Annotated in this window: 839 protein-coding genes, 20 tRNA genes, 2 other RNA genes, 5 pseudogenes and 3 riboswitches (2 of these 869 only partly in view); of the genes and pseudogenes, 410 read left to right on the plus strand and 456 right to left on the minus strand. The window is 68.0% G+C overall.

Going from position 1 to position 905564, the window contains the following annotated elements:
* Positions 1–181, plus strand: the 3' portion of a protein-coding gene (locus tag V3391_RS01555) for a hypothetical protein (RefSeq protein WP_332076672.1). Its footprint begins 35 nt before the window's first position; the window shows 181 of its 216 coding nt (coding positions 36–216); its start codon lies beyond the left edge, outside the window; it ends in the stop codon at positions 179–181.
* A 184-nt stretch (positions 182–365) separates the two neighbouring features.
* On the opposite strand, the pseudogene V3391_RS01560 reads toward V3391_RS01555, so the two are convergent.
* From V3391_RS01560 to trxA, 7 genes and pseudogenes are all read right to left on the minus strand, one after another.
* Positions 366–2265, minus strand: a pseudogene (locus V3391_RS01560) (DUF885 domain-containing protein).
* Positions 2266–2321: 56 nt separating this feature from the next.
* Positions 2322–3023, minus strand: a complete 702-nt coding sequence (locus tag V3391_RS01565) for a DUF502 domain-containing protein (RefSeq protein WP_332076674.1) — start codon at positions 3021–3023, stop codon at positions 2322–2324.
* Positions 3024–3119: 96 nt separating this feature from the next.
* Positions 3120–5204, minus strand: coding sequence for a protein kinase domain-containing protein (locus V3391_RS01570; RefSeq protein ID WP_332076675.1), 2085 nt, complete (start codon positions 5202–5204; stop codon positions 3120–3122).
* Between the two features lie 103 nt (positions 5205–5307).
* Positions 5308–7011, minus strand: coding sequence for an NAD(P)/FAD-dependent oxidoreductase (locus V3391_RS01575; RefSeq protein WP_332076676.1), 1704 nt, complete (start codon positions 7009–7011; stop codon positions 5308–5310).
* 723 nt (positions 7012–7734) lie between these two features.
* Positions 7735–8106, minus strand: coding sequence for a hypothetical protein (locus V3391_RS01580; RefSeq protein ID WP_332076677.1), 372 nt, complete (start codon positions 8104–8106; stop codon positions 7735–7737).
* A gap of 396 nt (positions 8107–8502) precedes the next feature.
* Entirely contained in the window at positions 8503–8985 is a 483-nt protein-coding gene (locus V3391_RS01585) for a DUF4442 domain-containing protein (protein WP_332076678.1), read from the minus strand.
* A 71-nt stretch (positions 8986–9056) separates the two neighbouring features.
* On the minus strand, positions 9057–9941 hold the full coding sequence (gene trxA / locus V3391_RS01590) for a thioredoxin (protein WP_332076679.1): 885 nt from the start codon (positions 9939–9941) through the stop codon (positions 9057–9059).
* A 147-nt stretch (positions 9942–10088) separates the two neighbouring features.
* On the opposite strand from trxA, the gene V3391_RS01595 reads away from it, so the two are divergent.
* From V3391_RS01595 to V3391_RS01605, 3 genes are read left to right on the plus strand one after another with little or no spacing between them, the layout of a single operon-like run.
* Positions 10089–10748, plus strand: a complete 660-nt coding sequence (locus tag V3391_RS01595; protein WP_332076680.1) for a hypothetical protein — start codon at positions 10089–10091, stop codon at positions 10746–10748.
* Between the two features lie 10 nt (positions 10749–10758).
* Entirely contained in the window at positions 10759–10971 is a 213-nt protein-coding gene (locus V3391_RS01600) for a helix-turn-helix transcriptional regulator (RefSeq protein WP_232114982.1), read from the plus strand.
* Positions 10968–11537: a hypothetical protein gene (locus tag V3391_RS01605; protein WP_332076681.1), complete on the plus strand. Its 570-nt coding sequence runs from the start codon at positions 10968–10970 to the stop codon at positions 11535–11537. Before V3391_RS01600 ends, V3391_RS01605 begins: the two co-directional genes overlap by 4 nt.
* A gap of 21 nt (positions 11538–11558) precedes the next feature.
* Here the strand turns inward: V3391_RS01605 and V3391_RS01610 are convergent, their stop codons facing one another.
* Both V3391_RS01610 and V3391_RS01615 read right to left on the minus strand, forming a co-directional pair.
* Positions 11559–12902, minus strand: a complete 1344-nt coding sequence (locus tag V3391_RS01610; protein WP_332076682.1) for a metal-dependent hydrolase family protein — start codon at positions 12900–12902, stop codon at positions 11559–11561.
* Positions 12903–12964: 62 nt separating this feature from the next.
* Positions 12965–14659 carry a sensor domain-containing diguanylate cyclase gene (locus V3391_RS01615; protein WP_332076683.1) on the minus strand — a complete coding sequence of 565 codons (1695 nt, stop codon included), beginning with the start codon at positions 14657–14659 and terminating at the stop codon, positions 12965–12967.
* Between the two features lie 165 nt (positions 14660–14824).
* On the opposite strand from V3391_RS01615, the gene leuS reads away from it, so the two are divergent.
* From leuS to rlmH, 6 genes are all read left to right on the plus strand, one after another.
* A complete protein-coding gene (gene leuS, locus V3391_RS01620) occupies positions 14825–17581 on the plus strand; it encodes a leucine--tRNA ligase (RefSeq protein WP_332076684.1) in 2757 nt (918 codons plus the stop codon).
* Between the two features lie 66 nt (positions 17582–17647).
* Positions 17648–18178, plus strand: a complete 531-nt coding sequence (locus V3391_RS01625; protein WP_332076685.1) for an LPS-assembly lipoprotein LptE — start codon at positions 17648–17650, stop codon at positions 18176–18178.
* Positions 18179–18206: 28 nt separating this feature from the next.
* The gene (holA, locus tag V3391_RS01630; RefSeq protein ID WP_332076686.1) at positions 18207–19253 is read left to right on the plus strand and encodes a DNA polymerase III subunit delta; all 1047 of its coding nucleotides are present in this window, start codon (positions 18207–18209) and stop codon (positions 19251–19253) included.
* 9 nt (positions 19254–19262) lie between these two features.
* Positions 19263–19922, plus strand: coding sequence for a nicotinate-nucleotide adenylyltransferase (gene nadD / locus V3391_RS01635; protein ID WP_332076687.1), 660 nt, complete (start codon positions 19263–19265; stop codon positions 19920–19922).
* A 28-nt stretch (positions 19923–19950) separates the two neighbouring features.
* Positions 19951–20364 carry a ribosome silencing factor gene (gene rsfS / locus V3391_RS01640; protein WP_332076688.1) on the plus strand — a complete coding sequence of 138 codons (414 nt, stop codon included), beginning with the start codon at positions 19951–19953 and terminating at the stop codon, positions 20362–20364.
* 50 nt (positions 20365–20414) lie between these two features.
* Positions 20415–20885 (plus strand): 23S rRNA (pseudouridine(1915)-N(3))-methyltransferase RlmH, encoded by a 471-nt coding sequence (rlmH, locus tag V3391_RS01645; RefSeq protein WP_332076689.1) that lies wholly within the window; start codon positions 20415–20417, stop codon positions 20883–20885.
* A 363-nt stretch (positions 20886–21248) separates the two neighbouring features.
* On the opposite strand, the gene V3391_RS01650 is transcribed toward rlmH, so the two are convergent.
* The 3 genes from V3391_RS01650 to V3391_RS01660 form a co-directional block, all read right to left on the minus strand.
* On the minus strand, positions 21249–21914 hold the full coding sequence (locus V3391_RS01650; RefSeq protein ID WP_332076690.1) for an energy transducer TonB: 666 nt from the start codon (positions 21912–21914) through the stop codon (positions 21249–21251).
* Positions 21915–22257: 343 nt separating this feature from the next.
* Entirely contained in the window at positions 22258–22431 is a 174-nt protein-coding gene (locus tag V3391_RS01655; RefSeq protein WP_332076691.1) for a hypothetical protein, read from the minus strand.
* A 1-nt stretch (position 22432) separates the two neighbouring features.
* On the minus strand, positions 22433–23164 hold the full coding sequence (locus V3391_RS01660) for an SIMPL domain-containing protein (protein WP_332076692.1): 732 nt from the start codon (positions 23162–23164) through the stop codon (positions 22433–22435).
* Between the two features lie 119 nt (positions 23165–23283).
* On the opposite strand from V3391_RS01660, the gene V3391_RS01665 reads away from it, so the two are divergent.
* The 4 genes from V3391_RS01665 to tldD all read left to right on the plus strand — a co-directional run bounded on the left by V3391_RS01665 (position 23284) and on the right by tldD (position 30895).
* On the plus strand, positions 23284–23892 hold the full coding sequence (locus V3391_RS01665) for a Maf family protein (protein ID WP_332076693.1): 609 nt from the start codon (positions 23284–23286) through the stop codon (positions 23890–23892).
* 7 nt (positions 23893–23899) lie between these two features.
* A complete protein-coding gene (gene rng / locus V3391_RS01670; protein WP_332076694.1) occupies positions 23900–25420 on the plus strand; it encodes a ribonuclease G in 1521 nt (506 codons plus the stop codon).
* A gap of 39 nt (positions 25421–25459) precedes the next feature.
* Positions 25460–29353, plus strand: a complete 3894-nt coding sequence (locus V3391_RS01675) for a YhdP family protein (RefSeq protein ID WP_332076695.1) — start codon at positions 25460–25462, stop codon at positions 29351–29353.
* Positions 29354–29431: 78 nt separating this feature from the next.
* Positions 29432–30895: a metalloprotease TldD gene (gene tldD, locus V3391_RS01680; protein ID WP_332076696.1), complete on the plus strand. Its 1464-nt coding sequence runs from the start codon at positions 29432–29434 to the stop codon at positions 30893–30895.
* A 103-nt stretch (positions 30896–30998) separates the two neighbouring features.
* Here the strand turns inward: tldD and yjgA are convergent, their stop codons facing one another.
* Positions 30999–31607 (minus strand): ribosome biogenesis factor YjgA, encoded by a 609-nt coding sequence (gene yjgA / locus V3391_RS01685; protein ID WP_332076697.1) that lies wholly within the window; start codon positions 31605–31607, stop codon positions 30999–31001.
* A gap of 23 nt (positions 31608–31630) precedes the next feature.
* Between yjgA and pmbA the strand changes: the two genes are divergently transcribed.
* From pmbA to V3391_RS01700, 3 genes are all read left to right on the plus strand, one after another.
* Positions 31631–33013, plus strand: a complete 1383-nt coding sequence (gene pmbA, locus V3391_RS01690) for a metalloprotease PmbA (protein WP_332076698.1) — start codon at positions 31631–31633, stop codon at positions 33011–33013.
* Positions 33014–33105: 92 nt separating this feature from the next.
* Positions 33106–33516: a DUF4870 domain-containing protein gene (locus V3391_RS01695; RefSeq protein ID WP_332076699.1), complete on the plus strand. Its 411-nt coding sequence runs from the start codon at positions 33106–33108 to the stop codon at positions 33514–33516.
* Positions 33517–33668: 152 nt separating this feature from the next.
* Entirely contained in the window at positions 33669–34115 is a 447-nt protein-coding gene (locus V3391_RS01700) for a DUF4870 domain-containing protein (protein WP_332076700.1), read from the plus strand.
* A 36-nt stretch (positions 34116–34151) separates the two neighbouring features.
* Here the strand turns inward: V3391_RS01700 and V3391_RS01705 are convergent, their stop codons facing one another.
* From V3391_RS01705 to tilS, 3 genes are read right to left on the minus strand one after another with little or no spacing between them, the layout of a single operon-like run.
* Positions 34152–35051, minus strand: a complete 900-nt coding sequence (locus V3391_RS01705; RefSeq protein WP_332076701.1) for a polyprenyl synthetase family protein — start codon at positions 35049–35051, stop codon at positions 34152–34154.
* Positions 35044–35316: an exodeoxyribonuclease VII small subunit gene (locus V3391_RS01710; protein ID WP_332076702.1), complete on the minus strand. Its 273-nt coding sequence runs from the start codon at positions 35314–35316 to the stop codon at positions 35044–35046. The genes V3391_RS01705 and V3391_RS01710 overlap by 8 nt, the downstream gene beginning before the upstream one ends.
* 9 nt (positions 35317–35325) lie before the next feature.
* Positions 35326–36654, minus strand: coding sequence for a tRNA lysidine(34) synthetase TilS (tilS, locus tag V3391_RS01715; protein ID WP_332076703.1), 1329 nt, complete (start codon positions 36652–36654; stop codon positions 35326–35328).
* Between the two features lie 150 nt (positions 36655–36804).
* Between tilS and V3391_RS01720 the strand changes: the two genes are divergently transcribed.
* The gene (locus tag V3391_RS01720; RefSeq protein WP_332076704.1) at positions 36805–37866 is read left to right on the plus strand and encodes an NADH:flavin oxidoreductase/NADH oxidase; all 1062 of its coding nucleotides are present in this window, start codon (positions 36805–36807) and stop codon (positions 37864–37866) included.
* Positions 37867–37872: 6 nt separating this feature from the next.
* Here V3391_RS01720 and V3391_RS01725 read toward each other — a convergent pair whose 3' ends face one another.
* The 16 genes from V3391_RS01725 to V3391_RS01800 form a co-directional block, all read right to left on the minus strand.
* Positions 37873–38541, minus strand: a complete 669-nt coding sequence (locus V3391_RS01725) for a hypothetical protein (RefSeq protein ID WP_332076705.1) — start codon at positions 38539–38541, stop codon at positions 37873–37875.
* 93 nt (positions 38542–38634) lie between these two features.
* Complete coding sequence (locus tag V3391_RS01730; RefSeq protein ID WP_232137718.1) at positions 38635–39594, minus strand: acetyl-CoA carboxylase carboxyltransferase subunit alpha; 960 nt, start codon at positions 39592–39594, stop codon at positions 38635–38637.
* Between the two features lie 336 nt (positions 39595–39930).
* Positions 39931–43461 carry a DNA polymerase III subunit alpha gene (dnaE, locus tag V3391_RS01735; protein WP_332076706.1) on the minus strand — a complete coding sequence of 1177 codons (3531 nt, stop codon included), beginning with the start codon at positions 43459–43461 and terminating at the stop codon, positions 39931–39933.
* 146 nt (positions 43462–43607) lie between these two features.
* On the minus strand, positions 43608–44249 hold the full coding sequence (gene rnhB, locus V3391_RS01740) for a ribonuclease HII (RefSeq protein WP_332076707.1): 642 nt from the start codon (positions 44247–44249) through the stop codon (positions 43608–43610).
* Complete coding sequence (lpxB, locus tag V3391_RS01745; protein ID WP_425497185.1) at positions 44246–45493, minus strand: lipid-A-disaccharide synthase; 1248 nt, start codon at positions 45491–45493, stop codon at positions 44246–44248. The genes rnhB and lpxB overlap by 4 nt, the downstream gene beginning before the upstream one ends.
* A gap of 27 nt (positions 45494–45520) precedes the next feature.
* Positions 45521–46306 (minus strand): acyl-ACP--UDP-N-acetylglucosamine O-acyltransferase, encoded by a 786-nt coding sequence (lpxA, locus tag V3391_RS01750; RefSeq protein ID WP_332076709.1) that lies wholly within the window; start codon positions 46304–46306, stop codon positions 45521–45523.
* Position 46307: 1 nt separating this feature from the next.
* Positions 46308–46763, minus strand: a complete 456-nt coding sequence (gene fabZ, locus V3391_RS01755) for a 3-hydroxyacyl-ACP dehydratase FabZ (RefSeq protein ID WP_332076710.1) — start codon at positions 46761–46763, stop codon at positions 46308–46310.
* The gene (gene lpxD / locus V3391_RS01760) at positions 46760–47788 is read right to left on the minus strand and encodes a UDP-3-O-(3-hydroxymyristoyl)glucosamine N-acyltransferase (protein WP_332076711.1); all 1029 of its coding nucleotides are present in this window, start codon (positions 47786–47788) and stop codon (positions 46760–46762) included. Before lpxD ends, fabZ begins: the two co-directional genes overlap by 4 nt.
* A 13-nt stretch (positions 47789–47801) precedes the next feature.
* A complete protein-coding gene (gene bamA, locus V3391_RS01765) occupies positions 47802–50360 on the minus strand; it encodes an outer membrane protein assembly factor BamA (RefSeq protein WP_332076712.1) in 2559 nt (852 codons plus the stop codon).
* Between the two features lie 67 nt (positions 50361–50427).
* Positions 50428–51792, minus strand: coding sequence for an RIP metalloprotease RseP (gene rseP, locus V3391_RS01770; RefSeq protein ID WP_332076713.1), 1365 nt, complete (start codon positions 51790–51792; stop codon positions 50428–50430).
* A gap of 9 nt (positions 51793–51801) precedes the next feature.
* Entirely contained in the window at positions 51802–52980 is a 1179-nt protein-coding gene (gene dxr / locus V3391_RS01775) for a 1-deoxy-D-xylulose-5-phosphate reductoisomerase (RefSeq protein ID WP_332076714.1), read from the minus strand.
* Positions 52981–53023: 43 nt separating this feature from the next.
* The gene (locus V3391_RS01780; protein WP_332076715.1) at positions 53024–53863 is read right to left on the minus strand and encodes a phosphatidate cytidylyltransferase; all 840 of its coding nucleotides are present in this window, start codon (positions 53861–53863) and stop codon (positions 53024–53026) included.
* Positions 53860–54627: a polyprenyl diphosphate synthase gene (gene uppS, locus V3391_RS01785; protein ID WP_332076716.1), complete on the minus strand. Its 768-nt coding sequence runs from the start codon at positions 54625–54627 to the stop codon at positions 53860–53862. Before uppS ends, V3391_RS01780 begins: the two co-directional genes overlap by 4 nt.
* 19 nt (positions 54628–54646) lie before the next feature.
* Positions 54647–55204 (minus strand): ribosome recycling factor, encoded by a 558-nt coding sequence (frr, locus tag V3391_RS01790; protein ID WP_332076717.1) that lies wholly within the window; start codon positions 55202–55204, stop codon positions 54647–54649.
* Between the two features lie 103 nt (positions 55205–55307).
* Positions 55308–56036 carry a UMP kinase gene (pyrH, locus tag V3391_RS01795; RefSeq protein WP_332076718.1) on the minus strand — a complete coding sequence of 243 codons (729 nt, stop codon included), beginning with the start codon at positions 56034–56036 and terminating at the stop codon, positions 55308–55310.
* 227 nt (positions 56037–56263) lie between these two features.
* Positions 56264–56566: a hypothetical protein gene (locus V3391_RS01800; RefSeq protein ID WP_332076720.1), complete on the minus strand. Its 303-nt coding sequence runs from the start codon at positions 56564–56566 to the stop codon at positions 56264–56266.
* A 236-nt stretch (positions 56567–56802) separates the two neighbouring features.
* Here V3391_RS01800 and V3391_RS01805 point away from each other — a divergent pair, with 236 nt between their 5' ends.
* Positions 56803–59748, plus strand: coding sequence for a bifunctional diguanylate cyclase/phosphodiesterase (locus V3391_RS01805; RefSeq protein ID WP_332076721.1), 2946 nt, complete (start codon positions 56803–56805; stop codon positions 59746–59748).
* Positions 59749–59843: 95 nt separating this feature from the next.
* Here the strand turns inward: V3391_RS01805 and V3391_RS01810 are convergent, their stop codons facing one another.
* The gene (locus V3391_RS01810; RefSeq protein ID WP_332076722.1) at positions 59844–61901 is read right to left on the minus strand and encodes a putative bifunctional diguanylate cyclase/phosphodiesterase; all 2058 of its coding nucleotides are present in this window, start codon (positions 61899–61901) and stop codon (positions 59844–59846) included.
* Between the two features lie 194 nt (positions 61902–62095).
* On the minus strand, positions 62096–64984 hold the full coding sequence (gcvP, locus tag V3391_RS01815; RefSeq protein WP_332076723.1) for an aminomethyl-transferring glycine dehydrogenase: 2889 nt from the start codon (positions 64982–64984) through the stop codon (positions 62096–62098).
* Between the two features lie 85 nt (positions 64985–65069).
* Positions 65070–65176: riboswitch (glycine riboswitch) on the minus strand.
* A gap of 354 nt (positions 65177–65530) precedes the next feature.
* Here gcvP and V3391_RS01820 point away from each other — a divergent pair.
* On the plus strand, positions 65531–66766 hold the full coding sequence (locus V3391_RS01820; RefSeq protein ID WP_332076724.1) for a multidrug effflux MFS transporter: 1236 nt from the start codon (positions 65531–65533) through the stop codon (positions 66764–66766).
* A 72-nt stretch (positions 66767–66838) separates the two neighbouring features.
* Here the strand turns inward: V3391_RS01820 and V3391_RS01825 are convergent, their stop codons facing one another.
* The 6 genes from V3391_RS01825 to V3391_RS01850 all read right to left on the minus strand — a co-directional run bounded on the left by V3391_RS01825 (position 66839) and on the right by V3391_RS01850 (position 72047).
* Positions 66839–68875 (minus strand): M2 family metallopeptidase, encoded by a 2037-nt coding sequence (locus V3391_RS01825; RefSeq protein ID WP_332076725.1) that lies wholly within the window; start codon positions 68873–68875, stop codon positions 66839–66841.
* A 163-nt stretch (positions 68876–69038) separates the two neighbouring features.
* Positions 69039–69545 carry a hypothetical protein gene (locus V3391_RS01830; protein ID WP_332077684.1) on the minus strand — a complete coding sequence of 169 codons (507 nt, stop codon included), beginning with the start codon at positions 69543–69545 and terminating at the stop codon, positions 69039–69041.
* 26 nt (positions 69546–69571) lie between these two features.
* Positions 69572–69835, minus strand: a complete 264-nt coding sequence (minE, locus tag V3391_RS01835; RefSeq protein ID WP_055248846.1) for a cell division topological specificity factor MinE — start codon at positions 69833–69835, stop codon at positions 69572–69574.
* Between the two features lie 2 nt (positions 69836–69837).
* On the minus strand, positions 69838–70647 hold the full coding sequence (minD, locus tag V3391_RS01840) for a septum site-determining protein MinD (protein WP_332076726.1): 810 nt from the start codon (positions 70645–70647) through the stop codon (positions 69838–69840).
* 24 nt (positions 70648–70671) lie between these two features.
* Complete coding sequence (gene minC, locus V3391_RS01845) at positions 70672–71454, minus strand: septum site-determining protein MinC (protein ID WP_332076727.1); 783 nt, start codon at positions 71452–71454, stop codon at positions 70672–70674.
* Entirely contained in the window at positions 71454–72047 is a 594-nt protein-coding gene (locus V3391_RS01850) for a GNAT family N-acetyltransferase (protein WP_332076728.1), read from the minus strand. The genes minC and V3391_RS01850 overlap by 1 nt, the downstream gene beginning before the upstream one ends.
* Positions 72048–72226: 179 nt before the next feature.
* Between V3391_RS01850 and V3391_RS01855 the strand changes: the two genes are divergently transcribed.
* The 4 genes and pseudogenes from V3391_RS01855 (at position 72227) to V3391_RS01870 (ending at position 76154) form a co-directional block, all read left to right on the plus strand.
* Positions 72227–73441, plus strand: a complete 1215-nt coding sequence (locus tag V3391_RS01855; protein WP_332076729.1) for a sensor histidine kinase — start codon at positions 72227–72229, stop codon at positions 73439–73441.
* 19 nt (positions 73442–73460) lie between these two features.
* Positions 73461–74102: a response regulator transcription factor gene (locus V3391_RS01860; RefSeq protein WP_332076730.1), complete on the plus strand. Its 642-nt coding sequence runs from the start codon at positions 73461–73463 to the stop codon at positions 74100–74102.
* Positions 74103–74389: 287 nt separating this feature from the next.
* A pseudogene (locus V3391_RS01865) lies at positions 74390–75544 on the plus strand (polyketide cyclase); the annotation flags it as partial.
* A 238-nt stretch (positions 75545–75782) separates the two neighbouring features.
* Positions 75783–76154: a DUF423 domain-containing protein gene (locus V3391_RS01870; protein WP_332076731.1), complete on the plus strand. Its 372-nt coding sequence runs from the start codon at positions 75783–75785 to the stop codon at positions 76152–76154.
* A gap of 18 nt (positions 76155–76172) precedes the next feature.
* On the opposite strand, the gene V3391_RS01875 is transcribed toward V3391_RS01870, so the two are convergent.
* The 6 genes from V3391_RS01875 to V3391_RS01900 are packed head-to-tail and all read right to left on the minus strand — an operon-like array spanning position 76173 to position 79413.
* Complete coding sequence (locus V3391_RS01875) at positions 76173–76982, minus strand: M15 family metallopeptidase (RefSeq protein ID WP_332076732.1); 810 nt, start codon at positions 76980–76982, stop codon at positions 76173–76175.
* Between the two features lie 54 nt (positions 76983–77036).
* Complete coding sequence (locus V3391_RS01880) at positions 77037–77864, minus strand: CPBP family glutamic-type intramembrane protease (protein ID WP_332076733.1); 828 nt, start codon at positions 77862–77864, stop codon at positions 77037–77039.
* Positions 77861–78040, minus strand: a complete 180-nt coding sequence (locus tag V3391_RS01885) for a DUF4177 domain-containing protein (protein ID WP_332076734.1) — start codon at positions 78038–78040, stop codon at positions 77861–77863. Before V3391_RS01885 ends, V3391_RS01880 begins: the two co-directional genes overlap by 4 nt.
* Positions 78033–78224 carry a type II toxin-antitoxin system antitoxin gene (locus tag V3391_RS01890; protein ID WP_332076735.1) on the minus strand — a complete coding sequence of 64 codons (192 nt, stop codon included), beginning with the start codon at positions 78222–78224 and terminating at the stop codon, positions 78033–78035. Before V3391_RS01890 ends, V3391_RS01885 begins: the two co-directional genes overlap by 8 nt.
* Positions 78221–78562 (minus strand): hypothetical protein, encoded by a 342-nt coding sequence (locus V3391_RS01895; RefSeq protein ID WP_332076736.1) that lies wholly within the window; start codon positions 78560–78562, stop codon positions 78221–78223. Before V3391_RS01895 ends, V3391_RS01890 begins: the two co-directional genes overlap by 4 nt.
* A complete protein-coding gene (locus tag V3391_RS01900; protein ID WP_332076737.1) occupies positions 78562–79413 on the minus strand; it encodes an SPFH domain-containing protein in 852 nt (283 codons plus the stop codon). The genes V3391_RS01895 and V3391_RS01900 overlap by 1 nt, the downstream gene beginning before the upstream one ends.
* Positions 79414–79531: 118 nt before the next feature.
* On the opposite strand from V3391_RS01900, the gene V3391_RS01905 reads away from it, so the two are divergent.
* The 6 genes from V3391_RS01905 (at position 79532) to V3391_RS01930 (ending at position 84185) form a co-directional block, all read left to right on the plus strand.
* Positions 79532–80152: a CDP-alcohol phosphatidyltransferase family protein gene (locus tag V3391_RS01905; RefSeq protein ID WP_232137681.1), complete on the plus strand. Its 621-nt coding sequence runs from the start codon at positions 79532–79534 to the stop codon at positions 80150–80152.
* 55 nt (positions 80153–80207) lie between these two features.
* The gene (gene phaE, locus V3391_RS01910; RefSeq protein WP_332076738.1) at positions 80208–81743 is read left to right on the plus strand and encodes a class III poly(R)-hydroxyalkanoic acid synthase subunit PhaE; all 1536 of its coding nucleotides are present in this window, start codon (positions 80208–80210) and stop codon (positions 81741–81743) included.
* Positions 81744–81745: 2 nt separating this feature from the next.
* Positions 81746–82813 (plus strand): class III poly(R)-hydroxyalkanoic acid synthase subunit PhaC, encoded by a 1068-nt coding sequence (gene phaC / locus V3391_RS01915; RefSeq protein WP_332076739.1) that lies wholly within the window; start codon positions 81746–81748, stop codon positions 82811–82813.
* 28 nt (positions 82814–82841) lie between these two features.
* Complete coding sequence (locus V3391_RS01920; protein ID WP_332076740.1) at positions 82842–83039, plus strand: PspC domain-containing protein; 198 nt, start codon at positions 82842–82844, stop codon at positions 83037–83039.
* A gap of 14 nt (positions 83040–83053) precedes the next feature.
* Entirely contained in the window at positions 83054–83488 is a 435-nt protein-coding gene (locus V3391_RS01925) for a hypothetical protein (RefSeq protein ID WP_332076741.1), read from the plus strand.
* Positions 83489–83699: 211 nt separating this feature from the next.
* Positions 83700–84185 (plus strand): hypothetical protein, encoded by a 486-nt coding sequence (locus V3391_RS01930; protein ID WP_332076742.1) that lies wholly within the window; start codon positions 83700–83702, stop codon positions 84183–84185.
* A 51-nt stretch (positions 84186–84236) separates the two neighbouring features.
* Here the strand turns inward: V3391_RS01930 and V3391_RS01935 are convergent, their stop codons facing one another.
* Together V3391_RS01935 and V3391_RS01940 are read right to left on the minus strand one after the other, a co-directional pair.
* Complete coding sequence (locus V3391_RS01935) at positions 84237–85037, minus strand: NRDE family protein (RefSeq protein WP_332076743.1); 801 nt, start codon at positions 85035–85037, stop codon at positions 84237–84239.
* Between the two features lie 109 nt (positions 85038–85146).
* Positions 85147–85232 (minus strand) — tRNA-Leu (locus V3391_RS01940).
* 160 nt (positions 85233–85392) lie between these two features.
* Here V3391_RS01940 and V3391_RS01945 point away from each other — a divergent pair.
* Entirely contained in the window at positions 85393–85896 is a 504-nt protein-coding gene (locus V3391_RS01945; RefSeq protein ID WP_332076744.1) for a hypothetical protein, read from the plus strand.
* Positions 85897–85917: 21 nt separating this feature from the next.
* Here the strand turns inward: V3391_RS01945 and V3391_RS01950 are convergent, their stop codons facing one another.
* From V3391_RS01950 to V3391_RS02010, 13 genes are all read right to left on the minus strand, one after another.
* Complete coding sequence (locus tag V3391_RS01950; protein WP_332076745.1) at positions 85918–87771, minus strand: DUF885 domain-containing protein; 1854 nt, start codon at positions 87769–87771, stop codon at positions 85918–85920.
* A gap of 103 nt (positions 87772–87874) precedes the next feature.
* A complete protein-coding gene (locus V3391_RS01955; RefSeq protein ID WP_332076746.1) occupies positions 87875–88480 on the minus strand; it encodes a cysteine dioxygenase family protein in 606 nt (201 codons plus the stop codon).
* 9 nt (positions 88481–88489) lie between these two features.
* On the minus strand, positions 88490–89632 hold the full coding sequence (gene metX / locus V3391_RS01960) for a homoserine O-acetyltransferase MetX (RefSeq protein ID WP_332076747.1): 1143 nt from the start codon (positions 89630–89632) through the stop codon (positions 88490–88492).
* A 34-nt stretch (positions 89633–89666) separates the two neighbouring features.
* Positions 89667–90680: a tetratricopeptide repeat protein gene (locus tag V3391_RS01965; RefSeq protein ID WP_332076748.1), complete on the minus strand. Its 1014-nt coding sequence runs from the start codon at positions 90678–90680 to the stop codon at positions 89667–89669.
* The gene (locus V3391_RS01970; protein WP_425497186.1) at positions 90680–91123 is read right to left on the minus strand and encodes a cytochrome c-type biogenesis protein; all 444 of its coding nucleotides are present in this window, start codon (positions 91121–91123) and stop codon (positions 90680–90682) included. Before V3391_RS01970 ends, V3391_RS01965 begins: the two co-directional genes overlap by 1 nt.
* Complete coding sequence (locus tag V3391_RS01975; protein ID WP_332076749.1) at positions 91120–91668, minus strand: DsbE family thiol:disulfide interchange protein; 549 nt, start codon at positions 91666–91668, stop codon at positions 91120–91122. The genes V3391_RS01970 and V3391_RS01975 overlap by 4 nt, the downstream gene beginning before the upstream one ends.
* Positions 91665–93590, minus strand: coding sequence for a heme lyase CcmF/NrfE family subunit (locus tag V3391_RS01980; RefSeq protein ID WP_332076750.1), 1926 nt, complete (start codon positions 93588–93590; stop codon positions 91665–91667). Before V3391_RS01980 ends, V3391_RS01975 begins: the two co-directional genes overlap by 4 nt.
* Positions 93591–93626: 36 nt before the next feature.
* The gene (gene ccmE, locus V3391_RS01985) at positions 93627–94109 is read right to left on the minus strand and encodes a cytochrome c maturation protein CcmE (protein ID WP_332076751.1); all 483 of its coding nucleotides are present in this window, start codon (positions 94107–94109) and stop codon (positions 93627–93629) included.
* Positions 94106–94285, minus strand: a complete 180-nt coding sequence (ccmD, locus tag V3391_RS01990; RefSeq protein ID WP_332076752.1) for a heme exporter protein CcmD — start codon at positions 94283–94285, stop codon at positions 94106–94108. Before ccmD ends, ccmE begins: the two co-directional genes overlap by 4 nt.
* Positions 94282–95040, minus strand: a complete 759-nt coding sequence (ccmC, locus tag V3391_RS01995; RefSeq protein WP_332076753.1) for a heme ABC transporter permease CcmC — start codon at positions 95038–95040, stop codon at positions 94282–94284. Before ccmC ends, ccmD begins: the two co-directional genes overlap by 4 nt.
* Positions 95041–95170: 130 nt before the next feature.
* Positions 95171–95857, minus strand: a complete 687-nt coding sequence (ccmB, locus tag V3391_RS02000) for a heme exporter protein CcmB (RefSeq protein WP_332076754.1) — start codon at positions 95855–95857, stop codon at positions 95171–95173.
* Positions 95854–96495: a heme ABC exporter ATP-binding protein CcmA gene (ccmA, locus tag V3391_RS02005; RefSeq protein WP_332076755.1), complete on the minus strand. Its 642-nt coding sequence runs from the start codon at positions 96493–96495 to the stop codon at positions 95854–95856. Before ccmA ends, ccmB begins: the two co-directional genes overlap by 4 nt.
* A gap of 72 nt (positions 96496–96567) precedes the next feature.
* Positions 96568–97050 carry a DUF3293 domain-containing protein gene (locus V3391_RS02010; RefSeq protein WP_332076756.1) on the minus strand — a complete coding sequence of 161 codons (483 nt, stop codon included), beginning with the start codon at positions 97048–97050 and terminating at the stop codon, positions 96568–96570.
* Positions 97051–97121: 71 nt separating this feature from the next.
* Between V3391_RS02010 and V3391_RS02015 the strand changes: the two genes are divergently transcribed.
* From V3391_RS02015 to V3391_RS02025, 3 genes are all read left to right on the plus strand, one after another.
* A complete protein-coding gene (locus V3391_RS02015) occupies positions 97122–98267 on the plus strand; it encodes a pyridoxal phosphate-dependent aminotransferase (RefSeq protein ID WP_332077686.1) in 1146 nt (381 codons plus the stop codon).
* 99 nt (positions 98268–98366) lie between these two features.
* Complete coding sequence (locus V3391_RS02020) at positions 98367–98960, plus strand: SCO family protein (protein ID WP_332076757.1); 594 nt, start codon at positions 98367–98369, stop codon at positions 98958–98960.
* 89 nt (positions 98961–99049) lie between these two features.
* Positions 99050–99697 (plus strand): response regulator, encoded by a 648-nt coding sequence (locus tag V3391_RS02025; RefSeq protein ID WP_332076758.1) that lies wholly within the window; start codon positions 99050–99052, stop codon positions 99695–99697.
* A gap of 111 nt (positions 99698–99808) precedes the next feature.
* On the opposite strand, the gene V3391_RS02030 is transcribed toward V3391_RS02025, so the two are convergent.
* On the minus strand, positions 99809–103078 hold the full coding sequence (locus V3391_RS02030) for a ribonuclease E/G (protein ID WP_332077687.1): 3270 nt from the start codon (positions 103076–103078) through the stop codon (positions 99809–99811).
* A 409-nt stretch (positions 103079–103487) separates the two neighbouring features.
* Here V3391_RS02030 and V3391_RS02035 point away from each other — a divergent pair, with 409 nt between their 5' ends.
* A complete protein-coding gene (locus V3391_RS02035; protein WP_332076759.1) occupies positions 103488–104453 on the plus strand; it encodes an RluA family pseudouridine synthase in 966 nt (321 codons plus the stop codon).
* Positions 104454–104490: 37 nt separating this feature from the next.
* On the opposite strand, the gene V3391_RS02040 is transcribed toward V3391_RS02035, so the two are convergent.
* The gene (locus V3391_RS02040) at positions 104491–104832 is read right to left on the minus strand and encodes a 4a-hydroxytetrahydrobiopterin dehydratase (protein ID WP_332076760.1); all 342 of its coding nucleotides are present in this window, start codon (positions 104830–104832) and stop codon (positions 104491–104493) included.
* Between the two features lie 83 nt (positions 104833–104915).
* Here V3391_RS02040 and V3391_RS02045 point away from each other — a divergent pair, with 83 nt between their 5' ends.
* Entirely contained in the window at positions 104916–105509 is a 594-nt protein-coding gene (locus V3391_RS02045) for an NfuA family Fe-S biogenesis protein (RefSeq protein WP_332076761.1), read from the plus strand.
* 28 nt (positions 105510–105537) lie between these two features.
* Positions 105538–107142 carry a hypothetical protein gene (locus V3391_RS02050; protein WP_332076762.1) on the plus strand — a complete coding sequence of 535 codons (1605 nt, stop codon included), beginning with the start codon at positions 105538–105540 and terminating at the stop codon, positions 107140–107142.
* 902 nt (positions 107143–108044) lie between these two features.
* Here the strand turns inward: V3391_RS02050 and V3391_RS02055 are convergent.
* Positions 108045–108470 (minus strand): c-type cytochrome, encoded by a 426-nt coding sequence (locus tag V3391_RS02055; RefSeq protein ID WP_332076763.1) that lies wholly within the window; start codon positions 108468–108470, stop codon positions 108045–108047.
* Positions 108471–108478: 8 nt separating this feature from the next.
* Positions 108479–108853, minus strand: a complete 375-nt coding sequence (locus V3391_RS02060; protein WP_332077688.1) for a c-type cytochrome — start codon at positions 108851–108853, stop codon at positions 108479–108481.
* A gap of 263 nt (positions 108854–109116) precedes the next feature.
* Here V3391_RS02060 and V3391_RS02065 point away from each other — a divergent pair, with 263 nt between their 5' ends.
* From V3391_RS02065 to V3391_RS02075, 3 genes are read left to right on the plus strand one after another with little or no spacing between them, the layout of a single operon-like run.
* Positions 109117–110238 (plus strand): efflux RND transporter periplasmic adaptor subunit, encoded by a 1122-nt coding sequence (locus V3391_RS02065; RefSeq protein WP_332076764.1) that lies wholly within the window; start codon positions 109117–109119, stop codon positions 110236–110238.
* Positions 110238–113744 carry an efflux RND transporter permease subunit gene (locus V3391_RS02070; RefSeq protein WP_332076765.1) on the plus strand — a complete coding sequence of 1169 codons (3507 nt, stop codon included), beginning with the start codon at positions 110238–110240 and terminating at the stop codon, positions 113742–113744. The genes V3391_RS02065 and V3391_RS02070 overlap by 1 nt, the downstream gene beginning before the upstream one ends.
* Positions 113741–116827 carry an efflux RND transporter permease subunit gene (locus V3391_RS02075; protein WP_332076766.1) on the plus strand — a complete coding sequence of 1029 codons (3087 nt, stop codon included), beginning with the start codon at positions 113741–113743 and terminating at the stop codon, positions 116825–116827. The genes V3391_RS02070 and V3391_RS02075 overlap by 4 nt, the downstream gene beginning before the upstream one ends.
* A 771-nt stretch (positions 116828–117598) precedes the next feature.
* Here the strand turns inward: V3391_RS02075 and V3391_RS02080 are convergent.
* The 3 genes from V3391_RS02080 to V3391_RS02090 form a co-directional block, all read right to left on the minus strand.
* Positions 117599–117925, minus strand: coding sequence for a DUF6966 domain-containing protein (locus tag V3391_RS02080; RefSeq protein WP_332076767.1), 327 nt, complete (start codon positions 117923–117925; stop codon positions 117599–117601).
* Positions 117926–117974: 49 nt separating this feature from the next.
* Positions 117975–120557: a penicillin acylase family protein gene (locus tag V3391_RS02085; RefSeq protein WP_332076768.1), complete on the minus strand. Its 2583-nt coding sequence runs from the start codon at positions 120555–120557 to the stop codon at positions 117975–117977.
* A gap of 85 nt (positions 120558–120642) precedes the next feature.
* A complete protein-coding gene (locus V3391_RS02090) occupies positions 120643–122001 on the minus strand; it encodes an Hsp70 family protein (RefSeq protein ID WP_332076769.1) in 1359 nt (452 codons plus the stop codon).
* A gap of 188 nt (positions 122002–122189) precedes the next feature.
* Here V3391_RS02090 and bfr point away from each other — a divergent pair, with 188 nt between their 5' ends.
* Positions 122190–122687 carry a bacterioferritin gene (gene bfr / locus V3391_RS02095; RefSeq protein ID WP_332076770.1) on the plus strand — a complete coding sequence of 166 codons (498 nt, stop codon included), beginning with the start codon at positions 122190–122192 and terminating at the stop codon, positions 122685–122687.
* 266 nt (positions 122688–122953) lie between these two features.
* Here the strand turns inward: bfr and V3391_RS02100 are convergent, their stop codons facing one another.
* Positions 122954–123613, minus strand: a complete 660-nt coding sequence (locus V3391_RS02100; RefSeq protein ID WP_332076771.1) for a thiopurine S-methyltransferase — start codon at positions 123611–123613, stop codon at positions 122954–122956.
* Positions 123614–123697: 84 nt separating this feature from the next.
* On the minus strand, positions 123698–125941 hold the full coding sequence (gene parC, locus V3391_RS02105; RefSeq protein ID WP_332076772.1) for a DNA topoisomerase IV subunit A: 2244 nt from the start codon (positions 125939–125941) through the stop codon (positions 123698–123700).
* 207 nt (positions 125942–126148) lie between these two features.
* Between parC and V3391_RS02110 the strand changes: the two genes are divergently transcribed.
* The gene (locus V3391_RS02110; RefSeq protein WP_332076773.1) at positions 126149–126361 is read left to right on the plus strand and encodes a hypothetical protein; all 213 of its coding nucleotides are present in this window, start codon (positions 126149–126151) and stop codon (positions 126359–126361) included.
* Between the two features lie 138 nt (positions 126362–126499).
* Here V3391_RS02110 and V3391_RS02115 read toward each other — a convergent pair.
* The 3 genes from V3391_RS02115 to V3391_RS02125 all read right to left on the minus strand — a co-directional run bounded on the left by V3391_RS02115 (position 126500) and on the right by V3391_RS02125 (position 127355).
* Positions 126500–126586, minus strand: a tRNA-Leu gene (locus V3391_RS02115).
* Positions 126587–126668: 82 nt separating this feature from the next.
* A complete protein-coding gene (locus V3391_RS02120) occupies positions 126669–127091 on the minus strand; it encodes a CopD family protein (RefSeq protein ID WP_332076774.1) in 423 nt (140 codons plus the stop codon).
* Positions 127092–127268: 177 nt separating this feature from the next.
* Positions 127269–127355 (minus strand) — tRNA-Leu (locus V3391_RS02125).
* A 112-nt stretch (positions 127356–127467) separates the two neighbouring features.
* Here V3391_RS02125 and rnr point away from each other — a divergent pair.
* From rnr to V3391_RS02140, 3 genes are all read left to right on the plus strand, one after another.
* Positions 127468–129933, plus strand: a complete 2466-nt coding sequence (rnr, locus tag V3391_RS02130; RefSeq protein ID WP_332076775.1) for a ribonuclease R — start codon at positions 127468–127470, stop codon at positions 129931–129933.
* 107 nt (positions 129934–130040) lie between these two features.
* On the plus strand, positions 130041–130805 hold the full coding sequence (gene rlmB, locus V3391_RS02135) for a 23S rRNA (guanosine(2251)-2'-O)-methyltransferase RlmB (protein ID WP_332076776.1): 765 nt from the start codon (positions 130041–130043) through the stop codon (positions 130803–130805).
* 67 nt (positions 130806–130872) lie between these two features.
* Entirely contained in the window at positions 130873–131148 is a 276-nt protein-coding gene (locus tag V3391_RS02140) for a CBU_0592 family membrane protein (RefSeq protein ID WP_332076777.1), read from the plus strand.
* Between the two features lie 287 nt (positions 131149–131435).
* On the opposite strand, the gene V3391_RS02145 is transcribed toward V3391_RS02140, so the two are convergent.
* A complete protein-coding gene (locus V3391_RS02145) occupies positions 131436–131810 on the minus strand; it encodes a hypothetical protein (RefSeq protein ID WP_332076778.1) in 375 nt (124 codons plus the stop codon).
* 387 nt (positions 131811–132197) lie between these two features.
* Between V3391_RS02145 and sugE the strand changes: the two genes are divergently transcribed.
* Together sugE and V3391_RS02155 are read left to right on the plus strand one after the other, a co-directional pair.
* Positions 132198–132512: a quaternary ammonium compound efflux SMR transporter SugE gene (sugE, locus tag V3391_RS02150; RefSeq protein ID WP_332076779.1), complete on the plus strand. Its 315-nt coding sequence runs from the start codon at positions 132198–132200 to the stop codon at positions 132510–132512.
* 204 nt (positions 132513–132716) lie between these two features.
* Positions 132717–133847, plus strand: coding sequence for a metallophosphoesterase (locus V3391_RS02155; RefSeq protein WP_332076780.1), 1131 nt, complete (start codon positions 132717–132719; stop codon positions 133845–133847).
* Between the two features lie 13 nt (positions 133848–133860).
* Here V3391_RS02155 and rnt read toward each other — a convergent pair whose 3' ends face one another.
* From rnt to pstS (V3391_RS02190), 7 genes are all read right to left on the minus strand, one after another.
* Complete coding sequence (gene rnt / locus V3391_RS02160; protein WP_332076781.1) at positions 133861–134535, minus strand: ribonuclease T; 675 nt, start codon at positions 134533–134535, stop codon at positions 133861–133863.
* 283 nt (positions 134536–134818) lie between these two features.
* A complete protein-coding gene (gene phoU / locus V3391_RS02165) occupies positions 134819–135523 on the minus strand; it encodes a phosphate signaling complex protein PhoU (protein WP_332076782.1) in 705 nt (234 codons plus the stop codon).
* Between the two features lie 112 nt (positions 135524–135635).
* Positions 135636–136490, minus strand: coding sequence for a phosphate ABC transporter ATP-binding protein PstB (gene pstB, locus V3391_RS02170; protein WP_232136124.1), 855 nt, complete (start codon positions 136488–136490; stop codon positions 135636–135638).
* A complete protein-coding gene (gene pstA / locus V3391_RS02175) occupies positions 136483–137373 on the minus strand; it encodes a phosphate ABC transporter permease PstA (RefSeq protein WP_332076783.1) in 891 nt (296 codons plus the stop codon). Before pstA ends, pstB begins: the two co-directional genes overlap by 8 nt.
* Positions 137373–138347 (minus strand): phosphate ABC transporter permease subunit PstC, encoded by a 975-nt coding sequence (gene pstC / locus V3391_RS02180; RefSeq protein WP_332076784.1) that lies wholly within the window; start codon positions 138345–138347, stop codon positions 137373–137375. The genes pstA and pstC overlap by 1 nt, the downstream gene beginning before the upstream one ends.
* Before the next feature lie 168 nt (positions 138348–138515).
* Positions 138516–139610 (minus strand): phosphate ABC transporter substrate-binding protein PstS, encoded by a 1095-nt coding sequence (pstS, locus tag V3391_RS02185; RefSeq protein WP_332076785.1) that lies wholly within the window; start codon positions 139608–139610, stop codon positions 138516–138518.
* Positions 139611–140404: 794 nt separating this feature from the next.
* A complete protein-coding gene (gene pstS / locus V3391_RS02190; RefSeq protein ID WP_332076786.1) occupies positions 140405–141439 on the minus strand; it encodes a phosphate ABC transporter substrate-binding protein PstS in 1035 nt (344 codons plus the stop codon).
* Between the two features lie 291 nt (positions 141440–141730).
* Here pstS (V3391_RS02190) and V3391_RS02195 point away from each other — a divergent pair, with 291 nt between their 5' ends.
* Entirely contained in the window at positions 141731–143035 is a 1305-nt protein-coding gene (locus V3391_RS02195) for a porin (protein WP_332076788.1), read from the plus strand.
* A gap of 271 nt (positions 143036–143306) precedes the next feature.
* Here V3391_RS02195 and V3391_RS02200 read toward each other — a convergent pair whose 3' ends face one another.
* The gene (locus V3391_RS02200) at positions 143307–144539 is read right to left on the minus strand and encodes a dipeptidase (RefSeq protein WP_332076789.1); all 1233 of its coding nucleotides are present in this window, start codon (positions 144537–144539) and stop codon (positions 143307–143309) included.
* Between the two features lie 260 nt (positions 144540–144799).
* On the opposite strand from V3391_RS02200, the gene V3391_RS02205 reads away from it, so the two are divergent.
* Complete coding sequence (locus tag V3391_RS02205; RefSeq protein ID WP_332077689.1) at positions 144800–146386, plus strand: M28 family metallopeptidase; 1587 nt, start codon at positions 144800–144802, stop codon at positions 146384–146386.
* Positions 146387–146532: 146 nt separating this feature from the next.
* Here the strand turns inward: V3391_RS02205 and nth are convergent, their stop codons facing one another.
* From nth to V3391_RS02220, 3 genes are read right to left on the minus strand one after another with little or no spacing between them, the layout of a single operon-like run.
* Entirely contained in the window at positions 146533–147222 is a 690-nt protein-coding gene (gene nth, locus V3391_RS02210) for an endonuclease III (protein WP_332076790.1), read from the minus strand.
* Positions 147219–147611 (minus strand): hypothetical protein, encoded by a 393-nt coding sequence (locus tag V3391_RS02215; protein WP_332076791.1) that lies wholly within the window; start codon positions 147609–147611, stop codon positions 147219–147221. The genes nth and V3391_RS02215 overlap by 4 nt, the downstream gene beginning before the upstream one ends.
* Positions 147612–147625: 14 nt before the next feature.
* On the minus strand, positions 147626–148408 hold the full coding sequence (locus tag V3391_RS02220; protein WP_332076792.1) for an enoyl-CoA hydratase-related protein: 783 nt from the start codon (positions 148406–148408) through the stop codon (positions 147626–147628).
* Between the two features lie 181 nt (positions 148409–148589).
* Here V3391_RS02220 and V3391_RS02225 point away from each other — a divergent pair, with 181 nt between their 5' ends.
* From V3391_RS02225 to V3391_RS02235, 3 genes and pseudogenes are all read left to right on the plus strand, one after another.
* Positions 148590–149282, plus strand: coding sequence for an FKBP-type peptidyl-prolyl cis-trans isomerase N-terminal domain-containing protein (locus V3391_RS02225; RefSeq protein WP_332076793.1), 693 nt, complete (start codon positions 148590–148592; stop codon positions 149280–149282).
* A gap of 131 nt (positions 149283–149413) precedes the next feature.
* Positions 149414–150234, plus strand: a pseudogene (locus V3391_RS02230) (NUDIX hydrolase).
* The gene (locus tag V3391_RS02235; protein ID WP_332076794.1) at positions 150231–151100 is read left to right on the plus strand and encodes a sulfurtransferase; all 870 of its coding nucleotides are present in this window, start codon (positions 150231–150233) and stop codon (positions 151098–151100) included. Before V3391_RS02230 ends, V3391_RS02235 begins: the two are co-directional and overlap by 4 nt.
* A gap of 168 nt (positions 151101–151268) precedes the next feature.
* On the opposite strand, the gene V3391_RS02240 is transcribed toward V3391_RS02235, so the two are convergent.
* From V3391_RS02240 to uvrA, 3 genes and pseudogenes are all read right to left on the minus strand, one after another.
* Positions 151269–152027, minus strand: a complete 759-nt coding sequence (locus V3391_RS02240; RefSeq protein ID WP_332076795.1) for an enoyl-CoA hydratase/isomerase family protein — start codon at positions 152025–152027, stop codon at positions 151269–151271.
* A gap of 109 nt (positions 152028–152136) precedes the next feature.
* Positions 152137–152547 carry an acyl-CoA thioesterase gene (locus V3391_RS02245; protein WP_332076796.1) on the minus strand — a complete coding sequence of 137 codons (411 nt, stop codon included), beginning with the start codon at positions 152545–152547 and terminating at the stop codon, positions 152137–152139.
* Positions 152548–152738: 191 nt separating this feature from the next.
* Positions 152739–155621: pseudogene (gene uvrA / locus V3391_RS02250) on the minus strand (excinuclease ABC subunit UvrA); the annotation flags it as partial.
* Positions 155622–155973: 352 nt separating this feature from the next.
* On the opposite strand from uvrA, the gene rplU reads away from it, so the two are divergent.
* The 3 genes from rplU to cgtA all read left to right on the plus strand — a co-directional run bounded on the left by rplU (position 155974) and on the right by cgtA (position 157825).
* A complete protein-coding gene (rplU, locus tag V3391_RS02255) occupies positions 155974–156294 on the plus strand; it encodes a 50S ribosomal protein L21 (protein WP_332076797.1) in 321 nt (106 codons plus the stop codon).
* 12 nt (positions 156295–156306) lie between these two features.
* Positions 156307–156567, plus strand: coding sequence for a 50S ribosomal protein L27 (gene rpmA / locus V3391_RS02260; protein WP_332076798.1), 261 nt, complete (start codon positions 156307–156309; stop codon positions 156565–156567).
* 217 nt (positions 156568–156784) lie between these two features.
* A complete protein-coding gene (gene cgtA / locus V3391_RS02265) occupies positions 156785–157825 on the plus strand; it encodes an Obg family GTPase CgtA (RefSeq protein WP_332076799.1) in 1041 nt (346 codons plus the stop codon).
* A gap of 541 nt (positions 157826–158366) precedes the next feature.
* Here cgtA and rpsT read toward each other — a convergent pair.
* Positions 158367–158639, minus strand: a complete 273-nt coding sequence (gene rpsT / locus V3391_RS02270; protein ID WP_232136107.1) for a 30S ribosomal protein S20 — start codon at positions 158637–158639, stop codon at positions 158367–158369.
* Positions 158640–158818: 179 nt separating this feature from the next.
* Between rpsT and murJ the strand changes: the two genes are divergently transcribed.
* The 6 genes from murJ (at position 158819) to V3391_RS02300 (ending at position 166225) form a co-directional block, all read left to right on the plus strand.
* Positions 158819–160363, plus strand: coding sequence for a murein biosynthesis integral membrane protein MurJ (murJ, locus tag V3391_RS02275; RefSeq protein ID WP_332077690.1), 1545 nt, complete (start codon positions 158819–158821; stop codon positions 160361–160363).
* A 105-nt stretch (positions 160364–160468) separates the two neighbouring features.
* Positions 160469–161440 carry a bifunctional riboflavin kinase/FAD synthetase gene (locus V3391_RS02280; RefSeq protein WP_332076800.1) on the plus strand — a complete coding sequence of 324 codons (972 nt, stop codon included), beginning with the start codon at positions 160469–160471 and terminating at the stop codon, positions 161438–161440.
* A 65-nt stretch (positions 161441–161505) separates the two neighbouring features.
* Positions 161506–164322: an isoleucine--tRNA ligase gene (gene ileS / locus V3391_RS02285; RefSeq protein WP_332077691.1), complete on the plus strand. Its 2817-nt coding sequence runs from the start codon at positions 161506–161508 to the stop codon at positions 164320–164322.
* On the plus strand, positions 164322–164813 hold the full coding sequence (gene lspA / locus V3391_RS02290; RefSeq protein ID WP_332076801.1) for a signal peptidase II: 492 nt from the start codon (positions 164322–164324) through the stop codon (positions 164811–164813). Before ileS ends, lspA begins: the two co-directional genes overlap by 1 nt.
* A 349-nt stretch (positions 164814–165162) precedes the next feature.
* Positions 165163–166113, plus strand: coding sequence for a 4-hydroxy-3-methylbut-2-enyl diphosphate reductase (gene ispH, locus V3391_RS02295; protein ID WP_332076802.1), 951 nt, complete (start codon positions 165163–165165; stop codon positions 166111–166113).
* Positions 166114–166149: 36 nt separating this feature from the next.
* Positions 166150–166225 (plus strand) — tRNA-Thr (locus tag V3391_RS02300).
* A gap of 63 nt (positions 166226–166288) precedes the next feature.
* Here V3391_RS02300 and V3391_RS02305 read toward each other — a convergent pair.
* Positions 166289–167344 (minus strand): diguanylate cyclase, encoded by a 1056-nt coding sequence (locus V3391_RS02305; protein WP_332076803.1) that lies wholly within the window; start codon positions 167342–167344, stop codon positions 166289–166291.
* A gap of 213 nt (positions 167345–167557) precedes the next feature.
* Between V3391_RS02305 and radA the strand changes: the two genes are divergently transcribed.
* Together radA and V3391_RS02315 are read left to right on the plus strand one after the other, a co-directional pair.
* A complete protein-coding gene (gene radA / locus V3391_RS02310) occupies positions 167558–168946 on the plus strand; it encodes a DNA repair protein RadA (RefSeq protein WP_332076804.1) in 1389 nt (462 codons plus the stop codon).
* Between the two features lie 26 nt (positions 168947–168972).
* Positions 168973–169566, plus strand: a complete 594-nt coding sequence (locus V3391_RS02315) for a hypothetical protein (RefSeq protein ID WP_332076805.1) — start codon at positions 168973–168975, stop codon at positions 169564–169566.
* An 86-nt stretch (positions 169567–169652) separates the two neighbouring features.
* Here the strand turns inward: V3391_RS02315 and V3391_RS02320 are convergent, their stop codons facing one another.
* From V3391_RS02320 to V3391_RS02340, 5 genes are all read right to left on the minus strand, one after another.
* Entirely contained in the window at positions 169653–171227 is a 1575-nt protein-coding gene (locus V3391_RS02320) for a DHA2 family efflux MFS transporter permease subunit (protein WP_332076806.1), read from the minus strand.
* A 22-nt stretch (positions 171228–171249) separates the two neighbouring features.
* On the minus strand, positions 171250–172449 hold the full coding sequence (locus V3391_RS02325; RefSeq protein WP_332076807.1) for an HlyD family secretion protein: 1200 nt from the start codon (positions 172447–172449) through the stop codon (positions 171250–171252).
* Positions 172446–173948, minus strand: a complete 1503-nt coding sequence (locus tag V3391_RS02330; protein ID WP_332076808.1) for an efflux transporter outer membrane subunit — start codon at positions 173946–173948, stop codon at positions 172446–172448. The genes V3391_RS02325 and V3391_RS02330 overlap by 4 nt, the downstream gene beginning before the upstream one ends.
* A 2-nt stretch (positions 173949–173950) precedes the next feature.
* Positions 173951–174409: a MarR family winged helix-turn-helix transcriptional regulator gene (locus V3391_RS02335; protein WP_332076809.1), complete on the minus strand. Its 459-nt coding sequence runs from the start codon at positions 174407–174409 to the stop codon at positions 173951–173953.
* A 220-nt stretch (positions 174410–174629) separates the two neighbouring features.
* Complete coding sequence (locus tag V3391_RS02340; protein WP_332076810.1) at positions 174630–175418, minus strand: cytochrome C assembly family protein; 789 nt, start codon at positions 175416–175418, stop codon at positions 174630–174632.
* A gap of 116 nt (positions 175419–175534) precedes the next feature.
* On the opposite strand from V3391_RS02340, the gene ffh reads away from it, so the two are divergent.
* The 7 genes from ffh to rplS all read left to right on the plus strand — a co-directional run bounded on the left by ffh (position 175535) and on the right by rplS (position 181261).
* Positions 175535–176905 carry a signal recognition particle protein gene (gene ffh, locus V3391_RS02345; RefSeq protein ID WP_332076811.1) on the plus strand — a complete coding sequence of 457 codons (1371 nt, stop codon included), beginning with the start codon at positions 175535–175537 and terminating at the stop codon, positions 176903–176905.
* A gap of 4 nt (positions 176906–176909) precedes the next feature.
* The gene (locus V3391_RS02350; RefSeq protein ID WP_332076812.1) at positions 176910–177980 is read left to right on the plus strand and encodes an NAD(P)H-dependent flavin oxidoreductase; all 1071 of its coding nucleotides are present in this window, start codon (positions 176910–176912) and stop codon (positions 177978–177980) included.
* A complete protein-coding gene (locus tag V3391_RS02355) occupies positions 177977–178798 on the plus strand; it encodes an aminotransferase class IV (RefSeq protein WP_332076813.1) in 822 nt (273 codons plus the stop codon). The genes V3391_RS02350 and V3391_RS02355 overlap by 4 nt, the downstream gene beginning before the upstream one ends.
* 93 nt (positions 178799–178891) lie before the next feature.
* A complete protein-coding gene (rpsP, locus tag V3391_RS02360) occupies positions 178892–179158 on the plus strand; it encodes a 30S ribosomal protein S16 (protein ID WP_232116211.1) in 267 nt (88 codons plus the stop codon).
* Between the two features lie 37 nt (positions 179159–179195).
* On the plus strand, positions 179196–179723 hold the full coding sequence (gene rimM / locus V3391_RS02365) for a ribosome maturation factor RimM (protein ID WP_332076814.1): 528 nt from the start codon (positions 179196–179198) through the stop codon (positions 179721–179723).
* Positions 179724–179903: 180 nt separating this feature from the next.
* Positions 179904–180671, plus strand: a complete 768-nt coding sequence (gene trmD, locus V3391_RS02370; RefSeq protein WP_332077692.1) for a tRNA (guanosine(37)-N1)-methyltransferase TrmD — start codon at positions 179904–179906, stop codon at positions 180669–180671.
* Positions 180672–180817: 146 nt separating this feature from the next.
* Positions 180818–181261, plus strand: coding sequence for a 50S ribosomal protein L19 (gene rplS / locus V3391_RS02375; RefSeq protein ID WP_232136089.1), 444 nt, complete (start codon positions 180818–180820; stop codon positions 181259–181261).
* Positions 181262–181469: 208 nt separating this feature from the next.
* Here the strand turns inward: rplS and V3391_RS02380 are convergent, their stop codons facing one another.
* Positions 181470–181802: a PepSY domain-containing protein gene (locus tag V3391_RS02380; protein WP_332076815.1), complete on the minus strand. Its 333-nt coding sequence runs from the start codon at positions 181800–181802 to the stop codon at positions 181470–181472.
* Between the two features lie 129 nt (positions 181803–181931).
* On the opposite strand from V3391_RS02380, the gene V3391_RS02385 reads away from it, so the two are divergent.
* Genes V3391_RS02385 through V3391_RS02400 form a run of 4 tightly spaced genes read left to right on the plus strand, consistent with a single transcriptional unit; the run spans position 181932 to position 184661 of the window.
* The gene (locus tag V3391_RS02385) at positions 181932–182252 is read left to right on the plus strand and encodes a PepSY domain-containing protein (protein WP_332076816.1); all 321 of its coding nucleotides are present in this window, start codon (positions 181932–181934) and stop codon (positions 182250–182252) included.
* Positions 182252–182914 (plus strand): response regulator transcription factor, encoded by a 663-nt coding sequence (locus V3391_RS02390; RefSeq protein WP_332076817.1) that lies wholly within the window; start codon positions 182252–182254, stop codon positions 182912–182914. Before V3391_RS02385 ends, V3391_RS02390 begins: the two co-directional genes overlap by 1 nt.
* Entirely contained in the window at positions 182911–184251 is a 1341-nt protein-coding gene (locus V3391_RS02395) for a sensor histidine kinase (RefSeq protein ID WP_332076818.1), read from the plus strand. Before V3391_RS02390 ends, V3391_RS02395 begins: the two co-directional genes overlap by 4 nt.
* Complete coding sequence (locus V3391_RS02400) at positions 184248–184661, plus strand: RNA-binding S4 domain-containing protein (RefSeq protein WP_332076819.1); 414 nt, start codon at positions 184248–184250, stop codon at positions 184659–184661. Before V3391_RS02395 ends, V3391_RS02400 begins: the two co-directional genes overlap by 4 nt.
* Before the next feature lie 7 nt (positions 184662–184668).
* Here the strand turns inward: V3391_RS02400 and V3391_RS02405 are convergent, their stop codons facing one another.
* From V3391_RS02405 to mutS, 3 genes are all read right to left on the minus strand, one after another.
* Positions 184669–185616 (minus strand): SDR family NAD(P)-dependent oxidoreductase, encoded by a 948-nt coding sequence (locus V3391_RS02405; protein WP_332076820.1) that lies wholly within the window; start codon positions 185614–185616, stop codon positions 184669–184671.
* A 149-nt stretch (positions 185617–185765) separates the two neighbouring features.
* On the minus strand, positions 185766–188012 hold the full coding sequence (katG, locus tag V3391_RS02410; RefSeq protein ID WP_332076821.1) for a catalase/peroxidase HPI: 2247 nt from the start codon (positions 188010–188012) through the stop codon (positions 185766–185768).
* Between the two features lie 506 nt (positions 188013–188518).
* Positions 188519–191119 carry a DNA mismatch repair protein MutS gene (gene mutS / locus V3391_RS02415; protein ID WP_425497187.1) on the minus strand — a complete coding sequence of 867 codons (2601 nt, stop codon included), beginning with the start codon at positions 191117–191119 and terminating at the stop codon, positions 188519–188521.
* A 266-nt stretch (positions 191120–191385) separates the two neighbouring features.
* On the opposite strand from mutS, the gene V3391_RS02420 reads away from it, so the two are divergent.
* Positions 191386–193941: a TonB-dependent receptor gene (locus V3391_RS02420; RefSeq protein ID WP_332076822.1), complete on the plus strand. Its 2556-nt coding sequence runs from the start codon at positions 191386–191388 to the stop codon at positions 193939–193941.
* A 140-nt stretch (positions 193942–194081) separates the two neighbouring features.
* Positions 194082–194582: a CinA family protein gene (locus tag V3391_RS02425; protein ID WP_332076823.1), complete on the plus strand. Its 501-nt coding sequence runs from the start codon at positions 194082–194084 to the stop codon at positions 194580–194582.
* Between the two features lie 106 nt (positions 194583–194688).
* Here the strand turns inward: V3391_RS02425 and V3391_RS02430 are convergent, their stop codons facing one another.
* Positions 194689–195915 carry an endonuclease/exonuclease/phosphatase family protein gene (locus V3391_RS02430; RefSeq protein WP_332076824.1) on the minus strand — a complete coding sequence of 409 codons (1227 nt, stop codon included), beginning with the start codon at positions 195913–195915 and terminating at the stop codon, positions 194689–194691.
* A complete protein-coding gene (locus V3391_RS02435) occupies positions 195912–196814 on the minus strand; it encodes an arginyltransferase (RefSeq protein ID WP_425497209.1) in 903 nt (300 codons plus the stop codon). Before V3391_RS02435 ends, V3391_RS02430 begins: the two co-directional genes overlap by 4 nt.
* Between V3391_RS02435 and V3391_RS02440 the strand changes: the two genes are divergently transcribed.
* Positions 196813–197478, plus strand: coding sequence for an EF-hand domain-containing protein (locus V3391_RS02440; RefSeq protein ID WP_332076826.1), 666 nt, complete (start codon positions 196813–196815; stop codon positions 197476–197478). The genes V3391_RS02435 and V3391_RS02440 overlap by 2 nt on opposite strands.
* A gap of 170 nt (positions 197479–197648) precedes the next feature.
* On the opposite strand, the gene V3391_RS02445 is transcribed toward V3391_RS02440, so the two are convergent.
* From V3391_RS02445 to V3391_RS02460, 4 genes are all read right to left on the minus strand, one after another.
* Positions 197649–198821 carry an RNA polymerase sigma factor gene (locus tag V3391_RS02445; protein WP_332076827.1) on the minus strand — a complete coding sequence of 391 codons (1173 nt, stop codon included), beginning with the start codon at positions 198819–198821 and terminating at the stop codon, positions 197649–197651.
* Between the two features lie 97 nt (positions 198822–198918).
* Positions 198919–199737 (minus strand): hypothetical protein, encoded by an 819-nt coding sequence (locus V3391_RS02450; protein ID WP_332076828.1) that lies wholly within the window; start codon positions 199735–199737, stop codon positions 198919–198921.
* A 1-nt stretch (position 199738) separates the two neighbouring features.
* The gene (gene tesB, locus V3391_RS02455; protein WP_332076829.1) at positions 199739–200626 is read right to left on the minus strand and encodes an acyl-CoA thioesterase II; all 888 of its coding nucleotides are present in this window, start codon (positions 200624–200626) and stop codon (positions 199739–199741) included.
* 89 nt (positions 200627–200715) lie between these two features.
* Positions 200716–201288 (minus strand): N-acetylmuramoyl-L-alanine amidase, encoded by a 573-nt coding sequence (locus V3391_RS02460; protein WP_332076830.1) that lies wholly within the window; start codon positions 201286–201288, stop codon positions 200716–200718.
* A 23-nt stretch (positions 201289–201311) separates the two neighbouring features.
* Between V3391_RS02460 and V3391_RS02465 the strand changes: the two genes are divergently transcribed.
* The 4 genes from V3391_RS02465 to V3391_RS02480 all read left to right on the plus strand — a co-directional run bounded on the left by V3391_RS02465 (position 201312) and on the right by V3391_RS02480 (position 205881).
* The gene (locus V3391_RS02465) at positions 201312–201812 is read left to right on the plus strand and encodes an MOSC domain-containing protein (protein ID WP_332076831.1); all 501 of its coding nucleotides are present in this window, start codon (positions 201312–201314) and stop codon (positions 201810–201812) included.
* Positions 201809–202339 carry an alpha/beta hydrolase gene (locus tag V3391_RS02470; RefSeq protein WP_332076832.1) on the plus strand — a complete coding sequence of 177 codons (531 nt, stop codon included), beginning with the start codon at positions 201809–201811 and terminating at the stop codon, positions 202337–202339. Before V3391_RS02465 ends, V3391_RS02470 begins: the two co-directional genes overlap by 4 nt.
* A gap of 181 nt (positions 202340–202520) precedes the next feature.
* Positions 202521–204728, plus strand: a complete 2208-nt coding sequence (gene rlmKL / locus V3391_RS02475) for a bifunctional 23S rRNA (guanine(2069)-N(7))-methyltransferase RlmK/23S rRNA (guanine(2445)-N(2))-methyltransferase RlmL (RefSeq protein WP_332076833.1) — start codon at positions 202521–202523, stop codon at positions 204726–204728.
* Positions 204729–205029: 301 nt separating this feature from the next.
* Positions 205030–205881: a pirin family protein gene (locus tag V3391_RS02480; protein WP_332076834.1), complete on the plus strand. Its 852-nt coding sequence runs from the start codon at positions 205030–205032 to the stop codon at positions 205879–205881.
* A 264-nt stretch (positions 205882–206145) separates the two neighbouring features.
* Here the strand turns inward: V3391_RS02480 and V3391_RS02485 are convergent, their stop codons facing one another.
* The 23 genes from V3391_RS02485 to V3391_RS02595 form a co-directional block, all read right to left on the minus strand.
* Positions 206146–206595: a hypothetical protein gene (locus V3391_RS02485; RefSeq protein ID WP_332076835.1), complete on the minus strand. Its 450-nt coding sequence runs from the start codon at positions 206593–206595 to the stop codon at positions 206146–206148.
* A 78-nt stretch (positions 206596–206673) separates the two neighbouring features.
* A complete protein-coding gene (locus V3391_RS02490) occupies positions 206674–207534 on the minus strand; it encodes a pirin family protein (RefSeq protein WP_332076836.1) in 861 nt (286 codons plus the stop codon).
* A 274-nt stretch (positions 207535–207808) separates the two neighbouring features.
* Positions 207809–208315, minus strand: a complete 507-nt coding sequence (locus tag V3391_RS02495) for a DNA-deoxyinosine glycosylase (protein ID WP_425497210.1) — start codon at positions 208313–208315, stop codon at positions 207809–207811.
* A gap of 320 nt (positions 208316–208635) precedes the next feature.
* Positions 208636–208884: a hypothetical protein gene (locus V3391_RS02500; protein WP_332076838.1), complete on the minus strand. Its 249-nt coding sequence runs from the start codon at positions 208882–208884 to the stop codon at positions 208636–208638.
* 272 nt (positions 208885–209156) lie between these two features.
* The gene (locus tag V3391_RS02505; protein WP_332076839.1) at positions 209157–209522 is read right to left on the minus strand and encodes a hypothetical protein; all 366 of its coding nucleotides are present in this window, start codon (positions 209520–209522) and stop codon (positions 209157–209159) included.
* A gap of 579 nt (positions 209523–210101) precedes the next feature.
* Entirely contained in the window at positions 210102–210599 is a 498-nt protein-coding gene (locus V3391_RS02510) for a hypothetical protein (RefSeq protein ID WP_332076840.1), read from the minus strand.
* Positions 210600–211450: 851 nt separating this feature from the next.
* A complete protein-coding gene (locus tag V3391_RS02515; protein ID WP_332076841.1) occupies positions 211451–211996 on the minus strand; it encodes a hypothetical protein in 546 nt (181 codons plus the stop codon).
* A gap of 256 nt (positions 211997–212252) precedes the next feature.
* The gene (locus V3391_RS02520; protein ID WP_332076842.1) at positions 212253–212423 is read right to left on the minus strand and encodes a hypothetical protein; all 171 of its coding nucleotides are present in this window, start codon (positions 212421–212423) and stop codon (positions 212253–212255) included.
* Positions 212424–212682: 259 nt separating this feature from the next.
* Positions 212683–212823, minus strand: a complete 141-nt coding sequence (locus tag V3391_RS02525; RefSeq protein WP_332076843.1) for a hypothetical protein — start codon at positions 212821–212823, stop codon at positions 212683–212685.
* 914 nt (positions 212824–213737) lie between these two features.
* Positions 213738–214277, minus strand: coding sequence for a demethoxyubiquinone hydroxylase family protein (locus V3391_RS02530; RefSeq protein ID WP_332076844.1), 540 nt, complete (start codon positions 214275–214277; stop codon positions 213738–213740).
* A gap of 66 nt (positions 214278–214343) precedes the next feature.
* The gene (locus V3391_RS02535) at positions 214344–214679 is read right to left on the minus strand and encodes a hypothetical protein (RefSeq protein WP_332076845.1); all 336 of its coding nucleotides are present in this window, start codon (positions 214677–214679) and stop codon (positions 214344–214346) included.
* A 902-nt stretch (positions 214680–215581) separates the two neighbouring features.
* On the minus strand, positions 215582–215902 hold the full coding sequence (locus V3391_RS02540) for a hypothetical protein (protein ID WP_332076846.1): 321 nt from the start codon (positions 215900–215902) through the stop codon (positions 215582–215584).
* 19 nt (positions 215903–215921) lie between these two features.
* The gene (locus V3391_RS02545) at positions 215922–216371 is read right to left on the minus strand and encodes a DUF6794 domain-containing protein (RefSeq protein ID WP_332076847.1); all 450 of its coding nucleotides are present in this window, start codon (positions 216369–216371) and stop codon (positions 215922–215924) included.
* Positions 216372–216429: 58 nt separating this feature from the next.
* Positions 216430–216795, minus strand: coding sequence for a hypothetical protein (locus tag V3391_RS02550; protein ID WP_332076848.1), 366 nt, complete (start codon positions 216793–216795; stop codon positions 216430–216432).
* 70 nt (positions 216796–216865) lie between these two features.
* Positions 216866–217336 (minus strand): hypothetical protein, encoded by a 471-nt coding sequence (locus tag V3391_RS02555; RefSeq protein ID WP_332076849.1) that lies wholly within the window; start codon positions 217334–217336, stop codon positions 216866–216868.
* A 23-nt stretch (positions 217337–217359) separates the two neighbouring features.
* Complete coding sequence (locus V3391_RS02560; protein ID WP_332076850.1) at positions 217360–217791, minus strand: DUF4136 domain-containing protein; 432 nt, start codon at positions 217789–217791, stop codon at positions 217360–217362.
* Between the two features lie 82 nt (positions 217792–217873).
* The gene (locus V3391_RS02565; RefSeq protein WP_332076851.1) at positions 217874–218302 is read right to left on the minus strand and encodes a hypothetical protein; all 429 of its coding nucleotides are present in this window, start codon (positions 218300–218302) and stop codon (positions 217874–217876) included.
* 433 nt (positions 218303–218735) lie between these two features.
* Positions 218736–219104 carry a hypothetical protein gene (locus V3391_RS02570; RefSeq protein ID WP_332076852.1) on the minus strand — a complete coding sequence of 123 codons (369 nt, stop codon included), beginning with the start codon at positions 219102–219104 and terminating at the stop codon, positions 218736–218738.
* A 519-nt stretch (positions 219105–219623) separates the two neighbouring features.
* On the minus strand, positions 219624–220640 hold the full coding sequence (locus V3391_RS02575) for a hypothetical protein (RefSeq protein WP_332076853.1): 1017 nt from the start codon (positions 220638–220640) through the stop codon (positions 219624–219626).
* Positions 220641–220736: 96 nt separating this feature from the next.
* Positions 220737–221156: a hypothetical protein gene (locus tag V3391_RS02580; RefSeq protein WP_332076854.1), complete on the minus strand. Its 420-nt coding sequence runs from the start codon at positions 221154–221156 to the stop codon at positions 220737–220739.
* A gap of 57 nt (positions 221157–221213) precedes the next feature.
* Positions 221214–221663, minus strand: coding sequence for a DUF6794 domain-containing protein (locus V3391_RS02585; protein WP_332076855.1), 450 nt, complete (start codon positions 221661–221663; stop codon positions 221214–221216).
* Between the two features lie 424 nt (positions 221664–222087).
* Positions 222088–222435 carry a hypothetical protein gene (locus tag V3391_RS02590; protein WP_332076856.1) on the minus strand — a complete coding sequence of 116 codons (348 nt, stop codon included), beginning with the start codon at positions 222433–222435 and terminating at the stop codon, positions 222088–222090.
* Between the two features lie 70 nt (positions 222436–222505).
* Entirely contained in the window at positions 222506–222814 is a 309-nt protein-coding gene (locus tag V3391_RS02595) for a hypothetical protein (protein WP_332076857.1), read from the minus strand.
* Positions 222815–223035: 221 nt separating this feature from the next.
* Here V3391_RS02595 and V3391_RS02600 point away from each other — a divergent pair, with 221 nt between their 5' ends.
* From V3391_RS02600 to V3391_RS02675, 16 genes and pseudogenes are all read left to right on the plus strand, one after another.
* The gene (locus tag V3391_RS02600; RefSeq protein WP_332076858.1) at positions 223036–223992 is read left to right on the plus strand and encodes an integron integrase; all 957 of its coding nucleotides are present in this window, start codon (positions 223036–223038) and stop codon (positions 223990–223992) included.
* Positions 223989–226512 (plus strand): annotated as a pseudogene (locus V3391_RS02605) (DNA internalization-related competence protein ComEC/Rec2); the annotation flags it as partial. The gene V3391_RS02600 and the pseudogene V3391_RS02605, both read left to right, overlap by 4 nt.
* A complete protein-coding gene (locus tag V3391_RS02610; protein WP_332077694.1) occupies positions 226406–227047 on the plus strand; it encodes a MotA/TolQ/ExbB proton channel family protein in 642 nt (213 codons plus the stop codon). The pseudogene V3391_RS02605 and the gene V3391_RS02610, both read left to right, overlap by 107 nt.
* 3 nt (positions 227048–227050) lie before the next feature.
* The gene (locus tag V3391_RS02615; protein WP_332076860.1) at positions 227051–227500 is read left to right on the plus strand and encodes an ExbD/TolR family protein; all 450 of its coding nucleotides are present in this window, start codon (positions 227051–227053) and stop codon (positions 227498–227500) included.
* Between the two features lies 1 nt (position 227501).
* On the plus strand, positions 227502–229304 hold the full coding sequence (gene msbA / locus V3391_RS02620) for a lipid A export permease/ATP-binding protein MsbA (RefSeq protein WP_332076861.1): 1803 nt from the start codon (positions 227502–227504) through the stop codon (positions 229302–229304).
* Positions 229301–230272 (plus strand): tetraacyldisaccharide 4'-kinase, encoded by a 972-nt coding sequence (lpxK, locus tag V3391_RS02625; protein WP_332076862.1) that lies wholly within the window; start codon positions 229301–229303, stop codon positions 230270–230272. Before msbA ends, lpxK begins: the two co-directional genes overlap by 4 nt.
* A gap of 97 nt (positions 230273–230369) precedes the next feature.
* The gene (gene kdsB / locus V3391_RS02630; RefSeq protein ID WP_332076863.1) at positions 230370–231140 is read left to right on the plus strand and encodes a 3-deoxy-manno-octulosonate cytidylyltransferase; all 771 of its coding nucleotides are present in this window, start codon (positions 230370–230372) and stop codon (positions 231138–231140) included.
* A complete protein-coding gene (locus tag V3391_RS02635) occupies positions 231137–231619 on the plus strand; it encodes a low molecular weight protein-tyrosine-phosphatase (protein ID WP_332076864.1) in 483 nt (160 codons plus the stop codon). Before kdsB ends, V3391_RS02635 begins: the two co-directional genes overlap by 4 nt.
* Positions 231620–231626: 7 nt before the next feature.
* Entirely contained in the window at positions 231627–233054 is a 1428-nt protein-coding gene (locus tag V3391_RS02640; RefSeq protein WP_332076865.1) for a thioredoxin-like domain-containing protein, read from the plus strand.
* Between the two features lie 32 nt (positions 233055–233086).
* Positions 233087–234976, plus strand: a complete 1890-nt coding sequence (gene uvrC / locus V3391_RS02645) for an excinuclease ABC subunit UvrC (RefSeq protein ID WP_332076866.1) — start codon at positions 233087–233089, stop codon at positions 234974–234976.
* An 18-nt stretch (positions 234977–234994) separates the two neighbouring features.
* Positions 234995–235594 (plus strand): CDP-diacylglycerol--glycerol-3-phosphate 3-phosphatidyltransferase, encoded by a 600-nt coding sequence (pgsA, locus tag V3391_RS02650; protein WP_159679254.1) that lies wholly within the window; start codon positions 234995–234997, stop codon positions 235592–235594.
* A 36-nt stretch (positions 235595–235630) separates the two neighbouring features.
* Positions 235631–235706, plus strand: a tRNA-Gly gene (locus V3391_RS02655).
* A 76-nt stretch (positions 235707–235782) separates the two neighbouring features.
* A tRNA-Cys gene (locus V3391_RS02660) sits at positions 235783–235856 on the plus strand.
* A 46-nt stretch (positions 235857–235902) separates the two neighbouring features.
* A tRNA-Gly gene (locus tag V3391_RS02665) sits at positions 235903–235978 on the plus strand.
* A 103-nt stretch (positions 235979–236081) separates the two neighbouring features.
* Positions 236082–236168: transfer RNA gene (locus V3391_RS02670), tRNA-Leu, on the plus strand.
* Between the two features lie 180 nt (positions 236169–236348).
* Positions 236349–237323, plus strand: a complete 975-nt coding sequence (locus V3391_RS02675; RefSeq protein WP_332076867.1) for a GGDEF domain-containing protein — start codon at positions 236349–236351, stop codon at positions 237321–237323.
* Between the two features lie 10 nt (positions 237324–237333).
* Here the strand turns inward: V3391_RS02675 and V3391_RS02680 are convergent, their stop codons facing one another.
* Positions 237334–237645, minus strand: coding sequence for a hypothetical protein (locus tag V3391_RS02680; RefSeq protein ID WP_332076868.1), 312 nt, complete (start codon positions 237643–237645; stop codon positions 237334–237336).
* A complete protein-coding gene (locus V3391_RS02685) occupies positions 237642–237890 on the minus strand; it encodes a hypothetical protein (protein WP_332076869.1) in 249 nt (82 codons plus the stop codon). Before V3391_RS02685 ends, V3391_RS02680 begins: the two co-directional genes overlap by 4 nt.
* A 238-nt stretch (positions 237891–238128) precedes the next feature.
* Here V3391_RS02685 and V3391_RS02690 point away from each other — a divergent pair, with 238 nt between their 5' ends.
* On the plus strand, positions 238129–239760 hold the full coding sequence (locus V3391_RS02690; protein WP_332076870.1) for an FMN-binding glutamate synthase family protein: 1632 nt from the start codon (positions 238129–238131) through the stop codon (positions 239758–239760).
* A gap of 168 nt (positions 239761–239928) precedes the next feature.
* Here the strand turns inward: V3391_RS02690 and arsC are convergent, their stop codons facing one another.
* The 7 genes from arsC to V3391_RS02725 all read right to left on the minus strand — a co-directional run bounded on the left by arsC (position 239929) and on the right by V3391_RS02725 (position 246277).
* The gene (arsC, locus tag V3391_RS02695) at positions 239929–240285 is read right to left on the minus strand and encodes an arsenate reductase (glutaredoxin) (protein WP_332076871.1); all 357 of its coding nucleotides are present in this window, start codon (positions 240283–240285) and stop codon (positions 239929–239931) included.
* A complete protein-coding gene (locus V3391_RS02700) occupies positions 240282–241568 on the minus strand; it encodes a dicarboxylate/amino acid:cation symporter (protein WP_332076872.1) in 1287 nt (428 codons plus the stop codon). The genes arsC and V3391_RS02700 overlap by 4 nt, the downstream gene beginning before the upstream one ends.
* Positions 241569–241638: 70 nt before the next feature.
* Positions 241639–242106, minus strand: coding sequence for a GNAT family N-acetyltransferase (locus V3391_RS02705; protein WP_332076873.1), 468 nt, complete (start codon positions 242104–242106; stop codon positions 241639–241641).
* Positions 242103–242888 (minus strand): L,D-transpeptidase family protein, encoded by a 786-nt coding sequence (locus V3391_RS02710; RefSeq protein WP_332076874.1) that lies wholly within the window; start codon positions 242886–242888, stop codon positions 242103–242105. The genes V3391_RS02705 and V3391_RS02710 overlap by 4 nt, the downstream gene beginning before the upstream one ends.
* 17 nt (positions 242889–242905) lie before the next feature.
* Positions 242906–243745, minus strand: a complete 840-nt coding sequence (locus V3391_RS02715; protein ID WP_332076875.1) for a MurR/RpiR family transcriptional regulator — start codon at positions 243743–243745, stop codon at positions 242906–242908.
* Positions 243746–243752: 7 nt separating this feature from the next.
* Positions 243753–244850 (minus strand): dipeptide epimerase, encoded by a 1098-nt coding sequence (locus V3391_RS02720; protein ID WP_332076876.1) that lies wholly within the window; start codon positions 244848–244850, stop codon positions 243753–243755.
* Positions 244851–244873: 23 nt separating this feature from the next.
* Positions 244874–246277, minus strand: coding sequence for a C40 family peptidase (locus V3391_RS02725; RefSeq protein WP_332076877.1), 1404 nt, complete (start codon positions 246275–246277; stop codon positions 244874–244876).
* Between the two features lie 255 nt (positions 246278–246532).
* Here V3391_RS02725 and V3391_RS02730 point away from each other — a divergent pair, with 255 nt between their 5' ends.
* Positions 246533–249328, plus strand: a complete 2796-nt coding sequence (locus tag V3391_RS02730) for a TonB-dependent receptor plug domain-containing protein (RefSeq protein ID WP_332076878.1) — start codon at positions 246533–246535, stop codon at positions 249326–249328.
* A 5-nt stretch (positions 249329–249333) separates the two neighbouring features.
* Positions 249334–250905 (plus strand): serine hydrolase domain-containing protein, encoded by a 1572-nt coding sequence (locus tag V3391_RS02735; protein ID WP_332076879.1) that lies wholly within the window; start codon positions 249334–249336, stop codon positions 250903–250905.
* A gap of 74 nt (positions 250906–250979) precedes the next feature.
* On the opposite strand, the gene V3391_RS02740 is transcribed toward V3391_RS02735, so the two are convergent.
* From V3391_RS02740 to V3391_RS02755, 4 genes are all read right to left on the minus strand, one after another.
* Positions 250980–251056 (minus strand) — tRNA-Asp (locus V3391_RS02740).
* A gap of 505 nt (positions 251057–251561) precedes the next feature.
* A tRNA-Asp gene (locus V3391_RS02745) sits at positions 251562–251638 on the minus strand.
* A 15-nt stretch (positions 251639–251653) separates the two neighbouring features.
* Positions 251654–251728, minus strand: a tRNA-Val gene (locus V3391_RS02750).
* A 20-nt stretch (positions 251729–251748) separates the two neighbouring features.
* Complete coding sequence (locus tag V3391_RS02755; protein ID WP_159679230.1) at positions 251749–252030, minus strand: HU family DNA-binding protein; 282 nt, start codon at positions 252028–252030, stop codon at positions 251749–251751.
* Between the two features lie 261 nt (positions 252031–252291).
* Between V3391_RS02755 and V3391_RS02760 the strand changes: the two genes are divergently transcribed.
* A complete protein-coding gene (locus tag V3391_RS02760) occupies positions 252292–254277 on the plus strand; it encodes a peptidyl-prolyl cis-trans isomerase (protein ID WP_332076880.1) in 1986 nt (661 codons plus the stop codon).
* Positions 254278–254370: 93 nt separating this feature from the next.
* Here V3391_RS02760 and V3391_RS02765 read toward each other — a convergent pair whose 3' ends face one another.
* Together V3391_RS02765 and gloB are read right to left on the minus strand one after the other, a co-directional pair.
* On the minus strand, positions 254371–255528 hold the full coding sequence (locus tag V3391_RS02765) for a lytic transglycosylase domain-containing protein (RefSeq protein WP_332076881.1): 1158 nt from the start codon (positions 255526–255528) through the stop codon (positions 254371–254373).
* Between the two features lie 11 nt (positions 255529–255539).
* Complete coding sequence (gene gloB, locus V3391_RS02770) at positions 255540–256304, minus strand: hydroxyacylglutathione hydrolase (RefSeq protein ID WP_332076882.1); 765 nt, start codon at positions 256302–256304, stop codon at positions 255540–255542.
* Positions 256305–256347: 43 nt separating this feature from the next.
* On the opposite strand from gloB, the gene V3391_RS02775 reads away from it, so the two are divergent.
* From V3391_RS02775 to dnaQ, 3 genes are read left to right on the plus strand one after another with little or no spacing between them, the layout of a single operon-like run.
* Entirely contained in the window at positions 256348–257001 is a 654-nt protein-coding gene (locus V3391_RS02775; protein WP_332076883.1) for a class I SAM-dependent methyltransferase, read from the plus strand.
* 23 nt (positions 257002–257024) lie between these two features.
* Positions 257025–257471 carry a ribonuclease HI gene (rnhA, locus tag V3391_RS02780; protein ID WP_332076884.1) on the plus strand — a complete coding sequence of 149 codons (447 nt, stop codon included), beginning with the start codon at positions 257025–257027 and terminating at the stop codon, positions 257469–257471.
* Positions 257472–257484: 13 nt separating this feature from the next.
* Positions 257485–258210 (plus strand): DNA polymerase III subunit epsilon, encoded by a 726-nt coding sequence (gene dnaQ / locus V3391_RS02785; RefSeq protein WP_332076885.1) that lies wholly within the window; start codon positions 257485–257487, stop codon positions 258208–258210.
* A gap of 15 nt (positions 258211–258225) precedes the next feature.
* Here dnaQ and V3391_RS02790 read toward each other — a convergent pair whose 3' ends face one another.
* Positions 258226–258930, minus strand: a complete 705-nt coding sequence (locus tag V3391_RS02790; RefSeq protein ID WP_332076886.1) for a PP2C family protein-serine/threonine phosphatase — start codon at positions 258928–258930, stop codon at positions 258226–258228.
* Between the two features lie 549 nt (positions 258931–259479).
* Positions 259480–259570, minus strand: a tRNA-Ser gene (locus V3391_RS02795).
* A gap of 113 nt (positions 259571–259683) precedes the next feature.
* Here V3391_RS02795 and V3391_RS02800 point away from each other — a divergent pair.
* Complete coding sequence (locus V3391_RS02800) at positions 259684–260094, plus strand: DUF6165 family protein (RefSeq protein WP_332077695.1); 411 nt, start codon at positions 259684–259686, stop codon at positions 260092–260094.
* Positions 260095–260097: 3 nt separating this feature from the next.
* On the opposite strand, the gene V3391_RS02805 is transcribed toward V3391_RS02800, so the two are convergent.
* Positions 260098–260472, minus strand: coding sequence for a hypothetical protein (locus tag V3391_RS02805; protein ID WP_332076887.1), 375 nt, complete (start codon positions 260470–260472; stop codon positions 260098–260100).
* Complete coding sequence (locus V3391_RS02810) at positions 260472–261575, minus strand: glycosyltransferase family 9 protein (protein ID WP_332077696.1); 1104 nt, start codon at positions 261573–261575, stop codon at positions 260472–260474. Before V3391_RS02810 ends, V3391_RS02805 begins: the two co-directional genes overlap by 1 nt.
* 32 nt (positions 261576–261607) lie before the next feature.
* On the opposite strand from V3391_RS02810, the gene V3391_RS02815 reads away from it, so the two are divergent.
* From V3391_RS02815 to ffs, 10 genes are all read left to right on the plus strand, one after another.
* Positions 261608–262378, plus strand: coding sequence for a 3-deoxy-D-manno-octulosonic acid kinase (locus tag V3391_RS02815; protein ID WP_332076888.1), 771 nt, complete (start codon positions 261608–261610; stop codon positions 262376–262378).
* Positions 262378–263148: an MBL fold metallo-hydrolase gene (locus V3391_RS02820; RefSeq protein ID WP_332076889.1), complete on the plus strand. Its 771-nt coding sequence runs from the start codon at positions 262378–262380 to the stop codon at positions 263146–263148. The genes V3391_RS02815 and V3391_RS02820 overlap by 1 nt, the downstream gene beginning before the upstream one ends.
* Complete coding sequence (moaA, locus tag V3391_RS02825; protein WP_332076890.1) at positions 263145–264167, plus strand: GTP 3',8-cyclase MoaA; 1023 nt, start codon at positions 263145–263147, stop codon at positions 264165–264167. Before V3391_RS02820 ends, moaA begins: the two co-directional genes overlap by 4 nt.
* 3 nt (positions 264168–264170) lie before the next feature.
* Positions 264171–264551: a nuclear transport factor 2 family protein gene (locus tag V3391_RS02830; protein WP_332076891.1), complete on the plus strand. Its 381-nt coding sequence runs from the start codon at positions 264171–264173 to the stop codon at positions 264549–264551.
* Positions 264552–264576: 25 nt separating this feature from the next.
* Positions 264577–265092, plus strand: a complete 516-nt coding sequence (moaC, locus tag V3391_RS02835; protein WP_332076892.1) for a cyclic pyranopterin monophosphate synthase MoaC — start codon at positions 264577–264579, stop codon at positions 265090–265092.
* Positions 265089–265331 (plus strand): MoaD/ThiS family protein, encoded by a 243-nt coding sequence (locus V3391_RS02840; RefSeq protein ID WP_232135930.1) that lies wholly within the window; start codon positions 265089–265091, stop codon positions 265329–265331. The genes moaC and V3391_RS02840 overlap by 4 nt, the downstream gene beginning before the upstream one ends.
* A gap of 2 nt (positions 265332–265333) precedes the next feature.
* Positions 265334–265777, plus strand: a complete 444-nt coding sequence (locus V3391_RS02845) for a molybdenum cofactor biosynthesis protein MoaE (RefSeq protein WP_332076893.1) — start codon at positions 265334–265336, stop codon at positions 265775–265777.
* Entirely contained in the window at positions 265774–266781 is a 1008-nt protein-coding gene (locus tag V3391_RS02850) for a YncE family protein (protein ID WP_332076894.1), read from the plus strand. The genes V3391_RS02845 and V3391_RS02850 overlap by 4 nt, the downstream gene beginning before the upstream one ends.
* Positions 266782–266792: 11 nt before the next feature.
* The gene (locus V3391_RS02855) at positions 266793–267341 is read left to right on the plus strand and encodes an energy transducer TonB (RefSeq protein ID WP_332076895.1); all 549 of its coding nucleotides are present in this window, start codon (positions 266793–266795) and stop codon (positions 267339–267341) included.
* Positions 267342–267445: 104 nt separating this feature from the next.
* Positions 267446–267542: signal recognition particle sRNA small type (gene ffs, locus V3391_RS02860), an RNA gene on the plus strand.
* A gap of 97 nt (positions 267543–267639) precedes the next feature.
* Here ffs and V3391_RS02865 read toward each other — a convergent pair.
* Both V3391_RS02865 and V3391_RS02870 read right to left on the minus strand, forming a co-directional pair.
* Positions 267640–268188, minus strand: a complete 549-nt coding sequence (locus tag V3391_RS02865) for a lipocalin-like domain-containing protein (RefSeq protein ID WP_332076896.1) — start codon at positions 268186–268188, stop codon at positions 267640–267642.
* Positions 268189–268639: 451 nt separating this feature from the next.
* A tRNA-Ser gene (locus tag V3391_RS02870) sits at positions 268640–268732 on the minus strand.
* A gap of 124 nt (positions 268733–268856) precedes the next feature.
* Here V3391_RS02870 and dnaX point away from each other — a divergent pair.
* The 4 genes from dnaX (at position 268857) to V3391_RS02890 (ending at position 272114) form a co-directional block, all read left to right on the plus strand.
* Positions 268857–270641 (plus strand): DNA polymerase III subunit gamma/tau, encoded by a 1785-nt coding sequence (dnaX, locus tag V3391_RS02875; protein WP_332076897.1) that lies wholly within the window; start codon positions 268857–268859, stop codon positions 270639–270641.
* A complete protein-coding gene (locus V3391_RS02880; protein WP_232135921.1) occupies positions 270641–270961 on the plus strand; it encodes a YbaB/EbfC family nucleoid-associated protein in 321 nt (106 codons plus the stop codon). The genes dnaX and V3391_RS02880 overlap by 1 nt, the downstream gene beginning before the upstream one ends.
* Before the next feature lie 89 nt (positions 270962–271050).
* Positions 271051–271644, plus strand: a complete 594-nt coding sequence (recR, locus tag V3391_RS02885) for a recombination mediator RecR (RefSeq protein WP_332076898.1) — start codon at positions 271051–271053, stop codon at positions 271642–271644.
* Positions 271645–271766: 122 nt separating this feature from the next.
* Positions 271767–272114: a histidine triad nucleotide-binding protein gene (locus V3391_RS02890; protein WP_332076899.1), complete on the plus strand. Its 348-nt coding sequence runs from the start codon at positions 271767–271769 to the stop codon at positions 272112–272114.
* A gap of 31 nt (positions 272115–272145) precedes the next feature.
* Here the strand turns inward: V3391_RS02890 and V3391_RS02895 are convergent, their stop codons facing one another.
* Genes V3391_RS02895 through V3391_RS02910 form a run of 4 tightly spaced genes read right to left on the minus strand, consistent with a single transcriptional unit; the run spans position 272146 to position 276477 of the window.
* Positions 272146–272637, minus strand: a complete 492-nt coding sequence (locus tag V3391_RS02895) for a Slp family lipoprotein (protein WP_332076900.1) — start codon at positions 272635–272637, stop codon at positions 272146–272148.
* Positions 272634–274577, minus strand: coding sequence for a transglutaminase TgpA family protein (locus V3391_RS02900; protein ID WP_332076901.1), 1944 nt, complete (start codon positions 274575–274577; stop codon positions 272634–272636). Before V3391_RS02900 ends, V3391_RS02895 begins: the two co-directional genes overlap by 4 nt.
* Positions 274577–275530: a DUF58 domain-containing protein gene (locus V3391_RS02905; RefSeq protein WP_332076902.1), complete on the minus strand. Its 954-nt coding sequence runs from the start codon at positions 275528–275530 to the stop codon at positions 274577–274579. The genes V3391_RS02900 and V3391_RS02905 overlap by 1 nt, the downstream gene beginning before the upstream one ends.
* Positions 275530–276477: an AAA family ATPase gene (locus tag V3391_RS02910; RefSeq protein ID WP_332076903.1), complete on the minus strand. Its 948-nt coding sequence runs from the start codon at positions 276475–276477 to the stop codon at positions 275530–275532. Before V3391_RS02910 ends, V3391_RS02905 begins: the two co-directional genes overlap by 1 nt.
* 48 nt (positions 276478–276525) lie before the next feature.
* Here V3391_RS02910 and V3391_RS02915 point away from each other — a divergent pair, with 48 nt between their 5' ends.
* Positions 276526–278382: an ArnT family glycosyltransferase gene (locus tag V3391_RS02915; protein ID WP_332076904.1), complete on the plus strand. Its 1857-nt coding sequence runs from the start codon at positions 276526–276528 to the stop codon at positions 278380–278382.
* Positions 278383–278393: 11 nt separating this feature from the next.
* On the opposite strand, the gene V3391_RS02920 is transcribed toward V3391_RS02915, so the two are convergent.
* Positions 278394–278972: a Maf family protein gene (locus V3391_RS02920; protein WP_332076905.1), complete on the minus strand. Its 579-nt coding sequence runs from the start codon at positions 278970–278972 to the stop codon at positions 278394–278396.
* Complete coding sequence (locus V3391_RS02925; RefSeq protein ID WP_332076906.1) at positions 278969–279322, minus strand: hypothetical protein; 354 nt, start codon at positions 279320–279322, stop codon at positions 278969–278971. Before V3391_RS02925 ends, V3391_RS02920 begins: the two co-directional genes overlap by 4 nt.
* A 134-nt stretch (positions 279323–279456) precedes the next feature.
* Between V3391_RS02925 and V3391_RS02930 the strand changes: the two genes are divergently transcribed.
* From V3391_RS02930 to fabF, 8 genes are all read left to right on the plus strand, one after another.
* Complete coding sequence (locus V3391_RS02930) at positions 279457–279975, plus strand: YceD family protein (RefSeq protein ID WP_332076907.1); 519 nt, start codon at positions 279457–279459, stop codon at positions 279973–279975.
* 20 nt (positions 279976–279995) lie between these two features.
* Entirely contained in the window at positions 279996–280190 is a 195-nt protein-coding gene (gene rpmF / locus V3391_RS02935) for a 50S ribosomal protein L32 (protein ID WP_159679179.1), read from the plus strand.
* Positions 280191–280327: 137 nt separating this feature from the next.
* Positions 280328–281311, plus strand: coding sequence for a beta-ketoacyl-ACP synthase III (locus V3391_RS02940; RefSeq protein ID WP_332076908.1), 984 nt, complete (start codon positions 280328–280330; stop codon positions 281309–281311).
* 80 nt (positions 281312–281391) lie between these two features.
* Positions 281392–282183, plus strand: a complete 792-nt coding sequence (locus V3391_RS02945) for a BUD32 family EKC/KEOPS complex subunit (RefSeq protein WP_332076909.1) — start codon at positions 281392–281394, stop codon at positions 282181–282183.
* A gap of 94 nt (positions 282184–282277) precedes the next feature.
* On the plus strand, positions 282278–283225 hold the full coding sequence (gene fabD, locus V3391_RS02950; protein ID WP_332076910.1) for an ACP S-malonyltransferase: 948 nt from the start codon (positions 282278–282280) through the stop codon (positions 283223–283225).
* A gap of 103 nt (positions 283226–283328) precedes the next feature.
* A complete protein-coding gene (fabG, locus tag V3391_RS02955) occupies positions 283329–284072 on the plus strand; it encodes a 3-oxoacyl-ACP reductase FabG (protein WP_332076911.1) in 744 nt (247 codons plus the stop codon).
* A gap of 131 nt (positions 284073–284203) precedes the next feature.
* Entirely contained in the window at positions 284204–284443 is a 240-nt protein-coding gene (acpP, locus tag V3391_RS02960) for an acyl carrier protein (RefSeq protein WP_096297753.1), read from the plus strand.
* 157 nt (positions 284444–284600) lie between these two features.
* Entirely contained in the window at positions 284601–285839 is a 1239-nt protein-coding gene (gene fabF / locus V3391_RS02965) for a beta-ketoacyl-ACP synthase II (protein ID WP_332076912.1), read from the plus strand.
* A gap of 279 nt (positions 285840–286118) precedes the next feature.
* Here the strand turns inward: fabF and cysS are convergent, their stop codons facing one another.
* Entirely contained in the window at positions 286119–287486 is a 1368-nt protein-coding gene (cysS, locus tag V3391_RS02970) for a cysteine--tRNA ligase (protein ID WP_332076913.1), read from the minus strand.
* Between the two features lie 165 nt (positions 287487–287651).
* Here cysS and V3391_RS02975 point away from each other — a divergent pair, with 165 nt between their 5' ends.
* From V3391_RS02975 to V3391_RS03025, 11 genes are all read left to right on the plus strand, one after another.
* Positions 287652–288137, plus strand: a complete 486-nt coding sequence (locus V3391_RS02975; RefSeq protein ID WP_425497211.1) for a hypothetical protein — start codon at positions 287652–287654, stop codon at positions 288135–288137.
* Between the two features lie 292 nt (positions 288138–288429).
* A complete protein-coding gene (locus tag V3391_RS02980; protein WP_332076915.1) occupies positions 288430–289440 on the plus strand; it encodes an N-acetylornithine carbamoyltransferase in 1011 nt (336 codons plus the stop codon).
* A gap of 51 nt (positions 289441–289491) precedes the next feature.
* Positions 289492–290697: an argininosuccinate synthase gene (locus tag V3391_RS02985; RefSeq protein ID WP_332076917.1), complete on the plus strand. Its 1206-nt coding sequence runs from the start codon at positions 289492–289494 to the stop codon at positions 290695–290697.
* Between the two features lie 129 nt (positions 290698–290826).
* Entirely contained in the window at positions 290827–291927 is a 1101-nt protein-coding gene (locus V3391_RS02990) for an acetylornithine deacetylase (protein ID WP_332076919.1), read from the plus strand.
* 58 nt (positions 291928–291985) lie between these two features.
* Positions 291986–293311: an acetylglutamate kinase gene (locus tag V3391_RS02995; protein ID WP_332076921.1), complete on the plus strand. Its 1326-nt coding sequence runs from the start codon at positions 291986–291988 to the stop codon at positions 293309–293311.
* Complete coding sequence (locus V3391_RS03000; protein WP_332076922.1) at positions 293312–293923, plus strand: GNAT family N-acetyltransferase; 612 nt, start codon at positions 293312–293314, stop codon at positions 293921–293923.
* On the plus strand, positions 293920–294873 hold the full coding sequence (gene argC, locus V3391_RS03005; RefSeq protein WP_332076924.1) for an N-acetyl-gamma-glutamyl-phosphate reductase: 954 nt from the start codon (positions 293920–293922) through the stop codon (positions 294871–294873). Before V3391_RS03000 ends, argC begins: the two co-directional genes overlap by 4 nt.
* 97 nt (positions 294874–294970) lie before the next feature.
* Positions 294971–296266: an argininosuccinate lyase gene (gene argH, locus V3391_RS03010; protein ID WP_332076925.1), complete on the plus strand. Its 1296-nt coding sequence runs from the start codon at positions 294971–294973 to the stop codon at positions 296264–296266.
* A gap of 30 nt (positions 296267–296296) precedes the next feature.
* Positions 296297–296554 (plus strand): YciI family protein, encoded by a 258-nt coding sequence (locus V3391_RS03015; protein ID WP_332076926.1) that lies wholly within the window; start codon positions 296297–296299, stop codon positions 296552–296554.
* Positions 296555–296567: 13 nt separating this feature from the next.
* The gene (gene proB, locus V3391_RS03020) at positions 296568–297716 is read left to right on the plus strand and encodes a glutamate 5-kinase (RefSeq protein ID WP_332076927.1); all 1149 of its coding nucleotides are present in this window, start codon (positions 296568–296570) and stop codon (positions 297714–297716) included.
* A 268-nt stretch (positions 297717–297984) separates the two neighbouring features.
* A complete protein-coding gene (locus V3391_RS03025) occupies positions 297985–299253 on the plus strand; it encodes a glutamate-5-semialdehyde dehydrogenase (RefSeq protein WP_332076928.1) in 1269 nt (422 codons plus the stop codon).
* Here V3391_RS03025 and pgaD read toward each other — a convergent pair whose 3' ends face one another.
* From pgaD to V3391_RS03055, 6 genes are all read right to left on the minus strand, one after another.
* A complete protein-coding gene (pgaD, locus tag V3391_RS03030; RefSeq protein WP_332076929.1) occupies positions 299254–299694 on the minus strand; it encodes a poly-beta-1,6-N-acetyl-D-glucosamine biosynthesis protein PgaD in 441 nt (146 codons plus the stop codon).
* On the minus strand, positions 299691–300950 hold the full coding sequence (gene pgaC, locus V3391_RS03035) for a poly-beta-1,6-N-acetyl-D-glucosamine synthase (RefSeq protein ID WP_332076930.1): 1260 nt from the start codon (positions 300948–300950) through the stop codon (positions 299691–299693). The genes pgaD and pgaC overlap by 4 nt, the downstream gene beginning before the upstream one ends.
* A 4-nt stretch (positions 300951–300954) precedes the next feature.
* Positions 300955–302847, minus strand: a complete 1893-nt coding sequence (gene pgaB, locus V3391_RS03040) for a poly-beta-1,6-N-acetyl-D-glucosamine N-deacetylase PgaB (RefSeq protein ID WP_332076931.1) — start codon at positions 302845–302847, stop codon at positions 300955–300957.
* On the minus strand, positions 302844–304772 hold the full coding sequence (pgaA, locus tag V3391_RS03045) for a poly-beta-1,6 N-acetyl-D-glucosamine export porin PgaA (protein ID WP_332076932.1): 1929 nt from the start codon (positions 304770–304772) through the stop codon (positions 302844–302846). Before pgaA ends, pgaB begins: the two co-directional genes overlap by 4 nt.
* A gap of 409 nt (positions 304773–305181) precedes the next feature.
* Positions 305182–306402, minus strand: a complete 1221-nt coding sequence (locus V3391_RS03050) for a CynX/NimT family MFS transporter (protein ID WP_332076933.1) — start codon at positions 306400–306402, stop codon at positions 305182–305184.
* Between the two features lie 104 nt (positions 306403–306506).
* Positions 306507–306583, minus strand: a tRNA-Pro gene (locus V3391_RS03055).
* A gap of 197 nt (positions 306584–306780) precedes the next feature.
* On the opposite strand from V3391_RS03055, the gene cydD reads away from it, so the two are divergent.
* From cydD to V3391_RS03080, 5 genes are read left to right on the plus strand one after another with little or no spacing between them, the layout of a single operon-like run.
* Positions 306781–308598: a thiol reductant ABC exporter subunit CydD gene (gene cydD, locus V3391_RS03060; RefSeq protein ID WP_332076934.1), complete on the plus strand. Its 1818-nt coding sequence runs from the start codon at positions 306781–306783 to the stop codon at positions 308596–308598.
* A complete protein-coding gene (gene cydC, locus V3391_RS03065) occupies positions 308595–310289 on the plus strand; it encodes a thiol reductant ABC exporter subunit CydC (RefSeq protein ID WP_425497188.1) in 1695 nt (564 codons plus the stop codon). The genes cydD and cydC overlap by 4 nt, the downstream gene beginning before the upstream one ends.
* Before the next feature lie 39 nt (positions 310290–310328).
* Entirely contained in the window at positions 310329–311699 is a 1371-nt protein-coding gene (gene hisS / locus V3391_RS03070; protein WP_332076935.1) for a histidine--tRNA ligase, read from the plus strand.
* Positions 311700–311751: 52 nt separating this feature from the next.
* Positions 311752–313668: an HAL/PAL/TAL family ammonia-lyase gene (locus V3391_RS03075; protein WP_332076936.1), complete on the plus strand. Its 1917-nt coding sequence runs from the start codon at positions 311752–311754 to the stop codon at positions 313666–313668.
* Positions 313665–314027 carry a hypothetical protein gene (locus V3391_RS03080; protein ID WP_332076937.1) on the plus strand — a complete coding sequence of 121 codons (363 nt, stop codon included), beginning with the start codon at positions 313665–313667 and terminating at the stop codon, positions 314025–314027. Before V3391_RS03075 ends, V3391_RS03080 begins: the two co-directional genes overlap by 4 nt.
* A 160-nt stretch (positions 314028–314187) precedes the next feature.
* Here V3391_RS03080 and V3391_RS03085 read toward each other — a convergent pair whose 3' ends face one another.
* Together V3391_RS03085 and V3391_RS03090 are read right to left on the minus strand one after the other, a co-directional pair.
* Positions 314188–314511: a tetratricopeptide repeat protein gene (locus V3391_RS03085; RefSeq protein ID WP_332076938.1), complete on the minus strand. Its 324-nt coding sequence runs from the start codon at positions 314509–314511 to the stop codon at positions 314188–314190.
* A gap of 3 nt (positions 314512–314514) precedes the next feature.
* Complete coding sequence (locus tag V3391_RS03090) at positions 314515–315750, minus strand: hypothetical protein (RefSeq protein WP_332076939.1); 1236 nt, start codon at positions 315748–315750, stop codon at positions 314515–314517.
* A gap of 131 nt (positions 315751–315881) precedes the next feature.
* Between V3391_RS03090 and V3391_RS03095 the strand changes: the two genes are divergently transcribed.
* From V3391_RS03095 to V3391_RS03155, 13 genes are all read left to right on the plus strand, one after another.
* Positions 315882–316205, plus strand: coding sequence for a YerC/YecD family TrpR-related protein (locus V3391_RS03095; RefSeq protein ID WP_332076940.1), 324 nt, complete (start codon positions 315882–315884; stop codon positions 316203–316205).
* 10 nt (positions 316206–316215) lie between these two features.
* Entirely contained in the window at positions 316216–317130 is a 915-nt protein-coding gene (gene hisG / locus V3391_RS03100) for an ATP phosphoribosyltransferase (protein ID WP_332076941.1), read from the plus strand.
* Positions 317127–318464, plus strand: coding sequence for a histidinol dehydrogenase (gene hisD, locus V3391_RS03105; RefSeq protein WP_332076942.1), 1338 nt, complete (start codon positions 317127–317129; stop codon positions 318462–318464). Before hisG ends, hisD begins: the two co-directional genes overlap by 4 nt.
* Positions 318461–319543, plus strand: a complete 1083-nt coding sequence (gene hisC, locus V3391_RS03110; protein WP_332076943.1) for a histidinol-phosphate transaminase — start codon at positions 318461–318463, stop codon at positions 319541–319543. Before hisD ends, hisC begins: the two co-directional genes overlap by 4 nt.
* Positions 319540–320625 carry a bifunctional histidinol-phosphatase/imidazoleglycerol-phosphate dehydratase HisB gene (hisB, locus tag V3391_RS03115; RefSeq protein WP_332076944.1) on the plus strand — a complete coding sequence of 362 codons (1086 nt, stop codon included), beginning with the start codon at positions 319540–319542 and terminating at the stop codon, positions 320623–320625. The genes hisC and hisB overlap by 4 nt, the downstream gene beginning before the upstream one ends.
* Positions 320622–321224, plus strand: a complete 603-nt coding sequence (gene hisH / locus V3391_RS03120; protein WP_332076945.1) for an imidazole glycerol phosphate synthase subunit HisH — start codon at positions 320622–320624, stop codon at positions 321222–321224. The genes hisB and hisH overlap by 4 nt, the downstream gene beginning before the upstream one ends.
* A gap of 3 nt (positions 321225–321227) precedes the next feature.
* Entirely contained in the window at positions 321228–321962 is a 735-nt protein-coding gene (gene hisA / locus V3391_RS03125) for a 1-(5-phosphoribosyl)-5-[(5-phosphoribosylamino)methylideneamino]imidazole-4-carboxamide isomerase (RefSeq protein WP_332076946.1), read from the plus strand.
* Positions 321956–322729, plus strand: a complete 774-nt coding sequence (hisF, locus tag V3391_RS03130; protein ID WP_332076947.1) for an imidazole glycerol phosphate synthase subunit HisF — start codon at positions 321956–321958, stop codon at positions 322727–322729. The genes hisA and hisF overlap by 7 nt, the downstream gene beginning before the upstream one ends.
* Entirely contained in the window at positions 322726–323361 is a 636-nt protein-coding gene (hisIE, locus tag V3391_RS03135) for a bifunctional phosphoribosyl-AMP cyclohydrolase/phosphoribosyl-ATP diphosphatase HisIE (protein ID WP_332076948.1), read from the plus strand. The genes hisF and hisIE overlap by 4 nt, the downstream gene beginning before the upstream one ends.
* 152 nt (positions 323362–323513) lie before the next feature.
* Positions 323514–324077 carry a GNAT family N-acetyltransferase gene (locus V3391_RS03140; protein ID WP_332076949.1) on the plus strand — a complete coding sequence of 188 codons (564 nt, stop codon included), beginning with the start codon at positions 323514–323516 and terminating at the stop codon, positions 324075–324077.
* 29 nt (positions 324078–324106) lie between these two features.
* The gene (locus V3391_RS03145; RefSeq protein ID WP_332076951.1) at positions 324107–324865 is read left to right on the plus strand and encodes an SAM-dependent methyltransferase; all 759 of its coding nucleotides are present in this window, start codon (positions 324107–324109) and stop codon (positions 324863–324865) included.
* Between the two features lie 58 nt (positions 324866–324923).
* The gene (locus V3391_RS03150; protein ID WP_332076952.1) at positions 324924–325160 is read left to right on the plus strand and encodes a hypothetical protein; all 237 of its coding nucleotides are present in this window, start codon (positions 324924–324926) and stop codon (positions 325158–325160) included.
* A gap of 46 nt (positions 325161–325206) precedes the next feature.
* A complete protein-coding gene (locus V3391_RS03155) occupies positions 325207–327012 on the plus strand; it encodes a GGDEF domain-containing protein (RefSeq protein WP_332076953.1) in 1806 nt (601 codons plus the stop codon).
* A 21-nt stretch (positions 327013–327033) separates the two neighbouring features.
* Here the strand turns inward: V3391_RS03155 and V3391_RS03160 are convergent, their stop codons facing one another.
* From V3391_RS03160 to xseA, 3 genes are all read right to left on the minus strand, one after another.
* On the minus strand, positions 327034–328500 hold the full coding sequence (locus V3391_RS03160; protein ID WP_332076954.1) for an aldehyde dehydrogenase family protein: 1467 nt from the start codon (positions 328498–328500) through the stop codon (positions 327034–327036).
* A gap of 42 nt (positions 328501–328542) precedes the next feature.
* Positions 328543–330192 carry an acetolactate synthase large subunit gene (locus V3391_RS03165; RefSeq protein ID WP_332076955.1) on the minus strand — a complete coding sequence of 550 codons (1650 nt, stop codon included), beginning with the start codon at positions 330190–330192 and terminating at the stop codon, positions 328543–328545.
* Positions 330193–330343: 151 nt separating this feature from the next.
* Entirely contained in the window at positions 330344–331687 is a 1344-nt protein-coding gene (gene xseA / locus V3391_RS03170; RefSeq protein WP_332076956.1) for an exodeoxyribonuclease VII large subunit, read from the minus strand.
* Between the two features lie 497 nt (positions 331688–332184).
* On the opposite strand from xseA, the gene V3391_RS03175 reads away from it, so the two are divergent.
* Positions 332185–332724, plus strand: a complete 540-nt coding sequence (locus V3391_RS03175; protein ID WP_332076957.1) for a copper chaperone PCu(A)C — start codon at positions 332185–332187, stop codon at positions 332722–332724.
* A 28-nt stretch (positions 332725–332752) separates the two neighbouring features.
* Here V3391_RS03175 and V3391_RS03180 read toward each other — a convergent pair whose 3' ends face one another.
* Positions 332753–333334 carry a response regulator transcription factor gene (locus V3391_RS03180; RefSeq protein ID WP_332076958.1) on the minus strand — a complete coding sequence of 194 codons (582 nt, stop codon included), beginning with the start codon at positions 333332–333334 and terminating at the stop codon, positions 332753–332755.
* Positions 333331–334572: an ATP-binding protein gene (locus tag V3391_RS03185; protein WP_332076959.1), complete on the minus strand. Its 1242-nt coding sequence runs from the start codon at positions 334570–334572 to the stop codon at positions 333331–333333. Before V3391_RS03185 ends, V3391_RS03180 begins: the two co-directional genes overlap by 4 nt.
* A gap of 187 nt (positions 334573–334759) precedes the next feature.
* Here V3391_RS03185 and ispG point away from each other — a divergent pair, with 187 nt between their 5' ends.
* On the plus strand, positions 334760–336019 hold the full coding sequence (gene ispG / locus V3391_RS03190; RefSeq protein WP_425497212.1) for a flavodoxin-dependent (E)-4-hydroxy-3-methylbut-2-enyl-diphosphate synthase: 1260 nt from the start codon (positions 334760–334762) through the stop codon (positions 336017–336019).
* Complete coding sequence (locus V3391_RS03195) at positions 336009–336716, plus strand: phosphatase PAP2 family protein (protein ID WP_332076961.1); 708 nt, start codon at positions 336009–336011, stop codon at positions 336714–336716. The genes ispG and V3391_RS03195 overlap by 11 nt, the downstream gene beginning before the upstream one ends.
* A gap of 303 nt (positions 336717–337019) precedes the next feature.
* On the opposite strand, the gene V3391_RS03200 is transcribed toward V3391_RS03195, so the two are convergent.
* The 17 genes from V3391_RS03200 to asnS all read right to left on the minus strand — a co-directional run bounded on the left by V3391_RS03200 (position 337020) and on the right by asnS (position 351733).
* On the minus strand, positions 337020–337553 hold the full coding sequence (locus tag V3391_RS03200) for a DUF2939 domain-containing protein (RefSeq protein ID WP_332076962.1): 534 nt from the start codon (positions 337551–337553) through the stop codon (positions 337020–337022).
* A 94-nt stretch (positions 337554–337647) separates the two neighbouring features.
* Complete coding sequence (locus V3391_RS03205; protein ID WP_332076963.1) at positions 337648–338334, minus strand: DUF2461 domain-containing protein; 687 nt, start codon at positions 338332–338334, stop codon at positions 337648–337650.
* On the minus strand, positions 338331–339803 hold the full coding sequence (gene sbcB, locus V3391_RS03210; RefSeq protein ID WP_332076964.1) for an exodeoxyribonuclease I: 1473 nt from the start codon (positions 339801–339803) through the stop codon (positions 338331–338333). The genes V3391_RS03205 and sbcB overlap by 4 nt, the downstream gene beginning before the upstream one ends.
* Positions 339800–341179 carry an FAD-dependent oxidoreductase gene (locus V3391_RS03215; RefSeq protein ID WP_332076965.1) on the minus strand — a complete coding sequence of 460 codons (1380 nt, stop codon included), beginning with the start codon at positions 341177–341179 and terminating at the stop codon, positions 339800–339802. The genes sbcB and V3391_RS03215 overlap by 4 nt, the downstream gene beginning before the upstream one ends.
* Positions 341176–342453 carry a kynureninase gene (kynU, locus tag V3391_RS03220; protein WP_332076967.1) on the minus strand — a complete coding sequence of 426 codons (1278 nt, stop codon included), beginning with the start codon at positions 342451–342453 and terminating at the stop codon, positions 341176–341178. The genes V3391_RS03215 and kynU overlap by 4 nt, the downstream gene beginning before the upstream one ends.
* Before the next feature lie 72 nt (positions 342454–342525).
* Positions 342526–343536, minus strand: a complete 1011-nt coding sequence (locus tag V3391_RS03225) for an amidohydrolase family protein (protein ID WP_332076968.1) — start codon at positions 343534–343536, stop codon at positions 342526–342528.
* Positions 343537–343592: 56 nt separating this feature from the next.
* On the minus strand, positions 343593–344222 hold the full coding sequence (locus V3391_RS03230; protein ID WP_332076969.1) for a hypothetical protein: 630 nt from the start codon (positions 344220–344222) through the stop codon (positions 343593–343595).
* 32 nt (positions 344223–344254) lie between these two features.
* On the minus strand, positions 344255–344803 hold the full coding sequence (locus tag V3391_RS03235; protein ID WP_332076970.1) for a 3-hydroxyanthranilate 3,4-dioxygenase: 549 nt from the start codon (positions 344801–344803) through the stop codon (positions 344255–344257).
* A 4-nt stretch (positions 344804–344807) separates the two neighbouring features.
* Complete coding sequence (locus V3391_RS03240; protein WP_332076971.1) at positions 344808–345233, minus strand: RidA family protein; 426 nt, start codon at positions 345231–345233, stop codon at positions 344808–344810.
* Positions 345226–345900 (minus strand): carbonate dehydratase, encoded by a 675-nt coding sequence (gene can / locus V3391_RS03245; RefSeq protein WP_332076972.1) that lies wholly within the window; start codon positions 345898–345900, stop codon positions 345226–345228. Before can ends, V3391_RS03240 begins: the two co-directional genes overlap by 8 nt.
* A 7-nt stretch (positions 345901–345907) precedes the next feature.
* Positions 345908–347335, minus strand: coding sequence for an aldehyde dehydrogenase family protein (locus V3391_RS03250; RefSeq protein ID WP_332076973.1), 1428 nt, complete (start codon positions 347333–347335; stop codon positions 345908–345910).
* A 31-nt stretch (positions 347336–347366) separates the two neighbouring features.
* Positions 347367–348176 (minus strand): DNA-formamidopyrimidine glycosylase family protein, encoded by an 810-nt coding sequence (locus V3391_RS03255; RefSeq protein WP_332076974.1) that lies wholly within the window; start codon positions 348174–348176, stop codon positions 347367–347369.
* A gap of 61 nt (positions 348177–348237) precedes the next feature.
* Positions 348238–349023, minus strand: a complete 786-nt coding sequence (locus tag V3391_RS03260; RefSeq protein ID WP_332076975.1) for an SDR family NAD(P)-dependent oxidoreductase — start codon at positions 349021–349023, stop codon at positions 348238–348240.
* Between the two features lie 19 nt (positions 349024–349042).
* Positions 349043–349660, minus strand: coding sequence for an FMN-binding negative transcriptional regulator (locus V3391_RS03265; protein ID WP_332076976.1), 618 nt, complete (start codon positions 349658–349660; stop codon positions 349043–349045).
* Between the two features lie 27 nt (positions 349661–349687).
* Complete coding sequence (locus V3391_RS03270) at positions 349688–350002, minus strand: hypothetical protein (protein WP_332076977.1); 315 nt, start codon at positions 350000–350002, stop codon at positions 349688–349690.
* 16 nt (positions 350003–350018) lie between these two features.
* Positions 350019–350321 (minus strand): hypothetical protein, encoded by a 303-nt coding sequence (locus tag V3391_RS03275; protein WP_332076978.1) that lies wholly within the window; start codon positions 350319–350321, stop codon positions 350019–350021.
* 14 nt (positions 350322–350335) lie between these two features.
* Complete coding sequence (gene asnS, locus V3391_RS03280) at positions 350336–351733, minus strand: asparagine--tRNA ligase (protein WP_332076979.1); 1398 nt, start codon at positions 351731–351733, stop codon at positions 350336–350338.
* A gap of 121 nt (positions 351734–351854) precedes the next feature.
* Here asnS and V3391_RS03285 point away from each other — a divergent pair, with 121 nt between their 5' ends.
* A complete protein-coding gene (locus V3391_RS03285) occupies positions 351855–352190 on the plus strand; it encodes a HesB/IscA family protein (RefSeq protein ID WP_332076980.1) in 336 nt (111 codons plus the stop codon).
* Positions 352191–352564: 374 nt separating this feature from the next.
* Here V3391_RS03285 and V3391_RS03290 read toward each other — a convergent pair whose 3' ends face one another.
* From V3391_RS03290 to cyoA, 5 genes are read right to left on the minus strand one after another with little or no spacing between them, the layout of a single operon-like run.
* Positions 352565–353305 carry an SURF1 family protein gene (locus V3391_RS03290; RefSeq protein WP_332076981.1) on the minus strand — a complete coding sequence of 247 codons (741 nt, stop codon included), beginning with the start codon at positions 353303–353305 and terminating at the stop codon, positions 352565–352567.
* A gap of 13 nt (positions 353306–353318) precedes the next feature.
* Positions 353319–353702, minus strand: a complete 384-nt coding sequence (gene cyoD, locus V3391_RS03295; protein WP_332076982.1) for a cytochrome o ubiquinol oxidase subunit IV — start codon at positions 353700–353702, stop codon at positions 353319–353321.
* Positions 353699–354352, minus strand: coding sequence for a cytochrome o ubiquinol oxidase subunit III (gene cyoC / locus V3391_RS03300; RefSeq protein ID WP_332076983.1), 654 nt, complete (start codon positions 354350–354352; stop codon positions 353699–353701). Before cyoC ends, cyoD begins: the two co-directional genes overlap by 4 nt.
* Before the next feature lie 2 nt (positions 354353–354354).
* The gene (cyoB, locus tag V3391_RS03305) at positions 354355–356367 is read right to left on the minus strand and encodes a cytochrome o ubiquinol oxidase subunit I (RefSeq protein WP_332076984.1); all 2013 of its coding nucleotides are present in this window, start codon (positions 356365–356367) and stop codon (positions 354355–354357) included.
* A gap of 45 nt (positions 356368–356412) precedes the next feature.
* Positions 356413–357612, minus strand: a complete 1200-nt coding sequence (cyoA, locus tag V3391_RS03310; RefSeq protein WP_332076985.1) for a ubiquinol oxidase subunit II — start codon at positions 357610–357612, stop codon at positions 356413–356415.
* 179 nt (positions 357613–357791) lie between these two features.
* Between cyoA and V3391_RS03315 the strand changes: the two genes are divergently transcribed.
* The 6 genes from V3391_RS03315 to alr all read left to right on the plus strand — a co-directional run bounded on the left by V3391_RS03315 (position 357792) and on the right by alr (position 363725).
* Complete coding sequence (locus tag V3391_RS03315; RefSeq protein WP_332076986.1) at positions 357792–359111, plus strand: MFS transporter; 1320 nt, start codon at positions 357792–357794, stop codon at positions 359109–359111.
* 408 nt (positions 359112–359519) lie between these two features.
* A complete protein-coding gene (rpsF, locus tag V3391_RS03320) occupies positions 359520–359957 on the plus strand; it encodes a 30S ribosomal protein S6 (protein WP_232135821.1) in 438 nt (145 codons plus the stop codon).
* Between the two features lie 11 nt (positions 359958–359968).
* Entirely contained in the window at positions 359969–360199 is a 231-nt protein-coding gene (gene rpsR / locus V3391_RS03325) for a 30S ribosomal protein S18 (RefSeq protein ID WP_096208774.1), read from the plus strand.
* An 86-nt stretch (positions 360200–360285) separates the two neighbouring features.
* Positions 360286–360738, plus strand: a complete 453-nt coding sequence (gene rplI, locus V3391_RS03330; protein ID WP_159679047.1) for a 50S ribosomal protein L9 — start codon at positions 360286–360288, stop codon at positions 360736–360738.
* A 397-nt stretch (positions 360739–361135) separates the two neighbouring features.
* Positions 361136–362557, plus strand: coding sequence for a replicative DNA helicase (locus V3391_RS03335; RefSeq protein ID WP_332076987.1), 1422 nt, complete (start codon positions 361136–361138; stop codon positions 362555–362557).
* Positions 362558–362636: 79 nt separating this feature from the next.
* Complete coding sequence (alr, locus tag V3391_RS03340; RefSeq protein WP_332076988.1) at positions 362637–363725, plus strand: alanine racemase; 1089 nt, start codon at positions 362637–362639, stop codon at positions 363723–363725.
* Positions 363726–363734: 9 nt separating this feature from the next.
* Here the strand turns inward: alr and V3391_RS03345 are convergent, their stop codons facing one another.
* The 3 genes from V3391_RS03345 to V3391_RS03355 form a co-directional block, all read right to left on the minus strand.
* Positions 363735–364196, minus strand: coding sequence for a YbaY family lipoprotein (locus V3391_RS03345; RefSeq protein ID WP_332076989.1), 462 nt, complete (start codon positions 364194–364196; stop codon positions 363735–363737).
* A 61-nt stretch (positions 364197–364257) separates the two neighbouring features.
* The gene (locus tag V3391_RS03350) at positions 364258–365079 is read right to left on the minus strand and encodes an endonuclease/exonuclease/phosphatase family protein (RefSeq protein ID WP_332076990.1); all 822 of its coding nucleotides are present in this window, start codon (positions 365077–365079) and stop codon (positions 364258–364260) included.
* Entirely contained in the window at positions 365076–366899 is a 1824-nt protein-coding gene (locus V3391_RS03355) for a M14 family metallopeptidase (RefSeq protein ID WP_332076991.1), read from the minus strand. The genes V3391_RS03350 and V3391_RS03355 overlap by 4 nt, the downstream gene beginning before the upstream one ends.
* Positions 366900–367063: 164 nt before the next feature.
* On the opposite strand from V3391_RS03355, the gene V3391_RS03360 reads away from it, so the two are divergent.
* The 3 genes from V3391_RS03360 to V3391_RS03370 all read left to right on the plus strand — a co-directional run bounded on the left by V3391_RS03360 (position 367064) and on the right by V3391_RS03370 (position 370396).
* Positions 367064–368686, plus strand: a complete 1623-nt coding sequence (locus V3391_RS03360) for a POT-type proton-dependent oligopeptide transporter (protein ID WP_332076992.1) — start codon at positions 367064–367066, stop codon at positions 368684–368686.
* 15 nt (positions 368687–368701) lie between these two features.
* Positions 368702–369316, plus strand: a complete 615-nt coding sequence (locus V3391_RS03365) for a rhomboid family intramembrane serine protease (protein ID WP_332076993.1) — start codon at positions 368702–368704, stop codon at positions 369314–369316.
* 87 nt (positions 369317–369403) lie between these two features.
* The gene (locus V3391_RS03370) at positions 369404–370396 is read left to right on the plus strand and encodes a hypothetical protein (protein ID WP_332076994.1); all 993 of its coding nucleotides are present in this window, start codon (positions 369404–369406) and stop codon (positions 370394–370396) included.
* Positions 370397–370447: 51 nt separating this feature from the next.
* Here the strand turns inward: V3391_RS03370 and V3391_RS03375 are convergent, their stop codons facing one another.
* On the minus strand, positions 370448–370618 hold the full coding sequence (locus tag V3391_RS03375; protein WP_332076995.1) for a hypothetical protein: 171 nt from the start codon (positions 370616–370618) through the stop codon (positions 370448–370450).
* A gap of 225 nt (positions 370619–370843) precedes the next feature.
* Here V3391_RS03375 and V3391_RS03380 point away from each other — a divergent pair, with 225 nt between their 5' ends.
* The 3 genes from V3391_RS03380 (at position 370844) to V3391_RS03390 (ending at position 372556) form a co-directional block, all read left to right on the plus strand.
* Positions 370844–371131 carry a GNAT family N-acetyltransferase gene (locus tag V3391_RS03380; protein WP_332076996.1) on the plus strand — a complete coding sequence of 96 codons (288 nt, stop codon included), beginning with the start codon at positions 370844–370846 and terminating at the stop codon, positions 371129–371131.
* A gap of 239 nt (positions 371132–371370) precedes the next feature.
* Positions 371371–371580, plus strand: a complete 210-nt coding sequence (locus V3391_RS03385; protein WP_096006981.1) for a cold-shock protein — start codon at positions 371371–371373, stop codon at positions 371578–371580.
* Positions 371581–371722: 142 nt separating this feature from the next.
* Positions 371723–372556, plus strand: coding sequence for an RsiV family protein (locus V3391_RS03390; protein ID WP_332076997.1), 834 nt, complete (start codon positions 371723–371725; stop codon positions 372554–372556).
* Positions 372557–372559: 3 nt separating this feature from the next.
* On the opposite strand, the gene V3391_RS03395 is transcribed toward V3391_RS03390, so the two are convergent.
* Positions 372560–373396, minus strand: a complete 837-nt coding sequence (locus tag V3391_RS03395) for an NAD-dependent protein deacetylase (RefSeq protein ID WP_332076998.1) — start codon at positions 373394–373396, stop codon at positions 372560–372562.
* Positions 373397–373521: 125 nt separating this feature from the next.
* Positions 373522–375717, minus strand: a complete 2196-nt coding sequence (locus V3391_RS03400) for a M3 family metallopeptidase (RefSeq protein ID WP_332077698.1) — start codon at positions 375715–375717, stop codon at positions 373522–373524.
* Between the two features lie 198 nt (positions 375718–375915).
* Here V3391_RS03400 and V3391_RS03405 point away from each other — a divergent pair, with 198 nt between their 5' ends.
* Positions 375916–376398 carry a glutathione peroxidase gene (locus tag V3391_RS03405; protein ID WP_332076999.1) on the plus strand — a complete coding sequence of 161 codons (483 nt, stop codon included), beginning with the start codon at positions 375916–375918 and terminating at the stop codon, positions 376396–376398.
* Between the two features lie 146 nt (positions 376399–376544).
* On the opposite strand, the gene V3391_RS03410 is transcribed toward V3391_RS03405, so the two are convergent.
* From V3391_RS03410 to V3391_RS03425, 4 genes are all read right to left on the minus strand, one after another.
* Positions 376545–377339 carry a ferredoxin--NADP reductase gene (locus tag V3391_RS03410; RefSeq protein ID WP_332077000.1) on the minus strand — a complete coding sequence of 265 codons (795 nt, stop codon included), beginning with the start codon at positions 377337–377339 and terminating at the stop codon, positions 376545–376547.
* Between the two features lie 134 nt (positions 377340–377473).
* Positions 377474–379150, minus strand: coding sequence for an ABC1 kinase family protein (locus V3391_RS03415; protein ID WP_332077001.1), 1677 nt, complete (start codon positions 379148–379150; stop codon positions 377474–377476).
* 143 nt (positions 379151–379293) lie between these two features.
* A complete protein-coding gene (locus V3391_RS03420; RefSeq protein ID WP_332077002.1) occupies positions 379294–381168 on the minus strand; it encodes an ABC transporter ATP-binding protein in 1875 nt (624 codons plus the stop codon).
* A gap of 42 nt (positions 381169–381210) precedes the next feature.
* Positions 381211–381855, minus strand: coding sequence for a trimeric intracellular cation channel family protein (locus V3391_RS03425; protein ID WP_332077003.1), 645 nt, complete (start codon positions 381853–381855; stop codon positions 381211–381213).
* Positions 381856–382003: 148 nt separating this feature from the next.
* Here V3391_RS03425 and V3391_RS03430 point away from each other — a divergent pair, with 148 nt between their 5' ends.
* Complete coding sequence (locus V3391_RS03430) at positions 382004–383521, plus strand: fumarate hydratase (RefSeq protein WP_332077699.1); 1518 nt, start codon at positions 382004–382006, stop codon at positions 383519–383521.
* Positions 383522–383576: 55 nt separating this feature from the next.
* Here V3391_RS03430 and V3391_RS03435 read toward each other — a convergent pair whose 3' ends face one another.
* From V3391_RS03435 to V3391_RS03455, 5 genes are all read right to left on the minus strand, one after another.
* Complete coding sequence (locus tag V3391_RS03435; protein WP_332077004.1) at positions 383577–383957, minus strand: hypothetical protein; 381 nt, start codon at positions 383955–383957, stop codon at positions 383577–383579.
* Between the two features lie 11 nt (positions 383958–383968).
* Complete coding sequence (locus tag V3391_RS03440; protein WP_332077005.1) at positions 383969–385090, minus strand: sterol desaturase family protein; 1122 nt, start codon at positions 385088–385090, stop codon at positions 383969–383971.
* A gap of 101 nt (positions 385091–385191) precedes the next feature.
* Positions 385192–386346 (minus strand): phospholipase A, encoded by a 1155-nt coding sequence (locus V3391_RS03445; RefSeq protein WP_332077006.1) that lies wholly within the window; start codon positions 386344–386346, stop codon positions 385192–385194.
* A 2-nt stretch (positions 386347–386348) separates the two neighbouring features.
* Positions 386349–387542: a mechanosensitive ion channel family protein gene (locus V3391_RS03450; RefSeq protein ID WP_332077007.1), complete on the minus strand. Its 1194-nt coding sequence runs from the start codon at positions 387540–387542 to the stop codon at positions 386349–386351.
* Positions 387543–387585: 43 nt separating this feature from the next.
* Entirely contained in the window at positions 387586–388086 is a 501-nt protein-coding gene (locus V3391_RS03455) for a DUF456 domain-containing protein (protein ID WP_232580283.1), read from the minus strand.
* Positions 388087–388359: 273 nt separating this feature from the next.
* Here V3391_RS03455 and V3391_RS03460 point away from each other — a divergent pair, with 273 nt between their 5' ends.
* Positions 388360–388569, plus strand: coding sequence for a cold-shock protein (locus V3391_RS03460; protein WP_332077008.1), 210 nt, complete (start codon positions 388360–388362; stop codon positions 388567–388569).
* Positions 388570–388637: 68 nt separating this feature from the next.
* On the opposite strand, the gene V3391_RS03465 is transcribed toward V3391_RS03460, so the two are convergent.
* Positions 388638–389123: a peptidoglycan-associated outer membrane lipoprotein precursor gene (locus tag V3391_RS03465; RefSeq protein WP_332077009.1), complete on the minus strand. Its 486-nt coding sequence runs from the start codon at positions 389121–389123 to the stop codon at positions 388638–388640.
* A 157-nt stretch (positions 389124–389280) separates the two neighbouring features.
* Positions 389281–389742, minus strand: coding sequence for a hypothetical protein (locus V3391_RS03470; protein ID WP_332077010.1), 462 nt, complete (start codon positions 389740–389742; stop codon positions 389281–389283).
* 79 nt (positions 389743–389821) lie between these two features.
* Between V3391_RS03470 and V3391_RS03475 the strand changes: the two genes are divergently transcribed.
* Positions 389822–390625, plus strand: a complete 804-nt coding sequence (locus V3391_RS03475) for a tRNA threonylcarbamoyladenosine dehydratase (protein ID WP_332077011.1) — start codon at positions 389822–389824, stop codon at positions 390623–390625.
* A 9-nt stretch (positions 390626–390634) separates the two neighbouring features.
* On the opposite strand, the gene V3391_RS03480 is transcribed toward V3391_RS03475, so the two are convergent.
* Both V3391_RS03480 and V3391_RS03485 read right to left on the minus strand, forming a co-directional pair.
* Entirely contained in the window at positions 390635–391402 is a 768-nt protein-coding gene (locus V3391_RS03480) for a TatD family hydrolase (RefSeq protein WP_332077012.1), read from the minus strand.
* 8 nt (positions 391403–391410) lie between these two features.
* Positions 391411–391650 carry a DUF6116 family protein gene (locus V3391_RS03485; protein WP_332077013.1) on the minus strand — a complete coding sequence of 80 codons (240 nt, stop codon included), beginning with the start codon at positions 391648–391650 and terminating at the stop codon, positions 391411–391413.
* 173 nt (positions 391651–391823) lie between these two features.
* On the opposite strand from V3391_RS03485, the gene V3391_RS03490 reads away from it, so the two are divergent.
* The 5 genes from V3391_RS03490 (at position 391824) to V3391_RS03510 (ending at position 397469) form a co-directional block, all read left to right on the plus strand.
* Entirely contained in the window at positions 391824–392630 is an 807-nt protein-coding gene (locus V3391_RS03490; RefSeq protein WP_332077014.1) for a glycine zipper 2TM domain-containing protein, read from the plus strand.
* Between the two features lie 129 nt (positions 392631–392759).
* On the plus strand, positions 392760–393923 hold the full coding sequence (locus V3391_RS03495) for an acyl-CoA dehydrogenase family protein (protein ID WP_332077015.1): 1164 nt from the start codon (positions 392760–392762) through the stop codon (positions 393921–393923).
* A gap of 39 nt (positions 393924–393962) precedes the next feature.
* Positions 393963–394547: a GNAT family N-acetyltransferase gene (locus tag V3391_RS03500; protein WP_425497190.1), complete on the plus strand. Its 585-nt coding sequence runs from the start codon at positions 393963–393965 to the stop codon at positions 394545–394547.
* Positions 394544–395188: a glutathione S-transferase family protein gene (locus tag V3391_RS03505; protein WP_332077017.1), complete on the plus strand. Its 645-nt coding sequence runs from the start codon at positions 394544–394546 to the stop codon at positions 395186–395188. The genes V3391_RS03500 and V3391_RS03505 overlap by 4 nt, the downstream gene beginning before the upstream one ends.
* 10 nt (positions 395189–395198) lie before the next feature.
* Positions 395199–397469: a thiamine pyrophosphate-dependent enzyme gene (locus tag V3391_RS03510; protein WP_332077018.1), complete on the plus strand. Its 2271-nt coding sequence runs from the start codon at positions 395199–395201 to the stop codon at positions 397467–397469.
* 83 nt (positions 397470–397552) lie between these two features.
* Here V3391_RS03510 and V3391_RS03515 read toward each other — a convergent pair whose 3' ends face one another.
* Positions 397553–398053, minus strand: a complete 501-nt coding sequence (locus V3391_RS03515; RefSeq protein WP_332077019.1) for an OmpA family protein — start codon at positions 398051–398053, stop codon at positions 397553–397555.
* A gap of 171 nt (positions 398054–398224) precedes the next feature.
* Positions 398225–399085, minus strand: coding sequence for a CAF17-like 4Fe-4S cluster assembly/insertion protein YgfZ (gene ygfZ, locus V3391_RS03520; RefSeq protein ID WP_332077020.1), 861 nt, complete (start codon positions 399083–399085; stop codon positions 398225–398227).
* Positions 399086–399110: 25 nt separating this feature from the next.
* Here ygfZ and V3391_RS03525 point away from each other — a divergent pair, with 25 nt between their 5' ends.
* The 9 genes from V3391_RS03525 (at position 399111) to lolD (ending at position 405685) form a co-directional block, all read left to right on the plus strand.
* On the plus strand, positions 399111–399278 hold the full coding sequence (locus tag V3391_RS03525; RefSeq protein WP_332077021.1) for a DUF1674 domain-containing protein: 168 nt from the start codon (positions 399111–399113) through the stop codon (positions 399276–399278).
* A gap of 81 nt (positions 399279–399359) precedes the next feature.
* Positions 399360–399755, plus strand: coding sequence for a succinate dehydrogenase, cytochrome b556 subunit (gene sdhC, locus V3391_RS03530; protein WP_332077022.1), 396 nt, complete (start codon positions 399360–399362; stop codon positions 399753–399755).
* Complete coding sequence (sdhD, locus tag V3391_RS03535) at positions 399752–400171, plus strand: succinate dehydrogenase, hydrophobic membrane anchor protein (protein WP_232135772.1); 420 nt, start codon at positions 399752–399754, stop codon at positions 400169–400171. The genes sdhC and sdhD overlap by 4 nt, the downstream gene beginning before the upstream one ends.
* A gap of 7 nt (positions 400172–400178) precedes the next feature.
* On the plus strand, positions 400179–401969 hold the full coding sequence (sdhA, locus tag V3391_RS03540) for a succinate dehydrogenase flavoprotein subunit (RefSeq protein WP_332077023.1): 1791 nt from the start codon (positions 400179–400181) through the stop codon (positions 401967–401969).
* Between the two features lie 14 nt (positions 401970–401983).
* Positions 401984–402766 (plus strand): succinate dehydrogenase iron-sulfur subunit, encoded by a 783-nt coding sequence (locus tag V3391_RS03545; RefSeq protein WP_332077024.1) that lies wholly within the window; start codon positions 401984–401986, stop codon positions 402764–402766.
* A gap of 208 nt (positions 402767–402974) precedes the next feature.
* The gene (locus V3391_RS03550) at positions 402975–403232 is read left to right on the plus strand and encodes an FAD assembly factor SdhE (protein ID WP_332077025.1); all 258 of its coding nucleotides are present in this window, start codon (positions 402975–402977) and stop codon (positions 403230–403232) included.
* A 4-nt stretch (positions 403233–403236) separates the two neighbouring features.
* Entirely contained in the window at positions 403237–403650 is a 414-nt protein-coding gene (locus V3391_RS03555; RefSeq protein ID WP_332077026.1) for a hypothetical protein, read from the plus strand.
* A gap of 69 nt (positions 403651–403719) precedes the next feature.
* Complete coding sequence (locus tag V3391_RS03560; RefSeq protein WP_232150128.1) at positions 403720–404961, plus strand: lipoprotein-releasing ABC transporter permease subunit; 1242 nt, start codon at positions 403720–403722, stop codon at positions 404959–404961.
* Entirely contained in the window at positions 404954–405685 is a 732-nt protein-coding gene (gene lolD / locus V3391_RS03565; protein WP_332077027.1) for a lipoprotein-releasing ABC transporter ATP-binding protein LolD, read from the plus strand. The genes V3391_RS03560 and lolD overlap by 8 nt, the downstream gene beginning before the upstream one ends.
* Before the next feature lie 113 nt (positions 405686–405798).
* Here the strand turns inward: lolD and V3391_RS03570 are convergent, their stop codons facing one another.
* The 7 genes from V3391_RS03570 to V3391_RS03600 all read right to left on the minus strand — a co-directional run bounded on the left by V3391_RS03570 (position 405799) and on the right by V3391_RS03600 (position 412935).
* Positions 405799–406665, minus strand: coding sequence for a DMT family transporter (locus V3391_RS03570; RefSeq protein ID WP_332077700.1), 867 nt, complete (start codon positions 406663–406665; stop codon positions 405799–405801).
* A gap of 59 nt (positions 406666–406724) precedes the next feature.
* Positions 406725–407756 (minus strand): UDP-N-acetylmuramate dehydrogenase, encoded by a 1032-nt coding sequence (gene murB / locus V3391_RS03575; protein ID WP_332077028.1) that lies wholly within the window; start codon positions 407754–407756, stop codon positions 406725–406727.
* 8 nt (positions 407757–407764) lie between these two features.
* On the minus strand, positions 407765–408817 hold the full coding sequence (locus tag V3391_RS03580) for a quinone-dependent dihydroorotate dehydrogenase (RefSeq protein ID WP_332077029.1): 1053 nt from the start codon (positions 408815–408817) through the stop codon (positions 407765–407767).
* The gene (locus V3391_RS03585; RefSeq protein WP_332077030.1) at positions 408817–409107 is read right to left on the minus strand and encodes a DUF4190 domain-containing protein; all 291 of its coding nucleotides are present in this window, start codon (positions 409105–409107) and stop codon (positions 408817–408819) included. The genes V3391_RS03580 and V3391_RS03585 overlap by 1 nt, the downstream gene beginning before the upstream one ends.
* 201 nt (positions 409108–409308) lie before the next feature.
* Positions 409309–410844: an L-piperidine-6-carboxylate dehydrogenase gene (gene amaB / locus V3391_RS03590; protein ID WP_332077031.1), complete on the minus strand. Its 1536-nt coding sequence runs from the start codon at positions 410842–410844 to the stop codon at positions 409309–409311.
* Between the two features lie 102 nt (positions 410845–410946).
* Positions 410947–411023 (minus strand) — tRNA-Arg (locus V3391_RS03595).
* 73 nt (positions 411024–411096) lie between these two features.
* Positions 411097–412935 carry a sensor domain-containing diguanylate cyclase gene (locus V3391_RS03600; RefSeq protein ID WP_332077032.1) on the minus strand — a complete coding sequence of 613 codons (1839 nt, stop codon included), beginning with the start codon at positions 412933–412935 and terminating at the stop codon, positions 411097–411099.
* 178 nt (positions 412936–413113) lie between these two features.
* Between V3391_RS03600 and V3391_RS03605 the strand changes: the two genes are divergently transcribed.
* Positions 413114–414634, plus strand: a complete 1521-nt coding sequence (locus V3391_RS03605; protein WP_332077033.1) for a calcineurin-like phosphoesterase family protein — start codon at positions 413114–413116, stop codon at positions 414632–414634.
* On the plus strand, positions 414631–415215 hold the full coding sequence (locus tag V3391_RS03610) for a YdeI/OmpD-associated family protein (protein ID WP_332077034.1): 585 nt from the start codon (positions 414631–414633) through the stop codon (positions 415213–415215). The genes V3391_RS03605 and V3391_RS03610 overlap by 4 nt, the downstream gene beginning before the upstream one ends.
* Before the next feature lie 400 nt (positions 415216–415615).
* Here the strand turns inward: V3391_RS03610 and V3391_RS03615 are convergent, their stop codons facing one another.
* From V3391_RS03615 to V3391_RS03645, 7 genes are all read right to left on the minus strand, one after another.
* The gene (locus V3391_RS03615) at positions 415616–416485 is read right to left on the minus strand and encodes a C13 family peptidase (RefSeq protein WP_332077035.1); all 870 of its coding nucleotides are present in this window, start codon (positions 416483–416485) and stop codon (positions 415616–415618) included.
* A 25-nt stretch (positions 416486–416510) separates the two neighbouring features.
* Positions 416511–417200 (minus strand): acireductone synthase, encoded by a 690-nt coding sequence (mtnC, locus tag V3391_RS03620; RefSeq protein ID WP_332077036.1) that lies wholly within the window; start codon positions 417198–417200, stop codon positions 416511–416513.
* Positions 417201–417290: 90 nt separating this feature from the next.
* Positions 417291–417845: a 1,2-dihydroxy-3-keto-5-methylthiopentene dioxygenase gene (locus tag V3391_RS03625; protein ID WP_332077037.1), complete on the minus strand. Its 555-nt coding sequence runs from the start codon at positions 417843–417845 to the stop codon at positions 417291–417293.
* Between the two features lie 109 nt (positions 417846–417954).
* Positions 417955–418602 (minus strand): methylthioribulose 1-phosphate dehydratase, encoded by a 648-nt coding sequence (locus V3391_RS03630; RefSeq protein ID WP_332077038.1) that lies wholly within the window; start codon positions 418600–418602, stop codon positions 417955–417957.
* A 29-nt stretch (positions 418603–418631) separates the two neighbouring features.
* A complete protein-coding gene (locus tag V3391_RS03635) occupies positions 418632–418880 on the minus strand; it encodes a hypothetical protein (RefSeq protein ID WP_332077039.1) in 249 nt (82 codons plus the stop codon).
* Positions 418877–420187, minus strand: a complete 1311-nt coding sequence (locus V3391_RS03640) for an amino acid permease (protein ID WP_332077040.1) — start codon at positions 420185–420187, stop codon at positions 418877–418879. The genes V3391_RS03635 and V3391_RS03640 overlap by 4 nt, the downstream gene beginning before the upstream one ends.
* Before the next feature lie 96 nt (positions 420188–420283).
* Entirely contained in the window at positions 420284–421795 is a 1512-nt protein-coding gene (locus tag V3391_RS03645) for an amino acid permease (RefSeq protein ID WP_332077041.1), read from the minus strand.
* A 199-nt stretch (positions 421796–421994) separates the two neighbouring features.
* Between V3391_RS03645 and V3391_RS03650 the strand changes: the two genes are divergently transcribed.
* The gene (locus V3391_RS03650) at positions 421995–422591 is read left to right on the plus strand and encodes an NUDIX hydrolase (protein WP_332077042.1); all 597 of its coding nucleotides are present in this window, start codon (positions 421995–421997) and stop codon (positions 422589–422591) included.
* 59 nt (positions 422592–422650) lie between these two features.
* Here the strand turns inward: V3391_RS03650 and serA are convergent, their stop codons facing one another.
* Positions 422651–423883, minus strand: a complete 1233-nt coding sequence (gene serA, locus V3391_RS03655; protein ID WP_332077043.1) for a phosphoglycerate dehydrogenase — start codon at positions 423881–423883, stop codon at positions 422651–422653.
* A gap of 131 nt (positions 423884–424014) precedes the next feature.
* Here serA and V3391_RS03660 point away from each other — a divergent pair, with 131 nt between their 5' ends.
* The 3 genes from V3391_RS03660 to V3391_RS03670 all read left to right on the plus strand — a co-directional run bounded on the left by V3391_RS03660 (position 424015) and on the right by V3391_RS03670 (position 427582).
* Positions 424015–425400, plus strand: a complete 1386-nt coding sequence (locus tag V3391_RS03660; RefSeq protein ID WP_332077044.1) for an FAD-binding oxidoreductase — start codon at positions 424015–424017, stop codon at positions 425398–425400.
* Positions 425401–425474: 74 nt separating this feature from the next.
* On the plus strand, positions 425475–425774 hold the full coding sequence (locus V3391_RS03665; RefSeq protein WP_332077701.1) for a DUF2388 domain-containing protein: 300 nt from the start codon (positions 425475–425477) through the stop codon (positions 425772–425774).
* Positions 425774–427582 (plus strand): DUF7844 domain-containing protein, encoded by a 1809-nt coding sequence (locus V3391_RS03670; RefSeq protein ID WP_484498429.1) that lies wholly within the window; start codon positions 425774–425776, stop codon positions 427580–427582. The genes V3391_RS03665 and V3391_RS03670 overlap by 1 nt, the downstream gene beginning before the upstream one ends.
* 167 nt (positions 427583–427749) lie before the next feature.
* Here the strand turns inward: V3391_RS03670 and efpL are convergent, their stop codons facing one another.
* From efpL to V3391_RS03690, 4 genes are all read right to left on the minus strand, one after another.
* Entirely contained in the window at positions 427750–428316 is a 567-nt protein-coding gene (efpL, locus tag V3391_RS03675) for an elongation factor P-like protein EfpL (RefSeq protein WP_332077046.1), read from the minus strand.
* Complete coding sequence (locus V3391_RS03680) at positions 428313–428864, minus strand: retropepsin-like aspartic protease (RefSeq protein ID WP_332077702.1); 552 nt, start codon at positions 428862–428864, stop codon at positions 428313–428315. Before V3391_RS03680 ends, efpL begins: the two co-directional genes overlap by 4 nt.
* A 29-nt stretch (positions 428865–428893) precedes the next feature.
* Positions 428894–429664 (minus strand): SDR family oxidoreductase, encoded by a 771-nt coding sequence (locus V3391_RS03685; protein WP_332077047.1) that lies wholly within the window; start codon positions 429662–429664, stop codon positions 428894–428896.
* A 79-nt stretch (positions 429665–429743) separates the two neighbouring features.
* Positions 429744–432257, minus strand: coding sequence for a sensor domain-containing protein (locus V3391_RS03690; protein WP_332077048.1), 2514 nt, complete (start codon positions 432255–432257; stop codon positions 429744–429746).
* Positions 432258–432651: 394 nt separating this feature from the next.
* Between V3391_RS03690 and V3391_RS03695 the strand changes: the two genes are divergently transcribed.
* From V3391_RS03695 to V3391_RS03705, 3 genes are read left to right on the plus strand one after another with little or no spacing between them, the layout of a single operon-like run.
* Positions 432652–432897: a FeoA family protein gene (locus V3391_RS03695; RefSeq protein WP_332077049.1), complete on the plus strand. Its 246-nt coding sequence runs from the start codon at positions 432652–432654 to the stop codon at positions 432895–432897.
* The gene (gene feoB, locus V3391_RS03700; RefSeq protein ID WP_332077050.1) at positions 432894–434750 is read left to right on the plus strand and encodes a ferrous iron transporter B; all 1857 of its coding nucleotides are present in this window, start codon (positions 432894–432896) and stop codon (positions 434748–434750) included. The genes V3391_RS03695 and feoB overlap by 4 nt, the downstream gene beginning before the upstream one ends.
* Positions 434751–434761: 11 nt before the next feature.
* Positions 434762–435004 (plus strand): DUF6587 family protein, encoded by a 243-nt coding sequence (locus tag V3391_RS03705; protein WP_332077051.1) that lies wholly within the window; start codon positions 434762–434764, stop codon positions 435002–435004.
* A gap of 116 nt (positions 435005–435120) precedes the next feature.
* On the opposite strand, the gene V3391_RS03710 is transcribed toward V3391_RS03705, so the two are convergent.
* From V3391_RS03710 to V3391_RS03730, 5 genes are all read right to left on the minus strand, one after another.
* A complete protein-coding gene (locus tag V3391_RS03710; RefSeq protein ID WP_425497191.1) occupies positions 435121–435525 on the minus strand; it encodes a hypothetical protein in 405 nt (134 codons plus the stop codon).
* 2 nt (positions 435526–435527) lie between these two features.
* The gene (locus V3391_RS03715) at positions 435528–436121 is read right to left on the minus strand and encodes a bactofilin family protein (protein ID WP_332077052.1); all 594 of its coding nucleotides are present in this window, start codon (positions 436119–436121) and stop codon (positions 435528–435530) included.
* A gap of 349 nt (positions 436122–436470) precedes the next feature.
* Complete coding sequence (locus V3391_RS03720; protein WP_332077053.1) at positions 436471–436833, minus strand: hypothetical protein; 363 nt, start codon at positions 436831–436833, stop codon at positions 436471–436473.
* Between the two features lie 205 nt (positions 436834–437038).
* Complete coding sequence (locus tag V3391_RS03725) at positions 437039–437374, minus strand: hypothetical protein (protein WP_332077054.1); 336 nt, start codon at positions 437372–437374, stop codon at positions 437039–437041.
* A 126-nt stretch (positions 437375–437500) separates the two neighbouring features.
* Positions 437501–438676, minus strand: coding sequence for a thiolase family protein (locus tag V3391_RS03730; protein WP_332077055.1), 1176 nt, complete (start codon positions 438674–438676; stop codon positions 437501–437503).
* 174 nt (positions 438677–438850) lie between these two features.
* Here V3391_RS03730 and V3391_RS03735 point away from each other — a divergent pair, with 174 nt between their 5' ends.
* Positions 438851–441691 carry a S8 family serine peptidase gene (locus tag V3391_RS03735; RefSeq protein WP_332077056.1) on the plus strand — a complete coding sequence of 947 codons (2841 nt, stop codon included), beginning with the start codon at positions 438851–438853 and terminating at the stop codon, positions 441689–441691.
* A 430-nt stretch (positions 441692–442121) separates the two neighbouring features.
* Here the strand turns inward: V3391_RS03735 and V3391_RS03740 are convergent, their stop codons facing one another.
* From V3391_RS03740 to V3391_RS03750, 3 genes are all read right to left on the minus strand, one after another.
* Positions 442122–442844: a carbonic anhydrase gene (locus V3391_RS03740; protein WP_332077058.1), complete on the minus strand. Its 723-nt coding sequence runs from the start codon at positions 442842–442844 to the stop codon at positions 442122–442124.
* A 173-nt stretch (positions 442845–443017) separates the two neighbouring features.
* Complete coding sequence (locus V3391_RS03745; RefSeq protein ID WP_232135726.1) at positions 443018–444118, minus strand: Glu/Leu/Phe/Val dehydrogenase dimerization domain-containing protein; 1101 nt, start codon at positions 444116–444118, stop codon at positions 443018–443020.
* 564 nt (positions 444119–444682) lie between these two features.
* Complete coding sequence (locus V3391_RS03750) at positions 444683–446245, minus strand: phospholipase D family protein (RefSeq protein WP_332077059.1); 1563 nt, start codon at positions 446243–446245, stop codon at positions 444683–444685.
* A 209-nt stretch (positions 446246–446454) separates the two neighbouring features.
* On the opposite strand from V3391_RS03750, the gene V3391_RS03755 reads away from it, so the two are divergent.
* Both V3391_RS03755 and V3391_RS03760 read left to right on the plus strand, forming a co-directional pair.
* Positions 446455–448524 (plus strand): C1 family peptidase, encoded by a 2070-nt coding sequence (locus tag V3391_RS03755; protein ID WP_332077060.1) that lies wholly within the window; start codon positions 446455–446457, stop codon positions 448522–448524.
* Between the two features lie 455 nt (positions 448525–448979).
* On the plus strand, positions 448980–449570 hold the full coding sequence (locus V3391_RS03760; RefSeq protein WP_332077061.1) for a DUF488 domain-containing protein: 591 nt from the start codon (positions 448980–448982) through the stop codon (positions 449568–449570).
* Between the two features lie 9 nt (positions 449571–449579).
* On the opposite strand, the gene V3391_RS03765 is transcribed toward V3391_RS03760, so the two are convergent.
* On the minus strand, positions 449580–449774 hold the full coding sequence (locus tag V3391_RS03765; RefSeq protein ID WP_232135723.1) for a hypothetical protein: 195 nt from the start codon (positions 449772–449774) through the stop codon (positions 449580–449582).
* 549 nt (positions 449775–450323) lie between these two features.
* Here V3391_RS03765 and V3391_RS03770 point away from each other — a divergent pair.
* From V3391_RS03770 to V3391_RS03825, 12 genes are all read left to right on the plus strand, one after another.
* A complete protein-coding gene (locus tag V3391_RS03770) occupies positions 450324–454055 on the plus strand; it encodes a methylmalonyl-CoA mutase family protein (protein WP_332077062.1) in 3732 nt (1243 codons plus the stop codon).
* Positions 454056–454098: 43 nt separating this feature from the next.
* Positions 454099–455814: an ATP-dependent nuclease gene (locus V3391_RS03775; RefSeq protein ID WP_332077063.1), complete on the plus strand. Its 1716-nt coding sequence runs from the start codon at positions 454099–454101 to the stop codon at positions 455812–455814.
* Between the two features lie 128 nt (positions 455815–455942).
* Positions 455943–456572: a hypothetical protein gene (locus V3391_RS03780; RefSeq protein WP_332077064.1), complete on the plus strand. Its 630-nt coding sequence runs from the start codon at positions 455943–455945 to the stop codon at positions 456570–456572.
* A gap of 78 nt (positions 456573–456650) precedes the next feature.
* Positions 456651–456821, plus strand: coding sequence for a hypothetical protein (locus V3391_RS03785; protein ID WP_332077065.1), 171 nt, complete (start codon positions 456651–456653; stop codon positions 456819–456821).
* Positions 456822–456844: 23 nt separating this feature from the next.
* Complete coding sequence (locus tag V3391_RS03790) at positions 456845–457147, plus strand: restriction endonuclease (RefSeq protein WP_332077066.1); 303 nt, start codon at positions 456845–456847, stop codon at positions 457145–457147.
* Between the two features lie 24 nt (positions 457148–457171).
* Positions 457172–458287 (plus strand): hypothetical protein, encoded by a 1116-nt coding sequence (locus V3391_RS03795; RefSeq protein ID WP_332077068.1) that lies wholly within the window; start codon positions 457172–457174, stop codon positions 458285–458287.
* A 111-nt stretch (positions 458288–458398) separates the two neighbouring features.
* The gene (locus V3391_RS03800) at positions 458399–458758 is read left to right on the plus strand and encodes a restriction endonuclease (protein WP_332077069.1); all 360 of its coding nucleotides are present in this window, start codon (positions 458399–458401) and stop codon (positions 458756–458758) included.
* Positions 458749–460392, plus strand: coding sequence for a DUF4034 domain-containing protein (locus V3391_RS03805; protein WP_332077070.1), 1644 nt, complete (start codon positions 458749–458751; stop codon positions 460390–460392). The genes V3391_RS03800 and V3391_RS03805 overlap by 10 nt, the downstream gene beginning before the upstream one ends.
* A 90-nt stretch (positions 460393–460482) precedes the next feature.
* Positions 460483–461379 (plus strand): restriction endonuclease, encoded by an 897-nt coding sequence (locus V3391_RS03810; RefSeq protein WP_332077071.1) that lies wholly within the window; start codon positions 460483–460485, stop codon positions 461377–461379.
* A 60-nt stretch (positions 461380–461439) separates the two neighbouring features.
* Positions 461440–461766: a hypothetical protein gene (locus V3391_RS03815; protein WP_332077072.1), complete on the plus strand. Its 327-nt coding sequence runs from the start codon at positions 461440–461442 to the stop codon at positions 461764–461766.
* On the plus strand, positions 461763–462566 hold the full coding sequence (locus V3391_RS03820) for a hypothetical protein (protein WP_332077073.1): 804 nt from the start codon (positions 461763–461765) through the stop codon (positions 462564–462566). Before V3391_RS03815 ends, V3391_RS03820 begins: the two co-directional genes overlap by 4 nt.
* Before the next feature lie 233 nt (positions 462567–462799).
* Positions 462800–463333 carry a hypothetical protein gene (locus tag V3391_RS03825; RefSeq protein WP_332077074.1) on the plus strand — a complete coding sequence of 178 codons (534 nt, stop codon included), beginning with the start codon at positions 462800–462802 and terminating at the stop codon, positions 463331–463333.
* Positions 463334–463351: 18 nt separating this feature from the next.
* Here the strand turns inward: V3391_RS03825 and V3391_RS03830 are convergent, their stop codons facing one another.
* Positions 463352–463507 carry a hypothetical protein gene (locus tag V3391_RS03830; RefSeq protein ID WP_332077075.1) on the minus strand — a complete coding sequence of 52 codons (156 nt, stop codon included), beginning with the start codon at positions 463505–463507 and terminating at the stop codon, positions 463352–463354.
* 116 nt (positions 463508–463623) lie between these two features.
* Here V3391_RS03830 and V3391_RS03835 point away from each other — a divergent pair, with 116 nt between their 5' ends.
* Positions 463624–464238 (plus strand): restriction endonuclease, encoded by a 615-nt coding sequence (locus V3391_RS03835; protein ID WP_332077076.1) that lies wholly within the window; start codon positions 463624–463626, stop codon positions 464236–464238.
* Positions 464239–464269: 31 nt separating this feature from the next.
* On the opposite strand, the gene V3391_RS03840 is transcribed toward V3391_RS03835, so the two are convergent.
* Positions 464270–464962: a transposase gene (locus tag V3391_RS03840; RefSeq protein ID WP_332077077.1), complete on the minus strand. Its 693-nt coding sequence runs from the start codon at positions 464960–464962 to the stop codon at positions 464270–464272.
* 228 nt (positions 464963–465190) lie between these two features.
* Here V3391_RS03840 and V3391_RS17790 point away from each other — a divergent pair, with 228 nt between their 5' ends.
* The gene (locus tag V3391_RS17790; protein ID WP_425497192.1) at positions 465191–465391 is read left to right on the plus strand and encodes a hypothetical protein; all 201 of its coding nucleotides are present in this window, start codon (positions 465191–465193) and stop codon (positions 465389–465391) included.
* 202 nt (positions 465392–465593) lie between these two features.
* Entirely contained in the window at positions 465594–465899 is a 306-nt protein-coding gene (locus V3391_RS03850; RefSeq protein WP_332077078.1) for a putative quinol monooxygenase, read from the plus strand.
* Positions 465900–466185: 286 nt separating this feature from the next.
* On the opposite strand, the gene V3391_RS03855 is transcribed toward V3391_RS03850, so the two are convergent.
* Complete coding sequence (locus tag V3391_RS03855; RefSeq protein WP_332077079.1) at positions 466186–468717, minus strand: hypothetical protein; 2532 nt, start codon at positions 468715–468717, stop codon at positions 466186–466188.
* Positions 468718–469229: 512 nt separating this feature from the next.
* Between V3391_RS03855 and V3391_RS03860 the strand changes: the two genes are divergently transcribed.
* Positions 469230–469499, plus strand: coding sequence for a hemolysin XhlA family protein (locus V3391_RS03860; protein ID WP_232135700.1), 270 nt, complete (start codon positions 469230–469232; stop codon positions 469497–469499).
* A 100-nt stretch (positions 469500–469599) separates the two neighbouring features.
* On the plus strand, positions 469600–470280 hold the full coding sequence (locus V3391_RS03865; protein ID WP_332077080.1) for a hypothetical protein: 681 nt from the start codon (positions 469600–469602) through the stop codon (positions 470278–470280).
* A gap of 291 nt (positions 470281–470571) precedes the next feature.
* Here the strand turns inward: V3391_RS03865 and V3391_RS03870 are convergent, their stop codons facing one another.
* Together V3391_RS03870 and V3391_RS03875 are read right to left on the minus strand one after the other, a co-directional pair.
* Positions 470572–472731 carry a putative bifunctional diguanylate cyclase/phosphodiesterase gene (locus V3391_RS03870; RefSeq protein ID WP_332077081.1) on the minus strand — a complete coding sequence of 720 codons (2160 nt, stop codon included), beginning with the start codon at positions 472729–472731 and terminating at the stop codon, positions 470572–470574.
* 63 nt (positions 472732–472794) lie between these two features.
* Entirely contained in the window at positions 472795–474210 is a 1416-nt protein-coding gene (locus V3391_RS03875) for an aminotransferase-like domain-containing protein (RefSeq protein WP_332077082.1), read from the minus strand.
* 397 nt (positions 474211–474607) lie between these two features.
* Between V3391_RS03875 and V3391_RS03880 the strand changes: the two genes are divergently transcribed.
* From V3391_RS03880 to V3391_RS03890, 3 genes are all read left to right on the plus strand, one after another.
* Positions 474608–474979 carry a YajD family HNH nuclease gene (locus tag V3391_RS03880; RefSeq protein ID WP_332077083.1) on the plus strand — a complete coding sequence of 124 codons (372 nt, stop codon included), beginning with the start codon at positions 474608–474610 and terminating at the stop codon, positions 474977–474979.
* Between the two features lie 138 nt (positions 474980–475117).
* A complete protein-coding gene (locus V3391_RS03885) occupies positions 475118–476749 on the plus strand; it encodes a diguanylate cyclase domain-containing protein (protein ID WP_332077084.1) in 1632 nt (543 codons plus the stop codon).
* Positions 476750–476790: 41 nt separating this feature from the next.
* Positions 476791–477804, plus strand: a complete 1014-nt coding sequence (locus tag V3391_RS03890) for an alpha/beta hydrolase (protein WP_332077085.1) — start codon at positions 476791–476793, stop codon at positions 477802–477804.
* A gap of 73 nt (positions 477805–477877) precedes the next feature.
* On the opposite strand, the gene V3391_RS03895 is transcribed toward V3391_RS03890, so the two are convergent.
* The gene (locus tag V3391_RS03895; RefSeq protein WP_332077086.1) at positions 477878–478441 is read right to left on the minus strand and encodes an FMN-dependent NADH-azoreductase; all 564 of its coding nucleotides are present in this window, start codon (positions 478439–478441) and stop codon (positions 477878–477880) included.
* Positions 478442–478531: 90 nt separating this feature from the next.
* On the opposite strand from V3391_RS03895, the gene V3391_RS03900 reads away from it, so the two are divergent.
* The 5 genes from V3391_RS03900 (at position 478532) to V3391_RS03920 (ending at position 483261) form a co-directional block, all read left to right on the plus strand.
* Positions 478532–478924 carry a winged helix-turn-helix transcriptional regulator gene (locus V3391_RS03900; protein WP_332077087.1) on the plus strand — a complete coding sequence of 131 codons (393 nt, stop codon included), beginning with the start codon at positions 478532–478534 and terminating at the stop codon, positions 478922–478924.
* Positions 478925–479230: 306 nt separating this feature from the next.
* Complete coding sequence (locus tag V3391_RS03905; protein WP_332077088.1) at positions 479231–479596, plus strand: FecR family protein; 366 nt, start codon at positions 479231–479233, stop codon at positions 479594–479596.
* Positions 479597–479598: 2 nt separating this feature from the next.
* Complete coding sequence (locus tag V3391_RS03910) at positions 479599–480210, plus strand: OmpA family protein (RefSeq protein WP_332077089.1); 612 nt, start codon at positions 479599–479601, stop codon at positions 480208–480210.
* Between the two features lie 43 nt (positions 480211–480253).
* The gene (locus V3391_RS03915) at positions 480254–482362 is read left to right on the plus strand and encodes a CHASE2 domain-containing protein (protein ID WP_332077090.1); all 2109 of its coding nucleotides are present in this window, start codon (positions 480254–480256) and stop codon (positions 482360–482362) included.
* A gap of 137 nt (positions 482363–482499) precedes the next feature.
* The gene (locus tag V3391_RS03920; RefSeq protein ID WP_332077091.1) at positions 482500–483261 is read left to right on the plus strand and encodes a class I SAM-dependent methyltransferase; all 762 of its coding nucleotides are present in this window, start codon (positions 482500–482502) and stop codon (positions 483259–483261) included.
* 39 nt (positions 483262–483300) lie between these two features.
* Here the strand turns inward: V3391_RS03920 and V3391_RS03925 are convergent, their stop codons facing one another.
* From V3391_RS03925 to V3391_RS03935, 3 genes are all read right to left on the minus strand, one after another.
* Entirely contained in the window at positions 483301–483741 is a 441-nt protein-coding gene (locus V3391_RS03925) for an FKBP-type peptidyl-prolyl cis-trans isomerase (protein ID WP_332077092.1), read from the minus strand.
* Between the two features lie 101 nt (positions 483742–483842).
* A complete protein-coding gene (locus V3391_RS03930) occupies positions 483843–484691 on the minus strand; it encodes an ion transporter (RefSeq protein ID WP_332077093.1) in 849 nt (282 codons plus the stop codon).
* A gap of 140 nt (positions 484692–484831) precedes the next feature.
* Complete coding sequence (locus tag V3391_RS03935) at positions 484832–486157, minus strand: hypothetical protein (RefSeq protein WP_332077094.1); 1326 nt, start codon at positions 486155–486157, stop codon at positions 484832–484834.
* Positions 486158–486469: 312 nt separating this feature from the next.
* Between V3391_RS03935 and V3391_RS03940 the strand changes: the two genes are divergently transcribed.
* From V3391_RS03940 to V3391_RS03955, 4 genes are all read left to right on the plus strand, one after another.
* Positions 486470–488803 (plus strand): S9 family peptidase, encoded by a 2334-nt coding sequence (locus V3391_RS03940; RefSeq protein ID WP_332077095.1) that lies wholly within the window; start codon positions 486470–486472, stop codon positions 488801–488803.
* Positions 488804–488922: 119 nt separating this feature from the next.
* Positions 488923–490032 (plus strand): DUF4474 domain-containing protein, encoded by a 1110-nt coding sequence (locus tag V3391_RS03945; RefSeq protein WP_332077096.1) that lies wholly within the window; start codon positions 488923–488925, stop codon positions 490030–490032.
* A gap of 340 nt (positions 490033–490372) precedes the next feature.
* A complete protein-coding gene (locus V3391_RS03950) occupies positions 490373–491290 on the plus strand; it encodes an ATP-binding cassette domain-containing protein (RefSeq protein ID WP_332077097.1) in 918 nt (305 codons plus the stop codon).
* A complete protein-coding gene (locus V3391_RS03955; protein ID WP_332077098.1) occupies positions 491287–492024 on the plus strand; it encodes an ABC transporter permease in 738 nt (245 codons plus the stop codon). Before V3391_RS03950 ends, V3391_RS03955 begins: the two co-directional genes overlap by 4 nt.
* Positions 492025–492069: 45 nt before the next feature.
* Here the strand turns inward: V3391_RS03955 and V3391_RS03960 are convergent, their stop codons facing one another.
* Complete coding sequence (locus V3391_RS03960) at positions 492070–492501, minus strand: VOC family protein (protein ID WP_332077099.1); 432 nt, start codon at positions 492499–492501, stop codon at positions 492070–492072.
* A gap of 269 nt (positions 492502–492770) precedes the next feature.
* Between V3391_RS03960 and V3391_RS03965 the strand changes: the two genes are divergently transcribed.
* The 7 genes from V3391_RS03965 to V3391_RS03995 all read left to right on the plus strand — a co-directional run bounded on the left by V3391_RS03965 (position 492771) and on the right by V3391_RS03995 (position 499368).
* Positions 492771–493502 (plus strand): 2OG-Fe(II) oxygenase, encoded by a 732-nt coding sequence (locus V3391_RS03965; RefSeq protein WP_332077100.1) that lies wholly within the window; start codon positions 492771–492773, stop codon positions 493500–493502.
* A 258-nt stretch (positions 493503–493760) separates the two neighbouring features.
* Positions 493761–494579 (plus strand): DUF5694 domain-containing protein, encoded by an 819-nt coding sequence (locus tag V3391_RS03970; protein WP_332077101.1) that lies wholly within the window; start codon positions 493761–493763, stop codon positions 494577–494579.
* 227 nt (positions 494580–494806) lie between these two features.
* Entirely contained in the window at positions 494807–495007 is a 201-nt protein-coding gene (locus V3391_RS03975; protein ID WP_332077102.1) for a hypothetical protein, read from the plus strand.
* Positions 495008–495088: 81 nt separating this feature from the next.
* On the plus strand, positions 495089–495967 hold the full coding sequence (locus V3391_RS03980; RefSeq protein ID WP_332077103.1) for an acyltransferase: 879 nt from the start codon (positions 495089–495091) through the stop codon (positions 495965–495967).
* Positions 495968–496098: 131 nt separating this feature from the next.
* Positions 496099–497421, plus strand: coding sequence for a PQQ-dependent sugar dehydrogenase (locus V3391_RS03985; protein ID WP_332077104.1), 1323 nt, complete (start codon positions 496099–496101; stop codon positions 497419–497421).
* Between the two features lie 74 nt (positions 497422–497495).
* Positions 497496–498371 (plus strand): ABC transporter substrate-binding protein, encoded by an 876-nt coding sequence (locus V3391_RS03990; protein WP_332077105.1) that lies wholly within the window; start codon positions 497496–497498, stop codon positions 498369–498371.
* Positions 498372–498414: 43 nt separating this feature from the next.
* Positions 498415–499368, plus strand: a complete 954-nt coding sequence (locus V3391_RS03995) for a D-2-hydroxyacid dehydrogenase family protein (RefSeq protein WP_332077106.1) — start codon at positions 498415–498417, stop codon at positions 499366–499368.
* A 70-nt stretch (positions 499369–499438) separates the two neighbouring features.
* Here the strand turns inward: V3391_RS03995 and V3391_RS04000 are convergent, their stop codons facing one another.
* The 9 genes from V3391_RS04000 to V3391_RS04040 all read right to left on the minus strand — a co-directional run bounded on the left by V3391_RS04000 (position 499439) and on the right by V3391_RS04040 (position 506170).
* Positions 499439–499720: a hypothetical protein gene (locus V3391_RS04000; RefSeq protein WP_332077107.1), complete on the minus strand. Its 282-nt coding sequence runs from the start codon at positions 499718–499720 to the stop codon at positions 499439–499441.
* A 150-nt stretch (positions 499721–499870) separates the two neighbouring features.
* On the minus strand, positions 499871–500764 hold the full coding sequence (locus V3391_RS04005) for a CHAD domain-containing protein (protein WP_332077108.1): 894 nt from the start codon (positions 500762–500764) through the stop codon (positions 499871–499873).
* A 62-nt stretch (positions 500765–500826) separates the two neighbouring features.
* Positions 500827–501114 carry a hypothetical protein gene (locus V3391_RS04010; RefSeq protein WP_332077109.1) on the minus strand — a complete coding sequence of 96 codons (288 nt, stop codon included), beginning with the start codon at positions 501112–501114 and terminating at the stop codon, positions 500827–500829.
* Positions 501111–502427 carry a TFIIB-type zinc ribbon-containing protein gene (locus V3391_RS04015; RefSeq protein ID WP_332077110.1) on the minus strand — a complete coding sequence of 439 codons (1317 nt, stop codon included), beginning with the start codon at positions 502425–502427 and terminating at the stop codon, positions 501111–501113. The genes V3391_RS04010 and V3391_RS04015 overlap by 4 nt, the downstream gene beginning before the upstream one ends.
* A gap of 21 nt (positions 502428–502448) precedes the next feature.
* A complete protein-coding gene (locus V3391_RS04020; RefSeq protein WP_332077111.1) occupies positions 502449–503600 on the minus strand; it encodes an SPFH domain-containing protein in 1152 nt (383 codons plus the stop codon).
* Positions 503601–503716: 116 nt separating this feature from the next.
* Complete coding sequence (locus tag V3391_RS04025) at positions 503717–504016, minus strand: hypothetical protein (RefSeq protein ID WP_332077112.1); 300 nt, start codon at positions 504014–504016, stop codon at positions 503717–503719.
* Positions 504016–504438 (minus strand): phage baseplate assembly protein V, encoded by a 423-nt coding sequence (locus tag V3391_RS04030; protein ID WP_332077113.1) that lies wholly within the window; start codon positions 504436–504438, stop codon positions 504016–504018. Before V3391_RS04030 ends, V3391_RS04025 begins: the two co-directional genes overlap by 1 nt.
* A gap of 80 nt (positions 504439–504518) precedes the next feature.
* Complete coding sequence (locus V3391_RS04035) at positions 504519–505283, minus strand: hypothetical protein (protein WP_332077115.1); 765 nt, start codon at positions 505281–505283, stop codon at positions 504519–504521.
* A 137-nt stretch (positions 505284–505420) separates the two neighbouring features.
* Positions 505421–506170 carry a CPBP family intramembrane glutamic endopeptidase gene (locus tag V3391_RS04040; RefSeq protein ID WP_332077117.1) on the minus strand — a complete coding sequence of 250 codons (750 nt, stop codon included), beginning with the start codon at positions 506168–506170 and terminating at the stop codon, positions 505421–505423.
* 313 nt (positions 506171–506483) lie between these two features.
* Between V3391_RS04040 and V3391_RS04045 the strand changes: the two genes are divergently transcribed.
* The gene (locus V3391_RS04045; RefSeq protein WP_332077118.1) at positions 506484–506900 is read left to right on the plus strand and encodes a hypothetical protein; all 417 of its coding nucleotides are present in this window, start codon (positions 506484–506486) and stop codon (positions 506898–506900) included.
* A gap of 212 nt (positions 506901–507112) precedes the next feature.
* Entirely contained in the window at positions 507113–509227 is a 2115-nt protein-coding gene (locus V3391_RS04050) for a prolyl oligopeptidase family serine peptidase (RefSeq protein WP_332077119.1), read from the plus strand.
* A 61-nt stretch (positions 509228–509288) separates the two neighbouring features.
* On the opposite strand, the gene V3391_RS04055 is transcribed toward V3391_RS04050, so the two are convergent.
* The 5 genes from V3391_RS04055 to V3391_RS04075 form a co-directional block, all read right to left on the minus strand.
* Positions 509289–509768: a VOC family protein gene (locus tag V3391_RS04055; protein ID WP_332077120.1), complete on the minus strand. Its 480-nt coding sequence runs from the start codon at positions 509766–509768 to the stop codon at positions 509289–509291.
* A gap of 66 nt (positions 509769–509834) precedes the next feature.
* Positions 509835–510182: a DUF3325 domain-containing protein gene (locus V3391_RS04060; RefSeq protein ID WP_332077121.1), complete on the minus strand. Its 348-nt coding sequence runs from the start codon at positions 510180–510182 to the stop codon at positions 509835–509837.
* The gene (locus tag V3391_RS04065; protein ID WP_332077123.1) at positions 510175–511863 is read right to left on the minus strand and encodes a PepSY-associated TM helix domain-containing protein; all 1689 of its coding nucleotides are present in this window, start codon (positions 511861–511863) and stop codon (positions 510175–510177) included. Before V3391_RS04065 ends, V3391_RS04060 begins: the two co-directional genes overlap by 8 nt.
* Positions 511863–512159, minus strand: coding sequence for an iron uptake protein (locus V3391_RS04070; protein ID WP_332077124.1), 297 nt, complete (start codon positions 512157–512159; stop codon positions 511863–511865). Before V3391_RS04070 ends, V3391_RS04065 begins: the two co-directional genes overlap by 1 nt.
* Positions 512160–512223: 64 nt before the next feature.
* A complete protein-coding gene (locus tag V3391_RS04075) occupies positions 512224–514392 on the minus strand; it encodes a TonB-dependent siderophore receptor (RefSeq protein ID WP_332077125.1) in 2169 nt (722 codons plus the stop codon).
* Between the two features lie 338 nt (positions 514393–514730).
* Between V3391_RS04075 and V3391_RS04080 the strand changes: the two genes are divergently transcribed.
* From V3391_RS04080 to V3391_RS04090, 3 genes are all read left to right on the plus strand, one after another.
* A complete protein-coding gene (locus tag V3391_RS04080; protein WP_332077126.1) occupies positions 514731–515309 on the plus strand; it encodes a lipocalin family protein in 579 nt (192 codons plus the stop codon).
* 96 nt (positions 515310–515405) lie between these two features.
* Positions 515406–515999 (plus strand): hypothetical protein, encoded by a 594-nt coding sequence (locus V3391_RS04085; RefSeq protein WP_332077127.1) that lies wholly within the window; start codon positions 515406–515408, stop codon positions 515997–515999.
* Between the two features lie 158 nt (positions 516000–516157).
* The gene (locus V3391_RS04090; protein ID WP_332077128.1) at positions 516158–516433 is read left to right on the plus strand and encodes a hypothetical protein; all 276 of its coding nucleotides are present in this window, start codon (positions 516158–516160) and stop codon (positions 516431–516433) included.
* A 110-nt stretch (positions 516434–516543) separates the two neighbouring features.
* On the opposite strand, the gene V3391_RS04095 is transcribed toward V3391_RS04090, so the two are convergent.
* Together V3391_RS04095 and V3391_RS04100 are read right to left on the minus strand one after the other, a co-directional pair.
* The gene (locus tag V3391_RS04095) at positions 516544–516885 is read right to left on the minus strand and encodes a nuclear transport factor 2 family protein (RefSeq protein WP_332077129.1); all 342 of its coding nucleotides are present in this window, start codon (positions 516883–516885) and stop codon (positions 516544–516546) included.
* 223 nt (positions 516886–517108) lie between these two features.
* Positions 517109–517831 carry an rRNA pseudouridine synthase gene (locus V3391_RS04100; protein WP_332077130.1) on the minus strand — a complete coding sequence of 241 codons (723 nt, stop codon included), beginning with the start codon at positions 517829–517831 and terminating at the stop codon, positions 517109–517111.
* Between the two features lie 168 nt (positions 517832–517999).
* Between V3391_RS04100 and V3391_RS04105 the strand changes: the two genes are divergently transcribed.
* Positions 518000–518488, plus strand: a complete 489-nt coding sequence (locus V3391_RS04105) for a hypothetical protein (protein WP_332077131.1) — start codon at positions 518000–518002, stop codon at positions 518486–518488.
* Positions 518489–518627: 139 nt separating this feature from the next.
* Positions 518628–519098, plus strand: a complete 471-nt coding sequence (locus V3391_RS04110) for a YehS family protein (protein ID WP_332077132.1) — start codon at positions 518628–518630, stop codon at positions 519096–519098.
* A gap of 244 nt (positions 519099–519342) precedes the next feature.
* Here V3391_RS04110 and trmY read toward each other — a convergent pair whose 3' ends face one another.
* From trmY to V3391_RS04140, 6 genes are all read right to left on the minus strand, one after another.
* Entirely contained in the window at positions 519343–519936 is a 594-nt protein-coding gene (gene trmY, locus V3391_RS04115) for a tRNA (pseudouridine(54)-N(1))-methyltransferase TrmY (RefSeq protein WP_332077133.1), read from the minus strand.
* Between the two features lie 152 nt (positions 519937–520088).
* The gene (locus V3391_RS04120) at positions 520089–520241 is read right to left on the minus strand and encodes a hypothetical protein (RefSeq protein ID WP_332077134.1); all 153 of its coding nucleotides are present in this window, start codon (positions 520239–520241) and stop codon (positions 520089–520091) included.
* A gap of 133 nt (positions 520242–520374) precedes the next feature.
* Positions 520375–521202, minus strand: coding sequence for a plasmid replication/partition related protein (locus tag V3391_RS04125; RefSeq protein WP_332077136.1), 828 nt, complete (start codon positions 521200–521202; stop codon positions 520375–520377).
* Positions 521203–521371: 169 nt separating this feature from the next.
* The gene (locus V3391_RS04130; RefSeq protein ID WP_332077137.1) at positions 521372–521857 is read right to left on the minus strand and encodes a DUF4126 family protein; all 486 of its coding nucleotides are present in this window, start codon (positions 521855–521857) and stop codon (positions 521372–521374) included.
* 85 nt (positions 521858–521942) lie between these two features.
* Entirely contained in the window at positions 521943–522899 is a 957-nt protein-coding gene (locus V3391_RS04135; RefSeq protein ID WP_332077138.1) for a DMT family transporter, read from the minus strand.
* Positions 522900–522969: 70 nt separating this feature from the next.
* Positions 522970–523713 carry an AraC family transcriptional regulator gene (locus V3391_RS04140; protein ID WP_332077139.1) on the minus strand — a complete coding sequence of 248 codons (744 nt, stop codon included), beginning with the start codon at positions 523711–523713 and terminating at the stop codon, positions 522970–522972.
* A gap of 149 nt (positions 523714–523862) precedes the next feature.
* Here V3391_RS04140 and V3391_RS04145 point away from each other — a divergent pair, with 149 nt between their 5' ends.
* Positions 523863–524084 carry a hypervirulence associated TUDOR domain-containing protein gene (locus V3391_RS04145; RefSeq protein ID WP_332077140.1) on the plus strand — a complete coding sequence of 74 codons (222 nt, stop codon included), beginning with the start codon at positions 523863–523865 and terminating at the stop codon, positions 524082–524084.
* Positions 524081–524410, plus strand: a complete 330-nt coding sequence (locus V3391_RS04150) for a DUF3140 domain-containing protein (protein WP_332077141.1) — start codon at positions 524081–524083, stop codon at positions 524408–524410. The genes V3391_RS04145 and V3391_RS04150 overlap by 4 nt, the downstream gene beginning before the upstream one ends.
* A 38-nt stretch (positions 524411–524448) precedes the next feature.
* Here V3391_RS04150 and V3391_RS04155 read toward each other — a convergent pair whose 3' ends face one another.
* The 3 genes from V3391_RS04155 to V3391_RS04165 form a co-directional block, all read right to left on the minus strand.
* A complete protein-coding gene (locus V3391_RS04155; RefSeq protein WP_332077142.1) occupies positions 524449–524820 on the minus strand; it encodes a hypothetical protein in 372 nt (123 codons plus the stop codon).
* An 81-nt stretch (positions 524821–524901) separates the two neighbouring features.
* Positions 524902–525900: a 23S rRNA (adenine(1618)-N(6))-methyltransferase RlmF gene (gene rlmF, locus V3391_RS04160; protein WP_332077143.1), complete on the minus strand. Its 999-nt coding sequence runs from the start codon at positions 525898–525900 to the stop codon at positions 524902–524904.
* A 59-nt stretch (positions 525901–525959) separates the two neighbouring features.
* A complete protein-coding gene (locus tag V3391_RS04165) occupies positions 525960–526448 on the minus strand; it encodes a YaiI/YqxD family protein (protein ID WP_332077144.1) in 489 nt (162 codons plus the stop codon).
* A 216-nt stretch (positions 526449–526664) separates the two neighbouring features.
* Here V3391_RS04165 and V3391_RS04170 point away from each other — a divergent pair, with 216 nt between their 5' ends.
* The 3 genes from V3391_RS04170 to V3391_RS04180 all read left to right on the plus strand — a co-directional run bounded on the left by V3391_RS04170 (position 526665) and on the right by V3391_RS04180 (position 529460).
* Positions 526665–527138, plus strand: coding sequence for an FKBP-type peptidyl-prolyl cis-trans isomerase (locus V3391_RS04170; RefSeq protein ID WP_332077145.1), 474 nt, complete (start codon positions 526665–526667; stop codon positions 527136–527138).
* A 208-nt stretch (positions 527139–527346) separates the two neighbouring features.
* Positions 527347–528717, plus strand: coding sequence for a putative bifunctional diguanylate cyclase/phosphodiesterase (locus V3391_RS04175; protein ID WP_332077146.1), 1371 nt, complete (start codon positions 527347–527349; stop codon positions 528715–528717).
* A gap of 53 nt (positions 528718–528770) precedes the next feature.
* The gene (locus V3391_RS04180; RefSeq protein WP_332077147.1) at positions 528771–529460 is read left to right on the plus strand and encodes a glutathione S-transferase family protein; all 690 of its coding nucleotides are present in this window, start codon (positions 528771–528773) and stop codon (positions 529458–529460) included.
* A 29-nt stretch (positions 529461–529489) separates the two neighbouring features.
* Here V3391_RS04180 and V3391_RS04185 read toward each other — a convergent pair whose 3' ends face one another.
* The 8 genes from V3391_RS04185 to V3391_RS04220 all read right to left on the minus strand — a co-directional run bounded on the left by V3391_RS04185 (position 529490) and on the right by V3391_RS04220 (position 535322).
* The gene (locus V3391_RS04185; protein WP_332077148.1) at positions 529490–530158 is read right to left on the minus strand and encodes a TenA family protein; all 669 of its coding nucleotides are present in this window, start codon (positions 530156–530158) and stop codon (positions 529490–529492) included.
* Entirely contained in the window at positions 530158–530808 is a 651-nt protein-coding gene (locus V3391_RS04190) for a TenA family protein (protein WP_332077149.1), read from the minus strand. The genes V3391_RS04185 and V3391_RS04190 overlap by 1 nt, the downstream gene beginning before the upstream one ends.
* A 155-nt stretch (positions 530809–530963) precedes the next feature.
* The gene (locus V3391_RS04195; protein WP_332077151.1) at positions 530964–532061 is read right to left on the minus strand and encodes a zinc-binding metallopeptidase family protein; all 1098 of its coding nucleotides are present in this window, start codon (positions 532059–532061) and stop codon (positions 530964–530966) included.
* Positions 532062–532079: 18 nt separating this feature from the next.
* Positions 532080–532910, minus strand: a complete 831-nt coding sequence (locus V3391_RS04200; RefSeq protein WP_332077152.1) for a transglutaminase family protein — start codon at positions 532908–532910, stop codon at positions 532080–532082.
* A 210-nt stretch (positions 532911–533120) separates the two neighbouring features.
* Positions 533121–533195: transfer RNA gene (locus tag V3391_RS04205), tRNA-Val, on the minus strand.
* Positions 533196–533542: 347 nt separating this feature from the next.
* The gene (locus tag V3391_RS04210) at positions 533543–534394 is read right to left on the minus strand and encodes a tetratricopeptide repeat protein (protein ID WP_332077153.1); all 852 of its coding nucleotides are present in this window, start codon (positions 534392–534394) and stop codon (positions 533543–533545) included.
* A 32-nt stretch (positions 534395–534426) separates the two neighbouring features.
* Positions 534427–535053, minus strand: coding sequence for a TetR/AcrR family transcriptional regulator (locus V3391_RS04215; protein WP_332077154.1), 627 nt, complete (start codon positions 535051–535053; stop codon positions 534427–534429).
* Between the two features lie 11 nt (positions 535054–535064).
* Positions 535065–535322 carry an acyl-CoA-binding protein gene (locus V3391_RS04220; protein ID WP_332077155.1) on the minus strand — a complete coding sequence of 86 codons (258 nt, stop codon included), beginning with the start codon at positions 535320–535322 and terminating at the stop codon, positions 535065–535067.
* A 141-nt stretch (positions 535323–535463) separates the two neighbouring features.
* Between V3391_RS04220 and V3391_RS04225 the strand changes: the two genes are divergently transcribed.
* On the plus strand, positions 535464–537452 hold the full coding sequence (locus V3391_RS04225) for an SDR family oxidoreductase (protein WP_332077156.1): 1989 nt from the start codon (positions 535464–535466) through the stop codon (positions 537450–537452).
* Between the two features lie 22 nt (positions 537453–537474).
* Here V3391_RS04225 and V3391_RS04230 read toward each other — a convergent pair whose 3' ends face one another.
* The 3 genes from V3391_RS04230 to V3391_RS04240 all read right to left on the minus strand — a co-directional run bounded on the left by V3391_RS04230 (position 537475) and on the right by V3391_RS04240 (position 540490).
* Complete coding sequence (locus V3391_RS04230; protein ID WP_332077157.1) at positions 537475–538392, minus strand: restriction endonuclease; 918 nt, start codon at positions 538390–538392, stop codon at positions 537475–537477.
* 194 nt (positions 538393–538586) lie between these two features.
* Positions 538587–539189, minus strand: coding sequence for a phasin family protein (locus tag V3391_RS04235; protein WP_332077158.1), 603 nt, complete (start codon positions 539187–539189; stop codon positions 538587–538589).
* 71 nt (positions 539190–539260) lie between these two features.
* Complete coding sequence (locus V3391_RS04240) at positions 539261–540490, minus strand: patatin-like phospholipase family protein (protein WP_332077159.1); 1230 nt, start codon at positions 540488–540490, stop codon at positions 539261–539263.
* An 87-nt stretch (positions 540491–540577) separates the two neighbouring features.
* On the opposite strand from V3391_RS04240, the gene V3391_RS04245 reads away from it, so the two are divergent.
* Positions 540578–541297: a DUF8198 family protein gene (locus tag V3391_RS04245; RefSeq protein WP_332077160.1), complete on the plus strand. Its 720-nt coding sequence runs from the start codon at positions 540578–540580 to the stop codon at positions 541295–541297.
* Between the two features lies 1 nt (position 541298).
* On the opposite strand, the gene V3391_RS04250 is transcribed toward V3391_RS04245, so the two are convergent.
* On the minus strand, positions 541299–541571 hold the full coding sequence (locus tag V3391_RS04250; RefSeq protein WP_332077161.1) for a polyhydroxyalkanoic acid system family protein: 273 nt from the start codon (positions 541569–541571) through the stop codon (positions 541299–541301).
* 105 nt (positions 541572–541676) lie between these two features.
* On the opposite strand from V3391_RS04250, the gene V3391_RS04255 reads away from it, so the two are divergent.
* On the plus strand, positions 541677–542480 hold the full coding sequence (locus tag V3391_RS04255; RefSeq protein WP_332077163.1) for an FHA domain-containing protein: 804 nt from the start codon (positions 541677–541679) through the stop codon (positions 542478–542480).
* Positions 542481–542576: 96 nt separating this feature from the next.
* Here the strand turns inward: V3391_RS04255 and V3391_RS04260 are convergent, their stop codons facing one another.
* Positions 542577–543266, minus strand: coding sequence for a protein-methionine-sulfoxide reductase heme-binding subunit MsrQ (locus V3391_RS04260; protein ID WP_332077704.1), 690 nt, complete (start codon positions 543264–543266; stop codon positions 542577–542579).
* Positions 543263–544231, minus strand: coding sequence for a protein-methionine-sulfoxide reductase catalytic subunit MsrP (gene msrP / locus V3391_RS04265; protein ID WP_332077164.1), 969 nt, complete (start codon positions 544229–544231; stop codon positions 543263–543265). The genes V3391_RS04260 and msrP overlap by 4 nt, the downstream gene beginning before the upstream one ends.
* Before the next feature lie 132 nt (positions 544232–544363).
* Here msrP and serC point away from each other — a divergent pair, with 132 nt between their 5' ends.
* Genes serC through aroA form a run of 3 tightly spaced genes read left to right on the plus strand, consistent with a single transcriptional unit; the run spans position 544364 to position 547945 of the window.
* The gene (gene serC, locus V3391_RS04270; RefSeq protein WP_332077166.1) at positions 544364–545464 is read left to right on the plus strand and encodes a phosphoserine transaminase; all 1101 of its coding nucleotides are present in this window, start codon (positions 544364–544366) and stop codon (positions 545462–545464) included.
* The gene (gene pheA / locus V3391_RS04275; RefSeq protein WP_332077168.1) at positions 545457–546635 is read left to right on the plus strand and encodes a prephenate dehydratase; all 1179 of its coding nucleotides are present in this window, start codon (positions 545457–545459) and stop codon (positions 546633–546635) included. Before serC ends, pheA begins: the two co-directional genes overlap by 8 nt.
* Positions 546632–547945 carry a 3-phosphoshikimate 1-carboxyvinyltransferase gene (gene aroA, locus V3391_RS04280; protein WP_332077170.1) on the plus strand — a complete coding sequence of 438 codons (1314 nt, stop codon included), beginning with the start codon at positions 546632–546634 and terminating at the stop codon, positions 547943–547945. The genes pheA and aroA overlap by 4 nt, the downstream gene beginning before the upstream one ends.
* 169 nt (positions 547946–548114) lie before the next feature.
* Here aroA and V3391_RS04285 read toward each other — a convergent pair whose 3' ends face one another.
* Complete coding sequence (locus V3391_RS04285; RefSeq protein WP_332077172.1) at positions 548115–548651, minus strand: energy transducer TonB; 537 nt, start codon at positions 548649–548651, stop codon at positions 548115–548117.
* Positions 548652–548733: 82 nt separating this feature from the next.
* Positions 548734–549408, minus strand: coding sequence for an energy transducer TonB (locus V3391_RS04290; RefSeq protein ID WP_332077173.1), 675 nt, complete (start codon positions 549406–549408; stop codon positions 548734–548736).
* Positions 549409–549545: 137 nt separating this feature from the next.
* Between V3391_RS04290 and serS the strand changes: the two genes are divergently transcribed.
* From serS to V3391_RS04310, 4 genes are all read left to right on the plus strand, one after another.
* Positions 549546–550826 carry a serine--tRNA ligase gene (gene serS, locus V3391_RS04295; RefSeq protein ID WP_332077174.1) on the plus strand — a complete coding sequence of 427 codons (1281 nt, stop codon included), beginning with the start codon at positions 549546–549548 and terminating at the stop codon, positions 550824–550826.
* Between the two features lie 123 nt (positions 550827–550949).
* The gene (locus V3391_RS04300) at positions 550950–551951 is read left to right on the plus strand and encodes a LysR family transcriptional regulator (protein WP_232135567.1); all 1002 of its coding nucleotides are present in this window, start codon (positions 550950–550952) and stop codon (positions 551949–551951) included.
* Positions 551952–552048: 97 nt separating this feature from the next.
* Positions 552049–552138 (plus strand) — tRNA-Ser (locus V3391_RS04305).
* Positions 552139–552320: 182 nt separating this feature from the next.
* Entirely contained in the window at positions 552321–552830 is a 510-nt protein-coding gene (locus V3391_RS04310) for a hypothetical protein (RefSeq protein WP_332077175.1), read from the plus strand.
* Between the two features lie 55 nt (positions 552831–552885).
* Here the strand turns inward: V3391_RS04310 and V3391_RS04315 are convergent, their stop codons facing one another.
* Positions 552886–553383 carry a hypothetical protein gene (locus tag V3391_RS04315; protein WP_332077176.1) on the minus strand — a complete coding sequence of 166 codons (498 nt, stop codon included), beginning with the start codon at positions 553381–553383 and terminating at the stop codon, positions 552886–552888.
* Positions 553384–553457: 74 nt separating this feature from the next.
* Positions 553458–554051: a manganese efflux pump MntP gene (mntP, locus tag V3391_RS04320; protein ID WP_332077177.1), complete on the minus strand. Its 594-nt coding sequence runs from the start codon at positions 554049–554051 to the stop codon at positions 553458–553460.
* A gap of 16 nt (positions 554052–554067) precedes the next feature.
* Positions 554068–554232: riboswitch (yybP-ykoY riboswitch) on the minus strand.
* 200 nt (positions 554233–554432) lie between these two features.
* On the opposite strand from mntP, the gene ssrA reads away from it, so the two are divergent.
* Both ssrA and V3391_RS04330 read left to right on the plus strand, forming a co-directional pair.
* Positions 554433–554786, plus strand: a transfer-messenger RNA (tmRNA) gene (gene ssrA, locus V3391_RS04325).
* A gap of 113 nt (positions 554787–554899) precedes the next feature.
* The gene (locus tag V3391_RS04330) at positions 554900–557059 is read left to right on the plus strand and encodes a CHASE domain-containing protein (protein WP_332077178.1); all 2160 of its coding nucleotides are present in this window, start codon (positions 554900–554902) and stop codon (positions 557057–557059) included.
* A gap of 36 nt (positions 557060–557095) precedes the next feature.
* Here the strand turns inward: V3391_RS04330 and smpB are convergent, their stop codons facing one another.
* On the minus strand, positions 557096–557596 hold the full coding sequence (gene smpB, locus V3391_RS04335) for an SsrA-binding protein SmpB (protein ID WP_159681861.1): 501 nt from the start codon (positions 557594–557596) through the stop codon (positions 557096–557098).
* Positions 557597–557634: 38 nt separating this feature from the next.
* Between smpB and V3391_RS04340 the strand changes: the two genes are divergently transcribed.
* Both V3391_RS04340 and V3391_RS04345 read left to right on the plus strand, forming a co-directional pair.
* Positions 557635–558069 carry a type II toxin-antitoxin system RatA family toxin gene (locus V3391_RS04340; protein WP_332077179.1) on the plus strand — a complete coding sequence of 145 codons (435 nt, stop codon included), beginning with the start codon at positions 557635–557637 and terminating at the stop codon, positions 558067–558069.
* On the plus strand, positions 558066–558344 hold the full coding sequence (locus V3391_RS04345) for an RnfH family protein (RefSeq protein WP_332077181.1): 279 nt from the start codon (positions 558066–558068) through the stop codon (positions 558342–558344). The genes V3391_RS04340 and V3391_RS04345 overlap by 4 nt, the downstream gene beginning before the upstream one ends.
* A gap of 20 nt (positions 558345–558364) precedes the next feature.
* Here V3391_RS04345 and V3391_RS04350 read toward each other — a convergent pair whose 3' ends face one another.
* Entirely contained in the window at positions 558365–558751 is a 387-nt protein-coding gene (locus V3391_RS04350; RefSeq protein ID WP_332077182.1) for an outer membrane protein assembly factor BamE, read from the minus strand.
* A gap of 133 nt (positions 558752–558884) precedes the next feature.
* Between V3391_RS04350 and fur the strand changes: the two genes are divergently transcribed.
* A complete protein-coding gene (gene fur / locus V3391_RS04355) occupies positions 558885–559289 on the plus strand; it encodes a ferric iron uptake transcriptional regulator (protein ID WP_232115395.1) in 405 nt (134 codons plus the stop codon).
* Positions 559290–559325: 36 nt separating this feature from the next.
* Here the strand turns inward: fur and V3391_RS04360 are convergent, their stop codons facing one another.
* On the minus strand, positions 559326–559721 hold the full coding sequence (locus tag V3391_RS04360; protein WP_332077183.1) for a GFA family protein: 396 nt from the start codon (positions 559719–559721) through the stop codon (positions 559326–559328).
* Between the two features lie 4 nt (positions 559722–559725).
* Entirely contained in the window at positions 559726–561393 is a 1668-nt protein-coding gene (gene recN / locus V3391_RS04365) for a DNA repair protein RecN (protein ID WP_332077184.1), read from the minus strand.
* A gap of 146 nt (positions 561394–561539) precedes the next feature.
* On the opposite strand from recN, the gene hrcA reads away from it, so the two are divergent.
* The 4 genes from hrcA to dnaJ all read left to right on the plus strand — a co-directional run bounded on the left by hrcA (position 561540) and on the right by dnaJ (position 566501).
* On the plus strand, positions 561540–562580 hold the full coding sequence (gene hrcA, locus V3391_RS04370; RefSeq protein WP_332077185.1) for a heat-inducible transcriptional repressor HrcA: 1041 nt from the start codon (positions 561540–561542) through the stop codon (positions 562578–562580).
* Between the two features lie 64 nt (positions 562581–562644).
* Positions 562645–563175 (plus strand): nucleotide exchange factor GrpE, encoded by a 531-nt coding sequence (gene grpE, locus V3391_RS04375; RefSeq protein ID WP_332077186.1) that lies wholly within the window; start codon positions 562645–562647, stop codon positions 563173–563175.
* Between the two features lie 133 nt (positions 563176–563308).
* A complete protein-coding gene (dnaK, locus tag V3391_RS04380; RefSeq protein WP_332077187.1) occupies positions 563309–565225 on the plus strand; it encodes a molecular chaperone DnaK in 1917 nt (638 codons plus the stop codon).
* A 139-nt stretch (positions 565226–565364) separates the two neighbouring features.
* Positions 565365–566501: a molecular chaperone DnaJ gene (dnaJ, locus tag V3391_RS04385; RefSeq protein ID WP_332077188.1), complete on the plus strand. Its 1137-nt coding sequence runs from the start codon at positions 565365–565367 to the stop codon at positions 566499–566501.
* A gap of 1124 nt (positions 566502–567625) precedes the next feature.
* On the opposite strand, the gene V3391_RS04390 is transcribed toward dnaJ, so the two are convergent.
* Entirely contained in the window at positions 567626–568387 is a 762-nt protein-coding gene (locus tag V3391_RS04390) for a 3-oxoacyl-ACP reductase (protein ID WP_332077189.1), read from the minus strand.
* 189 nt (positions 568388–568576) lie between these two features.
* Here V3391_RS04390 and dapB point away from each other — a divergent pair, with 189 nt between their 5' ends.
* The 7 genes from dapB to V3391_RS04425 all read left to right on the plus strand — a co-directional run bounded on the left by dapB (position 568577) and on the right by V3391_RS04425 (position 578503).
* On the plus strand, positions 568577–569302 hold the full coding sequence (gene dapB / locus V3391_RS04395; RefSeq protein WP_332077190.1) for a 4-hydroxy-tetrahydrodipicolinate reductase: 726 nt from the start codon (positions 568577–568579) through the stop codon (positions 569300–569302).
* 151 nt (positions 569303–569453) lie between these two features.
* Positions 569454–570590 carry a glutamine-hydrolyzing carbamoyl-phosphate synthase small subunit gene (gene carA / locus V3391_RS04400; RefSeq protein WP_332077191.1) on the plus strand — a complete coding sequence of 379 codons (1137 nt, stop codon included), beginning with the start codon at positions 569454–569456 and terminating at the stop codon, positions 570588–570590.
* A gap of 1 nt (position 570591) precedes the next feature.
* Positions 570592–573861 (plus strand): carbamoyl-phosphate synthase large subunit, encoded by a 3270-nt coding sequence (carB, locus tag V3391_RS04405; protein ID WP_332077192.1) that lies wholly within the window; start codon positions 570592–570594, stop codon positions 573859–573861.
* A 25-nt stretch (positions 573862–573886) separates the two neighbouring features.
* Complete coding sequence (greA, locus tag V3391_RS04410) at positions 573887–574351, plus strand: transcription elongation factor GreA (RefSeq protein WP_465074692.1); 465 nt, start codon at positions 573887–573889, stop codon at positions 574349–574351.
* Positions 574352–574355: 4 nt separating this feature from the next.
* Positions 574356–575315, plus strand: coding sequence for a phosphoglycerate mutase (locus tag V3391_RS04415; protein ID WP_332077193.1), 960 nt, complete (start codon positions 574356–574358; stop codon positions 575313–575315).
* On the plus strand, positions 575312–577042 hold the full coding sequence (gene recJ / locus V3391_RS04420; protein ID WP_425497193.1) for a single-stranded-DNA-specific exonuclease RecJ: 1731 nt from the start codon (positions 575312–575314) through the stop codon (positions 577040–577042). Before V3391_RS04415 ends, recJ begins: the two co-directional genes overlap by 4 nt.
* A 120-nt stretch (positions 577043–577162) precedes the next feature.
* Positions 577163–578503, plus strand: coding sequence for a hypothetical protein (locus V3391_RS04425; RefSeq protein ID WP_332077194.1), 1341 nt, complete (start codon positions 577163–577165; stop codon positions 578501–578503).
* Positions 578504–578523: 20 nt separating this feature from the next.
* On the opposite strand, the gene V3391_RS04430 is transcribed toward V3391_RS04425, so the two are convergent.
* A complete protein-coding gene (locus V3391_RS04430; RefSeq protein ID WP_332077195.1) occupies positions 578524–580476 on the minus strand; it encodes a GGDEF domain-containing protein in 1953 nt (650 codons plus the stop codon).
* Positions 580477–580618: 142 nt separating this feature from the next.
* On the opposite strand from V3391_RS04430, the gene prfB reads away from it, so the two are divergent.
* From prfB to V3391_RS04450, 4 genes are all read left to right on the plus strand, one after another.
* Positions 580619–581747, plus strand: a protein-coding gene (prfB, locus tag V3391_RS04435) for a peptide chain release factor 2 (RefSeq protein ID WP_332077196.1) whose coding sequence is annotated in 2 segments (ribosomal slippage) — positions 580619–580693 and positions 580695–581747 — 1128 coding nt in all. Because the reading frame shifts where the segments join, the coding sequence is not laid out codon by codon here.
* 93 nt (positions 581748–581840) lie between these two features.
* Positions 581841–583361, plus strand: a complete 1521-nt coding sequence (lysS, locus tag V3391_RS04440; RefSeq protein WP_332077197.1) for a lysine--tRNA ligase — start codon at positions 581841–581843, stop codon at positions 583359–583361.
* A gap of 163 nt (positions 583362–583524) precedes the next feature.
* Positions 583525–584580 carry a response regulator gene (locus tag V3391_RS04445; RefSeq protein ID WP_232135414.1) on the plus strand — a complete coding sequence of 352 codons (1056 nt, stop codon included), beginning with the start codon at positions 583525–583527 and terminating at the stop codon, positions 584578–584580.
* 10 nt (positions 584581–584590) lie between these two features.
* Positions 584591–586741 (plus strand): ATP-binding protein, encoded by a 2151-nt coding sequence (locus V3391_RS04450; protein ID WP_332077198.1) that lies wholly within the window; start codon positions 584591–584593, stop codon positions 586739–586741.
* Positions 586742–586762: 21 nt separating this feature from the next.
* Here the strand turns inward: V3391_RS04450 and V3391_RS04455 are convergent, their stop codons facing one another.
* Positions 586763–587677: a crotonase/enoyl-CoA hydratase family protein gene (locus V3391_RS04455; RefSeq protein ID WP_332077199.1), complete on the minus strand. Its 915-nt coding sequence runs from the start codon at positions 587675–587677 to the stop codon at positions 586763–586765.
* Positions 587678–587845: 168 nt separating this feature from the next.
* Positions 587846–589525 (minus strand): long-chain fatty acid--CoA ligase, encoded by a 1680-nt coding sequence (locus V3391_RS04460; RefSeq protein ID WP_332077200.1) that lies wholly within the window; start codon positions 589523–589525, stop codon positions 587846–587848.
* A gap of 236 nt (positions 589526–589761) precedes the next feature.
* On the opposite strand from V3391_RS04460, the gene V3391_RS04465 reads away from it, so the two are divergent.
* Complete coding sequence (locus V3391_RS04465; protein ID WP_332077201.1) at positions 589762–590163, plus strand: nuclear transport factor 2 family protein; 402 nt, start codon at positions 589762–589764, stop codon at positions 590161–590163.
* A gap of 30 nt (positions 590164–590193) precedes the next feature.
* Here V3391_RS04465 and V3391_RS04470 read toward each other — a convergent pair whose 3' ends face one another.
* Complete coding sequence (locus V3391_RS04470) at positions 590194–592275, minus strand: GGDEF/EAL domain-containing response regulator (RefSeq protein WP_332077202.1); 2082 nt, start codon at positions 592273–592275, stop codon at positions 590194–590196.
* A 23-nt stretch (positions 592276–592298) separates the two neighbouring features.
* Positions 592299–593342 carry an EF-P beta-lysylation protein EpmB gene (gene epmB / locus V3391_RS04475; RefSeq protein ID WP_332077203.1) on the minus strand — a complete coding sequence of 348 codons (1044 nt, stop codon included), beginning with the start codon at positions 593340–593342 and terminating at the stop codon, positions 592299–592301.
* A 93-nt stretch (positions 593343–593435) separates the two neighbouring features.
* On the opposite strand from epmB, the gene efp reads away from it, so the two are divergent.
* From efp to folE2, 7 genes are all read left to right on the plus strand, one after another.
* A complete protein-coding gene (gene efp, locus V3391_RS04480; protein ID WP_332077204.1) occupies positions 593436–594002 on the plus strand; it encodes an elongation factor P in 567 nt (188 codons plus the stop codon).
* Between the two features lie 105 nt (positions 594003–594107).
* The gene (locus tag V3391_RS04485) at positions 594108–594914 is read left to right on the plus strand and encodes a PA3715 family protein (RefSeq protein WP_332077205.1); all 807 of its coding nucleotides are present in this window, start codon (positions 594108–594110) and stop codon (positions 594912–594914) included.
* A gap of 2 nt (positions 594915–594916) precedes the next feature.
* Positions 594917–596260 carry a TRZ/ATZ family hydrolase gene (locus V3391_RS04490; protein WP_332077206.1) on the plus strand — a complete coding sequence of 448 codons (1344 nt, stop codon included), beginning with the start codon at positions 594917–594919 and terminating at the stop codon, positions 596258–596260.
* A 10-nt stretch (positions 596261–596270) separates the two neighbouring features.
* Positions 596271–596981 (plus strand): bifunctional 2-polyprenyl-6-hydroxyphenol methylase/3-demethylubiquinol 3-O-methyltransferase UbiG, encoded by a 711-nt coding sequence (ubiG, locus tag V3391_RS04495; protein WP_332077207.1) that lies wholly within the window; start codon positions 596271–596273, stop codon positions 596979–596981.
* Positions 596978–597664, plus strand: a complete 687-nt coding sequence (locus tag V3391_RS04500; RefSeq protein WP_332077208.1) for a phosphoglycolate phosphatase — start codon at positions 596978–596980, stop codon at positions 597662–597664. Before ubiG ends, V3391_RS04500 begins: the two co-directional genes overlap by 4 nt.
* A complete protein-coding gene (locus V3391_RS04505; RefSeq protein WP_332077209.1) occupies positions 597661–598335 on the plus strand; it encodes a phytoene/squalene synthase family protein in 675 nt (224 codons plus the stop codon). Before V3391_RS04500 ends, V3391_RS04505 begins: the two co-directional genes overlap by 4 nt.
* Before the next feature lie 138 nt (positions 598336–598473).
* Complete coding sequence (gene folE2, locus V3391_RS04510; RefSeq protein WP_332077210.1) at positions 598474–599388, plus strand: GTP cyclohydrolase FolE2; 915 nt, start codon at positions 598474–598476, stop codon at positions 599386–599388.
* Between the two features lie 237 nt (positions 599389–599625).
* Here folE2 and V3391_RS04515 read toward each other — a convergent pair whose 3' ends face one another.
* The 3 genes from V3391_RS04515 to yidD all read right to left on the minus strand — a co-directional run bounded on the left by V3391_RS04515 (position 599626) and on the right by yidD (position 602129).
* Positions 599626–600465, minus strand: coding sequence for a M23 family metallopeptidase (locus V3391_RS04515; RefSeq protein WP_332077211.1), 840 nt, complete (start codon positions 600463–600465; stop codon positions 599626–599628).
* 78 nt (positions 600466–600543) lie between these two features.
* Positions 600544–601896, minus strand: coding sequence for a dihydroorotase (locus tag V3391_RS04520; RefSeq protein WP_332077212.1), 1353 nt, complete (start codon positions 601894–601896; stop codon positions 600544–600546).
* Complete coding sequence (yidD, locus tag V3391_RS04525; RefSeq protein ID WP_232149548.1) at positions 601893–602129, minus strand: membrane protein insertion efficiency factor YidD; 237 nt, start codon at positions 602127–602129, stop codon at positions 601893–601895. Before yidD ends, V3391_RS04520 begins: the two co-directional genes overlap by 4 nt.
* Before the next feature lie 112 nt (positions 602130–602241).
* On the opposite strand from yidD, the gene dksA reads away from it, so the two are divergent.
* Positions 602242–603273, plus strand: coding sequence for an RNA polymerase-binding protein DksA (dksA, locus tag V3391_RS04530; protein ID WP_332077213.1), 1032 nt, complete (start codon positions 602242–602244; stop codon positions 603271–603273).
* Between the two features lie 75 nt (positions 603274–603348).
* Here the strand turns inward: dksA and V3391_RS04535 are convergent, their stop codons facing one another.
* On the minus strand, positions 603349–604617 hold the full coding sequence (locus tag V3391_RS04535; RefSeq protein ID WP_425497194.1) for an MFS transporter: 1269 nt from the start codon (positions 604615–604617) through the stop codon (positions 603349–603351).
* The gene (locus V3391_RS04540) at positions 604614–605054 is read right to left on the minus strand and encodes a SufE family protein (protein ID WP_332077214.1); all 441 of its coding nucleotides are present in this window, start codon (positions 605052–605054) and stop codon (positions 604614–604616) included. The genes V3391_RS04535 and V3391_RS04540 overlap by 4 nt, the downstream gene beginning before the upstream one ends.
* 197 nt (positions 605055–605251) lie before the next feature.
* On the opposite strand from V3391_RS04540, the gene V3391_RS04545 reads away from it, so the two are divergent.
* From V3391_RS04545 to V3391_RS04555, 3 genes are all read left to right on the plus strand, one after another.
* Positions 605252–606667, plus strand: coding sequence for a cryptochrome/photolyase family protein (locus V3391_RS04545; protein WP_332077215.1), 1416 nt, complete (start codon positions 605252–605254; stop codon positions 606665–606667).
* Between the two features lie 62 nt (positions 606668–606729).
* A complete protein-coding gene (locus tag V3391_RS04550; RefSeq protein WP_332077216.1) occupies positions 606730–608208 on the plus strand; it encodes a WS/DGAT/MGAT family O-acyltransferase in 1479 nt (492 codons plus the stop codon).
* A 148-nt stretch (positions 608209–608356) separates the two neighbouring features.
* A complete protein-coding gene (locus tag V3391_RS04555; protein WP_332077217.1) occupies positions 608357–609034 on the plus strand; it encodes a YiaD family glycine zipper/OmpA-like lipoprotein in 678 nt (225 codons plus the stop codon).
* 175 nt (positions 609035–609209) lie between these two features.
* Here V3391_RS04555 and V3391_RS04560 read toward each other — a convergent pair whose 3' ends face one another.
* The 3 genes from V3391_RS04560 to V3391_RS04570 form a co-directional block, all read right to left on the minus strand.
* On the minus strand, positions 609210–610415 hold the full coding sequence (locus V3391_RS04560; protein WP_332077218.1) for an acetyl-CoA C-acyltransferase: 1206 nt from the start codon (positions 610413–610415) through the stop codon (positions 609210–609212).
* A 91-nt stretch (positions 610416–610506) separates the two neighbouring features.
* Positions 610507–612879, minus strand: coding sequence for a 3-hydroxyacyl-CoA dehydrogenase/enoyl-CoA hydratase family protein (locus tag V3391_RS04565; RefSeq protein WP_332077219.1), 2373 nt, complete (start codon positions 612877–612879; stop codon positions 610507–610509).
* A 51-nt stretch (positions 612880–612930) separates the two neighbouring features.
* Complete coding sequence (locus V3391_RS04570; protein WP_332077220.1) at positions 612931–613551, minus strand: TetR/AcrR family transcriptional regulator; 621 nt, start codon at positions 613549–613551, stop codon at positions 612931–612933.
* A 216-nt stretch (positions 613552–613767) separates the two neighbouring features.
* Between V3391_RS04570 and ndk the strand changes: the two genes are divergently transcribed.
* From ndk to V3391_RS04625, 11 genes are all read left to right on the plus strand, one after another.
* Entirely contained in the window at positions 613768–614193 is a 426-nt protein-coding gene (ndk, locus tag V3391_RS04575) for a nucleoside-diphosphate kinase (protein ID WP_133392641.1), read from the plus strand.
* 8 nt (positions 614194–614201) lie between these two features.
* Positions 614202–615377, plus strand: coding sequence for a dual-specificity RNA methyltransferase RlmN (gene rlmN, locus V3391_RS04580; RefSeq protein ID WP_484498430.1), 1176 nt, complete (start codon positions 614202–614204; stop codon positions 615375–615377).
* Positions 615364–616176, plus strand: coding sequence for a type IV pilus biogenesis/stability protein PilW (pilW, locus tag V3391_RS04585; RefSeq protein WP_332077221.1), 813 nt, complete (start codon positions 615364–615366; stop codon positions 616174–616176). The genes rlmN and pilW overlap by 14 nt, the downstream gene beginning before the upstream one ends.
* On the plus strand, positions 616173–617006 hold the full coding sequence (locus V3391_RS04590) for a RodZ domain-containing protein (RefSeq protein WP_332077222.1): 834 nt from the start codon (positions 616173–616175) through the stop codon (positions 617004–617006). Before pilW ends, V3391_RS04590 begins: the two co-directional genes overlap by 4 nt.
* Before the next feature lie 104 nt (positions 617007–617110).
* Entirely contained in the window at positions 617111–617743 is a 633-nt protein-coding gene (locus V3391_RS04595) for a YfgM family protein (protein ID WP_332077223.1), read from the plus strand.
* Positions 617743–618963 carry an outer membrane protein assembly factor BamB gene (bamB, locus tag V3391_RS04600; protein WP_332077224.1) on the plus strand — a complete coding sequence of 407 codons (1221 nt, stop codon included), beginning with the start codon at positions 617743–617745 and terminating at the stop codon, positions 618961–618963. The genes V3391_RS04595 and bamB overlap by 1 nt, the downstream gene beginning before the upstream one ends.
* 111 nt (positions 618964–619074) lie before the next feature.
* Positions 619075–620487: a ribosome biogenesis GTPase Der gene (der, locus tag V3391_RS04605; protein WP_332077225.1), complete on the plus strand. Its 1413-nt coding sequence runs from the start codon at positions 619075–619077 to the stop codon at positions 620485–620487.
* Positions 620484–621071 carry a molybdenum cofactor guanylyltransferase gene (mobA, locus tag V3391_RS04610; protein WP_332077226.1) on the plus strand — a complete coding sequence of 196 codons (588 nt, stop codon included), beginning with the start codon at positions 620484–620486 and terminating at the stop codon, positions 621069–621071. Before der ends, mobA begins: the two co-directional genes overlap by 4 nt.
* Positions 621064–622296 carry a molybdopterin molybdotransferase MoeA gene (locus V3391_RS04615; protein ID WP_332077227.1) on the plus strand — a complete coding sequence of 411 codons (1233 nt, stop codon included), beginning with the start codon at positions 621064–621066 and terminating at the stop codon, positions 622294–622296. The genes mobA and V3391_RS04615 overlap by 8 nt, the downstream gene beginning before the upstream one ends.
* A gap of 253 nt (positions 622297–622549) precedes the next feature.
* The gene (gene moeB / locus V3391_RS04620; RefSeq protein WP_332077228.1) at positions 622550–623680 is read left to right on the plus strand and encodes a molybdopterin-synthase adenylyltransferase MoeB; all 1131 of its coding nucleotides are present in this window, start codon (positions 622550–622552) and stop codon (positions 623678–623680) included.
* Between the two features lie 81 nt (positions 623681–623761).
* Complete coding sequence (locus tag V3391_RS04625; RefSeq protein ID WP_332077229.1) at positions 623762–624799, plus strand: DUF2272 domain-containing protein; 1038 nt, start codon at positions 623762–623764, stop codon at positions 624797–624799.
* 174 nt (positions 624800–624973) lie between these two features.
* Here the strand turns inward: V3391_RS04625 and acnA are convergent, their stop codons facing one another.
* Both acnA and V3391_RS04635 read right to left on the minus strand, forming a co-directional pair.
* The gene (acnA, locus tag V3391_RS04630; protein WP_332077231.1) at positions 624974–627739 is read right to left on the minus strand and encodes an aconitate hydratase AcnA; all 2766 of its coding nucleotides are present in this window, start codon (positions 627737–627739) and stop codon (positions 624974–624976) included.
* Between the two features lie 190 nt (positions 627740–627929).
* Positions 627930–628829 carry a LysR family transcriptional regulator gene (locus V3391_RS04635; RefSeq protein WP_232135346.1) on the minus strand — a complete coding sequence of 300 codons (900 nt, stop codon included), beginning with the start codon at positions 628827–628829 and terminating at the stop codon, positions 627930–627932.
* Between the two features lie 108 nt (positions 628830–628937).
* Here V3391_RS04635 and V3391_RS04640 point away from each other — a divergent pair, with 108 nt between their 5' ends.
* The 8 genes from V3391_RS04640 to V3391_RS04675 all read left to right on the plus strand — a co-directional run bounded on the left by V3391_RS04640 (position 628938) and on the right by V3391_RS04675 (position 637781).
* Entirely contained in the window at positions 628938–630047 is a 1110-nt protein-coding gene (locus V3391_RS04640; protein ID WP_332077232.1) for a 4-oxalomesaconate tautomerase, read from the plus strand.
* A gap of 58 nt (positions 630048–630105) precedes the next feature.
* A complete protein-coding gene (locus tag V3391_RS04645) occupies positions 630106–631134 on the plus strand; it encodes an ABC transporter substrate-binding protein (protein ID WP_332077233.1) in 1029 nt (342 codons plus the stop codon).
* 51 nt (positions 631135–631185) lie between these two features.
* Positions 631186–631977, plus strand: a complete 792-nt coding sequence (locus V3391_RS04650; RefSeq protein WP_425497213.1) for an ABC transporter ATP-binding protein — start codon at positions 631186–631188, stop codon at positions 631975–631977.
* A complete protein-coding gene (locus V3391_RS04655) occupies positions 631961–632737 on the plus strand; it encodes an ABC transporter permease (RefSeq protein ID WP_332077235.1) in 777 nt (258 codons plus the stop codon). Before V3391_RS04650 ends, V3391_RS04655 begins: the two co-directional genes overlap by 17 nt.
* Before the next feature lie 194 nt (positions 632738–632931).
* Entirely contained in the window at positions 632932–634338 is a 1407-nt protein-coding gene (locus V3391_RS04660) for an OprO/OprP family phosphate-selective porin (protein ID WP_332077236.1), read from the plus strand.
* A gap of 133 nt (positions 634339–634471) precedes the next feature.
* Positions 634472–634744, plus strand: coding sequence for an AbrB/MazE/SpoVT family DNA-binding domain-containing protein (locus V3391_RS04665; RefSeq protein ID WP_332077237.1), 273 nt, complete (start codon positions 634472–634474; stop codon positions 634742–634744).
* Positions 634741–635142, plus strand: a complete 402-nt coding sequence (locus V3391_RS04670) for a type II toxin-antitoxin system VapC family toxin (RefSeq protein WP_332077238.1) — start codon at positions 634741–634743, stop codon at positions 635140–635142. The genes V3391_RS04665 and V3391_RS04670 overlap by 4 nt, the downstream gene beginning before the upstream one ends.
* Before the next feature lie 47 nt (positions 635143–635189).
* A complete protein-coding gene (locus tag V3391_RS04675; protein ID WP_332077239.1) occupies positions 635190–637781 on the plus strand; it encodes a bifunctional aconitate hydratase 2/2-methylisocitrate dehydratase in 2592 nt (863 codons plus the stop codon).
* A gap of 213 nt (positions 637782–637994) precedes the next feature.
* Here the strand turns inward: V3391_RS04675 and V3391_RS04680 are convergent, their stop codons facing one another.
* Genes V3391_RS04680 through V3391_RS04700 form a run of 5 tightly spaced genes read right to left on the minus strand, consistent with a single transcriptional unit; the run spans position 637995 to position 641345 of the window.
* On the minus strand, positions 637995–638636 hold the full coding sequence (locus V3391_RS04680) for a histidine phosphatase family protein (protein WP_332077240.1): 642 nt from the start codon (positions 638634–638636) through the stop codon (positions 637995–637997).
* Between the two features lie 6 nt (positions 638637–638642).
* Complete coding sequence (gene hflD / locus V3391_RS04685; protein ID WP_332077708.1) at positions 638643–639227, minus strand: high frequency lysogenization protein HflD; 585 nt, start codon at positions 639225–639227, stop codon at positions 638643–638645.
* A complete protein-coding gene (gene mnmA, locus V3391_RS04690) occupies positions 639227–640348 on the minus strand; it encodes a tRNA 2-thiouridine(34) synthase MnmA (RefSeq protein ID WP_332077241.1) in 1122 nt (373 codons plus the stop codon). The genes hflD and mnmA overlap by 1 nt, the downstream gene beginning before the upstream one ends.
* Positions 640345–640827: an NUDIX hydrolase gene (locus tag V3391_RS04695; protein WP_232149524.1), complete on the minus strand. Its 483-nt coding sequence runs from the start codon at positions 640825–640827 to the stop codon at positions 640345–640347. The genes mnmA and V3391_RS04695 overlap by 4 nt, the downstream gene beginning before the upstream one ends.
* Positions 640827–641345 (minus strand): hypothetical protein, encoded by a 519-nt coding sequence (locus V3391_RS04700; protein WP_332077242.1) that lies wholly within the window; start codon positions 641343–641345, stop codon positions 640827–640829. The genes V3391_RS04695 and V3391_RS04700 overlap by 1 nt, the downstream gene beginning before the upstream one ends.
* A gap of 85 nt (positions 641346–641430) precedes the next feature.
* Between V3391_RS04700 and clpS the strand changes: the two genes are divergently transcribed.
* Together clpS and clpA are read left to right on the plus strand one after the other, a co-directional pair.
* Entirely contained in the window at positions 641431–641751 is a 321-nt protein-coding gene (gene clpS / locus V3391_RS04705; RefSeq protein ID WP_232135322.1) for an ATP-dependent Clp protease adapter ClpS, read from the plus strand.
* A gap of 78 nt (positions 641752–641829) precedes the next feature.
* A complete protein-coding gene (gene clpA / locus V3391_RS04710; RefSeq protein ID WP_332077243.1) occupies positions 641830–644115 on the plus strand; it encodes an ATP-dependent Clp protease ATP-binding subunit ClpA in 2286 nt (761 codons plus the stop codon).
* Between the two features lie 153 nt (positions 644116–644268).
* On the opposite strand, the gene V3391_RS04715 is transcribed toward clpA, so the two are convergent.
* From V3391_RS04715 to trxB, 6 genes are all read right to left on the minus strand, one after another.
* Positions 644269–646134: a DUF885 domain-containing protein gene (locus tag V3391_RS04715; protein ID WP_332077244.1), complete on the minus strand. Its 1866-nt coding sequence runs from the start codon at positions 646132–646134 to the stop codon at positions 644269–644271.
* A gap of 142 nt (positions 646135–646276) precedes the next feature.
* Positions 646277–646495, minus strand: a complete 219-nt coding sequence (infA, locus tag V3391_RS04720) for a translation initiation factor IF-1 (protein WP_055248081.1) — start codon at positions 646493–646495, stop codon at positions 646277–646279.
* A gap of 121 nt (positions 646496–646616) precedes the next feature.
* The gene (gene aat / locus V3391_RS04725) at positions 646617–647360 is read right to left on the minus strand and encodes a leucyl/phenylalanyl-tRNA--protein transferase (RefSeq protein WP_332077245.1); all 744 of its coding nucleotides are present in this window, start codon (positions 647358–647360) and stop codon (positions 646617–646619) included.
* Positions 647357–648484 carry a GNAT family N-acetyltransferase gene (locus tag V3391_RS04730; protein WP_332077246.1) on the minus strand — a complete coding sequence of 376 codons (1128 nt, stop codon included), beginning with the start codon at positions 648482–648484 and terminating at the stop codon, positions 647357–647359. The genes aat and V3391_RS04730 overlap by 4 nt, the downstream gene beginning before the upstream one ends.
* Positions 648481–649791 carry a DUF2254 domain-containing protein gene (locus V3391_RS04735; protein ID WP_332077248.1) on the minus strand — a complete coding sequence of 437 codons (1311 nt, stop codon included), beginning with the start codon at positions 649789–649791 and terminating at the stop codon, positions 648481–648483. Before V3391_RS04735 ends, V3391_RS04730 begins: the two co-directional genes overlap by 4 nt.
* Before the next feature lie 17 nt (positions 649792–649808).
* Positions 649809–650774 carry a thioredoxin-disulfide reductase gene (gene trxB / locus V3391_RS04740; protein ID WP_310149579.1) on the minus strand — a complete coding sequence of 322 codons (966 nt, stop codon included), beginning with the start codon at positions 650772–650774 and terminating at the stop codon, positions 649809–649811.
* A 154-nt stretch (positions 650775–650928) separates the two neighbouring features.
* Between trxB and V3391_RS04745 the strand changes: the two genes are divergently transcribed.
* The 3 genes from V3391_RS04745 to lolA all read left to right on the plus strand — a co-directional run bounded on the left by V3391_RS04745 (position 650929) and on the right by lolA (position 655200).
* Positions 650929–651996 carry an alanine dehydrogenase gene (locus V3391_RS04745; RefSeq protein ID WP_332077249.1) on the plus strand — a complete coding sequence of 356 codons (1068 nt, stop codon included), beginning with the start codon at positions 650929–650931 and terminating at the stop codon, positions 651994–651996.
* Between the two features lie 46 nt (positions 651997–652042).
* On the plus strand, positions 652043–654424 hold the full coding sequence (locus V3391_RS04750; protein ID WP_332077250.1) for a DNA translocase FtsK: 2382 nt from the start codon (positions 652043–652045) through the stop codon (positions 654422–654424).
* A gap of 143 nt (positions 654425–654567) precedes the next feature.
* Complete coding sequence (gene lolA, locus V3391_RS04755; RefSeq protein WP_332077251.1) at positions 654568–655200, plus strand: outer membrane lipoprotein periplasmic chaperone LolA; 633 nt, start codon at positions 654568–654570, stop codon at positions 655198–655200.
* Positions 655201–655550: 350 nt separating this feature from the next.
* Here the strand turns inward: lolA and V3391_RS04760 are convergent, their stop codons facing one another.
* Both V3391_RS04760 and V3391_RS04765 read right to left on the minus strand, forming a co-directional pair.
* A complete protein-coding gene (locus V3391_RS04760; protein ID WP_332077252.1) occupies positions 655551–655886 on the minus strand; it encodes a TraB/GumN family protein in 336 nt (111 codons plus the stop codon).
* Complete coding sequence (locus V3391_RS04765) at positions 655847–656236, minus strand: hypothetical protein (RefSeq protein ID WP_332077253.1); 390 nt, start codon at positions 656234–656236, stop codon at positions 655847–655849. Before V3391_RS04765 ends, V3391_RS04760 begins: the two co-directional genes overlap by 40 nt.
* A gap of 102 nt (positions 656237–656338) precedes the next feature.
* Here V3391_RS04765 and V3391_RS04770 point away from each other — a divergent pair, with 102 nt between their 5' ends.
* Entirely contained in the window at positions 656339–657646 is a 1308-nt protein-coding gene (locus V3391_RS04770) for a replication-associated recombination protein A (protein WP_425497214.1), read from the plus strand.
* Positions 657647–657770: 124 nt separating this feature from the next.
* Positions 657771–658175, plus strand: coding sequence for a hypothetical protein (locus V3391_RS04775; RefSeq protein ID WP_332077255.1), 405 nt, complete (start codon positions 657771–657773; stop codon positions 658173–658175).
* A 12-nt stretch (positions 658176–658187) separates the two neighbouring features.
* Here the strand turns inward: V3391_RS04775 and V3391_RS04780 are convergent, their stop codons facing one another.
* On the minus strand, positions 658188–658535 hold the full coding sequence (locus V3391_RS04780; RefSeq protein ID WP_332077256.1) for a hypothetical protein: 348 nt from the start codon (positions 658533–658535) through the stop codon (positions 658188–658190).
* 249 nt (positions 658536–658784) lie between these two features.
* Here V3391_RS04780 and lexA point away from each other — a divergent pair, with 249 nt between their 5' ends.
* The 5 genes from lexA to V3391_RS04805 all read left to right on the plus strand — a co-directional run bounded on the left by lexA (position 658785) and on the right by V3391_RS04805 (position 665521).
* On the plus strand, positions 658785–659384 hold the full coding sequence (gene lexA / locus V3391_RS04785) for a transcriptional repressor LexA (protein WP_332077257.1): 600 nt from the start codon (positions 658785–658787) through the stop codon (positions 659382–659384).
* A gap of 1 nt (position 659385) precedes the next feature.
* Positions 659386–660003: a translesion DNA synthesis-associated protein ImuA gene (gene imuA / locus V3391_RS04790; RefSeq protein ID WP_332077258.1), complete on the plus strand. Its 618-nt coding sequence runs from the start codon at positions 659386–659388 to the stop codon at positions 660001–660003.
* 11 nt (positions 660004–660014) lie between these two features.
* On the plus strand, positions 660015–661433 hold the full coding sequence (locus V3391_RS04795) for a Y-family DNA polymerase (RefSeq protein WP_332077259.1): 1419 nt from the start codon (positions 660015–660017) through the stop codon (positions 661431–661433).
* Positions 661430–664678, plus strand: a complete 3249-nt coding sequence (locus V3391_RS04800) for an error-prone DNA polymerase (RefSeq protein WP_332077260.1) — start codon at positions 661430–661432, stop codon at positions 664676–664678. Before V3391_RS04795 ends, V3391_RS04800 begins: the two co-directional genes overlap by 4 nt.
* Positions 664679–664759: 81 nt before the next feature.
* Positions 664760–665521, plus strand: coding sequence for a class I SAM-dependent methyltransferase (locus V3391_RS04805; RefSeq protein ID WP_332077261.1), 762 nt, complete (start codon positions 664760–664762; stop codon positions 665519–665521).
* Between the two features lie 175 nt (positions 665522–665696).
* Here V3391_RS04805 and V3391_RS04810 read toward each other — a convergent pair whose 3' ends face one another.
* The 11 genes from V3391_RS04810 to V3391_RS04860 form a co-directional block, all read right to left on the minus strand.
* Positions 665697–666476, minus strand: a complete 780-nt coding sequence (locus V3391_RS04810; RefSeq protein WP_332077262.1) for a TerC family protein — start codon at positions 666474–666476, stop codon at positions 665697–665699.
* Positions 666477–666564: 88 nt separating this feature from the next.
* Positions 666565–667278: a GntR family transcriptional regulator gene (locus V3391_RS04815; RefSeq protein WP_332077263.1), complete on the minus strand. Its 714-nt coding sequence runs from the start codon at positions 667276–667278 to the stop codon at positions 666565–666567.
* Positions 667279–667379: 101 nt separating this feature from the next.
* Positions 667380–668747: an SLC13 family permease gene (locus V3391_RS04820; protein ID WP_332077264.1), complete on the minus strand. Its 1368-nt coding sequence runs from the start codon at positions 668745–668747 to the stop codon at positions 667380–667382.
* Positions 668748–668833: 86 nt separating this feature from the next.
* Positions 668834–669754, minus strand: coding sequence for a malonate decarboxylase subunit epsilon (gene mdcH, locus V3391_RS04825; protein WP_332077265.1), 921 nt, complete (start codon positions 669752–669754; stop codon positions 668834–668836).
* Entirely contained in the window at positions 669751–670608 is an 858-nt protein-coding gene (gene mdcB / locus V3391_RS04830) for a triphosphoribosyl-dephospho-CoA synthase MdcB (RefSeq protein WP_332077266.1), read from the minus strand. The genes mdcH and mdcB overlap by 4 nt, the downstream gene beginning before the upstream one ends.
* Entirely contained in the window at positions 670605–671255 is a 651-nt protein-coding gene (gene mdcG, locus V3391_RS04835) for a malonate decarboxylase holo-[acyl-carrier-protein] synthase (protein ID WP_332077267.1), read from the minus strand. The genes mdcB and mdcG overlap by 4 nt, the downstream gene beginning before the upstream one ends.
* The gene (mdcE, locus tag V3391_RS04840; protein WP_332077268.1) at positions 671248–671958 is read right to left on the minus strand and encodes a biotin-independent malonate decarboxylase subunit gamma; all 711 of its coding nucleotides are present in this window, start codon (positions 671956–671958) and stop codon (positions 671248–671250) included. Before mdcE ends, mdcG begins: the two co-directional genes overlap by 8 nt.
* Positions 671955–672863: a biotin-independent malonate decarboxylase subunit beta gene (locus V3391_RS04845; RefSeq protein ID WP_332077269.1), complete on the minus strand. Its 909-nt coding sequence runs from the start codon at positions 672861–672863 to the stop codon at positions 671955–671957. Before V3391_RS04845 ends, mdcE begins: the two co-directional genes overlap by 4 nt.
* Positions 672860–673180: a malonate decarboxylase acyl carrier protein gene (mdcC, locus tag V3391_RS04850; RefSeq protein ID WP_332077270.1), complete on the minus strand. Its 321-nt coding sequence runs from the start codon at positions 673178–673180 to the stop codon at positions 672860–672862. Before mdcC ends, V3391_RS04845 begins: the two co-directional genes overlap by 4 nt.
* Before the next feature lie 9 nt (positions 673181–673189).
* Entirely contained in the window at positions 673190–674836 is a 1647-nt protein-coding gene (gene mdcA / locus V3391_RS04855; protein WP_332077271.1) for a malonate decarboxylase subunit alpha, read from the minus strand.
* Between the two features lie 211 nt (positions 674837–675047).
* Positions 675048–676280: an MFS transporter gene (locus V3391_RS04860; RefSeq protein ID WP_332077272.1), complete on the minus strand. Its 1233-nt coding sequence runs from the start codon at positions 676278–676280 to the stop codon at positions 675048–675050.
* 334 nt (positions 676281–676614) lie between these two features.
* Here V3391_RS04860 and V3391_RS04865 point away from each other — a divergent pair, with 334 nt between their 5' ends.
* Positions 676615–677022: a DUF4124 domain-containing protein gene (locus tag V3391_RS04865; protein ID WP_332077273.1), complete on the plus strand. Its 408-nt coding sequence runs from the start codon at positions 676615–676617 to the stop codon at positions 677020–677022.
* A gap of 169 nt (positions 677023–677191) precedes the next feature.
* On the opposite strand, the gene V3391_RS04870 is transcribed toward V3391_RS04865, so the two are convergent.
* Positions 677192–678199 carry an NADP-dependent oxidoreductase gene (locus tag V3391_RS04870; RefSeq protein ID WP_332077274.1) on the minus strand — a complete coding sequence of 336 codons (1008 nt, stop codon included), beginning with the start codon at positions 678197–678199 and terminating at the stop codon, positions 677192–677194.
* Between the two features lie 67 nt (positions 678200–678266).
* Entirely contained in the window at positions 678267–679055 is a 789-nt protein-coding gene (locus V3391_RS04875; RefSeq protein ID WP_332077275.1) for an SDR family NAD(P)-dependent oxidoreductase, read from the minus strand.
* A gap of 171 nt (positions 679056–679226) precedes the next feature.
* Here V3391_RS04875 and V3391_RS04880 point away from each other — a divergent pair, with 171 nt between their 5' ends.
* Positions 679227–679817 (plus strand): TetR/AcrR family transcriptional regulator, encoded by a 591-nt coding sequence (locus tag V3391_RS04880; RefSeq protein ID WP_332077709.1) that lies wholly within the window; start codon positions 679227–679229, stop codon positions 679815–679817.
* Positions 679818–679940: 123 nt separating this feature from the next.
* Here V3391_RS04880 and V3391_RS04885 read toward each other — a convergent pair whose 3' ends face one another.
* The 7 genes from V3391_RS04885 to ppsR all read right to left on the minus strand — a co-directional run bounded on the left by V3391_RS04885 (position 679941) and on the right by ppsR (position 685311).
* Entirely contained in the window at positions 679941–680738 is a 798-nt protein-coding gene (locus V3391_RS04885; protein WP_425497195.1) for a copper resistance protein B, read from the minus strand.
* A 425-nt stretch (positions 680739–681163) separates the two neighbouring features.
* Positions 681164–683017, minus strand: a complete 1854-nt coding sequence (locus V3391_RS04890) for a copper resistance system multicopper oxidase (protein WP_332077277.1) — start codon at positions 683015–683017, stop codon at positions 681164–681166.
* Positions 683018–683087: 70 nt separating this feature from the next.
* Positions 683088–683474: a CopL family metal-binding regulatory protein gene (locus V3391_RS04895; protein ID WP_332077278.1), complete on the minus strand. Its 387-nt coding sequence runs from the start codon at positions 683472–683474 to the stop codon at positions 683088–683090.
* 108 nt (positions 683475–683582) lie between these two features.
* A tRNA-Glu gene (locus V3391_RS04900) sits at positions 683583–683658 on the minus strand.
* Positions 683659–683709: 51 nt separating this feature from the next.
* Positions 683710–683785, minus strand: a tRNA-Ala gene (locus V3391_RS04905).
* A gap of 95 nt (positions 683786–683880) precedes the next feature.
* Positions 683881–684390 carry a DUF1249 domain-containing protein gene (locus tag V3391_RS04910; protein WP_332077279.1) on the minus strand — a complete coding sequence of 170 codons (510 nt, stop codon included), beginning with the start codon at positions 684388–684390 and terminating at the stop codon, positions 683881–683883.
* 99 nt (positions 684391–684489) lie between these two features.
* Positions 684490–685311, minus strand: coding sequence for a posphoenolpyruvate synthetase regulatory kinase/phosphorylase PpsR (gene ppsR / locus V3391_RS04915; RefSeq protein ID WP_332077280.1), 822 nt, complete (start codon positions 685309–685311; stop codon positions 684490–684492).
* 113 nt (positions 685312–685424) lie between these two features.
* Here ppsR and ppsA point away from each other — a divergent pair, with 113 nt between their 5' ends.
* On the plus strand, positions 685425–687803 hold the full coding sequence (ppsA, locus tag V3391_RS04920; protein WP_332077281.1) for a phosphoenolpyruvate synthase: 2379 nt from the start codon (positions 685425–685427) through the stop codon (positions 687801–687803).
* A gap of 104 nt (positions 687804–687907) precedes the next feature.
* Here ppsA and orn read toward each other — a convergent pair whose 3' ends face one another.
* On the minus strand, positions 687908–688471 hold the full coding sequence (orn, locus tag V3391_RS04925; RefSeq protein ID WP_332077283.1) for an oligoribonuclease: 564 nt from the start codon (positions 688469–688471) through the stop codon (positions 687908–687910).
* A gap of 100 nt (positions 688472–688571) precedes the next feature.
* Between orn and V3391_RS04930 the strand changes: the two genes are divergently transcribed.
* The gene (locus V3391_RS04930; RefSeq protein WP_332077285.1) at positions 688572–689039 is read left to right on the plus strand and encodes a DUF2721 domain-containing protein; all 468 of its coding nucleotides are present in this window, start codon (positions 688572–688574) and stop codon (positions 689037–689039) included.
* Between the two features lie 74 nt (positions 689040–689113).
* Here V3391_RS04930 and tadA read toward each other — a convergent pair whose 3' ends face one another.
* From tadA to V3391_RS04955, 5 genes are all read right to left on the minus strand, one after another.
* Positions 689114–689611, minus strand: coding sequence for a tRNA adenosine(34) deaminase TadA (tadA, locus tag V3391_RS04935; protein WP_332077286.1), 498 nt, complete (start codon positions 689609–689611; stop codon positions 689114–689116).
* A gap of 7 nt (positions 689612–689618) precedes the next feature.
* The gene (locus V3391_RS04940) at positions 689619–690176 is read right to left on the minus strand and encodes an NADPH-dependent FMN reductase (RefSeq protein ID WP_332077288.1); all 558 of its coding nucleotides are present in this window, start codon (positions 690174–690176) and stop codon (positions 689619–689621) included.
* 80 nt (positions 690177–690256) lie between these two features.
* Positions 690257–691804: a cryptochrome/photolyase family protein gene (locus V3391_RS04945; RefSeq protein ID WP_332077289.1), complete on the minus strand. Its 1548-nt coding sequence runs from the start codon at positions 691802–691804 to the stop codon at positions 690257–690259.
* Positions 691797–692222, minus strand: a complete 426-nt coding sequence (locus V3391_RS17795; RefSeq protein ID WP_425497196.1) for a DUF2256 domain-containing protein — start codon at positions 692220–692222, stop codon at positions 691797–691799. Before V3391_RS17795 ends, V3391_RS04945 begins: the two co-directional genes overlap by 8 nt.
* Positions 692116–693027: a LysR family transcriptional regulator gene (locus tag V3391_RS04955; RefSeq protein ID WP_332077290.1), complete on the minus strand. Its 912-nt coding sequence runs from the start codon at positions 693025–693027 to the stop codon at positions 692116–692118. Before V3391_RS04955 ends, V3391_RS17795 begins: the two co-directional genes overlap by 107 nt.
* Positions 693028–693375: 348 nt before the next feature.
* On the opposite strand from V3391_RS04955, the gene V3391_RS04960 reads away from it, so the two are divergent.
* The 5 genes from V3391_RS04960 to V3391_RS04980 are packed head-to-tail and all read left to right on the plus strand — an operon-like array spanning position 693376 to position 699533.
* Entirely contained in the window at positions 693376–694626 is a 1251-nt protein-coding gene (locus V3391_RS04960) for a thiamine pyrophosphate-dependent enzyme (RefSeq protein WP_332077291.1), read from the plus strand.
* Between the two features lie 2 nt (positions 694627–694628).
* Positions 694629–695666 (plus strand): alpha-ketoacid dehydrogenase subunit beta, encoded by a 1038-nt coding sequence (locus tag V3391_RS04965; RefSeq protein ID WP_332077292.1) that lies wholly within the window; start codon positions 694629–694631, stop codon positions 695664–695666.
* Between the two features lie 3 nt (positions 695667–695669).
* Positions 695670–697016, plus strand: coding sequence for a dihydrolipoamide acetyltransferase family protein (locus V3391_RS04970; protein WP_332077293.1), 1347 nt, complete (start codon positions 695670–695672; stop codon positions 697014–697016).
* A 3-nt stretch (positions 697017–697019) separates the two neighbouring features.
* The gene (lpdA, locus tag V3391_RS04975; RefSeq protein ID WP_332077294.1) at positions 697020–698426 is read left to right on the plus strand and encodes a dihydrolipoyl dehydrogenase; all 1407 of its coding nucleotides are present in this window, start codon (positions 697020–697022) and stop codon (positions 698424–698426) included.
* Positions 698427–698435: 9 nt separating this feature from the next.
* A complete protein-coding gene (locus V3391_RS04980) occupies positions 698436–699533 on the plus strand; it encodes a branched-chain amino acid aminotransferase (protein ID WP_332077295.1) in 1098 nt (365 codons plus the stop codon).
* A 148-nt stretch (positions 699534–699681) separates the two neighbouring features.
* On the opposite strand, the gene V3391_RS04985 is transcribed toward V3391_RS04980, so the two are convergent.
* The 3 genes from V3391_RS04985 to V3391_RS04995 all read right to left on the minus strand — a co-directional run bounded on the left by V3391_RS04985 (position 699682) and on the right by V3391_RS04995 (position 703140).
* Positions 699682–700896, minus strand: coding sequence for an MFS transporter (locus V3391_RS04985; protein ID WP_332077296.1), 1215 nt, complete (start codon positions 700894–700896; stop codon positions 699682–699684).
* A gap of 119 nt (positions 700897–701015) precedes the next feature.
* Positions 701016–702065, minus strand: coding sequence for an alpha/beta hydrolase (locus V3391_RS04990; RefSeq protein WP_332077297.1), 1050 nt, complete (start codon positions 702063–702065; stop codon positions 701016–701018).
* 25 nt (positions 702066–702090) lie between these two features.
* On the minus strand, positions 702091–703140 hold the full coding sequence (locus tag V3391_RS04995) for an NAD(P)-dependent alcohol dehydrogenase (RefSeq protein ID WP_332077299.1): 1050 nt from the start codon (positions 703138–703140) through the stop codon (positions 702091–702093).
* A gap of 162 nt (positions 703141–703302) precedes the next feature.
* Here V3391_RS04995 and V3391_RS05000 point away from each other — a divergent pair, with 162 nt between their 5' ends.
* Positions 703303–704226 carry an AraC family transcriptional regulator gene (locus tag V3391_RS05000; RefSeq protein WP_332077300.1) on the plus strand — a complete coding sequence of 308 codons (924 nt, stop codon included), beginning with the start codon at positions 703303–703305 and terminating at the stop codon, positions 704224–704226.
* 68 nt (positions 704227–704294) lie between these two features.
* Here the strand turns inward: V3391_RS05000 and V3391_RS05005 are convergent, their stop codons facing one another.
* The 5 genes from V3391_RS05005 to V3391_RS05025 form a co-directional block, all read right to left on the minus strand.
* Complete coding sequence (locus tag V3391_RS05005; RefSeq protein ID WP_332077302.1) at positions 704295–706433, minus strand: prolyl oligopeptidase family serine peptidase; 2139 nt, start codon at positions 706431–706433, stop codon at positions 704295–704297.
* Between the two features lie 17 nt (positions 706434–706450).
* Complete coding sequence (locus V3391_RS05010) at positions 706451–708565, minus strand: TonB-dependent receptor (RefSeq protein WP_332077303.1); 2115 nt, start codon at positions 708563–708565, stop codon at positions 706451–706453.
* A gap of 118 nt (positions 708566–708683) precedes the next feature.
* Positions 708684–710954 carry a TonB-dependent receptor gene (locus V3391_RS05015; RefSeq protein ID WP_332077304.1) on the minus strand — a complete coding sequence of 757 codons (2271 nt, stop codon included), beginning with the start codon at positions 710952–710954 and terminating at the stop codon, positions 708684–708686.
* Positions 710955–711069: 115 nt separating this feature from the next.
* Positions 711070–712140: a FecR family protein gene (locus V3391_RS05020; protein ID WP_332077305.1), complete on the minus strand. Its 1071-nt coding sequence runs from the start codon at positions 712138–712140 to the stop codon at positions 711070–711072.
* Positions 712133–712822 carry an RNA polymerase sigma factor gene (locus V3391_RS05025; protein WP_332077306.1) on the minus strand — a complete coding sequence of 230 codons (690 nt, stop codon included), beginning with the start codon at positions 712820–712822 and terminating at the stop codon, positions 712133–712135. Before V3391_RS05025 ends, V3391_RS05020 begins: the two co-directional genes overlap by 8 nt.
* A gap of 160 nt (positions 712823–712982) precedes the next feature.
* On the opposite strand from V3391_RS05025, the gene V3391_RS05030 reads away from it, so the two are divergent.
* On the plus strand, positions 712983–713354 hold the full coding sequence (locus V3391_RS05030) for an H-NS histone family protein (protein WP_332077307.1): 372 nt from the start codon (positions 712983–712985) through the stop codon (positions 713352–713354).
* Between the two features lie 32 nt (positions 713355–713386).
* Here V3391_RS05030 and V3391_RS05035 read toward each other — a convergent pair whose 3' ends face one another.
* From V3391_RS05035 to V3391_RS05055, 5 genes are read right to left on the minus strand one after another with little or no spacing between them, the layout of a single operon-like run.
* Positions 713387–714289: a hydroxymethylglutaryl-CoA lyase gene (locus V3391_RS05035; RefSeq protein WP_332077308.1), complete on the minus strand. Its 903-nt coding sequence runs from the start codon at positions 714287–714289 to the stop codon at positions 713387–713389.
* A complete protein-coding gene (locus tag V3391_RS05040; RefSeq protein ID WP_332077309.1) occupies positions 714286–716352 on the minus strand; it encodes an acetyl/propionyl/methylcrotonyl-CoA carboxylase subunit alpha in 2067 nt (688 codons plus the stop codon). The genes V3391_RS05035 and V3391_RS05040 overlap by 4 nt, the downstream gene beginning before the upstream one ends.
* Positions 716349–717137, minus strand: coding sequence for an enoyl-CoA hydratase-related protein (locus V3391_RS05045; RefSeq protein WP_332077310.1), 789 nt, complete (start codon positions 717135–717137; stop codon positions 716349–716351). Before V3391_RS05045 ends, V3391_RS05040 begins: the two co-directional genes overlap by 4 nt.
* 22 nt (positions 717138–717159) lie before the next feature.
* On the minus strand, positions 717160–718767 hold the full coding sequence (locus V3391_RS05050) for a carboxyl transferase domain-containing protein (protein WP_332077311.1): 1608 nt from the start codon (positions 718765–718767) through the stop codon (positions 717160–717162).
* A gap of 10 nt (positions 718768–718777) precedes the next feature.
* Positions 718778–719941, minus strand: coding sequence for an isovaleryl-CoA dehydrogenase (locus V3391_RS05055; RefSeq protein ID WP_232135147.1), 1164 nt, complete (start codon positions 719939–719941; stop codon positions 718778–718780).
* Positions 719942–720073: 132 nt separating this feature from the next.
* On the opposite strand from V3391_RS05055, the gene V3391_RS05060 reads away from it, so the two are divergent.
* Both V3391_RS05060 and V3391_RS05065 read left to right on the plus strand, forming a co-directional pair.
* Positions 720074–720688, plus strand: coding sequence for a TetR/AcrR family transcriptional regulator (locus V3391_RS05060; RefSeq protein WP_332077312.1), 615 nt, complete (start codon positions 720074–720076; stop codon positions 720686–720688).
* A gap of 239 nt (positions 720689–720927) precedes the next feature.
* The gene (locus tag V3391_RS05065) at positions 720928–721560 is read left to right on the plus strand and encodes a rhomboid family intramembrane serine protease (protein ID WP_332077313.1); all 633 of its coding nucleotides are present in this window, start codon (positions 720928–720930) and stop codon (positions 721558–721560) included.
* Between the two features lie 87 nt (positions 721561–721647).
* On the opposite strand, the gene V3391_RS05070 is transcribed toward V3391_RS05065, so the two are convergent.
* From V3391_RS05070 to V3391_RS05085, 4 genes are all read right to left on the minus strand, one after another.
* Complete coding sequence (locus tag V3391_RS05070) at positions 721648–722415, minus strand: hypothetical protein (RefSeq protein ID WP_332077314.1); 768 nt, start codon at positions 722413–722415, stop codon at positions 721648–721650.
* 596 nt (positions 722416–723011) lie between these two features.
* Entirely contained in the window at positions 723012–723647 is a 636-nt protein-coding gene (locus V3391_RS05075; protein WP_332077315.1) for a hypothetical protein, read from the minus strand.
* A gap of 171 nt (positions 723648–723818) precedes the next feature.
* Positions 723819–723968 (minus strand): hypothetical protein, encoded by a 150-nt coding sequence (locus V3391_RS05080; protein WP_332077316.1) that lies wholly within the window; start codon positions 723966–723968, stop codon positions 723819–723821.
* Between the two features lie 128 nt (positions 723969–724096).
* Positions 724097–725536: an amidohydrolase family protein gene (locus tag V3391_RS05085; protein ID WP_332077317.1), complete on the minus strand. Its 1440-nt coding sequence runs from the start codon at positions 725534–725536 to the stop codon at positions 724097–724099.
* 138 nt (positions 725537–725674) lie between these two features.
* Between V3391_RS05085 and V3391_RS05090 the strand changes: the two genes are divergently transcribed.
* Genes V3391_RS05090 through V3391_RS05100 form a run of 3 tightly spaced genes read left to right on the plus strand, consistent with a single transcriptional unit; the run spans position 725675 to position 727076 of the window.
* Complete coding sequence (locus V3391_RS05090) at positions 725675–726169, plus strand: RNA polymerase sigma factor (protein WP_332077318.1); 495 nt, start codon at positions 725675–725677, stop codon at positions 726167–726169.
* The gene (locus V3391_RS05095) at positions 726166–726726 is read left to right on the plus strand and encodes a hypothetical protein (protein ID WP_332077319.1); all 561 of its coding nucleotides are present in this window, start codon (positions 726166–726168) and stop codon (positions 726724–726726) included. Before V3391_RS05090 ends, V3391_RS05095 begins: the two co-directional genes overlap by 4 nt.
* 32 nt (positions 726727–726758) lie before the next feature.
* Positions 726759–727076, plus strand: a complete 318-nt coding sequence (locus V3391_RS05100) for a hypothetical protein (protein WP_332077321.1) — start codon at positions 726759–726761, stop codon at positions 727074–727076.
* Here V3391_RS05100 and V3391_RS05105 read toward each other — a convergent pair.
* Positions 727017–729611 (minus strand): DUF6493 family protein, encoded by a 2595-nt coding sequence (locus tag V3391_RS05105; protein WP_484498375.1) that lies wholly within the window; start codon positions 729609–729611, stop codon positions 727017–727019. The genes V3391_RS05100 and V3391_RS05105 overlap by 60 nt on opposite strands.
* A 146-nt stretch (positions 729612–729757) precedes the next feature.
* The gene (locus V3391_RS05110; protein WP_332077323.1) at positions 729758–731107 is read right to left on the minus strand and encodes an SWIM zinc finger family protein; all 1350 of its coding nucleotides are present in this window, start codon (positions 731105–731107) and stop codon (positions 729758–729760) included.
* Between V3391_RS05110 and V3391_RS17800 the strand changes: the two genes are divergently transcribed.
* Complete coding sequence (locus tag V3391_RS17800; RefSeq protein ID WP_425497197.1) at positions 731106–731330, plus strand: peptidoglycan-binding domain-containing protein; 225 nt, start codon at positions 731106–731108, stop codon at positions 731328–731330. The two genes, V3391_RS05110 and V3391_RS17800, sit on opposite strands and share 2 nt — an antisense overlap.
* On the opposite strand, the gene V3391_RS17805 is transcribed toward V3391_RS17800, so the two are convergent.
* Positions 731255–731485 (minus strand): helix-turn-helix domain-containing protein, encoded by a 231-nt coding sequence (locus tag V3391_RS17805; protein WP_425497198.1) that lies wholly within the window; start codon positions 731483–731485, stop codon positions 731255–731257. The two genes, V3391_RS17800 and V3391_RS17805, sit on opposite strands and share 76 nt — an antisense overlap.
* A 357-nt stretch (positions 731486–731842) precedes the next feature.
* Here V3391_RS17805 and V3391_RS05115 point away from each other — a divergent pair, with 357 nt between their 5' ends.
* Both V3391_RS05115 and V3391_RS05120 read left to right on the plus strand, forming a co-directional pair.
* A complete protein-coding gene (locus V3391_RS05115) occupies positions 731843–732913 on the plus strand; it encodes an AAA family ATPase (RefSeq protein ID WP_332077325.1) in 1071 nt (356 codons plus the stop codon).
* A 1-nt stretch (position 732914) separates the two neighbouring features.
* Complete coding sequence (locus V3391_RS05120) at positions 732915–735164, plus strand: S8 family peptidase (RefSeq protein ID WP_332077326.1); 2250 nt, start codon at positions 732915–732917, stop codon at positions 735162–735164.
* Between the two features lie 146 nt (positions 735165–735310).
* Here V3391_RS05120 and guaA read toward each other — a convergent pair whose 3' ends face one another.
* The 3 genes from guaA to folD form a co-directional block, all read right to left on the minus strand.
* Positions 735311–736891 (minus strand): glutamine-hydrolyzing GMP synthase, encoded by a 1581-nt coding sequence (gene guaA / locus V3391_RS05125; protein ID WP_332077327.1) that lies wholly within the window; start codon positions 736889–736891, stop codon positions 735311–735313.
* Positions 736892–737009: 118 nt separating this feature from the next.
* The gene (gene guaB, locus V3391_RS05130; RefSeq protein WP_332077328.1) at positions 737010–738467 is read right to left on the minus strand and encodes an IMP dehydrogenase; all 1458 of its coding nucleotides are present in this window, start codon (positions 738465–738467) and stop codon (positions 737010–737012) included.
* A gap of 118 nt (positions 738468–738585) precedes the next feature.
* The gene (gene folD / locus V3391_RS05135; protein ID WP_332077329.1) at positions 738586–739461 is read right to left on the minus strand and encodes a bifunctional methylenetetrahydrofolate dehydrogenase/methenyltetrahydrofolate cyclohydrolase FolD; all 876 of its coding nucleotides are present in this window, start codon (positions 739459–739461) and stop codon (positions 738586–738588) included.
* Positions 739462–739696: 235 nt separating this feature from the next.
* Between folD and V3391_RS05140 the strand changes: the two genes are divergently transcribed.
* Complete coding sequence (locus V3391_RS05140) at positions 739697–740023, plus strand: DUF1244 domain-containing protein (RefSeq protein ID WP_332077330.1); 327 nt, start codon at positions 739697–739699, stop codon at positions 740021–740023.
* Between the two features lie 161 nt (positions 740024–740184).
* Here V3391_RS05140 and htpX read toward each other — a convergent pair whose 3' ends face one another.
* A complete protein-coding gene (gene htpX / locus V3391_RS05145) occupies positions 740185–741090 on the minus strand; it encodes a protease HtpX (RefSeq protein ID WP_332077331.1) in 906 nt (301 codons plus the stop codon).
* Positions 741091–741236: 146 nt separating this feature from the next.
* Between htpX and gluQRS the strand changes: the two genes are divergently transcribed.
* The 4 genes from gluQRS to V3391_RS05165 all read left to right on the plus strand — a co-directional run bounded on the left by gluQRS (position 741237) and on the right by V3391_RS05165 (position 744400).
* The gene (gene gluQRS / locus V3391_RS05150) at positions 741237–742145 is read left to right on the plus strand and encodes a tRNA glutamyl-Q(34) synthetase GluQRS (RefSeq protein WP_332077332.1); all 909 of its coding nucleotides are present in this window, start codon (positions 741237–741239) and stop codon (positions 742143–742145) included.
* A 51-nt stretch (positions 742146–742196) separates the two neighbouring features.
* Entirely contained in the window at positions 742197–742937 is a 741-nt protein-coding gene (phbB, locus tag V3391_RS05155) for an acetoacetyl-CoA reductase (RefSeq protein WP_332077333.1), read from the plus strand.
* 157 nt (positions 742938–743094) lie between these two features.
* Complete coding sequence (gene phaR / locus V3391_RS05160) at positions 743095–743586, plus strand: polyhydroxyalkanoate synthesis repressor PhaR (protein WP_332077334.1); 492 nt, start codon at positions 743095–743097, stop codon at positions 743584–743586.
* Positions 743587–743653: 67 nt separating this feature from the next.
* Complete coding sequence (locus tag V3391_RS05165; RefSeq protein ID WP_332077335.1) at positions 743654–744400, plus strand: beta-ketoacyl-ACP reductase; 747 nt, start codon at positions 743654–743656, stop codon at positions 744398–744400.
* Between the two features lie 81 nt (positions 744401–744481).
* Here the strand turns inward: V3391_RS05165 and V3391_RS05170 are convergent, their stop codons facing one another.
* Together V3391_RS05170 and V3391_RS05175 are read right to left on the minus strand one after the other, a co-directional pair.
* Positions 744482–745408, minus strand: a complete 927-nt coding sequence (locus V3391_RS05170) for a M48 family metallopeptidase (protein WP_425497199.1) — start codon at positions 745406–745408, stop codon at positions 744482–744484.
* 33 nt (positions 745409–745441) lie between these two features.
* Positions 745442–747265: a formylglycine-generating enzyme family protein gene (locus tag V3391_RS05175; protein WP_332077336.1), complete on the minus strand. Its 1824-nt coding sequence runs from the start codon at positions 747263–747265 to the stop codon at positions 745442–745444.
* A gap of 109 nt (positions 747266–747374) precedes the next feature.
* On the opposite strand from V3391_RS05175, the gene rnd reads away from it, so the two are divergent.
* On the plus strand, positions 747375–748502 hold the full coding sequence (gene rnd / locus V3391_RS05180) for a ribonuclease D (RefSeq protein WP_332077337.1): 1128 nt from the start codon (positions 747375–747377) through the stop codon (positions 748500–748502).
* A gap of 16 nt (positions 748503–748518) precedes the next feature.
* Positions 748519–748594: transfer RNA gene (locus V3391_RS05185), tRNA-Ala, on the plus strand.
* Between the two features lie 73 nt (positions 748595–748667).
* On the opposite strand, the gene V3391_RS05190 is transcribed toward V3391_RS05185, so the two are convergent.
* Positions 748668–749054: a DUF6165 family protein gene (locus V3391_RS05190; protein WP_332077338.1), complete on the minus strand. Its 387-nt coding sequence runs from the start codon at positions 749052–749054 to the stop codon at positions 748668–748670.
* A 160-nt stretch (positions 749055–749214) separates the two neighbouring features.
* Here V3391_RS05190 and V3391_RS05195 point away from each other — a divergent pair, with 160 nt between their 5' ends.
* Positions 749215–749823: a mechanosensitive ion channel domain-containing protein gene (locus V3391_RS05195; protein ID WP_425497200.1), complete on the plus strand. Its 609-nt coding sequence runs from the start codon at positions 749215–749217 to the stop codon at positions 749821–749823.
* Positions 749824–749835: 12 nt separating this feature from the next.
* On the opposite strand, the gene V3391_RS05200 is transcribed toward V3391_RS05195, so the two are convergent.
* The 3 genes from V3391_RS05200 to V3391_RS05210 form a co-directional block, all read right to left on the minus strand.
* The gene (locus V3391_RS05200; protein ID WP_332077339.1) at positions 749836–750180 is read right to left on the minus strand and encodes a RidA family protein; all 345 of its coding nucleotides are present in this window, start codon (positions 750178–750180) and stop codon (positions 749836–749838) included.
* Between the two features lie 70 nt (positions 750181–750250).
* The gene (locus V3391_RS05205) at positions 750251–751294 is read right to left on the minus strand and encodes an AI-2E family transporter (RefSeq protein ID WP_332077340.1); all 1044 of its coding nucleotides are present in this window, start codon (positions 751292–751294) and stop codon (positions 750251–750253) included.
* Positions 751295–751374: 80 nt separating this feature from the next.
* Entirely contained in the window at positions 751375–751638 is a 264-nt protein-coding gene (locus V3391_RS05210; RefSeq protein ID WP_332077341.1) for a DksA/TraR family C4-type zinc finger protein, read from the minus strand.
* 114 nt (positions 751639–751752) lie between these two features.
* On the opposite strand from V3391_RS05210, the gene V3391_RS05215 reads away from it, so the two are divergent.
* Both V3391_RS05215 and V3391_RS05220 read left to right on the plus strand, forming a co-directional pair.
* On the plus strand, positions 751753–752091 hold the full coding sequence (locus V3391_RS05215; protein ID WP_332077342.1) for a VOC family protein: 339 nt from the start codon (positions 751753–751755) through the stop codon (positions 752089–752091).
* 1 nt (position 752092) lies between these two features.
* The gene (locus V3391_RS05220; RefSeq protein ID WP_332077343.1) at positions 752093–753343 is read left to right on the plus strand and encodes a TIGR03862 family flavoprotein; all 1251 of its coding nucleotides are present in this window, start codon (positions 752093–752095) and stop codon (positions 753341–753343) included.
* Positions 753344–753359: 16 nt separating this feature from the next.
* Here the strand turns inward: V3391_RS05220 and V3391_RS05225 are convergent, their stop codons facing one another.
* From V3391_RS05225 to V3391_RS05240, 4 genes are all read right to left on the minus strand, one after another.
* A complete protein-coding gene (locus tag V3391_RS05225; protein WP_332077345.1) occupies positions 753360–754259 on the minus strand; it encodes a pseudouridine synthase in 900 nt (299 codons plus the stop codon).
* 15 nt (positions 754260–754274) lie between these two features.
* Positions 754275–755132, minus strand: coding sequence for a PA4780 family RIO1-like protein kinase (locus V3391_RS05230; protein WP_332077346.1), 858 nt, complete (start codon positions 755130–755132; stop codon positions 754275–754277).
* Positions 755133–755217: 85 nt separating this feature from the next.
* Entirely contained in the window at positions 755218–757371 is a 2154-nt protein-coding gene (locus tag V3391_RS05235) for a S46 family peptidase (protein ID WP_332077347.1), read from the minus strand.
* Positions 757372–757531: 160 nt separating this feature from the next.
* Positions 757532–757924 carry a hypothetical protein gene (locus tag V3391_RS05240; protein ID WP_332077348.1) on the minus strand — a complete coding sequence of 131 codons (393 nt, stop codon included), beginning with the start codon at positions 757922–757924 and terminating at the stop codon, positions 757532–757534.
* A 268-nt stretch (positions 757925–758192) separates the two neighbouring features.
* Here V3391_RS05240 and V3391_RS05245 point away from each other — a divergent pair, with 268 nt between their 5' ends.
* Both V3391_RS05245 and V3391_RS05250 read left to right on the plus strand, forming a co-directional pair.
* Positions 758193–759392: a sensor histidine kinase gene (locus V3391_RS05245; RefSeq protein WP_332077349.1), complete on the plus strand. Its 1200-nt coding sequence runs from the start codon at positions 758193–758195 to the stop codon at positions 759390–759392.
* Complete coding sequence (locus V3391_RS05250; RefSeq protein WP_332077350.1) at positions 759389–760192, plus strand: LytR/AlgR family response regulator transcription factor; 804 nt, start codon at positions 759389–759391, stop codon at positions 760190–760192. The genes V3391_RS05245 and V3391_RS05250 overlap by 4 nt, the downstream gene beginning before the upstream one ends.
* Before the next feature lie 70 nt (positions 760193–760262).
* Here the strand turns inward: V3391_RS05250 and V3391_RS05255 are convergent, their stop codons facing one another.
* Positions 760263–760817, minus strand: a complete 555-nt coding sequence (locus V3391_RS05255) for a YaeQ family protein (RefSeq protein WP_332077351.1) — start codon at positions 760815–760817, stop codon at positions 760263–760265.
* Between the two features lie 108 nt (positions 760818–760925).
* On the opposite strand from V3391_RS05255, the gene V3391_RS05260 reads away from it, so the two are divergent.
* From V3391_RS05260 to V3391_RS05270, 3 genes are read left to right on the plus strand one after another with little or no spacing between them, the layout of a single operon-like run.
* Positions 760926–761774, plus strand: coding sequence for an N-formylglutamate amidohydrolase (locus tag V3391_RS05260; protein ID WP_332077352.1), 849 nt, complete (start codon positions 760926–760928; stop codon positions 761772–761774).
* Positions 761771–762985: a peptidase MATCAP family protein gene (locus V3391_RS05265; protein WP_332077353.1), complete on the plus strand. Its 1215-nt coding sequence runs from the start codon at positions 761771–761773 to the stop codon at positions 762983–762985. The genes V3391_RS05260 and V3391_RS05265 overlap by 4 nt, the downstream gene beginning before the upstream one ends.
* Positions 762982–764046, plus strand: a complete 1065-nt coding sequence (locus V3391_RS05270; RefSeq protein WP_332077354.1) for an ATP-grasp domain-containing protein — start codon at positions 762982–762984, stop codon at positions 764044–764046. The genes V3391_RS05265 and V3391_RS05270 overlap by 4 nt, the downstream gene beginning before the upstream one ends.
* A gap of 12 nt (positions 764047–764058) precedes the next feature.
* Here V3391_RS05270 and V3391_RS05275 read toward each other — a convergent pair whose 3' ends face one another.
* From V3391_RS05275 to V3391_RS05285, 3 genes are all read right to left on the minus strand, one after another.
* Complete coding sequence (locus V3391_RS05275; RefSeq protein ID WP_332077355.1) at positions 764059–764439, minus strand: VOC family protein; 381 nt, start codon at positions 764437–764439, stop codon at positions 764059–764061.
* A gap of 4 nt (positions 764440–764443) precedes the next feature.
* Positions 764444–765673 carry an MFS transporter gene (locus V3391_RS05280; protein WP_332077356.1) on the minus strand — a complete coding sequence of 410 codons (1230 nt, stop codon included), beginning with the start codon at positions 765671–765673 and terminating at the stop codon, positions 764444–764446.
* A gap of 107 nt (positions 765674–765780) precedes the next feature.
* Positions 765781–768111 (minus strand): FdhF/YdeP family oxidoreductase, encoded by a 2331-nt coding sequence (locus V3391_RS05285; RefSeq protein ID WP_332077357.1) that lies wholly within the window; start codon positions 768109–768111, stop codon positions 765781–765783.
* A 107-nt stretch (positions 768112–768218) separates the two neighbouring features.
* On the opposite strand from V3391_RS05285, the gene V3391_RS05290 reads away from it, so the two are divergent.
* Complete coding sequence (locus V3391_RS05290; protein ID WP_159681730.1) at positions 768219–768398, plus strand: CPXCG motif-containing cysteine-rich protein; 180 nt, start codon at positions 768219–768221, stop codon at positions 768396–768398.
* Between the two features lie 7 nt (positions 768399–768405).
* Here V3391_RS05290 and V3391_RS05295 read toward each other — a convergent pair whose 3' ends face one another.
* Positions 768406–768606 (minus strand): hypothetical protein, encoded by a 201-nt coding sequence (locus V3391_RS05295; RefSeq protein WP_332077358.1) that lies wholly within the window; start codon positions 768604–768606, stop codon positions 768406–768408.
* Between the two features lie 176 nt (positions 768607–768782).
* Here V3391_RS05295 and V3391_RS05300 point away from each other — a divergent pair, with 176 nt between their 5' ends.
* Together V3391_RS05300 and V3391_RS05305 are read left to right on the plus strand one after the other, a co-directional pair.
* Positions 768783–769523 carry a Crp/Fnr family transcriptional regulator gene (locus tag V3391_RS05300; protein WP_332077359.1) on the plus strand — a complete coding sequence of 247 codons (741 nt, stop codon included), beginning with the start codon at positions 768783–768785 and terminating at the stop codon, positions 769521–769523.
* 104 nt (positions 769524–769627) lie between these two features.
* Positions 769628–769915, plus strand: coding sequence for a DUF3247 family protein (locus V3391_RS05305; protein ID WP_332077360.1), 288 nt, complete (start codon positions 769628–769630; stop codon positions 769913–769915).
* Between the two features lie 56 nt (positions 769916–769971).
* Here V3391_RS05305 and V3391_RS05310 read toward each other — a convergent pair whose 3' ends face one another.
* Positions 769972–770742 carry a hypothetical protein gene (locus V3391_RS05310; protein ID WP_332077361.1) on the minus strand — a complete coding sequence of 257 codons (771 nt, stop codon included), beginning with the start codon at positions 770740–770742 and terminating at the stop codon, positions 769972–769974.
* Positions 770743–770956: 214 nt separating this feature from the next.
* Here V3391_RS05310 and V3391_RS05315 point away from each other — a divergent pair, with 214 nt between their 5' ends.
* From V3391_RS05315 to V3391_RS05335, 5 genes are all read left to right on the plus strand, one after another.
* Positions 770957–772225, plus strand: a complete 1269-nt coding sequence (locus tag V3391_RS05315; protein ID WP_332077713.1) for an MFS transporter — start codon at positions 770957–770959, stop codon at positions 772223–772225.
* Entirely contained in the window at positions 772222–774564 is a 2343-nt protein-coding gene (gene ggpS / locus V3391_RS05320; RefSeq protein ID WP_332077362.1) for a glucosylglycerol-phosphate synthase, read from the plus strand. Before V3391_RS05315 ends, ggpS begins: the two co-directional genes overlap by 4 nt.
* Positions 774565–774964: 400 nt before the next feature.
* On the plus strand, positions 774965–775387 hold the full coding sequence (locus V3391_RS05325) for an MliC family protein (RefSeq protein WP_332077363.1): 423 nt from the start codon (positions 774965–774967) through the stop codon (positions 775385–775387).
* Positions 775388–775492: 105 nt separating this feature from the next.
* Positions 775493–775906, plus strand: a complete 414-nt coding sequence (locus tag V3391_RS05330; RefSeq protein WP_332077364.1) for an MliC family protein — start codon at positions 775493–775495, stop codon at positions 775904–775906.
* 167 nt (positions 775907–776073) lie between these two features.
* Entirely contained in the window at positions 776074–777378 is a 1305-nt protein-coding gene (locus V3391_RS05335) for a short-chain fatty acid transporter (RefSeq protein ID WP_332077365.1), read from the plus strand.
* A 47-nt stretch (positions 777379–777425) separates the two neighbouring features.
* Here the strand turns inward: V3391_RS05335 and V3391_RS05340 are convergent, their stop codons facing one another.
* The 4 genes from V3391_RS05340 to V3391_RS05355 all read right to left on the minus strand — a co-directional run bounded on the left by V3391_RS05340 (position 777426) and on the right by V3391_RS05355 (position 780084).
* Positions 777426–778796 (minus strand): amidohydrolase family protein, encoded by a 1371-nt coding sequence (locus V3391_RS05340; protein ID WP_332077366.1) that lies wholly within the window; start codon positions 778794–778796, stop codon positions 777426–777428.
* Entirely contained in the window at positions 778793–779038 is a 246-nt protein-coding gene (locus V3391_RS05345; protein WP_332077367.1) for a DUF2789 domain-containing protein, read from the minus strand. Before V3391_RS05345 ends, V3391_RS05340 begins: the two co-directional genes overlap by 4 nt.
* A gap of 142 nt (positions 779039–779180) precedes the next feature.
* On the minus strand, positions 779181–779357 hold the full coding sequence (locus V3391_RS05350; RefSeq protein WP_159681721.1) for a DUF1328 domain-containing protein: 177 nt from the start codon (positions 779355–779357) through the stop codon (positions 779181–779183).
* A gap of 100 nt (positions 779358–779457) precedes the next feature.
* The gene (locus V3391_RS05355; protein WP_332077368.1) at positions 779458–780084 is read right to left on the minus strand and encodes a DUF998 domain-containing protein; all 627 of its coding nucleotides are present in this window, start codon (positions 780082–780084) and stop codon (positions 779458–779460) included.
* Positions 780085–780189: 105 nt separating this feature from the next.
* Between V3391_RS05355 and V3391_RS05360 the strand changes: the two genes are divergently transcribed.
* From V3391_RS05360 to V3391_RS05385, 6 genes are all read left to right on the plus strand, one after another.
* Positions 780190–781236, plus strand: coding sequence for an ROK family protein (locus V3391_RS05360; protein WP_332077369.1), 1047 nt, complete (start codon positions 780190–780192; stop codon positions 781234–781236).
* A gap of 160 nt (positions 781237–781396) precedes the next feature.
* Positions 781397–782065, plus strand: coding sequence for a class I SAM-dependent methyltransferase (locus tag V3391_RS05365; RefSeq protein WP_332077370.1), 669 nt, complete (start codon positions 781397–781399; stop codon positions 782063–782065).
* Positions 782062–782364 (plus strand): YkgJ family cysteine cluster protein, encoded by a 303-nt coding sequence (locus V3391_RS05370; protein WP_332077371.1) that lies wholly within the window; start codon positions 782062–782064, stop codon positions 782362–782364. The genes V3391_RS05365 and V3391_RS05370 overlap by 4 nt, the downstream gene beginning before the upstream one ends.
* 13 nt (positions 782365–782377) lie before the next feature.
* Positions 782378–782620 carry a hypothetical protein gene (locus tag V3391_RS05375; protein ID WP_332077372.1) on the plus strand — a complete coding sequence of 81 codons (243 nt, stop codon included), beginning with the start codon at positions 782378–782380 and terminating at the stop codon, positions 782618–782620.
* Positions 782621–782701: 81 nt separating this feature from the next.
* Complete coding sequence (locus V3391_RS05380; protein WP_332077373.1) at positions 782702–783502, plus strand: SDR family oxidoreductase; 801 nt, start codon at positions 782702–782704, stop codon at positions 783500–783502.
* A gap of 119 nt (positions 783503–783621) precedes the next feature.
* A complete protein-coding gene (locus V3391_RS05385) occupies positions 783622–783987 on the plus strand; it encodes a glycine zipper 2TM domain-containing protein (protein WP_332077374.1) in 366 nt (121 codons plus the stop codon).
* A 76-nt stretch (positions 783988–784063) separates the two neighbouring features.
* Here V3391_RS05385 and V3391_RS05390 read toward each other — a convergent pair whose 3' ends face one another.
* Complete coding sequence (locus V3391_RS05390; RefSeq protein WP_332077376.1) at positions 784064–784600, minus strand: DUF2058 domain-containing protein; 537 nt, start codon at positions 784598–784600, stop codon at positions 784064–784066.
* 74 nt (positions 784601–784674) lie between these two features.
* On the opposite strand from V3391_RS05390, the gene V3391_RS05395 reads away from it, so the two are divergent.
* From V3391_RS05395 to V3391_RS05420, 6 genes are all read left to right on the plus strand, one after another.
* Complete coding sequence (locus V3391_RS05395) at positions 784675–785181, plus strand: M48 metallopeptidase family protein (protein WP_332077377.1); 507 nt, start codon at positions 784675–784677, stop codon at positions 785179–785181.
* Between the two features lie 137 nt (positions 785182–785318).
* Positions 785319–785918, plus strand: a complete 600-nt coding sequence (locus tag V3391_RS05400) for a nitroreductase family protein (protein WP_332077378.1) — start codon at positions 785319–785321, stop codon at positions 785916–785918.
* A gap of 72 nt (positions 785919–785990) precedes the next feature.
* Positions 785991–787808: a DUF885 domain-containing protein gene (locus V3391_RS05405; protein WP_332077379.1), complete on the plus strand. Its 1818-nt coding sequence runs from the start codon at positions 785991–785993 to the stop codon at positions 787806–787808.
* Entirely contained in the window at positions 787805–788701 is an 897-nt protein-coding gene (locus V3391_RS05410) for a hypothetical protein (RefSeq protein WP_332077380.1), read from the plus strand. The genes V3391_RS05405 and V3391_RS05410 overlap by 4 nt, the downstream gene beginning before the upstream one ends.
* Positions 788691–789737: a hypothetical protein gene (locus tag V3391_RS05415; protein WP_332077381.1), complete on the plus strand. Its 1047-nt coding sequence runs from the start codon at positions 788691–788693 to the stop codon at positions 789735–789737. The genes V3391_RS05410 and V3391_RS05415 overlap by 11 nt, the downstream gene beginning before the upstream one ends.
* A gap of 69 nt (positions 789738–789806) precedes the next feature.
* Entirely contained in the window at positions 789807–790217 is a 411-nt protein-coding gene (locus V3391_RS05420) for an OsmC family protein (protein WP_332077382.1), read from the plus strand.
* A gap of 94 nt (positions 790218–790311) precedes the next feature.
* Here V3391_RS05420 and V3391_RS05425 read toward each other — a convergent pair whose 3' ends face one another.
* From V3391_RS05425 to V3391_RS05435, 3 genes are all read right to left on the minus strand, one after another.
* Positions 790312–792441: a M13 family metallopeptidase gene (locus tag V3391_RS05425; RefSeq protein ID WP_332077383.1), complete on the minus strand. Its 2130-nt coding sequence runs from the start codon at positions 792439–792441 to the stop codon at positions 790312–790314.
* 180 nt (positions 792442–792621) lie between these two features.
* Positions 792622–793689 (minus strand): D-hexose-6-phosphate mutarotase, encoded by a 1068-nt coding sequence (locus tag V3391_RS05430; RefSeq protein ID WP_332077384.1) that lies wholly within the window; start codon positions 793687–793689, stop codon positions 792622–792624.
* A 119-nt stretch (positions 793690–793808) separates the two neighbouring features.
* Positions 793809–794723, minus strand: a complete 915-nt coding sequence (locus tag V3391_RS05435; protein WP_332077385.1) for a LysR family transcriptional regulator — start codon at positions 794721–794723, stop codon at positions 793809–793811.
* A gap of 100 nt (positions 794724–794823) precedes the next feature.
* Here V3391_RS05435 and V3391_RS05440 point away from each other — a divergent pair, with 100 nt between their 5' ends.
* Together V3391_RS05440 and V3391_RS05445 are read left to right on the plus strand one after the other, a co-directional pair.
* Positions 794824–795525 (plus strand): pirin family protein, encoded by a 702-nt coding sequence (locus V3391_RS05440; RefSeq protein WP_332077386.1) that lies wholly within the window; start codon positions 794824–794826, stop codon positions 795523–795525.
* A gap of 247 nt (positions 795526–795772) precedes the next feature.
* Positions 795773–797134 (plus strand): glycoside hydrolase family 16 protein, encoded by a 1362-nt coding sequence (locus V3391_RS05445; protein ID WP_332077388.1) that lies wholly within the window; start codon positions 795773–795775, stop codon positions 797132–797134.
* 35 nt (positions 797135–797169) lie between these two features.
* On the opposite strand, the gene V3391_RS05450 is transcribed toward V3391_RS05445, so the two are convergent.
* A complete protein-coding gene (locus tag V3391_RS05450) occupies positions 797170–798129 on the minus strand; it encodes a glutaminase (RefSeq protein WP_332077389.1) in 960 nt (319 codons plus the stop codon).
* Positions 798130–798213: 84 nt separating this feature from the next.
* Complete coding sequence (locus V3391_RS05455) at positions 798214–801333, minus strand: discoidin domain-containing protein (RefSeq protein WP_332077390.1); 3120 nt, start codon at positions 801331–801333, stop codon at positions 798214–798216.
* 253 nt (positions 801334–801586) lie between these two features.
* Between V3391_RS05455 and V3391_RS05460 the strand changes: the two genes are divergently transcribed.
* On the plus strand, positions 801587–802549 hold the full coding sequence (locus V3391_RS05460) for a glutathione S-transferase family protein (protein WP_332077391.1): 963 nt from the start codon (positions 801587–801589) through the stop codon (positions 802547–802549).
* 1 nt (position 802550) lies between these two features.
* On the opposite strand, the gene V3391_RS05465 is transcribed toward V3391_RS05460, so the two are convergent.
* From V3391_RS05465 to V3391_RS05475, 3 genes are all read right to left on the minus strand, one after another.
* Positions 802551–803114: a DUF6151 family protein gene (locus V3391_RS05465; protein ID WP_332077392.1), complete on the minus strand. Its 564-nt coding sequence runs from the start codon at positions 803112–803114 to the stop codon at positions 802551–802553.
* Between the two features lie 64 nt (positions 803115–803178).
* The gene (gene gloA2 / locus V3391_RS05470; protein ID WP_332077393.1) at positions 803179–803574 is read right to left on the minus strand and encodes an SMU1112c/YaeR family gloxylase I-like metalloprotein; all 396 of its coding nucleotides are present in this window, start codon (positions 803572–803574) and stop codon (positions 803179–803181) included.
* A gap of 2 nt (positions 803575–803576) precedes the next feature.
* Positions 803577–804479 carry a dienelactone hydrolase family protein gene (locus tag V3391_RS05475; RefSeq protein ID WP_332077395.1) on the minus strand — a complete coding sequence of 301 codons (903 nt, stop codon included), beginning with the start codon at positions 804477–804479 and terminating at the stop codon, positions 803577–803579.
* Positions 804480–804681: 202 nt separating this feature from the next.
* Here V3391_RS05475 and V3391_RS05480 point away from each other — a divergent pair, with 202 nt between their 5' ends.
* Positions 804682–807477, plus strand: a complete 2796-nt coding sequence (locus tag V3391_RS05480) for a TonB-dependent receptor (protein WP_332077396.1) — start codon at positions 804682–804684, stop codon at positions 807475–807477.
* A 76-nt stretch (positions 807478–807553) separates the two neighbouring features.
* Here V3391_RS05480 and V3391_RS05485 read toward each other — a convergent pair whose 3' ends face one another.
* Together V3391_RS05485 and V3391_RS05490 are read right to left on the minus strand one after the other, a co-directional pair.
* Positions 807554–808486: a M14 family metallopeptidase gene (locus V3391_RS05485; protein WP_332077397.1), complete on the minus strand. Its 933-nt coding sequence runs from the start codon at positions 808484–808486 to the stop codon at positions 807554–807556.
* A 59-nt stretch (positions 808487–808545) separates the two neighbouring features.
* Positions 808546–811398 carry an EAL domain-containing protein gene (locus V3391_RS05490; RefSeq protein ID WP_332077398.1) on the minus strand — a complete coding sequence of 951 codons (2853 nt, stop codon included), beginning with the start codon at positions 811396–811398 and terminating at the stop codon, positions 808546–808548.
* A gap of 176 nt (positions 811399–811574) precedes the next feature.
* Here V3391_RS05490 and V3391_RS05495 point away from each other — a divergent pair, with 176 nt between their 5' ends.
* The 4 genes from V3391_RS05495 to V3391_RS05510 are packed head-to-tail and all read left to right on the plus strand — an operon-like array spanning position 811575 to position 815519.
* Complete coding sequence (locus V3391_RS05495; protein ID WP_332077714.1) at positions 811575–812141, plus strand: RNA polymerase sigma factor; 567 nt, start codon at positions 811575–811577, stop codon at positions 812139–812141.
* Complete coding sequence (locus tag V3391_RS05500; RefSeq protein ID WP_332077399.1) at positions 812138–813151, plus strand: hypothetical protein; 1014 nt, start codon at positions 812138–812140, stop codon at positions 813149–813151. The genes V3391_RS05495 and V3391_RS05500 overlap by 4 nt, the downstream gene beginning before the upstream one ends.
* Positions 813151–813741 (plus strand): IMPACT family protein, encoded by a 591-nt coding sequence (locus V3391_RS05505; RefSeq protein ID WP_332077400.1) that lies wholly within the window; start codon positions 813151–813153, stop codon positions 813739–813741. Before V3391_RS05500 ends, V3391_RS05505 begins: the two co-directional genes overlap by 1 nt.
* Positions 813741–815519 (plus strand): ABC transporter transmembrane domain-containing protein, encoded by a 1779-nt coding sequence (locus tag V3391_RS05510; protein WP_332077401.1) that lies wholly within the window; start codon positions 813741–813743, stop codon positions 815517–815519. Before V3391_RS05505 ends, V3391_RS05510 begins: the two co-directional genes overlap by 1 nt.
* A 46-nt stretch (positions 815520–815565) precedes the next feature.
* Here V3391_RS05510 and V3391_RS05515 read toward each other — a convergent pair whose 3' ends face one another.
* The 5 genes from V3391_RS05515 to V3391_RS05535 form a co-directional block, all read right to left on the minus strand.
* Positions 815566–817008: a DUF2867 domain-containing protein gene (locus V3391_RS05515; protein ID WP_332077715.1), complete on the minus strand. Its 1443-nt coding sequence runs from the start codon at positions 817006–817008 to the stop codon at positions 815566–815568.
* Between the two features lie 5 nt (positions 817009–817013).
* Positions 817014–817316 carry a metalloregulator ArsR/SmtB family transcription factor gene (locus V3391_RS05520; RefSeq protein ID WP_332077402.1) on the minus strand — a complete coding sequence of 101 codons (303 nt, stop codon included), beginning with the start codon at positions 817314–817316 and terminating at the stop codon, positions 817014–817016.
* A 926-nt stretch (positions 817317–818242) separates the two neighbouring features.
* On the minus strand, positions 818243–819490 hold the full coding sequence (locus tag V3391_RS05525; RefSeq protein ID WP_332077403.1) for an FAD-dependent oxidoreductase: 1248 nt from the start codon (positions 819488–819490) through the stop codon (positions 818243–818245).
* A gap of 132 nt (positions 819491–819622) precedes the next feature.
* Positions 819623–822823 (minus strand): multidrug efflux RND transporter permease subunit, encoded by a 3201-nt coding sequence (locus V3391_RS05530; protein WP_425497201.1) that lies wholly within the window; start codon positions 822821–822823, stop codon positions 819623–819625.
* Between the two features lie 6 nt (positions 822824–822829).
* Positions 822830–824092: an efflux RND transporter periplasmic adaptor subunit gene (locus V3391_RS05535; protein WP_332077404.1), complete on the minus strand. Its 1263-nt coding sequence runs from the start codon at positions 824090–824092 to the stop codon at positions 822830–822832.
* A 210-nt stretch (positions 824093–824302) separates the two neighbouring features.
* Here V3391_RS05535 and V3391_RS05540 point away from each other — a divergent pair, with 210 nt between their 5' ends.
* The 3 genes from V3391_RS05540 (at position 824303) to V3391_RS05550 (ending at position 829575) form a co-directional block, all read left to right on the plus strand.
* Positions 824303–825076, plus strand: coding sequence for a TetR/AcrR family transcriptional regulator (locus tag V3391_RS05540; RefSeq protein ID WP_332077405.1), 774 nt, complete (start codon positions 824303–824305; stop codon positions 825074–825076).
* 12 nt (positions 825077–825088) lie between these two features.
* Entirely contained in the window at positions 825089–826291 is a 1203-nt protein-coding gene (locus V3391_RS05545) for an efflux RND transporter periplasmic adaptor subunit (RefSeq protein ID WP_332077406.1), read from the plus strand.
* A gap of 104 nt (positions 826292–826395) precedes the next feature.
* Positions 826396–829575 (plus strand): efflux RND transporter permease subunit, encoded by a 3180-nt coding sequence (locus tag V3391_RS05550; protein WP_332077407.1) that lies wholly within the window; start codon positions 826396–826398, stop codon positions 829573–829575.
* Positions 829576–829756: 181 nt separating this feature from the next.
* On the opposite strand, the gene bioD is transcribed toward V3391_RS05550, so the two are convergent.
* Entirely contained in the window at positions 829757–830443 is a 687-nt protein-coding gene (bioD, locus tag V3391_RS05555; RefSeq protein WP_332077409.1) for a dethiobiotin synthase, read from the minus strand.
* A gap of 135 nt (positions 830444–830578) precedes the next feature.
* Here bioD and V3391_RS05560 point away from each other — a divergent pair, with 135 nt between their 5' ends.
* The 9 genes from V3391_RS05560 to V3391_RS05600 all read left to right on the plus strand — a co-directional run bounded on the left by V3391_RS05560 (position 830579) and on the right by V3391_RS05600 (position 842497).
* Positions 830579–831061 (plus strand): GAF domain-containing protein, encoded by a 483-nt coding sequence (locus tag V3391_RS05560; protein WP_332077410.1) that lies wholly within the window; start codon positions 830579–830581, stop codon positions 831059–831061.
* Positions 831058–831432: a TfoX/Sxy family protein gene (locus tag V3391_RS05565; RefSeq protein ID WP_332077411.1), complete on the plus strand. Its 375-nt coding sequence runs from the start codon at positions 831058–831060 to the stop codon at positions 831430–831432. The genes V3391_RS05560 and V3391_RS05565 overlap by 4 nt, the downstream gene beginning before the upstream one ends.
* A gap of 50 nt (positions 831433–831482) precedes the next feature.
* Positions 831483–831699, plus strand: a riboswitch (cobalamin riboswitch).
* A 124-nt stretch (positions 831700–831823) separates the two neighbouring features.
* Positions 831824–833707, plus strand: coding sequence for a TonB-dependent vitamin B12 receptor (btuB, locus tag V3391_RS05570; RefSeq protein ID WP_332077412.1), 1884 nt, complete (start codon positions 831824–831826; stop codon positions 833705–833707).
* A 186-nt stretch (positions 833708–833893) separates the two neighbouring features.
* The gene (locus tag V3391_RS05575; RefSeq protein WP_332077413.1) at positions 833894–834601 is read left to right on the plus strand and encodes a TorF family putative porin; all 708 of its coding nucleotides are present in this window, start codon (positions 833894–833896) and stop codon (positions 834599–834601) included.
* Between the two features lie 37 nt (positions 834602–834638).
* Complete coding sequence (gene kdpA / locus V3391_RS05580; protein WP_332077414.1) at positions 834639–836387, plus strand: potassium-transporting ATPase subunit KdpA; 1749 nt, start codon at positions 834639–834641, stop codon at positions 836385–836387.
* Positions 836384–838450 carry a potassium-transporting ATPase subunit KdpB gene (gene kdpB, locus V3391_RS05585; protein WP_332077415.1) on the plus strand — a complete coding sequence of 689 codons (2067 nt, stop codon included), beginning with the start codon at positions 836384–836386 and terminating at the stop codon, positions 838448–838450. The genes kdpA and kdpB overlap by 4 nt, the downstream gene beginning before the upstream one ends.
* A gap of 10 nt (positions 838451–838460) precedes the next feature.
* Positions 838461–839084, plus strand: a complete 624-nt coding sequence (gene kdpC / locus V3391_RS05590; protein ID WP_332077416.1) for a potassium-transporting ATPase subunit KdpC — start codon at positions 838461–838463, stop codon at positions 839082–839084.
* Positions 839085–839088: 4 nt separating this feature from the next.
* On the plus strand, positions 839089–841788 hold the full coding sequence (locus V3391_RS05595; protein ID WP_332077417.1) for a sensor histidine kinase KdpD: 2700 nt from the start codon (positions 839089–839091) through the stop codon (positions 841786–841788).
* A complete protein-coding gene (locus V3391_RS05600) occupies positions 841781–842497 on the plus strand; it encodes a response regulator transcription factor (protein ID WP_332077418.1) in 717 nt (238 codons plus the stop codon). Before V3391_RS05595 ends, V3391_RS05600 begins: the two co-directional genes overlap by 8 nt.
* Before the next feature lie 56 nt (positions 842498–842553).
* Here V3391_RS05600 and V3391_RS05605 read toward each other — a convergent pair whose 3' ends face one another.
* Positions 842554–843309 (minus strand): S-methyl-5'-thioinosine phosphorylase, encoded by a 756-nt coding sequence (locus V3391_RS05605; protein WP_332077419.1) that lies wholly within the window; start codon positions 843307–843309, stop codon positions 842554–842556.
* 455 nt (positions 843310–843764) lie between these two features.
* On the opposite strand from V3391_RS05605, the gene V3391_RS05610 reads away from it, so the two are divergent.
* Entirely contained in the window at positions 843765–846737 is a 2973-nt protein-coding gene (locus V3391_RS05610; RefSeq protein WP_332077716.1) for a TonB-dependent receptor, read from the plus strand.
* A gap of 329 nt (positions 846738–847066) precedes the next feature.
* Here the strand turns inward: V3391_RS05610 and V3391_RS05615 are convergent, their stop codons facing one another.
* The 7 genes from V3391_RS05615 to V3391_RS05645 all read right to left on the minus strand — a co-directional run bounded on the left by V3391_RS05615 (position 847067) and on the right by V3391_RS05645 (position 853494).
* On the minus strand, positions 847067–847627 hold the full coding sequence (locus tag V3391_RS05615) for a hypoxanthine-guanine phosphoribosyltransferase (RefSeq protein WP_332077420.1): 561 nt from the start codon (positions 847625–847627) through the stop codon (positions 847067–847069).
* Positions 847624–848610 carry a beta-N-acetylhexosaminidase gene (gene nagZ / locus V3391_RS05620; protein WP_332077717.1) on the minus strand — a complete coding sequence of 329 codons (987 nt, stop codon included), beginning with the start codon at positions 848608–848610 and terminating at the stop codon, positions 847624–847626. Before nagZ ends, V3391_RS05615 begins: the two co-directional genes overlap by 4 nt.
* Positions 848611–848698: 88 nt before the next feature.
* Positions 848699–848845: a hypothetical protein gene (locus tag V3391_RS05625; RefSeq protein ID WP_332077421.1), complete on the minus strand. Its 147-nt coding sequence runs from the start codon at positions 848843–848845 to the stop codon at positions 848699–848701.
* Between the two features lie 22 nt (positions 848846–848867).
* Positions 848868–849371, minus strand: a complete 504-nt coding sequence (locus V3391_RS05630) for a CYTH domain-containing protein (RefSeq protein ID WP_332077422.1) — start codon at positions 849369–849371, stop codon at positions 848868–848870.
* Positions 849372–849378: 7 nt separating this feature from the next.
* On the minus strand, positions 849379–850716 hold the full coding sequence (gene rlmD / locus V3391_RS05635) for a 23S rRNA (uracil(1939)-C(5))-methyltransferase RlmD (RefSeq protein WP_332077423.1): 1338 nt from the start codon (positions 850714–850716) through the stop codon (positions 849379–849381).
* 118 nt (positions 850717–850834) lie between these two features.
* Positions 850835–851434 (minus strand): YdbL family probable chaperone protein, encoded by a 600-nt coding sequence (locus V3391_RS05640; protein ID WP_332077424.1) that lies wholly within the window; start codon positions 851432–851434, stop codon positions 850835–850837.
* Positions 851435–851466: 32 nt separating this feature from the next.
* The gene (locus tag V3391_RS05645; RefSeq protein WP_332077425.1) at positions 851467–853494 is read right to left on the minus strand and encodes an AsmA family protein; all 2028 of its coding nucleotides are present in this window, start codon (positions 853492–853494) and stop codon (positions 851467–851469) included.
* A gap of 32 nt (positions 853495–853526) precedes the next feature.
* Between V3391_RS05645 and V3391_RS05650 the strand changes: the two genes are divergently transcribed.
* A complete protein-coding gene (locus tag V3391_RS05650; RefSeq protein ID WP_332077426.1) occupies positions 853527–854267 on the plus strand; it encodes a response regulator transcription factor in 741 nt (246 codons plus the stop codon).
* Between the two features lie 3 nt (positions 854268–854270).
* Here V3391_RS05650 and recO read toward each other — a convergent pair whose 3' ends face one another.
* The 10 genes from recO to rpoE all read right to left on the minus strand — a co-directional run bounded on the left by recO (position 854271) and on the right by rpoE (position 863552).
* A complete protein-coding gene (recO, locus tag V3391_RS05655; protein WP_332077427.1) occupies positions 854271–854987 on the minus strand; it encodes a DNA repair protein RecO in 717 nt (238 codons plus the stop codon).
* A 15-nt stretch (positions 854988–855002) separates the two neighbouring features.
* A complete protein-coding gene (locus tag V3391_RS05660; RefSeq protein ID WP_332077428.1) occupies positions 855003–855440 on the minus strand; it encodes a GFA family protein in 438 nt (145 codons plus the stop codon).
* Between the two features lie 13 nt (positions 855441–855453).
* Positions 855454–856359 carry a GTPase Era gene (gene era / locus V3391_RS05665; protein WP_332077430.1) on the minus strand — a complete coding sequence of 302 codons (906 nt, stop codon included), beginning with the start codon at positions 856357–856359 and terminating at the stop codon, positions 855454–855456.
* A gap of 66 nt (positions 856360–856425) precedes the next feature.
* A complete protein-coding gene (gene rnc / locus V3391_RS05670; protein ID WP_332077718.1) occupies positions 856426–857109 on the minus strand; it encodes a ribonuclease III in 684 nt (227 codons plus the stop codon).
* Entirely contained in the window at positions 857093–857473 is a 381-nt protein-coding gene (locus V3391_RS05675) for a DUF4845 domain-containing protein (RefSeq protein WP_332077431.1), read from the minus strand. Before V3391_RS05675 ends, rnc begins: the two co-directional genes overlap by 17 nt.
* Positions 857474–857501: 28 nt before the next feature.
* The gene (gene lepB / locus V3391_RS05680; RefSeq protein WP_332077432.1) at positions 857502–858296 is read right to left on the minus strand and encodes a signal peptidase I; all 795 of its coding nucleotides are present in this window, start codon (positions 858294–858296) and stop codon (positions 857502–857504) included.
* 60 nt (positions 858297–858356) lie between these two features.
* Positions 858357–860153, minus strand: a complete 1797-nt coding sequence (lepA, locus tag V3391_RS05685) for a translation elongation factor 4 (protein ID WP_332077719.1) — start codon at positions 860151–860153, stop codon at positions 858357–858359.
* Positions 860154–860342: 189 nt separating this feature from the next.
* Positions 860343–861881, minus strand: a complete 1539-nt coding sequence (locus V3391_RS05690) for a DegQ family serine endoprotease (protein ID WP_425497215.1) — start codon at positions 861879–861881, stop codon at positions 860343–860345.
* A 97-nt stretch (positions 861882–861978) separates the two neighbouring features.
* Positions 861979–862929 (minus strand): sigma-E factor negative regulatory protein, encoded by a 951-nt coding sequence (locus tag V3391_RS05695; RefSeq protein WP_332077434.1) that lies wholly within the window; start codon positions 862927–862929, stop codon positions 861979–861981.
* On the minus strand, positions 862926–863552 hold the full coding sequence (rpoE, locus tag V3391_RS05700; protein WP_332077435.1) for an RNA polymerase sigma factor RpoE: 627 nt from the start codon (positions 863550–863552) through the stop codon (positions 862926–862928). Before rpoE ends, V3391_RS05695 begins: the two co-directional genes overlap by 4 nt.
* 276 nt (positions 863553–863828) lie before the next feature.
* Between rpoE and V3391_RS05705 the strand changes: the two genes are divergently transcribed.
* Positions 863829–865910, plus strand: a complete 2082-nt coding sequence (locus V3391_RS05705) for a 3-hydroxyacyl-CoA dehydrogenase NAD-binding domain-containing protein (protein WP_332077436.1) — start codon at positions 863829–863831, stop codon at positions 865908–865910.
* Between the two features lie 160 nt (positions 865911–866070).
* On the opposite strand, the gene V3391_RS05710 is transcribed toward V3391_RS05705, so the two are convergent.
* On the minus strand, positions 866071–866652 hold the full coding sequence (locus tag V3391_RS05710) for a TetR/AcrR family transcriptional regulator (RefSeq protein ID WP_332077437.1): 582 nt from the start codon (positions 866650–866652) through the stop codon (positions 866071–866073).
* Positions 866653–866730: 78 nt separating this feature from the next.
* Here V3391_RS05710 and V3391_RS05715 point away from each other — a divergent pair, with 78 nt between their 5' ends.
* Positions 866731–866994, plus strand: a complete 264-nt coding sequence (locus V3391_RS05715) for a hypothetical protein (RefSeq protein WP_332077439.1) — start codon at positions 866731–866733, stop codon at positions 866992–866994.
* Positions 866995–867039: 45 nt separating this feature from the next.
* Here the strand turns inward: V3391_RS05715 and V3391_RS05720 are convergent, their stop codons facing one another.
* From V3391_RS05720 to mltG, 4 genes are read right to left on the minus strand one after another with little or no spacing between them, the layout of a single operon-like run.
* Positions 867040–867399, minus strand: a complete 360-nt coding sequence (locus V3391_RS05720; protein WP_332077440.1) for a PilZ domain-containing protein — start codon at positions 867397–867399, stop codon at positions 867040–867042.
* A 22-nt stretch (positions 867400–867421) separates the two neighbouring features.
* Entirely contained in the window at positions 867422–868348 is a 927-nt protein-coding gene (locus tag V3391_RS05725) for a DNA polymerase III subunit delta' (protein ID WP_332077720.1), read from the minus strand.
* Between the two features lie 2 nt (positions 868349–868350).
* Positions 868351–868992, minus strand: a complete 642-nt coding sequence (gene tmk / locus V3391_RS05730; RefSeq protein ID WP_332077441.1) for a dTMP kinase — start codon at positions 868990–868992, stop codon at positions 868351–868353.
* The gene (gene mltG, locus V3391_RS05735; RefSeq protein WP_332077442.1) at positions 868989–870167 is read right to left on the minus strand and encodes an endolytic transglycosylase MltG; all 1179 of its coding nucleotides are present in this window, start codon (positions 870165–870167) and stop codon (positions 868989–868991) included. Before mltG ends, tmk begins: the two co-directional genes overlap by 4 nt.
* A 130-nt stretch (positions 870168–870297) precedes the next feature.
* Between mltG and V3391_RS05740 the strand changes: the two genes are divergently transcribed.
* Positions 870298–870633: a hypothetical protein gene (locus V3391_RS05740; protein WP_332077443.1), complete on the plus strand. Its 336-nt coding sequence runs from the start codon at positions 870298–870300 to the stop codon at positions 870631–870633.
* A 15-nt stretch (positions 870634–870648) separates the two neighbouring features.
* Here the strand turns inward: V3391_RS05740 and V3391_RS05745 are convergent, their stop codons facing one another.
* The 4 genes from V3391_RS05745 to V3391_RS05760 form a co-directional block, all read right to left on the minus strand.
* Positions 870649–871998, minus strand: coding sequence for an aminodeoxychorismate synthase component I (locus V3391_RS05745; protein ID WP_332077445.1), 1350 nt, complete (start codon positions 871996–871998; stop codon positions 870649–870651).
* Positions 871999–872037: 39 nt separating this feature from the next.
* Positions 872038–873924: an ATP-binding cassette domain-containing protein gene (locus tag V3391_RS05750; RefSeq protein ID WP_332077446.1), complete on the minus strand. Its 1887-nt coding sequence runs from the start codon at positions 873922–873924 to the stop codon at positions 872038–872040.
* 277 nt (positions 873925–874201) lie between these two features.
* Positions 874202–875794 carry a protein adenylyltransferase SelO gene (locus V3391_RS05755; RefSeq protein WP_332077447.1) on the minus strand — a complete coding sequence of 531 codons (1593 nt, stop codon included), beginning with the start codon at positions 875792–875794 and terminating at the stop codon, positions 874202–874204.
* The gene (locus V3391_RS05760; protein WP_332077448.1) at positions 875791–876465 is read right to left on the minus strand and encodes a glutathione S-transferase; all 675 of its coding nucleotides are present in this window, start codon (positions 876463–876465) and stop codon (positions 875791–875793) included. Before V3391_RS05760 ends, V3391_RS05755 begins: the two co-directional genes overlap by 4 nt.
* A gap of 211 nt (positions 876466–876676) precedes the next feature.
* Between V3391_RS05760 and V3391_RS05765 the strand changes: the two genes are divergently transcribed.
* Both V3391_RS05765 and V3391_RS05770 read left to right on the plus strand, forming a co-directional pair.
* Positions 876677–878530, plus strand: a complete 1854-nt coding sequence (locus V3391_RS05765; protein WP_332077449.1) for a DEAD/DEAH box helicase — start codon at positions 876677–876679, stop codon at positions 878528–878530.
* Positions 878531–878750: 220 nt separating this feature from the next.
* Entirely contained in the window at positions 878751–879506 is a 756-nt protein-coding gene (locus V3391_RS05770; protein WP_332077450.1) for a type 1 glutamine amidotransferase, read from the plus strand.
* 52 nt (positions 879507–879558) lie between these two features.
* Here the strand turns inward: V3391_RS05770 and V3391_RS05775 are convergent, their stop codons facing one another.
* The 12 genes from V3391_RS05775 to V3391_RS05830 form a co-directional block, all read right to left on the minus strand.
* Positions 879559–879780 (minus strand): hypothetical protein, encoded by a 222-nt coding sequence (locus tag V3391_RS05775; RefSeq protein WP_332077451.1) that lies wholly within the window; start codon positions 879778–879780, stop codon positions 879559–879561.
* Positions 879777–880526 (minus strand): sulfurtransferase, encoded by a 750-nt coding sequence (locus V3391_RS05780; RefSeq protein WP_332077452.1) that lies wholly within the window; start codon positions 880524–880526, stop codon positions 879777–879779. Before V3391_RS05780 ends, V3391_RS05775 begins: the two co-directional genes overlap by 4 nt.
* Positions 880527–880758: 232 nt before the next feature.
* Positions 880759–882333: a leucyl aminopeptidase gene (locus V3391_RS05785; RefSeq protein ID WP_332077453.1), complete on the minus strand. Its 1575-nt coding sequence runs from the start codon at positions 882331–882333 to the stop codon at positions 880759–880761.
* Positions 882334–882592: 259 nt separating this feature from the next.
* Positions 882593–882808 carry a hypothetical protein gene (locus V3391_RS05790; RefSeq protein WP_332077454.1) on the minus strand — a complete coding sequence of 72 codons (216 nt, stop codon included), beginning with the start codon at positions 882806–882808 and terminating at the stop codon, positions 882593–882595.
* A 128-nt stretch (positions 882809–882936) separates the two neighbouring features.
* Entirely contained in the window at positions 882937–883302 is a 366-nt protein-coding gene (locus V3391_RS05795) for a DUF6164 family protein (RefSeq protein WP_332077455.1), read from the minus strand.
* A gap of 36 nt (positions 883303–883338) precedes the next feature.
* Positions 883339–883968 (minus strand): HD domain-containing protein, encoded by a 630-nt coding sequence (locus V3391_RS05800; protein ID WP_332077456.1) that lies wholly within the window; start codon positions 883966–883968, stop codon positions 883339–883341.
* Between the two features lie 3 nt (positions 883969–883971).
* Entirely contained in the window at positions 883972–884433 is a 462-nt protein-coding gene (locus V3391_RS05805; protein WP_332077457.1) for a DMT family transporter, read from the minus strand.
* A gap of 31 nt (positions 884434–884464) precedes the next feature.
* The gene (locus tag V3391_RS05810; protein WP_332077458.1) at positions 884465–885760 is read right to left on the minus strand and encodes an MFS transporter; all 1296 of its coding nucleotides are present in this window, start codon (positions 885758–885760) and stop codon (positions 884465–884467) included.
* 215 nt (positions 885761–885975) lie between these two features.
* A complete protein-coding gene (locus V3391_RS05815; protein WP_232134830.1) occupies positions 885976–886425 on the minus strand; it encodes a PA2169 family four-helix-bundle protein in 450 nt (149 codons plus the stop codon).
* A 511-nt stretch (positions 886426–886936) separates the two neighbouring features.
* Positions 886937–888985, minus strand: a complete 2049-nt coding sequence (locus tag V3391_RS05820; RefSeq protein WP_332077459.1) for a S9 family peptidase — start codon at positions 888983–888985, stop codon at positions 886937–886939.
* Positions 888986–889256: 271 nt separating this feature from the next.
* Positions 889257–890054 carry a spermine/spermidine synthase domain-containing protein gene (locus V3391_RS05825; RefSeq protein WP_332077460.1) on the minus strand — a complete coding sequence of 266 codons (798 nt, stop codon included), beginning with the start codon at positions 890052–890054 and terminating at the stop codon, positions 889257–889259.
* A gap of 5 nt (positions 890055–890059) precedes the next feature.
* Positions 890060–890965: a 5'-nucleotidase gene (locus V3391_RS05830; RefSeq protein ID WP_332077461.1), complete on the minus strand. Its 906-nt coding sequence runs from the start codon at positions 890963–890965 to the stop codon at positions 890060–890062.
* 189 nt (positions 890966–891154) lie between these two features.
* Here V3391_RS05830 and V3391_RS05835 point away from each other — a divergent pair, with 189 nt between their 5' ends.
* Positions 891155–892270, plus strand: coding sequence for an alpha/beta fold hydrolase (locus tag V3391_RS05835; RefSeq protein WP_332077462.1), 1116 nt, complete (start codon positions 891155–891157; stop codon positions 892268–892270).
* A 6-nt stretch (positions 892271–892276) separates the two neighbouring features.
* Here the strand turns inward: V3391_RS05835 and V3391_RS05840 are convergent, their stop codons facing one another.
* The 3 genes from V3391_RS05840 to V3391_RS05850 form a co-directional block, all read right to left on the minus strand.
* A complete protein-coding gene (locus tag V3391_RS05840) occupies positions 892277–893065 on the minus strand; it encodes an NAD kinase (protein ID WP_332077463.1) in 789 nt (262 codons plus the stop codon).
* A gap of 142 nt (positions 893066–893207) precedes the next feature.
* Complete coding sequence (locus tag V3391_RS05845; RefSeq protein ID WP_332077464.1) at positions 893208–898244, minus strand: NAD-glutamate dehydrogenase; 5037 nt, start codon at positions 898242–898244, stop codon at positions 893208–893210.
* A gap of 179 nt (positions 898245–898423) precedes the next feature.
* Complete coding sequence (locus V3391_RS05850) at positions 898424–899599, minus strand: acyl-CoA dehydrogenase family protein (protein WP_425497216.1); 1176 nt, start codon at positions 899597–899599, stop codon at positions 898424–898426.
* Between the two features lie 227 nt (positions 899600–899826).
* On the opposite strand from V3391_RS05850, the gene V3391_RS05855 reads away from it, so the two are divergent.
* The 4 genes from V3391_RS05855 to V3391_RS05870 form a co-directional block, all read left to right on the plus strand.
* Complete coding sequence (locus V3391_RS05855) at positions 899827–900756, plus strand: ArsR/SmtB family transcription factor (protein WP_232134822.1); 930 nt, start codon at positions 899827–899829, stop codon at positions 900754–900756.
* Positions 900753–901850, plus strand: a complete 1098-nt coding sequence (locus tag V3391_RS05860) for a homocysteine S-methyltransferase family protein (protein WP_332077466.1) — start codon at positions 900753–900755, stop codon at positions 901848–901850. Before V3391_RS05855 ends, V3391_RS05860 begins: the two co-directional genes overlap by 4 nt.
* A complete protein-coding gene (gene metH, locus V3391_RS05865) occupies positions 901847–904531 on the plus strand; it encodes a methionine synthase (protein WP_332077467.1) in 2685 nt (894 codons plus the stop codon). Before V3391_RS05860 ends, metH begins: the two co-directional genes overlap by 4 nt.
* Before the next feature lie 82 nt (positions 904532–904613).
* Positions 904614–905564: the 5' portion of an amidohydrolase family protein gene (locus V3391_RS05870; protein ID WP_332077468.1), read on the plus strand. 474 nt of this gene lie beyond the right edge of the window; only the first 951 of its 1425 coding nucleotides appear in the window; its start codon is at positions 904614–904616; the stop codon falls past the right edge of the window.

Below are 905564 nucleotides of genomic sequence, written 5' to 3' on the forward strand. Positions count from 1 at the left end.
GGCGCCTCCCCAGCGCGAACCGGGCTGCAGCATCGCGCGGCGGGTGGAGGAGGGCAAGCGGCGGTGCGGCAATCGCGGCATGCGCCGCGCGTTGCTTGATTCCCCGGAGCGGGTCGCTGGACGACTACCGCTGCGCGCTGTTGACGAGCGCTTCCTGCTTGACCAGACATTCATCTGTTGAAAGCCGCCGGGATGACGAGGGAGATCGCCACCACATGATGCGCGTGGTTCAGTCCGATTCCGTCATTCCGGCAAAAGCCGGTGTTCAACAGCCGAACGGCTGGTCATCCAGCGCCTTCCATTTGAACAGCGAACAGGGTCGATGCGCTCGCGATTTCCGGTCGGATGGCTCCGCGCGAAATTCCTTACGACTCGACGCCCGCCGGCGCCATCGTGATCGGCTGGTCGTCCGCCCGCCCACGCTGCGCCGCGATCCACGCGTCGATCTTCGCGTCCAGCAACGGCAACGGCAGCGCGCCGTCCTTCAGCACTTCCGCATGGAAGGCGCGGATGTCGAACGCCTCGCCCAGCGCCGCCTCGCTGCGCTTGCGCAGTTCCTGGATCTTGAGTTCGCCGATCTTGTAAGCCAGTGCCTGGCCGGGCCATGCGATGTAACGCTCGGCCTCGGCGATCGCATCGGGTTCGCTGACCGAAGAGTTCTCGAACATGTAGTCGAGCACCTGCTGGCGCGTCCAGCCCTTGCTGTGCAGGCCGGTGTCGACGACCAGGCGCACCGCCCGCCACAGCTCGCCCTGCAGGCGGCCGAAGTAATCGTAGGGATCGGTGTAGAGGCCGAGCTCCTTGCCCAGGCTTTCGGCGTACAGACCCCAGCCTTCGATGTACGCCGTCTCGCCGCCGAAGCGGCGGAACGCGGGCAGGTCGGTCAGTTCCTGCTGCAGCGCCAGCTGGAAGTGGTGGCCGGGGATCGCCTCGTGCAGGAACAGATCTTCGGCATCCCAACGCTTGCGCGTGGGCAGGTCGAAGGTATTGACGTAGAAGATGCCCGGGCGCGTGCCGTCCTCGCTGGGGCTCATGTACTCGCCGCCTGCGGCCGACGCGGCGCGGAAGGCCTCGATCGGACGGATCTCGAAGCCGGCCTTGGGCGTCAGCGAGAACAGGTCGGGCACCCTGGCTTCGATCTTCTCCTCGATCGCGCGGTAGTGCGCGAGCAACTGGTCTTCGGAGCGGAACTCGAAACGCCGATCGGTCTGCATGAAGCGGAAGAAATCCTGCAGCGATCCTTCGAACTTCGTTTCCTCCATCACGCCGCGGATCTGCTCGTGGATGCGCGCGACTTCATCCAGGCCGATCTGGTGGATCGCATCGGGCGTGAGGTCGGACGTGGTCTGGTTCTTGGCCGAGAACGCATACCAGGCCATGCCGTCGGGCAGCGCGTCGAGGCCGACACTGTCGCGCGTGTGCGGCATGTAGTCGTTGGCGATGAAGTCACGCTGGCGTTGGATCGCGGGATTGAGCTGGTCGGCGATCAGCGTGCGGAACGCGGCCGTCAGACGTTCGCGATCGGCCTGCGGAATGTCATCCGGAAACGTGTCGACCGGCCCCCAGAACGGACTCTTCTCCACGTCGTCGACGAGGATCGCGTCGAACTGCGGCAGCACTTTCTCCATCACCACGCGTGGCTGCACGACATTGGCATCGATGCCGGCGCGCATGTTCGCGATCTCGGTGTCGAGCAGCACCGGAATGCGCGCGGCGCGGCGCAACCAGGCGTCGTAATCGGCGACGGTCGCGAACGGCTGGGCATTCGTGCCCGAGCCCAGCAGCACGGAGTAGCTGACGATGCTGCCCATCTGGTTGACCGGCATCATCCAGCCCGGAAACCGCTCGCCGTCGAGCGCGTTGCGGCGGTCGTCGACGAAGATGCGATAGCTCAGCAGGTCCTGCCCCTGCAGACCTTCGCTGCCGACCGCCTCGACGGTCTTGAGCCAGCGCTCGTTGAAGCTGCGCACCTGCTCGCGGTATTCGGCGCTGCCGAAATCCGGTAGCTGGTCGTTGTAGCGCGCATCGCCCTGGAACGTCGCCTGCACCGGATTGAGCTTGAGCACGTCTTCCCAGTATTCGGCATACAGCGTGGTCAACCTGGCGGCGCGCGCTGCGGCATCTTCGACCGGCGCTTCGGCGACGGGGGCGGCCGCGGTCTGCGCGGGCGCATCGCGATTGCAGCCGACGAGTGCGCCACCGGCGGCGATTGCGATGGCGATGGCGAGAACGAGCGGCTGCTGCATGTCGGGCTCCAGAGGCGATTCGGGTCGATGCTGTCGAACGCGACGCAAGGCCGGCAAGGGCCGGAGGTCACGGACTCAGGGCGCGGGCGGCGCCGAGGTGGCTGGCGTCACGGGCGGCGCCGGCGGCGGATCGAACGGGATCGTATCCGGCGCGACGGCGCCACCGGAGATGATGAAGCTCATCGCCTGGTCGACGGTCCAGTCGGTCGGCGTGATCTTCTCCAGCGGCACGATTTCCAGATAGCCCGACGTCGGATTCGGCGTGGTCGGCACGTAGACTGCGGCCAGTTCGCGGCCGGTGCCCTGTTCGCGGATCACCCGGGTCACGAAGCCGACCGATTTCATCTCCGCGTGCGGAAAGTCGATCAGGACCACGCGCTGGGTACCGTCGGGCTTGGTCTGCAGGATGTCGAGCAGTTTGCGCGCGCTGGAATAGATCACGTTCGCCAGCGGAATGCGGCGCACCAGTGCGTCCACCCACGACAGCATGCGCTGGCCGATCACGCGACGTGCGAGCCAGCCCACGCCGAGGATCAACGCGATGGTCGCGAGCATCGCGATCGTGGCCTGGACCGAGACCGCGTTGATCCAGCCCATCGAATTCGGAAAGCCCGCGGCGATCCGGTGCGCCAGCGGCGCGACCCACGGCGTGCTGATGTTGGACAGCAGCACGAAGACGAACTTGACGACGATCCAGGTCAGCCAGATCGGCAGCAGGGTCAACAGGCCGGTGAGGAACAGACGCTGCAGGCGTCCGCCCAGGGTGTGGGCACTCATTGGAATCCGCGGGTGGGGTGGGGAACGCAACATGATGCGCCCCGCGACTGCACCGCGGAAGCGTGGCGCACGGCCACCGTCGCCCGACCGCTCGAATCAGGGCAGATGCGCGAGGCGGAAGCCGACGTCGTCGTATCCGCGGCGCGGGTCCAGCGCACGGCTGGCGAGTTCGTCGCGCTGGCTGCGGCCGGCGGCGATGCGGTCCTTGCACGCGGCCGCGCAGTCGCTGCGCCATTCGGCCGGACCGACCGCGCGCGTGGCGACGCTGGCGCCCTGGGCGGTGGAGGCGACGACGATGCTGCGGCCCTCGCGTTCGCTGCGCCAGCGCGCATAGTCCACCGCATCGTGCCAGGACACGCAGACCACGGGATCGGACGGGGACTGCTCGAATCCGGGGTTCTCCCAGTCTTTCGGCGACAGCGCACGCAAAACGGAACCGCGCGCGCGGCACGCCGCGGACTTGTGGCCGGTCGCCGCGACGAAGGCGGCGTAGTCCGCCCGCGTGACCGGCGCATTGGAGATCGCGTACACGCCGTCGCTGCTGCGGATCACGCGGGCGCCACCGGCGACGCTGGCGGCCAGCGCGGCGACATCGGGAATGGTCATGGCCTGGCGACGCAGTCGCGAGGTCGCAGCGGCGTCGAGGCCCACGGCTTCGGCCGAGGCCAGACTCGCGACCGCTTCGCCGCGATCGACATCGGTGACCGCCTGGCCGATACGCGCTTCGAGCGCGTCGTCGACACGGGTGCGCAGGCGGCGCATCGCGTCGCCGTCGGCCTGCCCGGTGGCGGCCGCATGCTGGCGCGCAGCGGCGAGGAGCGCGCTCGCATCGCCGTGCTCGCCCTTGGCGATCAGTGCCGTGGCAAGTGCGCCGGCTGCATCGAACGCGCGGCCGGACAGCGGCGCGAAGCGCAGGTGTTCGCGATCGGCCTGCCAGGCGCGGGTCAGCGATTCGAACGCGTTCGCGCCGGCGGGCGCGGCCAGATAGCCGGCACGCAACTGGCGCTCCGCATCGCCGAGGTGGCGATCGGACGCCGAGACCGGCGCAGCCTTCGGTGCCGCGGATGCGTCTGCCTCGGCCACGGTGGTGGAGGTGCGCGCGTCGTCATGGGCGAGGCCCTCGGCATCGACGGGCGCCGTGGCGCCATCGGCGGCGACCACCTGGCCGGGCGCCGCGGCCGCGACGTCCGGCGCGCCGGACGGACGCAGCAGAAAGCCGATGCCGGCCGCGACCACCAGCACCGCCGGAATCCACAGCATCGGCGAGACATGCCGCGCACCGGTACCGAGGCGACGTGCGCCTTCGCCGATGCGCCGGAACGTACCGGTGACGACCGGTTCGCGCTTGCCGTCGCGCTGCGGCACCTGCCCCAGCGCCTGCAGCATCTGGTTGGCGTCGGCGAAGCGGCGGCCGGGCGATTTGGCCAGGGCGCGGTCGATGAAACGCTGCCAGTGCCGCAGCGGCGGCGACAGGCGCGGGATCGGATTCTGAGTGTGGGCGATCGCCATCGACAGCGCGTCCTCGCCCTGGTACGGCAGGCTGCCGTTGAGCATCTCCCAGGCCAGCACGCCGACGCTGTAGAGATCGGCGCGGAAGTCGACCTGCTGGCCGCGCGCCTGCTCGGGCGCCATGTAGGCGGTGCTGCCGACGGCCAGCCCGACCATCGTGACCCGCGTGCCGTACCCGCGACGCAGGGCGATGCCGAAATCCGCCAGCAGCGGCCGGTCGGCTTCGTCGAACAGCACGTTCTCGGCCTTGACGTCGCGATGGATCACGCCACGCGCATGCGCGTACGCCAGCGCCGAGAGCAGGGCGCGCAGCACTTCCCGCACGCGGGCGTGGTCGCCGGTGAGATCGCGGCTGCCCAGATGGCCGTGCGGCAGGTACGGCATCGCGTACCACGGCAGTCCGGCATCGGTGCGCCCGACCTCGTGGATGCCGACGATATTGGGATGCTCGAGCCGGGCGATCGTGCGCGCTTCGTTCTCGAAGCGGCGCCGGCTCACTTCATCGGCCAGCGCCTCGGGCAGCATGACCTTGATCGCCACGTCGCGGCCCAGCGAGAGCTGCGTGCCGAGATAGACCGTGGCCATGCCGCCGTGTCCGACGATGCGCAGCAGACGGTAACCGGCGATGTCCGGAAAGACCGTCGAATCGGGCCCGGCTGACGTGTACGACATGGTTCCCCCTGTGCGCCGCACAGCATACCGAGGGCGCGCCGGAAAACGGTGTGATGCGTTTCCGGGTCCGACGCGCGCGTCGCGCCGTGCGCAGCGCGGGGCCTCAAGCCGCGCGCGCGTGCCCGGCGGCGACCATGGCCATCGCCACCGACTCGGCGGCCTTGATGCCGTCCACGCCCGCCGACAGGATGCCGCCGGCGTAGCCAGCACCTTCGCCCGCCGGAAACAGGCCGCGCGTGTTCAAGCTCTGGCCGTCGGCATGACGTGTGATGCGCAGCGGCGAGGACGTGCGCGTTTCCACGCCGGTCAGCAGCGCATCGTGCATCGCGAAGCCGCGCAGCTGGCGGTCGAAGGCCGGCAGCGCTTCGCGGATCGCGGTGATCGCATACTCGGGCAACGCGCCCGACAGATCGCCCAGACGCACGCCGGGCGTATACGACGGCACGACGCTGCCGAACGCGCTCGATGCACGCCCGGCGAGCAGGTCGCCGACCAGCTGGCCCGGTGCTTCGTACTCGCCACCGCCGAGCGCGAACGCGTTCGACTCCCAGTGGCGCTGCAGCGCGATACCGGCCAGCGGTCCGCCTTCAGGCGCGTAGGGCTGGAAATCCTCGGGCGTGATGCCGACGACGATCGCCGCATTCGCATTGCGCTCGTTGCGCGAGTACTGGCTCATGCCGTTGGTCACCACGCGGCCCGGTTCGCTGGCCGCCGCCACCACGGTGCCGCCGGGGCACATGCAGAAGCTGTAGACCGAGCGGCCGTTGCGCGCGTGGTGCACCAGCTTGTAGTCGGCGGCGCCGAGCAGCGGATGACCGGCCTGCGGGCCGAAGCGCGCGGCGTCGACCAGCGACTGCGGGTGCTCGATGCGGAAGCCGATCGAGAACGGCTTGGCTTCCAGGAATACGCCCCGCGTGTGCAGCATCGCGAAGGTGTCGCGCGCGCTGTGCCCCAGCGCCATGACCACGTGATCGCTGCGGATCTCGCCGCCGCCGGCCAGGGTCACGCCGCGGATGTGGCGCACGCCGTCGGCATCGGTGTCGATCAGCAGGTCGTCGACGCGGCTGGAGAAGCGGATCTCGCCGCCCAGCGATTCGATCGTCGCGCGCATGTGTTCGACCATCGACACCAGCCGGAACGTGCCGATGTGCGGCTTGCTGACGTAGAGAATCTCATCGGGCGCACCGGCGGCGACGAATTCGGTCAGCACCTTGCGGCCGTGGTGGCGCTTGTCGGAGATCTGGCTGTAGAGCTTGCCGTCAGAGAACGTGCCCGCGCCGCCTTCGCCGAACTGCACGTTGGATTCGGGATTCAGCACCTTCTTGCGCCACAGGCCGAAGGTGTCGACGGTGCGTTCGCGCACCGCCTTGCCGCGCTCGAGCACGATCGGCCGGAAGCCCATCTGCGCGAGCACGAGCGCGGCGAACAGGCCGCAGGGCCCGGTGCCGATCACCAGCGGGCGCAGCGGCATCGCATCGCGGGCGCGCGCGACGAAGCGGTACGAGGTGTCCGGCGATGCGCCGACCTTGCCGCTGCCACTGGCCGCGGCGCCGTCGCCTTGCTCGCCCGCAGCCGCGGCTTCGGGATCGAGTTCCAGCCGCTGCAGGATGTCGGCCTCGCGCGGCGTCTCCACGTCGACCGAATAGATCAGCACGATCGCCCCGCGCCGGCGCGCGTCGTAGCTGCGCTTGGCCACGGTGAACCCGGTGAGCTCGTCGGCGTGGATGCCCAGCCGCGCGATGATCGCCGCGGGCAGTGCGGCATCGTCGTGGTCGAGGGGCAGTTTGAGGTCGGTGAGTCGGAGCATCGGGATTCAGGGCGGTGGAGGCGGGCGCGGGTCTGCCGGCGTGACGCATCGCACGCACGCGATGGGAGACGTCGATGCATCCGGCGCAGGGGCCGGCGCGGCGGACAGGATACCCGGCGCGCCTCCGGGCACGATGCAGGCGGGGCCCTCGAGCGATCGCAGACAGGCCGCCGCAATGGCAGACTGCCGGTCCGCAGGACGCGGATCAGGGGAGCGTGCATGCGCTGGTTGAAACGGTTGGGCTTGGGGTTATTGGTCTTCGTGCTCGTGCTCGCGGCGCTGTGGACGTGGTCGCGGCTGCGTGGGCCGACGCCGGAACAGCAGGCTGCGTTGCAGCGCATGCAGATGCCGAACGCGGTCGCAGGGCGCAACGCCTTTGATGCGGTCTGGCTGCTGCGCTACGACGTGCCGGAAGCGGAGATCGCTTCGGTAGCGGATGCCGACATGGCGGCACTTTCCTCGGCGCCGGCGTTGCGGTCCTTGGAACCTCAAAGCAGTGCGAATACGCGCTATGCCGACCTGCAACCCGACAGGAACACTCCGCTCACGCATTGTCAGATCGCCGGTGAGCCGTGTCTGGCGCTTGTGCGTAGCGACACTGACGGCTACGCAGCGCTGGTGGAGGCCAACCGCAAGTTGATCGCGCGGGTGGAAGCGCTCGCGCAATACGACCATCTTGCATCGCGCTTACCTGTCCGCGTGGATGCGCCGATTCCGCCTTTTTCACTGTTGGCGTGGCCGCTGACCGCACATGCTGTGGCATTCGGCCAAGGGGATCGACTGGCAGCGGTCGATGCGACCTGCATGGCTTTGTCCACGACGCGACGGCTCGGCGCGAACAGCGATCTCCTGATTTCCCGCATGTACTTCACCCGGCTCGTGACCGAAGGCTACGGACGCTTGCTCGCCGACATGCTGGTAGAACTGCCTGCGGACATTGCGCTGCCCGACAGCTGCGCGGCTGCGGTGTCCGCACCAACGGAGATCGAAGCAAGCGTCTGCCCGGCATTGCGCGGAGAGTTCGCCTTGGGACAGCGTGTGGCGCAGCAGATGACGTCTGACGAAGTCGGCGAGTGGCTGGTGTTCGACCAGCATGGCTATGCAGCGATGGCCGCGGATCGAGTCGGTCAGGGATGCACGGATGCCGCCGCTGAGGCGCTGCGTCTCGACCGGCGTTTCGTGTCGGAAGACGCGCGTCCGTTCTTCAGCCGTTTCGAATGCATCGCCAACAGCGCAGGCTGCATTCTGAGCGATATCGCTGGGCCGGCGTACGACGCTTACGTTCGTGCGGGCCCGCCTGCAGCTGGTCGGAACGCTCGCCTGGTTGCGCGCGCAGCCTGCAGAGGGTGCACTGTCCGAACGGCTCGCGCGTCGACCGGACGGGCTGCGAAGCCCCGCTCGCGATATCACCGTCTCCGCGGACGGTCGCGCATTGCAGATCGCCCAGTACGACACCCGTCAACAAGAGAGCTGGTCGCTGCCCCTGCCGGCCTACCTCGTGGAATCGACAGCGGCCTCGGATTGACCGCTGCGCCGCTTGCGGCGCACATAGACCTGCTTGCGCACGCGGGCAACCAGTTCGCCCGAGGCGTCGACGACGTCGGTGGTGAACCAATGCAGATGCTTGCTGCCGTCGGCGGTGACGGCGCGGATTGCCTCGACCGTCGCGGTGTCGAGATCGAAGGCCGCGTGCACGGTGCCGCGGCCCGGGCGGATGAACTCGATTTCGCCGGCCTTGTCCCAGACCACGTGGTCGTTGCCGAGCGCGCGCAGGGTCATGATCATCCAGAACGGATCGGTCATCGCGAACAGGCTGCCGCCGAAGTGCGTGCCGACGTAGTTGCGGTTGAACCAGCGCCGGCGCAGTTCGACGCGCGCATGCCGGAAACCGTCGTCGATCCGGGTCACGCGGATGCCCGAAAACAGGAACGGCGGCCACAGGTTCATCAGCAGGCGGAAGCGGCGTGGCGTCATGGGCAGGCGATCGGCGGGGGGACGCCGATCTTGCCATACGCCGCTGTACGGAAGCGCCCGGAGGCGCTGGATCAGAACAGCAGCGACGCCATCTTGCGGCGATAGCGGCCCACGAGTTCGGCGTCCTCGATGATGCGGAACGCATCGATCAGGGCCTTGCGCGGCAGGCCGTCGTCGAAATCGCGGTCGCGGCGCAGCAGTTCGATGAACTGTTCGAGGCCGGCCTCGGTGTTGCCGGCGACGATGTGCTGCACACCGAGCAGATGGCGCGCGCGCAGATCACCTTCATCGGCCGCGATCGCCGCCTGCAGCGCATCGGTCGACGGCGCGCCGGCCAGCACGGCGGCGAAGCCCAGACGCGCGCGGGCTTTCACTGCACGGTCGTCGGTGGACAGGTTTGCCGGCAGACCGTCGAGTAGCGCTTCGGCCTCCTGCGTAGCGCCGGTCTGCAGCAGGGCAAGCGCGAGGTCGAGTTTGAGTTCGGACTTGTCCGGCTCGGCGACGACCGCGTCACGCAGACGCGCGACTTCGGCAGCCGGGTCCAGTGGCGCGGCTTCGGCCGCGTCAACAGCCTCGCCCGCGGCCGGCTCGATACCGTGCTTCTTCAGGAATTCGCGGATCTCGCCTTCGGGCAGCGCGCCCGGGAACCCGTCGACCGGCTGGCCGCCGACCAGCAGGAACACGGTCGGTACCGAGCGGATCTGGAACGCGGCCGCGATCTGCTGCTCCTTGTCGACATCGACCTTGGCCAGCACGAACGCACCGTTGTACTCGCCCGCCAGCTTTTCCAGCACCGGTCCCAGCGACTTGCAGGGGCCGCACCATTCGGCCCAGAAATCGATCAGGACCGGGGTCTGCAACGACGCCTGCAACACCTCGGTCTCGAAGGTCGCGGTGGTCGCGTCGAAGACGTGGGGCAGGGCGGCGGGAGCGGGGGCGTTGCCGTCGAGAAGCATGCGGAAATCCATTGAAGAGAGAATGCGCCGGGCGCGATCCCGAAGGATGGCGACGGATGCGCAGGATACAACCATGTCAAAAATAGTTGACATGGCAGAGCTGGGATGTAAATTCTGTTTTACCTGAGGTCTGGTGGAGGAGACATCATGCCCATGCAAGAGCGGTTCGCGTTGGCGCGCGGGCAAGCGCGGATTGCACAGCCGCCGGTCTGGTCGGTGATCTGGCCGGCAGCCGTGTTCACCGGATTCGGCCTGCTGTTCGTGTCGAAGGACCCTCTGCTGCGCGGGCTCACGCTTGGACCGGTGCTGCTCCTGCTGATCGCCGTTGCGGGCCTGGCGTGGCGCAGTACGCGACCGTCTACAGAAGGGAGCGGCCAGTCTCCTGGTGAAGCCGATGCATGGAATACCGCCCAGATATTGCTGGCCGCAGTGATCTTCCTGCAGATGATTGCCGCGGGCCGGCTGGGAGAGGGTTGGATCACGTGGTGCGTGCTGTTCGCTTACGCCGGTCTGGTGATGCTGGGGCCGGAGATCCGCGCACGCCGCATGGCGACGCAAGCGCGGCAACGCGGTGTGGTCGAGGACGAGCGCGATGCTGCGATCCAGGCGGCCGCCACACGCTGGTCGAAACGCACACTGGAGGCACTGCTTGTCGCGGGCGCGGTCGTGTACGCGCTCCACGCCAACCGCCTCGGCGCCGCGCCCAGTGCGCGAACGACGATCGTGGCGGTGTTCGCTGCGATGTTCGTGGCCAACGGGATCGGCCAGTGGCGCGCGGCAATGCTGTATTGGCGGGATCGTCGATGAGTCGCGTCCGATGACCGGCACGCCCATCGCCAACGAGATCCGCCGCCTGCGCTTCGAGCATGGCGAGATGACCCAGCAGGCGCTGGCCGATGCCTGCCAGGTCACGCGACAGACGATCATCGCGCTGGAAGCGGGGCGCTATGCGCCGTCGCTGGAACTCGCGTTCCGGATCGCGCGGACGTTCGGCGTCGGTGTCGAAGGCGTCTTCCGGTGGGCGGCGTGAGCAGCGTGCGGCTGCGATCGCTGGTCGCCGGTGCGCATGTCTGCACCTTGCTGACGCTGCTGGTGTTCGCAGTGCTGACCGGTGTGCCCGCGGGCGCGCCGCTGGCCTGGTCCGGCGCACGCGGGATGCCGCTGGCGTGGCTGTTCAATGCGCTGGCGTGGATCGGGCCGGGTCTCGTCGTCGCGTTCGCCGCATTGCGCCTGCGCGCAACGCTGCCGGACGCGAGGCTCGGTGCCGGCGTCGCGCTGCGCCTGGTGCTGCTGGCCGCACTGGCCTTCGCCGCGCAGGGCGTCTGGACGCTGGACCCGAACGAACTCGATGCCGGCGCCAGCCGCTGGCATGCCACGGCGTGGATGGTCTGGAACCTGGCCTTCGGTGCGGGCGCACTGATGGCTGGCATTGCGCTGCGCGCGGTGCGATGGCCGTCGCTAGTGATCTGCGTTCTGGTGGCGTTGTGCCTGCTGGTGCCGTCGCTGTTCGGCGATCAGCTCGGCGCGCGCGTGGTGCTGGTGTGCTGGTGGGGCTGGACGCTGCTGCTCGCATGGCGCCTGCCGCGCCCGCACTGAGGCGGGCGCAGGCAGACACCGTCAGTCGATGACGGGCGGCGCGACGTCCGGGCTGCGATGCACGCGGCCCGCCGTCATGACGAAGTCGACGTTCATCACCGCATGGATGTCGGCCACCGGATCGCCCGGCATCGCGATGATGTCGGCGCGCTTGCCGGGCTCGATGACGCCCTGGTCGTCGACGCCGAGCACGGTAGCCGCATGTAGCGTGGCCGACTGCAGCGCGTATGCGGCCGGAATGCCGGCCTCGACCATGTAGAGGAACTCGCGCGCGTTGTCGCCGTGCGGGCCGACGCCCTGGTCGGTGCCGAACGCGATCGGCACGCCGGCGCGGTACGCGCGCGCCGCGGTGTCCTGGATCTGCGCGCCGATCGTCGCCGCCTTCGGCCGCACGACTTCCGGAAAATAGCCCGGCTCCTTCGCCTTGTCGGCGACGAAGCGGCCGGCGTAGATCGTCGGCACGTACCAGGTGCCGCGCTGCTTCATCAGCCGCATGACTTCGTCGTCCATGTGCGTACCGTGCTCGATGCTGGTCACGCCGGCGAGCACCGCGCGCTTCATGCCTTCGGTGCCGTGCGCATGCGCGGCGACGCGGTAGCCGTAGTCCTTGGCCGTGTCGACGATCGCCTGGACCTCGTCGACCGTGAACTGCGGCGCATCGCCGCTGCGCGCATAGCTCAGCACGCCGCCGGTCGCGGTGATCTTGATGACGTCGCTGCCTTCCTTGTAGCGCTGGCGTACGGCCTGGCGCGCGTCGTCGATCGAATTGATCACGCCTTCGGTCGGGCCGGGCGGGCCGAGCAGATGCGAGAGCATCGAGTTGTAGCCGTTGCTCGGATCGGCATGACCGCCGGTGGTCGCGATCGACTTGCCGGCCGCGAAGATGCGCGGCCCCGGCACCAGGCCCTGGTTGATCGCATCGCGCAGATGCGGACTGACCTCGCCGCCGAGATCGCGCACGGTGGTGAAGCCCGCCGACAGCGTCTTCTCGGCGTAGCCGACGGCGCGGAACGCGTAGTCCACCGGATCGAGGCGGAAGCCTTCCGAGTAGCTCGCCGGGCTGGATTGCGAGCCCAGGTGCACGTGCAGATCGGTCCAGCCGGGCGAACAGGTGCGGTCGCCGAGCACGATCGATTCCACGCCGTCCTGCAGCTTCGCGCGGCCCGGAATCACTTCGCGGATCGTGCCGTTCTCGACCAGGATCGTGTGCTCGCCGAGCACGCGGCCGCTGCGCGCATCGAACAGGCGTTCGCAGTGCACGGCGGTCTGGCTGGCGGCAGCCGCCGCGGCGGGCAGCAGCAGCGCGATCGCGAGCAGGCCCAGCGACGGACGGGCGAACGGGCGGGTGAGGGGACGACGGGCCATGCGGCACTCCGGAGCGGCGGCGGTCCCGGATTGAAGCACGCGGACGCGCCGCGCGGGCGCACTCAATCGTCGTAGGAGACGTGCAGCACGCGATTGCGACCTTCGGCCTTGGCGCGATACAGCGTGGCGTCGGCCAGTTGCAGCAGGACCTCGGGCGTCAGCCCGTCGCCGGGGAAGGTCGCGATGCCGATCGACATCGTGACCGGGCCCAGCTGCTGCCCCAGATGCTGGACGGTCGCGATCTCGACCGCTCGGCGGATCTGCTCGGCACGCACGAGGGCGCCCGCGGCGTCCAGCTCGGGCAACACCACGGTGAACTCCTCGCCGCCATAGCGGCAGGCGATGTCCTCGGCGCGCACGCCGGCCTGGATCTGGCGGCCGACCTGACCCAGCAGCGCATCGCCCGCGGCGTGGCCGTGGGTGTCGTTGAAGCGCTTGAAGTGGTCGACGTCGAGCATCAGCACCGACAGCGGCAGGCCGCGTCGCTCGCAGCGCTGCAGCTCGCGGGCCAGGCTTTCCTCGAGATAGCGGCGGTTGAACAGGCCGGTCAGCGGATCGCGCAGCGACTGCGTGCGCAGCGTCTCTCGCAGTTGCAGGTTGGCGATCGCCAGTCCCAGCTGCTCGGCGAGCTGGCCGATGAGTTCGTCGACCGCCGAACCGTGGTCCATCGCCTCGGCGGACGCGCTGACCTGCAGCAGGCCGATCGAGGTGCCCTGCGCACTGAGCGGCAGGCACAGCGACGTGATGCCGGGCGCCGGCGTGCCGGCATCCAGATGGGCGCAGGTCAGCTGGCGCGATTCCTCGCCGGAGACCATGTGCGCCTGGCCGCGACGCAGCGCCCAGCAGTCGGACGGCATCAGCGAATCGGTGCTGCTGATCAGGTGATCGCCGAAGCTGGCGACGCTGTCGTGGAAATTCTGCGAGGCGCGGATCAGGTAGAAACGTCCGCTGGCGTCGGGCACCAGGCGCCGGATGGTGTCGATCGACAGCTGCACGATCTCCTCCAGCGTCTGGCAGCTCTGCAGCAGGCCGGAGTAGCGGGCGAGATCGTGGCGCTGCTTCGACAACTGGTCGACCTGCGCCATGCTCAGCGCCATCTCGTGGGCCGCGCTGCGCGCTTCGAATTCGAGCCGCCGGGCGCGTTTGTTCTCGCGGGTCACGCTGACCATCAGCGAGATCATCAGACCGCCCGACAACAGCATGCCCAGCACGACGATGGCGATCAGCAGATTCGCGTAGCGGTCGCTGCGCGCCTTGCGCTGGTCGAGCAGGCGCAGTTCCTCGCGCCGCATTTCGGACGCCGCCTCGTCGAACTCGTTCCACTGGCGCAGGGTCAGCGTCGAATTCGTGGCCTGGCGGGCCACGTCGGCACCCTGCAGCTCCTGCAGGTCGAACAGCCGCCGCAGTTCGGACAGATGCGCCTGCGCCGCTTCGCGCATCCGCTTCACCCGGGCGTGCTGGCCGGGGTTGTCGCGGATCGCCGACGCCAGCGCCTCGTGGGCGGTGTCCACCTGGTGGGTCGCGATCAGGTACTGGCTGCGGAATTCGGGGTGGCCGGTCAGCCGGTAGGCGCGCGCATTGGCCTCGGTGCTGCGGATCGCGCGCTCGGCGACCTCGATCCGGTTGATCACCTCGTAGGTGTGTCCGATCCACTCGTTGCTCGTGCGCAGGCTCGACACGCCCCAGACGCTGGCGATCCCGACGCCCAGCAACAGCAGCAGCGCCAGCGCGAACGCGGGCAGGCGGTAGGACGACAACCGGGAAGACGATGCAGGCAAGGCGGGGGAACCTGACGGCGCTGGCGCGATTCTAGCGCCAGTGACGCGCATCACGTCTGCGGTGACCGGCCCGGCACGCTCCGAATGGCGGCCGCATCGGCGCTGCGGTAGGCTGCCCGGCCGTTTCCGCAGCAGCAGCGTCCCGTGTCCAGCGAACCCGTCGTCGTCGATCCCAACGCCTACCAGCCCACTCCGGTGGAATCCGATGCCCAGACCTTCTGGACGTCGACCCGTGCGTTCGAGGTCACGGAACGGGCGGACAAGCCCAAGTACTACTGCCTGTCGATGCTGCCGTATCCATCCGGCGCGCTGCACATGGGCCACGTGCGCAACTACACGCTCAGCGACGTCATCAGCCGCTACCAGCGGATGATCGGCAAGAATGTGCTGCAGCCGATGGGCTGGGATGCCTTCGGTCTGCCGGCCGAGAACGCCGCGATCAAGAACGCGACCGCTCCGGCCAAGTGGACCTACGCCAACATCGCCCACATGCGCAGCCAGCTGCAGTCGCTGGGCTATGCGATCGACTGGAGCCGCGAGTTCGCGACCTGCGCGCCGGACTACTACGTCCACGAGCAGCGCATGTTCGTGCGCCTGATGAAGAAGGGCCTGGCCTACCGCCGCAACTCGGTCGTCAACTGGGATCCGGTCGACCAGACCGTGCTCGCCAACGAGCAGGTCATCGACGGCCGCGGCTGGCGCTCGGGCGCGCTGGTCGAGAAGCGCGAGATTCCGCAGTGGTTCCTCAAGATCACCGCCTACGCGCAGGAACTGCTCGACGGCCTGGACACGCTGGGCGGCTGGCCGGACTCGGTCAAGACCATGCAGCGCAACTGGATCGGGCGCAGCGAAGGTCTGGAGTTCGCTTTCGACGTGGCCGGCAGTGACGACACACTCGCCGTCTACACCACGCGCCCTGACACGCTGATGGGCGTGACCTTCGTGTCCGTCGCCGCCGAGCATCCGCTGGCGATGCGCGCGGCCGAAACCAATCCGGATCTGGCGGAATTCATCGCCGACCTGCGCCAGGGCGGCGTGTCCGAGGCCGAGCTGGAAACCCAGGTCAAGCGCGGCATGGACACCGGCCTGCGCGCGATCCACCCGGTCACCGGCGACGAGATCCCGGTCTGGGTCGCCAACTTCGTGCTGATGGGCTACGGCACCGGCGCGGTCATGGCCGTGCCCGCCCACGACCAGCGCGACTGGGAATTCGCCAGGGCCTACGGCCTGCCGATCCGGATGGTGGTCGTGCCGACCGACGTGCGCGATGCGCTCGAGGAAATCGGCCGCGACCGCGCCACGCACACCGATCCGATGCAGTCCGCGCTGGGCGGTGGCGCGTCGCTGGACGTCTACGACACCGGCGCAGCCGTGCAGGTGGTCGAGTCCTTCGAGCGCCGCATCGCCGAAGAGGGCGCCTACACCGATCGCGGCTGGCTGGTGAATTCCGGCGAGCTCGACGGTCTCGACTTCCAGCAGGCGCTCGATGCACTGGCGTCGCGCTTCGAGGCTGAAAGCCGCGGCGCGCGCAAGGTCAACTTCCGTCTGCGCGACTGGGGCGTCAGCCGCCAGCGCTACTGGGGCTGCCCGATTCCGGTGATCTACTGCGACGCCTGCGGCGCGGTGCCGGTGCCCGAGGACCAGCTGCCCGTGCTGCTGCCCGAGGACGTCGAAGACGCGTTCGCCAATCCGGGCGTCGTGCAGTCGCCGATCAAGTCCGACCCCGAGTGGCGCAAGACCACGTGCCCGACCTGCGGCGGCGCTGCCGAACGCGAGACCGACACCTTCGACACCTTCATGGAGTCGAGCTGGTACACCGCGCGCTACACCTCGCCCGGTGCGGCCGACATGGTCGACGACCGTGCCGACTACTGGACGCCGGTCGACCAGTACATCGGCGGCATCGAGCACGCGATCCTGCACCTGCTGTATTTCCGCTTCTATCACCGCCTGATGCGCGATGAAGGTCTGGTGCGCAGCGACGAGCCGGTGATCAACCTGCTGACCCAGGGCATGGTCATCGCCGATACGTTCTATCGGGAGCAGGGCAACGGCGGCAAGGACTGGATCAACCCGGCCGATGTCGAGATCGTCCGCGACGACAAGGGCCGGATCACCGGCGCGACCTCGAAGCTCGACGGCCAGCCGGTCTCGATCGGCGGCACCGAGAAGATGTCCAAGTCGAAGAACAACGGCGTGGATCCGCAGTCGATGATCGGCAAGTACGGTGCCGATACCGTGCGCCTGTTCTCGATGTTCGCGGCCCCGCCCGAGCAGTCGCTGGAGTGGAACGAGGCCGGCGTCGAAGGCATGTCGCGCTTCCTGCGCCGGCTGTGGAACCAGGTGCAGAAGCACGTGCAGGGCGGGGCGGTCGGCACGTTCGACGTCGCGGCCGCTACGCCCGCGCAGAAGACCCTGCGTCGCCAGCTGCACGAAGCGATCCAGAAGGTCGGCGACGACTACGGCCGTCGCCACAGCTTCAACACCGCGATCGCCGCGGTGATGGAACTGCTCAACCACGTCGGCAAGTTCGACGAGGCCGACGCGAACGCGCGTGCGCTGCGTCAGGAAAGCTTCGAGACCATCACGCTGCTGCTCAACCCGATCACCCCGCACATCAGCCACACGCTGTGGCAGCTGCTGGGCCATGCCGAGACGCTGCTCGAGGACGTGCCGTTCCCGCAGGCCGACGCCGCCGCGCTGGAACGCGACGCGCTGACGCTGGCAGTGCAGGTCAACGGCAAGTTGCGCGGCACCATCGAGGTCGCGGTCGATCTGCCGAAGGATGCGGTCGAGGCGATGGCGCTGGCCGAGCCCAATGTCGTCAAGTTCCTGAGCGGGCTGACGGTGCGCAAGGTCATCGTGGTGCCGGGCAAGATCGTCAACATCGTCGCCGGCTGAACCCGGCGTCGCCGCGCTTCGCGCGCGGCGCTTGCCGGCCCTGTCCCCCTCGTCCAGACTCCGCCCATGCGCATCCTCCGACCGGTTTTCCTGCCTCTGGCCCTCGTCGCCCTCGTGCTGACGCTCTCCGCCTGCGGCTTCCATCTGCGCAACGCGCTGACGCTGCCGCCGAATCTCGGCCCGGTCGACATCGTGTCCAGCGATCCGTACAGCCGCCTGGCCCGCTCGGTCGAGCGCGCGCTGGCCGCCGCCGGTGCCGAGATCGCCGAGCCCCGCGCGACCGATGTCGCGACGCTCAACATCCAGTCCGAACGCTGGGCCGCGCTGCCGGCCAGCCTCGACGCGCAGGGCCGCGCGCAGGAATACACGCTGCGCTACGCGGTGGTGTTCTCGATGCGCGATGCCGACGGCCGCGACATCGTGCCGCAGCAGGCGATCGAACTCGCCCGCGACTACCTCGCGCCGCCGACCGATTCGATCGGCGCCGACTCCGAACGCGAGCTGCTGTCGCGCGAACTCGAGCGCGAGATGACCGCCTCGATCATCCGTCGCATCGACGCGGTGTTCCGCAATCCCCAGGAACGCACCCGCAGGTGAGCCCGGCCGTGCACGGTATGCGCCCGTCGTGGAACTGAGCCCCGAACGCCTGCCCGCGCAGCTCGCGCGTGAGCCGCTGCGTCCGGCGTATCTGATCGCCGGCCCCGAGCCGCTGCGCGTGCTCGAAGCTGCCGATGCCGTGCGCGCCGCCGCGCGCGAGCAGGGCGTCGCCGAGCGCGAGGTGTTCGAACCCGAAGGCCGCGACATCGACTGGAATGCGGTCGAAGCCACGTTCCGCGCGCCCAGCCTGTTCGCATCGAAGCGTCTGGTCGAACTCCGTCTGCCGACGACCAAGCCCGGCAAGGACGGCGCCGCGGTCATCAGCGGCTTCTGCGCCGACCCGCCATCGGACGTCACCCTGCTGGTCACCGGCGGCGAATGGAGCCGGCAGCACGGCGGCAAGTGGAGCGAAGCGATCACCGGCATCGGTCATCTCGTCGTCGCCTGGCAGGTCAAGCCGCACGAACTCGAAGGCTGGATCGACGCGCGCCTGCGCAGCCGCAACGTGCTGGCCGATCGCGCCGCCGTGCAGCAACTGGCCGAGCGCGTCGACGGCAATCTGCTGGCCGCCGCGCAGGAGGTCGACAAGCTCGCGCTGCTGGCCGACGGCAGCACGCTCGATGGGCCGCGCATGCAGGCACTGGTCGCCGACGCCGCGCGCTTCGACGTGTTCCGCCTGCTCGATGCCACGCTCAACGGTCAACCGGCGCAGGTCGTGCGCATGCTCGCGGGCCTGCGCGCCGAGGGCGCGGCGATTCCGGCGCTGATGGGCATGGTGGTCATGGAACTTGCACGTGCCGCGCAACTGGCGCAGGTGCAGGCGCGCGGCGGCAACATGGCCAACGAATTCAAGGCGCAGCGCATCTGGGATGCCCGCCAGGCGGGGTACCGGCGCGCGCTGCAGCGGCATCCCGAAACGCGCTGGGTGCGTTTCGTCGCCGAGGCCGGACGTGTCGATCGCATCGCCAAGGGCCGTGGCCGCTGGGGCGTGGATCCCGTCGACGGCTGGCTCGCGCTGGAGCGTCTGCTGGTCGCGGTGGCCGACGCGCGCGCGGGCGCCCTGCTGGCCGCCTGAGCGGCTGCGATGGCGCTGCACCTCGTCTACGGCGGCACCTTCGATCCGATCCACAACGGGCATCTGGCGATCGCCTGCGCCGCGCGCGACGCGCTGGCGTGCACGGTCCATCTGATGCCGGCAGGCGATCCGCCGCATCGCGCACCGCCCGGCGCCGACGGCGCGACGCGTGCGGCGATGGTCGCACTGGCGATCGAAGGCGTGCCGGGCCTCGTACTCGATCGCCGCGAACTCGAACGCGTCGGCCGCAGCTACACCGTCGACACGCTGGCCGAGCTGCGCGGAACGCTGGGAGCCTCGGCGCCGCTGGCCTGGCTGGTCGGCGCCGACAGCCTGCTCGGCCTGCCGAGCTGGCATCGCTGGCGCGATCTGTTCGCGCTCGCGCACCTGGTGGTCGCCGAGCGGCCGGGCAGTGCGCTCGATGCGGCCCTGCCGGCCGGACTCGCCGAGGCACTGCAGGATCGCTGGACGCGCGCGCCCGCAGACCTCCAATCGCAGCCCGCTGGCAGGGTGCTGCGTCTGCATCAGCCACTGTCGGCGGTGTCCGCGACCGCGATCCGCGCGCGTCTTGCGGCGGGCGCGTCGACCTCCGGTTGGCTGCCGCCCGCGGTTGCCGCATTCATCCAGGAGAAGGGGTTGTACGGGGCGGCCGCCCCCGCTCCGCTATAATTTCCGCCGCACTTTCAGAGCCAGACCTTTGTCCAATCCCGCACACGTCATCAAGACCCGCCTGCCAGAGCCCCCGCCGTCCCCGGATGCGCTGCTCGAAGTGGCCCGCGCGGCCGTCGCAGAACTCAAGGCCGTCGACGTCGTCGACATCGACGTGCGCGGCCGCAGCAGCGTCTGCGATTTCATGGTCATCGCGTCGGGCACGTCCAGCCGTCACGTCAAGTCGATCGCCGACGAAGTCGTCAAGCACGCCAAGAAGCTGGGTTGCCAGCCGCTGGGTGTCGAAGGCGAGCGCGAGGCCGAATGGGTGCTCGTCGACCTGGGTGACGTCATCGTCCACGTCATGCTGCCGCGCGTGCGCGAGTTCTATGCGCTCGAGCGTCTGTGGACCGTCGGCGACCAGCCGCCGGAAGACGAGCGCGGCCCGCGTCGCGATGCCTGATCGCGCCGTCCCGGCACGTCCGGGACGCACATCGGGATGAGCGCGGCACGATGAAAGCGAAACTGATCGCCGTCGGCGAACGCGCCCCCGCCTGGGTGGCCGAGGGCTTCGCCGAATACCGCAAGCGGCTGTCGCACTGGCTGCCGCTGGATCTGGTCGAAGTCGAGCCCGGCCTGCGCGGCAAGGGCCGCGACACCGTACGCGCCATGTCCGACGAAGGTGCGCGCGTCCTCGCTGCCATCCCGCGCGACGCGCTGGTGATCGCGCTCGACGGCCGCGGCCGCCTGCATTCCTCGGAAGATCTCGCCCAACGCCTCGAACACTGGCGCATGCAGGGCCGTGATCTCGCGTTCCTGATCGGCGGGCCGGAGGGCCATGCGCCGGATGTCCTTGCCCGCGCCGACGAGCGCTGGTCGCTCGGTCCGTTGACGCTGCCGCACATGCTGGTGCGCCTGGTGCTGGCCGAGCAGGTCTACCGCGCCGCGGCGATGCTGGCGAATCATCCGTACCACCGGGCCTAGGGCAGGGCGGTTGTCGATTGATCGAGCTTCGAGCGCGTCGACACGCGCGATGTCTTGATCGGTTCTGCTGATCCGTGCGACGCGTCGGCGCCCCAGAAAAGTGCTCCCGTCATTCCGGCGAAAGCCGGAATCCAGTGCCTTCTGCACTGGCGGCAGAAAAACGAAGCTGCTTCACCGATCATTCCGGCTGGCGTGAGGCGCTTTCGAGTGTGCTCGGCAGCCGGCGAATCGCCAGGACGCTGGACTCCGGCGTCCGCCGGCATGACGGGGAGGAATTTCAAGCCTCTGTTGACCAGGTCGGCTGTGCGAAGAACAACGCCGCCCGTCATCCAATCCACCGGATGACGGGACAGCCGCAATCCATCACCCCCGCGACAGATTGAACGCGATCGGCACCAATCCGATTGCCTCCACCGGCACGCCATCACGCATCGCCGGCTGGAAGGTCCACATCCGCTGCACGTGACGAAGGGCAGCGCGATCGAGGTCGCGGTTGCCGCTGCTGCGGTGGATGCGCACGTCCATCGGGCGACCGTCGGTGCCGACGTGGACTTCCAGCAACACCACGCCCTCGGCGCCTGCGGTCAGTGCGGCACGCGGATAGTCGGGCGCGGGTGCGCTCGCGTACTGCAGGGCGATGCCGGACATCGGCGTGGTGTCGATCACGATCGGCGCGACGTCGACCGGCGGGCCGTCGATCGCCGGCAGCGCCGGCAAGGTGCCGGCATCGACGACGACCGCGGCATCGACCGGCGCGATCCGCGGCAGCGTCTGTTGCGGCACGACCGGCGATGGCGTGCTGCGCGGCTGCACCACCTCGACACGTTCCGGCGGCAGCTCCGGCTTCGGCGGAGGCGGCGTGATCCACTGGAACTCCTGCTTGCGTTCCGGCAGGGCGTACTCGAGCGCGTCGCGACTGGCCGGCACCAGCAGCGCCATGAACAGCATCGCGTTAAGGGCGAGGGTGCCGCTGAGTCCGACGATGCGCACGGCATCGGGACGCGACGGTTCGTGGACCGGTCCGCGCATGCGGGGACCAATGGGCTGAAGCACCATGCACCACCTCCTGTGTGCGGGCCGGATGGCCCGTGGAAGCGTCAACGTGGCAGCGGTGGCAATGGGGTCGAAGGCCGGCCGCGCCGTCGCATCGTTCGCCCCGAACCTGCGCCGATCGCGGCAGGTCGACAAGACCGGCCCGACGAACGGATGCGGGCGCGGGACCGGCGGTCCGACGCGGCTGACGGGGCGCGCGCACCGAAGCCCGCCTGCCCAGCAGCTGTGGCGCGACACTGCGCAATCGCGCCCCGTCCGCACCCGCACACGACAGGGCCCGCGCATGGCGGGCCCTGTCGATGCAGCGGATCTCGCTGGATCAGTCCTCCGGCATGCTCTCCGGCTCGCGGTCGAGGCCGCCTTCGTCCGGATTGTGCTCGCCGGTATCGGCCGGCTGCTGGGCGTCACCCTTGTCGTTCGGGTTCTTCTCCGGATAGCCGGGATTCTGGCCGGGCTTGACCGGCGGTTCGGGCGTGGTCCTGTTCTGGCTCATGTCAGCGTCCCAGTTCGAAAACGACGTCGAGATTGGCGGACAGCGTGGTTTCGCCGGGTGAAACCGACGTGGCCGGCGCGCTGTCGGCCATCGCGCGCATGGCCATCATCGGACGCGGCGGCTGGAAGCCACCACCCTCGCTGATGCTGACGATGCGGCGCACGCGCATGCCCAGCGACGCCGCATAGACCTCGGCGCGCGCCTGCGCCTTCTTCAGTGCATCGGCCCGTGCCAGGTCCTGCACGCCTTCGGCGTCCTCGATCTCGAACGTCGGGCCGTTGATCTGGTTGGCGCCGCTGGCGACCAGCGCGTCGAGCACCTGGCCCAGCTTGCCGATGTCGCGCACCTTGAGGTTGACCGTGTTGCTGGCCTGGTAGCCGGTGATCACCGGCGGCTGGTTGTCGGCGTAGCGGTACTGCGGGCTGAGGTTGATGCCCGAGGTCTGCACGTCGCGCTCGGCGATGCCGGCGGTCTTGATCGCGCCCATCAGCTTGGACATCTGTTCGGCGTTGGCACGCATCGCGGCGTTGGCGTCGGCGGCCTGGGTCACGACGCCGGTCGACAGCGTCGCGATGTCGGGCGCACGGCTGGCTTCGGCCTGCGCGGAGATCGACAGCAGCGTGCCGTCACTCGGCGCGGCGTGGTGCGTGGCGGGCTGGGCGCTGGCGGTCATCGTCAGGGTTCCGAGGGCGAGGCCGCAGGCGAGCAGCAGGGGGCGGGGGATCAGGTGCATTCGAGGCTCCGTTGAGATGAACAAGGGTCGTCACGCACCGGTGAACGGCCCGTGAGCCAGGCCGGGGTTACGCAGGTTCAGCCGGCGGTCGGACACCGCCCGCACGGTATCCTTCCCGGATGCTGCATCTGGCTTCGCAATCCCCCCGCCGCCGCGATCTTCTGGCCCGTCTCGGACTGCCCTTCGGGCGGGTCGACGTCGACGTGCCCGAGGTCCAGATCCCCGGTGAATCCGCCGCCGATTACGTGCTGCGCGTCGCGGCCGACAAGGCGCGGGCCGGGCTGCAGGCGCTCGCCGAATCCGGTGAGCCGGGCGATGCCGTCGTGCTCGGCGCCGACACCGAAGTCGTGCTCGACGGGGTGGTGTTCGGCAAGCCGCGCGACGCCGCCGATGCGATCCGCATGCTGCAGGCGCTGTCGGGCCGCACGCACCAGGTGATCTCGGCCGTGGTGCTGGCCGCCGCGGACCGGCAGGCCGAGGCGACCGTCGTCACCGAGGTCACCTTCGATGCGCTCGACGCCGACACCATCGCGGCCTACGTCGCCAGCGGCGAACCACACGGCAAGGCCGGCGCGTACGCGATCCAGGGCGGCGCGGAACTGTTCGTCGCGCGCATGGCCGGCAGCCATTCGGGCGTGATCGGACTGCCGCTGCAGCAGACCGCGGCGCTGTTGCGGCGCTTCGGCCTGCAACCGCAGCCCTTCGCCACCCACGACCACAAGGCGTGACACGGACATGTCGGAAGAGATCCTGATCAACGTGACCCCACGCGAGACCCGCGTGGCGGTGGTCGAGAACGGCATGCTGCAGGAGCTGCACATCGAACGCGGCTGGCGTCGCGGCGTGGTCGGCAACATCTACAAGGGCAAGGTCCAGCGCGTCATGCCGGGCATGCAGGCGGCGTTCGTCGACATCGGCCTGGAGCGCGCGGCGTTCCTGCACGCCAACGACGTCATGCGGCCGCCGCAGACCGGCAACGATGGCGAGGGCGGTGGCGACAGCCTGTTCCCGTCGACCGCGCCGACGCTGCCGGTCACCGAACTGCTGCGCGACGGGCAGGACATCGTGGTGCAGGTGGTCAAGGATCCGATCGGCACCAAGGGCGCGCGCCTGACCACGCAGATCAGCATTCCCTCGCGCTATCTCGTGCTGCTGCCGCAGTCGCGGGTGGTCGGCGTGTCGGCGCGGATCGAGGACGACGTCGAACGCACGCGGCTGAAGACACTGGTCTCCGAACTCGCCGCGGCGACCGGCGGGCACGGTTACATCGTGCGCACGAACGCCGAAGGCCAGAGTGCCGAGGCGCTGGCCGAGGACATCGCCTACCTGCAGCGCGCCTGGGCGCTGATCGAACACACCACCGGCGATTCGCGCGTGGGCGCGCGGGTCTACGAGGATCTGACGCTGCCGATGCGCGCGGTCCGCGACCTGATGCGCCGCGATGTCGACAAGGTCAAGGTCGATTCGCGCGATACCTACGAAAAGCTGTGCATCTTCGCCGCGCAGTACCTGCCCGCGCCCGGCCCGGCCGAGCAGGCGCGACTGGTCGACCGCATCGAGTCCTACACCGGCACGCGGCCGATCTTCGACCTGTACGGCGTCGAGGACGAGATCCAGCGCGCGCTCAAGAAGGACGTGCCGCTGAAATCGGGCGGCTATCTGGTGATCGACCAGACAGAGGCGATGACCACGGTCGACGTCAACACCGGCTCGTTCCTGGGCCAGCGCAATCTCGAGGAAACGGTGTTCCGCACCAATCTGGAAGCTGCGCAGGCGGTCGCGCGCCAGCTGCGGCTCCGCAATCTGGGCGGCATCATCATCATCGACTTCATCGACATGGTGGATGCGGAGCACAAGCGCCAGGTGCTGCGCACGCTGGAGAAGTCGCTGTCGAAGGACCACGCCAAGACCACGGTCTACGACTTCTCGCCGCTGGGTCTGGTCGAGATGACGCGCAAGCGCACGGTCGAGAGTCTGGAGCGCCAGCTCGGCGAGGCCTGCACGGCCTGCAACGGCCGCGGCATCGTCAAGACCATCGAGACCGTGACCTACGAGATCTTCCGCGAGATCGTGCGCGCGGTACGCCAGTTCGAGGCCGATCGCCTGCTGGTGATCGCCTCGCCCAAGGTCGTGTCGACGATCACCGACGAGGAATCGGCGGCGGTCGTCGAGCTGGAGGAATTCCTCGGCAAGTCGATCCGCTTCCAGTCCGACGACCAGTACCTGCAGGAACAGTTCGACGTTGTGCTGCTCTGAGATCCACCGCAGGCGGACCGCGCTTCCCGCGCACGCCGGGTGGGCACCCGCGTGACCGGCTGGGCGACGCGCCTGCACCGCCTGCGGCGCAGCGCGTGGTATCTCGTCGCCGCGGTGCTGGTGACGATGGCGCTGGTCGCGGTCGTAGCCGCGCAGGTCGCACTGCCGTGGCTGGAGCGCAATCCGCGCACAGTCGCGTCGTGGCTCAGCGAGCGCGCCGGTCGCCCGGTCGCCTTCGACACGCTCGATGCGACGTGGACGCGTCGCGGCCCGCTGCTGCGCGTGACCGGCCTGCGCATCGGCGATCCCGCTGCCGCGGTGCCGATCGGTACCGCCGAAATCCAGGTCGCGCAGTATTCGGGCCTGCTGCCCGGGCGCTCGCTGACCGAGCTGCGGCTGCACGGCATCGCACTGACGCTGCAGCGCAATGACGACGGCAGCTGGCAGGTGCGCGGCCTGCCGGGCGCCGCCCACGCCGAAGAGGATCCGCTCGACGCGCTGCAGGGCCTGGGCGAACTGCAGGTCGTCGATGCGCGGCTGACGATCGATGCGCCGTCGCTGTCGATCGCGCACACGCTGCCGCGCGTGGATCTGCGCATGCAGGTCGATCGCCGCCGCGTGCGCGCCGCCGCGCGCGCGTGGGTCGAGGCCGGGGGCGCGCCGCTGGATCTGCGTCTGGAACTGCTGCGCGCGCCGGGCGACGGCCGCGCCTACGTCGCGATGCCGCGCAATGCGCTGCAGCTGTGGTCGCCGTTGCTCGCGCCCAGCGGCGTGGCGATCCGCGAAGGCCATGGCCGCGTGACCGCCTGGATCGACCTGCGCGGGCGCAAGGTCGAGGCGATCACCGGCGACGTGGCCCTCGATGCACTGACGCTGCAACGCGCCGGCGATGTGGCGCGCGCCGCCGGCGATGCGCCGACCGTCGTCTTCGACGGTGCGACCGCGCGCCTGCACTGGACGCATGCGGACGGCGACTGGCGTCTCGATGCGCCGACGCTGCGGGTAACGCAGCAGGGGCGTGAGCAGGTGCTCGATGGTCTCGTGCTCGCCGGCGGCCAGCACTGGGCCATGCACGCGGAACGCGTCGAGGTGGCGCCGCTGATCGCGCTGGCCGCGCTCGGCGACGGCGTGTCGCCGACGCTGCGCACCTGGCTGCAGGCCGCCGCGCCGCATGCGGTGCTGTCGGACGTCGACTTCGCCGCGCGCGCGGGCGGGCCGGTGCGGGTGTCGGCGCGGATCGAGGATTTCGGATTCTCGCCGGTCGCCGACCGCCCCGGTCTGCACGGCCTTGGCGGCACGCTGGTCGGGGACGGGCAGGGCGTGGTGTTCCGCCCCGATCCCGATGCGCGCCTGGTGTTCGACTGGCCATCCGGTTTCGGCGTGCCGCATCCGCTGCGGCTCACGGGCGAGATCGCAGGTTGGCGCGACGGCGACGCGTGGCGCGTCCAGACGCCGGGCCTGCGTGTGGAAGGCGACGGCTATGCCGCCGATGCGCGCGGTGGCTTGTCGTTCGACGGCGACGGCACGCGGCCACGGCTCGATCTGGCCGCGGATGTCGACGCAGCGCAGATTCCGGTCGCGAAGAAATTCTGGGTGCGCCACACGATGCCGGTTGCCGCGCGCGAATGGCTGGACATGGCGCTGGTCGCAGGCACCGTGCGCAACGGCCGCGGCATCGTCGCCGGCGATCTCGACGACTGGCCGTTCGGGGTCGAGGACGGCAAGGACCGTCGCGGCGTGTTCTTCGCCGAAGGCGACATCGCCGATGCGACGATCCGCTTCCAGGACGACTGGCCGGCGATGACGAAGCTCGGCGGACACGTGCGTTTCATCAACGACGGGTTCCGGCTCGATCCCTCGACCGGCGAACTGGTCGGCGTGCCGCTGCGCGATGTCGTCGCCGGCATCCGCAACTACGGCGAGACGCCGGTCGAAGTCGCCGCGACCGCGCAGGCCGATGCGAAGCAGCTGCTCGCGCTGATGCGGCAGAGTCCGTTCCAGACCCTGCACGGCGAGACCCTGGATGCGCTGGACGTTGTGGGGCCCGCGCATGTGGCGGTGTCGGTCGCGGCCGGACATGGCGAACCGATGCGGCTCGACGGCGAAGTGAAGCTCGAAGGCGTGGCGATGCGCGAATCGCGTTTCGACCTCGCATTCGAGCACGTGCGCGGCCCGGTCGCGTTCGACCAGACGGGGTTCCATGCCGATGCACTGGATGCGCACCAGGACGGGCAGGCCGGCACGCTCGCCTTGCGCGCCGGCGTGGGGCACGTGCGCCAGCGCAGCAACGCGTTCGAGGGCGAACTCGACATGCCGCTCGATGCGAACGCGCTGCTGGCGCGTGCGCCCGATCTGGCGTGGCTGCGTCCGCACGTCCGGGGTCGCGCCCCGTGGCAGGTGCAGGTGGCCGTGCCCGACGCCCCCGCAGGCGAGGGCGCCCCGGCCGCGCGCCTGCTGCTGCGCTCCGATCTCGTCGGCACGACACTGCGACTGCCGGCGCCACTCGACAAACCGGCCGGACGCGCGCTGCGCACGACGATCGAAGCGCCGCTGCCGTTCGGCACCGGCGATGTGCTGGTCGGCTTCGGCAACCGGCTCGCGTTGCGTGCGCGCACCAGCGGCGCACGTGCGGGCATCCGCGTGGACATGGGGCAGGCGCGCGTCGACGACGCGGCGCCCGCGGCCGGCATCGCCGTCTTCGGCCGCACGCCGGTGGTCGATGTGTTCGACTGGATCGGCCTGATGGGCGCGGGCGACGACGGCGACGGGTTGGCGTTGCAGCAGGTGGACGTGACCACGGCCGACCTGCGGCTCGCCGGCGGTCGTCTCGGCCAGACCCGCATCACCGCTGCGCGTCGCGATGCCGGTACCGATCTGCGCCTCGACGGCGCCGCGCTGGCCGGCGACGTGCGCATTCCCGATGCCGACGGCGCCCCGCTCGCGATCGCGCTGCAGCGCCTGCACTGGCCCGCGCCTGCGCCAAAGCCCGATGCCGTGGCGATCGCAGCGCCGACCGCGCCGGCGATCGCGCGCGTTCCCGCAGCGACGCCGGTCGACGACACGCTCGATCCCGCATCGGTGCCGCCGATCCAGCTCGCGATCGACGATCTGCGCTACGGCGACGTGGCGCTGGGCCGCGTGGACGCGTCTTCGCGTCGCATCCCCGGCGGCCTGGCGGTCGATCGCCTGCAGGTCCGCGCGCCGGACCATCGCATCGACGTGACCGGACGCTGGACCGGACGCGGCGCGGCGGCGCGCACTGCGCTGCAGGCCGACGTGGAAAGCGAGAATTTCGGCCGGCTCGCGTCGGGCCTCGGCTTCGCGGGGAGCATCGTCGGCGGGCAGGGACGCGTGGACTTCGACGCGGCCTGGCCGGGCGCGCCGAATGCATTCCAGGTCGCGCAGCTCGAAGGCGCGATGAAGATCGCGCTGCGCGACGGGCAGCTGGTCGAAGTGGAGCCGGGTGCAGGGCGTGTGCTGGGCCTGCTCAGCGTGGCCGAGCTGCCGCGCCGGCTGATGCTCGATTTCCGCGACTTCTTCAGCAAGGGCTTCGGCTTCAACCGCATCGCCGGCGATATCCGCTTCGGCAACGGCACCGCGCGCGGCGACAACCTCGTCATCGACGGGCCGGCGGCGGAAATCCGCATCCGCGGCAGCGCCGATCTCGCTGCGCGCACGCACGACCAGGACATCGAAGTGCTGCCCAAGACCGGCAACCTGCTGCCGGCGGTCGGTGCGCTGACGCTGGGCCCCGTGGGCGCGGCGGTGGGCGCGGTTGCGAACGCGGTGCTGCGCAAGCCGCTGGCCGAGATGGGCGCACGCAACTATCACGTCAGCGGCCCGTGGCAGGATCCGAAGGTAGACGTGGTCGAGCGTCGCGACGCGGCGCAACCGGCGACCGCTCCGTCGACGCGGCCGCAATCGGCCAACTGACGCGTTTTCGCCGGCGATTGCGGGCCTGCAGGTTCAGTTTCGGCTTGCCATCGACGGCTTTGCCCCCACACTTGGCGGATGTCCGAATCTCCTGCTTCCTCCGGCGGCGCGCTCGCGCTGGCCGAATCCCGCCTGCTGTTGCCCGCCGGTCTTGATACCTCCGGTCTCGACCGCGCGTTCTCCGCCCTGCTCGGTCCCGGCATCGATTTCGGTGACCTGTATTTCCAGCACTCGCGTCGCGAGAGCTGGGCGGTCGAGGACGGCATCGTCAAGAGTGGCTCGCATGCGATCGAGCAGGGCGTGGGCGTCCGCGCGATCAGCGGCGAGAAGACCGGCTTCGCCTACTCCGACGACATCGATGCGGTCGCGCTGCTCGGCGCAGCGCAGTCGGCGCGTGCGATCGCCCGCGATGGCCGCGCGCACGCACCGCTCGCGTTGGCACGCACCCGCGCCCACGATCTGTATCCCGCGCAGGATCCGATCGACGCGCTCGGCAGCGAGGCGAAGGTCGAAGCCTTGCGCCGTGTCGACCGCCTGCTGCGCGCCGCCGATCCGCGCGTGCAGCAGGTGATGGTCAGCCTGTCGGGTGGCGTCGACACCGTGCTGGTGGCACGCAGCGACGGCGTGCTCGCCGGCGACGTGCGTCCGCTGGTGCGGCTCAACATCCAGGTGCTGGTGGAACACAACGGCCGCCGCGAATCCGGCTATTCGGGCTACGGCGGGCGCTATTCGTACGAAGAACTGCTGGGCGACGGCAAGCCGGAACGCTTCGCGCGCGAAGCGCTGCGCCAGGCACTGGTGAACCTCGAAGCGATCGACGCGCCGGCCGGCACCATGCCGGTCGTGCTCGGCGCGGGCTGGCCCGGCGTGCTGCTGCATGAAGCGGTCGGCCATGGCCTCGAAGGCGATTTCGCGCGCAAGGGCACCAGCACCTATGCGGGCCGCATCGGTCAGCGCGTCGCCTCGAAGGGTGTGACCATCGTCGACGACGGCACGCTCGACGGTCGCCGCGGTTCGCTCAACATCGACGACGAAGGCACGCCGACGCACTGCACGACGCTGATCGAGGACGGCGTGCTGACCGGCTACATGCAGGACACGCTCAACGCGCGCCTGATGGGTGTCGCGCCGACCGGCAACGGCCGCCGCGAATCCTTCGCGCATCTGGTGATGCCGCGCATGACCAACACCTACATGCTGGCCGGGCAGGACGATCCGCAGGACATGATCCGCTCGGTCAAGAAGGGCCTGTACGCGGTGAACTTCGGCGGCGGCCAGGTCGACATCACCAACGGCAAGTACGTGTTCTCGGCGACCGAGGCCTATCTGATCGAAGACGGGAAGATCACCGCGCCGGTCAAGGGCGCGACGCTGATCGGCAACGGTCCTGAGACGATGCAGCGCGTGCGCATGATCGGCCACGACATGGCGCTCGACGAAGGCGTCGGCGTCTGCGGCAAGGACGGGCAGAGCGTCCCGGTCGGCGTGGGCCAGCCGCATCTGCTGATCGACCAGCTGACCGTCGGCGGCACGCAGGCTTGAGAGCCGCCGTGCAGGACTTGGGTTGCGTTAGTCGGAGCGGCTTTGGGCTGCGCTCCAATAAATCCGTCATTCCCGCTTCCGCGGGAATGACGGCATATGAAACTCAGCGTGCGTCGTCGCCGTCGCCGGGTTCGTCGGCTTCGTCTTCCAGACGCGCTTCCTCGGCCGCGGCGTCTTCGCCTGCCGCCAGCGACGCGGCCGCGAACACCCCGCGCAGTTCGCGGAACAGCTCGCGGAACGCGGCGGGCGGTTTGTTCTTCGCGCGCTCGGCCAGTGCGTTGCGCACCAGCTGGCGCAGGCGCTGGCGGTCGGCCTCCGGGTACGCATCGAGCAGTTCGGCCAGGGCCGCATCGCCGTCGTCGAGCAGGCGCGTGCGCCACGCTTCGGCGCGGTGCAGCTGGGCGGTCTCGACGCGCGCGGCGGCGCCACCGGCGTCCATCGCGTCGCGGATCGCTTCCAGTGTCTCGTCGCTCTCGCGGCGCATCTGCTTGGCGAGGAACGCCAACTGCCGTTTGCGCGCGATGTGCGAGGTGATGCGCCGCGCATCGGCGATGTGCGGCAGCAGGGTGTCGGGAACGGGCAGTTTGCCCAGCTGGTTTTCGGACAGTGCGACCAGGGCGTCCGCCAGCGACAGCACTTCCAGCGCTTCTCGCCGGTTCTGCTTGCGGCTGGGGCCCAGGTACTCGCCCGATTCTTCGTTGATGCCTCTCATTGCAACAGGATAAGTCATTGCCCATGTCCCACGCCTTGATCGACGTTCATCCGGCCGACGATTCGGCCGTCCGTCTCGACGCACTGGCCGCGCTGTCGCAGCGCCTGCTCGACCGGTGCCGCGCCGCCGGCGCCACCCAGGCCGAGGTGTCGTGCTCGGAAGACGCGGGCCTGAGCGTCAACGTGCGCATGGGCGAGGTCGAAACCGTCGAGTCCACGCGCGACCGCGGCATCGGCGTCACCGTCTATTTCGGCAAGCGCAAGGGCACCGCCAGCACCGCCGACCTGCGCGAGGACAGCCTCGCCGCGACGGTCGACCAGGCCTGCGCGATTGCGCGCTTCACCGAGGACGATGAAGCCTCGGGCCTCGCAGATGCCGAGCTGATGGCGCGCCCCGGTGCCGATGGCCGCTTCGACGAGTACGACGCCTGGCATCCCTGGGCGCTGGATGCGGACGCCGCGGTGGATCTGGCACTGGCCTGCGAGGCCGCCGGTCGCGATGCCGATCCGCGCATCGCCAATTCCGATGGCGCCTCGGTCAGCACGTCGAAGGGCCTGAGCGTCTACGCCAACAGCCATGGCTTCGTCGGCGCCGAGCGGGGCAGTCACCACAGCATCGGCTGTGCGCTGATCGCGGGCGAGGGCGAGCACATGCAGCGCGAGGGCTGGTACAGCGTGGCGCTCGCCGAGTCCGATCTCGATGCGCCGGCTGCGATCGGCCGACGCGCCGCGGAGCGCACGCTCGCGCGACTGGATCCGCGGCCGCTGGCGACGGGCAGCTATCCGGTGCTGTTCCAGGCCGAGGTCGCGCGCTCGCTGATCGGTCATCTGCTGGGCGCGGTGTCCGGCGGCGCGCTGTACCGCCGCGCGAGCTTCCTGCTCGACAGTGTCGGCACGCAGCTGTTTCCCGAGTGGTTCGACATCTTCGAGCGCCCGTTCCTCCAGCGCGGGTTCCAGTCGTCGGCCTACGACGCCGAAGGCGTGGCCACACGCGAATCCCCGCTGATCCAAGGCGGGGTACTGCAACGCTACGTGCTCGGCAGCTATTCGGCGCGCAAGCTGGGGCTGCAGACCACCGGCAATGCCGGCGGCGTGCACAACCTCGAGATTCCCGCCAACGCCGGCGGTCTGCAGGATCTGCTGCGTGGCATGGATCGAGGCCTGCTGGTCACCGGCCTGATGGGGCAGGGCGTCAATGCGGTGACCGGCGATTACTCGCGCGGCGCGTCGGGCTTCTGGGTCGAGGGCGGCGAGATCCGCCACGCGGTCGACGGCATCACCATCGCCGGCAATCTGAAACAGATGTTCGCCACCATCGAAGCCGTGGGCAGCGACGTCGACCCGCGTTCGCACGTGCGCACGGGCTCGATCCTGCTCGGGCGCATGACCGTTGCCGGTGGCGAGTGACGTTGCCGCACTTGACGGCTGTGCGCCTTCCCTGAACAGTGCGCCGCAAGGCCACGGCCTGTGATCCTTCCACCCAACCCGAGGCGTCCCGCATGAGCGAGTTCGACAAGTACACCACCGCATCGCCTCCCCCCGCCGGCGTCGCGTCCGCGGAAGAACGCCAGTGGGGCCTGTTCGGCCACCTGTCCGCGCTGACCGGTCTGTTCACCGGCGGCATCGGCAACATCGTCGGGCCGCTGGTGATCTGGCTGATCAAGAAGGACACCATGCCCTTCGCCGCCGACCAGGCGCGCGAGGCGCTCAACTTCAACATCACCCTGGCGCTGGTCGGCGTGGTGCTGTTCCTGATCACCCTGGTGACCTTCGGCCTCGGCGCGGTGCTGACGATGCCGGTCGGCCTGCTGCTGGGCATCGCGTGGTTGGTGCTGACCATCATCGGCGCGATGAAGGCGAACGACGGGGTGGCCTACCGCTATCCCTTCGCGCTGCGCCTGGTCAAGTAAGCGATCGATCCGGCTGCACCGCACAGGCCCCGGCGTCCGCGCCGGGGCCTGTCGCGTTGCGGGGGTGCCGGAAGTCCGGGTGACGTCCGCGTCTGGCGCCGCGCGCGACGCGCGGGCAGGCTGGCGCCACGATCCACGACCGGAGGTGTCCCATGCAGACCGCATCCTTTCCGCAGACCCTGCCCGCCGATGACAGCCGCCACTGGGCGGCGGCGATGCACATCGGGGCACTGGTGCTCGCGCTGCTGACGAGCTGGATGTCCGGCGTCGCGGGCGCGCTCGCGGCCGGCGTGGTCTATCTGGCCAGGCGCGACGACGATGCGTTCGTCGCCGCGCACGCGCGCGATGCGCTGAACTTCCACCTGAGCATGTGCCTCTACGCCTGCGCGATCTTCGTCGCGGCCATCGGCCTGCTCGGTGCCACGGTGCTGACGCTCGGCATCGGCGCGATCGTGACGCTGCCGGCCGGTCTGATGCTGGTGGCCGCAGCGTGCGGCCTCGCGATGCTGTGGCTGATCAGCAGCATCGTCGCCGCGGTGCGTGCCTTGAACGGCGAGCACTACCGGCATCCGCTGACGATCCGGTTCTTCGGCAGCTGAGTCTGATGAGGGCCGGGCGCTGATCGCGTCCCGGCTTCAGTAATCGCGTTCGATCGCGCGGCGGCCGAGCGCGGCCAGCGGGGCGACGGTCTCGCCGAACGGAACCAGCGCGTCCTGCATGCGCGTCGCGAGCGCATCGAGGCGCGCGCGCGAAGCATCGACGCCGATCAACGCCGGGAACGTCGCCTTGTCCTGCGCAACGTCCTTGCCGGCGGTCTTGCCGAGCGTCGCGCTGTCGCCTTCGATGTCGAGCAGGTCGTCGCGGATCTGGAATGCGAGGCCCAGCGCATCGGCGAAATCATCCAGGCGCGCGCGTGTGCCTGCATCCACGCCTGCAGCGAGTGCGCCCAGCGCGACGGCGGCCCGCAACAACGCACCGGTCTTCATCGCATGCAGGCGTTCGAGTGCGTCCACACCGATCGAGCCCCCATCGCCGGTCGCCGCCAGATCGAGCGCCTGGCCGCCGCACATGCCGTTCGCGCCCGACGCGCGCGCGAGCGTCGCGACCATCGCCAGCCGGACCTCGGCAGCGAGTGGCGCTTCGGCCAGCAGCGAGAACGCGAGCGTCTGCAATGCGTCACCGGCCAGGATCGCAGTGGCTTCGTCGAAGGCGACGTGCACGGTCGGCTGGCCGCGACGCAGGGCGTCGTCGTCCATTGCCGGCAGGTCGTCGTGCACCAGCGAGTAGGCATGCACCAGCTCGACCGCCGCGGCCGCGGCATCGGCAGCACCCGTGGGCGCACCGAAAGCGTAGGCGGTGGCGTGGGCCAGCAACGGACGCATGCGCTTGCCGCCCAGCAGCACCGCATGGGCCATCGCGGCATGCAGGCGCGGCTCGCCGTCGGCGACGGTGTCGAGCGCCTGCTGCAAGGTGGCGTCGGTGCGTGCGCGCCAGTGCTCGATCAGCGTGGCGGTGTCGTCTGCCGCGTCAGGCATCGGGATCGTCGAGTCCGGCATCGCCGAACGGCTGCGCGCGTTCGGGCGCTGCGGGATCGCTGAGCAGCTTCACGCGCAGCTCGGCGTCTTCGAGCGCCTGCTGGCAGCGCCGGTACAGACCGACACCGCGCTCGTAGGCGCCCAGCGATTCTTCCAGACTCAGTTCGCCGCCTTCCATGCGTTCGACGAGCGTCTCGAGCTGGGTCAGAGCGTTTTCGAAATCGGCGACGGGACTGGCTTCGGTGGCAGCGGGTTTCTTCGGCATGCGCGGATTTTAAGCGATCCGCGCGTCCGGCACCGTGTAAATGTCGCCGGGCGGCGACCAGTGCAGGCGGCGGTTGCCGTCGCGCAGCCAGGCGTCGAAGCCGGCGTCGAAGGCGAGATCACCAGCCGCCAGTACGCGGCCGTCGCCGTCGACCAGCGCCGGCAGATGTGCGCGGATCCAAGGGGGCACGTCGAGCGACTGCAACACGTGTTTGAGCGCGTGCGTGTGGGCACGGCCGGGCAGGCGGATGCGCTCGCCGCCCTGACGGGCGCGGACGGTCCACACACGGCCAGCCGGCGTGCCGTCGAGCCACAGCCGGCCGCCATCAGGCAGTTGCAGCGGTGCACTGCCGTCCCAGGTCGCGGTGAAGCCGGCATCCAGCGGCGCCCGGATCGGCCCGGCCTGCAGCAGTCCTCGCCAGCGTTGCAGGCGATGGCCGGCCCAGTCGAAGCGGGGCACGCGATCCATGCGGCCCATCTCGAGGTCGGCGTTGCACCAGTCGATGGCACGCGCCGGAAGGGGCGGCCCCTGGAGCGCCGCGATCCAGCGACGCAGGACGCGCGCGCGGCGTGCGTCCGGGAGTGCACGCAACGCGTCGAGGCGCAGCACGGCGGGATCGGGCGTCCGCGCCGTTGCCAGCGCATCGTCGTCCCCCACGTCGAGCAACGCGCCCGTCTCGGCCTGCAGCGCCGCGACCACCGACAGCACGGTGTCCGCGTGCGGCCAGCGCGTGCGCAGCAGCGGCAACACGCGATTGCGCAGGAAGTTGCGGTCGGCATCGTCCACTGCGTTGCTCGGATCCTCGATCCATTCGAGACCGTGCGCCTGCGCATACGCGACCAGCTGCGCACGCGGCAGCGCGAGCAGGGGCCGCCACAGCCACCCGTTCGCGAACCGGCGCAGCGGACGCATTCCGGCGAGCCCATCCGGCCCCGACGCGCGCAGCGCACGCAGCAGCACGGTTTCGGCCTGGTCGTCGCGGTGGTGGGCGAGGGCGAGCACATCGCCCGGCTCCAGTTGCGCGGCGAACGCGGCATGCCGCGCGGCACGCGCAGCCGCTTCTGGACCTTCGCCGCTGTCACGCGCCACGTTGACCCGGACCACACTGCACGGCACCTCGAGACGGGCGCACGTCTCGACGCAGTGGGCGGCCCATTCGTCCGCGCCCGCCTGCAGGCCGTGATGGACATGCACCGCGCGCAATCTTCGCGCGCGCAGCGCAGGCGTCTGGGCGAGTGCGTGCAGGAGCACGCCGGAATCCAGTCCGCCGCTGTAGCCCACAACGAGACGGCCACGTGTATCGGGCGGCAGGTCCTGCAGCGGCAGATCGATCGGCATGTGGACATGGTAGCGAGACCTGCCGCTTGCGCGATTCGCGCGTGGCGACACGGCCATCGGGCACGAACGCGATGCAGCGATCCGGTGATGCGGTCGCCCCGCGGTGCGATGCGGCCTACAGTCGCGGATCGCATCTGCAGGAAGTGCCGCATGTCCGTCCTGTTCTCCCCGATCCGCCAGCGCGCGTTGACGCTGCGCAACCGCATCGCAGTCTCGCCGATGTGCCAGTACGCGTCTGTCGATGGCCTGCCTGACGACTGGCATCGCGTGCATCTGGGCAGCCGCGCGGTGGGTGGTGCGGGCCTGGTGATGACCGAGGCCTGCGCGGTCTCGCCCGAAGGCCGGATCTCGCCGCAGGACGCCGGCATCTGGAACGACGCGCAGGTGCAGGCCTGGGCGCCGATCGCGCACTTCATCCGCGCGCAGGGCGCGGCGCCGGCGATCCAGCTGGCGCATGCCGGGCGCAAGGCCAGCACGTTCGCGCCGTGGCGCGGTCGCGGCGCGGTGCCGGTCGCCGAGGGCGGCTGGCAGGTCGTGGCGCCTTCGGCGCTGGCCTACAACGCGGAATACCCGGCGCCGCGGGCGCTCGACGCCGCCGGCATCGCGCAGGTCGTCGACGATTTCCGCGCGAGCGCGTTGCGCGCATTGGACGCGGGTTTCGAGGTCGCCGAGCTCCATGCGGCGCACGGCTATCTCCTGCACCAGTTCCTGTCACCGTTGTCGAACACGCGCGACGACGCCTGGGGCGGCGCTTTCGACAATCGCGTCCGCGTGGTGCTCGATGTCGTCGATGCGGTGCGCGGCGTCTGGCCCGAACGCCTGCCGCTGTGGGTGCGCATTTCGGCGAGCGACTGGGTCGAGGGCGGTTGGGATGTCGAACAGAGCGTCGAACTCGCGCGCCTGCTGAAAGCGCGTGGCGTAGATCTGGTCGACGCCTCCAGCGGCGGCCTCTCGCCGCTGCAGTCGATCGAGGCGGTGCCGGACTACCAGGTGCCGTTCGCGCGTCGCATCCGCGATGAGGTCGGCATCGCGACCGGTGCAGTCGGTCTGATCACGACGCCGGCGCAGGCCGAGCGCATCGTCGCCGACGGCGATGCCGACATCGTGCTGATGGCACGCGAGCTGCTGCGCGATCCCTACTTCCCGCGTCGCGCGGCGCGCGAACTGGGCGTCGAGATCGAGACGCCGGACCAGTACTTGCGCGCGTGGTGAGACCGCTCAGCGCGTCAGCGCCTCCGCGTTGCGCGTATAGAGATCGGTGATGTCGAAGAACACCTCGCGCGTGCTGCCATCGCCCATCGTCAGGGTCAGCTTGTCGTAGTGCCGACCGCCTTCGTGCAGCAGAGCCTGCTGGGTGACATCGCGCGCCCGCAGGACCTGCTCCACGAAATCGTATTCGTTGCTCACCAAGCACGGGTGCCAGGCGGTCGCCGGTGTCGTGCCGTCGCCACTGCCGTCGATGTGGCGCAGCAGTGCATTGGTCAATGCCCGGCCTTCGATCAGGCGTTCGCGGTCACCGGCGCTGTTGGCGAGCGCGTTGCGCAGCATCTGCAACTGGATCGATGGCACCTGGTCCAGATCGCCGATGCGCTCGGCCAACCCCGCGAGGATGGGCGCGGCAGCCGGCACGGTCGCCTCTGAAGTCACCGCTGCGCTGACTGCGGCGCGCGCGTCGCGGATCGCGCTTTCGACCTCGAGCGGTGACCGGGCGGAGGCACTGGTGATCGCAGTGCAGGCTGCCTGCGCGGCATCCGCCAGCGCGGGCGCCCGGGTCGCGACTTCAAGCGCGGTGTCGTCGGCCGCCGCACTCGTTGTCGCGGTGAAGGCGACGAGTGCCAGAGTCAGGGCAGACAGTCGGCCACGGGGGGCAAATAGGCGCGTTTTCATCGAGGCATCCATTCGTCGAGTGAGCGACGAGTCTGCCACGCGTCCCGGAAGAACCGCTGAAGGCCGTGCAGGCGCCGACGGGTCGCGCGCGGATCAGGCCGCCTCGTACGCCCCGTAACTGCGCAGACGCTCGTACCGGCGCTGCAGCAGCGTCTCGACCGGCAGTTGTTCAAGCTGGTCGAGTTCGTTCATCAGCACGGCCTTGAGGCGCGTCGCGGTCTGGCGCGGATTGCGGTGTGCGCCGCCGATCGGCTCGCGCACCACCTTGTCGACCAGGCCCAGCGACTTGAGCCGCTTGGCGGTGAGGCCGAGCTGCTCGGCGGCGTCGCGCGCCTTGCCCGCGTCCTTCCACAGGATCGAGGCGCAGCCTTCGGGCGAGATCACCGAGTAGGTGCTGTATTCGAGCATCAGCGTGCGATCGCCGACGCCGATCGCCAGCGCGCCGCCCGAACCGCCTTCGCCGATCACGGTGCAGATGATCGGCGTCTTGAGTTCCGCCATTTCCAGCAGGTTGCGGGCGATGGCCTCGGACTGGCCGCGTTCTTCGGCGCCGATGCCGGGGTAGGCGCCGGGCGTGTCGATGAAGGTCAGCAGCGGCAGCTTGAAGCGCTCGGCCATCTTCATCAGACGCAGCGCCTTGCGGTAGCCCTCGGGGCGCGGCATGCCGAAGTTGCGACGCACCTTGGTCTTGGTGTCGCGGCCCTTCTGATGGCCGATGATGACCACGCTGCGGCCATCGATGCGGCCCAGGCCGCCGACGATCGCGGCGTCGTCGGCATAGGCGCGGTCGCCGGCCAACTCTTCGAACTCGTCGCAGATGCTGCGGATGTAGTCGTTGGTGTAGGGGCGCTGCGGGTGGCGCGCCAGCTGCGACACCTGCCACGGGGTGAGGTCACGGAAGATGTGCGCGGTGCGCTTGCGCAGCTTGTCGCGCAGCGTGGCGAGTTCGGCGTCGATGTTGACCGCCGGGCCGTCGCTGGCCTGGCGCAGTTCCTGGATCTTCGCTTCGAGATCGGCGATGGGCTGTTCGAAGTCGAGGTAGTTCGGATTCATTCGGGAAAGCCGTCCGTTGGGAGGCGGCCGCGGTGCGGACCCGGGCGCGGTGCGCCACGCGGGCCCGGCCGGAGCCGGAAAGGGCGACAGTCTAGCGGAGAGCGCCCGATGAGGCCGTACGAGGGCGTCTGGATCGCAGATCGCCGCATGTTGGCGGATGTTGCGAAGCCGGATGCGGCGCTGTTTGCGCGCGAGGAACCTGTTCAAGGTCCGTCGCGAGCGCAGCCGGATGGTGTGAGGCGGCGCGCAGAAAGCGCAGCGTACACACGGTACGTGAGCATTCCGAGCACCGCACGCGCGCCCGCCGGCAAGCGCAGCAGGACATTGAACAGGTTCTCAGTTGGCCCAGGGCTTGGCGATGTCCAGTCGTGCGATGCGCACGCCGGCCTGGGCCCGCAGGGTCCCGGGCAGTTCGGCATCCACGCGCACCGAGTGCGAGCCGTTCACGTCCAGCGTGCCGGCGCTGCCCGCTTCCAGCAGCAGGTCCAGACGCAGCGGCGTCTTGCCGGGGCGATGCTGGGCCAGCACCTGTTCCACGCGTGCCAGCGTGCCGGGCACGCGCAGGTCCAGGCGCAGCGACAGCCGGCGCGCATGCTCCGGGCACACGGTGTGGAAATCCCAGCAGCGCTTCACCCGCAGCGCGAAGCCGCCGCTGAACTCGTCCTCGCGCAGGCCGCCTTCGACGATCAGGATGCGGTCGCGCGTCAGCAGATGCGCGTACTCGCTGCTGGCATCGGCGAAGAAACCGCACTCGATCCGGCCGCGGCCGTCTTCCAGCAGCACAAAGGCCTGCGAGTCGCCGCGCTTGCGCATCGCGCCGACCTGGCCGGCGATGATCACCTGGGTTTCCGGGCGCCAGCTGTTGCCGCCGCCCTTCTGGTCGCGCGCCGCCCACAGGCTGTCGAGCTGGCCCAGATCCGTACCGACCAGCGCCTGCAGCTCGTCGCGATACGGATCGAGCGGATGGCCGCTGAGGTAATGGCCCAGCGTGTCGCGTTCGCCGTCGAGTTTCTGCTTGAGCGGCCATTCCTCGCACTCGGGCAGATCGATGTGCAGCGCATCGCTGTCGCCGACGCTGCTGCCGAACATGTCGACGATGCCGGCGCTGCGGTTGCGCGCGAGCTGGTCGGTTGCCTTCAGCGCCTCGGGCAGCTGCAGCATCAGCGACGCGCGGTTCTTGCCGAGCGCGTCGAGCGCGCCTGCATTGATCAACGCTTCGAGCGTGCGCTTGTTGAGGCGCGAGGAGTCGACGCGGCGGCAGAAGTCCAGCAGGTCAGGGAACACGCCCGCATGCACGCGCGCCTCGACGATGTTCTCGCACGCGCCACGGCCCACGCCCTTCACCGCGCCGAGGCCGTAACGGATGGTCTGCGGATCGATCGCCTCGAACATGTAGGCCGATGCGTTGACGTCGGGTGGCAGCACGTCCAGGCCCATCGTCCGCGCTTCGGTCAGGAAGCCGGTGACCTTGTCGGTGTTGTCCATGTCCGACGACAGCACCGCGGCCATGAACTCGGCCGGGTAGTGCACCTTCAGCCACGCGGTCTGGTAGGCGACCAGCGCGTAGGCGGCCGAGTGCGACTTGTTGAAGCCGTACTCGGCGAACTTCTCCATCAGGTCGAAGATCTGCGTGGCCTGGACCGGATCCACCGCGTTCGCCGCCGCGCCGGCTTCGAACTTGGCGCGCTCCTTGGCCATCTCCTCGGGCTTTTTCTTGCCCATCGCGCGACGCAGCATGTCCGCGCCGCCCAGCGAATAGCCGGCCAGGACCTGGGCGATCTGCATCACCTGTTCCTGGTAGACGATGACGCCGTAGGTCGGCGAGAGCACCGGCTCCAGCGACGGATGCGGATAGCTCACGTCCGTGCGGCCGTGCTTGCGGTCGACCCATTCCTTGTCCATCCCCGAACCCAGCGGGCCGGGACGGAACAGCGCGGCGAGCGCGATGATGTCCTCGAACGTGTCGGGCTGCGCGCGCTTGAGCAGCTCGCGCATGCCACGCGATTCGAACTGGAACACCGCGACCGTGTCGCCACGCGCGAAGAGCTTGTAGCTCTCGATGTCGTCGAGCGGCAGCGCGGCGATGTCGAGCGGATCCTCGCCCGCGGTCGCGCGGCGCGCGTTGATCGCCTTGACCGCCCAGTCGATGATCGTGAGCGTGCGCAGGCCGAGGAAGTCGAACTTCACCAGGCCGATCGTCTCGACGTCGTCCTTGTCGAACTGGGTGACCGGATTACGGCCGCGGCCGCCTTCGTCGTGTTCGGCGAACAGCGGGCAGAAATCGCTGAGCGGCGACGGCGCGATCACCACGCCACCGGCGTGCTTGCCGGCGTTGCGGGTCAGGTCCTCGAGCTGCAGGGCGAGATCGAGCAGGTCGTGGACGTCGTCCTCGTCGTTGTAGCGCGCGATCAGTTCATCGGAGCGCCAGGCATCGTCGCTGCGCGACTTGTCGGTGCGTCCGAGCGCGTCCTCCAGGCCGATGCCCAGCGTCGGCGGCACCAGCTTGGAGATGCCGTCGACCATGCCGTAGGGATAGCCGAGCACGCGGCCGGTATCGCGCACCACGGCCTTCGCGGCCATGGTGCCGTAGGTGATGATCTGGCTGACGCGGTCGCGACCGTACTTCGCGGCGACGTAGTCGATGACCTCGTCGCGGCGGTCCATGCAGAAGTCGATGTCGAAGTCGGGCATCGACACGCGTTCGGGATTGAGGAAGCGCTCGAACAGCAGGTCGTAGGGCAGCGGATCGATGTCGGTGATCTTCAGCGCCCACGCGACCAGCGAGCCTGCGCCCGAACCACGGCCGGGACCGACCGGGATGTCGTGTTCCTTGGCCCACTTGATAAAGTCCGAGACGATCAGGAAGTAGCCCGGGAACCCCATCTTGCAGATCACGTCGAGCTCGACGTTCAACCGTTCGACGTAACTTTCGCGCGTGTGGCCGGCCGCGACCGGATACTTTTCCAGACGCTCGACCAGGCCCTCGTGCGACTGCGCGCGGATCCAGGTATCGAGCGTGTGTTCGCTGGGCACCGGGTAGGCGGGCAGGTAATAGGTGCCCAGGCGCAGTTCGAGATTGCAGCGCTGCGCGAGCGCGAGCGTGTTGTCGATCGCATCGGGCACGTCGGAGAACAGCGCGGCCATCTCGTCGGCCGACTTCAGGTACTGCTCGCGCGTGTAGAGCTTCGGGCGACGCGGATCGTCGAGCACGCGGCCGGTCGAGATGCACACGCGCGCCTCGTGCGCATCGAAACCGTCGGCATCGAGGAAGCGCACGTCGTTGCCGGCGACCACCGGCAGAGAGAGATCGGACGAGACCTGCAGCGCGAGCGCGTTGTGCACGGCTTCGTCGTCGAAGCCGCAGCGGGTGAGCTGCAGGAACAGGCGATCGTCGAAGACGTCGCGCCACTGCGCGTACCACTGCCGCGCGAGATCGTCGCGGCCACCGGCCAGCAGCTTCGCTGCCGGGCCGTGTCGGCCGGCGATCGCGAACAGGCCGGTGTTCGCCTCGCGCAGCCACTCAGGGCGCACGACGACACCATCGGTGCGATGGCCTTCCATCCACGCACGCGTGAGCAGGCGCGACAGAGACAGATAGCCGTCGTGGTCGCGGCACAGCAGGGTCAGCGTCGAAGCCGGTTCATCGCCTTCGGCGAGCGAGATGTCCGCGCCCATCACCGGCTTGATCCCGGCGCCCTCGGCCGCCTTGTAGAACTTGACCAGCGCGAACAGGTTGTTGCGGTCGGTCAGCGCGACCGACGGCTGGTCGAGCGCGGCGCAGCGTTTGACCAGCTCCTTGATCCGGATCGTCGAATCGGAGAGCGAATATTCGCTGTGGACGTGGAGGTGGGCGAAGCGCGCGGACATTGCAGGGGCGTGGCGACCGGAGGGTCAGGTTAGGGCCGGGGCGGGGGCCGGACAAGGCTTGACACGGCGGGGGTCGCGCTCTGGTGCGGCGGGGGTGTGCCGGCCCACCGGGAACGGTTCAGTCGTGGGCGTCCGGCACGGGTAGATCAGGCCGGTAATGGCTCGGCGAACAGGTCCGCGGTCGCGGGTTCGGCGATGGCCTCCGACACGGCGTCGGGCAGCAGGCGCGACACCGGCGCGAAGCTGCGGCGGTGATGCACGCAGGGGCCGTGCGCCTGCAGCGCGGCGAGATGCGTCGGTGCGCTGTAGCCCTTGTGCCGGTCAAAGCCGTAATCGGGAAACTGCGCATGCAGTTCGACCATCGCGCGATCGCGCGCGACCTTGGCGAGGATCGAGGCCGCCATGATCGACTGCTCGATCGCATCGCCGCCGACGATCGCGCGTGCGGGGCAGGGCAGACCGCGCGGCAGACGGTTGCCGTCGATCAGCACGCGCTCGGCCGCGGGCGCCAGCGCCTGGACCGCACGCGCCATGCCGACCATCGTCGCCTGGAAGATGTTGATGCGATCGATCTCTTCGACATCGACGAACTCGACCCGCCACGCGAGTGCGCGCTCGACGATCTGCGGATAAAGCGCCTCGCGGCGTTTCTCCGTCAACTTCTTCGAATCATCGAGACCGTCGATCGGGCGTTTCGGATGCAGGATCACCGCCGCGACCACAACCGGTCCGGCCAGCGGGCCACGTCCGGCCTCATCGACACCGGCGATGCGCAGGCGGCGGGTCATGGCGTCCGTGCCGGTGCAGGCAGCGCGGGCGCTGCGAGACGCGCGACGGCGTCGGCTGCGGTCGCCGACGCGCCCTGGCGCAGCTGCAGATGCAGATCGCGATACACCGGCTGCAGCGCATCCGCGGCGGCCGGATCGCGGAACCAGTGCAGCACGGCGGCGGACAGGTGTTCGGGCGTGCAGTCTTCCTGCATGAACTCCGGCGCGATCGTGCGGCCGGCGAGCACGTTGGGCAGCGAGAAGCGATCGACCTGCATCAGCTTGAAGAGACGCACGAGGAACGCCGTGCTCGGCGCGATGCGGTAGCCGACGACCATCGGGCGCTTGGCCAGCAAGGCTTCGAGCGTCGCCGTGCCGGAGGCGAGCAGCACGACGTCGCTGGCGACCATCGCGGCGCGCGCCTGGCCGTCGAGCACGCGCACATCGAGCGTGGAAAAGCGGGGGTGTGCGAGCAGTGCATCGATCGCAGCGCGGCAGCCGGCGTTCGCAGCCGGCACGACGATCCGCAGACCGGGCAGGGCGGCGGCGACACGCGCGGCGGCATCGAGAAACACCTCGCCGAGCCGGCCGATCTCGCCCAGGCGCGAGCCCGGCAACACCGCCAGCACGGGCGCGTCCTGCGGCAGCCCGAGCGCATCGCGCGCGGCCGCACGATCGGGCTCCAGCGCCACCATCTCCGCCAGCGGATGACCGACGAAGCGCGCGTCGACACCATGCGTCGCATAGATCGGCGGCTCCATCGGGAACAGGCACAGCACGAGATCCGCGCTGCGACCGATCTTCGCCGCACGCCCCTGCCGCCAGGCCCAGATCGACGGGCTGACGTAATGCACGGTGCGGATGCCGCGGTCCTTGAGCGCGCGCTCCAGTCCGAGATTGAAATCGGGTGCATCGATGCCGATGAACACATCCGGGCGCCAGTCGATCAGGCGCGCGCGCACCGTCCTGCGCAGCTTGAGCAGGCGCGGCAGATGGCGCAGCACTTCCGACAGTCCCATGACCGCGAGTTCGGACGCGTCGTGCCAGGTCTCCATGCCGGCCGCGCGCATCGCATCGCCGCCGACGCCTGCGAATGTCGCCTGCGGGTAGCGCGCGCGCAGCTGTTCGATCAGGCCGGCGCCGAGCAGATCGCCGGACGCTTCGCCCGCGACGAGCGCGATGCGCAGCGGCGCGCCGGATGTGCGGTCGTCGATCAGGGCTACGGATGCGGGTGTGGGACTGGACACGGTGGCATTGTGCGGCATCGACGGCGCGTCGTGCCGCAGCAGCGGTCAACGCAGCAGCGGACGATCGCCTGCGTCGATGAAGTCGAGGAACGCGCGCACGTCTTCGCTGTCCTGCGCCATTTCTTCCAGCCGCACGCGCGCATCGGCCAGCGAATCTCCCGAAACGTACAGGGCGCGGTAGGCACGCTTGATCGCCGACGTGCGCGCACTGTCGAAGCCACGACGCTTCAGGCCTTCGGCATTGATGCCGCGCGGCCGGCCGTAGCCGTCCTGCGCCACCATCACGAACGGCGGCACGTCGCCATTGACGAACGCGCCCATGCCGATGAACGCATGCGCGCCGATCCGGCAGAACTGGTGGATGCCGACGAAGCCGCTGAGGATCACGTGGTCGTCGACAGTGACGTGGCCGGCCAGCGTGGCGTTGTTCGAGAACACGCAACGGTTGCCGACGACGCAATCGTGCGCGACGTGCGTGTAGGCGAGGAACCAGTTGTCGTCGCCGACGCGGGTGATGCCGCCGCCGTCGCCGGTGCCGCGGTTGATGGTGACGAATTCGCGGATCGTGTTGCGGTCGCCGATCACCAGTTCCACGCGCTCGCCGGCGAACTTCTTGTCCTGCGGCTCGCCGCCGATCGCGGCATGGCCGTGGATGTGGTTCTCGCGGCCGATACGCGTCGGGCCATGGATGCTGGAATGCGGGCCGACGATGGTGCCGGCGCCGATCTCGACATCCGGGCCGATCAGCGTGAACGCACCGATGCGCACGTCCTCGCCCAGCGTCGCGCCGGGATCGACGACCGCGCTGGGATGGACCTGCGCGGCGCCCATGTCAGCGCGGGACCTCGGCGCAGAGGATCTCCGCGCAGGCCGCCTGTTCGCCGTCGACGCGAGCGATGCCGCTGTACATGGTCATGTTGCGGATCTCGCGCTTGATCGTGACTTCGAGCTCGAGACGGTCGCCCGGCACCACCATGCGCGAGAACTTCGCCGCGTCGACCTTGACCAGATACGACAGATTGCCTTCGCAGTCCTTGCCCTTGGTCAGATGGGTCAGGATGCCGCCGGCCTGCGCCATCGCCTCGACGACGAGCACGCCCGGCATTACCGGCTGGCCGGGGAAATGGCCCTGGAAGAACTCCTCGTTGGCCGAGACGTTCTTGTAGCAGAGCACGCGCTTGCCGTGCTCGAACTCGACGACACGGTCGACGAGCAGGAACGGATAGCGGTGCGGCAGCAGCTTGTGGACGCCGTCGATGTAGATCGGCAGCGTGATCGCGTCTGTCATGGTTCCCCCTTCCCGAGCGCCGTGACGCGACGCGCGAGCGAATCGAGCTGACGGATCCGGACGGCATTCTTCCGCCACTCGCGCGTGGGCTGGGCGGGAATGCCGGCGGAATACTCGCCGGGCTCGGTGATGGATGCGGACACCATCGTCATCGCGTGGACGACGACGTGATCGCAGATGTCGAGATGGCCGGCGACGCCGACCTTGCCGGCGAGCAGGCAGTAACTGCCGATCCTGGTGCTGCCGGCAATGCCGACGCAGCCCGCGATCGCGGTGTGCGCACCGATGCGCACGTTGTGTCCGATCTGGATCAGATTGTCGAGGCGCACGCCTTCGGCGAGCGTGGTGTCGTCGAGCGCGCCGCGGTCGATGGTCGTGTTGGCGCCGATGTCGCAATCGTCGCCGACGACCACGCCGCCGAGCTGCGGCACGTTGATCCAGCGTCCGGCGTCCATCGCCAGGCCGAAGCCCTCCGATCCCAGCACGGCGCCCGGATGGATGGTGACGCGGGCGCCCAGGCGCACTCGCTTGACCAGGGTCACGCGGGCGATCAGACGGCTGCCGTCGCCGACGATGCAGTCCTCGCCGATCACGCAACCGGGCCCGATGGTCGCACCCGCGCCGATCACGCTGCGCGCGCCGATGCTGACGTGCGGGCCGATCGACGCCGACGCATCGACCTGCGCACTCGGATCGACGACCGAGAGGGCGTGGACGCCCGCGGGCGCATCGCTGGCCGGATCGAACAGCGCCGCGATCTTCGCGTAGGCGACGTAGGGATCCTTTGCGATCAGCGCGGTGCCGGCATACCCGTCCGCATCCGCCTCGCGCAGCACGACGATGCCGGCGCCGGTTTCGGCGAGCTGCGGGCGGTAGCGCGGATTGGACAGGAACGCGAGCTGCCCACTGGTGGCCGTGGCGAGCGTCGCGACGCCCGACACCGAAGTGTCCGGCGCGCCGTGGACGACGAGACCGAAGCGCTGCGCGAGCGCTTCGGCGGTATGGCGGGTCTGCGTGTCGGTCATCGGTCGCGCTGGATCAGAACGCGCCGCCGAAGGTGAACTGCAGACGTTCGACTTCGTCGCCCTGCTTGATCAGATCGCCGGCGCCACCACGGACTTCCTTCTGCTGGCGCAGCGGGTACGAATAGCTGATCGAGATCGGGCCGACCGGTGCGCGCCACATCAGCGCCACACCGGCCGACGCGCGCAGTTCCTTCGCGTCCCAGCTGTCGACGTCCTTGTAGACGTTGCCGAAGTCGACGAAGGCCGAGATACGCGCGGCGGGCGACTTGATCAGTTGCGGGAAGAACATCTCCAGCGAACCGATCGTCTTCACCGCGCCGCCGATCGGCTGCAGGAACGAGCTGTTGAGCGCGGTCTCGCGCGGGCCGAGCGTGTTGTCGCGGAAGCCGCGCACCGAGCGCGGACCACCGGCGTAGAAGTTCTCGTAGAACGGCAGGCCGCTGGCGGTGAGCGTGCGGATGTAGTCGGGCGACGACGGATCGCAGGGATCGCTCGGCGCGGCGCCGGGTACCTGCGTGTCGACCACGCCGTCACCGTTGCTGTCCACGAAGGTCGGCGCGGTGTAGCAGACGTTGCGCACGACGTCGCTGCCGTAGCTGTCGCCGTAGCCGAGCTCGGCGCGGGTATTGAGGATCAGGTGCCGGTTGATCGGCCAGTACTTCGAGATCTCGTAGTTGAGCTTGTAGTACTCGGCGGACGAGCCGGGCAGGGTGCTCTCCAGCGAAACGCGCTGCATCATGCCGCGGGTCGGCTGCAGATAGTCGTTGCGGGTGTCGCGCGCCCAGGCGAGTTCGCTGCGCCAGGCATGGAAAGTGCGCGAGCCGAACGCATCGACGTAATCGACGATCGATTCCGGCGAGGAGCCGCGGAAGGTGAAGATCTGGTTGCGGTCGACGCCGAGCAGCAGCGAGATCGAGTCGTTCTCGGTCAGCGGAATGCCCAGGATCGTCTGGCCGGCGGCGCTGGTCGACGAATACTGCGCGGTGTTGAACTCGGAGTTGTCGAACTCGCGCCACCACAGGTTGTAGCCCAGCGACATGCCACCGTCGGTGAAGTACGGGTTCATGAAGGAGAACGAGTAGCGCTGCAGGTAGACGTTGCGCTGCGCTTCCACCGACACGCGGTTGCCGCTGCCGAGGAAGTTGTTCTGCGACAGCTGCACCGACGTGGTCACGCCGGCGAGCTGCGAGTAGCCGAGGCCGAACACGAAGCTGCCCGACGTGGTTTCGGTGACGCTGAACACCACGTCGACCTGATCGTTGCTGCCCGGCACCGGCTGGCTTTCGACGTTGACGCTGCCCGATTCGAAATAACCAAGGCGCTGCAGACGGACCTTGGAGCGGTCGACCGCGGCCTGCGAGTACCAGGCGCCTTCGAACTGGCGCATCTCGCGGCGCATCACTTCGTCGGACGTGCGGCTGTTGCCCTTGAACTGGACGCGGCGCACCTGGACGCGCGGGCCCGGCACGACCTGCAGATTGATCGCGACCGTGCGGTTCTCGCGGTCGACTTCCGGAATCGGGTTCACCTGTGCGAACGCATAGCCGATGTTGCCGAGCGTCGCGATGATCGCGTCCGAACTCAGCTCCAGCAGCGCGCGCGAGAACACCTGGTCCTTCTGCACGAAGACGCGGCTTTCGATCTCTTCCTTCGGCAGCACCGTGTTGCCGGTGATCTGCACGTCCGACACCTTGTAGATCTCGCCTTCGGTGACGCCGGCGGTGATGAACATGTCGGCCTTGTCGGGACTGATCGAGACCTGGACGCTGTCTTCGCTGAAGTCGATGTAGCCGCGGTCGAGATAGAAGTTGTGCAGCTTTTCGCGATCGCCCTCGAGCTTCTCGCGCGAATACTGGTCGTCGCGGCGGTACCAGCTGAGCCAGTTCGACTCGCCCGATTCCCAGTTGTCGGTCAGCGTGTCGAGATCATAGGTCTCGTTGCCGATGATGTTGATGTGGCGGATCTTCGCCGCCTTGCCTTCCTCGACGTTGATCGCGATGTCGACGCGGTTGCGGTCGAGGCGCGAAACGGTCGGGGTGATCTTGACGTTGTACTTGCCGCGGTTGTTGTACTGGCGCACCAGTTCCTGGGTCACGCGGTCGAGGTCGAGGCGGTCGAAGGTCTCGCCTTCGGACAGGCCGATCTCGTTGAGACCCTTGGTCAGGTCTTCGGTCTTGATGTCCTTGTTGCCGGTCAGCGTGAGGCGGTTGATCGCCGGGCGCTCGCTCACCGTGAACACGAGGATGTCGCCCTGGCGCGCGACCTGGATGTCCTCGAAGAAGCCCGTGCGGTAGAGCGCGCGGACCGCATCGCTGATGCGCGTCGAATTGACGGTGTCGCCGCGCTCGACCGGCAAGTAGGTGAACACAGTGCCGGCGCCGATGCGCTGCAGGCCGTCGACACGGATGTCGCTGACCGTGAAGCTGCTGGCGCTCGAAGGTGCCAGCGGGGGCAGGGCGGCGGGCGCAGGCGCGGCAACAGGTGCGTTCGCGGCCGTCTGGGCCCAGGCCGGCGCGGCGATCACCGTGGCGAGGGCGAGGGCAAGCAGTCGGCGGTCAGGCATTCGCGTCATCTTTGAATCCGGGTAGGGGAGTGGTTCCGGCGCGGTGTGTGCGGCGGAATCCGGGTCGAGGCAGGTGTCAGCGCACGAGTTGGAGGATGTCGTTGTAGAACGCCAGGCCCATCAGGCTGGCCAGCAGCGCCAGGCCGACGTATTGCCCGGCCACCATCGCGCGCTCGCTGACCGGGCTGCCTTTGACCAACTCGATAAGGTAATACAAGAGGTGTCCCCCATCCAGCAGCGGGATGGGGAGGAGGTTCAGGATCGCCAGGCTCAGCGACAGCAACGCGAGGATCGTCAGGTACCACGCAGGCCCCTGGCCGGCATAGGTATTGGCCGCGCGCGCGATCGTGATCGGGCCGGCCACGGTGTTCTCGATCGCCACCCGGCCGCTGAAGGCGCGCCCGATCATGCCGACCAGCTGGCCGGTCAAATGACCGACTTCATGGAACGCCGCCGGCACCGACGCGAGCACGCCGTACTGCTGGATCGCGTCCTTCTCCGGCATCGGCAGGTCGCGCGGCGGCGCGATGCCGAAGGCCCAGTACTCGCCGCGCCCGTCGGGCAGCTCCATGCGCCTGGGTATCATCTCCAGAGCGAGGCGCTCGCCGTCGCGTTCCACTTCGACCATCGCCTGGCCGCCGCGGTCGCCCAGCGTCTGCACCAGCGGGCCGATGTCCTCGAACACGCGCACCGGGCTGCCGTCGATGGCGGTGAGGCGGTCGCCTTCGGCCAGCACGCCCCAGGCCGCGGATCCGGGCTCGACGCGGCCCACGACCGCCGGCAGCAGCAGATGCCGCGGCCACAGGCCGATCGCCGACGCGATGCGCCGCTGGTCGAAATCCTCGGGCAGCTGCGACAGGCGCAGTTCGCGGACCACGTCGCGGTCGCGTTCGTCGGTGACGTGCAGCGCGATGTCCCGGCGATCCAGCGCGGCGGGCAGCAGCGCGAGCTGCACCTCCATCCACGTCGGCGTCTCGCGGTCACCGACGGCATCGATGTGGTCGCCCGCGCGCAGGCCCGAAGTTTCGGCGATGCCGCTGGACTGGCCGACGACGGGCGCGTAATCGGGGCGGCCGATGACGAACATCGCCCACAGCAGCACCACGCACAGGATCAGGTTGGCGATCGGCCCGGCGGCGACGATCGCGATGCGCTTCCACACCGATGCGCGGTTGAAGGCTTCGTGCGCTTCGGCCTCCGGCACCGGGCTTTCGCGCTCGTCGAGCATCTTGACGTAGCCGCCCAGCGGGATCATCGCGACCTGGTAGACCGTGCCGTCCTTGCCGCGGCGCGACCACAGCGCGCGACCGAAGCCGATCGAGAAGCGCAGCACGCGCACGCCGCACCGGCGCGCGACCCAGTAATGGCCGAACTCGTGGAAGGTGACCAGCACGCCGAGGCTGACGATCAGCCACCACACCGAGCCGAAGAATTCAGACATCACGCTTGCTCAATGGACGGCACCGGTTTCGATCGCCTGCGTGGCGACGCTGCGCGCGCGCGCGTCGGCATCGCGCAGCACGGCCAGCGACGCCGCGTCAGCGGCGGGAAGCGTGTCGAGCACGTGCTCGACCAGCGTGGGAATGGCTAGAAAACGCAGGTGCCCCTGAAGAAAGGCTGAAACCGCCACTTCGTTCGCCGCGTTCAGCAGCGCGGGCGCGGTACCGCCCGCCGCCAGTGCGCCGCGGGCGAGCGCCAGGCAGGGGAATGCGTCGAGGTCAGGCGCTTCGAAATCGAGACGGCCGTGCTGCAGCAGATCCAGACCCGACACGCCGGACGCGATCCGATCGGGATAGCCCAGGCCCACCGCGAGCGCGGTGCGCATGTCGGGCAGCCCGAGCTGGGCGAGGGTGGAACCGTCGATGAACTCGACGAAGGAGTGCACCAGGCTCTGCGGATGCACCAGCACGTCGAGACGTTCGACCGGCATCGCGAACAGGTGATGCGCCTCGATCAGTTCCAGCCCCTTGTTCATCAGCGTCGCCGAGTCGACCGAGATCTTCGGCCCCATCGACCACTTGGGATGCGCGACGGCCTGTGCCGGCGTCACCTCCGCGAGCGATGCGCGGCTGCGCCCGCGGAACGGGCCGCCGGACGCGGTCAGGATGATGCGCGCGACGCCGCTGCAGTCGCCATCGGCGGGCAGGCACTGGTGGATCGCATTGTGTTCGCTGTCGATCGGCACGATGGTCGCGCCTGCGTCGCGCGCGGCCTGCATCATCAGCGCACCGGCCAGCACCAGCGATTCCTTGTTGGCCAGCAGCACACGCTTGCCGGCGCGCAGCGCAGCCAGCGTGGAATCGAGCCCGGCCGCGCCGACGATCGCGGCGACGACGGTGTCGCAGGCCTCCGCATCGCGCGCGAGCGCATCGAGTGCGGGCATGCCGGCATGCGGCGTGCTGTCGAGGCCCGCGTCGCGCAGCGCCGACGCCAGTGCGTCGAGCAACGCCGCATCGGCGATCACTGCATGATCCGGCCGGTGCGTGACGCACAGCGCGACCAGTGCGGGTACGTTGCTGCCCGCCGCCAGCACGCTGGCGCGCAGGCGATCGGGATGCCGGGCGATGACGTCCAGCGCCGAGGTGCCGATCGAACCGGTGGCGCCGAAGACCGCGACCTTGCGGATCATGCGCGGCACGTCCGGCCGCGGCACGCGAAGACGGACTGCATCGTCAGAAACCGAGCCAGATCTGGCCGAACGCGAACACCGGCAGCGCCGCCAGCACGCTGTCGAGGCGATCGAGCACGCCGCCGTGACCGGGAATCAACGTGCCCGAGTCCTTGGCGCCCACGTGGCGCTTGAGCAGGCTTTCGAACAGATCGCCGACCACCGATGCCAGCACGGTCAGCACCGCGACCAGCGCGACCAGCGGCAACTGCGCGACGGTCGCGCCGGCGAGCGGCGCGAATGCGACCGCGACCAGCACGCCCGCGACGACGCCGCCGGCCAGGCCTTCGACGGTCTTGTTCGGGCTGATGCGTGGCGCGAGCTTGCGCTTGCCGAACTTGCGGCCGGCGAAATACGCCCCGGTATCGGTGGCCCAGACGATCGCCAGCGCCAGCAGCAGCCAGCGGTTGCCGTGTCCGCCGTTCTCGCCGGCGTGGATCACGCACAGCGCGGCCCAGGCCGGAATCACCGCCAGCGTGCCGGCCGCGAGCTTGAACACACGCGCCCGGGTGTCGTGATCGGAGGCGAAGTCGTAATGGCGCAGCCACAACGTCGCCAGCAGCCACCAGACGACACCGATCATCGCCAAGATCTTCAGCAGCACCAGCGAGCCGCCGCCGGTCGCCGATGCCCAGACGATGGCCACCATCAGCAGCAGGTTCAGCGCCAGCAGCGCGGTGCGCGCCAGCGTGTCGTCGATGTCGGTCAGCCGCAGCCATTCCCACAGCGCGGCGAGGAAGATGATCGCCGAGACGGCGGCCATCCATGGCGTATTGAGCAGCAGCACGGCGGCGATGGCGACGGGCGCCATCAGCAGGGCCGCGAGGATGCGGGTGGATGTCATGGGTGGCCCTCCCCGGGCGCGTCCTGTGCGGTGGCGATCTGCTCGCCCGTCAGCCCGAAGCGTCGCTCGCGCGAGGCATAGACCTGTAGCGCCTGCTCGAGTTCCTGCGCGCCGAACTCGGGCCACAGGGTCTCGGTGAACCACAGCTCGGTGTAGGCGAGCTGCCACAACAGGAAATTGCTGACGCGCAGATCGCCGCCGGTGCGGATGAAGAGATCCGGCGCCGGCAGGTCGGCCAGCGCGACCCGTGCGCCGAGCGCGGCTTCGTCGATCTGGTCCGGACGCAGACGGCCCGCCGCGACATCCTGGGCCAGCGAACGCGCGGCCGAGGCGATGTCCTGGCGTCCGCCGTAACTGGCAGCCACCGCCAGCGTCAGCCGCGTGTTGCCGGCAGTCAGCGTTTCCGCCGCTGCCATGCGGCCGCGGATGCCGTCGCTGAAACGGCCACGCTCGCCGATGAAACGCAGGCGAACGCCGCGACGATGCAGCTCGCCGACTTCACGGTCGAGCGCACCGAGGAACAGCTTCATCAGCGCGCCGACTTCCTCGTCGGGACGGCCCCAGTTCTCGCTGGAGAACGCGAACAGGGTCAACGCGTCGACGCCGCGTTCGAGGCAGAAATCGATGCAGAGGTTGACGGTGCGCGCGCCGGCCCGGTGGCCGATCGCACGCGGACGCTTGCGACGCGCCGCCCAGCGCCCGTTGCCGTCCATGATGACGGCGATGTGGCGCGGGACGGGCCCGGTCGGAATCGGTGCGTTCATGCGGACTGCGGACGGACCGTCAGACCGACATCAGTTCCTGTTCCTTGGCCTTGACGACCTCGTCGACATCCTTGATCGCCGAGTCGGTGATCTTCTGGATCTCGTCCTCGCTGCGGCGCTCGTCGTCCTCGGAGATCAGCTTCTCCTTGAGGAGTTCCTTGATCTGCTGGTTGGCATCGCGGCGGATATTGCGGATGGCGACCTTGCTGTCCTCGCCTTCGCTGTGCACGACCTTGGACAGGTCGCGGCGGCGCTCTTCGGTCAGCGCGGGCAGGTTGAGGCGGATCGTGGTGCCGGCGGTGTTCGGGGTCAGGCCGAGGTCGGAGCCGAGAATCGCCTTCTCGATCGCGCCGACGATCTGCTTCTCCCACGGCGTGATCGTCAGCGAGCGGGCATCGGACACCACCACGCTGGCGACCTGGTTCAGCGGCATGTCCGAACCGTGGTAGTTGACCTTGATGTGGTCGACCAGCGCGCTGGACGCGCGGCCGGTACGCACCTTGACCAGCGTGTGCTTGAGCGCTTCGACGCTCTTGGCCATGCGGGTCTGGGTGTCTTTCTTGATGTCGTTGAGCATGGGCAGCCCCGGTCCGTGTGCGAATCGGACGATTATAAGCGTCCGGGACCGACCACGGGGCCGGGTGATGCCGCAGCGCAGCGCGAGGCCGCGCGGAATAGGCTCAGCTGCGGCCCTGGACCAGCGTGCCGATCGGTTCGCCGCGCAGGATGCGCAGCAGCACGCCGGCCTGGCTCATGTCGAAGATGCGCAGGGGCAGGTCGGAATCGCGCGCGAGCGCGAAGGCCGCGGTGTCCATGACCTCGAGACCCTGGCTCAGCACCTCGTCGTAGGTCAGGCGGTCGTAACGCTTGGCGTCGGGCACCTTCTTCGGATCGGCGTCGTAGACGCCGTCGACCTTGGTCGCCTTGAGCAGCAGATCCGCGCCGATTTCGATGCCGCGCAGCGCGGCGCCCGAATCGGTGGTGAAGAACGGGCTGCCGACGCCGGCGGCGAAGATCGCGATGCGGCCCTTTTCCAGGTGGCGGATCGCGCGGCGGCGGATGTAGTCCTCGCAGACGTCGTTGATCTTGATCGCGCTCATCACGCGCGCACGTGCGCCGCGCTTCTCGAGCGCGTCCTGCATCGCCAGCGCGTTGATGACGGTCGCCAGCATGCCCATCTGGTCGCCGGTGACGCGGTCCATGCCGGCCGCAGCCAGGCCCGCACCGCGGAAGATGTTGCCGCCGCCGATGACCAAGCCGACCTCGGCACCGGCTTTCTGCGCCTCGATGACTTCGTCGGCCAAGCGCCCGATGACCTTGGGGTCGATACCGTAATCCTCGTCGCCCATCAGGGCCTCGCCGGACAACTTGAGCAGGACGCGGCGGTAGGCGAGCGGGGCAGACGACATACGGTGACTCCGGGGGCGAGGACGGTGCGGATTCTAGGGGATCGACGCGCCCCGTGCGCGAAGCATCCATCAGCATTCCGTTATGTCGCATACCCCTGCGATCCGCGATCGCAACGGAGTCTCGCCCGCTGGCGTTGCGATGCATCGCGACGTCACGCACGCCCGATGACGGATGCATCCGCGGGCTGCGCCGACGATGCGTCCATCAGCGCGCGTCCTTGTCGAACTCAATCCTGCGTGTGTTCGCGCCCGTCGCGTGTGCGGTCGGACGCGTCGTGTGCACCCGCTTTGTCCTCGCTGTCGTCTCCGGTCACGACGGGCGGCGGAACGCCTTCGACATGGCCGTCGGCATGGACGCGCCGTTCGAACGAGGGGCCGGCCGTGAGCGATGTGTCGTTGCCCTCGGCCGAGGGGTTGTCGTCGTGGGCGTAAGCGTCGCCGCGCGCCGCCTTGCGGTCGTTGACCGCCACGTGGTCGCGCTGTTGCGGCTGGTCGGGATTGGACGCCGAGCGGGTGTCTTTGCTGGACATGGGCGGGTTCGCGAGCGGGGAAGCGACCACCGTGGGTGGAGCAGCGGCCACGCACCGTGAAAAGTGCGCGCGTTTCACCGGGTCGACGGGCCGCTTTCGTGCGGCTTTCAGATTTTTCTCAGAGCCGGGCGCGGCCCCTTTCCCGGCATGCTTGGTCCTCCAGTGCAGGAGTTCAGGGTCCCCCGTGGGCGGGCCCGCCAGACGACACGATGCTTACGGACGTGACGACAAGACGGTTGCGGCGACTCCGTTCGGCCCGCTCGATCCGCAACACCGGCATTCTGCTCGGCGTGGTGCTCACGGCGGGCCTCGCCACGCTCGTCCTGCTCGATCGCGACGCGCGGCTGGACGCGGCGTCTCGGCAGAGCATGGCGCTGGCCACCGGCACTGACCGTCTGCTGCACTACGAACTGCGCAACATCGAACGCGCGTTGCGGGGCATCGCCGCGGAGCGGAGGGCCGACGCCGCGCTGCCGCCGGCGCTGGCGGGCGACAGGCTGGATGTCTGGATCGCCGGCGTCATCGACCGCCACGAAGAACTGGAATCGATCGCCGTGTTCGGCCGGTCCGGTCGCGCGCGAGAAGGCGCCGTTGCGGATGCGCGGATCAGCGACTGGCTGGCCACGCTCGATCACCGGGCGGGCCCGCTGGTCGCAGGCCCTCTGCTGCCGCAGGGCAAGGGCGGCACCCTGCCACTGGCGCTCGCGGCGGACGATGCGTGGATCGTCGCCCTGTTCCGGACGCGCGAACTCGAGGACATGGTCGATTCGCTCGACGTCGGCGCCGAAGGCAGCGCCACCATCTACACCCAGGCCGGCGTCGTGGTCGCGCGCTTCGGCCGCACGGGTACGCACGTCGGCAAACACGTCGATCTGCCGCCGGAAGTGCGGGTGGAGGGCGGGCGCTTCAGCGGCGATCTGGTCAGCCAGCTCGACGGTGTCGAGCGCAAGGTCGCCTTCAGCAACACCAGCGATTACCCCTTCGTCGTCAGCGCCGGCATCGGCTTGCACGAAGCACTGGCGCCCTGGCGCCGGTATGCCGTGTCCGCGTGCGTGCTCGCCTTGCTGTACTGGCTGGTGTTCGGCCTGGTGGTGCGACGCGCCCGCAAGGACGAGGTTGCGCGTGAGGCGCTGATGGCCGAAGTGGAGGCGCAGGCCGAGTGGCTCCAGCAGGCCCAGCTCGCGTCCGGGACCGGCGTATGGCGCATGTATCCCGCCGCGGGCTACGTCCGCGCCACCGAGGAGATGGCGGCGCTCTACGGACTGGACAGCGTCGACGGCCAGATCCCGGTGCAGGCGTTCATCGATCGCATCCACGACGACGACCGGCCGCGCATCCAGACCGAGCTCGCCGCATCGCAGATCGACCAGCTGCCCTTCGTGCAGGAATACCGGGTGGTGCTCGACGACGGCGCGTCGCGCTGGCTGAAGATCCGCGGCGCGACCATCCGTGATGGCGCGCACCCGGTGATGACCGGCACCGCGCAGGACGTCACCGAACGCCGCGATGCGCAACAGCGCATGGAACGCGCCGAACTGCAGTTCCGGCACATCTTCGAGCGCAATCCTCTGCCGGCCTGGGTCTACGACCTGGAGGATCTGCGCTTCCTCGCGGTCAACGAGGCGGCCGTGGACACCTACGGCTACAACCGCGAAGACCTGCTGCATATGGCGGTCACCGATCTGCTGGCGCCCGAGGACCAGGCCGCCGGCCGTGAAGCGCTGGCACCGGGGGGCGGCCACGATGCGCAGGACCGGCCGTGGATGCTGATGACGCGCGATGCGCGGCATGTCGAAGTCCGCGTGCACGCGCGCACGATCGAACTCGACGGACGGCCGGCGCGACTGGTGCTGGCCGAGGACGTCAGCGTCCGCATGAGCTACGAGCGCGATCTGGCCTGGCGCGCCAACCACGACCCGACCACGGGCATGCTGACGCTCGCCGCACTGGCGGACCAGCTCGATTCGCACTGCGCAGCCGACGGCGGGAGCGGTTTCGCCATCGCCTATGTGCAGCTGCGCGATCTGGAACTGATCGCGCCGACGCTGGGCCGCCGCGCGGGCGAGAATATCCTGTGCGAGGCCGCCGCACGCTTCAACCAGGTCGCCGAGCGCTACGGCGCCTGTGGCTACATGCCGTCGGAGACGTTCGTCATCGCCGCGCTCGATCCGCGCGAGCGCGACGCCATGGTCGCCGCGCTGCTCGCGGCGATCGGCATTCCGGTCGAGGCCGAAGGCGGCACGTTTCCGCTGGAAGCCTGGATCGGACTGGCCAGCGGCCCGTGCGAGGACGGCGGGGCCGAGAAGGTCATCGGCCATGCGGCGCTGGCGTCGCTGCATGCGCGCCGGGAGAACCTGCAGGTGGTGCACTACAGCGCGGCGATGGCCGAGCACGCCTCGAGCCGGCTGGCGATGGTGCGGCAGCTGCGCCAGGCGCATGAACGCGGCGAGTTCGAGCTGCATTTCCAGCCCATCCATCGTCTGCACGACGGCAGCCTCGCCGCGATCGAAGCCCTGCTGCGCTGGCGCCAGCCCGATGGCAGCTACGTCTCGCCGGCGCAGTTCATTCCGCTGTGCGAGGAATCCGGGCTGATCGTGCCGATCGGCGGCTGGGTGCTGGAGGAGTCGGCGCGCATGCACGCGCGTCTGGCCGCCGCGGGCCACGGTGACGTGGCGATCGCGGTGAACGTGTCCGCGGTGCAGTTCGAGGCCGACATGACGCCGGAATCGATCCGGCATCTGTTCGAACGCCACGCATTGCCGCCGCGCGCGCTGCATCTGGAGCTGACCGAAAGCGTGCTGCTGCGGCATCCCGACGATGCGCGATCGCTGATGGGCACGCTGCGCAACGAAGGCCTGTGCCTGTCGATCGACGACTTCGGCACCGGCTTTTCGAGCATGGCCTATCTGCGCGAACTGCCGCTCGACCATCTGAAGATCGACCGTGCCTTCGTGCGTGACGTGACGGAGGATCCGCGCAGCGCCGCGATCTGCCGTGCGTTGATCGCGCTCGGCCATGGCCTGGGGCTCGCGATCATCGCCGAAGGCGTCGAAGAGGCCGAGCAGCTCGAATGGCTGCGCGCGCACGGCTGCGACCAGGCGCAGGGCTACCACCTCGGTCGTCCGATGCCGATCGACGCGCTGCTGGAAAGCCTGGCCGAGGAGACCAGCGAGATCGATTGACGCCACGCATCCGCGCCGCCGGTCTCGGCGCGCAGCGCACGCGCCGTCGGCGGCGGATCACCGGATCCGACACCTCCCGCGAACCCGGTGCGACGTCAGAGCCGCGCGCCGATCGCCGCGGCGTCGCCGGGCATGCCGAAGTGGAAGCCCTGCAGCGAGGTGCAACCCAGTTCGGTCAGCAGCCGCTGCTGCGCCTCGGTCTCCACGCCTTCGGCGATCACCGACAGGTTCAGCGTGCGGCCGAGCGCGATGATCGCCGAGACAATCGCGGCATCCTCGCTGCCGGCGACGAGATCCTTGACGAAGGCGCGGTCGATCTTGAGTTCGCTGGCCGGCAGCCGCTTGAGATACAGCAGGCTCGAATAGCCGGTGCCGAAATCGTCGATCGAGATCTGCACGCCCAGCGCCGACAGTCGTTGCAGGATCGCCAGACTCGCTTCCGGGTCGTGCATCGCCGTCGATTCGGTGATCTCCAGGATCAGCGACGAGGGCGGCATGCCGTGGCGGGCAAGCGCTTCCTTGATCTTGCCCAGCAGGCCGGGCGAGCGGAACTGGGTCGCCGACAGGTTCACCGACACCGAGGGGACATCGCGACCGAGCGCGCGCCATTCCATCAGCTGGCGGCAGGCCTCGTTGATGACCCAGCGGCCGATCTCCAGGATCAGACCGGTCTTCTCGGCCAGCGGAATGAAGGTGTCCGGCATCACCAGCCCGCGCTCGGGATGGTGCCAGCGCAGCAGCGCTTCGAGGCCGACCAGCGGGCCGTCGGGCGCGCGCAGCTTGGGCTGGTAATTGAGCGTGAACTGGTCCAGCGCCAGCGCGCGTCGCAGATCCTGGATCAGGGCGAGCTCGGCGTGCGCGCCGCGATTCATCGACGGCTCGAAGAAACAGTAGGCGTTGCGGCCCTGGTCCTTGGCCGAGTACATCGCCGCATCGGCATTGGTCATCAGTTCGCGCGCGCTGGTGCCGTCGGCGCCGAAGATCGCGATGCCGATGCTGCCGGTCACGTTGAGTTCGCCGCCTTCGATCTGCACCGGCATCGACACGGTCTGAAGCAGCTTGTCGGCCAGCGTCGCGGCATCGCCCGGCTCCTTGATGTCGGCGAGCACGACGAACTCGTCGCCGCCCAGCCGCGCCAGCGTGTCCTCGGCGCGGATCTCGGCAGCCAGATGACGCGCCACCTGCAGCAGCAGACGGTCGCCGACCGGATGGCCGTAGGCATCGTTGACCGCCTTGAAGCCGTCGAGATCGACGAACAGCAGCGCGAAGCGGTTGCCGTTGCGCACCGCGCGGCGGATCGCGTGTTCGAGGCGGTCCTCCAGCAGCAGACGGTTCGGCAGCTTGGTCAGGTTGTCGTGCAGGGCGAGATAGGTCAGTTCCTGGTTCGCCTTCTTGAGCGAATCGCTGAGCAGGGTGGTGCGCTCCTGCAGGCGCCGGTCGAGAATCGACGTGGTCAGCGCCAGTCCGAGGATCGCGAACGTCGTCGCGCCGACCAGGCTGGCCAGCCACTGCGGCGAGATGCCGCCGGCGATCGCGGCACCGCAGATGCTGCCTTCCGGGAAGCCGGCCGCGGCCATGCCGGTGTAGTGCATGCCGACGACCGCCACGCCCATCACCAGCGCGGCCAGACTGCGCGCGCGCACCACGCCTGCGCCTTCGCGGCGCAGCGAGAACGCGATCCACAGCGCCGCGCCGGCTGCGGCGATCGCGATCACGATCGACAGCGCGAACCAGCCCGGGTGGTAGTCGATGCCCGGCTGCATGTGCATGGCTTCCATGCCGACGTAATGCATGGCCGCGATGCCGGCGCCGAGGATCAGCGCCGCGACGCCGAGCTTGCGCATGGGCAGGTCGCGGCCGGAGACCACGTGCAGGGCATAGGCCGAGCTGCAGATCGCGATCAGCAGCGAGTACAGCGTCACCGCGAGGTCGTAGCCCTGCGGGATCGGCAACTGGAAGGCCAGCATGCCGAGGAAGTGCATCGACCAGATGCCGAAGCCCATCGCCACTGCGCCGCCGATCAGCCAGCTGCGCGAGGCCCAGCCGTCGCTGGCCGCGATCCGGCCGGCCATGTCGAGCGCGACGTAGGACGCGAAGGCGGCGACCACATACGAGATGGCGACGAGCAGCGGGTTGTAGGTGCCGACGAGCATGGGACTGACCGGAACGGGAGGCTGAGCCTGTGTAGCAACCCGCGTGCCAATGTCGAGATCCGGTGAAGACCGTTGCGACGCGGCGCGAATCCGCGCGGGGCCCGGACACAACAAACCCGACCGTACGGTCGGGTCAGGTTGTGACGCAATGCGCAGATCGACCGGCGTGACGCCGGCCGCTCAGACGCTGCGGATCAGACGACGTCGGGTTCGCTGAAGGCTTCCGGCTCGTCCTCGGCCGACCCGACGGGGATGCAGCTGCAGAACACGTTCTTGTCGCCGTGCACGTTGTCGACGCGCGCGACCGGCGGCCAGTACTTGGTGTGGCGCAGCGTCGCCAGCGGGAACGCGGCCAGTTCGCGCGGGTAGGCGTGGGTCCACTCGCTGGCGGTGACCTGCATCGCCGTGTGCGGCGCGTGCTTGAGCGGGTTGTCCTCGCGATCCAAGCGGCCGTCCTCGATCGCGCGGATCTCGTCGCGGATCTGGATCATCGCGTCGATGAAGCGGTCGAGTTCGTGCAGCGATTCGCTTTCGGTCGGCTCGACCATCAGCGTGCCGGTAACCGGGAAGCTCAGCGTCGGCGCGTGGAAGCCGAAGTCGATCAGGCGCTTGGCGACGTCCTCGGCGCTGATGCCGGTCGCGTCCTTGATCGGGCGCAGATCGAGGATGCACTCGTGCGCGACCAGATCGTTGCGGCCGGTGTAGAGCGTCGGGTAATGCGGTGCGAGGCGCCTGGCGACGTAGTTGGCATTGAGCAGCGCGACCTGGGTGGCGCGGCGCAGACCGTCGGCGCCCATCATCGCGATGTACATCCAGCTGATCGGCAGGATCGACGCCGAACCGTGCGTCGCCGCCGAGACCATGCCCACGTCGCCATCGCCGCCGAGCGCGCGCGGCAGGTAGGGCGCGAGATGCGACTTGACCGCGCACGGGCCGACGCCCGGGCCGCCGCCGCCGTGCGGAATGCAGAAGGTCTTGTGCAGGTTCAGATGGCTGACGTCCGAGCCCCATTTGCCGGGCCTGGCCACGCCAACGAGGGCGTTCATGTTGGCGCCGTCGGTGTACACCTGGCCGCCGTGCCGGTGGACGATGTCGCAGATCGCGACCACGTCTTCCTCGAACACGCCGTGCGTGGACGGGTAGGTGATCATGATCGCGGCCAAGCGATCCGAGTACTTCTCGGCCTTGGCGCGGATGTCGTCGACGTCGACGTTGCCGTCCTTGTCGCAGCGGGTCACGACGACGGTCATGCCGACCATCTGCGCCGACGCGGGATTGGTGCCGTGCGCGGATTCGGGGATCAGGCAGATGTCGCGATGGCCCTGGCCCTGCGCCTGCTGGTAGGCGCGGATCGCGAGCAGGCCGGCGAACTCGCCCTGCGCGCCGGAGTTGGGCTGGAAGCTCACCGCGTCGTAGCCGGTGATTTCGACCAGCATCGCTTCCAGGCCGTCGATCAGCTCGGTGTAGCCGACGGTCTGGTCTGCCGGTGCCAGCGGGTGGATGTTGCCGAATTCGGGCCACGTGACCGGGATCATTTCGGCGGTCGCGTTGAGCTTCATCGTGCACGAGCCCAGCGGGATCATCGTGCGGTCCATCGCCAGATCGCGATCGGCCAGGGTGCGCATGTAGCGCAGCAGTTCGTGCTCGCTGTGATGCGTGTTGAACACCGGGTGGGTCAGGAACTTCGTGTCGCGCGCGAGTGCCTTCGGCAGCGCGTCGGCGGTCGCGGTATCGAGTGCTTCGATGTCGATCCCGGCGCCGAAGAGCTTGGCCAGCGCGACGACTTCATCGCGGGTCGTGGTCTCGTCGAGGCTGATGCCCACCGAAGATGCATCGATCGCGCGCAGGTTGAAGCCGGCTGCACGCGCCTTGCCGTGCAACGCTTCGGCATCGACGCCGGTCACATGCAGCGTGTCGAAGAACGCGTCGCCGACGCTGACGCCGGCCTGCCCGAGTGCGGCGGACAGGATCGACGCGAAGCGGTGCGTGCGGCGGGCGATGCGGGTCAGGCCGTCGGGGCCGTGGTAGACGGCGTACATCGACGCCATTACCGCCAGCAGCACCTGCGCGGTACAGATGTTCGACGTCGCCTTCTCGCGGCGGATGTGCTGCTCGCGGGTCTGCAGCGTCAGGCGGTAGGCCTGGTTGCCGGCGGCATCGACCGACACGCCGATCAGGCGGCCCGGCATCGAGCGCTTGTAGGCATCGCGGCAGGCCATGAAGCCGGCATGCGGGCCACCGAAGCCAAACGGCACGCCGAAGCGCTGCGAGTTGCCGACGACGATGTCGGCGCCCCAGCGGCCCGGCGCCTGGATCAGGGTCAGCGCCAGCAGATCGGTCGCGACCGCGACGATGCCGCCGCGCGCGTGCACTCTATCGGCGACTTCGGCGTGATCACCGATGCGGCCGAAGGTGTTCGGGTACTGCAGCAGCACGCCGTAGGTGTCGGCGTCCTTGGCGTCCGCAGCGGGGCCGATCTGCAGTTCGATGCCGAGGCCGTCGGCGCGCGTGCGCAGCACGTCGAGCGTCTGCGGATGCACATCGTCGGCAACGAAGAACACGTTGGACTTCGACTTCGCCGACCGCTTGGCCAGCGTCATCGCTTCGGCGGCAGCGGTCGCCTCGTCGAGCAGCGAGGCGTTCGCGATGTCCATGCCGGTCAGGTCGGTGACCATCGTCTGGAAGTTGATCAGCGCTTCCATGCGGCCCTGCGAAATCTCCGCCTGATAGGGCGTGTAGGCCGTGTACCAGGCCGGGTTCTCGAGGATGTTGCGCAGGATGACGTTCGGCGTGTGCGTGCCGTAGTAGCCCTGGCCGATGACGCTGCGCAGCACGGTGTTCCGTTCCGCGACCTTGCGGATCTTCGCCAGCGCGTCGACTTCGGTCATCGCGTCGGGCAGGGCGAGCGGCGCGCGGGAGGCGATCTTGCCCGGCACGATCGCATCGGTCATCGCGTCGAGCGAGTCGTGGCCGACCACGCCGAGCATGTGGGCGATCTCGGCATCGTTCGGGCCGATGTGGCGTTCGACGAAGGCCGAGTGGTGTTCGAGGTCGCGCAGGGTCGAAGCGGTCATGGCAGGCATCCGTCAAAAGGGGCTCTGGAGTGCCGGCGTCCGCCACTGTCGATCCGCGTCGCGGAGGACGATGGCCGAAGACCGCCGGTCTTCCGCGTGCCCCTCTGTCCTTTTGCCTGAGAGTTTGGAAGCGGTGCGCTTCGTGCCCCTTCGGCGCCGGGTGCGCCATGCAGGCGTTCCGGTCTCTCCAGAGTGTTGCCGTTGCAGCGGTACGGGGCCTGAGCGATTCCGGGCGGTTGCGCCTACGGCAGGGACGCTCTCGAGGAGCGCCCGCTTCTCCCACTGCATACGCGACGCAGTATACCGGCCACGTTGCGCGCCCGCGCGTGTCGCGGCGGCCCGACGGAACGCGCCGTTGCCGGGGCGTCGGCATCGACCGGCCTATGATGTCGCGCTTCCAGGCGGCCGCCGCGCCGCGCCCGGTCCGTGAATGCGGACGACTTCCGGTGTCCCGATGTCCGAATGCCCGTGTCCTGTCGTCGCCCGTGCGCCGGCGTCTTCCGATGTGCCCGTCGTCGCACGCACGTGGCGGGTGGCCGCGTGAGACAGCCACGCATGCCGTCGATCCGCACGCTGGCCCTGCTGCTGGCGGGACTGGCGATGTTCGGCCCGTTCTCGATCGACACGATCTTCCCGGCGTTCCCGGCGATGGGCGGCGATCTGGATGCCGACCCGGCGGCGATGCAGCAGACGATCGCGGTGTATCTGATCGCCTACGCCCTGATGAGCATCGTGCACGGGCCGTTGTCGGATGCGATCGGCCGGCGTGCGGTGATCCTCGGTGGCCTGGCGATCTTCGTGGTCGCGTCGGTGGGCTGCGCGCTGTCGACCGATCTGAGCACGCTGCTGGGCTTCCGCGCGTTGCAGGGCCTGTCGGCCGGCGTGGGCCTGATCGTCGGCCGCGCGGTGATCCGCGACGTGCTGCAGGGCGACGATGCGCAGCGGCTGATGAGCCAGGTCATGATGATCTTCAGCATCGCGCCGGCGATCGCGCCGATCATCGGCGGCTGGTTGCTGGGCTGGGGGCGCTGGCCGCTGATCTTCTGGTTCCTGGTCGCGTTCTCGCTGGTGCTGCTGGTGGTGGTGTGGCGGTGGTTGCCGGAAACCCATCCGCGCGAGCACCGGATCTCGCTCGCGCCGCGGCGTTTGCTGCGCGACTACGTGTCGATCGTCGCTAACCGGCGTTTCCAGCGCATCGCCGCGGCGGGTGCGTTCAACTTCTCGGCGCTGTTCCTGTACATCGCGTCGACGCCGGTGTTCGTCGTCGACGTGCTGGGCCTCAACGAGCGCCAGTTCGGCTGGTTCTTCGTGCCGATGATCAGCGGCATGATGCTCGGCTCCTGGGTGTCGGGGCGCGCGGCGGGTCGCATCACCGGCACGCGGCTGGCCAACATCGGCTTCGCCTGCAGCGGCGTCGCGGTTGCGCTCAACGTCGCCTACAACCTGCTGGTCGACCAGCCCGCGATTCCGTGGGCGGTGATGCCGGCGATGCTCAATTCGTTCGGCATCGCGCTGACGTTCCCGATCCTGACGCTCGCGATCCTCGACATGTATCCGCGCCAGCGCGGCTCGGCGTCTTCGCTGCAGGCCTTCACCGGCTTGGTGCTCAACGCCGCGGTCGCCGGTCTGCTGTCGCCGCTGGTCAGCCACCAGCCGTTGCTGCTGGCGGTGACCTCGGCGGCCTTCATGCTGGTCGGCTGGATGTTCTGGCGCTGGGAACTCGCGCGCGGCGCACGACCGCCGGGCTGTCCGCGCGATCCCGCATCGCTGGAGCCGACCGACCAGATGTGAGTCCGGTGGTCGGCGGAAACGAAGCAGGGCCGGCGAATGCCGGCCCTGCTTCGTGATTCACGTGACGCTGGATCAACCCTGCGTGGGCGCCGGTGCGGCCGGCTGCGCGGCCGGTGCAGGTGCAGGCGACTGCGCCGTGGCCGGCGCGGTCCAACCGCAGGTCTTGCCTTCGTTCTGCTGGGTCAGCCAGTCCTGCAGCGGTGCGAAGTATTCGAGTACCGGCGCGGCGTCCATCTGCTCGCCGCCGGTCAGTTCCTTCAGCGTCTGCTGCCAGGGCTGGCTGTTGCCCTTCTCCAGCATCGCCCAGAACTTCTCGCCGGCGGCCTTGTTGCCGTAGAAGCTGCACTCGTTCAACGGGCCGGTGTGGCCGGACGCGTCGCACAGCGCCTTGTAGAACTGGAACTGCAGCACGTGCGACAGGAAGTAGCGCGTGTACGGCGTGTTGCCCGGCACGTGGTACTTGGCGCCGGCGTCGAAGAATTCCTCGCCGCGTGCGGTGGCCGGCGCGACGCCCTGATACTGCGCCTTCAGTGCCCACCACGCGCTGTTGTAGTTCTCCGGGGTGATCGAGCCGTCGAACACGCCCCAGCGCCAGCGGTCGATCATCAGGCCGAACGGCAGGAACGACACCTTCGCCAGCGCCATGCGCATCTGCGAATTGACCAGCGATTCCTGCGTCTGCTGCTGCTCGCCGACCAGGCCGATCGACTGCAGGTACTGCGGCGTCATCGACAGCACGATCGTGTCGCCGATCGCCTCGTGGAAGCCGTCGTGCGCACCGGTCTGGAACAGCGGCGGACGGCCGTTGTAGGCGAGGTAGTAATAGACGTGGCCGAGCTCGTGGTAGATCGTCGTGAAGTCTTCCTCGTTCGGCTTGGTGCACATCTTGGTGCGCACGTCCGGCTGGGCATCGGCACCCTCACCGATCTTGACGCCCATGTCCCAGGCGCTGGCGTGGCAGACCACGTCGCGGTCGCGCGGCTTCACGAACTGCGTCTTCGTCCAGAAGCTCTCCGGCAGCTTGGGCATGCCCAGCGAGGTGTAGAAATCCTCGGCGCGCTGGTTCATGCGCTTGGCGTTTTCGGTCAGCGCGGCCTGGGCGATGTCGGCGCGGCGATCCGAGTCGATCAGCGCGTTCTCCTTGACCATGCGTTCGTTGAGCAGCGCCTGGTAGTCCCGCTCCAGCGTGCCGGTGATGTCGAGGTCGCCGGCATTGGGGTAGGGCTGCAGCACGTCCCAGAGGTTGCCCCAGTCCTGCTGCCACATGTTGCCCATCAGATGCGCCGGCAGCAGGCCGCCTTCGACGGTGCCGCGGCCGGGATAGCGCGCTTCCAGGCGCGTGCGCGTGTAGCAGTGCAGCTGCTCGTACAGCGGCTTGACCTGGTTCCACAAACGGTCGGTCTCGGCGGCGAGCTCGGCCGGCGGCATGTCGTAGCCCGAGCGCCAGGCCTCACCCGCATCGGCGAAGCCGAGGTCGCGCGACCCTTCGTTCACGAGTTCGACGAATCGCGTGTAGTCCGCGCGCATCGGCTGGGCGATCGTGTGCCAGCCCTGCCAGGCGTCGAGTTGCGCGTCGTAGTCGCGGCTGCTGCGCAGCACGTCTTCGAGCTGGCCCAGCTGGCGACAGCTGCGCGCTTCGCCTTCGCCGGTGCAGTACTGGCCTGCACCGTAGGTGCCCTCCATCCTCGACGCGATCCGGGTCAGTTCGGCAAGGTGCTCGGGATTGCGCGGCGGCGGCATCGATGCGCCGAGCTTGAGCAGGTTGATCGCGCGCGCGGTCTCGGGCGACATCTGCTGGCCTTCGAACTTGCGCGACTGTTCGATCCAGCTGTTGAGCTGGGCGAGGTAGCGCTCGTTGTACTTGGCGGCCAGCAACTGGCTGTCGTCGTTGATGTAGGTCGCCGACAGCCACTGCGAGGCGGTCAGCTCCGGCATCAGGGCACGCACTTCCTCATTGACGCGGGCGATGAACTGGTCGGCGGTCTCGCCGGCCGGCGCGGCGGCAGTGCCGGTCGGCGTCGCGGCATCGGGCGATTCGGAGCGGTTGCAGCCGGCGAGCGTCAGGCTCGCGGCCACGGCGAGGGCGAGCAGGGCGTGGCGTTGTTTCACGGACAGCTTCCGGTCAGCGAGGGAACGGGGAGGCTAGTGCGCCGCCCACGGGGCTGCAAGTGTCGATGCGCGGGGTGCGGGGCGTCGAATGGCCGCGCTGCGGATGCGCGCACGCGATGCGGATTCGAATCGCACGCGTGTGCGTCGTGCCGCGTCCACGCGTCTACCGAGGGTTGGCGTCCCGCCGATCGAGCGCCGGCAGCAGATCGCGCGCGACCAGCCAGCTGCGCGCATCCTCCGCATCCTGTTCGAACCACGCACGCGCCGAGCCGAGGCGGAATGTGTAGCCCCAGGTGTCCATGTCCGCCATCAGGCGTTCGCGGCCGACGCCCGGCAGTGCGTCGGCGAGCACGATCTGCAGGTAGCAGGTCGCGTCTTCTTCCTCGACCGAATCGGTCGCATCGGTGTGCACCGCGGCGCGGCGCTCGGCCGGCAGCACGATCAAATGGCCGGCCTCGTGAAGCAGCGAATGCACCGGCGTATCGCCGCGCGCGTGCACGTCGGTGCCGATGATCCCGGCCTCCGGCGCGCCCCAGTAGCTGCCCGGAATCGGCGCGCCGTCGGGCACGCGATGCAGGGTCAGGCCGTAACCGGCGAGCAGGGCGGCGGGCGCGTCGAAGCCGATGTCGGCCAGACACAGCACGTGCCCGGCCGCGTCGGCCGTGTCGATGTCGCGTGGCGCGTCCACCCCTGCGCTCAGGCGGTGGCCTGACGCTCTTCGGGCAGGGCGACCGAGATGTCGAGCACGTCGTGGTCGCCATCCTTGACCAGGTCCACCTTCACCGCCTCGACGTCGATGCTGACGTACTTGCGGATCACTTCGAGCAGCTCGCGCTGCAGCAGCGGCAGGTAATCTGGCGCGCCACGATTGGTCCGCTCCTGCGCGACGATGATGCGCAACCGGTCCTTCGCGATCGAGGCGGTGTTCTTCTTCGGCTTGAGGAAATCGAACATACCCATGATCAGCCTCCGAACAGCTTGCTGAAGAAGCCCTTCTTGTCGGTGGCCGTGAAACGCATCGGGCGCTCCTGGCCCAGCAGGCGTGCAACCGCGTCGTCGTAGGCCTGGCCGGCATTCGACTCGGCCGACAGGATCACCGGCTCACCCTTGTTGGAGGCGTTGAGCACGTCGCCCGATTCGGGAATCACGCCGATCGTCTTCAGGCCCAGCACTTCCTCGACGTCGGTGATCGACAGCATTTCGCCGGTCTCCACGCGCGCGGGGCTGTAGCGGGTCAGCAGCAGGTGTTCCTGCACGCGCTCGCCGTTCTCGGCGCGGCGGGTCTTGGACTGCAGCAGGCCGATGACGCGGTCGGAGTCGCGCACCGACGACACTTCCGGATTCACGACCACGACGGCGCGGTCGGCGAAGTACATCGCCAGAAACGCGCCCTTCTCGATGCCGGCCGGGGAATCGCAGACGATGTACTCGAAACCGTCGTCGGCCAGTTCCTTGAGCACGCGTTCCACGCCTTCGGTGGTCAGCGCGTCCTTGTCGCGGGTCTGCGACGCGGCCAGCACGTACAGGTTGTCGAACCGCTTGTCCTTGATCAGTGCCTGCTTGAGCGAGGCTTCGCCCTGCACCACGTTGACCAGGTCGTACACCACGCGGCGCTCGCAGCCCATGATCAGGTCGAGGTTGCGCAGACCCACGTCGAAGTCCACGACCGCCGTGCGCTTCCCCTGGCGGGCGAGGCCGATGGCGATGCTCGCGCTGCTGGTGGTCTTGCCGACGCCGCCCTTGCCCGAGGTGACTACGATGATTTCAGCCAAAACACATCTCCTGGTGTGTCGCCGTCACTCGAGTGCGGCGATCTTCAATTCGTCATGCTCCAGCCAGACCTGGACGGCCTTGCCATGGAGTTCGCGGGGAATATCGTCCAACACCTTGTAGTGGCCCGCTACTGCGACCAGCTCGGCGTGGAAACTGCGGCAGAAGATACGCGCAGTCGCGCTGCCCTGTGCGCCTGCCAGTGCACGGCCGCGCAACGGGCCGTAAATGTGGATGGAACCGTCGGCGATGACCTCGGCGCCGGCGCCGACCGAGGACAGCACGGTCAGGTCGCGATTCTGGGCGTAGAGCTGCTGGCCCGAGCGCACCGAACCCGCCTGCATCAGGCCCGGCTCGACCGCCGCGGCGGCCGGGGCGGCCTTCGCGGCTGGCGGCGGCGCGGCAGCAGGCTCCGGCGCTGCGCGCGGGGGCGCCGGTGCGGGCGCGGCGTCGGCGTTCTCGTACTGGGCACGGAACTTCGACAGCACCGGCAGATCCAGCGATTCGGCGAGCGCGGCATTGGCGGGGCTGCCCCAGGCCAGCGCGACCGGCAATGCGCCGGCATCGCGCAGCGCGTCGATCAGCGCCCGCGCGGTGGTCGTGTCGGGCAGCTCGGCCAGACCGCCGAAATCCAGGATCACCGCAGCGCGGTCGAAGAGCTTGGGCGCGCGCGTGACGCGACTGCGCATTTCCTCGGCCAGGCGCGCGACGTCGAGCGTGCGCACGCGCAGGTTGGCGATGCCGACCTGGCCGATCTTCAGTTCGCCGGCCGGTTCGAAATCGGCGGCGGGGGCGGGGCGGGACGCCATCAGGCTTTCGTCTCCTCGGTGGTGCGGGCAGGCACGCGGGGGCGGCCCAGCCAGGGTTCGTCGGGCAGCGCGCCGCCGTAGGTCTCGCGCACCCATGCATAGCTGCACAGGTCCTTGACCAGCATCGACGCGCGGATGTCGGTGCCCGGCATCACGTGCTGGCCCACCTCGCGGAATCCGAAGCTGCCGTGGAACAGGCGCACCGGATCGTTGTCGTGTTCGAGGAACACTTCGCAGGTCAGCAGCGGGTGGCGGACTTCGGAATAGCTCTGCACATCGGCGTAGAACGCGCGGCCCACGCCGCCGCCGCGACGGCGGCTGGCGACCACGACGCGGTCGATGTAGAAGAAATCGGGGTAGTGCGATTCGAACCAGCGGAAGTTGCTGCTGTCGTGACCGCTGCCGGCGCCGAAGCCGATCAGGAAGCCGACCATCCCGCCATCGCGTTCGGCGACCCGAAAATACTCCGCGGTGTCGTGCAGATGGCGGAGACGGGCCGCATCCAGCGGCAGGATCGAGGGACCGGCGGCGTTGTTGAGTTCGAGGATGGAATCCAGCTCGTGCGCATGCACGTCGCGGACGACGATCGACATTCCAGACTCCAGAGACTACCGATGGACGCGCGAGACGACCGGTCTGCGGCGCTCCTGCCGCTGCGCGTCGCACAGGGCCGGATTATTGCATGCCGGGGACCACCGGGCGACCGGCCGCGACACCGGCGGCATGACTTCAGGCCCGTCCGGACGCGCCGACATGTGCCTAACATGCCGGCATGCTCCATGATCTGAACCACAATCGTCTGCTCCGCATCGCCGGCCTGTTCACCTGGGCGTTGACCGGCCTGCCGTTGCTGATGCTGTCGCTGGCGCCGGTGGAGCAGCTGACCGCCGGCGATGTGCGCGTGACCCTCGACAGCTGGCCCAGCTGGGCGGCGTGGGCGGTGTTCGGCCTGAGCTACGCCTGGCTCACCCGCGGACTCGGCGAGCGCCGGATCCGCGCATTCGATCATCTGTTGGTGTTGCTGCTGGCCGGCAGCGCGATCGGCATCAGCTACTACAGCCAGAGCGGCCTGGGCAGCATCCTGCTGATGGTCGTGGCCTGCGTGCTGCCGTGGCTGCTGCCGCTGTGGGTGGGCGTGGCGCTGTTGGTGGCCTGCGAATTCGTCATCGTGCCGGTCTACGTGCGCGGCCTGGATTTCACCTGGCCCGAGGCCGTGCTGCAGGCGGCGCTGTACGTCGGCTTCACCGGCTTCGCCTTCGTCACCGGCTTCGTCGCGCACCAGCAGGCCCAGGCGCGAGAAGAGCAGCGCCGGCTCAACGCCGAACTGCGCGCGACCCGCGCGCTGCTGGCCGAAAGCGTGCGCGTCAACGAACGCACCCGCATCTCCCGCGAGCTGCATGATCTGCTCGGCCACCATCTCACCGCGCTGAGCCTCAATCTCGAGATCGCCAGCCACCTCGCCAGCGGGCAGGCGCAGGACCACGTGGGGCAGGCGCAGACGCTGGCCAAGCTGTTGCTCAGCGACGTGCGCGAGGCGGTGAGCCAGTTGCGCGACGACGATGCGATCGACATGCGCGCGACCCTGCTGCCGCTGGCCGAGCACGTGCCGAGCCTGCAGGTCGACATGCAGTTGCCGGTGCAGTTCGTCGTCGACGATCCCGAACGTGCGCACGTCCTGCTGCGCTGCACGCAGGAGATCATCACCAACGCCGTGCGCCACTCCGGCGCCAGCCTGCTCCGCCTGCGCTACAGCCAGGACCGCGACACGATCCGCGTCGATGCGCGCGACGACGGCCGCGGCGCCGAGGCCGCGCGTATCGGCAACGGCCTGACCGGCATGCGTGAGCGCCTCGCGGCCTACGGCGGCACCCTGCACGTGGAAACCGCGCCCGATCGCGGGTTCGTGCTGAAACTGGAACTGCCGCTGGCGGATGCGACCGGCCTGCGCGATGCTGCGCGGCGGGGCGAAGCGCAGTCGCCGGCATGAATCCGCAATGGGAGGCACCATGATCCGAGTCTGCCTGGTCGACGACCAGACCCTGGTGCGCCAGGGCATCCGTTCGCTGCTCGCGCTCGATGGCGGCATCGAAGTGATCGCCGAGGCTTCCGACGGCCGTCAGGCGGTCGAGACGATTCCCGAGGTCAGGCCCGATGTCGTGCTGATGGATATGCGCATGCCGGCGATGTCCGGGCTCGAAGCCATCCAGGCCCTGTCGCGCGCGGGCACGCTGCCGCCGACGATCATCCTGACCACCTTCGACGACGACCAGCTGGTGCTGGCCGGACTCAAGGCCGGCGCCAAGGGCTATCTGCTCAAGGACGTGTCGCTGGACCAGCTCGTCGGCGCGATCCGCACCGTCGCCGGTGGCGGCTCGCTGGTGCAGCCGGCGGTGACCCAGCGCCTGCTGACGGGTCTGGAGCAGATGCGCAACGAGTTCGTCAGTCTCGACAAGCCGGACCCGCTCACCGATCGCGAGACCGAGATCCTGCGCCTGATGGCCGGCGGCTTTTCCAACAAGGAAATCGCCAACTCGCTGGGCGTGGCCGAAGGGACCATCAAGAACCACGTCTCCAACATTCTCTCCAAGCTCGGCGTGCGCGACCGCACCCGCGCCGTGCTCAAGGCCTTCGAGCTGCAACTGGTCTGAGTGACCCCGCGCGCCCGCCGACGGGTGCGCGGCAACGCCGGCGTTGCGTCCCGTTCGCAGCGGCGCATCCGCTCGCCAGGCCGCGCCGTGCGGCCGTTTCACCATGCGCCGACACCGGCTTGCTGAATGTGCCGTCGCCCGGCGCGACGGGCGGTGCGCGGCCGCGCATCGTGCGAGTGGGGGCGCCTGCGCATCGATGCTTGATTGGACTCGCCCGGTTACACGCAACTTGATACGATTGCCGGTCTGTGCCGCCTCAGGCCGGATTTGGTCCTGGAGAACTCTGAATGACCCGTCTGCTCGAACTGCTGATTTCATGCGTCATCGTCGCCGTGCTGTTTCTCGTGGTGGCCGTCCTGCTTCCCTCCAGCCGCACCCTGACCGAATCAGCGGAAACCAACCGTCGTCAGACGATCGTGTTCGACACGCTCAACAGCGTGCTCCGCTTCAAGGACTGGTCGCCGGTCACCGCGTATGACCCGAACGCCGAACTGAAGATCTCCGGCCCCGAAGCCGGTGTCGGTGCGCGCATCGACTACAGCTCGACCCTCAAGCGCGTCGGCGACGGCAGCTGGGAAATCACCGAGTCCGAGCCGGGCACCCGCGTGGTGTACGCGGTCGAGAACCCGACCCGCGGCAACAACAAGACGACCACCTTCACCCTGAAGCCGACCGGTCGCAACAACCGCAACATCGAAATCACCCAGACCTACAGCGTCGATTACGGCTGGGATCTGCTGGGCCGTTTCGCCGGCCTGTACGTCAGCCGCAACATCGGTGACGGCATCAAGCTGGGCCTGGGTCGTCTGACCAACATGCTGGCCGCGGTGCCGAACGTCGACTACCGCGCCGAAGGCAGCACGCTGGCCAACCTGGCCGCCGCCGACCGTCCGGCCGAGAACCTGCTGGTCGTCGCCGCCGGTGCCGTCGAGCGCAACAACCAGGTCATCCAGGACTCGATGAAGGCCAACGTGGAGTGGATCAACCGCACCATGGCCGCGAACAACCTGGAAGCCGCCGGTCCGCTGCGCATCATCACCACCGAACTGGGTCGCGAGACCTACACGTTCGACATCGGCATGCCGGTCCGCAAGAAGGGCACCGGTCCGGCCGCGCCTGCTGCGCCGGCTGCTGCCGAGGGCGAGGGTGAAGAGGCCGCCGCCGCCGCGCCGCCGGTTGCCGCATCGACCACCGACGCCGTCGAACTGACCGGTCTGCAGCTGCTGGGCCCGGTGAAGGCCGTGTTCGTGCCGCGCGCCCGCGTCGCCAAGGCGAACTACAAGGGCTTCATGGCCGAGCTGGACAACGTCCGCAACGCCGTGCGCGCCTGGGCGCTGACGCAGGGTTACGAGGTCACCGACCGTCCGTACGAGAACTACGTCAACGGCATCGATACCGCGTTCACCGAGAACGGCGAGTTCGAGGTGTTCTGGACGCTGCGCGATCCGAATGCGGCACCCGCCGCAGCGGCGCCGGCGGCAGCGCCGGCACCGGCGGAAACTCCGGCGCCGGCCGAGGCGGCCGAGGCACCTGCAGCGGCTCCGGCCGAGTAAGCAGGCGCACCCGCACGGGTTGTGCATCGCACGCCGCATCCTCCGGGATGCGGCGTGTGTCGTTTCAGGGCCGCCGTTTTTTACGCGTGGTCCGCATCGCGCCACTCGCGCAGCAATGGAGCAGGCAATGGGAATCGGATCCGGACGCACCGCGCGGCACATCGGTGGCCTGGTGGCGGCCGGCGCGCTGCTGGCGGGCGTGTCGGTCGGGCTGTCGGCCTACGCCGCGCATGCCGTCGACGGCGATGCGCGCGCCGCATTGCAGACCGCGGCGGTGTTCGCCTTCGGCCACGGCATCGCGCTCGTGCTGATGGGGCGCGCGGTGCGCGGCACGATCGAGCTGGCCTCTCTCGTCGCAATGCTGCTCGGTACGCTGCTGTTCGCCGGCGCGCTGGTGTCACGCCATCTGTTCGGCGGACCGTCGTTCTTCGCGCCCTGGGGCGGCATGCTGACGATGTTCGGCTGGCTGCTGCAGGCCGTGGCCGCGCTGCGGCGCTGATCGCGGCGCAGCAGCTGCTCAGTCGGTGGCGGGCCGGTACCGCCAGTGCCAGGGCTCGTAGACGATGCCGTGCGGGTTGTCGCGCGGGTAGCTCATCGTGAACCCGTGGTCGGCGGCGTGGCGCGTCAGCCACTCGAATGCCGCGGTGTCCTCGAAAGATTCTTCTGCGGGCGGCTCACCCGGCGCGCTGATGTCGAGCGCGCTGCCGGCGTGGTGCTCGCTGTAACCGGGCGCGGCGTTGACCGCGAGGATGGCATCGAGCGACAGGCCGCGCGCGCGTTTGCGATCGAAGATGCCCAGCTGGTATTCGTGGCTGCGATAGCCGGAGACGGCATCGAGTACGACGCCGTCGCGCGCGGCCGCCGCGTGGAGTCCTTGCCATGCACGGGCGGTCTCCGACGTCAGCCACAAGGGGCGGCGGTAGCGGTCGAGTCCGGCGAAGGCCAGCCATGCGGGTTCGGCGACGAGCGCAAGGCCGGTGCGCGCGGCGTAGTCGTCGGCGTCGAGACCCAGCGCGGCGAGTCGGGCTTCGACCTGCGACAGCGGCAGATCGGGCGCCGCCGCGTGCGTCGCATGCGGCGCGCCGGCATCGAGCAGATCCAATGCATCGTCGATGCCGGGCTCACGCTGCCACCGCGGCATCAGCCCGATCACACCTTCGGGCAGCGCCGCCGCGAGATACGCACCGTCGCGCTTGCGCCGGAGCACCTGCGTCGCACGCGACAGCACCCGCGCGTCGCGATTGCTGCGCGCGCGCAGCAGGCGCGCGGGCCAGAGTTCGACATCGGGCGTGTTGAGCAGGAAGCGGGACGATGGATGGGCGTGCATGCGTGCAGCTTAGCGGCGCCGCTACGCTTCGTCAGGAAAGCCGGAGGCGGGTCACTAGAGCACGCCCTGCGGCAGCAGCAGCGGCACCAGCGCATGCAGCACCAGATCGGCGGCGAAATGCGACAGCACGGCCATTTCGAAGCCGCGCTTCCAGTACAGCCAGCCGAACACGACACCACCGATGCCGTTGAGCAGCAGCGTGCGCACGACGACGCCCGCGTCGAGGCCCCAGACCATCGATGCCGCCGGCAGATGTCCGAGTCCGAACAAGAGTGCGGCGATCAGGATCGCGGCCCATGCCACGCGCGGCGACAATGTGCCGTCGAAGCCGGCGCGCCTGCGCAGCAGCCAGGTCACGGCCCACGCGATCAGCGTCATCAGGAACAGGCGCAGCTGCAGCTCTTCGACGATGCCGCCGTAGAACGAGGCCATCAGCCCGTAGAGCGCGCTGCGCGCGCCGATGATGTCGGTCATCTGGACGTCCGTGTCCGGCAACAGCAGCGGATCGAGCACGCGCGACAGCACGAGAATCGCGATCGCGACCGCGACGCCCAGCCCGATCGACTGCCAGGGTGTGCGATCGCGGATCCGCGCATCGCCATGCCGGCTGACCCAATGCTGCAGCAGCGGCGCGCCGAGACCGACGCGGTGGCCCATGCGCAGGCCGCCCCAGGCGAGCAGGGCGCAGAGGATGAACATCGACATCGCCTGGATCGCGATCAGCGCCGGCAGCGGGATCGCGCCCCCGCCGGTCATGCGTGCAGGATCGATCTGCAGCAGATAGGGGATGACCGCGAGCGTGGCGACTGCGGCAGCGGCGGCGAGCAGGACCGCAATGCGCAGATCCTGCCGCGGACGCGGCGCGTTCAAGGTCGCGCTCATGCGCGTTTCTTGAGAAACAGCAGCGTGGGGCCGACCGGGGCGGCGTACACGGCGTTGACCAGTTCCCAGCCCTGCAGGCCCAACGATTGCAGGCGCGCCTCGATGTCCGTCGGCTTGATCCCGCCCAGCAGGCTCACCTTGATCTCCTCGACCTTGTACTGCCAACGCTCACTCATGCTCTGTGTCCTTCGGTCCTTCGGGTTCGGATGCCGGCGCGATACGGCCCGCGCGTCGCAGCGCCTCGCGCAGCAGGAATTCGATCTGCGCGTTCGCACTGCGCAGATCGTCGTCGGCCCAGCGCTGCACGGCCGCGAGGATCGCGGCGTTGATGCGCAGCGGATAGGCCTTCTTGTCGCTCACCCGCGACCGCCTCGCGCGCGGCGCTTGGCGCTGGCGACGGTGAAGATGCACGCGGCCGCCAGGCCATTGACCGCGATGAACATCACCACGATCAGCACGAGCAGGCGCCGCTCCTGATCGCCCCACAGCGCAAGGCCGAGCGCCGTGGCCAGCATCGCCAGGCCGATCATGCGCAGCAGCCGTGCGAGTTTGTTGTCCAGGACGGCCTTGTCGCGCACCGTCATGCCACCGCTGCCGCTCGACAACGGCAGGCGCCCCTGCACGAGCCAGCGCGCCGACACGAACGCTGGCACCGCCATCAGCGCGAACACGATCGCGGCGAGGTGATGCGGCGCCATCAGTACAGCGAGCCCGTGTTGATGATCGGCTGGGTGCCGCGATCGCCGCACAGCACGACCAGCAGGTTGCTGACCATCGCCGCCTTGCGCTCCTCGTCCAGCGTGACGACGCCGCTCTTCTGCAACTCCATCAGCGCCATTTCGACCATCCCGACCGCGCCGGCCACGATGCGCGTGCGCGCGGCGATCACCGCGTTCGCCTGCTGGCGCTGCAGCATCGCGTGGGCGATTTCCGGTGCGTATGCGAGGTGGCTGATGCGTGCGTCGAGCACGTCGACGCCGGCCGCGGTCAGGCGCTCGTCGAGATGCTCCTTCAGACGATCGGAGATCTCGGTGGGATGGCTGCGCAGCGAGATCTGGTCGTCCTCGTGCTGGTCGTAGGGATAGCTGGTCGCCATCGCGCGCAACGCCGCTTCGGACTGGATGTGCACGAAGCTCTCGTAGTCGTCGACGTTGAACACGGCTTCGGCCGAATCGACGACGCGCCAGACGATGACCGCGGCGATTTCGATCGGGCTGCCTTCGAGCTCGTTGACCTTGAGCCGGCCGCTCTCGAAGTTGCGCACGCGCAGCGAGACTTTCTTCTTGGTCAGGAACGGGTTGTTCCAGCGCAGACCGGCGTCCTTGACCGTGCCGACGTAGTTGCCGAACAGGCTCAGCACCGCGGCCTGGTTGGGTTCGATCATGTAGTGGCCGATCAGGGTGAACGCGGTCGCAAGGGCGACGACGATCGCGACGACCGGCAGGACGCCGCCGCTGCCCGTCAGCGTCCACGCGCACAGGGCGAGGACCGCCAGCTGGACCAGCAGGACCGGGATGCCGGGCAGGGAGCGGATCGGGTTTTCTTGCATCGCGGCGTCCTCGGATGGGTTTCGGATGTGATATCCAATTGATATCGTTCTGTCAATACTCACGCGGCCGCATGGGCCATCCCGTCACCATCGCCCGACGCCGTCCTCTGGAGCCCCGATGTCCCGCCCCCGCCATTTCTCGATGCTCCGCGACTTCCAGCTGGCCGACTGGTTCACGCTGGGCAACGCCTTCTGCGGCACCGGCGCAGTGTTCGCGGCGATGCGCTATCTGCAGGACGGCAGCGTGCGCGATCTGCTGGTCGGCATGGCATTGATCCCGCTGGCCTTCATCTTCGACGCGCTTGACGGCCGCATCGCACGCTGGCGCAAGGTCGCTTCGACGCTGGGCCGCGAACTCGATTCGCTGGCGGACGTCATCTCCTTCGGCGTCGCGCCGGCCGCGCTGGCCTATGCCTGCGGCATGCAGGGCGGCTGGGACGTGCTCGTGCTGGCCGGCTTCGTCTGCTGCGGCGTCAGCCGCCTCGCTCGCTACAACGTCACCGCCGAAACGCTGTCGCAAGGCAGCGACAAGGTGAAGTTCTTCGAGGGCACGCCGATTCCGTCGAGCCTGCTGCTGGTGGTGCTGCTCGCGGTCGCCGCGTGGCAGGGCAGCATCGGCGAGGCGCTGTGGCTGGGCGAAGTACGTCTTGGACCGTGGCTGCTGCATCCGCTGGTGCTGGTCTTCGCCGCCTCTGGCGCGATGATGGTCAGCAAGACGCTGCGCATTCCCAAGTTCTGACCCGTCGGCGCCGCGCGGCGTTGCTATGATCGAACGCGGTTCGCAGGAGTCGACGATGTTCAACATGGGACAGGGACCGGACGCGCAGGTCGCGGATCTGGAGCGCCTCGCGCGCCGCTACTGGGATGCGTGGCGCGACGCCTTGCAACGCACGATGCCGGGCAACGACTGGAACCCGATGGGCGCCGCGCCGTCGAGCGCAGGCGCCATGCCGTGGGGCGATCCCACGCAGTGGTTCAAGGGCGCCGCACCGCCGCCCGATGCCGGCACCGATGCATTGCGGCAGCTGCAGTCGATGGCGGGCCCCTGGCTCGAACAGATGCAGCGTGTCGCGGCGGGATTCGTGGGCCGCGAGGCCTCGCCCGAGGCGATTACCGCCGCCTGGCGCGAGGCGATGGGTGGCAATCCGGTCGGCACCATGTTCGGCGGCCTGCAGGGACCGGGCATCGAAGGCTGGGACACGTGGCTGCAGCGGCTCAAGCCCTGGCTCGACGCCGCCGGCGCGAGCCAGGCAATGGGTGGCGGACGCGATGCGTTCTCGCTGCCGACCTTCGGCCTGACCCGCGAGCATCAGGAGCGCTGGCAGCAGCTCGGCCGTGCGTTCGCCGACCACCAGCGCAGCCAGCAGGATTACCAGACGCTGTTGACGCAGGCCTCGACGGCCGCGTTCGGCATCTTCGAACGCAAGCTCGCCACGCGAGATCCGGCGACGCCGATCGAAACGCCGCGCGCGCTGTTCGATCTGTGGATCGACGCCGCTGAAGAGGCCTACGCGGATGTCGCCCTGTCGCCCCCGTTCCGCAAGGCCTACGCCGATATGGTCGCGGGCCAGATGCGTCTGCGGCAGGCCGTGCAGCGCGAGGTCGAACAGGCCTGCCGCGTGCTCGACCTGCCGACGCGGACCGAGCTCGATGGCGCGCATCGCAAGATCGCCGATCTCGAACGTGCACTGCGCCGCATGCGGGATCGTCTCGATGCCGTCGATGGTGCGGGCGCGCATGCAACCGCCTCGTCGACCGCGCCGCCGCGTCGCCCTGCGGGGCCGACGCGTGTCGTGACGCCGGCGCCCGATCCGGCAGCGTCCAGGTCGCGTGTTACGGCAGAGGACGCAGCGCCGGCACAACCGGTTGCGAAGCGGGCAACCGCGAAACGGGCGCCTGCGAAGAAGCCGGCGAAGAAGGTTGCGGTCAAGAAGACTGCAGCCAGGAAAGTGGCCGCGAAGAAAACCACGGCCAAGCGCGCCGTCACGAAAGCGTCTGCCAAGAAAGTCGCACCGGCGAAGAAGGCCGTCGCGAAGAAAACACCTGCGAAAACGGCCGTCTCGAAGCCCGCGCCGGCAGCGAAGTCGCGATCCGCAGCCAGCACCCGCGGTCGCAGTTCTGCCTCGGCCACGAAAAAGTCCACGCGCAGCACGCGATCCGCCCGTCGCACGACGCCGGCACCTGCCGCGCCGGCGCGCGCGTCGCGCAAGACAGCACGGTCGCCGACACGCGTCGCCAGCCTGCCCAACCTCGGCTTCATCTCGCCGATTCCAATCGCACCCGAGCCGCTGCAGGACAAGGGCGGCAAGCCGCGTAAAGGGAAGCGCTGACCATGGCCGGACCACTGCACATCACGCCCGATCGCATCGCGGACGAAGCCGCGCGCGTCCAGCAGAAACTGGGCGCCAGCCTGCGCACGTTGCGCGAGGTCGGTGACTTCGACTACGGCGCGACCACAAAGCAGGAAGTCTGGCGCGACGGCAAGGTCGTGCTGTACCGATTCATCGGCGAAAAGGCGCCGACCGCGCGCGTGCCGCTGCTGATCGCCTACGCACTGGTCAACCGGCCGTACATGGTCGATCTGCAGCACAACCGTTCGATCGTGAAAGGTCTGCTCGAGCGCGGCGAGGATGTCTACATCCTCGACTGGGGCTATCCGGATCGCTCCGACAGGTTCCTGATGCTCGAGGACTACATCGAGCGCTTCCTCGGCGGTGCGGTGGATCACCTGCGTCGCAGCGCAGGGCTCGATGCGATCAACCTGCTCGGCATCTGCCAAGGCGGCACGTTTGCACTGAGCTACGCCGCGCTGCATCCCGAGCGCGTGCGCAATCTGATCACGATGGTCACGCCGGTGGATTTCCACACCGACGACAACATGCTCGCGCACTGGACGCGCGATCTCGACGTCGACCTGTTCGTCGACACGCTCGGCAACGTGCCGGCCGACATGATGAACGCGTGTTACCTCACGCTGAAGCCGTGGCGGCTGCTGGTGCAGAAGTACGTGGGCGTGGTCGACATCCTCGACGACGCACCGGCGCTGGAGGATTTCCTGCGCATGGAGAAGTGGATCTTCGATTCGCCCGACCAGGCCGGCGAAACCTTCCGCCAGTACATCAAGCAGTTCTACCAGGGCAACGGCTTCGTCAATGGCGGCATCGTCATCGGCGATCGCGAAGTGCATCTGGGGCTGGTCGAGATGCCGGTGCTCAACATCTTCGCCGAGCAGGACCATCTGGTGCCGCCGGATGCGTCGCGCGCGCTGCGCGGGCTCGTCGGCACGCAGGACTATTCGGAACTGTCGTTCCGTGGCGGGCATATCGGCATCTACGTGTCGGGTCGCGCGCAGACGCAGGTGCCGTCGGCGATCCACGACTGGCTGGTACAGCGCGCATGATCCGCCTGCGATCCGGGGGCGCGCGCTGATGTCGACGCCCACATTGAGCCGCACACGCGAGGATCGCGTGATCGCTGGCGTCGTCGGCGGCATTGCCCGGCGCTACGGGTGGAATCCGACGATCGTGCGCGCGCTGTTCGTCATCGTGTCGGTGGTGTCGGCCGCGTTCCCAGGCCTGCTCGCCTACCTGCTGCTGTGGATGCTGATGCCGGAAGGCGAGGGCTGAGCGTGCATCCGGTGGTGCGCGTCGCGGCCCTGGCGCTCGGCGCGGTGTGGACGGTGCCCAACACGCTGATCGGCCTCGTCGGCGGGCTCGCGGGCCTGCCCTTCGGTGCGCACTGCCGCTGGCGTCGCGACGATCTCGCACTGGTGTTCGACCGCTGGCCCTGGGGCCCGGGCGGGGCGATCACGTTCGGCAACGTGATCCTGCATACCGGTGACTCGCTGGACGTGCGCTGCACGACCTACGCGCACCGCGCCGCGTGGTGCGAGGACGCGCCGATCCAGCTGGCCGACCACGAACGCGCACACGTCTACCAGTACATGGTGCTCGGACCGCTGTTCCTGCCGATGTATCTGGTCTTCGGCGGGGTCAGCGTGCGCAACCGCTTCGAGCGGGCCGCCGACCGTTACGCCCTGACCGGCCGCGGCTGGTGGCCCTGGCCGCGCCCCTGAGCCTGCCGACGGACGGTCGAAGGTGTTGACGGCTCGATAACGGATCCGACGCTAGCTTCGTGGCGTCGAAGCAGACCCCGGACGGCAAGGCCGACCGCAGACGCTGCGGCACTGGAAGGCCCGGCCGGCCGGAGACATCCGGCAGACTGGGCCTTTCGCACATCCGGCACTCCGAGAGGCCGGTGTGTTCCCGAGGTCACTGGAGCCGTCGATGCGCTACGACCGTGATGCCGTATCCCCCTGGGCCTTCTTCCTGCCGATCGCGCTTGCCGTGCTGGTGGGCAGCCTCGTCGCCGATGCGATCGGCGGCATGCTGCGCGACCGCTTCGACGATGCGCCGCCGGCGGTGGTCGCACAGACGCCCGCGCCGGTCGACACGCCACCGGTCGAGACCACTGCGCCGGTCGAGACGGCGCCGGCACTGTACGCACCCCTCGCACAGCCCGAGCCGGTGGTCGAAGCTCCGAATCCAGACGCTGCCCAGCTCGCGCAGCCCGACACTGCGGGCGAGGCACCGTCGGCAGCGGCGACGCCGGTGAATGATGGCGCACGTCGCCTGTCGGGACCGATGACCGCACGCCAGGCGGGCGAGAGCGAGAGCTGCATCAACAACACCGTCGCCACGCGCAGTCCGAACGGCTGGGAACAGGCACTGGAAAACGATGCGCCGGTGCGCTGCGAGGCGACCTCGAACTGAGGGTGCCGGCAAGGGTCGTCGCAGCCGGACGCGTACGAAGCGGTGCGTGCGCTAGCGCGCTGGCAACGTCAACCGCTGCTGCGTCGTGCCGATCGCCGCGCCATCGGCAGCGAAACGCCGTTCGCAGAACATCACGTGTTCCGTATCCACCAGCACGACGCTGCTGCACCGGGTGCCGTACTGCGGATCTTCGATGAAGGCGGGCGAGAGACGTCGCTCCAGCGCGCGCCCGACACCGGTGTCCGGAAGCGCCGCGTCCGGCGCCGTGCGCGTATCCCGCAGCCCGGCGAACACCGGTGCCAGCGCCGCAACGTCGATCGACGCGAGCGGAGCGCCGGGCACGGTCGTCTCCAGCCAGTCGGCCAGCGTCCGCGTCGCCGCGGTGCTCTTCGGCCAAGGCGCATCGAAGGCGCCGTTGGACATCGCATGCAGGCCCGGCGCAACCGGCGCGGCATCGAAACGCGGGTGGTTGCTGGCGAACCACAGCGCATCGCCATCCCAGAGCAGCAGATTGAAGCGGCCGTAGTCCCGCGCCGTCCTCGACAGGCCCTGCGCGAAGTCGGCGGCCGATGCCTCGCCCTGCGCGAAGTCGCGCACCAGCCAGCCACGCGACAGCGCAGCCGCTTCCGGCGCGCTGCCGGCGCGCACGTTCGTCACTGCGGCGAGCCGCCCGCGCGACGAGGCGAGCAGCCAACTGCCGCCCTGCACCAGATCACGGCCGCCGTAGACGTCCGGATGCTGCGGATCGAACGCAGCGGCCGCGGTCGGGCGCGCGTGGAATTCGTCGCGGTTGGCGATCAGCGCGAGCGGCAGATCGGGGCGGGTGTTCCAGGCGATGGCGATCAGGCACATGCCCGCATGCTAGCCGAGCATCCGGGTGCGCGATGCGAGACTCGATGCGGCACACGACGACGTTCGCGACGGCCCCAACGGCAACGGCCCGCATGCGCGGGCCCTCGACTGGTACCGGAGGCGGGACTCGAACCCGCACGCTTTTAAGGGCGGCGGATTTTGAGTCCGCTGCGTCTACCATTCCGCCACTCCGGCACGGACGCGGGAGTATAGCGGAAGCGCGCGGCGGCCTGAATCCCGGCGTCTTTGCGTTCTCCAAACATGTGGGGCGGCATCATGCGCAAGCCGGCGCAGGGCCGGGAGCCCGGGAGGCCACATGCACGATCGAATCAAGCCGCACGGGATGGCGGCCTGGATGTCTGCGCGAACGCGCCTGTCGGCGGCGCGCGCGCGCCGTATGCGGATCCTGTTCGCGGTGCTGCTGCCGTTGACCGTTGCTGCCTGCGCGAGCCAGCCGGCCCAGCGCGTCGTCGACGCCGAGCCGGTCGCCGAACGCGAGATCGTGCTGCCGGCGGGCAGCCGCACCGTGCCCTCGCAGCCCAACGGCGAGGTGCGCCTCGCCGAAGGCGTGTTCCGCGTGCACCTGAGCAACATCCGCTGCGTGCGCGCGCCGTGTCCCAACGGCTACATGGTGTCCAACGTTGAAGGCCAGCCGGATGCGTTGCGTCCCGACGTACCGCAGCCGGTGTCGCGCATGCCCGAACAGGTCCGCTTCGATGCAGCCTCCGGTGGCGCGGTCGAGGACGGTCTGGTGGAGAAAGCGCACATCGGTGACGGCATCGTGATCGACGGCCGTGCCTGGCTGATCGAAGGTGGCCGCACGCTGCGGGTCGAAGTCAGGCAGCTGCTGTCCGACTGACCTCGGTGCCGGGGCGCCGGCTCAGCCGGCGCCGCCTTCGTCCTCGATCTTCGACGCGGCGATCCACGCATCGACCGCGCGCGACACCACGTCCAGCGGCAACGCGCCGTTTTCCAGCAGCACGCCGTGGAAGGCGCGCAGGTCGAAGCGCTTCTTCAGCGACTGCCGCGCATGTCCGCGCAGCGCGAGCAGCGTGTGCAGGCCGACCGTATGCGCGCACGCGCGCCCCGGACGCACCAGCTGGCGCTGGGCCTCGGTGCGCGCCTGTGCCTCGCTCATCCCGGCGACGTCGCGCAGATAGGTCTGCGCCTGCGCGAGCGTCCAGCGTTCGGCATGCAGACCGGTGTCGACGACCAGTCGCGCCGCGTGCACCAGTTCCGCGCGCAGGCGGCCGAGATCGCCCTGCGGATCGTCGTCGTAGACCCCCATCTCGACCGCGAGCCGCTCGGCATACATCGCCCAGCCTTCGGTGAACGCGGTCGGCGCCAGACTGCGCCGCAGCCGCGGCAACGCGAGCTGCGACTGGGCGAGGCCGACCTGCAGGTGATGGCCAGGCAGTCCGTTGTGATAGACCAGCGTCGGCAGCCCGCCTTCGGGCAGGGCACGCACCTGCGCGACATCGATCACCAGGGCGCCGGGCCGCACGTCGCCGCCGGGCGGCACGTAGTAGACCGCGGCGTTGCCGGTCGCATCGGCCGGCGCCAGCTGGACTTCGAGCGGTTGCGTCGGCAGCGCGCTGAAGTAACCGGGCAGCGCGTCCTCGATCGCATCCAGGCGCGCCTGCACCGATGCGCGCAAGGCCTCGCGGTCCGCATCGGAGATGGGCGGGACGCCGTCTTCGGGCGCACCGTCCGCGCGTTCCGTGGCGACAGGCGCTTCGACCCCGGCCAACGGCAGGCGGTCGCGGACGATCGCCGCCATCTCGCCGCGGATGCGGCTGACTTCGTCGTGTCCGAGGGCATGCAACTGGGCCGCGTCGATGCCGACGCCGGTGTTCCAGCGCAGCGCCGCGGCGTAGTAGTCGTCGCCGTCGGGCAAGGCCCACACGCCGTTGTCGGCATCCTGCGTGGCGATGGCGGCTTCGATACGCGCGAGCAGACGCGTGTAGGCCGGCAGCGTGGCGTCCTCGATTGCCGCACGCGCATCGCGCAACAGTTCCTCGCGCAGCGCGGCGTCGATGCCCTGCGCGCCATCGAGCTTGCGCGCAAACGCCTGCACGAACGGACTGCTGTCCACGCCGACGCGGACCAGATCGCGGATCTGCAGCGCGGCGCCTTCGAGTGCGATGCGCGGCGGCACGACACCGTGGCTCGCCTGCAGATCGAGGTTGTCTCGCACCTGGTCGAGCTTGGTCGCCACCGCATGCAGTCGCGCAACGTAATTGCGCGCCTCGGCCGCACCGGTCACCGGCTGCGCGCTTTCGAAGAAGCCCGGCAACGACATCGGAATGCTCGACAGCTGGTCGACGGCGTAGAGATTCGTGCCCAGCGGCAACCACGCCGGCGACCAGTCGAAGCCGAGCAGATCGGCCTGGCTGCGGTAGAACCAGCGCGCCATTTCCAGCGTGCGTTGCTGCTGCGGCGCGAAGGCATCGTCGTCGATGTCGTCGAGCGCGGCGAGATTCGCGGCCAGCGTGTCGCGCAGTTCGGCGCGGTGCACCAGAGATGCGTCGGTCAGGCGACCGGCGGCGATGCGCGAATCCGGACTGTCGATGCCGAGCACGGTCATCGCTTCGGGATCGTTGGCGAGAAACGCATCGAACTGCGCGTCGACCAGCGCATCGACAGCGCGGCCATCGGCATCGGGCACGGTAGGGGACTGGCCGCAGGCGGCAAGCAACATCGCCAAGGAGGCGGTCAGCAGCGATCGGGTCATCGGCCTCGACGGAGAGCGGCGGGGGAGCCGGTCCACTGTAGCGGCTGGGGTCGCGGGATGCGCCCCCCTGTTCACCTTCGAAGGGCGACCTTGCAGCCGTCGATCAGTCGACGGTGTCGACGGCCAGCGAGGCGTCGTAGCGCAGATACCAGTCGTCCGCCTCGGGACGGAAGCGCGCGCAATGTTCGATCGGCGCCTGGTAGACGTGCAACGACACCGCGATCGCATCGGCACTGGCGTTGCGGATCGTGTGGTACTCGTGCGGCGGAATCAGGCTGCCGGCGCTGCCGACGCCGGCCTGCATGCCCGAGGCCGCGCGGAAACGGAATCGCTCGCCGTCGGATTCGAGCAGTTCGTACTGGGCGATTTCCAGCGTGCCGCGCCAGATGCCTTCCACGCACCACAGGCCGTCGTGGTCGTGGATCGGCGTGCCCTGGCCGGGCGCCCAGGTCATCGCGACGATGCTGTAGCCGTGCGCAGGACTGCGATACAGCTCGCGACGCGCGTAGTGGCCGTCGACCGGCAACTGCGTGCAGGCCGGCAGTTCGACCCCGGGATCGCGGATCAGCGCACACATGGCGCCGCGCAGCGCGCTGGTGACGGCGTGGTGGTCGCCGGCCGCGATGGCCGCATCGATCGCTGCGATCATCCGGTCGCGGCCCTGGAAGGCGATGTCGGGGATGTCGGTGGCGGTGGACTCGAAACGCATCGCTGCAGTCTAGCCCGCGACCTGCGCACGTGCAGGCGGCAGCGCAGCAAGAAAATCCGCGACCGCCGGTCCGAAGCGCGCGATGTCGACGAGAAACGCGTCGTGCCCCTGCGGCGATTCCAGCGGCAGGAAGGTCGCGTCGATACCGCCGGCGCGCAGGCCGTCGGCGATCTGCTGTTGCTGCTGCAGCGGGAACAGGATGTCGGTGTGCACGCCGATCGCGAGCGCGCGTTCGACACGCAGTGTCGCCAGGCCGTCGTCGGTGCTGCCGCCGCAGCTTTCGCCGATGTCGAACCAGTCCATCGAGCGGCTGAGGTAGAGATAGCAGTTGGGATCGAAGCGGCGCACGAAACGGCGGGCGTGACCTTCGAGATAGCTCTCGACTTCGAATTCGAGGCCGAACGGTTCCTCGTCGTCGCGGCGGTCGGATTCCAGCCGCACGCGGCCGAAGCGGCCGTCCCATTCCAGCGCCGAGCGATAGGTGATCACGCCGAGCTTGCGCGCCATGCGCATGCCGCTCTCGGGATAGGCGCTGTCGGTGTAGGCGCCGTTCTGCCACATCGGATCGAGGCGGATCGCCTCGCGCTGCAGCGAGCGGATCGCGATCGAGAACGGCAATGCGCGCGCCGCGCCGCAGATGTTGATGTGCGTGCGCGCGAGCCCCGGAAACCGGGCGAGCAATGCGAGCGCGGTCATGCCGCCCATCGAATTGCCGATCACGCAGGCCAGGCGCTCGATGCCCAGCGCCGCGACGACGTGCGCAGCGGCGTCGGCGCCGTCTTCGACCGACAGTTCCGGAAATGCGAGCCGGTACGGCGCGCCGGTGTCGGGATTGTTCGAAGCCGGGCCGGTGGAGCCCTTGCAGCTGCCGAGCGAGTTCACGCAGATCACGAACCAGCGGTCGGTATCGATCGGCTTGCCGGGGCCGAGCATCGGCTCCCACCAGCCGGGCGTGGTGTCGTCGGCGTGGCTGGCAGCGTGCGCGTCGGGCGACAGGCCGGTGACGATCAGGATCGCGTTGCCGCGTTCGGCGTCGAGCGTGCCCCAGGTCTCGTAGGCCATGCGGGCGCCGCGGAGCGCGCCGCCGCGCTTCATCGGGAACGGCGAGGGCAGGTCGATGAAGCGGCTGCCCGGCGGGATGAATTCGGTCATCGCGCCAGTGTAGCGACTCGGGGTGTGGCGCCGGTCAGGGCGTCGCGGCGACGGGCACGACGAGCTCGACCGGATCGCGCGCTGGCAGCGTCACCCGTACCGGTGTGGATTCAAGGTCGCCGTCGCTGCGCGATGCGTCACCACTGCGCGAGATGCGCGCGACGATTTCGACCGAATCGAGCGCCGACAGCGGCTGGGTCGGCATCGGGCTGTCGCCGTCGCCCAGCACGATGTCCAGCGGCAACGCCGACACCGGATGCCGCTGCACCGCGACCGGCATCGGCGGACCGCCGGGCTGGCGGGCGATGACGAACACCGTTGCGTCGCCGGGCAGCGGGGCGCCGGCAGGATCGAGTCGTACGCGGACGCGTAACGCATGCGTGCCAGGCGTGGGGGCTGCGGTGGTCGCCGATGCGTCGTCCGCAGGCATGCCGGCGGCGGTGCGCGCGATGGCGATCTGGGTGCGCAGCGCGTCGGCAGCGGCACCATCGAGCAGCGGCAGCAACGGCGTCCACGTCGCGACCGCGCCCGCATCGTCGCCGGCCTGACGCTGCGCGATGCCCAGATACCAGCGTGCATGCTGATGGTCGGGATTGCGCGCGAGCACATCGCGCAATGTCCGTACCGCCGCCGCATCGAAGCGCCGGTCCGGCGCTGCGCGCGCGCTGGCCTGCGCGGCTTCGACCTGCGCCGCGTCGTCCTCGGGCAGCAGCTTCGCCGCGCGTGCGATCGCGTCGCGCGCGTCGGCGTGCCGGTCCAGTCCGGCGTAGGCGCGGCCCAGCAGCAGCCAGCCTTCGGGCTGTCGCGGATCGCGCTGCAGATCGGCTTCCAGACGCGCGATCGCATCGTCGAGCGAGTCGGGCGCGGCGAGTTCTTCTGGATCGAGCGCCTGCGGCGTGCCGACCAGCATGTACATGCCGGCCACCAGCACCGGCACCAGCAGGGTCACCGCGATCGCCACCCGCGACGCGCCGCGGCGCAGCCCCCAGGTCAACGCGACCACGGTCGCCAGCGTCAGCACGATCGCGAGCACGACGAAGAGCAGCATCACCAGGTCTCCGTGTCGTCGGGCGGCAGCGGTGCGGCCTCCTTGCGCGAGGCGACGACGCGCCAGATCACCACGCCGCCGGCGCCGAGCAGCAGCAGCGGGCCGAACCACAGCAGCCACGTCGACGGGCCGACCTGCGGGCGGTACAGCACGAACTCGCCATAGCGCGCGACCAGATGCGCCTTGATCGCCGGGTCGTCCAGTCCTTCGCGCATCAGCGTCAGCACTTCGCGGCGCAGGTCGTGGGCGATCTGCGCGTTGGAATCGGCCAGCGACTGGTTCTGGCACATCACGCAGCGCAGTTCGGCGACGAGGCTGTGGAAGCGGCGCTCTTCGGCCGTGTCCTCGAAACGCAACGGCGCGGCGTCGACGGCGACTTGCGCGCGTGCGGCCTGCGGCCAGGTCAGGCACAACAGCAATGCGAGCAACGCGGCGCGGATCACGGCGCCTCCAGCCGTTCGACGAGGGGCATCAATTGCTCACGGATGGTCGCATCGGTCATCGGGCCGACGTGCTTCCACAGGATCGTGCCGTCGCGATCGACGAGAAAGGTTTCCGGCGCGCCGTAGATGCCCCATTCGATCGCGGCCTTGCCGTCGTAGTCGGCGAGCACGAGATCGTAGGGATTGCCGAACTGCGTGAGCCAGCGCGTCGCGTCTTCGGGCTCGTCCTTCCAGTTGAAGCCGATCACGCGCACGCGGCCGGTTTCGGCGAAGGCGTTGACCACCGCATGTTCCTCGCGGCAACCCGGGCACCAGCTGCCCCAGACGTTGAGCAGATACGGCGCGCCGCGCAGATCGGCCTGCGTGACCAGGCGCTTCGGCGCGCCGAGCACCGGCAAGCGGAATGCCGGCGCCGGCTTGCCGATCAGAGGCGAGGGCAGGGCGTCGCGATCCGGACTGCGGCTCAGCCACACGCCTGCAGCCAGCAGCGCGAGGATCACGCCGAAGACGGCCAGCGGCAGCCAGCGGGCGCGCGAGGCACTCATGCGGTTTTCTCACGACGCGGCCGGCGGAAGCGGCGATCGGCCGCGGTGACGAAACCGCCCAGCGCCATCAGGAACGCGCCCGCCCAGACCCAGCGCACGAAGGGTTTGATGTGCACGCGCAAAGCCCAGGCGTCGCCGCCGAGTGGTTCACCGAGCGCGACGTAGACGTCGCGCGACACGCCGGGACGGATCGCCGTCTCGGTCATCACCTGGCCGCCGCTGGCGTAGGTGCGTTTCTCGGGATGCAGCGTGGTGACCAGCCGGTCGTCGCGCAGCATCCGCACCGTGCCGCGGTCGGATTCGTAGTTCGGGCCGACGTGATGCGCGACGCTGTCGAGCACGAAGGCATCGCGGCCGATCTCCAGCGACTGTCCCGGCAGCAGCGCGACCTCGCGCTGCACGTTGAGGCCTTCGACCAGCAGCGCGCCGATCAGGAACACCGAAATGCCCAGATGCCCGAGCACCATGCCGGTCATCTCCGCGCCCATGCGGCCGCCCGGCGCGCGCAGACGCGTCCACACGAACCGCGCCGTGCCGCCGGCCACCCAGACCGCACCGGCCACACCCATCGCCACCTTCCACGGCCCCTGCGGCGCGGTGAAGAACGCAAGCGTCGCGGCGATCAGCGCGAGCGCCGCCCAGGGCAGCAGCATGCGCAGCGGCCGCGACATGTCTTCGTTCTGCCATCGCGTCAGCGGACCGAACGGCAGCAGCAGCACCAGCGGCGCCATCAGCAGCAGGAACAACAGGCCAAAGTAGGGCGGCCCCACCGAAATCTTGCCGAGATTCAGCGCATCGGCCAGCAGCGGATACAGCGTGCCCAGCAGCACCATCGCGCAGGCCGCGACCAGCAGCAGATTGTTCGCCAGCAGCAGGGTTTCGCGCGAGGTCGCCGCGAACGGTTTGCCGTCGCGGCCATCAGGTGCGCGCAGCGCGTACAGCAGCAGCGAACCGCCGACGACGAGGCCGAGGAACACCAGGATGAAGAGACCGCGCGTGGGATCGGCAGCGAAGCTGTGCACGCTGGTCAGCACGCCGGAGCGCACGAGAAACGCGCCGAGCAGCGACAGCGAGAACGTCGCGATCGCCAGAAGCAGCGTCCAGCCATGGAAACTGCCGCGTTTTTCGGTCACCGCCTGCGAGTGGATCAACGCCGCGCCGGCCAGCCACGGCATGAAGCTCGCGTTCTCGACCGGATCCCAGAACCACCAGCCGCCCCAGCCGAGTTCGTAATACGCCCACCACGAGCCAAGCGCGATGCCGATCGTCAGGAACGCCCACGACACGTTCGTCCACGGCCGCGTCCAGCGCAGCCAGTGCGCGTCGACCTTGCCGTCGAGCAGCGCGGCGATCGCGAAGGCGAACGGCACCATGAAACCCGAGTAGCCGATGTAGAGCATCGGCGGGTGCACGATCATCCCCGGATCCTGCAGCAGCGGATTCAGATCGCGACCTTCGAGCGGCATCGGCAGGATGCGTTCGAACGGGTTGCTGGTGAAGATCAGGAATGCGAGAAAGCCCAGGCAGACCGCGCCCATGATCGCGAGCACGCGCGCCAGCACCACGTCCGGCAACGAGCGCGAGAACCACGCCACCGCCGCGTTCCAGCACGCGAGCACGAACACCCACAGCAGCAGCGAACCCTCGTGGCCGCCCCAGACCGCGGTGAAGCGGTAGACCATCGGCAGCAGCGAGTTCGAGTTCTCGGCGACGTAGCGCACCGAAAAATCCTGTTGCACGAAGGCGGTGGTCAGGATCGCCCAAGCGACGAACGTCAGCGCCCACTGCGCATAGGCTGCAGGACGCGCGGTCGCCATCCACGGCGCGAGACCGCGCTGCGCGCCGAGCAGCGGCAGCACCGTCTGCAGGGTCGCGGCGACCAGCGCCAGCAACAGCGCGATCTGGCCGAGCTCAGGCAGCATCGGCGACTCCGGTATCTGCGCCACGCACCCCTTCGATCACTGCGTGGCGTCCGCGTCGGCCGGCGTCACGATGCCGTGCTTGTCGTGCGCGAGGCCCATCTTGTCGGCGACCTCCTTCGGCACGTAGGTCTCGTCGTGGCGCGCCAGCACCTGCTCGGCGACGAAGGTGTCGCCGTCCATGCGTCCGGTCGCGATCACCGCCTGGTGTTCGCGGAACAGGTCGGGCAGCAGGCCGGTGTAGCGCACCGGCAGCTCGGCATCGCCGTCGGTCACGCGGAAGCGCGCTTCCATCGAGCCTTGCGCGCGCGAGAACGAACCGCCGGCGACCATGCCGCCGAGGCGGAACCGCGCTTCGCCCGACGACACCGCGGCGCCCGCGATCCCGCCCAGCACTTCATGAGGCGTGTACAGATAGGAGACGTTGCGCTGCAGGGCGAACGCGATCAGCGTCATCGACAGCGCGCTGGCCGCGACGATCGCGACGACGAACAGCAGACGGCGGCGGCGGACCGGATTCATCGGGTCAGCTCGGCGGTGTCGTCCGCGGCCACGGTCGTCGCCGCAGCCCGGCGCGATGCCAGCAGGCGCACCGCGCGCAGCAGCTGCGCGGTGCGGATGCGCGGCGCGACGAAATCCCAGGCCAGCACGGCGGCGAACACCGCGTAGGCGGCAACGACGTATTCGATGTAGGTCATGCGCGATCTCCGGTCGGCGCGGCCAGCGCCCGGACCCAGTCCTTGCCGGCTTCGCGGCGCAGATTGTCGGCGCGCGCGCGCGCCAGCAGCGACCCGACGAACCAGAACTTGGTGCCGACCACCATCCACAACAGCGGCCACAGCATGCTGCCGTCGATGCTCGACTCGCCGAATACGCGGATCGTCTGGCCCTGGTGCAGCGAATCCCACCACACCACCGAATAGCGGATCACCGGCAGCAGCACGACGCCGACGATCGCCAGCAGTCCGGCCGCGCGCGCGGCGGTGCGCTTGTCCTCGATCGCGCCGTACAGGCCGATCACGCCCAGATACAGGAACAGCAGAATCAGCTCGGTGGTCAGGCGCGGATCCCAGTCCCACCAGGTGCCCCACATCGGCCGGCCCCAGATCGAACCGGTGGCGAGCGTGATCACGGTGAACGCGGCGCCGATCGGCGCGCAGGCCATCGCGAGGATCTCGCAGAGCTTGATCCGCCACACGAGTGCGATCGCGGCGTAGATCGCCATGGCCGCGAACACGGCCAGGCTCATCCACGCGCTCGGCACGTGGATGTAGAGGATGCGGAAGCTGTCGCCCTGCTGGTAATCGGCGGGCACCACGTACAGCGCGCCGTACAGACCGACGGCCATGGTCGCCAGGCCGAGGCCGAAGCCCCACGGCGCCCAGCGCCGCGCGAAGCGGTCGAAGGTGGAGGGCGAGCCGAGTTGATGGAACCAGAGCAGGACAGGATTCATGTAGGCGTGCGGGTCGCTGGCTTGCGGTCTCGGAGCGCGCATGGCGGGCATGCGGTCGCGGGCGTGGCGCGGCGTTGCGGGACGGATTGCACGTCGGCGACGGGACCCTCCAGACCCGTCGCGGGGCCGGTCAATTGAGTGCGATGCGGATGGCGGTCGCCGCAGCGACGGGTGCCAGCACGAGCGCGGCGGCAAGGCCCGCGGCGAGCAGCAACAGCCCGCCGGATGGATCATGCCCCTGCGCCGCGATCGCGACGCTGCCGGCACCGAACACCAGCACCGGAACGTACAGGGGCAGGGCAAGCAGTGCCAGCAGGATACCGGAACGGCGCATGCCGATGGTCAGCGCGGCGACCACCGCGCCCAGCAGGCTCAGCAGCGGCGTGCCCAGCGCGAGACCGGCCAGCAGCACCGGCAACTGCGCGCGCGGCAGGCCCAGCAGTTCGGCCAGCAAGGGCGTTGCGACCAGCAGCGGCAGCGTCGTCGTCGCCCAGTGCACCGCGGTGCGTACCAGCACCAGCCAGGCCAGCGGCACGGGGCTGAGCATCCACTGTTCGAGCGAGCCGTCCTCGGCATCGCCGCGGAACAGGGTGTCGAGCGCGAGCAGGCCTGCGAGCACCGCCGCGACCCACAGCACGCCGGGTGCCACGGCGCGCAGCGTCGCGGGTTCGTTGCCCAGCGCCAGCGCGAACAGCACCACGACCAGTAGTGCGAACAGCGCCGGTTGCAGCGCATCGCCGCGACGCCGCCACAGCAGACGCAGGTCGCGGGCGATCAGCGCGGCCGCGCTGCCGGGCAGGGTCGGGTGTGCGCTCATGCGGCGGCGTCCAGCACCAGTTCCCGGGTGCGCACCGGCGGCGCGGCGTAGGCGCCGTGCGTGGTCACCAGTGCCGCGCCGCCGTCTTCGAGCTGGGCGCGCACCATGCGGTTGACCAGTTCGATGCCCTGCAGATCGAGATTGGCGTAAGGCTCGTCAAGCAGCCACAACGGCGCCGGCGACATCCACAGCCGCGCCAGCGAGAGCCGCTTCTTCTGCCCGGCCGACATCTGCCGCACCAGCAGATGCGCGTGCGCGGCCAGTCCGACCAGGGCGAGCGCGCGCTCGGCGGTCTGGCTCGCGCGGCAGCCCTGCAGGCGGGCGAGGAAGTCGAGGTTTTCGATCGCGTCGAGATCGGCCTTCAGGCCGGGCAGATGCCCGAGATACGCCATCGTGCCGGCGCGCATTGCCCGGGCGACCGGCGCGCCGCCGACTTCGACCGTGCCGCCATCGGCTTCGAGCAGACCGGCCAGCACCCGCAGCAGCGTCGTCTTGCCCGCACCGTTGCCACCCTGCACGAGCAGGGCTTCACCGGCGGCGACGTCGAAATCGAGCGGTCCGAACACCGGTCGCGCGTCGCGCGTGAAGCACAGACCGCGGGCGGCGAGCAGCGGCGGGACGGAAGCGGACTCGGACATGCGGCGGCGAGGGGCCCATGGCGCGACCGGATCGGTCGCGCGGCCATCGTATCCGCAGCGATGCGGTTTGCGTCAGCGCAGCCAGTCGACGTGCTGGTCGCCTTCGAGTCCGGCGGGGCGTCCGGCGTACATGCGCAAACGCACGGGAGTCTCGCGCGACCACCACAACGTGCCCAGCTGGTCGTAGCGCTGCGCGAGCGCATCGAATGCTCCGACCTCCATGCCGAGCACGATCCAGCTCGGCTCGCGCCAGCTGCGGTCGGCGGCGCTGGCGAAGGCGGGCATGTGCGGCAGGCCGAGTGCGGTCAGTTCCGCTTCGAGCGCCCTGTCCGAGCGCCGGTTCTCGGTGGGCGGGCGTGCGACCGACATCGGATTCCATGCCGACACGAGACCGAAGCCGGCCGCATCGGGATAACGCAGATCCAGGCCCGGCGTGGGCAGCCCGATGACGATGTCGTGCCAGTCGTCGCGGTGCTGCCAGCGGTAACGGGCATCCAGATAGGCGTGCAGCAGCGTGACCAGGCGGGTGTCGTCGATGGGATGCTGGTTGTTCATGGCGGCGGTTTATCCCCGTGGTCCGCGTCCGTACACTCGTGGCCCCTCAGATCCCCAACGGCATGCAGGCGATGATCCGGACCAAGCTTCCCAAGGTCGGCACCACGATCTTCACCGTGATGTCCCAGCTTGCGGCCGAACACGGCGCCGTCAACCTCGGGCAGGGGTTTCCCGATTTCGACGTGCCGCAGCGCCTGGTCGATGCACTCGCCGCGGCCATGCGCGCCGGCCACAACCAGTATGCGCCGATGACGGGGATCCCGGCGCTGCGGCAGGCGATCGCGGAGAAGACCGAACGCGTGTACGGACATCTGCCCGATGCCGATGCGGAGATCACCGTCACCAGCGGCGCCACCGAAGCCCTCTTCAACGCGATCCACGCCGTCGTGCGCGCAGGCGAGGAGGTCATCGTCCTCGACCCCGCCTACGACAGCTACGAGCCGGCGATCGAACTGGCTGGCGCAGTGGCCGTGCACGTGCCGCTGGACCCGGCGACGTTCGCGCCCGACTGGCAGCGCGTGCGCGACGCGGTCACACCGAAAACGCGGATGCTGATCGTCAACAGCCCGCACAACCCGTCCGGCGCGATGTTCGGCGCGGCCGACATGCAGGCGATCGCCGAGCTGCTGCAGGGCACCGGCATCTATCTGCTGTCGGACGAGGTCTACGAGCACATCGTGTTCGACGGCGCGCGCCACGAATCCGCGCTGCGCTGGCCGGAACTGCGCGAACGCAGCTTCGTCGTGTCGAGCTTCGGCAAGACCTACCACTGCACCGGCTGGAAGCTCGGCTACTGCATCGCGCCGCCCGCGCTGAGCGCGGAATTCCGCAAGGTGCACCAGTACAACGTGTTCTGCACCTTCGCGCCGGCGCAGCATGCGTTCGCGGAGATGCTGCGCGAGGAACCGGCACACTACGAGCAGCTCGGCGCCTTCTACCAGACCAAGCGCGACGCCTTCGCCGCGCAGCTCGCCACCACACGCCTCAAGTGTCTGCCGGTGCCGGGCGGCTATTTCCAGCTGGTCGACTATTCGGCGGTCAGCGATCTCGACGACGCCGAATTCTGTCGCTGGCTGACGGTCGAGAAGGGCGTCGCCGCGATTCCGCTGTCGCCGTTCTATGCGGCGCCGCCCGTCGGCCAGCGCCTGGCGCGGCTGTGTTTCGCCAAGAACGACGCGACGCTGGACGCGGCGATCAAGCGCCTGCAAAAGCTCTGAGCGTGCGCTGCGACGTTCGGTCGCGGCGGACCTTCAGCGATGCATCGCTAGACTTGTGCCCTGCGCACTCCGCGCCTTGCCATCGAACGACTGTCGACCGTGCTTCTTCGTGCCGCCGCCATCGCCGTGTCCATGCTGTTGCTCGCGAGCTGCAGCGCGCCGCCGGCCGGGCCGTATACCGGCACCGATCTGACCGGCGTGTCCTACGGCCGCAGTCTCGATCTCGAAGACACGCAGGGCCAGCCGCGCGGGCTCGGCGATTTCCGCGGGCGCTACGTGCTGCTGTCGTTCGGCTACACGCACTGCCCCGAAGTCTGTCCGACCAGTCTGCTGAAGGCTTCGCAGATCCGCCGCGCGCTGGGTGCGGACGGCGAGCAGCTGCAGATCGTGTTCGTCACCGTGGACCCGAAGCGCGACACGGGCGAGATCCTCGCGCAGTACGTGGGCGCATTCGGCGGTGACATCGTCGCGCTGCGCGGCGACGACATGCAGACGCGGCTCGCGGCGCAGTCGTTCCGCGTGACCTATCGCGAAGTGCCGACGAGTTCGTCGTATGCGATGGACCACACGATGGTGAACTATCTGATCGGTCCCGACGGCCGTTTGCGCCTCGCATTCCAGTACGACCAGCCCGTCGACACGATGGTCGACGACATCCGTCTGGCGATGACGCCTGTGCAGGCGGCGGGCTGACCACGCAGTCAGCATTTCCCGACTTGCGATTCATCTCACGCGCAGCGTAGCCTCGGACGCCGGGGTGGTACGGGAATGGAGAGACAGGGATGACGATTCGCGTGTTCATGGTCGACGACCATGCACTCGTCCGCACGGGCCTGCGCATGATCCTGTCGAGCGAGGCGGACATCGAAGTGGTCGGCGAGGCCGAGAGCGGCGAAGAAGCGTTGCCGTTGATCCGCAGGCTCAAGCCGGACATCGTGCTGTGCGATCTGCATCTGCCGGGCGTCAGCGGGCTGGAAGTGACCGAACGCGTGGTGCGTGGACAGCCGGAAACGCGGGTGATCGTGGTGTCGATCCTCGAGGACGGGCCGATGCCGCGCCGGATGATCGAAGCCGGTGCATCCGGGTACGTGGGCAAGGGCGGCGATGCCGCGGAGCTCGTGCGCGCGGTGCGTGACGTCGCACGTGGGCGGCGGTATCTCGCCAGCAACATCGCGCAGAATCTGGCGCTGTCGGGCATCGGCGGCAACGAGACGCCGTTCGATGCGTTGTCGCCGCGCGAGATGGAAGTGGCGATGCTGCTGCTGCAGGGGCTGCGCCAGGAAGACATCGCGCGACGTCTGAGCCTCAGCGCCAAGACGGTCAACACGCACAAGTCGCGTCTGTTCGAGAAGCTGCAGATCCAGGACTCGATCGCGCTTGCGCGCCTGGCGAGCCAGTACCGCATCGCGCCGGTGGAGCTCGCGATCTGACGCTGGGCCGCTTGTGAAATCGTTGCCTGCATCCGCAGCCAGGACATCACACTCCAAGAAAAAACCCCGGCCGAAGCCGGGGTTTTTGGTTGTCACACGCGCTGGAACGACTCAGGCGTCGTTCGGACGCGGCCGCAGACGCGGGTCGGTGCGGTAGTCCGACTCGGGCTCATCGTCGCTGTCTGCGTCGTCTGACTCCGCCGACGCTGCGTCTGCGAACGCAGGCTCGGTCGGCGTTGCGATCTCGTCATCCGTCAGCGCCGCGTCGCCCGGCGCAACGCCGGTCGTCTCGGGCTCGAAGGAAGACGCCTCGCCGGGCTGCGCGGCGGCCTGTGCGGGCGCGTCGAACAGGCCCTGGGTCACCGGTGCACGCGGCGCGGCCGGGGCCTCGTCGACCTGTGCCGGTGCGCTGGCCTCATCGATCGCCGGTGTGGCGTCGAACTGCGGTGCGACAGCAGCCGATACGTCGGCGCTGACGCTCGGCTCGGCCTGCGGCGCAGGATCGAAGCTGCGAGTCGTTTCGACCGGCGCCACCGGGCGGGCCGCATTCGCGACGTCGTCCGCGGCGAGCTCGGCAGGCGCGATGTCCTGCGCCGGCGTCACGTCTGCGACGACCGGCGATTCGACTGCCGGCAGCGAAACGGGGGCATCGGCGACGGGCGCGGCGCGTTCGACCGGGCTCTGCGCGACGTCGACGTCGACCGATGCCGGCGCCGCGGTCCAGGTCTCGACCGGCTGCGCGGGCGCAGGCGTGTCGAGAACCGGCGCTGCCGGCTCGCTCGCCTGCACAACCGCACCCGCGGCGACCGCAGCCGCTGCGACGGCCGGCCGCGTGTCCTGCTGCTCGGATGCGCGCGGTTCGCGCGCCGGCTGCGCCGCAGGTGCGGGCAGATCGTCGAAATCGAACTCGGGCTGGCCGTGACCGGTGGCCACGGCGGTGTCGTCGTCGCCCGCGTCATCGCTGTCCAGTGCGGTCTCGTCGCCGGCCGAGCCGTCACCGGCCTTGCCGCGACGACGGCGACGGCCACCACGACGACCGCGACGGCGACGGCCGTTGCTGCCGTCATCGTCGCCGGCCTCGCCGTTGCCATCGGCATCGGACGCACTGGTGTCGTTGCTGTCGTCCGAATCCGTGTCGGTCTGCACCGGCGCGGTTTCAGGACGCGGCGCCGCGTGCGTGGCGACGACAGCAGGTGCGCTGTCGGTCGTCGTTGCCGGTGCGGTCTGCTCGATGTCGGGCTGGGCCGCGCGAGGCGCTTCGATCGATGCAGCAGCGACCGGCGCTGCGGTGGCGATCGCCGCGTGGGCCTCGGTCACGTCGCCTTCGGTCTTCTGCCGCGGGCCGCGCTGCTTCTGGCGCTGGCGACGTTCCTGCTGACGCTCCTTGCGCGCGCCGGTATCGGCAACGGCCGCAGGCTCGCGACGCGCTTCACGCTGCGTATCGTCGCGGGCCGGCTGCGCGGGCGCCGCCTGCTTGGCTTCGTTCGCGACAGGCGACTGGTTCGATCCGCCCTGACCCTGACGGCCACCGCGACGGTCGCGGCGCTGGCCATTGCGGCCACGATCGTTACGATCGCCGCGGTTCTCACTGCGCGGACCGCCATCGGCACGCGGCGCGCGCTCGGTCTGCGCGGGAGCGGCCGGCTTGGCCGGCGCAGGCGGTGCGAACAGCGTCCTGAGCCAGCCCATGACGCCACCGGTGGCGACCGGTGCAGCGGGCGCAGGTGCCGGCTGCGGCACGGGCGCCGGTGCGGGCGCAACGGCTTCCGGCTTCGGCTCGCGGATCGGCGCAGGCTGCGTCGGACGCACGTTGGTGACGGCCGGCGGCGGCACGTTGAGGTTGTTCTTGCTCAGCGCGATCGTCGCCACGCGACGCGGCGTGCCGCGCTGATAGCTCGGGCGCGCGGTTTCCTCGCCGAGCTCGTTCTCGCGGATGCGCGAGACCTCGTAGTGCGGCGTGTGCAGCTGCTCGTCGGCGACGATGATGATCGGCGCGTCGTGGCGCTTTTCGATCTCCTCGAGCGCGCTGCGCTTCTCGTTGAGCAGGTAGTTCGCGATTTCGACCGGGGCCTGCACCAGCACCTGTCCGGTGTTGTCCTTCATCGCATGCTCTTCGGCGACGCGGATGATCGACAGCGACAGCGACTCGATGCTGCGCATGCGGCCGTGGCCTTCGCAGCGCGGGCAGACAATCTGGCTCGACTCGCCCAGCGACGCGCGTAGGCGCTGACGGCTCATTTCCAGCAGGCCGAACTTCGAGATCTTGTTCTGCTGCACGCGGGCTCGGTCGTACTTGAGCGCGTTCTGCAGCTTGTTCTCGACGTCGCGCTGGTGCTTGTTCGACGACATGTCGATGAAGTCGATCACCACCAGGCCGCCGAGATCGCGCAGGCGCAGCTGGCGGGCCACTTCCTCGGCCGCTTCCAGGTTGGTGTTGAACGCGGTTTCCTCGATGTCGCCGCCCTTGGTCGCGCGGGCGGAGTTCACGTCGATCGCGGTCAGGGCTTCGGTCTGGTCGATGACCAGCGCGCCGCCGGACGGCAGGCGCACAGTGCGCTCGTAGGCGCTCTCGATCTGCGACTCGATCTGGTAGCGGTTGAACAGCGGCACATCGTCGGTGTAGTGCTTGAGCTTGCGCAGGTTGTGCGGCATCACCTGCTCGACGAATTCCTTCGCCTCTGCGTACATCTCCGGCGTATCGACGAGGATCTCGGCGATATCGGCGCGCATGTAGTCGCGCAGCGCACGGGTGATCAGGCGCGATTCCTGGTAGATCAGGAACGGCGAGGGCTTGCTCAGCGCGGCGTCGGCGATCGCGCGCCAGATGCTCAGCAGGTAGTCGAGATCCCACTGCAGCTCTTCGGCGTCACGGCCGACACCGGCGGTACGGATGATCACGCCCATCTCGTCCGGGATGTCGAGGGCGTCCATCGCCTTCTTCAGCTCGGCTCGGTCCTCACCCTCGATCCGGCGCGACACGCCACCGGCGGTCGGCGAGTTGGGCATCAGCACCATGTAACGGCCGGCCAGCGAGATGAACGTGGTCAGGGCGGCGCCCTTGTTGCCGCGCTCTTCCTTGTCGACCTGGACGACGACTTCCTGGCCTTCGCGCAGGAGCTCCTTGATCGCGCCCTTGTTCGGGTCCGCGCCGGCCTGGAAGTAGTCGCGGGAGACTTCCTTCAGCGGCAGGAAGCCGTGGCGGGCGGCACCGTATTCGACGAACGCGGCTTCGAGGGAGGGCTCGATGCGGGTGATCCGGCCCTTGTAGATGTTGGACTTCTTCTGTTCCCTGGACGGCTGTTCGATGTCGATGTCGTACAGGGACTGGCCATCAACGATGGCGACGCGCAGTTCTTCTGCCTGCGTCGCGTTGATCAGCATGCGCTTCATGGTTGCGTTTCCTTGCGCGCTCTCACGCGCGGAACGCCGGGGCGTTTCGCCTGGATGAAGCCTGAAGCCGCCGCGCACGCGCAGCGACGAACCGGATTGTCCAGCGCTACGACACCACGGCGGGCCGCGGGAGCGCTCTGTATTGTCTGGGTAGTGCAGGCCGCGGACCGCTTGCGACCGGTGTTTCGGCGGTCGCGAGCGTCACGCGGGACGTGTTCAGCGCCGATGCCAGGCATCGGGCGATGGTCGGTACTGCCGTACAGCCGCTAACATGGCCGCCCCTGGGGCGGTGGCCGCGCACTGTCCGGAAGCCTTTGAGAGGCGGGCTTTTGGCCCGTGTTCTTTCAAAGAAATCAGCACCTTAGATCGCGGCCCGAGTGTACCAGATAAACAGGCGACGATGACTGACAACGGTTCCGGCTCCGCCGGCGGCGGTGGCGTGCGACTGGTCCGGGTTCCGGACGATCGCGACGGCCAACGCCTCGACAACTTCCTGCTCGGCCAGCTCAAGGGCGCGCCGAGGTCGATCATCTACAAGATCGTGCGCAGCGGGCAGGTCCGCGTGAACGGGGGCCGCGCCAAGCCCGAGCGCAAGCTCGATGCCGGCGACGAGGTACGGATTCCGCCGGTCCGGCTGGAGACGCCGGGCGAGGCGGGCACGCCGTCGAAGGGCCTGCTGGCGGCGATGGACGCCAGCATCGTGTTCGAGGACGCCCGTCTGCTGGCGATCAGCAAGCCCAGCGGCATCGCCAGCCACGGCGGCAGCGGCATCAGCTTCGGCGTCATCGAAACCCTGCGCGCGCTGCGGCCGACGCAGTCGCTCGAGCTGGTGCACCGGCTCGACCGCGACACCTCTGGCCTGATGGTGCTGGCCAAGAAGCGCTCGGCCCTGACCCAGCTGCAGGCACTGCTGCGCGAGGATCACGGCGCCGGCATCCGCAAGCGCTACCTCACGCTGCTTGCCGGGCGCATGCCCGACGGCACGATGAGCGTCGACGCGCCGTTGCACGTGGGCCTGCGCCAGGGCGGCGAGCGCCACGTGCAGGTGAACCCGGCCGGAAAGACATCGCTGAGCCACTTCGGCGTGCTGGAGCGGCGGGGCGGGCAGTCGTACTGCGAGGTCCGGATCGAGACCGGCCGCACCCACCAGATCCGCGTCCACGCCCAGCACATCGGCCACCCGGTCGCAGGCGACGACAAATACGGCGATGTGGAGGTCAACAAGCGCATGCGCGACCAGATCGGCCTCAAGCGCCTGTTCCTGCATGCCGCGTCGCTCGAATTCACCCTCGACGATGGCGAGGCCTACCTCCTAGACGCCCCGCTGGCCGACGACCTGCGCGAGGCGCTCGACCGCTTGCGCTGAGCCGGGCGGTCCGCAGTTCCCGGGCGCGCGTGCCGGCTCAGGCGATCAGCTGGTCGGCCTTGGCCGCGCAGATGAAGTCGTTCTCGCTCAGGCCGCCGACATCGTGGGTCGAGAAGCGCACATCGACGCGGTCGTAGTGCACGCCGAGATCGGGGTGGTGGTCTTCGCGGTGGGCGATGAAGGCCAGCGCGTTCACGAAGGCCATCGTGCGGTGGTAGTCGTCAAAGCGGAAGGTGCGGGTCAGCGCCTGACCGTCTTCGGCGAGCGTCCAGCCGGCCACCTGCGGCAGCAGTTCGCGCACGCGCGCTTCGGGCAGACGGTGCGCGTCGCCGCGGCGCGGCACGCAGCGGGCATCGCCGAGTGGAATGAGGTCGGACATCGTGGAATCTCCTGTCGAGAGCCGTTCATGCGGCAGACGGCGACCGGCGTGTGCACGGGCGCGGGACCGCTAGAATACGCGGCATGATCAACATCTCCGAAACCGCGCAGACGCATTTCCGCAAGCTGATCGAGCGCGAGACCCTGCCGGGCCTCGGCGTGCGGCTGTCGGCCGTGCATGCCGGCACCCCGCGTGCGGACGTGCGCCTGGAGTTCGCGGGCAGCGATGACCTGCAGGGCGACGAGTGGGCGATCGATTGCGACGGCTTCACGCTGTGGCTCGACGCGCCGAGCGTGCCGTACCTCGATGGCGCCGAGATCGATTACGAAAGCCGCGCCACAGGCGGCCAGCTGCAGATCCGCGCACCGAAGATCAAGGGAGAGGCGCCGCCGGAAGCCGCTTCGCTGGTCGAGCGCGTGCGCTGGGTCGTCGAGCAGGAGATCAACCCGCAGCTCGCCCAGCACCGCGGGCACGTCAGCGTGCAGGAAGTGACGGCCGAAGGCGTCGTCGTACTGCGCTTCGGCGGCGGCTGCCATGGCTGCGGCCTGGTCGACGTCACGCTGAAGCAGGGCATCGAAAAGACGCTGATGGAGAAGGCACCGGGCGTGACCGCGGTCCGTGACGCGACCGATCACGACACCGGCGACGCGCCGTACATGCCGCGCGACGCGGCCTGATTCGTCCGCAACCGGCGGCCGCCACCGGATGTTCACTGCTGCCGACCTGATCGACGTGCTGCGCCGCCGCCGGCGCCGTTCGATCCGGCCGGAAGACGCGCCCGAAGGATTTCCCGCCGGCTGGACCCGCTGGTTCGACACGATGCGCGCGCGCGCTGGCGCGGTGACCGGCGCGACCGCCGAGGCGATCGTCGCGGTACTGGTCGCACAGCCCGCGCCGGCGCGGCGCAAAGGCCGGGTGCCGAAGAACGCACTGGCCGCCTGGATCAGCCTGCTGCATCCGCGCTGGGAGCCCGAGCCCCGCGAGCATCGCGGTCCCAAGCGCGTGTCGATGGTGCTTGCGCTGTTCGCGCAACTGCTCTGGGTCGGCGGTCTGCTGGTACTGACGCAGGCCCATTTCGCAGTGCCGGCGCCGGCCGCGCAGGGCGAAGAACACGTGGTGCAGGCCGTCTTCATCGGTGACGGCACGCCCGAGGATGCGGGCGCCGGCGAGGCAGGCGAGCCGGTTACGGTCGTGCACGCGCCGCCCGCGCCGACGGCCGCGCCCACGCCATCGGACGCGCCACCTGCGCCGACCGCGCCGCAGGACTCGTCGACTGCGCAGGACGCCGTGGTTGCGACCGAGCCCGTCGAGCCGACCGAGCAGGTCCTGCAGGTCACGCACACCCCGGTGCCGGATACCGAGTTCACCCTGCCGCCGCCGCGTCCCGGTGCCGCGCCCGAGATCGCCGTGCGCGATCGCCAGGTGCCCGAAGCGCAGCTGCAGGCGGTGGAGATTCCGGCGCTGCGCACACCCGCGCCGCTCGCCGAGATCACCGCGCAGCAGCGCGAGGTCGAGGTCGAAGTCCGCGATCGCAGCGTGCCGCAGCCGACCGAGACCTTGCGCCTGCCGACGCGCGAGGCGCCATCGGTCGTGGTCGATGCGCCCGAGGTGCCGACGCGACAGGTCGCGGACGTCGTCGCACGCGAACGCGCAGTGCCGATGCGCGAAGCACCGGTGCCCACGCCTGCGCCCGAAGCACCGGCACCTGCCGCGCCCGTGGTGGCGACGCCGTCGCCACGGCCGCCGACCCCCGCGCCGCCCGGTATGCGCACGCCTGCGCCGAATCCGACGGCGGGCGCCGGTACGCGCGCGGGCATGCCGCCGGGCGCGGCACCGTCGACCCGCGCTGCCGACGACTGGGGCAACGGCACCACCGCGCGCGACGGCGGTCAGCCCGGGAGTCCATCCGGCCTGCTCGGCGCCGACGGTCGCCCGCGTCTCGCGGGTGACGGACGCGTCGGCGGTGGCCTGCCGCCGGGTACCGTCACCGAGGATTTCGCCCGGATCGATCGCGAAGGCACCTGGCTCAAGCGCCCGCCGACCGACTACGAACCCACGAGCTTCGACCGTTTCTGGACGCCCAGCGAAACCCTGCTACAGGAATGGGTGCGCCGCAGCGTCAAGACCGTGCTGATCCCGATTCCCGGCACCAGCAAGACCGTGCAGTGCAACGTGGCGCTGCTGATGTTCGGCGGCGCCTGCGGCATCACCGATCCGAACATGCAGGACGTGGAGACCGACGGTCGCCCGCCGCCGGATGTGCCGTGGAAGCCGGAGTTGCAGGAAGATCAGGACAGCCTGGGCGGCTGATCGATTTGCCCTCAGCGCTCGTGCGTCATTGCTTCTTTCTGCTGTTTTGATGCCGTCACTTCCGCGCAGGCGGGAGTCCATGACGTTGCTCGCTCTCGCTTCTGCTTTAGCTGCTGCTTTGGCTTTGGCTTTGGCTTTGCTTTCAGCTTTTGATTTCAATCGAGCCGTAAAGCGAGCCGAGCATCGCAGGGCGGCGGGGTCGAAGAGCAGCCCATGTCTGAGCGCAGCGAGTTTGGGCTGCGTGCCCCGTTGCCCGAGAAGCGCAGGGGACCGCCGCGGCTTCATCGCGGCGGATCGCGTCCGGCGAAGACGGTTTTGCTTACTTTTGCCAAGACAAAAGTAAGCCGCGCGACAGCGCGGAAGCCCTGTCTTTGGTCTTTGCTTGCGAGCACCTCGTCTGGCCGCGCATCAAAATCCAACGTCAAGGCTGAGAAGCGAACATCAATTGCAGGGCTTTCGCCCGCTGCGCGTGCGAGTTCCTTTTGGATGGACCCAAAAGGAACCAAAAGGTCCCTTCGCCGGACGCGAGCCGCTGCGATGAAGCCGCATCGGTGCCCTCCGCTCCTCGCCTGACGCGGCACGCAGCCCAAACTCGCTGCGCTCAGACATGGGCTGCTCTCCGGCCACGCCAGGCTCCGGTGCTCGGCTCGCTCTACGGCTCGATTCAGATCAAGAGCTGGGAGCCAAAGCCAAGCAAGCCAAGCCAAAGCCAAAGCCAAAGCCAAAGCCAGAGCCAGAGCCAGAGCCAGAGCCAAAGCGCGAAGACACAGGCACGCCTCGGAACCAGGCTGAGACCTGGTCAGATCGAATCAAGGAACGCCCCTCGAGGCGCGACTGACGCATGCCCGCCGAAACGGACACGCGACATCAAACGGCGCGAAGACAGCGCCGCCGAAGCGGACTCAGCGGTCGTGCGCCCCGCGCAGATCGCGCAGCTGGCTCGGCTGCGCGGCGAAGTACGCGGCGAGATCGGCGATCTGCTGGTCGCTCAGGCCGGCGGCCTGCTGCGACATCAGCGCGTGTTCGCGGTCGCCGTCGCGATAGGCCTGCAGCGAATGGGCGAGGTAATCGCGGAACTGGCCGCCGATCTTGGGGTAGGTCGGATCGATCGGGACGTTGCCGCCGGCGCCGTGGCAGTCGATGCAGGTCTGGCCGGTGGCCGCGCTCTTGACGTTGGCGGCCTGTTCGCCGGCGTCGGCGGTGCCCGACGGCAGGCCGGCGGACGAGCTGCGCGCGGGCTGCGCTTCGGGATCGTGGGACTGGCCGCCGCAGGCGGCCAGCAGGCCGACGAGCACGAGGACGGGCAGGGCGCGGACCGGACGGATCATGGCGCCGCTCACTTGGTCAGCTCCGAAAGGAAGGCGGCGATGTCGGCGATGTCCTGGTCGGTGAAGCTCTGCGCTTGCGCCTGCATCGTCGGGTGACGACGCGTGCCGCGCTTGTATTCGTGCAGGGCGTTGACCAGGTACTCGGGCGACTGGCCGCCGATCTTCGGCACGTGGTAGTGCGGATAGACGTTGCGGTAGCCGTCGACGCCGTGGCAGCCCTGGCAGGTATAGGTCAGCTGGCGACCGGTCTCGGCATTGCCGACCAGCGGCACATTGGCCGCCGGCGCTGCGGCCGCGGGTGCGGTCGGGGCGGCGGGTGCAGCGGCCTCCAGCGCGGAGGCGCGCAGGACGGGCGAAGCAAGAACGAAGCAGGCGGCGAGCATCAGCAGTCGCGTCATCGGGTTATCCGCAATCCTGAATGGCTGAAAGTGCTGTCTGGGAAGCGATGCGATTGCGACCGGCAGGCGTTTTCTGCATGAACCGGTGCACAACCGGGCCAGTATAGCCACGGCCGCGTCGCAAACCCAATGCGCTGCAACATCGGCGCCGGACGCGGACCGGAGGTCACCATGACCTATGGCGCATTCGGTGTCATGCACTGGTGATATACCTTGCTACAACACCGTAGGGGTTACATCGAATCCACATGTCCACACCGCATGCCTTCGCGTCCACGGGACGCGTCCTGACTGGCGCCATTCTTCTGGCCGTCGCCCTTGGTCTGTCCGCGTGCAAGGGGGGTGGCGATGCCCAGGCCAAGCCTGCCGACGCGGCCGCGGCGCCGGTGCCGGTGGAGACGGAAGTGGTCGCGCGCCGCAGTGTGGCCGCCAGCTACGTGGGCACGGCCTCGCTGGAAGTGCCGCGCGGCGCCGACGTGGTGGCCAAGACCTCGGGCATCGCGCTCGAGGTGCTGGTGGAAGAGGGCGACACGGTGCGCGCCGGCCAGCCGCTGGTGCGGCTCGATCCCGACCGCGCACGTCTGGCCGTGCTGCAGAGCCGCGCCACGATGGGCAAGCTGGAGAACAGTTACCGCCGCGCGCAGCAGCTCGTGGGCCAGCAGATGATCAGCGCCAACGATCTGGACCAGATCAAGTTCGACCTCGATACCGCGCGCGCCCAGCACGAGATGGCACAGCTGGAACTGTCCTATACCGCGGTGACCGCGCCGATCTCGGGCGTGATCTCGCAGCGCATGATCCGCACCGGCAATTTCGTGCAGATCAACACGCCGATCTTCAGCATCGTCGACAACGCGCGCATCGAAGCCACGCTCAACGTGCCCGAGCGCGAACTGCGCGTGCTCAAGCGCGGCCAGCCTGTGCGCCTGCAGGTCGATGCGCTGCCGGGCGAAAGCTTCGAAGGCGTGGTCGAGCGCGTCGCGCCGATCGTCGAATCGCGCAGCGGCACCTTCCGCGTGGTCACCGCATTCGCCGGCAACGAGATGCTGCGCGCCGGCATGTTCGGCCGCATCCATATCGACTACGACCAGCGCGCAGATGCGCTGGTGATTCCGCGCAGCGCGCTGCTCGACGAAGGCGACGAAACCGCGGTCTACACCGTGCGCGACGGCAAGGCGGTACGCGTGCCGGTGGAGCTGGGCTACATCGACGGCAATCTGATCGAAGTCCGCAGTGGTCTCGAAGACGGCGACCCGGTCGTCACGGCCGGCAAGGTCGCGCTGCGCGAGGGCAGCACGGTGCAGGTGATCGGTGAAGCGCCGGTCGCTGCAGCGCCTGCCGCCGCCGACGCCAAGAGCGACGCGAAGTAATGGCCGGCGCGCCGCACGACGGCCCCGCCGGCGACGGCCCGGCCGCGGATCCGCACGCCGCGCCGACGGGACGTTTCGATCTCGTCGAGTTCTCCACCCGTCGTCGGGTGACGGTATGGATGGTCGCGATCAGCATGATGCTGTTCGGCCTGATCGCGTTGACCAACCTCAAGGTCAACCTGCTGCCCGACCTCAGCTATCCCACGCTGACCGTGCGCACCGAGTACACCGGCGCGGCGCCGTCGGAAATCGAAACGCTGGTCAGCGAGCCGGTCGAGGAAGCCGTCGGCGTGGTCAAGGGCGTGCGCAAGCTGCGCTCGATCTCGCGTACCGGCCAGAGCGACGTGGTGCTGGAGTTCGCCTGGGGCACCGACATGGACCAGGCGAGTCTGGAGGTGCGCGACAAGCTCGAAACGCTGCAGCTGCCCCTTGAAGTCACGCCGCCGGTGCTGCTGCGCTTCAACCCCTCGACCGAGCCGATCCTGCGCCTCGCACTGACCGCTGGCGAGAAGGGCGATGCGGTCGACGAACTCACGCGTATGCGTCGCTACGCCGACGACGACCTGAAGAAGAAGATCGAGCCCGTCGTCGGCGTGGCCGCGGTCAAGGTGGGTGGTGGTTTCGAAGACGAAGTGCAGGTCGAGCTCGATCTTCAGCAGATGGCGCGTATCGGTCTGCCGATCGAGAACGTCATCCAGCGCCTGCAGCAGGAGAACATCAACCTGTCCGGCGGCCGGCTCGACCAGGGCACGCAGCGTTACCTCGTGCGCACGGTCAACCAGTTCTCGAGCGTCGAGCAGATCGGCGAGATGCTGGTCGCTACGCAATCGGGCGGCGACAACAGCGCCGCCAACGCCGCGCAGCAGATGGCGGCGATCGCGGCGGCCAGCGGTTCGCAGGCAGTGCTCGCGGCCGCGGCGTCGGTGCAGAGCGCCTCGGGCGCGGGCAGCACGACGATCGCCGGCGGCCGCGCGATCCGTCTGCGCGACATCGCCACCGTGCGCCAGGGCTTCAAGGAGCGCGAAAGCATCATCCGGCTCGGCGGCGCCGAGGCGGTGGAACTGGCGATCTACAAGGAAGGCGACGCGAACACGGTGTCGACCGCCGACGCGGTGCAGGCGCGTCTGGACGTCATCCGCAAGGAGCTGCCGCCGGACATGACGCTGACCGTCGTCGACGACCAGTCGAAGTTCGTGCGCGCCGCAATCCATGACGTGCGCACCGACGCGGTGATCGGCGGCACCCTGGCTGTGCTGATCATCTTCCTGTTCCTGCGCAGCGGCTGGAGCACGCTGGTGGTGAGCCTGTCGCTGCCGATCTCGATCATCACCACGTTCTTCTTCATGGACCAGCTGGGCCTGAGCCTCAACGTCATGTCGCTCGGCGGTCTGGCGCTGGCGACGGGACTGGTGATCGACGACTCGATCGTCGTGCTCGAAAGCATCGCCAAGGCGCGCGAGCGCGGGCTGGGTGTTCTGGAGGCCGCGATCACCGGTACGCGCGAAGTCGGCATGGCGGTCGTCGCCTCGACGCTGACGATCATCGCGGTGTTCCTGCCGCTGGTGTTCGTCGAAGGCATCGCCGGCCAGCTGTTCCGCGACCAGGCGCTGACAATCGCGATCGCGGTCGGCGTGTCGATGTTCGTCGCGTTGACGCTGATCCCGATGATGGCCTCGCTCAAGGGCCGCCCGCCGATGGCGTTTCCGGAAGAGGCGCCGCATCCGCAGTGGCATCCGGACAGCCGCTGGCAGAAGCCGCTGGCGGCGACCGGACGCGGCATCGGCGCCGGGTTCCGCGGCGTGCTGTTCGGCATCGCCTGGGTGGTCGTGCGCGTCTGGCGCTTCATCTCGGGCGGCAGCGGCCGGGTCATGGGCCGCGCCAGCGATCTGGCGATGGCGCCCTACAACCGCGCCGAGCGCAGTTACCTGAAGATGCTGCCGGCCGCGCTTGCGCGTCCCTGGCTGGTGCTGGGCACCGCGACCGCGGTGTTCGTGGTCAGCCTGCTGGCGGTGCCTCTGCTGGGCACCGACCTGATTCCGCAGCTGGCGCAGGACCGGTTCGAGATGACCGCCAAGCTGCCGCCCGGCACGCCGTTGCGCGAGACCGACCGCATCATGCGCGAGGTGCAGCAGGCGCACACCGGCGACGACGGCGTCGAGCTGCTGTTCGGCGTCAGCGGCAGCGGCACGCGCCTGGATGCCAATCCGACCGAGAGCGGCGAGAACATCGGCAAGCTGAGCATCGTGATGAGTGGTGGCGGCAGTCGCGAGTTCGAAGCGCAGCAGACCGAACGCCTGCGCGAGACGATGCAGAAGTATCCGGGTGTCGCGGTCGATTTCGCCCGCCCGCAGATCTTCAGCTTCTCCACGCCGCTGGAGATCGAACTGCGCGGGCAGGATCTCGAGGGTCTGGCCAAGGCCGGCCAGCGCATGTCCGAACTGCTGCGCGCCAATCCGCACTACGCCGACGTCAAGAGCACCGTGGAGCAGGGCTTCCCGGAGATCCAGATCGTGTTCGATCAGGAACGCGCCGGCGCCTTCGGCCTGACCACGCGTCAGATCGCCGATGCGGTGGTGCGCGCGGTGCGCGGCGAAGTGGCCACGCGCTACAACTTCCGCGATCGCAAGATCGACGTGCTGGTGCGTGCGCAGGAGAACGAACGCGATTCGGTCGACCGCATCCGCAATCTGATCGTCAATCCGGGCAGCGCATCGCCGGTGCGTCTCGATTCGGTGGCCGACGTGGTCGCGACGGTCGGACCGAGCGAAATCCACCGCGCCGACCAGGTCCGCGTGGCGGTGATTTCGGCGAACCTGCGCGGCATCGATCTGGGCGCTGCGGTGAGCGAAGTGCGGCAGATGGTGGCCGAGAATCCGCTCGGTCCCGAAGTCGGCATGCACATCGGCGGTCAGGGCGAAGAGCTCGCCGAGTCGATGCGTTCGCTGCTGATGGCATTCGCGCTGGCGATCTTCCTGGTCTATCTGGTGATGGCCTCGCAGTTCGAATCGCTGCTGCACCCCTTCGTCATCCTGTTCACCATCCCGCTCGCAATGGTCGGTGCGATCGGCGGCCTGCTGCTGACGGGCAACACCATTTCGGTGGTCGCCTTCATCGGGTTGATCCTGATGGTGGGCCTGGTGGTGAAGAACGCGATCATCCTGATCGACAAGGTCAACCAGTTGCGCGAGGCCGGCGTGCCCAAGCGCGAGGCGCTGGTGGACGGTGCACGCTCGCGTCTGCGGCCGATCATCATGACCACGCTGTCGACGCTGTTCGGCTTCCTGCCGCTGGCACTGGCCTTCGGTGACGGCGCCGAAGTGCGCTCGCCGATGGCGATCGTGGTGATGGGCGGTCTGGCGGTGTCGACCGTGCTCACCCTGCTGGTGATCCCCGTGGTCTACGACCTGCTGGATCGCAAGTCCGACGCGTACTACGCCGAACGCGGCCGACGGACCCGTCTGGGCGCCGCGGCCGATCGTCCCGACGCGGAGGCCAGCGCGACATGAGCATCGCCGAGCTGAGCCTGCGGCGCCCGGTCACCACCATCATGTGTTTCATCTCGATGGTGGTGATCGGACTGATCGCGTCGGTGCGCCTGCCGCTGGAGGCGCTGCCGGACATCTCGGCGCCGTTCCTGGTGGTGCAGCTGCCGTATACCGGCTCGACGCCGTCCGAAGCGGAGCAGAACCTGCTGCGCCCGGCGGAGGAAACGCTGGCCACGATGAGCGGCATCAAGCGCATGCGCGGGCAGGCGACGTCGGACGGCGCGTTCGTGTTTCTCGAGTTCAGCGACTGGGACCGCAACATCGCAATCAGCGCATCGGAAGCCCGCGAGCGCATCGATGCGATCCGCAGCGATCTGCCCGACGATTTCCGTCGCTACATGGTGCAGAAATTCTCCACCAGCGATCAGCCGGTGCTGCGCATGCGTCTGGCGGCGAACGTCGATCTGTCCGGCAGCTACGAGCTCATCGACCGCCAGCTCAAGCGCAGGCTCGAGCGCGTGCCCGGCGTGGCACGCGTGGAGATCAACGGCGCGGCGCCAAACGAGGTCGAGATCGCGGTCCAGCCCGACCGTCTGACCGCACACGACATCGAGCTCAATGCACTGGCGACGCGTTTGCGCGCGTTGAACTTCTCGGTCTCCGCCGGACAGATTCTCGATGGCGGGCAGCGCCTGCGCGTGCAGCCGCTCGGCGAGATCGGGGATCTGCAGCAGTTGCGCGACCTCGTCATCAACCAGCAGGGCCTGCGTCTGTCGGATGTCGCCGACGTGCGCATGAAGCCGCAGCGCATGGACTACGGCCGCCGCCTGGACGGCCGCGCCGCGGTGGGCCTGGAGATCTACAAGGAGCGCGACGCGAACCTGGTCGAGGTGTCGCGGAACGTACTCGCCGAAGTCGAGGCCGCGCGCAGTGAACCCGGGCTCGAAGGCATCGACGTCAAGGTCATCCAGAACATGGGCGACGAGGTGACATCCTCGCTGCTGGAACTGGTGGAGGCCGGCGCGATCGGTCTGGTGCTGTCGATCATCGTGCTGTATTTCTTCCTGCGCCACTGGCCGTCGACGCTGATGGTCACGCTGGCGATTCCGATCTGTTTCATCATCACGCTCGGCTTCATGCACTTCTTCGACGTCACGCTCAACGTGCTGTCGTTGATGGGCCTGCTGCTCGCGGTCGGCATGCTGGTCGACAATGCCGTGGTGGTGGTGGAGAGCATCTACCAGGAACGCGAACGCATGCCCGACCAGCCGTGGCTGGCCTCGGTGCTGGGTACGCGTCATGTGGCGATCGCACTGTCGGCCGGCACGCTGTGCCACTGCATCGTGTTCGTGCCGAACATGCTGGGCGAGACCAACAACATCAGCATCTTCATGAACCAGCTGGCGATCACCATTTCGGTGTCGCTGCTGGCCTCGTGGCTGGTCGCGGTGAGCCTGATTCCGATGATGTCGGCGCGCATGAAGACGCCGCCTGCCGTGGCCAGCCCGAACGGTTTGATCGCGCGCATGCAACGTCGCTACGCGCGCATCCTGCGCTGGTCGCTGGAGCATCGCGGCATCACCGTGCTCTCCATCCTGCTGGTGGTCGCGGTGAGTCTGGTGCCGATGACCAAGACCAAGTTCGACATGTTCGGCGACAGCGGCGGCGGCAAGGAAATCCAGATCTACTACCAGTGGAAGGGCAGCTACAACCTGCAACAGCGCTCCGACGAGGTCCTGCGTTTCGAGACCTTCCTCGACGAGAACCGCGAGACATACCGGATCAAGCAGATCTATTCCTGGTTCGGCGAGGGCAACGACTCGGGCACGGTCGTGACCTTCAACGACGACGTCGGCGACACCAAGGCGCTGTCCGAAGCGATCAGCCAGGCCTTGCCGAAGTCGGCGCGTGCCGAGGTCGGCGTGGGCGGCGGGCAGGGTGGCGGTGGTGGTGGTGGCCAGGGCGGACAGGGCGTGCAGGTGCAGCTGGTCGGTGACTCGACCCAGGTGCTGCGTGAACTCGCTGATGGCGTGATCCCGATGCTGGCCGCCAACCCGGCGCTGCGCGACGTGCGCGTCGAGGCGGGCGACCTCAATCAGGAACTCACGATCCGCGTCGATCGTGACCGCGCGGCCGCGTTCGGATTCAGTGCCGATCAGGTCTCCAGCTTCATCGGCCTGGCGCTGCGCGGCAGCCAGTTGCGCGAGTTCCGTCGCGGCGAGGACGAAGTGCCGGTGTGGGTGCGTTTCGCCGGCGCCGAGCAGTTCAACCAGGCCGACATCGCCAGCTTCATGGTCCGCGCGCCCGATGGCCGCAGCGTGCCGCTGACGAGTCTGGTGGAGATGCGGGTCGAGCCGTCCGCCAGTCGCATCAGTCGCAACGATCGCCAGACCTCGCTGACCCTGCAGGCCAATCTCGCCGGCGAAACCACGATGCCCGACGCCCGCAAGGCGCTGGAGCAGGTGCTCGACACGGTCGCGTTCCCCGCGGGCTACGGCTACAGCTTCTCGGGCAGCGGCTTCGAGGACGACGCGGCGGCGAGCCGGCAGATGATGTTCAACCTGCTGATCGCGGTGATCATGATCTACGTGGTGATGGCGGCGGTGTTCGAATCGCTGTTGTTCCCGGCGGCGATCATGAGCTGCGTGGTGTTCTCGGTCTTCGGCGTGTTCTGGCTGTTCTGGCTCACGGGCACGTCGTTCACGGTGATGGCCTTCATCGGCATCCTCGTGTTGATGGGCGTCGTGGTGAACAACGGCATCATCATGGTCGAGCACATCAACAACCTGCGCCGGCGCGGCATGCCGCGGCTGGAGGCACTCGTCGAAGGCAGCCGCGAACGTCTGCGTCCGATCCTGATGACGATGGGCACGGCGATCCTGGCGATGATTCCGATCTCGCTCAGCGACACCGTCGTGCTCGGCGGCCTGGCGTACTCGCCGATGGCCCGCGCGGTGGCAGGTGGTCTGGCGTTCTCGACGGTGGTCAGCCTGCTGTTCCTGCCGACGATCTACGCGATTCTCGACGACATGCGGCATGGCAGCGTGCGGTTGATCCGACGGGCGCGGGGTGTTCACGCCGATCCTGCTGCTGCGGCAGGCTGATACGTCTTTTGCATTAGCATCCGGCGCCCCTCGGGCGCCGGTTGTTTTCCTGCTCCTGCTTTTGCTTTCGCTCCTGCTCTGGCCTTCGTTCTGGCTTTGGCTTTCGATTTCAATCGAGCCGTAAAGCGAGCCGAGCATCGCAGGGCGACGGGGTCGTAGAGCAGCCCATGTCTGAGCGCAGCGAGGTTGGGCTGCGGAACCGTGAAGGTCCCAATGTGCCCCGTCGACCGAGAAGCGCAGGGGACCGCCGCGGCTGTATCGCGGCGGATCGCGTCCGGCGAAGACGGTTTTGCTTACTTTTGCCAAGACAAAAGTAAGCCGCGCCACAGCGCGGAAGCCCTGCACTTGATCTTCGCTCCTGCAACTGACTTGTTTTTCGAACATCAGAGTCGCAACGCGACAAGCGAAGAAGCTCAAGCAAGTGCAGAGCTTTCGCCCGCTCCGCGCGCGAGTCCCTTTTGGATGGACCCAAAAGGAACCAAAAGGTCCCTTCGCCGGACGCGAGCCGATGCGATGAAGCCGCATCGGTGCCCTGTGCTCCTCGCCTGACGCGGCACGCAGCCCAAACTCGCTGCGCTCAGACATGGGCTGCTCTTCGGCCACGCCAGGCTCCGGTGCTCGGCTCGCTCTACGGCTCGACTCAAGTCAAAGACGAAAGCGAAAAGCCGAAGCCGAAGCAAAAGCAAAGCCGAACCCAAAGTGGACGCCAAAGCCAAAGCCAAAGCGGAAGCGAAAGCCAGGGGCTGCTCCAGCGGGAGTTCAAGCAATGCGTCAGACGTCGATGCGCCGGAGTTCAAGCGCGGCGTCGTACACAGCGCCGCTCGCCGCATCCAACGCTTCCATGCCACGAATGACCTGTCCGTTCCGCCACGGCGCGTAATCGTTGAAGCTGCCCATGCCACCGAAGACATGCATCACCGACCCGGACAGCGCGTTGAGTGCCTCCTGATCCAACGCGCTTTTCGCGAGCAGGTCGGCGCGGGACAGGCAGGACTCGAAATGGCGTGTCCACGGGCAGTCCGCGTCGAGACGCAGCAGTGCGACGAGGGCTCGCAGATGGCGTTGCAATGACGCGAGTTGTGCTCGGCGGTCCGGCATGAGGAGGCGGGTCAGGATCGAGAGGAAATCGATGCGGCATCAGCGCGCTTCAGCGCGACGCTGCTGCGGGTACGAGCCGTAACGTATGTGCCGTCGTCTGCGGCAGGAACGGAGATGGACGTCCCTGCGCCCAGTCGTCGTGGCCCGCGCCCCAGTAGGGCGACAGGGGATGCCCGCTCTGGCCACCGGGCATGTGGGTGATGCCGTCGGCCTCGTGGCCGGGCGCGACGACCATGCGTTGCGAGGCGCCGAAGGCCGGCCCCTGCACGCGCGGTACGGTGCCGTCGCCGGGCAGCGGTTCGGCAGGCATGCACAGTGCGCGCGTGCCGAGTAGCGGAATCGCCGCAGCGAGCGGGTGGCAGATTGCGGTGGTGTTGCGTTCGCCCCAGGTCCGTTCGGTCAGCGGGCCGTCGCCGGCGAGACTGTCGCGCACCTCGCGGGCCGCATCCTCGAACAGCGCCTGCCAGCCGGCGTCGACCGGCGTGCACATGCCGCGCTGGGTATCGGGCGTGCAGGCGAAACGGCGCGGCAGCAGATGCGCCGGACGCTGCTCGACCAGCGGCCACACGACGCCTTCGAAATTCGGCGGATCGGGCGTTTCGAATGCATCGCCCAGCGCGGCGCGTGCGGGTGCGGCGAGGCCGTCGGCGAGACGTGCGTGGACGGCGAGGCGCCATGCGCGGACCAGGCGATAGCCGACGGAGTCGACACTTGCATGACCGTTCCAGTCGCGCGAGGCGTCGGCCAGGGCGCGCAGCGCGCTGTCGTCGCCGGCGTCGTTCGCGATGCCTCCCAGCAACGCGTGCCAGCGCGACAGGAGCAGGGCGCGATCGTCGAGCTGGATCGCCAGCAGGTCACGTTCGGCGAACTGCGTGCGCGCTTGCAGGCCTTCGCGGATCTGCCAGGCGCGCATGCCGAGCGCGGCGCCGCCATCGCCGATGCGGGCGAAATCCGGGCCATCGACGACGCGACTGTTCGCGGTCCACAGGCGATCGGCATCGGGCGAGCGCAGCAGCGGCGAGGCATCGGTCGAGATGGGCCATGGCGCGCAGCGGTTCGTGTCGGTCGCGGCATCAACCATCAACGGCACGGAGACGGTACGGCCATCGCAGCCGGGGTCGCGCGCTGGAATCGGACCGAGCAGGCGCCAGGCGATGCGGCCGGCGCGGTCGCCGATCACCAGGTTTTGCGTCGGCGTGGCGGTGCGATCGGCGATGGCCAGCGCATCGTCGAGATCGCGCGCGTGGGCGAAGTCGGCGAGACCGAAATTCAACGCGCCGGGCTGATGCGCGGTCCAGCGAAGCGCGAGCGCAGTGCCGTCCGCATGGCGGTGCACCAGCGGGCCCCAGTCGCTGTCTTCGACGACCAGCGTGACCGCCTCGCCGCCGGCGATGTCGATGCGTTCCTCGCGGCGCACCACCGGCGAGCAGCCCGCAGGCGCGCCTTCGTTGCAGGGCACGACGCGCTGCCAGTCGAGGTAATCGCCGTAGCTGTTGGTGAAGCCCCAGGCGACGTGCGTGTTGCTGCCGACGATGACCGCGGGCAGACCGGGCAGAGTGAAGCCGGTGACGTCGACCTGCCCACCCGGCGCACGTGGATCGGGATAGCGCAGCCGTGCGCGGAACCAGATGTTCGGCGCCCGCAGGCCCAGATGCATGTCGTCGGCGACGAGGGCGCGGCCGTCGGCCGTCAATGCACCCGACACGGCGAAGTTGTTGCTGCCTGGCGAGAGGTCCGCCGCCGCAGGCGGCGCACCAACGCCGCTCTCCCGTAGTGCGAGAGAGAGGGGGACCGTTTGTGAAACAAACGGTGGAGTGAGGGCCCCCCGAGATGCCGGGGATGCGGCCTCGGCTTGCGCCGACCCGACAGCTGCGAATGGTGATCCTTCACTGCGCGCGCCATCAATCTCCACGACATCCAGCATCCGCAGATCCACAACGTCCGCGCCCGGCAACACCGCGTCGCCCCGTGCGGGCCCGAACAGCGGCGCATCCCAGCGGCTGCCGTCATGCGCGAACAGATCGAATAGCGCCGGCGGCAGCGCAGGCCGCAAGCGGTGCATCGCCAGTTCGCGCGCGTTGGTCGCGTCCTGCAGATCGAAATACATCGCGAAGCCGGTCAGCGCGGAATCCGCCGGCGTCCACGGCTGCGGCGTCTGCCGCAGCAGCAGATAGGCCCACGGTCGCGCACCCAGTGACGCGAGTCCGGCATTGGCGCCGTCGGCGTACGCCTGCAGTTGCGGCATGCGATCGCCGGCGACTGCAGCGAGGTGCTCTTCCACCCGTGCGCGCATGCGATGCACACGGTTGCGACGATCGGTTTCGAGCGCGCGTTCGCCGAACAGCGCCGACAGTTCGCCCGACGGCACGCGGCGCATCAGGTCCATCTCGAAGTACCGCTCCTGCGCATGCACGAACCCGAGCGCGCGCATCGCGTCGGTCTCGTTGGCGGCGGTGATCGTGACCACGCCGGCGGCATCGCGTTCGATGGTCGCGGGCGCCGCGAGCCCGGGCAGCGGCTGGTCGCCGTCGAGCGCCGGCAGGCTCGCGCGCAGCGACAGCCAGATGAAGAGGCCGGCCGCGACCAGCAGCACGACGAGCGCGAGCACCGCCCGCAGGATCCATTTGCGCATGCACGAGTCCCCGGCCGCGGCAGATGCGGCGCGGTCCGATTATTCCACGGGCATGTTGCGGGCCGACGCCGGCCCGACGCTTGGCTCAGTTGCGGGCGTGCTCGGCCAGGCCGGACACCACGCCCAGTGACGGGTCGCCGCGCACGATGCGTGCATCCGGGAACCGTGCCTGCGCAGCCGCCTGGACATAGGGCGCGCCGGACATGCCGCCGGTCAGGAACAGGCTGTCGGGTGGCGCGTCGAGATCGCCGCGCACGTCGTCGAGCAGGGCGCCGATCGTGTCGAGGAAACGCGCGCTGGCGGCTTCCAGCGCCGCGCGCGTCGCATCCACGCGCAGGCCGGGTTCGATGTAATCCAGCGCGTGGCCGGCTTCGTCGTGACCGCTCAGCCGCACCTTCATGCCTTCGACGCCGCGGTACAGGCGCGTGGTGCCACCGTCGTGCTGCAGGGCCTGCAGACGTGGGCCGAACGGCGCATCGACGTGACCGAAGTCGCGCTTGTGGAAGTCGCGCTGCCGCGGCATGTCCTGCACCGTCGCCGCCTCGACGAAGTGGTGCACCGGAATGCGGCTGGCGCCCTTGCCGAACAGCGGCATGACCTGGGCCATGCTCAGCGCGAGGTCCACGTCGGTACCGCCGTTGGCGACGCCCCAGGCGCGGTGCACGCGTGGCGCGCGGTCGCCGCCGACTTCCGCCAGCGCGATGTCGGTCGTGCCGCCGCCGATGTCGACGACCAGCGTGGTGTGCCGCTGCGGACTCTCGGCGTGGTAATGCAACGCGGCCGCCGCGGGTTCTTCAAGGAATTCGATCGAATCGAAGCCGGCCTGGGACGCGGCATCGCGCAGCAGCGCCAGCGCCTGCTCGCCGCCGGCCTCGCCGAGCGAACTGCGGAAACGCACCGGCCGGCCCAGCGTCGCTGCGCGCACGGTCGTGCCGAGCTGCTGGCTTGCGGTCAGGCGGATGTGTTCGAGGATGTGCGCGGCGATGCCGGTGATCGTTTCCTTCGCGCGCGGATGCAGGTTGAAGCCGAGCATCGACTTCGGCGACTGCACCAGATTGCCGCTGCCTTCGAGCAGGTAGCTCTCGATCGCCGCCTCGCCGAACACCGCGTGCTGCAGATCGGCGGCCGAGGACTCGGCGTCGCGCATGCGCGCCTCCAGCCACTGCCGACGCACGATGCGGATCGCGTCGCGGCGCAGTTGCGCCGCCGGACGCGGCGTACCGCCGGCGCGGGTCTGATCGCTGCGCAGGCCGCGCATCAGCGATTCCACCTCGGCCTCCATCGCCCCGTCGAGCTCGAAGGCGTCGAGATCGGGCAGGGTGGTCGGGAAGAACACCGCGGTGCGGAACTGCGGCTGTCCGTCGAACTGGATGTGCACCAGCCGGTCGCCGATGCGCGCAGCGGCGGCGGAGTAGCTGGTACCGAAGTCGATGCCGATCTTCATGGGGGAGGCGACAGGCGGAAGGCGCGGGAGTCTACGCCGATGCGCGTCACGCCGCGCGCAACGGCCTGTGCGGTCTGCGCAACGCCGGCGCGGCGCGCCTGAGAATGCGAAATGCATCCATTCCCATCCGATCATGCTTCACGGCGGCCCGGCATACTGCGCGCATTCCACGTGTTGCGAGCTCTGCCATGAAAGGACATCCCGAAGTCGTCGATTACCTGAAGTTCCTGCTCCGCGGCGAGCTGGCGGCGCGCGACCAGTACTTCCTGCATTCGCGCCGTTACGAGGACCTGGGCCTGCACCAGCTCTACGCGCGCATCAACCACGAGATGGAAGAGGAAACCCAGCACGCCGACGCGCTGCTCAAGCGCATCCTGTTCCTGGAAGGCGTGCCGGACATGCGCCCCGACGCGTTCGAGCCGGGCGTTACCGTCGAAGAAATGCTGCGCAAGGATCTCGACCTCGAATACCTCGTGCGCGACAACCTCGCCAAGGGCATCGTGTTGTGCGAGCAGCACAGCGACTTCGTGACCCGCGAAGTGCTGGTGACCCAGCTCGCCGATACCGAGGAAGACCACACCTACTGGCTGGAGAAGCAGCTGCGCCTGATCGGCATGATCGGCCTGGAGCGCTACCAGCAGAGCCGCATGGGCGAGGCGGAAGGTACGCACGCCGGCGTGGGGTGAGGCACGCGCGGCGCGTTCGCCGCGTCGTATGGATTCCGGAAACGCCTGCGCGTGTCGTGGGCGTTTCTGTTTCTGGCAGGCGAGAAGCTGCTGCTCGATCTGATTGGAATGAGGTGTTTGCCCTCACCCCAACCCCTCTCCCAAAGAAAGAGGGGCTTCAAAGCGGACGCGCGCGAGATTCGAGTCCCTCATCCCCTAGGAGAGGGGTTGGGGTGAGGGCAGACGCCGAAGAAAAACCCCGGACCGCACGCCGCCCCGCACCCGCATCACCCCCGCCGCACCAGCCGGTACACGGCCGTGGACAACGCAGTCACCCCATCCGCAACGAACCCCGGCTCGTCCGCGAGAATGTCCCGCACTTCGATCGCATCGATCCGCCAGTCGCGATCGAACAGCGCATGCACTTCGTCGGCCGCGACCGCGAATGGCGGCCCGGCTTTCTCCGCCTGCGGATACTCCAGCGTGACCAGCAGCCCGCGACATCCCGTCGGCAAGCGATGCCATGCCGTGGCCGCATAGGTGCGGCGCAGCTCGGGCGGCAGTGCGATCAGCGCCGCGCGGTCGTAGACGGCGGCGCAGTCCGCGAGCACGGCGGCGTCCAGCGCGAACGCATCGCCGACGATCAGCTCGTAGGCACCTGCGGTGAAATGCACGCCGGCATCCGTTTCGTGGACGGCAGGTGCGAGTCCGCGTTCCTCGAAGAACTGGCGCACCGCCAGTTCAGACAGCTCGACCCCGAGCACGCGATGGCCGCGTTCGGCCAGCCAGACCATGTCGAGCGACTTGCCGCACAGCGGTACGAAGACTCGAGTATCCGGTGCGAGATCGAGCGCGGGCCAGTGCTTCAGCAGCAGCGGCAGCGGAGCGTCGCGGTGGAAGCCGATGCGGTTGTGGGACCAGCGTTCGTGCCAGAACTCGGGGTGCATGACGGCTCCAGAATTCGAACAGTGTCGCGATAGCGACGATCAGGTGCGCGCGGCGTTGGATCGCCGCGACGCACCCGTGGCGAATCATTCGACGTCGAGTCCTTCGACCTTCTGCCAGCCACGCGGCAGCAGGCCACCACGCGACGCACGGGCGCCGATGTAGGCGTCGAGTTCCTTGAACGACAGCGTCATCGTGCGCGCACCCGAGCGCACCAGCAACGAACTGCCAGGCGCGACGACGGCGAGCGCGACCACCTGTTCGGTGCCGCGCTTGGCCTTCGGAATCTCGATGATCTTGTTGCCTTTGCCCTTGTCGAGTTCCGGCAGCTCGGCGACCGGGAACACCAGCAGATGGCCGGCGCTGGTCACCACGACCAGACGGTCGGCATCGACGGCGCGCACCGCCGCCGGCTGCAGCACCGTCGAACCCGGTGACAGCGACAGCATCGCCTTGCCCGCCTTCTGTCGGCCGGTGAGGTTCTCGAAGCGGGTCACGAAGCCGTAGCCGTGCGAAGACGCGACGACGAAGCGCGCATCGGTTTCGCCCGCCACGACCGCCTGGAACGACGCGCCCGCAGCCGGCGAGAAACGGCCGGTCAGCGGTTCGCCGTTGCCCCGCGCGCTGGGGAGCGAATGCGCGACCGTGGAATAGCTGCGGCCGGTCGAGTCGAGGAACGCGACCTGCTGCGTGGTGCGCCCGCGCGCGAACGCGAGCAGGCTGTCGCCGTCGCGATAGTTCATGCCGGCCGGGTCCACGTCGTGGCCCTTGGCCGCGCGCACCCAGCCCTTCTCGCTGACGACGATCGTCACCGGCTCGCTCGGCACCAGATCGCTTTCGTCGAGCGCCTGCGCGGCGCCGCGTGCGACCAGCGGCGAACGACGCGCATCGCCGTACTTCTTCGCATCGGCCTGCAGTTCGTCCTTGATCAGCTTCTTCAGCCTGGTCTTGCTGTCGAGCGTGGACATCAGGCGATCGCGCTCGCTTTCCAGCTCGGCCTGTTCGCCGCGGATCTTCATCTCCTCCAGGCGCGCGAGCTGGCGCAGACGCGTTTCGAGGATGTAGTCGACCTGCTCGTCGCTGAGTTCGAACCGTGCCTGCAGCACGGCGCGCGGCTCGTCCTCGGTGCGGATGATGTGGATCACTTCGTCGAGATTGAGGAACGCGACCAGCAGGCCATCGAGCAGGTGCAGGCGACGCTCGACCTTGTCGAGGCGATGGGTCAGGCGGCGGGTCACGGTGGTGGCACGGAACTGCAGCCATTCCGACAGCAGCATCTTCAGGTTCTTGACCTGCGGACGGCCGTCGAGCCCGATGACGTTGAGGTTGACGCGGTAGCTCTTCTCGAGATCGGTGGTCGCGAACAGATGGCCCATCAGCTGTTCGGCGTCGACGCGGTTGGAGCGCGGAATCAGCACCACGCGCACCGGGTTGGCGTGGTCGGACTCGTCGCGGATGTCTTCCAGCCACGGCAGCTTCTTGGCGCGCATCTGGGCGGCGATCTGCTCGATCACCTTGCTCGGGCTGACCTGGTGCGGCAGCGCGGTGATGACGATATGGGTGTGTTCCTTCTCGAACGTCGCACGCGCGCGCACGCTGCCGTGGCCGGTCTCGTACATCTGCAGCAGGTCGGCCGAAGGCGTGATGATCTCGGCGCTGGTCGGATAGTCCGGGCCGCGCACGTGTTCGCACAGGTCGCGCACGGTCGCGTCGGGATCGTCGAGCAGGCGCAGACAGGCGCTGACGATCTCGTTGACGTTGTGCGGCGGCACGTCGGTGGCCATGCCGACCGCGATGCCGGTGGTGCCGTTGAGCAGCAGATGCGGCAGGCGCGCGGGCAGCCACGAGGGCTCCTGCATCGTGCCGTCGAAGTTGTCGGTCCAGTCGACGGTGCCGTGGCCGAGTTCGGCCAGCAGCATCTCCGCGATCGGCGTCATCTTCGATTCGGTGTAACGCATCGCCGCGAAGGACTTCGGATCGTCGCTGGAACCGAAGTTGCCCTGGCCGTCGATCAGCGGATAGCGGTACGAGAACGGCTGCGCCATCAGCACCAGCGCCTCGTAGCATGCGCTGTCGCCATGCGGATGGTATTTGCCGATCACGTCGCCGACGGTGCGCGCGGACTTCTTCGGCTTCGCCGCCGCGCCCAGGCCCAGCTCGCTCATGGCGTAGATGATGCGGCGCTGCACCGGCTTGAGGCCGTCGCCGATGAACGGCAGCGCGCGGTCGAGCACCACGTACATCGAGTAATCGAGGTAGGCACGCTCGGCGAACTCGCGCAGCGGCAGCTGCTCGAAGCCATGGAAGGGGGTGCGGACGGACTCGGTCATCGGGACAGCATCTACGGCGGAACCGGGATTTTAGCGGCTGGTGGTCGCAGGTGCTGCGTTGCGATCTGTCGTGGGCCCACGGGCGGCGATGCGGCCGCGACGGACTTTCGCATTCGCCGGCTCTGGCTGGGTGGGACGCCCACGGCATCACGCCCGTCCGCGCACCGGCTGCGCACACTGGGCGCCATCTCCCGCGGAGCGACGACGATGACCCAGGCACACACGCCCGACACCACACGTGGCCCACTGGAAACAGAACGGGCGCCCGATGGTCCGAAGACGCCGGGCGAATCGTCCGAGAAGCGCGATCAAGACCAGCGCAACGATCCGGAATCGATGCCGGGTGCACTCGAAGGCAACCCGACCCGGCGCAGCGGCGACGGCACGCCGGACGACCCCGGCAACCGCAAGCGCGACTGACGCTGCGCGTTCGCGGTATCCGTTCGAGCGCGCGACGGCCCGGAACATCGATCGGTCGGTGCAGCACACAACCGACAGGCACAAAAAAACCCGCGATTGCGGGTTTGATGTTCACAGCTGGTAAGGCTGTGATGACCTTGGTGCCCGGGAGAGGACTCGAACCTCCACGGAGTTGCCCCCGCTAGCACCTGAAGCTAGTGCGTCTACCAATTCCGCCACCCGGGCAGGTCAGGTCGACAATTCTGGGGGCGCAGCCCGTCGGCTGTCAATGCGATGCAGGGCGAAGTCGACACCGCAGCCGCGCGCGTCAGACCGGTTTCGTCAGCGCCAGCAGCACGATGGTCAGGCCGGTCACGAAGACCAGCGGCGCGGAGAACCGCAGCAGGGCAGGCGGCGTCGGCGGCGGTTCGACGTGCGCCATCTGGTGCAGCGTGCGGCTCAGCCAGCCGTGCAGGATCACCAGCGCGCACACGAGCGCCAGTTTGATCCGCAGCCAGGACATCACCAGCCAGCCGGCCTGCAGCGCGATCGTCAGGCCCGCGGCCAGTGTCGCCAGCATCGCGGGCGAGGTGACCCAGCGGTTCCAGGTGCGCAGATTCGCGAGCAGCGAGCGCCCGCCGGGCGAGGCCAGCACGTCGTGGAGGGCGACCGCGATGCCGCTGCCGACCATGCCGGTGAGCCACGTCGCCGCGGCCATGAAGTGGAGCAGCTTGAGCGTCGGGTAGTCCACGCAACGCTCCGGAGGACGGGCCGGCCATCGTGGTGGGCGGCAGACACGCAGCGTAGCCGGTCGCGGGGATCCGGCGGCGCACGCGCGACCGCGGGCGGAATCTGCAGGAATCGACGGGCACAAAAAAACCCGCGATTGCGGGTTTGATGTTCACGGCTGGTAAGGCTGTGATGACCTTGGTGCCCGGGAGAGGACTCGAACCTCCACGGAGTTGCCCCCGCTAGCACCTGAAGCTAGTGCGTCTACCAATTCCGCCACCCGGGCAGGTCAGGGCGCGTATGTTGTCGATGCCTCCGGCGCTTGTCAACGGGATTTTGAAAGACCGTTTGCCGCGCTTCGACGCCAGCCTCGCGGGCGAGCCTGTACCATCGCGGCAATGGCTAAACCTCCCAGCAAGCGCGGCAGCAGCCGCGGAACGCCCGGGCCCGCGTCACAGGGGGCCGGCAAGCGCGGCACCTCCGGTCCGGCCCGCCCCACATCGCCCAGCAACCGCAAGGATGCCTTGCCGCCGTGGATGCCCGATCCGGGCCTGCAGCGCGCCCTGCGCACCGGCGGCCCGACCAGACCGGCGTCGCCGGACCGTCCGCCTGCCGCGCGCGGCGGCCGCTTCGAAGACCCGCATGCGAACCGCGAGGCGGCGCGCTACGCCAATCCGATCGCGAGCCGCGAGGCGATCCTGCAGCTGCTCGTCGATGCCGACGGCCCGATGACGCTCGACGAGCTCGCGCTCAAGCTCGCGCTCACCGAACCCGATCGCGCCGATGCCCTCGGCAAGCGCGTCGCGGCGATGCTGCGCGAAGGCCAGCTGCTGCAGAACCGTCGCGGCGGTCTGGTGCCGGCCAAGCGCATGGACCTGATCCCGGGCACGGTGATCGCCAATCCGGAAGGCTTCGGTTTCCTGCGGCCGGATTCGGGCGCGGGCGAAGACCTCTTCCTGCCGCCGACCGAGATGCGCAAGGTCATGCACGGCGATCGCGTGCTCGCCAGCCTGACCAATGTCGACGCGCGCGGCCGCCGCGCCGGCGTCGTCGTCGAAGTGCTCGAACGCCGCACGACGCGCCTGATGGGGCGCTTCTCGGTCGAGCACGGCATCAGCTACGTGGTGCCTGACGATCGCCGCATCCAGCGCAACATCCAGATCCCGGTGGACGCCCGCCAGGACGCGCAGCACGGCCAGCTGGTGGTCTGCGAGATCACCGCGCCGGGCGATTCGCACCGTCCGCCGATCGGCCGCGTGCTGACCGTGCTGGGCGATGTGCTCAAGCCGTCGCTGGTGGTGGAGGCCGCGATCCACGGCCACAACCTGCCGCACGAGTTCTCGCAGGACGTGCTCGACGAAGCCGCCGCGGTGCCGGTCGACGTGGAAGACCGCATGCTCGGCGGCCGGGTCGATCTGCGCACGCTCCCCCTTGTGACGATCGACGGCGAGGACGCCAAGGATTTCGACGACGCCGTCTACTGCGAGCCCAACCGCGACGGCTTCCGTCTCGTGGTGGCGATCGCCGACGTGTCGAACTACGTGCGACCCGGCACGCCGCTCGACGACGAAGCCCAGTTGCGCGCGACCAGCGTGTATTTCCCCGGTTTTGTCGTGCCGATGCTGCCCGAGACGCTGTCCAACGGCATCTGCTCGCTGAAGCCGAAGGTCGACCGCATGTGCTTCGTCTGCGACATGCAGGTGCTGCGCGACGGCACGGTGTCGGAATCGAAGTTCTACGAAGCGGTGATGCATTCGCACGCGCGCCTGACCTATACCCAGGTGTGGAAGGCGGTCGGCGAACTCGACGAGGACACGCGCGCCGCGATCAAGCCGGTGCTGCCGCAGGTCGAACGCCTGCACCAGCTCTACGCCGTGCTGGCCAAGGCACGCGCCAAGCGTGGCGCGATCGAATTCGAATCGTCCGAAGTGCGCTTCGTGCTCGACAACACCGGCGAAGTCACCCAGGCCGGCATGCTCCAGCGCAACGATGCGCACAAGCTGATCGAGGAATGCATGATCGCGGCGAACGTGGAGGCCGCGCGCTTCCTGCTCGAAGCCGGCATTCCCGCGCCGTACCGCGTGCACGACAAGCCGCCGGAGGCGAAGTACGCCGACCTGCTGGAGTTCCTCAAGGAGTTCTCGCTGCGTCTGCCGCCGTGGTCGAAGGTGCAGCCCAAGGATTTCACCGTCCTGCTGAAGAAGATCCGCGAGCGCCCCGACGCGACCCTGCTCGAATCGGTGCTGCTGCGCAGCCAGAGCCAGGCCGTCTATACGCCCGAGAACATCGGCCATTTCGGCCTGGCGCTGGCGTCGTATGCGCACTTCACCTCGCCGATCCGCCGCTATCCCGATCTGCTGGTGCACCGTGCGATCAAACACGTGCTGTCGGGTCAGCCGCTGGCGAAGTTCATGTACACGCCGCGCCTGATGGAGAGCCTGTCGCTGCAGTGTTCGGAACGCTCGCGCCGCGCGGACGAAGCCGAGCGCGAAGTCGACGAGCGCTATCGCGCCGCGTGGATGGAGCAACACGTCGGCGGCCAGTTCGACGGCGTCATCAGCGGCGTGACCAGCTTCGGCCTGTTCGTCGAACTGGACCAGTCCAAGGTCAATGGTCTGGTCCACGTGACCCAGTTGCCGAACGACTTCTACAGCTTCGATCCGATCCGCCGGATGCTCAACGGCCAGCGTGCCGGGCGGCAGTACCGCCTCGGCGACCGGGTGCGGATCATCGTGCTCAAGGCCAGTCTGGAAGACCGCAAGATCGACTTCCGTCTGGTCGATCCGGATTCGAAGGTGCAGGGCGGTCCCAAGCCGCCGCCGCCACGCGGCAAGCCGGCCAAGCGCGAGAAGCAGCCGTACTGATCGGGCCGTTTCGCTAGAATGGCCTGTGTTCGCGGGGCCGGCGCGCAGGTGCCGGCCCCGTCGATGTTTCCAGGCTCCCGTATGTCCTTCTTCGAATTCCCAGCACCATGACCAACAAGCAGAACCAGTGGATCGTCGGCATCAATGCCGTGGCCGCGGCCGTCGAACACGACGCCGACAACGTGCGCGAGGTGCTGCTGGAGGCGGGCGCGAAGAATCCGCGCATCGTCGAGATCGAATCGGCCGCGCGCCGTCGCGACATCGACGTGCGCCGGGTCAACCAGCAGGCGCTCGACGGCGTCGCCGGTGGCCTGCGCCACCAGGGCGCGGTCGCGCGCTACGCCGCGGCGAAGACCTGGGACGAGAACGAACTCGAAGGCCTGGTCGAGGCCGCCGAAGGCAAGGCGCTGCTGCTCGTGCTCGACGGCGTGCAGGATCCGCACAACCTCGGCGCCTGCCTGCGCAGCGCTGCGGCTGCGGGCGTTACCGCCGTCGTGATTCCCAAGGACAAGGCCGTGCAGGTCAACGCGACCGTGCGCAAGACGTCGGCCGGCGCGGCGGACAGCATTCCGGTGGTCCGCGTGACCAACCTGTCGCGCACGCTGCGCGATCTGCAGAAGCTGGGCGTGTGGATCTACGGCCTGGCCGGCGAAGCCACCGCGACGCTGTATGCGACTGATCTGCGCGGCAACGTCGCGCTGGTGCTGGGCGGTGAAGCCGATGGCCTGCGTCGCCTGACCCGCGAGCATTGCGACGGCCTGGTGACGATTCCGATGCCGGGCGGCGACGCGCTGGGCGGCGTCGAGAGCCTCAACGTTTCGGTCGCCGCCGGTGTGACCCTGTTCGAGGCCGTACGCCAGCGCCTGGCGTGAATCCACGGCTTGCCGCGGCCGGGTGATCGGCGGAAGATGCGCCGAACCTCGTCCCGTGGAGTACGCGATGGATCTGCAATGGCACCAGTGGTGCGGCATCGTCGGTGCGTTTCTCGTCGTACTCGCGTACTTCCTGCTGCAGGTCACCCGGTTCTCGGGCGCGGGCCTGCCGTATCTGCTGCTGAACCTGTTCGGTGCCATTGGTATGGCGGTGTCGCTGTATGGCACTTTCAGCATGCCGGTGCTGATCATGCAGCTGGCGTGGATCGCGATCAGCCTGTTCGGGATCATCCGGACGTTGGGCGCGCGGGGACGAATGCGCTCTGGCGTTTCGTCGAGGTAAATCGTCCGTTCGATGGGCGCTGCGGCGCGGCGTGTCTGCGTTCCTCTGGACACGCGAGACGCGCTGAAGTGCAGGGCTTTCGCCCGCTGCGCGTGCGAGTTCCTTTTGGATGGACCCAAAAGGAACCAAAAGGTCCCTTCGCCGGACGCGAGCCGGCACGGCTACGCCGAGCCGGTGCCCTCCGCTCCTCGCCTGACGCGGCACGCAGCCCAAACTCGCTGCGCTCAGACATGGGCCGCTCTTCGGCCACGCCAGGCTCCGGTGCTCGGCTCGCTCTACGGCTCGATTCAGATCAAAAGCCGAAGCCAAAGCAGAAGCTGAAACAGAGCGAAAGCCTTTAGCGTCGAGCCAAGCCGAGCTGAAGCGAAGAAGCTGAGGCCAAGTGGTACGCCGTCACGCAGGGTGGTCAGCAGGCGAGCAAACACCTTGCATTTCAGAGGTCGCGTGTAGCGGTCACGCGCGGCTGAGCTTCCGTAGAAGCGCGCCGTCGCGCAGAAGCGCATCCAAGAAAAGCCGATCTCGCCATGCCCGCGAAGGCGGGCTTCCATGGATGATGCTGCTCGCTTTGGTTGTTGCGGCTGCTGCTCCTTTTCTGCCCGCTCTTGCTGTTGCTGTTGCGGTGGCTCTTGATCTCGAATCGAGCCGTAAAGCGAGCCGAGCATCGCAGGGCGGCGGGGTCGGAGAGCAGCCCATGTCTGAGCGCAGCGAGTTTGGGCTGCGTGCCCCGTCGTCCGAGAAGCGCAGGGAACCGGCACGGCGTAGCCGTGTCGGATCGCGTCCGGCGAAGACGGTTTTGCTTACTTTTGCCAAGACAAAAGTAAGCCGCGCAACAGCGCGGAAGCTTTGCACTTCCTAGAGCACCCACTGCGCAAGTCCGGCGAAAGCCGGCAGGCTCTCCCGTCGAAAGCGCCACACGCCGCGGGTTACACCCCGGTAATCCGAGCACCCAACCCACCAGCGATAATCACTCCACACCAGGAAGCGGGGACGACCCCGCCACTCCATTCCACATCCGGGGACGGCCCCATCGCAACGATGGAGGCATTCCCATGTCCTGGATCATTCTCGTGCTCGCCGGCCTGTTCGAAATCGGCTGGGCGATCGGACTGAAATACACCGAAGGCTTCACGAAGCTCTGGCCCACGGTCGGCACCGTCGCCGCGATGGCGATCAGCGTCGGTCTGCTGGGCGTCGCGATGCGCGATCTGCCGGTCGGCACGGCCTATGCGATCTGGGTCGGGATCGGTGCGGTCGGCACGGTGATTCTCGGCATGGTGCTGATGGGCGATGCCGCGAGTCCGGGGCGGCTGATCAGTCTCGGCCTGATCATCGCCGGCATCATCGGACTGAAGCTCGCGAGCTGAGTCTGCAGCGCGCGCGTTGCGAGCGCGGCGCGCAGTGCGCATGGCGGGCGCGTGCGCGTGCTCGCACCGGCGCGCATCATTCCCCGACGAATCTGGACGCCGGTTCAGGAGAGCGCTGGCGCGCGTCATCGGCATCGCCGACCATGGCCGACCCCACGTCGGTCCGTCGCGCACGGACCGCTTCTCACTGTCCCGGGAAAGCCTGTGCTGAGTGTCGTCGCGATCGTGCTTGCGTCCTATCTGGTCCTGCGTGTGGTGTTTCCATTGCGTCTTCCGTGGCCGGTGCGCGCGGGACTCGCGGTGCTGGTCTACGGGCTGGCCCTGCACCATCGCATCGTCGCGCGTTTCGCCGGCAGCATGGCGTCGCCGGAGCTGCCGAAGCTGGTCATCGCCGCGCTCGGCACGGGCTTCATCGCGCTGTTGCTGACGGCGTTGTTCGTGTTGCTGCTCGACGTGGTGACGCTGATGCTCTGGGCGCTGCGTCGGCGCGGCGCGCTCGCGACGTTGCGCGGCCCGTGGCTGCGGCCGGGGGTGGCGGTACTGGCGTTGCTGCTGTCGGCCTACGGCACGTGGCGGGCGATGGTGGTGCCGCAGGTGCGGCAGATCGAGGTGCCGATCGCGGGCCTGCCGCAGGCCTTCGACGGCTATCGCGTGCTGCAGCTGACCGACATCCACGCCAGCCGACTGCTGACCGGCGACTGGGTCGCCGGCGTGGTCGCCGCCTCCAATGCGCAGCAGGCGGACCTGATCGTGATCACCGGCGATCTCGTCGACGGCAGCGTGACCGCGCGTGCGAATGACGTGCGCCCGCTCGCGGATCTGCGTGCGCCGGACGGTGTCATCGCGATCACCGGCAATCACGAGTATTACGGCGTATACCGGGACTGGATGGACGCGTTCCGCGCGATGGGCATGGCGGTGCTGGAGAACGCGCACGTCCGTGTCGAACGCGACGGCGCGGCGCTGACGATCGCCGGCGTCACCGATCCCGTCGCCGCGCGCTACGGGCAGGCGCTGCCGGACATCGATGCCGCGATCGCGGGTGCCGATCCGCAGGCGCCGATCGTGCTGCTCGACCATCGCCCGGTCGAGGCACGCGAGAACGCGAAGCGCGGCGTCGTGCTGCAGCTCTCGGGACACACGCACGGCGGGCACATCGTCGGCATGGACCGGCTGGTGGCGCGCGCGAACGGCGGCTTCGTGTCCGGTCTGTATCCGGTCGACGGCATGCAGCTCTACGTCAGCAACGGCGCCGGTCTATGGCCCGGCTTCGCGACGCGGATCGGCGTGCCGTCCGAGATCACGGTGCTCACCCTGCGCCGCGCGGAGGTCTGAGCGGCGCGCGGACTCAGTCGGCGGCCGCAGCCGGCGCCGCCGTCTTCGGCCACGCATTGGCGATCCGGCAGAACAGCTGCGCGGTCAGCGTGGTGTCGTAGAGCGCGGAATGCGCCTGCGCCTGGTCCCATTGCAGGCCCGCCGCCTGCACAGCGCGCGCGAGCACCGTCTGCCCGTAGGCCACGCCTGCGAGCGTCACGGTGTCGAACACACTGAACGGGTGGAACGGGTTGCGCTTGTGCTGCGTACGCGCGACGGCGGCGTTGATGAAGCCCAGATCGAAATGCGCGTTGTGACCGACCAGGATCGCGCGCTGGCACTCGTGGTGACGCACCGCGTTGCGCACGTGGTTGAAGATGTGGTCCAGCGCATCGCGCTCGGGCTTCGCGAACCGGAACGGATGGTGGATGTCGATGCCGGTCACTTCCAGCGACTGCGGATCGATGTGCGTACCGTCCGCGGGCTCGACGTGCGCATGCACCGGCGCGCCGGGCACGAGGTTGCCGTCCTCGTCGATGTTCAGCGGGATGGCCGCGATTTCCAGCAGCGCGTGACGCCGCGATTCGAAACCGCCGGTTTCGACGTCGACGACCACTGGCAGAAAGCCGCGGAACCGGCGGGACATGGGGAGATGGGGCGACGCGGCATCGTCGGTCGATGCGGGGGCGGGTACTGCGGCTTCACTCATGCGTGCAAGCCTAGCAGAGCCAGGTGATCGGGCCGGGTCCGCGGGGCCCGACGCACGCTGCTGAAGATCCTTTTCCAGACAGTGGCGCGCGACCGGGCGCGGCAGAAGCTCGCCTGCTGCAGGTCATTCTCGTGGGTTGGACAGCGCTGGAAATGCAGCGAAGCGGGAGGCGCGTTCAGAGACGGGCGGTCATGCGGGCGTCCGCCCACCCGCAACTCCACGCCGCGCCGCGGCCCGACCGGCGCCGTCCGCATCGCAAACGGCACGCATCAACGCATCAAGATCAGCTCACCGTATTGGTGAAATCCCGCTTGTCGCGCGGCGGCAGGGGCTCGTCACCCTTGACCATGAACCAGATGTTCTCGGCGATGTTGGTCGCGTGGTCGCCGATGCGTTCGATGTTCTTCGCCATGAAGAGCAGGTGCGTGCAGGGCGTGATCGCGCGCGGGTCTTCCATCATGTAGGTCAGCAGCTCGCGGAACAGGCCGGTGTAGACGGTGTCGATCTCCGCGTCCTGCGCCCGCACGCGCTGCGCCGCCGCCGGATCGCTGTCGCGGAACGCGACGAGGACTTCGCGCATCTGCCGCACCGCGAGTTCGCCGAGCACCGTCAGGCCGCGCGTGTAGGGCAGCGGCGGCGCGAGGTTCAGCGCGGTCGAGCGCTTGGCGACGTTCGCGGCGTAATCGCCGACGCGTTCGATGTCGGCGGCGATGCGCAGGGCGGAGAGAATCTCGCGCAGGTCACGCGCCATCGGGCCACGCAGCGCCAGCTTCATGACGTCCTGGCTGACCTCGTGCTCCAGCGCGTCGATCGCCTCGTCGTTGGCGATGATGCGCTCGGCGGCCTTGTCGTCGCGGCGTTCCACGACGTCCAGCGCCGATTCCAGCTGCGCGGCGGCCATCTCGCCCATGCGCAGGATCTCGTTGGTCAGACGGCTGCGCTCTTCGTCATAGCTCTTGACGATGTGGTCGTTCAGTTGGTTGGGCATGGCGGGGAACCTGGAAGAGTGGCGACGATGTGCGAGTGGAGCTTGGGTCAACTGCGAACCGGCAGATTGCGCCCGTCCGGCCACGCGGCAATGCCGCGCAAGCCGGCCTGCGTCAGCCGAAGCGACCGGTGATGTAGTCCTCGGTCTGCTGCTTCGAGGGATTGGAGAAGATCGTCTCGGTGGTGTCGTGTTCGATCAGATCGCCCAGATACATGAAGGCGGTGAAGTCGGAGACGCGCGCCGCCTGCTGCATGTTGTGGGTCACGATGACGATCGTGTAGTCGACCTTGAGTTCCTCGACCAGCTGCTCGATGCGGCTGGTAGAGATCGGGTCGAGCGCCGACGTCGGTTCGTCGAGCAGCAGCACGTCCGGGCGCAGGGCGACGGCGCGTGCGATGCACAGGCGCTGCTGCTGGCCGCCGGACAGGCCCAGTGCGTTCTGGTTGAGCTTGTCCTTGACCTCGGTCCACAGCGCGGCCTGGGTCAGCGCCTGCTCGACGCGGACGTTGAGCTCGGCCTTCGACAGCTTCTCGTGGTGGCGGATCGCGTAGGCCACGTTCTCGAAGATCGTCATCGGGAACGGCACCGGCTTCTGGAACACCATGCCGACCTTCGAACGCAGACGGTTCATCGGGTACTTCGGCGCGAGGATGTTCTCACCGTCGAGCAGAAGTTCGCCGCTGGCGGTCATCTTCGGATACAGCGCGTAGATGCGGTTGAAGATGCGCAGCAGCGTCGACTTGCCGCAGCCCGACGGACCGATCAACGCGGTCACGCGCTTTTCGGGAATCTCCAGCTCGATGTTCTTGAGCGCGTGGAAATCGCCGTAGTGGAAGTTCAGCCCGCGCGCGGCGATCTTGACCGGCGTCGGCGCCAGTTGCGTGCGCGCGTGCGTCGCGAGCTGGATGCGCTGCGACGGAGCGGTGTGGAGGTCGTTCATGGACGGGTCCAGGCTGAGATTAGTCATGGGTGATCTTGTTGCGCAGCAAAATGGCGCGGGCGCCCAGGCTGACCAGCAACACGAAACAGGTGAGCACCAGCGCGCCGGCCCAGGCCAGCTGCTGCCAGGACTCGTAGGGGCTGCCGGCGTACTGGTACATCACCACCGGCACGCTCGCCATCGGCTGCATGATGTTGTTGTTCCAGTACTGATTGCCGAATGCGGTGAACAGCAGCGGTGCGGTTTCGCCGGAGATGCGCGCCAGCGCGAGCAGCACGCCGGTGACGATGCCGGCCGATGCGCTGCGATAGAGCACCTGCACCACGACCTTCCACTGCGGCACGCCGAGCGACAGCGCGGCTTCGCGCATCTGCGTGGGCACCAGCTGCAGCATCTCGTCGGTCGTGCGCACGACCACCGGCAACACGATGAAGGCCAGGGCGATCGAGCCGGCCAGCGCCGAGAAACGGCCGCCTGTGGTCATCACGAACGCGGTGTAGACGAACAGGCCCAGCACGATCGACGGCGCCGACAGCAGGATGTCGTTGATGAATCGCACGACGATGCCGGCCTTGCGAGCGCGGCCGAACTCCGAGAGCCACGTGCCGGCGGCGACGCCCAGCGGCGTGCCGATCGCGATCGCCAGGCCGCACATCACCGCGCTGCCGAAGAAGGCGTTGAGCAGACCGCCCTCGACCATCGGCGGCGGGGTCATCTGGGTGAACAGTGCCGGGTTGATGCCGCCGGCGGCCTTGGACACCAGCGTCCACAGGATCCAGCCGAGAAAGAACAGGCCGAATGCGGCCGTCAGGCAGCCCATGAAGACCGCGATGCCGTTCTGCAGGCGACGGCGCGCGTACAGGCGGTCGGCAACCTGGCGCTCGCGTTCGGTGACGGTGGCGACGGCCATTACTTGCCCTCCTTGCGGGCCAGCTGCATCAGCATCAGGCGGGCGATGGCCAGCACGACGAAGGTCACGATGAAGAGCACGAAACCGAGCAGCAGCAGCGCCGAACGGTAGGTCTCGGTGGCTTCACCGAAGTCGTTCGCGATCAGCGCGGCGATGGTGGTGCCGGGCTCGAGCAGCGACGGGGTCAGGCGCACCGAATTGCCGATCACGAATGCGACCGCCATCGTCTCGCCGAGTGCACGACCGAGGCCGAGAAACACGCCGCCGATCACCGCCGAGCGCGTGTAGGGCAGCACGATGTCCCAGCTCACTTCCCACTTCGTCGCGCCGAGCGCGTAGGCCGATTCCTTCAGGCGCGTGGGCACCGTCAGGAACACTTCGCGCATGACCGCCGAAATGAAGGGAATGACCATGATCGCGAGCACGAAGCCGGCGGTCAGTGTGCCGATGCCCAGCGGCGGACCGCGGAACAGCGCGCCCAGATACGGCACCTCGCCGAGCGTGTCGTTGAGCCACGGCGTGATGTAGGTGGTCATCACCGGCACGAGCACGAACAGGCCCCACATGCCGTAGATGATCGAGGGAATGCCCGCGAGCAGTTCGATCGCGGTGCCGACCGGCCCGCGCAGCCAGCGCGGCGCGACCTCGGTCAGGAAGAAGGCGATGCCGAAACTCACCGGCACGGCGATGATCATCGCGATCAGCGCGGTGACGATGGTGCCGACGATCGGCGCGAGTGCGCCGTAGCGGTTCTCGACCGGATTCCAGTCGGCGGTGGTGAAGAACGACAGGCCCTGCGAGGAGAGGGCATCGCGACCGCCCCAGAGCATCGACAACGCGGCGCCGGCGAGCGCCAGCATCACGAAGACGACGGTGGCGGTCAGGACGATCTTGAACAGGCGGTCGGCACGCGCATCGCGGATGTCGCGTTTGCTCGGAGCCGGTGGCGCGGCGTGGAGGGTGGCGGCGTTCATGGGAGGTCCGGTGGAGGAGAGCCGCGGAGCGGTGTGGATCCGTTGATCCAGCGAACGCCGGAATCCGGTGACCGTGTGCGTGGGAGCGCGATCAAGTCACTGGATCCCGGCCTGCGCCGGGATGACGATCCGTGGCCGCGCCCGCATGCGCGGGCGCGGGACGTTGCATCACTTGAACTCGGCCGCCCAGTAGGCCTCGATCTGCTGCACCAGCTCGGCCGGCAGCGGCACGTAGTGCAGCTCGCTGGCCTGCGCCTGGCCGGACTCGAATGCCCACTTGAAGAAGTCGCGCGCGGCCTGGCTGCGGGCGGCGTCCTTCGGCTGCTTGTGCATCAGCATGAAGTTGGTCGCGGTGATCGGCCACGCGTCCGGACCGGGCGCATTGGTGATGACCAGATTGAAGTCCTGCGCGCTCGCCCAGTCGGCGGTCGCGGCGGCGGCGGCGAAGCTTTCCTCGCTCGGCTGCACCCAGTTGCCGGCCGCGTTCTGCAGCGAGGCATAGGGCATGTTGTTCTGCAGCGCGTAGGCGAGTTCGACGTAGCCGATCGAGCCCTTGATCTGCTGCACGTACGAGGCGACGCCTTCGTTGCCCTTGCCACCCACGCCCGACGGCCACTGCACCGAGGTGCCTTCGCCGACGGTCGACTTCCACGACTCGCTGACCTTCGACAGGTAGTTGGAGAAGTTGAACGTGGTGCCCGAGCCGTCCGAGCGGTGGACGATGCTGATCTTGCCGGCCGGCAGGGTCACGCCGGGGTTGAGCGCGGCGATCGCCGGGTCGTTCCAGGTGGCGACCTTGCCCAGGAAGATGTCCGCCAGCAGCGAACCGGTCAGCTTCAGCTGGCCCGGCTGCAGGCCGTCGACGTTGATCACCGGCACCACGCCGCCGATCGCAGACGGGAACTGGCCCAGGCCCGAGGCCTGCAGCTCGGCGCTGTCGAGCGGCTTGTCGGACGAACCGAAGTCCACCGTGCCCGCCTTGATCTGCGCGATGCCGCCGCCCGAACCGATCGACTGGTAGTTGACCTTGTTGCCGGTGGCGGCGTTGTAGTCGGCCGACCACTTCGACACCAGCGGGAAGATGAACGATGCACCGGCGCCCGAGATCTCGGCAGCGACGCGGTCGCCGGCCGGCTGTGCGGCGCCCGGAGCGCCTTCGGCGGCCTGACCGGCCGGCGCGTCCGCGCTGTTGCCACCACAGGCGGCGAGGAAGATGAGCGAGGACAGCGCGAGGGCACCGATCCGGATCGTCTGACGGGACATGCGTGGCTCCAATTGAGTGCGGCAACGCATGGCGTCGCCTCGGTCCGCACATGAAATGATGTTTTTGTTACAGCCGTATGACGCGTGCCATCTGGATGAATGACAGCTGCACCGGGCGGGCGGAATGGGACGCGGTGCCGGGATGTCGCGGGATGGACATCGGGGGCTCACACGGGGTTGACGGCGGAAGCGTGCGATCCGCGAGCCTCAGGGAGATGGGAATTGCAGCGGTTCGAAGAGCGCAGACGAACAGCACCTCTCCCTCCGGGAGAGGGCCTGCCCCGGACTTGATCCGGGGTCGCCGCGCGAAGCGCGGCGGGTGAGGGCTGAGGTGATGCGCTGAAAGTGGACTCGAACGCCAGCCTTCACTTGACACGGTCCTATCATTTCGGCTGCGCAAGGTTCGGTCCAAAAATCAGGAACTGCGCGAGCTTCAGCCCTCACCCCAACCCCTCTCCCGAGGGGAGAGGGGCTCAAACCGCACGCTCAAAGATCGCAAATGACCAGCACCTCTCCCACCGGGAGATAGCCTGCCCCGGACTTGATCCGGGGTCGACGCGCATCGCGCGTCGGGTGAGTGCCGATGTCTCTCGCGCTGGGTAGGGAAGCGCGACGTGGCTGGCACGAAAGCACCCCCTCCGCGCTTTCCCGCGAGCGCACCTTCGACCAAACCCCGTCCCGCCAGAAATCAAAAAAAAAACGGGCCCGAAGGCCCGCGGAGGAAAATGGGGAGAGAGATCTGTTCTGGCATCACGTCCGGCCGGCGCATCGCTGGACGCGCCGGCCGGGCTGGATCAGTAGCGGGCGTTCTCGGCCCAGTAGCGCTCGATCTGCTGCACCAGCGGCGCAGGCAGCGGGACGTAGCCCAGGGCGCGCGCCTGCTCGCCGCCGTTGGCGTAGACCCAGCGGAAGAACTCCTGGGCGTTCTTGGCGCTGGCGCGGTTGCGCGGCTGGCGGTGCATCAGGATGAAGTTGGTCGCGGTGATCGGCCAGGAGTTCTCACCCGGTGCGTTCGTCATCACCAGGAAGAAGTCGCGACTTGCGCCCCAGTTGGCGCTGGCGGCGGCGGCGGAGAAGGTCTCTTCGCTCGGATTGACGAAGTTGCCGGCCGCGTTCTTCAGACGCGAATAGGCGAGGCGGTTCTGCAGCGCGTACGACAGCTCGACGTAGCCGATGCCGCCCTTGATCTGCTTCACGTAGGCGGCGACGCCTTCGTTGCCCTTGCCGCCGATGCCCACCGGCCACTTGACCGTCGTGCCTTCGCCGACGCCGTTCTTCCAGTCCGGGCTGACCTTGGACAGGTAGTTGACGAAGTTGAAGGTGGTGCCCGAACCGTCCGAGCGGTGGACCACGGTGATGCGCGCGTCGGGCAGGGTGATGCCGCCGTTGAGCGCAGCGATCGCCGGGTCGTTCCAGCGGGTGATCTTGCCCAGGAAGATGTTCGCCAGCGTGTCGCCGTCGAGCTTCATCGCGCCTGCGGCCACGCCTTCGACGTTGACGATCGGCACCACGCCACCGATGACCGACGGGAACTGCACCAGGCCGGACTTGGCCAGGTCTTCCGGCGGCAGCGGGGCGTCGGACGAGCCGAAGTCCACGGTGCCGGCCTTGATCTGGGCGATGCCGCCGCCCGAACCGATCGACTGGTAGTTGATCTGCTTGCTGGTGGCGGTGCGGTAGTCGGCCGACCAGCGGGTCATGGCCGGATAGACGAACGATGCGCCTGCGCCGGTCACGTCGTTGGCCATGGCGGGAGCGGCGAACGTGGTCGCCAGCAGCGTGGTCGACAGCGCGACAGCCGCGACCCGGTTCTTGAGCAGTGCGTACATGGGGTTCCCTGGAGTGTTGGACGGCCTGTGTCGCCGCGAGGCGTATTCAACGCAGCGCGCATGACATTTCCGCGACAGGTCGATGACCGCCCGATGACGTGTGCCGGCGCGCATCGCCGCAGGCCGCGGACGGGCTGTCACCGGACTGTCATGCGGATGCCATCGCAGTGTCAGCAAACCTGCGCAGGCTGCGCACCTGTCGCTAACGGGCGTTTAACGCCACGACGGTCGGAGCCGGCGTGGCCTGCGCGCGGCGGGCGATCCAATCCTCACTCTCTTCGGGAATCCACCATGCGTCATTCCATCCTGGCCGCGTCCGTCGCACTTGCCGTCGCGTCCGTCTCGTTCTCCGCAGCCGCCCAGAGCCAGAACCGGGACTCCGAAGTCGCCGCGCTGCGCGCGCAGCTGGCCGAAATGCAGGCCAAGATCGACGCGCTCGAAGTCCGCACCGATGCGCAGTCCGACATCAACATCGGCACGCAGGAGAGCCTGGACAAGATGGCGACCACGATGCCGGTCGTCGACACCAAGGGTGGCCTGAAGGTCACCTCGGCCGACAAGAAGTTCGAGTTCTCTGCCGGCGGCCGCATCCACTTCGATGCCTACGCCTTCGACCGCGACCAGGCCGCGACCACCGGCACCACCGAGTTCCGCCGCGCGCGCATCACGCTGCAGGGCAAGGCCTACGGCTGGGATTACAAGTTCGAACAGGACTTCGCGGCCGGCAGCGGCCTCGACGGCTTCCGCGACGTCTACATCGCCAAGTCGGCGCTGGGCGGCAAGTTCACCATCGGTCACTTCAAGCCCTACCGCTCGATGGAAGAGCTGACCAGCTCGAACGAGATCCTGATGATGGAGCGTCCGTTCTCCAGCGCCACGGGCCTGTTCAACGGCCGCCAGTTCCAGCAGGGCGTGGGCTACATGCGCGCCGACGGCAACTACACCGCGGGCCTGTCGGTGTTCAACCTGCGCAGCGCCTCGGGCAGCCGCAACGAAGGCGTCGGCGCAGCCGGCCGCTTCACCTTCGCGCCGATCAACACCGAAGACAGCACGCTGCACTTCGGCGGCTGGGCCAGCCAGGAGAACGTGAACCAGGGCTCGGCCGACCTGACCTTCGCGGCCAACTACGCCGGCCGCCGCGGCCCGGCGCAGACCATCGCCACGACCACCGCGCTCAGCCGCAACCAGGTCACCGCGGTCGGCGTCGAAGCCGCCGGTTCGTTCGGCCCGCTGTTCTTCCAGGCCGAATACGCCAACGCCACCTACGGCCGTCCGCTCGGCGCCGACCAGGATGTCGCCACGTGGTACGTGCAGGGCAGCTGGCTGCTCAACGGCGGCCACAAGGCCTACAAGCCGGCCAACGGCATCTTCGCGTCGCCCAAGGTGGCCGACAAGGGCCTGTGGGAACTCACCGCGCGCTACGACACGGTCGAGAACAAGGACATCCGCAACATGGACGTCAGCAGCTGGATCGTCGGCATGAACTACTACGTCAATCCGAACCTGCGCTTCATGTTCAACTACACCAAGGGCGACAACACCTTCACCGGTGACGAGACCGGCCAGTACGCGCTGCGTACCCAGTTCTCGTTCTGATCAAAGCGAAGATGTGAACGTCGGAAGCCCGCGGCGCGAGCCGCGGGCTTTTGCGTGTCAATGGATCGGACTCGCGAAACCGGCGACAGCGGCGCCTGCATCCCGCGCGCGTTCAGAAGCCCTCCCTGCGAAGCGGGGAAGGGTTGGCTGGGTGCAAACCTTCACGTCCTGTCGGTGTCTAGTCGAGCGATACACGTGCGTGAGGTGCATCACACGATCTGACCGTTCGCCCCCATGCCAGCCTTCCCCGCTGTGCGGAGGAAGGAGCTGCTCAGCGCGCTTTCGCCACGTCCTGCTCCGCCACCGCCTGCGCTTCCCGGATCACGCGCAGCAGATTCCCGCTCCACATCGCCTCGATCTGCGCGTCGGTGTAACCGGCCTCGAGCAGCCGCGCGGTGATCTTCGGCAGGTCCGACACGTCTTCCAGACCGACCACGCCGCCGCCGCCGTCCCAATCCGCGCCGAAGCCGACGTGCTCGGGCCCGGCGACCTCGATGATGTGCAGGATATGGGCGAAGTAATCGTCGAGCGTGGCCTTCTTCAGGCCGTGCTTCGCGTCCAATTCGCCACGCAGGCGATCGAACTCGGCGTAGTTGGCTTCGCTCAGATTCGCGCGGCCGCCGAAGCGCTCGTACAACGCGCGCAGATCGTTCTGGTAGGCCGGGGTGGCGCCGGTGTCGATCAGATAGCTGCCCAGCGAGTTCACCAGGATCACGCCGCCGTGCTCGGCCAGCGTGCGGATGCGCGCATCGTCGATGTTGCGCGGATGTTCGTGGATGGCGTCGGCGCCGGTGTGGCTGAGGATGATCGGCGCCTTCGACAATGCGATCAGCTGGTCGAACACCGCGTCCGACGCGTGCGACTGATCGAGCACGATGCCCAGCCGGTTGGCTTCGGCCACGAGTGCGCGGCCCTTGTCGCTGAGCCCGTTCCATTCCGGCGGCGTACTCGCCGAATCGGCGAAATCATTGTTCGAGGTGTGCACCAGGCCGAGCACGCGCACGCCGAGACGGTGATACAGCGCGAGCAATGAAGGATCGGCGCTGAGCGGCGACGCGTTCTCGATGCTGATGTAGACGACGCGCTTGCCGGCATCGCGGATGCGCGGCGCGTCGTCGGCGGTGAGCGCGAGTTCGAAGGTGTCGGGATGCGCGGCCAGCAGTTCGCGGATTTCGACCAGCCGCACCAGGCCCGCATCGCGCGCCGCGCGATCGTCCTCGGGCGTTCGCCCGCGCTGGCCGGTGTAGATCACCCACAGGCCACCGTCGAGCCCGCCTTCGATCATCTTCGGCAGATCGACCTGGCTGGCGGTCGGCGGCGTGTCGTTGCGCTGCAGGATGTCCCAGCCGTCGCGGCCGAAGAAACTCGGCGTGTCGAGATGGCTGTCGAGCGTGAGGATACGTTCGTGCAGGGCGCGGGCTTCCGTGGAGACGGCGTCGTCGGCGAGCGCGGGCGCGCAGGCGAGCGAGAGGGCGAGGGCGAGACCGGACAGCAGTGGTTTCATGCGGGCGCGTCGGTGATGGGTTCACCCCGATGGTCGCATCCCGCGCCACCGGGATGCATGCGGCGACGGGCCCGGGCCGCACGGTCAAGTGCCGTCGTGCACCGCGCCTGCGGCGCGGGCAGCGCGTAGCATGGGCGGCCGCGCCGCGTCAGGCGGCGTCGCTACGGGCCCGTCGTGCATCGCGGGTCCTCGTTCCGTTCATTCCGGGGAGTTCCGTGAGCAAGCCGCAATCCAACCGTATCCGCCTGCTGCAGGCTGCCATGGCCGCCGTCGCCCTGGTGCCGTGCCTGGCCTTCGCGCAGACGGTCGAGCCTGTCGATCTCGATGTCGTCGCGCAGATCCGCCACGAGGCCTTCAACCGCTCGCAGGTCGCGGCCAATCTCAAGGAGCTGACCGAGACCATCGGTCCGCGCCTGACCAATTCGCCGGCCTACGTGCGCTCCAGCGAATGGGCGCGCAACAAGCTGAGCGGCTACGGCCTGACCAACGTGCACGACGAGGTCTACGACGCCGCCTTCGGCCGCGGCTGGGAGTTCCGCGCCTCGCGTGTCGAGCTGCTCGCGCCGCGCGAACTGCCGATCCACGCGCTGCCCAAGGCGTGGACGCCGGGCACCGACGGACCGGTGGAAGGCGAGCTCGTGCGCGCGACGTTCAAGACCGTCGAGGACATCGAGAAGCAGCGCGGCAAGCTCGCCGGCAAGATCGTGCTGCTCGACGAGGCCCGCCCCTACAAGCCGGCCGACAAGCCCGATTTCCGCCGCCACACCGAGGAAGATCTCGGCGAGCTGCAGACCTTCCCGGTGCCGCAGGACCGCGATCCCGAAGCGCAGAACAAGCGCCTCGACGAGTACCGCAAGCGCCAGGCACTGGTGCGTGCGCTCAACACCTTCTTCGCCGAGGAAGGGGTGCTGGCGACGCTGTCGATCAGCTCCTGGGACAACGGCATCGTCCGTGTGATGGGCGGCGGTGGCCGCAAGGCCGGCGATCCCGAAGGCGTGCCCGATCTCGTCGTCGCCGCCGAGCACTACAACCAGCTGGTGCGCGCCGTCGACAACAAGCAGGCGCCGCGCCTGCGCATCGACGTGCAGGCACGTTTCACCAGTGATGCCGATCTGCCGGCGACCAACACCTTCGCCGAGCTGCGCGGCACGTCGAAGGCCAACGAGAGCGTGATCATCGGCGCACATCTCGACTCCTGGCACACCGGCACCGGCGCAGCCGACAACGGCGCGGGCGTGGTCGTGATGATGGAGGCCATGCGCATTCTGAAAGCGATCGACGCGCGGCCGAAGCGCACCATCCGCATCGCGCTGTGGGGCGGCGAAGAGCAGGGCCTGCACGGCTCGGCCGGCTATGTCGCCAAGTATCTGGCCGACTGGCCGGCGCCGACCGATCCCGAGCAGATTGCACTGCCGCGCGCGTTCCAGCGCGGCACCGGTCCGCTGCAGCGCCGCGCCGGCTTCGACCGCTTCTCGACCTACTTCAACTTCGACAACGGCACCGGCCGTATCCGCGGCATCTATGCGCAGGAAAACCACGCCGCGGTGCCGGTGTTCCGCGCCTGGCTCGAGCCGTTCGCCGATCTCGGCGCGACCGTCGTGACGACGCGCAATACCGGCAGCACCGACCACATCTCGTTCGACCGCGTCGGTCTGCCGGGCTTCCAGTTCGTGCAGGACCCGGCCGACTACTTCAGCCACGTCCATCACACGCATCTCGACACCTACGATCACGTCGTGCCGGATGACCTGAAGCAGGCCGCGGCGATCATCGCCTCGTTCGCGTACCACGCGGCGATGCGCGACGAGCGTCTGCCGCGGAAGCCGTTTACCGAGCGGGATGAGTGATTCGATAGAGCGGGGTTGATGTGCCTATCCTGAAACTCTATTCCGTCGCCCCAGCGAAGGCTGGGGCCCATTTTGATCTGGGGCATTACAGCGAAGATGGATACCAGCTTTCGCTGGGATGACGACTGAAGCTTCAGGGGGAGCGGCTAAGCGCTTCCCACCGTCTTGTCCTTGAACCGGCACAGATCCCGCACCACGCACTTCGGGCAATCCGGCTTGCGCGCCTTGCAGGTGTAGCGACCGTGCAGGATCAGCCAGTGGTGCGCGCCGAGCAGGAATTCCTCCGGAATCACGCGCATGAGCCGGTCCTCGACCGCACGCACGTCCTTGCCCGGCGCGAGACCCGTGCGGTTCGACACACGAAAGATATGCGTGTCGACCGCGATCGCGGGTTCGCCGAACACGGTGTTGAGCACGACGTTCGCGGTCTTGCGACCGACGCCCGGCAAGGCCTCGAGCGCGGCGCGCTCGCGCGGCACCACGCCGCCGTGCTGCTCGACGAGGATGCGGCAGGCCGCGATGACATTCTTGGCCTTCGCGTTGAACAGGCCGATCGTCGAGATGTGGCGCTTGAGCGCGTCCTCGCCGAGATCGAGGATCGCCTGCGGCGTGTTCGCGACCGGATACAGCCGGCGCGTGGCCTTGTTGACGCCGACATCGGTCGCCTGCGCCGAGAGGATCACCGCGATCAGCAGTTCGAACGGCGTGGTGTACTCGAGTTCGGTCGTGGGTTCGGGATCGATCTCGCGCAGCCGCGACAGGAATTCGTGGATCTCCGCGCGCGTCATCGTCGGGCCGCGCCGTTTCGGCGTGGCGGTCGGCGTCGGGACGCTCATGGCGTGCCGCCTGCCGCGCGCGCCTTGGCGCGGGCGAGGATCGCTGCGGCGTTCGACGGCAATGCAGGACGCGCTGGCGCGGCATCGGCAGCGGCCGGCGGCGGGGCGGGGACACGACGCGCGGCTTCGCGTTCCTCGGCGCGGCGGGCGAGCCGCGCGTTGCGTGCCTCGAAGCGCGCGCGCGCGTCCCACGCGGTGCGCAGACGCGCGCGCGTTGCGAGCAGCAACGCGCGTGCGTCGGCATCGAGTACCTCGGCGCAGGCGTCCGGCCAGGCGTCCATCAGGCCGGCATCGATCGCGGCATCGACGTCGTCCTCGCGCAGCAGCGCAACGAGACGTTCGAGTGTCGCGGGAGGCAGGGCGCTGGCGTCGGGCGGGCGGTGCGGCATGGCGTGCGGGCGACTCAGCGGTTCTTGAACTCGGGCTTGCGGCGTTCGAGAAACGCACGCGTGCCTTCGCGCATGTCCTCGGTCGCGAACATCAGGCCGAACTGCGCCGCTTCGAACGCGAGCCCCTCGCCGATCGCGCTTTCGCCACCGGTATTGATGCAGTCGAGCACGCCGCGCAATGCGAGCGGGGCGGCGTTCGCCAGCTGTTCGGCCAGCGCCATCGTCTGCGCCTGCAGCTCGGCGGCCGGCGCGACGCGGTTGACGATGCCCAGCGCGAGCGCGCGCTCGGCGTTGACCGGCGCGCCGGTCAGGCACAGCTCCAGCGTGGCCGCGCGACCGGCCAGACGCAGCAGGCGCTGGGTGCCGCCGAAGCCCGGAATCAGGCCGAGATTCACTTCCGGCTGGCCGACCTTGGCGGTGTCACTGGCGATCCGCAGATGGCAGCACATCGCCAGTTCCAGCCCACCGCCCAGCGCGAAGCCGTTGACCATCGCGATCACCGGCTTGGGCAGGGTTTCGACCCGGCGCATCATCGCCTGGCCGCGCAATGCGAAATCGCGGCCTTCGACTGGGCGCAGGTCGGCCATCTCGGCGATGTCCGCACCGGCGACGAATGCCTTGGGGCCGGCGCCGGTCAGCACCACGACGCGCACCGCGTCATCGGCCGCGGCATCATCGAACGCGTGGTGCAGCGCATCGAGCGTCGCCGAGTTCAACGCGTTCAGCTTGTCGGGCCGGTTGACGGTGATGACGCGCACGGCGCCCTGGTCTTCGATCAGCAGCGGGGATTCGGACATGGAGACTCCAGGCGCAAAAGCGCCGCCCGTGGAACTTGTCGGGGCGGCCGCGGTCTAGTTGGGGGTCGTCAGTGGCGGTTAAGCCCTTCGACCGGTATCCTAGCGCGTCCATAGGGGGCGGTTCGACCGCCCCTTCGCGCGACAGGCGATATTGAAATCTGACCTAGCGGAGATCCACGGAATGAAGTTGCGTTTTATTGCGGCCGCCGTCGCGGCCATCACGTTCAGCGGCGCGGCGTTCGCGCAGCAGGCGGCAGCCCCCGCGGCTAACGCGAACGATCGCACCACGCTCAGCTATGCGTTGGGTTTCGATCTTGGCAATCGTCTGGCGGAGACCGGTGAGTCGGTCGACGTCAACACGATCATCAAGGGCCTGCAGGACGGTCACGGTCGCAAGGACCCGACCTATACGCCTGAGCAGATGGGCACGGCCTACAACGCGTTCCAGCAGCGCATGCAGGCGAAGATCGTCGCCGAGCGTCGTGCGGCACTGACCCAGAACGAGGGCCAGGCCACCACGTTCATCAACGAGTACAAGGCGCGCGAAGGCGTGGTCTCGCTGCCGAGCGGCGTGATGTACCGCGTCGTCGAAGCCGGCGCCGGCGCCAAGCCGACGACCAGCAGCACCGTCGAAGTCGCCTACCAGGCCCTGATCGTGCCGGCCGGCATCGGTCTGAGCCAGGAAGACAAGACCCCGCCGTTCCGCGTGTCGGAAGCCCCGATCGCCGGTCTGCGCGAAGTGCTGCCGCTGATGCCGCTCAACGCGGTGTACGAGGTGGTGTTCCCGCCGGGCAAGTTCGTCACCGGTGAAGGCACGCAGGAAATCGCACGCCAGCCGGTCGGCGTGATGGTGAAGCTGCTCAGCACCCGCTGATCCGCACTGCGATACGCGATACCCGACGCCGACGTGCTTGCACGTCGGCGTCGTCGTTTCCGGGCCGCGTGCAACGCCGATGCGCGTCCGCGTGCGCGGCGCCTGCGACGGTGCACCGGTAGAATCGGCGCATGGACGAACGCCCACGCGCCGTGCTCACGCCCTGCACCGGCGTCTGCACCCTCGACGAACACGGCACCTGCCACGGCTGCCTGCGCAGCCTGGCGGAGATCGGCGGCTGGCTGCAGATGAGCGATGCCCAGCGCCAGTGGTTGATGGACGTCGAGCTGCCGGCGCGCGAGGCTGCGCGCGGATGAGTGCCACCTTCGACACCGCTTTCGATACCGACAGCCTCGCGCACGCGCTGCATCCACTCGATGCGCCGCCGTCCGCGCGCGGCTGGAACGTCGACGAACTCGACGGCCTGCTGGACGGTGCGGTCGAGCTGCGCGAAGCGGCGGTGCTGGTCGGTCTCGTGCGCCGCGCCGACGGTTTGCAGGCCGTGCTGACGCGGCGTACCGACACGCTGCGCCACCACGCCGGGCAGGTCAGCTTTCCGGGCGGTCGCGAAGAGCCCGGCGATGGCGGGCCGCTGCAGGCCGCACTGCGCGAAGCCTGCGAGGAGATCGGTCTCACCGCAGCGCAGGTGCAGCCGCTCGGCTATCTCGATCCACTGGCCACGATCACCGGCTATCGCGTGACGCCGGTCGTCGCGTTGCTCGATCCCGACTTCGAGGCGGTGCCCGAACCCGGCGAGGTGGCCGAGGTGTTCGAAGCGCCGCTGGCATTCCTGATGGCGCCGGACAGCCTGCGCCACGTCGACATCGAATTCCGGGGCCGCATGCGCCACGTGCTCGAATACGAAACCCTCGCCGCTGCGCCCACGCATCGCATCTGGGGCGCGACGGCGTCGATCCTGCTCAACCTGCGCGATCGTCTGGAGCGCGCATGAGCGCGCGCTGGGCCACGCTGGTCGACGCGCCGACGCTGGCGGCGCTGCTCGGCGATCCGGGCCTGCGCATCGTCGATTGCCGCTTCACGCTGGCAGTCGCCGGTGCATCCGACGGCGCCGGCGAATCGGCGTGGCGTGACGCGCACATCCCGGGCGCGGTCTACGCGCATCTCGAACGCGATCTGTCGGGTCCGAAAGGGCCGGGGCTCGGTCGTCATCCGTGGCCGAAGGCCGATGCGTTCGCCGCGACGCTGTCGCGTCTGGGCATCGCACCGGACATGCAGGTCGTCGCCTACGACGATAGCGACGGTGCATTCGCCGCGCGCCTGTGGTGGTTGCTGCGCAGCTCCGGGCACCGGCACGTCGCCGTGCTCGACGGCGGCTGGGCGGCCTGGCGTGCGCTCGAACTGCCGGTCGAGACGGCGGCGCCGCAGACCGCAGCGTCACCGTTGGCGGCCGGCGCCTTCGACGAAACGCGGCTGCTGCGTGATGCGGACGCCGTGCAGCGCCATCTCGATGCAGGCGGTCTGCTGCTCGACGCCCGCGCGGGGGCGCGCTTCCGGGGTGAAGTCGAACCGCTGGATCCACGCGCGGGCCATGTGCCGGGCGCGCGCAACCGGCCGTATGCCGACAATCTCGACGCGGGGCGGTTCAAGCCTGCGAACGTGCTCGCGGCGGAATTCGATGCGGTGCTCGGCGGGCATGCGCCGACCGATGTGGCGGTGATGTGCGGCTCGGGCGTCACCGCGTGTCACCACCTGCTGGCGATGGCGCATGCCGGCCGCGATGGCGCGAGGTTGTATGCGCCGTCGTGGAGTGGCTGGGTGGATGATCCAGCGCGTCAGATTGCGGTCGGTGAAGCCTGACGGGCGGATCGTGCCCCAGGTCGGCTCTGGACGTTGCTGAGAAGCGCTGGATCCCGGCAGTCGCCGGGATGACGGGATTTTCTGCGTCGCCCCGGCGAAGGCCGGGGTCCAGCGACTTCGCTCTGGTGACGGTCGGAATCCGCGCGTCGAAACAGCTCGGTGCCCGTCTCAGCGCCCCAACCGCGCCACCAGCGCCCGCAACCCCGCCTGCGTATCCGGCGCGTTCCACGCATCGACGAAGCGATCGAGTTCGATGTTCGCGGGCGACAGCGCCTCCACCAGATCCGCCCGCGCGATCGCGCGGGTTTCGAGCATCGGGGCGCGGGGCAGGGCGAGCAGGGATTCGAGCCAGATGCGTGCGCGCAGCGGCACTTCATCGATGCCCGCGAGTTCGTCCACCAGACCGAGACGCAGCGCCTCGTCCGCATCGACGAGCAGACCACCGACGAGCAACCGTTCGGCTTGTCGCGCGCCGATCGTGCGGCGCATCAGGCGCTGGATGCCGTCCGGTGCGACCAGGCCGACCTGCGTCTCGTTGAGACCGATGCGGTACGCGCCCGAGGCCATGACGCGATAGTCGCAGCACAGCGCCAGCACGCAGCCGCCGGCAGGCGCATGGCCTGCGATCGCGGCGACGACCGGCATCGGCGCGCCGGCGAGTGCACGCGCGCCAGCGAAGAACGCATCCCAGGCATCGCGCAGCGACGCGGCGTTCGGCAGCGCCAGCAGATGCGGCACGTCGAGGCCGCCGGAAAACACTTTCGGGCCACCGGCAAGCACGACGCCGCCGACGCCATCCGCGGCCGCGGTCTCGATCGCATCGCGCAGCGCGAGACACAGCGCCGGATCGAGCGCGTTCGCGGGCGGGCGGGCGAGCTTGAGCTCGCGGATCGGGCCGTGGTCCTGGGTCTCGATCAATGCGGTCATCGCGTCGGGTCCATGCGGGAAGACTCCGCATGGTAGCGGCAGCGCGCTGTCCGGGCCGTGGCCCGGCGCTGGAAATGCAGCGCCCGCGGATGGCAGGCGCCGCGCTGAATCAGCCGGCCGCGAGTGCCTTCGCGCGCACCGATTCCGGCAACGCAACCGGACGCCCGGTTGCGCGGTCGATCCACACCATCACCACATGCCCGTCGGCATGCAGCGTGGCGCCGTCGTCGGACACAATGCGGTGGCCGATCGTCACGCTGGAGTTGCCGAGGCGATCGGCCAGCAGTTCGACGACGATCTTCGACGGATACGGAATCGGCACCTTGTAGTTCATCTGCACTGCCGCGAGCAGCGGCGCGGTCTCGTCGGTGACCCAGGCCTCGCCCACCGTGTCGAACCAGCGGATGCGCGCCTCCTCGAGGTAGGTCATGAAGTTGGAATTGTTGACGTGGTTGAACGCATCGAGATCGCGCCAGCGCAGCTCGATCGGCATCCGGATCAACACTTTCGATTCGCTCATGCCTTGGCTCCCTTCTTCTTCGGCGCCCGTTTTGCGGCGGTTTTCTTCTCGACCGGCGGCGTCGCCGCATCCGCGTCGGGGTCGACATGCTTCGAGCCGGCCTTCATCAGTTCCGCGCGCACTTTCGCATCGGCCTCCGCGGCCTTCGTGGAGGCGCCCTTGCGCGGCAAGGGCTTGGGCAGGTGCGACGTCGACTTGCGCGCCAGTTTGCGTTCCGGCTTCGGCGCCGCAGGCTCCGGCAGCTTGGTCTCGAGCAGGCGCGCGAGGAACTGGCCGGTGTGCGACTGCGGCATCGCCGCGACCTGTTCGGGCGTGCCCTCGGCGATGATCTGGCCGCCGCGGTGGCCGCCTTCGGGGCCGAGATCGATGACCCAGTCCGCGGTCTTGATCACGTCGAGGTTGTGCTCGATCACGACCACAGTATTGCCGTCGTCGCGCAGCTTGTGCAGCACGGCGAGCAGATGCTCGATGTCGTGGAAGTGCAGGCCGGTCGTCGGTTCGTCGAGGATATACAGCGTGCGCCCGGTGTCGCGACGCGAGAGTTCCTTCGACAGCTTGACGCGCTGCGCCTCGCCGCCCGACAGCGTCGTCGCGCTCTGGCCGAGCTTGACGTAGGCCAGGCCCACATCGACCAGCGTTTCGAGCTTGCGGGCGATCGGCGGCAGGTTCTCGAACAGGCCCAGTGCGTCCTCGACGGTCATCTCCAGCACGTCGTGGATGCTGTGGCCCTTGTAGAGGATCTCCAGCGTCTCGCGGTTGTAGCGCTTGCCGTGGCAGACGTCGCAGGGCACGTAGACGTCGGGCAGGAAGTGCATCTCCACCTTCAGCAGGCCGTCGCCCTGACAGGCTTCGCAGCGTCCGCCGCGCACGTTGAAGCTGAAGCGGCCGGCCGCATACCCGCGCGATCGCGCTTCGGGCACCTGCGCGAAGAGCTCGCGCAATGGCGTGAACAGGCCGGTGTAGGTGGCCGGATTCGAACGCGGCGTACGACCGATCGGTGACTGGTCGATGTCGACGACCTTGTCGAACAGGTCCAGACCTTCGATCTCGCGATACGGCGCCGCCTTGTGCGAGGCGCCGTTGATCTCATTCGCCGCCAGCGAATGCAGGGTGTCGTTGATCAGCGTCGACTTGCCCGAGCCGGACACGCCGGTGATGGCGGTGAACAGGCCCGAATGGATCGTCAGGTCGACGTTCTTGAGGTTGTGGCCGGACGCGCCGAGCAGCCTGAGCTGCATCTTCGGATTCGGCTTGTGGCGCTTGGCCGGAATCTCGATGCGCTTGCGGCCGCTGAGATACTGGCCGGTCAACGAACGCGGTGCCTTGAGTACGTCTTCGTACGAGCCCTGCGCGACGACCTCACCGCCGTGCACGCCGGCGCCGGGGCCGATGTCGACGATGTGGTCGGCGAGGCGGATCGCATCCTCGTCGTGCTCGACGACGATGACCGTGTTGCCCAAATCGCGCAGCCGCGTCAGCGTGCCGAGCAGGCGTTCGTTGTCGCGCTGGTGCAGGCCGATCGACGGCTCGTCGAGCACGTACATCACGCCCACCAGGCCGGCGCCGATCTGCGACGCCAGGCGGATGCGCTGCGCTTCGCCGCCCGACAGCGTGTCGGCCTTGCGCTCCAGCGTGAGGTAGTCGAGACCCACGTCGACGAGGAAGCTCAGGCGTTCGCCGATCTCCTTGACGATCTTGGCCGCGATCTCGCCGCGCCAGCCGGGCAGCTCCATCGTGTTGAAGAATGTCAGCGCCTCGTCGATCGGCAGCACGACCAGCGACTGCATCGGCCGGTCGGCGACGAACACGTTGCGCGCCGAGCGGTTGAGGCGCGCGCCGCCGCAATCGGGACACGGCCGCTCGCTGATGTACTTGCCCAGCTCCTCGCGCACTGCCGACGACTCGGTCTCGCGATACCGGCGCTCGAGGTTCGGCACGATGCCTTCGAAACGGTGCTTGCGCTGGGTGCGCGCGCCCGAATCGGTGATGTAGGTGAAGTTGATCGTCTCGGTGCCGCTGCCGAACAGCACCGCGTCGCGCGAGGCCTGCGGCAGTTCCTGCCACGGCGTATCGACGTCGAAGCCGTAGTGCTTGGCCAGCGACTGCAGCAGCTGGAAGTAGTACGCGTTGCGGCGATCCCAGCCACGCACCGCGCCCGCGGCCAGCGACAGCTCCGGATGCACGACCACGCGGTCGGGATCGAAGAACTCGCTAACGCCCAGGCCGTCGCAGGTCTGGCAGGCGCCGATCGGCGAGTTGAACGAGAACAGGCGCGGCTCGAGCTCGGGCAGCGCGTAGTCGCAGACCGGGCAGCTGTACTTGGACGAGAACAGGTGCGGCGCGATCGAAGCATCGTCGATCGCCTGCACCGACACCATGCCTTCGCCGAGCTTGAGCGCTGTCTCGAAGGACTCGGCCAGGCGCTGTTTCATGTCCTCGCGGACCTTGAAGCGGTCGATCACGGCTTCGATCGTGTGCTTCTGGCGCAGCGCGAGCGTGGGCAGGCCGTCGATCTCGTAGAGCTCGCCGTCGACGCGTACGCGCACGTAGCCCTGCGCGCGCAGCTGCTCGAACACCTGGGCGTGTTCGCCCTTGCGCTCGCGCACGACCGGCGCCAGCAGCATCCAGCGCTGCTCGGGATCGAGGGTCAGCACGTGGTCGACCATCTGGCTGACCGTCTGTGCTTCCAGCGGATAGCCGTGGTCCGGGCAGCGCGGACTGCCGACGCGGGCGTAAAGCAGGCGCAGGTAGTCGTAGATCTCGGTGATCGTGCCGACCGTCGACCGCGGATTGTGCGAGGTCGACTTCTGCTCGATCGAGATCGCCGGCGACAGACCTTCGATGTGGTCGATGTCGGGCTTTTCCATCACGCTGAGGAACTGACGTGCATACGACGACAGCGACTCGACGTAGCGGCGCTGGCCCTCGGCATAGATCGTGTCGAACGCGAGCGACGACTTGCCCGAGCCCGATAGACCGGTGATGACGATCAGCTGGTCGCGCGGCAGGTCGAGGTCGATGTTCTTGAGGTTGTGGGTACGTGCACCGCGAATGCGGATGGTATCCATCGCCATCGGCTTGGGAATCCGGTTGTGGAACGGGGGGAGGACGGTCCGGACCCGCACTGCGGCACACGGGGCGCGCGGCGCGGGGCAATCGATCAGACTAGCGAGCCCGACAGATGGGGGCAAACTCCGGATGGACCAGTCTGCAGGCGGGCCGTCGCAGGATCTGCGAATGGCGCCCGTTCATCGCCGCGGGCGGGATCGGAGCGGGAAGCCGCCCCTCCGGGCCGGATCGGGGCCGGCTGCGCGGCGACGCCGGAGAGCGGGTTGACCGCAAGTCACTGATCCCATTAAAATCCCGCTCCTGTCCGCCCTCGATGGCGGCAGGTGAGACCACAATAACTACAGAGGAAGTCTGGTCATGAGTTATGCAGTCCTCGTCACGGGCGGTAAGCAGTACCGCGTGATGGCAGGTGAAACCCTCCGCGTCGAGAAGCTCGAAGGCGACGTGGGTAGCGAGATCAAGTTCGACAACATCCTGCTGCTGGGCGACGGTGATGGCGTGAAGCTGGGCGACGCGCTGAAGGGCGCGACGGTTGCCGCGACGATCAAGTCGCACGGCCGCGCCGACAAGATCCGCATCATCAAGTTCCGCCGCCGCAAGCACCACATGAAGCAGCAGGGACATCGTCAGCACTACACCGAAATCGAGATCACCGGCATTGCCGGTGGCAGCAAGTAAGGAGCAGCAGGCATGGCACACAAAAAGGGCGTAGGTTCTTCGCGCAACGGCCGCGACTCCAACCCGAAGTATCTCGGCGTCAAGATCTACGGTGGCCAGGCCATCGAAGCCGGCAACATCATCGTGCGTCAGCGCGGCACCCAGTTCCATCCGGGCGCAGGCGTCGGCCTTGGCCGTGACCACACGCTGTTCGCGCTGGTCGACGGCACGGTTAACTTCGGCACCAAGGGTCCGAAGAACCGCCGCACCGTCAGCGTGCTCGCCGAGGCCTGAGCCTCCCGCGACGCGTGACACCGGAAAGCCCCGCTTCGGCGGGGTTTTTCGTTGATGGCCGCCGCGCGGTGGCCATCGGTTCTCCCCCCCCGTGCGCCCGTGATGCGATGCATCGCGATCCGGCGCCTCGGGTAAGCTGGCCGGCGATGTGCGTGGTATCTGCCGCGCATCCCGGGCCTGCATTCCTCTTTCCGTTCCGCTCTACCGGTTGCCTGTCATGAAGCTCGTCGACGAAGTCGAAATCACTGTCACCGCCGGCAATGGCGGCAATGGCTGCGTCGGATTCCGGCGCGAGAAGTTCATTCCGCTCGGCGGTCCGGACGGCGGCGACGGCGGCAACGGCGGCAGCGTGCTGATCGTCAGCGACGAGAACCTCAATACCCTGGTCGACTTCCGTCACCAGACGATGTTCCGCGCCGGTCGCGGCGAGAACGGCATGGGCCGGCAGATGTACGGCAAAGGCGGCGACGACAAGGTCATCGTCGTGCCGGTGGGCACGGTGGTGCACAACGTCATGACCGACGAGGTGATCGGCGATCTGACCGAGCACGGCCAGAGCCTGCTGGTCGCGCGCGGCGGGCAGGGCGGTCTGGGCAACATGCACTTCAAGAGCTCGACCAACCGCTCGCCGCGGCAGTCGACGCCGGGCGAGCCGGGCGAAGAGCGCACGCTGCGCCTGGAACTTAAGCTGCTGGCCGACATCGGCCTGCTGGGCTTCCCGAACGCCGGCAAGAGCACGCTGATCCGTGCGGTGTCGGCGGCGACGCCGAAGGTGGCGGACTATCCGTTCACCACGCTGTACCCGAATCTCGGCGTCGTCAGCGTCGAACCTGCGCGCAGCTTCGTCATCGCCGACATTCCGGGCCTGATCGAAGGCGCGGCCGACGGCGCTGGCCTCGGTGCGCTGTTCCTGCGCCACATCCAGCGCACGCGCGTGCTGCTGCATCTGGTGGAGATCGCGCCGCTCGACGGCACCGATGCCGTCGACCAGGTGCGCGCGATCGAGCGCGAGCTCGAGAAGTTCGATGCCGCGCTGCTCGACAAGCCGCGCTGGCTGCTGATCAACAAGGCCGACACGCTGCTGCCGGAAGAGGCCGAATCCGAAGCCGCGCGCATCATCGACGCGCTCGGCTGGACCGCGCCGTGGTTCCTGATCTCGGGCCTCGCCCACGACGGCACCCGCGAAGTCATGCTGAAGCTGCAGGCCACCCTCGACGACATGGATCGCGAGGCACGCGAGGCCGCGGACGCCGTCTGAGGCGCGCAAGCAGCGAGATTGCGCTGCCCGGTCTCGCGACGCCGGTTCTGATCGCGCAGCGCCTGCGTGCGGGCGTATTGCCCACGGTGTCAGCGCGGCACGCGCCCGATCGCGTCGGCGTCCTCGGTCAAGCCGGCCGACTGCGAATGGCGCGCTCCAGCCGTGCGCGCGGTCGCGCTTCGGCGCCCGACAAACGTCTTCGCATCGTCGCTGACGACGTATCTGCTGGCCGGCGCGTGCGTTGGCTTCGCGATTAGGCGAAGGCCCCCGCGCGACTGGGGGTGTGCGGGCTTGCACAGCACGCGTGTCGACACTGCAGTGAGGCAGGCCGTAAGCGCGTCGAAAATCGGCTGCTGGCGCACGTGCGCATGTCCGGCGATCCTCGCTTGGCCCCCGGCAACGCAGCGCAGATCCGCCCGTCATCGCGCGGTGCCGCGTTCGCGTCGCACGCAATGCCGGATCGGCCTGGAGCGGCCCAACAAAAAACCCGGCCGAAGGCCGGGTTCTTCTCGCATCGACCGCCGAAGCGGCCGGGCAGGGATCAGGCAGCGGCCTTGATCGCCTTGATGCGTGCGGTCAGACGGCTCTTGTGACGAGCTGCCTTGTTCTTGTGGATCAGACCGCGCGAGCTGAAGCGGTCGAGGATCGGCTGGGCGACGTTGAACGCCTCCTGTGCGCCGGTGGCGTCGTTGGATTCGAGCGCCTTGAGCACTTTCTTGACGGCGGTGCGGAGCTGCGAGCGCTGGGCGGAGTTGCGCGCATTGCGCACGACGGTCTGCTTGGCGCGCTTCTTGGCGGACTTGATGTTTGCCACGATGGATTCCTGGAAGCTGGACGTGTGAAAATCCGGCTTGGCCGGACGAACTGGAAATTTGAGCAGGAAATTATGGGTCTTTCAGATACTTGCGTCAACCGGCCCGGCCTGAACGGCGCGATCTGGTGACGGCCCCCGATCCGGCGGCCGCCAGCCCGGCCCCGAAGAAGCGCGGCGGACTGCTGCGTTCGAGCGCGGTGTTCAGCGCGATGACCCTGATTTCGCGGATCGCCGGCTTCGCCCGCGACATGCTGCAGGCGACGCTGTTCGGTACCGGCGGCGCAATGAGTGCGTTCATTGTCGCCTATCGCATCCCGAATTTCCTGCGTCGCGTGTTCGCCGAAGGCTCGATGGCGATGGCCTTCGTGCCGGTGCTCAACGAGATCAAGCAGCGCGGGGACCGGGCCGCGCTGAAATCCTTCATCGACCACATGGCCGGTGCGCTGTGCGCGGTGGTGCTGGTGGTCTGTGCGCTGGGCATGTTGCTGGCGCCGGTGATCGCCCGGCTGTTCGCGCCGGGCTGGGCGGACCAGCCGGAACTGCTGGGCCAGACCGCGCTGATGCTGCGCATCACGTTTCCGTATCTGCTCTTCATCTCGCTGATGTCGCTGTCGGCGTCGATCCTCAACAGCCACGGCAAGTTCGCGCTGCCGGCGTTCACCCCGGTGCTGCACAACCTGACGATGATCGCCGCGATGCTGTGGCTGGCGCCGCGCTTCGCACTGCCGCCGCAGGGGCTCGCCTGGGGCGTGCTGATCGCCGGTTTCCTGCAGCTCGCGCTGCTCTGGCCTGCGCTCGGCCGCCTCGGGCTGCGCCCGCGTTTCCGGCCCGGATTCAAGCATCCGGAGGTACGCAAGGTCGGCCGGCTGATGCTGCCCACGCTGTTCTCCTCGTCGGTCGCCCAGGTCAATCTGCTCGTGGGCACTGCGTTCGCGTCGCTTCTGGCGGCAGGCAGCGTGGACTGGCTGTATTACTCGGACCGTCTGATCGAGTTTCCGCTGGGCCTGTTCGGCGTCGCGCTGGGCACGGTGATCCTGCCGCATCTCTCGCGCCGGCACGCGGCCGAGGATGCGCAGGGTTACAACCAGTCGCTGGACTGGGGCCTGCGCATGGCGCTGCTGGCCGGGGTGCCGGCGGGGTTGGGCCTGCTGCTGCTGGCCGAGCCGATCACCGCGACGGTCTACAACTACGGCGCGTTCGGCGCCGACGACACGCGGATGGCGGCGATCAGCCTCACCGCGATGAGCCTGGGCGTGCCGGCCTTCATGCTCAGCAAGGTCCTGGCGCCCGCGTTCTACGCGCGACAGGACACGAAGACGCCGATGCGTGCGGCGATCTGGACGGTCGCCGCGAACGTGGCGCTGACGATCGCGCTGACCACGCCGCTGTGGCTCTACGACGTACCCGGTGCGCATGGCGGCATCGCGCTGGCGACGGCGCTGGCCGGCGTGGTCAATGCGGCGCTGCTGTGGCGGTATCTCCGCCAGCGCGGGATCTTCACGCCGGAGCCGGGCTGGGCGACCTACGCGCTGCGCCTGACCTGTGCCTGCGCGGCGATGGCGGTCGTCGTGCTGGGCCTGCGGTTCTGGATCGGCGCCTGGACCGACATCCACGGCGCGCTTCACCGCATCGGCTGGCTGGTGCTGGTGATCGGGGCGGGCGGGGCGACCTATGCGGTCGCGATGGTCGCGCTGGGGTTGCGGCCGCGGCACCTGCGGCACTGATCGGCGCGCGAGGCGGCTGAACCCGGGTCGGGTCGGGTGGCGGCTATACTTGGCGGTCACTTTTTCCGCGGGCGTGCACTGGTGCGCCCGCCGCAACGGACCCACATGAGCAGGCTGTTCCGCGACATCGCCGGCGGGCCCCTCTGTGCCGACGGCAGCGTGGTCTGCATCGGCGCGTTCGACGGGCTGCATCTCGGACACCAGGCGCTGGTGCGGCACGCGGTCGCGCGGGCGCAGCTGCTGGGCGTCGACGCTGCCGCACTGAGTTTCGAGCCGTTGCCGCGCGAGTTCTTCGCCGCCGCATCGCCGCCGCCGCGGCTGGGGCCTGTGCGCGCGAAGTTCGAAGGCCTGCGGGGTCTCGGTGCCGACGTGGTCGGTCTGTTGCGCTTCGATGCGCGCATGGCCGCGATGTCGCCCGAAGCCTTCGTCGATGCCGTGCTCGTGCAGCGGCTGCGCGCGCGCGAAGTCTGGGTCGGCCCGGGTTTCCGTTTCGGCCACAAACGCGCCGGCGATCTGGCGACGCTGCAGGCCCTGGGCCGCGAGGCGGGCTTCATCGCCGGCGAGATCGAGCCGCTGGTCGTCGACGGCGAACGCGTGTCGAGCACCCACATCCGCAACGCGCTGGTGGCCGGTGATTTCGAACACGCCGCGCGTCTGCTCGGACGGCCGTACGCGGTGTCCGGACGCGTGGTGCGCGGCCAGCAGCTCGGCCGCACGCTGGGCTATCCGACCGCGAACTTGCGCTTCGGCGGCAAGGTGCCGGCGCTGCGCGGCATCTACGCCACGCGCGTGCACGGCATCGGTGATGCACCGTGGCCGTCGGTGTCGAGCTTCGGCACGCGGCCGACGGTCGGCGGTGTCGAGCCGCTGCTCGAAGCGCATCTGTTCGATTTCGACGGCGATCTCTACGGCCGCCGCATCGAAGTGGAATTCGTCGCGCGTCTGCGCGACGAGGAAAAGTTCGACGACCTGCCGAGTCTGGTCGCGCAGATGGATCTCGACGCCGCACAGGCGCGGGCCGTCCTCGCCGCACCGCCTTCCCCACGACACGAAACGCAACGACAGGACTTCGCGTGAGCGCAGACGCCAGCAACTCCAATCCCTACAAGTCGACGATCCACCTGCCGGCGACCGACTTCCCGATGCGCGGCGATCTGCCCAAGCGCGAGCCGGCGATGCTGGCGCGCTGGGAAGAGGAAGGCCTGTACGCGCAGCTGCGCGTACACGCGCGCGGACGTCCGCAGTTCGTGCTGCACGACGGCCCGCCGTATGCGAACGGCTCGATCCATCTCGGTCATGCAGTCAACAAGATCCTCAAGGACATCATCGTCAAGTCGAAGGGCATGGCGGGTTTCGATGCGCCCTACATCCCGGGCTGGGATTGCCACGGCCTGCCGATCGAGATCGCGATCGAGAAGAAGTGGGGCAAGGTCGGCGTCAAGCTCGATGCGGTGGAGTTCCGGCAGAAGTGCCGCGAATACGCCAACGAGCAGATCGACATCCAGCGTCGCGATTTCAAGCGCCTCGGTGTGCTCGGCGACTGGGACAACCCGTACCGCACGCTCGATTTCCGCTTCGAGGCCGACGAGATGCGCGCGCTGGCCAAGGTGGTCGACAACGGCCATCTGACCCGCGGCGTGAAGCCGGTGCACTGGTGCTTCGACTGCGGTTCGGCCCTGGCCGAAGCCGAGATCGAATATGCCGACAAGGTCTCGCCCGCGGTCGACGTCGCCTACGTCGCGCGCGATTCCGCCGCGTTCGCGCATGCGTTCGGCGCGACGCTGCCGGCCGATGTCGACGTGGTGTTGCCGATCTGGACCACCACGCCGTGGACGCTGCCCGCGTCGCTCGCCGTGTCGCTGGGCGCCGATCTCGAATACGCGCTGGTCGAAGGCCCGGTCGCGCAGGATGGCCGGCGCCGCTGGCTGGTGCTGGCCGATGCATTGGCCGAACGCGCGCTGCGTCGCTACGGCGTCGAAGGCGATGTCGTCGTGCATGGCCGCGTCGCCGGCAGCGCGCTCGAGCACCTGGTGCTCGCGCATCCGTTCTATGCCGAGCGCGACATCCCGGTGATCCTCGGCGACCACGTGTCGGCCGAAGACGGCACCGGCGCCGTGCATACCGCGCCCGGTCACGGCCAGGAGGACTACGTCGTCGGCAAGGCCTACGGCCTGCTCGACCGCTACACCGCTGCCCAGCTCAATCCGGTCGATGGTCGCGGCGTCTATCTGCCGTCGACGCCGCCGATCGGCGACACGGTGCTCGCGGGTCTGCACATCTGGAAGGCCAACGACGTCATCGTCGATGCGCTGCGCGCGCAGGGCAGCCTGCTCGCGTTCGCGAAGCTCGAACACAGCTATCCGCATTGCTGGCGCCACAAGACGCCGATCGCGTTCCGCGCGACGCCGCAGTGGTTCATCTCGATGTCGCAGGCCAACCTGCGCAACGACGCGCTGGCCGCGATCAAGAACGTCACCTGGTATCCCGAATGGGGCCAGGCCCGCATCGCCGGCATGGTCGAAGGGCGCCCGGACTGGACGATCTCGCGCCAGCGCACCTGGGGCGTGCCGATCGCCCTGTTCGTGCATCGCGAGACCGGCGAGCCGCATCCGCGCAGCACCGAGCTGATGCGTCTGGTCGCCGATCGCGTCGAAGAGCACGGCGTTGACATCTGGTACACGCTCGACGCCGGCGAACTGCTCGGCGACGACGCGGCGCACTACGACAAGATCACCGACATCCTCGATGTCTGGTTCGATTCCGGCGTGACCCACGAAGGCGTGCTGCTGGCGCGCGGCTACCAGAAGCCGGCCGACCTGTATCTCGAAGGCTCCGACCAGCATCGCGGCTGGTTCCAGTCCTCGCTGCTGACCGGTGTCGCGATCGACAAGGCGGCGCCGTACCGGCAGTGCCTGACGCACGGTTTCACCGTCGACGAGCACGGCCGCAAGATGTCGAAGTCGCTCGGCAACGGCATCGAGCCGCAGGACATCATGAAGACGCTGGGCGCCGACATCCTGCGCCTGTGGATCGCCTCGGCCGACTACAGCAACGAGATGTCGCTGTCGCAGGAAATCCTCAAGCGCACCGCCGACGCGTATCGCCGCATCCGCAACACCGCGCGCTTCCTGCTCGGCAATCTGGCCGGCTTCGAGCCGGCGCGTGATCGCGTCGCGCCGCAGGACATGGTCGCGCTGGACCGCTGGATCGTGCATCGCGCGGCGCAGCTGCAGGCGCGCATCGAAGATGCCTACGCGCGCTACGACTTCGCTGAAATCGTGCAGGCGCTGTCGAACTTCTGCAGCGTCGATCTGGGTTCGCTGTATCTCGACGTCACCAAGGATCGTCTCTACACGATGCCCGAGCATTCGGTCGGCCGCCGCAGCGCGCAGACCGCGATGTACCACATCGCCGAAGCGTTCACGCGCTGGATCGCGCCGGTGCTGAGCTTCACCGCGGACGAGTTGTGGAGCCACCTGCCGGCGCCGGCGGACGGCACGCGCGAAGCCTACGTGCAGTTCGCGACCTGGTACACCGGTCTGCAGGAACTCGGCAGCGATGCCGACTGGTCGGCGCAGGATTTCGATCGTGTGCTGGACCTTCGCGAGCGCGTGGCCAAGGTGCTCGAACCGATGCGCGCCAGCGGCGAGATCGGTGCGGCGCTCGATGCCGAGATCGAACTGCGCTGCAATGTGGCGGACACGCACTGGCTGTCGCCGGTGGTCGACGAACTGCGCTTCCTGCTGATCAGTGGTGACGTGACGATCGTCGACGATGCGGCGGCGACCGCGATCGGTGTGACCGCGCGCGCGACGACCAAGCCCAAGTGCGTGCGCTGCTGGCAGCGCCGCGCCGACGTCGGCGCGCATGCCGGGCACGCCGAACTGTGCGGACGCTGCGTGGAGAACATCGCGACCGATGGTCGCGATGGACAGGGCGAAATCCGGAGGTGGTTCTGATGGCCAAGGTGACCCCCAACGCGCTGCCATGGCTGGTGCTCTCGGCCGTGGTGATCGTGCTCGACCAGCTGACCAAGTACTGGGTGCTGACCTCGCTGCCCGAGTACACCGCCATTCCGGTCATCGACGGCTTCTGGAACTGGTACCGCACCTACAACACCGGCGCGGCGTTCAGCTTCCTGGCGAACGCGGGCGGCTGGCAGAAGTGGTTCTTCACGATCCTCGCGATCGGCATCTGCGGCATGCTCGGCTGGTGGCTGGCCAAAACCCCGCGCCGCGACTGGCGCACCGCGTTGCCGTTCGCGCTGGTGATCGGCGGCGCGCTGGGCAATGTGATCGATCGGCAGATCCACGGCCACGTCGTCGATTTCATCCAGTGGCACTGGCAGGAGCACTACTGGCCGGCCTTCAACTTGGCGGATGCGGCGATCGTCGGTGGCGCGATCGGGATCGCGTTGTTCGGGTTTTTCCCGGCAAAGAAAGCGCAGTAGGCCGCCACAGCCGCTGATCCAGCACCTCTCCATCCGGGAGAGAGCCTGCCCCGGACTCGATCCGGGGTCGACGCGCAAAGCGCGTCGGGGGAGGGCCGTATTTTCGCGAATATCCGTATGACCCCGGACATCTGCGATGTTCGGGGTTCAAGGGCAGCATTCCCGCGGCCTCGCCCCGCCGTTCCCCCCCGCTTCGCGCCTCAGCCCTCGCGTCGCCGCGAGGGCGTTCATCGGCACGCGAGCAAGTGGCTCCCGGGCGTAAGAGAGAGGACGCATGTGCCGTGCGGAAGACGCTCCGTCGTGCTTCTGTTCCGTTTCCGCGTTACGGGCTCCGGTAAACTACGGTTCTATGGACATCGTCCTCGCCAACCCCCGCGGCTTCTGCGCCGGCGTCGATCGTGCGATCGAGATCGTCAAGCGTGCGATCGAGACGCTCGGCGCGCCGATCTACGTGCGCCATGAAGTCGTGCACAACCGCTTCGTCGTCGAAGACCTCAAGCGCCGCGGCGCGATCTTCGTCGAGGAGCTCGACGAAGTGCCCGATGGCGTGACCGTGATCTTCAGCGCGCACGGCGTGTCGCAGGCCGTCCGCGAAGAAGCCGCGCGTCGCGGTCTCAAGGTGTTCGACGCCACGTGCCCGCTGGTGACCAAGGTCCACTTCGAAGTCGCCCGTCACTGCCGCGCCGGTCGAGATGTGATCCTGATCGGCCACGAAGGGCACCCGGAAGTCGAAGGCACGATGGGCCAGTGGCGCGCGGAAGCGGGCACCGGCTCGATCTATCTGGTCGAGGACGAGGCCGACGTCGCCGCGCTGGTCGTCGGCCAGCCCGAGAATCTCGCCTACACCACGCAGACCACGCTGTCGGTCGACGACACCCGCGGCGTCATCGCGGCGCTGCGCGAGAAGTTCCCTGTGCTGCAGGGGCCGAAGAACGACGACATCTGCTACGCCACGCAGAACCGCCAGGACGCCGTGCGCGACCTCGCGCGCGAATGCGATCTGGTGCTGGTCGTCGGCTCGCCGAACAGCTCCAACTCCAACCGCCTGCGCGAGCTCGCCGAGCGCGACGGCGTGGAGGCGTATCTGATCGACGGCGCCGAAGAGATCGATCCACGGTGGGTCGAAGGTCGCCGCCACATCGGCGTGACCGCGGGCGCCTCGGCGCCGGACATCCTCGTCCAGGGCGTGCTCGACCGCCTGCGCGAACTCGGCGCGGATGGTCTGCGCGAGCTGTCCGGCGAGCCGGAGAACATGGTCTTCGCCCTGCCCAAGGAACTGCGCCTGCAACTGGTCGATTGACCGCAGGCGCCGCGCTCCCTAGAATTCGCGTCCCAAGCCGGAATAGCTCAGTTGGTAGAGCGGCGCATTCGTAATGCGTAGGTCGTAGGTTCGATTCCTATTTCCGGCACCAGGTTCAAGAAAAAGGCGACCTCCGGGTCGCCTTTTTCGTGCGCGTCGCGGGCTGCCCGGGCGCTCAGCCGATCTCGACGCGATCGCGGCCCGCCGCCTTGGCGCGGTACAGCGCGGCGTCGGCGTCGCGGATCCAGTCGGCGAGCGTCGCGTGGCCGCTGCGGGTCTCCGCCAGGCCCACGCTGACCGTGCACGTCAGGCCGGGCTCGGCCTCGAACGTCAGAGTGGAGACGCCGATGCGCACGCGCTCGGCGATCACGATCGCGAGTTCGCGGTCGGCGGAGGTCAGCAGCAGCGCGAATTCGTCGCCGCCGAAGCGCGCGGGCACGTCGTCGCCCGTCGCGACGTCGCGCAGCACGTCGCCCACGCGTCTCAACACCACATCGCCCATGCCGTGGCCGTAGCGGTCGTTGGTGGTCTTGAACTGGTCGATGTCGATCAGCAGCAGTGCCGCCCGGCGTCCGCTGCGCTGGAACAGCTTGAACGCATGCGCGGCGCGCGCGTCGAAGTGGCGACGGTTCGGCAGGTCGCTGGCGGCATCGGTGCGGGTGGCGCGTTCGAGTTCGCGGTTCTGGCGCGCGATGGTGCGGCCCAGCCGCCAGGTCACCACGCTCAATGCGAACTGGTAGCCGAACATCAACGGCAGGCACGCGAACACGGTGCGCAGCGAGGTGTCCGGCGCGAACGGCCGGCCGAGCAGCAGCCAGACCAGCAGAAAGCCCGCGAGCAGTGCAGGCAGCGCGCGCGACAGCAGACGCCAGCCGCCGGCCGCGAACCGGTCGGCGCTGAGCACGGTCAGCAGGATCGCCGACGGCAACAGGTTGATGCCCATGACCGCGATCCACACGCCGCCGGCGGCAGCGTCGACGACGAGGCTGCGGTATTCGACCGCCGCCGGATCGCGCGCGCGACGCGCGAGCAGCCAGGCGATCTGCGGCCAGACCAGCGCATTGAAGAGCAGCGCCGCCCAGGTCCACGCGGACGCGCCGGTTTCGTGCAGCACCGACGCGATCGGCACGGCGCAGAGCAGGGTGCCGAGCATGCGCATGCGGTGGATGCGGGTCACGAAGCGCAGCGCGGGGGTGCGCGAGCGATCGGCGATGTCGTCGTAGTAGGGCACCGGCGTGCGGGTTCGCGGAGTCGTGGGGACGTGCGCGGAAATTGTAGAGCGAACGTGAACGCGCGCGGCGGATTTCGTGACGTGTGCCGCAGCATGCATGACCTTCGGCCCATGCGCGGCGGTGGTCGGACATCGCCGCGCGCGGATGTGGGTCTCCGATGCTGCGACGGGGCTCCGCTATGCTGCGGCGACTTCCGTTTTCGCAAAGACGCCGTGGCCAAGACCGCTTCCAAAGCCCGCACCGCCTTCGTCTGCAACGAGTGCGGCGCCGATTTCAACAAGTGGCAGGGCCAGTGCAGCGCCTGCGGCGCGTGGGATTCGATTTCCGAGATCGTGCTCGAAAGCGCGGCGGCCGCCAGTTCGCCGGCGTCGCGCCGCAGCGGCTGGGCCGGCAAGATCGATGCGCCCAGGGTCATGGCGCTCAAGGACGTGCAGCAGGGCGAGGACGTACGCGTGTCGACCGGCATCGGCGAGTTCGATCGCGTGCTCGGCGGTGGTCTGGTCGAGGGCGCGGTGGTGCTGGTCGGCGGCGATCCGGGCATCGGCAAGTCGACGCTGCTGCTGCAGGCGCTGGCGCAGATGGCCGGCACACTGCCGGGCCTGTACGTCACCGGCGAGGAATCGCTGGCGCAGGTCGCGGGTCGCGCGGTGCGCCTCGGCCTGTCGCTCGATGGCCTGCATGCGCTGGCCGAGACCGGCATCGAACGCATCCTGCAGCACGCATCGGAACTGCGCCCGAAGCTGATCATTGCCGACTCGATCCAGACCCTGTGGACCGAATCGCTGACTGCCGCCCCGGGCTCGGTGAGCCAGGTGCGCGAGACCGCCGCGCGCCTCGTGCGCTACGCCAAGGAGACCGGCACGGCCGTCTTCCTCGTCGGCCACGTGACCAAGGAAGGCGGCATCGCCGGCCCGCGCGTGCTCGAACACATGGTCGATGCGGTGCTGTATTTCGAAGGCGACAGCGGCAGTCGCTTCCGGATCATGCGCGCGTTCAAGAATCGCTTCGGCGCGGTGAACGAGCTCGGCGTGTTCGCGATGGGCGATCGTGGCCTGAAGGAAGTGCCGAACCCGTCGGCGATCTTCCTGTCCGGCGGCAGCACGCCGCAGCCCGGTAGTTGCGTGATGGTCACCCGCGAAGGCACGCGGCCGCTGCTGGTCGAGGTGCAGGCGCTCGTGGACGCATCGCCGCTGTCGAATCCGCGCCGCGTCGCGGTGGGCATGGAAGGCAACCGGTTGGCGATGCTGCTGGCGGTGCTGCATCGCCACGGCGGCATCATGACCGGCGACCAGGACGTGTTCGTCAACGTCGTGGGCGGCATCCGCGTGCAGGAAACCGCGGCCGATCTGCCGGTGCTGCTGTCGGTGCTGTCGTCGCTGCGTGATGCGCCGCTGCCGGACAAGACCATCGCGTTCGGCGAAGTCGGATTGAGTGGCGAGATCCGCCCCGTGCCCAATGGCGAGGAGCGCCTGCGCGAAGCGGCAACGCATGGGTTCAAGCGCGCGATCGTCGCCAAAGCGAACGCGCCCAAGACCGGCAGCTTCAAGGGCATGGAGGTCATCGGCGTCGAGCGCCTGGCCGAGGCGCTGGACCACATCTGAAGCGGCGCGCCGGCTAACATCGGGCGATGCCCCGAAGGTCCCGTTCGACGACCGCTGCGCGCGTCGTCTCCATCGTGCTGCATCCGTTCCTCGTGCTCGCAGCGCTTGCGCTGCTGGCCGCCTGGCGCGTCGATCCGGCATCGCTCGCCCGCACCACGTCAGGAATCGGCGTCGCCATCGCGATCGTGTCGCTCTTCATCTGGCAGCGCCGCCGCGGCGGCCATTGGCAGACAGTGGATGCGTCACGGCGGCAGGAACGACCATTGCTGTATGTCCTTGCGTTGCTGTATGTCCTTGCGTTGCTGATTGCCGGCGGCTACTGGCTGTGGATGGGCGGCCGTGCGTCGGCGACATCGAACGGCGTACTCGCTGCGGTCGCGATGCTGTGCGTCGCCGGCATCACCAACCGCTGGATCAAGCTGTCGCTGCACATGGCGAGCCTGTCGTTCGCGGGCGTCGCCGCATGGCCGCTGTGCTCGGCCGCGGCGATCGTCGCGCTGGCCACGATCCCGCTGCTCGGATGGGCGCGTCTGAAGATGGCGCGGCACACGGTGCCTGAAGTGCTCGGCGGCATCGTGCTGGGTCTGCTCTCAGGTGCGACGCTGCTCGCAGCGGGCTGACGACGCGGCGGGAGCGCGCTTGCGCGCGATGCGGCTTTCCCGGGAGCCATCGTGCGCGAGCGGGCTCCCGCGTTCGCGCGTGGGACTCAGTGTCCGCCCGACGCGGCGCCCCCCATCTTCGCCGCGAACGGCGGCTTCGCCATCCACACGAAGGCGATGACCACCAGGAACAGGATGCCGAGCAGGTGGAAGACCTCGTTGAAGCCGAGTTGCGCGGCCTGCTGGGCAATCATCTGGTCGAGCATCAAAGCGCCGCGCTGCACGTCGCCGTTGCCGAGTGCGGCGACGGTCTGCTGCATCGTCGGGTCGTGCGCGGGAATGTGTTCGACCAGTTGTGCGTGATGCACCGTGGTGCGCTGGTTCCAGCCCCAGGTCGTCAACGATGCGGCGAAGCTGCCGCCGAGCGTGCGGCAGAACGTCGCCAGGCCCGAGCCCGCGGCGATTTCGTGCGGCTCCAGGTCCGACAGCAGGATCGTCAGCACCGGCATGAAGAACAGCGCCACGCCCAGGCCCTGCCACAGCTGCACGGTCGCCACGTGCTGGAAGTCGACGTCGAGGTTGAAGCCCGAGCGCAGGAAGCTGGTGAAGGCCATCACCATGAAGGCGAAACTGGCGAGAATGCGCAGGTCGAAGCGCGTCGCGTACTTGCCGACCAGTGGCGTCAGCAGCACCGGCAGGATGCCGATCGGCGCGGTCGCGAAGCCGGCCCAGATCGGCGTGTAACCGAGGTTGCGCTGCAGCCACAGCGGGACCAGCAGGCCGACGGCGAAGAACGCCGCATAGCCGAGCACCATCGCGATCGTGCCGAAGGCGAAATTGCGGTGCCGGAACAGGCGCAGATTGACGATCGGATCCTTTTCGGTGAGTTCCCAGATCAGGAACACCGCCAGGCCGATCACCGCGGTGATGCCGAGCCACACGATCTTCGTCGATTCGAACCAGTCTTCCTCGTTGCCGAGGTCGAGCAGGGTCTGCAGCGCGCCGACACCGATGATCAGCGTGATCAGCCCGACGTAATCCATCTTCGGCGTTTCGAGCTTCTCCGGGCGGCCGCGCAGCTGGTTGGCGACGACGAGACTGGCGAAGATGCCGATCGGCACGTTGATGAAGAAGATCCATTCCCAGCTGTAGTTGTCGGTGATCCAGCCGCCGAGGATCGGTCCGCAGATCGGCGCGACCACGGTGACCATCGCGAGCAACGCGATGGCCTGCCCGCGTTTGGCGGGTGGATAGATCGAGATCAGTAGCGCCTGGGTCACCGGATACATCGGGCCGGCGACGAAGCCCTGGATCGCGCGCGCGGCGACCAGGAATCCCATGCTCGATGCGAGGCCGCACAGCAGCGAGGCGACCACAAACGCGAACGTCGCCCAGATGAAGAGTTTGCGTTCGCCGAACCGGCGGGTCATGTAGCCGGTCAGCGGCAGCGCGATCGCATTGCTGACCGCGAACGAGGTGATCACCCACGTCGCCTGGTTGGAACTCGCGCCGAGGTTGCCGGCGATCGTCGGCAGCGACACGTTGGCGATCGTGATGTCGAGCACCTGCATGAACGACGCCAGCGCGAGGCCGATCGTCGTCAGCGCGAGATTCGGCGGACGGAACGCGGATGGCGCGGCCGGGGCAGGGGCCCCGGGCGCGTCGGCGGTGGTCGTGGACATGGCGGCCTCGGCGGGCGACGGATCAGCGACGGGCGACGGTGGTCGCCGGCAGGTTCTGCGCGATGGTGCGTTCGATCAGCGCATCGGCCTGCTTCAGCTGCTCGGCATAGGCATCGGTCGCCAGCAGCGGGGTATTGCGCGGGGCGTCGACCGAGGCCAGCACGGCGCCGTCCTGGTCGCGGATGGCGACATCGACGTGCATCGACAGGCCCAGCCGCAGCGGATGCTCGACGACCTGCTTCGGGTCGAGTTCGATCCGCACAGGCACGCGCTGCACGATCTTGATCCAGTTGCCGCTGGCGTTCTGCGCCGGCAGCAGCGAGAACGCACTGCCGGTGCCCATGCCGAGACTCGCGACGCGACCGTCGTAGCGCACGTCGCTGCCGTAGAGATCGGCGTGCACTTCGACCGGCTGGCCGATGCGCATCTTCGTCAGCTGGGTTTCCTTGAAGTTGGCTTCGATCCACACCTGTTCCAGCGGCACGATCGTCATCAGCGTATTGCCCGGTGCCACGCGCTGGCCGAGCTGCACCTCGCGCTTGGCGACGTGGCCCGAGACCGGTGCGACGATCGCCATGCGCTGCAGGTTGAGCCACGCCTGGCGGAGCTGGCCGGCGGCCGCCTGCACCTGCGGCTGGCTGGCGATCTCGGTCGCGTCGACCAGCGCGCGGCTGCGCGAGAGCTGGCCCTGCGAACCCGACAGCGCCGCTTCCGCGCCGGCCAGGATGTCGCGTGCGTGCGCGAGTTCCTCGCGCGAGACCGCGCCGCTGGCGACCAGCCCTTCGCGACGCTTCACGTCCTCGCGCGCCTGGCGCACGGCGACCTGACGCGCGGCGAGATCGGCCTGGCCGGATTCGACGCTGCTGTAGAGCCCGCGCACCTGGCGCACGGTGCCGGCGAGATTCGCGACCGACTGGTCGTAGGCGACCTGCGCATCGTTGGGATCCAGATGCACCAGCGCCTGGCCGGCTTCGACGCGCATGCCTTCATCGGCATCGATCGACACCACCGTGCCCATCGTCTGCGGCACGATGCTGACGACGTTGCCCTGCACGTAGGCGTCGTCGGTGTCCTGGTGCCAGCGCGCGACCAGCAGATACCACGCGGCCCAGCCGATGCCGGCGACGATGGCGACGGTGGCGAGGATCGCGAGCGCGCGGCGGCGCTTGCCGTTCTTCTGCGGTGCGGCGGCGTCGGCGACGGAAGTGGATTCGGAAGTCATGGCGTGATCGTCCCGGCGTGGGTCTGCATGGAAGATGTGGGCGCGGTCGGCGCGAGGCCTCCGCCGAGCGCGCGGTCGAGATCGACGGCGGCGCCGAGACGCTGCGCGCGTAGTGCGGCGAGCTGCTGTTCGAGCTGGAACAGCGGGCGTTGCGCGGCGAGCACGTCGAGCTGGTTGCCGAGGCCCGCCTGGTAGCGCGTGTCGGCGAGTGCGAATGCCTGGCGCGCGGCTTCGGTGGCGTCGCCGACCGTCGCGATCTGCGCATCGAATGCGCGCGCAGACTGCAGCGCATCGGTCAATTCGCGCAGGCTCGTCACCAGCGTCTGGTTGTAACTGGCGACGGCGAGGTCGTAATCGGCATCACGTTGCGACAGGCCCGCACGCAGGCGGCCGCCGTCGAAGATCGGCAGGCTGATCGCCGGACCACCGAGCCCGAGCACCGCGTCGCTGCCGAACAGGTCCGACAGATTGCCGGCGGCGAGACCGACCAGCGCGCTGAGATTGACGCTCGGCCTGAACGCGGCCTGCGCCGCATCCACGCCGCGCGACGCCGCCTCGACCCGCCAGCGCGCAGCGACGACATCGGGGCGATGGCCCAGCAGTTCGCTCGGCAGCACCGCCGGCACGGTCGGCGCGGCCGCTTGCAGCAGCGGTGGGCGTGCGATGTCGAGGCCGCGGTCCGGGCCCTTGCCCAGCAATGCGGCCAGCGCATTGCGCAGCGCGTCGATCTGCTGCTGTGCGGCCTGCGCCTGCTGTCTCGCGATGGCGATCGACGCATCGGCGTTGCGCAGCTGCAGCTGGTTGTCGAGACCGGCGTCGACGCGTTGCGCGGCGAGATCGCGCAGGCGGCTCGCACGCGCCTGTTCGCGCGCGGCGACGTCCTGCGTGTCGAAGGCCTGCGCCAGCGCGATGTAGGTGCGCGCGACGTTCGCCGACAGGGTGAGCCGCGCCGCCTGCGCCTCCACTTCCGCCGCGCGTGCCTGACCGGCCGCGGCTTCGAACGTGGCGCGCTGGCCGCCCCACAGATCGGGCGCCCAGGCGAAGTTCAACAGCAGCACGTTGCTGGCCTTGAAGTCGCCGCCGAGCGGTTCGGGCGCGATGGTCGCGGGCAACTGCACGCCGCTGACGCGCGCGCTGGCGCCGAGCGTCGGGTTGCGCTGCGCATCGGCGAGCCCGGCCTGCGCACGCGCGCTGCGGGCGCGGGCATCGGCCGCGGCCAGCGACGGACTGTCGCGCAGGGCTTCGTCGATCAAGGCATCGAGCTGTGGATCGGCGAACGCGGTCCACCAGTCGGCGCGCGGGAAATCGGCCGCGCTCAGCGCGTCACCGCCGAGGCTGCGCGAGGTGGCGAGTGTGTCGGCATCGGTGGCCACCAGTTGCGGTGCGAGCCCGCGGCTGCTGGCGCAGCCGGCGAGCAGCAGCGCAGATGCGAGCACGGCGACGATCGGCAATGCGGCAGCCCGCGCCCGGCGCGGGGCGCGTGTCGTGGAAGAAGACATGGTCACTGTCCGGGGAAGGAGAGGTTGTCGCGGACCTGTTCGAGGACGCGGATGAACTGCAGGCGCTCCGCCTCGTCCATGCCCGACATCGCGCGCTCGCGCACGCGGTTGCCGCACTGGTCGATGTCGCGCCAGATCGCCTGGCCCTGTTCGCTGAGCTGGATGCGCACCACACGCCGATCGCCGGGATCCGCATGCCGCTCGACCAGTCCGCGTTCGATCAGCTTGTCGATCAACCGCGTCATCGCACCGGGATTGAGTTCGGCGGCGCGCGCCAGATCGGTCGCGCCGGTGGTGCCGAGGGCGAGCTTCTTCAGCGTGATGTACTGGCTGAAACTCAGATCGTGGCCGGACTTCGACAGCTCGTCGGCCATCCGCGCCCACATCGCATCACGGACCTGCCGGAACAGCAGGCCGAGCGAAGATCCGCTGGCGGAGGCGCAGGGGCGGGAGGTGTCCATGGCCGCGCATATTCCTCGCCCGCGCAATTGTTGTCAAGGCAAGTATTTTTACGGCAATGGATTTCCCGAGGCCGCGTGGGACACCGTTCAGATCACGAGGTCGTGCCGCGACGGGGTTCCACACGGGAACGGCCGGCTGCGCGGCGCGTGGTGGAGTCGTGCCAGGCCGTAATGCCGGCCGCTCGAAATGATTGGCCTGCGAGCGGTCGCGCCGCAGCGGTCAGCCAGTCCGCCGCAGTACCAGTTCCAGCACGAACTTGCTGCCGAAGAAGGCCAGCACCAGCAGTGCCATCGCAGCGAGCGTCCAGCCGACGGCGCGGGCGCCACGCCAGCCGTGCCGCCAGCGGCCGAACAGCAGGGCGCCGAAGGCCAGCCACGACAGCACGCTGAGCACGGTCTTGTGCATCAGGTGCTGGGCGAAGAAATCGTCGACGAAGAGCACGCCGCTCACCAGCGTGGCGGTGAGCAGGATGAAACCCACCCAGATCGTGCGGAACAGCAGCGATTCGAGTTCGGTCAGTGGCGGCAGGGCACGCAGCCAGCGATGGAATTCCCGACGGCGCAGCGCGCGTTCCTGCGCCCACAGCAACAGCGCGAGCAATGCGGCGACGGCGAGCGCGGCGTAGGCGAGCAGCGCGCACCAGGCGTGCAGCTGCAGGCGCCAGTCGAGCGTGTCGGACGATGTGTGCACGGCCTGCCCGTACCCGAGCAGGGTGAGTGCGGCGATCGGAAACACGATCACGCCCAGCGCCGCCATGCGGCCGCGCACGTCGTAGAGCACCGTCAGCGCGGCCATGCCGAGGCCGACCAGCGACAGCGCCGCGAAGAAATGCAGTTCGGCGCCGACCTCGCGCCACACCAGCACGTGCGCCGACACGTGCAGTGCGATCGCACCTAATGCGGGCGACGCCCACCAGAGCCTGCCGGGCGCCGGCTCGCGCGCGACGCCGCGCACGAGCGCCGCGGCCGCCAGCAGATACAGCAGGGCTGCGATGAGAACGATTGTCATCGCGCGAGTGTCGCACGGCGGGCCGGTCCGAAGGGAGCGTCGAGGTGCGCGGGCCGCGGGCCGCGCGGGGCGGCGGGCTATAATCGCCGGCCGAATTCCGTCGCATCGAGTCCCGCATGTTCGAGTCCCTGACCCAGCGCCTGTCCGGCACCATGGAGCGCCTGCGCGGCCGCGGTCGTCTGACCGAGGAGAACATCCGCGAGGCCACCCGCGAAGTGCGCATCGCGCTGCTGGAAGCCGACGTCGCACTGCCGGTGGTGCAGGCGCTGATCGAGCGCATCAAGGTGCGGGCGGTCGGCCAGGAAGTACTCAAGTCGCTGACGCCGGGCCAGGCGCTGATCAAGGTCGTGCGCGACGAGCTGACCGCCGTGATGGGCGCGCAGGCCACCGAGCTCAACCTCAACGTGCCGGCGCCGGCGGTCATCCTGATGGCCGGCCTGCAGGGCGCGGGCAAGACCACGACGGTCGGCAAGCTCGCCAAGCTGCTCAAGGAAAAGCGCAAGAAGAAGGTCATGGTGGTCTCGGCCGACGTCTACCGTCCGGCCGCGATCGAGCAGCTGAAGACGCTGGCCGAACAGGTCGACGTGACGTTCTTCCCGTCCGAGTCTTCGGAGCAGCCGGTCGACATCGTGCGCGCGGCGATCGCCGCGGCGAAGAAGTCCTTCATCGACGTGCTGCTGGTCGACACCGCCGGCCGCCTCGCGATCGACGAAGCGATGATGGCCGAGATCAAGGCGCTGCATGCCGCGGTCAATCCGGTCGAGACGCTGTTCGTCGTCGACTCGATGACCGGCCAGGACGCCGCCAACACCGCCAAGGCCTTCGGCGAAGCGCTGCCGCTGACCGGCGTGGTGCTGACCAAGACCGACGGTGACGCCCGCGGTGGCGCGGCGCTGTCGGTGCGCTACATCACCGGCAAGCCGATCAAGTTCGTCGGTACCGGCGAAAAGGTCGACGGGCTCGACCTGTTCCATCCCGAGCGTGTCGCCAGTCGCATCCTCGACATGGGCGACGTGCTGTCGCTGGTCGAGCAGGTCGAAGGCCAAGTCGACAAGGACAAGGCGCAGAAGCTCGCCGAGAAGGTCGCCAAGGGCAAGAAGTTCGACCTCAACGACATGCGCGACCAGCTCGAGCAGATGCAGAACATGGGCGGCATCGGCAGCCTGATGGAGAAGCTGCCGGGCCTGGGCCAGGTGCCCGAGCATCTCAAGCAGCAGGTCAGCCAGGGCAAGGAAGTGCCGCGCATGATCGCGATCATCGGTTCGATGACGAAGAAGGAACGCCGCAATCCGAACCTGCTCAACGGCTCGCGCCGCGCGCGCATCGCCGCCGGTTCCGGCACCACACCGGCCGACGTCAACAAGCTGATGAAGCAGTACATGCAGATGGAAAAGATGATGGGCAAGATGGCCCGCGGCGGCATGAAGGGCATGATGCGCGGCCTGCAGGGGATGATGGGCGGCATCGGCCGCATGCCGTTCCGCTGATCGCATGCGCCATCCGGCCCGCCAGCGCAGCGACGCCTTCTGTTCGCGCTTCGGGCTGCGGCTGCCGGTGCTGTTGTCGCCGATGGCGGGCGCGTGTCCCGTGGCGCTGTCGCGAGCCGTGATCGAAGCCGGCGGCATGGGCGCAATGGGCGCGGTGCTGTCGCAGCCCGGTGACATCGGCACGTGGATGGACGATCTGCGCGCCGCAGGCGGCGGCCCGGCCCAGATCAATCTCTGGATCCCCGATCCTGCACCGGTGCGGGACGCTGCGGCCGAAGCCGCGACGCGTGGGTTTCTCGCGCAGTGGGGGCCGGTCGTGCCCGTCAAGGCTGGCGACGCGACACCGGCTGATTTCGATGCGCAATGCGACGCGCTGCTCGCCGCCAGGCCGGCGGTGGCGTCGTCGATCATGGGGGTGTTCCCGGCGCCGTTCGTCGCGCGGCTGAAAGCCGCAGGCATCGCCTGGTTCGCGTGCGCGACGACGCTCGACGAAGCGCTCGCGGCCGAGGCGGCAGGCGCCGATGCAGTCGTCGCGCAGGGCTTCGAAGCGGGTGGCCATCGCGGCGCGTTCGACGCGGCCAAGGCCGACACGCAACTCGTCGGCCTGTTCTCCCTGATCCCGCGACTGGCCGATGCGCTGCGCGTGCCGGTGATCGCCGCGGGCGGCATCGCCGATGGCCGCGGCATCGCGGCGGCGCTGACACTGGGCGCCAGCGCGGTGCAGATCGGTACCGCCTTCCTGCGTACGCCCGAGGCCGGCATCGCACCGGCCTGGGCCGAGGCGCTGGCAGCAGCGGAACCCGAACAGACCCGGCCGACGCGTGCCTTCAGCGGCCGGCTCGGCCGCGCGCTGGCGACGGATTACGTGCGCGCGGCCGCATCCGGAAACGCACCGCCACCGCAGCCCTATCCCGTGCAGCGCGCATTGACGGCGCCCATGCGCGCGGCCGCGGTGCGCGACGGCCGGATCGATGCGATGCAGGCCTGGGCCGGCCAGTCGGCTGCGTCTGCACAGGCGCGGCCTGCGGCAGAACTCGTCGCCGACTGGTGGCGCACGGCCGACGCATTGCTGTGAACCGGATCGCATCGGCCACCAACCTCTGGATCGAGGGCAGGCCTGCCGATGCGGTCACGCTGACCGCGCTGCAGACCAATTACGGCCACCTGTCGACGATGCAGGTGCGCGGCGGGGCGGTGCAGGGATTCGGCCGTCATCTTGAGCGCCTGCAATCTGCCAATGTCGAACTGTTCGGCAGTGCGTTGTCCGCTGCGCGCATCCAGCGCGAACTCGCATTCGCGCTTGACGCAGCCGCAGTCGACGACGCCACGCTCCGGGTTTCGGTCGGCGCGCTGGATGTGGCGGCGGTCGAGCGGGGCGATGCCGTGGACGTGACGCTGCTCGTCGCGCTGTCGCCACCGCGTACTGCGCCCACGGCGCCGCAGCGTCTGCAGAGCTGTCGGCACCAGCGTCCGCTGGCGCATCTCAAGCACCTCGCCACGTTGCCCTTGCTGCATGCACGGCGTACCGCCCGCGCCGCCGGCTTCGACGACGCGCTGCTGGTCGATGATGCGGGTCATGTGCTCGAAGGTGCCTTGTGGAACATCGGTTTCGTCGATGCCGGCGGCGCCATCGTCTGGCCGCAGGGCGATGCCTTGCGCGGTGTCACCGAAGGCATGCTGCGTGCAGGTCTGGACGCCGCGGATTCGGCCCGGCGCATCGAACCGGTCCGGCTGACGGACTGCGTCGGCTTCCGGGCAGCCTTCGCCTGCAACAGCAGCGGCCTGTGGCCGCTGGCAGCGGTGGACGGGCAGGCGTTCGCGGGAGATCCGGTCGTTCCGGAGGCGTTGCAGGCCATTCTGAAGGCCGTGCCGTGGGACCCGCTGGGCGATTGAGCGGCCCCGGCTTGCCGAGCAGGCGGGGGTTTCCGCTATAATCGCCGGCTTACCTCGCCACCCTGGCGACTGGGCAACACAGGAAGCAAAGCAATGGTCAAGATCCGTCTGACGCGCGGCGGCGCCAAGAAGCGTCCGTTCTACCACATCATCGTGACCGACTCGCGCAGCGCGCGCGACGGCCGCAACATCGAGCGCGTGGGTTACTACAACCCGGTCGCCACCGGTGGCGAGCAGCGCATCGTCCTCGACACCGCGCGCGTCGACCATTGGGTGTCCAAGGGCGCGCAGATGACCGACAAGGTCCGCGCGCTGTACAAGGACGCCGGCAAGGTCGCTGCTGCGACCGCCGCTGCCTGATTGACGGGCCGCGCCTGCGGGCGCGGCCGTTGTCGACATGAACGACCCGACGCGCCAGCCTCCCCGCCGGATGATCCAGGTGGGCAAGGTCCATGGAGCGTTCGGTGTGCGTGGCGAAGTGAAACTCGAATCCTTCACCGAACCGCGCAGCGCGATCTTCCGCTACCAGCCTTGGGTGTTGCGCGACGCGCGCGGCATCGAGCGCGAATGCGAAGGCGCGAAGGGTCGCGAGACACCCAAGGGTGTCGTCGCGACGCTGCCCGGGGTCGAGGACCGTGACGGTGCCGAAGCGGCGCGCGGACTCGAAGTCTTCGTGCCGCGCGAGGCGCTGCCGCCGCCGAAGCCCGGCGAGTACTACTGGGTCGATCTCGAAGGCCTGCGCGTGCGCAACGTCGAAGGCGTCGATTTCGGCGTCGTTTCGCACCTGTTCTCGACCGGCGCCAACGACGTGCTGGTCGCACAGGGCGATCGCGAGCGCATGGTGCCGTTCGTCGTGCCGGACTACATCGTGTCGATCGATTTCGACACGGCGCTGGTCACCGTGGACTGGGATCCTGATTTCTAGGACGGCGCGCCGCGCTTTCGAAACGGCCACGATGGCCGTCGATACACCGCTGCGTCTGCTGGCACCTGACGCGCTGCGCGATGCGACCGCAGGGGACACGCCATGACGTCCGACATCCTTCCGAATCCAGACGACACCGCGTCCACAGATGCAGTGCGCGCGTCCGCCGATGCACGCGCCATCCGCATCGACGTCGTCAGTCTGTTCCCCGATTTCATCGACCAGGCCGCAGCCGTCGGCGTGGTCGGCCGTGCGCGTGAGCGTGGCCTGCTGACGATGCAGGGCTGGAATCCGCGCGATTACGCGGACGGCAATTACCGCCGTGTCGACGATCGCCCCTTCGGCGGCGGCCCCGGCATGGTGATGCTGATCGAGCCTTTGCGCGCTGCACTCGCCGCGGCGCGCGCTGCCGATCCGGCGCCGGTGCGGGTGATCTACATGAGTCCGCAGGGACGCCCGCTGACCCAGGCCAAGGTGCGCGAGCTCGCGGCGCTGCCGCGTCTCGTGCTGCTGTGCGGTCGCTATGAAGGTGTCGACGAACGCCTGCTGCAGACCGAGATCGACGAGGAGCTGTCGATCGGCGACTACGTGCTGTCGGGCGGCGAACTGGCCGCAGCCGTCGTTGTGGACGCCGTCGCGCGGCTGCAGGACGGCGCGCTGGGCGACGCGGAATCCGCGGTGCAGGACAGTTTCGAAGGCGATGGCCTGCTCGACTGTCCGCACTACACGCGTCCCGTCGAACACGAGATGGGCCGGGTGCCGGACGTGCTGCTGTCGGGCAACCACGCCGAGATCGCCAAGTGGCGGCGCCAGCAATCGCTGGTCCGCACGCTGGAGCGGCGCCCGGACCTGATCGACGAGGGCGCGCTGGGCAAGGCCGATCGCCGTCTGCTGGCGGCCTGGCGGGCCGGGCAGGGCGGGGATGCGAACGGTGGATCGGACGCCTGATCCAGTCCACCTGGGTGCTGGCAATCGCCCCGCGACCCCGTCTATAATGCGCGGCTAACCCGTTTCACCCAGAGCCCAAGAGCTCGCCGAGCCAGAGCGTGCGTCCACGTGCACCACGCCAATAACGACACCAACAGGCCAAGACCATGACCAACAAGCCCTCTTTGCATACCCTGCTGCAGAACTTCGAAAGCGCCCAGACCACCCGCGAACTCCCCGAGTTCGGCCCGGGCGACACCGTTGTCGTCAACGTGAAGGTCAAGGAAGGCAACCGCGAGCGTCTGCAGGCCTATGAAGGTGTGGTCATCGGCAAGAAGAACGCCGGCCTGAACTCCGCGTTCACCGTCCGCAAGATCTCGCACGGCTTCGGCGTCGAGCGCGTGTTCCAGACCCACAGCTCGATCATCGACTCGCTGGAAGTGAAGCGCCGTGGCGCCGTCCGCGCCGGCAAGCTGTACTACCTGCGTGGCCTGGAAGGCAAGAAGGCGCGCATCAAGGAAGATCTGTCCGCTTCGGCGAAGGCGAAGAACGAGAAGGCGCGCGCCGACAAGGCCGCAGCCGCTGCAGCACCGGCTGCCGCTGCCGAGTAATCGGACCTCTCCGCGTCGCACGACGGCCGCCGCAAGGCGGCCGTTTGCGTTCGAGGGGTCAAGAAATTCTGTGACCCTTGTGGAGCGCTTGCGCGCGATGAGGCTCTACCCGGACAAGCGCGCGAGCGCGCTCCTACGAAAACCGATGCAAAAAAAGGGCGCTGGATACATCCAGCGCCCTTCGGTCCGACGGTCCGTCGTCGAACGGTCAGTCGTAATCGGCCTCGAGCAGGCGACCGGTGCGCGCCGAATATTCCAGCTCGACGATGCGGCCGTCGTCCTGGCGGATGTCGATGTCGTACTCGCCGTCGTCGTAGGACACGTCGATGACGCGGCCCGGATGACGACGCTGCGCATCGGCGAGGATGGCGTCGAGCGAGGCGCTGTTGGCGCGGAAACGCGGGTCGGCCTTGGCGGCCGCCGCGGCGTGCACGCGGTCTTCGTCGCCGCGGCGGTCGTCGCGGTCCTGGGCGAACGCGAGCGGTGCAGCGACGGCGAACGTGGCGGCGGCGATCAGAGTGGCAATGGCGGTACGGGTCATGGTGAGTCCTCGGTGTGGGATGGGGTGCACCGGTCTGCAACCGGTTGACGCCAGTCTCCCCATCGCGCTTAACGCGCTTCTGATCGAGCCGTTCACGGTTCTGTTAATCCGCGTCGCCACACTTGCGCCATGCGTACTCTCCTTGCTCCGCTCGCACTCGCCGCCCTGCTGCTCGCCGCGCCGCTCGCGCTGCCGCTGCACGCCGATGCGCAGGATCCCCAGGGCACCGCCGACTACGCCCGCGACGGCGTGCGCAGCGGCGAGTTCGTCCGGCTCGAACGCCTGCTCGCCGATGCCGAGCGCCGCTATCCGGGGCGCGTGATCGAAGTCGAACTCGACCAGGACGACGACGAATACGAGATCGAGATCCTGATGCGCGACGGTCGCGTCGCGGAGCTGAAGTACGATGCGCGCACCGGGCGCCTGCTCAAGGTCGAGATCGACGACTGATGCGCATCCTGCTGGCCGAAGACGACGTCGAACTCGCGGCGCGCGTGGCCGCTGCGCTCGGTGCCGCGGGTTTCGCGGTCGATCGTGCTCAAGACGGCGCCGACGCCGAGTTCCGCGGCCAGACGGAAGCCTACGACGCGGTCGTGCTCGATCTCGGCCTGCCGAGTCTCGACGGCGTCTCCGTGCTGCACCGCTGGCGCGAAGCCGGGCTAACGCTGCCGGTGCTGGTGCTCACCGCGCGCAGCCGCTGGCACGACAAGCTGGCCGGTTTCAACGCCGGCGCCGACGACTACCTCACCAAGCCCTTCCAGATCGAGGAACTGGTGCTGCGGCTGCAGGCGTTGATCCGCCGCAGCGTGGGCCATGCGTCGCCGCGACTGCGCTGCGGACCGCTGGAGTTCGACGCGAATGCGGGCCGCTTCGCGCTCGACGGCGATCCGCTCGCGTTGACCGCGCAGGAACACCGCATCCTCGCGTACCTGATCCATCACGCCGGTCGTGTGGTCAGTCGCGGTGAACTCGGCGAACACGTCTACGACAACGGCTTCGATCCCGATTCCAACGCGCTCGACGTGCTGATCGGACGCATCCGCCGCAAACTCGGCGTCGCCCTCGTGCACACGGTGCGCGGGCAGGGCTTCCGGTTGTCGGAGACGCCATGAACGCGCGACGCGCGCTGTCGCTGCGCTGGCGCCTGTGGCTGGCCGGCGCGCTGGGCGTGGCGATCTCGGCGCTGATCGCCGGTGGTCTTCTCGGCGCGATGTTCGAACGTTCCGGACAACGCGCGCTCGACGCGCGCCTCGACGACGACTTCGCGACGCTCGCCGGCCTGCTGGAAGCGCGTGCGGACGGCGGCTGGCAGTTGCGTCGTCCCCCGGCCGACGAACGCTGGGCGCGCGTGTTCTCCGGCTGGTACTGGCGCATCGGCGACGGCACGGACGCGCTGCGCTCGCGCTCGCTGTGGGACGACGAACTCGTCGCGTACGACGTGCCCGGCACGGCGGCGGTGTGGTCGGTCGTCGAAGGCCCGCGCGGCCAGCAGCTGCGCATGCGCGCGCAGTTGCTGCGGCTGCCGGGTGTCGCCGATCCCATTCCCGTGCACGTCGCGGGCGACCGTGGCGACGTCATCGCCGAGACGCGCGGCTTCAGGCAGGCGGCGATGCTCGCCTTCGCCGGCGCGGCGGCGGCGTTGCTGGCGCTGCTGGCCTGGCAGATCGAATGGGGCCTGCGCCCGCTGAGGCGCATGCGCGGCATTCTGCAGCGCGTGCGCAATGGCGACGACGTGCGCTTCGGCGCCGAGCGCTGGCCCGCCGAGGCGGCGCCGCTGGCGGAACAGATCGACGATCTGCTCGACGAACATGCACGCCGCGTCGCCCGCGCGCGCCACGCCGCCGAGGATCTCGCGCACGCGTTGAAGACGCCGCTCGCCGTGCTATCGGCGGAAGCGCAGCGCCCGGGCGACGACATCGCCGGTGTGGTCTCGGCCCAGGTGCAGCGCATGCGCGGCGAAGTGGAGCGCAGGCTCGCGGGCGGCTTCGCGGTCGATGCGCGTCAGCGCACGCCGATCGCGCCGGTGGCCGAGGCGCTGTGCGGGCTGTTCGCGCAGACCGCCGGCGATCGCGTGACGCTGCACTGCGAGGTCGCCCCGGATCTGGTGTTCGCCGGCGCGCGCGAGGACCTGGAAGAGATGCTCGGCAACCTCGTCGACAACGCGGTGAAGTGGGCGCACGCGCAGGTGCGGATCCATGCGACATCCGCTGACGGGCGCGTACGGATCGCGGTCGACGACGACGGCCCCGGCATGCAGTCCGACGCGCTGCGGCATGCATTGCAGCGCGGCGTGCGCCTCGACAGCCGGATGCCGGGGCACGGGCTGGGCCTGTCGATCGTCGACGGGATCGCAGCCGGTTACGACGGTCGTCTGGTACTCGAGAACCTGCCGGGCGGATTCCGCGTCCTGCTTGATTTGCCGGCCGGCGCACCGATATCGGGCGCATGAGCGAAGCACAGGTTCCCAACGCCGCCGACACCGTGCGCCTCGATCTCTGGCTGTGGGCGGCGCGTTTCTTCAAGACCCGCGCGCTGGCCAAGCAGGCGATCGAGACCGGCAAGGTCGATGTCGGCGGTCAGCGTGCGAAACCCGCGCGCGCGGTCCGCATCGGCGACGCGCTGCGCGTCGCCCGCGGCGAGGAAGTGTTCGACATCGCGGTCGCCGGACTGTCGGACACGCGTGGACCCGCGAGCGTCGCGCAGACGCTCTACAGCGAAACGGAGGCCTCCCGCGAAGCGCGGCTGGCGCGGTTGGCCGAAGCGCGCGCCGCGCGTGCCGGCTACCAGGCGCCGGAGCACAAGCCCGACAAGCGCGCGCGGAAACTGATTCGCGCACTCGGCGACATCGACGCGCTCTGAGTCCGTCTCAGCCGGGCAACCAGGGTTCGACCAGGGTCTCCGAAACGTCCCACAGCCGCCCAGCCATCGCGGTGTCGCGCTGCGCGTCGCTTTGCGGTGCCGGCGCGAAATCGCGGTAGAACGCGCCGTTGATGGCGGATGCCGCAGGCGCGGCCGCGAGCCAGCACGGCGTCGCCGCGCCCTGTTGCACGCTGCGCGCGTCATCACGGTAACCGTTGCCGACGTTGCGCAGGATGTTGCTGCGCGTGTGGCCGGGCGACACGCAATTGGACGTGGCCCGTGTGCCGTCGAGGCGCCGCGACAGTTCCAGCGAGAACAGGCCGTTCGCCAGCTTGGAATGGGCGTAGCGCGCGTCCCAGCCCGCGCCGGAAAGATCATCGAACTGGATACCGCCCGGCGGCGCATGGCGCTCGTCGCCGCTGCCGAGCACGACCACGCGGCCCTGTGGCGCGGCGGTCACGCGATCGAGCAGACGGCGCACCAGCAGGTAGTGGCCGAGGTGGTTCACGACGAAGGTCTTCTCGATGCCGCGGACCTGCTCCAGATCGTCGAGCACCACGCCGGCATTGCAGACCAGCGCGTCGATCGGCACATCGAGCGCGCGGATCGTGTCGCTCGCCGCGACGACGGAATCGAAATCGGCGAGATCCAGCACCACCGGCGTCGCGCGACCTTCGACCGCGGCGCAGGCGGCGTCACCGCTCGCCTGCGACCGCGCCGTGCCGAGCACATGCGCACCGCGCAGTGCGAGCACACGCATGGTTTCTTGGCCGATGCCGGACGTGCAGCCGGTGACGACGATGGTCCGGCCACGCAGGTCGAGGCCGGCGGTCGCGTCTTCTGCGGTCGTCGTCGCGTCGAGGTTCGGCGTGCGCGCGAAACCGGGCAGGGCGCTCGCCAGTGTGGCCAGCGCGCCGGCCTGCAGCAGGCGGCGCCTGCGTCGATCGAGATGCATTAGTCGTCGGGTCCGTGACGGTTCGGGGCGTCGAGTGTAGGACGGTCGCGTGGCGACATCACGGAGATGCAAGTGCCGGAAACGCGAACGCCGATGCAGGGCATCGGCGTCCGGTCACACATTCGCCCGAGGGCGATATCGCGCAGCGATCAGCGCAGGTCGTAGCGGTCCAGGTCCATGACCTTGGTCCATGCGGCGACGAAGTCGCGCACGAACTTTTCCTGCGCATCGTCGCTGGCGTAGACCTCGGCCAGTGCACGCAGGATCGCGTTCGAACCGAACACGAGATCGACGCGGGTGCCGCTCCACCGCTTTTCGCCCGTGCTACGCGCGCGCCCTTCGAACGTGGTGCGGCCCGAGGGCGCCCACTCGGTGCCCATGTCGAGCAGGTTGCGGAAGAAGTCGTTCGACAGCACGCCCGGGCGATCGGTCAGCACACCGTGCGAGCTGCCGTCGTGGTTGGCGCCGAGCACGCGCAGGCCACCGATCAGCACCGTCGTCTCCGGTGCGGTCAGGGTCAGCAGCTGTGCGCGATCGATCAGCAGATGCTCCAGCGGCACCACCGAGTGGCCCTTGGCGTAGTTGCGGAAGCCGTCGGCCCAGGGTTCCAGCGCGTCGAAGGATTCGACATCGGTCTGGTCCTGCGAGGCATCGCTGCGACCGGGCGAGAACGGCACGGTCACCGATACGCCTGCGTCCTGCGCGGCCTTCTCGACCGCGGCGGCGCCGCCGAGCACGATCAGATCAGCCAGCGACACCTGCTTGCCGCCCGCGGCCTTGCCGTTGAAGTCGGCCTGCACTTTTTCGAGCGCGGCGAGCACCTTCGCAAGCTGCGACGGATTGTTGACCGCCCAGTCCTTCTGAGGCGCGAGCCGGATGCGCGCGCCGTTCGCGCCGCCGCGCTTGTCGCCGCCGCGGAACGTCGACGCCGACGCCCATGCGGTCGAGACCAGTTCCGAGACCGACTGGCCGCTGGCCAGGATCGCCTGCTTCAGCGAGGCGACATCGGCCTCGTCGATCAGCGCGTGTTCGACCGCCGGCACCGGGTCCTGCCAGATCAGCACTTCGTCCGGCACTTCCGGGCCGAGATAGCGCGCACGCGGGCCCATGTCGCGATGGGTGAGCTTGAACCACGCACGCGCGAACGCGTCGGCGAACTGGTCGGGATTGTCGAGGAAGCGGCGCGAGATCTTCTCGTACGCGGGATCGAAGCGCAGCGCGAGATCGGTGGTGAGCATCGTCGGCACGAGCTTCTTCGACGCGTCATAGGCGTGCGGAATCGTCGCATCCGCATTCTTCGCCACCCACTGCTGCGCGCCGGCCGGGCTCTTCGACAGTTCCCATTCGAAACCGAACAGGTGTTCGAAGAAGTCGTTGCTCCACTGTGCCGGCGTCTTCGTCCAGGTGACTTCGAGACCGCTGGTGATCGTGTCGGCGCCCTTGCCGCTGCCGAAGCTGTTGTGCCAGCCGAAGCCCTGCGCTTCGAGCGTATGCGCCTCGGGCTCTTCGCCGACGTGCTCGGACGGTGCCGCGCCGTGGGTCTTGCCGAAGCTGTGGCCACCGGCGATCAGCGCGACGGTTTCCTCGTCGTCCATCGCCATGCGGCCGAAGGTGTCGCGGATATCCGCGGCGGCGAGCAGTGGATCGGGATTGCCGTCCGGGCCTTCCGGATTCACGTAGATCAGGCCCATCTGCACCGCCGCGAGCGGGTTCTCGAGCTTGCGCGAATGCACGTCGCCGTCGGCGTCGTCATCCGACACCAGCACGCCGTCGTCGCCGTCCTTCGGCACACCGTGCGAGCCGTGCGCATAACGCACATCGCCGCCGAGCCACGTGGTCTCGCGGCCCCAGTACACGTCCAGGTCCGGCTCCCAGGTGTCGTCGCGGCCGCCGGCGAAGCCGAAGGTCTTGAAGCCCATCGTCTCCAGCGCGACGTTGCCGGTGAGGATCATCAGGTCCGCCCACGAGATCGCGCGGCCGTACTTCTGCTTGATCGGCCACAGCAGGCGACGCGCCTTGTCGAGGCTCACGTTGTCCGGCCAGCTGTTGAGCGGCGCGAAGCGCTGCTGGCCGCGACCACCGCCGCCGCGCCCGTCACCGATGCGGTAGGTGCCGGCGCTGTGCCAGGCCATGCGCACGAACAGGCCGCCGTAGTGGCCGAAATCGGCCGGCCACCAGTCCTGCGAATCGGTCATCAGCGCGGCGAGATCGCGCTTGAGGCCGGCGTAGTCGAGTTTGGCGAATTCGGCGGCGTAATCGAAATCCCCGCCCATGGGGTCGGACTTCGCGGAATGCTGGTTGAGCAGATCCAGACGCAGCTGGTTCGGCCACCAGTCGCGGTTACTGGTGCCGCCGCCGGCGGTCTGGTGGAAGGGGCACTTGGCGTCGGTCGACATGGCTGGCGTTCTCCCGTGTGGTGTCTGGACGATGGCGTGCCGGTCACGGCCGGCGGCGCATCGGGTTCGAGTCTGCGAAAAACGGATGACAGAAGGCGTGCACGCGCGGGCGTGGGCCTTCGATCAGTCGGTGCTGGAAGACCACTCGCGACAGTGGCATCGCGGTATTGGCGGATCGATGAGCTGGCGCATGGCGGGCGGCCTCCCGGACTGGACCTTCAGCGTAGGCGCAGTCATTGCCGGGAGGGAAATCGATTGTTCCCGTCTATTCGATAGGGGTGGGCTATCGAGAGCAGGCGCGCGATTGCGCAGACCCGCTGGTGAGCGAATGCAGAGGGGTTTGATGCTCGGCATGCAGGCTCGGACCGGACGCGCTTCTTCGACAGCCGGAGTGTCGACCATCCGTTCTGGTTGTCGTCTGGGGCGCCGAAATCAGAATGGGTCCCAGCCTGCGCTGGGACGACGGTCCTGGAGACGCGGTAGCGGGACTCGGCGAACCGTATCCCTCAGAGCAACGCCCGCACCCGGTAGAGCGCTTCCAGCGCCTGCTTCGGCGTCAGCTCGTCAGGGTCGAGCCCGGCCAGCGCTTCGAGCGCGGCAGAGGCCGGCGCGAACAGGCCGATCTGTTGCGGACTGTCGAGCGTACCTGCCGACATGGGTGCGGAGGTGGGACTGTCGTGGCGTCGCTGTTCGAGCTCGGCCAGGCGCGCACGCGCGTCGCGCACGACCGCCCTCGGCAGACCGGCCAGCGCGGCGACCTGCAGGCCGAAGCTGCGATCGGCCGGACCGGCCTTGACCGCGTGCATGAACACCAGCGTCTCGCCGCCCTGCTTGTCGCGATGCTCGACCGCGTCCAGATGCACGTTGGCGATACCGCTGCCCGGCTGCGCGAGCGCGGTGAGTTCGAAGTAGTGCGTCGCGAACAGGGTATAGCTGCGGTTCGTGGCCGCCAGATGGCGCGCGCAGGCATCGGCCAGGGCGAGGCCGTCGTAGGTCGAGGTGCCGCGGCCAATCTCGTCCATCAGCACCAGCGACTGGTCGGTGGCGTGATGCAGGATGTAACTGGTCTCCGCCATTTCGACCATGAAGGTCGACTGTCCCTTGGCGAGATCGTCACCGGCGCCGATGCGGGTCAGGATGCGGTCGATCGGTCCGATGACCGCGCGGGAAGCCGGCACGAAACTGCCGATGTGCGCGAGCAGCACGATCAGCGCGTTCTGGCGCATGTAGGTGCTCTTGCCGCCCATGTTCGGGCCGGTGATGACCAGCATGCGGCGGTCCGAGAATTCCGCGCCGTCGCCGAGCACCAGATCGTTCGGTTCGAAGGGTTCGCGGCGCACCGCTTCGACCACCGGATGCCGGCCGCGTTCGATGCGGATGCCGGGCGCGTCGTCGAGCTGCGGACGCGACCAGTCCAGCGCCTGTCCGCGCTGCGCGAAGCAGGCGAGCACGTCGAGCTCGCTGAGCGCACCGGCGCAGTGCTTGAGCGCTTCGATGCGATCGTTCAGGGCATCCAGTAGCTGTTCGTAGAGCAGCCGCTCGCGGGCCAGCGACCGTTCGCGCGCCGACAGCACCTTGTCCTCGAAGGTCTTGAGTTCTTCGGTGATGTAGCGCTCGGCATTGGTCAGCGTCTGCCGGCGCGTGTAGTGCGCGGGTGCCTTCGCTGCATGCGCCTTGGAGACTTCGATGTAATAGCCGTGGACGCGGTTGTAGCCGACCTTCAGCGTGGAGATGCCGCTGGCTTCGCGCTCGCGCGTTTCCAGATCGACGAGGAACTGGTCGGCGTGGTTGCTCAGCCGCCGCAACTCGGCGAGTTCGGCGTCGTGGCCATCGGCGAACACGCCGCCGTCGCGTGCGAGCACCGGCGGTTGCTCGACCAGCGCGGTGGCCAGCAGATGCGCTTCGCCCGCGTGCTCGCCGAGGCTGTCGTGCAGGGCGCGCAGCCGCGGCGAGTCGAGCATGCCGAGGATGCCGCGCAGATCCGGCAGCATCGCCAGGCCATCGCGCAGCGTGGACAGGTCGCGCGGACGCGCCGAACGCAACGCGATGCGCGTGAGCACGCGCTCCATGTCACCCAGGGCGCGGAAGCGCTCTCGCAGTGTCTCGTCGCCGCCGGAATCGATCAGCGTCTGCACCGCATGCAGGCGTTCGCCCAGTACGGTGCGGTCGCGCAGCGGGCGGTGCAGCCAGCGCCGTAGCAGACGTCCGCCCATCGGCGTGACGGTGGAATCGAGCACGCCGAGCAGGGTGTTGCGGGTGTCGCCGTCGACGCGCGTGTCGAGTTCGAGATGGCGGCGCGTCGCGGCGTTCATCGCGATCGCGCCGTCGCCGCTTTCGACGGAAATCGAGGTCAGATGCGGCAGACGCTGCTTCTGGGTTTCCTCGACATAGCCGAGCAGCGCGCCGGCCGAGGCCACGGCCAGCGGTTTGTCGTCGATGCCGAAACCGGTGAGGTCGTGCAGGCCGAAGAACTGCAGCAGCTGGCGACGGCCGGACTCCGCATCGAACAGCCACGGCGGACGACGTCGCGCGCCGGTGCGTTCGGACAGGAAGCCCGGCCAGCCGTCTTCGTCGGGCACCAGCAGCTCGGCCGGATCGAGCCGGGCGATCTCCGCTTCGAGCATGTCTTCGGTCGCGCATTCGCAGACCAGAAACCGGCCGCCGGCGAGATCCGCCCAGGCGATGCCGTAATGCCCGGCGCGGTTGCGCGCGACCGCCATCAGCAGGGTGTCGCGGCGTTCCTGCAGCAGCGCTTCGTCGGTCACCGTGCCCGGCGTGACGATGTGCACGACCTTGCGCTCGACCAGACCCTTGCTCGCCGCGGGATCGCCGATCTGCTCGCAGATCGCCACCGACTCGCCCAGTGCGACCAGTCGCGCCAGATAGCCTTCGGCCGCGTGATGCGGCACGCCCGCCATCGGAATCGGTGCGCCGGCGGAATTGCCGCGCTGGGTCAGGGTGATGTCGAGCAGTCGCGCCGCCTTGCGGGCGTCGTCGTAGAACAGCTCGTAGAAATCGCCCATGCGGAAGAACAGCAGCACATCCGGGTGATCGGCCTTGGCGGCGAAGAACTGCTGCATCAATGGCGTGTGCTGGGGCGAAGACATCCAATCGCTCGTTTGGCCGGCCGCATAGTCTGCCCGAAACCGCCGTTTTCCGCGGTCCGCGGTGGCCGCGAAAGGCGCCTTCAGCCGGCGCGCGAAGTCCATGCGCACGCGTGTGGAAGCTGTGTTAGGTTTCCGTTCACGGCAGGCGACTGCCGGACGTTCCGGTCTGTCCCCCACGATGACCGGAGCGGCGGGGAATCCCGATGGCGCAATGCCGTCGGGCGTCGGTTTTAGGAAGAACCACACCACGTCATTCGGGGGACAACATGGATTCACGTAAGTTGCAGCGCAGCCTGCTCAGTCACGCTGTCGTCGTCGCGCTGGCCGCCACGGTCGCAGTTCCGGCGCTGGCGCAGTCGACCAGCACCGAGAACGAAGCACCGACCACGCTGTCGGCGATCACCGTCACCGCGCAGAAGCGCGAAGAAGCGCTGCAGGACGTGCCGATCGTCATCAACGTGTTGCCCGAACAGTTGCTGCAGGACACCGGCGTGCGTGACATCAAGGACATGCAGGTCCTGGTTCCCGGCCTCACCGTCACCAGCACGCAGTCCGCGGCGCAGACCACCGCGCGCATCCGCGGCATCGGCACGGTGGGTGACAACCCGGGTCTGGAATCCTCGGTCGGCATCGTCATCGACGGCGTCTACCGCGCCCGCAACAGCGTGGGCTTCGGCGATCTCGGCGAGATGGAGCGCATCGAAGTGCTCAAGGGCCCGCAGGGCACGGTGTTCGGCAAGAACACCTCGGCCGGCGTCATCAACGTGATCACCCGGCGCCCGAGCTACACGCAGGCGGTCGAAGGCGAAGTCACCGTGGGCAACTACGGCCTGCTCGGTGTGTCGGGGTCCTACAACGATGCGCTCAGCGACAACGCCGCGTTCCGCATCTTCGCCACCAAGCGCAAGCGCGACGGCGTCGACAACGTCGACACCTCGGGCGGTCCCCGCCGGGAAACCGACGATGGCGACCAGAACTATCACTCGCTGCGCGGCCAGCTGCTGCTCGAGCCCACGTCGAACCTCAACATCAACTTCATCGCCGACTACACCAGTCGCGAAGAGAACTGCTGCGTCTCGATGACCACGTTCCGCGGCCCGACCGCGGCGATCATCGATGCGCTGACGCCGGGCGGCGAGGGCATCATTCCGGTCGTCGATCTCGACCGACGTCTGGCCTACGCCAACCGCACCACCGAGCAGGACCTCAAGGACAAGGGCATCTCGGCCGAGGTCAACTGGACCACGCCATGGGCCAACGATGCGGTGCTGACCTCGATCACCGCGTTCCGCGACTGGGAAGCGATCACCAGCATCGACTTCGACTACAGCGGCGCGGACATCCTGTATCGCCCGCCGAATCCGGACGGCTCGCTGGTGAAGTTCGAGAACTTCAGCCAGGAGCTCCGCCTGACCGGTTCCAGCGACCGCATCGACTGGATGGTCGGCCTGTTCTATTCCGACGAGGATCTGGGTCGCAACGATTCCTACTATTTTGGCGCCGCCTACGAGCCGTATCTGTCCACCGCGGTCGCCTCGCAGGTCCTGCCGGCGATCGCGGCGCAGCTCGCGCCGCTGGGGCTGACGGTCAACACCGCGAATTCGGCGACGTTCCTGTCGCAGGTCAGCGGTCGTCCGTTCGGCACCAACTTCACCGGGCAGGGCGCGCTCGACCGCTACGAACAGAATGCCAAGAGCGCAGCGATCTTCACCAACAACACCTTCCACGTGACCGATGCGCTCGACGTCACCCTGGGCCTGCGCTACACCCGCGAGAAGAAGACGCTGCAGTCCGACTACACGAATCCCAACGGCGCACAGGGCTGCGCGGCGACGCTGGCCAATCCGGCGGCACGTGTCGGTGGCGCGCTGGCGCAGCGCATCAACGGCTTCGCCAGCCTGCCGCCCGCATTGCGTGCGCAGCTGCTGGCGGGTCTGGTGCCGGCCGTTGCACCGCAGATCGCGGGCTTCATGTGCCTGCCGTGGGCCAACATCGCGCACAACGGCCGCAGCACGTTCCAGGAACGCACCGAGAAGGAATGGTCGGGCACCTTGAAGGTCGCCTACGACTGGTCGGATGACGTGATGACCTACGTGTCGGCGTCGCGCGGCTACAAGGCCGGCGGCTTCAATCTCGACCGCGTGCAGGTGGGCATCACGCCGGTGGACGACACCGCGTTCGACGGCGAGTTCGTCGACAGCTACGAGCTTGGTCTGAAGACCAACTGGGCCGACGGCAACCTGCTGTTCAACGCGGCGCTGTTCCACCAGACCTACGAGGACTTCCAGCTCAACAGTTTCCTCGGCACCGCCTTCGTCGTGCGTTCGATCCCGGAAGTGACCTCGATGGGCATCGACGCCGAAGTGCTGTGGCAGACCGGCATGCCGGGCCTGATGCTGCAGGGTGGCGTGACGTACGCGGAAACCGAGTACGGCGACGACATCGTGCCGGACCTGCCGCTGCTGCCGGGCAACCAGATGAGCTTCGCGCCGAAGTGGTCGGGCAACGCGTCGGCCACCTACCAGTGGGACATCGGCTCGGCGCTGCAGGGCCGCTTCAACATCGGCGCCAAGTACATGTCCGAGTACAACACCGGCTCGGATCTCAAGCCGCAGAAGATGCAGGACGCCTACACCGTGCTCAATGCACGCCTTGGTTTCGGGCGGCAGGACCAACGCTGGATGCTGGAGTTCTGGGGCCAGAACCTGACCGACGAGACCTACAAGCAGGTCGGCATCGATGCGCCGATCCAGACGGGCTCGTTCAATGCGTTCCTCGGTGCCCCGCGCACCTATGGCGTGACGCTGCGCATGCGCTACTGATCCGTTTCATCGACGCGACGGCCGGCCCGAGAGGGTCGGCCGTTCGCGTTTCGGGCGCGTGGAAACGCGGCGTTCCAGGCGCCGGGGCGACGCGCGCGGCACGATGCGGTACAACGGCGGCTCCGATCGCGGGACCGCCCATGCACGACACCCATTCCGATGCCGCGCTGCACGCGCTCGCCGAAGCGACCGGCGCGCTGTTGCGCGCACGCCACCATCGCCTGGTCACGGCCGAGAGCTGCACCGGTGGCTGGATCGCCAAGGCCGTGACCGATGTCGCCGGCTGCTCGGACTGGTTCGACTGCGGCATGGCGGCCTACAGCTACGAGGCCAAGCAGGCGCTGCTGGGCGTCAATCCGCACACGCTGGAAACCCATGGCGCGGTGAGTCGCGAGACGGTGATCGAAATGGTGTCCGGCGCGCTGGTGAATTCCGGCGCCAGTGTCGCGGTTGCGGTGACCGGCATCGCCGGGCCGGGCGGCGGCAGCGAGGACAAGCCGGTCGGCACGGTGTGGATCGGCTGGAAGCGTCGCGGCGGCTACGCGCGCGCGGAACTGTTCCAGTTCGGTGGCGACCGTGATGCGGTGCGGCGGCAGACGGTCGCCGCCGCATTGCGTGGTCTGGGGTCGACGGTCGGCTGAAGCGGCCGTTCGCCGGAGACATCGGCGGCCGCATACCGGCAGTTGACGCGCAGGCGTGATCCATCCGCCTGCGACGCGGCGTCCTGCCGCGTCGCCTGAAGCGCGTTTACTGCGTCACATCCACCCACACGAGGCGATGGTCGGTGCCGTCGACGATGTCGGCATGCGCCGAGTCGCTGCGTGGCCAGAACACGCCGTTGCCGACGAGGGCATGCCCCACCGACGGCAGCGCGTAATCGAGGCGCAGGTTGCCCACGCGCGGGCCGAAGCTGCCGGTGTCGTGCGCAGCGGCGCCGCGATGCTGCGCATTCGCGCCGCCATCGGCCTCGGCGGCTTCGATCGCCCCCTCGCTGCGCGGCGTGGCCATGCGGATCACGCGCGGATGTTCGAGCAGTTCGACGATCGCGGTGTGATCGCCGGCGCCGTCGACGGGATCGTTGTTGAGGTCACCGAGGATCACGAAACGCGCATCGGGCTCGAGCCCGCCGCAGCGGCCGGCGTCGTCGCACAGCCAGTCGTGCGTGCCCGGCGACAGGTACTCGGTCCAGAACCGGATCTCGTCGTGATTGCGCGCGACGTTGCGCTTCTCCGGCCCATCGAATGCGGGCGGTGTCGGATGCGAGGCCAGCACATGGAGCACGCCGCCGGGCGCACGCACCTGCACGTCCCAGTGCGACTTCGACGACAGCCGCAGCTGCGACCAAGTGCTGTCGGGATGGAAGGGGCGGCCATCGGGATGGCGCGGACGCCGCGCGTCGGGCATCGCATTCCACTTCAGCAGCTGGAACGTGCGCGCCGTGGCGGCATCGATCGGATAGCGCGACAGCAGCAGCATGCCGTACTGGCCGGGATGCAGACCGTAGCCCCAGGCATCGTTGCCGCGATCGCGGCCGTCGCCGCCGATGCTGCCGTTGTTGTCGAGGTCCAGTCCGCTCTGCACGCCGGTGTTGACCGGGGCGAGATAGCGGTAGGGATAGCGGAGCGGTTCGCCGCCGCCCGGTTGCGCGCGTTCGAGCCAGCGTCGCTGGAACAGATCGGCGGCGCTGCCGTCGGCGACGTAGTCGAACTCGTTGAGCAGCACGATGTCGGGCCGCACCTGCTGCAGCACCGCGGCGACCTTGCGTGCGCCTGCGTCGTCGCCCTGCAGACGTTCGAGCAGACCGCCGGCTTTGTCGCTGTTGAGCGACGTGTTGTAGGTCGCGATGCGCAGCGTGCGCGGCGAGGCCGTGTCGGCGGCGTGCGGTGCATCGCCCTGCATGTTGGTGCGCGCGCAGGCGACGAGCAGTACGACGGCCGCGCAGGCGAGCGCGGCGATCAGCCACGTGCGACTCATGGCGCGGCGTCCGTCAGCGGGCGCCACTGGCGTCCATCGAAGCCTTCGAGCGGCTGGAAATTGCGTTTGTAAGCCATCTTGCGGTGTCCATCGATCCAGTAGCCGAGATAGAGAAAGCGCCGGCGGTCGCGCTGCGCCCAGGCGATCTGGCGCAGGATCGCCAGTGTGCCGAGTCCGCGTGACACGCAGTCGGGGTCGTAGAAAGTGTAGACGGCCGACAGCGCGTCCTCGATCAGATCCGTCACTGCGACGGCCACCAGCTGCCCGTGCAGGCGCAATTCCAGCAACCGGCCTTCGTTCCAGCTGCCGATCAGGAACTGGTCGAACTCGAGCGCGCCGTGGTCGTCCATGCCGCCGGCCGGATGGCGAGACACCAGGTATTTCCGGTACAGCGCGAGGCGCTCCTCGTTGCGCTCGGCCGGCACCACGCGCGCGTCGATGTCGGCGTTGCGCGCGAGCGTGCGGCGCTGGCTGCGATTGGGCACGAAGACCTCGACCGGAATCCGCACCGCCGTGCACGCGCGGCACGCATCGCAGTGCGGGCGGTAGACGATGTCGCCGGAGCGGCGGAAGCCCCAGCGCAAGGCCTGCGGATAGACCGTCGCAAGGCGCGGATCGCGCGGGTCGAGCACCAGGTCGCGTGCTTCGCGATCCGGCCAGTAGCCGCAGGCATGCGACGCGGTGTGGAACAGGCGCAATTCGCCCGTGCCGGCATCCGGTTCTGGTGCGGGGCGCGACGGCGTCTGCATGTGCGCAGGATACGCACCGGCGTCGCAGCCGGCGCGACCGCTTCGCCGACCGGCGGCTGAACCGCGCGGGTGTCCGGTCAACGCCGGGCGCGGTCCGGGCGTTGATCCCTGCACAGCGGCACGGTGCCGCGGCAACGGGAACACATCCATGAAGACGAGGCTCATCACCACCGCGCTGCTCGCGGCGCTGTCCATCACCACGATCGGTGCGGCCGCCGCGCAGGCGCCAGCAACAGGGACGCAGGCGGCGAAACCCGACGGCGAACGGCATCGCGCCCACGGTCCGCGCGGTCACGGCGGCGACCGTGTCGATGCGCTCGCGCGTTTCGACACCGACAACGACGGCCGCATCAGCCGCGCCGAGGCCCAGGCCGGCCAGCAGGCGATGCAGGCGCGTCGCGACGCCCATCGCGCCGAACGCGCCGCGCGTGGCGACGCGCCGCATGCCGGCGGCGTGCGCAGCGCCGATGCGCGTGGCGAACGTCCGCAGCGTGGCGCGGGCGGCCCGCGTTCGCACAAGGGTTTCGACCTGGTCGCCAACTTCGACGCGATCGATACCAACAGCGACGGCTATCTCACCCGCAGCGAATTGCGCACCTGGCACGCGGCGAAGTCCGCCGAGCGTCGAGCCGAGGGCGAGCGCCGTTTCGATGCGAAGTTCCGCGAAGCCGACCTCAACAACGACGGCAAGCTGAGCCGCGTCGAGGTCTCGGAGAAGATGCCGCGTCTGGTCGAGCGCTTCACCTGGCTCGACGAGAACCGCGACGGCTTCCTGAGCCGTGAGGAACTGCGCCCGGCACGTCCGCAGCGCTGAGCCGCGGGTGATCCGTCAACCGAAAGGCCGCGCAGTGCGCGGCCTTTTTTTCTGCACGGCAGGCACCTCGAAGCGACACGTCGCCGGTGGCATGAGTCACGACGACAGCACCCAATGGAAGACGGGATCCGCGCGCGAGATCGTCTGCGCGCCACCGTTGCAAACGCGGCTCAGGCGGTCTTGAGCCACAGGATCAGCAACACGCCCACCAGACCCACGTTGGTCAGGATCAGGCCACTCGTCCCGAACATCAGGCGGTAGCCGAGTGCGCGGCGGGCGCCGCCCCTGGGGTCGCGCGCGATGTCGCGGGCGATCAGCGGATTCATCAGTCGCGGCATGCTGGTCAGCAGCGGATAGTTGTAGGGAAACAGGGCGGTCACGAGCAGGATCGACATCCAGCCGACCGACAGTTGGCTGTAACCCGCGACGAAACCGATGCACAGCGCCAGCAGACCCCCTGCCAGGGAACCCCACAGGAACCAGCGGTCGTAGAGCTTGAGAATGGCGATGCGCTCGGCCTCGGTATCGGCATATCGCGCGACCATCTTCCGGCACAGCCACATCGTCAGCCCACCGAACACCAGCGACACACCGGCAGCGCCGAGTGCGCTCGCACTGCCCAGCGCCGCCTTGCCGGCGACGCCCGCGCCGCCGGCGGCGACACCTGCGACCGTGCCCGCCGCGGCGGGTTTCGCGAATGCCGCCAGCCCGGCCGTGACCAGCAGCGTGAACGCCGTGCCCGGCGCCGAGCCCGCCGCGAACTCCTGGAAGCGCGCCATCAGATCCTCGCGCAGGCTGCGGCGCGCGCGCGACAGGCGCTTGCGCACCGCGGCGTCGGACAGGCCGAGCAGGGCGGCGACCTGCTTCGAATTGCCGCCCTCGCGGTAGTACAGCAACAGCACTTCGCGGCTTTCGTCGGGCAGGTCGGAGATCAGGTCCGCGGCGACGCGGCCGGTCTCGTCGTCGATGATCTGCTGCATCGGGCAGGCGTCGGGATCGGCGGCCTGGGCGATGGCGATGTCGGCGGCCTCGCCGGCCACGATGCGGTCGCGGCGCGCGCGCAGATGGTCGCGCGCGAGGTTGCGGGTGATCTGTCGCAGCCACGGCAGGAAGCTCGTCGTGTTCTGCAGTCTGCCCAGTTGCTGCCAGGCCTTGAGATAGGCCTCCTGGGCGATGTCCTGGCTGGCCTGCACGTCGCGGGTGATCGCCAGCGCGATCGCGGTGGTCGCGTTCTGGCTCATCTGCACGATGCGGCCGTACGCGGCCTGGTCGCCACCGCGCGCGGCGGGCAGCTCCAGGTGGATCCGGTCTTCGAGGCCGAGGTCGGCGGCGATGGCGTTCATGGCGATCCTTGCAGGTCAGGTCGCTTCCAAGGACGCGACTCGCGCGCCGGATGTGACCGGCGCCGTCGATGATGCCCGCGGACGCGCGCCGCCGCGATCAGTCGACGGCGCCGAACTGCCAGTCGCGGCCGTCGCGGCGGACCTCGAGGGTGCGCCTGACCAGGCCTTGCGCGGCATCGCTGCCCCCGCGGACCAGATCCACCGTGCCCTGGCCGGAGCCGTCGGTCCGGTAGTTGGTGACGTCGAGCGACGCGGCCTGGCCGTCGCCGCCCCCGCAGGCCGAGGACGGCCGCACGTCGGGATAGCCGGCTTCGAGTTCCGCCAGCAGCGGCGCTGCCGGCGCATCACCGTCGATCGCCACGCAGACCGGGCCGGCCAGCGACGAAAGTGCGTCGGCCAGCACGGCCGTCGCGAGCGCGCGCGGCACCGGTGCGCGGTACTCGCTGGCTTCGACGGTCGGCGGCACCATGTCGAGTGCCGGCTCGGGTGCGGCCGCGACTGTCGTCTCCGCAGGCGCGTCGCTCGACGGCCGGCTCCACCACGACAGCGCGATCACCAGCACCGCGCCGCCGATCAGCGTGTAGCGCACCTTCGAGGCGCGCGACATGCCCTTGCGCGCTTCGGCGGCCGGCGCGAACACCACGTCCGCCTGCTGCAGATAGCTGCGCGCCGACGGCTGGCCCTGCAGCAGTCCGGCCTCGCGCAGCAGTTCGCGCGCGCGCGGCTGGTCGTCGGAGCGGGTGACCCACACCGCCGGCCTCGGGCCACCGGCGTCCTCGCGATAGCTGAAGTTGCTGCGGCGGTTGCCCTTGTAGGAACGGCCGTTGAGGATCTGCACCTCGATGCCGGCATCGCGCAGCAGGGCGGCGACGCGCTCGACGTTCTCGAGGCGGGGACTGGAGAAGACCTGACGCATCTCAGCCCGCCTTCGCCGCGGCGTCGTCACCCGGCAGCACGCGGATCATGCCTTCCTGCGCGGTGCTGGCGACGAGGCGCCCGGCGCGGTCGAAGATCTGCCCGCGCGCCAGTCCGCGCGCGCCCTGCGCGCTGGGGCTGTCGAGCGAATACAGCAGCCAGTCGTCGACGCGGAAGGGACGGTGGAACCACAGCGCGTGATCGAGCGAGGCCATCTGCACGTTCGGCTGGTAGTAGCTGATGCCGTGCGGGAACGTCGCCGTGCCCAGCAGCTGGAAATCGGACGCGTAGGCCAGCAGTGCGCGGTGCAGGGCCGGGGTGTCGTCGACCGGGCCGGTCAGGCGGAACCACATCTGCTGGAACGGCGGACGCTTGGGCGGGCGCAGTTCATCGCGCGGATACACGTGGCGGAATTCGAACGGGCCGCTGCGGTCGAGCCAGCGCTGCACCTTGACCGGCAGCTTCGCCAGCACCTGCGCAGGCAACGGGTCCTGCGGCTCGAGATCCTCGGGCGCGGGCACCTCGGGCATCGACAGCTGGTGCTCGGCGCCGGCTTCTTCCTCCTGGAACGACGCCGCACAGAAGAAGATCACCTTGCCGTGCTGGATCGCGGTCACGCGCCGTACCGAGAAGCTGCCGCCGTCGCGGGTGCGGTCGACGTCGTAGACGATCGGCGCCTCGATGTTGCCCGCGCGCAGGAAGTAGGCGTGCAGCGAATGCGCCGGGCGCGGGTTGTCCATCGTCGCCTGCGCTGCCGAGAGCGCCTGGCCCAGCACCTGGCCACCGAACACGTACTTGGTGCCGATGTCGCGGCTCTGGCCACGGAACAGGTTGTCTTCGAGTCGCTCGAGCGAGAGCAGGTCGATCAGTTCGGAAACGGGCGGGGTCATCGCGGGGCCGTGCACGGTGGGGCGGCATCGCGGACGCGTGCCGGCCGACGATTATAGGTGGGGGCGGGCCGGGGCCCTGACGCGGGCGTTCAGACGCCGATGCGGGCCAGCGGCACGCGCGCCAGCACGTCGGCCCACGGGAACAACGGCCCGGGATCGCGCTTGCGGGCCACGGTCAGGGCCGGATCTTCACTGGCGGCGACGCGATCGGTGTCCAGATCCTCGTGGCCGGCGATCTCTTGCAGGTTAGGCAGTGTGGCGCGCAGATGCGCGAGCAGGGCGACCAGCGCATCGATCTGCATCGGCGTATAGGCCTCGTCCATCGCCTGATGGCGGCTGTCGTACCAGTCCGGGAAGCGCCCGGTGTTCACCAGCTCGATGCCGATCGAGGTCGCGTTGTGGCCGCGCACGTGGTGGGCGATGCGGGACGCCGGCACGTATTCGACGATGCGGCCGTCGCGGTCGATGTACCAGTGGCCGCTGGCGCCGGTGCCACTGTCGTAGAGCACGCGCTCGCCGTAGACACGCGCCGTCGCGAGGTCCGGCAGTTCGGTGCAGTGGATGACGACGAGGCGGATGTCCGACGCGGCGCGGGGCGCCAGCAGGTCCACGTAGGGCAGCGGTTGCAGCGCGATCCGGGGCGCGGACGTGGGGTCGGACATGGCCCGGATGCTAGCATTCACACATGAGAAATCCGCCGCCAGACTCCGACCTGCACGCCCTGATGACGCAGTTTCCGCGCGTCGGACGTGTGGACTGGATCGGCCTGCGGCCCGCCCGTGAGGCGCCGATCCGCGCCGTCGACAGCGCGGTCGCGGTGACCGGCATCGGCCTCGAAGGCGACCGCTACACCGGCGGCAGCGGCAAGCGCGGCGTGACCCTGATCCAGGCCGAGCATCTGCCGGCGATCGCTGCGCTGAGCGGGCATGCCGAGGTCACGCCGGTCACGCTGCGTCGCAATCTCGTGGTCTCGGGCATTCCGCTGATCTCTCTCAAGGGCCGACGCTTCCGCGTCGGCGAGGTGCTGCTCGAAGGTACGGCGCCCTGCGATCCGTGTTCGAAGATGGAAGTGGCGCTCGGCGCCGGCGGCTACAACGCGCTCCGCGGTATGGGCGGCCTGTGCGCGCGCGTGATCACAGGCGGCGCGCTGAAGATCGGCGACGCGGTCGAATGGGTGGACGCATGAGTACGCGCGGCCACTGCATCCTCTCGCACGGCTTCGAGAGCGGCCCGGAGGCCACCAAGGTCACCGCGCTCGCCGAAGCGGCGGAGCGTCTGGGCTGGAGCCACGAGCGCCCGGACTTCACCGATCTCGACGGCAAGCGCGACGTCAGCCCGCTCGGCGATGTCGCCGCGCGCATCGAACGCCTGCTGCGGCTGGCGCGCGACGCCGCCGCGCGTGGGCCGGTGGTGCTGGCCGGTTCCAGTCTCGGCGCTTGGATCGCCGGGCACGTGTCGCTGCAGGTGCCGGTCGCCGGCCTGTTCCTGATGGCGCCGCCGGTGCGCCTCGACGCCGCGCATCCGCTGCAGGCGGCCGACGTGCCGCTGTCGGTCGTGCACGGCTGGGACGACGAACTGATTCCCGCCGCCGATGTCGTCGGCTGGACCTGCGCCCGCCGCGGCCGGCTGCTGCTGGTCGACGACAATCACCGCCTGACCGCGCATGTGGACGCGTCGGCGGATGCATTCGCGGCCTTGCTGCGGTCGCTTTGACGCGAACAGCTGATGTCCACATCCACGTCTTCCAGCACCATTCTCGTCATTCCCGCGTAGGCGGGAATCCAGTGCCATCTTCGGCACGCATCGCTCGGCCAGTACGTCAAGACACTGGGTTCCCGCCTGCGCGGGATCGACGGAGTCAACACGTCGGCCTTCAAGTAAGCCCCAAGTCCCCATGAAATTTTTCGCCAGCTGCCCCAAGGGCCTCGAATATCTGCTCGTCGACGAGCTGCTCGCACTCGGCTGCGCGCACGCCACCGCGACGACCGCCGGCGCCAACGTCGAAGGCACGCTGCACGACGCGCAACGCGCGGTGCTGTGGTCGCGCCTGGCCAGCCGCGTGCTGTGGCCGATCGCCGACTACGCCTGCGAGGACGAGGACGCGCTCTATGCCGGCGCGCGTGCGATCGACTGGACCGCGCACCTCGACGCGACCATGACGCTCGCGATCGATCCGCATGTCTCGGGCAGCGCGATCACCCACGCGCGCTACGCCGCGCAGCGGGTCAAGGACGCGATCGTCGACGGCTTGCGCGAAGCGACCGGTGCGCGTCCGGACGTCGATGTCGAATCGCCGGATCTGCGCCTGAGCCTCGTGGTGCGCAAGGGCCGCGCGATCCTGTCGGTCGATCTCGGCGGTGGCCCGCTGCATCGTCGCGGCTGGCGTCGTGCGCAGGGCGAGGCGCCGCTGAAGGAGAACCTCGCCGCCGCCGTGCTGATGCGCGGCGGCTGGCCGGCGCTGTATGCCGAAGGCGGCGCGCTGCTGGATCCGATGTGCGGCAGCGGCACGCTGCTGATCGAAGGCGCGCTGATGGCCGCCGATGTCGCGCCCGGCCTGGCGCGCGATGGCGGTGCGGCGACGGCGGGCCGTGCGCCGAGCCGCTGGCGTGGATTCGACATCGCGCACTGGGAAACGCTGTGCGAAGACGCGCTCGCGCGCGAACGGACCGGCCGTCAGCGCCTGCGCGCGGTGTTCTTCGGCCGCGATCTCGACCCGCATGCGATCCATGCCGCGCGCGAGAACGCGACGGCCGCCGGCCTGCGCGAGGCGATCGAGTGGCAGATCGGTGACATCGCCACCCTGCAGGCCCCGGTGCCGCCGGCCTCGCAAGAGGATGCTGCGCTGGCGGAATCGGTGAAGCGCGGGCTCGCGGTCTGCAATCCGCCCTACGACGCGCGCCTTGCCGCCGATCCCGCGCTGTACCGCACGCTGGGCAATGCGCTGGGACGCGCGGTGCCCGAATGGCGCGCGAGCCTGCTGTGCGGCGACCCCGAGCTCGCGCACGCCACCGGCCTGCGCGCGAAGAAGAAGTACCAGGTGTTCAACGGCGCCATCGAGTGCAGCCTGATTGTCTGCGATCCGGTGCGGCCGCCGCAGCGCGCCGTCAGCGAAACACCGGAAGACCTCGGCGAAGGCGCGACGATGGTCGCCAACCGCCTGCGCAAGAACCTGCGCAAGTTCAAGACCTGGCGCGAGCGTGAGGGCGTGACCTGCTATCGCGTCTACGACGCGGACCTGCCCGAGTACGCGGCCGCGATCGACGTCTACATCCAGTCCGAAGCGGACGTCAGCGCCGACGGGACACCGCTGTGGCTGCACATCCAGGAATACGCGGCGCCGGCCGAGATTCCCGAAGCCGTGACCCGGCGACGTTTCGGCGACGTGCTGGCTGCCGCGCGCGACGTGTTCCGCATCCCGCGCGAGCGCATCGCGGTCAAGACGCGTTCGAAGGGCAAGGGCGGCAGCAAGTACGGCCGTTTCGACGCGCGCCATGAATTCCTGCTGGTCGACGAAGGCCGCGTGCACCTGCGCGTGAATCTGTTCGACTATCTCGACACCGGCCTGTTTCTCGACCACCGGCCGATGCGCCTGCGCATCGCCGACGAAGCCGCCGACACCCGCTTCCTCAACCTGTTCGGCTACACCGGTGCGGCCACGGTGCATGCGGCCGGCGGCGGCGCGCGTACGACCACGACGGTCGATCTGTCGGGCACCTATCTGCAGTGGTGCGCCGACAACCTTGCCGCGAATGGCTACGGCGGCGCGAAGCACCGCCTGGTCCAGGCCGACGCGCTGCAGTGGCTGGAAGCCGAGACGGCGCAGTTCGATCTGATCTTCTGCGACCCGCCGACGTTCTCGAACTCGGCGCGTGCCAAGGACTTCGACATCCAGCGCGAACACGTGCGCCTGCTGGAAGCCGCGGTGGCCCGGCTCGCGCCGGGCGGCGTGCTGTATTTCTCCAACAACTTCCGCCGCTTCAAGCTCGACGCCGAAGCCGTCGGCGCGTTCGCGCACGTCGAAGACATCAGCCCGGCGACGATTCCACCCGATTTCGAACGCAACCCGCGCATCCATCGCGCCTGGCGCATCACCGCGCGCTGAAGCGACACGGCCTGCCGCCCCTCTCCCTCTGGGGGTGAGGCGGCACGCATGCGAGCCATTGGCTCGCGTGCCGACGAACGCCCTCGCGCCCTCGCGAGGGCCGGGGCGCGGGGCGGGGGTTGGGGTGAGGGCAAGTGGATTGCAACGGTCGATCTCCGCGCGCGTAAGCTTTGTCGATATTCGACCGTCCGCGCTGCTCCCACCGCCGTCCCGTCCCCACGGAAACCTCCGTTCCACCCACGCGCGTATAAACCACGCCTCGCGCCCGCATCGTGTCGGCACATCCGACAGGAGCCGCCCGATGACCACCCCCGATTCCGCCCGCATCATCCGCCACGTGCGCGGCATGCCCGCCAGCGACGGTGCCGGCGTGAAGCTCACCCGTGTCATCGGCAGCCCGCAGCTGCCCGACCTCGATCCGTTCCTGATGCTCGACGAGTTCGGCACCGACACGCCCGAGGATTACCTCGCCGGCTTCCCCGAGCATCCGCATCGCGGCTTCGAAACCGTCACCTACATGCTCGACGGCCGGATGCGCCACAAGGACAACCACGGCAACGAGGGCCTGCTGGTGCCCGGCAGCGTGCAGTGGATGACCGCCGGTCGTGGACTCGTGCATTCGGAGATGCCCGAACAGGAGGCCGGTCGCATGCGCGGTTTCCAGCTGTGGGTGAACCTGCCGGCGAAGGACAAGATGACCGCGCCGAGCTATCAGGAATTCGCGCCCGAGCGCATTCCGGTTGTGCAGGCGGGCGAGGGTGTGACGGTGAAGGTGATCGCCGGTGTCGTCGACGGCGTCGCCGGACCGATCGCGCAGCCCGCGACCGATCCGCTTTATGTCGACATCACCCTGGCACCCGGCGCGACCTGGCGCCACGCGCTGCCCGACGGCCACAACGCCTTCGCCTATGCCTTCGAAGGCGGCGTCCGCGTGGGCGAGGGCGACGACGCCCGTCCGCTGGCGTCACAGGAACTCGCCGTGCTCGGTGGTGGTGCGCAGCTGATCCTGGAAGCCGGCGACACCGGCGCGCGATTGATCCTCGTCGCCGGTCGCCCGCTGCGCGAGCCGGTCGCCCGCCATGGCCCTTTCGTCATGAACACCCGCGAAGAACTGATGCAGGCGTTCGTCGATTTCGAGCAGGGCCGTTTCTGATACGCCTCTAAAAATGGACGACGTTCGAATCGAGCGCATCTCCAGCTATCCGTGATCCCGGCGGCTTTCAACAGACGCAGGTCTGGTAACGCCGGGATCCAGCGCCTTCAACGACCGGCGACGGCGTCAGTCTGAAAGCTGCTCCGCGCGTGGGCCGAGTCGCAGGATTGCCCGCGTTGCGCATCGGCGTGAAGCACCCCGGACGTCCCCGGGGTGACGACGCCATCGGGCTTCGGCATCAGAGGCAGGCGGGCAGACTCCGACCTATTTGCTGCCGAGGTGCACGTCCGAAAAATGCAGCGATTCGGCATCGCTCAGCGAACGCGTCAAATCGGCCTCATCCCGTGCGCGCACGATGATGTGTGCGTAATCGCCCGACGGCAGTTCCAGCAGCGTTTCGCGCACCAGTGCGCCGGTCAGCTCGTTGTCCGGCGCGTGCCACCAGGTGCGTGTGCCATCGATGGTGACGCGATCGCCCACGCGATCGTTGCGGCGCGGCTTGAAGGTCGCACTGCGGCCCACGGTCACGGCGAAGGCCTGTTGACCGCTGGCGACGTCCATCGCGCGGCAGAACACGAAGTCGGGCCCCGGCTGCACTTCCCAGCGCACGGCGGCCTCGGGTGGCAGTTGCGGACATTCGGTGGCGGTCTGCGCGTGCGCCGTGCCCGCACAGAGCAGTGCGCCCAACAGCGCAAGCGGTCGGATCGAAAGCATCGTCGTGGTCCCCTGTGACTCGACTTCCGACCATACGCCTGCATCCGTGCTGCGGCGCGGTAGCGATTGTGACAACCGTCACCGTTCCGGAAGCGGAATGAATTCCGGGTCGCCCGGGACGGTGCCGAAGCGGCCCGCGCGCCAGTCGTCCTTGGCCTGCTCGATGCGGTCCTTCGACGACGACACGAAGTTCCACCACAGGTGACGCGGCCCGTCGAGCGGTTCGCCGCCGAACAGCATCGCCTTGAGCGGCGTCTTCGCGCGCAGCCGGGCGACTGCCCCGGCATCCAGCACCGCGAGGTGACGCGGCGGAATGTCGGCGCCGTCGAGCTGCGCCTCGCCTTCGAGCACGTAGAGCGCGCGCTCGGCATGCGAAGGCGGAATGGAAAGCTCGGCGTCCGGATCGAGATCCAGCGCCACGTTGAGCGTGTCGGCGAACACGCGCACCGGCGACTCCTCGCCGAAGCCACGGCCGGCGATCACCCGCACCCAGGCGCCCTCGCGGCGGAACTGCGGCAGCGTCGCCGCGGCATGGTGATGGAACTCCGGCGCGGTTTCCTCGTACGTCTTCGGCAGTGCGACCCAGGTCTGCATACCGTGCAGCGGGTGCTCGCCTTCGCGCAGCGATTGCGGCGTGCGCTCGGCATGCGCGATGCCTCGACCGGCCGTCATCCAGTTCACGTCACCCGCGGTGATGTCCTGCGAGTAGCCGAGCGTATCGGCGTGATGGATCGTGCCCGACCACAGGAACGTCACCGTCGCCAGTCCGATATGCGGATGCGGTCGCACGTCCACGCCGGCGCCCTTCTCGAAGATCGCCGGGCCCATGTGATCGACGAACACGAACGGCCCTACGCTGCGCGCCTGCAAGGTCGGCACCGCGCGGCGCACCTCGAAACCGCCGAGATCGTGGGTACGGGGATTGATCAGCAGGGTCATGGCAGCGGCTCCAGCGGCGGCGAGGGCAGGGCATCAGCATGCCAGCGGCGCTGCCCGCGCGGCCCCTGGTCAGCGGGACGATCCGTTGCGGCTGGAAATGTCGTTGGGCGCATGAGGCACCGACCTGGTCCGGGAGATCGGTCGCACCCGGCCTCCGGTCTGTCCGGGGGAAACCGGGACATCTCCTTCGTCGGCGAGCATCTGTCTTGGAGTCGATCGATGATCGACGCGCATGGCGGGTAGGTGGGCTGGCGGCCGCCGGGTTCAACGCACCTCAAACGTCGGCCAACCCCGCACGCCACGCCGCCAGCTTCGCCTCGAATCCCAGCGCCGCGTGCGCCGGGCTCGTCGAGGGCAAACGCAGCAGATCGGGCACGACGTCGAGCGTCGGCAGCACATGCCGCCGGAACAGCGTCTCCGCCGCCGCGCCGTTGAACCGGATTCGGGTGATCCCCGGATAGCGCGCCAGCAGCCCGCCGATATCGTGCGGCACCACGCTGCCCGCCTCGATACGCGCATCGAGACTGCCCGGCCGCACGCATTCGCCGGCCACGTCCCACAGCGCCACGCCACGGGCCGTCAGCTGCGCAAGCCGCGCGTCATAAGGCAGAGCCGGATCGAATCCGAACAGCGCGCCGACGATCGGCCAGAACACATTCCGCGGATGCGCGTAGTAGCGATCCGCGTCCAGCGATGCCACACCCGGCATGCTGCCGAGCACCAGCACGCGTGCGTGATCGCCGACGACAGGTGCGAAGCTGCGGATGCGAATGCCAGTCACAGGAATACGATGCCCATCTGCGGCGGCGGCGTCGGCCAAGGGTATTGGCCGGCGCTTCCACGCGCCATGTGGAGAACGCACATGTCAGTTGCGGTCTTCATGCTGGACGGGCAAGGCTGCTTGACTGCACGACGCAAATCGAACTGCCGACATCGAAGAGCGGCTGCAATCGCATGCGGGTCTGCATCCTGTCGACGCGAGTTCGATGCGCGCACGACATCCCAGACGTAGAGTCACAAGACGACTCGCGACGACATCTGCTGACGCCGAAGATCGAGGAAGCTGAAGGTGGTCCGCCCTCCGGGCGCGCGGGTGCTGATTCAGTTGCTTGGCGTGCCGGGCTGCCGCTTGCCCTGTGCTTGCGCGTCAAGCGTTTTGACTTCCCGTCGCGCTTCAACAGCGCGCTCCTGGTCACGATACTTGTGCCAGTTGTTGTCAAGACGATCCGACCGGAGCTGCGCAGATTGTGCTGCCCGCTCTTCACCCGATAACCCGCGCCCGCTTCCGGTAGAAGCGCAACCCGCGACTATCAGGGTCGCAGTCAACATCAGAATCGTGGCCTTGCGCATACCGAATCTCCGTTCATGGAATGGCGAAACGTTTTCGATCGCTGTGCGATCTCGCTAAGTTCTGGCTGCCTTATAACGTCATATCACGTTATGCGCGTTGCACCAATCCGACGTGCACGCCTCCCCAAGTCGCAGCGCATCTCTGGATCGACGCGAGCGTCGATACGTGACGAATCGCAACCCGCCAGACAAGACTGGCGGAGTGCGTTCGATGAGCGGAATCATGCGACGGAAGAGGCGGATATCGCTCATGCGATCTGCGCCAGATTTCTCTAGCTGCCACGCCGCCTGACCGTCACTTCGAGGCCGAGCTCACCGACCCGGACACTGGCAGCCTCATCCGGCCGAACGACGATCGTGGGCGCCATGGAACCGTGGGGTGAGTCGAGATTCGCGACCACTTGAATCTGGTCCGCCGTGATGTCGGACACCGTGACCATGAGGGTGTAGCCGTCAGACCCTGCGACCTCGACGGTCGCGGGCGCATTGGCCAGCACCACGGCGTTAGGCTCCCCGAAAGTTCGACCCGCGTTTGTCAGCTTTGCCGACACCACGAACGAGTCGGTGGGGCCAGCCTGGCTGGCAGTCGTCACCGTGATCAAAACGAGTAGTGCGAACACCTTCGAGATCCAACGCATAGGGTTCTCCTGGATTGAGTGAACCAGACTGCGAGCCGTCCCGCCCACAACGAGCACATCTTCTGCCATCTCACGCCTGAACTGATGAATTGTTAGGCCGCAAGCTGTGCCCGCCAAGTGGTTTGCGTCCCGATGCGGTGTCGACCTGACCCATTGTTAGACCCTACTTCATCGGACCACACGGGCTCAGATTCGATTTTTTGCCATACCCTTAGGACAGGCATGTCAATGAGTCCTCCCTCCGTCGCACGTACGGATACCGACGGAGAGCGGTGCGTTGATGAGAAAGCCGCAACAGAGAAGTTGAACTCTTTAACGCCGCAGTGAAGCGGCGTTAGGCGAACGGGAACTCTGTACTCGCCGCCCTCATTCGTCATTGCAACGCCAGGACTGCCGGGCCATGTATCCACTGCCCAAGAGACGCCAACCAAGGCGTAAGCCAACGGCTCTCCCGCTTCATCTGTAACCTTGCCGGAGAGCTCGAAGAACTTTGCCTTGCACTTACTTGCCGATGCATCGGTTGCGACGAGCACTAGAAGAAAGATGGCGAGAACTGTACGCATGGGCCTAACGCTGGAATTAAGCCGCGCCGCGAAGCGGCGTCGGCTTGAATGAATTGTTAGGCGCTGAGCCCGGGTGGCATACGCCCTGTTCTGATGAGTAGTGGAAGCGGCCTCGGGTGTCGCGGATCTGCAGTTTGAAAATGCCAGTCTCTTGGCCAGATGGCCATACACTAGGCTCGTAGGTGAAATCTGCTTGATCCCCCGAATCAAGCGATACTTCGTTTGTGGCCGGGAAGAAATGCTCCAACACGACCTGCCACGGCTCTCCTGAAACAGCATCCAGCAACTGAACTGAGGCAGGGTGCAACTCGTAGGGCGGGCTAGACGTGCCGTACGTATGGAAGGCGACGCGCGCATTTGAGGTGTTGCGGATGCGTATCAGCACATCAGGGCTTGCCGCTGCAATGCAGCCATGTGCATCCAGCTCAATGGCAACGCCTGCGTCCGACGAAGGCGATAAATGGGCGCACCCCACCAGTGCTGTTGCTATGACTGCGACGATGCTTGTTCTCATGCGCCTAACGCTTGAATTAAGCCGAGTTGCGAAGCAACTTCGGCTTGAATGAACTGTTAGGCGCTTGGACCAATCCGGAGCCCGGAACCAGAGCGCCTTTTGCCGAAGGCCTAACGATCATTTGGCCCTCGACGCCACTCGGCGACGAAGATCGGCATAGCCTGAAGCGCGAAGACGGCCGCCCCAAACAGGGCGCCCTTAAGAAGGCCGTGAGCCCACCAAAATATACCCGCGGCTGCAGTAGCCACGAGCGTTGCAGCAGCAATCTGATTTCGTAGAGACATTCGCATCGCGGGTTGGCGCCTAACACCAGAGTTCAGCCGCTTTGTAGCGGCGATTGGACCAAGTGGCAAGCTTTAACTGCCGCTTGGGCCGAGCGCCGATGCAACGTCGGCTGCAACGACTCGTTAGGCCCCGTACCGCCACCTCAAAGTAGCGACAAGCAAGAGGCCAGTGATACCACCAGCGTACGTAGCGATGATTGGCAGGTGTGTCGGCTCATACGCTAGAGAGACATAGCGCTTCATGTCTGGATACCACGAAGGCTCCAGCAGCATCCATGCCACGACTGCGCCAGTCACGAAGGCCAGGCAGGAGAGGGTGAACTTGAAGCTAGGCGCAGAAGCGTAGCTAGCTACAACGACCGCGAAGGCTGCACAGAAGCCGGCGCTAGGGATGTGCCAGAAACCAAGAACGTCAGCGACAGCGGACCCGCCAAATCCCGCCAAAAAGAACGCCCCGGCTACTGCGAAAAAGGCCAGAACCCATTGTTTGATTGCCGACATATTTCCCACGGGGCCTAACGCCTGAATTAAGCCGCGCCGCGAAGCGGCGTCGGCTTGAATGAATTTTTAGGCCTTAACTCCATGAGCCAAGACCACGACGGCAATGAACAATAGAATTAGCTGGCCAAGTGTGAGAAGCGCTTGTGCCTGTGACTGATACGTTATGGGCTTGATGCTTGAGATTGTATTGCCGTGTAGCGCCAGTGAGTAGCCGCGCCAAGCCAAACATCTATAGATTGGCAGTAGCCCGCTCGAGAAGAGCTTGGTGAATGCAAGGAAGTTAAAGCGATCAAGAAGATCTTGAGCCTTGGCCTGATTTTCTATGGCAGAAGTGGCTGCCAGTGCGCCGGTAACCATTGATCCAAGCCAGCGAGACAGAAGCCCCAGCAACATGGATATAGCGAACCACGCTAGTGCCCACTTGAAGCTGCGAAGATGGACGTAAGGCACGATCTTGTCGAGGTTTGCCACGAGTAAAGCAAAGCTTGCTCCTGAGACCGTCAGCAGCCAACCCACAAAGCTGGAAAGAGCCGAAGAAGCAGACTCCGCTGTGGAAAGGAGTGCGCGCCGGGCAACTAGCTGCTCTTCAGGGTAGCGCTTTCCCCATCCCATCAGTTTCTCCGTATTTAACCTTAAGGCCTAACGCCTGAATTTAGCTGCGGCGCTAAGCGGCGTCGGCTTGAATGAACTGTTAGGCCTCATCCGACGTGCCAGCGCCATTTTGGACAAGGTGCTCGCGAACTTACAAAAGCGACTTGAAGAGCGGTGTAGGTTCGAGCCTTGCGATCTCATGTAGCGCTTCAGCGAGATGCGCGTGATGCTCTGGCGACGCCGGAATCAGGCGGTAGTTGCCGCTCTGGACAGAGAACTAACCTCGCTTGTTGGGAGTGATGAACTCCGCCTCTAGCGGCGAGCCGTCAGCAGCCCAGAACAACCAGGTAGCAACCTCAACATCAAGCCCTTCGCAGTACGCCACAACGTCGCCCTCGGTTGGGAAAACCGTCAGCGATCTTTCTTCGGTTTCGACGGCAAAGATCATGGAGGCCTAATGCCTGAATTAAGCCGCGCCGCGAAGCGGCGTCGGCTTGAATGAATTGTAGGCATCATTGCCGAAACGCCTGTTGGCCACAATACGGACAGTTGCCAGTGGCGACAGCTATGTTGCCGGGCATGCCAAGCAACCCACCTTTACATGAGTGGCATACCAAGCCGGCTCGCTTGGCCTGACCGCGACCGCGCAAGGTGAAGATTACGGCGTTGGCAACAAGAACAGCGAGATACGAGATGCCAGCGACGCCCTAGCGCTGCTCCGGCACTCGCCCGAGCAAAGGGATGGCGGCAATGAGAAGCCCAAAGAAGAGCGTGAGATAAATGGTGTTGAAGCGCCGGCCGCGCTTATTGAACTCGGAAAGGCGCCGCACGAACTGATCCTTGGTCACCCAATACTTTCCATGATGCCTAACACCAGAGTTCAGCGGCGTTATAGCGGGCTGGGAGGCAGGTGGCAAGCTTCACCTGCCGCCTGCCTCACAGACCGAGGCAACGTCGGCTGCAACGACTCGTTAGGCGCCGCCGAATATCTTCAACGGAACGTCTCGCTCTACACGTTGTGCCGAGGGAACCAGACGCCTCGAACCACTATTGGCCCCGCGTTGAGCACCACATGGTTCTGATCTAGGTCCTCCACCGTTACGTTCTCACGGACGTCAGCGATCACCTCACCGGGTAGCGGGTACCCGTAGCTCGCGAGAAGGTCCATTGCCTCGGCTCGTGAGCCGGCAGTTACGCCGTAGCCAAGCCCGGTAGTCGTGCTTATCCAGAAGCTGGTCAGCATGTAGCGCCTAACGCCTGAATTAAGCCGCGCCGCAAAGCGGCGTCGGCTTGAATAAATTGTTAGGCATCACTCTACGCCCACGCCCACGCCCACGCCCGAGCGCCCGGCAACATTTGAGCACTTTGCCAGAGCGTCCGGTGCTGAAGCACCTCGGTGGGGCCCGAGCGTGCACACGTGAGTGCAGCGCCCACCGACGAAGGACCCCGACAAGCTATTGATGCAGCTGACATAGCAGTCATCAAGCGCGGTGCAACGAGAACGAAACGCGGCAATCTCACACTCCTCGCGAGCAGACAGCTTACGACGTGGCTCTGCGGCGCAATTGAGATAGTGGCCAATGTCGCCGATATCGGGAGGCGGAGGAACGGAAACCGTTACCCCAGGTGGGGCAAGACTGTGTGGACTGCAACTCACTACGAACAGCAGACTCACCCAGAACAGAAAATGCTTCATGTGAAGCCTAACGCCTGAATTAAGCCGCGCCGCGAAGCGGCGTAGGCTTGAATGAATTGTTAGGGCTCACAGCCGCATGCCCAGCCAAATAACTGTCTCAGTAGAGGCGGCCACAATGGGCGTGAGAACCCTTGGCCAGAATGTACTTGCTTGGACGTGTCCCAAAGACTGGTCGTGGTGCTGCTGCTCCTCAGCGACAATGGATGAGATTGCTGATACGGCGAGAGGATCATGGCCCTGCAGCACAATAAGTTGATGCTCAAGGTGGCGAAGCACGACGCTCTCAACGGCTGTGGTGGTTGCTGCAATAGCACTGCTACCGAGCAAGCCAGTTATGGCCCCGAGTACGAAGCCACCCATGCCGCAAAGCCAGTAGCTACGACAGCGACGACGGCCACGCCGCTGCAGCTCGGCGCCAAAAATGGCTCTATGCCGTTGCTCGTGTGAGCGGAATTCGCGAAGCTCAGCGACCATCTTTGGAGCGGTCAGCCTAGCCATGAGGATCTGGCCGGTGTAGATGCCTATGGCGCCATGCTCACCGGCGTGATTGACCTTGATGATGCGGTCGCCAAGATCATTGGCTACAGGTTGCATGACTACTTCCATGTGAGCCCTAACGCCTGAATTAAGCCGCGCCGCGAAGCGGCGTCGGCTTGAATGAATTGTTAGGCATCATTGCCGAAACGCCTGTTGGCCACAATGCGGACAGTTGCCAGTGGCGACAGCTATGTTGCCGAGCATGCCAAGCAACCCACCTTTACATGAGTGGCATACCAAGCCGGCTCGCTTGGCCTGACCGCGACCGCGCAAGGTGAAGATTACGGCGTTGGCGACAAGAACAGCGAGATACGAGATGCCAGCGACGCCTTGGCGCTGCTCCGGCACTCGCCCGAGCAAAGGGATGGCGGCGATGAGAAGCCCAAAGAAGAGCGTGAGATAAATGGTGTTGAAGCGCCGGTCGCGCTTATTGAACTCGGAAAGGCGCCGCACGAACTGATCCTTGGTCACCTAATATTTTCCATGATGCCTAACGCCTGAATTAAGCCGCGCCGCAAAGCGGCGTCGGCTTGAATAAATTGTTAGGCCTCACTCTACGCCCACGCCCGAGCGCCCGGCAACATTTGAGCACTTTGCGAGAGCGTCCGGTGCTGAAGCACCTCGGTGGGGCCCGAGCGTGCACACGTGAGTGCAGCGCCCACCGACGAAGGACCCTGACAAGCTATTGATGCAGCTGACATAGCAGTCATCAAGCGCGGTACAACGAGAACGAAACGCGGCAATCTCACACTCCTCGCGAGCAGACAGCTTACGACGTGGCTCTGCGGCGCAATTGAGATAGTGGCCAATGTCGCCGACATCGGGAGGCGGAGAAACAGAAACCGTTACCCCAGGTGGGGCAAGACTCTGTGGACTGCAACTCACTACGAACAGCAGACTCACCCAGAACAGAAAATGCTTCATGTGAGGCCTAGCTCCTGAATTAAGCCGTGCCGCGAAGCGCCATCGGCTTGAATGAATTGTTAGGCCCCATTAGCGAGCCTTCTTCTGAAAAACCTAGCCACTAGGCCGAAGGCACTGTGCAAAAGATCAGGAACGGTCAGGCGAAGAGCTACCCAGAGAGGTAGCCCGGCCAGAAAAACGGTTCCGACAAGAGCCTGCCCGAAAGTGACTTGTCCCTTGGCGTAACCTTCCCAGCCCAAGCCAGATAGCAAGAGGCCGGCAGCAGCGAGGAGATATAGGGTCAAGGCCTTGATCATTAGGTAGCGCCGCGCCAGTTCGCCCACCTTGAGGAGCATTGCTGCAAACGCAATTAATCCGACAAATGACAGCACATTGTAGATGATGTCTGGTATCGGGCCTAATGCCTGAGTTAAGCCGCGCCGCGAAGCGGCGTCGGCTTGAATGAATTGTTAGGGCTCATTGCCGGTTGCCCCAGGCTTGCGAGAGCGGCGCAGTGCGAGTGCCTGCTTGAGCGATACATCTGGCTGCTTGCGCCAGTTGTTACGATTTGTCGCTGCCACAGCGGACTCAACAGCCTCCGGGTCAGCGGGTTGAGCCCTGGTCAGTGCGGACAGTTCTTGATGTACGGCCTTACGGTGCGACTGATTGACCCACTGCTTGCGCTTGGCAATGGCATCGCGAGCACCCCATTTACTCTCGGCAACCACATTGCGGCGATCGAGCTCGAGGCTCAGAGCCTTCTTTTCCTGTGGGGTGCGGGTCCGCTTCATATGAGCCCTAACACCTGAGTTAAGCCGAGCCACGAAGTGGCTTCGGCTTGAACGAATTGTTAGGCTGCCAGCCGGGAGGTGGCGGCGGAGGAGCTGGGGGCATGGACTGTCTGCCTAGCTCACACATGTTGGCTGGACGACCGTTGAGATAAGCGATGAATCCCAGCGTGAGTGGAGTTGACATGTAGTCTGGATGATCGACGCCGCAGGATCTAAAGAAGACCGTGACTTCGTTGTCCTGCCAAAGCCCGAAGTCATTTCGAACGCCCATGCCGAAGTTGAACGAGAGTTCGCGGAGGTCTTGCCGCGTCATTCTTTTGAGCTGGGCCGCGCTCTCGGGTGGCATCGCAGCCTCCCACTTAGCGAAAGGCTCGCAGAAGATCGACGGATCGATCTTGCATTCTCGAACACCCTCGGCGCCACAAGCGGTCAGGAACATCGTGAATAGCAGTGCCCAGAAGACTTTCATGGCAGCCTAACGCCTGAGTTAAGCCGTGCCGCGAAGCGGCATCGGCTTGAACGAATTGTTAGGCCGCATTGGCGACCTTGGGAAGGTAAAAATACGCCACCAGCAGCGTGGTGGTGAAGAACAATGCGAAGAAGTAGTTGAGTGCACCGATGAGGAGTGCGACCTGGAGCTTGCAAGTAACAGCCCGCTGCGAACGCCAGAGTAAGCCGCCTGCAAAGACGCTAACGGCGGCAACGGCCCAACCCATCATTGGCGCAGCCGGGAGCCAAGCCGCATGTGTTTGGGATACGGCCGGGACCACTGGACCGAACGAACTGAGGTGCGACACGGGGTAAAGCGCCAAGACTGACGAAATAAGGCCGCCCGTTAAAAGCACCGCGATGATGCTGCCCAGATAAACAAAGATTGCGACGAGTCTGAACATGGGGCCTAACGTCTGAGTTAAGCCGCGCCGCGAAGCGGCGTCGGCTTGAATGAATTGTTAGGCCACGCCCTCACGGCTTGCTGAACATGCGGGCGAAGTAGCTCTTACCCCGGTACGCCGCGAGACGACGCGTACTGAGAAAGAGTTCCTCTGTGGCCTGTGGGTTAGCCCGCTCGATGTCAGACCAGACGGACCTCGACGTAACGAAGATCGAGTAGCTGTCTCCATCAAACGGACGAAATTGCCGCAGCTCGTACTCGGGTTGTATGGCGTGATTGATGCTGAGCAGGAGATTCTCTTGTGTCGCTTTTGATGAAAGTGGAGCAGCAACTGGCGATTTGTCTCTCACAAGCAGCTCGCAACTTGAGGTGGTTACGGGCCCTATGGTGAGGTATCCATCCGGGAGGAAGGCGGCAATGGCAGCGACAATCTCGGCAGGCCCATCTCGCCAGTCAATGACGGCACAGTTCTCCGCGTCGCCGAACAGAGCAATGGCCTCTTCGTCGCCTGCTAGCACACGGTGGAGAAGTGGCTGGTTCATGCGTGCGTGGCCTAACGCTGGAATTAAGCCGCGCCGCGAAGCGGCGTCGGCTTGAATGAATTGTTAGGCGCTGAGCCCGGGTGGCATACGCCCAGTTCTGATGAGTAGTGGAAGCGGCCTCGGGTGTCGCGGATCTGCAGTTTGAGAATGCCAGTCTCTTGGCCAGATGGCCATACACTAGGCTCGTAGGTGAAATCTGCTTGATCCTCCGAACCAAACGATACTTCGGTTGTGGCCGGGAAGAAATGCTCCAGCACGACCTGCCACGGCTCTCCTGAAACAGCATCCAGCAACTGAACTGAGCCAGGGTGCAACTCGTAGGGCGGGCCAGACGTGCCGTACGTATAGAAGGCGACGCGCGCATTTGAGGTGTTGCGGATGCGTATCAGCACATCAGGGCTTGCCGCTGCAATGCAGCCATGTGCATCCAGCTCAATGGCAACGCCTGCGTCCAACGAAGGCGATAAATGGGCGCACCCCACAAGTGCTGTTGCTATGACTGCGATGATGCTTGTTCTCATGCGCCTAACGCTTGAATTAAGCCGACCCGCGAAGCGGGTTCGGCTTGAATGAATTGGTAGCGCAGACGGCATTTGCAACAGCCGCCCAGTGCTTGCGTAGCTTGAGCGGAACCACAAACGAAGCAAGGAGCCCGGATAGCAGGCACACAATCGGAACGCCATGCTCCGCAGCCATGAAAATGGCGGTACCGAGCTTTTCATGTCCAGCCGAAATTAGCTGAGGAGCAACGAATATTTGAGCAATGCCAAGCGGCATTAGCGCGGCCCCGGCGAAAGTGATAAATCCATACGCCAGCAAAAGACAAGTGAAGGCAAAAGACCGCCAATGCTTTCTTGGAATCTGAGAACGCCAAGCAATGAGCAGGGCAATCCAAGCAGGGGTGGCAACAACTATGAGTAGACCTGCGGCCATTAGAGCAACGATCACAAGCGAGTATGCATCCATAAGCGCTAACGCCTGAATTAAGCCGACCCGCGAAGCGGGTTCGGCTTGAATGAATTGTTAGGCTGCACTGCGTTGCAGCCTGATAGCAATTACAACGCCAAGTACAAGAGAAGCGGCGGTAAATAGAACTGCGGCCGCAATAAGCATATTTGTCAGTGCCAATGAGTCGCCAGAAAGCAAGAAGCGAAAGAATGCTCCCGGAGTCGCGACGGCGCAAAGGATTGCAAGAGATCCAGAAGCTACCGAGGAGAAACGCACTAAAGGTCGTGTGTCCTTCATGCCGAACTTTACGGCAAAGAGATTTATCGCAGCTGCGATGGTCAGTATGAGGATGACTGCGAGGACTCTCAATGAACTCTCACTTGCGGCCTAACACTTGAATTAAGCCGTGCCGCGAAGCGGCATCGGCTCGAATGAATGGTTAGGGGGCAGCCTACGTGGCGTCATGGCTAATTGCCAAGGTGGCGACGAACAACAAGTACCCGACGGCTGCAGCAGTGAGTAGATGAAGCAGGCCGAGCCAGCGCCAACGAAGCGAGAAGGTTGAAGGCAGAACCAGAATAAGTGCCGCAATAAAGCCTGCCATAGGTAAGAGCTCAGCGAACTGCGAACTCTCAATACCCGAAACACCTGCCAAGAGACAGGACCCAAAGAACACCAGAAGAGCGGCAAGGCTGGGGGACGAGGCCCGAAGCTTGCGACCAGGAGCTGCATTGAGGGCGAAGAAGGGCAACGTTGCTGCAAGTGCGAGCAACCCGGGTGTGCCTTGCTCCATGGCAAAGAGAACATGACGCCAATCCATGAACTGTCTCTGCGCCCTAACGCCTGAATTAAGCCGGCCCGCGAAGCGGGTTCGGCTTGAATGAATTGTTAGACCTGCCAGCCGCCGAGCTCGACAAGTCTGCGAGCTGGACCTCTACCGGAACTTGATGGCGGCACGGGTGCCCTCGCGTGGGGTAACGCCATTGGGCCACGGCTGAAAGAATGGCCTCGTTGTATCCCGCAGGCTGGCCGCGGCTACGGCCGATAGGATGCCACTCCGCAGAGACGATGGCGGGTGACTTCACCTGACCGGTGCGGTCAATGACAAACGAGACCTGGGCTTTGCCAGAGAACTCGTTGTGCAGCCGAGCCGGCAGCTTTGGCGGAACGGTCGAAGTAGGAGTAAGCCCAGAAGAACAGCCCGGCGGCGGCTCGGCAGCCGCGCATGCGCCAAATTTGATGCCAAGAAGCAGAACTACCAGATTGCAGATTGTTCTCATGGCAAGCCTAACGCCTGAGTTAAGCCGCGCCGCGAAGCGGCGTCGGCTTGAATGAATTGTTAGGTGGCGGCTGCATTGCTGCCGAAATGCAGTGGCTCGGCTGGATACTTTGCATGCTTCCAGATGGCCCTACAGAGCACTTCAAGGCTTGAGCTGAACATTGAAAGGTCCCTCAGAGGGTCTTGCGGTTGTTTGGCTAGCGGCGTTTTGCTTAAAGGCTCGGCCAATCGAATCTTTGAAACCGTGCCGAGAGCTGTATGAACTTGTTCAAGCACGAGGCCTGCTACCGACTTATTCGCACTCATCGGGATGCGATGTAGCATCTCATTGCGGAGATCCCCCATTTTCCGTAGCCAGCCAGGAGCCGCCTTGGTTCCAAGGGCGTCCAAAAGGGCGTGAATCATGGGGTTCGTTGCGTGGCTTTGATTTGCAGGCTTTTCAATCCACTCTTCAAGTCGCGACAAACTTTCTATTCGATCTGGCGCACCAACATGCATAGCAGCAATCATAGCTACATGATCCCTTGCTGAGGAAAGCTCTGAGGCAAGGGAGTGGAAGTCAGCGTATAGATCCTGCAGGGCCGCATTTGAGAACCAAGTTTCCGGCGCTCTTTTCTCCGCCAAGGCCCAGTTGAGCTGGTCGTGGTAGCCGTTAGAGACGTCTCGAAGGCGAAGTCCTGCTGCTCTTAGGTTTGCACATACGTAGGACGCAGCTTCTGCGTACCTCGTATCGCCAGCTTTAGCTGCTTGGTGCCCAATAGTTGCCCAAGAATCAGCTGCGCCTAGTCCGTTCTGTGGGTCTCGCGCACCAAACTCCCAGACATCCATAGGTGGCGAATTAGTCCCTGATACGTACCTAACGCAGGCGCCTAGGTACCTCACGCCACATTGTCTAGTGGCAAAATCGAGATGGTCTTTGGGCGTTTTAAAGACGATTGCATCTGAGTCCTTGTCGTCAGATACGGGGAACAAGGCCCATCCAAGGTTAGTGGAGGCGCCCCTGAGGCCACCTGAGAAGTGAACCTCCTCAGTCGCGTAGGATTTTCCGATCTTCAGGTCTGAAATTTCGACATCCATGACGCCCCCAACTAAACGTCCGGCCGCAGTGTCTCAACCGCCACCTAACGCCTGAATTAAGCCGCGCCGCGAAGCGGCGTCGGCTTGAATGAATTGTTAGGCACCTAGCGGGGGTACGCCGGGTGGCTGCGCCAAGCCGCGGATCACGTCCAGCCGATTGGTAGGTGCGTCGGGCGCCAGGAATGCCGGAATGGTGCTAGCGGTGCGGCGCGGTCGCGACAGGAACTGCACGGGCCACTCCGCAACGCGCTGCTCTGTGATGTGCACGTACTGCCCGTCCTCCGGCTCGTCGATGTGCTCTTCCTGAAGCACAAGCGCTAAGGGCTCTTGGGCGCCGTCGGTGCTGGCAGAGAATTCGGCTGCTTCCTCGTAGCTGCTAAAAGGGTAGTAGTAGTCGCTCCCTTCGCAGAGGTCTGCAGCGCCGCTCCTCGGATAGCACCAAACGCGGTATTCCAGCACTGCATCCCACACGTACCCACCGCCAGCTTTGGCCGCCGACGGGTAGGTGCCGACCAAGGCTGGGTCAATTACAGGCGGGTACCTCGTACCTTCCATAGGTGCCTAACACCTGAGTTAAGCCGAGCCACGAAGTGGCTTCGGCTTGAACGAATTGTTAGGCTGCCAGCCGGAAGGTGGCGGCGGAGGAGCTGGGGGCATGGACTGTCTGCCTAGCTCACACATGTTGGCTGGACGACCGTTGAGATAAGCGATGAATCCCAGCGTGAGTGGAGTTGACATGTAGTCTGGATGATCGACGCCGCAGGATCTAAAGAAGACCGTGACTTCGTTGTCCTGCCAAAGCCCGAAGTCATTTCGAACGCCCATGCCGAAGTTGAACGAGAGTTCGCGGAGGTCTTGCCGCGTCATTCTTTTGAGCTGGGCCGCGCTCTCGGGTGGCATCGCAGCCTCCCACTTAGCGAAAGGCTCGCAGAAGATCGACGGATCGATCTTGCATTCTCGAACACCCTCGGCGCCACAAGCGGTCAGGAACATCGTGAATAGCAGTGCCCAGAAGACTTTCATGGCAGCCTAACGCCTGAATTAAGCCGCGCCGCGAAGCGGCGTCGGCTTGAATGAATTGTTAGGCACCAGACCCTCCAACTAGATGCGCGGGCATTGGGCCACGGTAGAAGGTGCCAGCAACAGGCACGGCGCGCCAGCCAGTAAATTCGCCTAGCGTGATTTGCTCAAGCGTTGCGGCGCACCCAAGGATGGTGTCCGGCTCGTCTCCACACCAAACGAAGACCGTAATGCCATCTTTAGCCGGTATTGAAGCAAGGGTATCTGTGTCCAAGGCATAGATGCTCTCGTCGACGCCCCCGGCCCAGCCGCAGGCATTCAAGTCGCCCCAAACGAAGGGCATTTGCCGAGTCGGTAGATGGCCTTCCACGGTGCCTAACGCCTGAATTAAGCCGCGCCGCGAAGCGGCGTCGGCTTGAATGAACTGTTAGGCCTCATCCGACGTGCCAGCGCCATTTTGGACAAGGTGCTCGCGAACTTGCAGAAGCGACTTGAAGAGCGGTGTAGGTTCGAGCCTTGCGATCTCATGTAACGCTTCAGCGAGATGCGCGTGATGCTCTGGCGACGCCGGAGTCAGGCGGTAATTGCCGCTCTGGACAGAGAACCAACCTCGCTTGTTGGGGGTAATGAACTCCGCCTCTAGCGGCGAGCCATCAGCGGCCCAGAACAACCAGGTAGCAGCCTCAACATCAAGCCCTTCGCAGTACGCCACAACGTCGCCCTCGGTTGGGAAAACCGTCAGCGATCCTTCTTCGGTTTCGACGGCAAAGATCATGGAGGCCTAACGCCTGAATTAAGCCGCGCCGCGAAGCGGCGTCGGCTTGAATGAATTGTTAGGGCTCATTTCAGGTTGCCCCAGGCTTGCGAGAGCGGCGCAGTGCGAGTCCCTGCTTGAGCGATACATCTGGCTGCTTGCGCCAGTTGTGACGATATGTCGCTGCCACAGCGGACTCAACAGCCTCCGGGTCAGCAGGTTGAGCCCCGGTCAGTGCGGACAGTTCTTGATGTACGGCTTTACGGTGCGACTGATTGACCCACTGCTTGCGCTTGGCAATGGCATCACGAGCACCCCATTTACTCTCGGCAACCACATTGCGGCGATCGAGCTCGAGGCTCAGAGCCTTCTTTTCCTGTGGGGTGCGGGTCCGTTTCATATGAGCCCTAACTAGTATTCGACCCCGGAAGCGGGGTGTTGCGTCGAGTATGCGGTGGAACTCGGGTGCTCGCAAAGCGGGGAAATCCGACGGCGGATCAACAGCTTGCCGCAGTCGTCTCGATGTGGGCACGGATTAGCCTGCCGATGTTATCCGGCGCATGGAGGCGCACCGTGTTATCCGACGGAAACGGGGTGGTAACGGCAGCCGTGACGCCGCGCTTGCTCGATCAGGTGCGGGCTCGGTGTCGGGTGCGGCATCTGAGCGTGCGGACCGAGCGGGCCTATGTCGGTTGGATCAAGCGTTTCATCCTGGCGAACGGAAAGCGGCATCCGAGGGAGATGGGCGGACCGGAGGTCGAGGCGTTTCTGACGAGTTTGGCGACGCGGCATCAGGTGGCAGCGGGCACGCAGAACCAGGCGTTGGCGGCGCTGTTGTTTCTTTACCGGGACGTGCTTGGTATCGAACTGCCGTGGATGGATGACGTGGTCCGCGCGAAGCGGCCGCGGCGGGCGCCGGTCGTCTTGAGTGTCGAGGAGGTCCAGCGGCTGTTGCTGGCGATGGAGGGGCGACCGGCCTTGCTCGCGCGTCTGCTTTACGGCACGGGCATGCGGTTGATGGAGGCCATGCGCCTGCGGGTCAAGGATGTCGATTTCGCGCAACGACAGATCGTCGTGCGTGAGGGGAAGGGCGGCAAGGACCGTCATGTGCCGTTGCCGGACCGCCTGGTGGCGGGTCTGCATGACGAGATCACGCGTGCCTTGCACTTGCATGCTGCCGATCTCGCGGCGGGCCAGGGGGCGGTGTGGCTCCCCGACGCGCTGGCGCGCAAATATCCCGGTGCCGCGCGGGAGCCGGGTTGGCAATACGTGTTTCCCGCGCGGCAGCAGTCGCGCGACCCGCGTGAGGGCGTGTGGCGACGGCATCATCTCGACGAGTCGGTCTTGCAACGCGCGATACGCACGGCGCGCGTGCGCGTCGGCCTGCATAAACCCGCCAGTTGCCACACGCTGCGGCATTCGTTCGCGACGCACCTGCTCGACGCAGGTCAGGACATCCGGACGATCCAGGCCCTGCTGGGCCACAAGGATCTGTCGACGACGCAGATCTACACGCATGTGCTCCAGCGCGGTGGACTGGGTGTACGCAGTCCCCTGGACCGGCTGCCGGGCACGTGAACGCGCAGCGGGTGCCCGGACTGGGGCTGGGCGTCGCCGCCGGGCTGGTGCTCGGCGCGATCGCCTGTCTGCAGTTGCCCGGTCTGCCGCCCTGGTGGGTGATGGCGTTTGCGCTCGCTGCAGCCTTCGCGGCCTGGGCAGTCGGGAGCGGGCGAGGGCGCCTGGTTGCGGCTTTCGTTGTTGGCGCAATGCTGTGCGGGCTGCACGCGGCGCATGCCTTGTCGCTGCGGTTGCCGGCGACGATGGAGCGCGGTGATTTCGCGGTGCGAGGGCAGATCATCGGGCTGCCGGTCCACGAGCCGCAGCGCACGGCGTTCCTGTTCCGCGTGGCGAGCGACGCGTCGATGCCGGCACCGTTGCGCGGTCGACTGTTGCGCCTGTCCTGGTACGACGATCGCCGCGAAGGTCCTGACCTTCGGCGGTATGGGCTGCAGGCCGGCAGCGACTGGACATTCACGGCGCGGCTGCGGGCGCCGCGCGGGCTGCGCAATCCGGGCTGGTTCGATGGCGAGAAGCGCGCGATGGCGCAGCGGGTCACTGCGGTCGGGTATGTGCGCAGCGCCGAGCCGGTCACGCGTCTCGAAGCCGGCGGCGGCGTGGATCATTGGCGCGAGCGGGTCGCGACGCGGATCGATGCGGTCGTCGACCGCGACAGTGCGCGCTATGTGCGGGCGCTCGCGATCGGCGATACGCGCGGGCTCGGCGATCTGGACTGGGAAGCCCTGCGCGCCACGGGGCTGACGCATCTGATCGCGATCTCCGGTTTCCACGTGGGCATGGTCGGCGGTTTCTTCGCGCTGGTCGCGACCGGTGCGTGGTGGTGCCTGCCGTGGCTCGGCCGCTGGCTGCCGCGGCCGCAGGCGGCGGCGATCGTCGCGTTGCTGGCGAGCACGGTTTACGCGGCGGTTGCCGGATGGGAGCTGCCTACCGTGCGCACGGTGCTGATGATCGGCGTGGTCGTGATCGCGAGGTTGGCGCGCCGGCATCTGCGCATTGCCGATGCCTTGGCCTATGCCGCGATCGCCGTGGTGCTGGTCGATCCGATGTCGGTGCTGTCGGCCGGCTTCTGGCTGAGCTTCGCCGGTGTCGCCTGGCTGGTCTGGTGTCTGCCCGACGCGCGCGAGCTGTCGAAGCTGCGCGGCGTCCTGGCCTCGCAATGGGTCGCGACCATCGGGTTGTTGCCGCTGACCGTGATCCTGTTCGGGCAGGCGTCGCTGGCCGGACCGATCGCCAATCTCGTCGCGATCCCCTGGTGGAGCCTGGTCGTGGTGCCGCTGGCGCTCGTCGGCATGGGGCTGGAGGCGATCCACAGCGGCGCCGGCGACTGGGCCTGGCGCAGCGCGGCCTGGGCTTTCGATCTGAGCTGGCCGCTGTTCGACTGGCTGGCCGCGAGCCCGATCTCACTGTGGTGGCTGCCCGAGCCGCACTGGCTCGCGCTGCCGCTCGCATTGATGGCCGCGTTCTGGATGCTGTTGCCGCGCGGCGTGCCGGGGAAATGGCTGGCGGCACTGCTGTGGCTGCCGCTGCTGTGGCCGGATCGGCAACTGCCACGAGAAGGCGAGGCCGAAGTGGTGGTGCTCGACGTGGGGCAGGGCCTGTCGGTGCTGATCCGCACCGCGCATCACGCGGTGATTTACGACACCGGCCCGGCGGTGCCGGAGGCCTACGACGCCGGCGAGCGCGTCGTGGTGCCCGCGCTGCAGGCGCTGGGCGTGCGGCGGCTGGACGCGATCGTCGTCAGCCACGGTGATGCCGACCACGCCGGCGGCTTCGGCGCCGTGCAGCGACGTTTCGCTGCGCCGGTGATCTTCGCGCCGCAGTGGGATCGGGTGCCCGGCGCGTCGCCATGCCTGATGGGCAGCGCCTGGCGGATGGACGGCGTGACGTTCCGCTTCCTGCACCCGGATCTGTACTTCCCTGCATTCCGCAACCCGTCGAGCTGCGTGCTGCGGGTCGAGACCGCACATGGCGCCGCGTTGCTGCCGGGCGACATCGACGATCTGGTCGAGCGGCTGCTGATCCGGCGCAATGGGGCTTCGCTCGAGGCCGATGTTGTGATCGCCGCCCATCATGGCAGCCGCAGTTCGTCCGATCGCGCTTTCGTGCGCGCCACAGGCGCAGCGGTCGCGATGATGTCGACCGGGCACGGCAACCGCTTCGGGCATCCGCATGACGAGGTGGTCGAGCGCTGGGCGCAGGCGGCAACCGCGGTGGGCAGCACCGCAGGCGGCGGCGCGACCCGGTTCCGGCTGCAGGCCGGCGGCCTGGTGGTCACGCAGGAACGCGTGCGCCGGCCGCGGCTGTGGGATGCCGCGAGGCAGATCGACTGACGAAAACCGCGGGCCGAAGCGGCCGTGCAGGCTGGGCTATCCTATTCCCCGGATTGAACCGGCCTTCGGCCGAAGGGGTTGGCGTGCTCGAACTGGTGAAGGCTGGCGGCTGGCCGATGCTGCCCTTGCTGCTGCTGTCGGCATTCGCGCTGGCGATCATCGTCGAGCGGTTCTGGGCGCTGCGCCGCAAGGCGGTGCTGCCGCCGGGCCTGGGCGAGGAAGTCCGTGCCTGGGCCGCGCGCGGCACGCTCGATCCCGCGCACATCGAATCGCTGCGCGGTACCGCGCCGCTGGGCGCGTTGCTGGCCGCGGCGCTGGACGTGCGCAACCGCCCGCGCGAGGAGATCCGCGAGCGGGTCGAGGATGTCGGCCGCCACGTCGCGTTCCGCATGGAGCGCTATCTCAATGCGCTGGGCACGATCGCCGCCGCCGGTCCGCTGCTGGGCCTCTTCGGCACCGTGGTCGGCATGATCCAGATGTTCATGGGCGTCATGGACCACGGCGTGGGCGATGTGAACCAGCTCGCCGGCGGCATCGGCAAGGCGCTGGTGTGCGCGGCGGCGGGCATGATCGTCGCGGTGCCGGCGCTGATGTTCCATCGCCACTTCCGCGCGCGCATCGACGGCTACATCGTGCAGATGGAACACGAGGCGATCGCACTGATGGACGTCATCGATCCGCGCAATCGCCGTGGCGTGCAGGTGCAGGCACCGGTGCAGGGCTGACCCATGCGCATCCGCGACCGCCGCGCCGAGGACAATCCGGAACTCAACCTCGTGCCGCTCATCGACGTGATCCTGGTGCTGATCATCTTCTTCGTGATCACGACGACATTCGATGCGCGCTCGGTGCTCAAGCTCGAACTGCCGCAGGCCAATGGCGAGCGCAACGACGCGCAGGACGGCACGCTGAGCCTGTTGATCAACGCCGACGGCCGTTATTTCGTCGACGACCGCGAGGCATTGCGCACGGATGTGGAATCGCTCAAGCGCACGATCGCCGAGGTGGCCGGCGACGACCGCGAACGCACCGTGCTGCTGCGCGCCGATGCGCGCACCCCGTGGCAGGCCGTCGTGACCGCCTACGACGCGCTGGGCCAGCTCGGCTTCAAGCGCATCGCGAACGCGACCGCGCCGCAGACGGCGGCCGCGCCCGCTGCGGCCACGCAAGAGGAATGACATGAGTACCGTTGTGGACAAGGCGCAGCACGACGCGCCGACGCCCGGCCCCGCGCGCGCCGATCGCGCCTGGCCGGTCTATCGCCGGCTGCTGCAGTTCGCCACCGACTATCGCGGGCTGCTGTCCGTCGCCCTGGTCGGCATGCTGATCGAGGCGGCTGCCGGCGGCGCCTTCACCAAGATGATGGAGCCGATCATCGACGAGACCTTCGTCGGCGAGAACGCGGGTGTGAACCTGTGGTTGCCGGCGGCGATCATCGGTCTGTTCGTGATGCGCGGCGTCGCCGGCTATCTGGCCGACTACAACATGGCCAAGGCCGGCCGCGGCATCGCGCGCGATCTGCGCGTGCGCGTGCTGGGCAAGTACCTGCGGCTGCCGGGCATGCGCTTCGATGCCGAGCCGGTGCCGTCGATGCTGGTGCGTCTGGGCTCGGATTCCGACCAGGTCTCGCAGGCGGCGGTCGACGCGGCCAAGGTGATGATCCAGCAGTCGCTGCAGATCATCGCCTCGTTGGTCGTGATGCTGTGGACCAGCTGGCAGGTGACGCTGACGATCCTGGTCATCGCGCCGCCGCTGTCGTGGATCATGGGCAAGGTCGCGCGTCGCTACCGCCGCGTCAGCCACAACATCCAGGACAGCTCGGCGCTGCTGCTGCAGGCCGCCGACCAGTCGCTGAGCAACCAGCAGGAAGTGAAGATCTACGGCGCGCAGGCGGCCGAGAACGCGCGCTATCGCGCGGTCGCCGATACGCATATGCGGCTGAACCTCAAGGTCGAGGCGACGCGCGCGATCTCCTCGGCGGTCGTGCAGCTGATGGGTTCGGTGGGGCTGGCGCTGCTGATCGTCATCGCCGGCTACGAGGCGTCGCAGGGTCGCCTGACCGCCGGCGGCTTCGTCGCGCTGATGATCGCGATGATGGCGATCATTCCCGCGCTCAAGCAGCTGACCAACGTGCAGAACATGCTGCAGCGGGGCGTGGCCTCGGCCGAGCGCCTGTTCGAGATTCTGGATTCGGACGACGAACGCGACACCGGCTCCCGGCCGCTGGCGCGTGCGCGTGGCGAGATCGAGTTCCGCAACGTCGGCGCGCGCTATCCGGGCCAGAACGCGCCTGCCTTGCAGGACGTGAGCTTCATCGCCAGGCCCGGCACGGTGACCGCGATCGTCGGCCGCTCGGGCAGCGGCAAGTCGACGCTGATCAAGCTGATCCCGCGCTTCTACGCGCAGGCCGAAGGCGAGATCCTGCTCGACGGCCATCCGATCGACGAGTACAGGCTGGCCGATGTCCGCCGGCAGATCGCGCTGGTCGGCCAGCAGGTGATGCTGTTCGACGACACCGTGGCCGCGAACATCGCCTACGGCGAGATGGCCGGCGTGTCGCCCGACGCGCTGGACGCGGCGATCCGCGGCGCCAACGCGATGGAGTTCATCGAGAAGCTGCCCAGGCAGCTCGAAAGCGGTATCGGCAGTCGCGGCGGTCGCCTGTCGGGCGGCCAGCGCCAGCGCCTGGCGATCGCGCGCGCGATGCTCAAGGACGCGCCGATCCTGATCCTCGACGAAGCCACCGCCGCGCTCGATACCGAATCCGAACGTCTCGTGCAGGACGCGCTCGAACACCTGATGCCGGACCGCACGACCCTGGTCATCGCGCACCGACTGTCGACGATCGAACATGCCGACCAGGTACTGGTGCTCGACCACGGCCGGCTCGTGGAGCATGGTACGCACCAGCAGCTGCTCGAACAGGGTGGTCTCTACGCACGCCTGCATCGCATGCAGTTCCGCGAAGGTGACGCTGGATGAAGGCACCGCGGTACTGGTTCGACGGCAGCCGGCCGCCGCTGCATGCGCGCGCGCTCGCCCGGATCTACGGCGCCGCATCGCGACTGCGGCTGAAGTTCGTGCGGCCGCGCAAGGTGTCGAAGCCCGTGCTGGTGATCGGCAACCTGATCGCCGGCGGCAGCGGCAAGACCCCGTTGACGATCGCGATCGTCGCGCGCCTCCAGGCCGCGGGCTGGACACCGGGTGTCGCCAGTCGCGGCTACGGCCGCGACGACGCCCGCACGCCGCGCTGGGTCGAGCCGGTGACCGATCCGAAGCTCGCCGGCGACGAGCCGGTGCTGATCGCCGCGCGCACAGGCGCGAAGGTGCGCGTGGACGCGGACCGCGTCGCCGCTGCGAAGGCCTTGATCGCCGCCGGCTGCGACATCGTGGTCTGCGACGACGGTCTGCAGCATTACCGGCTGCGCCGTGATGTCGAAATCGAAGTCATCGATGGCGCGCGTCGCTACGGCAACGGTCTGCTGATTCCGGCCGGCCCGATGCGGGAACTCGCCGCGCGCAGTGCCGGTGTCGATTTCCGCGTGCTCAACACCGGCAGCGCCACCGATGTCGCAGCCGAATTCGGCGAGTGGCCGATGCGCCTGCTGACCGGTCAGGCGCTGCCGCTGGCCGGGGGTCGTGCGTTGCCGCTGTCGCGTTTCGCCGGCCAGCGTGTGCACGCGGTCGCGGGGATCGGGGATCCGGAGCGATTCTTCGCGACATTGCGCAGCCACGGCATCGCGATCGTCCCGCATGCCTTCGCCGACCATCACCGCTATACCGCCGAGGACCTGCGCTTCGGCAGCGATCTGCCGGTGTTGATGACCGAGAAGGACGCGGTGAAGTGCATGCGCTTCGCCGGCGAGCGGCATTACAGCGTGCCGGTGTCGGGCGAATTGCCCGAGGCATTCTGGATCGCGTTGCTGGACCGGTTGGCCAGGCTGCGCTGACGAGGTGTGAGGAGGCTCGACTTGAGCCCATCTACTTCAGAAAGAGGGGTTGGGGCGCCCCACAGCCGGGTGCGCCGCGATCTGTGACAATTCCGGCATGAGCACATCCACCGGTTTCGTCGTCGCCATTCCCGCGCGTTACGCGTCCACCCGCCTGCCGGGCAAGCCCCTGCAGTTGCTCGGCGGCGAGCCAATGGTGCTGCATGTCGCGCGGCGTGCGCTGGCGGCCGGCGCGGACGAGGTCTGGGTCGCGACCGACGATGCGCGTGTGCGCGATGCGCTGGCCGGCACTGCGGTGCAGGTGGCGATGACGTCGCCCGACCATCCCTCCGGTACCGATCGCCTGGCCGAGTGCGCCGCGCTCGCGGGTTGGGACGACACGCGCGTGGTTGTGAACCTGCAGGGCGACGAACCGTTCGCGCCGGTGTCGGGCATCCGGGCGGTCGCGGCGCTCGCATCGCAGCCAGGCGTGGATCTCGCGACGCTGTGCGCGCCGGTCGAGGACGTCGAGACGCTGCTCGATCCCAACGCGGTCAAGGTCGTGCGCGGCGCGCACGGCGATGCGTTGTATTTCAGTCGCGCGCCGGTCCCGTGGCCGCGCGATGCATTCGCGCGCAGCCGCGACGTCATGCCCGACGGCGACTGGTGGCGGCACATCGGCATCTACGGCTACCGCGTCGGCTTCCTGAAGGCGTTCGCAGCCATGCCGCCAGGGCGGCTGGAGCAGATCGAAATGCTCGAACAGTTGCGCGTCCTCGAGGCCGGGCACCGGGTCGCGGTCGGCATCGCCGCCGAACCGTTCCCACCCGGCGTCGACACGCCCGACGATCTCGCCCGCGCGGACGCGCACCTGGCGGCCGGCGGATGACCCGCCTGCTGGTGGTGTGCCTGGGCAATATCTGCCGCTCGCCGGTGGCCGAAGGCGCGCTGCGCGCGCGGATCGAGGCGGCCGGACTGGGGCACGTCCTCAAGGTCGATTCCTGCGGCACCGGAGACTGGCATGTCGGCGACCCGCCGGACCCGCGCGCGATCCGCAGCGCCGCGGCGCACGGCGTCGACATCTCCGGCCTGCGCGCCCGCCAGCTCGACGACGCGGATTACCGCGACTTCGACGTGCTGCTGTGCGCCGACGCCAGCACCCTGCGCATCGTGCGGGAGCGCCAGCCGGCCGATGCCACCGGCGACATCGCCCTGCTGCTCGACTGGGCCGGGCAGGGCGGCGGCGACGTGCCGGACCCGTATACCGGGGACGCGGCAGGCTTCGAATCGGTCTGGCAACTGGTCGATGCGGCGGCCGCGGCGGTCGTCGCGCGGCATCGACGCGGCGCCCCGGCCGTTCGCGCATAATCCGGGCATGACCGACGCCGTGACCGCACCCGAGTTCCCGGCCAGCCTGGAGTGGCTGAACCTGACCGACCCACTGCGCATGGCGCAGCTGCGGGGAAAGGTGTGCGCGCTCGCGTTCGTGAACCTCGCCTCAGCCTGGTCGCAGCAGCGTCTGGCGGATCTGGGCCATCTGCGTGCACGGCATCGCGAGCGTCTCAACGTCGTGGCGGTGCACGCGCCGCGGTTCGATGCCGAGCGCGAATCGCGCCGCAGCAGCAAACGCGTGCATCGCCAGCAGATCGAGTTCCCGGTCGCCCACGATCCGGACTGGACGCTGTGGCAGCACTACGGCGTCGACGCCTGGCCGACCGTGGTGCTGATCGACGGCGAGGGCCGGGTGCGCCAACGCATCGTCGGCGAGGGCGGCATCCGCGAACTCGATGCGCGCGTCAGCGCGCTCGCAGCCGAGCTCACGCCGCACGCCGTCAATGGCGATCCGATCCGCATGCGGCGCAGCGGCGAGCCGCCGTTGCCGTTGCGCTTCCCGGTCGGTCTCGCGCTGGCGGGCAATTTCCTCTACGTCGCCGACAGCGGTCACCACCGCGTGCTCGAATGCGACACCAGCGGACGCGTGTTGCGGCAGTTCGGCAGCGGAAGTCCCGGCTTCATCGACGGGCCGATGGAGCTGGCCGCGTTCACCCGGCCGCACGGTATCTACGTCGAACGCGACGTGCTCTACGTCGCCGACACCGGCAATCACGCAGTGCGGCGCATCGAACTGCGCAGCGGCGACATCTCGACGATCTGCGGTGCGGGCCGTCCCGGCATCACCGCCGAGGGGGCGCTGAGCGATCCGCGCGCCGTCGCGCTCGACCAGCCGCGCGACATCGTGCTAGCCGGCGACAAGCTCTACATCGCCTGCGCCGGCGACAACCGCATCTGGCGGCTCGATCTCGGCCGCTCGACGATCGAACTGCTGGCCGGCAACGGCAAGCTCGCGGTGATGGACGGCATCGGGGCGATGGCCTCGTTCGGCGAGCCGGTCTCGCTGGCCTGCGTGCAGCAGACGCTCTACGTCTGCGATGCCAGCGGCTCGGCGATCCGCAGCGTGCACACGCGCACGGGCGCGGTGTCGACGCTGGTCGGCCAGGATCCCTGGCAGTTCGGTCGCGTCGACGGTCCGCGCACCGACGCGCGGATGCAGCATCCGCAGGCGCTCGCGCTCGAGCCCGACGCGCCGGTGCTGTGGATCGCCGATGCCGGCAACGACAGCCTGCGCCGCCTGCGGCTGGGCGGCGGCGAACTCACCTCCTTCGATCTGCCGCAGCGCCTGCACGCGCCCGGCGGTCTGGCGATCGGCAGCGATGCGGTGTGGATCGCCGATACCGATGCGCACGCCGTGCTGCGGCTCGATCCCGTCAGCGGCGCCGTGCGGCACGTTCCGATAGGCGAATGACCGGGGCGCGCAAGGCAAGCAGCGGTGGCGTGATGTTTGACGGCAAGGCGTTCGTCGCTGGGCTCAGCACCGCACCGGGCGTCTACCGCATGTACGCGGCGGACGACACCGTGCTGTACGTGGGCAAGGCCGCGGACCTGCGCAAGCGCGTGGCGAGCTATTTCAACGCCTCGCCCAAGGTCACGCGGACGATGGCGATGATCGCGCAGATCGCGCGCATGGAAACCACGGTCACGCGCAGCGAGGCCGAGGCGCTGCTGCTCGAAAACCAGCTCATCAAGTCGCTCAAGCCGCGCTACAACGTCTCGCTGCGCGACGACAAGAGTTATCCCTACGTGCTGGTCACCAGCGACGACTGGCCGCGCATCGCCGTGCATCGCGGGCCGCGCAACGTGCCCGGCCGGTACTTCGGTCCGTATCCGGGCGTGACCGCGGTGCGCGAGACGCTGAACCTGATGCAGAAGCTGTTCAAGCTGCGCAACTGCGAGGACAGCGTGTTCCGCAACCGATCGCGGCCGTGCCTGCAGCATCAGATCGGCCGCTGCACGGCGCCCTGCGTCGGCATGATCTCGGCGCAGGATTACGGCGATGCGGTGCGCCGCGCGTCGCTGTTCCTCGATGGCCGCAGCGACGAGCTCACGCAGGAAGTCACGCGCGATATGGAGGCGGCGGCCGAGAAGCTCGACTTCGAAGACGCCGCGCGCCTGCGCGATCTGCTCGGCAACATGCGCAGCATGCAGGCGCGCCAGTACGTCGACGGCAAGGTCGCTGAACTCGACGTGCTCGCCTGTGCGATGCAGGGCAGTCAGGCCTGTGTGCTGCTGCTGGCGTTCCGCGACGGCCGCAACCTCGGCACGCGCGCGTTCCATCCGCGTACCAACGGCAGCGACGATCCGGCCGAAGTGCTGGCCGCGTTCGTGTCCCAGCACTACGCCGAGCAGACACCGCCGCGCGAGATCGTCCTCGACCGCGCGATCGAGGACGTCGCGTTGCTCGAAGAAGCCTTCAGCGAATCCACCGGGCGCCGCGTGCAGATCAAGACCAGCGTGCGCGGCGATCGTGCGCGCTACGTGGATCTCGCGCGCCGCAATGCCGAGATCTCGCTGGCGACCGAGATGAGCAGCCAGGCGGCGCAGAACGCGCGCGCCGAATCGCTGCGCGAGATGCTCGGTCTCGCAGCGGTCGCGCAGCGCATCGAATGTTTCGACATCAGCCACACCATGGGCGAAGCGACGGTGGCCTCGTGCGTCGTGTTCGACGCCGCCGGCCCGGTCCGTGGCCAGTACCGGCGCTACAACATCGCCGGCATCGAGCCGGGCGACGACTACGCGGCGATGCACCAGGCGCTGACCCGGCGCTTCCGCAAGGCGGCCGACGCGCGCGCGGCCGAGGTCGCTGCGGCGGAGGCGGGCACCGACGTGCCTGCGGCCGCGGAAGGCGCCGGCATCCTGCCCGACGTGCTGCTGATCGACGGCGGCACCGGACAGGTCGCGCAGGCGCGCGCGGTACTCGACACCCTCGGCATCACCGGCATCTGTCTGGTCGGCGTGGCCAAGGGCGAGGCGCGCAAGCCCGGCGACGAGACCCTGCTGCTGCCGGACGGGCGCGCGCTCAAGCCCGGCGCGGCATCGCCGGGGCTGCAACTGGTGCAACAGGTACGCGACGAAGCGCACCGGTTTGCGATCACCGGTCATCGTGGACGCCGTCAGAAGGCGCGCACGACCAGCCGGCTCGAGGACATTCCGGGCATCGGTCCGCGCCGCCGCGCCAGCCTGCTGAAGCATTTCGGCGGTCTGGGCGGGCTCAAGGCCGCCGGCGCCGAGCAGATCGCCCAGGTCGAAGGTGTCAACGCGGCGCTCGCGCAACGCATCTATGCGACCCTACACGGGCTCGACCCCGGCCCCGGCGCCGGACACGACTGAATCCCCCACAGGCGTCCGATGAAATTCACGATTCCCACCTGGATCACGCTGATGCGGATCATGCTGATCCCGGTGCTGGTGCTGGTGTTCTATTTGCCGTTCCAGTGGACCAACTTCGCCACCGCGCTGGTGTTCGCGTTCGCGTCGATCACCGACTGGCTCGACGGCTGGATCGCGCGCAAGTATCACCAGTACTCCGCATTCGGCGCGTTCCTCGATCCGGTGGCCGACAAGCTGATGGTCGCCGTCGCGCTGTTCCTGATCGTGCAGGGCCACCCGACGCCGTGGATGGCGTTCTGGGCGGCGGTGATCGTCGGCCGCGAGATCGCGGTGTCCGCGCTGCGCGAGTGGATGGCCGAACTCGGCCAGCGTGCGACGGTGCGCGTCGCAGCGATCGGCAAGATCAAGACCATCGCGCAGATGGTCGCGCTGCTGTGCCTGCTGTACTCGGTCACGCCCGACCAGCCGCCGCGTCCACTGCCGTGGTTGGGCCGCGAGATCTTCATCATCGGCGACTGGCTGCTGGCGATCGCGGCGATCCTGACGCTGTGGTCGGGTCTGCTGTATCTGCGTGCCGCATGGCCGATCATGCGCGCTGCGGAAAAGAACAAGTATTGACACCCCGGTGGCGATGGGTAGAATTTCGCCTCCCAAGCGGGAATAGCTCAGTTGGTAGAGCGCAACCTTGCCAAGGTTGAGGTCGAGGGTTCGAGCCCCTTTTCCCGCTCCAGTTTCGAAGACGAAGCCCCGGTTGTACGCGGGGTTTCGTTTTGTCGACAGGACCCAAAGTCCTGCACGGCGTCACCGGCCTGGTGGCAGAGTGGTTATGCAGCGGATTGCAAATCCGTGTACGCCGGTTCGATTCCGACCCAGGCCTCCAGCCGGCGCACCACACGGGTCGCAGGCGGGTTACAATTCGGTTCCAAGCGGGAATAGCTCAGTTGGTAGAGCGCAACCTTGCCAAGGTTGAGGTCGAGGGTTCGAGCCCCTTTTCCCGCTCCAGTTCGAAAGGCCCTGCAGATGCGGGGCTTTTTCGTATCTGGCGCCGCGCGATGGACGCGGCGGTTCCAATCGACCGCGCGCTGGGGCACGCTGTCGACCGCCTGCCCGGATGGCGAAACTGGTAGACGCACCGGACTTAAAATCCGTTGGCCGCAAGGTCGTGCCGGTTCGATTCCGGCTCCGGGCACCATCGTCGGACGCCGCGTTTGCGGACCGACTTCGCAGTTCCCTTGCAGCTCCCACGGATCGACGCGTGTCTTCACGGGCGCATGCGCGCGGCCGGTCCAGGGTGCGATCACAGCGGATGCAGCGCTGGTCGGCGGGAGGAACGGGTACGCCGCCGGCGTGCCCCGGGACGGGCGCCACCACGATGATTTCGAGACTGCGGAACAATTTCCAACTGGCCATCATCACCCTGCTCGGGTCGGTGACCGCGGTCGTGCTCGGCAGTTTCATGGTCTGGCGTCTCGCGCGCGGCGACCGGGGTGTCGCGGTGCTGGATGCGGCCGTCGTGGTCACGATGGTCGCGATCGTGCGCCTGGCATGGCGCGAGGGGCGCACCGAGCGCGCCGGCGCGTGGATGGTCGTGCTCAATGCCGGATTCGCGACGCTCGCCTGCCTGACCCTCGGGCCCGCGGCGAGCGGCTGGGTCTACGTCGCACTGATGACCAGTTTCTATCTCGCGCCGCTGCGCGTGGCGACGTGGAGCGGGGCGGCGCTGTTGCTGATCGCCTCCGCCACGCTGCTGTGGCGCGATGTCGGCCCGTATCACATCAGCACGTTGGTGACGTGGTCGCTGGTGTACGGCTTCTCGCTGGTGTTCGCGCGGCGCCTGCGGACGCACAGCGAGTCGCTGGAACTGCTCGCGAGCGTCGATCCGCTGACGCGCATTCCCAACCGCGGCATGCTCGAGGCCGATCTGCGGCATGCGATCGCGACGGGCCAGAGCGGTCGCGCGGGTCTGCTGGTGCTCGACATCGATCGCTTCAAGACCGTCAACGACACCTTCGGTCATGCGGCCGGCGACGCGGTGCTGATTGATCTCGCGGTGCTGCTGCGCGAGGAATTGCGACAGGGCGATTCGGTCTACCGCTTCGGCGGCGAGGAGTTCGTGATGTTGCTGCCGGTGCTGTCGGAGCAGGCGCTGACGCGTGCGGCCGAACGCGTGCGCGATGCGGTGGCGACGCGCCTGGTCGGTCCCGGAGGACGGATCACGGTGGCGGTGGGCGGCGCGATGCTGTCGGCGGAGCGCGACTGGCAGGACTGGTTCGCACGTGCGGATGCATCGCTGTACCAAGCCAAGCGCGCAGGCGGCAACACGATCCACATCGCGGAACCGCTCTGAGGACGGACCGTCAGCTCTGGCTGGCGTGATGCGCGACGCCGGCCGTCGCGTCGCGGTCTTCCCAGTCGGGTGCAGGAGGGCGCACGCGCGCGGCACGCACGCGGCGCACCGCGGACAGCCTGCGCCGCCAGCGCAGCACGGCGCCCAAGATCGACAGCAGTGCCAGCGCTGCGGCAAGCACCACGACCCAGGGCGCAAGCCCCGCAAGCGGGGAGAGGATCGATCCGGCGGTGTTGCGCAACGCGAGCGCGAACACGGCGCCGGTGATCAGGATGTAGGTCGGCAGCACGAGCACGCGCCAGATCGTGCGGGGCGAGATCATGAGGCGCTCCCCGTTTCGGCCGGTGACGGTCCGACGACTGGCGCCGCATCGGGCAGGCCGCGCATGGTGCGGAAGTGCGAAGCGGCCGCGGCGCGTGCCGTATCCCAGTCGATCGCGCGTGGGATCAATTCCCACTGCGCACGCAGCACGGGTTCCAGTTCATGCCAGTCCGCGTCGGGCCGGTCCGCATGGACGGCACGCGTCATCTCCGCAAGGACCACCGGGTTGTAGGGAGGCAGCGACATGGACGTTCGACAAACACGTGGGGTTTGGATCGACAGTAGGCAGCGGCCCGCCAAACCGCCGTGAAGCGGCGGCGCGCGCAACGGAACATTCAGTTTCGACTGGCCCTGTGCGGAGGCGCTCCCTACCATGCGTACAACGCGCCGCACGGGCCCGACCGGCCTGCAGCTGGCTTTCACCGTCGTCCGGGGAGGATGACGCGCCGGACGCCACGTTCCGGCGGTTCTGCAAGGGAGTCCAATGGGCCGCTATCTCACATTCGCACTCTGCGTCGTCATGGCGCTGGTCTCGATCGCCCTGGCGTCGCTGCATGCGTCGGTGGGCTGGGCGATCGCTGCGGTGCCGTTGCTGGCGCTGACGGTGCTGGGCACCGTCGACCTGATGCAGAAGCGCGCGACGCTGCGTCGCAGCTATCCGCTGACCGCGCATTTCCGCTACGGGCTCGAAGCCTTCCGTCCCGAGATCCGCCAGTACTTCATCGAGGACGACCAGGACGAAGTGCCGTTCTCGCGCCAGCAGCGCGCCCTGGTCTACCAGCGGGCGAAAAACGTCAGTGACGTGGTGCCGTTCGGCAGCGAGCTGCCGATGTACGGCACGCAGTACGAATGGATCAACCATTCGCTGGTGCCCGCGCATGCCGAGTCGCACGACTTCCGCGTGCCGGTCGGCGACGAACGCGCGCAGCCGTATACCGCGAGCATCTTCAACATCTCGGCGATGAGTTTCGGCTCCCTGTCTGCGAACGCGATCCGCGCACTGAATCTCGGTGCGAAGCGCGGCAATTTCTTCCACGACACCGGTGAAGGCGCGATCTCGGAGTATCACCGCGAGCACGGCGGCGATCTGGTCTGGGAAATCGGCTCGGGCTACTTCGGCTGCCGCGATGCCAAGGGCCGCTTCGACGAAGACCTGTTCGCGCGCCACGCGGCCGAGCCGCAGGTGCGCATGGTCGAACTGAAACTCTCGCAGGGCGCCAAGCCCGGCCACGGCGGCATGCTGCCCGGCGCCAAGGTCACGCCGGAAATCGCGGAGACGCGGGGCATTCCGGTCGGCCAGGATTGCGAGTCGCCGGCCGCGCACACCACGTTCTCCACGCCGCTCGGGCTTCTGGAATTCGTCGATCGCATGCGCACGCTGTCGGGCGGCAAGCCGGCGGGCTTCAAGCTCGCGATCGGGCATCCCTGGGAATGGTTCGGCATCGCGCGCGCGATGCTCGACAGCGGCATCCTGCCGGACTTCATCGTCGTCGACGGGGCCGAGGGTGGCACCGGCGCGGCGCCGTCGGAGTTCATCAACCATGTCGGCCTGCCGCTGCAGGAAGCGCTGATGCTGGTGCACAACACGCTGGTCGGCATCGGCCTGCGCGACCGCATCCGCGTCGCCGCGGCCGGCAAGATCACCAGTGGCTTCGACATCGCGCGCACGCTGGCGATGGGCGCGGACTGGTGCAACGCGGGCCGCGGTTTCATGTTCTCGCTGGGCTGCATCCAGTCGCGCACCTGCCATACCGACCAGTGCCCGACGGGCGTGGCCACGCAGGATCCCGCGCGCTGGCGCCTGCTCGACGTGCCGGACAAGGCCAACCGCGTCTTCCACTTCCACCAGAACACGCTCAAGGCGCTGCGCGACATGATCGGTGCGGCCGGACTGGAACATCCGATGCAGATCGGCCCCGAGCACATCCTGCGCCGCGTCTCGCCGACCGAAGTGCGTTCACTGGCGGCGCTGTATCGCTTCCTGGAGCCGGGCGAGCTGCTGACCGGCGTGCCCGAGCACGCGGTGTTCAAGACCTTCTGGCCGAGCGCGCGCGCCGACAGCTTCGCGCCGCCAGCGCGCGCATCGGCGATGCATGTCGCCAAGCGGACCCACTGAGTCCGATGCGCACGCCGGCGATCCATCGCCTGCGTGCGTCGTCCCAGCGCACGCTGGGACCCAGCGTCGCCGTCGATTCCAGTTCCAGATGGGCCCAGCGTGACCGGACGTGCGTCCGTCGAGCGCCGCTGGGGCGACGGCAGCTGAAGCTGTAAGAGACAGGCGCTCTCAGTCCAGCAGTGCCAGCAACCGCTCCGTCGGCCTGCCGATGACCGCGCGCTCTCCGTGCACCAGGACCGGCCGTTCGATCAATTCGGGATGCCGAACCATCGCCTCGACGATCGCATCGTCATCCAGCGCTGCATCGGCGAGTCCGAGTTCGCGATACGCGTCCTCGCCGGTGCGCAGCAGGCCGCGGGGCGCGATGTCGAGGCGCCGCAGCAGCGTGCGGAGTGCGTCTGCGTCGAGCGGCGTGTCGAGATAACGCACGACGTCCGCCTCGATGCCGCGCGATTGCAGCAGCTCGAGCGCGGCGCGCGATTTCGTGCAGCGCGGGTTGTGCAGCAGGGTCCAGGGGTCGGTCATGTCGGTGGAAGATCCGCAGTGGCTGACGTACCGCTGTGACGGGCGACGACGGCGGTCGCGGTGACGTCGGCGGTGGTGTTGGCGACGGTGGCGAATGCATCGGGCAGCGTGTCCACGGCGAGCAGCACGCCCAATGGCTCGATCGGCAGGCCCATCGCCTGCGTCACCGGCAGGTTGTTGGTCATGAAGCTCACCTGGCCCGGCAGGCCGACCGACCCCATGCTGATGACGATGCTCAGGCCGACCGCGATCGCGAGCTGCGCGGGTCCCAGGTCCGCGCCGTACATCCAGGCGATGAACACCACGACGCTCAGGTACTGCGTGGGGCTGGCGATGCGGAACAGCGACACCGCCATCGGCAGCACCAGCGAGGTCACCGCCAGCGGATAACCCAGACGGTTGCGTGCGCTGTCGATCATCACCGGCAGCGATGCGAGCGAGGACTGCGTGCTCGCGGCGATCGCCTGCACCGGCAGCAGTGCCGCCGCGAAACGCGGCAGACTTTCGCCGGCCACGGTCACCGCGACGACGTACATCAGCAGCGTGATCGCGACGTACAGCACGCACTGCAGCGCGATGTAGTAACCCAGCGCGGTCAGCACACCGAGGCCGACGTGCGCGCAGACCGCGAGCACCAGCGCGAACACGCCCACCGGCGCCGCCCACAGCACCCAGCGCACGACGACGATCATCGCGTCGCCGATCGTGCGCACCATATCCAGCATCCGCTCACGTCGCTCGGGTTCGAGCCGGGTCAGCGCGAAGCCGAAGAACATCGAGAACACGACCAGCGGCAGCATCGCACTGGCGGCCGCCGCGGCGATCGCGTTGCTGGGGATCACGCTGGTGATCCACAGGCCGAAGCTCGGCGCCTGCGGCATGACTTCGGGCGCCTGGATCGCGGCGCGGAACGCGCTGACCAGGGCGTCGTCGCGCGGCACCAGCGACAGCAACGCCGGCGCGGCGATCGCGGCGAAGGTGCCGCAGACCGCGAGCAGTACCGCGAACGTCGCCATCGCCATGCGCGCGTTGCGGCCCGACGCCGCCGCATCGGCCGCGCCGTTGATGCCGACCACGACGAGCGCCGCCACCAGGGGCACCACGGTCATCTGCAGCGCGTTGAGCCAGAGCTTGCCGATCGGTTGCGCGAACTCGGCGACCCGCAGCGCGGTATCGGCGTTCCAGGCCGCGAGCGAAAGACCCACGACCGCGCCGGCCAGCAACGCCAGCAGCACGCGGACCGAGGCGGGAAGGGAGCGACGTGCGGGAACAGCTTCGGTCATGGCGCGCGGCCGGTTCGACGGACCGCAGCAGCATGCCATGCGGCGTGGCGCCGGCGCGGCCGTCGATGCATCACGGCCGCGTGGCCAGATCGAGCGCGAGCGTGTCGCGGATGCCGTCGACGAAACCCGCCCGCAGGTACAGGGCCTTCGCGCGCGGGTTGTGGTGATGCACTTCCAGCCGCAGCACGGCGACGCCCCAGGTGCGCGCCTGCGTGCTGGCCAGTGCGAGCGCCTGCGCGCCGAGTCCACGGCCGCGTGCGGCCGGCGCGATGTAGAGCTCGTCCAGCAGGGCATGGTGGCCGCCCTGTTCGAGACTGAAACCGCGGGTCAGCGCCATGTAACCGTCCGCGCCATCGGCGCCGAGCAGCAGCAGCGCACCGCAGCCGGGATCCGACAGCAGCGCCGACACCGCGCGCGGCGTGGCGACGTCGTCGAAGTGCAGGCGGTCCTCGCTGTAGAACGCACGCATCATCGCCAGCATTGCGGGCAGATCGTCGAGCGTGGCGATGCGCGAAACCAGCGGCGTCGCGGGGCTCATCGCGGCAGCGCCGGCAGCTGCCAGGCGGCCTGCAGACGCGTGTATTCGGCGTCGGGCAGCAGCACGAAGCGCGGCGTGCGCGCCGGGTCCAGCCAGCCGAGCAGAGCGTCCATCGCCGCATCGCTCATCGCGGTGCAGCCGGCCGTGGTCTCGTCGGGGCGGCGCAGCAGGTGGGCGAAGATGCAGCTGCCACGGCCGGCTTCGCCTTGCGCGTTGTGTTCGATGACGAAGCCTTGGCGGTAGCGCACGTCGCCGTCGTTGTGCAGGTCGAGACGCATGCGCTCGCTGGAACCCGCCACCGCGGCCGCGCCGACGTCGCGCTCGTCGACGATGCGGTTGTAGAGCGGCGAGATCGGCACGTCGATGCAGTAGTGCGAGGCCTGCATCGGCACGTAGGGCAGGGCGCCGACGCCGGTGGGTGCGTAGCCGAAGGCCTCGCCGATCGCGAACACGCCGGCCGGTGCGCGGCCGTCGCCTTCGCGTTTCTGTGGTTCGCCCGTTTGCGCCGGATGCAGGCCGATGCCCCAGCCACTGCCGCTGCGGCCCAGCATCACCGGCACCGCATCGCCCACCGCACGCCAAGCGCCGTCGCCGTCGCCGTCGCGTTCGAAGCGCTGCATCCGCGCCTGCGCGGCGTCCCAGTCGGCGGCGGTCACGACGACGAGCTGCTGCGCACCGGTCAGCGGCGCTGCAGCCGGCGTCCGTGTGGTGCCGCAGGCGGCGAGCAGCAGAGTGGCCAGCAGCAGCGCGGCGCCCGCGGCGCGTCGAGGGAATCGGGGCATGGGAACGTCCTCTGGAGTCATGGATCGAGCAGGCGGCGCATGCGCGCCTGATGGTCGGCGAGTCGCGCCTGCCGGCCGGGCATCGCGCACAGCTGCACGATGACGACATCGAGCAGCTGCTGCAGCGCGCTGTGATAGAGCAGCATCGCGACATGCGGCCGGGCATCGTGCGCCGAGACCAGCAGCGCATGGTCCGCAATGGTGCGCAGCGGATTGCTGGAGTGCCGCGTCGCCGACAGCACGCGCGCGCCGCGTTCGCGCGCGAGCTTCGCGAGTTGCAGCAGCGCCGGCTGCTGGCCTTGTTCGGAGAACAGCGCCAGCAGGTCGCCTTCGCCCAGGCCGGCGACCTGTGCGGCGGCGAGTGCAGGGTCGGGGTGGTAGGCCGCGGCGACGCCGAGCAGCGACAGCCGCAGCGCGAACGCGCGCGCGGCGAGGTTGTCCTCGCCCGAGCCGACCACGACCACGCGTCCGGCCGCATGCAGTGCAGCCGCGATCGATTGCAGGCCGGATTCGGGATTGATCGAACGCGTCGCGGCTTCGGCCTGGCTCTTGCCCTGCCACAACGCGTCCGCGACTGCGGGCACGTCGACCGTTGCTGCGGGCGCGACGGCGATCGGCTCGCGTTCGCGCGCGACCGATTCGCCGACCGAGAATTTCAGATCCGGGTAGCCGCGGAAGCCGAGTTTCTGGCTGAACTTCACCACGCTCGACTGGCTGATGCCGAGCGCACCGGCGAGCTGCTGCGAGGAGTAGTCGCGCAGCAGATGCGCGTTCTCCAGCACGAAGTCACCGATGCGGCGCTCGATCGCCGACAGCCGGTCGCGTTCGGCGCGGATCTTCAGCAGCGGCGAGGCCATCTGCACGTCAGCAGGCGATGGGCTGCACGTCGCGGATCGACACGATGCCGAGCCCCGGCGCATCGCCGATCGAGATCTCGGCATCGTCGAACGCGACGCCACCGTCGACCGGATTCCAGGCGCACAGCGAGGGGCCGTCGAGATCGACCTTGGTGATGACGTCGGACTTGGCGACGGCCAGATGCGCCGCCGCGGCGACGCTGATGCTGGTCTCGATCATGCAGCCGATCATGCAGTCGACGCCGTGCAGGCCGGCGATGTCGGCGAGCTTGATCGCGTTCGACAGCCCACCGGTCTTCATCAGCTTGATGTTGACGATGTCGGCCGCGCGCATGCGGATCAGTTCGATCAGTTCCACTGGACCGAACACGCTTTCGTCCGCCATCACCGGCACGTGCACGCGATCGGTGACGTACTTCAGGCCGGCGAGATCGTGGGCCTTGACCGGTTGCTCCAGCAGTTCCGGTTCGATGCCGGCGTCTTCGAGCTGGCGCATCGCATGGACGGCCTGCTTCGGCGTCCAGCCCTGGTTCGCATCGAGGCGCAGCAGCGCGCGGCCGTCGACCGCGGCATGGATCGCGCGGATGCGTTCGAGATCCACGCCGAGATCCTTGCCGACCTTGATCTTCAGCGCGCCGAAGCCGCGATCCACCGCCGACAGCGCATCGGCGACCATCTTGTCGATGTAGTCGACGCTGATCGTGATGTCGGTGCTGATCACCGGATCGCCGCCGCCGAGGATGCGGTACAGCGGCGCACCATGCAGTTGTGCGAACAGATCGTAGAGCGCGATCTCGACCGCGGCCTTGGCGCTGGTGTTGCGCTCGAGCGCGGTCTGCACGAGACGCGTCAGCGCGTTGAAATCTGCGATCTCGCGGCCGACCAGTCGTGGCGCGATGACGGTCGAGATCGCCGCGACGATCGCGCCGTGAGTATCGCCGGTGATCACCGCGGTCGCCGCGGCCTCGCCGTAGCCGATGTGGCCGGTGTCGGTGTGGATCGACACGATGATGTCGTCGACGCTCTCCACGGTGCGCAGCGCGGTCTTGAACGGCGTCTTCAGCGGCACGCGCACCATGCCCAGCTGGATGTCGGTGATCTTCATGGGAGTCCGGTGAGGCGCGCGCGTCAGCGCACGCGCTGGATGCTGGTGATGCGGTCGATGGTGGTGCCGTCGGCGCCCGACAGCATCGGCGTGACCGGCGTGACCACCACGCCATTGAGCGGCAGACGCGCGATCGCACCGTCGGCGTCGCGCACGCTCATGCCGGCGGTGTCGTGGATCACCCAGGGCTCGCCGTCGACGTGGCCGATGACCATCATCACGTGGCCCGGAATGAACACCATGTCGCCCACGTCGGCGTCGCGCAGCAGTTGCAGCCGCTGCGCATGCGGCATGTCGGCCGTGACCTCGATGCGATTCAGTGCGGGACTCGTCGCCTGCGCGCTGGTGTTGCGCGGCAGCAGGATGCCGACGCTGCGGTAGATCTCCGATACGAAACCGCTGCAATCGCGCGCGTTGTACGAGTGCCCCCAGCCGTAGCGCTCGCCGAGGAACTTGAACGCCTGGCGGATCAGCGCTGCGCGCGTGTAGGGCAGCACGTCGTCGGCGACATCGGCGGATGCCGGCAACAGCGCCGGCATGAAAGAAAGCGCGCCGTCGTCACCGCGCACCGGCAGCTCGACGATGTGGCCGAATGCTGGCACCTGGCCGTGCAGCACACGCGTCGCGTCCCGATCGGCGCGCGGCACACGCACGCCCATCTCCAGCTGCACGTCCGAGACCGCCGGTGCCTCGGGCGTGAACACCGTCCGCGCGGTGGCGCCGGTGACGACGATACCGTCGGCCGCACGCGCCGCGTATCCGGCGACCGCATCACGCGTGCCGATCGCGATGTGCGTGGTCTCGACCCAGGCGCGATAGCGCTCGCTGACCACGAACAGCCAGTCGCCGTCGCGGCTGGCATGCAACACCGCGACCGGCGCACCGGGGAACAGGGCATCTTCCTGGAAGCGGTCGATGTCGGTGTCGCCCGGGCGGCTGAAGACGCGGGTCGCGGTCGGAAATGCGCGCAGGTTGGCGCGGCGCACGACGAGGCCGAAACGCGGCGTCACCTGCGCGGGCAGGGCGTCCAGCGCCAACGCATCCATCCAGCCATCGAGCGTCGCGGCATCGACCTGGCCGTCGACGGTGAAGCGTGGCGCCGTGGGACGCGTCGACAGCGCTTCGATCCAATCGGCGACCGTGCGCCGCGCGAGGCGGTTGGGCAGGGCGAGTGGATCCTGGATCGACGCATCATCGCGCCGCATTGCCATGTTCTGCGCGTCGATCGCGGCGGCGTCGAGGACCACGGCATCCGGTGCGTCGAGTCGCGCGATCCAGTGGTCCGGCGACAGCATCGATGCGGTCAGGCCCGGAATCGCCGGCGACGCCGCATGCGTCGCGCCGGGTGCCGGCAGCAGTGCGGCGAGCGTCAGCAGCGTGGCGAGGAGGGCGCGCGTGGCGAACGGGGACAGTCGGTTGAAGCGCATTGCGGCTCCTGCGGTCGGCGCGCATGCACGCGCGCCGGTCTGCGATCGAGGCTTCGAGAATATTTGTTTTCAGCGTCAGAACAAGGCGGAATAATTAATTGACATCGATTCATGGCGGGTGTTAATCACGTGGTCATGCCCGTCCGGTAAGGGGGCCCTTCGGGGCGGCCGGGTTGCTACCGATCTCGGCCGCACCGGTGTGACCCGCCGGTTGCGCGCGCCGTGTCGCCACGCCAACCGGGGAGTCCGTTCCGCATGTCCTGCCAGCCCGCGTCGCCACCGCCCGTCCTCCGTCGCCTGAGCGCTGCGCTGCTGCTGGCGCTGGCCATGCCCGCAATCGTCCATGCCCAGACCTCCACCGCGGACGAACGCGTCAGCACGCTCGACCAGGTGCAGGTGACCGGCTCGCGCATCGCGCGCACCGAGATCGAGGGTCCAGCGCCGGTCACGGTGATCACCGCCGAAGACATCCAGAAGCAGGGCTTCAGCACGGTCTGGGAATCGCTGGGCACGCTGACCCAGTTCACCGGCAACACGCTCAACGAATCCGACCAGACAGGCAATTCGCCCAACGGGCAGTTCATGAATCTGCGCGGGCTGGGGCCGGGCTACCAGCTGATCCTGCTCAACGGCCAGCGTCTGGCCGACTACCCGCAGCCCTACGGTTCGAACGGCACCGCGGTGAGTCTGGGCAGCATTCCGGCGGCGGCGATCGAGCGCATCGAGGTGATGAGCGGCGGCGCCTCGGCGATCTACGGATCGGACGCGGTCGCCGGCGTCGTCAACATTATCACCAAGGAAAATTTCAGCGGCGACACCATCCGCCTGCGCGGCGGTACGACGACGCAGGGCGGTGGCGATACCGGCCTGTTCCAGTGGACGGGCGGGCGCACCGGCGATCGCTGGAGCCTGACGTACGCGATCGAGCGTCTGGATCGCGAGGAGATCGTCGCCTCGCAGCGCGATCTGACCTATCTGGCGCATCCGCAGTACCGCACCAACCCCGAACGGCCGACCGCATCGATCAGCGGCGTCTATTTCCGCGCCGGCCAGAACTACCTGTGGCGCAACGATGCCGGTGCGCTGTCGCCGTCCTACCAGGCGCTGCTCGAAGCGTGCGATGCGACCAATCCGGATTTCGTGCCCTTCCATTCGGCCACGACCGTCGCCGTGCCCAACCGCTGCGGCGCGCTCGGGTACTACGACGCGCGCTCGATCCAGAACGCCTACGGCAAGACGTCGGCCTACGTGTCGGGCAGCTTCGACTTCAGCGACACGCTGACCGGTTATGCACAGCTGCTGGGCAGCGATTCCAACGACAAGAGTTCCAGCCAGACGCACTACTACATCGGCGAAGGCCCGTTCACCGTGCGCGACCCCGTGCGCGGCCTGGTGACCGCGCAGCGCATCTTCCTGCCCGACGAAGTGGGCGGCACCAAGTACATCGAGTACGACGAACGTGCGTGGTCGATCAACGCCGGCCTGCGCGGCACGCTGGCCGACGGCCGCTTCGACTGGGACGCGAGCCTGACCTCGTCGCGCTTCGAGATCACCACCACGCGCCCGCGCTTCCTCACCCGCGCCGTGCGCGACTACTACATGGGTCCGGTGCTCGGCATCGCGCCGGACGGCAACGAAATCCGCGAGTTCTACACCGATCGCCTGTTCGCACCCGGCTCGGCTGCGTTGTACGACCGTCTCACCACCACGGTGGTCAGCGATGGCGTGTCGAAATCCGACCAGGCGCAGTTCGTCTTCAGCGGTCCGCTGTTCGATCTGCCGGCCGGCCCCTTGCAGATGGCGGCCGTCGTCGAAGCGGCCAGGCAGGAATATTCGCTGACGCCCGACCCGCGCACGACCGTCGACTACACCGGCCCGGACCGCGTCTACAACCTGACCAGTACGCCCGGCGGTGGCCCGCGCAACCGCTACGCCGCCGGTCTGGAGTTCCGCGTGCCGGTCTTCTCCAGCCTGGATGCCACGCTCGCCGGCCGCTACGACAAGTACGACGACGTCACGTCGGTCGACGATGCGATCACCTGGCAGGCGGGCCTGGAATGGCGGCCGTTCCGCAACCTGCTGCTGCGCGGCGCGCACGCGACCAGTTTCCGCGCGCCGGATCTGCTGTGGATCTATGCCGGCACCACGGGGTCCAATCCGATCGTCGACGACGAGTATCTGTGCCGGCTCAACGGCATCGCCGCCGAGACGCCCGCCTGCACGGCGGCATTCAATTACCAGACCTACATGACGCAGTCGTCGAACCCGCTGCTCGAAGAAGAGAAGGGCAAGTCGACGACGCTGGGCGTGGTGTGGGACGTGCTGCCGACCCTGTCGGCGAGCGTCGACTGGTATCGCATCGAGCTCGAAGGCCGGGTGCAGGCGCTGTCGAACAGTTACTACCTCGAACAGGAAGCGAACTGCCGCCTCGGTCGGGATCGCAACGGCGGCGTGGTCGATACGAGTTCGCAGGCCTGCCAGTTCTATGCCGGCGCCGTGCAGCGCGTGGTGTCGGACCTCAATCCCGAGGGCCGCATCACCCGTTTCGCGACCTATCCGATCAACGCCTCGCTGATGCGTACCGAAGGCCTCGACGCGTCGCTGCGCTACGGGCTCGAACTCGGCCGCTGGGGCGATCTGAACCTGCAGGCCGGCTACACCCACGTGCTCGAATTCGAGGTCGCGCAGTTCGGCGACGAAGCGCCGCGCGACGTGCGCAGCACCGTCGAATACAACAGCCAGCGCAGCCGCGCGAACTGGCGCGCCAGCTGGTCGAACGATGCCTGGAACACGAGCCTCTACGGCTACCGCTATGGCAGCCGGCCGAACTACAACGGCAACGTGCTGCCGGGCCGCACGTCGGGCTACGTGATCTGGAACGCCGACGTGTCGCGACGCATCACCGACGACGTGACGCTGGGCATCAGCGTGCTCAACCTGCTCGACGAGATGCCGCCGCGCGATGATTCCCACACCGCGTGGCCGTATTTCGCCAGCAGCTACAGCGCGATCGGGCGCCAGGTGTTCGCCAACATCACCTTCGATTTCTGACGGCCGTGCCGACGCGCGCCGCGCGCTGGTTGCTGATCGCCTGCCTCGCTGTCGCGGGGCAGGCCGGCGCGCGCGAGGCGCAGGTCGATGCTGGACGGCTCGCATCACTGGTCGACGAGGCGTTCGCGCGCTATGCGTTGCCCGGGATCGCGGTGGGTGTCGTCGTCGAGGGCGAGGTGGTGTTGCGGCACACGCGCGGCGAACTGCGCGCCGGGCAGGGCGAGCCGGTCGATGCGGCCACGCTGTTCAAGATCGCATCCAACAGCAAGGCGATGACCGCAGCGGTGCTGGCCCGCCAGGTCGATGCCGGCCTGCTGCGCTGGGACGATCCGGTGGTGCGGCACCTGCCGGATTTCCGCATGGCCGACGACTGGGTCACGCGCGAGATCCAGGTCCGCGATCTGCTGATCCACAACAGCGGACTCGGCCCGGGCGCCGGCGATCTGATGCTGTGGCCGTCACCGAACCGCTTCACGCGCGCGGAGGTCATCTACGGTTTGCGCCATCTGCAGCCGCGCTGGAGCTTCCGGTCGCGCTACGCCTACGACAACACGCTCTACATCGTGGCCGGCGAAATCGCAGCCGCCGTCGCCGGCGTGCCGTTCGATGTGCTGGTGCGGCGCGAAGTGTTCGAACCGCTCGGCATGACGCGCTGCCAGGCCGGCAGCTGGTCGCGCGACGCGGTCGGCAATATCGCCCAGCCGCACGCACGCACGGGCGACCGCAATGTCGTGGTGCGCGCCGACGGCGCGACGGTTCCCGACGAGCCGATGATGGCAGCCGGCGGACTGCGCTGCAGTCTCGACGACATGCTGCGCTGGGCGCAGGCCTGGCTCGACACCGGCACTGCGCAGGACGACCGCCCGTGGCTGTCGCAGGCGCAGCGCGATGCCGTGTGGACGGCGCACATGCCGATGCCGCTCAGCGCGCGCATGCGGTCCTGGGATCGCAGCCATTTTTCCGCCTACGGATACGGTTGGCGGCTGACCGATGTCGACGGCACGTCGAAGGTCTCGCACACCGGCACGCTCAAGGGCATGTACTCCGCGTTGACGCTACTGCCCGAGCGCGGCGTCGGCATCGTCGTGCTGATCAATGGCGATGCGGACGAAGCGCGCACGGTGTTGATGCAGGCGCTGGTCAAGCAGTTCACCGCTGCAGGCGGGACGCACGATGTCGCGTACTACGCCGGTCTGCTCGCCGCCGAGCGTGCCGACAGTGGCGCGTCCGGGTCCGGTACGCGAGGCCCGGCGCGCGCGCCGACCGGAGCGGAGACCGCGAACGTCGTCGGGCGCTGGCGCGATCCGTGGTTCGGCAGCGTCGACGTGTGTTCGCAAGGAGATGGACTGACCTTTGTCTCCGCGCGTTCGCCAAAGCTGCACGGCGACGTCGTCGCGGTCGATGGCCGGCTGCAGGTGCGCTGGCGGGATGACGACGTCGATGTCGACGCGTGGCTGATCGCATCGCCAGCGCAGGGCAGGGCGAGCGCGCTGCACATGGCCAAGGTCGATCCGGACGCCGATTTCAGCTACGACTTCGAGGATCTCGCGTTCGTGCGCGAGGGCGATTGCCGGTAGCGGCTGACTGACCGGGATCGAGTTCGGCACAAACGAAAAACCCCTGCATTTCTGCAGGGGTTTTCGCTTGCAAATGGCGGAGCGGACGGGACTCGAACCCGCGACCTCCGGCGTGACAGGCCAGCATTCTAACCAACTGAACTACCGCTCCAAGGCGCGAGATTCTACATGAAACTCCGGGCTTGGGAAGAGGCTGCACGCACTTTTTTTGCGATGTTCGAGGTGGCATCGATCCGGGTCGCCACGCCGCTCGGTGACTGCGTTCTCGCACATTGGTTGTCGTCGCAGGTGATGCGCTCTGACGCATGCGAAGCGACAGGCGGGCGTGTGTCGATCACACGCGATTCGCACACGCGCGAATGCACGCTCCAGGCGGAATGCCCCGATCGTCGTGGCGGCTGATCGTGCACCGCTCGATGTCGACGCGCCCGCCGGTGACCAGGTGTTCGCGTGACATCATCAATGCAAGAACCGGCGCCAACGATGTTTCCAGAAGGGCGCAAACGAACACCGATCCGGCGAGCGGGCCTGTCGTGTCAATGCGTGCGCCCGGAACACCGGCATTGATCGCGCAGTGCCCGGTCCGCACCGCAGGTCTCGAAAAAACGCAGCCCACAAAAAACCCCGCATCTCTGCAGGGTTCTTTGCTTGTAGATTGGCGGAGCGGACGGGACTCGAACCCGCGACCTCCGGCGTGACAGGCCAGCATTCTAACCAACTGAACTACCGCTCCGCGCTTTGAAACTCTTGGTGGGTGCTGAGGGTTTCGAACCCCCGACCCTCTCCGTGTAAAGGAGACGCTCTACCGCTGAGCTAAGCACCCATGCGGAACAATCGAGCCGCTTACTTTACTGCATCCTTGAGCGCCTTGCCAGCCTTGAACGCAGGCACGGTCGAAGCGGCGATCTGGATCGGCTCCTTGGTCTGCGGGTTCAGGCCGGTGCGCGCAGCGCGCGGACGGGCGACGAACGAACCGAAACCGACGAAGTTGGCCGCGTCGCCGTTCTTCAGCGCCTCGGTGATCGTGTCGAGCAGGCCGTCGACGGCACGGCCAGCGTCGGCGCGCGACAGGCCGGACTTCTCGGCGACCGAAGCGATGATGTCGGACTTGGTGAGGTTTGCCATCAGTGAATTCCTCTTCTTCTTGAGATAGCGACGTGTCGTACGTCTGGAGCATCCGGCCGGCCGCGCTGTGCGCTGCTGGTCCGGACGGGGATTCCGGTCAGGCGCGCATGGTACGCGATCCCCCTGGCGATTACGACCGGATTCCGGATCGCGACTGAACAGGTGCGAGCGCGCTCGCGACGCGGTATGGAAGGCCGTTGCGCCTGCGCGGTCGCGGGCTTGCGGGTACACTGGGCGGCTCGCCATCCCGTGTCCGGACCCATGCTGCAAGCGCTTCGAGATAAGACCAGTGGTTGGATCGCCATCGCCATCGTGGCGGTGCTCGCGGTCCCCTTCGCGTTCTTCGGCATGGAGCAGTATCTGTTCCAGAACAATGCCGACTATGCCGCCAAGGTCGAGGCGCCGCCGAAGTGGTGGCAGTCCGCGCCGGACTGGTGGCTGGTGCGCAAGTTCGCGTGGACCTCGGCCGAGGTCAGCGCCGAAGAGTTCCGCCAGACCTTCGACAGCATGCGCGAGCAGCGTCGTCAGCAGGAAGGCGAGGCGTTCGATGCGCGTGCGTTCGAGACGATGGAGAGCAAGCGCGAGGTGCTCGAGCAGCTGATCGACCGTGCGGTGCTCGGCCTCGCCGCCGATCGCGCCAACATCGTCGTCGGTGATGCGCAGGTGCAGCAGATCATCCAGTCGATCCCGGCGTTCCAGGTCGAAGGTCGCTTCGATCCGCAGCGGTACCAGATGGCGCTGCAGTCCACGCAGCCGCCGCGCACGCCGCGCGAGTTCCAGGAAGCCATCCGCGTCGACCTGCAGCGCGCCCTGGTGCCGCAGTCGATCGCCGAGACCGCGTTCGTCACGGCGGGCGAGTCCACGCGTCTGATGCGTCTGCTCGGCGAGCGTCGCGACGTCAGCTTCGTCGTCGTGCCGCCGCCGGCCGTCGATGCGGCCGAAGTGTCGCAGGCCGACCAGCAGGCCTGGTACGAATCGCATGCCGCGCGCTACCGCGAGCCGGAGAAGGTCGCGCTGGAATACATCGAGTTGAAGGCCGCAGCCGACGCCGGTGCAGAGAACGCGACGGTCGACGAGGCCGAGGCGCGCGCCCATTTCGAGCAGGTGAAGTCGCGCTTCGCGACAGCCGAGCGTCGTCTGGCCTCGCACATTCTGGTCGAAGTGCCCGCCGGCGCCGACGAGGCCACGCAGCAGGCCGCGCAGAAGAAGGCCGCCGACATCGCCGCCAAGGCGCAGGCACCGGGCGCCGATTTCGCTGCGCTCGCACGCGAGAACTCCGACGATCCGGGTTCCAAGGACGGCGGCGGCGATCTGGGCTGGGTCGAGAAGGGCATGATGGCCGGCGCGTTCGAGGACGCGTTGTTCGCGATGCAGCCCAATGCGGTCAGTGCGCCCGTGCGCACCGATTTCGGCTGGCACGTGCTGCAACTGCGCGAAGTGGATGCCGGCAAGCCGGTCGCGTTCGAAGACGTGCGCGAGCAGATGGAAAAGGAAGTCAGCGAAGGCGACAGCTCGCGCGTCTACAACGAGCAGGTCGGTCGCGTCGTCGACGAGATCAACAAGAACCCGATGTCGCTGGAACCCGCCGCGGCGGCCGGTGGCGTGCAGATCCAGACCATTGCGCCGTTCGCGCGGGGTGCCGGCAGCGGCATCGCGGCCAACAACGCGGTGGTGCAGGCTGCGTTCTCCGAAGCGCTGACCCAGGACGGCACGGTCAGCGATCCGATCGAGATCGGCCCGAACCAGACGGTCTTCATCCGCGTCACCAGCCACACGCCCGAGCGCGCGCAGCCGTTGGAGCAGGTGCGCGAGCGCGTGATCGCCGAGGTGCGCGCCGACCGTGCGCGCACGCAGGCCGAGCAGGCTGCCGATGCGATGGTCGCCGAGATCAAGGGCGGCAAGACCCTGCAGGCGCTGGCCGGCGAACGTCAGCTGCAGGCGCAGGACGTGCCGGGTATTCCGCGTGGCGCGCCGGTGCCGGACGCGAATGCGAGCCAGGCCTATTTCCGCGCGGCGCCGCCGAGCGGCGATACGCCGACGCCGGGCAAGGTGATGCTGGCCGACGGCAGCGCGGTGGTGTTCGTCGTGACCAGGGTCGAACCGGGCAAGCCCGAGGATGCGAGCGAGCAGGAGCAGACGATGCTGCGTCAGCAGCTCGGCAGCCTGCTGGGCAGCGAGGACGCGGAGATCATGCAGCGCAGCCTGCGCCGCGAGATGAAGATCACGGTCAACGAAGCGCGCCTGTAAGGACGCTTCGCACTGACCACGAAAACAGCCCGGCTCGCGCCGGGCTTTTTTTATGCAGGTGCGATGCGCGGTACGCGCTTGCGCTGCGCCCGATCAGCGCTCGTCGATCAGCAGTTCCATGCCCGGCCGCAACACGCTGCGTGCATCGAGCGCGTTGCGGGTCAGCAGTTCCTGCGTGCGCAGGCCGTAGCGCTTGGCGATCGACCACGGCGAGTCGCCGCGCACGACGGTGTGCATGCGTCGCGCGGCCGTGGTGGCGTCGTGCGTCGCAGGCGGGATGTCGACTTCTGGCGGCGCTTCGGCCATGAACACCGGCGGCGCGGCGGCGGCCTGCGGCACCAGCAGCGTGACCGGCTGGCCGATCCGCGCGAGGCGGCCATCGACATGCGCGGGATTCAGGCGCTTGAGGCGCGCGGCGTCGGTCTCGTGGCGGCTTGCCAGCGTATCGAGATCGCGAATGCCGTCCGGCACCGCGATCGCGGTCAGCGCCGGCACTTCGCGGTCCATCGAGGCCATCCAGGTCTCGCGCTCGCCGGCTTCCTTGATCAGGCACGACAGCGCGTGCAGCTTGCGCACATAGGCCTGGGTGGTCTGCGGCATCGGCAGCGTGTCGGGTGTCGCGTCACGCGCCTCCTGGCCGGCGCGTTTGAGCGCACCGAACACGCGGTACTCGCCGGCGTTGTAGGCCATCACCGCCAGACGCCAGTCGCCGGCGAACATGCCATGCAGGGTCTTCAGGTAGCGTACCGCGGCGCGGGTGGAATCGGCGGGCGACAGGCGGCCGTCGTAGCCGGGCCGGATCGGAATCTCGTGGTTGCGCGCGGTCACCGCGATGAACTGCCACAGGCCCGCGGGACCGGATGCACTGCGGGCGCCGGGCCGGTAGCCGCTCTCGACGAACGGAATCAGGGCGAATTCGGTCGGCAGATGCTGGGCGCGCACCTCTTCGACCACGTAGGCGAACAGCGGCAGCACGTCGTTGCCGCGCGAGGCCAGCTGGCGTGGCACATGACCGAAGTGCGAGCGCCAGCGCTCGGTCGCATCCGCGGTGCACTCGGGCTCGGACAGACCGTCGAGAAAACGACGGTAGACCTCCTGGCCATTGCGGGTGACCGCCGGGGTCGTGGTAGCGGATGCGGTGAGCGTGGCCGGGACCAGGGCCGCGGTGGCGGTGTGGGACGGTGCGTCGGTCGCGAAGCTGGTGGCTGCAGGCGCCGCGAATACGAGCAGCGCTGCGGCCAGCCGGGTCATGCGCCCCGGCCTCATGCGCGGAAGCCGTCTTTCCAGCGCCGCAGTGCGGCGAAGACATCGACCCGGTCGGTCAGCGCGGTGCCGGCCGCATGCGAGGCGGCGGCGCGGACGGCGTCGGCGTCGACGCGGAGGAAGGGATTGCAGGCGAGCTCGCTGGCGAGCGCGACGGGCAGGGTGGGGCGCGGAACGCTGCGCATGTCGAGAATCTCCTGTTCACGGCGCCGCAGCGCTGCGTTGTCCGGGTCGACCACGCGCGCGAACGCGGCGTTGGACCGGCTGTATTCGTGACCACAGCAGACCAGTGTATCGGCAGGCAGCGCGGCCAGCCGATCGAGCGAGGTCAGCATCTGGACCGCGGTACCTTCGAACATGCGCCCACAGCCGAGGCTGAACAGGGTGTCCCCGCTGAACAGATGGCCGTGTCCATGGAAGGCGATGTGGCTGCGGGTATGGCCCGGCACCGCGAGCACATCGAAGCGCCACTGTGCGATCTCGACCGTATCGCCGTCGCCCACGCGGACCGTCGCCTGCGGAATCCGCGGATCGTCGGGCGCGTACACCGGGAGGTCCGGCCAGCGCGCCAGCAGTGCGTCGACGCCGCCGATGTGGTCGGCGTGGTGATGGGTCAGTAGCAGCGCGATGGGCGTCAGGCCCTCTTCGGCAGCGGCGAGTACCGGCCCGGCTTCGCCCGGATCGACCACGACGGCGCGGCCGGACGCGTCCGACAGCGTCCAGATGTAGTTGTCCTCGAAGGCGGGCAAGGGCTGCAGTCGCATCGGGTCGGCTCGGCGGCGGCTGGAAGCCATTACAATGCCGACCATGCCCGCGATCTCCCCGGCCGGTCAACCCGGCAGCGCCCGCAACTGGTTCGAGACGCCGGCCGGCCGCGCGATCCTCGACAGCGAGCACGCGCTCGTCGCCGATGCGCTGGGCTCGCATCCGGGTCTCCCGTGGCTGTGGTGCACCCCGGCCGTACCCGAACGCCACGTCGACGGCCGCGGCCTGTGCCTGGTGCGCCAAGGCGACGGTCTGGAGGGGCCGGTGCGCTGCGGCGTGCCCCTGCCGCTGCCGAGCGAAGCCTTCGGCGCGGTGGTCCTGCAGCATGTGGTCGGTGGCCGGGGCGACACGCTCGCGCTGCTCGCCGAGGCCGCGCGCGTGCTCGCGCCCGGCGGCCATCTGTGGCTGCTGGTCCTCAATCCGCTCACCCCGTACCGCTGGCGGTGGCGCGGCACGGGCATCGCCAGTGCCGAACCGCTGACCTGGCGTCGCCGCATGCGGGATGCCGGCTTGGCACCGGATGCGGTGTCGAACGGCGTGGGGCCGAGCTGGCGCACCGAGGCCGTGACCGAATCCCAGAACGGCCCGGGCCTGCGCGCGGCCTACGCGCTGCGCGGTCAGAAGCGGCATCTGCCGCTGACGCCGATGCGCACCCGCCGCGCGATGCCGATGCCGTTGGCCGCTCCGGCGGCCTGATTCTCATTTTTTCCGGAACACCGATGAAGTCGATCGAGATCTATACCGATGGCGCCTGCCTCGGCAATCCCGGCCCCGGCGGCTGGGGCGCCTTGCTGCGCTACAAGACCACCGAGCGCGAGCTGTCGGGCGGCGAGCCGCAGACCACCAACAACCGCATGGAACTCATGGGCGCGATCGCCGCGCTCGAAGCGCTCAGCGAGCCCTGCGAGATCGTGCTGCACACCGATTCCCAGTACGTGCGCCAGGGCATCACCGAGTGGATGCGCAACTGGATCAAGCGCGGCTGGAAGACCGCCGGCGGCGGCGCGGTCAAGAACCAGGATCTGTGGCAGCGGCTGCAGGTCGCCTGCGAGCGCCACCAGATCGACTGGCGCTGGGTGAAGGGCCATTCCGGCCATCCCGAGAACGAGCGCGTCGATGCGCTCGCCAGTGCCGCCGCGCGCGAACAGCGCACCGCCGCAGCCTGACGGAGGGACACCCATGCGCCAGATCGTGCTCGATACCGAAACCACCGGCCTGGAATGGAAGAAGGGCAACCGCGTCGTCGAAATCGGCTGCGTGGAACTGCTCGAGCGCCGCCCGACCGGCCGCACCTATCACCAGTACATCAAGCCCGACCGCGATTTCGAACAGGGCGCGGCCGAGGTCACCGGCCTGAGTCTGGAGTTCCTCGCCGACAAGCCGCCGTTCGCCGACATTGCTGACGCGTTTCTGGAGTTCATCGAAGGCGCCGAACTGATCATCCACAACGCGGCCTTCGACGTCGGCTTCCTCGACAACGAACTGTCGCTGCTGGGCCCGCACTACGGAACGCTGCGCCAGCGGGTGACGGTGGAGGATTCGCTGCTGCTCGCGCGTCAGCGCTATCCCGGGCAGCGCAACTCGCTCGACGCGCTGTGCCGCCGGCTCGGCGTCGACAACGCGCATCGCCAGCTGCACGGCGCGCTGCTCGATGCCCAGTTGCTGGCCGAGGTCTATCTCGCACTGACCGCGGGCCAGCACGAGATCGGCTTCGGCGCTGCGGTCGAGCCGGAGCGCAACACGAGCCACATCGTGCTCTCGCAGCCTGCCGGCGCGCGGCCGGTGCTGAGGGTGCACGCCGACGAGCTCGCCGCACATGCAGCGCGGATCGAATCGATCCGGAAGAAAGCGGGCGTGTGTCTGTGGGCGCCCGTGGACGCGCCGGTGGAACTGGAGACGGCCTGAAATCCGCGCCGGCGATCAGTGCCGGCGGATCAGGATCACGGTGACGTTGTCCGAGCCGCCGCCATCGAGCGCCGCGGCCACCAGGCCATCGACGCATTCCTGCGCGCTGCATTCCAGATGCGCCAGCACCCGCGAGATCGCGCGGTCGTCGACTTCCTCGGTCAGCCCGTCACTGCACAGCAGCAGCTGGGTGCCGGGGCTCAGCTCGCCCGACAGGGTCTCGACGTTGAGCGTCTGCGGATCGGTGACCCCCAGCGCCTGGGTCACCACATTGCGATGCGGATGGCTGCGCGCCTGGTCGATACTGATCGCGCCCTGGGCGATGAGCTCCTGGACGTAACTGTGGTCCTGCGACAGCTGCGCGAGCTTGTTGTCGCGCCACAGGTAGACGCGGCTGTCGCCGACCCACGCGACTTCGAACCGGTTGCCGGTCACGCGCGCGGCGACCACCGTGGTGCCCATCGGCAGGCTGTCGTTGCGCCGGCGCGAGGCGCGGATGATTTCCTCGTCGGCGATGCGGATCGCCTGTGGCAGGCCGGTGCCCTGACGGATCTCGCGCACGATGGTCTCGCGGGCAAGTGCGCTGGCGACTTCACCGTATTCGTGACCGCCCATGCCGTCGGCGATCAGCCACAGCCCGAGTTCGCTGTCGCCGTAATAGGTGTCCTCGTTGAGGTCACGCCGCAGACCCACGTGCGTCAGGTGGCCGAACTCGATCATGCGTAGCCCCTGGCAAAGCGCGATGGGGGTGTCTGTAGCCGACAACGCGACGGTTCCCCGGGCGCGGCCAACGCGGATCGGCGGATGGCGCGGGACACGATACTGAGCGTCCGGAACGGGGAGGGAAGGCGCATTCGGTATTGTGACGGTGAACCCGTTCGGGAGCATAGGGCAAGCGTCGTGCACGTTGTGCATTGTGTGGATGATCGATGCGCGTTGGAGTTAGCGAGGTCATCCCTGTCGAGGCCGGAGGCGCTTTTTCAGCAGTCGGACGACTGGTCGGCCACTTTGATCCTGGCTATTGAATTGATGATGCGCGAAGTTGCGCGGATGTTCGGGCGCTCCGATGAAGCGGCGCTTCGCGCCTGTCAGGTGGTGCGCACTCGTCTACCGGGGATTGACTCGGCCCATCCATGGGCCTCGCCCCTTCGGGACAGCCTGCGGCTGTCCGGATCGGCAATCCTGCCGATCCGTCGAACCCGCGGGGGTTCTCCATCCGCTCCTCTGCGCCAGAAACGCAAAACGCCCCTTGCGGGGCGTTTGCGAATCTGGCGGAGAGGGGGGGATTCGAACCCCCGAGGCGCTATAAACGCCTGCCTGATTTCGAGTCAGGTACATTCAACCGCTCTGCCACCTCTCCAGATGGTCCCCGATCGCCTCGCGGCGTCCGGGGGCGCAATCATACGGGCGCTCCGCGTGGGCGACAAGCGCGGCGTTACACTGGCGGGCCCGTTCACCTCCACGGCGCTGTCCATGTCCGAAATCACCGTCCCCGTTTCGTTCGGCGAACTCCTCGACAAGCTCTCGATCCTGCAGATCAAGTCAGAGCGGATGGACGATCCCGCCAAGCTCGCCAACGTGCGGACCGAGCTGAGCGCGCTGGAGCAGACGTGGATGGCGCACCCGGCCGCGGGCCACGACATCGTGCGGCTGCGCGCGGAGCTCAAGGCGGTCAACGAGCGTCTGTGGGACATCGAGGACGCGGTGCGGGTCAAGGAGCGCGCCGGCGAATTCGGCGAGGACTTCGTGCAGCTGGCGCGCAGCGTGTACCTGGATAACGACGAGCGCGCGCGGATCAAGAAGGCGATCAATCTGGCGCTGGGCTCGGCCTACGTCGAAGAGAAGTCGTACGCCGATTACCGGAGCGGCCAGGCCGCGCCCTGAGACTCAGTCGATAGCGGCAGCGTCCGCGCGCCGCGCCTTGTGTTCGATGTACTCGTCCATGCGGCTGAGCAGCCGCCACCATTCGCTGCCGTCGTCGCGATAGGTGCGTACGGCGCCGGCGCGGACGAGGATGCGCCGCAGTTCGTCGTCCTCGAAGCCGCCCAGATGCTTGCGCAGTACGTCGAAGGAGCGGTCGGTGTAGCCGCGATGGCCGAGGAAATGGCGCGCGGTGTCCTCGGCGGCGAACTCGGTCTTGTGCTCGGTGCGCAGACGTTCGAGCTGCTGCGCGTGCAACTGCCGGTTGAGCAGGAAACTGACCGCGCCGCCGACGATCGCGCCGACGAGGGTGGCGAGCAGGCCGGCGACGATGGGGTCCATCAGCGTTGCTCCAGATCGGCGCGGCGGCGTTCGAAGGCGGTAATCGCGTCGTCCACGGTGACCAGCGCCATCACGTCGTCGAACTCGATCTTGGTGCCCCATTTGAGGTCCGCGGCGGGTTTGCCGAGGAATCTGCGGGCGGCATCGTCGTAGCGGTCCACGCAGAAGCGGCGGTCGGAATACGGGCCGCTGCGCTCGGGATTGCTGGCCGCGTGCAGGCCCAGCACCTTGGTGCCCATCGCATTGGCGATGTGCATCGGACCGGAGTCCGGCGTGACCAGCAGCTGCGCACGCGACAGCAGGGCGGGCAACTGCTTGAGCGTGTCCTTGCCGACCAGATCGAGCGCGTCGTGGCGCATCGCCGCGAGGATCGCGTCGGTAGTCTGCCGCTCCAGATCGCTGCGACCTCCGCACAGCACGATGCGCCAGCCGGCATCGGCGGCGTGATCGGCGAGCGCGGCGTAGCGATCCGGATACCAGTTCCGACGTACGTGGCTGGAACACGGCGAGATCATCAGCACCGGGCGGCCATCGTCCGGCCACTGCGCATTTGCCCAGTCGAACGCTTCGGCCGGCACCGGCATGTCGTCCCATGCGACGCGGTCCTGCCGCAGTCCGAGCGGTTCGCAGAAGCTGCCCAGTGCGTCGAGCACGTGGATACCGGGGCGATCGGCGATGCGCGTGTTGATGAAAAGCCCGTGCAGATCCTTCGAGCGCGCCGCATCGAAGCCCACGCGCACGCGTGCGGGAATGAACGCCGACAGCAGGTTTGCGCGCGCGGCGACCTGCATCTGTAGCAGGGCATCGAAGCGTCCCGCCGGGCCCAGGCGCGCCTTCAGTTCGCGGCGCATCGCGCGCATACCGGCGATGCCGGTCTTCTTGTCGTAGACCACGAAATCCACGCCCGGCAGCCCGTCGAGCAGACGGTGTTCGCCCTTGCCGATCACCCACGTCAGGGCGATATCCGGCCAGGCCGCGCGCAGCGTGCGGATCAGCGGCAGCACATGGGTGACATCGCCCAGTGCGGACAGGCGCAGCAGGCAGATCGAACGCGGCCGCGCGCGCGGGCTGGAAGCCTCCGTCGGGGTGTCGGAACCGGGCAGGGCGGGCGTCAAGGCTTGATAGACTCGCGTCGATGAGCAGATTCGATCCCGCCGAGAGCCTGACGCCGATACCGGCGGGCGATCGCGCGAGCGGACAGGCGGGCACGTACGGGGCCATTCTGTTCGACGGCACACAGCTGCGGCAAGCCGATCCGCGCTGGTTCGATCCCGAGGCCTGGGGCGATCGCGCGCAGCGCGTCGACGGCAGCGGCCGCGGTGGCGCCTGGTTCATCGACGCCTCGCATGGGCCCTGCGTGCTGCGGCAGTACCTGCGCGGCGGCATGGTCGGGCGCTTCAACCGCGACCAGCATCTGTGGCGCGGCACGCAGCACGTGCGCAGCTTCGTCGAGTTCCGCCTGCTGCGTGAACTGCTGCGACGCGATCTGCCGGTGCCGCAGCCGATCGCCGCGAGCTATCTTCGGCGTGGGCTCTCCTATCGGGCCTGGATCCTGATGGAGCGGATCCCCGACGTACGCTCGCTGGCCGATCACATGGCCGGAGCGCCCGCGGATGCGCCGCTCGAACAGACCGGACGCCTGATCGCGCGCTTCCACCGCGCCGGGCTCGACCATGCCGATCTCAACGCCCACAACATCCTGTTCGACGGCGTCGGCAAGGGCTGGTTGATCGATCTCGACCGCGGCGCGCTGCGCATTCCCGAGACCCGCTGGCGCGAACAGAATCTTGCGCGCCTCAAGCGCTCATTGCTGAAGCTGCGTGGCGCGCGACCGGAGGCGGACGTCGAGCAGGATTTCGCACGGCTGCGCCGCTCCTACGACGCGCTGTGGAGCCGGGGCACCTGATGGCGGGCGGTGACGACTGGGCGCTGCGGTTCCAGGGCGTCGGCAACGCGTCGGCGGTGGCGCTCGGTTCGCCGATGGCCACGATCGAATGCGACGGCGCGCCCTGGCTGACGATCGACTGCGGCGCCGAAGGTCTGACCGCGTATCTCGATCACTACGGCGAAGCGCCGCGCGCGCTGTTCGTCACCCATGTACATCTGGATCACGTGGCCGGCTTCGAGCGCCTGTTCGTCGACCGCTACTTCGACCCCGCACGCCGCGGTCGCCTGCCGATCTACGTGCCGGCGCCGGTGGTGCCGCTGCTGCACAAGCGGGTGGGCGATTACCCGAACGTGCTGGCCGAAGGCGGCGCGAACTTCTGGGATGCGTTCCATCTCATCCCGGTCGGTGATGCGTTCTGGCATGACGGCGTGCGCCTGGAAGTGTTCCCGGTGCGCCATCACTGGCCGGAGACCGCCTACGGCCTGCGCATGCCGGGCAGCCTGGTGTGGAGCGGCGACACGCGGCCGATCCCCGAGATGCTGGCGCGCTTTGCCGATCGCGACGAACTGATCGCGCACGATTGCGGCCTGCACGGCAACCCGTCGCACAGTGGCATCGAGGATCTGCAGCGCGAGTATCCGCGCGAGTTGCTCGCGCGCTGCGTGCTGTACCACTACGCGTCCGAGGCCGATGGCGCCGCGCTGGAGGCGCGCGGGCAGCGGATCGCCCGCCCGGGCGCCCGTTTCGCGCTGCGTCCACCGGGCGTGGCCCAGGCTCCGGTCGCATGAGCGCCCTGCCACACCTGCCCCAGGCGCCGCTCGACCGGCTCGGACGTCCGCTGCACGACCTGCGCCTGTCGGTGATCGAAGCCTGCAATTTCCGCTGTGGCTACTGCATGCCGGCCGATCGCGTGCCCGACGATTACGGCTTCGACCAGGCCGGGCGGCTGTCCTTCGACGAGATCGAGACCCTGGTGCGCGGCTTCGCGCGGCTGGGCATGCACAAGCTGCGCCTCACCGGCGGCGAGCCGCTGCTGCGCAAGAATCTGCCGGCGCTGGTCGAACGCCTGGCCAAGGTGCCGGGCATCACCGACCTGGCGATGACCACGAACGCGTCACTGCTGGCGCGCCATGCGCAGGCCCTGCGCGATGCCGGCCTGCAACGGCTGACCATCAGTCTCGACGCGCTCGATCCGGATCTGTTCCGCATGCTGTCGGGTGGACGCGGCGAGATCGACGACGTGCTCGCCGGCATCGCTGCCGCCGAGCGCGCGGGGTTCACAGGGATCAAGTTCAACTGCGTCGTCCAGCGCGGCGTCAACGACCACGAAGTCGAACGCATGGCCGCGCATTTCCGCGGCAGCGGCCATGTGCTGCGTTTCATCGAGTACATGGACGTGGGCACCTGCAACGGCTGGGATCGCGTGCGCGTCGTGCCGTCGCGTGAGCTGCACGCACGCATCGACGCGCGCTGGCCGCTGCGCGCGCTGGATGCGAACTACCGCGGCGAAGTGGCCGAGCGGCATGCCTTCATCGACGGCGCCGGCGAGATCGGCTTCATCAGTTCGGTCACCGCGCCGTTCTGCGGCGACTGCCAGCGTGCCCGCGTCTCCGCCGACGGCAGCCTCTACACCTGCCTGTTCTCCGGCAGCGGCCAGCCGATGCGCAGCTGGCTCGGCGATGGCGAAGCGGCATTTTCCTCGCGGCTGGCCGATCTGTGGTCGCGCCGCGCTGACCGCTACAGCGAACTACGCGGCAGCGTGCGCGCGCCGCGCAAGCACGTCGAGATGTTTCTGGTCGGCGGCTGAGTCGTGGATGCAGGCGCCCTGCAGACGCATCTCGAAGCGCTGGAGCGCGCATTGCTCGATCCGGCGGTTCGCGCCGACCGCGCGCGTCTAGACGGGCTGATCGCCGAGGATTTCCTGGAGATCGGCGCGTCTGGCGCGGTCTTCGGCAAGGCCGACGTGCTGGCGCGGTTGCCCGGCGAAATCGGTGTCGCGTACGAGGCGCTGTCGATGCGCGTGCAACGCATCGGTGCCGATGTCGCGCGCGTGCTGTACACCGTGCGCCGCGAAGCCGATGGCGAGGCGCGCCACTCGCTGCGCAGCTCCTGGTGGCGCCTGGACGCCGACGGTTGCTGGCGCATGGTGTTCCATCAAGGGACGCCTGACACCGGGGCCGGTACCATCTGAGATTCCGCAGTCACGACGCAGGCGCATGGCCCGTACTAAACCGAAGGCGCCCGCAGCGCTGACCCATATCGACGCCGCCGGCCGACCGACGATGGTCGACGTGTCCGCGAAGGCGACCACTGCGCGTGTCGCCAGCGCCGAATGCCGCGTGCGCTTTCCCGCCGATGTCGCCACGCAGTTGCACGCCAACGGTTTGAAGAGCGCGAAGGGCGGCATCGTGGACACCGCGATCATCGCCGGCACGATGGCGGTCAAGCGCACGCACGAACTGATTCCGTTCTGTCATCCGTTGCCGATCGACGGCATCGCCATCGCGATCGATTGGCAGGGCGAGCGCGAGCTGCGCATCGAATGCACGGTGAAGACCACGCACCGCACCGGCGTGGAGATGGAGGCGCTGACCGGCGCGGCGATTGCGGCGCTGACCGTCTACGACATGTGCAAGGCGCTGTCGCACGCGATCGTGCTGGGCCCGGCAAAACTGGTCGGAAAGCGCGGCGGCAAGCGCGATGTGGGATCGATCGCGGGCGGTGTGCGATGAGCGACGTGCGCGTGCTGTATTTCGCCAGCCTGCGCGATGCCGCGGGGCAGGGTGAGGAAACCTGGACTACAGACGCGGCCGACCTGCGCACGCTGTACGCGGAACTGCGTGCGCGCCACGGCTTCGTGTTACCGGTCGAGCGTCTGCGCGTTGCCGTCGATGGCACGTTTGCGCGCTGGGACGATGCGCTGCAGGCCGGCAGCGAGATCGCGTTCATTCCACCGGTCAGCGGAGGCTGAGCATGGATAGTCGTGAATTCTGGCTGGCGGATGCGCCGGTTGATCTGGCACCGCTGCGCCGCCGCGTGCAGCACGATCGTGCAGGCGCGTTTGCGAGCTTCGAAGGCTGGGTGCGCGACCACAACGACGGGCGCCCCGTGCTCGGCCTGCGTTACGAATCCTATGTCGCGCTGGCCGAGGCCGAAGGCGCCAAGGTCGTCGCCGAGGCGCGCGAGCGCTTCGACCTGTGCGCTGCGCTGTGCGTGCATCGCATCGGCGACCTGGCGATCGGCGACATGGCGGTGTGGGTCGGCGTGACCGCAGCGCATCGCGGCGCGGCGTTCGATGCCTGCCGCTACATCATCGACGAGATCAAGGATCGGGTGCCGATCTGGAAGCACGAACGCTATGCCGACGGCGATGCCGGCTGGCTGCATCCCGAGTCGCCGCGCGGCGGTGACGCATGAGGCGGCTCGCCCTCGCTGCGGTGCTGGTCGCGGCCTTGTGCAGCGCGCATGCCGCGCCGCGACTGCTGGTCGGCAACAAGTCGGCCGATACCGTCTGGGCACTCGATCGCGCGACGGGCGCACGCCTCGCCGAGTACGCGACCGGCCCGGCGCCGCACGAGATCGCAGTCTCGCGCGATGGCCGCACCGCTGTCGTTACCACCTACGGTCACCAGGACGCGCATCACGCGCTGACGGTGATCGATCTCGTCGAAGGCGATACGCGCACCATCGACCTGGGCACCCACGGGCGCCCGCATGGCCTGCAACTGCTGGCCGATGGCGATGCACTGGTCACGACAGAAAGCAGCGGCGCGCTGTTGCGCGTCGACATCACGCGCGGAGCGGTGACGGGCGTCGCGGAGGTCGGCGACGGCATCGGTCACATGGTCGCAGTGTCGGAGGACGGCGCGTTCGCATACGTCAGCAAGATCCGAGCGGGCACCGTCGTGCGCGTGGATCTGGCGACGATGCGTGCAACCACCGAACGCCCGGCCGGCGCCGGCGCGGAAGGCATCGCGGTCGCGCCCGACGGACGCGTGTGGGTCACCAATCGCGCCGACGACACCGTGACCGTGCACGACCCCGAATCGCTCGACATCGTCGCGACCCTGCCGAGTGCGGGCTTCCCGATCCGCGTCGCGTTCACGCCGGATGGCCGGCACGCGCTGGTCACCAATGCGACCGCCGCGACGCTGTCGGTGTTCGACGTCGCATCGCGCCGCGCGGTGGCGTCGGTGGCGCTGGCGCCGGCGGATGCCGCGCTGCAGACGACGCTGCTCGGCAATGGGCCGCTGCCGATCGGCGCGATCGTCGATCCCGATGCGCCGCGGGCGTATGTCGCGATCAGCGGCGCGGATCGCATCGCGGTGATCGATACGCGCGAATGGAACGTCCTCGATTACTGGACGAGCGGGCGCGAGCCCGACGCGCTGGCGCTGGTGCCGGGCGAGGTCGCGCCTTGATCGGCCGCGCTGTGGCACTCGTCTGCATCGCCGGCCTCGCCGGTTGCGCCTCGGTGCCGCCGGTCGCACCGGTCGAACTGATCGAGCCGCCACTGCAAGGCGCGGTCGGCGCATCGCTGATGGAGCCGGCTGCGGATACGCGGCGCATGGACATGCAGCGCAACCGCCGTTTCATCCATCCCAATCTCGACATGCCTGCGGCAATGCCCGTCTATCCGGCGGACCAGCTGGCGCTGCGTCTCGCGCCGGTCGTGGTGTGCATCGATGCCGCCATCGACGCGACGGGCACGGTGGCCGCAGCTGCGCCGCGGACCGATGCGGACTGCGCGCTGCCGGAGGCGGTCGAGATCGCACCGTTCACCGATGCAGCGCTCGCCGCCGTGCGCCAGTGGACGTATGCGCCCGCATTGCTGTGCGTGGCGCCGGAACCATTCGATGGCACCGATGCCTGTCAGGCCGAGGGCGTCGTCGAAACCCCGACCGCGGTGCGCCTGTCCTATGCATTCCGGTTCAGCCAGCAGGCCGGCACGCCCGAGGTCGAGCGCATCGGTGCGCCGTGATGCCTTGAAGCGGATAGGCGAGTCGCTGCGGGCCTGCTAGACTCCGCGTCCCGTCGTCATGGCGGGGTCGGGCGCACGGCCCGATGCGTGTCTCCATGGTGGCCCCGTCGGCCCCTCGCGACGCTAGATCGAAAATCCCGCCAGGGCCGGAAGGCAGCAACGGTATCGGTCGATGCGGGCGCCGAGGTCAGTCGGCGGGGTCATCACCTTTTCCGGCATCTGCCAGCGTCTGTTTATCGCACTTTGCAGCGTGTGTGCTGCGGCGGATCGACATTATGCCAATCCGCTTTTTCGTTGCTCAGCGCGTCTCGCGTGCGCGCTCGAACGTGATGATGCTGCGCGTCTCGCCCTTGTCGGCCCAGTTCGGCATGACCCGCCACGGCGTCAGTACCTGCAGGCGCTCGCCGTCGAGCTTGAACTGCCGGCGCTGCTCGGTGCCGACCCACGCCGGGTTCCACGCCACATCCACCGCGGTGATCCAGGTGTCGCCTTCGATCCGGTAGCGGCCGGTGTAGGCGATCACGGTTTCCAGCAGACGCGCTTTCTCCTGTGCGCTTTCGCCCGGCTCGCGACCTTCGCCGGTCAGCACGAACCACACGCGGCCTTCGGGCGCGAACATCACGTAACCGGTGGGGTGATCGCCCATCGGCGGAAAGGTCTCGCCGCCTTCCTTGACCTCGACTTCGTACGACACGAGTCGCCAGCTGCCTTCGACGGGCGCGGGTGTCGCGGCGGCGGCCGCGGGCGTCTTCTGGGACATCGGGGGTGCGGTCTGGGCCATGGCGAATGTGGACAGCGGCAGTGCGATGGACATCAGCAGCGGGGCGGCGAGACGGCGGGTCAGCATGGCGGATCTCCGGATGGGATGCGATGCGGGCGGGCGCCGGATGCGGACTGGAAGCGCCGGCCCTTCGGTCGTGCAGCGATACGCTGTGATGCGTGAACGTGTTGTTGGAGGGGGCGATCGGGGTTTCGTGCCTGGGCAGCGAGTCCATTGAGTTGCAGCACTGGTGAGCACTCGGTTCGTCATACCAGCGGCCTCCAACAGGCGAATGTCTGGTCACGCTGGGAGCCACTTTGATCTTCGCCACTGTCCGAGATGGGGCGAACGAACTGTGCAGCGAGCGGATTGCTCGGCCCATCCATGGGCCTCGCCCCTCCGGCGCGATGCGCCTGCGGGGCCAGCCATTCGGCTGTCCGGATTCGCTCCGGGCGAATCCGTCGAACCTGGGGTTCTCATCAGATCCCCTCTCTCCGCCAGAAACGCAAAACGCCCCACGAGGGGGCGTTTGCGTTTCTGGCGGAGAGAGGGGGATTCGAACCCCCGAAGCGCGGTTTAGACGCTTACACACTTTCCAGGCGTGCTCCTTCAACCGCTCGGACACCTCTCCAGAACTGGCCCTTCGCGGAGCGCCTGGGCGCTGCGCTACGGCGTCGGGACGCCGCGGGCCGGCCATTCTATCCGTCGGCGCCTGTGGTCACAAGGAACTGTTGGGGGCGTGGCAGAATACGGGGATGTCCTATCTCGTCCTCGCCCGGAAGTGGCGTCCGAAGCGGTTCGCCGAGCTCGTCGGCCAGGAGCACGTGGTCCGTGCGCTGACCAATGCGCTGGAAACCGGTCGCGTGCATCATGCCTTCCTGTTCACCGGCACCCGTGGCGTCGGCAAGACCACGATCGCGCGCATCTTCGCCAAGAGCCTGAATTGCGAGACCGGCACCTCGTCCGATCCCTGCGGCGAGTGCGAGACCTGCCGCGCGATCGACGCGGGCCGCTACATCGATCTGCTCGAGATCGACGCCGCCAGCAACACCGGCGTCGACGACGTGCGCGAGCTGATCGACAACGCGCAGTACATGCCCTCGCGTGGCCGGGTGAAGGTCTACCTGATCGACGAAGTGCACATGCTGTCGAAATCGGCGTTCAACGCGCTGCTCAAGACGCTGGAAGAGCCGCCTGGGCACGTGAAGTTCCTGTTGGCGACGACCGATCCGCAGAAGCTGCCGGTCACCGTGCTGTCGCGCTGCCTGCAGTTCAACCTCAAGCGGCTCGACGAGCAGCAGATCCAGGGCCAGATGACGCGGATCCTCGAGGCCGAGGGCATCGCGGTCGAGGCCGGTGCGATCCGCCAGCTGTCGAAGGCCGCCGATGGCAGCCTGCGCGACGGGCTGTCCCTGCTCGACCAGGCCATCGCCTATACCGGCGCGGGCGGCGAGGGCGGCGCGCTCGGTGATGCGGCAGTAGCGACGATGCTCGGAAGCGTCGATCGCACGCGCGTCGGTGCGCTGCTGTCCGCGTTGGCCGATGGCGATGGCGCGGCGCTGCTCGCCGAGGTCGCGACACTGGCCGAATTCTCGCCCGACTGGGGTGGCGTCCTCGACGCGGTGTCCGAAGCCCTGCATCGCATCCAGGTGCGGCAGCTGGTGCCGGAAGTTTCAGTCGATAACGACGGCGTCGATGTCGATGCGATCGCAGCGGCGGTACGTCCGGAAGTCGTGCAGCTCTGGTACCAGATGGCGCTCAACGGACGCCGCGACGGCGGCCTTGCGCCGAGTCCGCGCGCCGGCTTCGAGATGACCGTGCTGCGCATGCTGGCGTTCCGGCCTGCCGAAGGTGGCGCTGCTGCGCCGGCCGCGGGCAGCGGCAACCGTGCGAGCGGTCCTGCCGCGGCGCGTGCTGCGTTGGCTGCGCAGGCGGCGCCCGAGTCCGCGCCTGCACCGCGGTCGCCGTCGCCGCCGCACGCCGCTCCCACGCCGACACCACCACGCGTGGTCGTGGAAACGCCACCTGCGCGTCCGGCACCCGAGCCTGTGCGCGCTGCACCGCCAGTTGAACAAGCGCCGGTTGCCGCGCCGCGGGCCGAAGCACCGCCGCCGGCCGTCACTGCGAAGCTGCGTACGCTCGATGCCTACCAGTGGCTCGATCTCGTCGCCGACCTGCCGCTGCGCGGGCCGGTGCGCGAACTCGCCGCGAGCGCTGCCTTCGTCTCGCTCGACGGCGCCGTGTTGCGGCTCGCGCTGCCCGAGGCGGACGAGCATCTGAAAGCGCCGATCATGGTCCATCAGCTCTGCGAGGCACTCGCCGGCCCGCTCGGCGGCGCGCCGCAGATCCGCTTCGAGACCGCCGCCGCCAGCGAAGCCGTGACGCTGCACGAACGCAACGCGCGCGAGCGCGATGCGCGGCAGTCGAACGCCGAGAACAGTTTCATGTCCGATCCGGACGTGCAGCGGCTCATGTCGCAGCAGGGCGCCAAATTGGTGCCTGATTCGATACGCCCTTTTGAAGAACGAGGATTTCAGTGATGCGTGGAAACATTGCCCAGTTGATGCAGCAGGCGCAGAAGATGCAGGAAAACATGCAGCGCGTGCAGCAGGAACTCGCCAGTCTCGAAGTCGAGGGAAGCGCCGGCGGCGGCATGGTCGCCATCACGCTGACCGGCAACAAGGAATGCCGCAAGGTGCGCATCGATCCCAGCGTGCTGTCGGATCCGGAGATGGCCGAAGACCTGATCGCCGCCGCGTTCAACGACGCGTCGAACAAGGTCGATGAGGAATCGAAGAGCCGCATGTCCGGTGCGACCGCCGGCATGCCGTTGCCGCCCGGCATGAAGCTGCCGTTCTGAGTGGCAGTGATTCGTGATCCAAGGCGACTGGCTGCGCGTGCTGCCAGCTTTCAGCCATTACGAATCACCTCTGACGAATCGGCAACCGCATGTCCTCCCTGCTCGAACAGTTGATCGATGCGTTGCGCGTGCTGCCCGGCGTCGGGCAGAAGTCCGCGCAGCGCATGGCCTACCACGTGCTCGAACGGGGGCGCGAAGGTGGCGCGCGGCTGGCGACGGCGCTGGCCGACGCGGTCGAGAAGATCGGCCACTGCCAGCGGTGTCGCGATTTCAGCGAAACGCCGGTTTGCCCGACCTGCAGCAGCGCGGCGCGTGACGCGCAGACGCTGTGCGTGGTCGAGACGCCGGCCGACCGGCTCGCGATCGAGCAGGCTACGGGCTTTCGCGGGTTCTATTTCGTGCTGCAGGGCCGGTTGAGTCCGCTCGACGGCATCGGCCCGCATGAGCTCGGGCTCGACCTGCTCGGTGCACGGCTGGCCGAAGGCGAGGTGCAGGAACTGATCATCGCGACCAACCCGACCGTCGAGGGCGAGGCGACGTCGCATTACCTGGCGCAGATCGCGCGCCAGCACGGTGTGCGCCCGAGCCGCCCCGCGCATGGGCTGCCGCTCGGCGGCGAACTGGAATACGTGGATCGCGGCACGCTGTCGCATGCCTTCGGCAGTCGCAGCGAAGTCGCCTGAGGATCGAAGTTCCGGCGTCGGATGACCGGTTATCCGCCCGTCGACGGCGGGCGTTCGCGGGGGCGTGGTGCCGTGAGCGGTGACGTATGCTTTTCGGAACCCTCGCTCGATTCCAGAAGCCCATGACGACCATCTTCCACAAGATCATCCAGCGCGAGATTCCGGCCGACATCGTCTTCGAGGACGAGCACGTCATCGCGTTTCGCGATATCGCGCCGCAGGCGCCGGTGCATGTGCTGTTCGTGCCGAAACAGGATTTCGCCACGCTCAACGACGTACCGGTCGACGCGCCCGAGATCATCGGAAGGCTTGCAGTTGCCGCCGCGCATTACGCCAAAGCGCAGGGATTCGCCGAAGACGGCTATCGCATCGTCATGAACTGCAACGCGCACGGTGGCCAGACGGTGTTCCAGATCCATCTGCATCTGCTGGCCGGCGCGCCGCTGGGGCGCTTCGGCACTGCAGCGTGATCCGCAAGCGCGCGCTTCTACAGAACGACGATCACCAGTAACCCCACCACGGCCATGGCGCCGGGCGCGTGATCACGTCGACGCGCTCGCGCTTCGGCCACAGATAGACCACGTCGGCCTCGACGCGCGGAAAGCGGTAGTCGTATTCGCCGACACGGCGCGAGTCGTAGCCGGCGATGCGGCCGGTGAAGGTGACCTCGCGGTTGACCTCGAACACCGCCGGATCGTAGAAGCCGGCGCGGCAGGCGATGAAACGCCCATTGGTGTCGTCGCTGGCCCAGTACGGACGGCCGGTGGCGGTCAGTCGCGTGGCGATCATTTCGAAGCAGGTCGCGTCGGTGCGCGGTTCCACCTGCACGATACGCCCGCCCCAGCGCACCATCGCCCCGGTGTGCTCGCCCTGCACGGCGGCGTGCGGGGTCAGGGCCTCGACGTAGCCGCCCTGCAGTGGTTTCGGTTGGGACGCGCATGCGCTGAGCAGCAGGGCGCCGGCGACAACGGACAGCAGGCGAAGGGCGGTCATCGAGCGGTCTCCCGGGCTGGACGGTGCGTGCGCAGTGCCCGCACCAGCGTCGCGTCGGACGCCGCCGGAGCGTAGCGGGCCGCGACGAAACGGTGGGTGAGGGCGACGAGCGCGGACTCGTGGGGGCGCGCGGCTCGGACGCGTTCGGCCCAGGCGATCGCGGGCTCGTGCCGTTCGCGTGCCAGACCGAGGCGCGCATAGCGGCGGCCCAGTCGATGCCAGGCGCGCAGCAGCGGATCGCGTTCGCGTTCGGTCCGCGCGACCAGCCACAGCATCCAGCCCAGCGCCAGCGCTGCGCACAGCGAGAACAGCGCGGCGAGGCCGCCGGTGTCGATGTTCTCGAACCCGATGCGCTGGAGCATGCGCTGCTGGCGCGCGGCGTCGAAACCGAGCACGAAATCGTTCCACGCGCGCCGTGCCCAGTCGCCGAGGTCTGCCATCGGCAACAGCGCATCACCGCCACCGCCACCGGCGCCGAGCCGGTCTTCCAGCGTGTCGTAGATACGCTCGGGCGCGACGGCGGCGGTCGGATCGACGCGCACCCAGCCGCGGCCTTCGAGCCAGACTTCGTTCCAGGCGTGGGCATCCATGCGCCGGACGATCCAGTAGTTGCCGAAGCGGTTGCGGGTGCCGCCGGTGTAGCCGGTGACGACGCGCGTCGGAATGCCGGCCTCGCGCATCAGCACGGCGAACGCGGAGCTGAAGTGTTCGCAGAAGCCGGCGCGATAGTCGAAGAGAAACTCGTCGACCGCGTGGCGGCCGGGCAGCGGCGTATCGAGCGTGTAGGCGAAATCGCTGCGGATCCAGGCGAGCGCACGGTCGACGAGCGCGCCGTCGTCGGTCGTTTCGGCGCGCCACTGCTGCGCCAGCGCCCGCGTGCGTGGATTGAAGTCAGCGGGCAACTGCAATGCGAGCCGGCGCAGCGAATCGGGCAGGTCCGCTTCGAAGCGGATCGGCGGCGCGGACCGCAGCTGCCAGCGGGTCACACGGTCGAGCCGGCGTTCGCTGGTCAACGTGTACTCGTGCGCGGCACGCATGCCGTCGGGAAATGCGAGCGGCATCTCCAGCGCGACCAGCAGATTGCGCTCGGTCGGTTCCAGCGCGATCTCGTAGTCCCAGGTCGGCGCGCCGTGTTCGACCGTTGCCGGCGGCAGGCTGCGCAGCCACTGCGACGCCGTCCAGGTGCGGCCGTCGTACTGCGTCAGCGTCGGGCCGCGCCAGTACATCTCGCGCGTCGAGGGTTCCGCGCCGCGGAAGGTCACGCGCATCGCAGGCGTGTCGTCGGCGATGAGATCGATCCAGTCGCCGGGCGACATTTCGTCCGACAGGCCGGGTCGCGCGGTCGAGAGGTCCGGGATGCCCCACAGCGGCGTCGCCAGACGCGGGAACAGCCAGAAGGCTGCGAGCGCCAACGGCAGGCCGATCGCGATCAGACGCGCGACGATGCCGATGCGCGTGGCATGGCGCACGCCGGCCGCGGGCAATCCCGATTCCTGTTCCGACAATCGCGCGAGTGCCGCCAGGACCAGCACCGCGCCGACGAGACCGAGCACAAGCGACAGCGGCCCCTGGTCGAGCAGGAAGGTCGCGAACGGCGCGAACAGGGCGAACCCGAGCAGGCTGCGGGCATCGCGTACGGTGCGCAGTTCGGACGGCTTGATCGCGAGCATGCCGGCGAGCAGGGCGCAGCCGGTGTCGCGGCCGAAATTCATCCCGCCCTGCGCGAGTACGAGGCCGAACACGGCCAGCGCCAGTACGGTGCGCAGCCAGCCCGGCGCCGCGCGCCGCGATGCCATGACCGCAGCGATCGCGCCTGCGCCGGCGATGACGAGCGGCAACGGCATCGGCAACTGCAGCAGCAGCGGCAGCAGACAGACGGCCGCCGCGATCAGCGACCAGCGCCGGCCGGCGGTATCGAGCGCGAGTGCGGTGCGTGCCATCAGTGGGCGTCCGGCAGCAACGCGAGCGCGCGCAGGCAGGCGTGGCGATGCGCGGCGCCGCGATCCGGGCCGATCACCGCCTGGCCGGGCAGCTGCAGTCGATAGCGCACGGCCTCGCGCTCGGCTTCGTCGACCCAGCGCGCCAGGCGTCGGATCTTCGACTCCGGGTCGAGCGCGCCGAGGCGCTGCCAGTCCAGCGTCAGGTCGTCGCCTTGCGGGCGCTCGAACTCACGCACGATCAGCGCATCGCGCCGCGCGGAGGCTTTCCACGCGATGGTTCGCGGCGCATCGCCAGAGCGCCAGTCGCGCAGATGATGCAGCTCCTCGCCGGACGGATTGAGCCGGGCCTGCGCTTCGTCGCCGCCACCCACCGGCAACGGCGGGCCGGATGCCTCCGGCGTGGGGTAGACGAGAAAGCGTGCCGCCGGCCAGACCCACGACCATGCACGCGCCAGACCCAGCGGGCGTGTGGTGCTGATGCGCAGCCGCGGCGCTGTCAGCCAGCCGCGCCGGACCGTCGGCAATGCCACGGTCGCTTCGCCGCCGGATGCGCCGAGCGACAGCAGCGCCGCGCTGTCGCCGATCGCCACACGCAGACCACGCCGCTCGCGGCCGGGCGCCGCTTCGACATGCACGTGCAGCGGCATCGGTGTGCCGGCCGCGACCGGTTCGCCGTGCACCGCACGGATCTCGAGTCCGCTGAGCTGCAACTGCGTCCACAACAGGCTGGCCAGCGCAGCGCCGACCAGCAGCAGACACAGCAGCAACGCCGGGTTGTTGTTGTAGTTGAGCGCACCGATCGCCATCGTCGCCAGCAGCGCGGTGACGAAGGCGCCGAAGCCCGTCGGCAGGATGTAGATGCGTTTGCGGTCGAGACGTGCCGGCAACACTTCCGGCCGGCGCGGACGCGCCCAGCTTTCGACGCGACGGCGCAGGCCGGCGAACGCAGGCATCAGTCGACCGGCACGGCCTGCAGGATCGACGCCGCCAGTCCGTCGCCGGCCGCATCGGCCTCGGCGACCAGGCGGTGGCTGGCGATCAGCGGGAACAGGATCTGCACGTCGTCGGGCAGCGCGTGATCGCGGCCCTGCAACAGGGCGAATGCACGGGCCGCGCGCAACAGTGCGAGACCGGCGCGCGGCGACAGGCCGACGCGCACGCCCGGATGCTGACGGCTGCGTGCCATCAGCGCCTGCACGTAATCGATCAGCGCGGGACTGGCGTGGATCGTCGTGACCGCCTGGCGCAAGGCGCGCAGATCGTCGGCGCCGAGTCGTGGCAGCGTCTCGGCGATCAGCGTGCGGCGGTCGCTGCCCGACAGCAGCGCACGTTCGGCATCGCGATCGGGATAACCGAGCGTGAGCCGCAGCAGGAAGCGGTCGAGCTGCGAATCGGGCAACGGATACGTGCCCGACAGATCCACCGGATTCTGCGTGGCGATGACGAAGAACGGATCGGGCAGGCGATGCGTGGTGCCGTCGACGGTGACCTGTTGTTCGGCCATCGCCTCGAGCAGCGCGCTCTGCGTACGCGGCGGCGCGCGGTTGATCTCGTCTGCCAGCAGCACGTTGGTGAACACCGGGCCGCCATGGAACTCGAAGCGACGCGCGCTGCCTTCGTACACCGAAACGCCGACGACGTCCGACGGCAACAGGTCGGAGGTGAACTGCACGCGCTGGAAATCCAGGCCCACCGTCGCGGCGATCGCATGCGCCAGTGTGGTCTTGCCGAGCCCGGGCAGATCCTCGATCAGGATGTGGCCATCGGCGAGCAGCGCGACGAAGCTCATCGTCACTGCCGTCTCCTTGCCGAGCACCAGCCGGTTCACCTGGGCCAGCGATGACGACAGGGCTTCACGCTGGGTGTCGGTTAGCATGGCGGGCGTCGTCGGGTCGGGCATGCATGTGCTCCTGCGGCGGTCCCCCCGAGTGTAGCGAGGTCGAGTTCAATGCGGCGGATGGAAATGCGCACGGTGTTCGTCGTGCTGTGGACGACGATCGTGCTGCTGAAACTGGCCATCGCCGCGCGGCTGCCGCTGTTCGTCGACGAGGCGTTCTACTGGCTCGAAGGCCAGCATCCCGCGTTCGCCTATTCCGATCTGCCCGGTCTGACCGCGTGGCTGATCCGCATCGGCACCGAAGTCTTCGGTGATGGTCTGCTCGCGGTTCGTCTGCCCTTCATCGCGATTTCCGCGCTGGTGCCGTGGCTGGTGGTGCGTCTGACCGCGCGCGAGTTCGATCCGCAGTCCGCGTGGCTGTCCGGCTGCGCGGCATTGCTGCTGCCGCTGCTCGGCTCGCTCGGCGTGATGGCGTTGCCCGACGCGATGCTCGCGCTGGCGACCATGCTGTGTCTGGATGCCGGCGTGCGTCTGCTGCGCGGCGTGACCCACGGCGGTGCGCTGCTGCTCGCGCTCGGCCTGTCGCTCGGCGCGCTGAGCCACTACCGCTTCATCGCGGTGATCGGTGTCGGGATCGTCGCGCTGCTCGCGATCGCCAAGGGCCGCGAAGCGCTGCGCGACCCGCGCGTATGGATCGCAATCGCGACCGGCGCGGCGGCATGGATTCCGCTGCTGGTGTGGAACGTCGACAACGCCGAAGCCGGACTGCGCTTCCAGATGGTCGATCGACATCCGTGGGCGCTGCATGCCGACGGCTGGCAGTTCATCGTGATCCAGGCGGTGATGGTGACGCCGCTGCTGTTCGCCGCATTGCTGGTCGCGGCCTGGCGTCTGCGCCGCGCGCCGGACGATGCGGCGCGCTTCCTCGCGATCTCCGGCGGGTTGATGGTGCTCGGCTTCTTCGCGCTCGGCTTCGTCGCCGACACCGAACGCGCGAGTTTCCATTGGCCGCTGCCGGGCTATCTCGCGCTGCTGCCGCTGGTGGGCTTCGTACTGATGACGTGGCCGCGCTGGCTGCGCATCGCCACGTGGGTGACGCTGGCGCTCGGCTTCGTCGGTGTGGTGGGGTACTACGCCGCGGTGTCCGCGCCCGAAGTGCGCGAGCGCAGCGCGGGTCTGAAGTGGTATCCATCGAACTTCGCAGGTTGGGACACGCTGGCCGATGCGGTGCGCGAAGAGCTCGCGGCCATGCCGGCCGACACGGTGCTCGTGGCCGACAACTTCAAGATCGGCGCCGAACTCGGCTTCGCGCTCGGCGATCCGCGCATCCGCGTGCTCGACCATCCGCTCAACCGCCACCACGGTCGCGCGCCGCAGCTGCAGCTGTGGCATCTGCAGCTCGACGATCGCGCCGAACTGACCGGACGCCCGGTGCTGCTCGTCACCGGCGCCAACGACGTGAAGTTCAGTGCACTGCTGCAGCGCTACCAGACGATCTGTGCGCGCATGGGCGCATTGCCGGTGTCGCGCGTCGTCAACGCGGACCGCGGCGCGCAGCGTTTCATCCTCTCGCGCTTCGATGCGGATGCGACGTCGGGCGAGGGCGGCTGCGTCACGCCTGCGCTCGCCCATGTCGATACACCGCTGGCGGGCGCGCGCGTCGATGCGCCGTTCGAAGTGCGCGGCTGGGTGGTCAAGGACGGCAGCGGCGTCGCCGCGGTCGCGATCACCCTCGACGGTGCGCCGGTTGCGCAGGCGCAGTACGGCGCGCCGAATCCCTGGATCGTCGAGCAGTTCCTGGCCGGCAGATCCCGCGATCCCGCGGGCGTCGACATCGGTTTCAGCGCGACGATCGATCCGGCGACGCTTGCGCCCGGTCGCCACTGGCTCGGACTCGAGATCACTGGCCGTGACGGCTCGGTCGAACGCTGGGCCGAACAGCCGATCCAGGTCGCGCCCGCGCGCTGAGGCGCGCAGCGTCAGGGCAGGGTGTAGCCCGCCGTACGCAGCAGGCGCGCGGTCGCGATCAGCGGCAGGCCGACCAGCGCGGTCGGATCCTCGCTGCGGATCGCCTCGAACAGCACGATGCCGAGCCCTTCGCATTTGAAGCTGCCGGCGCAGTCAAACGGTTGCTCGGCATCGACGTAACGCGCGATTTCGTCCGCCTGCAACATGCGGAACACGACTTCGGTGCGGTCCTGCGCCTGCAGTGTCGGCTGTCCCGCGCGCGCCAGCGCCAGCGCGGTGTGGAAGATCACGCTTCGGCCGGACATCGCCGTCAGCTGCGCGATCGCCGCGTCGCGGCCGCCGGGTTTGCCGAGCGGACGACCATCGAGCGCGGCAACCTGGTCGGAGCCGATGACCCACGCCCCCGGCATCCGCGCGGCAACCTCTTCGGCCTTGGCCTGTGCGAGCCGGATCGCGAGCGCATCAGGGGCTTCGCTGCGACCGGGCGTCTCGTCGACGTCCGGCCGCCCGCAGGTGAAAGGCAGTCGCAGGCGGTCCAGAAGCCCGCGGCGATAGACCGATGTCGAGCCGAGGATCAGCGGCGGGTTCATGCACTGCCACCGGCGCGGACCAGCGCCAGTTGGGCCAGTTGCCGGTCGATGCGGGCCTGCGCCTGTTCGATCGATTCGCGCATCGCCTCCAGCGCCGTGACATCCGCGCTCGCGCCATGCTGTTGCAGCCACAGGCGTTGCCGCAGCATCTCCTGCAGCGCGTCGCGCACGGGATCGCCGCCGTCCTGGCCGATCTGGGCACGCGCGATCCGCAGCCGCGCTTCGAAGGTGTCAGCAGCGTCCAGCACGCGCGCATACGCGCGGTGCCGGCGCCGGACGCGGTGGCGCCACGCCAGTACAATGGCGGCCGCAATCAGAGTGGCCAGCAGCAGGCTGGGGATCGGCTGCACGCAGGAAGTCCGGTGGTGCGGCGGGCCAGTCTGCGCGGCGGGCCGCGATGCCGGCAAATCCCGCTGCCGGCGGGTCCGCCGGCCACGGATGCCGGTTTGACAGCCCGGGATCGCATCTTTAACATTCGGCGGCTATGTCCGCGCAAATGCCCGAGTTGGTAGACGCTTGGCGCATGGTCGCAGGCAGCATGCGCCTCGACGGGCGCCTGCCCTTGGCGTCGTTGACGCGCCTGCGTGACCTTCTGGCCGATGTCGAAGGCGACGACGTGATCTGCTCGATCGAGTTCGGTCGCGATGCGCTGCAGCAGCCGTTCGCGCTGTTGCGCATCGAAGCCGGGTTGCCGCTGGTGTGCCAGCGGACGCTCAAGCGTTTCGTGTGGCCGCTCGAGATCGAGCAGCGGCTGGGTCTGATCCGCGACGAGGCGGACGAGGCCGGCCTGCTGCCTGATTACGAGGCGCTGCTGTTGGAAGGTGACGGTGCGTTGTCGCCGGTCGCGCTGGTCGAGGACGAACTGATTCTGGCAATACCCGCGATTCCGGTCGCACCCGGCTCCGAAGCGATCGATCGCGACTGGCCGGTGTCGCCCGAAGAAGAGACACGCGTCAACCCGTTTTCGGCGTTGGCGGGTTTGAAGAAAGATCGAAACAACTAGAACCTGTTGGAGCAATTCCCATGGCTGTGCAGAAATCCCGCGTCACCCCGTCCCGTCGTGGCATGCGTCGCGCGCACGACAAGCTGAGCGCCAAGCTGCTGTCGACCGACCAGACGACGGGTGAGACCCATATCCGTCATCACATCACCGCCGACGGTTACTACCGCGGCAAGCAGGTGATCCAGCCGAAGACGCGCGTCGTCGAGGAAGATTGATCCTCGCTGCCCGCCAGGTTCACGGCGGGCGCACGATGCACCGGGCGCAGCCACCGTCCCTGACGGGCGGCTGCGCCTGCCGTCGGCAGGGATGCCGCTCTTAAGATCACGCGCCTGACGCGAGGGCCGCTCCGCAGATGACCAGCGAACGCATCTATTCCCGCATTGCCGGCACCGGCAGTTACCTGCCCGAAAAAGTGCTGACCAACGACGACCTCGCGAAGTTCGTCGACACCAGCGACGAATGGATCGCCACGCGCACCGGCATCCGCGAGCGTCACGTCGCCGCCGAAGGCGAGACGACCAGCGATCTGGCCTTCCATGCCGCCACGCGTGCGATGGAAGCGGCCGGCGTGTCGGCGTCCGAGATCGATCTGATCATCGTCGGCACCACGACGCCGGACATCATTTTTCCGTCCACCGCCTGCCTGCTGCAGGCGCGGCTGGGTGCCAACGGCTGCGGCGCGTTCGACGTCAATGCGGCGTGTTCGGGCTTCCTCTACGCGTTCTCGATCGCCGACAAGTTCATCAAGTCGGGCGATGCGAAGACGGTGCTGGTCGTCGGCGCCGAGACGCTCACGCGCATGGTCGACTGGAACGAGCGCACCACCGCCGTGCTGTTCGGCGACGGCGCCGGCGCGGTCGTGCTCAAGGCCGACGCCGAGACCGGCATCCTCAGCACCCATCTGCACGCCGACGGCGCGAAGAAGGAGCTGCTGTGGAATCCGGTCGGCGTGTCGGCCGGCTTCCGCGACGACCAGCCCAATGCGGGCGTGCGCATCCAGATGGCCGGCAGCGACGTCTTCAAGTACGCGGTCAAGGCGCTGGATTCGGTGGTCGAGGAAACGCTCGAGGCGAACGGTCTCGATCGCCACGACATCGACTGGCTGATTCCGCACCAGGCCAACCTGCGCATCATCGAAGCCACGGCCAAGCGCCTGGACATGCCGATGGATCGCGTCGTGGTCACGGTCGACAAGCACGGCAACACTTCGTCCGGTTCGGTGCCGCTGGCACTCGACGAGGCCGTGCGTTCGGGTCGCGTGCAACGCGGCCAACTGCTGCTGCTCGAAGCCTTCGGCGGCGGCTTCACCTGGGGTTCGGCGCTGCTGCGCTATTGAGTCCCGCATGCGGGGCCGGTCGGTCCCGCAGGTGATTCCACTTCGCGGACTTCGCGTCCGCACGACACGGAGGCTCCCGCATGGGCGTCGAATCCATCGTCGTGGCCGGGCGCGATGCCTGGCTCAAGGCGTATGCCGACGGCGACAGCCGCAAGTTCGGCCTCGGCATCCTCGACGCGATCGCGCGCGGGCTCGACATCGACGCCTTGCGTCCGCCGCCGCATCCCGGTGGCGGCGAGGCCAAGCAGATCGAAGCGCGCCGCCTCGCCGAACTCGACGCGCAAGGCGTGCGTGTGCCGCGCGTGCTCGGCGAAGGCGCTTCCACGCTGCTGCTGAGCAATCTGGGCGATACCTTCGCCGCACAGCTGCGCGCTGCCGATGGCGATGCGACGCGTATCGATGCATTGACGACGGCGGTGATCGACGCGATCGCCGATGCGCATGCGCGCGGTGCCTACTTCGGGCAACCGCTGCCGCGCAACATCACGCTCGACGACAGTGGCCGTGTGGGCTTCATCGACTTCGAGGAAGACCCGCTGGAAGTGATGTCGCTGCCGCAGGCGCAGGCGCGCGACTGGCTGATGTTCGCGTTCGGCATGGCGAAGTACTACGACGGTCGCACCGACGTGCTCGCCGACATGCTGTCGCGGGTCATGCGGCGCGAACCGGAAGTCGCGGCGCATGCGGGCCGCGTGGGACGTCTGAAGGGCTTCGCGCAGCGCATCGCCTGGCTCGGACGCTCCGCACGCCACGTCGCGCATTCGATCCTCGTCGTGCGCGCGGCGACGCTGCTGCCGATGCTGCTCGTCGTGGCCGTGCTGTGGGACTGGCTCGAAGACGGCGAGATCGAACTGCTGCGGATGATGTTCTGAGCGACCGCCGCGCATCGCCCGCATACGCCCCGGTACAGACAATGTCGCGGCTTCGCACTTATCATCGCCCCCGGTTTTGAGGCTGGAAATACGCGTGACCGCATCGCAACTCGCATTCGTCTTCCCCGGGCAGGGCTCGCAGTCGCTGGGCATGCTCGGTGATCTCGCCGCGCGCCATCCGGTGATCGTCGAGGCATTCGCCGAAGCGTCGGAAGGCGCGGGCGTCGATCTGTGGGCGCTGTCGCAGCAGGGCCCCGAAGCCCAGCTCAACCAGACCGAGTTCACCCAGCCCGCGTTGCTGGCCGCCGGTGTCGCCGTGTGGCGCGCGTGGCAGCAGCACGAAGGCGCGGTGCCGGCCGCGCTGGCCGGCCACAGTCTCGGCGAATACACCGCGTTGGTCGCGGCCGGCGTGCTGTCGCTGTCCGATGCCGCGAAGCTGGTCCGTCTGCGGGGCCAGCTGATGCAGAGCGCGGCGCCTGCGGGCACCGGTGCGATGGCTGCGGTCATCGGCGCCGAAGACGCGCTGGTCGGCGAGGTCTGCCGGGATGCGTCGCAGGATGGCAGCGTCGCCGTGCCGGCCAACTTCAATTCGCCCGGCCAGATCGTCATCGGTGGACATGCGGCGGCGGTCGATCGCGCGATCGCACTGCTCGGCGAGCGCGGCGTGCGCAAGGTCGTGAAGCTGGCGGTCAGCGTGCCGTCGCACACGCCGCTGATGCGCGAGGCTGCGGATCGTCTCGCCGAATCGATGGATGCGGTCGCATGGCAGGCGCCGGCGCTGCCGGTGGTGCAGAACGTCGATGCGGCGGTGCACGAGCGCGTCGATGCGATCCGCGATGCGCTGGTGCGCCAGCTGTATCTGCCGGTGCAGTGGACGCGCTGCGTCGAAGCGCTGTCGGCGCGCGGCGTGACGCGCATCACCGAGTGCGGCCCGGGCAAGGTGCTGACCGGCCTGGTCAAGCGCATCGACAAGTCGATCGAGACCCGCGCGCTCGCCGCGCCGGACGATTTCGACGCCGCGCTGGCAGACTGGAAGGTCTGAACCCGGCGGAAGGACGCGGATCGGCGCACACTGCGGGCAGTGGCTGCGGCCGATGTCCGCGTGGTCCCATATCCGCCGCCATACACGCCTTATTGGAGTTCTCATGAGTGCACCTCTTTCCGGCGAGATCGTTCTCGTCACCGGCGCAAGCCGCGGCATCGGTGCCGCGATCGCCGACACGCTGGCCGCGCAGGGCGCGACCGTGATCGGCACCGCGACCAGCGACGCCGGCGCAGCGAAGATCGGCGAGCGCCTGTCCGGGCACGGCGGCCACGGCCGCGTGCTGGACGTCTCGCAGCCGGGCGCGATCGAAGCGCTGGTCGAGGCGATCACGTCCGAGTTCGGCGCGATTTCGATCCTCGTCAACAACGCCGGCATCACCCGCGACAACCTGTTGATGCGCATGAAGGACGAGGACTGGCAGGCCATCCTCGACACCAACCTGACCAGCGTTTACCGCAGCTCGAAGGCGGTGATGCGCGGCATGATGAAGGCGCGCAAGGGGCGCATCATCAACATCGCATCGGTGATCGGCGTGACCGGCAATGCGGGCCAGGCGAACTACGCTGCAGCCAAAGCGGGCATCATCGCCTTCAGCAAATCGCTGGCGAAGGAAATCGGCTCGCGCGGCGTCACCGTGAACGTGGTCGCGCCCGGCTTCATCGCTACCGACATGACCCGCGATCTGCCGGAAGACTCCAAGGCTGCGCTGACCGAACGCATCGCGCTCGGCCGTCTCGGCGAACCGGACGACATCGCGCAGGCCGTGGCCTTCCTCGCCGGTCCGTCGGCGGCCTACATCACCGGCGAAACCCTGCACGTCAACGGCGGCATGTACATGCCCTGAGACGGGCTGCGTCGACACGTCAATTCCGAGGGCAAGCCGTTGAATGGCAAGGGCTTTGATGGTGGTGCGCCCATCGCCCGGCTTTCCCTTACACTATCCACCGAAAATCGCCTCCCCGGAGCAGACTACCCATGAGCAACATCGAAGAGCGCGTCAAGAAGATTGTCATCGAGCAGCTGGGCGTCAAGGAAGAAGAAGTCAGCAACAGCGCTTCCTTCGTCGACGACCTCGGTGCCGATTCCCTCGACACCGTCGAGCTGGTGATGGCGCTGGAAGAAGAGTTCGAGTGCGAGATTCCGGACGAAGAAGCCGAGAAGATCACCTCGGTGCAGCAGGCGATCGACTACGTCAAAGCGCACGCCAAGGGCTGATGCCCGCGTCCGCGCCCACGGTTCGATCCGATGGGCGTGCGACGGGTCCGGCCGCGATGCGGCCGGACAGACAGGTTCCAGCACGAGGCCGCGTTGCGGCCTCGTGCGTATTGGCGGCGACCAACCGCGCCGCCACCGACTTCTCAGGAGTTGAACAATGGCCAAGCGCCGCGTCGTCATCACGGGCATCGGCATCCTCTCGCCGCTGGGCAACGACCTGGCTTCGAGCTGGGACGGCATCGTCAACGGCCGGTCGGGCATCGGCCCGATCACCCACTTCGACGCCACCAATTTCGCCACGCGCATCGCGGGCGAGGTGAAGGGCTTCGACGCGACCCAGTGGATCGCCCCGAAGGACGTCAAGAAGATGGATCCCTTCGTGCACTACGGTGTCGCCGGCGGCCTGATGGCGATCGCCGACGCGGGCATCGACGTGCGTGAATCCGATGCCGAGCGCATCGGCGTGGCGATCGGCGCGGGCATCGGCGGCCTCAAGGGCATCGAAGACACCGCGATCAAGTACGCCGAAGGCGGCCCGCGCAAGATCTCGCCGTTCTACGTGCCCAGCACGATCATCAACATGATCTCCGGCCAGGTTTCGATCATGACCGGCGCCAAGGGTCCGAACATCGCGGCCGTCACCGCATGCACCACCGGCACCCACAACATCGGTCTGGCGATGCGCATGATCCAGTACGGCGATGCGGACGTGATGATCGCCGGCGGCGCCGAGTTCGCGACCACGCCGACCTCGGTCGGCGGCTTCTGTTCGATGAAGGCGATGTCCACCCGCAACGACGATCCGACCGGCGCGTCGCGTCCGTGGGACATCGAGCGTGACGGCTTCGTCATGGGCGACGGCGCGGGCGTGCTGGTGCTCGAGGAATACGAGCGTGCGAAGGCGCGTGGCGCGCGCATCTACGCCGAGCTCGCGGGCTTCGGCATGAGCGGCGACGCGTTCCACATGACCTCGCCGAGCGAGAACGGCGAAGGCGGCGGCCGCTGCATGCGCGCCGCGATCGACGACGCCGGTATCGATCCGTCGCAGATCGGCTACATCAACGCGCACGGCACCTCGACGCCGGCCGGCGACGTCGCCGAAACGATGGGCATCAAGGGCGTGCTCGGCGCGCATGCGTCGAAGGTGATGGTCAGCTCGACCAAGTCGATGACCGGCCACCTGCTGGGCGCGGCCGGCGGTATCGAGGCGGTGTTCTCGGCGATGGCGCTGCACACCGGCATCATCCCGCCGACGATCAACCTGCACACGCCGGGCGAGGGCTGCGATCTCGACTACGTGCCGCTCACCGCGCGCGAGCACCAGGTCGAATACGTCATGTCGAACTCGTTCGGCTTTGGCGGCACCAACGGCACGCTGGTGTTCCGCAAAGTCTGACGGCGACGTTGGATCGGGAAGAAGAGAAAGGCCCGCGCAAGCGGGCCTTTTTTTGGTGGGTAGCGGTGAGTCGGACGAGTCTACTTTTCCATCGTTCCAGCGGCTTTCAGCAGACGAAATGCCTGGTCACGCTGAGACCCATTTCGATGTTGGCTTCTGCTGCACGCGCATCGCACTGAAGCGATCAGTCGGATCAGCGATCAGTTCTTCGCGAAGATCAAAATGGGCCCCAGCGTGCGCTGGGGCGACAGGGTGAGACAGGTCCCGCTCGCTCAGCCCTCAGCCCCGCTTCCACCGCACACCCTGCGGCGTGTCTTCGAGCACGATCTGCTCGGCCGCGAGCTGGTCGCGGATCGCATCGGCGCGGGCGAAGTCGCGGGCCTGCTTGGCGGCGATGCGTGCGTCGATCAGCGCCTGGATGCGCGCGTCGTCGCCATCGCTGGCGCCGCGGGCGAACCAGTCGGCAGGCGCCTGCTGCAGCAGGCCCAGCGCGAGGCCGGCGCCGAGCAGGTCCGCCTTGAGCGTCGCGCGCGTGGCGTCGTCGGTGGCCTTGCGTGCATCACCGGCGATGCGCGCGACCTCGGCGAGCGCGGCCGGCGTGTTGAGATCCTCGTCCAACACGGCTTCGATGCTGTCGGGAATGCGCGCCTCAGCCTCTACATCGGCCAGATCGCGCAGCGTGCCGTACAGCCGGTCCAGCGTCCTCACCGACTGTTCGATGAGCGCAGCCGACCAGTCCAGCGGCTGGCGGTAGTGCGCGGAGAGCAGGGCATAGCGCAGCGCTTCGGGTGCGTGCGTGCGCACCAGGTCGTGCACGCGCTCGATGTTGCCGATCGATTTGGACATCTTGCTGCCGGCGAAGGTCAGCATGCCGTTGTGCAGCCAGACGTTCGCGAACGGCGCGCCGCCGTGGGCGCACTCGCTCTGCGCGATCTCGTTCTCGTGGTGCGGGAACTGCAGGTCGACGCCGCCGGCGTGGATGTCGATCGTCTCGCCGAGATGCGCGGCGGCCATCGCCGAGCATTCGATGTGCCAGCCCGGCCGGCCGACGCCCCAGGGCGATGCCCAGCCCGGCAGATCGTCGGTCGACGGCTTCCACAGCACGAAATCACCGGCATCGCGCTTGTACGGCGCGACCTCGATGCGTGCGCCGGCGATCATGTCGTCGGTGTCGCGGCGCGAGAGCTTGCCGTAGCCGTCGAAACTGCCGACCGCGAACAGCACGTGGCCTTCCGCCGCATAGGCGTGGCCGCTGTCGATCAGGCGCTCGATCATCGCGACGATCTCGCCGATGTGCGCGGTCGCCGCGGGCTCGATGTCCGGCGGCGCGATGCCCAGCGCGGCCATGTCCTCGCGGTAGGCGGCGGCGAAGCGGTCGGTGATCGCCGAAATCGGCACGCCCTGGTCGCGCGCGGCGGCGTTGATCTTGTCGTCGACGTCGGTGATGTTGCGCGCGTATTTCAGCGCGCCGTAGCGGCGCCGCAGCAGGTCGGCCAGCACGCCGAACACGACCGGCCCGCGGGCGTTGCCGATGTGGACGTAGTTGTAGACCGTCGGGCCGCAGACGTACATCGTCGGGCACGCGGGATCGAGAGGCGCGAACGGTTCGAGCTGGCGGGTCAGGCTGTTGTAGAGATGCAGGGACATGGCGGACTCGCCGGGATAACCGGACGATTCTAACGCGCCCGCCGCGCTGCGCTGTCTCCGGGACAGCGCAACCTGCGCGCCGCGTCGCAGCGGGCCTTATACGTGTTCACGACAGCATCGATTCAGCCCCCGCAGGTGGGCGCGGCCTACACTGCATTGGTGTCGATCGCGCTCCGAAGCCACCCTCGTGCGAACTCCGCGCTGCCTGTACTGGCGGTGCTGTTCGCCTGTGCGTGTCCGGCCTTCGCGCAGAGCCCGCCGCCGGCGCCCGAGAACGCGCGTCTCGAGTACGCGCAGGTGCTGCGGGCCGAGCCGGTCTACCAGACGCTGCGCGCGACCAGCATGGTCGAGCGTTGCGAAGCCACCACCCCGGTCGCGGAGGAACAGCGGCGCGGTGTCGCGCGCTGGGTCGGCGCGGTCAAGGATGTGCTGCGTTCCGAGGATGACCGGGTCGAAGAGACCGACCGCTCCGCCGGCGGGGACTGCCGCATGGTGCCGATCGAGCGCGAGTTCCGCCGGCCGATCGCCTACGACGTCGACTACGTGCACAAGGGCGTCAAGTATCGCTCGCGTCTGCCGTACGACCCGGGCAACCGCCTGCGGGTACGCGTGTCGGTGACGCCGATCGTGCCGCCGGCCGGCGAGCGTTGAGCATCGCGTCCGCCGCTGTTGCAGTGCAGCGCTTCGCGTGCGAGGATTCGCGCCTCATGAACGCCCTGCGCGCCGACGCCGACATCCTCACCTCCGCCCGCATGGCGTCGGGGATGACCTCGCGTGCCCGCCGACCGGAAGCCCACATCCTCCCGGGCTAGTCGGAACGTCGTTCGCGTATGCGTGCTGTTCTGCAGAAAACCCGGCCGATGCCGGGTTTTTTCGTTTCCGAAACACCGGTTTCATCGATCCATCCGATCCTCCTCCCATCGCCTCCACGAGATTTCCACCGATGACCGCGATCCGACACTTCCTCAACACGCAGGACTGGTCCCGTCCCGACCTCGACGCCCTGCTGGCCGATGCCGCGCGCTTCAAGCGCGAGAAGCTCGGCGATGCGCTCAAGGGCAGGTCGATCGCGCTGGTGTTCTTCAATCCGTCGATGCGCACGCGCACCAGCTTCGAACTCGGCGCATTCCAGCTCGGTGGTCACGCCATCGTGCTGCAGCCGGGCAAGGACGCATGGCCGATCGAATTCGAACTGGGCACGGTGATGGACGGCGACACCGAGGAGCACGTGGCCGAGGTCGCGCGCGTGCTCGGCCGTTACGTCGACATGATCGGCGTACGCGCGTTTCCGAAGTTCGTCGACTGGTCGGTCGATCGCGAAGACAAGGTGCTCAAGGCGTTCGCGCAGTACTCGCCGGTGCCGGTCATCAACATGGAGACCATCACCCATCCCTGCCAGGAGCTCGCCCACGCGCTGGCGCTGCAGGAGCACTTCGGCACGTCCGATCTGCGCGGCAGGAAGTACGTGCTGACCTGGACCTATCACCCCAAGCCGCTCAATACCGCCGTCGCGAATTCCGCGCTGACCATCGCCACGCGCCTGGGGATGGACGTGACCCTGCTGTGCCCGACGCCGGACTACGTGCTCGACCAGCGCTACATGGACTGGGCGGCGCAGAACGTCGCCGAGAGCGGCGGCTCGCTCGCCGTCAGCCACGACATCGACAGCGCCTATGCCGGCGCCGACGTGGTCTACGCCAAGAGCTGGGGCGCGCTGCCGTTCTTCGGCAACTGGGCGCCCGAGAAGCCGATCCGCGACCAGTACCAGCACTTCATCGTCGACGAGCGGAAGATGGCGCTGACCAAAAACGGCGTGTTCTCGCACTGCCTGCCGCTGCGCCGCAACGTCAAGGCGACGGATGCGGTGATGGATTCGCCCAACTGCATCGCCATCGACGAAGCCGAGAACCGCCTGCACGTGCAGAAGGCCGTCATGGCGACCCTGATGCGCTGACGTGCGCCGCACCCCATCCGAATTCTTTTCCGCATCCCCACGGACATCTCCATGACCAGCGCCCACACTTCCCGCGACATCGTCCTCGCCTTTTCCGGCGGCCTCGACACCAGCTTCTGCGTGCCCTATCTGAAAGAGCAGGGCTGGACCGTGCACACCGTGTTCGCCGACACCGGCGGCGTCGATGCCGAGGAGCGCGCCTTCATCGAGCAGCGTGCGGCCGAACTCGGCGTCGCAAGCCACGTCACCGTCGATGGTGGTCCCGCGATCTGGGACGGTTTCGTCAAGCCGTTCGTCTGGGCCGGTGAGGCCTACCAGGGCCAGTACCCGCTGCTGGTGTCGGACCGCTATCTGATCGTCGATGCCGCGCTCGCGCGCGCCGCCGAACTCGGCACCAACGCGATCGCGCACGGCTGCACCGGCATGGGCAACGACCAGGTGCGTTTCGACCTCGCGGTGAAGGCGCAGGGCGAGTACCGCATCGTGGCGCCGATCCGCGAGATCCAGAAGGAACACACGCAGACGCGCGCCTACGAGCAGGCGTATCTGGAAGCGCGCGGCTTCGGCGTGCGCGCCAAGCAGCAGGCCTACACGATCAACGAGAACCTGCTGGGTCTGACGATGTCCGGCGGCGAGATCGACCGTTGGGAAGCGCCGGGCGAGGGCGCCCGCGGCTGGTGCGCGCCGCGCGCCGAATGGCCGGAAGCGCCGCTGCAGGTCAAGGTCCGGTTCGAGCAGGGCACGGCGTTCGCGCTCGATGGCGAAACGCTGCCGGGCGCGCAGATCCTCGCGAAGCTCAACGCACTGTTCGCGCCTTATGGCGTGGGCCGCGGCGTCTACACCGGCGACACCGTGATCGGCCTCAAGGGCCGCATCGTGTATGAAGCGCCGGGCCTGATCTCGCTGCTCGCCGCGCACCGCGCGCTCGAAGACACCGTGCTGACCAAGCAGCAGAACCGCTTCAAGCCGGAGGTCGCGCGCAAGTGGACCGAGCTGGTCTACGAAGGCTTCTTCCACGATCCGCTCAAGGCCGACATCGAAGCCTTCCTCGCATCCTCGCAAGCGAAGGTCACCGGTGAAGTGGTGCTGGAAACCCGCGGCGGCCGTGTCGACGCGGTGGCGGTGACCTCGCCGCACATCCTCAACGCCAAGGGCGCGACCTACGCGCAGTCCGCGGACTGGGGTGTCGAAGAGGCCGAGGGTTTCATCAAGCTGTTCGGTATGAGCTCGACGCTGTACGCGCAGGTCAATCGCTGAGTGTCGAGCCCCTCTCCCTTAGGGAGAGGGGTCGGGGTGAGGGCCGCAAGGTCGTGCCCCTCATCCGCCCCTTCGGGGCACCTTCTCCCTGAGGGAGAAGGATTCATCTGCCCGGAATTTCTTGACTCCATGACCGATCTGCTTGCGACGACACTCGACCATCTCGAACAGCTGGTGTCCTTCGACACCCGCAATCCGCCGCGCGCGATTGCGGCCGAGGGCGGGATCTTCGATTACATCCGCGGCCGGCTGCCGGGTTTCGACGTCGAGGTGATCGACCACGGCGACGGCGCGGTGAGCCTGTTCGCAGTGCGTGGCGCGCCGACGGTACTGTTCAACGTGCATCTGGACACGGTGCCGGACTCCCCGGACTGGAGCGCCGATCCGCACGTGATGCGGCGTCTCGACGATCGCGTGATCGGCCTCGGGGTCTGCGACATCAAGGGCGCAGCCGCAGCGCTGATCGCGGCGGCCAACGCCGGTGACGGCGACGCGGCGTTCCTGTTCTCCTCGGACGAGGAAGCCAACGATCCGCGGTGCATCGCCGCCTTCCTCGCGCGCGGTCTGCCGTTCGAGGCCGTGCTGGTTGCCGAACCGACGCAGTGCGAAGCGGTGCTCGCGCATCGCGGCATCAGTTCGGTGCTGATGCGTTTCGCCGGCACCGCGGGACATGCATCGGGCAAGCAGGATCCGGCGGCGAGCGCATTGCACCAGGCGATGCGCTGGGGCGGCCGCGCGCTCGATCACGTCGAATCCCTGGCGCACGCGCGCTTCGGTGGCCTGACCGGTCTGCGCTTCAACATCGGCCGGGTCGAAGGCGGCATCAAGGCCAACATGATCGCGCCGGCCGCCGAGCTGCGCTTCGGTTTCCGGCCGTTGCCGTCGATGGACATCGACGATCTGCTGCAGACCTTTTCCGGCTTCGCGCAGCCCGATGCGGCGCATTTCGAGGAAACCTTCCGCGGTCCGAGCCTGCCGTCGGGTGACATTGATCGCGCCGAAGACCGTCGGCTCGCCGCGCGCGACATCGCCGACGCCTTCGATCTGCCGATCGGCAACGCCGTCGATTTCTGGACCGAGGCCTCGCTGTTCTCCGCCGGCGGTTACACCGCGCTGGTCTACGGCCCGGGCGACATCGCCCAGGCGCATACCGGCGACGAATTCGTGACGCTCGACCAGCTGCAGCGCTACGCCGAGTCGGTGCACCGGATCATCAACGGCGATCGCTGAGCACCACCTGCACCCTCCGCCTTCCACGCGTCATCCCACGCCCAACCGATTGCAGCCCGTGAACATTCCCGCGACCCACGTCCAGACCCGTCAGACCATCGTGCGCCTGCTCTCGAGCATGGCCAGCGCGAAGGAGATAAGCCAGTACCTCAAGCGCTTCTCGCAGCTGGATGCGAAGCGCTTCGCCGTGGTCAAGGTCGGCGGCGCGGTGCTGCGCGACGAGCTCGACGATCTGACGTCCTCGCTGTCGTTCCTGCAGGAGGTCGGCCTGACACCGATCGTGCTGCATGGGGCCGGTCCGCAGCTCGACGCCGAGCTCGCCGCGGCCGGCATCGAAAAGCAGACCGTCGGCGGCCTGCGGGTCACCACGCCCGAGGCGCTGGCCATCGTGCGCCGCGTCTTCCAGGCCGCGAACCTGCGTCTCGTCGAAGCCCTGCAGCGCAACGGCGCGCGTGCGACGTCGATCACCGGCGGCGTGTTCGAGGCGACGTATCTCGACCAGAGCACGTATGGCCTGGTCGGTGAAGTGAGCGCGGTGAATCTCGCACCGATCGAAGCCAGCCTGCAGGCCGGTTCGATTCCGGTGATCACGAGCCTCGGCGAAACCGCCGCGGGGCAGATCCTCAACATCAACGCCGATTTCGCCGCCAACGAACTGGTGCGTGAGCTGCAGCCCTACAAGATCATCTTCCTCACCGGCACCGGCGGTCTGCTCGATGCCGAGGGCAAGGTCATCGATTCGATCAACCTGTCGACCGAGTACGGCCATCTGATCCAGCAGCCGTGGATCCACGGCGGCATGAAGGTCAAGATCGAGCAGATCAAGGCGCTGCTCGAAGGTCTGCCGATGGCCTCGTCGGTGTCGATCACGCGACCGGCCGATCTTGCCAAGGAACTGTTCACCCACAAGGGGTCCGGCACGCTGGTGCGGCGCGGCGAACAGGTGCTGCGCGTGACCGACTGGTCGGAACTGGATCTCGAACGTCTGAAGTCGCTGATCGAATCGAGCTTCGGCCGCGCACTCGCGCCGGACTACTTCGAACGCACGCCGCTGCTGCGCGCCTACGTCAGCGAGAACTACCGCGCCGCGGTGATCCTGACCGAAGGCGAGGGCACGGTGTATCTGGACAAGTTCGCCGTGCTCGACGACGCGCAGGGCGAAGGCCTCGGCCGCGCGGTATGGAACGTGATGCGCGACGAGACGCCGCAGCTGTTCTGGCGCTCGCGCCATCACAACCAGGTCAACATCTTCTATTACGCCGAGTCCGACGGCTGCATCAAGCAGGAGAAGTGGAAGGTGTTCTGGTACGGCCTCGACGGCTTCGAGCAGATCCAGCGCTGCGTCGCGCATTGCGCGACCCGTCCGCCGACGCTGGTGGGCTGAGTGGGCGAACGCGCCGCCAATGCCGCGTGGCATACGGTGCCGACCCTGACCGGTCGTCACGTCTCGCTGGTGCCACTTGCGCCGGCGCATGCGGACGCGCTCGCGATCGTCACGCGCGACAGCGGTCTGCATACGGCGTGGTTCACCAACGTGCCTGCGCCGGATGACGTGCCGCGCTACATCGACAGGGCACTCGAGTCGCAGGCGGCCGGCGAGGCGCTTGCTTTCGCCGTGCTGGATGCCGATGGCAGCGTCGTCGGCAGCACGCGCTTCTACGATCTCGACGCCGCGGTGCCCAATCTCAAGATCGGCTACACCTGGTATGCGCCACGCGTGCAGCGCACCGGTCTCAACACGGAAGCCAAGCTGCTGCTGTTCACGCACGCCTTCGATGCGCTCGGGTGCGCGTCGGTGGCGTTCGAGACCAGCTGGTTCAATCACGCCTCACGCGCGGCCATCGCGCGCCTGGGCGCACAACAGGATGGTGTGCTGCGCCATCACAAGCGGCATGCCGACGGCTCGCTGCGCGACACCGTGGTGTTTTCGGTGATCGACGCGGAATGGCCGGCGGTGCGTCGCCATCTTCGTCACAAGCTGGACAGCCATCCATGAGCACATCTCCCATCCGCCTCGGCATCGTCGGCGCGCGCGGCCATACCGGCCAGGAACTGATCCGCCTCGTCGCCGCGCATCCGGGCCTCGAACTCGCGTTCGTGTCCTCGCGTGAGCTCGACGGCCAGCGCGTCGCCGATCACACCGACGGCTTCGCGGGCGAACTGCGCTTCGAAAGCCTCGATGCCGACGCCGTCGCCGCCAAGGGCGCCGATGCGGTGATCCTCGCGCTGCCCAACGGCAAGGCCGCGCCGTTCGTCGCCGCGATCGATGCCGTGAAGCCGGACACGCTGATCGTCGATCTGTCGGCCGACTACCGCTTCGAGGCCGGCTGGTATTACGGGCTGCCGGAGCTGACGCGCAGCCGTTACGCCGGGCAGCGCCGGATCAGCAATCCCGGCTGCTACGCGACCGCGATGCAGCTGGCGATCGCGCCGCTGGCCGAGCATCTCGCCGGGCCGCCGCAGTGTTTCGGCGTGTCGGGCTACTCGGGCGCGGGCACCACGCCGTCGGACAAGAACGACACCGCGCTGCTGGCCGACAACCTGATGCCCTACGCGCTGACCAACCACGTGCACGAGCGCGAGGTGTCGAAGCAGCTGTCGCTGCCGGTCGAGTTCATGCCGCACGTCGCGCCGCACTTCCGCGGCATCACGATGACGGTCAACCTGTGGCTCTCGGCGCCGATGTCGCGCGACGCGGTCAAGGCGCTGTTCGATACGCGCTACGCCGACGAACCGCTGGTCGAGGTCATCGACGATGCGCCGTGGGTCAGCCGGATCGCCGGCCGTCACGGCGCGCAGATCGGCGCCTTCACGATGGCGCCGGGCAATGGCCGCGTCGTTGTCGTGGCGACGCTCGACAACCTGCTCAAGGGCGCGGCGACACAGGCGATGCAGAACCTCAACCTCGCGCTGGGCTTCGACGAACTGACGTCGATCCCGCATTGATCGTCTCCGGGGGCGCGCGTTCACATGCGAAGGCGCTCTACCGGTGCAGCTTGATCGCGCGCAAGCGCGCTCCCACAGATCCAACCCGGAAACCGACATGAGCACTCTCCTCTGGCAGAAGCCCGGCGTCGCCGTCGACACGCAGATCCAGGCGTTCCTCGCCGGTGACGACGTGATCCTCGACCGCGAATTCTTCCTGCACGACATCGCCGCGAGTGCCGCGCATGCCGAAGGCCTGCAGCGCGTCGGCATCCTGTCGAGTGACGAGCTCGACGGCTTGAAGCGCGAACTGACGACGCTGGCCGACGATTTCCGCAGCGGTACCTTCGTGCTCGACGAACGTTTCGAGGATGGCCATTCGGCGATCGAGGATCGTCTGACCGAACGCCTCGGCGATGCCGGTCGGCGCATCCACACCGGCCGCAGCCGCAACGACCAGGTGCTGGTCGCAACGCGCCTGTGGCTGAAAGAGAAGCTCGCGCGTCTGGCGTCGCTGTCGCGCGAGATTGCCAAGATCGCGCTCGACCGCGCCGAAGCCGAGCGCGAGCTGCCGATTCCCGGCTACACCCACATCCAGCGCGCCGTGCTGTCGTCGGGCGGCATGTGGTGGTCGGGCTGGGCCGAGGCCTTCATCGATGACGCGGTGCGCGCGCAGGACACGCTCGCGCTGATCGACTGCAATCCGCTCGGCACGGCGGCCGGCTACGGCGTGAATCTCGCGCTCGATCGTGACCACACGACCGCCGCACTCGGCTTCGCGCGGCTGCAGATCTCGCCGGTCTACGCGCAGCTCTCGCGCGGCAAGTTCGAACTCGCTGCGCTCGAAGCGCTGGGCAGCGCGACGCTGGATCTGCGTCGTCTGGCCTGGGACCTGTCGCAATTCACCAGCGCCGAGTACGGCTTCGTCGCACTGCCGGCGCAGTACACGACCGGCAGCTCGATCATGCCGAACAAGCGCAATCCCGACGTCGTCGAACTGATGCGCGCCACGCACGCCAGCGTGGCGGCGGCGCGCACCGAGATCGAACAGCTGCTGTCGCTGCCGTCGGGCTATCACCGCGACCTGCAGAGTTCCAAGGGCGCGATCTTCCACGGCTTCGGCCGTGGGCTCGCCGCGCTGGAACTTCTGCCGGCGCTGCTGGCGAATCTGGAATGGCGCGAAGACCGGCTGCGCGCCGCGGTCGATTCGGGCATGTACGCGACCGATGTCGCGGTAGAAGCCGCGATCGCCGGCGTGCCGTTCCGTGAGGCCTACCAGGCCGCCGCAGCCAGCGCCGACACGGCCGGGCAGGGCCGCACGCCGGAAGGCAGTCTCGCCGCGCGTACTTCGCCGGGCGGCGCCGCCGATCTGCGCTTGGACACGCTGCGTGCGCGCTGGGATGCGCTGGCCTGACGAACGGTCTTCAACCGGAGAACTGCCGACATGAAACGCTTCCTCGTCATCGCGATGCGTCGCCCGGACTTCGATGTGTCCGTCGTCGCGCCGCATCAGGCCTTTCTCGACGACCTGCGCGCGCGCGGTCTGCTGGACATGACCGGCGGCTTCGCAGACGGCACGGGCGGCGCGTATCTGCTGAGCGGAATCGCGACACTGGACGAAGCGCGGGCGATCGTCGCGGCCGACCCGCTGGCACTGCAGAATGCGAGCGAGCTCGTCGTCCACGAGTGGAACACCCGCTGAGCGCAGCCGACCGATGCACGTGCCCGACACCGATGCGTTCCCCGAGCAACCGCTGCCGCCCTGGCGGCGCGCGGTGCTCAAGGTCGGCAGCAGTCTGCTGGCGGCCGACGGCGGCGGTCTGTCGGCGCAGTACGCCGACGCGCTCGCCGGTTTCGTGCGCGCGAGTCATGCCGCGGGCCGCGAGATCGTCGTGGTGTCGTCGGGCGCCGTCGCGGCGGGTCGCGCGATCCTGCATGCGAACCTCGCAGCCGGCGCGCCGATGGCCGAACGCCAGGCGCTCGCCGCACTGGGCCAGGCACGGCTGACCGGCTTCTGGCAGGGCTTCTTCGAACGCCCGGTCGCGCAGGTGCTGCTGACCCACGACGACCTGCGCAACCGCCGCCGCTATCTCAATGCGCGCGCAACGCTGACCGCGCTGCTGCGTCACGGTGCGCTGCCGGTGGTCAACGAGAACGACACGGTCTCGGTCGACGAACTCAAGCTCGGCGACAACGACAATCTCGCCGCGATCGTCGCCGCGCTGGTCGATGCGGACGTGCTGTTCATCGCCACCGACATCGATGGCCTCTATGACGCGGACCCGCGCATCGAACCGCACGCGCGACCGATGCCGGTCGTCGCGAAGATGAGTGCCTCGCTGCTGGCAGTCGCCGGTGGCGCCGGCAGCAGTGTCGGCACCGGCGGCATGCGCACCAAGCTCGAAGCCGCCCAGCGCGCTGCATCGGCGGGCGTCGCGACGGTGCTGTTCAACGGTCGCCGCGCCGACGTGCTCGAAGGTCTCGCGCACGATCGCCTGCGCGGCACGCGCATCCATCCGCTGCGCACGCGCATGGCCGCACGCAAGCACTGGCTGCAGAACGCGCCGGCGGAACCGGGCGCGATCCTCGTCGACAACGGCGCCGCGAACGCGATGGTAGAGAAGGGCGCTTCATTGCTGCCGGGCGGCGTGCTCGCCGCGGAAGGACAGTTCCGGCGCGGCGATCTGGTGTCGGTGGTGCTGCGCGACGGCGAAGCGCGCGAGCCGATCGCGCGTGGGGTGACGCAGTATTCGGCCGACGACATCCGCCGGCTCGCGCGGCGGCACTCGCGGGACATCGAGGCGACGCTGGGCTACAGCTACGGCGAGACCATCGTGCATCGGGATGATCTGGTGCTGGTGTGATCCGGTCAGTCTCAATACGCGTCCAACCATGGACCGTCATTCCGGCGAGCGCCGGATTCAATTTGGACGTCGGCTTCTTCGCTGAGTGAACGGAGATCAAGATGGATTCCGGCGTGATCAGACGTTCGTCTGTTGAGAACCGCCGGAATGACGGCGCTCGATGGCGCCAGTACTGGTGAGTTGCACGTACAGGCAGTTGCCACCGCAAGCATCGCGCCCATTGCCGCATCGCGCTAAGTTGTCGCTCCCCACACCACGTCCACGTCCCATGAGCGAGATCCGAACCGCCGCCCTGGCCTGCCGCGACGCCGCCGCGCAGCTGGCGATGCTCGATACCGAGGCGCGCAATGCACTGCTGGGTGCAATGGCCGATGCGCTCGACGCGAACGCCGGTTCGATCCTCGCCGCCAACGCGCGCGACATCGAAGCCGCCGAAGCGCGCGGTACCGCCGGTGCGCTGCTCGATCGTCTGCGTCTCGACGCGGCGCGGCTCGCCGGCGTGTCCGCTGCGGTCCGCGAAGTCGCAGCCCTGCCGGATCCCGTCGGCCAGGTCACCCGCGACGACGTGCGCCCGAACGGTATCCGCGTGCGCAAGGTGCGGGTCCCGCTGGGGGTGATCGCGATGATCTACGAGGCGCGGCCGAACGTGACCGCCGACGCCGCGGCGTTGTGCATCAAGGCCGGCAACGGGGTACTCCTGCGCGGCGGCAGCGAGGCGATCCAGTCCAATACCGCGATCGCCGATGCATTGCGCGGCGCGATCGAAGCGAAGGGCATCGGCGCCGACGTGCTGACCCTGGTCACCGATCTGCGCCGGGAAACGATGCTCGAACTGCTGCAGCTCAGCGACATCGTCGACCTGGCGATTCCGCGCGGCGGCGAAGGCCTGATCCGTTTCGTCGCCGAGCACGCACGCGTGCCGGTGATCAAGCACTACAAGGGCGTCTGCCATCTGTTCGTCGATGCCAGCGCCGATCCCGATCTCGCAATGCGTCTGCTGCTCGACGGCAAGACCGGCCGCCCCAGCGCCTGCAATGCGCTGGAGACGCTGCTGGTGCATGTCGACATCGCCGATGCGTTCGTGCCGCGCGCGATCGCCGCGCTGCAGGCGCGCGGTGTGGAAGTGCGTGGCGATACCGGCATCGCGTCACGCGCGGATTGCGTCGTGCCGATCGGCGAGGACGACGATGCGGCCGAGTTCCTCGATCTCGTCATCGCCGCGCGCGTCGTCGATTCGCTCGATGCCGCGCTCGCGCACATCCGGCGTTTCGGCTCCGACCATACCGAGGTCATCGCCACGCGCGATGAGGCGAATGCGCGTCGCTTCGTCGCCTCGCTGCGTTCGGCCGTCGTCATGGTCAACGCGTCGTCGCGGTTCAGCGATGGCGGTGAACTCGGATTGGGCGCAGAGATCGGCATCTCCACGACGCGCCTGCACGCCTACGGCCCGATGGGGCTCGAAGCGCTGACCGTCGAACGCTTCGTCGTCGACGGGGCCGGGCAGGTGCGGCACGTGGAGAACGCGGCCGCGGTCTGATCAGCTGCCGCTGGTCGCCGCGACCGGGCGCGCATCGTCATCGAGTGCGAGTCGCACGATGCGGCCATCGCGCAGCTTCGCCGCCAGTGCCGGGCTCGCGCCGAGCGAGATGCGGACCTGTTCCTCGCTGGTCTTCACCCGACGCTTGCGGCGGTCGGCCTTGGAGAAGCGCACGCGGTTGTATTCCGCCCAGCCGATGAGCAATGCGCCGCAGATCAGCGCGATCACCGGCAGCGACAGCAGCAGGAACGCGTCGATCTCGTTCTCGTTGAGATACAGCCGCAGATACGCGGTGCGCACGCCGACGAACCAGGCGACGGCGGTGATCAGCGGCACCCAGAGCCAGGCGTAGACCGTCCAGGCCGCGGCAGTGAGCGCGCCCGAGGCGAGGCGCTTGCGCGGGCCGCGTGCGGGCGTGTGGTCGATGATCGGCGGGGTCATGCGGCGGCTCCTCGGTCGGGACTGATCCACACCGCGCGGCGACGGCGGCGCAGCAGGGTGCGCGGGAATGCGACGACGGCGGTGAACATGCCGAGCATCCAGAAGGCGATTGGATACCAGATGACCCAGTAGAAATGCCGGGCCATCTTCGTTTCGTACCGGCGTTCGATCAGCAGGCTGGTGCCGAACTGCAGCATGCAGACGAAGGCCAGCGCCACGCCGTGCCAGCGCGGCAGGATGGTGTCCACGTGCCAGGCTGGCGGCAGGGTCACGAACAGGCCGACCAGCCACAGCGTGATGATCGTCAGCATCACGTAGGCCCATGCCAGGCTCAGCACGTATTCGAGCAGCACGCCCCACATGCGGCGCTTCTTCCATGCCAGCACGCTGCGGCCGTGACTCAGCAGCACTTCGACGCCGCCGCAGGCCCAGCGCAGACGCTGCGACCACAGCCCGCGCAGGGTTTCCGGCATCAGGATCCAGCACAGCGCGTTGGGTTCGTAGCGGATGTCCCAGCCGGCGAGCTGCAGGCGCCACGAGATGTCGATGTCCTCGGTGACCATCCGGTCCGACCAGTACCCGACATCGTGCAGCGCGGTGCGACGGAAGGCGCAGATCACGCCCGACACCGTGAACAGACGGCCGTAGGTGCGCTGCGCGCGCTTGATCAGGCCGATGATCGCGGAGAACTCGCCGATCTGCATGCGGCCCATCAGCGTGGTGCGGTTGCGGATGCGCGGGTTGCCGGTCACCGCACCGACGCGGGGGCCGTCGATCAGATGCCCGACCATCCAGCGCACCGCATGCGGGTCGAGCGTGGCGTCGGAATCCACGCAGACGAGGTAATCGGACGTCGCCGCCAGCGTGCCCATGCGCAGCGCATTCGCCTTGCCCTGGTTCTCGGCCAGATGCACCACGCGCAGGCGTGGATGATCGGCGACCAGTGCATCGAGCAGTTCCGGCGTGCGATCGCTGCTGCCGTCGTCGATCGCGATGATCTCGAAGTCCGGATACACCTGGGCCGAGAGCGCGGCGATCGTCGAGACGATGTGGTCCTCCTCGTTGAAGCAGGGCACGAGGATGGAGACGAACGGCGTGCGCCGCATCGGCGGGGGGGCATCGGGTTTCGGCGCGTTGCGCTCGCGCCGCATGTAGTAGTAGACGCCGCCGGTCATCCAGAAGAACGCCATGACGATGGGGTAGAAGAACGCGAAGTTGAACAACCCGCGCGTCCAGTCGATCGAAGACCAGTCCATCGGCTCAGCGCTCCAGGTAGGGGAAAGCGCGCGCGGACATCGCATCGCGCGCGTCCTCGAGCGTTGGCTGATTGCCGATGAAGTCGTCGGGGTAGTAGCCCAGATGGCGGATGCCGGCCGCCTGCAACAGTCGCGACTGCGCACGCAGCGTGTCGCCCGGCAGCGGCGCGGGGACGCGCCAGTCGACGGTCTGCAGTTCGAACAGCGTGCGCTCCACGCCCTTGGGCGTCGCGCGCACCGCATCGGCGAGCGTGCGCAGCCAGGCCTGCGGATCGTCCACATTCTCCATGTGCGGCATCGCCATCAGCGCGGTGGTGTCGTAGGCGGCGAGGAAGGGTTCGAGCCGCTGCGCGAACCAGGATTCCGACGCAGGTTCCAGCACCGGCCGCGCGAACAGGTTGCGCGCGGTCGTGAGCTTCGGCCGCCAGCGCTGGGCTGCGGTCTTGAGCGCCATCGTGAAATCGATCAGAGCCTGCGTACGCGCCGCGGGCACGCCGCCGCCATACGCGGGAATCTCGTCGTCGCGCAGATAGGCATCGTCATGGAACAGCAGGCCGTCGAAGTGGCTGTTGGCGGCGAGTTCGGCGTAGATGTCGGAGACGATCGCAAGCGTGCGCGGGTCACCGGGATCCAGACGCGGAATCTCGTGTTCACCGGTCGCGACGATCTGCAGTGCGCGCTGCAGGTCCGCATCGGCCAGCTTGAAGCCGAGCACCGGCATCCACGCATACACCCGGACCTGAGCGCGCGTGCGCAGCTGCCAGGCGACGCGATTGAACAGGTCGGCGCGCACCGGCATGTGTTGGCTGGGGAAGTAGACCGCCTCGGCGGCGCCGTCGCCGTCCGGATCGGCGAAGGCCTGCAACCAGACATGGGTGGGGCCGATGTCCTGCATGCGCTGCACGAGAGAGTCGACGTTGCGCGCCAGCTGCGCGGGGTCTTCGTCGTAGACGTAATCGAGATCGACCTGGATCGCGCGCACGCCATCGAGGGACAGATCACGCCGCAGTTCGCCGGCGAGATCGCGCACGTCCGGATTGCGGTGCATCAGCAGGCGCGCGAGGCTCGCGAGCGAGGCCTGGTCCGCGCGTGCCTCGCCCTGCAGGCCGAGATCGGTTTCCTGCGCGCGCCCTTCGAGATCGAACGACAGTGTCATGCCGAGCGCGGTGGCGATGCCGTTGGCGACGTCGTTGTAGGCGGCGTAGGGCCACACGATCACGCGCGGCGCCTGGCCGACGTTGCGTTCGATCAGCGCCCGGCTGGCCTGCAGATCGGCTTCGATCCGTGCGCGCCAGTCGGCTTCGTTCTCGTAGCCGCTGCCTTCGGTCCAGATGCGGGTCACCGCGGCCGGCGTCTGGTTGCCGAAGGGATTGCCGGGCAGGCCGCGATGCAGATCGTGACTGTGCGATCCGATCTCGATCAGACCGCTGTCGTGCATCTCGCGCAACTGCGCCCAGGTCAGGAAATCGTCGCGGGTGAAATCGCGCGGACCATACGGCACCCCCTGATCCGCCGGCAGTTCGACCCAGCTCGTGACCGGTGCGACCAGCGCGGGCCAGTTGTAGGCACGCAACAACGGGAACACGTGCGTGTACGCGCTGCGCAGACCGTCGTCGAAGGTCAGCAGCACGGCCCTGTCCGGCAGCGTGCCGCGACCGGTGCGCGCATCGATGACCGCCTGCACGCTGACGGCCTGGTAGCCGTGGGCGCGCAGCCAGTCGAGGTGCTGGGCGAAGTTGGTCGTCGACACCGCGTAGGGATCGGGATCGCCCTTCGGCGCCACGTCGTCGCGGATGTCGTGATAGCTGAGTACCAGCAGCGACGCGTGCGCGGGCGACAGTACCGACAGCAGCGCGAGCAGCGCGGCCGCGATCCACGTGCGTGTGGACGCGATCATCGGGCACCTCCCCAGCGCAGTTCGACATCGAAGGCGACGCGCTGCTCGCGCAGGCCGTCGTAGACCGGACGCGACCACGCCACGCCGTATTCGAGTTCATGGCCGTCGCGCCGCCACAGGTGGCGATAGCCCAGCGACGGCACCCAGTGCGTGCCCGCGTCGCGCTGCCAGTACGGGCCGGCCGTCACTTCGACACGCTGCTGGAACGCGGTCTCGTAGCGCCGCCAGGTGATGTGGTCGAAGCGCAGGCCGACGTTCGCCGACGCGTCGCGTTCGGGATTGAAGTAGCCCACCGTGTCGCCGCGCGAGCCGCGGCTGGTGTACGCCGACAGCAGGCCGTCGATCATCAGATGCGGACGCGTCAGCAGACGCTGCGTCGCATCGACGCCGAGCTGGTCGCGCGTGTTGCCGTCGTCGTAGCGCAGTCGCGACAGGCGGCCCTGCAGGGCGAAGGTGTCGCTGGGCACGTACGACGCGGTGAGCGTCGCGCTGTCGGCATCGATGCCGAGGCGGCGCGCCTGCAGCGAGGTGTCCTGCGCATTGCGCGCGACTTCCACGCCGGCGCGCCAGGCATCGCTGAAGCGCCAGTCGGCGCCCAGCGTCCAGGTCGCGCCGCTCGATGCACCGCCCGCCGCGCCGAGCGTCGCCCAGGCGCCGAGCCGGTCGTGGCGATACCAGGTGCCGACACCGGCCGCGCGATGGCGCGTGCGGCCGTCGATGAAGTCGGCCCAGTCCTCGTGCGCGAACACGCCGACGCGCCAGCGGTCGTCGATCAACGGCGAACGCACCTCGAGCGCCCAGCCACCATCGCGGCTGCCGAACGGCGAGATCGACGTGCCGGCGCCCTCGCGTTGCCGACTGCGGCCGCGATCCGCCGACAGCGTGGCTTGCACACCGCGGTGGCGTTCGAGATCGCGTTCGACGCGCTCCAGCCGTGGATCTTCGGTATGCGCGCGCTGCACGGCGCGGAGCGCATCGCGCGCGTCGTCGATCCGGTCGAGCGCGGTCAGCGCGCCGACGCGGCCGGCCAGCGCGTCGCGGTCCTGCGGCGCCATCGTCAGCGCCATCTCGTAGCGTTCGAGCGCGGCAGCCGGGCGCAGCCTGCGCGACTGCACCGCGCCGTAGGCCGCCTGCAGACCGGGGTTGTTCGGACCGATGCCGGCCTGCGCGTGCAGCATCGTCTCCGCACGTGCGTTGTCGTTGGCGTAGGACTGCGCGAGCGCGTGATTGAGGTCGGCGCTGTAGCGGTCCCAGTTCTCGTAGCCGCTGCGCGCACCCGCCTGGCGCGGCCAGGCCTCCTGCGATGCGGCCAGCGTTTCGAACAGGGGCAGGGCGCGGTCGAAGCGCTCGGTCTCGATGAAGGCGTAGCCGAGCAGGATGCGGGCGTTGACGTCGTGCGGTGCGTGGGCGATCGCGCGCTCCAGTACCGGAATCGCCTCGGCGGGACGCCGCAGGGCGAGCAGCGAATCGCCGACGGTGCCGAGAATGTAGGCGGGCACGTCGATGCCGTCGTCGAGCAGCGCCTGGTAGCCGGTGACGACGGCTTCGTGCTGCTGCAGGTGGTTCAGCGCCGACAGCGCGTCGACACGCAGGCGGGTGGCTTCCCAGTTGGTCTGGCGGGGTGCAGCCCGCTGCAGCGCTTCGAGTTCGGCCAGCGCGGCGCGTGATTCGGCGAGTCGCGCGTCCGGTGTTTCCGGCTCGACCCGGCCCCAGCCGATCGCGCGCGCGACCGCGTCGCCTTCGATGCGCTCGCGCTCGTGATCGGCGAACAGCTGCGGACGCTGGCGCATCGCCTCCATGGCGAGTCGCGAGCTGCCGAGATCGGTGAGGATCAGCACCCGCAGGCGGAACGCATCGTCGTCATCGGGCGCTGCCGCGAGTCGGCACTCGACGACCAGCAGCGCTTCGGCGGGGCGATTCTGCACGCGCAACTGCTCTGCCTTCCGGCGGACGTCCGGATCCGACGCCGCCCAGACCGCGCCGGCCAGCGGCGCGACGAGGCAGGCGAGAACCAGTGCCCGGCACAGACCGCGCGGTCGCAATTCAGATGAACGGGGGTGACCGGAACGGCGCGGACAGACGGGCACGGCATCTCGCTTGGGCTGGGAGCTGCACGACAGGTGCAACGGCGGCGGGATGCTGGCGGTTACAAAGTGAGGAGCGCGTCACGCAATCGTGTGAAATGCCGACAGGTTCAATGCAGTTTTCAGACACGTTCGCGTGAAGATAGCGACTGAACAGGGTCCTGGCTGAACCGGTTCAGCGCCATAGGAAAATTCTCAACAGAACCTGTACAGGCGTGCTGATGTCGGGTCTGGGCGGACCAGAGTCTTCCTACCAGGTGTCCTCGAGCCAGCGTGGCTTGCACGCCAGCCAGCCACCGAACACGAGGACCGCCACGGCCACCAGCAGCATCGCGAACGGCCAGCGCCAACCGCCTGTCGCGGCGTGCAGCACGCCGAACAGCAGCGGTCCGGCGCAGCTGAGCGCATAGCCCGTGCCCTGCATGAAGCCCGAGAGCGCGGCAGAGCCGCCCGGGGTGCGCGTGCGCAGATTGATCAGCGTCAGGGCCAGCGGGAAGGTGCTGGGGCCGAGGCCGAGCAGGATCACCCACAGCACCGGCGCGGCCATCGGCCCGAACAGCAGGCCGGCGTACGCGCCCAGATGGCAGCCCGCGCACAGCAGCACGATCACGAAAGGATTGCGCATGCGCACCGCGATCGACGGCATGCCCAGCGCACCGATCAGGCCGAGCGTGGAGAACAGCGCGACCATCGTGCCGCCGAACGCGGGCGACGCGCCGGCTTCGGTCAGCAGCAGCGGCAGCCAGGTGAACATCGCGTAGGTGATCAGCGATGTCATGCCGAACATCAGGGCCATGCCCCAGGCGATCGGGGAACGCCAGACGCGGCCGGCCGGGGGGACGACCGCGTGCGCATCGACAATGGGCGCGGGCGGTGCCAGCGATTCGCGATGGCGCAGCAGCAGCCATAGCCACGGCACCGCGGCCGCGAATGCGGTCAGCGACCAGATACCCAGCGCCCAGCGCCAGCCCGCGGCGTCGGCAACCGGCACGGCCAGCAGCGCGGGCAGCATCGTGCCCAGCTGCAACACGGTGATGTAGAGCGTGCTGATCGCGCCGACGCGGTTCGGGAACCAGCGTTTGACCAGCGGCGGCAGCACCACATTGCCGATACCCATGCCGGCCAGCGCGATCGTCGCGCCGAGGCCCAGCACGCCGACACCGTCGGCCAGCGAGCGCAGCACCAGGCCACCGCCCGCCAGCGACATCGCCAGCAGCGCGGTGCGCTCCAGGCCGATGCGGCGCGTCAGCGCCGGCGTCGCGACACCGAACACCGCGAACGCGGCGGTCGGCAGCATGCCGAGCAGGCCGGCGGTGGTGGAACCGAAGCCGAAGACGTCGCCGAGCACGTCCAGCAGCGGCGTCAGCGAGGTCACCGCGGTGCGCAGGTTGAACGCGGACAGGGCGATGCCGGCCAGTACGAGTACGGGCAGCAGACGGGACGCGGAATGCGCGGGGGCACGCGAAGTCATGGCGGCGGGGGGACCATCCATCGCCGCGAACCGGGCACGGCCGGAAAAACGAAAAAACCGGCGCGAGGGCCGGTTTTCGATATCACCTACCGCATCACTGCGGATGGTCGGGGAGACAGGATTCGAACCTGCGACCTCTACGTCCCGAACGTAGCGCTCTACCAGACTGAGCTACACCCCGAAGGTGAGCCGCGCATTCTACTGATGCACCCTCGGGGAGGGCAAGCACTTCGTGAAGGGAATTTTGCAGCCGCGCATCGGACGCGATGGCGACCGCGTCCCGGACGCGGCGGGCTGCGATAATAGCGGCTCGCGATACCGGTGTGCGGTGTCCGCGTTCCGGAACCCGCATGTCCGCATCCGCATGACCACCTCCGCATGAGTGCGCCGTCGCCGGAATCCACGGCCGATGCGCGGCGTCGGCGAAGCGGTTGGCTAGATGCGCAGCTCGCGCCGTGGCGCGACCGTCATCGCCGCGCCTGCGCCTGTCAGGTGCTGGCCGGCTGGCTGTGGATTCCGCAGGCTGCAGCGATCGCGTGGGCGCTCGATGCATTGCTGTTCGCGCGCGCCGGGCTCGATGCGCTGCATACGCCGCTGATGCTGCTCGCCGCCACGCTGCTCGCGCGTACCGTGCTGGTGTGGGCAGGGCAGCGGCTGCAGGCGGATGTCGTCGAATCAGTGATCGCGCATCTGCGCACCGGCCTGGCCGGCGCCGCCGCCGCACGCGGCCCGGTGTGGCTGCGCGGCCGACGCAGCGGCGCGCTGGTCGCGCTGTCGACCGGTCATGTCGATGCGACCGCCGGCTATTACGGTGGCTATCTGGTCGCGCGCGCCGAAATCATGTGTGTGCCGGTGGCGATCTTGGTCGCGGTGTTCGCCGCCGACTGGATCGTCGGACTGGTGCTGCTGCTGACCGCGCCGCTGGCGCCGCTCTTCATGATGCTGATCGGCAAGGGCGCCGAAACCGCCGGCCGCCGCCAGCTCGCCGCACTCGCACGCGCCGGTGCGCTGTTCACAGACCGCCTGCGCGGACTGGATCTGATCCGCGTCTACGGCCGCGGTGACGCGGAACTTGTGCAGGTCGGCGAGGCGACCGAAACCATCCGCGTGCGCAGCATGCGCGTGCTGCGGATCGCGTTCCTGTCGTCGGCCGTGCTGGAGTTCTTCGCGTCGGTCAGCGTGGCGCTGGTCGCGGTGTATTTCGGTTTCACGTATCTGGGCATGCTCGACCTGCGCGGCGAAACGCTGCCGCTGTCGACGGGCCTGTTCTGCCTGCTGCTCGCGCCGGAGTTCTACGCGCCGATGCGACGCCTGGCCGCGCACTACCACGACCGCGCGAACGCGCTGGCGGCGGTAGCGGAAATCGAAGCGGCGTTCGATGGGTTGCCCGAGCTCGCGGCAGACGAGCCCCTTCCCCCGCGTGCGGGGCGACGTGCCTTCGGGGTAGAAGGTTGGGATGGGGGCAAACCGTGCGGGCCGACGAACACCACGGCCGCTCAGACATCGCCCCCACCCCAGTCCTCCCCCGCAAGCGGAGGAGGGGGCGCAACTGGCGAACCACCAGCTCTGGCACTTATCCGCATCTCGGACCTCACGCTGCGCCACCCCGAAGCCCGAACGCCCGCACTGCAGAACATCTCTCTGGAAATCCAGCCGGGCGCGCGTCTCGCGCTCGTCGGCCCCAGCGGCTCGGGCAAGAGCACGCTGCTCGACGCGCTGGCCGGCTGGCTGACGCCCGAAGCCGGACACATCGATATCGCCCCTGGCACGCGCATCGCGCTCGCCGGCCAGCGTCCGTGGCTGTTCCACGGCAGCATCGCCGACAACCTGCGCATCGGTGCGCCGCACGCCAGCGATGCAGAACTCGCCGAGGCCGCGCGCGTCGCGCAGGTCACGCGGTTCGCATCCCGGCTGCCCGAGGGCATGGACACGGTGATCGGCGAGCGCGGTTTCGGCCTGTCCGGCGGCGAGGCGCGTCGCGTGGCCCTGGCACGCGCGCTGCTGCTGCGGCCGCAGCTGTTGCTGCTCGACGAACCGACCGCCTTCCTCGACCCCGACACCGAGGCCGATCTGCTCGCCTCGCTGGATGTGCATCTCGGCGACTGCACCGTCATCGTCGCCACCCACAGCGACGCGGTGAGGGCGTGGGCCGGCGCGCAGTGGCAGGTACCGGCGACGGCGGAGGTCGCGCCGTGAGCGCTCGGGATCCGACCCGTATCCCGTCCACCCGCGCGCTGTTGCGTGACCATCGCCGCGGCGTGCTGCTCGCGGTCGCGCTGATGCTGCTGACGCTGGTGGCAGGCGTCGGCCTGCTCGGCGTGTCCGGTGCCTTCCTCACCGGCGCGGCGCTGACCTTTGGGGTGCTCGGCAGCTTCAATTTCTTCACGCCGTCGGCGGGCATCCGCGGGCTGACGCTGGCGCGCATCGTGTCGCGCTATCTCGAGAAACTGCTCGGCCACGATGCGATGCTGCGCATCGCGCGCGATCTGCGCAGCTGGTTCTTCGCGCGCGCGCTGCGCCTGAGCCCGGCGCAGCTCGGTCGTCTGCGCACCGGAGATCTGCTCGCGCGGCTGCTCGACGACATCGACGCCGTCGACGGCCTGCTGCTGCGCGCGACCGGTCCCTTGCTGGCCCTGCTCGGCGTCGGCGTGGCCGGTCTCTGCATCGTCGCCTGGCTGCATCCGCCCAGTGCGGCCTGGCTCGCGTCGATCGCCATGCTGCTCGTGATCGTCGTGCCGGCGCGGGTGGCTTGGCTTCGCGCCGCCGAGGAAACCCTGCGCGCGCAACGGCGCGCGGCGCTGCGCGCCCGCCTGCACGAACTCTATGAAGGCCGCGCCGATCTGGCCGCGCTCGATGCGACTTCCGGCTGGCTGGCGCGCGTGGACGCCGACGCAGACGACGTCGCCACGCTCGAACGCACGCGTCGTCGCCGCCTGGCCGATGCGCAGGCGCTGCACGGCGGAATCGCCGGGGTCGGATTGCTCGGCCTGCTGTGGAGTGTCGCCACCGGTTTTACCGCCGGGGCGTTGCCGGCGGCGCATGCCGCGGCGATCTTCTTCGTCGCGATCGGCCTGTTCGAAGCCTGGGCCGGCGCCGGCCTCGCCTGGCAGGCGCTGCTGGCCGCGCGCGCGTCGATCGCGCGCCTCGATGCGGTGGCCGGTGCGTCGCCTGCGGTCGATGATCCCGTGCAGCCGGTCGCGGTGCCCGCACATGGCGCATTGCACTTCAAGGATGTCGTGTTCGCCTGGGACCCGGATGCGCGTCCGGTGCTGCAGAGGCTGGAGTTGAGCATCGCCCCCGGCGAGCGCATCGCGATCAGCGGCGACAGCGGCGCCGGCAAATCCACGTTGACCGCGCTGCTGCTGCGCAGCGCCGAAGCGCAGGCGGGGCAGGTGACCTGGGCGGGCATCGATCTGCGCGCGATGGCGCAGGCGGACTGGTATGCGCGCATCGCCTGGCTGCCGCAGAACGCGCCGGTGTTCGCCGGGCGCGTGCGCGACAACCTGGCCTTCGGTGCGCCCGATGCCGACGACGCCACGCTCTGGGCGATGCTCGCGCAGGTGCGGCTCGATGGCTGGGCCGAGCGGATCGGCGGGCTCGATGCCTGGGTCGGCGAGGCCGGCGTGACGATGTCGGCCGGTCAGGCCCGGCGCCTGGCGCTGGCGCGCGCGTTGCTGCGCGATGCGCCGCTGGTGGTGCTCGACGAACCCACCGAAGGCCTCGATCACGACACCGCCGACGCCCTGCTGCGCGACCTGCCGGAACTGCTGGCCGGCCGCAGCCTGCTGCTGATCACCCACGGCGTGCTGCCGGACGGCCTCGTCGATCGCCACCTGTGGCTGCGCGACGGACAGCTGTCGGAAACCGCACCCGCGGCTGCCCGGTAGAATGGGCGCCTCATCCGCATCACCGAAGAGCCTGCCCGCATGATCAAGCCCCGGACCCCGCCCGGCATCATGGAACTGTTGCCGCGCGACCAGATCGCGTTCCAGCGCATGCTGGACACGATCCGCCGCACGTTCGAGGGCTTCGGGTTCCTGCCGATCGAGACGCCGGTGTTCGAACTGTCGGACACGCTGCTGACCAAGTCCGGCGGCGAGACCGAGCGGCAGGTGTACTTCGTCCAGTCCACCGGCGCGCTGGAAAAAGCGGCCGACGGTCTGCCGGAACTGGCGCTGCGCTTCGACCTCACCGTGCCGCTGGCGCGCTACGTCGCCGAGCACGAACACGACCTCGCATTCCCGTTCCGCCGCTACCAGATGCAGCGCGTCTACCGCGGCGAACGCGCGCAGCGCGGCCGCTTCCGCGAGTTCTACCAGTGCGACATCGATGTCATCGGCAAGGATTCGCTGTCGCCGCGTTACGACGCCGAAGTGCCTGCGGTGATCAGCGCGGTGTTCGCCGCGCTCGACATCGGCGAGTTCACGATCCAGCTCAACCATCGCAAGCTGCTGCGCGGCTATTTCGAAGGGCAGGGCATCGACGACACGCGGCAGATGACGGTGCTGCGCGAGATCGACAAGCTCGACAAGCGGGGCGAGGACGCGGTGCGCGCCACGCTGACCGGTGAAGACTTCGGCCTGTCCGACGACGTCGCCGAGCGCCTGCTCGCGTTTTCGCGCGTGCGCTCCACAGGACACGACGATGCGCTGGCCAAGCTCGATGCGCTCGGCGCCGGCACCGGGCTGTTCGAAGAGGGCCGCAATGAACTGCGCGACCTGCTCAACCAGCTGCGCGCGCTCGGCGTGCCGGAATCGCGCTACGCGTTGAACCTGTCGATCGCGCGCGGTCTCGATTACTACACCGGCATGGTCTACGAGACGATTCTCGATGCGCACCCGCAGATCGGTTCGATCTGCTCGGGCGGTCGCTACGACAATCTCGCCAGCCATTACACCAAGTCGAAGTTGCCAGGCGTCGGCATCTCGATCGGCCTGACGCGCCTGTTCTGGCAGCTGCGCGAAGCCGGTCTGATCGCCACCGCCGACAGTTCGGTCGACGTGCTGGTCACGTTGCTCGACGATGCCTCGCTGCCCGACGCGCTCGCGCTGTCGCAGCGCCTGCGCGGCAGCGGACTCAACGTCGAAACCCAGCTCGAACCGCGCAAGCTCGCCAAGCAGATGCAGTACGCCGACCGCGCCGGGATCCGTTTCGTCGTGATTCGCGGCGAGGACGAAGCCGCCAAGGGCGTGGTTGCGGTCAAGGATCTGCGCCGCGGCGAACAGTTCGAGGTCGCCGACGACGACCTGCCGCGCACGCTGCTGGTCGAGCGCGAGCAGGCGCGGTCGATGCCCTGATGTTGTCGGCGGCGCATCGCGCCGCCTCTGTGCTCCGGGAGGGAGACGCACGATGAAATCCATCCGCCTCGACGGCCGTTCGCTGACGCGCGCGCAGCTGGTCATGGTCGCGCACGGCGCACCGGTCGCGCTCGACGACGACGCGCTGAAGGGCGTCGCCCGCGCTGCCGATTTTCTCGCCGAGCAGGTGCGCCGAGAGGAACCGATCTACGGCGTCTCGACCGGCTTCGGCAGCAATGCCGACCGTCTGCTCGGCGCGCGTCCGCTGCGCGACGATCTGCCAGGCGCAACGCCCTCGAACCGTTCGCTGCACGAGGAACTGCAGGTCAACCTGATCGTGACCCACGCGGTCTGCGTCGGCGAGCCGCTGTCCGCGGAAGTAGTGCGCGCGATGCTGTGCATCCGCATCAACACACTGCTCAAGGGCCATTCGGGCATCCGCGTGCAGACGCTGCAGGCGCTGGCCGCGCTGCTCAATTCGGGCATCGTGCCGGTGGTGCCGGCGCTGGGCTCGGTCGGCGCGTCCGGCGATCTCGCGCCGCTGTCGCATCTGGCGATCGTGCTGCTGGGCGGCGGCGAAGCCTTCGTCGACGGCGAGCGGATGCCGGGCGCCGAGGCACTGAAGCGCGCCGGTCTCGAGCCGGTCACGCTGTCGTACAAGGAAGGCCTGGCGCTCAACAACGGCACCGCGCAGATGCTCGCCACCGGCGTGCTCGCGCTGCAGAAGCTCGACGCGCTGCTTGACACCGCCGATCTCGCCGCGGCAATGACGATCGACGCCTTCGCCGGTCGTCTGGGCGCCTTCGATCCGGACGTGCACGCACTGCGCCCGCATCCGGGCCAGGTCGAAGTCGCCGCGCATCTGCGCGAACTGCTCGCCGGCTCCACCCTCGCCGACATTCCGTATCACCTCGTGCCGCGCTTCCGGCCGTGGCTGCCGACGAGCTGGGACACCACCGAGGCGCAGGCACTGCGCTTCGACATCGGCTGGGACTGGGTGCCGAGCGACCAGCGCCACGGCCGCGAGAAGTTCTACACGCGCTTCCGTCCGTTCCGCGGGGGCAAGAAGCACCAGCCGCAGGACAGCTATTCGCTGCGCTGCATTCCCCAGGTGCACGGCGCCGTGCGCGACGCGATCGAGCAGGGCAAGCGCGTGTTCGAGATCGAACTCAACGCGGTCACCGACAATCCGCTGGTGTTCCCCGATCGCGAGGCCGAGCACGTCGAGGAGAAGGTCATCTCCGCCGGCCATTTCCACGGCATGCCGCTCGCGCTGGCGATGAGCTACGTCAAGGCGTCGATTCCGGTGCTCGCGTCGATCTCCGAACGTCGTCTCAACAAGCTGGTCGATCCGGCGACGAACGACGGCCTGCCGGGCTTTTTGATCGGCAACGAGGATGCGACCGAATCGGGCTACATGATCGTGCAGTACACCGCGGCGGCGATCGTCAACGATCTCGCCACGCGCGCGCATCCGGCCAGCGTCTATTCGATCCCGACCAGCGCCAACGCCGAAGACCATGTGTCGATGGGCACCAACGAGGCGCGCCACGTGCTGTCGATGGCCGAGGATCTGGGCAAGGTGCTGGCGCTGGAGATCTACACCGCCGCGCAGGCGCTCGATCTGCGCGTGGACATGATCAACGCCGCGCGCGATCTCGCGCGACGCGGTGATGCGGAAGCGCTGGCGGCGAAGGTGCAGGGCGGTCCCGCGTCGGATCGTCCGACCCGCGGTGCTTTCGTCGACGAGGTCGAATCGCTGCGTGCCGAGCTCGCCGCCTGCGAGCCCTTCCATCCCGGCGAGATCGTCGCCGCGGCGCATGCCATCGTGCGCAAGGCGATCCCGTTTCTCGATCGCGACCGCGCGCTCGACGGCGAAGTCGCCGCCGCGGTGAAACTGGTGTCCGAAGGCGCACTGCTCGGCGTGTTGCCGCGCTGGCGCGTGCAGTCTTCCGGCCCGGCCGCTTGAACCTCGCGCTGCATTTCGGCTGGCTGGGCGTGCTGGAGGCGGCGCTGATCGCGCTCGTGGTCGGCGCGGTCTGTTACCTCGCGTTCCATTGGCTCGGCGCACGCAGCCGCTGGGCGCACGGGCATGCGATCGGCTGGGGCAGCCTCGTCGCCCTGGCGGTCGCGACCGGCATCGACGCCTGGCATCTGTTCTACATGGGCGTGGTGCGGCTCGAATCGCCGGTCTACGCGCGCATCGCGCTGGCGAAGATCCACGACCCGAACTTCCTCGCCGCCCGGGTGTTCATGTCGTCGGTCGGCGCATTGTCGGGTGTCGCGCTCGCATGGATGGCAATGCACGCGCGCAAGCGCGTCGACTGACGCGCCGCCATCTTCGGTGGGAGCGCGCTTGCGCGCGATGCGGTTTTGCCGGGAGAGCCCATCGCGCGCAAGCGCGCTCCCACACGCCATACCGGCATCAACGCCGGTGAGCGTCGAACCGGGATCCAGCATGGCCTTGGCGGCGCGGCGGGCATCCGGCTCAAACGTCCGCCTGCCGCCCGCGCTCGATCCGCCGCAGGAACACCGTCATCTCTTTCGACGACTGCACGTCCCCGCGTCGCGTCGCCGCCTCCAGTCCCGCGCGCCATGCCGCTTCGGCCTCACCTTCGCGACCCAGTGCCAGCAGCACCTTGCCGAGCAGCTTCCACGCCGCCGAGTAGTCCGGATCGTGCCGCGTCGCGGCTGCCAGATGCGTGGCGGCGGCGTCCGAATCGCCTGCCTGCAGGCAGGCGTTGCCCAGCCCGAATCGCAGCAGCGCATCGTCGCGTCCCGCATCGAGCAGCGCCTGCAATCGTTCGCGCATGAATCACCTGTGTCCGGAAGTCGTGTCCCCGATGTTCGCCGGAGCAGCGCTGCCCGAGGTGGAATGCAGCAATCCAGCCTGTGCCAGCGCCGCGTTCAGGGCGTCGCGATCACTGCCATCGCGACGCCATCCGCTGACATGCGCCACGAGCTGTCCGTCGCGGAAGACCAGAAACTGCGGCGTCGTGTCGAGTGCGACAGGCCACTGTGCGGCATCGACGGCGATCCCGATCTCGGCGTCCGGATTGCGCAGGTTCCATGCGCGCAGGGCTGCCACATCCGCGATCGCGTCGGGCGCGATCAGCCAGACTGCGTGCCGCGCGAAGATGGGGCCGAGTATCGGGTCGGACGGGATCGCGGCGGCGGCTGCGCGACTGAAGCCGCAGCCGGGCGACGTCACGACGACGATGCGGAGGCCGAGATCCAGCGGGTGCTTGCGCAGGGTGGGCACGTCGCCGTCGTCCCCGTCGATCCGCCAGATACGCACGGTGCCTTGCTCGGGCGACCGTGAGACATCGAACCGCGGCACCGCTGGCAGGCGCGCTTCGGGCACACCTGCGGTAAAAGTCCGGGCTTCGTCGATACGACCGCTGACGAGCAGCAGGCGCTGCAGTGACCGGTGGTCCTGCCGGGTCACAAGTCCTTCGGCATGGAGGCGCGCATGCAGGGCGCGTGCGGTGTCGAGACGGGCGTCGTCTCGGAATTCTTCTGCACGCTCCAGGGCCGCACGGTGCAGCAGGCGCAGGTCCTCGCCCGCGTCGCTGCCTGCACGTGCCTGTTCCGTGGTCAGCCGGTCGATGGCGAGGCCGGACATCTCCGTCGGTTCGGCCGTTCTGCGCCAGTCGCGGTAGGCGGCCAGCACGCGCGCCGAAGGACCCGCGAGCGCGCCTGCAGCGCGGGCGGCCCGCAGTCGCGCCGCTTCCTCGATCTCAAGGCCGGGCAGGGGCAGTGCCTCGGCGAGCAGCAGGCGCTGCACCTCGGCCAGTTCCGCAGTGGTCAGTTCGGGTGCGAGCTCGGCGTACGGAAAGCTGCGGACACCCCTGGGGCCGAAGTCGAGCGCCTCGATGAACAGTTCGCGCGCATGGGGCGGCGCCTGATCCAGGGGTGACGGGTGGCGGGCGAGCCAGTCGGTCAATGCTGTCGATGTGACGAACGGCGGCATTGCGCCGTCCGTGTCTGCCGCACGCGCGGGCATCCACAGCAGGACTGCGAAACAGACGACAGCGAGGCTTCGGAACATCGCGATCCTTCGCGGCGGGGATGGATGCATTCGAACACGTGTGCGGCCTGGCAGCCATTCCGGGATTGACTCTGCAGCAAATTGGCGTAATGTACTAGCACGCTATTACATTGATACGTCAAACCGCGCCCGTGAAGCAACGCCCCGAACCCCTGCCGGACCATGAAGCCAGCACCTCGCTGACGGCGCTGGCGCGTGCGTTCGCGCAGCTGAAGACGGCCGACGAGGTCGCGCGGTTTCTCGACGATCTGTGCACGCCGGCGGAGCTGGAAGCGCTGGTCGATCGCTGGCGCGTGGTGCCGTTGCTGCAGCAGGGCGTGCCGTATCGCGAGATCCACGAGCGCACCGGCGTCAGCGTGACGACGGTCGGCCGCGTCGCGCGCACGCTCGATCGCGGCGCCGGCGGCTATGCGATCGCGGCGCGCCGCGTGGCGCGCACACCCGAATCCCACTGAGGTCATCCCCATGAGTCCTGTGAACGGCGGCGCCACGCGCGATCGCCTGCGTATCGCCATCCAGAAGTCCGGTCGCCTGAGCGAGCCGGCGCGTGCGCTGCTGGCGTCCTGCGGTCTGTCCTGGCGCGAGAGCCGCGACAAGCTGTTCTGCTACGGCGAAACGCTGCCGGTCGATCTGCTGCTGGTGCGCGACGACGACATCCCGGGCCTGCTCGCCGATGGCGTCTGCGATTACGGCATCGTCGGGCGCAACGTGCTCGACGAGGTCGGCGCCGATCGCGCGCTGCGTGGCCTGCCGCAGGTGTCGAAAGCCGTGCGCGGTCTCGGTTTCGGTGGCTGCCGGCTCGATATCGCGATTCCCGAATCCACCGAGTGGACCGGGCCGGCGCAGCTCCAGGGCAGTCGCATCGCGACCAGCTATCCGGGCCTGTTGCAGCAGTGGCTGGACGCGCAGGGCGTGCAGGCGACGATCGTCAATCTCTCGGGTTCGGTCGAGATCGCGCCGCGTCTGGGCCAGGCCGACGTCATCTGCGATCTGGTCTCCAGCGGGGCCACGCTGACCGCGAACCAGCTCAAGCCCGCGGTCACACTGATGACCAGCGAAGCGGTGTTGGCCGGCCCGGTCACGCCGTTCGCCGATGTGCGTGGCGAACTCGCGTCGCTGCTGCTGCGTCGTCTCGACGGCGTGCTGCGACTGCGCGACAGCCGGCTGGTGATGTTCCAGTCGCGCCGCGATGGCGTGGACGCGCTGCTCAAGCTGCTGCCCGACGCCGAAGCGCCGACGCTGCTGCAGGTCGACGGCAGCGACAAGGTCGCGTTGCAGGTGCTCTGCCACGGCGAGATGACCTGGCCGCGCCTCGAAGCCCTGAAGCAGGCCGGTGCTGCCGGTCTGATGGTGTTGCCGGTGGAGCGGATGCTGGCATGAGCGCGACCAGAACTTCGTCCATCGACAGCGCGATTCCCGCGATCGTCGACTGGGATGCCGCGGATGCGGAGACCCGTACAGAACTGCTGCGCCGGCCCACGCAAGCTGTGGCCGCGCAGACGCGCAGCGCGGTCGCCGATGTGCTCGACGATGTGCGCACGCGCGGCGATGACGCCCTGCGCGAACTGACCGAACGCTTCGACCGCGTCGTGCTCGAAGACTTTGAAGTCGAGGCCGAGGAATTCGCTGCGGCCGAGGCTGCAGTGCCGGCGGCGTTGCGTCAGGCGATGATCAATGCCGCCGCGCGCATCGAACGCTTCCACGCGGCCGGCATGACCTCGGGCTACAACGTCGACACCGCAGATGGCGTCAACTGCGCGCGCATCGTGCGGCCGATTCCGCGTGTCGGCCTGTACGTGCCTGCCGGCACCGCGCCACTGCCGTCGACCGCTCTGATGCTCGGCGTACCGTCGCGCCTGGCCGGGTGCCGCGAGGTAGTGCTGTGCACGCCGCCGCGTCCCGATGGCAGCGCCGACCCGGCCGTCCTCGTTGCCGCGAAACTCACCGGCGTGCACCGCGTGTTCAAGCTGGGCGGCGCGCAGGCGATCGCCGCGATGGCCTTCGGAACGCTGCGCGTGCCGGCCTGCGACAAGCTGTTCGGGCCGGGCAACAGCTTCGTCACCGAAGCCAAGCAGCAGGTCGCGCAGTCAGGCACAGTCGCGATCGATATGCCGGCCGGTCCATCGGAAGTGCTGGTGATCGCCGATGCCGGCGCGGACGCCGCCTTCGTCGCCGCCGATCTGCTGTCGCAGGCCGAACACGGTCCGGACTCGCAGGTGTTGCTGCTGTCGGAAGACGACGCACTGCTGGAAAAAGTTCGCGCCGAACTGTCCACGCAACTGGCGGCCCTGCCGCGCGCAGCGATTGCGCGCCAGGCGATGGCGCGCTCGCGTCTGCTGCTGGTGGACACGCTCGACACCGCGTTCGACATCAGCAACCGCTACGCGCCCGAGCACCTCATCCTCGCGCTGCGCAGCCCGCGCACCTGGCTCGACAAGGTCGAGGTCGCCGGCTCGGTGTTCCTCGGCGACTGGACACCCGAAGCGCTCGGCGATTACTGCAGCGGCACCAACCACGTGCTGCCCACCGGCGGCGCGGCACGCGCCTGGAGCGGCGTCAGCGTGTCGAGCTTCCAGAACACGGTCAGCGTGCAGTCGGCGAACGCTGCCGGCATCCGTGCGATCGGCTCGGACGCGGTGACGATGGCGCGCGCTGAGGGCCTGGACGCGCATGCGAACGCGGTCGCGCTGCGCATCGCGAAGGCGACGGCATGAGCAGCGTGCGCGATCTGGTCCGCGAAGACCTGCGTGATTTCGCCGGCTATGCCTCGGCGCGCACGCAGCGGCTCGAAGGCGAGGTCTGGCTCAATGCCAACGAGGCGCCGCTGGCGAATCCCGGCGACGCCGAGGGGCGTTGCCGGCGCTATCCCTCGCCGCAACCACCCGAGCTGCAGGCGCGGCTGGCCGAACTGTATGACGTCGAGGTCGAGCAGCTGCTGATCGGCCGCGGCAGCGACGAGGCGATCGACCTGCTGGTGCGCGCGCTGTGTGTCCCCGGTCGGGACGCCGTGCTGGCGACGCCGCCGGTGTTCGGCATGTACGCGGTCAGTGCACGCTTGCAGGGTGCAGCCTTCGTCGAAGTGCCGCTGGTCGATGGCACGGACGGATTCGGCGTTGACCTGGGTGCGGTCCGCAGCGCGGCGCTGGCGCGCGGCGTCAAGCTCGTATTCCTGTGCTCACCGTCCAACCCGACCGGCGGGCTGGTGCCGCTGGCCGAGGTGGACCACTTGGCGGATGCGCTGGCGGGCCGGGCGGTCGTCGTCGTCGACGAGGCCTATATCGAATTCGCGGGGACGGCCTCGGCCACTACGCTGCTCGCCGCGCACGACAATCTCGTCGTATTGCGCACGCTGTCGAAGGCGCATGCGCTCGCGGCGGCCCGGATCGGCGTGGCGATCGGCCACCCCGACCTGATCGCGGTGCTGCGCCGCTGCCAGGCGCCGTATCCGGTGCCCACCCCGTGCGCCGATCTCGCGCTGGCGGGGTTGTCGCCCGCGGCGCTGGAGGTCACGCAGGCGCGTGTCGCGGAGACCATCACCGAACGCGATGCGCTGGCCGCGGCATTGGCGACCACGCCGGGCGTGCGCCGGGTGTACCCGTCGGCCGGGAATTATCTGCTGGTGCGCTTCGTCGATGCCGATCGCGCGTTCGCCGCGCTGCTGTCGGCCGGCATCGTCGTGCGCGACCAGCGCGCTGCGCCGCAACTCGGTGACGCGCTGCGCATCAGTCTCGGCACGCCGGCGCAGAACGCGCGCGTGCTGTCCGCCCTGCAAGCCTTGGAGATCGCGGCATGAGTGCGCGCGGCCAGAAGATCCTGTTCGTCGACCGCGATGGCACCCTGATCGAGGAGCCGGCGGATTTCCAGATCGACGCGTTCGAGAAGCTGCGCTTCGTGCCCGGCGTGATTCCGGCGCTGCTGCGCCTGCGCGATGCGGGCTTCGAATTCGTCATCGTCACCAACCAGGATGGCCTCGGTACCGAAGGCTATCCGCAGTCCACGTTCGACGGCCCGAACGATCTGATGCTCGGCATCTTCGAAAGCCAGGGCATCGTGTTCCGCGAAGTGCTGGTCGACCGCAGCTGGCCGGCCGACAACGCACCGACCCGCAAGCCGGCGCTCGGTCTGGTGATGCACTACCTGCGCGATCGCGGCATCGATCTCGACTGCTCGGCGATGATCGGCGACCGCGATACCGACATCCAGTTCGCGGAGAATCTGGGCATCCGTGGCTTCAAGCTGCGCACCACGCAGTTCGGCGGCGCGTGGGACTGGGCCGGCATCGCGCACGAACTGTGCGATGCGCCGCGACGCGCGACCGTGGTGCGCAACACGAAGGAAACCCGTATCCGCGTCGAGCTCGATCTCGACGCCGCAGCGGACGCACGCGTGTCGACCGGCCTGCCGTTCTTCGACCACATGCTCGACCAGATCGGCAAGCACGCCGGTATCTCGCTGGTCGTGCAGGCCGAAGGCGATCTGCAGATCGACGAACACCACACGATCGAGGACACCGGCATCGCGCTGGGCCAGGCGCTGCGCGAAGCGCTCGGCGACAAGCGCGGCATCGCGCGTTACGGGTTCACGCTGCCGATGGACGAAACGCTGGCGAGCGCCGCGCTCGATTTCGGCGGCCGGCCGTATCTCGTGTTCGACGGCCGTTTTGTGCGCGAACGCGTCGGCGACATGCCGACCGAACTCGTCGAACATTTCTTCCGGTCGGTCTGTGATTCGGCGGCGCTGAACCTCAATCTCAAGGTCGAAGGCGACAACGACCACCACAAGGTCGAAGCCTGCTTCAAGGCCTTCGCCCGCGCGCTCGGTCAGGCCGTGCGCCGCAGTGGCGATGCGTTGCCGAGTACCAAGGGGACGTTGTGACGCGCGTCGTCATCGTCGACGCCGGCGGCGCCAACACCGGTTCGGTGCGCTACGCATTCGAGCGTCTCGACATCGACGCGGCACTGGTCACCGACGCCGCCAGCATCCGCGCTGCCGACCGGGTGATCCTGCCCGGTGTCGGGACCGCGGCGCAGGTCATGGCGCGGCTGCAGCAGCTCGATCTGGTCGAGGTGCTGCGCACGCTGGAGCGGCCGCTGCTCGGCATCTGCGTCGGCATGCAGCTGCTGTTCGAATCCTCGGAAGAGGGCGAGGTCGCCGGTCTCGGTCTGCTGCCGGGGCGGGTGTCGCGCCTGCGCGGCGGCCCGGGTCTGCGCGTGCCGCACATGGGCTGGAGCACGCTGCGCGCAACGCGGCCCGATGCGCTGGTTGAAGGCGTCGACGGCGCGCAGGCCTACTTCGTCCACAGCTTCGCCGCGCCGGTCACCGACGACTGCGTGCTGGCCGGGGATCACGGTCAGGCGTTCGCCGCCGCCGTGCGTCGCGGCCTCATCGCTGGCACCCAGTTCCACCCCGAGCGGTCCGCCGCTGTGGGCGCGCGCGTGCTACGCAATTTCCTGTCCCCTGCGTTCGAGGCCTGAGTCATGGCATTCACCGTCTATCCCGCGATCGACATCCGTCACGGCCGCGTCGTGCGCCTAGCGCAGGGCGATTACGCGCAGGAAACCCGCTACGGCGCCGATCCGCTGGTGCAGATCGAGGCCTATGCCGCTGCCGGCGCGCAGTGGCTGCATCTGGTCGATCTCGATGCCGCGCGCGAGGGCGGCTACACGCTGGCGCCACTGCTCGCCCGCATCCGCGCCGATACCGGGCTGCGCGTGCAGACCGGTGGCGGCGTGCGCACCGAAGACGACGTGCGCCGCATCCTCGATGCGGGCGCCGAACGTGTCGTGGTCGGCTCGCTGGCGGTGCGCGAGCCGGCGCAGGTGCTGCAGTGGATCGAGACCTTCGGCGCCGAGCGCATCACCGTGGCGCTCGACACCCGCCAGGGCCGCGATGGCGTGTGGCATCTCCCGGTCCATGGCTGGACCGAGACCGCGGATGCCACGCTCGACGTGCTGGCCGTGCGCTACGCGCAGGGCGGCCTGCGTCATCTGCTGAGCACCGACATCGCCCGCGACGGCATGCTGTCGGGTCCCAATCTCGATCTCTATGCACACCTCAAGGCGCTGGTGCCCACGCTCGATGTGCAGGCCTCTGGCGGCGTACGAGAACTCGCCGACGTGCACGCCGCCAAGGCCCAGGGCTGCGGCGGCATCGTGCTCGGCCGTGCGCTGCTCGAAGGGCGCCTGGGCGTGGCCGAGGCGCTGGCATGCTGAGCCGCCGCATCATTCCCTGCCTCGACGTGCGCGAGGGGCGCGTGGTCAAGGGCGTGCGCTTCCGCGACCACGTCGACATGGGCGACATCGTCGACCTCGCGCTGCGCTACCGCGACGAGGGCGCCGACGAACTGGTGTTCTACGACATCTCGGCCAGTCCGCAGGGCCGCTCGGTCGATCGCGGCTGGGTGGAACGCGTGTCGCGCCTGATCGACATTCCGTTCTGCGTCGCCGGCGGTATCCGCGACGTCGACACCGCGCGCGCGGTGCTGCATGCCGGCGCCGACAAGATTTCGATCAACACGCCGGCGCTGGAGCGCCCCGCGCTGATCTCCGAGCTGGCCGAAGCCTTCGGCGTGCAGTGCGTGGTCGTCGGCATCGATTCGATCCGCGAAACCGATGGCGAGTGGCGCGTGCGCAGCCACACCGGCGATCCCGACCGCACCCGCGAGCTGCCGATCCGCACACTCGACTGGATCGCCGAGGCCGTACGCCTGGGCGCGGGCGAGATCGTCCTCAACTGCATGGACAACGACGGCGTGCGCACCGGCTACGACATCGCCCAGCTGCAGGCCGCGCGCGCGGTGTGTCCGGTGCCGCTGATTGCATCCGGCGGGGCAGGTGCATCCGTACACTTCGCCGCTGCCTTCATCGATGCCGATGTCGACGGCGCGCTCGCGGCCAGCGTGTTTCACAGCGGCCGCATCGCCATCCCCGCGCTCAAGCGCGAACTGGCCGATCAGGCCATCGACATCAGACTCCAATGACCGAACCGCAGGACGACACATCCGCCATTGCCATCGCCCCCGACGTCGATACGCTTGACTGGTCCAAGGGCGACGGACTGCTTCCCGCTGTCGTGCAGGACGCCGCCACGCTGCGCGTGCTGATGCTCGGCTACATGGACCGCGCCGCCTTCGCCGAAACCCTGCGCCGCGGCGAGGTCACTTTCTTCAGCCGCAGCAAGAACCGCCTGTGGACCAAGGGCGAACAGTCCGGGCACACGCTCGAACTCGTCTCGATGGAAGCGGACTGCGATGCCGACACGCTGCTGGTGCTGGCGACGCCGCGCGGCCCCACCTGCCATCTGCAGCGGCCAAGCTGCTTTCCGACCGCGCCGGCCGGCGTCCTCGCCGAACTCGACGCGCTGATCGAGACCCGGGAACGCGAACGCCCCGAAGGCAGCTACACGACCCGCCTGTTCGATGGCGGCGTGCGCCGCATCGCGCAGAAGGTCGGCGAGGAAGGCGTCGAGACCGCACTCGCCGCCCTCGTGCAGACCGACGAGGAGCTGCTGGGCGAGGGCGCCGACCTGCTGTATCACCTGATCGTTTTGCTGCGCGCGCGTGGCCTGTCGCTGGCCGATGTCGAGCGGGTGCTGACAGCGCGGGGCGGCTGACGGGCGGTCGCGGTGCAGGACCGCCGGATCCGATGGCTTCGATGGCCGTGCCCTGTGTCTTGCAGATCGACCGCCCGTCGTCCTGAAGTCCCCCTGGACGCGCCGGGCCGCGCGATGGCCGGCGTGCGGCCGGCAACGCCGGCAATCCGACCATGAGCGCTGATCCCACGCCCGTGACGTCGTCGTGTGGTTGGCCCGGAGATTTCCTCGCCGCCGGCGTGCGCGCCACGTTGCTGGGCGACAAGGACGCGGATCTGTTCGTCGCCCTGTACGGCGATCCCGCGACGATGCGGCACGTTGCGCCAGTGCTCGATCTCCAGGCGGCGCACGGGGCGTTCGCGGCCGCGCTCCGGCAGATGCGGGCCGCCCCGCCGGCTGCGCGTTACTGGCGCCTCGAGACCGTGTCCGGTGCGGGCGGGCTGCTGTCCCTCGTCCCCGATGCGGATGGCCGTACCGCCGAGACCGGCCTGCTGCTGCCGCCGGCTGTACAGGCGCAGGGCGTGGCCACTGCAGCGCTCGGTCATCTGTGCGACGCCGTGCTCCGTGCGGACGCGTTCGATGCGCTGTGGACCCGGCATCGCATCGACCATGCAGCCGCTGTGGGGCTGATGCGGCGCCTGGGTTTCGTGCCGGAGGTGCCCGCCGATGGCTGGCAGCGGTGGCGTCTGGAGCGCCGGACCTGGCGCGCGCTTGTGGACGCACTGCCCGCCGATTAGATTCCGCGCTCGCACAGGGGAAAATCGGAATGGAGCGGAAGGGGCGGCTGGCCTGCGTGGGCGTCGGCATGATGCTCGGCGCGCATCTGGGGCCGCGCGCGCGGCGGCATATCGAAACTGCGGACGTGGTCTTCGTTGCGGTCTCCGATCCGCTGGTGGAGCAGTGGGTGATGCGCATGAACGCCGATGCGCGGAGCCTGCAACCGTTCTACCGCGAGGGCCTTTCACGCCACCGCACCTATGCCGGCATGGTCGACGCGATGCTCGCCGAGGTGCGCGCCGGCCGCGACGTCTGCGGCGCGTTCTACGGCCATCCCGGCGTGTTCGCCCGGGTGCCGCACCAGGCCATCGCGGTCGCCCGGGCCGAAGGCTTCCCGGCGATCATGGAGCCGGGCATCTCTGCGGAGGACTGCCTGTATGCGGATCTGGGGGTCGACCCGGGCGAGGTCGGCTGCCAGCACTACGAGGCCAGCCAGTTCATGTTCTACCGCAGGATCACCGACCCCAGCGCCTGGCTGGTGCTGTGGCAGGTGGGCGTGGCCGGAATCCGCGACACGGGCCGTTTCACCAATACAACCGCCGAGCGGGCGCTGCTGGTCGACCGTCTGTCGGAGGACTACCCCTTGGACCATGTCGTGACGCTATATGAAGCTGCTACGCTCGCGGTCGCGCGGCCCCGGGTGGAGCGGGTGCCGCTCAGGGGGCTCGTCGACGCCAAGCTGCACCAGCACACCACGCTCGTGGTGCCGCCGGCGCGGGCGATGGTGCGGGATGAGCGCATGTGGTGACGTCATGCATGAAATCCGAGCGTGCACCGCCGGCTCATGCCAGTCGAAGGGGAAGTGCATGTTGGATGTAATCGCGCAGCTCGAGGCTGCGGGAATGGAAACATCGTTCGAAGCCGAGGGCCAGAGTGATCTGCCCTCGTTGCTGCAGGCTCGGAAGGCGCATTGGAGTCGGGTGGCCATGACCTGCCTCATCATGACGCCGGATGGTGGCGAAACTGAGCCACAGCAGGATGAGCCGAATCAGGATGATGACGGTGAGCAGGACGGGAATGATCAGGACGCGAACGACCGCTGAGGTGGTCCGCTCCAGACGGTGGGCAGTCTTTCGCGGACGCCTGCCGTTGCTCGCGCTCGGTTTTGGACTTCTGCTCAGCGGTAGTGCGTTCGCGCACGCACCGCTTGATGCGCTGATCGCGGAAGCGGATTCGGTCCGGACGTCCGACCCTCAGCGCGTGGATCGCCTGCTTGGCGATATGGAAGGCATGCGTGCGCTTGCGACGCCCGAGCAACTGGATCGGATCACGATGATCCGGATACACCGATCCATCACGACAGGTCAGTCAGCTACAGCGATTTCCGAATTGCGAGGACTACTGGAACACACCACCAATGCGCCGACGCGCTTTCTGGCTGCTTCGATGCTTGCCAACACCTACGCGGTGCAGCGGCAGTTTGAGGACGCTCTGCGTACGCTGGATGTCATGCTTCCGCTCACCGAAGACATCGAGGATCACGAGCTCCGCCACCGTGGTCTGCTGGTCGCTGCCATCGTGTACAACCAGGTCGGCGAGTACTCGCTTGCATTGCGCCACGTGGACACGATTGCAGCTGACGAACCTACCCGCCGTAACGAATGCGCGATCGCGAGCATCAGGTTCGAGGCGCAGAACGGCCTCGGTCGATCCTTTGAAGACGCGCCTGCGCTGGAAGCGCTGCGGAGATGCGACGGCGAGCCGATATTCGCGGCGTTCCTGCGCTGGCACCTGGCCCGTCAGATGGAGATGCAGGGCCGTATCCCGGAAGCCATCCGACTTCTTTCCGGAAGTCTGTCGGCGGTCGAAGCGACGGGTTACCCCTTCATCATCGCGCAGTACCACGCGGTGCTCGCGGAACTGTCCATGAGAGCTGACGAGCGAGCAGCCGCGAGACGACACGCCGAGAGAGCGCTTGCAATCAGCAAGGAAGCGATGTCGGCAGAGGCCATCGTCAAGGCCCACCATGTCCAATACTTGCTGGCCATGGAAGACGGCAATCTGGCTGCGGCACTTTCGGCATACCGCCTTTATTCCGAAGCCGAGCGCGCGCATTTCAACGATGTGAAGTCGCGCGAGATGGCGTACCAGGTGGTGCGCCACCAGTCCTTGCAGCAGGCGCAGCAGATCGAGCTTCTGCATCAGAAGAACCAGCTGCTGGAACTGCAGAAGCGCGTCACCGAGCAGCGCGCACAAAGCTGGCTGTTGCTCGCGCTGGTGCTGGTCGGACTGGTCGCGTCGGTGGGGTACTGGGCCTACAAGACCAAGCGCATGCAACTCAGGCTCAAGCGCATGACCGAGACCGATGCGCTGACCGGCATCTTCAACCGGCAGCACTTCGCGGAGCGCGCGACCGCAGCGCTGCTGCAGTGCGAACGCGACGGCCGGCCGGCGACATTGGTGATGTTCGATCTCGATCACTTCAAGCAGGTCAACGACCGGTACGGCCATGCGGCCGGCGACTGGGCATTGCGCCAGGTCACCGAAGCCGTGCAGCCGCTGTGTCGCGCGATGGACGCATTCGGACGGCTCGGCGGCGAAGAATTCGCAATGCTGCTGCCGGGGCTGGACGCATCGGCGGCGGTGCGTCTGGCCGGCGATGCGCAGGCGCGCTTCTCGGCGATCGATACCGCCGCGGCGGGTTACAGCTTCCGGCTCGCCGCGAGTTTCGGCGTGGCGGAAACGGGGCAGGGCGGCTACGCGCTGGCCACGTTGCTCAGCCATGCCGACCAGGCGATGTACGCCGCCAAGCGCGGCGGGCGCCGGCAGGTGCGCGTCTATGCGCCCGGCATCGATGATCCGGATGCGGTGGTGGAGACGATCGAGCTGTTGCGCGAGATCGTGCGCGAGCCCGCGTCCGTGGTCGAGGTGCCGCCGCGTCGCGCGATCGCCTGATCGCGCGACGGCCGGCCGGCCTCAGGCCGGGTCGCGGATCACCAGCAGGCGTTCTTCGGTCATGTCGCGGATCGCGTATTTCACGCCTTCGCGGCCGCAGCCCGAATCCTTGATGCCGCCGTAGGGCATGTTGTCGACACGGAAGCTCGGCACGTCGCCGACGACCACGCCGCCGGCTTCGATCCGGTCCCAGGCGCGCATCGCGTGGGCCAGGTTGCCGGTGAACACGCCCGCCTGCAGGCCGAAATCGCTGTCGTTCACGCGCGCGATCGCCTCGTCGAAGCTGTCGACCGGTTCCAGCAGCGCGACCGGGCCGAACACTTCCTTGCGCTCCAGATCGGCATCGCGCGGGACCTTCTCCAGCAGCGTCGCGGGAATGATGTTGCCCTCGCGCTTGCCGCCGGCGATGACCTTGGCGCCGGCCTTGCGGGCGGCATCGATCCAGGATTCGATACGGTCGGCCGCGTCGCTGTCGATGACCGGGCCGACGAACGTGGTTTCCTCACGCGGATCGCCGCTGCGCAGTGCGCCGATCGCCTTCTTGAGCTTGCGACGCAGCGCCTCGTGCACCGTGCGATGCGCGTAGATGCGCTGCACGCCGATGCAGCTCTGGCCGGACTGGTAATACGCGCCGAACACCAGGCGCTCGACCACCTTGTCCAGCGGCAGGCCGGGATCCTCGTCGACGATGCAGGCCGCATTGCCGCCGAGTTCCAGCACGACCTTCTTCTTGCCGGCGCGCGCCTTGAGGTCCCAGCCGACGAGGCCGCCGGTGAAACTCAGCAGCGCGATACGCTCGTCTTCGGTGAGCGCGGCGGCATCCTCGTTGCTGCAGGGGATCACCGAGAACGCGCCCTTGGGCAGATCGGTCTCGGCGAGGATCTCACCGATGATCAGCGCGCCGACCGGCGTCTTGGCCGCCGGCTTGAGCACGAACGGGCAGCCCGCCGCGATCGCCGGCGCGACTTTGTGCGCGACCAGATTCAACGGGAAGTTGAACGGCGTGATGAAACTGCACGCGCCGATCGGCACGCGCTTGACCAGACCGCGATAGCCGCGCGTGCGCTCGGAGATCTGCAGTTCGACGTACTCGCCTTCGGTCCGCGTGGCTTCGCCGGCCGCGATGCGGAAGGTGTCGATCAGGCGCGTGACTTCGCCGCGCGCATCCTTGATCGGCTTGCCGGCCTCGATGCACAGCGCGAGTGCGAGTTCGTCGAAGCGTTCCTCGAAGCGGCGCACGCAGTGTTCGAGCACGTCGCGACGCTTGTCGGGCGGGAAGTCGGCCATCGGCCCGCGCGCCTTGTGCGCGGCGACGATGGCCTTGCGGATCGCCGCGGCATCGCCCATCGCGACGCGCGTGGCGACCTTGCCGCTGTATTTGTCGCGGACCTCGAGATCGGTGTTCGCGGCGACTGCGGCATTGGCGAGGTAGTAGGGATAGCTGCGTGCGAGCCCGGCGGTCTTGCGGGCGGTCGTCTTCTTGGCCATGGGGCGCTCCGGAATCGGACGGAAGGAAACGCGCGGCGCGGATCAGTCGATCGCGGCGCTGCGCGCGGGAATGTCGGTGTTGAGCAGGGCGTCGTCGTCGCCGTAATCGATGGCGAGATCGATCAGGTCCACGCCCGGCGTGTCGAGCGCGGTGCGCAGGACATCCGCGAATGCGGCGGCGCTGTCCGGGCGATGGCCACGCGCGCCGTAGCTTTGCGCGTAGTGCACGAAATCCGGATTGCCGTAGTCCATGCCGTAGACCGGATAGTCCTCGTGCTGCTGCTTCCACTTGATCATGCCGTAGGCATCGTCGCGCAGTACCACGACCACCAGATCGAGCTTCAACCGCACCGCGGTTTCGAGTTCCTGCGAATTCATCATGAAGCCGCCATCCCCGCAGACCGCGACGATCTTGCGGTCGGCGTGCACCAGCTTCGCCGCGATTGCGGACGGCAGGCCGGCGCCCATCGTCGCCAGTGCGTTGTCGAGCAGCAGGGTGTTGGGTTCACGGCAACGGTCGTTGCGCGCGAACCACAGCTTGTAGAGGCCGTTGTCGAGACAGACGATGTCGGTCGGGTCGAGCGCATCGCGCAGGGTCCTGACCAGATGCGGGCCGTGCACCGGAAAACGGTCGTCGCCGGCGAGTGCTGCGATGTTCTCGCACAGCGCCGTGCGCACGCGGTCGAAGAACGCGAAGTCCCAGTGCGGCTGCGGTACATCCAGTGCTTCGGCCAGCTGCCAGACCGTGTTGGCGATGTCGCCGACGACCTCGATCTGCGGGAAATACACCTGGTCGACGACGGCGCTTTCGTAGTTCACGTGGATCACCGTGCGCCTGCCGCTGCGCATGAAGAACGGCGGTTTCTCGATCACGTCGTGACCGATGTTGACGATGCAGTCGGCCGCGTCGATCGCGCGGTGCACGAAATCCTTGTCCGACAGCGCGGCGGTGCCGAGCCACAGCGGGTGCGTTTCGTCGAGCACGCCCTTGCCCATCTGCGTGCTGAAGAACGGAATGCCGAGCCGGTCGACGAAGGCGCGCAGCATTTTGGCCGTGGTCTTGCGGTTGGCGCCCGCGCCGATCATCAGCAGCGGATGCTGCGCATTGCGGATCGCCTCGGCGGCGTGCGCGATCGCCTTGTGCTCGGCCAGCGGCCGGCGCGTGTAGGGCGCGGGCAGCAGGCGCGCATCAGTGTCATCGCCGGCGATGTCCTGCGGCAGTTCGAGATGCGTCGCACCGGGGCGTTCCTCTTCCGCGCGCTGGAACGCATCCCGCACGCGCGCCGGAATGGCATCGGCGGACACCAGCTGGTGCGTGGACTTGGTCAGCGGCCGCATCATGTCGACGACGTCGACGATCTGGAAATGGCCCTGCTTGCTTGTGCGGATCGGTTTCTGCCCGGTGATCATCAACATCGGCATCGCGCCGAGCTGCGCATAGGCGGCCGGCGTGACGAGATTGGTCGCGCCGGGGCCGAGCGTTGACAGGCACACGCCGGCCTGACCGGTGAGGCGCCCGTAGGTCGCGGCCATGAAGCCGGCGGCCTGCTCGTGACGGGTGAGGATGAGCGCGATATCGGACGCGCGCAGGGATTCGAGCAGGTCGAGGTTTTCCTCGCCGGGAATGCCGAAGACGTGGGTCACGCCCTCGGCTTCAAGCGCCTGGACGAACAGGTCGGACGCCTTGGTCATCGTGCGGGCACTCCGTCGTGACGTGGGCGCCCAGCATGCCAGCGGCGGTGTGAGCGGCGGGCGAGATGGGGCGGAACGCTGCGTCCGGTCCGTCGCAGCCCCGCGGGATCGCCGCCGCACCACACGGTGTGCGATCAGGCCGACACCCGGCTCAGGATTCCGATGACTCCACCCGCACGCGCAGATTCCCGTCGACGAGCCGCGCCTGGAGCGGCTCGCCGGGCGCGGCGTCGAAGACGCTGCGGACGACGCCCCCGTCCTCGCGCTGCAGGATGCTGTAGCCGCGTGCGATCGTCGCCAACGGACTCACGGCTTCGAGTGAGCGGGCGAGCCCGCGCAGACGCAGTCGATCGCGTTCGAGATGGCGGGCGAGCGCGGCGCGTGGACGCGGGCCGAGCGCGGCGAGGCGTTCGCGCAGTTGCTGCAGCCGACGTCGCGGCGTGCCCGCACGCAGCACCGCCTCGGCGTGACGCAGGCGCGCGCCGCGCTGTTGCAGCTGCTGGCGCATCGCCATCGACAGCCGCCGCAGGGCTTCGGCCTGGCGCAGGCGCAGCGCGTCCAGTCGCGCCTGCGGACGCTGCGCCTGCAGCCGCAGTGCGGCGCGGTCCAGGCGCTGGAACCGCTGCTGCATCGCGCGCAGATGGGTGTCGTCGACGTGGCGCTGCAGGCGGCGCACGCGCGTGGCGAGCTCGTTGCGGTCGGGCACCAGCAACTCCGCAGCCACGGAGGGCGTGGGCGCGCGCAGGTCGGCGGCGAAATCGGTCAGGCTGAAGTCGGTCTCATGGCCGATCGCCGACACCACGGGCACCGGCGAGGCGGCGACGGCTCGCGCAAGCGCCTCGTCGTTGAACGCCCACAGGTCTTCCAGCGAACCGCCGCCACGTGCCAGCAGGATCACGTCGTAGCGGCCGCTGGCACCGGCGCGTTCAAGCATCGCGCGGATCTTCGGGGGTGCATCGGTGCCCTGGACCGGCACCGGCAGCACGTCGACCTCGACCAGCGGCAGACGCCGTGCGAGCACGCTCAACACGTCACGCACCGCCGCGCCCGATGGCGAGGTGATGACGCCGATCCGCCGCGGAAACGCGGGCAGGGCGCGTTTGCGCTCCGCGTCGAACAGGCCTTCGGCCTGCAGCCGGGCCTTCAGCACATCGAACGCGCGACGCAGCGCGCCTTCGCCCGCTTCTTCCAGCGAATCGAGAATCAGCTGGTAGTCGCCGCGCGCCTCGTACAACGTGACCCGCCCGCGCGCGCGGACCAGCAGGCCTTCGCGCGGTACGAAACGCAGGCCCTGGCTGCGCGAACGGAACAGCGCGCAACGCACCTGCGCGCGCGCATCCTTGAGCGTGAAATACAGATGCCCCGACGCCGGCCGCGACAGATTGCCGAGTTCGCCCTCCACGACGACGTTCGGAAACGTGTCTTCGAGCAGACCACGCGCCAGCGTGTTGAGCTGGGTGGGGGTAAGGACGTCGGAAGGGCTGTTGTCTTGCATGGGGACAGGATACCGGTTGGCCCGGAAGCCGAAATGAGGCGTCAGCCGAAGCCGGACACGTCCATCAACGGCAGGGGTTTTGAATCCTCCTCCGTTTCACGTTGGAGGGTTGGGTGGAGGCAATCGATCCGGAGCTGATGTATCGGATCGAGCGATTCAGAAGTGCGGACGCCCCGACGTTCCGGCGACTTGATCGTTCGCCCCCTCCCAACCCTCCCCCGCAATACGGGGGAGCGCTACAGCGGCGCGTGCTCGCGACGAAGTGGGCTTCAATCGACGCGTGCTCACAGTGCAGGGCGCTCCAATCGATTCCCGCTCTGAGGCCAAGGGAGTGCATCGACCCTCACTGCGACACCCGGTCGCATTGGCATCGCCGCCTCCACGCGGCCAGCATGGCGATCGCTTGCGTCGCGCGGGGGCCGGATATCGTGCGCTGCGATACTGCCCGTCATCGGGCGCGATGCCGGCGCCCACCTGTCGAACCTAGGAGCACCGCGATGTCCGCACGCCGTCCGTTTTCCCTCGCCATCGGCCCCGTCGCCGCCGGTCTGATCCTCGCGCTCGCCGGCTGCCAGCCCGCGACGCAGGACGCGTCGTCATCGTCTTCGCCGACGCCGGCCGGGAACGCCGCCGACGCCAGCGCCGGCATCGTGGTCAGCGAGGCGTGGATCCGTGAGACGCCGCCGAACGCGGCCGTCGCCGGCGGCTATCTCACGCTGCGCAGCGGTGCAGCCGACCGGCTGCTCTCGGTCGAAACGCCAGCGGCGGCCAGCGTCGAGATCCACGAGATGTCGCACGAGGGCGGCATGATGCGCATGCGCGAACTCGCCGACGGCGTCGAGCTGCCCGCCGGCACCGAAGTCACGCTGAAGCCCGGTGGCAACCATCTGATGTTCATCGACCCGGTCGAGCCGGTGCGCGCCGGCCAGTCGATCGAGGCCACCCTGCGTTTCGCCAACGCGCCGGAACAGGCGGTGACCTTCGAAGTGCGTCCGCTGGCAGGCGATGCGCCTGCCGCCGATCACACCGGGCACTGATCGACGGAACGCATCCTGCCTGGCGCTTTCACCCGTCCGTGGGCGGACGACGTTCCGGACCTGGCCGCTTCGCGAGCTTGCGCTGCAGCGAGCGGCGGTGCATGCCGAGCAGGCGCGCGGTCGCGGAGATGTTGCCGCCGGTCTCGGCCAGCGCCTGCTGGATGTGTTCCCACTCCAGCCGGTGCAGCGGAATCATTGTCGGGCTTTCGAGCGTGTCGTCCTCGTCGCGTTCGGGCAGCGGGGCGCCGGGCGCGGTGTCGGTCTCGGTATCGAGCAGGATGCGCTGCAGCGTGTCGGCCGAGACCGGCTTGGGCAGGTAGTCGTCGGCGCCGCGCTTGATCGCTTCCACTGCGGTCGCGATGCTCGCGTAGCCGGTGACCAGCAGGATGCGCATGTCGGCGCGGATCGCGCGCAGCGGTTCGATCAGCGACAGGCCCGAGGCATCCCCGAGCTTGAGGTCCACCAGTGCGAAATCCGGCGCGATGCGCGTGGCGACCGCCAGCGCGGTGGCCGGATCGGCGGCGATCTCGCATTCGATGCCACGCCGGGTCAGCGCGCGTCGCAGCGCGTCCAGATACAGGGTGTCGTCGTCGACCAGCAGGCCCTTCATCGCATCGTCTCCGTTTCGCGGGAAGCGCCGCCGGCGCCGACCGGCACGCGGAAATGCACGCGTGCGCCGCCGCCGTCGGCTTCCTCCATGTCCAGTTCGCCGCCCAGCTGTTCGATCGCGGCATGTGACAGCGCCAGGCCGACGCCGAGGCCGTCGGGCTTGCCGCTGCGGAACAACACCGGCAGGAACGGCGCCTGCGCGTCGAAGCCGGTGCCGTAGTCGCGGATCGCGCCGTCGAGGACGCCGTCCTCGATCTGCAGGCGCAGATCCACGCGGGTGCTGCCGTTGCCTTCGCTGGCGTCGGCGGCGTTGTTGAGCAGGGCGAGCAGCAGATGGCCGATCGTGCGGTCCACGCGTTCGTGCACGTCCACATTGCCGCTGCGCGCGAGCACGATCGCCGGACGCACGAGTTGCCAGTGTTCGAGCACGCGGCCGATGTCGACACGCGTGCTCGCCGCGGGATCGGCCGGGTTGGCTAGCGAGCGCACCCGGTCGCGGCAGGTGTCGACGAGCTTTCGCAACGTGGCCACGTCCTCGGCGCCGTCGGCGCCCATCGCGCTGGTGTCGAGATCGTCGAGCAGCAGGGTCATCGTGCCCAGCGGCGTGTTGAGTTCGTGCGCGACCGAGGCCGCGTGCGTGGCCAGCGCCAGGATGCCCTCGTTGCGCACGAAGCGTTCGCGCAAGCTCGCCAGCTCCTGCTCGCGGCGGTCGCGTGCAGCGGCGAGCCGCAGCAGGAAATACGAGACCAGCGCCATCGACAGGAAGAAGTTCACCGCCATGCCGGCCAGGTGCAGGTCGAAGTGGTCGTGCAGATGCGGCAGCGGCTGGCCGAAGTTGACGGCCAGCATGTAGCCGGTCACGCAGGCCAGCGCGGCGGCGATCGCCCAGGCCTGCGGCAGCGCCATCGCGGTCAGCGCGATCGGCAGCAGGAACAGCGACGCGAAGGGGTTGGCGATGCCGCCGGTCCACGCCACCAGCCAGGCCAGCACGGCGGTATCCACCAGCACGTGCGCGAAGGCTTCGGCCGGCGCGGCGTCGCGGCTGTGCGCGAGGCGCAGGTGCACCACGACGTTGAACGCCGCCAGCAGCAGTACCGGCCCCCACAACGGCCAGCGCGGCAGCGCCATGTCGAAGCTGTGTGTCGCCCACAGGATCGTCAACGACTGCCCGCCCACCGCGAACCAGCGCAGGCTGTACAGGGTGCGGAGCAGGGCGGTGGCGGGCGGTTGCGGCTGCATCGCCGGCCATCGTAGTGCAGGGGGCTGCGGGCCGCCCTGCGGCTTTCGGTCGCACCCGCGGGTGGGCGCAGGCGCGGTCAGTGCGGGCGTCACCGAAAAGACGGGCGCGACCCGCTAAAATGCGCGCATGTCCGCCCAGCCTGCTCCTGTCAACGCGTCCGCCGGCGCGCCCACGCCGTCCGCCTGCCTGTCCGAACCCGTCGCCCTGCCGGCTTTCGGCGCCGCCGCGCGCCGCGGCACGCGTCAGGTCCATGTCGGCGGGATCGCCCTCGGCGGCGCGGCGCCGGTCGTCGTGCAGTCGATGACCAATACCGATACCGCCGATGTCGCCTCGACGGCGAAGCAGATCGGCGAGTTGTGGCGCGCCGGTTCGGAACTCGTGCGCATCACGGTCAACAATCCCGAATCCGCCGCCGCGGTGCCGCGGATCGTCGAACGGTTGGCGATGCAGGGCATCGAAGTGCCGATCATCGGCGACTTTCACTACAACGGGCACCAGCTGCTGGCCGGCGAACCGGCCTGCGCGGAAGCGCTGGCGAAGTACCGGATCAATCCCGGCAACGTGGGCTTCGGCAAGAAGAAGGACCTGCAGTTCGGGCAGCTGATCGAATTTGCGATGCGCTACGACAAGCCGGTGCGCATCGGCGCGAACTGGGGCTCGCTGGACCAGTCGCTGGCCGCCGCGCTGATGGACGAGAACGCTCTGCGCGCCGTCCCCTGGGATGCAGGGCGCGTGCTGCGCGAGGCGCTGATCCGTTCGGCGCTCGATTCGGCGGAACGCGCCGTGGAATTCGGACTGGGGCGCGATCGCATCGTGCTCAGCGCCAAGGTCAGCGGCGTGCAGGAGCTGGTCGCCGTGTACCGCGATCTGGCCGCGCGCAGCGATTTCGCGCTGCATCTGGGGCTCACCGAGGCCGGCATCGGCAGCAAGGGCATGGTCGCATCCAGCGCCGCGCTGGCGATCCTGATGCAGGAAGGCATCGGGGACACCATCCGCATTTCGCTCACGCCCGAGCCCGGCGCCTCCCGCACCAAGGAAGTCGTCGTCGCGCAGGAACTGCTGCAGACGATGGGCCTGCGCGCGTTCACGCCGATGGTCACCGCGTGTCCCGGCTGCGGCCGCACGACATCGGAGTTCTTCCAGGAACTGGCCGGTGTGGTCCAGGACCATGTGCGCGACAAGATGCCGGAGTGGAAGATCACCCACCCGGGTGCGGAGACCATGACGCTCGCGGTGATGGGCTGCGTGGTCAACGGTCCGGGCGAATCGCGCCACGCCAATATCGGCATCTCCCTGCCTGGCACCGGCGAGGCACCGTCGGCGCCGGTCTTCATCGACGGCGAAAAGGCGATGACGCTGCGTGGCGAGAACATCGCCCACGAGTTCGTTGCGCTGGTCGACGACTACGTGCACCGCAACTACGGCCGCCGCGTCGATGCCGTCTGACGGCGGGGCGGTCGTCGCCGAGGGCTCACGCGAGACCGGCGGCCTGCTGCGGCGCCACGGCTGGAAGTTCCTGCTGCTGTTCGCCGGCGTGCTGTTGCCGATGTGGGGCTTCATGGAACTCGCCGACGAGGTCCACGAGGCCGAGGTGATTCCGTTCGACGAGCCGATCCTGCTGTTCGCGCAGGACGTCGCGCGCGACGGGTATACCCGCGTGTTCCTGTTCTTCTCCGAGATCGGCTACGCCAAGGGCGTGGTGCCGGTCGACATCGCGCTGGTGCTGATCCTGCTGGCGATGAAGCGCTGGCGCGACGGGTTGTTCGTCGCGCTCGCGACCGGCGGCTCGGCGCTGTTGAACCTCGCGACCAAGCGCCTGTTCGCGCGTGACCGGCCCAGCCTGTGGGACTCGATCGCGCCCGAGGCCACCTACAGTTTTCCCAGCGGCCACGCGATGGGGTCGATGACGCTGGCCGCGGTGCTGATCCTGCTGGCTTGGCCGACCCGCGCACGCTGGTGGGTCATTGCCGCGATGGCCGTGTTCGTGCCGATGGTCGGCCTGTCGCGTGTATATCTGGGCGTGCATTACCCGTCGGACATTCTTGCGGGGTGGGCGGCGGCGTCGGCGTGGGTGGTCGGCGTCTATCTGGTGATGTATCACCGGCCGCGGTTCGGGCGGGGGGCGTTGGACGTCCGCTCGTAGGATGCGGGGCCTTGCCGCTCCGATGTCTGGCGCGCTTCCGTCGGATGGGTAGAGCGTAGCGAAACCCATCGTTGCGGGATGCTGCAGAGACGCTACGCCCAAAGCGCTATCTCGTCAGACTCCGCGCTGCCCTCACCCCACCGATTGCTTCGCAATCGGTCCCCACCCGGCTGCCGCCCCCCGGCCATGCGCAGCACGCATGGCGCTCCGCTGTGCGCGAGCCAGTGGCTCGCATGCAGCACATCGTCGCCCCGCGCGGGAGAGGGGACGCGGGCGTCTCCTGCCGCAGGCAGGAGACGATCTTCAAAGGGGTAACCGGATGTCCGACAGCTTCCAGGTGAGCCCCTTGCGCGTCAGCACGAATTCGATCGGGCGATCGCGGTCGTCGCGCACCGTGGCGGTGAAACGCGAGGTCGAGTTGTAGCGATAGTGCGCATCCGCGAGCGGCGGCTCGCGATCGGCGTCGGGGCGGACCTGCGTCGGCGAGGCGCCGCCGGCGAGACTCCACAGCCGCTGGCCACGCATCAGCGCGCTCAGGCCGACGGGCGTCACCATCATGTCGATGCCCGTACCAGCCGCGCTGCCCGCGAGTCGCAGACCGATCGCGCCGAGCAGGTTCGACTGCAGGTCCGGTCCGGCCTCGCGCACGATCGCGTCGGCCAGCTGCCGCCGCAGGCTTTCGCGCAACGCCGGGAAATCCACCTGCTTCGACAGCGCCCGCGAATCCTCGTTGCGCACCGCCTCGCGGATCGCGTGGACGGTCAGATACGGGCCGGCGGCCACATAGCCGAGCAGCAGGACGAGAACCGCGAGGGTGAGCCAGCCGAATCGCTTCATCGCAATCGCATCGAAGAGGAGGCTGCGATTGTCGGAGACGGCGGCGCAGTCCCTGCTGAACGACGACGCGCGTGCGCGACAGCGGCGCGCGGGATCAGAACTCCAGATCCAGCGATGCGCAGAGATAGTCGACGAACGGCGCCAGCGTGACGAGGTCGGCGGCGATCGTCTGCCGCAGCTTCGGGCCGGTCATCGTGTCGTCGTCGAGCGTGCGCCAGAAGACCCAGTTGCGGTGCTTGAGGTCGTCGATGAATTCGAACTGCGGGTCGAAGCCGCGCGGCGGACGGACCAGCATCTCGCTGGTTTCGAATTCGAACTGCTTGCGCAGCTTCTTCGCGTGCGCGGCGGCCTTCCAGCTTTCCGGGTTGTCGACGATGAACTGCCGGACTTTCCGCTGGGTGTCCGATTCCGGGTGCCACAGACCGGCGCCGACGAAGCTGCCGCCGGGTTGCAGATGCACGTAGAACGACGGCGCCGCGGTCTCGCGGCGGCGCTCGTGGAACAGGCGCGCACCCTGCCAGGTCTTGTACGGCGACTTGTCGTTGGAGAAGCGCGCATCGCGGTGGATGCGGAACAGCGAGCCGCCGACGGTGCGCGTGTCGGCGCGGAAATGCGGACTGACCGTGGCCACGTCCGGCTGCAGATCGCCGATCAGGCGCAGGAACGGCTGGCGCACGTGCGCCTCGTAGTCCTTGCGGTGTGCTTCGAACCAGGGCTTCTCGTTGTGGCGCGCCAGCGCGCGCAGGAACTTGAAGCTCTTGTCGCTGAAATACGTGGTCATGCGGACTGGGTGGGCTGCGTGGGGGACGGATGCAGGCGCGTCTGCAGGCGCCGACCCCAATCGTCGAGGGCGTCGAGCAGGGGCAGACGCCGAGCGTCGGTGGGATCTTCGTCGCGCAGGGCGTCGATCTGCGTGAAGTAGCTGGCGAAATCCTGTTCGGCCTGCGTCGTGCCGGGCGCCAGGCGCGCGCGCCGGTAGTCATCCCAGCGAAGCTGTTCGTCGGGAGCCAGCGTGTCCGGCCAGTTGCGCGCGCGGTAGCGCAGCAGCAGGGCGTCGAGGCGTGGATCCTCGAAGCCGAAGTCGCGCGCGCCCAGCAGCGTCGGCGGCGTCGCGCGGACCTGGGCCATGCGGCGCTTGTCGCCGTCGCCGGCGAAGCCGTCGTAAAGCGCGCCGTCGGGATCGGACGGTCCGAATTCGCGCTCGACTGCGAACACCTGGCGGATCTTCTCGGCCAGTGCTGGGCCGGCGGCGCGCAGCCGGGCGGCGCGTCGTTCGATGTCGGCCGGATCGATCGAGAGCCGCTCGAAATCCGCTTGGCGCAGATGACTCCAGGCCACCAGCGCCGGGCAGCGGTTGCTGTGGACTTCCTTGAGCGGAATGCGCGCGACGCCTTCAGGCAGATCCTCGCGGCGCACGAACACGCGCGCGGCGATCGCTTCGGCATCGAGGTCGAGCAGCCAGTCGGGATCGCCGTCGAGGTCGAACACCACGACGCGGCTGTCGATGCGCGGATGCCGCGCGATCGGCAGCACCGGCGCCGCGCACAGGCGCGCGGCCGGGTAGCGTTGCGACACGTGCAGCACGGGCGTCATCGCGATGGTGTCGAGCATCGACGCGGCAAAGCGCTTGTCGCGGAGCTTCGCTGCGTAGTCCCACAGCCGCGGTTGCGCGGCCTTGAAGAGGCGCGCGAGACCGATCAGCGCGCGTACATCCGACAGCGCCTCGTGCGCGTCACCGGTACGCACCTCGTTGGCCGTCGCCAGATGCTCGAGCTTGAACGAAGTCGCGCCGTCTTCGCGCGTCGGCCACACCAGGCCTTCGGGGCGCAGTGCATGCCACAGGCGCATCACGTCGAGCAGGTCCCAGCGCGAATTGCCGCTGCGCCATTCGCGCTCGTAGGGATCGTGGAAATTGCGGTACAGGCCGAAGCGCACGAACTCGTCATCGAAGCGCAGCGAGTTGTAGCCCAGTGTGCAGGTCTTCGGCCGCGCCATTTCCTCATGGATCCGCGCGAACGCGTCGGCCTCGGGCATACCCGAGGTCAGCGCATGCTGCGGCGTGATGCCGGTGATCAGCGTCGCGATGGGCGAGGGCAGCAGATCGTCGGCAGGCCGGACGAAGAAGTCGATCGGCTCGTCGATTTCGTTGAGCTCGGCATCGGTGCGGATCGCGGCGAACTGGGCGATGCGCGTGCGGCGCGGGTCGGCGCCGAAGGTTTCCAAGTCGTAGAAGAGAAAGCTGTCGCTCACGCCGGAATATCCTCCAGCGGCGTCAGCAGGTCGAGGACCTCGGCATCGATCGCGGCCCAGTCCAGCGTCGACAGCGCGGCATGACCCGCCGTCGCGCGTTCGAGAATGCCGCGCTGGATATCGGTGCGCGTCATCGCCAGCGAGTAGGGAATGCGCATGAAGGTCACCATCGCGTAATGCGGCACGAAGCGGCCGGGGTGACGCGCCTGCAACGTCAGTTCCAGCTCACGCTGGAGCAGATAGTCCGCATCGTCGACGCGGTCGCGCATCTCCAGGTAGTTGTCGAGCGCCATGCGCTGGATCGCCGCGGCATCGGGCTTGCGTTCGGCCTCGAAGGCGGCGAACGCGGCCGCGAGATCGTCGTGCGTATCCAGCTGCCGCGCCAGCGCCACGCAATCCTCGAACGCGCAGTTCATGCCCTGGCCGTGGAACGGCACCATCGCGTGCGCCGCGTCTCCCAGCAGCACCGCGCGGCCGTCGAGATGCCAGCGGTCGAGATACAGCGTGGCGAGCTGGCCGACCGGGTTGGCCGCCCAGTCGCGATCGAATTCGGGAATCAGGGCGAGCGCGGACGGAAAGTCGCGCGCGAAGAACGCGCGTGCCGCATCGACATCACCCAGCTGGTCGAACGCGGGCCCGCCGTCCGCGCCGGCATGGTGCGGCAGGAACAGGGTGACGGTGAAGGTCTTCTCGTCATTGGGCAGCGCGATGCACATGTAATGCCCGCGCGGCCAGATGTGCAGCGCATTGGGCTCGATCCGGAAACCGGCATCGGCGGTCGGCGGAATCTCGAGTTCCTTGTAGCCGTGGTCGAGGAAATCGCTGCGCTCGCCGAGGTCGCGCACACGGTGCATGGCCGCGCGCAGCGCGGACCCCGCGCCGTCGGCGCCGACCAGTGCCTCGAACGGCACTTCGTGGGTGCTTTCGTCGCGCGGATCGCGGAACACCGCGCGGCGCGAATCGAAGTTCACCGCGTCCAGGCCGGCATCGAAATGCAGCCGCGCGCCGGCGGCTTCGGCCAGATCGAGCAGCACGATGTTGAGATCGCCCCGATGCACCGACCAGATGACTTCGTCGTCGTCGCGCCCGTAGCGCTGCAGCACCGGCTCGGTGTCGCCGACGTGGACCATGCGGCCACGCATCATGATCGCGTGGTGCATCACCGCGTCATCCGCATCGGCGGCACGCAACGCATGCCGGCCCCGTTCGGCCAGCGCCAGATTGATCGAGCGGCCGCCACCGTAGCCTTGCACGCGCGGATCGCCGCGCTTCTCGTAGAGGTCCACGTCCCATCCGCGGCGCCGCAGCAGGATGCCGAGCAGCGCGCCCGCCAGGCCCGCGCCGATGATCGTCAGATGGCGTGCGGGTGCGGTCACGCGTCGCGCCAGCGCGCCACGGCGCGCACGAAACGCAGCACGTCGGCATGCGTGTTGTAGAGCGGCGCGGGCGAGATGCGGATCACATCGGGCTCGCGCCAGTCGCCGAGCACGCCGTTGTCGGACAGGTATTCGAACAGCGCGCGGCCCTGCTCGCGTCCGCCGCGCACGCGCAGCGATAGCTGGGCACCGCGACGCGCGGCGTCACGCGGCGTGGCGATGTCGAGCACGTCGTCGAGCTGGCTGCGGATCAGGGTTTCCAGATAACCGGTCAGCGTTTCCGATTTCGCCCGCAGGGCCGGCATGCCGGCCTTGGTGAACAGGTCCAGCGAGGCGCGCAGCGGCGCGAGGCCCAGGATCGGCGGATTGCTGAGCTGCCAGCCCTCGGCGCCCGGGGTGGGCTGGAAATCGGGACCCATGCGGAACCGCGTCGCCGCATCGTGGCCCCACCAGCCGGCGAAGCGCGGGCGGTCGGTCTGCGCATGTCGCGCGTGCACGAATGCACCGGCCACCGCGCCCGGACCGCTGTTGAGGTACTTGTAGTGGCACCACACGGCGAAGTCGGCATTGCTGTCGTGCAGTTGCAGCGGCAGGTTGCCGGCCGCGTGCGCGAGATCGAAGCCGACGACCGCGCCGGCGGCATGCCCGAGGCGCACGATCTCCGCGAGATCGAAGGCCTCGCCGGTGCGGTACTGCACGCCCGGCCACAGCACCAGCGCGACGCGGTGGCCGTGTTGTTCGATGGCAGCAGCGATCGCGTCCATGCCGAACAGCCCGTCGGCACCGGGCTGCACTTCGATCAGGTCGGTCGCCGGGTCGAAGCCGTGGAAGCGCACCTGCGATTCGAGTGCGTAGCGATCGGACGGAAACGCACCGGCCTCCATCAGGATCGCCGGACGCTCGGCGGTCGGGCGATAGAAGCCGACCATCAGGAAATGCAGGTTCGCGGTCAGCGAGTTCATCGCGACCACTTCCTCGGGCTGCGCGCCGACGATTTCCGCCAGCTGCGCACCGACCAGGCCGTGATACGTCATCCACTGCGAATTGCCGCGGAAATGGCCTTCGACCGCTTCCATCGCCCACTTGTCGAGGACGTCCTCGACCTGCGCGCGCGCGCTGCGTGGCTGCAGGCCGAGCGAGTTGCCGACGAAGTACGCCTGTTCCACGTCGCCGAAACGCGGCAGATGGAACTGGGCGCGGAAGCGCTGCAGCGGATCGGCGGCATCGGCGGAGGCGGCGTAGTCGTCGGAAAACAGGGTGTGCGAATCGGTCATGGACTTCGTTCGGTCGAAGGTCGCGCGGATGCGCGACACAGGAAAAGGAGAGGGGGCGCCGCGATCACGCGATCACGCGAAGCGGCCGGGCGACAATCCCAGCCATTCGAGCGCGGTGCCGTGATACAGGCGCGCCCGGGACGCATCATCGAGCGGGATCTCTTCGATGCCGGCGCCCGGTACCTGTTCGCCGAGCGGGAACGGGTAGTCGGTGCCGAGCATCACCCGGTCCGCGCCGCAGGTGTCGAGCAGATACTGCAGCGCCCGGGGATCGGCCACCCAGGAATCGAAGTACAGCTGCTTGAGGTAGCCGCGCGGATTGTGCGGATTGTCGGTGGCGACGAGATCGGGCCGCATGTTGAAGCCGTGTTCGATGCGGCCGATCGTGTACGGAAAGCTGCCGCCGCCATGCGCCATGCAGATCCTGAGTTTCGGCAGCCGCTGCAGCACGCCGCCGAACACCAGGCAGCACGCCGCGCGCGACTGCTCGGCCGGCATGCCGACGAGCCATGGCAGCCAGTACTTGGGCATCGACTCGCTGCCCATCATGTCCCAGGGATGCACGAGCACCGCCGCGCCGAGATCGGCCGCCGCTTCGAAGAACGGGAAGAGCTCGGACGCGTCGAGATTCCAGTCGCCGATGTGGCTGCCGATCTGCACGCCCTGCAGGCCGAGCTGATCGACGCAGCGCTCGAGCTCCTGGATCGCCAGTCGCGGCGACTGCATCGGCACCGTGCCGATGCCGGCGTAATGGCGCGGATGCGCCGCGACGGTGGCGGCCATGTGGTCGTTGAGCGACTGGTGCAGCTCCAGCGCATGCGCCGGCTTGGCCCAGTAACTGAACATCACCGGCACCGTGCTGATCACCTGCACCTGCACGCCGAAACGCGCGTAGTCGTCGATGCGCTCGCGCGCATCCCAGGTCTTGGACCAGATCTCGCGGAAGAAACGCCCGTCCTTGTAGATGCGGTGGCGGCCGTCGTCGGTGTGGTGGATCACCGGAAACCGCGGCTCGCCGTACTTCGATGCCAGATCGGGCCAGTCGCGCGGCAGATAGTGGGCGTGGATGTCGATCTTCAGCATGGCCGTCATCCTAGACGACCAGCCTGCGACGATCACGCCGCAGGCGCACAGCGGGTTCAGGGGGCGTCGTTCTCGCCCGCGCGGCGTTCCTGTCGCAGCTGTTCGATCGTCGGCGGCTGGGGACGCGGCTGCTGGCCCATCGATGCCGCCATTTCGCCGACCCTGGCCTGCGATTGCGCGAGCGACGGCACGCCCATGCGCGCACGTTCGGCATCGTCGATCGCGCCATCGGCGACCGGATACAGGAACAGGCCATCGTCGCTGCCATGGAACTGGGTGCCGTACCACTGCGGCTGCAGTTGCGTGGTCATGATGCGATCCCAGGACGCGGCAGCCAGCCACCGGTAGCGCATGTCGTCTGGCGCCAGAGTCGATGCCAGCGTCGAAAGCGCGTGGGCGATGCGGATGTCGTCCAGACCGTTGCCGTGCTGGAAGACCATGGCCGCGTGGTAGTGGTCGGCTGCGGTGCGCATCGCCCCCTCACGCATCAGCGCGCGTACGCGTACGCGACGTGCGGTGTCCTCGCGGTACACCACCGACCAGTCGATGTCCGCTGCATCCTTGCGTGCCTCCTGGTCCGCTCGATACAGGGCTGCGAGGTCGGGGTTGTCTGCTGTCTGCGCATGCAGCGGCGTCATCATGTCGAGCAGACAGGTCAGCAGCAAAAGCAGCAGGGGTCGACGCATGCGCGGTCTCCAGGTCCTTGGATCAGCGGGTTTCAGGTGATGTCGGCGAGCGTGTCCGGATCAGGATCGTAGCGCGCGGGCCGCGGGTTCAGATGGCCACAGGCGTCGCAGGTGCGATGTTCGATCGAGCCGTAGAAGCGGTCGAATACGGGCGGGAAATCCTGCTCGATGTCGTGCAGGTGGAAGTACTGCTCGAACAGCTTGTGGTTGCAGCGTTCGCAGAACCACAGCAGCCCGTCCTGCTCGTGCGGCAGACGTTTGCGCTCGATGACCAAGCCGATCGAATCCGGCCCGCGCTGCGGCGAGTGCGGCACCTTCGGCGGCAGCAGGAAGGTTTCGCCGGCGCGGATCGGGATGTCGCGGACGCGGCCGTCCTCCTGGATGCGCAGCACCATCTCGCCCTCGAGCTGGTGGAACCACTCGGGGCCTTCTTCCCAGTGGTAATCGGTGCGCGCGTTCGGCCCGCCGACGACCATGACGATGAAGTCGCCGTCGTAGATGCACTTGTTGCCGACCGGCGGCTTGAGCAGATGGCGGTGTTCGTCGATCCACGTCTGGAAGTTCAGCGGTCCGGGGATCATCGGTTCACTCCTTCGGCTCGGCGACGCATTTGAGTTCAATCGCGATCGGCGTCGGCAACGCATCGATGCCCAGCGTCGTGCGGCAGGGTGCGGTGGCGGGATCGGGGAAATACTCGGCCCAGACCGCGTTGTAGCCGGCGAAATCGCCGGCCATGTCGGTGAGGTAGACGGTCACGTCGACGAGGTCGTCCCAGCGTGCGCCGCTGGCGTCGAGCACAGCGCGCACGTTGGCAAACACCGCGCGGGTCTGCGCGGCGATGTCGTGGCGGATGACGCGGCCGTCGGCATCGATCACGTTGCCCGGCACCGAATCGGTGGCCGGATCGCGCGGTCCGATGCCCGACAGGAACAGCAGGCCGCCCGCGCGACGCGCATGCGGGTAGCGGCCGACCGGCCGCGGCGCCGCACTGGCCTGGACTGGCTCAGCCATCACGCCGGCCCTGGGCGGCGACGCGTGCGATATCGGCGACGGCGGCCTCGTAGGCGGGGCCGATGTCGTCGTGCGAGGTCACGTCCATGCCGAGCTCGCGCACGCGGCCATCGCCGAGCGCGTAAACCCACCCGTGCACCGCGAGCTTCTGTCCACGCGCCCAGGCATCGCGCACGACGGTGGTCTGGCAGATGTTGAGCGCCTGCTCGACGGCGTTGAGTTCGCACAGCCGCGCGTGGCGCAGGCTGGTGTCCTCGACCGTGGACAGCAGCGCGCCGTGCTTGTGGTTGACGTCGGCGACGTGCCGCAGCCAGTTGTCGGCCAGACCGACGCGCGCGCCGGTCATCGCCGCGTGCACGCCGCCGCAGCCGTAATGGCCGACCAGCAGGATGTGTTCGACCTTGAGCACGTCGACGGCGAACTGGATCACCGACAGCGCGTTGAGATCGCCGTGCGAGAGCACGTTGGCGATGTTGCGGTGGACGAAGACCTCGCCCGGGTCGAGCCCGAGGATCTGGTTCGCCGGCACGCGCGAGTCGGAGCAGCCGATCCACAGATAGCGCGGGATCTGCTGGTTCTCCAGACGGTGGAAGAAATCCGGGTCCTCGCGCACGGCGCGCTCGGCCCAGTCCCGGTTGTTCTGCAGAAGATTGTCGAGTTCGCCCATGTTGCGATTATCCCAGAGACAGGCCGACGTTCTTCGGCTCGGTGAAGAAACGCATCGCTTCCATGCCGCCCTCGCGCCCGAGACCGGATGCGCCGGTGCCGCCGAAGGGCGTGCGCAGGTCGCGCATCAGCCAGGTGTTGATCCAGACCATGCCCACGTGCAGCGCCGCGGCGAGGCGGTGCGCGCGGGTCAGGTCGCGTGTCCAGATGGCGGCAGACAGGCCGTAGTCGCCAGCGTTCGCGAGCGCGAGTGCGTTCGCATCGTCGTCGAAGGGCTGCAGCGTGACCACCGGCCCGAAGATTTCCTCTCGGTTGGTCGCGCAGTCCGACCCGAGACCGTCGATGACGGTGGGCGCGATGAACCAGCCGGGCCGCTCCAGCGCATGGCCGCCGCACAGCACGCGGCCGCCCTCCTCGCGGGCGCGCGTGATCGCGGCGAGCACCTTGTCGTGGTGCGCCTGCGACACCAGCGGGCCCATGCGCGCGTCGGGATCCATCGGATCGCCGACCTGCAGCGCAAGCACTTCGGCGACGAAGCGCTCGCGAAAATTCGCGTAGATGCTGCGTTCGACGAGAATGCGCGAGCCGCACAGGCAGATCTGCCCGGCGTTCTGGAAGGCCGAGCGCACCAGGGTGGCGAGCTGCGATTCCCAGTCGCTGTCGGCGAACACCAGCGTCGCGTTCTTGCCGCCGAGTTCGAGCGAGGCCTTCTTCAGCTGCGCGCCGGTACGCGCCCCGATCCGACGACCCACCGCGGTACTGCCGGTGAACGACACCGCGCGCACGCGCGGATCGTCGATCAGTGCATCGCCGACGTCGGCGCCGATGCCGTGCACGACGTTGAGCACACCCGGCGGCAGACCGATCTCTCCCGACAGCGTCGCCAGCAGCGACGCGCTCGCCGGCGTGATCTCCGAAGGTTTCGCGACGACCGTATTGCCGGCCGCGAGCGCGGGCGCGATTTTCCAGGTGAACAGGTACAGCGGCAGATTCCACGGCGAGATCGCCGCGACCACGCCCAGCGGCGCGCGCAGCGTGTAGTTCAGGCCGGCTTCGCCGTGATGCGATTCGCTGGCGAACTGCGTGGCCGCATGCGCGAAGAAACGCAGGTTGGCGACCGCGCGCGGGATCTCGGCATCGCGGGCGAGGGCGAAGGGCTTGCCGCCATCCCGGGCCTCGGCGTGGGCGAAATCGTCGATCCGGGCTTCGAGCGCCGCGGCGAGCGTTTCGAGCCAGACCGAGCGCGCGCTGTTCGGCAATGCGACCCAGGCGGGCGCAGCGCGGGCGGCGGCGTTGATCGCGGCGTCGATATCGGCAGCATCACCGGCGGCGACTTCCGCGTAGATACGGCCGGTCGCCGGCTCGTGCACCGGCAGCCAGTGGTCCCGGCCGGGTGCGCGCGCAGCGCCATCGATCCAGTGCGTCAGCCGTTGCATGTCGCCAGCTTACCCGAGGCGTCAAGACCGCTCAGGTCTGGCAGCCCTTGCACCAGTACAGACGGCGTCCGGCCAGACGTTCCTCGACGATGCGGCCGTCACCGCGCGGGCAGGGATCACCCTTGCGCTCGAAGACCTCGAAGCCGAATTGCGCGCGGGTCTTCGCGAGGTAGTCCTTGCCCGGCGGCAGCGCATCGTCGTGCTTGGCGCGATACGCGCGCCGCGGCACGTCGAGCAACGCGTTGGCGAGGCGGCGCCGCTCCCCGGTCGTGAGGTCCTGCAGCAGCCGGTACGGCGCGAGCTTCGCCTTGAAGAGCACCTCCGAGCGCAGGTAGTTGCCCATGCCGGCCGCGAATCCCTGGTCGAGCAGCAGCATGGCCAGGGTGCGCCGGGCGAAACGGGGTGTGCGCATGTGCGCGAGCAACGCCTTCGCGTCGACCGCGGGGTCGAGCACGTCCGGGCCGAGCTTCGACAGATACGGTTGCGTGCCGAGCTCGTCGGTACGCCACAGCGAGATTGACGGCGCGGCGTACAGTGCGGCGACACCGCGCACGGTCGCCAGCACCAGCCGCGGCGGCGCGCCGTCGGGCAGGGACTCGAGGTCTTCGACGAAACGCCAGAAGCCGAACAGATGGCTGTGCGTGTACAGCGTCCAGCCGTCTTCAACGGCGGTCAGCAGCGCCTTGCCGCGTGCCTCCACCGCGAGCACGCGCTGGCCTTCGAGCAGGCCGCGCCGGCGCTGCAACGCGGGATCGATGGAGCGCACATACGTCAGCGTCTCGTCGACGAGCAGGGTCGACAGGCGATCGGCGAGTGCGTGGGTTTCGGGACCTTCGGGCATCGCCGCATCGAAGCAACGGACGCGTCGCGGCGTCGTGACATTCGCGACGCGCGGGCGCCGCTCAGATCGACGCCATTCGCCCGCCATCGACCGGCAGGCTCACGCCGGTGACGTAGCCCGCCGCCGGCGCACACAGGAACGCGATGACACCGGCGGTCTCCGAGGCTTCCGCGAAGCGTCCGGCGGGCACGCTGGCGCGCATCGACGCGAGCACCGTATCTGCGTCCTGGCCGGTGCGACGGATGCGATCCGCGACCACCTGGTCGATGCGGCCGGTGCGGGTGTAGCCCGGCAGCACGTTGTTGACGGTGATGCCGTCGGGCGCGAGTTCGCGCGACAGCGTCTTGGCCCAGCTGGCGACCGCGCCGCGCACCGTGTTCGACACGCCCAGACCGGCAATGGGTTCGCGCACGGACGTCGAGACCACGTTGACGATGCGGCCCCACTTCGCGGCGCGCATCGCGGGCAGCACGGCCTGCACCAGTACCTGGCCGCCGATCAGATGACGGCGGAACGCGGCCTCGAATGCGTCGAGCGGCGCTTCGTGCGCGGTGCCGCCGGCGGGACCGCCGGTGTTGTTGACCAGGATCTGCATCGGGTGCGCGGCGACGTGCGCGGCGATGGCGGCCTGCAGGGCAGCAGAGTCGTCCATGTCGACGGCGAGCGCGTGATGCGTCTGGCTCTGCGCCGTAGGCAACGCGTCGACCACGGCCTGTAGCGCATCCGCGCGGCGCGCGAGCACGGTCACGTGTGCGCCGAGCTGGGCGAGTTCGTGCGCGGTGGCGCGGCCGATGCCTTCTGAAGCGCCGCAGACGAGGGCGTGGCGGCCGGTGAGATCGAGGTCCATGCGGGGCTCCGGTGCGGAATCAGGATGCGATCGCGCGCATCATCGCGGCGATCTCGCGGGCGTTCGTGTCACCGCCGGACAGCGCATCGGCGACCGCGCTGCGGTTGGCGGCCGGATGGTTCTGGCTGAGCTTGTGCTTGATCTCGATCACGTCGACGTGGAAACGGAAGCCGACGATGCCGCGCAGCTGCCGGCGCTGGCTATCGTCATCGGGCTCGAAGCGCCAGTCGCCGCCGATGCGGGCCTCGAAGACGTCACTGGTGCGCGCGACGAGATCGGCCAGCGCAGCCTCGTCGTCGAAGCATTCGAGCCGGCCACGCAGATGCGCGGTGGCGTAGTTCCAGGTCGGCACGCGCGCGGCTTCGATCTTGTCCGGATACCAGCCCGGCGACACGTAGGCGTGCGGACCGTGAACGATCATCAGCGCCGGACCGTCGTGCGACGCCTGTGGATTCGGTCGCGCCCAATGGCCTTCGACGTGCAGCCTGTCGCCGTCGCGGCGGTAGAGCACCGGCAGCTGGCTGGCGAGCGGCGCGCCGTCGGCACCGGTCGTCAGCAGCGTGACGAAGGCGTCGCGCGCGAACAATGCATCCAGCGCCTGCAGGTCATCGACGGCGAAAGCGCGGGGCGTGTACATCGTCTGCCGCGTGTCCGGTGTGCAGGCTCAGGCGCGCTTGCCGAGCGACTGCACCATGCGGTCGCGCAGCTGTGCGTCGTCGTCGGCCTGCGGCGGTGCGATCTCGTCGAGCGCGAAGCCGCGCGCGAGCGCGTCCTCGGGGTCGAGCCCGTCCCATTCGACGAATTCCGCATCGAGCAGCATGCTGCGCGCGGTGTCCTCGCTGTCGTAGACGAGCGTATTGCCGTCGCTGTCGAGCACTTCGGCGACACCGGCCTCGCGTACGCGCAGGCGCGCCCAGATCACGGTGCGGGCGATGGACGCGAGCCACCACCGGTCCTGGGACGTGGAGTCGTGGGTCATGGCAGGGAGCTCCGGGTCAGGGGGCGATCGACCACAGCCACAGCACGGCCGAAGCCGCGAGTGCGCCGAGGATCACCATCAACGAGATGCGGGCCGGCGTCGCCAGCCCGGTGAACTGCCGGTCCGGCACTTCGCGATAGGCACCCGCGAGCAGCCAGCGCAGCGCCGCGGGTTGCACGAACGCGTTCTCGCCGAAGCGGCCGCGGACCTGCGGATGGCGGTCGCGCAGATGCACCAGCGACAACGGCCAGAAGATCACGAACGCGGTGAATCCGCCGATCGCGACGCCGAAGAAACACAGGGCGAGGAAGAGGGTCACGGGAGCAACGCGCCTCAGTACTCCGCCTGCCCCGGCGCGCGCGGATACGGAATCGCGTCGCGGATGTTCGACAGGCCGCAGATGTAGACGATCAGGCGCTCGAAGCCGAGACCGAAACCGGCATGCGGCACGGTGCCATAACGGCGGAAATCGCGGTACCAGCCATAGTGCTCGCGATCGAGGCCGAACTGGTCCATGCGCGCATCGAGCACGTCGAGACGTTCCTCGCGCTGCGCGCCGCCGATGATCTCGCCGATGCCCGGCGCCAGCACGTCCATCGCCGCGACGGTCTTGCCGTCGTCGTTGAGGCGCATGTAGAACGCCTTGATGTGCTCGGGGTAGTTGGTCACCACGACCGGGCGACCGACGTGCTGCTCGGTCAGCCAGCGCTCGTGCTCGGTCTGCAGGTCCAGCCCCCATTCGACCGGGAACTCGAACTTGTGCCCGGACTTGCGCAGCAGTTCCACCGCGTCGGTGTATTCGATGCGCTCGAACGGCGCATTGACGAACGCTTCCAGGCGCGTGATCGCGTCCTTCTGCACGCGCTCGGCAATGAAGGCCATGTCGTCGGCGCGCTCGTCGAGCACCGCGCGGAACAGGTACTTGAGGAATTCCTCGGAGATGCGCGCGTTCTCGGCGAGATCGGCGAACGCGATCTCCGGCTCGATCATCCAGAACTCGGCCAGATGCCGCGTGGTGTGGCTGTTCTCGGCGCGGAAGGTCGGGCCGAAGGTGTAGACCTTGCTCATGGCGAGGCAGTAGGCCTCGACGTTGAGCTGGCCGGACACGGTGAGGAACGCTTCCTTGCCGAAGAAGTCGCGGCTGAAATCGACCTTGCCCTCGCGCATCGGCAGGTTCGCCAGGTCGAGTGTCGAGATGCGGAACATCTGGCCCGCGCCTTCGGCGTCGGACGTGGTCACGATCGGCGTGTTGATCCAGTAGTAGCCGTTCTCGTGGAAATAGCGGTGCGCCGCCTGCGCCAGGCAGTGGCGGATACGCGTGACCGCGCCGAACAGGTTCGTGCGCGGGCGCAGGTGGGCGACCTCGCGCAGGAACTCCAGCGAATGCGCCTTGGGCTGGATCGGATAGGTTTCCGGATCCTCGACCCAGCCGACGACTTCCAGCGACTGCGCCTGGATCTCGAAGCTCTGGCCCTGGCCCTGCGACTTCACCAGCGTGCCGGTGGCGATGACCGAGCAACCTGCGGTCAGGCGCTTGATTTCGGATTCGTAATTACCCAGCGCGTCCGGTGCGACGACCTGGATCGGCGCGAAGCACGAACCGTCGCTGACGTTGACGAAGCTCAGCCCCGCCTTCGAATCACGGCGGGTACGGACCCAGCCACGGACGGTGACTTCGCCGCCTTCTGGAATGTGCCCGGCAAGGGCCTGTTGGACGCTGATCGTGGTCATGCCTTGAATCCTGGTAATCCGGTCCGATAACACGCGGCAGCACAGTCTACCGGAGCCGGCCTGCGCGCCGGCGCCTCCGGGCGCCAGCGGGCGTTCGGGTCCACGGGAGTACAATCACGTCATGGCCATCGCACTCGCCCCCGCCGCCCTCGAACGCGCCCGCCGCTTCCTGGCGGCCAGCCCCGACGCCCTCGGTCTGCGCTTCGGCGTCACCAAGACCGGTTGTTCGGGCTGGGGTTACGTCGTCGACATCGCCCGCGAGGAACAGCCGGGCGATGCGATCAGCGAGCACGAAGGCGTGCGCATCTATGTCGATGCGCAGAGCCAGCCGATCGTCGACGGCACCGAGATCGACTTCGCGCAGAAGGGCTTGAGCCAGGAATTCGTGTTCCGCAACCCGAACGCGGCTGCCGCTTGCGGATGTGGCGAAAGTTTCACGACGGATCCGACGAAGTAATCGGGTGCTGCTGAGGCGGGTGCGCGTCCGCTTTGCTTACTTTGGGGTGATACGGGCTGCCTGCTTCGCTGTGGCGGAGTAGGGCGGTCTCGCGTTGATATCGGGCACGCATTTTTTTTCCGTTTCGAAGCGGTGGACGGATCGCGTGCGTCTACCGGCTGCCCTCACCCCAACCCCTCTCCCGGGGGGGAGAGGGGCTCAAGCGTCAGGCTTCCCACAAGCTTCGAGCAGTTCTGCATCTGCGTGCGAATCCGCACATCAGGACGCGCCCCAAAATACGAGCCCCTCTCCCTCCGGGAGAGGGGTTGGGGTGAGGGTCGACGATCGCACCGATATAGAGCCGCGCGACGCACATCTTCGGAAAAATCGAAGATCTACCGCTTCCGCCGGAACTCGCTCCGCAGCACGAAGCCCGTCGCCAGCAGACCCAGCAGCGCCATGCCGAACCAGGTCAGCGCGTAGCTGAGGTGGTTGTTGCGGAACTGCACCATCGTCAGGCCCGGCACCGGCCAGTTGCCGGTGTCGATGCGGTCCTGGGCGTCGATGAAGAACGGGGCGACCACGCCGTCGACATTGCGCGCGGCCGAGAACTCCGCCGGCGCGCGGGTGTACCAGCGGTCTTCGTCCGGCACATTCGCGCGCAGGAATACGCCGTGCTGCTCGGGCATGCGCAGCAGGCCGGTGACGGTGACCGTCTCGGAATCGTCTTGTCGGGCGCGGGTTTCGCGGGCGCGATGGGCGTTGTCGACGTAGCCGCGGTTGATCCAGACGGTGCCGTCGCCGGTGACCAGCGGGGTCATGATCCAGTAGCCGGGGCCGCGTTCGGTCGTCGCGTATACCGCGACTTCCTGCGTGTGCAGCAGACGGCCGGTGGCGGTGACGCGGCGGTACTCGTCCTCGGCGGGATCGAGCGCGGACCGGAACGACGACGCCGGCACAGGCGCCGGCGTCGCGTGCACGCGTGCATCGACGCGTGCGATCAGATCGCGCTTCCATTCCAGCCGTTCCACCTGCCACACACCGAGGGCGATGAAGCCCACGGTGGCGGCGATCAGGAAGACCAGCAGCGCCCAGCGGATGACCGGACGTGCGGCGGCGCGGGGTGCTTCGCTCACGACAGGGCGCGCGTCAGGGGGCGACGCGCATCTGCTCGGGCGACATCGGCATCATGTTGGCGTCGAGGTGGTGCATGACCCACAGCGATCCCACCAGCGCGATGACGATGATGATGCCGGTGAACAGCAGCGACATCAGTATCCAGCCGCCTTCCGATTTCCGGTTCATGTGCAGGAAGTAGACCATGTGCACGACGATCTGGATCGCGCCGAAGAGCATGATCAGCGCGACCGTCCAGACGCGGCTCTCCAGCACCTCACCCATGACCAGCCAGAACGGGATCACGGTGAGGATGACCGACAGCACGAAGCCGATCACGTAGTCGCGCATGCTGCCGTGGCCGTGCGCGTCGTGCGCCGACTCGTGGGCGGCGTGGTGGTTGGTTTCGGTGCTCATCCCACGACTCCCATCAGGTACACATACGAGAACACGCCGATCCAGATCACGTCGAGGAAGTGCCAGAACATCGACAGGCACATCAGGCGACGGTTGTTGGCGGCATTGAGGCCGTGCTTCTTCAGCTGGAACACCAGCGTCACCAGCCAGATCAGGCCGAAGGTCACGTGCAATCCGTGCGTGCCGACCAGGGTGAAGAACGACGACAGGAACGCGCTGCGTTGCGGCGTCGCACCCAGGTGCGCCAGGTGGTGGAACTCGTAGAGCTCGATGCACAGGAACGCCAGGCCGAACAGGCCCGTGACGAGCAGCCAGATGATCGTGCCGCGCACGTTCTGCTTGTACGAGTTCAGCATCGCGAACCCGTAGGTGATCGACGAGAACAGCAGCATGAACGTCGCGACCAGGATCAGCTTCAGGTCGAACAGGTCGGCCGGCGACGGGCCGGCCGCGTAGTTGCGGCCGAGCACGGCGTGGACGGCGAACAGGATCGCGAAGATGAGGCAGTCGCTCATCAGGTACATCCAGAAACCGAGGTTAGTGCCGGTTTCGGGATGGTGCTCGTGCCCGTCGTCGTGGGCGTGCGGATCCTCGATCACGTGATAGACGCGTTCGGTAGTCCCGCTCTCGGTTTGAATCGTGTGTGCCATGTTCAGAGCGCCTGCTGCGCGAGTTCGCGCGTCCGTTGGTCCTCGGTGTCCGTCACTTCCTGGGCCGGGATGTAGAACTCGCGGTCGTAGTTGAAGGTGTGCCAGATCGCCGCGACGATCAGACCCACGAACGACACGCCGGCCAGCCACCAGATGTGCCACACCAGGCCGAAGGCCAGGACCACGCTGATCGCCGACAGCACCACGCCCGCACCCGTGTTCTTGGGCATGTGGATCGGCACGAAGCCGGTCGTCGGACGCTGGTAGCCGTGCTTCTTCATGTCATTCCACGCATCGATCTCGTGGATGACCGGGGTGAACGCGAAGTTGTAGCTCGGCGGCGGCGACGAGGTCGCCCATTCCAGCGTGCGGCCGTTCCACGGATCGCCCGTGGTGTCGGCCAGCTTCTTGCGGTTCTTCACCGCGACCGCGATCGACATCAGGAAGGCCAGGATGCCGATGCCCACCAGCGCCGCGCCGACCGCCGCGATGATGAAGAACAGCGACAGCGAGGTGTCCTCGAACTGGCTCAGACGGCGGGTGATGCCCATCAGGCCCATGATGTAGAGGGGGGTGAACGCGAGCCAGAAACCGACCAGCCAGCACCAGAACGAGACCTTGCCCCAGAACTCGTCGAGCTTGAAGCCGAAGGCCTTCGGGAACCAGTACACCATGCCAGCGAACAGGCCGAAGACCACGCCGCCGATGATGACATTGTGGAAGTGCGCGACCAGGAACAGGCTGTTGTGCAGCACGAAGTCCGCCGGCGGCACTGCCAGCAGCACGCCGGTCATGCCACCGATGACGAAGGTGAACATGAAACCGACCGTCCACAGCATCGGCACGTCGAAGCGGATGCGGCCCTTGTACATGGTGAAGAGCCAATTGAAGATCTTCGCGCCCGTCGGGATCGAGATGATCATCGTCGTGATGCCGAAGAACGCATTGACGCTCGCGCCCGAGCCCATGGTGAAGAAGTGGTGCAGCCACACCAGGTACGACAGGATCGTGATCACCGCGGTCGCATAGACCATCGACGTGTAGCCGAACAGGCGCTTGCCGCAGTACGTCGCGACGACCTCGGAGAAGATGCCGAAGGCCGGCAGGATCAGGATATAGACTTCCGGGTGACCCCAGATCCAGATCAGGTTCACGTACATCATCGGATTGCCGCCGAGATCGTTCGTGAAGAAGTTCGTGCCGACGTAGCGGTCCATCGTCAGCAGCGCCAGCGTCGCCGTCAGGATCGGGAACGAGGCGACGATCAGGATGTTGGTGCAGAGCGAGGTCCAGGTGAAGATCGGCATGCGCATCAGCTTCATGCCCGGCGCGCGCATCTTGACGATGGTCACGATCAGGTTGATGCCCGACAGCGTGGTACCCACGCCCGCCACCTGTAGACCCCACAGGTAGTAGTCCATGCCTGTGCCCGGACTGTAATCGGCGCCCGACAGCGGCGGATACGCCAGCCAGCCGGTGCGCGCGAACTCGCCGACGAACAGCGAGATCATGATCAGCACCGCGCCCGCGGTGGTCATCCAGAAGCTGAAGTTGTTGAGGAACGGGAACGAGACGTCACGCGCGCCGATCTGCAGCGGCACCACGTAGTTCATCAGGCCCGTCACCAGCGGCATGGCCACGAAGAAGATCATGATCACGCCGTGCGCGGTGAAGATCTGATCGTAGTGGTGCGGTGGCAGGAAGCCCTCGCTGCCGCTCGCCGCCATCGCCTGGTGCGCGCGCATCAGCACCGCATCGGAGAAGCCGCGCAGCAGCATCACGATTGCGAGGATGCAATACATGATGCCGATCTTCTTGTGGTCGATGCTGGTGAACCATTCCTTCCACAGGTACCCCCACAGGCGGTACTTGGTCAGCAGGAAGAGCAGGGCGATACCGCCCAGCACGACGCCGACGAAGGTGACGCCCACGACGGGGTCATGGAGAAACGGCAGTGCATCGAGCGAGAGTCGCCCGATCCACGGTGAGTTGATCTGGTCCTGGGGTGCGGACATGGGGTTCCTGCCTGGTACTTGATTGCTTGTGTGCGGTGCGGACGATCAGCGGCCGGTCCGGCCGCCATCGTTGTCCGGCTTGCCGGGTGCGCCTTCCTGCTGCGGCTCTTGGCCCGCCGGAATCGGCTTCACGCCTTCGTCGTCGTCCTCGTTGGTCGGCGTCGGGACCGGCGTCTCTTCTTCCGGCGACACGGCGCGCGGCTGGTGGCCCTGCGGCTCGTCGCCACGTGCCTCGCGGCCCGCTTCCGGGAACGTCGCGGCAGGCGCCGCGGACGGTTCGTCCGCATGGCGGTTGTCGTAGCGCAGGCGGTCGTAGTTGGCCTGGCTGTCCACGCCACCGCCGCCGCTGCGGTCGATGTGCACCATCTCGTGCACGCACATCGAACCGGGCGCGACGCACATGTTGAGGATCGCCTCGTACAGCGACGGGTCGACGTCGTTGAAATAGCGCACCGGCTCGCGTTCCGACGGACGCTCGAGCACCAGATACTCCTCGCGGCCCAGCGCCACGCCTTCGGCGCGCGCCTTCTCCACCCATGCATCGAAACCGTCCTGGCTCAGGCCATGGAAGTTGAAGTGCATGTGCGAGAAGCCGTCGCCGCTGAAGTTGCCGGAGAAGCCCTTGTAGACGCCTTCCTTGTTGATGACGGCGTTGAGGTTGGTCTGCATGCCCGGCATCGCGTAGATCTGGCCCGCGAGTGCCGGCACGAAGAACGAGTTCATGATCGACGAGGACGTGAGCTTGAACTGGATCGGCGTGTTCACCGGCGCAGCCAGCTCATTGATCGTGGCGATGCCCTGTTCGGGATAGAAGAACAGCCACTTCCAGTCGATCGCGACCACTTCGACCACCAGCGGCTCGATGCCTTCGGGCATCGGCGTGTTCGCGTCGATACGGTCGAGCGGACGATACGGATCGAGCTTGTGCGTCGCGATCCAGGTCACCGTGCCGAGCACGAGGATGATCGCCAGCGGCGCCGACCAGATCACGAGTTCCAGACGGGTGGAGTGGTGCCACTCGGGCGCGTACTCCGCGTCCTTGTTCGACTCCCGGTATTTCCAGGCGAAGAAGAACGTCAGGAAGATCACCGGCACGATGATCAGCAGCATCAGGACCGTGGACAGCACGATCAGGTCGCGCTGCTGGACGGCGATGTCGCCGGCCGGCGACATCACGACCCAGTCGCAGCCCGACAGCAGCATGGCTGCCAGGAGCAGCGCGGAGACTCGAAGAATGGATTTCATTGGGGGGATCGACGACAACGGGAGAGGAAAACGACTTGACGGAGACGCTACGGCGCGGCCATTAGCGTGGGGGTGTAGCGGGGCACCGGACCTTGCTGCTGCGCACCTTGCCTGGCGGGCCCGTTTCAGGTTCACAATGCGGTGCATTATCCCCCATAACGACCGGAGAGAGCGCGCAGATGAGCGAACACGCACAGCAAGCCACCACCGGCCTCGACGACGCACCGGAATCCGACGACCTGGACATCTCGCCAGGCAAGATCGCGTTTCCCGTCGTCATGGGGCGGACGTCGGAGTTCTTCGACTTCTTCGTCTACGGCATCGCCGCGGTGCTGGTGTTCCCGTACCTGTTCTTTCCCGACAGTGATCCGGTGCAGGCGACGCTCAAATCGTTCGCGGTGTTCTCGCTGGCCTTCATCGCGCGCCCGATCGGCTCGATCATCTTCATGGCGATCGACCGCAACTTCAGTCGCGCGGCCAAGCTGATCGGCGCGCTGTTCCTGTTGTGCGGTTCCACGATGGCGATCGCGTTCCTGCCCAGCTACGCGCAGGCCGGCATGCTCGCGCCGGTGCTGCTGGCGGTGTTCCGCTTCGGCCAGGGCCTGGGCTGGGGCGGCGCCTGGGACGGCCTGCCGTCGCTGCTGTCGCTGAGCGCGCCGGCCAACCGCCGCGGCTGGTACGCGATGGTGCCGCAGCTCGGCGCCGCGCTCGGTTTCATGCTCGCCTGCGGCATGTTCTATGTGTTCACGCGCGTGCTGAGCCAGGAAGACTTCATGTCCTGGGGCTGGCGCTTCCCGTTCTTCGTCGCGCTGGCGCTCAACGTGGTCGCACTGTTCGCGCGTCTGCGTCTGGTGGTCACGCCGGAGTTCAAGCGTCTGTTCGACGAGAAGGAACTGCAGCCGCGGCGCGTGATCGAGACCATCCGCACGCATCCCCGCCAGGTATTCGTCGGCGCGCTGATTCCGCTGGCCACCTACGCGATGTTCCACCTGGTGACGATCTTCCCGCTGAGCTGGACCACGCTCTACACCGATCACAACGCCGCGGACTTCCTGGGCAGCCTGTTCATGGGGTCGGTGGTCGGCGGGCTGGGCATCATGCTCTCGGGCATCCTCGCCGACCGCGTGGGCCGTCGTGGCCAGCTGGCAATCGCCGCCGTGCTGATCGCGATCTTCAGTTTCTTCGCCGCGCCGCTGCTGGGCAGCGACACCACCGGTGGCCGTACCACCTACGTGATCGTCGGCTTCGCGCTGCTGGGCCTGTCGCTGGGTCAGGCGAGCAACGCCATCGCCTCGCGCTTCGAGAGCATCTACCGCTACACCGGCGCTGCGGTGACGTCCGACATCGCCTGGCTGGTCGGCGCCGGCTTCGCGCCCTTGGTGGCCCTGGGCCTGTGCAGCAAGTTCGGCCTCGAGTACGTGGGTTACTACCTGCTGTCGGGCGCGGTGGTGACGCTGGCCGCGCTGGCCTTCAGCCGCACGCTCGAAACCGTGCGCTGACCGCCGCCGCTTCGCGCACACGCACGTCGCCCTGCGGGGGGCGTGCGTGATGCGGGGGCGGGGCGCTTGCATGGGGAACGGTCCTCGGCGCCGCATTGGCGGCTCGCGTCTCGATCAGGGTGTGGATCCGGCCGGCTGACGCGATCAAAAGGTCTGCGCCCCGGCACGTGCATTTCACCACGTCGCGCAGGTCCGTGAGACTGCGACCGAATGTCGCAGCGTCTGCGCACCCCGTTTTCTGCGTTACGAAACGGGCCTGCTTGCCCGGACGGGCGGCTTCTGTGAGAATGCCCGGCTCCCTGCGGCGTCCGTCGTCGGGAGACCCTTGCCCCACCATGCGGCGTCGCCGCGCCGGGGGGCTATCCAGGCCGCTGCGAACGCGCGGTCGATATCCGAAAGGAAACCAACATGCGTCATTATGAAGTCGTGTTCCTGGTCCATCCGGACCAGAGCGAGCAGGTGCCCGCGATGATCGAGCGCTACAAGTCGCTGATCGAAGGTGCCGAAGGCAAGATCCACCGCCTTGAAGATTGGGGCCGCCGCCAGCTGGCCTACCCGATCAACAACCTGGTCAAGGCCCATTACGTGATGTTCAACATCGAAGTCGGCCAGGCCGGTCTCGATGAGCTCGTCGAAGCGTTCCGCTTCAACGACGCCGTGCTGCGTCACCTGGTGGTGCGCCGCGACGAGGCGGACACCGAGCAGTCCCTGATCATGAAGAACAAGGACGAGAAGGGCGACAAGCCCGAGCGTGGCGAGCGTCGTCGCCGTGACGACGACGGCGATTCGGTCGGCGGCAATGATGCCGACGCCGACAAGTCCGACAACTCCGCCGAAGCCGCCTGAGGATCACGCACATGTCCAAGTTCTTCCGCCGCCGCAAGTTCTGCAAGTTCACCGCCGAAGGTGTCAAGGAGATCGATTACAAGGATCTCAACACCCTGCGCCAGAACCTCACCGAGAACGGCAAGATCGTCCCGAGCCGCATCACCGGTACGAAGTCGCGCTACCAGCGCCAGCTGGCCACGGCCGTCAAGCGCGCGCGTTTCCTCGCGCTGATCCCGTACACCGACAACCACAACGTCTGATCCCGACCGGGGTCACGCGTTTTCGTCCGATTCGGACAGCAACCGTTGCGGCGCCCCGGCGCCGCTAACGAATACGGAGCAACACCATGCAACTGATTCTTCTGCAGAAGGTCACCAACCTCGGCAACCTCGGCGACAAGGTCAACGTGAAGCCGGGCTACGGCCGCAACTTCCTGGTGCCGCAGGGCAAGGCCGTGCCGGCCACCACGAAGAGCATCGCCGAGTTCGAAGCGCGTCGCGCCGAGTACGAGGCCAAGGCCCAGTCGCAGCTCGACGAGGCGCAGCAGCGCCTGGCCAAGCTCGAAGGCGCCAGCGTCACGATCTACGCCAACGCATCGACCGAAGGCAAGCTGTACGGCTCGGTCGGCCCGCGCGAAATCGCCGACGCGCTGACCAAGGCGGTCACGCCGGTCAACAAGTCGGAAGTCGTGCTGGGTGAAGGCGCGTTCCGCAACACCGGCGAGTTCGAGGTCGTGGTGCATCTGCACGCCGACGCCGAGACCACCGTCAAGGTCGTCATCGAAGGTGAGGTCGCCTGATCCATCGGATCGGGTCGACCTGGAACGGGCGCCGCGAGGCGCCCGTTTTCGTTTGGGCTCCAGGGCGTCTGACGACTCCGGATACGCGAGTCGGACAGCAGGCGACTCGCGGACGCTGCTCCGTTGCAGGCGGTACAGGTGGGCATCTTTCCCCGTGAGAGCGCCCGCCCCGGACTTGATCCGGGATCGCAAGGCGACGCGCGGCAGGCGAGGGCAGGGGGTCTTCTCGCATGTGTACGCGTGTCGGGAACCCGGTTCGCAGCCTGCGAGATCGCGACACGCGAACCTGTCGCGCACGCACCCAGCGAATCTTATCCACAGGTTGTGGGGGCGCGTATCCACAGGCGCGCGGCCTACCATCCGACTGCAGTACTCCGTTCCTCCGAAACCGACCGCCATGTCCGCACGCAACGACTTCCGCCACACCGACCGCGATCGCGACCGCCACGAGCGCAGCGATCCGCGCGTCGAACAGCTGCGCGTGCCGCCGCAGTCGATCGAGGCCGAACAGGCGGTGCTCGGCGGCTTGATGCTGGTGCCCGATGCGTTCGACCGCATCGCCGACCTGCTGGTGCCGGACGATTTCTATCGCCGCGATCACCAGAAGATCTACGCCGCGATCCAGGAGCTGGCGGAGAAGAGCAAGCCCTTCGACGCGGTCACGCTCGGCGAGTGGTTCGAATCCAACGGCCTGTCCGAACTCGTCGCCGGCGGTGCGTATCTCGGCGAGCTCGCCAGCACCACGCCATCGGCGGCCAACATCCGCGCGTATGCGGAGATCGTCCGCGACAAGGCGATCCTGCGACAGCTGATCGAAGTGGGTACCGAGATCGTCAACGACGGTTTCCAGCCCGAGGGCCGCGACAGCAGCGAAATCCTCGCCAAGGCCGAGCAGCAGGTGTTCAAGATCGCCGAGGCCGGCGCGCAGGGCCGCACCGACTTCACCGCGATCAACAAGGCGATGGCCGACGCCTTCGACGTGCTGCAGACCCGCTACGCCAACGGCGGCGGCGTCACCGGCCTGCCGACCGGCTACACGGAGTTCGACGAGATGACCGCCGGCCTGCAGCCGACCGATCTGATCATCCTCGCGGCGCGTCCGGCGATGGGCAAGACGACGTTCGCGCTGAACATCGCCGAGTACGCTGCGATCAAGACCAAGAAGGCGGTCGGCGTGTTCTCGATGGAAATGTCGGCCAGCCAGCTCGCGCTGCGCCTGATTTCCTCCAACGGCCGCATCAATGCCACGCGCCTGCGCACCGGCCAGCTCGAGGACGAGGACTGGAGCCGCGTCAGCAGCGCGATCCGCATGCTCAAGGAAACCAAGATCTTCATCGACGACACGCCGGGCCTCGGCCCCGACGTGTTACGCGCGAAGTGTCGCCGCCTCAAGCGCGAGCACGATCTGGGCCTGATCGTCATCGACTACCTGCAGCTGATGTCGGTGCCGGGCAACAGCGAGAACCGCGCCACCGAGATCTCCGAGATCTCGCGTTCGCTCAAGGGTCTGGCCAAGGAACTCAACGTGCCGGTGATGGCGCTGTCGCAGCTCAACCGCTCGCTGGAAACCCGCGCCGACAAGCGTCCGGTGATGGCCGATCTGCGCGAGTCGGGCGCCATCGAGCAGGACGCCGACATCATCATCTTCATCTACCGCGACGACTACTACAACAAGGAAACGTCGCCGGACAAAGGCCTGGCCGAGATCATCATCGGCAAGCAGCGTAGCGGCCCGACCGGCTCGGTGAAGCTCAAGTTCTTCGGCGAATACACGCGTTTCGACAACCTGTCGCACGACTCGATCGGCAGCTTCGAGTAGGTCCGCGGTTCACCTGCGCGTCCAGCGGACGCGTCGCGGCGAAGGCACAATAGACGGCCCCACACCCGCTGCGCTTCGCATGGCCCGCCCGATCACCGCCACCATCCACACCGACGCATTGCGCCACAACCTGGGCGCGATGCGCGCGCGGGCGCCAGGGCGGCGGCTGATGGCGATGGTCAAGGCCGATGGCTACGGACACGGGCTGGAAACCGCGGCGCGCGCGCTGCGCGAGGCGGACGCGTTCGGCGTCGCCGCGATCGAGGACGCCGCGCGCATCCGCGCTGCCGGGCTCGCACAACCGATCCTCGTGCTCTCGGGTTTCGACAATCCCGATGATCTCGACCAGCTTCGCGCCCTGGGCGCCGAGGCGATCGTGCATCACGCGGCGCAGCTCGATCTGCTCGAGCGCACCGACGGCGCGCCGATCCGCGTCTGGCTCAAGGTCGACACCGGCATGCACCGGCTCGGCTTCGCACCCGATCAGGTGCGCGAGGCGCATGCGCGACTGCGCGCGGCGCGCGGCGTCGCTGGCGACATCGTGCTGATGACGCATTTCGCCAGCTCCGACGAATTCGACGCGCACACGCCGAACGGGCTGCAGACGCCCGCGCAGATGCGCGCATTCGTCGCGGCGACCGAAGGTCTGGACGGCCCGCGTTCGCTGGCCAATTCCGCCGCCGTGCTCGGCTGGCCCGATGCCTATGGCGACTGGATCCGTCCGGGCGGCGCGCTGTACGGCATGTCGGTCGTCGCCGGTCGCAGTGGCGCCTCGTTCGGTCTGCGGCCGGCGATGACGTTCGAGACGCGCCTGCTCGCGGTCAATCGCGTGGCCAAGGGCGAGCGCATCGGCTATTCCGCGACCTGGGAAGCCCCCGAGGACATGCCGGTCGGCGTGGCGGCAGTCGGCTACGGCGACGGCTATCCGCGGCTTGCGCCCGCCGGCACGCCGGTGCTGGTCAACGGCCGCATGGCCAGTGTGGCCGGCCGCGTGTCGATGGATCTGATGACCATCGATCTGCGTGGCCAGCCCGAGGCACGCGCCGGTGATCCGGTCGTGCTGTGGGGCGATGCCCTGCCGGTCGAGACCGTGGCCGAAGCCGCGGGCACGATCTCCTACGCGCTGACCTGCGGCATCACCCGCCGCGTGCGCTTCGTCAACGACTGACGTCTCGCCTTACGGCTGTACGTGGGTGAGCCGGATCCGGCCCACATGCACATCCACCGTATCGGCGGCGATGCTCACCGGCACGCGCGTGTCGGTGACGAAGCGCAGGCTGCCGTCGGGCATCGACACCGAGGCATGCAGGCCGTACTGGCCGTTGGCGCGCAATTTCGCGCGCGGCACGTCGATCGCGAATTCGTAGGGGCCGGGGCCGACCGTCGTCACCTGTTCGGCGAGCACGGCCTGTTGCGTGTCGGCGAGCTGGTTGTCGAGCACCTGCACGCGCAGTTGCGCGCCTTCGGGCAGCAGGATCTTCTCGAAATACATCGCCTCGCCCTGGATGCGCACGCGCTCGGTGGATTCGGTCATCGGTGCGGTTCCGGAAGCGGTCGGGGGCGGCGCGGTCTGGCAGGCGGCGAGCAGTGCGGAGGCGCACAGCGGCAGCGCGGCGAGGCGGAGCAGGGCACGGGACATGGCTGGCTTCCTGGAGGTGAGCGTCGCGGTCGAGCATGCGCCGGCGCGGTGGAACGGCGGGTCAACGCCCGGTCGGGCGCAGGACGACGAAGGTGCCGAAGTGATCCGACGGCCAGGTGCCGTCCGTGCCGGGCGTGTCGAGCACGACACGTGCCTCGACGAGATCGAAGCGACCGGCCTCGGCGAACACGTGATCGATGCGGCGGCGCTCATCGAAGAAGTGCGGGTTGAGCGTGGTCACGCCGCGTGCATCGGCATCGGGGTGCAGCGCGCCGTAGACGTCGAGGAAGCCGTCCAGCGCATCGAGTTCCGGCGCGCTGGCCGCGGCATTGAAATCACCGAGGACCAGTGCGGGCGCGCCATCGTCGTGCCGGCCCATGAACGTGCGCCCGTCCTGCAACTGGCGGCGGCGCAGGGGCGCGCCCTCGGACGTGTGATGCAGATGGGTGAAATAGACGTCGATCGGGCGACCCGCGACCTGCAGCCGCGCATGTCCCATCGTGCGCGAATCCGCACGCGGCTCCAGCGCCGTCCAGTCGCGGGACTGCACCGGCAGCCGGGTCAGCAGCGCGTTGCCGTAGCGATGCGGCTGCCCTTCGGGATCGGTCGAAACGAACTGCACCGAGTAGCCGAGCGCGTCGCCCAGCGTCTGCGCCTGGTTCGGCAGGTCCGCGGTCTGCAGCACTTCCTGCAGCGCGATGACGTCGGCATCGAGCGCGCGCAGCTGTTCGACGATCAACGGCAGGCGCTTCGGCCACTCGGCCTTGTCGTGATAGATGTTGAGCGTGGCGACACGCAGCTCGGGCGCTGTGGCATGGCGCGGCGACGAGGACGCGCAGGCGGCGAGCGAGAGGGCGAGCAGGGCGGCAAGCAGATGTTTCATGGCGTGGTGTCTCCGGTGGCGGGCACGGTGTCGACGCGCATCACGGGATAGAGGTTGTAGCGGTCGTCCCAGGCGCTGTGACGGCGATAGAAGAAATCGAGGCGTGCCTCGGGGCTGGATGCGAATGCGGCGTCGTCGCGGAGTCTGGCCTCGAACTCGGTCCGCAGCGCCGGATCGCGCGCCAGCATCTCGCGCGCGACCTCTTCGGCCACGTAGTCCTCCATGTACTCCTTGCGCTCGAAGTGGTTGTTGAACCAGCCCCATGCCGCAAGCGAGTCCGGCGCTTGCGGCTCGAGCAGCGCCATCACCAGGCGCGCCTTCGGCTGGGCGATCGGAACGAACAGCGCACCCTCGTACACGAACTGCGCTTCCGGTTGCCAGCGCCCGTCCAGCGTCAGACGCTGCCGCCCCTCGACAGACTGCGCTGCCGGCGTGGCGACGCTGGCCCGGAAGACCTGGGCGTTTTCGACCCGGGTGGGCAAGCCGCAGAGTTCGAAGCTGTGCATCCGCGCGCAGCCGATACGCCTGAACGCGATGCCGTGCTGTCTGAGCTTTGCGCCGACGCCGTCAGCATGCGCGGCCGGCACGATGTAGCCGCCACGTGGCGCCTCCACCTCCACGCTCGGCACGATCTCGTCGCGCATCGGCACCCGCCAAAGCTGTGGGGTGCGCTCGTCGTAGCGGGTCATCAGCTGCCCCGAGATCTCCGATGGTGTGCGCGTATACGCGTAGCCGCGGAAATCGACGGTGCGGCTGGCATCGGTCGCTTTCCACGCCAGCGGTGCGCGCGTACCACCCAGCGCGGCCGCGCGGGCGTCGGCCTCGCGCGCGACCCGCATCCAGTCGCGGCCATGCTGCGCGATCTGCTCGACCACCGACACCACGGTGTTGCGGGTGATGCGCACGCGCACCGGGTAGGTCTTCCACGAGTGCGTCTCGACCAGCATGCCGATCCGGTTGCGCAGCAGGAAATAGCCGGTCGAGAACCGCGGCGGTGACACGCCGTCCTCGAAACCGGATGCCGGATTGTCGTGTTCGACGAACGAGGGGTAGTAGGGCAGCGGCAGCGAGCCCTGCTCGGCGAGATCGGCCATCACCGCATCGCGGAAAGTGCGGCCGACCTCGCGCAACGCTTCGTCGCCGGCATGCACCGGTTCGACCTGGATCGAGATGTCGTGCTCGAACTGCGCGCCGTTGGTCGCGTGCAGATCGACGTAGGCGATCGGATCCCAGGCCTCGACCAGCGCCAGCATCGCCTGCATCTCCGGCGCGTCGGCTTTCGCGTAGTCGCGGTTGAGGTTGAGGTTCTGCGCGGTGGTGCGCCAGCCCATCTCACGCGGGCCGCGCTGGTTGGGCCGGTTCCATGCGCCGAAGCGTTCGTGGCCATCGACGCTGAACACCGGCACGAATACCAGCACCGCATCGTCGAGCGCGCCGGGTGCGGCGCTGCCGTCGAGCAGTTCGCGCAGCGCGAGAAAGCCCGCGTCCTTGCCGTCGATCTCGCCGGCATGGATGCCGCCCTGGACCAGCACGACCGGAACGCCCGCCGCGTGTGCGGCTGCGGGATCGAGCGCGCCGCTTCGGCTGGCGACCAGGGCCTGCATCGGACGGCCTTCGGGCGAGGTGCCGAAGCGGATGCAGCGCACCGCGTCCGGGTGCAGCCGCGCGAAGGTCTCGCACAGGGCGATCACTTCGTCGTAGCGGCCGGTTTCCACGAAGCCGCTGCGCTCGGCGACGGTAATGCGCGGATCGACGGCCGCCGCGGCGGGCATGGCGGACAGCAGCAGGGCGAGGGCGAGCGGCAGGCGGGGCAACGGCATGGCGGAGTCCGGTCAGGCGATCCGCCATGATGCCGCCCGGCGCGCGCAGGCCCAAGTGCGTGGCGTGCGCAGGCCCGGCACTTGCCTCATCCGTGGCGTGCAAGCGGCTGGCGACGGGCCGCGATCGGGTAGTCTGTGCGGCTTCAAACAGCCGCGACGCGCCGATGACGACGACACCGCAGACCACCAGTGGACCGATGCCCCGCCAGATCGGCTACATCATCGGCAACGAAGCCTGCGAGCGCTTCAGCTTCTACGGCATGCGCAACATCCTGGTGCCGTTCCTGATCAGCTCGGTGCTGCTGGGCTACCTGCCGCAGGGTGCGGACCGCGATGCGGCGGCGAAGGACATCTTCCATACCTTCGTGATCGGGGTGTACTTCTTCCCGCTGCTCGGCGGCTGGCTGGCGGACCGCTTCTTCGGCAAGTACCACACCATCCTGTGGTTCTCGCTGATCTACTGCGCCGGCCACGCGTGCCTGGCGGCCTTCGAGAACAACGCGACCGGCTTCTACACCGGTCTGTTCCTGATCGCGCTCGGCTCGGGCGGCATCAAGCCGCTGGTGGTCTCGTTCTGCGGCGACCAGTTCGACCAGACCAACAAGAGCAAGGCGAAAGTGGTCTTCGACGCCTTCTACTGGATCATCAACTTCGGCTCGTTCTTCGCATCGCTGCTGGCGCCGCTGTTCCTGCGCCATTACGGGCCGGCCGTCGCGTTCGGCATCCCGGGCATCCTGATGTTCATCGCGACCTTCGTGTTCTGGCTGGGCCGCAAGGACTACGTCAACGTGCCGCCGGCGCGCCGCGATCCGCACGCCTTCTTCGAAGTGGTCAAGACCGCGCTGCGCGCGCGCCACGCGGGCGAAGGCCGTCCGGGTCTGGCGGTGGCGATGGTCGGCGTGGTGTCGGCCATGGTGATGCTGGCGCTGTGGCTGCTGTCGGCGACGGTGTCGCTGTCGTGGTGGCCGACCGACTTCGGTTTCGTCATCACTGCGTGTCTGGCGCTGGGCGTGATCATCGCGCTGGGCGGCTGGGGCGCTTCGCTGCAGCTCGAGCGTGCGCGCGGCCTGCACCCCGATGCGGCCGTCGACGGCGTGCGCGCGGTGCTGCGCATCCTGATCGTGTTCGCGCTGGTCACGCCGTTCTGGTCGCTGTTCGACCAGAAGGCCTCGACCTGGATCATCCAGGGCCGCGAGATGGTGATTCCGCACGCCTCGGCGTGGTGGCCGAGCTGGTTGATCCAGGACGCCGCGCAGATGCAGGCGCTCAACCCGTTGCTGGTGATGCTGCTGATCCCGTTCAACAACCTCGTGCTGTATCCCGCGCTGCGCAAGCTCGGGTTCGAGCCGACCGCGCTGCGGCGCATGGGATGGGGCATCGCGATCTCCGGCACCTCGTGGATCGTCGCCGGCGGTCTGCAGCTGTGGCTCGACGGCGGCCAGGAAGTGTCGCTCGCCTGGCAGTCGCTGCCGTATCTGCTGCTGACCTTCGGTGAAGTGCTGGTGTCGGCAACGGCGCTGGAGTTCGCCTACAGCCAGGCGCCGCAGGCGATGAAGGGCGTGATCATGGCGCTGTGGTATCTCACCAGCACCTTCGGCAGCCTATGGGTGCTGCTGACCAACGCGGGCGTACGCAACGATGCGGTGACGGCGTACATCGCCTCGACCGGCATGAGCGAGAACGCCTTCCTGATGTTCTTCTTCGCGGCCTTCGCATTCGTCGCGGCATTGGCGTTCGGACTCTACGCGCGCCGCTATCCCATGCAGGACAACTACCGCGTCGCCTGACGCGGAGGATCTTCGATGAACTTCGGACCCGTCACACTCGTCCTGATCGCCGTGACCGTGCTGGTCTCGTGGCAGGCCTTCGAGAAACCGCAGCTGCTCGGCCGCCTGATCCTGTGGCCGCCGGCGATCGATCGGCACAAGCAGTACGACCGGTTGATCACGCACGGCTTCGTCCACGCCGACTGGCAGCACCTGATCTTCAACATGATCACGCTGTTCTTCTTCGGCGCCGGCATCGAACGCGCGTTCGCGCCGTACATCGGGCCGGTCGGATTCCTGCTGTTCTATGTCTCGGCGATTCTGGTCGCGATCCTGCCGACGTACCTGCGTCACCGGCACGATCCGAACTACCGCAGCCTCGGCGCGTCGGGCGCCGTGTCGGCGGTGCTGTTCGCATCGATCCTGATCAATCCCTGGCAGCTGTTGCTGGTGCTCTTCATCCCGATGCCGGCGATCGTCTTCGGTGTCTGCTACATCGGCTACAGCATCTGGATGGACAAGCGCGGCGGCGACAACATCAACCACAGTGCGCATCTGTGGGGCGCGGGCTACGGCATGCTGTTCACCGTGATCATGGAGCCGCGGATCATCGGCGTGTTCCTCGATCGGCTGATGTCGCCGTCGTTCTGAGTACGTGTTTCCCGGTGACCGCTCTCACCGCATCTGCATGTAACGCATGATAATTCTGGCTGCACGTCCAACCACGGAGTGCGCCTCATGGCAGTTACGCGAGCGAAAGCCACCGCCCTGCTCAACAAGACGGAAATGGGCCTCTACGACGACAGTCGTGCGAACGCCCTGCGCGATCACAGCGACGCGCGTCTGACGCAGCTGGTCTCACGTGCACGCACGGCGCGCGATCGCGCACGTGATCTGGAAAAGCGTCAGCGCCTGGCGTCCCGCAAGACCAGCGGCAGCAAATCGGGCCGTACCGGACTGGCCAATGCACGTACGGGTGAGAAGGCCGAGTTGCTGGCCGACATCCTGTCGCGTCTCGAAACCCGTCAGCGCGACGCCGCCAAGGCCGCGAAGACCGCCGCGAAGTCCAAGCCGGCGAAGACGGCCGCGCCGAAACGCGCACCAAAGGCCGCGAAGGCCACCGGCAAGACCACGAAGCAGGCCACGAAGTCGGTGGGCACGAAGACTTCGAAGCCCGCGAAGACGACGACGACTGCGAAGAAGGCCGCAACGCCTGCGTCCGCGGCGAAGACCATGAACAAGGTCGCGAACAAAGCCGCCACGAAGACAGCCAGACAGGTGTCGAGCAAGACCACGGCAGCAGCACCTCCGAAGGCTGCCAAGAAGCCGGCTGCGAAGAAAGCCGCTGGCAAAGCGTCCGCGTCTGCGAAACCGGCTTCAGCGGCCAGGCCCGCGGGTCGCACTGCGACGAAGACAGCGAAGGTCGAAGCGCCTGCGGGCAAGACCGGAAAGTCCGGCGGTCGCGCCAAGCGCGGCATCACGCCGGAACAGGCGCTCGAGAACACCCGCAAGCTGCTCGAGCAGCACGAGGCGGAGGCCAAGGCCGGCAAGCACTGGGAAACGATCGGCAACGAAGGCGGCCCGGTCGACGCGCCCGGTTACCAGTCACCGCAGGCGCGTTCGAAGGCGCTGGCGCTGCACGAGGCCGAGACCCGTCAGGCGTCGATCAACGGCAGCATCAGCACGCGCGATCGTCGCAACCAGGGCAAGCGCGACCACCGCAACGACTGATCAGTCAGGGCGCGCGTGCCTGCTCGGGCGCGCGCCCGCTGCATCTCCGGCTCAGGCCACGACGCGCAACGCGACGTCGGGGACTTCGGCGTAGGTATCCAGCAGGCGCTGCTGGATGAAATGGTCCAGCTGCTCGAATTCGCTGGATCCGGTCTGGTCGAGGCGGGTCAGTTCGTACAGCCGCTCGATGGCTTCCCGCAAATCGGTGCGTCGTGTGTCCATGTCTGCGCGTTCCCCTGTATCCCCGGGACGCAGCACGTCCCGTGCCAACCTCTCCTCGACCCCGCATGCCCGGGGATGACCGCCGACGTCACTCCGAGTGACGTCTTCGGCGCAGAACCGTGACGCGCCGCGTCATGACCGCGCGGCGTCGCCGCGGGCATCCGCGGCGCACGACGTGTCAGCATGGGGTCGGAAATTTCCGAATCTGAAGTAGGACGATCATCCATGTCGAACCCACCGATCCGTCTGGATGCGGCCCGGCACCTGTTCGAGATCAGCGTCGACGGCCAAGTCGCGCATCTCGAATTCCGCGAAAAACAAGGCGTTCTGACCATCCTGCACACCATCGTGCCCGGTGCGCTCGGCGGCCGTGGATACGGGGCGGCACTGGTCGATGCAGCAGTGGCGCATGCCGGAAGCAGAGGGCTCCAGGTGGCCTCCGAATGCTGGTATGCGACCCGTCATCTGGCCGCCGAAAAGGACCCCGGAACAGGCGGAAAAGGGGGCCACTAAGGGCCATTCCCGCATTCACCTTTTCTTTTTCAATTGCGGTATCGTGCGCGAACTGTTCAAGGCGGGATCACGGTACATCGTGACTCCGATGCGGTAGATCCAAGTTGAACGCCCGGTTCGCCGGTCGGGACGATCCGCTCCATCGCTTCGCGTTACCCCTTGCTCGACAGTCGCGGCATCCGGACCACAGCGTCGGCGGGTGCCGTGTTCCCATTCAAACTGATTCAAGGAGTAACACCATGAGCGATCGTCAGAGCGGCACCGTCAAGTGGTTCAACGATGCCAAGGGCTTCGGCTTCATCACCCCGGAAAGCGGCCAGGACCTGTTCGTCCACTTCCGTTCGATCCAGGGCACCGGCTTCAAGTCGCTGCAGGAAGGCCAGAAGGTGACCTTCAAGGTCGTCCAGGGCCAGAAGGGCCTGCAGGCCGACGAAGTGCAGGCCGTCTAAGACGCCCCGCCTTCCGCGAGACCCGGCCCCGGACGGAAACGTCCGGGGCTTTTCGTATGTGCGATGCGCAGACGCATGCCGTCACGACAATCGCACGGCACGCCCATTAGTTTTTCGTTTCGCCACGTCATTTGGAGCGACGATGTCCGCACCGATCCGGTCCCTGTATTGCCTGCCACTGCTGGCCCTGGCGCTGTCCGCGTGCCAACGCGACGTGCCGGCACCTGCGCAGTCCGCGGCCGGGGACACGCCGCCACCCGCCGAGACCGTGCAGCCGCTGGACGAGACGACGCCCGAGTTGAAGGACGTCGTCGAGATGGACCCGAAGTTCATCGTCGGCATCAGCTATTCGCCCGAGGCCAACAAGTACCCCGGGCTCGCCGCGGAACTGCACCGCTACGCGCAGGCCGCGCGCGACGAGTTGATGGAAGCGGTCGGCGGCGCCGAGCTGCAGCCGGGCACGATGTACGACCTGTCGCTCAACTTCAGCACCCTGGTCGACTCGCCGGACATGCTGGCGATCGCGGCCGACGGCAGCAGCTATACCGGCGGCGCGCACGACAATCCGCTGATCGAGCGCTTCGTCTGGCTGGTGCGCGAGCAGAAGCTGCTGACCGCCGAGGCGCTGCTGTCCGGCGAAGGCGACTGGAAGGCGATCTCCGGCTACGTGCGCGAGCAGTTGCACGCAGCGTTGTCGCAACGCATCGACGCCGACGAGCTCGAACCCGAGGAGCGCAGCCGCCAGATGCGTTCGGCCGGCAAGATGATCGACGAGGGCTCGGGCCCGGACGTCGCCAACTATCAGCAGTTCGAGCCGATTCCCGGCCCCGGCGGCAAGCTGTCGGGCCTGCGGTTCGTGTTTCCGCCCTATCAGGTGGGGCCGTACTCGGACGGCGTGCAGACGGTCGATGTGCCGGCCGCGGTGCTGCTGCCGCACGTGGCGCCGGCCTACCGCGACCTGTTCGTCCAGGCCTGAGCTTCAGGGCGCGAGCGCGCCCAGCGTCGCGCCGATCTCCGCGTCCAGCCGCAAGGTCGCGAGGGCATCGGCGCGCGTGGTGCCGCCGTTGAGGATCGCCAGCGGCAGGCCGGCATCGGCCGCCATCTTGGCGAAGCGGAATCCCGAATAGACCATCAGCGACGAGCCGACGACGAGCATCGCGTCGCTCGCGCCGAGCGCCGCCTGCGCATCCTGCACGCGCGCGCGCGGCACGTTCTCGCCGAAGAACACGACGTCCGGCTTCAGCATGCCGTCGCACAGCGGGCAGCGCGGCGGGACGAAGATCTTCTCCGCATCGGCCGCGATGTCGGCATCGCCGTCGGGCGCCATCGCCGCGTCGCCGGGATGCCAGTGCGGATTGTCGGCGACGAGCCGCGGCTGCAGTACGTCGCGTGGCGTGAGGTGGCCGCAGGACAGGCAGGTCACCTGGTCGAGCCGGCCGTGCAGATCGATGACGCGTCGGCTGCCCGCACGCTGGTGCAGGCCGTCGACGTTCTGGGTCAGCAGCGTCGTGACCGGCCCGTCGTGTTCGAGCATCGCCAGGGCGCGGTGCGCGGCGTTGGGCTGTGCGACCGAGAACTTCGGCCAGCCGACGAAACTGCGGGCCCAGTAACGACGGTACACGGCCGGATCGCCGGTGAATGCCTGCCAGGTCACCGGCGCGGCGCGCTTCCAGTCGCCGTTGGCATCGCGGTAATCGGGTATGCCCGAGCCGGTGCTGATGCCCGCGCCGGTGAGCACGAACACACGCTGGAAGCCGGCCAGCCAGTCGCGCAATCGCGTGGTGGCATCGGGTGTATCGAGGACGAGCGCGGACATGCGGCCCATGCTACAGGCCGGGTGTGCGGCGGACGTGTGCGCCGTGGAATGCGCGTGTTCGAAAGCCGCAAACGAAACGCCCGGCGCGGGGCCGGGCGTTTCGGGTCACACGGTGCGGTGAGCGGTCAGTTCGCCGCGGCCTTCGGATCCGGTGCGAGACCCCGCTTGATCAGCAGCGGCTCGATCTGCGGCTCGTGGCCGGTGAAATCGATGAACAGCTGCTTGGCATCCTTGCTGCCGCCGCGCGAGAGCAGCGTGCTGCGGAAGCGGTCGCCGTTCTCGCGGGTCAGGCCACCGTTCTGCTCGATCCACTGCACGGTGTTGGCGTCGAGCACTTCCGACCAGATGTAGGCGTAGTAGCCCGCCGCATAACCACCGTTGATGTGGCTGAAGTACGGCGTGCGATAGCGCGGCGGCACCGGCGCGTAATCGAGGCCGGCGGCCTTGAGCGCGGCGGCCTCGGTGGCCATGACCTCGGAACCGTCGGGCAGCTGGTCGGCCGGCAGCTGGTGCAGGTACTGGTCGAGCATCGCCGAGCCCAGGTACTCGGTCGTCGCGAAGCCCTGGTTGAACTTCGCCGCGGCCTGCACCTTGGCCAGCAGCTCGGCCGGCATCGGCGCGCCGGTGCGGTAGTCCTTCGCGTAGTTGGCGAGGATCGACGGCCAGTCCGCCCACATCTCGTTGACCTGCGACGGGAACTCGACGAAGTCGCGCGGCACGCTGGTACCGCTGAAGAACGGGTACTTCACGTCCGAGAACATGCCGTGGAGCGAGTGGCCGAACTCGTGGAACATCGTCGTCACCTCGTCCCAGGTCAGCAGCGTCGGCTGGCCGGGCTGCGGCTTCGGAATGTTCTGGTGGTTCGCGGTGACCGTCAGTGTGCCGTCCAGCTCGGACTGCGACACGTACGAGTTCATCCACGCGCCGCCGCGCTTGGACGGACGCGCGTAGGGGTCGAAGATGAAGATCGCGAGCTGGCTGCCGTCTTCATTGAAGACGTCGTAGGTCCAGGTGTCGGGGTGGTACTTCGGCAGGTCCGTGCGTTCCTTGAACGTGATGCCGTAGAGCTGCGTCGCGGCGAAGAACACGCCGTTCTCCAGCACGTTCTTCATTTCGAAGTAGGGCTTGAGCTGCGCATCGTCGAAGCTGTACTTGTCCTGGCGGACCTTCTCCGAGTAGTAGGCCCAGTCCCACGGCTCGAGCTGGAACGTCGGCTCGCCCTTGGCGGCCTGTTCGCGGTCGATCATCGCCTGCAGTTCGGCGGCTTCGAGCTTGGCGTTGGCGACGGCGGCCGGTGCGAGCTGGCCCAGCATGTCATTGACGGCCTCGACGGTGCCGGCGGTCGAATCCTCGAGGATGAAGGCGGCCTGGTTCGGGTAGCCCATCAGGTTCGCGCGCTCGGCGCGCAGCTTGAGGATCTGCGAGATGACCTCGGTATTGTCGTACTGGTTGCCGCGGCTGCCGCGTGCGACCGACGCCTTGTGCACGCGCTCGCGCAGCTCGCGGTTGTTGATCTGCGGCAGCGGCGGCTGGCCGGTGGTGTTGAGCAGGGTGATGACGTACTTGCCTTCGAGGCCACGCGATTTCGCGGCATCCGCCGCGGCGGCGATCTGCGCCTCGCTCATGCCGTCGAGTTCCTCGACGGTGTCGACGACGACGGCCGAATCGTTGACTTCGTTGAGCACGTTCTGGCTGAAGGTCGTGCCGAGCTTCGCCGACTCGGCGTTGATGCGGCGCATCTCCTGCTTCTGCGCTTCGGTCAGGTTGGCACCGGCGCGGACGAACATCGTGTGGTAACGCTCGACGAGGCGCTTGCCCTCGGCGTCCAGACCCAGCGAGTCGACGTTCTTGAACAGCGTGTCGACGCGTGCGAACAGCTTCGGGTTGAGCATCACCGCATCGCGGTGCGCGGCGAACTTCGGCGCGTAGTCGGCGTCGATCTTCTTGCGTGCATCGTTGGTGTCGGTGCCGTTGAGGCTGCCGAAGATGCCGCGGGCGCGCGACAGCACTTCACCGGACTTCTCCAGCGCGATGATCGTGTTGTCGAACGTCGGCGCTTCGGGGTTGTTGGCGATCGCCTCGATCTCGCGCAGGTTTTCGGCCATGCCGGCATCGAACGCGGGACCGAAGTGCTCGTCCTTGATCTGGTCGAAGTGCGGATAGCGCAGATCGAGCGTGCTCTCGACGAACAGCGGGTTGTCGGCGGTGCGCTGGGCGCTCGCGGCGGGCGGGGCGGAGGCGGTGCCGGTGGTCTGCGCGAAGGCGGGCAGGGCGGACACGGCGAGGGCCGCGCACAGGGCGACGGCGAGCGGGTGCTTCAGCAAGGGGATTCTCCCGGTGACATGACCCACTAGGCTAGCCGATCGGGTGTGGACGTGGCCCATGCCGGAAGTCCGGACACGCGATTCCACGGTGCGACAAGTGCTTACGCGCGCAAGCTGCGCCGCATTGCGAAGGATGTGTCGCGCGGGACGGACCGGTCGGTCAGACTGGCGATCCGTTTTCCTGCCGGAGCCGCGATGACCAGCGCATTCGATTTCCAGGCCACCAGCCTCGACGGTTCGCCGCAACCGCTGTCCGATTACGCCGACCGCGTGCTGCTGATCGTCAACGTCGCTTCGAAGTGCGGATTCACCCCGCAGTACACCGGCCTGCAGCAGCTGTGGCGCGATTACCGCGACCAGGGCCTGGTGGTGCTGGGCTTTCCCTGCGACCAGTTCGGGCATCAGGAGCCGGGCACGGCGGCCGACATCCGCGATTTCTGCGCGCTGAACTACGCGGTCGATTTTCCGATGTCGGCCAAGGTCGACGTCAACGGCCCGGACGCGCATCCGCTGTGGACCTGGCTGCAGGCGCAGAAGCGCGGCGTGCTGGGCACGCGCGCGATCAAATGGAACTTCACCAAATTCCTGGTGGGCCGCGACGGGCAGGTCATCGGCCGGTTCGCGCCGTCGGCCAAGCCGGAAAGCCTGCGCAAGCCGATCGAGGCGGCGCTGGGGTGAGCGGTTCGTGGGGTGGGTGGAGTTTCAGCGAATCCCATCGCTGACCTGTGAGGTCACTGTGGGCGTTCGCCCTCACCCCAACCCCTCTCCCGGGGGGAGAGGGGCTCGAAACCGATGCGCGGCACGCGGCGCGCGCGCCGCGCGCATCACTTCTCGACGAACGCGCGCTCGAAGACGTACTGGCCGGGCGTGCCGATGCGCGGCGCGGCTTCGAAACCACGGGCGTCGAGCAGCTGGCGGAAGTCGGCCAGCATCTGCGGGCTGCCGCAGATCATCGCGCGGTCGTGTTCGGGGTCGAGCGGCGGCAGGCCGAGGTCGGATGCCATGCGTCCACTGTCGAGCAGTTCGGTCAGACGACCGCGGTGGCTGCGGCCGTTGAAGTCGAAGTCCTCGCGGGTGACCGCGGGGTAGTACAGGAGCTGCTTCGCCATCTGCTCGCCGAGGAACTCGTGGTGCGGCAGCTCGTTGACGATGTAGTCGCGGTAGGCCAGGTCCTGCGGGGTGCGCACGCCGTGGGTCACGATGACCTTGTCGAAGCGCTCGTAGGTCTCGGGATCCTTGATCACCGACAGCCACGGCGCGAAGCCTGTGCCGGTGCCCAGCAGATACAGGTTCCGGCCCGGATGCAGATCGTGGATCAGCAGGGTGCCGGTCGGCTTGCGGCCGATCAGCACCTGGTCGCCCGGCTGGATGTGCTGCAGGCGCGAAGTCAGCGGACCGTTGTCGACCTTGATGCTGAAGAACTCGAGCTGCTCTTCCCAGTTCGCGCTGGCGATCGAATACGCGCGCAGGATCGGCTTGCCTTCGGTTTCCAGCCCGATCATCACGAACTGGCCGTTCTCGAAGCGGAAGCCGTCGTCGCGGGTGGTGGTGAAGCTGAAGTAGGCGTCCGTCCAGTGACGGACATCCAGCACCGTTTCGGTGCCAAAGGCGGCTGACATATGCGGAAGAAGCGACGCGGGAAAGCCGGGCATGATACCAGCGATGAGACCGGTTCTCATTTTGCCGACGACGAGCGCGCCGGACATGGTGTTTCACCCGCGCCGCACGCGCAGGTGCTATCCGCTAGCTGGGGCTAGTTCGGCCCGCGTTCTTCGTTCGGTTTGGCGCGCTTGTCGCCGAGCAGGGCGCTGAGCACGATCGCGATGCCGAGCCCGGCGCCGGTCAGGAACAGCAGCAGCGCGATCGCCGGATAGCCGAACAGACGCGGGCCGCCCGGGTTGTCCATCATCATCGCCGAGGCCAGGATCAGCGCCGCGGTGACGATGCCGGCTGCGATGCGGTTGGCGATCTTGTGCAGGCTTTCGAGCAGGTGCGATTCCTCGAGCCCGGTCAGCCGCACGCGCAGGCGGTTCTCCGACAGCAGCGACAGCACGTTCGAGACCTTGCGCGGCGCATCGCGCACCAGCTCCTGCATGTCCATCAGTTCGCTGGCGAGATTGGCCGGCGACAGGGACTTGCGCAGGCGCTGGCGCATCATGTTGTTGAGGTGGTCTTCGACCACGCGCTTCATGTCCATGTCGGGGTCGAGCGCCTGCACCACCGATTCGAGATGCAGCAGCGTCTTGCCGAGCAGGCTCATCTCCGGGGCCGTACGCAGGCCGCAGGACGTGGCGAGACGCACGAGATCGAGCATCAGCCGGCCTTCGGTCTGTCCGGTCGCGCCGGACTGCGCGGCGTAGCGCGCGACCAGCTGGCCGACGTCGCGGTAGTAGCGTCCTTCGTCGAAATCCTCCAGCCGCGTGCCCATCGCGATGCCTTCGGCCGCGACCTGCTCGCCGCGTCCGTCTACGGCCGCGAACAGCAGTTTGAGCAGTCGCTCGCGGGTGCGCGGCGGCACGTGCGCCACCATGCCCAGGTCGAGCAGCGCGAGGCGCCCGTCGCGGGTGAACAGCAGGTTGCCCGGATGCGGATCGGCGTGGATCTCGCCGTGCACGAACACCTGGTCGAGATAGCCGTGCAGCAGCTCGGTCGCCAGCGGCGCCATGTCGCGCTCGGTGCGCTGCAGGCCGGTGATGTCGGTAACCTTGGTGCCCTCGACCAGTTCCATCGTCAGCACGCGCGCACGGGTGAGGTCCCAGATCGGCTTGGGCACGAACAGCGCGGGATAGGCGACGAAATGCGCGTCGAACCGGTCGAGGTTCTCGGCCTCGACGCGGTAGTCGAGTTCGGCCAGCAGCGTGCGCCGGAACTCGTGCACCCAGTCGGCGAAGCGGATGCGACGGCCGACCTCGGTGACCCGGTCGACGCCGCCGGCCAGACGGGCGAGGGTGTCCAGATCGTCGCGGATCTGTTCGGTGATGCCGGGGCGCTGCACCTTCACCGCGACCTTGCGGCCGTCTCGCAGCGTCGCGCGATGCACCTGCGCCAGCGACGCCGCGCCGATCGGCGTTTCGTCGAAGCTGTCGAAGATCTTGCTGATGCGCACGCCCAGCGCATCCTCGACCGCATCGTGGATGACGTCGAACGGCAGCGGCGCCACGTCGTCCTGCATGCGCTCCAGCGCGGCGAGATAGGCGGGCGGCACCATGTCCGGGCGCGTCGACAGCGCCTGGCCGATCTTGATGAAGGTCGGGCCGAGCGCTTCGAGGTCGTCGACGAAGGCTTCCGGCTTGCCGGGCTCGCCTTCGAGCGCGGCATCGGCCGTGGCGGGATCGAACTCGAAACCCGACAACACCCCCGCGCTGCGATATTTCATCAGGAATCGCAGGATCTGCGCATGACGCGCAAGCGCGCGGCTGGTGTCGGTCATTCGGTGCACTCCATTGGTCAACGGCAGCGTACGCAAGCCGGCGTCAACGGTGACTCACGACTGCAGCGACTGTGGGCGCGCGCCCGAGCGCGACGGGCGTTCTGGGCAATACCCATCGCGCGCGCGATCCCACGGATGCGCCTTCAGCGATACCCGGCGGCCTGCAGCTCGAACAGCTCGGCGTAGCGCCCGCCCTGCGTCATCAGCTCGGCATGCGTGCCGCTGGCTTCGATGCGGCCCTGTTCGAGCACGAGGATGCGATCGGCCATGCGCACGCTGGAGAAGCGGTGCGAGATCAACACGGCGGTGCGGTCTTCCGACAGTTCCTTGAAGCGGCGGAACACTTCGAACTCGCTGCGCGCATCCAGCGCGGCAGTGGGTTCGTCGAGGATCATCACCTGCGCCTCGCGCATGTAGGCGCGGGCGATCGCGATCTTCTGCCACTGGCCGCCCGACAGATCGACGCCGGTCTTGAAGCGCCGGCCGATCAGCTGGTCGTAGCCGCCCGGCAGGCCGGCGATCAGCTCGTCGGCCATCGAACGGCGCGCGGCGTCCTGGATGCGCGCATCGTTGCCCATCGCTTCGATGCGACCGACGCCGATGTTCTCGCCCGCGGTCAGGTGATAGCGCACGAAGTCCTGGAAGATCACACCGGTGTTCGCGCGCAGCGCATCGAGGTCGTAGTCGCGCAGGTCGCGCCCGTCGAGCAGGATCCGGCCCTCGTCCGGGTCGTAGAGCCGCGCCAGCAGTTTGACCAGTGTGGTCTTGCCCGCGCCGTTCTCGCCGACCAGCGCCAGCACCTCACCCGCCTGCAGGGTGAAATCGAGATGCCGCACCGCCCAGCGTTCCGCGCCGGGATAGCGGAAGCCGACGTTCTCGAACACGAAGCCTTCGCGGATCGGCTGCGGGAACGGCGCCGGGTCGGCGGGGGACGTGATCTCCGGCTCGATCGCGAAGAACGAGAACAGGTCGTCGAGATACAGCGCCTGCCCGGCGACCTGCGAGAAGCCGACCAGCAGGCTTTCCAGCAGCTGGCGCAGGCGGCGGAAGCTGCCGGCGAGGAAGGTCAGGTCGCCGATCGTGAAATCGCCGCGCACCGTGCGCCAGGCGATGTAGGCGTAGGCGACGTAGTAGCCCAGCGTGCCGAGCGCAGCCAGCAGCGTGCCCCAGATCGCGCGCCGCCTGGCCAGCGAGCGGTTGGCCAGGAAGAAGCCGTCGGCAAGCGTGCGGTATCGGTCGATCAGGAACCGGTGCAGGCCGAAGATCTTGACCTCTTTCGCGGTCTCCAGACTCGCGCCGGTCTGGCGCACGTATTCGAGCTGGCGGCGTTCGGGCGTCCACTGGAAGTTGAGCGTGTAGCCGAGCGCATTGAAATGCGACTCGCCGATGAAGGCCGGGATCAGCGCAATCGCCAGCAGCAGGATCAGCCACGGCGCATAGACCATCAGGCCGATCGCGAAACTCACCACCGTGATCGCGTCCTGCACCTGGCCGAACAGCTGGCCCATCAGGTTCATCCGGCCCATCGTCTGCCGGCGCGCGCGGTCGAGCTTGTCCTGCAGCTCGGGATCCTCGAAGTCTTCGAGATCGAGCGTCGCCGCGTGTTCCATCAGCCGCACGCTGGTCGCGTTGGTGAACAGCTCCGACAGCAGATTGTCGGCGTAGCTCACCATGCGGCCGAGCAGATCGGAGCCGATCGCCAGGCCGAATTCCAGCGCCAGCAGCCAGGCCAGATGGTCCAGCGCGCCACTGCGCCAGGCCGAGGCCAGATCGTCGAAGGCCACGCCCGCGCCGACGACGCGGATCGCCTCGTCGATGATCAGCTTGCCGATGTAGAGCATCACCACCGGCAGGAACGCGCGGATCAGGCGTAGGCCCAGGCTGGTCAGCGTCAGGCCCGGGCTGGTCTGCCAGATCAGCTTCAGGAACGGCCGCAGATTGCGCATCGCGTCGAAGCGTTCGCGCAGGCTCGGGCGTTGCGCGCTCGCGGCGGCGCGCTTGGGGGGTGATGTCGACATGGCCGATATCGTATGCGCGTGCGTGACAGACCGCTGCAACGGTCAGCGCATCGCGTCGGGCGGTTCGCCTTCGCCGCCGGACTGCAGCGCCACCGGCAGTTGCCAGCCGAAGCGCAGCGCCATCATCCGCAGGCCGAAACACAGCAGCGCGCCGGCGATCGCGCAGGGCGCGGGCGGCCACTGCAGCCAGTGTCCGATGGCGACCACGGCCGCGCCGGCCAGCGCCGCAACCGCATAGAGCTCGGCGCGCAGCACCAACGGCACCTGCGCCATCAGCACGTCGCGGGCAATGCCGCCCCCGATGCCGGTCAACATGCCCAGCGCGGCGGCCATCGGCGGGTCGATGCCGAAATCCAGCGCCTTCTGCGTGCCGACGACGGCGAACAGCGCGAGCCCCATCGCATCGAACATCCGCACCGGCTGCTGCAGCCGCTCGATGAGCGGCGCCCAGACGAAGGTGATCAGGCCGGCGGCCAGCGTGATCGCCGGATAGCGCCAGTCGCTGAGGGCGGCAACCGGGGTGGCGCCGATCAGCACGTCGCGGGTCATGCCGCCCGCGGTCGCGGCGGCGAAGGCGAGCACCAGCACGCCGAACAGGTCCAGCCGGCGACGCACGCCGAGCATCGCGCCACTGAGGGCGAAGACGAAGGTGCCGACCAGATCCAGCACGAGTACGAGGATGTCCATGCGCACAGTGTGCGCGGCGCGCGCCGGACCTGCAGCCCCGGCCGGGACGTGCCTACGTGCCGATGGCCTAGAATGGGCGGGTTTTCCGCCAGCCTTCGAGCCAGCCGTGACCGCCAGCCACTCCGCATCCCCGGTGTCGTCGACACCCGTGTCGATCCGCCAGGACGACTTCATCCAGTCCGTCGCCGATGCCCTGCAGTACATCAGCTACTACCACCCGGTCGACTACATCAAGAATCTCGCCGCCGCCTACGAGCGCGAGGCGTCGCCGGCCGCGAAGGACGCGATCGCGCAGATCCTGATCAATTCGCGCATGTGCGCCGAGGGCCACCGGCCGATCTGCCAGGACACCGGCATCGTCACCGTGTTCCTCGAAGTCGGCATGTCGGTGCGCTGGGACGACGCGACGATGGGCGTCGAGGACATGGTCCACGAAGGCGTGCGCCGCGCCTACAACCATCCGGACAACAAGCTGCGCGCCTCGGTGCTGGCCGATCCCGCCGGCAAGCGCATCAACACCAAGGACAACACGCCGGGCGTGGTCAACGTCAAGATCGTGCCCGGCAACACCGTGGATGTGATCGTCGCGGCCAAGGGCGGCGGCTCGGAGGCGAAGTCGAAGTTCGCCATGCTCAATCCGTCCGACTCGATCGTCGACTGGGTGCTCAAGACCGTGCCGACGATGGGCGCCGGCTGGTGTCCGCCGGGCATGCTCGGCATCGGCATCGGCGGCACCGCCGAGAAGGCGATGCTGCTGGCCAAGGAAGCGCTGATGGAGCCGATCGACATCGTCGAACTGCAGGCCCGCGGCGCGTCGAACCGCGCCGAGGAACTGCGTCTCGAGCTCTACGACAAGGTCAACGCGCTCGGCATCGGCGCGCAGGGCCTGGGTGGCCTGACGACCGTGCTCGACATCAAGGTCAAGGATTTCCCGACCCACGCAGCCAATCTGCCGGTCGCGCTGATCCCGAACTGCGCGGCCACGCGCCATGCGCATTTCACCCTCGACGGCAGCGGTCCGGTGATGCTCGATCCGCCGTCGCTGGCCGACTGGCCGGAGCTGACCTACAACCCGACCGGCGCGCGCCGCGTCGACCTCGACACGATCACCCCGGACGAGGTCACCACCTTCAAGCCGGGCGAGGTGCTGCTGCTGAGCGGCAAGCTGCTGACCGGCCGCGACGCCGCGCACAAGCGCATGGTCGAGATGCTCGACCGCGGCGAGACGCTGCCGGTCGATCTCAAGGGCCGCTTCATCTATTACGTCGGCCCGGTGGATCCGGTGCGCGACGAAGTCGTCGGCCCCGCGGGCCCGACCACCGCGACACGCATGGACAAGTTCACCGACCAGATCCTCGAACAGACCGGCCTGCTGGGCATGGTCGGCAAGGCCGAGCGTGGCCCGACCGCGATCGAGGCGATCAAGAAGCACCGTTCTGTGTATCTGATGGCGGTCGGCGGCTCGGCGTATCTGGTGTCGAAGGCGATCAAGGCCGCCAAGGTGCTCGCGTTCGAGGACCTCGGCATGGAAGCGATCTATGAATTCGAAGTGCAGGACATGCCGGTGACCGTCGCCGTCGATTCGGCCGGCACTTCGGTGCACGAGACCGGTCCGCGCGAGTGGAAGGCACGCATCGGCGGCATTCCGGTGGTCGAGATCGCCTGAGCCGTTCGAACGTTCGAAACACGACGGCGCCTGCGGGCGCCGTCGTCGTTTACGGTCAGGGATCTAACATCTTCGCGCCGCATTGCAGCGCGCACATCAGGCGGTGTTCGCGGCAATCCGCGGTGTTCGGCACCGAACCCTGGCATGCCCCCATGCTCTGCTTGGCCTCGCAGGCCTGCACGGTGCGATCGTCGACCGCACGGTCGACACAGGTCTGCACTGCACCACTGTTGTCGCAACTTCGCGCGATGCTCTCCGCCCGGCTTGTCTCATCGAAAGAACATCGGGCCAGCACCGCATCGCACGCAGCGATGCAGCTACGGCCTTCGGGCGATGTCGGCAGCAGCAGGCGCGGTTCGGTCGCGCAGGCTGCGAGCAGCCACAGAAAGAGCATGCAGACAGCGGCACGGGTGGCCATGCGAAACGTGCGCGTCATGCCCTGTGACCTCAGTCCACGAACGTGTCGAAAGTCTTCTTCCGCCGGAACGGCATCAGATGCTGCTCGACGATGCCCTGCGGCACGGTCTCCAGTTTCATGACGCCGTATTCCTCGGGCCACTGCGCCTGGTCGCGCGGCAGCTTGAACGTGCCCATCAGCATGTCGATCAGCGGCAGGTGGATCGCATAGTTGACGTCGACGTAGTCCTGCTGCCGGGCGTGATGCCAGTGGTGATAGCGCGGCAGCACCAGCAGGTATTCGAGCCAGCCGAAACGCACACCGATGTTGGCGTGGGCGATCACCGCCTGCAGGCCGACCAGGATCACGTAGGCATTGACTGCCGGTGTCGAGAACCCCAGCACCAGCAGCGGCAGCAGCACGAAACTGCGCGTGAGCACGATCTCGACGAAATGGATGCGCGAGCCGGCCAGCCAGTCCATCTCGCGGCTGGAATGGTGCACGGCGTGGAAGCGCCAGAGCCAGGGCACGTTGTGATACGCGCGGTGCAGCAGCGCCTGGGCGAGATCGGCGACGAAGACCGCGATCAGGAACTGCGCCCACACCGGCAGCGACTGGATCGCATCCTTGAGTGCGGGGAATGCCGCGAGCCCGGCGATCGTCGAGGTGGAGGCGGTGACCAGGATCAGGATGAACTGCACGAGCACGTGGCTCATGAAGAAGTAGGCGATGTCGGTGCGCCAGCCGCGGCGCAGCGGCGACATGCGCCGCTTGCCGAGATAGCGCTCCAGCGGCACGAACACCAGCGCCGAGAAGAACAGCGAGATCACGAACCAGTCGAGGCCCAGCGAGTAGGGCGTCGCGCCGATGCTGTCGAACTGCACGTTGGTCCCGCCGAGCAGCACCGCGAGCGTCGCGCTGCCGACACCGACCGTCGCGATGCGGCGGTTGCGGTCGCGCAGGATCGCCAGCGTGCCAAGGATGAAGGCCGCGACCAGACCGACCAGCAGCAGATGCCGGGCGAACCCTTCGTTGTAGACCGCGCGGAACTCGCGGCTGGTCAGCAGTTCCGGAAAGTGGAAGCAGACCACGCCGAACACGCTGAGCAGACCCAGCAGGGCCGATGCGTAGGCGAAGAACGAGCGGCGGGGGCGGGCAACGGTAGCGTCCATGCGGGCACCGGGCGGCGGGAGACGCTGCCGAGCATAGGACAGAACGCGCCGGCGCCGCCCGGGTGGGGCGACGACGGCGTCAGGCCGTCAGTGGACCGGCTTCAGAACCAGTCGAGCAGCGAGATGCCCAGGCCGACGTACGTGGCCTTGTGGTTGTAGTCGATCAGGCTTTCGCCATAGCCGTTGAACACCTGCAGATGGCCACGGAAATTGCGGTGGATCGGGAAGCCCCAGTCGAACTGCAGCGCACCGCGCGAACGCTCGCCGCCGCGCAGTGTGTGCCGGCCCATCAGCGTGTAGACGTGGCCGCCGCGGACGTGGGTCAGGGTCATGTCGCCACGCCCCATGTAGTCCTCGATGTCCGGGTTGTCGTCCTCGCTGCCGTCGGAGATGCGCACCCACGGACGCACCACGAGGGCCCAGTCCTCGCGGTCGAATCCGAAGTTGAACATCACCCGGTTCCAGCTGCGCGACAGCGGATCGCCGCGGCCGTTGGACTGGTGGTTGACGCCAATCGCGGCCATGCGGCCGTGCCAGCCGCCGGGGAGGCTGTAGCCGTTGCGGAACACCATCAGCACTTCGGGTTCGTAGTTGGTCTCGCGAAACGGGCGCGATTCCTCGGTGTTGTAGACCTGCCAGCGCGAGCTCTGGGTGTAGCCCATCCAGATGTCGCCATTGGTGCCGAACAGGTTCTCCACCGCCTTGGTCTTGAAGCTCAGCTGGAACTTCGCTTCCAGGCTGTCGAGGCCCTGCGGTGTGGTCACCGTGTTGTCCGGGTTGGGCGACGAAGGCGTCTGGTTGACGTCCGACGTCCAGAACGCAGGCAGCAGGTAGACCGGCTTGTAGGCGCGCAGGTTGAAGATGCCGAGCTTGGAATCCTTGGCCAGCTCCCAGCGGCTGTCGAGCAGCGAACCCTGGCCGGCATTGGCGATCGCATCGGTCAGCCGCTCGCCACCGTCATGGGAATACAGGCTGCGCGAGGCGGTGCCTTCGGCCAGCGCATCGGCGCGCACTGCCGGATTGCTGCGCAGCTCGCGTGCCACCGCGGCCTCGGTATCGGCCTGCTGCGGCGTACGTGCGGCGCGGCCGGTCATCGCGTCGAAGCAGGCCAGACGCTGGGCGTCCTGTTCGAGCGCGACACAGGCGTCCATGCTCGCGGGCGCGTTCGGCGCGGCGGTCGGCACCTCGGGCGTCTGCGCGTGGGCCAGGCCCGTGGCTGCGGCCAGAGCGGCAGGAAGGAGATAAGCGGGTCGCATGATCAGGTCGCGTCCTTGAGCGTGAGGAGGTTGCTTTCGTCGGTACTCTGCACCTCGGCGACCTGGCGGTCGATATCCCGGTTGACCGAGGTATCGACGCCGGCGCTGGTGGCCGGCTCGTGGTCGACGGCCGCCGGTGTGGCGGCGTCCTCTTCCCGGGCCAGCACCACGTGTGTCGTGGTCTTCGGCCCTTGTATCCCGTCGCGCCAGAACGCGCCCTTCACAAGCCGGATCGCCTCGCTGCGGGTCTTGCCCAGATCGCTGTGGCGCTGGTCCACCCAGCCGAAGAAACGCAGCACGACACCGTTCGCGCCGTACTCGACCACCATCCACGACGGGCCGGGATCGGTGAGCACGCCGTCGATGCTGGCGATCTCCGCCATCGCGACCGCATGGGCTTTCCGGATCGACTGGCTGGCATCGATGTTGAAGGTGAAATCGAACCGCCGTTTCGGATTGCTGGTGTAGTTGAGGATCACCGCCTTGAACACCAGCGCATTGGGCAGGCGCAACTCGTTGCCCTCGAGCGTGATCAGCGTCATCGCACGTGCACTGAGCGCGGCGACCTTGCCTTCGTAGCTGTCGATCTTGACCATCTCGCCGGGTTCGAACGGGCGGCGCAGGCTCAGCAGGATGCCGGCGATGTAGTTCTCGGCGATGTCCTTGAACGCGAAACCAAGGGCCAGACCCAGCACGCCCGCCGAGCCGAGCATCGCGCCGACCAGTGCGGTGGCATTGAGCAGATCCAGCGCGATCAGGATGCCGATCAGCAGGATCACCGTGCGCACCGCGCGCCGGATCAGCCCGTCGAGATAGGGATTGCGCGTGCGCAGGCGCAGCCAGTGCAGACGCTGCGACACCAGGCCGCCGATCCACGAGGCGAGGAAGACGATCAGTGCCGCGGCGAGCAGGAGCGGCAGGTTCGCGACCAGGCGCAGCAGGCGCGCCTCGGCTTCGTCGTAGACCTGATCGAGGCGGGTGCGCACGTCCACGTCTTCGACCACCGCGGCCGGCGCGGGGGTGGTCGCAGCGGTGGCGTCAGCTTCAGCCGGCGTGCTCGGCGCGGCGGCGACTGCGGCGGCCGGCGCGGCATGGATCGGTGCGGCGCATGCACATGTCAGCACAGCGAGGCAGGCGCCGAGGACGACGGCAGTCAGGCGCCTCGGGGCGGGGTCGAGCGAAGCGGTATCGGGCATGTGGCGTGCGGACGTCGTGGACTGGAGCGCGACGATAGTGCACTCACCACCACCAGGCGAATGCGAAGACCGCGAGCATCAACACCGCGAGTGCGAGCTTGAGCGCGACGCCGATCGCGATGCCGATCCACGTACCGACGCCGACGCGCGTCGCCTGGCCCAGCCCGCCGGGCCTCAGATCGCGACGGCTGATCAGTTCGCCGATGACGGCGCCGACGAAGGGGCCGGCGAACAGTCCCGGCAAGCCGAAGAACAGACCGACGAAGGTGCCGACGATCGTGCCGACGAGTGCGAGCCGGCTGGCACCAACCCGTTTCGCCCCGACCGCCGTCGCCCAGAAGTCGACCACGAACGAAACCGCCGTCAGCACGCCCAGCGTGACCAGCGACCAGACGCCGATGCGCTCGAAGCCATCCGCCCATGCGGCAAGCAGCATGCCGGCGAACATCAAGGGCACGCCCGGCAATGCAGGCAGTACGACACCGGCCAGACCGACCAGAACGAGCAGTGCCGCGAGCACATAGAACAGGGCGCTCAGGTCCACGTTGCAGCTCCTCGGAACGGCGTCGCAACCCGGTTCCAGCGGTCGCGAAAAGATGGGGTGAGCCCGGATTGCATTTTCATAAACAGCGGGGTACTTTGCGATCGCTGTGTTTGTCAAGGTCACCGTGAACCGTGACCCTGCGTGAAGTAGATTCGTGTTGGCTCGTCCCACCCGGTCCGCTGCATCGTCGCACCCGTGTTCTCCTTGCAACCAGCCGCCGCATCCGGCGTTCCATCGATCAGCTATCGAATCGTTCCAGGGAGAGAGAGCAACATGGCAAATCGCGAAAACGGTACCGTCAAGTGGTTCAACGACGCGAAGGGTTTCGGCTTCATCAGCCGCGAAAGCGGTGAAGACGTGTTCGTGCACTTCCGCGCCATCCAGGGCACCGGCTTCAAGTCGCTGCAGGAAGGCCAGCAGGTCTCGTTCGAGGTCGTGCAGGGCCAGAAGGGTCTGCAGGCGGACGCTGTCACGCCGCTCTGATCCCGACGGATTCGAGCCAGAAAAAACCCGGCGTGCGCCGGGTTTTTTCTTGTGCTGTTGCCGGCCGGTCAGTAGGCGTAGGCCTGGCCGTTCTGCACGCGCACGTTCGAACCTTCGCGCAGACCGCCGATGTCGCTCTGCGAGAGCACGGTAGTGCGACCATCCTGCATGCGGACGTGGACGTTGTAGTGGGTGCCACCGCCCTCGGTGCGGTTCTGGATCGCATTGCCGGCCAGCGCGCCGCCGACCGCGCCCGCGCCGATCGCCACATTGCGACGGCCCTCGCTGTCGGTGTTGCGACGTGCGAGCTCCTTCGCGGCGACGGCGCCCACGACGCCACCGATCAGCGGGCCGGCGATGTTGGGATTGTTGTTGCCGCGGATGGTTTCGATCCGCGTGACGGTGCCGCAGTCGTAGCAGTTCGCAGGACGGCCGTAGCCGCTGTTGCCATACCCGCTGTTGCCGTAGCCGCTGCCGTAGCCGGGCGAGGTCGCGCAGCCGGCGAGAGCGATGGATGCGGCCAGTGCGGCGGTTCCGATCAGACCAGTCTTCATGGGGCTAACCTCCGGTTGCGTTTGCAGCATGTGTAGGGAGCGCGGGTGTCTGGACCCGACGCGGCAACGCTAGGCAGTGCCGCGTGAATGCCGCAGCAATTCCCCAATGTCTCGCGGAAACATGCAGCGCCCGTTCAGTCGGATCGCGCTGTCCGGATCAGCCGCGCATGTCCTGATGGCAGGCGCCGCAGGTCTCGCCGATCGCGTCGATCGTCGTGCGCAATCCGGCGCAGTCCGCCGGCGGTGTCGCGAGCGCCGCATCGAGGGTGCGACGCGTGCCGGCGGCATGGGCGACGAAGCCGCGGTGGTCGCGCAGGTCGGGGAACGCCGCCTCGAGATCGTTCGACAGCGCGCGCATCGTCTGCAGGTGGGGCAGGACGTCGCTCGATGCGCAACGGTTCGACGCCAGGGTCCCGGACAGCTGCGCCATCTGCGCCTGGTAGAGCTGCATCAGCGCGGTGGGATACCGGTCCTGCCAGGTCTTGCGGGCATCGAGTGTGCGCAGCAACACCACGACGACCACGAGGCCGACGAGCAGGCCGATGGCGAACACCACGAGATAGCCAGCCGCCGAGGACGGCGGACGGGGTTGTGTCGCAGTCGGAGGCGTCGTGGACATCGCGGATTCCTGGCGGGGCGCTGGGCGGCGCGACCTTAGCACGCGGTCGTGCGACGCCCGCCGCCGTTAAACTGTGCACATGGACGAAGACGCACGCGCACGATTTTCCGGTATCGAACGGCTGTACGGGCAGGGCAGCGTCACGCGCCTGCTGCAGCGGCACGTCGCGGTGGTCGGTCTGGGCGGCGTCGGCTCGTGGGTCGCCGAAGCGCTGGCGCGCACCGGGGTGGGTGCACTGACGCTGATCGATGCCGACGACATCTGCGTGTCGAACACCAACCGCCAGCTGCCCGCGCTCGCGGGGCAATACGGTCGCAACAAGGCAGAGGCGATGGCCGAGCGCTGCCGGGCGATCAATCCGTCGATGGAACTGCATGCCGTGCAGGCCTTCGTGACGCCGACCAATCTCGAAGACATGCTGGGCGGCGGTTTCGATCTCGTCATCGATGCCTGCGACAGCTTCCGCAGCAAGGTCGAACTGATCGCCTGGTGCCGTCGCCGCAAGTTGCCGGTGATCACCGTCGGCGCCGCCGGTGGTCGCATCGATCCGACCCTGGTGCGCGTGCGCGATCTGTCGCGTACCGAGCACGACGCGATGCTCGCGTTGATCCGCAAGAAGCTGCGCGCGGAGTTCAATTTCCCGAAGACGCCCAAGCGCTATTTCGGCGTGTCGGCGATCTATTCGCTGGAGAACGTGCGCTATCCGCAGGCGGACGGCACGGTCTGTGGCATCCGCCCGCAGTTGGGCCCGGACGCGGCATTGAACCTCGATTGCGGCAGCGGGCTGGGCGCGGCGACGCATATCACCGGCGCCTTCGCGTTCGCGGCCGTGGGCCGCGCGATCGAGCTGCTGCTCAAGCCTTCGGCCGAAGTCGCTGCCTGAGCGGGCGTTTCAGTCCGCTGCGATCCGGAACAGCGCCAGCGCATTGCGTGAGGTCTGCGCGGCGACTTCATCAGGCGGGATGCCGCGCAGCTGCGCCACCACGTCACGGATGCGCGTGAGTCGCGATGGCTCGTTGCGCTGCCCGCGGTGCTCGGCGTCGGGCTGGTCGGGCGCATCGGTCTCGAGCAGCAGCTGTTCAAGCGGCATGTCCTTGACCACGCGATGCAGGCGCTTCGCGCGGTCATAGGTCAGCGGTCCGCCGAGTCCGATCAGGAATCCGATCTTCCACAGCTGCGCAGCCTGCTCGGGGCTGCCGCTGAAGCTGTGGACCACACCGCGCAGACCGTCGAAGCGACGCAGCAGGCCGATGGTCTCTTCGACCGCGCGTCGTGCATGCACGATCACCGGCAGATCGCGCGCATGCGCGAGCCGCAACTGGCCTTCGAAATAGTGCAACTGCGCGTCGGCATCGAGACCCGCGACGAAATGATCGAGCCCGCACTCGCCGATGGCGACCGGTCGTTCGCGGTCCACCCAGTCGGCGAGTGCATCGAGGTGCCCGGGCCGGTGATGGGACAGGAATGTCGGATGCAGGCCGTAGGTCGCGTGCAGGCCGGGCGCGGCCGCGCAGACCTCGCGCAGCTTCGGCCACGCCTCCGCATGCGTCGCCGGCACCACCTGATGCGCGATGCCCGCCTGCCGCGCCCGCGTCACCACGGCGTCGCGATCGTGATCGAATTCCGGTGCGTCGAGGTGGCAGTGGCTGTCGACCAGCATCGCGGTGTTCAGGAGCGGCGCGCCTCACCATCGAGCGGCGGACGCGGCGCTTCGTCGCCCGGCTTGGGCGTGCGCTTGCGCTTGGCCAGCATCACGGTCGCCAGACCGAGCAGCACCTCGTCCACCAGGATGATCGGATCGGGAATCAGCAGGTTCACCCCGAACAACACGGCGGTGACCATGAAGATGCGCGGATAGCTCAGCCGCGACAGCCAGGCGATGAGCGGGGCGGACAGGACATTGCGCACGGCAGGCTCCGGGGCGGATGACAGACAGCAGATGGACGCTAGCACGCCATTCCGCAACCCCGGTTTAGCGGATCGTCAGCCTGGCGGGCCAATTTCCGGCGGCTGTTCAGCATGTGGATGCTGCAATCGGCACCAAGAACGAAACAGGCCGTCCAGGTCGAAAGGAGAGAGCGATGAAGAGCAACACGATCGCGATTGCATTGGCATCCCTGCTCGTGGGTGGTGTGGCCGTCGGTGCGTATCACAACAGCCGCGACGCGGCCGGCCCGATCGCAGGTGCGGACGTCGCTGGCGCCATCGACGCGAAGACCGGTGAACCCGTCGGCGACGCGCGCGATGCGCTCGACTATGCGGATGTCGTCGACGTCCGCCCGATCACCGAGACCGGACAGCTCTATGCGACGGTGCTCGGCAGCGAGCCGATCCGCGAGACCATGACCAGCAGCTCGCCGCGCGAGGTCTGTGAGGACGTCGTGGTGCAGGAGCGTCTGCCCGAGCGCGACGGCAACGTCGGCGGCACCGTCGTCGGTGCGCTGGTCGGTGGCCTCGTCGGCAACCAGATCGGCAGCGGCAACGGCCGCAAGCTGGCGACCGCTGCCGGTGCGACTGCAGGCGGCTTCGTCGGCAACCGTGTCGACCGCAACCACGTCGGTGGTCGCGTCGTCGAACGCGTCGACCGCCAGTGCCGCACCGTCCAGGACTCCTCGCAGTCCTCGCGCGTCGTCGCCTACAACGTGAGCTATCGCAATCCGGATGGCACCACCGGTTCGATGCGTACCGACGCCAAGCCCGGCAACCGCATCCTGCTGGGTGATGAAGAGCGCACGGTCGGTTATGACGTGACCTACGTCTACGACGGCACCGAGCGCACGATCCGCATGGACGAGCGCCCGGAAGAGCGTCTGCCGGTCATCAACGGCCGCATCATGACGGCGGCGCTGGACACGTCGGCCGAGACGTCGTCGGCGGCACGCCAGTAACGCGCCATCGTCTGATCGCGTGACCCGGAGGGCCGGCGAATGCCGGCCCTTCGCACGTCCGGGGTACGGCTCGGCACGCGAGCGTTGCCGCCGATACAATCGGCCGATCACCCTCCGGGACGATCCGCCATGGCCCTGCATCCCTACGACCTGTACGACGTGCGTTCGCTGCTGTCCGACGAGGAACGCGCGGTGCAGGACGCGGTGGCGCGTTTCACCGACGAGCGCGTACTGCCGATCATCGGCGACTGCTTCGACCAGGCACGTTTCCCGAATGAGTTGATTCCCGAGATGGCCGGCCTCGGCCTGCTCGGCGCCACGCTGCCGGAGGAGTACGGCTGCGCCGGACTCAACTCGGTCAGCTACGGCCTCATCTGTCAGGAGCTCGAACGCGGCGACTCCGGGCTGCGCAGCTTCGCCAGCGTGCAGTCCTCGCTGTGCATGTATCCGATCTTCGCCTACGGCAGCGAGGCGCAGCGCCGGCGTTGGCTGCCGGACATGGCCAAGGGCGAGGTCATCGGCTGCTTCGGGTTGACCGAAGCGCACGGCGGCTCCGACCCGGCGAACATGAAGACCCACGCGAAACGCGACGGCGACGACTGGGTGCTCAACGGCTCGAAGATGTGGATCACCAACGGGAATCTGGCCCACGTCGCGATCGTCTGGGCGCAGACCGAAGACGGCATCCAGGGGTTTCTCGTCGAGCGGGATTTCGCCGGTTTCACCGCGCAGGAGATCAAGCACAAGATGAGCCTGCGCGCGTCCGTGACCAGCGCGCTGTACTTCGACGGCGTGCGCGTGCCCGAGGCGAACCGCCTGCCGAACGTCAAGGGACTCAAAGGCCCGCTGGGCTGCCTGACGCAGGCGCGCTACGGCATCACCTGGGGGCCGATCGGCGCGGCGATCGCGTGTCTCGATGAAGCCCTGAACTACTCCAAGGAACGCATCCTGTTCGAGCGTCCGGTGGCGGCGACGCAGAGTGCGCAGCTCAAGCTGGCCGACTGGGCGCGGCGCATCACCAGCGCGCAGCTACTGTCGCTGCAGCTCGGCCGTCTGAAGGACGCCGGCACCATGCAGCCGACGCAGGTGTCGCTGGCGAAGTGGAACAACTGCCGCATGGCGATCGACATCGCACGTGAGGCGCGTGACCTGCTCGGCGGCGCCGGCATCACCACCGAACACAGCCCCATCCGGCACGCGCTCAATCTCGAATCGGTGATCACCTACGAGGGCACGGAGACCGTGCACCAGCTGGTGGTCGGGCGTGAGCTGACCGGCATCAACGCGTTCTGAGATCGCGGCAGCCGGGCGTGGTGCGCACGCCCGGACCCAATGCTGCCGCCACGACGTTCCAGGAGACATGACGTGTCGTATCCGGATGTCCAGCTCGAAACCGAACGCCTGATCCTGCGCCTGCCGCGGCGTGAGGATTTCGAGCCCTATGCCGACTTTTCCGGTGACGAGGAGACCATGCGTCACCTCGGTGGCGTGCAGCCGCCGCCGGTGGCGTGGCGCAGCCTCGCGGGACTGGTAGGCAGCTGGCAGTTGCTGGGATTCGGCATGTTCTCGGTGATCGAGAAAGCCAGTGGCGACTGGATCGGCCGCGTCGGCCCGTGGCAGCCGTTCGGCTGGCCGGGCACCGAGGTGGGCTGGAGTCTGCGGCGCGCATCGTGGGGGCAGGGCTACGGGCCGGAAGCGGCCGCCGCGACGATCGACTGGGCGTTCGACACGCTGGACTGGGACCAGGTGATCCACACCATCGACCGGGCCAATGCCGGTTCCAAGCGCGTCGCGGAGAAGCTGGGTTCGCGCTTCCTGCGCATGGGTCTGCTGCCCGCGCCGTTCGACGGCAACCCGGTGGAGATATGGGGCCAGACGCGCGCGCAGTGGCAGGCGGCCCGGGCGACCCGCGCATGACCGTCGTGTACGGCTACTCGCCGTCCGGCAACTGCCACAAGGTGCGCCTGCTGCTGGAGCAGCTGGGCCGGCCGTATACGTGGATCGAGACCGACAGCAGTCGCGGCGAAACGCGCACGCCGGCGTATCTGGCGAAGAATCCGAACGGCCAGGTGCCGATGCTGGAACTCGACGACGGCCGCGTGCTGGTCGAATCGAACGCGATCCTGTGTTTTCTCGCCGCCGGCACGCCGTGGCTGCCGGGCGATCCCTGGCAGCACGCGCAGGCGCTGCGCTGGATGTTCTTCGAGCAGTACAGCCACGAGCCGGCGATCGCGGTCGCGCGGTTCATCCGCGGCTGGACCGACGCCGACTCGCCGCGCCGCGCGGAACTGCCTGCGCTGCAGGCGCGTGGCCACCGTGCGCTGGTGGTCATGGACGGTCATCTCGCCGGCGGCGCGGCATGGTTTTCCGGCGGCGTCTACGGCGTCGCCGACATCGCGCTGTTCGCCTACACCGCCGTCGCGCCTGACGGCGGCTTCGACCTGGCCCCGTATCCGGCGCTGCGCGACTGGCTCGCGCGCGTCCGCGGCACGCCCGGTTTCATAGACATGCCGGCGCCCGCGCCGGTCAACGCCGCGAGGCTCGCGGCCCCGGACTGAAGGTGACTCGATGTTCGCAGTCGTTCCCGATCCGATCCCGGCCCGTATGAAGGGCCTCAACCGCGCCGAGATCTGCGACGCGAATTTCCAGCAGTTCGTCCGCGAATGGGATGGCCCGCGTGATGCGGCGCCGGCCGACGACGCGGCGATCCTCGCCGGCAGCGCGCTCGACGCGCGCAGCTTTCGCGAATTGTTCGAGTCGCAGCTGATCAGCCGTCATCTCGATCTGATGGCGCGCGTGCTGCGCGTGCAGAACAAGGTCTTCTACACGATCGGTTCCAGTGGCCACGAAGGCAATGCGATGGTCGCGCGCGCCACGCGGCATACCGATCCGGCGTTCCTGCACTACCGCAGCGGCGGCTTCATGGCCGAACGTTTCCGCAAGGTGCCGGGCATGGATCCGGTGATGGACTCGGCGCTGTCGTTTGCCGCGAGCGCGGACGATCCGGCCAGCGGCGGCCGCCACAAGGTCTGGGGCAGCAAACCGCTGTGGGTGCTGCCGCAGACCTCGACCATCGCCTCGCACCTGCCCAAGGCGCTCGGCACCGCGATCGCGGTCGAACATGCGCGCCGCATTGGGCATGTGTTGCCGGTGCCCGCCGACAGCATCGTCGTGTGCTCGTTCGGCGATGCGTCGAGCAACCACGCGACCGCGCAGACCGCGTTCAACGCTGCAGCGTACACCGCGTATCAGAAACTCCCGGCACCGGTGCTGTTCGTCTGCGAGGACAACGGCATCGGCATTTCGGTGAAGACGCCGGAGGGCTGGATCGCGCGCAACTTCGCGCACCGGCCCGATCTCGACTATTTCGCGGCCGACGGACTGGATCTGGCCGCCGGCTACGGCGACGTCGAACGCGCCGTCGCGCATTGCCGGCGCACGCGACGGCCGACCTTTCTGCATCTGCGCACGAGCCGGCTGATGGGCCACGCCGGCACCGACTTCGAGATCGAATGGCGCGCGCTGGCGGAACTGTGCGCGGTCGAGGCCAGCGATCCGCTGCTGCGCAGCGCGGCGATCGCGCTCGAATCGGGACTGCTGTCCAAAAGCGAGCTGCTGGAACTGTACGAAGCCATGCGCGTGCGCTGTTTTGCCGCCGCTGAAGATGCTGACAGCCGGCCGCGGCTGACGCGACTCGACGAGGTCATGGCACCGCTCGCGCCGTATTCGCCCGAGCAGGTCCACGCCGAAGCGACACGTGAGCCGGATGCCGAAGCGCGCATCGCGGCCTTCGGCAGCGAGGCTGCATTGCCCGAAGGCCAACCGCCGAAGCATCTGGCGGTGCAGATCAACCAGGCACTGCACGACCTGTTCGCGAAATATCCCGAAGCGCTGCTGTTCGGCGAGGACGTCGCGCAGAAGGGCGGTGTCTACACCGTCACCAAGGGCCTGCAGAAAACCTTCGGCGGACGGCGCGTGTTCAATACGCTGCTCGACGAAACGACGATTCTCGGTCTGGCCCAAGGTTTTGCCAACATGGGCATGCTCGCGCTGCCCGAAATCCAGTACCTCGCGTATTTCCACAACGCCGGTGACCAGATCCGCGGCGAGGCCGCGAGCCTGCAGTTCTTCAGCAATGGCCAGTACCGCAATCCGATGGTCGTGCGCATCGCATCGCTGGGTTACCAGCGCGGCTTCGGCGGGCATTTCCACAACGACAATTCGGTCGCGGCCCTGCGCGACATTCCCGGCATCGTCGTCGGCTGTCCCTCGCGCGGCGACGACGCGGCCACGATGCTGCGCACGCTCACTGCGATGGCGAAGGTCGATGGTCGTGTCTGCCTGTTCCTCGAACCGATCGCGCTGTACATGACCAAGGATCTGTACGCCGCGGGCGACGGTGCCTGGTCGACGGCGTATCCGCCGCCGGACCAGGCGATGACGTTCGGCGAAGCGCGGGTCTACGACGCGGCAGCCACCGATCTCGTCGTGCTGACCTTCGGCAACGGCGTGCCGATGAGCCTGCGCGCGGCGCGGCTGATCGAGGCCGAGCGCGGCTGGAAGGTGCGGGTGGTCGACCTGCGCTGGCTGCTGCCGCTCAACGAAGGCGAGATCGCCCGCCACGTGGGCGAATGCGCACGTGTGCTGGTGGTCGACGAGGGGCGGCGCAGCGCGGGCGTGGGCGAGGGCATCGTCACCGCGATCGCGGAAGCGGGCTTCGGCGACACGCCGCTGCGGCGCGTGGTGGGCGCCGACACCTTCACACCGCTGGCGGGCGCGGCGTTCCTGGTGATTCCGTCGGAGGCGGACATCGTCGCGGCGGCATTGACGATGGTGTGAGGGATCCCGTCCAGGCGATGCGACACGGGCGTGGAACCGCCCCCTCCGCATGCGGGCGAGGGGCGGTCCGCGCATCCCTCGGATCAGTCCGCCAGACGCACCCGCACTTCCACGCGCCGGTTCGGCGCCAGGCAGGTGATCAGCGCCTGACCACGTTCGGACTTGCATTCGGTCACCGGCTCGACGTCGCCGCGACCCACCGCGGTGATGCGGTCCGACGGCACGCCATGTTCGACCAGATAACCGCGCACGGCTTCGGCGCGGCGGTTCGACAGGCGCAGGTTGCCCTGCGGGTTGCCGATGCGGTCGCTGTGACCGATCACGTGGACGATATCGAGCGTGCGTCCGGACAGGCGGCCGGCGAGGGCATCGAGCGCCGCACGGCCCGCGGGGCTGATGTCGCGGATGTCGGCCTTGCCGAACGCGAACAGACCATCGGCATCGAGCTGTTCGACGAACGCGGTGGGCTCGGGTGGCGGCGGTGGCGGCGGTGGCGGTTGTACCGGCTTTGAACTGGCGCAGGCGGCGAGTACACACGCGACTACGGACGCGGCGAATGCCGCGGACAGCGAACTGTGCTTCATGACGACCCCTTGGATGCTTCCCCAGATCCATGTCGCCACACCGGCTGCGGCCCGTGCGGCGACGGCTTCGACATTCCCCCGGGCGCGTGCGCCCCCTGTCGCGGCCGAGCATAGCAGCCGGATCACGACGGCCGGATGGCAGTCACGGTGGGCCGGAAGACACCCGTGGGATCAGCGGGCGAGGCCGTCCAGCAGCGGTGCGTCGACGGCATCGATCGCGCCGATCTGCAGCGGTGCGCCGGGCCGCTCGAGCGGCAGCACCGCCAGCGCGAGATCACCGGCCACGGACACGACCTTGCCCAGCGCCTGCTCGCCGGCCCGTACGTCGTCGCCCGGCGCGGCGCCGGCAGCGCTGCGCAGGACAGCCAGGCCGCGTTTCGCCTGTCCGAGGAAATGCGTTCGCGCGACGATCTCCTGTCCCGGGTAGCAGCCTTTGGCGACGCTGAAAGCGCGCAGGCGTTCCAGCGACAGCTGCTGCGGTGTCCACTGTTCGCGCTGGTCGGCGTCGAGGCGGGGCAGGCCGTGGGCGATGTCGAACGCCCGCCAGCGCAGCTGCGCTTCGGCATCGTGCGCGATGCCGGACGCGGCCTGGCCCAGCACCAGCGTGCGCGGTGCGGCCGTCGTGCCGACGTCCAGCTCGATGCCGGTGGTCCCGATCGCCGCGGTCGCGCCCTGTGCAATCGACGGCACTGCGAACCGCCCCGATGCAGACAGGTCGTCCGGCACCTCGATCGAGACCTTGCTGCGGAAGACGTAGCGTTTCAGCGATGTCGCCAATGCATTCACGTCGGCATCGAGCACGATGAGATCGAGTTGCTCTGCGCTGTGGCGGAGCACGGCGAACAGGGCGATCACGCGGCCCTTCGGGGTCAACCAACCGCTCCACTGCCACTGTCCGTCGCCGAGCGCGGCGACGTCGCTCATGAACTGCGCTTGCACGAATGCGATGCAATCGCGTCCGCGCAGCGTCAACGATGCGATGTCCGGAAGCGCGAATGCAGTCGCGGGCGTGGATTGCAGCTTGTCTGACATGCCTGTGGGAACTAAAATTGAACGAATGACCAATCCGGACATCATAGGCGAGCAGACGGACACACCGTCGCCGACGCCTGCGGAAATGCCTGTTCCGGCATCGCCGCCCGCAGAAGAGATCGGAGGCCGCGACGGCCTCGATCCCACGCGGTATGGCGACTGGGAAAAGAACGGTCGTTGCATCGACTTTTGATCCGTCACGTCGTGTCTGGCGGGCGGATCCGCAATACCAGCCACGCGGCGAGACGCCGCCAGCGAGGAGAGCACCACAACGATGGCACACCGTAACCGTCCCCTGTCACCGTTCATGCTCGGCACGCTGTATCGCCTGCAGATCACATCGGTGATGTCCCTGATGCACCGGGTCACCGGCATCATCGCCTCGGTCGGTGCATTCGGCCTCGCCTGGTGGTTGCTGGCGGTCGCGAAGGGCGGCGACGCCTACGCGAGCGCATCGGCCTGCCTCGGTTCGCCGCTGGGCACGCTTGCACTCGTCGCGTTCTCCTTCGCGCTGGTCTACCACCTGCTCAACGGCATCCGCCATCTGATGTGGGATGCGGGCATGGGCTTCGAACTGCCGGAGGTCTATCGCTCCGGTTACACCGTGATCACCCTGGCCGTCGTGCTGACGGCCGTGATCTGGTTCATTGCATTGCGGGGTGGCGCATGAGCGAGTCCAAGACGCCGGACCAGGCCGTGCAGCGGCCTGATTTCCGTACCCCGGTCGGTCGCGCACGCGGTCTCGGATCGGGCAAGACCGGTACCGGTCATTTCTGGTGGCAGCGTGTCACCGCCGTGGCGCTGGTGCCGCTGGTCGCGTGGTTCATCGGCACGCTGGTGTCGCTGGCCGGCGCCGACCTCGTCACCGTGCAGACCGTCATCGCGCGTCCGTTCAACGCGATCGCGTTCGCGCTGTTTGCCATCGCGATGTTCTGGCACGCCAAGCTCGGCCTGCAGGTGGTGATCGAGGATTACATCCACCAGCGCGCGCTGGAGGTCAGCCTCCAGCTCCTCGTCACATTCGCCTGCGCCGCTGGCGCGCTCGCATCGCTGTACGCGATTGCGCGCATCGCACTGCTGGGCTGAGAACCACATGACCAACGCTTACAAGATCACCGAACACACCTACGACATGATCGTCGTCGGCGCCGGCGGCGCCGGCCTGCGCGCGACCTTCGGCCTGGCCCACAAGGGCCTGCAGACCGCATGTCTGACCAAGGTCTTCCCGACGCGCTCGCACACGGTGGCGGCGCAGGGCGGCATTTCCGCCGCGCTCGGCAACATGGGCGACGACGACTGGCGCTACCACTTCTACGACACGATCAAGGGCTCCGACTGGCTGGGCGACCAGGACGCCATCCAGTACATGTGCCGCGAGGCCATCCCCGCGATCATCGAGCTCGAGCACCAGGGCGTGCCGTTCTCGCGCACCGAAGAGGGCAAGATCTACCAGCGCCCGTTCGGCGGCATGACCACCGAGTACGGCAAGGGCATCGCCCAGCGCACCTGCGCCGCGGCCGACCGCACCGGCCACGCGATCCTGCACACGCTCTACCAGCAGTCGCTCGCGCATGATGCGCGCTTCTTCATCGAGTACTTCGCGCTCGACCTGATCATGGACGAGGACGGCGCCTGCCGCGGCGTGCTCGCACTCGACATGGCCGAGGGCACATTGCATCTGTTCCGTGCCCAGGGCGTGGTGCTGGCGACCGGCGGCTATGGCCGCGCGTACTTCTCCGCGACCTCCGCGCACACCTGCACCGGCGACGGTGGCGGCATGGCGCTGCGCGCCGGCCTCGGTCTGCAGGACATGGAGTTCGTGCAGTTCCACCCGACCGGCATCTACGGCGCGGGCTGCCTGATCACCGAAGGCGTGCGCGGCGAAGGCGGCATCCTGCGCAACGCCAGTGGCGAGCGTTTCATGGAGCGCTACGCACCGAATGCCAAGGATCTCGCCTCGCGCGACGTCGTGTCGCGTTCGATGACGATGGAAATCCGCGAAGGCCGCGGCGTCGGCGAGCACAAGGATCACATCCATCTGGATCTGACCCATCTCGACCCGAAGGAAATCCACGAGAAGCTGCCGGGCATCGCCGAAAGCGCCAAGATCTTCGCCGGCGTCGACGTCGAGAAGCAGCCGATTCCGGTGATTCCGACCGTCCACTACAACATGGGCGGCATCCCGACCAACTACCACGGCGAAGTCGTGCAGTTGAAGGACGGCAATCCGGATGCGGTGGTCCCGGGCCTGTACGCGATCGGCGAAGCCGCCTGCGTGTCGGTCCACGGCGCCAACCGTCTGGGTTCGAATTCGCTGCTCGACCTGGTGGTGTTCGGTCGCGCGGTGGCCAACCGCTGCGCCGAGACGATCACGCCGGGCGCGCGTCACAAGCCGCTTGCTAAGGACGCCTGCGACAAGGCGCTGTCGAACCTCGACGGTCTGCGCAACGCCAGCGGCAGCACGCCGACCTCGGTGATCCGCGACAACATGCAGCGCACGATGCAGAACGACGCCGCGGTGTTCCGCACCAGCAAGACGCTGGCCGAGGGCGTCGACAAGATCCGCGAGATCCACGCCTCGTTCGCCGACGTCAAGGTCAGCGACCGCTCGATGGTGTGGAACTCGGATCTGATCGAGACCATGGAACTGCAGAACCTGCTGGGCCAGGCGCTGGTGACCATCGTCTCGGCCGAGAACCGCAAGGAATCCCGCGGCGCGCACGCGCACGAGGACTTCCCGGACCGTGACGACGAGAACTGGCACAAGCACACGCTGTGCTGGGCCGACAATGCCGGCAACACGCAGATCGATTACCGCCCGGTGCACATGTACACGCTCGACGACGAAGTCGAAGTCGTGCCGCCGAAAGCACGCGTTTACTGAGCCGGGGAACCCAGATGGCAGAATTTTCGCTTCCGAAGAATTCCAAGGTGCAGCAGGGCCGGCACTTCCCGGCCCCGGGCGCCAAGCGCACGCGCACTTTCAAGGTCTATCGCTGGAACCCCGATGACGGCCGCAATCCGTCGACGGACACTTACGAGATCGATCTCGACAAGTGCGGTCCGATGGTTCTCGACGCGCTGATCAAGATCAAGAACGAGATCGATCCGACGCTGACCTTCCGCCGCTCGTGCCGCGAGGGCATCTGCGGTTCGTGCGCGATGAACATCGACGGCACGAACACGCTGGCCTGCACCCGCGCGATCGAGGACTGCAAGAAGGCCGAGGTGCCGATCTACCCGCTGCCGCACATGGAAGTGGTCAAGGATCTGGTGCCGGACCTGACCCACTTCTATGCGCAGTACGCGTCGATCCAGCCGTGGATCCGCACGCAGAGCGCGGCGCCGCCGGACCGCGAGCGCCTGCAGTCCAAGGAAGACCGCGCCAAGCTCGACGGCCTGTACGAGTGCATCCTGTGCGCCTGCTGCTCGACCAGCTGCCCGAGCTACTGGTGGAACGGCGAGCGGTACCTCGGCCCGGCCGTGTTGCTGCAGGCCTACCGCTGGATCATCGACAGCCGCGACGAGGACACCGGTGCGCGTCTGGACGATCTGGAAGATCCGTTCAAGCTCTATCGCTGCCACACGATCATGAACTGCGCCCGGACCTGCCCGAAGGGTCTGAACCCGGCGAAGGCGATCGGCGAGATCAAGCAGCTGATGCTGGCGCGTCGCGGCTGATCGGCAGGCGCCTGGTCGGTGCGATGCATCGACCGGGCGTAAGGCGCCGCCGACTTCTGTCGCAATACCTGTCCGTCGTTCCGGCGAACGCCGGAATCCAGCGTCTTGGGCGTTCCCGGATACCGTTTATCGCGAAGCAGAGACCCTGGATTCCGGCGTTCGCCGGGATGACGGGTTAGAGCGTCGCCTGTCAGGGATCAGAAAACGCATGACCTACGACGACGCCACCGAACTCCGCCGCCTGCGCTGGCGCAGCCGGCGTGGCATGCGCGAACTCGACCGGCTGTTCGAGCGCTGGCTCGACCGTTGCTGGGCGACGTCCACCGAGGCCGAGCGCGAGGTTTTCCGACGGCTGCTGGATTGCGAGGACGATAGGCTCTGGAAGTGGTTCCTCGGCCATGAGCGTTCTGACGATGCGCAGCTCGACACCCTCGTACAGTCGATCCGGCAGCTCCCGCCCGGCTGAGCCCTTGCCGCTGCGGCTGGTGTGGCGGCCTTCGATCGTGCTGCAGGCCGCGCTCGCGTCGATCGGCTTCTGTGCGTGCATCGCGTTGTGGCTGTCCGAACTGCCGATGATCGCGACCGTCTGCGCGATGCCGCTGGTCGTCGCCGCGACCGGGCACCGCATCGCCGTCGAGCGCCGCGCGCCGATACGCGCGCTCGTCATCGATGCCGCAGGCGCCGCGCACCTCGATGACGCCGTGCTCGACACCCCGCAACTCGAATGGCGCGGACCGCTGGCGATCCTGCGCTGGCGCGACGGGCGCCGCGCGCGTCGGCTGCTGTGGTGGCCCGATACGCTGCCGCCACCGGCGCGACGTGAACTCCGTCTGGCCGCATCCGCGCTCGTGACGCGACCGACACCGGATTCGATGGCACCATAGCGGGGCCCCGGGCGGGCGGCGTACCGGCCCGGCGGCCGCGGACGCCGCGGCCCCCATGACCGGACGTCCATGCTCAGACCCATTCCTGCCGCCATCGGCCTGCGTTATCTCAGGGCCAAGCGGCGCAACGGCTTCATCTCCTTCATCTCGCTGGCCTCGATCCTCGGCATCGCCATCGGCGTGACCGTGCTGATCACGACGCTCGCGGTGATGAGCGGCTTCCAGAAGGAAATCCGCGACCGCATGCTCGGCATGGTCGCGCACGCGACGATCAGCGCCGACGGCGACACGCTGTCGAACTGGCAGCGCGCGGTCGACGTCGCGCGCGAGGATCCCCGCGTTGCCGGCGCCGCGCCCTACGTCGACACGCAGGCGCTGCTGCGCGGCCGTCGCAACGAGCCGGCCGCGGTACGCGCGATCGTGCCCGAGGACGAGGCGCAGGTGTCCGACCTCACCACGTCGATGGTCATCGGCAAGCTCGAGGATCTGCAGCCGGGCACGTTCAACATCGTGCTCGGGCGCGAACTCGCGCTGTGGCTGGGCGTGGGCGTCGGCGACAGCGTCATCGTCACCACCGATTTCCAGGTCACGCCGATGGGCGCGGTGCCGCAGCTCAAGCGCTTCACGGTCAGCGGCATCTTCGAGGCCGGCTACCAGGACTTCGACCGGCGCCTGGCCGTGGTCAATCTCAGTGATGCGCAGCGGCTGCTGCGCATCGGCGACGGCGTCACCGGCGTGCGTCTGAAACTGCACGACATGGACCGCGCGCAGCAGGTCACGCGCGATCTCGTGCACAAGCTCGGCGGCGTGTACCGGGTGAGCGACTGGAGCATCGAGAACGCGAACATGTTCCGCGCGCTCAAACTCGAGAAGACGATGATCGGCATCCTGCTGTCGCTGATCATCGTCATGGGCTCGTTCAATCTCGTCGCCTCTCAGGTGAGCCTGGTGACCGACAAGCAGGCCGATATCGCGATCCTGCGCACGCTGGGGCTCACGCCCGGCGGCGTCATGCAGGTGTTCATGGTGCAGGGCACGATGATCGGCGTGATCGGCACGATCCTCGGCATCACCGGCGGACTGCTGTTGACCTTCAATCTCGAACATATCCTCGGCGCGATCGAGCGCCTGTTCGGCGTCGTGCTGATGCCCGAGGACGTCTATTACGTGACCGGCCTGCCGATCGATCTGCAGGTCAGCGACGTGGTGATGATCGCCAGCGTCGCGCTGGTGATGGCCTTCGTCGCGACGATCTATCCGGCGCTGCGCGCGGCGCGCACGGCACCGGCGGAGGCGCTGCGCTATGAGTGACACGATCCCGGTTGCACTTACGACCGCGCCCGACAGCGTCGTGCTCGCGGCCGAAGGCCTGGGCAAGACCTACGCCGAGGGCAAGTTGAACACACCGGTGTTCGACGGTCTGGACTTCGCGGTGCGCGCCGGCGAAACCGTCGCGATCCTCGGCGCGTCCGGCGCCGGCAAGAGCACCTTGCTGCATCTGCTCGGCGGGCTGGACACGCCGACCGCGGGCGAGGTGTACGTGTCCGGCCAGAAGATGAGCGCGTTGTCGAACGCGGCGCGCGGCACCCTGCGCAACCGGTCGCTGGGCTTCGTCTACCAGTTCCATCACCTGCTGCCGGAGTTCACGGCGCTGGAGAACGTCATGCTGCCGGCGCTGCTCAACGGCGCCAGCGATGCGGATGCGACGAAGCGTTCTCGTGATCTGCTGGAGACCGTGGGTCTCGGCCATCGCCTCGCCCACAAGCCGGGCGAACTGTCGGGCGGCGAACGCCAGCGCGCGGCCGTCGCGCGTGCGCTGGTGAACAAGCCGGCCTGCGTGCTCGGCGACGAGCCGACCGGCAATCTCGATGAGCGCACCGCGGCCACGGTGTTCGAGCTGATGCTTGAACTCAACCGCGCGCAGCACACCAGCCTCGTGCTGGTGACGCATGACCGCCGGCTCGCGCGCAAGCTCGACCGGGTCATGGAACTGCACCAGGGCAAGCTGCGCGAAGTGGCGAAAGACGACGTCTGAGTTCCCGTGCGGGACTGCGCTCCGGGAGCGGCCCGGCCGCGACGGGGCGTTCCGGGTGAGGCATCGCGGCCAGGGCCGCGCCCACACCGGAACACGCATTCCCGGATTGCCGGTTATTCGCTCGGCTTCGCCGCTTCAGCCGGGCGCTGCGTAGCCGCGCGGCGCGACAGCACCGCCTCGCGGTGCGCGATATAGCCGTTCGCGCCGAACACGATCGCCGCGCCGATCGCGGTCCACATGTCGATGACCTCGCCGAACAGCCACCAGCCGAACAGCACGACGATCGGCAACTGCACGAAGCTGATCGGCTGCAGCGCGGACACCTCGCCCAGGCGCAGCGCGCGCGTCCACAGCCACTGCCCCAGCGTGCCGAGCACACCGGTCGCGATCAGCCACAGCCAGACCGTCGGGCTCGGCCAGACCCACTGGAACAGGGCGGGCACCAGCGACAGCGGCACCCACAGCAGATAGGTGTAGAACACGATCGTGTCCGGCGGATCCAGCTTCGAGAGCTGTTTCATCTGGATCGCGACCAGCGCCGCGAGCAGGGCGCCGACCACCGGTACCAGCATCGCGGCCGAGAACGCGACGCCCGGCCGCAGGATCACCAGCACGCCGAGAAAGCCGGCGGAGACCGCCATCCAGCGCCGGATGCGCACGATCTCGCCGAGCCAGATCACTGCGGCGATCGTCGCGAACAGCGGCGCCGCATACGAGAGCGAAATCGCCTGCGACAGCGGCAGGTGGCCGATCGCCCAGAACGCGCACAGCATCGAGCCGAGCCCGACCACGGTGCGGATCACGTAGCGACCCAGATTGCGCGTGCGCGGCAGGCCGGTGCCGCTGCGCAGCAGGATCGGCAGCAACGCGAGCAGGCCGAAGAAGTTGCGGAAGAACGCGACTTCGGTGGTCGGCACCGTCGCCGAGGCGTAGCGGATCGCGATCGCCATCAGCGCGAACGCCGACGTGCTGCCGAGCATCAGCAGCGCGGCCTGTCCCTGTACGGTCGCGGGTCGCCAGCGGAGCAGGGCGCGTGCGTTCACCACGCCGCGCCGACGATCTTGGGTTCGGGTTCCAGCGCGACGCCGAAGCGCATCTGTACCGAGGCCGCGATGCGTCGCGCCAGGCCCAGCAGTTCGGTGCCCTGCGCGTGGCCGTGATTGACCAGCACCAGCGCGTGGCCGGGTGCGACGCCGGCGTCGCCATCGCGATGGCCCTTCCATCCGCAGCGATCGATCAGCCAGGCCGCCGACAGCTTGCGCAGGCCCTCATCGACCGCGAACACCGGGATGCCCGCATGCGCGGCGACCAGGGCGGCGGCCTGCGCGGCCGGCACGATCGGATTCTTGAAGAAACTGCCGGCGTTGCCGATCACCGCGGGATCGGGCAGCTTGCTGCGCCGGATGTCGATGACCGCTTCGGCAACGTCGAGCGGGCGGGGCGCGCCGATGCCGCGCGCGGACAGCACGTCGCGCAGGCCGGCGTAGTCGAGCACCGGCTCGGCGAAGCGGTGCAAAGCGAACTCGACGGCAGTGACGATCCAGCGATCGGGCACCTGCTTGAAGATGCTGTCGCGATAGCCGAAGCGGCAGGCGTCGCGATCGAGCCGCACGAAGTTGCGCGTGTCCTGGTCGAAGGCTTCGACCGCGACCACGTGCTCGCCGACCTCGACACCGTAGGCGCCGATGTTCTGGATCGGCGCCGCGCCGACGGTGCCCGGAATCAGCGCGAGGTTCTCCAGCCCGCCGAGTTCCTGCGCCAGCGTCCACAGCACGAAGCCGTGCCAGTCGGCGCCGGCGGCGGCGCGCACGACGACGCGCTCGCCGTCGTCGGAGACCACGCTGCGGCGCGCATCGACGATCGCGAGCGCATCGACCGCGTCGCCCGCGAACAGCAGATTGCTGCCACCGCCGATGACCAGCGGGCGCGTGTCGGCATCGAGCGCGGCGAGCGCCTGCGGCAGGGCCGCGGCATCGAGCACCTCGATCAGCCGCCGCGCACGTGCGGCCACGCCGAAGGTGTTGCGCGGGCGCAGATCGGCCGGCTGCAGCAGACGGAAGGAATCGGACATCACTGCGATCAGAGGCTGGGCAGGTTGCCGCGGCTCGGGGCTTCGCGCCGGCGGCGGATCGCCTCGACGCAGTCGCCGATCAGCGCCGGCCCGCGATAGACCAGGCCCGAATACACCTGCACCAGCGATGCGCCGGCGGCCATCTTCTTCACCGCGTCGGCGCCCGACAGGATGCCGCCCACGCCGACCAGCGGAATCTCGCTGGCGAGGCGGGTGCGCATCATCCGCAGCACGGTGGTCGACTTGTTCATCAGCGGCTCGCCGGACAGTCCGCCGGCCTCGTCGGCGCGGCGGTCGTCCTGCACGCTGATGCGCGAGATCGTGGTGTTGGTGGCGATGACGCCGTCGACGTGCAGGTCCGACAGCACACGGGCCGCGGCCTCGATATCGTCGTCGCTCAGATCGGGCGCCACCTTCACCAGCAGCGGCACGCGCTTGCCGTGCTGCGCGGCGAGTCGCTCCTGCGCGTCGCGCAACGTGCCGATCAGACGGCGCAGCGCCTGCTCTTCCTGCAGTTCGCGCAGGCCGGCGGTGTTGGGTGAGGAGATGTTGACGGTGATGTAGTCCGCCAGCGGATACACGCGCTCCATGCAGAACAGGTAATCGTCGGCCGCCGATTCGTTCGGCGTGTCCTTGTTCTTGCCGATGTTGATGCCGAGGATGCCGGCGCGCTTCGCGCGGCTCACGTTGGCGACCAGCGCATCGACGCCCTGGTTGTTGAAGCCCAGGCGGTTGATCAGCGCGCGGTGGCGAGGCAACCGGAACATGCGCGGCTTCGGATTGCCGTCCTGCGGCTTCGGCGTGATCGTGCCGATTTCGACGAAACCGAAACCCAGCGCGAACAGCGCATCGATGTGGTCGCCGTTCTTGTCGAGCCCGGCGGCGAGGCCGACCGGATTCGGAAACTGCAGGCCGAAGGCTTCGGTGGGCAGCGGCTGCGGCGGTGTCGCGATCAGCGACGACAGGCCCACGCGATGCAACGCGTCCATTGCCGTCAGGGTGAGCCCGTGCGCGCGCTCGGGATCGAGCCGGAACAGCAGCGGACGGGCGCTCGCGTACATCAGGACGCCGCCGCGATGAAGGCCAGCAGGCCGCCGAAGAACAGGAAGACGAACAGAAACCCGACGACCGCCATCGCGACCATCAGATAGCCGAGCACCAGCCCCGCGACCGCGAGGCCATCGCCTTCGAGCGCGTCGGGGCGACGGCGGATCTCGCCGCGGGCCAGGTGGCCGGTGACGATCGCGACGACGCTGCCGATGACCGGCAGCAGCGACCAGCCGAGCAGGCCGGCGACGAGACTGACGATCGCCATCGCACTGGTCTGGCGGAAGGCGACGGGCGCGTTCATGTGTGTGGACCTCGTACCGGACCGGACACAGGCGACGCCGACACGCGGTCGCGCGTCGCAGCGGACATGCAGGCCGGAATTCGCGGCGCCATCGGCGGCGGTCCAGGGAAAGCGTTGGAAGACACGATTATTCAGACACCAGGGCGTCGCGCGCAAGCACGCAGGCGCCGCGGATCGGATCCGCGACGCCCGTGGTCGACCTCAGAGGTCGAACTTGATGCCCTGTGCGAGCGGCAGTGCGTCGGAGTAGTTGATCGTGTTGGTCTGGCGGCGCATGTAGGCGCGCCATGCATCCGAACCCGATTCGCGGCCGCCGCCGGTTTCCTTCTCGCCACCGAATGCGCCGCCGATTTCCGCGCCGCTGGTGCCGATGTTGACGTTGGCGATGCCGCAATCCGAACCCCAGGCGGCGAGGAACTGCTCGGACGCACGCAGGTCGGTGGTGAACAGCGACGACGACAGGCCCTGCGGCACGTCGTTCTGCAGATCGATCGCCTCTTCCAGATCGCTGTACTTCATGACGTACAGGATCGGCGCGAAGGTTTCGGTCTGCACCACTTCGGCATCGTTGGTCAGGCCGCTGACCAGCGCCGGCAACACGAAGTTGCCCTTGCGGTCCTCCAGCGCGCGGCCGCCGCTCTCGATCGTGCCGCCGCTGGCCTTGGCCTTGGCGATCGCATCGAGGTAGGCCTGCACGCCGTCGCGACTGTTGAGCGGGCCCATCAGGTTGGCGGCGTCGGTCGGATCGCCGATCTTCTTCTCGACCTGGCCGTAGGCGGTCTTGAGCTTGGCCAGCACGTCATCAAAGATCGACTCGTGCACGAACAGGCGACGCGTCGTCGTGCAGCGCTGGCCGGCCGTGCCGACGGCGCCGAACACGATCGCCGGGATCGCCAGCTTCAGGTCGGCGGTCGGGTCGACGATGATCGCGTTGTTGCCGCCCAGTTCCAGCAGCGAGCGCCCCATGCGCTTGGCGACGCGCTCGCCGACCTGGCGGCCGATCTTGGTCGAACCGGTGAAGCTCACCAGCGCGATGCGCTTGTCGTCGACGAAGGCCTGCGCGAGATCGCTGCCGGCATCGTTGAACAGGAAGAAGATGTCCGGGAAGGCGGCCTTGTTCAGCGCTTCGTTGCAGATCTTCATCGACGCGATCGCGGAGAGCGGCGTCTTCGGCGACGGCTTCCAGATCGAGATGTTGCCGCAGACCGCGGCGACCAGCGCATTCCAGGCCCACACCGCGACCGGGAAGTTGAACGCGCTGATGATGCCGACCACGCCCATCGGGTGCCACTGCTCATACATGCGGTGGCCCGGACGTTCGGAGTGCATCGTCAGGCCGTAGAGCTGGCGCGACAGGCCGACGGCGAATTCGCCGATGTCGATCATTTCCTGCACTTCGCCGTCGCCTTCCGGCTTCGACTTGCCCATTTCCAGCGCGACCAGCGAACCCAGTGCGTCCTTGTGCGTGCGCAGCGCGTCGGCGCACAGGCGCACGGCTTCGCCGCGGCGCGGGGCCGGCGTCTTGCGCCAGATCTTGAACGCCGCCTGGGCGCGCTCGACGATCAGGTCGTAGTCTGCCTGGGAGCTGGCCTGCACGCGGGCGAGCACTTCGCCATCGGTCGGGTTGATCGGTTCGATGACGCCGGCATCGCGGGTCTTCGACCACTCGCCGTTACCCAGGTAGGTGCCCGATTCGGTGCCGGACAGGCCGAGCGCGGTGAGGACGGAATGGGTCATGGACAGAACTCCTTGTGAGCGGACGCCGCCGATGTGGCCATCGACGGACGTACGGTGGGAAGCGGCGCGACGCGGCGCTAGGCCGGCGGGGGAAGTCGCGGTTGGTGACCCCGGCCCGATTCGAACGGGCGACCTTCCCCTTAGGAGGGGGACGCTCTATCCAGCTGAGCTACGGGGCCGTGAAGCCGTACAGGATACCGGACTGCCGCAGCGCCACGAAATCGCGGTACCCGCCGGGAGGGGGCGGCGGGGTCAGCACAGGCCGGTGGCCAGCTCCACGCAGTCGCGGCCGTTGGCCTTGGCGGCATACAGCGCGCGGTCCGCGCTGCCGAGGGCATCGTCGACGCCGCCGTCCGATGCCGGATAGACCACGTGAACGCCGATGCTGGCCGTCACCCGGATGCGCGTCTCGCCGCTGACGCAGGGTTCGTCGCCGAGCGCGTGGCGGATCGCTTCGGCGATTTCGCCGGCCGTGGACAGATCGCAGCCGGGCATCGCGGCCACGAATTCCTCGCCGCCGAACCGGGCCAGCAGGGCATCGTGCGGGCGCAGGATGCGACCGATGCGGCGCGCCGCCCAGCGCAGGCAGTCGTCGCCGGCCAGATGGCCGTGGCGGTCGTTGATCGACTTGAAATGGTCGAGGTCGATCATCAGCACCGCGAGCGGCGCGGCGGTCTGCTTCGCCTGCTGCGCGAGCTCCCGGAAGGCTTCGTGGAACCAGGTGCGGTTGTAGAGGCCGGTCAGGCCGTCGCGACGGCTCGAATCGCGCAGGCGCGCGTGCGCTTCCTCCAGCTGCAGCAGGGTGCTGCGCACTTCCTGGGTGCGCTGGGCGACCTTGCGTTCGAGTTTCTGGTTGGCCTCGGCGGTGATGCGCAGGTTCTCGTGGCGCAGCGCCGCGTAGCGATGGCCCAGCGCGATCGACAGCAGCAGCATCTCCAGCGCCGAACCGATCTGCACCCCGTATTCGGTGGCGAAGTTCTTCGGCAGCAGGCCGAACGCGAGCAGCGTGAACACCGCGGTGCCGAGCAGGAACATCGACCACGCGAGCAGCAGCAGCCAGGCCGGCGCATACCCGCGGCGCAGCACCACGACCGTCGCGATGACGATGCCGACCACGCCCAGCAGCACCGCCCGCGAGGCGACGGGCGTGGAAATGCGCAGCGGCAGCCAGATCGAGGCGATGCCGAACAGTACGAAGAACGCCATCAGCGCGAGCAGCAGCGCATTGCCGGGCGGCCAGCGTCGCGGCAGCTCGAGGAAGGTGCGCGAGAACTGCAGCATCGCGATCAACGCCAGGCAGATCGAGATGGGCACCATGTGGTCGGCCATCCACGACGAACCGGGCCACAGGTATTCGAAACCCAGGCCGTTGAGCGTGAACAGCACCAGGCCGAATGCGGTGACGTGGCACAGGTACCAGAAGTAGCTCGCGTCGCGCAGCGACAGCCACAGCACCAGGTTGTAGAAGAACAGCGCCAGCATGATCCCGTAGTACAGCCCGATCGCCAGCTGCGCGTCGCGCGATACTTCGGTGAACGCCTTCGGCGTGTAGAGCTGCAGCGGCACCTGCATCGAACTCTGGCTGCGCACGCGCACCAGCAGATCGACCGGCTCGCCGGGCGGCAGTTCGAAGCTGAAGTTCGGATGCCGGTAACGCACGCTGCGCGAGGCGAACGGGCGATGGTCGCCGCCGGCGAAGTGCAGCACGCGACCATCGGCGTAACGCACGTGCAGATCGACTTCGTCGCTGAGCGGATACTCCTGCACCAGCATCCAGCGTGGTTCGTGCGCCTCGCGGTTGACCACGCGCGCATGGAACCAGAACGTGCCGCGCTGGAATCCGAAGGCATCGGCGCCGCCGGGCAGCGGGGCCATGCCGTCGGCGTCGACGCGGCGCCAGGCGGCGGCGAGATCGTCGACGTCTTCGCGGTCGTGATAGTGGCCGAGCTGTGGCGCGAGCACGAAACGCTCGGTGCCGGGTTCGAGCACGACGTCCGCGCGTTCCAGTGCCAGTGCCAGCAGCGGACAGCACAGGCAGGCCAGCAACAGCCAGCTTCGCCACGCCCGCACCGTCCTGCCGATCAGCGTCATCCCTTCGCCCCGTGTTCCATGCAGTTGCGCATCGGCCGTGTCCATGGCCTCCGAACGCGGGAAGCGTAGACCAGCGGCCGGCCGAAATCATCCGGCGGCATAATCCCGCGATTCCCCTGCGACACAGGTGCTGCCGATGCCACCCATTCACCGTCGATCGTTTCTGCCGGCCGTGCTCGTGCCGCTGCTCCTGTCGACCGGCGCCGCGTTCGCCTGTGATGCGGGCCGCGTGGTCGGCGCGCAGGCCGATGGCGCCAGCGCAGGCGTGGCGGGGGTCCGCGTGTCGGATGGCCGCCGCATCGTCGAAACCGGTGCGGACGGGCGCTTCGAGGGCCTCGCCGGCGGTGACGCGCCGGTGTTCGTGATCAAGCCCGCGGGCTGGACGCTGCCGCGCGAAGGCGCGAATCCCGCGTTCTGGCGCGCGGCCGGCCGCGCCGGCGATGCCTGCACGTTCACGCTGCAGGCAGGCGAGGCGGCGGGCACGCTCGATGTCGCGGTGTTCGCCGATCCGCAGACCGGCACCGCGGCGGAGGTGGGCTACTACGATCGCGCGGTGGTCGAGGCGGCGCGCGCCGTCGGCCCGTTCGGGCTCGGCCTGATGCTCGGCGACGTCACCAATGACGATCCCGCGCTGTACCCGCTGATCGATCGCGCCACCGCGCGTCTCGACACGCCGTGGCTGCACGCGCCGGGCAACCACGATCTGGATTTCGATGCCAAGGACGACGTGGGGTCGACCGCCTCGTTCCGCGCTGCCTACGGCCCGGAGACCTACGCCTGGGAAACGCCGCAGGCGAACGTGCTCGTGCTCGACAACGTGATCTACCAGCCGGGCGCGCGTCCGGCGTATGTGGGCGGATTGCGCGAAGACCAGTTCGCATTCGTCGAGGCCTATCTCGCCACGGCCTCGACCGATCGTCTGCTGGTCGTCGCCGCGCACGTGCCGTGGTTCGACACCGCACCCGCCGGCGCGCCCGAGACGATGCGCAGTGCAGATCGCGCGCGCCTGTTCGCGGCCCTGCAACGGCACCCGCGCGTCCTGCTGCTCACTGGCCATCGCCACACGCAGCAGCACGTCCGTCACGATGCGGCCAGCGGCTGGCACGGCGCGACGCCATTGCACGAATACAACGTCGGCGCCGTCAGCGGTGCGTTCTGGAGCGGCGCGCCCGATGCCGACGGCATTCCCGACGCGACGATGGCCGACGGCACGCCGAACGGCTTCGCGACGCTGCACATCGAGGCCGACGGCGACTATCGCCTGGCCTGGCATCCGGCGCGCACGTCCGACGACCCGGCGACCACGCAGGCGATGGCGCTGCATGCGCCGCGCGTGCTGCGGCAGGGCGCGTATCCGGCGTGGGGCGTCTACGCCAACGTCTACATGGGCCAGGCCGACACGCGCGTCGAGTTCCGCGTCGGCGATGACGACTGGGCGCCGATGCGCCGTGTCGAACGCCCCGATCCGCGCCTGCTGCTGGAGAACGCACGCGACGATCTCGCCGACGCGCTGCGGGGCCTGGGCCGCTCGCCCGAAGCGACGCCGTCGATGCATCTGTGGCGGGGCGCGCTGCCGACCGATCGCGAGGTCGGCGATCACGTCGTCGAAGTGCGCGTGTTCGATGCCTGGCTGGGCGAGCAGCGCGCGCGCACGACGTATCGCCTCGATCGCTTCGACCCCGCGGGTAACACGCGATGAGCGCCGTGCCGCCCGACGGTCTGCCGGTACAGGCGTTCGCCGACGAGGCGGCGTGGGAGGCCTGGCTGCGCGCGCATGCCGATGCCGGCGGGCTGTGGCTGAAGATCGCCAAGCAGGGCAATGCGACGCCGTCGGTGACCTATGCGCAGGCGCTCGACGTCGCGCTGTGCCACGGCTGGATCGACGGCCAGAAGCGCGGCTTCGACGATGCGTGGTTCCTGCAGCGTTTCACGCCGAGGCGCGCCCGCAGCCTGTGGTCGGCGCGCAACGTCGCACACGTCGAACGGTTGCACGCGGCCGGGCGTATCGGTCCGATCGGTCAGCGCGAAATCGATGCGGCGAAAGCGGACGGTCGCTGGGAGGCCGCCTATGCCGGCGCCGCGTCGATGGCGCCCCCGGACGAACTGCAGGCAGCGCTCGCCGCGACCCCAGGTGCGCAGATCGCATTCGACGCACTCGACCGGACCAATCGCTATGCGGTGTGCTTCCGGGTCGCGACGTTGAAGACCGCGGCCGGCCGCGTGCGACGCGCGCAGGCCCTGGCGGAGATGCTCGCGCGCGGCGAGCGTCCGCACGGCTGATCCAGCGGATCGCAGGCGTGACCGATCGCCTGGAACGCGTGTGGACGCCGCAACGCGACGGTCCTGCGGGTGGTTGACCTGGAACGCGCCCACAAAAAAACCCGCACGCGGCGGATTCTTCGAAGATGACCGGCTGGCGCGCGATGGCTGGCGGGCGGGTCGTGCGCGTCGCTTGCTGGCGATGGCTGGCGTGCGGCGCGCTGCGATTCTATCGAGGCACCGCAGGGCGATGACGAAACGAGAATCACTCTCGGGACTTCGCCTGCCGCGCGCATCGATGGAGATGCGCGCGTGTGCTCATGCGCGATGGCGCGCTCCCAGGACCGTCCGATCGCGCGCGAGCGCGCGCCTGCGGAAGGGCTGCGTCTGGCGTCTGCTCAGCAGGCGTTGCGACGTTCGCTCAGGGCGCGATCGGGTACGGATACACCGCGGGCGGTGGATCTGCCGGCAGCGTGGCCTGCCACCGCGCCAGCGTCTCGGCGATGCGTGCGCCGGCAGCGATCTGCGGCCCCGAGCGTTTGTAACCGAGCTTGCGCTCGCGCTGCTTGATCGCGCGTGCCGCGAGCCGGTACGCGTTCGCGAAATCGCGATCGGCGTTGAGCCCGTCGAGCAGCCAGGCGTGACCGAAGAACGTGATCGTCGATTCGCTGCCGCAACCGAACGAAGGCCGATCGGGACGCGCGGCGGTCAGGACCAGCGTGTCGGGATCCTGGAGCGCGGGCACGAAGCCGCCCGAGTAGCAGGCCGAAATCACGACCACGCGATGCACGATGCCGGAGGCGTCGAGCGCCGCGCGCAATGCGTCGGGTGTGATCGTGTCCTCGCTGCCGTCGGGCAGCGCCAGACCGAGTGCGTGATCGGGTGCGCCGTGCATCGTCAGATACAGCAGCAGCACGTCGCGCTCGCGGTCCATGTGTGCGCCCAGCGCGGAGAGCGCATGTCGCAGGTTCGACTCGGTCGCGAGCGGGGTGCCCGCGCCCTTGAGACTGTCGATGTGGTTGACCAGCGCGAGTACACGCGTGCCTGCACCGAGGCGCGGCGCGACCCGTTCGGTGAGAAAACGCACCTCGTTGCGGAATACGTCCTCGCTGGCATCGCCGGCCATGCCGACGACGTACAGCGCCGGCGCATCGCCGGTGCCGACCGGCATCGCCGCGACCGCGGCCTCGATCCGCGCGTGGTCGCGGGTCGCCAGCGGTTCGGCCGCCTGCAGCGGCGCGCAGGCGAGCAGGCACAGCAGCGCCGTCGCCTGCATCCAGTGTCGAAGCATGGGCCGACCGGACGCCGGCCGCATGTCAGCGGATCGCGTCGATCTGGTCGAACGCGGTCACGCGCGTGTGACCGTTCGCGGACGCTGCGTCGCGCGGCTGCGGATAATCTTCGAGCCGGTCGACCAGCACCGTGCGCATGCCGGCGTCGCGCGCGGCGTCGAGTTCCTCGACGACGTCCGACAGGAACAGGATTTCCGCCGGCGCGGCGTCGAGCGCATCGGCGATGCGCGCATAGCTCTCCGCCTCCCGCTTGCCGCCGACCTCGGTGTCGAACCAGTTCGAGATCAGCCCGGTCAGATCGCCCGCGTCGCTGTGGCCGAAGAACAGTTTCTGCGCCGGCACCGAGCCGGAGGAGTACACCGCCAGCGTTTCGCCATCCGCGTGCCAGCGGCGCAGCGCGTCGGCTGCGTCGGGATAGATGTGCGCGGTGAAGTCGGCGTCCTGGTAGCCGGCCGACCAGATCATGCCCTGCAGCGCCTTGAGCGCGGTGTGCTTGCGGTCCGCGTCGATCCAGCCCTGCAGCGTCTCGACGATCACCGCGTCGTCGCAGATCGCACCGTGCTCGGTCGCGACCACGTCGAGCCAGCGGCGCACGTCCGGATCATCGCGATGCGCGGCGACGAAGCCGGGCAGCGCACGGCGCGCATAGGGAAACAGCACGTCCTTGACGAACGAGATGCTGCTGGTGGTGCCTTCGATGTCGGTCAGGATCATCCGCGCGTCAGCCGGTGGTCGTGGGGCGTCAGAGTGTAAAGCGAACCTGGGTCCCGACGACGCCGGAGTCATGCGCGCAGACGGCCGCGATCAGCGCGACCCGGGCTCGTAACGCGGAAACTTCTGCGCGATGTCCGAGCCGGTGAAATGGCCGATCCAGCCGTCCGGCTGCTCGAAGAAGCGGATCGCGACGAAGCGCGGCTCGCTGCCCATGTCGAACCAGTGGGTCACGCCGTCCGGCACGCCGATCAGATCGTCCTTGACGCATTCGATCTCATAGACCTTGCCCTCGACGTGCAGGGTGAACAGACCCGAGCCGTCGACGAAGAAGCGCACCTCGTCTTCCTTGTGGAAGTGTTCGTCGAGGAACTTCGCGCGCAGCTCTTCGCGCTTCGGGTTGTCGGGCGCGATGCTGATCACGTCGACGGACTTGAACCCGCGTTCGGCGCTGATGCGGTCGATGTCGGCCTTGTAGGCGGCGATCACCTCGTCCTGCGAGGCGCCGGCGCCCACCGGCTTGGCGGCCTGCCAGCGTTCGAAGGTGACGCCGATCGTCTGCAGTTCGCGGGCGATCGCGTCGCCGTCGCGGCTGTCGAACAGCGGCGTGTCGGGGGCGGTGGCATCGAAAATGCGGAGGCGGCTCATGGCGGTCTGGCTCGGCGCGTGCGGGGCCGTCCAGCCTAGCAAAGCCGCCTGTCCGCAACGTTGACCGCGGCGGAACGCCGTCGTTCCACCGCTGGTGCGGCCGGAGGCCTCAGTGCGACGCGCGCAGGCGGCGCAGCTCGAGTTCGCAGTGCAGCAGGAACTCGAAAGCTTCCAGATGGCGGCGCGCTTCGGCCATGTCGCGGCCCCAGGCGTAGAGGCCGTGGCCGTCGATCAGATAGCCCCACATCGGGCCGGCGTCGAGCAGCGACTCGACCTGCGCCGAGAGCACGGTCATGTCCTGGCTGTTGGGCAGCACCGGCACGTCGACCGCCATCTCGTGCGTGCTGTTGCCGGCGAAGGCCTTCAGCAGCTCGTAACCTTCCAGGCGCACGTGGCCGTCGCCGGCGAACAGCCGCGAGGCGATGGTCTGGGTCGGCGAATGCGTGTGCAGGATGCAGCCGATCTCCGGGAACCGGCGATACAGCTGCGTGTGCAGCAGGGTTTCGGCAGACGGTCGGTGCTCGCTGCCGACGGCGCGGCCCTCGAAGTCGACGACCATGATGTCGTCTTCCTTCAGCTTGCCCTTGTCGCGGCCGGAGACGGTGATCGCCGCGTGGCGTTCATCGAGACGGCGCGAGAAGTTGCTGCTGGTGGCGGGCGTCCAGCCGGACTGGGCGAGTTCGCGGATGTTGACGATCAGTTCGCCAGCGAGCTCGCGCAGGCGGTGGACGTCGTAGGGCGTGGGCGTATCGGACATGGCGCGAATTCTAGCGCGCCCGTGTGGCGTCAGCGTCTGCCGCGCCAGGATGGCGGTTCGCCCTTCAGTGCGCAGATCGTGACCAGCAATGCCGTGGCCACCGCGACGCAGATGCCGAAGGCCAGCGGCGCGTCGCCCGGCGGAAAGCGTGCGGCGCAGCCGATCAGCGTGCCGACGTAGACCAGCAGCACCACCCAGCCCTGCCAGCGCCGCGGCAGCCCCCAGCCGTAGCCGAACGTCTTCGCCGGAAACCAGAAGTCGTCGCGCCGGTCGCTCATGGCGCGGGCGGCGCTTCGCGACGGCGCGAGGAGAAACCGCGATACCCGGCCCATGCCAGCAGCGCGATGATCGCCGCGCCCATCAGCGTGTCGATCGGTGTGGACCAGACCAGCAGGCCGCAGGCGATCAGCGCGCCCATGCCGAGCAGGCGTTCGCGTCGCCCGGCCGGATGCTGGCGGTTGCCGAGCATCAGGCTCAGGCCGGCGGCGGCATAGGCCATGACCACGAGGGTCACCGCCATGTTGATGATGGTTTCGAACTGGCTGCCGACAGTGTCGGTCACGGTGATGAACGCGATCAGCGTCATCGACGACACCACGATCAACAGGCCGGGGCCGGCCGCGCCGTTCTTCAGCAGACGGCCGAAGATCGCCGGCAGGAACCCGCGTTGCGCGGCGCGCGCGCCGGATTCGCCGGTCACCAGCATCCAGCCGCCGAGTGTGCCGGTGGCCTTGAGCGCAGCGGCCGCGGCGATCACCGGGATCGCCCAGACGCCGAACATCTGCCCGGCGACGAGCGCGAACGGCGCGCTGGAGCTCGCGAGTTCCTCGACCGGCACGATGCCCATCATCAATACCGACGAGACCATGTAAACCACGCCGGCGAGCAGGATGCCGCCGAGCGTCGCGATCGGCACGTTGCGTTCGGGATTGCGCACGACGCCGGCCACCATCGCGCCGGTTTCCAGACCGATGAAGGCCCAGAACACCGTCGCCAGCGAGCCGATCGCCACGGCCGCATCGGACTGGCCGCTGACGTTCCAGCCGGCGCGGTAGATGCCCGGATCGAAATAGGCCCAGCCGGCGATCAGGATCGCCGCGACCGGCAGCAGGCCGAACACCACGCAGAACGACTGGAAGCGCGCGATATTGCGCGGACCGAGGAGGTTCAGCGCGAACATCGACCAGATCAGCAGCACCTGGCCGACGAGCTGCACGCCCGGCGTCTCGGCGACGGGCAGCAGGATCACCAGATAGCCCACCGCCGCGACCGCGATCGCGTTGTTGCCCACCCACGACGACAGCCAGTACAGCGTGGTCGCCAGGAACCCCATGTCGCGGCCGAGGCTCGGGCGGATGTAATCGTCCGGCGAGTTGAGGTCCGGGTACTGCCGCGCGAGCCGCGCGAACGCGCCGCCGAGCGCGACCGCGAGCAGGGTGCCGATCAGCCACGAGAACACGGTCACCGCGCCCGAGCGCGCGAGCGTGGCCGGCAGCAGGAAGAAGCCGGAGCCGATCATGTTGTTGGCGACCATGAAGGTCGCCAGCACCGGACCGATTTTCTTGGCCGTGGAAGTCGTGGACATCGTGCGATCCGCGTGGAGGGCGGCGCGAGCGGCCGCAGGTCGGGAGGCGCCATGGGCACACGGCCCGCGGAAGGCGGGCCGTGTGTCGGGGGCGGATCAGCGCGGCGGCAGTTGCTGCCGGAGCTTGCTGTGCTTGTAGCCGTAGACGAAGTAGATCGTGAAGCCGATGACCGTCCACACCAGCAGCACGATCCAGTTCAGCAGCGGCATCGTCGCGACCAGGCCCAGGCACGCCAGCACGCCGAGCGTGCCGACGACGAACACGGCCGGCACACGGAACGGGCGGTGCAGGTTCGGCTGCGTGCGGCGCAGCACCATCACGCCCAGGCAGACGGTGGCGAACGCGACCAGGGTGCCCATCGAGACCACGTCGCCGAGCAGCTGGATCGGCAGGAACGCGGCCATGACCGCCGCGATCAGCGCGACCAGCACCGTGCCCTTGTGCGGCGTGCGGTACCGCTTGTGGATCGCGCCGAAGAAGCGCGGCAGCAGACCGTCCTGCGCCATCGAGAAGAAGATGCGCGGCTGGCCCATCAGCATCACCAGGATCACCGTGGTGAGGCCGGCGATCGCGCCGATCTCGACCAGCGTCTTCAGCCACAGCAGGCTCGGATACGCCTCGAGCGCGGTCGCGACCGGCTTGGCCGTGCCGAGCGTGGTGTACGGCACCATGCCGGTCAGCACCGCGGAGACCGCGATGTAGATCAGCGTGCACAGGAACAGCGAACCGAGGATGCCGATCGGCATGTCGCGCTGCGGGTTCTTGACCTCCTGCGCCGCGGTCGAGACCGCGTCGAAGCCGATGTAGGCAAAGAACACGATCGACGCACCGCGCAGCACGCCTTCCCAGCCGAAGCGGTCGCCGCCCTGGTTGTCCGGGATGAAGGGGAGCCAGTTTTCGGCGTTCACGTACTGCGCGCCGAAGGCCAGCAGCAGCAGGATCACCAGCACCTTGATCGACACGATGATCGCGTTGGCGGTCGCCGACTGGGTGATGCCCACGTAGCACAGGATGCCGACCGCGCCGATGATCAGCACCGCAGGCAGGTTGAACAGCGCGCCGGTGGTGACGAACTTGCCGAACTCGCACGCGCCGGCCACGGCCGCTTCATGCGTACAGAAGTTGATCGGCGCCTGCGTCAATGCCGCGGGCAGATGGACACCGAGGCTGTCGAGAAAACTGACCGTGTAGCCCGACCAGCCCACTGCGACCGTGGACGCGGCGAACAGATACTCGAGCACCAGACTCCAGCCGACGAACCAGGCCAGCGCTTCTCCGAGCGTCGCGTAGGTGTAGCTGTAGGCGCTGCCCGAGGCCGGGATCATCGCCGCGAACTCCGCGTAGCACAGGCCCGCCATTGCGCAGGCGAAGCCGGCGATGACGAAGCTCAGCATGATCGCCGGGCCGGCGTGGTTGGCCGCCGCGGTCCCGGTGATCACGAAGATGCCGGCGCCGATGACCGCGCCCAGGCCCAGCATCACCAGATGCTTGGCGGTCAGTGTGCGCTTGAAGCCGACTTCGCCGCCGAGGCTGCCTTCGACCGGCTCGCCCGCATCGACGCGCGGCTGCGCCGCGATCGGCTTGGTAATCATCAGGTTCTTGAACATCGGTGTCCCCGGTTGGTCGTTCGGTGCGGTCCGCGACGGCTGACGGACGTGCCGTCTAGTCCCCCGCGGCCACGCGGCAATCGCCGTACCATGCCAAACGCTGCGTTCCGGCACAAGCAAACGCAATGGCGGCTTGTGCGCACGCGCGGGAACGCCGATGCTGCCGCTCCCGTCACGCCGCGCTGCAGCAAATCCGCCGATGTCGAACCCGTCCACGCCCGATTTCGAACGCCTGTCCGTCCTGCCCACCGCGGTGCAGACACTGGCCCGCGCATTCGCCGATTTCGGCGTGCTGCAGCCTGCCCAGCAGGCGCTGGCAAGAGAGTTCGGCGACCTGCTCGGCGATGCCGAAGATCCGTTCGAGCGTGCGCGATTGGCCGGTCATTTCACCGCCTCGGCGCTGGTCGTCAGCGGCGACGGCACGCGCACGCTGCTGACCCATCACCGCAAGCTCGGCATGTGGCTGCAGCCCGGCGGACACGCCGACGGCGACCGCGACCTGGCGCGCGTGGCACTGCGCGAGACCGAAGAGGAAACCGGACTGGTCGGCGTGACCGTGCAGCCTGGCATCTTCGATCTCGACCGGCACTGGATTCCCGAACACAAGGGCGTGCCCGGGCATTGGCACTACGACGTGCGCTACGTCGTGCGCGCAGGCAGCGACGAAACGTTCGCGGTCAGCGAGGAATCCCACGCGCTGGCCTGGGTGCCGCTGCGCGACGTCGCCGATGGCGAGGCCTACGACGCCTCGCTGCGTCGAATGGCACGCCGCTGGCTGGACGCGCCGGCGGCCTGAGCATCGCCCCGCAGGACGGGTGGAGCGCGGCGAAACCCCTCGCAGCGCTTGCCGAAAGGCTAGTACAGCACGCGCGTCCGCATCGTCCCGTCGATCTTCTGCAGCTCGCTGCGCAGATGCGCGGCCTGGTCCTCGGTCGCGGCGACGTCGATCACCACGTAGCCCACATTCGCGTTGGTGCGCAGGTACTGGCCGTCGATGTTGATCGCCTCGCGCGAGAACACCTCGTTGATCTTCGACAGCACGCCGGGCACGTTGCGGTGCAGGTGCAGCAGGCGATGGCTGCCGATGTGCTCGGGCAGGGTGACTTCGGGGAAATTGACCGCCGACAGCGTGCTGCCGTTGTCGCTGTAGCGCACGAGCTTGGCCGCGACCTCGATGCCGATGTTGTCCTGCGCCTCCAGCGTGCTGCCGCCGACGTGCGGGGTCAGCAGCACGTTGTCGTGGCCGAGCAGCGGTGATTCGAACGCATCGTCGTTGCCCTTGGGCTCGATCGGGAACACGTCGATCGCGGCGCCGCCGACCTGACCGCTGCGCAGCGCGGCATCGAGCGCGTCGATGTCGACGACGGTGCCGCGCGAGGCGTTGATCAGATGCGCGCCGGGTTTCATCGCGTCGAGCTCGGCCGCGCCGAACATCAGCTTCGTCGACGGGGTTTCCGGCACGTGCAGGGTCACTACGTCGCTGCGCGCGAGCAGATCCTCCAGGCTCGTCGCGCTGCGCGCATTGCCCAGCGACAGCTTGGTTTCGATGTCGTGGAAGAGCACCTGCATGCCCAGCGATTCGGCGAGCACGCCGACCTGGGTGCCGATGTGTCCGTAGCCGACGATGCCCAGCGTCTTGCCGCGCGCCTCGTGGCTGCCGAGCGCGGACTTGCTCCAGCCGCCGCGATGGCATTCCGCGTTCTTCTGCGGGATGCCGCGCAGCAGCATGATCGCTTCGGCGACGACGAGTTCGGCCACCGAACGCGTATTGGAGTAGGGCGCGTTGAACACCGGAATGCCGGCCAGCTCGGCCGCTTCCACGTCGACCTGGTTGGTGCCGATACAGAAGCAGCCGATCGCCATCAGCCGGCGCGCGTCGGCCAGCACGTCGGCGCTCAGATGCGTGCGCGAGCGGATGCCGATGATGTGCGCGTCGGCGATCTTCGCCCGCAGCTGGTCTTCGGGCAGCGATTTGGGGTGGACTTCGACCTGCGAATAGCCGGCGGCGTGGAAGGTGTCGACAGCGCTCTGGCTGACGCCTTCGAGCAGCAGGACGCGGATGTCCTGCCGGGGAAACGAGGTCTTCATCGGGTTGGATTCGCGCGTGGGGGACAGCGCGGGCCATGGTGCCAGAATCGCGCCGGGCGTGTTGCGCCGCAGCGCTGGACGCGTCCCGGACGCGCTGGCACGCTGGCGTCCCGTTCGACCGGCCCCCGACGATGTCCGATTCCCGCGTTTCCAGTCTCCAGGCCGCCGTGCCCGCCCTGCGCCTGCTGACCGAGCCTGCGGATCTCGCGCATTACGGTGTCGACTGGACCCGGCGCTGGACGCCGGCGCCGCTGGCGATCGCGCTGCCCGCCAACGTCGAAGAAGTCCAGGCGACGATGCGCTGGGCGCACGCGGAAGGCGTGGCGGTAGTGCCCTCGGGCGGTCGTACCGGGCTGTCGGGCGGCGCGGTCGCTGCGAACGGCGAACTGGTGCTGAGCCTGCAGCGCATGAACAATGTGCTCGGCTTCGAGCCGGCCGACCGGCTGCTGACGGTCGAGGCCGGCATCGCGCTGGAAGCCGTGCACGAGGCCGCGCGCACGCACGACCTGCAATACCCGGTGGATTTCGCCGCGCGCGGTTCGTGTTCGATCGGCGGCAACATCGCGACCAATGCCGGCGGCATCCGCGTGGTGCGCTACGGCAACACGCGCGAATGGGTGGCCGGGGTCAAGCTGGTGACCGCGACCGGCGAGCTGCTCGATCTCAATCGCGGCCTGGTCAAGAACTCCAGCGGCTACGACCTGCGGCATCTGGTGGTCGCGTCCGAAGGCACGCTCGGTGTCATCGTCGAGGCGACGCTGCGGCTGGCGCCGCCGCCGCCGGAGACGCGGGTCATGCTGCTCGCGCTGCCGTCGTTCGAGGTGCTGATGGAAGTCTTCCAGGCGCTTCGATCGCGCCTGCCGCTGGAGGCGTTCGAATTCTTCACCGACCGCGCGCTCCACCACGTCGTCGCGCATGGCGCACAGCCGCCGTTCGAGGCGGTGTATCCGTACTACGTGGTCGCCGAGTTTGCCTGCGAGGGCGAGGCCGGCGAGGTGCAGGTGCTGTCGGCGTTCGAATACTGCATGGAGCAGGGCTGGGTCGAGGACGGCGTGATCAGCCACGGCGACACGCAGGCCGCGGCGTTGTGGCGCCTGCGCGAGGGCATCACCGAAAGTCTCGCCCCGCACGTGCCGTACAAGAACGACGTGTCGGTGCGCATCTCGGCGATGCCAGCGTTCCTGGCGCGCACGCAGGCGCTGCTCACGGCCGAGTACCCGCAGTTCGACGTGGTCTGGTTCGGCCACATCGGCGACGGCAACCTGCACATCAACGTGCTCAAGCCGGCCGACATGGCGAACGCCGATTTCGTCGTCGAGTGCGAGCGCGTGACCAAGCTGCTGGCGGCGACGCTGGCCGAACACGGCGGCAGCATCTCGGCCGAGCACGGCATCGGCCTGGTCAAGAAGCCCTATCTGGGATCGACGCGCAGCCCGGCGGAGATCGCGGTGATGCGGGGCATCCGCCATGCGCTGGATCCGGCCGGCATCCTCAATCCCGGCAAGCTGTTCGATTGAGTCCGGTTCAGCCCGCTGCAACACGCCGACGCTAGAGTGTCGGCTGCCGTTCCCGTTCGGAGATGCCCCGCATGATGGTCCGTACCGCACTCGTTCTTCTGCTGACCGGGCTGTCCGCGTCGGCCTTCGCCGGCAGTTTCGCCGGCACCAGCGCAGGCGCGTCGTCCGGCGGGTCGTCGGCGTCGTCGGGCAGCTCGTCCGGCGACGACAAGGTGGTGCTGCAGGCGCGCGAAGACGCCGCCGGTTTCGTCGCCAGCGACGGCCGCATCCGCGGCGCGCGTCTGGAAGCGGCATTGCGTCATCTGCGTGAGACGCAGAGCGCCGCGCGCGATGCGTCCGACCTCGCACTCGCCCAGGCGATCCTGGCGCGTTGATCCGGCGGGCGCGCTTGCCTCTGCGTGCCGCCTTGTGTGTTGTCGCCTCGCTGCTGGCGCCGGTCGCGTCGGCGGCCGGCTGGTCGGTCGCACAGCAGACGGCTGGCGCGCCACTGACGCCTGCCGAGTCGACGCGTGCCGATGCTGCGATCGCCGACGCATTGGCGCGACTGCCGCCGGACTGGCGGAGCGCGCCCGCGCTCGATGTCGTCATCGACTGGCGCGACGATCTGCCTGACGACGTCCACGGCCGCACCTTCGGTCCGCATCTGCGGCTGCGCCGCGCACTGCTGGATGACGCGGCCGCAGCGCCCCTGCGTGCCGCGCTGCTGCACGAGTTCGCACATCGCTACGACCGCTCGAGCCATGGCGGCCTGTCGCGCGATCCACGCCTGCTCGATCTCGCCGGCTGGCCGCAGCGGCCGCTGCGCTTCGGCCTGCGCGTGCGCGACAACGCGATGCGCGACCGCAGTCCCGACGAGTACGAGCGCACGTCGCCCGCCGAATTCGTCGCGGTCAATCTCGAACATTTTCTGCTCGACACCGAGTACGCCTGCCGGCGCCCCGCGCTCCATGCGTACTTCGCCGCGCACTTCGACTGGGCGCCGCCGCAGGCTGCTTGCGCGCCGGATCTGCCCTTCGTTGAAGCCGAGCCGGGTCTAGATGCCGCGCCGCTGCTCGCGCTGGATCCGGCGCGCGTCCATGCCGTCGACTACCTGCTCGCCGAAGGCAACGCCCAGCCGATGAGCCGCTGGGGCCACAGCATGCTGCGGCTGGTGATCTGCGCGCCCGGCCGCGCGCCGGGGCCGGACTGCCGCCTCGATCTCGCGCATCACCGCGTGCTGTCGTTCCGCGCCTTCGTCGACGATGTGCAGATCTCCAGCCTGCGCGGGTTGACGGGACGTTATCCCTCGCGGCTGTTCGTGCTGCCGCTCGACCAGGTGATCGACGAGTACACGCGCATCGAATTGCGCGGGCTGCAGTCGATTCCCCTGCAGCTGTCGCCGGACGAAATCGCCTCGTTGCTGACGCAAGCCGCAAACCTGCACTGGAGCTACGACGGGCGTTACTACTTCGTCGGCAACAACTGCGCGGTCGAGACCTGGAAGCTGCTGCAGACTGGCGTGCCGCGTCTGGCCGACGCACGGCTGCGCAGCATCACGCCGACCGGCTTGCTGCGGAAACTCGTGCGCAGTGGCGATGCGGATCAGCGCGTGCTCGAGCGCGCGGATGCGGTGCGTGCCGGTTACTACTTTCCGTCTGCGGATGCGGAATACCAGGCGCTGCTGGACGTCGCACGCGCGGCGCAGCCCTTGCCGGTCGCACGCGTCGACGACTGGCTGGACCTGTCGGCGGATGCGCGCGCGCCCTGGCTCGCGGACGCGCAGTTGCGCGATGGCGCGGCGCTGCTGGTGCTCGAACACGCCGCGCGACGACGGGAAGAACTGCGGTTGCGCGATGTGCTCAAGCGTCAGCTGCTCGATCCGCGGCGCGCGGCCGATGCGGCGCCGGCCATCGCGACGCTGCGTGCAGTGCTGGCGGCGGGGAACAGCCTCAGTCGGCCGGCGCAGTTGCTGGCAAGTGGTTACGGGCTGCCACAGGCGGGGGAACGCGAGTTGCTGCAGGACAATGTAGCGATGCGCGCGCAAGGCCTGCGTGGCCTGCGTGGGCAGCTGGAAGATGAAGCGCGCGCGGCATTGGCGCCCGATGCACAGGCACGAATCGCGGCGTTGGACCGGAATGTGGACGCGCTGGGTGCGCGGCTGCGCATGCTGCATCGGGAGGCCGGCGGGCTGCAGCTGGACTGAGTTGGGCAGCAACGGGTTTCGCTGCGCTCTACCCATCCTGCGAACGCTGCTGGTCGGCTTCACTCGATCCTCGAGACGTCATGACGTCACGCACCGCACGCGAGTGGCGTCACGGTCAATCGGTCCCGGTGCACTCCGTTGACGGAGCGCACCGGAACAGCGTGTCTTCAGTCCGCGCGACCGCCGAATTCGCCGGTACTGGTGCTGACCAGAATCCGCTCACCGTTGGTGATGTATTCCGGGACCTGGATTTCGATGCCGGTGTTGAGCCTCGCCGGCTTCGGGCGCTTGGTCGCGGTCCCGCCTTTCAGTTCGGGCGGCGTCTCGATCACTTCCAGCACCACGTTCGGGGGCAGCTGCAAGCCGACCGGCTGCTCGTCGATGATCTGCACGTAGCAGCCCGACAACGCATCGGTGATGTAGCCGCTGGCGTCGCCCACGACGTCCGCGTCGAGCGTGTAGGGCGTGTAGTCCTCGTCGTCCATGAACACGAACGCATCGCCGTCCTTGTACGAGAACGTCGCTTGCCGGCGCTGCAGCTCGACTTCCTTCAGATCGTCGTCGCCGCCGATGTTGAGGTCGAACTTGTTGCCGCCCGGCACGCTGTAGAGCGTGAAACGCATCTTGAGTCCGCCACCGCGACCCTGCGGCGCGCTGCGCTCGATGTCGCGCACCTGATAGACGGTGCCGTTGTGTTCGATCACGTTTCCTTTCTTGACGTCGTAGGCTTTCATCGTTGTTCGCTGCTGGATGGAGAGGACGCCGCCGCGTCCGCGGCAGCCGGAGTGCGGAGATAGAGCCGCAGGTTGGGATAGTCGATCACGGCGCCGCCGCGTTCGAGGATGTCGGCGCCGATCACGCCGTCGACCGGCGCTTCGCCGCGCTGCGAGAACGCGGCGTTGACGTGGTCGAGCGCAAGGAAATGCACGGTGAACGCGTCGTCGCGGTAGTCGCCGATACGCAGGCGGTTGCTGGGCAGGGCGCTGACCGCCATGCCCGTGCCGCCGGCGCCGGTCGCCTGGCCGCCGGCCATGACGTCACGCCCTTCGTCGAAGCGCGACTGCGCCGCGCGGTCGATGACAGTGCGGCCTGCGCCGGTGTCGAGGATGAAGGTGCCGGCTACGTCGTTGACGCGCACGTCGACGGTCAGATGCGAATCGCCATGCCGCGTCATGGGCACGGCCTTGTAGCCGGCCGCCGTCAGCGCAGCGGCGAGCGCCGTCGGCGCGGGTTCGCGCGCGGCCACCGGCAGGCCGCCCAGCAGCGCAGCCAGCCCACACACGATCGCCAATGTCCGAATAGCCGTGCGCATCACTTCGGCGCGAGGCGCACCGCACCGTCGAGGCGGATGGTTTCGCCGTTGATGTAACGGCTGCCGACGATATAGGCGACGAGCTCGGCGAATTCCTCGGGGCGGCCCAGGCGCGACGGGAACGGGATCGAGGCCGACAGCGACTGCTGCACCTCCTCCGGCATGCCGTCGACCATCGGCGTCCAGAAGATGCCCGGCGCGATCGTGTTGACGCGGATGCCGAAGCGCGAGAGTTCGCGCGCCATCGGCAGGGTCATCGCGACCACGCCGCCCTTGGACGCCGAATACGCCGCCTGGCCGATCTGGCCTTCGTACGCCGCGACCGATGCGGTGTTGACGATCACGCCGCGCTCGCCGTCTTCGCCCGGGTCGTTGCCCTGCATCGCGGCCGCCGCGGCCTTGGCCACGTTGAAGCTGCCGACGAGATTCACCATGACCGTGCGGCTGAAGGTCTCCAGCGGCATCGGCGCCTCGCGGCCGAGCACGCGGCCGGCGCCGAGGATGCCGGCGCAGTTCACCGCGACGTTGAGGCCACCGAGGAACTCGCGCGCAGCGGCGACGTTCGCGACCACGCCGGCTTCGTCGGTCACGTCGGTGCGCAGGTAGCGCGCATTGCTCTCACCGAGGGCGGCCACCGCTTCGGCGCCCTTGTCGTCATTGACGTCGAACAGCACGACCTTGCCGCCGCCGGCGACGAGATGGCGGGCCACGGCGAGGCCGAGGCCGGAGACGCCACCGGTGACGAGGGCGCGGACGGAATCGGGCGTCATGTGCGGATCCTTGGACGGAAAACCCGCAGTTTAACCGGCCGGCCGCGTGCGCCGGTCAGGCCGGCGCCGATGGGCGTGTTCAGACGGACGCGGCGGGCGCGCCGTGCAGACGCCGGGAGAATTCGTCCGGTGCGAGTCCCGGTGCGAACAGGAAGCCCTGGCCGACCGTGACGCCGAGATCCAGCAGGAACCGCCGCTGCGCTTCGGACTCGATGCCTTCGGCGACGAGCCCCAGGCCCAGACTGCGCGCGATGCCCGCGACCGCCTGGCACACGGCGACATCGGAGCGGTCGCCCGGCACGCCGCCGACGAACAGCTGGCTGAGCTTGAGCCCGTGGATCGGCAGCCGGCGCAGATAGTTCAGACCGCTGTAGCCCTCGCCGAAATCGTCGATGCTCAGCTGCACGCCCATGTCGCGCAGCGCGGCGAAGGTGCGCAGCGTGTCGGGCGCATCCTCGATCAGCACGCGCTCGGTGAACTCCAGTTCCAGCGCGCTGCCCGGCAGCGCGAACTCCGCGAGCACGTCGCGCACGTGCGTGGCGAGATCGTCGCCGAGAAACTGGCGGTAGGACACGTTCACTGCCACGCGCACCACGCCGAGCCCGGCATCGCGCCACGCCGCGCTCTGCCGGCAGGCCTCGCGCAGCACCCAGGCGCCGATGCGGACGATGTCGCCGGTGCTCTCGGCGTGATCGATGAAATGGTCGGGCCGCATCTCGCCCAGCTGCCGGTTGCGCCAGCGGATCAGCGCTTCGGCGGCGATCACGCGCCGGCTGCGCAGATCGACCTGGGGCTGGTAGACGAGATGGAACTCGTCGTTGTCGATCGCGCGGCGCAGATGCGTTTCCACGCGCAGCCGGTCCTGCTGGGTCTGCGCGAGCGCAGGCGTGAACAGCTGCCAGCCGTTGCGGATGCGCCGCTTGCTCTCGTACATCGCCGCGTCGGCGTTCTGGATCAGTGTCTGCGGCCGGTCGCCATCGTCGGGCGCGCGCGCGATGCCGATGCTCGCGGTGATCGAGAATTCTTCCTTGTCGAACCGGAAACCGTCGCCGAAGGCATCGAGAATCGCATTGGCGACGCCCTCGGCATGACTGGCGCCGGCGCCGGCATCGCAGACCACGAGGAACTCGTCCCCACCGAAGCGGGCGATGCTGCCCGACGCACCGACCGCCTGGCCGATGCGGTGCGCGGCGGCGATCAGCAGCTCGTCGCCGGCGGCATGGCCGAGCGCATCGTTGACGAACTTGAAGCGGTCGAGATCGATGTAGAGCACGGCCACGCCGGCGCGCGCGGGATCGGCCATGCGCGCCTCGAGCTCGCACAGGATCGCGTCGCGGTTGAGCAGGCCGGTCAGCGGATCGGTGCGCGCCTGCGCCCGCAGGATCGCTTCGTCGTGCTTGTCGCGCGCGATGTCCTGCAGCGTGCCGGTCAGCCGCGAGGTCGCCGGATCGCCCTGGCGCGGCCCGCCGATGGCGCGCACCCAGAACGCGCTGCCGTCGCTGCGCAGGCCCTGCAGTTCGATGTCGAAGCCTGCCGCTTTGAGCATCGCCGCGCCGAGCGCATCGCGCAGGCGGTTGCGGTCGGGCAGCTGCAGCAGGCCCACCAGTGCCTCCATCGTCGGCGGTGGCTGGTCGGGATCGAGGATCTGCGCGGCTTCGGCGGTGAGGTAGAGCCGGTCGGTGCTGCAATCGAGCTCCCAGCCGCCGATGTGCGCCAGCGCCTGCACACGGTCGAACATCGCGCTGTCGCGCTTGAGCGCACTGACGTCGGAGAACAGCGACAGCACCTGGTGCGGCCGATCACCGCCGGGCGGGTACTGCGGTACGGCGGAGACCATCAGCCAGTACAGCTCGCGGCGCATGCGGTGGTACAGGCCGACCAGGGTGCTCTCGACGATGCGGCCGTCGCGCAGCGCGCGCACCGGCGGCAGCGCATCCCACGGCATCTCGTCGCCGTCGGGCGCGATCGCGACCCACTCGCCGAGATTGGACATGTCGCCGAGCGAGGTGCCCTGACGGATGCCGAGCAAGCGCAGCGCCGCGGCATTGCCGTAGACGAAGCGACCGGACACATCGTGGATCGCGATGCCGCGGTCCATGACGTCCATCAGCTCGCGGTAGCGCACCTCGGCCTCGCGGCGCTCGCTGAGATCGCGCGCCACCGCGACCAGGCACGGCCGACCATCGTGTTCGAAGCCCGCGGTGTGCACCTCGACCGGAAAGCGCGAACCGTCGCCACGCATGTTGGTGACTTCGATGACGTAGGTGCGGCCGCGATGCACGGCGTCCCAGACCGGTGCGAGGTGGTCGCGCGGCAGATCCGGATTCAGCACTTCGATCGGCTGGCCGACGATGTCGGACCGCGGCCGGCCATAGGCCTGCTCGCCGGCGCGGTTGAGGTCGAGCACGATGCCGTCGGCGTCGAGGATGCTGACAGGATCGGGCACCGCATCGAAGAGTGCGTGGTAACGCAGCGCCGCCGCGTCGGCCTCGGCACGCGCGGCCGCGAGACCATCGCGTGCGCGGGCGAGCAGGGCGCGGACGTCGTCGGGCAGATCGGGGTCGTCGGCCGCCAGCGACAGCGCGTCGGACAAGCTTAATCCGCTTGCGTTGCGCTCCAGCAGTCCGGTGTGTCCCATGCCCGATCGGTGCGTCATGTGCGCGGCGCGAGCGCCACTCCGGATGCAGGGGAGACGACATGGGTTGTAGCGCCGTCGCGCGGAAACGTCCACACGTCCGCCGCCCCGTCCGGGACGAGCGTGGTGTCCGGCGGGGAGGCGTCGTGATCCATGTCGTGCAAGGAGAACGGGTGATCCCCGGGCGATCGGCCATGCCGTCCACCGTCGGACGATCCCGCGCGTGCGTCGACGACGGGTGCGGCATTCCGGTAGCGAAACGGACTGGATCCGCAACGTGCTGCCACAACCCGGTCCCCAGCGCCCGTCCCGGGCGTAGAATTGCGAACCATTCTCGATACCAGATCGCCCCGTGAATCTCTGCCAGCTGCCGCGCCGCACGCCTGCCCTCGTCGAAGACATCGACACCGTCGGCGCCGTCGACCCCATCGCGCGCCGGCTCGGCGAGCTCGGCTTCGTGCCGGGCGAGCCGGTCGAGGTGATGGCGGCCGGACCATTCGGCGGCGATCCGCTGCTGGTGCAGATCGGCTACACCCGCTTCGCATTGCGTCGCAGCGAAGCGGCGCGGGTGCGCGTGCGGGCGGCGCCTGCGGCATGAGTACCGCGCGCGTGGCACCGCGTTTCGCCCTGGTCGGCAGTCCCAATGCCGGCAAGACCGCGCTGTTCAACCTGCTGACCGGCAGCCGCCAGAAGGTGGCCAACTACGCCGGTGTGACGGTCGAGCGCAAGGAAGGCCGCATGCACGGGCCGAACGGAGAGGGCTGGGCGCTGCTCGATCTGCCCGGCGCCTACAGCCTGCAGCCGGCGAGCCTGGACGAGGCGATCACCCGCGACCTGTGCCGCGGCTTCTACCCCGGCGAACCGGCGCCCGATGTGCTGGTGTGCGTGGTCGACGCGACCAACCTGCGCCTGCATCTGCGCTTCGTGCTGGAGCTGCGCACGCTCGGCGTGCCGATGGTCGTGGCCCTGAACATGGCCGACGCCGCGCAGCGCCGCGGCATCGGGATCGACCGCGCGGCACTGGAAGCGAAACTCGGCGTGCCGGTCGTCGAGACCGTCGCGATCCGCCGCGATGGCGCGCAGGCCCTGCTGCAGCGACTGGCCGAAGTCGCCGCGCATCCGCGGACGCCACCGGCGGGCGATGGCACCCTCGACCTGCACGCGGAAACGCGTGCGCTGCTCGCCGAGGCGGTGACGATGCCGCGCCGCACCGCGCGCATCGACGACGCGCTCGACCGCTGGCTGCTGCATCCGGTGTTCGGCCTGCTGGCGCTGGCGACGATCATGTTCCTGATCTTCCAGGCCGTGTACGCGTGGGCGACGCCGGTGATGGATCTGATCGATGCCGGCACGTCCGCGCTCGGCGCCTGGGTCTCGACGACACTCCCGCCCGGGCCGCTGACCAGCCTGCTCGCCGACGGCATCATTGCCGGCCTCGGCGGCGTGATCGTGTTCCTGCCGCAGATCCTGATCCTGTTCCTCTTCATCCTCGCGCTCGAAGAATCGGGTTATCTGCCGCGCGCCGCGTTCCTGCTCGACCGCGCGATGAAGGGCGCGGGGCTGTCGGGACGCTCCTTCATTCCGCTGCTGTCGAGTTTCGCCTGCGCGATCCCCGGCATCATGGCGACGCGTTCGATCCAGGATCCGCGCGACCGGCTCGCGACGATCATGGTCGCGCCGCTGATGACCTGTTCGGCACGGCTGCCGGTGTACGCGCTGCTGATCGGTGCCTTCATTCCGCAGCGCACGGTCTGGGGCGTGCTGAACCTGCAGGGCCTGGTGCTGTTCGCGCTCTATCTCGCCGGCATCCTCAGCGCACTCGCGGTGTCGTACGTCATGAAGAAATGGCGGCGCGACAAGAGCGAGCACGCCCTGCTGCTCGAGCTGCCCTCGTATCGCCTGCCGCATCCGCGCGATCTCGCGATCGGGCTCAAGGAACGCGCGATGATCTTCCTCAAGCGCGTGGGCGGGATCATCCTCGCGCTGACGGTGCTGCTGTGGTTCCTGCTGTCGTTCCCGGCGCCGCCGGACGGCGCGACCGGCGCGGCGATCGAGTACAGCTTCGGCGGCCGCATCGGACATGCGCTGGCCGTGCTGTTCGCGCCGCTGGGGTTCAACTGGCAGATCTGCATCGCGTTGATTCCGGGCCTCGCCGCACGCGAGGTCGCGGTCGCGTCCCTGGCGACGGTGTACGCCCTGTCGGCCGCCGATGACGCCGCGGCCGCGCAGGCGCTCACGCCGATCATCACCGACGGCTGGTCGCTGGCCACTGGCCTGTCGCTGCTCGTGTGGTTCATCTATGCGCCGCAGTGTCTGTCGACGTGGGCGACGATCAAACGCGAAACCGGTTCGTGGAAGCTGATGGCGCTCAACGCCGGGTATCTGTTCGCGCTGGCGTATCTCGCGTCGCTGCTGACCTACCAGATTGCCCGCGCCCTGGGCGCAGGCTGAGCATCGCGACGATGACCGCCGGACTGTTGCTGCAGTACATCGTCGTCGCGCTGGCCGTGCTGCTCAGCGCATGGGTCGTCCTGAAGAAGCAGGCGCCGGACGCGGCGCGACGGTTGCGCATCGCAGTCGCGTTGCCGCTGATGCGCGAAGGCCGCCCCACGTGGATGCGCGCGCTGGGAAAACGCATCGCACCGGCGCCGATCGCGGCGAACACATGCGGCGGTTGCGACAGCTGCGGTCCGCCCAGGCGCTGAGAGGTCTGCTGCGCTCCCGATCGGACTGAAGCGGGGCGCGCGACGCACGACTGCGCCGCGATGACGCCCATCGACGCCCGCGACGCGGACCTCGGTCCGCGCGCGGTGCGGAGACGCTAGTGGCGTCCCCGGCTTAGAGGCGAACGCGTCGGACGACGCACGTCACTGGTCGGCGTGACTTCCACCGACAGGCTGAAGGTGCGTTCGTCGCCCACCAGCAATGCGCCGACACCGACGACCTGACGGTTGAGTTCCTTGCCGTCCTCGTCGCGGATCACCAGCACGACCGAATATTCCCAGGCGCCGCCCTCCGACGGGTGGCGAATGCGCCCCTCGACCTGCAGCGCGGTCGTGGTGTCCTCGCGCTGCACGGTGTTGCGCGCCACGATCGGTGAACCGGGCGCGGCGTCGAGTTTCAGGAAATGCTGGCACGCCGGACAGCGCGACGCGCTCTCCAGGATCACGGTCTTGCAGTGCGGGCAGGTGCGCGTGGCACCTGCCGCGCCCGGGCGACTGCTCACGGTCAGTCGCTGGACTTGTCGTTGGCGGCCTTGTCCTTGGCGTTGCCGCCCGGCGCCGGACCGGGCTTGACGTCGCCCCAGCCGCACTCGATGTGGCCGCGGATCTTCGAGCCCGACGCCACCGTCAGCGAGCCTGCCTTGAGGTCGCCGGTCAGCACCGCCGAATCCCGCAGTTCGACCAGCGACGCGGATTCGATGTTGCCTTCGAGTTCGCCCGACACCAGCACCTGCTGCGCGCGCACGCCGCCGTTGAGCTTGGCGCCGTGTTCGATGGTCAGGTTGCCCTGCACGTTGACGTCGCCCTTGAAGCGGCCGGCGATGCGCACATCGCCCGTACCTTCGATCTTGCCCTCGATGGTGAGGTCGGCGGCGATGATCGATTCCTTGCTCACCGGCGCTGCGGCACGCGGCGCGGGCGCCGGCGCTGCAGCCGGTGCAGGCGCAGGTGCGGTTGCGGGCGGCGCAGGCGGCGTTGCGGTCTGGAAATCCGCCACTGCGGGCGGCGGCGTCTCGCGGGCCGGCGCGGGCGGCGGCGCGTCTGTGCCGAAAGCGGGGGAATCCTTCTTGGCGGTGCCGGACTGCTGGAAAATGGCCATGTCGCGCGTTACCTCGGAAATGGACAGGAGAGCGGAAAAGGACCGCTCGAACAGGGGAATTCCACGCCGCCGCGGTGGGCAAACGCGGACTCCGACCTTAGCACGCAATCGACGACCGCCAACTGTGACCGGCGGAGCGGATTCGAGACGCGGCAATGACTTGCCGCATGTTCAAGAAGCGTTACGCGAGATGTGGGCGTCCCGTCTTGCAAGAGATCGGGAAGCCCATGGTCGCGATACAGAAGCCCGCGCGATCCCCAGGCACTGCCGCGCGCGGCATGCGTCCGCCTGCTGCCCAAAAGAAAAGCCCGCCATGAGGCGGGCTTTCCGGTGATACCGGTCGATGCGATCAGCGATCGGCGCGCTCTTCGACGCGCTCGCCTGCATTCTCGATCGCTTGGCCGGCCTCCTGCGTCGCCTGGCCGGTCGCGCGTGCCGCTTCGTCGGCAGCCGCATCGGCGCGGCGCGCGGCATCCTGCGCGGCGACCTCAGCGTCCTGCGCGGCATCGCGCGTGTGCTGGGCGGCCGCATCGGCGGTGGCGCGTGCGGCATCGGCCGTGGCCGACGCGGCGTCGGAGATCGCCTGGCCGGCGTTCTCGGTGGCGGCCGCGGCTTCGGCGCGCTCGCGCTCGGCATCGTTGGAGTTGCTGCAGGCGGCAAGTGCCAGCGAAATCGTGGCGGCGGCAATCGCGGTCATCGGCTTGAAATGCATGGCGTGTCTCCTGTGAGGTATCGGACTGCGCGCAGATTGAATGCGCCCGCGTGAGGGCCGCGCAAACGCCGGGCGCGATGGCCGACGCTTCGCTGAATCGCCGTTCTGCGGTGACGGGGCAGAACGTCGCGCATGAAAAAGGCCGCCGGGGAAACCCCGGCGGCCTTCGAATCCACTACCGATGGCACGGGGCCATCGAAGCAAATTACGGCGCGACTTCTTCAGCAGCGTCCTTGGCTTCTTCGGCCTTGGTCTCTGCGTGGTCAGCGGCGTCGGCAGCGTGCTCGGCAGCGGTGTCGGTACCGGCAGCGGCAGCCTGGGCAGCAGCGTCGGCAGCGGCGTCAGCAGCAGCGGCGGCGTCGTCAGCAGCAACCTGCGCGGTGTCGGCAACGGCCGGGTCCTGCGTCTGGTTGGCAGCAGCCTGCGCGTCGGCAGCTGCTTCAGCAGCGCCTTCAGCCGAGCTGTTGGCCTGGTCGGCGTTGCTGCAAGCAGCCAGTGCCATACCCAGAGCCAGGGCAAGCAGAGCCTTGTTGATCGTCATTGTGTCTTCCTCGTCTGAAAGTTTGGGCAACGCGCTTAATGCGCGCCGCCGACATGATGACAAGCCTCTGACGGCTGTCAAGCGGGATGTGCGTGGTATTTTCGTAAAAAACACGTTATCCGAAGTTCACGCCATTTGCACGGCAATTGCCGTCGCTTCACCGCCCCCGATGCAAAGCGTTGCCACACCGCGATTTAGGCCGCGCGCCTTGAGTGCGTGAATCAGCGTGACGATCAGACGCGCGCCGCTCGCGCCGATCGGATGGCCAAGCGCCAGTGCGCCTCCATTCACATTGAGGCGGTCGTGCGGGATGCCCAGATCCTTCATCGGCGCCATCGCGACGTTGGCGAACGCTTCGTTGACCTCGAACAGGTCCACGTCTTCGATCGACCAGCCGGCCTTCTCGAGGACGTTGCGGATCGCGGTGACCGGCGCGGTGGTGAACCATTCCGGCTCGTGCGAGTGGCGGGCGTGCGCGACGATGCGGGCCAGCGGCTTGAGGCCGTGCGCGGCGGCCTCATCGGCCGAGGTCAGCACCAGCGCGGCGGCGCCGTCGGAGATGCTCGACGAGCTGGCGGCAGTCAGCACGCCGTCCTTGCCGAACGCGGCGCGCAGGGTCGGGATCTTGTCGGTCTGGATGCGGCCCGGCTGTTCGTCGGTATCGAAGGACACGTCGCCCTTGCGCGACGCCACGGTCACCGGAACGATCTCGTCCTTGAACGCGCCCGATTCGATCGCGTGCTTGGCGCGGGTCGCACTCTCGATCGCGTAGGCGTCGAGATCCTCGCGGCTGAAGCCGTACTTGTGGCTGGCGACATCGCCGAACACACCCATCGACTTGCCGTCGTAGGGATTGGTCAGCCCGTCCCACGCCATGTGGTCGAGCATTTCGGTGCTGCCGTAGCGGATGCCGGTGCGCGAGCCGTTGAGCAGGTGCGGCGCGTTGGTCATCGACTCCATGCCGCCGGCGACGACGAACTTCGCGGTGCCGGCCTTGATCAGGTCGTGGCCGAACATCACCGCCTGCATGCCCGAGCCGCAAACTTTATTGATGGTCACGCAGCCGGCCTTGTCGGGAATGCCCGCCGCCCGTGACGCCTGGCGCGCCGGTGCCTGGCCGAGGCCGGCCGGCAGCACGCAGCCGATGATGGCTTCGTCGATGAGATCGGGCGACACGCCGGCGTGTTCGAGCGCAGCGGTGATCGCGGTCGCGCCGAGAGTCGTCGTGGGAACGCCGGTGAACTGGCCGAGCATGGAACCGATGGCGGTGCGCTTGGCGCCGACGATGACGATGTCAGTCATGGGGGAGGTGACTCCAATAGGTGAACTGCATGGTCCGCGGATTATCGCACCCGGCGCGCGGCGGCGTCGCGCGCCTGGAGGATTCCCCGATGGCGCCGTCCGCGGATCACGGGTATAGATGCGGTAACAGGGGTGTATGCGGACACGCGGGCCGCAGATCACGAGGGAAAACGGATGTCGAATGCAAAGAGGGCGCGCAGAGGCGCGCGAAACACACCACGGACCTTGCTGGCCTGTGCGCTGGGAACAGCACTCGCCGCGTGCGGGGGCGGGGGATCGGGCGGTGGTCTCGTGATGCCCACGCCGCCGCCATTGGCGCCACCGCCGACCACGCCACCACCCACGGTCGTGCAGCCGCCGAATCCGGCGTACAGCCGGCATCTGGCTGACACCAATACCTACGCTGCGCACGATGCCGGGTTCACGGGACGCGGGGTGCGTATCGGCTTTCTCGACAGCGGCGTCAACCGCAGTCATCCGGCTTTGCGTGACCGGGTGGTTGCGAACCTGACGTACATCGGGGCCTCCGGCAACAACCTGTCGGTGGACGATGTCGTCGGCCACGGCACGGCTGTCGCGCAAACCGCCGCGGGCCGTCCCTTCGGGACATGGCCGGGCGGCGTGGCGCAGAACGCGGAGATCGTCTCCGCGCGGATCATCAGTGACAAGCCGCCGGAGGATGACGGTACGGGCGGCGGCAATGAAATCAATGGTCCGTTGGGGTTGACCGCGATCCATGGCGACCTGATCAGCCGGAACGTCAGGGTCATGAACAACTCCTGGGGTGGGCTGTATTGGACCAACCTGGCCGTCACTGCCCAGATCGCCGCCGAGTATCGGCCTTTCATCGTCAATCACGGCGGTTTGGTGGTGTTCGCCTCGGGCAACTCCGGATTCGCAAATCCGTCAGACACCGCGGCGCTGCCGAGCAAAGCCGGTACCAGCGGAACCACGCCTGCAGCAGACCTCGAGCGCGGTTGGCTCGCTGTGTCGGCGCTCGCGGAGAACAGCACCACGCAACTGGCGAGTTACTCGAACGCCTGTGGCGTTGCGATGCGATATTGCCTGGTGGCGCCGGGCACGGTGATCGTCACCGGCACCACCGATGCACCGGACGCGCCCACCTATTACCGCTACAGCGGCACGTCGCTGGCAGCCCCCCTCGTCTCGGGTGCAGCCGCGCTCGTGTGGGAGGCATTCCCGTATTTCGACAACGATCTCGTGCGTCAGACCATTCTCGGCACTGCGACCGACATCGGCGCGCCGGGGGTGGATCCCGTTTTCGGGTACGGCGTACTCAATGTGGGCAAGGCCGTGCGCGGCCCGGCGAAGTTCGACTGGGGCGACGTCACCGCGAACTTCAACAGCGGTACGTCGACCTGGGCCAACGACATCACGGGTGCGGGCGGGCTGATCAAGCGTGGCGGCGGGACGTTGAAGCTCAGCGGTGCAGCCGGATATGGCGGCGCAACCCGGGCCGAAGGCGGCACGCTGGCGTTCGAATCCTCCTCGATTCCGGGCGCGGCGACCGTCGCATCCGGCGCGGCGCTGCAGTTCGGCGGCGCGCGGGTCGGCGGCAACCTCGTCAATAACGGCACGTTCGCGGTTACGGGCAACACGCGTGCACGCGCAATCGCCGGCAACTTCCAGCAGGGATCGAGCGGGCGCCTCGCCTGGCAGATCGGCGCGCCACTCCAGGTGACCGGTACCGCGAGCCTCGCCGGCGAGCTGCAGGTGACCGGCGTCGTCAGTGGTTACACGACGCAACGACGCGAGAATGTCGTCGAGGCGGCGGGCGGCGTGACCGGGTTTTTCGGCAGCCTCACCAGTGGCCCGGGCGTTTTCCTGGAAGGCAATCTGCGCTACGACACGAATCTTGCCTGGATCGATGTCATCCGGCTCAACGTGACGGCTGCGGCGGCATCGTTCACGAGCATCACTCCGCAGTCCATGGGCGCGGCCGAGCGCGTCGAAGGCGCGTTCTCGCAGATCGATGGCCAGTCGTCGGTGGGCGATGGTCCGATCGCCGATGGCTTCATCCGCGCGGCCGGTGCATTTCAGGGCATCCAGAGCGAGGCCGCGGCGATCGCCGCGCTCGACAGCATGTCCGGCGCGCAACATGCGGCGGCGCTGACGGCCACGTTCGACAACGTCGACATGGGGCGGCGCGCGATCGCGTCGCGCGTGGGAGAGCTGGCGGCGCGCGATGCGGCGGCGGGCGTGTGGAAGACGTCGCTGGGGCAGGGCGGCAGCGGCGGCTTCGCACGTGACGGCTTCAGCGTCGATGGCTGGAGCATCGGCCGCGATCATCTGCTCGGCAACGGACTGGTCGCCGGGTTCGCGTTCGGCGAGCTGCGCGGCGACGGCATTGCCGCTGCGCGCGGGGATCGCAATCGCGACCGGCAGACACAGGCGCAGGCGTATCTGGCGCGCAGCTTCGGCGACAGCTACGTCATGGCGCAGCTCGGCAGCGGCCGCTTCGATCGTGACATGCAGCGCCAGCTGTTCGCAGGCGCGGACTGGCAGGGCGTGTCGACTCGCTACGCCGGCAGCTACACGCAGGCGGCGGTGGAGGCGGGCCATCAGTGGCGGCTCGGTTCGACCGCATTCGGTCCGTACGTCGGCGCCGAGCAGGTGCGGCTGCGCAGCGACGGATTCGACGAACGCGGCGGTGATGGCTTCGGCCTGCGCAGCGCGGGCTGGGATGTCGAGCGCAGCCAGGCGATCGCGGGCTTGCGCGCGCGCTGGGACGCGCCGGGATTCTCGCTGCACGGATACGGCGAATGGCAGCAGACGTTGTCGTCGAGCGGATTCGATCTGCAGGCGAGCTTCACCGGGATCGAGGCTTGGGCGCCGATCGCCGGATTCGCGCCGGCCCGTTCAGGGGGGCTGGTCGGTGTCGGCGTCGAATCTTGGCTGACGCCGCGCGCGCGGATGTTGCTCGGCGTCGATCGGCGCTTCGGTCCGCGGGGGAGCGACCGGATGGCGTCGATGCGGGTTGCGGTGGGGTTCTGACCTGCGTCTTGCTCGCAAAAAAGGCCGCCTTCGGGCGGCCTTTTCTTTGCGGCTGCGGCGATGCGGAAGCTGTACAGCGAGACGGAAGTTGTGCAGCGAGACGGAAGCTCTGTAACACCTCTCCCTTTGGGAGAGGTCGACGCGCGCCGCGCGTCGGGTGAGGGCAAGCGAGCCACAAGCCTCGTGACTTTCGCTGGCGATCTTGCCGATGCAGTTTTCACGATCGATCGCAGGCGCAACCCACGTATTCTCTACCCGTCTCCATCCCTCACCCGACGCGCGTTGCGCGTCGACCTCTCCCGAGGGAGAGGTGATGTTAGAGCCAGTTCGGAACGCCTCGCCCTCACCCGATGCGCTTTGCGCATCGACCTCTCCCGGAGGGAGAGGTGCAGAGCAGAAAAGGCGTGGCCGCGCGTGAGCGCGCCAGCACTCAATGCGCCGCGTAATGGATCAGCGGGCGTTCGTTGAGCGGCTGGACCTTGCGGTTGTTGTGGCTGTAGCGGGCATTGAAGCCGGCAATCTGGGCGGCGGACAGGGTCACCGGCGTGTCCAGCACGTACCACTCGACGTTCTCGGTCAGCGGCGGGGTGGTCAGCGAGCCGAGGTAGTGGTGATAGCTCTTGTCGCGCGGCAGCATGATCGCGATGTCTTCGCGTTCGATCTCGCCTTCGCGTGCATCGCCGAGCGCGTCCAGGACTTCGCCGGCGAGTTTGTTGGGGTCGCCTTCGCGGTACATCACCCCGACCACGGCGAGACGGCCGTCCTTCGCCTTGAATACGAAGTGGCCTTCGAGCGGGAACGATTCACCGTCGATCGTGTGTTCGCTGGCGGCATGGAAATGGAACTGCATCAGTTCGAAATGCCGTCCGCGGATCAACGCGTCCGGGCCGTGCGCTTCCACTTCGACCGAGTGACCGTTGTCCACGACCCGCAACGCAGCTTCGGTGTCGCGCAGCTCGATCGCCTGGGCTTCTTCCATGTCGCCTTCGGTCGCGACGGTGCGCTGGATGTCGATCGGCGACTGGCCCAGCGACGCGGGGTACTGCCACGTTTCCTGTCGCTCGTAGTCGTACTGCTGGGCGGACACGAACGCGGGTGTGAGCAACGCGGCAATGGCGACGACGAGGACACGGGAACGGGACGAACGCAGCATCGAACTCTCCGGAAGGATGGCGTCGCGCGACGCCGGCGCGTCAGCCTACACCGGCGATTGTGATGCAGCGTATGCGCGGGTCGACATCGCCAGATCCGGCAAGCCACACGCGTCCCGCCAAGAAAAACGCCACCCGAAGGTGGCGTTTTCATGACAGCTGCGGGGCGGCCGGATCAGCCGCCGCGCACGCGGCCCTGGAAGCGGGGCTGGGCGCGGCCCAGCGGCAGCTTCAGCTTGCCCATGGTCTCGATGCGTTCCTCGGCGAGGCGGTCGGCGGCCATGTAGGTCGGCACGCCGTCGCGCTCGGAGATCTCGAAGATGCGCGTCAGGTTGTGGTAGATCGTGCGCATCATGCGCATCGCGCGTTCGCGGTTGTAGCCGTCGATTTCCAGCGAGATGTTCATCACGCCGCCCGCGTTGACCGCGTAGTCGGGCGCGTAGAGGATGCCGCGCTTTTCCACTTCATCGCCGATCGCGTTGTTGGCGAGCTGGTTGTTCGCCGCGCCGCAGATGATCTTGGCCTTCAGGCGCGGCAGCGTCTTCTCGTTGACCGTGCCGCCCAGCGCGCACGGCGAGTAGACGTCGGCGTCGACATCGTAGATCTCGTCCAGGCCCACGGCCTCGGCGCCGTATTCGCCGACCGCACGTGCCACGCGATCCTTGTTGATGTCGGTGACGAACACCTTCGCGCCACGCTCGGACAGCAGCTTCACGAACTCGATGCCGACATGGCCCAGGCCCTGCACGGCGTAGCTGTAGTTGCCGACGTCCTCGTTGCCGAACTTGCGGTTGAGCGAGGCCAGCAGGCCCTGCATCGTGCCGTAGGCGGTGAACGGCGACGGGTCACCCGAACCACCGTGGACCTGGTGCACGCCGGTGACGAACTGGGTCTCGCGATACACGAGCTCCATGTCGTTGACGTCGATGCCGACGTCCTCGGCGGTGATGTAACGGCCGCCCAGCGACTCGACGAACTGGCCGAACGCGCGGAACAGGCCTTCCGACTTGTCGGCGGCCGGGTCACCGATGATCACGGCCTTGCCGCCGCCGAGATTCAGGCCGGCGACCGCGTTCTTGTAGGTCATGCCGCGCGACAGGCGCAGCACATCGTTGAGCGCGTCCTGCTCGGAGTCGTACGGCCACATGCGGGTGCCGCCCAGCGCCGGACCCAGCACGGTGTTGTGGATCGCGATGATCGCCTTCAGACCCACGTCCTTGTTGTGGCAGAACACGACCTGCTCGTGGCCGTAGGTGTCGAGGTGCTCGAAAATCATTCAAAACTCCGTCACGGGCGTTGGGCCCGACGTCTGGTGGCAGGAGGCGGCGTGGGGGCTGTGCGGGTCGGTCTAGGCGACCGGATGGGTCCGGCAGGGCCGCAGGGTGTGAGTGACCGCGGCATTTTACGCCCCAGTCCGGGCAATTGGTTGAAGGTGCAACTGCCGGGTCGGAAGGGCTTCAGGATCAAGTCGTTGCGGGGGGTTGGGCGTTGTCCGCTCGGCTCGCTAAAGATCTGGCTGACTGCAAAGCCGTCTGGGTCGCGGTGTGCTTGGAGCCGTCATCCCGGCGAAGGCCGGGATCCAGCGGCTTTCACTCTGCTGACCTCACGAATCTGCGGGCAGCCTTGCCGCCTTATTCAAACACCGCTCGGCTGCTGCAACCGGCAATCAAGTCACTGGATCCCGGCGTTCGCCGGGATGACGAGCGCAAATTGGCGACGCCCTTACAGGAAGACGATGTCCTTCCAACTCGCCTGTCTGCGGCTCGCATAGCCTGACGGTTCGCCCCCACCCAACCCTCCCCCGCAAGCGGGGGAGGGCTTCAAGCGGCAGGGGCGAGCGCTACAGCTGCGACTCGACCGGCAACCAGCGCACCACATTCGCGCTCACGCGCTGCAGGCGGGTGCTGTCGGGTTCCCGCTTCAGGGGGACGGGCGGGTCTTCGGCGCGGTCGAGCCAGCGCGTGTCGCCGTCGCCATTGAGGTAGACCCAGTAGCTCATGCCGGGCGCGGTCAGGTGCCGGTACTCCTCGAACAGCGCGGCGCCCAGTGCGGGGTCGTCGAACAACACACCCATCTCGGTATTGAGGTTGGCCGAGCGCGGGTCGAGATTGAACGAGCCGACGAAGCCGCGCCGCCCGTCGACCAAGATCGCCTTGGTGTGCAGGCTGGCGCCGCTGCTGCCGAACAGGCTGCTCGCGGCTTTCGCTTCCGCCTGGCTGCGGGCTTCGAACAGATGCACACCGCCTTCGAGCAGCGTCGTGCGGTAGCGCACGTAGCCGCCATGCACGGCGACCACGTCGTTCGCCGCCAGCGAGTTCGTCACCACCGACACGTGCACGCCGCGCTGGGCGAGGTGGACGAGTCCCTGGGTGCCCTGCACGCCGGGCACGAAATAGGGCGAGATCAGCAGCGCGGAGCGGTCGGCCTCGACAATGTCGCCGACCAAGCGCTCGACCAGCCAGTCCTCGCGATCGTCACCGCGCCATTTGATCGGCGGGTCGGACAGGATCTGGATGTCCTCGCTCCAGATCGGTGTCAGCGCCTGCGAGAAATAGCCGCGCACGCTCGGCGACAGCTCCATCGCGTCCAGATAGCGGCGCGCTTCCGCGCTGCCTGCTTCTTCCTGGATCTGCGCCAGCACCGCGCGGATCGTCGATTTGGGCTTGCGGTTGAGCGCCTCGATCGGAATCGCCGCCTCGCTGTTCCAGAAGTCGTCGAAGATCGCGCTCGCATCCGCCACGGCCGGGCCGAACAGCACCATGTCGAGGTCGTGGAAATTGAATTCTTCGGCCGCGCTGAAATACTCCACGCCCACGTTGCGCCCGCCGACCACCGCCACGCGGCCATCGGCGATCCACGCCTTGTTGTGCATGCGGTGGTTCACACCCCAGGCGCGCTGCACCATTTCCAGCAGGCGCATCACGCCGGTGCGGTTGCGGAACGGGTTGTAGACGCGCAGCTCGATGTTCTCGTGCGAGTCCATCGCCAGCAGCGTGGCGTCCATTTTTCCGATGCCCATGTCGTCGAGCAGGATGCGCACGCGCACGCCGCGCTCGGCGGCTTTCCAGGCTTCGTTGGCGAGCATCCGGCCGGTCAGGTCGTCGTGCCAGATGTAGTACTGCAGATCGAGACTGCGCCCGGCCTGGCGCGCGGAGATCGCGCGCGCGGCGTAGGCGTCCACGCCGTCGGGCAGCATGATCGCGCCGGTCTTGCCGGCGTGGCGCGCCAGCAGCGGCGCCAGTTCGCGGTCCAGCGGCGTGGCGTCATCGGACAGCGGCAGCGTCTGGCTCGGCCTGCCGGTTGCCGGCGGCAGCAGGTGATCGGCCACGAAGATGCTGCTCACCGCCATCACCAGCAGGGTGAACAGTCCCCAGCCGATCAGCTTCTTGACGCGCTTCTTCATGTGCAGGGGCTCGAGGTCATCCCGACAAGCATCGCAGATGCGCCGCCTGCGCGCCTTCGCGCGACCCGTCGCGGCGGCTGCGACCGCGCCGGTGCAGCCTGGACGCCATCGCGACCGTCATCGATCCGTTGCACACTGCGGCGGGGGATCCGTCGCTGTCCGCCCGGCAGGTCCGGGCGCGTTCGATATCTGCGAACCTCGGAGGCTTCATGGCAACCAGGAAGACCACGCGCAGCGCGGCGCGCAAGGCGACCACCCCGCGTCTGCTCGACGCACGCCCTGACACCGCGGACTTCCGCGACCGCATGTTCGAACCCACGCTGGTCGATGTGCCCAGCGAGATGCCGCTGTCGCGATTCGTCGCGTTGCGCGTGCCGGTGCTCGACCAGGGCGAGGAGGGCGCCTGCACCGCCTACGGCCTGGCGACGGTCGCGCACACGTTGCTGCGACGCCGACGGCCCGACCCGGTCACGCTGCGCATGAGCACGCGCATGCTCTACGAGATGGCCCGCCGCTACGACGAGTGGGAAGGCGAGGACTACGACGGCTCCAGCTGCCGCGGCGCGATGAAGGGCTGGCACCGCCACGGCGTCTGCGCCGACGACTGCTGGCCCGATGCCGCAGGCCCGCTGCACGAGGTCTATACCGAAGAACGCGCGCGCGCCGCGCAGGAACATCCGCTCGGTGCTTATTACCGCGTCAACCACAAGGACCTCGTGGCGATGCACGCCGCGTTCGCGGAAGTCGGCGTGCTCTACGCGTCGGCCGCCGTGCATGCCGACTGGATGTCGCCGCCGAAGTCGGGCGTCATCGAATGGACCGAGCAGCCGATCGCCGGCTACCACGCATTCGCGATCGTCGGCTACGACCGCGACGGCTTCTGGATCCAGAACTCCTGGGGCACCGGCTGGGGCAAGCGCGGTTTCGGCTGGATCAGCTACGACGAATGGCTGCAGCGCGGCACCGACGTCTGGGTCGCGCGCCTCGCCGTGCCGGTGCGCCTGCAGCGCGTGCAGGCCGTGGCCGCCAGCAACTCGGCGCTGGCGCGGCAGTCGAACGGCTACTCGCAGGCCGACCTGCGCCCGCACATCGTGAGCCTCGGCAACGACGGCCGCCTGCGCACCAGTGGCCGCTTCGGCACCAGCCAGGACGCGGTGCGCAATCTCATCCGCGAGGATCTGCCGCGCATCACGCAGAACTGGCCGAAGAAGCGCGTGATGCTCTACGCGCACGGCGGCCTCGTGCCGGAGCAGGCCGCGATCCAGCGCGTCGCCGACCTGCGCGAACTGATGCTGCCGCAGCAGATCTATCCGCTGTGTTTCGTCTGGAAGACCGATTTCTGGAGCACGCTCGGCAACATCCTGCGCGATGCTGTACGTCCGCGCAGCGAAGGCCTGATGGACAAGGCCAAGGGCGTGCTGCTGGACCGCATCGACGACACCATCGAACCCCTGGCGCGCGCGCTCGGCGGCAAGGCGATGTGGAACGAGATGAAGGAAAACGCGCTGCTCGCGACGACGGCCGTCATCCGCAACGGCGATCAGCTCACCGAAGCCGGCGGCGCCGCGCAGGTGACGCGCCTGCTCGGCGAATGGATGCAGGCCGATCGCAGCGTCGAACTGCACCTCGTCGGCCACAGCGCCGGCTCGATCCTGCTCGCGCCGCTGGTGCAACTGCTCACGGCCGACGGTCTCGTGTCCACCGGCCCGGCCGCGAGCATGCAGGGCATCGGCCAGCGCATCGCCAGCCTCAACCTGTGGGCACCGGCGATGACGATGGCGCTGTTCGAACAGAGTTTCGCGCCCGCGCTCGCTTCGGGGAAGATCGCGCACGCCGGGCTGTTCACCCTGAGCGACCGCGCCGAACAGGACGACCACTGCGCCCGCGTCTACAACAAGTCGTTGCTGTACCTCGTCGCCCACGCCTTCGAAGAACGCGCCCGCAGCTGGGTGCGCCGCGAGTACCGCAACGGCACACCGCTGCTGGGCATGGCGCGCTTCATCGAATCCAACGGCGCGATCCGCGACCTGCTGGCGACCGGCAAGCTCGACTGGATCCAGGCCCCGGTGCAGGGCGATCCCACGCATGCGGCGGATGGCAGCGCAGCGACGAGCCATGGCGGCTTCGACGATGACAGCGCGACGCTGCAGGCCACGCTGTGCAGGATTCTGGGAGAGCGCAGCACCACGGCGCCCGTTCGGATTCACCGGTCGGAATCGGGGCTTGCGGATTGCCGGGCGCGGTTGAACGAGGCCCTGGAGCCGGTGGGGCGGGGGTGATTCGGGCGGTCTGACCCGGTGCGCAAGTCGCTGGGCCCCGGCGTGACCAGACATGCGTCTGTTGAAAGCCGCCGTGGGTCGGCGTGAGAGGTGGTTATCGGGCGCTTGAGCCCTCAGAGCGAAGATCAACTGGATGACCAATCCTTCAGCTGTCGAAAGGTTTTTTCGCGTGCGATTGGATGACGGTGTGAGGTCTGCGTGCCCCGGTAGCGCCGCACACTGCGCGAAAGTCAAAATGGATCCCAGCTTTCGCTGGGATGACGGGCCAAAGCGGCAACGTTCCACTTAACCCGTCGCCCCAGCGGAAGCTGGGGCCCATTTTGATCGTTGTGTTCAGATGCATCGGCGCACGGCGTTCGCGTCAAGAAGCAGGAAGATTTGTTCGACGTCGATCAATGTACGTCGGCCATCGCAGCTCATCTGACTGACGCCCGCCAAACATATCGTCGAGTCAAATGGCACACCCGCAAAAGATCTCCCTCGCCGTGCCCAGCCCCGATCCAGACCCCAACGTCGACACTCTCTGGACCATCGGTCACTCGACGCGGTCGTGGGACGATTTCCGCGCACTGCTCATCCACTGGCGTATCGAGGCCATCGTCGACGTGCGGCGGTTTCCCGGCTCGCGCCGCTATCCGTGGTTCGCGAGCGAAACGATGGCCGAGCAGTTGTCGGCATCGAACATCCACTACCACTGGCTCCCGCAACTTGGCGGCCGTCGGCGCGCGCAGCCCAACTCGCCGAATGGCGCGTGGCGCAGCAACGCGTTCCAGGGCTACGCCGATCACATGACCAGCGACGAGTTCGCGGACGGTCTGTCGCGGACGCTCGCCGTCGCCGCGCAACACCGCACCGCGCTGATGTGCGCCGAGGCGTTGTGGTGGGGCTGCCACCGGCGCCTGATCGCCGATCTGCTGACCCATCGCGGTGTCGAGGTCTGCCACATCCTCGATATCGGCAAGGTGCAGCCGCACGTGATGCATCGGGATGCGCGGCCCGCGGGCCCGGACCTCGTCTATCCGCCGGCGCAGGCGGGGTTGTTCTGAGCCAATGGATCAGGGCGTGTCGAGGGACGCCTGCAAGGCCGTCGCCAATGCGGCATCGCCGCTGACGAGATCCGTCCAGCGCAGTTCTAGACCTTTGCGCTTGCCCTTGGGGACGAGCTTCAAGCCGTCGGGATCGATGGTGAGCGAGTAGGCGTCTTCGCCGATACGGACTTCGCGCTTGAGGGGCTTGTCGAGTGGGGTCATGGGATGCTCCGAGAGGCGGATCTGGATGCTGCGCCTGATGGTGTCGACGGCAGGCAAGGGCGGCGGCGCTCCATGTCCGGGCGGAAGTCGCTGGGCCCCGGCGTGCGCCGGGGCGACGGGATGGTTTTGGGTTTTGCCGATACCGCGATTAGCTGAGACCTGGCCGCATGCCGATGCAGTGAGGGTGCTCTTACGAACGATCGCACGTTCCGAGGGCGCGGCGCCCCGGCGCGAGCTGAAGATCAAGAAGATCAAAATGGGCCCCAGCGTTCGCTGGGGCGACGGCTAAAGATCCCCAGTGCGAAGCCGTCATCCCAGCGAACGCTGGGATCCATTTTGATTTTGTGCGCCACGCTCACAGGACAAAGTAGGCGACCTCAAGACCCGTCGCCCCGGCGCGCGCCGAGGCCCAGCGACTCTGCTCTCCAGCCCGACCAGCCGAACACCCCACACACCCGGCGAATGCCGCACCGCAGCATATTTTCAGCCGAAACAGCTCCCCGCCCGCCGCTACAATCGACGCATCTTTTGTCCCCGCAGGAGCGCGCCATGAGCACGCCGGCCAACCAGCTTCCCGACCGTCAGCCCGAATCGTCCCCGCTGCGCTTCGTCACCGCCGCCAGCCTGTTCGACGGGCACGACGCGGCCATCAACATCATGCGGCGGCTCATCCAGTCGCAGGGCGCGGAGGTCATTCACCTCGGCCACAACCGCAGCGTCGAGGACGTGGTGCGTGCGGCGCTGCAGGAAGACGCCGACGGCATCGCGCTGTCGAGCTACCAGGGCGGGCATGTCGAGTACTTCAAGTACATGGTCGACATGCTGAAAGAACGCGGCGCCGGCCATATCCGCGTGTTCGGCGGCGGTGGCGGCACGATCACGCCCGAGGAAATCCGCGAGCTGCAGGGCTACGGCGTCGAGCGCATCTATCACCCGAACGACGGCATGAAGATGGGCCTCGTCGAAATGATCGAGGACGTCGTCAACCGCGCCGCGACCGCGCGCGATGCCGCCGTCCGTGACGGTTCCAGTCACGCGCCCGACATCGACGACGAAATCGGCCTGGGCCGTGTGCTGTCCGCGCTCGAAGACGGCAGCATCAGCGAGACCGAACTCGCCAAGCTGCGCAAGACCTGGCAGCTGGCCGGCGGCAAGACGCCCGTCATCGGCATCACCGGCACCGGCGGCGCGGGCAAGTCCTCGGTCACCGACGAACTGCTCAACCGCTTCCTCGCCAGCTTCCCGCAGATGCGCATCGCGGTGATCTCGGTCGATCCCACGCGTCGCCGCAGCGGTGGCGCGCTGCTCGGCGACCGCATCCGCATGAACTCGCTGCGCAGCCATCGCGTCTACATGCGCTCGATGGCCACGCGTCGCCAGAATGTCGCCACCAATGCGGTGCTCAAGGACTGCATCGGCTTCCTCAAGAGCCTCGCCTACGACCTCGTGATCGTGGAAACCGCGGGTATCGGCCAGTCGGATTCGGAGATCGTCGATCTCGTCGATTTCCCGATGTACGTCATGACCAGCGATTACGGCGCGGCCAGCCAGCTCGAGAAGATCGACATGATCGATTACGCCGAGCTGATCGTGCTCAACAAGTACGACAAGCGCGGCGCCGAAGACGCTCTGCGCGATATCCGCAAGCAGTGGAAGCGCAACCGCGTCGCGTTCCAGACCGCCGATGCCGACGTGCCGGTGTATCCCACCATCGCCAGCCAGTTCAACGATCCCGGCGTGACCTGGATGTTCGACAACCTGTGCCGCCTGCTGCGCGAGAAGACCGGCGCCGGCAATGCGGGCCAGTGCAGCTTCCAGCCCGGCCTCGACACCTCGCTCAAGGAACCGCGCGCCACCGTGCTGATCCCCGGCGCGCGCGTGCGGTATCTGGCCGAGATCGCCGAATCCGGCCGCCGCATCAACAGCGACATCGAGCGCCAGGCCGAAGCCGCCGACCGCGCCCAGGCCATGTGGCAGGCGCTGCAGGAACTGGGCGACGCCCAGCTGCCGAAGGCGCTCGATCTCTACCACTCCGATGACGTCGCGCCCGAGCGTGCCGCCGCGCCTGCGCCCGTCAACGGCGCGGGCGGCGTTGCACCGGCCGCCGTCGTCGACAGCCCATCCCCCGCAGTCCCCGCCGACCCCGTCCAGGCCGGCACCGCGCCTGACCCCAACACCGCGCGCGAACTCAGCACATCTTCCTCCGGGAGAGGTCGCACCGCAGGTGCGGGTGAGGGCGGGGCTTTCGCAGCCAACCCCGTCGACCGCTCCCTCCTCACCCTGCGCCAGCGCTACAACGACGCCATCCAGGCCCTCAGCAGCGAATCACTCAAGCTCCTGCGCGAATGGCCGCAGCGCCTGAAATCCATTACCGACGAATTCACCGAGTACCAGGTGCGCGACAAGTCGATCAAGGTCGACAACTACCGCGACTCGCTGAGCCACCAGAAGATCCCCAAGATCGCCGCGCCCACCTACAAGAGCTGGGGCGAGCTGCTGACCTTCCTCGGCAAGGAAAACCTGCCGGGCAGCTATCCCTACACCGGCGGCGTGTACCCGTACCGCCGCACCGGCGAAGACCCGATCCGCATGTTCGCGGGCGAGGGCACGCCCGAGCGCACCAACCGCCGCTTCCATTACCTCTCCGTCGGCCAGCCGGCCGCGCGCCTGTCCACCGCCTTCGACAGCGTCACCCTGTACGGCGAAGACCCGGCGCCGCGCCCGGACATCTACGGCAAGATCGGCAACTCGGGCGTCAACATCCCCACGCTCGACGACATGAAGAAGCTCTATTCCGGCTTCGACCTGTGCGCGCCCACCACGTCGGTGTCGATGACGATCAACGGCCCCGCGCCGATGATCCTGGCGATGTTCATGAACTGCGCCATCGACCAGCAGGTGGAGAAGTACCTCAAGGCGGACGACGCCCGCTGGCAGGAGGCGGAAAGCCGTCTCGCCAAATTCTTCGAAAGCCGCGAGCGCCCGCGCTATCACGGCGAACTGCCGCCCACCAATGACGGCCTGGGCCTCGGCCTGCTGGGCGTCTCCGGCGACCAGATGGTGGACGCCGACACGTATGCCGACATCAAGGCACGCACCCTCGCCACCGTGCGCGGCACCGTGCAGGCCGACATCCTGAAGGAGGACCAGGCCCAGAACACCTGCATCTTCAGCACCGAGTTCGCGCTGCGGATGATGGGCGACATCCAGCAGTACTTCGTGGATCGCAAGGTCCGCAATTTCTACTCGGTCAGCATCTCCGGCTATCACATCGCCGAAGCCGGCGCGAACCCGATCAGCCAGCTCGCTTTCACCCTGAGCAACGGCTTCACCATCGTCGAGTACTACCTCGCGCGCGGCATGCGCGTGGACGACTTCGCGCCCAACCTGTCGTTCTTCTTCTCCAACGGCATGGACCCGGAATACACCGTCATCGGACGCGTCGCCCGCCGCATCTGGGCCCGCGCCATGCGCGAGCGCTACGGCGCCAACGAACGCAGCCAGATGATGAAGTACCACATCCAGACCAGCGGCCGGTCCCTGCATGCGCAGGAGATCCAGTTCAACGACATCCGCACCACCTTGCAGGCGCTCTACGCCCTGTTCGACAACTGCAACAGCCTGCATACCAACGCCTACGACGAAGCCATCACTACGCCCACGGAAGAGAGCGTGCGCCGCGCCGTCGCCATCCAGATGATCATCAACAAGGAAATGGGGCTCAACTTCATCGAGAACCCCTGGCAGGGCAGCTTCGCCGTCGACTACCTCACCGACATCGTCGAAGAGGCCGTCTACAAGGAGTTCGAAGCCATCAGCGAGCGCGGCGGCGTGCTGGGTGCCATGGACACCATGTACCAGCGCGGCAAGATCCAGGAAGAGTCCATGTACTACGAGCACAAGAAGCACGACGGCTCGTTGCCCCTGGTGGGCGTGAACATGTTCCTGCCCAAGGAACACGCCGGCGAGATCGCCACCGAGATCGAACTGATCCGCAGCACCGAAGAAGAGAAGGGCCAGCAGATCGAGAACGTCTGCAACTGGCAGGAAGGCCGCAATGCCCTCGCGCCCAAGGGCGAGACTTCACACGCCCATCAAGCCGACGCCGACGAGCAGGCGCCGATGGTCCACGACGGGCATGGTCTGGCGTATCTTCAGAATGCGGCGCGCGAACGGCGCAATGTGTTCGAAGCGCTGATGGAAGCGGTGAAGACGCATAGCCTGGGGCAGATCAGCCATGCGCTGTATGACGTGGGTGGGGAATATCGACGGAATATGTGAAGTTATGAAAAGCACTGCAGCCGAAGTTTGAAATAGGGGGGGTATGCAGCTAGTTTCTTTCTCGGTAAAGAACTACCGTAGTATTACTGCGGCGTACAAGCTTCCAGTCAGGCAAAGCACGATATTGATTGGACCCAATAACGAGGGCAAATCAAATGTATTACGAGCCCTGGCGATATGCCTGGAGATCCTTCGGACGATGGGCGGCTCGCGGGTTACAGGTGGGCGTCTGCGTTCTTACTCCTATGCGGGTAGAAATGGATACAGTTGGGCTGATGATTTCCCGATCTCTTTACAAGAAAAATATCCAAAGGGAGAGTCGATTTTCGACTTAGAATTTAGACTCGATACACCGGAGATCGCCGAATTTTCCGCTGAAGTAAGAAGCAATCTTAACGGAACTCTGCCGATCCAGTTATCACTTGGAGTTGGCGCGCCTGGATTCAAGGTGGTTAAGAAGGGTCCGGGCGGTCCTGCGCTCTCCGGAAAGGTGGGGGCGATCGCAAAGTTCATATCCAGACGAATCAACGTCAATTACATTCCCGCCATCCGGACATCAGAGGCTGCGGAAGAAATTGTGTCGCGAATGGTAGATCGTGCGCTCAGCGAAGTTGAGGGCGACCCCGCCTACGAAGAGGCGCTGGCTGCCGTTTCCCGTTTGCAGCAGCCTGTGCTCGATAGAATATCGGAAAGTATAAAAATTACTCTTGGAGAGTTTCTACCTAAGGTAAAGGATGTGCGCGTATCTATACCTTCCGAGGCTAGATACCGTGCTCTGAGGCGAGCGTGTGAGATCGTGGTCGACGATGGAACGCCAACTCCTCTGGCGAGGAAAGGTGATGGCGTTCAAAGCCTGGCGGCTCTTAGCCTGATGAGGCACGTATCAGCGTCTTCGTTCTCTGGCAAAGATCTCATTCTGGCGATCGAGGAGCCGGAATCTCATTTGCATCCAAGTGCAATCCATCAACTAAAGGACGTGCTCATCGAGATTGCACGTTCAAACCAGGTCATTATGACCACTCACTGTCCATTATTTGTGGACCGTACGAGTATCAAGTCAAACATAATTGTTAACAACCGGAAGGCTGTGCCGGCGAAGAACGTTGGCGAACTTAGGTCTGTGTTGGGTGTGAGGGCGTCTGATAATTTGCAGCACGCAGAGCTGGTTCTGATCGTGGAGGGCGAGGAGGATCGGCGATCGCTTAGGCCACTACTGTCTGCCGTGTCGAAGGTGCTAGGCGCGGCGCTCGCAAACGGTTCGTTGGGAATCGAATCTTTACAGGGTGGGTCTAACCTTAGTTATAAATTAAGCCACGTTAGGGAAGCGCTTTGTATCGCCCATTCGTATTTGGATAATGATAAGTGCGGAACAGATGCGGTAGCGAAGGCCCAGCGCGACGGTTTGATTGAGCTAGTTGATGTGACTCTGACCGTCTGCCAAGGTGCAAAAGAGTCTGAGTTTGAGGATATAATTGACGAGGCATTATATGGTTCCATGCTTCTCACGAAGTATGGCGTCTCGACGCACTCACCAAAGTTCAAAGGTAATGGTAAGTGGTCCGATAGGCTGCGCGAAGCGTTTAAACACCAAGGTAAGCCTTGGAGCGACGCGATCGAGGCGCGTGTCAAGGCGGATGTTGCTGAGCTCGTGGAGGCCTCCCCCAACAATGCGCTTCATTTGCATAGGCGGCAGAGTGTAGATGCCCTTGTCGTTGCACTCGAATCGAAGCTGAGCAGCATCGCTATTTCAAAGAAGTGACAGTTCTGAAACGGACCTGATCCGCCAGCCGCGATGGGCGCCCTCGCAGTCTGGCTACGACAGGCTGGTAAAGCGCTTTCATAACGGGTCCAGGTTCGCTATCTAGATGCTTAGAGTGGCTAATTATAATGAAAGAGAATGAATTAACACTGCAAATTTTAGACGCTGCTACTGCTAAAGCTGTTCGAGATAGAGCTCGCGACCGCGCTGCCCCCGCATACCCCACCAGTGCAGCGCTTGAAGAGTTTCAACGGGTCGTTCATCGCTATGTCACATGCCTAGCCTTTGTGGTAAAGGGGTTTGCACTGATTAGCGAGTCGCTGCCAGATGCGAAGTCACCGACGCAGAATATTTTCGTCGGAAATGGACCTCCTGGTGAGGGTGATGCGCTTTCGCGGATTCGCGTAGAAGAGGCGCACGATTACTTAGCGAAAGATGGTTTTTTCACAGATGCGATAACTAAATCTTTAATTGTTAGAATATATGCGGAGTGGGATGAGAAATACAGGGCCGCCATTGGCTTAGAGTGTGGCGTCAGCGTAGGCGGTGTTTCAAGCGATCTGATGGGTGATTTGCGCCACATCAGGAACTGGATTGTGCATAAAAAATCTATAGCACCTCCGAACTTTAGATCGTTTGCGGTGTTGCAGTGGAGGGTTACGGCTGGGGAGTTCTTTGCCGTGACTCGGGGTGATTTTGAGGATTTAATAATTGAAATTAATCGCATGGTGGTTTCAATTGGTGATCGCATTGACTAAAGCGTGGTAACGGGGGCAGGTTCACTTATCTAGGATGACGCCGCGTGAGCGGTGACGTAGGCCAGTCAGGGGGACGGCATGCGACAGGGATTGAAGCGGGTGGCGCATCGCCGGGACGATGCGCTGACAGGGGTGCGGTGGGACCGGCTGGAGCATCTGCTCGCAGCGTACTACCGGGAAGCGGGCTATCAGGTCGAGCATGTGGGGCGGGCGCCTCGGCCGGACGGTTCCATGGCGGCGTCGATCTGAAGCTGCAACGCGACGGTCGGGTCGTGCTGGTGCAGGTCAAGCACTGGAACGCCTACAAGGTGCCGCACAACGAGGTGCATCAGCTGATCGGGCTGATGGTCAACGCGCGCGCCGATGCCGCGACCCTCGTGACCAGCAGCGAATTCACCAATGCCGCGATCGAGGCCGCGACCCGCAACGGGCTTGCGCAGCTGATCGACGGCGCCGAACTCCGCACCATGCTCGGCTCACCGCTGAAGAGGCCAGCGATTGATGCACCATTGGTGAGGCTGCGGTTCATTCGGTCGGACGACTCGTTTCCAACAGTCGACGGGTTAGCGGCGTAACGGGTTAGCAGCGAGAAGAAGACTATGAATCAGAAGCGTGACGCCTCAAGCCGCATTTATCTGATCGGTCCTGACGGACGGCAGGCGATCGAACTCGCCGCTTCCCGATACGACCGAGAGGCAGACTTTCAGGAACTGCTCGCAATGCACCCGGCCCTGATGGACGGGCGTCAAATGGATCCAGACAGCCCCCGTCGATGGTTGCTGATCGCCAAAGAGGCGAGCGTCCCCGATGCCGAGGTAAGCCGATGGTCTCTGGACCATTTGTTTGTGGATCAGGATGGCGTCGTGACGCTTGTCGAGGTGAAGCGCAAGTCCGATACGCGTTTGCGTCGTGAGGTTGTCGGCCAGATGCTCGACTACGCGGCGAACGGCTCGTTGCGGTGGACAGCTGCCTTTCTGCAGGAAGCTTTCGCTGCGACATGTGATCGTGCCGGTGTGGATCCCGACACGGCGCTCGAGGAATTCCTGCAGGACCCGGATCGCGCGGAGGCGTTCTGGCAGGGCGCAGAGTCGAACCTCCGGGCCGGAAGAATGCGACTGCTGTTCGTCGCGGACGAGATTCCCGCAGAGCTGTTGCGCATCGTCGAATTTCTGAACGAACGCATGTCGCCGACCGAAGTGCTTGCGCTCGAGTTGCGCTATTTCTCGGGTGGTGGCTACAGCACACATGTTCCCAGGGTGCTTGGTCGCACCTTGGCGGCGGTGGCACAGAAGGAAATCTCCGGTGCACGAACGAATGCTCGTCGCATGTGGACGCGTGAGAGCTTCCTTGCAGATCTCCAAGGGCGCACTGACAGTGAGGTCGCGGACAAGGTTGCGGCTTTTCTGGCGGAGTGCGAATCGCATTTTGAAGTCACTTGGGGAACTGGCGCGCAGACTGGTTCGTTTACACCACGCCGATCGTCAGTCTCGGCGAGAGGTCCTATCTCGGTGTTCTCGGACGGCAGGCTCGACATCAAGTCGTCCTGGTTGAACGATAGTCCTGCCGCCATCGCCTGGCGCGATCGGATCAAGCCGCGTCTTGAGTCGATGGGCTGGCAGCAGGCGATCAGTAGCGATAGGGAAGTGACGCTCACCGTCCCTGCGGCTGAATGGCTGCCGCGAGCCGAACAGCTGTTCGCTGCGATCACTGATTGAGTAGAATCAGCCAAAGTTTGCAAGAGGTGCGGGAGGGGATCCCGCGCTGGAATCGTTCAACCAGGATGACGCCGCGCTAGCGCGGTGACGTAGGCCAGTCAGGGGGACGGCGTGCGACAGGGACTGAAGCGTGTGGCGCATCGCCGTGACGATGCGCTGACAGGAGTGCGGTGGGACCGGCTTGAGCATCTGCTCGCCGCGTGCTACCGCGATGCGGATTATCAGGTCGAGCATGTAGGGGCGGGCGCTTTGGCCGGTTGGGTCGAACTCGGCGTCGATCTGAAGCTGGAACACGACGGTCGAGTCTTACTGGTGCGGATCAAGCACTGGAACGCCTGCAAGTTGCCGCGCAGCGACATGCATCAGCTGATCGGGCTTAGGAGCACGCGCGTCGAGAGTGTGGATGCGGCTCCCGCTGATGGGCGCCCGTTCAAGAAGCGGGTTTCAAGGAATTCTCATCAATGGAATTGAAGCGCATGAATGAACGGCTTGCTTTCACGTGCAGTCCATCCGGATCCCGACCCGCCTTTGAACGCGTCGCACAGATTGCATTAGCCAGCGCTGTGCTCATGGTTGGTACGCACGGACCTGCATCCGCCGGTCCGCAGGCGCTGCCTGCGATTCCCGACACGCCGCGCGATGCGCAGTTCGTCGGTGTGCCCGGGGCATGGCGCGACTACCTGATTGGCGTGCGCGCGGCCCGGCAGATCGAGGCGCCGTTGGCCCGGTGCCTGGCATGGCCCGATCTGCCAGACAATCAATGGCCTGAAGGTCACGCGGCGGCGCACTGCCGGTATCACTTTTCCGAAGGACCGTCGCCCACGCAGGCAGCCGCGCTGCTCGAGGCGGGTGACGTGCAGACGCTCGAACGCTTGATGGCTGAGATGGCGGCCGGGCACGGTCAGCGCGAAGACGCAGAGCGCGTGCATACCTTCTTCCACGATCTGGCGGACATGCCCGCCGCGGCGCGCGATCGGCTGACGTCTCGCTGGGTGGACGCCGCGCCGCGGAGCGCATACGCGGCCATGGCGCGTGGGCGTCACTTTGCGAAACAGGGATGGGAGGCGCGCGGCACTGCATTGGCGCCCCAGACGAGCGAGGCGCAGTTCGCCGGCATGCGGGCCGGTTTCATCGAGGCGATCCCGTTCTACCGTCGAGCCGTTGAGCTCGATCCTGATCTGACGCACGCGTACATCGGCATGATGGAGATTGCGAAAGCCGTGTCGGATGCGGAGCTCGAAGCCTGGGCCTTCGCGCGTGCGCAGCTCGCGGGCCCGGCATGCGCAGAAGTCGCGGTTTCACGAATGGGAGCGCTGCAGCCTCGATGGGGTGGTTCGCTGAAGGAGATGGAGCGTTACGCGGAGATGTTGTCACCGCGAGTTACAGCATTTCCGCTGCTGGCCAATTCGCTGGTCGAGCCTTACAACGAGCTGACGCTCATGGAGATTGCCGCCAATCGATACACACAGCCGGCGGCGGATATCGCCGATGTGGCAACGCGGATCGCATCCAACGAGGACGCACTCGCGCGTGCAGCGCAGTTGAGCATGCATCGATCCGACGGGTCGCCGGTCGATGACGTCAAGGGACTTGCGTTGTTGCTGCAACGTGAACGGTTTGAACACTTGACGCCTTGGCAGGCGCGTGAAGTGGCAAGCAGGCTGCTCCGCGTGGAGCCGGAATGGACGTACGCGACGATCACCGATGCCGTCGCACGCGATCCCGACAGCGCGTATGGCCACTATCTGTTGGGCGCCGCCAGTTACAACGTGGGCAGGTTCGAGCAGGCGGATCGGCATTATCAGCTCGCCCGCCTCGACGTACGCCAGGAGCAGACCGTGCTCCGCGAACTCGTAACGATGTGGATGTTCGACGCCGGCTTGCCGGCCGACGCGGCAATGGCCAAGGCAGGGCCGTACCTCGACACGTTGCTGGCGAAGTTTCCCCGCGACGGCCGTGCGCACCTGTGGGAGTGGTCACGGCGCGAGTATTTCGGCGAACCGCCTCCGCGACAGTGGTTTCTGGGTTTCCTTGCGGTGGCCGATCCGAAGGATCCCGTCCAGGTGCAGGCGATTGAGACCATCAAGCGGAAACTCGCCGAGTAAGGCCGATCTCCGCATGAGGCATCGAACAGGGCAGCTACACGCACCTGAAAGACGCCGCGCAAGCGACGACCAGTCAGGCAGGGAGGCGGCATGCGACAGGGATTGAAGCGGGTGGCGCATCGTCGGGACGATGCGCTGACAGAGGTGCGGTGGGACCGGATGGAGCATCTGCTTGCCGCGTACTACCGGGAAGCGGGCTATCAGGTCGAGCATGTGGGAACCGGCGCATCGGCTGGTCGGTTCGATGGCGGCGTCGATCTGAAGCTGCAACGCGACGGTCGGGTCGTGCTGGTGCAGGTGAAGCACTGGAACGCCTACAAGGTGCCGCACAACGAGGTGCATCAGCTGATCGGGCTGATGGTCAACGCGCGCGCCAATGCCGCGATCCTCGTCACCAGCGGTGAGTTCACCAAGGCCGCGATCGAGGCGGCGACCCGCAACGGGCTGGTGCAGCTGATCGACGGCGACGAACTCCGCGCAATGCTGGGGCCTTTGCCGGAAGCGGCGCCCGCAACGCGCACCGCCGACAGTCTGGCTGCGCAGGCCGGGGAACATCTGCTGCACGCTGCCATGGATCGCGCGTTGCCGGCTGGCCGCAAGGCGGCAACGTCCTGGGCCAAAGCCACCGCCGCGACGCTGGCGCTGAAAGTTTTTGCCCTCGTTATGATGCTGCTGATCGCCTATCAGGTGATCCAGGCACTCGGTCGGAATCTCGACCAAAGCCTCCAGGCCGTCGGTCGACCTTCGACGGCGGCCATCCAGCGTCCCGCACCAGCGCCCCAGTTCGTGCCGTCGCGCCCGGCCGTCGCGTCGACGCCCGCAGTCGCGAGCTTCTGCATCGACCACGATCCGCGCACCGATGCCAGCGTCGACCGCTGCGCCGAACACGCTGCACGCCCGAAGCCGAGCCTCGCGGATGTCCGCGAGTCACAGCGCAAGGCAGATGCCGCGATGGAGGTGCTGCGCGCTTCGACACCTGAAATGTGAGCACGGATTCCGCGCCTCCGGTTCACCGGGCGCATCACAGCACTTCACCCAGGAAAAGCAATGAACGCACATGCAGAGCAGGGTCACATCGCAACAGCCCCTTCCACAGAGGGCCGTGGCGCCATCGGCAAGTTCTTCGACACGTTGATCGGCACGATTTTCATTGTGCTGCTAGCCGCCGGACTGATTGCGCTGACCTCAACGTGGCAATCGAGCGATCTTCTGTTTGAAGGGACGGATCGTGTGCTGGTTACCCAGACCAGTTGGTGGGGGTTGCAGAGCAAGGTCACGGTGCTCGAGGCATCTCAGATCGACGGCTGGACCATTCTCAAAGAGAACGGCGATCGGGTTCCGATGCGCAGCCAATCCATGAGGCTGCCCAGATGATGGGATGGTCCCGCGTTGATCAGTCCGCTGCGCTCGCTTGCCGGCATTTGCGCACGGCGCTTCTGGTCGGCGCACTGCTGGTGTGCTGGCCTGCGCTTGCCCGCGACGATTCGAAGATCAGCGACGCAGACGCCAATGCATCGGCTGAAGCGTCAGGCCGGACGATCTACACCCATTACCGCGCGATCGAAGCGGTGCGCGCGGCGATGGATGCCGACCAGACCATGCGCGAGGACGATCGCGTGGCAGGCGAGATCACCCTGGGCTACGGGGGGCAGATCCACGTCACCGTGCTGGATGACGCATCCGCTGCGCTCTATCGGGTAGCGGTCTCGACCGACGGCGTACTCGCGGCGCCAATCGAGGCACTGCCGGCTCCGGCCGGGCTGTCCTCGAATGAGCGGGCTGCCGCGCAGGCCCGCACGACGGCATTGGCATTCGATTCGCCGCGATGCGGGGACGCTTACGACACGGTGGTGCTGCCGTCGAGCGTGGAGGCGCAGTGGGTGGTCTTCTTGATTCCGCGACCTTCGCAAGGCGTGGTGCGGCTGGGCGGCTCGACCCGTGTGGAAACGGAAGGCGATGTGGCGACGGCGTGGCGCCCCTACACGCGGAGCTGCATTGATCTCAATCCAGCACCCAACGCGGTCGCCATGATCGTCACGCATCTGCTCGACCCGACTCCGACCGAGATCCACGTGTTCTGGAGTCTCTGGAAGGGGAAGCCGTTCTACGTCACCACTGTAAAGAACGGCCTCTGGAAAGTTGAAGACGGTCGTATCACCGCCGTCGAAGACTGATCGGCTTTGTTTTGCGCCCGAATCGATTTGACTCACCCATGCCGTATCCAACAACGGGGTCAAGTTCACTCATCTAGGATGACGCCGCGCGAGCGGCGACGTAGGCCGGTCATGGGACGACATGCGGCCGGCAATATAGGGGGCAAGTCCACTCATAGGTAGTGAGCCACTAGCTTGAATCACGTGACCTAAATGCCTTGCTCAACCGGGCCAAACTAGAACTGAGCCAGCACATGCCTAAGTTCAAAGCCTTTGCTCATCGAAAGTTTGATGTCATGGAGATCGCGCTCTACCTCTACCTCGTGGCCGCTATCGCGATGTCCGTATTGGGCATCGACCTGACCGGTCTTGTGCACGAAGCACTGCTCCCGGATCAAGCGAGGTTCCAAGCTCTTTGGTCGCGAAATCGTGCCCTCGACTACATGCCAAGCTTGTTCTTTGGGATGCTTTTTCTGTATGTGCCGGTGCTGATTGCAAATCTTGCATGGTTTCGAAGGCGCTTGACCTGGACCGCTCCCAGCATGGTGCCAATGGAGTATTGGCGGCTGTCGTTGGCGTGTTTGGTTTTGGGCGCAGGCGCGCCTGTGATGCTGTTTCTGGCGTTTGGCGTCGGTTCGGCAACCAGTTTAAGAACGGCCGCGTTTCTTGAGTTCACATCGCGTAGTGATCTAACTGTTGCAGCAATTTTCTTTCTGACTTTCTGGATATCGGCGCTGCTTCTTCCCGGGGCCTATTTCTTTCTCAGATTGGCTCGGTATTACCGATGACAGCGGGCAAGAACGAGGTCAGGTTTCTTTATCCGTCTCGGTTGGTCGAGGAGCAGGTCGGACGCCTGCGAAGCGTTTCGTCTTGGCTTCGACCATGGTGCGGAAGTCGTCGCGGCCCCAAGCGTGCTGTTTTTGAGGGTGTTCGCGGATCGCGGTGAGGTCTTTTTCGGTCACGGTGTCATTGAGCAGTGTCCCGCCAGCGGCGTGCGCGCATGGGAATAACGGGGTCAGGTTCACTTATCTAGGATGACGCCGCGCGAGCGGCGACGTAGGCCAGTCAGGGGGACGGCATGCGGCAGGGATTGAAAGGAGTGGCGCATCGTCGTGACGATACGCTGACAGGAGTGCGTTGGGATCGGCTGGAGCATCTGCTCGCCGCGTACTACCGGGAAGCGGGCTATCAGGTCGAGCATGTGGGGACGGGCGCATCGGCCAGTCGGTTCGATGGTGGCGTCGATCTGAAGCTTCAACGCGATGATCGGGTCGTGCTGGTGCAGGTCAAGCACTGGAACGCCTACAAGGTGCCCCACAACGAGGTGCATCAGCTGATCGGGCTGATGGTCAACGCGCGCGCCGATGCCGCGATCCTTGTGACCAGCGGTGAGTTCACCAAGGCCGCGATCGAGGCCGCGACCCGCAACGGGCTGGTCCAGCTGATCGACGGCGACGAACTCCGCGCCATGCTGGGGCCGTTGCCGGAAGCGCCGCCCGCAACACGCACCGCCGACAGGCTGGCTGCGCAGGTCGGGGAACACCTGCTGCACGCGGTCATGGATCGCGCCTTGCCGTCTGGTCGTAAGGCAGCAACGTCCTGGGCCAAAGCCACCGCGGCGACGCTGGCGCTGAACAGGAATAACGGTGCCAGGTTCACTTATCCAGAATGGCGCCGCGCAAGGAAGGGCTAACGGTGCCAGATTCGTTATAACGGTGCCAGGTTCACTTATTCAGCTTTGAGGGCCGGTGTGCGGGGCGTGTGCCCGCGAAGCGGCGGGTCTTGGCTTCCACCATCGCGCGGAAGTCGTCGCGACCCCAGGCGCGTTGCTGTTGCAAGTACTCGCGGATCTCGGCGAGTTGTTCGTCTGGCAACGCCTCGTCCAGCAGGCTGCGCCAGAGGGTGGCGCGCCGCGCGGGGTCGGCATCCAGCGCAAGCCAGGCGGGATGGGGCGTGAGCAGCGAGCCGGCACGCTGCCCCAGATGCGCAACGCAGCTGGACCAGCGGTACGTCAGGGGATCATCGGTGATCCGGGCGCGGACCGGGTTGAGTTCGATGTAGCGCTGGCAGGTCAATACGTAACGCTCGTCGCCGACCAGACAGGCCTTGTAACGGCCTTCCCAAAGCGTGCCGGTGCGACGGTGGCGGGCGTTGAAAAGGCCGACGTACTGGCGCCCGAATTTCTGCATCATCCGGCTCAGGTCGCCCGGTCCGTGCGGCGTTGCGAGCAGGTGGACGTGGTTGTCCATCAGCACGTAGGCGTGCAACCGCACGCCGGTCGCGAGCAAGGCGCCGCGCAAGAGGTGCAGGTAGTCCAGCCGATCGCGGTCATCAAGTAAGCAGGGCAGGCGGTTGTTGCCGCGCTGCACGATGTGCTGCGGCACACCGGGAAGATCGAATCGTGGCGTGCGGCCCATGTCGACAGCATCGCTCGGCAGGGAGAACGCATGCGGTCAGCGTTTGACGCGCCGAAGCTCTCCTCGACGCCCGCCGCGATCTCGGGAAAGTAACCCTGGCACCGTTCTGCCCATGTCGAGACGACGCGCTGACAGGCGTGCAGTGGGATCGGCTGGCGCATCTGCTCGCCGCCTATCTAATGACCCACTGATTTGCTGCTCAGGTCTAACCTTTTCAGGGAGACGCAGATGAGCGCGGTGATGGAAGAAGAGATCAAGCGTTGGACGACGCGTCGGAAGTCGGCGCTGGCGTTGATGCTGGAGATCATCCAGGGCAACGACGGTGGCGAGAGCGATCGCGTATCGCGACCTGTTCGACGACGCCGTGCCGAATGCGCTGGTCGCGGAGATCCGCCGCAATCTGCAGCAGCAGAAGGTGCTGGGCAGTGACAGGTTTCAGTCCTGGGTCGAAGCGCGGACCGGTCGTTTCGCAGCGGCGCGGGAGGCAGGGCGCCCCGCGACCACTGCGCAATTGTCCTTGCACCCGTTGCACTGAGTTGCATTGACACCAATTGCACCGCCGGTCCGAAATCCGTTGTTGGCTGCGTAATGCGGCGTATGGTGGGTGGCTCCCAACCAGAGGAGACGTGTCATGGTGACAGTCGCGCTGTTCGTGCGTTTGGAGGCCAAGCCCGGAAAAGAGGCAGAAGTCGAACAGTTCCTGCGGGGCGGGCTCCCGCTCGTGCAGGCGGAGCCTGATACCACGGCATGGTTCGGCATTCGGCTGGGTCCCACCACGTTCGGGATCTTCGATGCCTTCCCTCACGAAGCGGGCCGCCAGGCTCACCTGTCGGGCAAGGTGGCCGCTGCATTGATGGCGCAGGCGGGAGATCTCTTCTCGTCGCCGCCTTCCATCGAGAAGGCCGACGTGCTGGCGGCAAAGCTACCGGGAGAATGAGGACGGGTGGCGTCGCGCTGGTACTAACGGTGCTTACTAACGGGGCCAGGTTCACTTATTCCGCCTCGAGAGGCGGTGTGCGGGGCGCGTGACCGCGAAGCGGCGGGTCTTGGCTTCCACCATCGCGCGGAAGTCGTCGCAGCCCCAGGCGCGTTGCTGTTGCAGGTACTCGCGGATCTGGGTGAGTTGTTCGGTTAGCAACGCCTCGTCCCGCAGGCTGCGCCAGAGGGTGGCACGCCGCGCGGGATCTGCAGCAAGCGCAAGCCAGACGGGTGGGGCGTCAGCGTCAGTTGTAACCAGGCAGCAACGTGTGCTGATTGGCGAGGCGGAGCTCGGTGACGTGGAGCTGCAAGTCAGCCAACGCCTCCGGATCGCCGCTCAATTCGTTGAGCGCTGCGATGGCTTCCTCAGGCGTCAGGCGTTGCGCGGTGCCTGGAACCCCGCTGGTTGTCGCCAGGTCGAAAACCAGCGGCACCGCATTGACGGCCTCAAAGCCCTCGCTCTGTCCGGTATTCGCCAGGATCTCTGCAACGTCAGGTTCAAGGCCGGCAGCGACAAGGAAGCTGACCGACGCCCCATGCGCTTGCTCGGCTTCCTTGAAACTGGCCCAGTTGGCCTGACCCACCATCGACGCCACGATCATGGTGCCGCCTATGAGCCAACCCGCTGGGCCAGACGCGCCAGCCAGAACGACTGTGCCCGCGCCGGCAAGCCCGTGAAGCCCCGCTTCGAGAGGCTCATCACGCGACAACGCGTTGGCCATATAGGCGAAGTCGCCCACGGCGGAGAACACCCCAAGCGCACGGCCCCAGTTCGCGGCCCCTAGCGGACCAAGACGCCCGCGTGCATCGTCCAGAGCACCAAGTCCTGCCATGTCGACCGCGCCGGGGCGTTCCAGCAACGCGATGGCTGCACTGCCGAGCCCGGCTGCGGCGCCTAGAGTCGCGATCTGGTTATGCACCCCGCCCTCGTCTATCGCCAGGCTCGCGTACTTGTTCAAGGCCAGGACGCCTGCGGCGACGCCCAGCGAGCGCAAGAGGCCGCCGGCCACCGTATCAGCGCCAAACCCTTCGATGCCACCCAGCGTGTTGTTCAAACGGGTGGCTGCGTCTTCCACCGCTGCAGCTGACGCGTTGGCGGGCAAGCTTGCAAACTCATCCAGAGAGTTGATGGCAGCGCGATAGGCCTCGGCGTCACTGCCGTAAAGCCCTGACACGCGATGACCCAGAGCCTCGAGCTGCGAACGCGCCGTGGCGACACTGGCCGGACTTCCATGCTCCAGGTCACCGAAGATCAACGAGACCTCTTGCTGGATGGCGTGGTTGCCGATCTGTCGCAGGGTTTCTGCCCCAGCAGCCCCTGCCCGAGCAGGATCGGCCAGCGCCATCATCGCGTCGGCCTCGGGCCCTGTCAGGAAGCTGCGATCCCGGCTGGCGGCCAGGTTCACCGCATTGAGAACCGACTCGTCGTTGAAGAGATCCTGGAGCGGGCCGGTGGCCTGACTGGCAAGCTCTTCCGGCAGCCCACTGACGCCAGCCATCAGTTCGCGAAGCTGAGTGGCCTTGTCGATGATCGAGCCTTCCAGTTGTTCAAACTGCGCCTGCCACTCCGAGTCCTGGCCTTCGAGCCAGTTTTCGACGGCCGCATTCGTCGCTTCGGGCGGCAGACCCTCGTGACTGGCGAGCAGCGCACCCAGCTCCTCGAGCATCGACTGGTAGTTCTCGAGATCCCCGGTGATGCTTTCGGCGATCGCTTCGCCCGCCTGGACCAGGTGCTCCGTGGCCAGTTCAGCCGTCTCCACTTCTCCCGCACCGCCCGTCGACAGTTGCGAAATGATTTCAAGGGCCAATCCGGGGCTTGCTCCGTTCTGGACGGACAGGCCCAGCACGGTGGCCAACGGAACCCCTTGGCCCCGATCAACCCCATTCGCTGTGAACATCGTCGCGATATCGGTGCGCAACGCGTTGCCTTCGGGCGTGTCGCCCAATGCACCCACGGCGTCGGCGATGTTGGCAAAGGAATCGCCGCCCTGCCCAGCCACGGGGTTGCCCAGATACTGGGGCCGGAGCTGCGCAATGTTGACGATTGTGTCGAGGTTGCCCTGGACCACTGCATACGCCAGATCCGGGGGCAGGCCATCGGTCAACGTCTGAAGTCGAGACGACGATTCGTTCGAAGCCCAAACCGCACCAGATCCTTGCAGGTCTTCGCCCTCCATGCCGTCATACGGCTCTGCCACCCACGGCTCTACCTGTTCGCGAATCAACGTCGCCAACTCGGGGCTCGTGGTGAGGTAGAGCCGATCTTCTTCCGACAACTCGCCAAGCCCTTCCGAGAGTGTGCGCATCACCGCTTCGGCGTTTGACTGGGATGCCGCATCACTCAGAAGGGCTTGGACGTCAGGCCGCTGAGACAGGGGCTGAAGCAGTGCAAGCTCTTCTGTTGCCCGGTTCACGATCTCGATCGCAGCCGGATTGCCCTCGTAGCGTTCCAGCAAGGGCCTCGCAGCAATATCCAGCTGCGAGGTGCCCGCCGGCACGGGACCCACGAAGGGGGGCGCCGCGCCGATTTCTGCCATGACGGCCGCTTCGAACGCCTCGCGATACATCGCAGCCTGACCGGCGGCTGCGGTGTAGTGATACGGCGGCGCAGTGTCGACGGCTTGCTGCGCCTCCTGCCATGCCGCGTAAGCATCGGCCGTGGCCTGGGGCGTCCCCTCGCTTGCGACCGGCTGGGCAGCTACCGGTTGAGTCGGTGCTGCCGACGCGGGCTGTCGGAGCAGCGCGTTGGGGCTGTAACCGTCGACGGTGGGGTGCATGAGGCTCTCCGGGCAAGTACCCCCATTCTCCGGTCACCCAGGTCCGCTACCAGTCGGGTTGACCCTATCCAAGCTCCGCCAGTCAGCCAGCGTTTGAGGGGTGTCTCAAACTCACGGTGCGAGGTTCACTTCTCCCGCGATGCATCGGGTTTCAGGCCGCTGTATCCGACGCTTGCCGAGGCGATCGCCGCGGGCGCGACGTGAGTAAAAGGAGAGTGGTTGATGGTGGGTCGGGTGGCATCTCAGCTCGACGCTGCGCCATGGGGTTGGTGCTGGAAGCCGTTGGCAAACCGCTTGTCAGCCGGTGGCTTGGTCGGCAACGCGTTGGATGGGGGCGGTGTCCTTGCAGACGCAACACAAGCGGTAATCCCAAGCATCTAGGGCGCGCCCTAGGTCAAATAGCACGTCTATTTCACAGGCTTTCGACCTCCGCCAATCGCGCCTGAAGACGCACGGAATCCGCGGCAAAAACGCCGCTATATTCCGGACTCCCCCGAAGCAGGAGAACTGAAATGTCGCTCATCCAACAGCATAAGAAGACGGCACAAATGGTCGGCGTGGCACTGGTCGCGGCCGTGGGGCTTGGTGGCTGTGCCACGTACAAGGACGACTTCGCACGCATCGATACGCGCCTCGATACCCTCGACTCGCGGGTGCAGGGTGCAGCGCAGAGCGCGGAATCCGCCAACCAGTCGGCGACGCAGGCCAATCAGCGCCTGGATACGATGGAACGTCGCGTCCAGCAGCTGGAAACGGCGCCGCGTCGCACGCCGCGCGGTTGATCTGATCGGACCGGGACCCGTGGGCCTGCCGGCCGCGGGTCCCGGTGTGTCACCCGTCTTTTCGAGGAGTTGTCCCATCGCCACGTCCACACACCCTGCGATGCGGGTCTTCCACACGGCGCTGTTGCTCGCGTTGTCATCTGCCAGCGTCGGGGTGGCGATGGCCGAGGACACCGTGGCGCCACAGGCTGCCTCGGCCAACCAGCTTCCGCCCGGCCAGGAGGTCTCCGACACGGTGATCGAGCTTGCGGGCTGGGTCATCGCCGCCAATGACAACCACGGCTATCCCTTCATGGTGATGGACAAGGCCGCAGCGCAGGTGCTGGTGTTCGGCGGCGACGGCAAGCTGCAGGGCGCGGCCCCCGGACTGTTCGGGTCGGCGGTCGGCGACCATGCAGCGCCCGGCATCGCAGGTCTTGCGCTGCGCGAAATTCCGGGGCGGGATCGCACCACGCCGGCCGGTCGTTTCGTCGGTGGCTATGGTCCATCGATCGACGCCGGGCGTGTGCTCTGGGTGGACTACGATTCGGCGGTCTCGCTGCACCCCACCGCGAGCGGTACGCCGGCCGAACGACGCGGGGAACGCCTCGCATCGCCGACGCCGGACGACAACCGCGTCACCCACGGTTGCATCAACGTCGACACCGGCTTCTACGAGCTGGTCGTCCAGCCGACATTCGAGAAGGGCGGCGTGTTCTACATCCTGCCGGACAAGGATTCGATGGCGGAGACCTTCCCGGATTTCGCGGAAAGCCGCGCCTCGGCAAAACGCGGCGACTGATTCAAACGGCGGCGCCCAGGCACGTAAGCCCGGCGCTGTTCGAGCGTGTGGGCTGGCGACACGCGCTTGAGGAACACAACGGCGCCACGGTCAGTGTCCGAGCGTTGGCACACGATGCGCCACCGGCTTGGGTGGAGATGCGCGCCTCGCAGCTTTAATCGAGCGACCGGTTGCTGATGGTGTTCGCTGACTGGATCGAACCCGGTGAGCGGAGCACGCGCACTGCGATCGCCTTCGAATGGAGACAGTTGGACTCGCTCTGATGGTCTCCGTCCGTGGGTCGCTGCGCTGCTATCTCGTCTGGGCCTGCGCGTCCGTACAGGCGGACAGCCGCAGGCAGGCATCGCCGATATCGCGGCCGTCGCGCAGCATCGCTTCAAGCGCGGCCGCGGGCACGGCGGCACTGCACCAGTAGCCCTGGATCTGGTCGCACTGGTGGCTGGCCAGCAGTGCCGCCTGGCCTTCGCATTCCACGCCCTCGGCGAGCACCCGCATGCGCAACTGGTGCGCCATGGTGATGATGGCGCGGGTGATCGAGACGTCGTCCGCCGGCGCGGTTACGTCGGGCACCAGCGAGCGGTCGATCTTGATCAGGTCCACCGGCAGCCGGCGCAGATAGCTCAGGCTGGAGTAGCCGGTGCCGAAGTCGTCGAGCGAGATCTCGACCCCCAGCGCCCGCAGCGCCTCGAGATGTTGCACGGCCTGGTCGAAGTTGGCGATCAACATGCTTTCGGTGACTTCGACGCCGAGCAACAGCGGATCGAGGCTGGCGCTGGCGAGCATCTGCTCGATGCGGCGCGCGAGGTCGGGCTGCAGCAGCTGACGGGCCGACAGGTTGACGGCCACGCGTACCGGCGGCAGGCCGGCGCGCTGCCAGTCGGCCGCCTGCTCGATGGCGCGGCGCAGGACCCAGTCGCCGATGGGCACGATCAGGCCGGTTTCTTCGGCGATTGGAATGAAGCGGTCCGGCGGGATGCGGCCCAGCGTGGGGTGCTGCCAGCGCAGCAGGGCTTCGACACCGACGATGCGGCCCTGTGCCAGGTCGACCTGCGGCTGGTAGTGCAGTTCGAGCTGTTCGTCGCGCAGGGCCTTGCGCAGCGCGTTCTCCAATGCCAGGCGCTCTGGGTCGTAATCGTCCGGCGCGCCGGCGTAGACGTTGATCTGGTTGCGGCCCAGCCGCTTGGCGTGATGCAACGCCGCGTTGGCACGGCGCAGCAGGGTCTCGGCGCGTTCGCCTTCGGCCGGTGTCATGGCCAGGCCGATGCTGCAGGTGACATGGATCTCGTGCCCGTCGACGTGCATCGGTCGGGCGATGCTCTCGAGCAGCGCATGGGCCACGTGCGGCGCATCGTCCGGACCGGCGGCCAGCACCACCACGAACTCGTCGTCGCCGCGCCGGGCCACCAGATCGATGTTGCGCACGGTCGAGGTCACGCGCTGTGCCACTTCGCGCAGCACCGCGTCGCCGACCGCCGTGCCGAGGCCATCATTGATGCGCTTGAAACGATCGAGCGCCAGGACCAGCACCGCGCTCTGCGTACCCGCCTGCAGCATCGCGTCCAGCCGTTCGAGCAGCAATTGCCGGTTCGGCAGTCCGGTCAGTTCGTCGAACTGCAGCAGCTGGTGGATGCGGCGTTCGGCGGCGCGGCGTTCGCGCAGGTCGTCCATGCAGACGTGCGCGAACGAGGTGTCGCCGCTGGTCACCAGGCTGATCGACACATCGACCGGAATTTCGTGGCCGTCGTGATGGTGCACGCTGGTCTCGAACCGCAGCGAACCGCTGTCGTACAGATCGCGCCAGCGCTGCAGCCATTGCGTGGCATCCACTTGGGTGTCGATGTCGGACACGCGCAGCCGCAGCAGTTCGTCCCGCTCCAGGCCCAGCAGCCGGCACGCCGAGGCGTTGGCATCGCGGAAGGCGCCGTCGGGCCCGACCTGCAGCAAGGCGTCGTTGGACTGTTCGACGGCGTGGCGGGTGAGCAGCAGCTGGTGCTGCGCCTGGTCGCGTTCGCTCACATCGCGCGCCGACGGAATCAGCCAGACCACCCGCCCGTCCAGGTCGTAGAGCGGCAGCAGCGAGAAATCCATGGCCAGCGGAGGGCCGTTGCGCGTCGCGATGCGCACTTCGAAGCGCGACGCCTCGCCCCGCGCGGCGCTGGCGATTGCCAGCTGCAGCTGTCGTTGCGACTGTTCGCACGCCTGCCACCACGGGGTGGTGTCGAAGCGCTCGCCGAGCACCTGCTCGGGCGTGCAGCCGACGGCGCTCAACGCCGCCTCGTTGGCGTAGTGCAGCCTGCCGTCGGTATCGAGCAGGCCGGCGAAGATGCACGGGCCGAGCCGGTCGAGCACTTCGTGCAGCGCCATCTGCGGGCCGCGCGGAGTGCGGCTGACCGCCATCCGCGTCGGCACGGCATCGGGATGCGGCTTCGTTGAGGACGGGGACTTGGACATGGCTGCACTCTGCGCTGGCGTTCGCGGCGTCAGTGCGCGCAGTTGCGCGTCTGCGCGACCGGATCAGATCGACGCTGCCGCCGACGGTTGGACACGCGGTGCTTCATTGACCAACCGGGCCAGTGTGCGCATGGCGTGTTCGCGTGAATCGTCCCAGGGCTGGCCGCAGGTCAGCCGGATGTGGTGCCGGAACGCGCCGCGTGCGGAGAACATGGGCCCAGGGGCCAGGCTGATCCGTTCTGTCATCGCGGCACTGTGCAGCGCCATCGCGTCGACGCCCGCAGGCAATTCCACCCACACGAAGTATCCGCCGGCCGGGTGTAGCACCCGCGTGCCGTCGGGAAACAGTCGATTGACAGCGTCGAACAGACTGTCGCGCTGCGCTTGCAGCGACGCGCGCAGGCCGCGCAGGTGGCGGTCGTAGCCGCCTTCCTGCAGGTACTCGGCCAAGGCGGCCTGCACCGGAATCGAGCCTGACAGGGTGGTCATGAGCTTCAACCGTTCGACCTCACGCGTCAGCCGGCCGGGCGCGGCCCAGCCGACCCGGTAGCCCGGCGCCAGGCACTTCGAGAACGACGAACAGTGCAGCACCAGACCGCGACGGTCGAACGCCTTGGCCGGCAGCGGCGCGACATTGCCCGCGTAGAGCTCGGCGTAGACGTCGTCTTCGATCAGCGGCATGTCGTGACGGGCGAGCAGTTCGACGAGGTCGCGCTTCTTCGCCTCCGGCATCAGGCTGCCCAGCGGGTTCTGGAAGTTCGTCATCAGCCAGCAGGCTTTCGGGCGATGGCGCTCGATCACGTCGGCGAGGCGGGCGAGGTCGATGCCTTCGTGAATGTCGGTCGGCACTTCGATGGCGTGCATGCCGAGACGCTGCAGCGCCTGCAGCGCCATGTAGAACGTCGGCGATTCCACCACCACCGCATCACCCGGCCGCGCCACCGCGTGCAGGCACAGGGTCAGTGCCTCCATCGCCCCGTGGGTCAGCACGATCTCCTCGACCGGCACCTGCAGGCCCTGGCGCAGGTAGCGTTTGGCGATTTCGCGCTTGAGCGGCAGATTGCCCGGCGGCAGGTCCTCGGCCATGCTCCACGGATCGAGCCGTCGCGTACTCGAGACCAACGCGCGGCGTAGTCGATCGAGCGGGAAGAGAGTGGGGCTCGGGAAAGCGGAGCCGAAAGGGATGACATCGCGTGCGCGCGTGGATCCCAGGCAGGCGTAGATCAGGTCGTCGATCTTGACGGGCTGCGATCCGGACTGAGGCGTCGAGGCTTGTGGTTCCGGCAGCCGTGCGCCGCCGGGACGTGCCGCGACGAAGTAGCCAGAACGAGACGCGGCGCGCACCAGGCCACGCGATTCAAGCAGGTAATAGGCTTTGAACACGGTGCTCGGGCTCAAGTCCCGGCTGGCACAGGCCTGGCGCACGGACGGCAGGCGATCCCCGGGGCGCAGCACGCCGGCCGCGATCTGTTGTTCCATCTCGCGCGCGAGCAGCTCGAACTTCGGGGCCGTGTCGCCTGGACGGTCACGCATGGCGCGGACTCCCCGATTCGATCGGCTGGCGGCTCGATGGCGTTTCGTTGGCGCGCTGTGCCTCAACCTTTCGGCACACGCCTGCAACTTGCGCCGCGCAGATCGAATGCGACGATCCGATTGCGGAGTGCCGCAGACACGATGACGTGAGTCAGGCCGCCCCGGCTCTTTCAATCGAATTTTGATCCTACGCCTCTTTGTCTTCCGCAGGGGAACGTGATTGCGCCGGCTTGCGCATGCGCGATTCCGGGCGGGCCAAAGCCGAGCGCGCGCAAGGCGCAGTGGCTCAGGGCGTTCCCCACCTGTTGGGCGAGCGGATGCAGGATCCCGCTAGACTCCGGCCATGCCCGCCATCGACCAGACCAAGCTCGACCGCATCGTCGCCGAGGCCCGCCGCAGTGCCGAGCAGCGCAATGCCGGCTATCGCGAGCGTGCGCTGACGATGTATCCGTGGATCTGCGGCCGCTGCGCGCGCGAGTTCACGCGGGTCAATCTGCGTGAGCTGACGGTGCATCACCGCAACCACAACCACGACGACAATCCGGCCGACGGCAGCAACTGGGAGTTGCTGTGCGTGTACTGCCACGACAACGAACATTCCCGTCAACTCGACCACACCGGCGTCAGCGCACGGAACGCGGAGGACGCACCCGCCGCGGCGACGTCGAACCCGTTCGCGGATCTGAAAGCGCGGCTCGAGAAAACCCGCACCTGAGTACATCGCGCTCGCCGCGCGGGAAAGCGACTGCTGCGAAGTCCCGGATGAGCCCGGTTGCGTGGATCCCAGGCGTCGCGGTTCCCGGGTGCGTGTCGCTGGACCGGGCGTGCGTCCTTCGGTGACCATAGCGCGCCCATGCCTGCCGATCCCACGCCGTCCGCGCACCTGCTGCGCCTGTTGCCCGACGCGGTCGTGCAGACGGATGCGCGCTGGACGGTCACCTATCTCAATCCCGCCTGGCAGACGCTGACGGGCCACGCGGTTGCCGATGTGCTGGGCCGCTCCCTGCTGGATTTCGTGCATCCCGACGACAACCCGACGCTGCGTTCGGGCATGCCGGTGTTCCGGCTGCGGTTCGCGGACGGGACATATCGATGGATGCGGCTGCAGTTGCAGCCCGAGACCGATGCGGCGGATCGGGTGATCAGTCGCCAGGGCGTGCTGATCGAAGTGGCCGACGTCACCGAGCAGGTGCTGGTGGAAGTGCGCCAGCGCTTCCTGCGGTTGCTGGAGACCATCGACGGCGTGGTCTGGGAAGCCGAGCGCGGTGTGGGCAATACGTTTCTGAGTCCGCAGGTCGAACGCCTGTTCGGCTTCACGGTGGAGCAGTGGCGCGCCGATCCGGGCTTCTGGCGCTCGCGCGTGCATCCCGACGATCTGGAGGCGGCACTGGCGATCGACAACGCCGCCTACGACGCGACGCACAGCTACGCCTACGAAATGAGCTACCGCCTGATCACGCGCTCGGGCGAGGTGGTCTGGGTGCGCGACCTGTGCCGGACGGTGGTCGAGGCCGGGCGCCCGAACCGCATGATCGGCCTGATGATCGACGTGACCCGGCAGAAGCAGGCCGAACTTGAACTGCTGCGGTCCGACGAGCGCTACGCGCTGGCCACGCGCGGGTCCAACGACGGCATCTGGGACTGGGATCTGCGCACGGATGTGTTGCACGTATCCGGACGCTTCAACGGCATCCTCGGGCTGGACGCGACCGGTCCCGTGCACGCGGACGGTTGGCACTTCCTGCAGTCGCGCATCGATCCTGACGATCGCGCCCGCGTGGAATCGGCGTACCGCCGGCATCTGGCCGGGGACAGTCCGAACTTCTCCGTGGACTTCCGCGCTTGGCACGGCTCCGGGCGTCTGGTGTGGGTGAACTGGCGCGGCGTCGCCCGCTTCGAAGACGGCATCGCCGTGCGCATGGCGGGCTCGTTGAGCGATCTGGCCGAACGCGGCAGTTCCTATGACGCGCTGACCAATCTGCCGGGGCGGCCGCTGTTCCGCGATCGCCTCGATCACGCGATCGCGCTGCATCGCGAAGGGCTCGCGGCGGGCGAGGGCGCCCCGGCGCAGAGTCACACCACGATGTTCGCGGTGCTGATGCTCGATCTCGACGGGTTCAAGGCGGTCAACGACACCCATGGCCACCACATCGGTGACCAGTTGCTGCAGCAGGTCGCGCGGCGGCTGGAAAGCTGCGTACGCGCGGTCGATCTGGTCGCGCGCATGAGCGGTGACGAGTTCATCGTGCTGCTGGAGTCGGTCGATCCCGCCGGGGCAGCCGAACGGGCGCGACAGATTGCGTCGGCGCTCGCGTTGCCCTACACGATCGGCGCGACCGCCGTGCACAGCAGCGCCAGCATCGGACTGGTGAGCAGCCATCCCCAGTTGGCGACCAGCGACGACTATCTGCGCGCGGCAGATGCCGCAATGTACGAGGCCAAGAGCAGTGCCTTGGGGATCAGTGTGTTCGAGGCGGGGCAGTAACGGTGCCGGGGTCGCTTGCAAGGTTGCGAAAGGAGGGTGCAATGAAACGTGCGATCCGGATTCTGCTCGGGTTCGGCGGGGCGATGCTCGCCAGCGTGCTGCCGGTCTACGGCACAGCGCAGGTGGTACCGGGTGCGCCTTCAACTGACGTGCCGGCGCAGAACGGCACGCAGGCGGCCGCGCCTTCGATGGCGTACTGGCGAGAGGTGCCGCTGTGGCCGGACGATTCGCCGGTGCTGCAGGCGGGGATCGCAGCGCTGGCGCACGAGTCGTGGGCGCTCACCCATCCCAGCATGCTCGTCTACCGGCCGGCGGCGCGTGCACCGGGTGCCGCCGTGCTCGTTTTTCCGGGCGGTGGTTACAAGGCGCTGGGCATCGGCCCGAACAGCAGCCTGGGGCTGTACGGATCGGACGTCTGCAAGTGGCTGACCGATGCCGGCATCACCTGCGTGCTGGTGAAGTACCGCGTGCCCAATACGGGCTGCAACTGGAACCCGGTGACGAAGCGGCACGAGTCGCCGTCCATTCCGATGGCGCTGCAGGATGCACAGCGGGCGATGTCGCTGGTCCGCCACAACGCGGCAGAGTGGGGCATTGATCCGGACCATATCGGCGTGATGGGTTTCTCCGCCGGCGGCAATCTCGCCGTGCTGTCGAGCACGGCGTTCGCATCCCGCACGTATGCACCGGCCGACGCCGCGGACGCGGTCAGCCTGCGGCCCGACTTTGCGATTCCGGTCTACGCCGGGCACATGACGATGGAACACAAGAATCTGCGGCCCAAGGATTCGCCCGCGGCGCGTGCACTCAACACCGACATCGTGGTGTCCGCGGCCGTGCCGCCGACCTTGCTCATCCACGCGAAGGACGATGCCGTCGACCCGGTCGCGTATTCGGAGGTCTACGACCATGCGTTGCGCGAGGCCGGTGGGAACGTGACGCTTATCCGCTACGAGACCGGCGGTCACGCGTTTGGCGTGCGCCGGAACGGCACGGACAGCGACCGGTGGACTCAGGATGCGATGCGCTGGCTCGATGACATCGGCATGCGGTAAGCGGTGAGCACGCTGGTGCGATGCGTTTGTCACCGCGCCAGCTTCGATGCGCTTCCCACTGGCGCGTCCTGCTTCAAGCGGCCAATGCGTCGATCGACGCACGGGCCTCTGCCATCGCCGCGTCTTTCGCATCCGGCCCCAGCAGCACGCCTTCGGCGATGACGAACTCGGGCGTGATGCCGATGAAGCCGAAGATCGTCCGCAGCCAGTTCTCTGTGTGTTCCTGCCCGGCAGCGGGCGCGCCTCTGGCGTAACGGTTGCCGCGCGCGATCGCGACGATGACGCGCGTGTCGCCCGCCAGGCCCACCGCGCCAGTCTCCCCGTAGCGGAACGTGCGGCCCGCGACCAGGATGCGATCGATCCAGGCCTTGAGCTGGCTGGGCACCGCGAAGTTGTACATCGGCGCACCGATCACGACGATGTCGGCGGCCAGGAACTGCGCCAGCGCGGAATCCGGCGCATCGGCCTCGGCGGCGGCGGCCAGGGTGAAGTGGTCGCGCGGGTCGCTGGCCAGGTCGCGGTAGGTGATGGCGAGACTGGGGTCAGCGGCCTTGAGCTTTGAGACGATGTCGGTGGTGAGTCGGCGGCTGACGGAAGCGTCGCCGGTAATGGCGCTGTCGAGATGCAGTAGTTTCATTGTGTGCCTCGGTTACGATTTGTGCCCGGGGCGACCATGCGCTACAAGATGAGCCTCCACAAGACGGCACATGCCGGTAACCGGAGGCACATGGGTGTGACCGACCCGCCTGCACACACCATCGAAAGCTGCATGCACGTCAGCGACGTGCTGGCGCGTGTGGGCAGCAAGTGGAGCATTCTCGTCATCGCGAAGCTCGGGCAGGGGCCGCAGCGCTTCAACGCACTCAAGCGCGAGATCACCGGCATCTCGCAACGCATGTTGACGCTGACGGTGCGCGGCCTGGAACGCGACGGGCTGATCCTGCGCACCGCGACCCCGAGCATTCCGCCGCGAGTGGATTACGCGCTCACCGATCTGGGGCGGTCGCTGCTGGAACCGGTGCAGGCGCTCGGGGAGTGGGCGATCGCCCATCGCGCGGTGGTCGAAGCGGCGCGGCACACGTTCGATGCGCAGCACCGGGACGCCGGCAGCCACGACTGAGCAGTCGGCGCGCGCCGACGATGCGTGCGGGCAGAATCCGACGCCCGGTCAAGTCGTTCGCGATTGCGCACGCCGGTGAAATCGTCATCACAAACGGCCTCTGTAGCATCCTGCTCCGCAGCCGTTAACGATTCCAAGACGGTGCTGCATGGCTTGGGGAACGGGCCACGCGGCACCGCACGGCGCGCTGCCGCCCGACCGGGTGTACACACAATCAGGGGAACACCGATGTCGAAGGTATTGGCTTTGCTGGCTGCCGCATGGCTGGCGTGCAGCGCTTTGCCCGTCTCTGCGACGGATCAGCACGTGGGACTGGTGAAAGGCGTCTCAGGCAGCGTCAGCATCGTGCAGGCCAGCGCCACGCGCGCCGCGGAAGCGGGCACCCAGCTGCAGGTGGCCGATCGCATCATCACGGCGCCGGGCGCGACGGCATCGATCGTGTTCCGCGACGGCACCATGCTCACGCTCGGCGGCGGCGCGGACGTCCACGTGCGCGATTACGTGTTCGAGCCGAAGGCCAACCGCTACGCGTTCTCGGTCTACATGGGGCAGGGTTCGGCGATCTACGAGTCCGGCAAGATCGGCCGCCTGGCGCCGGAATCGGTGAAGGTGGAGACGCCGCAGGCCACGGTGGGCGTGCGCGGCACGCGGTTTCTGATCGAGGCGAACTGAGCATGGCGAACGTCTGCCGCGGCCAATGGCACGTCTTCGTGCTGCTCGTGATGGCCGCATGCCTGTCCGCATGCTCCGCTGCGCCCACGCGCGTGACCCTGCTGCCCGACCAGGACGGCAAGGTCGGCGCGGTAGTGGTGCACAACGCGCACGGTCAGCAGCGGCTCGACCAGGCCTACGGCCGCGTCGACGCCGGCACGTCGGCCGCGCCGGCGCAGGCGAAGGCCGACTCGCGCGAGGCCTTCGAGACGAAACACCGCGCCCTGCTCGATGCGCAGCCCACGCCGCCGCTGAGCTTCGTGCTGAATTTTCTGTTCGACAGCATGGAGCTCACGCCCGAGTCCCGGCGGAGGCTGCCCGAGGTGCTGGAAGCGGTGCGCAACCGCCTGCCGACCGAAGTGACGGTGTTCGGCTATGCCGATTCCGCCGGCGCACCCGCCTACAACCTGCAGCTCTCGGCCGAGCGCGCACGCGCGGTGGCCGCGTTGCTGCGGAAGATCGATCCGGAACTGCCGATGCAGCTGGACTGGTTCGGCGACAAGTCGCCGCTGGTGCCCACGCCGCCCGGCAAGCCCGAGCCGCGCAATCGTCGCGCGGAGATCCTGATCCTGTGAGGCAAGCGGCCATCCGGCCCAAGGCACGACCGGAGCGCATGCGATGCGCCGAGTAGACGCGCGCGCCCAGCCGCCGGGCATCGCGGCCGGAAAGAGTCGCCGGCAGGACCTGCTGTTGCTGGTGCTCGGCGTTTTGATCGCCGTGGCGATCGGCGTGGCGGGGCTGCTGCGCGCCGCACCGGTCCAACGCCTCGACAACGCCGCGCTCGACACGCTGATGCGTGGGACGGCGACCGGCGTGTCGGCACCGGACACGGTGGTCGTCGACATCGACGACGTCAGCCTGTCGGCGGTCGGCCAGTGGCCGTGGCCGCGCTACCGCCTCGCGGCGCTGGTGGAGCGTATCGCCGCCGAACGCCCCTCTGCCATCGCGCTCGACGTGCTGCTGCCCGAGGCGGACCGGGTGTCGCTGGCCGACATCCAGAAGACCTTCCAGCGCGACTTCGGCCTCGATGTCGCCATCACCGGCGTGCCCGAAGGCCTGCTCGACAACGACGGTTACCTGGGCCAGGCGATGTCCGATGCCGGCGTGGTCGGCGCGCGCTATTTCTACTTCGATCACGGCACCGGCGAGACCACGCCCACGCGTCCCGGCGTGGGGTTCGAGGGGGCGTTGGATGCGCTGGCGCTCGACCGCGCGCACGGGGTGCTCGACAACGTCGGCGCGATCGGTGCGCAGACCCGCGTCAGCGGCTTCGTCAACATGCAGGTCGACGGCGATGGCGTACTGCGACGCCTGCCGCTGCTGATCGAGTATCGCGGCGTGTTGTATCCGAGCCTGGCGCTGGCCACCACGATGCAGGCGCTGGGCGTGTCGTCCGGCGAAGTGGTGACCGGCCGCGATGGTCCCTCGCTCGTGATCGGACCGCACGTTGTGCCGATCGATCGCAGCGGCGATGCGCTGCTGCGCTTCGATGGCCCGCCGTCGGACTACGCCAGCGTCTCGGCCGTCGACGTCCTGGCGGGACGACTCGCGCCGGAGCATCTGCACGGCAAGGTGGTCGTCATCGGGTCGTCGGCCGTGGGCCTGGGCGATCGCCACGTCACCGCCTTGAGTCGCGCGTTCTCGGGTTCGAAAGTGCAGTCGGCGCTGATGCAGAACATGTTCGACGGGCGCGTGTTGCGATCGCCGGAGTGGGGCGCCGGCGCGGCGCTCGCGCTCGGACTGGTGATCGCGTTGCTGCAGGGCGGTCTGCTCGTCGCGGGGCGCAGCCTGTTGACGGTGGCGATCGTGACGCTGGGCATGATGCTCGCGCTCGGCGCACTGGCGGTCGCCGGTTTCAAATCCTTCGGCCTCGTGCTGCCCGTTGCCGCGCCTGCGCTGGTCGGGTCGACCGTGCTGATCGCGGCCTCCGTGATCCGGTTCTGGGCGCAGCAGCGCCATGCGCGGCGTTGGCGGCGGCAGCTCGAGAACGCGCGGCAGGTCACGATCGAATCGATGTCGGCGGTCGCCGAAACGCGCGACCCCGAGACCGGCGCGCACATCAAGCGCACCCAGCACTACGTGCGCGCCATCGCGCAGCGCCTGCGCGACACTGGCCGCTACGCCGACGTGCTGACCGACGCCTACATCGACCTGCTGTTCCTGTCGGCGCCGCTGCACGACATCGGCAAGGTCGGCGTGCCCGACCACATCCTGCTCAAGCCGGGTCCGCTGACCGAAGCCGAATGGGTGCTGATGCGCCGGCACGCCGAGTTCGGCCGCACCATCATTCTGAGCACGTCGCGCCACATCGAAGGCGACAACTTCCTGTCGGTGGCGGCCGAGATCGCCGCCACGCATCACGAGAAGTGGGACGGCTCCGGCTATCCGGCCGGCCTGAAGGGCCCGGCGATTCCGCTGTCGGGCCGCATCATGGCGGTGGCCGACGTCTACGACGCGCTCGTCAACCGGCGCTGCTACAAGCCGCCGTTCCCCCACGCCCAGGCGATGGCGATGATGGGCGAACTGCGCGGCGCGACCTTCGACCCGGCCGTGCTCGATGCCTTCTTCGAAATCGAAGATGAGATCACCCGCATCGCCGGCGAATTCCGCGACGAAGCCGCAGCGGCGGCGGCCGGCGGCGGCGCGCATGTCGGCAGCGATGCGTTCTACGACGGCGCGGACGCCGGCCTCGGCTTCGCGACGCCGGCGTTGGCGGTACAGGACTGACGGTCCGGCCGGTGCTGCGCCGGCGTGGATCCGCGCGGCGAGCGGCATGTGAGCGACGCAAACGGCATCACCGCGCGGTGGCAGCCTCGGGTGCAGGCTCGAATCCTCGGCATCGCCGCAGCTGACCGGAGCCTGCCATGCGCCAGATCACGACATTCGCGCTACTCACGCTGATGGTGTGCACGGGGCCGGCGTGCTCTGCGCCGCCGCCTGCGCAATCGACCGCAACACCGACCACCGCAGCCGTTGCCGAGAACGCGCCGACGTACGGTTCCGTGCGACGCAGCGCGGACGGCATCGGCAAGACCTACCAGGGCCGCGAGATCTCGGCCGTCATGGGCTGGCAGGGTGCCGCGTGGCTGGAGCGCGAGGAACGCGAGCGCGAGGAGCGCGGCAGCCTGCTGTTGCAGGAACTGGCGCTGGAGCCGGGCATGGCGATCGCGGATGTCGGCGCGGGCACCGGCTACTACGCGCGTCGCATGGCGCCGTTGGTGGCGCCCGGCGGCACGATCTACGCGGTGGACGTGCAGCCGCAGATGGTGGCGATGCTCACGCAGCTGGCCGCACAGCCGGGACTCGACACCCTCGTGCCGGTGCAGGCCAGCGCCACCGATCCCGGACTCGCGCCGGAGTCGATCGATCTTGCGCTGATGGTCGACGTCTATCACGAGCTGGAATACCCGCACGAGGTGCTCCAGTCGCTGGTGCGTGCGCTGCGGCCCGGCGGGCGACTGGTGTTCGTCGAGTACCGCGCCGAAGACGACGACGTGCCGATCAAGCCGCTGCACAAGATGAGCGAAGCGCAGATCCGCAAGGAAGCGGCGCTGCATCCGCTGGTCTGGGAGCGCACCGCCGACACATTGCCGTGGCAGCACGTGGTGGTGTTCCGCAAGCGCTGAAGACCGCGAGGTCCCAGCGCGTGCGTGTACGCACGTCGCTTACTTGCGCACGTCCAGCAGTTCCACCTCGAACACCAGCGACGCGCCCGGCGGAATCACGCCGCCTGCGCCGCTGTCGCCGTAGCCGAGCCAGGCCGGAATGTGCAGCTCGCGCGTACCGCCCGGCCGCATGCCGGCGACGCCTTCGTCCCAGCCGCGAATGACGCGACCGGCGCCGAGTTCGAACACGAAGGGCTGGCCGCGATCGTGCGAACTGTCGAACTGCGCGCCCCGCTTGTCGGTGGCGCTCTCGTCGTAGAGCCAGCCGGTGTAGTGCACGGTGACCGTGTCGCCGGTTGCCGCAGGCGCGCCGTCGCCCGCCGTCACGTCGATGCGCTGCAGTTCGGGCACGTCGCCACCGCTGTAGGGCGGCGGGCTGCCGCAAGCGGCGAGCAGCAGGACGGACAGGCAGGCGATGTGGCGGAGCGATCGACGGGTCATGGGATTCGGCGTTGCGGACAGGCGTGGCAGGGTAGCCCAAGGCGACGATGGCGATGCGGCGACGTCTACGCACGTTGCGCGATCGACAGAACTTCTACGCACTAGTTCGATCCGCGCGTCTGCAGCAGTTCACGCAGATCGCGGATCTCGCCACGCAGTGCACGCACTTCCGTCTGCAGCTCGGCCTCGATGTGGTCCTGGGTGCGGTCGATCGCATCCAGCGTGTCGTCGTGCTCGGCCTTGGACACCGTCTGCATCGCATCGACGATGACGCCGATAAAGAGGTTGAGCATGGTGAAGCTGGCGACGAGGATGAAGGGAATGAAGAACGCCCAGGCGTAAGGGAACTCGGCCATCATCGGGCGCGTCGTGCCGGTGGACCAGCTGTCGAGCGTCATGATCTCGAACAGCGAATACAGCGAGCGGCCGAGCGTGCCGAAGCGGTCCGGGTAGGCGCCACCGAACAGGTTGGTCGCGATCACCGCGCACACGTAATAGATGATCAGCAGCACCGCGCCGATCGACAGCAGGCCGGGTACGGCGCCGAGCAGGGCGCCGACCACGCGGCGCATCGACGGCACGATGGTCAGCACGCGCAGCACGCGCAAGACACGCAACGCACGCAGCACTGAGAACGGGCCGGTGGCCGGCACGAGTGCGATCGCGACGACGGCGAAGTCGAACAGACTCCAGGGATCGCGGAAGAACTGCGTGCGGTGCACATACAGGCGGATCGCGATCTCGATGACGAAGACCGTCAGGATCGCGCTGTCGATCGCGCGAATCACATCGCCGCCCGCGGCCATGATCCCCGGCGAGGTTTCCAGGCCCAGCAGCACGGCATTGACGATGATCAGCGCCAGAATGCCCGCCTGCACGCGCGGGTGGACGATGCAGGCGTGCAGTCGGCCACGCAGGCCGGAATGCGGAAATGGTCGGGTCTCGCGCATGGCGTCTCCGGAAGGCGCGGTGCGAAAACCGGCGGGTCGGAACGGACAACAGAGCGGACCCATTGGAATGTCGCATCGGCGATGCGTCAAGTTCGCGGGGGGCACCTGCGACGTCCGGTCGCGCCTGTACCTGCACCCGGTCAGGGTGGCGACGCAGACACCTCGCGCACGAGCGTCATATCGCCTGCGCGCGGACCCGGTGTCACAGTCCAGCCCGGCGCCAGGGTCAGCGTCCAGCCTTCGCCGCGTCTGCCATCCCCGTTGCGCGGCAGCGCCACGGTCGCACGCGTGTAATCGGCGTGGATCAGCGCCGCACCTCCCTCGACGACGTCGAGCGCGCCCCAGGTGTCGGTCAGCCGCAGAGTCGGGTAGACGGTGCCGATGTCGTCGAGCGCGGCAAGCGTCTGCGGATTGAACTGGACATTCATGTGCTGCAGCGGCAACACGAGCACCGGGCCGTCCACGAGCGTCGCGCGCCAGTGCGACACCCGGGCCAGACGTTCCCGGTCACGCGCGTCCTCAGCGCTGCGCAGGCTGCCATCGGCGTCGTAACGGCGCTGGCGGGCATCGAGATCGGCGAGCGCCGCGACGTCGATGCGGAGCGCCTGCGCGAGCAGGATGCCGAGGTCGGCATCCGCGCCGAGCCGGCTGCGCCACGTGGGATCGGCGTCGTCGAGCAGCAGTCCGTAGGGCGGACCGCTGGCATACGCGAACGAACGCACGAAGCTGGGTGCGCCGATGAACCGGGCGAGGTCGAACACGGCGAAAGCGCGGCGCTCCTCGTCGCGCGCCAGGCCCAGGCGCACGCCGGTGTACTCGGCGATGCCTTCGTTGATTTCGAGCGCCGCTTCCTCTGCGGCCGCATCGGCGAACAGGCGACGGCGTTCGGCGCGGAACGCGAGCGCATCGCCGACGTGCGCACGGCGGACATCGGCGTCGACCGCCAGTACCGCGCGGGCGAGCGCGCGCCATTCGAGTTGCAGCAGATAGCGGCCGTCCCGCGTGTCGAGATGGCGGTTACCGGCTTCCTTGCGCGTGAGGCCGAGCGTCGGCTGGATGCGGTGGAACATCTCGTGCATCAGCAGCACGCGCAGCAGGCTCGATTCCTGCGGCACCGGCCACAGCAGTTGCGTCCAGTCCGAGCCCGACCACTCCACGCGCGTATTCGCGAGAATCGCCGTCTCCGGCAACGTGCCGACGAAGACGCCCTCCTGCTCGACGAGCACACCGCCGGGATCCTGACGGTTCGCGATGACCGCACGATCCGCTGGATCGACGACGAGGATCGGTCCGCACAGCGATTCGCCCCACAGCGCGCCGCCGTCGCGCCCGCACAGCGTGTCCGCCGTCTCGAAGACGCGGACCGCGCCGTCGCGATCGGGCGCGGCCTGCACGGGCATCGCGACGGCGCACGCCAGCAGGCACGTCAGGGCGGCAAGGGCATGCAGCGGATACGGACGGGACATGGCGTCATCGTGCGGGCGTCATTGCACGGAGCATAGCCAAGCCGTGCGTCCTGATAGAAGTGCGCGCGGGCAGAGGGATCACACCGCACGTCGCCGCGGCGTGCCCTGCTGCTGCAAGGCATGCAGATGCCACGCATGTCGGACGTTCGGCACATCGCAGCATGCCCGCTTTCGGTTACGGTGCCGGACACCGTTGATTACCGGGAATTCCGCGCAATGGCGTCAGCAATGTTCCGTTCGATGGTCTCCTGTATCGCGTTCGTTCTAATGCCCGTGGTGGGCGCAGCGGCGCCGTCGCAGTCGCAAACAGAGATGTCGGACGCCTATGCTCGAGCTGCGCGTGTGCTCGACGGCAACCTCGCCGGCGAGATGCGCAATGCGCGCGTCGTGCCGCACTGGATCGAGGGTGGCGACCGCTTCTGGTACCGGCGCGACGGCGCTGATGGTGTGGAATGGGTGATCGTCACCGCATCGACCGGCGAACGCGTGCCCGCCTTCGATGCAGGACGCCTGCGTGAGGCGACCATGCGCGCGGTGAGTGGCACCGCGCTGCCCGATGATCTGCCGGTGACCGGCATCACCGCGACGGATGTCACGCTCACGCTCGCGGGTCGCAGCGTGCGTTGCATGCTGGCCGATTACGTCTGCACCGGTACTGCAGTGCCTGCGACGCCTGGTGTCCTGTGGTCGCCGGACGGCGAGCACGGCGTCTTCGTGCGCGAGCACAATCTGTGGCTGCAGTCGCGCGACGCCGCCGAGCCGGTGCAACTGACCCACGATGGCGTCGAACATTTTGCGTACGGCACGCCGCCAGGCACGTCGCTGTTCGCGGTTCCGCGCATGCGTGCGCGCCAGCCGCTGCCGCCGTCCGGGCTGAATTGGTCGCCAGACGGCAAGCGCCTGATCAGCCTGCGCGTCGACGAGCGCAATGTGCGGCCATATCCCTTCGTCGAATCCGTGCCGCAGGACGGCAGCCACGGTCCGAAGCTCTGGTTACCGCGGATTCCATTGCTCGGTGATGCCGAACGCGGCATGCCCGAGGTCGTGGTACTGGACGTCGCGACCCGGGCTGCAACAGCCGTGCGGCTGCCGGATGGCTGGCAATTCGCGCAGACCGTTTTCCACTGGTCCCAGGACGGTGTACGCGCCTGGGGCCTCTCCGCGACGCGCGCGCAAAGTGAGATCGCACTGGCGGAAATCGATCTGGCCAAAGGTGCAGTGCGCCTGGTCGTGCGTGAGCAGACGCAGGGGATCGGTCGCTTCAATGCCTTCGTCTACAGCCCGCCGAACGTGCGGATTCTCGAAGACAGCAACGAAGCGGTGTGGTTCTCCGAACGCGACGGATGGGGGCAGCTCTATCTCTACGACCTCGCGACCGGCGCGCTGACGCGCCAGCTGACCAGTGGCCAGCGCACGGTCCGTGACCTCATCGGCGTCGACGTGGCGCAGCGACACTTGTTCTTCACTGCAGGCGGCACCGACGCGGATCCTGATCCGTACCAGGTGCATCTGCACGCGGTATCGCTCGATGGCGGCGCGGCGCGACTGCTCACGCCGGAAGCGGGCGTGCACGCCGTCGGGCGTACGCCGATCGGCAATGGCGTTCCCGGCTCCGGTTCGACTGCGGGCCTGTCGCCCGATGGCAAATGGCTGGTCGACACCTGGTCGAGCTTCGAGCAGCCTCCGGTGACGGTGCTGCGTTCGGCGGTGGATGGCCAGGTGGTGCGCACGCTGGAAACCGCTGACGTGTCGGCGCTGATCGACGCCGGCTGGCGCGCGCCGACGCGGGTCAAGCTGCTGTCCGCCGACGGCCGCACGCCGATCTGGGGCTCGGTCTACTTCCCGCGCGACATGCAGCCAGGGCTCAAGTATCCGGTGATCGATGCGATCTATGCCGGGCCCCAGGTGATCAACGCTGCGCCGGCCTACGAGGAAGCCGTCGCCGCATTGAATCCGCGTGCGCGGGCCAGCCTGGCGGAACTCGGCTTCATCGTGGTCACCATCGATGCACGCGGCACGCCCGGCCGCTCCAAGGCCTTCAACAATTTCAGCTACGAGGCATTCGCGGAACCGGCGCTTGCAGACCACGTCGCCGGCATTCGCCAGCTGGCCGCGCGCTACGGCAACTTCGATCTCGACCGGGTCGGCATCTACGGCCATTCGTTCGGCGGCTACACGTCCGCGCGCGGCATCCTGAGCTATCCGGACTTCTTCAAGGTCGCGGTCTCCTCTGCCGGCCCGCACAATTTCCAGGGGTTCTACTCGGTCGAAGGCCTGTTCCCGGCACCTGATTACGGCAATGAGCGCGTAGCCGCGCCCGATCCGCAGGCGATCCCGCTGAACTACGCGCCGCTCGATTCGTTGCCGCTGGCGTCGCAGCTCAAAGGCAAACTGCTGCTGGTCTACGGTGAGCTCGATGAGAACGCGCCACCGACCACCACCCTGCAGCTGATCGACGCGTTGACCAGGGCCAACAAGCCGTACGACCTGCTGTATCTGCCGAACCGCGACCACGGCTTTTTCCGGACCGACGCGTACTACACGCAACGGATGTGGGATTACTTCGTCGAGCATCTGCTGGGCGAGACGCCACCGACCGACTTCACGCTGGAACTGAAAGCGCCGGTGTCGACCAGCGGTTTCTGACTGGTCGGAAGCGACGGGGCAGAAGATGCATCCACTCGGGCGGTCTAGGGTCCGCCCGAGTGATGCACCGTCGCGCGTAACGCTACGCTCGACGTGTCGCCGCCTGCTGGACCGTCCCCATGAATGCGATCGTCGATGCCGTCCGTGATTTCGTCCAGACGACTGCCCAGACCTACCAGAGCGCTGTCCAGCCCAGGATCGATGCGCTGGGCGAGGCCGTCGGACAGATGGTGGAGGACGCGGTGGTCAGTGGCGTGCAGTCGCTGGCGTCGGATCCTCTGGGTTACGCCGTTGACGCCTACCTGCTTCCGGCCACAGTCGGCGCGACAGTGTTGGCGCCCGCGTTCGAAGTCGGCGCCGCCGTCCACCAGGCCGGCGGTCCCGGCGTGGTGGCTTTGAATCTGGCACTCCACGGGCGCAATGAGGCCGTGCGCATCCAGCATGAGCTGCAGCAGAATCCGTCCGGTTTCGTCGACTGGCTGCTGGGTCCGGACGGGCCGAAGGTGTCAGACATCACGGCGCAGGTGCCGGGCCTGCAGAGCGCGATCGGCAATGCGATGGACATCGCCATGGGCAACCGCTGGATCGCGGGGCCGGTGGGGCAGGCGTTCGGCTTCGAGTACGACGCGCGCAACGACATCTACACGACCAACGAAACGTCGATCCAGAGCTACGGCGGTTTCCACGACATCTACGACCAGGCCGGCAAGGGCCTCGGCATGGATCTCGACGAGAGCGTCATGACGTTCACCGTCGGCGATGTCGAATACCGGCTGGAGCTGTGGAAGGGGGATTACGGCGCAGGCGGGGCATTCGGTGGCGAGATCGCGCTGTACACCAACGGTGCCGGCGATCGTGGCGCGCTGGGCGATCAGCTCGAACAGATCGACGGGTACTACTCGGCCGCGAATGGCGACAACCAGATCGGCATGTCGCAGACGATCTACAACACCGAGACCGGCGAGGTGTATTTCACCAGTACCGGCAGTGAAACCCAGTTCTGGAATCTCGCGATCCGCACCGATCCCGCGATCAACCACGAGAACCTCGGCCAGCGTGGCGAGCTGACGCTGCCCGCGGACATGGCCGCAGGCGAGCAGTCCGCGCTGGCGGACGCGATCGTCGAACAGCTGGAAAGCAAGGACGGCATTGAAGACGTGCAGGTCCGAACGAATGCGGACGGCTCGACGTCGATCTCTTATGACTGGAGCGGCGAAGGCGATCGCTGAGTGGAACCCGGCGCGCTGGCGCCAGTTGCGAACGCGTTGAGGCAGCAATGACTCGGCCGGATTGACGCGCCGGATGTCGACTGGGCATCCATCAGACCACCTGCGGCTCCTGTATCGATCGAACCCCGGCGCTTGGCGCAGGTGGGTTCTGCAACTGTGCACTCGCCCATCGATCTGCGGATTGCACGCCTCCAGTGGATGCGTCATCGGCGTGTGTCCAGACGGACCTGCAGAGGGGGATGCCGCACGCGATGAACCAAATCCCGCACGCACGGTCTGATCTGGTGCTTCGCATGCGTGGGGCCTCTGATCTGTCGTGTCCACGGAAGGATGTGCCTCCATGTCGCTTGCGATCGAACTGCGTGCCGTCGACAAGTCCTTCGGGCACCACCCTGTGCTGCGGCAACTCGATCTGCAGGTGCCCGAACGCAGTGTGTTCGCGTTTCTCGGCAACAACGGCCATGGCAAGTCTACGACGATCCGCCTGATCGCCGGTCTCGCGCATGCCGATGCGGGCAACGTGCAGGTGCTGGGCCGCGACATCCGGCGCGAACGGGAACAGGCGCTCGCCGACATGGGCTGCCTGATCGAAGCCCCCAGCGCGTACCCCAATCTCACCGCCCACGAATTCCTGTCGATCGCGACGCGGCTCAAGCGTCTGCCCGCCACCGAGATTGGCCGCGTGCTGGACGTCGTCGGGCTGCAAGTCGACCGGCGTCAGCGCATCGCGCATTTCTCGCTCGGCATGAAGCAGCGGCTCGCGCTCGCGTTCGCGCTGGTCGGCAAGCCGCGCCTGCTGGTACTCGACGAGCCGACCAACGGCCTCGATCCGGACGGCATGCAGGACATCCGCCGTCTGCTGTCGACACTGCCCGAGCGCGCCGGCTGCACGATCTTCTTCTCCAGCCATCTGCTGGACGAGGTGGAGAAGACCGCGACCCACATGGCGGTGCTGCGATCCGGCTCGGTGCGGCTGCAGGCGTCGATCCGCGATCTGACCCGGGCCTTGCCCAGTGTGCTTTCGCTGGATGTCGACGCGCCGGCGCGCGCAGCTGCCGTGCTGCAGGCCGGTGGTCACGCGGCCGTGGTGGACGGGGCAGGGCGGGTCGCGATTGCGGACGTGACACGCGAGGCTGCCGGGCAGGTGCATCGCACGCTGCTGGACGCAGGCCTCACGATGTTCGAATCGGTGCACCGCAAACCGAGCCTGGAGCAATGGTTCCTGGACACCGCGGGCGCCGAGGGCGACGCGCCATGATCGGTCAGCTGCTTCTGGTCGAGCTGCTGAAGATCCGGCGCTCGCTCGTGCTCGTGATGACTCTGGTCTGTCCGCTGGCGATCGTGGGTTTCATGTTCCTGATGACGCTGCGGGCGTGGGACCCGCCGGAGATGACCGGCGCGGACATGGCGCGGTTCTGGTCGGATGTCGTGTCGACCTGGGCCTACTTCATGCTGCCGCTGTTCGTCGCGCTCGTCACGAGCCTCATCCACGGCCACGAGCATCGCAACCAGACATGGCGGCTGATGCTCAGCCTGCCGATCGGTGTGGACGCGCTCTATATCGCCAAGGCGTTGCTGGCGATCGCACTGACGCTGTGCGCCCACGTCATCCTGCTGGTGTCGATCGTGCTGGCGCTCTGGGCGTTCGGCCTGGCCGGCTACGATCTGACCGGCGCGTTCGACCTGCGCTCGTGGCGCGTGCTGTGGGCGCCTGCCGCGGCGGCGCTGCCGATGCTGGCGATCCAGCACGGTCTGGCGTGGCACTTCCGCAGTCTCGTACCGCCGTTGTCGATGGCGGTGGTCGCCACGTTCGTCGGCATGGAACTCGCCGCGACCAGGCTCTGGGTCTGGGTGCCCTGGAGTTACCCGACGGTGTCGATCACCGCGCAGACCGTCGAGGCGCAGCGGCTGGCGTTGCTGTTGTCGCCGGTGATCGGCGCGGTGGTGTTCCAGCTGGGTCTTCGCCGGCTGCGACGGCAGGAGATCGTCTGACGGGCGTTCCGGACCGTGGCCTCGCGCGGCAACCCGCGCTGTCGATCAGGCTGGTGTCGACGGATTGGTATTCACCATCCACGGCACGCCGAACCGGTCCACCAGCGCGCCGTAACCGGGCGACCAGAATGTCGCCGCGAACGGCATGACGGCACGGCCACCTTCGCAGAGCTGTTCGAACCAGCGTCTGGCTTCTGCGATGTCGTCGGTGTGCAGGCTGACGTCGAAGCCGTTCTTGGGCTTGGCGATGTTCGCTGCCCAGGCCACATCCATGTCGGCGCCCATCAATGCCTGATCGTTGATTTCCAGCCAGCAGTGCATCAGCCAGTCCTTGTATTTCGCGTCGGTGATCGGCATGCCGGGCGGCGCGTCGCCGTAGGGATATGCGGCCGTGATCCTGCCGCCGAGCACCTTGGCGTAGAACTCGAATGCTTCGCGGCATCGCCCTTGGAAGCTCAGGCTGGTGACGAGTTTCATGTCCGCGTCCTCGAGTGTCGATGGTGTTGAATCGCCCGTGTACGCCCGCGATCGTGAGCGATGCGCGAACGCCGAACAACTTCTAGTGATGGATGCTCGCGAGCCGCGAAACGGCATGTTTAGAAGCGGCGTATGGAATCGGTATTTCCGGCAATGCCTGAGCTCGTGGGATCGTGCCGGCCTTGCGGTATTCCGCTTGGGCCCTGCTTTGAGATTTCTTTCGTAGAATGCCGGGCCCGACCTTCGGTCCATTTTTGTTCCTCGCGCCCATGCAGTCTGACACCTCTGCTTTCGCCATCAGTCGTGAGATCGATGTCGCCGAGTCCATTCGTGGATTCCGGGAGCACGGAATCGTGCAGATTCCCGGGATCTTCGAGGCAGGCACCGCTGAGCGACTGCATCGGTGCCTGATCGACGAAGTGCCGTGGGGGCTCGCCTACGAACTTGCGGGTAAACCGCAGTATCTGGACAGCGCTCGGCTTGCGGCTACGGCGCCCGAGGCAATGCAGGACATCGAGCGACAGATCTTCCGCGAGGCTGCGGCAGGCTTCCAATACCGATACTTCAACTATCCGATTCTCGACGCTTACTTGCAGAAGTGGCCGAACGAAGTGCCGCTGCTGCACGCATTCCTGGAGTTCATCAACGGACCGCAATGGCTTTCGCTGATCCGGCAGGTGTCTGGCATCCATGAACTGATCAAGTGCGATGCCCAGGCATCACTCTACGGTCCCGGCTGCTTCCTGCATCGGCATAGCGACGCGCAGAGCCGCGAAGGCTGGCGCATTGCCTATGTCCTGGGACTGACCCGCAGTTGGCGTCCGGAATACGGTGGCACGCTGCAATTTCTCGACGACCAAGGCAACACCACGCTCGGGTTGCTGCCGCAATTCAATACGCTGAACATGTTTGCTGTGCCTCGCTGGCACATGGTGACGCATGTACCACCATACGCGCCGGCCGAGCGTTACTCGATCACGGGCTGGCTCCGCGATCGTTGAGAGGAGGACCGAATGAGAGCGCACGCGAGGCGCTCCCGGTACTTCGTTACTTTCACTGGCGCCGATTCGGATGAATGATGCTGTGCAGGTTCTTGCGCGCCGATGCAGGACTTCAACCCGGTAAGGCGCCAGGATCCGTAGATCGTCAGGGTCACTTTAGACACGTGCGCGTCCCGAGTGCGAACCGTAGCTTGAGCTCATTCCCAGTCATTTGCGTACGGTTGTGCGTAAGGGCTTCGACTCTGAGGAACCGCCCCGATGTCTTCTCGATTGCCGTGCGCCGCACTCCTGCTCACCACCGCCGCAATGTGCGCGGACGCCCATGCGGCGGCGCCGTCGCCCGAACCGGCCAAGGTGATGATGCTGGGTGTGTTCCATTTCGAGAATCCCGGCCTGGACGTGGTCAAGTCGGAGGTCGTCGACGTCACGACTGACGACAACCAAGCATATCTGATAGGCCTGGCGACGCGCATCGCGGCGTTCCATCCCACCGATGTGCTGGTGGAGTGCGAGCCGTCCGCGCAACCGGTGCAGGACGCCGCCTATGCCGCGTGGCGCGACGGAACGGCAGCGCTGACCGTCGATGAGACGCAGCAGATCGGGTTCCGTGTGGCGAAGGCGGCGGGCCTGCCGGGCGTGACCTGTTTCGACGAGGGCGATGTGCACTGGAATGGCGAGCCGTTGTTCGCGTACGTCGGCGCGCATGCGCCGGCGCAGAAGGTCGCCATGGATGCGGTGTTCGCAGCGCTGTCGGCGCGCACGACCCGCGAGCAGACCACGCTGCCGCTGCACGAGCTGCTGCGTCTGACCAACGATGCCGAACGCGATCGCGAGAACAAGGATCTCTACCTGTTCACCAACGCCGTCGACGCCGGCGGCAGCTTCGTCGGCGCCGATGCGTCGGCGAGCTGGTGGCATCGCAATTTCCGCATGTACGCCAACGTGCAGAAAGCCGCGGCGCCCGGTCATCGCGTACTGGTGATCGCCGGCGCCGGACACACCGCGATCCTCAAGGATCTGCTCGCGATTGACGGCGCGCGGCAGGCCGAGGATGTCACCGGCTATCTGATGCCCTGACCGCACGCGCACCGTCTCCAGACCGCTTCGGGCGCCGCCGCGCGCCGCGGGCGTGTGCGTACCCGCATGCCGGGATTCGCGATCCGCCGCTGCGGACCTCGCCGGCGCAGGTCTGCCGGGCGCGCCGGGCACGCAGCCCGGCCATGCCACGCACGCGCCAGCCGCGTATCCTGTGCGCCGCACGCGCCCGACAGGGCGCGCGCGGATCAGACCTGAGGATGTGGACGATGGCCCGAATGAAGCGCGACCCGACCCGGGAGCGGAACCTGACGCACGATTACGCCAAATGGCTGCTCAACGAGAAGCGCGAGCGGACCGACGCCAACGGCAAGCTGTTCGCGCGCACGCACACCACGCGCGGCCGCCGCTTCCACGGGTACAACGAGGAAGAGGTCTGCAAGATCATCGGCGTGGATTTCTACGGCTGATCGCCCGGCGGGCGGCGCGATCGCGCGACGTCGGTGCATCTTTTCGCTCTCCCTTGTCCTTTCTTCGAATTCTCCCGTCCGATGACCTCGCTCCGCGTTGCGTTGATCTTTCTGGCCGTCGTGGCCAATACCGTCGTACACGTGCCGCTGCTGCTCGCGGCCGCCCTGGTCAAGGCGGTGCTGCCGTCCGCGCGCCTGCGCCTGACCTGCAATTCGGTCCTCACCGGGCTGACCGAGCGCTGGATCGCGGTGAACACCTGGCTGGTCGACCGCTACAGCGGGACGCGTTTCGAGGTCACCGGTCTGGAGGGGCTGCAAGCCGATGGACACTATCTGGTGCTGGCCAACCACCAGAGCTGGGTCGACATCGTGGTGCTGCAGAAGGTGTTCAACCGGCGCATTCCGCTGATGCGGTTCTTCCTGAAGCGGCAACTGTTCTGGGTGCCGCTGCTGGGCCTGGCGTGGTGGGCGCTCGATTTCCCGTTCATGGGCCGCCACACGCGCGCGCAGATCGCGCGTAATCCGGAGCTGGGACGCCGCGACATGCAGGCCACGCGCCGGGCCTGCGAGAAGTTCCGCGACATTCCGGTCTCGGTGATGAACTTCGTCGAAGGCACGCGCTTCACGCCCGAAAAGCACGCGCGCCAGGATTCACCGTACCGGCATCTGCTCAAGCCCAAGGCGGGCGGCGTGGCCTACGTGCTCGACGCGATGGGCGATGCCCTGCACGGCATCATCGACGTGACGATCGCCTATCCCGGCGGCCGTCCGACCATGGTCGACCTGCTGGCAGGCCGCGTGCCCGCCGTGCACATCGACGTGAAACAACGCCCGATGCCCCGCGACATTCTCCGCAGCGGAGACAGTGAGGATCGCGCCAAACGCGCCCGGTTCCAGCAATGGATCAACGCGATCTGGCAGGAGAAGGACGAAGCGCTCGCCCAGGTTCTGGAACGCTGATCGCGCACTGTCGCGGCATGAACGGGATGCGGCGCGGACGTGCGCCGCTCCACGCACCCACCACGCGGCGAGAGGGCACGTCCTTGCCGGCGTCGGCGTCGAGCGTCTGGCCCACAATGCGCGGATCCACGATGCCGAGAATCGATGTGCTGCGAACCCTGCGTGTCTGCATGCTGCTGGTGCTGTGCGGGGTGCCCGTGCTGGCCTGCGCCGCGCGCGAGGGCCACGCGGTCGAAGCGGGCACCTGCGGCGGCTATCCGCGCCTCGCCATCGAGACGATGCGCGGCATGTGCGCGGGACTGGTGGTCGGGCCGACGACGGTGGCGCCGTCGCGCACGCTGCGGCTGCCACGCTCGCTGCTGCAGCTCGACGCCGACACCTGGCTGGTCACCGATCTGGGCGCTTGGGACGGCACGCGCGGCATGGTGTGGCGAGTGCGCACCGGCACTGACCGCGCGGTCGAGGTGCAGCCTGTGCTCGACGGCCTGCATCTGCCGCACGCGATCGCGCGCGGACCGGATGGCCGCGTTTATATCGGCGAGATGAGCCGCATCTTCCGCTTCGATCCCGATGCGCAGACGCCGGCTGACACGGTCGAAGACGTGATCGGCGGCCTGCCCGACAACCGTCTGCACGATCACCGCCACCCGTTGTCCGAATTCGTGTTCCTCCCCGATGGCGACCTGCTGGTCAATGTGGGCGCGCCGAGCGACCAGTGCACCGGCGCCGATGCGAGAACGGCGTCGGGCCTGTGCGCACAGAGCGAGGGCGCCGAGGATGCCGCGAGCCTGCGCCGGTATCCCTACGAAGGCGCCGGGCTCTGGTCGTCGGACTACACCGTCTTCGCCCGTGGACTGCGTAACGCGCTGGCGCTCGCGGTGCATCCCTCGGGCACCGTGCTGCAGGGCGAGAACAGCTACGACTTCGACAGCCGCTGGTCGCCGTTCGAGGAGCTCAACATCATCGAGGCCGGCCGCCACTACGGCTGGCCCTACTGCGCCGACATCGCGCAGGTGACGCCCGCATGGCGCGACAGGGCCGACTGGTGCCGTTCCGACGCGCACACCGCGCCTGCGCTGTTGCTGCCGCCGCATGCCGCGCCGCTGGACGTGCTGTGGTACGAGGGCGCGATGTTTCCCGCGCTGCAGGGACGGCTGCTGATGAGCTGGCACGGCCATCGCTCGGTGGGCGGCCGCATCGCGAGTTTCGCGGTCGATGCGCGCGGCGTGCCGACGCCCGATGCGAATCCACGCTTTCCGGTCTACGGGCAGGGCATGCGCGCCTACGGCGCCGGCCCTGCGGCCACGCCGGTGGTGCTGACCCCGAACTGGGGCCTGAAGCGCGGCGTGCGCCCGCAGGGCTCGCCGGTGGGCCTGGCGGTCGCCCACGATGGCGCGATCTGGGCGACGGACGATCGCGCGGGCCTGGTGATCCGGTTCGCGAAGGACGATTGAGCGCGCGTCTCGATGGTGCCAGTGCGCGCATCGTCGACTAGTCTGTGCGCCCTGCATCCAACCGGGTCGTCACGATGAAGCTCCAGCTGTCCCTCGAGTGGTTCCTCAATCCCGACCATCTGCCGCTGATCGCAGGCATCCAGCTGGGCTGGTATCGCGACGCAGGTCTCGAACTCGAACTGCTGGTACCCGACGATCACTACGACGGACTGGCGGCGACGGTCAGCGGCGACGTCGCGTTCGCGTGCAACGAGCCGCTGCACATGATCGATGCGGACCGCCCGGGCCTCAAGGCGCTCGGCTGCTTCTTCGAAACCGATGGCGGCATCCTGCTGCAACGCGCGGCCGGCCAGCGGCTGCTCGAAGGCGGCACGGTCCGGCTGGCATCGCCGGTCGCCGGTGGCGTGACGGATGCGATCGCCGTCGAGATCCTGTCGCGCTGGTGCGTGCAGCAGGGCGCGGCGTTCGATGCGTCGCAGGTCGAGATCGAGAGCGCGGGCTTCGAGCATCTCGCCAACCTGCGTGCGGGCTTCGACGGCGCGTGGCTGTGCTTCGCCAACTTCGAAGGTGTCGAAGCACGGCTCGCGGGGCTCGACACGCACTTCATCGCCACGCACGAGGTGGGTCTGCACAACTTCTCGGCGCTGGAACTCTTCACCTCGCAGGCGTTCCTCGCCGAACACGCCGACGCGGTGGCGACCGTGACGCGCTTGATCGGGCGCGGCGCGACGCTGTGCCGCGACGATCCCGCGCAGGCCGCCGCGCTCTGGTACGCCTACAGCGGCACCGAAGCCACCGCGCTGATGGACGCGATCATCGCCGACACCTGTCCGCGTCTGATCGGCCCCGTGCAGCGCGATGCCGCCCGCTGGCAGGGCATGTGGGCCCAGTTCGACCGGCTGGGGCTGAGCCAGGTCGATCGCGCCGGCTACGCGGCGCTCTACGCATGATCCGCGCGCTCGCGCTGTCCAGGCCGCTCGCAGGCGCGCGCGCATGAAGATCGCGATCCTCGACGACTATCAGGATGCCGTGCGCCGGCTCGACTGCTTCCGGCTGCTCGATGGACAAGACGTCACCGTGTTCAACCAGACGCTCGAAGGCGATGCGCTGGCGGACGCGCTGGCCGGCTTCGATGCAATCGTGCTCATCCGCGAGCGCACGCACATCGACGCCGCACTGCTGGCGCGATTGCCGGCGCTGAAGGTGATCTCGCAGACCGGCAAGGCCGGTCGGCACATCGATCTCGCCGCGGCCGCGGCGCGCGGCATCGCCGTGCTGGAAGGCGAGGGCGATCCGACCGCACCGGCCGAACTGACCTGGGCACTGGTGATGGCGGCCTATCGCCGCGTGCCGCAGTACGTTGCGCAGCTGCAGGCCGGCGTGTGGCAATCGAGTGCGACGCAGCCCGGACACGAGCGCATCGGTCGCTCGCTGCGCGGCGATGTGCTCGGAATCTGGGGCTACGGCAGGATCGGCCGGCTCGTCGCCGGCTACGGCAAAGCCTTCGGCATGCAGGTACGCGTCTGGGGGCGTGCCGGCAGTCTGGAAGGGGCGCTCGCTGACGGTGTCGCCGTGGCCGAATCGCGCGAGGCCTTCTTCGCGCAGGCCGATGTGCTCTCGCTGCATCTGCGTCTCGACGATGCGACGCGCGGCATCGTCACCGGTGACGACCTCGCGCGCATGAAGCCGACTGCGTTGCTGGTCAACACGAGCCGCGCGGAACTCGTCGAACGCGGCGCAGTCGAGCGCGCGCTGCAGGCCGGCCGACCGGGCCTCTGGGCGCTCGACGTGTTCGAGCAGGAGCCGCTGCCGACGACCTCGCCGCTGCTGCACAACGATGCGGTGATCGCGACGCCGCATCTGGGCTATGTCGAGCAGGCGAGCTACGCACTGTATTTCTCCAGTGCGTTCCGAAACCTGGTCGCGTTCTTCGCAGCGCGCCGCTGATCCGCCGTACTCCGCACAAAAAAAGCCCCGCAGTGCGGGGCTTTTTTCTGGCTCCGATGCGTGCGAAGACTCAGCCCGCAGGCAGCTCGCATTTCATCTTCCCGTCCACGTAGTAGGGCTTCGGGACGTCGGGATTCTCGCTGGTGCGTTCGAACACGACCTCGAACGAGTCCACATCCGGCGTGCCCTTGCGGTCGGTGCAGGCGGCCTGCAACTTCTCCTTGACTGCGGCGAGACCGGCGTCGCGATTGGCCCCGTCGGCGCTGTTGGTCAGGTTGACGACTTCGGCGAATGCCTGCGGGCTGATGGCCAGCAGACAGCCGGCGAGGGCGACGATGTGCACGTGCTTCATGGCATCTCCTTGAGGTGGTGGTGATCCGGTATCCCGTCGCGACACCGCGGCAATGGCCGGTTCGTGGGCCGCCGAATCCTAAGCCACCCCGGTGAACATCCCGTTCTCGGCTGCACGCGACCGACGCCGGCGCGCATCACGCGCATGCGCTCAGATGCCGCTACGCCACGCCGCATGGCGTCGACGCCAGCTGCCCGCGAGCTGCGCGGGCGAGTCCGCATAGAGCCGCGTGCCCAGCGCGTGCGCGCGACGCGCCAGTGCGCGCTGTTGTGCCCGGAGGGGCGCCTCCAGTGCAGCCACGATTCCAGCGTCCACGCCGGTCATCGCATGCAGGTGGTCGGCCAGCACAGCGAGATCGTGATGCAGGCCGAGCGTGTCGCCCAGTTCCGTGGCGCAGACATGGATCGCGCGCATCGGGCCGGGCCACACCGGTTGCAGCAGACGCAGGTGGAAGGCGTGGTCCTTGGTGCGCTTGCGCCAGTCGTGGAAGGCCTCGTCCTCGCCGGTTCCGCCGGCCGCGCGCATCGCCTTGCGGGCGCGCCGGTAGCTGGAGGTCAGGCCGGCCTCGAATGCCTCGAATCCGTCATCGGCGAGTCGCCAGGTCGCGATGCGCGGCAACGCCGCCTGCAGTTCCGATTTCGCCGCATCGAGCAAGGCGTCGGGATCGTGTGCGGTCTCGACCGCCTTGCCGTGCTGCACGAGCAGCTGTCGCACGGACCCAACCGCGTCTGCGTGCGCTGCCCCGGCATGCGCGGCCACGCGTTCGAAGGTCTCGATCAGTACATCGGCATCGCGCTTCGGGCCGAGCGGCGCCGCGATCCTGCGAAAGGCCGCGTTCTCGTCCCGGTAACCGTCGAACGATGGACGCACCAGACGCAGCAGGCCCCGGATCTTCTTGATGCGTTTGCGCACGTCGTGGATGGCACCTGCGGTGTCGACCGCAGCCGTGTCGATGCTGCGGATCGCCGCCTGCACCTGCTCGCGCGCTACACGGCGCAGCGACGTCTGCGCTTTCGAATCCCTGCGTCTGATGCGATACGCCATGCCACGCTCCCGTCGTCCGGAGATCCAGCACCCGTGACATGCACGCACGGGTGACCCGGGATCTAGCCTTCGGGCGGCCCGTCGTCCGCGTTGCGCGCTTCGCTCGGCACCCGCCGCACCCGCGCCCGGTAGGCGCCCACGTTGTCGCCCTGGATGCGCGTGGCCTGCGTACCGGTGATGGTGCCGACCTTCGCGTCGTTGCCGGTCACCGGCTTGGCGTCGATGCTGGTCTCGCGTTCGAAGGCGTGCGATTTGTCGGTGTTGCGGTAGAACCGGTACAGCGCCCAGTACAGCGCGGTCGCACCGGCCGGGCCGGAGAGCAGCAGCCACAGTCCACTGTCGTCGCTCATGACATGCCCACCAGAATCATGATCGCGATCCCCTCGATGAAGGTGCCGGCGGTCAACGCGGCCAGCAGCAGTTTCCACTGCTGCACGGGCACGCTGCCCATGGTTTCGCCGGTGCGGCCATTGACCGCGATGTAGTGCAGCAGGCCGCCGTTCCGGCCGGGCTGGTGATACGAGTACAGCCAGACCGGCAGGTACATCGAGACCCAGCGCGTGCCGTGCACGTCAAGCTGTTCCTGCTCCCAGCGCACGCCGCGATCGAACCGCCGCGTCGTGCCTTCCACCTGCGCGCGAGCGATCGACAGCAGCTGGTCTTCCAGACGCGGCTGCAGCTGCTGCACATTGCTGTTGCGCTTCTCGGAGGTGAAGCCCGACAGGTAGGACGCGTTCCACTTCACCGCGTTCTTGGTGTCGAACGGCAGGATCGTGTTGATGATGTTGTTGGTGTTGACGTTGACGTCCAGGTTGCCGCGCTCGGCGGACGATTCCAGTGGCAGGTCGTCTACGGTGAACTCGACGTGGCGCTCGACCTGGTAGACGTCGGCGTCGTAGTAGGTCTTCTTGTTGTTGTCCGTGCCGCGCGTGTACTGGCGCGTCTTGATCTCGCCCTTGCCGGCCACCGACGCGCTCGCGCTGCCGTCGACGATCATGTAGGGCAGGTAGACGCCGACCACATTCTCCGGCGTGAACTCGTCCTTGAACGCCTTGAGCGCGAACAGCCGCCGCTTGTCGACGAACTGGCGGATGCGCGCGACGGCGTCGTCCTTGCGGATGTGGAACGGCAGCACCGCATCGGGCACCGCGCCGTTGGCGATCTGCTCGTTGACGCCGAACACGTGCCGGCACCAGTGGCAGCGCGCCGTCATCGTGCTTTCGGTGTTGACCGTCACTTCCGCGCCGCAGCCGGCGCACTTGAAGGTCATCAGACTCGCGGCATCGGCGGCGATGTCGCGTGCGCCGGATGCGATGACGGTGCCGCGCAGATCGGCGATGCCTTCGCCGAATCCGAAGGCTTCTTCCACGCGCTCGCCATGCCATTCATTGCGGCAGTACAGGCACACGAGAATGTCGGTGCCGGCGCGCTGGCGGATGTCGGTCGCGCCGCATTTCGGGCAGCGGTTGAGGCCGTCCTTCAGTTCGTCGGCGGAGGTGTCGATCGCCAGCGGATCGGGCGCTTCGAGTTCGTCGCGGATCGGGCCGGGCAGCGTGGCCGGATCGACCGGCGACGTGCCCGGCAACGGCGGCACGTCACGCGGCGAACCGGGGCCGTCGACGGGACGCACCGGCAACGGCGGCGGCAACTTGGTGTCGGACATGGGCGCGGTGCGTCGGGCGGCTTACAGGCCGAGCGCCTTGGCCTTGAGCGCGTCGTAGTCGTCCTGGGTGATCAGGCCGAGGTCGAGCATCTCCTTGGCCTTCTTGAGCTTGGCCACCGGATCGTCGGCCGCGGGCGCAGCCGGTGTGGCCGGCTGCTGCAGACTGCCGATGCCGCCGGCCATGCCTGACGCCATGCCCAGACCCACGAGCCCCGCCGCGCCGCTGTGTTCGCCGGCCGACTGCATGCCCTGTGCGACGCTCGCCTGCAGGTTGGAATTGCCGCGCGAGCCGGCGAGCGCGTCGGCGCGCTGCACGGTCTTGAGCAGTTCGCGGGTGTTGGCGTCGTACTCGATCGATACGATGGCCGTCTTGACGATGGCCAGGCCCCGGTCGGACTTCCACTGGTAGCCCTGCTCGACGGCAGCGGAGAGGCTCTGCGCGAAGCCCAGCGAATCCTGCTGCAGCTTGGTGATGCGATTGCCCTTGCCCGGATCGTTCGTGTACAGGCTGAAGGCCGGCGCGAGCGAGCTCACGACTTCGTTGAACAGCTGGCTGGCCGCCGCGTTGTCGATGTCGGTGAAATCGAACACCTGGCCCGGCGCGAGATAGCTCGCAGGCACGAAGTTCTTCACGAACAGGATCGGGTCGACGATCTTCAACGTGTAGGAACCGCGCGTCAGCGCGCCGACCTGCGTGCCGAGGAAGCCGTCGTCCCAGTAGATCTCCGACTGCGTGCCGAAGCGGTTGTCCGGCAGTTCCTTCAGCGAGACGAAGAACGCCGCTTGCTGGCCGCCGGGCTGGCCGCCGAACTTGAAGCGTTCCCAGCTCTGCCTGATCAGCGGGCTGACGATGCCGTCGCCGGCGAAGATCGACTGCGAATTGATGTCGTCCGAGCGCCACTCGTAACCGCCCGGCTCGGCGACGAAGCCGGTGATCGCGCCGTCCTGGAACAGCAGCAGACCATAGCCTTCGGGCACGACGATCTTCGAGCCGTTGCTGATGATGTTCGACGAACCGCGCGTGTTGGACCCGCGTCCGGCATTCGTGCCCTGCGGCACAGCCGCGAACAGCGCCGCCGTCGACGGCAGACCGGTCGGCACCGTCAGGAAGTCCTTCCACTGGTCGGCCAGTACGCCGCTGACCGCACCCGACACCGCCTGTACGAGACCCATGGCAATTCCCTTCAGTTCGTGGCCGGGCAGGGTGCCCGCCATGTCGGCGGATCATAGCGTCGCGACCGTAAGAGGTTGCTAGTGCTGGTCGTCATGCGGTGTGCGGGGCGGGACGTCTAGATCACGCGCACCCGTTCCTGGGTATGGACGACCAGGCCCTGTGAGGTCGGGCGGTGTTGGAGCGGAGACACGCCGATCGCAAGCGCGCGTCCGGAGGCGAAGACGCGATTGGCGCCCGCCAGATGCAGCGCGAGGCAAGGCGGTTGAGCCGGGCATGCGCTGAGGGTGGCAGCGTCGCCCGTGCACAGGACAGCCGAGCCTGCAATCCGCACGCGCGCGGCTGAGGTCCAGACGGCCGCCTGCGCACCGTGCACGCACATCACAATGGCCGCGGATGTGAGCACCGGCTGTCCCATCAGACGATCTCCAGCGCGCCGCGGTTGATGGACACCGCCGGTCCGGCAAGCGTCATGCGCGCGCCTTGGCCGTTGTCGAGCACGATGCCGGTTGGACCGATTTCGATGCTCGCGCCTTCGGACGTGCGGGCCGACCATGTGTCGAAAGGTGGCGCGGCGGCAGGCATTGGGGGCGGACGAGATTGCGCCGTCCAGAACACACCGCACCAGATGGGCGTACTGACGTCGCCCGCTTCGAACTCGATCCATACCGTGTCGCCGATCTCAGGCAGCAGCGGTGGCACACCAGGCGGCAGGCACGGAAGCGCCCAGTCCATACGTGCTGTACCGGCGAGGGCGGGCATCGACACCTTGAGCCGAGCCAGGCCGCTCGGATCCCGATTGTCGACAACGACGCCGCGATACTTGCCGTAGTAATGCACTGGCGAACTCCGTGGTGCGTTTCGAAAGCCGTTGACCGGAAGCATTGTGCAACGGCGGGTTGCGGCAGCCGTGCTCGCGCCTACCAGACCAGGCCCATGAGCCACGTATCCGCTGCGGTGCCCGGCATCAGGAACGCCGGCGCCAGATGCACGACGAGGAAGAACGGTGCGCCCCACAGCGTCTCGCGGTGGATGCGGCGCAAGGTCACCAGGTCGTAGACCACCAGCACGATGGCCAGCGCCAGCAGGCCGCCGATCGTGATCAGGACACCGTCGACACCGCCGAACAGGGGCAGGTCGGCGAGCCGGATCAGGGCAGGGGAGATGATCGCCAGCGAGGCCAGCAGCATCAGGCGCCGGTGCGCGTCTGCGCGCTGACGCAGCAGCAGGCCGCGGACGAGGAACACGACGTAGGCGGTCAGCGCGCCGAGATCGCCCCAGATGATCAGGCTGAGTAGCGGACGTTGCGCTTCGACATCGATGCCCTGAACGCGCCAGCTGTCCACGAGCTGCGCGAGCGTGATCATCGAAGTCACGACGACGCAGAGCGCGATCGCTGCACCCAGCGCACCGAGGCGGCGGTGCAGCGCGATGCGACCATTGGCGACCAGCAGGCTCTGCGTCGCGAACAGCACGAACCAGGTGGTCACCACGAAGCCGTGGACGTGCAAATGCAGGGCGAGCGGTCCCTCGGCCGCGCTGCGGAAGAAGAACGTATTCCAGAAGCCTCCGAACACGGCGGCGAGCAGCAGCAGCGCCATGGCCGGAAAGAACACAGTGCGGCGCACGGACACGGTGGCGGCACCCGGGACGTTGGGCGCGGTCAGACGATCGGGTGGATACACGGGCGGCTCCGACGGGTGGGTGCGATGTCGGCGCGCGAAAATCCGCGCGACATCCGGGAGAACGGAGAAACCGTCCTCAACCTGCCACCCGCTGCGCGGCGCAGATCTCGCCGTGCGAGCGCGTGCGTCGGGCCGCGCTAGCGCCGGGTGCCGCGCGCCTGTTGCCGGAAGAACAGCACCAGCAACACCAGCGTCACGACATAGGTGAGCAGCAGCAGTGCCATGCCGATGGGCGGGCTGGCGACCTTGCCCGCTGCCGGCAGGAAGGTCGAAAAATCCCAGGCCGCATGGACCATGATGGGTATCAGAAGAGTGCCGGTCAGCCGGCGCAGCAGATACAGGCAGGTACCTGCGCAGAACGCGAGCACGACCTGCAGCAACGCCAGTGCGCCGACGCCGAGCAGGCCGTTGAGCGCATGCATCGAACCGAACGCCAGGCTCGACCAGAACCAGACCCACACTTCCGGGCAGGACCCGCGCAGGCCCACCAGCAGGATGCCGCGGGTCAGCACCTCTTCGCAGAAGCCCACCAGCAACATCGCGAGCGCCAGCATCAACAGGTAATGCGGATCGAGCGCCCGCAACGGCACGGCGGTCGCGTAGAGGGCGATGCAACTGCCCATCAGAAGCAGCAGGGTCGCGAGAATTACCGGCTTTCGTACGCGGTGCGCCTCGAAGAACACGCGGCGCGTCCAGCCGCTCCAGACGAGGAACGCCAGCATCGCGATGCCCGCGACCGACAGCGGCAGGATCAATGCAGGCAGCAGATTCGCGGGCGCGCCGATCTGGCGGTAGTCGATCCCCTGGTACAGCGCCGTGCCGAGTAACCAGGCCGCATACAGCACGACCGGCAACAGGCCGACCCACCAGCGAGGTGCGATGCGCATGCGACTCCCCGTCGACCCGTTTCGGGCGAATCCTAGGCGCCGCCGCATGCGCTGGCAATGCGGCCGACTGCATGCGTCCGGCGGCCGGATCCGGACACCGTCCGTCGGCTGCCATCACAGCGATTCCGTCCCTCGACGAGCGGTGTGCGATGCGTCACGGATCGCCGTCCGGCGTTTGATATCGTCCGCTCGCGGTCGCCGTTTTTTCCTTCATTTGCAAGCCCACCGGGGAACGATCATGAAGTGCAACGCATTACGGTGTGCGGGACTCGCGTTCGTGGTGTGTGCAGGCAGTATCGCTTCGGCCCAGCCCGTGCAGGCGCAGGCCCCAAGCGCGGATTTCGATCTGGCGTGCACGGGCACCGGCAGCAAGCTGGAAAGCCAGACCAGCTACGACTGGGACAGCAAGCATCACGAATACCGCGACCACAGCACGCTGGGCACCGCGCAGGTCGGTGGCACGGCGCAGGTCGAAATCCACGGCGGGCAAGGGCGGGTACGTCTGCCGGCAGGCCTGGTACCGCCGCTCAATTCCGGCGGCCGTGATGGCTGGTTCCCGATCCAGGACCTGTCGGTCGGCGCCGATCGCATCCAGGGTTCGTTGCGACTCAACGGGCTCAACAAACCCGGCCTGACGATCGATCGCCGCAGCGGCCGCATGGTGCTCGACGGCATGGAATCCTTCGACGCCACCTGCAGCCCCTTCAATCCGGGTTCGACACGGTTCTGAGCCGACGGGTGTGCGCGGTGGACGCTTCGGGTCCGCTGCGCAGCACCCGGGTTTCAAGACAGCTGCGCCTTGAGCGCTCTTGCTGATGCTGCGTCAGGGGTTGCTTTCCATCGCGTGGCACCGGTGCTTCGTGGGTGCCTGTCCGGTCTGATGCCTGATCTCCGTTTGCCTCCTGTCGAGCACGCCACCGCGGCGCTGCAGGAGACCAACGCGTGAACGCTGCCTTCTCGATCCTGCCGCTGTTGCTGGGCGCCGCCATCGCCAATGCCGCACCTCTGCCGCCGGCGCCGACCGAAGCATTCGTCGAAGACCGCTTCGGACATGACATCGACGATCCCTATCGCTGGATGGAAGATCCGGCGCAGGCGGCAAAGCTGCAGACGTGGATGACCGAAGCTGGCGCAGCAACGCGTGCGCGGCTCGATGCGCTGCCCGAGCGCGCGGCGTTCGAGACCCTGCTCAAGGCCGCGACGCGCGCGGGCGTGTCGTACGGCGACACGAAATCCGCCAGCGGTCACCTGTTCTTCCTGCAGCGCGATCCGGGCGCGGCCGTGCCCAAGCTGGTCGTGCGCGATGGCGCCGGCGAGCGCGTGCTGCTCGATACCGCGACTCGCGCAGGCGCAACGCAGGCAATCGCCAGTTACGCGCCGTCGCCCGACGGCACCCTGGTGGCGGTGATGGTGGGCGAGGGCGGCGGCGAACTCGGGCGCTTCGCGATCCTCGATGTCGCCGACGGACGCGAGCGCTATCGACTCGACGGCATGACGTTCGGCGATTTCGAGCTGTTCTGGCTCGCGCCGGATCTGGTCGCCTATACGCGCATGACGCACGCGCCCGACAGCGGCGTCGATCCGCTGCTGGACACGCAGGCGATGGTGGTCGCGCTGACGCCGCAGGGCGCGGTGGAACGCATCGGCCTCGGCAATCGTCTCGAAGGCGGACCCACGTTCGCGCCCGAGGAATTCCCGGTGATCATCGGGCCGGGCCGAGGCGAACTGGTGTTCGGCTACGGCTTCGGCGCCCGCGCCGATGCGCGCGTGCTGGTGACCTCGCTGGCTGCACTGCGCGCGGGCACGCCGACGTGGCGGCCATTGGCGGACTACAGCGACCAGCTCGCCACCGATGCGCTGGTCGGCGAGACGGACTACTACTTCGTCAGCACCCGCGAGGCGTCCAACGGTGCGCTCTACCGCCGCAAGGTGACCGGCGATGCGATCGGCACGATCGAGACCGTGATGCCCGCAGGCGATCTGATCCTGTCGGATCTGGTCGCCACGCGCGACGGCCTCTACGTGATGGGCACGCGCGACGGCGTCTCGCAGGTGCTGTATCTCGCAGGCGGCGACGGCACACCGCAGGCGGTCGCCTTGCCGTTCGAAAGCGAGCTGCTGGACGCCTCGGCCGATGGCGACGGCGGATCGATGGTGTTCGGCCTGCGCGGCTGGACCACGACCACGCGCGCATTCCGCGCGACCGGCGCACGCATCGACGCACTTGGTCTGGATTCGGCGACCTGGGCGCCGACGCAGGCCTTCGTCGCGATGCGTGCGGAAGCCGTGAGTCGCGACGACACGCGGGTGCCCATGGTCGTGCTGCGCAAACCGGGCGCGGCGGATGCGCCGGTGCCCACGTTCGTCGAGGGCTACGGCAGCTACGGCGTGTTGACCACGTCACCGCTGAGTTCGCCGCTGCTGGCGCCCTGGGTCGAGCGCGGCGGCGCCTTCGTGTTCTGCGGTACCCGTGGCGGTGGCGAACGCGGCCGCGCCTGGCACGAGGCCGGACGCGAGGCGCACAAGCCGAACGCGCATGACGATCTGGCCGCGTGCGCGCAGCAGGCGCAGGCCATGGGCGTCGCGTCGCCGGCGACCACGCTCGTCATGGGCACCAGTGCCGGCGGTCTGCTGGCACCGGCGACCGCGATGAAACATCCCGAACTGTTCGCCGGCCTGATGCCCCGCGTTGCCGTGCTCAATGCGAGCCGTCTCGAAGCCGCGCCGAACGGGCCGAACCAGTTCGCCGAGATGGGCGACCCGCGCACGCAGGCCGGATTCGAAGCGCTGCTCGCGCAGGACGCCTACGTGATGCTCGAGGACGCGCGCGATCTGCCCGACACGCTGATCACCGTCGGCATGAACGACACCCGCGTGGTGCCGTGGATGGCGGCGAAGTTCGCCGCGCGTGCGAGCGCGAAGTTCGGCGACCGGCGCGACATCCTGCTGCGCGTCGATACCGCGCAGGGGCACGGCATCGGCTCGTCGCAGGACAGCCAGGTGGCGGAACTCGCCGATGCGTTCGCCTGGGGCTGGGCGCAGGCGACATCGCCCTGAAACGTCGATTGCGCGCGTTGCGAGGAACACGCAGCGCGCGCCGATCGATCGATGGTCCGCGTCAGCCGCGGACCGCCGCTTCGATCGCGGCGACGTCGATCTTCTTCATCGTCATCATCGCGTCGAAGGCGCGACTGGCCGCTGCGCGGTCGGGACTCGTGTAGGCCTCGGTGAGCACGCGCGGGGTGATCTGCCAGTTCACGCCCCATTTGTCCTTGCACCAGCCGCACTCGCTTTCCGCGCCGCCGTTGTCGACGATCGCGTTCCACAGACGATCGGTCTCCGCCTGGTCGTCGGTCGCGATCTGGAACGAGAACGCTTCGGTCTGCGGAAAATGCGGGCCGCCGTTGAGCCCGAGGCAGGGGATGCCGAACACGGTGAATTCGACCGTGATCGGCACGCCCGCCTTGCCGTCCGGGTAATCGCCCGGCGCGTGATGCACCGCCTTGACTGCACTGTCGGGAAACGTCTCCGCGTAGAACGTCGCCGCGTCGAGCGCGGTGCCGTCGAACCACAGGCAGATCGTGTTCTTCGGAATCATGGCCGGGACCCTCGTGGACAGTGCATCCAGCAGGCCACCGGACCGGTTAAGCCGGCGTGCGCAGGCTCAGCGCGTTGCGGCGGTGTTGGCGATGCCGATCCACGGCGCCAGCACCGCCAGCCAGCGCGCTCGCCAGGCCAGCGCCATCGCGGTTGCGAATGCGCCGCCGGCCAGGGACATCACCCAGACCAGTGCGGCCATCGAGGCGTGATCGCTCGCCAGGCACAGCGCCAGCGACGCAGCGAGGGCGACCGCGCCCAGCAGGCGCAACACCCGCGCATGTGCAGGCGGGATCGGCGCGCCCCACACCTGCTGGCCATGCGCTGGCATCGCCAGTGCCAGCCAGGCCATGCCGACGAGGCTGGCGAGCAGGGCCGCGGTCAGCAGCCACACTGCGTGCGAGGTCTCATGCATGGGCGGCCTCCCGGCGCGGGTGTTCGACGGCCGCGGTTGCGGCGGCGCGACGGCGCAGGTGCAGGCCGGTCGCGCCTGCGATGGCGGCGGTCGCCAGCAGCGCGAGATCGAGGCCCGCCACGGGCCAGTACCCGGCGCCGAGCGTGCGCAGCAGATGGTCGCCGGTGGTGATCCAGTTCAGGCCGACGGCCGCCAGTGCCAGCACGACGATCGCGCCGCACTGCTCGCGCCACGCCGGGTTGGCCAGGCCACGCGCGACCGGGGCACTGCGCAGGCCCGCATGCAGCAGCGCCAGCGCCCAGGTGCCCCAGAACGCGTAGCGCTCGAAGTCGCCGCGCGCCGGCAGACCGTCCGGCAGCAGGCGGTTGGCGACGAGAATGCCGAGCGTCGCCGCGACCATGCCGGTGATCATCGTCACTGCCAGCGCGTCGACGATGCGCGCGCCCTGGCTGCCCTGTTTCGCATGCTGGCGCTTGCGCTTCTCGACGAAGAACACGAAGCCGGTGGCGATGCATACCGCGCCCAGCAAGCCGCCGAGCACGTACAGCCAGCGCAGCAGCCAGTGGCGGAAATGCTGCAGATGCAGACCGGTCAGGAACTCGGCGACCCTGCCGACCGGCGTGGCCACGGGATCCTCTCGGATCAGTTCGCCCGTCGACGCCTTGAAGTGGATGCCCTGGCCGACCAGCGCGATGCGATCGGTGCCCGCGCGGTACACGCTGACGTAGCCGTTGGCGTCGCCGACGTGTTGCAGCACGAGAAAACCCACATCGCCGGCCATGTCGCGCGCCGCCCAGCGGCGCTGCGCCTCGGCGACCATCGCGTCCACGTTCGCCAGGCCCGCCGGCACATCGGCGCGCTGGTGCGGCAGGCCGAGTTCGCTCGCTTCGGTCGCGGCATGCAGATCGTGCAGGTCGTGCAGCTGGGTGTGGCCGACCGGGAAGAAATACGTCGCCGAGAAGATCACCAGACCGGTGAACGCGAAGAAGAAGTGGAACGGCAATGCGACCACGCCGGTGAGGTTGTGCAGGTCCAGCACGCTGCGCAGACCGCCCTTGCCGGGCCGGAAGGTGAAGAGTTCGCGGAAGAACTTGCGGTGCATCACCACGCCGCTGACCAGCGCGGCCAGCATCACCAGCGCCGAGAAGCCGACGATCCAGAACCCGAGATTCTTCCAGTCCAGCGTCAGGCTGTAGTGCATCGGGTAAAAGAAGCCGCTGCCGATCTTGAGCCGGTCGTCGGGCAGCGCGGTGCCGTCGCGCGGATCGATCGTGCCGAGGGCGAAGATCGCCTCGTCGGGATCCTGTGCGCCCGGCACCTGGAAACCGGCGAACAGCGCCAGCACCGGATCGCGATGCGTGGTGTAGGCGCTCCAGTTGGCGACGGTGTCGAAGTGCTCGGGCATCGGCCCGTCGACGCGCGGGCGCATCGCATCGATCGCCTGCTGCGTGGGCTGCATGCGTTCGAACGCCGGGCGCAGGATCTGCTCGAAGGACGGCATCGGCTGCGGTTCGAAGCGCGTGGACGGAATCGCCCAGCGGTCGATCTCGCGATCGAATACCGACAGCGCACCGAAGAAGAACGCGGCCATCAGCACGAAGCCCAGCACCAGGCCAAACCAGGTGTGCAGCCATGCCATCGCCTGGCGGAAGCTCTGCGTCACCATGCCCTGGGCGGCCATCAGACGATGCTCGCCTGGACCAGCGAGGCGACGCCCGCCAGCAGTGCGCCACCACCGGCCAATACGCCCCACGCCAGCACGAGCCGGCGCGTGGCGAACGTCCACAGGAACACCGTCAGGAATACCAGCAGGCCGAGCGCGCTCGCCAGGAACTCGGCGTCGTGGAAATCCATGCCCGCCTTGAACATCAGCGCGGCGCCCGCGGCGATGAAGCCCCAGGTGAACGCGTAGCCGCCGAACATGGCGGCGCCGATGCGCGCGGCGAGACGCAGGCGCGGGGCGGGGGACGAAAGCATGGCGGCGTCGGACATGGCGGCTGCGGTGTCGGGGAAGCGGGGCACGTGGATCAGCACATCGTGATCAGAAGCGGTAGTTCAGGCTCAGCGTGTAGTTGCGCGGCGCGCCGTAGTAGCCGCTGTAGCGCAGCGTGTTGATGTAGGTCTCGTCGCCGACGTTGTTGACGTTGAGGCGCAGCGTGGCGTTGGGCTGGAAATCCCAGCCGACGAAGCCGTTGAACACCGCGTAGCTGTCCTGGCGCACGGTGAAGCCGTTGCTTTCGACGTTCGAGATCGCGCTCTGCCAGCGCCCGCCGATGCCGAAAGACAGCGCGGTGTAGCTGGGCACGCGTGCGCTCAGCACGAGGTTGGCGGTGCGGCGCGGCACCCAGCGGTAGGTATCGTCGCCATCGGCGCCGGTGAGCTTGAGCGCGGTGTAACCGGCGACCAGGTCCACGTGTTCGCTCAGGCGGCCGGTGGCTTCGAGCTCCACGCCCTTCGATTCGACGTCCACGCCTTCGTAATAGAACTGGCCCTGGTCGTTGTAGCCGGCGCCGGTGGCGAGGCCGCTCTGCTCGGCGCGGAACACCGCCAGCGTGGTCAGCAGGCGCTTGTCGAGCCAGTCGGCCTTGACGCCCACTTCGTAGTTCGCGCCCTTGGTCGGGTCGAGATAGCGGCCGTCGGCATCCGACTGGCTCTGCGGCTGGTAGATGTCGGAGTAGCTGACGTAACCCAGCACGTTCGGGCTGAAATCGTAGGTCAGGCCGGCGTAGGGGCTGGTCTCGCTTTCGGTCTGGTCGAACGCGACGCCGTAGTTCGCGCCGTCGCGGTGGTATTCGGCGTAGTTGAACCCGACGACGGCCTTGAGGCGATCGGTGAACGACAGACGCGTGGCGCCGTAGGCGCGCTTGAGGCGTTCGTCGAGCGTGCTGTAGACCGAGCTCTCGCCCCACAGCGGTTCGGGCACCACGTTGCCCGCCCACGGGAAACCGGGCATTTCGATGTAGCTGCAGGGCGCGCCACTGCACAGTGCGCCGGCGAACTGCGAGTTGATGTTCTCGCTCTGCGACCAGCCGACGCCGAGCATGACTTCCTGGTCGCGGCCCCACATCTGGAAATGGCCGTTGAGCGTGGCCGAGAGCAGATCGGCTTTCAGCTCGTCCTCGCCGCCCCACGGATAGCCGTACAGGCCGAGATTGGTGCCCGGCTCGAGACCGGTGCCGTTGAGGTCGGTCGCGTAGAACAGGCGGTCGTCGTTGCGCACGTCGCGGTGGTTGTAGGCGAGCTTGAGCTGCCAGTCGGCGCCGAGCTGGTGCACGTACTCGGCGAACGCGGTCTGGCTGGTGGTGTCCCAGTAGGTCCAGTCCTGCGTGGTCGACGCGCTGCGGTCCCAGCGCGCCTGGGTGCCGTCGCTGTACATGAAGCCGAGCGCGCCCCACATGTTGCCGTTGGTGCGCGCGTCCTGCCACGAATAGCCGAGCGTCAGCGTGCCGTTCTCGCCGATCTGGCCGTCGACGACGCCGTAGACGAAGTCGCGACGGTCGTCCTTGCCGCGCAGCCAGGAATCGCCTTCCTCATGCGCGGCGACGATGCGGCCTGCCCAGGTGCCGTCGTCGGTGAACGGCGTGGAGTAGTCCACCTCACCGCGCGTCGTGCCCCACGAGCCGTAGCTGATGCCGGCCGAACCCTCGGCCTGGTTGGTCGGGCGCTTGCGCACGTAGTTGATCGTGCCCGCTGCATTGCCGACGCCAGTCAGCAGACCATTGGCGCCGCGGATCACTTCCAGCTTCTCGTAGCCGAAGGTGTCCATCGCGCCGGTGACGATGCCCCAGCCGTTGGGCAGGCCGACGCCGTCGATCTGGGTGTTGGCGATGTCGAAACCGCGCGCGGTGTAGTTGCTGCGGTTGGTTTCCCACTCCTCCACCTGGATGCCGGTCGCCAGGCGCAGAGCCTCGTTGAGGCTGTCGGCGCCGAAGCGCTGCATCTGTTCGCTGCTGACGACGCTGATCGACTGCGGCGTGTCCTTGATGTCGAGATCAAGGTTGGTCGCACCGTTGCTGACGCGGCCCGCGCGCTGGGCGACGACCAGGATCGCGTCGAGATCGGTCGCGCTCGCACCGGATGTGCTCGCGGCGGCGCTCTCCGGTTCGGCGAATGCGACGGCCGAACACAGCGCGAGCGCGATGCCGCAGGCGAGCGGGGAGGTCTTGCGGGCGGAGCGGAAACGCGACGCGACGGCATGCGAACGGAGCATGGAAATCTGGGCCTTCGAAAACGGACGGATGAAACGGACGCGGCGCTTCCTGACAGGGCGCGGCACACGGTCCGGACGGGCAGTCCGGCGGAATCCAACCGGAGATCCCGGCGTCGGACCTCGGCGGCAGCGCGCTGGCGCGCCTGGGGTCCGGCACCGCGCCCATTCCGCGGGAGTCAATGAAACTGCGCGTGCATTAGATGCGAATGGATGTCATTTAGCAACTGGTTCCCAATCGCGCGCGCCCTGTTCAGGCAAGGGCGCGTTGGATCGCAGCGCCTCACGTCGCCCGCACGCCACGCAATCGGAGAATCGCGCTTTGCATCCGGAGTGGCTCCATGCGTCTGCCGATTGTTCCCCTGCTGATCGCCGCGGGCCTGTCCGCACCTGCCGCCGCCGACGCGGCGCGCCCGCCGCCCGAGCCGAACACACCCGTCGCCGCCGTCGATCTCGCGCGCTACGCCGGTACCTGGTACGAGCAGGCGCACTTGCCGATGTTCTTCCAGCGCAAATGCATCGCCGACACGACCGCCCGCTACACCGTCAACCCGGATGGCACGGTCGGCGTATTGAACCGCTGCCGCACGAAGGACGGCAGCTTCAACGAGGCACGCGGCATCGCGCGCGTGGTCGACGGCAGGACCTCGACACTCGAAGTGCGGTTCGCGCCGCAGTGGCTGTCGTGGCTGCCGATGGTGTGGGGCGATTACTGGGTGATCGCCCTCGACGAAGCGGAGTACCGCTGGGCGATGGTGGGTTCGCCGGGCAAGGACTATCTGTGGATCCTGTCGCGCGAACCGCAGCTCGATCCGGATATCCGCAGCCGCCTCATCGACCGGGCGCGCGCGATGGATTACCCGGTCGACAAGCTCGTCGACACACCGCAGCGATCGCAGGATGCGACGCCTTCCGGTTGACCGGCACCGCCGCCTCGGCGGTGCACCGACATCGTCCGGAATGTCGCGCATGATCTTCACGCGGCCCCGGGTCTCGAACAGCGAGAGTCGCCGCCCATGACGCGCCTCATTGAACGCCTTTTCGCCGCCGGCTATCTCGCCGTGATCGCCCTGTTCCTGTTCGCCGGTGCCGCGCTGGTCGGGCTGGCGGCGATCGAGATGTGGCAGGCGCTGGTGCCGTCGCAGTCGATGGATCTGCGTGGACGGTTCGACTCCGTGCTCGACGCGATCGGCATCGTGACCATCGCGCTGGTCGCGTTCGAACTGGCGCAGACGGTCTTCGAGGAGGAGGTGCGGCGGGAGGTCAAGATCAGCGGGCCGACGCGCGTGCGCCGGTTCCTGTCGCGCTTCATGGTGGTGCTGGTGGTGGCGCTGTCGATCGAAACCCTGGTCGCCGTGTTCCGCCTGCTGCACGAAGCGCCGGAACAGTTGCCGTACGCCGCGGCGATCGGCGCGACCGCGGCCTTGCTGCTCGTCGGCTGGGGCGTGTTCCTGCGACTCAACCGCAGCGTCGAGGAACTCGAACCCGAGGCCATGGCGGCGGCGAAGGACGAAGACGGCGACGTGGAAGCCGACGCGGACGAGACGCCCGCACCGAAGAAACCCGCTGCGCGCCGGCGGACACCGCCGAAGGCGCCTGCGGCGGGCTGAGGCGCGACGCGACGGCGACGCCGGGACGTCACAAAGCGGTCCCGGTCACGGAACGGACATCGCGTCGCGTTCGAACGCGCGTGTCTTACCGGTGCTTAACACTACGGTCGCATCGGAATGGAAAGGTCCGAGTTCCTTCCCGACGCGTGGAGTTTCCGATGAAGAAGTGGGCCTTGTCCGGCATGTTGCTGCTGACCACGGTGGCTGCCAGCACGACCGCATCCGCAGCGCGCCATCACTTCGATGTGATCGGCGAGTCGTACGGCCGCAGCAGCGAAGAGGCGATCGACAACGCCTGGCGCGACGCCGACGAGCAGTGCTACCGCAGCTGGGGCCGCTCCGACCAGGACATCACGGTGCTCGAGGTCTGGGTCGATCCGGACACCGGCTATCCGCACGCACGCGTGTCGCTGGGCTGCACGGTCGACGACTGACGCTCCGTTTCGACGCATGCGAAAACGCCGCCGGTGATGGCGATCTCCATCTCCGGCGGCGTTCTGCATGTCGTCTGCATCCGCGAATGGGTCGCGGACAGTCAGGACCTTCAGATCACGAACGCACGCAACTCCGCCATCTTGCCGTCGTGGAAGCGCCATGCGTCGGAGTAGGCGTGACGCGTCTCGGTGCCGTCCGCCGTTCTGACGGTGATGCTGCCCAGCGCGATCACGAAATCTTCTTCCGCGATGAGGTGATCGACGGTGAACACCGGCGGCTCGACGTAGGCGTCCGTCATCCACGCGCGCACCGCCTCCTTGCCGTCGAGCGTGGACTCTCCGACCGTCGTCCACTGGATGTCGTCGGTGCAGTACGCCAGGAATCCGTCGATGTCGCCGCGCGCGATCGCCGCATTGGCCTGCCGCAGAGAACTCTTGTGCTGATGGGACATGGCGGCGCTTCGGTCGACGTGGGAGATCCGACGATACCGGCAGCCGGGGCTGCGCGGGTGAAGCGTCGCAGGCGGGACTGCGCCTGCATTCAGGCGCCTGTCGCGCGCGTGCCTGCGGTCGCAGACGGAACGGGATGGCGTGCCGCTCGGGCGCACGCGCCAGGCCGAATCGCGGGGCGTCGCAGGCGCGGCCCAGCCGGACAAACGCAACGACGCGCTGCGATCAGAAGCGGTCTTCCACCGGCATGTAGCGCCATGCGCCGACCGGCATCTTCGCCAGCGAAACGCGGCCGATCCGCAGGCGCCGGATCCACACGACACCGAGCCCGACCTGCGCGCACATGTCGCGCAGCTGGCCCGGCCGCACGCCCTTGATCGCGAAGCGCAGGCGCACTTCGTTCTGCCAGCTGACCTTGCACGGCGGCAGCGTGTGGCCGTCGTACTGCAGGCCGTGCTTGAGCCGCTGCATGCCGTAGAACGGCATCTCGCCGGTGACTTCGACGACGAACTCCTGCTCGATGCCGTCGAGGTCTTCGGTCAGGCGCCGCCACACGCGGCCGTCCTGGCTCAGCACCATCAGCCCACTGGCGTCGGCTTCCAGCGGCGCGAGCGGCGTCAGTCGATGGAAGTGCCGCTGCAGCAGGCGTACTTCAGTGGGGTCTTCGCTCCAGCGCGTGCTCGCATCGACGTAGGCCAGCGCGGCGTCGGACGTCGCGAATGCATCGAGACCGGCCGGCTTGTGGAACAGGATCGTCGCCGGCTCGGCGACCGCGAGGCGCGCGGCGGCGTCGAGTTCGACGGTTTCGGTGGTCACCATGTGCTGCGGCATGTCCACGACGCGGCCATCGACCGACACCCAGCCGCCCTCGATGTACTGCTCGGCTTCGCTGCGCGAGCAGCGGGCGAGTTCGGAGACGCGTTTGGCCAGTCGGACGGGGGCGGACATCGGGTAGCGCCGTGAATCGGGGCGGGCAGTGTAGCGAGCGGGGCAGGTCGGCGCGTTCGGCGGACGCGGTACCGCTGGCGCGGCAATTGGATGGATGATGCGACGAAGGCGGACCGGCTGCGGCGCGGTCCGCGTCGTTCTGACCTTTTCGAACCGGAGTGCCTGGCGATGCGACAGACGATGGCGGGTGTATGGATGGCGGCGTTGATCGCGCTGGCGATGCCGGCATGGGCGCAGGCAGACGACGGCGCGCGGCTGCTCGGCCTGTGGTCGGTCGACGTGACGCAATTGCCGATGCCGCCCGAGGCACGGCCGCAGCGGGTGACGGTGGCGCTCGACGAGGCCGCAGCGGGCGCGTTGAAGATCCGGGTCGAGATCGTGCCGGCCGAAGGCGCAGCGCGCATCTCCACGGCGATCGTGCCGCTCGATGGCAGCACGGTGCCGATCGAGGGCGACACGCTGGAAGCCGACGCGATCGCGGTCAAGCGCCCCACCGGCGACGTGCTGACGATGGCACTGGCGAAGCAGGGTGTGCCGGCCTCGACGCGGATCTATGCGGTCACGCCGGACGGCGACCAGATGATCGAAACCGCGGTGCATTTCGGCGCCGATGGCAAGGCGGTGATGCGCACGTTCCGGTTCGATCGCGTGCGTTGAAGCGCTGGAGGACGGCGGTGGTCGGACGTGCGCCCACCGTCGTGTCCTGAAACGCCGCGTGCAGGATCGCGTGTGCATCCGAGGCGCACCGGTCGGGAGCGGTAGAATTGCGCCTCTTCCGAACCGCCCTGTTGGATCGATGATCACCAACGACGTCCTGCGCAGCATCCGTTACATGCTCGACCTGAGCGACCAGAAGGTCGTCGATCTCGCCAAGCTGGTGGATCCCGACTTCGCCCTCGACAAGGACGACGTGCGTCCGCTGCTGTTGAAGGAAGACGAGCCCGGCTACGTGGCCTGCAGCGACAGCGTGCTCACGCACGTGCTCGACGGCCTGATCGTGCACCGCCGCGGCCGCGACGAGCGCCAGGCCGCGCGCCCGGTCGAGTCGCGCATCAGCAACAACGTGGTGCTGAAGAAGCTGCGCGTCGCGTTCGAGCTGACCGACGTCGACATGCACCAGATCTTCGCCGACGCGGGTTTCCCGATTTCGAAGCCGGAGATGTCGGCGCTGTTCCGCCAGGCCGGACACCGCAACTTCCGTCCCTGCGGCGACCAGCTGCTGCGCAATTTCCTCAAGGGTCTGACGATGCGGGTGCGCGGCGGCTGATTCGGCGGTCTCTGACCCGGAACCAGCGAGTCTCGTGAGGCCCGACTCGTGTCATGCCGCCAATCTTGAGAAAACGAGCACGTTTCTCTTCATGCAGGAAGCAAGCACCTCTCCCTTCGGGAGAGGTCGACGCGTGAAACGCGTCGGGTGAGGGCGGGGCTCTGCTGAAACGGCCCACTAGACACTCTCATTCACCCTCAGGCACCCGTTGTGGCCCGGAGAGCGGGACAAGACGAATCCTGCCTCAGCCCTGATCCAGCTCGTAATGGATCAGCACCACGCATTGCGAGGCGAACAGCATCTTCGGGCCGAGCGCTATCTTCCGCGCGCCCATGCGCTCGAGGCCGGGAATCGTCTTCTTCGGCATCGGGATGTGGTCGGTCAGCAGGAAACACGGATTGTCCGCGAACACCTGCTCACGGATCGGCGTGCCCTTGCGATCCATCAGGAACAGCTGGTGGTCTTCGGACAGCGTCTGCACCAGCCGCTCGAAGCTGGTCGTGCGGACCTCGACGCCCGATTCCACCGGACGCGTCTCGTCTTTGCCCATGCCGCGCGAGGCATCCAGCGCCCTGGCGATCTTGCCCAACAACGCGCGCTCGTCGAAGCCGCCGATGTCGTGCATGGCGTTGACGTCGAAGCGGATCGTGCGGGAGAAATCCCGGGTGCTTTCGAGCACCAGATAGACGGTGACGTCGGGCCGGTGCGACTGCGCGACGAACATGGCGTTCATCAGCGTGTGCGCGAGGATCTCGGTGTGCGCGTCCTGGCCGACGGCGGCCAGCAATGCCTGGCTGTCGGTGGGCGCGGCGCGGGCCCGGAGTACGAAAGTTCGCATGCGTGTCGAAACGGTCCGTCGGCCGGTGCGGTCCCGGCGATTCGCCGCGCATTGTCGGTGGAAACCCGCGTGCGGGCGAGTGCGGCGGCGCTCGGGCGCGACCGCGTCGTCCGCGAGCCGTACCGGGCGGCGCGTGCCGCCCGGCGCTGCGATCAGGCCGACTCGGAACCGGACTCGGGTTCCGGCTCTGCGGTGCCCTTGGCGGCCTCGCGTTCGGCGCGCTTCTTCGCGTCCTTCTCGTCCTGCTTCTTCTTCTTGGCGAGTTCGCGCTGACGCTTTTCGAACGAATAGTTGGGCTTGGCCACGGAAACTCCCTTGGATTGAGCGGGCTAGTGTCTCATCCGGGAGGCGGTCGCATCCAGTTTCGCCATTCAGGATCGGACTCGGGCCCGCCGCGCGTTGCACTGCGGATCGTCACTGCGCGACCGTGCGGCGCGGTCAGCCGCGCAATCGCACGATCTGGTTCTGCAGCGTTTCGATCTGGCCGCGGAGATCCTCGTTCTCCCGCTCCAGCTCGGTGACGCGTCGCTGCAGCGCCTTCGCATCCGGCGCGGGCGTGGCGCCTTCGTCCGCCGCATCGTCGGCGGTGCCGGACTTCGGGCGCTTCTTCGCATCGCGGGCGCGCTTGGCGGCCTGCTTGAGTTCGGCCTTGCCCGCCTGGGCGGCGCTGCGCTGCTCGTGCTCCGGGAGGCTGGCGACGGCCGCGGCTGCGCTCATCGAGATCGCGCCGGACTTGAGCGCTTCGACCAGCTCGGGCGTGGCCTGCGCATGGATGCGTTCGATCATCGCCACCTGGTTGCTGCTGAGCTTGGCTTCGCGCGCGAGTTCGGCGCGGCTGACCTGCGAGGGTACGTCGTCCCAGGGCGGGCGATCGTCGGTGTCCTCGACCGGCGCGTCTTTGGCGGGTGCGGTTTCGAGCGCAGCGATGCGCTGCGCCTGCTGCCGCGCAGCGACGATGTCGCGCTTGCGCAAGGCCAGCACGCCGCGCTGGTAGTCGGAGACGCTGCGGCGGCCGAGATGCTGTTCGATCATCCACAGATGCACGTCTTCCATCGACTGGAAGCGCGTGTTCTGGATCGTGTTGAACGGGATGTCGTGCTTCTGGCAGATGCCGTAGCGGTTGTGGCCGTCGACGAGCACGTCTCCCCACAGCACCAGCGCATCGCGGCAGCCTTCGGCGAGCAGGCTGCGCTCGAGCGCCTCGTATTCGTCGGTGGTCAACGGATCGATGTAGGCCTTGAGTGCTTCGAGAACGACGATGTGCATGCGGGACGACCACGACCGGGGGGCGCGCATTGTAGGCGCCCGTTCGCGGATGTTGAGACTTGCGCGGCGCCGGTTCCCGTGCGTGCGCACCGCCGCCGGCGCCGCCCCCGGCGATGCATCACGGCGCGCGCGGTGCGCCGGGAGCGCGTCGCCACGCGCTTCGCATCGATCAGCGGCGCAGCAGACCCCGGCGCTTCTTCGGCGCCGCGCTGCGGGCGATCAGCGTGGCACTGCCGACGGTGATCGCATCCTCGACCGCGCCCGTCGTCTTCTGCCCGAACCGGCGCATCGCGCGGATGCGCAGATCGAACGTGATGTAGGCCATGCCGACCGCGGCGCCGGCACCGAGTACGGCCGCCAGTGGGCGCTGTTCGCGCGGCGCCAGCGCCATGCCGGCGATCGCGCCGGTGACGATGCGCGCCAGCATGCCGGCCGGCACGATGCGGTCCGGTGCGTGTTCCATCTTGTCGCCGGCGAGTTCGCCGGCGGCGAGCAGCTTGGCGCCGGTCGAGGCGAGCCGGTTCGACAACAGACGCGGCGCGCCGTTGCCGCGGGGCAGGGTGCCGTTGCAGGCAGCGTTAGCGACCGTGGCCAGCGGCGTCATCGCGCGCATGCCGGCTACGGCGCCCATCAGGATCGAGTGGATCAGTGCCATCGGGAGTGTCCATCCGGTGTCCGCGGATGCGGACCGATCCGGATCAATGCCAGCGCGGCAGTGAATCCGGTGTCGTCGCGTGCGCTCAGATGCTGCCGGTCGCGATCGGCGCCGCGCGGTTGCGATGCGCGGCGAGGCAACTGGCGACGCTGGCGACGACCAGCGCGAATGCGATCGTTTCCAGCAGCGTCGGCAGGCGCCGTTCCCACAGGAAGGCGTAGACCAGCGCGAACAGGGTTTCGAACAGGATCATCTGGCCGACCAGGGTCAGCGGCAGCAACCGGCTCATGCGGTTCCACAGCGCATTGCCGAGCATCGAGGCGAACAGTGCGACGCCGGCCGACACGCCGAGAAACAGCAGCCATGCGGACGGTGCGTGCGCGTCGCGATGCAGCAGCAGGGCCAGCGGCACCAGTAGCAGCGTCAGCGCGCAGGTGACGATGCCGGTAAGCAGGTTCCATTCGTGCACCGACACCTGTGGCAGACGCGCGAGCCAGCGGCTGTTGCTCACCGCGAAGCAGGTCCACGAAGCGAGCGCGCCGATGCCGCACAGCAGGCCGAGCAATTGCCGGCCGACATCGCCGTCGGTCGGCATCGACAGCGCCTGCCAGCCGATGCACACCGCGCCCGCCGCGCACAGCAGCAGCGAGGGTGCGAGCCGGCGCAGGGGCACCGCGCCCCGGTCGCGGCTGCCGATGATCGTCACCGCCACCGGCAGGAAACCGATCACCAGCGACGTCATCGCGATGCCGCCCAGCTGTACCGCGCTCGCCAGCAGCACGTAGTAGACGACATTGCCGCTCAATGCGAGCCAGACCAGCGCCCAGCCGTCGCGGCGCGTCAGCCGCGTGCGCAGTCCGCGCCAGATCGGCGCGAGCAGCAGCGCCGAGAACAGGCCGTAGAACAGGTAACGCCCGATCGCCAGCTGCAGCGGTGCGAAGTCGCGTGCCAGCTCCGGCGCGAGAAACACCAGCCCCCACAGCGCGCCCGCGCCGATGCCGCAGGCGATGCCAACGAGGGTGTTGCTGTGTGTGCCCGACATGCCGGTCTCCGCGATGCCGGTGCAGCGTAGGCCTCGCGCCGGGCGCCGTCTTGACCGGGGCTCGCGTGTTTCAGGCCCGGACTCTCGTCTGGCGCCGCCACTGCGCCGGCGTCGTGCCGGTGGCGCGGCGCATCGCCCGGGTCAGCGCGCTCTGGTCGGCGTAACCGCACAGGCCGGCGAGTTCGGCGATCGGCAATGCGGTCTGCGCGAGCAGGTGACGCGCACGCGCCAGACGCACGCCGGCCAGCCAGGCCCGCGGCGTCTGTCCGAGTTCCTGCTGAAACACCGCGTGCAGCCGGCCCGCGCCGACGCCGATCCGCCCGGCCATCGACGCCACCGTCCAGGCGCGACCGGGGTCCGCCTCGACGATGGCCTGCAGCCGCGCGAGCCGCGGGACCGGCCGCGCATCGTCGCCGAGCAGCGCATCGACCAGCAGTGGCATCCACAGCCGCATCCGGTGTTCGGGCACCGCGCCGCGCGCCGCCTGCAGGCCCATGTAACCGACCAGATTGATCGCATCGGGCGACAGGGCGATGTAGGGCCGCCGCGCCAGTCGCGCCATCGCGTCGTCGTCGAGCGCACCGGTGTGCAGGTCGAGAATGATCGAGCGGTTGGCGACGCGGCTGACCTGGTCATGGCGCGCACCGCTTTCGACGAAGGCAGCCACGTGGCGGTCGAGTCGTGCTTCGCGGCCCGCGATGTCCATCGCCAGTTCGCCCGTCAGCGGCAGTACGAGCTGGGCGAAGTCGTGGCGGTCGACGGTGCTGTCGGCGCCGTAGGAGCGGATGGCGATGGGGCAGGGCGACAGGCACATGGGCGTGGGCGCCGGGGCAGGACCGGCGCACATGCTAGCAGCGGGGTCACAGTGCGCACGGCAGCCGTTCGCTGAATCCCCGACCTTCACTCCCGCCGCGCACAGGGGCGTGGACGCTGTGCGCCCCAGCATCCGGAGAGGCGCCGACGATGACCGGCACACTGAAGAAGGGCACCGCGGTCGAATGGCAGACACCGCAGGGCAAGACGCGCGGCAAGGTGGAGAAGACGCTGACCTCGGATACGACGATCAAGGGACACAAGGTCTCGGCCTCGAAGACGGACCCGCAGTATCTGGTCGTCAGCGACAAGACCGGCGCGAAGGCCGCGCACAAGCCGGCCGCCCTGAAGCGTGCAGGCAAGCGCGCATGAAGGACGCGGACCGCGAGACGCTGGACGCCTTCCGTGACGCGGTGAACATGGCGCCGGCCCAGCTCGAAGCCTGGCTCGACACCGACGCGTCACGCGCGGTCGGCGACAAGGGCGAGGATGGCGGTGAATCGGTTGGGCACGCGTCCGGTCGGCACATCGTCCGGCTGCTGCGCAAACGCCAGGACGACTACACCGCCGACGATTTCGCGCACATGCGCAAGGTCGTCGGTTACGTGCATCGGCATCTGGCGCAGCGGCCGAAAGGTGACATCAGCGACACGCCGTGGCGGCATTCGCTGATGAATTGGGGTCACGATCCGGCGTAAGTGGGAAACGCGTTGCCCTTATCGATCGATGGACAGCGTCAGTGCGAGAACGGCGCCTGCGTGCCGTCTCCGGCGCCGTCCCAGCGACCAGAACGCTCGGCCTGTGGGCAGATGCGCAGGTAGGTGAAGTAGGCGGCGATCTCGTCCATCGTCCAACCGCGTTGGTAGTAGCACCAGGTGGTCGGAAGGGGGCAGTAACCCGGCGAGGGTCTGGGCAGCGACCGCGTGTAGTCGGCGACGGGATACCAAGCGCGCGGACTGTGCCGCATGCCGTGCCGACAGAACACGAAGGGATCGCCCGCCCGCCACATCAGCCCCTGCTCGCCGGTCTGGTCCTGCGCGCTGCCGTGGCCGGGCACCAGTGCAGCGGCTGCCAGCAGAAACGCGCACCAGCGCAGGCGGATGGCCATGGGTCGGGACTTCCGGAAACGGGAGGACCAGCCTAGGCAGCGCCTGCCGTGGGCTGCGCCGGGACTCGCCCGGCACGCATGTCAGGGCTTGCCGTGGCCCGGCGTCGGATGTGCCGGCGCACGCCACCAGTCACGACGGGCATCGGTCCCCTGGAACGTCCACGCCAGGAACCGGCTCTGCTTGTTGCCCTGCGCCATCGCCACCTCGCGCACGTCCACTGCGCCGGCCTTGCGCAGCTCGGCGCGCAGACCCGGCAAATGCGCCGACTTCGAAACCAGGCTGCTGAACCACAGCACCTGCGAACCGAAATCCACGCTCTCGCGGATCATCTTGCGCACGAATCGCGCTTCGCCGCCCTGGCACCAGAGTTCGCCGTCGCGGCCACCGAAGTTCAGCGGCAGCTTGCGCGACGCGCGCGGCGGACCGTCGGAACGCACCGCCAGGTTGCGGCGCTTGTCGCGGCCGCTGCGGTTGGCCTCGGCCGCCGACGCGTGGAACGGCGGGTTGCACAGCGTGGCGGCGTATCGATCCCCCGGTCGCAACACCCCGTGGAACAGATGGCCGCGCAGCGTCTGTGCACGGACTTCGATCGCACCGCCGAGCTGGTTGCCGCGCACGATGGAATCGGCGATGCGCACCGCGGTTTCGTCGATGTCCGAACCGACGAAATGCCAGCCGTATTCGGTGTGTCCGAGCAGGGGATAGATCACGTTCGCACCCGTGCCGAGATCGAACAGCCGCACGTCGTCGCCACGCGGAATGTCGCCGTCGCGATCGCCAGCGAGCAGGTCGGCGAGCCCGTGGACGTAGTCCGCGCGACCCGGCACCGGCGGGCACAGGTAGGCTTCTGGAATGTCCCAGTGCGCGATGCCGTAATCGGCCTTCAGCAACGCCTGGTTGAGAAAGCGCACCGCGCGCGGATTGGAGAAGTCCACGCTGGTGTCGCCGGCAGGCGTGCGCACGAGAAAGGGTTGCAGCGCAGGCGTGACCCGCGACAGCCGCTTGAGATCGTATCGACCCTGGTGGCGGTTGCGCGGATGCATCCGTTGCGGTTCGGTGGGGGATCGGGGACGTGACATGCCGCTATTGTGGACCGCACGGACGCCGCGCAGTGAAGCGACGCGCGCGTCGATGTGCATCAGCGCCGCGCGTTACGCCCGGCGATCCACTGGTCCAGCCGGCTGGCGAACGTCTGCCGGTCGCGTACGTGCAGCGCAGCGGGGCCACCGGTCTGCACGCCGGCGCCACGCAGTTCATCCATGAAATTCCGCATCGACAGGCGCTCGGCGATGGTGTCGGGCGTGAAGCGTTGCCCGCGCGGATCGATCGCATCGGCGCCACGTGCGAGCACGCGCGCGGCCAGCGGGATGTCCTGGGTGACCACGAGATCACCCGGGCGCGCGCGCTCGGCGATCGCGTCGTCGGCGACGTCGTAACCGCCGGAGACCTGCAACGCGCGGAGGTAGCGCGATCCCGGCGTGCGCAGCCACTGGTTGGCGACGAAAGTGACGTGGACCTGCGCGCGTTGCGCGGCGCGAAACAGGATCTCGCGGATCACCACGGGGCAGGCGTCGGCATCCACCCAGATCTGCGGCGGCGCATCGGTGTCGGCGTCGTCTGCGTGCATCGTCGTCCGTTCGAAATGTGGCGGATACGCGGCGATTCCGGCCGTTCGCTGCGCGCCTGTGAAGTGTACGGACGTCGAACGCGACGGGCGCCCGGTTTGCGCGCAAGGGGTCCGGCCGGTATCGTGACCGGCGTTCCATCGCTGCTGCACCGTGCGTTCTACCGGTGCCTTCTGCAGCATTTCCCTTCGTTTCATTCCCATCCAAGGAGTTCGTCCATGGAGATCGCCGCTGCGCGCGTCGCCACCTTCCACTACACCCTCACCGACGACGACGGCACCGTCATCGACAAGTCGGCCGAAGCCAATCCACTGCCGTATTTCCATGGTGGCGGCAACATCGTGCCGGGCCTGGAGCAGGCGCTGGAAGGCCGCAAGGCCGGCGATACGCTCAAGGTCGACGTGAAGCCCGAAGAAGGCTACGGCCTGCGCAACGACAGCCTGGTCCAGGCCGTGCCGCGCCAGGCGTTCCAGGGCATCGACACGATCGAGCCGGGCATGCAGTTCCAGGCCCAGGGCGGCGCCGGTGCGATGCTGGTGACCGTGGTCGAGGTCGGCGACACCGAGGTCAAGATCGACGGCAACCATCCGCTGGCCGGCAAGACCCTGCACTTCGCGATCGAGATCGTCGCCGTGCGCGACGCGACCGATGCGGAGAAGGAAGTCGGCCAGGTCCTCCAGCAGGCTGCCTGATCGCCTGCGCCGTCCCGGTGCAGTGCGCCGGGACGGCGCGAACGGACACACCCGGCGCAGTTCGCGTGCGCCCGGTCCGCGGATGTGGCGCGCCGCGCCTGAACGTGCCGCGATCTACGGCTGCGGATTTTTCTGAAACTGCTGCGCCCGCGTGCGTCGTCCACCCACCCGGCTACCATCGACCTGAACGGGGGAGGGGATGGCCGAGATGGAATCCGCCAGTGCATCCGGGGGCAGCGGAGCAGGCGACGGACTCGAAGCGCGGCGCAACCAGCGTGCGCTGCGTCTGCTGTTCGCGACCGGCGCGATCATGCTGGCGCTCGGTCTCGGCTGGAGCCTGTTCTTCTTCAGCCAGGGCGCCGGGCTGGTCGCATCGACCGAAGCCGTGCTGGCGCTGCTGGGCATCGCGGTGATCCTCGCCGCGCGCCTGCGCCACGTGCGGCTTGCGTCGTGGATGGCCTTCCTCGGCTTGTTCGCATTCGTGTGCCTGTTCTCGGCGCGACTCGATGTCCACACCGGCGACATTCCGCGTACGACGCATCTGTTCCTGCTGGTGCTCGCCGGCGCCGCCCATCACGTGTTCCGCAGCGAGCGCCCGTGGCTGCGCTACGGCTGCGTCTGCCTGTTCCTCGGCGCGTTCGTGGTCTTCGCGGCGATGCCCGAGGGCGTGCCGGCGCCCTACGCGATTCCCGACGAGCTGCGCCGCGCCGGCATCTGGATCAACCTGCTGACCGTGGTCGCCTGCCTGCTGGTGGTCATGCATCTGCAGGAGAGCGACAGCGCCGCGCACCGCGCGCTGCACCGCTCGCTCCGCGATGCACTGGCCGCACGCCGGTTCGTGCTGTTCTACCAGCCGCAGATCAATGCCGGCGGCCGCATCGTCGGCGCTGAAGCACTGCTGCGCTGGGACGATCCCAGACGCGGGCTGGTGCCGCCAGCCGAGTTCGTGCAGGCGGCCGAGGACACCGGTTTCATCCTGCCGCTCGGGCAGTGGGTGCTGGCCGAAGCCTGCCGGCAACTGCAGGTCTGGGAGGCCGATCCGGCGCTGCGCGGCGTGCGGCTGTCGGTCAACGTCAGCGGCCTGCAACTGCGGCAACCGGATTTCGCCGCGCAGGTGCTCGACACCCTTGCGCGCACGGACGTCGCATCCGAGCGGCTCGCGCTGGAGCTGACCGAAAGCGTGCTGGTGCACGACGTGGCCGAAGCGGCCGCCTCGATGCGCACGCTGGGCGCCGCCGGCGTGCGCCTGTCGCTGGATGATTTCGGCACCGGTTACGCCTCGCTGTCGTCGCTGCGCCGGCTGCCGTTCTCGGAACTCAAGATCGATCGGGCGTTCGTCGCCGAGGTCGTCCGCGACGCGCACGCGGCCAGCATCACCCGCAACCTGCTGCAGCTCGGCATCGATCTGGGGCTGGACGTGATCGCCGAAGGCATCGAAGACCCGGCGCAGTTCGCCTTCCTGCAGGGGCAGGGCTGCCGGCTGTTCCAGGGCTATCTGTTCGGGCGTCCGATGCCGGTCGCCGCATTCGAAACGCTGGTGCGCGAGGCCATGCCGGCGCCCGCTGCGGCATTCACCTGATCCTACGCACGACCGTCGCAGCCTGCGCGCATCCGACGCACGGGAGGGCGGGCATGATCCGGATCACGGCGATGAAATGGGCGCCGCCGTTCGCGGCGGGACAGGTACGCGACCATCGCGTGCGCTGGGTGCTGCGCGAGGTGGGCTGGCCCTACGAAGTGCGCCTGCTCGACGCGCCGGGCATGAAATCCGCCGACTACCGGCGCGCGCAGCCCTTCGGTCAGGTGCCGGTGCTCGAGGAGGACGGCAGGCCGCCCTTGTTCGAATCCGGCGCGGTGGTGCTGGATGTGGCGACGCGCGCGGGACAGCTGTTGCCGGTCGATCCCGGCGAGCGTGCGCTCGTGACCTGCTGGGTCATCGCGGCGTTGAACTCGATCGAGCCCTCTCTGATGAACGTCGCCGAGGTCGCGTATTTCACGAAGGACCCGGCGCAGAAAGCAGCACGTCGCCCGGTCGTCGAGGACGCCGCGCGCACGCGCCTGCGCGAACTGCAGGACGCGCTGGGCACGCGGACGTGGATCGTCGGCGACGACTTCTCGGTCGCCGATCTGATGCTGTCCTCGGTGCTGAAGATCGCGCATCGGCTGGAACTGCTCGATGGCCTCGAGGCGCTACAGGCCTACACCGCGCGCTGCTGGGAGCGGCCGGCGCATCGCGAGGCGATCGCCGAACAATGCGCGACGATCGATGCGCACCAGCTGCAGGACATGCATTACGAGGCGCTGAAACAGAAGCAGGCCTGATCTGAAGATCGGGCCGGTTCTCGCCGCAGTCAAAGCCCGGCCGCGTCCAGGCCCATCTGCCAGAAATCGGCTTCCAGCCGCGATGCCTTGCCGAACAGCGCGGCGAGTTCGTCGAAGCGGCCCGGACCGAGATAGCGCGCGCCGAGATCGTCGAGATGGCGCGAGGCATTCGCCGCGACCTGCTGGTAGGCGTCTCCGGCGTACTCGCCGATCCATTCACGATACGGATGTCCGGCGAGCGCATCGACACCGGCCGGTGCCAGCGCACGGCCGATCTCGGCATAGCCGAGCACGCACGGCGCGAGTGCGACATGCAGATCGAGCAGATCGCCGGACATGCCGCAATCGATCACGAAGCGCGTGTAGGCGACCGTGGCCTGATGCTCCGGCGCGGCTTCGATGTCGGCCGGCGACAGGCCCCAGCGCTCGCACAACCGCACGTGCAGATCGAGCTCGACGTCGACGATCGCCGACAGCCCATCCTTCGCGGCGCGCAGATCGGCGAGGGTGCGGCTCTTGTAGGCGGCCAGCGCATTGGCGCGCGCGAACTGGATCAGGAACAGGTAGTCCTGCACCAGATACGTGCGGAACGCGGCTTCGGGCAGCGTGCCATCGCCCATGCCGCGCACGAACGCGTGATCGACATAGCAAGCCCACTCGCCGGGCGCTGCAGCCTTGAGTCGTTCGAACAGCGCCATCAGGCGGTGCGTTCCGCATAGGCGGCATCGAAGAACGCGAGTTCGAGATCGACCGCGCGCTGGAAGAAATCCTGCGCGAGCGCCGCATCGTCGGGGCCGACGCGGTCGAGCTCGGCCCGCAGGAACGCGACGAACTCCACGAACATCGGATTGTCGTGCAGCGTGACCCACTCGGCGTGGACGAAGTGCGTCGGCAGCGGGCGCGGCACGCGCTGCGCCCAGTCGAGATACAGGCCTTCGGCGACGTTGAGTACGGCGAGCGTCGCAGCGTAGGAGCGCGTCGCCGCGGCCTCGCGCATGAGCGCCTTGAAGCCCGCGGTCGGCGCGGTATCGGGTGCGCGGGTCCGCGTCTCGGTATCGACGCCCAGTGCTTCGAAGGCGCGCAGGAAGTAGGTGTTCTCCTCGCCGCAGACCATGCCGGTGAAACGACCGAGCACGAGCCGCGATTCGAAGCGGTCGCTGCTGGCGATCGCTGCGCCCAGCAGCACCAGGAAGCTGTCGAGGAAGCGATGGTCCTGGATCAGGTAGGCGGCCATCACATCGTCGGCGATGGTGCCGTCGCCCAGTTCACGCACGAAGCGGTGTTCGACGGCGCGGGTCCACGTGACCTCGCAGGACTGGCGCAGGGATTCGCTGAAACGCAGGCTCATGACAACTCCGGGGGAGGGCGCGACAGGCGCGAAAGGCGGCGGGCGCTGCGGCGGGCCGCGTGTCGCTGGCGAGGCGTGATTGTGGTGCAGCGCGGCGCGTGCGTCCAAGTCGACGCGGCGCGCGCCGTTCGCTCGTCGTGCCGCGGACGCTGCCCTCAGGGCGCGACGGGCGTGGCCGGTCGCGCGCCGGCCGAGCGGCGGGCACGCCGGATCAGGCCGTGGATGTAGGCCATCTTCTCGACCACCGGCGGCGCGATCACGAAAGGATAGATGTCCGGGTGGCCCATCGTGCGGTTGAGGCTGTTGATCGCCCAGGTCAGCGGCAACCAGGCATCGACCAGACGCTGGATGTCGGCGACACGATGCGGGTCGAACGACAGGTCGGTCTCCATCGACGGATCGTCGGCGACGTCCGGCGCGATGCGGATGCCGAATGCCGACGCCATCTCCAATGTGTCGACGATGTGCAGGTAGTGCGCCCAGGTCTCGGCCCAGTCTTCCCAGGGATGCATCGTGGCGTAGGGGCTGACGTGCGCGGCCTGCCAGTCGTTGGGCGCGCCGTGGTCGTAGTAGAGCTGCAGAGCGTCGCTGTAGCTGCGGCGATCGTCGCCGAACAACGCGCGGCAACGCGCGAGTTCCTCTTCGCCGGCGTCGCGCACCAGCCGGTCCCAGTAGTAATGACCGATCTCGTGACGGAAATGGCCGAGCAGGGTGCGATACAGCTCGCCCATCGCGATGCGCGTGGCCTCGCGCGCGGCGTCGTCTGCCTCGGCCAATGCGATCGTGATGTGGCCGTTGTCGTGGCCGGTCATCACCTTGGGGCCGGTCTTCGGATCGGCCAGGAAATCGAACGACAGCGGCTGCGGATCACCGCTGCCCGGCGCGGGCGTCGGCAGCTGCAGACGCAGCAGCGTGTAGAACAGACGCCGCTTGGCGACCTCGATCTTCTGCCAGTCGACGAGGCGCTCGGCCTCGCCGAGATTCGGAATCGTGCGGTTGTGCCGGCAGGCGCGGCAGTAGCCGTGCGGATCGCTGGTCGGCAGCAGCCAGTTGCAGGCCGAGTGCGTGGCGTTGCGGCAGAACTTGAAACGCGCACCCGGCCGCGCGGGCGTGACCCACTCGCCGGCGTCGAGATCCAGCGCCTCGAGCGTCAGCGTCTGCGGCAGGAAGCCCAGCGTCTTGCCGCAACGCAGGCATGCGGTGTTCTCGAAGTACAGCACCTGCTCGCAATGCGAGCACTTGAACAGTTGCATGGCGGGAGCGCTCCGGGATCAGGCCGCGTGGCCGAGATCGTCATCGAACGTGCGAGCGGCGGGAGCTTCCAGATCGGCCCAGACGCGCAGCGACAACGTGCGCAGCGGACGATAGCTGGTCAGGAACGCCACGTCGGCGGCGTCGCGTCCATGCGCGATCACCACGCGTCCGCCGCGCGGGGCGGACTGGGTGGCGTCGAAGGTGTACCAGGCGCCGCCGAGGTAGGCCTCGAACCAGGCATGCATGTCCATCGGCTTGAGGTCGTGCAGCCAGCCGACGACCATGCGCGCCGGAATGTCGAGCGCGCGGCACAGGGTGATGCCGACGTGGGCGAAGTCACGACACACGCCCGCGCCGTGCACCAAGGTGTCCTGCGCATCGGTGCTGGCGTTGCTGACGCCGTAGCGATATTCGAGATGCGCGGCGATCCAGCGCCGGATCGCCTCGGCCTGGGAATAGCCCGGCGCGGCGTCGCCGACGACGGTGCGCGCCTGTTCCCACATCGCGCTGCGGTCTGAGGGGCAGTAACGGCTGGGCAGCAGGAACTGCAGGGTATCGGCCGGCAGCGCGCCGGGATCGACCGCAGGCGCGTCGGGCGCGACCTGGATGTCCGGCGTGGTGTCGACGGTGGTGTCGATCCGAACGCGGGTCAGCCCCTTGGGCACCACGAAGCGCTGGCAGCGGTTGCCGAAGCTGTCGACGTGTTCGTCGAACCCGTGGCTGCGCTCGAAGCCCGAACGATCGTTGATGCGCCACCTCGCGACGCCGTCGCGCGGGCGCAGCATCGCGATGACCGGGCTGGCGGTATCGGTTTCGATCGAGAGTTCGCAGCCGGCCTGGACACGCATTGCGGGGGATCTTCCTTGGAGGTGCGCCAAATTAGGCGCGGGCTCGTGCAGCGGACGTGGAGAGGGCCGGTTCAACCGGCGCACGACACGTAGCGCAACACGGGGATGTGACCGTCGATCGCGGACGGCGAGGGAGCGCGTGCAGTGCTGGAACGCGCGCGTACGAAAAAGCCGGCGCTCGGGCCGGCTTTCTCGCACACGCGTGGTGTCTGGTGGGCGGTACAGGGATTGAACCTGTGACCCTTGCCGTGTGAAGGCAATGCTCTACCGCTGAGCTAACCGCCCGGATCGTTCGGAGGGGCGGGCAAACTGCCTGGGCCGTCTCCGCAGCGCTGGACCCGCAAGGGGTGGCGCGATCGGGACGCGAATTCTACGGGTGATTCGGCTTGGCGACAAGCGGGTGTTGCAGGTGGATTGCGGGACGAGGTGCCACGCATTCGGCGGCATGACGAAAACCGGAATCCGTCATCCCGGCGTGCGCCGGGATCCAGTGCCTGTACGCGGTCGGAAACCAGTCGCGTCCCTGGCTGGCGCCGCTGGGCCCCGGCCTGCGCCGGGGCGACGGGTTCTGATGTGGCTGCCGAGTGTGCGCGAGCGAGGCCTTCGGCCCGTCATTCAAGCGACGCGATCCGTCACTCGATCTGCTCCGCCGCATATGCCGCGTCCAGCGCCTCCATCGCATCGGCCGGCTTCAACTTGGCCGCTTTCTCGTACGCGGCAGCCGCCGCCGCTTCCTGCTTGTCGCCGTGCAACAGCATCAGCACGTTGCCGTGCTCGATATGGGCGATCGGGGACTGCGGCGTGAGCTTGAGTGCGGTCGCGATATGCGATTCGGCTTCGGCCGCCTTCGCGCCGTAGGTCAGGCCGCCGATCATCGCGCCGATCTTGTCGATGATCTCGGCGTGGTACAGCGCCAGCGCGGTATGCGCTTCGGCGTGCCTGGGCGCGAGTTCGAGCGCGGTGTGCAGCGAGTCGCGGACCTTGCCGGCGATGCCCTGCTTGAGCGCCTTGGCGATGCTCAGGCCCTGGCTGTAACGGCCCAGCGCGTAGGCGCGGCGGTAGTGGCTGTTGGCATCGTCGGGCAGCGCGGCGATCGCGGTCTCGGCGATCGTGGCGGCCTGCTCGTAGCGCTTGAGCTGTTCGGCCTCCGAGCTCACCAGATGCGTGGCGTGGATGCCCAGCGCCTTGACCGCCACCGATGCGCCGACAGGCCCGAGCGCACTGCCCGCCTCGAAGGCGGTCTTGAAGTCGCCGGCATGGAACGCGCGCCAGGCGTCCTGCAATGCGGTCGCGAGCGCCGCCGCGTCGAGGCCCTTGGGTGCCGCCTTGCCGGCGGCATCGATCAACGCCTGTGCGCGTTTCGTATCGGGGAAGGGTTCGGCATCACCCGCGTGCAGCCGCGGCCAGGCTTTCTTCAGGGCGTCGCCGGAATACGCGAACACGTCGGACGGGTGGGGAAAGGGCGCCCATGCGGACTTGGCCATCGTGGTCTCTCGAAGTGGCGCGGTTCGCGCCGTCAGTGGGTGTAGGCCTGGACCAGCGCGTTGAGGTGCACGCGCTCGGCATCGCGCAGCGCAGGCGAGAGCAGCATCATCACCTGCACGATGCCCTCGCGGATCGCGACCTGTTCGTCGCGGTCGCCACGCGTAGCGCTGTAGTTGAGCCAGAACGTGGCGACGACGATGAGGTTGGTCGCCGCTGCGTCGATCTCGGCCGGTGATGCGCGCAGGATGCCGGCGCGTGCGAGTCCCGCGATCACTGCGTGCGCGCGCTCGCTGGCGCGGCGCAGGATGCGCGAGAAGCGCACGCGCAGACGGCGGTTGCGGCTGAGGATCTCCAGCAGGTCGCGGTAGAGGAAGCGGTAATCCCAGATGCACTCGAACACCAGGTGCAGCTGCAGCCAGATGTCCTCCAGTTCCGGCAGGCGTCCGTCGGGCACCACGAGCGCGTCGTCCATGCGGGCTTCGTAGCCCGCGAACAGCTGCTCGATGATGTCGTCCTTGTTGCGGAAGTGGTAGTAGAGATTGCCCGGGCTGATGTCGAGCTCGTCGGCGATGTGGTTCGTCGTCACCCGCGGTTCGCCCTGGGTGTTGAACATCGCGAGTGCGCAGTCGAGGATCCGTTGCCGGGTATCGCGTGCCATCGAGGCGCCGGTCAGCCGGCGAGCGTGTCGACCAGCGCGATGTACTGCTGCATAGCAGCATCCCGCTGCGTGCCGGCGAGCTTGCTCCAGGCCTCGTACTTGGCCGTGCCGACGAAGTCGAAGAAGCCCGGCTTGGGGCCGCGCACGTCGCCTTCCGATCCCTGCTTGTACAGCGCGTAGAGCCGCAGCAGCGTGTCGTTGTCGGGTCGTGCGTCGAGTGCCTGTACGCGCTGCGCGGCCGCTTCGAACGCTTGCGTCACATCGGACATCGTGGAGCCTCCCGGGAGCCGGCCGCCATCACAGCATCGTCGCCGCGGGGAATCAACCGCGGTCGATTGTGGGCCGTCGTCGGCTCTGGCACCGTAGCCACGGGAACGGCGCCCGGCACCGTGGCGGCGTGGAGGGATGCGATGGCTTACTTCGTGACCGGTGCGACCGGCTTCATCGGGCGTCACCTCGTGGGCAACCTGCTCAAGCGCAAGGGCACGATCCACGTGCTGATCCGCAAGGACTCGCGCAAAAAATTCGACGCACTCGCGCGTGATCTCGGCTGGGACGCCAAGCGCTTCGTCGTGGTCGAAGGCGACATGACCGCCGAACGTTGCGGGGTGTCCACCGCGCAGCTGCGGGCACTCAAGGGCAAGGTGAAGCATTTCTTCCATCTCGCCGCGCTGTACGACCTGGCCGCATCGCTCGAGGCGCAGCGCACCGCCAACATCGACGGCACCCAGCACGCGCTCGATCTCGCGGCCGCGCTCGAGGCGGGGTGTTTCCACCACACGAGTTCGATCGCGGCCGCCGGCCTGTACCCGGGCATCTTCCGCGAGGACATGTACGCCGAGGCCGAAGGCCTCGACGATCCCTATCTGCGCACCAAGCACGAGTCGGAAGGACTCGTGCGGCGCGAGACACGGATCAAGTGGCGCATCTACCGGCCGGCGATGGTGGTCGGCCATTCGCAGACCGGCGCGATCGACAAGATCGACGGGCCGTACTACTTCTTCACCCTGATCAAGAAGCTGCGCGACGTGTTTCCGCCGTGGATGCCGATGCTCGGCATCGAGGGCGGGCGCATCAACATCGTGCCGGTGGATTTCGTCGCCGATGCGATGGATCACATCGCGCACAAGCCACGGCTCGACGGCCACACCTTCCACCTCACCGATCCCGAACCGCTGCGCGTGGGCGAGGTGCTGAATCTGTTCTGTCGCGCCGGCCACGCGCCGGAAATGACGATGCGTCTCGACGCGCGGATGTTCGCGTTCGTGCCGCCGTCGATCCGCGGCGCGGTGGGCGCGTTGCCGCCGGTGCGTCGCTTCGTCGGCATGCTGCTGCGCGATTTCCGCATCCCGAAGCAGGTGATGAAGTTCATCACCTATCCCACGCGTTTCGACAACCGCGAGGCCGAACGCGCACTGCGTGGCAGCGGCATCGAAGTGCCGAAGCTCGAGGACTACGCCTGGCGCCTGTGGGATTACTGGGAGCGGCACCTCGATCCGGATCTCTTCATCGACCGCACGCTCAAGGGCAAGGTGCGCAACAAGGTCGTGGTGATCACGGGTGGCTCGTCCGGCATCGGTCTGGCGACCGCGCAACGCGTGGCCGAAGCCGGCGCGGTGACGGTGATCGTCGCGCGTCGCGAGGACGAGCTGTTCGCCGCGCGCGATGCGATGAAAGCGGCCGGTGGCAAGGTATTCGCCTACACCGCGGATCTGGCGGATCTCGCCGACTGCGACCGGCTCGTGCAGCAGGTGCTGACCGAGCACGGCCATGTCGACATCCTGATCAACAACGCCGGCCGTTCGATCCGGCGTTCGATCGAGCTGAGCTACGACCGTTTCCACGATTTCGAGCGGACGATGCAGCTCAACTACTTCGGCAGCCTGCGCCTGATCATGGGGTTCATGCCGTCGATGACCAAGCGCCGCAAGGGCCACATCATCAACATCAGTTCCATAGGCGTGCTGGCGAATTCGCCGCGTTTTTCGGCGTACGTCGCGTCGAAGGCGGCGCTGGATGCGTTCAGCCGCTGCGCACAGGGCGAACTGTCGGGCAAGGGCATCAGCTTCACGACGATCAACATGCCGCTGGTCGCCACGCCGATGATCGCGCCGACCAAGATGTACGACAGCGTGCCGACGCTCACGCCCGACGAGGCGGCGGGATTGCTGGTCAAGGCGATCATCGAAAAGCCCAGTCGCATCACGACGCGTCTGGGCGTGTTCGCGGCGCTGGTCAACGCGGTCGCGCCGAAGGCCTACGAGATCGTCATGAGCACCGCGTTCGAACTGTTCCCGGATTCGGCCGCCTCGAAGGGCGACCGTTCGGCGCTGCGCGACGAAACGCCGAGCCAGGAACAGATCGCGTTCGCCGCGATGATGCGCGGCGTGCACTGGTAACGCCGCAGGCAGTGCCGGCGCTTCAGAAGCTCCGGCACTGTAGGAAGCGGGTCTGCTGCCCGCTGTCGGCTGGCGGCGTGAGCTGCAGGCGCGACGAGGTCAGGTCGGGATGGCGCAGCACCAGGGCGCAGATCGCGTCGACGCTGGCCTGATCGTCCACGCGGGCGACGAAGATCTGCAACGTCGAACCGGTGGCCCAGATCGCACGGTCGACATCCGGCAGGGTGCCGAGCGCGCGTGACAGATCGCTGCGCTGGGTTTCGATCGGCGCATGCGGCGGCGCTTCGATGCGGACCGGCGCGGCGGGTGCGGTGTCGGCGTATGGCGTCGCAGCGGCCGCGTTCGCAGCAGGCGCGTCGTCGGGCATGGCCAGGAATACCGCCACGCCGCCCAGCAGCGCGAACAGCCAGCCGAGCAGCACGCGTTGGCGGGCGACGGCGCCGGTCTTGGCGCGGATCGCGTCGAGTTCGCCGGCCGGCATCAGATCGCGCAGTTCCGGCCACAGAGTGGCCCCGTCGAGCAGTTCGATGCGTTGCTTGCCGGCCGCGCCGCGCGCCTCAGCGTCGATCTTGCCCTGCGTCACCAGCAGGCCGCCGGCGGCACTCTTGAGCAGCACTTCGCTCGACAGTGCCTGCACCGCGTTGCGGCCCAGTACGTAGGTCGAGGCGTGCTTGCACGACAGCAGCCAGCGCGCGCCTTCGCGTTCGAGCATGTAGTCGCGGTCACCGGACACGTCTTCCAGATCCACCACCTGCACGTAGCCGCGACGGCGCAACGCCTGCAGCACCATGCCGATGAAGCCCCGCCAGGAGATCGCCGAGAGCGCGACGATGCCCGCCGCGGCTTCGTCGCGACGACGCTGGAAGGTCAGGAAATAGAACGAGGCCGCACATCCGATGGCGATCGCCACTCCGATTGCGGCGATCCACTGCGTGGTCATGCCGGTGTCCGTGTCCGCTTGCAGGGCGGCAGGATACCCGAGCGCGACGCCCGTTCCGCGTCAGATCGGCGCGGACCGTCGCTCGAAGCCCTCCCCCGCAAGCGGGGGAGGGTTGGATGGGGGCACACCATCAGAGCTGGGGCAACCGGTCAGCCGACAAGCACCGCCGCTCCCCGAGGCACACTACCGAACGATCAGCCCGCGTTCGCAGCCTTCTTCGTCGCGCGCTTGGCCGGCGTCTTCGCCGTCTTCGTGGCCGCCTTGCGCGGTGCCGCCTTCTTCGCAGTAGCCTTCTTGGCGGGCGCTGTCTTCGCGGCAGCCTGTGTCGCCTTGCGCGCCGGCGCCGACTTTCTGGCCTGCAGCGCCGCGGTCAACGCATCGACGCGCCTGCTGAGCGACTGCACATCGTCACGGCCCGGCACGCCGAGCTTGACCAGCGCACGCTGCACGCGGTCCTCGAACACCTTTTCGAGACGATCCCAGGTGTCGGCCGCGCGATCGCGGGTCTGGCCCACCCCGGTCTCCACCGCGTTGCGTACGGTGCCCGCACGCGTATTCGCGTAGGCGCGCGCGGTCTTCTCCAGACCCGCGCCTTCCTTCATCAGGCCATCGAACAGGCGGGTACCTTCGGCCTGTGCGCGGCCGAACGCGCCGACACCGGCCAGCCAGATCTGCTGCGCGGATTCGCTGATCGACTTCGACAGTGCTTCGCCGCTGGCGGCATCGCCCTTGGCGGGCCTGGAGCGCGGGGCGGACTTCTTGGTGGCTTTCTTCGCGGTCTTCTTGAACGTGGCCATCGGTGTCTCCGGACGTGGTGGACAGGACGATCGCAGCCTCATGCGGCGATCTGGAGGTTTCGCACCAGCGCTCAGCGCGGTGGCATGTCGATCAGGCGTTCGACATCGTCGAGCGCGCGGTGCAGGCGTGCGGTGGTTTCGGTGCGTCGCGTACGCCGCGGCGGCAGGCCGTCGAGCAAGGTGCGGTCGACGTCGGCGAGGATCTCCGGGCGCAGTCCGATGCCGTGCGCGCCGAGGACCGGTTCGAGTTCGGCCGCGCGGTTGCGCAGGTCGTCCAGCGTCTGCCGGTACCCGAGTGCGCACACGCGATGGCGCGTGGAGAAGCTGAAGGCGTTGAGAAAGAACAGTTCCGAGGCGCCGTCGCCGGGCTCGAACACCAGTTGGTCGACATCCGGATACTGCTGCGCGTACTTCGCCAGCCCAACCTGCATGCGCGATTGCAGCAGGGTGCGGAAGGTCTGCGACAGCACCGCCGGCAGGCCGCCATCGGTCAACGGCCGGCTGCGGCGCTTGCGCCGCGCAGTACCCGCCGGGCGATCGGTGTAGGGCACCAGCGGGTTGAGCCCCAGCATCAGATCGATGTCGCGCTCCAGCAGCACGGACGCATGCATCGTGCGGCGCAGTGCGCCATCGACGTAGTCGCGGCCGCCGATGCGCACCGGCGGATACAGGCCGGGCAGGGCGGCGCTGGCCTGCACGGCGCGCGAGATCGGTACCGCTGCCAGATCGCCGCTGCCGAACAGCGCAGCTTCGCCGCTGTCGAGATCGACCGCGACCACATGCAACGCCGCGTCGAGCGCGCGGAAATCGTTGCTGCGGCCGCGACGCGAGAACACCTCGGCGAGGAAACGCTCGACGCCGCGGTTGTCGAACACACCGGTCGGCACCGCGCCGCCGAACAGCGCAGCGCGCGTGGCGCCGGGCAGCAGGCCGCGGCTCCAGTCCATCGCCAGGCGCGGCAGGCCGGCGATGCGGCGCGCGTACTCGCCGAAGGCCGGACGCAGGAAGTCTTCGGCGCGGAATTCCAGATCGTCGCTGTCGCCGGTGATGAAGGCGCGGCACATCTCCTCGACATCGAGCCGGTTGGCCAGGCCCGCAGCGAGAAACGCGCCGCTGCTGATGCCCACGTAGCTGTCGAGCCGGGTCAGGTCGAGACCGTCGAGCGCCTCGTCGAGCGCACGCAGCGCGCCGAGTTCGTACATGCCGCCGATCGGGCCGCCGCCGGCGATGGCCAGGCCGATCTTCGGCGCGCGGGTCGAGGCGCGGGTGCGACGGTGCCGGGCGGGATGCAACGACAGCATGGCGAGGCCTGCAGGAGGGTCCGACCGAGTCTAGCCAGCCGGTGTTGAAGGATTGCTCCAGACGCCGCCAGCGTCGAAGATGCGCCGATGACGGCATCCGACATTTCCGCCCGCCTCGCGCGACGGCTGGCGTGGCACCAGGCCCTGCATGATCCGGATTACGATCCGCGCGCCCGCTCGCACTGGCTGGCCGAACTGCGGCGCTGGCAGGCCGCGCGCCTGCGCGTGAGCTTCGCGCATTTCCTCGAAGACCCGACGCGCGCACCGGCCGCCACCTTTTTCCTCGGCGACGTTTACGGCGATCGCGACTTCACCCGGCGCGATGCCGACATCGCCCGCATCCTGCCGACGATGCGCCGGTTGCTGCCTGCGCGCCTGCTGGAGACGGTGGCCGATGCGATCGAACTCGGCGCGTTGAGCCAGGCGCTGGATCTGCACATGGTCGAGGCCCTGCAACGCTTGGCGCCGCGGCGCCGCAAGCTCGACGATGCGCTCTACGCCGAGGCCTACCGGGACGTCGGCCGCGCGGGGCTGCGCAAGCGTCAGGTGCGGTTGATCGGCCGCGTGGGCCGCGGCTTCGGCAAGGCCTTGAAGATGCGCGGCGTGTCCGCGCTGCTGGCGTTCTCGCGCGGCCCGGCCCGGCTCGCGGGACTCACCGAACTGCAGGGCTTTCTGGAACGCGGCTACGGCGCGTTCGAGGCGCTGGGCGATCCGGACGCGTTCGTCGCCGAGATCGAGCGCGACGAAGGCGAGGTGTCGCGGCGTCTGTTCGCCGGACACCTCGCGCCGTACGCGCTCGACGACTAGCTCAGAACTTCTCGGACAGCACCCGGCGGATCTCGGCCTCGATCGGGCCCTGCATCGCCGACAGCAGGAATCCGAGCTTCGCGGTCACGTGCAGGCTCTGCGGCAGCAGCGCGATCGCGCCGTCGACGCCCGAGCGGCTGAAGTTCAGCGTGTCGCCGTCCCAGCCGTACTTCATGTCGAAGCGCTCGGAGAGCTTCTTGGCGACCGCTTCGACCGCGGTGCGGGCCTTGGCCGGCGACAGCGAGTGGGGATGGGTGATGTCGATACCAGCCATGCGAGGCTCCGCGGGTTGTCGTGGACGCGCATTGTGCTTCGCTGGGGCGCCGTGACCAAGTGACGGCGCGTGCAGCCGCGCAGCCTCGTGCTAGATTGCCGCCGCATGACTGCGCTCAAGCTGCGATTCCCCACACCCGACGAACCCGAACTGCCGCTCGACATCGGCGTGCACGGCATCGGCCGTGGGCGCGCCGGCGCACTGGCGCCGGTGGCCGACGGCGGCGAGCCGAGCGTGCGCTTCTGCGTCGATCGGCGCGGCGTGTGGCTCACGGTCAGCGAGGGCGTGCAGGGCGTGCACGTCAACGGCCGCCAGGTGCGGCGCATGGCGATGCTGCGGACGGGTGACGCGATCTTCGTCGACGGCCACGAGCTGCGGCTGGTGTCGACAGCGCCTGTCTCGGCGATCGCGCCGGCGCACGATTCCGACGATGCGGGCGGCGGCGATGCCGATCCCCGCATCGTGCTGCGCGGTGTCGGTGGTCGCTATCACGGCCGCAGTTTCACGCTCGACCGGCCGCGTCTGGTCGGCCGTCATGCCGAAGCCGACATCCGCATCGACGAACCGGGGTTCTCCGATCGCCATGCGCGCCTGGAACGCGTCGGTGGCTTCGTGCGGTTGACCGATCTGGGTTCCGCCGACGGCAGCGTGGTCAATGGCGAACCGACGCGCGACGCGGTGCTGCAGGCCGGTGACCAGGTCGTCTTCGACGCGCACCATCGTTTCGTCGTCGAAGCGCCCGCGCGCGCCGGCCACAGCGCCGGTTACGACCGTGCCCCCGAACCGCAGGCGCTCGTGGACGATTCACCGCAGCGGCGTGGCGGCGGACTGCCGCTGCCGTGGCTGTTGCTGGCGGCAGTGGTGCTGGCGGGCCTGCTCAGCGCACTGCTGCTGTTCGGCGCGGCCTGATTCCTGGAACACGGAGGACCGGCATGGGCAGTTTCAGCATCTGGCACTGGCTGATCATCCTCGGCGTACTGGCGGTGCCGGTCTTCGTGGTCGGTGTCATCGTCTGGGCGTTGCGACGCGGGCGCCGTCAGCGCTAGCCAAGCGCCGCTTCTGCACCGCCTTCCACACCCGCCAGCCCAGCAGCACCGCGAGAATGCCCGCGTACAGCGCAGGCTCGCGCCAGTCCGATTTCACGATCCACCAGAAATGCAGCACGGCGAGCGCGGCGATCGGATAGATCGCCTTGTGCAGCTGCCCCCACTTGCGACCTAGGCGCCGCATCCAGCCCTTGGTCGACGTCACCGCGAGGGGCACCAGCAGCAGCCACGCGAGGAAGCCCACGGTGATGAACGGGCGCCGCGCGATCTCAGTCGCGACCTGCGACAGATCGCCGACCAGATCCAGCGCCAGCCACACGCCGAAGTGCAGGCTGGCGTAGACGAACGCATACAGGCCGAGCATGCGCCGGAACCGAAGCGCCGCCGTCCAGCCGGTGATCTGACGCAGGGGCGTGATCGCCAGCGTGATCAGCAGCAGACGCAGCGCGCCGATCCCGAGCTCGTGTTCGATCGCGACCACCGGCTCGGCGCCGAGTACGTCAACGTTCGCGCCGCCCAGTACCTGCCACACGCGCCAGCCCAGCCACGCCAGCGGCGCCAGACAGATCAGATGCACCAGCGTCTTGGCGGCGATGATCGCCGGCGGTGTCGCCGGTCGGGCCGGGCGAACCGCCGGTGCGGCCTTCAGTACCACTTGCGCAGATCCATGCCCGAGTAAAGCGACGCCACCTGGTCGGCGTAGCCATTGAACGGCCGCGTGTCGATACGGTTGGCGAGCAGGCGGTTGCCGCTGCCGGCGATACGCCGCTCGGTCTTCTGGCTCCAGCGCGGATGGTCGACCGCCGGATTGACGTTGCTGAAGAAGCCGTATTCCGACGGCTGCAGATCGTTCCACGCGGTGCTGGGCATGCGTTCGACGAAGCGGATGCCGACGATCGACTTGATGCTCTTGAAACCGTACTTCCACGGCACGACCAGCCGCAACGGCGCGCCGTTCTGCTGCGGCAGCGTCTCGCCGTAGAGGCCGGTGGCGAGGAAGGCCAGCGGGTGCATGGCCTCGTCGATGCGCAAGCCTTCGCGGTAGGGCCAGTTGATAGAGCGGAACCGCAGGCCGGGCATCTGCTCGCGATCGGCCAGCGTGGTGAACGCGACGTACTTCGCGTTGGCATTGGGTTCGAACTTGCGCAGCACCGAGGCCAGCGGCACGCCGCTCCACGGAATCACCATCGACCAGCCCTCGACGCAGCGCAGCCGGTAGATACGCTCCTCGTTGGCCACGCCGCCCAGCAGGTCCTCGAACGACACGCGCCCGGGCTTGGCGCACTCGCCGCCGACCTCGACCGTCCACGGCGAGGTGCGCAGCGTCTTGGCCGCGCGCGACGGATCGCCCTTGCCGGTGCCGAACTCGTAGAAGTTGTTGTAGCTGGTGATGTCCTCGAAGCGCGTCAGCGGCTCGTCGGTGCGGAACCCGCTGCGCGCCTGCGCGGGGGTGACACGCGTGGTGGAGGCCGGCGGCGGCTCGGCTTCGGCGCACCCCGCGAGGGTGAGCGCGGGCGCCGCTGCCATCAGGGCCAGCAGGCGTCGCCGGTCGCGATAGACGGCCTCGTCGGTGACTTCGGACGCCCGGATCCGCAACGCATCGCGCAATGACATGTGGGACTCCTCGGCGCGGCGCGCCTGCTGTGGACCAGTGACATACGTTGCCAGCGCAACCATCGGATGCACGTCAAACTGTTGCGCTGCGGCATACTTGCCGGCCCCGAAATCCGTTCCGTGGAGTGTTCAATGGCGCGTGCGTACAACTTTGCCCCGGGACCAGCGGCCCTGCCTGAAAGCGTGCTGAAACAGGCGCAGGCGGACATGCTGGAGTGGGGCGATGCCGGCGCGTCGATCGTCGAGATGAGCCACCGCGGACCGGAGTTCATGGAGGTCGCCACACGCGCCGAATCCGATCTTCGCACGCTGCTGGGTGTACCCGATGACTACGCCGTGCTGTTCCTCCCGGGCGGCGCGACGACGGCCCAGGCGCTGCTGCCGCTGAACTTCGCGAACCAGGGCGACACGGTCGATTACGTCGTCACCGGCCACTGGGGCAAGACCGCGCTCAAGCAGCTCACCCCGGCGGTGTCGGTGAACATCGCCGCGAGCGGCGAGGGCGACGGGTACCGCAAGATTCCTGCGCGCGATACCTGGCGGCTGACGCCGGGCGCGGCCTATGTGCACATCACCGCGAACGAGACCATCCACGGCGTCGAGTACCGGCCGGCCTGGGGCGAAACCGCGCCCGACACCGGTGACGTGCCGTTGTTCGCCGATTTCAGTTCCAGCATCGCGTCCGAGCCGATCGACATCTCGCGTTACGGCGTGATCTACGCCGGCGCGCAGAAGAATCTCGGGCCCGTCGGCATCTCGGTCGTCATCGTGCGCCGCGACCTGCTCGAGCGCGCCGGGATGCCACGCGCCGACATCTTCAATTACGGCTCGCAGCTCGCCAACGACTCGATGCTCAACACGCCGCCGACCTGGAACTGGTACGTGGCCGGTCTCGTATTCCGTTGGATGATCGACGAAGGCGGCACGGTGGAGTTCAACCGCCGCAGCGACGAGAAGGCGGCGCTGCTCTACGGCGCGATCGACGGCTCGGGCGGCTTCTATCGCAACGACATCGATGCGGCCGTGCGCTCGCGCATGAACGTGCCGTTCTTCCTCGCCGACGAAGCCCGCAATGCCGCGTTCCTCGACGGCGCGCGCGAGGCCGGCCTGATCGGTCTCAAGGGCCACCGCGTGCTCGGCGGCATGCGCGCGTCCATCTACAACGCGATGCCGGTCGACGGCGTCCGCAGCCTCGTTGCCTACATGCAGGATTTCCAGAAGACCCATGGCTGATTCGAAGAAGAAGACCCCGGTGGCCGCACAGGCGAAGAAGCCGGCGGCTGCGAAGGTGGACGCGGTGAAGGCCGCCGCCACCGCAGGTGTCGCCAAGCCCGATCTCGATGCGGTACGCGCGCAGATCGACGGCATCGACCGCCAGATCCAGACGCTGATCGCCGAGCGCGCGCAGTTCGCGCGCCAGGTCGGCAAGGCGAAGGGCAAGCTCGCCGCCGCAGTCGACTATTACCGGCCCGAGCGCGAAGCGCAGGTGCTGCGCCGTGTCGTGGACCGCAACGACGGGCCGCTGTCGGATACCGAACTCGTGCGCCTGTTCCGCGAGATCATGTCCGCGTGCCTCGCCCAGCAGGAACCGCTGAAGATCGGCTACCTCGGGCCTGAAGGCACGTTCTCGCAGCAGGCCGTGCACAAGCAGTTCGGCCATTCGGCCAAGGGCCTGCCGCTGGCCAGCATCGAGGAAGTGTTCGACGAGGTCGCTGCCGGCAATGCCGATTTCGGCGTGGTGCCGGTCGAGAATTCGGGGCAGGGCACGATCCAGTCGACGCTCGACATGTTCCTGACCTCGCCGCTGAAGATCTGCGGCGAAGTGGAACTGCGCGTGCACCAGTACCTGCTGTCGCGCACCGGTCGCATCGAGGACATCGAGCGCGTGTATTCGCACGGCCTGTCGCTGGCGCAGTGCAAGCAGTGGCTGCGCGAGAACCTGCCGGGCGTCGAAAAGCACGCGGTGGTCAGCAATGCAGAGGCCGTGCGGCGGGCGAAGAAATCCGACGACGCGGCGGCGATCGCCGGCGAGAACGCCGCGCACGTCTACGGCATGCAGGTACTCGCCGGTCCGATCGAGGATCGCAGCGACAACACCACGCGCTTTCTGGTGATCGGCCGCGGCGCGTTCCCGACCTCGGGCAACGACCGCACGTCGCTGATGGTCTTCATCCGCGACCAGCCGGGCGCGCTGTACCGCATTCTCGAGCCACTGGCGCGTCGTGACATCAGCATGAACCGCATCGAATCGCGCCCCGCGCATGGTGCGCTGTGGCAGTACGCGTTCTTCATCGAGGTCAACGGCCACGTCGACGAATCGCCGCTCAAGGACGCGCTGGGCGAGATCGACGCGTTCGCCGGCGAGGTCCGCGTACTCGGTTCCTACCCGGTCGCCGTGCCGTGAGCGAGGCGTCGTGGATCGCGGCGCCGGGTGCGCCGCTGCGTGGTGAAGTGCGGGTGCCGGGCGACAAATCGGTCTCGCATCGCGCGATCATGCTGGCCGCACTCGCCGACGGCACGTCGCGCATCGAAGGTTTTCTCGAAGGCGAGGACGCGCGCGCGACCGAAGCGATCTTCCGCAGCCTGGGTGTCGCGATCGACACGCCGGCGCCGGGTATGCGCGTCGTCCACGGCGTCGGCATCGACGGCCTGCGCGCGGCTGAAGGTCCGCTCGACTGTGGCAACGCGGGCACCGGCATGCGTCTGATCGCCGGTCTGCTCGCGGGCCAGGCCTTCGACAGCACGCTGGTCGGTGATGCCTCGCTGTCGAAGCGCCCGATGCGCCGCGTTACCGAGCCGCTGGCGCAGATGGGCGCGCGCATCGACACCGGCGACGGCGGCGTGCCGCCGCTGCACGTGCACGGCGGCACGCCGCTGACCGGCATCAAATTCGACAACGTGCTCGCCAGCGCGCAGGTGAAATCCTGCCTGCTGCTGGCGGGTCTCTACGCCGACGGCGACACCGTCGTGCACGAACCTCGGCCGACCCGCGATTACACCGAGCGCATGCTCGCCGCGTTCGGCTGGCCGATCGAGTTCGCGCCGGGCATCGCGCGCCTCAGCGGCGGGCATCGCCTGCATGCAACGGACGTACGCGTACCGGCGGACTTCTCGTCGGCCGCGTTCTTCCTCGTCGCCGCGTCGATCGTCCCCGGTTCCGATCTGCTGCTGCGCCGTGTCGGCATGAATCCGCGGCGTACCGGCCTGCTGCACGTACTGCGCCTGATGGGCGCGGACATCGTCGAATCCGGAGCGGGCGAGGAGGGTGGCGAGCCGGTGGCCGATCTGCGCGTGCGTCATGCACCGCTGCACGGCATCGACGTGCCTGAGGCGCACGTGCCGGACATGATCGACGAATTCCCGGCGCTGTTCATTGCCGCGGCCTGTGCCTCGGGCGTGACACGGGTGACCGGCGCGCACGAACTGCGGGTCAAGGAGTCGGACCGCATCGCGACAATGGCCGCAGGCCTGCGCGCGCTCGACGTCGAGATCGAGGAAGCGCCAGATGGCGCGACGATCACCGGCCGCGCGGATGGCGTCGGTGGCGGTCGCGTCGACAGCCATGGCGACCACCGCATCGCGATGTCGTTCGCGATCGCCGGTCAGCGCTCGCGCGGCGAGGTCGTCATCGGCGACACCGCGAATGTCGCGACCTCGTTTCCGGGGTTCCTGGAGCTGGCGCAGACTGTCGGCTTCTCGCTGCGCAGCGGCTGACGCCCGAATCGAGCAGGGCTTCTGTGGGAGCGCGCTTGCGCGCGATGGGCGGCGCAGAGTCACCAGTCGCGCGCACGCGCGCTTCCTCAGGTTCCGAATCGTCCAAAGAACAACGCCCGCATCCGGAAGATGCGGGCGTTGCGTTTTCAGCGCGTATCGGACTGCGTGATCAGCCTGCGTCCTGCAGCGTGAACTCGATCGGCACGCGGACCGCGCTCGCGGTGGGCTTGCCGCCCTTGATCGCCGGTTCGAACTTCCAGTCGCGCACCGCCTGCTGCGCGGCGCGATCGAGGTCGCGTGAACCGCTGCGCTTCTCGACGGTCACGTCCGTGGCGTTGCCGTTCGCGTCCACCTGCACCAGCAGGATCAGCGACCCTTCTTCGCGGCTGCGCGCGGCGGCCGGCGGGTACGGGATTTCCGGCTGCGCGACCGGGCGGGCTTCGCGATCGGCGGGGCGGGCGGGCGTCGTGTCGGCGCGTGGCGTGGTGCGGGTCGCAGGCTCTCGTTCGGCGGGCGGCGCGGCCGGGTCGTCGATGACCGGCGTCGGCGGCAACTCGGGCGTGTCGGTGGTGCCGCGCTGGGTCAGCGCATACCAGCCGAGTGCGACGAGCACCACGAGCAACAGGATCCACACGAGCGGGCTGGAACCCTTGCGCGGCGGTTCCTGCGGCGGCGGATCGATGGGACGCTGCACCGGGTCGTTCATGGCCGCACCTCCTTACCTGAATGGGTGCGGCGAGCTTCCCACGCAGGATGTGGACGCGATGTGCAGTGCGAAAGCGCCGTGCTCAGCCGCCTTCGGGCGCGAACGAGAACGGAATCCGCAGCTCGCCGGCGACCGGCTGGCCATCTCGCATCGCCGGTTCGAATCGCCAGCGACGCACTGCGGAGACGGCCGCGCGATCGAGACGTCGATGCTGGCTGCTGCTGACGACGTCGACGCCCTCGACGCGACCATCCGCGCCGACCTGGACCCGCAACAGCACATCCCCACGCTCGCCACGCCGCATCGATGCCCGCGGGTATTCGGGCTGCTGGGTGGAGACGGGGCGCGGCACGCTGCTCGGCAGATCGGCGGCCGCGGTCGTGACCGGCGGGGCGGGCGCCTGGTCCAGAGGCGCTGCGACAGGTGCGGGCGGCGGCGCGGTCTGCGGCACGTGCGCATCGATGCGTACCGGCGTGCGCGTGTCCTGCGGACTGGCGTAATCGAAACCCCGATCGGTGCTGCCGGCGGCGGGCAACGGCGCCGGTAGGGGCGTCATCGCGCGGTCGCCGGCGACTGCCGGAATGTCTTCGCCATCGCCACCGGCATCCGTCGACGGACGCGCCAGCCACAGCAGCGCGAACAGCAGCAGACCGGCGACGCAGCCCCCGGCCACGAACCACCACGCACGCCCGCTCGGCATCACGTCGCGCAGCGTACGGCGCAAGCGGACGGACAAGGGCGGGGACGAAGCGGGCATGGCGGGCTCCTCGACGTGGCGCCGCATTCTTGCACACGCCTTCGCGCCGACTGTTCGGCGCGCAGACGCAGCGGGCGCGTCCCGCAGGAATCCGGGCGATAATGCGGATTCCGTTATCGATAAGCCGAAGCCCCGCCATGCTCGATCCCAGCCTTCTGCGCCAGCACGTCACCGATACCGCCGCGCGCCTGCGCGAGACCCGCGGGTTCGAGCTGCCGGTGTCGCGGATCGAATCGCTGGAAGCCGAACGCAAGCAGATCCAGGTGCGCACGCAGGAACTGCAGAACCTGCGCAACACGCGCAGCAAAGCGATCGGCCAGGCCAAGGCCAGGGGCGAGGACGTCGCGCCGTTGCTGGCCGAGGTTGCGGGGTTCGGTGATGAATTGAAGGCCAGCGAAGCGCGTCTGGTCGAGATCCAGGCCGACATCGAGGCGATCGTGCTCGGGGTGCCGAACCTGCCCGATGCCGGCGTGCCGGTGGGCCGCGACGAATCCGACAACGTCGAAGCCTCGCGCTGGGGCACGCCGCGCACGTTCGACTTCGAAGTCCGCGACCACGTCGCGCTCGGCGAGCGCCATGGGTGGCTCGATGCCGAGACAGCAGCCAAGCTCAGCGGCGCGCGCTTCACCGTGCTGCGCGGCAAGCTCGCGCGCCTGCATCGCGCACTTGCGCAGTTCATGCTCGATCTGCACACCAACGAGCATGGCTACGAAGAAACCAGCGTGCCGCTGATCGTCAACGCCGACACGATGCGCGGCACCGGCCAGTTGCCGAAGTTCGAAGACGACCTGTTCGCAACGCTGTTCGGCGACGAGACGCGGTATCTGATTCCGACCGCCGAAGTGCCGTTGACCAACATCGTGCGCGACACGATCGTCGAGGCCGATCGCCTGCCGCTGCGCATGAGCGCGCATTCGCTGTGCTTCCGCTCCGAGGCCGGCAGCCACGGCCGCGACACGCGCGGCATGATCCGCCAGCACCAGTTTGAAAAGGTCGAGATGGTGTCGATCGTGCGCCCCGAGGACAGCGACACCGAGCTCGAGCGCATGACGCGCTGCGCCGAAACCGTGCTCGAACGGCTCGGCCTGCCGTACCGCAAGCTGCTGTTGTGCACCGGCGACATGGGCTTCGCCGCGCGCCGTACCTACGATCTCGAAGTCTGGCTGCCGTCGCAGGAGACCTATCGGGAAATCTCGTCGTGCTCGAACACCGGCGACTTCCAAGCGCGGCGCATGCAGGCGCGCTGGCGCAATCCCGAGACCGGTAAGCCGGAACCCGTGCACACGCTCAACGGGTCGGGCCTCGCGGTCGGTCGCACGCTGATCGCGGTGATGGAGAACTACCAACAGGCGGACGGTTCGATCGAGGTCCCCGAGGCGCTGCGGCCGTACATGGGCGGCCTGTCGCGGATCGACTGATGCCGCTGCGCCTGCTTCGGCGTCCTATCTGGAACGAATGGCAGCGATAGACGCTGTCTGTTGCGAAATTGGAATAAAGGTGATGGAATATCGGGGATTGTTCTGATAGCGAGGTTCCCCCACATGCAGGATCTCAACGATCTGTACTACTTCGCGATGGTCGTCGAGCACGGTGGCTTCGCGGCTGCCGAACGTGCGCTCGGCATTCCGAAATCGCGTCTGAGCCGCCGCATCAGCCAGCTTGAAACCGAGCTCGGCGTGCGTCTGTTGCAGCGTTCCACGCGTCGCTTCGCGGTCACCGATGTCGGCCAGAGCGTGTTCCGCCATGCGCAGTCGATGCTCGCCGAGGCGACCGCCGCGCGTGAGGTGGTCGACCGCCTCAGCGCCGAGCCGCGCGGACTCGTCCGCGTCAGCGTGCCCGTGAGCATCGCCCAGCAGTCGATTCCGCAGATGCTGCCGGAGTTCCTCGCGCGCTATCCGCAGGTGCGCGTGCAGCTGCACGTCAGCAACCGCCGCGTCGACGTCATCAACGAGGGTTTCGACGTCGCGGTACGCGTGCGTTCCAAGCTCGACGATGACGGCAGCCTGGTGATGCGCAGCTTTGGCCAGATCCAGGAACTGCTGGTCGCCAGCCCGGGTTATCTCGATCGCATGGGCCGCCCGAAGGATCCCGACGAGCTCGACCAGCACACCACGATGAGCATGGGCGAGGACGAGGTGAAGCAGCGCTGGGACCTGCAGGCCAACGATGGCACCACGCGCCGCGTGGAGCTCAAGCCGCGCGTCGCCGGCTTCGATTTCCCGATGCTGATGGCGCTGGCCAAGCAGGGCCTCGGCATCACGATGCTGCCCGAAACCCTGTGCGCCGAGGCCGTGCGCAACGGCGAACTCGAAGTCGTACTGCCCGACTGGCACCTGCCGCAGGGCATCGCGCACGCCGTGTTCGCCTCGCGTCGCGGCCTGCTGCCGGCGGTGCGCGTCTTCATCGACTTCCTCGCCGAGAAGTTGCCGCCGCTGATCGAGGCCTCCAGCCTCGATTGCCGCAACTGCGAGAAGAAGCCGATGCCCGGCGCCATCCCGCCCCCGCGTATCTCCACCGCCGCGGTGCGTGCGACAATGGCGTGATCGCGCCACGCCACGCGATCACGCGTGGCGTTTGCTTCGACGTTTGACGGCGAGCCGTAATCGCGTCAGCGGCGCAAGTGATGAAGCGGGACACATCGGAGAGATGGCCGAGTGGTTTAAGGCAGCGGTCTTGAAAACCGCCGAAGGGTCAAACCTTCCGTGGGTTCGAATCCCACTCTCTCCGCCAATCTCGTCCCGCGCTGCACACGCGATGTTGCTGCAGCTGCATCTCGCGACCCGTCTGGCCTCTTCCCATGTTCCGTTTGTTGCCGCCACGCGGTGACGGTAGCTGCTGTTTCGCCAATCGGCGCTTGTGTTCTGCCGCCGCCGGAATGCGCACAGGACAATCTGCACCTCGGGAGGAGCGACATGAAGCGCACAAGATCAGTGTGGATCGCGATCGCCGTGATGGGTGCGATCGGAGCAGGTGTCGCCTGGAACGAGGTGCGCCGTGGATACGATGCCGCGCGTGCATCGCATACATCGCCGGTCGCGGCGCCATCCAGCCCGCCGGCCGGGTCATCCGCGTCGACGGGCGCATCGCCACCCACCCTGAATTCGCAGCCGCCCGTTACAGGCGTCGATCAAAGCCGGACTGTGTCAGCAGAGCAGGGCGCCTCTCCCACGAACACGAAGCGCCTGCTCGCACGCGCGCTGGTGCTCGACCATCTGCGCAATCCCGCCACGGCCGAGTTTCGACACGAGCGGGTCCTGCAGAACGGCGAGATCGTCTGCATGGAGGTCAATTCGAAGGATGGCTTCGGCGGTGATGTCGGCTATACGCAGGCCGTGGTGATTTCGCGGCCCGGCGTCGCGCCGATCGTCTGGGTCGACGACACGCGCCAGCACGTCGCGCGCGCTGCGTGCGAAACGGCGTAGTCATAGCTGGATCCGAAGAGCCCGCCGAAGCTGGCTGCCGTGCCGATCGCTGCCCTCAGCTTATCGCAGCCGGGTCGCCGTACGGCAAATGCAGCGCGCCCGCGTCGCGCAGTGCGGCCTCGGCACCTGCCAGCGTGTCGCCCGCGCCATCGATCACCACCAGCACGCGACCTGCTTCGATCTCGCCTTCGAATTTCTGGCGGATCGGATCGGGCAGGGAGGCGCCGACCAGTGACGATGCCCAGGTGCCGACTGCCGCGCCGCCCAGGGTCGTCAACGCGACACCGGCGAGTGTCAGCCCGAGCGGCGGCACTGCGACTGCGACCAGTCCTGCCAGCAGACCCGTCGCGCCGCCGATGCCGGCACCGCGGACGGCGGCATGCTCGAAATCGGTCGGCGCTTCCTTCTGGTGTTCGGGCATCGCGTCGAGCTCGACATCACCGCGCGCGATGAGCGAGATGTCGTCTTCGGCGATACCCGCTTCACGTGCGGCACGGACCGCTGTTTCGGCAGCTTGCAGGGACGGCGTGCTGTAGACGCGACGGACTTTCATGCTCGGCTCCGTGCCTGGCTGGCGTGGCGCGAGCATCGGTCCGTGCGCGTCAGGCGACCGTGAATCGGCTGCAGTCAGCCGATCCCGATACCGCCCGCCTTGCCCGACAGGTGCTCGTACAGGATCACGCTGCCGATGACGATCAGGATCAGGCCGCCGACGATTTCCGCGCGTTTGCCAACGATCGCGCCGAGTGCGCGGCCGAGCATGATCCCCGTCGTCACCATGACCAGCGTGCAGACGCCGATGACGGTCGCAACCAGTAGGATGTTGACGTCGAGAAAGGCGAGGCCCACGCCGACCGCCATCGCGTCGATGCTGGTGGCGAAGCCGGTCGCGGCGAGATTCCAGAACCCGTGTGGGCGTGCGTCGCCTTCGGCATCGTCGGGCGCATCCTTGCGGAGGCCGGCGAACACCATGCGGATGCCGAGCGCGCCGAGCAGCACGAATGCGATCCAGTGATCCCAGGCGGTGACGTAGGAGGCCGCCGCAAGGCCGAGCGCCCAGCCGATCAGCGGCGTCACGCCTTCGATGACGCCGAAGATCGCGCCTGCGCGCAGCGCTTCCGGAAAACGGGGGTGTTGCATCGCCGCGCCCTTGCCGATGGCGGCGGCGAATGCATCGGTGGACATGGCGAAGCCGATCAGGACGATCGATAGAAAGGACATGCGGGAACTGCTTCGGGTCGGGCGGAGACGATGCACGGCACGCCGGCGCGCCCAACCTCCGTAGCGCCGATGCACCGCTGGTCTCGCCTACCTGGACTGGTTGCCTGCACCACGATCATGCGGATCGAGTGTGTTGATACAGGCGCTTCCGCGATGCGGAAGCCGGCTACTCCCCAAGGGGACGCGCATGCTATCAGCGCGTCTGACACAACGCACACGTATAGCCGATGACATGATCGCGAGGGTCGCCGGACGTGCGTTGCATGCAGAGATTACGGCGCGCAAGGCGCAGGTGAACCGGAAGCGCGCCGCACCGTGTCCGTGCTTGAGATACGCCGCATCGGCTCTATACTGGCCGGGTCAGAGCGACTTCTGACTCCCGGGGGTGCCCAGGCTTCGACGGGGGTTGCGAAATTGCCTGGTGCATGCCGAGGGGGCGACTTTCCTCGTTAATCCAGTAGCAAACTTTTAGTTGCCAACGACGACAACTACGCTCTCGCCGCTTAAGGCGTAAGCCCCGAACCTACTTGTGCCCGTGCTCGTAGATGTAGGGTCATTATCACGGAACCGGCTGTGATGGCTGCCTGTCAGTCACGGCTTAACCAAAGCAGGCTGGTCCTGGGGTGCGCTTCGCACACCGTGCTGCCACAGGGCGAGATCCAACGGTGAGCTAAGCATGTAGTACCGGGGATGGAGTGCCTTCGGACGCGGGTTCGATTCCCGCCACCTCCACCATATGTCGAGAAACCGGGCCTTCGGGCCCGGTTTTTTTTGTTCGATGCGCGTGCGCTCGTTATGCTGTCGTGATGGCCGCGTCCACGCCACATCCGCCCGTCCCGCCCACACGTGTGCAGTCCGCCTGGCGGCTGCGCCGGAGTCATGTGCTCGCCGGTCTCGTATTGCTGGGCTCGCTGTTGATGGTGGCGCTGTATGCGCGAGGCGCCGGGGAGCGCGAGCGCCGGCTGGCGGAGGCGAGTTTCATCGCCGATGCCGACCAGTTGGCCGAAACCGTGCGCCAGCGCCTGCTGCAGTACGAGCTCAGCATCCGGGGCGGCGTGGCGCTGCACAGCGCAGCGGTGGAAACGCCGACCGCGCGGCAGTGGCGCGGCTATGTCGAAGGTCTGGATATCCGCCGCCAGCTGCCCGGCATGATGGGGATCGGCTACGTGGCCTATCTCGATCCGCGCTCGCTGGCCGAACTGCAGTTGCGTCAGCGTGCGGCGGGCGAGGGCCTGTTCTCGGTGACGCCGCGCGGCGTGCGACCGCATTACGGCGCGATCCTCTATTTTGAGCCCGAGATCGACTCAAGTCGACTCGCCATTGGCTACGACCAGTACAGCGATCCGACCCGCCGCGCCGCGATGGACGCGGCGCGCGACAGCGGCGAAGTGCGGTTGAGTGCGCCGGTGCGCCTGCGCCAGTACGGGCGCGAGGGGCAGGCGGGTGTACTGCTGTTCGCGGCGGTGTATCGCACCGCGCGGCTGCCGGTGTCGCAGGTCGGTCGCGAGAACGCACTGGTGGGCTGGGTATACGCGCCGTTCCGCACCGCGGAGTTCATCGACCGCTCGATGATCGCCGTGGACCGCAATCTGGCGTTCCGCATCGTCGACGTCAGCAATGGCGCGGAGACGCCGCTGCTGGCCTCCAAGGGCTGGGTCGACGACCCGTCGGGCGATACCCGCGTGCTGCACACCGTGACCCAGCAGCTTTACGGCCGCAGCTGGCGCTACGACTTCCAGCACGTCGGCCCGCTCACGTCCGCCGGCATGCGCGAACTGCAGGCCACGCTCATCGCAGGCGTGGTCGCATCGCTGTTGCTGTTCGCGGTGGTGATGACGCTGGCGCAGACCCAGTCCCGCGCCGAGACGCTCGCGCACCGGCTCAGCGATTCGTACCGGCGCAGCGAACAACGTTTCCGCAATGCGATGCAGTACTCGGCGATCGGCATGGTGCTGCTCGATCGCAACGGGGTGATTCTCGAAAGCAATCCGGCGATGGCCGAGATCGCCGGCGTCAGCCAAGCGACGTTGAACGGCACGCTGATGGGGAGCTCCTTCGCGGATGCGCATGACGACGTCACGCGCACGCAGGAGATGCAGGCCCTGCGCGAAGGCGTACATCGCAGCACGCGCAGGCTGCGACGCCACGATGGCGACATCCGCGAGGTGCATCTGGCCTCGACCCTCATGCCCGGCGACGACGGCAGCGACGTCGCGCGGCTGGTGCAGGTCGACGACGTGACCGAGCGCCTGCGTGCGGAGGCGCAGGTGCATGCGCTCAACCGGACGCTGGAGTCACGCGTCGAACAGCGCACGCGCGAACTCACCCAGGCCAATCACGAGCTCGAATCCTTCGCCTACATCGTCTCGCACGACCTGCGTGCGCCGCTGCGCAGCATCGACGGGTTCGGCCGCATCCTCGCCGAGCGCTACCACGCGATCATCGATGCACAGGGGCAGGATTACCTGGCGCGCGTGCGCAACGCGGCTTCGCGCATGGATGAGCTGATCGATGCACTGCTGAGGATGTCGCGGATCAGCCGCGGCGAGTTCAAGCGTGCGCCGCTCGACCTCACGCGCATGGCGGGTGATGTGCTGTCGGAACTGCGGCAGACCGAACCCGACCGCGAGGTCGCGGTGCGCATCGCGCCGGGCCTGCAGGCCGACGGCGATCCCGCGCTGGTGCGCAACCTGCTCGAGAACCTGCTGGGCAACGCCTGGAAGTTCACCGCGAACACCGCACGCGCGACGATCGAGTTCGGCGTCGAGCCGGGTGGCGTGTTCTACGTCGCCGATAACGGGGCAGGGTTCAATGCCGATTACGCCGGCAAGCTGTTCCGCCCGTTCCAGCGTCTGCATCGCGACGACGAGTTCAAGGGCCATGGCGTGGGTCTGGCCTCGGTGCGGCGCATTGTCGAGCGCCATGGCGGCACGATCGACGCCACCGGACGACCCGATGGCGGTGCGACGTTCCGCTTCACGCTGGCGTCGGTCGCGCAGCGACGCTGATCAGTCGCGCGTCGTCATGCGCGCGACTTCGAGGGATCAGGCGTTCTTGTTGTGCGCCCGCATCGCGCGCTGCTTGTCGCGCGCCCAGTCGCGATCCCGCGCGACGTCGCGCTTGTCGTGGCTCTGCTTGCCCTTTGCCAGCACCACCTCGGCCTTGACCTTGTTGCCCTTCCAATACAGCGCGGTGGGCACCACGGTGTAGCCGTCGCGTTGTACGCGGCCGATCAGCGTGTCGATCTCGCGCCGGTGCAACAGCAGCTTGCGCGTGCGATGCGGATCGGCGATCACGTGCGACGAGGCCTGGCTGAGCGGCGTGATCTGCGCGCCGATCAGGAACAGCTCGTTGTGCAGCACCATCGCGTAGCTCTCGCCGATGATCGCGCGGCCCGCGCGGATCGCCTTCAGCTCCCAGCCCTGCAACGCCAGGCCCGCTTCGAAGCGGTCTTCGAAGTAGTACTCGTGGCGCGCGCGCTTGTTCAGCGCGATGGTGCCCGTGCTGTTTGCCTTATCCTTGTCCTTGCCGCTCTTCTTGCTCATCCGTCCATTGTCCCTGAAGCAGGTCCCCCAGGCGAGTCATGCCCAAGATCGAACGTAGTGCCCTCGTCGGGCAGCCCGCCGAGCGCATGTACGCGCTGGTCAACGATGTCGCCGCCTATCCCCGCCGCTTCGCCTGGTGCGATGCCGCGGAGATCCAAGAGGCGACCCAATCGCGCATGGTCGCGCGTCTGGATCTGGGCCTCGGTGCACTGCGCACCTGGTTCACGACCGAGAATACGTTGTCGCCGCCCGACACCATCGACATGCAGCTGCGCGACGGTCCATTCAAGTCGCTGCACGGCCGCTGGACCTTCCGGACGCTCGGCGACGGCGCCTGCAAGGTTACGCTGCTGCTCGAATTCGAGCCCAAGAGCCGCTTGATGCTGCCCGCGCTCACGCTCGGGTTCAAAGGCCTCGCCGACCGCATGGTCGACGATTTCGTACGGGTGGCCGAACACGAGACCGCTGCGTGAAAGCGGTACGCGTGGTCCGGGCCCGGCCCGGGCACCACGATGACTGGACGCTGCATCTGGAAGACGCGACGACCGTCGCCGATGCGATCGACGTCATGCGCCGGACCGCACCGACCGCGCTGGATGCGGTCGCCGGCTATGCGGTGTTCGGAGTGCGGGTGCAGCTTGCGACGCTGCTGCGAGACGGCGATCGGCTGGAATTGCTCGAAGCGCTGCAGGCCGATCCGAAGGATGCGCGTCGACGACGCGCGGCGGCGAGTCGCGGCGAAGGCTGAGCCTGCGGGCCAGCGACCGCTCAGCGGCGCTGGTTGCCCTTCTCGCGCGGCAGGTTGCCGAACTTGCGCATCTCGGCCGCCAGTTCCTCGTCGCGCTTCGGGAAGTACTCGCCTTCCCAGCGTGCGAGCTGGTCGTTCTCGAAGAACAGGGTGAAGTTCTTCACTTCGGTCCGGCCACGACGGTCCACGCGCTGCGAGGCGGTGTAGTCCCAACGCTGGTGGTGGAAGGGGTCGGCGATCGACGGCGTGCCCAGCAGCGCCTCGACCTGCGCCTTGCCCATGCCGACCTGCAGCTGCTCGACCGCAGCGCCGTCGATCAGGTTGCCCTGGTAGATCGGCTGCTTGTACAGCAGGCCGCAACCACTGATGGCGAGGGCGAGAACCGGAACGAGAAGAAGCTTGTGCATGTCGTGGGTGACGGCCTGGAATGACCGGCCGATGATACACTGCGGGCCACGCCGCAACCGCGATCCAGGCAGCTGGCGTTCAACCGCCAGTGGTATGCCGGCCCGTTTTTCGTCGGCCCGTCCGGAGACACTCATGGAATCGCTCGACCTGCGCAAGGCCGGCCTGAAAGTCACCCATCCGCGGATGCGGATCCTGCAGTTGCTCGAGCAGCGCACGCCGCGCCAGCACCTGACCGCTGAAGCCATCTACCGCCAGCTGCTGGAGCAGGGCGACGAGATCGGCCTGGCCACCGTCTACCGCGTCCTGACCCAGTTCGAGGCCGCCGGTCTCGTGCTCAAGCACAACTTCGAAGGCGGCCACGCCGTCTATGAACTCGACCGAGGTGGCCACCACGACCACATGGTCGACGTGGACAGCGGCAAGATCATCGAGTTCGAGAGCGCCGAGATCGAGGAACTGCAGCGGCAGATCGCCGACCAGTACGGCTACATCCTCGAAGAGCACTCGCTGGTGCTCTACGTCCGCAAGAAGCGCTGACGCATCCCGGGCCGGCCGCCGCTCCGTGTGCGGTGGTCAGTATTCGTGGCGTATGTCGTCGTCGAGCGTCAGCCAGGCGTGCATGCGTTCTTCGTAATACGAGACGTCCGGCGCGGGAAATGCGGGATCGGCGAACGCGCCGACCGGAATCGCGACCAGGTCGGGCATCGCGTCCACGACGTAGAACACCGTCGATCCGCACTGCGGGCAGAACGATGCGCGCATGCGACCGCCGCTGTCGCCGATACGTATGTATTCGCCGTGCGTGCCGTGCACCTGCGTGGCCGCAGCCGGGAACCGTGCCTGCACGCCGAACGCGCTGCCGGTGCGACGCTGGCAGTCCAGGCAATGGCAGACGGATACGCGCACCGGCGCGCCGGACACGTCGATCCGCAACTGACCGCAGGCGCAACGGGCCGTGCGCGGGTCCATCGCGTCAGACCATGCCCTGCAGCAGCTTGCGGGCCGCGGCCCGCGCTTCCTTGCTGACGTCGACGCCGCCGAGCATGCGTGCGAGTTCCTCGGTGCGCTCGCCGGTATCGAGCAGGCTGACCCGGCTTTCGGTCGCGCCCTCGGCGCTGGATTTGTGCACGCGGTAATGCGTGTGGCCCTTCGAGGCCACCTGCGGCAGATGGGTCACGCACAGCACCTGACGGCTTTCGCCAAGTGCACGCAGCTTGCGGCCGACGATGTCGGCAACCGCGCCGCCGATGCCCGAATCGACTTCGTCGAACACCATCGTCGGCACGGCGTCGTGGCCGAGCGCGGCGACTTCGATCGCCAGCGAGATGCGTGACAGTTCGCCGCCGGACGCGACTTTGCGCAGCGCACGCGGCGGCTGACCGGCGTTGGCCGACACCATGAATTCCACGCGCTCGGCGCCCTGTGGATCGGGCCGCGTGGTCTCGACCGGTTCGATCGCGACCTCGAACACGCCGCCGCCCATGCCCAGCTCGTGGATCAATGCAGTGGTCGCGCTCGACAGCGCCTTGGCCGCCTTGCGGCGCGCTGCGCCGAGACGATCGGCGGCGGTGCGCCAGCGGCCCATCGCGGCTTCGATCTCGCCGTCGAGTTGCTTGAGGCGTTCGCCGGCGCCGTCGAGCTGATCGCGTTCGCCGGCGAGGCGCGTCTGCACGTCGATGAGTTCTTCCGGCGTCACCCGATGCTTGCGCGCGAGTTCGTGCAGGCGGCCGAGGCGCTGTTCCAGCGTCTCCAACTGCTCGGGATCGATGTCCAGATCGTCGCGGACCTGGCCCAGCAGCAATGTGGCCTCGTCGAGCTGGATCGCGGCGGCGTCGAGCATCGCGTCGACCTCGCCGAGTCGCGGTTCGTGCGCGCGCATCCGCGCCAGATCGTGCCGCAGCGCCTGCAGCGCCTGCGGCAGTCCGAGATCGTCGTCGCCGCGCATGCGCTCGAGCGCCGCATCGCAGGTCTGGATCAGGCCGGCGGCGTTCGCGTGCCGGCGATGGCTGGCGAACAGATCGGCTACCGCGTCGGCGGCGAGCGCTTCGCCGTCGAGTTCGTCGAGCTGGTGCTGCAGCCAGTCGCGGCGCTCGGCGACATCGCCGATGCCGACCAGCGCATCGCGCTCGTCGTGCAGTGCGCGCCAGGTCTGCGCGGTCGCACGCACTTCGGCGAGCAGCGCACCATTGCCGGCCTGCGCATCGAGCAGCGCGAGCTGGCTGCCGCGGGCGAGCAGGGCCTGGTGTTCGTGCTGGCCGTGGATCTCGACCAGATGACCGGCCAGTTCGCCGAGCTGGGTGATCGTGGCCGGCCGGCCGTTGATCCAGGCGCGCGAGCCGCCATCGGCGCGCAGCGTGCGGCGCAACTGGCAGGTGTCACCATCATCGAGTTCATGTTCGCGCAGCCAGCGCAGCGCGGGCGCGGCATCGTCGAGCGTGAACTCCGCATGCAGTTCGGCGCGCTCGGCGCCATGGCGCACGATGCCGCTGTCGGCGCGTTGGCCCGACAGGAAGCCCAGCGCATCGACCAGCAGGGATTTGCCGGCGCCGGTTTCGCCGGAGATGACGGTCAGGCCGGCGCCGAACTCCAGATCCGACTGGCTGGCGACGGCGAAATTGCGGATGGCGAGATGGGTCAGCATGGGTGCGGATTGTGCCTTGAGGCGTTGCGGGCGAGTAGATCGGCGAGAGGATCTGCATTCGACGGTGCGCTGAATACCGCGCGTCCGTCTCACGGCCGGAGAATGCGGCGCTTGCATCGCCCACAGGCGCACCGTATACCGCCCGCATGTCATCCGATCCCCGCCATCCGCTCGATCCGCGCGCCAGGCAGCTGTTGCGCACGCTGATCTCGCGGCACATCCAGGACGGCGGTCCGGTCGGATCGCAGACCCTGGCCCGGCATGCGGGCCTCGACGTCAGCGCGGCGACGATCCGCAACATCCTGTCGGATCTGGAAGACGCCGGTTTGCTGGCCTCGCCGCACACCTCCGCCGGGCGCGTGCCGACCGCGCAGGGCTACCGCGTGTTCGTCGATTCGCTGCTGCAGGTCAAGCCGTTGCGCGCGCAGGAGATGGAGCGGCTGCGCGGGGAACTGGGCGGCGGCGGGCAGCAGTCGCTGCTCGGCAGCGCGTCGGAACTGGTGTCGGCGATGACCCACTTCGTCGGCGTGGTGTCCGTGCCGCGACGCGAGCAACTGGCCTTCCGGCACATCGACTTCGTGGCGCTCGATGGCCAACGGGTCATGGCGATCATCATCTTCGCCGACCATGAAGTGCAGAACCGCATCCTCCAGACCCGCCGCAGCTTCGAGCCCGCGGAGCTGGAACGCGTGGCCAACTATCTCAACCAGCAGTACGCCGGGCGCCCGCTGGGCGACATCCGCGCGGCGCTGGTGGAGGAGTTGCGCAACGCCCGCGACGAGATGGAAGCGCTGCTGTCGCAGACCATGGAACTCGCCGAACAGGCGCTGGTGCCCGGCGACGACGACATGCTGCTGGCCGGACAGAACCGGCTGATCGGCGTGCAGGACCTGTCCGATCTCGACCGCCTGCGCGAACTGTTCGAGGCCTTCGCCCGCAAGCGAGAGATCCTGCAGCTGCTCGAACGCACGATCCGTGCGCCGGGCGTGCGCATCTTCATCGGCGAGGAGACCGGCCTGGCGCCGCTGGAAGGCATGTCGCTGGTGACCGCGCCCTATGGCGCCGGGGGCCGCACGCTGGGCGTGCTGGGCGTGATCGGGCCGACGCGCATGGCCTACGAGCGGGTGATCCCGGTGGTGCAGGCGACCGCGGCCGTGCTCGGCGCGGCGCTGCAGCCTGAACCTTGAATCGCCGAGGGGCGGCCCCATAGCTGGTGCCGTCGGCGGCCAGACGACCGCCCCGGAACCCGACATGACCCAGCAGCACGATTCGCAGTCCCCCGATTTCCACGAGACCGACGGCCCGGACGCGGCCTCGGTCGAGCAGCAACTGGCCGACCAGGTCGAGCGCCTGACCGGCGAGCTCGAACAGCTCCGCGCGCAGGTCCTGCTCGAACGCGCCGATCTCGAGAACCAGCGCAAGCGCCTGGCCCGTGAGGTCGAGAGCGCGCGCCGCTTCGCCAACGAGCGTCTGCTGGCTGCGCTGGTGCCGGTGTTCGATGCGCTGGAGGCCGGCCTCGCCAATGCCTCGGATACCGATCCGCTGCGCAGCGGCGTCGAGCTCACGCTGCGCGAGCTGACCAAGGCGACCGAGTCCAACGGTCTGGCCACGCTGGCGCCGGCGCCGGGCGACGTGTTCAACCCCGAACACCACCAGGCGATGAGCATCGTCGAGGTGCCGGGCGTGGCGCCGGGCGCGGTGGCCCAGGTCTTCCAGAAGGGCTACCTGCTCAACGAGCGCCTGTTGCGGCCGGCCATGGTCGTCGTCGCCAAGGCTGACTGAACGCCCCGGGCCCCGGCCCGACCCCGGATTCCGATACGTCGCACCGCTTGAACGCTGTGTTGCGTGTCCCCAGATCACGGTCATCGACGGCCCCGGCCGTCACCCAGACACACATCATTCAGAGGAAGCAGCAATGGCAAAGATCATCGGCATCGACCTCGGCACGACGAACTCGTGCGTGGCGATCATGGACGGCGGCAAGGCCAAGGTCATCGAGAACAGCGAGGGCGATCGCACCACGCCGTCGATCGTCGCCTACACCAAGGACGGCGAAGTGCTGGTGGGCGCGTCGGCCAAGCGTCAGGCCGTGACCAATCCCAACAACACCTTCTTCGCGGTCAAGCGCCTGATCGGCCGCAAGTTCAAGGACGCCGAGGTCCAGAAGGACATCGGCCTGGTGCCGTACAAGATCCTCGAGCACGACAATGGCGACGCCTGGGTGTCGACCAGCGATGGCAAGCGCCTGTCCGCGCAGGAAGTCTCCGCGCGCATTCTCGAGAAGATGAAGAAGACCGCCGAGGATTACCTGGGCGAGAAGGTCACCGAAGCCGTGATCACGGTGCCGGCCTACTTCAACGACAGCCAGCGCCAGGCGACCAAGGACGCGGGCCGCATCGCCGGTCTCGACGTCAAGCGCATCATCAACGAGCCCACAGCGGCTGCACTGGCCTATGGCCTCGACAAGTCCGGCGGCGACCGCAAGATCGCCGTGTACGACCTCGGCGGCGGTACGTTCGACGTGTCGATCATCGAGATCGCCGAAGTCGACGGCGAGAAGCAGTTCGAAGTGCTGGCCACCAACGGTGACACCTTCCTCGGCGGCGAAGACTTCGACGCGCGCGTCATCGATTATCTCGTCGAAGAGTTCAACAAGGACCAGGGCATCGACCTGCGCAAGGATCCGTTGGCGCTGCAGCGTCTGAAGGATGCGGCCGAGCGCGCGAAGATCGAGCTCTCGTCCTCGCAGCAGACCGAAGTGAACCTGCCGTACGTCACCGCCGACGCTTCGGGCCCGAAGCACCTCAACATCAAGCTGACCCGCGCCAAGCTCGAGTCGTTGGTCGAGGAGCTGGTGCGCAAGACGATCGAGCCGTGCCGCACCGCGCTCAACGACGCCGGCCTGCGCGCGTCCGACATCAACGAGGTGATCCTCGTCGGTGGCCAGACCCGCATGCCCAAGGTGCAGGCGGCGGTCGCCGAGTTCTTCGGCAAGGAACCGCGCAAGGACGTGAACCCCGACGAGGCCGTTGCGATCGGCGCGGCAGTGCAGGGCGGCGTGCTGGCCGGTGACGTCAAGGACGTGCTGCTGCTCGACGTGACCCCGCTGAGCCTCGGCATCGAGACCCTGGGCGGTGTGTTCACCAAGATCATCGAGAAGAACACCACGATCCCGACCAAGGCCTCGCAGACGTTCTCCACCGCCGACGACAACCAGTCGGCCGTGACCGTGCACGTGCTGCAGGGCGAGCGCGAGCAGGCCCGCTTCAACAAGTCGCTGGCCCGCTTCGATCTCACCGGGATCGATGCCGCGCCGCGCGGCATGCCGCAGGTCGAGGTGTCGTTCGACATCGACGCCAACGGCATCCTCCACGTGTCGGCCAAGGACAAGAAGACCAACAAGGAACAGAAGGTCGAGATCAAGGCCGGTTCGGGCCTGTCGGACGACGAGATCGCCCGGATGGTCGCCGACGCCGAAGCGCACCGCGAAGACGACAAGAAGTTCCAGGAACTCGTCGGCGCACGCAACCAAGCCGATGCGCTGGTGCACGCCACCCGCAGCGCGATCAAGGACAACGGCGACAAGGTGCCGGGCGACGTGATCGGCAATGCGGAAGCCGCGATCGCCGAAGTCGAAACCGCGATGAAGGGCGACGACAAGGCGCAGATCGAAGCCAAGTCCAAGCACCTCGAAGAGGTCGCGCAGCAGCTGTTCGCGGCCGCCGGCGCAGCCGGACAGGGCGACGCCGGCGCGGCTTCGGGCGATGCGCCGAAGTCCGACGACGTCGTCGATGCCGAGTTCACCGAGGTCAAGGACGACGAGAAGAAGTAAGTCGGTACCGCCGCGGCCCCGCCGCGGCGTTTCGGCCGGAACCCCGGCATCGCGCGCGCTTTGGGCGCGGTGGTGTCGGGCGACCGGCTTCCGTTTTTAACGAGGCCGTCCCTGCGACGGTCCCTGCGACCGGTTTTCCATGAGCAAACGCGATTACTACGAAGTGCTGGGCGTCACCCGCAGCGCGACCGAAGACGAACTGAAGAAGGCCTACCGCCGTTGCGCGATGAAGTACCACCCTGACCGCAATCCCGGCGACGCGAGTGCCGAGGCGGCGTTCAAGGAGTGCAAGGAGGCCTACGAGGTCCTGTCGGACGGCGGCAAGCGGCGGATGTACGACCAGCATGGACATGCCGCGTTCGAGCACGGCATGGGCGGCGGCAATGCCGGCCCGGGCTTCGGCGGCGGCGCCGACATGGGCGACATCTTCGGTGACATCTTCGGCAACATTTTCGGCGGGGGAGGCGGTCGCGGCGGTCCGCGTCGTGGCGCCGACATCGGTTACGTGATGGAGCTCGATCTCGAGGATGCGGTGGCCGGTGTCGAGAAGCGGGTCGAACTGCCGACGCTCGCCGGTTGCGATGACTGCGACGGCAGCGGCTCGGAGGACGGGAAGCGCGAAACCTGTTCGACCTGCGCCGGTCGCGGCCAGGTGCGCATGCAGCGCGGCATCTTCACGATGCAGCAGGCATGCCCGCATTGCGGCGGCCAGGGGCAGATCATCGCCAACCCGTGCAAGACCTGCCACGGCGCCGGTCGCGTCGAGGAAGAAAAGGTGTTGTCGGTGAAGGTGCCTGCGGGCGTCGACACCGGCGACCGCATCCGTCTCGCCGGCGAGGGCGAGGCCGGTCCGGCCGGTTCGCCGCCGGGCGATCTGTACGTCGAAGTGCGCGTGCGTCCGCATGCGATCTTCCAGCGCGACGGCGACGACCTGCATTGCGAAGTCCCGGTGCGCATCTCGCAGGCCGCGCTGGGCGACATCGTGCGCGTGCCCACGCTCGGCGGTGAAGCGGAGATCCGCGTGCCCGCCGAGACGCAGACCGGCAAGGTGTTCCGCCTGCGCGACAAGGGCGTCAAGTCGGTGCGCAGCCGCAGCCCCGGCGATCTGTACTGCAAGGTCGTCGTCGAGACGCCGGTGAATCTGACCAAGGAGCAGCGCGAGCTGCTGGCGCAGTTCGAGACCACCTTCACCGGTGAGAACGCACACCGGCATTCGCCGAAGTCCAGCACCTTCATGGACGGGGTGAAGGGCTTCTGGGATCGCATGACATCCTGAGTCCTGCGATTGTTCGATCGACACGCCCGGCCCTGCGCCGGGCGTTTTCGTTTCTGCGGTCGACACAGGGTGTCCGGTCGCGAACGCAGCTTCCCGGGTGTGCCGCGCGACCCGCCGCGGTGATCCACAGAAGGTGTGGATCAACTGTCGACAAAGCTGTGGATAAGCAGTCCAAGTGCGCGTTTGCATTGGGCGACGGCACGCTGGTCACGTCGTCGCCACTGTGACGTCGCGCACATGGACCGGGCGCGGTGGCCGATCCGCTCGATCCCCGCCGTGGCGGGCTTCGTGGCACAGGACCGCGCGAAAACGCTTGACGTCAGCGCCGGATGCGCCTAGCCGGCCTGCTGTCCACATCCGGTGTGGATGGACTGTGGGTCAAGGTGTGGATAAGCGTGTCGAACGGCGTCGTCTCCGGGCGCCGACATCGTGGTGATTTTCTGCTCAGGCGCGCGGTGCGGGCCTGTTTGCGGCCTTGACCTGCGCACGCGGTGGTGCAGTCGCGCGCGGTTGGCACCCTGCCGGTGGGCCGACAGACTCCAGCGCGTGGCGCACGGGCGGAACGGCTCGCTGGAATCGGGTCGGCCGACATCGATAGCGGTCGCCAATCATCGCTGCGTGCAGGCCCGTCGAAGGGATTGACCCGGAGGCATCCGTCGCGTAGCGGCGCGGTTCTCCACAGCGCATGTGGACCGTCTGACGACAAAGTTGTGGATAAGCATCACGCGCCGCGCTGCGACGGCCCTCGAAACACGTGGTGATTTGTTCACCACCTGCCTGCATGTGTGCGGACACGGCGCTTGACCCGCGCACGCGCTTCGTCATCGCGGCGCGCGGTGCCCGATCTCACGCATGGTTCGACCGCATGCAAGGTGCAGTCGCGCTTGACCAGCCCGCGACAACCGCCTAGCCGGCCGGTCATCCACAGTGCTTGTGGATGATTCGATGACAAGTCTGTGGGTAAGCGTCATGAAGCCGGCCGTGTCGCGACGCCCACGACGCTGGTCATTGTTTGACCAGTGCAGCGAAGGGGGTTCGAGACGCCGCTTGACCCGCGCATCGTGATCCGCATGCGCAACGTGCGCGCGCCAAGTGCCGGTTCGAGGTCGGCGCGGATGGAACACTCAGTCGCGTACGAGCCCGCCGTCGACCACCAGGTTCTGTCCGGTGACCGCGCGCGACCACGGCGAGGCGAAGAACAGCGCCGCGTCGGCGAACTCGGCCGGCGTGGTCACGCTGCGCAGTGGCGTGTTCGCGGCGATGTAGTCGAACACCGCCTCGGGTGTCGCGGCGCTGGCGTCGGTGGTGCGCAGCAGGCCGCCGGACAGCATGTTGACAGTGATGCCGTCCGGGCCGAGATCGCCGGCGAGCGTGCGGGTCAACGAGAGCAGCGCAGCCTTCGCGGCCGTGTAGTCGTGATACGGCACCACCGGGTTCTGGAACAGGTTGGTGCCGATGTTGATGACGCGTCCGAAGGCGTGGGCGCACATGCCCGGCAGTGCGGCCTGCACGGTGTTCAAGGCACCGCGCACGCTGCCTTCGAACTGCGTGGCGAATGCGGGCCAGTCGATCGTGTCGGCTTTCGCGCGTGCATCGCCGTCGAACGCGAAATCGACCAGCGCATTGTTGACGACGGTGGTGATGTCGGCGCCGAAGTGTGCGCGCGCTTGCGAATGGAGCGCGTCGACCTGTACGCGGTCGGTGATGTCGGCCTGCAGCGCGATCGCACGCGTCCCGATCTGCGCGGCCAGCGCATCGGCCGCCTCGCGGCTGCGCCGGTAGTTGACGATCACACGCGCACCTTCGCGGGCGAACGCAAGGGCGATCTCGCGGCCGAGGCCCCGGCCTGCGCCGGTGACGAGGACGATCTGTTCGGACAACTGCATGACGGGGCTCGCGGCACGGGGGCCGTCAGCGTAGCGCCCGCCTGCGCGGACCGCCGAAGTCTTGCGCGCGACCGCTTCCCGTCGACGGACGCGCCGCTAGAATGCGGACATGAGCATCCTTGGCCCGCAGTCCACTCCGTCCATCGTCCCGCAACGCGGGCGCCGCACCCGTGCCATGGAGCCGCAGGCATGAGCACGCGACCGCGGATTCTCGTGCACGGCGCGTCTGGTCGCATGGGCCAGGCGTTGCTGCGGCTGGCGGCGGGACGCGAGGATCTCGACATCGTCGCCGCGGTGTCGGGGCGCCCGCCGAAACAGCGGGTCATCGACGGCGTGCCGTATTTCGGTGCGTCCGAGCTCGGCGGCGCGCCCACCTTCGACGTCGCCATCGATTTCAGTCTGCCGGGCGGGTTCGATCCGCTGCTCGCGCTGTGCATCAAACGCGGCGCGGCGCTGGTCTCGGGCACCACCGGCCTCGATGACGCGCAACGTGCCGCGCTCGACGCGGCCGCGGCGACGATTCCGGTGCTCTGGGCATCGAACTTCAGTCTGGGTGTCGCGGTGCTCGAAGATCTGGTTGCGCGCGCGGCCGCGGTGCTGCCGGGCTGGGACTGCGACATCGTCGAATCGCACCATACGCGCAAGCTCGATGCGCCATCGGGTACCGCACTGACGCTGGGCGAAGCCGCGGCCGGGCAGGGCGCGACGCCGCACTACGCCTCGATCCGCGCGGGCGACATCGTCGGCGAGCATTTGGTGCAGTTCACCAGCGTGGGCGAGCGCATCGAGCTGGTGCACCGGGCGACGAACCGCGACATTTTCGCCAGTGGCGCGCTGCACGTGGCGGCGCGTCTGGCCGGCCGTGCGCCGCGCCGTTACGCCATTGCCGACCTGCTGGGCGACGCTGCGGCCTGATTTCCGCGCCCGTATCACTGAACGCATCCGTCACATCGCTGGCGCGGGACGGGGTGCATCGGTACAATTCTCGCTCGCCTGAACCCCAAACCTCCGGACCGGTTTCCACCGCTCTGGCGGTTTCCTGCAACCTGACGTAGGCGAAGACCTCGTGACAGATTCCGCAATTCTCGTCCTTGAAGACGGCACCGTGTTCGAGGGCGTTTCCGTGGGCGCCCCCGGGCTTTCCGTCGGTGAAGTGGTGTTTAACACCGCGATGACCGGCTACCAGGAAGTGCTGAGCGATCCCTCGTACGCGCGCCAGCTGGTGACGCTGACCTATCCGCATATCGGCAATACCGGCTGCACCGATCAGGACGACGAAGCGTCTAAGGTCTGGGCGTCGGGCCTCATCGTGCGCAACGTGCCGCGCCGTCCGAGCAGCTGGCGCAGCCAGGTGTCGTTGCCCGAGTGGCTGCGCGCACGTGGCATCGTCGCCATCTCCGAAATCGACACCCGCAAGCTGACGCGCCTGCTGCGCGACCGCGGTTCGATGAACGGTGCGGTGATGGCCGGCGACGTGAATGTCGAACAGGCGCTCGAGGCCGCGCGCAAGTTCCCGGGCCTCAAGGGCATGGATCTGGCGAAGGTCGTCAGCACGACCGAGCGTTACAGCTGGACCGATGGCCAGCTCGATCTCGACAGCAACGCCTTCGTTACCCTGCCTGCGAAGTTCAAGGTCGTGGCCTACGACTACGGCGTGAAGACCAACATCCTGCGCATGCTGGCCGAGCGCGGCTGCGAACTGACGGTGGTGCCGGCGCAGACGCCCGCCGACGAAGTGCTCGCGCTGAAGCCCGATGGCGTGTTCCTGTCGAACGGCCCCGGTGATCCGGAACCTTGCGATTACGCGGTCGACGCGATCCGCAGCTTCATCGACGCCAAACTGCCGACCTTCGGCATCTGCCTCGGCCACCAGCTGCTGGCGCTCGCCGCCGGCGCGAAGACGCTGAAGATGCCGCACGGGCATCACGGCGCGAACCATCCGGTGCAGGATCTGGATTCGGGCAAGGTGCTGATCACCTCGCAGAACCACGGCTTCGCCGTCGACGAGGCCTCGCTGCCGGCCAATGTGCGCGTGACCCATCGTTCGCTGTTCGATGGCACCAACCAGGGCATCGCGCTCACCGACGCACCTGCCTTCAGCTTCCAGGGTCACCCGGAAGCCTCGCCCGGTCCCCACGATGTCGCGCCGCTGTTCGATCGGTTCGTCGCGTCGATGCACAACAAGAACGCCGAGAGCCGCTGACATGCCAAAGCGCACTGATATCCAGACCATCCTCATCATCGGCGCCGGCCCGATCGTCATCGGCCAGGCCTGCGAGTTCGATTACTCTGGCGCGCAGGCGTGCAAGGCGCTGCGCGACGAGGGCTACCGCGTGGTGCTGGTCAACAGCAATCCCGCGACGATCATGACCGACCCGGAGATGGCCGACGCGGTCTACATCGAGCCGATCAACTGGCAGACGGTCGAGAAGATCATCGCCAAGGAAAAGCCCGACGCGCTGCTGCCGACGATGGGCGGCCAGACCGCGCTCAACTGCGCGCTCGATCTCGCCGATCACGGCGTGCTGGAGAAGTACAACGTCGAGCTGATCGGCGCCAAGCGCGAAGCGATCCGCATGGCCGAAGACCGCGAGCTGTTCCGCGTGGCGATGGGCGAGATCGATCTCGAATGCCCGCGCGCCGAAGTGGCGCACACGCTCGAGGAAGCGATCGATATCCAGACGCGCGTCGGCTATCCGACGATCATCCGTCCGAGCTTTACCCTCGGCGGTTCGGGCGGCGGCATCGCCTACAACCGCGAGGAACTGGTCGACATCGTGACCCGCGGTCTCGAGCTGTCGCCCACCACCGAAGTGCTGGTCGAGGAATCGGTGCTGGGCTGGAAGGAATTCGAGATGGAAGTGGTCCGCGACACCGCGGACAACTGCATCATCGTCTGCTCGATCGAGAACCTCGATCCGATGGGCGTGCACACCGGTGACTCGATCACCGTCGCGCCGGCGCAGACGCTGACCGACAAGGAATACCAGCGCCTGCGCAATGCGTCGGTCGCGGTGCTGCGCAAGATCGGCGTCGACACCGGCGGTTCGAACGTGCAGTTCGGCATCAATCCGAAAGACGGCCGCGTGGTCGTCATCGAAATGAATCCGCGCGTGTCGCGCTCGTCGGCGCTGGCGTCGAAGGCCACCGGTTTCCCGATCGCCAAGGTCGCGGCCAAGCTCGCCGTCGGTTACACGCTCGACGAACTCAAGAACGAGATCACCGGCGGCAAGACCCCGGCCTCGTTCGAGCCGTCGATCGATTACGTGGTCACCAAGATTCCGCGCTTCGCGTTCGAGAAGTTCCCGCAGGCCGATGCGCGCCTGACCACGCAGATGAAGTCGGTCGGCGAAGTCATGGCGATGGGCCGCACCTTCCAGGAATCGATGCAGAAGGCGCTGCGCGGTCTGGAAACGGGCAAGGTCGGCTTCGATCCCACCGGGCTGGATCTGACCAGTGATGACGACATGGCGACGCTGCGCCGCGAAGTGCGCGAGCCGGGTCCCGAGCGTCTGTTCTATCTGGCCGATGCGTTCCGCGCCGGCCTGTCGGTTGAGGACGTCTACGCACTGTCCTATGTCGACCACTGGTTCCTCGACCAGATCGAAGAGCTGATCACGACCGAGGCCGAGGTGGCCGCTGCCGGCATCGATGCGCTCGACAAGGCGCGCGTGCGTGCGCTCAAGCGCATGGGCTTCTCCGATGCGCGTCTGTCGCAGCTGCTGGGTACCGACGAGCAGGCGATCCGTGCGCTGCGCCGTGCGTTCGGCGTGCGCCCGGTCTACAAGCGCGTCGACTCCTGCGCGGCCGAGTTCGCCACCGACACCGCGTACCTGTATTCGACCTACGAGGACGAGTGCGAGGCGCAGCCGACCGGCCGCGACAAGATCATGGTGCTCGGCGGCGGTCCCAACCGCATCGGCCAGGGCATCGAGTTCGACTACTGCTGCGTGCACGCGGCGCTCGCGCTGCGCGAGGACGGGTACGAGACCATCATGGTCAACTGCAACCCGGAAACTGTGTCGACCGACTACGACACCTCCGACCGCCTGTATTTCGAGCCGCTCACCCTCGAAGACGTGCTGGAGATCGTTGAAGTCGAGAAGCCCAAGGGCGTGATCGTGCAGTACGGCGGTCAGACTCCGCTCAAGCTCGCGCGTGCGCTCGAAGCCAACGGCGTGCCGATCATCGGCACCTCGCCGGACTCGATCGATCTGGCCGAAGACCGCGAGCGTTTCCAGAAGCTGGTCGACGAGCTGGGCCTCAAGCAGCCGCCGAACCGCACCGCGCGCAACCCCGAGGAAGCGCTGGTGCTGGCGCGCGAGATCGGCTATCCGCTGGTCGTGCGTCCGAGCTACGTGCTCGGTGGCCGCGCGATGGAAGTGGTGCACGCCGATAGCGACCTCGCGCGCTACATGCGCGACGCGGTCAAGGTTTCGAACGACTCGCCTGTACTGCTCGACCGCTTCCTTGACAACGCGGTCGAGGTCGACATCGACGTCATCGCCGACCGCGAAGGCAACGTGCTGATCGGCGGCGTCATGGAACACATCGAGGAAGCCGGCGTGCATTCGGGCGATTCCTCGTGTTCGCTGCCGCCGTATTCGCTGTCGGCGGACGTGCAGGCGCGCCTGCGCGAGCAGGTCGTCGCCCTGGCGCGCGAGCTCAAGGTGATCGGCCTGATGAACACCCAGTTCGCGGTGCAGACCGACGACGACGGCGTTGATACGATCTTCCTGCTGGAAGTGAATCCGCGTGCCTCTCGCACGGTGCCGTTCGTGTCCAAGGCGATCGGCATGCCGCTGGCCAAGATCTCAGCGCGCTGCATGGCCGGCAAGACGCTGGCCGAGCAGGGCGCGACCACCGAAATCGTGCCCGAGTACTTCTCGGTCAAGGAAGCGATCTTCCCGTTCGCGAAGTTCCAGGGCGTCGACCCGATCCTCGGCCCGGAGATGCGCTCGACCGGTGAGGTCATGGGCGTGGGCGAGAGCTTCGGCGCGGCGTTCGCACGCGCGCAGGAAGCGGCGAGCATCAAGACGCCGCCGACCAGCGGCAAGGTGTTCGTGTCCGTGCGCGATCCCGACAAGAAGCGCGTGCTGCCCGTCGCCCGCGACATCATTGCGCGCGGCTACACGATCGTCGCGACCGCCGGCACCGCCAAGTGGCTGCGCGAACACGACATCGCCTGCGAGCAGATCAACAAGGTCGTCGAAGGCCGTCCGCACGTCGTCGATCTGATCAAGAACGGCGAGATCGCGTACATCGTCAACACGACCGAAGGCAAGCAGGCGATCTCCGACTCGTTCTCGATCCGTCGTGAGGCCCTGCAGCACCGGGTGACGTATTCGACCACCGTTGCCGGCGCCAAGGCCCTGCTGCATTCTCTGCAATTCCGCGGCAGCGGCCCGGTCTGGGCGCTGCAGGAACTGCACGCGCGCCTCCAGGGCGTCGCGGCAGCCACTTCAACGAACTGACGGAGGCACGCCCATGCGCGCACCCATGACCCTGCGCGGCGCCCAGCGCCTGCGCGAAGAGCTCGAAGAACTGAAGTCGGTCAAGCGTCCGGCGGTGATCGAGGCGATCTCCGAAGCGCGTGCGCACGGCGATCTCAAGGAGAATGCCGAGTACCACGCCGCGCGCGAGCAGCAGAGCTTCATCGAAGGTCGCATCAAGCAGCTCGAAGGCGAGCTGTCGCATGCGGATCTGATCGACGTGGCCAAACTCAACGCCGGTGACAAGGTGGTGTTCGGCGCGACCGTCGTCATCGCCGACACCGAGACCGACGAAGAGAAGCGCTACCAGATCGTCGGTGACCTCGAAGCCGACATCAAGAAGGGCCTGATCGCGATCTCCTCGCCGGTCGCCCGCGCGATGATCGGCAAGCACGAGGGCGACAGCGTCAGCATCGATGCGCCCGGCGGCTCGCGCGAGTACGACATCATCAGCGTCGAGTATCTCGGCTGAGCCGATGACGTCAGCCACCTTCCTGTTGCCCGCAGCCGCACGCTTCGGCGCGCAGCGCTGGCAACAGGACGTGTCGCGGGCGCTGGGACGCGCGGACGTCGCGTCGCTGGCGTCCGGCCGGCGTGCGCAACTCGCGCGGCACATCGAACTGCCGGGCGGCACGTGGCCGCTCGCGGCCCTGTCGCGGCAGGTCGATGTCGGCGATGCCGACGCGGCCGGCAGCGCGTGGTTGCGCGCCGATCCCGCGTGGTTGCGTCCCGACATCAACGGTGTGCGCCTGATGGCGCATGGCGACACGCTGGGCCTGACCCGCGAAGACTGCGAGGCATTGCTGCCGGCGCTGCAGCCGGTGTTCGGCGATGCCGGCTTCGCGCTCGACGCGCCCGATCCGGCCCGCTGGTATCTGCGTGTGCCGCGCGCGAGTCCGTTGCCCGAGTTTCTGGATCCGTCCGAAGCGCTGGGTACCGATCTCGCCGATCACGACGACGACAGCGCTCCCGCGCGCCGCTGGCGTGCGCTCGCGACGGAAGCGCAGATCATCCTGCACAACCATCCCTGGAATGCGCGCCGCGCCGCGGCCGGCAGGACGCCGGTCAATGCCTTGTGGTTCTGGGGCGGTGGCCCGCTGCCCGATGCGCGCGTGCACACGCGCAGCGCCCATGCGCAGGTCCACACCGACGATCCCACGCTGCACGCACTCGCCGCGAGCGCGACCACCGTCGCGTCATTGCCGCGGACGTTCCCGGAACCGCGTGACGCGGCGCTGTTCGATCTGGTGGGAGAACGCGATCTGCGCCGCCTGCAGACCGACTGGCTGCAGACGGCGCTCGCCGCGCTGGCGCGCGGCCAGTTGCGCACGCTGACGATCGACGACGAAGACGGCCATGTGCTGACGCTGCGCCGCTGGCATCGTCTGCGTGTCTGGCGTCGTCCGCGCTCCGCATCGCCGGCGGCGACGTCTTGAGAGCGCAGGCACCGACGATCCGCCGACGCGAGGCCGCGGTCGGCGAAGACTGGCCGTCGACCGTGCCGTCGCTGCTGCGGCGCATCTATGCCGCGCGCGGCGCGCATGATCTCGATGCCGCGCAGCCGAAACTCGCCGGCCTGCTGCCGCCCGATGCGCTGTCGAACATCGACGTCGCGACGGAACTGCTCGCCGACGCCATCCGCAAAGGCGAGCGCATTCTCGTGGTCGGCGATTTCGACTGCGACGGTGCGACGGCGTGCGCGGTCGCGGTGCGCGGGCTGCGCATGCTCGGCGCACGCGACATCGTGCACGCGGTGCCCAATCGCATCACCCACGGCTACGGCCTGTCGCCGGCGCTGGTCGAATCTTTGGCGCCCTTGGCGCCGTCGCTGCTGGTGACCGTCGATCACGGCATCGCCTGCCATGCCGGCATCGCCGCGGCGAAAGCGCTCGGCTGGCGCGTGCTGGTGACCGATCACCATCTGCCCGGTATCGAGCTCCCGCCGGCCGATGCGATCGTCAATCCGAACCTGCCGGGCGATACCTTCCCGAGCAAGATGCTGGCCGGCGTCGGCGTGATCTTCTACGTGCTGATGGCGCTGCGCGCGCGGCTGCGCGGGCAGGGCGATGCGCGCGCCGCGGAGGCGGATCTGGGCAGCCTGCTCGATCTCGTCGCGGTGGGCACCGTCGCCGATCTGGTGCCGTTGGACGCGAACAACCGCGCACTCGTGTCCGCGGGCCTGCGCCGCCTGCGCGCACGCCGCGGCTGCGCCGGGCTCAATGCATTGATCGAGGTCGCCGGTCGCGATGCCGCGCGTCTGACCGCGGCCGACATCGGGTTCGCGGTCGGCCCGCGGATCAATGCCGCGGGCCGGCTCGAAGACATGGCGATCGGCATCGAATGCCTGCTCAGTGACGACGGTGCGCATGCGCGCGATCTCGCCGCCACGCTGCACCAGATCAATGCCGAGCGCCGCGCGGTACAGCAGTCGATGCTCGACGACGCCGAAGCCGCCGTCGCCGGGCAGCCGCCGGTCGATCCGGCCAGCGCGGGTGTGTGCCTGTTCGACGCGGACTGGCATCCGGGCGTCGTGGGTCTGGTCGCGTCGAAGATGAAGGATGCGCTGCACCGTCCGGTGATCGCCTTCGCGCCCGCGGAACCCGACAGCGACCAGCTGCGCGGTTCGGCGCGTTCGATCCCCGGGCTGCACATCCGCGACGTGCTCGCGGCGGTCGACGCCGCGCATCCGGGCCTCATCGAACGCTTCGGCGGGCATGCGATGGCGGCTGGACTCACGCTGCAGCGCGACCGCCTCGACGCGTTCACCGAAGCGTTCCGCGCGACGGTTGAACAGATGCTCGACCCGGCTTTGCTACGCGCCGAGATCCTCACCGACGGCGCCTTGCGCGGCGACGAGTTCGACATCGTGCATGCCGCGCATCTGCGCGATGCCGGGCCGTGGGGGCAGGGCTTTCCCGAACCGCAGTTCGACGGGGAGTTCGCCGTCGTGGACTGGCGCGTGGTGGGGGCCCGGCATCTGAAGCTGACGCTGCGCCTCGACGGACACCCGAAGCCGCTGTCGGCAATCCATTTCGGCGGCTGGCGCGAGATCGCACCGTCCGCACGCGAGCGGATCGTCTACCGGCTCGCACCCGACGATTACCGCGGCGGCGATGCGGTGCAGCTGGTCGTCGAACATCGCGAACCGCTCGGCGCCGTCTGACGCGATCGGTCCGTCACGTGCGGAATCGTGAATGCGGGTGCAGAATGGGCCGCCGCGTATGCGGCAAGCCCGCGGCCGTTGCCCCCGCAACGCCGCCCACTTCTGTACAGGGAGACGTTCTTGAAGACTGTCCACACGCTGGCCCTCGCCGTTGCGCTGGCCCTCGCATCGCCCCTCGTCGTGCATGCCGCGCCGGGTGATGCCGCCGAATCCGTGACCCTGGGCGCCGAGCGCCGGGGCGAGATCACCAGCCGGTCCAGCCTCAACCACCAGGACGGCTCGCGCAGCCAGCTCTACCGCGTCGACCTGCGCGAAGGCCAGGTGGCGTCGTTCAAGCTCGAAGGCGCATTGCGCGGCAAGCTCACCGCCTTCCACGGCGGCGAGCTGGTCGCGAGCTCGAACCCGAACAACGAGTCCGCGTCGCTGGTCGTGCGCGCCAAGCGCGCCGGCAGCTACACCATCGCCGTCAGCGGCGCCGACGCCAGTGCGTACGGCCCGTTCACGCTGCAGGCATCGGCGATCGAGGCCTACAACGGCGAGACGCTGCGCGTGGGCGCGGCGATCAGCGACTGGACCGATGCCAAGCGCCAGCTGCCGCTGCGGATCGACGAGGCCGGCTTCTACACGATCGACATGATGTCCGACGATTTCGATTCCGTGCTCAAGCTCGACGGCCCCGGCGTGGCGCTGAGCAACGACGACGGCGGCGACGGCAGCAACGCGCGCATCAGCGCACGCCTCGCGCCGGGCACCTACACGCTGACGGCCGAGGGCTACGGCAGCGATCGCATCAACGGCATGTACCAGATCCGCGTCGCTGCGCGTCCGCTGCCGGAAGGCGGTCTGCGCGAAGGCGGCGAACTGGCCGTCGGCAGCACCGTGACCGGCCTGTACGAAGGCAGCGCGCACGCATACACGTTCTCGTTGCCGGCGCGCCGCGTCGTACGCATCGACATGCGCAGCGACGAGATCGATCCGCTGATGCATCTGGCCGGCAACGGCGTGGAGAAGACCGACGACGACGGCGGCGACGGGCTCAACTCGCGCATCTCGATGTTGCTGGAGCCGGGCACGTACACGTTGCGCGCCGATGCGGCGTCGGCCGGTGCGGGCCTGTACACGCTGGCGTTCGCCGCCAGCGAAGCGCCTGACAACGTCGGCGGCGGCGCGCTGGCGGCGGGGCGCCCGACCGAGGCCACCCTGCTGCCCGGCATGACCGATCGCTGGACGATCAACATCCGCAGCGCCGGCGAGTACGCGATCGCGATGAACTCCGACGACGTCGACAGCTATCTGCGTCTGAGCCGCGACGGCCAGGAAGTGGCGACCGATGACGACGGCGGCGGTGCGCTCAATGCGCGCATCGCGCAGCGGCTCGAGTCGGGCACCTACGTCGTCGAAGCCTCGTCGATCGACGGCGACACCGGCGGCAACTACCGCATCTCGCTCGAGCGTCGCTGAGGGCACGCCACCGGCGCCGCTCAGCGCGGCGCCGGTGGTTCGCGACCGCCGTCCGCGGCCGTGCCGCGGGGCTGCCAGCCGGGCGCGGCGCTGCCGGGTTCGCTGCTGCGCCACTGGATCGGCATGCGGCTGCTGACCGCGGTGATGTCACCGGTGGCGATCGCGTCCTCCGGATCGCGCAGGACCGCTTTGACGTCCACCACGTCGCCATCGCACCACAGTCCCGTCCACGCGTCGCGTCCGCCGCGCTTGGATGCATAGAGCGCCCGATCGGCCAGATCCACCGCCTCGCGCCAACGTTCCTTTCTGGCAAGGCCGGCCGCGGCCGCCGTCGGCCAGCACGCGAATCCGATCGACACCGACAGCGCGGCCTGACCACCATCGAAGGCGAAGGGCGTGTTCGCGACGACTGCGCGCAGGCGCTCGGCGACATCGCTGGCGCCGCGCAGATCGAGGGCCGGGCAGGCGACGAGGAACTCCTCGCCGCCCCAGCGCGCGACCAGATCGCCGGGGCGACAGCAGGTGCCGAGCCGCGCCGCGATCTCGGTGAGGATCGCATCGCCGGTGCTGTGGCCGTGCTGGTCGTTGCTGTGTTTGAAATAGTCGACATCGAGCAGGAACACCACCTGCCGCGCAGCGCCGCCGGCAGCGCTCGACATGTTGCGCAGCGCATGCGTGGCGGCGCCGCGGTTGAGCAGCCGGGTGAGGCTGTCGACAGAACTCAGGCGATACAGGCGACGGTTCACCCGGCGCTGGTACCAGGCGAAGGCCAGCATCAGCACGACGAGGATCGCGAGCCCGGCGATCGCCGCACTGCGCAACCTGCGCGCGTGCTGCTGGGTGAGCGTGTCGACGCGGCGCTGCTCGTGCAGGCGCGCCAGTTCGCTCGCACTGTGACGGTCTTCGAGCCGCGCCTGCAGCCCGGCCAGCGTGCCGAGGTTCTGGCTGCGCAGCGCGCGCACCTCGACGTCGCGCAGCGTCTGCTGCACGTCGAGCGCGGCCTCGTAGTGTCCGAGGGCCCGCAGCGCCGCCACTTCGGCGCGCATCGCGTCGCGGTATTCGATGCGGAACGCGCCGGCGCGGGCGATCCCGACGGCGTCGCGCGCGTGCGACAGGGCCTGCGCGGCCTCGCCGGCGTCGAGCGCCAGACGCGACATGCGCATCAGGGTGACCGCCGCGCCGGACGGATCGTCGCTGCGCTGTGCATCGGCGATGCGCATCAGCGCCGGCAGCGCTTCCAGGCCGGTGGCGTCGAGCGCGGCGAGTTCGGCGCGCGAACGCTGCTCGACCACACCCAGGGCGATGGCTTCGGCCTGCGGCAGCGCGACGGCGAACGCCGCGCGCGCATCCGCCTTGCGCCCGGCGCGCAGATGGTTGAGGCCCTGGTTGTAGCTCAGGATCGGCTCCGACAGGCCGCCCTTGTCGGCGATCGCCTGCGCCCGGGTGAAGATCCGGACCGCGTCGTCGAACGCTTCCAGCTCTTCGCTGTGGATGTTGCCCACGTTGTTGAGCATCTTGATCTGGGCGATGTCGGAATCGCCGGCTTCGGCGGCTTCGAACGCGCGCGTGTACAGCGCGAGTGCGCGCGGGACGTCGCCGGCCAGATGCAATGCCGCGCCGGCATTGGACAGCGCACGCAGCGCGAACTCGGGTGACTGCGGCGACGCGGCGAGCAGGCTTTCGACGCGGTCCACCGCATCGATCGCGGTCAGCGCATCGCCGGTCAGCGCGGAAGCGCGCGCCAGGCAGGTCTGCAGCTTGATCTCGTCGGTCGCCGGCAGGTCCGTGCCCGACAGCGCGGCGTGGGCGATCGCGATGGCTTCGGCCGGGCGGCTCTCGCGCAGATCGAAACAGCGCTCGATCTGCGCCGTCAGCGGTTGGCCAGGCGCCGCATCGGGCGCCGCCGCCACTGCAGGCGTGCACCCGAACACCGTCATCGCGGCGGCCAGCAGCCAGCCGCGCGCGTCGCGCATCGTCATTCCGGTCGATCCCCTTGCCAGTGCCCCCAATGGCAGGCGGAATTCTAGCGGGAAAGCGGGCGCCCCGCTTGCCGTCTGCGGGGACGCGGCGGGGCGGACTTGCTAGAATCGCGGGTTTCCCCGGACGTCATCGGCCATGCTTGAACTCAATCCCGTTCGCCAGCGCATCGTCGACCTTCGCGGTCGGCTGGATGCGCTCAGGGGGTTTCTTTGACTACGACGCCCGTCGCGAGCGTCTAGAGGAAGTCGAGCGCGAGCTCGAAGATCCGACCATCTGGAACGATCCCGAGCGCGCACAGGCGCTGGGACGCGAGCGCTCGACGCTCGACAAGACCGTCAACGGCATCCGCAATCTGACCGAAGGTCTGGAAGGCGCGAGCGAGCTGCTGGAACTGGCCGAATCCGAACAGGACGAGGACACCGCGCAGGCGGTCGTCGACGACGTCGAGGGGTTCGCCGCCGAGGTCGACAAGCTGGAATTCCAGCGCATGTTCTCCGGCGAGCTCGATTCGGCGAACTGCTTCGTCGACATCCAGGCCGGCGCCGGCGGCACCGAGGCCCAGGACTGGGCCGAGATGATGCTGCGCATGTATCTGCGCTGGGCCGAGGCCCGTGGCTGGAAGACCGAGCTGATGGAAGTCTCCGGCGGCGAAGTCGCGGGCATCAAGTCGGCGACCGTGCGCGTCGAGGGCGAGTTCGCCTACGGCTGGCTGAAGACCGAGATTGGCGTGCACCGCCTGGTGCGCAAGTCGCCGTTCGATTCCGACAACCGCCGGCATACGAGCTTCACCTCGGTGTTCGTGTCGCCGGAAGTCGACGACAACATCGAGATCGACATCAACCCGGCCGATCTGCGTACCGACGTGTACCGCTCGTCTGGCGCCGGTGGCCAGCACGTCAACAAGACCGAATCGGCGGTGCGCATCACGCACATCCCGACCAACACCGTCGTCGCCTGCCAGACCGGCCGCAGCCAGCACCAGAACCGCGACACCGCGATGAAGATGCTGGCCGCCAAGCTCTACGAGCTGGAAGTGCAGAAGCGCAACGTCGAGAAGGACGCGCTGGAAGCCACCAAGTCCGACATCGGCTGGGGCAGCCAGATCCGCAACTACGTGCTCGACCAGAGCCGCATCAAGGATCTGCGCACGGGCGTGGAGCGCAGCGACACGCAGAAGGTGCTCGACGGCGATCTCGATGAATTCGTCGAGGCCAGCCTCAAGTCGGGTCTGGCGGCGGGTTCTAAGCGCACCGACGCCGTCTGATCGATCCATCCGCCGACGCGTCGCGTCGGTACCGCGCGACCGGCCACTCCGGTCGCGCGTGATTTCCCCCTCGCATCCGAACGAAGCACACCCATGACCGACGCCCCCGCACCGCAGACGCCCGCCGACGAGAACGCCCTGATCGCCGAGCGTCGCGCCAAACTGGCCGCGCTGCGTGGGCAGGGCGTGGCGTTCCCGAACGACTTCCGTCGCCGCGACGAGGCCGGTGCGCTGCAGAGCTCGCACGGCGATGCCGAGTGCTGGACCGGCGAAGCGCTGGAGGCCGAGGGCGTGCAGGTCGCCGTCGCCGGCCGCCTGATGGCCAAGCGGATCATGGGCAAGGCCGCGTTCGCGACGGTCCAGGACGTCAGCGGCCGCATCCAGCTGTTCCTGCAGTCGGCGACGCTCGGCGAGCGCTACGACGCGTTCAAGGGCTGGGACGTCGGCGACATCGTCGCCGCCGAAGGCACGCTGATGCGCACGAAGACCGGCGAACTGTCGGTCAAGGCCGCGTCGCTGCGCCTGCTGACCAAGTCGCTGCGCCCGCTGCCGGACAAGTGGCATGGCCTGAGCGACGTGGAGCAGCGGTATCGCCAGCGCTACGTGGACCTGATCGTCTCGCCCGATGCGCGCGCGGTGTTCGTCAAGCGCTCGCGCATCATCGGTGCGATCCGCCAGTGGCTCGACACCCGCGACTTCCTCGAAGTCGAGACGCCGATGATGCATTACATCGCCGGCGGCGCTGCGGCCAAGCCGTTTACCACGCATCACAACGCGCTGGATCTCGACCTGTTCCTGCGCGTCGCGCCGGAGCTCTATCTCAAGCGTCTGGTCGTCGGCGGCTTCGAACGCGTCTACGAGATCAACCGCAATTTCCGCAACGAGGGCGTGTCGACCCGGCACAACCCCGAGTTCACGATGCTCGAACTCTACGAGGCCTACGTCGCATACGAAGAGGTCATGGACCTGACCGAGACCCTCATCCGCGACGTTGCGGTGCAGGCGGTCGGCACCACGGCGCTGGAGTGGGACGGCAACGCGATCGACGTCGGTCCGGCGTTCCGTCGCTGGAAGCTCGAAGAAGCCGTGCGCGAACTCAATCCGGAGATTTCCGTCGCCGACTGCCGCGACCGCGAGGCGCTGGCCGCGCATTGCGCGCGTCTGGGCGTGCACGTCAAGGCCGGCTACGGCTGGGGCAAGCTGCTGCTGGAGATCTTCGAGAAGACCGTCGAGACCGGCCTGATCCAGCCGACCTTCATCACCCATTACCCGGTCGAGGTCTCGCCGCTGGCGCGCGAGTCCGACAGCGAGGCGGGCATCACCGACCGCTTCGAGCTGTTCATCGGCGGCAAGGAGATCGCCAACGGCTTCTCCGAGCTCAACGATCCCGAAGACCAGGCCGCGCGTTTCCGCGCCCAGGTCGACGCCCGCGATGGCGGCGACGACGAGGCCATGCACTACGACGCCGACTACATCCGTGCGCTCGAGGTCGGCCTGCCGCCGACGGGCGGCCTGGGCATCGGCATCGACCGTCTGGTGATGCTGCTCACCGGCTCCTCGTCGATCCGCGACGTCCTGCTGTTCCCCTACATGCGCCCGCAGGCCGACGCCTGAGGTCAGTTGCTGCCGTCCGGCGGCAGCTGCTCCGGTCGTTCCACCATCGGGCGAGCCTCGCCAGACGTGTGGGGTTTCTACCCGACGCTGGCGCGGGACTTGCTTCTGAGGGAGATGGCCCGCGATGATGCGGGTCAGGGGAAGCCGCGAGGAGGCCAACAGCATGAACATCGTCATCGTCGATGATCAGACGTCCGCGCGGACGATGCTGCGCCACATCCTGGAAGACATCAGCCCGGAGCTCGAAGTCTTCGACTTCGGCGATCCCGAACACGCCCTGCGCTGGTGCGACGACCACCGTCCGGACCTGCTGCTGCTCGACTACCGCATGCCGGTCGTCGACGGTCTGGAGTTCGCGCGTCGTTTCCGCCGTCCGCTGATGCACCGCGACGTGCCGATCGTGCTGGTCACCGTGGTCGGCGACGAGCCGATCCGCCAGGCCGCACTGGAAGCCGGGGTCATCGATTTCCTGGTCAAGCCGGTGCGTCCGCGCGAACTGCGCGCACGCTGCCGCAATCTCCTGCAGCTGCGCCAGCAGTCCGAGTCGGTCAAGCAACGGGCGCTGTCGCTGGAGCAGCGTCTGCTCAAGAGCATGCACGAGGTCGAGGAGCGCGAGCGCGAGACCCTGACCCGGCTGGCGCGTGCGATCGCGTATCGCGATGCCAGCACCAGTGCCAATCTCGAACGCGTCGCCGCGGTGGCCGGCATGGTCGCCGAAGCGATGGGCCTGTTCGAAGACGAGGTGCGGATGATCGAACTCGCCGCGCCGCTGCACGACATCGGCAAGATCGCGATTCCCGACGCCATCCTGATGAAGCCCGGCCCGTTGACGGCCGAGGAAACGCTGGAGATGCGGCAGCATCCGCAGATCGGCTACGAACTGCTGAGCAACAGCCAGAACCGCTTCATCCAGCTCAGCGCCTTGATCGCGCTGCGCCACCAGGAACGTTTCGACGGCACCGGCTATCCCGACGGTCTGGCCGGCGAACAGATTCCGCTCGAGGCGCGCATCGTCGCGATCGCCGACGTGTTCGACGCGCTGATGTCCAAGCGTCCGTACAAGCGCGCCTGGTCGATCGAGGAAGCGCTGGCCTACATCGGCGAGAACAGCGGCCGTCACTTCGACCCGCGCTGCGTCGAGGCGATGCTGTCGAACGTGCCGCGCCTGCAGCACATCTGCGCCCAGTTCGGCGGACGGCCCGTCGGGCCGTTGCAGTAAGTTGTCCGCGATGAACGCCGCCTTCGGCTGGTTGCGCGCGCGTCTGTCCGACCGCCACGACAGCGAACACGGCCAAGCCACCGTGCGCCTGGTGATGCTGGTGGTCATCTACGCCTATCTGCAACTGTTCGTCGGCGGCAAGCCCGAAGTCGCGCGCGCGCTGTGGCTGTCGGAAGCCTATCTCGCGATCGAATATGCGGTCGCGCTCGGCATCTTCGTGTGGCTGCTGTGGCGTCCGGGCGTCTCGCATCCGCGCCGCGTCCTGGGCATGGTCGCCGACTACAGCCTGATGGGCGTGGGCCTGTTCCTGCTCGGCGATCTGCTGGCGTGGCTGTACGTGGTGATCATGTGGGTCACCGTCGGCAACGGCCTGCGCTTCGGTCCGCGTTATCTCTATGCCGCGATCGGCTTCGCCGTCGTCACCTTCGGCACCGCGATCGCGATCACGCCGTACTGGCAGCAGAACATGTCGCTGGCGCTCGGCCTGCTGGTCGGCCTGGTCGCGGTGCCGCTGTATCTGAGTTCGCTGCTGCGGGCGCTCACCGAGGCCACGCGCGCGGCCAAGGCCGCCAGCGAGGCCAAGAGCCGCTTCCTGGCCAATATGAGCCACGAGTTCCGCACGCCGCTCAACGGCATCATCGGCATGTCCGATCTGCTGGTGACCACACCGCTCACCGCCGAACAGCGCGACAGCGCGCACGTGATCCAGACCTCGGCCAAGGCGCTGCAGGTGCTGGTCGACGACGTGCTCGACATCTTCAAGATCGAGGCCGGCAAGTTCCGCAGCAGCCACGCCGACTTCTCGCTGCCCGAGCTGGTGCGCGGCATCCAGGTCATGCTGATGCCGAGCGCGCACGCCAAGGGCCTGCAGTTCGAGGCCAAGGTGGCCGACGGCGTGCCCACCCTGCTGCACGGCGACAGCAACCAGCTGCGCCAGGTGCTGGTGAACCTGCTGTCGAACGCGATCAAGTTCACCGAGCAGGGCAAGGTCACGCTGTCGATCGACACGGTTGCCGGCGAGCAGGCACCGGCGCGCGTGCAGCTGCGATTCTCCGTGCGCGACACCGGCATCGGCATGCCGCCCGAGGCGCTGACCGGCATCTTCGATGCGTTCGAACAGGTCGAAACCGGTCTGGGCCGTCGATTCGGCGGCACCGGCCTCGGCACGACGATCGCGAAGGGCCTGACCGAGCAGATGGGCGGGCAGATCCACGTGGAGAGCCGTCTCGGCGAAGGCTCGCATTTCTGGATCGAGATTCCGCTGGGCGTGGTCGAACGCGACGATGCGGCCCCGGCCTCGGTCAGCAACGTCATTCCGTTCGACGATCCGTTCGTGCGGCATCGCGCGCGCGTCGAGCCGATGCGCATTCTCGTCGCCGACGACCAGCCGGCCAACCGCATGGTGCTGCGTCGGCTGCTCGAGAAGGCCGGCCACCGCCCGCACATCGTCGACGATGGCGACGACGTGCTGATGGCGCTCGAAGCGCAGACCTTCGATGCGGTGATCACCGATCTGCACATGCCCGGCGCCGATGGCCTGGACATCATCCGGCAGACGCGTTTCATGGAGGCGGGCAGCGGACGCCGCACGCCCTTCATCGTGCTCACCGCCGATGCGACCGCCGAAGCGCGCGAGGCCTGCATGCGCGCCGGCGCGATGGCCTATCTGACCAAGCCGATCGTCATCGAGCGCATGCTCGAGAAACTCGCCGAGATCGCACTGGGCACCACGGCCGCGCCGGTGGTACCGGCAGCGCCGAAGGTCGTCGCACGCGAGGCCGACGGCAGCGTGATCTCGCAACACATCCTCGACGAGCTGCGCGAGATGGGGCTGGGCGAACAGTTCGTACAGCGGTTCCTCGGCGAGTGCTCCCGCGACGCGCGCAAGTGCCTCGTCGATTTCGAGGAAGCAGCGCGCGTCGGCAAATGGGATGCGGCGCGCGATGCGTGCCACGCACTGAAAGGCGCGGCCGGCAACATGGGCGCGGTGCGTCTGGCCGATTCCGCGTCGACCGGCATGGGAATGCGGTCCGAGCAGTTGCTCAAGGAATGGAGCGGCCTGCTGCAGACGCTGGGCCAGCAGCTCGACCAGGCGCTCGTCGCGTTGCGCGACCGCGGCGACCTGCCGCGGGCCGGCATGCCCGGGTCCGAGAAAGCCTGACCCGGGCCTCGCGTCAGACCATCAGCCGACGTCGGCGGTCTGGTCTTCGTTCACCGCGTCCGGCCGGCGCAGCTGCGCGCGCACCAAACGTTCCATCGTGCGCAACTGGCGATCGCCGAGCTGCAGCGCGGTGTCGACCCAGATCCGGGTGATGCGCATCAGTTCTCCGTGGGTCACCGGATGTGCACCTTCGCGTACGTCGTGCAGCGCCAGGCGCGCGGCGGCGATGCGGCGGTTCTGACGGATCACCTCGTGCACCGCGCGCGTGCCTTCGCCCTTGGGCACCAGCACGTCGACGATCCCCATCTTGTGGAGTTCGTCGCTGCTGTACATCACGCCGTTGAGCATCATCTCCTCGGCGACCTTCGGGCTGACCTTCTGCGCCAGCAGCGAGTAGGCGCCCATGCCCGGGAACAGGCCGAACAGCACTTCGGGGAAGCCCATCTGCACACCGCTCTCGGCGACGATGGTCTGGCAGGCGAGCGCGAGTTCGAAACCGCCGCCCAGTGCGTCGCCTTCGACCAGCGCCACCGTGTGCGCATTGCGATGCAGGCGTGTGTGCAGCAGGTGGATGTTGTCGACGCATTCGGTCGCGTAGCGGAGCAGGCCATCGCGGTTGCGATCGCGGATCAGCGATGCGAACAGCTTGAGATCGCCGCCGAGATTGAACACGTGGCTGTCGGCGCCGAGCACGATGTGCGAGACGTGCGCCGGTTCGGCCTGCGCGCGACTCGAGATGCGGTCGATCGTCTGCTGTGCGAACAGGCGCAGTTCGCGCAGCAGCGCGGGAGAGAAGCAGGCCCGATAGGTGGGATCGGAGAACGCCTGCTGCGCATGCATGAAGCACCAATGCGAATCATTGGACGCGTCATGTTCGATACGGATGGTGGACAGTGCGGCGGTTGCGTCACCGTGCAGCAGCTCGACGTTGTGCATTGAAAATCCCCTGAAGCGGACTTCCCGCCGGTCGGGCGCCCGGCAGGCGGTCCCGATAAAAGTTTTCGCCCGATGCGCGCTTCTATGCGCGCATCGGGCGAAAAGGGCAAGGATTTCAACGATCTAAATGCTGAATGCCAAATCCGTCACCCGGATTTGGGAACTGTGTCACGCTTTCGGAGCTTCGTCCCGCAGCTCGCGGCGCAGGATCTTGCCGACATTCGTCTTGGGCAGCTCGGTGCGGAACTCGACGATGCGCGGATGCTTGTAGCCGGTCAGGTGTTCGCGCGCGTGCGCCTTGACCTGCTCGGCAGTCAGCGACGGATCCTTGCGCACGACGACCACCTTCACCGCTTCGCCCGACTTGTCATCCGGCACGCCGATCGCCGCGACTTCGAGCACGCCCGGCATCATCGCGATGACGTCTTCGACTTCGTTCGGATACACGTTGAAGCCGGAGACCAGGATCATGTCCTTCTTGCGATCGACGATGTAGAAGAAACCCTTCTCGTCCATCTTCGCCATGTCGCCGGTGTGCAGCCAGCCGTCGGCGTCGATCGCCTCGGCGGTGTCCGTGGCGCGCTGCCAGTAACCCTTCATGACCTGCGGGCCGCGGATGCACAGCTCGCCGACTTCGCCGACCGGCAGCTGCGCACCGTTCTCGTCCTTGATGCAGGCTTCGGTCGACGGCACCGGCAGGCCGATCGCGCCGTTGTACTCGGCGAGGTCCATCGGATTGATGCAGGCGGCGGGCGAGGTCTCGGTCAGACCGTAGGCCTCGACGAGCGTCACGCCGGTGGTCTGCTTCCAGCGCTCGGCGACCGAGCGTTGCACCGCCATGCCGCCACCGAGGGTGAGCCGCAACGGGCTGAAATCGATGTCGGAAAAGCCCGGGGTATTGAGGAGGCCGTTGAACAGCGTGTTGACGCCGGTGATCGCGGTGAAAGGCTCGCGCTTGAGTTCCTTGACGAAGCCGGGCATGTCGCGCGGATTGGTGATCAGGATGTTCTTCGCGCCCAGGCGCATGAAGACCAGTCCGTTCGCCGTCAACGCGAAGATGTGATACAGCGGCAGCGCCGTGATGATCGTCTCCTGGCCTTCGCGCGCCAGTGGTCCGATCCAGGCCGAAGCCTGCTGCATGTTCGCGACGAGGTTGCGGTGCGTGAGCATCGCGCCCTTGGCCACGCCGGTGGTGCCGCCGGTGTACTGCAGGAACGCGATGTCGTCGTGGGTGATCGAGACCTGAGGCAGTTCGTGCTTCGCACCGGCCGCGATCGCATCGCGGAAGCGCACGGCGCCGCGGATCGCGTAATCGGGCACCATCTTTTTGACGTGCTTGAGCACGAAGTTGACGATCGCGCCCTTCGGGAAACCCAGCAGATCGCCCAGGCCCGTGGTGATGACCTGCTTGACCTGGGTATCGGCCAGCACGTCCTGCACGGTCTTGCCGAAGTTGTCCATCACCAGCACCGCGGCGGCGCCGGAGTCGACCAGTTGGTGGCGCAGCTCGCGCGGCGTGTACATCGGGTTGGTGTTCACCACCGTCAGACCCGCGCGCAGGATGCCGAACGTCGCGATCGGATACTGCAGGCAGTTGGGCATCATGATCGCGACGCGATCGCCCTTCTTGAGCTTGAGCTCACCGAGCAGATAGGCGGCGAAGTCGCGGCTGCGCGCATCGAGTTCGCCGTAGGTGATCGTCTGTCCCATGTTCGAGAACGCGGGCCGGTCGCGGAACTTCGCGATGGCTTCGTCCAGAACCGCCGGCACCGAGCGGTACTGCCCGGGATCGATTTCCGCAGGCACGCCTGCGGGATAGTTCGCCAGCCACGGACGTTGATCGGTCATGCAATCCTCTCCCTGATTGAAGGCCGTCACTCGAACTGGTGACCGTACCTGTGCAATTCGCTCGATTGGAGCATAGGCTCTAGGGGGAGGCAAGGCGCGACGCGGCGTAAATCGCGCAGGTTGCGTGCCGATCGAAGCGCATTCCTTGGACGAAGCACGGGGTTTGAAACATGCGGGATACGCGCGGCAGGGCAGGGTGGACGCATTGGGCATACGCACTGGCGTTGACGTGCGCATTGGCGCTCACCGCCTGCAGTCGTGAGGCGCCCGAAGACGCGATCCGTGCGCAGGTCGTGGCCTTGCAGACGGCGATCGAACACCGCAGCGCGTCGGATGTCGCGGACGTGCTCGACGAGGATTTCATCGGCCCGCAGAACATGGACCGGCGCGCCGCGCGGCAGATGGCGGCGGTGCTGATGCTGCGGCACCAGCGCATCGGCGTCCTGACCGGACCGGTGGACGTGACCTTGCAGGGCGAGGATCGCGCGACGGTGCGCACGCGCGCCGCGCTGACCGGTGGTGACGGCAGTGCGCTGCTGCCCGACAGTGCGCAGGCGTGGCGGATCGAAAGCGGCTGGCGGCTGCGCGATGGCGTCTGGCGGATCACCAGCCTGACGTGGACGCCGGCCCTGCAGTGAATTGCGGCGCCCGGCGGCGCCGCGTGCGCATCACTCGAAGTCGTACTGCATGCCCGGACTGGCGGCGGCCAGGAAGTTGCCCTGCACGTAGTCGATGTCGGCGCCGAACAGGATCGACATGCTGGCCGCGTCCTGCACGAACTCGGCGATCGTGCGGATGCCGACCTGGCGCGCACGCCGCGCGATCTCGCCGATCCGCGCCTGGTTCTCGCTGTTGTTCGGCAGATCGTCGGTGAAACTGCGGTCGAGCTTGAGCAGATGCGGCTGCAGATGGCTCAGCAGCTGGAACGAGTCGAGACCCACGCCGAACTGTTCGAGCGCGAAACGGCCGTCGAAGCGGGCGATGCGGGCGGCGAAGGCCTGGGTCGCCTTGAGATGCGTGAACACCTTGGCCTCGGGCAGTTGCAGCACGAGGTATTCGCCGGGCACCTGATGTTCCGCGAGTCGTTCGCCGACGAAGTCCGCGAACGCGTCGCCGTCGAGCGAGGCCTGGCTGACCTTGACCAGCAGCGTCGTCGGATGGCCGGCGCGCAGGCGCTGGCCGATCGCGGCGATCGCACGCTCGGCCACATGGCGGTCGATCTCACCGAGCATGCCGTTGTCTTCTGCGATCTGCAGGAAGGTGCCGGGCGCGATCAGTTCCCCGTCGCCGCCATCGAGGCGCAGCAGCACGTCGTAGACGGCCGCGTTGTCGCCCTGCAGGTTGATGACCGGCTGGTAATGCAGCACGAAGCCTTCATTGTCGAGCGCGCCGCGCAGGCGCGCCACCCAGGCCTGGATGCGCTCTTCCTCGACGCGATCGACCGCGCTCGGGTCGAACACTTCGCAGCGGTTGCCGCCGGTGCCGGACGCCGACTCCAGCGCCGCCGTCGCACGCGCGAGCACCTGGGCGACATTGGCGATCTTCTCGCCCACCTGCACGCCGCCGATGCTGACGGTGATGACGCTGGAGCGTTCACCGACCTCGAACACGTGATCGGCGAAGCCGGCGCGGATGCGTTCGGCGGTCGCCGAGGTGGCGTGGTAATCGTGGCCGCGCAGCAGGATCGCGAGCGTGTGGCCGGCATAGCGGGCCACCGTCGCGTCGTCCCCGACCAGCGTCTGCAGATGCTCGGCAACGGCGGCCAGCAGGTCGTCGGCGTGATCGAGACCGATGTCGGCCAGCAGTTGCTGGTGGTGATCGGGCTCGAGCATCAGGAAGCCGTACTGGCCGTCGGACTGCGCGGCGTCGTCGACCGCGTCTTCGATCGCGCGCAGGAAGGTCGGGCGGTTCAGCAGGCCGGTGACCTGGTCGCGGTGACGCAGTTCCTCGAGTTCGAGCACGAGATCGGCGTCGAGTTCCTCGCGGCGGCGGAACACCACCTGCAGGCAGGGTTCGCCTTCGTACTGCGCGGTGGCGAACTCCATCGATGCCGGGAACGCATTGCCGTCGACGTCGCGCGCTTCGATCTCGTGGCGCGGCGGTGGCGGTTCGCCCTTGCTCAGCGATTTCAGCAGCGCCTTGAACGCTTCCACATGCTGCGGCGCGACCATGTCCAGCAGCGAGATGCCCTCGATGTCGTCGAAGCTCTCGTAGCCGAACATCTCCAGATACGCCGCGTTGGCACGGATGTGCATGCCTTCGTGGATGTAGGCGATCGGATCACGCGAGGAATCGATCAGCGCATCGCAGCGGCGCTCGGTCTCGCGCACGCGCGCTTCCAGGCGGCGCAGGCCGCGACGTGCATCACGATCGGCCCAGGCTTCGCACACGCAGGCCAGCAGCTGCTGCGGCGCATGCCGCAGGGCGACGGCACGGGCGCCGGACTGGATCGCGTCGATGTAGTCCGCTTCGACCAGCGTGTCGACCAGGGCGATGACCGGCAGGTCGCGGCCGCTGTCGGCGATGCGCTGCAGGACCTGCGCGAACGGCAGCAGGGTCGCGTTGCGCGCGGCGATCACCACGTCGGGCGACTGGCTGCCGATGATGCGGCCCAGGTCGTCATCCGATTCGGGGCGCAGGGGACGCACCGCGATGCCGGCATTGCGCAGTCCGCTGGCGAGCGCCTCGGCATCCTCGACGCGGTCGTCGACGATCAGAAGGCGCAGCGCAGTGTCGGCTCGTGTCGACATTCGGGTCTCCAGGGCAGACCGCCTTATGCCACGGAGGGGGTGATCCGTCCATCGCCGTGACCGGTCATCGGACGCTTGGACGCGTCACCTGCGACCTCGCGCACGAGACGCGGGACCAGATAGCCGGACTGGCGGGCGACGAGCGCCGCATGCAGGGCGAGCGCGGTGGCGTCGTCGACCTCGAAATGCGCCGCACCCGCCACCCGATCGAGCTGGTGCAGGTAGTAGGGCAGCACGCCGGCGGCGAATCCGCGTTCGCCGAGCGCGGCGAGCGCGTCGACATCGTCGTTGACGCCGCGCAGCAGCACCGCCTGGTTCATCAGCACCGCGCCGGTATCGCGCAGGGCGCGCATCGCCGTGTCGACGTCGGCATCGAACTCGTTCGCGTGGTTGGCATGGACGACGAGCGCGACCGGCCACGGCAACGACGCCAGCCAGTCGCACAGCTCGGCGTCGACGCGTTCGGGCAGCACGATCGGCAACCGGGTGTGGATGCGCAGGCGGCGCACGTGCGGGATCGCGCGCAGCGCATCGGTGAGTTCGACGAGCTTGGCCGTGGCCAGCGACAGCGGATCGCCACCCGACAGCAGGACTTCCTCGATGCTCGGGTCGGCCCGGACCGCGGCGATCGCCTCGCGCCAGCCGTTCGCCGCCGCGGTTTCCTCCGCGTACGGAAAATGCCGGCGGAAGCAGTAGCGGCAATGCACCGCGCAGCTCCCGGTGGTGACCAGCAGGGCGCGGCCTTCGTACTTGTGGATCACCCCGTGGCCGGCCTTGGCGGCGCCGTCGCCGACCGCGTCCAGACCGAAGCCGGGGACCGGACGCAGCTCCGCGTCGAGCGGCAGCACCTGGCGCAGCAGCGGGTCGTGCGGATCGCCATGGCGCATGCGCGCGACGAAGCTGCGCGGCACCCGCAACGGGAACTGCGCGGCGGCCGCGTCGGACACGCCCAGCGCGACCTCGCCCAGGCCGAGCAGGGCGAGCAGTTCGCGGGGCTCGCGCACGGCCTCGCGCCAGGCCTGCTGCCAGCGCCGCGGCTGCATCGTGAGGGGGGCTGCGGGTATCATGTGCGATTGAATCCGTAGAGCCGTCCGCGCGAGTCGCGGCCCGGGAACCCAACATTGTAGCCGCCGGCGCACCCGGCCCAGCAGGAGCGAAAGATGGCCAGTTATGGCATGAACGACGTCAAGAACGGCCAGAAGATCCTGGTCAATGGTGAGCCTTGCGTCATCATCGACACCGAATACGTGAAGCCGGGCAAGGGCCAGGCGTTCACGCGCATGAAGTACCGCAACATCAAGTCCGGCCGCGTCGTCGAACTGACGATGAAGGCGACCGACTCGGTGGAAGTGGCCGACGTCATGGACACCGACATGCAGTACCTCTACAGCGACGGCGAGTACTGGCACTTCATGAACCCCGAGTCCTTCGAGCAGGTGCAGGCCGACAAGTCCGGCATGGGCGGCGCCGAAAAGTGGCTCAAGGGCGAGGAAGAATGCGTGGTGACGCTGTGGAACGGCACCCCGATCGCCGTGCAGCCGCCGAACTTCGTCGAACTGCAGATCACCGAGACCGATCCCGGCGTGCGCGGCGACACCTCGGGCGGCGGCGGCAAGCCGGCGACGCTGGAGACCGGCGCCGTGGTCCGCGTGCCGCTGTTCGTCGGCCAGGAGGAAGTCATCAAGGTCGACACCCGTTCGGGCGAGTACGTCAGCCGGGTGAAGTGATTGATCCGCAGCGACATTGCCAAGCGATGCGCGTCGCGGGCGCCTCGTCTCCGCGCAGGCGGGGATCCGGTGCCCGTGCGTATCGTTGAACGTGTTTCGAAGCGGATGCGCCGGCGCCTCGCGGCCGGCGCATTGCTGCTCGCGGCTGCAGGCGCGTCGGGTGTGGCGTCCGCCAAGGACACCTGTCCGCTGCAGACCCTCTATGCATTGACCCAGGCGTCGCTGCTGCCGGCGGGCGACGACGTACCGCTGGTGGCCGAGGCCTGCAAGGTCTGGCCTTACGACGAATCGCTCGCACTCGCGGCGGTGGCCTATCCCTTGCCCGTATCCGACGCCGACGGGCGCGTGCTGCGTCTGGTGATCGCGGTGCTCGGTGCGCAGGAGGCCGACATCCGCGCCGTGCACGAGACCGATCTCACCGAGGACGCGGCGTTCGCGTTGATCGAGGACGGACTGATGCTCGACACCGCGCGCTACGACCTGGCCAGGGGCGTGCGCGCGTTCGGCGTGAAGGTGCGCAGCTCCGCGCCGGGCCCGAGCTGTCCCGATGGCCGCGTCAACGACGCACTCACGCTGTACGTGCGCGACGGTGAGGCGCTTCGGCCGGTGTTCAATTCCTACACCGACTTCTGGGCGCGCGTGGAAGGCGAGCCCTGCAGCTGGGCCCAGGGCCAGCGCCTGGTGACCGAGGAAGCGGCGTTCACCATCGGCGTGGAGCGGAGCGCGCACCACGGGTTCGCGGATCTGCGCGTGACCGCCAATGTGGCGCGTATCGAGAGCGCCGCCACCACCGATGCGGAACAGACCGTGCGCCGTCGCGACAGCCGCGTCGTGCGTTACGACGGCACGCGCTACGACACCAGCGTGCTGCAGAACGGGTTCTTCTGGACCCAGGCCCCCGAGGACGAATGAGCATGCACGACGCGACCCCGCAATCCATCGACCTGCTGATCGAAGCCGCGCACGTGGTGCCGGTCGAACCGCACGCGGTGGTGCTCGACGACCACGCGGTCGCGGTGGATCGCGGCGTGATCGTCGCGGTGTTGCCGATCGCCGAAGCGCGGCAGCGTTTCGCACCGGCCGAGACGGTCTCGCGGCCGCATTCGGCGCTGCTGCCCGGTCTGGTCAACGCGCACACGCACAATCCGATGACGCTGCTGCGCGGCATCGCCGACGATCTGCCGCTCAAGGTCTGGCTGCAGGAGCACATCTGGCCGATCGAGGGCGCGGTGATCGGTCCGGAGTTCGTCGCCGACGGCTTGACCCTGGCGCTGGCCGAGATGATTCGCGGCGGCACCACCTGCGTCAACGAGAACTATTTCTTCCCCGACGTGCAGGCCGCGGTCTACAAGCGCCACGGGTTCCGTGCGCGTGTCGGCCTGCCGGTCATCGATTTCCCGACCGCGTGGGCCTCGAGCGACGACGAATACTTCGAGCGCGCTGGCGAGGTCCACGACCAGTGGCGCGACGATCCGCTGATCTCGATGGCGTTCGCGCCGCATGCGCCGTACACGGTCAACGACGCGAACTTCGAGCGTGTACGCATGCTCGCCGACCAGCTCGATCTGCCGGTGCATCTGCATCTGCACGAGACCGCGCAGGAAGTGCAGCAGTCGATCGACACGCACGGCCAGCGCCCGATCGCGCGCCTCGATCGCCTCGGTCTGGTCAACGACCGCCTGATCGCGGTGCACATGACCCAGCTGACCGACGCCGAGATCCACCTGTGCGCCGAGCGCGGCGTCAGCGTGGTGCACTGCCCGGAATCCAATCTCAAGCTGGCCTCGGGTTTCTGCCCGGCGTGTGCGCTGGAACGCGCGGGCGTGAATCTCGCGATCGGCACCGACGGCGTGGCCAGCAACAACGATCTCGACATGTTCGGCGAAACCCGCACCGCGGCGATCCTGGCCAAGGCGGTCGCCAACGACGCGGCGGGCTTCGATGCGTTCACCGCGCTGCGCGCGGCGACGCTCGGCGGCGCGAAGGCGGTCGGCTTCGGCGATCGCATCGGATCGATCGCGCCGGGCAAGCAGGCCGATCTGATCTGCGTCGATCTGTCGCCGATCGAGACCCAGCCGCTGCATCACGTGGTCTCGCAACTGGTCTATGCGACCGGTCGCCAGCAGGTCGGCGACGTGTGGATCGCCGGACAGCCCAAGCTGCAGGCGCGCACCCTGGTCGGGTTCGATCTCGACGCCATCACCGCGAACGCGCGTCAATGGCGCGGGCGCATCGCCACGCTGCGCAACGGCGCATGAGGACACTGCAATGACGGCAGCACGCGACAACTTCCATCAGGCCGAACTCGACAAGTTCGGCGCGCTCGCCAATCGCTGGTGGGATGCCGACGGTCCGCAGAAGGCGCTGCATGCGCTCAATCCGGTGCGGCTGGATTATGTGCGCGAGCGCACCCGCCTCGACGACGCCCGCATTCTCGACGTCGGCTGCGGCGGCGGCCTGCTCAGCGAGGCGCTGGCGCAGCGCGGCGCGCGCGTGACCGCGATCGATCTGGCCGAAGATCTGGTCAAGGTCGCGAAGCTGCACGGCCTCGAAAGCGGCGTGCAGGTCGATTACCGCGTGCAGTCGGTCGAGGCGCTCGCCGCCGAACAGCCGGGCAGCTTCGATGCGGTGACCTGCATGGAAATGCTCGAGCACGTGCCGGACCCGGCCGCAATCCTCAAAGCCTGCGCCACGCTGCTCAAGCCGGGCGGCTCGCTGTTCGTGTCCACGCTCAACCGCACGCCGGCCGCGTTCGCGCTGGCGATCGTCGGCGCCGAATACGTGGCGCGCCTGCTCCCGCGCGGTACCCACCAGTACGCGGCTTTCATCAAGCCGTCCGAACTCGGCGGCTGGCTGCGCGAAGCCGGTCTGGAACTGCAGGACGTCACCGGTCTGATGTACGAACCCTGGCGCAACGGTGCGCGCCTGATCCCGCGCACCGACGTGAACTACCTGGCCTGGGCGCGGAAACCGCAGTGACCGGTCCGAATCCTGCTGCCCGGTTCCCCGCCGGCGCCCTGTTCGATCTCGACGGCACGCTGCTCGACAGTGCGCCGGACATGCTCGCGACCGTCAACCGGATGCGCGCCAGCCGCGACCGTCCGCCGTTGGCGCTGTACGAGATCCGGCCCGTCGTCTCGCGCGGTGCGCGGGCGATGGCCGCGGTCGCATTTCCCGAATGCGATGCCGAAGGCGTGACCGCGCTGGTACCGGAATTTCTCGCGGTCTATGCCGAAGAACTCGGCCGCCACAGCGTGCTGTTCGACGGCGTCGAGGCGATGCTGGCCGCGCTCGAAGCGGCCGGCACGCCCTGGGGGATCGTCACCAACAAGCCGGAGTATCTGGCGGCCCGGATCCTGCCGCAGCTCGGCTGGCAGGACCGCTGCGCGGTGCTGATCGGCGGCGACACGCTGGCCGAGCGCAAGCCGCATCCGCTGCCGTTGCTGCATGCGGCAGACGCGATCGGCATCGCGGCGGCGGACTGCGTCTATGTCGGAGACGACGCGCGCGACATCGCTGCTGCACGCGCCGCGGGGATGGGATCTGTCGTTGCCTTGTGGGGCTATCGCGTCGATGGCGACGATCCACTCACCTGGCAGGGCGACGTGATGCTGGACGCGGTGCAGGCGCTGGTCGAGCCTGCCGGCTGGCCGCAGCGATGAGCGCGGCGATGCAGTCGGGTGACGAGGATTTCGTCGGCAAGTGGCAGGCGCGGTGGCCGGAGTGGCGCATCGGCATGGCCTTCGTCGCACCGGAGCAGCGTGAGCGCGCGGCGCCGTGGTTCTCGCTGCTCGACGAGTTGTGCGATGCGGCCTGGGCCGGCACCGACGCGACGCCGGGTCTGGCGAAACTCGCGTGGTGGCAGGACGAGCTGCAGGGCTGGGGCAAGGGCGCGCGCCGGCATCCGCTCGGGTCGCAGCTGCAGCGGGTGGATGCGCCGTGGCAGACGCTCGCTCTGGCGCTGCGCCTGTTGCCCGCGACCCGCGAACATCCCGCCGATACAGTGCGCAATCTCGCCCAGCTGCAGGATCTCGCGCTGGCGATCGCCGCCTGCGAATCGCGCCTGTTCGGCGACGGCAGCCGCGACAGTGGCGATGGCCGCATCGATGCCACGCCGCTGCTGGCGATGCAGGCCTTCGTCCGCACGGACCAGCCGCTCGCTGCGCATCTGCTGGCCAGCTGGCCCGCACCTGGTGCCGGCACGCGTCCGCGCCGGATCGCGAACGCGATCCTCGGTGCGCGTCTGCGCGTGCTGGCGCGTGAGGGCGTGAGCCGCCCGGTGCCGGGTCCGCGCGTGTTGTGGTCGAGCTGGCGCGCCGCGCGTCCGCGCTGAACATCGACTGCGCGAACGCGCGCGGAAACGCAGCGTTGCGGGGGTCGATGCGGACGAGCCGGTAGACTGATGGCCCACGACGGGCGCCGCATACCGGCGCCCGTTGCGTCATTCCCGCCCAACGCCACGAGTCCCGTCTTGAGCACCGCATCCTCCACCGACCGCCTTCCCGACGTCGCCGGCGACCAGGCCCAGGCCGCGCGCCTGCTGGACTGGGTGGGTATGGGCAACATCGCCTTGCCGCTGCGCATCGAGGATGCCGACGGCAGCGCGATCACGGTGCCGGCGTCGGCCGACATCGGCGTGAACCTGATCGACCCCGACGCGCGCGGCATCCACATGTCGCGCCTGTACCTGCATCTGCAGGACGCGCTGTCGAGCCAGGTGCTGGATCGCGACACCCTGGCGCGGGTATTGCGCGACTGCATTGATTCGCAGCGCGGTCTCGCCGATCGCGTGCAGCTCACGCTGCGCTACGGCCAGCTGCTGCGCCGGCCCGCACTGGCCAGCGCGCACAGCGGTTGGAAGACCTATCCGGTCGAGATCGACGCCGTGCTCGGCCCGGACGGGCTGGCGCTGACGCTGTCGCTGTCGGTCGAGTATTCGAGCACCTGTCCGGCATCGGCCGCGCTGTCGCGCCAGCTCAACGCCGCGCGCTTCGCGGGCGATTTCACGCCCGAGACGAGCGGGTACGACGCAGTGCGTGACTGGCTGGAATCCCCGCGCGGTCTTGCAGCGACGCCGCACGCCCAGCGCAGCCGCGCCGACGTGCGCCTGACGCTGGGCGCGGACGTCGACACGTTTCCGATCCTCGCGATCGTCGATGCGCTGGAGCACGCGCTCGGCACGCCGGTGCAGACAGCGGTCAAACGTGAAGACGAGCAGGCCTTCGCCAGCCTCAATGCCGAGAACCTGATGTTCTGCGAGGACGCCGCCCGTCGTGTCGCAGCCGCGCTGTCCGCCGATCCGCGCGTGTCGCGGTTCGAGGCCAAGGTCTCGCACTTCGAAAGCCTGCACGCGCATGACGCGGTGGCGCGGGTGATCGGGCCGTAACGCTTCCCTGAGGAGTCAGGCGCGTGATCGCGCTGATGATGCCGCTCTGCAGACCTTTGGTCCGTCATCCCGGCGAACGCCGGAATCCAGTGACTTGCCGTTGCGATGTGCTCGATCCAGGCGTCGCGGGACGACCAGCCAGCCGGCTGTTGAGGCGCGCTTTCTGCGTTCGCCGGAAGGACGAGCTGCACGAACGCCTGCGAAATCGCGCGTTGAGTGCGCGCGAACCGGAATCGGCTACGGCCGCTCCAGCACCAGCTGCGGATCCACCCGCACGTCCAGCCAGTTCATGCCCCAGTGCAGATGCGGCCCGGTCGCACGCCCCGTCGCACCGACGGCGCCAATGATCTGCCCCTGTTCGACGCGATCGCCCACCTTCGCGTCGATGCGAGACAGGTGCAGGAAGTTCGAACTCACGCCGTGCCCGTGATCGAGCAGCAGCGTGCCGCCGGTCAGATACAGATCAGGGCCGGCGAACGTGACGATACCCGCAGCCGGCGCCTTGACCGGCGTGCCGGTGGGCGCGGCGATGTCCATGCCCGAATGTGGTGCGCCCGGCTGGCCGTTGTACGAACGCGCGCGGCCGAAGCGGCCGCTGATGCGGCCTTCGACCGGACGGATGAAGCCGTTGCCGAAATCCACGCGGTCGTCGTCGCGCACGCGCGCTTCGGTGACCTGCGCCTGTTCGCGGCGGATGCGTTCGGCGATCGCCGCCGGCGGATTCACCGTGGCCGGCGGCACACCGTTGACGCGCTCGACCGGCCAGTCGCGCGGCGTGATCGCGATCGATGCCGACTGCCGGCTACCGTCGGCGCGCGTGACCTCGACCTGCACCGGGCCGGCTTCGTCACGCCCGACGCCGAGCACCACGGTGCCGTAGCCGCTGACGCGCAGCGCACGATCGCGATAGTGGACCTGACTGCCGGCCGGCACCTTGCCGATCACGAGGCTGCCCTGCTGCACCTGCGCCGGGAACCGCACATCCCCCGCGTCCTGCGCCGCCAGCGGAACCGCGGATACGAACAGCGCGAGGATCAGACAACAGCAGACGAGCGGCAGACGGCGGAGCAGGGGCATGCGGGGGTCCGGCAGGAAAGGGAATGCGCCGGGCACGCTACGCACCCGGCGATGAAGACACGGTGTCCCGCCGACGCTTCAGCGTGCGAACGCGAGACGCTGGCCGGCCGCCTCGCCGACGAGCTGCGCGCCATCCCATGCCAGACGCCCGTTGACCCAGGTCGAGGCGATGCGCGAGCGGAACGTCGTGCCTTCGAACGGCGACCAGCCGCACTTCGACAGCACCTGCTCGCGCGTCGCGGTGAACGGCGTGTCCTCCACCATCACCAGGTCGGCGAAATAGCCTTCGCGCAGGAAGCCGCGTTCGGCGACGTCGAACAGCTGCGCCGGCGCGTGCGCGAACTTCTGCACCACGCGGGTGATGTCGAAGTGGCCTTCATGCACGCATTCGAGCGCGGCGTTGAGCGCGAACTGCACCAGCGGCAGACCGCTCGGCGCGCGCGTGTAGGGATTCTCTTTCTCGCTCAACAGATGCGGCGCGTGATCGGTCGCCAGCACGTCGATGACGTCGTCGGCCAGCGCGTGCAGCAGTGCCTCGCGGTCGGCGGCGTCCTTGATCGCCGGGTTGCACTTGATCAGATGGCCCAGGCGCGCGTAGTCGGCGCGGTCGAAACGCAGGAAGTGGACGCAGGTCTCGGCGGTGATGCGCTTGCGCAGCTTGCCGGCGGCATCGACCAGCGGCCCGCGTTCGAACAGCGCCAGTTCGTCGGCGGTCGAGATGTGCAGCACGTGCAGGCGGGTGTCGTGACGGCGCGCCAGCGACAGCGCCAGCTGCGTCGACTTCATGCAGGCCTCGCGCGAGCGGATGTCGGGATGGCATTCGGCCGGAATGTCGTCGCCGTACTTCGCCACGTACTCGCGCTGGATCGCGTCGATCGTCGGCGTGTCCTCGCAGTGCGTGATGATCGGCACCGGGGTCTCGCGGAAGATGCCGTCGAGCGTTTCGGGGTTGTCGACCAGCATGTTGCCGGTCGAGGCGCCCATGAACACCTTGACGCCTGGCGTGGTCAGCGGATCGATGCGGCGCACATGGTCGAGGTTGTCGTTGCTCGCGCCCATGTAGAAGCCGTAGTTCGCGCGCGCGCGGCCGGCGGCGCGGTCGTACTTGTCCTGCAGCACGTCGGCGCTGAGCGTCGGCGGGCTGGTGTTGGGCATGTCCATGAAGCTGGTCAGGCCACCGGCGACCGCGGCGGCCGACTCGGTCGCCATGTCGGCCTTGTGCTCCATGCCCGGCTCGCGGAAGTGCACCTGGTCGTCGATCATGCCGGGCAGCAGCCAGCGGCCGGCAGCGTCGACGATGGTGTCGCCATCGCGCGCGGCGAGGTCACCGCCGATCGCGGCGATGCGGCCGTCGGCGCCGACGCGCAGGTCGCCGTCGAAGATGCGGCCCTCGTTGACGAGGCGTGCATTGCGGATCAGGGTCGAGGTCATGGCTTGGGGTCCAGGTTCGGCATCGGCACGGGGTCGTTTCCGCCCGGATGCAGGGGGTGGCAGCGCGACAGACGGCGCAGGGCGAGCCAGCCGCCACGCAGCACGCCGAAGCGGGCGATGGCGACCATCGCGTACGACGAGCAGCTGGGATGGAAGCGGCAGCGCGGGCCGAGCAGAGGGCTGATGAAGCGCTTGTAGCCGCGCAGCAGGAAGATGAGCAGGCGCGCGATCACGGCATCTCGGCGGGGGCGATGAACACGGTGGTCGGGACGGTTGCTGCTGCAGGGGCATGCAGGGTATAACACGCCGCTTCCCCGCCCAAGGGAATGACAAGGATCGCAGCACGTGGCAGTCAAGAAACCCGCAAAGAACGCCGTCAAGAAGGCCGCAAAGCCCGCCGCGAAGGCAGCCGTCGGGAAGAAGGCTGCCCCCGTCACCAAGCCGCCCGCCAAGAAGGCACCGGCCCCGAAGAAGGCCGTCGCCAAGGCCGCACCCGCCAAGCCGGCTGCGAAGAAGGCGCCGGTCAAGGCATCCGCGAAGAAGCCGGCTGCGCCCAAGCCTGCCGCCAAGGCAGCGCCGACGAAGACGGCCGCCAAGAGCGCGCCTGTGAAGAACGCGCCCGCGAAGAAAACGGCGAAAGCAGCCCCGGCGAAAGCCGCGGCCACTCCGCCTGCGACGAAGCCGAAGGCCGCTGCTCCCGCAGCGGTGACCAAGCCCGTCGCGAAGAAGGCGGCACCGGCCAAGTCGATCGCCGACAAGTCCGCTGCCGCCCCGAAGACGGAGGCCCCGAAGAAGGCTCCCGCTCCGGCGAAAGCCGCCGCGCCGAAGCCGGTGCCGGCATCCACTCCCACGAAGCGTCCACGTCCGGTCGGCAAAGTCGCCGTCGCGGGCGTTGCGCGCCAGCAAGAGCCGGCGCCAAGAACAAAGGTGAAGGTCGTGCAGTACAAGACCGATGCAGAAACAGGTCGTCCCATTCTTCCGCAGGGCTACAAGCCCGGCGCCGACGAGGAGTACATGAGCGCGTTGCAGCTCGAGTACTTCCGCCAGCGCCTGCAGAACTGGCGTGCGGATCTGGTCGAAGAATCCAAGCAGACGATCGAGAATCTCAAGGACGAAGTGCGTGACGTCGGCGACGAAGCCGAACGCGCCACCCGCGAAACCGAGAACTCGCTCGAACTGCGCACCCGTGACCGCTACCGCAAGCTGATCGGCAAGATCGACAGCACGCTCAAGCGCGTCGACTCGGGCGAGTACGGTTACAGCGTCGATTCGGGCGAGGAGATCGGTCTCGACCGTCTCGAAGCGCGTCTGACCGCCGAGCGTACGATCGACGAGCAGGAGCGCTGGGAACATCTGCAGAAGCAGATGGGCGACTGATCGTCGTCGTCCCCGTGTCTGAAGAAGCCCGCGCAAGCGGGCTTCTTCGTATCCGCTTCCGGGCGCGGCGCCGAATCACTGCAGGTCGCGCAGATCCAGCCGACGCAGCTTCGGCGCCCGGATCGCGGTCGTCGCGACCACGCCCATCGTCATGAAGCCGCCGATCACCACCGCCGGCACCAGACCGAGCAGGCGCGCCATCGAACCCATGTAGAACGCGCCGATCTCGTTCGAGGAGCCGACGAACAGGCCGTTGATCGACGACACCCGGCCGCGCATGTGGTCGGGCGTCGACAACTGCATGATCGTCGAGCGCATCACCACCGACACGCCGTCGCACATGCCCGACAGCAGCAGGAAGAACGCCGACAGCCAGAACGCCGTCGACAGGCCGAAGCCGATCATGCACAGGCCGAAACCGGCGACCGCGCACAGCAGGAAACGGCCCGCGTTGCGCTGGATCGGATTGCGCGCCAGCCAGATGCCCATCGCGACCGAGCCCAGCGCGGGCGCACTGCGCAGGATGCCCAGGCCCTCCGGCCCGTAGGCCAGGATGTCGTGAATGAAGGCCGGTGCCAGCGAGATCGCGCCGCCGAATAGCACCGCGAACATGTCCAGCGCCAAGGCCGCGAGCAGGATCTGGTGGCCGAACACGAAGCGCGCACCTTCGGCGATGCTGGCGAACACCGGCTCGCGCTGCAGCAGCTGCGGCGGCTCGGTGACGCCCATGCGGCCGAGGAACACGATCACCACCAGCGCGAGGATCGATGCCAGCAGGAACACGCCGGGAATGCCGAGCGGCTTGATCAGCAGGCCGCCGATCGCCGGGCCGAGCACCATCGCGCTCTGGAACACGATGCTGCCCAGGCTCGCGCCGCGGACGAACTGGTCGCGCGGCAGCACCCGGGCGAACAGCGCGTTGTAGACCGGCCCGAGAAACGCGCGGACCATGCCGGTCAGCATGATCGGCAGATACAGCAGCCAGATGCTGCCGGCGATCAGACCCGAGGTCAGCAGCGCCAGCAGCAGCGGCGTGATCGCCAGACCCGCGGCGGCCGCCATGCCGAGCTTGCGTCGTGGCAGATGGTCGACCAGATACCCGGCGAAGGGCGCGACACAGAAGTACGGCAGCACTTCCGCCAGACCGATCAGGCCGAGCATCCACGGATTGCCGGTCTCGGCGTAGATGTGCCAGCCCGCCGTGACCGCGACGATCTGGTAGGACAGGATCGTGAAGATGCGGTAGCCCAGCAGGGCGCGGAAATTGCGGTTGCGCAGCGGCGCCGCGCGGCTGGTATCGATGACGCCGGGTTCGTCGGGCTCCGGCGGCGGTGCGGTACTCACGCCAACGCGCGCTGCGCGCGGTCGCGGATGAAGGCGAGCAGGGCGGCCAGGCCGTTGTTGCGGGTCGGTGACAGGTGTTTCGCCAGTCCGATGTCGCCGATGTAATCGGCATCGGTGTCGACGATCTCACGCGCGCTGCGGCCACTGTAGACACGCAGGGCGAGATAGATCAGGCCGGAAACAATCGCCGAATCGCTGGCGGCGGCGAAGTCGAGACGCTCGGCGTCACCGGAGGCGACGATCCAGACCATCGACTGGCAGCCGTGCAGACGGTGTTCTTCGGTCTTCAATGCATCGGGAAACTCGGGCAGCTTGCGGCCCAGATCGATCAGGTACTGGTAGCGCTCGGACCAGTCGCCGAAGAAGGCGAACTCTTCGGCGATCGCGCGCTGGGCGTCGGCCGGGCTGGCTTCGAGGGGGAACTTGTTGGCAGTCACGGGGGAATCGGCTCTCAGACGCGGACACGCGTTCGCAAGCCCGACATTGTGACTGATCCGCTTCGAGGGCACCGCTCGCGCTGGCCGGCGATTACCCGATTCCACGTTGGCTGAGGTTTACAGGACACCGGTTTCTCACGATCCTCACGCCTATTCATGGAAAGTCCGCCGCGGTTCGGCGCAAGGGGAGAGGCGCTTTGGCAAACGCGATCGTCTGGTTCCGGAACGACCTGCGACTCGACGACAACCCGGCGCTGCGTGCCGCACTGGATGCGGGGCTCGCGCCTGTCTGTGTGTACATCCACGCGCCCGACGAAGAAGGCGACTGGGCCCCGGGCGCGGCCTCGAACGCCTGGCGCCATCGCTCGCTGGCCGCGCTGGACGCCGAGCTGCGCAAGCGCGGCAGCCGTCTGCGCCTGTTCCACGGTCCCAGCCACGCGACGCTCGAGACGCTGGTCGACACCTGCGAGGCCGAGGCGGTGTTCTGGAACCGGCGCTACGACCCGGCGATCGAAGCGCGTGACACCGCGATCAAACGCGATCTGCGCGAATCCGGCGTGCGCGCCGAGAGCCACAACGGCGCACTGATGCTCGAGCCCTGGTCGCTGCAGACCGGGCAGGGCGGGCCCTACAAGGTCTTCACCCCGTTCTGGCGCAAGGCGCTGACCGAGTTGAATCTGCCCGAGACCTGGGAGGCGCCGCGCACGCTGCCCGCCGTGGACACCGGGCCGTCAGGCGTCGCACTCGACGACCTGCAGCTCGCACCGACGCTGGACTGGGACACCGGTTTCTGGACGTTCTGGGATCCGGGCGAGGCCGGGGCGCACGAAGCGCTGGACGTGTTCATAGACGGCGCCTTGCGCGGCTATCGCGCGAGCCGCGATCGTCCCGACCAGGCCGGCACCTCGCGCCTGTCGCCGCATCTGCATTTCGGTGAGATCGCGCCCTGGCGCGTGGTCGCAGCGCTCGAAGCCGAACGCAATGCATCCACCGCGCCCGATATCAATGCCTACGTGCGCGAGCTGGGCTGGCGCGAGTTCGCCCATCACCTGCTGCACCATTTTCCGAAGACGCCGGCGCACAACTTCAATCCGCGCTTCGAGCGGTTTCCGTGGGCGCGCGTGCAGCCGGCTGCGCTCGATGCCTGGCGGCAGGGACGCACCGGCGTACCGATCGTCGACGCAGGAATGCGCGAGCTCTGGCACGTGGGCTGGATGCACAACCGCGTACGCATGATCGTCGGCAGCTGGCTGTGCAAACACATGCGCATCCACTGGCGCGAAGGCGCGCACTGGTTCTGGGACACGCTGGTGGACGCCGATCTGGCCAACAACACGCTGGGCTGGCAGTGGATCGGCGGCACCGGCGCGGACGCCTCGCCGTACTTTCGTGTGTTCAATCCGGTCACGCAGGCGCAGAAGTTCGATCCCGACGGCAGCTACATCGCGCGCTGGGTGCCCGAACTCGCCGAGCTGCCGGTACCGCTGCGCTTCAGTCCGTGGACCGATCCGGATCTGCTCAAGTCCGTCGCGCCCGATTACCCCGTCGAGCCGATCGTCAATCTCGCCGCGGGCCGCGAAGCTGCGCTGGCGGCCTATCAGGCGTCGCGCTGACGCGCGTTGACCCTGCCGCGGTCGCGTGATCCACTCGGTCGGCTGACTTCTTGGGAGGGGAGATGGCCGAGACCGCCGCACCACCACGCCGCAGGCGCCTGCGCCGCCAGCCAATGACGCGGGTCGACACCGCATGGCTGCGCATGGAGCGCCCGACCAATCCGATGATGATCACCGCCGTGCTGGTGTTCACCGAACGGATGTCGGTGGACGCGCTGCGCACACTGGTCGACGCCCGCTTTCTGGCGTACGCGCGGTTCCGACAGAAAGCCGTCGATGCGACGACCGGCGCGACCTGGATCGAGGATGCGCACTTCGACCTCGACTGGCACGTACGACGCGCGGCCCTGCCGGGCCGGATCGCCGGCAGCAGCGCGCTCGAGGAAAAACGCGCGCTCGAAGCGTTCACCGGCGAACTCGCCTCGACGCCGCTCGATCCCGGTAAGCCGCGCTGGCAGTTCCATCTGGTCGAAGACTACGCCGGCGGTTCGGCGCTGGTCGCGCGCATCCATCACTGCTACGCCGACGGCATCGCGCTGGTGCAGGTGCTGCTGTCGCTGACAGATACCGAGCGCCATCCGCAGCCGGCGCAGACCCTGCCGCAGGCCTGGCTCAAGGCCGATGGCGCCGGTGTGGAGCGGCGTGTCGGCGCGGTCGCCCGCTATCGCAAGCTCGGCGGACAGGTGCTCGATCGCGGCATGGCGATGTACCGCGATCCGACCCTGGCCAACGTGCTGGCGCGCGAAGGCGGCGAGATCGCCCGCGAACTGCTGTATGCGCTGTCGCTGTCCGACGATCCGCCGTCGCTGCTGCGCGGGGAACTAGGGGTGAGCAAGCGTGTCGCCTGGGCCGAGCCGCTGTGCTTGGACGAAGTCAAAGCGGTCGGGCGTGCGTTCGACTGCACCGTCAACGATGTGCTGATGGCCGCGGCCGCCGGCGCGCTGCGCGGCTACATGCGCGAGCGTGGCGCCGATCCCGACGGCATGACGCTGCGCGCGACGGTGCCGGTGAATCTGCGCCCGCTCGAGCACGCGAAGAAGCTCGGCAATCACTTCGGCCTCGTGTTTCTCGACCTGCCGGTCGGCGAGGCGAATCCCGCGCGTCGTCTCGAACGCGTGGCGGCCTGCATGCGCGAGCTCAAGGATTCGCGCCAGGCGATCGTCGCCTACGGCCTGCTGGCGGCGCTGGGCATGGCGCCGCAATCGGCGCAGGGCATCGCGCTGGATCTTTTCAGCCGCAAGGCCTCGGCGGTGGCGACAAACGTGCCCGGCCCGCAGCAGCCGCTGTACCTCGCCGGCTGCGCGCTGCGCGAGATGATGTTCTGGGTGCCGCAGACCGGTTCGATCGGCATCGGCCTGTCGATCCTGAGCTACGACAACCGCGTGCATTTCGGCCTCGTCGCCGACGCACGACTGGTGCCCGATCCCGACGCGGCGATCGCGCATTTCCGGCGCGAGTTCGACACCCTGCTGTACCTGGCGATGATGGGCGACTGGTCCCGGGCGCTCGACGCGCAGGCGGCGGAAGCGCTGCTCGACTGACGGCGCGCCGGGCGGGCATTCGTGCTGAACGATGTCCGTCTGGGCGCAGACCCCGTCACCCCGCGTGCATTCTGAACACGCTAAGTTCGGCTCCGATTTCAACGTTCCAGGCACCTTCGCCCGCACCGGACACCAGGAGACCGACACCATGCGCAGACTCACCACCGCAGGCCTCACCACCGCGCTCGCCAGCACCCTGCTGCTGTCCAGCTGCGCGACCTACACCGGCCAGACCAATGCACCGGACGATCCGAACCGCACCCGCAACAACGCGCTGATCGGCGCGGGCATCGGCGCGGTCGCTGGTCTGCTCAGCGGTGGCGATGCGACCGAGCGCCGCCAGCGCGCGATGGTTGGCGCCGGTGTCGGCGGTCTCGCCGGCGGCGCGGTCGGCGTCTACCAGGATCGCCAGGAAGCCGAGCTGCGTCGTCAGACCCAAGGCACCGGCATCCAGGTGGATCGCGATGGCGATGTCATCAAGCTCAACCTGCCTGACGGCGTGACCTTCGACTTCGGCAAGGCCGATCTCAAGTCGCAGTTCTACCCGGCGCTCAACAATGTCGCGCGCACGCTCGCCGAGTACGACCAGACGATCGTGGAGATCTCGGGCCACACCGACAGCGTCGGCACCGACGCGGTGAACCAGCGCCTGTCCCAGCAGCGCGCCGACTCGGTGGGCAACTACCTCATCGGTCAGGGCCTGCTGCGTCAGCGCTTCGAGATCGTGGGCTTCGGTAAGACCCGCCCGGTGGCCGACAACAGCACCGAGCAGGGCCGCGCACTGAACCGTCGTGTCGAGATCCGCGTGATTCCGCTGCAGTCGTAAGGGCTGCGGGTTTCACGAGAAGAAAAGCCCCGGCAGTGCCGGGGCTTTTTTGTGGCTTCGATACTTCGAAGCAAGATCAAAATGGGCTCCAGCGTTCGCTGGGGCGACGGTGCACGTCGATGCCGTCATCCCAGCGAACGCTGGGATCCATTTTGATCTTGCTGTAGCGCGTGGCTCAAAGCGCCTCGATCACACCCGCCGCGCCCATGCCCGTGCCGATGCACATCGTCACCAGGCCATAGCGCTTCTTGCGACGGCGCATACCGTGGACGATCGTCGCGGTGCGGATCGCACCGGTCGCGCCCAGCGGATGGCCCAGCGCGATCGCGCCGCCCAGCGGATTGACCTTCGACGGGTCGAGCTTGCTGTCGCGGATCACCGCCAGCGCCTGCGCGGCGAAGGCTTCGTTGAGTTCGATCCAGTCGATGTCGTCGAGCGTGAGTCCGGCCTGCGCCAGCGCCTTGGGAATCGCCGCGATCGGGCCGATGCCCATGACTTCCGGGCGCACGCCGGCGACGGCGAAGCTGACGAAACGCGCCAGCGGCTTCAGGCCGTAGTCCTGCACCGCGCGGCCCGAGGCGAGCAGGATGCCGGCGGCGCCGTCGCTCATCTGCGAGCTGTTGCCGGCCGTCACCGAACCGCCGAACTGGCCGTTGCGGAACACCGGGCGCAGCTTGGCCAGACCTTCGATCGACGAGTCCTGGCGCGGACCTTCATCGGTGTCGACCAGCAGCTTCTTCAGACGCACGGCATTGCCGGCGAGGTCGGGCTGGTGGGAAACGATCTCGTAGGGACTGATCTCGTCCTTGAACTCGCCGGCCTGGATCGCGGCGATGGCCTTCTGGTGCGAGGCGAGGGCGAACGCGTCCTGGTCCTCGCGCGAAACCTTCCATTCCTCGGCGACCTTCTCGGCGGTGATGCCCATGCCGTAGGCGATCGCGACGTGGTCGTCCTTGAACACGCTCGGGCTCAGTGCAACCTTGTTCCCCATCATCGGCACCATCGACATCGATTCGGTGCCGCCGGCGAGCATCAGGTCGGCGTTGCCGAGGCGGATCTCGTTCGCCGCCAGCGCGACGGCCTGCAGGCCGGACGAGCAGAAGCGGTTGATGGTCTGCGCGGCGACGGTATCGGGCAGGCCGGCCAGCAGCACGCCGATGCGCGCCACGTTCATGCCTTGCTCGCCCTCCGGCATCGCACAGCCGATCACGGCGTCATCGATGCGGTTGACGTCGATACCCGGCGCCTGCGCGACGACGGCCTTGAGCACGTGCGCGAGCATGTCGTCGGGACGGGTGTTGCGGAACACGCCCTTCGGCGCCTTGCCCACCGGGGTACGGGTGGCGGCGACGATGTAGGCGTCCTGGATCTGCTTGCTCATGGAATGGTCTCGTAAGTAAGTGAGGGGGTGAGGGCGTCGGCCGGTTTGCTTCGACTGACGCTTCGCGCGCACTGCGCGCCTGACGTCCTCACTAGTTCCTAAGCGGCTTGCCGGTCTTGAGCATGTGGCCGATGCGCGCCTGGGTCTTCTCCTGCTGGGCGAGTTCGACGAAGTGCTTGCGCTCCAGACGGATCAGCCAGTCCTCGTCGACCACTGCGTTGCGGTCCACGTCGCCGCCACACAGCACGGTGGCGATGCGCTCGGCGATCTCGTAGTCGTATTCGCTGACGAAACGGCCTTCGAGCATGTTCACCAGCAGCATCTTGAACGTGGCGATGCCGACGTCGCCGGCGACGCGGATCGCACGTGCGGGCAGCGGCGGGCGATAGCCGGCTTCGGCCAGCGCCGATGCCTGCTGGCGCGCGACGTGCAGCAGCTCGAACGCGTTGAAGGTCACGATGTCATCGGCGCGCAGCAGGCCGAGCTCCTTGGCGTTGACCGCCGAGTTCGACACCTTGGCCATCGCGATGGTCTCGAAAGTCTTCTTGAGCTCGGCGAACACGTCGCCGTTCGGACCTGCGGCCTCGGACGCGCGCACCGCCAGTTCCTTCAGGCCGCCACCAGCCGGCAGCAGGCCGACGCCGGCCTCGACCAGACCAATGTAGCTTTCGAGATGCGCGACGGTGCGCGCGCTGTGCATCTGGAACTCGCAGCCACCGCCCAGCGCCAGACCGCGTACGGCCGCGACAACCGGCACCAGCGAGTACTTGATGCGCTGGCTGGTCTTCTGGAAGTTCTCGACCATCGCTTCGAACGCGTCGACCTTGCCGGCCTGCAGCAGGCCCAGCGCGCCGGCGAGATCGGCACCGGCCGAGAACGGCTCCTTCGGCTGCCAGATCACCACGCCCTTGAACTTCTGTTCGGCGATGCCGATCGCTTCCTGGATGCCGTCGAGCACGTGGTCGGAGACCGTGTGCATCTTGGTCTTGAAACTGATCACGCCGATGTCGTCGCCATCCGTCCACAGCCGGATGCCGTCGTTCTCGTACACCGTCTCGCCCTGGTCGAAGCGCTCACCCAGCAGCGGATCCGGGAAGCGCTGGCGGCGATACACCGGCAGTGCCGAGCGCGGCAGCTTGGCGTTCTTCGAGGGGCTGTAGCTGCCCTCGGCGGCGTGCACGCCTTCGCGACCATCGAACACCCAGTCGGGCAGCGGCGCACTGCTCATGGTCTTGCCGGCGACGATGTCCTCGGCGATCCAGTCGGCGACCTGTTTCCAGCCGGCGGCCTGCCACAGTTCGAACGGACCCTGCTGCCAGCCGTAGCCCCAGCGGATCGCCAGATCCACGTCACGCGCGGTCTCGGCGATGTCTTCCAGATGCACGGCGCTGTAGTGGAACAGGTCGCGCAGGATCGCCCAGACGAACTGGGCCTGCGGGTGGTCGCTGGCGCGCAGCTGGGCCATGCGCTCGGCCGGGTCCTTGGTCTTGAGGATCGCGACGACCTCGTCGGCGGCCTTGCGGTCGGCGGCGCGGTAATCCTGCTTCTCGAGATCCAGGACCAGGATGTCCTTGCCCGCCTTGCGGAAGATGCCGGCGCCGGTCTTCTGGCCCAGTGCGCCCTTGTCGATCAGCGCGGTCAGCCACTTCGGCGAGGCGAAGTACTCGTGCCAGGGATCTTCGGGCAGCGTGTCGGCCATCGTCTTGATGACGTGCGACATCGTGTCCAGACCGACGACATCCGAGGTGCGGTAGGTGGCCGACTTCGGACGGCCGAGCAGGGGGCCGGTCAGCGCATCGACCTCGTCGAAACCGAGCTTCGAGTCCTGGGTGTGGTGGATCGTCGACAGGATCGAGAACACGCCGATCCGGTTGCCGATGAAGTTCGGAGTGTCCTTGGCATAGACCACGCCCTTGCCGAGCTGTGTGGTCAGGAAGGTTTCGAGGCCTTCCAGCACCGACTGGTCGGTGGTCTTGGCCGGAATCAGTTCGGCCAGATGCATGTAGCGCGGTGGATTGAAGAAGTGCACGCCGCAGAAGCGGTGGCGCAGTTCTTCGGGAAGAACATCCGCCAAGGCATTGATTCCAAGGCCCGAGGTGTTGCTGGCCAGCACCGCGTGCGCCGGCACATGCGGGGCGATCTTGCGGTAGAGGTCCTGCTTCCAGTCCATCTTCTCGGCGATCGCCTCGATGATCAGGTCGCAGCTTTCGAGTTCGGCCAGGCCGGTCTCGTAGTTCGCCGGGACGATGGCCTCGGCCAGCGACTTGCTGCTCAGCGGCGCCGGGCTCAGCTTGGCCAAGTTCGCGAGCGCCTTGCGCACCACGCCGTCCTTGTCGCCCTCCTTGGCCGGCAGGTCGAACAGGACCGTGTCGATCCCGGCGTTGGTCAGGTGCGCGGCGATCTGCGCGCCCATGACACCCGCGCCAAGGACCGCGGCACGACGTACAAGCAATTTCTCAGACATTTGCTCCATCCCTTTGTTTCAAAAGAAGCCCGGCGCGCGCCGGGCTGGTGGTCAGGCGCGGAACCCGGCCGCGGCGAAGCGGATCAGCTCGCCGGCGATTCGGGTGCGGTGCGCATGTTCGGTGGTGCCCGGTGGGCGTTTGATCAGGCCGAAATCGGCCATCGCATAGGTCAGCGCGCCGGCGAGGAAATCGAGGCGGCCGTAGAGCTCGGCCTTGGCGAGATCCGGCAGGCAGCCGGCGAGGGCACTGGCGAACTCGCGCGGTACATGGCCGTACTGCTCGGACAGAAACTTGCGCAGGGCGTCGTTCTTCTCCACGTAGGCCCGCGCGATCACCCGCACGAAGGCGCCGCTGCCGGCGCGGCCACTGGCCATGTCCAGCGCGGGCTCGACGAAGGCGGCGATGATCGGCTCGATCTCGCCGGGCTGTTCGGCCAGTGCGCGCTTGAGCTGGGCGAGGCGCTGCGCGCTCATCTGGTCCATCCGGCGGCGGAACACCTCGTTGACGAGGTTCTCCTTGCTGCCGAAGTGGTAGTTGACCGCTGCGATGTTCACATCCGCCCGGCTGGTCACCTGCCGCAGCGAGGTGCCCGCGAAGCCGTGGGTCGCGAACAGTTCTTCGGCGGCGCCGAGGATCTTGTCCTTGGTGGAGAACTGGGCGGTGCTGGCCATGACACGGATGTCTCGATCAAACGCTTGTTTGGATTCTGTGGGCCAAGCGCCTGACGCGTCAATGACCGCCGATGCGGCCCGGGCCGACGCAGTTGCAGCAGATACGTTAGAATTGCCGCAGCCATGTTGGCTAAACCCGCGTTTCGGCGCGGGTTTTTCCATGTAGACTCGGCCGTTCCGGAGTGGACGGCCCCATTACAGACCGGAGAACACCCGATGGCGCTCGAGCGCACTCTTTCCATCGTCAAGCCCGATGCCGTTGCCAAGAACGTCATTGGCGAGATCTATTCCCGCTTCGAAAAGGCCGGCCTGAAGATCGTGGCCGCCAAGTACAAGCAGCTGACCCGCGAGGAAGCCGAAGGCTTCTACGCCGTGCACAAGGAACGTCCGTTCTTCGGCGCGCTGGTCGAGTTCATGACTTCCGGCCCGGTGATGATCCAGGCATTGGAAGGCGAGAACGCCGTGGCCGCGCACCGCGACCTGCTGGGCGCCACCAATCCGAAGGACGCCGCGCCGGGCACGATCCGCGCCGACTTCGCCGACTCCATCGACGCCAACGCCGCCCACGGCTCGGATTCGGTCGAGAACGCGCAGACCGAGATCGCGTACTTCTTCAAGAACGACGAAGTCGTTTCCCGCTGAGGGATGCCATCGTGACCGAGGTCGCCATCGACGCCAGCGTCGCCAAGCAGAACCTGCTCGACCTCGACCGCGAGGGTATGGAGCGCTTTTTCGCCGAGACTCTCGGCGAAAAGCGCTTCCGTGCCCACCAGATCATGAAGTGGATCCACCACCGGTACGTCACCGACTTCAACGAGATGACAGACCTGGGCAAAGCGCTGCGCGCCAAGCTCGAGGCGCATGCCGAAGTCCGCGTGCCGCAGATCCAGTTCGAGAAGCCCTCCACCGACGGCACCCACAAGTGGCTGCTGGCGATGGACGGCAAGAATGCGATCGAGACCGTCTACATCCCCGACAAGTCGCGCGGCACGCTGTGCGTGTCCTCGCAGGTCGGCTGTGCGCTCAATTGCCAGTTCTGTTCCACCGCGACCCAGGGCTTCAACCGCAACCTGTCGACCGCCGAGATCATCGGCCAGGTCTGGGTGGCCGCGAAGCATCTGGGCAACGTGCCGCACAAGCAGCGCCGCCTGACCAATGTCGTGATGATGGGCATGGGCGAGCCGCTGATGAATTTCGACAACGTCGTCCGCGCGATGAGCATCATGCGCGACGATCTGGGCTACGGCCTGGCGAACAAGCGCGTCACGCTGTCGACCGCCGGCATGGTGCCGATGATCGACAAGCTGGGCGAAGTCAGCGACGTGTCGCTGGCGGTCTCGCTGCACGCGGCCAACGATGCGCTGCGCACCGAGCTGGTGCCGCTGAACAAGAAGTACCCGATCGCCGAGCTGATGGAAGCCTGTGCGCGCTATGCGCAGCGCAAGCGCGGCGAGTCGATCACCTTCGAATACACGCTGATGAAGGACGTCAACGACCAGCCGCAGCACGCACGCGAGCTGGCCCGTCTGATGCGCGATTTCGACAATCGCCTGCAGATGAAGGACGCGGCGAAGGTGAATCTGATCCCGTTCAACCCGTTCCCGGGCACGCGCTACGAGCGTCCGGACGATGCGACGATCCGGCGGTTCCAGAAGCTGCTCAACGAATCGGGTCGCATTGCGCCGGTGCGCCGCACCCGCGGCGACGACATCGACGCGGCCTGCGGCCAGCTCAAGGGCCAGGTCGCCGATCGCACGCGTCGCCAGGCCGAACACCTCAAGCGTCTCGAGACGCAGGGCGGTCCAGGTGTCGATGCGGCTGCCTGAGGCTGCCGGTCTCGTCGTCCTCCTGCTGGCAGTGGCTGGCTGTTCACGCCTCGATTTCGTCAAACCCAGCGGCAAGAGCAATTTCCGCCCGGACCAGCGCACCTACGAAACCCGCGGCAATGCGGAATTCCGTCGCGGTGAGGCGGCGCGCGGCCAGCTGGGGATCGCCACGCGCGAGTTCGAAGCCGGCAATTTCGACGCTGCCGCCAAGGCCGCGCGCGATGCGCTGAAAGGCGAGGGCACGGCGGCCGACGCCAACACGCTGCTCGCGGTGATCGAGGACCGCCGCGGCCGCAGCGCCCAGGCCGGTGGCTACTACAAGGCCGCGGCCGAACGCGCGCCCGACCAAGGCGCCTACCTCAACAACTACGGCACCTGGCTGTGCCGCAACGGCCGGGCGACCGACGCGCTGGCGTATTTCGACGCCGCAGTGCGCGATCCGGCCTACGGCGATCCGTCCGGCGCGCTGGCCAACGCCGGCGCCTGTGCAATGAGCGCGGGCGACATGGCGCGTGTCGAACGCGACCTGCGCGCGTCGCTGGAGCTCGATCCGGAGAACGTCGTCGCCCTCGATGCGATGTCGCGCTACCTCGTTTCCGAGCAGCGTTACTTCGATGCGCGGGCTTTTTCGCAACGACGGCTTGCCGCCGCCCCCGCAACTACGGCAGCATTGCAACTTGCGGTGCAGATCGAAACCGCGCTCGGCGACACAGGGGCCGCCGACCGATACCAGCGACGCTTGCGGGCGGAGTTTCCGTCTGCTCCGAACCTACAGCCAAGGGAAACGAGTCCACCATGAGTTCTTCGAACCAGACCATGCCAGCGTCTTCGCCTGGGGTCGGAGAACGTCTGCGCGATGCGCGCATGGAGGCCGGGCTGACGGTCGCCGATGTCGCCGCCCGGCTGCGTATGCAGCTGCGGGTCGTCGACGCGCTCGAAGCCGAAGACTGGGCCCGCCTCGGCGCGCCGGTGTTCATCCGCGGCCAGCTGCGCAGCTACCTGCGCCTGCTCAAACTCCCCGAATCGCTGGCCGACGGCGTATCCGACGCCAACGTGCGTCCGCCGGAACTCACCCCGCGTACCTACACCCCGCCGATGCAGCGCATGCTCGACAAGGCCATGGGCCGCGCGGTGTACGTGGTGATCACCGCGCTGATCGCCGTGCCTGTGTGGGTGGCGACGCGTTCGCACGTCGACAACAGCCGTCCGGTCGAAACCGCTTCGCTGGGGCTCGACGGCAACCTCCAGACGCCCGCCGAGGCCGCGCGTCCCGCCCGTCCGACGCCGGTGACCGCCTCGCTCGGTGCGTTGCCCAAGCGTGCGCCGGCCGTGCCGGCCGCGTCCGAATCCGTTGCTGATGCGGGCGCGGGCCTCGTGATGCGCTTCAGCGGCGACAGCTGGATCGAGGTGATCGGTCCCGATGGCGCGCAGGTCGAGCAGGCACTCGTGCAGGCCGGTCAGGAGCGCCGCTTCGACGCGGGCACCGTCAGCCGCGTCAAGCTCGGCAATGCCACCGCCGTCGAAGTGTCGAGCGGCGGCGACGTTCAGGATCTGTCCCGGTTCCAGCGGGCCAACGTGGCACGCTTTACGGTATCCTCCGACGGCGCGCTGGCGCCGGCTTCCGAGTAATTCCGGGCGACCGCGCCGGGTTCCGGACCACCGCATCGTTGCGGGGTCCCGCGATCCTTCTTTCATCCGTTTGACCCGCCTTCGACAGCGGGCGTAGAGACCATATGGCGATTGACGAGTTGCTGGACGAACGCGAGCAGGGGGAGCGGGTCAAGGCCTGGCTTCGCGACAACGCTCTGGGACTGGTGGGTGGCCTGGTGGTCGGCGCCGCGCTCATCGGTGGCTGGCAGTACTGGAAGAACCGCACGCACACGCAGGCGGTCGAACAGCACGCGGCCTACCAGACCGCGCTGCTCGACATCCGCTCGGGCGAGTTCGACAAGGCCTCGCAGACCGTAGCCGGTCTGCCGGATACCGCGTACAGCGAGCTGGCCGCGTTGCAGCTGGCCAAAGCCCAGGTCGACAAAGGCGACCGCGACGCCGCGATCGCGACGCTCGAAGCCGTCAAGGGCGCCGAGCCGGGCGTGGCCGCGGTGGTGAAGCAGCGCCTGGCGCGCCTGCTGACCGATGCCGGTCGCGGCGAAGACGCGGTCAAGCTGCTCGCCGATGCCGACGATGCGGTGTCGCTGGAAGCCCGCGGCGATGCGCATTTCGCACTCAAGCAGAACGAACAGGCCCGCGCGGACTACGCGCAGGCCCTGCGCCAGCTCGACAGCGCCGCGCAGCAGCGTGGCCTGGTCGAGCTCAAGCTTTCCGAAGTCGGCGGCACGCCGGACGAACCCGAGGTTGAATCCTGATGAGCGACCAGACCGCGCGTGGCGCGTCTTCCCATGCGCCGAACCGCCTCGTGCGCATCGCGGCGATCGCGCTCTGCGTGATGACCGTCACCGGCTGCAGCACCGTGCGCGGCTGGTTCGGCAACAGCGAGAAGGCCAACGCCAAGGCGCTGTCCGAGCCCGCGCCGCTGACCGACATCACCGAAACGCTGAGCGTGTCGCGTCTGTGGTCGGCCAATGCCGGCAAGGGCGAAGGCCGTCTCGGCGTGCGCCAGTCGCCGGCCGTCGCCGATGGCCGCGTCTACGTCGCCGCGATCAAGGGCGGTGTGCGCGCGTTCGATCTGCAGACCGGTGCCTCGCTGTGGCGCTACGACTCGGACCTGCGCCTGAGTGGCGGCCCGGGCGTCGGGGAGGGTCTGGTCGTGGCCGGCAGCCTCGACGGCGAAGTGGTCGCGCTCGACGCCGCCACCGGCGCGGAGCGCTGGACCGCCAAGGTGTCCAACGAAGTCATCGCCGCGCCCGCGATCGGGCAGGGCGTCGTGCTGGTGCGTTCCAACGACGGCCGCGTGACCGCGTTCGACGTCGCCAGCGGCGAGCGCCGCTGGTTCTGGGTGCGCGAGCTGCCGTCGCTGACCGTTCGCGGCAACGATGCGCCGGTGCTCGGCCCGGGCTTCGTGTTCGTCGGCAACGACGACGGCACCATCGCCGCGCTGTCGCTGTCCGACGGCCGCACGCTGTGGGAGCAGGCCGTGGCCCAGCCCGACGGCCGCACCGAACTCGAGCGCATGTCCGACGTCGACGGCACCCCGGTGCTCGACGAAGCCGTGCTGTTCGCCAGCAGCTACCGTCACCGCACGATGGCGCTGGAAGGCCCGAGCGGCCGTCCGCTGTGGGTCAGCGAGCACGGCGGCGCGAACCGTCCGGGCCTGTCGCCGCAGCGCGTGGTCGTGACCGATGCCAACGGCACCGTCTGGGCGCTCGACAAGTTCAGCGGCACCGCCGCGTGGCAGCAGCCGGCGCTCGCGCGCCGCAACCTGACCGGCGCGGCGATCCAGGGCGATTACGCGGTGGTCGGCGATCTCGACGGTTACCTGCACTGGATGCGTCTCGACGACGGCGAGTTCGTCGCCCGCGAGCGCGCCGGCCGTGATCCGATCCGCGGCGCGCTGGTGGTTGCCGATGGCGTGCTGGTGGTCCAGAACGTCGACGGCAACGTGACCGCCTGGCGCCTGGCGCAGTAATTCCGCCGCAGGTGCGACAATGACGGCCCCGGGCAGCCACCTGCCCGGGGCCGTGTGCTTCCGGGCCATGCCCGCGCGGCACGCAAGACCCATTCGAACGGAATCCGTCCCATGCTTCCCCTCGTCGCCCTCGTGGGCCGCCCCAACGTCGGCAAATCGACGCTGTTCAACGCGCTGACCCGCACCCGCGACGCGCTCGTCCACGACGAGCCGGGCGTCACCCGTGACCGCCATTACGGCGTGTGCCGGCTCAATCCCGACGTGCCGTTCGCGCTCGTCGACACCGGCGGCATCGCCGGCGAGAACATCCATCTCGAGCACGAAGGCCTGGCCGGACCGACCGCGAAGCAGTCGCGCGCCGCCGCGGCCGAAGCCGATCTCGTGCTGTTCGTCGTCGATGGCCGCGAAGGTGCTTCCGCGCTCGACGACGAGATCCTGCGCTGGCTGCGCAAGATCGACAAACCCACCTTCCTGGTCATCAACAAGACCGACGGACTGGACGCGCGCGCGGCCGAGGCCGATTTCTCGCGCTACGGCTTTTCCGACACGCACGCGATCTCGTCGGCGCACCGCCACGGCATCGACGAGCTGGTCGACGAGATCCTCGAAAAGCTGCCGGAAGTGGGCCAGTCCGAGCAGCTCGACAGCGATCCCGAGCGCGTCCGCGTGACCTTCGTCGGCCGCCCGAACGTGGGCAAGTCGACGCTGGTCAACCGCATCCTCGGCGAGGAGCGGATGATCGCGTCCGAAGTCGCGGGTACCACGCGCGATTCCATCGAGGTCGATCTGGAACGCGACGGGCGCAAATACCGTCTGGTCGACACCGCCGGCATCCGCCGCAAGTCGAAGGTCGACGAGGCGGTCGAGACGTTCTCCATCATCAAGACGCTGCAGGCGATCGAGCATTCGCAGGTGTCGGTGGTGATGATCGACGCCAGCGAAGGCGTGACCGACCAGGACGCCAGCGTGCTCGGCGCGGTGCTCGATTCGGGCCGCGCGCTCGTCGTCGCGGTGAACAAGTGGGACGGCCTGACCGACTACCAGCGCGAGCAGACCGAAGCGCTGCTGTCGCGCAAGCTGGCGTTCGTGCCGTGGGCGGAAGCGGTGCGCATCAGTGCCAAGCACGGCTCGGGCTTGCGCGAACTGTTCCACGCGATCCACCGCGCGCATGCGTCGGCCAATTACAAGTTCGGCACTTCGGAAGTCACCCGCGCGCTCGAGATCGCCTACGAGACCAATCCGCCGCCGGTCGTGCGCGGTCATGCGCCGAAGCTGCGTTACGCGCATCCAGGCGGCGAGAATCCGCCGACGATCATCGTCCACGGCAACCGCCTGCGGACGCTGCCCGACAGCTACAAGCGCTATCTTGAGAACTTCTTCCGCAAGCGCTTCAAGCTGGTCGGCACGCCGGTGCGCTTCCTGTTCCGCGAGGGCGACAACCCCTACAAGGACAAGAAGAACGTGCTCAACGAACGCCAGCTGGCGAAGAAGAAGCGGCTGATCCGGCACGTCAAGCGCAAGTGATTCCGCGGCCGTCCCGTGACACGCTGACCGTCGGCCTGCTGGCCGGCGGCCGCGCGACGCGGCTGGGCGGTCTGGACAAGGCCTGGCTGCTGCGCGATGGCGTGGCGCAGGTCGAACGCCTCTGTAACCGTTTCGCCGCACAGGCGTCGTGCGTGCTGGTCAGTGCCAATCGCGATCTGCCGCGGTATGCAGACGCAGGCATCGACGCGATCCCTGATCGCCATCCCGACACCGGCCCGCTGTCGGGCCTCGACGCGCTGGCAGTCGCCACCACCACACCGTGGCTGTTCACGCTGCCGGTGGACGCGCTGCATGTCGATGCATCCGTGCTGTCGCGATTGATCGCTGCGGCCGGCGACACCGGCGTGAGCGCCGAAGACGACGACGGCCTGCAGCCGCTGGTGGCGCTGTGGCCGGTCGCCGCACTGCGCGTGGCCGCTACCGACGCGCTGCGCGGCGACGATTTCTCCGTGCGCGGCCTGCAGCGCGCACTCGGCATGCGGACGGTGCGCTTCGCGCAGGTCCGCTTCGGCAACCTCAATACGCCCGACGATCTGGTCCGGGCCGGAGTCACCCATGACTGAGCCCACGTTCCCGTTCCGCGTGCCATTCGACGAGGCCTGCGCGATCGTCGATGCCGTCGCCGCCGAGCGTCGTCTGCAGCCGCAAACGGTGTCGCTGTCGCGCGCGCATAGCCACGTGCTGGCGCGCGACGTCGTCGCGACGCTGCCGCAGCCGCCGTTCGACAACTCGGCGATGGACGGCTTCGCGCTGCGTCACGCCGATCTCGCGACCGACGGCGCGCCGACGCGCCTGCGTCTGGCCGGCGAGCAGTTCGCCGGCCCCGATGCGGCGCTGACGGTCGAGGCGGGCAGCTGCGTGCGCATCACCACCGGTGCGCCGCTGCCGGCTGGCGCCGATACGGTGGTGATGAAGGAGAACACCGATCTCGATGGCAAGGACGTCGTCGTGCGGATCGCACCGCGCCTCGGCCAGCACGTGCGCCGCGCCGGTGAGGATTCGAACGTCGGCGATCTGCTGCTGCAGGCTGGCGACACGCTGACGCCGGCGCGCATCGGTCTCGCGGCCTCGCAGGGGCTCGCGCAGCTCGACGTCGTGCGCCGTCCGACGGTCGCGGTGTTCGCCACCGGCGACGAACTCGTCGAGCCCGGCATGTCGCTCGGTCCCGGGCAGATCTACAACTCCAACCGCGACCAGCTGATGGCGTTGCTGCGCGCGGAAGGTCTCGAGCCGGTCGCGTTTCCGACGCTGCCCGACGACGCCGCGCAGGTCACGTCGGCGCTGCGTCATGCAGGGGAAGCCTTCGATCTGGTGCTGACCTGCGGCGGCGTGTCCGCTGGCGAGAAGGATCTGCTGCCCGAGCTGCTGCAGCGCCGCGGCCGCGTGCGGGTGTGGAAGGTCATGATGAAACCCGGCATGCCGCTGCTGCTCGCCGAAGGCGACACCCTCGGTCCCGCACTGTTCCTGTGCCTGCCGGGCAATCCGGTGTCGGTGCTCGCGACCTGGCTCGCGCTGGGGCGTCGTCTCGTCGACGGCCTGCAGGGCAGGGCGCCGCGGGCATTGCGCCGCGCGCGCCTGGCGTCGGACTGGACCAAGACCCACGAACGCCTCGAACTGCTGCGCGGGCGCTGGTGGATCGACGACGACGGCATCTCGTGGGTCGAGCCGAATCCGGCAGACGGCTCGCACCGCATGCAGGCCGCCGCGGATTCGGATGCGCTGATCGTGCTCGATGCAGGCCCGCGCGATTACGCCCGCGGCACGCCGGTGGATGTGTTGCCTTACTGAGTGCTGCGCTGTCGGGGCCGCGGGACTCGCGGGCGCCTGGACGCTCTGATGCATGAGGCCAGTCCGGCGTCTGCGTGCTGCAGACCCTGAGCACCTCTCCCTCCGGGAGAGGTCGACGCGCACGGCGCATCGGGTGAGGGTTGTGGCTCTGCAGAGACGCGCGAAGTCACGCGTCTATTCTTCGAGCGGGCGGTCGCGCCTGCGAACCGCAGCGTTCCCCGCGCATCGCTCGCGTCCGCGCGATAATCCCGCCATGGCCATCCAGCAACTCACGCCGGCGCAGGCCCGGCAACGCCAGCAGCAGGGCGTGCGCCTGATCGACGTGCGAGATGCGCACGAGCGCGTGACCGGCATGGCCGAGGGCGCGGACGGCATTGATCGCGCGACGCTCGAAGCCGCGCCGCTGGCCCATGCGCCGGACCTGCGGGCGCCGCTGCTGCTGATCTGCCAGAGCGGTCGACGCTCGATGCAGGCGGCCGAAACGCTGGCCGCGCTCGGCTACACCGACATCGCATCCGTCGCCGGCGGCACCAGCGCCTGGCAGGCCGACGGACTGCCGACCGTGCTGCCGGACGGCGATGTCGATCTCGATTTCCACGAGCGCTATTCGCGGCATCTCAAGCTTCCGGAGATCGGCCTCGCCGGCCAGCAGCGGCTCGCGAAGGCGACGGTGCTGGTGATCGGCGCAGGCGGCCTCGGGTCTCCGGCCGCGTACTACCTTGCCGCCGCCGGCGTCGGCACGCTGCGGATCGCGGACGACGACGTCGTCGACCGTAGCAATCTGCAGCGGCAGATCCTCCACGCCGAGGACCGCATCGGTCAGCCGAAGGTCCAGTCGGCGGCGACGACGCTCGGCGCGCTCAATCCGCGTACGCGCATCGAAGCCATCGCCGAACGCGTGACCAGTGACAACGTCGACCGTCTGCTCGACGGCGTCGATCTGGTGCTCGACGGCGCCGACAATTTCCCGGTGCGCTATCTGCTCAACGACGCCTGCGTGCTGCACGGCGTGCCGCTGGTCTACGGCGCGGTGCATCGCTTCGACGGACAGGTCAGCGTTTTCGACGCCGGCCGCCGGCGCGGCGCATGTCCCTGCTATCGCTGTCTGTTCCCCGAACCGCCGCCGGCCGAAGCCGCGCCGAACTGTTCGGAGGTCGGCGTGCTCGGCGTGCTGCCGGGTGTGGTCGGCCTGTTGCAGGCGACCGAGGCTTTGAAGCTGCTGCTCGGCATCGGCGCGCCGCTGGCCGGGCGTCTGCTGCAGTTCGACGCGCTGCGCATGCAATTCCGCGAGACGCGGCTGGCGCCCGATCCCGATTGCCCGGTCTGCGCACCGGGTCGCACGTTCCCCGGCTACATCGACTACGCGGCGTTCTGCGCGGGCTGATCGCGCGAGCGGACCCGCTCTTCACGTGCAGCTGGGGCACGATGGCGGCGACCGCGTGTCCCGCGCGGAATGGACGTCCCGATGCGATCGACGCGCTACCTGTTCCTGCTCGCCTGCCTGCTGCTGTCTGCGCCGTTTGCCGCGCTGGCAGCCGATCCCTGTCCACTGCTGCGCGCGCAGGTCGCATCTCCGGATCCGGCGACCCGGCTCGCCGCCGCCGCGTGCGAGGAACATCTGCTCTGGCACCGTCCTTTCATCGATGTCGAAGGCCGTTATGCCGGCTCGACGGTGCGCGAGGCCGAGACCGCGCTGCTGACCAATGGCGAACAGGCCTGGCGTCGCGTCGCCGGTTACTGGCGCGGCGCCGATCAGCTCTCGCAGCTCCAGCATCGCCCGGGCGCCTGGGACTGCATGTTCGCCCCGACCAGCAGCCAACCGTCGCCGGTGTGCCGCAGCTTCCTCGTCGACGTGCCGTGGTCGGCGGCGTTCGTGTCCTGGGTCGCGCGGCGCGCGACGCTGCCGGGCTTCAGCGGATCGCCGAGCCATGTCGACTACGTGCGCAACGCCTATCGCAGCCCGGAGACCAACGCCTACCGCGTCGCCGATCCGATGACCTCCCGCCCGGCGCGCGGCGACATGCTGTGCTACGTGCGCGCGGCGAATCGTGTGTTCGGTTTCGCGGGTCTCGCCACGTTGCTCAGCAGCGAGGACGGCGGGCTCGGCATGCACTGCGACATCGTCGTCGGCGCCGAAAGCGGGCAGGCGCAGCTGGTCGGCGGCAACGTGCTCGACGGCGTGACGATGCGGCTGATGCCGCTGACTGCGGGCGGCCAGTTCGCCGCACTGGCGCAGCGCGGCCTGGAGGATCCGCCGTGCAGCCCGGATGCACCGCAGGCCTGCAATGCGAACCGGCAGGACTGGGCGGTGCTGCTGCAGTTGCGGCCGGCCAGCGAGCTTGCCTTGCTGTCGCCGTCGCCCGGGCTGTACGTCGCGCCTGCGCCGATGCCAGCCGTGCCGGACGTGTTGCAGCCGGGCCAGTCGACGCCGCGTTCGCAGACCGCGCCGTGCTGCGTCGAGTGCAGCGTGGGCGATGGCTTGCCGCGGTGTCCGGGGGCGTGAGGTTCGCGCATCCCGGCGCAGCCCTTTGGGTACGCGCTTCTGCAAAAAAAGGAAGGCCCGCATCTGCGGGCCTTCCTCGTTCCGATCATGCTGGTTTCATCGCTACCCACTGCTTGAGTACTTCATGCAGCAGCCCGCGGCGCTTTGGCGGCCGGTCTTCCGCATGTGCCGGCATCAGGCGGCCTTCTTCGCCGCCAACTGACGCAGTACGTAATGCAACAGGCCGCCGTGACGGAAGTACTCGACTTCCTTCGGCGTCAGCAGCAGCACGTCGACTTCGAAACGGATTTCGGTGCCGTCCGCGCGCTTGGCGACGATCTGCGCGGTCTTCGACTTGCCGTTGGCGAGGCCGGTGAGTTCCACCGTCTCCGACCCGTCGAGACCCAGGCTCTGCGCGTTCTCGCCATTGCGGAAGCTGCACGGCAGCACGCCCATGCCGACGAGGTTGGAGCGGTGGATGCGCTCGAAGCTCTCGGCGATCACGGCCTTCACGCCGAGCAGGTTGGTGCCCTTGGCGGCCCAGTCGCGCGACGAACCCGTGCCGTATTCCTTGCCCGCGAACACCACCAGCGGTACGCCGTCGGCCTTGTACTTCTGCGCCGCGTCGTAGATCGACAGCTTCTCCGGCTCGCCATCACCGAAGTACAGCGTATTGCCGCCTTCCTCGCCGCCGAAGAACAGGTTCTTGATGCGGATGTTGGCGAAGGTGCCGCGCACCATGACGTCGTCGTTGCCGCGGCGCGAGCCGTAGCTGTTGAAGTCGGTCGGCTGCACGCCGCGTTCCTGCAGGAAACGGCCCGCGGGGGAATCGCCCTTGATGTTGCCGGCCGGCGAGATGTGGTCGGTCGTGATCGAGTCGCCGAACAGGCCCATGATCCGCGCGCCGTGGATGTCGTCGATGCTGCCGACGTCCATCGTCATGCCGTCGAAGTAGGGCGGATTCTTGATGTAGGTCGACGCTTCGTCCCACGCATACAGATCGCCGTCGGGCGATTCGATCGTGTTCCAGCGCGTGTCGCCCTTGAAGACGTCGGCGTAGTTCTTGGCGAACATCTCCGGCCCGATCGTCTTCGCGATGAAGTCGCCGATCTCTTTGTTGGTCGGCCAGATGTCGCGCAGGTAGACGGGATTGCCGTCCTGGTCCTTGCCCAGCGGATCGTCGGTCAGATCGATGTCGACCGTGCCGGCGATCGCATAGGCGACGACCAGCGGCGGCGAGGCGAGATAGTTCATCTTCACTTCGCCGTGGATACGGCCTTCGAAATTGCGGTTGCCCGACAGCACGGCCGCGACCGCGAGATCGTTCTCGGCGATGCCTTTCGACACCGCGTCCGGCAGCGGGCCGGAATTGCCGATGCAGGTGGTGCAGCCGTAACCGACGACGTAGAAGCCGAGCTTCTCCAGATCGTCGAGCACGCCGGCCTTTTCCAGGTAATCGGTGACCACCAGCGAGCCCGGTCCGAGCGAGGTCTTGACCCACGGCGCGGCCTTGAGGCCCTTGGCCGCGGCGTTGCGCGCCAGCAGGCCGGCGCCGAGCATCACCGCCGGGTTCGAGGTGTTGGTGCAGGACGTGATCGCGGCGATGACCACCGAGCCGTCGGTCAATTCGTGCTCACCGTCATCGAGCGTGATCTTCGACACCGGACGCGCGGCGAGGCGCTCGGCCTGCGGCTGTCCGCCGCCTTCCTTCTCGAACCGGTCGACCTGCGGATCTTCCGCGCTCGCCTTGTTGCGCTTGGCGACCAGCGGACCGACGTTGTCGCGGAAATTCTGCTGCACCTTCTCCAGCAGCACGCGGTCCTGCGGACGCTTCGGGCCGGCCAGCGACGGGCGCACGTCGGCCATGTCGAGTTCCAGCACGCTGCTGTACTCGGCCTCCGGGGAACCGGGTTCGTGCCACAGCTGCTGCGCCTTCGCGTAGGCCTCGACGAGGGCGATCTGCTCTTCGCTGCGGCCCGACAGACGCAGATAGTTCAGCGATTCCTGGTCGATCGGGAAGATGCCGCAGGTCGCGCCGTACTCGGGCGCCATGTTGCCGATCGTCGCGCGGTCGGCCAGCGGCAGGTGCTGCAGGCCTTCGCCGAAGAACTCGACGAACTTGCCGACGACGCCATGCTTGCGCAGCGTCTCGGTGACCGTCAGCACGAGGTCGGTTGCGGTCGCGCCTTCCGGCATGCGGCCGGTGAGCTTGAAGCCGACGACCTGCGGAATCAGCATCGACGACGGCTGGCCGAGCATCGCGGCCTCGGCCTCGATACCGCCGACGCCCCAGCCGAGCACGCCGATGCCGTTGATCATCGTGGTGTGCGAGTCGGTACCGAACACGGTGTCCGGATACGCCCACTGCACGCCGTCCTCGCGCTCGGCGGTCATCACCACGCGGGCCAGATGCTCGAGGTTCACCTGGTGGACGATGCCGGTGTTGGGCGGCACGACCTTGAAGTTGTCGAACGCCTTCTGGCCCCAGCGCAGGAAGCCGTAGCGTTCCTTGTTGCGCTGGAATTCGATCTTGCCGTTGAGATCCAGCGCGTCCGGACGGCCGAACACGTCGACCTGCACCGAGTGGTCGATCACCAGTTCCGACGGGATCAGCGGATTGATCTGCTCCGGGCGACCGCCGAGGCGCACCACCGCGTCACGCATCGCGGCGAGGTCGACGACGCAGGGCACGCCGGTGAAATCCTGCAGCACCACGCGCGCCGGCATGAAGGCGATCTCGGTATCCGGTTCGGCCTTCGGGTCCCACTTCGCCACCGCTTCGATGTGGTGCGCAGCGACGGTCTCGCCGTCCTCGTGACGCAGCAGGTTCTCGAGCAGGATCTTCATCGAGTAGGGCAGGCGGGCGATGTCGAACCGCTTGCCCAGCGCCGGCAGGCTGGAATAGGCGTAACGGCGGCCGCCGACGTCGAGATCGGCGCGCGTGGAAAAGGTATCGGTCATGCGGAAGCTCCTGTCGCGGGTTGCTGGCGGTGACGCGGTCGGACCGGTCGTGGCGGGCATGCGTGGATGCGCGGGCATCCGGATTGCTGCGGGGTGATGCGGCGCGACGCCCGGTCGATGCGCGTCACCGCGTCGAGGCGGCCAGTGTAGGCAGGCCGACGTGGCGGACATGTCATCGGTCGGGCGCGTCTCACGGTTTCTGCCAGGTGCTCTTGAGCATCTGCAGGAACCGCTCGGCGGCGGGGGAGAGCATCGCGCCCCGCCTGCGCACGATGCCGATCGTACGTGACACCACGGGGGGCGCGATCTCGCGGGTCACCAGAATGGAGTGTTCCTGCTGCGGCGTGGCCATGCGTGGCAGCACCGAAATGCCGACGCCCGCTTCGACCAGCCCGAGCGAGGTCGACAGGTGCGTGACCTCGTAAAACCAGCTGAGCTTGAGGTTCTCGCGGGCGAGCGCCCCGTCGAGCAGGGTGCGGTTGCCGCTGGTGCGATGCACGGTGATCAGCGGGTGCTGGGCGATGTCGCTCCAGGTCACGCGGCGCTTGGTCGCCAGCGGATGGTCGCGGCGGCAGGCGAGCACGAAGGGGTCTTCGACCAGCGAGTCGAATTCCAGCTCCGGATCGGACGCGCCCATGAAGTTGATGCCGAACTCGACCTCGCCGCGCTCGACCGCCTGCAGGCCTTCGGTGGCCGGGATGTCGAGGATGCGGAAGCGGACGCTGGGATGGTCCTCGTGGAAGCGGGCGATGACGCTCGGCAGGAAGTAGAACGCTGCCGTCGGCAGGCAGGCGATCGTGACCTGGCTGCCGCGGCCGTCGTCGACGCCGCGCGAGGCGAACAGCGAGCCGTCGAACTCTTCGATCATCCGGCGCACCAGCGGCAGCAGGTTCTGCCCGACGGCTGTGGGCGCAACGCTGCGCGTGGTGCGTTCGAGCAGGGGCGCCCCGACCGCGCTTTCCAGTTTCTGTATACGGCGGCTCAACGCCGGCTGCGAGACGTGCAGGGCCTCGGCGGCGCGATGGAAGCTGCGGGTCTCGGCCACGAGCAGGAACGCACGCAGGTCGAGGATTTCGCAATTGATGCTCATAACGTATCAATTCTCCTGAAATCAGCATTTCACAGATCAATTCCGGCCATGCCAGTATCGCAACGAATCGATCAATTGATTCGATATTCATATCAATCTGCGACCCTCATGTCCAACGATCTCTACAGCGTTCCCTGTGTCCTGATGCGTGGCGGCAGCTCGAAAGGGCCGTTCTTCCGCGCGTCGGACCTGCCGGCGGATCCCGCCGAGCGGGATCGCCTGCTGCTGGAGGTCATGGGCGCCGGGCATCCGCTGCAGATCGACGGCATCGGCGGTGGCAATGCGCTGTCGAGCAAGGTCGCCATCGTCGGTCCGCCGACCCGGGCCGATGCCGACATCGACTACCTGTTCGCCCAGGTGCGCCTCGACCGCCAGCTGGTCGATACCACGCCCAACTGCGGCAACATGCTGGCTGCAGTGGGCCCGTTCGCGATCGAGTCGGGCATGGTCGCCGCCGGCGACCCCCGGACCGAGGTGCGTATCCACAACGTCAATACCGGCAAGGTGATCCTGGCCACCGTGGAGACCCCGCAGGGCCGTGTGCACTACCGCGGCGAGACCGCGATCGCCGGTGCGCCCGGCACCGCGGCGCCGATCTCGCTGGCCTTCCTCGACGCCGCCGGCGCCCGGACTGGCAAACTGTTGCCCACCGGCGAGGCCAGCGAATGGATCGATGGCGTCGAGGTGAGCTGCATCGACTGCGCGATGCCGATGGTGATGCTCGAGGGTGCGGCCCTGGGCGTGACCGGTGCGGAAAGCGTGGCCGAACTCAACGCGGACACCGCGATGCTGGCCCGTCTGGAACGGATCCGCATCGAGGCCGGGCGCAGGATGGGCATCGCCGATGCGGGCGATCGCGTCATTCCCAAGCCCGTGCTGCTGTTGCCGCCCCGGGCGGGCGGCGCGCTGCAGGTGCGCTATTTCATGCCCCACCAGTGCCACAGCGCACTGGCGATCACCGGCGCGGTCGGCATCTCGACCGCGTGCGTCACCGACGGGACGGTGGCGCAGCGCATGGCCGGCAGCCTTCCGCTGCCCGGCAGCGTGCGGCTGGAACACCCGAGCGGCTGCCTGGACGTGGCACTGCACAGACCCGCAATGGATGCCCCGATCGTCGCCAGCGTCGTGCGGACCGCACGGCGACTGTTCGAGGGCCGCGTCTTCGCCAGCACGGACCCGCGGCGCAACGCAGCAGCGCCATGGAGTTCGGCTGCGTGAACTGAACAACGCCGGGCATCCGTCCGGTCCGAAGCCATCACCATCCTGGGAGGGATCGATGTACAAGCGTCTCATCACCGCCGTGCTCGCGGCGGCCATGGTCTGTGTTGCCGGTTGCAGCGGCAGCCGCGGCTCTGCCGAAGGCGAGTCGGTACGCATCAGCGTCGGCTCGTACAACCTCAACAACCTGCCGTTCTTCATCGCCGACGCCAACGGCTACTTCGAAGACGTGGGCCTGAACGTCCAGACCGAGAACTTCGCCCAGGGCGGTTCCAAGGTGCTGCAGGCGCTGGTCGCCGGCTCCACCGACGTCGCGGTCGGCTTCTACGACCACACCATCCAGATGCAGGCCAAGCAGAAGGACGTCGTCGCGTTCGTGCTGCTGTCGCGCAATTCCGGCCTGGTGCTCGCCGGTCGTCCCGACAGCACCTTCGATCCGGCCAACCCGGCGTCGATCCGCGGCATGAAGGTCGGCATCACCGCGCCGGGCTCGTCGTCGGACTTCTTCGTCCGGCATTACCTGGCCCGCAACAACATTCCGGTCGACGACATCTCGATCATCGGCGTGGGCTCGGGCGCGGCCGCGGTCGCGGCGCTGCAGCAGGACAAGATCGACCTGCTGGTGAACTACGACCCGGCCGGCACGCTGCTCGTCGAGCGTGGCGTCGGCAAGATCCTGATCGATGCGCGCAGCGACGAAGGCGCGCGCGAGGTCTACGGCGGCATCTATCCGACGTCGGTCATGTACGCGCAGCAGTCCTTCCTCGACAAGCGCCCCGAGGCGGTCGAGAAGATCGTCCGCGCCGAACGCATGGCGCTGGAGTTCATCGCCGATCACACGTCGGCCGAAGTCGTGGCCGCGCTGCCGGACAAGTACGTCTCCGGCGACCGCGAAACCTATGCCAAGGCGGTCGAGCAGGCGCGCGCGATCTTCACCCGCGACGGCCGCTTCGAGCCGAAGGATCTGGAAACGCCGTTGCTCGTGCTGCGCGAGTTCAACACCGATGTCGCCAATGCCGACATCGATCTCGAGAAGACCTACACCAACGTATTCGTCGACCGCGTCGCCGCGGACGCGAAGCAGTAAGGAGGTTCCATGGCTGTCGCCAGTGTTGCCCGCATCCGGGATGAAGTCCCGATGCCGACCCCGTCGCGTTCGATGGTCTCGGTCGACAACGTCACGATGTCCTTCGGTGATTTCACCGCGGTGCGCGACGTCAACATCGAAGTCGCCGACGGCGAGTTCGTCGCCATCGTCGGACCGACCGGCTGTGGCAAGAGCACCATTCTCAATGCCGTCGCCGGCCTGCTGAACCCGACCAAGGGTGGCATCCGCATCGACGACACGCCGGTCAACGGCGTGCAGGAATCGGTGGGTTACCTGTTCCAGCAGGACGCGCTGCTGCCGTGGAAGACGGCGTTCCAGAACGTCGAACTCGGCCTGCGTTTCCGCGGCGTCGACGCGAAGGAACGCGAGCAGCGGGCGAACGCCTGGCTGGCGAAGGTCGGCCTCAAGGGATTCGAGCACCGCTATCCGCACCAGCTCTCGGGCGGTCAGCGCAAGCGCGTGCAGATGGCGCAGGCGCTGATCGTCGAGCCGAAGGTGATGCTGATGGACGAGCCGTTCTCGGCGCTCGACATCCACACCCGGCATCTGATGCAGAACGAACTGCTGCGGCTGTGGCAGGAAGACCGTCGCGCGGTGATCCTGATCACCCACGACCTCGAGGAAGCGATCGCGCTCGGCGACCGTGTCGTCGTGCTGTCCTCGGGCCCGTCGAGCCGGGTGGTCGAAAGCTTCCACGTGGATCTCGAGCGGCCGCGCAACGTCGCGGAAATCAAGCTCGACCAGCGGTTCACCGACCTCTATCGCGACATCTGGGCCTGCCTGCGCGGCGAAGTGGAGAAGAGCTATGCACGCCAAGACTGACCGTGCCATCCAGATCATGCTCGTCGTCGGTGTCTTCGGCGGCTGGCAGGCCGGTGTATCGGCCGGCCTCATCGATCCGTTCTTCTTCCCCGCACCGTGGGACATCGTCCGGCAGATGGTCACCTGGCTGATGGACACGAGCTTCTACAGCCACGTCTACATCACCCTGACCGAAACGGTGCTGGGTTACGTGATCGGTACCGTGCTCGGCGTCACCGGTGGTGTCTGGCTGGGCCTGAGCCCGCGCTCGGCGCGCATCCTCGATCCCTTCATCAAGGGGTTCAACGCGATTCCGCGCGTCGTGCTGGCTCCGATCTTCGTGCTCTGGCTGGGTCTGGGCCTGTGGTCGAAGGTGGCGCTCGCCGTGACGCTGGTGTTCTTCATCACGTTCTTCAACGCGATGCAGGGCGTGCGCGAGGTGAATCCGGTGGTGCTGGCGAACGCACGCATCCTCGGCGCCAACCGTCGCGATCTGCTGCGGCATGTGTACTTCCCGGCGGCCGCGAGCTGGATCCTGTCCTCGCTGCGCACCTCGGTGGGCTTTGCGGTGGTCGGCGCGATCATCGGCGAATACCTCGGCGCGTCCGCGGGCCTGGGCTATCTGATCGCGCAGGCGGAAGGCAACTTCAATGCGGTCGGCGTGTTCGCCGGCATCATCATCCTGGCGGGTTTCGTGCTGATCATCGATTTCTTCCTCGACATCGCCGAGAACCGCCTGATCACCTGGCGTCCCAACGCCTCGCGCGAAGCCACGAGCTGACCGCCGACGTCCCGGCGCGCGCTGCGCCGGGACGTCTTCGACACCCGTTCCCCACGTCCGGGTGCGCTCCCGCGCCGGTGCCTCCTCGTCGGCACCGGCGCCTTCCTTCCGAATGTTCGCCCGTCGCCCCCGGCGGGCCTGTCTGCGGCCGCCTGTACCGAGGGCGTGCCGTGTCCGGAGATCGCACGATGCGCATGTCGTTCCGCCCCCGTCCCACCGCACTGGCCGTCGGCCTGCTGCTGGCCTCGTCCTCCGCCCTCGCGCAGACCGCGCCAAGCGAACTGGAAACGCTGGTCCGCCAGCAGGCCGAACAGATCCGCCAGCTCGAAGCGCGCCTGTCCGTGCTCGAAACCGGCACGCCGCCAGTCGCCGCGCAGGCGCCAGCTGCGCCCGTCGCCGATCCCGCGCTCGTCGAGCGCATCGCCAAGGTCGAATCCGCGCAGGCGAAGGCGCCGGCGGTGAGCTGGTCCAAGGGCGCGCCTCAGTTCACCAGCAGCGACGGCCAGACCACGTTCCGGCCGCGCGGCCGCGTCTTCGTCGACACCTCCAGCACCCGCGGCTCGGACTTCGATGCGCGCAACATCACCGGCACCGAGATCCGCTCGGTGCGCCTGGGTTTCGAAGGCAGCTACGGCAACCTCGGCTATGCGGTCGAAGGCGATTTCGCCGACAACGGCGTGGCCTGGAAGTCGGCCTACGTGACCCTCGGCCACACGCTGTTCGGACGCGAGGCGGAACTCACCGTCGGCAATCGGCTCAACGACCGCGGCATCGACGGCTCCAGCGGCACCGGCAATACGCCGTTCCAGGATCGCAACGTGGTCGGCACCCAGATCGTGCCGCAGCGCGGCCTGTTCGGCGTCGGCCTGACCCAGCGCGTCTACGGCGACAGCTGGCACGGCAGCCTGTCGGTGGCCGGCAACGACCTCAACAACGTCGGCGACAGCAACGACTCGATGACCGTCGCCGGCCGCGCGCACTGGAACCCGGTGAAGGGCGAGGGCGGTCTGCTGCATCTGGGCGCCTGGGGTTTCTACGAGGACATCGCACCCAACAGCACCGGCGTGTTCCGCAGCTCGGCGATCTCCGGTCATCTCAACGATCTGGTGAAGATCGCGCCCGGCACGCTCAACGGCGCCACCCACGGCCACGGCTACGGTGTCGAACTGCTCGGCGTGCGCGGTCCGTTCTGGGGCTATGGCGAATGGGGCACGCGCGAAGTCTCGGGGCTGGGCGGCGCCGGCCGCTACGCGGTCACCCATGACGCCTGGGCGCTCTCGGCTGGCTGGTTCCTGTCCGGCGCCAGCCCCTCGTTCGCGACGAAGACCGGCACCTGGAGCCGGGTCAAGATCGCACGGCCGGTCACCGCCGGCGGACCGGGCGCCTGGGAACTCAAGGCGCGGTACGAGAACGCCGATTACGCGGAACTGCCGACGGGCGGCACCGGCGATGCGCTGACCGTCGGCGTGAACTGGTATCTCAACGATTTCAGCCGGGTCATGCTGGATGCGATCCGCTGGGAAACCGACAACCGCAGCGGCGCCTACCAGGGCGAGGACCGCGGCACCACGCTCAACGCACGGTTCCAGCTGGCGTTCTGACGGACGCCACCAGCGTCGATGCGTTCGGGACGGGCCGGGTTCGCCACGAATCCGGCCCGTTGCGTTCCCGTTGCCCGGCTTGGGTATGCGGGTTCAGGTATGTATAATGCGCGCATACTTTCCGGAGGCCGCCATGGAAGCCACCGTCGCCGAACGCGGCCAGATCACCCTGCCCAAGGCCGTGCGCGATGCGCTGGGTCTGAGCAAGGGCACGATCCTGAAGGTCGAACTGGAAGGCAGCCGCATCGTGCTGCGCAAGAGTGTCGACGACGCCGTTTCGCGCGCCCGCGGCCGTTTCAGGCTGGAAGGTTTCGATAACACCGACGCGGCGATGCGCGCGGTGCGTGGCCAGCCGGCCGATGAGGTCCAGGTCGACGTCGCCACCGACGGAGACGCCGACCGGTGATCGCCGTCGACGCGCCCGTGCTGGTGGATCTGCTGGCCGATGGCCCGCAGGCCGATGCCGCCGAGGCCTGCCTGCGCCAGTACCTGAGCGCCGGTCCGGTCGTCGTCTGCGACGTCGCGCTGGCCGAGATCTGCGGCGCGCTGCACGACGGCGCCGACACCATGTCCGTGCTCGAGGACATGGGCGTGCGCTTCTCGGCGATCGAAGCGAAGTCGGCATTGCGCGCCGGTGAGATGCAGCGCCGTTCCTGGCAGCGCGGCGACATCGCCGGCCGCCCGTCGCGCGATTTCCTGGTCGGGGCGCACGCGCTGCTGCAGTGCAATGGCCTGATCACCCGCGACGACGCGTTCTTCCGCACCTATTTCAAGGGTCTCAAGCTGATCGTACCGTCGGCCTGAGACCGGTTTTCCCGGTACTACACGAACAAGACTCTGGAGTTGCCCGCATGTTGGAAGCCTACCGCCATCACGTTGCCGAGCGCGAAGCGCTGGGCATCCCGCCGCTGCCGCTCGATGCGCAGCAGACCGCCGACGTCATCGAACTGCTGAAGAATCCGCCGGCCGGCGAAGCGGAGTTCCTGCTCGACCTGCTGACCCACCGCGTGCCGGCCGGCGTCGACGACGCCGCCAAGGTCAAGGCCTCGTACCTCGCCGCCATCGCATTCGGCACCGAGCGCAGCGCGCTGATCACCCGCGCGCGCGCCACCGAACTGCTGGGCACGATGCTCGGCGGCTACAACGTGCAGCCGCTGGTCGATCTGCTCGACGACGCCGAAGTCGGCGCGATCGCGGCCGAAGGCCTCAAGCACACGCTGCTGGTGTTCGACGCGTTCCACGACGTCGAAGAAAAGTCCAAGGCCGGCAACGCGAACGCCAAGGCCGTGATCCAGAGCTGGGCCGACGCCGAGTGGTTCACCAGCAAGCCGGAAGTGCCGCAGTCGATGACGCTGACGGTGTTCAAGGTGCCGGGCGAGACCAATACCGACGACCTGTCGCCGGCGCCCGACGCGACCACGCGTCCCGACATCCCGATGCACGCGCTGGCGATGCTGAAGAACGCGCGCGAAGGCGCGGCTTTCGTGCCGGAAGAGGACGGCAAGCGCGGGCCGATCCAGGCCATCCGCGATCTGAAGGAGAAGGGCCATCTGGTCGCCTACGTCGGTGACGTGGTCGGCACCGGTTCGAGCCGCAAGTCGGCGACCAACAGCGTGCTGTGGTGGACCGGCGAGGACATCCCGTTCATTCCGAACAAGCGCTTCGGCGGCGTGTGCCTGGGGTCGAAGATCGCGCCGATCTTCTACAACACGATGGAAGACGCCGGCGCGCTGCCGATCGAACTCGACGTGTCGCAGATGGAGCAGGGCGACGTCATCGAGCTGCGCCCCTACGACGGCAAGGCGCTGAAGAACGGCACCGTGATCGCCGAATTCCAGGTCAAGTCCGAGGTGCTGTTCGACGAAGTGCGCGCCGGTGGCCGCATTCCGCTGATCGTCGGCCGCGGCCTGACCGCCAAGGCGCGCGAGTCGCTGGGCCTGCCGACGCTCGAATTGTTCCGCCTGCCGCAGCAGCCGGCCAACACCGGCAAGGGTTTCTCGCTGGCGCAGAAGATGGTCGGCCGTGCGATCGGTCTGCCGGAAGGCCAGGGCGTGCGTCCGGGCACCTATTGCGAGCCGAAGATGACCTCCGTGGGTTCGCAGGACACCACCGGCCCGATGACCCGTGACGAGCTCAAGGATCTCGCGTGCCTGGGCTTCTCGTCGGATCTGGTGATGCAGTCGTTCTGCCACACCGCGGCGTACCCCAAGCCGGTGGACGTCAAGACGCATCACACGCTGCCGGAGTTCATCTCCACGCGCGGTGGCATCTCGCTGCGTCCCGGCGACGGCATCATCCACAGCTGGCTCAACCGCATGCTGCTGCCCGACACCGTCGGCACCGGCGGCGACTCGCACACACGCTTCCCGATCGGCATTTCCTTCCCGGCCGGTTCGGGTCTGGTCGCGTTCGCCGCGGCGACCGGCGTCATGCCGCTCGACATGCCCGAATCGGTGCTCGTCCGCTTCAAGGGCAAGATGCAGCCTGGCGTGACCCTGCGTGATCTGGTCAACGCGATTCCGCTGTACGCGATCAAGGCCGGTCTGCTGACCGTCGCCAAGCAGGGCAAGAAGAACATCTTCTCCGGCCGCATCCTCGAGATCGAAGGTCTGCCGGATCTCAAGGTCGAGCAGGCGTTCGAACTGTCCGACGCCTCGGCCGAGCGTTCCGCGGCCGGTTGCACGGTGCACCTCGACAAGGCGCCGATCATCGAATACATCACGTCGAACATCGTGATGCTGAAGTGGATGATCAGCGAAGGCTATGCCGACGCGCGTTCGATCCAGCGCCGCATCGAGAAGATGGAAGCCTGGCTCGCCGATCCGCAGTTGCTCAAGGGCGACGATGACGCCGAGTACGCCGCGGTCATCGAGATCGACCTGGCCGACGTGCACGAACCGATCCTGGCCTGCCCGAACGATCCGGACGACGTGAAGACGCTGTCCGAAGTCGCCGGCGTCGAGATCGACGAAGTGTTCATCGGGTCGTGCATGACCAACATCGGCCACTTCCGCGCCGCGTCCAAGCTGCTCGAAGGCAAGCGCGACATTCCGACCAAGTTGTGGGTCGCGCCGCCGACGAAGATGGACGCCGCCGAGCTGACCAAGGAAGGCCATTACGGCACCTTCGGCGCGGCCGGTGCGCGCATGGAAATGCCGGGCTGCTCGCTGTGCATGGGCAACCAGGCGCAGGTGCGCGAAGGCGCGACGGTGTTCTCGACCTCGACGCGCAACTTCCCGAACCGTCTGGGCCGCAACTCCAATGTGTATCTGGGGTCGGCGGAACTCGCCGCGATCTGTTCGCGTCTGGGCCGCATCCCGACCAAGGCCGAGTACATGGCCGACGTCGGCGTGCTGGACGCCTCGGCGAGCGACATCTACCGCTACATGAACTTCGACCAGATTCCGGAGTACGTGGACGCGGGCGAGAAGACCGCGGCCTGACGGCAGCGGTCCTCGGACAAGAAAAACCCGGCCTTGCGCCGGGTTTTTTTTTTAACCTTCTACGTGCGTAGATCGTGGTCCTTACGATTCAAGCTTCGGCGTATTGCGTGCCGATTTCGGATCGGACGCGGGACAGCCGCGCTCTCCAATGGAGACGTGCCAGATGCCCGCCGATCGCGTGCAGCCGTGCGGGGCGCGAACTGCGTACGCGTTCTACAGCGCGGCGATGCCGCGCGCGAGGTCGGCGCGGTAATGCAGATGCCAGTGGCGACCGCTGCCGGTCAGCTCGTAGACCGCGCAATTGGGCATTGGCAGCGCGACCTGGAACTGGCGGAAAGCGCGCATGTCATCCGGTGCGTCGGCGGCGAAGCCCATCAGGCGCCACGCCAGCAGGCCGAACCAGATGCCGTGCCCGAACAGCACGCTGTCGTCGTCCAGCGTCGGCATCGCATCGAGGAAGGCATCGATGCGCGCGACGAACTCGGCGAACGTGTCGGCCTCGTCGCCCATGCGGGCATCGCGGTCGCCGCGTGTCCAGTAGGCCTCCGTCAGGGGACGCCGCTGTTCACCCGTGAGGCCCGCGATGCGCGCAGGATCGATTGCCGAGAATTCGTGCAGCAGCGGATGCACCTGCGCATCGCGCCCGGTCAACGCGCAGAACGCCTGCGCGGTCGCGCGGGCACGATCGAAATGCGAGACGAGCACCGGGCCGGCGATCGCTTCCGCGAGTTGCGTCGCCAGCCAGTCGGCCTGCGCATGTCCACGCGCGGACAGCGGAATGGTGGCGTGCGGCAGGGTCTGCCCGCCGGCATTGGCCACGCTCTCGCCGTGACGGACGAAGGTCAGCCGCGCCATGCGGCGTCAGATCGCCTTGAGCATCTGCTGCCGGCGCAGCAGGAAATCCCACAGGCTGCCGCCCATCTGCCGCCACAACACCGCCGAACGCAGCGAGGCCAGCAGTACCGCGCGGATTTCGGCGACGACGTTGGCCTGCCCGAGGTAGTGCGGATTGCCCTGGACCATCACCTTCGGACGCAGATGGCTGACGGTGTCGGCGTACAGCGCGCCGAGTGCGGCCAGCACTTCGGGATGCGTATGGCCCAGTTCTTCGGCCTTGGGCTTGATCTCGAGGATGCCGTGATGGACTTCGCCGCTGACGGCGCTGTCCTGGATGAAGCGGCGCTCCAGCTGCACGACCGCGAGGCCCAGCTTGGGCAGCAGCGGGTCGCTGCCCTGGTTGCCGAAATAGTCGCGCAGCAGCATCAGGCCGGGCACCACCGCGTCGCGGCCGCCGTAGACCTCGGCCGGCGAGCTGGCGTCGATACGGAACACGCTGTCGAGCGCTGTCGACAGCACGGCGGCGTCGGCCTGGCCGGTCTCGGCAATGCGGCGGACCTGCTTGAGCGCCTGGGCCATGCCGGCCAGTGCGAGGACACGTTGCTCCATCATGCCGCCACCTCGCGTGCGCGCAGTTCCAGCGGCGCGTCGGTGCGCGCGATGACCGCGCCGCCGAGGCAGACGTCGCCGTCGTAGAGCACCACGGACTGTCCGGGCGTGACCGCACGCTGGGGGCGGTCGAACCGCACGTCGAGCTGGCCGGTGTTCGCATCGATGGTCACTTCGCAGGATTCCTCGTGTTGCCGGTAACGGGTCTGGGCGGTGCAGCGGAAACGCTGCGCCGGCGGCTCGCCGGCGATCCAGTGTGCGGGTTCGCTCGTCAGATGCGACGACAGCAGATACGGCGTGTCGGCGCCCTGGGCGACGAAGAGCACATTGTCGCCCACATCCTTGCCGACCACATACCAGGGCGCCGCGTCGAAGCCGCGCACACCGCCGATCTGCAGGCCTTCGCGCTGGCCGAGCGTGAAATAAAAGACGCCGGGATGCATGCCGACGCGGTGCCCGTCGGGCGTGCGCATCTCGCCCTGGCGTGCGGGCAGATACTGGCCGAGGAACGTGCGGAAGTCGCGTTCGCCGATGAAACAGATGCCGGTCGAATCCTTCTTCTCCGCCGTCGGCAGGCCCGCCGCGCGGGCGAGATCGCGCACATCGGTCTTGGGCAGTTCGCCGAGCGGGAACAGTGTGGCGGCGAGTTGCGCCTGGCCGAGCTGGTGCAGGAAGTAGCTCTGGTCCTTGTTGCGATCGCGCGCGCGCAACAGGCGCCAGCGGCCGCTCTCGACATCGACGCGCGCGTAGTGTCCGGTCGCGATCTTCGCCGCGCCCAGATCGCGCGCCGCGTCGAGGAAATGCTTGAACTTGATCTCGCGGTTGCACAGCACGTCGGGATTCGGCGTGCGGCCGGCCGCGTACTCGGCGATGAAGTGCTCGAACACGCCGGCCCAGTATTCGCCGGAGAAATCGCGGAAATGGATCGGCAGGCCGAGCCGGCCGGAAACGGCCACTGCGTCGCGGCGATCGTCCTCGGCGCGGCAGTCGCCGCTGCCGTCCTCGGCCCAGTTCTGCATGAACAGGCCGGCCAGCGGCGTGCCCGCATCGCGCAGCAACAGTGCGGCGACCGAGGAATCCACGCCGCCGGACATGCCGACGATGACCTCCGGCGCGCTCACGGAATCTGACGCACGGCCGACAACGGGAAGCGCTGGCCGGCGAGGCAATCGGCGACGACCTGCCACACCAGCGGACTGCGATGTCGCGCTGCTTCGGCCTGCAGCTGCGCCGGGGTGAACCAGGTGGCTTTCTCGATGCCGTCGTCGAGCGCGCGCGCCGGATCGTGCGACAGCGGGCGCGCGGCGAAGGCGAAGCGCAGGAAATGCCGGCCGTCCGCTTCGCCGGGACGCGGCGCGGACTTCCACAGATAACTGCCGATGAAACCGGTCAGCTCGACCGTCCATCCCGATTCCTCGAGCGTCTCGCGCACGGCCGCGTGCAGCAGCGATTCGTCCGGCTCCAGATGGCCCGCCGGCTGGTTGATCACCAGGCGCCCGTCGACGCGCTCCTCGATGCAGAGCACGCGGCCGCCGTCCATGACCACGGTCGCGACCGTGACGTCCGGCTGCCAGAAGCGCGGATCGGCCGACACCGCCATCACAGGGCGTCCTCGCCGGTGAGCTGCAGCTCCATGTCGTCGGCCAGCTCGGCGGCGATTTCGAGTGCCTGCTCGAACCGCGCACCGTCGGCGTCGTCGTGGAGCTTGATCACATAGAACAGTGTGTCGCCGGCAATCTCCCAACCGCCCAGCACATTGCGCTGGCTGTCGCGCAGCAGCATGTCGGCCTGCTCCGCGCTGAAGCCGCCTGCGGGCACCGGCGCGGCCGGCGAGAACACCTCGCGGACCGCGCTGTCGCCGAGCACGTGGGCGCTGCCGGCGACGAACGCCAGCTGGCTGCGGTTCTCCTGCTGCCAGGCGAAGACGACGCGGTAATCACCGTCTTCATCGCGCCCGTAACGCACGCCGTGGGCGTCGAGCCGCTGGGCAAGCGTGTCTTCGGCGCTGGGGACGAGGCCGGCTGCGCCCGGACCGGCCGCGACGATCGGCGACAGGGCGAGCAGGCAGGCGAGCGGCAGCAGGCGCGATGCCCGGAACAAGCGGCGGCGGTGATGCATCGAGGCACCAGGTCGGGGGAATGCCGGTCATTCTGACGACCGGGGTCTGGGGCGTCCATCCACGGCGCGGCGGTATAATCGGCGGATGAGTCGCAGACACGAACACGAACATGATCACGGCACCGCGGTGGCCCCCGGCCGCCCGGAAGTCGCGCCACCGCCGCTGTACTCGGTGCTGCTGCTCAATGACGACTACACGCCGATGGACTTCGTGGTCGAGATCCTGGTGCGGTTTTTCGCGCTGGATCTCGAACGCGCGACCCAGGTGATGCTCCACGTGCACACGCGCGGCCGGGGCGTGTGCGGGATCTACAGCCGCGAAGTCGCCGAGTCGAAGGTCGCGCAGGTGAATGAATACGCACGGCTCAATCTGCACCCCTTGCTCTGCACGATGGAAAAGGCCTAATAAGCCCACGGGGGCAGGGTTTGTTTGCCGGAATCGGGCCCCATCTAGGGTGTCAGTGAAGCCGGAGGCGACCGCCCCATGTTCAGCAAAGATCTCGAGTTTACGATCGGCCAGTGCTACAAGCGCGCCCGCGAGGCCCGCGACGAGTACATGACGGTCGAACACCTGCTGTTGTCGCTGCTCGAGAACCCGTCTGCGGAGGCCGTGCTCAAGGCCACCGGCGCGGATTTCGAGCGTCTGCGTGGCGACCTCGAGCAGGCCATCCTCACATCGGTCACCAAGCTGGCAGAAGACGACACGCGTGACACCCAGCCCACGCTCGGGTTCCAGCGCGTGCTGCAGCGCGCCGTCTACCACGTCCAGTCCTCGGGCAAGAAGGAAGTCACCGGCGCGAACGTGCTGGTCGCGATCTTCGGCGAGAAGGATTCGCACGCGGTCTACTACCTCAACCAGCAGGACGTGACCCGGCTGGATGTCGTCAACTATCTCTCCCACGGCATCGCCAAGAGCGGTGGCGAGGAGCCCGATGGCGCGCACGAGGATCCGGCCCAGGCCCGGACCGAAGGTGCCGAAGGCGAGGGCAAGGGCGATGCGCTGGCCGAGTTCGCGAGCGATCTCAATGTGGCCGCGCAGGAAGGCCGCATCGACCCGCTGGTCGGCCGCGCCGAGGAAGTGGAGCGCACGATCCAGGTGCTGTGCCGCCGCCGCAAGAACAATCCGCTCTACGTCGGCGAAGCCGGCGTGGGAAAGACCGCGATTGCCGAAGGCCTGGCCAAGCGCATCGTCGACGGCGAAGTGCCCGAGGTGCTGGCCGATGCGACGATCTACTCGCTCGATCTGGGCGCGCTGGTCGCGGGCACCAAGTACCGCGGTGATTTCGAGAAGCGTCTGAAGGCGGTGCTGACCGCGATCAAGAAGCACCCCGGCGCGATCCTCTTCATCGACGAGATCCACACCATCATCGGCGCCGGTTCGGCGTCGGGCGGCACGATGGACGCGTCGAACCTGATCAAGCCGGCGCTGGCGTCGGGCGAGCTGCGCTGCATCGGCTCGACCACGTTCCAGGAATACCGCGGCATCTTCGAAAAGGACCGCGCACTGGCGCGCCGCTTCCAGAAGATCGACATCGTCGAGCCGACCGTCAGCGAGACCTACCAGATCCTGCAGGGCCTGAAGCCGCGTTACGAGGCGCACCACGACGTGACCTACGCCGACGAGGCGCTGCAGGCCGCCGTTGACCTCTCGGTCAAGCACATCGCCGATCGTCTGCTGCCCGACAAGGCCATCGACGTCATCGACGAAGCGGGCGCACGTCAGCGTCTGCTGCCCGAAGGCGTGCGCAAGGCGCTGATCGACGTCGAGGAAGTCGAGACCATCGTCGCCAAGATGGCGCGGATTCCGGCCAAGCAGGTCAGTGCGACCGACAAGGACGTGCTCGAGCATCTGGAGCGCAACCTCAAGATGGTGATCTTCGGGCAGGATCCGGCGATCGAGATGCTGACGTCTGCGATCAAGCTCGCGCGTTCCGGCCTCGGCAGCCCCGACAAACCGATCGGCAACTTCCTGTTCGCCGGTCCCACCGGCGTGGGCAAGACCGAGGTCACGCGCCAGCTGGCGCTGCAGCTCGGCATCGAGCTGGTGCGCTTCGACATGTCCGAGTACATGGAATCGCATTCGGTGAGCCGCCTGATCGGCGCACCCCCGGGTTACGTGGGCTTCGACCAGGGCGGTCTGCTGACCGAGAAGATCGTCAAGACGCCGCACTGCGTGCTGCTGCTCGACGAGGTGGAGAAGGCGCACCCGGACATCTTCAACATCCTGCTGCAGGTGATGGACCGCGGCGTGCTGACCGACACCAACGGGCGCGAGGCGAACTTCCGCAACGTGATCCTGGTGATGACCACGAACGCCGGTGCTACCCAGGCCTCGCGCCGTTCGATCGGCTTCACGCGCCAGGACCACAGCAGCGATGCGATGGAAGTGATCCGCAAGAGCTTCACGCCGGAATTCCGCAACCGTCTCGATGCGGTGGTGCAGTTCCAGTCGCTGGGCTTCGAGCACATCCTGCGCGTGGTCGACAAGTTCATGATCGAGCTGGAGTCGCAGCTGCACGACAAGAACGTCTCGCTGTCGGCCACCCCGGCGGCCCGCGACTGGCTCGCACAGCACGGCTTCGATCCGCAGATGGGGGCGCGTCCGATGTCGCGCGTCATCCAGGACAAGGTCAAGCGTCGTCTGGCCGACGAACTGCTGTTCGGCAAGCTGGCCAACGGCGGCCGGGTCTCGATCGACGTGCAGGACGGCGAGCTCACCGTCGAAACCTGGGCGGAGCCGGAACGGCTGCTCACCGCGACCGTCGACTGACCGACGCCGCGGACCGTGTCACGAAGAAGGCGCCCGAGGGCGCCTTCTTTTTTCGGATGTGTGGGAGCGGCCTTGGCCGCGACGGGGCTTCGCGGGACGGCCCCATCGCGCGCAAGCGCGCTCCCACGCGGAGAGTTCTTTTGGCGTGCTGGATCAGCGCGCGGACGCCTCCACCCATGCGTCCACACGACGCTCGAGCAGATCCAACGGCAGCGCGCCGCCGCCGAGCACGGCATCGTGGAATCCGCGCACGTCGAAACGATCGCCGAGCCGCTCTTCGGCGTTCTTGCGCAGTTCCTGGATGCGGATCATGCCGATCTTGTAGGCCGTCGCCTGGCCCGGCCACGACAGATAGCGTTGTACTTCGGAGCGGATCGTCGCTTCCGGGAACCCGCTGTTGTCGTTGAAGTAATCGACCGCCTGCTGCTCGGTCCAGCCCTTGGCGTGCATGCCGGTGTCGACGACCAGCCGGATCGCGCGCCACAGCTCGGAACTCAGCTGCCCGTAACGCGAATAGGGATCGGCATAGGTGCCCGGAATTTCCTTGGCCTGCCACTCCGAATACAGACCCCAGCCTTCCGAATACGCGGTGGTCTGGTATTGGGTGCGGAACTGCGGCAGGCCGGTGAGCTCCTGCGCGATCGCGATCTGCATGTGATGGCCGGGCAGGCCTTCGTGATACGCGATGACTTCGAGTTCCGGCTTCGGCATCGCGTTCATGTCGGACAGATGCGCGTAGTAGATGCCGGGTCGGGTGCCGTCGGGACTGCTCGGGAAATAGTGCTGCGCGGCGCCGGGTTCTTCGCGGAAGGATTCGACGCGGCGCACGACCAGATCGGCCTTCGGCAGCAGGCCGTAGAACTGCGGCAGTTGCTGCTTGATGTTGTCGAGCAGGCGCGTGGATTCGTCGAGGTACGCCTGGCGACCGGCATCGGTGTTCGGGAACTTGAACTGCGGATCGGTGGCGATGAAGCGGAAGAACGCCTGCAGGTCGCCGTCGAAGCCGACCTCGTTCTTGATCATCTCCAGATCCTTGTGGATGCGCGCCACGTCCTGCAGGCCGATGTCGTGCACCTGTTCGGGCGTCAGGTCGGTGCTGGTGTTGCGACGCAGCTGCGAGGCGTAATACGCCTTGCCGTTGGATTGTGTCGTGCCGACGCCGGCGGGATTCTCCAGTGCGTTGCCGATGTCGCCCTCGTGCCACGCGATCACGCGCTGGTAGGCGGGGCCCACGGATTCCAGCAGCGCCGCGCGCGCCTGGGTCTTGAGCGCCTCGGCTTTCGCGGCGTCGATCGTCCCCGCCTCGCGCAGCGCGTCGGCCTTCTTGACCAGATCGGCCCACAGCGCGGTGTCGTCGCCTTGCGAGAACGGCGCACCGGTGATCACGTTGCGCGACTGGGTGATGACGCCGGTGTAGGCGAACTTGGGCGCGCGCATGCCGGCGTCCGCGCTGGCCTGCGCATGTTCGAGCAGGGTGTCGAACATCGTCGGCAGCGCGCGCAGTCGCGCGATGTAGGCGAGGTAGTCGGCTTCGCTGTCGACCTTGTGGAAGTTGATCAGCAGCGTCGGCAACATCGCCTGCGGTCCCATCATCTGGGTGAAGGCGTAGCCGTTGCGGCGGTACTGGAACTGTTCGGCCGCCTCGCGCGCCTGCTGCGCCCACAGCTCGTAGGACAACCTGCCTTCGAGATCGAGCGCATCGACGTCGAAGCTGCGCTCCATCTCGGCAACGCTCGCGCGTTGCCACGCGAGCTGCTTTTCCATCGCGGCGTCCGACACGTCGTCGAGCTGGTCGTACAGCTCCTTGCGGCCGAGGAAGGTCAGCCCGATCGGGCTGAAGCGCAGCGAGGTTTCGTACTGCTGGTCGAGCCAGGCATTGAGGCGCGCGGTCTCGGCCGCGGGCGGCGCCTGGGTCATCGCCGTCGGCGCGGCGCCTGCGGCGGGCGCGGTCTGCGCTTGGACGGGCAGGGCGAGTGCGAGCGCAAGGACGAGCGTGGTGACGGCAGGCAGTCGGGGCATCGGAGACATCCGTTCGGTCGTGTGGACCGAGCCTACCGCGCGGAATGCCGTGCCGGCATGCAGATGACCCGGCAGCCGGCGCATTGCCCGAAACGACGAAGGCGACCCATGGCCGCCTTCGGAAGGTGTTGCGCTGCCGCGGTTACTTCATGCGGTAGGTGATGCGGCCCTTGGTGAGGTCGTAGGGCGTCATTTCCACCTTGACCCGGTCACCGGTCAGGATGCGGATGTAGTTCTTGCGCATCCGTCCGGAGATGTGCGCAATGATTTCGTGGCCGTTCTCGAGCTTCACCCGGAACATGGTGTTCGGGAGGGTCTCGGAGACCGCGCCTTCGAACTCGATGACGTCGTCTTTCGCCATGCGTGTGGAATATCCGTCGTTGGGGATGCGGCGCACGGTTCGAATGATTTCGAGCTCGCGCCAGCAAAGCGGGGTATTGTCGCACGCGGCTGCAGGCGATGCAAAACGACCCCTGCGCGCTTCAGTCCGGCGTGCCCAGCGCGGCCGCGGGGATCTCGCCGAACGCGCCGGTCCATGCGCCGATGACCGGGGCACGGGCTTCGGCCAGCACGTCGACCGATGCGATGAACCGTTCACGCGGCCAGCTGGCGGCGCCCAGCGAGTCTAGATGCGGATTGCCGACCTGGGCATCGATCAGCGGCATGTCCCAGCGGCGCATCTGCCGGGCGAGCCCGAACAGCGCCGCCTTCGATGCGCCGGTGCGGGCGCTGAACATGCTTTCGCCGAAGAACATCCGGCCGATCGACACGCCGTAGATGCCGCCGACGAGCGCATCACCGTCGAACACTTCCACGCTGTGGGCGATGCCCGTCGCGTGCAGGGCGGCGTAGGCGTCGCGCATGGCATCGGTGATCCACGTGCCGTCCTGACCCGGGCGCGGCGCCCGCGCGCAGGCGGTGACCACCGCGGCGAACGCGGTGTCGGCGCGCAACGTCCAGTCGCTGCCGCGCAAGGTGCGTGCGAAGCGCCGGTTCGGATGCAGCGCCGCGGTCTCGAAGACCGTGCGCGGATCCGGCGACCACCACAGGATCGGTTGCCCCTCGGAGAACCACGGAAACACGCCGTGGCGGTAGGCCTTGCGCAGCCGCGGCACCGACAGGTCGCCACCGAATGCGAGCAGGCCGTCGGGGCGGCGCAGCGCGCTTTCAACCGGCGGAAACGGGGCGTCCGGCTCCACGCCGAGGCGCGGCAGATGCAGGCTCACGGCGTGGGTTGCCGGAATGGACTGCTGGCGGCGAGTGTCGCTGCATACCCGCGGATCGACTGCGCTTCCTGCGCGCACCACTCGCGCAGCGCGCGCCGGAATTCGGGGTCGGCGATCCAGTGGCGGCTGTGCACCAGCGTCGGCAGGAAGCCGCGTGCGAGTTTGTGTTCGCCCTGCGCGCCGGGTTCGAAGTGGCGCAGCCCCTCGCGCAGGCAGTAGTCGATGCCCTGGTAATAACAGGTCTCGAAATGCAGGCCGGGCAGGGCGGCGATCGCGCCCCAGTAGCGGCCGTACAGCGTGTCGCCGCTGCGCAGGCACAGTGCACCGGCGACGGGAACGTCGCCGAGGTCGGCCAGCACCAGGACCAGCTGGCGCGGCATCGTCGCGGCGAGATGGCGCAGGAAATCCAGCGTCAGCGCGGGCGAGTTGCCGTACTCGGCGAAGGTCTGCAGGTAGAAGCGGTACATCGTCGCGAGATCGTCGTCGCTGGTCTCGTCGCCGCGCAGCACGCGGAACGTCACGCCCGCGCGGGCGACCTTCGCGCGCTCCTGACGGATGTTCTTGCGGTGCTTGTGGTCCATCGCGGCGAGGTAATCGTCGAACGTCGACCAGTCGCCGGGATTGCGCCAGTGGTACTGCACGTCGATGCGCGGCAGCCAGTCGGCATCGAAGGCCTCCGCTTCGGCTGCGGTATGGAAATTGACGTGGGCCGACGACCAGCCCGCATCGCCGGTCGCGCGTTCGATGGCGACGCGCAGCGCTTTCCGCGCGCCGGCGTCACGCGCCAGCAGGCGCGGACCGGTCACCGGCGAATAGGGCGAGGCGACCAGCAGCTTCGGGAAGTAGTCATGGCCGTACTGCGCATAGGCGTGGGCCCAGGCATGGTCGAACACGAACTCGCCATGCGAGTTGGTCTTGCGGTAGGCGGGCGCCGCGGCGGTCAGCGTGTCGCCGTTCCACAGCGTCAGATGCTGCGGCGTCCAGCCCCACTCGGCGCGCAGGCAGCCGTGCTGCTCGAGTCCTGACAGAAAGGCATGGCTGACGAAAGGATTGCCGTCATGCAGCGCATCCCAGTCCGCCGCCGGCACGTCCGACAGCTGTGACAGCACGCGCAGCGCGGTCATCCGCTGCGTCCGTCGACGCTGTCGCCGGCTTCGATGACGGTGCGCCGCAACAGCTCGCGATCGGGCTCGAACGTCAGCGCGGTCATCGCGCGCGTCATCGCCAGACCCGCGTGGCGGCTGGCGGCCGCGGCGAAGACGGGATCGCCGGACGCGGCGATCGCGGCCAGCCCCTTCTGCATGCGGATGCCGATTTCCACCAGGCCGGCGCCGTCGCGGGCCAGCGCGGGATAGAGATCGCCGAACACGTCGTCGATGTCGATCGCCGGCACGAACACGCGTGCATGGCGGATTTCCGCTGCGGCTGCCGGCACGCCCAGACGGGCCCATTCGCACATCAGCCGGGTCACGGTGCCGATGATGTCGATCGCGGTGCCGGCATCGTTGATGCTGGCCGACAGTGCGCGGCTGCCGATCTCGGTCAGCACGACGAAGCCGTAGCGCGGGTCCTGCTCGAAGCTGCGCTCGTCGCTGATGGTGAACGCGCTGCGCACGCGCGCAATGACTTCTTCGGTCGCGGGCAGGCCGCGTGCGGCGACCAGCGCACGACCGGGCGCAGCGAACACCCCGGGCAACGCGACCACATGGATCTCCCCGTCATGGTCGGCCGCGATCGTGGCCAGCAGCGCGACGTCGATGTGCTCGACGTAGCCGATGTCCTGTGCCTCGAGCGCCGTCGCATCGGCCGGCACGCCGGGCGACGGTGCCGCGCCGAAAAACGGATCGTCCGCGTACTGGCGCACCGCGCGCCGGGTCACGTCTTCGACCAGATTGATCGTCGCGCCGAGCCGGCCGAAGCTCGACAGCTGTTCGATCCAGCGCAGCAGGGTCAGGGTGATCAGCACGATCACCAGCACGGTCGCCGCGAACAGCACGACGCGGCCGCTGTCGCCGTAGATGCCGGTGCTCAATGCGATCAGACCGACGACTGCGAACAGAAACGCACCGATGAAGGTCGCCAGCGCGCCCTGCGCGCCGCTGTCGGCGATCAGCAGGCGTGTCGCGCGCGGCGTGGCGCTGGTCGAGGCCGAGCTGTAGGCCGAGACCATTGTCGACAGCGAGAACGTCGTCACCGCGAGCATCGACGCGGCAAGAATGCCGAGCAGGTTGCCGACCGAATCGGCGCCGATGCGCCCGGCCAGCGATTCGGGAATCCAGGTCTTGACCAGGGCGCCGACCAGCGCGGTGACGATCGCGAGGCCGCAGTAGATCGTCGCGCGCACCCACATGCGCCGGGATTCCCGGCGCAGGATCAAGCGCAGTTGCGCCAGGGTCATGCGCGACGCCCCGCGCGCGGGGCCGGAACGCATGCGCCTGGCATCGGAACTCAGCCCTGCTGGTCGAGGAAGCGTTCGGCGTCGAGCGCGGCCATGCAGCCGAAGCCGGCCGAGGTGATCGCCTGGCGGTAGTGCTGGTCGGTCACGTCGCCGGCGGCGAACACGCCCGGCACGTTGGTCGAGGTCGCATTGCCGTCGATGCCCGAACGGATCTCGAGGTAGCCGTTGTTCATCGCGAGCTGGCCTTCGAACAGCGTCGTGTTCGGCGTGTGGCCGATCGCGACGAAGAAGCCGTGCACGGCGATCTCGCGTGTGCTGTCGTCCTGCACGGACTTCAGGCGCAGACCGGTCACGCCGGCATCGTTGCCGAGCACCTCGTCGACGGTGTGGTGCCACACCGGGACGATCTTGCCGGCCTGGATCTTCGCGTTGAGCTTGTCCTGCATGATCTTCTCGGCGCGCAGTGTGTCGCGGCGATGGACCAGATAGACGGTCCTGGCGATGTTCGACAGGTACAGCGCTTCCTCGACCGCGGTGTTGCCGCCGCCGACCACGGCCACGTCCTGGTCCTTGTAGAAGAAGCCGTCGCAGGTGGCGCAGGCGGAGACGCCGCGGCCCTTGAACGCCTCTTCCGACGGCAGGCCGAGGTACTTCGCGGTCGCGCCCGTCGCGATGATGATCGCGTCGGCGGTGTACTCGCCGCTGTCGCCCTTGAGGCGGAACGGACGCTGCGAGAGATCCGCGGTGTGGATGTGGTCGAAGATGGTCTCGGTGTCGAAACGCTCGGCATGCGCCTGCATGCGCGCCATCAGGTCCGGCCCCATCAGCCCGTGCGCGTCGCCCGGCCAGTTGTCGACCTCGGTGGTCGTCATCAGCTGGCCGCCCATCTGCATGCCGGTGATGACCACCGGTTTCAGATTGGCGCGCGCGGCGTAGACGGCGGCGGTCCAGCCGGCGGGGCCGGATCCGAGGATCAGCAGACGGAGGTGGCGGGGGCTTGTATTCGGGGCGCTCATGTATACTCGCGGGCTTCGGCACTGCGGCCTGACGTGGTCCATAGCTTGGCGGTGCGCCCCCCGCAAAACAAGGTTCGGCAACGTCAGCCGACCGGAACAATCCATCCGCGACACGCCGCCGAAAGCGGCGTTTTTTTGTGCAGGAGTCGGCGACATGCGTATCGGTATTCCGAGTGAGACCAAGACCCTCGAAGGCCGCGTGGCCCTGGTGCCCGAAGCGGCAGGCGATCTGGTCAACCGTGGTCACGAAGTGTGGGTGCAGCAGGGCGCGGGCCTGAAGTCGGGCTTCAGCGACGAGGCCTACACCCGTCTGGGCGTGAAGATCGCGCCGGACGCGGCCGCGCTGTACGAGAAGGGCGAACTGATCGTGAAGGTCAAGGAGCCGATCGAAGGCGACCTCGCGCTGCTGCGCAAGGACCACTTGCTGTTCTGCTACCTGCACCTGGCACCGCTGCCCGAACTCACGAAGCGCCTGCTCGACATCGGCCTGACCGGCGTCGCCTTCGAAACCGTCGAGCTCGACAACGGCGAGCTGCCGCTGCTGGCGCCGATGTCGGTGATCGCCGGCAAGATCGCGGTGCAGGTCGGCACGCATTACCTGCACCAGCCGCTCGGCGGCAAGGGCAAGCTGCTCGGCGGCCTGCCGTCGACCGAGCGCGGCAAGGTCGTGGTGTTCGGCGCCGGCGTGGCCGGCGGTGCGTCGGCGGCGCTGGCCGCGGCCGGCGGTGCCAATGTCGTGGTGTTCGAGAAGCGTCAGGACCGCATGGAACAGATGATGCGCCTGGGCAACAACGTCACCGCGCTGTATCCCTACGACGACGTCGTCGCCCGCGAGGTCGCCTCGGCGGACCTGGTGATCGGCGCGGTGCTGGTCACCGGTGCGGTCGCACCGCACGTGGTCACCCGCGAGATGATCAAGTCGATGGAGGACGGCAGCGTGCTCGTCGACATCTCGATCGACCAGGGCGGCTGCTTCGAGACCTCGCGTGGCACGACCTGGAAGGAGCCGGTCTACGTGGAAGAGGGCGTGACCCACTTCTGCGTGACCAACATGCCCGGCGCCGTGCCGCAGACCTCGTCGCAGGCCATCTGCGCGGCGATCCTGCCGTGGGTCAACAAGCTTGCGTCGGGCCAGTGGCGCGACAATGCGGCGCTGGTGCGCGGCATCAATGTCGAAGGCGGCAAGCTCGTGCATCCTGCGCTGCAGGGCATGAAACTTTGACGTAAGATCAAAGGCCTGTACTGACTTTCTCAGGTAAAGACGCACGGTGGCACGACCGCTTTCAGACCGCTCCAAGCGCACGCGCAGCGCAGCCAAGGACGCCGCACCCGCGGCGTCCGCCAAGGCGGCGCCGAACCCGCGTCGCCAGCGGCTGGTCCGTGACATCGCGCTGATCCTGATCGCGCCGCTGCTGCTGTATCTGCTGGCGTGTCTGGTCACGTACTCGCACACCGATCCGGGCTGGACCAATGCCGGTAGCGTCACCGCGCCGCTGAACAATGTCGGCGGCCCGGTCGGCGCATGGATCGCCGACGTGCTGCTGCATCTGTGCGGCTACGTCGCCTATCTGCTGCCGGTGATCCTCGGCGCGATCGCATGGATCGCGCTGTTCGGCATCGAACGCGACCCCGAGGGCACCGCCGATTTCGGCCCGGCCCTGCGTCTGGTCGGCATCGTCGGCTTTCTGGTGTCCGCGACCGGTCTGCTGTACCTGCGGGTGCCGGCGGTGCAGAACCTGTCGGCCGGTGGCGGCGGCATTCTCGGCCGGCTGGTCGGCAATTCGCTCTACGGCGCGATCGGCCCGGTCGGCGGCAATCTGTTCCTGCTCGCGCTGTTCCTGGTGTCGGTGACGCTGGCGACGGGCCTGTCGTGGTTCGCGCTGATGGACCGCCTCGGTGGCTGGGTCATGAAGCTGCCGGTGCTGTTCCGCCGCAGCAGCAAGCAGGCGACGGACTGGAAGGAAGCCCGCGTGCATCGCGAAGAGCGCACCGAAGCGCGCAAGGTCGACACCGAACTGCGGGCCAAGCGCGCGCCGGTGAAGATCGAAGCGCCGGTCGTGCCGCCGGTGGTCGAAAAGAGCGAACGCGCCAAGCGCGAGCAGCAGATCCCGATGTTCCATGGCGTCAACGCCAACGGCTCGGACCTGCCGCCGCTGTCGCTGCTCGACGATCCCAAGCCGCAGCCCAAGGGCTACGACGAGGAGACGCTGGAAACCCTGTCGCGTCAGATCGAGTTCAAGCTCAAGGACTTCCGCATCGACGTGGAGGTCAAGGAAGCGCAGCCGGGCCCGGTGATCACGCGCTTCGAGATGGAGCCGGCGCCGGGCGTCAAGGTCAGCCAGATCAGTTCGCTGGACAAGGACATCGCCCGCGGGCTGTCGGTCAAATCGGTGCGCGTGGTGGACGTGATTCCGGGCAAGTCGGTGATCGGCCTGGAAATCCCGAACGTGCGCCGGGAGATGATCTATCTCTCCGAGCTGCTGCGCTCCAAGGAATACGACAAGTCGCCGAGCCCGCTGACGCTGGCGCTGGGCAAGGGCATCAGCGGCCAGTCGGTGGTCGCCGATCTCGCGCGCATGCCGCATCTGCTCGTCGCCGGTACCACCGGCTCGGGCAAGTCGGTCGCGGTCAACTCGATGGTGCTCAGCCTGCTGTTCAAGGCCAGTCCGAAAGAGCTGCGCATGCTGATGATCGACCCGAAGATGCTGGAGCTCAGCGTCTACGAAGGCATCCCGCATCTGCTGGCGCCGGTGGTCACCGACATGAAGGAGGCCGGCAACGGCCTGCGCTGGTGCGTGGCGGAGATGGAACGCCGCTACAAGCTGATGAGCGCGGTCGGCGTGCGCAACCTGGCCGGCTTCAACAAGAAGGTGAAGGACGCGCAGGACGCCGGACAGCCGATGTCCGACCCGCTGTTCCGCCCGAATCCGGAATCGAGCGACGTCGCCGAACTGCTCGAGCCGCTGCCCTACATCGTCATCTTCATCGACGAATTCGCCGACATGATGATGATCGTCGGCAAGAAGGTCGAAGAACTCATCGCGCGTCTCGCGCAGAAGGCACGTGCGGCCGGCATCCATCTGATCCTCGCCACGCAGCGGCCGTCGGTGGACGTGATCACCGGTCTGATCAAGGCCAACATCCCGACGCGCATCGCGTTCCAGGTCAGTTCCAAGATCGATTCGCGCACCATCCTCGACCAGTCCGGCGCGGAAACGCTGCTCGGCAACGGCGACATGCTGTATCTGCCGCCGGGCACGGCGATGCCCGAACGCGTGCACGGCGCGTTCGTGTCGGACGAGGAAGTGCACCGCGTCGTCGAGCACCTGAAGCAGAGTGGCCAGGCCCAGTACATTTCGGGCGTGCTCGACGAAGTGCAGACGATGGGCGACGGCACCGTGGTCGGTGCGACCGGGCTGCCGGAAAGCGGCGGCGGTGGTGGCGACGAGAGCGATCCGCTGTACGACGAAGCGGTCAAGATCGTCACCGAGACCCGCCGCGCGTCGATCTCCGGTGTGCAGCGCCGGCTGAAGATCGGCTACAACCGCGCCGCGCGTCTGGTCGAGGCGATGGAAGCGGCCGGCGTGGTCACGCCGCCCGAGCACAACGGCGACCGCAGCGTGCTTGCGCCGCCGCCACCGCCGCGCTGATCGAGCCGACGCTGCGCGACCTGCGATGAATCGTCGATGCACGGCATCTGTGCACCGCCGCGTCGTCGTCGCCGCATTCAGCAAATAATTCGCACACTCCGGTCCAACGTCACCGAACCCAGAGGTTCCTTCGCATGCGCTCGATGATCCGTCATTCCCGCTGGTTTGCCGCCGCTGCCGTGCTGATGGTGGGCGGCCTCGCGCAGGCCGCCGATGCGCGCCCGCAGCTCGAGCAGTTCACGCGCGGCCTCAAGGGCCTCGAAGCGCAGTTCACCCAGCAGGTCGCCGACGGCAACGGCCGGGTCAAGGAAAGCTCGAGCGGCACGCTGGCGCTGTCGGCGCCGCGTCTGTTCCGCTGGGAATACGTGAAGCCGTATCCGCAGCTGATCGTCGCCGATGGCCGCACGGTGTGGGTCTTCGATCCCGATCTGCAGCAGGTCACGCGCCGCTCGCAAGGCAGCGAGGAACAGGACAGTCCGCTCGCCGCGCTGATCGATCCGTCCAAGCTCGACCGCGACTTCAGCGTTGCCGAAGCCGGCAGCGCCGGTGGACTGAACTGGCTCGAGCTGCGTCCCAAGCGCACCGAGAACGCCGCGTTCGAACGCGCCCGTCTGGGCTTCGGCAGCGACGGCAGCCTGTCGCGCATGGAAATCCACGACACGCTGGGCCAGCGCACGACGATCGGTTTCAGCGGCTGGAAGCGCAATCCGACGTTCGCCGCCGACACCTTCCGCTACACGCCGCCTGCGGGTGTCGACGTCGTGGGTGAGGAGTAAGGCGTAAGGAGTCAGACGAAAGAAGTCAGTGGGCGGGGTTCGCTCGCGTACTTCATTCGCCGCGCTGATCGGTATCGACCGTCGCCCCAGCGAAAGCTGGGGCCCACTCTGATCTTCGGGCTGACCGCGAAAGGGTCCCGGCTTGATCACTTAGGCGTCTCTTGAAGGCCGCTGGAACGACGGCGTCAAACATCGCGTTCGAACGGCTGGACCTCCGACTCGCCAACTTGCCGCATTGGCGTAAACGCCGGCAGTACCAGCCGGTAATCGAAGGGCGCGTCCGCGCTCTCGCGGCCGCCACCACGCGATGGCACCACTTCGACGACCCCGCACGCTTCTCCGCAGGCCCATTACGCACCACGCGCCGCCGTGACGTTCACCGAGTACGGCGCCAGATCCTGCAGCAGCGCGGTCATCGGCTGCGCCGGCAATCCCGCGGGCGCATCGGCCGGTCGCAAGTGCATCGCATGCACGTTGCCGGTCACGACCACGAGGCGGCCACGCGGCAATCCGTCATGCGCCCGGCGCAGCACCTGCGCCATCGCCACCTCGCAGGTGCCGCGCCGGTAGCAGCGGAGATCGCGCGGATCGAAGGGCAGGATCGCGACATCGCGTCCGGAGATCTTCAGCCTGCCGACGCGCTGGATCAGGGCGAGCACGTCCTCGCTGCGGCGACGCGCCACCACGGGCGTGCCCGCAAGGCCTCGATCGCGGCATCGGACCCGCCGGAGACCACCGCACCCCGGATGGCTGCGTGTTCGCCGGCCGGAATCTCCAGCGCGAGCAGCAACGGCGATGCCGCGCTCCAGCGCTCGACCAGATCGCCGGCCAGCAGCGGAATCTCGCGCGTGCCGTGCATCTCGCCCAGCACGACCAGTCGATGGCCGCCCGCGGCCTGCAGCAGTGTGTCCGCCGCATCCTGGCGCCAGTCGGCGGCCGATGCGGTCGACATGGCACACAGCGCGACGCCGATCGCGAGCCGCTTCAACGGCTGCATTGCGCTTGTGATCACGTCCCGGTGCCGCAATATCGGCATGTCGCACTCCTTTGCGCTCCAGTCCCGACAGGTTAACGCGTGTCCCGATCCCGCCCATCCCGCGCCGACACCGGTGACCTGCTGCAGGTCGACCGCAGTGCGATGCGTCCGCTGGCCGAGCGCATGCGCCCCGCCAGGCTCGACGAGATGGTCGGCCAGCGTCGTCTGGTCGCCGAGGGCACGGCGCTGCGGACGGCGGTCGAGGCCGGCAAGATCCATTCGATGGTGCTGTGGGGGCCGCCGGGCTGTGGCAAGACCACGTTGGCGCTGCTGCTGGCGCATTACGCGGACGCGGAGTTCAAGGCGATTTCGGCAGTGCTGTCGGGCCTGCCGGAGGTGCGCCAGGTACTGGCCGAAGCCGCGCACCGTTTCGATGGCGGGCGTCGCACGGTGCTGTTCGTCGACGAGGTGCACCGCTTCAACAAGACCCAGCAGGACGCGTTCCTGCCGCACATCGAACGCGGCACGATCGTGTTCGTCGGTGCGACCACCGAGAACCCGTCGTTCGAACTGAACTCCGCGCTGCTCTCGCGTTGCCGCGTGCACGTGATGGAGGCGGTGTCGCCCGACGACATCCTCGAGACCCTGCGCCGTGCGCTGGCCGATGCCGAACGCGGACTCGGCGATCGCGGGCTGCGGATCGCCGACGATCTGTTGCGGCTGATCGCAGTGGCCGCCGATGGCGACGTGCGCCGCGCACTGACGCTGCTGGAGATCGCCGCCGAACTGGCGGGCGAGGGCGGCGAAGTCACTGCCGGCACCATCGAACAGGTACTGGCCGACCGCACGCGCCGGTTCGACAAGGGCGGCGAGCAGTTCTACGACCAGATCTCGGCGCTGCACAAATGCGTGCGCAGTTCCAATCCCGATGCGGCGTTGTACTGGCTGACGCGGATGCTCGATGGCGGCTGCGATCCCGGCTATCTCGCCCGGCGCATGACGCGCATGGCGGTGGAAGACGTCGGCCTGGCCGATCCGCGTGCGCTGCAGATGTCGATCGACGCCTGGGAGACGTATGACCGCCTCGGCAGTCCCGAGGGCGAACTCGCGCTCGCGCAGCTGGTGATCTATCTGGCCAGCACCGCGAAATCCAACGCCGGCTACATGGCCTTCAACCAGGCCAAGCGCGACGTGCGCGAATACGGCACGCAGGACGTGCCGATGCATTTCCGCAATGCACCGACCAAGCTGATGAAGGAACTCGGCTACGGCACCGGCTACCAGTACGACCACGACACCGAAGGCGGCATCGCGCTCGACCAGACCGCGTTTCCCGATGCGATGGGCGAGCGGGTGTACTACCAGCCGGTCGCGCGCGGCATGGAGATCAAGCTCAAGGACAAGCTCGACGCCTTGCGCGCCGCACGCGCGGAAGCGATCCGCAAGGTCCGCGAGGCCGGCGACGACTGAGCGTCAGCGGATTTCCTGACGACGCCTGCGGCGCGCGACCGAAACCGCGTGGGCGTTCGCACGATGGTGCGGTTCGCGGCACGCGCGCACGCTCGTAGGCGGTTCTTCCAGGGAGGGAATGCCGATGCGGATCTGCGCAGTTCTGCTGCTGCTCGTCGCGTGGCCGGTCGCCGCGCAGTCGGTGCACAAATGCGCCGATGGGCGCGGTGGCCATAGTTACCAGTCGCAGCCCTGCGTCGATGGCGAAAGCCTGCGGACGTGGACGGCCGAGGTGCAGGATCCGCCGGCGACGACGGCAGTGCAGCGCCCGGCGAAACCGCCGACGCAGCGTCGCGCGGCCGCGTCGACGCGGGACCGTACGACGCCCGCGACGACGCCCCGACGCGACGACCAGCACGCGCGATGTCTGGCCGCACGCGCCAGTCGCGAAAATGCCTTGCGCAAGCTCGGCACCCAGCGCCGCTACGACGATCTGCGCCGCCTCAACGAACGCGTGTCCGCGGTCTGCAATCATCGCGGACGCGGCTGAGGCGCCGGGTGATCACGGATTGCAGGGGCGGTTGGTGCCTTCCCAGCCGTTCGGCAGGCGACGGATGACCTGGCCGCCAGCGCAGCGTTCGCCGGCTTCGAGCGGGGTCGAACGGTAGGCCACCAGTTTCGGCGCAGCAGGCGCCGCGACGGCCGGCTTCGGGTACTCGTAGATCACCCTCTCTGGCGAAGGCAGATGGCCGAGGCGGGAGAAGCCGCCCGCATCGTCGTCGCTGCGGCTGGCATGCAGCCAGGCCGCATTGGACGCGACCAGCAGGGCCAGCAGCACGATCGCCATCGCCTGCCAGGTCGAACGCCGCCAGCGGGCTGGGAACAGGAACACGTTGCGTTGCTGATCCACTAGGCACTCCGGAGTCCAGACAGACCGGGTTCGATGCTAGGCGCCGTGGCCACGGCGGACCACTAGGGACAACCCTGTAAACGTTTTCGCGTGCATCCATCGGGGGATGGACGGGTCGCTTGGGCAGAGGGGTCTGCCTGAACCGGTCAGGCGTGTCGCCGCCGCCATCGCCAGTCTCGCCAGGACCTCTGGAAGACCGTTCCCGGAAGCGGTGGCGGATCGGATTTCGAAGGTGTACAAATGTACACCATGAGCGATCTGTCCCCCCAACGTGCTGCCGTCCTCGAATTCCTGCGCGAGCGCATCGCCGCCGGTGTGCCGCCGAGCCTAGCCGAAATCGCCGCGGCCTTCGGTTTCGCCTCGCGCAATGCCGCGCAGAGGCATGTGCAGGCGCTGGTCTCGGCCGGGCTGGTCGAATTGCAGGCCGGGCAGAAGCGCGGGCTGCGGCTGCCGGGGCAGGGCGACCGCATGGCCGCGTTGCCGGTGCTCGGGCGCGTGGCCGCGGGCGTGCCGATCGGTCCGGACACCGGCAGCGATCGCGTGCTGTGGCTGGACCGCAGCGTGTTCTCGCTGCGCCCGGATTACCTGCTGCGGGTCGAGGGCGACTCGATGATCGACGACGGCATCCTCGAGGGCGATCTCGTGGGCGTGCACCGCAGTCGCGATGCGCGCGACGGCCAGACCGTCGTCGCGCGGCTGGACGATGCCATCACCATCAAGCGGCTCGAACACCGCGCAGGCGGCGTGCGTCTGCTGCCGCGCAATCCCGCGCATGCGCCGATCGTGATCGCCGCCGACGCCGACTTCGCGATCGAAGGCCTGTACTGCGGTCTGGTGCGGCAGGGCTGACATGGCGCCGGCGCTCCAATCGCTGGATGCCCTGCTCGCCGCGCGCACCGTGTGGTCGGCCGGGCGCGGCACGCGCTGCGCCGACATCGGGCAGCCGACCGGACATGCCGCGCTCGATGCCGCGCTGCCGGGCGGTGGCTGGCCGCCGCGTGCATTGACCGAGCTGCTGCTGCCGGCCGATGGCGTGGGCGAAATCTCGCTGCTGTTTCCGGCGCTGTCGCGTATCACCGCGGCCGGCGGTCGCGTGGTGCTGGTCGCACCGCCGTGCATTCCGTATGCACCGGCCTGGCAGGCGGCGGGCGTGCGGCTGGACGCGCTGGACGTCGTCGAGGCTTCGCCTGCCGATGCGCTGTGGGCGTTTGAGCAGTGCCTGCGCAGCGGCGCCTGCGCGGCGGTGCTGGGCTGGCCCGATACCGGCGATGCGCGTTTGATGCGGCGCCTGCAGGTGGCGGCCGACAGCGGCGATTGCCATGCCTTCGCATTGCGCGATCGACGTCATGCGGCGAATGCATCGCCGGCGGCGTTGCGGCTGGAATATCTGCCCGAAGTGCAGGCCTGGCAGGTGCGCAAATGCCGGGGCGGGCAGGTGCCGTCGCAACCGCTGCGATTGGCGAGCTGAATGCTCCTGCGATGCTCTGGGCCTGTCTTCTCCTGCCGCAACTGGCGCTCGACGCCGTTCTCCGTCGTCTGCCGGATCCCGACGCACCGTTCGCGCTGGTCGAAGGCCCCGCGCAGCTGCGCACGCTGCACAGCGTCAACGATGCGGCGGGCGCGCACGGACTGAAGGCCGGCATGCGCCTGTCGGCCGCGCATGCGCTGCTGGCCGATGTGCGCACGCAACCGCACGATCCACTGGCCGAATCGACGGCGCATCGTTTTCTGGCCGCCTGGGCGTATCGCCACAGTTCGCTGGTGAGCCAGCAGTGGTCGCGCGCGATCGTGCTGGAAGTGCAGGCGAGCTTCCGCCTGTTCGGGCCGTGGTCGCAGTTCGAACGCACGCTGCGCGAGGAACTGTCGGCGCTTGGCTTCGCACATCGCATCGCGCTCGCGCCGTCGCCGACCGCCGCGCGGGTACTGGTCGGTCTGCGCGATGGCTTCGCGGTCACCGGCGCGGCGGAACTGTCGGCGCTGCTGGATCGCACGCCGGTGCGCCGTGCCGCATTGCCGGGCGATGCCGGCGAACGCCTGTACCGCATGGGCGTGCGCACACTCGGCGCCTTGCGTGAACTGCCGGGCGCGGGTGTGCAACGCCGCTTCGGCGCGGACGTGCTGGCGCACGTGCGCAGGCTGTATGGCGAGAGCGACGATCCGGTCGCCTGCTACACGCCGCCGGACCGGTTGGACATGCGCGTCGAGCTGGGTTACGAGGTGGAAGCGCATCCGCCACTGCTGTTTCCGTTGCGGCGTCTGATCAATGATCTGTGCACGTATCTGTCCGCGCGCGACGGTGGCGTGCAGCGTTTCGTGATCGGGCTGGAGCATGAAGAAGGCAGTACCGATGTCGAGGTCGGCCTGCTCGCGCCCGAGCGCACGTCGACGATGCTGTTCGAACTCGCGCGCAACCGGCTCGAACGCACCGAGATCGCCAGACCCGTCGTCGCGATGCGCCTGCTCGCGCGCGAACTGCCACCGTTCGTGCCGGCCGCGCGCGATCTGTTCGATACGCGGCCGCAGCAGGCGCTCGACTGGCCGCATCTGCGCGAACGTCTGCGTGCGCGTCTCGGTGACGATGCGGTCTATCGGGTGACGCCGGCCGGCGATCCGCGCCCCGAACGCGCGTGGTCGCGCCGCATCGGCGATGGCGGCGCGATTGCGGATGCGCCCGCGCGTCCGCCGCGTCCGGCCTGGCTGCTGCCGCAACCGGTACCGCTGCACGACGCCGGCCTGCGCATCGTGTCCGGGCCGGAGCGTCTGGAAAGCGGCTGGTGGGACGATGCCGATGCGCGCCGCGATTACTACGTCGTCGAAACCCGCGCGGGCCAGCGCGGCTGGGCCTTCGTGCCGCCGGGCCGCTTCGAGGGCTGGATGCTGCACGGCTGGTTCGCATGAGCTGGGACGATGCGATCGACGGCGTCGACCGCGATACGCCCGGCAGCCATGTGCCGCGCGCACTGCGCGTCGCCGGGCGCCTGCGCGCAGCCGCGAACGACGACGTCGCCCACGACACCCGCGACGATCTGCCCGCGTATGCCGAGCTGCACTGCCTGTCGGATTTCTCGTTCCTGCGCGGCGCGTCCAGCGCGGAGCAGCTGTTCGCGCGCGCCGTGCACTGCGGCTACAGCGCGCTCGCGATCACCGACGAATGCTCGCTCGCCGGTATCGTGCGCGGGCTCGAGGCGTCGGAGGAAACCGGACTCAAGCTGATCGTCGGCAGCGAGTTCCGGCTGCTCGACGACACGCGTTTCGTGCTGCTGGTCGAAACCCGCGCGGGTTACGCGCAGCTGTGCGCGCTGATCACCTGCGGCCGCCGCGCCGGCACCAAGGGCCAGTACCGGCTCTCGCGTGCGGATGTCGAAGCCGAATTCCGAGGGACAACACCCGGCGTGTTCGCCGTTTGGCTGCCGGGCGCGACGCCCGAAGCGGGGCAGGGCGCCTGGCTGCGCGACGTGTTTCCCGAACGCGCGCATCTGGCCGTGGAACTGCACCGCGAATGCGACGACGCCGAGCGCCTGGCCATGTTGCTGGCACTGTCGCGCACGCTCGGCATCCCTGCCATAGCCAGTGGCGACGTGCACATGGCGACGCGACGCGAACGCATCCTGCAGGACACGTTGACCGCGATCCGCCACACCACACCGATCGCCGATTGCGGCGCACATCTGTTCCGCAACGGCGAACGGCATCTGCGTTCGCGGCGTGCACTGGGCAACATCTACGGCGCCGATCTGATGCAGGCCGCCGTCGATCTCGCGGCGCGCTGCAGCTTCGGCATGCGCGAACTGCATTACGACTATCCGGTCGAGCTGGTGCCCGAGGGCCATACGCCGACGACGTGGCTGCGTCATCTGACGGAAGAAGGGATTCGCCTGCGCTGGCCGGACGGACCGACCCCCAAGGTCCGCGAGCTGATCGATTTCGAACTGGCATTGATCGCGAAGCTGAAGTACGAGGCGTTCTTCCTGACCGTCGCCGACATCGTCCGTTTCGCCAGAGGCGAGGGCATCCTGTGCCAGGGCCGCGGCTCGTCGGCCAATTCGGCGGTCTGCTATGCGCTCGCCATCACCGCGGTGAATCCGGACGACACGCGCCTGCTGATGGCGCGCTTCCTGTCGGAGAACCGCAACGAGCCGCCCGACATCGACGTCGACTTCGAGCACGAACGCCGCGAGGAAGTCATCCAGTACGTCTACGCCAAATACGGCCGCGAACGTGCTGCGCTGGCGGCGACGGTCATCGCCTATCGCGGCAAGAGCGCGGTGCGCGATGTCGCCAAGGCCTTCGGTCTGCCGCCGGACCAGATCGCGTTGCTCGCCAATTGCTACGGCTGGGGCAACGGCGAGGCGCCGATGGAACAGCGCATCAGCGAGGCCGGGTTCGATCTCGACAATCCGCTGATCGGCAAGATCCTCGTCATCACCGAAATGTTGCGCGACCACCCGCGGCATCTGTCGCAGCACGTCGGCGGTTTCGTGATCTCGAACGAACCGCTGTCGCATCTGGTGCCCGTCGAGAACGCGGCGATGGACAACCGCACAATCATCCAGTGGGACAAGGACGATCTGGAGACCATGCAGCTGCTGAAGGTCGATTGTCTCGCGCTCGGCATGCTGACCTGCATCCGCAAGGCGCTCAATCTGGTGCGCGGCCAGCGCGGACGCGATTTCGAGATCGCGTCCCTGCCGCGCGAGGATGCGCAGACCTACGAGATGATCCAGATCGCCGACACCGTCGGCGTGTTCCAGATCGAATCCCGCGCGCAGATGGCGATGCTGCCGCGGCTCAAGCCGAAAGAGTTCTACGACCTCGTGGTCGAAGTCGCGATCGTGCGACCCGGTCCGATCCAGGGCGACATGGTGCATCCGTATCTGCGGCGCCGGCAGGGGCACGAGCTGGTGACGTATCCGTCCGAAGGCGTGCGCGAAATCCTCGGACCGACGCTCGGCGTGCCGCTGTTCCAGGAGCAGGTCATGGAACTGGTCATCCATGCCGGCTACGACGCCGACGAGGCCGATGGCCTGCGTCGTTCGATGGCGGCCTGGCGTCGCGGCGGTGACATGGAACCACATCGCCTGCGCATCCGCGGGCTGATGGAAGGCAAGGGCTACGCGTCGGAATTCATCGACCAGATCTTCGACCAGATCAAGGGCTTCGGCTCCTACGGCTTCCCGCAAAGCCACGCCGCCTCGTTCGCGAAGCTGGTCTACGCCAGTTGCTGGCTCAAGCGGCATGAGCCTGCGGCTTTAGCCTGCGGCCTGCTCAACGCCCAGCCGATGGGCTTCTATTCGCCGAGCCAGATCGTGCAGGACGCCCGTCGCGGCAGTCCGCATCGCGCGGCGGTGGAGGTGCTGCCGGTCGACGTGATGGTCAGCGATCGCGACTGCACGCTGGTCGGCGGACGTCCGTGGCGCAGTGACGCCGATCCCGGGACGCAGCCGGATATCCGGCTCGGCCTGCGTCTGGTCGCCGGCTTGTCGGACACCATGGCCCAAGCGATCGTTGCCGCACGCGCGCGCCGTCCGTTCTCCAGCGTCCAGGATCTGTGCCTGCGCGCCGGTCTCGACGAGAAGGCGCGCAGCGTGCTCGCCGAATCCGGTGCGCTCGCCTCGCTGGCCGGGCATCGCAACGCGGCGCGTTGGGCGGTCTCGGGCATCGAGCGGCAACGGCCGTTGCTGCCGGGCAGTCCCGACGAGGACGTGGTCGAACTGCCGGAGCCGCGTGCGGGCGAGGAAATCCTGTCCGACTACCGCAGCACCGGCCTGACGCTGGGCCAGCACCCGATGGCCCTGCTGCGTGCGCAGATGGTCGAGCGCCGGATCATCGGCCTGCGCGATCTGCAGCAGCGCCGGCATGGCAGCGGCGTGCACGTCGCGGGTCTGGTCACCCAACGCCAGCGCCCGGCGACCGCCAAGGGCACGATCTTCGTCACGCTGGAAGACGAGACCGGGATGATCAACGTGATCGTCTGGCCGCATCTCGCGTTGCGGCGCCGTCGCGCGTTACTGGAATCGCGCCTGCTCGCGGTGCGCGGCAGATGGGAGCGCGTGGACGGCGTCGCCCATCTGATCGCCGGCGATCTGCAGGATCTCAGCGGCATGCTCGGCGGGATGCAGTTGCCGTCGCGGGATTTCCACTGAGGCGCAACGCCGGGATTGGCCTCCTGTTTGTTATGTTGTAACTTTCGCGGCCTTTTTCGCGCCAGAAGCAACGGGATTTCGATGTCGCTGTATCACCGGATCGCCGAACTCCAGGGCGATCGCCCATGGGGCGCCATGCTCGACGCCGGCACCGGCCGCAATTCGATGCGCTGGATGCTGTCGCTGAAGACCGATCGCTGGACTGCCGTCACCGGAGCGACGTCGATGGCACGCACGACTGAAACCGAAATCGGTGCACGCAGGCGCGACGTGGATCGTCTGGTCGTCGGCAACTGGCTCGATCCCACGCTGCTCGCGGGTGAGCGCTACGACACCGTGCTCGCCGACTATCTGCTCGGCGCGATCGAAGGCTTCGCGCCGTACTGGCAGGACCAGCTGTTCGCGCGTCTGCACGATCTGGTCGCGCCGGGCGGTCGTCTGTACGTCGTCGGTCTCGAACCCTACGTGCCCCAACATCCCGATGCGCTCGACGCGGCCGGCAGTCTGGTCACGCGGATCGGGCGTCTGCGCGATGCCTGCCTGCTGCTGGCCGGCGATCGTCCCTATCGCGAGTATCCGGCCGACTGGACGCTGCGGCAGATCGAACGTGCGGGCTTCCGTGTGCTGCATGCCGAACAGGTGCCGATCCGCTTCGGCACACGCTTCGTCGACGGGCAGCTCGACATGTGCGGGCGCGTGCTGGAACGCGTGGCGGATCGCCAGCTGGCCGCCGCTTTGCATGCAAACGTCGAAGCCTTGCGTATGGGGGCGCATCTGCAAATCGCCGAGCACGGCGGTCTGCGGACCGGCCACGATTATGTCATCGCGGCGGAGGTGGTTTGAGGGGGCTTGGGTTGGTGCTTGAGCGTGCCGGCCCTCACCCGACGCGCGAGCGCGTCGACCTCTCCCGGAGGGAGAGGTGTAGGGATCGCACGAACGTGGAGTGCCGGGATCAAGTCGCGCAACGGATCGAAGCACGACGATCGACTCGATCATCAATTGAGCCGGTGATGCCGCCTCAGCGCGGCATCGGGTCGGTCGGCTCGTCCACCGGCGGCGTCCGCTCGCCGCGCACGCGCATCGCGTTGCGCTTGGCCCACAGGTTCAGCATCTCGACCGCGGCCGAGAAGCCCATCGAGCCGTAGATGTAGCCCTTCGGGATGTGCAGACCGAAGCCATCGAGCAGCAGGTAGATGCCGATCAGCACGATGAAGGTCAGCGCCAGCATCTTCACTGTCGGGTTCGCGTCGATGAACTTGCCCAGCGGCTGCGCCGCCAGCAGCATCACCGCGACCGCCAGCAGGATCGCGCAGACCATCACCGGCACGTAGTCGCCGGCCATGCCGACGGCGGCGATCACCGAGTCCAGCGAGAACACGATGTCGATGACCGCGATCTGTGCGATCACCGCACCGAACGAGGCCGTCGCCTTGCCGACCGTGCCGTGCGCCTCGCCGTCCTCGCCCTTGAGCTGCTCGCGGATCTCCATCGCGCCCTTCACGATCAGGAACAGACCGCCGAGGATCAGCACCAGATCGCGCACCGAGATGCCGCGTCCGAACAGTTCGAACAGCGGCTCGGTCAGCCCGGCCAGCCAGGCCAGCATCAGCAGCAGGCCGATGCGCGTGATGCACGCCACCGCGATGCCGAACTTGCGCGCGAACTCGCGCTGCTCGACCGGCAGCTTCGACACCGCGATCGAGATGAAGACCAGGTTGTCGATGCCGAGCACGATCTCGATCGCACTGAGCGTGATCAGCAGGATCCAGACCTGCGGGTCGGTAATCAATTCCATCATCGGTGACACATCCTCAGTGGGGTTCTAGGCAGCGCGGGGGCGATCAGGCGCGCATCGGAGCACGCAGGATCTGACGCCGGCGTGTGGATCAGATGGCACCGGAGGTGGGCAGCGGGGCAGGCACGTTGAGCTGGCCGCCCGAGGCGACGTAGGCGGCAAGCGCCTGGCCCTGGCTCAGCAGATGCTGTTCCATCGTGCGGCCGGCGGCCTCCGCATCGCGCCTGCGGAAGCAGTCCATCAGGGCGCGGTGTTCGGACAGCGACTGCGCGGTGCGACCGGGGGTCAGCAACTGCCGGCCGCGGTGCATCTTCAGGATCCGGTGCAGGTCGTGGGTGATGCGGATCAGCCACGGGTTGCCGGCGTAGCGCTGCACGGTCTCGTGGATCACGTAGTTGTTGCGGTAGTACTCGGCGATGTTGCCGGTCTCGACCGCGGATTCCATCGCCGCGTGCAGACTTTCCAGCAGCGCCAGCCCGGCATCGTCGATGTTGCGCACCGCCTCGTGCGCGCAGCGGCCCTCGAGCATCGCCATCACCGGGAACAGCTGGTTGAGATCCTCCAGCGTCAGCCGGGTCACGCGGCTGCCACGGCCCGCGTCGATCTGCACCAGGCCTTCGGCGGCCAGCAGCTTGAGCGCTTCGCGCAGCGGCGTGCGGCTGATCCCGAGGCGTTCGCACAGGTCCGGCTCATCGATCCATTCGCCCGGCGGCAGCTGATAGTCGTAGATCAGCTCGCGCACCTGCTCGGCGACTTCCTCGTAGAGCGGTGCACGCTTGCGCGTGGGTGTGGAGCCGATGGCCATGATCTGAGCGGAAATCCAGGACGGTGCAGTGTATCGGGGTTGGTGTGCGGACGACCCGGCCTGCCGCGGAGGGGCGACAGGCCGGGCGCCGCCTGGAACGCTTACATCCAGCCCGGCACGACGAACAGCAACCAGGCCAGCAGCGGGGCGAATGCGACCACGAGTCCGCTGTAGATCAGGAAGCGGCGGAACAGCGCTTCGCGCTCTTCCTTTGCGGCCGAGGCCACGACGAGCGCACCGTTGGTCGAGAACGGGCTGACATCGACGACCGTCGAGGACACCGCCAGCGCGCAGATCACCCCGGCCGCGCTCAGATGCCCCTGCATCAGGAACGGCACGGCCAGCGGAATCGTCGCGCCCAGCACGGCGGCGGACGAAGCGAACGCCGACACGATGCCGCCGACGTAGCAGACCAGCAGCGCGCCCAGCAGCGGAATGCCGATGCTCGACACGCCATGGCCGACGAAATCGACCGCGCCCGCGTTCTGCAGCACGCCGATGTAGGTCACCACGCCCGAGATCAGCAGCACCGTCGACCAGCTGATGCCGTCGACCGCGCCCTTCTGGCTGTTGGGCGAGAGCAGGGCGAGCACCACCGCGACGGTGATCGACACAAGACCGACGTTGAGGTCGTAGATCAACGCGCCGACGCCGAGACCTGCAAGACCGATCAGGGTGAACAGCCGCTCGCGGGTCATGCCGACGGCTTCGAGCGCATCGGGATCGTTCGACAGCGTGCCGCCGCCGGCCGACAGCAGCGCGCCGTGGCCTTCGATCGCGAACTGCCGCGACGAGGCCTGCGGGCCACCGGCGACCGCGAATTCGCCGCCGCCCGCCGTCGCCGCCATCGTCACAGAACCGCGGCGCAGCAGCGAGATGCCACCGAAGGCGAAGAAGCAGATCACGCCCATCATCAGGTTGAAGCCGAGGCTGGTCAGGAACACCGCCATCTCGGTGACCTCGAGTCCGGCCTTCTGCACGACGCCGTTGGTGATGCTGCCGTAGACGCTGATCGGCGAGAAACCGCCGGCCTGCGCGCCGTGGATCACCAGCAGACCCATCATCAGCGGATTGATCTTGTACTGCTTGGCGAAGCGCAGCGCGACCGGACCGATGATCGCGACCGCTGCCGGACCCAGCGCACCGAACGCGGTGAGCACGGCGGTGACGACGAACATCACCCACGGAATGGCGACGATGCGTCCGCGCACCGCACGCACCGCCCAGTGCACCAGCAGATCGATCGTGCCGTTCTTCTGCGCGATGGCGAACAGATACGTGATGCCGACGAGGGTGAGGAACAGGTCGCCCGGAAAACCGGCGAGCACTTCCTTGCCTTCCATCCCGACGAACAGGCCGCCGATGATGAAGGCGAGCGCGAACGCGACCGCGCCCATGTTGATGGGCAATGCGGTGGCGACGATGAACATGATCACCAGACCGATGATCGTTGCAATTTGTGGACTCATGCGCCCTCCCAGACACCTGACTCGGCTACATCACGGATGGAAGCCCGCCATCCCGGGTCAACACGCCTACTTGCGGTGCCGCACACTCATTGCATCCGGCCCAGCGCGGCGTGCACCCAATCGGCAGCACCGTCCAGACTCCGGAATTCCTCGACCGCGCGCACTTCGCAGCACGGATACGCGGGCGCGGCCATGCGCGCGAGCGCGTTGCCGGGGCCCAGTTGCAGGAACACGCGCGCGCCGCGTTCGAACGCCTGACGCATGACCTGCGTCCATTCGACGGTCTGTGCGAGCTGAAGCGAGAGCGTGCGTTCCACCGAGGCGCGATCGCGCACCGGACGCGCATCGATGCCGGCGAGCACCGCCAGCGTCGGCGTCTGGATCGAGGCTCCGGCGAGCACCTGCGCGAATCCGCGCGCGGCATCGGCGAGCAACGGCGTGTGCGCCGGCACGTGCACCGGCAGCGGGCGGACGTCGGCACCGCGCGCGGTCGCGGCATCGGCGAGTGCCTGCAGCGCGTCGAGGCGACCACCGACGATGAAATGGTCGGCGCCGTTGGCGATGGCGATGTGCGCGTCGTGCGCGGCGCACAGGGCCTGCAGCGGTTCGCGTTCCAGACCGAGCACGGCCTGCATGCCGGCCTGCGGAGGACTCGCCTCGTCCATCAGACGTGCGCGCTGACTCGACAGCGAGAGGCAGGTTGCGGCATCGAAACTGCCGGCGATCGCATGCGCGGCGAGCTCGCCGATGCTGTAGCCGGCGACGAGCAGCGGCGTCGGTACGCGATCGCGCAGGCCCTGCCAGTGCGCGAGGCTGGCCGCGCACAGCAGCGGCTGCGCATTGGCGTTCTCGAAGCGGTCTTCTGAAGCGGCGGCACTGTCTGCGGGGCGGCCGAGCACCTCCGCAGCCGCGCCGAGAATCGACTGCGCGGCGGCCACGTCGCGCACACGATCGAACATCGCGGGATGCTGCGCGCCCTGGCCGGGGCAGAGCAGCGCGAGGCTCATGCGCGCTCCTGCTGCAGCAGAAACCAGCTGCAGGCCAGCAGGTCGGCGCTGCCGCCGGGGCTGAGCCGGCGCGCGGCGAATGCGTTGCATATCGTCTGCAGACGCGCGCGCCAACCGGGCGCGAACGCGCCGCCGCCGTCGATGAATCCGGTCGCCTGTTCGCGCGCCCAATGCAGGCCTTCGGCGCCGCCGCGATGCAGCAGGTTGAGATCGTCGACGTGTGCGACGAGGTGCATCAGCGTGTGGCACAGCGCGGCTTCCCGAGACAGACCGGCAGCGATTGCATGCCGCAAGGTCGGCAGCGCAAGCGTGCGCAGGACCGGATAGCCGGCCGCCGCCTGTTCGCGCACCCCGGCCACGTCATGTCGGATGCGTGCGCGCTGGCCCGGGCTGTGTGGATCGAGCGGCGCAGCGCCCAGCGCATGCGCCCATTGCCGTACGCCCTCGCAAACCTGTTCGCCGGTCGGCGTCGTGCTGGACGACTGGCGATACGCCGAGGCGGAGGCGACCAGCAGGCCGAGGCTGAAGATCGCGCCGCGATGGGTGTTGACGCCGCCCGTCGCGCGCAGCATCGCAGTCTCCGCCGCGATGCCGTGCTGTCGCAGCACCTCGAAGCCGTCGCCGCGTGCACTTGCGGACGCCACCGCGCGGAAATAATGCCGCAACGCGAACAGACTGCGCAGGAACGTGCCGGCGTCCATGTCGTCGTGGCTGCCGGTGTCGAATGGCGTGACCAGTCCGGGTTTCAGATCGCAGGCGAGCTCGGCATGCAGGCTGGCGATCGCGAGCCGGCCCATACGTGCGCTGTCGACGTCGACGCGGGGCGTGGAGACGCTGCGCACGATGGGATTCATGCGGCCACGTCCTGCGCAGCGAACAGCCGCTCGCGATGTTCGAGCATCGCGCCGTCGATGCGCTTGACCAGCACCTGGCGCGTGTCGCCAGCGTATTCGCGCCAGTTCACGGCGCCGCCGTCGGCCAGACACAGCTCACCGTCGACACGCTTGCCGGTTTTCGATTCCCAGGCCAGCAGACGTGCGACGAGTGCATCGGCCTGCGCGGCGTCGTCCACCGTCCACAGCAGGTCGATGTCCGAGCGCGCATGCACATATGACAGACCGGTCAGCGCCTGCCAGGCGAACGCGCCGAACACGCGTGCCGGGCGGATGGTGTCGAGTGCGGTCAGCGCATCGCGCCAGTCGTCGGGCAGGTGCGCATCCAGTCGCGTGATGACATCACGGAGGCTCAGCGGCGACTGGTGGCAGACCACATGCTGCATCGGCACGCGCAGCGACAGGCGCTGCTTGCCTTCGTCGGGTGGCAGCGGCACGCCCAAGCGCAGGCGCGGATCGGGATCGCTGGCAGTGCGCCGCGCGACGACCGCCGGGAATCCGCGCGCGAACCACGCCGTCAGGCGCGCTTCGTGTGCGGCCACGTCGGCCTGCCAGTCGGCCTCCGCCGACAGCCAGACCAGCGTGTGGCGGGCGAGCCGCTCAGGCATCGCTGTCGGCCACAGCAGCTGCAACGCGGGCCGACAGCGTGCGCCCGCCACGTTCGGCACCCAGCGCCGCGCGGCGATCGCCGCCTGCCGGTGTGCGCAAGGCCTGCAGCAAGGCCTGCGCGAGATCGCCGTCCCAGACCGATTGCACCGCGCCCATCGCCACGTAGTTCTCCACGCCAGGCGCGAATACCGGCGAGGTACGACTCAGGGCCTGCAGTTTTTCCAGCGGCTGTTTGGTCACGCGCGCCATCGCGCGCAGATCCATCACGCGCACCTGCGCATCGGGCAGGGCGTGGATGTGATCGGCCATCAGCCCGAACGACAGGAAGCCGCCGCTGACCGATTCGCCGTAGACCAGGGTCACCAGCGTCGCGCCGCGTCGCCGCGCGAGATCCAGCGTCTGGGCCAGATGCGCGAAGTAGCCGTTGATGCCCAGCAGTTCGTCGCGGCGCGCGAGGCGTTGGCCAGCGGTGTCGACCAGCATCACGATCGGTCGCTGCGGATGCGCGGACGTGCTCGCGAGTACGGTGTCGGCGAGTGCGAGGGCGTGATCCACGCCGACTTCGATCTTGTCGGTCGTGCCGATGACGGTGACGGTGCCGTCGTCGGTGGTCGCGCTGCCGGTCAGCACGGAATCGCTGATGTCGATCGCATGGCCGCGCGGAAACAGCGCATCGAGCAGGGTGTCGAGCGGCGCGGTCATGGCAGGCTCCGGTTCGCGGTCGCGGCGAGGAAGGCATCGGTTTCGAGCAACGGCAGACGCGCCGGATCGGCAATGCCCTGCAGCGCCCAGATCTCCAGGCCGTCGCGGCACTCGCCCCAAGCCTGCGCGCGTGCTTTCAGCGCGGAGTGGCGCGCCTGCAAGGCGACGAGTGCATCGTCGGTGTCGATGCTGGGCGTGTCCGGCTGCAGCGCCTCGAACGCCGCCTGGGCGAAGGCCTCGATCGCATCGGGCACCAGACCCTGCGCCTGATCAATCAGATAGCGATGCTTGCCGCCGGTGACGCGCCAGACCAGGGCGCGATCGCGCGAGTCGAATTCCTCCACGCCGCGCACGGTCTCGATCACTTCCGGGCCCGACAGCGACAGCCGGCCTTCCTCGGACATGATCACCGTCGTGCAGCAGCGGGCGACGATGCCCATGCCGCCGAATGCGCCGTTGCCACTGCCGATCAGGGCGACCACCGGCACGCCGGCCGCACGCGCGGCGAGGGTGGCCCGCATGATTTCGGAAATCGCGATCAGCCCCGCGTTGGCTTCGTGCAGACGCACGCCGCCGGTATCGAGCAGCAGCAATACGCCATCCGGCTTCTGCGCAGCCGCACGACGCAGCAGGCCGGTGAGCTTGGCGCCGTGCACTTCACCGACGCCACCACCCATGAATTCACCCTGTTGCGCGGCCACCAGCACGGACTTGCAGCGCAAGCTGCCCGCGCCGACGACGACGCCGTCGTCGAACGCCGCCGGCTGGTCGAGCTGCGCCAGATGCGGACTCATCGCGCGATGCGTCGGTCCCAGAAACTCGACGAACGAATCCGCGTCGAGCAGACCCGCGATGCGTGCGCGCGCATCGGCCTCGTAGAAGCTGTGTCGGCGCGCGAGGCTCATGCGCGGCTCCCGGCGTGCAGGGTTTCGACCGCCTGGTCGAGCCGCAGGCTCACGACCGCCGGCGTTGCGCCGGCGTCGTTGATCGACACGCGCACGTCGCGCAGCGGATGGCGCGCAGCGAAGTCGGCGATCACCGCCTCCCAGATCGTGCCGAAGCCCTGCGCCGCGGTGACGATGCGCACGGTCAACTGCCCGTCCTGTGTGGCCGGTTCCAGCAGCACTTCGAGATTGCCCGAGGCCAGCACGCCGACCAGTACCGCATCGCCGGCGAAGCGCACGGACGTCGTGCCATCGAATCGATAATCGAGGGTTTCCATCGCAGGCCCTTACCAGTTGCGGAAGCGCTTGGGCGGGTCGTACAGACCGCCGGACCAGCGCACGAGATCCTTGACCGAGCGCGCGGCCAGCAGGTCGCGGCTGGCATCGCGCACGTCGATACCGAGGTCGTCGGGACGGCGGATCACGCCGCGGTCGCGCAGGTTCTCGACCATCGCGCGATCGCGTCCCAGACCCACGGCCGTGTAGCCGGCAACGCCGCGGATCGCCTGTTCGCGTTCCTCCGGCGTGCGGCACAGCAGCAGGTTGGCGATGCCTTCCTCGGTCAGCACGTGGCTGACGTCGTCGCCGTAGATCATCACCGGCGGCAGCGGCATCGAGGCGCGTTCGGCGAGGTCCCAGGCATCGAGGCGATCGACGAAGGCCGGCGCCATGTGTTCGCGGAAGGTTTCGACCATCTGCACGACCAGCTTGCGGCCACGCGGCAGCTCGCCGGGACGCGCGGCCTGTTGTCCGGCCTTGAGCCAGGCCTCGCTGGCGTGGCGCCGGCCGCGTGCGTCCGAGCCCATGTTCGGTGCACCACCGAAACCGGCGATGCGATCGCGCGTCGCGGTCGAACTGTTGCCCTGCAGATCGACCTGTAATGTCGAGCCGATGAACATGTCGCAGGCATAGAGACCGGCGGTCTGCGAAAACGCCCGGTTCGAACGCATCGACCCGTCGGCGCCGGTGAAGAACACATCCCCGCGCGCGGCGATGTACTGCTCCATGCCGAGTTCGGAGCCGAAGGAGTGCACGGATTTGACGAAGCCCGATTCGATCGCCGGAATCAGCGCCGGGTGCGGATTGAGCGCCCAGTGCTGGCAGATCTTTCCTTTGAGGCCCAGCGACTCGGCGTAGGTCGGCAGCAGCAGTTCGATCGCCGCGGTGTCGAAACCGATGCCGTGGTTGAGCCGGTTGACGCCGTACTCGGCGTAGATGCCCTGGATGGCCATCATCGCCATCAGCACCTGGATTTCGGAGATCTGCGCGGGGTCACGGGTGAACAGCGGTTCGATGTGGTTCGGCTTCGGCGCGTGCACGACGAAGTTCACCCAGTCGGCAGGAATGTCGACGCGGGGGAGGGTGTCGACGATCTCGTTGACCTGGGCGATGACGATGCCGCCGCCGAATGCGGTGGCTTCGACGATCACCGGCGTGTCTTCGGTATTGGGGCCGGTGTAGAGATTGCCGTGGCGGTCGGCAGCCTGGGCGGCGACCAGTGCGACATTCGGTGTCAGGTCGATGAAGTAGCGACCGAACAGTTCCAGATAGGTGTGGATCGCGCCGATCTGGATGCGGCCTTCGGCGACGAGGTTCGCCAGCCGCACGGCCTGCGGGCCGGAGAACGAGAAATCGAGCTTCGACGCGATGCCACGTTCGAATACGTCGAGATGCGACGGCAGCGACAGCACCGACTGCACCATGTGCAGGTCGTGGATGCGGGCGGGGTCGAGGTCGGCGAGCGACTGGGCGAGGAAATCAGCCTGTTTCTGGTTGTTGCCTTCGAGACACACCTTGTCGCCGGGTTCGAGGATCGCGTGGAGCAGATGGCCGATATCGGCCGCAGCGACCTCATGTCCGGTCGTCCACTCGGATGCACGCTCCAGACGGGTGCGGCGGCTGCGTTCGCGGTGGTCCCAGCTGGGCTGCGCCATGGCGGTCTCTCGTGATGATGTATTAATTACTCCATAATTACGAAAGAGGCGCAACCTTGCGGCGCAGCATTCCGACGGGCGGCAGATACGCATTCAACGACACGTCGGCAATCGGTGAGCGCGCTGGCGGCTGTCGTCGCGGGCGCGATGGGGACCGCGCGCGTTGCAGCGCCGGAGGCTCCGGCATGCGGCCGGATTCGGGATTGCGGCCTCAGGCAGCGCGCGGCCGGGTCCGCGGCAGCAGCGCGGTGGCCAGGCCGAGCAGCGGCAGGAACGCGGTGACCTGGTAGACCCAGACGATGCCGCGCGCATCTGCGAGCTGACCGAGTGCGGCGGCGCCGATGCCGCCGATGCCGAACATCAACCCGAACATCAGGCCCGAGATCATGCCGACGCGGCCGGGCACGGCTTCCTGCGCGTAGACCACCAGCGCGGCGAAGGCCGAGGACATCACCAGACCGATGAGCACTGCGAGCACCGCCGTCATCGCCAGCCCGACGTGGGGCAGGGCGAGCGCGAACGGCGCGACGCCCAGGAAGGAAATCCAGATCACCGCCTTGCGGCCGATGCGATCGCCGATCGGACCACCCGCGAACGTGCCCAGCGCGATCGCGCCCAGGAACAGGAACAGATAGACCTGGCTCTGCTGCACGCTCAAGCCGAAACGCTGGATCAGATAGAAGGTGAAGTAGTTGGTGAACGAGGCGATGTAGACGAACTTCGCGAACATCAGCACCGACACCACCGCGATCGCCTGCACGATCTTGCCGCGCGGCAGTCCCGTGCCGCGGGTGACCGCAAGACGCGTCAGGCGCGCCTGGCCATGCAGCACCGTCCATTTCGTCAGCCGCAGCAGCACGAACACGGCGAGCGCTGCGACGAGCAGGAACCACCCAATGGCGGACTGGCCGTGCGGAATCACGATCGCCGCGGCCAGCAAGGGGCCGATCGCCGAGCCGGTATTGCCGCCGACCTGGAATGTCGACTGCGCCGTGCCGAAGCGTCCGCCCGAACCCATTCGCGCCACGCGCGAGGCTTCCGGGTGAAAGGTTGCCGAGCCCACACCGACGATCGCCGCAGCGACGAGCAGCATCGAATAGCTGTGCGCCATCGCCAGCACCGCGATGCCCACGAACGTCACCGCCATGCCGGACGGCAGCAGCCAGGGCAGGGGGCGCTTGTCGGTGTACAGACCGATCCACGGCTGCAGCAGCGACGCGGTGATCTGGTAGACCAGCGCGATCACGCCGATCTGGCCGAAGTCCAGATCGAAATCGCCTTTCAGCATCGGGAAGATCGCCGGCAGCATCGCCTGGATCAGATCGTTGAGCAGATGCGCGAACGCCGCCGCACCGACGACGCGGATCGCGAAGCCCTGGGGCGGGGCGGAGAGGTCGGCTGCAGGCGCAGCCGCGACTTCAGGGAGGCGTACGGGATCGGACATCGGATGCGATGGCGTTCCGGCGTGGCGCGGCGGCGTGCGTCAGCAGACATCCGCTGAGCATCGCGGCCGGGCGACTGCGCCGGATGCGCGGGTCATGGGGGGGCTGCAGATTAGAGCCTCGCGCAGCGCCCGTCTTGCGCGGCGGCGACACGGTCTGTCGCGTTCTGGAGGTCGACAGTGCATTGGATCGGGTCGGGCCGCCGCGAAGTGGGTGATCACCGGCGGTGCAGGGCGATGCCCGCCGTGTCCATGCGACCGGCGTGGCCGCTCGACAAACGTGTGCGTCTCCTTAGAATCCGGCGTTCAGGGGATGGAGCCTCAACGAATGGATTCGATGTCGAAGCGGCTCGCGCTGCTGGCGTACGCGCTTGTGTGGTCCAGTCCGGTCGCGGCCCAGCAGGTCTACAAATGCGTCAACTGGCAAGGCGCGGTGACCTACCAGTCAGAGCGTTGCAGTGATCGCGACCGGATCGATCGCGTGTACGACACGAACCGCGAGATCGAGGTCGACGGCCGCGTCGTCCGCAACTTCGTGCCCAGCACGGCCGCGAACGATCCCGGACTGTCGCGGCGCTACGGCAGCCCACAGAACGCCGATGGCAGCTACAAGTCGGATGCGCTGTGCGGCGTCGCGACCGCGGCGACCAGTGGCCACCGGCGTTACCGGAACATCGAAACACTCGCGGGGGATGCAAGGCTGCGCTCCGCGCATTGCAATCACACGCGTGGCCCGGGCAGCTGAAAGTCCGCGAAGTCGGCACGCTCGCTCGCAACAGGTGCAGCCGTGGAGCGATCCAGCCTTCGTCCATCGAAAGCCGATGTCCGGAGCTGGATCGGGACTGACGCGCGGGCAGTCGACGGACGTCTTCAATCGTGTCGTGCCGCGAGGCAGCGACTGTGCGGATGCAGCTTCAGTCCGGTTTCACCTGCACGACGACCTTGCCTCTCGCGCGGCCCTTGCCCAGGTGGACGAGGGCCGCGTGCGCCTGGTCGAACGGGAATACCCGGTCGATCACGGGCCGGATCCGGCCGGATTCGAGCAGCGCGGCGATCTCCGCGAGTTGCGCGCCGTCCGGGCGCGCGAACAGAAAGGAATAGGAGAGGTCACGCTGCTTCGCGAGGCGCCGGATCTTCCGGCTCATCCATCCGAACACCAGCGCCAGCAGGCCATTGAGCTTGCGCGCACGGGCGAACGCCGGGTCGAGCGGCCCGACCAGCGAGACGATGCGGCCACCGGATTTGAGAATGCCGACGGACTGTTCGATCACGTCGCCACGCAGCGTGCCGAGTACGACGTCGTAATCGCGCAGCACCGTGTCGAACGTGTCCCGCGTGTAATCGACGACTTCATCCGCGCCCAGGTCACGCACCAGCGAGACGTTGCCGGTACTGGTGGTCGTGCCGACGTGTGCGCCCAGATGCTTCGCCAGCTGGATCGCAAACGCGCCGATGCCGCCAGATCCGGCCGGTACGAACACTTTCTCGCCAGGTGCGAGATTCGCGCGCTCGCGCAGTGCCTGCCAGGCGGTCAGGCCGACCATCGGGATCGACGTGGCCTGCACGAAATCGAGATTGGCCGGCTTGTGGGCGGCAACGCGCTCGGGCACCGCTGCGAACTCCGCGAGTGATCCGTTGCCCAGATCGAACAGACTCGCGTAGACCGCATCGCCCGGCTTGAAGCGCGTCACGTTCTGGCCGACTTCGACCACGATACCTGCCAGATCGCTGCCCAGCGTCGCCGGCAGATCGAACTTCAGCACCGCTTTGAAGGCACCGGTCGGAATCACGTTGTCGATCGGGTTCAGACCCACCGCGTGGATCTGTACCAGCAGTTCGTCGGGGCCCGGGACCGGGCGCGGCACATCGCTGAACCCGATATCCGGCGACTTGCCGTAACGCTTGAACGTGAGTGCCTGCATCGTGGTGCGTCCTTGAACTTGCGTGGGTCTGGCCGTTCGCAATGCGACCGGCCGCGTCTGAAGTGGATCAGCGCGTGGCGAGATACCGCTCGGCGGCATGCGCCTGGCGCAGATCCGACATCAGGCCCAGACGCGCGCCTTCCAGCGCATCCCAGCGTTCGGCCACGTGCAGCGGCGGAATGGTCACGGCTTCGCGCCGGTCGAACCCCACGAGCGCGGCATTTACCAGTTCGGCGGTGTCCATCAGATCGGGGAGGGTAGTGGGATCGACGCCTGCCCGCTCCCAGATCTCGGTGCGCGTGCCGGCGGGCAGCACGGCCTGCACGTAGACACCCTTTGGTCCAAGTTCCAGACGCAATCCCTGCGACAGATACAGCAGGAATGCCTTGGTCGCGCCGTAGACCAGCGCGCCGAATTCCGGTGCGAAGCCGACCACCGATCCGATGTTGACGATCGCGCCTGCACCCGACTGGGCGAGGCGTGGCGCGATGGCCGCCGCGAGTTGTGTCGGCGCCGTCGTATTGAGCGCGATCAGGCGTGCGACGCTGTCGCTCGACTGGGCGAGAAAACCGCCGGACTGGGCCGCACCTGCGTTGTTGATCAGGATGCCGATGCGTGCGTCGGTGCGCAGGCGCGCGGACACCGCTTCGAGATCCTGCGGATGCGTCAGATCGGCGCGCAGTACGTCGATCTTGACACCGTTTTCGGTGTGCAGACGGGCGGCCAGTGCCTCCAGGCGGGACTGGTCGCGCGCAACCAGCACGAGATCGTGGCCCCGCTGTGCGAAGCGTTCGGCGTAGACGGCACCGATGCCACTGGAGGCGCCGGTGATCAGGACTGCGGGAAGGTCATTCATGGCATCCGCTTCGCGTTGATTGATCGATCGAGGTCGGCCCGTTCCGGGTCGGTGGGCGGCACACTTCACGCCCGCCGAACAATGATGATGACCGTAATCTTTGAAGTCAATGGATTGATGATGATCGACATCAATGTATGCTTGTCGCCGTACTCACGAGGAGACGGCGGCATGCGGGTGACCAAGGCACAGGCATCGGCGAACCGGGCACGCGTGGTGGAAACGGCCTCTGCGCTGTTCCGGGAGCGCGGTTACGACGGCGTGGGCGTCGCCGACCTCATGGCCGCCGCCGGGTTTACCCACGGCGGGTTCTACAAGCAGTTCCAGTCCAAGGCGGATCTCATGGCCGAGGCCGCCGCCTGCGGATTCGAACAGGCCGCGCAACGCGCCGCGGCACAGACGCCCGCCGATTTCGTCGCGTATTACCTGTCACGCGAGCACCGCGACCATCGCGGCGCCGGCTGCACGATGGCCGCACTCGGTGCGGATGCGGCACGGCAGTCGGACGCCGTCAGGGCGACGTTCGCAGAAGGCATCGAAGGTCTGCTGGCCGACATCCAGAACGCCAAGGGCGAGACCGCGTCGCCGGACGGCAGACACGTCTCGCGCGCAGAGACGCTGGAGATGATGGCGCGCCTCGTTGGCGCGCTGGTGCTGTCACGTGCATGCCCGGACGACTCTCCGCTGGCGGATGAGATTCTGGAAGCGTGTCGAGGCAAGCGTTCCGGTATGCAGCGGGAGGGCAATTCCGAAGCTTTTTGATGGGTGGACGCTGCTGTCTCGGGCCCATCATGAACTTCGCATAATGTACATTATGTAATAACTGGATTGCTGTTGCGTATGCGCAGGTGGCGCCCATTCCGGGCGCCACCTGCTCAACCATCTTCAGAACCAGGTCCGCAACCCGATCACGATCCGGGTGTCGTCCGGTGCTTCACCCATGGCGTCCCGCAGATCCCGGGTATCGCCGTACGCGCGTTCGTGTACGACGCCGATGTAAGGCGCGAATCTGCGGGTGAACTCATAGCGCAGTCGCAGGCCGGCTTCGGCCTTGGCCAGTCCGCTGCCGATGCCGCGGGCTGGATCGTCGCGGCGCGCCAGTTCGAGTTCGACCACGGGCTGCAGGATCAGGCGGTTCGTCAGCAGCAGTTCGTATTCGAGTTCGAGCTCGCCGATGACCTGGCCGCCTTCGCCGGCATACGCCATCGCCGAGACCTCGAACATGTACGGCGCGAGGCCCTGGATGCCGACGGCCGCGAACGTCTGTGACGGGCCCGGCCGGAACGACTGCCGGGCGCCGGCGACGACGTCCCACCACGGCGAGATGCTGCGTCCGTAGAGCACGTCGAGATCCGCGGCATGGGTGCGCCCTGCACTGCGCTCGCCGCTGGCCTTCAACCACAATCGATCGGTGTCGCCGCCGATCCAGGCATCCGCTTCCCAGGCCTGGCCGCTGCCGTGGTCGCCATCGAATGCCTCCAGCCGGTCGATGCGTACGAAGCTGCGGATCGCGTCGCCGTGCATGTCGTGACCATGCAGATGCGCGGGAAACGCGGCGGCGCGATCGGCATCGGTGATCGGTGGCAGCGGTTCGCGCGGCGGATGGTCGGCCGGTAGATCGCCGGCTGGCTGCGCGGCTTCACTTCGATGATGCGCGTGCGCGTCGTCGGTTGCGGGTGGCATCTCCGGCTTGCTGGATTCCGGTTGTCCCGCGTGACCTGTGTGACCTGCGTGCGCCGAATCATCCTGCGCAGTGTCGGATTCGGCACCTCCGCGATGCTGCGCATGCGGGTCATCTGCACGCTTGTCGTTCCCGGCCGCAGAGTCCGCGTGCCCGCTTCCATGTGCCGGATGCGCGGCCGCCGGGGCCGCTTGGGGGCGAGGTGTCGCGGCGGGTTCTGCGGGCGTGCGGTGATGTGCGTGGGGATCTGTCACAGGTGGCGTTGCGGGTTTCGACGCGCTTGGTCGCTGCGGCGTCGGCTTCGCTGCAGCAGGCTTGGTGGCCGGCGGATGATGCCCATGCGCGCTGTGCTGCGCGTGCGCACTCCCGATCGCGGTCCACAATGCGGCGGCCAGAACGCCGGTGCGCAGGAGTGTCGATGAGGCGCTCATTCGACCACCTGCACTTCGCGGAACATGCCCGCTTCCATGTGGTACAGCAGATGGCAGTGATAGGCCCAGCGTCCGAGCGCGTCGGCGCGCACGCGATAGCTGCGTTTCGAACCGGGCGGCATGTCCACGGTGTGTTTGCGCAACTGGAAGTTGCCCTGCGCGTCTTCGACGTCGCTCCACATGCCATGCAGATGGATGGGGTGCGTCATCATCGTGTCGTTGACCAGCACCACGCGCAGCCGCTCGCCGTAGTTGAGCCGTAGAGGTTCCGCATCGGCGAACTTGATGCCGTCGAACGACCACGCGAACTTTTCCATATGACCGGTCAGATGCAGCTCGATCTCGCGCCCGGGTGCGCGGCCGTCGGGATCCTCGAACAGGCTGCGCATCATGCCGTAGGTCAGCACGGTACGACCGTTGTCGCGCAGGCCGATGCCGGGATCGTCGAGCCGGTGTGTCGGCGCCATCGTCTGCATGTCGACCAGCGGATTGTTGCGTTCGCTGTCGGGATGCGTCTGCATCGCGACGGCGCCGTGATCGCCCTGCTCCATCGAGGCGTGCCCCATCGACGCATGATCCATCGAGGCGTGGTCCATTGCGGCGTGATCCATGCCATGCCCCAGCGCCGCATGATCGGGCGCACTCCCCTGCCCCGCGCCGTGCCCCGCATGACCACCGCCGTGCATGCCGCCGTGGCCCATGTCGTCCATCGTCAGGATCGGTCGCGCGTCCACGTCGGGCACCGGCGCGCGGAGGCCTTCGCGCACGGCGAGCGTGCCGCTGACGAAACCGGTGCGGCCCATGTCCTGGGCGAAGATCGTGTAGGCGTCCTGTCCCGACGGCTCGACGATCACGTCGAAGGTTTCGGCCACCGCGATGCGGAACTCGTCGACGCTGACCGGATGCACGTACTGGCCGTCGGCAGCGACCACCGTCATCTTCAAACCCGGGATACGCACGTCGAAATACGTCATCGCCGAGCCGTTGATGAAACGCAGGCGGATCTTCTCGCCGCTGCGGAACAGCGCGGTCCAGTTGCCCGGAGACGTCGTGCCGTTCATCAGATAGGTGTACGTGTGTGCGTTGACGTCGGAGATGTCGGTCGGCGTCATCCGCATGTGCCCCCAACCGCGGCGCTCGGCCATCGTCGCCCGCAGGCCGTCCTCGCGCGCGTCGCGGATGAAGTCACCGAGCGTGCGTTTGTAATAGTTGTCGTGCTCGGCCATTTTCTTCAGCCGCGCGAACAGCGCCTGCGGCGGCAGGTCGGTCCAGTCGGTCAGCAGCACGACGTAATCGCGATCGAACGCGAACGGTTCCGGCTCGATCGGATCGATGATCAACGCGCCGTACATGCCGGCCTGTTCCTGGAAACCGGAATGGCTGTGGTACCAGTAGGTGCCGCCTTGGCGCACGTCGAAGCGGTACTGGAAGGTCTCGCCGCGGTGGATGCCGTCGAAACTCAGGCCCGGCACACCATCCATGTTCGACGGCAGCAGGATGCCGTGCCAGTGGATCGAGGTCATGTCGCCGTAGATCGAACCGGCGGGCAGCGCGTTGCGCACGCGCAGGCCGACGGTCGTCCCTTCGCGCCAGCGCAGGATCGGCGCGGGCAATGACCCGTTGATCGTCGCCGCGGGTCGCGTGCGGCCGGTGAAGTTGACGAGGGTCTCGCCGACGACGAGGTCGAAATCGGTGCCGGCGAGCACGCGGCTCGTCGGCGATTGCAGCGCCCAGCTGGCGCGTGGCCACAAGCCTGCACCCGCGGCGGCGATGCCACCCAGCGCGAGGCCCTGCACGAAACGACGGCGCGACGGCGCGACGCCGTCGTCCGCGGAAATTCGGAATGTCATGTCTTGCTCCAGATCGGAAACCGGATCGCGAGGCGACCCATGCCCTGCCCCTGTCGAGGCAGCGATGCGATCAGGTGCGCAGAATCGGAGGTCGGACGGGATCGTCGAGACGCGGCGCGGCGCGATCGGTGGTCACAAGCAGGGCGACGACCGTGCCGCCAGTGGATGCGGCGATGCGTGGCACCACCGGCAACACGCTGCCGCAGCCGTGCAGGCACAGACAGTCGCCGCCGTCGCAACAGCTGTCGGGCGCGGGGGACTTCTGTTCGGGCGCAGCAGCATCTGCGGATGCATCCGCATCCGTCGAATGACACGGCGGCGGCGCCTCGGAGGCGACGTGCGCCGCGTGCGACATCACCGGCGCTGGCCCCGCAGCTGCGAACGCAGCGCCCACGCCGTCGAATGCCAGCAGGACGGCGAGCAGCAGATGCAGCAGCACGAGCTCGGAAGAACGCATGCGGCGAGTATACGTCGGCGCGCGAATGCGTCGCGGTGCGCGAGCCGGCGCAGCGATCGCACATGGCAGAACGGGCAGCTCTCGCGAGCTGCCCGTCTGTTTGTAAAGTGGCGTCCCCACGGGGATTCGAACCCCGGTGTCCACCGTGAAAGGGTGGTGTCCTAGGCCTCTAGACGATGGGGACGCAGAAACCTGCATCATTCTATCGATCGGCCTTTGATCGACAGACAAATTGTGGTGGAGCCAGGCGGGATCGAACCGCCGACCTCCTGCATGCCATGCAGGCGCTCTCCCAGCTGAGCTATGGCCCCACGTTTGGGAGCGCGAAATTGTAGTGTTCCGTATCGGCAACGTCAACAGAATTTCGCACTTCCTTCGTTCGCTCCGATTCGTTCCGGAGAACGTCTCAGCCGGTGGCGCCGGCGTTGCTGCGATCGAGCCGCGCATCATCCGGATTTGGACGCAGGCTTGCAAGCCCATGTCCCTGATCGTCGAGATACTGCAGCCACTTCCCGAGGAATGTGTTCATGCGCAAGCGGTGATCGACCACTTCGTCCGGTGGCGGAAACATGCCGATCACGTCCTGCCAGCGGCGGCCCACATAGCAATGCGTCGCCTCGACCTGCCCCGCATCGCGATACAGACGCAGATGCGCGGACGGATCCGGTTGACCGGTCACCGGGTCGAGCATCGCGTAGCTCAGGCGCAGCTGCGTCGTGTACGGATGCTGCTCGACGACGTCCAGCAACACCGGCAAGGCGCCGGGCACCTCGGACCGGTAGCGGCCGGGTGCGAGGCTCGCGGGATCGAACAGGCGCACCAGGCGCTCGTGGTTCTCCGCGTACAGCGCCATCAGCCAGCCGAAGCGGCCCATCGAGGGCACGCGGGGACGGCGGCGGGTCAGGACTTTTTCCATGGATCGATGCTACATCCGCGGCGATGAATCCGTCAGGATCGATCGACAGCGTGCGGGATGGGGTTCCGGGCCCGCCGTCCCCATCTCCGGAGCGACGTCTCAGTACATGACGCGTTCGATGCCCAGGGTCGACAGGACCTTGCTGGAGATCTCCTCGATCGAGGTGTGCGTGGTGCTCAACGAGGGCATGCGTTCGGCGCGGAACAGCGCCTCGGCCGCGCTCACTTCGTGCTTGCAGGTCTCCAGCTTCGCGTAGCGCGAATTGGGCCGGCGTTCCTGCCGGATCTGCGCCAGGCGCACCGGATCGATCGTCAGGCCGAACAGCTTGGCGCGATGCGCGCGCAGCCGCGGCGGCAGCCGGTCGTGCTCGAGGTCTTCCTCGGTCAGCGGATAGTTCGCTGCGCGCACGCCGTGATGCAGCGCCAGATACACGCAGGTCGGCGTCTTGCCCGCGCGCGACACCGCGACCAGGATCACGTCGGCCTCGTCGTAGTTCGTCGCCATGCCGTCGTCGTGGGTCAGCGCGAAGTTCATCGCGTTGATGCGGCGGTGGTAGGTCTCGAAATCGACCATGCCGTGCGCCCGACCGACGCGCGACTCGCGCGTTTCCAGCAGTTCGCGCTCCAGCGGCTCGATGAACGGTGCGAACACGTCGAGTACGAGCGCCCCGCTCTCCCCGAGTACCAGTGCCAGGCCGGTGTCGACGCAGGAGCTGATGACGATCGGACGCACGCCCATCGCCTCGCCGCGGGCGCGGATCAATCCCGCGACCTCGCGCGCGCGTGCCTCGTTGTCGACGAACGGAATCCGGTTGGTACTGAACTGCGTGCCGCTGAACTGGGTGAGCAGGCTGTGGCCGATGGTTTCGGCGGTGATGCCCGTGCCGTCGGACACGTAGAACACCGGGCGGGGACTGGACATGCGGACTCCGGAAGTCACGGATGAGCGCCGCGGCGCCCGGGAAGGCTAAAATAGCCGTTCGATGCCGGGCCTGCCCGACCTCCTTTTCGATCAACGCGACACGGAGTCTCACCTTGAGCGCCAACATCCTGTGGCTGCATGACCTGCGCCTGTCCGACCTCGCCCAGGTCGGCGGCAAGAACTCGTCCCTCGGCGAGATGATCGGCAACCTCGCCAAGCTCGGCGTTTCGGTGCCCGGCGGTTTCGCCACCACGGCCGATGCATTCAAGGCGTTCATCGCCCACAACGATCTGCACCAGCGCATCTTCGATCGCCTGGCGCCGCTGGACGTCGAAGACGTCGCCGCGCTGACCGCGGCCGGCAAGGAGATCCGCGGCTGGGTCATCGATGCACCGCTGCAGCCCGATCTCGACGCGGACATCCGCGCCGCCTACGACACGCTGGCGTCCGAGAACGGCGGCGGCGACGTCGCCGTGGCCGTGCGTTCGTCGGCGACCGCCGAAGATCTGCCCGATGCCTCGTTCGCCGGCCAGCAGGAGACGTTCCTCAACGTCACCGGCGCCGACGACGTGGTGGTCAAGGTCAAGGAAGTCTTCGCCTCGCTCTACAACGACCGCGCGATCGCCTACCGCGTGCACCACGGCTTCAAGCACGAGGACGTGTTCCTGTCCTCGGGCGTGCAGCTGATGGTGCGTTCGGACATTGGCGCGTCCGGCGTGCTGTTCACGCTCGACACCGAATCCGGTTTCCGCGACGTGGTGTTCGTGACGTCCAGCTTCGGTCTCGGCGAAATGGTCGTCCAGGGCGCCGTGAACCCGGACGAGTTCTACGTCTACAAGCCCACGCTGCGCGCCGGCAAGCCGGCGATCCTGCGTCGCGGCATCGGCAGCAAGCAGCTGCGCATGGTCTATTCCGATGTGCCGGGCGAGCGCGTGCGCATCGAGGACACGCCGGCCGACCTGCGCGACACCTTCTCGATCACCGACGAGGACGTGCAGGAACTCTCGCGCCAGGCGCTGATCATCGAGGAGCACTACAAGCGCCCGATGGACATCGAATGGGCGAAGGATGGCGCCAGCGGCAAGCTGTTCATCGTGCAGGCGCGTCCGGAGACGGTGAAGTCGCGTGCCAAGAACACCCAGATCGAGCGTTTCTCGCTCGAGCAGCGTGGTGACGTGGTCTGCGAAGGCCGCGCGATCGGCCAGAAGATCGGCGCCGGCGTCGCGCGCGTCGTGCGTTCGCTCGACGACATGAGCCGCGTGCAGCCCGGTGACGTGCTCGTCGCCGACATGACCGATCCCGACTGGGAGCCGGTGATGAAGCGTGCCGCCGCGATCGTCACCAACCGCGGCGGCCGTACCTGCCACGCGGCGATCATCGCCCGCGAACTCGGCGTGCCGGCCGTCGTCGGCACCGGCAATGCGCTGGACACGATCGAAGACGGCCAGGAAGTCACGATCAGCTGCGCCGAGGGCGATACCGGCTTCATCTACAGCGGCATCCTGCCGTTCGAGCGCATCACCACCGATCTGACTTCGATGCCAGAGGCGCCGCTGAAGATCATGATGAACGTCGCCAACCCCGAGCGCGCGTTCGACTTCGGCCAGCTGCCCAACGCCGGCATCGGCCTGGCACGTCTGGAGATGATCATCGCCGCGCACATCGGCGTGCATCCCAACGCCCTGCTCGAGTACGACAAGCAGGACGCCGAAACGAAGAAGAAGATCGACGCCAAGACCATCGGTTACGGCAGCCCGGTCGATTTCTACGTCAACCGCCTGGCCGAAGGCATCGCGACGCTGACCGCGTCGGTCGCGCCGAACCCGGTGATCGTGCGTCTGTCGGACTTCAAGTCCAACGAGTACGCGAACCTGATCGGCGGCACGCGTTACGAGCCGGAAGAAGAGAACCCGATGATCGGCTTCCGCGGCGCCAGCCGTTACGTCGATCCGTCGTTCACCGAAGCGTTCTCGCTCGAATGCCGCGCGGTGCTCAAGGTCCGCAACGACATGGGCCTGGAGAACCTCTGGGTCATGATCCCGTTCGTGCGCACGCTCGACGAAGGTCGCCGCGTCATCGAGGTGCTGGAGAAGAACGGTCTGAAGCGCGGCGAGAACGGCCTGAAGATCATCATGATGTGCGAGCTGCCGTCGAACGCGCTGATGGCCGACGAGTTCCTCGACATCTTCGACGGCTTCTCGATCGGTTCCAACGATCTGACCCAGCTCACCCTGGGCCTGGACCGCGATTCGTCGATCGTCGCGCACCTGTTCGACGAACGCGACCCGGCGGTCAAGAAGCTGCTGTCGATGGCCATCAAGGCCGCGCGCGCCAAGGGCAAGTACATCGGCATCTGCGGCCAGGGCCCGAGCGATCACCCCGATCTCGCCCAGTGGCTGATGGACGAAGGCATCGAGTCGGTGTCGCTCAATCCCGACACCGTCGTCGACACCTGGCTCAAGCTCGCGAAGTCGAAGGCCCGCGCCGGCTGATTCGCAGCGACAGCGTCGAAACGCAGAACGCCCGGGCTTGATGCCCGGGCGTTCTGCTGTGTGGCGCCGGTCGGCAGCGGGTCCTGCGGCCCAGGGAACGCCCGTCAGGGACTCGCGAGTGCTGCCATGTGCCGGCGATAGTGGCGCAGTTCGTCGATCGAATCGCGCACGTCGCTGAGTGCGGTGTGCGCCGAATGCTTGGTGAAACCCGACAGCACCTGCGGCGCCCAGCGGCGCGCGAGTTCCTTGATCGTGCTGACGTCGAGATTGCGGTAGTGGAAGAACTTCTCCAGCGCCGGCATCTGCCGGTGCAGGAAGCGCCGGTCCTGGCAGATGGAGTTGCCGCACATCGGCGACTTGCCCGGCTCGGCCCACAGCTGCAGGAATTCGAGCGTGCGCGCCTGCGCCTCGGCCAGTCCCACGCCCTGCTCCAGCGAGCGCTGCCACAGGCCCGAACGGCGATGCTGGCTGCGGTTCCAGTCGTCCATTGCTTCCAGCACGTCGAGCGGCTGCACGATCGCCAGTTCCGGGCCTTCGGCGAGCACGTTGAGCTCGGCATCGGTGACGATGGTCGCGATCTCGAGGATCTGGTCGTGGTCGGTATCCAGGCCGGTCATTTCCAGATCGATCCAGATCAGCCGGCCCTCGATGGCCTTGTCGGCATTCATGCGTGCATTCGCCTTACGCGGAGTGACGGCGCATGATATCGCAGCCGTCGCTGCCGCCAGGTCCGCAGTGTTCCCTTCCCAGATGTTGTCCAATCCCGCCTTGACGCACTACGCCATTCTCACCGCGATGCTCGCCCCGGCGTTCTTCCTGACCGCCACCGCCTCGCTGCTCGGATCCGCGAACGCGCGGCTTGCGCGCGTCATCGACCGCACGCGCTCGCTGCTGCGCGATCTCGCCGATGACGAGGGCAACGATGAAGAAGACCGCCGTATTCTTGAAGAGCGCATCGCGCTGCAGCGTCGCCGCAGTCGCATCATCCTGCGCGGCAGCCAGCTGCTGTACGTGGCGATCAGCTGCTTCGTCGGCACCAGCCTGACGGTCGCCGGCGATTCCTTTTTCGGCCACAAGTTCGAACAAGCGCCGACGCTGCTGGCCTGCCTGGGCGTGCTGGCGATGTTCGCGGCCAGCCTGCTGCTGGCGCGCGAGGCCTCGATGGCCGTGCATGCAGTCAACGAGGAAATGGACGATGCGCACCGCCGGGCGAACCGGCGCAGTCCGTTGATCTGAGACGGTTGCGCGGCGGCTGCCGGCGCGACGTGCGTGCACCGCCCTCGCCTGCCCTCTGGCGAAGGATCGGGCACTCAGCGCGGTGTCAGCCCACGCTTGGCGCGGAAATAGTTCGTCAGCATCGGCCCGGCGACATCGGCCAGAACGCCACCCGTCACTTCGATGCGATGGTTGTGGCGCGCGTCGCCGAGCACGTCGAACACGCTGCCCGCGGCGCCGGTCTTGGGATCGAATGCACCGAACACGACGCGCGCGACGCGGGCATGGATCATCGCCATCGCGCACATCGCGCAGGGTTCGAGCGTCACGTACAGCGTGCAGCCGATCAACCGGTGATTGCCGAGTGCGCTGCCGGCACGCCGCATCGCGACGATCTCCGCATGCGCGCTGGGATCATGCTCGGCGATGTTGCGGTTCCAGCCTTCACCGATCACGCTGCCGTCCGCGTCGACGACCAGCGCGCCGACCGGAATCTCGTCGTCCTCGTGCATCGCGCGCTCGGCCAGCGCCAGGGCGCGCGCCATCCAAGAGGCGTCGGTGTCCTGGGCGCTGGTCGGCACGATCGACGGCATCGAAACCTCAGCGCGTCTCGCGGATGTGCGCGGCGAAGTCCTGCACGAACGTGCCGAGCTGCGCGCGTACCTTGTCGTCCTGAAGCGTGCCGTCCTCGCCGAAGGCCTGGCCCGCGCGCGAGACCAGCAGACGACCGCCGGCCCACTGCCGGCAACCGAGCGTGCGCAGCACCGGCAGCCACGCGGTCTGCGACAGGATTGTGCCGAAGCCGCCGAGCGATGCGCCGATCACCGCGACAGGGCGGTCGCCGAACAGGGCGGGGATGCCGCTGCCCGGTCGCGAGAGCCAGTCGATCGCGTTCTTGAAGACGCCCGGGATGCCGTTGTTGTACTCGGGCGTCACGAGCAGCAGGCCGTCGGCCGCGAGGATCTGCGCCTTCAGCGCTTCGACCGCGGCCGGAATGCCGTCACGTGCTTCGACGTCGCCGTCGTAGAGCGGAATGCCGTGCAGCGTGGCTGCGTCGATCGTGAGCGCATCGGACGCGAACGCCTGTGCGGCGCGCAGCAGGCCGGTGTTGTACGAAGCGGCGCGCAGGCTGCCTGAAATGCCGAGAAGTCTGACCATGTCGCAATCCGCCGGGGTCTGGCGGCGCCGCGCCGCAGTTCGGCGGCGACTTTACCGCAGGCGCGATAGCCGGGCGTGGCTCAGCGCGAATCGCGGCGCCATCGCGCGGCCTCTTCGCGGATCAGTGCGCGCTCGGTGGCGTCGAGCCGTTCCAGACTGCGCACCTGCTGCGCGGTGCGCGGGTTGGCGGCCAGCAGCGCGTCGTGGCGCAGCATGAAATCCCAGTACAGACGCGTGTACGGGCAGGCCTGCGGTCCGGTGCGCTGCCCGGGATCGAACGGACATCTGCGGCAATAGCTGCCGGCGCTCATGCGCTCGATGTAGCGACCGCTGGCGATGTAGGGCTTGCTGGACATCAGCCCGCCATCGGCGAACTGGCTCATGCCGAGCACGTTGGGCATCTCGACCCATTCCACCGCGTCGACGTACACCGCGAGAAACCAGCGGTGCACCTGCGCCGGCTCGACACCCAGCAGTTGCGCGTACAGACCGATGACCATCAGCCGCTGGATGTGGTGGGCGTAGCCGAGCTTGAGTGTCTGCTGCAGCGCGTCGGCCAGGCACGGCATCGGCGCGTCGCCGGTCCAGTAGAAGCCGGGCAGATCGCCGGTCGCCTGCAGCGCATTCGACTCCGCGTACCGCGGCATCTGCGTCCAGTAGACGCCGCGCACGTATTCGCGCCAGCCGAGGATCTGGCGGATGTAGCCTTCCGCGGCCGCCAGCGGTGCCCTGCCCGCGCGCCATGCGGCCTCGACCGCGTCGACGACTTCGCGCGGGTTGAGCAGCTTGAGGTTCAGCGCGGACGCGATCTGCGAATGCCAGAGCCACGGCGCATCCGGCCACAGCGCATCCTGCCAGCGGCCGAAGGCCGGCAGCCGCTCCTCGACGAAACGTTCGAGCGCGTGCAGCGCCTGCGCGCGGGTGACCGGCCACGCGAACCGGTCCAGATCACCGGGGTGATCGGCGAAGCGCGTGCGCACGAGAGCGAGCACGTCGCGCGTGATCGGGTCCGGCTCGACAGGCGGTGGCGCTGGCACCACGCCCGGACCCTGCGCGTCGAACGGTGCGCGGTTTTCGGTATCGAAATTCCAGCGCTCGCCGGCGGGCACGTCGCCTTCCATCAGCACGCGATGCGTGCGGCGCATGTGCCGATAGAACGTTTCGAGCCGCAGTTCGGGCTGACCCCGCGCCCACGCGGCGAATGCGCGCACATCACAGTAGAAGTGCCTGTCCGGTTCGATCACCAGTTCGACGCCTGCCGCGGATGTCGCGGTGCGGATCGCCTGCAGCACGCGCCAATCACCAGGTGCGGTCATTCGCACGGACCGCGGCTGATGGCGTTCGATGGCCGATGCCAGTTCCGCGGCGAGCGTGCCGCGATTGTCCGGCGCATCGAGCGTCCGGTAGTCGACCGTCCAGTTGCCAGTGCGCCGATCCTGCGCGAAGTGCCGCATCGCGCTCAGGAACAGCGCGGTCCGCATCTTCGTGGACCACACGTGCGTGGATTCTTCGGCGACTTCCGCCATCCACACGACGTCGTGCGCCGGGTCGCAACCATTGAAGGCCGCCGCGGTCGGATCGAGCTGGTCGCCCAGCACGACGATGATATGGCGGACTGGATCAGCCATCACGTGACGAATCGGGCGCGTCCGCAGCGCGCCTGTTGCGACGGCACCGCTCCGAGCAGTAACGCACCTCGTCCCAAGTCTTCGCCCAGGCGCGACGCCAGGTCATCGTGCGGCCGCAGACCGCGCAGGGTTTGCTGGGCAGGAAGCTCTTGTTGCCGGCGAATCCGCCGTCGCGCCTGGGTGACATCGCTACCCTGCCCTGTCCGTGCAACCACGGGATGATCCGGATCGGCGTCGCAGGACGTGCGACCGTTCCTGCGTAGCGCACATGATCTCCGATCCGCAGCCGCGGGCAGCCGGGCCCTGCATGCTCAGGCGCTGCACGCGAACACCAGAAACTGGTGCAGTGCGTTCGCCGGTGCCGACAGTGCGTCGTCGGGCCGCCAGACCAGGCCGACTTCCATCGGCGGGACTGCATCGTCGAGCGTGCGCACGTCGATCCGGCGGCCTTCCAGCGACCACGGCCGGTAGACCATGTCGGACAGGATGCTCACGCCGAATCCGTAGGCCACCAGTCCGCGCAGCGCTTCCAGCGACGAGGTGCGGAAGGCGACGTTGGGCTCGCGCTGCACCGATTGCCAGTAGCGCAGCGCCGAGGCTTCGCCCTCGTCCACCTTCAGCATGATGTAGGGATACGCGGCCACGTCGGCCAGCCCGATCACCGGCTGCTGGGCCAGCGGATGCGACTCGGCCAGCCACAGTTGCCGGCGCGAGCGGATCAGCAGCTGCCGCTTCAGCGTGTAGGGCTCGACCATGTTGGAGATGATGCAGAGCCCGAAGTCGAGCGCGCCTTCGGCCACGCCGCGTTCGATCTCGACCCGGTCCATGTCGATCAGGTCGATCTCCACCAGCGGATACGAGCGCTTGAACCGCGCCAGCAGGCTCGGCAGGAAATAGCCGAGCACGGTGTACGACGCGCCCACCCGCACCGTGCCCGCTAGGGTGTTGGCCAGGAACATCGGCTCGCTGAGGGCGTCCTGCAGGGTGTCGAGGATGTGGCGCACGTGCTGGTGGAAGCGGTGCCCTTCGGCGGTCAGGGCCACGCCGTGCGGCATGCGGTCGAACAGGCGCAGCCCCAGCAGGGTTTCGAGCTGGGCGACGGCGGTCGTGATCACCGACTGCGAGACGTGCAGCTTGCGCGCGGCCTGCGAGAACTGGCCCAGCTCGGCGGCCTCGGCGAAATAGCGCAATTGCCGCAGCGACATGTTGGCGGGGATCTGCATGCGGCGCTCCGGCGGGGCTCGGGTATCTGAATAAACAATACCTCATAGTCAATTAAACAAATTTACGATATTCGCTGCCGCCTTTAGACTTCACGTCTGGCGGACTGCGTCACGCTCCACGCCGCCTTGAAAGCCGCGGGCCGACGCCCGTCCGACCGGGAGAAGCGTTCTTGCACTGTGCCCCGTCCAGTCCGCCCAGGCCCGCGCATCGCGCGCCTGCCGTCGCGCCGCCAGCCGTTCCGGTCCACGACCGCGCGTCCCGCATCCGCACCGCCCTCTTCGTTGCCGCCGTCCCCCGCCGCCGGCATGCCTGCAGCTCCATGACCCATGCCCAGCGAGGCCCCTGACATGTCCACATCCCAGAATCCGGCCGCGACCGAACCCTTGCGGTTGCACGTGCCCGAGCCGAGTGCCCGTCCGGGCCAGGCCACCGACTTTTCCTATCTGCAGCTCAGCCCGGCCGGCAGCGTCGACAAGCCCACGCTGGACGTGACCGCCCAGCAGACCATGCCGATGACCCGGCAGCTGATCCGCGTGCTCGACGACAACGGCGACGCCGTCGGTCCGTGGGCCGCCGACATCGACGACGATGTGCTGCTGCGCGCGATGCACGCGATGCTCAAGACCCGCGCGTTCGATGCGCGCATGCTGATCGCACAGCGCCAGAAGAAGACCTCCTTCTACATCCAGTGCACGGGCGAGGAAGCCATCGCGGTCGGCCAGACCCTGGCACTGCGCGACGGCGACATGCAGTTCCCGACCTATCGCCAGCAGGGCATCCTGATCGTCAAGGACGTGCCGCTGGTCAGCATGATGTGCCAGATCCTGTCGAACGCCGCCGACCCGCTGAAGGGCCGCCAGCTGCCGATCATGTATTCGTACAAGGACGCCGGCTTCTTCTCGATCTCCGGCAACCTGACCACCCAGTACATCCAGGCCGTGGGCTGGGCGATGGCCTCGGCCATCAAGGGCGACACCAAGATCGCGACCGCATGGGTCGGCGACGGCGCGACGGCCGAGGGCGACTTCCATGCCGCGCTGGTGTTCGCGCACGTCTATCGCGCGCCGGTGATCCTCAACGTGGTCAACAACCAGTGGGCGATCTCGACCTTCCAGGCGATCGCCGGAGGCGAGAACACGACCTTCGCCGCGCGCGGCGCCGCCTATGGCATCCCGTCGCTGCGCGTGGACGGCAACGACCTGCTCGCCGTCTATGCCGCCTCGCGCTGGGCCGCCGAGCGTGCGCGCAGCAACCTGGGCTCGACGATGATCGAGTGGGTGACCTACCGCGCCGGTCCGCACTCGACGTCGGATGATCCGTCCAAGTACCGCCCCGCCGACGACGCCCAGCACTTCCCGCTCGGTGATCCGATCGATCGTCTGAAACAGCACCTCGTCAAGCGCGGGTTGTGGAGCGACGAACAGCACGAGACCGTGCGCGCCGAACTCGACGCGGAAGTCTCGCGTGCATTGAAGGAAGCCGAAACCCACGGCCTGCTCGGCAGCGACAACCGTCCTGGTGCCGCCGACATGTTCAACGACGTCTACAAAGAGCTGCCCGAACACCTTCGTCGCCAGCGCCAGCAGTTGGGAGTCTGACCATGAGCGAAACCCAGAACAGCGGCGGTTCGCCGATGACGATGATCCAGGCGCTGCGTTCGGCGATGGACGTGATGCTCGAGCGCGACGACAACGTCGTCGTGTTCGGCGAGGACGTGGGCTACTTCGGCGGCGTGTTCCGCTGCACCGATGGCCTGCAGGCCAAGTACGGCAAGCAGCGCGTGTTCGACGCGCCGATTTCCGAAAGCGGCATCGCCGGCGCGGCGATCGGCATGGCGGCCTACGGCCTGCGTCCGGTCGCCGAGATCCAGTTCGCCGACTACATCTATCCGGCCTACGACCAGATCGTGTCCGAGGCCGCGCGCCTGCGCTATCGATCGAACGGCATGTTCACCTCGCCGCTGGTGTTCCGCACGCCCTGCGGCGGCGGCATCTACGGCGGCCAGACCCACAGCCAGAGCCCGGAGGCGATCTTCGCCCACGTGGCCGGCCTGCGCACGGTGATGCCGTCCAACCCGTACGACGCCAAGGGCCTGCTGATCGCCTCGATCGAGAACGACGATCCGGTGATCTTCCTCGAGCCCAAGCGCCTCTACAACGGCCCGTTCGACGGCCACCACGACCGCCCGGTCACGGCGTGGTCCAAGCACGCCGACAACCTCGTGCCCGAGGGCTACTACAGCGTGCCGCTGGACAAGGCCGCCATCGTCCGCGAAGGCAAGGCGGTCACGATCCTGACCTACGGCACCACGGTGTGGGTGGCGCAGGCCGCGGCCGAAGATGCCGGTATCGACGCCGAGGTCATCGACCTGCGCAGCCTGTGGCCGCTGGATCTCGACGCGATCACCGAATCGGTCAAGAAGACCGGTCGCTGCATCGTGCTGCACGAGGCCACGCGCACTTGCGGCTTCGGTGCCGAGCTGGTCGCACTGGTGCAGGAGCACTGCTTCTATCACCTGCAGGCACCGGTCGAACGCGTCACCGGCTGGGACACCCCCTATCCGCATGCGCAGGAATGGGACTACTTCCCGGGCCCGGCCCGGGTCATCGAAGCGTTGCAGCGCGTGCTGGAGGACTGAGCCATGGGACATCACGTCATCAAGATGCCGGACATCGGCGAAGGCATCGCCGAAGTCGAAGTGATCGCCTGGAAGGTCGAAGTCGGCGGCCAGGTTGCCGAAGATCAGGTCGTGGCCGAGGTCATGACCGACAAGGCCATGGTCGAGATCCCCTCGCCCGTCGCGGGCACCGTGGTTTCGCTGGGCGGCAAGCCCGGCGAGATGATGGCCGTCGGCAGCGAGCTGATCCGCCTCGAAGTCGAAGGCGCCGGCAATGCCGCGTCTGCCGGCGCGCCGGCTGCGGCCAAGCCCGCAGACGCCGCTGCCGAACCCAAGGCCGAAGCGCCGAAGCCGGCAGCCGACGCCAAGCCCGCGCCGGCTGCTGAAGCCAAGCCTGCTGCCGCGCCTGCGAAGACCGCGGCATCTGCACCGGCTGCCAAAAGTGATGCACGCGGCGCGGTCACCAACAGCGTGCTCGCGGCCGGCGAACAGCCGCTGGCTTCGCCCGCCGTGCGTCGCCGCGCTTGGGATCTGGGCATCGAACTGCGCTACGTGCCGGCGACCGGTCCGGGTGGCCGCATCCTGCACGCCGACCTCGACGCCTACGCCGAAGCCGGCGGCAAGGCGCAGCCGGTCGGTGGTGGCGCGGGCGGCAGCAGCTATGCGCGTCGCACCGGCGAAGAGCAGGTGCCGATCATGGGCCTGCGCCGCAAGATCGCGCAGAAGATGCAGCAGTCGTGGTCGAACATTCCCCACATCACCTATGTGGAAGAAATCGACGTTACCGAGGTCGAGGCGCTGCGCGCCAAGCTCAACGACCGCTGGGGCAAGACGCGCGGCAAACTGACCCTGCTGCCCTTGCTGGCACGCGCGGTGGTGCTGGCTGCACGCGACTTCCCGCAGATGAACGCCCGGTTCGACGACGAAGCCAACATCGTCACCCGCTACGAGGGCGTGCAGCTCGGCATCGCGACGCAGAGCGCGGTGGGCCTGTCGGTGCCGGTGATCGCGCATGCCGAATCGCTGGACCTGTGGCAGACCGCGGCCGAGATCGGCCGTCTCGCCGCCGCCGTGCGCGAAGGCAAGGCGACCCGCGATGAGCTGTCCGGTTCGACGATCACCATCAGCAGCCTCGGTCCCGTTGGCGGCGTGGTGTCGACGCCGATCATCAATCACCCGGAAGTGGCGATCGTCGGCGTCAACCGCATCATCGAACGTCCGATGTTCCGCGAAGGCCAGGTCGTCGCCCGCAAGCTGATGAACCTCTCGTCCTCGTTCGACCATCGCATCGTCGACGGCATGGACGCGGCCGAGTTCGTGCAGGCCATCCGTCAGCGCCTGGAAACCCCTGCACTGCTGTTCGTGGAGTAATCGATGTCCAACACCATTGAAACCCAGCTGCTGGTCATCGGCGGCGGTCCCGGCGGATACATCGCCGGCATCCGCGCCGGCCAGCTCGGCGTCAAGACCATCGTCGTCGAAGGCGTCAATCCGGGCGGCACCTGCCTCAACATCGGCTGCATTCCGTCCAAGGCGCTGATCCATGCCGCCGAGGAATTCGCCAAGGTTGCCAGCTACGCGGCCGGCACGTCCCCACTCGGCATCAGCGTGCAGACACCGGCGCTGGATCTGGCCAAGACCGTCGAGTGGAAGGCCGGCATCGTCAAAAAGCTCACCGGCGGCGTGAGCGCGCTGCTGAAGAAGAACGGCGCGCAACTGGTCAAGGGCTGGGCGACGATCGTCGACGGCAAGACCGTCGAAGTCGCCGGCGCTGGCGAGGACGGCGGCACGCTGCGCATCAAGTGCGAGCACCTGCTGCTGGCGACGGGTTCCGACGTCGTCGAGCTGCCGTTCCTGCCATTCGGCGGCAAGGTGATCTCCTCGACCGAAGCGCTCTCGCCGACGTCGCTGCCCAAGCATCTGATCGTCGTCGGAGGCGGCTACATCGGCCTGGAACTCGGCACTGCCTATCGCAAGCTCGGCTGCGAGGTCACCGTGGTCGAAGCGCAGGACCGCATCCTGCCGGCCTACGACAATGAGCTGACCAAGCCGGTTGCGACCCACCTGCAGAAGGCAGGCGTCAAGGTGCTGACCAGCCACAGCGTGCTCGGCCTGAGCGATGGCGGCGCGCTGCGCGTGCGCGATCCCGACGGCACCGAACTCACGCTCGATGCGGACCAGATCCTGGTCGCGGTGGGCCGTCGTCCGAAGACGGACGGCTTCAACCTCGAATCGCTGGGGCTCGATCTCGCCGGCAAGGCGATCAGGATCGACGACCAGTGCAAGACCTCGATGCGCAACGTCTGGGCGATCGGCGATGTCGCCGGCGAACCGATGCTCGCGCACCGCGCGATGGCGCAGGGCGAACTCGTCGCCGAGATCGTCAGCGGCAAGAAGCGTCATTTCATGCCGGCGGCGATTCCGGCCGTGTGCTTCACCGATCCGGAAGTCGTCGTCGTCGGCCTGTCGCCGGACGAAGCCAAGGCGCAGGGCATCGACATCAAGACCTCGATGTTCCCGTTCGCCGCCAACGGCCGCGCGATGTCGCTGGAATCGACCGACGGTTTCGTACGCGTGGTCGCGCGCGCAGGCGATCACCGCATCCTCGGCTGGCAGGCCGTCGGCGTGCAGGTCTCCGAACTGTCGATCGCATTCGTGCAGTCGATCGAGATGGGTGCAACGCTCGAAGACATCGCCGGTACCATCCACCCCCACCCGACGCTGGGCGAAGCCGTGCAGGAAGCCGCACTCCGCGCACTCGGCCACGCCCTGCACATCTGAGTCCCGCGCATGACTGACGCCACGTTCCCCACCTTCCACCATGTCCCCTCGCAGCAGGCACGCGAGCAGGCCGATCGCGAGAAGATCCTCGCCGATCCCGGTTTCGGCGTGCATTTCACCGATCACATGGTCGCCATCGACTGGACCGTCGAGGACGGCTGGCACGACGCGCACGTGCGGCCTTACGGTCCGCTGACGTTCTCGCCCGCCGCCGCAGTGCTGCACTACGGCCAGGAAATCTTCGAAGGCATGAAGGCGTTCCGTCATGCCGACGGTTCGGTGTGGACCTTCCGTCCGGAGTCCAACGGCCGTCGCCTGCAGCATTCGGCCCGCCGCATGGCGCTGCCGGAACTGCCGGTGGATCTGTTCGTCGAGTCGATCAGGCAACTGGTCAAGACCGATGAAGCCTGGGTGCCGGGCGGTGGCGAATCGAGCCTGTACATCCGGCCCTTCATGATCGCCAACGAGGATTTTCTCGGCGTGCGCCCGGCGCGTCGCGTGGCCTATTACGTGATCGCCAGCCCCGCCGGCGCCTACTTCAAGGGCGGCATCAAGCCGGTCTCGATCTGGCTCTCGCGCGACTACGCACGTGCCGGCCGCGGTGGCACCGGTTCGGCCAAGTGCGGCGGCAACTATGCGTCGTCGCTGCTGCCGCAGCGCGAGGCCGTCGAGAACGGTTGCGCGCAGGTGCTGTTCCTCGATGCGGAAACCAATACGTACGTCGAAGAACTCGGCGGCATGAACGTGTTTCTCGTGCAGCGCGACGGCAGCGTCATCACGCCGTCCCTGACCGGCAGCATTCTCGAAGGCATCACCCGCGACAGCGTGATCCAGCTGCTGCGCGATCGCGGCCACACCGTGACCGAGCGCCGCGTCGAGATCGCCGAGTGGATCGAAGGCGTGCGCTCGGGCGAAATCGCCGAGGTCTTCGCCTGCGGCACCGCGGCGAGCATCTCGCCGATCGGCGTGCTCAAGGGCGCCGATTTCAGCGTCGGCGACGCGGACGCGCAGCCGGGCGAGGTGACGATGGGCATCCGCAAGGATCTGCTCGACATCCAGTACGGCCGCGCGCCGGACCGGCATGGCTGGCTGACGCGCCTGGTCTGATCCATCGCGTCAGATGTGACGGAAACGGCCCGCATTGCGGGCCGTTTTCTTGTGGCTGAAAGCACCGGGGAACACGCCGGATCTGGATGGATGCAACCGGTCGAGCGGTGCGAGAGACGCGCAAGGCGTTCGACCTGCGGACTTCCGATCAGCCGGTCACCACGCCGGTCTGCAGCCGCATCCCATCCGCTTCGCGCCGTGCCGCACGCGACGTGAGCGCGGCCGCGACCATGCACGCGATCAGCAGTCCTGCGCTCGCGAAGAACGTGATCCGATAGCCCGCGCTGTCGAACAGCAAGCCGCCCAAAGTCGCGCCGGAAGCGATCGCCAGTTGCACCGCGGCGACCATCAGACCGCCCGCCGATTCGCTGTCGTGCGGCAGCGTGCGCGCCAGCCACGTCCACCAGGCAACGGGCGCGGCCGTTGCGAACAGCCCCCAGCATCCCAGCAGCAACGCAGTCATCAGAAGCCGGTTGCCGGTCAGTGCCAGCGCGATGGCGATGCCGGCCATCAGCAGCGGCAGGAGCGCCAGCGTCGTGTACATGCCGCGCCGGATGAAGGGCTCGATCACCAGCGTGCCCACGACGCCTGCGACGCCGAGCAGCAGCAACAGCATGGACAGCGTGCCGACCTCGACGTGCGCGACGGTCTCGAGGTACGTGCGCACGTAGGTGTAGAGCGCGAACTGCCCCATGAAGAACAGGCTGACGGCGACCATGCCCCACGTCACTGTCGGGCGCCGCAGCAGCGCAAGCACATTCCACGCGGGGCGCACGGCGGTGGCCGGCATCGGCGGCAGCGTGATCGCTTTCCAGACGAAGGCGACCAGTGCGAGCGGCACGAGCGACAGGAACGCGCCGCGCCAGCCCACGATCGCGCCGAAGTAGCTCCCCAGCGGCGCCGCCAGCACCACCGCCAACGCATTGCCGCCGTTGACGAGCGCCAGTGCGCGCGGCACCTGGTGCGCGGGCACGAGTCGCATCGCCGTCGCCGCGGACATGGACCAGAAGCCGCCGATCGCCACGCCGATGAGCGCGCGGCCGATCATGAAAACGGGATAGGTCGATGCGAGTGCGGCCAGCGTGCCCGAGGCCACCATGACCAGGGTGAGCCCGAGCAGCAGCCATTTGCGATTGAGGCGGTCAGCGAGCGGTGCGATGAGCAGGCTGGTCACGAGTGCGAACGCGCCCGACACCGCGATGGCGCGCCCCGCCTGCCCTTCCGTCACCTGCAGGTCGACGGCGATCGGCGTCAACAGGCTGACCGGCATGAACTCGGCGGCGACGAGGGCGAACGCACCGAGCGACAGCGCGAGCACGGCCGCCCACTCGCGGCGGCCGGCGTTCCGGATTTCAGGAGACATGCAGAGGATTCCGTCGGAGAGCAGACAGCCACGGACGCGGAGCTTGGGCGTCACGGGCTGCGCCGCATGACGCCGCGACCGGCGCCCCGCGGCGAGGTGTCAAAGCGTGGCCGCGAGGCTCACTCGAGACCGTCGCGGAAGAACGTCGTCAGTGCATCGAACGGAATCAGGTCGACGCGGTCGTAGAGATCCACGTGGCTCGCGTCCGGCACCACCAGCAACCGCTTCGGCTGGCCGGCGCGACGATAGGCGTCCTCGCTGAACTCGCGCGAGTGCGCACTGTCGCCGGTGATGAACAGCATCGGCCGCGGCGAGATCGTGTCGATGTCGTTGAACGGGTAGAAGTTGAGGAACTTCAGATTGCTGGTGAGCGTGGGATGCGTGGTCGTTTCCGGCGAAGCGCTGGCAGGCGTGAACGCACCGCGGGGCGTTCGGTAGAAATCGTAGAACTCGCGCTCGATCGGCGTGGACTTCGCGTCCAGCGCATGCACGCTGCCACTGGTGTAGCGCGTCGGGCCGCCCGCGAACTCCACATCGCGTTGTGCGATGGCCTCGGCGATCGCGGCCTTGCGTTGCTCGACGCTCACGCCGTTGCGCAGTCCCTGCCGGTTCGCTGCGCCCATGTCGTACATGCTGACGGTCGCGATCGCGCGGATGCGCGGATCGATCTTCGCCGCGCTGATCACGAAGCTGCCACTGCCGCAGATGCCGATCGCGCCGATGCGGTCGGCATCGACGAACGTCTGCGTGCGCAGGAAATCGACGGCTGCACTGAAGTCTTCGGCGTAGATGTCGGGCGACACCGCGTTGCGCGGTTCGCCCGCGCTTTCGCCCCAGAACGACAGATCGATCGAGAGCGTGACGAATCCCTGCTCGGCCATCTTCGCCGCGTAGAGGTTCGCGCTCTGTTCCTTGACCGCGCCCATCGGATGCCCGACGACGAGGGCCGCGTGACGGCGGCTTCGATCGAGCGTCTTCGGCACATGCAGATTGCCGGTGACGGTCATGCCGTACTGGTTCCGGAATGTGACCTTCCGGATGTCCACTGCATCGCTGACGTAGAAGTTGTCGGCGCCGCGGGACAGATCGGCGGCGGAGACGTGGGCGGGACTGGCCAGCAATGCTGCCGCCAGTGCGAGGGGTGCCAGCGGCGCGAAGCGTCGGCTCATGGTGTGCTCCATTGGAGGTCGGCGCTCAGGCGGCGAGCGTGGTGGTGTCGATGACGAAGCGGTACTTCACATCGCCGGCGAGCATGCGTTCGTAGCTCGCGTTGATCTGGTCTGCGTCGACCAGTTCGATGTCCGAGACGATGTCGTGCGCTGCACAGAAATCCAGCATTTCCTGCGTTTCGGCGATGCCGCCGATCATCGAACCCGCGATCGAACGCCGCTTCATGATCAGGTTGAACACCTGGGGCGATGGATGCGGCGATGCGGGCGCGCCCACCAGTGCCATCGTGCCGTCGCGCTTCAACAGCACCAGGAACGCATCGAGGTCATGCGGTGCCGCGACAGTGTTGAGGATGAAGTCGAAGCTCTTGGCATGCGCGGCCATCTCGTCCGCATTGCGCGACACGACCACCTCGTCGGCCCCCAGCGCTCTGGCGGCATCCCGCTTCGATTCCGACGTGGTGAACGCGACCACGTGCGCGCCCATCGCATGCGCCAGCTTGAGGCCCATGTGACCGAGCCCGCCGATGCCGACGACACCAATTTTCTTGCCGGGACCCGCGTTCCAGTGGCGCAGCGGCGAATAGGTCGTGATGCCGGCGCAGAGCAGAGGCGCGACTGCCGCCAACTGCGCATCGGGATGGCGGATGCGCAGCACGTAACGTTCGTGCACGACGATCTGCTCGGCGTAGCCGCCCAACGTATGTCCCGGCGCGTCGGCTGTCGGGCTGTTGTAGGTGCCGACCATGTGATCGCAGTAGTTCTCCAGATCGTCCCCGCAGTCCGCGCAATCGCGACAGCTGTCGACGATGCAGCCGACGCCGACGAGATCGCCGATCGCAAACCCGGTGACGTCGGAACCGACCGCCGCCACGCGACCTACGATTTCGTGGCCCGGTACGCACGGGAACATCGTGCCGGCCCACTCGGCACGCGCCTGGTGCAGATCGGAGTGACAGATGCCGCAGAAGGCGATGTCGATCTGGACATCGTGGGCGCCTGGTGCGCGGCGGCTGATCCGGAGCGGTTCGAGCGGGCGGTCGCCCGAAAGCGCGCCGTAGGCATTGATCGACATGGCGTGGTCCTGTCGGTGAAGAGGTGGCCATCCTCTCCGGCACGCGCCCGGTGGCGGTATTGCATTCCGCTGGGTTTCTTGCCTGATCCGATGCAACTGCCCGCGTTTCCGACAACCGCAGTCTGGCGGCGCGCTAGAGTTCCGCCTGCCATCGGAGCCCCCATGACCACCTATCCCGCCCCTGCCCGCCCTGCCTCACCGGCGCAGTCGATCGCGCGCATCGTCGAGTCGCACCTGCCGCACACGGGCGATTACGGCACGGCGATTCCTGGTCTGGGCCTGTTCCGGCGCAATGCGATTGCAGCGCCGGTCGTGTGCATGGTTCCGCCCAGCATCGTGCTGGTGGCACAGGGTGCCAAGCAGATGTGGGTCGGCGGGACGGGCTATCCGTACGACGTGTCGCGCTTCCTCGTGACGTCGCTCGATCTGCCGGCCAACTCGGAAGTCACTGCAGCCACTGCCGCGCAGCCCTGCGTGGGGCTGACCCTGAAGCTCGATCTGCGGATGCTCGCCGAACTGGTCGCCCAGGGTGGCTTTCCGGCAGGTGCAGCAAGGCCCGTCGGCACCGGCGTGGGGATCGGCACCGCGACGCCCGCGTTGCTGGACCCGTTCGCCCGTCTGGTCGCATTGCTGGAAGAGCCCGATGCGATTCCTGCGCTGGCGCCCTTGATCCAGCGCGAAATCCACTACCGTCTGCTGCTGAGCGACCAGGCGGCGCGGCTGCGGCAGATCGCGTCCGTCGACAGCCACAGCCACCGCGTCTCGCGGGCGATCGACTGGCTGAAGCTGCACTACGCCGAAGCGGTGCGGATCGAGGATCTCGCCGCACGCGTCCAGATGAGTGCGCCGACCTTCCATCAGCACTTCCGCCAGCTGACCGCGATGAGCCCGCTGCAGTACCAGAAGTGGCTGCGTCTCAACGAAGCCAGGCGCCTGATGCTCAACGAACATGCCGACGCCGCAAGTGCAGCGTTCAAGGTCGGCTACGAGAGCCCCTCGCAGTTCAGCCGCGAATACGGCCGTCTGTTCGGCGCGCCGCCGAAGCGCGACATCGCCTCGCTCCGCAGCCAGGACGTGGCTGGATGACGCCATGAGGGCGCGCCTGCCGCCCGGAAAGATGCGAGGCCCCGAGCTGCGGGGCCTCGCGACAGCCATCAGTCTTCCGGCGTCATCAGTGTGTCGATGAGGAAGCTCATGCGCAGCGCCATCAGTTCCGGATTGCGCAGCGCGTCGCTGACGCCGTGTCCGCCCTCCTCGTCTTCGTAGAAGTAGGTCGGTGCGCCGACGTCCATCAGACGATGCGCGAATTTGCGCGCGTGGCCGGGGCCGACGCGGTTGTCCTCGGTCGAGATGGTGACGAGGAACGGCGAATACTCGGTCCCGCTGCGGACGTTCTGGTACGGCGAGTAGCCGAGCATGGCCTGCGCCTGCGCCGGCACATCGGGATCGCCGTACTCGTTCATCCAGGCAGCGCCCATACCCATATGGCGCATGCGGATCAGGTCGGTCAGCGGCACGTCACTGACGATCGCCGAGAACAGGTCCGGACGCTGCGTACCGAGGGTCGCAGCCAGCAGGCCACCGTTCGACATGCCGAACACGCCCACGTGCCCCTTCGCGCTCACGCCGCTGTCGATCAGATGTTCGGCGACGGCGATGAAGTCGTCATAGGAGTTCTGACGCTGCTCGCGGAGTGCCGCCTGGTGCCAGGCCGCGCCGCGCTCGCCACCGCCGCGGATCGCAGGAATCGCAAGCGCGCCGCCCTTCTCGAGCCACAGCTTCAATGCAGGGCCGCCGACGACCCCATCGAAATAGCCGGGGCGGAACGACAGTCCGAACGCGCCGTATCCGGTCATCAGCAACGGGTACGGGCCCTTGGCCGGCGAGCTTGGGCGCAGCAGGAAGTAATCGACCACCGTGCCGTCCTTGGACGTCGCGGTGCCCACTTCACTGACGAAGCGGCTCGCGTCGATCAGGGACGGATCCTGCGCCAGCAGCTGGCGTGCGCCGTCGGCCTTCTGCACGGACTGGGTGCGCGGCGTCACGAAGCCCGCGACTGCGGACATCACGCCGCCGCTGTCATGGGCACCGCTGCTCACCGTGACCGAATCGCCGGGCGCGGCCTCGAACACATCGCGTCCCTGCCAGCCGGACGCGGTGTATTCGAACGCCATGACTCGCTGGCGCAGATCGCGGTTGAGCACCACATACACGTGCGATCCATCCGACGCCACGCCGCTGAGCGCACTGTCGAGGAATTCGCCTGCGGCAGGCGCATAGACCTGGGTGACACGGCGATCGGTCGGCGTCGCGGGATCGACGTCGTAGGCCAGCAACGCTTCGGCCTTGTAGGGCTTGCCTTCGATCTGCGCATCTTCCGCAAGCTGCACGAGGACGTGGCGATCGGTCGTCGCCAGGACGCCGAAGGGCTTGAGCTTCTGCGGCAGCGGCGCGTCGTGTGTCTCACCCGACGCGTCGAGCACTGTCGACGCGAACGTCGAGTAGTCGATCGCCCGCGTGATCACCGCGATCGGACCGTCGCCGGTCTGCACGACGTTCGCCTGGATGATCGCGTCCGAAGGCTGGCCCTCGAATACGGTTTTCGCGTTCGCGAGCGGCTGTCCGCGATTCCAGATCTGGTACGCCACCGGCCAGCCGGCGATCGTCTTCGGCGCATCGCCCAGTGCGTGTGCGACGAGAATCTGGTCCGCACTCATCCAGTTCGCGAACGCGCGCGTCTTCGGAACGCGGAATCCGGCATCGACGAAATCGGCCTTTGCCAGATCGAATTCGCGGATCTCGACTTCGTCGCCACCCGCGGGCGACAACCGCAGCAGACAGCGAACATAGGCCGGCGCCAGGCAGCTGCTGCCCATGTCGTAGGCCTGCAGCTCGAACGGAATGCCCTCCTTCTCGCGCAGCGCAGCCACGTCGAGCACGGTGGTCCATTCGCCGGTGGCCCCGGAGGCATCCTGCGGGCTGGTCTGCAGCAGGCCGTAAGGATGCGAGGCATCACGGAACACCCGTGCGGCACGGGTGCCGAGCAGGAAGCGGTCGGCTTCGACCGGCGGCTGTGCCAGTACCGTATCGAGCGCATTGCGCAGTGCCGCATGCGACGGCAGTGCGGACAGCCGTGCCTTGGTCTGCTGCGTTGCCTCGCGCGCCCATTCGAGCGCGCGCGTGCCGTGTGGATCTTCCAGCCACTGGAGATCATGGTCGGCGTGTGCGGCCGCGACGAAGCCCTGCGACACGATCGCCAGTGCGATCAGTCCGGAACGTAGTGAGTTGTGCATGGTGTGATCTCCGTGGATCAGTAGTCGTAGCGCAGCAGCACGCCGAAGGTGCGCGGCTGCAGACGGTCGGCGGGGCCGAAGCGAACGAAGGCACCGTCGGCATCCAGTTCGGTCGCCCCGCGTGCGTTGATGGCGCCCTTCTCGTTGGTCAGATTGCTTCCGTAGAGATAGGCGGCCCAGCCGGCCGGCGATTCCAGGCCGGTGCGCAGGTTGAGCTGCGTCAGCGCATCACCGGGCGTGCCGGTGGTGAGCGAGGTCTCGCGCGCCGAGCTGTAATTGACGTAGCCGCTGACGGTGCCGCGCAGCTGCTCGCCGATGTCCCAGCCGTACGACGCCGACGCGTGCAGCGTGGTCTTGGGCACGTTGTAGACCGCTGTTCCCTTGTTGAGCGGCGTGTTCGGCACGTCTTCCGAATACACCGCATCGATCCAGCTGCCGCCGACCTGCAGCATCACTGCCTGGTTGGGCTGATAGACGAGGTTGAGCTCGACGCCGTTGGTCGTGGTGCCGTCGGAGTTCGCCAGACCGTTGATCTGCGGGGTGATCGGCACGCGCACGGCCACTTTGTCCCAGTTGCTGCGGAACACCGCGCCTTCGAGCAGCACCTTGCCATCGGCCAGAGTCGTTTTCGCACCCAGCTCGTAGGTCACGATGGTGTCGGCGTCGATGACCGACGGCAGATCCACACCGAACTGCTGCGCCAGCAGGATCGAGCTGATCGGCTGCAGCTGCGCGGAGCGGAAGCCCTTGGCGGCACTCACGTAGATCGTCGCGTTCTCGGCCGGCTTCCACGACAGGCTCAGGCGCGGATTCCAGCTGTCGAAGGTGCCGTTCAAGGTCGACACGCTGCCGTCGCTTCCGACGTCGATCGCGTCGATCTTGTCCTCGAAGTAACGCAGGCCCGCGGTCAGCGACCACGCGGGATCAGGCAGCTCTGCCGTGACTTCGCCGAAGACGGCCTGCGCCTTGTTGGTCTGCCGCGAGTTGCTGCTGATGATGCCCGGAATCTCGATCGCATCGATGCGCTCGGCATCGCGTTTGTAATAGCCGACCGTCCAGTCGATTGCGCGCTCGCCGGTGGACGCCCAGCGCAGCTCGTGGGTGCGGATGCCCATGTCGATCTCGGCGGTCAGCGTGAGGCCGCCGCCGAGCGCGCCGTCCTGCGGATAGTGGATGTTGCCGTCCGAGAACGCGTAGACGATCTGCGAGTCTTCGAAGTCGTAGACGCTGGTCAGGCTCTTCGAGTCCCAACTGTTGTCGCTCGCCAGGAACGAGTTGTTGGTCATGTCGTCGTAGGCGGTGTTGCTCGCCGCCGTGCTGTCGTTCTTGTATTTCCAGTAGGCGAGATCGATGTTCCAGCGATCGGTCGGTGCGAAGCGCAGCTTGCCGCGGAAGGTGCGCACGTCGCTGTCGTTGACGTCCTGCGCGCCGGTGACCGAGTCGTCGATCCAGCCCGGCGTGTGCTCGTCGGTCGCAACGATGCGCAGCGCGAGGCGGTCGTCGACCAGCGGCACGTTGACGTAGGCCTTGGCGCCGCGGCCGTTGCCGCCGTCCTTGACCGTGGACGCATCCAGTTCCACGCCAGCGGCAAAACGGTCGAACTCCGGCTTGCGGGTCAGGATGCGGACGGTGCCGCCCATCGAACCTTCGCCGAACAGCGTGCCCTGCGGGCCTTTCAGGATCTCCACGCGATCGATGTCGAACGAACGCGTATCCGGGTACCACGGCACAGTGACGCCGGTGAACGGGGTTTCGTCGACGTAGTAACCGTTGTCGTTGCCGCCGAGCGAACTCGACACGCCGCGGATCTGCACCTGGGTGAAACCGCCGCCGTTGTCGATCGAGGACGCGCCCGGCGTCACGTTGATTACATCCACGACATTGCGCAGACCCATCGCGTCGATCTGTTCGCCGGTCACGGCGGTGATCGCGATCGGCACGTCGAGCTGGCGCTCGTCGCGTTTGCGCGCGGACACGATCACCGTGCCGAGCGTGGTGGCTTCATCACTCGACGGCGTCGCCCGCCCGGACGCGGTGTCCTGTGCATGGGCGGCCGGCACGCACAGCAATGCGGCGACGATGGCGAGGCTGAGACGGTGACGCGGGCTTTCTGGAATGAGGCAGGCAGACACGGCGGACTCCGGTGGACACAGCGATGGGCCGTCCCTGCGCACGGGTCGCGCAGGATCGGATTCAGAAGCTGTGACGAACCAGGAGGTGGAAAGTGAAATGGAATTCGTGCAAAGGCGCTCAGTAGCTGTATTGCACTTCCAGACCGAGGCTCCTCGGCCGCAGGCGCGTGGCCTGTACGAAACTGCTGCGGCCGTCGATCGCGCCGTCCTCGTTGGTGACGTTGTCGACGTAGAGCGACATGCCCCATCGGATCGATTCCAGGCCGATGCGCACGTCGAGGGCGGTGATCGGATCGCCGCCGTCCATGCGACCCAGCAGCCCCGTGCGTCGACGCGAATGATGTTTGACGGTCCCTGCGATGCTCGCGAGGTGGCGGCCGAACGGCCAGCTGTAACGTGCTGTGCCGGCGAGACTGACCTGCGGCACGTTGTATACGGGAGCACCACGCCGGATCGGCGTGTCGACGACGTCGGCGCTGTAGCGGGCATCAACGAAGGTCGCGCCGGCACTCAGGTCCAGGCGTTCGTCGGGTTGGAAACGCAGCTCGAGTTCCGCGCCGTGGATGCGCGCGCCGTCGGAATTGGCCAGTGCATTGTTGGCGTCGTCGATCGGCACGCGCACGGGCAATCCGTGCCAGCGACTGCGGAAGAGCGCACCCTGCAGACGCCAGCGACCATCCTGCAGCAATCGTTTGAATCCGATTTCGTGCGACACCAGCCGATCCGGATCGAGATGATCGGCGACGGCGATGCCGGCCGCACGCGCGTAGACGCGGCTGCTGACCGGCTGGGCCAGACCGGAGCGGAAGCCGGTACTCGTGCTCGCGTACACCAGGCCTGATGCCGGCAGATGCCAGCCCAGGCTCACGCGCGGAATCCACCGGTCGCTGCTCGCCCGGATCTCGCCTGCATCGGGTTCATTCGACACGAGCGCGCGTGCCTGCGCATCCTCGCGGAAGTAGCGCAGACCCGCGCCGATCGACCAGCGCGCCGCCTGCGGGTGCAGCGTGGCGTCGCCGAACACGGCATCCGCGCGATTGCGCACCGTTTCGTCGAACGCGGTGTCGTTGATCGCGATCCAGTCCCGGCGTATCGCATCGCGACGCGAGATGCCCGCCTGCCAGTCCAGATTGCCACCCCCGAGCGACGCCCACCTGAGCTCCAGGTTCCGCGATTCGATGCGGATGTCGTCGGACAGCGCGGTCGTCGGTGTGAGGTCGCCTGCGATCCGCGTGTCCAGGACGGCCCGCGAACCCAGCAGGGTCAGTCGGGAATGCGGCAGCACCCGTTGCGTCGAGAGGCTCGCGCTGTTCCAGGCCGTTCTGTTCGCGAGACGCAGGCTCGATGCCAACGTGTCGTCGGCTGCGTAATCCCCACCCGGCGCATCGGTCTGCGCGTGCACGACGTTGAGATCGGTCAGCCAGCGGTCGTCCGGTGACCAGCGCAGCCGGACGCGTTCGGTCCGGATGCGTTGTTCGTTGATGTCGCGTGTTCCGTCGGCGGCATCGACCCATCCGGGCAGCACCTCACGGGTGACCACCGCGCGCATCGCAAGCGTGTCCCGCACCAGGGGAAGGTTGCCCATCGCGCGGACCGAGCCGCCACTGCCGCCGCTCTGCGTACTGACCAGTCCGGTCTGCAGGGTGGCCCGCATGCGTTCCATCTCGGGCGCGCGGGTGAGGATGCGCACGGTGCCGCCCATGGAGCCTTCACCAAACAGGGTGCCCTGCGGGCCCTTGAGAATCTCCAGGCGCTCGACATCGAAGATGCGCGTATCGGGATGCCACGGCACCGTGACCCCGGTGAACGGCAGATCGTCGAGGTAATAGCCGTTGTCGTTGCCGCCCAGCGAACTGGAGACGCCGCGGATCTGGATCTGGGTGAACGCCGCGCCGGCATCGATCGCAGTCACGCCGGGCACCAGTGCGAGCGAGGCCGCCACGTTCTCGATGCCCTGTGCAGCGAGGTCACGGCCATCGAGAACGGACACCGCCATCGGTACGTCGATCCAGAGTTCGTCGCGGCGACGCGCCGATACCACGACGTGCGCGAGATTCTGGGTGGACGGCGGCGACACCGGCACGGCCGGTGCTGCCGGTTTCGCACCGGGCGATGCATCGGCACGCAGGATGGTGACCACGCCGTCCGGCATCAGGGAAAACGTGTAGCCCGTGCCCGTGAGCAGCCTCGACAGCGCCGCGCGCAGCGACATCACACCGCTGACTTCGCCGCTGTGCCGCGCCTGGTCCAGATCGCCCGAGGCCGCCAGCTGCACATCCGCCTGCTGCGCGAGCATGAGCAGCGCTTCGTCGAGCCGTTGCGCCGGGACGCAGAACAGCAGACGCGTCTCGCTCTCTTCAGCCGCCGCTGGCGCCGACAGTGCGCACACCAGCGCTGCGGCCAGAAGCCCCAGCCCTGCCCGCTTGCGAAGCGCCGCGTACGCGCATGCGGCGCGTGTGCGCCCGGGCGTGTGACGATGCTTCGAAACGGGCAAAGGCGATCTCTCAGTCCACGCCGCTACCCGAGGTGTCCGGACTGCGGTGCGATCCATTGTTCGCATCTGCGTCGCGTGACAGCAAGACCACATCCGCACCGCGCACCACGCGGAACCCGACCGAACGGGCCAGCCCGTCGAGCCAACGGTCGACGCCGCCCAATTCCCAGCGCCCCGTCACCTTCATGTCGCCGAACGCCGGATCCTGCAACTGCACCGGCACGCGGGAGTAGCGGTTGAGATCGGCGATGACGTTGGCCAGCCGCTCGCCCTGATAGACCACGGTGCCGCCGCGCCAGGCAGTGGACAGCTCCGCATTGATGCCGCGTGGCGGTTCGAGACCCTGTGCGACCCGGAAATCCACGCGCTGTCCTGCGGTCGCTTCGAATCCGGTGCCGGGATCTGTTCCCGACGATTCGCTGACGCGCACCCGGCCCTGCAGCACGGTCACCGCGATATCACCATCGGCGCGATGTCCCACGGCGAATCGCGTGCCCAGTACCCGCGTCTGCACGGCGCCGGCATCGACGAAGAACGGCCGCTGCGGCGCATGCGCGACATCGAAGAACGCGGTACCACGCTGCAGCTCGACGCTGCGCCGGTCGTCTGCATAGCGGACAACCACTTCTGTGCCGGCGTCCAGATCGAGCGTGGACCCGTCGTCCAGCGCGATGTGGCGTCGCTCGCCGATGCCGGTCGCGTAATGGAGCACGGCCGCGTCCTGTGGCTGCAGCAGATGCACCGCGCCGGCGACAACGGCCAGGGATGCGGCGAGGCCCACGGCCCAACGCAGGACACGCGGTCGGCGCGATCGCCGGCGTCCGGCAGATGCCGCAGGAACCGGCGCAGGCCCGGCATGCCGCTCGCGCGCCTGCAGCAGGTTGCCGGAATCCAGCCCGCCTGCGGCATCCCACAAGGCGCCGACCTCTTCGAAGGCCGCCGCATGCTCGGGCGATGCAGCGATCCAGTGGCCGAACGCCATGAGCTCGGTGTCGAGCAGATCATCGTCCTGCAGGCGCACCAGCCATTCGCTGGCCTCGCGCACCACAACGCGGCGCCGCTCAGCGGTCGTGTCAGTCATCGGATCCCTCCCGTCCCTCGGTGATGCCTTCCAGGCGTAGCTGGCAATGCGCCAGCGCTCGTGCAACATGAATTCGGATCATGCGTTCGGTCAGTTGGAGGCGCGCGCCGGCCTCGGCAAAGCTGAGCTGCTCCACCCGGACCAGACGGAACGCCTCGGCGCAATTGAAGGGAAGCTCGGCCAGCAGCGCCGGCAGGCGCGCCACGGCCTGCGCTGCGCCGGCCGCCCGCTCGGGGTTGGCGGCGGGGTCGGCATGGAACTCCAGCACGTCCGGCGCGCTGCGTTCGGTGTAGGCACGACGGCGCAGCAGATCGGTGGCGAGGTTCTGGGCGATGCGGAACAGATAGGCACGGTGGAAGCCGATGGCCGCGTCCGGGCCGAGGCTCAGCAGCTTGGCGTAGGCCTCCTGGGCGACGTCGCGCGCATCGTCGTAGGAGTGCAGCCGCACCTGGAGCATCCGCACCAGTGACTGGTTGAACGCGCGCACCAGATGCTCGGCATCGCCCCGCGGTTGCGGGCCGTCGGGCGGATCCGGGTGGAGGACGGGATCGTCTTGATCGTGCATGGACACATCAACGAACCAGGGGCCCGAAAGTGAAATGCCCCGGGATGGCGCATCGTGGCACGTTGGGCGGCCGCTCAGCTTGGCGGTGCGCTCGTCGATGATCCGGGTGAAGCCCATCCGATTCGAATTGCCGGCATCGGAAGCTGCCCCTGTGATGCGCACCTGCCGAGATCACCCCGCCCGCGAGAAGCTTTGATTGACAGACTGCCGAGTCGGCCCGACGCTCGTCGCCATGAAACCAGATATCGACGCGCTCAGCCTCCGCGAGCTCGATGCATTGTTGGCCGCCGCCGAGCGACGCAAGGCGGTGCTGTCACGCCGTCGACCTGTCGCGGTCGTCCGCGCCGAACTGATCGCGTTCGTGCTTTCCCAGGGCTACGCGATCGAAGAACTCATCGACGCCGCGCCTCCGGGTCCCGTCGCCGCCAGGCGCGCGAAGAAGGGCAAGCGGGCGAAGGTCGCGGCGAAGTATCGCGATCCGCAGAACAGGCGGAACACCTGGTCCGGCCGTGGCCGCATGCCACGCTGGCTGGCGGAAAAGACCAAGCGCGGACAGAGCGCCGCGGACTTCCTCATTCCAGGCCTGGCCCGGCCGACTGCGAAGAAGAGCAGTCCGATCGGTCAGCGGACCGTCTTCAAGCAGGGCTGAGTCAGGGCTGCGACCGGTCGCGTCAGCCCGGATCAGCCCGCCGCGTTCGCCAGCGCCACCGTCGCCAGCTTGCTGGCCGGCTTGCGCCCGAGCTCGCCGCTGATCCACACCGCCGTGTTGGTCACGGCCTGCAGGTCGACGCCGGTGCGCAGCCCCAGTCCGTCGAGCATGTACAGCAGATCCTCGGTGGCGAGGTTGCCGCTGGCGCCCTTCGCGTAGGGGCAGCCGCCGAGCCCGCCGACCGCGCTGTCGACCACGCGCACGCCGGCTTCCAAGCACGCCAGCACGTTGGACAGCGCCTGGCCGTAGGTGTCGTGGAAGTGCACCGCGAGCTGCGTCATCGGAACGGTCTGCGCGCAGGCCAGCAGCATCTCGCGCGCCTTGGCCGGCGTGCCGACGCCGATGGTGTCGCCGAGCGAGATCTCGTCGCAGCCCATCGCGTGCAGGGCCTCGGCCACGCGCACCACGTCGACCAGCGGCACGTGGCCCTGGTACGGGCAGCCGAGCACCGTGGACACATAACCGCGTACCGAGACGCCCGCAGCGCGTGCCTGCTCGACGACCGGCTTCAGCCGCTCGAGCGAGCCGTCGACGTCGATATTGGTGTTCTTGAGGTTGAACGCATCCGAGGCCGCGGTGAACACGGCGATGTGCCGCACGCCGGCGGCCAGCGCACGTTCCAGACCCTTCGCATTGGGTACCAGCACCGGATAGGCCACGCCGTCGCAGCGCTGGATGCCGGCGAGCACGTCTTCGGCATCAGCCAGCTGCGGCACCCACTTCGGGCTGACGAAGCTGGTGGCTTCGACGACCTGGAAACCGCAGGTGGACAGCCGGTCGATCAACGCGATCTTGGTCGCGGCCGGCACCAGTGCCTTCTCGTTCTGCAGGCCGTCGCGCGGACCGACCTCGACGACGCGGATGAAATCACTCATGCCGCGGACTCCGCATCGCCTTCGACGAAATCGACCAGCACGGCGCCATCGGCCACCAGGTCGCCCTGTTTCGCGAGGAACGCCTTGACCACGCCGTCGTGCGGCGCCTGCAGCGTGTGTTCCATCTTCATCGCTTCCATCACCAGCAGCGGCGTGCCCTTGGTAATCGGCGTGCCGACCGGCGCCAGCAGTTCCACGATGCGGCCCGGCATCGGCGCGATCACCGCGCCGGCGTGCGCTTCCGCGCCGGCGTGTCGATGCAGCGGGTCGACGTGTTCGAACACGAAGCGGTCTTCGCCGCGATACAGGACCACCTGCGCGCCCTGCACCAGCACGTCAACATTGCGACGCACGCCGTCAAGGGCGGCGGTCAGCGTCGGTGCGGTCCATTGGAAGCTGACAGGACTGGCCGCCTCGCCGTCGAAGCCGATGCGCAGGCCGTCGTGGTCCTCACGTACCGCGATGCGGCGGTGTTGTCCGTTCGCCGACAACTCGATGAAGCGTGCGGCGTGGGTGTCGAGGCGCCAGCCGTCGGCGATTGTCCACGGAGAAGCGACCTTCACCCCTGCTCCTCTCCCGGAGGGAGAGGGATTGGAAGTCGCGTCGTCTTTCGCCGACTGGGATTGCGCCCAGAACCCGAGCGCGGCCAGCATCCACGCCGCTTCGTCGGCCTCTGGCAGCGGCGCGAGCAGCGTGTCGATCTCGCGTGCAACGAGTCCGGTATCCAAGCGCGCAGCAGAGAAATCCGCCTGGCGCGCGAGACGGCCGAGGAACACCGCATTCGTCGTCACGCCGACGACGCGCACCGCATCGATGGTCTGACGCAGACGCTGCAGCGCACGCGGACGGTCCTCGTCCCAGACGATCAGCTTGGCGATCATCGGGTCGTACCACGGGCTGATCGCGTCGCCCCGCTCCACGCCGGTGTCGATGCGCACATGCGCGCTCGCTTCAGGGAATTGCATGACCTGCAGCGTGCCCGTCGACGGCAGGAAGCCTTTGAGCGCGTCTTCTGCATACAGACGCGCTTCGATCGCATGGCCGTGATGGTGGATCTGGTCCTGGCGCAGCGGCAGCGCCTGGCCGGCGGCCGCGCGCAACTGCCATTCGACGAGATCGATGCCGGTGACCAGTTCGGTGACCGGATGTTCGACCTGCAGCCGGGTGTTCATTTCCATGAAGTGGAAATCGCCGCCCTCGCCGACGATGAATTCGATCGTGCCGGCGCCGATGTAATCCACTGCGCGCGCGGCGGCCACTGCTGCCTGCGCCATCGCCTCGCGCTGCGCGCCGCTCAGTTCGGGCGCGGGCGCTTCTTCCAGCACCTTCTGATGCCGGCGCTGTACCGAGCAGTCACGCTCGAACAGATGCACCACGTTGCCGTGGCTGTCGCCGAAGACCTGCATCTCCACGTGGCGCGGTCGCACGATGTAGCGCTCGATCAGCACGCGCGCATCGCCGAACGCACTCTCGGCCTCGCGCTGGCACGACAGCAGCGCCGCCGCGAAGTCCTCGCGCTTTTCGACCAGACGCATGCCCTTGCCGCCACCGCCGGCGCTGGCCTTGATCAGCACCGGGTAGCGGATGTCGTCGGCCTGCTGCTGCAGGAACGCGGGATCCTGGTTGTCGCCGTGATAGCCCGGCGTCACCGGCACGCCGGCGGCCTGCATCAGCGCCTTGGCTTCGCGCTTGTCACCCATCGCCTGGATCGATGACGGCTTCGGGCCGATGAAGACCACGCCGGCATCGGCGCAGGCCTGCGCGAATGCCGCGTTCTCGGAGAGGAAGCCGTAGCCGGGGTGGATCGCCTGCGCGCCGGTGCGGCGTGCGGCGTCCAGCAGCTTGTCGGCGCGCAGATAACTCTCGCGCGCAGCCGATGGTCCGATGTGCACGGCTTGATCGGCCAGACGCACATGGCGCGCATTGCGATCGGCGTCGGAGTACACCGCCACGGTGCGGATGCCGAGCCGGCGACAGGTCGCGATGATGCGACACGCGATCTCGCCACGATTGGCGATCAGCACGGTGTCGAACAGCGCGCCTTCGGAAATTCCAGTGGTCATCGGGCGTCCTTTGCGCGGCGTGCGGACAGGAAGGCGTCCAGCCGCTCGCGAGCTTCGTCGGTAGCGCGGATGCCGGCGATGCGCGCGGCGGTGTCGGCGATCAATGCATCCCCGATGGTCTGGCCATCGAGATCGCGGATCAGCCGCTTGGATTCGGCCTGCGCATTCGGGCCGCCCAGCGCCAGCGCCTGCACCAGCGTGTCGATCGCGGCGTCGAGCGCGTCGTCGGCGACGAGCTCATGCACCAGTCCGATCTCGTAGGCCTTCGCCGGCTGGATCAGCTCAGCGGTCAGAAAATAGCGCGCGGCCTGGCGCGGACCGATCGCGCGCAGCACGTACGGGCCGATCGTCGCGGGAATCAATCCGAACTTGACCTCGGATGTCGCGAACACAGCCTTGTCGCTGGCGACCGCGATATCACAGGCGGCGACGAGGCCCAGCCCGCCACCGATCGCCGCGCCATGCACGCGCGCGATCGTCGGCTTCGGCAGTTCCGCCAGGCGACGCAACATGCGCGCCAGCGCTTCGGCTTCGTCGCGGTTGCGCGCGACGTCGTAGTTGGCCGCGCGGCGCATCCAGTCGAGATCGGCGCCGGCCGAAAAACTGCGGCCGCGTCCGGCGAGCACGACGACGCGCACGCTGTCATCGGCGCCCAGCGTCTGCAGGCCGCGATCGATCGCATCGATCAGGTGTTCGTCGAACGCGTTGTGACGCTCGGGTCGATCCATCCACAAGGTCGCCACGGCGCCGTTGCGTTCGATTTCGATATTCGGTGTGTCGGTCATTGGGTGTCCTCGTCGCGCCCGGTCACATCCGGAAGATGCCGAACTTCGTCTCTTCGTTCGGTGCGTTCAATGCCGCCGACAGGGCCAGCCCCAGGGCGCGCCGGGTCTTGGCCGGATCGATGATGCCGTCGTCCCACAGTCGTGCGCTGGCGTAATACGGATGCCCCTGCTGCTCGAACTGCTCGCGGATCGGCGCCTTGAACGCGTCCTCGTCTTCCGCTGACCACGTGCCGCCCTTGGCTTCGATGCCGTCGCGACGCACGGTGGCCAGCACACCGGCCGCCTGTTCGCCGCCCATCACCCCGATGCGGGCGTTGGGCCACATCCACAAAAAGCGCGGCGAATACGCACGGCCGTTCATGCCGTAATTGCCGGCGCCGAAACTGCCGCCGATGACGACCGTGAACTTCGGCACCTTCGCGCAGGCGACCGCGGTCACCAGCTTGGCGCCATCCCGCGCGATGCCGCCGTTCTCGTACTTCTTGCCGACCATGAAGCCGGTGATGTTCTGCAGGAACAGCAGCGGAATGCCGCGCTTGGCGCACAGCTCGACGAAGTGCGCGCCCTTTAGCGCGCTCTCGGAGAACAGGATTCCGTTGTTGGCGACGATGCCGATCGGATAGCCGTGCAGATGCGCGAAGCCGGTCACCAGCGTGGTGCCGTAGCGCGCCTTGAACTCGTCGAAGCGCGAGCCGTCGACCAGCCGCGCGATCACCTCGCGCACGTCATACGGTTTACGCGTATCGGCCGGAATCACGCCATAGAGTTCTTCGGCCGGATACGCCGGTTCTTCCGACGCCTGCGTCAGCAGCTCGCCCTGCTTGCGCCAGTTGAGCGAGGCCACGATGTCGCGGACGCGCGCCAGCGCATCGAGATCGTCTTCGGCGAAGTGATCGGCCACGCCCGAGATGCGCGTGTGCACGTCGGCGCCGCCCAGCGATTCGGCGTCCACTTCCTCGCCCGTCGCCGCCTTCACCAGCGGCGGGCCGCCGAGGAAGATCGTGCCCTGTTCCTTGACGATCACCGTCTCGTCGCTCATCGCCGGCACGTAGGCGCCGCCGGCGGTACACGAGCCCATCACGCAGGCGATCTGCGGAATGCCCTGCGCCGAGAGATTGGCCTGGTTGTAGAAGATCCGGCCGAAATGGTCGCGGTCGGGGAACACCTCGTCCTGCATCGGCAGGAAGGCGCCACCGGAATCGACCAGATAGATGCACGGCAGACGATTCTGCTGCGCGATCTCCTGCGCACGCAGATGCTTCTTCACCGTGATCGGGTAGTAGGTGCCACCCTTCACCGTCGCATCGTTGGCGACGATCATGCATTCGACGCCGCTGACCAGACCGATGCCGGCCACGACACCCGCGCTGGGCACCTCGCCGCCGTACATGCCGTGCGCTGCCATCGGCGCGACCTCGAGGAACGGCGCGCCGGGATCGATCAATGCATCGATGCGATCGCGCACCAGCAGCTTGCCGCGCTTGCGGTGCTTCTCGCGCGCCGCTTCGCTGCCGCCCTGGGCGATGCGCGCATGCGTGGCGCGCAGATCGTCGAGCGCCGTCTGCATCGCGGCGGCATTGGTCTGGAAACTCTCACCGGCCGGGTCGATCCGGCTCTGCAGGATGGCCATCGGTGCTCCTTCAGCTGGTCTGGCGGAACAGTTCGCGGCCGATCAGCATGCGCCGGATCTCCGACGTGCCCGCGCCGATTTCGTAGAGCTTGGCGTCGCGCCACAGGCGGCCCACCGGGTACTCGTTGATGTAGCCGTTGCCGCCCAGCGCCTGGATCGCCTGCCCGGCCAGCCACGTCGCCTTCTCTGCGGCATAGAGGATCACGCCCGCGGCGTCCTGACGGGTGATCTTGCCGGCGTCGGCGGCCTTCGCCACCGCGTACACGTAGGCGCGGCAGGCGTTGTAGGCGACATACATGTCGGCGACCTTGCCCTGCATCAGCTGGAAATTGCCGATCGCCTCGCCGAACTGGCTGCGCTCGTGCACGTACGGCAACACCGCATCGAGACCCGCGGCCATCAGCCCGAGCGGGCCGCCCGACAGCACCAGGCGTTCGTAATCGAGACCCGACATCAGCACCTTGACGCCGCCACCGACCTCGCCGAGCACGTTCTCGACCGGCACCTCGCAATCCTCGAACACCAGCTCGCAGGTATCCGACGAGCGCATGCCGAGCTTGTCGAGCTTCTGCGCGGTCGAGAAACCCTTGAACCCCTTCTCGATGATGAAGGTGGTGATGCCCTTCGGGCCGGCATCCGGATCGGTCTTGGCGTAGACCACCAGCACGTCGGCGGTCGGGCCGTTGGTGATCCACATCTTGTTGCCGTTGAGCACGTAGCGGTCGCCGCGCAGTTCCGCGCGCAGCTTCATGCCCACCACGTCCGAACCCGCGCCCGGCTCGCTCATCGCCAGCGCACCCACGTACTCGCCGCTGCACAGCTTCGGCAGGTACTGCTGCTTCTGCGCCTCGCTGGCGTTCTTGCGCAGCTGGTTGAGGCACAGATTGGAGTGCGCGCCGTAGGACAGACCGATGCCGCCCGAGGCCCGCGAAATCTCCTCCATCGCGACCACGTGGGCCAGATAGCCCAGGCCCGTGCCGCCGTATTCTTCCTCGACCGTGATGCCCAGCAGACCCTGCGCGCCGAGCTTGGTCCACAGCGCGTGCGGGAACTGGTTGGCCTCGTCGGCATGCGTGGCGAGCGGCGCGATCTCCTGCGCGGCGAAGTCCTGCACGGACTCGCGGATCATCTCGATCTCTTCGCCGAGTTGGAAATCGATGGACGGAATACGCATGCTGGACTCCAGGTTCCCGGGGACGACGACCCGCATGGCATCGCGCCTGCGCAGTGGTCCCGATTGGCACAGGCTAGCGGGTTCCGGGCAAGAATTGAACTAATATTCAAAAATTGAACTGAGGATCACGTTTTGAGCTACCGGCGTTCGGACCTGATGGAAGAGCGGATGACCCGCAACCGCGAGCGGATCGTCCACGCCGCGCGCACGCTGGTGTCCGTGGGCGGCTTCCGCGAGGCGCAGGTGGCCGCCGTCGCCGCCGAGGCCGGCGTGTCGACCGGGCTGATCTACCGCTACTTCCCGTCCAAGACGGAACTGTTCGTCGAAGTGCTGACCGTCGCCATCGACGCCGAGATCGTGATCCTGCGCGGCGCGGCCGCCGCCCACACCGACGCCCGCGACCAGCTGGGCGCCGCCATCGAAGCCTTCGTACGCCGCGCCCTCGCCGGCCCGGCCCTGGCCTACGCCTTCATCGCCGAGCCCGTCGACCCCGAAGTGGACGCCGAACGTATCCGCGGCCGCCGCCGCTTCGGCGAAGTCTTCCGCGACATCCTGCTGGCCGGCATCGAACGCAAAGAATTCCCCGCCCAGGACGCCGACGTCACGGCGGCCTGCATCGTCGGCGCGTTCACCGAAGCGCTGGTCGGACCGGTGGCGCCGATCCTCAAAGAGAAGACGTCGGGGCCGTCGCAGCTGGTGGAGTCGATCCGGGAGGTGTGTTTGCGGGCGGCTGGGTCGGTTGGATAGCCCCTAGCGGCGCCCGCTCACAGTTGAACATAGCGATGCGACGAGATCGCCGAAGTGCTGCGAGCCGATGGCCTGCGCTCCAGTTGCAGCTTCAGGCCTACTCGATACGGTTGCGTGACAATTTTCTCGGAGACGAGACGCGACGGTCTGAGATCCGGAGGCAACGGAAACCGCACGGAAGGGCATTTCTGTTTGGCGATGCTCGCCCAGCGGCCATGCGATTCTCAAAAGGACTTTGGATGACCCACCCGAAACCATTCATCGCGGCATCAACATCGCGCCGCGTTCCCTGGTGCACGCTTCTGCTTTGTGCAGCAACGGCAGCCATGAGCGTTCTCGCGGCGATCGAAATCAGCGGGGCGTGGCTCGGAAGCGTCAGGATCGTTGAACTCGAAAACTACGGTCTGCGCTTCAAATACATTCGTGAACTCGAACTTTGGCGTCTGGTCACCGCACAGCTGGTACACGTCAAGCAGCCGCACATGCTGTCGAACGTGTTCTGCCTACTGTTAGTCGGCACTGCTGTCGAGCGCCACATGGGTTTCGTCCGCATGCTCGTGCTCTGGCTGATAGGCGGCTCAGTCGCGATGTTGATCAGCGAGCCCATCTACACGCCGCCGTGGAACCTGGGTACCGGCGCATCGCAGGCGATCATGGCAATTGCGGGCGCTGGGCTCTGGTTGGCAGCGAAGGGAATCGACCGTTCGAAGTCTTTGGTACTGCCGGTCGTATTCGCGATAGCCTTAGCCCTGATGCTCGATCTGATCTACGCCCACTATCCGAAGCCTGGACATGTCGCGGGCCTGTTGCTCGGCTATCTGATTGCCTCGCTGTGCCGAAGTGCAAGATCGACGCCAGCAGGCGCTGTCTAACGTGTGAGATGTCAGGTTTTGGCCGCAAGCCGGCATTGATGCTGAGAGCGCCGCGCTTCGAGGGTGCAGCGGCCTCTAGCGAGCACCTTACAAGTTTCCGCAGTTCTCATAGAACTCGTCTTCCGTCATTTGACGAGACGCGAATGCTCCGCGATATAGCGCGTTCGCTTCTGCATCAGCTTCGGCAAATTGCGTCGGCGTCAAACCAGCACCATGCTCTGCAGCGTCCTGGGCGTAGGCAGATCGAAAGTCGGGATTGTGAGCACCGAGCTCCATGAGCCGCGACCAAAGATAGCGGCTCTCCTTGGAGAGCGTGACTGCGGTCTGCACCCCGTGATGTGCACGCTGCGCGTTGTATGCCGCCAGCACCATCGGCCAAGAACCATTCGCGATCTCGCGGTCGATGAAGTGACGTGCATGACGGGCGTAGTTACGGCTGAGGAATGGATAGACCGATCCTAGGACGTCGAGCGGGTTCCATGAGCTCGCGACGAAGCAGAGCGCTGCCGCCCCGCTCCCGTCCAGTGCCTCCGCAAGCGTGGCGTTGTAGAACTGCCAATTCGCATCCGGAATCGAGACTTCGCGCATCCAGTGCTCGCAGCCGGGATCTCCCGCAGCGATGATTGCCTGGCTGCGCTCGAACAGACGTCGCTCGATCGGCGGCTTCGCCGCCACGGCGCCAGGGTTGTTGAAAATGCTCCCGGGTTCGTCCCGGTTTCGCTCGTAGTGCACCTTCATTCGCCAGTAAGCGGAGCAATGCTGCAAGAACTCGAACTTCGCCCGTGTGGACCTCATTTTTGCCGGGAGTCCTCGCAGGTCAACCGCGCCGGTGCGATCTTCCTGTTGGGGAGGCACGGGCGGTCCTTCTGCGGCGACACTTGCTCCGCCCAAGAGCAGGCAGCAGAAAAGGGCGAGCCTCGACATCCGAGATAGCTTCATGCGTTGTTTTCCTCCAGGCACGGACGCAGGTGCATCCTGTGCTGAGGTTCAAGGGTGACAGGACGGCCCAGTTTGACAAGGGGCATTCGCTTTGCTGCGTCGAGGGTCGAGGCACATCGTTCGCGCTCGTCACGCGTGCGGAACGAAGTGCTAGCAAGCGTGCAGGAAGACGTGCGCTGAAGCGTTGTGCAGGCCTGAAAGCAGTGGGGGCGGCTTCTGCTTTGGCGGTAGATCGCTACGATGCTGCTCACGCGCTCCCTCGATCTCTTGGCGCCAGTAGTGATGGCCGTATCGGGTATTGACCTGATATGTCTTGTCGGGGGCGCTACTTCCGCACCACGCAAGATTTTGCGCCTCTTGTTGTTGCAATTCTGGACTGGCGCACGTGCCGCGCCACCTCTTTGGACTGCGGCATTACCTGATCAGGCAAACCGTTTTAGCTGGCATCTCAGTGCCGCCGTTGAACCCCGCCAGAGCCGCGACAGCGCCTCCGGTAGAGGTCCGCTTTCGTATCACTGATCGTCTTCGATGGGTTCGCCGCGGGGCGTTTGATGAAACCTGATCCAAGCCGCTTGAAGACATGGTGCAACGCGTCCATCTGTCGCCACTCCGATGTTCGCGCGTACGCTCTTGCGCTCGTCCCGCTGGCGATAGCCCACATCAAGTGCCGCGGTCGGCACACGCCGCGGCACACTGTCGACGGGCAAGCCTAGAGCGGCCCGCGCAAGGCCAAACTGCACGCAGGTCGCCAGATCTGCATCGCGCTCCACGAAGTTGAAGCGGATCGAGCTTATCGGCCGTTCCGGGTCAAGCCAGCTTGGCCCCACGCCGTAATCGACGCTCACGAGGCCAACGCTGTTCGGATACGCATCCGAGCGAAAATAGGCAGTGGGATCGTGCGCGGTGAGATGCCGCAGATCACGTTTCTCAAGATCCGCTGTTCTAGACAGGAGCGCGACCCGAGTCTTCGGATCACTTTCTGGCAGCGCAGCGAGTAGCTCTACGAACGCTTCCTTGCTTTCGATAATCGTTTGACCCGCGCGCGCCGCCTCGCGACCCAGCACCACTGAACAGGCTGAAAGACTCAGTGCAGCGATGCCTACGCACTTCAGTGTCTCCGCCAATCGCCCCATGATTCTGCTCTCCATGTCGTGGCTCGAAAGCTAAGCGAGCCCGCGTTAAAGGGTGTTGAAGCGCGACATCACCGTGATGACTAAGGCAGCAATTCCAATTGCGCTGGGCATTCTCTGTGGGGACCAAAAGCAGATGTGATGCCAGAACGGGCGCCAAGCTGCGCCCGTTTTCTTCCAAGACGTGTCTCAGCGCAGCACACGTGCCCGCAGGGTCTGCCACAGTTGGCGGCGGGCTTCGAATACCCGCAGCCCGAGCAGCGCGGCGCTCAGCCAGACGAGACCTTCGGTGGCGACCGCTGCAACGGTGACCAGCACCAGGCGTGTCGTCCTCTCCACGCCTGTGACCAATCCGATGCCAAGTGCGAGCCAAGCCAGCAGGCAAACGACGCCGCCAAGAGCGATCCAGCGCCACGGTCGCCTGACTCTGCGTGCAGCCTCTGGCACGACACGCTCTTCGCGCGGGCTCATTCGTCACCCCGCAAGGTGGCAAGCGCAGCCGAATCGAGATAGCGGCCATCGACGACCACCGCGTGCGCCTCACGCGCATGCGCCAGATCCCCCAGCGGGTTGTCATCGAGCACCAGCAGATCGGCTTCGTAGCCAATCGCCACCCGCCCCAGGCGATCGCCTGCTCCCAATGCATCGGCTGCCTGCCACGTCGCAGCAGCCAGTATCCGTGCGGTCGGAACACCGGCATCGGCCAACAGGTTCATCTCGCGATGAAAGCTGATGCCCGGCGCGATCCAGGGATTGCTCATGTCGGTGCCGATCGTCATGCGTGCATTGCTTGCGTACAGACGCACGGCCATGCGCTGCACCTTCGGCCACACGGCGCGTGCGCGCGCAAAGTCGTCTGACTCCCAGCCAATCGCGAAAGTGAAGAACGACGTCCAGTTCTCGAACAAACGCGGATGCGCGTAGCGCCGGGCCTCATCCAGATAGCGGCTGTCGGCCTGGTCCTGCACAAATGCGGCATGGAAGGCGACGAGCGTGGCGTCAAACACGGGACGGTAGCGATCGAAAGCGGCAACGATGCGGTCAGCCTCCGCGCCCTCAGGATCGAAACGCTCCCACCACTCGAAGAAACCGAACGTGCCGGGGCGGCGCGCTTCACGATATGCCTCGACATCCTGAGCGGCCAGCAGATCCGGGCTGATCGGCATCAGATGCACGATGCCATCCAGTCCCATCGGCAACGCCTCCGTCCACGCCACTTCCTCCAGATGCGCCACCGCCGGCCGGCCATGCGCATGCGCCGCGTCGATACCGGCCTGCAGCAACGCGGGCGTCAGACCCGTATAGAGCTTGATCCAGTCGGCGCCCGCCTCGACCTGCGCGGCCACGGCCTGGCGCACGTCGTCCACCGTCCGCACGCCGATGCCGAGGCCTGGCAGGGCGGCGTCGTTGAGCACTTTGCCTGCGTCGAAACTCTCGGGGCCGGTGACCGCGCCCTCGGTCCGCCGCATGCGATAGCGCATGGCCGCCGCGAGATCGCCCGCGGAATTGCGGATCGTGGTGATGCCGAATCCAACCAGCCGTGCAGCATTGTGGTCGGCGATCGCGTCGTCGGGCAGTGCTTCGATGATCACCTCCTCTCCCTCCCGGCGCACCTCGAGTGGGCCAAGCGTCAGATGCGCGTGCATGTCGATAAGACCAGGCATCAGATAGCGGCCATCGAGCGCCACGACGGTGGCGCCACGTCGACAAGCACGGCTGCCGGCACTCGCGATGCGCGTGATGCGTCCCTGCTCGATCCGAACGCATTGCGCTTCCCCGCTGCGACCCGCTTCGAGGTCGACGATGCGCACCCGGTCCAGTGCCAGTGGCTTCGAAGCCGCCTGGAGGGACAGCGCGGGCCCGCAGGCCAACACGCCGGCGAGCGACAACGAGATGAGACGATGCATGTTGAAATCCGGTGTGGGTGTACCCGCTTCAGTCGCGCCGTCCACCCGGTTTCTTACGCACAACCTCGCGCAAAATCTGTTGTAAGAAACCGGCACTCCTCGACGACTGACTATCTGATCCCACCGAATCCGAGTCCGATGCCGCCTTCGTGGTCCCAGGTCAACGCCTTCCATCCGCAACTGTGGCGCGCTGTCTGCGGCTACGAGCTCAACCCCGCGCTGCGCGAAGAGCTCATGCAGGAGGTGCTGCTCGCGATCTGGCAGGCCCTGCCGACGCTGCGCGAGCACGACCGGCTACTGCCATTCGTTCTGCGGGTCGCACACAACCTCGGCGCCAGCCATGTGCGCACCGCGACGCGTGCGCCCGCACCGCTGCAGTTGGATCCCATCCAGCACGACGTTCCCGACCCCGCCACCACCGATGAAGCCGAGCGTGCACGTAGCGAGTGGCTGTTCGAAGCGCTCGTCACGCTGCCGTTGCGCCTGCGGCAACCCTTGATGCTCCAGCTGGAGGGCTTCGACTACGGCGAGATCGCCAGCCTGCTTGGAATCTCGCAGGAAAACGTCGGGGTGCGTCTGCATCGAGGCCGCGCCCTTCTGAAAACACTGCTTTCGCAGGAAGACATCGTATGACCGAGTTCGACAAGCTGATGCAATCCGCCTGGCAGACTGCGCGTCCACCGGCCGACGGCGCGGCGCTGGCGGCAAGCGTGCATCGCACCCGCTCGCATCGCCGGCTTCGGCGATGCCTCGAGATCGCGCTGACACTCGCCGGAATCGCGCTTCTGGCGCGGCCGCTGTTCGGCGCCGCGACAACACCTGCGTACTGGCTAGTGATGCCCTTCTTCGTCGCCTACCTGCCCACCATCTGGTGGCTGCTGCTACGTAACACGCAGCCCTCTCCGGTCGACGCCGCACAGAGCGTGCGCACCTATGCGCACTCCCGGCTCACGCAGTTGCGCGCCGGCCTGCGTGAGCTGCGCATTGCCCGGATCGCCGCAATTGCCCTGCTCGCCTACGCCATCATCGGCGCGATCAGCGCATTCGCTTTCGGTGACCCTGCTTGGCAAGCACCTGCCCGGGACCTGCTGGTCTACGCGGCGATTTGCGCGCTGGGAACACTCTGGCTCTCGCGTTGGCAGGGCCGTCGACGTCTTCGTGAATACCGGGCAATGCGACGGCTAGCGTGATGCTCTGGATAAACGGCACAAGCGCGCCAGGTATGGCCGAAAGTCAGTTCAAGGCGGAACTGTTCGTCGAAGTGCTTACGGTCGCCATCGACGCCGAGATCGTGATCCTGCGCGGCGCGGCCGCTGCCCGCACCAACGCCCAAGACAATCTGGGCGCCGCCATCGAAAACTCATGCGCCGCGCCCTCTCCGGGCTGGCCGATCGCTGATGCGCGGCGGTCTGCCGGACAACACTTACATCAAGTGGAATCACCGCATCGATGTACTCGAAGTGCGCGTGCTCCGGTGGAGTTAGTAAGTCAACAACGCATTCGCAGCAATCTTTGCCTTTCCGTTCAAGGGCATTTCTGAAAGTGCGGACTGCGTAGAAGTTGGTCGCGCGTGACCATAGGTCATTGAAATCTCGATAAGCATCTCCAGAACCTTCGCAATGTCTCGCTGTGGGCGCTGCGGTGACGACTCGACAATCTTGCAGAGAAATGCGAACACGGGCTGATGCAAGCTCGGCTCAAGTCGCATTGCTGCTTGGAAGCTTCGAACATAGCGCCCCACCTTGATCAATGGCGTCTTCGATAGATCGCCTATCTCTGTCGCGAGCGCACCGACGTCCAAACGCCCGTCCATCCACGTCGCCGCAAGGATGTCAGTCGAAAGTGCACTCTGCCCTGGCTCCTTGACGGCCAGGCCAAGCGCCAGGAGCGCATTGGCCATCGGCGTCATCGGAAAAGCCGGGTCGAGGAGAGTGTCCAGATATGCCTTGTCCCCCCAACGAGCACTTGCCCAGTCGAGGTTGTTACCGATTGCGCGGGCGCCATCGGCAAAGAAGCCATCCATGCACGAAGGGAAGATCGTGGCGGAGAATCTCAGGACATCCTCTTCGAGACCCCCGAACTCCTGGTCCAATGGCCTGGCCTCGGTCTCCTCCGACCTGTACTGGTATCTGTGGGTCGCAAGCATCCTGGAAGAGACCTGTCGCGCCGGAGGTCGGGAGTCCAGGAAAAGTGCGGGATAGCTGTTCGTCACTACGCCGCCGACGTAGTTCTTCCAAGGCGCGCAACGCCAGCTATGACGTGCGGCAATGGCTCCATCCGGCCCCGTGTCGCCGATCAGGTTCAGCAGCGCGATGTCGTCGGTTCCCGGATGGCGAATACGCGCCGCCGCCGCAAACAGCTCCGGATACGCCGCGTCAGCCTCAATGTCATCGCCAAGCGCATAACGCAAGGCACGCGCGAACGGCATCAGTTCAAGCGTTCTTGCCTCCGGTAAAGCGTTCTCGCTCCCAGCCGGGGCGAGACGCAGCAGAGCGTGAACCTGATCTTCGACGTCTGGTAGATAGCCGGATCTCGCATAGTCGGCTAGACGCTTTACAAGAACGGTTGGCTCGATGAAGCCATTACGATGCGTCGGCGACGAGATCGGTGGGAGACGGTGGCCTCGCGATGCCAGCGCGATCCAGCGATCCGTGCGCTGTCGGAGAAATTTCTGCGCATCGCAGTTCCAAGGGTTGTTCTCCCTTTGGTCCACCGGGGACGAAGTGGAATCACTGGAAAGAACACGTAAAAGCCATGCCAACTCATTCGCAACAACAGTTCTGACTTTTGTTGCGCGCTTGATGACTGGCCCCAGACGCTCGCGCAAGGCGGGCTCGAAGGGAGCAGCCTCCAGCAGCGCGCTGCAGGCGATCTCGAACGCATCCGTGTCGTGAGAGTTCTCGAATACATGCGAGATGCACGCCACGATCGCGTCATCCCCCAGGGGAACATCGAGGCGGCGTTCGGACGCGAGTGGGCTGATTGGCCCCAGGCCTCGACGAGGCTCGGCTGGCAGGTGCTCGAAAGGCTCGATCATGATCTTCGACAGACCGGTCAAATCCTCGAAGGCTTGACGATGAAGCGCCGCGACTCCATCGGCGTAGCGAGAAATCTGATCGCGTTGATCCGCGCTGCACCCCCACTGCTTCAGACGAGCCAGAACCTGCGCTTGAATGTCAGCCGACTCGTGTGCCAACGCTGGAATCACCAGATCCGATGCGAATGCGGAAAACGCTACGTCTCGCTTCACCCGAGCATCGATCAGCTTCAGAGCTGCGAGCACTTGGCTCTTGACCTGTGAGTGCATAACGGGGCGCAAGGCCTCTGACAGTGCCGCATCATCGATCGCCGCTGTCGCCTCGAGCTTCCTGATGACCGCCAGCGCCAACGAAACCGTTGGCGGTATCCGGGAATGACAGAGACCGAGGTATCGCTGGGCGCGCGCCTGCAGAAGAGCGGCATCCGGATCCAGATCGCCATGAAATCTCGAGAACCACCCAGAGCGAAATTGCGGCCAGTCCTTTGCAAGCGCCGCCAAGGTCCGATCGAGAAGCTCTTCCTGCGAGAAGATGCCTTCATCACGCCACTGGACCAGAGAGTGGGCCCAGGACTGGTTCCTGGGACTGTAGGTATCGACCGCGGCCAGGCTGTGCTCCCGGGTCCCCTCGATCTCCATTACCCTGAGAATCACGGCGCGAAGGCCTGGGTCCGCCGCCCAGACCCTGTGTAGTGCACGCGATCCGACGAGGCTGATCAATCCCAGAGTGTAGTCGTCGCTATCAGGACGAGATACGAGACCGGCGGCGATCAGTTCCTGCACGATCTCGATGGAAAATGGGCTGTCGGCGAGCTTGGTTGCGGCGAGGTCTGGGAGGCACTCTGGCCTGAATTCCTCGCACAGCGACACCAGGCTGTTGCGACTTGCACCGTAGGTGGAGGCGATGTCTTGCGCAGTCCCACAGACCACGAGGACCGCAAACATCGCGTCCTCCTGAGCATCTGTCGGGGCGCCTCCCCACGCTGCCAAGGCGGCAACGCTTGCATACCAGCGGCAATCGTCAATGAGCTTCTTCATGCGACGCGAGCTCGCGCGGTGCATCAGACGTTCTTGCCGCGGCAGCTCGCGGAGAAGCTGGAGTGTGAGCCCATAGTCACCCTCGTGTACTGCATGTTCGATGGGTGTCTCAGGGGCAAAGACCTTGGCCATACGCGATGTGCCCCTCAGTGATTGCTTGCGCGTAGTACTGATGCGGCAAGCACATGTTTACACGGACCCCGCTCGCCATGGTGTTTGGCATGCCAAGGGCATGTGCAATGCAGCTCATCGTTCTTTTCGAGAACGCGATGTTGCACCCCACCACTGTTGACGGTCGCAGTAAAAGGTCGATCGGCGAGAACCTGGACAGCGGAGGTCGCGAGCAGCTCCCTTGCCGAAGCCAGGCGAGGATGCAGGTCTTCGATCTTCGTCAGGTCGAATGGCAACACCCGGTGGAAGAAGCGTCCGAGGCTGACATCGAATCCGACAAGACCGGACGCCCCCAAGGTGCGCAAGGCATCATCGACCGCGCCGGAATCAACACCGAGCTGGGCAGCCAACTCGTTGGCTTCGATCGCTGCCTGCCAGTTCAGTGCTGCACGCACATGTGCCAGTGTCCGGGCATCTCCATCGCCAGCGCGGATCAGTGACAAAAGGGCCTGGCCCTCGCCCGAAAACCCCCGCCAGACCTCACTGCTCAGCACCAAGCTCAGACGTGCGGACCCGAAGTCGAGAACCCATGTACTCGCTTGATGTGTGTCGTCCGCGAACACTGACAGACTGGTAGCACGGGGTAGAAGTGCCTGCAGTACTCTCAGACGGGCGACCTCCGTGATCCGAACCCCGCTTGAGGATGGACGCGTTGAAGAGGCCAGGCCATTCGCGACACGCGATATCCAGAGAGGCGTACGGCTGGTGGAGGTTTTCGGTAGCGTGCGCAGGAAGCGCAAAGCCTCGATCGGCTTGGCCTGCAGACGAAGTCGCATTCCGGCCTGATATGACTGCACCTCGACCATGCCCCGCAGCCAGCGCGTGGGCAAAGGCACCTTGCGTTCCGTTACATCGAGTCCGCCCGACCGCAATGTGACTACATCACTTCCTACCGAAAGCGAAAGGCCTGTTTCGTCGCGAACTGACGCGAGGGCAGCACGCATGGGTGCGTTGAAATCGACATTGGTCGTGCCTTTGCCGACGACATCGCCTTCGTAGGCATCCGGTAGCAGGTCGACACGTATGTAGGCACTGCAGCAGGAAGAAAATCCCTCGAACCGCAGGAGGCCACCACCGCTGGTTACAACGGGATCGGCCAGCGCGATCGCGCGCTCGACGCTGTTGGCCGGCGTGAAGAATCTTGCGCCTACGATCAGATGGACCGCTGTCAGAAGCTCGGCAACCAGCCGCGGCTGGCGTAGTCGACCTTCAAAGAAATGAGGGTTCGGGTCGGAATCGGGACCACTTGTCTCGAGTGTCAGGCGCGGCGTTGCGCCAGTCCGAAGCGATGACGGTCTCGCGTACCTGTAGGCGTGCTCGAACATGTTTACAGCCTTCCCCTGGCCGACGCAGTTCCCCGCTGCTTTGCGAGGATACCGAAATCGCCATCTGCTGCCGAGTCAGCTCGGGTGTTCATCGATGGCGGAGGCCGGGGTCTTGGGCACCCAGACACAAGCTGCGCTGCGCTCCTTTCAAACAGCGCACGGGCTCGGCGTTACCGGGACGATGACGACAGAAACGCTGAGTGCTTTAGGCGTGAGGTTGTAAGAGAAAGAAGCCCCAGCGCTCGTCATAACGCGTCCACGACAAGACTGAGAACAAGGCTCTCCACCACCGACTCCCCCCGCCACCAGGCGTTCGACCGTCTGTTTGGACACGCCTGCATGCTCGGCCAGCTCCGTTTGGGTAAGGTTGCGCGCCACGCACAAGGCGCCGGTCGGCTGCCCCAATTGTGCGATTGACCGGACGTTATGGCGGTAGGGGGGGTGTTCATATGTCGCCGAATAGGACGACTAGGAAAATATCAATCAAACAAATCGGCGCATCAGGCGATTTGTTTGATCGCCAAAGTCAGCAAGCGCCCAAATGGTCCGGCATCCGCCTTAGCACGACCGACTACGTTTGGCTGGATTGCCAAGACTGCGGAAGACACTTTGCCTAATGTGGCGCCCCATCATTGTTCGCCGTGCTCGTAGCTCTCCTCTGCCGCCCCACAGACGCTTGGAACATCTAGTAAAATATGTTCCAATTAGTTCCGATTTGTTCCAAGGGCTTCAACAGTGAAAGATCAGCTCAGACGGGAATGGGTCGCCTTGATGCAAGAGGGAGTCCATGGCCAGGCGACGCGCTTCCGCCTACGGGCAACGCGGCTCTCCCAGCTCATGCGCACGGTGAGCCCCGAATTGGCGGCTGCGCTGGCCTCGGGCTTGGCCGAGACATCCGCGCTCACCCGGTTGGCGCCCACCGCCGGACCCGCGGAGGTCCCGGATCTGCTGTCCGTTGAGGCCGAGCCCATTCTGTCAGCGATGCCCCATTGGCCCCGGTCCGTTGCGGCCGAACTGCGGCAGATCGTTTATGAGTGGCATGCGCAGGACGCGCTGATCACGGCAGGCCTACATCCAATCAAGACGGCCCTGCTCCACGGTCCGCCCGGTGTTGGCAAGACCCTAGCTGCCCGATGGCTCGCGATCGAACTGGGCATGCCTCTCGCCACGCTGAACCTCGCGGCGACGATGAACAGCTACCTGGGCAAAACCGGGCAGAACCTCACAAAGGTGCTCGGGTACGCGCGCACCCATGCGTGCGTGCTGTTCCTTGATGAATTCGACGCCTTGGGTAAGCGTCGAAGCGACGACCAAGACGTCGGCGAGCTCAAGCGCATCGTCAATGTCTTGCTGCAGGCGGTGGACCAGTGGAGCGGCCCCTCGCTACTGGTAGCGGCGACAAACCACGAGTCACTCCTGGACACGGCGATCGTGCGTCGGTTCGAAGCTACGATCGAGTTTCCCGCTCCGTCGAGCCAACAAGTAGGCAGCGTGCTGAAGTCGCTCGGCGTGCCTCCGTCGCTCGCCACCAGTCTCGGCCGCCGGCTCCAAGGCCAGCCCATTTCAAATGCGACGCGGCTGGTCACGGCCGCACGCAAGCGCGCTGTTCTGGGGCAGATCGACTTCGAGGCCGCCCTCGAGATCATGGTCGCGGAGCAGTTTAAAGCGCAGTCGCAAGTGGAAAGCCGCAGAAATGTCGTGGCGACCCTACACGAAGCCGGCAAGAGTGCCCATCAGATCGCAAAGGAGCTTGGGGTCTCGCACACCACAGTGCTGCGTGACTTAAAGGTCATCTCGGAGGACTAGCGTGAATATACCCCGGCGCAACTTGTTAATCGGACACGGCGAGCGACTCATCCAGGACGGCGCGTGGACTGGCAGCAGTCGTAAGAAACCCGAGCCTTACAGCCTCGAACAGCAACGCTCGCTGTTCGTCCCTGTTCTGGACCGGCTCGTCGGCCTCGCACGCGAGGCCGAATCATCGCTCATGCCGCGGGGAGAAGTTGCGGCCAAGCTGACGATCCACCCGCAGTTTTTGGCCAAGAGCTACTTCCCCGCAAGCCTGATTTCGGCGTCTGGCCTGCGCCTCATTGGATCGCGCGCGACCGACGTAACACCCCGTCGAATGGTGCGTGACAAAGAGCTCAAGGAAATGCCGACCGCCACACTCATAGTGGCAGGCACCGAACGCGACTACGCCCGCGCCTCACAGTTGCTGCAGAACACCCAACTCTCGATCGCCATGATCGAGCAGGTCAATCGCCTCGAGCGCGTCGAGCCGTTCGCTGCCAGCGACCGCAAGCGGGGCCTCGATCTGGCGCACTTTGACGGGTGGGCGGAGACGCTCCTACACGCGTCCTTCGAAGACCGCGACATCGTGAACGCCTTCATCGAGCGCGTGCGGCAACTGGGTGGCGAGGTTGATCGTGACCGCGCGCGCACAGTGGGCGGCCTGACGTTCGTTCCGCTGCACGTTGACGCCGCTGCCGCGCCGGCCCTGATCCGAGGGATCGAGGACTTCACGCATCTGCGGGCAATCCGCAACATGCCGTTCTTGAGTTTGGATCCCATTGATGTTGATGCCTCCGTGACTCGGTCGGCTGAAGCGGCGCCGCCTCTTCCGGACGAACCGGCCGTCGATGAGTCATTGCGCGCGGTGATCTTTGACGGCGGCTGCACTTCGGGGCTGCTGCCCTGGGTGACCGCGATGGACGCGCCCGGCGTCCCCGGGACGGCGACGGAACTCGCCCACGGCCAGTCTGTCAGCTCAGCATTCCTATTCGGCTCGATCGGCGCTGCCCAGAGCACCCTGCCGCGGCCTTACTGCAACATCGACCACGTCCGAGTGCTTCCGAGTACGGCGACGGATTTGCGAGTGGCCGACGTCATCGACCGGATTGTGAACACGCTTAAGAGCGCGCGCGATGCCGGCGACCCATATACGCTGGCAAACCTCAGTTTAGGACCGCGGATGCCGATCGTTGACGACGATCCGCATGAGTGGACGGTCCGACTCGACGACTTCTTGTCGCTCGGCGATCTCTTTATGACCGTCGCCGCAGGAAATGACGGCGTCCATGGACCGGATCTGGGCCGAATCCAGCCGCCTGCGGACGCCGTCAACGCCTTCGCCGTGGGCGCTTGTGACGGCCACCACGGCCGCGCACTGCGTGCGCCCTACAGCTGCTTAGGTCCCGGGCGCAGCCCCGGGCTCGTCAAACCCGACGCCGCGGCTTTCGGCGGCGCACCAGGGGCGCCGATTCGTTTGTTCGATCCCGCGACGGGTCTTGTGCAAACCCGCTTGGGAACCAGCTATTCCGCGCCTCTGGCGCTGCGGCTCGCGTCCGGGGTTCGTGCCAGCGTCGCCCAGGACATCCAGCCGATCATGCTCCATGCCCTGCTGATCTCGCGAGCTCAGTGGAACTCCCGTCTGCACAACCAGACAGATGTCGGCTGGGGCATCCTTCCGGAGTCGGTCGACGACATCCTCTTCTCCGCGCCGGACGAAGTGGTCGTTATGTATCAGGGCATGATCGCGAAGGGCCAACCCATTCGTGCCGCCGTACCGTTGCCGACCGGGATGGTCACCTCCGGGCGCATTCGCATCGCTGCCACGTTCGCTTACCGGGCGCCGGTGGACCCTGCGCATCCGGTCAACTACACGCGCTCGGGTTTAGAGGTGCGCTTTCAGCCGGACAGCGTGACGTCTGCAGGCTTCTTCAGCGGAACGGACTTCGACGCCGAACAGACGCTGCGCCGTGATGCGTTGAAGTGGGAGACGTGCCGTCATAAGGAAAAGACCTTCGACCCCACTTTCCTGACGAATCCCAGTTTCCTGATCAGATACCAAGGCCGAGAGGAAGGCGGCAATGACGCCGACACGATTCGCGACCCTATAACCGGTCGCCCCTTACCTTCGGCCGAACAGCCAAGTGCACTGCCCTTCGCCCTCGTGGTGCGCATGCGCGTCCCGGACGTCGATGATCTTGGCACACAGGTTTTGCAGCAGTTCAACGTGCTATCTGAAGTGCCGTTACGCGCTGAAATCCAGATTTAGATCTGGCCGCACGGCGACAGCACTGCAGCGCGAGAGCGATCATCCCCGCCAGCGGCCGAGCGAACGTTGCCGCCTTGGACGTGTCGAAGATAAGCCCGCGCGCAGCGGGCTTGTCTGTTTGATCAGTCAGTACCGCGGATGCAAGCTCACTCCCACTCAATCGTCGCCGGCGGCTTCCCGCTGATGTCGTAGACGACACGCGAGACGCCGCGAACCTCATTGATGATCCGGTTCGAGACGCGGCCGAGGAAGTCGTACGGCAGGTGCGCCCAGTGGGCGGTCATGAAGTCGATGGTCTCCACGGCGCGCAGTGAGATCACCCACTCGTAGGCACGGGCGTCGCCGACGACGCCGACGGACTTGACCGGCAGGAACACGGCGAAGGCTTGGCTGGTCTTGTCGTAGAGGTCGGCGCGGCGCAGTTCCTCGATGAAGATATGGTCGGCCTTGGCCAGGATGTCGGCGTACTCGGCCTTGACCTCGCCGAGGATGCGCACGCCCAGTCCCGGGCCCGGGAACGGGTGGCGGTAGACCATTTCGCGCGGCAGGCCGAGTTCGACGCCGAGGCGCCGTACTTCGTCCTTGAACAGCTCGCGCAGCGGTTCGACCAGGCCCATCTTCATGTGCTCGGGCAAGCCGCCGACGTTGTGGTGGCTCTTGATGACGTGGGCCTTGCCGGTCTTGCTGCCGGCCGACTCGATGACGTCGGGATAGATGGTGCCCTGCGCCAGCCACTTGGCGTTGCTGAGCTTGTTGGATTCTTCGTCGAAGATCTCGACGAACAGGTTGCCGATGATCTTGCGCTTGGCTTCCGGATCGCTCACGCCTGCGAGCGCGCTGAAGTAGCGCTCGCGCGCGTCGACGCGGATCACGCGCACGCCCAGGCCATGCGAACTGGACGCATCGGCGAAGGTCGTCATGACCTGGTCGCCCTCGCCCAGCCGCAGCAGGCCGGTGTCGACGAACACGCAGGTCAGCTGCGTGCCGATGGCCTTGTGCAGCAGCGCGGCGACGACGGACGAATCCACGCCGCCCGACAGGCCGAGGATCACCTCGTCGCTGCCCACCTGCTCGCGCACGCGCGCGATCTGGTCGTCGATGATGTTGGCCGCGGTCCACAGCGTGGCGCAGCCGCAGATGTCGACGACGAAGCGGCGCAGCAGCGCGAGGCCCTGCTTGGTGTGCGTGACTTCGGGATGGAACTGCACGCCGTACCAGCGCTTGTCCTCGTTCGCGAACGCGGCCACCGGCACGCGGTCGGTGCTGGCGGTGACGGTGAACTCGGGCGGCGCGGCGCTGACGTGGTCGCCGTGGCTCATCCAGACGTCCAGACGCTGGGCGCCGGCGTGGTCGCTGAGGCCTTCGAACAGGCTGTCCTTGGCGACGATGGCGACTTCGGCGTGGCCGTATTCGCGTGCGTCGGCGGCTTCGGTCTCGCCGCCCAGCTGCTTGGCCATCGTCTGCATGCCGTAGCAGATGCCCAGCAGCGGCAGATTGCTGTCGAACACTTCCTGCGGTGCGCGCGGCGAGCCGTGCTCGGTGGTCGATTCCGGGCCGCCCGAGAGGATGATGCCCTTGGGCGCGAACGCGGCGATCTCGGCCGGATCGTGGTCCCAGGCCCAGATTTCGCAGTAGACACCCAGCTCGCGGATGCGGCGGGCGATCAGCTGCGTGTACTGCGCGCCGAAGTCGAGGATCAGGATCTTGTCGCTGTGCAGGTCGGTCATCGGCGTGGCTTTGTCTGGAATGTGGTGGCGCGTAGCGCTGGAGGTGCGGTGTGTGGAGGCCGGATACGAAACGGGATCCGCTTTCGCGAATCCCGGATCGGTGCGTGATGCCGCGGCCTCAGCCTGCCTGGTAGTTCGGCGGCTGCTTGGTGATCGTGACGTCGTGCACGTGACTCTCGCGCTGGCCGGCGCCGGTGATCTTCACGAACTTCGGCTGGGTGCGCATGTCTTCGATGGTCGCGCAGCCCACGTAACCCATGGTCGCGCGCAGGCCGCCGGCGAGCTGGTGGATGATGCCGCCCAGCGCACCCCGATACGGCACGCGGCCTTCGATGCCTTCGGGGACGAGCTTGTCGGCGTCCGACGAATCCTGGAAGTAACGGTCCTTGGAGCCCTGCTCCATCGCGCCCAGCGAGCCCATGCCGCGGTAGCTCTTGTAGCTGCGGCCCTGGAACAGTTCGACTTCGCCCGGGGCTTCCTCGGTACCGGCGAACAGGCCGCCGATCATCACCGTCGATGCGCCGGCGACCAGCGCCTTGCCGATGTCGCCCGAGTAGCGGATGCCGCCGTCGGCGATCAGCGGGATGCGGTCCTGCAGGGCCTCGGCGACCATGTCGATCGCGGTGACCTGCGGCACGCCCACACCCGCGACGACGCGCGTGGTGCAGATCGAACCGGGACCCACGCCGACCTTCACCGCGTCCGCGCCGGCATCTTCGAGCGCCTTCGCCGCTTCACCGGTGACGATGTTGCCGCCGATCACCTGCACCTGCGGATAGGTCTTCTTGACCCAGTTGACGCGGTCGAGCACGCCCTGCGAATGGCCGTGCGCGGTGTCGACGATGATCACGTCGACGCCGGCCGCCACCAGCGCTTCGACGCGCGCTTCGGTGTCGCCGCCCACGCCCACGGCGGCGCCGACCAGCAGTTGCTCGTCGGCATCCTTGGCGGCGTTGGGGTTGTCGTGCGCCTTCTGGATGTCCTTGACCGTGATCAGGCCACGCAGCGCGAAATCGTCGTTGACCACCAGCACCTTCTCGATGCGGTGCTTGTGCAGCAGCGCCAGCACTTCGGTGTCGCTGGCGCCTTCGCGCACGGTGATCAGGCGGTCCTGCTTGGTCATCACGTTGCGGACCGGATCGTCGAGCTTGGTCTCGAAGCGCAGGTCGCGCCCGGTGACGATGCCGACCAGGCGGCTGCCGTCGACCACCGGCACGCCGGAGATGTTGCGCGCGCGGGTCAGGCGCAGGACTTCACCGATGGTGGTGTCCGGGCCGACGGTGAAGGGCTCGCGGATCACGCCGGCTTCGAAATTCTTGACCTTCGAGACCTCGGCGGCCTGGCGCTCGACGCTGAGGTTCTTGTGCACGATGCCGATGCCGCCGAGCTGGGCCATCGCGATCGCGAGGCGGGCTTCGGTGACGGTGTCCATCGCCGCGGAGACGATCGGCAGGTTCAGGCGCAGGTCGCGCGTCAGGCGGGTGGCGAGCCGGACATCCTTGGGGAGGATCAAGGAGTGGGCGGGAACGAGCGATACGTCGTCGTACGTGAGTGCTTCGGCCTGGATGCGCAGCATGCGGGGTGCCGGGGAGGAGGAAGCGCGCCATTCTAGCGCGTTTGAGGCCTCGACGCAGGCAACGCAGCGGTCCGCAGGCGTGCATCTGCGCCGGTCCCGGGGACCGGCGATGCCGGGATCAGTGCGCCGCTTCGGCAGCTTCGAGCGTGTTCTGCATCAGCGTGGCCACGGTCATCGGCCCCACCCCGCCCGGCACCGGCGTGATCCAGCTGGCGCGCTGCGCGGCGGCGTCGAAGCCGACGTCGCCGACCAGGCGGCCGTCCTCGATGCGGTTGATGCCGACGTCGATCACCACCGCGCCCGGCTTCACCCAGTCACCCGGAATCAGCGACGGACGCCCGACCGCGACGACCAGGATGTCGGCCTCGCCCACGTGCCGGCGCAGCACCTCCGACGGGGTGAAGCGGTGGCAGGTGGTGACGGTGCAGCCGGCGATCATCAGTTCCAGCGCCATCGGCCGGCCGACGTGATTGCTGACGCCCACGATCGTCGCGCTGGCACCGCGCACCGGGCGATCGGTATAGGCCAGCAGCGTGGTGATGCCGCGCGGCGTGCACGGGCGCAGGCCGAACTGGCGCAGCGCGAGGCGGCCGACGTTTTCGGGATGGAAGCCGTCGACGTCCTTGCGCGGATCGATGCGATGGATGATGTGGGTCGCGTCGGGAATGCCAGGCAGCGGCAACTGCACGAGGATGCCATGCACGGCCGGATCGGCATTGAGCCGGTCGATCAGGGCGATCAGTTCGCCTTCGGTGGTGCCGACGGGCAGATCGAAATCGAAGGCCTGGATGCCGACCTTCTCCGCCGCCCGGCGCTTGTTGCGCACATAGGACTGCGAGGCCGGATCACCGCCCACCAGCACCACCGCCAGCCCCGGGCGCGACCCGCCGGACGCGACGCGCGCATCCACGCGCACGCGCAGCTGGTCGAGCAAGGTGTCGGCAATGCGCTTGCCGTCGAGGATGCGGGCCGGGGTGGGATCAGCGGCGGTCATGCGGAGGTCGTGCGTCGAGGGGCGGCTATTGTCCCCGATTTCGCGGGCGGGAGCCTTGCGGTGCCGCGCGCGTCCCTCCGCCAGAGCCCGCAGATGTGGGCGCGCGCTCGCGCGCGATGCGTTTTGACTTTGAGCGTCCTTCGCGCAAGCGCGCTCCCACACAGGTGCGCTCTGACTTGCAGGGGGTGTGCGACGCCCCGATCCTGTGGGGCTTCACGCACCCGGAGTTCCCCCCATGGCCGATGTCACCCCCACCCTGTCCGACGACGCCCGCACCCGCGTCGAAGCCGCCGCGTTCCGACGCCTGCTGTCGCATCTCAACGACGCGCGTCCGGACGTGCAGAACATCGACCTGATGATCCTCGCCGGCTTCTGCCGGAACTGCCTAGCGGATTGGTACCGCGACGCAGCCAATGCGGAAGGCATGGCGTTGGACAAGGACGCGGCGCGCGAGGCGGTCTACGGGATGCCGTTCGCGGAATGGAAGGCGCAGCACCAGAAGGAGGCGACGCCGGAACAGCTGGCGGCGTTCGAGGCGGCGCAGAAGAAACACGCTGGCTGATTTGACGCCCCCATACCGTCATTCCGGCGAAAGCCGGAATGACGGGTTTCGGGAGTGGCGAGCCCCCTAGCGCGCGCTTGGCGGGAATGACCCGTACAAAATGACGGAAACAAAAAGCCCGCCTTTCGGCGGGCTTTTCGCTAGTCACATTGGCCGATGGATCAAGCCACGATCCCCTGCCGCACCGAATCGCGGCTCGGCGGGGCATTGCGCAGCGAGGCGATGCGTTCTTCAAGCGGCGGGTGGCTCATCAGCAGCTTCTTCAGGCCGTGCCCCACGCCACCGCTGATGCCGAACGCGGCGATGGTCTTGGGCATCGTGCTCTGGCCGTAGGTCTGGGCCAGGCGCTCGAGCGCGGCGATCATCTTCTCGCGGCCGGCCAGCGCGGCGCCGCCTTCGTCGGCGCGGAACTCGCGGTAGCGCGAGAACCACATCGCGATCATCGACGCGAACAGGCCGAAGATCATGTCCAGCACGAACACGATCGCGAAGTACGCGATGCCGCCACCGCCGTTGTCGCGGCCGCCGTTGAGGTAACCGTCGATCGCACGGCCGACCACGCGGGCCAGGAAGATCACGAAGGTGTTGAGCACGCCCTGCAGCAGGGTCATCGTCACCATGTCGCCGTTGGCGACGTGCGCGACTTCGTGACCCAGCACGGCTTCGGCTTCATCGCGCGTCATCGAGCGCAGCAGGCCCGTCGACACCGCGACCAGCGCGTTGTTGCGGTTCGCACCGGTGGCGAAGGCGTTGATCTCGGGCGCGTCGTAGATCGCGACCTCGGGCATGCCGATACCGGCCTGCTCGGCCTGGCGGCGCACGGTGTTGACCAGCCAGCGCTCGGATTCGTCGCGCGGGTCCTTGATGACGTATGCGCCGGTCGCGCGCTTGGCCGACCACTTCGAGATCGCGAGCGTGAAGAACGCGCCGCCGAAGCCGAACAGGGCCGCAAACACGAACAGTCCGCCGTAGGTGGACGGATTGATGCCGAAGATCGCCATGACGATGCTGACCAGCGCGAGCACGGCGAGATTGGTGGCGATGAGTAGACCGAAACGCTTGAACATTGGGTACCTTGAGTCCGGATGACGCCTGCGCCAGGCGGAGATGGAAACGTGACGCGACAATCTGCGTGCACGAACGCACGATTTCAATTCGGCAGCGTGCAAGGCACAGTGGCGACCCCATGACAGTTCATGTGCCAGACAGTTTGATGCGCGCTTCCGATGCGTCCGCGTATCGCGGACGTTACGCGCCCTCGCCCACCGGTCCACTGCATGCAGGCTCGTTGCTCGCCGCGCTTGGCAGCTGGGTGATGTCGCGACAGGCGCGCGGCAACTGGGCCGTCCGCATCGAAGACGTCGATCGCCTGCGCGAGGTCGCCGGCGCGGCGCAAGGGCAACTGGCGACCTTGCAGGCATTCGGTCTGCGGCACGACGGACCGGTGCTCGTGCAAAGCACGCGCGATGCGCGCTATGCCGCCGTCGTCGACGCTCTGCTCGCGCGCGGGCACGCGTTCGTCTGTCATTGCAGCCGCGCCGATCTCGCGGCAACAAACGGTCGTCATCTCGGCGTGTGTCGTGCGAGCGGCACGCGCCCCGATCCCGCGATCCGCCTGCGCGTTGAACCGGGCACGACGATCGAGTTCGTCGACGCGATCCGCGGACCCCAGACGCAATGCGTCGATGTCGAAGTCGGCGATTTCGTATTGCGTCGCGCCGACGGCTTCTGGGCGTATCAACTCGCGGTCGTCGTCGACGACGGCGACCAGGGCATCACGGATGTCGTGCGCGGCGCGGACCTGCTCGACTCCACCGCGCGGCAGATCCTCTTGCAGAGAATTCTCGGTCTGCCGACGCCGCGCTACGCACATCTGCCGCTGCTGCTCGATGGCGACGGCCGCAAGCTGTCGAAGTCGGAACTTGCCCTACCCGTCGATGCCCGCGACCCGATGCCCACGTTGCACGTGGTCTGGCACGCGCTGGGGCAAGCGGGGATCGACGCGGACACGCCGTCTGAGTTTCTCGAACACGCGACCGCACACTTCGACATCGCACGTGTGCCGACGCACGACATCGCAATTGCTGCATCGCACAACACTGCTGCAACGCGCGATGCATAGACTGCAAAACCCGCTGTCGGACCGGCAGCGCACCCCACAGACGAGGACGGCATGAGCGGACGCGTGGCACTGGTGACCGGCGGCACCGGCGGTATCGGAACGGCAATCGTGAAGCGGCTGGCCGACAACGGCTATCGCGTGGCGACCAATTACCGCAACGCCGAGAAGGCGCAGGCCTGGCAGGCGCAGATGCGCGATGCCGGTTACGAGATCGCGATCGCCTCGGGCGACGTGTCCGATCACGAAGAGGCGGAGAAGATGGTGCGCGATGTCGAAGCGCAGCTCGGCCCGATCGACATCCTGATCAACAACGCCGGCATCACCCGCGACGGCACGTTCCACAAGATGCACGCGCTGCAGTGGCAGGACGTCATCAACACCAATCTCAATTCGGTCTACAACGTGACGCGCCCGGTGATCGAGGGCATGCGCGATCGCAAGTGGGGCCGGATCATCCAGATCAGCTCGATCAACGGTTTGAAGGGCCAGTACGGCCAGGCGAACTACGCCGCGGCCAAGGCCGGCATGCACGGCTTCACGATTTCGCTGGCGCGCGAGAACGCCAAGCTCGGCATCACCGTCAACACGGTCTCGCCCGGCTACGTCGCCACCGACATGGTGATGGCGGTGCCCGAGGAAGTGCGCGCGAAGATCGCCGCCGACATTCCGACCGGTCGCCTCGGCCGCCCGGAGGAGATCGCCTACGCGGTGAACTTCCTGGTCGCCGACGAAGCCGCGTGGATCACCGGCTCGAACCTCGACATCAACGGCGGCCACCACATGGGCTGGTGACGCGCGCCGCGCATCGCGCGCGGACCGACGGCACCGTATGTGCTTGGACGGCCCGCGTCGCGACGCGGCGCGGCCCCGTTCAGCCCCTTCGTCCAGTTGCGCCCCCCAATCCGCTGCGCCATGCTGCGCAGCATCAAAGGATCAGAGTGTTGGCTTCATGAGCAGTGCCGTGCGCATCATCAAGAAGTACCCGAACCGTCGCCTCTACGATACGGAAATCTCCAGCTACATCACCATCGAAGACGTCCGCCAGCTGATCGTCGACGGCGAGGACTTCGAAGTCCGCGACGCCAAGAGCGGCACCGACATCACCCGCTCGGTGCTGCTGCAGATCATTTCCGAGCACGAGTCCGACGGCGAGCCGGTGCTGTCGACCCAGTTGCTGAGCCAGATCATCCGCTTCTACGGCGATTCGATGCAGGGCTTCATGGGCAACTACCTCGAGCGCTCCATGCAGACCTTCCTCGACCAGCAGCAGCAGTTCCGCCAGCAGATGGGCGGCCTGCTCGGCCAGACGCCGTGGACGATGATGAACCAGCTCACCGAGCGCAACCTCGACCTGTGGAAGGAATTCCAGAAGACGATGGTCGGCGCCGCGACGCCGAGCGCCAAGCCTGCCGATCGCGATCCGCCCAAGCGCGGCCGCTGATCCTTCCGCACCACCGGCACGGCGCGGATTCCGCGCCGTTGTCGTGTCCGCTTCCGGAATCCCCAGCATGACCCAGACACCACGCGTCGCCATCGTCACCGGTGGCCTCGGCGGCATCGGCCGCGCCATCTGCAGGCAACTCGCGCAACGCGGCGTGCACGTCGTCGCCGCCGATCTGCAGGCCGACGCCGCGCGCCTCGATGCGTTCGCCGCCGACATGGCCGGCCTGCCGGTGACCACGCTCGCCGTCGACGTCGGCAATGCCGAGTCCTGCGCGGCTGCAATCGCCGACGTCGAATCGCGCCACGGCCGGCTCGACATCCTCGTCAACGCGGCCGGCATCACCCGCGACGCGACGCTGCGCAAGATGGACACCGCGCAGTGGGACGATGTGCTGCGCATCAACCTCGACAGCGCGTTCCACCTGTGCCGCGCCGCACTCGAGGGCATGGTCGCGCGCGGCTTCGGCCGCATCGTCAACATCAGTTCGGTCAGTGGCCAGACCGGCAACTTCGGCCAGACCAACTACGCCGCGGCCAAGGCCGGTCTGCACGGGTTCACGATGTCGCTGGCCCGCGAAGTCGCGGCCAAGGGCATCACTGTCAACAGCCTGTCGCCCGGCTATGTCGAAACGCCGATGACCTCGAAGATGCCGCCCGAGGTGCTCGCCCGCACCGTCGCCAGCGTGCCGGTGAGCCGCGTCGGCCAGCCGGACGACATCGCACGCGCGGTCGTGTTTCTCGTCGCCGACGATGCCGGTTACATCACCGGCATCAATCTGCCGGTCAACGGCGGGTTGCTGATGGGGTTCTGAAGACTGCGAGCGACGCCCGGAAAGCGCGCTCGATCTTCTCGGGACCGTAAGACCGGCCGTTGCCTGCCAACCGGCCTCGGATCAGCGAAGCGCGGTCGCCGTCTCGCCCTGCGCGTCCTCGCAGAACTTCGCGCGGTACTCCAATGCCTTGGGCATCAGCGCTTCCAGTGTCTGGATGCGGGTGCCGGGATTGGGATGCGTGGACGAGAACTCCGGCGGCGCCTGTCCGCCGCTGGCCTCGGACATGCGCTCCCACAGCGGCACGGCTTCGCGCGGATCGAAGCATGCGGCGGCGGCCAGCATCAGGCCGACGTTGTCGGCTTCGGTTTCGTGCTTGCGCGCGTACGGCAGCAGATAGCCGTAGCCCATCGCGGCCATGACCATCTGTTGCTGCTGCGGATCCATGCCGCTCATTGCGCCGGCCATCTGGCCGACCTGGGTCAGCTTCTGCTGGGCCATGCGCTGCGCGCCGTGGCGCAGCAGCGCGTGGGCGATCTCGTGGCCCATCACCACGGCCAGCGCATCGGCGTTCTTCGCCACCGGAATCAGACCGGTGTAGACCGCCATCTTGCCGCCCGGCAGGCAGAAGGCATTGGCCTGGTCGGATTCGAGCACGTTGACCTCCCACTCGAAGCTCTGCGAGAAGCGGGTCGGTTCCAGTCCGTGTTCGCGTGCGAGTTCGGCTTCGACGACGTCGACCTTGGCGATCAGGCGTTCGGCGATCAGGCGGACTTCTTTCGAGATCTCGCTGTCGGGATCGACCGGCCGCTCCTGGCCGAGGATTTCCTGGTAGGCCTCCAGGCCCAGCGCCTTCTCCTGCTTCACGTCGAGCGTGCGATCGATCAGCACGGTCTCGCCCGTCACCGGGTCGACGCTCTGGTTGGAGAAGTAGTAATAGGCGCCGTAGCCCGCGAACAGCAGCAGCACGATGAAGCGCATGCCGAAGCGGCGCCGCGGCGCGCGTCCGGGCTGACGACGGTCACCGCCGCCGAAAGGATCCTGTCTCATCTCGTCTCCCCTGACCGGTCGCCCGGCTCAACGTCAAAGTTCGCGTACCACGCGGAAGCCGAGTCTCGCATTAGTCGTGTCAACCTGCGCGAGTGCCCGCCAGCTGGTCCGGGTCTGCGCCGGCGAGCTCGCCCAGGAGCCGCCGCGGATCACCTGGTCGCGGCAGCCGGGATTGACCCAGGCCGAGCCGTCGCCGGGTGCGCGCCGGTAGGTCGCGTGCCAGCAGTCGGCCATCCATTCGCTGACGTTGCCGGCGAGATCGTGCACGCCCCAGGTGTTGGGTTCGAAGCTGCCGACCGGCGCCGGGCCCCAGTAGCCGTCGCCGTACTCGGGAAATGCGTTGCCCCAGGCGCGGCCGCCCGGCGAACGGTCCAGCGCGCCGGTCATGTTGCCGGCGCCATCCGGCGGCGTGCCCTCGCCCCAGGGATAGCGCTCGGCGGTGCCGTTGCGATACGCGTACTCGAATTCGGCCTCGCTCGGCAGCCGGTAGCGGCGGCCGCTCTGCGTCGACAGCCAGTCGACGTAGGCCTGCGCGTCCTTGGCGCTGACGTGCAGCACCGGCATCGTGTCGCCGGCCGGACGTCCGACGTAATCGGAGCGCCAGTCGACGTTGCTGCGACGCAGGAAATTGCCGGTGCGCTCGTCGTAGGCCAGCGAGAAGCCGCGTCGCACCGCGCGCGACTGGTAGCCCGTGGCATCGACGAAGCGGCGGAACTCGCCCACCGACACTTCGCGCACGCCCATCGCGAAGCCGCGTTCGAACCGCACCGGGTGCCGCGGCGATTCGTTGTCTTCGGCGTCACGGTCGCCGGGCAGCGCACCCATCATGAAACCGCCGTGCGGCAGCACCACGACCTGCGGCCCGCGCGCGCCGCCTTCCAGGGCATCGGTGAAGACCTGTCCCGGGCGGAAATCGCCGTAGTGCACGGTGCGGTCGATGCGTTCGCGCAGATCGTTGACCACCGGGTCGCCCGGCTCGGCGATGCCGATGATCTGGGCCAGCCGCTCGCGTGCGACCGCCACGCCGTTGATGTTCGGCAGCGCGTCGACGCCTTCGTCGCGCAGCCGGCGGATGTGCGCGGCGCGCATCCGCTCCAGGCGTTGCTCGGCATCGCCGACGGTCGGAAAGCCGGGCCGGATCGTCGTGGCATGCGCGAGCCAGCGCGAGGCGCCGCTGTAGTTCGCTTCGTCGGCCGCCAGTTCCGCGCGGCGGATCATCGCGCTCTCCACCGCGGCCATGCCCTGCAGCGCACGCGCTTGCCCGGGGCGCAGCGCCGCGGCTTCGCGGAACAGCGCCAGCGCGCCGCCGCCCGCCTCGCCCAGTTCGCCGGCCTGCAACGCCCGTTCGGCCGACCGGTTGAGTTCCCACAGCCGGTCGCTATCGTCGACGCGTTCGAGATAGCGCACCACCGCCTCGTCGCCGGCCGCGAGATATCGCGCGACCGCGGCGAAATCGTGCGCGGCGCGCATGCCGGCGATCGAGTCGAGTTCGTCGGCCTCCACCAGCGCCTGCGTGCCGAGCGCGAGCAGCCGTGCCTGCGCACGTTGCAGGCCGGTGCGCGCGACGCGTGCGCTGTCGGGCCGCTGCGCCAGCGCGAGATACAGCGGGATCGCCGAGGTCGGCGTCGCATACAGATCGTCGGCCGCCATCGCGGCGCGTGCCTGGTCCAGCGCCTCGGCGTCGCCGTCTTCGGCGATGACCACCGGTGGCGGCGTCCAGTTGAGTTGCGGCACCGCCGCGTCGTCGCCGGTGATGGTCACGCTGCCGTCGCCGGGCGCGACATCGGTGTCGGCATCGCCTTTGCAGCCCGCCAGCACGAGTGCGCCCAACAGGCCGACGACGAAGAAACTGCGCAAACGGGGCTCCCTGGACCGCATCGCGCCAGATTAAGCCATCGCGGCCGTGGCGGCGATGCGAGCACGCCCGCGATTGCCGCCACCGGCCCGCACCGCTAGGCTTTCGCGCATGTCATCTCCCAACGCTGCCTGGATCGACGATCCGGCGATCCTGCGGGCCCGCCTGCCCGACGCCCCGACCCGCATCGGTCTGGATACCGAATTCATCCGCGAACGCACGTTCTGGCCCCAGCTCGCGCTGGTGCAGATCGCGTTCGAAGGCGCCGACGGCATCGAAGTGCTGCTGGTCGATCCGCTGGCGCCGGGCATCGCCGAAGCGCTGCGTCCGCTGCTCGCCGATCCCTCGATCCTCAAGATCATGCACAGCGCCAGCGAGGACCTCGTCGCCTTCGGCCACGCCTGCGGCGCGGTGCCGGCGCCGCTGTTCGATACCCAGATCGCCGCGGCGCTTTCGGGCACGGGTACGGGCATGGGCTATCAGCGCCTGGTGCAGGACACGCTGGGCATCGCGCTGGCCAAGGGCGAGACGCGTTCGGACTGGCTGCGGCGTCCGCTGTCGGCGACCCAGCTCGAATATGCGGTGGACGACGTCGCGCATCTGTTCGCGCTGCACGACGTGCTCGCCGGCAAGCTCGACGCGCTCGGCCGCGCGGACTGGCTGGTCGAGGACTGCGCACGCCTCGTCGCGACCGCCGGCAACATGGAAGGCGATCGCTGGCCGCAGCTCGGCGGCCGCGCGGGCCTGTTCCTCGACGCGGACGCACAGCGCCGTCTCGCCCGCCTGCTGCGCTGGCGCGAGACCTACGCACGCACCACCGACCGCCCGCGCAGCTGGATTCTCGACAACGAACTGGCCACCTTGCTCGCCCGCGATCCGCCTGCGGACATGGCCGCGCTGCAGCAGCGGCTGGATACGCACCCCAAGGCGCCGCGCAAGCTGACCCATGTGATCTGGCAGGCGTTGACCACCGAGCTGCCGGACGAGACGGAGATGCCGCTCTCGCGCGGCGAGGAACCCGATCGCAAGCAGCTCAAGCGCCTGCAGCAGGCGGTGGCCGCGCGCAGCGCGGAGATCGGCCTGCCCGACGGCGTGCTCGCCTCGCGCAAATGGCTCGAAGCGCTGGTCGAAGGTGCGGACTGGCCTGGCGCGCTCTCGGGCTGGCGCCGCGGCCAGCTGGAACCGTCGCTGGCGCCGTTGCTCGACAGGGCTGGCGAGCCCGCAGCGGGGACCGTATAATCGCCACGCATCATGTGGGGCCATAGCTCAGCTGGGAGAGCGCGTCGTTCGCATCGACGAGGTCAGGAGTTCGATCCTCCTTGGCTCCACCACTCGATACCGCCGGAAAGCCAGGACCCAGGTCCTGGCTTTTCTGCTTTCCGGCGTCCGGAATATCCCGCGCGATCAGGCGCGGTACTGCTTCTCTTCGACGAAGCGCGAACCGGCGAGCCGGTTGATCGTGTTCTTGACCTCGACCCGGGCGCCGTTGTGCCGTGCGACCGCGCGGGCGAGTTCGACGAATTCGTCGCCGAAATCCTGCGCGGCTTCCTTCGCGCGCAGCGCGTCCTGCACGTCCCACATGCGCGTGTTGGCCTCGCGCAATGCGGTCTTGAGTTCGGCCATCTCCGGCTGCCTGTCCGCGAGCGGCGCCCACAGCGGCAGCAGGCCGTCGAGTTCGGTGCGGACGTTGGCCAGCTTCTGCGCGTCGCCGATGCGCTCGGCCTTGATCTCGAGGATGGTGATCTTGTCGGCGAGTTCGCCGATCGACACCGGGGCCAGAATCGTGCTCACGGGAGGTCCTCTTGTTCGCGCAGGTGGGGCCGGACATGGTAACGCGGCGCTGAAGACGCTTCGCGCAATGCGCATTCGAACGCGCCTGCGTTACGGGGCGTGCTGCATCGCGGCGTAAACTGTGCGCCGGCGCGATCGGCGCCGTGTGTGTGGAGCTGCCGTGCGTTTCAAGGACCGCCTGCCCGTGTGGCTGCACGACTGGCTCGACATCGTCCTGCCGATCGGCCAGATCCTGCTGATCCTGATCGTCGCCTGGCTCCTGCGGCTGCTGGTGCGCCGGATCATCGAACGCATCGGACACCGTTACACGTTGCCGGTCGAGGCCGTCGTCGGCGGGCGCCGCGTCACTTCGTTCCTGATCTATGCGGCCGCGTTGCTGCTGATCCTCGAGCGCATGGGCGTGTCAGGCACGGTGCTGTGGACGGCGTTCACCGGCTTTGCAGCCGTGGCGGCGGTCGCGTTCTTCGCCGCGTGGAGCGTGCTGTCGAACATCTTCTGCACGATGCTGATCCTCACCACGCGTCCGTTTCGTCTCTACGACCACGTCGAGCTGCTGGAGAACGGCGAGAAGCCCGGCCTGCGCGGCCAGGTGGTCGACATCAATCTGGTCTACACCACGCTGCGCGAGACCGATGACGGCGATGGCGCCGGCACCAGCCTGCAGATTCCCAACAGCCTGTTCTTCCAGCGTGCGCTGCGCCGCTGGCGTGGCGGCGCGCTGCCTGCGGCGCGTGGCGGCACGGCCGCAGGCGATCCACTGGACGTCTGAACGCGGGACCCGTCAGCCGAGCGCCGCGGTCACGATGATCTCGATGCGCCAGCCCGGATCGGCGAGCCTGCCTTCGATCGTCGCGCGCGCCGGTCCCTGGCCGGGCACGACCCAGCGGTCCCATTCGGCGTTCATGCCGGCGAAATCCGCGATGTCGGCCAGCACCACCTGCGCCTGCAGGATCCGCGTCTTGTCGCTGCCGGCCTGCGCGAGCAGCGCATCGATGGCCTCGAGCACTTCGCGCGTCTGCGTGCCGATGTCGGCGCCTTTCGTCTCGGGTACCTGCCCGGCGCAGTAGACGGTGTCGTTGTGGATCGTGGCCTCGGACATGCGTGGGCCGGCGTCGATGCGCTTCATGGGACTGCCTTGTGAAGTGGGCCACCCATGCTGGACGGCGCACGCGTCGACGACAAGCCGATGCGCGCCGTCAGCCTTCGCGCTCGCCCGGCACCGCGGTGTCGCCGCCCAGCACTTCGCGCACGTAAAGCCGCTTGACCAGCACGTAGACGACCACGGTCAGCGGCGCGGCCAGCAGCAGACCGGCGGCGCCCTGCAGGCTGCCGAAGATCACCAGCGAGAACAGCAGCAGTGCGGGCGGCAGTTCGACGGCGCGTTGCTGGATCAGCGGCTGCAGCACGTTGCTCTCGATCTGCTGCAGCACCACGTACAGCGCGATCGTCGCGAAGCCGACCTGTGGGCTGACCGTGAAGGCCAGCAGGATGCCGGGAATGGCGGCGACGATCGGCCCGATAATCGGCACGAAGTCGAGCAGGAACGCGATCAGCGCGAGCGCGAACGCCGCCGGCACGCCCAGCAGCCACAGACCGATGCCGGTCATGATGCCGACGACGAGCATCGCGACCAGCTGGCCGCCCAGCCACAGGCGAAGCGCACGGCCGCTGGAATCGAGCGCATCGGCCGCGGCCTTCTTCGCCGACGGCGGCACCAGATGCAGCAGGCCGTTGCGGTACATCTCCGGCTGCGCGGCGATGTAGATCGCGCCGACCAGCACGAGGAACATGTCGATCGTGCCGCTGGAGACCGTCATCGCGATCGCGCCGGCGCCGCTGGCGATGCGGCCCATGTTGTCGCGGATGGCGTCGAGCTGTTCCTGCACCAGACTGCCGACGCTAGTTTCGCCGAGCCACTGCTGGAACTGCGCGTACGCCGACGGGAGCGTCTCGGTCAGCGTGGCGAGTTCGCGCGTGGCCTGCGCGCCGAACATCCACAGCAGCAGCCCCAGCCCGCCGATCAGTACCACCAGCACGATCGCCAGCGCGACGCCGTGCGGCATCGGCACGAAGCGCCGGAGCAGGCCCGACAGCGACAGCAGCAGCGCGGCCACGACGATCGCGCCGAACACCAGCATGAAGACCGGCGTGAGCGCCCAGCACAGCACCAGCACCGCGAGCAGTGCGAGGACGATCAGAACTTGACGGGTGAAGTACGCGAGATCCTGCGACGCGGGCATGGTCGATCCGATGAGAAAGGGGCCGCGTCACGACGCGGCGCCTCTTGTCCCATATCGCGCGTGCAAATCCGGTGCAGCTCTCAGCGCAGCTGGCTGTCCTTGCTGCCGCGGCGATTGTAGCCGCTGTGCGCGTCGTCATCGTCGTGCGCGGCCTGGCACTCGACGCACAGGCGCACGCCGGGCACGGCGCGACGTCGCGCTTCTGGGATCGGCGCGTCGCATTCTTCGCAGTGCGTCAGGCCCGGCCCGCTGCGCAGCTGGCTGCGGGCACGCTCGATCGCATCTTTCACGGTGGCGTCGATCTGGTCCTGCACCGCGCCATCGCCTGCCCAGCCCGTGGCCATGACAGCCTCCTGCATGTCGCGTGTTGACGAAGTGTGGACGCTAGCAGGCACGGCGTTGACCCGGGATGAGGGGCGGCCCCGGTCATAATGGCGGCGATTCCGCTGGAGAACGACATGGCCCTGACCCTGCTGCTGCGTTGCACCGATCTCGAACGCACCCGCGCGTTCTACACCGCCCTGCCCGGTTTCTCGCTGGCGCCTTCGACCGGCGACACCCTGACCGTCACCGGCCACGGCGCACGCATCGTCTTCACCGCTGCCGATCTGTGGCACCGCGCGCCCACGCTGACCGGCACGCTGTACTTCACCGTTGCCGACATTGATGCCGCCTTCGCCCAGGCCCAGGGCCGCGCGCAGCTCGCGTGGACGCTGCAGGACATGCCCTACGGCGCCCGCGAGTTCGGCATCGTCGACTGCAACGGCTACATCCTGGCGTTCCAGCAAGGCGCCTGAGATGCCAGATGCGCGTATCCCGCGGCTCGCCATCGTCGGTGGCGGGCCGGCCGGCCTGTTCGCCGCCGAACGCGCGCGCGCGGCGGGACTGGATGTCGATCTGTTCGAAGCCAAGGGTTCGGTCGGCCGCAAGTTCCTGATCGCCGGCAAGGGCGGCTTGAACCTCACCCATTCCGAACCGCGCCCTGCGTTCGATGCGCGTTACGGCGCGCGCGATGCGGCGGTGGGCGGCTGGCTGGATCGTTTCGATGCACAGGCCCTGCGCGACTGGGCCGCGGCGCGCGGCGTCCCGACCTTCGTCGGCAGTTCCGGGCGCGTGTTTCCCGAAGATCTCAAGGCCGCGCCGCTGCTGCGCGGCTGGGTGCGGCAGCTGCGGGAAGACGACGTGCGCTTCCACGTGCAGCATCGCTGGACCGGCTGGGACGATGCCGGCGCGCTGGTGTTCGAGACACCGGCGGGCAACGTGACGCACACGGCCGATGCCACGCTGCTCGCGATGGGCGGTGCCAGCTGGCCGGAGCTCGGCTCCGATGGCCGCTGGCAGCCGGTGCTCTCGGCGCGCGGCGTCGACGTGGCGCCGCTGGTGCCGGCGAACTGCGGCTTCGACATCGGCTGGAGCGCGCATCTCGCCGAACGTCACGCCGGCGCACCGCTGAAACCGGTCGTGCTGCATTGGACCGGACTCGACGGCACGCCGCATGCGCTGCAGGGCGAATGTGTGCTGACGACGACCGGCATCGAAGGCAGCGCGATCTACGCGATTTCCGGCCCCTTGCGCGACACCATCGCCCGCGATGGCAGCGCGCTGCTGGAACTGGATCTGGCGCCCGGGCGTGACCTCGCGCGCCTGCAGTCCGATCTGGCGCGCCCGCGCGGCCGCCGCAGCGTCGGCGAACATCTGCGTCGCGCGACGGGTCTCGATGCCGCGAAGACGGGATTGCTGTTCGAGCTGCTCGACCGCGCCGCGCTGGACGATCCGGCGAAGACGGCTGCGGCGATCAAGCGCCTGCCGCTGCGACTGCAGGCGCCGCGACCGATCGCCGAGGCGATCAGCAGCGCGGGTGGCGTGCGTCTGGAGGCGACCGGCGATGCCTTGATGCTCGAGGCTCTGCCCGGCGTGTTCGTCGCCGGCGAGATGCTGGACTGGGAAGCGCCGACCGGCGGGTATCTGCTGACGGCCTGCTATGCGAGTGCAGCCGTCGCGGTGGATGGCGTGCGGGCGTGGCTGCAGCGCCGGGTGCCGGCCGCCTGACAGGCGCAACGCGGCTTCAGTCCAGCGACTCCGAAAGCCGGAATTTCGATTCGAAACGTCGCGGGCACCCGTCGAGCGGATCGTCGAACGCAAGTGCGCGGGCCAGCAACTGCAACGGCGGCCGCGCGCCGTCACCCTCATCCTGCAGCGTCGGATACCAGGGGTCGTGCAGGATCGGCGCGCCGAGTGCGGCCATGTGCACGCGCAACTGGTGCTTGCGTCCGCTGACCGGCGACAGGGCGTAGCGCCACGTCCTGGTGCCGCGTTCGCGCACGTCGATGTGCGTCTCGCTGTTCGGCATGTCGTCGACCTCGGCCATGCGGAAGAACGGCTCGCCGCGTTCGATGCGGCTGTGGCGCGTCATCGGGAAGACGAGTCCGGGCAACGACGGCGCCAGCGCCTCGTAGGTCTTGGTGATGCGCGATTCGCGGAACAGCGCCTGATATGCGGCGCGACTCGTGGGATCGGCCGAGAACAGCACCAGCCCCGCGGTGCCGCGATCGATCCGGTGCAACGGCACGAGATCGGAGTTGCCGAGCGTCGCGACCAGTCGCGTCAGCAGGGTCTGGGTGACGAAGGCGCCGGTCGGCGCGACCGGCAGGCCATGCGGCTTGTCGGCGACCACGATGTGCGCGTCGACATGCAGGATGCGTTCGGCCGCATCGATCACCGGTTCGTCGACGACTTCGCGGTAGTAGCCGATCTCGGCGCCGAGGCGATACGGCGTCTGCGCCGTGACCGGATCGCCCTGCGCATCGAGCACCCTGCCCCGCGCGATGCGGTCGCGCCAGATCGACGGATCGATCTGCGAAAAGTGCGCGACCAGCGCATCGAGGACGGTGGGCCACGGACCCGGCGGCAGTTGCAGCCGGCTCGCCGGCACGCCGCCCCGCGGCGGAAACCGCGGGCGGCTCATGCGCGCGAACGCAGATCAGTCGGTTTCATCGGCCTCTTCGCGGCCCTGCTGGCGGATCACCGCTTCCTGGCGCGCATCCTCGATGGACCACAGGATCGCGCCGGTGTCGGCCTTGCGCGTGTCGAACACGAACGTGCCGGTCAGCGGCGTATCGGCCTTCAGGTCACCCGCCTCGTACAGCGCCCACATCTCCTCGCCGTAATGCGTGTCGGCAAGCTCCGGCGCGAAGCGCGCGAGCGTGTCGCGGATGTTGTGCACGTCGCGCAGCAGCATGTCGCGCGCGGCGTTGTTGCCGGCCGCGCTGACGACCTGCGGGAAATCGATCAGCACCGGGCCGTCGGGCGTGGCCAGCACGTTGTACTCGGACAGATCGCCGTGGACCATGCCCAGCACCAGCATCCGCACGATGTCGCGCACCAGCATCAGATGCCATTCGCGGGCCTGGTCGGGTTCGAGGTCCACCTCGGCCAGGCGCGGCGCGCTGAAGCCGTCGGCGTCGGTGACCAGATCCATCAGCAGCACGCCGTGGAAGAAACCGTAGGGCTGCGGCACGCGCACGCCGGCCTCGGCCAGGGCGTAGAGCGCATCGACCTCGGTGGTCTTCCACGCGGCTTCCTGCTCGCGGCGGCCGAACTTGGTCGCCTTGCCCATCGCACGCTGCTCGCGGCTGCCGCGGACCTTGCGGCCTTCCTGGTACTGCACGCGCGCCTGGAAACTGCGCTGCGCCATGTCCTTGTAGACCTTCGCGCAGCGCACCTCGTCGCCGACCTGGACGACGTAGACCGATGCCTCCTTGCCGCTCTTGAGCGGGCGCAGCACGGCGTCGATGATGCCGTCCTCGATCAGTGGCTGCAGTCCCTGCGGGATCTTCATGGTGCCGTGGGGCTCCGGGTGTGGCCCGACATTGTGCGGCCTGCGCCGGCCGCGCGCCCGAACGGCACCCGACCGGCGCGACGCCTCAACGTGCGGGCAACCCCATCTCCTCGAGCAGCGCCGGCGCCGGATACACCTTGGCCATCAGCCAGCGCATGTAGCGCATGTCGACGTGGATCGCGCGCTTGTAGCGCGGATCGAACCACCAGCTCGCGCTGACGGACTCCCAGTTGCTGTCGAAGTTCAGGCCGACCAGTTCGCCACGCGCATTGAGCACCGGCGAGCCCGAGTTGCCGCCGGTGGTGTCGAGGTTGGTCAGGAAATTCACCGGCTGGGTGCCGAGCGAGGCTTCGGCGGTGCCTTCGAAGTCGCCCTTGGCGATCGCGTCGATCAGCGGCTGCGGCGCGTCGAATGGCACCTGGCCGGTGTTCTTTTCGACGATGCCGGCGACGGTGGTCACCGGCGAGAACGCCACCGCATCGCGCGGCGCCAGCGCTTCGACCTGGCCGTAGCTCACGCGCAGCGTGCCGTTGGCATCCGGATACACCGCGCGGCCCTGCTGCGCGCGCCAGGCGAACAGCGCACGCATGTAAGCCGGGCGCAGCCGCAGCTGTTCGCCTTCGCGGGTCTTGCGCGCGTCCTCGGCATCGAGCTGCGCGGCGACCAGCTGCGCGGCCAGCGCGAGCAGCGGATCGTCGGCCAGCGGACGGCCGGCGCGGGCATCGGCGAAACGCGACAGGCGCTGCGCTTCTTCGCCCAGCGTCGTGCGCGCGTAGACCGTGTCCAGCGCCGTCTTCAGCGATTCGGGCGTGCGGCCGAACGCGGCGTCGAAGGCCGGCAGACGCTGCGCATCGGGCAACTGCTGGTAGCGGCCGACCAGCACGCCGAGCACGGCCTTCTCCGCCGACGGCGCGTAGCGACGCTGGGCCTGGCGCAGCACGCCCTCGATCAGCGCGTGGTCGCGCTGCTGGTAGCCGGTCTCACGCGCGGCATCGTCGGCCTTCGCCGATTCGATGCGCAGGCGTTCGAGCAGCAACGCCGAGCGCAGCAGCTGGGTCTGGCTGGCGACGAGGGTCAGCAACTGGTCGCGCGCGCCTGCGGCATCGGCTTCGCCGAGGATCGCCTGCAAGGCCGCGATGTCGCTCGCGTCCTCGCCGGTGGTCGCAGCCAGCATCGCGGCCTCGTCCTCGCCGCGCAGGCGCACCGCGTCGCTGCGCAGCAGGCCCTCGAGCTCGCCCGCCGCGCGCTTGCGGTTGTTCTTCAGCGACTGCAGCTGCGAGGCGTAGCGCGTGCGGATGTCGGCGTCATCGGCGGCGGCGGTCTCGACGGCGTCGATCAGCGCATCGAACACCGCCACGCGCTGCGGCAGCACGCGCGCGACCTGGGCATCGAACTCGGCCGCGGTGCGATGCCGGAACGTCGTGCCGGGATAGCCGGCGAGCATCGCGTAATCGCCCGCGTGCAGGCCGCCGCGGGCGATCTGCAGATGCGCCGGCGGCGCGTAGGGCACGTTGTCGGCGCTGTAGTCGGCCGGCTTGCCGTCGCGGCCCACATAGGCGCGCAGCAGGGTGAAATCGCCGGTGTGGCGCGGCCACATGAAATTGTCGATCTCGTCGCCGTAGTTGCCGATCGCACGCGGTGGCGCATAGACCAGACGCACGTCGCGCAGCTCCAGCTGGCGGATACGATAGAAATCGGTGCCGTAATACATGTTGGCGACGCTGCAGCGCACCTCGCCCGACGCCTCGCACGCGGCGACGATGCGCTTGCCGGCGGCGTCCACCGCATCGAAGTACGCGCGACCGGTCTTGCCACGCGCCTCGGCCAGCACTTCATCGGTGACCTTGTCGAAGCCGACCGTCACCAGCACGCGGAAGTCGGGATTCGAAGGCCGCTCGTCTCCGCGGCCTTCGGCGATGAAGCCGCCGTCGATGATGTTGCGTTCGGCGCTGCTGTTGTACTGGATCACGCCGTAGGCGACGTGGTGGTTGGTCAGCAGCAGGCCGTCATCGGAGACGAAGGCGCCGGTGCCACCGCCGACCTTGACCACGGCGCTGAGCGGCGGCGCGGTGACGTCGGCCAGCGCGTCGGCGCGCCCGCGGAACCCCGCCTCGCGCATCGGCTTGGCGATGTCCGGCAGCTGGGTCGGCATCCACATGCCTTCATCGGCATGTGCGGTCACGGCGGACAGCGCGAGGCCGGCGGCAAGCGCGGCGGTGGCAGGACGGCGGAGCGGCATACGGGGATCCGATAGAAACTGGCGAGCCGCGACCTTAGCCAGCGGTCGCGGCCGGGGCAACGGTCGGAGGTCATGGAGCAGCGGCGGATCGGTGTGCCCGCGTGCGGTCGATGCCGATGCGACCCGCCCGGGCCCCTTCCCTCCGGACACAGGGCTTCGCTCAATCGGCGTGCGGCGCCGCCGCCACCCGGGTCGCGCCGGGACCATCGCGCCGGCCATCGCTCGCCCGCAGGTACAGGCCCCGGTGGCGACAGACATCGATGTCGCTGTAGAGCAGCGTGCGGCCGTCGCGGAAGCCGATCCGGAAATCCTGGACGCAATGCGCACCGGAAATTTCCACGGTCGCCACATTGAAGCCGCCCCGCAGTGGCGCGATTGCGATCGGTACGAACGCGGTGTCGCCGGCGGGCGCCGCCGAGGCCGAGACGACGCTGTCGTGACTGACGTTGATCAGATCGAAGTAGCGCATCCCGGCGTCTCCGGCACGCGCATCGGAGGCATGGGACACGGTCGCGAGCAACGCGACCAGGGCGAGGGTGTGCGCGATGGACATGGCGGTGGCTCCGGTGCAGGAATGGGACCGGAGGCAGACGATCCACGCTCCGGCACCGGCATCAGGCCGCGTCGTGGTGGCGCCGGACAGCGATTCGGGACGAATCGTCGTACCGGACGTGCCAATCGTAGTGCGACGCCGCCATCGCTTCCGGCCCCCCGCGAATGCACCTAGGATGCGGACGTCCCCTGCAGGCGACGCGCGGTACCACGCCGACCGCACGACCCGTACGCCACGACCGCACAAGCGACATCGACACCGGAGCAGCATGAAGATTCGCCTGGGCAGCCACGAAATCGGCCTGTTCCACTACCTCGCGCTGTGGACGGCGATCGCGGTGCTGTTCGCCCTGCAGAACAGACTCAACGGCGGCTCGCCGAACACCCGCTGGCCGCTGTGGGACGTGCTCCGCTGGTCGTTGATCGTCTGGTACACCTGGGCGGCCCTTGCGCCCATCGTGTTTCGGCTGGCCGAGCGCTACCCGGTACGCGCCACGCTGCGCTTCTACGGACTGCGCACCCAGCTGCTGATCAGCCTGGGCATGACTTGGCTCGCGATGATGATCGGCGCGATGGTTTCGACGCTGTTCGAGCCCAGCGGCTTCGACGAGCAGCTGCGGTACTTCATCGAGCAGCACTTCGCCATCGGACTGCTGACCTACTGGCTGCTGTTCGCGGTCCAGCAGGCCATCCATTTCCACGCCGAGAAGGCGCGACGCGAACTGGAGGCCAGCCGGCTGGCCACCGACCTCGCGCAATCGCGCCTGCTGGCGCTCAAGTCGCAGCTGCAGCCGCACTTCCTGTTCAACACATTGCACGCCATCGTGACCCTGCTCGACGAAGACAAGGTGTCCGCCGAGGACATGCTGCTGCGCCTGAGCGAACTGCTGCGCGCATTCCTGGAAGATTACGATGGCCAGGAAATCAGCCTGCGCCAGGAACTCGTGCTGCTGGATCTGTATCTCGGCATCCAGCGCACGCGCTTCAAGGACCGCCTGACCACGCGCATCTACATCGCGCCGGACACGCTCGACTGCGCGGTGCCCAGCCTGATCCTGCAGCCGATCGTCGAGAACGCGATCCACCACGGCATCGGCAAGCGCGTGGGCGCGGACTGCATCGAGATCGAGAGCCGGCGCGAGGGCGGCACGCTCTACCTGGACGTGCGCAACCGCAACAGCACGCTCGAAGACCCGGGTGCCGTTGGCGGCAATGGCGGCATGGGCCGCGATGCCACCGGGGTACCCAGCCACGGCATCGGCCTGTCTAACACCCGCCTCCGATTGCAGGAACTGTACGGCGATGCCGCGCAGGTGCGCCTGGATATCACCTGGCCACAGGGCGTCGCCTGCCGCATCCAGTTGCCCTTCCGCAGGTTCGAGGCAGAGGAGACGGCCGCCTCTTTCGCCGACGGCACGCATGCCGACCCGCTCGATGACGACGACGCCCCGGAACTACCGCGCGCATGAGGATCACCGCACTGGTCGTCGACGATGAGCCGATCGCCCGCCTGGCCATCGTGCGCCTGCTGCGCGACGACCCGCAGATCGAGGTGATCGGCGAGTGCGGTGACGGCGTCTCCGCGGTGGAGGCGATCCGTCACGGTTCGCCGGACCTGGTGTTTCTCGACATCCAGATGCCCGGCATCACCGGACTCGACGTGGTCGCGACGATCGGCGCGGCGCGCATGCCGGCGACCGTCTTCGTGACCGCCTACGAACAATTCGCGGTGCGCGCCTTCGATGCCAACGCCGTCGACTATCTGGTCAAGCCTTTCGCCCGCGAACGGTTCGCCGATGCGCTGCGCCGGGTCAAGACCCGATTGGCGGCACCGCAGGACACCAGCGCCGACACGGCCGTGCGGATCATGCAGGCGCTCGATGCCCTCCGGCAGCGCGACGACTACCTCGCGCGCATTCCGGTGCGAGAGGACGACCGCGTGGTCTTCGTCGATGTCGACGACATCATCTGGATCCGATCCAACCGCAACAGCGTGCAGATCCACGTGCCCGGCCGCGTGCACGAGCTCCGCGAAACCATGACCGCGCTGCAGGCCCGTCTGGATCCGCGTCGCTTCGCGCGTGTGCATCGCTCGGCGATCATCAACATCCAGCGCATCAAGACCATCGACCCCTGGTTCAACGGCCACCACGTGGTCACGATGGACAACGGCCAGCAGCTGCGCATGAGCCGCTATCAGAACGACACCTTCCTGCGTCTGGTGACGACGCAGCGTCCCGGTAGCCAGGCGCCGGACACGGCCGGATAAGCGCCAGCGGCGAGCGACTGCGGGCGCGTTCCGGGAGGCCCGTGCCGGTCCCGCGACACCGCGATTTCGTCTACCGCTCGTCCGCCGGACGCACCCGCCAGACCGGCGTCATCGTGACGGTCTGCGACTCGCTCATCAGCTGCAGTTCGCCGTCCTGGATCATCGCGGTCAGACGCATGCTCCGCTGCAGCAGACCGACCGCCTCTTCGATCTTCGCCGGGTCGAGATCGACCACGGTGAGGTTCTTCAGGCGCGTGAGCGAATTCGCGATCCGCTCCCACCAGATCTGCGCGGCGTTGCCGCTGTAGTTCACCACCACGACCTGGCGCGAGCGTCCGCTGGCCTTGCGGATGCGGCTCTCGTCCGGCTGGCCGAGATCGATCCACTGCTCGATGTCGCCGGTGTAGTCGCGGCGCCACAGATCCGGCTCTTCCTCGTTGCTGAGGCCGCGGCCGAATTCGAGGCGTTCGTCGGCGAACAGCGCGAAGGTGATCAGCCGCACCATCAGACGCGCTTCGGTCTCCGACGGGTGCTGCGCCAGCACGAGGTCGTGCGAGGCGTAGTAATGCCGGTCCATGTCGGTGACCTGGAGTTCGGCTTTGTAGACGGTGGCCTTGGGCGCCATGAGGACGGGTCTGCGCGAGAGAGGCGCGATTGTAGGTTAAACAGGCGTCAAGGCTGGGCGCGGATGTGGTCACGGGCACATCATTCCCCGGCTGAGAGCATGCGCGACATGCCTGATACACGCCGTTCCGCCCCTGCCCCCCTGTTTTCCGACACCACGCCGCCCGCGCTGCTCGAGCGAGTCGACGCCTGGGATCTGGCCGTCGCCGACGGTCCGGTCATCGCGACCGCGATCCACGACGGGCATACGCTTCGCCCGTCGCTGCGCGCACGCGTCAAGCTCGACGACGATGCGCGCTGGCGCGAGGAAGACCCGCTCACCAGCCTGCTGACCCAGGTCGGCGACACCCGACTGCGGGTGCGCCAGTCGCGCTTCGAGGTCGATCTCAACCGCCCGCGGGCCGAAGCCGTCTACACCGGTCCCGAGGCCTGCTGGGGCCTGGATGTCTGGACCACACCGCTCGACGACGCGGAACGTGAGACGTCGCTGGCACTGCACGACCGCTTCTACGACACGATCGGTGAGCTGATCGACCGCACGGTCGCCCGTTGGGGCAGCGCGCTGCTGATCGACATTCACAGCTACAACCACCGCCGCGATGGACCCGACGCCGCGCCCGCGTCGCAGGATGCCAATCCCGACATCGAACTCGGCATCACCACACTCGATCCCGAGCGTTGGGGCGAGACTGCGAAGCGCTTCGCCAATGTGCTGCGCCGGCATCCCGTGCGCGGCGCTTTGCCGGACGTGCGCTGCAATGTGCGCTTCCCGACCGGCGGCCACTTTCCCGAATGGGTCTTCGAGAACTGGGGCGATCGCGTCTGCACGATCTCGCCCGAGTACAAGAAGATCTTCATGGACGAATGGAGCGGCCAGGCGGACGTCCCCGCGCTGTACGCGCTGCGCGATGGCCTGTCGCATGCGGTCGACGCGGTGCGTCCGGAGTTCCTCAAGTGAGCGTGGGTGTTGCCCGGCGGCCGGTCGCACGACCGTTGCCGCCGGTGGCCGCGCACGTCGACGAAGCGCTCGCCGCGCTTGATGCACGGCTCGACTGGCTGCTGGCCCTGTCGCCGCTCGACGGCGTGGGTTTGTGGAACGCCTTCGAAACCTCGGGCCGCACGCTCGAACCGACGCTGCGATACGTCGATCTCGACACCGATCTGGTCGAAACGCGCCGGGCACTCGATGCCCTGCCCGTCAGCGAGATCGAATCGCCGGCGCTGCAGGCACTGCTGGCCGAGAAGCAGGGCGAACTGGGCCGCATGATCGATCTGGTCGAACAGCGCGACCAGGCCGGTTTCGTCGATGCCAGCGTCGCGCTGTTCGGCGCGGTGGAGCCGGAACTGCTGGTGCTTGCCGAGCGCATCTTGGCGAGCGTGGGCAGCGGTGAACCGCTGTCTGCCGACTGCGGCATCGACGAGGTGCGCAGCCAGGTCGACGCCGAGATCGCCTGGTACCGCACGCAGGCGCCGGACTTCCACATCGACGTCGTCGTGGATACCGACATCAGCTCGATGCTGATGGTCTCGCACGGCACGTTCTACATCGACGGCAACATCCGCCTGCCGCGGGCACGCGTGCAGCCGCTGATCCAGCACGAGATCGGCACGCACGTCGTCACCCGCCACAACGGCCGGCAGCAGGCCTTGCGCCAACTCGAAGTCGGTCTGGCGCACTACGACCCGATGCAGGAAGGCCTCGGCGTACTCGGCGAGTTTCTTGCCGGCTACCTGCCCGGCGAGCGTCTGCGCATCCTCGCTGCACGCGTGGTCGCGACCTCGATGGCCGCACGCGGCGAACAATTGCCGGCGATTTTCGCCTGCCTGCACGAAACCCACGACATGCCGACCGACGACGCGTTCGATGTCGCCGTGCGCGCGCGACGCGGTGGTGGGTTGACCAAGGACGCGGTCTATCTGCGCGGTTTGCGCGATCTGCTCGCATACCTGGAAGCCGGCGGCGATTTCGACGCCCTGTTCCTCGGCAAGTTCGCATTGCCGCAGCTGGAACTGCTGGACGCGCTGGTCGACGACGGCTGGATCGTGCCGCCGGTCCTGCTGCCCCGCTACACCACCCACGAGGATTTCCGCAGCCGCCTCGACGCCTGCCGGCGCACGCCGGTCGAGCGCCTCTTCCACACACACCGCACCCCGGAGCATGCTGCATGACAGACGGACACCCCCTGCGTTTCGGCTTTGTCGTCAACGATGTCGACACCGAGCAGGACAACTACACCACGATCCGTCTAGCCCGCCGCGCCCTGTCGCGCGGCCATGAGATCGCGCTGATCGGTCTCGCCGACTTCACCTACGACGCCGACGGCACTGTGCGCGCCTGCGCGCACATGCCCTGCGGACAGGATTACGCCGACGATGCGGCCCTGCTCGCCGACCTGCAGTCGGACGAGTGTCCGACCGAACGCATTTCCGTCGACGATCTCGACGTGCTGATGCTGCGCAGCGATCCCGCCGACGAGATGGTCGAGCGCCCCTGGGCGCCCGGCAGCGGCCTGCTGTTCGCGCAGCTCAGCGCGCTGAAGCGGGCACTGGTGGTCAACGACCCGACGCACCTGACCGACGCCTCGAACAAGACCTACTTCCAGCATTTCCCCGAAGAAGTCCGCCCCGTCACCTGCATCAGCTGCGACATCGACGAGATCAAGGCCTTCATCGAAGCGCGCGACGGCTACGGCGTCATCAAGCCGCTGCAGGGCTCCGGTGGCCAGAGCGTGTTCGTGGTCACCCCGGAAAGCGCCGGCAATCTCAACCAGATGATCGACGCGGTGCTGCGCGACGGCTACGCGATCGCCCAGGAATACCTGCCCAAGGCGAAGGACGGCGACCTGCGTCTGCTGATGCTCAACGGCCGTCCGCTCGAAGTCGACGGCACCTACGCCTGCATCCGTCGCTACAACGACAGCGGCGATGCGCGCAGCAACATCAGCGCCGGCGGCAAGTACGAGATGGCCAAGCCCGACGCCGATGCCTTGCGTCTGGCCGAACTGGTCGCGCCGAAACTGATCCGCGACGGCATGTACTTCGTCGGCCTCGACATCGTCGGCGACAAGCTGATGGAAGTGAACGTCGACACCCCCGGCGGCATCAACATGCTCGAGGAACTGACCGGTCTCGATTTCTCGGGCCGCATCCTCGAAGACCTGGAGCGCAAGCTGCGCCTGCGCAAGCATTACGGCAGGACGCTCAGCAACGTCGAACTGGCGATGCTCTGAGCCACGCGGGCGTCAGATCCGGTTGGCGATCTCGATGAGGTTGCCGTCCGGATCGCGCACGTAGACGGACAGGATCGGGCCGGTCGCCCCCGTGCGGGGCACCGGCCCGTCTTCGATGTGGACGCCCGCCGCATGCAGTTCGGCCTGCACCCGGTCCAGCGGCGTCGCGGTCAGCAGGCACAGGTCCGCCGATCCGGGCGTGGCGCGCAGTGCCTTCGGTTCGAATTCGTGGCCGGCCTGGTGCAGGTTGATCTTCTGCGCTCCGAACGCGAGCGCCCGTCTGCCCGCGCCGAAGCTCACGACCTGCATGCCGAAGACACGGTTGTAGAACCTGCAGGTCGCGTCGATGTCGGCGACGGTCAACACCAGATGGTCGAGTGCGTTGATGCGCATGGCATCAGTCTCCGGTCGATGCGATGGACGGATGCGCCGGTGACGGCGTGTCCGGCGCGTGGCGCTGGAGATGTCGAGCCGCGACGAAGGCGAACGCCAGCAACACGAGCGCACCGCCGGCCAGCACCGGCCAGCCGCCGTGGGCCCACAGCCAGCCGCTGGTCGCGCCGATCAGGCTCGAGCCCATGTAGTACGAAAGCAGATACAGCGAGGCCGCATGGCTGCGATGCGTGCGGCCGAGCCGGCCCACCCACGCGCTCGCCGCGGCATGCGCGATGAAGAAGCCGATCGTCAGCAGCACCAGACCCGGCACGATCATCCATAGCGTCGGCGCCAGCGTCAGCAGCACGCCGGCCGCGGCCACCACGACACCGGCGACGACGACCGGGCCGCGACCGAAGCGATCCGACAGACCACCGGCGACGGTCGAACTGACGATGCCGAACACGTAGGCGCTGAAGATCCAGCCGATCTCGGCCTGCCCCAGAGCGAACGGCGCCGCGCCGAGCCGGAAGCCGAGATAGTTGTAGACGCTGACGAACACGCCCATCACCAGGAACGGGATCGCGAACAGCCACGGCAGCAGCGGATCGCGCAGATGCCCGCCCCAGGCGCGCAGATGGAAGCGCAGATTGATCCCGCGCTGGCGCACGAAGTGTCGCGATTTCGGCAGCAGCCAGACGAAGGCGATCGCGACCAGCAGATCGAAGCCGCCCAGCAGCGCGAGCGCGGTCCGCCAGTCGAACCAGTCGGTCAGGAAGCTCACCGACAGCCGCCCCATCATCCCGCCGAAGGCGTTGCCGGCGACGTAGAGCCCGACCGCCGACCCCAGCCGCTGGGCGGGGAATTCCTCGGCAAGATAGACCATCGCCACCGCGGGCACACCGCCGAGCGCAATGCCTGCGAGTGCGCGCACGAGTACGAGGCTCGGCCAGTGCGACAGCATCGCGGCGAGCATCGTCAGCATCGCGGCGACCGCCATCGACACGAACATCAGGCCACGTCTGCCGAGATTTTCCGATACGGCGCCGGCGCAGAAGATCGACAGCGCCAGCCCGAGAGTCGCCAGCGACAGTGGCAGCGAACTCGCCGCCGGCCCCACGTCGAACTCGCGCGCGAATTCGGGCAGCAGCGGCTGCACGCCGTAGAGCAGCGAGAACGTGGCGAAGCCGGCGAGGAACAACGCAAGGCGGATACGGCCGGGGCGCAGAGGCGCCGGCGAAGTGGCGGACATCGGGGACAGGTGCAGCGACGTGGGCGGTCAGTATCGGCCTGCGGGGTCACGCAGGCCAGCGATGGGCATGGATCGATGTGTCGCGCGGCAGCCTGACCGCGCAGGCTTCAACCCGGCGCAGGCCCCGCCGGCACCGGCGCATTGCCGCCGCGCACCACACGCACCGGCACGGATTTGGCGGCAGGCACGTGGCTGTCGATCGCATGGTGCGAGACCGGAATGAGCGGATTGCATTCCGGGTAGTAGGCCGCAATGCAGCCGCGGGGAATGCGATAGGGGATCGCGCGCAAGCCGCCGACTTCGCGGACTTCGGAATCGTCATCGAAGTCCGCTGCGAGCGTGATCTGTTCGCCGTCGTCCAGACCCAGCTCGGCGATGTCGTCGGCGTGCATCAGCACCACGCGGCGCGTGCCGTCGATGCCGCGGAAGCGGTCGTGATAGCCGTAGACCGTGGTGTTGAACTGGTCGTTGCTGCGCACGGTCAACAGGCGATAACGCCCCACCTTGTCGGCGAAGCCGGTCGCACAGATCACGTCGGGCACGTGGAACTCGGCCTTACCGCTCTCGGTCGACCAGCGCCGCTCGCGCGCCGCGACCGGACGCGGAAAACCGCCTGGCGTGTACAGGCGTGCATTGAAATCGCGGAACTGCTCGGGATACGTCTCCTCGATCGCATCGCGCACACTTGCGTAATCCTTGACCCAGTCCTGCCACGGTACACAGGCGGCGCGTTCGGGCGACAGGATCGCCTGCGCGAGCGCGGCGACGATCGCAGGCTCGGAGCGCAACATCGGACCCGCCGGCGGGCTGTTGCCGAACGAGGCGTGGATGCAGGTCGTGCTGTCTTCGATGCTGACTTTTTGCGCCACGCCGTCCTGCACGTCTTCCTCGATTCGGCCCAGGCACGGCAGCAACAGCGTCTCGCGCCCGCACAACAAATGGTTGCGGTTGAGATGCGTGGCCACCTGCAGGCTTAGCGTAAGTCCCTGCCACGCCGGCTCCAGACGACCGGTATCGGGTGCGGCGCGGGAAAAATTGCCACCCAGCCCGATGAAGGCTTCGACACTGCCATCGAGGATGCCTTCGACCGTGCCGACCGTATCGAGCCCCTTCTCGCGCGGCGGCTCGAAGCCGTACTGCGCGACGATTCTGTCGAGCGGCACGAGCTCGGGCTTTTCGGAAATGCCGACGGTGCGCTGCCCTTGCACGTTTGAATGCCCGCGCACCGGGCAGATGCCCGCGCCCGGACGGCCGACGTTGCCGCGCATCAGCGCGAGATTGCAGACCATGCGCACGTTGTCGACGCCGTGGCGGTGCTGGGTCAGGCCCATGCCGTAGATCAGGATCGACGACTCCGCCTGCGCGTAGACACCCGCGACGCCCTCGATGTCGGCGCGTGACAGTCCACTCTCGCGTTCGATGTCGGTCCAGTCCGCGGCCCGCAGCCAGGCTTCGAAGGCTTCGAAACCATTGGTGTGGGTCTCGATGAAGCCGACATCGAGCACGCGCGGGCGGCCTTGCGCCTGCGCGGCGTCGTCGAGATCGAGCAACGCGCGTGCCAGTCCCTGCATCAGCGCGATGTCGCCGCCCGCACGCACCGGGAAGTAGGCATTGCTGATCCGCGTCGACGCGCCGGTGGCCATCGCCAGCGGTTCCTGTGGATTGGTGAAGCGCTCCCAGCCGCGTTCGTACAAGGGATTGAAGGTGATGATCTCTGCGCCACGGCGCGCGGCCTCCTGCAGCGGATGCAGCATGCGCGGACTGTTGACGCCGACGTTCTGGCCGAAGGAGATGATGCAGTCGGTGTGTTCGAAATCTTCCAGCAGCACGGTGCCGACCGGCACGCCGATGCTGCGCGGCAGGCCCACAGACGTGCTCTCGTGGCACATGTTGGAGCTGTCTGGGAGATTGTTGTTGCCGTACAGCCGCGCCAGCAGGCCGTACATGTAGGACGTTTCGAGCGAGGCGCGTCCCGAGGCGTAGAACACGGCGCGCTCGGGCGCCATGCCGCGCATCACGCCGCCGGCGATCGCGAAGGCCTCGTCCCAGGACACCGGCACGTAGTGATCACTGGCCGCGTCGTAGCGCATCGGCTCGACCAGCCGGCCCGCCGCTTCGAGATCGTGATCGGCCCAGGTCAGCAGTTCGGTCACGGTGTGTTGCGCGAAGAAGGCGGCATCGGCGCGGCGGGTGTCCAGCTCCCACATCGTGGCCTTGGCGCCGTTCTCGCAGAATTCGGCGGTGTGCGGCTCGGCCGGCTTGGCCCAGGAACAGCTCACGCAGGCGAAGCCGTCGATCTTGTTCTGGCGTTGCAGCTGTCGCGCACCCTCGATCGTCTGCGCACCGTCGCCGGTGCCGTAACGCAGCAGCGATCGCACCGAACCCCATCCGCCCGCGGGCGCCTCGTAGGGCTTGAACGTGGGATGCGACTCGCTCATGACGGACTCCGGCTTCGACTCATGCCTTACCGTCGCCGACTACATCTCCCCGCGACGTGAATGTCGGCCTCACGACGTTTCAACGTCCACGGGCGCAAGGTGAGCCCATGCAGGATGTCGCCAAATTGCGCTGCCCCTGGTGCGGAGAACGTTTCGAGACACTGGTCGACGCCAGCGTCGGCGATGCGGATTACGTCGAGGACTGTCCGGTTTGCTGCCGACCCATTGAAATGCATCTCGCCGTGGACGACGACGGCATCCGCCTCGACGCCGGACGCGAGGACTGAGACACCGTCAGGCCGGGCTGACCGGCGTGAGCTCCCAGAACGTCTGCACCAGGGGCGCCGCATCCTCCCAGCTCACATCAGGGTTGCGACGCAGCCGTAGCCAGCCTTCGCGCAACTGGGACTCGCACTCGTCCCACGAGCGCTCGCCCAGATATTCCCGGGACATCTGTCCGTACACCCGGCACAACTCGACGTCTTCAGCGTTCACGTCGGCATCCTTGTTGGAGGGTGAGACGCGGCCAGCTCGGCCGCACCGTGTCGGCAGCATGTGAACAGGGCGCAGTCAGGGTCTGTGCGCTAACGCACGTAGTTCAGTCAGCTGTATGCGCGTTGCCGTACATACGACACCGCATTCAGACGGGAAAATCCATACTCGTTCATCCGATGGACCTTTCGCTGCGCATGAAGAAGAAAGCGCCCTGGGCGCCGCTCAATGGACTGCTGCAGGACCTGCCCGACGACGTGTGCGACCGCGTCGGCGACGAGGTCCAGCTGGTCGACATGCCGGCCGGCAAGGTGCTGCACGAAGCCAATGTGGCCCAGACGACGATCTACTTCCCGCGCGAAGGCATCGTGTCGTTGATGTATGCGCTGGAGAGTGGCGATACCAGCGAGTTCGCGATGGTCGGTAACGAAGGCGTGGTCGGTATCGGTCTGCTGACCGGCGCCCGCAGCGTCCCCACGCGCGCCGTGGTCAAGGTCGGCGGCGAAGCTTTGGCCCTGCGCGGCGAGTTCGCGATCCGCGAGTTCCAGCGCGGGGGTGCGTTCCAGGAAATCCTGCTGCGCTATTTCCAGGCCTTGGTGACCCAGACCGCGATGACCGGCGTCTGCAACCGCCACCACACGGTCGACAAGCAACTGTCGCGCTGGCTGCTGCTGGTCAACGATCGGGTGGGTTCGGTCGAGATCAAGATGACCCAGGAGCAGATCGCGCATCTGCTGGGCGTGCGCCGCGAAGGCATCACCGAGGCCGCGCGCCGTCTGCAGGAAGACGGCTGCATCCGCTACAGCCGCGGCGTGATCCAGGTGCTGGACCGCGAATGTCTCGTGGCGCGCTCCTGCGAGTGCTACGGCGTGGTGCGGACCGAGTACGACCGGCTGCTGCGCCCCGCGCTCGAAGGCTGAGCGCCACGGGCGCGCGCATCGGCGCGGGCCTCGTCACACCTCGGCATCACGGCCCGTTGCGCGGGCCGCGCGAGCATGTATGTCTTCCCTACAAGGAGTCGTCCATGAGCCGGATCCCACCCCGCATCTTCACCAGCCGCGAGGATCTCGATGCGATCGAACAGCGCATCGTGCTGCTCGATGACGAGGCGCGCGTGCGCGTCACGCTGGACGACGGCAGCGTCGTCGAAGGCACGGTCTCTGCCCGGCCGACGCTGGAGGTCTTCCGCAACGGCGACGGCGATGAAGGCCACAACGCACGGCTGAGGCTCGACGATGCCGCGCAGCCGGCGACGCCGCATTACGTGTGGGTGGGCGACGTCCGCGACATCGAGCGGCTCGGTACAGCCTGAGCCGCGTCGATCACGCGATGGCGCCGCGCATGTTGGCGCGTCGCCAGTGCCCTGCCTCACTCCTCGCAGCGCACGCGACTGACGCCCTCGCCGGCATCGTCGCCGACGAACAGGGTGTCGGGCCCGTCCAGACGCAAGAGCCGCTCGGCAGTCCAGGTCTGGCCTTCGCCTTCGTAATCCGCAGTCACGCGCACTGCGTCGTTGTCGAGTGGCAGTACCGACGTCGGCGTGGCGATGCTTTCGTGGAAGCGCAGCGCGCCCGGTTCGAGACGCAGCGCCATATCACTGCCGCCGGACCTGCAGGCGTCGGCATCCGCATCCCATCGGCCGAGGAAACGGTCTGGAATCGTCGTCGACGCGTCGTCGTCTCCCAGCTCGCCCGGCGGTGTCGGCACCGGCATCGATGCGGGCCGCGCGCAGCCGCGGAACGGGCCGCGCCCATCGATGGTCAGCAGGCCCGTCATCGGGAAGCGCGCGCCGGACATGTCGTCCTCGCAGCGCATGCGGCGCACGATCAGTACCACCGAGCCGTCCGCATCCGATGCGTCGATGCGCCGGCCATCGGCAGTCATCGAGACGCGTGCCCCGGTGAAGCGGCGTTCCGGCGCATCGACACCGCGCAGGACCACCGTGTCGCCCTCGACGGTGGCCTGCCAGAACGGTTCGTTGGTCGACACGACCACGTCGTCGTCGCTGCTCGCGGCCGGCGCAGTCGCCTCCGGTGCTGGCGTCGCAGGTGCAGTGGCGCTGCCGGGTGCGATTTCGGGTTGACAGGCGGCCAGCAGCAATGCGGCAGGCAGCAGCAGGTGGACCGGGTGGATTCGCATGTCGGGATGCCTCGGAGTGGACTGGACGCCAGCATCGCCGGTCGCGTGTTCATGTCCGGTCACGCGCGTCCGGAATCCGCCGCAAGCGCATGATTGCGTTGCGGTTTTCGCTGCAGCGCAGCATCACGCCCACATGTCGACTCCGGGTGAAAATATCCAGCATATTCAATATGTTATAATTTCGGACCTTCGCTGATCTTGCCGGAGGTCTGCCATTCCAGTCGTCCGTAATCTTGCCGCGCTGTTCGCCGGCGTCGCCCTGCTGCTGATGGGCAGTGGCCTGCTGGGCACGCTGCTGGCGGTGCGCGGCCGGATCGAGAACTTCGACGACCAGACGATGGGCCTGATCATGTCGGGCTACTTCGTCGGCTTCTTCCTCGGCACGTATCTGGCGCCGGGGCTGATCCAGCGGATCGGCCACATCCGCGCCTTCGCGTTCTACTCGGCGCTGGTCGCCGCCGCGATCCTGCTGCATCCGGTGTTCGTGAATCCCTGGGCCTGGGGCGCGCTGCGCGTGCTGACCGGCGTCGGCCTGGTCGGCCTGTACACGGTGATCGAAAGCTGGCTCAACGTGCAGGCGCCGCCGGACAAGCGCAGCCAGGTGTTCGCGGTCTACATGGCGGTGAACCTGCTGGCACTGGCCGCCGGCCAGTGGTTCATCAGCTTCATGGATCCGTCGACGTTCGTGCTCTTCAGCGTCGTCGCGATCTTCATCTGCGTCGCGGCGTTGCCGGTCGTCGCCAGCCGCATGGTGCAGCCCACACTGCCGGCCGTGCCGCGACTGGCATTGGCCTCGCTGTGGCGCGCGGCGCCGGCGGCCGCGAGTGGTTCGCTGCTGGCAGGCGTCGCGATGGGCGGTTTCTGGGGCATGGGCGCGGTCTACGCTACCGGCCTGGGCCTCGATCTGCAGGGCATCGCGGCGCTGATGAGCGCGACGATCCTCGGCGGCGCGCTGCTGCAATGGCCGATCGGCCGCGCGTCCGATCGCGGCGATCGCCGCACGACGCTGGCCATCATCTGCGCGATCGCGGCCGTGATCGGCGTGGCGATGATGTTCGCCGCAGACCGGTCGCATGTCGCGCTGTTCGGCCTGTTCTTCCTGTTCGGGGGCGTGGCGTTCGCGATCTACCCGCTGTGTGTCGCGCATCTGCTCGACCATCTGCCGGTCGAGGACACGCTGTCGGGCTGCTCGAGCCTGCTGCTGCTCAACGGCGTGGGCTCGGCGATCGGCCCCGCACTCGCCGGCGCCGCGATGGTGCGGTTCGGGCCGTCCGCCCTGCCCGCCTCGTTCGCGATCGTGCTCGGCGTACTGGCAGTGATCGCCGCGGGCCGTCGCCTGATCCGTCGTCGCGACCGTGAGCATCCGTCCGTCTTCCACCCGATGCTGCGCACCACCCCGTCCGCACTCGAACTGCTGCCCGAAACCGGCCCCGCACCCGAGGGCCCCGACCTTTCCGATCCGCACCACAAGGACCCACGTTGACTCAGGAATCCACCAACACAGACCTCACCCCCGCCAATACCCCGTTCGTCCCGCGACTCATGCTCGCGACCGATCTCGACGGCACCTTCCTCGCCGGCTCGCCCGCGCACCGCCAGCAGCTCTACCGTCTGGTCGACCGCCACCCCGAGATCCGCCTGACCTTCGTCACCGGCCGCGGCCTCGAAGCCGTCATGCCGCTGCTGTCCGACCCCAGCCTGCCGCGCCCCGACTACGTGATCTGCGATGTCGGCGGCACCGTCGTCGACGGCCACACGCTGCAGCCGATCCAGCCCCTGCAGACGCGCATCGACCGTCGCTGGCCGGGTGAGCGCGCGGTGGCCGATGCGATGGCCGGCTTCAACGGCCTCGTGCGCCAGGACGTGCCGCAGGAGCGCCGCTGTTCCTATTTCTGCGAGCCCGACGCGCTGGCCGGCATCCGCGGCGAGATCGAAGCCACCGTACGCAAGCTCGGCTGCTCGGTGCTGTACTCGGCCGACCGCTATCTCGACATCCTGCCGCCTGACACCGACAAGGGCCGCACGCTCGCCGCGCTCGCCGACCATCTCGAGCTGCCGCGCGATCGCGTACTCGTCGCCGGCGACACGCTCAACGATCTGTCGATGTACACCTCCGGATTCCAGGGCGTCTGCGTGGGCGAATCCGAGCCCGCACTCGTCAAGGCCACCGACCAGCTGTCGAACGTGTTCCAGGCGCAGGCGCCGGGCTGCGGCGGCATTCTCGAAGCGATCACGCACTTCGATCTGCTCGACTCCGACGATCCGTATCTGCGCCAGACGATCGAGCGCAGCACCGGCCAGTCGGATCTGGTGATGGTCTATCACCGTCTGCCCTACGAGGAATACGTGGAGGACGGCCAGCGCAAGCGCCGCCGCCCGACGTCGCCCAACGGCATCATCCCGAGCCTGCTCGGCTTCTTCGGCAGCGGCCAGAAAGGTTCGTGGGTCGCGTGGAGCGTCGACGATCCCAAGCTCGGCAAGTTCGAGACGCGCACGCCGGTCGATCCCGATGCGTATCCCGACCTCACCGTCGCGCGCGTGCCGCTGACCCAGACCGAGGTCGACGCGTTCTACAAGCGGTTCTCGAAGGAAGCCTTCTGGCCGATGCTGCACACGTTCTGGGAGCGCGCGCGCTTCAGCGAGGACGACTGGAACATCTACCTGCGGGTGAACCGCAAGTTCGCCGAGGCCACCGCGGCCGAAGCCGCGCCCGGCGCGACCGTGTGGCTGCACGACTACAACCTGTGGATGGTGCCGGCCTACCTGCGCGAACTGCGCCCGGACGTGCGCATCGCGTTCTTCCACCACACCTACTTCCCGTCGGCCGACGTGTTCAACGTGGTGCCGTGGCGCCGCGAGATCCTCGGCAGCCTGCTGCAGTGCGACTACATCGGCTTCCACATCCCGCGCCAGGTCGAGAACTTCGTCGACGTGGTGCGCGGTGCGATGCCGACCGAAGTGCTGGAACGCGAAGGCTGCGCGCCGCGCTTCCTGACCTACGGATGCGCGGTCGGTCTGGACGAGACCACGACGCGCATCCGCGTCGGCGATCGCGTCGTCGGCCTGGGCGCGCATCCGGTCGGCACCGACATCAAGCGCATCGAGACCGGCCTGGCGCATCCGCGCGTGCGCGTGCGCCTAGAGCAGATCCGACGCGAGTTCTCCGGCCGCAAGCTGGTGCTGTCGGTCGAACGGCTCGACTACACCAAGGGCACGCTGGAGAAACTGCTCGCGTTCGAGCGTCTGCTCACCGAACAGCCGGATCTGCGCGGCAAGGTCAACCTGCTGATGGTGTGCGTGCCGGCGGCGAAGGAGATGACCGTCTACCGGGAACTGCAAACGCAGATCGAACAGGCGGTCGGTCGCATCAACGGCCGCTACGCGATGCTCGACTGGACACCCGTGCGCTTCTTCGCACGAGGCCTGCCGTTCGAAGAGGTGCTGGCGCACTACGCGGCCGCCGACATCATGTGGATCACACCGCTGCGCGACGGCCTGAATCTGGTCGCCAAGGAGTTCGTCGCCGCGCAGGGCATCGAAGGCTCCTCGGGCACGCTGGTGCTGTCGGAATTCGCTGGCGCCGCCGCCGAACTCAAGGGCGCGGTGCTGACCAATCCGCACGATCTGACCGATCTCGTCGCCGGGTTGCGCCAGGCGTTGTCGATGCCGGAACACGAAGCCGTCGGCCGCCAGCGCCAGCTGTTCGACATCGTCCACTACTACGACGTCGAACGCTGGGGCCGCGATTTCCTCGCCGCCGTGGAGACTGCCGGCAGCGGCGCCGACCAGCATCGCTATGCGATGCGTGGACTCGCCGCCTGAGCGGATGCGGGAGCGCTTCGCGCAGGCATGTGCGAAGCGCTTCCGCGTGTTGCGTGGGACTCGCGTTCCACTGCATCGGACGCGCCGTTCCAGACGCATCGCGTGAATCCAGCACCTCTCCCTCCGGAAGAGCGCCTGCCCCGGACTTGATCCGGGGTCGACGCGCATCGCGCGTCGGGTGAGGGAACGACTGACGGAACAAGTTGAAGTCCCGCGCTTCCTCGCAGCTTCAGGGCTGGAGATACGCTGGATGAAAGCAACGATGGGTTTCGCTGCGCTCCACCCATCCTGCGTAGAACCAGCGTCGCTTCGGCGACGCTACTCTCCGTTCACTGCGCCTTCCCTAGCCTGCGGTGACCTGTCGGCACCACGCCGGCGCCCGACTCGAAGAGGACGCCACATGCGCGCAGCACCCGCCACCGCTCTCCTGCTCACGTTCGCACTGGCCGCCTGCAGCGGCGAATCGACGCCCGCATCGCCGGCCGTGGACACCCCGCCGCCTCCGCCGCCTGCCGCCGCGCCTGCGGAAGAGGCACCGCCGACCGGTTCGCTCGCCGCGCGCGATGCCGAGACCGAGCCGTCGAACACGATCAACTACGACTGCGAGGGCACGCGCATCACGCTCGCCCAGGAAGGCGCAGGCGACGACGCCCGCGTGCAGTTCGTCGTCGACGGCGTGACGCTCGACCTGCCGCGTGCCGAGACCGCGCAGGGCGATCGTTTCGCCGATGCCGACGGCAACGTGTTCTGGAGCCACGGTACCGACGAGGCACGCTTGACCCTCCAGGGCCAGCACGAGCGCAACTGCGCCCGCGTCTACTGACGCATCGGCGCATTCATCGCCTCCGGGAAACGGAGGCGATATGCTCGCCACGCCCCTCCTCGCCCCCACGCGTCGATCCGATCCACCCAAGGCAAGGAGACGACCATGCGCTGGTTCACCCCCGTGTTCACTGTGGCCATCGGCCTGTCGCTGGCGGCGTGTTCGCCGGCAGAAGCACCGCCCGCCGATGATGCGGCGACGCCGCCGGCAAGCGGCAGTACCGAAGAACAGGCTCCCGCTCCGGAAACACCGAGCACCGATGCGGCGCCACTGCCGCAGGTGATGCATTACGACTGCGAAGGCACCCCGGTCGATGCGACGTTCGATGGCCGCGGCCAGGTCAGCGTCGCGGTCGACGGCGCCACGTACGTCCTGCGGACAGAAGAAGCGGCGTCGGGCACGAAATACGTCGACGACGCCGGCGTGGTGCTGTGGACACGCGGTGCACAAGATGCGCTGCTGACGCGCCCCGATCATCCCGACCGCACCTGCACGGGTTCGCCCGCGGCGCCGGTCTGAGTCTCCGTGTGCGCGCGAACGCGCGCATGTGTTTCTTGTAGGTGTGGACGCGCGCCTCCAGGCAGGCGCGCGTTCCGTTTCGTGGCAGGCAGGTAGACCATGGTCCAGCAGGCATCGGGTGGGTGCGCCGCTAAGCTGGGCGGTCGTTTTCCACGACGGTACCCGCCATGTTCCAGCGCGCCACGCGCCTGTCCGTCCGACTAGTCGAACGGTTCCTGCCCGACGCCTACGTCTTCGTCCTGATCTTCACCGCGCTGGCTTTCATCGCCGCCTTCGCGATCGAACAGACTCCGCCGCTCGAACTCGTCCGCTACTGGGGCACCGGATTCTGGGAGCTGCTCGGCTTCTCGATGCAGATGCTGCTGGTGCTGGTGACCGGCTTCATTCTGGCCAAGACGCCGCCGGTCAAACGCGGCCTGACCTGGATGGCCTCGCGCTGTCGCACGCCGAAAAACGCGATCGTCGTCGTGACCCTGGTGGCGATGGCGGCGAACTGGATCAACTGGGGTTTCGGCCTGGTGATCGGCGCGCTGTTCGCGCGTGAGGTCGCACGCTTCGTCAAGGTCGATTACCGCCTGCTCGTCGCGAGCGCGTACTCGGGTTTCATCATCTGGCACGGCGGACTGTCGGGTTCGATTCCGTTGACGATCGCCACCGAAGGCCACTTCATGCAGGAAGCGATCGGTCTGATTCCGACGTCGGAGACGATCTTCGCGCCGTTCAATCTGCTGATCGTCGCGCTGCTGGTGATTGCGATTCCACTGATCAACCGCGCAATGACGCCGTCCGACCAGGACGCCGTGCTGTTTACCCCGCCCGAAGATCCCGAGCCGCCGGTGCTCGCGCAGGAATCCAGCCCGGCCGAGCGTCTTGAACACGGCTGGATCCTGTCGGTCGCGGTCGGTGTCGCCGGTCTGGTGTTCCTCGTCGACCACTTCATCGCCGGCGGCGGGCTCAACCTCAACATCGTCAACTACGGGTTCCTGATGCTCGGCATCGTGCTGCATCGCACGCCGGCCCGGCTGCTGGCCGCGCTGCAGGAAGCGATCAAGGGCGGCGCGGGCATCGTCATCCAGTTTCCGTTCTACGCCGGCATCATGGCGATCCTCGTTGGCTCGGGTCTGGCGACGACGATGTCGGAATGGTTCGTGTCCTTCGCCAGCGCCGGCAGCCTGCCGTTCTGGACCTTCCTGTCGGCCGGCCTGATCAACATGTTCGTACCCTCGGGCGGCGGCCAGTGGGCGGTGCAGGCGCCGGTGATGATTCCGGCCGCGCAGGCGCTGGGTGCCGATCTGCCGCGCGTGGCGATGGCGGTGGCCTGGGGCGATGCGTGGACCAGCATGCTGCAGCCGTTCTTCGCCCTGCCCCTGCTCGCGATCGCCGGGCTCAAGATCAAGGACATCATGGGGTACTGCCTGATGCTGCTGTTCGCATCCGGCGTGATCATCGGCCTAGTGTTCCTGCTGCTCTGATCGTTGCTGCAGAGCCGCCGCGCGCATGACGCGCGGCGGGTCCTGATTCACTCCGCGTGACGCTCCGCGATCTCGGCCAGTCGCGCAGCGAGCGCGTCGCGCGGCCACCAGTGGCCACGTGCCATGACGCCCAGCGGCGCCTGCGCATGCGACAGGTCTTCGCGCGGGTCGCCGGCCAGCAGCACCAGATCCGCGCGACGGCCGACTTCGACGGTGCCGAACGCATCGGGCGTGCCGAGCGCCTGCGCCGCGTTGCGCGTGCCGGTGACCAGCACCTCGTACGGCGTCAGACCGGCGGCCTGCATCATCGCCATCTCGCGATGGATCGAGAAACCGGGCACGTTGAAGAACTGCGGCGCGTCGGAGCCGAGCACGATCGGCGCGCCGCCGTCGTGCAATGCCTTCAGCAGCTCACGTCGCAGCGTGACGAGCGCCTGCGCGGCATCGGGCTGGAAGGTGTCGCGCGCCGCGTACTCGTGTTTCGCACGGCGCCAGCGCTCACGCTCCGACGCCGGCATGTAGCGCATCTCCGGCCACTGCAGCATCGCTTCGGGCGTTTCGGGCGAGGCCATGTGTTCCACCAGGGTCAGCGTCGGCACGTTCCAGGTGCCGGCCGCACGCGTGCGTGCGACGGCCTCGTCGATACGTCCGCGATCGGCCCACTGCACCCAGCCACTGCCGAACCAGCCCGCGTCGCGGTCGCCGGTCTCGGTGCCTGGCGGCACCAGGAACTCGACGTAGCGGTCGAAGTGATCGATCGAGGCCTGCTTCGCATCGAGTGCCACATCCAGCGGCACGCCCTCGGGAATATGGCCGGCGAACGGAATGCCCACCGCGTGCGCGGTCTCGGCCATGCGCGGATATGCATCGGCCGGAATGCTGCCGATCTTGACCAGATCGAAGCCGGCGGCGTGATGCGCACGCACCTCGCGCACGGCTTCGTCTGCATCCCGGCTGCGCAGCCACGGGCTGGCGACGACCATCGTCGGACCGTTGACCTCACCGTGTTCGATGCGCGCGCGCAGTTCGGGATGTGAAACATCGCCGGACATGTTGCGCACCAGCGTGACGCCGTTCGCCAGATACAGGTCCAGCGTGTCCTGCACATAGACCGGATCGTCGCCGCCCGGCACGTGGCCGTGGAATTCGGCGAGGCCCGGCATCAGCACGCGGCCTGCGCCGTCGATGCGCGTCGCATCGTCCGGCACGTCGATGTCGTCGCGCGGGCCGATCGCGGCGATGCGGCCGTCGCGGACGACCACCGTCTGCGACGACAGCCGCACGTCGCGGTCCATCGGCAGCACGTCGACGTCGACGAATGCGAACGTGCCCGCAGCGCCGGCATCCGGGGTCGTCTGCGCCTGCGCCGCGCCGGCCAGCAGCAGACTCGTGGCGGCAAGGCCGTGCCACCACCTCATGTGGACGGACGCGCATGCAGCGCGACATTGAGCTGGTCGATCACCACGATCCAGTCGGCGTCCTCGATGCGCTCTTCGCGTAGCAGCTGCGCCTGCGCATCGCTCCAGAACGGCGCCTCTTCCAGGCGCACGTCGTCGGGCAGCGGACCGTGTTCGGCGATGAAGGCGCGGATCGAGGCCTCGTCATTCGGCAGGCCCAACTGGGCGAAGAGTTCGGAAAACGGATGGACGGTCGATTCCACGATGCACTCCAGGTTGGTCGTGCACCGAGCCTAACGCGGCCTGCGTCAACGCCGTTTCAGGCGCACGCGGAATTCCGGATGCCGGACACGCGAACCGCCCGGCATGCGGGCGGTTCGGTCGACACCTGTGCAGCAGTACGGACTAACTGGCGACTTTCTTGGCGACCGTCAGGCCCAGCACGAACAGCACGACAGCGATAATGACCGCTGCCCAGAACAGGAACTTCGCGATGCCCATCGCGCCACCGGCAATACCGCTGAAGCCGAGCGCGCCGGCGACGAGGCCGATGACTGCGAAAATGATGGCCCACTTGATCATGAAACGTTCTCCTTGCGGGGCGACGCGAATCCACGTCGCCAGTGGCCGAAATCTTCCGCCGCATGCGGTGCGGATCGCGTGAACGCACGCCTGCATCGCGTCAGCGCACGCGGCGGGCGAGCGCGCGCAGCACGCAGAACATCCAGCCGAGAATCAGCACGATTACGGTCTTCTGCGTGAGACCGCGGGGTGCATCGCGCCAGGCGGCGAGCACCCAGACCGACGCGAAACACAGCAGTGCCCACGGCAACGCCCAACGCGCAGTGCGGCGCCACGCGGGATCGCGCAGAAAGCCGAGCGCCTGCACCACCATGCCGGTCGTCGCGAACAGGAACGCGCCCTGCGCGGACACGCCATGGATCAGGCCCTCCAGTGACCGGTCCACGCCCGGCATGTCCATCCACGCGTACGCGGTGATCGACAGCGAGGTGCCCGCGAGCGCGAACAGCAGCAGCGCCGCCGCGCTGCGGGCGGGCGGCGCATGCGTTTCGCGCAAGGCCCAGCCGAGCGCGACCATGCCGATGCCGAGCGCGATGTAGGCGATCTGCAGCAACGGCCCCCAATCACCGATCAGATACAGGCTCATCTGGCTGGCGACGGGATCGAGTTCGGACCGCAGCAGATGCAGCGCGATGGCCGCGGCGACGAAGACGGCGAGACTCGCGGTCGCGACGTGGCAAGCGCGATGGAGCGCCAGGCGCTGCGCAGGATCGATAAATGCTGACATCGGGAACGGGCGTCGGAACTTCGCGACGCATGCTACCGGAGCCGTCACGTTCCGCTAGCCGCGCACCCGTGACGATGCGCACCACTCCGTAGATCCCGTGCTCCGATGCCGCGCGACACCCGCAACCGACACGCCGCGATCCGCCTGCCCGATCTGCGCATCGACAGCTGCAACCTGCCCCTGCGCGATCCCGACGGCGACGGGTTTCTCGGCGATCGCGCGAGCCAGACCGCGTTCCGCCGGTTTCTCGATGCGCGGCGTCGGCACCATTTCACCGGACGCCGCGACCCCTTCGGCCGCACGGCGACCCACGCCATCTCCAAAAGCGAGATCGATCTGGTGCTGGTCGGCGGCGACGCCGATGCCGCGCACCTCGTGCACGCGGCGGTCGAGGATCATGCGCACCAGCTCGCCGGTGTGGTACGCGGCTTTCTGGCGACCGACGACTGGCACGGCGTGCGCCGCATCGTCATCGGCGGCGGGTTTCCCGGCAGCCGCGTCGGCGCGCTGTCGGTGCGCCGCGCCGCACGTCTGCTCAAGCTCGCGCGCAGCGGCGTGGACCTGTCGCTGCTGCGCCACGACGGCGACGATGCCGGCCTGCTCGGCTGGGTGCCGCTCGCCCCGGCGGCGACGCATCGGCACGACGCCTTCCTCGCGGTCGACATCGGCGGCACCAACATCCGCTGCGGCATCGTGGCGCCACGGTTCGACCAGCGCGAGGACGGCAGCCGCGCCCGCGTGCTCGAACGCAGCCAGTGGCGCCATGCCACCGAATCGCCCGATCGCGAGGACGCGGTGACCCGGATGGCGGCGATGCTCAATGGCCTGATCGCGCACGCGCGCACGCTGGGACTGCGGCTGGCGCCGTTCGTGGGCATCGCCTGCCCCGGGCAGATCCACGTCGACGGACGCATCCTGCACGGCGCGCAGAACCTGCCCGGCGACTGGGAGGCCGAGCATTTCCGCCTCGCGGACGTGCTGCAACAGCGGCTGGACCGCATCGGTACGCGCGCGCCGCTGGTCCTGCTGCACAACGATGCCGTGGTGCAGGGGCTGAGCGAGCGCCCGCGCATGGCATCCGTCGAGCGCTGGGGCGTGCTGACCATCGGTACCGGCTTGGGTAACGCCAGCTACACCAACCGCCGCGCCTGAACCGCAGCGCGTGCACCGGGCCGGGCCGGCGCCCCCGGGTGCTATGCTCGATCCTCGGGCCGCGCCCGATCCGTGCGCTCCGCGCGACCTGAGCCGTCGCCCGCCTCGCTTTCTCTCCCGCGTGACCGCCCCGTTCGGGGCTCCGCTCACAGGAAGCGTCGTGCCCGGTTATTCCACCCGTATCGTGAACGTCCAGGTCGGTGAACACGACTACCGCCTGCGCGTGCTCGGCGATCTGCAGCAGTTCGCCGATCCCGATGGTCATGGCGCGGACCTGGGTATTTCGTCGGCGCAGTGGTCCCTGTTCGGCCAGCTGTGGCCGTCGGGTCGCCTGCTGGCGCAGACGATGGAACGCGCCGATGTCGCTGGCAAACGCATTCTCGAGACCGGCTGCGGCATCGGCCTGTCGAGTCTGGTGCTGCAGCGTCGCGGCGCCATCGTGGTCGCATCGGATATCCACCCGCTGACCGAAGGATTCCTCGCCTACAACGCGGCGCTCAACGCGCTGGATGCGGTGCATTACCGGCAGATGCGCTGGGACGTCGCGCTCACCACGCTGGGGCGGTTCGACATGATCATCGCGTCGGACGTGCTGTACGAGCGCACGCATGCGGCGCTGCTGGCCGACGTGGTCGAGCGCTATGCGCAGCCGAGCGCCGAGGTCGTGATCAGCGACCCGGGCCGCGGCAACAGCGCGGCGTTGAGCCGGCTGCTCGACGCGCAGGGCTTCTCGCTGCAGGAGTCGCGCGCCGGCATCGACAACGAGGCCGACGCCCTGCCGCGCGGTCGCATCCTGCATTACCGCCGCGCGATGGGCCGCCTGCAATGAGCGCGCGCGCCGACTGCGACCGCTGCGATGCGGTGTGTTGCCGCCTGACGGTGGTACTGCAACCGGGCGATGTCGTCCCGGCGCGTTTCACCGATGTCACCGACGCCGGGCTGCCGGTCATGGCGCGTGACGAGGAGGGCTGGTGCGTCGCCATCGACAGCGCCCGCATGTGTTGTTCGATCTACGAAAGCCGTCCCGACGTGTGCCGCCGATTCGTCATGGATGGTCCCTACTGCCGCGACATCCGCGCCGATTACATCGAGCGTGGCAGTCGCGGCATCCCGCTGGCGATGTATTGACGGAGTCCACCGGATGTCCCGCACCAAACCCCCGAGTCCCCCGCAGTCCGACACGCGTCACCTGTTCGCAGGCGCGCGCAAACCCAACGAACGTGGTGCATCGCTGACCAGCGACCGCATCGCCGATGATCTGGCCTCGTTCCGCAAGTCGGGCGGCAAGATCGAAGTGCTCGGCAACACGCGCACCCTGACCCGCATCGACGCGCCTGCCGCGCCGCCGGCCGAAGCTGCGCCGCGCAAACGCCGCGCGAGCTGAACTCCGCTGCCGTCGCGTCGACGACGGCGCGGCGATGCACGTGTCCCTATCCTGTGGGCCTGACATCCAGGAGCCGCCCACATGTCGCTGACGCCGCCGATCCGACCCTTCGATGCCACACCGTTGCGCGATCGCGTGGTGCTGGTCACCGGCGGCGCGCAGGGCATCGGGCGCGGGATTGCGCAGGCGGTGCTGGGCGCCGGCGGACGCGTGGTGATCGGCGATCTCGATCGCGATGCCGGCAAGGCCTGCCTCGTCGAATGGGATGTCGGCGACCGCGCCCGTTTCCTGCCGCTCGACGTGGCGCGCGAGGCCTCGGTGCGTGCGTTCGTGTCCAGGGCGCTCGCGGCATATGGACGCATCGACGGTCTGGTCAACAACGCAGGACCTGCCGATCCGGTGATCGATGACGTCTCGACGCTGTCGCTGGCCGACTGGCGACGCTTCATCGACGCGCATCTGACCGGCACCTTCCTGTGCAGCAAGTACACGCTGCCCGCGCTGCGCGAAGCGCGCGGCGCGATCGTCAACATCGCGTCCAGCAGGGTGCTGCAGTCCGAGCCGCATACCGAAGCCTATGCGTCGGCCAAGGGCGGCATCGCCGGATTCACGCATGCACTGGCGATCAGCGAAGGCCCGCAGGTGCGGGTCAATGCGATCAGTCCGGGCTGGATCGTCACCGACGACTGGCGCAAGCCGTCGGCGCGTCGCAAGCCCACACTCTCGAAACGCGACCACGGCCAGCACCCGGCGGGCCGCGCCGGCGTGCCCGACGACATCGGCTCGCTCGCAGTGCATCTGCTCTCCGACGCTGCGGGATTCATCACCGGCCAGAACCTGGTCGTGGATGGCGGCATGTCGCGCAAGATGCAGTACGCCTAACGCCGGCGTCACGCTGCACCCCCGGCGCTGAACCGCCGTCGCGAACCGCCGCGTTTTTCACCTGCGATTGCGCGCGCGACTGCAAGCATGCGGCTCTGTCATCCGCACGGAGAACATCCATGAAGCCGATCCGTACCCTTGCCGCGCTGGGCCTGCTGTCGCTGGCCGGCACGAGTCTCGTCCACGCCCAGACCTACGGCCCGCAGGACGAAGGACGCCGCTTCAACGACGGCAGCCGTGTGGTCTGCAACGACGTCGAAGTGCGTCGCAACTCCTCCGACCCGAACCGCGTCGCCGGCACTGCCGCGGGTGCCGTGATCGGTGGCCTGGTGGGCAACCAGATCGGCAGCGGCAACGGCCGCAAGCTGGCCACGGTCGGTGGCGCCGTCGCAGGTGGCGCGATCGGGCGCAACGTGCAGGGCAACCGTCAGGAAGCGAACGGCAACCGCGTCGTCGAAACCCACTGCGAGCGCGTGCGTCGCTGATCAAGCGTCGATATTCCTGAAAATCGAACACCCGGACGGGTCGGCAATGTGCCGGCCCGTTCGCGTATGCGCGGTGTCACCAGACCAGATCGTCCGGCACTGCATACTTCGGATCGTCGTATCCGTCATCACCGCCCTGCGCCGGCGTGTCGCCGCCGTGGTCGAGCACGATCGCCCGCGGATCGCGTTCGCGCACGCGCGTGACGACGGCGCGCGGCAGCAGCACGAAGCTGGCATCCAGACGCGCGATCACCAGCGCACCGCTCGCCAATTGACGCGCCTGTGCGTCGTCGACGACGACGCTGCGGATGCCGCCGTCGACATCGAAGCGATACCCGCGCTCACCGGCCGACTTGACCTGATGGTCGGCGATCAGCTGCCGCGCCTGGCCACGACGCTCGCGTTCGCGGGCTTCCTCGTTGCGTGCCTGCGCGAGCGCGCGATCGCGTTCGGCCTTCTCCTGGCGCAGGCGCTCGGCCTCGCGCTGGGAGTCGGTCTTGGCCGTGGGCTGCTTGCCGTGTCGCGCCTTCGTCTGCTCGCGCGCGATCTCGGCGACCTTGCCCTTCTTGACCAGACCGGCCTTCAACAGCTGTTCCTGCAGCGGATTGCGCATGCCACATCGTCCACGGTGTTCGGACGTCGATGATACCGGCTGCGCGATATCCGCTCCGGCGCTATCGTGCCCCGATGGATCCCCTGCCCTATCTCGCCGGCTATCCGGCCGACGTCCAGATGCGTGTGCGCGCACTGCGCGATGACGGACGTCTGGGCGACTACCTCGCCCGCCGCTATCCCCATCCGCATTCGATCCGCAATGATCGCCAGCTCTACGATTACGTGCAGGCGCTCAAGGACCGGCACCTGCGCCAGTCCACACCGCTGCACAAGGCGATCTACGACGGCAAGCTGCAGGTGCTCAAGCATGCGCTGGGCACGCACACGACCATCTCGCGCGTGCAGGGCGGGCGGCTGAAGGCGAATCGCGAGATCCGCATCGCCAGCGTGTTCCGCGAGGCGCCGGCCGCGTTTCTCGAGATGATCGTCGTGCACGAACTGGCGCATCTGAAGGAGAGCGACCACAACCGCGCCTTCTACAATCTATGCACCCACATGTCGCCGGACTACCACCAGCTGGAGTTCGATCTGCGCCTGTATCTCATGCATCGGGAGATGCCCGAGCACACGCAGCGCTGAACGAGGCGCGGCACGATCGTTGATCCATATGCAACGATCCTTCCCGATACTCCGGGTCGTTCTATCCGTGATACGTCGCCAGACTTGTGAACAGGCCGCCCTACGCGGCATCGATCCGTCCACCACGAGTCTCCGCCATGTCCAACGCCTTCATCGCCGCCGCCACCCGCCGACGCAGCCAGTACGCCCTCGGCAAGTCACTGCCGCTGTCGCAGGCCGACACCACTGCGTTGATCCAGGAAGCCGTGCGCCAGGCGCCCTCCTCGTTCAACTCGCAGAGCTCGCGCGCCGTGATCCTGTTCGGCGACGAGAGCCTGAAGTTCTGGGGCTTCGTCGAAGACGCGCTGCGCAAGATCGTGCCGGCCGATGGCTTCGCCGACACCAAGGCCAAGCTCGACGGCTTCGCCGCCGGCGCCGGCACGGTGCTGTTCTACGAGGACACCGCGACGGTGCAGGCGCTGCAGGAGAAGTTCCCGCTCTACGCCGACAACTTCCCGGTGTGGTCCGAGCACGCGAGCGGCATCGCGCAGTACGCCGTGTGGACCGCGCTCGCCGAAGCGGACATCGGCGCGAGCCTGCAGCACTACAACCCGCTGCCCGACGCTGCCGTCGCGGCCGAGTGGGACCTTCCGTCGACATGGCGCCTGCGCGCGCAGATGCCGTTCGGTTCGCACGAAGCCGGTTTCGGCGAGAAGACCTTCATCGACGACGCGATCCGGTTCCGCGTCCACGGCTGATCTCCGCCGCGCATTCCGGTCATCGCCAGGCCCTGCGTAGAATCGCAGGGCCTTGCCTCATCCGGAGTTCCGATGCGCCTGCCGATCCGTCCCGCGTCTCTTGTGCTTGCGCTCGCTGGCGCCTGCCTGCTCACCGCATGCGCGCCCGTGCAACGCGGCGAACCGGCCGACGCGCGCGCCAGTGTCGGATCAGCCACGCAGGCCTCGCTCTTCTTCGAGCGCTTCACCGACGAATGGATGCGACGCCAGCCGTCGGCCTCGACCGCGAGCCGCTACTTCGGCGACGCCGAGCAGGCGCGCATGGACCGCGAACTCACGCCGCAGACGCAGGCTTTCCGCGCGGAGACGATCGCGCTCGCGCAGCGCGGCCTGACCGAACTGTCCGCGCTCGACCGTGCATCGATGGGCGACACCGACCGCGTGTCCGCCGAGCTGATGGACTGGCAGCTGCGCAACCTCGTCGAAGGCGACCGCTTCGACGACTACGGGTTTCCGCTGCAGCAGTTCAGCGGTGCCAACGTCAATCTGCCGAACCTGATGACCGTTGTGCATCCGCTGCGCACCGCCGCGGACGCCGACAGCTATCTCGCGCGGCTGTCGCAGTTCGAATCGCGCATGGACGAATCCACCGCGCGTGCAGCCGAACTCGCCGCGCGCGATGTGCTGCCGCCGCGCTTTATCGTCGAAGCGACGATCGCGCAGATGCGCCGCTTCATCGCCGACGCGCCTGCGCGCAATCCGCTGGTGGCGACCTTCGACACGCGCCTGCAGACCGTGGAGGCCATCGATGCGTCCGCGCGTGCGGCGCTCGTCGACAAGGCGACGCAGCTGGTCGAAAGCGGGGTCTATCCCGCGTGGTCGCGTGCGATCGCCGAGCTCCAACGCCAGCTGCCGCGCACGACCGACGATGCCGGCCTGTGGCGCTTCCCCGACGGCGCGGAGGCCTACGCGTTCCAGCTGCGGCGGTTCACGTCGACCGCGTTGAGCGCCGAGGAGATCCACGCGATCGGCCTGCGCGAAGTCGCGCGCATCGAGGCCGAGATGGACACCATCCTGCGCTCGATCGGCCGCAGCGACGGCAGCGTGGAAGCGCGGCTCAAGCAGTTGCGCGTCGATCTCGCCTACCCGGACGACGATGCCGGGCGCGCCGCGATCATGGCCGACATCGACACGATGATGCGCGACGCCGAGCGTCGCAGCGATGCGCTGTTCGACATCCGTCCGCGCTCGGCGGTGATCGCCCAGCCCTACCCCGAATATCGTTGGGACAGCGCCGCGGCGAGCTACACCGCGCCACCGCTCGACGGCTCGCGTCCGGGCGTCTACCAGATGCCGCTGCGCAAGGACCGCCTGACCCGCTTCGGCCTGCGCACGCTGGTCTATCACGAGACCGTGCCCGGCCATCATTTCCAGGTCGCGCTGTCGGTCGAAAACGCCGCGCTGCCGAAGTTCCGCCAGACGCGCGCGCTCGGGGGCATCTCCGCCTTCAGCGAGGGCTGGGCGCTGTACGCCGAACGCCTCGCCGCCGAGGAAGGTTGGTACGAGGGGGATCCCGAAGGCCGCCTCGGCCAGCTCGACGCCGAACTGTTCCGCGCGCGTCGCCTGGTTGCCGACACCGGCCTGCACGCGATGCGCTGGACGCGCCAGCAGACGATCGACTACGGCATCCCCGCCTCCGAAGTGGACCGCTACGTGGTCATGCCGGGACAGGCCACGTCGTACATGATCGGCCAGCTCGAAATCGTGCGCCTGCGCGACAAGGCGCGCGATGCACTCGGCGACCGCTTCGACCCGCGGGCCTTCCACAACCGCGTGCTGCTGACCGGCGTGGTGCCGCTGGAACTGCTGGAACGCGAAGTGGATGCCTTCATCGTGCAGGAGCGGAGTTGATACGCCAGCGCTTAATCGTGGGCGCCAGCGTCGTCGCCGCAGGGTTGCTGGTCGCCGCCTTGCTGGTCAGAAACACCGATGCGGATGCGGGCGTTGTCTCAGCCGAAAATGTTGCAGGCAGCGCAAGCGACGCGTCGGTAGGCACGAACCGGTCGGCGATTCCTGACGGCCCCTTCGACTCGCAGCGTGTGCAGCTCGAGGCGGCGGCAGCCAATGGTGATGCCCATGCCGCCTTCCGCCTCGGCCAGGCGATCGCGCACTGTCTGAATTACAGCCCCGTCGCCAGTGGCCGGGCAGCGCAACGAATGGCGGAACTGATCGCACAGGCGGGTACGCACATCCGCATCGGCGATCGTCCGCTCGGCGACGAGCGCAGCATCGATATGGTCCTGTTCGCGCAACAGGAAGGCGAGCGGTTGTGCACCGATACCGACAGCCTACGCACGACCCCACCGACGCTGGACGCGTTCCACTACATCGCACAGGCGGCCCAGGCCGGTCACCCCGGCGCGGCAGCGCTGTATCCCGATCTCGCCTTCCGTGAGTTCCGCACGCCGGCCGAACTGATCGAAAACGCCGACGAAGTCGAGCGGCGTCGGGAGCGCGCACGGTCCTACCTGCTTCGCTCGGTCCGCTCCGGCGCGCCCGAGGCGCTGCTCGCGGCGTCGAAGGCGTATTCCGCCGACGGCTGGCTGGCCCGCGACCCCGAGCAGGCTTTGGCCTACTGGCTGACATACGCGGCGACCGACGACTTCAGGCGCATTCCCGAAAGTCTAGCCAACGAGCGGACCGCCGAACTGGAAGGCATGGCCACGGCCTCGCAGCGCGAGCGGGCCGCGGCCCAGGCTGCACGCATCATGGGTCTGTCCGGAGGGCGAGCGGATGCGCAATGACATGCTGAAGCGGTATCTGTTTGCCGCGGTGTTGCCGATGGCGCTGCTCTCCGCCTGCGGCGAACGCAATGCAGACATGACATCTCATGCAGCAGCAGATGCCCCCTCGTCTGCACCGGAAACGACATCCGAGATCGCGCGCATACGCGAAGCAATCACGCTGCCCGACATGCCGCCCGAATTGACGGCAATGGTCACCGACACAATCGATAACGGGCCCGACCCCTGGCGCATGACGCGACAGGAGGTCGTCGCGCAATTCGCCGCGTCCGCGGATGCCGGCGATGCGGGGTCGGCCTACATCGTCGGCCGGCGCCTCGCCGAATGTCACCGGATTCTGCGTGAGGATACGCCGCAGTCGGTGCTCGCGAGTTACCGGGACGATCTTCTCGAGCTCCAACAGCGCGAGGGCACGCCCGCGTACGCGGTCATACGGGGTAATGTCGAGAGAAGATTCGCCGGACGGGTCGATGGTTTTGCGGACTGCAGCGCACTGACGCCCGCGCTGATCGAGAAATCCGCGCAATGGCTCGAGCGGGCAGCGGCCGCAGGACATGCAGGGGCGCGCAAGGACTACCCATCGCTGGCGATGGCCGAATTCCAGACACGCGACGGCATCATCCGCGATGCGAAGGAGGCGCAACGCAGGCAGACACTCGCGCGGGGTTATCTCGAAGATGCCGTGCAGGCAGGTGATCGCCAGGCGCTTCACACGTATGCCGACGCACAGCATGGTCGCGGCCCGCTCTATCCGGAGGATCGCCGGGCAGCCCAGGTCTATGGGTACGTGCAACAGCTAGCGTTTCAACAGCCACGCACGGTCGATCCGCGCATGGCTGCGTTGCAGGCAGTGGTCGACAAGGACCGCGTTGAACGAGGTGGTGCAACACGCGATGAAACGTTCCAGTCGCTGCTGCGCAATGGGCCGGACCGGTATCCGCCAGATGCATTCAGCGATGCGGAATGGACGGAGATTGCAGAGGAAGGTCGACGGATCTTCGAAACATCGTTCAGGACCGAAACTCCGGGGTCGTAACGGCTCGCTTCGCGCCGCACTGCCCGCAAGCCTGTACTCAATGGATCCATCGCAACCCGAGACCCGACAATGACCGCACGCGCCCGACTCACGGCCCGCACCGACGGCGCCGATTTCCATGTCGTGCTGGATGACGGCACCGGTCATCAGTGGTCAGCCGACGAACCCGCATCGCTGGGCGGCGGCGGCAGCGGCCCGACGCCCGATCAGCTGCTGCTGTCGGCGCTCGGTGCGTGTACGGCGATCACGTTGCGCATGTACGCCGCGCGCAAGCAGTGGCCACTGGAAGGTGTCGACGTCGAACTGGCGCTCGATCCGGACGGCAAGCCGGCCGCCGGCACCGACATCGCGCGGCACATCATGCTGCGCGGCCCGCTCGATGCGGACCAGCGCGAGCGCCTGCTGCAGGTCGCCAATGCGTGCCCGGTGCACAAGCTGCTGACGGGCGAAGTGCGGATCGCGAGCGCGCTGACCGGTTGAGTCCGCAGGACGTCGGTCCAGATACCGGCGGGCTCCCCAACAGAAAAGGGCCGGGAAATTCCGGCCCTTTTCGTCGCTCAGCGATCCGCGTGGATCACCAGATGCGGACGCGATCTTCCGGCGCGATCCACAGTGCGTCCTGCGCGGTGATGTCGAACGTGTCGTACCACGCGTCGACGTTGCGCAGCGGGGCGAACGCGCGGATGTGACCCGGCGAATGCGTGCCGTTGACGAGCTGCTGACGCAGCGCGTCGTCGCGCCACAGGGTGCGCCACACCTGCGCCCAGCCCATGAACAGACGCTGCTCGCCGCTGAAGCCGTCGAGCTCCGGCGCGGGCTTGCCGTCGAGCGAACGGCGGTAGGCCTCGAGCGCGATCGTGATGCCGCCGAGGTCACCGATGTTCTCGCCCATCGCGACCTTGCCGTTGATGTGCATGCCCGGCAGCTGCGGGAACTCGTAGGCCTCGTACTGGGCGCCGAGCTTGGCGGCCTGGGCCTCGAACTTCGCCGCGTCTTCGGCCGTCCACCAGTCGCGCAGCACGCCTTCGCCGTCGGACTTGCGGCCCTGGTCGTCGAAGCCGTGGATGATCTCGTGGCCGATCACGCCACCGATGGCGCCGTAGTTGACCGCCGGATCGGCGTCGGGATCGAAGAACGGCGGCTGCAGGATCGCGGCCGGGAACACGATCTCGTTCTTGACCGAGTTGTAGTAGGCGTTGACGGTCTGCGGGGTCATGCCCCACTCGCCCTTGTCGACCTGCTGGCCGAGACGGTTGCGACGGTAGTCCCACTCGAACGCCATCGAGCGCTCGGCATTGCCGAACACGTCGCCGCGTGCGACCTGCAGGCCGCTGTAGTCGCGCCAGGTGTCCGGGTGACCGATCTTCAGACCGAAGCCTTCGAGCTTCTTGCGCGCCTCGGCCTTGGTCTCGGCGCCCATCCAGTCGAGCTGGTCGAGACGCGCGCCCATCGCCACCTTCACGTTGGCGACCAGCTCGTCCATCTTGGCCTTGGAATCGGCCGGAAAATACAGCTGCACGTAGTCGCGGCCGATCGCCTCGCCCATCGTGTTCTCGGCGAAGGACACGCCGCGCTTCCAGCGTTCCTGCTCTTCGGGCTGGCCCGACAGGAACTTGTTGCGGAACTCGAAGCGGGCGTCGGAGAACGCCTTCGACAGCAGCGGCGAGGCGCTGTCGATGGTGCCGAACGCCTGCCAGGCCTGCAGCGTGGCGATGTCGGTCTCGCCGAAGATCGCCGCGAGCTTCGGAATCGCGGTGCTCTGGCGCACGACGGCGCGCGGCGCCTGCGGCACACCGGCCGCGGCGAAGTACGTGGCCCACGGGAAGCCCGGTGCGGTGGTCTCGAACGCGGACAGCTCGACCGGGTTGTAGGTCTTGTCACGATCGCGGCTCTCGGCACGGGTCCAGTGCGCTTCGGCGATCTTGGTCTCCAGCGCGAGAATGGCCTCGGCGTTCTGCTGCGGGTTGTCCCAGCCGCCGAGCTCGAGCATCTGCGCGATGTAGGCCTGGTAGCGCTCGCGCTGCGGCGCGAAGTTCTCGCGCAGGTACATCTCGCGATCGCCCAGGCCGAGGCCCGACTGGCTCATGTAGAGCGTGTAGCGATCGGGATCGCGCTGGTCGTCGGACACGCCCAGGCCGAAGAAGCTGCGGCCGAAGTCGCCCTGGCTCTCGCCCATGAGGGTCGCGAGCGCCTCACGGCTGTCGGCGGCGCGGATCGCGGCCAGCTTCGGTGCGAGCGGCTTGGCGCCGAGCGCCTCGATGGCGGCCTCGTCCATGAAACCTGCGTACAGCGCGGCAACCTTCGCCTGGTCGCCGTCGGTGGCGGGATCGCCGGCCGGATAGCCTTCGACCAGCTGACGCACGCGCGCTTCGGACAGGTCGCGCAGCACGAGGAACGCGCCATAGCTCGACTTGTCGGACGGGATCTCGGTGTTCTTGGCCCAGTTGCCGCTGACGTAGCGGAAGAAGTCCTCGCCCGGACGCACCGTGGTGTCCATGCCTGCGGTGTCGATGCCCCAGGTGCCCATGCGCTTGGCGGCGACGGTCGCTTCGGCGCTGCCGGCGGCAGAGGTGTCGGCCTGGAACAGCGACTGCAGCTGGCACAGGTCGTCGAGGCAGGCGTGCTCGTGGTCGTGGGCGATGGCGGCCGAGGCCGCCATCGTCAGCGCGACGGCCGTGGCCGCGGACAGCAGGGTCTTCTTCAAGGTCGATCTCCGGGAATTCGTTCGGGTCCGGTCGCGCGGTTGCACGCGAAACCGGTCACCCAGCATACCGGCCCGGGCGTGCACGCCGTCCTGATCCGGACCCAACGAATGGCACTCGCGGTGCGGGAAATCGCGGAAAGAACGCGCGAACTCCGGACGCCGAGGCGAATTACTGCCGACTCAGTCGCGCGGCAGCACGCGGACACGCTGCGTCAGGACATGCGTCTGACCGGGGGCGAGACGGACGATGTCAGGCCCCGCATTCGCGGCTTCCAGACACAGGAAACCGCGCCAGGCACCGTCGTTCATGTCGCTGCTGCGTTCCGCAGCCGCCTTGCCCGGATTCCACACCACGAGCGCGCGACTGCCGGACGTCACGAGTTCGATGCGCCGGTCGAGGCCGGGATCGTCGAGCAGATAGCGCCCGCCGGCATCGGCGTAGATGTAATCGCTGCGACCCGGATCGCGCGCGTCGTCCAGCACCCAGTCGCCGGTCTGCGCATGCGCGGCGTACCCGTCGTTCTTGTCGAGGAAACGCAGCCCGTCGAGACCTTCGACGCGCACGTCGGCGACATCGGACACCCGGAAGTAGCTGTGCAGGGCCTGGGTGAACGCGACGGGCGCATCACCGGTGTTCGTGGTCTCGAGCGTCTGCTCGAGCGTCGTGCCGATGCGCAGATGCATGCGCAACGCCAGACCGAGATCCGCGTAAGGCGGCGGCGCGAGCGTCAGCGACACGCTGCCGTCGGCATCACGCGAGGCCGCGACGAGCTGCCAGCGCACGGTCCGCACGAAGCCGTGCGACGGCACGTCGTCGCCCTGGCCCTGACGCCCGAAGAACGGCCACACCACCGGCACGCCACCGCGGATCGCAGCCGGCACAGCCGCCAGGCGCGGCGACAACCACAGCAGGTCCTCGCCACCAGTCGGCACGTAGGACAGCAGATGGCCGCCATGCAGCGCGATCGCCGCACGCGCATCGGCCGTGTCGACCAGCACCGCCGGATAACCGGCGAACGTGCCGATCCGCACGCCGTCCACCTCCATCGCGGTCGTCGCGGCGCCGGGAGCGCCGGCAGCGGTGACCTCGTCTTCGTAGCGGGCGGGTGTCGTGAATCGGGTTTCGGTCATGGCGGTGGAGTCGGTCATTGCATCGGTCTTGGGACGCGGGGTGTTCTGGATGCCGGTTGCGCAACCGGCGAGCGCGGCGATCAGGCAGAGCAGCGGCAGGCGGATGGCACGGGGCATGGCAGGGCTCGTGGGAAACCGGCGCAGGGTAGCGCACGGCGCGCGGCGGCCAGTGCGGGTCTCCCGCCCTGCCCGCCCTCGTGGACGATGCGCCTAAGTTCGCCGTGCAGGCCGAAGCGTCACTCGCCCGAGGCCCACGGCGCCTGCGCGAGCTTGCGGGCCAGATGATCGACCAGCGCCTGCACGCGCGCCGGTCGGCCGCGTCCCGGCGGCATGACCACGTGCACCGCGATCTCCGGTGGCTGCCAGCCGGGCAATGCGACTTCGAGCGCGCCGCGGCGCAGTTCGCGCCAGACCAGGAATTCAGGCTGCAGGGCGAGCCCGGCGCCGGCCAGCAGCGCGGGCGTCAGGGCTTCGGCGTTGTTCGCGCGCAGCACCGACGGCACGCCCACCGAATAGTCGCCGTGCCGGGCGTGGTGGAAACGCCACGCGGCGCCCGAGCGCGCGTAGGCATAGGTCAGCCCGCGATGCATGCCCAGATCGCGCGGATGCTTCGGCCGACCGACGCGTTCGAAATACGCCGGCGCGCCGACCAGCAGGATGCGCACGCCGCACAGCCGGCGTGCGACGAGACTGGAATCCTCCAGCGTGCCGATGCGCAACGCGAGATCGAAGCCGCCGCCGACGATGTCGACGGTCTCGTCGCTGAGCGCGAGTTCCAGCGTCACGTCCGGAAACTTCGCCATGAAGGCCGGCAGCAGCGGCGCGACATGGGCGACGCCGAACGACATCGGCGCGGCCATGCGCACGTGGCCACGCGGGCTGACCGCCTGCGCGGTCACGGATGCCTCGACCGCTTCGCCCTCGGCCAGCAGACGGCTCGCACGCTCGACGGCATCCTCGCCTGCCGCCGTCAACGTCATCCGGCGCGAGGTGCGATGCAGCAGCGGCGTACCGATGCGTGCCTCGAGCCGGGCGATGGCTTTCGACACCGTTGGCTGGGTGATGCCCAGCGCTTCGGCGGTCGCGGCGAACGAGCCCAGCTCCGCGACACGCGCAAAGATGGCCCAGGCTTCGAGATCCGGAAGCTTCATCGCGTCATAAATGGAATGGATGGTGTTCCATTCTTTCCGTTCCCCGCATGGCGCGCAAGGCGTAACGTGGCGCCATTCCCGACATCCACTGGAGAACGACATGATCGAACGCCGCCCCTTCGACACCCTCGGCGCCGCCAACCACGGCTGGCTGGACGCGCACCACCACTTCTCGTTCGCCAGCTATCACGAGCCGGCGCGCATGGGCTGGGGCGCGTTGCGGGTCTGGAACGACGATCTGATCGCACCGCGTACCGGCTTTCCGCCGCATTCGCATTCCGACATGGAGATCATCACCTACGTCCGCGAAGGTGCGATCAGCCACAAGGACAATCTCGGCAACGCCGGCCGGACCACCGCTGGCGACGTGCAGGTGATGAGCGCGGGCACGGGCATCCAGCACGCCGAGTACAACATGGAAGGCGAGCAGACCCGGATCTTCCAGATCTGGATCATTCCCGATGCGCCCGGTGGCGCGCCGGCCTGGGGCACCAAGCCGTTCCCGAAGGACGGGCGCAGCGGTGATTTCATCGCGCTCGCCAGCGGTTTCGAGGGCGACGACGATGCGCTGCCGATCCGCGCCGCGGCCCGCGTACTCGGTGCCACGCTCAAGGCCGGCGACACCGCCGAGTACGCGTTCGCCGATGGCCGTCTCGGCTATCTGGTGCCGGCCTCGGGCGCAGTCGAGATCAACGGCACCCGCATCGATGCACGCGATGGCGCGGCGATCCGCGACGAGGCGGTGATCCGCGTGACTGCGCTGGAAGACGCGGAACTGGTGCTGGTCGACACGGCGCGGTAATCGCGTCCATCCGCCTTCATCGCGCTTCGCTGAAAGCGCTTCGCACTCGCCCACCGATGCTGCACACGCAGCATCGGCGGCGTGTGTATGCGCGACGTTTCACGGGATCCGAACGCAATTCCGTGACCCCGTGCCCCGATCGGCACATCGAGGTGGAGGCGCTTTTGACAGCGTTGTCAGTCGGCGGCAGCGTCGATGCCGGTCCAGCGCAGGGGGTGGGCCCAACACCATCACGCAAGGAGCCCACATGGATCGCACATCCTGCATCGCCCTTCCCATCGCCGCCTGCCTCGGCTTCGCCGCGCTCGCCCTGCCCGCCGCCGTGCAGGCGCAGACGCCGGTCTGGGAGGAGAACTTCAACGGCACTTCGATCGACGGCAACACCTGGACCTTCGACGTCGGCACCGGCTGCCAGATCGGCATCTGCGGCTGGGGCAACAACGAGTTGCAGTACTACACCAGCCGCCCGGAGAACGCGCGCGTCGAGAACGGCAATCTCGTCATCGAGGCGCGTCGCGAAACCTTCGAAGGCAGCCCTTTCACGTCGGCGCGCCTGAAGACCGAAGGCCGCGTGCACTTCAAGTACGGCACGCTCGAGGCACGCATCAAGACGCCCGAAGCCGGCAACGGCCTGTGGCCCGCGTACTGGATGCTCGGCGCCATCGGTGTGTGGCCCGACCGCGGCGAGATCGACATCATGGAGATCGGTCACGTCGACGGCATCGCGGCCGGCATGGCCAATCGCCGCGTCGGTGGCGCGGTGCACTGGAACTACGGCGGCGGCCACGCCAGCCATGGCGATTTCGCGGATTTCCCGGGCAACCTGCACGACGACTACCGCACCTACCGCATGACCTGGGATCCGGACTTCATCCGCGTCACGGTCGACGGTCTGCAGTACTTCGAGATGGCGATCTCCGACATCGAAGGCGCCTCGCTGCACGAGTTCCACGCGCCGCATTTCCTGCTGCTCAATCTCGCGGTCGGCGGCACCTACACCGGCATTTCAAACCCGAACGGCGTCACCGCGCCGCTGCCCGGCCGGATGCTCGTCGACTGGATCCGCCTCTACCAGGACCATCCCGACAGCGAACTGCAGCTCGGCGGCGACAGCGCGGTGCCGGCCGGGCGCTTCGGGGTCTACTCCGAACAAGGTGGGCTGGCTGGCGCACTGGATTTCGGCAGCGACGCCGATCTGTTCGTCTGGAACAACCTCGCCCCGATCAGCGCCGCGCCGTTCGAAGGCAACGAAGCGATGGCGTTTCGCGCGAGCGCCGGGCAGTGGTTCGGTCTCGGCATCCTGACCGACTACCGCAACATGAGTGCCTATGCTGGCGGTGCGCTGAAGTTCCACATGCGCACGACCACGCCATCGACGTTCAAGATCGGCATCAACACCTCGTTCGGTGACAGCTGGGTCGATTTCACCGCCGGTGGGCCGAACTACGGCCTGGTGCGCGACGGGCAGTGGCACCAGGTCACGATCCCCTTCAGTGCCTTCTACGATCTCGACCTGCACGCGGTGAAACAGATGTTCATGGTCGTCGCCGATCCGCCGGCGCAGGACGTCGAACTGGTCATCGACAACGTCTACTACCAGAGTCCGTGATCACGCAGGCCGGGCGTGGCACGCCGCGCCCGGCTTCAGAACACCGACAAGCCGGTCATGCGCGTGAAGCGGTGCAGCGCGTAGCCGCCGAGCAGCGAGTTGCCCTTCTCGTCGAGCGCCGGCGACCAGACGCACAGGTTCAGCACGTGCGGCACCACCGCGACGATGCCGCCACCGACGCCGCTCTTGGCCGGCAGGCCGACGTGGAACGCGAACTCGCCGGCAGCGTCGTAGGTGCCGCAGGTCATCATCACCGCATTGATGCGCTTGGCGCGCTCGATACTGGTGACCTGCGCGCCCGATGACGGGCATTTGCCGCGGTCGGACAGGAACTGCAGGCTGCGTGCGAGGTCGATGCAGTTGATCTTCAACGCGCACTGGAAGTAGTAGAAATCCAGCACCGCCTGCACGTCGTTCTTGATGTTGCCGAAGCTGCGGATGAAGTTGGCCAGCGCCACGTTGCGATAGCCGCTCTTGCGCTCCGATTCCCAGATCTCGTCGTCGCGTCCGATGTCCGGATTGCCGGTGCGCTCGCGCATGAACTGCAGCAGCGCGGCTTCCGGGTCGTCGTAGTGCGAGAGGATGACGTCGGCGACGACGATCGCACCGGCATTGATGAAGGGATTGCGCGGAATGCCGGCCTCGTGCTCCAGCTGGATCAGAGAGTTGAACGGATCGCCAGAGGGCTCGCGCCCCACCCGCTTCCACAGATCGTCGCCGGCCTTGTCGAGCGCCAGGGTCAGCGTGTGCACCTTGGAGATGCTCTGGATCGAGAACGGCGCATGCGCCTCGCCCACCGTATAGACGTCGCCGTCGAGCGTCGCGACCGCCATGCCGAAGGTGTCGCGCGGCACGGACGCCAGCGCGGGAATGTAATCGGCGACCTTGCCCTTCTGCGCGTCGAAGCGTTCGCGGACCTCCGCGTGGATCGTCTTCAGGATGTCCTGCAGATCGTGGCGGCTCAGATCGTGCGGATTCTGCGGGGGACTGCGCATGACGCCTCGGCTGGGGAACGGCGGATGTGCCGGCTCCGCAGCATGGCGTCGAAGGCGTGACCATCCGGTCACGCCAGCACGGCCTCAGTTCGTGGACCAGTCCGCTTCGAGTGTGCGGAACGATGTGGGCAGGGTAATGCCCTGCGCGTCGTAGTCGCGCGTCTCCACCCCGTCGACGCGCACCCGCTGCGGCCGCGTGCGCTGCGGCCATGCGAGATGCACGGTGCTGCCCGCACGCAATCCGTCGCCGAGCGCGACATCGAGGCGCGTGGCATCGCCGCGCGCGTGCAGGGTCAACGGTCCGTAGGCCGTCGGCAGCGCATCGAGTCGCAGGCCCTCGCCCGCCAGCCAGTCGGTCGGCGTGCCGGGCAGCAGCTGCAGCACGGTGTCTTCCTCGCGCATCAGCATGCCGAACACCGCACGCGCGTATTCGGCGCCGATCCAGGTGTGCGGCATGTCGCCGAGATAGCGCGGGAAGCGCAGCCGCGAATGCACGACCTCGCCCCAGACGTGCCAGGGCTGCGGGCGCCGGTCGGCGAGCATGCGCGAGAGCATCTCCCATGCGGCATCGGGCTGGTCCAGATGGACGAAGGTCAGCACGTTGCGCAGTTCGTAGGGCGAGTACGCGTACAGCGCATCGGGCGCGCCATTGCGGCGGAAGTCGGCGAGATAGCGGTCGAAGGTGTTGCGCAGCGCATCGGCAGGCAACAGATCCTGCTGCCCGGTCGGGTCGAGCGCGATCGAGACGCTGGTGGGGTCGTTGCCACCGAGATCGGCCGCCGCGGGCACGGTGTCCTGGCCGCTCCAGGCCATCGTCGCGCGGATCGATGCGGCGACGTCGGTCCGCAGCGCGTCGTATTGCGCGCGCGCCCAGGCAGCGGTCTCCGCATCGCCAAGCTGCTCGGCGAGCCAGGCGCCATCGTGCCAACCCTTGAGCGCCCAGTAGTCGTCCCAGTAGCTGTGCGTCGGGCTCGAATAGCCTTCATGGCTGATCGACGGCGCGATGATGCCGCGGAAGCGCTCGGGCGCTGGCGCATCCGCCATGTAGCCCGGCACCAGCGTGCGCTCGCGCAGTGTCTGCAGGAACCGCATCGCGGACGTCACCTGCGGCAGGTAGTCGCGGACGGTCTCCGGCCCGCCGTCGAGCCGCGCGACATCGGCCACCAGCGCGATGTACTGGCCTTGCGCGTCGAACTCGATGTCGGAACCGAAGCCGGTGAACAACGTGCCGTCGTCGTTGATGATCGGCGAGACCAGACCGGACTCGCGCACCGCGTGATCGGTGTACCAGCGCAGGAAATCGCGGGCCACATCGGCCTGTCCCATGCGCAGCAGCACCGCAGCAGTCGCCGCGCCATCGCGGATGAAGGAGCGGTCGTAGTTGCGCGGGCCCGGCTGCATCGCCTGACCGGTGCGGTTGATCAGCATGTAGGCCGCCTGCGTGCGCAGCGCATCGACCATGTCGGCATCGGGCAATGCGATGTGCACGTCGCCGAAGCGTGCGCGCCAGTCGTCGGCGACATCTGCGGCCAGCGCATCGAAACTCGCGTCGGGCGTCGCGGCGACCCGCAGCGAGGCCGGCACCAGCGCCGGCGCTTCGGGCAGCGGGCCGTGGTTGCGGTCCGTGCGCGTGATGCCGAGCGGAAACGCGACAACGACCGATTCGCTGGCGCCGGGCGCGAGCCGCATGCGGTAGCCGAGCAGCGATGCGGCGAGGCCCGCATCGTCGTGCGCGGCCTGCGCATCCGGCGCAGTGCCGGCCGCGGCATGCGGCGTGAGTTCGCTCGCGCCGTCTTCGCCGAACTGTGCCGCGCCCTGGTGCGTCGGCGGGGTCAGCGACGTCAGCAACGTGCGGTCGTTGACGCGGACCGCGGTGCCGAGTGGATCGGCAGCGATCGCGATCTCGCGGATCGGCGACAGCCCGCCGTTCTGCCATGGCGGATTCATCTGCATCGGTCGCACCAGCAGCGACAGCGTGCCGTCGATCGCGGTCGCGCCGCGATTGGTCACGCGATGCCGCAGCAAGGTGACCGGCTGACCGTCGAGCGTCGCGGTGAAGGTCTCGCTGCGCACGGCGATGTCCGGTGTCGCGGTCCAGTCGACGGCCGGCATCGGCATCCAGCGTTCGCGCAACGTGTGCGCCGGCGTCCCGGTTGCCGCGCTGGCCGCGCCGCGCGCATCGCGCCAGATCGCCTGCACCAGCGGCGCGCCCTTCCAGGCTTCGAGATTGCCCCACTCGTCGAAGATCGATTTCTGCAGGCCGCCGTGCACGCCGACGACCGTCCAGTAGGTCTGCTGCATGCGCAGCGAGGGCGGAAACAGCGCCGCGGTGCCGCGCGCCGCGGCCGCCTGATAGGCGCGCATCGGCGTCATCACTTCGCCCGGCCCGAGCAGCCGCAGGCGCGTGACGGCCGGCAGCGTACCAACCCCGGCGGACACGCGCACGCGCAGTTCGCGCGCGTCCAGCGCGACCGGACTCGCCAGTGTCGACATGCCGCCGTCGCCGGGGAACGGATCGCGCGCCACGACCTGCCAATCGCCCGCGGCGTCGCGTGCCTCCAGCGTCGCGCCGCTGCGCGTGCCGGCCCATTCGACGCGCAACCCGGCAGTGGGCTGCGGCGATGCGAACGACAGCGCAATGCGTCCCGAATCGCCGTCCATCTCGACCGGCACCGGCGACTTGTCTTTGCGCCACACGCGTGCGTTGTCCGGATCGTCCAGGCCTTCGATACGCGGCGCCTCGGCGACCGGCAACGGTTCGAACTCGAAGATCGACACGCCCCAGTCCGAGGTCTTCGGCAGCGCCGCCAGCCGCAGCCAGCGCGCACGCACCGGCGCAAAGAACAGCGTCTCCACGCCGCCGAGCGAATCCGCCTGCACGTGCACATCGCGCCATTCGCCGTCGCGCTCGGCCGCCTGCAGCACGAAGCCTTCGGGATTGGCGAGATCCCAACGGATACGCACGCCACCGATATCGGCCGCGCGTCCCAGATCGACCTGGAACCAGTGCCCGGCGCTGAACGCGCCGCCGGTCTTCGTGGCCGGATCACCGTCGATCAGATGACCGATCGCCTCGGCCTGCACCTGCGCCGACGAACTCGTCGCCGTCCACGCCGCGCGCGGCGGCAGGCCATCCTGCGCGAGCGCCGACGCGCCGACCAGCGCACACACCACACCACCCAGCCACCGCACCCGATTCCGCATCGCGCACCCGTCCTGTTGTCGCACGCCCTCCCCAGGGTCGCGACGCCGGCACGAGGGCCGTCGCGATCGGGAGCGTAACCGTTTTCAGTCGAGCCGGGCGACGGCCTGCCGCAGCCGGGATTCCGGTGCACGCGTCTTCCGAATGTGCGGTCTGCACGACTGAACACGCCTCCGGGTACGTGGTCTTGACCCGGCATCGGCGACGCTTGGCCCCCGCGCGTACCGCGCCGCAACCGCACAGGACATTGACCGCATGGGCATGCTGATCGAAGGCCGCTGGGAATCCGACGACGACAAGCTCGTCAGCGAAGACGGCACGTTGCAACGGCCCGACTCGGCGTTCCGCAACTGGATCACGCCGGACGGCGCACCCGGTCCGACCGGCGAAGGTGGATTCGCCGCCGAGCCCGGCCGCTATCACCTCTACGTGGCGCGGGCCTGCCCCTGGGCGCATCGCGCAACGCTGTTCCGCGAACTCAAGGGCCTGCAGACGATGATCGGGTTGTCGGTCACGCACTGGCTGATGGCCGACGACGGCTGGACCTTCGCCACCGGCCCCGGCGTGATTCCTGATCCGCTCTACGGCGCCGAGACCGTCTGGCAACTCTACGTGCGCGCCGATCCCCGCTACACCGGACGCGTGACCGTGCCGGTGCTGTGGGACACGCAGCGCGAGACCATCGTCAGCAACGAATCGGCCGACATCATCCGCATGTTCAACAGCGCGTTCGACGGCGTCGGCGCGACGCCTGGCGATTACGCGCCGGCAGCGCTGCTCGGCGAGATCGACGCGCTCAACGACCGCATCTACGACGGCCTCAACAACGGCGTGTACAAGGCGGGCTTCGCGACCAGCCAGTCCGCCTACGACGAGGCCGTGCGCGGCGTGTTCGAGACGCTCGACTGGCTGGAATCGCATCTGTCCGGCCGGACCTGGCTGTGCGGCGACGTGCAGACCGAAGCCGACTGGCGTCTGTTCACCACCCTGCTCCGCTTCGACGCGGTCTACCACGGGCACTTCAAGTGCAATCTGCGGCAGCTCGAGGACTACCCGGTGCTGTCGGCGTACACGCAGCGGCTCTACGCCGAGCCGGCGGTCGCGCCGACGGTGAACTTCGACCACATCCGTCGCCACTACTACCAGAGCCATCGCCAGATCAATCCGACCGGCATCGTGCCGGTGGGTCCCGAACCCGCGTTTCCGGCGCCGTTCTGAATCAGGCGCCGCGCGGTGCGTCGACGACCTGCGGTGTGCGCAAGGGCGCACCGTCGACATCGAAGAAGGCCCGGTTGCGCAGGCCGCGCAGTCTCGCCGCGAGCAGGCGCAGGAAGATGCGACCGCCGCCGATCGCGGTCGCGAGGGGCGTGCCTGGCACCTGCCCTTCGGCCGACGCCTGGTTGAGTACGAAGCGCGGCGGGCCGAATGCTGCATCCCGATCCTGCGGTTCCAGTGCGTCGGCGATCACACCGACATAGGCAATCCGCGCATCGCGCGCCGTGTTGGCGATCGGCGCCTTGCAGCAGCCGGCGTACCAGCGCAGCAGACCCCTGTCCGACAGCGACAGACAGGCCAGTCGCGCATCTCCCGTGGTGAACCGGATCGCGTCCGGTGGCACGGCGACGATCGCCGTGCCGCCCTGCGCATCGAGAACGTCGTCGGCGCCCAGAAAGCGTGCATAGGCGCGGCAATCGCGGCAGTAGCAGCGCGCATGTCCGTAGGGGTGGGCGTTGTCCACTTCGCCGCGCAACTGTCCGCAGCGGCATCGCAGTTCGACGTGCATGACCGTCTCCCGGGGATTCGACGCCCGGATGCTGCGCCCGCGTCGCGACGGGCCATGTGAACGCTCAGCCGGCCGCGGCGACTTCGTAGAGTTCCAGCGGCAGGCCGTCGGGATCGGCGAAGAACACGAAGCGCTGGCCGGTATACGGATCGACGCGCACCGGTTCCAGCACGACGCCACGCGCGGTCAGGCGTGCGCAGGCCGCGTCGATGTCATCGACGGCGAAGGCGAGATGGCGCAGGCCGCGCGCTTCCGGCCACGACGGTCGCGCCGGTGCATCCGGGAACGAGAACAGCTCGACCTGCCCGCCGTCGGGCAGCGCAAGATCGAGCTTCCAGGACTGCCGCTCCTCGCGGTAATGCTCGCCCAGCACGCGCAGGCCCAGCGTTTCGACGTAGAACGCTTTCGACACCGCGTAGTCGTCGCAGATCACTGCGACATGGTGGATACCGCGCAGCATCGTCAGGCCGGCACTTTCAGCGTGCGTGCGAACAGCGCCAGCATCTTCGACCACGCCTCTCTGGCGGCCGCTTCGTCGTAGCGCGGCGTGGTGTCGTTGTTGAAGCCGTGTTCGGTATCGGCCGGCTGGTACAGCGCGAACGTCTTGCCGGCCGCCTTCAATGCGGCTTCGTAGTCCGGCCATTGCGCATTGACGCGCGCGTCGTTGGACGCCAGCACCACCAGCAGTTCCGCGGTGATCTTCGGCACGTCCTCCAGCGGCGCGGCCGGTCCGTAGAACGGCACCGCGGCGCGCAGCGTCGGCAGCTGCGTCGCCAGCCAGTTGGCCATGCCACCGCCGTAGCAGAAGCCGACGACACCGAGATGACCGTTGCCGCCCTCGATCGCCTGCAACCAACCCGCAGCGGCGACGAAATCCTGCCGCGCCGCGTCCTGGTCCAGCGTCGCGAACAGGGCGCGCGCGGCGTCTTCCTCGCCGGGATAGCCGCCCTTGGGAAACAGCGCGTCCGGCGCGAACGCGATGTAGCCCTCGAGCGCGATGCGCCGCGCGACATCCTCGATATGCGGATTGAGGCCGCGGTTCTCGTGCACCACCAGCACCAGCGGCAACGGACTGCTCGCCCCGGCCGGCTGCGCGAGATAGCCGCGGCCGCGGCCATTGCCCTTGGGCGAATCGAATTCCACGTGCCGCGCCTGCAGGCGCGCATCGTCCGGCGCGATCTGCTGCGCGCTCGCGAACTGCGGGCTCAGGGCGGCCAGCAGCCCCACCGCGCCCGCGGCGCCGGCGATACGGCCCGCGCGCGTCAGGAAGCCGCGGCGGTCGATCGCGCCGTGCACGTAGTCGTCGAACAACGCGAGGACGTCGGGATCGAAATCGCGTGCGGTCTGTTTCGGCGGTGTGGCCATGACGGGCTCCTGCGGCGGATCGGAACTCGATGGTAATCGCCACACGTGACGTGCGGCGTGCACCGTCCGCAACGCCGCGTTGCACCGCAACAAAACTTCAATACATCGTCGTTAGCCTCCGGCCCCGGTCGCACGTCGGCCCATCGCGTCGCGTGCAAGCGCACGGCGCGCTCGTCCATCCGTCTCAAGGGGAATACCTGGCATGAAGTCCTACCACCCGGCGCGCCGCGCGTCCGGGCCGCGCCCGCGCTGCCTGAGCCGCAGCATCCACTTCCTTCTCGTCGGCGGCATGGTCGCCATGCCGACGCTCGCCCTCGCGCAGGACGCGCCGGCGGCCGACGACATCCAGGCACTGGACGCCGTCTCGGTCACCGGCAGCTACAGTCGCAGCCTCGAACAGGCCGTCGATCTGAAGCGCGACAACGTGGGCTTCTCCGATTCGATCGTTGCCACCGACGTCGCCGATTTCCCCGAACAGAATCTCGCCGAGGCGCTGCAGCGCATGCCCGGCGTCACCATCGAACGCAACAAGGGTCTGGGCTCGCGCGTCAACGTGCGCGGCCTGCCGTCCGACTACACGCATGTGTCGATCAACGATCTCGCCACGGCCTCGGGCAGCGGCGGTCGCGAAGTCGAATTCGACATCTTCGCGTCGGAGATCATCCAGCAGGTCACCGTGCAGAAGTCGCCGACCGCGGCGGACGAGGAAGGCGGCATCGCCGGCACGGTGAAGATCTCCACCGCGCGCCCGTTCGACTACAGCACGCGCCAGCTGGTCGGCTCGGTCGAAGGCGCACACAACTCGATCTCGGAAGAGACCGATCCGAAGGTGTCTTTCCTCGCGTCCGACACCTGGGGCGACTGGGGCGCGCTGGTGTCGTTTTCCAAGGCCAAGCGTACCAACCGCACCGACGGCACGTCGGGCATCAACTTCCGTCCGATGTCGCGCTTCCTCGGCGCGTCGGGCGTGCGCGGGTCGCAGGCCGAAGCCGTGATCGAACGTGATACCGGTCGCCAGATCGGCAACCGCGCCAACACCGCCGAATCGAATCTGATCGTGTTCCAGGACAAGGTCGGCGACCGGGTGTTCCTCAACGAACAGGACAAGTGGGGCGCGACCGCGTCGCTGCAGTTCAAGCCGAGCAATGATTTCAGCCTGAGCTTCGACGCGCTGGTCGGCGGCTACGACGCGACCGAAGACGAGTACGACGCCGCCGCGTACTCCGCCTCGAGCCGCAGCACGCTCGAGACCATCCACGCCTACGACGACACCACACTGGCCGAGCACGGCATCCTGGTGCTGCGCGACGTGTCCTACACCGCCACGCAGCACGAGTTCCTGAGCAAGGAACGCCGCAACGAAACCGACTTCCGCCAGTACAGCGCGGCGCTGGACTGGCGCGGTGAGAGCTGGACCATCGACGCCCTGCTCGGCTACTCGGGCGCGAAGAAGACCCTCGACTACGCCAACCTCAAGCACGTGGCCTATGCGCCCTCGCGCACACGCTGGACCGATCGCGCCGGCGAGACGATTCCCAGCGCATCGTCGAACGGCTTCGACATGTACGACTCGCCCGAGCGCTACCTGTTCGAAGCCTACGAGACGACGCTCGAGCACATCAGCGACGACAAGTACGCCGCGCAGGTCAACGTGGGCAAGACGCTGGATCTCGCGTTCCTGCCGGCGCTGCGCAGCATCCGCTTCGGCGCGCGCCACACCGACAAGTCCAAGGAACGCCAGTACGGCGAAGCCAAGATCGGCGGTCCGTCGGCCGGCAACAACAGCTGGGTCAACACGCGCACGCTGGCCGACAGCCGGCTGCAGCCGATCGGCGACATCGTGCCCGGCGGCGCCTACACCGCGCGCGATCTCGACTGGCAGATGGTCGGCAACGATTACGCGCGCGACACCTTCCGCTACGCAGGCTTCTCCACCCCGTTCGACGACGCCCAGTACTACCGCGTCGACGAACAGGCGACGGCGCTGTATGCGATGACGGATTTCGCCTTCGACCTCGGTCGCGTACCGGTCGACATCAACGCCGGCGTGCGCTGGGTCGATACCTCGGTGACGTCGTTCGGCTATCACCCGGTGCAGAACCCGGACGGCAGCACCGGATACACCGACACGCCGGTGTCGATGGACGGCGACTACAGCGACGTGCTGCCGAGCCTCAACATCACCGCCGAGCTGCGCGACGGGCTGCTGCTGCGCGCCGCTGCGTCGCAGACGCTGATCCGCCCGGCGATGACCGACATCGCCTACAAGCGCACGGCGAGCTGGAGTTCCTACCGCTTCACCGACGGCAATCCGGCACTGAAGCCGACCTATGCCGACCAGTGGGAAGTGGGCCTGGAGCAGTATCTCGACAATGGTGGTCTGCTTGCCGCGTCGTACTTCCGCAAGAAGATCGACGGTGTGGTCATCAATGCACTGACCGGCGTGGTCGAGGACGTGCCGGTCTACAACGCCAACGGCACGCTCAACGGCATCTTCGATTTCGACGTCTACCAGCCGGTCAATGCGGCGGGCGCCTACGAGGTCGACGGCATCGAGCTCATCGCCCAGTTGCCGCTGACGATGCTGCATCCGACGCTGGAAGGGTTCGGCATCAACGCCAACTACACGATGCTCGACAGCTCGCTGGCCGGCGAATCCGACCTCGGCATCCAGACGCCGATGCCCGGCCTGGCCGAGAAGACCTGGAACCTCACCGCCTACTACGAGAACGAACGCTTCGACGCCCGCGTGTCCTACAACCACAAGAGCGAGTACGTGGAATCGATCGGCTACAACATGTATCCGATCTACCGCGACGGCTACGGCCAGCTCGACGTGTCGATCGGCCTGCGTCTGGCCGACAACCTCAAACTGAGCCTCAAGGGCATCAACATGACCGACGAGGCGACGACCGGCTACACCATGGATCCGTCGTTCCCGACGATGTACGAACTGTCGGGCCGCCGCATCTCGCTAGGGCTGCGCGCGGATTTCTGAGTCCGGCTGCGCAGGCAACATGGAAAAGGCCACCGCTTGCGGTGGCCTTTTCTTTCACTCCGCGAAACGAGCGCGGTCAGCGATGCGCCAGCGCGTAATCCAGTGCGGCCACGATCGATGCCACCTGCGCGGCATTGCATTCGGTCGGCGTCGTGCGCGGGCTGTCGGGATAGACCTCGGTCGTGGTCACGTACTGCGCGCCGGTGATGCCGGCGCACAGGCCGAGCTGCTCCAGCGGGTACTCGATCACGCCGTGGGCGACAACGGGCGAACCGATCATCTCGCCGTCCGCATCGGCCGGCGCGATGTGGGTCACCTGCTCCACCGCGGCGATGACCGCCTGCTGGAACGCGGGCTGCGGGCGCTCGCTGTCGTCGACCAGATAGAAGCCGTCGGGGATGCCGCCCGGCTCGAAGGCCACCCCGTCACGCGCGGCCAGTGCGGGACGGAACTCGGATTCGTCGGTGTCGGTGGTCTCGTGCAGATCCACATGCACCAGCACGGTGCCCCGCAGCGGCGTGAGCAGCGCGACCAGCGCGGCTGACTCTTTCGCCGGGCTGCCGGCGCGGAACGCGCGGTTCGGATCGATCGCGTCGATGTTCCAGCGCTGCACGTGTTCGTAGCCCCAGGGGCTGACGCAGGGCACGACCAGCAGATTGATCCGGCCGGCGTAGTTCCGGGCCACCGTTTCGACGAAATCCAGTGCGCCTTCGATGCCGCTGGTCTCGTAGCCGTGCACGCCACCGGTGATCACGCCGATCGGCAGATCGTGATTCCAGTCGCGGCTGCGGATCGCGAGCAGCGGATACCGGCCGCCGCCTTCGCGCCCGCTGTAATCGAGGGTGTCGTAGGTCTCGACGTCGAAGCGGTCGCGCAGCGCATCGATCCGCGTCACGACATCGTCGGCGTGGCTGCGCTGCCGCACCTGACGGGCCCGCCAAGCCGCGCGTTCGGCATCGCCCCAGCGCTGGCCGGGGGTGCCGATCGGATAGAACGGGGTCTGCTGCATGGCGTGCTCCGGTGCTTGAAAATCGCGGGCACTCTAGCACCGCGTCGACGGCGCAGACCTCAGGCCGGCGCGGGCCGTCCGTAGAGATAGCCCTGTCCGTACTGGCAGCCGAGTTCGTCGAGCATGTCGCGCTGCGCCTGGGTTTCCACGCCTTCGGCGATCGTGTCGATGCCGAGGGTGCCTGCCAGCGCAAGGATCGCGCGCACCAGCGCCAGGCTTTCGGCATGCAGATCGCTGCCCAGGCCCTGCACGAAGCTCTGATCGATCTTCAACGCCTGGATCGGGAACCGGTGCAGATAGGACAGCGCGGAGAACCCGGTGCCGAAATCGTCCAGCAACGCGAGCACGCCGCGCTCGCGCAGCTGGCTGAGCATGCGCAGCGCCCGCGGCGCATCGTCGAGCAGCGCGACTTCGGTGATCTCGATGCGCAGACGCCCGGGATCGGCGCCCGCGCTTTCGAGCAGGAACAGCAGGCGTTCGACGAAATCGTCGGAGCGGAAATGCCGCGGCGAGACGTTGATCGACACGTAACCCGGCGCGTTCGATCCCGCCATGATGCCGATGACCTTGCGGTACATCAGCCAGTCGACCTGCTCGATCAGGCCGCTGTCCTCGCCCACGCCGATGAAGTCGGCCGGCGGCAGGATGCCGTGCAGCTCGTGGCGCCAGCGCAGCAGGGCTTCGTGGCCGATCACCGCGCCGTCGGTCAGGCGCACGATCGGCTGGAAGAACGGTTCGAACGCGTCCTGCAGGATCGCCCGGCGCAGATCCGCTTCGAGATCGAGCAGGCGCGTCGCCTCGGCGCGCATCGCTTCGTCGAAACGTTCGCTGCGGTCGCGGCCGCAGGCCTTGGCCCGATACATCGCCGCGTCCGCGTCGCGCAGCAGGCCATCGCCGTCGGCGCCCGCATGCGACATCGCGATGCCGATGCTGCCCGAGGGATACAGCTCGCGACCGGCCACCCACATCGGCCGCGACAGCGTCGCCAGCAGCGCAGCGGCCATCGTGTCCGCGACGCCCGCGTCATCGACGCCTCCGAGCACCAGCGCGAACTCGTCGCCGCCCAGCCGCGCGGCCATGTCCTGCGGACCGAGCAGTGCCGAGATGCGTTGCGCGATCTCGACCAGCATCGCGTCGCCAGCGGCGTGGCCGACGCTGTCGTTGACCAGCTTGAAGCGGTCGAGATCGAGGAACAGCACCGCGAACGGCTCCTGCCGACTCTCCGACGACGCCAGCGCGGCATTGAGACGTTCGAGCAGCTGCACGCGGTTCGGCAGCCCGGTCAGAGGATCGTGACGCGCCTGGTGCACAAGCCGCTGCTGCGCCCGGACGCGCTCGCCGATCTGCGCGCGCAGTTCGCGGTTGGCTTCTTCCAGCTCGCGCGTGCGCGCATCGACCCGGAACTCGAGTTCGGTGTGTGCGGCCTTCAGCGCTTCCTGCGCACGCTTGCGCTCCAGCGCACTGTCGATGTGATGCGCGACGAAGGTCAGCAGCGCCTGGTCGCTGTGCGCGAAGCTGATCTCGGGGTCGTAGCTCTGCACCGCGATCGCGCCGACCGGTCGGCCATCGCGACTCAGCGGCACACCCAGCCAGCACTGGGCCTGGGTGCCGCGGCTCTGCAGTTCGCCACTGGCCTCCAGCAGCACGATGCTCTCGCGCCGCGCGAGCAGCGGTTCGCCGCTGTCGATGACGTATTCGGTCAGGCCGTTGGCCCGTTCGCGCGGACGCCGCGCCACGTCGCGCTCGTCGACCGAATACGGGAACTCCAGACGCTGGCCGTCCTGGCTCAGCATCGCGATGTAGAAATTCCGCGCGTACAGCAGTTCGCCGACGATCGCGTGCAGATCGGCATAGAAGCGTTCGACGCTGCCGGCCGCGACCGAGAGCTCGCTGATCCGGTACAGCGCCCGCTGCAGCCGCTCGGCGCGGGCGCGCTCGGTGATCTGCGCCTGCAGGCCGAAGTTCGCTTCCTGCAGTTCCTGGGTGCGCGAATCGACGCGGCGCTCGAGTTCGGCATGCGCCTGCTTGCGGTCGAGCGCGGTGAGGATGTGCTGGGCCACGAATTCGAGCAGCGCCCGGTCGTCCTGGCTGTAGCGGTCGGGCCGGTCGTAGCTCTGCACAACGATCGCGCCGCACACGCGCCCGTCGCGGCGCAGCGGCACGCCCAGCCAGTCGGCGCTGTCGGGGCCGTGCAGCAGATCGCCGTCGTCGACGCCATGGGCACGCCGCAGCTGTGCCGACGGTCCCAGCATCGGCTGGCCTTCGCGCAACAGCGCGATGGTCAGGCTGTTGGGCATGTCGCTGACGTGCAGTTCCTGCTCGGGATCGGCGACCCAGGGATCGAGCGCGTCGACGAAGTACAGGAACCGCAAGGTCTCGCTGAGATCGTCGTAGAGCACGATGTAGAAATTCTCGGCGGTCATCAGGCCGCCGACGACGCCGTGGATGCGCGCCAGCACCTCGCCCATCTCCAGCGACGAGCCGGCCAGGTCGGCGATCTCGTACAGGGCCTGTTGCAGCCGTTCGGAGCGCTGCAGGGTCGCGACGATGTGTTCGGTGGCCAGCGCATCGAGCGCGGCGAGCAGGCTGTTCGCCGCCAGCCGTGCCCAGGCGGCGCACATCGCATCGTCGTGCGCCGCGTCGACGGCGACCGCGACACGTGCGCCGCCGCGTGTCGCGCGCAGGACGTACGCGCCTTCCGCGTTTGCATCGTCGTCGAGCGCGTCCTGCGCGGTGTCCGCCAGCGCAGCGGACGCGGCCCGTGCGTGGATCGCGCCGCGACCGCCGTAGGGACAGTGCCAGGCGATCGCGAGCGCCAGCCCGTCGGGCGCGGTGGCGAGAATCTCCCGCGCACGCGCCGCCGCGTCGGCGGACGGCTGGGCGGGCGATTCCGGAAGCTGGCGATCGGACACGGGAACTTTGCAGGCCTTGGCTGACACGAGCATAACCAAATCGTCACATCGATCCGTGCCCGCGACCCCATCTGCGACATCCGCACGTTCGACAGTCCATGCACGCGCACGTCGCTCCCGCGTTTCCGATCCGTCCGGTCTTCCCGGCCACGTCCGCAGCACGTAACCTGCAGGCCATGCCCGACATCGCCAGCCAGCAGGAGCCGCCCGGCGACGATGCCCTGATGCAGGCATGGGTCGCGGGCGATGTCGCGGCGTTCGAGACGCTCTACCGTCGTCATCGCGACAAGCTCTACCGGTTTCTCGTGCGCCAGCTGCGCAATGGCGCGCTGGCCGAGGAGGTGTTCCAGGACATCTGGCAGCGCGTGATCGCCGCGCGCGCCGACTGGAAACCGGACGCGATGTTCACGACCTGGCTCTACCGCATTGCCCACAATCGTCTCGCCGATCACTGGCGCGCCGCGCAGCACCGTCCGCCGCCGCCCGAGGATGCGGACCTGCGCACCGCGCGGATCGTCGATCCCGATTCGCCCGAACGGCAGCGCTCCGAGTTCGAGCAGCGTCGCCAGCTGCAACTCGCGCTGGAAGGGTTGCCGGACGAGCAGCGCGAAGTGGTGCTGCTGCGGCTGGAACAGGAACTGACGCTGGAGGAGATCGGCGAGATCACCGGCGTCGGCCGCGAAACCGTGAAATCGCGACTGCGCTACGCGATGGACAAACTGCGCACGCTGCTGAACCCATGAAACGACCCGACCGCGAACCGCTGACGCCCGAAGAACGCATGCTGGCCGACCGCCTGGCACGCGACGGCAGTGCCGCGTCGCCGTCGCCTGCGCTCGATGCGGCGATCCTCGGCGCTGCCCGAGAGGCCGCAGGCGCAACACCCGCGCAGGCGCGGACGGCCGTCGCGCATCGACGGGTGCCCCCGCGTCGCCGGCGCTGGCCGTTCGCTACCGGCATCGCCGCATCGCTGGCATTGGCGGTCGGCATCGCGTGGCAGTTGCGTCCAGTGCCTGACACCGAAATGCGTGCGGCGTCCGAGATGCCTGCGGCTGCACCCGCGGCGGACATCGCGCCAGCGCCCGAAGCGATGCGTTCCCGCGAGGTCCCGGCACCGCCGCTCGCCGAACCTGCGCCGCCGCCCGCGCAAGCCGTCACCGACGCACCGGCACCTGAGGCGCCCGCCGCAGACGCGGCGCCGGCGGCTGCACCGACACGGAAGGAGACGGTGAGCGCCGAGTCCGCGGACAACGCGTCTTCGGCTTCTGCCGCAAACGTGCAGGCGCCGGCCGAGCGACCGACCGCGTTCGGCGCGGAGATGCATCCAGCCGCCGCACCGCCGCCACCGGCTGCGATCCCCGCCGCCGCTCAGTCGGTGCCCGCACCGCCAGCACCTGCGCCTGCACGCGCACCACCACCGGCCCCACCCTCGCCTCCCCCGCCCGCGCCCATGCAGGCGCTCACTGAATCAGCGGCGCGTCGCGCGGCGCCGGCAGCGCCCGCGCCTGCGGCTGCACGCCAGACACGCGCGGAATCGCAGGCGATGGTGCTCGACTCGATCGACGACGGGCCCGACGACGGCGATCCGCCCGCGTCGGCCGATGCACCCGAAGTCCGCGCCGCATGGCTGGCGCGGGTGCGCGAACTGCTCGATGCCGGCCGCATTGGCGAGGCCAAGGCCAGCCTGGCCGAATTCCACCGCCGGCATCCGCAGGCCGAGCTGCCACCGGACCTGCGCGCGTTGCTGGACTGATGCCGCTCGACACACTCGCAGGACCGGTCGACCACACGCTCGAGGTCAAGCACAGCCGCTTCATCGCATACGCGGCGCCGGTCGACGATGCCGACGGCGCAGCCGCTTTCATGCAGCAGGTGCACGTCGCCGATGCCACCCACAACTGCTGGGCCTGGCGCATCGGTGACCAGTACCGCTCCAGCGACGATGGCGAGCCGGCCGGCACGGCCGGCCGGCCGATCCTCGCCGCGATCGATGGCCAGGGCTTCGACCGAATCGCCGTCGTCGTCGTGCGCTGGTACGGCGGCATCAAGCTCGGCGCCGGCGGGCTGGTGCGCGCGTACGGCGGCTGCGCAGCCGAGTGCCTGCGCATCGCGCCCCGCGTTGCGCTGGTCGAGATGGCGACGCTGCGGCTGCACGCGCCGTTCGACGCGATCGGCAGCGTGCACGCGGCGCTGCCGGGCGCGCTCGCGGTCAAACGCGAAGAGAGCTTCGACACCCGCGGCGTGTCGGTGGTGCTGGACCTGCCGGCAGACCGCGTCGACGACTTGAAAACCCGTCTGCGCGATGCCACCCGTGACCGGGTCCGCATCGACGACAATGGCTGATGGCATTCCAATCCCCCCGCACGACGCCTGACGCCGGCGAACCCAAAGCGCGCATCGGTGCGCTGAAGACCCTGTGGCCGTTCGTGATGCGACAGCGCGGCCTGTTCGCCGCCTGGATGGTCGCGCTCGCGCTGTCGTCGGCGGCGACGCTGAGCCTGCCGATGGCGGTCAAGCAGATGATCGACCACGGCTTCACCGGCGGCGACCAGATCGATCGCGCGTTCGCGTTGCTGCTGCTCGTCGCGATCGCGCTGGCGGTGTTCACCGCGGCGCGGTTCTTCTTCGTGTCGCTGCTCGGCGAGCGCGTCGTCGCCGATCTGCGCAATCGGCTCTACGGCCATCTGCTCGATCTCGACCAGACCTTTTTCGAACAGACCCGCAGCGGCGATCTGGTCTCGCGCCTGAGCGCGGACACCGAACTGCTGCGCGCGGTCGTCGGCTCGACGATGTCGGTCGCGCTGCGCAGCACGGTGATGGTGATCGGCAGCGTCGCGATGCTGGTGGTCACCAGTCCGCGGCTCGCGGCGTTCACCCTGATCGGCATTCCGCTGTTCGTGCTGCCGCTGGTGCTGGGCGGCCGCAAGCTGGCGAAGATCTCGCGCCAGAGCCAGGACCGCGTGGCCGATGCCAACGCCCTCGCCAACGAGACGCTGACCGCGATCCGCACCGTGCAGGCGCACGCGCGCGAACCCTGGGAGCGCGGACGCTTCGGCGATGCGGTTGCGCAGTCGGTCGCCACCGCGCGCCGGCGCATCGGTCTGCAGTCGATCATCACCGCGGTGGCGATCACGCTGATCTTCGGCGCGGTGACCGTGGTGCTGTGGTCGGGCGCGCACGACGTCATCGAAGGCCGCATGACCGCCGGCACGCTGGGCCAGTTCGTGCTCTATGCGCTGTTCGGCGCGGGCTCGGTCGGCGCGCTGGCGGAAGTCTGGAACGAGCTGCAACGCGCCGCGGGCGGCATGGGCCGGATCGGCGAACTGCTGGTCGAGCATCCCGGCATCCGCGCGCCCGACGCGCCGGTGACGTTGCCGGTGCCGGTCCGCGGCGCGCTGCGCTTCGAGGACGTGCGTTTCAACTACCCGTCGCGCCCGGATGCACCGGCGCTGGAACATTTCAGCCTGCACGTCGCACCCGGGGAGACCGTCGCACTGGTCGGCCCGTCGGGCGCCGGCAAGAGCACGGTGCTGTCGCTGCTGTTGCGCTTCCACGATCCGGCGGAAGGCACGGTGTCGATCGACGGCGTCGACATCCGCGGGCTCGATCCCGCGGCGCTGCGCGATCACCTCGCGCTGGTGCCGCAGTCGCCGACGATCTTCGCCACGAGCGCGCGCGAGAACATCCGCTACGGGCGGCTCGATGCCAGCGACGCCGACATCGAAGCGGCGGCGCGCGCGGCCGAGGCCGATGCCTTCATCCGCGACCTGCCCGACGGCTACGACGCCCAGCTGGGTGAGCGCGGCGCACGTCTGTCCGGCGGCCAGCAGCAGCGCATCGCGATCGCCCGCGCCCTGCTGCGTGATGCACCGGTGCTGCTGCTCGACGAAGCGACGTCCGCGCTCGATGCGCAGAGCGAGTTCGCGGTGCAGGAAGCACTGGCGCGGCTGATGGAAGGTCGCACGACGCTGGTCATCGCGCACAGGCTGGCGACCATCCTCAAGGCCGACCGCATCGTGGTCATGGACCGCGGTCGCATCGTCGCCCAGGGCACGCATGCGGACCTGCTGGCGCAGGGCGGCCTCTACGCGGAACTGGCGCGGCTGCAGTTCATCGACTGAGCACGCGCACGGCGACCCGCTCGCCGCGTGTCGCCGTGCGATCTTCCTACGCGCGCGCAGCGTCCAGGCCGCGCAAGGATCGCACCGCGTAATCCGCGGCATGCCGCAGCATCGCCGGTGCGATGTAGCGGCGGTGCACGCCGCTGATCACCGCCATGTACAGACGTCCGAACGGATTGCGCGTGCGCACGCGCGTCGCCATCGAGCAGACAAACGCGCCGTCGGCCTCGAGACGCACGCCGACACAGGTGCGGAACATCAGGTGCTTGTCGTCCGCGCCGAGGATGACTTCGACGCGGCGCCCGTCGGCACTGCGGCGTTCGGACAGCACCGGATGTCGGCCGGCGAACTGCAGCGGTGCATCGGATGACAGCAGCGAGGACGCGGGACATCCGAGCGGCGAGGTGCGCAGCCCCGCAGGGCGCACCAGCACGTTGCGCAGCGCCATCAATCGCGACACGCCATCGGGCGGATTCGCGACGAAGCCGGTCAGCAGATGCTCCATGACGTGCGCGGCTGTCGCACCGTGGACCTGCGCGCCCAGCCGCAGCACCACCTGGTCTTCGTGCGCGATACGGCCGGGCAATTGCGACTGCAGCAGCGAATCCGCATCCACGCCGCTCGCGACGACATCGCGTCCGCCGCCATTGTCCGCGCGGAAGCCCGCAGCGACGCGGCGCTGCGCGATACCCGCGCGTAGACGTCCCATCGCGCCGCGCACCCCGGCGCAGAAGCGCGCGGCGATCGACGCCGGCGGCGCGTGCAGCGACAGCGCCGTGGTCGCGATCGACCCCGGGCTACGCCAGGCCGTATCGAGCAGCGCCTGCACCGCGGGCGGGAGCACTTCGGTCAGCGCAGGAATGTCGGCGGTATTGCCAAGCACGCGGGCCTGCGTCGCGGCGTCGAGTCCGCCGGCGGTCTCGTCGGGATGGCAGGACAGTGCGAACAAGGTGGGATGCGGGCCCCCCGGACGTGCGGCGATGAACTGGTGCCAGGTACCGCCGCCGAAACGTACCGAAAACAGGCAGTCCGGCGGCACCTCGACCACGTGCAGGGCATCGACGAACGCGCGCGGGTCGGCGTCGATCTGCGTCTGCGAGGCGGTCGAGAACCGCAGATGTGCACCGGCGCTGCCGGACACTGCGGTGAACATGCGGTTGCCGGCATGGCGGTGGAACGGGTGACCGTTCGCGCCGACGCCGAAGGTGTACAGCGACGACGGATCCCCACGCGCGAGATCCATCGCGCCGAGTCGTGTCGACGGCTCGTCCAGCGCATCGACGAAGGCCGGATGCGCCCGCTGCCGACGCAGCGCATCGCCGATCGCGACATCGCCCTGTCCCGGCGCGAACTGCGCGATCAGCGTGATCTCGACCGGCAGTCCGCCGCAGTGGGACGGCAGGCGCACCGACGGAAACGTCGACGAGGCGCGGATCGCGGTGAACGCCGCACGCGGCGCCGCTGCAGTGCGCAGCGCATCGCCAGCCACCGCGTTCAAACCGCGCCCGCCTTGCGACGTTCTCGCTTGAGCGGACGCGCCACCGGGCACACTTCCGCCGCCCACGCGAAGATCGTGTTCGCCAGCCGGTCGGGCACCAGCCGGAAGAACACGAACTGGCCGCGCTTCTCGCGCTCGATCAGACCGGCTTCTTCCAGCAACCGCAGGTGCCCGGACAGCGCCGGCTTGCTGAACTCGAACCGCGCACCGATCTCGCCCGCGGTGAGTTCGCCGGCATTGAGATACGCCAGGATCTGGCGGCGCGGCGTCGATGCGAGGGCTTCGAAGACCCGTTCCATGGCGGCATACAGTTAACTAATTACCTAATTAATTACGCCGTTGATGGTGGAGTGTCAAGTCTGGTCGATGCCTGCTGACGGCGACGCCGCTGGGATCGGCGTCGGGCTGTGAGCAGTCGAGCATGGGCTTGCTGGCTGCGTTGACTGCGCAGCGGCATGAGGTGCGGCTGTAGCGATTTGGCTCCAGCTGCCGGAACGGTGGCTGCGGCTCTTGCTGTGCTTTTAGCTGTAGCTGTAGCTGTGGCTCTGGCCTTGGCTTCGAGCATTTGATCTCAATCGAGCCGTAAAGCGAGCCGAGCATCGCAGGGCGGCGGGGTCGAAGAGCAGCCCATGTCTGAGCGCAGCGAGTTTGGGCTGCGTGCCCCGTCGTCCGAGAAGCGCAGGGGACCGCCGCGGCTGTATCGCGGCGGATCGCGTCCGGCGAAGGGACCTTTTGGTTCCTTTTGGGTCCATCCAAAAGGAACTCGCACGCGCAGCGGGCGAAAGCCCTGCACTTGCTGTTCGCTTCTCAGCCTCGGCGCTGGACTCTGGAGCGCCGCTAAACGAGGTGCTCGCAAGGCGAAGATCAAGTACAGGGCTTCCGCGCTGTCGCGCGGCTTACTTTTGTCTTGGCAAAAGTAAGCAAAACCGTCTTCGCCGGACGCGAGCCGACGCAATGAAGCCGCGTCGGTTCCCTCCGCTCCTCGCCTGACGTGGCACATTGGGACCTTCACGGTTCCGCAGCCCAAACTCGCTGCGCTCAGACACGGGCTGCTCTTCGGCCACGCCAGGCTCCGGTGCTCGGCTCGCTTTACGGCTCGATTCAAGTCAGAAACCAAAGCCAAAGCTAGAGCAAGAGCCGGAGAACAAATCCAAAGCGGAAAGCCGGAAGCCAGAAGCCAGAAGCCAGAAACCTGAGCAACAACGAAAGCCAGGAAGAGGCGCGACTACTTCGTAGAAACTCCTGACACCCGGAAGGTCCCCAGCGCGTCCACAAACCCCGGCGCCAACGCCATCGACCCGAACACCCCATGCTGCGTGCCACTGAGCACCCGCAACATGTGCCCCCGCCCACCCGGCAGATTCCCCAGCGGCCGGAACGCGACATCGCGCGCGGTCGCGATCATGTCGCGTTCGGACTGGAACACCGGCGTCAGCCATCGGCTCCAGAACTGGTAGATCGCCACGTGCCGGCGACGCACACGCGCATACGTGGCCAGTGCGTCCGGCAACGCCTGCGCCCGCAAGGCATCGCGCAAGGCTTCGGCATCGAGCAGGGCCATGTTGACGCCCTGCCCCAGCTGCGGGCTCATCGCATGCGCGGCGTCGCCGAGCAGCACCCAACGGCCGCAATGCCACTGCGTCAGCGTGACGTCGCGGTAGGTCGCGCGTGCGAGCTGTGCGTGCGTGGTCGTGGCCGCGACCAGACGCGCGGCTTCGGGCCAGATCGCGGTCACCGCATCGCGCCAGTCGTCGAGCGCGGCGGACTGCCAGCCATCGAACGCGGCGATCGGCAGGCTCCAGAAAAAGCTCAGCCTGGGCACGGTATCGCCCGGACGCGTGCCGACCGGCAGCAGGCCGATCATCCGGCGCGCGGCGACGTAGCGCTGGCGGAGTTCGTTCAAGTGCGGCCAGTCGTCCGCATCCAGCAGGCACCACAGCGCACCCCAGGGATACACCGCGTCGCGCCGCACGCCACCGAACCTGCCGCGCAGACGCGAAGCGGCGCCGTCGGCGGCGAGCACCAGATCGAAGGGGCCGTGCCGTGCGCCGTCGGCATCGCACAGCCAGCGATCGTCGGCGCCGTCGGGACCTTCGATGGTGACGCGGGCATGCAGGCGCACAGTGTCGCCGCGCGCCCGGTCGAGGATCGAGAACAGCGCGCCGCGCTGCAGGCCGACGCCGCACAGGCGCGGGTCGAGCCCGGCGTAGCGCATGTCCATGACCGCGCGGCCACACGGCGTCTCGCCGTACAGCCGATCGACACGCGCGCCGTGCGCGAGCACCTGCTCGAGCAGCCCCATGCGCCACAGCACCTGCAGGCCGGTGGGCTGCAGCAGGAAGCCCGCACCGACCGGGCCCGGCTCGGGCGCACGTTCGAAGACCTCGATGCGATGGCCGTCGCGGGCCAGCAATACCGCTGCGGCCTGTCCGGCCGTGCCGTAACCGACGATGGCGATACGCAATGACGTCATGACGGCTCCGCAGCAGGGCGGCCAGCATATCCGGTGAGTTGCGGATCCCGGCAGCCACACGCATCCCGCGCCACCAAGAAAAAGGGCCGCCCTGTTGCCGGGGCGGCCCGTGTCGCTCAGACGAACGCGCGGTCAGTGCGCCGGTCGTTCGTCGCCGTCGTGTTCCAGCTGGCGATCACGCTCGCGTGCCGCTTCCAGACGCGGATCCGGCTCGTCGAGTTTGTCGCCCAGCACGCGACGCACGATGATGAAGAACACCGGGATCAGCAGCAGGCCGAGGAACGTCGCGAACAGCATGCCGCCGATGACGCCGGTGGCCAGTGCATGGCGTGCGCTGGAACCCGCGCCGCTCGACAGTGCCATCGGCGTAACGCCCATGATGAAGGCGAACGAGGTCATCAGGATCGGACGGAAGCGCAGGTTCGCCGCCTCGATCGTCGCATCGCGCAGCGTCTTGCCCTCCTTGTACTGCTGCACCGCGAACTCGACGATCAGGATGGCGTTCTTCGCCGCCAGACCGATGACCGTGACCATGCCGATCTTGAAGAAGATGTCATTCGACAGGCCCGGGCGCAGCATCGTGAAGACCACCGCGCCGAGGATGCCCAGCGGCACCACCAGCAACACCGCGACCGGGATCGACCAGCTCTCGTAGAGCGCGGCCAGACACAGGAACACCACGACCACCGACAGCAGCAACAGCAACGTCGCCGTGTTGCCCGCGATGATCTCCTGGTAGGACATGCCCGCCCAGTCGTAGCCGAAGCCTTCCGGCAGTTCGTTCTCGACGATCTCTTCCATCGCGGCCATTGCCTCACCCGTACTGCGACCGGGTGCCTGCGAACCGACGATGTTGATCGCTGAGTAACCGTTGTAGCGTGTCAGCGACGGCGTGCTCGCGCCCCACTCCGGCTTCACCACCGTGCTCAGCGGAATCATCGTCGGCGTGCCGTCGGGATTCGTCGACGTCGTGCTCGGCGTGTAGAAGCGGCCGATCGAACCCGGCTCGGTGCGGTACTGCGCATCCGCCTGCATGTTGACGCGCTTGATGCGGCCGTCGGACACGTAGTCGTTGACGTAGACCGGCGCCAGCATCAGCTGGATCGCGCCGTAGATGTCGGTCACCGACAGGCCCATCGATTGCGCCTGCACGCGGTCGACGTGCAATTGCAGCTGCGGCGCATCTTCCAGCGTGTTCGGACGCACGCCCTGCAGCACGTCGGTCTTCTGCGCCGCCGCGCCCAGCAGCTGGTTGCGTGCCTGCTGCAGCGCCGCGTTGCCGGCGCCGGTGCGGTCCTGCAGGTACATGTCGAAGCCGCCGAACTGGCCCAGACCCTGCACCGTCGGCAGGTTCACGACGAAGATCGTCGCGTCCTGCACACCCTGCAGCGCGCCGTTGGCCTCGCCGAGGAAGCCGTTGATGTCGACGTCGCGCTCGCCCCAGTCCTTGAGCTTGATGAAGCCCATGCCGACGTTCTCGCCCTGGCCGACGAAGCTGAAGCCCGCGACCTGCAGCATCGCCTCGTACGACGGGTTCTGCTCAAGACGTGCGCGCACGTCCTCGAACACCGCATTGGTCCGCTGCAGGGTCGAGCCTGGCGGCAGCTGCACGATCGCCAGCGCATAGCCCTGGTCCTCGTCGGGCACGAAGCTCGACGGCAGCCGGATGTAGAGGAACGCGCAGACCACGCACAGCACCGCGAACACCGCCATCCAGCGCGGCGCATGCTTCACGGCACTGCCGATGTGGCCGACGTAGGTCGCGTTGACCTTGTCGTAGTACTTGTTGAACGTGCGGACGACGACGTTGTCCTTGCGCTCGCCGGGCGGTGCGTGCTGCTTGAGGAAGGTCGCGCACAGCGCCGGCGTGAAGCCCAGCGCGAGGAAGGCCGAGAAGCCCATCGCGACTGCGATCGTGATCGCGAACTGCTTGTAGATCTCGCCCGAGGCGCCGCCCTGCAGCGCGCTGGGAATGAACACCGCGGCCAGCACGACGGTGATCGCGACGACGGCGCCGGTGATCTGGTCCATCGCCTTCATCGTCGCTTCGCGTGGCGGCAGATGTTCCTCGGCCATGATGCGTTCGACGTTCTCGATCACCACGATCGCGTCATCGACCACGATGCCGATCGCCAGCACCATCGCGAACAGGGTGAGCTGGTTGATCGTGTAGCCGAGCATGCTCAGGCCCAGGAACGTGCCGAGCAGCGCGATCGGAATGACCAGCGTCGGAATGATCGTCGCGCGCAGGTTCTGCAGGAACAGCAGCATCACCAGGAAGACGAGGATCACCGCCTCGATCAGGGTCTTGATGACCTCCTTGATCGACAGCGTCACGAACGTGGTCGTGTCGTAGGGCTTGAACCACTCGATGCCCTGCGGGAACGAGGGCTGCAGTTCGTCCATGCGCGATTCGACCGCCGTGGCCACCGTGAGCGCGTTCGCGCCGGGCAGCAGCTGGATCGCGAACGCACCGGTCGGCTGGCCGTTGTACTTGGTGTCGAAGCCATAGCCCGACGCGCCGATCTCCACGCGCGCGACGTCCTTCAGGCGCACGGTCGCGCCGTCGTTGTCGGCGCGCAGGATGATGTTCTCGAACTGTTCGGGCGTGCTGAAGCGGCCTTCGGCCGAGACCGTGGCGGTGAAGCCCTGGCCTTCCGGCGCCGGGTCGGAGCCGACCGAACCCGCGGCGAACTGCACGTTCTGTCCACGCACCGCGGCCATGACCTCGGTCGCCGACATGCCGTAGCCCTGCAACTGGTCCGGGTTGAGCCAGATGTTCATGGCGTACTCGGAACCGAACTGCTGGGTGCTGCCGACGCCGGGCACGCGCGCGATCTGCTCGAGCACGCGCGAACCGATCAGATCGTTGAGCTGGTTGCGGGTGACCGTCGTGTCCGCCGAACGCAGGCCCACGACCATCAGGAAGCCGGCGTTGGCCTTCGCCACGACGACGCCTTGCTGCACCACTTCACTGGGCAGACGCGGCGTGGCCAGCGAGACCTTGTTCTGCACCTGCACCTGCGCGATGTCCGCGTCGGTACCGGTTTCGAAGGTCAACGTGACGCTGGCGCGGCCGGACGAGCTCGAGGTCGAGCTGAAGTACAGCAGGTTGTCGATACCGGTGAGCTGCTGCTCGATGACCTGTGTGACCGCGCGTTCGGTGGTGTCCGCGCTGGCGCCGGGATAGGTCGCCGAGACGGTGACCTGCGGCGGTGCGACGCTCGGATACGACTCCACGCCCATGTTCAGCAGCGAGATCACGCCAGCGAGCGAGATCAGGATGGAGACGACCCAGGCGAAGACCGGGTGGTTGATGAAAAACTTGGGCATGGCGGATCAGTCCTGCGTGTCGTTCGCAGCGGGCGCCTGGCCGGCGGCGTCCTGCGTCGGTGCCGCGGCCGCGTCGCCGGGCGCCGCGGGTGCGGTGGCCTCGCCTGCGGGCTGCGCCGCCGGCGCTGCACCTGCGGCCGCGCCGGGCGCCGCCTGCGCCTGCGCCTGCTCGGGCGTCCACGGCTTGGGCGCGACCACCGCATCGGGACGTGCCTTCGGCACGCCGCTGACGATCACGCGGTCACCGGCCACCAGGCCGTCGGTGATCACCCACTGGCCACCCTGGGCGCGGTCGGTGCGAACCGACTTGCGGACGACCTTGTCGCCCTCGCCCACCACCAGCACGTAGGCGGTGTTGGCATCGCGCAGCACAGCGGCCTGCGGCACCAGGAACACGCCGCTCTGCTGGCCCATGTTCGCGCGCAACGTCACGTAGACGCCGGGCAGCAGCCGACGATCGGGGTTCGGCAGCGTCGCACGCAGCTGGATCGCGCCCGAGGCCGGGTCGACCACGTCGCCGGAGAAGTCGAGCGTCGCCAGCTGGTCGTGCACCGTGCCGTCGCCGAGCACGATCTCCACTTGGCCGCCACCGGCGTCGCGGTCGAGCGGCAGTGCGCGGATGCGGGCGAATTCGCCGGCGCTCATCGAGAAGTTGATGTACAGCGGATCGATCTGGTCGACGGTGGTCAGCAGCGTGGAATCGCCCTGCCCGACCAGTGCGCCCTCGGTGACCTGCTGCTTGCCCGCGCGACCGGAGATCGGCGCGCGCACGGTGGCGTAGCCGAGATTGATCTGCGCGGTCTGGGTCGACGCGCGCGCGGCCTGCAGCGCGGCTTCGGCGCTGCGCTCGGCTGCGAGCGCGTTGTCGAGATCCGACTTGGAGATGAAGTTGGTCGGCGCCAGCTGGCGCGCGCGGTCCGCGGCGCTCTTGGCGTTGACCGCGTTGGCCTGCGCCTGCGCCTGCGCGCCCTGCGCGGTGCCGAGCGCGGCCTGCAGCTGCGCGGGATCGATGCGGAACAGCACGTCGCCTTCGGTGACGTCGCTGCCTTCCTGGTAGACCCGGCGTTCGAGCACGCCCGGCACACGGGCACGCACGTCGGCGCTGCGGAACGGGGCCAGACGGCCGACCAGGTCCTGTTCCAGCGCGATGCTGGTCGGCTGGACGGTCAGCACACCGACTTCGGGCGGCGGCGGCGCGGCCTGCTCCTCTTGTTGACCGCAGGCGGAAAGTGCCGCAGCGAGCACGGCAATGGAGAGGAGTCGGCGCATGGGGGAGAGACCTGGGAGAGGTGGGACGGGATTTACTATACCGGCCAGTATAGCTAATTCAGATTGCGGTTCGCACCGTGAAGGAAGTCATTGCTGCCGGCGCGGGCGCGATGCTGCGTTGCACGCGGTGCGAGGCCGGTGAAATCGAACCTTGCTCACGGAATGAATCAAGTTCATAATCCGCGCCGCTTCCGGTCCATTCAGGTTTCCATGCCGCCCCTGTCCCCCGCCGTCGCTCGTCGCCAGCGCGAGATCGCCGCGCGCGAACGCACGCTGCTCGACACCGCCCAGACGCAGATCCAGCGCGACGGGCTGCTGTCGTTGCAGATGGCGCGCGTGGCCGAGGAATGCGGCTATGCGATCGGCACGCTGTACAAGCATTTCGCCAGCAAGGAAGACCTGCTGGTCGCACTGGCAACGCGCAACAGTCTCGACCGCGTGGAGCTGTTCGAACGCGCCGCGAGATGGAACGGTCCGACCCGCGAGCGCATGCTCGCCGTCACGCTCGCCGACATGCTGATCATCCGCGAGCAGCCCGAGCACTTCCGTCTCGCCCAGTTCGTCTGGACCGACGTGGTCTGGGGCGCGGCCTCGAACGAAAGCCGCCGCCGCGCGCTCGAAGCCTGCGAACCCCTGGGCACGCTCGTCGACGGCATCGTCGCCGAGGGTCGCGAACGCGGCGAGTTGCCCGCCTCGGTGCTGACGGTCGGTGCGATGACGATGGGGCCCTGGATGATGACCGTCGGCATGCACGCGCTCGTGCAGCAGCAGGGCCTGGTCGACACCGCCGTGACCGGCGATCCCTATCGCCTGCTGATCCGCCAGCTGCAGTACCTGTTCAACGGCTACGGCTGGCAACCGCTGTTCGACGCCGAGGACGATGCCGCGCTCGATGCGCTGATCGCCCGCGTCAGCCGTGACGTCTTCGATACCGACTGGTCCAGCATCACGCCAGACCTGCCGCCGCCTCTTCCTCTTTCCTGACGGAACCCGCCCATGTCCAGGACCGATACCCCATCCACGCCGCGCAAACCGCGTCCCCGTCTGCGGATGATCGTGATGCTGATCCTCGTCGCCGTGATCTTCGGCGGCGTCTTTCTCGCCAAGGCCCTGATGGGCAAGGGCATGAACGATTTCTTCGACAACATGCCGCAACCGCCGGTCGCGATCACGACCTACGACGCCGCGCAGCAGTCGTGGTCGACGCCGCTCGAAGCGGTCGGCACGCTGGTCGCGGTCAACGGCACCGACGTCACGACGGAAGCCGGCGGCGTGGTCCGCAAGCTGTCGTTCGAGCCCGGTCAGCCGGTCAAGGCCGGCACGGTGCTGGTGGAGCTCAACACCGATAACGAGCTCGCGGTGCTGCGCTCGAGCGAAGCGGCAGCGAAGCTCGCCATCGTGCAGCGCGACCGCTGGCGCGAACTCGGCGAGACGCAGCTGGTGTCGAAAGCCGAAGTCGAGGAACGCGCGACGCAGGCGGCGACGTCGATCGCGCAGGTCGAGGCGCAGCGCGCCCTGATCGCGCAGAAAACCATCCGCGCACCGTTCGACGGCGTGCTGGGCATCCGCAAGGTCAACCTCGGCCAGTTCATCTCGCCGGGCACGGCGATCGTCGGCCTGCAGCAGCTCGATCCGATCTTCCTCGACTTCACCCTGCCCGAGCAGCAGCTGCCGCTGATCGAGACCGGCGCGACGCTGCAGGCGGTGGTCGATTCGCTGCCAAGCGAGCAGTTCGAAGGCACGATCACCGCGATCGAGCCTTCCGTCGATGCCGGCACGCGCAACTTCATGGTGCAGGCCACGCTGGCCAATCCCGACGGCAAGCTGCGCCCGGGTGCGTTCGCACGCGTCGGCCTCGCGGTCGGCGGCGAGCAGAGCGTGGTGGTGATCCCGCAGACGGCGGTGACCTTCAATCCCTACGGCAACGCCGTGTACGTGGTGTCCGAGAAGCCGGTCGATCCTGAAGCGCCCAAGGCCGAAGGCGAAGACGCGCAGCAGGGGCCGACCCTGATCGTGCGCCAGCGCTTCATCAAGACCGGCGCGACCCGCGGCGATCTGATCGCGGTCACCGATGGCCTCAAGCCCGGCGAGCGCGTGGCGACCAGTGGCCTGCTCAAGCTGCGCAACGATGCCGTGGTGACGATCAACAACAAGGTGCAGCCGAGTGCGGACGCCGCGCCGACGCCCGAAAACCGATGAGCGCGCGCCGCTGATCGCGATCGCACCTTCCTGATCGATGTGTCCGGGCGCCCTGCGCCCGCCCCGCTCCCTGACCCGCGCGCCACCGCGCGGGGGAGACCGAGATGAAATTCACCGACATCTTCATCCGCAAACCCGTGCTGGCGATGGTCGTCAGCCTCTTCATCCTGCTGTTCGGCCTGCGCGCGTTCTCCGAGCTCAACGTGCGCCAGTACCCCGAGCTGCAGAATGCGGTCGTCAACATCAGCACGACCTATTTCGGCGCCGACGCCGACCTGATCCAGGGATTCATCACCACGCCCCTGGAGCGCGAGGTCGCGAGCGCCGAGGGCATCGACTATCTGACCTCGACCAGTTCGGCCGGCGTCAGCGTGATCCAGGCCTACATCCGTCTGGACTACGACCCGAACGAAGCGCTCACCCAGATCGCGGCCAAGGTCAACAAACTGCGCAGCGAGCTGCCGACCGAATCGGAAGATCCGGTCATCGACCTGCAGCAGGGCCAGCAGGTCGCGGCGATGTACGTTTCGTTCGCCAGCGATGCGCTCAACGACAACCAGATCACCGATTACCTGACCCGCGCGGTCGAACCGACGATCGCGACGATTCCCGGCGTGCAGCGCGCCGAGATCATGGGTCCGGGTTCGTTCGCGATGCGCGTGTGGCTCAAACCCGACCGCATGACCGCGCTCGGCGTCACCGCGAGCGACGTGTCGGCCGCGCTGCAGTCCAACAACGTGCTGTCCGCGCTGGGCTCGACCAAGGGCCAGATGGTCGCGGTCGACCTGACCGCGCGTACCGATCTGCGCACGCCCGAGGAATTCCGCGCGCTCGTCGTGCGCGAGGCCGATGGCGCGATCGTGCGGCTTGGCGACATCGCCGATGTCGTGCTGGGATCGGAGAACTACGGTTCGTCGGTGCGCATCAACGGCGCCGCGGCGACGTTCATGGGCATCTACGTCTCGCCCGATGCGAACGCGCTCGACGTGATCGCGGAGGTCCGCAAGGCCTGGGACAACGAGATCGTGCCGCAGCTGCCCGAAGGCATCGAAGCGACGATTCCCTACGACAGCACCGAGTCGATCCAGGACGGCATCAACGAGGTCATTCGCACGATCATCGAGGCGGTGATCATCGTCATCGTGGTGATCTACCTGTTCCTCGGCTCGTTCCGCAGCGTGCTGATTCCGGCCGTCACCGTGCCGCTGTCGCTGGTGGGCGCGCTGTTCCTGATGCTGCTGATGGGCTTCACGATCAACCTGCTGACGCTGCTGGCGATGGTGCTGGCGATCGGCATCGTGGTCGACGACGCGATCATCGTGCTGGAGAACATCCACCGGCACATCGAAGAAGGCATGACGCCCTTTGATGCCTCGATCCGCGGCGCGCGCGAACTGGCGTGGCCGGTGGTCGCGATGACCACGACGCTGATCGCGGTGTATCTGCCGATCGGTTTCCAGGGCGGCCTGACCGGCGTGCTGTTCACCGAGTTCGCGTTCACGCTCGCCGGCGCGGTGTTCCTGTCGGGCATCATCGCGCTGACGCTGACGCCGATGATGTGCGCGAAGATTCTCAAGCCGCACGGCGAACACAGCAAGAGCCGCCTCGAGAAGTGGCTCGACCGCCGCTTCGACTCGGTGGAGCGCGGTTACCAGCGCAGGCTGCACGGCGCGCTGCAGACGCGCGCGGTGATCCTGACCTTCGGTGCCATCGTGCTGGTTTCGTGCGTGTTCCTCTACATCGGCGCGCCCAAGGAACCGGCGCCGCCGGAGGACGAAGGCTTCGTGTTCGCGATCGGCAGCGCCGACGCCGCGAGTACGCTCGATTACGTCGAGGGTTACACCGAAGAGATGACCGCCGTCGTCGAGCAGATCCCCGAGATCAACGACTTCTTCCTGTTCAACGGCGGCATGGGCGGCATGGGCGGCAGCAACAGCGCGATGGGCGGCTTCGTCATGAAGCCGTGGAGCCAGCGCGAGCGCTCGACCAACCAGATCCTGCAGCAGGACCTGCAGCCCAAGCTGGCCGAGATCACCGGCCTGAACATCTTCGCGCTGGTGCCGCCGTCGTTGCCGTCGGCGGGTGGCGATGGCGGCGGCGAGTTCCTGATCGGCGGCATCGGCTCGCTGGAACAGCTGTCGGAGATCGCCGACGAAGTCGTGGCGCGTGCGCAGGCCAGCAGTCGCTTCATCTTCCTCGACAAGGATCTGAAGATCGACAAGCCGCGCGTGGAAGTGCAGATCGATCGCGACAAGGCGGCACTGCTCGGCATCGACATGCGCACGCTCGCGGCCGACATGAGCGCGCTGCTGGCCGGCGGCTACGTCAACCGCTTCGCGATGCAGAACCGTTCCTATCGCGTGATCCCGCAGGTGCAGCGCAGCGACCGGCTCAATGCCGAGCAGCTGGGCAACTACTACACCCGCACCCGCGACGGTGACCTGATTCCGCTGTCGACGGTGATCTCGTTCAAGGAAAGCGCGCAGCCGCAATCGCTCAAGCGCTTCCAGCAGCTCAACGCGGTGGGCATCACCTTCGCGCCACGCCCCGGCGTGACCAAGGGCGAGGCGCTGCGCGTGCTCGACGAGATCGCTGCCGACGTGCTGCCGCAGGGTTACAGCGTGGACTACGCCGGCGAGTCGCGGCAGTTCAAGCAGGAAGGCACGACGATGCTGATCACCCTCGCCTTCGCGCTGGTGATCATCTTCCTGGTGCTGGCGGCGCAGTTCGAGAGTTTCCGCGATGCGGTGATTATGCTGATGACCGTGCCGATGGCGATCAGCGGCGCGCTGCTGGTGCTCAATGCGCTGGCGCTGCTGTCGGGTGTGCTGCAGTTCGCCGGCATCGAGGCCTTCCCCGGCATGTCGATCAACATCTACACCCAGGTGGGCCTGGTGACGCTGGTCGGCGTGATCTCCAAGCACGGCATCCTGATCGTGGAGTTCGCGAACAAGCTGCAGGTCAACGAAGGCGTGTCGAAGGCCGAGGCCATCGAGCGTGCCGCCGCGATCCGCCTGCGTCCGGTGCTGATGACGACCGCCGCGCTGGTGTTCGCGATGGTGCCGCTGCTGATCGCCAGCGGTCCGGGCGCTGCGGCCCGCTTCTCGATGGGTCTGGTGATCGCCGCCGGCATGTCGATCGGCACTGCGTTCACGCTGTTCGTGCTGCCGGCGTTCTATCTGCTGCTGGCCCGCGACCACAGCCACGATCGCGACGCGACCGAAGCACGGAAGGCGGACCATCGCGACGACGACGATCTGACGCCGGCGCCGCAGGGGCATTGAGTCCCGGCGACAGGTGACACGGAAACAGGCGCGGCTTCGGTCGCGCCTGTTTCTTTTGGGGTTATCCCGTTCGATCCGGTGACGATGATGGGTTTCGCTGGCGCTCTACCCATCCTGCAAAGGCGCCGACACTCCCACCGCAGGATGAGTGGAGCGCAAGCGAAACCCATCGCGCAACGCGCTAGAGGGTCGCGATCCATTCCGCATCGAGCGACAAGCTCGCAGGCAGATCGCGCCCGTCCGCGACGAACGGCAACACCCCGAGACACGGCGCCGGTAACGCGTCTGTCAGCAGGTCGACGTAATCGTCCGCCCGCGCGAAGTCCGGATCGATGCGATTGCCGATCCACCCGACGAGTCGACAGCCATCCGCCTCGATCGCACGCGCAGTCAGTCGCGCGTGACTCAGACAGCCGAGCTTCAGGCCGACGACCAGCACGACGGCGCCGCCGAGCTGTCGCGCGAGATCCCGGTGTTCGAGGCCTACCGCCAGCGGCGCGTCCCAGCCGCCGGCGCCTTCGACCAGCACCACATCTGCAGTCGATGCGAGCCGCGCATGCGCGGCGTAGAGACCCGCGATGTCGACCGTCACACCCGCCGCGATCGCCGCCAATGTCGGCGCCGTCGGCTCCGGCAGCGCCACCGGATTGACGTCGGCGTAGTCCGGTCGCGGCGCACTGGCCGCCTGCAGGGCGAGCGCATCTTCATTGCGCCAGCGCCCGTCGATCCAGTCGCAGCCACTGGCGATCGGCTTCATGCCGACCGCGCGGAGACCGTGCGCACGCAGTGCATGCAGCAAGGCCACGCTCGAATGGGTCTTGCCGATGCCGGTATCGGTGCCGGTCACCAGAAAGCTGCGCGCGCTCATGCGGATTCCGTGGCGATGCGGGGCTGCGCACCGCAGCGCGGGACCGGCGCGGTTCGCAATGGGCGGCCGTCAGCATCGCGCGACCACGCGTCCCGTCCCCCGAGCCCCTGCGGGGCCGCTGCTACACTCCGCGGCATGTTCACTTCATCTCCCCTGACCGGCTCCAAGGCCGAACAGTATGCCGCGCTGGCGGCACAGGCACGGGCGCTGCTGCACGGCGAACGCGATGCGATCGCCAATGCGGCGAACCTCTCGGCGCTGGTCTATCACGCGCTGCCGGATCTCAACTGGGTCGGCTTCTATCTCTTCGACGGCACCGAACTCGTGGTCGGCCCGTTCCAGGGATTGCCGGCCTGTGTGCGCATTCCGCTCGACAAGGGCGTGTGCGGCGCCGCGGCTCGCACACGCACGACGCAGCGCATCGACGACGTGCATGCCTTCCCCGGCCACATCGCCTGCGACAGCGCCTCGCGCTCGGAACTGGTGGTCCCGCTGTACGTCGGCGAGCGCCTGATCGGCGTCTTCGACATCGACAGTCCGGTACCGGCGCGTTTCGACGTTGAAGATCAGACCGGAATCGAGTCCCTGGCCGCCGTCTATCTCGAATCGCTGCAATGACCGCACCGACGCCGCTCAAGCTGCGCAACATCGGACCCAAGTCCGCGGCCTGGCTGCGTCAGGTGGGCCTGCGCACGCGCGAGGATCTGGAAGCGGCGGGCGCGGTGGACGCATTCGTCAAGGTGCGCCGTGCCGGTTTCAAGCCCAGCCTCAACCTGCTGTATTCGCTGGAAGGCGCGTTGCTCGACTGCCACTGGCAGGACGTGCCCGAGGCGCGCCGCCTGCAACTGGTCGAAGCCGCCGAGGCCGCGACTGCCCTGCTGCCCGATCCGCGCGCGCGCCAGGCCGCCGGCCCGGTGACGACGACGGTAACCGAAACGGTCGAATCGGAATCGCCCTTCGACAGCCTGTTCGACCGCCGCGACGACTGACCGCGTCCCCGGCGCGGCCTGTCCGCGCCCGCAGCCCCGCGCTCACGTACAATCCGCGCCAGCTTCATGGTGACCCGCCGGCGTTCCGCCGTCCGGGTTGAAACGGGAAGCCGGTGACGCGCCCAGGCGCCAGTCCGGCACTGCCCCCGCAACGGTAAGCGTGTTCAAGGCATCGCATCCGCCACTGTGCCCGTGCACGGGAAGGCGCGACGCCCGGGAGTCCTCCCACGCGCGAGTCCGGAGACCGGCCACGAAGTCTTCCTCGATTGCGATGCGGCGGGCATTGCGGCGGCGTTCCGGACGGCGTGCGCGCGTCCGGCCGGCAGCCGTGTCCGTCCTCGCGATCTCCCGATACCCCGCGTGCGTGGGCGCACGCGACAAGGAGACTGCAATGCCGTTCCGCACCCTGACCGTGGCGATCGTCGCCGCTCTCGCTTCGCCATTCGCCGCCGCCGCGACCGCCGCCGACGCGCGCGATCTCGACACGGTGCTCGTCACCGCCAACCGCAGCGCAAGCACGCTCGGCGACACCATCGTGCCGGCCCAGGTCATCGACCGCGCCGAGATCGAACGCACCCAGGCGCGCGACCTGCCCGAACTGCTGCGCGGCCGCGCCGGCATCCAGATCGGCAACTCCGGCGGCCCCGGCAAGCTGACCTCGGTCTTCATGCGCGGCAGCGAGTCCGACCACGTGCTGGTGCTGGTCGACGGCGTGCGCATCGGCTCGGCGACCGCCGGCCTCGCCGCGTTCCAGGACATTCCGGTCGACCAGATCGAGCGCGTCGAGATCGTCCGCGGCCCGCGCTCCAGCCTCTACGGCTCGGAAGCCATCGGTGGCGTCATCCAGATCTTCACCCGCCGCAACACCGGCGCGATCAACCCGCACGCACGCATCGGCGTGGGCAGCCACAACCTGCGCGAAGCCAGCGCCGGCATCGGTGGCCGCGCCGGCCGCGGCTGGTTCGGCGTGGACGCGGCGTTCCAGCGCACCGACGGCATCGACAGCTGCCGCGGCCGTGGTCCGTTGGACGGCGATTTCGGAGCGGGCTGCTTCGTCGACGAGCCCGACCGCGACGGTTACCGCAACCGTTCGCTCAATCTGCGTGGCGGCGTGGAGCTTGCGGAAGGCCTGACGTTCGAAGCCAACGCTCTGCGCGCCGAAGCGTTCAACGAGTACGACGGCAGCGTTTTCGGCGGCAACGAGGCCGACAACGTCCAGCAGGTCGCCGGCGGCAAGCTGACCTATGCACCGTCGGACGTCGTCACGCTGACCGCGCAGGCCGGCCGCAACTACGACGAGTCCACGACCTACTTCCGCGACATCGATGCGGGCACGCGCGTCGATGTCGGCCAGATCGACACCCGTCGCGATACCGCCGCGGTGCAGGCCGATTTCGGTCTGGCGCCAACCCAGCGCTTCTCGCTCGGCTTCGACTGGATGTCCGACAACGTCGAGAGCGACACCGACTATGCGTTGACCTCGCGCAACAACTTCGCCGTGTTCTCCGATTACACGGCGCGGTTCGGCGCGCACCGCGTGCAGGCCGGCGTGCGTCACGACGACAACGAACAGTTCGGCGGCCACACCACCGGCAGCCTCGGCTGGGGCCTCGACCTCGACCACGGGCTGCGCCTCAACGCCAGCGCCGCGACCAGCTTCAAGGCGCCGACGTTCAACGATCTGTATTTCCCGTTCGGCAGCGGCAATCCGGATCTCGAGCCCGAGCGCGCGAAGACGGCCAATCTCGGTCTGTCCCAGTACGCCGATGCGTGGAACTGGTCGATCAACGTGTTCGAGAGCCGCGTCGACGATCTGATCTTCCTCGACCGCAACTTCGTCCCGCAGAACATCCAGGAAGCGCGCATCCGCGGCGCCGAGGTGACGTTCGCGACCACGCTCGCCGGATTCGACCTGTCGACCGAACTGAGCCACGTCGATCCGCGCGACCGCAGCGACAACGCCAACAACGGCAACCTGCTCGCCCGTCGTGCGCGCAACAGCGGCCGTCTCGACATCGACCGCAGCTTCGGCGACTTCCGCATCGGCACCACGCTGCGCGCCAGCAGCAGCCGCTACGACGACGCCGCCAATACGGTGCGCGTCGCCGGCCACGGCACGCTGGACCTGCGCGCCGCGTGGGCGTTCAACCCCGACTGGACGCTGGAAGCCCGCGCGACCAACGTGCTCGACAAGACCTACGAGACCGTGAACTGGTATTACCAGCCGGGTCGCGAATATGGTCTGGCGCTGCGCTGGTCCCCGGTCACGCGCTGATCCAGGCGCGGCGCAGGCCGCGTTTCGCGTCACTCCACACGGCCGTCGCATGACGGCCGTGTGCGTTTCGGAGGGCAGGTTTTACGGCGAATTTATGCCGCGAGGCCGCCGGGTGCATGGAGACTTTATGCGCGCCGGGCGGACCATGCGCGGCATCGGCGGAACGGTTCCGCCCTGGATGCCACGATGTCCACCCGGTTCTGTCCGCGACGCCCGCACGCCGTCGCCTGTGCCCTGCTCACGCTGCTGACCGCATCCGCGGCGCAGGCCCATGATGTCAGCGGCACGGCCGCGCTGACCTCCGATTACGTCTGGCGCGGCACCAGCCAGAGCAACGAACGCCCGGCCGTGCAGGCCGGCGCGAAAGTCGCGAGTGACAGCGGCCTGTACGCACAGGTCTGGGCGTCGAGCGTCGAGTTCGCGCCGCAGACGCAGGCCTCGAGCGAGTTCGATCTGGTCGCCGGCTGGAGCGGCGCGCTGTCCGCCGCCTGGGCGCTCGACGTCAACCTCACGCACTACCGCTATCCCGATACGACGGTCGATCTCGACTGGACCGAAGCCAACGCGACGCTGACCCTGCAGGACCGGTACTGGCTGCAGATCGGGCATTCGAACGACGCGCTCGCCAGCGATGCAACGGGTAACTACGCGCAGCTCGGCACGCGCCTGCCGCTGGGCGACACGTTCCGGCTCGAAGCCGCCGCCGGTCATTACCGGCTCGATACCGCGAACGGCGACAACGACTACACGCACTGGCAGCTCGGCGCCGTGTGGGCGTTCGCCGTGCCGTTCGAACTGCGCGTGACCGCGCACGACACCGACGGAGACGCGCAACGCGTCTTCGGCCCCTGGGCCGGCGCACGCGTGGAAGCGGCGCTGCAGGCCGCGTTCTGATCCGACCTCCTTCGTCCGCTTCCCACCGGCCCTTCCCATGATTGAATTCCTCATTCCCCTTGCGCTCGCGATCGCACTCGCGTGGCCGCTCGGGCGCTACCTCGCCGCGGTGATCCGCGGCGGCGCGGCGCCCGGCGATCGCGTGTTCGCGTGGATCGAACGTCCGCTGTATCGCGTGCTCGGCGTCGACCCGGCGCGCGGCATGGGCTGGAAGGCCTATGCCCTCGCCTTCCTCGCCAGCAACGCGATCCTGCTCGCCCTCGCGACACTGCTCTTCATGACCCAGGCCTGGCTGCCGCTCAATCCCAACGGCGCGCCCAACATGCGCTGGGATCTCGCGCTGCACACCGCGATGTCGTTCCTGACCAACACCAACCAGCAGCATTACTCCGGCCAGGCGCAGCTGTCGCATCTTGCGCAGATGGCCGGCATCGTCGGTCTGCAGGTGGTGACGCCAATGATGGGGCTCGCGCTGGTCGCCGCGACCCTGCGTGGCCTGTTCGGCGGGCGCGCGAATCCGCAGGACATGGCACGACGCGAAGACGGTTCGCCGGCGACGCCTGCGAAGCCGGCCGACCGCATCGACATCGGCAACTACTGGGCCGACGTGATCCGTCCCACCGTGCGCGTGATGCTGCCGCTGTGCCTGTTGTGGTCGCTGCTGCTCACCGCGCAGGGCGTGCCGTCGACGCTCGCCGGCGGCCCGGAGGCGACGCCCGTCGACGCCAGCGCCGGCATGGCGTCGCAGAAGATCCCGCTCGGTCCCGTCGCGGCAATGGTCGCGGCCAAGCAGCTCGGCAGCAACGGCGGCGGCTGGTACGGCCCCAACAGCGCGGTGCCGCTGGAGAATCCGACGCCGCTGTCGAACCTGCTGGAAATGCTCGCAATCGTGCTGCTGCCGATGGCAGTGGTGTTCATGGTGAGCGCGTTCACCGGACGCCGGCGATTCACCGCGCTGGTGTTCGGCAGCATGTTGCTGATGTCGCTGTTGTCGGCAGGCGCCGCGACCTGGACGGAAGCGCACGGCCCGGCGAGTGGCGCGTCCGCGCTGATGGAAGGCAAGGAAGTCCGTCTCGGCGTGGACGCATCCGCCGCGTGGGCAGCGCTCACCACGCAGGTCAACAACGGCTCGGTCAACATGATGCACGACTCTGCCGCGCCGCTGACCGGCCTCGTCGCGATGGCCAACATGCTGGTCAACGCGATCTGGGGCGGCATCGGCTGCGGCCTGCAGCAGTTCCTGGTCTATCTGCTGCTCGCGGTGTTCGTCGCGGGGCTGATGACCGGACGCACGCCGGAACTCTTCGGCCGCAAGATCGAAGCACCCGAAGTGAAACTGCTGGCGGTGCTGGTGCTGCTGCAGCCGGTCGCCCTGCTCGGCATGACCGCGGCGACGCTGGCGATGCCGTCGCTCGCCGGCACCTCGAATCCCGGATTCCACGGCGTGTCCCAGGTGTTCTACGAGTACGCCTCGGCGTTCGCCAACAACGGCTCGGGCTTCGAAGGTCTCGGCGACGCGAGCGCGTGGTGGAACCTGTCGACAACTGCGTTGCTCGCACTGGGCCGCTATCCGGCGCTGGTGATTCCGCTTGCGATCGCCGCGCTGCTTGCCGCCAAGCGCGTCGCGCCTGAGAGCGTCGGCACGCTGCGCATCGAGACGCCGACCTTCGCACTGACCCTCGTCGCGATCGTCGTGATCCTCACCCTTCTCCAGTTCATGCCGGTGCTGGTGCTCGGCCCCGTTGCCGAACACCTCGCACTGGCCACCTCCGGATCGATCCGATGAATCCCGCCACCGACACCGCCGCGCCGACGCGCGGCACCAACCCCGGCCTGTTCGACGCGGCCATCCTGCGCGCCGCGCTGGTCCACGCGTTCCGCAAACTCTCGCCGCGTCATGCGCTGCGCAATCCGGTGATGGCCGTGGTCTGGCTGGGCACCGTGTTGACCGCGGTGCTGACCGCATCCGGTCACGCGTCGTCGCCCGCCATGGGCTGGACGGTCACCGCGCTGCTCGCGATCACGGTGCTGTTCGCGAACTTCGCCGAGGCACTGGCCGAAGCGCGCGGTCGCGGGCAGGCCGCCTCGCTGCGACGCGCGCGCAAGGATCTCGTCGCACGCCGCGTCCGCGATGCCTCCGGCAGCGACGAAACGCAGGTCGCCGCGACCGATCTCGCGCCCGGCGATCTGGTCGTGATCTCCGAAGGTGGGCTGGTTCCCGCCGACGGAGAAATCGTGCGCGGTCTGGCGACGATCAACGAGGCCGCCGTCACCGGCGAATCGGCACCGGTGCTGCGCGAGGCCGGCACCGACAGGTCCGGCGTGATCGGCGGCACGAAGGTGCTGTCGGACGAGATCGTGGTGCGGGTGACCGTCGAGCCGGGCCACAGTTTTCTCGATCGCATGATCGCGCTCGTCGAAGGCGCCAACCGGCAGAAGACGCCGAACGAGATCGCGCTCGGCCTGCTGCTCGGCACGATGACGCTGACCTTCCTCGTCGTCGTGCTGACGCTGCCGGCGATCGCGGGCTTCGTCGGCGCGCGCCTCGATCCGCTGCTGCTGGTCGCGCTGCTGGTGTGCCTGATTCCGACCACGATCGGCGGCCTGCTGCCGGCGATCGGCATCGCCGGCATGAACCGGGCGCTGTCGGCGAACGTGCTGGCGAAATCCGGCAAGGCGGTCGAAGTGGCCGGCGACGTCGACGTGCTGCTGCTCGACAAGACCGGCACCATCACCTACGGCGACCGTCAGGCGACCGCGCTGCATGCGCTCGCGGGCATCGATCCCGATGCGCTGCGCGACGCCGCCCTGCTCGCCTCGCTGGCCGACCCCACGCCCGAGGGCAAGTCCATCGTCGCGCTCGCGCGGCGGCCCGGCGCCTCGCTCGACGCACCGGCGCAGGCGCACTTCGTGGCCTTCACCGCGCAGACGCGGATGAGCGGCGTCGACATGCCCGCCGGCACCGGCACGCGGCAGATCCGCAAAGGCGCGATGGACGCGATCATCGCCCACGTGCAGGCGCTCGGCGGCGAGGTGCCGGCGGAACTGCGGGGCCGGGTCGAACAGGTCGCGCGCAACGGTGCGACGCCGCTGGTCGTCGCCGATGGTCGTCATGTGCTCGGCGTCGTCGAACTGTCTGACGTGGTGAAGACCGGCATCCGCGACAAGTTCGCGCAGCTGCGGGCGATGGGCGTGCGCACGGTGATGATCACCGGCGACAACCCGCTCACCGCCGCAGCCATCGCGGCCGAGGCCGGTGTCGACGATTACATCGCCGAAGCGCGGCCCGAGGACAAGCTCGCGCGCATCCGCGCCGAACAGGCCGGCGGTCGCCTCGTGGCGATGGTCGGCGACGGCACCAACGATGCGCCGGCGCTCGCCCAGGCCGACGTCGGCCTGGCGATGAACTCCGGCACGCAGGCGGCGAAGGAGGCCGGCAACATGGTCGATCTGGATTCCGATCCGGCCAAGCTGCTGCGCGTGGTCGAAGTGGGCAAGCAGCAGCTGATCACCCGCGGCGCGCTGACCACGTTCTCGCTGGCCAACGACGTGTCGAAGTACTTCGCGATCCTGCCGGCGCTGTTCGCCGCCTCGGTGCCGTCGCTCGCCGCGCTCGACGTCATGCAGCTGTCGAGTCCGCGCAACGCGGTGATCGCGGCACTGGTGTTCAACGCGCTGGTGATTCCGATGCTGATTCCGCTCGCGCTGCGCGGCGTACGCGTGCGCGCGGCCGGTGCCACTGCGCTGCTGCGCCGCAACATGCTCGTCTACGGCGTCGGCGGCGTGCTGCTGCCCTTCGTCGCCATCAAGCTCATCGACCTGGCGCTGGCCGCCAGCGTCGGCCCCTGAGGAGCCCGTCATGTCGTCCAGAGAATCCACCGTCCACAGACCCGCCGCACCCGATGCCGGCACGCTGCGCCCTGCGTTGATGCTCGCCTTGCTCACCCTGTTGTGCGCCGGCCTCGCCTACGCCCTGGTCGCGACTGGCCTCGGCCGCTTGCTGTTCCCGGCGCAGGCGCAGGGCAGCCTGGTCGAACGCGACGGCCGCATCGTCGGCTCCGCGCTGGTCGCGCAGCCCTTCGCCGATGCGCGCTACTTCATCCCACGGCCGTCGGCGGCCGGCTTCGACCCGATGGCGATGGCCGGCAGCAACCAGGCGCGCAGCAATCCCGAACTGCTGCAGACCATCGCGGATACCCGCGCGGAGATCGCGGCGCGCGACGGCATCGACATCGCCGATGTGCCGGCCGATCTGGCCACGCGCTCCGGCAGCGGCGTCGACCCGCACATCTCGCCCGACGCCGCGCGCGTGCAGATCGCGCGCGTTGCGGCAGCGCGTCGTCTCGATCCCGCGCAGGTCCGGGCGCTGGTCGGTGCGCACACGCAGGGACCAACCTTGGGCGTGCTCGGCGCGGCGCGCGTCGACGTGCTCGCACTCAATCTCGCACTCGATGCGGCCGACGCCACGCGAGGCGCAGAATAGGCCCATGCCCGCCGATCGCGATGCCCGCGCCGATGCCCTGCTCGCCGATGCCGCGCGTGATGCCGGCCCGGGGCGGCTGACGGTCTTTCTCGGCGCGGCGCCCGGCGTCGGCAAGACCTGGACGATGCTGGCGCGTGCGCGCGAACTGCAGGCCCAGGGGCGCGACGTGCTGGTCGGCGTCGTCGAGACCCACGGCCGCGCCGAGACCGCGGCGATGCTCGACGGTCTCGAGCAGCTGCCGCGCCGGCGCCTCCCGCATACCGCCGCCGATGGCACGCGTCGCATGCTCGACGCCTTCGACGTCGACGCGGTGCTGGCGCGCCGGCCGTCGCTGGTGCTGGTCGACGAGCTCGCCCACCGCAACGCGCCGGGCAGTCGTCACGAACGACGCTGGCAGGACGTCATCGATCTGCTCGACGCGGGCATCGATGTGTTCACGACGGTCAACGTCCAGCATCTGGAAAGCCTCAACGACGTGGTCTTCGCGATCACCGGGGTGCGCGTCACCGAGACCGTGCCCGATGCGGTGTTCGACCGGCTGCGCGACATCCGTCTGGTCGATCTGCCGCCGCGCGAACTCATCGAGCGGCTCAACGCCGGCAAGGTCTACCTGCCCGACCAGGCGGCGCAGGCGCTGCAGGCGTTCTTCTCGCCGTCGAATCTCGCCGCGCTGCGCGAACTGGCGATGCAGGCCGCAGCCGATCGCGTGGATGCGGATCTGCGCGAATCGCAGGCCGCGCGCGGTTTGCCGGGCATTCCGCTGCGCCGGCAGGTGCTGGTCGCGATCGACGGGCTCGGCGCGTCGGAGTATCTGGTGCGCGCCGGGCGCCGCATCGCCGAACGCCGCGATGCACCGTGGACGGTGGTCACCGTACAGACCGGCCGTCCGCCGGACGAAGCACGGCAACTGGAACTCGACCGCGCGTTCGCCCTCGCACGCAGCCTCGGCGCGTCGACCGAACTGCTGCACGGCCACCAGATCGCCGCCACCCTGCTCGACCACGCCGAGCGCAGCGCCGCCTCGTCGATCGTGGTCGGCCGCACGCGCGAGCGTCCGGTCGCGCGCATGTTCAACCGCACGCTGACGCAACGCCTGCTGCAGCAGGGCGCGCATTACGAACTGGTCATCATCGGCACGCCCGGCGCCCGCGCGCGGGCGCGACGCGCGCAGCGGCTGCGTGCCGACGGCGATCTGCTGCGCGAAGGCGCATTCGCGCTGGCCGCTACTGCCGCGGCCAGCGGCATCGGCTGGACCGCGCAGCATCTGCTCGGGCTCGAAGACCTGTCGATGGTGTTCATCGTCGCGGTGGTGCTGGTGGCCGCGCGCACGCGCATGGCCACCGCCGTACTGACCGCGGTGCTCTGCTTCGGCGGTTACAACTACTTCTTCATCGAGCCGCGTTTCACGTTCGACGTCGCCACCCATCGCGGCCTGGTGACCGTGGTGCTGTTTCTCGCGGCCGCGCTGATCGCCGGGCGGCTGGCGTCGCGATTGCGCCAGCAGGTACTCGCGCTGCGCGCCGCCAACACGCATGCGACCGGTCTGCAGGCGCTGGGCCGTGATCTGGCCGGCGCCGCCGATCTCGGCCAGGTGGCCGCCGCGGGCCGCCTCGCGCTCACACGCGTACTCGGTGTGCCGGCCTGGCTCGACATCGGCCAGCCCGGTGGCGACGTGTCGAAACCGGTCGATGTCGACGCCGCGGCGAGCGACTGGGTGCGACGCCACGGCCAGCCCGCGGGCCGCTTCACCGACACCCTGTCCGCATCGCGCTGGTGGCTGCTGCCCGTGCGCGACGGCGAGACGCTGCATGGCGTCGCCGCGCTGCGCCCGTCCGACGACGCCGCGCGGCCCGGGCTCGAAGAACGTCGTCTGGTGCAGGCCATGCTCGACGACATCGCCCAGGCCGCGTCGCGCGCGCGGCTGGTCGCCGATCTCGAAGCCGCGCGCGTCGGCGGCGAAACCGAACGCCTGCGCTCGGCGCTGCTGTCGTCGGTCTCGCACGACCTGCGCTCGCCACTGGCCTCGATGATCGGCTCGGCCAGCAGTCTGGTCGGCTACGGCGAATCGATGGACGCCGCCGATCGCCACGCCCTGCTCGATACCATCGTGCTCGAAGGCGAACGGCTCGACCGTTACATCCAGAACCTGCTCGACATGACCCGGCTCGGCCACGACGGCCTCACCCTCAACCGCGACTGGATCGGCGTCGACGAACTGGTCGGTGCGGCCACCGGGCGCCTGCGTCGCTACCAGCCCGCGCAGCAGATCGAGCTCGACATCGCCCCGGAGCTGGCGCCGGTCTGGGTGCATCCGGCGCTGGTCGAGCAGGCGCTGTTCAACGTGCTGGAGAACGCGGCGAAGTTCTCGCCGCCGGACGCGCCGATCCACGTCGAAGCGCGCGCGATATCCGCGCCCGACCCAGGCGATACGCGTGCGTGGCTGCGCATCGACGTCCTCGACGCCGGCCCGGGCATTCCCGAGGACGAACGCAGCCGGATCTTCGACATGTTCTACAGCGTCGAACGCGGCGATCGCGGCCGCACCGGCACCGGCCTGGGCCTGACGATCTGCCAGGGCATGATCGGCGCGCACGGCGGCGCGGTGTCGGCGCTGCGCGGACCCGGCGGCGCGGGTACGCTGATCCGCATCGAGCTGCCGATGCAGCACCCGAACGGACCCGAGCGCGACGACCCTTATGACTGAGACGACGCCCGCCACCGCCGCGCGCATCCTGGTCGTCGACGACGAGCCGCAGATCCGCCGGTTCCTCGACATCAGCCTGCGCGCGCAGGGCTGGCAGGTCGCGTTGGCCGAGACCGGCACGCAGGCGCTGGAGGTGCTCGCGCGCGACGGCGCCGACCTCGTGGTACTCGACATTGGCCTGCCAGACATGGACGGCCACGCGGTGTTGCGCGCGATCCGCGACTGGTCGCAGGTGCCGGTGGTGATGCTATCGGTGCGCAGCGACGAGAGCGGCAAGGTCGCCGCGCTCGACGCCGGCGCGAACGACTACGTGACCAAACCCTTCGGCACGCAGGAACTGATGGCGCGCGTGCGCGCCCTGCTGCGACAGCAGACGCAGGCGCCGGATGCACCGCCGGTGTTCGACGACGGGCATCTGCGTGTCGATCTCGCCCGGCGCGAGGCGAGCCTCGACGGCGCCGCACTCGCACTGTCGCGCAAGGAGTTCGCCCTGCTGTCGCTGCTGCTGCGCAACGCCGGCCGCGTGATCACCCAGCCGCAGCTGCTGCGCGAGATCTGGGGCCCGACCCACACCGGCGACGCGCATTACGTGCGCATCCTGGTCGGCAAACTGCGCCAGAAACTCGGCGACGACGCCGCGCAGCCCCGTTACATCGCGACGGAACCTGGCGTGGGGCTGCGCTTCATCGAGGCCGAACGTCGCGCATGAAAACGCCCCGCCGGTGCGGGGAATTGCGGATCACGCGCGGACGAAGCGCCGCCCGGTCATCCCGCGAGCATCGCGCGCAGCAATGACGGAATGCCCGACGATGCGGCCGCGACGTTGTCGAGCACATCCTCGAACGTGATCACCTCGTCCACCTGCGGGCCTGCGCCGGCTGCCCAGTTGGCGACGATCGCCAGGCACGCGTAATCGAGCCCCAGTTCGCGCGCGAGCCCGGCTTCCGGCATCCCGGTCATGCCGACCAGATCGCAGCCGTCCCGGCGCATGCGCGCGATTTCCGCACGCGTCTCCAGCCGCGGCCCCTGCGTCGCCCCGTAGCAACCGCCGTCGACCAGCGTCACCCCGGCGGACGCGGCCGCCTCGAGCACGCGCTTGCGCAGCACCGGCGTGTAGGGATCGCCGAAGTCGACGTGCAGCACGTCTGTGCCCTCTTCCTCGCAATAGGTCGACACGCGGCCCCATGTGTAATCGATCAACTGGTCCGGGCACGCCAGCACGCGCGGCCCGAACCGCTCGGTGATGCCGCCGACAGTGTTGAGCGCCAGCACCCGCGTCGCACCCAGCGCCTGCAGCGCCGACAGATTGGCCCGGTAGTTCACCCGGTGCGGCGGGACCGAATGCCCCTCGCCATGCCGCGCCAGAAACGCGACGCGCTTGCCGTCGAGCGTGCCCACCCGCACCGGACCCGACAACGCGCCATAGCGCGTAACCGGCTGATGCGGCTCCACATCCTGCAGGTCGGCCAGCTGATAGAGGCCGGTGCCGCCGATGACGGCCAGATCGATGTCGAGGTGCATGAGGGTTCTCGCGGGGATGACGGAAGCGGTTCGCCATTCTCGGCCATCCGCCCTGATCGGTCACGGACCCTGCCATCGCGCCGCTGCGGCAGTGCGCATGAACACATACGGCGCATTGACGGTCATGGGCCTCATGTCATCGCGCCTGGCAGGGAGGCTACATGAACAGACGGAATTTCCTGACAAGGGAAATGCCTATCAGCACTTGACTACAGACTCTTTACACAAGCTCGAATTCGACTAGTATCCGAAAAACCTGTTGTTACTAATTCGTTCAGGGGCGCTGGGTGGAGCGGTCGATAACCGCCCAGGCGGCGGCAACAGGCGGGGACCGACCCGGATCACCGGGCGGCATGAACATCCATCTAGCGGGAAGACCGAACATGGCGACTCGTCGAGTCAATCGTCTGCTGTCCAGAAACATCAGGTTCAGTGCCCTCAGCATCGCGCTGGGTATGTGTGTCGCGGGTGGCGTGCAGGCGCAGAGTGCAGTGGGTTCCATCTTCGGCAACGGACAGCCGGGCGCGACCATCACGATCCAGAATCCACAAACGGGCTTGAGCCGGACGAGCACGGCCGGCGCCGACGGACGCTTCACCTTCAGCCAGTTGCCGTCCGGCACCTACGTGGTCACCACGGACGGCCAGCGACGGGAAGTCGAGGTCAAGATCGGCGGCGGCTCGCAGGTCGTGTTCGGTGGTGGAACGACCGACCTGGGCAGGGTCAACGTCACCGGAACACGTGCCTTCAATCCGATCGACGTGTCGTCGGTGGAATCCAACTCGGTCTTCACCGCGGAGCAGCTGATCTCGTTGCCGGTCGCCAGTGACGTGTCCTCGGTGGCGTTGCTCGCACCCGGCACCGTACGTGGCGACACCGGCCTGGGTGGCGGCAATCTCGCGTCGTTCGGCGGTTCGTCCGTCGCGGAGAACGGTTACTACATCAACGGCTTCGACGTGACCAACATGCGCACGTTCCTGTCGTTCGCGGACACGCCGTTCCAGAGCATCGCGCAGCAGCAGGTGAAGACCGGCGGCTACGGTGCCGAGTACGGGCGGTCGCTGGGCGGCATCATCAGCATCGTGACCAAGTCCGGTTCGAACGACTGGCATTACGGCGGCAGCGTCGAATGGGCGCCCGACTGGGGCCGTTCCGACGGCCGGAACGTACAGCAGCGCGATCCGGATGCACCGAACCCGCTGTACCAGTATCGCAGCGACAACGAGTCGGACAGCACGGTGTACTCGGCTTATGCCAGCGGACCGATCGTCAAGGACCGGCTGTTCTTCTTCGCCCTCGCGGAAGGTCGCAGCGATACGTTCGATACCTATAGCGCCCTCACCAGCCAGCGTACGCGCAACACCAGTCCGCAGGGCATCCTGAAGCTGGACTGGTACATCAGCGACCGCAACCTGCTCGAATTCACCGGCATCTACAACCAGGCCAAGACCAAGTACAACACCTTCGAGAACGACCTGGATGCCAACGGCGACGAACGCTACAACGTCGGACGCCACGAGTTGCCGACCGACCAGTACGAGGTCGAAACCGGTGGCAAGGTGGGCATCCTCAAGTACACGGGTTACTTCACCGACAACTTCACGGTGTCCACGCAGTTCGGTTATCTGAGCAACCTCATCTCGTCACGGCTGCCCGCGGCGGGCGCGGGATCCGAGTGCCCTTGGGCGTACAGCTTCGGCCTGACGACCGGCACGCTCGAGCGTTACATCGGCTGCAATCCCGGCACCATCAGCACGGTGCCCGACGCCGACGCACCGCCGGACGAGGATGTCCGCAAGGCGTTCCGCGTGGATGCCGAATGGATTCTCGGCGATCACCGCGTGCGGTTCGGCGTCGATCACGACAGCTACGACTCCAGCCATCGCGGCCTGACGTACGCCGGCGGCATCAACTGGGCTTACTACCTGGTGCCCAACAATGCCGTGGCGACGGGCGCATTCGCAGGTCAGCCGGGGCGCACGGTGAACGGCACGCTGGTACCGCGCGGCGCACGGTATGCGCGTTCGCGCGACTTCCAGAGCAGCAGCTCCAGTTACGAGAACATCAACAGCGCCATCTACGTCGAAGACAACTGGCAGATCACCGACAACTTCCTGGCGTACATCGGCCTGCGCGGCGAGAAGTTCGAGAGCAGGAACGGTGACGGTATCGCGTGGGTCGAATCGGATTACGAGATCGCACCGCGCCTGGGCTTCTCGTGGGATGCGAACGGCGATGCCAGCCTGAAAGTGTTCGGTACGCTCGGTCGCTATTACATTCCGGTGGCCACCAACTCGAGCATCCGTGCGACGGGCGCGGAATCGACCGTGTCCAACTGGTACTACGTCACCGGCTGGAACGAAGCCGATGGTCGTCCCGTGGGCCAGGGTGCGCAGATCGGCCAGACCCAGACCAACGGCTCGCTCGTGGCGCCCAACCCCGCATCGGTCGCGTCCACCAACCTGTCGCCGATGTACCAGGACGAACTGATCCTGGGTGGACAGCTGCAGCTCAATGAGAACTGGATGGCGGGCATCCGCGCCACGCGGCGCCAGGTGAAGTCGGGTATGGACGACACCTGCCAGACCAATCCGTGGATCGAATGGGCTGACGACAACGGCTTCGACGATTTCGATCCGGGCTCGGTGCCGAGCTGCTACTTCGTCAATCCGGGCGAAGACGCCATCCTCAACGTCGACCTCGACGGCGATGGCACGCTCGAGCTGGCGACATTGCCTGCCTCCTATCTCGGACTGCCGCGCTACAAGCGCAACTACAGCGCCTTGGAGCTCTTCTGGGAACGCACGGGCGAGCGGTTCAACCTGCAGGGCTCGTACACGATCTCCAAGACGCGCGGCAATGTGGAGGGTTACGTCAACTCCACGCTCGAGCAGGAAGACGCCGGTCTGACCCAGGACTTCGACCATCCGCTGTTCACCGACGGCACCTACGGTCCGACACCGAACGATCGACTCCACTCGCTCAAGCTGTTCGGTGCCTACAGGCTCACGCCGGAATGGCAGCTTGGTGGCAACCTGATCGTGCAGTCCGGCCGTCCCGTCAACTGTCAGGGCTACATCCCGCTCGAGGGCATCGCCCAGCCTGACCTCGGCACACTGACCCCCTACTCGGGCTCGAGCTTCTATTGCCTCAATGACGCAGGCGTCCGCGAACTGCGTCAGCGTGGCGACGAGGGACGCACGCCGTGGGCGTGGACGTTCGACCTGAGTGCCGCGTACGTGCCGAACTGGGCCGACAACCGGCTGCGCTTCAAGGTCGACGTGTTCAACCTGTTCAACAACGACAAGGTCACCGAGTACAACGAGTTCAAGGAGCAGTCGCGCGACAACATCAGTCCGAACTATCTGAATGATGTGAACTACCAGTCGCCGCGCACGGTGCGTCTGACCCTGCGTTACGACTACTGATCCACGTTCTCGCTCGCGTCAACGAATCCGGCCCCGCGAGGGGCCGGATTTTCTTTGTCCGATGATGGCGAGCCGGTCGTACAGGCGTATCTGGCGCGCAAAACCGACGTGGGTTGCGAATGCGTGCGACGGCCCTTTACTCAAGACATCTCGACTGGCAAGGCAGTCTGAAAAACCGGGCTTGGGCCATCGAGAATTCGGACGTACGCAACCGAGCAGCGTTCCGCCAACTCGTCAGCCGCGAGAACGCAGAAGAACCCGGCCGGAGCCAGACAATCGAGGGCGCCAGAGCGGACGGTGCCGAAGTGCGAGCACAGCGTTGCCACGTCCTACTCCGCGAGCGCGTAGATCCCGGGCAGATTGCGCCCCTGCTCGTGGAAATCCATGCCGTAGCCGAACACATACCGATCCGGCACTTCGACGCCGACGTAATCGGCTTCGACACCATCCACGCCACGGTCGTGCACCTTGACCGCGAGCACGGCGACGCGGACGTCGGTCGCGCCCTGGTCTTCGACCCACTGGCGCACGGCCTTGAGGGTGTGGCCTTCGTCGAGGATGTCGTCCACAAGCAGCACGCGGCGTCCCTGCAGCGGGGTCGCAGGACGATGCAGCCAGGCAAGGCCCGAGCCGGTGGTGTTGCCGCGGTAACGGGTGGCGTGCAGATAGTCGAACTCGAGGTCAACCTCGTTCTCGCCGATCGCGAATGCGAGCTGCGCGGCGAACGGCATGCCGCCATGCATGATCGTGATGTAGACCGGCGGCACGTCGTCGTCGCCGTATTCGTCGGCGATCTCCTCGGCCATCGCTTCGATGGCGTCTTCGAGCGCGTCGCGATCGAACAGCAGGTCGGCGGTGTCGATCACGTCGTCGAGGCGTGGGACGTTCATGCGATGTCTCCGGTGCGGGGGGCGGATGCGTCGCCGGCGAGCGCGCCGTCCCAGCCGAGCGGACCGCGTCCGATCAGGCCGGTCAGCGCCATGGTGTTGAGCGTACGGCCTTCTACCGCTGCCAGCGATTCGGCGACGAGTTCCGGGTGGCAGACGAGGACGACGTCGCAACCGGCATCGAGATGCGCATCGACGCGCGACTTGATGCCGCCTGCGGAGAACGCCGCGGCCATGCCGATGTCGTCGGAAAACACCACGCCACGGAAGCCCATCTGCTCGCGCAGGATCGTGTTGATCCACAGCGGCGAATAGCCGGCCGGCTCGGGCGCGACCTGCGGGTAGACCACGTGCGCGAGCATCACCGCGTCGGCGCCGGCATCGATACCGGCCACGAACGGCACAAGATCGTGCGCGCGGATCGCGTCGAGACTGCGGTCGTCGACCGCGTCGTCGAAATGCGTGTCCTCGCGCACCGAGCCATGACCCGGGAAGTGCTTGAGCGTCGCGGCCATGCCGGCTTCGTGCATGCCTTCGACATAGGCGCGCGTGAGCGCGGCGACGATTCGCGGATCTTCGGAGAACGACCGATCGCCGATCGCGAGATTGCCATGACCGACGTCGACCACCGGCGCGAAGCTCAGGTCGACTCCACTGGCGCGCACTTCCTGCGCCATCAGGCGCGCATGCGCACGCGAGGCTGCCATCGCGGCATCGGGATCGGCGAGGTACTGCGCACCGAAACCGGCCAGTGACGGCAGTTCCGAATAGCCGTCCTGGAAGCGCTGCACGCGGCCGCCTTCCTGGTCCACGCAGACCAGCTGCGGACGCGGCGCGGCGGCACGGATCGCGGCGGACAGCTCGGCGATCTGCGCGCGCGAGGCGAAGTTGCGCTTGAACAGGATCACGCCGGCGCAGGCATCGTGCTGCAGCCAGTCGCGTTCCTGTGCGGTAAGTTCGGTGCCGGCGACGCCGATCACGAGCATTGCGGACTTCTCCATCGAACACGCCCCATGGCGCGGACGGGCATTGTCGCAGATGCGGACGCGTCTGCCGTCAGGCGACGCGGCGTGTTCAGTCGCAGCCCGACGGACCGCAGGCCGGCGCGGACGCAGGCGTCAGTGCAGCGCTGCCAAGCGCCTGGCGCACGGCATCGGCCATCGCGTCGGGGGGTTGCGAGCCCTGCACTGCCAGCCGTCCGTCGATGACGCAGGTCGGCACCGCGCGGATGCGCGCGAAGACCTCAGCCGCGTTCCGCAGCGTCCCAGTGCGAGAACGGCCGCGCGGCGAGCGCGAGATTGAAGTAGCGCCGATGCGCGGTGACCTCGGCGCCGAGCCAGTCGGGATGCGCGAAGACTTCGTCGGCGGCGCCCAGTTCGATCTCGGCGACCACGAGGCCGGCGTTGTCGCCGAGGAACTCGTCGACTTCCCACAGATGCGCGCCATGACGCACGAGGTGCCGGCGCTTCTCGACCAGACCGCCGACGCACAGCTTCAGCAACGCGTGCGCATCGTCGACCGGCAGCGGCAGCTCGAACTCCTGCCGCGTGGTGCCGGCCTCGCGCGACTTGATGTTGAGGAACGCGACATCGCCCTCGATCCGCACGCGCACCGACGCGTTCTGCGCGCCGCTGGCGATCGACGCGGCGTCGTTGAGATAGCCCTGCGCCATCGGCACGACCGCATGCGCGGCCGCGCGCCAGGCGTCGGTCGTGACGAGAAACTTGCGCTCGATCTCGATGCCCATGCGGTGCTCAGCGCTTCTCGAACAGGGCGATGGATTCGACGTGCGCGGTCTGCGGGAACATGTCCATGACCCCGGCATCGGCCAGCGTCCAGCCGCGTTCGTTGACCAGATAACCCGCATCACGCGCCAGCGATGCCGGATGGCAGCTGACGTAGACGATGCGCTTGAAGCGCTCTAACGGCAGCTGGCGCAGCACGTCGATCGCGCCGGAGCGCGGCGGATCGAGCAGCAGCTTGTCGAACCCCTGACGCATCCACGACGCGCTGCGCTGGTCCTGGGTGAGATCGGCCGCGTGGAACTGGGCGTTCGCCAGCCCGTTGTGGGCCGCGTTTTCCTTGGCCCGCGCCACCAGTCCGCCCTCGCCTTCCACGCCGACCACCTCGCGCACGCGGCGCGCCAGCGGCAGGGTGAAATTGCCGAGTCCACAGAACAGATCGAGCACGCGGTCGTCGGGCTGCACGTCGAGCAGTTCGAGCGTGCGCGCGATCATCGTGCGGTTGAGCCCGGCATTGACCTGGATGAAATCCAGCGGACGGAACTTGAGTTCGATGTCCCAGTCTTCGAGCCGGAACGACAACTCCGGTGCCTCGGGCCACAGCGCATGCACGCTGTCATTGCCGCCGGGCTGCAGGAAGATCGCCATGCGATGCTGCTGACCGAACGCGAGCAGCGCGGCCACATCGGCTTCGATCAGCGGCTGCAGATGACGGAACACCAGCGCGATCCCGTCGAATTCGGGGCGCGGATCGCCGGCGATGAACTCGATCTGCGGCAGCGTGCTGCGCGCGTCCATGCCGTCGATCAGCTGTGCCAGCGCGGGAATGATCGCGGCGATCGGTGGGATGACCGTGTGGCACTCCTGCAACTCGGCGACGAAGCGCGGATCGCGCTCGCGGAAGCCCACCAGCGTCTTGTCCTTCTTCTCCACCCGCTTGACCGAGAACCGGCCCTTGCGGCGATAGCCCCAGGCGTGGTCGACGAGCGGCGCCATCCAGCGCTTGGGCGTGACGTGGCCGATGCGCTCGAAGTTCTCGCGCAACACGCGGTCCTTGGCGATGATCTGCTGCTCGGCATCGAGATGCTGCAGTACGCAGCCGCCGCACGTGCCGAAATGCGGACAGCGCGGCGTGATCCGGTGTTCGGACGCGCGCAGCACCTCGAGCGTCACCGCCTCGTCGAAACTGCGCGAGCGCGCGAAGCGCTGGGCGACGACCTGCTCACCCGGCAGCGCGCCGGTGACGAACAGCGCCTTGCCGTCCGGCAAACGCGCGACGCCGCGGCCGTCGTGGGTGAGGTTGAGGACATCGACCTCGAAGGGGGTCTGATCGAGACGTTTACGGGCCACGTGGCGAAGGCTGCGGGCAGAAGGGCCGCACATTGTCGCAGAAGCGGCGCGCGGACTGCCCGGCCCGGAACGCAGAAGACCGCCCGCAGGCGGCCTTCGCACGCATCCCCGATGCGCCTTATTTCTGCGTCCAGCTCCCACCCTGCTGGTACCACCAGCCGGCGCGCGCGCTCGAGATCCACTGGCGCGCGAACACGTCGCGGATCTGCGATTCCCACTCGGGATGCCCGTTCGCGACCGCGATCTCGCGGTACACCGCCTGGCGATCGCGGTTGTCGTCGGCGACGGCCGAGTTCACCGCGACGCGATCCTTGATCGGCAGCTGCGAGGCATCGCGCACGACGATCGAGCCGTTGCCGCCGAAGCCCAGCGCGCCGGAATCGAAATGCGGACGCAGCGTGCCGTTGAAGCGCTGCTCCATGCGCGTTTGGATCGCCTGGATCGCGGGCGTGCGGATGCTGATGTCGGGCGTCTGCGCCTGCGCGCTGCCGATGCCGATCAGCATCCAGGGATCGAACCGCGTCGAGGTCTGGGCCATGCCGCCGCCCGGCACCGTCGCAGGCGGCGTGTCGGTGGCGGGCGCCTGGTCGCCGATCACGTTCTCGACGAACTCGCGCGCCGCTTCCTTCGCTTCGGCGGCGGGAAAATACACATTGATCGTCACGCAGGCGGTCAACGCCAGTGCGGCCACGGCCGGCAAACCCATCCAACGCGCCATCGACACTCTCCTGTCAGAAATTCGAACGCCGGTCATTCGATCACCGGCGCGACGTCACCGCCCGCGGCGGCTGCCAGGCGCTCGACGAGGGTGGGCCAATCGACGTCGCGATTGAATCCCACGACGTCGAGTCGCGGCAGGCCGGCGCCTTCGACGATAGTAAAGGCGTTGCCCTCTGAACGCAGGCCACCCATCCGGCAGACCGCATTGCGCAGGCGGCACGAGATGCCGATGCCGCGATAGCCGAAGTCGTCGAACAGCGCGATCGCCCGGCCCTGCAATGTGGTCACGAACGAGGCGTCGCCGACGCTGGAGATGTCCTGCACCGCGCGCTGGCTGATGCGCTGGCGCACCCCGCGCGCGGCCTCGGTGTGCAGTTCGGCATCGAACGCGGTCGCGTTCCAGTCCACCAGGCGCAGGCCGTCGATCCGCCCGTGGAGTCTGCCCTCGATGCTGCCGAAGCCGAACACGCCGGTCAGCGCGTGCAGATCGAGTGCCGACAACGCGAGATCGCCGGTGACCGTCGGCAGCACGCCGAACGGCCGCTCGATCGCCAGTGACGACACGTCGATACGACCGTCGAACAGCTCCATCGACAGGCCGCCATCGAAGTCGATGCGATTGTCGGCGTAGCGCACCGTCGGAATGCGACCTGCGAGCGTGCCTTCGAACGCCGGCCAGTCCAGCGATTTCGCGAGCACGCCGATGTCGAGCGCATCGAGGCGCAATTCGGTCTGCATCCGCAGTCCGGTCTCGTCCGCGGGTGGCTGCAACTGCAGCGATTCGAAGCCGATCTCGCCTCCGAGGAACGAGAACGCGACCGGCTCGCGCAGGCGCAACAGGCCGGCGCCGCTTTCCAGACTCCACGCCGCCGCATCGAAGGGCATGCCGTACAGCGCGCCCCCGCGCCAGGCGAATGCGCTGCGCACGGGGTCCGACGCCGAGTAGCGCACCGCGCCGTCCAGCCGATCAAGCCGGAAGCGGCCGCCGGCGTCGCCGATGTCGAGACGGCGCAATGCGACATCGGCCTTGCGCAGCGTCGCGCCCTTGAGTTCGAGCCCGGCACGAAAGCCGCCCGACAGCGACAGACCCGGCACGCCGGCCGGGCCCAACCAACCGGACAGATAGCGGGCCGGCAGCGCCGTGGTGTCGTCGCTGGCCAGCGTGAGCGCGAGTGCACCGATGCCGAAGTCGGGCGTCAGGCGCGCGTGGCCGTCGACGCGCAAGGCGTCGCCGTCGCGCCACTGCAAACGCGGCAGCGCCCAGTCGCCTTCGCCGACGCGGATCATGTCGACGCCGATGCCGACCGGCGTTTCCGGCAACGACACATAGGCGTTGCCGAATAGCAGTTCGCCGCCGCGCAGGCGGCCATCGACGCGCGCCTGCAAGGCGTCGTCCGGCAGCGTCAGGCGCACCTCGAGATCGCCATCGACATCGCCTGCGGCGATGCTGCCGTCGTCGGTCTCCAGCGCCAGCCCGGCGATCGCGAGATCGGCGTCCACGCGCATCGGCCGATCGTCCGGTGCCGTGATCCGGACGTCGCCGTCCAGCGTGCCCCCGGTCAACCGCGCCGACGCCCAGCCCGCGCGGACCAGCGCTTCGATCCAGGCGGCGGGTACGCGTCGCAGATCGATCCGGGTGGCGTCGGGCGCGGCCGCTGTGCGCGACAGGCCGACACGCGCGTCTCCGCCCGTCAGCGTGGCCGTCGTGGTGGCCGCGTCCAGCACCAGCGACAGCTGCAAGGGCGCGCCCTGCCCCGCGCGCAGCGGGCCGTCGCAGCGCCAGCGCGTGTCGCCGCCCACGGTCTCGCGGCGCAGCGGGCAGCGCCAGTCGACACCCTCGAAGTGCCAGCCCAGCGCGCCGGCGTCGATGTCGCCGGCCCGCAGACGCAGCCGGCCGTCCGGCGCATCGACCGGCCAGTCCAGCATCAGGCGGACATCGCGCAGTGTCGCGCCGGCCGCCTCGACCTTCGAAATCCGGGCCTGGATCGACTGCGCCTGCACCGCGATCGGCACACAGGCGAGAAACAGGGGTAGGATCGACAGGACGGGACGCGGCATCGCCGCAGGATACCCGCGACATCGAGGACGCGATGAATCGATTGCTGCTGGTCGAGGACGACCCCACAAGCCGCAGTTTCCTGCAAGCCGCGAGTGCCGCACTGCCTGCCGAGGTCGACATTGCCGACTCTGTGGAAGCGGCCTACGCACTGGCCACGGTGAACGCCTACGACGCCTGGCTGATCGACGCCAACCTGCCCGATGGCACCGGCAGCGCCCTGCTCGCCCGCCTGCGTGCGGACGGTCGGACGACGCCTGCGATCGCCCACACCGCCGCGCGCGAACGCCGCGAGCTCGACGCCTTGCGCGCCGAAGGGTTCGCGATCGCGGTCAGCAAGCCGGTGGCCGCCGACGCCTGGCTGGGCGCGATCCGTCGGGTCTTGGTCCGGCGCGGAGGCGCGCGGCCTGCCCCGCCCCTGTTGCCGTTGCCCGACGCGCGACGCAGTGGCGAGGCGCCCCTGTGGAATGGCGAGACCGCACTGGCCGCGGTGGGCGGCGACAGCCGCAACGTGCGCGGCCTGCGCGAACTGTTCGTCGGTGAGCTCGACGGCACACGCGCCCGGATCACGGCGGCGGCCACGGCGGGCGACGCGCATGCGATCCGCAACGACCTGCATCGCCTGCGCGCGGGCTGCGGCTTCGTCGGCGCCGAGCGCCTCGGACTGGCGGCGCGAACGCTGCACGTCGATCCGACCTCGACGAGCGCGCTGAAGGCTTTCCTCGACACACTCGACGCCACCCGCACGAGCGCCAACGCGCTGGCGAACGCCTGAGTCTCAGCGCCGCGACAAGTTCGCGGCCAGCTCCCAGGATTTCAGCCCACGCGAGCCGAGGTGATGCGACAGCACCGCACGCAGTGCGCGCCGCAGGCTGGCCATGTCGGCCGCTTCCGGGGCGATGTCGGCCGCCAGCGCCAGCAAGGCATGTCCGGTGGCCGCGGCGCTGCGATCCGCCGCCTCGCCGTCGCGCTGCAGACGACGCGGACCATGTTCGGGATCGAGTCGATACCGCGCCGCCGGCTCGATCTCCTGGCCGTCGCCGTCGCTATCGAAGGCGAAACCCAGACCGATCGCGTCGAGCAGATCGCGCTCGAACCGGCGCAGCGTCCACGCCAGTCCGTCGAGCGCCAGCCGCTGTCGCACATCCGCGAATGCTTCGTAGAGTTCGGGCGCGGGATCCTGTCGCGGTGCGAGCCGCAGCACCAGTTCGTTGATGTAGAAGCCGGCGAGCATGGCATCGCCGGTGAGCCGGGGCGCGGCATCCAGCGATTCCGCGGACCGCAGCTGGGCGAGTTCGCCGCGCAGCACCGCGGTCAGGCGGATGTGCTGCAGCGGCTGCAGCGCGGCGCGGAGCACATGCTTCTTCGGCCCCTGTACGCCACGTGCAACCAGGCCCAGACGGCCGTGATCCAGGGTCAGCACTTCGACCAGCAGACTGGTTTCGCGCCAGGGCCGTGCATGCAGCACGAACGCGGGCTGGTCCTCGATGTGCACGGTCGGCCCGCGGCGTCAGCCGGCGCCGATCCGGGCCAGGAACGCCTCGCCGGTCAACTGCTCGTCCGAGCCTGTCAGCGCATACCAATGGGGTTTGGCGTCGATGAAGATTTCGGCTTCGAACCGCGCACCGGGAATCGCATCGAACAGACCGGCGGCCACGAAGTGCTGGCCGTCGCCGGTGCTGAGAAAAAACAGGCTGCTGCCGCAGGCGCTGCAGAACGCGCGCTCGGCCCAGTCCGACGATGCGAACCGGCGCACCAGCGCATCGCCGGTTTCGATGCGCACATCGTCGCCGGCCTGCAGCACCATCGCGGGACCGCCGTGCCAGCGACGGCACGCGCCGCAGTGGCAGGCGTGTACGGCGTGCGTCGTCGCCGGCACGCTGAGCGTGACGCCGCCGCACAGGCAGTGCCCGTGCAGACGGTCGGCGCTGTCGATGGATCCGCTCATGCGCGCGCCCCTCCTACTCGCCGTAACCGAGCGCCTTGAGCGCCGCCTCGTCGTCGGACCAGCCCTCACGCACGCGCACCCAGGTTTCCAGGAACACCTTGGCGTCGAACAGACGCTCCATGCCCATGCGCGCCTTGGTGCTCATGTCCTTGAGCCGGCTGCCGGCCTTGCCGATGACGATGGCCTTCTGGCCCTCGCGCTCCACCCAGATCACCGCGCCGATGCGCAGCATCCGGCCATCGAGGGCGAAGCTTTCGATCTCGACCGTGGTCGCATACGGCAGCTCGTTGCCGAGCTGGCGCATCAGCTGCTCGCGCACCAGTTCACCGGCCAGAAAGCGCTGGCTCTTGTCGGTGATCTCGTCTTCGGCGAAGAGTGCGTCCTGCTCCGGCACCAGCGGCAGCACGGTCGACTTCAACTGTTCGAGACCCTTGCGCTTGAGCGCCGACAGCGGCACGACGCCGGCGAAGTCACGGCCTTCGGTCACCTTCTGCAGATACGGCAGCAGCAGCGTCTTGTCCTTGATCTTGTCGACCTGGTTGACGACCAGCACCACCGGCACGCCGGCCTCGTGCAGCGTGTCGAACGCCAGGCTGTCCTCGTCGTCCCAGCGGCCGGCGACGACGACCAGCAGCGCCACGTCGACGCCTTCCAGCGCGCCGCGCGCCGCGCGGTTCATGATCCGGTTCATCGCGCGCTTCTGCTCGTGATGGATACCGGGGGTGTCGACCAGCAGCAGCTGGCCTTCCGGGAACGTCGCGATGCCGAGCAGACGATGGCGCGTGGTCTGCGGACGGTTGGAGACGATGCTCACCTTGGCGCCGACGAGGGCATTGACCAGGGTGGACTTGCCGACATTGGGTCGGCCGATGACGGCGACGTAGCCGGCATGGTGGGGCGTGGTGTGGGGTTCGGTCATGTCCGCATTCTACGGAAATGCCGGTGGCACGACGCAGGCAGCGTTCTGAAGGGCGTTGCGCGCGGCTCAGCCCGGCGCTTCGAGCAGGCCCATGACCGCTTCGGCGGCCTGCTGTTCGGCCGCACGGCGCGAACTGCCCTGCCCCTCGGCGGCCAGACCGGCATCGTTGAGCGCGCAGCGCACGAGGAAGGTCTTGGCATGCTCCTCGCCACTTTCCGACAGCAGCTCGTACACCGGAAGTGCCTTCTGCCGCCCCTGCAGCCATTCCTGCAGACGTGTCTTGGCGTCCTTGGAAACGCGGCCGCTGGCCAGCGCGACCATGGTCTTCTCGAACAGCGGCAACACCACCTCGCGGCAGGTGTCGAGACCCGCGTCGAGATAGACCGCCGCGATCACCGCTTCGAGCGCGTCGGACAGGATCGAGTCGCGCCGGTGGCCGCCGGACTTGAGTTCACCCGGGCCCAACACCAGCCGCGCGCCGAGATCGAGTTCGCGCGCGACCGCGGCCAGCGAGGACTCGCGCACCAGTTCCGCGCGGGCACGCGTCAACGTGCCTTCGTCGGCATTCGGCCAGCGGGCGTAGAGCGACTCGGCGACCAGCGCGCCGAGCACGGCGTCGCCGAGGAACTCCAGACGTTCGTTGTGCGGGGCGCCGGCACTGCGATGCGTCAGCGCCTGGATCAGCAGCTCGGGATCACGGAAGACGTGCCCGGCGAACCGACCCTGCTGACGGTCAAATTCCGTCGCCACCACGGGTCAGCGCCTGGGTCGCGTGGAACTTGCCCACGACGTCGAGGTTGAACACCAGTGGACGACGCACTTCGTACTGCACGTCCATCTGCCAGCCGTTGTCGGCACGGCGGATCTTCACGTTCTCGGGCTTCACGTTCTCCGAGTAGCTGATGTACAGCCGGCGGAAGAACAGGTCCTGGATGCGGGCCGGGTCGGACGCGGCGGTGCCCGGCTCGCTGGCCAGCCCCTTGAGCGCGGCCTTGACGCTGTAGTACTCCGAATACATCGGAAACAGCTTCATACCGACATAGGCGAAGAAGCCGACGACTGCCAGGACGATGATGAATCCAAGCAGGGTAATGCCGCGTTGCGTGCGTTTCATGGACGTCCCCTCGAGCCGATGCCGTTGGTCACTTGATGCCCTGACCGATCCTTCCCCAGTCGACCCAGCCCGGCGCGGCGGTGTCGACGTTCATCCAGATCAGGAACGCCTTGCCGCGCAGTTGGGTCTCGGGAAGCGTACCCCAGAAGCGCCCGTCATCGCTGCGGTCGCGGTTGTCGCCCATGACGAAATAATGGCCCTGCGGCACGTGGAACGTGCCCTCGCCCAGATGGAAGGGCGCGGCCTGGTCGATGTGCAGGATCTGGTGGCTGCGGCCGGGCATCTGCTCGGTCATGAGCGAGGCGCCGGTCATCTCCGCGCCGCGGCCCACGCCCTCGTAGGTGCCCACGCGCTGGTACTCGAACGGGGTGCCGTTGACGAACACCTGGTTGTCTCGGAACTCGACCGTGTCGCCCGGCAGGCCGATCACACGCTTGATCCAGTCCTGGTCGGGATGCTGGGGCGGGCGGAACACCACCACGTCACCACGCACCGGTTCACCGATGTCGATGATCTTCTGGTTGGTGATCGGCAGACGGATGCCGTAGGCGAACTTGTTGACGAGGATGAAATCGCCGATCAGCAGGGTCGGCATCATCGAGCTGGACGGAATGCGGAACGGCTCGGAGACGAAGCTGCGCAGAATCAGTACAACGAACAGCACCGGGAAGAATGCCTTCGCGTAGTCGACGACGATCGGTTCCTTCTCCTCGAGCAGTCCGGCGCGGCGCGCGCGCGCCTTGGCCAGCACCAGCTTGTCGAGCAGCCAGATGATGCCGGTGAGCAGCGTCAGCACGACCAGAGCGGTCTCAAACCATTTCATGCAGCATCCTCGGACACGGGATCGGACGGCCGCGCTGGGCCGCCGCTATGAAAACACGAATCAGGACTCGCGCGACGTGCTCAGCACCGCCAGGAAGGCTTCCTGCGGGATCTCCACGCGGCCGACCTGCTTCATGCGCTTCTTGCCTTCCTTCTGCTTTTCCAGAAGCTTCTTCTTGCGCGAGATGTCGCCGCCGTAACACTTGGCCAGCACGTTCTTGCGCAGCGCCTTGACCGTCGTGCGGGCGATGACCTGGGCGCCGATCGCGGCCTGGATGGCCACGTCGAACTGCTGGCGCGGAATCAGATCCTTCATCTTCTCGGTCAGCTCGCGGCCGCGGCGATCGGCGTGGCTGCGATGCACGATCAGCGACAGCGCGTCGACCTTGTCGCCGTTGATCAGCGTGTCCACGCGCACGAACGGGCCGGCGTCGAAACGCACGAAGTGATAATCCAGCGAGGCGTAGCCGCGGCTGGCGGATTTCAGCTTGTCGAAGAAGTCGAGCACCACCTCGGCCATCGGCAGTTCGTAGCTGATCTGCACCTGGCTGGCGAGGTACTGGATGCCAATCTGCATGCCGCGCTTGTCTTCGCAGAGCTTGATGATCGCGCCGATGTAGGCCTCGGGCGTGAGGATGTTGGCGCGGATGATGGGCTCGCGCACTTCCTGGATCAGGTTCGCCTGCGGCAACTTGGCCGGGTTGTCCAGCGGCATGACCTCGCCGTCGGTCTTGAGCACCTCGTAGATCACCGTCGGCGCGGTGCTGATCAGGTCGAGGTCGTACTCGCGTTCCAGACGTTCCTGCACGATTTCCATGTGCAGCATGCCGAGAAAGCCGCAGCGGAAACCGAAGCCCATGGCTTCCGAACTTTCCGGTTCGAAGCGCAGCGCGGCATCGTTGAGGCGCAACTTGTCCAGCGCTTCGCGCAGATCCGGGAAATCCTCGGCATTGACCGGAAACAGGCCCGCGAACACGCGCGGCTGCATTTCCTGGAAACCGGCGAGCGGCGTCTCGGCGGGCTTCGCGGCCAGGGTCAGCGTGTCGCCGACCGGCGCGCCATGGACGTCCTTGATCGACGCGGTGATCCAGCCCACCTCGCCCGCGCGCAGTGCCGGCAGTTCTTTGCGCTTGGGCGTGAACACGCCGACCTTGTCGACGTCGTGCGTGCGTCCGGTCGACATCACCAGGATCTTGCTCTTGGGCGTGATCTCGCCCTGCATCACGCGCACCAGCGACACCACGCCCAGATAGTTGTCGAACCAGGAGTCGATGATCAGCGCCTGCAGGCGATCGGTATCGCGCGGCTTCGGCGGCGGGATGCGATGCACGATCGCCTCGAGTACCTCCTCCACGTTGAGGCCGGTCTTGGCGCTCACCGCGACGGCGTCTTCGGCATCGATGCCGATCACCGCTTCGATCTCGGCCTTGGCCTTTTCTATGTCGGCCGTCGGCAGGTCGATCTTGTTGAGCACCGGAATCACTTCCAGACCCTGCTCGATCGCCGTGTAGCAGTTGGCGACCGACTGCGCTTCCACGCCCTGCGCCGCGTCGACGACCAGCAGCGCGCCTTCGCACGCGGCCAGCGAGCGGCTGACCTCGTAGGAGAAGTCGACGTGCCCGGGCGTGTCGATGAAGTTCAGATGGTAGGTCTGCCCGTCGCGCGCCTTGTACGGCAGCGACACAGACTGCGCCTTGATCGTGATGCCGCGCTCGCGCTCGATCGGATTCGAGTCGAGCACCTGCGCTTCCATCTCGCGCGCCTGGAGGCCGCCACAGATCTGGATGATGCGATCGGCGAGCGTCGACTTGCCGTGGTCGACGTGGGCGATGATGGAGAAGTTGCGGATGTTCCGCATCGGATCGTGGGTCATTGGGCGGCGGCCGGGCCGTCGTCGAAAAGGTAACGGGCGATTATCGCACAGCGCCCGCGTCGCACGCGGCCGGCGGATCGGGACGGGTGCGCCGTTCACCACGCCGGCCCGCCGCATACGAAGACGGCCCGCGGAATGCGCGGGCCGTGGATGTCGCATCGTTGAAGCGATTGATCAGCGTTCGGCGGTCTCCGACACGGTGATCGCGCGGTACTGGGTCGCGCCGCCGCGTCCGCGGACCAGCAGCATCACCGTATCGCCCGGCTTGACGCTCTGCAGCGCCCGGTCGAGCGCGGCCGCGCTGCCCACCGGCGTGCGACCGACGCGCAGGATCACGTCGCCCTGGGTGATGCCGGCGTTCGCCGCCGGGCCGCGGCCGGCGCTGGCAACGAGGACGCCTTCATCACCGGCAAGCCCGAACTGGCGCCGCTGGGCGGCGTCGAGATCACGGCCGGTGATGCCCAGCGGGTTGCCGCTCGCCGCCGATGCAGGCGCCGGTTCGCCCCGCGTCGTCGTGCTCGCCGTCGCCGAATCGAGCGCGGTCAGGGTGACGTCGAAGTCGCGCGTGCGGCCCTCGCGCAGGATGCGCATGCGCACCTTGGTGCCCGGCGTCTTGCCACCGACCAGCGGCGGCAGTTCGCTCGACGCGACGATCTCGGTGCCGTCGACGGCGCGGATCACGTCGCCCGGCTCGATGCCCGCACGCTGCGCCGGACTGCCCGGCAGCACCTCCTGCACCAGCGCACCCTTGGTGTCGGGCAGCTTGAAACCGGCCGCGGCTTCCGAGGTCACATTGGAAACCTGCACGCCGAGCGAACCGCGCTGCACGCTGCCGGTCTTCTTGATCTGTTCGGCCACGTTCGCCGCGAGATCGATCGGAATCGCGAAACTCACGCCCATGTAGCCGCCGGAGTTGCTGAAGATCTGCGAGTTGATGCCGATCACCTCGCCCGACACGTTGAGCAGCGGACCGCCCGAATTGCCCTGGTTGATCGGCACGTCGGTCTGGATGAAGGGCACGTAGCGCTGGTCGGCGTACTGGTTGGAACGCGCCACGGCGCTGACGATGCCGGCGGTCACCGACTGCTCGAAGCCGAACGGTGAGCCGATCGCGACCGCCCACTGGCCCGGCTTCACGCTCGCGCCGTTGCCGAAGCGCAGCGTCGGCAGGCCGGTCGCGTCGATCTTGAGCACCGCGACGTCCGATTCGGCATCGCTGCCGACGACCTTGGCGGTGAACTCGCGGCGGTCCGACAACCGCACCTTGACCTCGTCCGCGCCGTCGACCACGTGGTGGTTGGTCAGCAGATAGCCATCGGCCGAAATGATGAAACCGGTGCCCATCGAGGTGCCGCGCGGCGCGGCGCCGCCACGCCCGGGACCACCCGGACCGCCCGGCATTTCGAAACCCGGGCCGAAGAAGCGGCGGAAGATTTCGGGAATCTGCGCATCGTCGGGCATCTGCTGGCCGCGCGTCTGTCGCGCGCCGATCGTTGATTCGATGCTGACCACGGCCGGCGCCACGCGCTCGACCAGACGGGTGAAGTCGGGAAGACCCGAGACCAGCGGCGCTTCGGGGGTCGACGACACGCTGGACGCGGCATCGGCCGGCGTCTGCGCACCGGATTGCGCGGTGGCGTTGGGCAGCAGGAAGGCGGTGGTGCCGGCCGAAAGCACGGCGACGAGCGACACCGCGAGCAGGGATTTCTTCATCGAGGACATGACGGACTCTGAGGGGGATGTGCGATGCGACACGGCGCAGCGGCCATCACGTGGCCGCGCATCGCGTCAGAAGGCGGACCGGGACGACTCAGGGCACCGCGCGCAGTTGCGGCCGCGCGGCATCGGCGGGGTCGACCGGGAAGCTCGGCAGCACGTTGCTGGCCGACGCCTGCGGCGCCCCCCAGGACGGTGCGGCGAAGGCGTCGCCGTAGCGCACCGAGAAGCTGCTGTTGGCCGACAAGGACGAGGCCTTCGGCCAGGGACGCGACACCGCGGGCGCTTCCGGAAGACCGGTCGCGATCACCGGCGCAGACGCCAGCGCACGCGCCGCGATCGCGTCATTCGTGGCGACCGGCCGCGGCGGCGCGGCGGACGCGACCATGCGGGATTCCGATGCCTGACGCGTCTGCGTATTGCGCAGCGCGGCGCGCTGTGACTGGCCGCGCGAGGCGCGATCGCCATTGCCGCGACGCGGCACTTCTGCGACTGCCAGCGCGGCGGCGCCGGCGACTGCCGCGGTGGCTTCGAGCGGCGATGCCGACACGAGCGCGGACGCATCGGCGGTCGCATCGTGGGCACCGGGCGTGCCCGGCGCGATGGGCGCAGCGTCGGCGACCATCGGCAGCACGTCGTCCGCATCGTCGAACGACGCACCCGGAAGGCCCACGAACAGCGCCACCAGAGCGACCGATGCCGCGAGTGCGGCGCCACCGCCCCAGCGCAGCAGACGCGGGCGCTTCGCCGTCGCGACCGGTGCGATCACCACGTCGCCGGCCGCGATGCCGCGCGCGATGCGGTCGGCGAAATCGGGCGGCAGCAGCGAGACCTGACGGCCCCGCAAAACATCGCCGCAGACCTGCCAGCGCTCGAAGCAGCCGGACAGCTCCGCATCGTGTTCGAGCCGGCGGCGCAGGAAACGCGCCTGGTCCTGCGACAGCTCGCCATCGAGCATCGTCGACAGCTGCTGGCGGTGGAACCGCTCGAGCTTGTCGGGGTCGGGGCCGATCTGCAGGGTGTCGATGTCGTCGGCAGTGTTCATCGGGTCACGCGCTCCACTTGTCTTTCGTTGTCCATCAAAGGTCGCAGTTCGCGATCGATCGCTTCGCGCGCCCGGAAGATCCGGGAGCGGACGGTGCCGATCGGGCATCCCATGCGTTCGGCGATCTCGTCGTAGCTCAGACCGTCGACTTCGCGCAGGTTGATCGCGACCCGGAGTTCCTCGGGCAATGCTTCGACCGCGCGCATCACCGTTTGTTCCAGCTGCTGGCGCATCAGTTCACGCTCGGGCGTATCGCTGTCGCGCAGACGGATGCCGCTGTCGAAGTGCTCGGCGTCCTCGACATCGATGTCGTCGGTCGGCGGCCGGCGGTTGTGCGCGACCAGATGGTTCTTGGCCGTGTTGACTGCGATCCGATGCAGCCAGGTGTAGAACTGCGCATCGCCACGGAAGTTCCCCAACGCGCGGTAGGCGCGGATGAAGGTTTCCTGGGCGACGTCCTGTACTTCGCTCCAGTCGGACACGTAACGGCCGATCAACGCCGCGATCCGGTGCTGGTACTTGCGTACCAGCAGATCGAACGCCGCGGTGTCGCCCGCCTGCACCCGCTTGACCAGTTCCTCGTCCAGTTGAATCCGCTCCTGGCTGTCGTGCTCTTCGACCATCGGGCCGGATCTCCTTGGGGACACCCGGCCTGGCTCGGGTAGTTAGGACAGGTCACTGCGCGAAAAGTTCCGTCACAGGCGGTGTGGCATCGTCGCCGCGTCACCGTGCTGCATGTCTTGGGGCGGCGCCAGCGCCCTGCAAGTCGTCTGGGCGCCTCCCGTTCGATCCCGCACGCGGCGCTCGATTCAAACGCCACTTTCAAGCGCCGATTTGACGGCGTGGAAGCAACCTCGGGATCATAGGCGGATCCCCCATACCTTCAAGAATGGTGCCGTATGTTCGCAGGCCTCGACGGGCTTCGCTTCAGTCATTGGCAAGCCGAGCCGCGCGAAGACGGTGTGCTCGTGCTGTCCTTCGACCGCGCCAACGAATCGGTCAACACGTTCGCGCAGGACGTGCTGATCGAACTCGACGCCCTGCTCGAACGCCTCGCGCTCGATCCGCCCAAAGCGCTGGTCATCCGCTCGGCCAAGGCCAAGGGCTTCATCGCCGGCGCCGACATCCGCGAGTTCCAGGCCTTCGACGCCAAGGGCACGATCGGCGATTCGATCCGCCGCGGCCAGATGACGTTCCAGCGCCTGGCCGAGCTGCCCTGCCCCACGGTCGCCGCGATCCACGGTTTCTGCATGGGCGGCGGCACGGAGATTTCGCTGGCCTGCGACTACCGCGTCGCCAGCGACGATCCGTCGACGAAGATCGGTCTGCCCGAGGTCAAGCTCGGCATCTATCCGGGCTGGGGCGGCAGCGTGCGCCTGCCGCGACTGGTCGGTGCGCCGGCCGCGTTCGACATGATGCTCACCGGTCGCGCGCTGTCGGCGAAGGCCGCGCGCAGCATCGGCCTGGTCGACAAGGTGGTCGAGCCGGCGCTGCTCGTCGATGCGGCGATCGCACTCGCGCGCAAGGGCACGACGCGTCCGTTCAAGCAGCGTTTCATGGGCTGGGCGACGAACATCTGGCCGGTGCGCCAGGCGCTGGCGCCGGTGCTGGTCAAGCAGGTCGCGCGCAAGGCGAAAAAGCAGCACTACCCCGCGCCCTACGCGATGATCGAGACCTGGCGCCGCGCGTCAGGCGACACGCGCAGTCTGCTGGCGGCGGAACGCAAATCGGTGGTCAAGCTCGCCGGCACGCCGACCGCACGCAACCTCACCCGCGTGTTCTTCCTGATGGAGCGCCTCAAGGGCCTCGGCGGCAAGGCCGCGAGCGGTCAGGCACCGATCCGCCGCGTGCACGTGGTCGGCGCCGGCGTCATGGGCGGCGACATCGCGGCGTGGTCGGCCTACAAGGGCTTCGACGTCACCCTGCAGGACCGCGAGCAGCAGTTCATCGACAAGGCGCAGGCCCGCGCCGCGACGCTGTTCGAGAAGAAGGTCAAGGATCCGGCCAAGCGCCCCGAAGTCGCTGCGCGCCTGCGCTCCGATCTCGCCGGTAACGGCATTGCAGATGCCGATCTGGTGATCGAGGCGATCGTCGAGAATGCCGAGGCCAAGCGCAGCCTCTATGCCGATGTCGAGCCGCGCCTGCCGGTCGATGCGCTGCTGACGACGAACACCTCGTCGATTCCGCTCGACGAGCTGCGCACCGGCGTGCAGCGTCCCGGCCAGTTCGCCGGCCTGCATTACTTCAATCCGGTCGCGTCGATGCCGCTGGTCGAGATCGTCCATCACGACGCTGTCGACGAGGCCACCGCGCAGCGTCTGGCCGCGTTCTGCAAGGCCATCGACAAGCTGCCCGTCCCGGTTGCCGGCACGCCGGGCTTTCTGGTCAACCGCCTGCTGTTCCCGTACATGCTCGAAGCTGCGAGCGCCTACGCCGAAGGCATTCCGGGCAAGGCGATCGACAAGGCGTCCGTCGACTTCGGCATGCCGATGGGCCCGATCGAGCTGATCGACACCGTGGGCCTGGACGTGGCCTCCGGCGTCGGCCAGGAACTCGCGCCGTTCCTGGGCCTGCGCATTCCCGCCTCGCTCGCCACGCCACCCGAACCGGGCCAGCGCGGCAAGAAGGATGGCCAGGGTCTCTACACCTGGGTCGAAGGCAAGGCGCAGAAACCCGAACTGCCGAAGGACTACAAGGCGCCGGAGGATCTGCAGGACCGCCTGATCCTGCCGCTGCTCAACGAGGCCGTGGCCGCGCTGCACGACGGCGTGGTCGCCGACGCGGATCTGCTCGATGCGGGCGTGATCTTCGGCACCGGCTTCGCGCCGTTCCGCGGTGGCCCGATCCAGTACATCCGCGAGACCGGCGCCGACGTCATCGTCGAACGCCTGCGCACCCTGCAGGCGCGCCACGGCGACCGCTTCGCACCGCGTCCGGGCTGGGACAATCCGGCGCTGCAGCCGGTGCCGCGTACGGCGTGAATCAGGTTACGACGGCCGCGTTCGATGACGCGGCCGTGGGACATCTGATCCCGCACTTTTCCGTGGGCGCGCGCTTGCGCGCGATGGACTTTCTCTGAAGTCCCGATCGCGCGCAAGCGCGCGCCCACAGATGCATCCCATCCTGGAGTCCGTCCGGCGGTCAGCCCGAGTGCCGCGTGGCTAAGCCCGCGGCGCGCGATTCCAGCGCGGCGATCAGCGCGTCGCGCTCTGAGGCCGTCAGGTCGAGCATCTCGAACGCGTCGCCGAAGAACAGGCCGTCGAATGCGAGCGTGACCAGCAGCGCTTCGACGAAATCCGGTCCCAGTTCGCGCAGGCGCGCGGCATGCGTGGCGGCGTACTGCCGCGGCGAATCCATCAGCTCGGGCGTATTGACCGCCGCGGCGATGAAGGACTGCGTCGCTTTCGGGCCGTGCAGCCGCTTGGCCTCCAGACCCTGCCGCTGGGCGTGCACGAACGCCTGCAGATAGCCGCCCGGATTGGCCGGGAACATCGTCTCGGCCATCTCCAGATCGCGATGGTGCTGGTCCATGTGGTGCTCGACCACGCCCTTGAGCAGCAGGTCCTTGCTCGCGAAGTGGTACAGCAGGCCGCCCTTGCTGACGCCCGCTTCCGCGGCCACGGCGTCGAGGGTCATGTGCGCGGCGCCGACGCGATCGGACACGGCGAGCGCCGCATCGAGGATGCGGGCGCGGGCGTCGCTGCGGGGCTTGCGGGTGGTCATGGGCACGCGTCTTGACGAAGGAACCGGGATTCTAGACTATACCGTCCAGTCGGTTTAGTTAGCCTGAAGGAATTCCGCATGCAAGCCCGTCCGAATCCGCCCAGACACGCGCCGCTACGGGTGCAGCCGGCCGTGCCGGATGCCTATGCGGCCATGGGCTGGATCGAGGAATTCACCGAACTCGCGCGGCTGGCGATCGATGAAGAGGACGACGAAGTGCTGCGCCGCGGTTACGAAGACGAACTGCTGCGCCGCGCCGTGTATCTGCGCGCAGCGGGTCTGTTCGACGTCATGGACATCCGGCATCCCGCCTTGCGCGCGATGCTCGAGGACGCGCGCTGAGCGCATCCGTCGCGACGAGACGCCCGCGCGATGCGGGCGACGGACTCACATCGTGTGGGTCGACTTCTCGGATTGCAGCGTGCCGGCGAGCAGGGTCTCGATCCGGTTCTTGACCGCCTCGCCTTCCGGCGTCTCGGCGAACTGCACGCCGACACCCGCGGTGCGGTTGCCCTGCGCGCCGGCCGGCGTTACCCACACCACCTTGCCGGCAGTCGGCAGGCGATCGCTGGATTCGGGCAGCGTCAGCAGCAGGAACACCTCGTCGCCGAGGAAATAGCGCTTCGGCGTCGGCACGAAGATGCCGCCGTGCTTGAGGTACGACATGTACGCGTTGTACAGCGCGGCCTTGTCCTTGACGGCGAGCGACAGGATGCCCTGACGTGCCCCAGCAGCGGTTGCGCTCATGGATCGGTTTCCAGCGAAGAAGTCAGTTGCGGGCGACGGTACCGCGCCAGGCCAGCAGCAGCTCGGCGATGGCGAGATCGGCGCGCACCGTGGTCCTGAGCAGATCACGGGTGCGGTTGGCGGCGTCGAACCACGCAGCCAGCTTCCCGATTCCCGCGACATCGGTCAAGCCGGATGCACGCGCGAGCGCGAGATCGGCGGCATGTGCGACGCGTTCGGCCGCATCGTCGCCATTGGCCCAGCGCTGCGCGGTGGCGACGACGGGTAGATCGCCCTTCGCCACCCCGGCGAGATCCTTGGCGACTTCGCGACGCAGCGCCATGCCGCCACCGTCGAGCCATTCGGCGGCGAGACCGGGATGCCCGCGCGCGGCGTCGAGCGCTTCGACCGCGTCCGCCTCGCGATGGCCGCGCCCCGCGAGCCAGGCCAGCGCTTCCTCGCGCGGCGGCAGGCGGAACTCGATGCGCTGGCAGCGGCTGCGGATCGTCGCCGGCAGGCGCAGCGGATTGGCGGCCACCAGCCACAGGTGGCGGCCGGGCTGCGGCTCTTCCAGCGTCTTCAGCAGCGCGTTGCAGGCGGACGTGTTGACCGCATCGGCCGGATCGACGATCGCGACCTGCGCGCTGCCGTACTGCGGCGTCAGCGAAAGCTTCGCCGACAGCTCGCGGATCTGGTCGATGACGATTTCGGTGCGCAGCTTGGTGCCGTCCTTGGTCGGCACGAACGAGACGCTGTGGAAATCGGGATGCGTGCCGGCTGCGAGCAGTTGCGCGCTGCGCACTTCGCGATCCAGACCGAGTACGTGCGCAGCGAGCGCATCGGCGACCGCGCGCTTGCCCAGACGCGCCGGTCCGCAGAACAGCAGCGCATGGCCGAGCCGGCCGCTGTCGAGCGCAGCGCGCACCTGGTCGTGGATACGCGCCTGCCAGGGCGCGAATGCGGGCTGCACGCTCATGCGACCGCCCGCGCCGCCTGCAGGGCCTGCACGGCGTCGGCAGCGACGATCTCGGCGCTGCGCGTCGCGTCGATGACGCGGATGCGCTGCGGTTCGGCCTGCGCGCGGGCGAGAAACGCACTGCGCACGCGTTCGAAGAATGCGTCCTGCTCGGCCTCGATACGATCGGGAAACGCATCGCGTCCACGCGCACGTTCGCGACCCTGGGCCACGCCGAGATCGAGCAGCAGCGTGATCGCCGGCGCGATGCCGACGTGCGCCGCTTCGAGCGCGGCGATGCGCGCCGGATCGATGCCGCGGCCGCCGCCCTGGTAGGCGTAACTGGAATCGGTGAAGCGGTCGCTGATCACCCAGGCGCCGCGTTCGAGCGCAGGCAGGATCGTCTCCTGCACATGCTGGGCACGCGCGGCGAACATCAGCAGCAGCTCGGTGTCCGGCCGCGCGGGTTCGTGGCCGGGATCGAGCAGCAGGCCACGGATGAGTTCGGCCAGCGGCGTGCCACCCGGCTCGCGCGTGCACACCACTTCGTCGCCGTCCGCCGCCAGCGCATCGCGCAGGGCGCGCAGCACGGTGGTCTTGCCGGCGCCCTCGCCGCCTTCGATCGTCACGAAACGCGGAAACGTGCGGAGTGCGCTCACGCGCCGTCGTCCGCTGCGCCGGTGGCGGCTTCGACTTCCACCTCGTTCGGCGGCGCGGCTTCACCGCCTGCCGCCGCTTCGGCCGCATTGCCGCTGCTGGCGTCCCCGCTGCCGAACTTGGAGCGGTAACGGCGCACGTATTCGCGGACCGCGACGTTGTGCGCGGCGTACGTCGGCGAGAACACATGGCGGCCGCTGCCGTCGCCGACCGCGACGAAATACAGTGCATTGCCGTCTTCGGGATGCGTCGCGGCGTGGATCGCCGCGGCACCGGCCATCGCGATCGGCGTCGGCGGCAGGCCGTCACGGGTATAGGTGTTGTACGGCGTGTCGGTCTGCAGATCGCTGCGGCGGATGTTGCCGTCGTAGGCGGTGCCCATGCCGTAGATCACGGTCGGATCGGTCTGCAGGCGCATGCCGATCTTCAACCGGCGGTTGAACACGCCCGAGATCGCCGGACGCTCTTCGGCGATGCCGGTCTCCTTCTCGATGATCGAGGCCAGCACCAGCACCTGCTCGCGGTCACGCAATTCCAGGCCGTCGGCGCGCGATTCCCAGGCACGATCGACCGCGGTTTCCAGCGCGGTATTCGCGCGGCGCAGCAGGTCCACGTCGCTGTCGCCGGTGGTGTAGAGATACGTCTCTGGCAGGAACCGGCCTTCGGGATGCACGCCGGGCTTGCCGAGCGCGTCCATCAGCGCCGCGTCGTCGATGTCCTGCAGCGTCTGCACCAGCGGCTTTGCGCGGCCGAGCGCGGCGCGCAGCTCGCGGATGTTCCAGCCTTCGACGATCGTGAAGCGGTGATGGATGACCTTGCCGTCGCGCATGCGCACCAGCAGATCGCGCGGCGTGGTCGTCGGGTCGAGCGGATACTCGCCGACCTGGATGCGCGCATCGGCGCCCAGCTCGCGCGCCAGCAGGCGCCATTCGAGTTCGTGCCCCTCCACCGCGCCGGCCTCGCGCAGGCGGCCGAGCACGCGCTGGAACGAATCGCCGCGCGCCACCACTAGCGTGCCGTCGCTCGACAGGCCGGCCAGCGGCGCGTCCGCGAAGCGGGTGTAGCGCGCGTGCAGGAACCAGGCAGTGAGACCGGCCAGCAGCGCGACGATCACGAGCCCACCCAGCAGGATCTTGCCGATGCGGCGACGGGGACGTGGCGGTGCGGATTCGGTCATGGGCGGCGTGGGCCGTCGATGCGGGAGGGCGTGCAGGATACCGTGGCCGGCGGACGACCATGCAATGCATGGCCGCTGCGCGTGACTTCCCCTGTGTCAGACGGCACATCCCATGCGCGCGGAGCCCGTCATGCAGCAGACCCGGATCACCGGTTATCAGGTGATGTACTCGGCCAACCGTTTCCCGCCGCGCATCTGGCTGCACGGCGACAGCGGTTCGATCGGCCAGCTGGTCTTCCACGCCAACGGCGAAGCATTGCCCGAGGACGCCATCCAGGGCGCCGCGCCCTCACTGCATTACCACCTAGACGATTTCCACAACGCGCTCGACGTGCTGCGCAACGAGAGCCCCGTGTGGTTGTTGTACTCAGGGAGCGGCGGCGGCTACGAGAACGGCCTGCGCACCGACCCGGAAGGCGTCGGCGAAGGCGAACCGCGGCTGCGCGCGATGGCGCGGATCGACTGAGGCCGAGCGGCGCGATCAGCCGGAGAAGCCGAGCGCGCGCAGCGTGCCGCGGGCCTTGGCGCGGGTCTCTTCGAGTTCGCGATCCGGATCGGAGTCGGCGACGATGCCGGCGCCGGTGCGGAAGCGTGCAACGTCGCCTTCGACTTCCGCGCTGCGGATCAGGATGTTGAGGTCGAGATCGCCGTCGCGATTCAGCCAGCCCATCGCGCCGGTGTAGGCGCCACGGCCCTGCCCTTCGAGCTCGGCGATGATCTGCATGCAGCGCACCTTGGGACAGCCGGTGATCGTGCCGCCCGGGAATACCGCGGCGATCGTGCGGCCCGGCGTCGCATCGGCGCGCAGCCGCCCGCGGACGTTGCTGACGATGTGATGGACGTGCGCGTAGCTCTCCACGCACATCAGTTCGTCGACTTCCACACTGCCCGGCGCGCAGACGCGGCCCAGGTCATTGCGCTCGAGATCGACCAGCATCACGTGCTCGGCGCGTTCCTTCGGATGGCCGACGAGCTCCTGCACGCGCGCCGCGTCGTCGTCGCCGTCGAAGCGCGCGCGGGTGCCGGCGATCGGGCGCGTCTCCACCAGATCGCCACGCACCGAGACCAGCCGCTCCGGCGACGCACTCGCCACCGCCCAGCCTTCGCCCTGTAACAGGCCGGCGAATGGCGCGGGATTGTGTTCGCGCAGACGTGCGTACAACGCCGCAGGATCGAGCGCGCCGTCGAAACGCGCCTGCCAGCCGCGCGACAAATTCGCCTGGAACACATCGCCGGCAGCGAGGTAATCGAGGACCCGGCGCACGCCACCGGTGAACCGCGCAGGTATGTCTTCGTCGAGCGTTTCGGGCGGATGCCACGTCGAGGGCGACGCCACCGTGGCGCCTGCAGCCGCGACGAGTTCGGCGAGCAATGCGTCGGCGCCGGCTTCGGCGATGGCAATGCATTCGCCGGTCGCGTGATCACGCAATACTGCAGCCGGACACCGCCAGGCCACAGCGACCGGCAGGCTGCCGACGGCGGGCGGCAGATCCAGCACCGGTTCCACCTGCGCCGCGAGTTCGTACCCCAGATACAGCGCCCAGCCGCCGCGGAACGGCCAGCGCGGTTCGTCGCGCGGCATGCGCAGGTCCGACCAGGCGGCATCGAGCGCCGCGAGAAAATCGCCGTCGACCACCGCGCCCGTCGCATCACGGGTGACGCCGTCGACCTCCAGCTGCAGGCGCGTGCCATCCGTCGCCAGCAGCAGATCCCAGCGCGCATGCTCGGTGCCGTGCGCGACCGACTGCAGCAGCAACGGATGACGCGCGGGCGCCGCGCGTTGCAGCGCCAGCAGGTCGGTCTCGGCAGGCAGCGGACAGGTGATCAGCACGGCGCGGTTTCCAGTGGGCCGCAGACGCGGCGGCAGCGATCAGGCGTCGAGTTCGGTCCAGCGCAGATAGGCCGCATCCAGCGCCGTCTGCGTGTCCTGCAGTTGCTGCCCATGCGCGGCGATGGCCTCGGCGTCGCGCTGATAGAACGCGGGTGTGTTCATCTCGTCGGTCATGCGCGCGATGTCACCTTCCAGCTGCTCGATGCGAAGGGGCAGCTGTTCGAGTTCGCGCTGGTCCTTGTAGCTGAGCTTGCGCTTGGCGACCGGGGTCGGTGTCGACGGTGCAGCAGTTGCCGCGGCCGTGACGGCGGCCTTCGGCGCGAGCGTCGTGCCCGGCAACGCGGCACCCGGCTGCGGACGCTGGCGCAGCCAGTCCTCGTAACCGCCGATGTACTCGCCGACACGGCCCTCGCCTTCCATCACCAGCGTCGAGGTCACCACGTTGTCGAGGAAGTCGCGGTCATGGCTGACCAGCAGCAGCGTACCGGGATACTCGCCGAGCAGTTCTTCGAGCAGCTCCAGCGTTTCGACGTCGAGATCGTTGGTCGGTTCGTCCATCACCAGCAGGTTCGACGGCTGGGCGAACAACTTGGCCAGCAGCAGGCGGTTGCGCTCGCCGCCCGACAGGCGGGTGATCGGCGCGCGCGCGCGTTCGGGCGTGAACAGGAAATCCTGCAGATAGCCGATCACGTGCTTGCGCGTGCCGTTGATCTCGACGAAATCCTGGCCTTCGGCGACGTTCTCGAGCGCGTTCCAGTCTTCGCGCAGCGTCGCGCGGTACTGGTCGAAGTATGCGATCTGCAGCTGGGTGCCGGTCTTGACCTCGCCCGCCTGCGGCTGCAATTCGCCGAGCAGCAGTTTCAGCAGCGTGGTCTTGCCGGTGCCGTTGGCGCCGATCAGGCCGATGCGGTCGCCGCGGAAGATCGTCGTCGAGAAGTTCTCGATGAGTGTGCGCTCGCCGAATGAGAACGAGACGTCCTGCATCTCGACGACCTTCTTGCCCGACGCATTCGCCGACGCGGCGGCCATGCGCACATTGCCCGTCAGGTCACGGCGCTGGCTGCGTTCCAGGCGCATCGCCTTGAGCCTGCGCACGCGACCTTCGTCGCGGGTGCGCCGCGCCTTGATGCCCTGCCGGATCCAGACTTCCTCCTGCGCCAGCATCTTGTCGAAGCGCTGTTGCTCCTGGGCTTCGGCGTGCAGGCGTTCCTCGCGGCGACGCACGTAGTTGTCCCAGTCGCCGGGCCAGCTGGTCAGCGCGCCGCGCTCGATCTCGACGATCCGCGTGGCGAGTGCGCGCAGGAAACGCCGGTCGTGGGTCACGAACACCAGCGCGCCGGGCCACTGCTTGAGGAAGCCTTCGAGCCAGTCGATCGCGGCGATGTCGAGATGGTTGGTCGGCTCATCGAGCAGCAGGATGTCGGGCGCCGACACGACCGCACGCGCCAGCAGCACGCGTCGCTTCATGCCGCCCGAGAGCCGGGTGAACGCCGCATCGCCGTCGAGCTGCAGCCGTTCGAGCACTTCGGTCACGCGCTGGTCGATGCGCCAGCCGTCGAGCGCCTCAACCCGCGCCTGCACATCGGCGAGCCCGTCGTAGTCTTCCGCATGCAGCAGGCGGTGGTATTCGGCCAGCGCCGCGCCGGCATCGCCGAGCCCGCCTGCGACGACGTCGTAGACGCTGCCGTCCGCGCCGGCCGGCACTTCCTGCTCGAGCCGCGTCACGCGCACGCCCTGCTCGCGGCGGATTTCGCCGTCGTCGGGTTTCAGCTCGCCATCGATCAGGCGCATCAGCGTGGACTTGCCTGCGCCGTTGCGGCCGATCAGCGCAATCCGCTCGCCGCGTTCGATCGAAAGCTCGACGCCGTCCAGCAGCAAGGGTCCGCCGACGCTGTAGTCGACGTCATTCAAGGTCATCAAAGGCATCCCGCCATTCTAGCGGGTCGGCGCTGATCGGATGCGGGTCCGGAGCGACGGCTGTGGACTTGCGCGGTGTTGCGCTTCAACTCGTGCGGTGTTTCGAGCCCCTCTCCCTTCGGGAGAGGGGTTGGGGTGAGGGCACACGCAATTCGCCGACCGGAAAAAAGCGCCCCCCCCTGAGAAAGCCCTCTCCCTCACCCCACCATCGGCATCCGCCGATGGTTCCCCCCTCTCCCTCAGGAGAGGGGCGTAGGCGTTCCACCTTCGGTGGAACCAATCGCTCTCAGGAACTGCACGACAGCATCGAACAGCCCGCCTTCGTCCGCGCCCAGTCAGGCCGCTTGCCGGCGAATGCGTCGCGTCCGGGCTGTTCGTCATACGGCCGACGCATGACATCGAGCAGCTCGACGATGCCGGACGGATCGCCGGCTTCCGCGCGGTCGATCGCCTGCTGCGCGAGATAGTTGCGCATCACGAAGCGCGGATTCGCCGCGTGCATCCGGGCACGCCTCACGTCGCCGGATTCGCCCGCGTCCCGAAGTCGCACGGCGTAATCGGCGAGCCAGGCGTCGAACTCGCCCTGCACCTGCGCGCGCCTGGCAGCGTCGTAGAACGCATCCGCCACGACGTCCAGCGACGGCGCCTCGGCGTCGAGATCCGCGAGCCCGCGGAAGCACAGCGTCATGTCGACTTCGCCCGCCTGCAGCAGCCCATGCAGCCGTTGCATGCGTTCGACATCGTCGTCGCGGCACTCGGGCAGGCCGAGTTTCGCGGCGATGGTCTCGCGATCCAGCTGCGCATACGTCGCGGCGTAGGCATCGAGTCCGGCCTGCAAAGGCGCGACATCCCCGAACAACGGCGCCAGTGCCTGCGCCAGACGTCCGAGATTCCAGTGCGCAACACGCGGCTGCCAGCCGAAGCGGTAGCGGCGCCCCTGCGCGTCGGTGGTGTTGGGCGTCCAGTCCGGATCGTAGTCGTCGACCCAGCCGTAGGGGCCGTAATCGATCGTCAATCCGAGAATCGACATGTTGTCGGTGTTCATGACGCCGTGCACGAAGCCGACGCGCATCCAGCCAGCAATCATCGCCGCGGTGCGCGTGCAGACCTCGGCGAACCAGTCGCCGTACAGCGCCTCGTCCTCGCCTGTCAGATGCGGGAAATCGCGGGCGATCGTGAAGTCCACCAGCTGCCGCAACAGCGCGGTATCGCCACGCGCGGACGGCAGTTCGAAGTGACCGAACCGGATGAACGACGGCGCGACCCGGCAGACGATCGCGCCGGGCTCCGGCGCCGCGTTGCCGTCGTAGAACATGTCGCGCACCACGGCGTCGCCGGTGCCGACCAGCGACAGCGCCCGCGTCGTCGGCACGCCCAGGTGGTGCATCGCTTCGCTGCACAGGAACTCGCGCACGGACGAACGCAACACCGCGCGGCCGTCGGCGGTGCGCGAATACGGCGTCGGGCCGGCGCCCTTGAGCTGCAGTTCCCAGCGTCGGCCGTCGGCGGCGACGCCCTCGCCCAGCGTGATCGCGCGGCCGTCGCCGAGCTGCCCCGCCCAGTGGCCGAACTGGTGGCCGCCGTAGTTCGAGGCATACGGCGTCATGCCGGACGTCAGCGCGTTGCCGCTGAAGACGGCTGCGAAAGCCGGAGACGCCACCGTAGCGGCATCGAAGCCGAGCGCATCCGCCATCTCCGCCGAGTACGCCAGCAGGCGCGGCGCTGCGACCGGCGTCGGCAGCACCGGCGACCACAGCGCGCCCTCCACCTGTCGACGGCGCCCACCGGCTTCGGCGTCACCCGGCAATGCGTGGACGAAGCGGTTGTCGAACCTCAGCGCATGCGCGAGCGGCACGGACGCCGGGGCGGTCCCGGTCATCGCCCCAGCTCGAACGGGCCGCCTGCTTCCAGCGCCCGCTGATAGGCCGGCCGCGCGTGGATGCGCTCGACGAAGCGGCGGATGTTCGGACCCACGCGATCGGCGGCGCGCACCACAGCCGCTTCCAGCGGAAAACTCATCTGGATGTCGGCCGCGGTGAAGCGGTCGCTGGCGAACCACTGGTAGGCGCCGAGTTCGCGCTCGATATATTGCAGGTGCGTCGTCAACTGCGGGCCGACGAAACGCTGCATCGCCTTGTCGGCGATGCCGCGGGCGATCGGCTTGACGAAGAACGGCATCGGCGCACTGCGCAGACGCCCGAACACCAGCGACAGCAGCAGCGGCGGCATCGCGGAGCCTTCGGCGTAGTGCAGCCACTGGCGGTAGCGCAGGCGCTCGTCCTCGTCGTCGGGGGCCGGCGACAGCGCATGATCGGGATCGAAACGCTCGACCAGCGCCTCGATGATCGCGCCCGACTCGACCAGGCGACGCCCGTCCATCTCGACCACCGGCGACTTGCCCAGCGGATGCACGTCGCGCAGCGCCTGCGGCGCCAGCATGGTCTTGGGATCGCGGGCGTAGCGCACCACTTCGTAGGGCTGGCCGAGTTCTTCCAGCAGCCAGAGCACGCGCTGCGAGCGCGAGTTGTTAAGGTGGTGCACGCGGATCATGGGGACGGACTCGGAGCGGAATCCGGTCATGATGGGGGCGGCGTCGGCCGGACCGAAGTGCTCTGGCGCACCGTCTTCCGCATCCGTTCCCGCAGGTGAACGCCAGCCATCGGCGTCGTGGAATTCCTGTCTGCGCGACTGCGGCGTCGCGGGCCGCCCGCTACACTATGCGGTTCCCCGACCGGCTGCGCCGGCGCTAAGAGACCGAACCATGAGCGCCGAGTCGCCCATCACCGCTGCCGAGACCCCCAAGTTCACCGATCTCGCCTTGCCCGAGACCCTGCTGCGCGCGCTGACCGCCGTCGGTTACGAGTCGCCGTCGCCGATCCAGGCCGCGACCATTCCGCCGCTGCTCGAAGGCCGCGATCTGCTGGGCCAGGCGCAGACCGGCACCGGCAAGACCGCCGCATTCGCGCTGCCCGTGCTGGCGCGCATCGATCCCGCCCAGCGCAAGCCGCAGGCGCTGGTGCTCGCGCCGACGCGTGAACTGGCGATCCAGGTGGCCGAGGCCTTCCAGAAGTATGCGGCGTTCATGCCCGGCTTCCACGTGCTGCCGATCTACGGCGGCCAGGGCTACGCCCAGCAGCTGAGCGCGCTCAAGCGCGGCGTGCAGGTGATCGTGGGCACGCCCGGCCGCGTGATCGACCACCTCGAGCGCGGCTCGCTGGATCTGTCCGAACTGCGCGCCCTGGTGCTCGACGAAGCCGACGAGATGCTGCGCATGGGCTTTATCGACGACGTCGAGGCGGTGCTGAAGAAGACCCCGGACACGCGCCAGGTCGCGCTGTTCTCGGCGACGATGCCGAGCCAGATCAAGCGCATCGCCCAGACCTATCTGAAGAATCCCGTCGAGATCGCGATCAAGGCGACCACGACGACGGCCGCCAACATCCGCCAGCGCTACTGGATGGTGAGCGGCGTCAACAAGCTCGACGCGCTGACGCGCATCCTCGAGGCCGAGCCCTTCGACGCGATGATCATCTTCGCGCGCACCAAGCTGGCGACCGAGGAACTGGCGCAGAAGCTCTCGGCGCGGGGCCTGTCGGCCGCGGCGATCAACGGCGATCTCGACCAGAAGCAGCGCGAGCGTGCGATCCAGAACCTCAAGGACGGCCGACTCGACGTGCTGGTGGCGACCGATGTCGCCGCGCGCGGCCTGGACGTCGACCGCATCAGCCACGTGCTGAACTACGACATTCCCTACGACACCGAAAGCTACGTGCACCGCATCGGCCGCACCGGCCGCGCCGGTCGCAGTGGCGAGGCGATCCTGTTCGTGGCCCCGCGCGAGCGCGGCATGCTCGGCGCGATCGAACGCGCGACGCGGCAGAAGATCGAGCAGATGCAGCTGCCGAGCGTCGAGACCGTCAACGAAGCGCGCGTGTCCAAGTTCCTCGAGAAGATCACCGCCGCGCTGGGCAGCAGCGAGCTGGGCATGTTCCGCGAGCTGATCGAACGCTACGAGCGCGAACACAACGTGCCGGCGGCCGAGATCGCCGCCGCGCTGGCCAAGGTGGTCCAGGGCGACACGCCGCTGCTGCTGGAGCCGCCGCGCAAGCCGGAGAAGCCCGCGTTCGAGCGCGAGTTCGTCGAACGTCCGGGTGGCCGCGAGGCCTCGCGTAGCGCGCGCGAGCCGCGCGAGCCGCGTGAGCCCCGCGAACCGCGTGCGCCGCGGCCCGATACCGGTCCGCGCGATCCGGACGTCGGCATGGAGACCTTCCGCATCGAGGTCGGCTACGTGCACGGTGTGCAGCCGGGCAACATCGTCGGCGCGATCGCCAACGAGGCCGATCTCGAGAGCAAGTTCATCGGCCGCATCGACATCCGCGACGACTACAGCCTGGTCGACCTGCCGGAAGGCATGCCGCGCGAGCTGCTGGAGCACTTGAAGAAGGTGCGTGTCGGCGGCCAGCCGATCCGCATCCGCCGCGCCGAAGACGCCGACATGACCGCGGCTCCGCCGCGCGCCAAGCGTCCCTTCGGTGCGAAGCCGCCGGGCCACAAGCCCGGTGGTTTCAAGCCGGGTGGCCCGCGCAAGGGTCCGCCGCGTCGCGATCCGCGCTGAGGCTTTGTGGCGCCGTCAGGGCGTGAGGTTGTAAGACGTCAGCAGATTCGCGCGTCGCCCCAGCGGACGCTGGGGCCCATTTCGATCTTTCACGACGAAGCTCGAGATCGAAGTGGAGTTCCCAGCGTGACCAGACATGCGTCTGTTGACGCCGCTGGGATGAATGACTGCGTTCTGCGCTGTTTCGCAGCGTGACCGTTCCGCTGTTTAGAATCGAAAGATGTCCCGCATCCTCGTCTTCCAGCACGTCGCCGCCGAACCGCTGGGCACGCTCGATCCGCTGATCCGTCGGCGTGGGCATCGCATCCGCTTCGTCAATTTCGAACGCGAGCCCGACGCACAGCCGAGCGTGGACCGCTATCGCGGTCTGGTCGTGCTCGGCGGGCCGATGAATGTCGAGGAACGCGATGTGCGACCGCATCTGCTGACCGAGTTGCGTGCGATCGAACGCATGCTCGAACTCGGTCGTCCGGTGCTCGGCATCTGTCTGGGCGCGCAGTTGCTCGCGCATGTGCTCGGCGCGCCGGTCCGACGCATCGAACGCCCCGAGATCGGCTGGTATCCGCTGATGACCACCGATGCCGGCCGGCTCGATCCGGTGCTCGCACCGCTGGGCGCGACGTCGCCCGTGTTCCAGTGGCACGGCCGGCATTTCGAGGTGCCGTCGAGCGCCGTGCATCTCGCACGCACCGACAGCTGCGAGCAGCAGGCGTTCCGCTATGGCGACAATGCCTACGGCTTCCAGTTCCATCTGGAGATGGACCCGCCGTTGATCGAACGCTGGCTCGCGACGCCCGCCTATCGCGACGAGCTCGCGTCGTCCGGCCTGCCGCACGACGACGCCGCGATCCGCGCCCTCACGCAGACCCACATCGCCCCGATGCAGGCGCAGGCCGAGGCGGTATTCAACAATTTTCTCGACCTCGTCGGCCGTCCGGACAGGCGCTTCGTCTTGCCGTCCCGCGAATTCGGCTGAGGCATCCGGGCCAAGCAGGTTTTCCGTGGGAGCGCGCTCCCACCCGACGCGATCAGCGGAGCTTGATCTCCGGCATCGGCATGTCAGGCAGACGCACGTCAGGGCCCAGCACGTGGAACAGTTCGCCCAGCGTCGGCCAGCCGAACACCGGCGCGAGCCACCAGTAGGCGGCAATCACGATCAGTACCGTGACGATCAGGCGCAGCACCACACCGGCGACCTTGAAGGCCAACCAGATACCGAGAATCACGAGGACGAAGCCGAGCCAGGTCATGCGGGCACGCCGTCGCGCAGCGGACGCAGGTGCGGATCGAGCGCGACGCGGTCGTCGAAGACGAAGCAGCGTCCGTCGTAGCCGAACCCGCCCACGTGCTCGAAGTAGCCGAGGATGCCGCCGTCGAGCTGCAGCACGTTGTCCATGCCGTCGGCGCGCATCCACAGCGCGGCTTTCTCGCAACGGATGCCGCCGGTGCAGAAACTCACGACCGTCGCATCGCGCAGGTCGTCGCGATGCGGGGCGAGCGCGTCGGGCAGTTCGGTGAAGTTGTCGATCGGCAGCGTCAGCGCATCGGCGAAGGTGCCGAAGCCGAACTCCTCTCGGTTGCGCGTATCGAGCAGTATCAGGCGCTTGCCGGCATCGTCGTGACCCTGCGCGATCCAGCGCGCCAGCGTCTCCGGCGACACGTCGGGCGCACGCGCCGGCGCGTCGAGCGGCATGGCCTCCGGCTTGCGGAAGCTGATGATCTCCGGCTTGACCTTGACCTTGAGGCGGGCGAACGGCAGCGCTTCACTGCGGCTGCGCTTGACCTGCAGCGTCGCGAACCGCGCATCGCCGCGCACGGCCTCCACCAGCGTATCGATGGCGTCGACGCTGCCGGCGAGGAACAGGTTGATGCCTTCGGGCGCGACCAGCACCGTCCCGCGCAACGCGCCCGCCTCTGCCAACGCATGCAGCCACGCGGCGACGGCGTCCGGATCGTCGAGGGCGACGAAATGGTAGGCGGCGAGGTTGTCGATCATGGGCGCAATTGTAGCGGGGCCGGCAGCAGACCTTTGCTCCGAAGCCCTCCCCCGCGTGCGAGGAGGGTTGGGTGGGGGCGAACCTTCAGATTAAGGCTCGCAACAGATACGCAAGGGCGTCTCACGAAACGGAAATGCGACGATCGCGGACTTCGCCCCCATCCCATCCGTCCCCCGCACGCGGGGCAAGGAGCCGTCCTGCGCATGTATCACCGCCTCGCGCAGAGACGGATCAACGCTCGTAGTTGTCCCGCACGAACCGGTCGAACAGCCGCACGCCATACGCCGACGCACCCGCTGGCGTCGTCGACAATTCGTTGCCGTCGCGCCAGGCCATGCCGGCGATGTCGAGGTGTGCCCACGGGCGACCGGCATCGACGAATTCGCCGATGAAGTGCGCCGCCGTGCCCGAGCCGGGACGGCCGCCGCCGTTGCGCATGTCGGCGATCGGCGATTCCAGCAGCTTGCCGTAGCCCGGATGCATCGGCATGCGCCACACCGGCTCGCCGGCGGCGTTGCCGGCGCGTTCGAGCTGCGCGGCCAGGGTGTCGTCGCGGGTGAACAGGCCGGCGTAATCGTTGCCCAGCGCGGTGACGATCGCACCGGTCAGCGTGGCGATGTCCACGATCACGCGCGGAGCGTCCTGGCGCTGCACGTACCAGAGCGCGTCGACCAGCACCATGCGGCCCTCGGCGTCGGTGCTGATGACTTCGTACGTCTTGCCGGCGGCGGTGCGGATCACATCGCCCGGGCGCGTGGCCGACCCCGACGGCATGTTCTCGGCCAGCGCGGCCACCGCCACGGCATTGACCTTGGCGTTGCGGCCGGCGAGCGCGAGCAAGGCACCGGTCGCACTGGCGGCGCCGGTCATGTCGTACTTCATGCGCCACATGTTCTCGCTGGGCTTGATCGAGATGCCGCCCGAATCGAAAGTGATGCCCTTGCCGACGAACGCGACCGGCGCCTCGCCGCGCGCGCCACCGGAGTACCGCACCACCATCAGCCGCGGCGGCCGCACGCTGCCCTGCCCCACGGCAAGCAGGCTGCCCATGCCCAGGCGCTCCATCGCCGGCACGTCCAGCACTTCGATGCTGACGTTCGCCTTGCCCGCGAACGCCTCGCGCGTGCGGGCGACGAATTCTTCCGGCCCGAGCGCGTTGGCCGGCTCGGTGACCAGATCGCGGGCGAACTTCACGCCTTCGGCGACGGCCTTCCAGTCGCCGTCCCAGGCGCTCGCGGCGCCGGTGCCGGCCGGACTGCGCACGACCAGCGTGCCGGTGCCGGCCGCGTCTTCAGACGTGCCGGTGGTGCGGTACCGGTCGAAGCGGTATTCGCCCAGCGCTGCGCCGAATGCGAGCTGCGCCGCAGCACCCGCCTCGGCGCCCTCCCACAGCACGTCGACCTGCGGCGCCTTGCTGCGTGCGGCGAAGCGGCCGATCAGGCCACCGAAATCCTCGATGCGTCGCGCATCCGGCGTGCCGCTGCCGGTCCCGACCAGCAGCACGCGATCGAAGCCGGCGATGCCCGGCAGATCGAGCTGGCTGTCGGCCTTGCCGCTGAAGCCCGCGGCGGTGATAGCACGCGTCAGCGCGCCCTGGCTTCCCGCATCGATACGCGCGAACGCGCCTTCGCGTGCGCCACCGTCCGCCACTTCCGGCACTGCCAGCACCAGCGTCCCGCTGGCCGGCGCTTCGGCAGCCTCGAAGCGGATCTCGCGCTGTGCAGCGGCAGGCAGCGCGGTTAATGCGGCGATCAGGACGATCGGGGCGGCGAACAGGGTGTGCGAGGGCGTGCGACGTGCGCGCATGGAATCTCCGGGCGATGGCTGAGGTCTGCCGCGCTTGGACGCGGGCAACCGTCGACCTTAGCAAGCGTCACCGGACGCAGGCCGTGCCGATGGTCATGCACGTGCCGCAGTTCGCCTGTTCATCGGGGCCTGTCGATGGCATGCAATGCATGCCGAGCCGCACGCATCGTGCGTTCGCTCTGCGATGAAAAAAGGTGTGTAAAGCACGAGACATCCGGTGTCGCGATCGCTTCAACAGCAACGCACGAACAACGGACGACTACGTTTTCAGCGATCCGTCTTTCGCGAGATGGCTGCTGGCCCACATGTTGTCGACGAGATTCGGATAACGGCGACCGGCTTCGTCCGCACGCTGGCGGGCGCGGTCTTTCTGCGCGTCGGTCAGGGGTTCGCGCGCGGCGCGCGGTTTCGGATTCGGCCGCGTCCACGGCTTCGTCTTCGGCTTGGGATGCGCGCGATCGTTTGGCGTGGTCATGGGCTGGACTCTGGTTGCCCGCCCCCGCCCGGCGACATGACGCCGGCGCGGGCGGTAACGGACAGGCGCGCAGTTTCGCGTGGCAATCGTCGCCGCGGAGTGATGCGACCGCAGACAGCCAGCGCGCCTCAGCGCGACAGCATGTAGCCGGGCACAGCCATGAGGCCGATCAGGAACACGATCGCGATCACGATCAGCACCACGCGCTTCGGATCGTTGCGCACGATGTCGCCGAACGTCTCGGCCGTGCCATCGCGCTCGGCCTGCGCCTGTGCGGCTTTCGCCTGTGCCTGGCGTTTCGCCTGGTATTCGGCCATCAGCGCCTTCGCGCGCGGCAGATCGTCGTTCTCCCGCAGCCAGATGCCGCCCAGCGAGATGCCGAACGGGCTCGGACGGGTCTGGTACCAGGGGATGCCGGCCTCGTCGAGAAACGCGCAGACATCGGCGGCTTCATCGTCGGGCACGTAACGCAGATTGAGCAGCAGTTTCGCCATGCGGCCATGATACCGGCACGGCGCCGCGCGGGCGCGTCAGCGCTTGGTCGTCACCGCGCGGCGAAGGTTGTGCCGGGCCTGCGCGTCGAGCCGCGCGTGGAAGCCGTCGTCGAGATAGATGCGCGGACGCGCGAGCAGTGATTTCAGGAAACGCCGGCGGTTCACCGCGTACAGCCAGCGCGGCACGTGCCGGTACTCGGCGGCGATACCGCGATCGTAGGCGTCGAACGCGACATCGTCGGCAGCGAGGATCGCCATGTCGCAATCGAGAAAACGGCGTGCGTCATCGGGGTGCGGATCGTCGGCAAAATCGTCCGCCGACAGCTGGCCGTGACGCGCGGTCAGACGGATCAGGTCGGCCACACGCCCGGCGTCGATGCCGGCATCGGGCAGCCAGCGGGCGATGGACTCGACCGCGAGCTCCGCCGAACGCGCTTCGTTGTCGCCCGCGCGCGCGTCGTAGATCGCGTCGTGATAGAGGATCGCCAGCCGCACTTCGACCGGCTGCGCCCAGCCGTCACGCGCTGCGACCTCGTCGAAATGCCGCAGCAGGGTCTCGACATGACCGAAGTTGTGATACGCCCGCGGCGGTGTGGCGTAGGCGGATTCAAGCGCAGCCTGCATCTCTGAAGACAGTGGAAACACAGTGCTCTCAGGATTCGACATGACTTATCCAGCCTGCCAGGGGCGCACGACCAGCAGCGCGCCGATGCCGACGAGCACGGCGCCGATCAGGCGCACCGCATCGACAGGACGCGGCTGCGCCAGTACGCCGTAGTGATCGAGCAGCAGCGAGCCGGCCAGTTGACCGGCGACAATCAGGCAGATCATCCCGGCCGCGCCGAGCCGCGGCACCAGCAGCGTGCCGCAGAACACGAAGACCGCGCCGATCAGTCCGCCGCACCACAGCCACGGCGGAAGGCCTGTGAGCGTACGCATCGTCGGCAGCGGCGTGCGCGTGACCAGCAACACCAGCGCGAGCGCGAGCGTGCCGACCGCGAACGACAGGAACGACGCGAACAAGGCGCCCTGGGTCAGCGCGCCGACGCGTGCATTGAGCAGCGCCTGCAGCGGCAGCAGCATGCCCACGAGCACGGCCACGACGATGCTCAGCAGCAGCCAGTGATGCATGCGCGACTCCGCAGGGGGATGGCGCCCCAGTCTACCGCCCGGCCGGCGGATCGCCCGGCGCGCCGTCACGTGGCAGCGTCCACAGCGCGATGAAACTCAGCACCGCCGCGCCGGCGAGATACCAGCCCACCGACGCTAGACCATGCCGCTCGCCCAGCCAGGTTGCGATGTACGGCGCCAGCGATGCACCGAAGATGCCGGCCAGATTGAACGCCAGCGACGCGCCGGTATAGCGCACCGCGGTCGGGAACTGCTCGGCCAGCAGCGTGCCTACCGGGCCGTAGGTCAGGCCCATGAGCCCGAGGCCGATCATCAGGAAGGCCAGCGTCGCGATGTGGCTGTCGGCGACGAACAGCGGCGCGAAGCACAGGCCGAACACGACGATGCCGGCGCTCGCGATCAGCATCGCGCGGCGGCGGCCGAAGCGGTCGGCATACAGCGCGGAAATCGGGATCGTCGCCGCGAAGCAGACCACGCCGGCGAGCTGCAGCATCAGGAAATGCTCGCGCGAATACCCGAGCTGCGACGTCCCCCAGCTCAGCGCGAACACCGTCATCAGATAGAACAGCACGAAGGTCGCCAGTGCGAGCAGCGTGCCCGCGACGACGCCGCGCCACTGGTTGACCAGCACTTCGCGCATCGGCAGGCGCACGCGCGCGCCCTTGTCGAGCACCTTCTGGAAATCCGGGGTTTCGGTGATGCGCAGACGCACCCACAACCCCACCAGCACCAGCACCGCGCTGGCCAGGAACGGGATGCGCCAGCCCCAGGCGAAGAACGCGTCGTCGCTCATCACCTCGGTCAGCACGAGGAAGATCGCCGTCGACAGGAAAAAGCCGAGCGGCGCGCCGAGCTGCGGAAACATGCCGTACCAGGCGCGTTTGCCCGGCGGCGCGTTCTCGGTGGCCAGCAGCACCGCCCCGCCCCACTCGCCGCCCAGGCCCAGACCCTGGCCGAACCGGCACAGCGCGAGCAGCAGCGGCGCGGCGACGCCGATCTGCGCATAGGTCGGCAGCAGGCCGATGACGACCGTCGAGATGCCCATCGTCAGCAGAGCCGCGACCAGCGTCGCCTTGCGGCCGACGCGATCGCCGTAGTGGCCGAACACCGCCGAACCGATCGGCCGTGCGAAGAACGCGAGCGCGAACGTCGCCAGCGACTGCAGCGTCGCCGATGCGGGATCGGCCGACGGGAAAAACAGCTTCGGGAACACCAGCACTGCGGCGGTCGCGTAGATGTAGAAGTCGAAGAACTCGATCGTCGTGCCGATCAGGCTGGCGAACAGCACGCGGCCCTTGGCAGGCGCGGCGGCGGCAGGTGCGGTCATCGGAATGCGCGAAACGGGGGGACTGCGATTCTGCCAGCCGGGCACCGGTTCCTCGACCGTTGCGTGCGCAACCTGTCGGACTGACCCGCGAGCCCCGGATCTTCGAGGCATGCAGATTCCGCTGCCAGAGCGCTGAGCAACCTGCCCTTGGCAATCGAAAAAAAAGGGCCGGTCATCGACCGGCCCTTCGACTCACAGCAGAACGTGCCGCTGGATCAGTGCGCGTTCTTCATCGCGAGCTTGCGGGTGCGCATCACGTCGTGACAGGCGCGCACTTCCGGCAGCAGACGCACGACGACGTCGCGGGCGGCCGGCGGCGTGTCGGCGTCGCGCGACGCCTCGTCGAAGGCCTCGAGCAGACGATCCTCGGACTCTTCGAGCTCGGCGACGTAGCCATATTCCTTGTCACCCAGCGTCGCACGGACCTTGCCGTACATCTGCTGCATGCTGCCGACAAACGTGCCGGAATCTTCCGGCTTGCCACCCGCGGCCTGCACGGCGGCGCTGAGCTCGCTGACGATCTGCGACTTGGTGGTCGCGATGCGTGCGAACAGCGTCTTCAGCTCGGCGTCGTCGACCTTCTGCGCGGCTTCTTCATAGAAGTCCTTGCCGTCACGGGCAATGGCAATCAGGTCGTTGAGGGTGTGCGCGGTCTTGTTGGACATTAAGGTTCTCCATTCGGGGGAATCAGGGGGCGGCGTGTCGCTGCCGCATCGTCCGTGCGCCTGCCGGACAAAGCCGGTGTCGCGGTGCGCGACCGGGAGTGCCGTGGCGCGGATCGATGGGATGCAAGGTATCGATCTAACCGGGAAAGAGGCGTGACGCGCAGGCGACGGTGGCGTGAATGCAGCGCGTTCTATACGCAGCGAAGCCGGTGATGCTGAATACCCCGAGTCGCGCGATATGCGGGATGGATAGAGCGAGGCAGCACCCATCGTTCGCTTCCGCCGTAAAGCTTCCGCTATCCATTACGACAATGGTTTGCGCTGCGCTCCACCCGCCCCACGAGTCCGCGGGGTATGACGATCGAGATGGATCCGAGCTTGACCAGACGCGCGTCTGTTGAGAGTCGCTGGGATGACGGGTCTGATCTTTGTCGGCTACAAGATTGCGAGGCGTAGAAAAAAGCCGCGCCGGAGACCGGCGCGGCTTCGTGAGCCTCGATCCGATTGGAACTCAGCGCTTGGCGCCCTGCTCCGGCAATGCGTAGTCGATTTCGTACGCCGGCGGCTCCCCGCCAGGACCGGTGAGGTAATGCGTCATCCACTGCATCAGGCGCAGCGAGTAGTCGTAGCGCGACGCGCCGCGGCTGTTGCCGTGACCTTCGCCCGGATACAGCACCAGCCGCACCGGCGCCTGGCCGGCCAGCTGCAGGTAGCGGTACATCATGTAGGACTGCATCACCGGCACGCGCGGATCTGCCTCGCCGTGCAGTATCAGCGTCGGCGTGCGCGACTTCTGGGCATGCGTGATCGGGCTGGTCTGGCGGTACATCTCCGGGCTTTCCCACGGCCAGGTCTGCATGTGCACGTTGTACTGCTCGTAGGGAATGTCGCCGGTGGTGACCAGGCTCGCCTGGTCGGAGATGCCGACGAACATCACCGAGGCCGCGAAGCGCTCGCTGTAGTACGTGGCGCCCCAGGCGCTGGCGTAGCCGCCGTAGGAGCCGCCGGTAATGCCGACCTTGTCGCGGTCCACCAGACCGGTTTCGACCAGATGGTCGACGCCGTCGACCACGTCGTCGAACTCTTCCATGCCCGGACGGCCATGGCCGAGCTTGGAGAACGCGACGCCGCGGCCGGTGCTCGACCGGTAGTTCGGGAAGAACGATGCGAAGCCCTGCGCGGCGGCGACCTGCGCCGGCTGCGAATACGCGTTGAGCCAGGCGTTGGAGAAATGCGATTCCGGGCCGCCGTGCACCACCAGAATCAACGGCACGCGCGCGTTGCCGCGGCGCTCCAGCGGATGCACCAGCAGGCCTTCGAGTTCGAGACCGTCACGCGCGGTGTAGCGCACGACTTCCTGACGCGCGAGACGCACATCCTTGAGCCACGGATTGCTGTCGGTCAGGCGGCGCGCTTCGCCCGCGCCCGCAGCGAGATAGAAGACTTCCGACGGATGCGTGGGATCGCTGCCGACCAGCGCGATGTCGCCGCGCGGCGACACGCTCAGGCCCATGTGCACCGGGCCGCCCGCGGCCAGCACGGTGCGCGCATTGCCGCCATCGACTTGGATTTCGCCGATGCGGCTCTGCACGCCTTCATGGCTGAGGAACACCAGTGTCGTCGCGTCGCGCCAGGCGACACCGCGCACGTGGCCTTCGAGGCCGGGCAGCAGATCGCGCTGCGCCCCGCCGTCGCGACCGACCACGGTGAGGCGGCCTTCGCTGGGATCGTTCTTGTCTTCGGCCGAGATGATCGCCAGATGCGCGCCGTCCGGGCTCCAGGCCATGTCGCCGAGCTTGCCGGGATTGTCGACGCGGCCCAGCTCGCGGCCTTCGACCGAATAGATGCGCACGCGCGCCTCGACCATGGTGTCGTCGGTCAGCTGACGCGGGGTGACGACGACGGCGAGACGATCGCCGGCCGGGCTCCACCGCACTGCCTGTACGCTGCCTTCGATGGCGATGCGACGCGGCTCGGCCTCGCTGCCGAGCTCGGCGATCCACAGTTCGACCGGGCGCCAGTCCTCCTCGTAGACCTTCTGCGAGAAGCCCTTGTCGCGCAGCGCCTTGCGCGCGTCGCTCTCGCGCTGCGCCGACAGCAGCGCGGCGCGGCGGCCGTCGGGCGAGAGGTCATAGCTGGAGATGTCGCCGGCGAGCTTCGCCACGCGCGTCGACTCGCCGCCGCGCAGCGGAATCGTGTACAGGCCGCGGGTCTCGTCGCCTTCGCGCTTGGACAGATACGCCACGCGCTGGCCATCGGGCAGCCAGCGCGGCGATGCCACATCGACCTTGCCGGTGATGAAGCCACGGCTGTTGCCGGTGCGATCCACGACGTGCAGCTCCGTGCGCGCCGGACCATCCGGATCGACGCCGAGTGTGCGCGGCACCGACAGGATGTACGCGACGTCCTGACCATCGGGGCTGATCTGCGCTTGGGTGACGGCGCGCGTCTGCGCGACCTGTTCGAGCGTCATCCCGCCCGTCTTCGTGGCCGCGCCCGCGAGCGGCGCGCCTGTGGCCAGCACGAGCGCGCAGGCGAGAGTCCAGATCCATCGTTGCATTCGGTGTTCCCCGTGAACGGTTGCAGTCGACCGGCGACTTTGCAGGGGAATGCGTGGGGGTGCAATGTCGCGGCGGGCACCCGCCCGTGTCAGCCACCCCTCGAGTGGCTATCCGCATCCGGTCATCCCGGCGAAAGCCGGGATCCAGTGACGTCGAGGCGATGTAGCCGAGGGCTGCCGACCTGGCGCGGTACTCACGGTGCTGGGTCCGCGGCACGTCGCTGGATCCCGGCTGTCGCCGGGATGACGGATTTTTCGCCCCAGGTAGGGTCTACCGCCCCGTCACCGTCCGATGCCGCACCATCCGCACCGCGATCCGCGGGAACACTTCGGGCAACAACGACCGCACCGGAAGCGGCACGCGCGTCGTCAGCGCTTCGGCATCGAGTGCGGGCAGTGCACCACGCCAGGCAAATGCGACGCGATTGCTCATCTTCGGTTCGTCGACCACCAGCACGTGATCGGCGCCGAACGCGGTGCGCAGTTTCTCTACGTGCGTTTCAGGATCACGCACGTAGAGATTGCAGGCCATGACGCCGGATGCGGTCAGCGCATCGCGGCAGGCGTCATAGAACGCCTGTGTGGAGAGTGCCGCCGGAATGCCGTGCTCGTCGTAGCCGTCGACCAGCAGCACGTCGAAACGGTCGCGGCGCTCGGTGACGAAGCGCACGCCGTCGTCGACCACAACCGACAGCCGCGCATCGTCGTCCGGAATGCCGAATGCGCCGCGCAAGGCGACGACGTGTGGATTGTTGTCGACCGCCTCGATGCACGTGCCCGGCAAATGCCGGTACGCGAACTTCGCCTGCGAACCCCCGCCGAGGCCGACCATGCCGAGCAGCGCCGGCGCCGGCTGCCACAGCAGCGCGGCGAACATCGTGCGGGTGTAGTCGATCAGCAGGCGGTCGGGATCGTTGCCGACCATGCGGCTCTGGGTCTGCCGGCGTACGAACTGCAGCGACACGAAGCCGTCGTGCTCGCGTACATAGGGCTTGCGCAGACCTGCCGCGCCACCGCGCAGCCGTTCGATCCAGCGGCCCAGCAGGCTGCGTCCTTTCGTGTCCGTCATCGTGCTCAGCGGTTCGACCAGCCGTGCGGCACGTGGCCGGCGGCGACGTGCGGGCGCGCGGACTCGATGTTGTGCTGCGAATCATCGAAGAAGATGTCGGCGCCGAATGCATCGAGGAACGGCCCTTTCGGACGGCCGCCGAGGAACAACGCTTCGTCCAGGCGCACGCCCCAGGCGCGCAGTGTGCGGATCACGCGCTCGTGTGCGGGCGCCGAGCGTGCGGTGACCAGCGCGGTGCGGATCGGTGCGTCCTTGCCGGCTGGATACGCGGCCTGCAGGTCGTGGAGCGCGGCCAGGAAGCCCCGGAACGGTCCACCGGTCATCTCCTCGCGCGCGCGCTCGCGTTCGTGCTTGTGGAACGCGTCGAGACCGCCTTCCTGCGACAGGCGCTCGCCTTCGTCGCCGAAGATCACCGCGTCACCATCGAACGCGATCCGCAGCTGGTCGTTGCGGTGCGCCGGGGCACGCGCCGGAATGATCGTCGCGGCGGCGACGCCGTTCTCCAGGGCGCGGCGCACCGAGTCGGGATTCGCCGACAGGAACAGCTGGGTGCCGAAGGGCTTGATGTAGGGCCAGGTCGGCTCGCCGGAGGTGAACGTCGCGCGGGTGATGCCCAGGTTGTGGTGCTGGATCGAATTGAAGATCCGCAGCCCGCTGTCGGCCGAGTTGCGAGACAGCAGGATGACCTCGACGTGCGGTGCATCCGGCGGCGCGTCGATGTTCAGGGCCAGCAGCTTGCGCACCAGCGGGAACGCGATACCCGGCTCGAGCACATCGTCCTCGTGGGCGCGCTGGTGTTCGGCGTAGGCCTCGATGCCCTGCGACTCGAACACGGCATGGCTGTCCTCGAGATCGAACAGGGCGCGCGTGGTGATCGCGACGGTGAGCGTGGGAACGGACAGATCGGGCATGGCGGATCGCAGAACGAAAGGGGCGGCGGTGTCCGGCGAGGCGCCGACGGCGCGAAGACCGTGACGCGGCCGGAACGGCCTACGCGAATTATGCGCGATCCCGGCACACGGGCCCCTGACCAACGGCACTGGGCCGCATCTGCGCGCGGGTGCAGCGTGGATCACAGTCCGCACCACGAGGAATGCGCCATGTCGCTGGTCCGCCTGTGTGCCCTCGCCCTGCTCGCGTTGCCGCTGTCCGCGGTCGCCGCGCCGCCGGACGACGATGCCTACGCCGAGGCCCGCGGCATCGTCGACGACCTGCAGCGCATCGTCGCCCCGACCGGCGTGCAGGAGACGCACACCGTGCGGATCGGCGGCATCGACCAGGTGATCACGGTGCGTGGCATGGATCGCGCGAATCCGATCCTGCTCTACGTCCACGGGGGACCGGCGGCGCCGATGATGCCGGCCTCGTGGACCTTCCAGAAGCCATGGGAGGACTACTTCACCGTCGTGCAGTGGGACCAGCGCGCAGCGGGCCGCACGCTGCGGGCGAACGATGCCGATGCGGTCGCGCCGACGATTGCGATCGACCGCTACGTCGGCGACGCGATCGAACTCATCGACTGGCTGCGCACGACCTACGGCAAGCGCAAGGTGATCCTGGTCGGTCACAGCTGGGGCAGCGTGATCGGCATGCGCGTACTGGCGGAGAAGCCCGAATGGCTGCACGCCTACGTCGGCATCGGCCAGATCATCCATCCGTGGAGCGACGAGACCATCGGCTACACGCATGCGCTCGACGCTGCGCGCAGCGAGGGCAACGCCACCGCGGTAGGCGAACTCGAAGCGCTGGCGCCCTACCCCGGCGCCGATCTGCGGGGCGGCCGCATCGACGCGCAGCGCAAATGGGTCATCCACTACGGCGGCCACAGTGCGTACCGCGATAATTCCGACTACTACTTCCGCGCGCAACGGCTGTCGCCCGACTACACGCCCGAGGACCGGCGCGCGATCGCCGCCGGCAGCACGCTCACGCTCGACCGCATCCTCGGCCAGTGGCGCAGCGTCGATTTCCGCGGCCTGCAGCGCGTGCAGGCGCCGGTGGTGATGCTGCTGGGCCGGCACGACTACACCACGCCCTCGCGACCGGTCGCTGACTGGATCGCCGCCGTGGATGCGCCGTTCAAGCATACGACGTGGTTCGAGCATTCGGCGCACTTCGCACCGATCGAGGAACCCGGACGCACCCTGATGACGCTGGTGCAGCGCGTGCGTCCGCTCGCGGTGGCCGCAGGCGATGGCGCAGCGCTGGTCGACTGACGCCGATCAGACCACGAACTGCTCGCTGAGGATGCGCTCTTCGAGATTGTGTTCGGCGTCGAACAACAGCGTCACGGTGCGCTCGCGGGATTCGCGGATCGTGACTTCGACGACATCGCGCACTTCGTGCGAATCGGCGGTCACGCTGACCGGGCGCTTGTAGGGATCGAGCACGCGGAAGCGCACTTCGGTCTCCGCACGCAGGATCGCGCCCCGCCAGCGACGCGGCCGGAACGGTGCGATCGGCGTCAATGCGACGACGCCCGCACCGAGCGGCAGGATCGGGCCGTGCGCGGAGAAGTTGTAGGCGGTGCTGCCGGCGGCGGTCGACAGGATCACGCCGTCGGCGACGAGTTCCTCCAGCCGGGTCACGCCGTTGAGATCGATCTGCAGATGCGCGGCCTGGCGCGTCTGCCGCAGCAGCGCGACCTCGTTGTAGGCGAGCGAGGTGACGGTCGCGCCGGATTCCGTTTCGGTGCGCATCTCCAGCGGACGCAGCACGGCCGGCTCGGCCGCCGCGATGCGCGCCAGCAGATCCGAGCCCGACGCGGGATCGTCCTGCCGGTAGTGATTCATCAGAAAGCCCACCGTCCCCAGCTTCATGCCGTAGACCGGTTTGCCGAGCTGACCATGGCGGTGCAGCGTCTGCAGCATGAACCCGTCGCCCCCGAGCGGCACCAGCACGTCGGCAGCCTCGGGTTCGCACTGCCCGTGCAGGCCCGTCAGCACCGACAGGGCGCGTTGCGCGCCATCGGCCTGGCTGGCGATGAAAGCGATGCGGGGCGTTGCGGTCATCGGCGGGCCGGTGCGTGAACGTCGGCGCGCAGCTTAGCGCAGGCGCTGTATCGGGATGTCGCGTGTGCGGCAATGCGCACCCGATCCCGCCCGGCATGCGGGCGGGATCGAGGCGGCGGATATCCGCCTGCGGAACGCAGCCTCAGCTGCGCTGCACCAGCTGCGACACGCGCTGCACCGCGACGGAGGCGGTCGGATAGTCCAGCGACTTCTGCGCCGCGAGTTCGCCGAGCATCGCCAGGGTGAACCGCAGCGCGGAATCGTCGCGTTCCAGCCACGCCTGCACCTTGGCCTCCGGCGTGGCGCCCGGCATCGACAGCACCTGCGACACGAGGGCGCGGTGCTGCTGGCCGAGTTCCTCGCGCAGCACGCCACGTGCGACCGCATGCCAGCGACCGTCGACTTCCAGCGCGTCGATCTGCGCGGTGAGCCACGGCAGGTTCAGCGCTTCGCCGAGACGGAAGTGCAGACGCGCGACGTCGACCGGCTTCTGCTTGCGCTCGCTCGCGACCTCGATGATGTCCCACGCCGCTTCGAGGTAGGGCAGCGCCGCCAGCTCGATCGCGAGCGACTTCGGCACACCCTTCTCGATCCACGCCTGCAGGCTGGCATCGTGTTCGGCGCGCTGGCCGTCGGCGATGATCTTGCTGCCGTCGCGGATCGCGTGGAAGCCGTCGTGGTAGCGGTCGACCGCCGTGGTGATGTCCGGCAGCGCGCCCGGACGCGCCAGCAGCCAGCGGGTGAACGCACGCTGCAGGTTCCAGATCACCTGCAGGGCGTCGACCTGCACCGACTCCGGCACCTGGCCGTCGAGTGCGTCGATCTGGCCCCACAGCGCACGCGCCTCGATCGTCTCGCGGGTGATCGTGAACGCCTTGGCGACTTCACCCGGGCTGCGGCCGCTGTCTTCCTGCATGCGCAGCAGGAAGGTCGCGCCCATGCGGTTGATCATGGTGTTGGTGACCGCGGTCGCGATGATCTCGCGCTTCAGGCGGTGGCCTTCCATCAGTTCGGCGTACTTCTTCTGCAGCGGCTGCGGGAAGTAGCGCTGCAGCTCGCGCGACAGGTACGGATCTTCGGGAATGTCGGAGTCGAGCATCTGGTCGAACGCGACCAGCTTCGAATACGACAGCAGCACCGACAGCTCCGGACGCGTCAGGCCCAGACCCTTGGTCTTGCGCTCGGAAATCTCGGCATCCGACGGCAGGAACTCGATCTGGCGATCGAGCAGGCCCTGCGCTTCCAGCGTGCGGATGAAGTGGCGCTTGGACCCCAGGCGCGACACGCTCATGCGCTCCATCAGGCTCAACGCCTGGTTCTGCCGGTAGTTGTCCCACAGCACCAGACCGGCGACTTCGTCGGTCATCGACGCCAGCAGCTTGTTGCGCGCCGGCAGCTTCATGCGGCCGTCCTGCACCAGGGCATTGAGCAGGATCTTGATGTTGACCTCGTGGTCGGAGGTGTCCACGCCGGCCGAGTTGTCGATGAAGTCGGTATTGAGCAGCACGCCGTGCAGTGCGGCCTCGATGCGGCCGAGCTGGGTCAGGCCCAGGTTGCCGCCCTCGCCCACCACCTTGCAGCGCAGGTCGCGGCCGTCGACGCGCAGCGCATTGTTGGCGCGGTCGCCGACGTCGGCATGGGTTTCGCCGGAGGACTTCACGTAGGTGCCGATGCCGCCGTTCCACAGCAGATCGACCGGCGCACGCAGGATCGCCGACATCAGTTCGTTCGGGCTGATCGAGGTCGCATCACTCTCGATGCCCAGCGCTTCGCGCGCTTCGGCCGAGAGCGGAATCGACTTCGCGCTGCGCGGCCACACGCCGCCACCCTTGGCGATCAGGCTCTTGTCATAGTCCTCCCAGCTCGAACGCGGAATGGCGAACATGCGCTGGCGCTCGACGAAGGAGCGCGCAGCGTCCGGATTCGGATCGATGAAGATGTGGCGGTGATCGAATGCGGCGACCAGGCGGATGTGTTCGCTCAGCAGCATGCCGTTGCCGAACACGTCGCCGGACATGTCGCCGACGCCGACCGTGGTGAAGTCTTCGGTCTGCGAATTGCGGCCCATCGCACGGAAGTGGCGCTTGACCGATTCCCAGGCGCCGCGCGCGGTGATGCCCATGCCCTTGTGGTCGTAACCCACCGAGCCGCCGGACGCGAACGCGTCGTCGAGCCAGAAGCCATGCTCGCGGGCAATGCCGTTGGCGATGTCGGAGAAGGTCGCGGTGCCCTTGTCGGCGGCAACGACGAGATAGGGATCGTTGTCGTCGTGACGCACGACGTCGTTGGGCGGCACGATCGCGCCTTCGACGATGTTGTCGGTGATCTGCAGCAGGCCGTTGATGAACAGCGAGTAGCAGGCGACGCCTTCGGCGAACTGCGCGTCGCGGTCGCCGCCGACCGGCGGACGCTTGACGATGAAGCCGCCCTTCGAGCCGACCGGCACGATGACGGTGTTCTTGACCATCTGCGCCTTGACCAGACCCAGCACTTCGGTGCGGAAGTCCTCACGGCGGTCCGACCAGCGCAGGCCGCCACGGGCGACCGGGCCGAAGCGCAGGTGGATGCCTTCCACGCGCGGGCCGTAGACGAAGATCTCGCGGTACGGGCGCGGCTTCGGCAGTTCCGGCACGCGCGCCGAATCGAACTTGAAGCTGATCGTGTCGAGCAGGCCGCCGTCGCGGCTCTTCTGGTAGTAGCTGGTGCGCAGCGTCGCGTCGACAACGGCGAGATAGCTGCGCAGGATGCGGTCCTCGTCGAGACTGGACACGCGATCGAGCAGTCCCTTGAGCGCGGCGCGCGCGGCTTCGTACTGCGTGTCGCGATCGCTGCCGCGGGCATCGAGCAGCGGCTGCAGCGCGGTCAGCGTCGCCTCGTCATTGCCGGTCAGCGCCTGCAGCTGGGCCGCGAAGGCCTCGCGGCCGGCGTCGATCTGCGCGCGGCTCTCGGCGCCGGTCGCGGGATCGAAGCGCGATTCGAAGACTTCGACCAGCAGACGCGCGAGCAGCGGATAGCGTGCCAGCGTGTCTTCGACGTAGGCCTGCGAGAACGGCACGCCAACCTGCAGCAGGTACTTGCAGTAGCCGCGCAGCATCGCGATCTGGCGCCAGTCGAGATCGGCGCCCAGCACGAGGCGGTTGAAGCCGTCGTTCTCGGCATCGCCGCGCCACACGCGGTCGAAGGCCTCGGTGAAGGCCTGCGCGCGGGCGTCGACGTCGATCGCGCCGGTGGTGGCCTCGACGTAGAAGTCCTGCAGGAACAGCGTGGTGCCGTCGACCTCGATGCGGTTGGGATGCTCGGCGATCACGCGCAGGCCGAGGTTCTCCATCACCGGCAGCACGTCCGACAGCGGGATGTGCGCATCACGGCGATAGAGCTTGAAGTGCAGCACCGACTCGCCGGTGGTCGGCAGCGGCTGGGTGTAGAAGCTCAGCTGCAGCGATTCGGACTCGGCAGTCGCAGCCAGCTTCTCGACGTCGGTCGCGGCTGCGGCCGGCGATGCGAACTCGATGTAGGCCGGCGACAGCGCACGACCGAAGCGGCCCGCCAGGCGCAGGCCTTCCGCCTCGCCGTGGCGGCGCACGAGTTCGTCGCGCAGATCGTCCTGCCAGTTGCGCACGATCGCCTGCAGCGCCTGCTCCAGCGCGCCCTGGTCGATGTCGGACGCGACGCCGGCGCGCGGACGCACGATCAGATGCAGCTGCGCCAGCGGCGATTCGCCGAGCACGACGCTCGCATCGACGTGGTCGGCCTGCATGACCTCGCGCAGCAGCTGTTCGATGCGGCGACGCACGTCGGTGTTGAAGCGGTCACGCGGAATGTAGACCAGCACCGAATAGAAGCGGCCGTAACGGTCCTTGCGCAGGAACAGGCGGCTGCGCACGCGTTCCTGCAGGCCGAGGATGCCGGTGCCCAGACGGAACAGCTCGTCGGGCGTCGACTGGAACAGCTCGTCGCGCGGCAGCGTTTCAAGCAGGTGCTTGAGCGCCTTGCCGCTGTGGCCGGTCGGCTTGAGGCCGGACTCGGTCATCACGTGTTCGAAGCGCTCGCGCACCAGCGGGATGTCCCACGGACGGCGCGTGTAGGCGCTCGAGGTGTACAGGCCGAGGAAGCGCTGTTCGCTGACGACATTGCCGGCATCGTCGTAGCCGAGTATGCCGATGTAGTCCATGTAGCCGGGACGGTGCACGGTGGAACGCGCACTGGTCTTGGTCAGGATCAGTGCATCGATCAGGCCTTCGCGGCGCAATGCATCGGCGCCGAGCTCGCTGATCGGACGCGACTTCACCGCCCCGGGCGTGCGCAGCAGGCCCATGCCGCTGTCGGGCACGGCTTCCAGACGCGCATCGTCGCCCTTGCGCTTCACCTTGTAGGCGCGGTAGCCGAAGAACGTGAAGTGGTCGTTCGCGGCCCAGCGCAGGAACTCCTGGGCTTCGGCGCGGCTCGACTCCGACACCGGAATCTTCTGCGATTCCAGATCGGTCGCCATCTGCAGCATCTTCTCGCGCATCGACGGCCAGTCGGCAACGATCACCCGCACGTCGTCGAGCACGCCGCGCACCAGCGCCTCGATGCGCGCGTTGTCTTCCGGCGTCTGCCGGTCGATCTCCAGATGCATCACCGATTCGGCGTCGCCCTCGCCCACGCCGGTCAGACGGCCGGCACGGTCGCGCGTGATCGACAGCACCGGATGGCCCAGCACGTGCACGCCGATGCCCTGCTCGGCCAGCGCCATCGTCACCGAGTCGACCAGGAACGGCATGTCATCGTTGACGACCTGCAGCACGGTGTGCGGTGACTCCCAGCCGTGGGTCTTCATCGCCGGATTGAACAGCCGCACGTTCGCCGTGCCGGGCTTGCGCTTGCCGGCGAAGTCGAACAGGTCCGCGGCGAGCGCGGCCCAGCCGTCGGCGCTGTGCAGGGGCAGCTCGTCTTCGGTCATGCGGCGGTAGAAGGCCTGCGCGAACGCGCCGGCATCCGCGTGCGCGGCCTTGCCGGCGCGGCGGCGCACGGCGTCGAAGATCGGGTCGAGCAGGCCGAGGCCGGCGCGGCGCGGCGGCGCGGGCAGCACGCTGGCAGCCTTCTTCTTCGCCGGCGCGGCGGCCCTGGTGGCGGACTTGGAGGATTTCGCCGGCACTGCGGCCGCGGCGGATTTACCTGTCTTGCGCGATGAGGTCATGACGACAAACGTTCCGATGCAATGAGGCCCGCGTTCTCACGCGGGCCGACGGGAAGGAATCTCTCAATACGACGCGGCCGCACGGGCGGCCGGGTCGGGAACCACCGACGCCGCGCGGCCACGGGGGCGGCGCAGGCGACGGACACACGCGGTGCTGGCGTGGAGAAGCGGCATGCGGATCAGCGCAGACCGGTCTCGTTGCGGGCGATCACCAGACGCTGGATCTCGCTGGTGCCTTCGTAGATTTCGGTGATCTTGGCGTCGCGGAAGTACCGCTCGATCGGCATTTCCTTCGAGTAGCCCATGCCGCCGTGGATCTGCAATGCCTGGTGGGTGATCCACATCGCGGCTTCCGATGCGGTGAGCTTGGCGATCGCGGCCTCGTTGCTGAAGCGCTTGCCCTCGCCCTTGAGCCAGGCCGCGCGCAGCGTGAGCAGCAGCGCCGCATCCAGCTTGCACTTCATGTCGGCGATCTTCGCCTGGGTCATCTGGAACGCGCCGATCGGCTGACCGAAGGCCTTGCGCTCCTTGACGTAGGCGATCGTCGCCTCGTATGCGGCGCGGGCGATGCCGATCGCCTGCGAGGCGATGCCGATACGGCCGGCATCGAGCACGCCCATCGCGATCTTGAAGCCCTGACCTTCCTCGCCGAGCACGTCGCCGGCCTGGGCCACGTAGTCCTGGAATTCGATCTCGCAGGTCGCCGAGGCGCGGATGCCGAGCTTGGGCTCGGTCTTGCCGCGATGGAACCCTTCGCGGCTGCCGTCGACGAGGAAGGCGGTGATGCCGCGCGCACCCTTGTCGGGCTCGGTCACGGCGAACAGCACGAAGTACTTGGCGACCGGGCCGGACGTGATCCAGCTCTTCTTGCCGTTGATCACGTACGTGCCGTCGGCCTGCTTGACCGCGCGGCACTTCATCGCCGTGGCATCGGAGCCCGACTGCGGCTCGGTCAGCGCGAACGCGCCGATCTCGCGGCCTTCGGCGATCGCGCGCACGTATTCCTGCTTCTGCGCCTCGGTGCCGTGGGTCAGGATCCCGTTGCAGAACAGCGAGTTGTTGACCGACATGATCGTCGAGTGCGCGGCATCGGCCGCGGCCACCTCGACCATCGCCAGCACGTAGGAGATCGGGTCCATGCCCGCGCCGCCGTACTCGTCGGGCACTTCGATGCCCATCAGGCCGTTCTCGCCGAGCACCTTCATGTTCTCGACGGGAAAGTCACCGGTCCGGTCGTGATGTTCGGCGCTGGGTGCGATCCGTTCCTGGGCGATCCGTCGCGCGATGTCCTGGATCATCAACTGCTCTTCGCTGAAACCGAACTCCACGGCGTGCAACTCCTGCTCGAAAACGATCCGGCGATTGTAACGTTCCAACCCGGTAAAACACCCGCAAAACCGGTTCCGCAGTGCAGCATGAATCGACCGGAAACAGCGCGGCGGACGCGACGCTTCGCATCATGCAAACGGTGTATGACAGGCGCCGGATCGTGTGACCGTGGCGTGACGCCGACACCCGGCAACCTTGACCCCACCGCCGCGCGCGCCGACAATTATCTCTATATCGCGATATGGAGATATTGATGGATCTGGAGGCCTGGTCCGCGCGCCTGAAAGTGCTCGCCGATCCCACGCGTGTGCGCCTGCTCGCCCTGCTCGAAGTCGAAGAGCTGACGGTGGCCGAGCTGTCCTCGATCACCCGCCTCGCGCAGCCGCGCGTGTCCACGCATCTGGCACGGTTGAAGGAAGCCAACCTCGTGCGCGACCGCCGCGCCGGCGTGTCCGCCTACTACCGCTTCGACGACGCCGCGCTCGATCCCGCGCAGCGTGCGCTGTGGCAGGCGCTGTCGACCGGCAGCGACGATCCGCTGCTGCGGCAGGACGCCGAACGTACGCCTGCGGTGCTGGCGACGCGCGCCGCCGACCAGAGCTGGGCCGACACCGTGGCCGGCGACATGGAGCGGCACTACTCGCCCGGCCGCACCTGGGAAGCGCTCGCGCGCTCCGCGCTGCCACTGCTGGAAACCGGCGACGTGCTCGACATCGCCTCGGGCGACGGCGTGCTGGCCGAGCTGCTGGCGCCGCATGCGCATCGCTACGTCTGCCTGGACGCCAGCCGGCGCGTGGTCGCGGCCTCGACCGAGCGGCTCAAGCGCTTCACCAATGTCGAGGTGCGCGAAGGCGACATGCACGCCCTGCCCTTCGAGGCCGGCAGTTTCGATCTCGTGGTGCTGATGCACGCGCTGACCTATGCGACCAAGCCCGCCCAGGCCGTCACCGAAGCCGCGCGCGTGCTGCGACCGGGCGGGCGTCTGCTGCTGTCGAGCCTGGACCGGCACGGTCACGAGACCGCGGTGCAGGCCTACGGCCACGCGAACCTCGGCTTCCCGGACAAGGAACTGCGCCGCTTCGTCACCAAGGCCGGGCTGGAGATCCACAGCGCCGAAACTGTCACCCGCGAGAAGCGTCCGCCGCATTTCCAGGTGATCTCGATCATCGCGAGGAAGCCATGACCACGTGGCTGCACCCCGAACGCGTCGCAGCGCTCGATGCCGCGCTGGCCAACCGCATCCTCGTGCTCGACGGCGCGATGGGCACGATGATCCAGCGCTTCGAACTGACCGAAGCCGACTATCGCGGCGAGCGCTTCGCGCAGGGCTACGACGCGCTGCATGCGGCGCAAGGCCACGCGCACGGTGCCGGCTGCGGCTGCGAAAGCCATGACCAGCGCGGCAACAACGACCTGCTCACGCTCACGCGGCCCGACATCATCCAGGGCATCCACGCCGACTACCTCGCCGCCGGTGCGGACATCGTCGAGACCAACACATTCAACTCGACCGCGGTCTCGCTGGCCGATTACCGCCTGCAGCACCTGGTCCACGAACTCAACGAGACCGGCGCGGCGCTCGCGCGCGCCGCCTGCGACGCCGCGCAGGCGCAGACGCCGGATCGCCCGCGCTTCGTCGCCGGCATTCTCGGGCCGACCAGCCGCACCGCGTCGATCAGCCCGGACGTCAACGATCCCGGCTATCGCGCCGTGACCTTCGACGAGCTCGTGTCGATCTATCGCGACGCGTCACACGGCCTGATCGACGGCGGCGCCGACATCCTGATGGTCGAGACCGTGTTCGACACGCTCAACGCCAAGGCGGCGCTGTACGCGATCGAGACCGTGTTTGACGAACGCGGCGGACGCCTGCCGGTGATGATCTCCGGCACGATCACCGACGCCTCCGGCCGCACGCTGTCGGGACAGACCGCCGAAGCGTTCTGGTATTCGCTGCAGCACGCGCGTCCGCATGCGGTGGGCCTGAACTGCGCGCTCGGCGCGAAAGACCTGCGGCCGCACGTCGAAACGCTGTCGCAGGTCGCGCAGACGTATGTGTCCTGTCATCCGAACGCCGGCCTGCCGAATGCGTTCGGCGGCTACGACGAGACGCCCGAGGACATGGCCGAGGTGCTGCGCGAATTCGCGACCGCCGGTCTGTTGAACATCGTCGGCGGCTGCTGCGGCACGTCGCCGGACCACATCCGCGCGATCGCGGAGGCCGTCGCCGACGTGGCGCCGCGCCGACCGCCCGCGACGCTGGACGTCGCCGCATGACGCGTCCCCGCCACACCCGCCTGTCCGGCCTCGAGCCGCTGATCGTCACGCCGGAATTGCTCTTCATCAACGTCGGTGAGCGCACCAACGTCACCGGCTCGGCGGCGTTCCGCAAGCTGATCAAGGAGAACCGCTACCCTGAGGCCGTCGAGGTCGCGCGCCAGCAGGTCGAAGGCGGCGCGCAGATCCTCGACGTCAACATGGACGAAGGCATGCTCGATTCCGAGCATGCGATGACGACGTTCCTCAACCTGATCGCCGCCGAGCCCGACATCGCGCGCATCCCGGTCATGGTCGACTCCTCGAAGTGGACCGTCATCGAAGCCGGCTTGAAATGCCTGCAGGGCAAGGGCGTGGTCAATTCGATCTCGCTCAAGGAAGGCGAGGCCGCGTTCCTCGAACAGGCGCGCAAGGTGCTGCGCTACGGTGCGGCGGTCGTGGTCATGGCCTTCGACGAGGTGGGCCAGGCCGACACCAAGGACCGCAAGGTCGAGATCTGCACGCGCGCCTACACGTTGCTCACCGAAGTCGTCGGGTTTCCGCCCGAGGACATCATCTTCGACCCCAACATCTTCGCGATCGCGACCGGCATCGCAGAGCACGACAACTACGCGGTCGACTTCATCGAGGCGACCCGCGAGATCAAGGCGACGCTGCCGCATTGCCACGTCTCGGGTGGCGTCTCCAACGTGTCGTTCTCGTTCCGCGGCAACGAGGTCGTGCGCCAGGCGATCCACGCGGTGTTCCTGTTCCATGCGATCAAGGCCGGCATGGATTTCGGCATCGTCAACGCCGGCGCGATGCCGATCGTCGACGATCTCGATCCCGAGCTGCGCGAGTGCGTCGAGGACGTGGTGCTCAACCGCCGCAGCGATTCGACCGAGCGCCTGCTCGATCTCGCCGAGCGCTACAAGGGCAAGAAGGGCGCGGCGCGGGTCGAGAACACCGCCTGGCGAGAGGCACCGGTGCAGCAGCGGCTCACCCACGCGCTGGTGCACGGCATCGACCAGTACGTGGTCGAAGACACCGAGGAAGCGCGGCAGTCGTTCACGCGTCCGCTGGATGTCATCGAAGGCCCGCTGATGGCCGGCATGAACGTCGTCGGCGATCTGTTCGGCGCCGGCAAGATGTTTCTGCCGCAGGTGGTCAAGTCCGCGCGCGTGATGAAGAAGGCGGTGGCCTACCTGCTGCCCTACATCGAAGCCGAGAAGCTGCGCACCGGCGACGCGGGCAAGAACAACGGCCGCGTGCTGATGGCGACGGTCAAGGGCGACGTGCACGACATCGGCAAGAACATCGTCGGCGTAGTGCTCGCCTGCAACAACTTCGAAGTCGTCGATCTCGGCGTCATGGTCGCCACCCAGACCATCCTCGACAAGGCGCGCGAAGTGCAGGCGGACGTGATCGGCCTGTCGGGCCTGATCACGCCCTCGCTGGAAGAAATGAGCCACGTGGCCCGCGAGATGAAGCGCCAGGGCTTCGAGACGCCGCTGTTGATCGGTGGCGCGACGACCTCGCGCGCCCACACCGCGCTGAAGATCGCACCGCATTACGCCTCGCCGACGGTCTGGGTGAAGGATGCCTCGCGCGCGGTGGGCGTGGTGCAGTCGCTGATCAGCCCGGAACTGCGCGGCGCCTTCGTCGCCGCCAACGATGCCGACTACGCCGAGATCCGCCAGCGTCATGCCAATCGTGGCGACGCGAAGCGGCTGGTCTCGCTGGCCAAGGCCCGCGCGCAGCGCTTCGATGGCGACTGGGGCCAGTACACGCCGCCCACGCCCCACAAGCCCGGCGTGCACGTGTTCGACGACTATCCGCTCGAGGACCTGGTCCCGATCATCGACTGGACGCCGTTCTTCAACGCCTGGGAGCTGTTCGGCAAGTACCCGGCGATCCTCAGCGACGAGGTCGTCGGCCCGCAGGCCACCGAACTGTTCAACGATGCGCAGGCGATGCTGCGCAGGATCGTCGACGAGAAGTGGCTGACCGCGAAAGCCGTGTTCGGCCTGTGGCCGGCCAACAGCATCGGCGACGACGTGGTGCTGCAGCACGAGCGCGGCGAGGCGACGCTGCACTTCCTGCGCCAGCAGGTCGACAAGCCGGTCGAACGGCCGGACTTCTGCCTCGCGGACTTCATCGCGCCACAGGACAGTGGCAAGCAGGACTGGATCGGCGCGTTCGCGGTCACGGCCGGCATCGGCATCGATCCGCACGTCGCCCGTTTCGAGGCCGCGCACGACGACTACAACGCGATCCTGCTCAAGGCGCTGGCCGATCGTCTGGCCGAAGCGCTGGCCGAGCGTCTGCACCAGCGCGTGCGCACCGACTACTGGGGCTATGCGACCGACGAAGACCTCGACAACGACGCGCTGATCGCCGAGAAATACCGCGGTATCCGCCCGGCGCCCGGCTATCCGGCGTGTCCGGAGCACAGCGAGAAAGGCCGATTGTTCGAGCTGCTCGATGCCACCGCGCACACCAGCATGACGCTGACCGAAAGTTTCGCGATGCTGCCGACCGCCGCGGTCTCGGGCTACTACTTCAGCCATCCGAAGAGCCAGTATTTCGTGGTCGGTCGCGTGTCGAAGGAACAGGCGCAGGACTACGCGAAGCGCAAGGACGCCACGCTCGCGCAGGTCGAACGCTGGCTCGCGTCGAACCTCGACTACGACCCGGAATAGCCCCGCGCGCAGGCATGGACACGCGACCGCCACCCGGCGGTCGTTAGGCTGGACCGTCCCTTCATCGCACAAGGACGCCCGCATGTCCCCACGCCCCGGCGCGCTCGTCGCGCTCGCCGCCACGGTCTGCCTCGCCGCCTGCAGCGGCCCCGCACAGAACGCCGCCGACACCGGCGCATCCAGCGCTGCACCCGATCCGGATACCGGCGTGATCGTCATCGACAACGCACGCGTGTTCGACGGCGCACGCGATCTGGGCGAAGTCTCGCTGGTGATCCGCGACGGTCTGATCGAACTTATCGCCGAGGCCGGCGCGAACGATCTGCCCGAAGGCGCCGAACGCATCGACCATCGCGGCCGCTTCGTCATCCCGGGCCTGGTCAACGACCACGCGCACGTCGGCAACACACGCGGCACCGAGCACGGCGATCGCTTTTACACGCAAGATCAGGTTTCGGCCGACCTGCGCCAGTTCCAGGCCTACGGCATCACCACGGTCGCATCCTTGGGCATGAACGGCAGTGCGTTCGGCGAGATCCGCGCTGCGATCAACGCAGACCCGATGCTGGGCGCCCAGCTTTACGGCGCAGGCGGCGGTGTCGGCACACCCGATGGCGCGCCGCCGGCCGCGAACATGGGCCTGTCGGACGATCCCGTCACCCGTCCCGCCGATGCGGAAGGCGCCCGCGCGGCCGTGCGGGCGCAGGCCGAATCCGGCGTCGATCTGATCAAGCTCTGGGTCGACGATCTCGGCGGCAAGTCGCCGCAGATGACGCCCGAGGTCTACAAGGCCGCGATCGAGGAAGCGCATCGCCACGATCTGCTGGTGGCCGCGCACATCCATGATCTGGTGCCGGCTGCCGATCTCGTCGCCAGTGGCGTCGACATCATCGCCCACGGCATCCGCGACCAGGCGATCGGTGCGCCGCTCATCGACGCGATGAAGGCCGCGGGCACCGGCTACATCGCCACGCTGCAGATCGACGAAGCGAACTATATCTACGCCGAGCAGGCGGACTGGCTGGACACGCCG

It is taken from the genome of Luteimonas flava, from assembly GCF_036584485.1.
GTDB lineage: Bacteria > Pseudomonadota > Gammaproteobacteria > Xanthomonadales > Xanthomonadaceae > Luteimonas > Luteimonas flava.

What these genes read in the sequence shown, in the direction of transcription:
- V3391_RS01565 (WP_332076674.1), bottom strand. Translation starts at nt 3,023, where the DNA reads ATGAGTGCCCACACCCTGGGCGGACGCCTGCAGCGTCTGTTCCTCACC.
- V3391_RS01570 (WP_332076675.1), bottom strand. Translation starts at nt 5,204, where the DNA reads ATGTCGTACACGTCAGCCGGGCCCGATTCGACGGTCTTTCCGGACATC.
- V3391_RS01575 (WP_332076676.1), bottom strand. Translation starts at nt 7,011, where the DNA reads ATGCTCCGACTCACCGACCTCAAACTGCCCCTCGACCACGACGATGCC.
- V3391_RS01580 (WP_332076677.1), bottom strand. Translation starts at nt 8,106, where the DNA reads ATGCTGGTCGAACACCAGCCACTCGCCGACTTCGTCAGACGTCATCTG.
- V3391_RS01585 (WP_332076678.1), bottom strand. Translation starts at nt 8,985, where the DNA reads ATGACGCCACGCCGCTTCCGCCTGCTGATGAACCTGTGGCCGCCGTTC.
- trxA (WP_332076679.1), bottom strand. Translation starts at nt 9,941, where the DNA reads ATGCTTCTCGACGGCAACGCCCCCGCTCCCGCCGCCCTGCCCCACGTC.
- V3391_RS01595 (WP_332076680.1), top strand. Translation starts at nt 10,089, where the DNA reads ATGCCCATGCAAGAGCGGTTCGCGTTGGCGCGCGGGCAAGCGCGGATT.
- V3391_RS01600 (WP_232114982.1), top strand. Translation starts at nt 10,759, where the DNA reads ATGACCGGCACGCCCATCGCCAACGAGATCCGCCGCCTGCGCTTCGAG.
- V3391_RS01610 (WP_332076682.1), bottom strand. Translation starts at nt 12,902, where the DNA reads ATGGCCCGTCGTCCCCTCACCCGCCCGTTCGCCCGTCCGTCGCTGGGC.
- V3391_RS01625 (WP_332076685.1), top strand. Translation starts at nt 17,648, where the DNA reads ATGCGCATCCTCCGACCGGTTTTCCTGCCTCTGGCCCTCGTCGCCCTC.
- nadD (WP_332076687.1), top strand. Translation starts at nt 19,263, where the DNA reads ATGGCGCTGCACCTCGTCTACGGCGGCACCTTCGATCCGATCCACAAC.
- rlmH (WP_332076689.1), top strand. Translation starts at nt 20,415, where the DNA reads ATGAAAGCGAAACTGATCGCCGTCGGCGAACGCGCCCCCGCCTGGGTG.
- V3391_RS01650 (WP_332076690.1), bottom strand. Translation starts at nt 21,914, where the DNA reads ATGCGCGGACCGGTCCACGAACCGTCGCGTCCCGATGCCGTGCGCATC.
- V3391_RS01655 (WP_332076691.1), bottom strand. Translation starts at nt 22,431, where the DNA reads ATGAGCCAGAACAGGACCACGCCCGAACCGCCGGTCAAGCCCGGCCAG.
- V3391_RS01660 (WP_332076692.1), bottom strand. Translation starts at nt 23,164, where the DNA reads ATGCACCTGATCCCCCGCCCCCTGCTGCTCGCCTGCGGCCTCGCCCTC.
- V3391_RS01665 (WP_332076693.1), top strand. Translation starts at nt 23,284, where the DNA reads ATGCTGCATCTGGCTTCGCAATCCCCCCGCCGCCGCGATCTTCTGGCC.
- rng (WP_332076694.1), top strand. Translation starts at nt 23,900, where the DNA reads ATGTCGGAAGAGATCCTGATCAACGTGACCCCACGCGAGACCCGCGTG.
- tldD (WP_332076696.1), top strand. Translation starts at nt 29,432, where the DNA reads ATGTCCGAATCTCCTGCTTCCTCCGGCGGCGCGCTCGCGCTGGCCGAA.
- yjgA (WP_332076697.1), bottom strand. Translation starts at nt 31,607, where the DNA reads ATGAGAGGCATCAACGAAGAATCGGGCGAGTACCTGGGCCCCAGCCGC.
- pmbA (WP_332076698.1), top strand. Translation starts at nt 31,631, where the DNA reads ATGTCCCACGCCTTGATCGACGTTCATCCGGCCGACGATTCGGCCGTC.
- V3391_RS01695 (WP_332076699.1), top strand. Translation starts at nt 33,106, where the DNA reads ATGAGCGAGTTCGACAAGTACACCACCGCATCGCCTCCCCCCGCCGGC.
- V3391_RS01700 (WP_332076700.1), top strand. Translation starts at nt 33,669, where the DNA reads ATGCAGACCGCATCCTTTCCGCAGACCCTGCCCGCCGATGACAGCCGC.
- V3391_RS01705 (WP_332076701.1), bottom strand. Translation starts at nt 35,051, where the DNA reads ATGCCTGACGCGGCAGACGACACCGCCACGCTGATCGAGCACTGGCGC.
- V3391_RS01710 (WP_332076702.1), bottom strand. Translation starts at nt 35,316, where the DNA reads ATGCCGAAGAAACCCGCTGCCACCGAAGCCAGTCCCGTCGCCGATTTC.
- tilS (WP_332076703.1), bottom strand. Translation starts at nt 36,654, where the DNA reads ATGCCGATCGATCTGCCGCTGCAGGACCTGCCGCCCGATACACGTGGC.
- V3391_RS01720 (WP_332076704.1), top strand. Translation starts at nt 36,805, where the DNA reads ATGTCCGTCCTGTTCTCCCCGATCCGCCAGCGCGCGTTGACGCTGCGC.
- V3391_RS01725 (WP_332076705.1), bottom strand. Translation starts at nt 38,541, where the DNA reads ATGAAAACGCGCCTATTTGCCCCCCGTGGCCGACTGTCTGCCCTGACT.
- V3391_RS01730 (WP_232137718.1), bottom strand. Translation starts at nt 39,594, where the DNA reads ATGAATCCGAACTACCTCGACTTCGAACAGCCCATCGCCGATCTCGAA.
- dnaE (WP_332076706.1), bottom strand. Translation starts at nt 43,461, where the DNA reads ATGTCCGCGCGCTTCGCCCACCTCCACGTCCACAGCGAATATTCGCTC.
- rnhB (WP_332076707.1), bottom strand. Translation starts at nt 44,249, where the DNA reads ATGACCCGCCGCCTGCGCATCGCCGGTGTCGATGAGGCCGGACGTGGC.
- lpxB (WP_425497185.1), bottom strand. Translation starts at nt 45,493, where the DNA reads ATGCCGCACAATGCCACCGTGTCCAGTCCCACACCCGCATCCGTAGCC.
- lpxA (WP_332076709.1), bottom strand. Translation starts at nt 46,306, where the DNA reads ATGGGCGCCGCGCAGGTCCATCCCAGCGCGGTCGTCGATCCCGGCGCG.
- fabZ (WP_332076710.1), bottom strand. Translation starts at nt 46,763, where the DNA reads ATGACAGACGCGATCACGCTGCCGATCTACATCGACGGCGTCCACAAG.
- lpxD (WP_332076711.1), bottom strand. Translation starts at nt 47,788, where the DNA reads ATGACCGACACGCAGACCCGCCATACCGCCGAAGCGCTCGCGCAGCGC.
- bamA (WP_332076712.1), bottom strand. Translation starts at nt 50,360, where the DNA reads ATGACGCGAATGCCTGACCGCCGACTGCTTGCCCTCGCCCTCGCCACG.
- rseP (WP_332076713.1), bottom strand. Translation starts at nt 51,792, where the DNA reads ATGTCTGAATTCTTCGGCTCGGTGTGGTGGCTGATCGTCAGCCTCGGC.
- dxr (WP_332076714.1), bottom strand. Translation starts at nt 52,980, where the DNA reads ATGATCCGCAAGGTCGCGGTCTTCGGCGCCACCGGTTCGATCGGCACC.
- V3391_RS01780 (WP_332076715.1), bottom strand. Translation starts at nt 53,863, where the DNA reads ATGACATCCACCCGCATCCTCGCGGCCCTGCTGATGGCGCCCGTCGCC.
- uppS (WP_332076716.1), bottom strand. Translation starts at nt 54,627, where the DNA reads ATGAACGCACCGATTCCGACCGGGCCCGTCCCGCGCCACATCGCCGTC.
- frr (WP_332076717.1), bottom strand. Translation starts at nt 55,204, where the DNA reads ATGCTCAACGACATCAAGAAAGACACCCAGACCCGCATGGCCAAGAGC.
- pyrH (WP_332076718.1), bottom strand. Translation starts at nt 56,036, where the DNA reads ATGTCGTCTGCCCCGCTCGCCTACCGCCGCGTCCTGCTCAAGTTGTCC.
- V3391_RS01800 (WP_332076720.1), bottom strand. Translation starts at nt 56,566, where the DNA reads ATGTCCAGCAAAGACACCCGCTCGGCGTCCAATCCCGACCAGCCGCAA.
- V3391_RS01810 (WP_332076722.1), bottom strand. Translation starts at nt 61,901, where the DNA reads ATGCTCGTCGGCACCTACAACCCGCTGCTCGTCGCCATCTCGTATGTG.
- gcvP (WP_332076723.1), bottom strand. Translation starts at nt 64,984, where the DNA reads ATGCCTGCCATGACCGCTTCGACCCTGCGCGACCTCGAACACCACTCG.
- V3391_RS01820 (WP_332076724.1), top strand. Translation starts at nt 65,531, where the DNA reads ATGCCGTCGATCCGCACGCTGGCCCTGCTGCTGGCGGGACTGGCGATG.
- minE (WP_055248846.1), bottom strand. Translation starts at nt 69,835, where the DNA reads ATGGGTATGTTCGATTTCCTCAAGCCGAAGAAGAACACCGCCTCGATC.
- minC (WP_332076727.1), bottom strand. Translation starts at nt 71,454, where the DNA reads ATGGCGTCCCGCCCCGCCCCCGCCGCCGATTTCGAACCGGCCGGCGAA.
- V3391_RS01850 (WP_332076728.1), bottom strand. Translation starts at nt 72,047, where the DNA reads ATGTCGATCGTCGTCCGCGACGTGCATGCGCACGAGCTGGATTCCATC.
- V3391_RS01855 (WP_332076729.1), top strand. Translation starts at nt 72,227, where the DNA reads ATGCTCCATGATCTGAACCACAATCGTCTGCTCCGCATCGCCGGCCTG.
- V3391_RS01860 (WP_332076730.1), top strand. Translation starts at nt 73,461, where the DNA reads ATGATCCGAGTCTGCCTGGTCGACGACCAGACCCTGGTGCGCCAGGGC.
- V3391_RS01870 (WP_332076731.1), top strand. Translation starts at nt 75,783, where the DNA reads ATGGGAATCGGATCCGGACGCACCGCGCGGCACATCGGTGGCCTGGTG.
- V3391_RS01875 (WP_332076732.1), bottom strand. Translation starts at nt 76,982, where the DNA reads ATGCACGCCCATCCATCGTCCCGCTTCCTGCTCAACACGCCCGATGTC.
- V3391_RS01880 (WP_332076733.1), bottom strand. Translation starts at nt 77,864, where the DNA reads ATGAGCGCGACCTTGAACGCGCCGCGTCCGCGGCAGGATCTGCGCATT.
- V3391_RS01885 (WP_332076734.1), bottom strand. Translation starts at nt 78,040, where the DNA reads ATGAGTGAGCGTTGGCAGTACAAGGTCGAGGAGATCAAGGTGAGCCTG.
- V3391_RS01895 (WP_332076736.1), bottom strand. Translation starts at nt 78,562, where the DNA reads ATGGCGCCGCATCACCTCGCCGCGATCGTGTTCGCGCTGATGGCGGTG.
- V3391_RS01900 (WP_332076737.1), bottom strand. Translation starts at nt 79,413, where the DNA reads ATGCAAGAAAACCCGATCCGCTCCCTGCCCGGCATCCCGGTCCTGCTG.
- V3391_RS01905 (WP_232137681.1), top strand. Translation starts at nt 79,532, where the DNA reads ATGTCCCGCCCCCGCCATTTCTCGATGCTCCGCGACTTCCAGCTGGCC.
- phaE (WP_332076738.1), top strand. Translation starts at nt 80,208, where the DNA reads ATGTTCAACATGGGACAGGGACCGGACGCGCAGGTCGCGGATCTGGAG.
- phaC (WP_332076739.1), top strand. Translation starts at nt 81,746, where the DNA reads ATGGCCGGACCACTGCACATCACGCCCGATCGCATCGCGGACGAAGCC.
- V3391_RS01920 (WP_332076740.1), top strand. Translation starts at nt 82,842, where the DNA reads ATGTCGACGCCCACATTGAGCCGCACACGCGAGGATCGCGTGATCGCT.
- V3391_RS01930 (WP_332076742.1), top strand. Translation starts at nt 83,700, where the DNA reads ATGCGCTACGACCGTGATGCCGTATCCCCCTGGGCCTTCTTCCTGCCG.
- V3391_RS01935 (WP_332076743.1), bottom strand. Translation starts at nt 85,037, where the DNA reads ATGTGCCTGATCGCCATCGCCTGGAACACCCGCCCCGATCTGCCGCTC.
- V3391_RS01945 (WP_332076744.1), top strand. Translation starts at nt 85,393, where the DNA reads ATGTCTGCGCGAACGCGCCTGTCGGCGGCGCGCGCGCGCCGTATGCGG.
- V3391_RS01950 (WP_332076745.1), bottom strand. Translation starts at nt 87,771, where the DNA reads ATGACCCGATCGCTGCTGACCGCCTCCTTGGCGATGTTGCTTGCCGCC.
- V3391_RS01955 (WP_332076746.1), bottom strand. Translation starts at nt 88,480, where the DNA reads ATGCGTTTCGAGTCCACCGCCACCGACATCCCCGACATCGCCTTCCAG.
- metX (WP_332076747.1), bottom strand. Translation starts at nt 89,632, where the DNA reads ATGACCGAATTCATCCCGCCGGGCAGCCGCTTCATCGACCTGCCCTCG.
- V3391_RS01965 (WP_332076748.1), bottom strand. Translation starts at nt 90,680, where the DNA reads ATGCTGCTCTTCGTCGTGCTCGCGATCGTGCTGACGCTGGCGACCGTG.
- V3391_RS01975 (WP_332076749.1), bottom strand. Translation starts at nt 91,668, where the DNA reads ATGAGTGCCTCGCGCGCCCGCTGGCTGCCGCTGGCCGTCTTCGGCGTG.
- V3391_RS01980 (WP_332076750.1), bottom strand. Translation starts at nt 93,590, where the DNA reads ATGCTGCCTGAGCTCGGCCAGATCGCGCTGTTGCTGGCGCTGGTCGCC.
- ccmE (WP_332076751.1), bottom strand. Translation starts at nt 94,109, where the DNA reads ATGAATCCGGTCCGCCGCCGCCGTCTGCTGTTCGTCGTCGCGATCGTC.
- ccmD (WP_332076752.1), bottom strand. Translation starts at nt 94,285, where the DNA reads ATGACCTACATCGAATACGTCGTTGCCGCCTACGCGGTGTTCGCCGCC.
- ccmC (WP_332076753.1), bottom strand. Translation starts at nt 95,040, where the DNA reads ATGAATCCTGTCCTGCTCTGGTTCCATCAACTCGGCTCGCCCTCCACC.
- ccmB (WP_332076754.1), bottom strand. Translation starts at nt 95,857, where the DNA reads ATGAGCGCACACCCGACCCTGCCCGGCAGCGCGGCCGCGCTGATCGCC.
- ccmA (WP_332076755.1), bottom strand. Translation starts at nt 96,495, where the DNA reads ATGTCCGAGTCCGCTTCCGTCCCGCCGCTGCTCGCCGCCCGCGGTCTG.
- V3391_RS02010 (WP_332076756.1), bottom strand. Translation starts at nt 97,050, where the DNA reads ATGAACAACCAGCATCCCATCGACGACACCCGCCTGGTCACGCTGCTG.
- V3391_RS02015 (WP_332077686.1), top strand. Translation starts at nt 97,122, where the DNA reads ATGATCCGGACCAAGCTTCCCAAGGTCGGCACCACGATCTTCACCGTG.
- V3391_RS02025 (WP_332076758.1), top strand. Translation starts at nt 99,050, where the DNA reads ATGACGATTCGCGTGTTCATGGTCGACGACCATGCACTCGTCCGCACG.
- V3391_RS02030 (WP_332077687.1), bottom strand. Translation starts at nt 103,078, where the DNA reads ATGCTGATCAACGCGACGCAGGCAGAAGAACTGCGCGTCGCCATCGTT.
- V3391_RS02035 (WP_332076759.1), top strand. Translation starts at nt 103,488, where the DNA reads ATGACTGACAACGGTTCCGGCTCCGCCGGCGGCGGTGGCGTGCGACTG.
- V3391_RS02040 (WP_332076760.1), bottom strand. Translation starts at nt 104,832, where the DNA reads ATGTCCGACCTCATTCCACTCGGCGATGCCCGCTGCGTGCCGCGCCGC.
- V3391_RS02045 (WP_332076761.1), top strand. Translation starts at nt 104,916, where the DNA reads ATGATCAACATCTCCGAAACCGCGCAGACGCATTTCCGCAAGCTGATC.
- V3391_RS02050 (WP_332076762.1), top strand. Translation starts at nt 105,538, where the DNA reads ATGTTCACTGCTGCCGACCTGATCGACGTGCTGCGCCGCCGCCGGCGC.
- V3391_RS02055 (WP_332076763.1), bottom strand. Translation starts at nt 108,470, where the DNA reads ATGATCCGTCCGGTCCGCGCCCTGCCCGTCCTCGTGCTCGTCGGCCTG.
- V3391_RS02060 (WP_332077688.1), bottom strand. Translation starts at nt 108,853, where the DNA reads ATGCTCGCCGCCTGCTTCGTTCTTGCTTCGCCCGTCCTGCGCGCCTCC.
- V3391_RS02065 (WP_332076764.1), top strand. Translation starts at nt 109,117, where the DNA reads ATGTCCACACCGCATGCCTTCGCGTCCACGGGACGCGTCCTGACTGGC.
- V3391_RS02070 (WP_332076765.1), top strand. Translation starts at nt 110,238, where the DNA reads ATGGCCGGCGCGCCGCACGACGGCCCCGCCGGCGACGGCCCGGCCGCG.
- V3391_RS02075 (WP_332076766.1), top strand. Translation starts at nt 113,741, where the DNA reads ATGAGCATCGCCGAGCTGAGCCTGCGGCGCCCGGTCACCACCATCATG.
- V3391_RS02080 (WP_332076767.1), bottom strand. Translation starts at nt 117,925, where the DNA reads ATGCCGGACCGCCGAGCACAACTCGCGTCATTGCAACGCCATCTGCGA.
- V3391_RS02085 (WP_332076768.1), bottom strand. Translation starts at nt 120,557, where the DNA reads ATGCGCAAATGGATCCTGCGGGCGGTGCTCGCGCTCGTCGTGCTGCTG.
- V3391_RS02090 (WP_332076769.1), bottom strand. Translation starts at nt 122,001, where the DNA reads ATGAAGATCGGCATCGACTTCGGTACCAGCTACTCCGCCGCCGCTGCG.
- bfr (WP_332076770.1), top strand. Translation starts at nt 122,190, where the DNA reads ATGAAAGGACATCCCGAAGTCGTCGATTACCTGAAGTTCCTGCTCCGC.
- V3391_RS02100 (WP_332076771.1), bottom strand. Translation starts at nt 123,613, where the DNA reads ATGCACCCCGAGTTCTGGCACGAACGCTGGTCCCACAACCGCATCGGC.
- parC (WP_332076772.1), bottom strand. Translation starts at nt 125,941, where the DNA reads ATGACCGAGTCCGTCCGCACCCCCTTCCATGGCTTCGAGCAGCTGCCG.
- V3391_RS02110 (WP_332076773.1), top strand. Translation starts at nt 126,149, where the DNA reads ATGACCCAGGCACACACGCCCGACACCACACGTGGCCCACTGGAAACA.
- rnr (WP_332076775.1), top strand. Translation starts at nt 127,468, where the DNA reads ATGGCTAAACCTCCCAGCAAGCGCGGCAGCAGCCGCGGAACGCCCGGG.
- rlmB (WP_332076776.1), top strand. Translation starts at nt 130,041, where the DNA reads ATGACCAACAAGCAGAACCAGTGGATCGTCGGCATCAATGCCGTGGCC.
- V3391_RS02140 (WP_332076777.1), top strand. Translation starts at nt 130,873, where the DNA reads ATGGATCTGCAATGGCACCAGTGGTGCGGCATCGTCGGTGCGTTTCTC.
- V3391_RS02145 (WP_332076778.1), bottom strand. Translation starts at nt 131,810, where the DNA reads ATGCTCGGCTCGCTTTACGGCTCGATTCGAGATCAAGAGCCACCGCAA.
- sugE (WP_332076779.1), top strand. Translation starts at nt 132,198, where the DNA reads ATGTCCTGGATCATTCTCGTGCTCGCCGGCCTGTTCGAAATCGGCTGG.
- rnt (WP_332076781.1), bottom strand. Translation starts at nt 134,535, where the DNA reads ATGAGTGAAGCCGCAGTACCCGCCCCCGCATCGACCGACGATGCCGCG.
- phoU (WP_332076782.1), bottom strand. Translation starts at nt 135,523, where the DNA reads ATGCCCAACCAACTGAACGACCACATCGTCAAGAGCTATGACGAAGAG.
- pstB (WP_232136124.1), bottom strand. Translation starts at nt 136,490, where the DNA reads ATGACTAATCTCAGCCTGGACCCGTCCATGAACGACCTCCACACCGCT.
- pstA (WP_332076783.1), bottom strand. Translation starts at nt 137,373, where the DNA reads ATGGCCGTCGCCACCGTCACCGAACGCGAGCGCCAGGTTGCCGACCGC.
- pstC (WP_332076784.1), bottom strand. Translation starts at nt 138,347, where the DNA reads ATGAACGCCGCCACCCTCCACGCCGCGCCACCGGCTCCGAGCAAACGC.
- pstS (WP_332076785.1), bottom strand. Translation starts at nt 139,610, where the DNA reads ATGTCCCGTCAGACGATCCGGATCGGTGCCCTCGCGCTGTCCTCGCTC.
- pstS (WP_332076786.1), bottom strand. Translation starts at nt 141,439, where the DNA reads ATGTACGCACTGCTCAAGAACCGGGTCGCGGCTGTCGCGCTGTCGACC.
- V3391_RS02195 (WP_332076788.1), top strand. Translation starts at nt 141,731, where the DNA reads ATGCGTCATTCCATCCTGGCCGCGTCCGTCGCACTTGCCGTCGCGTCC.
- V3391_RS02200 (WP_332076789.1), bottom strand. Translation starts at nt 144,539, where the DNA reads ATGAAACCACTGCTGTCCGGTCTCGCCCTCGCCCTCTCGCTCGCCTGC.
- V3391_RS02205 (WP_332077689.1), top strand. Translation starts at nt 144,800, where the DNA reads ATGGCCGCCGTCGCCCTGGTGCCGTGCCTGGCCTTCGCGCAGACGGTC.
- nth (WP_332076790.1), bottom strand. Translation starts at nt 147,222, where the DNA reads ATGAGCGTCCCGACGCCGACCGCCACGCCGAAACGGCGCGGCCCGACG.
- V3391_RS02215 (WP_332076791.1), bottom strand. Translation starts at nt 147,611, where the DNA reads ATGCCGCACCGCCCGCCCGACGCCAGCGCCCTGCCTCCCGCGACACTC.
- V3391_RS02220 (WP_332076792.1), bottom strand. Translation starts at nt 148,408, where the DNA reads ATGTCCGAATCCCCGCTGCTGATCGAAGACCAGGGCGCCGTGCGCGTC.
- V3391_RS02225 (WP_332076793.1), top strand. Translation starts at nt 148,590, where the DNA reads ATGAAGTTGCGTTTTATTGCGGCCGCCGTCGCGGCCATCACGTTCAGC.
- V3391_RS02235 (WP_332076794.1), top strand. Translation starts at nt 150,231, where the DNA reads ATGAGCGCGCGCTGGGCCACGCTGGTCGACGCGCCGACGCTGGCGGCG.
- V3391_RS02240 (WP_332076795.1), bottom strand. Translation starts at nt 152,027, where the DNA reads ATGACCGCATTGATCGAGACCCAGGACCACGGCCCGATCCGCGAGCTC.
- V3391_RS02245 (WP_332076796.1), bottom strand. Translation starts at nt 152,547, where the DNA reads ATGAGCGAATCGAAAGTGTTGATCCGGATGCCGATCGAGCTGCGCTGG.
- rplU (WP_332076797.1), top strand. Translation starts at nt 155,974, where the DNA reads ATGAGTTATGCAGTCCTCGTCACGGGCGGTAAGCAGTACCGCGTGATG.
- rpmA (WP_332076798.1), top strand. Translation starts at nt 156,307, where the DNA reads ATGGCACACAAAAAGGGCGTAGGTTCTTCGCGCAACGGCCGCGACTCC.
- cgtA (WP_332076799.1), top strand. Translation starts at nt 156,785, where the DNA reads ATGAAGCTCGTCGACGAAGTCGAAATCACTGTCACCGCCGGCAATGGC.
- V3391_RS02280 (WP_332076800.1), top strand. Translation starts at nt 160,469, where the DNA reads ATGAGCAGGCTGTTCCGCGACATCGCCGGCGGGCCCCTCTGTGCCGAC.
- ileS (WP_332077691.1), top strand. Translation starts at nt 161,506, where the DNA reads ATGCGCGGCGATCTGCCCAAGCGCGAGCCGGCGATGCTGGCGCGCTGG.
- lspA (WP_332076801.1), top strand. Translation starts at nt 164,322, where the DNA reads ATGGCCAAGGTGACCCCCAACGCGCTGCCATGGCTGGTGCTCTCGGCC.
- ispH (WP_332076802.1), top strand. Translation starts at nt 165,163, where the DNA reads ATGGACATCGTCCTCGCCAACCCCCGCGGCTTCTGCGCCGGCGTCGAT.
- V3391_RS02315 (WP_332076805.1), top strand. Translation starts at nt 168,973, where the DNA reads ATGCCCCGAAGGTCCCGTTCGACGACCGCTGCGCGCGTCGTCTCCATC.
- V3391_RS02320 (WP_332076806.1), bottom strand. Translation starts at nt 171,227, where the DNA reads ATGTCCACGACCACCGCCGACGCGCCCGGGGCCCCTGCCCCGGCCGCG.
- V3391_RS02325 (WP_332076807.1), bottom strand. Translation starts at nt 172,449, where the DNA reads ATGACTTCCGAATCCACTTCCGTCGCCGACGCCGCCGCACCGCAGAAG.
- V3391_RS02330 (WP_332076808.1), bottom strand. Translation starts at nt 173,948, where the DNA reads ATGTCTTCTTCCACGACACGCGCCCCGCGCCGGGCGCGGGCTGCCGCA.
- V3391_RS02335 (WP_332076809.1), bottom strand. Translation starts at nt 174,409, where the DNA reads ATGGACACCTCCCGCCCCTGCGCCTCCGCCAGCGGATCTTCGCTCGGC.
- V3391_RS02340 (WP_332076810.1), bottom strand. Translation starts at nt 175,418, where the DNA reads ATGACAATCGTTCTCATCGCAGCCCTGCTGTATCTGCTGGCGGCCGCG.
- ffh (WP_332076811.1), top strand. Translation starts at nt 175,535, where the DNA reads ATGTTCGAGTCCCTGACCCAGCGCCTGTCCGGCACCATGGAGCGCCTG.
- V3391_RS02350 (WP_332076812.1), top strand. Translation starts at nt 176,910, where the DNA reads ATGCGCCATCCGGCCCGCCAGCGCAGCGACGCCTTCTGTTCGCGCTTC.
- rpsP (WP_232116211.1), top strand. Translation starts at nt 178,892, where the DNA reads ATGGTCAAGATCCGTCTGACGCGCGGCGGCGCCAAGAAGCGTCCGTTC.
- rimM (WP_332076814.1), top strand. Translation starts at nt 179,196, where the DNA reads ATGAACGACCCGACGCGCCAGCCTCCCCGCCGGATGATCCAGGTGGGC.
- rplS (WP_232136089.1), top strand. Translation starts at nt 180,818, where the DNA reads ATGACCAACAAGCCCTCTTTGCATACCCTGCTGCAGAACTTCGAAAGC.
- V3391_RS02380 (WP_332076815.1), bottom strand. Translation starts at nt 181,802, where the DNA reads ATGACCCGTACCGCCATTGCCACTCTGATCGCCGCCGCCACGTTCGCC.
- V3391_RS02385 (WP_332076816.1), top strand. Translation starts at nt 181,932, where the DNA reads ATGCGTACTCTCCTTGCTCCGCTCGCACTCGCCGCCCTGCTGCTCGCC.
- V3391_RS02390 (WP_332076817.1), top strand. Translation starts at nt 182,252, where the DNA reads ATGCGCATCCTGCTGGCCGAAGACGACGTCGAACTCGCGGCGCGCGTG.
- V3391_RS02395 (WP_332076818.1), top strand. Translation starts at nt 182,911, where the DNA reads ATGAACGCGCGACGCGCGCTGTCGCTGCGCTGGCGCCTGTGGCTGGCC.
- V3391_RS02400 (WP_332076819.1), top strand. Translation starts at nt 184,248, where the DNA reads ATGAGCGAAGCACAGGTTCCCAACGCCGCCGACACCGTGCGCCTCGAT.
- V3391_RS02405 (WP_332076820.1), bottom strand. Translation starts at nt 185,616, where the DNA reads ATGCATCTCGATCGACGCAGGCGCCGCCTGCTGCAGGCCGGCGCGCTG.
- katG (WP_332076821.1), bottom strand. Translation starts at nt 188,012, where the DNA reads ATGTCGACCGACGCCAAGTGCCCCTTCCACCAGACCGCCGGCGGCGGC.
- mutS (WP_425497187.1), bottom strand. Translation starts at nt 191,119, where the DNA reads ATGTCTTCGCCCCAGCACACGCCATTGATGCAGCAGTTCTTCGCCGCC.
- V3391_RS02420 (WP_332076822.1), top strand. Translation starts at nt 191,386, where the DNA reads ATGGATTCACGTAAGTTGCAGCGCAGCCTGCTCAGTCACGCTGTCGTC.
- V3391_RS02425 (WP_332076823.1), top strand. Translation starts at nt 194,082, where the DNA reads ATGCACGACACCCATTCCGATGCCGCGCTGCACGCGCTCGCCGAAGCG.
- V3391_RS02430 (WP_332076824.1), bottom strand. Translation starts at nt 195,915, where the DNA reads ATGAGTCGCACGTGGCTGATCGCCGCGCTCGCCTGCGCGGCCGTCGTA.
- V3391_RS02440 (WP_332076826.1), top strand. Translation starts at nt 196,813, where the DNA reads ATGAAGACGAGGCTCATCACCACCGCGCTGCTCGCGGCGCTGTCCATC.
- V3391_RS02435 (WP_425497209.1), bottom strand. Translation starts at nt 196,814, where the DNA reads ATGGATGTGTTCCCGTTGCCGCGGCACCGTGCCGCTGTGCAGGGATCA.
- V3391_RS02445 (WP_332076827.1), bottom strand. Translation starts at nt 198,821, where the DNA reads ATGAACGCCATCGCCGCCGACCTCGGCCTCGAAGACCGGATCCACCTG.
- V3391_RS02450 (WP_332076828.1), bottom strand. Translation starts at nt 199,737, where the DNA reads ATGCGTCAGGTCTTCTCCAGTCCCCGCCTCGAGAACGTCGAGCGCGTC.
- tesB (WP_332076829.1), bottom strand. Translation starts at nt 200,626, where the DNA reads ATGACCCCGCCCGTTTCCGAACTGATCGACCTGCTCTCGCTCGAGCGA.
- V3391_RS02460 (WP_332076830.1), bottom strand. Translation starts at nt 201,288, where the DNA reads ATGTCCGACCCCACGTCCGCGCCCCGGATCGCGCTGCAACCGCTGCCC.
- V3391_RS02465 (WP_332076831.1), top strand. Translation starts at nt 201,312, where the DNA reads ATGAGAAATCCGCCGCCAGACTCCGACCTGCACGCCCTGATGACGCAG.
- V3391_RS02470 (WP_332076832.1), top strand. Translation starts at nt 201,809, where the DNA reads ATGAGTACGCGCGGCCACTGCATCCTCTCGCACGGCTTCGAGAGCGGC.
- rlmKL (WP_332076833.1), top strand. Translation starts at nt 202,521, where the DNA reads ATGAAATTTTTCGCCAGCTGCCCCAAGGGCCTCGAATATCTGCTCGTC.
- V3391_RS02480 (WP_332076834.1), top strand. Translation starts at nt 205,030, where the DNA reads ATGACCACCCCCGATTCCGCCCGCATCATCCGCCACGTGCGCGGCATG.
- V3391_RS02485 (WP_332076835.1), bottom strand. Translation starts at nt 206,595, where the DNA reads ATGCTTTCGATCCGACCGCTTGCGCTGTTGGGCGCACTGCTCTGTGCG.
- V3391_RS02490 (WP_332076836.1), bottom strand. Translation starts at nt 207,534, where the DNA reads ATGACCCTGCTGATCAATCCCCGTACCCACGATCTCGGCGGTTTCGAG.
- V3391_RS02500 (WP_332076838.1), bottom strand. Translation starts at nt 208,884, where the DNA reads ATGCGCAAGGCCACGATTCTGATGTTGACTGCGACCCTGATAGTCGCG.
- V3391_RS02505 (WP_332076839.1), bottom strand. Translation starts at nt 209,522, where the DNA reads ATGCGTTGGATCTCGAAGGTGTTCGCACTACTCGTTTTGATCACGGTG.
- V3391_RS02510 (WP_332076840.1), bottom strand. Translation starts at nt 210,599, where the DNA reads ATGAGAACAAGCATCGTCGCAGTCATAGCAACAGCACTGGTGGGGTGC.
- V3391_RS02515 (WP_332076841.1), bottom strand. Translation starts at nt 211,996, where the DNA reads ATGGGATGGGGAAAGCGCTACCCTGAAGAGCAGCTAGTTGCCCGGCGC.
- V3391_RS02520 (WP_332076842.1), bottom strand. Translation starts at nt 212,423, where the DNA reads ATGATCTTTGCCGTCGAAACCGAAGAAAGATCGCTGACGGTTTTCCCA.
- V3391_RS02530 (WP_332076844.1), bottom strand. Translation starts at nt 214,277, where the DNA reads ATGGAAGTAGTCATGCAACCTGTAGCCAATGATCTTGGCGACCGCATC.
- V3391_RS02540 (WP_332076846.1), bottom strand. Translation starts at nt 215,902, where the DNA reads ATGAAGCGGACCCGCACCCCACAGGAAAAGAAGGCTCTGAGCCTCGAG.
- V3391_RS02545 (WP_332076847.1), bottom strand. Translation starts at nt 216,371, where the DNA reads ATGAAAGTCTTCTGGGCACTGCTATTCACGATGTTCCTGACCGCTTGT.
- V3391_RS02550 (WP_332076848.1), bottom strand. Translation starts at nt 216,795, where the DNA reads ATGTTCAGACTCGTCGCAATCTTTGTTTATCTGGGCAGCATCATCGCG.
- V3391_RS02555 (WP_332076849.1), bottom strand. Translation starts at nt 217,336, where the DNA reads ATGAACCAGCCACTTCTCCACCGTGTGCTAGCAGGCGACGAAGAGGCC.
- V3391_RS02565 (WP_332076851.1), bottom strand. Translation starts at nt 218,302, where the DNA reads ATGGATGCATACTCGCTTGTGATCGTTGCTCTAATGGCCGCAGGTCTA.
- V3391_RS02570 (WP_332076852.1), bottom strand. Translation starts at nt 219,104, where the DNA reads ATGGATTGGCGTCATGTTCTCTTTGCCATGGAGCAAGGCACACCCGGG.
- V3391_RS02575 (WP_332076853.1), bottom strand. Translation starts at nt 220,640, where the DNA reads ATGGATGTCGAAATTTCAGACCTGAAGATCGGAAAATCCTACGCGACT.
- V3391_RS02585 (WP_332076855.1), bottom strand. Translation starts at nt 221,663, where the DNA reads ATGAAAGTCTTCTGGGCACTGCTATTCACGATGTTCCTGACCGCTTGT.
- V3391_RS02590 (WP_332076856.1), bottom strand. Translation starts at nt 222,435, where the DNA reads ATGATCTTTGCCGTCGAAACCGAAGAAGGATCGCTGACGGTTTTCCCA.
- V3391_RS02595 (WP_332076857.1), bottom strand. Translation starts at nt 222,814, where the DNA reads ATGAAACGGACCCGCACCCCACAGGAAAAGAAGGCTCTGAGCCTCGAG.
- V3391_RS02615 (WP_332076860.1), top strand. Translation starts at nt 227,051, where the DNA reads ATGCGCATCCGCGACCGCCGCGCCGAGGACAATCCGGAACTCAACCTC.
- msbA (WP_332076861.1), top strand. Translation starts at nt 227,502, where the DNA reads ATGAGTACCGTTGTGGACAAGGCGCAGCACGACGCGCCGACGCCCGGC.
- lpxK (WP_332076862.1), top strand. Translation starts at nt 229,301, where the DNA reads ATGAAGGCACCGCGGTACTGGTTCGACGGCAGCCGGCCGCCGCTGCAT.
- kdsB (WP_332076863.1), top strand. Translation starts at nt 230,370, where the DNA reads ATGAGCACATCCACCGGTTTCGTCGTCGCCATTCCCGCGCGTTACGCG.
- V3391_RS02635 (WP_332076864.1), top strand. Translation starts at nt 231,137, where the DNA reads ATGACCCGCCTGCTGGTGGTGTGCCTGGGCAATATCTGCCGCTCGCCG.
- V3391_RS02640 (WP_332076865.1), top strand. Translation starts at nt 231,627, where the DNA reads ATGACCGACGCCGTGACCGCACCCGAGTTCCCGGCCAGCCTGGAGTGG.
- uvrC (WP_332076866.1), top strand. Translation starts at nt 233,087, where the DNA reads ATGTTTGACGGCAAGGCGTTCGTCGCTGGGCTCAGCACCGCACCGGGC.
- pgsA (WP_159679254.1), top strand. Translation starts at nt 234,995, where the DNA reads ATGAAATTCACGATTCCCACCTGGATCACGCTGATGCGGATCATGCTG.
- V3391_RS02675 (WP_332076867.1), top strand. Translation starts at nt 236,349, where the DNA reads ATGATTTCGAGACTGCGGAACAATTTCCAACTGGCCATCATCACCCTG.
- V3391_RS02680 (WP_332076868.1), bottom strand. Translation starts at nt 237,645, where the DNA reads ATGATCTCGCCCCGCACGATCTGGCGCGTGCTCGTGCTGCCGACCTAC.
- V3391_RS02685 (WP_332076869.1), bottom strand. Translation starts at nt 237,890, where the DNA reads ATGTCGCTGCCTCCCTACAACCCGGTGGTCCTTGCGGAGATGACGCGT.
- V3391_RS02690 (WP_332076870.1), top strand. Translation starts at nt 238,129, where the DNA reads ATGGGCCGCTATCTCACATTCGCACTCTGCGTCGTCATGGCGCTGGTC.
- arsC (WP_332076871.1), bottom strand. Translation starts at nt 240,285, where the DNA reads ATGACCGACCCCTGGACCCTGCTGCACAACCCGCGCTGCACGAAATCG.
- V3391_RS02700 (WP_332076872.1), bottom strand. Translation starts at nt 241,568, where the DNA reads ATGACCGAAGCTGTTCCCGCACGTCGCTCCCTTCCCGCCTCGGTCCGC.
- V3391_RS02705 (WP_332076873.1), bottom strand. Translation starts at nt 242,106, where the DNA reads ATGAGCCCCGCGACGCCGCTGGTTTCGCGCATCGCCACGCTCGACGAT.
- V3391_RS02710 (WP_332076874.1), bottom strand. Translation starts at nt 242,888, where the DNA reads ATGCCCCGATTCCCTCGACGCGCCGCGGGCGCCGCGCTGCTGCTGGCC.
- V3391_RS02715 (WP_332076875.1), bottom strand. Translation starts at nt 243,745, where the DNA reads ATGGCCTCGCCGCTGCTGAAGATCCGCGCCGAACGCGACCGGCTGTCG.
- V3391_RS02720 (WP_332076876.1), bottom strand. Translation starts at nt 244,850, where the DNA reads ATGAAGATCACCGACATCCAGCTGGGCATGGTGCGCGTGCCGCTGAAG.
- V3391_RS02725 (WP_332076877.1), bottom strand. Translation starts at nt 246,277, where the DNA reads ATGCGCTTCAACCGACTGTCCCCGTTCGCCACGCGCGCCCTCCTCGCC.
- V3391_RS02730 (WP_332076878.1), top strand. Translation starts at nt 246,533, where the DNA reads ATGTCCTGCCAGCCCGCGTCGCCACCGCCCGTCCTCCGTCGCCTGAGC.
- V3391_RS02755 (WP_159679230.1), bottom strand. Translation starts at nt 252,030, where the DNA reads ATGGCAAACCTCACCAAGTCCGACATCATCGCTTCGGTCGCCGAGAAG.
- V3391_RS02760 (WP_332076880.1), top strand. Translation starts at nt 252,292, where the DNA reads ATGCTGCAAGCGCTTCGAGATAAGACCAGTGGTTGGATCGCCATCGCC.
- V3391_RS02765 (WP_332076881.1), bottom strand. Translation starts at nt 255,528, where the DNA reads ATGACCCGGCTGGCCGCAGCGCTGCTCGTATTCGCGGCGCCTGCAGCC.
- gloB (WP_332076882.1), bottom strand. Translation starts at nt 256,304, where the DNA reads ATGCGACTGCAGCCCTTGCCCGCCTTCGAGGACAACTACATCTGGACG.
- V3391_RS02775 (WP_332076883.1), top strand. Translation starts at nt 256,348, where the DNA reads ATGCCCGCGATCTCCCCGGCCGGTCAACCCGGCAGCGCCCGCAACTGG.
- rnhA (WP_332076884.1), top strand. Translation starts at nt 257,025, where the DNA reads ATGAAGTCGATCGAGATCTATACCGATGGCGCCTGCCTCGGCAATCCC.
- dnaQ (WP_332076885.1), top strand. Translation starts at nt 257,485, where the DNA reads ATGCGCCAGATCGTGCTCGATACCGAAACCACCGGCCTGGAATGGAAG.
- V3391_RS02790 (WP_332076886.1), bottom strand. Translation starts at nt 258,930, where the DNA reads ATGATCGAGTTCGGCCACCTGACGCACGTGGGTCTGCGGCGTGACCTC.
- V3391_RS02800 (WP_332077695.1), top strand. Translation starts at nt 259,684, where the DNA reads ATGTCCGAAATCACCGTCCCCGTTTCGTTCGGCGAACTCCTCGACAAG.
- V3391_RS02805 (WP_332076887.1), bottom strand. Translation starts at nt 260,472, where the DNA reads ATGGACCCCATCGTCGCCGGCCTGCTCGCCACCCTCGTCGGCGCGATC.
- V3391_RS02815 (WP_332076888.1), top strand. Translation starts at nt 261,608, where the DNA reads ATGAGCAGATTCGATCCCGCCGAGAGCCTGACGCCGATACCGGCGGGC.
- V3391_RS02820 (WP_332076889.1), top strand. Translation starts at nt 262,378, where the DNA reads ATGGCGGGCGGTGACGACTGGGCGCTGCGGTTCCAGGGCGTCGGCAAC.
- moaA (WP_332076890.1), top strand. Translation starts at nt 263,145, where the DNA reads ATGAGCGCCCTGCCACACCTGCCCCAGGCGCCGCTCGACCGGCTCGGA.
- moaC (WP_332076892.1), top strand. Translation starts at nt 264,577, where the DNA reads ATGGCCCGTACTAAACCGAAGGCGCCCGCAGCGCTGACCCATATCGAC.
- V3391_RS02840 (WP_232135930.1), top strand. Translation starts at nt 265,089, where the DNA reads ATGAGCGACGTGCGCGTGCTGTATTTCGCCAGCCTGCGCGATGCCGCG.
- V3391_RS02845 (WP_332076893.1), top strand. Translation starts at nt 265,334, where the DNA reads ATGGATAGTCGTGAATTCTGGCTGGCGGATGCGCCGGTTGATCTGGCA.
- V3391_RS02850 (WP_332076894.1), top strand. Translation starts at nt 265,774, where the DNA reads ATGAGGCGGCTCGCCCTCGCTGCGGTGCTGGTCGCGGCCTTGTGCAGC.
- V3391_RS02865 (WP_332076896.1), bottom strand. Translation starts at nt 268,188, where the DNA reads ATGCTGACCCGCCGTCTCGCCGCCCCGCTGCTGATGTCCATCGCACTG.
- dnaX (WP_332076897.1), top strand. Translation starts at nt 268,857, where the DNA reads ATGTCCTATCTCGTCCTCGCCCGGAAGTGGCGTCCGAAGCGGTTCGCC.
- V3391_RS02880 (WP_232135921.1), top strand. Translation starts at nt 270,641, where the DNA reads ATGCGTGGAAACATTGCCCAGTTGATGCAGCAGGCGCAGAAGATGCAG.
- recR (WP_332076898.1), top strand. Translation starts at nt 271,051, where the DNA reads ATGTCCTCCCTGCTCGAACAGTTGATCGATGCGTTGCGCGTGCTGCCC.
- V3391_RS02890 (WP_332076899.1), top strand. Translation starts at nt 271,767, where the DNA reads ATGACGACCATCTTCCACAAGATCATCCAGCGCGAGATTCCGGCCGAC.
- V3391_RS02895 (WP_332076900.1), bottom strand. Translation starts at nt 272,637, where the DNA reads ATGACCGCCCTTCGCCTGCTGTCCGTTGTCGCCGGCGCCCTGCTGCTC.
- V3391_RS02900 (WP_332076901.1), bottom strand. Translation starts at nt 274,577, where the DNA reads ATGGCACGCACCGCACTCGCGCTCGATACCGCCGGCCGGCGCTGGTCG.
- V3391_RS02905 (WP_332076902.1), bottom strand. Translation starts at nt 275,530, where the DNA reads ATGCCTGCGTTCGCCGGCCTGCGCCGTCGCGTCGAAAGCTGGGCGCGT.
- V3391_RS02910 (WP_332076903.1), bottom strand. Translation starts at nt 276,477, where the DNA reads ATGCCCGACCCGACGACGCCCGCCATGCTAACCGACACCCAGCGTGAA.
- V3391_RS02915 (WP_332076904.1), top strand. Translation starts at nt 276,526, where the DNA reads ATGCGGCGGATGGAAATGCGCACGGTGTTCGTCGTGCTGTGGACGACG.
- V3391_RS02920 (WP_332076905.1), bottom strand. Translation starts at nt 278,972, where the DNA reads ATGAACCCGCCGCTGATCCTCGGCTCGACATCGGTCTATCGCCGCGGG.
- V3391_RS02930 (WP_332076907.1), top strand. Translation starts at nt 279,457, where the DNA reads ATGTCCGCGCAAATGCCCGAGTTGGTAGACGCTTGGCGCATGGTCGCA.
- rpmF (WP_159679179.1), top strand. Translation starts at nt 279,996, where the DNA reads ATGGCTGTGCAGAAATCCCGCGTCACCCCGTCCCGTCGTGGCATGCGT.
- V3391_RS02940 (WP_332076908.1), top strand. Translation starts at nt 280,328, where the DNA reads ATGACCAGCGAACGCATCTATTCCCGCATTGCCGGCACCGGCAGTTAC.
- V3391_RS02945 (WP_332076909.1), top strand. Translation starts at nt 281,392, where the DNA reads ATGGGCGTCGAATCCATCGTCGTGGCCGGGCGCGATGCCTGGCTCAAG.
- fabG (WP_332076911.1), top strand. Translation starts at nt 283,329, where the DNA reads ATGAGTGCACCTCTTTCCGGCGAGATCGTTCTCGTCACCGGCGCAAGC.
- acpP (WP_096297753.1), top strand. Translation starts at nt 284,204, where the DNA reads ATGAGCAACATCGAAGAGCGCGTCAAGAAGATTGTCATCGAGCAGCTG.
- fabF (WP_332076912.1), top strand. Translation starts at nt 284,601, where the DNA reads ATGGCCAAGCGCCGCGTCGTCATCACGGGCATCGGCATCCTCTCGCCG.
- cysS (WP_332076913.1), bottom strand. Translation starts at nt 287,486, where the DNA reads ATGTCCCTGCATCTCTACAACAGCCTGACCCGCCAGCTCGAACCGTTC.
- V3391_RS02980 (WP_332076915.1), top strand. Translation starts at nt 288,430, where the DNA reads ATGACCGCGATCCGACACTTCCTCAACACGCAGGACTGGTCCCGTCCC.
- V3391_RS02985 (WP_332076917.1), top strand. Translation starts at nt 289,492, where the DNA reads ATGACCAGCGCCCACACTTCCCGCGACATCGTCCTCGCCTTTTCCGGC.
- V3391_RS02990 (WP_332076919.1), top strand. Translation starts at nt 290,827, where the DNA reads ATGACCGATCTGCTTGCGACGACACTCGACCATCTCGAACAGCTGGTG.
- argC (WP_332076924.1), top strand. Translation starts at nt 293,920, where the DNA reads ATGAGCACATCTCCCATCCGCCTCGGCATCGTCGGCGCGCGCGGCCAT.
- argH (WP_332076925.1), top strand. Translation starts at nt 294,971, where the DNA reads ATGAGCACTCTCCTCTGGCAGAAGCCCGGCGTCGCCGTCGACACGCAG.
- V3391_RS03015 (WP_332076926.1), top strand. Translation starts at nt 296,297, where the DNA reads ATGAAACGCTTCCTCGTCATCGCGATGCGTCGCCCGGACTTCGATGTG.
- proB (WP_332076927.1), top strand. Translation starts at nt 296,568, where the DNA reads ATGCACGTGCCCGACACCGATGCGTTCCCCGAGCAACCGCTGCCGCCC.
- V3391_RS03025 (WP_332076928.1), top strand. Translation starts at nt 297,985, where the DNA reads ATGAGCGAGATCCGAACCGCCGCCCTGGCCTGCCGCGACGCCGCCGCG.
- pgaD (WP_332076929.1), bottom strand. Translation starts at nt 299,694, where the DNA reads ATGACCCCGCCGATCATCGACCACACGCCCGCACGCGGCCCGCGCAAG.
- pgaC (WP_332076930.1), bottom strand. Translation starts at nt 300,950, where the DNA reads ATGGACTGGTCTTCGATCGACTGGACGCGCGGGTTGTTCAACTTCGCG.
- pgaB (WP_332076931.1), bottom strand. Translation starts at nt 302,847, where the DNA reads ATGATCGCGTCCACACGCACGTGGATCGCGGCCGCGCTGCTCGCGCTG.
- V3391_RS03050 (WP_332076933.1), bottom strand. Translation starts at nt 306,402, where the DNA reads ATGACTTCGCGTGCCCCCGCGCATTCCGCGTCCCGTCTGCTGCCCGTA.
- cydD (WP_332076934.1), top strand. Translation starts at nt 306,781, where the DNA reads ATGAGTGCGCCGTCGCCGGAATCCACGGCCGATGCGCGGCGTCGGCGA.
- hisS (WP_332076935.1), top strand. Translation starts at nt 310,329, where the DNA reads ATGATCAAGCCCCGGACCCCGCCCGGCATCATGGAACTGTTGCCGCGC.
- V3391_RS03075 (WP_332076936.1), top strand. Translation starts at nt 311,752, where the DNA reads ATGAAATCCATCCGCCTCGACGGCCGTTCGCTGACGCGCGCGCAGCTG.
- V3391_RS03085 (WP_332076938.1), bottom strand. Translation starts at nt 314,511, where the DNA reads ATGCGCGAACGATTGCAGGCGCTGCTCGATGCGGGACGCGACGATGCG.
- V3391_RS03090 (WP_332076939.1), bottom strand. Translation starts at nt 315,750, where the DNA reads ATGTTCCGAAGCCTCGCTGTCGTCTGTTTCGCAGTCCTGCTGTGGATG.
- hisG (WP_332076941.1), top strand. Translation starts at nt 316,216, where the DNA reads ATGAGTCCTGTGAACGGCGGCGCCACGCGCGATCGCCTGCGTATCGCC.
- hisD (WP_332076942.1), top strand. Translation starts at nt 317,127, where the DNA reads ATGAGCGCGACCAGAACTTCGTCCATCGACAGCGCGATTCCCGCGATC.
- hisC (WP_332076943.1), top strand. Translation starts at nt 318,461, where the DNA reads ATGAGCAGCGTGCGCGATCTGGTCCGCGAAGACCTGCGTGATTTCGCC.
- hisB (WP_332076944.1), top strand. Translation starts at nt 319,540, where the DNA reads ATGAGTGCGCGCGGCCAGAAGATCCTGTTCGTCGACCGCGATGGCACC.
- hisA (WP_332076946.1), top strand. Translation starts at nt 321,228, where the DNA reads ATGGCATTCACCGTCTATCCCGCGATCGACATCCGTCACGGCCGCGTC.
- hisF (WP_332076947.1), top strand. Translation starts at nt 321,956, where the DNA reads ATGCTGAGCCGCCGCATCATTCCCTGCCTCGACGTGCGCGAGGGGCGC.
- hisIE (WP_332076948.1), top strand. Translation starts at nt 322,726, where the DNA reads ATGACCGAACCGCAGGACGACACATCCGCCATTGCCATCGCCCCCGAC.
- V3391_RS03140 (WP_332076949.1), top strand. Translation starts at nt 323,514, where the DNA reads ATGAGCGCTGATCCCACGCCCGTGACGTCGTCGTGTGGTTGGCCCGGA.
- V3391_RS03145 (WP_332076951.1), top strand. Translation starts at nt 324,107, where the DNA reads ATGGAGCGGAAGGGGCGGCTGGCCTGCGTGGGCGTCGGCATGATGCTC.
- V3391_RS03150 (WP_332076952.1), top strand. Translation starts at nt 324,924, where the DNA reads ATGTTGGATGTAATCGCGCAGCTCGAGGCTGCGGGAATGGAAACATCG.
- V3391_RS03160 (WP_332076954.1), bottom strand. Translation starts at nt 328,500, where the DNA reads ATGGCCAAGAAGACGACCGCCCGCAAGACCGCCGGGCTCGCACGCAGC.
- V3391_RS03165 (WP_332076955.1), bottom strand. Translation starts at nt 330,192, where the DNA reads ATGACCAAGGCGTCCGACCTGTTCGTCCAGGCGCTTGAAGCCGAGGGC.
- xseA (WP_332076956.1), bottom strand. Translation starts at nt 331,687, where the DNA reads ATGCAAGACAACAGCCCTTCCGACGTCCTTACCCCCACCCAGCTCAAC.
- V3391_RS03175 (WP_332076957.1), top strand. Translation starts at nt 332,185, where the DNA reads ATGTCCGCACGCCGTCCGTTTTCCCTCGCCATCGGCCCCGTCGCCGCC.
- V3391_RS03180 (WP_332076958.1), bottom strand. Translation starts at nt 333,334, where the DNA reads ATGAAGGGCCTGCTGGTCGACGACGACACCCTGTATCTGGACGCGCTG.
- V3391_RS03185 (WP_332076959.1), bottom strand. Translation starts at nt 334,572, where the DNA reads ATGCAGCCGCAACCGCCCGCCACCGCCCTGCTCCGCACCCTGTACAGC.
- V3391_RS03195 (WP_332076961.1), top strand. Translation starts at nt 336,009, where the DNA reads ATGCCGTCTGACGGCGGGGCGGTCGTCGCCGAGGGCTCACGCGAGACC.
- V3391_RS03200 (WP_332076962.1), bottom strand. Translation starts at nt 337,553, where the DNA reads ATGAAGCGATTCGGCTGGCTCACCCTCGCGGTTCTCGTCCTGCTGCTC.
- V3391_RS03205 (WP_332076963.1), bottom strand. Translation starts at nt 338,334, where the DNA reads ATGACCACGTATTTCAGCGACAAGAGCTTCAAGTTCCTGCGCGCGCTG.
- kynU (WP_332076967.1), bottom strand. Translation starts at nt 342,453, where the DNA reads ATGACCGATTCGCACACCCTGTTTTCCGACGACTACGCCGCCTCCGCC.
- V3391_RS03225 (WP_332076968.1), bottom strand. Translation starts at nt 343,536, where the DNA reads ATGCTGAAGATCGACATCCACGCCCACTATCTGCCGCGCGACTGGCCC.
- V3391_RS03230 (WP_332076969.1), bottom strand. Translation starts at nt 344,222, where the DNA reads ATGCGTCGACCCCTGCTGCTTTTGCTGCTGACCTGTCTGCTCGACATG.
- V3391_RS03235 (WP_332076970.1), bottom strand. Translation starts at nt 344,803, where the DNA reads ATGATCCCCGGACCGCTGAACTTCCAGACGTGGATCGACGAACACCGC.
- V3391_RS03240 (WP_332076971.1), bottom strand. Translation starts at nt 345,233, where the DNA reads ATGGCTGAGCCAGTCCAGGCCAGTGCGGCGCCGCGGCCGGTCGGCCGC.
- can (WP_332076972.1), bottom strand. Translation starts at nt 345,900, where the DNA reads ATGGGCGAACTCGACAATCTTCTGCAGAACAACCGGGACTGGGCCGAG.
- V3391_RS03250 (WP_332076973.1), bottom strand. Translation starts at nt 347,335, where the DNA reads ATGCAACGGCTGACGCACTGGATCGATGGCGCTGCGCGCGCACCCGGC.
- V3391_RS03255 (WP_332076974.1), bottom strand. Translation starts at nt 348,176, where the DNA reads ATGCCCGAAGGTCCCGAAACCCACGCACTCGCCGATCGCCTGTCGACC.
- V3391_RS03260 (WP_332076975.1), bottom strand. Translation starts at nt 349,023, where the DNA reads ATGGACCTCGATCTCACCGGCCGCCACGCCCTCGTCTGCGGCGCTTCA.
- V3391_RS03265 (WP_332076976.1), bottom strand. Translation starts at nt 349,660, where the DNA reads ATGTACACGCCCCGCGCTTTCGCCGTCGATGACCTGCAGGCGCTGGAT.
- V3391_RS03270 (WP_332076977.1), bottom strand. Translation starts at nt 350,002, where the DNA reads ATGACCCACGACTCCACGTCCCAGGACCGGTGGTGGCTCGCGTCCATC.
- asnS (WP_332076979.1), bottom strand. Translation starts at nt 351,733, where the DNA reads ATGACCACGATCAGCGTCCAACAGGCCCTTGCCGGGCACATTCCAGAA.
- V3391_RS03285 (WP_332076980.1), top strand. Translation starts at nt 351,855, where the DNA reads ATGGCCATCGCACTCGCCCCCGCCGCCCTCGAACGCGCCCGCCGCTTC.
- cyoD (WP_332076982.1), bottom strand. Translation starts at nt 353,702, where the DNA reads ATGAGCACCGAAACCAACCACCACGCCGCCCACGAGTCGGCGCACGAC.
- cyoC (WP_332076983.1), bottom strand. Translation starts at nt 354,352, where the DNA reads ATGGCACACACGATTCAAACCGAGAGCGGGACTACCGAACGCGTCTAT.
- cyoB (WP_332076984.1), bottom strand. Translation starts at nt 356,367, where the DNA reads ATGTCCGCACCCCAGGACCAGATCAACTCACCGTGGATCGGGCGACTC.
- cyoA (WP_332076985.1), bottom strand. Translation starts at nt 357,612, where the DNA reads ATGAAATCCATTCTTCGAGTCTCCGCGCTGCTCCTGGCAGCCATGCTG.
- V3391_RS03315 (WP_332076986.1), top strand. Translation starts at nt 357,792, where the DNA reads ATGAGCGAACACGCACAGCAAGCCACCACCGGCCTCGACGACGCACCG.
- rpsF (WP_232135821.1), top strand. Translation starts at nt 359,520, where the DNA reads ATGCGTCATTATGAAGTCGTGTTCCTGGTCCATCCGGACCAGAGCGAG.
- rpsR (WP_096208774.1), top strand. Translation starts at nt 359,969, where the DNA reads ATGTCCAAGTTCTTCCGCCGCCGCAAGTTCTGCAAGTTCACCGCCGAA.
- rplI (WP_159679047.1), top strand. Translation starts at nt 360,286, where the DNA reads ATGCAACTGATTCTTCTGCAGAAGGTCACCAACCTCGGCAACCTCGGC.
- V3391_RS03335 (WP_332076987.1), top strand. Translation starts at nt 361,136, where the DNA reads ATGTCCGCACGCAACGACTTCCGCCACACCGACCGCGATCGCGACCGC.
- alr (WP_332076988.1), top strand. Translation starts at nt 362,637, where the DNA reads ATGGCCCGCCCGATCACCGCCACCATCCACACCGACGCATTGCGCCAC.
- V3391_RS03345 (WP_332076989.1), bottom strand. Translation starts at nt 364,196, where the DNA reads ATGTCCCGTGCCCTGCTCCGCCTCGCCGCGCTGCCGCTGTGCGCCTCC.
- V3391_RS03350 (WP_332076990.1), bottom strand. Translation starts at nt 365,079, where the DNA reads ATGAAACATCTGCTTGCCGCCCTGCTCGCCCTCTCGCTCGCCGCCTGC.
- V3391_RS03355 (WP_332076991.1), bottom strand. Translation starts at nt 366,899, where the DNA reads ATGCCGTTGCCCCGCCTGCCGCTCGCCCTCGCCCTGCTGCTGTCCGCC.
- V3391_RS03360 (WP_332076992.1), top strand. Translation starts at nt 367,064, where the DNA reads ATGACGACGACACCGCAGACCACCAGTGGACCGATGCCCCGCCAGATC.
- V3391_RS03365 (WP_332076993.1), top strand. Translation starts at nt 368,702, where the DNA reads ATGAACTTCGGACCCGTCACACTCGTCCTGATCGCCGTGACCGTGCTG.
- V3391_RS03370 (WP_332076994.1), top strand. Translation starts at nt 369,404, where the DNA reads ATGGCAGTTACGCGAGCGAAAGCCACCGCCCTGCTCAACAAGACGGAA.
- V3391_RS03375 (WP_332076995.1), bottom strand. Translation starts at nt 370,618, where the DNA reads ATGGACACACGACGCACCGATTTGCGGGAAGCCATCGAGCGGCTGTAC.
- V3391_RS03380 (WP_332076996.1), top strand. Translation starts at nt 370,844, where the DNA reads ATGTCGAACCCACCGATCCGTCTGGATGCGGCCCGGCACCTGTTCGAG.
- V3391_RS03385 (WP_096006981.1), top strand. Translation starts at nt 371,371, where the DNA reads ATGAGCGATCGTCAGAGCGGCACCGTCAAGTGGTTCAACGATGCCAAG.
- V3391_RS03390 (WP_332076997.1), top strand. Translation starts at nt 371,723, where the DNA reads ATGTCCGCACCGATCCGGTCCCTGTATTGCCTGCCACTGCTGGCCCTG.
- V3391_RS03395 (WP_332076998.1), bottom strand. Translation starts at nt 373,396, where the DNA reads ATGTCCGCGCTCGTCCTCGATACACCCGATGCCACCACGCGATTGCGC.
- V3391_RS03405 (WP_332076999.1), top strand. Translation starts at nt 375,916, where the DNA reads ATGACCAGCGCATTCGATTTCCAGGCCACCAGCCTCGACGGTTCGCCG.
- V3391_RS03410 (WP_332077000.1), bottom strand. Translation starts at nt 377,339, where the DNA reads ATGTCAGCCGCCTTTGGCACCGAAACGGTGCTGGATGTCCGTCACTGG.
- V3391_RS03415 (WP_332077001.1), bottom strand. Translation starts at nt 379,150, where the DNA reads ATGACCGACACCAGCCGCGCGCTTGCGCGTCATGCGCAGATCCTGCGA.
- V3391_RS03420 (WP_332077002.1), bottom strand. Translation starts at nt 381,168, where the DNA reads ATGTCGACATCACCCCCCAAGCGCGCCGCCGCGAGCGCGCAACGCCCG.
- V3391_RS03425 (WP_332077003.1), bottom strand. Translation starts at nt 381,855, where the DNA reads ATGGACATCCTCGTACTCGTGCTGGATCTGGTCGGCACCTTCGTCTTC.
- V3391_RS03435 (WP_332077004.1), bottom strand. Translation starts at nt 383,957, where the DNA reads ATGACGCGCACGTTTCGCATGGCCACCCGTGCCGCTGTCTGCATGCTC.
- V3391_RS03440 (WP_332077005.1), bottom strand. Translation starts at nt 385,090, where the DNA reads ATGGACGCTACCGTTGCCCGCCCCCGCCGCTCGTTCTTCGCCTACGCA.
- V3391_RS03445 (WP_332077006.1), bottom strand. Translation starts at nt 386,346, where the DNA reads ATGCGACCCGCTTATCTCCTTCCTGCCGCTCTGGCCGCAGCCACGGGC.
- V3391_RS03450 (WP_332077007.1), bottom strand. Translation starts at nt 387,542, where the DNA reads ATGCCCGATACCGCTTCGCTCGACCCCGCCCCGAGGCGCCTGACTGCC.
- V3391_RS03460 (WP_332077008.1), top strand. Translation starts at nt 388,360, where the DNA reads ATGGCAAATCGCGAAAACGGTACCGTCAAGTGGTTCAACGACGCGAAG.
- V3391_RS03465 (WP_332077009.1), bottom strand. Translation starts at nt 389,123, where the DNA reads ATGAAGACTGGTCTGATCGGAACCGCCGCACTGGCCGCATCCATCGCT.
- V3391_RS03470 (WP_332077010.1), bottom strand. Translation starts at nt 389,742, where the DNA reads ATGTCCACGACGCCTCCGACTGCGACACAACCCCGTCCGCCGTCCTCG.
- V3391_RS03475 (WP_332077011.1), top strand. Translation starts at nt 389,822, where the DNA reads ATGGACGAAGACGCACGCGCACGATTTTCCGGTATCGAACGGCTGTAC.
- V3391_RS03480 (WP_332077012.1), bottom strand. Translation starts at nt 391,402, where the DNA reads ATGCTGGTCGACAGCCACTGCCACCTCGACGCACCGGAATTCGATCAC.
- V3391_RS03490 (WP_332077014.1), top strand. Translation starts at nt 391,824, where the DNA reads ATGAAGAGCAACACGATCGCGATTGCATTGGCATCCCTGCTCGTGGGT.
- V3391_RS03495 (WP_332077015.1), top strand. Translation starts at nt 392,760, where the DNA reads ATGGCCCTGCATCCCTACGACCTGTACGACGTGCGTTCGCTGCTGTCC.
- V3391_RS03500 (WP_425497190.1), top strand. Translation starts at nt 393,963, where the DNA reads ATGCTGCCGCCACGACGTTCCAGGAGACATGACGTGTCGTATCCGGAT.
- V3391_RS03505 (WP_332077017.1), top strand. Translation starts at nt 394,544, where the DNA reads ATGACCGTCGTGTACGGCTACTCGCCGTCCGGCAACTGCCACAAGGTG.
- V3391_RS03510 (WP_332077018.1), top strand. Translation starts at nt 395,199, where the DNA reads ATGTTCGCAGTCGTTCCCGATCCGATCCCGGCCCGTATGAAGGGCCTC.
- V3391_RS03515 (WP_332077019.1), bottom strand. Translation starts at nt 398,053, where the DNA reads ATGAAGCACAGTTCGCTGTCCGCGGCATTCGCCGCGTCCGTAGTCGCG.
- ygfZ (WP_332077020.1), bottom strand. Translation starts at nt 399,085, where the DNA reads ATGTCAGACAAGCTGCAATCCACGCCCGCGACTGCATTCGCGCTTCCG.
- V3391_RS03525 (WP_332077021.1), top strand. Translation starts at nt 399,111, where the DNA reads ATGACCAATCCGGACATCATAGGCGAGCAGACGGACACACCGTCGCCG.
- sdhC (WP_332077022.1), top strand. Translation starts at nt 399,360, where the DNA reads ATGGCACACCGTAACCGTCCCCTGTCACCGTTCATGCTCGGCACGCTG.
- sdhD (WP_232135772.1), top strand. Translation starts at nt 399,752, where the DNA reads ATGAGCGAGTCCAAGACGCCGGACCAGGCCGTGCAGCGGCCTGATTTC.
- sdhA (WP_332077023.1), top strand. Translation starts at nt 400,179, where the DNA reads ATGACCAACGCTTACAAGATCACCGAACACACCTACGACATGATCGTC.
- V3391_RS03545 (WP_332077024.1), top strand. Translation starts at nt 401,984, where the DNA reads ATGGCAGAATTTTCGCTTCCGAAGAATTCCAAGGTGCAGCAGGGCCGG.
- V3391_RS03550 (WP_332077025.1), top strand. Translation starts at nt 402,975, where the DNA reads ATGACCTACGACGACGCCACCGAACTCCGCCGCCTGCGCTGGCGCAGC.
- V3391_RS03560 (WP_232150128.1), top strand. Translation starts at nt 403,720, where the DNA reads ATGCTCAGACCCATTCCTGCCGCCATCGGCCTGCGTTATCTCAGGGCC.
- lolD (WP_332077027.1), top strand. Translation starts at nt 404,954, where the DNA reads ATGAGTGACACGATCCCGGTTGCACTTACGACCGCGCCCGACAGCGTC.
- V3391_RS03570 (WP_332077700.1), bottom strand. Translation starts at nt 406,665, where the DNA reads ATGCTCGGCAGCACGTCGGCGTTCGCGCTGATGGCGATCGCGATCCGC.
- murB (WP_332077028.1), bottom strand. Translation starts at nt 407,756, where the DNA reads ATGTCCGATTCCTTCCGTCTGCTGCAGCCGGCCGATCTGCGCCCGCGC.
- V3391_RS03580 (WP_332077029.1), bottom strand. Translation starts at nt 408,817, where the DNA reads ATGTACGCGAGCGCCCGTCCGCTGCTGTTCCGGCTCGATCCCGAGCGC.
- V3391_RS03585 (WP_332077030.1), bottom strand. Translation starts at nt 409,107, where the DNA reads ATGAACGCGCCCGTCGCCTTCCGCCAGACCAGTGCGATGGCGATCGTC.
- amaB (WP_332077031.1), bottom strand. Translation starts at nt 410,844, where the DNA reads ATGACCCATTCCGTCCTCACCGCGCTCGGCCTGTCCGGCACCGAATCG.
- V3391_RS03600 (WP_332077032.1), bottom strand. Translation starts at nt 412,935, where the DNA reads ATGACGCTGATCGGCAGGACGGTGCGGGCGTGGCGAAGCTGGCTGTTG.
- V3391_RS03610 (WP_332077034.1), top strand. Translation starts at nt 414,631, where the DNA reads ATGAGCGCCGTGCCGCCCGACGGTCTGCCGGTACAGGCGTTCGCCGAC.
- V3391_RS03615 (WP_332077035.1), bottom strand. Translation starts at nt 416,485, where the DNA reads ATGCTTCGACACTGGATGCAGGCGACGGCGCTGCTGTGCCTGCTCGCC.
- mtnC (WP_332077036.1), bottom strand. Translation starts at nt 417,200, where the DNA reads ATGATCCTGACCGACATCGAAGGCACCACCAGCAGCATCTCGTTCGTC.
- V3391_RS03625 (WP_332077037.1), bottom strand. Translation starts at nt 417,845, where the DNA reads ATGAGCCGCCTCCGCATTTTCGATGCCACCGCCCCCGACACGCCGCTG.
- V3391_RS03630 (WP_332077038.1), bottom strand. Translation starts at nt 418,602, where the DNA reads ATGTCCGATACGCCCACGCCCTACGACGTCCACCGCCTGCGCGAGCTC.
- V3391_RS03635 (WP_332077039.1), bottom strand. Translation starts at nt 418,880, where the DNA reads ATGAGCGACCGGCGCGACGACTTCTGGTTTCCGGCGAAGACGTTCGGC.
- V3391_RS03640 (WP_332077040.1), bottom strand. Translation starts at nt 420,187, where the DNA reads ATGTCCACGACTTCCACGGCCAAGAAAATCGGTCCGGTGCTGGCGACC.
- V3391_RS03645 (WP_332077041.1), bottom strand. Translation starts at nt 421,795, where the DNA reads ATGTTCAAGAACCTGATGATTACCAAGCCGATCGCGGCGCAGCCGCGC.
- V3391_RS03650 (WP_332077042.1), top strand. Translation starts at nt 421,995, where the DNA reads ATGTCGAACCCGTCCACGCCCGATTTCGAACGCCTGTCCGTCCTGCCC.
- serA (WP_332077043.1), bottom strand. Translation starts at nt 423,883, where the DNA reads ATGAAGACCTCGTTTCCCCGGCAGGACATCCGCGTCCTGCTGCTCGAA.
- V3391_RS03660 (WP_332077044.1), top strand. Translation starts at nt 424,015, where the DNA reads ATGTCCGATTCCCGCGTTTCCAGTCTCCAGGCCGCCGTGCCCGCCCTG.
- V3391_RS03665 (WP_332077701.1), top strand. Translation starts at nt 425,475, where the DNA reads ATGGTCCGTACCGCACTCGTTCTTCTGCTGACCGGGCTGTCCGCGTCG.
- efpL (WP_332077046.1), bottom strand. Translation starts at nt 428,316, where the DNA reads ATGAAAGCCTACGACGTCAAGAAAGGAAACGTGATCGAACACAACGGC.
- V3391_RS03685 (WP_332077047.1), bottom strand. Translation starts at nt 429,664, where the DNA reads ATGACGCCCGATTCCGTCCGCGCCCTCGTCACCGGTGGCGTCTCCGGC.
- feoB (WP_332077050.1), top strand. Translation starts at nt 432,894, where the DNA reads ATGAGTACCGCGCGCGTGGCACCGCGTTTCGCCCTGGTCGGCAGTCCC.
- V3391_RS03705 (WP_332077051.1), top strand. Translation starts at nt 434,762, where the DNA reads ATGACCGCCGGACTGTTGCTGCAGTACATCGTCGTCGCGCTGGCCGTG.
- V3391_RS03715 (WP_332077052.1), bottom strand. Translation starts at nt 436,121, where the DNA reads ATGGCCATTTTCCAGCAGTCCGGCACCGCCAAGAAGGATTCCCCCGCT.
- V3391_RS03720 (WP_332077053.1), bottom strand. Translation starts at nt 436,833, where the DNA reads ATGCATTTCAAGCCGATGACCGCGATTGCCGCCGCCACGATTTCGCTG.
- V3391_RS03725 (WP_332077054.1), bottom strand. Translation starts at nt 437,374, where the DNA reads ATGACGATCAACAAGGCTCTGCTTGCCCTGGCTCTGGGTATGGCACTG.
- V3391_RS03730 (WP_332077055.1), bottom strand. Translation starts at nt 438,676, where the DNA reads ATGACTGACATCGTCATCGTCGGCGCCAAGCGCACCGCCATCGGTTCC.
- V3391_RS03735 (WP_332077056.1), top strand. Translation starts at nt 438,851, where the DNA reads ATGTCGAATGCAAAGAGGGCGCGCAGAGGCGCGCGAAACACACCACGG.
- V3391_RS03740 (WP_332077058.1), bottom strand. Translation starts at nt 442,844, where the DNA reads ATGCTGCGTTCGTCCCGTTCCCGTGTCCTCGTCGTCGCCATTGCCGCG.
- V3391_RS03745 (WP_232135726.1), bottom strand. Translation starts at nt 444,118, where the DNA reads ATGATTTTCGAGCACCTCGACACCTACGGCCACGAGCAGGTCGTGTTC.
- V3391_RS03750 (WP_332077059.1), bottom strand. Translation starts at nt 446,245, where the DNA reads ATGAAGAAGCGCGTCAAGAAGCTGATCGGCTGGGGACTGTTCACCCTG.
- V3391_RS03755 (WP_332077060.1), top strand. Translation starts at nt 446,455, where the DNA reads ATGGCAACCAGGAAGACCACGCGCAGCGCGGCGCGCAAGGCGACCACC.
- V3391_RS03760 (WP_332077061.1), top strand. Translation starts at nt 448,980, where the DNA reads ATGGCACACCCGCAAAAGATCTCCCTCGCCGTGCCCAGCCCCGATCCA.
- V3391_RS03765 (WP_232135723.1), bottom strand. Translation starts at nt 449,774, where the DNA reads ATGACCCCACTCGACAAGCCCCTCAAGCGCGAAGTCCGTATCGGCGAA.
- V3391_RS03770 (WP_332077062.1), top strand. Translation starts at nt 450,324, where the DNA reads ATGAGCACGCCGGCCAACCAGCTTCCCGACCGTCAGCCCGAATCGTCC.
- V3391_RS03775 (WP_332077063.1), top strand. Translation starts at nt 454,099, where the DNA reads ATGCAGCTAGTTTCTTTCTCGGTAAAGAACTACCGTAGTATTACTGCG.
- V3391_RS03780 (WP_332077064.1), top strand. Translation starts at nt 455,943, where the DNA reads ATGAAAGAGAATGAATTAACACTGCAAATTTTAGACGCTGCTACTGCT.
- V3391_RS03785 (WP_332077065.1), top strand. Translation starts at nt 456,651, where the DNA reads ATGCGACAGGGATTGAAGCGGGTGGCGCATCGCCGGGACGATGCGCTG.
- V3391_RS03795 (WP_332077068.1), top strand. Translation starts at nt 457,172, where the DNA reads ATGAATCAGAAGCGTGACGCCTCAAGCCGCATTTATCTGATCGGTCCT.
- V3391_RS03805 (WP_332077070.1), top strand. Translation starts at nt 458,749, where the DNA reads ATGGAATTGAAGCGCATGAATGAACGGCTTGCTTTCACGTGCAGTCCA.
- V3391_RS03810 (WP_332077071.1), top strand. Translation starts at nt 460,483, where the DNA reads ATGCGACAGGGATTGAAGCGGGTGGCGCATCGTCGGGACGATGCGCTG.
- V3391_RS03815 (WP_332077072.1), top strand. Translation starts at nt 461,440, where the DNA reads ATGAACGCACATGCAGAGCAGGGTCACATCGCAACAGCCCCTTCCACA.
- V3391_RS03820 (WP_332077073.1), top strand. Translation starts at nt 461,763, where the DNA reads ATGATGGGATGGTCCCGCGTTGATCAGTCCGCTGCGCTCGCTTGCCGG.
- V3391_RS03825 (WP_332077074.1), top strand. Translation starts at nt 462,800, where the DNA reads ATGCCTAAGTTCAAAGCCTTTGCTCATCGAAAGTTTGATGTCATGGAG.
- V3391_RS03835 (WP_332077076.1), top strand. Translation starts at nt 463,624, where the DNA reads ATGCGGCAGGGATTGAAAGGAGTGGCGCATCGTCGTGACGATACGCTG.
- V3391_RS03840 (WP_332077077.1), bottom strand. Translation starts at nt 464,962, where the DNA reads ATGGGCCGCACGCCACGATTCGATCTTCCCGGTGTGCCGCAGCACATC.
- V3391_RS17790 (WP_425497192.1), top strand. Translation starts at nt 465,191, where the DNA reads ATGAGCGCGGTGATGGAAGAAGAGATCAAGCGTTGGACGACGCGTCGG.
- V3391_RS03850 (WP_332077078.1), top strand. Translation starts at nt 465,594, where the DNA reads ATGGTGACAGTCGCGCTGTTCGTGCGTTTGGAGGCCAAGCCCGGAAAA.
- V3391_RS03855 (WP_332077079.1), bottom strand. Translation starts at nt 468,717, where the DNA reads ATGCACCCCACCGTCGACGGTTACAGCCCCAACGCGCTGCTCCGACAG.
- V3391_RS03860 (WP_232135700.1), top strand. Translation starts at nt 469,230, where the DNA reads ATGTCGCTCATCCAACAGCATAAGAAGACGGCACAAATGGTCGGCGTG.
- V3391_RS03865 (WP_332077080.1), top strand. Translation starts at nt 469,600, where the DNA reads ATGCGGGTCTTCCACACGGCGCTGTTGCTCGCGTTGTCATCTGCCAGC.
- V3391_RS03870 (WP_332077081.1), bottom strand. Translation starts at nt 472,731, where the DNA reads ATGTCCAAGTCCCCGTCCTCAACGAAGCCGCATCCCGATGCCGTGCCG.
- V3391_RS03875 (WP_332077082.1), bottom strand. Translation starts at nt 474,210, where the DNA reads ATGGAACAACAGATCGCGGCCGGCGTGCTGCGCCCCGGGGATCGCCTG.
- V3391_RS03880 (WP_332077083.1), top strand. Translation starts at nt 474,608, where the DNA reads ATGCCCGCCATCGACCAGACCAAGCTCGACCGCATCGTCGCCGAGGCC.
- V3391_RS03885 (WP_332077084.1), top strand. Translation starts at nt 475,118, where the DNA reads ATGCCTGCCGATCCCACGCCGTCCGCGCACCTGCTGCGCCTGTTGCCC.
- V3391_RS03890 (WP_332077085.1), top strand. Translation starts at nt 476,791, where the DNA reads ATGAAACGTGCGATCCGGATTCTGCTCGGGTTCGGCGGGGCGATGCTC.
- V3391_RS03895 (WP_332077086.1), bottom strand. Translation starts at nt 478,441, where the DNA reads ATGAAACTACTGCATCTCGACAGCGCCATTACCGGCGACGCTTCCGTC.
- V3391_RS03900 (WP_332077087.1), top strand. Translation starts at nt 478,532, where the DNA reads ATGGGTGTGACCGACCCGCCTGCACACACCATCGAAAGCTGCATGCAC.
- V3391_RS03910 (WP_332077089.1), top strand. Translation starts at nt 479,599, where the DNA reads ATGGCGAACGTCTGCCGCGGCCAATGGCACGTCTTCGTGCTGCTCGTG.
- V3391_RS03915 (WP_332077090.1), top strand. Translation starts at nt 480,254, where the DNA reads ATGCGCCGAGTAGACGCGCGCGCCCAGCCGCCGGGCATCGCGGCCGGA.
- V3391_RS03920 (WP_332077091.1), top strand. Translation starts at nt 482,500, where the DNA reads ATGCGCCAGATCACGACATTCGCGCTACTCACGCTGATGGTGTGCACG.
- V3391_RS03925 (WP_332077092.1), bottom strand. Translation starts at nt 483,741, where the DNA reads ATGACCCGTCGATCGCTCCGCCACATCGCCTGCCTGTCCGTCCTGCTG.
- V3391_RS03930 (WP_332077093.1), bottom strand. Translation starts at nt 484,691, where the DNA reads ATGCGCGAGACCCGACCATTTCCGCATTCCGGCCTGCGTGGCCGACTG.
- V3391_RS03935 (WP_332077094.1), bottom strand. Translation starts at nt 486,157, where the DNA reads ATGTCCCGTCCGTATCCGCTGCATGCCCTTGCCGCCCTGACGTGCCTG.
- V3391_RS03940 (WP_332077095.1), top strand. Translation starts at nt 486,470, where the DNA reads ATGTCGGACGCCTATGCTCGAGCTGCGCGTGTGCTCGACGGCAACCTC.
- V3391_RS03945 (WP_332077096.1), top strand. Translation starts at nt 488,923, where the DNA reads ATGAATGCGATCGTCGATGCCGTCCGTGATTTCGTCCAGACGACTGCC.
- V3391_RS03950 (WP_332077097.1), top strand. Translation starts at nt 490,373, where the DNA reads ATGTCGCTTGCGATCGAACTGCGTGCCGTCGACAAGTCCTTCGGGCAC.
- V3391_RS03955 (WP_332077098.1), top strand. Translation starts at nt 491,287, where the DNA reads ATGATCGGTCAGCTGCTTCTGGTCGAGCTGCTGAAGATCCGGCGCTCG.
- V3391_RS03960 (WP_332077099.1), bottom strand. Translation starts at nt 492,501, where the DNA reads ATGAAACTCGTCACCAGCCTGAGCTTCCAAGGGCGATGCCGCGAAGCA.
- V3391_RS03965 (WP_332077100.1), top strand. Translation starts at nt 492,771, where the DNA reads ATGCAGTCTGACACCTCTGCTTTCGCCATCAGTCGTGAGATCGATGTC.
- V3391_RS03970 (WP_332077101.1), top strand. Translation starts at nt 493,761, where the DNA reads ATGTCTTCTCGATTGCCGTGCGCCGCACTCCTGCTCACCACCGCCGCA.
- V3391_RS03975 (WP_332077102.1), top strand. Translation starts at nt 494,807, where the DNA reads ATGGCCCGAATGAAGCGCGACCCGACCCGGGAGCGGAACCTGACGCAC.
- V3391_RS03980 (WP_332077103.1), top strand. Translation starts at nt 495,089, where the DNA reads ATGACCTCGCTCCGCGTTGCGTTGATCTTTCTGGCCGTCGTGGCCAAT.
- V3391_RS03985 (WP_332077104.1), top strand. Translation starts at nt 496,099, where the DNA reads ATGCCGAGAATCGATGTGCTGCGAACCCTGCGTGTCTGCATGCTGCTG.
- V3391_RS03990 (WP_332077105.1), top strand. Translation starts at nt 497,496, where the DNA reads ATGAAGCTCCAGCTGTCCCTCGAGTGGTTCCTCAATCCCGACCATCTG.
- V3391_RS03995 (WP_332077106.1), top strand. Translation starts at nt 498,415, where the DNA reads ATGAAGATCGCGATCCTCGACGACTATCAGGATGCCGTGCGCCGGCTC.
- V3391_RS04000 (WP_332077107.1), bottom strand. Translation starts at nt 499,720, where the DNA reads ATGAAGCACGTGCACATCGTCGCCCTCGCCGGCTGTCTGCTGGCCATC.
- V3391_RS04005 (WP_332077108.1), bottom strand. Translation starts at nt 500,764, where the DNA reads ATGGCGTATCGCATCAGACGCAGGGATTCGAAAGCGCAGACGTCGCTG.
- V3391_RS04010 (WP_332077109.1), bottom strand. Translation starts at nt 501,114, where the DNA reads ATGAGCGACGACAGTGGACTGTGGCTGCTGCTCTCCGGCCCGGCCGGT.
- V3391_RS04015 (WP_332077110.1), bottom strand. Translation starts at nt 502,427, where the DNA reads ATGTCCGACACCAAGTTGCCGCCGCCGTTGCCGGTGCGTCCCGTCGAC.
- V3391_RS04020 (WP_332077111.1), bottom strand. Translation starts at nt 503,600, where the DNA reads ATGGGTCTCGTACAGGCGGTGTCGGGTGCGGTCAGCGGCGTACTGGCC.
- V3391_RS04025 (WP_332077112.1), bottom strand. Translation starts at nt 504,016, where the DNA reads ATGGGACAGCCGGTGCTCACATCCGCGGCCATTGTGATGTGCGTGCAC.
- V3391_RS04040 (WP_332077117.1), bottom strand. Translation starts at nt 506,170, where the DNA reads ATGCGCATCGCACCTCGCTGGTGGGTCGGCCTGTTGCCGGTCGTGCTG.
- V3391_RS04055 (WP_332077120.1), bottom strand. Translation starts at nt 509,768, where the DNA reads ATGATTCCGAAGAACACGATCTGCCTGTGGTTCGACGGCACCGCGCTC.
- V3391_RS04060 (WP_332077121.1), bottom strand. Translation starts at nt 510,182, where the DNA reads ATGCATGAGACCTCGCACGCAGTGTGGCTGCTGACCGCGGCCCTGCTC.
- V3391_RS04065 (WP_332077123.1), bottom strand. Translation starts at nt 511,863, where the DNA reads ATGGCCGCCCAGGGCATGGTGACGCAGAGCTTCCGCCAGGCGATGGCA.
- V3391_RS04070 (WP_332077124.1), bottom strand. Translation starts at nt 512,159, where the DNA reads ATGCTTTCGTCCCCCGCCCCGCGCCTGCGTCTCGCCGCGCGCATCGGC.
- V3391_RS04075 (WP_332077125.1), bottom strand. Translation starts at nt 514,392, where the DNA reads ATGCTCCGTTCGCATGCCGTCGCGTCGCGTTTCCGCTCCGCCCGCAAG.
- V3391_RS04080 (WP_332077126.1), top strand. Translation starts at nt 514,731, where the DNA reads ATGCGTCTGCCGATTGTTCCCCTGCTGATCGCCGCGGGCCTGTCCGCA.
- V3391_RS04085 (WP_332077127.1), top strand. Translation starts at nt 515,406, where the DNA reads ATGACGCGCCTCATTGAACGCCTTTTCGCCGCCGGCTATCTCGCCGTG.
- V3391_RS04090 (WP_332077128.1), top strand. Translation starts at nt 516,158, where the DNA reads ATGAAGAAGTGGGCCTTGTCCGGCATGTTGCTGCTGACCACGGTGGCT.
- V3391_RS04095 (WP_332077129.1), bottom strand. Translation starts at nt 516,885, where the DNA reads ATGTCCCATCAGCACAAGAGTTCTCTGCGGCAGGCCAATGCGGCGATC.
- V3391_RS04100 (WP_332077130.1), bottom strand. Translation starts at nt 517,831, where the DNA reads ATGTCCGCCCCCGTCCGACTGGCCAAACGCGTCTCCGAACTCGCCCGC.
- V3391_RS04105 (WP_332077131.1), top strand. Translation starts at nt 518,000, where the DNA reads ATGCGACAGACGATGGCGGGTGTATGGATGGCGGCGTTGATCGCGCTG.
- V3391_RS04110 (WP_332077132.1), top strand. Translation starts at nt 518,628, where the DNA reads ATGATCACCAACGACGTCCTGCGCAGCATCCGTTACATGCTCGACCTG.
- trmY (WP_332077133.1), bottom strand. Translation starts at nt 519,936, where the DNA reads ATGCGAACTTTCGTACTCCGGGCCCGCGCCGCGCCCACCGACAGCCAG.
- V3391_RS04125 (WP_332077136.1), bottom strand. Translation starts at nt 521,202, where the DNA reads ATGCACATCGTCGTTCTCGAAGCACTCAAGGCCTACATCGATCCGTTG.
- V3391_RS04130 (WP_332077137.1), bottom strand. Translation starts at nt 521,857, where the DNA reads ATGGCACTGATCCACTCGATCCTGATGGGCGCCGTAGCCGGCATGCGC.
- V3391_RS04135 (WP_332077138.1), bottom strand. Translation starts at nt 522,899, where the DNA reads ATGTCGGGCACACACAGCAACACCCTCGTTGGCATCGCCTGCGGCATC.
- V3391_RS04140 (WP_332077139.1), bottom strand. Translation starts at nt 523,713, where the DNA reads ATGTGCCTGTCGCCCTGCCCCATCGCCATCCGCTCCTACGGCGCCGAC.
- V3391_RS04145 (WP_332077140.1), top strand. Translation starts at nt 523,863, where the DNA reads ATGACCGGCACACTGAAGAAGGGCACCGCGGTCGAATGGCAGACACCG.
- V3391_RS04150 (WP_332077141.1), top strand. Translation starts at nt 524,081, where the DNA reads ATGAAGGACGCGGACCGCGAGACGCTGGACGCCTTCCGTGACGCGGTG.
- V3391_RS04155 (WP_332077142.1), bottom strand. Translation starts at nt 524,820, where the DNA reads ATGGCCATCCGCCTGCGCTGGTGCGCGTTTCTGCTGGCAGCCGCTGCA.
- rlmF (WP_332077143.1), bottom strand. Translation starts at nt 525,900, where the DNA reads ATGTCACGTCCCCGATCCCCCACCGAACCGCAACGGATGCATCCGCGC.
- V3391_RS04165 (WP_332077144.1), bottom strand. Translation starts at nt 526,448, where the DNA reads ATGCACGCAGACGACGCCGACACCGATGCGCCGCCGCAGATCTGGGTG.
- V3391_RS04170 (WP_332077145.1), top strand. Translation starts at nt 526,665, where the DNA reads ATGGAGATCGCCGCTGCGCGCGTCGCCACCTTCCACTACACCCTCACC.
- V3391_RS04175 (WP_332077146.1), top strand. Translation starts at nt 527,347, where the DNA reads ATGGAATCCGCCAGTGCATCCGGGGGCAGCGGAGCAGGCGACGGACTC.
- V3391_RS04180 (WP_332077147.1), top strand. Translation starts at nt 528,771, where the DNA reads ATGATCCGGATCACGGCGATGAAATGGGCGCCGCCGTTCGCGGCGGGA.
- V3391_RS04185 (WP_332077148.1), bottom strand. Translation starts at nt 530,158, where the DNA reads ATGGCGCTGTTCGAACGACTCAAGGCTGCAGCGCCCGGCGAGTGGGCT.
- V3391_RS04190 (WP_332077149.1), bottom strand. Translation starts at nt 530,808, where the DNA reads ATGAGCCTGCGTTTCAGCGAATCCCTGCGCCAGTCCTGCGAGGTCACG.
- V3391_RS04195 (WP_332077151.1), bottom strand. Translation starts at nt 532,061, where the DNA reads ATGCAACTGTTCAAGTGCTCGCATTGCGAGCAGGTGCTGTACTTCGAG.
- V3391_RS04200 (WP_332077152.1), bottom strand. Translation starts at nt 532,910, where the DNA reads ATGCGTGTCCAGGCCGGCTGCGAACTCTCGATCGAAACCGATACCGCC.
- V3391_RS04210 (WP_332077153.1), bottom strand. Translation starts at nt 534,394, where the DNA reads ATGGCCAAGTCCGCATGGGCGCCCTTTCCCCACCCGTCCGACGTGTTC.
- V3391_RS04215 (WP_332077154.1), bottom strand. Translation starts at nt 535,053, where the DNA reads ATGGCACGCGATACCCGGCAACGGATCCTCGACTGCGCACTCGCGATG.
- V3391_RS04220 (WP_332077155.1), bottom strand. Translation starts at nt 535,322, where the DNA reads ATGTCCGATGTGACGCAAGCGTTCGAAGCGGCCGCGCAGCGCGTACAG.
- V3391_RS04225 (WP_332077156.1), top strand. Translation starts at nt 535,464, where the DNA reads ATGGCTTACTTCGTGACCGGTGCGACCGGCTTCATCGGGCGTCACCTC.
- V3391_RS04230 (WP_332077157.1), bottom strand. Translation starts at nt 538,392, where the DNA reads ATGACCACGCAGTGGATCGCCGCAATCGGAGTGGCGATCGCCATCGGA.
- V3391_RS04235 (WP_332077158.1), bottom strand. Translation starts at nt 539,189, where the DNA reads ATGGCCACGTTCAAGAAGACCGCGAAGAAAGCCACCAAGAAGTCCGCC.
- V3391_RS04240 (WP_332077159.1), bottom strand. Translation starts at nt 540,490, where the DNA reads ATGCTGTCGTTGCATCCCGCCCGGCACCGTCGCACCCGCGCCTCGACC.
- V3391_RS04245 (WP_332077160.1), top strand. Translation starts at nt 540,578, where the DNA reads ATGACGGCATCCGACATTTCCGCCCGCCTCGCGCGACGGCTGGCGTGG.
- V3391_RS04250 (WP_332077161.1), bottom strand. Translation starts at nt 541,571, where the DNA reads ATGGCTGGTATCGACATCACCCATCCCCACTCGCTGTCGCCGGCCAAG.
- V3391_RS04255 (WP_332077163.1), top strand. Translation starts at nt 541,677, where the DNA reads ATGACTGCGCTCAAGCTGCGATTCCCCACACCCGACGAACCCGAACTG.
- msrP (WP_332077164.1), bottom strand. Translation starts at nt 544,231, where the DNA reads ATGTCATTGCGCGATGCGTTGCGGATCCGGGCGTCCGAAGTCACCGAC.
- serC (WP_332077166.1), top strand. Translation starts at nt 544,364, where the DNA reads ATGGCGCGTGCGTACAACTTTGCCCCGGGACCAGCGGCCCTGCCTGAA.
- pheA (WP_332077168.1), top strand. Translation starts at nt 545,457, where the DNA reads ATGGCTGATTCGAAGAAGAAGACCCCGGTGGCCGCACAGGCGAAGAAG.
- V3391_RS04285 (WP_332077172.1), bottom strand. Translation starts at nt 548,651, where the DNA reads ATGAACGACCCGGTGCAGCGTCCCATCGATCCGCCGCCGCAGGAACCG.
- V3391_RS04290 (WP_332077173.1), bottom strand. Translation starts at nt 549,408, where the DNA reads ATGCCCGCTTCGTCCCCGCCCTTGTCCGTCCGCTTGCGCCGTACGCTG.
- serS (WP_332077174.1), top strand. Translation starts at nt 549,546, where the DNA reads ATGCTCGATCCCAGCCTTCTGCGCCAGCACGTCACCGATACCGCCGCG.
- V3391_RS04300 (WP_232135567.1), top strand. Translation starts at nt 550,950, where the DNA reads ATGCAGGATCTCAACGATCTGTACTACTTCGCGATGGTCGTCGAGCAC.
- V3391_RS04310 (WP_332077175.1), top strand. Translation starts at nt 552,321, where the DNA reads ATGAAGCGCACAAGATCAGTGTGGATCGCGATCGCCGTGATGGGTGCG.
- V3391_RS04315 (WP_332077176.1), bottom strand. Translation starts at nt 553,383, where the DNA reads ATGAAAGTCCGTCGCGTCTACAGCACGCCGTCCCTGCAAGCTGCCGAA.
- mntP (WP_332077177.1), bottom strand. Translation starts at nt 554,051, where the DNA reads ATGTCCTTTCTATCGATCGTCCTGATCGGCTTCGCCATGTCCACCGAT.
- smpB (WP_159681861.1), bottom strand. Translation starts at nt 557,596, where the DNA reads ATGAGCAAGAAGAGCGGCAAGGACAAGGATAAGGCAAACAGCACGGGC.
- V3391_RS04340 (WP_332077179.1), top strand. Translation starts at nt 557,635, where the DNA reads ATGCCCAAGATCGAACGTAGTGCCCTCGTCGGGCAGCCCGCCGAGCGC.
- V3391_RS04350 (WP_332077182.1), bottom strand. Translation starts at nt 558,751, where the DNA reads ATGCACAAGCTTCTTCTCGTTCCGGTTCTCGCCCTCGCCATCAGTGGT.
- fur (WP_232115395.1), top strand. Translation starts at nt 558,885, where the DNA reads ATGGAATCGCTCGACCTGCGCAAGGCCGGCCTGAAAGTCACCCATCCG.
- V3391_RS04360 (WP_332077183.1), bottom strand. Translation starts at nt 559,721, where the DNA reads ATGGACCCGCGCACGGCCCGTTGCGCCTGCGGTCAGTTGCGGATCGAC.
- recN (WP_332077184.1), bottom strand. Translation starts at nt 561,393, where the DNA reads ATGCTGACCCATCTCGCCATCCGCAATTTCGCCGTCGCCAGCCAGTCG.
- hrcA (WP_332077185.1), top strand. Translation starts at nt 561,540, where the DNA reads ATGTCATCCGATCCCCGCCATCCGCTCGATCCGCGCGCCAGGCAGCTG.
- grpE (WP_332077186.1), top strand. Translation starts at nt 562,645, where the DNA reads ATGACCCAGCAGCACGATTCGCAGTCCCCCGATTTCCACGAGACCGAC.
- dnaK (WP_332077187.1), top strand. Translation starts at nt 563,309, where the DNA reads ATGGCAAAGATCATCGGCATCGACCTCGGCACGACGAACTCGTGCGTG.
- dnaJ (WP_332077188.1), top strand. Translation starts at nt 565,365, where the DNA reads ATGAGCAAACGCGATTACTACGAAGTGCTGGGCGTCACCCGCAGCGCG.
- V3391_RS04390 (WP_332077189.1), bottom strand. Translation starts at nt 568,387, where the DNA reads ATGCAGTTGTCCGAACAGATCGTCCTCGTCACCGGCGCAGGCCGGGGC.
- dapB (WP_332077190.1), top strand. Translation starts at nt 568,577, where the DNA reads ATGAGCACGCGACCGCGGATTCTCGTGCACGGCGCGTCTGGTCGCATG.
- carB (WP_332077192.1), top strand. Translation starts at nt 570,592, where the DNA reads ATGCCAAAGCGCACTGATATCCAGACCATCCTCATCATCGGCGCCGGC.
- greA (WP_465074692.1), top strand. Translation starts at nt 573,887, where the DNA reads ATGACCCTGCGCGGCGCCCAGCGCCTGCGCGAAGAGCTCGAAGAACTG.
- V3391_RS04415 (WP_332077193.1), top strand. Translation starts at nt 574,356, where the DNA reads ATGACGTCAGCCACCTTCCTGTTGCCCGCAGCCGCACGCTTCGGCGCG.
- V3391_RS04430 (WP_332077195.1), bottom strand. Translation starts at nt 580,476, where the DNA reads ATGCGCGACGCGCGCGGCTGGCTGCTGGCCGCCGCGATGACGGTGTTC.
- lysS (WP_332077197.1), top strand. Translation starts at nt 581,841, where the DNA reads ATGACCGACGCCCCCGCACCGCAGACGCCCGCCGACGAGAACGCCCTG.
- V3391_RS04445 (WP_232135414.1), top strand. Translation starts at nt 583,525, where the DNA reads ATGAACATCGTCATCGTCGATGATCAGACGTCCGCGCGGACGATGCTG.
- V3391_RS04450 (WP_332077198.1), top strand. Translation starts at nt 584,591, where the DNA reads ATGAACGCCGCCTTCGGCTGGTTGCGCGCGCGTCTGTCCGACCGCCAC.
- V3391_RS04455 (WP_332077199.1), bottom strand. Translation starts at nt 587,677, where the DNA reads ATGCACAACGTCGAGCTGCTGCACGGTGACGCAACCGCCGCACTGTCC.
- V3391_RS04460 (WP_332077200.1), bottom strand. Translation starts at nt 589,525, where the DNA reads ATGACCGATCAACGTCCGTGGCTGGCGAACTATCCCGCAGGCGTGCCT.
- V3391_RS04470 (WP_332077202.1), bottom strand. Translation starts at nt 592,275, where the DNA reads ATGTCGACACGAGCCGACACTGCGCTGCGCCTTCTGATCGTCGACGAC.
- epmB (WP_332077203.1), bottom strand. Translation starts at nt 593,342, where the DNA reads ATGATACCCGCAGCCCCCCTCACGATGCAGCCGCGGCGCTGGCAGCAG.
- efp (WP_332077204.1), top strand. Translation starts at nt 593,436, where the DNA reads ATGGCCAGTTATGGCATGAACGACGTCAAGAACGGCCAGAAGATCCTG.
- V3391_RS04485 (WP_332077205.1), top strand. Translation starts at nt 594,108, where the DNA reads ATGCGCCGGCGCCTCGCGGCCGGCGCATTGCTGCTCGCGGCTGCAGGC.
- V3391_RS04490 (WP_332077206.1), top strand. Translation starts at nt 594,917, where the DNA reads ATGCACGACGCGACCCCGCAATCCATCGACCTGCTGATCGAAGCCGCG.
- ubiG (WP_332077207.1), top strand. Translation starts at nt 596,271, where the DNA reads ATGACGGCAGCACGCGACAACTTCCATCAGGCCGAACTCGACAAGTTC.
- V3391_RS04505 (WP_332077209.1), top strand. Translation starts at nt 597,661, where the DNA reads ATGAGCGCGGCGATGCAGTCGGGTGACGAGGATTTCGTCGGCAAGTGG.
- V3391_RS04515 (WP_332077211.1), bottom strand. Translation starts at nt 600,465, where the DNA reads ATGCCCCTGCTCCGCCGTCTGCCGCTCGTCTGCTGTTGTCTGATCCTC.
- V3391_RS04520 (WP_332077212.1), bottom strand. Translation starts at nt 601,896, where the DNA reads ATGACCTCGACCCTGATCCGCAATGCACGCCTCGTCAACGAGGGCCGC.
- V3391_RS04550 (WP_332077216.1), top strand. Translation starts at nt 606,730, where the DNA reads ATGGCCGAGACCGCCGCACCACCACGCCGCAGGCGCCTGCGCCGCCAG.
- V3391_RS04555 (WP_332077217.1), top strand. Translation starts at nt 608,357, where the DNA reads ATGCGCAGACTCACCACCGCAGGCCTCACCACCGCGCTCGCCAGCACC.
- V3391_RS04560 (WP_332077218.1), bottom strand. Translation starts at nt 610,415, where the DNA reads ATGAGCAAGCAGATCCAGGACGCCTACATCGTCGCCGCCACCCGTACC.
- V3391_RS04565 (WP_332077219.1), bottom strand. Translation starts at nt 612,879, where the DNA reads ATGTCTGAGAAATTGCTTGTACGTCGTGCCGCGGTCCTTGGCGCGGGT.
- V3391_RS04570 (WP_332077220.1), bottom strand. Translation starts at nt 613,551, where the DNA reads ATGGCCAGCACCGCCCAGTTCTCCACCAAGGACAAGATCCTCGGCGCC.
- ndk (WP_133392641.1), top strand. Translation starts at nt 613,768, where the DNA reads ATGGCGCTCGAGCGCACTCTTTCCATCGTCAAGCCCGATGCCGTTGCC.
- pilW (WP_332077221.1), top strand. Translation starts at nt 615,364, where the DNA reads ATGCGGCTGCCTGAGGCTGCCGGTCTCGTCGTCCTCCTGCTGGCAGTG.
- V3391_RS04590 (WP_332077222.1), top strand. Translation starts at nt 616,173, where the DNA reads ATGAGTTCTTCGAACCAGACCATGCCAGCGTCTTCGCCTGGGGTCGGA.
- V3391_RS04595 (WP_332077223.1), top strand. Translation starts at nt 617,111, where the DNA reads ATGGCGATTGACGAGTTGCTGGACGAACGCGAGCAGGGGGAGCGGGTC.
- bamB (WP_332077224.1), top strand. Translation starts at nt 617,743, where the DNA reads ATGAGCGACCAGACCGCGCGTGGCGCGTCTTCCCATGCGCCGAACCGC.
- der (WP_332077225.1), top strand. Translation starts at nt 619,075, where the DNA reads ATGCTTCCCCTCGTCGCCCTCGTGGGCCGCCCCAACGTCGGCAAATCG.
- V3391_RS04615 (WP_332077227.1), top strand. Translation starts at nt 621,064, where the DNA reads ATGACTGAGCCCACGTTCCCGTTCCGCGTGCCATTCGACGAGGCCTGC.
- moeB (WP_332077228.1), top strand. Translation starts at nt 622,550, where the DNA reads ATGGCCATCCAGCAACTCACGCCGGCGCAGGCCCGGCAACGCCAGCAG.
- V3391_RS04625 (WP_332077229.1), top strand. Translation starts at nt 623,762, where the DNA reads ATGCGATCGACGCGCTACCTGTTCCTGCTCGCCTGCCTGCTGCTGTCT.
- acnA (WP_332077231.1), bottom strand. Translation starts at nt 627,739, where the DNA reads ATGACCGATACCTTTTCCACGCGCGCCGATCTCGACGTCGGCGGCCGC.
- V3391_RS04635 (WP_232135346.1), bottom strand. Translation starts at nt 628,829, where the DNA reads ATGAGCATCAATTGCGAAATCCTCGACCTGCGTGCGTTCCTGCTCGTG.
- V3391_RS04640 (WP_332077232.1), top strand. Translation starts at nt 628,938, where the DNA reads ATGTCCAACGATCTCTACAGCGTTCCCTGTGTCCTGATGCGTGGCGGC.
- V3391_RS04645 (WP_332077233.1), top strand. Translation starts at nt 630,106, where the DNA reads ATGTACAAGCGTCTCATCACCGCCGTGCTCGCGGCGGCCATGGTCTGT.
- V3391_RS04650 (WP_425497213.1), top strand. Translation starts at nt 631,186, where the DNA reads ATGCCGACCCCGTCGCGTTCGATGGTCTCGGTCGACAACGTCACGATG.
- V3391_RS04655 (WP_332077235.1), top strand. Translation starts at nt 631,961, where the DNA reads ATGCACGCCAAGACTGACCGTGCCATCCAGATCATGCTCGTCGTCGGT.
- V3391_RS04660 (WP_332077236.1), top strand. Translation starts at nt 632,932, where the DNA reads ATGTCGTTCCGCCCCCGTCCCACCGCACTGGCCGTCGGCCTGCTGCTG.
- V3391_RS04665 (WP_332077237.1), top strand. Translation starts at nt 634,472, where the DNA reads ATGGAAGCCACCGTCGCCGAACGCGGCCAGATCACCCTGCCCAAGGCC.
- V3391_RS04675 (WP_332077239.1), top strand. Translation starts at nt 635,190, where the DNA reads ATGTTGGAAGCCTACCGCCATCACGTTGCCGAGCGCGAAGCGCTGGGC.
- V3391_RS04680 (WP_332077240.1), bottom strand. Translation starts at nt 638,636, where the DNA reads ATGGCGCGGCTGACCTTCGTCCGTCACGGCGAGAGCGTGGCCAATGCC.
- hflD (WP_332077708.1), bottom strand. Translation starts at nt 639,227, where the DNA reads ATGGAGCAACGTGTCCTCGCACTGGCCGGCATGGCCCAGGCGCTCAAG.
- V3391_RS04695 (WP_232149524.1), bottom strand. Translation starts at nt 640,827, where the DNA reads ATGGCGGTGTCGGCCGATCCGCGCTTCTGGCAGCCGGACGTCACGGTC.
- V3391_RS04700 (WP_332077242.1), bottom strand. Translation starts at nt 641,345, where the DNA reads ATGCATCACCGCCGCCGCTTGTTCCGGGCATCGCGCCTGCTGCCGCTC.
- clpS (WP_232135322.1), top strand. Translation starts at nt 641,431, where the DNA reads ATGAGTCGCAGACACGAACACGAACATGATCACGGCACCGCGGTGGCC.
- clpA (WP_332077243.1), top strand. Translation starts at nt 641,830, where the DNA reads ATGTTCAGCAAAGATCTCGAGTTTACGATCGGCCAGTGCTACAAGCGC.
- V3391_RS04715 (WP_332077244.1), bottom strand. Translation starts at nt 646,134, where the DNA reads ATGCCCCGACTGCCTGCCGTCACCACGCTCGTCCTTGCGCTCGCACTC.
- infA (WP_055248081.1), bottom strand. Translation starts at nt 646,495, where the DNA reads ATGGCGAAAGACGACGTCATCGAGTTCGAAGGCGCGGTCTCCGAGACC.
- V3391_RS04730 (WP_332077246.1), bottom strand. Translation starts at nt 648,484, where the DNA reads ATGACCGCGCTGCGCGTGCTGTCACAGCTGTCGGACGTGCCGGCGGCG.
- V3391_RS04735 (WP_332077248.1), bottom strand. Translation starts at nt 649,791, where the DNA reads ATGCGTTCCGGCCCCGCGCGCGGGGCGTCGCGCATGACCCTGGCGCAA.
- trxB (WP_310149579.1), bottom strand. Translation starts at nt 650,774, where the DNA reads ATGAGCGCCCCGAATACAAGCCCCCGCCACCTCCGTCTGCTGATCCTC.
- V3391_RS04745 (WP_332077249.1), top strand. Translation starts at nt 650,929, where the DNA reads ATGCGTATCGGTATTCCGAGTGAGACCAAGACCCTCGAAGGCCGCGTG.
- lolA (WP_332077251.1), top strand. Translation starts at nt 654,568, where the DNA reads ATGATCCGTCATTCCCGCTGGTTTGCCGCCGCTGCCGTGCTGATGGTG.
- V3391_RS04765 (WP_332077253.1), bottom strand. Translation starts at nt 656,236, where the DNA reads ATGCCGATATTGCGGCACCGGGACGTGATCACAAGCGCAATGCAGCCG.
- V3391_RS04770 (WP_425497214.1), top strand. Translation starts at nt 656,339, where the DNA reads ATGCGTCCGCTGGCCGAGCGCATGCGCCCCGCCAGGCTCGACGAGATG.
- V3391_RS04775 (WP_332077255.1), top strand. Translation starts at nt 657,771, where the DNA reads ATGCGGATCTGCGCAGTTCTGCTGCTGCTCGTCGCGTGGCCGGTCGCC.
- lexA (WP_332077257.1), top strand. Translation starts at nt 658,785, where the DNA reads ATGAGCGATCTGTCCCCCCAACGTGCTGCCGTCCTCGAATTCCTGCGC.
- imuA (WP_332077258.1), top strand. Translation starts at nt 659,386, where the DNA reads ATGGCGCCGGCGCTCCAATCGCTGGATGCCCTGCTCGCCGCGCGCACC.
- V3391_RS04795 (WP_332077259.1), top strand. Translation starts at nt 660,015, where the DNA reads ATGCTCTGGGCCTGTCTTCTCCTGCCGCAACTGGCGCTCGACGCCGTT.
- V3391_RS04800 (WP_332077260.1), top strand. Translation starts at nt 661,430, where the DNA reads ATGAGCTGGGACGATGCGATCGACGGCGTCGACCGCGATACGCCCGGC.
- V3391_RS04805 (WP_332077261.1), top strand. Translation starts at nt 664,760, where the DNA reads ATGTCGCTGTATCACCGGATCGCCGAACTCCAGGGCGATCGCCCATGG.
- V3391_RS04810 (WP_332077262.1), bottom strand. Translation starts at nt 666,476, where the DNA reads ATGATGGAATTGATTACCGACCCGCAGGTCTGGATCCTGCTGATCACG.
- V3391_RS04815 (WP_332077263.1), bottom strand. Translation starts at nt 667,278, where the DNA reads ATGGCCATCGGCTCCACACCCACGCGCAAGCGTGCACCGCTCTACGAG.
- V3391_RS04820 (WP_332077264.1), bottom strand. Translation starts at nt 668,747, where the DNA reads ATGAGTCCACAAATTGCAACGATCATCGGTCTGGTGATCATGTTCATC.
- mdcH (WP_332077265.1), bottom strand. Translation starts at nt 669,754, where the DNA reads ATGAGCCTCGCGCTGCTCTGCCCCGGCCAGGGCGCGCAGCATCCCGCG.
- mdcB (WP_332077266.1), bottom strand. Translation starts at nt 670,608, where the DNA reads ATGAATCCCATCGTGCGCAGCGTCTCCACGCCCCGCGTCGACGTCGAC.
- mdcG (WP_332077267.1), bottom strand. Translation starts at nt 671,255, where the DNA reads ATGCCTGAGCGGCTCGCCCGCCACACGCTGGTCTGGCTGTCGGCGGAG.
- mdcE (WP_332077268.1), bottom strand. Translation starts at nt 671,958, where the DNA reads ATGACCGCGCCGCTCGACACCCTGCTCGATGCGCTGTTTCCGCGCGGC.
- V3391_RS04845 (WP_332077269.1), bottom strand. Translation starts at nt 672,863, where the DNA reads ATGAGCCTCGCGCGCCGACACAGCTTCTACGAGGCCGATGCGCGCGCA.
- mdcC (WP_332077270.1), bottom strand. Translation starts at nt 673,180, where the DNA reads ATGGAAACCCTCGATTATCGATTCGATGGCACGACGTCCGTGCGCTTC.
- mdcA (WP_332077271.1), bottom strand. Translation starts at nt 674,836, where the DNA reads ATGGCGCAGCCCAGCTGGGACCACCGCGAACGCAGCCGCCGCACCCGT.
- V3391_RS04860 (WP_332077272.1), bottom strand. Translation starts at nt 676,280, where the DNA reads ATGTCCGATCCCGTACGCCTCCCTGAAGTCGCGGCTGCGCCTGCAGCC.
- V3391_RS04865 (WP_332077273.1), top strand. Translation starts at nt 676,615, where the DNA reads ATGTCGAAGCGGCTCGCGCTGCTGGCGTACGCGCTTGTGTGGTCCAGT.
- V3391_RS04870 (WP_332077274.1), bottom strand. Translation starts at nt 678,199, where the DNA reads ATGCAGGCACTCACGTTCAAGCGTTACGGCAAGTCGCCGGATATCGGG.
- V3391_RS04875 (WP_332077275.1), bottom strand. Translation starts at nt 679,055, where the DNA reads ATGAATGACCTTCCCGCAGTCCTGATCACCGGCGCCTCCAGTGGCATC.
- V3391_RS04880 (WP_332077709.1), top strand. Translation starts at nt 679,227, where the DNA reads ATGCGGGTGACCAAGGCACAGGCATCGGCGAACCGGGCACGCGTGGTG.
- V3391_RS04885 (WP_425497195.1), bottom strand. Translation starts at nt 680,738, where the DNA reads ATGCCACCCGCAACCGACGACGCGCACGCGCATCATCGAAGTGAAGCC.
- V3391_RS04890 (WP_332077277.1), bottom strand. Translation starts at nt 683,017, where the DNA reads ATGACATTCCGAATTTCCGCGGACGACGGCGTCGCGCCGTCGCGCCGT.
- V3391_RS04895 (WP_332077278.1), bottom strand. Translation starts at nt 683,474, where the DNA reads ATGCGTTCTTCCGAGCTCGTGCTGCTGCATCTGCTGCTCGCCGTCCTG.
- V3391_RS04910 (WP_332077279.1), bottom strand. Translation starts at nt 684,390, where the DNA reads ATGGAAAAAGTCCTGACCCGCCGCCGTCCCCGCGTGCCCTCGATGGGC.
- ppsR (WP_332077280.1), bottom strand. Translation starts at nt 685,311, where the DNA reads ATGTCCAGTCCCCGCCCGGTGTTCTACGTGTCCGACGGCACGGGCATC.
- orn (WP_332077283.1), bottom strand. Translation starts at nt 688,471, where the DNA reads ATGAATGCCGACAAGGCCATCGAGGGCCGGCTGATCTGGATCGATCTG.
- tadA (WP_332077286.1), bottom strand. Translation starts at nt 689,611, where the DNA reads ATGCCGTCGATCGTGCCGACCAGCGCCCAGGACACCGACGCCTCTTGG.
- V3391_RS04940 (WP_332077288.1), bottom strand. Translation starts at nt 690,176, where the DNA reads ATGGTCAGACTTCTCGGCATTTCAGGCAGCCTGCGCGCCGCTTCGTAC.
- V3391_RS04945 (WP_332077289.1), bottom strand. Translation starts at nt 691,804, where the DNA reads ATGGCTGATCCAGTCCGCCATATCATCGTCGTGCTGGGCGACCAGCTC.
- V3391_RS17795 (WP_425497196.1), bottom strand. Translation starts at nt 692,222, where the DNA reads ATGCAGTCCCGCCGATGGAAGTCGGCCTGGTCTGGCGGCCCGACGACG.
- V3391_RS04955 (WP_332077290.1), bottom strand. Translation starts at nt 693,027, where the DNA reads ATGCAGATCCCCGCCAACATGTCGCTGCGGCAATTGCGCTATTTCGCC.
- V3391_RS04960 (WP_332077291.1), top strand. Translation starts at nt 693,376, where the DNA reads ATGTCCACATCCCAGAATCCGGCCGCGACCGAACCCTTGCGGTTGCAC.
- V3391_RS04965 (WP_332077292.1), top strand. Translation starts at nt 694,629, where the DNA reads ATGAGCGAAACCCAGAACAGCGGCGGTTCGCCGATGACGATGATCCAG.
- V3391_RS04970 (WP_332077293.1), top strand. Translation starts at nt 695,670, where the DNA reads ATGGGACATCACGTCATCAAGATGCCGGACATCGGCGAAGGCATCGCC.
- lpdA (WP_332077294.1), top strand. Translation starts at nt 697,020, where the DNA reads ATGTCCAACACCATTGAAACCCAGCTGCTGGTCATCGGCGGCGGTCCC.
- V3391_RS04980 (WP_332077295.1), top strand. Translation starts at nt 698,436, where the DNA reads ATGACTGACGCCACGTTCCCCACCTTCCACCATGTCCCCTCGCAGCAG.
- V3391_RS04985 (WP_332077296.1), bottom strand. Translation starts at nt 700,896, where the DNA reads ATGTCTCCTGAAATCCGGAACGCCGGCCGCCGCGAGTGGGCGGCCGTG.
- V3391_RS04990 (WP_332077297.1), bottom strand. Translation starts at nt 702,065, where the DNA reads ATGAGCCGACGCTTCGCGCCGCTGGCACCCCTCGCACTGGCGGCAGCA.
- V3391_RS04995 (WP_332077299.1), bottom strand. Translation starts at nt 703,140, where the DNA reads ATGTCGATCAATGCCTACGGCGCGCTTTCGGGCGACCGCCCGCTCGAA.
- V3391_RS05000 (WP_332077300.1), top strand. Translation starts at nt 703,303, where the DNA reads ATGACCACCTATCCCGCCCCTGCCCGCCCTGCCTCACCGGCGCAGTCG.
- V3391_RS05005 (WP_332077302.1), bottom strand. Translation starts at nt 706,433, where the DNA reads ATGCACAACTCACTACGTTCCGGACTGATCGCACTGGCGATCGTGTCG.
- V3391_RS05020 (WP_332077305.1), bottom strand. Translation starts at nt 712,140, where the DNA reads ATGACTGACACGACCGCTGAGCGGCGCCGCGTTGTGGTGCGCGAGGCC.
- V3391_RS05025 (WP_332077306.1), bottom strand. Translation starts at nt 712,822, where the DNA reads ATGGGCTTCACCCGGATCATCGACGAGCGCACCGCCAAGCTGAGCGGC.
- V3391_RS05035 (WP_332077308.1), bottom strand. Translation starts at nt 714,289, where the DNA reads ATGAGTGATTTCATCCGCGTCGTCGAGGTCGGTCCGCGCGACGGCCTG.
- V3391_RS05040 (WP_332077309.1), bottom strand. Translation starts at nt 716,352, where the DNA reads ATGACCACTGGAATTTCCGAAGGCGCGCTGTTCGACACCGTGCTGATC.
- V3391_RS05045 (WP_332077310.1), bottom strand. Translation starts at nt 717,137, where the DNA reads ATGACCGACACACCGAATATCGAAATCGAACGCAACGGCGCCGTGGCG.
- V3391_RS05050 (WP_332077311.1), bottom strand. Translation starts at nt 718,767, where the DNA reads ATGGCCATCCTGCAGAGCCGGATCGACCCGGCCGGTGAGAGTTTCCAG.
- V3391_RS05055 (WP_232135147.1), bottom strand. Translation starts at nt 719,941, where the DNA reads ATGCGTATTCCGTCCATCGATTTCCAACTCGGCGAAGAGATCGAGATG.
- V3391_RS05065 (WP_332077313.1), top strand. Translation starts at nt 720,928, where the DNA reads ATGACCCACCCGAAACCATTCATCGCGGCATCAACATCGCGCCGCGTT.
- V3391_RS05075 (WP_332077315.1), bottom strand. Translation starts at nt 723,647, where the DNA reads ATGGAGAGCAGAATCATGGGGCGATTGGCGGAGACACTGAAGTGCGTA.
- V3391_RS05085 (WP_332077317.1), bottom strand. Translation starts at nt 725,536, where the DNA reads ATGCATCGTCTCATCTCGTTGTCGCTCGCCGGCGTGTTGGCCTGCGGG.
- V3391_RS05090 (WP_332077318.1), top strand. Translation starts at nt 725,675, where the DNA reads ATGCCGCCTTCGTGGTCCCAGGTCAACGCCTTCCATCCGCAACTGTGG.
- V3391_RS05095 (WP_332077319.1), top strand. Translation starts at nt 726,166, where the DNA reads ATGACCGAGTTCGACAAGCTGATGCAATCCGCCTGGCAGACTGCGCGT.
- V3391_RS05100 (WP_332077321.1), top strand. Translation starts at nt 726,759, where the DNA reads ATGGCCGAAAGTCAGTTCAAGGCGGAACTGTTCGTCGAAGTGCTTACG.
- V3391_RS05105 (WP_484498375.1), bottom strand. Translation starts at nt 729,611, where the DNA reads ATGAAGAAGCTCATTGACGATTGCCGCTGGTATGCAAGCGTTGCCGCC.
- V3391_RS17800 (WP_425497197.1), top strand. Translation starts at nt 731,106, where the DNA reads ATGTTTACAGCCTTCCCCTGGCCGACGCAGTTCCCCGCTGCTTTGCGA.
- V3391_RS05110 (WP_332077323.1), bottom strand. Translation starts at nt 731,107, where the DNA reads ATGTTCGAGCACGCCTACAGGTACGCGAGACCGTCATCGCTTCGGACT.
- guaA (WP_332077327.1), bottom strand. Translation starts at nt 736,891, where the DNA reads ATGACCGACCTGCACAGCGACAAGATCCTGATCCTCGACTTCGGCGCG.
- guaB (WP_332077328.1), bottom strand. Translation starts at nt 738,467, where the DNA reads ATGCTGCGCATCCAGGCCGAAGCACTCACGTACGACGACGTATCGCTC.
- folD (WP_332077329.1), bottom strand. Translation starts at nt 739,461, where the DNA reads ATGACCGCCGCTGATCCCACCCCGGCCCGCATCCTCGACGGCAAGCGC.
- V3391_RS05140 (WP_332077330.1), top strand. Translation starts at nt 739,697, where the DNA reads ATGGCCGATGTCACCCCCACCCTGTCCGACGACGCCCGCACCCGCGTC.
- htpX (WP_332077331.1), bottom strand. Translation starts at nt 741,090, where the DNA reads ATGTTCAAGCGTTTCGGTCTACTCATCGCCACCAATCTCGCCGTGCTC.
- gluQRS (WP_332077332.1), top strand. Translation starts at nt 741,237, where the DNA reads ATGCGCGCTTCCGATGCGTCCGCGTATCGCGGACGTTACGCGCCCTCG.
- phbB (WP_332077333.1), top strand. Translation starts at nt 742,197, where the DNA reads ATGAGCGGACGCGTGGCACTGGTGACCGGCGGCACCGGCGGTATCGGA.
- phaR (WP_332077334.1), top strand. Translation starts at nt 743,095, where the DNA reads ATGAGCAGTGCCGTGCGCATCATCAAGAAGTACCCGAACCGTCGCCTC.
- V3391_RS05165 (WP_332077335.1), top strand. Translation starts at nt 743,654, where the DNA reads ATGACCCAGACACCACGCGTCGCCATCGTCACCGGTGGCCTCGGCGGC.
- V3391_RS05170 (WP_425497199.1), bottom strand. Translation starts at nt 745,408, where the DNA reads ATGAGACAGGATCCTTTCGGCGGCGGTGACCGTCGTCAGCCCGGACGC.
- rnd (WP_332077337.1), top strand. Translation starts at nt 747,375, where the DNA reads ATGTCATCTCCCAACGCTGCCTGGATCGACGATCCGGCGATCCTGCGG.
- V3391_RS05200 (WP_332077339.1), bottom strand. Translation starts at nt 750,180, where the DNA reads ATGAAGCGCATCGACGCCGGCCCACGCATGTCCGAGGCCACGATCCAC.
- V3391_RS05205 (WP_332077340.1), bottom strand. Translation starts at nt 751,294, where the DNA reads ATGCCCGCGTCGCAGGATCTCGCGTACTTCACCCGTCAAGTTCTGATC.
- V3391_RS05210 (WP_332077341.1), bottom strand. Translation starts at nt 751,638, where the DNA reads ATGGCCACGGGCTGGGCAGGCGATGGCGCGGTGCAGGACCAGATCGAC.
- V3391_RS05215 (WP_332077342.1), top strand. Translation starts at nt 751,753, where the DNA reads ATGGCCCTGACCCTGCTGCTGCGTTGCACCGATCTCGAACGCACCCGC.
- V3391_RS05220 (WP_332077343.1), top strand. Translation starts at nt 752,093, where the DNA reads ATGCCAGATGCGCGTATCCCGCGGCTCGCCATCGTCGGTGGCGGGCCG.
- V3391_RS05225 (WP_332077345.1), bottom strand. Translation starts at nt 754,259, where the DNA reads ATGAGCCGCCCGCGGTTTCCGCCGCGGGGCGGCGTGCCGGCGAGCCGG.
- V3391_RS05230 (WP_332077346.1), bottom strand. Translation starts at nt 755,132, where the DNA reads ATGAAGATCCCGCAGGGACTGCAGCCACTGATCGAGGACGGCATCATC.
- V3391_RS05235 (WP_332077347.1), bottom strand. Translation starts at nt 757,371, where the DNA reads ATGCCGCTCCGCCGTCCTGCCACCGCCGCGCTTGCCGCCGGCCTCGCG.
- V3391_RS05240 (WP_332077348.1), bottom strand. Translation starts at nt 757,924, where the DNA reads ATGTCCATCGCGCACACCCTCGCCCTGGTCGCGTTGCTCGCGACCGTG.
- V3391_RS05245 (WP_332077349.1), top strand. Translation starts at nt 758,193, where the DNA reads ATGAAGATTCGCCTGGGCAGCCACGAAATCGGCCTGTTCCACTACCTC.
- V3391_RS05250 (WP_332077350.1), top strand. Translation starts at nt 759,389, where the DNA reads ATGAGGATCACCGCACTGGTCGTCGACGATGAGCCGATCGCCCGCCTG.
- V3391_RS05255 (WP_332077351.1), bottom strand. Translation starts at nt 760,817, where the DNA reads ATGGCGCCCAAGGCCACCGTCTACAAAGCCGAACTCCAGGTCACCGAC.
- V3391_RS05260 (WP_332077352.1), top strand. Translation starts at nt 760,926, where the DNA reads ATGCCTGATACACGCCGTTCCGCCCCTGCCCCCCTGTTTTCCGACACC.
- V3391_RS05270 (WP_332077354.1), top strand. Translation starts at nt 762,982, where the DNA reads ATGACAGACGGACACCCCCTGCGTTTCGGCTTTGTCGTCAACGATGTC.
- V3391_RS05275 (WP_332077355.1), bottom strand. Translation starts at nt 764,439, where the DNA reads ATGCGCATCAACGCACTCGACCATCTGGTGTTGACCGTCGCCGACATC.
- V3391_RS05280 (WP_332077356.1), bottom strand. Translation starts at nt 765,673, where the DNA reads ATGTCCGCCACTTCGCCGGCGCCTCTGCGCCCCGGCCGTATCCGCCTT.
- V3391_RS05285 (WP_332077357.1), bottom strand. Translation starts at nt 768,111, where the DNA reads ATGAGCGAGTCGCATCCCACGTTCAAGCCCTACGAGGCGCCCGCGGGC.
- V3391_RS05290 (WP_159681730.1), top strand. Translation starts at nt 768,219, where the DNA reads ATGCAGGATGTCGCCAAATTGCGCTGCCCCTGGTGCGGAGAACGTTTC.
- V3391_RS05300 (WP_332077359.1), top strand. Translation starts at nt 768,783, where the DNA reads ATGGACCTTTCGCTGCGCATGAAGAAGAAAGCGCCCTGGGCGCCGCTC.
- V3391_RS05305 (WP_332077360.1), top strand. Translation starts at nt 769,628, where the DNA reads ATGAGCCGGATCCCACCCCGCATCTTCACCAGCCGCGAGGATCTCGAT.
- V3391_RS05310 (WP_332077361.1), bottom strand. Translation starts at nt 770,742, where the DNA reads ATGCGAATCCACCCGGTCCACCTGCTGCTGCCTGCCGCATTGCTGCTG.
- V3391_RS05325 (WP_332077363.1), top strand. Translation starts at nt 774,965, where the DNA reads ATGCGCGCAGCACCCGCCACCGCTCTCCTGCTCACGTTCGCACTGGCC.
- V3391_RS05330 (WP_332077364.1), top strand. Translation starts at nt 775,493, where the DNA reads ATGCGCTGGTTCACCCCCGTGTTCACTGTGGCCATCGGCCTGTCGCTG.
- V3391_RS05335 (WP_332077365.1), top strand. Translation starts at nt 776,074, where the DNA reads ATGTTCCAGCGCGCCACGCGCCTGTCCGTCCGACTAGTCGAACGGTTC.
- V3391_RS05340 (WP_332077366.1), bottom strand. Translation starts at nt 778,796, where the DNA reads ATGAGGTGGTGGCACGGCCTTGCCGCCACGAGTCTGCTGCTGGCCGGC.
- V3391_RS05350 (WP_159681721.1), bottom strand. Translation starts at nt 779,357, where the DNA reads ATGATCAAGTGGGCCATCATTTTCGCAGTCATCGGCCTCGTCGCCGGC.
- V3391_RS05355 (WP_332077368.1), bottom strand. Translation starts at nt 780,084, where the DNA reads ATGTCAGCATTTATCGATCCTGCGCAGCGCCTGGCGCTCCATCGCGCT.
- V3391_RS05360 (WP_332077369.1), top strand. Translation starts at nt 780,190, where the DNA reads ATGCCGCGCGACACCCGCAACCGACACGCCGCGATCCGCCTGCCCGAT.
- V3391_RS05370 (WP_332077371.1), top strand. Translation starts at nt 782,062, where the DNA reads ATGAGCGCGCGCGCCGACTGCGACCGCTGCGATGCGGTGTGTTGCCGC.
- V3391_RS05375 (WP_332077372.1), top strand. Translation starts at nt 782,378, where the DNA reads ATGTCCCGCACCAAACCCCCGAGTCCCCCGCAGTCCGACACGCGTCAC.
- V3391_RS05380 (WP_332077373.1), top strand. Translation starts at nt 782,702, where the DNA reads ATGTCGCTGACGCCGCCGATCCGACCCTTCGATGCCACACCGTTGCGC.
- V3391_RS05385 (WP_332077374.1), top strand. Translation starts at nt 783,622, where the DNA reads ATGAAGCCGATCCGTACCCTTGCCGCGCTGGGCCTGCTGTCGCTGGCC.
- V3391_RS05390 (WP_332077376.1), bottom strand. Translation starts at nt 784,600, where the DNA reads ATGCGCAATCCGCTGCAGGAACAGCTGTTGAAGGCCGGTCTGGTCAAG.
- V3391_RS05395 (WP_332077377.1), top strand. Translation starts at nt 784,675, where the DNA reads ATGGATCCCCTGCCCTATCTCGCCGGCTATCCGGCCGACGTCCAGATG.
- V3391_RS05400 (WP_332077378.1), top strand. Translation starts at nt 785,319, where the DNA reads ATGTCCAACGCCTTCATCGCCGCCGCCACCCGCCGACGCAGCCAGTAC.
- V3391_RS05405 (WP_332077379.1), top strand. Translation starts at nt 785,991, where the DNA reads ATGCGCCTGCCGATCCGTCCCGCGTCTCTTGTGCTTGCGCTCGCTGGC.
- V3391_RS05415 (WP_332077381.1), top strand. Translation starts at nt 788,691, where the DNA reads ATGCGCAATGACATGCTGAAGCGGTATCTGTTTGCCGCGGTGTTGCCG.
- V3391_RS05420 (WP_332077382.1), top strand. Translation starts at nt 789,807, where the DNA reads ATGACCGCACGCGCCCGACTCACGGCCCGCACCGACGGCGCCGATTTC.
- V3391_RS05430 (WP_332077384.1), bottom strand. Translation starts at nt 793,689, where the DNA reads ATGCCCCGTGCCATCCGCCTGCCGCTGCTCTGCCTGATCGCCGCGCTC.
- V3391_RS05435 (WP_332077385.1), bottom strand. Translation starts at nt 794,723, where the DNA reads ATGAAGCTTCCGGATCTCGAAGCCTGGGCCATCTTTGCGCGTGTCGCG.
- V3391_RS05440 (WP_332077386.1), top strand. Translation starts at nt 794,824, where the DNA reads ATGATCGAACGCCGCCCCTTCGACACCCTCGGCGCCGCCAACCACGGC.
- V3391_RS05445 (WP_332077388.1), top strand. Translation starts at nt 795,773, where the DNA reads ATGGATCGCACATCCTGCATCGCCCTTCCCATCGCCGCCTGCCTCGGC.
- V3391_RS05450 (WP_332077389.1), bottom strand. Translation starts at nt 798,129, where the DNA reads ATGCGCAGTCCCCCGCAGAATCCGCACGATCTGAGCCGCCACGATCTG.
- V3391_RS05455 (WP_332077390.1), bottom strand. Translation starts at nt 801,333, where the DNA reads ATGCGGAATCGGGTGCGGTGGCTGGGTGGTGTGGTGTGTGCGCTGGTC.
- V3391_RS05460 (WP_332077391.1), top strand. Translation starts at nt 801,587, where the DNA reads ATGGGCATGCTGATCGAAGGCCGCTGGGAATCCGACGACGACAAGCTC.
- V3391_RS05465 (WP_332077392.1), bottom strand. Translation starts at nt 803,114, where the DNA reads ATGCACGTCGAACTGCGATGCCGCTGCGGACAGTTGCGCGGCGAAGTG.
- gloA2 (WP_332077393.1), bottom strand. Translation starts at nt 803,574, where the DNA reads ATGCTGCGCGGTATCCACCATGTCGCAGTGATCTGCGACGACTACGCG.
- V3391_RS05475 (WP_332077395.1), bottom strand. Translation starts at nt 804,479, where the DNA reads ATGGCCACACCGCCGAAACAGACCGCACGCGATTTCGATCCCGACGTC.
- V3391_RS05480 (WP_332077396.1), top strand. Translation starts at nt 804,682, where the DNA reads ATGAAGTCCTACCACCCGGCGCGCCGCGCGTCCGGGCCGCGCCCGCGC.
- V3391_RS05485 (WP_332077397.1), bottom strand. Translation starts at nt 808,486, where the DNA reads ATGCAGCAGACCCCGTTCTATCCGATCGGCACCCCCGGCCAGCGCTGG.
- V3391_RS05495 (WP_332077714.1), top strand. Translation starts at nt 811,575, where the DNA reads ATGCCCGACATCGCCAGCCAGCAGGAGCCGCCCGGCGACGATGCCCTG.
- V3391_RS05500 (WP_332077399.1), top strand. Translation starts at nt 812,138, where the DNA reads ATGAAACGACCCGACCGCGAACCGCTGACGCCCGAAGAACGCATGCTG.
- V3391_RS05505 (WP_332077400.1), top strand. Translation starts at nt 813,151, where the DNA reads ATGCCGCTCGACACACTCGCAGGACCGGTCGACCACACGCTCGAGGTC.
- V3391_RS05510 (WP_332077401.1), top strand. Translation starts at nt 813,741, where the DNA reads ATGGCATTCCAATCCCCCCGCACGACGCCTGACGCCGGCGAACCCAAA.
- V3391_RS05520 (WP_332077402.1), bottom strand. Translation starts at nt 817,316, where the DNA reads ATGGAACGGGTCTTCGAAGCCCTCGCATCGACGCCGCGCCGCCAGATC.
- V3391_RS05525 (WP_332077403.1), bottom strand. Translation starts at nt 819,490, where the DNA reads ATGACGTCATTGCGTATCGCCATCGTCGGTTACGGCACGGCCGGACAG.
- V3391_RS05530 (WP_425497201.1), bottom strand. Translation starts at nt 822,823, where the DNA reads ATGCCCAAGTTTTTCATCAACCACCCGGTCTTCGCCTGGGTCGTCTCC.
- V3391_RS05535 (WP_332077404.1), bottom strand. Translation starts at nt 824,092, where the DNA reads ATGCGCCGACTCCTCTCCATTGCCGTGCTCGCTGCGGCACTTTCCGCC.
- V3391_RS05540 (WP_332077405.1), top strand. Translation starts at nt 824,303, where the DNA reads ATGCCGCCCCTGTCCCCCGCCGTCGCTCGTCGCCAGCGCGAGATCGCC.
- V3391_RS05545 (WP_332077406.1), top strand. Translation starts at nt 825,089, where the DNA reads ATGTCCAGGACCGATACCCCATCCACGCCGCGCAAACCGCGTCCCCGT.
- V3391_RS05550 (WP_332077407.1), top strand. Translation starts at nt 826,396, where the DNA reads ATGAAATTCACCGACATCTTCATCCGCAAACCCGTGCTGGCGATGGTC.
- bioD (WP_332077409.1), bottom strand. Translation starts at nt 830,443, where the DNA reads ATGAGCGCGCGCAGCTTTCTGGTGACCGGCACCGATACCGGCATCGGC.
- V3391_RS05560 (WP_332077410.1), top strand. Translation starts at nt 830,579, where the DNA reads ATGTTCACTTCATCTCCCCTGACCGGCTCCAAGGCCGAACAGTATGCC.
- V3391_RS05565 (WP_332077411.1), top strand. Translation starts at nt 831,058, where the DNA reads ATGACCGCACCGACGCCGCTCAAGCTGCGCAACATCGGACCCAAGTCC.
- btuB (WP_332077412.1), top strand. Translation starts at nt 831,824, where the DNA reads ATGCCGTTCCGCACCCTGACCGTGGCGATCGTCGCCGCTCTCGCTTCG.
- V3391_RS05575 (WP_332077413.1), top strand. Translation starts at nt 833,894, where the DNA reads ATGTCCACCCGGTTCTGTCCGCGACGCCCGCACGCCGTCGCCTGTGCC.
- kdpA (WP_332077414.1), top strand. Translation starts at nt 834,639, where the DNA reads ATGATTGAATTCCTCATTCCCCTTGCGCTCGCGATCGCACTCGCGTGG.
- kdpB (WP_332077415.1), top strand. Translation starts at nt 836,384, where the DNA reads ATGAATCCCGCCACCGACACCGCCGCGCCGACGCGCGGCACCAACCCC.
- kdpC (WP_332077416.1), top strand. Translation starts at nt 838,461, where the DNA reads ATGTCGTCCAGAGAATCCACCGTCCACAGACCCGCCGCACCCGATGCC.
- V3391_RS05595 (WP_332077417.1), top strand. Translation starts at nt 839,089, where the DNA reads ATGCCCGCCGATCGCGATGCCCGCGCCGATGCCCTGCTCGCCGATGCC.
- V3391_RS05600 (WP_332077418.1), top strand. Translation starts at nt 841,781, where the DNA reads ATGACTGAGACGACGCCCGCCACCGCCGCGCGCATCCTGGTCGTCGAC.
- V3391_RS05605 (WP_332077419.1), bottom strand. Translation starts at nt 843,309, where the DNA reads ATGCACCTCGACATCGATCTGGCCGTCATCGGCGGCACCGGCCTCTAT.
- V3391_RS05610 (WP_332077716.1), top strand. Translation starts at nt 843,765, where the DNA reads ATGTGTGTCGCGGGTGGCGTGCAGGCGCAGAGTGCAGTGGGTTCCATC.
- V3391_RS05615 (WP_332077420.1), bottom strand. Translation starts at nt 847,627, where the DNA reads ATGAACGTCCCACGCCTCGACGACGTGATCGACACCGCCGACCTGCTG.
- nagZ (WP_332077717.1), bottom strand. Translation starts at nt 848,610, where the DNA reads ATGCTCGTGATCGGCGTCGCCGGCACCGAACTTACCGCACAGGAACGC.
- V3391_RS05630 (WP_332077422.1), bottom strand. Translation starts at nt 849,371, where the DNA reads ATGGGCATCGAGATCGAGCGCAAGTTTCTCGTCACGACCGACGCCTGG.
- V3391_RS05640 (WP_332077424.1), bottom strand. Translation starts at nt 851,434, where the DNA reads ATGGCGCGTTGGATGGGTTTGCCGGCCGTGGCCGCACTGGCGTTGACC.
- V3391_RS05645 (WP_332077425.1), bottom strand. Translation starts at nt 853,494, where the DNA reads ATGCCGCGTCCCGTCCTGTCGATCCTACCCCTGTTTCTCGCCTGTGTG.
- V3391_RS05650 (WP_332077426.1), top strand. Translation starts at nt 853,527, where the DNA reads ATGAATCGATTGCTGCTGGTCGAGGACGACCCCACAAGCCGCAGTTTC.
- V3391_RS05660 (WP_332077428.1), bottom strand. Translation starts at nt 855,440, where the DNA reads ATGAGCGGATCCATCGACAGCGCCGACCGTCTGCACGGGCACTGCCTG.
- era (WP_332077430.1), bottom strand. Translation starts at nt 856,359, where the DNA reads ATGACCGAACCCCACACCACGCCCCACCATGCCGGCTACGTCGCCGTC.
- V3391_RS05675 (WP_332077431.1), bottom strand. Translation starts at nt 857,473, where the DNA reads ATGAAACGCACGCAACGCGGCATTACCCTGCTTGGATTCATCATCGTC.
- lepB (WP_332077432.1), bottom strand. Translation starts at nt 858,296, where the DNA reads ATGAAATGGTTTGAGACCGCTCTGGTCGTGCTGACGCTGCTCACCGGC.
- lepA (WP_332077719.1), bottom strand. Translation starts at nt 860,153, where the DNA reads ATGCGGAACATCCGCAACTTCTCCATCATCGCCCACGTCGACCACGGC.
- V3391_RS05690 (WP_425497215.1), bottom strand. Translation starts at nt 861,881, where the DNA reads ATGAAGAAATCCCTGCTCGCGGTGTCGCTCGTCGCCGTGCTTTCGGCC.
- V3391_RS05695 (WP_332077434.1), bottom strand. Translation starts at nt 862,929, where the DNA reads ATGAACACTGCCGACGACATCGACACCCTGCAGATCGGCCCCGACCCC.
- rpoE (WP_332077435.1), bottom strand. Translation starts at nt 863,552, where the DNA reads ATGGTCGAAGAGCACGACAGCCAGGAGCGGATTCAACTGGACGAGGAA.
- V3391_RS05705 (WP_332077436.1), top strand. Translation starts at nt 863,829, where the DNA reads ATGTTCGCAGGCCTCGACGGGCTTCGCTTCAGTCATTGGCAAGCCGAG.
- V3391_RS05710 (WP_332077437.1), bottom strand. Translation starts at nt 866,652, where the DNA reads ATGACCACCCGCAAGCCCCGCAGCGACGCCCGCGCCCGCATCCTCGAT.
- V3391_RS05715 (WP_332077439.1), top strand. Translation starts at nt 866,731, where the DNA reads ATGCAAGCCCGTCCGAATCCGCCCAGACACGCGCCGCTACGGGTGCAG.
- V3391_RS05720 (WP_332077440.1), bottom strand. Translation starts at nt 867,399, where the DNA reads ATGAGCGCAACCGCTGCTGGGGCACGTCAGGGCATCCTGTCGCTCGCC.
- mltG (WP_332077442.1), bottom strand. Translation starts at nt 870,167, where the DNA reads ATGACCGAATCCGCACCGCCACGTCCCCGTCGCCGCATCGGCAAGATC.
- V3391_RS05740 (WP_332077443.1), top strand. Translation starts at nt 870,298, where the DNA reads ATGCAGCAGACCCGGATCACCGGTTATCAGGTGATGTACTCGGCCAAC.
- V3391_RS05750 (WP_332077446.1), bottom strand. Translation starts at nt 873,924, where the DNA reads ATGCCTTTGATGACCTTGAATGACGTCGACTACAGCGTCGGCGGACCC.
- V3391_RS05755 (WP_332077447.1), bottom strand. Translation starts at nt 875,794, where the DNA reads ATGACCGGGACCGCCCCGGCGTCCGTGCCGCTCGCGCATGCGCTGAGG.
- V3391_RS05760 (WP_332077448.1), bottom strand. Translation starts at nt 876,465, where the DNA reads ATGATCCGCGTGCACCACCTTAACAACTCGCGCTCGCAGCGCGTGCTC.
- V3391_RS05765 (WP_332077449.1), top strand. Translation starts at nt 876,677, where the DNA reads ATGAGCGCCGAGTCGCCCATCACCGCTGCCGAGACCCCCAAGTTCACC.
- V3391_RS05770 (WP_332077450.1), top strand. Translation starts at nt 878,751, where the DNA reads ATGTCCCGCATCCTCGTCTTCCAGCACGTCGCCGCCGAACCGCTGGGC.
- V3391_RS05775 (WP_332077451.1), bottom strand. Translation starts at nt 879,780, where the DNA reads ATGACCTGGCTCGGCTTCGTCCTCGTGATTCTCGGTATCTGGTTGGCC.
- V3391_RS05780 (WP_332077452.1), bottom strand. Translation starts at nt 880,526, where the DNA reads ATGATCGACAACCTCGCCGCCTACCATTTCGTCGCCCTCGACGATCCG.
- V3391_RS05785 (WP_332077453.1), bottom strand. Translation starts at nt 882,333, where the DNA reads ATGCGCGCACGTCGCACGCCCTCGCACACCCTGTTCGCCGCCCCGATC.
- V3391_RS05790 (WP_332077454.1), bottom strand. Translation starts at nt 882,808, where the DNA reads ATGACCACGCCAAACGATCGCGCGCATCCCAAGCCGAAGACGAAGCCG.
- V3391_RS05795 (WP_332077455.1), bottom strand. Translation starts at nt 883,302, where the DNA reads ATGGCGAAACTGCTGCTCAATCTGCGTTACGTGCCCGACGATGAAGCC.
- V3391_RS05800 (WP_332077456.1), bottom strand. Translation starts at nt 883,968, where the DNA reads ATGTCGAATCCTGAGAGCACTGTGTTTCCACTGTCTTCAGAGATGCAG.
- V3391_RS05805 (WP_332077457.1), bottom strand. Translation starts at nt 884,433, where the DNA reads ATGCATCACTGGCTGCTGCTGAGCATCGTCGTGGCCGTGCTCGTGGGC.
- V3391_RS05810 (WP_332077458.1), bottom strand. Translation starts at nt 885,760, where the DNA reads ATGACCGCACCTGCCGCCGCCGCGCCTGCCAAGGGCCGCGTGCTGTTC.
- V3391_RS05815 (WP_232134830.1), bottom strand. Translation starts at nt 886,425, where the DNA reads ATGTCCAACAAGACCGCGCACACCCTCAACGACCTGATTGCCATTGCC.
- V3391_RS05820 (WP_332077459.1), bottom strand. Translation starts at nt 888,985, where the DNA reads ATGCAACGATGGATCTGGACTCTCGCCTGCGCGCTCGTGCTGGCCACA.
- V3391_RS05825 (WP_332077460.1), bottom strand. Translation starts at nt 890,054, where the DNA reads ATGACGGACACGAAAGGACGCAGCCTGCTGGGCCGCTGGATCGAACGG.
- V3391_RS05830 (WP_332077461.1), bottom strand. Translation starts at nt 890,965, where the DNA reads ATGCCCGATCTGTCCGTTCCCACGCTCACCGTCGCGATCACCACGCGC.
- V3391_RS05835 (WP_332077462.1), top strand. Translation starts at nt 891,155, where the DNA reads ATGTCGCTGGTCCGCCTGTGTGCCCTCGCCCTGCTCGCGTTGCCGCTG.
- V3391_RS05840 (WP_332077463.1), bottom strand. Translation starts at nt 893,065, where the DNA reads ATGACCGCAACGCCCCGCATCGCTTTCATCGCCAGCCAGGCCGATGGC.
- V3391_RS05845 (WP_332077464.1), bottom strand. Translation starts at nt 898,244, where the DNA reads ATGACCTCATCGCGCAAGACAGGTAAATCCGCCGCGGCCGCAGTGCCG.
- V3391_RS05855 (WP_232134822.1), top strand. Translation starts at nt 899,827, where the DNA reads ATGGATCTGGAGGCCTGGTCCGCGCGCCTGAAAGTGCTCGCCGATCCC.
- V3391_RS05860 (WP_332077466.1), top strand. Translation starts at nt 900,753, where the DNA reads ATGACCACGTGGCTGCACCCCGAACGCGTCGCAGCGCTCGATGCCGCG.
- metH (WP_332077467.1), top strand. Translation starts at nt 901,847, where the DNA reads ATGACGCGTCCCCGCCACACCCGCCTGTCCGGCCTCGAGCCGCTGATC.